This is a genomic window from Acinetobacter sp. FDAARGOS_724, from assembly GCF_013364475.1.
Lineage (GTDB): Bacteria > Pseudomonadota > Gammaproteobacteria > Pseudomonadales > Moraxellaceae > Acinetobacter > Acinetobacter variabilis.
In genome coordinates this window covers 573,999-1,496,744 of sequence record NZ_CP054908.1, presented here as the reverse complement: position 1 = coordinate 1,496,744, position 922,746 = coordinate 573,999, and the positions used below count along the sequence as shown (strand labels likewise).

Below are 922,746 nucleotides of genomic sequence, written 5' to 3'. Positions count from 1 at the left end.
TGAGGGTGCCGTGCAGGATCCTACTCATGTGAATCCAGCATTTATTGCTTTGCCTTACACTGCTGCAATCAGCCAACCTATTGATGAGAGGATCACGTTGTGTATCACCGTGCCTCATACGAATAATGATATTCAGCTAAAATGGCAGACATCAGAAATACCTGCCTTGGCAGAATTACTCAAGGCACTTGCAACATGATCCGCATTGATGAAATCTGGTTGTCTACTCAGCCCATGGACATGCGTGCAGGTATGGATACGACCATGGCTCAGGTGGTGAGAGCCTTTGGCTACATCAAACCGCATTGTGCTTACCTGTTCTGTAATAAACGTGGCCATCGCATGAAAGTGCTGGTACATGATGGATTGGGCATCTGGCTGTGTGCCCGGCGGCTGGAACAGGGCAAATTTCACTGGGCTCAAGTTCACCAAGGTGAAACCGTGGCCCTCAGCCCGGAACAGTTACAGGCACTGATCCAAGGTTTGCCCTGGCAGCGCATTGGACGACAGCAGGTGGTGACGATGCTTTAAACCAGGCTCGACCATTCTGCTATTCTCCAAACGTTCTATTTCATTCTTCTCATGACCTCAGGCATACTGCGGTCATGAATACGCTGCCTGACTTAAGCCAACTGACCCATGAACAACTGCTGGAATTCACCAGGCAGTTGGCGCTGCAGCATCAGTCTCTAGCACAATCAAACCAACAATTGGATGCCAAAGTTCAACATCTTTCTATTCTCAATCAAAAATACGAGCATGAACTGGCGCTGTTTAAAAAGCACAAATTCGCCCAAAAGAATGAACACTTAACGGCAAAACAAATCCATCTCTGGGATGAAGCGGTTGAAGAAGATATTGCCGCGGTTGATCTAGAACTGGAACGGCTAAATGCAGATAAAACCAATGCAGCGACACAGAAAGCCAAAACCAATAAACCTAAACGTCGACCACTGCCAGATCATCTACACACCATCCGTATTGAGCATGAACCTGCATCAACCCAATGTGCTTGTGGCTGCCAACTCCGTCGTATCGGCGAAGATGTCAGTGAAAAACTGCATTTCAGACCGGCACAGTTCTATAAGGAACAGCATGTGCGTGGTAAATGGGTCTGTGATCAGTGTGACACTCTAACTCAGCAAGCGATGCCCGCCTATGTGATTGATAAAGGCATTGCTTCACCTGAATTGCTCAGCCATGTGCTGGTATCGAAGTATGCCGATCATTTGCCGCTGTACCGTCAGCGCCTGATCTATCAGCGGGCTGGCATTGATCTGTCCAGATCCACTTTATCTGATTGGATAGGTCGCTGCGGTGTAGAACTGGAACCTCTGGCCAATGCCTTAAAAGAGGTGGTGCTGCAACAGCGGGTGCTGCATGCAGATGAAACACCGGTCACCATCATGCGGATGGGTGAGAATAATAAAAAACCGAAGAAAGGTTATGTCTGGGCCTATGCCACCACACAGTATAATCCAGTTCAGGCGGTGATCTATGACTTTCAGGATAGTCGTTCAGGCCAGCATGCTGAAGAGTTCTTGAAAGGCTGGCAGGGCTATCTAGTCTGTGATGATTACAGTGGTTATAAAGCACGTTTTAAATCAGGCCAGGTGATTGAGGTGGGGTGCATGGCCCATGCACGTCGTAAATTCCATGAACTGCATGTAACTGGGAAAAGTCAGGTTGCTGAACAGGCCTTAGTGCTGATTCAGAAACTGTATGCGATAGAAGCAGAACTCAGGAAAAAGACCGATGGTACAGCGGAAGACCGCCGCGAATACCGACAACAGCATAGTCAACCAGTGATGCAACAACTATATGAATGGCTCAACCAACATCATCTGACAGTGCCATCGAGTTCTCCCACCGCCAAGGCTATCAATTACACTCTGAAGCGTTGGCCAGCCTTAAGCCGCTATCTGGATGATGGCAATCTACCGATATGCAACAATTGGGTAGAGAATCAGATGCGTCCCTGGGCGTTGGGACGCAAGAACTGGCTGTTTGCAGGTTCGCTGCGCAGTGGTCAGCGAGCGGCAAACATCATGACTTTAATCCAGTCAGCAAAGCTGAATGGCTTGGATCCGTATGCCTATTTAAGTGATGTGCTGAAAAGGTTACCGACACACAAAGTGACCCAAATTGAAGAATTGCTGCCGCACTGCTGGAAACCTAAATCGAATTAAAAAATAGGTATGGGATTCAGCGGACGCTTACTTTTTAAATAAAAATAGGGTCAGATAAGGCTCTTTGAACCGTACCGGGTTTGTCGGAGAGTCAATATTTGGATATAAAAAAGATCCAGTACCCTATCAGGACTGGATCTATGTAATGACTATAAATTATATGTAATAGAAGAAAGTATTAGACAGCCACCTGTGGATTAAACAAGGCATCAATCTGTTTTTGGATCCCTAGCAGATAATCAATAGCCTGTTGCATCTGATCTGCTGGCAACTGGTCTTCTGTTCCGATACAGGTAATCACATGATCAAGCTGTCGGCTAAAGTTATACACCGGAATCGCCACTGCATGAATGCCCGCCATCATATCACCGGTCACTGACGCATAGCCCTGCTGCAGGATTTTCTCTTTAAGCTGCAAGAATTCTTCCCAGTTCGCGGGATATTGACCTGCTTTAGCGCTACTCGCCCACTCTTTTTCCAGCAAAGGCTTGATGATGTGTTCTGGCTGAAGGCAGGCATGTAAACGACCAGTTGCCGACTTTAGCAAAGGCATACGCGAGCCGACCCGGGTAATAATATTAAATACATGGTTGGATTCAAGCGACTGAACCACCACAGCACCATCAGCGAACCATTTACTGACATGAATACTGCAATTTAAATGCTGCTGAATCTGCGCAATATATTTTTGGGTTAATTCCAGCATATCGGTACGTTTTAAAGCATTGACCCCAAATGCGTGAGCACGCTCACCCAGGCCATAACGTCCATCACTGAGCTGCTGGGCATAACCTTTACGTATCAGACTCACCACATAACGATGCACTTTTGCAGGATGCATGGACAGGACTTCTGACAGCTCTTTTAACATCATCGGTGCATTATGTTCAGTCAATGCATCGAGTACAGTTAATCCTACTTCTAGAGACTGCACTCCTCCCTGTAATTTTTCTTCCTCAACGCTCATCGTTCCATCCTGCATATACGCATTAATTTTCATGGTTCTATAAAACCATTGTACTACTGAAATCAAAAATCTTGTTCGGCCAAATCTGATTCCAGATTCAAATCATATCCGCATTTTAACAAATTTACATTATTCATAATCAAATTATTTATTGCGTAATCTAAAAATATAAGTATGATTCTGTATAGAACTTAAATTTTCCACGGAAAGGATCCATATTTATGACGACACGTTTGAAGTCATTTGTCGACATCGCTCCTGATTCAGATTTCCCTTTAGAAAACCTGCCTTATGGTATTTTCAGTAATGAGCAAAACGCCCAACCGCGTGCCGGGGTGGCACTTGGAGAATGGGTAGTTGACCTGGCGGTATTGGAAGCAAAGGGTTATTTAAAGCTGGAACAAGTTCAGCAATTTTTTAACCAGCCAACCTTGAATACTTTTATTGAGTCAGGTAAAGCCAACTGGTCTAAAGTACGTACGGAATTACAAAAGTTACTGTCAGCCGATCATGCCGAATTACGCGACAATCAGGAACTCCGTGATCTGGTTTTCTTGAAACAGTCAGACGTCACAATGCATCTGCCGGTACATATCCCGGGCTATACCGATTTCTATTCATCCAAAGAACATGCCACCAATGTCGGCTGTATGTTCCGTGATCCGAAAAATGCCCTGTTAGCCAACTGGTCAGAACTTCCAGTCGGTTATAACGGCCGTGCTAGCTCCGTGATTGTCAGCGGTACAGAGATCGTGCGTCCATCTGGACAGATCAAATTACCGGATTCTGATCGCCCAGTATTTTCAGCATGTCGCAAACTCGACTTCGAACTGGAAACCGGCTTTATCATCGGCAAGCCAAATAACTTAGGCGAGCCCATTGCAATTGAAAATGCCTGGGATCATATTTTTGGTATGGTTCTATTCAATGACTGGTCTGCACGTGACTTGCAACAATGGGAATATGTACCGCTAGGTCCATTTAACGCCAAGACTTTTGCCTCTTCGATCTCGCCATGGATCGTAACCATGGAAGCACTTGAACCGTTTAAAACCAGTTCACCTGCTCAGGAGCCAAAACCTCTGGCTTATTTGTGTGAAGATAACAGCAGTAATAGCTATGACATTAACCTGTCCGTTGAAATTCAGCCTGAAAATTCAGACCAGGCTGATGTGATCTGTGAAACCAATTTCAAATATATGTACTGGTCGATGGCACAGCAGCTGGCTCATCACACCATTGCCGGCTGTAATGTACAGGTCGGTGATCTGATGGGTTCAGGCACGATTTCCGGCTCTACGCCAGACTCTTATGGTTCATTACTGGAAATTACCTGGAATGCCACCAAGCCACTGACTTTGTCGAATGGTGAACAGCGTACGTTCATTCAGGACGGCGACACCGTGATCATGAAAGGTCATTGTGAAAAAGATGGCCTGCGTATCGGTTTCGGTGCTGTGAGCGGCAAAATTCTGCCAGCGCTTGATTTCGGTTTTAGTGAATAAGCTGGAGTGAAATCATGACCATGAAACTATATACCTATTTTCGCAGTTCAGCCGCTTACCGGGTTCGTATTGCGCTCAACCTGAAAGGACTCGAAGCAAAACATATCCCGGTTCATCTGGTGAACAACGGTGGCGAACAGCATAGTGAAATGTTTCGTCGGGTCAATCCAGGAGAGCTGGTGCCAGCGTTGATTGAAGATGATTTCACGCTGACCCAGTCGCTCAGCATGATTGAATATCTGGAAGAAAAATTTCCGGAAACTCCCCTGTTGCCCAAGAATTTGCAACAGCGTGCACTAATCCGAGCCTTTAGCTTGAATATTGCCTGTGACATTCATCCATTAAATAACCTGCGTGTACTTCAGTACCTTAGCAAAACCCTGAATGCCAGCGATGAACAGAAAACTGAATGGTACAGACACTGGGTCATCACCGGTTTAAAAGCGCTCGAAGCTCAATTAACGCTTTCAAATGGCCAATTCTGTTTTGGAGATCAACCGAGCCTTGCAGATTGCTGTCTGATTCCACAAGTGTATAACGCTAAACGTTTCATCATCGATCTTTCAGATTTTCCGAAAATTGAATCGATTTATGCCCATTGTAACTCACTGGATGCATTTCAAAAAGCTGCACCTGAAGCGCAGCCCGATGCAGCATAAGAATATATAAGGATATAAACATGACTATTCAAATCGAAAAAATTCACCATGTCGCCTACCGCTGTAAAGATGCCAAAGAAACCGTGGAATGGTATAAAAAGAATCTGAACATGGACTTTATTCTGGCTTTTGCTGAGGATCATGTCCCGTCTACCAAAGCTTTCGACCCGTATATGCACCTGTTTTTAGATGCAGGCAATGGCAATGTATTGGCCTTCTTTGAACTGCCCACCCAACCGGAAATGGGCCGCGATGAAAATACCCCAAAATGGGTGCAGCATATCGCCTTAAAAGTGAAAGATCGTCAGGCACTGGTTCAAGCTAAAGAGCATCTGGAAGCCAATGGCGTAGATGTACTGGGCATTACCAATCACGGCATTTTCCATTCAATTTACTTCTTTGATCCAAATGGCCACCGTCTGGAACTGGCTTATGATGATGAAAAAGCACCTCAGAAAATTGCCATGATTACCGAAGAAATGAAGTATGACATGCTGGAACAATGGAGCACAACCAAACGCGCACCATCGCATACCCACTTCCTGCATGCAGATGAATTAGACCATAGCGCTCGCGAAGCCAAGATGGACGCTTGAATTTTAGGAAAAGGATCTCTGATGAATAAAGTCGTTGCCAATGCTCAGGAAGCTTTGGAGGATATCGTTGCAGATTATCAAACGCTCGCCGTTGGTGGTTTCGGTTTATGTGGTATTCCTGAAGCACTTATTGAAGCTTTAAAAAATACTGGTGTCACTGGTCTCACCTGTATTTCCAATAATGCAGGTGTGGATAATTTTGGTTTGGGCAAATTGCTGCAGACCAAGCAGATCAAAAAAATGATTTCTTCTTATGTCGGTGAAAATAAGGAATTTGAACGTCAATATTTAAATGGCGAGCTGGAAGTAGAGCTCACGCCCCAAGGAACACTGGCAGAAAAACTGCGTGCGGGTGGTGCTGGAATTCCCGCTTTCTACACCCAAACCGGTGTCGGCACATTGGTTGCTGAAGGCAAAGAAGTCCGTGAATTTGAGGGTAAAGAATTTATCCTGGAAAAGTCATTAACCGCAGATGTGGCACTGGTCAAAGCCTATAAAGCAGATAAGGCCGGCAACCTGGTCTTCCGTAAAACTGCACGTAATTTCAATCCCGAATGTGCCATGGCCGGGAAAATCACTGTGGCTGAAGTTGAACAAATCGTAGAGATTGGTGAACTTGATCCCGATGATATCCATCTGCCTGGAATCTATGTGAATCGCATTGTCGTTAATGCTTCACCAGAAAAACGCATTGAACAGATGACCTTAAAGGCAGGAGCATAATCATGGCTTGGACTCGAAATGAAATGGCTCAGCGTGCGGCACAGGAGCTGGAAGATGGTTTCTATGTCAATCTCGGTATTGGCTTGCCAACAGTGGTTGCCAATTATATTCCAGAAAATATCAATGTCTGGCTCCAGTCTGAAAATGGCTTGCTGGGTATTGATGAATTTCCAACTGTAGAAACCGTTGATGCAGATCTAATTAATGCAGGTAAACAGACAGTGACTGCCCGTAAAGGTGCTGCCTTCTTTTCCAGTGCGGATTCCTTTGCCATGATTCGCGGTGGACATGTCAATATTGCGATTCTGGGGGCAATGGAAGTTTCCGAAAAGGGTGATCTGGCAAACTGGATGATTCCAGGCAAGAAAGTCAAAGGTATGGGCGGTGCCATGGATCTGGTAGCCGGTGTGCAGAAAATTGTAGTGCTGATGGAACATACAGCGAAAGACGGTTCACCGAAAATCGTTCCTCAGTGTACCTTGCCGTTGACCGGTAAAGGTGTCGTCAATCGAATCATTACCGATCTCGGTGTGATGGATATTACTTCACGCGGAGTGGTTCTGGTAGAACTCGCTCAAGATGTCACACTGGAACAGATCAAAGCTGCGACAGGAGTTGAGCTGATTACGGATAGACTTGAGGCTGCCTGATCTGCTTCTACTGAATAATCAAAGCAGCGAAAGCTGCTTTGATTATTCTTATGAAATATTCCTTTAGCATCGTAATTACATTGAAGGTAAAGAATATTTTTCTATAATATTCATGTTCTTGCCATATAATTTTTAAAAGCCCAATAAAATTTTATGAATGTAATTCACCTTATTGGATCAAATAAAATTATCTTTATTTCTATTCAAATAAGTTTGCAGAAAAACTATTTTTTTTCGGTTTATTATTTTTTTATTAAGCTCAGTAAAACTTATAAAATTTAAGATTCAGAACTACTTTCACACTAATTTATATTTAAATTGATCACTAAAGATAATAATGATAATAAAATTTTAATTAGTAGAAAAAATACTTAATAAAAAAGCCACTTATATAAGTGGCTTTTTTATTAAGTATTTTGGTGGAGATGGCGGGAGTTGAACTCACTAGGGTATAAATCCATCAAATTTAATTAGACTTAAGCCATTGTATTTCATACCATTTACTTAATTTCATTTGATGGTATTTGATAAATATTAAAAAAAGTGTGGCAAAAAATGTGGCAAGTAATTTATATAAACACATTCTTAATAGACCTCTTGCGAAAGTCGTTATTGCAAGTTCATCCGATTTACCAGTGCAGCGATTAAGTTAATGCGTAAACCGAATCTTTTCCGTCTATTTCGATAGCGTTCACTTAATATTCTAAATGTTTTCAATTGACTATTAATATGTTCGATCACAACTCGTATTTTTCCAATCATTTTATTGTACTTTTTCTCAACATCAAATAAGGGTAAATTCTTCTTTTTCTTTATTGGCATCAATAATTTAAAGCCATCTTGCTCTAATCCGTAGTACCCTAAATCGGTCATAACATATTTACAATGTTTGAATTTTTTAACCGTTCTTCTTGCCAATTTAATGTCATGCTGACTGCCATTCGATATATCTAGCCCTATGATTTGTTTGCTGTTCGGATGATAGATCACTTGTGCTTTTAGCGTATGTTTCTTCTTTTTACCACTGTAGAACTTACTCTGATTTTTTTTTCGGACGTTCTATTGAACATTCTGTCGCATCAATAATGACCCAGTTAAACTGTTCGTCTGCTGTGGTAATGCTTCGTTTTGGCAGAGTAAACCGTCTTGATTTCATCAATGCATCTTCAACCTTTTTAATGGTTCGATTCACATTACTTTCAGCGATATGGTAATTTGCAGCCAACTCCAATTGAGTGCTGTAATTCCGTAAGTAATTGAGTGTTAATAATAATTGATCCTCTATAGCTAAAGTATGAGGACGCCCAGATTTCTTTTTAAGTGATTCTACTTCTTTTAAAACTTCGATCATTTCACTAAAAACTGGTCGAGGTACACCAACCAAGCGCTGGAATTCAGAATCTGAAAAACGATTTAATTTGTGATATCTCATGAAATTTAGATTGAGGTGGTTTTTACTTTCGCAAGAGGTCTAATAGATACCTAACTGTTCTTTATGTACATAATGGATGACGTCAATTGAATCCATTAACTAGCCATTGAAATAAATAATATTATATAAATTTAAAAACCTCAGCATACAAAATACCATACAAATAAATTTTGACTAATCTTTGAATTAATCCGTTTCAATCAATGTAAGTTCATTAGTAAAAAATGGTCATTCAATATAGATAGCGTCGCTGAATCAGGCATTAATAAAGACTTTTGAGCTGAAATTCGATATACTTTATCTCGGTCTGGAGAACTAAATTCTATCCAAGTACCTAATCTGGGCGAATTCAAACATGAGGTGCGACAGTTTGAAAAGTCTTATGATAATCAACAAGCTGAGCAAATTTCTCTAATGGTGTAAGCCAATCTAACGCTTTTCTAGGACGAGTATTCAGTGACATGGCAACTTGATTTAAATAATGCTGATCTGCCTGATTTAAATCAATCCCTTTAGGTAAATATTGCCTAATTAAACCATTCATATTTTCGCATGTGCCTTTTTGCCAGGGTGAATGTGGGTCACAGAAATATACATCTATGCCTAAATCTTCTTCAAGTATTTTATGTTCTGCCATCTCGCGTCCACGGTCATAGGTCAACGTTTTACGCAGTTCTGCAGGTAAATATTTCAGAGCTTCAGTTAAAGCCTTGCGCACTGATTCTGCCTTTGCATCAGGTAATGTTGCCAAGATACAGAGCCGTGTATTTCGTTCAATAAGTGTTGCTATCGAACTTTTATTGTCTTTACCTTTAATTAAATCAGCTTCCCAATGACCCGGTATTTTTCTTTCTTGAACTTCGGCTGGGCGCTCATGAATAGTTTTAATATCCTGTAATATAGAATCTTTTTTAGGTTCACCGTTAGCTTTTCGCTTTTTATTTTCATGACGCAGACAGGATAATAAGTCTTTTTTCAACTCACCCTTTGGTAATGCGCGTATCGTTGAATAAATCGTTGTATGGCTTACATTCATTGTTTGATCCAAATCAGGAAATGTCTTTAAACGCTTTGCTATTTGCTGAGGAGACCATAAACAACGGATCGCTTCAACAATAAATTTCCAGAGGATTGAATCGATTTTGAGTTTTCTGTGACCACGTCTACGTCTAGCGAAGGTGTTATCAGAAGCATATCGAGCTTGATAAACGTCATTGATGCTATTTCTTTTAAGCTCACGATAGATCGTACTAGGATGTCTTTTAATGAGTTCAGCAAATTTTCTGGCTGAAAAGCCTTCTTTTCTTGACTCAAGCATTAATGCAGTACGATCTTCAAAGTTAAGATGATGGTATGACAATTTTATATACTCCATAAACCCTTTAAATTAATTAGGTGGTTTATGTCGCACTTCAAGTTTTACTCTGCCCTGGTTTTTCCTGCACCATTTGCACCTACAACTACAATACTTCTTGAGTATTCAACTTTTGATAACCCAATATTGTTGGGTGGAAAGTGTATTTCTTGCTTCATTTTTTCAGCATATAGAGTTAATTGAATGAAATATTTTTTTAAAAAACAGTAACTAATAAAGTATATCCACGACATAAAATATTAAGTACTTTCTACAAGTTCGGAACAAGCAACCCATTCGAATATTTATATCCTTTAACTTCAAGACCAATCCCTTCTAGAATAAACTGATCTATTTGTGCTTGATTATTATACCAATACGAAATATATGTATAATAATCATCAATTTCCCTCTGATCTATCCCTAACATTTCTGGATAACTAATTCGAGATTCAATGTGATATTTTTCAGAAAGTTGTAAAGTACCTTTTTTATACATTGAATTTAGCACTTCCATACAACGGTTATAACTATGGACGCCATCTGCATGACGAAGAAAAGTCAAGACATGTGAATATTTTCCGGTTCTTATTGGTTCAATAATTTCACTTTCCTCAGCACCTGTTATTGCTTTTATTTGAATGCCCGCAGAATTAGTTGTACCTAAAACTGTCGCAGGCTCATCTATGTCTTTTTTAATATTCCTTCGTATAAATATAAGGTCGAAGTTATTTTGAGGTGCGTAAAAGTTTGGATAGTTGGAATTTGTGGACATAAATCCAGTCCCAATTACCTTAAATTGATCTATATAATCATCTTTGCACTGGGCTCGATTCGTACACCACGTAAAGGCTTTCCTGCCAATTGTTCTCATATTTGCATTAAAAGTATTGACTGCATAAGCTTCAAATATAAATCCTGCAAATGAATAAATTGGTAGCTTTGTTTGAAATCGCAAAATATTATACTGATCATAAAAAAAGTGCCCAGTTTCAAGCCCATCAGCAATTAATTTATTGTGATATCTCTCATGCAGAATTTGTTCTTGTATTCTTTTATCTATCGCAGGATGATTAGGATCAAGAAGAGCTATCGGAACTGAAAAAAGAAGCTCAAGATCCACATCCTCACATCGTTCTTGGCTTGAAATAATTAAATTCCCTGTCACAAACAGCTCTCCAAAATTAGGGCGAATTTACTATATAATTTAAATATAATTATTTTTTATATCTTAATATATTGATATTGTGAATATAATTCTCGTTTAGATCAACTTTAGTCTCAATGTAATCTTACGCGGGTGAAGGAAAACCAACTTATACATGTTATAAAGAAACAGGTATTTGTACTTTGGTAGTCAGTTCAATATAAAGAACATCAGAAATATCATCGATTTAAAGGGTATGACTTTAGAATCATCTGACTTTTAACAAACTTCTAGAACTTTTGATTCATGACTATCTAACATGTTTAGGTTTGAACTCAGCATCACTCCCCCTTTCCCTGCAAAGAAACACACTCGCAAGATACAAGATTTATCATTTTTTGATCAAATTAAATAATATGTGAAAAATTCAAATAGACGTCATTGGCCGTCGTTTTAATTCAAAGTTTCTGATAAAAATTGTGTATAACCGTGAAACATTTATGTTTCACGCTGTTGCTTAATTATAGCAAATGCTATAATTTGAATATGTGCAAAGTCTATCTTGTCTTTTGCTATATCTTTAATAAGGAATTTAAAATGTACACCATCACTGTTTTTCGACAATGTTAGGTCTTAGTTTGCTTTATCTAAGTTCTGTTGATTTAAGTGTTTTATGTGAGGTGGGTTATGAATAATTATAATGCAATGGATGTCGCTAACTATATTATTAACTATGTTAATAGTAACAATAAAAAACTATGCACTCTGAGTCATCTTAAGCTTCAAAAACTTCTTTATTATGTTCAGGCCACATATTTAGCTAAGAATGATGGAGTTCCAATTTTTACTAATGATATTGAAAAATGGCAATATGGACCTGTTGTTAGAGAGGTATATTATGAGTTTAAAGACTTTGGTATTAGTCACATCAACACCCCAAGAAGTTATTTAAAAAATACTGATACTGGAGGATTTGAATTAATTACATTTATTCCAGACTTAATAGAAAAAAATTCTGATATTAGTAGTCATATCAAATCAGTAGTAAATAAATTAAAGGATTTGGATGCTTTTTCTTTAGTGGAAAAAACACATGCAGAACCCATGTGGTTTAATTTAAAACATGATATTTTATCTAGAAATAATATTCTTAAATATTCACTAGATGAAATGAAAACTTATTTTAAAACTCACCCTTTATAATAAGGGGTGAGTTTTTGTGTTAGAAGAAAATAAAAAATTTGAACAAATAATTACTCATTTATTAAATAGCGAAATCGAACATACTAATGACAATAAAGAGCACTTAGAAAAAGCAAGTTGGTTAATTATTATGATCCTCAAAGACAAGTTCTTTGATGCTAAAAATGATTTCATAGATGTTTCTGAAAATAATGATGAACATATAGTTGCTTCATTATGTGAAAGTATGAGATCCACACTTAATGATTGTAATAATAAAGAAAAAGTAAAAAAGTTTATTCAAGAAATTGTTGCTATCGATCATTTTAAAATTAAAGTAAATGTAAGATATGAAGATATTACAAAAATAGTTTTTGACTCAAAATCTAAAATATCAATAGATAAGCTTAATGAGCGCATTGAATACTTTTCAATGGTAGTAGGTTTTAGCGTTTTAGGAAATAAAAATAAAGATGAATTATTAAAAATAAATAAAGTCTTAGATAAACTATTTAGACATCTAAAATTAGCAGTTTTTCAAAAAGAATACTTTATGTCTTCGGCCAATTTAGCAGAAACCACCGCTACTGAAGCACAGCGAGTCGCGAAAATAGCAGAAAATTTAGCAAATGAAGCTGATGCCCAAGCCAAATCTACTATTGCAAACTATATCTCTATTCTTGGTATTTTTGCCTCGATCATTTTTACTCTTTTTGGTGGCGTAAATTTAATAGGATCTACAGTAAAGCTGTTAGAAGTTAATTCAAAATGGCCATACTTGACCTTTATCATAGCTCTTCTGATGATTTGTTTACTAACGTTATTAAATATGATGGTTCAGTGGATAAATTCAATGAGCAATTTAAAGAAGGTTTTAGAGAAGTCAAATAAAGAACACAAAGTACCTACTGTAACATGGTGTTGGTATAAGCCCTGGACTTGGGACTTTTATACAAAAGCAGTATCATTTTTCTTAGTTATTTTACTTATTAGCTTAGGCGGTATGTATAAAGTTGATAGAGAAAATTTATTTAGTTTAACAAAAGAAACTACCACTAAAAATATACCTAATCCTGTAACTAATAAAATAATCAATCAATCTAAGGTCGAAAACAAAAATAAAGAAATAACAGTAGTTGAAAAAATTACGTTATCGAATCATACAAATGGTAAAGGTTTTGATAAAGACAATTAAGATTGACTCTTTATAGGGTAATCCTTCCATAAATAACAGAAGTTAAAAGTAGAGGCCGTAACGACTTTACTGATATAAAAAACCTTAAAAAATAAAGGATGGTTGTCCAGATAGTTACGAATTTAGCGTCTTTATTATAATTTTTCTATTAATTTAGCCAACCAGCTTGGCTTTTTAGCCTTTAAAAGCTTTTCATATTCCTCTTTTGTTAATTCCTTTTTAAGTTTCATCAACAATTGTTGATCAACAGCATTGGGGCCACACTGATATAGTGCTGAAATTACCCAACCGACCCTCTCATGAGGATATTGAAAAACGTCATGACAACGAGTTTTTATCAATCTCACAGTATGACCAAAATAATGAAATTCACGAGAATTTTTATTGGTATAAAAAACATCAATCACAGGTACTTGAGTACTTAAACCTAAACGATGAGCTGAAACTCCACCATGTTCCTGAAACTTCTCACCTGTACGTTTAGATAAAATTTTTAGAGCAAGCTGTATATCAGGACTCAATATTCTTTCTGGAAAAAATTTATTCATTTGTACTTTGTAATAAATATTAGGAAAGACCATTAAGATTTCTCCCTTCTGAATAAAATTCCTTAGAATCCATTGGAGCTTTTTATCACTTATATGGACACTAAAATCCAAAACCGAGAATAAAATTCCTTTCTCCAAATTTGCATACTCTTCTAGTACAAGTTTTTCTTTAGAAAATCTCACTAAATTAAACCTTTTTTTGATGATTACATAATTGCCATCTTTACTTAACATTATTAAGGGAATTATAACCATGTATTAATTCCCTAAATTTAAAAACATCATTCAATGTAGCAAACACTTAAATTGTTTATGCAAAGAATTGTTGAATTATATATTCTAAATTTTCTTAATAAATTTCATTATAGCCTTTAATTCTTCTGGCATTGGTACTGGTTTATACTCTTCTAATTCAATTTGTTCCTCCTGTCCATTTTCTGGCAAGATGCTTCTTTTAGGTTGTAATATACTGTCACTCTTACCATTTATTAGAGCCTCTTCCTTAATCTTCTTAAAACATTCCATGAATAGCTTTGAATGTAATTCATTGGTTTGATCAATAATTTTATACACTTTCTTTAAATTCAATAAGGTTTGTTTTGTAAAAGCAGTAATATTGGTAGATTCATTACTTTGCTCATATTCTAATGCCTGCAACCAGGCTTCTTGGGCAGTTAATCCTTGTATCCCATAAGAACAACACCACTTCCGAAATTCAGGTATTGTAGGAGGCCATTCATGTAAATTCATCTTATTAAATCCATATTCAATTTGCTCTTCACTTAAACCTGAAATTGAATTGGCAAGCATTTTCTCTAGTAATTCTTGAGGTATTTCTTTCCACTGATCTATAAATTTTTTTCCGTATAACACTTTCATATGTTTTAATAAGTTTTTAGACATTTCTAATGCTTTGTCCATTAGTTAACTCCTTATTCATTACCTGATTTGGCTGGAAAAAGAACAAAATTAAAGTTTTCAGGATTTAAAGTGTTATCATCCTTTTTCACACCAGAATTTCTTTTCCCTGAATTTAATTTTTTCTGCGGTGCTGACTTTAATTTTTCCAATCGATCCAGATTCCGCTTAATCCAATTTATCCATGAAAGCGCCCATCTATGAGGAGTTTTAAAAGAATTATTATGACCTGCTGTTGCTGGTGAAATATACCAATCACAGAATTCACAAAATGTATTCTCTAAGTCTGATTGGTCTAAAGAGGCAAATCTTTTATGTGCGATATTCAAGAAGTTTTCTTCAAGTATTGGATCAAAATTTATTAACTCAATAAATGAAATTTCTTTTGTTTCATTTATAAAGTAGTCCAGAATTTTCGCACCTTTAATATTATAAATATTTAATTGATGATTACCCTGATGGTTAGGAGGAACTTCACGCACCTCCTCTACGGCATTTTCCACATCCTCCCCTGAACTATCTTCCTGAGAGGGTGTACCATCTTCCTCCCCTTCCTTGTTAGTTTCCTTAGGAGGTTCTAAAGTTAGTACATAATGATTTACAGATCCTGTTATTCTGTGCACCTGAATAAACTTCTTCTCTTCTAAGAATGAAATCGCACTTCTAATAGCTCTATCTGAAAACTCAGTCGTCTTAGATAAATGCTGTATAGAAGGAAAACATCTACCCTTCTCATCAGCATGATCTGCCAACATTAATAAAATAGCTTTTGCTGTTGGCTTTCCAACTGTCATTTTTTTTACTGCGTTTGTAAAAATAAAGCTCATTCAATCCTCACTAAGCTTCTAATCACATTATTCAGCGGTTATTTCCCGCGGTTCTCCTCCTATTTTGCATATTTATTTTTTTGAAGATGGATTTGGTTGTAATAATAAAAAAAATGTTCATTTGGATGCTTTTTAAAAAGTCTGAATCGCTCCAACTCTTGCTAAATTGATTAAATAATAGACATTTAGAACACCTAAATATTCACATTCTTTTTAACTAATTTTTAAAATCTTCATCCAGATAATGCATTTAAAAAACACAAGATAACGTTGGTTCTTTTATTCTTTATAACAATAAATAATCTTATAAAATAAACTGTACAAAAGACTATCTACATGATTCTAAACATTTTTTATTTACAATCTCTTAAAAAATATAAACAATAAACTATCAAATCACCTACAAGGAAATGCTTTGAATAAGTTTCAGAATGCCATAAGACTATTTAACTCTTTAGAACAAAATGGTTGGGAAGAATTGAGTATTGATACCGCACTTATGACGAAAAAATCTCAGGATTTAGTTAATGAATGGTGCCAAGAGGTTTTTAATAAGATCCTTATACAGTTTACAGATATACGCCACTCTGCTCCGTGTCATAAATATCGGCCTAATTCATCTAAAGAGGTGAATAAATGGATATTAGAACAAGTAACCAAAATTCGAAACGAATGGTACGATTGGTATCAACACTCCATCTCTTGCCCTACTCCGTTTTATAAAAACGGCACAGCAAAGCCATTTGATAGTATTTTAAAACCAGAAGATTACTTCCAACTAAATGGAATATATGCTCATGTTAGTGATCACAACGGAGCACACATCCGCTATGTTGGAAAAACTCTGCTAGAGCTATATGATTTTTTACAAGATGATGAATCATATGAAGAATGATGTGTGCTGAAAAAACAGGAGGTTTTAACTTGGTAAACTAAACACACTCATCAGGAGTTTACCATGAGCAAGAAATACAAGACTTACACCACAGAATTTAAAGCTGAAGCCATCAAATTAATTGAAGCCAATCAAGGCAATGTCTCGGAAACAGCTAGACAACTTAGCATTTCAATGCAAACTCTTTCAAATTGGAATACCAAAGCAAAGGCTGGAACTTTAGCAGGTACAAAACAGTATTCACCTGATCTAAACGCTCTACTCGAAGAAAATAAAAAACTCAAACAACAGCTCAAAATAGCTGAAATGGAACGTGAATTTTTAAAAAAGGCAGCAGCGTACTTTGCCAAAGAAAGTCAGTAAGGTACGCCTATATGAAACAAAAAAGATATTCATTTCCAATTACCTTAATGGCTCGATTACTTCATGTTTCAGTTTCATGTTTTTATGATTGGCTCAAGAGAGGCGTGAGCAAAAGAACGATTCAACGAAATCAACAGACGATATTGGTGAAAATAGCCCATGAGGAGACAAGGCAGAGCTATGGTTATATTCGATTAACCAAATACTTACAAGCTCAGGGCATAAAAATGAGTATGTACGCTGTACGTCAGATAAAAGCGCTGAACCACCTGTATTGTAAGCGACACAAGCGTTTTAAAAGGACTACGAATAGTGACCATAATCGAGCGATCTATGAAAACCTGCTGGAGCAACAATTCTCAATGACTAGACCAAATCAAGCATGGTCAAGTGATATTACGTACATATGGACTGTTGAAGGATGGCTGTACTTAGCAGCGGTAAAAGACCTTTACACGAAGCAAGTGGTTGGCTATAGCTTAAATGAGCGCATGACAACACAGCTTGTTTGTAATGCGCTAAATATGGCTATTCACAATCAAAAACCAACCAAAGAACTGATTGTGCATTCAGACAGAGGAAGTCAATATTGCAGCCATGAATATCGAAATATACTTGAGCAATATGGTTTTCAAGGTTCAATGAGCAAGCGCGGAGACTGTTACGATAATGCACCGATTGAAAGCTTTTGGGGAATACTGAAAAATGAGTTAGTGCATCATTACAACTATCAAACCAGAGAAGAAGCCAAAGCAGATATTATAAAATACATTGAGTTATTTTATAATCATCGAAGAATTCAAAAGGGTTTGGGTTTTAAGACACCAAATCAAATGGCCGAAGACTTTTATAAGTTGGCTGCCTAAAATCTCCCAAGGGAAAGTCTCCTGATAATTCAGCGTATATCAGAATTACTACACTTTTATTTTGGTAAATCTGAGTTAACCTTTGAAGAGGAAGTTTATCTTTTAAGTTTCTCAATCTAACTAATTAGATTAAAGAACAACTCATCACTTTTGCGTATCTACTTACCATTTAAACTGTGGTAACTGTGGTAACTGTGGTAACTGTGGTAACTGTGGTAACTGTGGTAACTGTGGTAACTGTGGTAACTGTGGTAACTGTGGTAACTGTGGTAACTGTGGTAACTGTGGTAACTGTGGTAATGTTGTTTCAAACTCACAACTGAACCAATAATTTTTCGAATAATTTATCGAGATTAGAAAGTTACCTAATGCCTTTCAAGCATATTAACCTAATAAAAAAAACACCACTCACTACATATCAAACGAGGTCACCTAGTGGAGTACTGACAATATACTCCACTAAGTTCTGTAAAATAATTCCTTACCAATTTGATATTTGATCACACCATTTGAAGACTAAAGAAGAGAAACATTCCTATTTTTCTTAAAGTTTTCAGCTTGCTCAAATATCTCTTTATAAACTTCACGTCGATCGATCGGTGGATAACCCCACTCATCTAGTAACACCATGAGGTCAAACTGTAATTCAGCTTTAATATCTTCTCGCTTGTTCCAGTCAATATATTTTGCCTTATCATCGATAATTGCTTTTACTTCTTTAGAAAGCTCTAATAATTTATCTTTTGGATAAGTGAAATCGTATTTATGAGCTAGTGATATCAATATGTCATAAAAAGCTTTTTCTTCGAAATCTATTCCCAATTTCCCAAATGAAGACATTTCCTCACGTAGCTCGTTATACAACTTAATAATCTCATCTGAGAAATCTTCAATTACCTTCGCCTGAAGTATATCTTGCTCATCACGCTCATTGTACTTCTCAACAAGTGCATTCATTTTTTTTGTGAAATCAATACCTTTAATTTTATTGGTCTTTTTAATTTGAACCGTACCGGGTTTGTCGGAGAGTCAATATTCTGAGAGACTACCCCGATGACAAAATTAAAATATACCCCTGAAATCAGAGAAAGAGCGGTTCAATTATTGATTGAATCTGAAAAAGATTATCCTTCTACTTGGGCTGCAATCACAGCAATTGCGCCTAAGATTGGTTGTACTCCTGAAACACTTCGTGCCTGGCATCAAAAGCATTTAGATCAGCAAAATCCTATTAAAGTACAACAGATATCTGATCAAGAAAAAATGAAGCAAATGGAACGTGAAATTAAAGAATTAAAGCGTGCCAATGAAATTCTACGTAAAGCAGCCGCTTTTTTCGCCTAGGCGGAGCTCGACCGCCCACACAAATAATGGTGGATTTCATCCATAACAATAAAGATCGATATGGTGTTGATGCGATTTGTAGGATTTTACCGATCGCAGCTTCAACCTATTACCGAACTTTAGATCTCGCTGACAATCCAGAACATCGAGCGAAACGAGATCTATATGATGAGCATCATGCTGAACAAATTAAACGAATTTGGAAAGAAAGTTCAGGTCGATATGGTGTGCGTAAGGTCTGGCAACAATTGAAACGTGAAGGTTATGTTATCGCACGTTGTACAGTTGCTCGATTGATGCAGAAGCTAGGTATACAAGGTGTTTGGCGTGGGTAAGAATAAACAAACCACCCGTAGCCGAGATGATCAAAAAAGAGCAGATGATTTAGTGAAACGTAATTTTAATGCTGATCATCCTGACCAACTGTGGGTGAGTGACTTTACGTATATTCAAACTCATTCAGGCTGGGTCTATACCGCCTTTATTATTGATGTGTTCTCACGAGCAATTGTTGGATGGAAAGTATCGACACGGATGAATACAGATATGGTGCTCGATGCATTAGAGCAAGCCTTGCACGATCGAGGCATGCCAAAGAATGTGATTCATCATTCCGATAGAGGTGTTCAATATCTTTCTATTCGCTATACCAATCGTTTAGAAGCTGCAAATTTACGAGCATCAGTCGGTACAACTGGTGATTCATACGATAATGCTCTGGCTGAAACGGTGAATGGCTTATACAAAACAGAGGTGATTGAATATTTAAAAGCAGATTGGCAAGGTTTAGCAGATGTACAACTTGCGACACTAAACTGGGTAGATTGGTTCAATAAAAAGCGTGTACACAGTGCACTGGGTTATGTATCGCCTTTTGAGTTTGAAGCAATGTACTATGATAAGATTAACCCGTTAGGTCAGGTGGCCTAACTTAAATAAAAAAGTCTCCGACAAACCCGGTACGGTTCAGATATTATTATGCGAGACCTGCAATTTTAGATAACTTAAAATTAAAATATACTCCTTTGGAGGATAAAGCATTAGATGTTTAAATATCACTATACAAGATTAAATAATCTATAAAATATGATAATAGTAGATCCTTATTGTAAAACTCTATCTTTGAATAAAAAATGGAGCTATTTAAGCTCGATTTTTTGATTTATCAGAATTTCACATAGAAATTTTAAAGTTTATCATGCATTTTATCTAAAATGACTTTTAAGTCCTCTATAGAAACAGGCTTAGCAAAATAATAGCCTTGCAAGTAATTACATTTGCTCTCTGTTAAAAACTTAGCTTGTACTTCTGTTTCTACACCTTCAGCCACGACTTCTAAGTTCAATGTTTTTGCCATATGAGCAATTGCTATAACAATTGCCGCATCACTTTTATGTTCTGGCAAATGCTGAATAAAACTACGATCTAACTTAATTTGATCAATAGGCAGTTGACGGAGGTAACTCAGGCTGGAATAACCTGTACCAAAATCATCGATTGCTACTTTAATTCCAAGTGCTCGTATAGCTTTTAAAATTTCAACCGATCTTTCAATACCCATCAGTAACATCCCTTCTGTTACTTCTATCTTCAATAACTTAGCATCAAATTTATTTGTTAATAGGGTATTTCTTAGCTCAGCTAAAAAATTAGTGCGTTTAAATTGTATAGGAGAAATATTCACAGCCACACTAAGTGGATCTAGTCTATTGCTATTAAGCTCAGTAATATCTTTGCATGCCTGATTTAATACCCAATTTCCTATTGCTGAAATCTGTCCACTACGTTCCGCTAAAGGTATGAAAGATAATGGAGAAATTAAACCACGCTCAGGATGGCACCATCGAATAAGTGCTTCAACGCCTACAATTTTATTAGTTAAACTATCAACGATAGGTTGATAAAATAATCTAAATTGCTCATCTTCCAAGGCCATAATGAGTTCATGGCGTAACTGGATGTCATTCACTTTGTGAATCGTATTTCTACCACTTGTATACCAGTGCCAGGTGTTACGTCCTTCATTTTTGGCTTCATGCATTGCATGAATTGCATGATGCAATAACTCTCTAAAATTTTCGACTTCTTCTGTATCAGTTGCAATACCAATACTTGCGCTCAGACGAATATGATGACCTTTTATATTAAAAGGTAAAGCTAAAATTTTTAAAATGCCTTCTACTGTTTGGGTTACTTTTTCCTGAGTACATTCTTTATTTAATAATAGAGCAAAGCCATCAGCGGCAAAACGTGATAGAACATCATCTTCTTGTACAATATTCCGTAGACGCTGAGTGACCAGCTTAATTAATTGATCCCCTTCAGCATATCCGAGATCTTTATTTATGGTACGGAAGTCATCTAAATCAATATATAAAACCGCTAATGTATTGTTCATTTCACCCTTTTTGTAAAAGGTAAGATCCAATAACTCTTCAAAAACCTGACGGTTAATTAACTCAGTTAGGCTGTCATGAGTACGCTGATAATTTATATATTCATCATCTATACGTTTCTGAGTCACATCTTGTTGAGTTCCAATAAAATGAGTACATTCACTATTTTGATTCCATACTGGGCTAAGAGTAAGTTGATTCCAGAACCAGGTGCCATCTTTCCTATAGTTTTTTAAGGTGACTTGAATTTCTCGCTTATCCTTAAGTGCTTGGCGAATTTCCTGAACTGTAATAATGTCTGTATCTTCGCCTTGTAGAAAACGACAATTACGACCTAAAATTTCTTTCTCGGAATATCCAGTTAATTTTAGAAAAGCAGGATTAATGTATACAATTTGATGATCTGAAGTAGCCTCAGTAATTACAATACCATTAGGACTTGCATCTAATCCTCGTTTTAATAATTGTAAATGCTCTTCCGTTTTATATCGGTCTGTAATGTTTTTTACAATTGCAAATACACCTACAATTTTACTATTTTGGAATAGTGGTAAAAAGGTGAGATCTGCCCAATATGTTTCTTCTCTAACATCAAAAATCTGTATTTCTAGACGCTGGATATGACCTTCTGTAGCTTTTTTAAAAGATTCCTCTGTTATTTTTTGATATTGAAGAGGAGTAAACTCTAAATAATGTAGTCCTATAATTTGCTCAACTTCAAAACCATTTATTTTTTTTGATGTCATATTTACTTTAGTAATATTACCTTGTAAATCATATTCAAAAACTGCATCTGGATGATCGTTAAAAAAAGAATGATATTTATCATTCATTGCATTTTTTTGCTGACGTTCATAATGTAAATCAAGACCCAAAGCAGTAAGAGATGCCGCATGGTTAAGCTTTTTAATCTCTTCATCTGTTGGGCTCTTCGGTTTTCGATAATAAGTTGCAAAAGTTCCATATAAAGTACCTTCAGCACTAATTATAGGAACAGACCAACAAGCAGAAATATTTTCTTCAATAAGAAATTTTTGATAGCTTTTCCAGTTAGGATGAGCAAAAATATCTTCACAAATAACCATTTTACGATAATGGGCCGCTGCCCCGCATGCACCGACATTAGGTCCAATTCTTAAATTCTTCAATGCATTTCGATATGCCGAAGTAAAATATTGTCCACCACTAATTAAATTTAGATGTTGCTCTTCTTCTGAAAACAACATAATAGACACCATTGCCCCGGGAATTAAACCTTCTAACCAGTTTGAAACTGTATGTAAAACAATTTTCAAATCAGTTTGTTTACCTAATAAATCCAAAATAAACAAAGTGTCAGGATTATTAATTTTTTCAGACATTACACACCATTTAATAAATAATTCTAAATAATAATCAGAAAAATTGTTATTAAAATTATATGCATAAAATAGTGAAATTCCAACAAAATCAGTCTAATTTTTTAAAAAATTAGACACATACAGATTATTACTAATTATCAATAATGTAAAAAAATTAATATTTTTATTAAAATCAATATCTTATTATTAAAACATAAAATAAAACTATTTTATTCAGTAAAAACTTATTTATTATAAATTTAATCAATGGTCTATTAAGAATTTTATAAGAAATAATTATATTTAAACCCAAGATTATAATTTTGAAAACTTATATTGATTCCTCCCCGAGTTTTTAGCCTCATATAAAGCCTGATCTGATTTTTTTATCCATTCATCAATATTTTGTCCTGCTTTAAACATTGAAATTCCAATACTGGTACTTACATTAAGTTTCAAATCACCAATCAAAAATGGATTTCTCATTATTTCAATGATTTTTTCAGCTATAATCTCTACAGTTGCTATATTTTTAACATCCTGAATAAATAAAATAAATTCATCACCCCCGAGACGAGCTAGAAAATCTGAAGCACGTAAAGCAATAGATACACGATAAGCAAATTCCTGAATGACTTTATCACCGACATCATGACCGTAACTATCATTGATATTTTTAAATTTATCAATATCAAAATACATAAGTGCCATGTCCCGACTGACGCGAGCGTGTTCCAGTAGAGTGGTTTCTAATTTATGATAAAAATAGGCACGATTAGGTAATTTAGTCAAACTATCATAATTGGCACGTTTAAATAGTTCTGCTTCTGTTTCTTTACGGTCAGTAATATCATCGATTACATAGAGAATCGAATCAATACCACCTTCTAGACCTCTCACAGGTAAGGTGCTAATTTCTAGCCACTGATAACCAGCATTGGTTTTTAATTGAATTTCTTGATGTTTATATAAAAATTGTCCTGTACGTATGGCTATATCGGCATCAGTAATAAAGATCTGGGCATATTCTTTCCAAGGCATTTCAAAATCAGTTTTGCCTTTCAACTGCTGGATATTATCTAATCCGATAAACTTCAAAAGACTTTTATTTCCACCCTGATAAAAACCTTGTGTATCTTTCCATAAAATAAATTGTGGAATGTTATCGAGTACCAATTGTAAGGTTTGACGAGAACGGTATAGGTCTTGATCTGCCTTTTTTTTCTCTGTGATATTTTTGGCAATTCCAAGAACACTGGTGATTTTATTACCATTAGTGATAGGCACGAGTACGATTGACAAATCATTTACTGTACCATCTGGTTGAGTGAGCCAGTTATGATAAGAAATGGCTTTGCCCTGAAGCGCTTGTTGAAAATAGGATCGGCTCATTTGTGCATTTTCCACACTTAGAAAATTTTCTAGAGAGATCCCGGCTAATTGATTCGCAGTCATACCAAATTCTATTTCTGCTTTTTTATTAACTGCAACAAATCGACGCTGTGTATCCAGCAAATAAACCGGAAAAGGATGATTTTCAAAAAAGGATTCAAAATTGTCAGCTTGCCAAGCTTGCTGCTCTAACATTTTATAATGTCTTCGAATACGAACTCCGATATAAGCAAAGATTAGACTGAGTAAAATACCGAAAAGAATCATCCCGGCATAGGAACTAACCAGCAATTCTTCAAATTTCTGAAGACTCTTTTGATAGATAAAAATTAACCAAGGACGCCCCCCGAAACTGATCTGAGTTTTATTTAAGAGCTGTAAGTCTAGATTTCCCAATAAGCTATGAGTTACTTGATCACCATCATAAATGAGGGTGTTTTTTTTCAGGTTGCCTTCAAACACCTCAAGATCAAACTGTGTATTTTTTAAATCATGGTTGAAGTTAGTGAATAAATCATCAACATAGATAACAGAAAAAATAAAACCTAAAGGCTTTTTATGGGATTTATTGGAAGATAGGTTTTGAATACTACTTAAATTCTCATCATAGATCGGTGTAAATAACAGTACAACTCTTTTACCTGTTGAATCATGCACAGCAGGATGAAGAATCGTAGTACGTGATTCCTCCCAATAAAGAGCATCTTGAATTGCAGACTTTCTCTCTTTAACCGATGCATAGTTTAATCCTCTAAGTACCTTGAGTTGTTCAGGCTCCTTATAGTTCACAGCATAAGCTAAGGGATAAATATAGGATGCTTCATTTTTATCTATTTCCCATATTCGATAATCTGGGAACTCTTGACGCATCTTCACTTCAAATTCAGGAATATTTGCTGAAGCTATACGAGGCAGATAACCCACACTGGTTAGACCAGGTAAACGATCAAATGGTAATACCCCCATTTTTAATTGAGTTAATGAGTAGAAAAATCGAAGCCTTTATCATTGTTTAAATTTAGGTGGTTTACCATCAACTGACATATGAGGTCGTTGATGATTATAAAAGTGTTGCCATGCTGTTGTATAGTCTTGAACATCTTCAAGTTCTCGAAATAAATATTGATTTAAACATTCATAACGTACTGTCCGATTGAAGCGTTCTACATACGCATTTTGTTGTGGATTGCCAGGCTGGGTAAATACATGCTCAATTTCATGCTGCTTACACCATGCCTCCATTAAATCACTGATGTACTCTGGTCCATTGTCACTTCGGATTCGTTTTGGTTTACCTCGCCATTCGATGAGTTGATCCAACCCTCGAAGTACTCGTTCGGCGGGTAAGGAGAAGTCAATCAAGATATCTAATGACTCACGGTTATAGTCATCAATGACGTTGTGCACACGGTAACTGCGGCCATCACTGAGTTGATCGTGCATAAAGTCCATTGACCATGATTCATTCTGCGCTTCTGGTACTGCAAGAGTTTCAGGCTTTATCCGTTTAATGCGTTTGTTGGGTTTAATCCGAAGGTTAAGCTCAAGCTCCTTATAAATGCGATAAATACGCTTGTGATTCCAAGGGTAGCCTTGGACATTACGCAGGTACAAAAAGCAAAGCTTAAATCCCCAAGTCTTATTCTCATTGGTGAGCTTAATCAGCCAATCTGCAATAACCATATTCTGCTCCTTCAATTGAGCTATATAGCGATAACAGGTTTGACTGACTTGGAATATGAGACAGGCCTTATTCACTGATATCTTATATTGCTCAACGGCTTGTTGAGCAAGTGACTTGCGTTGCGTTGGCCTTATAACTTTTTTGACAGTGCATCCTGAAGAATGTCTGCTTTAAGACGTTCATCCGCATACATGCGCTTTAGGCGGGCATTTTCTGTCTCTAGCTCTTTAAGTCGAGTCATCATGGAAAGATCCATGCCGCCATATTTGGACTTCCATTTGTAAAAAGTGGCAGAACTCATGCCATGTTCTCGGCATAGATTAGGCACTGGAGTACCTGCTTCAGCTTGCTTCAAAATACTCATGATTAAGCTGTCCGAATATTTAGTTGTTTTCATAGAAAATCTCCTTAGATCAAGGCTATTCGATTTTCTACTTTTAAGTTCAATTATTTTTAGGGAGCATTACCAAATGGGTTGGATGCCATAACATAGCGTTCAAATGATTTATTAGTCAAATGTGTATTAGCTTTGACAAAAGCTGCCAGATTTTCATTTTCTACTTGATAACTGACAATTAACTGACGTAATTGATTATTAATCAATTTGGTAGTTTGCTGGAGCTCATTTTTTTGACGAGTTTGGCTCTGATTAACCAGTTTTTTCACTGCAATCAGTACTATCAATAAACTAATGATAAAAATTAAAATAAATAAGGATATTTCTACTCCTCTTTCATTTAAATTTTTGCGTCCTGCTACCACTGATGAAACTCCATGTAGTATCTTGCTAGTATCAGCTTCAATTTCAGAAAACTATAGTGACTATAATGGTGTCAGAATAGTTTCCTGCTAAGACATTCTGCCTAGCAGGAATACGCCCATAAAGTGTATGCGTTTCTTTAGTGGCTCCCGTCTGTCCATTTTTAGTTACACTACCACCTGTACCATCTCCCCAGACCAGGTTTTTTGCCCCATCACTATAAATATTGTAGGCTAAAGGCTCTGTTCCATTTAGCATATTCCGTTGAATAAAGTTCCCTGATCTACCCGGATCAAGCTGTAATGTATAAGCAGTTTCTACACTACATGTCACTATCAATTCCCCAGTACTTTCATTAGCATTAGCTGTAAAAACATCATAGTTCCCAAAAGACACCCCGCTGCTACTTACATTACAATCAGCAAAGGTTAGAGCAGGAACATACAGCAGAGCCAATGCCGTTATGCTATAAAAAAATTGCTTAACTTCTAAAACCATTTTGGACCTCGTAGGCCATAGATAAACTAAAATAAGGAAAGTATTGGGTGCTCATCACTGGCATATTACATCCCCCATTTCTAGCATCTGATTCTTGTTTTCAGGTACTTCAAGCATGAATTGACAACCCTGATTCTGCCATTGGGCTTTCAGCTGATTGGTTACATTGAGGTCAGTCAGAAAAACTTCTCCACGCAGACCTACAGGGAAATGTTCACCTTTTTCATTTGTCACGATAGCTCCGACTGGTAAAGGTGTACCATTATCTTGCACAAGGCTGAAGAATGCTTCACGAGTACGAGTAACAGGGAAATTTAACATCACTCCACTACGGTAATAAGGATACACGTCCACATTCAAACCTTTAATTTTTGCATCCAAAGGTAAGTCCGATTGCTCAATACTAATCTGATTACGTTCATAGGGTCTTAATCTCGGAATAAGTGCATCTCCTTTACTGTTGGTACGAGCCACCTGCTGATTTTCTGCATATACACGCACATCAGAAAAACCAGGAACTCTTACTACAGCAAAACTACTATCAATATATCGACTTGGCAGCAAACCACTTCCAACCATTGCAATACCACCACGTATATTGGTACGCACCGCTATTTGATCTTGCATCTGTGAGCCTTCTAGCTGATAAGTACCATAGTTACTTTGATAGCTAATACTCCCCTGACGTGGTTGATTGTCACCTGTACCAATACGTAAGTTATAACCATAGCCAGTCCCTACTGGCAAACTACGCTGGATTTGCATAATCCCTTCGCTCTGCTCTTTCATATGGCTCGCACTTAAATTCACGCTAGTACGTTCGAAGCTTAATGGAATGCTTAGAGAAGCTCGCAGTGTTGGTTGTGGCTCATTCAAAAAATGTAAGGCTGAAAAATGTAAAGAACCAATATTCCAAAGGCGAAAACCATAGTCTGCAGTAATAAACTCAATATCCTTGTGATCATAATAGCGTTGACTGGTATAACTTAAGTTCAAAGCGCCTGAGCCTATCCCTCTGAAGCTGGTATAAATTCTGCTTTGATTGGACGGTAAAGATTGATTCTCCCTCATCCCTAGCCGCATGAAATTTAAACTGGAAAACTGGCTATCCAGACCAAAATTGAAAATGGCTCCTTGATATTGAAATGCCAGACTATAGAATTCTCCTCGCTGTCCATTTATATAGCTGGTCGCTGCAGCTAAAGAAAGAGCTCCCCCAAAAGGTAATAGAGAATGTGCACCTATCCCGATCATTCCTTGTTTAGTAAGTGCTTGCGCATGCCCCTCTAATGTAAATCGATCGTTTAGCCCTCTGCGCCAAGTTGTTGCGGCTATCATTCGACCATAATCACTATTAGATCGGCCATAATTTTCTCTGATTGAGCCGAGTTCGACTGAATATTCATCCAATCCTTTACGTAACAATTTTTGACTAGAATAAAAATCTTTCGTAATTACTTGTTCACGACCTAGAATGTCACGCACAATTAATTTGGTCTGACCAGAGCCTGTAATGGCAGGAATCTCATCAATAGTAAACGGTCCGGGAGGCACTTCTCGCTGTAAACGTAGAGCATCATTAACGTAAAGATCAACTGTTGAAGGCAATGCAGCTTCACCAGCCACACTCATTAAAGGTAATGTGACAAATTCTGGCTGGGTACTATAATTTGTTCCCCATTGGAAACCGCCAAAGCGTACTCCCCCACTCCAGCCAGTACCACGAATGAATGTATCACCCAAAGTTAAAGTGCGCATGGTCTGCGGATTATCTTTACGCCATTGAGTATCCAAACGTATCCATTCCGGTGACTGACCCGCCTGATTATGTTGGGCAAGAAAATTTACCGAGCCACTTCCCCAGCGATTAAAAGCCCCTATCTCAAATAGACCACTACTTCGAATTTCATTATCACTATTACTTTGAGCTACTGAAAAGTCATAATTGAAGAAGGCACCCACTGAAGAACTCAATGTTTTCTGTTGCCATTTGGATCCACTTAGCTCGGTCGTCTTAAACAGATTTGCGGGTGCTTGAAGATTCAAGGTCGAATGACGTAAATCTAGCTGGCTTTGTATACCCAAATCCTGCAAATAATAGAAACGCTCTCCTTGATAATCGACTGTCACAGTTTTGGGTAAGATTAATTTCAAACTTAGCAGATCCTGTTCTGCTAAAAGAATCTGATCATTATGATCTTGTAATGCCAATACAGTGGACTGCTGTGGTTGATTGTTCAGTGTCGTTTCTAACCAGAACTCATTAAATTCGTTGTTTTGACTTTTTTCTGTCAAATGATCGACGGATGTAGCTTCATCTTTTAGTGGATTCACAGTAGATAACGGTTCAGATTGCTCTAAAATCTGTACCTGTTTTTTTGGAAAATCTTCACCTAGAATCATTGGCAATAGATCCAGTCCTAAACGATATTTGTGGGTGCTATCAGGCGCTAATTTAAATACATTTACTTTTTTATAATCATTCAGTGTCAGTTGTAAACGAGTGACAGCTTTGTCATTTTGAATATCAATATAACGAATCAACTCATGATTTTTAGGAATTTTCTTAGCTAGAATATCAGCTAGGTTATGGGCATCTATGCCCGTTAATTCAATAATTACCTGATCACTCAAAGGATTTGAGAGCAAGTGAAAATTAATATCTTGTTCAGTTTCTACGAGCAGTCGATATCGATCCGGCAACTGCTCGTGATAAACAGCATGTATAGTTACAGATTCCAGCGGAGTATAAGCCAGTACAGGAGAAATAAAGGTCAACATCGTTAAACTTAGTACACATCGCCAACTATTCTTCCATGGCCTTGAAATCTGTAACATGAGCTTATTCCATCCGCAACTCACGAGTGAACGTCTTTCCATTCACCTTTGCGACCAGTTTCACTATCGCACCAGAGAGAGAACCATCTTTAAAACCTATCGACCACTCTTTTTTACTGTCTGGCAAGATATAAGTATTGCCCTTCTGAACCAACTCCTGCCCATCTGGTAACATTAGACGCAACTCTGTCACTTGAGCATGCCCATTGCCACGATTGTAGCTCTCAAGAATAAAATTACTTTTATTGACTTGATGGATACGCCAACTCAAATCAGAACTTACAGGACTTGTAGCAGGCCTAACAAAAACTGGCAGGCTCATTCGCATCACCATTTGTAAACCATTAGTCTTATCAGGGATGGGAGGAGGCAACTCTTGCAAAAACAGCCGATAACTTAATTCTTGCTTTAAATCTACGGGACGACGTAGACCAATACGAATAATTTGAGTTTCACCAGGTGGCACCGTAAAGATAGGGGGAGTCACCAGAATTTCACGAGTCTTAGTCTCGTAAAGATCCTTGCCTTCTTTTTGATGCCAATTCATTAATTCAGCCTGAACCGCTGTCGGTTCAGTACTGCTATTGTGAATACGTAACGCGACAATCCTAGTATCAGCAGCTAAATCGACCTTTACAGGACTTACATTAAAGCTATTTGCTGAAACAAGGGTTGCCATGAAGAGAAACGGCAGTGTACAGAAGCCTGTCAGGCCGTTTATCACGGCCTGACATCCAAATTGATTACGCATCAGAAAGTAACAGTAACGACTACAGTGTCAGAGTAATCACCTACAGGTACATTTTGATTAGAAGCTATACGACCATATACAGTTGTATCCTGTGTCGTTGCTGTAAAAGTATCGAGTGGTATTTGAGTTGAAGGAAGCCATACTTGCGAGCGATTACTATCACTAGATAATGTATATGGAAGAAAATTAGCGCCATCCGTAAGACGACGATTTATACTGTCTAAACTATTTTCCCCTTCACTCAGGGTAATGTAAGCGCCTGCCGTACCATTGGTACAGGCAACGTTGATATTACCAGTAGCATCCAAAGTAGCGCTAGTTACTGGATTATATGCACCAAATGCTAGTGGGGTAGTTGTAATAATACAACTTTTTATAACATTAGCACTTACTTCTAAATCATTTGTAGTAGTGTCTGCCTGAGCAGATACCCCTGTTGCTGCAATTATAGCTACAGTACTAATAAGAGCGAGTTTATTAAGAAACTTGGCATTAGAAGTCTTCATTCTGAACCTCATAATTATGATAAGAAATGTAATTAGCTGAGCTAAAATTAATTCACTGCAACTAAGACTTATGGCTTGCCAAGGCAACTTAAATTTAAGACAAGAGGAACCCTCACCTTAAAATCAGTAAGACGCGTGGTAACCCCTCGACCATGGAATATAAATATTCTTTAGGCAGGTAGCTTTGCGTCCCCGCTTTTCACCGGGTTTGCCTTTTTCAGCACAATTGATATTTGTGTTTGAATAAACTGGTTAGTATTCATTCGTTTCGAAATATATTCGTATTGTTTCTATTTGTAAACATAAACTACAAAAAATAGTTTGATATTATTTAAATATACAAATGTATATTAATATATTCAAAATTCACCATAAATATATATATAATTTAAATCAAACACTTATGTTTAGATTATTTTTTATACTATTTAACTATATTAAAATTAAAACAATGAAAATTTTAGTTAATTTTATGATTATTTAATTTAACTCTATTAAAAATTATTAATTATATATTTATCTCAATTTTGGATATATTTTAATCACAACATTAAGTCTTATTTTATATATGGAATTAACTGATCGCTTAGAATGAGAGTTTAAATTTCAAATATATACAATTAAGTTATTAAAAATTAATAAGATATTTATAGCATTTAGCGAATAACCATAATAAATAGAAGCAAGTTGATAGAAATTGCAAATCATTAAAACAAGGCAAAAAATAAAAATAAAATATTGTTTTTTTTTGAATTTTAAAATAAATATAATTATTTTAACTTAAACCTATTGATTAAATTTAAAGCAAATGTGTGAATTTTAATCTTAAATTTGCAATAAAATGCCAATGAAATAACAATATTAGACCTCTTGCGTTAGTCAAAATTTAATCAGTGATAAACGTTGATTTTTAAATAAATATCAAAGTCTAAAATAGTCAAAAATAATACTTTCGCAAGAGGTCTATTGTAATATAATATTAAAATTAGAAACTGGCTGTAGTTTCTTTATGCCTCCCAAGGCACTTCACTTTCCACACTTTATTAGGTGTGGTTTTTTTTGCTGTATTTTTATGCATCTAATCTAGTTGGACTTACAAGCACTAGAAATTATGGTGAAATTAAGTATATAAAAATCTTAATTATTTTTAATAGACCTTTTTCCAATAAGAGATTAAATAAGTAATCATTATAAAATTTTATTAATATTTATTGATATAAAAAGAAAAGCTATGTTAATAATAGCTACATGTTGTAACATTTTATTAACAACCAAACTGTAAGTTTAACTAAGTTATTAATTGAGTAAAAATTTAGGGAAAGCTTAATTTTCAAGGAGAAAAATATGCCGCGTATTCTTGTAGTAGATGATTCACCTACTGAAGTATTTCGTTTTAAAGAAATGCTTAATAAATATGGCTATGAAGTTATTGAAGCTATGAGTGGAGAAGAAGGTATCCAGATGGCAAAAAGTACATTACCTGATCTGATACTTATGGATATTGTTATGCCTGGAGTAAATGGTTTTCAAGCTACACGCCAAATTACTCGTGATAGCATCATCAAGCATATTCCGATTGTTATTGTCAGTACTAAAGACCAAGAAACAGATCGAGTTTGGGGTAAGAGACAAGGTGCTGTTGATTACCTAACTAAACCTATTGGAGAAAAGCAGCTAATAGATGCTATTAAAGCACATCTTAGCATTGAATAATTTTTTCAAAAAAAGTAGAAACTATTTTTGTTGTCTATCAAGCTTAATTAAGAGAACTTAATTGGATTCTTATATTCTATAGATTTAAAAGCTATAGGTTATGGTTGCTGAATTCAGTGAATTCATTAATTAACGGAACAAAGCTAATGGTCTTAAATCATAATGAAGTTACTCTTGAAAAATATATTGAACTAGAGTTTAAGAAGAGGGATCATCCTAAGCATTTTTCCTCTGTATCGTTAATATAAAGTTCTTTTTTTATGAATCAATTTTAAAGCTTGCACAGGTAAGAATGACTTATACAAGTCAAAATAATGTTTATTAGAGTTAAAGGCTTTGTTGCACAAAGATTTGAAATGCAAAGCGCCCCTAATTGAGCCAAATTTAAGGCGTAACTTGGGTAAGTGGTCGACCTAATTCCGTAAATCTGTTGAGGACTGCTACACGTGCATGAATTTCATTCACCTGACTAGGAAAGCTTCTTGCCATTAATTTATCGCCTAATAATTTGATGCAATGCATCTTGGTTTCCACCAAACTGCGGCAATGATAGCCTGACCATTTTTTCCATAATGTCCTGCCTAAACGTTTAACTGTTCGAAGTAATTCATTTCGCTCTAGCGAGCTACTCTTTGTATCTTTCCATGGTTTCGCATTTTTTCTAGGTGGAATCACCGCATGTACTTGCCGATCTGCAATGACCTGACGGCATTGCTTGGTGTCATAATCTCCATCGGTATAAACAGAGTCAATCTGCTCATCTTGTGGAATCTGATTAAGTAAATCACCAAGCACCTGTGAATCACTGACATTATTGGTTGTGAGCTGAATAGCGCGTATTTGTAGGGTTTTGGCATCTATACCAATATGTAGTTTACGCCATTGGCGACGATATTCAGCTCCATGTTTCTTGCGTTTCCATTCGCCCTCACCTAGAAACTTCATGCCTGTAGAGTCTACGAGTAGATGCAGCCCATCGCTACTTTTTTGGTAGCTGATTGCAATATCAATATGCTTTTGTCTTCTACAAAGCGTGGTGTAATCTGGAGCTATCCAATTTAAACCGCAAAGTTTAATCAGACTTTGCACAAAGCCAGTGACCATACGTAAAGACAAACGGAATAGAGATTTAATCATTAAGCAGCATTGGATAGCTGCGTCGGAGTAGGTTTGATTTCGTCCTTGTTTGCCTTTTGATGGCGCATACCATTGCGTAGCAGGATCAAACCAAATGGCAATATTTCCGCGACTCATGAGTGCTCGGTTATATGCGGGCCAATTGGTTGTGCGGTAGATTTTGTGTGTAGGCTTGGCAGAGTAAAACTTGAAGTGCGACATAAACCACCTAATTAATTTAAAGGGTTTATGGAGTATATAAAATTGTCATACCATCATCTTAACTTTGAAGATCGTACTGCATTAATGCTTGAGTCAAGAAAAGAAGGCTTTTCAGCCAGAAAATTTGCTGAACTCATTAAAAGACATCCTAGTACGATCTATCGTGAGCTTAAAAGAAATAGCATCAATGACGTTTATCAAGCTCGATATGCTTCTGATAACACCTTCGCTAGACGTAGACGTGGTCACAGAAAACTCAAAATCGATTCAATCCTCTGGAAATTTATTGTTGAAGCGATCCGTTGTTTATGGTCTCCTCAGCAAATAGCAAAGCGTTTAAAGACATTTCCTGATTTGGATCAAACAATGAATGTAAGCCATACAACGATTTATTCAACGATACGCGCATTACCAAAGGGTGAGTTGAAAAAAGACTTATTATCCTGTCTGCGTCATGAAAATAAAAAGCGAAAAGCTAACGGTGAACCTAAAAAAGATTCTATATTACAGGATATTAAAACTATTCATGAGCGCCCAGCCGAAGTTCAAGAAAGAAAAATACCGGGTCATTGGGAAGCTGATTTAATTAAAGGTAAAGACAATAAAAGTTCGATAGCAACACTTATTGAACGAAATACACGGCTCTGTATCTTGGCAACATTACCTGATGCAAAGGCAGAATCAGTGCGCAAGGCTTTAACTGAAGCTCTGAAATATTTACCTGCAGAACTGCGTAAAACGTTGACCTATGACCGTGGACGCGAGATGGCAGAACATAAAATACTTGAAGAAGATTTAGGCATAGATGTATATTTCTGTGACCCACATTCACCCTGGCAAAAAGGCACATGCGAAAATATGAATGGTTTAATTAGGCAATATTTACCTAAAGGGATTGATTTAAATCAGGCAGATCAGCATTATTTAAATCAAGTTGCCATGTCACTGAATACTCGTCCTAGAAAAGCGTTAGATTGGCTTACACCATTAGAGAAATTTGCTCAGCTTGTTGATTATCATATGACTTTTCAAACTGTCGCACCTCATGTTTGAATTCGCCCTAATATAAAAGCTTATTTTCAATAAAAAACACATCATAATACCCCCTTGCCTTTTAACCACAAAAATATTGAAGTTATTATTTAGAAGCAATTAATAGAAGGCAGAGTAAAACTTGAAGTGCGACATAAACCACCTAATTAATTTAAAGGGTTTATGGAGTATATAAAATTGTCATACCATCATCTTAACTTTGAAGATCGTACTGCATTAATGCTTGAGTCAAGAAAAGAAGGCTTTTCAGCCAGAAAATTTGCTGAACTCATTAAAAGACATCCTAGTACGATCTATCGTGAGCTTAAAAGAAATAGCATCAATGACGTTTATCAAGCTCGATATGCTTCTGATAACACCTTCGCTAGACGTAGACGTGGTCACAGAAAACTCAAAATCGATTCAATCCTCTGGAAATTTATTGTTGAAGCGATCCGTTGTTTATGGTCTCCTCAGCAAATAGCAAAGCGTTTAAAGACATTTCCTGATTTGGATCAAACAATGAATGTAAGCCATACAACGATTTATTCAACGATACGAGCATTACCAAAGGGTGAGTTGAAAAAAGACTTATTATCCTGTCTGCGTCATGAAAATAAAAAGCGAAAAGCTAACGGTGAACCTAAAAAAGATTCTATATTACAGGATATTAAAACTATTCATGAGCGCCCAGCCGAAGTTCAAGAAAGAAAAATACCGGGTCATTGGGAAGCTGATTTAATTAAAGGTAAAGACAATAAAAGTTCGATAGCAACACTTATTGAACGAAATACACGGCTCTGTATCTTGGCAACATTACCTGATGCAAAGGCAGAATCAGTGCGCAAGGCTTTAACTGAAGCTCTGAAATATTTACCTGCAGAACTGCGTAAAACGTTGACCTATGACCGTGGACGCGAGATGTCAGAACATAAAATACTCGAAGAAGATTTAGGCATAGATGTATATTTCTGTGACCCACATTCACCTTGGCAAAAAGGCACATGCGAAAATATGAATGGTTTAATTAGGCAATATTTACCTAAAGGGATTGATTTAAATCAGGCAGATCAGCATTATTTAAATCAAGTTGCCATGTCACTGAATACTCGTCCTAGAAAGGCGTTAGATTGGCTTACACCATTAGAGAAATTTGCTCAGCTTGTTGATTATCATATGGCTTTTGAAACTGTCGCACCTCATGTTTGAATTCGCCGAAAAATAAACAAATCTTTTTTAAACAAGCTACTAATAAAAATATCTCCATCGAAAATAAAGTATAAAAATTCAAAAACCATTTAATAAAGTATCAATAGAGTTAAAATACATATAGCTTACTTTTAATTTTAAAGAGGAATACAAGAAATAATTTCTTGTATTCCTGTTATAAGATTGGGAGAACCAAGTTGATAATTTCACCCATTTCTTTGGATCTATTAATTTAAGTTTCGACTTTACTTATTTGAGCTTAGCCATTTGGTCGAGTCACAATCGGGAAAATTGAATCTGGACGTTTAAACATTGCAAAGAATTTTCCAATTTTCAGTGGATTACCTTTGACTTTACTGTCTTTAGAAAGCAGGACTTTTACCCCTTCTATTTGACCTGTAATCATTTTTAGATATAAGGGCTTGGTTAAGGTTAATGTAGGGCAATCCAATGCCAAATCTTTACTTTCATCATAACGCTTAAACTGCATGACTGAGTTTTCAACCCATAATGAAAAATGCTCTTTGGTATCCGACAAAACCAGATTGATACACTGGTTTTCATTTTTTAAATTTTCCACATCTAAATTTGTCGCCATAGCTTCAAGAAATCTTTCAGTTGGTGTATGAATCAATAAATCACTCGGATCAGAAGTATTTTGTAGGGGTACATTATTTTGTAGCTCTTGAGCGCCCACCAAAAAGAAATTACGCCAAGTTGAAGCCTCAGCAGCATAGCCCAATTGACGATAAGTATTCGCCAATAAGTCTTTTGCTTGTTGGTTTTGAGGGTTATTCAACACAATATGTTTTAAAATCTCGGCAGCCCATCTATAGTCAGCTTGAGCGTAGGCATCCCGCGCATTTTTCAATGCATTGTTCTCCCCACCTGCTAACTCAATATATTTTTTTGCAACAGCTTTAGGGGGTAATGGATCTAAATTGGAAGGATGGGCATCGAACCATCCCATATAATATTGGTATACTGCTTTTACATTATGTTTTAGGGTTCCATAATAGCCATGAGCATATAGTTTTTGATCAAGTGCCGCTGGAAGCTTAATTTTTTCGGCAATTTCAGCGCCATTAAAACCAGAGTTCATATATCTCACCGTCTGATCATGCGTGAACTTATAAACATCTCGCTGGGTTTTAATAAAATCTTGAATATTGTCATTGCCCCAGACAGGCCAATGATGCTGTGCAATCAATACATCGGATGCTTTGGCATGCTGCATTGCTTGGTCTAGATAGCCCACCCATTTTAAGGCATCACGGACTTTAGCACCCCGAAGGGTATAAAGATTATGCATGGTATGAGATAGAATTTCTGCGCCGTTATAAAGTTTCAATGATGGGATAGAGAACGTTAATTCTGCTGGTGCTTCTGAACCCGGCACGTTATAAAACACAAAATCCAAGCCATCAACCGTCATTTTCTGTTCTGGTTGAGTGATCAGTTGTGTAGGCTCAAGGATGCCCATTTTTCCCACAGCAACAGCCTTACCTAAACCTGTATCCACCAATCCTTCCGCATTTTTAGGTAGAAAAGTTCCATACATATAAGTCGCACGACGTATCATGGCTGAACCTGCCATCACATTTTCACTGGTCGCTTCTTCCATAAAGCCTTTTGGCGCAATAATTGGAGTTTTTCTAGCGTTAATTTCTTCGCTAGAAAGAACGCCTAATGCACCACCAAAATGATCGATATGGCTATGGGTAAAGATAATGGCTGAAATTTTTTGCTCACCTAAATGCTGTCTAGCAAATTTAAGTGCTGCTTCAGCCGTTTCTTTAGAGGTTAATGTATCCACAATAATCCAGCCAGTATCACCCTGAATGATGGTCATATTTGCCAAATCAAAACCACGAATTTGCCAAACTCGATCTGTTACTTTAAATAGCCCAACATTGTTGTTTAATTTTGCTTGTCGCCATAGAGTGGGATTAACGGTATTTGGTGCTTGATCTTGTAAAAAACTAAATGCATCAAAATCCCAGATAACATTGCCTTTCTCACTTTTAATTTGACCTGTTGGCTTGGCAATAAAGCCCTTTTGAGCCTGATTAAACTCAGTCATATCCTCTAAGTTATACTTCGCCTTATATGTATTATTTGATTCAATGACCGCTTTTTCTACTACAGTATTTGCTGCAAAAACAGAAAATGGCAGAATAAGCATCAATGAAACTGTTAAAAACTTAATTTTCATCTTCTTTCCTTTTTTTAAATAGAGGTGGTCCCACATGTTTGAACAACTAAAAGCTTATTTATAAGTGATACTCTGCTCTAGTTAAGCTACCTTATTTTGTTGTGGTAGCTGGTCATAGTAAAACTCATCTGGAGTCATTTTGTCCAGACTCGAATGAGGTCGTTTCAAATTATAAAATTCAAAATATGCGTTTAATTGCTTCTTCGCATCCAAAACATTGCTGTAGGCTTTGAGATACACCTCTTCATATTTAACGCTCCGCCATAATCGTTCAACCATCACATTATCAACCCATCGACCTTTACCATCCATGCTGATTTGGATGTCATTTGATTTCAATACATGGCAGAGTAAAACTTGAAGTGCGACATAAACCACCTAATTAATTTAAAGGGTTTATGGAGTATATAAAATTGTCATACCATCATCTTAACTTTGAAGATCGTACTGCATTAATGCTTGAGTCAAGAAAAGAAGGCTTTTCAGCCAGAAAATTTGCTGAACTCATTAAAAGACATCCTAGTACGATCTATCGTGAGCTTAAAAGAAATAGCATCAATGACGTTTATCAAGCTCGATATGCTTCTGATAACACCTTCGCTAGACGTAGACGTGGTCACAGAAAACTCAAAATCGATTCAATCCTCTGGAAATTTATTGTTGAAGCGATCCGTTGTTTATGGTCTCCTCAGCAAATAGCAAAGCGTTTAAAGACATTTCCTGATTTGGATCAAACAATGAATGTAAGCCATACAACGATTTATTCAACGATACGAGCATTACCAAAGGGTGAGTTGAAAAAAGACTTATTATCCTGTCTGCGTCATGAAAATAAAAAGCGAAAAGCTAACGGTGAACCTAAAAAAGATTCTATATTACAGGATATTAAAACTATTCATGAGCGCCCAGCCGAAGTTCAAGAAAGAAAAATACCGGGTCATTGGGAAGCTGATTTAATTAAAGGTAAAGACAATAAAAGTTCGATAGCAACACTTATTGAACGAAATACACGGCTCTGTATCTTGGCAACATTACCTGATGCAAAGGCAGAATCAGTGCGCAAGGCTTTAACTGAAGCTCTGAAATATTTACCTGCAGAACTGCGTAAAACGTTGACCTATGACCGTGGACGCGAGATGTCAGAACATAAAATACTCGAAGAAGATTTAGGCATAGATGTATATTTCTGTGACCCACATTCACCTTGGCAAAAAGGCACATGCGAAAATATGAATGGTTTAATTAGGCAATATTTACCTAAAGGGATTGATTTAAATCAGGCAGATCAGCATTATTTAAATCAAGTTGCCATGTCACTGAATACTCGTCCTAGAAAGGCGTTAGATTGGCTTACACCATTAGAGAAATTTGCTCAGCTTGTTGATTATCATATGGCTTTTGAAACTGTCGCACCTCATGTTTGAATTCGCCCTTCTTCATTTGAAAATTATATCGCTGAAAAAGCCTTTACAGATAGGTTTGTGCAACAAAGCCAATAATTATTAAAATTTCATCTAACATCTTTCCCTCTACTTTAAATTATATAAATACAGCCATTATGAAGTACTAACTAAAAAATAAAATCGCCGATCATGTTAATTTTTACTAAATAGATCTGATATACGCTGAATTATCAGGAGACTTTCCCTTGGGAGATTTTAGGCAGCCAACTTATAAAAGTCTTCGGCCATTTGATTTGGTGTCTTAAAACCCAAACCCTTTTGAATTCTTCGATGATTATAAAATAACTCAATGTATTTTATAATATCTGCTTTGGCTTCTTCTCTGGTTTGATAGTTGTAATGATGCACTAACTCATTTTTCAGTATTCCCCAAAAGCTTTCAATCGGTGCATTATCGTAACAGTCTCCGCGCTTGCTCATTGAACCTTGAAAACCATATTGCTCAAGTATATTTCGATATTCATGGCTGCAATATTGACTTCCTCTGTCTGAATGCACAATCAGTTCTTTGGTTGGTTTTTGATTGTGAATAGCCATATTTAGCGCATTACAAACAAGCTGTGTTGTCATGCGCTCATTTAAGCTATAGCCAACCACTTGCTTCGTGTAAAGGTCTTTTACCGCTGCTAAGTACAGCCATCCTTCAACAGTCCATATGTACGTAATATCACTTGACCATGCTTGATTTGGTCTAGTCATTGAGAATTGTTGCTCCAGCAGGTTTTCATAGATCGCTCGATTATGGTCACTATTCGTAGTCCTTTTAAAACGCTTGTGTCGCTTACAATACAGGTGGTTCAGCGCTTTTATCTGACGTACAGCGTACATACTCATTTTTATGCCCTGAGCTTGTAAGTATTTGGTTAATCGAATATAACCATAGCTCTGCCTTGTCTCCTCATGGGCTATTTTCACCAATATCGTCTGTTGATTTCGTTGAATCGTTCTTTTGCTCACGCCTCTCTTGAGCCAATCATAAAAACATGAAACTGAAACATGAAGTAATCGAGCCATTAAGGTAATTGGAAATGAATATCTTTTTTGTTTCATATAGGCGTACCTTACTGACTTTCTTTGGCAAAGTACGCTGCTGCCTTTTTTAAAAATTCACGTTCCATTTCAGCTATTTTGAGCTGTTGTTTGAGTTTTTTATTTTCTTCGAGTAGAGCGTTTAGATCAGGTGAATACTGTTTTGTACCTGCTAAAGTTCCAGCCTTTGCTTTGGTATTCCAATTTGAAAGAGTTTGCATTGAAATGCTAAGTTGTCTAGCTGTTTCCGAGACATTGCCTTGATTGGCTTCAATTAATTTGATGGCTTCAGCTTTAAATTCTGTGGTGTAAGTCTTGTATTTCTTGCTCATGGTAAACTCCTGATGAGTGTGTTTAGTTTACCAAGTTAAAACCTCCTGTTTTTTCAGCACACATCAAGGTGCCAGTTTCTGCTTTACCCGGATAAGTACGATTCAAACGAGATAAGGTCTGTACGCACTCTACTCCACCTAGCTTTTTATCTACGTACATGGCACACAGCTTCGGCTGGTCAAAGCCGGTCTGGAACTTGTTTGCCACAATCATTACCTGAAAGTTATCGCTATCAAATGCCTTACGCATTTCACGACCTTTCAGGTTCGGGTTCATGTTACTTTCAGTAAATTTCTGCCCCAGTAAATGACTACAATCAGAATCATTCTGGTTGAATTCAACTTCACCAGAGAATGCCACCATGGCTTGAATATTCTGGTATTTATTCTCGGCAATGTATTTATCAAAGGCTTGTTTATAGCGTACAGCTTCTTTACGTGAGCTGGTCACCACCATGGCTTTGGCCTGACAACCCAATAAACCCATCACGTTCTTTTTAAAATGCTCAATAATCACGCCAACCTTTTGCGAGATATTATGGTCATGCAAGCGCACCCATTGGTTCAGCTTGATCTTGGCTTTCTTGGCATCAACGGTTGCATCTTTTTCTTCAATCTTCTGCTTGAGCTTATAGATGACTTTATAGTTGGTGTAGTTCTTCAATACATCCAGAATAAAGCCTTCTTCAATGGCCTGACGCATGGAATAGACATGGTAGGCTTCAGGCAAATTGGTCTTCGACGGCGGCATGGTTGGGTCAGGTAACCGACCAAAGAGCTGTAAGGTTTTATCCTTTGGCGTGGCAGTAAAGGCATAAAAACTTAAGTTAGCACTACCCTTACGTGATGCCATCACGGCATCGAGTACATCTTCCGAAGATAGCTGTTCATCTTCTTCACGCTCTTCAATCATCAGGGTTTCTTTGAGCTGACGCGCCGTGGAACCGCTTTGGGATGAATGGGCTTCATCGGCAATGACGGCGTATTTACGTTCTTTTAAACTGGTGCTGTTTTCAATGGCACGTAGTACAAATGGGAAAGTCTGAATGGTCACGATAATAATCGGCTGAGCCATTTCCAAAGCTTTTGCCAGTTTCTCCGATTTGGAGCCATCGCCTTCCTTGTTGTTAATCCGTCCCACGACGCCATCTGCATGTTCAAACTGATAAATGGTGTCTTGTAATTGCGCATCTAAAATGGTTCGGTCTGTCACCACAATGACGGAATCAAACATCTTTTTATTATTGGCATCATAAAGGCTAGAAAGCTGGTGCGCCGTCCATGCAATTGAGTTGGATTTACCCGAACCTGCGCTGTGCTGAATCAGGTATTTCTGTCCTGTGCCTTCAGCTAATGAGTCCTCAACCAGTTTACTGACCACTTTCCACTGATGATAACGTGGGAAGATCAGGCTCTCTTTTTTGTATATACGACCTTCCCAGTCTTCCTTTTCTTCAATCTGAAGATGGATAAAGTTACCGACAATATTCAGTAAGCTATCCGGGGTTAAGACTTCATTCCATAAATAGCCTGTTGCATATTCATTTTGATTTTCAGGAATGTCATTGCCTGCACCCTGCTCTTTGGTGCCTTTGTTAAATGGCAGGAAATAGGTGCTATCACCATTCAAATGCGTCGCCATATAGACTTCATACTGACTGACGGCAAAATGCACCAATGCCCCACGTTTAAACATCAGCAAGGGTTCAGGCTTGTTGGTTTCAGGGTCTTTGGGTAAGCGAGTCTTTCTATACTGTGTCATGGCATTTTGCACAGCCTGTTTAAACTCAGACTTGAGTTCTAGAGTTGCCACTGGAAAACCATTGATAAACAGGACCAGATCAATGCGCCATTTTTTGGCTTGTTTGCCTGTTGCCTCTAGTTCGGCTTTGCTCGCGTATGGGCTATAGACCAACTCAGGCACCACACGGCAGATGTTTTGCTGATAGCGTTGATTCAGTTCGGGGTTTAGACCATGTTCAGGTTTAAACTGACAGAATGAAAAGCGTGTACCACGGGTCTTGATGCCATGACGGAGTATGCCCAATGTGCCATAACTGCGGGATTCAACATCGGTGGCATTGATGTCAGCTTTTTTAAGCTGAGCTACCACGGTATCTAAAAAATGGCGTTCGGTATCATTCGGGAAGATGTTTTTAAATTTCTGCCACTCTTTGTCTTGGGTCTTTTGTACGAAGTCTAAAACATCCTGTTCATACAAAGCTTTTTCACGGTCGTAGCCTATACCTGAACCGACAAGCCAACCATGGCTTTGCATTTGCGCAATAATATCTTGCTGGAAGATGGTCTCTAAAGTTGCATCCGATCTCATGTTTCCCCAACCCTCTCAATACTCAAATTTCTTTATTACTGTTCTATTTGCCAAAGTGGATAGCTTTGCCAATCTTCAGGGAAGCCCATCGCTGTTTTTGATATGTTGTGATGTGTCAAAAGCAGATCAACCAGACGTTTACGCCATGTATGCTGCGGGGCGATTTTGTCCATGAAATAAAGCAGAAATACCAGACTGTTATAAATTTTTCGCTCTGCCGAGTTACTAGGTTCAAAATTGCATTGCACCCGAAGCCCCATCGGCTTACTGCGCGGTTTGGCAATGGTTTTGGTAAATTTTCGGTTCCATAGTCTTGAATGATGAGCACAGGTATTTCTTAAGTAGACAAAATGCTGCAATAAGCCTTCAAACTGTTTTTCATCGCAATCAAAATGACTGGAAATGGCTTTACGTGTCTGAATCGGTGCCAAGAGCTGATACCACTTAGACAGTTGCCCAAAACTCATGACTTCGCAGGTTGCCCAAATCGGTGGTAATTCAGGATCATCATAGGTACGTTTATAGTGTTCGATAAAGACTTCATCTGCGCGGGACACTTCAGTTTTTAGTGATTCGAGTAAGCTGTGCCATCTAAAGGCGGGTTTAAAGTATTGCCCTTGCAGATAGGCATGACAACCATGCCGATGTGCCAGTTCATAGGCAAAACGGGTACGAACGGCAACTTCCAGGCGTTCTATGGCATCCAGGATGAGTAGTCTTAATTCACGATCAAAAACATATAACTCTAAAACCTGTTCAAAACTGGTATCTGGTTTAAAGCAGTGTGGTGAATGAGTATGTTCAAATGGAAGCCAATAGGCACCTAAGCGATAATAATTGATTTGTTCTAGGTAAAATTGTGCATCTTGCTCATTGGCAAATTGCATGCCACGCGCTTTTAATAGCTCAATTTGTTCAGCAAAGGTTTTGGCAGGCTTGTTAAAAGATTTCATAGATAGCTTGCCCTGATTGTTATATTTTTTAGGGCACTAGAAACAAGTAACCCGACAGTTTGAGGATGCAATTGCTTGCCTAGCCTTGTCGGGTGTTGTTGAGCATATAGTGAATCATTGCAATTATTTATGCAATGATTTTTTGTATCTGCTTGAGTCCACATTGGTTTGAGCCAGCTCAGCATACTCACGCGCTTAACTCCATTTTCGCCTCATTGGGATATTGCCAATTGCGTACGTCACAAATCGGCAGGGATAGCCGATTTGGACAACAACAAAAACGTGATGGTGTCATTTAGATACCCTCCTTTTGTTTCTTGTCGTTGCCCGAAGGGTGTGAGGCATGATGCCGAACGTCTATTTTACCTGTCACGGCAGAGGAAATAAGGGCTGTACGGCGTTCTTGCATGAGTTGAATAGCTAATTTAGCCTTTTCAATCAGTTGATCAAAGTCTTGAATATTTTTCTCAATAAATTTAGAAATCGCTACCTGTTCATCTAAAGGAGGTACTGATATTTTTACAAATTGCACTTCTCCACAATTTAAGTGTGGATGCATACCACCTGTACGTATTGAATATAAAGTTGCATATCCATAATCTGATTGAAGGCAATAAGCTAAATAACTACCTGATAATTGTTGTTTCTTTGGTTGTAGGATAATCAAAGCATGACAATTAAAACCTTCCTCAGATTCTGATACTAACCCAACATCTCCAGTGCCCGCACCAGTTTGAACAATCAATACATCATCTTTTTTCAAGATTGATTTAGCGTGGTCATTACTCCATTTTTCTCGTACAAAATAGGCATTATCAAAATTCACTTTACCTTTTTTAATATGCGTTGCTTGTACATATGGAATACCTTCCTCCACTAAAATATCTCTAGTAGGTCCAACATAACCATTCGTAATTTTTTGTGTGACCTTGGATATGGCTATAACATCCCAATGCTCAGGCACTTGCCCTAACCATTCCACACCTGAATCTTTCATGTTTACATCAGGATTTAAACCTTTAGTTACGGCATGGCTAATCACCGCTTGACGCTTTTCTTTTAGCAGTTCAATCAGCTTTTCTTGTTTAGCAATTAAGGTATCGATTTGTGCGGTTTCATGGTCGAGGAAGTTGGCAATATTGATCTGATCTTCAAAAAATGGAGCTGAAATTTTTAATGATGCTACTTTTTCCTGATTGATATTCGGTTGCCCACCACCTGATGACAATTGAATAATTTCATTCTTAAATGCCTGCAACCAATAAAAAACATATTTATTATTCAATACTTTTGAAGTCGTCATTACACAACACGCTTGGTTTGTTGTGGCCTCAATACCAAAAATTCCTAATCGTCCAATAGTTGCGCCATACATTGCTATTGCTACTGAACCAATAGGGTATTTTTTTAAAGTCGGAAACTGTTGTATTGTTCGTTGAGATACGTTTTTCTTAGTATCTAAAATTAGATTTTCTCTCAACTCACCTGTTGTTACCCAAGGAATATTTCCTTCAAAGTTTTCTTCATTAGAGGTTGAAGGAGTTGTACCTGATCCAATCTCGGTATAAGCATGGCTCAATTTCCACATTTCCCAATCATTAGGAATCTCACCTAACCATTCAACCCCTGAATCTTTATACTCAGCATATTTCTGATACTTCGCCATTAAGAATGCACCTCTTGTAGAAGTGCCATAATTTCACGACTGACTGCATCCAAATCTGCATCAATTTCCGCTAAGTCACGTGGTGGCTCATACACATAAAAATGACGGTTAAACGGAATCTCATAACCCACAATACCAATTTCACCATCTTTATCATCACGCTTATCGGCATTAATCCACGCATCAGGCACATGAGGTTGCACCTCACGCTTAAAGTAAGACTCAATTAAATCTGCGGTACTCACACTTGGGGCAAGGGCAATGTTTTCCGCATCACGCAAATCACCATCCTGCACAAACTCAACCACTTTGCCTTTATATGCAAACTGACCATACAGCGGATTTTCTGCGCATTTCACCACTTTATTGATCACTGGTTCAGCATCCGCATTCTTCCAAGTGATCGCATCTAAGAATTGTTTCTTTTCTTTAGTTTCAAGTTTTACATTGGCATCTTTGAGTGCTTGTTTGAGGACATCATCAAAGGCATTAAAGTCATCACATTGCGCCGTACCAATTTTGGCTTGTAAGGCTTGGGCTTTATTGAATAACTGACGTTGTTCTAACCAAAGCTTTGGCTCAAGTACAGTCTTAATGTCTTTTTCTTTTAGTTCGCTAAATTCAGCTTTAATCAGCGCACGAATCTCGGCTTCATACTCCGTCAATTGACCATAACTGTCTACTGTCCATGTTGCGCCGTATTGCTCATACAGCTTTTGCATCACGGCATTAAATGGCTTCGGTGCAAAACGTAAGGATGCCACGGCTTCATCACTCACCTGAGCAGATAAACGCAAAGGACGCTCGATGGTCACACGGCGATAGCCAAACTCATAACTGTTAAAGATTTTGCTTGAGAAAGGCTTTTTCTGATCACTTTCACCATCATGGGCTAAGGTATCTACCGCTTCAAATGCGCCGTAGTTTTGGGTAATGGTACGGATTTCTTCATCGGTTAAATAATTACGCTTCGAGCCTAAAGACTTACGCATTTTTGAACTGAGGTTAGTAGCATTAATTAGATGCACCTTTCCTTTACGCTCAGCATCTTTTTTATTGCTCAGTACCCACACATAGGTCGCAATACCAGTGTTATAGAACATGTCGGTTGGTAGCGCAATAATCGCTTCTAACAAATCGGCTTCTAGAATATAACGGCGGATTTCACTTTCACCACTACCTGCACTTCCGGTAAACAAAGGCGAACCATTCAGAATAATGCCGATACGACTACCCTGACCATTGCTGTCAGTATCACGCATCTTGCTAATCAGGTGCATCAGGAACAGTAAAGAACCATCCGATACACGTGGCAAGCCTGCACCAAAGCGACCTTCAAAACCCTTTTGCTCATGCTCATCTTTGATGTCTTGTTCGATCTTCTTCCAATCCACACCAAATGGTGGATTTGACAGCATGTAGTCAAATTTCTCATATGCCAGTTGGTCATTGGAGAGTGTATTACCCAATTTGATGTTACGTACATCCTGCCCCTTGATCAGCATATCCGCTTTGCAGATCGCGTATGACTCTGGGTTGAGTTCCTGACCAAACACCCGCATTACCGCTTCAGGGTTATGCTCATAGACATATTCTGAACCCGAGGATAAAAATCCACCCGTACCCGCTGTCGGGTCATATACGGTGCGGATAATGCCTTCTTTAGTCAAAGCATCATCATCTTTGCTAAAGACCAAACCAGTCGTTAAACGTACAATGTCACGTGGGGTAAAATGTTCCCCTGCGGTTTCATTGGAGCTTTCAGCAAAACGGCGAATTAATTCCTCAAACACCAAACCCATTTCATGGTTCGATACGGCGCTATAACTTAAATCGGTTGCAGCAAACTTTTGCACCACTTTATAAAGTAAGTTGGCATCATCCAGTAGCCCAATGAATTCATCAAATTTGAAATGTTCAAAGATTTCTCGGGCATCTTTAGAAAAATTCTGAATGTAGTTGTTCAGGTTGGCACGGATGTCTTTTTGCCCCAGACTACCTAAATCCAATTCAGAGGTATTAAAGAATGACAGTCCACCTGTTGCCTTGAGAAGCATTTTTTCTTTGGCTTCTTCTGGTAAAGGCATTTGTTTGACTTTTTCATTCGCAGCAAGCACTTCGGCTTTAGTTGGCGCCAACACACACTCAAGACGGCGCAGTAAGGTAAAAGGTAAAATCACACGACCATATTGGGATTGTTTAAAGTCACCACGCAGTAAATCTGCCACCGACCAAATGAATGCTGCTACCTGTGAAAAATTATTATTTGTCATTAAAAAATACCGCTTGCCCTAAGGCTATAAAACTTGAAATTTATAGTGATGATTGTGCCTGATTTACAACATGTTTTGCTAGAGATAGACTGTACAAAAGAATATTAATTAGTAGTACATATGGGTTTTTTAAGTATTATTGAAAATAAAGAAATTTTTAGCTTTATGCTCAACGATGAGCAGTGGGATAGACTCAAATATAAATATAAAAATCTAAGCATGCATATGCCTTGCTGTCAGACTCGTGCCATACCTAAAAAGAGTAAACTAGGTACACAATATTTTGCTCATCATCCTTCTAGTACTTGTCGCATCCCTACTGGTGAAAGCCGTGAGCATCAGTTCTGTAAATATCTCATCTTAAAATATCTTCACGAAAATGGCTGGACTGTGATTCCTGAATATCGTGGCCAAACGCCAAATGGTGAAATCTGGATCGCTGATATTTATGCTGAGAAAAATAAAGCCAAAATAGCCATAGAAATTCAGTGGTCTGCTCAAAACATTGAGGAGACAAAACGCCGTCAGAAAAAATATATTGCTTCAGGAATTCGAGCAGTTTGGTTTATACGCACAACCCAGAAAAACAAATGGGATGTCTTAGACTACCAGAGTTATGATCTTCCTGTTTTTTCGATTTGGCTGAATAAAGAAACTTATCAACTGACTGCAAGCGGTGCATTTCACAATTGGGATGATGCTGATTTAGTTGAAATTGAATTTATAGATTTTTTCAAAGCCCTGATGACTGGTGCAGTGCAATATTCTGTAAAGCCTAATTCGAGCAGGTTTATACAATTGGCGCTGAATACCATTCAATGCTGGAAATGCAAACAATCCACTAACACCATCATGGAAATTAATTATTTCATTCCTCATGGTGAAAAACTGACAAAAATATACCGCTTGGATATTGAAGAGCTATCTCAACCGCATAGTGATGTTTTAAACAGTCCTGAATTCCTGCAAAAATATCAGTACGGTTTTATTATTAAACGATTTAGTAAAACTCGTGGAGAAGCATATTTATCTAATGGCTGTTTTCACTGCAATGCACTTCAAGGTGCATTTTTTGCTCATCACGAACGGGATTCTAAAAATATGATTTATAGTGATCCAATAGAGGTCAAAATGGATCATATAACAAAAATTGATGGGCTTTGGTATTATTTGAAATAGCGATTCAACAGCCTAATTTAGCTATCAACATAAGTCCTTGCATCTTACTTTTAAGCCATCAATTGACATCAATCATAGAGCTTTGATTGCCGAATATATTTAAGTAATCGATCTGTTCTTGGGTATATACGACATTCAGCAATGCCATATTTGAGGTCTAACTCTACACTCTGTAGAAGTTGATGCTGTAGCACATAAGGCTTTCGACAAATCCTTAGCCATAAAGGGTGATCAATTTGAGCAACCAACTTCCTCCTTGCTAGCCATACTTGTTTTTGTATTTGTTTTTTTAATTTTTGAACTACCCTATCTTTAAAATCATATCCATTGTTTTTGAGATAATCAGTGAGTAATTTTGACCATCTTATAAAGTGTTTATTCACCATTGACCGAGTATATTCCCGCAGAATCAATCCATATTTTCTAGCAATATGTTGATCCGGATGTTGAGATAAAAATGCAATTTCCCAAATGGTTAGGCTTTCGCCGTGGGTCATCTTCTCCTCTATTCTCCTCTCATCAATTTCATTTATAAATCCATGCTTAACCAAGTAATGAATCACTTTAGTGTCTAATCGCTCTGCTTCCGACATACAGTTTTGTAATTTAACCCCAAATTTTTTATTAGGTTTTCGAACACCGCTAATTTGGCATTTTGCAGACCATGTTTCATATAACTCTTTTTCAATCGTTATAATTTCCTCACCTGTATAACCTTTCTCAGAAATCACCAAAACATGCAAATGCGGATGCCACCCAAATCTCGCTGAATAGGTAATTTCAAGTACTGTGATATGACCAACTTTAGAAAATATTCTTTTCCATTTTTTCCCCCGAAGTGCATCTGTAAAATTACTCTGAACAAGACTGAGGCGTTCTAGTAAATCACTTAAATTATCTTTCAATGAGTGTGGAATCGTTAATGTCATCATATAGGCATGTAAGGCCTCATCACGCACCACTTTTTGAAGTTGTAATAATTCTGCTTTCTTTTGGGCAGCCAATCGACTTGCACAACGTGGGCATGTCCAACCTTTACGACAGTCTAATATATTGCTGAATATGACTTTATTAGAATCAACATGATAAAAAATATCCACATTTGAATTAAGCCACTTCACTGCTTTACCACACTGCTGAATTTGATTTCCTTGCTTATTTTTAAGTGTTTTTTGAATGATTTCTTGGAGCTTAGCTTTAAATATGCGGTTAGAATTACGCCAATCTAATGATGTTTTTACTTCACGACTGTCGGGGAATATTCTCTTATTAATATCTTAATATCTAAAGAATAACGGCTTTCCTGTGCTGATGAAGATAAAGTTTGCGATGAATATGTACGCTGTTGATCAAATGTCGGTGTATTTGAATCCATGTCTTTTCTGCTTGCTTAAAAACCAGAAAACTACATGTTTTAAAATTTTAAAGATTAATTTCATGCAAAAAAATGAAAAAATGATTATGTATGACTAAAAATTTTGGTGGCTATTAAAGTTTTGACTAGAGTATGTTGACATTTTCTGTTGATAATTAAACCAGCATTATTGCATAAATATTTTTTAAGATATTGATTTTTCGAGTTTTTTATAAAATTTCAATAAAAAAGGCTCTAGACTAGCAGAAAGATATGTTAGTCTAGAGCTAAAATAAATATAATAAAATCATAGTGTTATTTTTTTGTGCAACAAAGTCTCTACATGCCATAATCCCAATCATTATCATTTGATTTAGCCTTTTTGATTTCTGATCTCATCTTATGAATGCTTTTGAGCTCCAATTCATATTCATTTTTATAAAGCTCATATAAGTTTTCTTCTCGGATTTTCTTCACTTTTTCAATTAAGGGCTTTATATCCAACTGATCAATAGGATCTGAACTATAAAGCTTCCAATGTGGGATTTGAGGCGTATCTTTAAGTTTCGTTCCAAATTTGGCATTGTAATCTTCATTAGATAGGCAGGAAACTCGGTTAGGCACTTGAAGTTCAATATCGTATATACGAACTGTCTTCATCGGTGCATATAGTTCTAAAGACTCATTGATTAGTTTTTCGGTGAGTTGCCGCATGTGTCTAATTTGATGTCGTCCCAAACCCAACACATCAGCAGTAATCTTCTGTGCTCCGCCACGTTCAGGATTTTTAGGCCGGTATTGCCTAAAAAACAGCTCGGGTGGTCGTTCAAAATCATCAAGGGTTGTTCGTTCAGAATATTGTAAATGTAAGTGAGGTTGATCATTCTCACCATCTAAAACCCCTTTGTGATTATGAATAGCACAGCTATATGGAAATTTAAATTCCTCACAAAAAGCATTTATTAAACTCTTTGATAATTCTATTCGCTGTTCAGAATTTAATTCCTTAGGTAAAGCAATAGTAATATGACTGGATGTACGACTATTATTTTTTTCATATTTATCAGCAGCAATCCAAAATCTATCCGGCTTATATTCTGCCCACTTAGGCATATTACCTGAGCAAACAAATTCAACTTCTTCATTTAACTCAATCTTGTTTAACTTAAAATGCTTAGTTCGAGTAATATAACAAAAGCCATTAAATGAACTTTTAGAACTTTGTTTACGATTATGTCTTAAATCAAAATAAAACACTTTTTATTAACTCTCTTATCAAAGAGTTAATATATTTTCAAATATTCTTATAATTTAATTTAAAAGAAAAAGTTCAGGAAAGTGGGCAGAGTAAAACTTGAAGTGCGACATAAACCACCTAATTAATTTAAAGGGTTTATGGAGTATATAAAATTGTCATACCATCATCTTAACTTTGAAGATCGTACTGCATTAATGCTTGAGTCAAGAAAAGAAGGCTTTTCAGCCAGAAAATTTGCTGAACTCATTAAAAGACATCCTAGTACGATCTATCGTGAGCTTAAAAGAAATAGCATCAATGACGTTTATCAAGCTCGATATGCTTCTGATAACACCTTCGCTAGACGTAGACGTGGTCACAGAAAACTCAAAATCGATTCAATCCTCTGGAAATTTATTGTTGAAGCGATCCGTTGTTTATGGTCTCCTCAGCAAATAGCAAAGCGTTTAAAGACATTTCCTGATTTGGATCAAACAATGAATGTAAGCCATACAACGATTTATTCAACGATACGCGCATTACCAAAGGGTGAGTTGAAAAAAGACTTATTATCCTGTCTGCGTCATGAAAATAAAAAGCGAAAAGCTAACGGTGAACCTAAAAAAGATTCTATATTACAGGATATTAAAACTATTCATGAGCGCCCAGCCGAAGTTCAAGAAAGAAAAATACCGGGTCATTGGGAAGCTGATTTAATTAAAGGTAAAGACAATAAAAGTTCGATAGCAACACTTATTGAACGAAATACACGGCTCTGTATCTTGGCAACATTACCTGATGCAAAGGCAGAATCAGTGCGCAAGGCTTTAACTGAAGCTCTGAAATATTTACCTGCAGAACTGCGTAAAACGTTGACCTATGACCGTGGACGCGAGATGGCAGAACATAAAATACTTGAAGAAGATTTAGGCATAGATGTATATTTCTGTGACCCACATTCACCCTGGCAAAAAGGCACATGCGAAAATATGAATGGTTTAATTAGGCAATATTTACCTAAAGGGATTGATTTAAATCAGGCAGATCAGCATTATTTAAATCAAGTTGCCATGTCACTGAATACTCGTCCTAGAAAAGCGTTAGATTGGCTTACACCATTAGAGAAATTTGCTCAGCTTGTTGATTATCATAAGACTTTTCAAACTGTCGCACCTCATGTTTGAATTCGCCGTGGTTATATTTCTAAATAGTTTTTTTATGATTGATTCAGTAGCGATATGATCTTAATCAAGACCTGAAGATCAAAAAGTGATCTTCAATAATCAAAAGTCGAACTTCTAGATGATTTTTATGGTGTAACGACTATTTTTATCGTGTAATGCACATTTTTATAGTGTAACGCACCATAAATTATAGTGTAACGCACACAAAAAAGACTCCAGTTGAAATATTTTCAATATATATCAATATCTTAAAAATAATATTAATTGGGCTTTTGGTCCCACAGGGCGAGTAGTAGTGTCTTTTTAGTACAACATTTGCAATGCAAATGATGGAATAAAAAGACACGGAGACGAGATAAGAATTTTTTGTGCGCAGCCCAAAAAATTCTTAAAAGCGCCAGCTTTATTAATCGGGTAACTAAGTGGAGAGCAGGATAGCTATTTTTTTGAGATTTTGCATGAAACTCATCATGCATTTTGGGTTCCTGTTAAAGATAGAGCTTTCCTCTAACGTAAGGCAAGGAGCCTTCAAATGACAGCCGGTAGACCCAAAAAAATTATCAAAAAAAGTGATTTATATAATTTTCTTTATACACAAAAAGAAGAATTATTTATCACGCCTAAATATCCATGTGAAATAAATTTAATTAATATTCTCGAGAATACAGATTTAACAAAAATAGATTTTAAAAAATTTACAGAAACCCATAAAAATCTAATCAATGCATGCCAATATAAGGAAAATCAAAGAATCAAAAACCATCAAACATTAAAATATATAAAAACCATCCCATTTGATAATTTAACAGACATTGAAAAAAACATTCTGAAAAAAGAAAAAGAGTATTTAGATTATAACCCTAATGAATACTTTAACCTGCAAGAACTACTGAGTAATTATCGTAGTCATAATAATGGAAAAATAAAAAAATGTGTTTCTGAAAATACTCTTTCTGAATATGAAAAACATCTTCTAGCTGAAAAATTAAAACAAAGGAAAAAGAGAAATAGTGTAATATTTTTCTTAGGTGCATCTTTCAATAAGATATATGGTAAGCGTCCGCTGAATCCCATACCTATTTTTTAATTCGATTTAGGTTTCCAGCAGTGCGGCAGCAATTCTTCAATTTGGGTCACTTTGTGTGTCGGTAACCTTTTCAGCACATCACTTAAATAGGCATACGGATCCAAGCCATTCAGCTTTGCTGACTGGATTAAAGTCATGATGTTTGCCGCTCGCTGACCACTGCGCAGCGAACCTGCAAACAGCCAGTTCTTGCGTCCCAACGCCCAGGGACGCATCTGATTCTCTACCCAATTGTTGCATATCGGTAGATTGCCATCATCCAGATAGCGGCTTAAGGCTGGCCAACGCTTCAGAGTGTAATTGATAGCCTTGGCGGTGGGAGAACTCGATGGCACTGTCAGATGATGTTGGTTGAGCCATTCATATAGTTGTTGCATCACTGGTTGACTATGCTGTTGTCGGTATTCGCGGCGGTCTTCCGCTGTACCATCGGTCTTTTTCCTGAGTTCTGCTTCTATCGCATACAGTTTCTGAATCAGCACTAAGGCCTGTTCAGCAACCTGACTTTTCCCAGTTACATGCAGTTCATGGAATTTACGACGTGCATGGGCCATGCACCCCACCTCAATCACCTGGCCTGATTTAAAACGTGCTTTATAACCACTGTAATCATCACAGACTAGATAGCCCTGCCAGCCTTTCAAGAACTCTTCAGCATGCTGGCCTGAACGACTATCCTGAAAGTCATAGATCACCGCCTGAACTGGATTATACTGTGTGGTGGCATAGGCCCAGACATAACCTTTCTTCGGTTTTTTATTATTCTCACCCATCCGCATGATGGTGACCGGTGTTTCATCTGCATGCAGCACCCGCTGTTGCAGCACCACCTCTTTTAAGGCATTGGCCAGAGGTTCCAGTTCTACACCGCAGCGACCTATCCAGTCAGATAAAGTGGATCTGGACAGATCAATGCCAGCCCGCTGATAGATCAGGCGCTGACGGTACAGCGGCAAATGATCGGCATACTTCGATACCAGCACATGGCTGAGCAATTCAGGTGAAGCAATGCCTTTATCAATCACATAGGCGGGCATCGCTTGCTGAGTCAGAGTGTCACACTGATCACAGACCCATTTACCACGCACATGCTGTTCCTTATAGAACTGTGCCGGTCTGAAATGCAGTTTTTCACTGACATCTTCGCCGATACGACGGAGTTGGCAGCCACAAGCACATTGGGTTGATGCAGGTTCATGCTCAATACGGATGGTGTGTAGATGATCTGGCAGTGGTCGACGTTTAGGTTTATTGGTTTTGGCTTTCTGTGTCGCTGCATTGGTTTTATCTGCATTTAGCCGTTCCAGTTCTAGATCAACCGCGGCAATATCTTCTTCAACCGCTTCATCCCACAGATGGATTTGTTTTGCCGTTAAGTGTTCATTCTTTTGGGCGAATTTGTGCTTTTTAAACAGCGCCAGTTCATGCTCGTATTTTTGATTGAGAATAGAAAGATGTTGAACTTTGGCATCCAATTGTTGGTTTGATTGTGCTAGAGACTGATGCTGCAGCGCCAACTGCCTGGTGAATTCCAGCAGTTGTTCATGGGTCAGTTGGCTTAAGTCAGGCAGCGTATTCATGACCGCAGTATGCCTGAGGTCATGAGAAGAATGAAATAGAACGTTTGGAGAATAGCAGAATGGAACAGCCTGGTTTAAAGCATCGTCACCACCTGCTGTCGTCCAATGCGCTGCCAGGGCAAACCTTGGATCAGTGCCTGTAACTGTTCCGGGCTGAGGGCCACGGTTTCACCTTGGTGAACTTGAGCCCAGTGAAATTTGCCCTGTTCCAGCCGCCGGGCACACAGCCAGATGCCCAATCCATCATGTACCAGCACTTTCATGCGATGGCCACGTTTATTACAGAACAGGTAAGCACAATGCGGTTTGATGTAGCCAAAGGCTCTCACCACCTGAGCCATGGTCGTATCCATACCTGCACGCATGTCCATGGGCTGAGTAGACAACCAGATTTCATCAATGCGGATCATGTTGCAAGTGCCTTGAGTAATTCTGCCAAGGCAGGTATTTCTGATGTCTGCCATTTTAGCTGAATATCATTATTCGTATGAGGCACGGTGATACACAACGTGATCCTCTCATCAATAGGTTGGCTGATTGCAGCAGTGTAAGGCAAAGCAATAAATGCTGGATTCACATGAGTAGGATCCTGCACGGCACCCTCATGATGGCTGAAGATCCTGATCCAACGACTGACAAGGTTGGCATTAATACTATGTTGCAGTGCGACCGAAGCGATCGAGGTATTAGGATTTTTGCAGGCATTGACAATACTGAGTTTGAATTCTTTGCTGTATTTTCGGCGTTTTTTAGCAACAGGAGTAAGCGTCCGCTGAGCCCCACTTTTTCTAACTCATTAATACCGCGATAGTGTCCACTAAAATTTAAGTGGACACCTATTTATGGATTTAAAGACAGTTATAGACACTGCACCAACGCTAAAAAAGCCCCGTCGAACCTTCACGGCTGAATTTAAACATCAACTTATTCAGCAATGCCAGCAGCCAGATACATCGGTGGCTAAGGTCGCAATGCAACATCAGATCAATGCCAATCTGTTGCATAAATGGATTCGTCAGTCCAGATCAATGGTTCCATCATTAACAATCTCATCCATTCCACAGACCGACTTCCTTCCCGTCATTCTTCACCCGACGCCAGTCAAACAAGAAGCACCTCCGCCACCTGTGCCAGAGAAGAAAGCTACCGCTCATATTAGGATTCCATTACATGATGAACAAGGTTCAGTAAGGGATCAGATGATCGAAATCGAATGGCCGGTGGGGTCTGCAACTGAATTACTGCTTTTACTTCAGGGCTTGATCAAATGATCCGTATCGATGAAATCTGGTTGTCTACCCAGCCCATGGACATGCGTGCGGGTATGGATACGGCCATGGCGCAGATTATGAAAGCCTTTGGCTCAATCAAACCGCATTGCGCCTACCTGTTCTGTAATAAACGTGGCCATCGTATGAAAGTGCTGGTACATGATGGACTAGGCATCTGGCTGTGTGCCAGGCGGCTGGAACAGGGAAAATTCCACTGGGCTAAAGTTCACCAGGGTGAAAACGTAGCTCTCAGTCCAGAACAGTTACAGGCACTAATTCAGGGTTTGCCCTGGCAGCGCATTGGACGACAGCAAGTGGTAACAATGCTCTAAACCAGGCTGCTACATTCTGCTATTCTCCAAACGTTCTATTTCCTCTGCGTCATGACCTCAGGCATACTGCAGTCATGAAAATGCTGCCTGATTTAAGCCAACTGACCCATGAACAACTGCTGGAATTTACCCGGCAGTTGGCGATGCAGCATCAGTCTCTGGCACAATCAAATCAAGAATTAGAAAAATCAAACCAGCAATTGGATGCCAAAGTTCAGCATCTTTCTATTCTCAATCAAAAATACGAGCATGAACTCGCACTATTTAAACAGCACAAATTCGCCCAAAAGAATGAACACTTAACGGCAAAACAAATCCATCTATGGGACGAAGCGGTCGAAGAAGATATCGCAGCCGTTGATCTGGAATTAGAACGATTAAATGCAGATAAAACCGATGCAGCGACACAGAAAGCCACAGTCAACAAACCTAAACGTCGACTGCTGCCAGATCATCTACACACCATCCGTATTGAGCATGAACCTGCATCAACCCAATGCAGTTGTGGCTGCCAGTTACGTCGTATCGGCGAAGATATCAGTGAAAAACTGCATTTCAGACCGGCACAGTTCTACAAGGAACAGCATGTCCGTGGCAAATGGGTCTGTGATCAGTGCGACACTCTGACTCAGCAAGCGATGCCCGCCTATGTGATTGATAAAGGCATTGCTTCACCTGAATTGCTCAGCCATGTGCTGGTATCGAAGTATGCCGATCATTTGCCGCTGTACCGTCAGCGCCTGATCTATCAGCGGGCTGGCATTGATCTGTCCAGATCCACTTTATCTGACTGGATTGGTCGCTGCGGTGTGGAACTGGAACCTCTGGCTAATGCCTTAAAACAGGTGGTGTTGCAACAGCGGGTGATCCATGCCGATGAAACGCCGGTCACCATCATGCGGATGGGTGAGAATGAGAAAAAACCGAAGAAAGGTTATGTCTGGGCCTATGCCACCACACAGTACAATCCAGTTCAAGCGGTGATCTATGACTTTCAGGATAGCCGTTCAGGTCAGCATGCTGAAGAGTTCCTGAATGGCTGGCAGGGCCATCTGGTCTGTGATGATTACAGTGGTTATAAAGCACGCTTTAAATCAGGCCAGGTCATTGAGGTGGGCTGCATGGCACATGCACGTCGTAAATTCCATGAACTGCATGTGACCGGGAAAAGTCAGATCGCTGAACAGGCATTAGTGCTGATTCAGAAACTGTATGCCATAGAAGCAGAACTCAGGAAAAAGACCGATGGTACAGCAGAACATCGCCGCGAATACCGGCAACAGCATAGCCAACCGGTGATGCAACAACTGTATGAATGGCTCAACCAACATTATCTGGCGGTGCCATCGAGTTCTCCAACTGCCAAGGCGATCAATTACAGCCTAAAACGTTGGCAGGCACTCTGCCACTATCTGGATGATGGCAATTTGCCTATAGATAATAACTGGATTGAAAATCAGATGCGCCCCTGGGCGTTGGGACGTAAGAACTGGCTGTTTGCTGGCTCGCTGCGCAGCGGCCAACGAGCTGCCAATATCATGACTTTAATCCAGTCAGCAAAGCTGAATGGACTGGATCCGTATGCCTATTTAAGTGATGTGCTGAAAAGGCTGCCGACGCATAAAGTCACCCAAATAGAAGAATTACTGCCACACCGCTGGAAATCCGACCAAAATTAAAAAATAGGCATGGGATTCAGCGGACGCTTACCAACAGGAGGTGTTGCTGAATATATATCCATGTTCATGGATTAAGTCCCCACTTGTTTTTAGGTGGGAACTAAATTAAGGCTTATAGGATCGCTTGGTAAGGCTGTGTTAGCCGGATGCTTACGATATATGAAGCATTTTTTGCTGTATATGGTCGTCCCGTAATAGATACCCTAATAGATATGATGTACATTTATTTCATATATAAATCTAAGATTGAGCACCATCCAACTCTACGCGACATCTTTGATTCTGAAAAAAACAAGCATCTTCCTAACTTTTCAAAACTTAATAAAGCGCTGCAAGCGATTTCATCAGATCCTAGAAATCCATCACTTAAAAAGGATCTTGATCAGAGTTTAACAAATGAATAGGTCTCCACATTTTTAAGTCACCTTCTAATAATACGCCTTGATTCAATCTTATTCGGCTCAGCAAATGAGTCGAATATTCATCTCTATTTAACTCACACTTAAATGTTAGATTGATCAGAAATTAGTAATAAAAACCGAGCACCTCTGCTTCTTATAAAAATATTTCCATAACTGGAAACTCACAAAATGCCTTAAATTTCAGTTAAGACCATACTGAAACTTACGATCATCTCAAACAGATCCGCTCCATTAGGTCAAACTGATCTGTTCTTCTTTATAAATAAAATAAACAATAAAAATAATTAAATATATTTAGCACATGGTAGCTATCACTCTACTTTTCATCTTTTTAAAAAATTTTATTTCAAGGCCTTGACCTATTTAGCATAGCGGGATAACCTAAATTCAACACAGCAAAATCTGTGTTCAGGCGTGGAAACCTGATATTATCCAAGAGTGCAAAATTAAAGTCGCTCAGGCGGCATTTTTTTTGCCCACTGTTAAGCAGTCGTTATGGCGGCTTGACAGGGCAGCTTTATGCTGGCCGTACTCTTGGAACGGTATTTCCACCCCTGTCATGCTGCCACCACTCTTTGTGGAAAAAGAATGGTGGTATGTTAACAACCGACCAAGAACATACGACTATGAATCACAAATTCAATGGTGCAATCCCTTGCACGCCAAAAAAACTTGCCAAACAACTTCTTGTTGAAAGCGCAAAAATTCTATCGCCTATACAGCGCCAAGCCTTACTTGATATTTACAAAACTTTAGATCAAGCTGAAGATAACATTCCGCAAGACTTACAAGCTGAACAGCAGCATCTAGCATGCCCTCAAAACCAATTTTATGATGAACTCAACCAAGAATATTGGTCTGGTCAGCATTATGAATCTTATAGTCAGGAGTATCCTGAAGATTGGCTACGCCGAACTCAGCAACGTCCGCACCCCAAATCGTCTAATACCACTTACTAAGCCTTAAGTGAGTATTCTCATGACTAAAAAAACAAAACTACTAGTCCAAGGCGACTACCCTCTTATTGCATCTCCTACGCTTGCCCAAGCGTATGGGGTGCCATCAGCGATCTTCCTTCAAAAGCTTCATTACTGCCTGCAAAGTGGTGAAGCTCAAGTAATTCAGCAACAGAAGTACTTTTATCACAGCTATGAGCAATGGGCTAAGACCTTAGGTACATACAGTCCCTCCACGATCAAACGTATAGTTTCCAAGCTAAAGAAAGTGGGCATTTTGGTTGTCAAAAAGCTATCTCAAAATAAATGGATTCAAACCAACTTTTATAGCATTAATTACCGAAAAATCAGCGAGCTATTGAAAGAATCTACTGAACCTGCAAATGCTGAAACTGAAGATCACAATCAGGCTGAATCTCCAACTCTGCCATTATCAAAGTTAATGAAAAAAGGGCTAACCGTTAGCGGAGTGTCTGCTTCTTCTCAACAAGCAAAGACCAAGTCTTGTCAGGCTGAAGGTGGGTTGCTACATCCATTAGAGCCCATGGCTCCACCATCTATTCTAGAAGCAATGTCATCTGAAAAGCGTGGCTTATATAACCAGCTTTTACAACTGAAGATAGACATCCATTATGACGATGCGCGCCTGGATGAATGGCTGAAACAAAAAAAATATATCATCCGTAAAGCCGCTCATCTCAGAGACCAACTAGGACACTTAAAAATGCTTTGGCATTCACCTGAACAGATAGGTTTGAATTTAAGTTAATCAAATAAAGCAGAAAAGTTCAGTTCGCCCTCCTCTTTAAATGATTCTGACTTAAATTTTGATGAATAAAAGAGTTGATATAAAACGCTAGACCATATGCTTAAACTTTTAATGAGATAAGAATAGTGAGTAAACGACCTTATAAAGCAGTAGCCTTTGATGTTTTTGGAACGCTAATTGAAATTAAAAATAGTCAATCACCTTATAAAAAAATGATGAAATGGCTTAAACAACAAGGGCGAAAACCACAACCAAATGATGCTGCGATGATCATGTCGCTAGATGGCAATTTTGAGACAATCGCTTCTTATTTCGGTTATCAACTACCCGCTCCCTTGTTAGCTGAAATGAACAACGATCTTCAACATGATTTAAAGTATATGCGTGCTTTTGATGATTCTATACCAATGCTGCTTGAGCTTAAAAAGCTAGGCTACAAATTGGCAGTCTGCTCCAATGCAGCAACGCCTTATGGTGAACGAGCACAGCACCTACTTCCACTTTTAGATACTTATGCATGGAGCTTTCAGGTCGGTGCAAATAAGCCAGATCCTTTAATCTACCAACATTTTTTAACTCAAATGAACTGTCAACCAAATGAAGTTTTTTTCATTGGTGATACTCAAATTGCTGATGTAGATGGGCCGCAAAAATTAGGCATGTCTGCAAAAATAATTGATCGTAAAAATGGTGAGAGTCTTTTAGATGTGCTCCAACCCTTGTTAAAAAAATAAATTATAAATCATTTTTCGAGCTGATTTTTAAGATACCAAATCTGGTACTTAACTCATGATATTGAGGATTTAAGTACCAAATTTTGTACCTAACAAATGGGATTAAATCATTAATTCAGTAAGCATAAATATGATTTTTTTATTTCATAATTTTTTTGAATAACCATTTTTTTGAAGTTTTAAACGAAACGAGTTTTTAAAAAATGTCATGTGCTAAGTTTTCCACATGGCGATTTATGACTAGGGAAATTTATGCCTAGCCGTGAATAATTTTTAGATCAGCTCAATTGGCTAAGTAATTTTATGCAAAACGAAATTTTAGATGTTCTTTTAGAACTAGGGCTTACAGCTATCGATTGGGTAGATGCTTCAGTGTTCTCAAAGCTTACAGGCATTGAAGGACAAAAACTGACACATCGGCGAAAAAATTGGCCACAAGATTTAGTTTGGACAAAACAAGATGGAAATATTTACTACTCACTTAGAGGTTATAACCAATGGTTGACAGAACAAACTCAAAAACGTTACCAACCGGCGTTAGAATTAGGGAGAATGCACTCGAAATCAACTTCACCTCTAAAAAGCAGCGCTACTACATTACACTCCCACACCCGCCGACTGCGGAAGGTATCCGTACAGCCGCTAAAATTAGAAGTGACCTCATAAATAAAGCCAAATGGGGGATTTTAACTGAGAATGATATAGCACAAGCAAAAGGCCTTGATGTTACAGAAACTGAATCAATGGATGGTCAGCAAGTCTTATTTCAAGATGTTGCACAAAAATTTTTAAAGTTTTCGATTGCCAATAAAGATTCAAAAAATGGCTATCGCAAAATTTTAGAATGTCATTGGATGCCTTATTTTGCATTAACACCAATAGCCAATATCATGACTGAAGATATTGAGGAAGTCATTATCGATCGTAATTTTCAAACAGCGAAAACATTTAATAATTGCGCCACGCCTTTACGTGGAGTTTTCGAGTTGGCTGTTAAGCATAATCAGATTTCTGTAAACCCTATGAATAAAATTAAGAATCGTAAGGTTCAGGTGGAAACACCTGACCCCTTCACACGTAAGGAGATGGAAGCCTTACTAGCTTGGCTCGACAAAAGCTTACATGATGAGGACAAATTTTATCGATGGTATTTTGAGTTTGCCTTCTGGACAGGCTGTAGACCTTCCGAAATGATTGCTCTTAGAGAAAGTGATATCGATTGGTTCAATGGCACATTCAAAGTTAACAAAAGCCGTGTACGTGGTTTAGAAAAAAAGGTGACAAAAACACATACGTCTCGAGAAGTATATTTGAATGAACGATCAACTCTGGCTTTGAAAGCTTTGCTTCAATTTAAAAAGGATCAAGGCTACCAAACAGACTATGTGATGCTATGTCCTAAGACTAAGGAACCCTTCTTTAATGAAAAACCACCTAGAGAGCGTCTTGTAGAAGCGATGAAAGCGTGTTCTATACGTCACCGCCCTGCATACAATGCAAGGCATACTTATGCGACGATGTTGCTGATGGATGGCGTCAATCCAATGTTTGTAGCCGATCAACTTGGACATAGTCTACAAATGCTGATCAAACGCTATACAAAATGGTTGCATGGGGATAAAAATAAGCAAGAAATTGCGAAACTTAGCGTAACTCGTACAACCTAAATACGTCGAAATCAAAAGCTCTTGCAATGAAAAATGTGGCAAATGTGTGGCAATAAAAAAGCCACTTAATCCAAGTGGCTGATTTATAACAAGAATTTTGGTGGAGATGGCGGGAGTTGAACCCGCGTCCGCCAACACTACGCTCGAGAATACTACATGCTTAGATATCGTCTATTGTTTTAACACCAAGAGACCCGACGAACAGGGTTCAAGGTGCGATCCTCTAAATTTGGTATAAAGCCCCGAGGCTTGACTCTATACGGACTTGTGTGCGTTCGCTTCAGTCGGGATCTCTAACCACAAGTATTCAGAGATGCGGACAAGCAGCCCTTAGGCTGCTAGAGCGTAAGTTTCGTCGTTTGCGACTATTAAAATGCAAATTTGATTTACGAGAGAAAATGCGCTCTCGGCATGCATCTATGAGTTTCATCATCGGCGTCGAAGCCAAGAACATCCCCAAAGTACAAGCTCATCATAGCATAACTGGCAAAAAATACGATGCATTTTCTACACAAATACACTTTTGAATGCGCCTGATTACATAATTGCGCTAATATTTCATAATTCAAGTCAACATTTAAAAAAATTATGAGCTATTTATTGGCACTCGATCAGGGAACGACGTCTAGCCGTGCAATCATCTTTAATGAACACGGACAGATTCAGGCAACAGCTCAACGCGAAACCCATATCCAGACCCCACACTCCGGTTGGGTCGAACAGGATGCACAGGAAATCTGGAGCTCGCAGATTGCAGTAGTTCAACAGGCATTAGCCACTGCCCGGATTCTGGCGAAAGACATTAAAGCGATTGGCCTGACCAACCAGCGTGAAACGACTGTGGTATGGGATCGTCGTAATGGCAAACCTCTTGCGCCAGCGATTATCTGGCAGGATCGTCGTGCAACAGACTGGTGTAATTTGCTCATTCAGCAAGGCCAGATGGATCAGGTACAACGAAAAACCGGATTACGGATTGATCCCTATTTTAGTGCCGGGAAACTGGTCTGGTTATTAGAAAATATTGATGGCTTACGTACACTCGCAGAGCAAGGTCATGTGGCTTTTGGCACCATTGATAGCTGGCTGATCTGGAATCTGACTCAAGGTGCTGAGCATATTATTGAAGCGAGTAATGCTTCCCGCACCATGTTGATGAATCTGCAAACTCAACGCTGGGATGACGAACTACTCGACCTGTTTAATATCCCCGCTTCAGTTCTGCCACGAATCATCAGTTCTGATTGTCATATTGCAGATACGGCACCGGGTTTATTAGGGGCTACGATTCCCATTACCGGTATTCTGGGTGATCAGCAATCTGCCTTGTTTGGCCAGTCTTGCTTCGAACCCGGTATGGCAAAAAATACCTATGGCACCGGCTGTTTTATGCTGTTCAATACCGGTCATGATATTCAACTCAGCCAGAACAAATTACTTTCTACCCTCGCCTGGCAGGCACAGGAACAGACCAGTTATGCCCTGGAAGGTAGCGTTTTTATGGCCGGTGCTGTGGTGCAATGGCTACGTGATGGGCTTGGCATCATTCAGAAGAGCAGTGATATAGAGAAGTTGGCCTGTAAAGTTAAAGATACCGACGGCGTGGTCTTAGTTCCTGCTTTTACCGGACTGGGTGCACCGCATTGGGATAGTGAAGCGCGTGCCCTGCTGTGTGGCATGTCGCGTGGAACCAATAAAGCTCATATTGCCCGAGCTACACTGGAATCGATTGCCTTTCAGGTCTCTGATGTATTGACAGCCATGCAATCGGATATTGCCCATCCGTTAAAAGAACTACGTGTCGATGGCGGTGCCAGTTGTAATGATATGTTGATGCAGTTCCAAGCTGACCTGCTGAATGTGCCTGTCTTGCGTCCAAAAATGCTGGAATCCACCGCTTGGGGTGCTGCAGCGATGGCAGGATTAAAGTCAGGGGTATTTTCTAATTTAAATGAAATTTCTCAATCCTGGCAGCTAGACCGGGCCTTTGAACCGAAAATGCAGTCCGATGAACGTGAAGCCCATTTGGCCAAATGGCAAAATGCCTTAAAACGGGCCAAATCAGATTTATAAGATCGAAAAAAACCGCTAAATAGTTAGCGGTTTTTTATTTTGGAAAATATTAATGTGATGGCATTCCACCCACACCCGCTTTTGGTCGTGGTGCCAGCCAGACGATTAAGGCAGCAAAAACAAAGACCATCGCCAGTATTAAAAACAGGTGATTAGCTGACAGGGTTAATGCTTCTTTATCCACCAGACTTGAAATATAACCCAAGGCACTATCCGAACTCATGCCCTGAGCCATCAAGGTATTCTGGGTTTCCTCGACATTCAGTTTACCGACCAGCTCACTGCGTGCCACTTTACTATGATCATCCCAGATCGTGACTGCGATTGAAGCCCCGATCGCTCCAGCCATAGTCCGCAGGAAGTTCATCAAACCTGCTGCTGATGCCATTTCCTGAGGCTGTACTGAGGCCAACGCCATATTGGAGAGTGGAATGAAGAAGAATGGCACTGCAAAACCTTGTAGAATCTGTGGCCAGGCCAATGCCATAAAATCCGCATCCGTAGTCCAGAATGCCCGCATCAAAGTCACAACGGCAAGCAAGGTCAAACCGAAAGTCGCCAGAATGCGCTGGTCATATTTGGTCGCCATCTTCGCCACAATCGGTGACATCAATAGGCTACCAAAACCCATAGTCGCGGTTAAATAACCTGCCCAAGTGGCCGTATAACCGAGATTAATTTGCACCCACTGTGGAATCAGTACAATACTGGAAAAGAAGGCACCAAAGGCAAATGCCAATGACAGCACAGCAAAGGTAAACCCGCGATATCGGAAGATCCGGATATCGACGATCGGATGCCGCTCGGTCAGTTCCCAGATGGTAAAGATGATTAAACCAACTATGGCAAGCACCGCCAAGGTTCCGATAAAGGAGCTGCTAAACCAGTCATGTTCATGACCGAGATCTAACATTAATTGCAGCGCACCAATCCAAAGAATCAGTAAGAACAAACCACCTTTATCAATCTTCAATGCATTGGTTTCAGTTTCTGCTGGTTTTAATAGCTTCAATGCAGCCAGACCGCAGAATAGACCTACCGGAATATTGATAAAGAAAATCCAGTGCCAGGACAGATTATCACTGATGGTACCACCGAGAATTGGACCAAGAATTGGACCGACAACGGTGGTCATCGCCCACATGCCCATCGCTTGGGACTGCTTTTCGGGTGGGAAGATGCGTAGCAATAAAGTCTGGCTCAGCGGCATGATTGGACCGCCAAACAGTCCCTGCCCGATCCGGCAAAACACCAGCATTTCCAGACTGGTGGAAATCCCGCATAGAATTGAAAAAATGGTAAAGCCGAGCAAACAGACACCAAACAGGCGCACGCTACCAAAGCGACCCGCCAGCCATCCCGTCAAAGGCACACAAATCGCTTCTGCAACTGCATAAGACGTAATGACCCAGGTGCCTTGAGAGCTGGACACCGCCAGACTACCGGTAATATGCGGCACCGAGACATTGGCAATGGTCATGTCCAGCACGACCATGAAATTAGCCAATGCCAGCACAAAGGCCGCCAGCATCAGCTTGCCGCCGGTCAGATTCCCATATGGAACATATTTATTCATCGGGAATTACTTCTTAAAGTGGATTTCAGCTTCCATCGACAGACCCACACGTAGTGGATGCTCGGCCAGTTCTTTCGGATCCAGCTGAATACGGACTGGCAAACGCTGTACCACCTTAATCCAGTTGCCTGTGGCATTCTGAGCCGGAATCAGAGCAAACGCTGAACCTGTGCCGCCAGAGAAGCCCACCACAGTGCCGTGATATTTCACCGATTTACCATACAAATCAGACGTCAGTTCAGCTTTCTGCCCCACGCGGACCTTCTCCAACTGGCTTTCCTTGAAGTTTGCATCAACATAGAGCTGATCTACTGGTACGACCATCATTAGCATTGTACCAGGCGCAACACGTTGACCCACCTGAATGGAACGGCGTGAAACCACTCCATCAAAAGGTGCTTTAATGACAGTACGTTCTAGATCCAGCTCGGCCTGTTTCAGTTTGGCTTCAGCGACTAATACATCAGGCGTTGAGTTTTCATTCGCACCTTGAATCAAGGCTTCATTCGCCGCTAAATTGCTTTGTGCGGCTTTCTGACTGGATCTTGCTTGTGCCAGACCCGCTTCAGCAGAAGCTACGCCTGCTTTGGCAGTATCCAATGCAGATTGTGCGGTACTGAGTTCTTCTTTAGACACTGCACCGCTCGCACTGAGTTTTTCACGACGCGTATATTCATCTTGTGCTTTATGTAAGGCTGCCTGAGCCTGAGCTAGCTGAGCTTCAGCACTGCGAATCGCATCATCACTAACTCCAATCTGTGAGCTTAAAGCCCCGCTATTGGCCGCAGTCTGTTTATACTGGCGTTTGGCTTTGGTCAGTTCTGCACGTGCCTGAGCCACTGCAATTTTGGCATCACGGTCATCAATTCTGGCCAGGACATCGCCCTGTTTGACCGCTTGGGTATCATGAACCAATACTTCAGCGACCTGACCACTCACCATAGACGTAATAGAAGCCGTTTCAGCACCCACATAGGCATTTTCAGTACTGACTGAATTGTTCAGAAAGAATTTCCAAACCAGAAACAGCACCAGTGCAATCACTATAAAGATAGCAACGATACTCAGGGCCTTTTTACGTTTATTTTTTAAAGCTTGATCCGAAGTTGCATCAGATGCGTTTTCTGGCAGGGTGTCTTGTACATCTGTCATTGATTTTTTCCTAAATCCAACAGACTTGGTCACGCAGCCACACTGACCAATACTGATATGAATGTATAGATTTACATCCCGTTTATTGATCAATGGGTAAAATGAGAAAGCCGTATTAATTTAATTTTCATGCATTCTAATAATAAAAATTAGAAAATATGCAAAAAAATATTACTCCGAAGTTTAAAAAACTAAGCCCCTATTCTAGGAATAAGGGCTTAATTCGGACCCAGAGTGAGCTAGGATCGAGGAGATAAACTTAATTAATAGGCATATGATGCAATCGCTGTAGCAATCGGCTTGTCATCATCATTGACCATGGTCATGCGCATGGTGCAGCCCTTACGTCCCAAACGTAAGGTTTCTGCACGGGCAATAAAATATTTGCCACGACCGGGTGCCAGATAATCCACGCGCATATCTACCGTCGCCAGACGTGATACCTTTTTAATCGTATCGGCAATAGTTTCCGGTTCGGCTTTCTTATACAGCTCACCCATCGCCACAATTCCGCCAATACTGTCGAGTATGGTCGCTGCAAGACCGCCATGCAGAATCTGAAAAGCCACATTGCCAATCATGAAATCCTGCATTTCAACATATGCTTCGATCTGACCATCGACCACCCGCATGGTCATGCCATTATGCTTAAAAAAAGGAGAGGTATTAAAAGCGTGTACCAACTGGTTTAAGACCACTTCAATATCCACTTTTGCACCTAAATGTATATTACCTGTCCAATTTCTTTCTGTCTTAGTCATAAGTCTGCCCGAAGCTACAACAATAAAAAACCGCTAATTTATGCCCAAAAAATTCAGATAGGGTTACAATAGGGGCCTAGTTTAATACTGATTACTGAGATTTTTTATGACCTATACGTTCAATCGTCCCGCGTTTCCTGCAACTCGCATGCGTCGTATTCGTAAAAATGAGCATTTACGTTCTATGGTACGTGAAACCCATCTCAGTGCTGATCACTTGATTTATCCAGTATTTGTGCTTCCGGGACAAAACCAGACCCAAGACATTCCAAGTATGCCAAATGTGCAGCGCCTGTCTGCTGACTTGTTGTTAAAAAAATCAGAACGTTTGCTCGAACTAGGTGTCAATAAGCTGGCGCTGTTCCCGGTTACACCCCAAGAAGATAAAAGCCTGACTGCAGAAGCCGCTTGGCATGAAGATGGTCTGGTACAGAAGACTGTTCGTCTGCTGAAAAAAGAATTACCGGAAATGGTACTGATTACCGACGGCGCGCTAGACCCTTATACCACGCATGGCCAGGACGGCATCATTGATGAAACCGGCTATGTCCTGAATGATGAAACGGTTGAAGCACTCATCAAGCAAACTTTAAGTCATGCCGAAGCCGGTGCTGATATTGTAGCGCCAAGTGACATGATGGATGGCCGCATCGGTGCAATTCGTCAGGCCTTTGAACAGAATGGCCATATCTATACCTCTATTATGGCCTATTCAGCCAAATATGCGTCTAGCTTCTACGGTCCATTCCGTGATGCTGTCGGTTCGGCTAGCAACCTGAAAGGCGGCAATAAATACAATTACCAAATGGATTTCGGTAACCGTGCCGAAGCACTGCATGAAATTGCACTGGATATCCAGGAAGGTGCAGATATGGTGATTGTTAAACCGGGCATGCCGTATCTGGATGTGGTTCGTGAAGTCAAAGATACCTTCGGTGTACCTACCTTTATTTATCAGGTTAGTGGTGAATATGCCATGCTGGCTGCTGCGATTCAGAATGGCTGGTTATCTGATAGCGTGATTCTTGAATCCCTGATGTGCTGCCGTCGTGCCGGTGCAGATGGTATCTGGACTTACTTCGCGGAAGAAGCGGCGCTCAAACTGAAAGACATGAAATAAAATAGAAGGACCTTGGCGCAATGCATATCGCCATTATCGGAGCAGGCATCACTGGCTTGATGTCAGCTCTGGAATTGCTTGAACAGGGATGTTCTATTACGATTTTTGATCAGCAAGCGGCTGGACAGGCAGCCTCTTGGGCCGGAGGCGGTATCCTCTCCCCAATGTATCCCTGGCGTTATCCCGATGCCGTTAATGCCCTCGCCCGCCATGCCAAACCCTTGTATCAAGCCTGGAACCAGAAACTGCAACCGATTACTGGGATTGATTTCCAGATCCATGAAACCGGTATGCTGATTTTTGATGAAACGGATTTTGAAATCGGACTGCGCTATGCCGAGCAATATCAGGATCCACAGCAACATGCCGAATATCTGAATCAGCCTCAAATCCAGCAAATCAATTCCAAAGTAGATCCGAAATTTAAACAGGCGATCTATTTTCCAGAACTTTCCAATATCCGCAATCCGCGACTGTTACAGTCCATTATTGCTTACCTTAAACAGCATCCGCGTGTCACTTGGCAAGAGCATTGCAATATTACTCAGCTAAATATCCAGCAAGATCATGTACACAGTGTTTCCACTAAAAATGGCCTGAGCTTTAAAGCAGATCAGTTCGTCATTGCCACCGGTGCATGGTCTGCACGCTGGTCTGAACAGCTCGGTCTGGACATTCCAGTTCATCCGGTTCAAGGCCAGATGTTACTCTTTAAAACACCAGAAAACTGGCTACCAACCATGTGTATGAACAAGGTCATGTACCTGATTCCGCGGCGTGATGGTCATGTGCTGTGTGGTTCCAGCATGCGTCAGGTCGGTTTTGATACCTCGCCTTCTGCTGAAATCCGTCAGGATATTTTAACTGCTTGCTTGGAAATGGTGCCGGAACTGGCTGATTTTCCGATTGTGAAACAGTGGGCAGGTTTACGCCCAAGTTCACCAGATGGCATTCCCTATATCGGTAAGATTCCGCATCTGAGCAATCTCTGGACTAATTTTGGCCAGTTCCGTAATGGTTTATGTATGGGCGCTGCTTCTGGAAAACTGCTGTCTCAGTTAATCCTGGAGCAACCGACCATCGTAGATCCACAGCCTTATAGTCCAGTACAGCGCTTACAGCCGCACTCTTTAACGGTTTAAAATTTCAATCAAGGCTTCTTTCAGTGTCGGATAGCTAAATTCAAATCCAGCTTCCTGCAAAGCTTTGGGCTGAACATATTGACCATTCAGAATCAGTTGTGACTGTTCACCCAGCATCATTTTCATACTACATGCTGGTAACGGTAATAAAGGTTTTCGTTTCAGCACCTGTGCTGCGATCCGGGCAAACTGCGCCTGACTGAATTTTTCAGGTGCCACCACATTAAATACCTGTTGCTGAGTCGACTGCTGCATCAGGAATTCGATCGCCCGCATGACATCCTGTAAATGTACCCAGGTCACCGGCTGACGCCCGTGGCCAATCCGGCCAAACATATTCAGCTTAATTGGCAATAACATCTGCGGAAGAATCCCGCCACCTTGGCCAAACACTACAGCAAAGCGAACAATTTTGGTGTCCTGCCCGGTATAAGACAAGGCCAGTTTTTCCCATTTCTCACACAGTTCTGACATAAAAATGGATTGTGGCGGACTTTGTTCAGTACACACCGTATCCCAGCGTTCTTGCGGATCGATTCCGTAGTAGCCGATCGCTGAAGTCGAAATAATACGTTTGGGTTTGATCTGATTTTTTTCTAGATAGTCATATAACTGCTTGGTGGTATTTAACCGACTGTCCAGCAATTTCTTTTTGCGTGCGGCTGTCCAGCGACCCTTCCCGATACTTTCACCAGCCAGATTAATCACATAGTCAATCTGATGATTTTTTAATTCTTCCAGCTCATTAATCCAGTGAAAATCAGGATGCTCTTCTCGCAATTTTTTCTGCCGGGTCAGGCCGATTACCGCATAATCACGAGCCAGTAAAAATTTCACCAGATGGCTGCCAATAAAACCGCTGGCGCCTGTCATGAGGACTACAGGTTTATACATGGTTATTCTGAGCCATTATTATTGTATTGCTCAAATTATACGTCACTTCTGATTTTCTATCAGCCTGATTTAGCATTTTGAATTTAATCTCAACAATTTTGATATAAAGAGCAGGAAATCCTAGCCAAACATTTTTGCTGCCATACGCTGTGCCTGTTTGCCATAAAACCAGTAGGTCAGCAGATAAAGCGGAATCGCGATGAGCAGGAACATGATCACGACAATACTCATAAATTGGGGCTGTTGCAGATAAAGTAAAAAGTCCTGCCAGGCATTCGGATTGGAACGCGTCGCAATAGCAATCCCTAGAATTAAAAATACCAGATTATAGCCCCAGTAAATCAGACTGAATCCTAAGGTGATTTTTTTACGTTCTGCTTGGGTTGGCGCCCGTTGTTCCTTTTTTAAAAAATTAAACAGTACCCAGATCATCGCCACCAGATAAGGCACAATGGTTAATACTGCGCCCATGCCAGTCGGCATTAACGCCGCCACAACCCCGCAAATGCAGGTAAAAATAAAGCATAGGAAGAAAAACCAGAGAAAATAGCGAGTTAGAGGCACCATTAGCAGGACTCAAGGACAATTAATCAACTAGTATAAAAAAAATTAATTTTTTTTTCATTTTATTGTCAACCTAAAGCGAGATGCTGACGTTATATAGGGTACAAGGTTCGGAAATTTGGACTGGCATCCACAAATTTTCGTTCTCTTTGCTAAAGCAATAAGTCCAGTGTTTTAGAAAATTTTGAATAGCAGCCAAAATTTTCACTATACACAAATCTTTGACCGACGATTTCATCATCACTCGAATCGTCGGTTTTTATTTTTTGGACGAACCGTTTTTAACAATTCGCCTGCCAATCTTTATTAGCTTCTTATGCAGCATAAAATAATGATTGCCTGTAGTTTTTCAAGTCTGTTTTTAGCAATTTTTATAAAAATATTGGTTCTGCTATTCAGATGTTATGAAATTGCCTGAAGTAAGATTTAAAATAAAAACGCTGTATTCAATACTTTATATATGAGCATCACATTTTATTGATTTCACAAGTATTATTATATTCAAAACTACGCTGAAAATAGTTTTAATGACGGGCAGCAATGAAATAGATCAAAATATTTTTTTCAAGTAGATTTTTAGCTGGGCTTTTTTCTATAGTAGGAAGGCAAAAATAAAGGTGGGTATACATGGCAGTTCATTTTCTACATACTTCTGATTGGCATTTGGGACAGTTTTTCCATAACCATGACCGTGAATTTGAACATGCACAATTCCTGAATTGGCTCCTTGAACAAATCAAGGAAAAACAGCCACATGCTCTACTGATTGCCGGTGATATTTTTGATGTCATCAATCCCGCTTCCAGTGCCCAAAGACAGCTTTATCAATTCCTTGCCGATGCCCATGAACTGGCACCGCATATGCAAACCCTGATGATTGCCGGCAACCATGATTCAGGTTACCGGATTGAGCAGGTTCAGCCTTTATTGACTAAATTCAATGCCAAAGCGGTGGGTATTGTCGGCCGGACTGCGGACAATACTCTTGATCTGGATCGTTTGCTGGTTCCGATTTATGACCAGCAGCAAGAGATTATTGCCTGGTGCCTAACCCTGCCTTATTTACGTAGCGCCGAAATTACCGGTATTAATGAACATACCCATAATAGCCAGAATGCCATCAGCTATCTGCACCAACAGTTGATTGCCGAAGCCAAAGCACGTAAGCAGCCACATCAGGCACTGATTCTTATGTCACATGCACATATGCAAGGCGGTGAAACTTCCGATTCCGAACGTCCAATTATCGTCGGCAATGAAGAGGCTCTCTCAACGGCGCTATTTGATGAAGTCATTGACTATGTCGCTCTGGGACATCTGCATAAACCGCAGAAAGTCGGTCAGCCGCATATTCGCTATAGTGGCTCCCCGATTCCCTTATCCTTTAGTGAGATCAACTATTCGCATCAGGTCGTTGAAGTCAGAATCGATCCTGAACAAAATGCTGAACAGCGTTTTCAGTTTGAAGCACTAAAAGTTCCTCGTACTGTTGATCTGTTTAGAATTCGAGAAAATCTGGAAAATCTGCTCAGCAAAGTAAAAGCACTGCCGACTGGGGAAATTGAGCATCTGGCAGCACGACATTTTCTGGAAATTGAATACACTACCGATGCACCGCCACCGGTAGACTTACGTCAGCAGATTGAACAGGCACTGCCACCAAATCGTTATCGTCTGTTACGCATCAGCCGGATTTATCAACGTCAGGCAGAAGATCAGGCTGATAGCTCTAAAATTGACTTGGCACCTCCAACGCCTGAATCACTGTTTTTCAATATCTGGGAAAAAATGGGCTATAGCCAGGATCATTCGGTACAGCAGGATTTTCAGCAGTTACTGGTCGAAGCCCAACATGAACTTGCACAAAAACAACAAGCTTAGGATCAGCCATGAAAATTATCCGTCTGAGCCTAAATAACCTTGCTTCTCTCGCTGGTACGCATCATATTGATTTTGAATCGAATCCACTGGCGCATGCCGGACTGATTGCAATTACCGGAAAAACCGGTGCTGGTAAATCCACCCTGCTTGATGCCATGTGCCTGGCCTTGTATAACGAAATTCCACGTTTAAAAGGCGCCACAGGTAGCCTGAAAGATGCAGGTGGTCAGGATGTCTCAATCAAGGACTCCAAAAATATTCTGCGCCGCGGTTGTGTACAGGGTTTTGCCGAGCTTGAATTTATTGCCCTAGACCAGAAACGCTATACGGCACGCTGGGAAATTCGTCGTGCCCGGCAGAAAGTGGATGGTAATTTAAAGGTCGATCGTGCCATTACCTGTCTGGATGATCAACGGGTTCTAAACCAGAAGATTTCTGAATGCACGCCGCTGATTGAAAAACTGGTTGGCTTGAGTTTTGAGCAATTTACTCGTGCAGTTTTATTGGCACAGTCCGAAGTTGGCGCTTTTCTGAAAGCCAAAGATAATGAACGTGCCGATCTGTTGGAGTATCTGACCAATTCTCAGATTTTCAGTATGGTCAGCCAGAAGGCTTTTGAAAAACACAGTGAGGTGAAGCAAAAACGCGCTGATCTGGAAAAATTAATCGGTCATCTGGAACTGTTGTCTGAAGAAGATATTGCTGCTCTACAGCAGCAACACACGACTTTAAAACAGGTGGTTGAGCATCTAAACCAGAGCGAAAAAGTACTGGAAAATGACCTGAAATGGCATCGCCAGCAGCATTATCTCTATACTGAAATTCAGGCCAAAAAAGAAATCTATACGGTTCAGCTGGATGCTGAACAGAAAATGACAGCGCAAAAACAGTTATTAAATCAACTAGACCAGTTTCAGCAGATTCGGGAACAGTTTGTCCAGCAACAGCAGTTTCAGAAACAGCGTAGCCATTTAATGACTGAGCAGCAAAATTTTGTTGACGAATTCACGTCAGTGCAGCAGCAGCGTGATAGCGAACAGCACAAATTGCAGCACATTCAGCAACAGCAACAACAGCAGCAACAAGAGTTTCAGAAGATCAAACCTTATCTGGATCAGGGACTCAAGCTGGATCATGAAATGCTGTCGATTGGCGAGCAGTATAAGCAGCTTTTAGCCGAACAGCAGACCTATAGAACCCAGCAGATTCAGCCTGTTCAGAATCAGCTGGTGCAGACTGAGCAACGTTTACAACAGGTTCAGACTCAGTACCATCAGATTCAAAAGCAACTGGAACAACAGAGCTTCTTAGCGGTTTTTGATGACGAGCCACAAGCAACCTTACAACGCTTGCAGGATTATCAGGAACTGCATCAGAAATTCATGCGGCAGCACTCAGCACTTTTCCAATCCAGCCGCACTGAACTGGAACAGCAGCAACAGACTTTATCTGCCAGCTTGCAGGAATTCACTCAGCGCTATACTCATCTGGATCAGCTTGAACAGCAAATCCAACAGTTCCAGACCCAACAACAGCAACTCAGTACCCAACATTCGAAGCATGAAGCTTTAATGCGAACCGTACAGCAAATGGCTCTCTTAGAAACTGAAAGCCTGCAATTGAATCGCGAGTTAGAAAGCTATCATGATCGTTTAAAACAACTAGAAACTAAGCTGGTTCAATTACAGCAACAACGTCAGGAAGCAGAACAGGCCTTTGAACAATTGCAACAAGTACTGGCTCAGCAACGTTTATTTCAGGCACAAAGTGTTCAGGAATTACGTGCACAGCTGAAACCAAATGAGCCTTGTATGGTCTGTGGCAGTCATGAGCATCCTTTTGTACAGCATCAGAAACTGCTAGAAAATGCTTTGCAACAACTACATGATCAGCAGCTTCAGGAAGCTCAGAAAAAACTACAGCAACTGACTCAGGCATATCAGCAAGTACAAATCCAGCAATCTCAACTGCAAACCTTAATTGAGCAACATCAGCAACGCAGCAGTCAGCTTAGTACGACACTACAACAGCAGAAGGTTCAGTTGAATCAGGATCTTCAGCAATTTGATTTGCTGTTGGATTTAAGCCAGAGTACAGATCATTTGCAGCAACAGCTTGGCCAGCATGTGCTTCAACTTCAACAAGAACAACAGCAGCTAGCACAAACCCTGCAAAATCAGCAAAGTGACTGGAAACAATGGCGCCAGCAACAGCAACAGCTGGATCAGCTACGTTTTAGCATGCAGCAGCATTCACAGTTAGAACAAATGATTCAGCCGGTTCTTAATCTACTGCCTGAGTCCTTGCAGAAATCCTGGATTACTGATGCCTCATCAAGCTGTCAGCAGTTATCTCAACAACTGCAACGACGTCAGAAACAGTCTCAGGAATTCAAAACCTTGGAGACTCACATGCAAAGCTTAAACCAGCAGATTGAAAAGGCACGTGATCTGCTCAACCTGCATCAACAATATGATGCTCAGTTACAGCAAAAGATGAATACGGCGCTGAATATGGGCAAAGCACTACGTGAACAGCTCAACCATCTGACCCTCACCCATGCCGGACAGATTTATCCTAAAGCACAGGAATGGCGTGACCATCTGGAGCAACAACAACAGGCGTTGGATGAACAGCTACGGGCACAGAGTCTGATGACCCAGCAGCATGATCAGCATTTGCAACAAGCTGAACTGAAAAAACAGAGTTTCATCACCCAGATTCAGCAACTAGAACAGCAGATTAGGCAATGCCAGCAATCTATTCAAGACTGGCAAAATACACATCCTGAATTTGATGCCGAGCATATCCAGCATTGCCTGGATATTGACTTGCAACAGCATCAGCAAATTCGCCAGCAATTACAGGCACAACATCAGGCGGTTGAAAATGCCAAAACGGCTTGGGACATTCTGGAAGAACAATATCAGCATCATTTGAAGTCCAAGCCTGAACTCAGCTTTGAAGAAGTTGAACTGCGCTTAAGTGGACTGGCACAGGAAAAAGCTGAACAGGAAAATGCCTGTAATGAGGTGGCCACCAAATTAAGAATTCATACTAATAACCAATCGACCTTACAACGCTACCAGCATCAGATTGAACAGGTCAAAGCTGAAGAATATCGTTGGGGCCGGATCTATGACCTGATCGGCCATAAGGAAGGCACCAAATTCCAGAAAATCGCGCAGGAACATCATCTGGATATTCTGGTCGAATATGCCAATCAGCAATTACAGCCCCTGGCTCCGCGTTATCAGCTGTACCGGATTCCAGACAGTTTGAGTCTGGCGATTATCGATCTGGATATGAACAGTGAAGTACGTCCTGTCCTGTCACTCTCTGGCGGTGAAACTTTCCTGGTCTCTCTGGCTCTGGCCTTAGCGATTGCCAATATGGCTTCCGGCTCTATGAAGCTGGAATCGCTATTTATTGATGAAGGTTTTGGTACTTTAGACCCGGCTTCCTTACATATGGTCATGAATGCTTTAGATCATTTACAAAGTCAGGGGCGTAAAGTGGTGCTGATTTCACATGTACAGGAGATGCATGAACGGATTCCGGTTCAGATTCAGGTTAAACCGGTCGGTGCCGGTGCCAGTACTATTCAGATTATAGGTTAAAGCATGAACTCCACCCCGAACAAGCTCTCGCCCTATTTCAGCTTACAGCTTGAGAGCTTGCGGGGTATCAGTGCCATTGTGGTGCTATTCAGTCATAGTTTTCAGGCTTTTATCGCACCTTTTGATCTGAGCCTATATTCCTGGGTACGTCTATTAGGCCAGGCTGCTGTGATGATCTTTTTTGTGCTCAGTGGCTTTTTAATCGGGACTTCGATCCAGAACAACATCCAAAAACATGAAAACTTTAGTCTGCGGCAGTATATACGGCAGCGTTATCGGCGCATTTTACCGCCCTTTCTGTTTGCATCCGCTTTCAGTCTGATTCTATATGCACTAGCACCTACATTTTTTGCTTCACATAGCCATGAGTTCCAGAACAGTTTTGGCATGATGATCCGGACTGCCTATAACATTGATACTCAGGATTTTTTGGGTTCTTTATTCTTTCTCAATGGCTTTATTACACCGACGGTATCTGCCAATGCGCCGCTCTGGAGCCTGAGCTTTGAAGTCTGGTTTTATGTGCTGGCCGGATTTCTGCCTTTTTTAAAAGATTCTGAAATCGCTAAAATCGGCTTTTTTATCTTGCTTCTAGGGCTTTCCATACTGAACTTTCAGTTTCTGTTTTATTTTCTGCTCTGGCTAGTTGCCTTTGCCAGTTCATTCCGGCAGATCCAGCTGCGTTTTTTGAGTCGACTACAACTCGTTAAATTAGTGCTCTTTGGCTTGGCGTTTATAATTGCCTGTGCGGATGCTTACCAGTTTCATGTCATTGAACAGGCTGACTTATATCGTGTAAATTATTTTGTGCCGTTTAACCTGTGTATGGGGCTCGCCTTTGTCTGCTGGATTGTGCAGCTGCAACATCAACAAAGCCAATATCAACCAGTTTGGCCTCAGTCTGCAAATTTCTCCTATACACTTTATGTCACTCATTTCCCTTTACTGCTTTTTATTCTAGGCTGCTTTCCTGCAACGCTTGATCATGGTCTTGAGGGTGCCGTTTTATCCTTATTTATGAGCATGTGCAGCTTAATTTTCTTTGCCTGGCTTATGGCCCAATGGCTGGAACCCCAAAGAAAAAAAGCGTTATCAATTACTCTGCAATAACGCTTTCCCAAAACTCAATTGTCAGTACAAATCAGTCCGTTTTTTTAGGACGTGCGCCAAACAAGGCAGTTCCCACACGTACCATGGTAGAACCTGTTGCAATCGCCTCAGTCATGTCGGCAGACATTCCCATACTTAAAGTATCCCAGTCTTCAGGTTTTGCATTTTGGCTTTTGACCTCTTCGAACAAGGCTTTGGCATCCGCAAAGGCTTGGGTATTTTCTGGCGCAGGAATGACCATCAAACCGCGTAAGCGCAAATTCGGTAATTGACTAATCTGTGCAACTAGATCGGCCACTTCCTCAGGCTGACAACCGTCCTTAGTATCCTGCCCATCAATATTGACTTGCAGGCAGATATTAAGCGCAACTTGAGAATCACTACGCTGATTAGATAAACGTTCAGCAATAATCAGGCGATCTACCCCATGCACCCAGGCAAAATTTTCTGCCAGATGTTTGGTTTTGTTGCGCTGCACATGACCGATAAAATGCCACTCAATATCCAGGTCTTTGAGTGCCGTGATTTTTTCTAGGGCTTCCTGTAAATAGTTTTCACCAAAGGCACGCTGACCAGCCTGATACATTTCTGCCAGCACAGGACTAGGCTGGGTTTTGGAGACGGCCAGAAGTTGCACCGAATCCGGCTCACGCCCCGCCAGAGCGCAGGCGGACTGGATCTGAGCTAAAACCTGATTTCGTGACTGTTGCAGCATATTCATTGATGGGGTTCTCATTTCATGCGGATTTTTTTCCCTTGCTCATCAACTAAGTGTTGGTTAAGCTGTGGGAAAGCCTTATTATTCTAGCAAAATAAATAACATTTTAATGAACTCGGGGACCTTATGGATATTACAGAACTGTTAGCCTTTTCTGCTAAAAATGGTGCGTCGGATTTACACTTATCAGCAGGTTTGCCACCCATGATTCGTGTGGACGGGGAAGTACGTCGCATCAACCTGCCTGCACTGGAACATAAAGAAGTACACAAACTGGTGTACGACATCATGAATGACAAGCAACGCCGTGATTATGAAGAAAATCTGGAAACTGACTTCTCATTTGAAGTTCCAGGCGTGGCCCGTTTCCGTGTGAACGCATTTAACCAGAACCGCGGTGCAGGCGCAGTATTCCGTACTATTCCATCTAAAGTACTGACCATTGAAGATCTAGGTATGGGCCAGATCTTTAAAGATATCTGTGAATATCCACGTGGTATTGTACTGGTGACAGGACCAACCGGTTCGGGTAAATCAACGACGCTTGCAGCGATGCTGGACTATATCAATGACAATCGCTATGACCATATCCTGACCGTCGAAGATCCAATCGAATTTGTACACCAATCGAAAAAATGTCTGATCAACCAGCGTGAAGTGCATCGTGACACGCATGGATTTAATGAAGCATTACGTTCTGCATTACGTGAAGACCCGGATATTATTCTGGTCGGTGAGATGCGTGACCTTGAAACCATCCGTCTGGCATTAACTGCTGCAGAAACCGGTCACTTGGTCTTCGGTACCCTGCATACCACCTCAGCGGCAAAAACCATTGACCGTGTGATTGACGTGTTCCCTGCTGAAGAAAAAGACATGGTCCGTGCCATGTTGTCTGAATCGCTGCAAGCCGTTATTTCACAAACTCTGTTGAAGAAAAATGGGGGTGGTCGTGTGGCTGCACATGAAATCATGATCGGTATTCCAGCCATCCGTAACCTGATCCGTGAAAATAAAGTGGCACAGATGTACTCTGCGATTCAAACCGGTGCTAACTATGGCATGACCACGCTGGATCAAAGCCTGAAAACTCTGGTATCGAAAGGCATTATCAGTCCGCAAGTTGCCCGTACTGCAGCAAAACAGCCTGAATCATTCTTATAAAAATAATTAATTTTTTGGGGTTTTATCATGGACTTTAACGGCTTACTCAACTATATGGTAGAGAAAAAGGCCTCGGATCTGTTCATTACAGCCGATGTTGAACCCTCTATCAAAATTAATGGTCAGATTATACCGATTGGCTCGGTGAAATTACCGGGCGCGGCTGTGGGACAGCTACTTAACTCGATCATGACCGAGAAGCAGCGCAAGGAATTTGCCGACACACGCGAGTGTAACTTTGCCATCAGCAACCCGGACAAATCGGCACGTTTCCGTGTCAGCGCATTCCAGCAACGCGATCAGCCAGGCATGGTATTGCGCCGTATTGAAACCGTCATTCCGACTATGGATGAGCTGAAGTTACCGCCTATTCTAAAAGAACTGGCGATGACCAAACGCGGCATCATTATTTTTGTGGGTGCAACCGGTACCGGTAAATCGACTTCCCTCGCCTCTTTGATTGGCTACCGTAATGAAAATTCCAAAGGTCATATCATTACCATTGAAGACCCGATCGAATTTGTGCACCAGCATAAGGGTTGTATCATCACCCAGCGCGAAGTCGGCATTGATACTGACTCCTTTGAAGTGGCATTGAAAAATACCTTACGTCAGGCACCAGATGTGATTCTGATTGGTGAGATTCGTTCTCGCGAAACCATGGACTATGCGATTGCCTTTGCGGAAACCGGTCACCTGGTTTTTGCGACCCTGCACGCCAACAACGCCAACCAGGCCATCGACCGTATCATTCACTTCTTCGAAGCCGACCGTCACAGCCAGCTGTTTATGGATCTGTCCCTCAACATGAAAGCCATTGTGGCACAGCAACTGATTCCTACCATTGATGGTAATGGCCGCCGTGCAGCGATTGAAATCCTGATCAATTCGCCATTGATTGCGGATCTGATCCGTAAAGGTGATGTGCATGAGATCAAGGATCTGATGAAACGTTCACGTGAACTGGGCATGCAAACCTTCGACCAGGCATTATATGACCTGTATAAGGCCAAGCAGATTAGCTATAAAGATGCACTAAAACATGCTGACTCACCAAACGACCTGCGTCTGCAAATCAAACTGTCAGAAGAAGGTGGAGAGCATTTATTACGTGCGCATTCCAATATTACTTTTGATGGTCAAACCTGATCATTTTCCAAGCATAAAAAACAGGCTTTTAATAAAGCCTGTTTTTATTTCAGCCGAAAGCTGAATTATTTCTTACGGTAAGCTTCCTGACATTCAGGCGCGTCACAATAACCGTAAAGATTAAGTGAATGACCAGTCAATGCAAAACCAAATTTCTTCGCAACTTCGTGCTGTTCATGTTCAATAACATCATTTGTAAATTCAACGACTTTGTTGCAATTTTGACAAACCAAGTGATCGTGATGATCTTCCTGCATAATTTCAAAAACTGAGTGATTATTTTCAAAATTATGACGTTCGATAATCCCTGCTGCCTCAAATTGTGTTAACACACGATACACAGTTGCAAGACCCACATCTTCCCCTTGTTCGAGTAAAGTCTTATAAATGTCTTCAGCGCTAAGGTGATGCCGTCTAGAGTTTTCTAATAGTTCTAATATTTTAATTCGTGGAAGGGTAACTTTCAGTCCAGCTTTTCGTAAATCTTGGTTTGAAATAGGCATGTAAAAAGGTCTCTCAACAAAATCAAAGTTGGAATAGGCAACAAAGTTTAGATGCAGTATGATCTATCCTTGGATCAAATGCATCATAATTAATTTGGGATAGTGTAGCAAAATGCAAAAAATCATGCTGACGTTATTCGTCACTTCATTGCTTGTCGGCTGTTCGACATTAGGTGTGTACAAAGTTGATATTCCTCAAGGAACACCTTTAACTCAAGCACAAGCCTCTAAAATTCAGGTAGGAATGAGCCACCAACAGGTGCGTTTCCTGCTCGGTAGTCCAACAGTATCTGATCCGCTCAATCCGCTACGCTGGGACTACATCTACAACTATACCCCAGGAACCTATGCTAAAAAAGCCAAGATCCCAGCAGCCCAAGGCCAGCATCTAAAAATTTACTTTAATCAGTCTGGTATCGTAGAGCGTATTGAAGGTCTGGAAACCATTCCAGAATCTCAGCCAGGTCTACCAGGTTCCAAAGAAGCGATCTTAAATGCTCCACCACTATAATCGGTTTTGCATAAAAAAACCCCTGTATGATCAGGGGTTTTTTTAATTAAATAGATTGATTTATCAAATAATCAGACCATCTATTCAATAAAGCCACATTCCACTAATCGGAACGTTTATTTTGCTTGAAACGGTTACCTTTGGCATAACGGCCCACCGGATTCTTTTCAGCGCGTTTACGGCGAATATCCTTGGGATTAATGGTTAAAGCACGATAAATCTCTACCCGATCCCCTGCTGCCAATGGCTGGGTGTGATCCTGTAGCTTAACGCCAAAAATACCCAGACTCAGAGGTTCAGGCAATTCCACCTGTGCACGGATTCCGCTTTGCTCAATTGCATCCAATGCGGTCATGCCGGGCTGGAAAGGTACGGCAATATGAAACTGTTGTTCCAAGGTAGCATAGGCTACCCAGATCATTGCCTCAGTCATCAGAAAAATTGTCCTAGTACAGCAATAATGGCCAAAATAATTGAAACTGGCAAGACGATACGTACTGCGATACGCCAGATGTTATACACCGCTTCTGAACTGAAGTTCATCGATTTACGCAAATGACTGATTTTCATGATCCAGCCAGCAAACAAGGCATAAATCAGACTGATCACCAGTCCCCAAAGAATCAGCAGATTATTGAAAACAGGAGCAACATTTGGAATTAACCAGACCAAGGTAGCAGCGATCACAATCGCCCACTGAATAATGATATTCATTTGACGTTGCTGTAACTGCTCACGTGCCATTTGCGTAAGCAAAGCAGCGGCCGCGACAATGGCTGCGATTAAAGCAAATGCAGGGATTTCAGCTTTCACTGCAAAGAAACCAAAGGCGATGATAGCTAATAGCTGCGCCACCCAAATCGGTACGGCTGTTTTAGTCGCAACATCCTGCTGTTTTACGACAGCCAAGCTTGATTGCCAATACAGCCCCATACCCAGCCCACTTGCTACCAAAGCCAATACAGTGGCATTGCCCCACTCTACGAATTGGATGGGTGTTACCTGCCAAGCCGGTAATTCAGTTCCCACTACATTCGCCATAATCAAAGATGCAAGTACGCCGATCGCAGTGATCCCAACCAGAATTAAACGTGGTATCAGCGACAATACAAATGCAGCAATTGCCAGCACCGCAAAAATCACTGGCTGCTGAACATCGAGCTTGGCAACTGCAATCACATTAGAAGCATAATTGAGCATTGCACCCGCAAGGAATGGAATAAATACAACTGCCAACCAGCCGACGATCCGCCAGCGCTGAGAACTATCAGCTTCACGAGTAAGGCTCGACAATGCCTGTAGTGCAGTGGTTTTTGAGCGTTTCGCCAGAGCAATTTCCAGATAACAGACTGGAAGAGCCAGTATTAGCATGGTCGCTAACCACAACATCCAGAAATCAAGCTGACGGTCAATCTGAATACCTGTTATCGGTGCGAGTGTCGCAATGATAAGGAAGGATAAACAGAAAGCCATCAGAGGCGATAACCATTTTGACATAGCATTGTCCTGCATGATGTATTCCTATAAAAATCTAGCGCTATTTTGCCTTGTGAGGCGATGAAAATCAAAAACAAAAAAGCAAATCACCATGCCCGTGATTTGCTGCGCAAATTTATTATTAAGCTTTATTTTTGTTATTAAGCTTTATTTTTTATTTCCCCGATTTGTCTTTATTTTAAGAAGAATCGAGTTATGAGAAGAAACGGGCAAACCAGTTTTTACCCTTTTTCTTTTCCTTATCTTTAATAATTCCCATCATATTTTCTTTTACTGCACCGACATAATCCGCATCATCGTGCTGAATATGATTGATCAGCCATTTAGATAATACTTCATGTAATTCCGCTTCAATAGATTGGCCTAATTCAAAACGGTCACGATAAGATTCAATCTTTTTAATAAATAGGTCATGCACACGTTTATGTGGCACACGATATTTATAACCCGCTTCTTCCTGAAGTGATTCTTCAAAGGTAAAATGTGACTGGGTATAATCAATAATATTTTCTAGAATCTGTTTAATACGAGCACGATCGGTATTGGCATCAACTCCATCAATCTCATTGATATAATCGAGAATTCGTTTGTGCTGATCGTCAATCACATCGATACCAGTATTATAATCTGGAACCCATTTCATTTTCATTACGACCACCTATTGATATTAATGATTTATCGCTTGAAAAAGATCATATATCTAATTGATTTAAATAAAAATGAAGTAAATCGGTTGGTTTTCAGCTTATTTTCTATTTAATTAATGTAAATCCTTGTTTATCCAATAAATTATATTTTAAACCCGACCACAAGAATAAAGTATTTTTTGATCGATTTTATATTTCATGGTTTATTTATTTTAATGATTTCACTATAAAATAAATATCAAATTCAAAAAACAGGAGCGATGGCCTGTTTTTTAATATCGGATTTCAACCAGATTTAATATAAATCTGCTTTAGTCACTCGTTTTAGCGAAGGATCCAGACGCTCTCTTTCCAGACGGGCGACATGTGTCAATTGAGAACGATATTTGGCCCCATCTCTGAACAAAATCATTTCACCTTCTTGAAATGCTGTCCATTCTTCATTCTGCGTTAGCGGTTCCGTAGTAATCACAGCGACCCGATCTTCAGGCGTGGTGACCTGACTAAAATCCACTTCAACTTCGATATCAATCAGTTGGGCTGGCTTAAATGGATATTCACGAACCAGCCAATGCAGTTTAGTCGTTGCATAGGTAAATAATGCCTGACCATTGGACAGACAGAAATTAAAAGTGCCATGCTCTGCAATGGATGGAGAAATATCAGTCAGCAAATCAAAGACCTGATCCAGCTTCGGTTCATCATAACCAAACCGTTTCACCAGTTGATCCAGCAAATAACAGAAAGCGCGCTCACTGTCAGTATTCCCAACTGGCGTAAAACGGCCCGAAGGCTCAGGCAAAAAATCTTTTAAATCACCATTATGGGCAAAGATCCATTGTCGTCCCCATAATTCACGGCTAAACGGATGCGAATTTTCCAGATTAATTTTGCCCTGTGTCGCCTTACGGATATGCGCAATCACATTACGGGATTTGATCGGATAATTGCGCACCAGTTCTGCAATCGGTGATTCAACAGCTGACTGATTATCAACAAATAAGCGGCAAGCCTTATCTTCAAAGAAAGCAATTCCAAAACCATCAGAATGATCTGAGGTAATCCCCGCCCGCTGAGAAAAACCTCGAAATGAAAAGGTAATATCTGTTGGTGTCGCACAATTCATTCCCAGTAGCTGGCACATAATCTTCATTCAGGTCACAGAGTATTCTTAAGGTTATTGTGCATCACAGGCTGAGCCTTTTCAAATCTCGATCATTGCAATGCTATGCGCTAAAAATGCTAATAAACTATTTTTTTATATTTAATTTAGCAAAAGAAGTTTAAGCTTCAAAGCTCAAGTTAAAAATGAATACCTTAAATTTAACTTTAATATTTCTAGTGATCACAATCATAAAATAAAAGAAATAAAAAAGAGCCTCAAGCGAGACTCTTTGATATTCAATTTATCTTTATGGACGATGTGGATTGGAACGATTGGTAATTAAAGTTCCCACACCATGATCAGTAAAGATTTCTAACAGGCTGGCATGCGGTACGCGACCATCCACGATATGCGCACTGATCACGCCGCCTTTTACTGCATCAAGCGCACAGCCGACTTTAGGAATCATACCACCATAGATCACACCTGTTTCGATCAGACGATCAACTTCTTGGGTCGTTAAACCGGTCAACAGATTTTTATTTTCGTCCAGCACACCGGTAATATTCGTCAGAAGAATCAGTTTTTCTGCCCCTAATGCTTCTGCCACTTTACCCGCGACCAGATCGGCATTGATGTTATAAGTATTGCCTTCTTCATCGACACCGAGTGGTGCAATCACTGGAATGAAATCACTGTTGGTAAACATTTCCAGTACGTCAGTTTTTACACCCATCACTTCACCGACCATACCCAGGTCTACTTTCTGGATTGAACCGTCTTCAGCCGTCTTTTCCATTAATAGCTTTTTGGCACGCAGCAAGTTGCCATCTTTACCGGTTAGACCAATTGCACGACCACCATGTTTGTTGATTAGGTTCACGATTGATTTGTTTACGCTGCCGCCTAGAACCATCTCAACCACTTCCATGGTTGCCGGATCTGTCACACGCATACCGTCAATGCGGTCAGATTCACGGCCTAGCTGTTTCAGCATAGAATCTACTTGTGGGCCACCGCCGTGTACCACAATCGGGTTTAAACCCACTGTTTTTAATAAAACGATATCACGTGCAAAAGAGCTTTCCAGCTCAGGATCCGTCATCGCGTTGCCACCGTATTTTACCACTAGGGTTTTACCCGCAAAGCGTTGGATATACGGCAAAGCTTCAGTCAAAATTTGTGCTTTGTCGATGCCTGTATGCTGATTTGGCATTCGCCTCTCCTTATTGAGCATCTAAAATGTCTTGAGCGATCTGTGGATAACGGTCACGCAACATGGATACAAACAGATGTCGAATTTCATTCAGGCCTTGTGCATCATTGGCATCAAAGCGCACCGTGAAATATTCACCCGTATTGGATGCTCGAATGATGCCAAAACCATCATCAAAATCAAGACGTATCCCGTCAATTTTACTGATTCGTGCATTTAATTGCGTAGATTGCTGCTCAACAAAGTTTAAAAGCTCAACAGGCTGCACCTGATGAGTAGAAATATATAAGTCTTCAGTTCCATGACGTTTTGGATAAGCACGTAAGGCTTCACTTATGGTCATACCTTTCTGATCCAGATATTCCATGACCCGAAGCGCCGCATAGAGGCCATCATCATAGCCCCAGCCACGTCCGTCATTAAAAACATAATGCCCCGCATATTCACCACCAAAAATGGCCTGATGCTGGGACTGCGCCAGATATTTACGCAGGAATGAGCTACCAGTGCGAATCATCACCGGTTTTCCGCCCAGGCGTTGAACTGTATCGCGAATCAGGGTTGAACATTTAACATCATAAACAAACTGACATGCTTCTGTGCCAGTCATACAAATTTCTGCGAATAAACAGAGAAGCTGATCAGCACTAATAATAACCCCCTGCTCATCCACCAGTACCAACCGGTCCCCATCACCATCTAGGGCAATACCCAAATCAGCCTGCTGTTGCAGGACGACCTGACGTAAGGTTTGCAAATGTGCTTCCTGAGAGGGATCAGGCGCATGATCAGGAAAATGCCCATTGGCTTCACAACGTAAGGCGGTAACTTCACAACCTAGTTTTTGGAGTACCAAATTGGCACAGCGTCCTGCTGAACCGTTCAGGCCATCCAACACCACTTTAAATGGGTGCTTCAGCTGAATATCTTCAAGCATTTCCTGCTGATATTGCAGACAAAATTCGGGAATAATTTGGTGAGGCAAATCATTCAAACACGATAAAGAACTATTTACATGAAGTTTTGCTTTTTGTGCGACCTGCTGAATCATCTCGGGACAAGGCGGCTCCCCTGCAATAATCCATTTAATTCCATTATCTTCTTTAGGATTATGGCTAGCCGTTACCATCACACCATTGCCATCAAAGTGACGCGCTGTGTAGTACAGCATCGGACTGGAACAACAGCCGATAATAGCGGCTTCAATAGCATAGTCCTGAAAAATACGGCGAATGGTTTCAGCAAAAGCCGGACTGCTGATGCGGGCATCATAGCCAATCGCAACCCGAGTCTGCTCCGCAGCTTGATATTGCTGAGCCAGACCATGCGCAATAGCATCAATCACACCTGTATTGAGTAAACTGACTTTACCTCGGATATCGTAGGCACGAAAAATGTGAGCCGGAAAGGGTTGATTCATGGATCCCATAAACTGTTCTTTTCACTATTGAATATAAGGGGATAAAATAATGATTAAGCAATCATCATGACTTTAAACATTTGTTTTTGTTTTAAGACTCTGTATTTTTATATGAATTGAATGTGACAATCAATTATAAAAGTATAATTATTAATCTTTTATGTATTTAATTTGTATAACTAGTAAAATAAATAAACCTGACTAAAAATGACTTCTTGCATTATTTATCATCTATTTTCTTAAATTCTGAATAATTTTATTTTTCTATTTAAATGATACTAAAAATTTATTTAAATATTTTTCATTAAAATAAAATTCAAGAATAAAGTTTATTAAATAGCTCTGTCATTTTTTTATTATTTTTATGATTAAAACTCTAAAAAAAAGATGACTTAACCCAGAACATCCAAGTTAAGTCATCCTTTAATTTTAGTTTTTACCAGTATGACCGAAACCACCTGCGCCACGCTCGGTTGCTTCAAATTCATTCACCAGATCAAACTCAGCCTGTACCACAGGGACTAATACATATTGGGCTAAACGCTCACCAGGCTCCAGGCTAAATGCAGTTTGACTACGGTTCCATACAGAGACCATCAGCTCGCCTTGGTAATCCGAATCGATCAGGCCAACCAGGTTGCCTAAAACGATCCCATGTTTATGACCTAAACCAGAACGTGGCAAGATCAAGCCAGCAAATGCTGGATCTTCAATATAAATTGCCAAACCAGTTTTTACTAAAACTGTTTGACCTGGTTCAATTACAGTCGTTTCGTTGACACATGCACGAAGATCGAGTCCTGCTGAGCCAGTCGTTGCATAAGTCGGCAATGGCCATTCCTGACCCAGACGTGAATCAAGGACTTTCACCTGAACTTTCATGTATTTATTCCTGTTGTTTAATATCAAAAAATTTAAAGAATCAAAATCGTAGTGTTCTGTTACTTTTAGCGTTTAATCAAGGCACGTAAATTATCCAGATAATGCTGAGCCTGCTGTTTTGGATCAATATTACCAGCCAGTTTTTTCTTACGGCCCAACCATTCCAGCTCATCTTCTGGAAGCTCATCCAGGAAGCGGCTTGGGGTCATCTGTTTCATCTGCCCACCCGCCTTACGTTGCTCAGCCAAGGTAATAGTCAAGCCCTGACGCGCACGGGTAATCCCCACATACATTAAACGCCGTTCTTCTTCGACTGTTTCCGCAGCAATCGAGTTTTTATGCGGCAGAATTTCTTCTTCCAGGCCGATCAGATAGACATACGGGAATTCCAGTCCTTTAGATGCATGTAAGGTCAGAAGGTTGACCTTATCGGTATCTTCTTCTTCCTGCTGCTGTTCCAGCATATCGAGGAGCACCATTTTACGGATGACACTTTCGATATTCTTTTCATCGACATCTTCTGCACGATTGATCAGACTCTGAATACTGCTATACAGCACTTCAATATTATCGAGTTTGGTTTTTTCCTGTGCTGGCGTCGCTGCGGATTCCTTGATATAGTCGATATAGCCTGCTTCCACCATCATCTGACGGATGATCGGTACCGGCTCATCATCTTCCAGCAAGTTACGGGTAAAGTTATTAATAAAATCTGAAAATTCTGCCAGTTGTGTCGTTGCTTTCTTTGGAATGACCATGGTTAGACGTTGATCGCCTGCTGCTGACAGTAGAGACAGATTATTTTCCTGGGCAAACAGACCGAGTTTTTCCAGCGTTACCGGGCCAATGGCACGTTTCGGCGTGTTAATAATTCGCAGGAAAGCGCTGTCATCTTCTGGGTTAATGATCAAGCGCAAGTAACTCATGATGTCTTTGATCTCTGCACGCGCAAAGAAGGACTGACCACCAGAAAGCTTGTAAGGAATCTGCATCTGGCGCAGCTGGGTTTCCAGAATACGTGCCTGGAAATTACCACGATACAGAATCGCGTAATCTTTCCAATTTTTACCATTCATCAGCTTATGCGTGATCAGGTCTTTGACTACGCGTTCTGCTTCATCGTCATCATTACGACAAGTGATGACCCGAATCACTTCACCGTGACCTTTATCTGACCAAAGCTTTTTATCAAAGATATGCGGGTTGTTGCCAATAACAGTATTGGCAGCTTTCAGAATACGACTGGTAGAACGATAGTTCTGTTCCAGCTTGATCACTTTCAGATTCGGGAAATCCTGTTGTAACAGCGCCATATTTTCTGGCTTGGCACCACGCCAGGCATAAATCGACTGATCATCATCGCCTACCGCGGTGAACTGGCCCATGACCCCGACCAATAATTTTACCAGAATATACTGTGCCGTATTGGTATCCTGATATTCGTCAACCAGCAAATAACGTACACGGTTCTGCCATTTATCCCGGACTTCAGCATTTTCCTGTAGCAGACGCGTTGGCATCACAATCAGGTCATCAAAATCGACGGCGTTATAGGCACGCAGATTTCGCTCATAGAGCTGGTATAAATGCGCAAACTGAATATCTTCTGGAGTTTCACAAGTCGTGTGAGCCTGTTCTGGCGGAATCAGATCGTTTTTCCAGTCGGAAATCATCTTCATCGCTTTGGCAATCAGTTCTTTGCTTTCAGCACCAGATAAGTTATCGCGATGCATCAGATCCATCAGAATTCGCTTACAGTCATCGGCATCCAGAATCGAGAAATTATTTTTTAGCGGTGTGTGTTTCAGCTCTAAACGTAATAGGTTCAGACCAAAAGTATGGAAGGTCGAGACTGAAAGGCCCTTGGCTTCTTCTCGGGTCAGCAATTTGGTGACACGCTCTTTCATTTCACGTGCCGCCTTGTTGGTAAAGGTCATTGCCGTGATCCGGTGGGCCGGAATACCACAATGCTTGACCAAGTACGCGATTTTTCTTGTAATTACCGAGGTCTTGCCTGAACCCGCTCCGGCAAGTACTAACAAGGGTCCTTGAGTATATTTCATGGCTTCAAGTTGCTTGTCATTTAACTGACTGGCGAGTGACATATGGCTTCCTCTTCTAGATTCGGCTCCGATTATAGTCATCTCATGCCCAGATGCCTAATTGAAAATTCATTTTCCTGCGTCATCTTTCAGACATAAAAAAACCACCCGAAGGTGGTTTTTCTGCAAAATCAGTGATTACTGAACGGCATATACTGCGATTTCAACACGACGGTTTTGTTCTTTACCAGCCGCAGTTGAGTTGTCTGCGATCGGGTTCGCTGAACCAAGACCTTGTGCATTAATACGAGTACGTGCTACGCCTTGACCAGCAAGGTAGTTCGCAACAGATTGTGCACGTGCTTGAGACAATGGAATGTTGATTGAGTCATTACCAGTGCTGTCTGTATAACCAGTTACCAAAATACCGCTTTGGCTGTCTTCAGTTAGAACTTGAGCAACTTTATTCAATGTTGCATAGAAGTTTGGTTTGATGTTTGACTTGTTAGTGTCAAATGTAATCGCACCAGGCATTACAAGGTTAATCGAACCATCTGCATTACGGTTAACGTCTACGCCAGTACCCGCTGTTGCTTGACGTAATTTTTTCTCTTTATTATCCAGATAGACGCCCGCTGCACCACCTACCACAGCACCAATTGCTGCTGCACGGTTGTTTTGACGGCTAGTATTGGCATTACTTTTAGAAACGCCGTAGCCAGCTGCAGCACCAATTAAAGTACCTAGAGCCGCTTTATCATATTCCACACCACCGATGTTACTGCCAGTTGATTGACAACCTGTAAGTGCTACGGCCCCTGCTACAGCTGCTGAAATGACTAGTGCACGCATCGCATGACTCCTTGTTGTATGCTTTGTTGTATAAACGAGATAATGATTTAAATTGAATGGGCTAACCATTGAATTTTTGTTAATAATAAATCGTTTAGTAATATTTTGTAATGTTTATATGTAACTAAATCAAAGTAGTTCGTCACAATATCTTCATAGTTTCCTGTTCAGGCTTTTTTATTTGCCTAACTGTCTCTATATTACTCAAAATATGAAAAAATTTGAGCGATTAATCTGTGGGGACTGTTTGGATATGTCATCGAATAGCAACAAGCAACCGACTTTAAAAAAACTGGCACGTGGCCTGACGGTCACTTCAGTCATGACTGGTAGTACTTTTTTTCATGGCCCCCCGGTGCTGGCCTTGGGTTTAACCAAAATTTTTAAAAAATCCGCAAAAGTGGATGAAACCAATATCAAGATTACCAACAGCTGGTTAGGGGTCAACAACTGGCTGATTGAGCATGTGCTGAAAAACACGCAATGGCAAATCAGCGTAGATGAATCACTGGATTTGAATATGCAGGGCCGTTATTTGATGACCTGTAATCATCAGAGCTGGGTCGATACTACTGTCAATCAATACTTCGGTCTGACCCGTATGCCCCTGACGCGCTTCTTTACCAAATGGGAACTTATTTTTATTCCTTTTGTTGGTCAGGCCTTTAAAATTTTGGGTTTTCCAATGATGAAACGGCATAGCAAGGAACAGATTGCTAAAAATCCTGCGCTGAAATATCGGGATATGGAAGAGGCACGTAAATCCTGTGAACAGCTGATCAGTCAGCCTTTTACCCTGTTAAATTATCTGGAAGGCACCCGCTTTACCCAAGAAAAGCATGATCAGCAGCAGTCTCCCTATACACATTTACTGAAACCTAAAGCCGGTGGTCTGGCATTGGCGCTCAGTATTCTCGGCGATAAAATTGATGCGCTGGTCGACATGACCATTGTTTATCTTGATGGTATTCCGAGCTATGGTGAATTTTGGTTAGGTGAAGTGCCACGTATTGCGGTAAATTTAAGAAAAATTGATATTCCTGACTGGGTACTGGGCGGCAATTATGAAGATGATGCTGAATATCGTGCACGTTTTCAAAAATGGATTGATCAAATCTGGACTGAAAAAGATCAGCTCATCGCACAAATGAAGCAGAACTTTGCCCGAGCCCCAGTCGGATCTGTAACCGAGTAATTATGAAGAGCGACAATCCGGACATTATGTCCAGCTCATTTAAATTTGTTCGTAAAGGAACATGGGGCTGGAAAATTGCACTGATTTACGACATTTTCATGATGGTTTTAATCATCATCAATCTGTTCTGTCTCAGTGCCAATGCCATTCTGATGAGCGATTTTGGGCAGTGGTTGTTTGACTTCATTCGTTTACCGGAAATCTTGCAGTTTTATAAAAGTGATTTACGCCCTTGGGTCATCATTACAGAGGGTTGGTTTACCACTTTCTTGGTTTGTGAATTACTGGCACGCTGGGTCATCGCAATTGTCCTGCGTCATCATCGACGCTGGTGGTTCTTCCCTTTTGTACACTGGTATGAAATTTTATCCATTATCCCTCAGCTACGTTTTCTGCGCCTGCTACGTGCGGTTGCTATTGGCTACAACCTGCATAGTCATGGTTATAAAGTAATTCCCAACCGCTGGTATCGCCAAGGTAACTTTTATTACAACATGCTGATGGAAGAGCTTTCCAGCCGGGTGGTACTTACCGTACTGGATGGTATCAAGCGTGAACTGACCACGAGCACATCACATAAACAGTTAATTGATGATTTGGTGGAACATCACCGTAAATTACTGGCCATTGCTTTGGCAGATATCTTGCAAGAATCTTTGGGCAAGGAATTACAATCACAACGTTCCATGATCGCTAAAAATGTAGGGCAAGTAGTCAATCAGGCGATTGAAGATACTCCAGAACTGACCCAATTATTACGTTTGATTCCAATTGTGGGCAGCCGGATTGAACAGCAAATTCAAAGTATTGGTCAACGCCTGGGAGAAAATATTACGCAAGGACTAATTGAACCATTTACCCACACAGGTCAAAAAGAAAATCCGACTTTTACCCTAATTTCAGATAAAATCAGCCAGATTCAGATTGAACATAATCCACATATTGATAAATTGGTCGAATCGGCTGTTTTTGAAACACTTGAAGCAATCCGAAAACAGGTGAAAGTCAAACAGTGGCAACAGATTTTAGAAGAACATGAGCAAAATCAGGGCTCAATAGATAGATGAGTTTTCATTTGTGGAATCGGCTAAGATAAGCCGATTCTATTCGTATAAAAAAATAACTTGGATCGCTAGAGAATTAACGAAATTTGTTCTAGGATTTGCACTATTTACAACATTGCTTCGACACAAAACCAGCACGTCAGAAGTATTTAAGGAAGAATTATGGCTGACATACGGATAAAAGGCAGAATGGTCAATGCGATACGCATTAGCCTAGATACCAATGATCATGATGCAATCCGCCAGCAACTTAGCCCAAAATTACAAGCAGCATTTCCGCCAGGCACATTGGCGGTAATTGAAAGTTCGGTTGAACAGGAACTCATTGCGCTGATTCAACTGTTAATCAGTCTGGATGTACAGCCTATGGCTGTTACTGAAGGCTTACTTGGAGATCAGGCGCGCGCCATTCAGTTCCCGGTACTGCCACCTGATCGCCAGTTAGAGGAAATTAAAGCCACCAAAGAACAGGTCGTGGAAGTTAAACCAGAACCTACAGCGGTGAATGATGATCAAGCGCCTGCTGCCCCGATCGTTGCGCATATCACTTCATATCATGATGAAATTCTGCGTACTGGCCAATGTATCGTGCAGTATAATGGCGACATTATTATCAATGCCGGTATCAACAGTGGGTCAGAAGTGATTGCTTCAGGCAATATTCATGTCTATGGCAGCGTGCGTGGTCGTGTCATTGCAGGTGTCGGTGGCAATACGGCGGCACGTATTTTCTGTCATAGCCTCGAAGCAGAACTGGTTTCGATCGCAGGCACCTATTGCGTAGCGGATGACATTCCTCCGCATGTGGTCAAAAAATCAGTGCATATTTACTTGAATGATCAACATGAGCTTGTATTTGAAGCTCTACAATTTTAATGTATAAATAAACACCAAAAACCCCATTTTAAACAGGGGATTTGAACCATAACAGGAGTGGATTCGGTGGCGAAAATTGTTGTCGTAACATCAGGCAAAGGTGGTGTAGGTAAAACTACAACAAGTGCATCTTTTGCAACAGGTTTAGCCCTACGTGGTCACAAAACTGTTGTTATTGATTTTGATGTAGGTTTACGTAACCTTGATTTGATTATGGGCTGTGAACGCCGTGTAGTTTATGATTTTGTGAATGTTTTAAATAACGAAGCACGATTACAACAAGCACTGATTCGCGATAAAGATATTGAGAATTTATATATTTTACCTGCTTCCCAAACACGTGATAAAGATGCCTTAACCGATGAGGGTGTAGCACGTGTAATGGATGAGCTTTCGCAGGAATTTGACTATATTATTTGTGATTCACCTGCCGGTATCGAGCGTGGTGCCATTCTGGCCATGTACCATGCGGATGAAGCGATCATTGTGACCAACCCTGAAATTTCTTCAGTCCGTGACTCTGACCGTATCATTGGTATGCTCGATAGCAAAACAAAAAAAGTAGAACAAAACGAAGGTCGCATCCGTAAGCATCTGTGTATTACCCGTTTCAATCCGGAACGTGCCGATAAACAGGAAATGCTGACGATTGACGATATTTCTAAGGATATTTTACGTGTACCGACCGTAGGTGTTATTCCTGAATGTCCAAGCGTTTTACAAGCATCAAACGAAGGTAAGCCAGTGATTCTTTTCACTGAGGCTTCAGCGGGTCAGGCTTATGATGACCTGGTGGCGCGTTTCCTTGGTGAAGAGCGTCCTTACCGTCATATTGAGGTAAAACCTAAGGGCTGGTTAGCACGATTATTTGGAGCGTAAACATGGCTGGATTCTGGAGTAAACTTTTTAGTAGCGAGGATAAACCATCAAGCGCACAAACCGCAAAAGACCGTTTGAAAGTCATTGTTGCTTCTGAACAGGGTTTGGGGCGCCGTTTGAGTCAGGATAAAATTGACCAGATGAAGACAGAAATCATGCAAGTGGTCAATCGCTACGTCCGCGGAGTTGATGAACAGCACATTCAGATGCAGGTACGTTCTGAAGCAAATATTGAAATGCTTGAAATGAATATCAATTTACCTGAAGAGCGATAATCTGAATTTTGATTAGTCAAGTAAATTGATTCAAGGCAAAATATGAGCCTCAACAAAGCACCGCTTTGTTGAGGTGCAAGACAAGAAGCTTTGCTTCGCGTAGATTTGATAGTAATTATTATTTTATCTAGTCTCAAAACGTGAAGTGATACTTCGAATGGACAAAGTGCATGATAAGACTTTGCCTCTTGCGAACTCATATTTTGCCTTTTTTCATGCCGAAGAATTACATCAAGGAGATTGCGATGGCATTATCTCAACCAGCGACCTTTAACGAAGAATGGTCAGATGAGCGTGTATATGCCTACCTGAATCAGCTTCCTCCTGCAGGCGTCAATGCAGATTTTCATGTGCTTTATCATGCATTCAAGCATATGCGTCCTTTTGACTATGAGCGCCTGTTAACCAAATTTGTCGCAGACGGTCGCGATCTTAACGCCACCAATCCAGAAGGACAGCGCATTCATGACGTGATTGCCACTTATCCACGTCAAAGTGCCGAGTTCCTGGCAGTATTAGAAAAATTTGCATAAATTGAAATGCATAAAAAAGCCTGCTTTAAGCAGGCTTTTTTATCACTCGAGATTCTGGATTTAAACCAAAATCTCACGCTTACCATTGGCACCCATTGAGCTGACAATGCCATTTTCTTCCATCTGGTCAATGATCCGTGCAGCACGGTTATAACCTAGACTGAATTTACGCTGCAAAGATGAAGTTGATGCTTTGCGGGTTTCCAAAACAAAAGCCACACACTGGTCATACAGCGCATCTCGATCTGATCCGCCATCTCCACCATCTTCAAAGCCGCGACTAGACGGTTCTTCATCGAATGGAGTCAGGATCTCATCCACATAGTTTGGTGCACCACGTTCACGCCATGCATCACAGATTCGGTTCACCTCATCATCGGCAATAAAGGCACCGTGTACGCGCTCAGGCTCAATTTTACCCGGGCCAAGGAACAGCATATCACCATGACCTAGCAGGTCTTCTGCACCACCTGCATCGAGAATGGTACGTGAGTCAATTTTCGAGTTCACACGAAGTGCGACACGTGTTGGAATATTCGCCTTAATCAGACCGGTGATGACATCTACCGATGGACGCTGAGTGGCCAGTAACAGGTGAATACCAGCAGCACGGGATTTCTGTGCCAGACGGGTAATCATTTCTTCAGCTTTCTTACCGACCTGCATGATCATATCTGCGAACTCGTCCGCTACGATCACAATTGAAGGTAGTGGTGTCAGACGTGGCGCACGCTCCCCTGCCACAGACTCACTGGCTTTCCAGGTTGGATCAAATAGCTCTTCACCATTGGCAAGCGCCTCTTCCACCTTACGGTTATAATCACTGAGCTTACGAATTTTCAGGAAGGACATCAGCTTATAACGGCGTTCCATTTCATTCACACACCAGTTCAAGGCACTGACCGCATCTTTCATATCAGTCACGACTGGCGTTAACAGATGTGGAATATCGTTATAGTTGGCCAATTCAAGCTGTTTTGGATCGATCAGAATTAAGCGTAACTGATCAGGTGTGTATTTTAATAGCATCGATAGAATCATCGAGTTAACCGCCACCGATTTACCAGAACCTGTAGTCCCTGCTACCAGCATATGCGGTGCTTTACCCAGTTCAGTAATTACGGGATTACCTGAAATATCCTTACCCATGGCCATCGACAAAATGCCATCGGGATCATTGAATTTTGGAATCTGTACCAGTTCAATCAAACGCACCATTTCACGGCTGCTGTTCGGAACTTCAATACCGATATAAGGCTTACCTGGAATAACTTCGACTACACGTACTGAAGCCATTGACATCGAACGGGCCAAGTCACGTGAAATATTAGTGACTTTGGAAGCTTTCACACCAGGTGCAAGGTCCAGTTCAAAACGTGTCACGACTGGACCTGGTTGAGCTTCGACTACTTTGGCTTTAACGTTAAATTCCTGAAGTTTGATTTCCAGAAGTTCTGATAAACGGGATAATTGTTCTTCAGTGAAATTCACTTTTTTGTTCGGATCAACTTTATCCAGCAATTCCAGACCCGGCAATGGTGACAGGTCTTTACGGCGCTCAGCGACCTGCATAGCACGTGACATTGGACGACCAGCGGCATCCGTCAGTGGCGCATCGAAGTCAAACTCGTCTTCCTCCTGGGGCTTACCGGCAGTTTCATGCCAAGCTTCAATAAATTCTTCTTTGGACAATGCTTCCCGAACTGCTGCATTAGTCGCTGCGGTTTGAGCTGTTGTCTCTACACGCTGAATCGGTGCCTGAACAAAAGCAGAAGACTGGGCATAGCTTGATGCACGTACAGGTGCGGGTTTTGGCTCATCAGCTTCAACCAGCAAGTCATCCAGATCATCAAAATCCGCTTCCAGGCTGGTATTTTTAACCGCATGTGCAGCCATGAGCGGAGCAGCAGTGGAACTGACCGTTCCAGCATCTTCTACAATTCTGAGGGATTTTTCAGCTGCTGCTGAATTGAACGGGCTATGCACATCCGTTGCGGTTTTACCTTGCGGAACTGCTGCCAATAACTCATCAAAAATTTCATCATCATCCCAGTCCAGATTATTCTTAGCTGTAGCGGATGATATCACTTCATGAGCACTGTGATTTGTTGGTGTAGCTGCAAATGCGTCAGGAGAAAATTCGGCCTGCTCTTCTTCTGCAGCTTTAAGTAAAGCATCGATATCCTGCTTGTGACGCTGGTCTTCATTGGAATGTAACGCACGCCACACCTCTCCTGTTGCCACCACACGATCCGGCTCTGCTGTTCGCGGTGCTTCCTGAACAGGTTCTGTAACTGATGCCTGTACAGGTTCAGAGATATCTTCTTCATAGTGGTGAGGCTGGTGTGATTCTTTATCTGCAAAATCCTCAAACAGGCGCTCAGCGACATGATCGCGAACTACAGGATCGACTTCTACCAGATTATGTTCAGGTGCGGCAGTGACTGGTACTGTCACTTTTTTGGCAGCTGTTTTTACTGCTTCTTTTTTAATAACAGGTGCAGTACGGTCAAAATCCGACATACCTTCTGGCACATTACGGTAGAACAGGTCTTGCAGATAAGCAGGCGTTGCCTTGAGACTGCTCCAGGTCTTGTTCCATTTCACACCAAATGCCAAGGTAAACAGAACCACCCAAAGCACAAGCAAGAAAAAAGCTGCGCCATAGACAGTTAGTAATTGTTCAAGACTTTGGCCCAGCTCATAGCCAATAATGCCGCCTGAAGAATTGTCCAGCGTATCAGCTGGAACTTGCCAGAATAGAAACAGCAATGCTGATGTGGTCAATAACAGGAAGAATTGGGCAGCATAACGGAATGGACGGTTCAGGAAGCTGCGCGGCCACCAGACCTGGATTGCTTCCATAAACAGATACACAGGGATCAGCAGGCTTGCCCAGCCGAGAAAGCCAAATAACAGGTCTGAAATCCAGGCCCCCGCAACCCCACTCGCATTTGAAACTGTCTGCGTATCACTAGAGATATGCATCCACCCCGGATCAAATGGTGTATAGGTCACTGTTGCAAGAAACAGATAAATCCCAAATGAGACTAAAAATAATGTCATTACTAAGCGCTGTGCATAGGCACTCGACACCGCTGTCATATACTGTCCTGTAACCAATTCTTCATGAATATTCTTTTGCTGGTATGCTTCAAAAAAAGCGTCGCAATAAAATGCATATTATGCACCTGTTGCATCAAAAAAGATGCATTATTGTGTACTTCTTCTATATAGCCTAAATCGATTTCGATGATCAATAATATCGACTTTAATCTCACACCACTGTTATACAGTTTCACGTATAATTCAATAAATTTCTAAATAAAAAAGGATACAGCGAATGAGCGCACGTCACTCACGACTGATTATTTTAGGTTCTGGCCCTGCTGGCTATAGCGCAGCAGTCTATGCAGCGCGTGCAAACTTAAAACCTACCCTGATTGCAGGTCTGCAACTGGGCGGTCAATTAACCACAACGACTGAAGTAGATAACTGGCCTGGCGATCCTGAGGGTCTGACCGGTCCAGCTTTAATGGAACGTATGCAGGCTCATGCAGAACGTTTTGGTACTGAAATTGTCTATGATCATATCAATGAAGTTGACCTTAACGTTCGTCCATTCGTTCTCAAAGGCGATATGGAAGAATTTACTTGTGATGCCCTGATCATTTGTACTGGCGCAACTGCGCAATACCTGGGTCTGGAATCAGAAGCTGCATTTATGGGTCAAGGCGTGAGCGCGTGTGCAACCTGTGACGGTTTCTTCTATAAAGAACAAAAAGTGATGGTTGTAGGCGGTGGTAATACCGCTGTTGAAGAAGCGTTATATCTCTCTAACATCGCTTCTCATGTGACTCTGGTCCATCGTCGTGACACGCTACGTTCTGAAAAAATCCTGCAAGACCATCTTTTTGAAAAAGAAAAAGAAGGCAAAATCAGTATTATCTGGAATCATCAGGTAGAAGAAGTGTTGGGTGATACCACTGGCGTCACTGCGGTGCGTTTAAAATCTACTCAAGATGATTCAACTCAGGATGTTGAAGTTTCGGGTCTGTTTGTTGCTATTGGTCATAAACCAAATAGCACCATGTTTGAAGGCCAGCTAGAACTGCGTGATGGCTATATTCAGGTTCAAAGCGGTACCGCGGGCAATGCCACTCAAACTTCTATCCCAGGTGTATTTGCTGCAGGCGATATTGCAGACAGTATCTATCGTCAGGCGATTACTTCTGCAGGTTCAGGCTGTATGGCGGCACTGGATGCAGAAAAATATCTTGATGCCATGGGCAAATTAGACTAAGCAGCGAAAATAAAAAGACCGTCCATCATGGGCGGTTTTTTTATGTATGATAAAAACAGTCTATTACAAGATCAGGATTCTGCATGCATCTTCTTCCTCCTTCACAGTACATTTTCCCCAATCCTGAAGAAGCGGATCTTGAAGGCGAAGGCCTGATTTGTATCGGTGCAGACCTCTCCCCTTCTACTTTGTATGAGGCCTATACCCATGGTCTGTTTCCCTGGTTTTCTGAAGGTGATCCGATCTGTTGGTGGAGTCCGGAACCACGCTGCATTATCCGGCCAGAGGATTATCATCCAAGCAAATCGCTACTTCGAAGCATGAAAAAGCAGGATTATAAAATTACGGTGAATCATGCTTTTGAAAGAGTGATCCGTTCCTGCTCATTGCCTCGCGCTTATGCAGATGAAACCTGGATTAGTGAAGAGATCATTCAAGGTTATTGCGATCTGTTCGATGCGGGTTATGGTTATAGTATTGAGGTTTGGGATGAAGATCGCGTAGTAGGTGGACTCTATGGGGTGACTATCGGCAAGGGCTGCTTTGGTGAATCCATGTTCAGTACCCAAACCGATGTTTCTAAAATGGCTTTCTATACATTAATGCTGATTGGCAGAGAAAATCAGTTGCCCTGGATTGACTGTCAATTGGTGAATGATCACTTGATGAGTCTAGGCGCCTGTACAATTTCTCGCCATACATATCTTAAATCGTTACAAGATGTGATAAAACAGCCTGCGATCAATTGGAAAAAGTATCAAGACGGTGTATTTTCAAGTAAAACAATAGCGCAGTCTGCGCGATTAAGTGAATGAAAATAACAGAGGGCACTTGTTATGAACTCTTATCAACCACAGTCCCTGCTGAACGATTTACAGTATTATATTACGCCACCGCATGACTGTAGCTATCTGCCAAATAAGTCCGCGCGCATGGTTTTTCTTGATCCAGCGCATCGTATTGATGTAGTCACGCTGTCCGAACTTTCTCGTACCGGTTTCCGTCGTAGTGGTGATTTTGTCTATCGGCCTGAATGCCACCTGTGCCGCCAATGTTTATCTTCACGTATTCCTGTTCATGAATTTCAGATGAACAGCTCGCAAAAAAAAGCCTGGAAACGTAATCAGGATTTGACGGTTAAAATTACCCATCCTGAACAGGCCACAGATATACATTATGCCCTCTATGAACGTTATATTAATGAACGCCATGCAGATGGTGATATGTATCCACCTAGCCGTGACCAGTTCGAAAAGTTTTTACTGCAAAGCTGTACCGATAGTTTCTTTCTGGAATTATGGAAAGATGATCGTCTGATCAGTGTATCGACTTGTGACCTGCTCGATGATGGCGTTTCAGCGGTGTATACTTTCTTTGAACCTGATGAGAACCGCCGTTCCCTTGGTGCCTTTGCAATTCTGAAACAGATTGAACACACTCAAAAACTTGGTTTGCAGTTTGTCTATCTAGGCTACTGGGTTCCACATTCAGCCAAAATGAATTACAAGTCTCAATACCTGCCACTTGAATTATTGATCGACGGGCAATGGCGCCGATTAAACCGCACCCTTACCCCGGTGGAGATTGAACATCTGGGAAACTCCTTGATGACGACTTTGCCTAGCGGATGGAATAATCCCATCATCAAGTAAGTTATTCGTCAAATAAGAGCCGGAATATTATTTAAACAAGCTGGCAAAATCGTCAGTACAAGACTTCACCATAATAATGGCATGTTCCCGAGTGCCATTCGTATTCGGATAATAGTTCTTGCGCAGGTCAATCTGATGAAAACCGGTTTTTTCATACAGTTTAATTGCAGCAGTATTGCTTTCACGTACTTCCAGAAAGATTTGTACTGGACTATTTTTCAGCAACTGGATGGATTCATCTAATAGCTGATAACCCAATCCCTTACCCTGTTGCGCAGGATCAATCGCCATCAGTAATAAATTGGCTTCATCCAGCACTGGCTGTAAAATGCAGAACCCTACGACCTGCCCTGCCTGCTCAATCACAGTGCTTTGATAGGCAGTAACAGCATCTTCAAATTGTTTAAAGGTCCAGGGATGGGATTGTACTTTGGTTTCAATCTTGGCAACGGCTGGTACATCCGCAGCTTGCATCAAACGAATCATCTTCGTTCATCTTATCTAGAATTAACCTTCGCATTATAAAAACTTTATTTAAAAAATCGAGCAAAAAAAAGAGCAACTTAGGTTGCTCTTCAGTCTTTTAATTTAGTTTCAAATTAAAGGCCCAGTTTTTGTTTCCAGCTTTGCAATAAGCTATGGGTGTCATGATCATTTGGATGAAAACCAGGTTTAAAGTACATCAACATTTCTTTGCCCATACCGGTAATAATTCCTTTAGATGGACTATAACCATAAGTATAGATTTCTTTTAAAGATTGAAGGCTTAACTGAAGGTCTTCTTTCAATAAACGTAATACGAAGTAGCTTTGTACAAAGAATAGCGTGACCATCGCTGCAACCAGTGAAGTGGTACGCAGTAGATAAGATTTTAAACCTTTACCAAAAACACCTTCGAATACATCATAGGCCACGGCCTTATGTTCATTCTCTTCAATTGCATGCCAGAGCCACATGGTTTTCATGGTGTCATCTTTCATCAATTCCTGAATATGCTGATTGGTTAGTAACTGAGATGCAATGGTCGCAGTAAAATGTTCTAGTGCAGTCGTCGCAGTGAGGTCGACCATTTCCTGGGTAATACCAACTGGCTTACCGACTGCCGCAAAGATTTTGCGTGCAGTTTGAATGACTCGGTCAGTATAATGATCTAGCCTCTCAACGTCATGGCCATGGCGTTGCGCTGAGGCATTAAAGCCAACATGTTCCTGGGTATGCATGGCTTCCTGACCAATAAAGGCAGAAATTTCTTTTTGCAATGCTTCATTGTCTTTAATTGCTGGATGCTGACGTACAGCGCGAACAGAATCAATAAAGAATTTTTCGCCTGCCGGGAATAATGCAGAGAGTGCAGTCATAAAGTGAGTCAGTCCTGCTGAACCATTCATCCAGTACTCTGGCACTTGATCAAAATCAAAACTCATACGACGTACCGGAAAACTTGCGCCTGCACGGTTGGTAATTTTCACTTGAGCATTCATACACTTACTCCCATCAGTTCTATATAGAGCTGAAATCTAATTATTAAAATTCTTATAGTTATATTACTGCGTTGAATTTTTCACATAAGGGCAGATAAGGTCAGTGAAATATCACTTAAGGACAGCTTGTAAATATATTGTTAGACAATTTAAATATGCTTGAAAATAAGTAAGTTAAATTTACAGATATAAAAAAAGCGTCCCAAAGGGACACTTTTTTTTACACAATCAGCGATTATGCAGTTACTTTAGCAACTACACCAGCACCAACTGTACGACCACCTTCACGGATCGCAAAACGTAGACCTGGGTCCATTGCGATTGGGTGGATTAGTTCTACTGACATTTCTACGTTGTCACCAGGCATAACCATTTCAACGCCTTCTTTCAAAGAAATTGCGCCAGTTACGTCAGTTGTACGGAAGTAGAACTGTGGACGGTAACCGTTAAGGAATGGAGTGTGACGACCACCTTCGTCTTTAGAAAGTACGTATACTTCTGCATCGAATTTAGTGTGCGGTTTGATAGAACCTGGTTTAGCAAGTACTTGACCACGTTGTACGTCTTCACGTTTAGTACCACGAAGCAAGATACCACAGTTCTCACCAGCACGGCCTTCGTCAAGAAGTTTACGGAACATTTCAACGCCAGTTACAGTAGTCTTAACTGTGTCTTTGATACCTACGATTTCAACTTCTTCACCAACTTTGATGATACCAGTTTCAACACGGCCAGTTACAACTGTACCACGACCAGAAATTGAGAATACGTCTTCGATTGGCATCAAGAATGCTTGGTCGATTGCACGTTCTGGTTCTGGGATGTAAGAGTCAAGCGCTTCAACAAGAGCTACAACTGCGTCTTCACCGTATTGACCAGCTTCACCGTTAAGTGCAGCAAGTGCTGAACCACGGATTACAGGAGTGTCATCACCTGGGAAGTCGTAAGTAGAAAGAAGTTCACGAACTTCCATTTCAACCAGTTCAAGAAGCTCTTCGTCGTCTACAAGGTCGCATTTGTTCAAGAATACAACGATGTAAGGTACACCTACCTGACGAGAAAGCAGGATGTGTTCACGAGTTTGTGGCATTGGACCGTCAGTCGCAGCACATACAAGGATCGCGCCGTCCATCTGAGCAGCACCAGTAATCATGTTTTTAACATAATCGGCGTGGCCCGGGCAGTCTACGTGAGCGTAGTGACGAGTTGGAGAATCGTATTCTACGTGTGAAGTATTAATTGTAATACCACGTGCTTTTTCTTCTGGTGCAGAGTCGATTGCAGCGTAGTCTTTCGCTTCACCACCGAATTTTTTAGCACATACAGTTGCAATCGCAGCTGTTAAAGTTGTTTTACCATGGTCAACGTGACCGATTGTGCCCACGTTAACGTGTGGCTTATTACGTTCGAACTTAGCCTTAGCCATGAGATCTTCCTTTTTGAACTGCTCATGCAGGATCACTGCATGAGCGCTTGGTTTTTAACTATGAATTAGTTTGGGCTTATAGTAATCGAAAGATTACTCGTCGTCACCTTTTTTACCGCCAGACTGGAACTTAGAAATGATGCCGTCAGCCACGTTACGTGGAGTTTCAGCATATTTAGCAAATTCCATAGAGTAAGTCGCACGACCTTGAGACATAGAACGCATATGAGTTGCGTAACCAAACATCTCAGCAAGTGGAACTTCAGCTTTAATTGCTTTAGTACCACCAGGTAAATCGTCCATACCCTGAACCATACCACGACGACGGTTTAAGTCACCCATGATATCGCCCATGTAGTCTTCTGGAGTTTCTACTTCAACTTTCATGATAGGTTCAAGAAGAACAGGATCTGCTTTCATGAAACCGTCACGGAAGGCATAAGAACCAGCCATCTTGAACGATAATTCGTCAGAGTCGACATCATGGTAAGAACCGTCGAACAATGTCGCTTTGATGCCAACTACTGGATAACCAGCAAGGACACCATTCTTCATACGTTCTTGGATACCTTTGTCAACTGCACCGAAGAATTCTTTAGGTACCACACCACCTACAACTTCTTCAGCGAATTCGTATTCTTTACCAGCTTCAGGATCAAGCGGTTCTAAACGTACGTATACGTGACCGAATTTACCTTTACCACCAGTTTGACGTACGAACTTACCTTCTTGCTCAACAGTCTTTTTGATTGTTTCGCGGTAAGCAACCATTGGTTTACCAATGTTCGCTTCAACGTTGAATTCACGTTTCATACGGTCAACGATGATGTCAAGGTGAAGCTCACCCATACCAGCAATAATTGTTTGACCAGATTCTTCGTCAGTACGAACGCGGAATGATGGATCTTCCTTAGCCAAACGACCTAAAGCGATAGACATTTTTTCTTGGTCAGCTTTAGTTTTTGGTTCAACAGCCAATGCGATTACTGGCTCTGGGAATTCCATACGTTCTAGAGTGATGATGTTTTTCTCATCACATAGTGTATCACCAGTAGTTACGTCTTTAAGACCTACACACGCAGCGATGTCACCAGCACGGATTTCTTCAACGTCTTGACGATCGTTCGCGTGCATTTGCACGATACGGCCGATACGTTCACGTTTAGATTTAACCGGGTTATAAACAGAGTCACCTTGTTTAAGAACACCAGAGTAAACACGTACGAAAGTTAAGTTACCTACGAATTTGTCGTTCATGATTTTGAACGCTAACGCAGAGAACGGTTCTTCGTCAGATGCTTCACGAGTCGCTTTAGTTTCAGCTTTGTCGTCAAGGATACCTTCGATCGCTTTAACTTCTGTAGGTGATGGCAAGAATTCAATTACTGCGTCCAACATACGTTGAACACCTTTGTTTTTGAACGCTGTACCACAAAGCATTGGTTGAATTTCACAAGCCAATGTTTGAATACGTAGACCAGCAACGATTTGTTCTTTAGTCAAATCACCATTATTCAGGTATTCGTCCATTAACTCTTCAGAAGCTTCAGCAGCAGCTTCAACCATGTTTGTACGCCATTCTTCAGCAGTTTCTTGAAGGTCAGCAGGGATTTCGCCGTACTCGAACTTCATACCTTGTGAAGCTTCGTCCCAAATGATCGCTTTCATTTCGATCAGGTCGATAACGCCTTGGAAGTTTTCTTCAGCGCCAACAGGGATTACTACAGGTACAGGGTGCGCACCAAGACGTGTTTTCATTTGTTCAACAACACGGAAGAAGTTTGCACCAGTACGGTCCATCTTGTTCACGAATGCTAAACGAGGCACTTGGTATTTGTTAGCTTGACGCCATACAGTTTCAGACTGAGGTTGTACACCACCTACAGCACAGTAAACCATACATGCACCATCAAGAACACGCATAGAACGCTCAACTTCGATTGTGAAGTCAACGTGTCCCGGGGTATCAATTACGTTGATACGGTGTTCTGGGAACTGCTTAGACATACCTGACCAGAATGTAGTGGTAGCAGCAGAAGTAATGGTAATACCACGTTCTTGCTCTTGCTCCATCCAGTCCATTGTTGCTGCACCATCATGTACTTCACCAATTTTGTGAGATACACCTGTGTAGAACAAGATACGTTCAGTAGTTGTGGTCTTACCCGCATCGATGTGCGCAGAAATACCAATATTACGATAACGAGAAATTGGGGTTTGACGAGCCATGATTTCTTGCATTCCTAAATTTTGTTGTTTAAAACAGGACGCTTTAAGCTGCTGGGCAGCTTAAAGCGATTCGATGACAAAACAGCGAAAACTGGCTCATCATCCTCCTGAATAGGGGCTGTTTTAACCGCTTAGAAGCGATAGTGAGAGAAGGCTTTGTTGGCTTCAGCCATACGGTGCACATCTTCACGTTTTTTAACCGCTGCGCCTTTGCCTTCAGCTGCATCAAGCAACTCACCAGCAAGACGTAAAGCCATAGTTTTTTCAGAACGCTTAGCAGCAGCATCTACTAACCAACGCATAGCCAAGGCAGTACGACGGGATGGGCGCACTTCCATAGGTACCTGGTATGTAGCACCACCAACACGGCGTGCTTTTACTTCGACCATAGGACGAACTTTTTCAAGAGTAGTCTCGAAAAATTCAACTGGGTCTACTTTAGATTTTTCTTGAACGCGGTCTAAAGCACCGTAAACGATACTTTCAGCAATAGATTTTTTACCATCTTGCATTACGTGGTTCATGAATTTAGCGATTGTTTGGCTGCTGAACTTAGGATCCGGAAGGATTTCACGAGCAGCGACTACGCGACGTCTTGGCATTTTAAAACTACCTATAAATATGACACTTCAGGTTAATCCAGCAGTAGCACAAAGTGTCGTGTGCATTCGCTGGCCTTACTACACGTCGCTTGAATTTTCACAAAATTAAATGCAGAAATCAGACAAGCGAGACGATAAAGGATTGCAGTTCTAGCGAAATAAGAACTTAATCTCAAAAGATTATTTCTTAGGACGTTTAGTACCGTATTTAGAACGAGCTTGGTTACGATCTTTAACACCAGCACAGTCTAAAGAACCACGAACGGTATGGTAACGTACACCTGGTAAGTCTTTAACACGACCACCACGGATAAGAACAACACTGTGCTCTTGTAGGTTATGGCCTTCACCACCGATGTAGCTAGAAACTTCGAAACCTGAAGTTAAGCGAACACGGCAAACTTTACGCATTGCTGAGTTAGGTTTTTTAGGTGTAGTTGTGTAAACACGTGTACAAACACCACGGCGCTGTGGACAAGCCTTCAACGCAGGAACTTTAGATTTTTCAACTAAAGTCGTACGACCCTTACGGATCAACTGATTTGTTGTTGCCATGTGGCAATTCTCCCGTTAATAAAAAGCCCCAAAAAAATACTACTTTTTGAGGGCATGCAATTGTATGTCAAGATGCAAAATCGGTCAATATGCCGGAGTCAGGCAAAATACGATCGCATCTCGACTTTAAGCGTTTATTTTATGGCGAAAATCACTTATTTTTTCGATTTCGTGGCAGCATTTTTTGCAACATCTTCCGTAGTTTCCTCAGCTTGCGTTTGTTTGTCTGCAGTCTCGGAGTTTTCAGGCTTGTTTGTATCCGTCTCTTCTTCAGCGGCTGCCTGTAACATTTCTGTGTCATTTTCCTGCAAGCCGAGCTCTTCTTCCAGTGCTGCATCTGCATCAAAAGAATCTTTTGGAATAGCCGGTTTTTGTTCCTGTTTAGCATCGGCGTGTTCAACCAGTTTATCGGTCAATTCATCCAGACCTTCACTGACCTTTTCATCTTTTTTCACTTCAGCTTCTTCCGGGCTCAAGCTTTCCTGATCTTTCTTAACCAGTTTGACTTGCTTGATAGTTTGATTGCCTTCAATTGGGATTTCTTTATCCAGAATTGGCTTATCTTTATCAGCGGCTGAATGATCAAGATTTTCCATCAGCTTCGGGGTCGCCTGCTGGAGCAGGTCAACGGCTTTTTCATAGGCAGCATATGGCGACAAACCTAGATCCTGATGCTGCTGTAGATACTGACGGGCATGAGAGAATACTTCTTGTGCTTTCTGGTTCACATCATTCACAAAGCGATGACTATAGACTGCGCCAATCCCTGCACTCGCCAATGGAGTCAGTTTGGTTAACTGCTCTAATAAAGACAGTTTCGGGAAATGGTTCATCCATTCCCACTTCATGCTACCATCCTGATTGCTGAGCCATTTTTTCAGTGTTTCCACATCATTGCTTGATCCAAGCATAGTCTGCAACTGGGAAAGGTCATGTGTTTTCAAAGTACTGCTCAGCGCTTTAAGCCCCATCAACAGCGCCTGTTTTTCTGCAATCAGACTGAGATCAATCTGTCTAAAGATATGCTGTACGATTTCCTGATCGTCTTCCTTGCTCAGGTCAAAACCATAAGAGCGTCCCACTTGATAAATTGTACGCAGTGCCATCAGCAAAGAAGCTGGAATATCAATCGCGGTTCCCAATACGCCAGTGATGCCACTTACAGCGCCTTGTACCGTCGCCATCCATTTATTTTGCTCGGCAAACGCCTGAGAAATGCGTTGTGAACGCGTAGTGTCCTGAGTTAGTTCTTCCAGATCCTTCGCCCCAGCTTCATTCAGGATGGCATCAACCGAACTCATCTGGTTGCTGAACTGATTCAGGTGATTATAAAAGTAGTCAGATACTTTGTCGGCCAGCTGGGGAGAAACAAAATGCGCGACATTATTCACGGTATTAAAACGACGGCCCAGCAACTGACGGGAAACATTTGGAAGATGTTCGCGTAGCATGTCTTTGGGATTTTCATATTTTTTTGAAGCAAAAGGGCTTTTGACTTTTGCCGAGCCATCAACAGCATGATCAGTATTGAAGGTTTTAGTCACAGAATCTGGTGCAACATGATTTAGCAGTTCCAAACCTGTTGAACTGAACTTTTTCGCCACTCCAAAGGCATTCGAAATCAGACCATTAGATTGTTTATTATTAGCATTTACCATTTTTTACCTCAGCATGCACGTGCTTGTATTTGGTATAAATACTAGGTGTAGTCAGCATTTATCTCAACCTTATTCTGTTTCATTTAGTAAAAGCTCTACACAGTACTTTATAAATTCAACCTACTGTCACACGGCATAACATTTGCCATAAGATTTCAAAAATCTTTCTGCTATGATGTTCTGCATTGTGAAATAGGGGTTAGCGCTATATTTTGCTGTCTTATCAACGCCAGATATCTCCCGCTGCCCCAGAGATAAACTATAAGGATCTGTAGATGAAACGTGTTGTCATCACTGGTATGGGTATTAACTCGTGCATTGGTAATACATTAGAGGATGTGAATCACTCTTTACAAAACGGGATTTCAGGAACACGTTTTAATCCGACTTATGCTGAACTGAATTTCAAGAGCCATGTTAGCGCTGCTGCTGAACAGGATTTTGATGGTATTGACCGTAAGCTGAAACGCTTTATGGGCGTTTGTGCGATGTATGCCTACAATGCTGCGGTGGCTGCTGTTGAACATGCTGGCTTAAAACAGGAAGATCTGGCGAATAATCCACGTTATGGTATTGCCGGTGGTTCAGGCGGCAACTCGACAGCATCTGTAGTAGAAATGACAAAATTGCTGGAAGAAAAAGGCGCACGCAAAGTCGGTCCATTCTTCGTCCCACGCAACATGTCAAATACCATTACTGCGAACGTCGGTGTGGCATTTAAATTACAAGGGATTGCACACTCGATTACTAGTGCTTGTGCAACTTCTGCCGATGCCATTGGTTATGCTTACAACCTGATCCAACTGGGTAAACAGGATCTAATGCTTGCCGGTGGTGGTGAAGAAGATCACTGGTCTCAAAGCCTGCTATTCGATGCGATGGGTGCATTGTGCTCTAAATACAACGACACACCTGAAACAGCTTCTCGTCCATATTCAGCAGACCGTGACGGTTTCGTGATTGCTGGTGGTGGCGGTTTTGTGGTGCTTGAGTCACTGGAACATGCTCAGGCACGTGGCGCGAATATTCTGGCTGAAGTTGTGGCTTATGCAGCTAACTCTGATGGTGCTGACATGGTTGCTCCATCTGGCGAAGGTGCAACACGTTGTATCCTGATGGCTCTAGAAGAAGCTAAACAGCATGGCGTAGATAAAATTGACTATGTGAATACACATGGTACTTCTACTCCAGCGGGTGACGTTACTGAACTTAAAGCCATGGCACGTGCCTTCGGTGAAGGTCAGGTTCCTCCACTCAGCTCAACTAAATCTATGACAGGTCACAGCTTAGGTGCTGCAGGTGTACAGGAAGCAATCTACTCTATCCTGATGATGCAAAATGACTTTATTGCACCAAACATCAACGTGACTGAACTGGATGAAGGCGCAAAACCATTTGATATCGTACTTGAAAAACGTGACGCAAAATTGAATACTGTGATGAGTAACAGTTTCGGTTTCGGCGGCGTAAATGCTTGTCTCGTTTTCAAAAAATGGGAAGGCTAAGCCGCCCATTTTAGGGTGACTTGATGGATGCTCCTTCTGATGCTTTCTTGTGGGTAAAAGCATTACATATTATTGCTGTGGTTTGCTGGTTCGCTGCTTTGTTCTATCTGCCACGGCTTTATGTCTACCATGCCATGAGTGAAGATGTCGTAAGTCATCAACGCTTTGAAATTATGGAACGCAAGCTGTATCGCGGGATTATGTGGCCAGCCATGGTCGCCACGCTGATAACAGCACACTTTCTAGTCGATTGGGGTGATGCAACGCGTCATTACCATGAAGCCTTATGGTTCTATCTGAAAGTCGGCCTGGTTGGCTTGCTAGTCATTTACCATTTGATATGTGGTTATTATCGTAAGAAACTGATGGAAAATGCCCATTACAAGTCACACAAGTTCTGGCGCTTCTTTAATGAAATGCCAACGCTGATTTTATTTGCTGTGGTGATTTTAGTGGTGGTAAAACCTACTTTCTAAAATTCCCTAAAATTAAAAAATCCCCGATTGATCGGGGATTTTTTATGTCTGCACTTTATTCTCCGGAGAGAATTTGCTGATGTTTACGAAGACGTGGTTTATACAAAGTATGATAGGTAGTAAACAGAATCACCAACCACAGCGGACTAATCATCAGTGCTTTCATGGTATCTGCTTCCAGACTTAAAATAACTAATGCAAAGAACAAGAAGATCAGCACCAGATAGGACATCCAGATTCCGCCCGGCATTTTGAAGGTCGAAGTGGCATGTTTTTCAGGTTGCTGTTTACGGTAACGGATATAACACACCATAATCAGCCCCCAGATACTGATAAACAGAATCACACAGAGTGAGCTGGCCAGCGTAAAGGCTTCCATCGTGTTCGGCACAAAATACTGGAAAGCTGCACCCGCCATGATAAAGGCACAGGAAAATAACAGACCTTTAGCCGGAACTGCGCGACTTGAAAGCTCAGCCAAAGCCTGGGGTGCCTGGCCATCACGTGCCAGACCAAACAGCATCCGGCTGGTAGAGAACACGCCACTGTTCATGGAAGACATTACAGAAGACAGCACCACCAGATTCATGATAATGGCTGATACGGGAATACCCGCATGCAAGAAAAGAGTCACAAAAGGACTTTGATCAGCAGGAATTTCTACCCACGGTGTTACAGACATAATCACCAGCAGAGACAATACATAGAACAGGATGATCCGTGTAGGAATCGCATTCACTGCTTTAGGCAAGTTCTTTTCCGGATCCTTGGTTTCAGCCGCCATCGTACCCAGCAGCTCTACACCTACGAAAGCAAACATTGCAATCTGAAAACCAGCCAGAAAGCCCATTGTGCCCTTAGGGAACATACCATCATAGGCCCAGACATTGGTCAGGCTGGCAGCCGAACCACTTGGTGCCTGGAAGTCGCTGAAGATCATATATCCGCCAATCGCAATCAGGCCCAAAATCGCCAAGATTTTAATCAGGGCGAACCAGAACTCGATTTCACCAAACAGCTTCACGGTCAGCAGGTTAATTCCTAGTACCAGCAATACACAGCCAGCACTGATCATGGCCTGCCCCATGGGTGTAAAGGTCATGTCGGGCGGCAGCCAGAAATTTAGATAATTGATAATTGCCGCTAAGTCAGCAATGCCGACCAGAATCCAGCCCAGCCAGTACGACCAGCCAATATAATAGCCAGCCCCCGGACCAATCAGGTCATGCGCCATATCAATGAAGGATTTATAGTGCAAATTGGATAACAGGATTTCCCCTAATGCACGCATCAGGAAAAAGAACATGGCTCCAATAATCATGTAGATAAACAAGATTGAAGGCCCTGCCAGTGCAATCGTTTTACCAGAACCCATAAACAGGCCTGTGCCAATGGCACCACCAATGGCAATTAACTGCAAATGGCGGTTAGAGAGCTTTCGCTGTAATTCATGGGGAGATGATGATGCATCATCTTTAGAAGAGGCTGTATTCATATTCGGTTCCTTTTTCACATCAGGCCCTCGCTCATCTGATCGGATTTCTTCCTGAAATCCTGATTACAGATGCAGTTTCATTTAATAAATTAAATGATCAGACCAGATGTGCTTACAAAATCAAGTTGGGAGATATAAAAATCTGAAACAACTTAAGGGAGCGCTGCAATCACTGCAATTTCAATTAACCAGGCGGGATTCACCAAATCCGCCTGAATGGTTGCGCGTGCTGGTGTACCACCTCCCTCGAGCCATTCAATCCAGAGCGCATTGACGGTTTGAAAGTCTTCCAGGTTTTTAACAAAGAGCTGTGCAGATAACAGACGGCTTTTGTCTGTACCTGCCAGTTTAAGGAGTTGATCAATCTTCATGAGCACTTCACGCGTTTGACCACGAATATCTAGACTGGTGCTGTCCGGCACCTGTCCTGATAAATACACGGTTTGATTGTGAATGGTGACAGCACTCATCACCTGATTGCTGTTCAAACGCTGAATATCTATATGTTCCGTCATAATTTTATCCTCTCTTATTTCTAATATTTGTTTAATCTTAAACTTTCAATCTGCACGGGCACACGTTGGGTGATGGCACACATCAGCTCATAGCCAACCGTACCCGAACCCGCGGCTACTTCATCAATCGGTAATACTGTGCCGTGAATGGATTGTCCCCACAGCACAACTTCGCTACCAATCTGTGCATCCGGGACAGAATCTAAATCAACCGCCAGCATATCCATACTGACGCGACCGATCGTTTGGGTTCGAATCCCATCTACCAAAACTGGTGTTCCAGTTTGTGTGATTCGCTGATAACCATCCGCATAACCACAGGCCACAATTCCAATCTGCATATCCTGCCCAACTATAAAAGTAGAGCCATAACCAATGCTGTCTCCTGCGCGAACCTGCTGAATCGCGATCAGTTCGCTACGCAGACTCATGGTCGGCTTTAAGTTCCAGTGATCAATCGTATGGGCGGGATAGTCAGGTGAACTGCCGTAAAGCATGATACCGCTACGTACAATATCTGACTGTATATGCTGATGATGGCGCAGAATGGCAGCACTATTGCTGAGCGAGGTTTTGCCCGGCAGATTTTGAATGGTTTCGATAAAGACCAGTTGTTGATGTTCAATACCCTCCTGTCCAAGTCGCATGCCATCCGCATCGGAAAAATGTGTCATATGACTGATAGAGCGTACTTGCTGAATATTTTTTAATTCCTGAAAAGCGGAAGAATACTGCTCAGGTAAAAAACCGAGCCGGTTCATTCCGCTATTCATTTTTAAAAAGACATCAAACTGTACGTCTGGCTGTAATTGGACAAAGGTTTTTAACCATTCCAGTTGATGCTGGGCATGAATTGCAAAACCCATCTCATACTTGGCGCAGTCGAATAAATCCTCAAGGCCAAAAATGCCTTCCAGTAACAATAAGGGCTTGTCACAGCCCAAGGCACGCAAACGCTTTCCTTCAGCAAGATCCAGAAAGGTAAAACCATCAGCACTTTTTAATGCGGCATAAACCCGCTCTATGCCGTGCCCATAGGCATCAGCTTTAACTACTGCAAAGACCTGGCTTTGAGGTGCGCAGGAACGTGCAACTTGCAGGTTATGTTGCAATGCCTGTTGATGAATCACCGCGTGTATTGGACGTGACATAAATTTCTTCCCTGAAACTGATAATCCTTAAAAGCTTAAGCAACCTGCTGATAACGATTCAGCGACAAGCCTTCAGTACTAATTTCAGGTGCTTGGCCCAGTACCAAATCACTGATCAGCTTTCCTGAGCCACATGCCATGGTCCAGCCCAGCGTACCGTGTCCGGTATTCAGGAACAGATTGTTAAAGCGTGTCGGTCCAATAATTGGTGTGCTATCTGGAGTCATTGGACGCAAGCCGGTCCAGAAACTGGCCTGCGCCATGTCACCACCCGGGAACAGGTCACGAGTGACCATTTCCAAGGTTGCACGGCGATCCTCATTCAGGCCCAAATTAAAGCCTGTTAGCTCTGCCATACCACCGACACGGATGCGCTGATCAAAACGAGTCAATGCAATCTTGTAAGTTTCATCCAGCACAGTCGATTGTGGTGCATGAGTCTGATCCACAATTGGAATGGTCAATGAATAACCTTTGACTGGATATACCGGCAGATCCAGGTGTAACGGCTTCAGAAAATCACGGGAATAGCTGCCGAAAGCCAGCACATATCTATCTGCGGTCAACACCTGACCATTGACCAGTACACCTTTAATCTGGTCGCCTTCAAATAGCAGTTTTTCAACATGCTGGTTAAACTTGAATTGTACGCCCATGCCTTTGGCGTAATTGGCCAGTGCATTGGTAAACAGGTAGCAATCACCGGTTTCATCATTTGGCAGATGCAAACCACCCACCAGTTTATCTTTAGCTTCTGCCAGTGCCGGTTCAACTTTGGCTAGCTGCTCACGATCCAGCAACTCAAAATCCACGCCGGTTTCTTTCAGCACTTCGATATCACGTTGCACTGCATCGAGCTGTGCTTCCTTACGGAAAATCTGCAACGTTCCTTTAGAACGGTTTTCATAAGAGATGCCGATATCACGACGTAGATTACGTAAACAGTCACGGCTATATTCAGCGACCCGCACCATACGTTCTTTATTCACTGCATAATGCTGAGCATTACAGTTTTTGAGCATCTGGGCCATCCACTGTAGCTGCCACAGACTACCATCAACATTAATAGCCAATGGTGCATGATGCTGAAACATCCACTTCACTGCTTTAAATGGAATGCCAGGTGCTGCCCACGGTGTCGAATAACCAGGAGAAATCTGGCCTGCATTGCCAAAACTGGTTTCTTCAGCTGGACCTGCCTGACGATCAAGCACAGTCACTTCTGCTCCCTGCTGCGCAAGATAGTAGGCACTTGTTACACCAATGACACCACCACCTAATACAATTACGCGCATGACATTACCCTCAATGACATTTATAGTTTATTTCACCAGTATATTTTTGGATCAATAGTGAATTTCACTGTTTTAAACTGATATATTCAGCAAATTCACTAGATTTTTCGCGTCATTTTTAAAAATTAAGGGAATAATAGATGCGTAAATTAGACCGCATTGATCGCATGATTTTAGATATCCTGCAGCGCGATGGGCGCATTGCAATCAGTGAACTCGCCTCCCGAGTCAACCTCTCCACCACACCCTGTTCCGAGCGGGTCAAGCGACTGGAACGCGATGGAATCATCATGGGTTACCATGCCCGACTCAATCCGGAAAAACTGGAAAAGAACCTGCTGGTGTTTCTGGAAATCAAACTTTCTGCCAAATCGGGCGATGTATTTGAACAGGTCGCGCGTGACTTAAGTGAAATTCCTGAAGTACTGGAATGTCATCTGATCTCGGGAGATTTTGATTATCTGGTGAAAGCACGCCTAAAGGAAATGAGTGCTTACCGGCGTCTGCTTGGGGATTTATTAAAAAAGCTCCCCTCTTCTGCTTCCTCACATAGTTATGTGGTTATGGAAGAAGTAAAGGAAAGTTCATATCTGGATGTAGGAATCTAATTCTGACAAGGGTTCAAGTGGTCGATACAACAAAACCCCATAAGGGGCTTTGTTGTGAACCGTTTATCTGAATTAGATAAGTTTAAAATAAAATTTTATTATTTATATTGATGATTATCTAAAACTAGGCAGGAATACGTAGTACCTGACCCGGGAAAATATCATCCGCATTTTTCAGTAAAGGGCGATTTGCCTCGAAAATCTTGTTGTACTGGTTGGCATCACCATAAAACTCTTTCGAAATTTTAGATAAGGTATCACCCGATTTAACCGTATAGAACTTACTTTGAGGTTCCGGATTCGCTACAGTCAGCTGGTCGTCTACTTTAGCAACATGATCAACATTTCCTACTGCTAAAATAATCTTTTCACGATCCGCCTGACTTTGTACCTGTCCGCGTACGGTTGCCAGATCTGAGGTTGAGTTATAGCTGATCGACAATCCTGTAATTGGCAGTCCTAGGCTTTTAACATGGCCTAATAATTTGTTCGCTATTTCCTGTGCAGAAGGTTCAGCCGATGCTGCTTTAGGTGCAGCGGCAGGTGCCTGTTGAGTTGCTGCCGGTGTTTGTTGTGGCTCCGCAGCTGCAGTGTTCTTTTTACCAATGCCTTTTACAAAATCAAAAAGACCCATAGTGGACTCCATTCTTGTTATTCATCAGATCATTCTTATTTGTACAAGGAAAGCAGCAGATACAAAGTTAGTCATTGGTAAGCAAAAGGTTATCGATTGTAAAATCACCCTATATCTATTCTACAGGCACAAAAAAACCACCTTGCGGTGGTCTTTAGGTTCAGCAAAGCTGAAAATCAGTATTAACCAAGTTTTTTAGTAACATAGTCAATAGCAGATTGAACAGTTGTGATTTCGTTAGAATCTTCATCAGGAATAGTGATGTCGAAGTCATTTTCGAAAGACATAACAAGTTCAACTAGGTCTAGAGAGTCAGCACCTAAGTCATCCATGAAAGATGCTTCGTTTTTAATCTCTTCGACTTTGATACCAAGTTGTTCTGCAACCGCTTGTTTAACGCGTTGTTCGATATCGCTCACAGGAATTCTCCTCATTGCTTGTGGCGTTTTTAATGCCGTTAGTTTAATTGAATCTATAAAATTTGGAAAGTTAATACATGTGCTGTTTAGCTCATGTATAAACCACCATTAACGTGAATGACTGTACCTGTAATGTAACTGGCTTTGTCCGATGCCAGGAAACTTACGGCATTCGCGATATCTTGTGGATCACCTAAACGGTTTAAAGCCACTTGATCACTCATTTTTTTGCGAATTTCTTCACTTAACTGTTCAGTCATTTCAGTTGCGATAAAGCCAGGTGCAACAGCATTGACTGTAATCTGACGACTACCCATTTCTTTAGCCAGACTGCGACCAAATGCTTCAATACCTGCTTTGGCAGCTGAATAGTTCGCCTGACCTGGGTTAGCAAAATGCGCCACCACAGAACTGATATTAATGATACGGCCGAAACGTGCCTTAGTCATACCTTTCAGCACACGTTTAGATAAACGATAAACGGCTTTCAGATGGATGTTTAAAATATCATCCCAGTCGTCTTCCGACATGCGTAATAACAGGTTGTCTTTGGTAATACCGGCATTATTCACCAGTACCAGCACAGGACCATAGTTTTGCTCAATATCGCTGACCAGTGCATCAATCGCAGCACCATCACGTACATCTAGAACTTCACCGGCACCATTTTCAGCAAATTGTGCGTTAAGTTTCTCTGCACCCGCTTCAGAAGTCGCAGTACCTACGACAAAATAACCGTCTTGAATTAATTGTTGTGCAATTGCAGCACCAATGCCGCGGCTTGCACCTGTCACCAAGGCAACTTTACGTTCCTGTGTCATGCAATTTTCCCTTCTGCCACCAATACGGTGTTCAACGCATCTTCCAGACGAGATTGAGTATCTAATGGAAGTGCTTTTTCGATATTCGGTAAACGTTTTGCCATATTGGCTAGTACATTACCTGGGCCACATTCTACAATGTACTCAACGCCTTCATCTTGAAGGAATTGTAGTGTTTTAGTCCATTGTACTGACTCATACAGCTGCTCAGTCAAAGCCTGACGAAGTTCAGTCACGTCCGCAGCTGCTTTTGCGCCTACATTTTGTAATACAGGTATGCGTGGCATCTCAATGGCAGTTTGTTCCAAAGCTGTTGCGAACTGCTCAGCGGCAGGTTTCATCAGTGAACAATGTGAAGGAACTGAAACTGGTAGTGCAATCGCTTTACCGCCATTTTCTTTGGCCAGTGCCATCACGGCTTCTACACGTTCTTTATTACCAGCAACTACGACTTGCCCCTGAGCATTATAGTTGGCTGCTTCAACTGAACCTTCGCCTGCTGCTGTTGCTTGTGCACAAAGTTCGATCACTTTGGCATCATCCAGACCCAGAATCGCCGCCATTGCACCTACGCCTTGAGGTACAGCAGTTTGCATCAACTTACCACGCAGGTTCACCAGCTTGACTGCATCACCCAGACTTAAAGCACCCGCTGCAACTAACGCGCTGTATTCACCGAGTGAATGGCCCGCCATATATTTTGGTGCTACTCCACCCAGCTCTAACCATACACGCCATAAAGCGATTGATGCTGTTAATAGTACCGGTTGAGTAAATTCGGTTTGATCCAGACCTTCACCCGTCTGTGCAATCTGCCACAGATCAAAACCCACCGCTTCAGATGCTTCAGCAAATGTATCGCGGATACCACTAAACTGTTCTGCAAGTTCAGCGAGCATGCCGACTTTTTGTGAACCCTGACCTGGGAACACAAATGCAGTTTTAGTTGCTTGAGCTGCTTGTTCGAGTTGTTTAGCAGACATAAATAAAATCCTTTCATTCAAGAGGTGCGAATCTTTTCTTAGACCTGAAAATTGGCCGATCAGATCACCTTACCCATTGTGGAGCGCAATTTAACACGTAATTTTGGCTTGGGTAATTGCCAAATACAACAAAAACCGCGACTTCACATGACGACCGCAAAACCTGGAGATAAAATCAGGCATAAAAAAAGGGAGCTTAACGCTCCCATTTTTTCTACTAAGCTTTAACGCTTAATACATCATCAATTATTCAGCAGATGCTTTAGCGAATAATTGACGACCACGGTAGATACCATCTTTAGATACGTGGTGACGACGATGAGTTTCACCAGTAGTTTGGTCTACAGTTAATGCATTCTCAGTTAAAGCGTCATGTGAACGGCGCATGTCACGGCGAGAGCGACTTTTACGGTTTTGCTGAACGGCCATGATGGCTCCTTACAAATATCGAAAAAATGGATCAGAACAAATTCGATTGTCTTATACGCATGAGTATAACACAAAAATTAGTTAAGTTTACCCTTCAAAGCTGCCAAAACTTCAAACGGATTATCCCGTTTTTCTTCAACAACTTCTTCTGCGGCAGGTTGATGCTTATGCTCACAAACATCATGCTTAGGAGACAGCGGCATCAACAATAACAATTCATCTTCTATCAGTGCGAGCAAGTCAGCGGTGGCAGGTGCATCATATGAACCTTTCGTCGTTGCTTCACTTTCACCTAAGACGATGAAATCAGCATCCTCATCCAAGCGCTCTATCAGTGACTCATCATCCACCAGAGCTAGATGAAAATCTGAAACGAGTTCGATTTCAACGGTCTCCAGACAACGCTGGCATTCCATTGGAACTTTCGTTTCAACATGACCATCCAACCATGCAATGCGATGATAGGCATCCATTGATAGCTTACAGTCTATGTTAATCAATTGATCATCAATTGATCCAACAGCTTCACGAGCAATACGAACAAAGCGAGATAATGGCAGGTTTCCTGACCATTTAAAGCCCTGTTCAGCCCATTTAAACGGCTCAATCTGTGCCGGAAAGGTATTTGCTGACATAATTAAGGCGGCAATTCTACAAATTCATCAGAACTCTGTCAAAGATTAAGATACAATTTTGTACTTATTTTTAGACAGACCAATTGGGTAATTTCAGTCATGCATCTGTTGCAGCCGCAAACAGAAGTGAATGTTTCATCACTCGTTAGCACACTTTCAACCTCCGATTCTGACAGCTCACTACAGCAAGTGCAACGCTTACCATGGGCGAATTTATCCTCAGAAGCGGAACAGGTTGATTGGCTCATCTTACACTTTAATCACTGGTTTTCCCACCTAAATGTCACTTTAGTCCGTGGTGATTTTGAACCGGAGTATTTCCCGGCAACAAAAGATAGCCCTGCCCGGATCCAGTTTGCGCATGGCTTCTTTAATAGTGCTCTGCATGAAATCAGTCACTGGACTATTGCCGGTGACAAGCGCCGTTTGCTGCCAGATCTGGGCTACTGGTATGCGCCAGATGGCCGCACCAAGGAACAGCAGGCATTATTTGAGCAGGTCGAAATCAAGCCACAAGCGATTGAATGGATGTTCTCCAAAGCATTTGACCGTAAGTTCCGTGTGTCTCTGGATAATTTAACCGGCGATGGTGGCGATGGTTCCAGCTTTAAAGATAATGTCTATGCCCAGGTGCAACGCTATTTTAGTGGTGAAGCCAAACTGCCGCGTGATGCCAAACGCTTCATCGATTGTATCTGTGTCTGTACCCGTGCGGGCAAAAGTTTACAATCTGACGAATTTCTTCGTGAAATGCTTGATTAAATTACACAAATCTACCTGTTTGTCATTGTTACTTTATACAAAGGCATTTCATAATAAGTTTAAGGCAGGTTGGGAGGAATATTTATGCTGCATTTACGTGTACATCCGGATAATCCGCAAGCTCGTCTGATCAGTCAGGCGGTAGAACGTATTCGTGCCGGTGATGTTGTGGTTTATCCGACCGATGCAGCCTATGCAATTGGCTGCCAGATCGGGAATAAACATGCGATGGAGCGAATCGCGCAGATTCGTGGCTTAGGACCTAAGCACCAATATGCCATTATCTGCTGTGACTTATCCGATCTTGCGACTTATGCCAAAGTCGACAATGCCGTATATCGTTTGCTGAAAAATAATACACCTGCTGTGACCACTTTTATTCTTCCGGCAACCAGCGAAGTGCCTAAACGTTTAATGCATCCGAAGAAAAAAACCATTGGTTTGCGTATCCCCACCAATCCTGTATGTCAGATGCTGCTTCAAGAACTGGGCGAACCGCTGCTAACTTCCACACTCATCCTGCCAGATCAGACGGATCCTTTAGATGATCCTTATGACATTGAGATGCAACTCGGTAAGCGTATTGATGTGTTTATCGACAGTGGACTGGGCACATTAAGTACGACTTCTATTGTGGATTTATCAGGAGATCAGCCTGAAGTGATTCGTCGTGGTGTCGGTGATGTCAGTGCTTTTGAATAAATAAAGCTGCTTCTAATGAAGTCTCAGAAGAAAATAAAATGGATTTGTTTTATATCCTCCTGAACCTGAATGAATTTCCTGCCGATCATCTAATCTATGCCGAATTGCCTTGGACACTGGAATCCAAGGCAATATCTATCGATAAAAATTCCAAGCCAGAATTAAATCTGAATATCAACAATATTGAATACTCATACTTTCTTGAGATCGCGATGGCAAGAAAGCTTTTACAAGTTTATTCAACGAACAATGTTTGTCTGGCAGATACCTGCCAACGTGTCATCGAATATGTATTGCGAGAGCAGAATTAAAATAACCTGATCACGCATGCCAAGATTTAATAGCTCGCTGCACGATCCTGAGTAGATGTACTGACCGCTGGTACAACCGAAGGAACCTGATTATTCAAACTTGGCATTGGGGGTAACGGATCACCTTCTTTATAATGTTTTAACTGCAAGAAGTTTGGACATTCCGACAGTTTTTGCTGATGAGTTGCCAGTTCAGCACCAAACCTGTTTTTGACTGAAACATGAAAAGTGATTTGATCCTCTTCAAGCACATTCAATAACGCAGTCCGGGCTTTGGATTCCATAGTCCTAAAAGAATCAATGGAATTACAGCTCATGGTTTTGACCATCGCAGTAACCCCATCGGGTAAATCTTTACCCGTATAAAGCGTATTACGCATATAGAAACGAATATGAGGGTACTGGTCCAGTACGCTAAAATCTAGTTTCATGGCCTGCATCACTGGTTTAGCCTGCTCAACAAAGCTGGAAAAACCGCCAGACTTCAGATTGGTACGCATTTCATTTTCAAGCTGCATGAGCTGATATTGAGGATAGCCCCAGAATACCCCTAAGCCGATGACGCCGATTAACACAAGTATGATTGGCATTTTTATAATTAACCTGATCTATGATTATTATTTATCAATATTTTTTGGCTATATTAGTTTATTTTTTAGGCGATAGATAACTGTTTTTTCTTATTTTTATCACATGTTTCCTGATGAGCTTCCACTCAGTCACTATTTAATAGGTGCTGAGAATCTTTTAAAAATTTTCTATATGAAGTTACAGTTTCTTAAGCCACCCAGACTATATTGCATTTAATTTTAGCTAATATGCTGTTTAATATCAGACTTGTGCGTTTTACCCAATTAAAAAAATAAAATTTCTCCTAAAATAAATATGGTTTTTTTGCTTTTGAATGCATATCTATTTTATTTAACGACAATTTTCCAGTACAATGCCAACTACTAAATTATGTGCTTTCTCTCCTGACAAGAGCTCGGGGAATAAGCCATTTCATGCCTTTGAAAATTCGCGTGGCTTATAATTGTAATGACTCAAATGCCCCATAACGCTATGGAATCTGCTCCAAACATCCGGGTTCTGGATGAATGGCAAAATACGATTCCAGAGGATCTGTATATTCCTCCGGCAGCGTTTGAAATTCTGTTAGAACATTTTGAAGGCCCCCTCGACTTTTTAATTTACCTGATCCAGAAAAATGGTTTTGACCTGTTACAGGTTGATATCGCGCCGATTGCCTCCCAATATCTGTCCTATATGGATGCGATGAAGTCACTTAATATTGAGCTGACCGCAGACTATATGGTAATGGCGGCATTATTGGCCGATCTCAAATCCCGTTTATTACTGCCTAAACCGAAAAGCGTGGCTGCAGTTGAACAGGATCCGAAACAGGATCTGATTGAGCGTCTGGAAAATTATTTAAGAATCAAGCAGGCTGCAGAACGTCTGGGTCAGATGACAATTCTGGAACGCGATACCTTTCAGGCCAATGTTCACTTAGGTGAGTTTATCCAGCCGAATGAAGGTCATAGTGCCGATCTGCTGCGTGATGCCTTACTTTGTGTCTTTAATCGCCCTGAACCGGTCATTCATCAAGTACAACAGGAGCCTGTTTTACTGGAAGAGCGGATTGCCTATATTGAAAGCCGTCTGGAATCTGGTGAAGTCTTGTCCTTTGATCATTTACTCAAGCCAAGTCAGGGACGCATGGGTGTAGTCGTGACCTTTATGGCCGTACTAGAACTTACCCGCCAGCAAAAAATTCAAATTATTGCCTCAGGCATTGAGGCACCGCTCGCAATTCAAGGAGCACACGCATGAACACAGAACATAATATCTCCTTGTCTGCGGAAGATAATCTGCATGAAATTCTGATGCAGCTGGAAGCGATTATTTTTGCCAGTGATTCCCCTGTTTCCTTAGCTCGACTGAAAGAAGCATTTCAGGATCGCTATAGCAAGCAGGAGCTACGCCAGTATTTACAGCAGCTTTCCATGCTGATGCATGGCCGTTCTATTGAACTGGTTGAAACTGTGCAAGGTTACCGTTTTCAAGTGCGTGTAAAATATCGTAATATTATTGCACAGACCTGGCCTGAGCGACCGACACGCCTGTCACCTTCATTACTGGAGATGCTTGCGGTGATTGCTTATCATCAGCCAGTGACCCGAGCTGATATTGAACAAATTCGTGGTGTCACGAATAATAGTCAGATTTTGCGTACGCTGTTTGACTGGAACTGGATTAAAGAATCCGGCTTTCGTGAACTCCCTGGAAGACCTGCGTTGTTAGTGACAACGCCACAATTTTTAAATGCGTTTGGCTTAAATTCTTTAGGCCAATTGCCTCCCCTGCAGGATGCCAAGGAAGCTTTTATGGCGCTCGATGCGAATGCACCGAAGTCATAAATAGGTGAACTGTTGAATAATTATTTCTAAGGTTATGCTGTCATGAGTGAAAAGTTGCAAAAGGTGCTTGCACGTGTTGGTTTGGGTTCTCGCCGTTATATGGAAGAAGTCATTGCCGCAGGTCGTGTGAGTGTGAATGGGCAAATTGCCCAAGTGGGTGAACGAATCGAACCAGGTGATGAGCTTCGCATCGATGGTCGTAAAGTGCAGTTCCAGATTGAAGACGAAATCCGTCGTCGTGTACTGATTTACTATAAGCCAGAAGGTGAAATCTGTTCACGTAACGATCCTGAACAGCGTCCAACAGTATTTGACAACCTACCATCAATTCAAGGCGATCGCTGGGTCATGGTCGGCCGTCTCGATATTAACTCGACCGGTCTGTTACTGTTCACAAATGACGGTGAACTGGCGAATCGTTTAATGCACCCATCCAATGAAATCGAACGTGAATATGCGGTTCGTGTCATGGGTGAAGTGACTCCACAACTGAAAAACAACATGCTGAAAGGCGTGGTGCTAGATGATGGTCCTGCGAAGTTTGAATCATTCTCTGAACTGGGTGGTGACGGGATTAACCGTTGGTATCAAGTTGTCGTGAAAGAAGGTCGTAACCGTGAGGTTCGTCGTATCTTTGAATCACAAGGCCTGAAAGTCAGCCGCTTGCTACGTACCCGTTACGGTACCGTGATTCTGCCACGTGAACTTCGTACAGGTCGCTGGATTGAACTGGATAAACAGGATATCGACAACCTGACCAAATCAGTTGAGCTGAAACCGCGTCAAGGTACCGGCTTATTCGGTATGGCGAAACGTCGTAATGAGCGTATGCAGGAAAAACCAATGGCAGCGCGCCGTGGTGGTTACCTGCGTCAGCAACGCCGTGATACCGATGAGCAGCAGCCACAATACAACAACCGTGAACGTCGCGATGACCAGGGCTTTGGTCGTCGTGAAAACCAGAATGGTACCCAGTTTGCACGTCGTGACAACCGTGAAGACAACCAGTTTGGTCGCCGCGAAAACCGTGAAGGTAATACAGCACGCGGTTTATATGGCGTGAATAAAGGTTTTAAAAAGTTTTAAAATTTCACTAAGATAGAGTCACTTCGGTGGCTCTTTTTTTGCAAGAACAATAATAATGACCCAATATTATCATCCGGTGGCACCTCAGGCTTCCCGGCTTTATGGTTTCTACATACTAATGCTAGTTCATTTTATGCTGGTTCATTACAGCATCTGGCAAAGAGCAGATCCTCAGCGCAGCTCCATCCCTTTCAGCGATATTCATTTTCTTCGTGATTTCAGTATGCAGCCTCTAAAAATACTGGATCCATGGACCTGTATACTGATCGGTTCCTCTCTGTTATTGGTACTGGTAGTCCATATTATAAAAACAAATCGGATATTGGTCATTTCTGAGCATGGTATTGTTTGGTCTCTCTTTGGTCATCCTTACCGCAAGGTATGTAAATTGATTGAAGTTCAACAGTTTGAATATATTGCAATTCCTCCCAATGACCAGCATCAAATGGTATTGCTCCGCTTACATACAGCGGCACAAAACTATGATCTTAATCTCAGTCAATTTCATGTGCTGGACCAAAAATTAATATACGAGCAGTTGGCTCAGCGATTTTCTGAAAGCAAATTTTAGTCATAAAAAATGCCCAACAATGTGGGCATTTTTACTATGTGCTTCAGAAGATTACTGCGGAATACCTTGTGGAATCGCACTTAACAGACGCTTGGTATAGTCGTGTTGCGGAGATTGATACAGATCATCTGAGTTGGCAATTTCCACCAGATCACCATGATTTAGCACCATGATCTGATCAGAAATATATTTCACTACTGATAAATCATGCGAAATAAAGATATAACTCAGACCAAACTCATCCTGTAAATCCTGCAATAAGTTCAGCACCTGTGCCTGTACCGATACATCCAGTGCGGACACAGATTCATCACAGATCAGGATTTCAGGCTTTAAGGTCAGACAGCGTGCAATTGCAATCCGCTGACGCTGACCACCTGAGAACTCATGCGGATAGCGATAGAAAGCTTGAGCTGGCAAGCTGACCCGTTCCAGCAGATCCAGTGCCATCTGTTTACGTTCTGCATCATCCTTGCCGATATGATGAATCTGCATCGGCTCCATCAGGATTTGTCCCACGGTAAAACGCGGATTCAGCGAAGCATACGGATTCTGGAAAATGATCTGGATTTTACGCTGATAGGCTGTAAACTCTTTTTCAGTCATCGACAAGATATCTTTGCCCTGAAACAACGCCCTGCCGCCTGTGGCCTGCTGTAGACGCATCAAGAGTAAACCAATCGTGGTTTTACCAGAACCTGATTCACCAACCAGTCCTAAGGTTTTGCCTTTAGCCAGCTGAAAAGACACCCCTTTCACGGCCTGAAATTCATCTTTGCCAAATAGGCCTTTACGGCTATAGAAGGATTTTTTCAGATCGCGCACATCGAGAATGATCTCTTCATTACCTTTTAAACCACGAGAACGCTCCTGTTGTAGCGGAGCGTTCGCATGCAGGTCATGTGCCAGACTATCCTGTTTCATAAAGTCGCTAATCACCGGCAAACGCAAAGGACGGTGCGACAGCTGTGGACGGCAATGCAACAAGGCTTGGGTATAAATATCCTGAGGATTGTTCAGGACTTCTGTCACCGAACCTTGCTCACGAATCTCGCCATAACGCATTACAATGACCTGATCCGCAATTTCACCAACGACCGCCAGGTCATGACTGATGAATAACATCGACATTTGACGGCGCTGGCGCAGGGATTCAAGCAGATCCAGAATCTGTTTCTGGATAGTCACATCCAGTGCTGTCGTTGGCTCATCAGCAATCAAGAGTTTCGGTTCACAGGCAATTGCCATCGCAATCATGACCCGTTGCTGCTGTCCGCCAGATAACTGACTCGGATAAGCATCAATCTTGGTTTCCGGAGAAGGAATACCGACTTCCTGCAAAAGTTCCAGTGTTCTTTGACGGGCCTGCTTTTTATTCATGCCCAAATGCAGACGTAGAATTTCCGATATCTGCATGCCCACGGTAAACACTGGATTCAATGAGGACATTGGTTCCTGGAAGATCATGGCAATTTCTTTGCCGCAGATCTGACGCATTTCACTCGACTTGAGTTTTAGCAGATCACGCCCTTCAAACAGGATCTGGCTGTCTTCAGCGACCTTCGAGTTCTCAGGTGCTAATAGTCCCATCACTGCCAATGAAGTCACAGATTTACCACTTCCGGATTCACCGACTAATGCCACTGTGGTATTGGCCGGAATTTCAAATGAAATTCCTTTGACCGTTTCCACATACTGTTTATTTTCACCTTTAAAACTGACGCGCAGGTTGTCTACGCGAAGTAACGCGGGTGCTATGCTTGGATTCATTTCAGACATCGCTGCGCTCCTATTTCAGTTTTGGATCTAATGCATCACGTAATGCATCAGTAAACATTGAGAAAGCTGTCACCAGTACCGCCATCGCCACCGATGCCGCAGTTAACTGCCACCATTTTCCTAAAATCAGCTCGCTTTGCGCTTCATTCAGCATACTACCCCATGACACTACCCCAATCGGTACGCCAAAGCCTAAGAAGCTCAGAATCACTTCGGACTTGATAAAGGCCACTGCAAGAATAGACATTTGAACCAAAGCGATATGGCTGACATTCGGGAAAATATGCACGAAGATACGGCGCATATTGCTTACCCCAATGGCTTTCGCTGCCAGCACATATTCACGCGCAGTATGCTTCATATATTCAGCACGAACCAAACGGAACACCCCAGTCCAGCCGGTCAGACCCAAAATCAGGATAATCGATAAGATCCCTTTTTGTTGCAGTACTGCTGCAATCGCTAATACAAGCAATAAGTATGGAATAGAAGTAAAGATATTGTAGAACCAGTTCAGGACATCATCGACCCAGCCACCGAAATAACCAGCAATCGCCCCCAGTACCGTACCAATCACCACCGCAACCAGCGCAGCAATCAGGCCAACCAAGATCGAAGTTTCTGCACCTTTAATGGTTTTCAGTAGTACATCCTGACCCCATTTATCTGCACCAAAGAACAGGCTCTGTTTAAGCTCACTACTCTGATCCAGTAACTGACCACCTAATTCCTGATCAATGGCTTTCATATCTTCAGCCAGTGGATCGACTACACCATAATAATCAATCGCACCTGCACCCTGTTCAGCAGCAATTTCTGCTTTTAGTTCAGCAATCACATCTTTTAAAGGATCAACTGGATTAACTGGCACTACGGCAGATTCAGTACTTTGATCTTCACCTGCAGCTCCAGGTACAGACGGTGTATAGATAAAACTTGGGGGTGCATAACTCACCGCCACTTCCTTATTCCAGTCCTTGGCAATCATACCGGTCATGGAAAGCAGAAGCATCAGCAGATAAAACAGCACCACAAATAGGGAGAACATCGCAATGCGGTCACGTTTCAGACGACGCAACGCCAGCTGCCATAATCCGGTTGAAGCAGACTCAGGCACTGCTGAAGCATGTTGCTCTTTTTTAAATATCGCACTCAGCATAATTCACCTACTTCAACTGTACACGTGGATCGACCCATTTATAGATCAGATCGGCAATCAGGTTAAATAACATGGTCGCAGCCGCAACATAGACCGTAATCGCTTTAATCACCGGAAAGTCAGAACGCTCAACTGCGATAATTACTTCACGGCCAATGCCAGGAATACCGAAGAAACGTTCAATCAGGAAAGCACCGATCAGTAAAGCCGGAAGTCCCGCCATGACATCAGTAATGATTGGAATCGAAGCATTGCGCAGTACATGCACGCCCAGAATACGGCTTTCGCCCAGACCTTTGGCACGTGCGGTGCGGACATAATCCTGATTGACTTCATCCAGAACAAAACTGCGGTACAGACGTAAGGTCGGTGCAATACTCACCACCAGCATGATTAATACTGGTAATAGTGCATATTTGAATAAGTTTTCAGTAAAGTTATCGCTCCAGCCCTGTACCGGAAACCAGCTCAGTTCATAAGCCAAGACATACTGGAACACGATGATATATACCAGAATACTGATCGACATACCGATGGTACACAACATCATGATCATGCGGTCAGTCAACGAACCGCGTACTGAAGCTACCCCGAGTGCCAGAATGATTGAAACGATTGTTTGCAGAATCGTGAGTGGAATCAGAATGGTCAGTGATGGCCCCAAACGAGTGGTAATAATCTGGGATACCGACTCACCGGTACTCCAGCTCACGCCATAATCAAAGGTCAAAATCTGCTGGATAAAAATCCAGAGTTGTACGTAATAAGGCTGATCGACCCCGAGCTGCTGGCGGATATTTTCAATCTGCTCAGCATTGGCCATTTTACCGGCCAGGATATAGGCCGGATCTCCTCCGACCCAGTTAAATAACAGGAATATCAGCAGAATCACCCCCAGCATGGTGGGGATCATTTGCCAAATCCTTCGAATAATATATGCCAGCATCGCTTTCCTTCCTTGACTTAATGTCCTGAAATTTCATTAAAGAAAGCTTTGCTGTCCGGTTCGCGGCCCAGAAAATCCTTAACCATCTGATCGCCCGGTTTTTGTCCGCCTTGTGCCAGTACGGTCTCGCGATAATGCATGCCGACTTTCGGATCCATCAGATGATCACCATAAGCGGATAGCATGTCGAGTGCCAGTACTTCTGACCACATATAGCTGTAATAACCCGCCTGATAGCCACCCATCAAGTGTCCGAACTGACCCGGGAATTGCTGACCTGGAACAGAACCCAATGCAGTTTTACTTTCCATATCTTGCCAGAGTTTTAACGGATCAATGCTTTTCGCATCTTTACCGTGCAGGGCCATGTCGTACTGAGCATATAAAGTCTGACGGGCATAATGCAGGCCGCGGCCATAATTTTTCACGTTCTTTAAGCGTTGGGTCATGGCTTCATCAACACGAGGACAAGCTGGTTCACAGTAATCCGCTACTTTAGATAAAGTCTCGAAACGGCGCGCCCACTCTTCATACATTTGTGAAGGTGCTTCAACAAAGTCACGCTCTACCGATGTACCTGACTGCTCGGTATAACGGGTCTTCGATAAAATTCCATGCAGCGCATGACCCATTTCATGCACAAAGGTTTCCAGCTCATTACTGTTCAGACCTTTACGGTTGAAGTTGGTCACCAAAACAGAGACCGGACGGCGATGATTTAAACGGCTGCCACCATAAACGCCCCAGACTGCAGCATGGCCATATTTGCCTTCACGTGGGTATTTATCGACATAAAGTCCGCCCATAAACTCACCGGTGGCTTTATCATGCACGGCATAATATTCGACTTCATCGTGCCAGGCTTTGACTTTTACCGGCTTGAATTCAATCCCATATAATTCGGAAGACACCGCAAATAACCATTTTTGCGCCGCTTCAGTCGGGAAATAATCACGCAGTTTTTCCTGGTCCACCTTATATTTGGCCTGACGCAGTTTTTCACTCCAGTAACCCTGACTCCAGCGCTCAATCTCTGCTTTTTCCAAAGGAATTTTTAAAGTTTCTGCCTTGAACTGACGTAATTCTTCAACATCCTGTTTTTCTAATGGCGCAACTTTGGCATAAACCTCATCCAGAAAACTATTAACTGCTTCTGGGGTTTTGGCCATACGATCTTTTAAGGCAACATAAGCATAGCTGTCTTTATCGAATAGCTGGGCCAGTTCATAACGCAGATCAATGGCCTTTTTCATGTATTCGAGGTTTTTCTCAGTCCCTCGGCGGGTATAGGCAGTCTGATAACGTTTACGTGCTTCATCACTCTCTGCCAGCTCCATAAACGGCTGATATTCCGGATAGTCGAAGCCGAGCAGATAATTGCCCTTTTCATTTTTCTTTAAACCGGCGATATAGCTCGTAGGTAAACCTTTTAGTTCTGCAGCAGTGAATTCAACTTTTTCAGGGTTATCACGTACATTCTTGGAATAGTCCTGTCCCAGTTTGGTGCTTTCTTCAATAATTTCCTTCAAACGCTTCTGCTTCTCTGCGCTGAGTTGTACCCCGGTTTTTTCAAACTGATTCAGAATATCTTTCAGGAATTTTTCATCGACCGGATCTGTGGCTTTCAGTTTCTTGAACTGGGCATACAGTTTTGGACTCTGATACATGGAAGTCAGGTATTTACTGATTTTCAGCTCACAGTCATCTGCTGCCTGACGCAAGGCCGGATCAGGATCGACATTGCTATATAAACCGATAGGTGAAACAAAATCACCGATCGATGCCTGCAATGTATCCCAAGCTGCCAGATAAGGACGGGCTTCAGCCTTATTTTTGATTTTCTGGCTTTCAAATTTCTGGATATCTTTTTGCATTTTATCCAGATTGGCATCACACAATGCCGGAATTTCTGCAGCCTTGAATAAAGGCAAAAGCTGGGTTTGGGTCTCTGCCATGACGGTTTGAGATCCCCCGATCATCGCCAGACAGAGTGTGGTAAATTTCAAGTGTTTTAATGTCATCATCATCTCCAGCTTTTTCTTACTTTTTAGTATCAATATCGATATACATCCATTCTGTAGACAGAATCGGATGGGACTTGTGTCCAATAATATGAGGTTGCGTTAATGCATTACGATAGGTGCTATACAGCATCATGGTTGGCATATTGACCTCTAGAATACGGGTCATTTTGCGATAAACCAGATCCCGTTCAGGACCCGGTGGCATGCTTTGACTCTGTTCATATAAACGGTCATATTCCGCATGCTTAAAGCAGGCATTATTGGTGACATTGACGTTTTTGCCATAGAACAGCTGCATGAAGTTGTCTGCATCCGGATAATCGGCAATCCATGCAGAGCTTTTAAACATGGTTTTACATTGCTTTTCCAGCTTGATGCCTTCAGCAAATGGCATGGCCTTACTGGTCAATTTGATATGAATATTATCTAGGGTCTTTTTCCAGAATTCGCCCTGTTGCTGCCCACGACTGGTATTGGCAGTAATTAGTTCAATCACCAGAGGTTTGCCTTCAGGAGTTCTCCGCCAGCCATCCGCACTGATCTTATAGTTATAGCGATCCAGCAACATGTTGGCTGCCTTGACCGAATAGGGTGTACTGGTTTTATAGGCAGGTGAATAACCTGCAACTCCTGGCGGGATAGGCATGTGCAGTTTTGCACCATCTCCTTTAAGGAGTACGCTAATCATATTTTCAACAGAAAAAGCCATTGCCATCGCACGACGTAAGGCTATTTTTTCTGGTGTAAAACCACCCACTACCGGGTCTTGCATATTCCAGTAATGGTAGTTAATCGATGGCTCCAACATGCGCGACAGCTTGATGCCTTGCTTGGCCAGCTCAGGTTTTAACTTGTCACCATCCAATGCCTGTACGACCAGATCGCCGTCTATTTCCACCAGATCCAGTTCATTTTTCTTAAATGACAACATCCGTGATTGTGCTTCTTCAATCACACGCACATCAATGGTGCCGATTTGAGGCATTTTTTTGCCCTGCATCGCACTGACAATCGCCTGGTCTTCTGCAGTGTTAGCTTTATAGTTCCAGACAAAACCACGGTAAGCCGGATTCGGCTTTAAGATAATGCGTGACCCCGGTGTCCAGCGGTTAAGCACATAAGGCCCTGTACCGACCGGCTTACTCATCACCCAGCCAGCTTTGTCTTTGTACTTTTCGATGACTTCGCGTGCGACTGCGGCAGCCGGACCGTGGGCCAGCAACATCGGAAAGTTCTGATCCGGATTATTCAGCTTGAGTACCAGCGTATAGCGGTCTGGAGTCTGAATGCCTTCAAATGGATTTTCATAGACCTTGCCATTCTTTTTCGCCATGGCTGTCCAAGCTTCCAGCCCTTTGATCCGGCCATCCAGCAACCAGCTATTTGGTGAATTAAGCTTTGGATCTAAGAGACGCTTTAGAGAATAGGCATAGTCATAGGCGGTCAGTTCACGTTTTTTACCACCAAAGACTGGATCATCTGCAAAGTAAATGCCCTTTTTAACTTTAATGGTATAAGTCAAACCGTCTGCACTGACTTGAGGCATATCTACTGCAGTCAATGGCACCAGTTTCGCCGGTGAGGCCAGATAATCATAGGTATATAAGGTTTCGAAAATCGCTGAGTTAATCTTGGCAGAATAACGATCATGGATATAACCGGGGTCGAAACCGGTTTCAGCTGCGGGAAAGACCGTTTTTAAGACTTTATTCGGATTAGCGGGATTAGCAGCCCATGTGGGTGCAGCACCTGCCATCATTAAACTGGCCACTAAGACCCCACTGGCCAGCTTTTTTAAAGCGTTTGTATTCACATTCATACTGGTTCTTAATCTTCTCAAGTTATTTTTTAACAGGCTCAATATCCAGATATTGCCAAACTGCTCTAGTCACCGGATGTGCCTTAAAGCCCTGTACCTGTGGATGAATCAGCCAGTTGCGTACCCGGGTATTGTGCAAAATCCATGGATTATCGGCCTCCATCTGGCGGTTCATCTGCTCATAATATGGAGTGCGTTGCTGAGGCGGCAGTTTCATCGCAGTTTGATACAGCGCGTCATAGGCTTTAGAGGTATAGCAGCTCAGGTTACCTTGCTGGGCATTTGGGCCATACAGCAACTGGGCAAAATTTTCCCCTTCCGGATAATCTGCAATCCAGGCGCCACCCCACATCATGTGTTTGCACTGGGTGGCTTCTTTTAAATTGTCGGCAAAGTTACTGACTTTAAATTCAACTTTTACTCCAATTGCATCCAGGTTCTTTTTCCATAGCTCCGCAGAAATAACGGAAGAGCTTGAGCTGGTCGAGTTCATTTTCAGAACCAATGGTTTACCATCAGGCAAGGTACGGTAACCGTCGGCACCTTTCTTGTAGCCAAAACGATCGAGCAGTTTATTGGCAAGCAATGGGTTGTAGGCAATACTGCTTCTATAATCCGGGTTATATCCACCCACACCTTCAGGAAGAATCATTTCAGCTTTAACAGCATGCCCTTTATATAGCTGCTGGATGGCTTCTTTCTGGTTATAGGACAAGGCAATGGCACGGCGTAGTGCAATTTTTTCCAGTGAGTCCCCACCAATCACCGGATCACGCATATTCATGATGGTATAGGTGATTTCCGGTTCTTTATTTGGATAATGCAGGATGCCTTTTTTCTTATATTCACTTTTTAGCTGTTTATTCTCCAGCGCCTGTTCAGCACCACTTGCAGTCAGTTTGTCATAGTCTAATTGTCCAGATTTTAAGGCCAGCCAGCGCGACTGTTCTTCTTCAATAATGCTGATCTTGACCTTGCCAATTTGCGGCATCTGCTTGCCTTGCATGGCTTTAACAATCCGCTGATCCCACTCTGAACCATCCCCCTTAAAGTTCCAGACAAAACCACGATAATTTGGATTAGCAGTCAGCTCAATGCGGCTACGCGGTACATATTTGTGTAACTGGTATGCCCCTGTTCCGACTGGATGCTGACCTACTCGATCGCCATAATATTCGATGACTTCGCGTGCAGTACCAGCAAAAGCGACATAGGCCAGAATATAAGGAAAGTTCAGGTCTGAACGGGTCAGGGTAATTTGCAAGGTATATTTATCTAGGGCTTTTAAACCGGCAATCGGAGCATCATAGTTAAATTTGCCCGATTTTTTGGCCTGCTGAATGACTTGATCTGCGCCAAGAATTTTACCTTCGATAAAGGAAAAAGAAGGCGAATGGTTTTTTGGATCCATCACCCTTTGCATGGAATAAATATAATCCCGGGCGACCAGTTCACGCTTCTTGCCCTGAAAGACCGGATCCGGACTGAAATAAATTCCTGGCTTGATTTTAAAGGTATAAACTTTGCCATCCTGTTCAACCACGGGCAAAGACTCGGCGGTATTTGGGGCTAAAATCGCAGGCCGAGCCAGATAGTCATAACGCAACAAAGGCTCGAAAATGGCCTCAGCAACGCTACCACTATAAAAATTATAGGTTTTGACCATATCAAAACCATCATCAGGTGCTTCGAAAGCCAGGTTTAAAACTTTATCCGGATGTGCAGATGATTTTGCCCAGGCAGTTTGCCCCGAGCTCATAGCCAAGGCCAAAATCGTCATGCTAAAAAGTGCTGATTTCAAATTTGTACCTATTCTTTATCTTGAAGTTTTATTGCTATAGGAAGTTTTAAATACATCATCCCATATTTGCTTCAATGGATGGGTCAAAGCTGGACAGATGGAATAAACTGAACAAAGCGAATTTCATGCCATCCTTGCAAAAAATAGGGATTTCTTCCTGTTTTTAACTGAAAAAGTTTATTTTTATTAATTATTTAAAATATTATGAATAACATAATATTTTCCATGCATCATTAATTAAATTTTTATCCTTAAAATTCTCACTAAAGTTTATTTCGCACAAAAATAACTCAACCCTGTTTCATCTTATTGCACTATTGTATACCTTTAGGTAAACAAAAAATAAACATAAGTATCTGTATTTTAAATAATTTAATTTTAAAAAATATTGTATATTTTATGTAAAAATTATGCACCATGATTAAACTTTATTCAATTTCCCTCTCATTTTTGGACTACTTTCTTATTCATTAAATATTTATTTATTGCTTTGACAGGGGTCTCACTTCCTTCTTTCTTCAGATTCTATACACAGATTTCTTAATTTTTCTTCAGTATTTCTCGGCCAGCTCAAACTAAATTCAATTAAATTATTATTTTTCAATTATTTAAAAATATAAAAATATAAAATTTTATAAGTTGGCATTCGCCTTGCTTAGATCAACCCAGCACTACTTCACATAACAAAAGGGTGAAATTTACGATGAAAAAAAATAAATTAGTCGGATCTATGGGGGCTCCAACCGTCAGCAAAAGACTACTCAAGTTAAGCGCACTCAGCTTAAGTATGATGTGTCTGCCGCTGGCCCATGCCGAAGAAGCTGCATCTGCTGAACAGCCAACTAAAGTTCAGAAAGTTACAGTGACGGGTTCATCAATCAAGGGGGTCGCTGCACAAAGTTCTTCACCAATCACCGTTATCAAAGGTGAAGATCTTGCGAACCAGGGTGTAAGTACTGTTGAAGAAGCCTTAGTGAAAGTCAGCGCGAACCAGGCAGGTTTCTCTACTGCTCAAAACGTAGGTGCAAGTAATACTTCAGGTTCGACAGCCAACTTACGTGGTCTAGGCTCAGACAAAACACTTGTGCTTTTAAATGGCCGTCGTCTTGCCTATAGTGCATTTAGTACAGATAGTACGAACTTAAACATCATCCCTATGGCGATGATTGACCGTATTGAGATTTTACGTGATGGTGCTTCTGCAGTTTATGGTGCAGATGCGATTGCGGGGGTAATCAACTTCATCACCAAATCTGAATACAATGGCTTAGGCGTTACCGGAGCCTTACATGAAACCGAACATTCAGGTGGTGAGAAACGACAAGCTGCGATCTTCGGTGGTTTCGGTGACCTGGATGAAAATGGCTTTAACGTCATGGGTGTCTTGGACTACCGTAAATCTAACCAGATCCATGCTCAACAGCGTAAAGTCAGCCGCCGTGGTGGTGTAATTCCTGAATTAGGTATTGATGCTGGCTCTGCAAGCGGCTTCCCGGCAAACATCTATGATCCAACCACTGGTTATTTAGGTAACCCATACCCAGATGACTGTAATAATGTTCCATGGTCTTCTCCAGATGACGGCTTCTGTTATCTAAATACGCAGGCTTTAATTGCGATCAAACCACAGGTTGAAACACTATCTGCATTAGGTAAAGGGACATTCAAGCTTAATGATTCATTAAATGCGGTTGGTGAATACGTGTTTACACGTTCTGAAGTATCCACTTCAATTGCACCAGACGTTTATGGCCGTACCGTGACTTTACCTTCAAGCAGCCAATACTATCCAGGTAATGGTATTACTCCGGCTATTACAGATGGCGAGTTAAGCGGTGATCCACTTCAACTTTACCTCCGTTCTCAGGCAGGTAACCGTCAAAGTATGTCAACCAATGACTCACACCGCTTCTTTGCAGGTATTGAAGGTGAGGCATTAGGCTGGGATATCAACGCAGGCGTGTCATACGCGAAAAGCGAAGCAACTGATGAATTTACAGGTGGTTACTTACACCGTAGCAACCTGCAAACTGCATTGAATGAAGGTCGTATCAACCCATTCGGTCCAGCACGTCCAGGCGATACCCCTTGGGAATCATTTGTGATTAATGGCGAAACTAACATCGCCTCTTTAGAGTCTACAACTGCAGACTTTACGATCAGTCGTCCAATTTTTGAATTACCTGCAGGTGATGTTGGCTTTGCCTTCGGTGGTAGCTTCACGACTCAGGACTGGGAAGCGAAAGTAAACTCTGAAATCGTGGCTCAAGTACCAGGTTCTGGTATTGACCCGAGCAAACCAATCAGTAAGGGTGATCGTGACATCACAGCATTCTTTACTGAATTCCAGATCCCAATCTTGCCAAGTCTGGAAGCTCAAATTGCTGCCCGTTATGATGACTATAGCGACTTCGGTGATACCTTCAACCCGAAAGTTGGTCTACGTTGGGAACCAATGAAGGAAGTCATGTTCCGTGCATCTTATAGCACCGGTTTCCGTGCACCAAGCTTGTACGAAATCAACGCGCCAATCAGTGAAACCTGGACAGGTGCGAAATACAATGACCCTGTGTTATGTCCAGGTGGCACGCCAGTCGAACCTAAATATCAGGTTGAATGTAATACCCAGTTTAAGCGTACCCAAGGTGGTTCACCTGACCTGCAACCAGAAGAATCTACATCATTCACTGCTGGTTTAGTATTTGAACCAATCAAAAACCTGGTTTTCACTGCTGACTACTTCAATATCGAGATCGATGGTCTGGTAGGTACAGTGGGTGAATCATCAATCTTTGATAATCCAGACCTTTATGCAGACCGTTTCATACGTGATAGTGAAGGCCGTATCCAGCACATCCGTACTACCCTGATGAACTCTGGCGGTTTAAAAACTTCAGGTGTAGACCTGAGCCTGAACTACCTGACACCTAAAACATCTACTGGTCGTTTCGGTTTCGGTATTGATGGTACTTACGTGATCAATCTGGACTACCAAAGTGAACCAGGCGGTGAATGGTCTGGTCTGGTAGGCAAATATGAAGACCCGGCAGTAGTTCGCTGGAAACATGTTGCCAACCTGAACTGGTCTTATGAAGACTGGAAAATGATCTTTGAACAACAGTTCACTCGTGGTTATGAAGACTACTCTGGCGAGCGTGATGTGGGTGACTACACACTTTATAACTTCGCAACAACTTATAAAGGCTTCAAAAACCTGGAGTTGACTGGCGGTATCCTCAACATCTTTGATGAAGAGCCTGCTGCATCTGATGTTCTGGATAACTTCCAATACGGTTATGACCCTCGTTACTCAGATCCTACAGGTCGTACTTATTACATCCGTGGTACTTACAAATTCTAAGACAAGCTTTCTGCAAATACAGCGTCATGCTGTATTTGCAGTATTCATATCATTTTAGCCAAACAAAAAATAATGCAGCTACATCAGCTTTGAAATAAACCGTTATTTCTTGTTTGTCTTAAATTCCAGGAGTCATGATGAGCACAACGTTTGAAGACATAGAAAAAAGCTCCGCCAAAAAATTGACTGGAATTGGTGTCGTGATTTTCTTGCATATCCTGGTGGGCCTGGTGCTAATGGCAGGTATGGCAAAAGACATCATCAAACCGTCAGAAGAACCGGTTGAATTGATGATTATTCAGGATATTAAACCACCAGAACCAGAGCCACCTAAGGAAACCCCACCTGAGCCACCTAAAATTGTAGAAAAAGTGGCACAGGTTCCTGAGGTTAAACCAGTAGAAAAAGTGGTTCCAGTACAGAAAACACAGCCTACGCCAACCGTCACTCAACCGGTTGCAGAACCAACGCCTGTAGCTGCAGCAACACCATCCCCAAGTCCGGTGGCTGCACCAGCCCCAGTTGTTGCAGCAGCGCCTGCTGCTCCACCGCAACCAACTGGCGTTACACGTGGCGTATCTCAAGGTGAAGCGGGTTGTAAGCGTCCAGATTACCCGCGCGATGCATTAATGAATGAAGAGCAAGGTAATGTGCTGATCTCTGTCTTTGTGAATACCGACGGCAAAGTGAAAGATGCCAAAGTGAAAAAATCCAGTGGCAGCCGTTCTCTCGACCGTGCAGCGTCCAAGGCTTTCAGCTTATGTACCTTCAAACCTGCAATGAAAAATGGTGAACCACAAGAATCTTGGTACGACATTCCCTACGAATTTATCTTGGACTGATCCAGACAACAGATTAAAAAACAAAATGAGGAGATTCATTATGAAAAACGCACGATACACTTTAAAAAATATCACTGCTGCAAGTGTCATTGCGGCAAGTACTTTACTACCTTTGCAAACCGTATTTGCTGAAGAATCCCCTACACCTGCAACGACCGTCACTGAAACGGCAACCACAACTCCTGCGACTGTCGCTGAGCCTACACCGCCAGCACCTGCTGCAGCTGAAAAACCTGCCAGCAACCCTTATGGTCTGGAAGCCATGTGGAAAGAAGGTGACATGGTGTCTAAAGTGACCCTGTTCATTCTGGTGATCATGTCAATCGGTACCTGGTACATCATGATCACCAAGTGCTTGCAACAAGGCAAGATTCGCAAACAGGCCAAAGAAGCAGAACATCAGTTCTGGGAATCTTCTTCATTGGACAATGCAGCGCAAAATCTGGATGAAGCCAGCGTATATCGTTTTATCGCTGAAAAAGGCATCAAGTCAACCAAAAACCATGGCGGCACTTTACTTGAACGTATCGACTTTAATACTTGGGTTACGATTTCTATTTCACGCGCAGTCGACAAGATTCAAAGCCATCTGAGTGGTGGTCTGGCATTCCTTGCTACAGTCGGTTCTACTGCACCTTTCGTAGGTCTGTTTGGTACCGTTTGGGGCATTTACCATGCACTGACTGCTATTGGTATCTCCGGTCAGGCATCAATTGATAAAGTTGCTGGTCCGGTCGGTGAAGCACTGATCATGACTGCAATCGGTCTGGCAGTGGCAGTTCCTGCAGTACTTGGCTACAACTGGTTAACTCGCCGTAATAAAGCGGTGATGGAAGAAGTTCGTACCTTCGGTTCTGACCTGCATGCTGTACTACTGAGCGGCGAAATCAGCTCAAACAATCCTGTTCACCGCGACACAAAATAAAAATGGGGGTCAACCATGGGAATGATGGTCAATTCAAACGACAGCGATGATGAGGTCATTGGTACCATTAATACCACGCCTCTGGTTGATGTGATGCTAGTACTGCTGATTATCTTTCTGATTACAGTACCGGTTGCAATTCATACCGTACCGGTCGATCTGCCTGAAGAACGTAATGTCCCGTATGAAACCAAGCCGGAAAATATCCAGCTGGCAGTCAATAAAAATGGCGATATCTTCTGGAATGAATCCTATATTCCGGACAAGGCAATTTTACTGACCCGTTTACAGGCAGAAGCCCAGAAACGTCCTCAGCCTGAAGTGCATATTCGCGGTGATCAAAGAACAGCTTTTGAAGCGATTGATCAGGTCATCAGTACTACCCAGCAAGCAGGTATTGGCAAGATTGCATTTGTCACGACCCCGCCCGCTTCACCTTAAGATTGAGGGAGAATCCAGTTATGGGAATGAATGTTGGCTCAAATCAAGATGATGATGTAATGCTGGACGTCAACATGACACCATTGATTGATGTCATGCTGGTCTTACTGATTATGTTTATTATCACTATTCCGTTGCCGAATAATTCGATTAATATCAACCTGCCGAATGGTACACCACCACCGACTGAGGAAAAACCGCCAGAGATTGTGAATTTACGTCTTGATGCTCAAGGCCAGATCTTCTGGAATGATCAGCCGGTGGCGAATGCCCAAGCGCTAGAAGCCTTATTCAAGACCGTGGCGCAAAAAGCCGATCAGGATCAGATTAAAATCAAGGCTGATCGTGCAACTGAATACAAGCATATCGCGATGGTGATGGCTGCGGCTCAGCGTCTGGAAGTAAAAAAAATCGGAATTGTCAGCAACAACAATTCTTAAGTCTACAGAATCAAAAAAACCCAGCATCTGCTGGGTTTTTTATTATTCAATATCTTACATTTGTGACTGGATATAGTTTTGCAGACCAATCAGCTCAATCAAACGTAACTGTTTTTCTAACCAGTAAGTATGGTCTTCTTCCGTATCTGACATTTGCTGGCGCAGCATGTCACGGGTCACATAATCGCCCTTCTCTTCACAAAGTTTTACCCCTTGAGCCAGCTTTTCACGGACATGATACTCAAGCTTCAGGTCAGCTTTCAGGCAGGTCACCACATTTTCACCAACTTCGATGTCATCACGCTGCATATTTGGCGTACTTTCAAGGAACAGGACACGACGAATCAGGGCATCTGCATGCTGTGCTTCTTCCTGCATTTCATGGTCGATGCGTTCAAAGATTTTCGTCAGACCCCAATCTTCATACATACGAGAGTGAATCAGGTATTGATCACGAGCAGCCAGTTCGCCACCGATCAGCATATTTAAATAATCTACGACTTCTGGATTACCGCGCATTTGAATTACTCCCTGCTTTTATCATCCTATTATGGAGAAAAGATTTTTGATTTGCAAAAGCAAAATTATGGTAAATGTCTGATTTTTATATAATTAAAATGAGAAGCACTTGCATTTACGCTCTCTATTCGGACAATTCCCATTTATAAAACAACATCTTGCATTTTTCGTTCCGTTTTTATTCAATCCAGCAAGCTGGAATATTCAAACGTTAATTTTTGTAAATATTAATAAGCACTTATCTTGTTGTTTATTTTTATTTTGGACTCACCTGTTTAGCCTGGTTCATGCATAATTGTGCCTACGATGAAAGAAGTTAAAACAACAACGGTTTAAATATGACATTACAACATAGCACAGCACCTGTTCTGGTCACCGGCGCATCTGGCTATATCGCCAGTTGGGTCATCCAGAAACTTTTGAAACAAGGTTATACCGTACATGCCACTGTACGTGATCTGAATAAAACACAGAGTTATACGCACCTAGAACAAATTGCAGACAGCAGCCCGGGGATCCTAAAGCTGTTTGAAGCCAACTTGCTCAAGCCCGGTTCTTTTGATGCGGCCATGGAAGGTTGTGAAATTGTCTTTCATATGGCCTCGCCTTTTGTGGTCACCAATTATAAGGATGCGCTTAAAGACATTATTGAACCAGCAATTCTGGGCACGCAAAATGTGCTGAATAGTGCCAATAAAACTGAATCCGTCAAACGTGTGATTGTCACCTCAAGTATTGCCTCAACATATGGCGATGCGATTGATATTTTGCAAACCGAGCACACCAGTTTTGATGAATCTCACTGGAATACCACCAGTTCAGAAACCCATCAGCCTTATCCGTATTCCAAAGTCATGGCAGAACGCAAAGCTTGGGAAATGGCGGAAGCGCAGGATCGCTGGGACCTGATCTGTATCAATCCGGCACTGGTCTTTGGGGAATCCTTAACGCCTAATACTCAATCAGGCAGTGTGGAAGTTCTGCAACAGTTTGCCAATGGCATGACTTTACTCGGCGTTCCACCGATGTGGAATGGTGTGGTGGATGTTCAGGATGTTGCTGAAGCCCATATCCGTGCCGCCTTTAATCCGGAAGCGCATGACCGTTATATTATCTGTAGTGAGACTTTAAGCCTGCTAGAAATGGGTAAAATCCTGCGTGAAGCCTTTGGTCCTAAATTCCCGTTCCCGCGCAACCAGTTGCCAAAAACGGCTTTCAAGATTTTTGGTCCTCTGGCCGGCTTTAGCCGCAAGTTTGTTGAACTCAATATGGGTTATCCAATTTTCTTTAATGCCCAAAAAAGTAAGGATGAACTCGGTCTGGAATATCGTCCGGTGAAAGAAAGTCTGGTCGAACATTTCCAGCAATTGCTGGATGATGGTGTGGTGAAAAAATATATTCCTTAACCGTACTCGCTCAAACCTGATCTGACAGTGACCGACTTTTTATTGTGTCTGTCAGATTTAGTTTGAGCTTATGCATCAAGTCATTTATCGGCAAGCTTATGACGACTGCTTAAAAATCTACTTAAGCAGAAGTCCAACGCGCATTTTTCCACGCTTGCTGTTGCTTTACATCTAGAAAAGTCCAAGCTACAAAACGACTCTCTTTTTGCCCCTGGGTCATTTTAATGGTTTTTACATCCACTGCACCGCACTTACGCAAGGTATTTAACAGCATAGGCAATGTGGTTTTCTTAGAAACCAGTGTACTAAACCAAAGACATTGCTCAGCAAACTGTGTGCTCTCTTGTACCATCTGGCAAACAAAGCGTTCTTCTCCACCGTCACACCACAGCTCGTTCTTTTGTCCACCAAAGTTTAACACCACTTTAGACCGATCAACCGGTTTGCCAAGTTTGCGTAATTTTTGCGTTGCTGTGGCATTTGCTTCATCTTGCGAAGCATGAAATGGTGGGTTACACAGGGTCAAATCAAAACGATCTGAAGGTTTAATCACCCCTTTGAAAATATTGCTCGGTGTCTTTTGCAATCGAATCTGAATCCCCTTCCTGAGATTCGGATTTGCCTCCACAATAAATTGTGCACTTTTCACCGATGCCGAATGAATGTCTGAGCCAACAAATTTCCAACCATAACTACGATGCCCAATGATCGGATAAATACAGTTCGCCCCTACCCCAATATCTAATACGTGAACGGCGTGTCCTGTTGGAATCTGACCTTTATTATTATCACTTAACAAGTCCGCCAAATAGTGAATATAGTCGGCTCGACCTGGAATCGGTGGGCAAAGATAATCTTGAGGAATATCCCAATATTGAATGCCGTAAAAATGCTTGAGCAATGCTTTATTGAGCATTTTCACAGCTTGAGGATCAGAAAAGTTGACTGAAAGATCGTTATATTGATTCGGGCTGACAAAAGGCGCAAGTTCCGGACAAGTCTTGATAAGCTCAGGAAAATCATAACGACTGCGATGCAGATTTCGTGCATGTAATTGCGATTTTTGTTGCGGAAAAGATTTCTTTGCTTGCGCCATGTGTATGCCAATCATCAACGGGAGAATAGAATCAATCAGGCAGGATCTATACCTGCAAATGAATCGATATTGTACGTGAATTCAACTTACATTGCCGAACCCGTCCTTGTATTTGTCTATCCTCCCCTCTCATTCACCTATAGTTTTGAATTAGCAATAAAAAAGACACCTTAAGATTCATCATCCTGGGTGTCTTTTTTATTTGAGTCATTGTTTAGAACTGATTATTCTTCGATTTGCCCATGCTCTTTCATCAAAGCAATAAATTGCGCTTCATTGATCACGGGCACACCGAGTTTTTCTGCTTTATCGAGCTTAGAACCCGCTTTTTCACCCGCCACCACACATTTGGTTTTACTCGATACACTGCCACTGACCCGTGCACCTAAGGCTTGCAACAGTTGTGTTGCTTCATCACGTCCCATAGAACTTAAAGTTCCAGTCACTACCCAACTTTCACCATTCAGTGGTTGGCGCGTTGGTGCAATTGGTGCATCCCAATGAATACCGGCAGCCAACAAGCGATCCAATACTTCCAGGTTATGCGGTGCCTGGAAGAAATCAACAATCCACTCTGCGGTAATATCACCAACATCCGGTGTTTTCTTTAAAGCGTCTACATCAGCACTACGTAAAGCGTCGAGAGTCTGGAAAGTATTGGCCAGCATACGTGCTGTCGTTTCACCTACGCCACGAATCCCGAGCGCATAAATAAACGCTGCCAATGTAGTTTTCTTGCTGTTCTCAATCGAATCAATGAGATTTTGAACGGACTTTTCACCCATTTTTTCGATTTGCAGTAATTGCTCACGATGCTCATGCAAGTGATAAATATCCGAGACATCTTTTAAAAGATTGAGATGTAACAGTGACTCCACCCAGCGATCGCCCAGACCTTCGATATCCATAGCCTTACGTGAAACAAAGTGACGGATGGTTTCGATGCGCTGCGCCGCACAATACAGTTCACCTGAACAACGTGCCAGTGCTTCACCTTCCGGCATGACGACTGGAGAACCACACACCGGACAGTTCTCAGGTAAATACACTTCTACAGCATCGGCAGGACGAAATTCTGGCCAGACTTTTTCAACTTTAGGAATCACGTCACCACTACGGTAAACGCTGACCGTATCCCCGATCCTTACATCCAGACGGTGAATTTCACCAATATTATGCAGGGTCACATTGGAAACCGTCACACCGCCCACGGCAACCGGATTTAAACGTGCCACAGGGGTCAACGTTCCGGTACGGCCCACTTGCCAGTCAATATTTTCAACGGTGGTCAATGCCGCCACTGCCGGGAATTTATAAGCGGTTGCCCAACGTGGTTCACGGCTCAAGAAACCCAGTTTTTGTTGCTGTTTCAGGTCATTGACCTTAATGACCATACCATCGATTTCGACACTAAGCTTTGAACGTTCTTCAATGATTTGCTCGTAAACTTTTTGCACTTCCTGGATGCTACTGCAGATAAAATGCCGCTCACCAACAGCAAAGCCAAATTGCTGTAGCCATTCCAAACTGCCTGACATTGTGGTTTGACCATGATGTGGTACACACTGGGCAATTCCATAAGCATAGAAAGCCAAAGGTCTAGAAGCTGCAATATTCGGATCAAGCTGGCGTAAACTGCCGGCCGCAGCGTTACGTGGATTGGCAAAAGTTTTTTCGCCTTTCGCTGCATTGGCCGCATTCAGACGTTCAAAGCCGGATTTCGGCATCAGCACTTCGCCTCGCACTTCCAGTAATTCTGGAATCACGCCATTCACTGGAGACAGAAATTTCGGCAGGTTACGAATGGTTTTGACATTCTGGGTAATATCTTCGCCAGTTTCCCCATCACCACGAGTGACACCACGAACCAGTACGCCATGTTCATACCAGAGGGAAATTGCCAGACCGTCAAATTTCAGCTCAACATCGTATTCAATCTTTTGATTGGGTAAACGCTCTTCAATACGGCGTGCGAAAGCAAACAGATCATCCTGATTGAACACGTTGCCTAAAGACAGCATTGGCACCGCATGCGTTACGGTCAGAAATTTGGAAAGTGCCTGACCGCCTACTTTAACTGTCGGTGTGTCTGGCTGTTGTAAATGTGGATATTGTTCTTCTAAAGCTTTGAGCTGATGAAAGAGCTGATCATATTCACTGTCTTCAATCGTAGGTCGATCCATCACATAATAAGCATGATTATGCTTGGCAATCAGTTGAATCAATTGACGCATTTGCGCAATGACAGTGGCATCTTGGGTCATAATTTCACCATAAAAAAGGGCGGAAAATCCGCCCTATACAATATTCAGCTTTTCGCTATTATAAAAATCGGATTCTGCAGATTCAATATTGGAATATTAAACTTCTGCAGTCTGTCCAGCACGATAATCAATCGCCTGATGACGCCAGAATTCACGTAATTGTGGGGTCATTTCCTGCTGGTTCTGATCATAAACCAGACCATCCACTTCACGCGCAATCAGACGTGAAATGCTGTCCATGGTATCGAAGGCATTCTGTACATCACTATGCGGTAAAGCCAGGAAGAATGCCAAACCTTTGACTTCTTCAGTCGACAGAGTTTCTAAGTCAAAACCTTCCATACCGGTATCTGCCATACGCAATACTGAAAATAGCAGTTTCGAGCCATCTTCACTATAACGATGGAAACATGCCAGCTCACCATAACGCAGGCCATATTTCAGTAAAACTTTTAAGGTTTTTTCACCTGAAAGAGCACGGCCCTGTGGATAAACATGCAAAGAAATAATCGTTTCAGCATTAGCCAGCGAACATTCTTCATCCACAATTTTTTGCTCATGTAGATGTGCATCCAGAATACTACTTTCATCATTGAAGTCAGAAATTTCAGCTTTCTCGATATTGCTATTCAGGCTAAATTCAGCTGCTTTAGGCTCTTTTTCTGTTTCTGCTACTTCTACTGTTTCAGGCTTATTTTCTTGTTCAGCAGATGTTGTGGTTTCTTCAGCTTTGGTTACTTCCGGTTCTGCTTCCTCTGCAACCACCGGTGTATCGAGTGAACTTGCTGCTTTGGTTTCGGGCTGGGCGGTTTCAGTCAAAGTTGGCTCTACTTTGGCTGCTTCTTGTTGTTCTTCCGCAGGTGCAATATTGTTTACCACTTCTTCATTCAGACTCGGTTCCACACGTGCAGCTGCCGGACTTTCTGTTTTAGACAGTTGAGATCGTACATGCCTTGGAATAACCGGAGTCTGGCTGTCAGGATCAATATGCAGATCCGCATCCAGTGACGGTACAGCCTCCGCAGGTTTTTTCAAGATCAGTCTTATGCCGAATAGCATAATCACAATTGCAATAACAATCCCGATAATTGTGGTGATTTCCATGTTATACCTCCGCAGCTAAGCCGTATTCTTTTGCCTGTTCCAAATTTACTGTCACTAATTTTGAGGTTCCCGGTTCAGGCATGGTTACACCTAAAAGATCAGTCGCCATCATCATTGCAAGTTTGTTATGGGTAATATAAATAAATTGCACTTGTTCAGAAAGCTCTTTGACTAACTTACAAAAACGCCCCACATTGGCATCGTCCAGCGGTGCATCCACTTCATCCAATACACAGAATGGTGCCGGATTTAGGCGGAAAATTGCAAAGACCAGTGCTAATGCGGTTAAAGCCTTTTCACCACCAGAAAGCAATGCCAGTGAGCTGTTGCGCTTGCCCGGTGGGCGAGCCATCAGTTTTACACCCGATTGCCATCCATCTTCAAGACTTAAACTCGCTTCACCGCCCTCAAATACTTTCGGGAACAGGTTTTGTAGCTCGGCATTGACCTGATCGAAGGTATTCATAAACAGCTTACGGGTTTCCTGATCAATACTTTTCATTGCTGCCTGCAGCTGTTCAACGGTATTTTCCAGATCCTGAATCTGATGGTTGAGTTCATCATAGCGTTTCGAAACTTCTTCATACTCTTCAGAAGCTGCCAGATTCACTGCACCCAGTTTATCGAATTGAGCCTGTGCTTTTTCCAGTTTGGCCTGATGTACTTTTACATCAATATTCAGCCCTGAAATTACTTCACTATTCAACTCTTTCAGCTGCTCTGAATAATGCTGTAAATCAGATTTGGCAGCTTGCCAAGCCAGACGTTTGGCTTCCAGTTCAGTACGCAATTGTTCATCTTGCTGCTGGAAAGTGTGGCGCTGCTCAGTCAGGTGCTGCTGCTTGCTCTGGATCTGATTCAGCTCGATCTGCCAGTCTGCCCAGGTCTTTTGCAGTTTTTCCGTAATCAGAGCTTGTTCATTAAACTGGCTCTGTAAAGCAGGCAATTCCAGCTGTACCGGATCGACAAACTTTTTGGCCTGTTCTATTTGCGCAATAATCTGCTGATACTGCTCTTTTAAAAACAACTGGTCTTTTTCCAGCAATTCAGCCTGCTGCTGACTTTGTACCGTTTGACGGCGCAGTAATTCCAATTCCTGCTGCGCCTGTTGGGTGACTTGCTGTGAGTCTTCCAGCTGGGCATTAAGTTCTTCTAGCTGGAATTGCAAGGTCTTGTAATTGGGCAGTGCCTGTTCCAGTTTCAGATTCAGTGCATGCAGATCAATTTCCAGATCATCTTTCTGCATCGCATCTTCTTCCAGCTGCTCATCCAGTTGCTGTAACTGGTTCTGCAGTTGCTGTTTTTGTACCGCAAAGGCCTGTGTCGCACTTTGGACTTTGGCAATGTTCAGATCAAGCTGTTGTAACTGCTCTTGTGCCTGCTTCTGCTGCTCATTGATGCTTTGAATCTGGCTTTGCAAAGTTTTTACTTGAGCAGTGAGTTCAGGTAACTGTTGCTCTAGATCTGCGAATTTCGGTTCAAGCTGAGTCAATTGCTGCTCAATTTCATCCAGACGGATACGATGACTCAATGCCCCTTGTCCCGCCTGACTGGCTTCATCATAGTCCAAGGCAATTACCCAATCTGGTCCAACATGATAGCCATCCAGACTTAAGATCGACTGGCCTGTTCTCAGCTGAGTTTGTAAACCAACTGCCCGTTTAAAGTTCTCAGCTACGGCCACCTGTTGCCAGAGCGAATATTGAGGCGCTTCAATCCAGTCTGCTAAACAATGGAGTTCAGCGATCTGAATATTATCCTGTATCATCTGAGCTTTGAGCTGGCGTGCACTATTCTCTAAAAAATGCTCAGTTTCTTCTAATACTTGCGCAGAAAGCCATTTCGCCAGGAACTTTTCAATCAGGCTGGCATGAGCTTTGGCCTGTGGATTCAGCTTCAACACCTGCATTAACTGCACCGCATCCGCTTTGACGTTTGGATTGGCTTTGGTCAGTAACTGGCTCAGGTTTTTGCGTTCTGATTGCAGCACCTGAATTTCTGATTTCATCTGTATGAGCAATTGCTGCTGACCTGCCTGTTCTGCCTGTAGCTGCTCAAGCCCAGTTTTCAGTGTTTTGAGCTGAGTCTCAAAGCCAGTGATTTGCTGTTCAGTTTCAGCTCTATCAGCCTGATACTGTTCCAGCTCATATTGCTGCGCCTGCTGCTGAATTTGTGCTGCCTGCTGTTGCAAGGTTTCTTTTTGCTGTTCAATCCGGACAATATTTTTAGCCAGCTGTTCACTTTGCGCCAGCATTTGCTGTTTACGTTGTTGCTGTTGCTCAACCTGGGTTTTAATCTGAGCAAACTGGGCAGCAATTGTGCCTTGCTGGGATTTCAGATCAGTCAGACCCTGGTTTTGTTCCTGACTTTGACCTTCCTGCTGCTGCAATTGTGCAGTCTGATCTTCGAGTTGTTGATGCAGGGTGTCCAGTTGCAATTCAATCAGCTGTAAACGTTCTTTGGTTTGCGCTTTTTGTTCTTCCAGCTTGACCAGACTGGTCGAGTTCTGCTGCAATAAGGACTGCTTTTGCTGCAGGGTCATTTTCAGTTCGCTGAGCTTTTTCTCAGCCTGTTGCCATTCAGTTTGTAGCGGTGTGGACTGTTGAATCAGGCGCTGGAACAGTTCACTGGTCGCTCCCAGATCATGCTCAACAGTAGTCAATTCAGAACGTACCAGCTTAAAATTCTCGCCCAGTGTATTCATCTGCACAGTATACTCTTCTTGCAGACGCTGGCTTTGTTCACACTGAAATGACAGGATTTCGATCTTGATGGTACGGATCTGGCCTTCCAGTTCCTTATATTGAATCGCAGTTTCTGACTGGCGTTTTAAGGTTTTAAGCTGAGACTTTAACTCTGAGGCAATATCTTCCAGACGCGACAGGTTCTGCGTAGTGTGATCCAGATGCAGCATGGTCTCGCGGCGACGTGCCTGATAACGGGAAACACCGGCAGCTTCTTCAATAAAGACTCGCATTTCTTCCGGCTTGGCATCCACCAGACGGTTGATCATGCCCTGTTCAATGATCGCATAAGAACGCGGCCCCAGACCGGTTCCCAGGAAAATATCGGTAATATCACGACGTCGGCATTTGGTGCCATTCAGGAAATATTCAGACTTGCCATCACGGTTAACCTGACGACGCACTGCCAGCTCATTATAGGCATTATACGCACCGCCCAGCTTGCCATAAGTATTATCAAAACGCAGTTCTACACTGGCGATGCCCACCGGTTTGCGCTTGGCTGTTCCGGTAAAAATCACATCCTGCATGCTGCCACCACGTAGTTGGCGCGCACTGGACTCACCCATCACCCAGCGTATGGCATCAATCACATTTGATTTACCACAACCATTGGGTCCCACCACTGCAGTCCGGTTATCCTTGAAGTGTAAGGTGGTACTGTCAGCAAAAGATTTGAAGCCTGAAAGTTTTAAACTGCTTAAACGCATAGTGTCCTGATTTAACGTCGTGAGCGTCTAGCCCACGCGAGTTCAATTTGTTTCATCCGTGTCAGAGATTCCAACACAAGGTTGCGCAAGTGTCGACAAAAATCTTCCATAAATAACGTCGCCTGATGGGATTTACGAATTAAAATCGCTTCCGTCACCAGTTTAAATAATTCAAAAGATTCCTGTAGCTCACGTCTTGAAATATTCAGGGTCAGAAAATAGCTACGGCGTAAAGATGGCAGCAGTTCCTGATAGTAGCGCATCAGGTAAAGATTACCGACCATCTCCTGTTGCTGGGCCATTCCCTGAAAGATCAAATCATAAAACTTTTCGATATGGCCTTGGCGGGTTTCGGCTTCTAATTGTTCTAATAATAGCTGAATGCGCTCTGCCTCATGACTGCGCCAGGTCTCTGCCATGCGATGTACCATCTGCCCCAGCAATAAAGAGGTCAGGTCAAACAGGGCACGAACCTGCATGGCCGACATTTCCGAAACAATGGCGCCACGACGCGGGAAGATTTCAATCAGCTGGGTACGTTCAAGCAAGAGCAAGGCCTCACGGACTGATCCCCGACTGACGTCAAGTTCCGATGCAATTCTGAGTTCCTGGATGCGTTCGCCTTCAACCAGTTCACCCCGGATAATCTGTTCACTGATATGCTTGGCAATCTGTTCAGACAAACTGTGTGCTTCTTGTTGTTGCATACTGTTCCTGTCTTATTTTTATTGATGCAAGTGCAGTCATTCTGGATGACTTTTCAGTTATTAAACGGCTTTTTTGCAGAAAATACTTTGACATTGTCAGACAATCTTGTGTCTATACAGCCAACCCAGTCAAAAAAAAGGAGAATAGTGACCTATTCTCCTCAAAAATTTAGCTGATAAAAAATGAGTAGTTCAGGCAGTAAAGCCTTGATAGATAAAATACAGACCAACTGTAGTCAGTAAGGCTGCAAAACATTTTTTTAATAGAACTGGTGATAATAAATGCGCCACTTTTGCACCAAATTTTGCAGTAATAAAACTCATCACACTAATACCAATAAACGCATAAATATGAATATAACCAATCGTATTTGGCACTTCGACTTCAGCTTTCTGACCAAACCAGATGAAACCTAAGGCACCGGCCACCGCGATCGGCAAACCGCAGGCAGCAGAAGTGGCTACCGCTTTCTGGATGACGACACCACAACGATTCAGGAAAGGCACAGTCAAACTGCCGCCACCAATCCCGAATATGGCCGATGCCACGCCAATGCCGCCACCCGCTGCCAGCTGTAATGCGGCTGAAGGCAATTTCTGATTCGGATCAACCTGATAATGTGCGCCTCTAAACATTCTGAATGCAATCCAGACTGCAAAGAAGCCAATCAGCAATTGCAGGCCTTGGCCCGATAAATAATCTGCAATACCAGCTCCCAAGAATGAGCCAATGACCAGGCCAGGTGCCAGATTACGCACTACATCCCATAACACTGCTCCTCTTTGATGATGTGCCATCACCGAACTGATTGAGGTCACAATAATCGTGGCCAGAGAAGTTCCGACTGCCATATGCATAATCACGCTTGGATCGTACTGGAGCTGGGTAAAAACAATGTACAGGATTGGCACGATAATCAGGCCGCCTCCAACGCCAAACAGGCCTGCGGCAAATCCTGCAATTGCACCAATCAATAAATATATGATTAACTCCATAACGACATTTACCACGTTTAGATTCAAATGGATGTAGAAACTCGCGAACTGCAGCAATGTTTAAGTCAAGCAGGCCAGCTTCCTGAAGTGCTGCTGATCAAGCCCATTACCACATCGACCAATGACGATGTCCGGGAACTGGCAACCAAAGGGGTACAACAGGTACTGGTGTGTAGCCGCGTGCAAACCCAAGGACGTGGACAGCGTCAACGTCAGTGGATTTCTCCTGAGGGGAACATCTATTTAAGCACATTGCTGCATACACAAAAAGCAATCGATGGTCGTCTGGCGCTGGAAATTGCATTAAATATCCTGCAAATGCCAAGTCTAAAAGGACTGGACTTGCAGGTAAAATGGCCCAATGACCTGTACAGCCTGCAGGGGAAATGGGGTGGCATTCTGATTGAACCGATTTCGACTCAACAGGTGGTGGTTGGTGTCGGGATCAATATCAGCCCACTCATGGAAAGCATTCCAGACCAGCAGGTCACCTCTCTGACTGAATTGGGACTACCGCATGCTTCACGTGTAGATCTGATTGCCGAGTTGTATCTCGCCATTCAGCAAGCGGGTGAATGGTTTAATTACGGCAGTCAGAATCTACCAGCACGGTTTAACCAATATGCTGCATTTTTCCAGCAAACAGTTGAATTTACCGATATTCAAGGCCAATATTCCGGAACTTTCCTCGGCATTCAGGACGATGGTGCAGTCATTATTGAAACGGATGCAGGTACGCAGACATTTTATCAGGGGCAACTCCGTCTTAAAAACGGCGGCTGAACAGGCTTAACTCAATGAAAAAACTATGGTTGGATATCGGCAATACACGACTCAAGTACTGGATTACGGAGCAGAACCAGATCATTGAGCATGCCGCGGAAATGCATTTGCAATCCCCTGCCGACTTACTTCTTGGCTTGATTCAGCATTTTAAGAGTTTGGGCTTGCATCAGGTCGGGATTTCTTCCGTGCTGGACAAAGCAAATAATACCCGAATTCAATCGATTCTGACCTGCCTGAACATTCCTGTAGTTTTTGCCAAGGTACAGGCACGCTATGCCGGTCTGATCTGTGGCTATGATGATCCTTCACAGCTTGGGATCGACCGCTGGTTGCAGGTGCTGGCCGTTGCCAAGTCAGCTGAGAAAAATTATTGTGTGATTAGCTGTGGGACTGCCCTGACCATTGATCTAGCCCAAGGTCAGAAACATCTCGGTGGTTATATCCTGCCGAATCTGTATTTACAGCGCGATTCCCTGATCCAGAATACCAAAGGCATTAAAATCCCGGATGCGGCTTTCGATGAACTCAGTCCTGGGCGCAATACCATTGATGCCGTGCATCATGGCATTTTATTCGGTCTGCTCAGCACCATTGAAAAAGTACTTCAGGATTTTCCGGCACAGTTGATCTTGACTGGTGGAGATGCTGCGCTGTTTGCACAGCATCTCGAACGGTTTCAGCCTATTATTGAACCAGACTTATTGCTTAAAGGCCTGCAGCATTTTGCAGATCATTTGCCAGACACAGTTTGAGCAGCTCGAGCAACTTTGAAAAATCTGTATAACCATCCAGTTTGTTAAAATGCCCTGCATTTTTGATTTCAAAAATCTGTGCATTCAGGCTATGGCCCAAACGCAGTGAAATCGGTGCAGGCACATAAGGATCATTGCTGGAAAGCAGCATTACAAAGCGTTTGGCACCATGTGATAGATTGTTCAGATCTAACTTTACTGCCTGCACCATTTTATTCAGTTCCGACCAAGCCACCAGTGGTGTATCAAAAGCTGCGACTAACATGAGCCCGCCAATTTTCAATTGTGTACGGCTATAGTGTTCTTCAAGAAACTTTAGAGCACTTAAGCCACCCAAGCCATGCGCAACAATGAAACTATGCTCATCCAGATGCGGAATCTGCAGTTTCAGGTTGTGCTGCCATTCTTCCAGATCAGGTTGAAAGGGATTAGCCAGCATGATCCGTTTGGCCTCGAACCCCGCGTCTTTGATCTGCCGGCTTAACCACGGATACCAGTGCTCATTTGAGGTCGCCTGATAATCAGGCACGATATAGACTTTCTTCGTTATATTTTTCATAGCATTGTACTTATTATATTGAGAGCAAAATGCTCCGACTAAAAGTTAAGTTTTTAATTATTAGTGGATGAAATTCAATATTCCTTATTTAATTTCATCCTACCTATTAAACCACCCCGGTAATCACCCCTCTATTCAGTGGAAGATTGGATCAGATAAGGCTGAATCACTCGCCAGACTTCCGGCAGTTCAGTACAGCCTTGCGAATTAATGAAATGCCCTTGATGCTCGGCACAGACCACGATTGCATCCAGACTTTCCGCCTGCTCCAGGCTAAAGTCAGGCTGAACCCGATCGTCACCTTCCGAATAAATCACCACACGTTCATCAATCTGACGTTTCAGTAAATCAAAATCCACTTCAGCCGCGTCAATGAAAGGATTAACTTCTTCCAGACGTCCCAGTCTGCCATTAAAACCGGCCACCAAAACCAGTTGCCTGATTCTCTGATTTTTTAATTCGCGACTTAAATAATGTAATGCAGCTAGGCAACCCAGACTATGCGCAATAAAAATACTGTTTTCGTCAATCCCATCAATCTGTTCACGCATTTGCTGTTCCCAGACCTCTAATTTTGGCGTAGTCGATGGGTCAAGTCTGAGTACTTTCAAGCTGACATGTTCCTGCTGGGCTTTTTCCTGAATCCATGGAAACCAGTTTTCTTCAGGACTTGCGGTATAGCCATGCACCACAATCACTTGAGTCATTAGAAACATCCTTCTGTATTATTTTATTTCTAATGTTTTCGAGTCTGCCTGATTTTTCTGGAAATTTGGGTAAGCAAATGTTGTTTTGTTTAAACCAGATATAAAAGAAAATACAGACAATAAAAAAGGCGCTATACGCGCCTTTCTTACTTAAAACATTTATTTTTTGTCGTTGCCCCCGAACAGTGGGCCCATGCCACCACCGCCACCAAACTGTTTTTGCAGACCGCTCAGTGATTTCATCATTTTTGCCATACCCGACGGATTGGCAAATTTCTTCATCATCTTCGCCATTTGCGCATGCTGTTTGATCAGCTTATTGACTTCTGAGACTTCCATACCACAACCTGCTGCAATACGCTTTTTACGGCTTGGATTCATCAGGTCAGGGTTACGACGTTCCTTGATGGTCATCGACTGGATAATTGCTTCCATTTTCTTCACTTGCTTTTCAGGATTCGCCTGCGCAATCGCATCTTGAATACCAGAATTGCTCATGCCTGGAAGTTTGTCCAGGAAGCCCATCATGCCGCCCATCTTGTTCATCTGCTCGAATTGCATCAGCATATCTTCAAAGTTGAAGCTACCGCCTTTCTGCAATTTCTTCGCCATTTTCTCGGCTTTTTCTTTGTCGATTTTGCGTTCAACTTCTTCGACCAAAGAAAGCACGTCACCCATGCCCAGAATACGCTGTGCCACACGTTCCGGATGGAATGGCTCAAGGGCATCCAGTTTTTCGCCCATACCAAGAAACTTGATTGGCTTGCCAGTAATCGCACGAACAGACAGTGCTGCACCACCACGCGCATCACCATCAGTTTTGGTCAGGATCACACCCGTCAAAGGAAGTGCATCATTAAATGCTTTGGCCGTATTTGCCGCATCCTGACCGGTCATGGCATCAACCACGAACAGGGTTTCAGTCGGATTAATCGCTGCATGCAGCTCTTTAATCTCTTCCATCATATCGTCATCGATATGCAGACGACCTGCGGTATCGACAATCAACACATCAGCAAACTGGATTTTTGCCTGTTCAATTGCACGATTGACGATGCTGATTGGCTTTTCAGTAGCATTCGATTCAAGGAAAATCGCGCCAACTTCGCCAGCCACTGTCTGTAACTGCTTGATCGCGGCCGGACGATAAACGTCGGCAGATACCATGGCTACTTTTTTCTTTTGACGCTCTTGCAGGAAGCGTGCAAGTTTGGCTGCAGTCGTGGTTTTACCCGCACCCTGCAAACCTGCAAGCAGTACCACCACCGGTGGTTTCGCTGCAAGGTCAAGGCTTTCATTGGCCTCGCCCATCATTTTGGTCAATTCGTCATAGACGATTTTGACGAAAGCTTGCCCTGGTGATAACTGAGTCATCACTTCCTGGCCTAATGCTTCTTCCTTAACTTTCGCGATAAATTCACGAGTTACAGGTAACGCAACGTCGGCTTCAAGAAGTGCCATACGTACTTCACGTAACGTATCTTTAATATTGTCTTCGGTTAGCTGCCCTGAGCCAGTAACATTTCTTAAACTCTGCGTGAGTCGTTCTGTTAAGGTATCAAACATTGCAAAATCCGCTTAAAATAGCCAGTAGCAAAAAATTGTTTCTTAAAATAGAAAATTTATGCATAGAATGCTATAGGATACTGTAGTTCGCACTGAATTTATATAAATGAATATTCATCACCCTTAAAAAGGTTTGACATGCTTAGCCTACCCTTGGTTTACACGATCTTAGCATTAATCGCTTATACCTCCTCTTTTTGGTATCTGTTCATTCATTTAATGACTAAACGTACTCCAAATCAATGGTTTGTCGGCTTAACAGCTTTAGTTGGACTGGTACTCCATGCTTTGGTTTTATCAGGTGACATGTATACCCCGATGGGGATGAATTATGATGTATTTGCCTTACTTTCCTTTACTTCAGGGCTAATGCTGCTGCTAAGCATCATTTATAGTACCTATCGGCCGATTATTGCGTTAAACCTGATTGGTATTCCCGTCGCTGCGACTGGCCTGATTCTCGGTTTCAGCTTTACCCAACCAGCGAAAGTTATTGCACAGAATTCTCTAGGTCTGGATATTCATATTATCCTATCCTTGTCCGCTTACGCTGTGTTATTGATGGCGACGATTCAGGCCGTCATTTTGCGGTTTCAGGATCGTGAACTGAAGAAAAAACAGAAACGTCGGGTTTGGGTGAATCTGTTGCCGTCTTATCAGGATATGGAATCTTTATTGTTCGATATGCTGATGACTGGTTTCATTTTACTGACACTGGCACTAGGCTTCGGATTCTTTACCATTGATAATTTCTTTGCCCAGCATCTGGCCCATAAGACCGCCTTTAGTATTGTGTCTTGGCTGGTTTATGGCGCATTACTGATTGGGCACTGGAAATTTGGCTGGCGTGGCCAGAAAGCAGTTCGCTTTACCCTGCTTGGGTTTGGTCTGCTGGCACTTGGTTTTATCGGCTCCAAATTTGTGCTGGAAATGTTGTTAAACAAATAAGCTAATTGATCTTCAATATTATAAAAGCCCAGTTAAGACTGGGCTTTTTATTTAATTATCCTCTTTATCTGGATTTACCCTTCCTACCCGTACAGATAGGGGCCAACTCACCACCCGGGGTAATTCCGGATCTTCCCATTCTGACAATAAGACATCTGCCAGTACATTCAGCGGATTATGTCCGAGTGCTTAGGTGGCTGCTTTTACGGCTGACCAAGTACTCATATAGCCTATCAGACCAAGTACTCATATAGCCTATCAGTTGGTAAAAGTTCCACTCGACTTGTAATACCGGCGGCTGTACAGCAAGTTCATAAAATGGAAATGGCAGATTTTTGTATCCTTCATCGACATGACGGCGTTCAGGTGCCCAATAGGGCGCGATGGTCACTTCATAAAAATGTCTGAAATAATGATTCAGATGTTCCTCATCGATGCTGAATACCCCATAACTAATAAGAGCCAGAATAGCATTGGATTTTGCAATACGGCGAACTTCCGCATAGAACTTGTCTAGATCCAACCAGTGGGCAGCTTGTGCGACTGAAATCAGGTCAGCACTTTGCTCAGCTAAGGGTATATTTTCAGCTAAGGCATGAAGGTATTGAATTTTCAGATGAGGCTTGGCCTGTGCGATTTGTTCGCTACTCGCATCAATGGCAATGACCTGATCAAAATAATGCGCCAAAACCTCTGAAAACTGTCCTGAGCCACAGCCGACGTCTAAAGCCAATTTGGTACTCGTTGATAGCTCTGCCAGCATCTTCCCCAAAGTGTCCGGATAATGCGGGCGAAACAAAGCATAATCTTGGGACTGCTGGGAGAAATGGTCTTTAAATTCCCGACTTTCCATCTGCACTTTCCTGACCTGTTTTCTCACAGCTTAACTCGATCCGGAAAGGTGACAATAGTAATTTGGTTTCATTTCCAATAATTTTAAAACTAAAAAATTAGCGTATTTTAATTACCTAAAATTTTTAAAAATCAGCGAGTTTAACTATTTTTCTTGATTTGATAATCAGCTTTAAAGTTCTGATAACTACGTCGCTCTGCGGAATCTTCAGTTAAAGCTTCTACTTCCTGCAGGGTATTCAAGCAACGTGCAGTGAGCTGGATATATTGCTCGGTGCCATGGCTTTTCCAGGCAATTTCTTTTTCTTCTAAAGGACGGATGACTTTTGCCGGACTGCCAAGTACCAGATTATTTGCTGGCACTTTGAATTTAGCCTTGACTGTACTGTTGGCCCCAACAATCACATTCTCCCCGATTTCGGCCTCATCCAGAATCACACTATTCATACCGATCAGGGCATTTTTTCGTACCACGCAGCCATGCAGAATGGCACCATGACCAACATGGCCATATACTTCCACTAAGGTCACACTGTCCGGAAATCCATGGATGGTACAGGAGTCTTGGACATTGGCATTTTTCTGGATATGAATCCGGCCAAAATCGGCACGCAGCGAAGCGAATGGACCAATATAAACTCCGGCTTCAATGATCACATCACCGATCAGCACAGCCGTAGGATGGACATAAGCTTCAGGGCTAACCACAGGAACCACCCCATCAATCGCATAACATGGCATAGACTCCTCCTTGAGCTATTACATTCATGATTTTTTTAATATTAAAAGGTCAATTCCGGCTGCTTTAAGCCACCAAAACGTTTATAAAATTGTGGATGTGCAGGTGGCATAAGGCCTTCCGCTGTCCGGGCAGTCTCCAGAAAAAACTCATCTCCTGCTGCAAATACTGCCTGATATAGATTGGTACTTAAGTTACGCGCAATCAGTGACAACCAGTTTGTTGGCAACAGTTCAAATGGCAGATTCGGGTCTTTCAGTAAAATACGGCGGTATTGATGGATCAGCAGAATACGAATCTGAAAGGCTTGTACTGGATTCAGTTCCTCTTCATTTTCCACCAGATAGAAAAACTCGCGAAAATCGCTAATAAATTTTTCATAACGCTGATGTAGTTCCGGGATTGGCCAGTTAGTCTCAACCATACGTTTAATGGTTGGATAGGATTCCTGCCAAAGCTGCAGGGTTTCTGCACGGAATACTACCACCTGATCAGTCATCTTGTTATTCAGTAAGAGGTTTTGCAATTTCTGCTGGTCACAACCCGGATAGGCCATGACATTGGTCGCGATATTGACAAAGCCTAGCCATTCCAGTTCTTTTTTCAGTGTCTGTTTATTTTCCAGTTCAACTGAACTGAGCAGAACCAGATCCCATTTCTGGTCCCATTCATTATGCTGGAAGCTGTAAATTTTCTGGTCTGCAGTAATAAAACGCTGACGGCTGCTTTCGGTAATCCGGTAATAACTGGTACGACCAATTTTTTCAGAACTCAGCCAGCCATTTTGTACCAGACGGAATACGGCGGTACGCACAGAACGCTCATTGAAGCCGAATACATCCATCAGCTGAATCAGGCTGGCAAGACTAATGACTCCCCCGCGGTGATAAATACTGTCACCAAAAATCGTCATTACCAATGAGGTTCCACTGAGGGTCTCATTCTGAATGAAATCATCAATTACTTGTTTTAATTTCGGATTCATTACGTTCAACTTACCTTGTCAAAGCCGGATGACAGACCTGAGCCTGTCATCCAGACGTATTTAAGCGGACTTTCGGATATCAAACACCCGCTGAGCCTTACCTTCAGAACGTGGCAAGCTACCTTCCGGTAAAACTTCCACACTGACACTAATCCCGACCATGGTCTTGATTTGTACTTTCAGCTGATTTGCCAATTGGTGTGTCATATTTATAGCATTATCTTTACGCATTTCGGTACGAATATGCAATGTATCCAGATGACCCTGTTTACAAATCTGAATCTGATAATTTGGAATAAGCTGCGGAATATGCAGGATTTGCTCTTCAATTTGTGATGGGAACACATTCACACCACGAATAATCATCATGTCATCACTGCGTCCGACAATCTTATCCATACGGCGCATGGTACGCGCTGTACCTGGCAATAAGCGTGTCAGATCACGGGTACGGTAACGAATCACCGGCATACCTTCTTTGGTAATAGTGGTAAATACCAGTTCGCCCAATTCACCATCAGGTAATACTTCACCAGTTTCCGGATGGATAATTTCAGGATAGAAGTGGTCTTCCCAGATGGTAGGTCCATCTTTAGATTCCAGACATTCCATCGCCACACCTGGTCCCATGACTTCAGACAGGCCGTAAATATCCAGCGCATCAATACCCAGACGTTCTTCGATTTCACGGCGCATTTCATTGGTCCAAGGTTCCGCACCAAAGATCCCGGTCTTGATCGAACAGTCCTTGGCAGTCCCGAATTTTTTCTCCAGACACTCAATAATGTTCAGACAATAAGATGGAGTGACCATTAAAGCTGTTGGCTTGAAATCATAAATCAGCTGTGCCTGTTTGTCGGTCTGGCCGCCTGACATTGGAATTACGGTGGCGCCCAGACGTTCTACGCCATAATGTGCACCTAGGCCACCAGTAAACAAGCCGTAACCATAAGATACCTGAATCGTATCTTTACTACTGAGTCCGGCTGCACGTAACGAGCGTGCCACCACATCTGACCAGGTATTAATGTCATTCTGGGTATAACCGACTACAGTCGGCTGACCTGTGGTTCCTGAAGAAGCATGTACACGGACAATCTGCTCCTGAGGCACAGCAAACATGCCAAATGGATAGTTTTCGCGCAGATCCTGCTTGGTGGTGAACGGGAATTTTGCTAGATCATCCAGTGATTTTAGATCATCCGGATGCACACCGGCTTCATCAAATTTTTTCTTGTAAACCGTACTGTTCTGATAAGCATGCTGCAGCGTTTTTTTCATACGTTCCAATTGCAGGCTACGTAATTCATCTACTGAAGCGGTTTCAATTTGTTCCATTGCATTGTTATTCATATTCTTGCTCCTGCTGCAGTCATCCTGACTGCTGATGATTTCTCTTTTTGATTCAGTCCTTAAGCCACATTTTCCAGAATCAGTGCGACACCCTGTCCAACACCGACACACATGGTACAAAGGGCATATTTTCCTTGCTTGCGTTGTAATTCTTTCATGGCGGTAATCACTAGCCGTGTACCGCTCATTCCGAGTGGATGTCCAAGGGCAAGAGCACCCCCGTTTGGATTGACTCGTGGATCATCATCCTGAAGGCCTAGCTCACGTAGCACTGCAAGTGCCTGTGCGGCAAAGGCTTCATTCAGTTCGATCACATCCATCTGTTCCAGACTTAAGTTTGTCTGTTTTAATACTTTCTGCACTGCGGGCACTGGTCCAATGCCCATATAACGTGGTTCCACTCCTGCACCGGCGATTCCTACTACCTGTGCCAATGGCTTCAGTCCATATTGTTCTGCAAAATATTTGTTACCCAGTAGCACACATGCTGCACCGTCATTGACACCAGACGCATTACCCGCAGTTATCGAACCACCTTCCTTGCGGAATGGCGCTTTTAAAGAAGCTAATTTTTCTAAGGTAGTATCGGCACGTGGATGCTCATGTTCAGCAATCACCTGAGTAGAACCTTTAGCACCTTTGATTTCTACTGGCAGGATTTCTGCCTGAAAAATACCATTCTGCTGTGCCTGTGCAGTTTTTTGCTGACTGCGATAAGCGAAAAGATCCTGATCTTCACGATTAATCTGATATTTTTCAGCTACGTTTTCTGCCGTTTCCGGCATGCTATCTACGCCGAAACCTGCCTTGAATTTTGGATTGATAAAACGCCAGCCAATGGTGGTATCATAAATTTCAGGAGTACGGCTAAATGCTGTGGTGGGCTTGGATTGCACAAATGGTGCACGGCTCATGGATTCTACCCCACCGGCCACTACAAATTGCGCTTCACCCGATTTAATTGCACGTGCTGCCAGACCGACAGCATCCAGACCGGAAGCACAGAGACGATTTACAGTAATCGCGGGTACGCTTTCCGGCAGGCCCGCTAAAAGTGCTGCCATACGTGCGACATTACGGTTATCTTCACCGGCCTGATTGGCACAGCCTAAAATCACTTCATCAACTTCTGCCCATGGCAAGTTGGGGTGCTGCTGTTTTAAATACTGGATCGGTAAAGCAGCAAGGTCATCAGCACGAATACTGCTCAAACCACCTGCGTAACGACCAATTGGGGTACGAATACCGTCAAAAATATAAACATGTTCCATCGTTCTTGTTCCTTAGCCCGCCCTACCTTAGTCTGTTGGCGATACTTGTTGCGCCTGTCCTAGCGCTGTCTGCTTAGTTCAATATATACCAGGTTGTATTACTCTTCACTAAAAATACGATACATATTTTTTAATATTTGTAAATTTATGACATATTAAATTCTATTTACTCATTCAAATTATTTATCTGAATAAATAAAATAAAAAATAATTAATAAATCAATATCTTGATTAGAAAAATAGTACATAAACTCATGTTTTCAGATTTCATTTACTATTAGAGTAATACAACATATAACATAGGACCTAGCTAACCATCAGATCAAATAGGTATCACATTCATACCTATCAGGAATAATTCAACTCGACCAAGTTGCTAAGCGATAATTGTAGGGAAAGATCGTCACAACTTAGAGCTGAGTCAAATCCATCTCTGGCAGATTTAGCAGCCCTTATATTGTGGTGTTCGTTTTTGCATAAAGGCCTGAACGCCCTCACGATAATCACTGGAACGGCCTGCCAGACGTTGCAGATCCCGCTCCAGAATCAGTTGCTCATCCAGATTATTGTCTGCGGCGGCATGAATCGCTTTCTTAATCAGGGATAGACCATAAGTCGGCTGAGTCGCCAGATGTTCAGCCATTTTTTCAGCTTCTGCCTTTAACTGATCATCTTCAACTACCTGCCAGATCATGCCGAGTTGCAGCGCACGTTCAGCCGAGATTTTGTCACCCAGCATCGCCAGACCCATTGCTTGAGCACGGCCAACCAGACGTGGCAGGAACCAGGTACCCCCTGAATCTGGCACCAGACCGAGACGGCAAAAAGCCTGAATAAATGAAGCAGATTTCGCTGCTACCACGATGTCACAAGCCAGTGCAATATTGGCACCTGCACCCGCTGCCACGCCATTCACGGCACAGATTACCGGTTTTGGCATTTCAGTAATCAGTTTAATCAGTGGGTTATAGTATTTTTCAATCGATAGCCCCAGATCTGGCGCATCAGCATTTGGATCAACCACACGATCGTTCAGGTCCTGACCAGCACAGAAACCACGACCTTCTGCAGAAATCACTACAGCGCGAATTGCTGAATCTTGCGCCCAGCGTTTTACGACAGAAGATACTTCCTGATGCATGGTTTCATTAAAACTGTTGAGCTGTTTTGGACGGTTAAAAGTCAGGTAGCCCACTGCATTTTTTTCTTCGACAATAATTGTTTGGTAATCCATTACACACCTTTTAAGTTCTATTGAGTTCATGCATTTATTTGCATGGTGCTTAATTTAAAATCTTTACTCATCAAAACTGAGACGAACATTTTGAGTGGTTGGACGCGCCTGACAGCTCAGCACATAACCTTTCTGGATTTCTTCTTCTTCCAGGCTATAGTTGATTGCCATTTCCACTTCACCTTGCAACACCTTACATTTACAGGTTGCGCATACCCCGCCCTTGCAGGCATAAGGTAGATCTGCTCCAGCACGTAAAGCAGCATCCAGAATACTGTCATCCTGCTTGGATACTTCAATGATCAGCTCACGACCATCCAGAACGATGTTGACCTTTTCCTCAGTACGGCTTTCGATCTGCTGTGTAGAGGCTTTTGGTGCAGTCTCGGTATTAAAGCGTTCGGTGTGAATTTTGCTGCGTTCAATCCCGAGAGTTGGCAATACAGTTTCGACCGCATTCATCATTTCTTCAGGGCCGCAAGCGAAGCAGTGATCAGTTTCTGCTGGAATCAGGCCTGCCTGGAACAGCTGCTGCAATTTTTCTGCATCAATACGGCCATTGAAAATCTCGCTGTCATTCAGTTCACGCGAGAAAATATTAATCAGCTGTAGACGTTCCTTAAAACGGTCTTTCAGGTCCATAATCTGTTCAGAGAACATGGTCTGTTTCCAGGAACGGTTACCATAAACCAGAGTAAAAGTGGCATCCTTCTGACGACTCAACACTGCTTTGACAATAGACAGAATTGGCGTAATACCACTACCTGCAGCAAAGCCCAGATAATGTTTGCCACCAACCTTGGCCGCTTTCTGAAAAAACACACCTTGTGGTGGCATCACTTCTAGTACATCGCCGACTTTCAGATTTTCATTGGCCCAGGTCGAGAACTGGCCCTGATCAATTTTCTTGATCGCGATACTCATGTCTTCATCACTATCACTACAGATCGAATAGCAACGGCGCAATTCTTCCTGTTCTGTCATGTGACGGATGGTCAGGTGTTGGCCCGGCTGATACTGAAAATTTTCGGCATGTTCCGGACTCAGTTCAAAAGCAATGCAAATTGCCTGTTCAGTCTGAGGCTGAATAGATTTAATGGTTAACGGAATAAACTGGCTCATTTCAAAATCCTTCTTAAGCTGTGGCGATCTCACGCTTTATTGTTATGGCTTGTGCGCTTAAGCCCTTAAATACATTTAAAATAGTCAAACGGCTCCAAGCATTCCTGACATTTGTACAGCGCCTTGCAAGCGGTTGAACTGAATTCACTGAGTAATCGGGTTTGCTGGCTATGACAATGTGGACACTGGATGCCATCGCTGAGTGCGACATGGGTACCGCAGCTGTTTGAACCACCTTTGGGCGGGGCAATACCATATTGCTGCAGCTTCTGTTTGCCTTCCTCACTCATCCAGTCGGTGGTCCAGGCTTCTGACAGATCGACCACAACTTTGACCGGCGTCAGCTCATGTGCTGCAAATGCCTGGGTGATTTCCGCCTTGAGCAGATCGGTTGCCGGACAGCCACTATAGGTGGGGGTCAATCGGACGATGATTTCCTCCTGCGAGTTGATCTCCACCCCACGAATCATGCCTAGGTCAAGGACCGACAGGACCGGGATTTCCGGATCGGAAACCTGTGCCAGGACTTCCCAGCATTGATCTTCTACATGTCTAATCAAGTTCATGCCACTCACTCCCTGTGATGTGCTGGATTTACCAGTTCATGCCTGGATAGCTGCGCTGCATATATTGCAGTTCCGCCAGTACATAACCCAGATGTTCGGTATGTAGTCCTTGCTTGGCACCACTACGATAAGCACCGCTTTCTGGCAGGCTCAGTTCAAAACGTTGCAGCTCGGCAGATATGGTTTCCAGCCATTTTGGTTTCAGCAGTTCAAGGTCAGGAATCAGGTGAGCATCAACCAGCTGACGTTCATCTGCAGTCAGGCTGAACAATTCTTCGGTAAAACGCCATAGCTGATTCAGACCATTCTGGATTTTTTCATGAGCTTCTGCTGTACCTAAGCTCAGGCGTTCCATCCATGAGGTTGAAAAACGCAAATGGTATTTCACCTCTTTCAGCGACTTGATGGCGAATGAAGAAATGTTTTCATTCCTGCTATTGCTCAGTGCTGCAAACAGTAAAGCATGGTAATGATCCATCAACCACTGACGTACGATGGTTTGACCAAAGTCACCATTTGGCTGTTCACTCAACAGCAAATTGCGGTATTCACGCTCGGTACGGAAATAAGCCAGTTTATCTTCATCACGACCTTGCCCTTCAATTTCACCGGCAAGACTCAACGCGGTACGTGCTTGACCTAACAGGTCCAGACCAATATTTGCCAATGCAATATCTAGCTCCAGTTCCGGTGCGTGACCGCACCACTCTGCCAGACGGTGTGAAAGGATGAGCTGGCTGTCGCCAACATGTAGTAAAAATTGTGCTAATACCTGATTAGTCATTACTCTGCCCTCCACCTTACATGTGCTCGATGCCATCTGGAATGTGATAGAAGGTCGGATGACGGTAGACCTTGTTCAGTGAAGGATCAAAAAACTCTGGTTTTTCATCTGGTTGAGATGAGGTAATCAATTCAGATTTCACTACCCAGATACTTACACCTTCATTGCGGCGGGTATAGACGTCACGGGCATTTTGCAGGGCAATTTCATCATCAGGAGCACGCAGGCTGCCGACATGGCGGTGGCTCAGACCCTGTTTGCTGCGAATAAATACTTCGTATAAAGACCAGTTATTCTTGTTCATTTGCATATCCTTGTGCTATTCCGTTGCCTTAGGCGATTTTTCGTTGATCTGACTGCTGCTGTTGCTTGCTGGCATAAACTGCTGCTGATTCACGTACCCATTTGCCCTCTTCCCAAGCCTTGCGGCGTGCTTCGATACGTTCGTGGTTGCATGGACCTTTGCCTGCCAGCACATCGAAGAACTCATCCCAGTTCACCTGACCAAATTCATAGTGGCCAGTTTCTTCATTGAATTTCAGGTCTGGGTCCGGCACAGTCAGACCAAGCTGAAATACTTGCGGCACAGTGTTGTCGACAAATTTCTGACGCAATGCATCATTACTGAATAATTTGATTTTCCACTGCATGCTTTGTGCACTGTTTGGAGAGTTGTCGTCACTTGGACCAAACATCATCAGTGCCGGCCACCAGAAACGGTTCACTGCATCCTGTGCCATCTGTTTCTGTTCTGGCGTACCTTGTGCCAGTTGCATCATGACCTCAAAGCCTTGACGCTGGTGGAAACTTTCTTCTTTACAGATACGTACCATGGCACGTGCATAAGGACCATAAGAAGTACGACACAACGCCACCTGATTGACGATTGCCGCCCCATCTACCAGCCAGCCAATCGCAGCAACATCTGCCCAGGTCAGGGTTGGATAGTTAAAAATGGATGAATATTTCATGCGGCCAGCAATCAGCTTTTCCATCATGTCATCACGGTCTGCACCTAGCGTTTCTGCTGCACTGTAGAGGTATAGGCCATGCCCTGCTTCATCTTGTACTTTAGCCAGCAATACCGCTTTACGTTTCAAGGTCGGTGCGCGGGTAATCCAGTTACCTTCTGGCAGCATGCCAATCACTTCCGAATGTCCATGCTGACCAATCTGGCGGATCAGGGTCTTTCTATAGGCATCCGGCATCCAGTCCTTCGCTTCAATAGAAATGTCCTGCTCTATCTTCTGATCGAATGTTTGTTGTTGCTTATTCATGTTTGTCTCACTTATCCCAAGTGCTGATACACTCAAATTAAAACGATACAAATATAAAATCAATACTATTTTTTAAGTATCATATATTTTTTAAAAGCATTTTCAATTAAGTTATTGTTTTTAATATTTTTAAATTTTTAATTACATGAAAGTTACTTTTTTGTTTGCGGATTATGATTGACATTTAAGCTTTTTGATTGCAATTTATGAAACATCAAAAGCAAAAATAAACTCAACAACGTATCATAAATGGAGTTATACAATGTTGGAACTGGACAGCACGACCCAGAGCACGGATCTTCAGGACGACACACAGGCGCATTACTCAGCTAAAGTTAAAGTATTGAGTTCACTGGTTTTAGGCGGTGAACATAGCGCACAAAATGACTTACGTATGGTCTATCACGCCATTAGCGGTGAAGCGATTTATCAGGTCAGTAGCCACGGCATCGACATGCATAACGTAGTGCAATATGCTAAACAGAAAGGTGCAGCCATTGCCAGTTGGACTTTTCACCAGCGTGCCAATGCCCTGAAACAGGTTGCACAATATTTACTAGAACGTAAGGAAGATTATTACCGCCTGGCAGCCGCAACCGGCTGTACCCGCAAAGATGCCTGGATTGATATTGAAGGTGGGATCGGCACCCTGTTTGCCTATTCAAGCCTGGTTCGCCGTGAACTCAGCGATGAAACGGCACTGGTGGAAGATGCCTGGATTCCATTATCCAAACACGGCAGCTTTGGTGCCAAACATATTCTGAGCCCGAAAGCCGGTGTAGCAGTGCATATCAATGCATTTAACTTCCCAATCTGGGGCATGCTGGAAAAAATTGCACCTACTCTACTAGCCGGTGTGCCATGTATTGTTAAGCCGGCAACAGAAGGCGCAGAACTGACACATGCAGTCGTTAAAGACATTTTAGCCAGTAATTTATTGCCAGAAGGTGCTCTGCAGCTGATCTGCGGGCAGACTTACGACCTGTTTGATCACCTGAATGCACAGGATACGGTAACCTTCACAGGTTCGGCTGCTACCGGCCAGAAACTGCGTGCGCATCCGCACCTGAATGCCCACTCTATTCCATTCAGCATGGAAGCCGACTCGGTAAACAGTGCCATCCTGACCCAGCAAGCCAACGATGAAACCATTGACCTGTTTGTGCGTGAAGTCTTCCGTGAAATGACAACCAAGGCCGGACAAAAATGTACTGCAATTCGTCGTGCCTTTGTGCCAGCAGCATTGCTCGATACCGTACAGCAACGCCTGACTGAGAAACTACAGAAAGTGGTCATCGGTGATCCTGCACAGGACGGCGTAACCATGGGTGCTCTGGCCAGCGTTAAACAGAAGCATGATGTTGCTGCCAAGGTAGAACAGCTGGCACAGGAAGCTGAAATCATCATGGGTAGCCACCTGCGCCAGGATTTTGCCATTCAGGTCGCACATCCAGAAAAATCTGCTTTCTATCCGCCAACAGTGCTTTTATGTAAAGATCCGGTTCAGGCCCAGCAGATTCACAATATTGAAGCCTTTGGTCCAGTGGTTACATTGATGCCCTATAGTGACTTACCACAACTGGCAGCATTAGTGGCCCGTGGTGAAGGCAGTCTGGTTGCTTCAATTGTGCGTAACCATGATGAAAATATTGAACAGCTACTCAGCAAGATTGCGCCTTGGCATGGTCGTGTGCATATTCTGGACCGTGAGAGCGCTAAGGAAAGTACCGGTCATGGTTCACCACTCCCATTGTTAGTGCATGGTGGTCCGGGTCGTGCTGGCGGTGGTGAGGAACTTGGCGGCCAGCGTGCAGTGAAACACTATATGCAGCGTACTGCTATTCAAGGCTCACCAAATGCGCTGACTCAGGTCGGTCATAGCTGGACCGCAGGTGCTGAGGTATTTGAAGACCGTGTGCACCCATTCAAGAAATCTTTTGACGAACTGCGAATCGGTGAGCGCCTGCTGACTGCACGCCGTACCATTACTGAAGCTGATATTGTCAACTTTGGTGGCTTGAGTGGTGATTATTTCTATGCACATATGGACAAAATTGCCGCTGCAGAATCCTTGTTCGGTGAACGTGTCGCACATGGTTACTTCATTGTTTCTGCCGCTGCTGGCCTGTTTGTCGATGCCGCTCCGGGTCCTGTTATTGCCAACTATGGCATGGACAACCTACGCTTTGTAGAACCAGTGAAAATTGGCGACACCATTCAGGTAGAACTGACCTGCAAACAGAAAACACCTAAACCGCTGCGTGATGAGCAAAAACCGCATGGTGTCGTGGTTTGGGACATTAAGGTGAAAAACCAGAGCAATGAACTGGTCGCGACTTATGACATTCTGACTCTCGTGGAAAAAGCCGCTTAACCACCATTTTCAGACACTTAAAGTAAGGAGGGAATCTATTTGATTCCCTTTTTTATTGATTTAAAAATAATTGTATCTTTTTAATCCAGACATATTGACGGCTATGCAAATTACTCCTAGATTAGATTAATCGATACATATAAAAAATAAAAATAATTAAATTTGTATCAAATAAACCAATCACTATAACTCGCACAGGATGTTGCATGATGAATGAAAAAACATTGGTCATAGACAAGGTTGACAATGACGTCCAACCACTCGATTCTTATCTAAAAATTACTACGCCTATCCCTGAACAGGTAGCTACAGAAATTCCACCAGCAGCTCCAGAACGTAGCAGCTATCAATGGTATGTGGTCATCATCTGTATGGTGGCTTACATTCTTTCTTTCGTAGACCGTCAGATTTTATCCCTGATGATTGAGCCGATTAAGGCCGACCTGATGCTCAGTGATACCCAGTTCAGCCTGTTACAGGGTCTGGCCTTTTCGCTGTTTTATGCCTTTATGGGCGTACCGATTGCGGCACTAGCCGATAAGAAATCCCGTGTGAAAATTATTTCAGTCGGGATTGCCTTCTGGAGTCTGGCAACTGCAGCCTGTGGTCTCAGCAAAAACTTTATCCAGATGTTCCTCGCACGTCTTAGTGTCGGTGCAGGTGAAGCCGCACTTTCTCCTGCTTTTTACTCAATCGTGGCGGATCTATTCCCGAAACATAAACTGGGCCGTGCGCTGGGTGTTTATGCCATTGGTGCCTTTATTGGTTCGGGACTAGCGTTCCTGATTGGCGGTTATGTGATTGGTCTGCTCGAAGATGTTAGCTTTGTCACTTTACCAGTAATTGGTGAGATCAAAACCTGGCAGCTGACCTTTATGATTGTCGGTTTGCCGGGTGTATTGTTGGCACTACTCATGATTCTGACCGTACGTGAACCAGAACGTAAAGGCCTCAAAATGGATGCGAATGGTGTCGCAGTGAAAGCATCTTTTAAGAATTCGATAGGTTTTATCAAAACCCATAAAAAGACATTCTTCTGTCATTTTATTGGCTTCTCTTTCTACACCATGATGTTGTATTCCCTGCTCGGCTGGGCACCGGCCTACTATATGCGTCACTTTGGCCTGGATGCAAGCCAGACCGGATATATCCTTGGAAGTATTATTCTTGTCGCAAATACTTCAGGCGCCCTATTCTGTGGCTGGCTCATCGACTTCTTTTCTAAACGTGGCTATAGCGATGCAGCAATCCGTGCCGGTGCAATTGGCTGTGCCGCCCTGATCATTCCAAGCGTATTGTTCACCCAAGTCGACAACATGCAGCTTTCATTCGCACTGATCTTTGTCGCCATGTTCTTCTCCACCTTCCCGATTCCAGCATCAGCCGCTACTACCCAGATGCTGACACCGAACCAGTTGCGCTCTCAGGTATCAGCCAAATTCCTGTTGATTTCTAACCTGATTGCACTTGGTGTGGGTACAACTGCGGTGGCGCTGATTACAGACCGATATTACGAGAATACCTTAATGGTGGGAAATTCAATTTCTATCGTCAATGCGATAGCCGGCCTGATTGGTGTATTCCTGCTGTATAAAGGCTGTCAGTATTATCGTGAAAGTATGAAAGTCGAAAAACTGGTCGATTAAGATAAGATCAGATTTTTAAGATTGAAATCTAAACCTTAAATCAGCCGATTTAAGGTTTTTTTATTTAGATAGCAAAAGATCAATAGATACTCATTCACACTTAATCTTTTTCTGCAATTCATATGAAAATTAAACTGCCTGGACATTCCTACCAAAAAGCCGTATAACACCGTTTTTCGAATTAACAGGTGTTGACCGTTGAAACTTGTTCTTGCACCCATGGAAGGCTTAACTGACCCGATTATGCGTGATGTACTGACATCCGTCGGGAGCTTCGACTGGTGTGTAACCGAGTTTATTCGTGTCACGGATTCGGTGCTGCCGGATCATATCTACCATACCTACTGCCCTGAACTGTTAAATGACGGCAAAACTGCTGCCGGTACGCCGGTACATGTACAATTTCTGGGAAATAACCCGGAAATGCTGGCAGCCAATGCAGTGAAAGTCGCTGCCATGGGCGCGCCTGCAATTGATATGAATTTTGGCTGTCCAGCCAAAACCGTGAATCGTCATCGTGGTGGTTCAGTGCTGTTAGATGAACCTGAAGTCGTCTATGAACTGGTCAAAGCTGTTCGTGATGCAGTGCCCGCGCATATTCCAGTTTCGGCGAAAATGCGTCTGGGTTATATGGATCGCAACTTCATGATGGAAAATGCGCATGCCATTGAAGATGCTGGGGCGGCCTGGGTCACTGTCCATGCACGGACCAAGGCCGATGGCTATACTCCGCCAGCCTTCTGGGACCAACTGCAACCAATTCGTGAAGCCTTAAAGATCAATGTCATTGCCAATGGTGAAATCTGGACCAATGCCGATGCCAAGCAATGTCAGCTAGAATCGGGCTGTGAAGACCTGATGATTGGCCGTGGTGCGGTCACTACACCTGATCTGACCCAATGTATTCGCCAGAATTCTGATGAGCCGCTCATCACCTGGAATGAACTACTGGAACTGCAAATCCGTTTCCTGAATGGTTCCTATAAAAAGGAAATGAATATGGTCGGTCGTTATAAACAATGGCTGGGGATGATGTCCAAGCATTATCCTGAAGCCAAAGCACTCTGGGATGAGGTCAAACGGATTAAACAGCTGGTTGAAATTACTGAAAAGTTAAAAGCCTCGAAAAATTAAGATAAAGCCTTTGAATGATTCAAAGGCTTTTTTGTTCGGATTGTCGCCTGTTTAAATTTGCGACATGTTCACGATTGGTTTTCCAGGATTTTTCTAGTACTTCCTTCTCCAAGCGAATCTGGATACGTTTAATCTTGGTGTCAGAAATAACTCTCTCATTAAAGCCTTTTACATAATCTGTCCAACCTGCACCTCGAAATACATAATTTGGCATTGGGGTTTTGAACACCGCATCTGGCATAAATACAATCACAGAATGCAGCTGGTCTGGCTCGATAATATCAGCCAGCAACTGCTCCAGAACTTTAATGTGCTTATAATTCTGATGAATCGGATTTTGAAATTTATAGCTATTTTTATAAAGTTTTTGCGTCCAGGTCTTTTGTCGCTCGCCACCAAAGATCCAGCCTTTATAGTTTTTGGTTTCAATCACAAACAGACCATAAGGACTTAATAAGAAATGATCAATTTGGGTTGTACTCCCGTCTCCATCCGGAAGAGTCAAATCGTTTAATAATCGATACTCAGGGCCTTTCAGATAAAGTTTGACATGCGTGGCAACAGCGAATTCTCCCAGCTTTCCTTTTAAAAATGGTTTAAATAACTTAAAAACGATGGAACCGATAAAAAGTAGAAGAACCCACCATAAACTGGACCAGAGTTGGCCTAAGATTTGTGTTGCGAACAGATCCATATTTTAATTTTCATTAATTTTATGATTTTGATCTTAATGGGTTCTCTCAATATTTAACAGAATTTCTTTTTTATCCAGACCGCCTGCAAAGCCTACCAACTTACCGCTACTGCCAATCACCCGATGACAAGGTGCAATAATCGAGATCGGGTTTTTACCATTGGCAGCACCCACGGCGCGTACTGCTTTAACATTACCGACCTGTTCAGCGATTTCCCGGTAACTTCGGGTCTGTCCATAAGGAATATTCAGCAAAGCCTGCCAGACTTTTTTCTGGAAATCTGTACCAGCAAAGTCCAAAGGCAAATCAAAAACATTGCGCTGACCGGCAAAATATTCCTGAAGCTGACGCCGAGCTTCTATCAATACGGGATGCTGTGGATCTTCAACCAGAGTTGCCAACCTGACCCGATTAGGTTTTTCACAATCCCAGAGTACAGCTACCAGTGCCGTTTCATTGGCGACCAGTTGCAACTGCCCTACAGGCGAGTCCATATAAATATAACTGAGTTGCATGGCCCTACTCCTACAGAATCAAGCTTGCCAGTTTTTATTTTACTCGAAATCAGAACTGCTCAACAGCTCTTAGGAGGAGGATAATTTCATCAAAACAAGTCCGGAAATAATCAGCACCGCAGCGAGCATACGCATAGCAGAAGCAGGTTCACCTAAAACTAAGACACCGACCAGAAATGAGCCGACTGCACCAATGCCCGTCCAGATGGTATAGGCAGTTCCTAGAGGCAAAGTACGCATGGCATAGGCCAGCAATACAAAACTGAGCACCATAAAAACAATCGTAAAAATACTCGGTGTGAGTTTGCTAAAACCCTCTGAGAGCTTCATGGAATAGGCCCAGACAATCTCAAATAGTCCAGCGAATACAAGTATAATCCAGGCCATATCGACTTCCTCCTAATTAACAGAGTCAGGCCGTCCTGACGATTTTTCTTGTTAAATTTTATAAATTTATTCAACAAGGGAGGTCGTTCCCCCTAAAAAAAATAGGCATTTTATAAAACAGATGGCTAAACCAAACTGCCGTTTACAAAATTTGACTGAATGAGAATTAAATTAACCATGTCTTACTCAAATGCTCAGGACAACCTGAAGATTTCAGCCTATCTTAAGGAACGTCAACATGGGACATCGTGTTATGGCATTACAGAAACTTGAGTAAGAAAAACAAACAAGGGATAAGTCCATATTATTAAGTTATGCACATGAATTAAATTTAAAAATAGCGTGGAGATCTTGCACAATGAAACACAAAACTAAGACCTATTGATCACTTTTTGTTTAGCTTGATTATTAACCTTTGATGAATAAACGACCACTAAAATCAAGGGCTGACATATGTAAAAAGAACTCCAATTGAGTTCTTTTTATACAAATTTTGTCTAAGATACAATCAATCAGGCTACAAACGATTACAAAATATGCAACATATCCATATGGTTATCAACATAGATATCTACACACTTATCCATAAAGTTATCCACAGCCTTATGCACCTTAAACATTTTAGAGATTAAAGCTGGATTTGACCGACTTTAGCCAGCTCACTACGCATTTCATCAATCACAGCTTTATAATCCGGCTTGCCAAAAATCGCTGAACCGGCCACAAACATATCTGCACCAGCTTCTGCAATTTCACGAATATTTGCTGGTCCCACACCGCCATCTACTTCTAAGCGGATATCACGACCTGAAGCATCAATGATCTTGCGCGCCTGACGTAATTTATCCAAAGTCATTGGAATGAATTTCTGTCCACCAAAGCCAGGGTTCACACTCATTAGCAATACCTGATCAACCTTATCCAGTACATAATCCAGATAATGCAATGGTGTCGCTGGATTAAATACCAGACCGGCTTTAGCACCACCCGATTTGATCAACTGTAAAGAACGGTCAATATGATCAGATGCTTCCGGATGAAACGTAATAATATCTGCGCCTGCTTCCAGAAAGTCACCAATCATGCGATCTACAGGTTTCACCATGAGATGCACATCAATAGGTGCCTGAATACCATATTTTTTCAGTGCCTTACATACACCCGCGCCAAAGGTTAAATTGGGTACATAGTGATTATCCATAACATCGAAATGCACAACGTCTGCACCGGCCTGAAGTACATTTTCAACTTCTTCACCTAAACGGGCAAAGTCGGCAGACAAAATAGAAGGTGCAATTAAATAAGGCTTGGACATGAAAGGACCTGGCTAAGTGAAATTGGATTTTTCCCATTATACCAAATCCGCTCCGGCTACTGTGATTCGATGTTGCAAGATTAAAACGCTGTGTAACGCTTTGAGGCTTATGCCAGCATCACCGCTTGGTTTAAAGTACAGGATAATGATGAATAGTGTAGAAAACTGATGAAAAGTATTGCCCATATCCAGACGCAACAAGCTTCACGAATTGCCAAACGCCTGGCCAATCACTGGAAACATAAATTTAATATTGATGAAACCGAACAAAATTTCCTGATTCATTTTCCAAGTGCAGAAGTGAGTCTGACACCCGAGGCAGATTATCTTACCGTAACGATTCGGAGCAATGCTGATTCCACTGACCTGAATAAACTTGAAAATGTAGTGCTGGATCATTTGATCCGTATGGGACAGGAAAATCTGACTGCCGACTGGCAAAGATAAGCACTAAAAAGCCTTGATAATCAAAGCATAATAATGATCAGAAGCTAAAAATGATGATTCGCCTGTTCATTAAATGCATGAATCCGTTCAATTCTTTTGTCCAGCTCGGGATGCGATTCCAGATATTTTTTGAGTTTTCCAATCAAACGTAACCATTTCAGTTCAGACTCGGTAATTTGTCGTTCTTTTCCATCAATATTCAGGGTAAAGTTTTTCATTTTTATCGTTTTATTTTGCTCTGCCAAGATTCTAGCATTTTCAACCCGCTGCAGAAAGTTCGATAAATGGATACTGGAGATCTGCTGTAGATGTAAATGTTGCATGGCATAATCATCCGCAGCAAGTTCAAGCGCCTGTGAATATCCCGCATCAGCGAGTATCGCTATAGATGCCGCCACCACATCACTTAAATCTCCCCTTACCAAGGCAAATAATCCTGCTGCACTCAAGTTGGAAATCACTTTTTGCATGCTATGTTTCTGTACCAGATGACCTTGTTCATGCGCCAGTACTGCAAGGACTTCTTCATCTACACCGCTGAGCTTGACCAGTTCATCGGTAACAATAATGGTATTGTTTGGAATCGCAGCGGCATTAAGTCCCATGGTTTCACCGCCTTGACAGAAAATAATCTTTGCAGGTTGTCCTACCGCAATTTTCTGTTCATACAGTTTTTTTAGACGTGCTTGATGCTCTGCGGAGAGCTTGGATGGCTCAGTTTGCTCAATTAATTTCTGCTCAGTTTGATTTCCTACCTCAACCAAGGTCTGTTCCGGAAGTAATTGAGCGAGCTGATGGGCCGTATAAGGAATCCCCCATTTAAGAATAAAAATTACCGCACATATCACGATAATCATCGAGAAGAAAATCAGGAGTGGAGAACGTTCAAATTTCCATATGGCATGATAGATTTCTTTGGATTTAATCTTCAGCCAATGCGGTGCTTTGGTCAAAAATTCAATCCGTCGATCTTCAGGCAGTTCGATAATTGGTTTACGTCCCCCAACCCCACCAATATACGCCATATCAGGATAAGTAAAATAAAAGTCAGCTTCGCTCACTTGCTTGAGTGTTTCTTCACTAAGCTTCAGGGCAATCCCATGTTGCTGATCAGAGACAATCCATGCACGCTGGGCTTCAGCCAAAACCCCCATCATAAAATCTGACTTCAACAGGTCGCTTCATCCTACTTGCCCCTATAACGATGCATCGAAATCAAAGATATCCAGTACTTCATCGGCTATAGCACTTGGATCACGCTGCAAGATATTTTTTAGATTAGTTTCGTCCTCTGCCAGATAGAGTTCCAGGTTAGCAAGTTGATATTCATATAAACGGATGCTCGCCCAAGGAGTCATGAGTCCCAAACTGAGTGCACGCACCATCCAGTTACTGAGTACAATCCAGCTATAAGGCCATGTCGTTACTCGGGTTTTAAAATAGCTTTGACCAAGCTCTACATGATTCCAGGTATACATATATAAGCGTGCAGATATCATCGGCCAGACCAAGGCCAGACAAAACAAATAGCTCAATACAACACCTAAGGTAAACAGGTTTGTACCGATCAAATCGACCCAGTAAACGATTGCCGCAATCCATGCGATACCAATCACCAGACACAGACATAGGGGGATATAGACTGCCGACATAAATTTAGACCACTGAATCCCCAGCCTGAACTGAAGTTGTCCAATCGATAAATGATTAAAGCAGTAACGTTTATATAGCCAGATCATCACTGGGCTGAAAAGAAACAGGGTAAAAATATTGACCAATATCGCGAGCCATAAGACCCTATAAGCTTCCCGATTGCTTCCACTAAAATGAAACTGGACATTACCATATTTACTATTCTTGGCCTTAAATTTCAGGGTCATCCGAATTAACCAAGGTAGACAGATCGCAGCAATCAGCAATAATGAACTGGTGGCCAAGATGGAGTAATTGGTCAAGATCACTGTTACCACATACAGCTCCAATGCCAGTAGACGACCTAGTAGAATTCGGCTTGGCATGGCAATGAAGTCAAAGCGATGTTTTAACAATTGAGTATTACCGTAGAAATAGCGGATACGGCGTGCCTTTGCCCACGAGCTATACAAAGTAAGCGTAATGATGGTTAACATCAGATTCACCATCCAGATTCCAAAATATTCCGTGGCACTGCCATGAAATCGGAAGTTATGTTTTTCTAGTAGAGGTGATGGCTGGTCAATCTCTGATTCAGGCTTATTGTGCATCTTGTTCTTAACTGCAACTGGTTCTACCTGATTTTTGAATAGCAACTTATATGCCATTTTTATTATATTTATTTGATATTCATATAAAAAACTCCAAAAATATGACCTATTTTTGGAGTTTCATTGTACTTTTAAATTTGCTTCGCTTGTGTTGCTTGGCTTATGGATTTAATTGCACGGCATGGAATTGTAGATGGTCATCTACAAAGCTTTGAATAAAATAGTAACCATGATCATAACCCTGATGTTCACGTAAGGTTAATTTCTGGTTCACGGCATCACAAGCTTGCTGAAATAATGCCGGATTCAGCTGGCTATAGAACTGGTCAGAAAAGCCCTGATCAATCAGGATATCGCTAAACAGTGCACCTTTTTCCTGAACCAGCGCAGTTGCATCATGCTTCAACCATTCTTCGCGGTTTTCACCCAGATAATTCGAGAATGCCTTTTCACCCCATGGACATTGGCTTGGTGCACAAATCGGTGCGAATGCCGAAACTGAACAGAACTTTTCCGGGTATTTAAAAGCCAAAGTTAAAGCGCCATGTCCCCCCATGGAATGACCGAAAATCCCGATCTTATCCGCCTGAACTACGAACTCTTCACACACCAGTTCATACAACTCATCGACGATAAAGCTTTCCATCCGATAATGTTCAGCCCACGGTGCTTGAGTGGCATTGATATAGAATCCGGCACCCTGCCCGATATCCCAGTGATCCCCTTTGGCAACATCATCTCCACGCGGTGAAGTATCTGGTGTAATCAGAATCAGGCCAAGCTGGGCAGCCAGACGCTGGGCATGTGCCTTGATTGCAAAAGTTTCTTCAGTACAGGTCAGGCCAGCTAAATAGAACAAAGCTGGACAATTTTGGCCTTCCAGAGCTTGTGGCGGCAGGAAGATGCCAAATTTGGTTGGTTTTTTTAATATTTTAGACTCAAAGCTATAAATCCGCTGTTCACCCTCAAAGCTTCGATTATTCTGTACCAGTTCCATCATCATTCCTTTTTTCTATTTTCTAAAGTTGTAGATTGGTTTATGGGGTCAAAGCGACAGACGGAGATGCTGAAGTGGTTGTCGCTGGAGGGAAAAGACGCTGTTCCAGTTGTGGCAACATCAATTCCATGTTTTTGCCAATCACCCATTGTGGTTCTGAAGGTTCAAATCCTTGAGCTGCTTCCCATTTAGCCACTGTAGTCTTGGCCTGCTCAAAAGAGGCTTTCAGACTGTTATTTTCACGCATGGCCTCATCAAAGAAAGCACGACCGAAATAGGTATAGTCAGCTTCGTTCGAACAACCGAAAGACTGACGGTCAGCAGCAGAGGCTGTGATAATTAAAGTATTATCATTCTGTAAAGCCGAAGCGAAACTACCTGAGAAACAGGCAGAAATAACAATCACTCGCCAACGCACACCTGAAGCATCTAGAGTATCACGCAACCATTTTGGATCAACTGATGCCAAGTCTAGCGGTGCATTTTCCATTTCAAATTCATTTGACAAGCCATGCGAGGTCATGTACAGGAACAGCACATCACTTTCCCGGTTCATCTGCTGGCCAATACGGCGCAAGGCCAATTCCATGCTGGTTTTGGAAGCTAGTGGAATTTCAGTCCGTGTTGCCGGATGATTGACTAGCATAATCGAACGGCCGAAAGTCCCAAACCGGGTATCAAACTGCTTTTTAATCCGCTCTATTTCTGAATAGAACACATCCTGATAACTCGCGCCAGCGACGCCCATGAAGTACCAGTGCGATTGTGCAAATTCACCATATTCAATTGCATCTAACGCCTTGTTCAGCAAGATCGGCTGAGCATAGAAAGCATCCTCAGCAAAACTTGGTGGAATTTCTTCGACTTTCCAGATTGGCTGATCTTTCACCGAAATCTGCCACACCACCAAAGTAAACAGGGTGGCCAGCATAATCAGTGCCCGTTCCCACCATGGCCATTTTAATTCACGTGAAATCACCCAGACCACAGCCAGACTTTGCCAGACAAACAGCATGACAAACAGGGTTGGAATATAAGCATAGAAAATATAAGGTAGATAATCCAGATCACCCAGATACTGGATCAGGCTCTGGAACAGCATGATATGCGTATCCAGCACCAGCCAGAGTAATGCGGGTACCAACATTAGACGAGGATTATTCACCCGTTGTGACAAGAAAATCCCGACAATCAAGGCAATAAAGGGCCAAAGCGCATAACTGATCAGACCTTGAGAGTTAAAATCTCCCATGCGGCCGGAACTGAGCCAGCTAAACAGACTATTAGCACAGCCGCCCAAAATGCCCCAGAACACCAGTTGTAGAATAGAGGGACGCACCAGTTGCAGCGAACGCCGAGATCCCAGAAATAACCACATCCCGGCAATTTGGTTGCTTTTAAAATCGTGCCAAAAATTGATGGAGGGTTTAAAGTCGATCATATGATTTCAGGGAGATGAGTGGCTCGCTAATGTGCCCAATAAGTTTATGCTTGATATAAGTTTTATCAATGCCAATTTTTAAATATATAACAAATCCTTGATCTATTTTGAAGCAATTCTCATATTAAGTAACCAGTTCATGCTGAAAATAGGCATCAAAACGGCAAGCATCACCAGACCATTGATGATTTGGTTCTTTTCCAGCTAAAAATACAGCCAGACGAGGACGTTTCACTACCACCCGCTTGCCAATTTTTTGTGCCAATTCTAAGAGATTATCTCCCAGATCCATTTCACCATCTTCCGGTAAAAGCAGATGTAATAATTGCATTTGTTTTTTCACCTGTGCCTGCTTTTTCGGTGCCTGCTGGTTCTGGTCGCGTTGTGGAAACATCGGGTCCAGATAAACTACATCGACGACCGCATTCTGCTCAGCCTGTGATTTCAGATAGTCTGTAGAATCTGAAAAAACCAGATGAATCCGCTTAACCACCGAACTTAGAAAAGCATCCTTTTGCGCTCGGTGATGACTGTCTTCAAGTAAGGTAAATAAAATAGGATGTCGTTCGACCAAGGTCACCTGAGCACCCAAATGTGCCATCAACAGACTGTCATGACCTAGCCCAGCTGTCGCATCGATAAGAGTCGGCTTTTCTCCGAGGTTACAAGCACGAGCAATCATTTCCGATTTTAAAGAGGCACGTTTTAAGCGCCCTACTTCTGCTTGCCAATCTGGTTGCATTTTCATGCCATTGGCACAGAGCCATAGGCCGTCAGCATCAACACACAGTGCCAGTTCGGGATGTAAACGCAAGAAACGTGCATTCAGCTTTTCAATAACCTCAATACTAACCTCTACACCACGAGAAGAAAGCACAGCCTCGAAGTGCTGTGCTTTCTCTTGATACTCAGATTCGGTATATAAGCGAATCGTGCTTACCATAATCTCCAACCTGTAAAGGCAAATAATAAAATCAGTAAACCTGAGGCAATACGATACCAGGCAAAAACCATGAAATCACGTTTTGCCACATAGGCTACCAAGGCACGGATTAATAAAAGTGCCGAGATGAACGATACGATGATACCGACTGCCAGAACTGTCCAGTCTTCTGTGGTACTGTAAACATCATAGCTTTGATACAGATCGAGCAGACCTGCCCCGATAATGACTGGAATCCCCAAGAAAAATGAAAATTCAGTTGCGGCCTTGCGTGATACGCCAAGGAACATCGCACCGATAATGGTCGCACCTGAACGTGAAGTTCCCGGTATCAGGGATAAGACCTGAATCAGACCGATCCAGATCGCATCTTTCACGGTTAGATCTTCAACTTCTTGTGCACGCACTTTGGGTGGATTCTTCTCAATCCAGATAATGATCAGACCACCAACGATCAAACCAATGGCAATCGCAATATTATTGAATAGCAGCTCCTTTACGGTTTGCCCTAGGGTCAGGCCAATCAGCACAATGGGAATAGAGGCCAGAATCAGGCCAATCCCTAAACGGCGTCCTTGCGGTTCACCACTTACGATCCCGGTTGCTGCACCCCAAAGCCGTGCCCAATATTCATAAATAACCGCGGCAATTGCCCCCATCTGAATTGCGACGACAAAAACATCGCTTTTTTCTTTGGTCCAGAAATTCATTAATTCTGAAGCCAAAATCAGATGCCCAGTACTGGAAATAGGCAAAAACTCGGTAATACCTTCAACAATACCCATAATTGCTGCTTTCAGCAGCAGTAAAAGATCCATGCTTAATCCTGATTAATTATGCTTTGCCTTGTTCTGGAATTTTTTTCCATGCGTTATCACGTAAATATACCGGAAGTGCCAATTCTGCACTGACCCAATTTTCTGTTTTTGCTGCTGCACGCGCAATCATGGCAATATCCTGCGCTGTTGCACTGACATTTTTATATTCAGATGCTGTTTCTTGAACTAGATTGGCACCTGAACCCACCACAGTAAATTTTACTGCTTCAGCACCTTGTTCATAACTCAAAAGCTGTTCTTCATCAACAGCCTGCATAATCCCTTGAGCATCTAACTGATAACTGGCCACGTAGACTTCATTCATCCGCGCATCCAGTACTGCAGTTACTGCAGTTAAACCATGCAAACGATATGCCGCTTGTGCCAAAGCTTGTAAAGTCGATACCGGAATTACAGGCAGATCATTTGACCAAGCCAAAGCTTGGGTCACAGCCGCATTGATACGAACACCACTAAACGATCCCGGGCCACGACTAAAGGCAATCGCTGTCAAATCAGACACAGCCCAGCCCAGATCATTGAGGCCTTGTTCAATCATTGGAAGAATGGTTTGCGTTTGTGCCTTGGCGCGCGCATCAAGCTGAAAAAATAGTTCTTGAGTATCATCGATCACAGAAACGGAACACTGCTCATTGGCAGTCTCCAATGCCAGCACTTTCATGCACAACCTTAATTCAGAGAATATAAAAACGTCGAATATAATACTCCACTCATATCTTCTAGGCGAGATTTTCCCAAGCTAGATACAAAAATGCCTAGAAAATTCTAGGCTTAACTGAGGACTTTATTCAGATAACAGCCTAAAGCTGTACTTCTTCCAGATCCTGAAATTTCTGGAAATGCTCAGCATAGTGCATGGCACTCATTTTTAGTTTCTGAATACTGGCTTCATCTAAAGTTTTCACGACTTTGCCTGGTGAGCCCATCACCACCGAATTATCAGGAATCACCTTCCCTTCTGGAATCAGGGCATTGGCACCAATAATACAATTCTTACCAATCACAGCATGATTCAAGATCACTGCCTGAATCCCAATCAGGCTATTATCGCCAATAGTACAGCCATGCAGCATGGCCTGATGACCAATGGTCACATAATTCCCAATGTTCATTTCAATCCCAGCATCGGTATGTAGCACCGCGTTTTCCTGAACATTGGTGAAGTCACCTAAACGGATTTTGCTGTTATCGGCACGAACGACGGCGCCAAACCAGACACTCACCTGCTTGCCTAATTCGACCTGCCCAATGACTGTCGCTGTAGGTGCCACCCACCCATCCCATGGCTGATGTATTGCTTTTGGTGTATGTCCCTGAAACTGATATAACATGGCTGAAATCCTGTTCAACGGTTAAAAAATTTTGAGCGTTTAAACGCAGGTGAATTAAGTAAAAATGGCCAGTCTTTTTTATAGTCAAGCCCGTACTGAAATAATGAAATTAGCATACGTGCGGTGAGTCCCCAGACAATCTCATTTTCTACCCGCATACTTGGAAAATATAAAGACTGCTGGGCAAACCGCACTTCATAAGGCATGGGCTGGGCTTCCAGCAAGTGCTGCAAAGAAGCAAAGAAAATCCGGTCAATTTCCGTCGGCTGAGGAATGAGTTGAATCGTAGGCGGAATTAAACCCACCACAGGCTTAACCAGCATCCCATTACGTGCCTTTTGCATCGGGAGATCCCCGATCAGATGCACATCAAATGGATTAAGCGCCGTTTCCTCATACGCCTCTCTCAAGGCCACTACAATATTACTGGTATCTTGCGGGTCACGTTTACCACCTGGAAAAGACACTTCCCCTGCATGATTATTCATATAAGCTGAACGACGTGTCAGCAAAACTTTGGGATCAGCTTCCTCTGTGATCGCAATTAATACAGCAGCCTGTGCAGTTTGAATCCGTTTGGAAAATCGTAAATGTTTCTGCAAGCGTTGTATTAATCCCAGCTCATCCATTCATTCAGCTCCCTATGCGACTATAATTTCATCATAGCTGATTTTTGATTTGGCGGGATAGAAATGATGCCAAATTTTGATTTTTCAGTTATCCTGACCTTACTGTTATCATTGATGATGAATATGAACTTCTGTGTGAACTGTGGGCATAAAACAACAGAGAAAATTCCTTTAGGCGATCAGAAGGTTCGCAAGGTTTGTACTACATGCGGATATATTCATTACATTAATCCAAAAGTGATTTGCGGTGCATTGGTGCTCTGGGAAGATAAAGTTCTGCTCTGCCGCCGTGCAATTGAACCACGTTATGGACTGTGGACCCTACCTGCCGGCTATATGGAACTGTTTGAAACCATGGAACAGGGCGCAGCTCGTGAAACCCGTGAAGAAGCCGAAGCTGAAGTGGATATTGAACAGCTGTACTGCATGTACAATATTCCGCGGATTGGCCAGATTTATGTCCTGTTCAAATCTCAACTGATTGATGGAAAATTTGGTGCAGGTGAAGAAACCATTGAAGCACGTTTATTTAACGAAGATGAAATTCCCTGGAGTGAACTGGCTTTCCCGAGTGTAGAGCATACGCTTCGTCATTATTTTGAAGACCGTAAAACCAATAACTTCCCGATGCACCTAGAGACCTTGGGAACTCGTTTGGATCATACAGGTTAAAATGTCTTTTTATAAAAAAGCCCATCATTGGATGGGCTTTTTTTATTTCATGATTTGTTTTTAGTTTTGATGCTATAACAATCCGCTAATTTAAACGAAACACTTCCGCCACTTAGCTTGGCCAGATTGGTCTCCTCCGTCGTTTCATCAGTATTATTGTTGTTATAGACTTTCTGGAAGCTGGCATAAGTATTCGCCCAACCTACGCTTTCTCCAGCTGAGTTGGTAAAGCCCACACGACTGGTTCCATTCAGTACATTAGATAAGTTGAGTAATGCCCCACCAATCACAATCTTATCATCTGTATTGGTTGAAGCCTGAATAGTGGAGTTCATACCCACCAGGGCACCATTTAATGAACCAAATACAGGATCAGCGAAGACCAGTCGCATAGATACTGTTTTTTCATCTATAAATGCACGGCCTAATGTACCGAGACGATATTGTTGAACGCCATTATTGTCTTTAAGTCCAGCCGGTAAGATATCTCCCTGGCAACCATTAATACTATCAGTTGCAAGATTGCTCGCGGACTGCATATTGGTACGCACATCACCATTACTATCAATCACAACACCCACTGTAACAGGGCTAATTGAGTTTTCGCTGAATTTAAACTCCATGTTGCCATACATTGGGAAAATATATTCTTCACCTGGCTCTACATTTTCAGCTGTTTTAAAGACTTGACGATCCAGATAGCTGATCGGGAAAATTTTATAAAGATCAATTGAGCCACTATAGTTGTCATCATCAGCATTAAAGCGCCATAAACCAAGACTGGCACGATCAGCATCGCTGAGTTCAGTTTTACCTGTAGCCATCTTATAAAATGCTTCTTTACCGGCAATCACATAATCGCTCAGCAAACGACCTTGGTAAATTTCTAATGGATTGCTGTTGTTAGCCACATTCATTTTATATGGTGCATTTGATGAAAGCATTCTCGTGGCAGGGCTAATCCAGCTGGTTTGCGGTACTGCAGTAATTTGCTGTGGTTTGACCTTACGGATCAATTCCGCATTAATGCCACCCAAAGATCCCAGATTATTGGAGCCCAGTTTTAGCTGAGTGTCACGCCACTGTAGTCCACTGCCGAAGGTATAACCTTGGCGGTCTGTAATCAGGATAAAATGTCCAAATAAATATTTAGTCGTTTTATCTTTAATGTCACATACAGATTTATTACAACCCGCCAGACCATCAGAACCAGTCAAGTTACTGCTAATAATGCCTGAGGTTGAGAACAGAGAAAATTCCGGTTGATATACTGCTGCGCTGGCAATATTGGCCAGTTTTTTTACGACTTCAAAGGCCTGATCATCACTAATCTGGCTAATATCAATAAAAGGTTTAAGGGTTTCTGCCAAATTTGCATCTGTCAGGCTGATATCTTTATTAATTTTGCCCAGATTCTTTCGCATATCCTCTGTGATATACAAGGGCTGTACATCCGTTGGATTATAGATACGGCCTTTTTCCAGTGCCAAGGTCTGCCAGATTTTGACCAGTTTCATCGCCACCTGTACGGTTGGATCTGTCTGTTCGATTCTGGCAATATTACGGCCGGTAATTCCCTTGGCAATATCAAGTACACTTAGTCGGGGTAATTGGCTCGATGTACTGAGGTTCATATATTCAGAGAGCTTGACAGTACCCAATTTGATTTTGGTATCACTAAAACTTTTTAGATAAAATTCAATACTATCTGCTTTTTGACAAGTGCCTGAGGCAACACCATCATTTTGGTCAAATAAAGTAATGAAGGTATTTTCTTTATCACCACTACAATTAAAGTTAAGACCATCAATTGGATATTCAAGCCCCCATTCCAGACAATTCGTTGCAGTAGCAGAGCAGGAACCATTCGTGGTGGCTTCATCATTTTGTTCTGGTATAACATTCGCACTTTCACCTCCGCATCCGCTGAGGGCGGCAAATAAAGCAGTGAAAGCAAATGGATATAATATTTTATTTTTCATCTTATTCTACTCGAATCGTCCTTATCGAATGGCGACTAGTTTTAGTTGTCCATAATTTGTCAGCATCTTGTCTTCAACATCTATAGCTGAAGCGAGTGGGGTCATTAATACATATTGGCTTTGCGCAGGAATCTGAATAATTCCCTGTATCTTCTCATGTTGAATAATATTGGCTTGTGCTTCCTGATTTTTGAAACCGCCCGCCCCTTCTAAAACACAGCCTCGTTCATCCAGAAATACAACAAATGGCCAGTAATAGGCAGGATTATTCTGACGGGAAGCATAAGACTGAATCTGAATATTTTTAATATCAGATTTTAGCTTCACAATTTCATAATCAAACTCATCTGATTTCAGTGGTGCCCGTGGCCACAGATTAATGGATTTACCTGCACTAATCTCTTTCGCATTCTTAACTTTTTTATCTTTAAAACACTGCTTACCTAAGCTTTCTACAGATTCAGGCTGAGAAATACGGTAGTAGGTTTGGGCCAGTACGACTGGACCAGAATCTACAGCAGGTTGTTGAAACAAGGATTTTATAATCGACTGTCCCACTCCTTTTTCACGCTCAATCGTCTGTACACGTGTTGACCCAATATTTTTATCAACTATCCCTTCAGGCATACTGTAGAAACGTTTTTTACCTTCCAGATTAAATTCTTTATTTTCCAGATATTCACTATCCACATATTCCACCCCTTCGATCTGACTAAACCCCTGTTTTTGAACAGTATCAGGTACTGCCTGAATGACAGGCTCAGAGGTTTGAAGCTGTGTCACTGGTGATAATTGTTGCGGTAATTTAGATCCTACATGTCTATCTGGTTGTACTGGTGATAATTGTTGCGGTAATTTAGATCCTACATGTCTATCTGGTTGTACTGGTTGTACTGGTTGTACTGGTTGTACTGGTTGTACTGGTTGTACTGGTTGTACTGGTTGTACTGGTTGTACTGGTTGTACTGGTTGTACTGGTTGTACTGGTTGTACTGGTTGTACTGGTTGTACTGGTTGTACAACCATATTATTTTTTTGCTGAACTGTTGCCACACTTTTTTCGACTATCTTTGGCTCGGATTTTTTCAGATCCTGTGCAGTAGATGTAACTGGTGTAGTCAATTTTTTCGGAGTAGTGGCCGCTTGGTTTTTTGTTGTTTCTTTCTGCTCATTATTTTGACGTGGTACGACTAATGGTCGCCCATCTGGTCCAATGATCGTAATAAACTCTCTGGCATCTGTATAAAAAGACCATGGTACCAGACTTAATGCCAGTACCATCTTTATCCCTAAGTTCCCTGTTCTGATCATTTCTTCCTTACCAACGGGTGCGATAGTTCAAACCTAAAATTGTGATCTTGGTATCTGTTTTGACATTCAAGCCTGCATATGGATTCAGTAACAGGTTATTTACCCCGGTCTGGTTCGCTAGGCTACTGGTATTTGCTGGAATATTATCTTTACTGCGTAAGAAACCAATAGATAGATCCAGATCCGTATCTGCGTCAAAACGGTAGCCCACTCCTAAACCAAATAGCTGTGCACCATTAATCGGTACCATAGTATTGCGTTTATCTTTTGGAATGGCACTGGTACGTGGTTCATAGCCAGCACGAAGTTTCAGTCGGTCAGTTGCTGAATACTCTACTCCGATCCCGAAGTTCCATGGCGACTCAAACCTAAGCGGTAATGCAAGTGAAGAATCCGTTACATTGGCAGATAACAGTTTGGCAATCTTCAAGGCAGACAGGGTACGGTCGAATTCAAACTTGAATTGGTCCCAAGCAGCATAATCTGTCCAGCCAATATCAAAATTGACTTGTAGATCTGGCATTACCTTATATTTGATCCCCGCCTGGAAGTGAGCTGGATATTCGAAGTCCATGGAAACCAGACCTGATTCACTCGAAGGGATATAATTTGGAAAACCAAGAATTGCAGCTAAAATCTGGCCAGTTGGGGAGGTCATCAGACCTTTAATCATTTCCTGTGGTGCTTTGGCATTATCGATATGATATTTACCTTTTAAGCGCATTTTGGCAGCACTCTGGTAAACCATACCAAAACTGAAATCTTCAGTAGGCTCCCATAGAACCCCCAGGTTATAGCTTGGACTTAAATTTTGTTCTAATGAAAGTTGCATTTGGCCAAATTTACCAAATGGGTTCATCCCTTCATCAGCATTACAGATCCCGAGCAACAAGATGTCAGTAATAATGTCAGAATTTTCTTTAAATGGTGTACATACGACTTCATCAATCATACGCAACATACCAATCAGCTCATTGGGAAAACGTAAATCCGTTTTCATGGCAATAGCTTGATAAGACATCCCGATTGAAGCACCAATCGAAAGCTGGTCATTGACTTCATAACCAATTGATGGAGATAAATATGTAATCCGCTCTAAAGCAACCTGTTGTCCCATAAAATTGGCAGGATTACCATCCTCATGACCAAAACCTGCCACTAGCGGTGCATAAACGGCAGTTGCATACGTTGCTTTAGAACCTGGTGGTTTATAAGAGACCCCCATGGTAGGTGCTGCCATGGGGAGGCCTTCCCCCAAATCCACCATTTTTTTCAGGATAGGTACGTAGAGACTGACATACTCTACATCACCCTTCACTGGGCCTTTAAAATCTGTACATAAATCAGAAGACACTTCAGGCCCATCATTACAGACTATGGGATCATCGGAATAACCAAAAACGTTATAGCCAGCTGGAACCGTAAATTCACGCTGAATATCAAAATTTGCAACAATAATTTGCTGTTCGGTCTGTAAGCCCTCAATTTTAGCCAATGCAGCCGGGTTAAAGTGAATTGCATTCACTCCTGGCGGATCCGCAGTGACTGCATTCCCCATTGATAATGCACGCAGGTCAACAGAAAGGTTGGTTCCCAATTGTGCAAAAGTATAACTTGAACAGCCCGCAAGAATAATTCCTGTTAATAACGGGCTAAGTCGAATGTTTTTCATACGACACCCCTATTAACTGAATTTTTTACCAAAACCTAAAATATCAAGTGGGAATGAAAGTCCCAATGAAACATCTGGTGCATCTTCGGTCAGTCCCAATCCGACCGTACCATTTACAATAGTTTCAGGAGATACCCGCACCCCTAAAGAGATTGCAAAAGTAGAACTAGTCTGATCAGCAGCAGAATAGCTTTCACCAGAGCTATAACTAAATTCTGCACCGGTATTAAAGCTTTGTTGATATGACATGGTCATAGAAACATCGTAGTTAAATGAATAGGCAAAACCGAAAGCAAAACCACCGCTGATGCCTGGTTCAAATTCTTCAATAACTCGCGTACCACGACGCTGGTTCAGCCCAGATTCCTTAAAACCATAATTTGCAGAAACTGATGCAAACAGCACCACTGGGTCAATATATTTACGTGTACTCGCACCCACCCCAGCCGAGTAATATCCTTTACCCGCAGCCAGATCTTTTGCTGCATTAATTTCATAGGGGCTATCACCTGTTTTAGTCGACAAATTAGCAAATAAAATAAGTGGTAAACGACCTGCTTTTAAAGGGAATGGCTCCCAACGTGCACCTAGACTAATATCCCCTAATCCTGCTGTAGAGGTATCTTTTAATAAATCTGTTTTAGCCACCAAAGGTAAGGAAGCTGTTAAGGTCAGGTTATCTTTCACCCCGTACTGAAAAGTGAAAGTATTGGTCAGGCTATGTGTTGCATTTTCCTGAACACGGAGCTGATACAGCTGGCCCTGTGCCATTTCCATATCGAGTTGTGTATCTCGATAATAGGTATAATCAATATCGTAATAGGATGAAATTTCGCCTTGTTTAATAAGTGAGTATTGACGCTCATTTGAAGTAAATACTTCTTCTAGACTTGCTTCCTGAGTAGCATCTCCTTCTTTTTTCTGTAAGGCTTGAGATGCATCTACTGCTTGAGTGGCTGGAGCTTTAACAGGTGCAGCTGTTTCAACAACAGCTTCTTCCTGAACGGTTTCATATCCTCCCAGTTCAGGCTCTGCTACAGCTTCCTCCTGAACTGTTTCATACCCCCCAAGTTCAGGTTCTTCTACAGCTTGAGTTGCTGCTGGTTCAGGCTGAATATCAATGGATGCAGCAGTCTCGACTACTTCTTCCTCAACCGTTTCATACTCACCCAGTTCAGGCTCATCCGCAGCCCATGCCACTCCCATAACCATCTGAATGCTGAGCGCCAAGAATGTCTTGTTCATCCATTTACTGTTCATATCCATTTCACCATTTTTAATTTTTCTATAGCCATCTTTTCGTTTTATTTATTCTTGTAATAAAGTCTGAGAAAATTATATTGATATTCCCCAAATTTTTCTGAATCTACATTACGGTTACGATCCATACGGATAGTCGATGCTTTATCAGCAATTTTATCCATATAGAACTGTGGATACTGCATATCAACTAAAGCATAACGGTTAATGGTTGCATCTTCGACATGACGCATATCCGAATCTTTTAATGCCAAAAAGTTTTTTCGATATTGTTCAGGGACATTAATTAAATATAAAGTATTGTTTTCCCAAACTTCCTTAAATCGCTGTTCATCAAAACTGATATTACCCAGTGCTGGATCGGCAACATACACCCGTCCATTTTTATAAGCTTTGTACACGACAAAATGTTTAAATCCTGCATAGGAAATAGGAACAATGGCGGGTTGTCCCTGTTTAACCAGATCTTCAAATTCTCCGCGATAGCCACCACTTTCCAGGCCTAAGGCAGCAACAAAACGCTTCATATCAAGAAGGGAAAAGCTACGACGTTCGATGATTTTATCCGTTTCACCAAATTTCATTAGGCCATTCATGACTTGCTGCTCATCCAGCCGAGTACCCACATAGCCATTTAATAAAGTCGTAAGTGCTGCTGAACCACAACTATAATCGTAAGCCTGACGCACAATCCCCTGAAACTGGTCTAACAGTGCAGGTTTGACTTCCACATGTTCGCGGTGCATACGTACGAAAGAATCATTTCTTGAATCAAGAACTTCGGTATAGTGAACAGCGCCTGGTGGCTGTTTTTTAATATCCAGAGCTTCTTTGGCAGCGTAATACATCAATGCCGAGCCCAATGCAATCTCTAACATATTCTTTTACTTTTCTTATCATTGGCATGATGTGCCTAATTTTTCTTTTTATAGAGTCTTCACTCTACTTCCCTGTAACTAGAAAGATACCTTCTTTTTCAAAAAAATACAGTCTTTTTTTATTTTTTTAGATAGATGTTGTAGTCATAAAAAAAGCGCGTGTAAACACGCGCTTTTTTAAGGTAAGAATTAGTGACCAGAAATGGTAATAATTGCACCTTTTGCATATTGGTTAGGTCCCGGGCTAAAGTAAGTTTGCAGACCTTGGATTTCCATATCACCAATTGATGCTGCATTTTGGCTACCTAGGTGAATACCTTTCACATAGTTATCATGTGCACCACTTGTACTCACAATACGAATGAAACCATCGTTTGCACTTGATTCACCAAATACACTGATGCTTTGGTTCAATGTCAAATCTTTAGTACCAGCATCGGTTAACTTGATGCTTTCAATGAAGATTTCACCTGGGCCTGAGGTGTTTACACCTGCAGCAACTTGTCCACCAGTCGTTGAATTATCGAAAATACCCAAATCTGTAATTGTTAAGCCGCCAGTCATTGTTGCATTCAACTTAATCATTGCACCCTGTGGAGCAGCACCTAATTGAATATTGGCAGACATTGGACCTGTTTTAAATGATAGGCCAGATAAAATCGCATTTTCCTTACCAGCACCACCACGGCGAATACTAGTAGCTGAAGCTAAACCATTTTCATAATCTGTAAGAGATGAAGCTGATCCCACAACCCCAATTTCACCGATGTTAATATCTAAGCCAGATACTTCAGCGGCAATGTTGATGAATGGATTACCAGCACCAGCATCTGAGTCAATGGTTAAATCTGCAAGGTTACGTGAAGCTAGTAAATACGCACCATTGTCATCGTAGTTTGCACCAATCACGATACCATTAGCTGCTGTTCTACCCTTACCATTTGCTTTGATATAGATTGCACCTGCTTCACCAGTACCACCCACAATACCATTAGCAGCCTCTCCAGGGCGAAGAACAACTCCATCATTATTATAAATTTCAATAACACCCGCTGTTGCAGTAGAATCTTCAGCTAAACCATCATTATCATGGATAAATAGTTTTTCAATTTCAATTTTTGAAATACCGATACCGATTTTCAAACCGTCCTGACCTGTAGTCGCGCTTAGAGATGCATCGTCCAGTGATTGCATCGCCATTGCGTTTGCACTAAAAGCAACTGAAGCAGCTAAAGCCAATTTTGTGAATTTTTTCATTGTTTACTCTCCCAAGAGTACTATTTTTTTTGGTTGTGAATCACTCAGTGCTGACGTTGTGTTTTTATTTTCTGACAACGCAAAGCATCTTTCCTTGAGTAATTTTGCTCGCCCACTTAACTTAACGTCGAGTCATATTTTGATCAACTGTTGTTGGTCGCAATATTGAGCTTACCGACAAACGGTATTTAATGATTTAGAAATATTTTTTCCTATTCTTGATATAAAATACCGGGTCATATCGGAATATGCGCTACTGAATGAACGAAGCTCCTTACCATTGTCCTTTAAGTTTTGCATCTCTTCAGCTTAAAGATCTATTGCATGCATTAAGCCCCTTAGATCACCTGATATATTTAAATAATAATGGGCAACCTTTTATTGCCTGCTGTGCACAGAAATATTTTATGGTGCAGGATGAACAAATTCAGTCATTTAAGAGAGTAGATATCGAGCAATATCAGGCTGATATAGCTGAACTCATATTAGAGCTTGAGCAAACTCCAGATATTAAAGCAAATGAATTTTATGGGGGTTATGTTGGGTTTATTGGCTATGATTATGCTGCTCGACAGCACACTCAATACCCGGAGCGAGCTCAACCTGGCCTATTTATCGGTCAATTTGATTCTTATATTAAGTTTGAAGTTGATCAATGGGTATTCTATAGTCATGATCTGCAAGCAGCAGATATTTTCAATCATCTTCAAAATCTATTAAATCAAGCATCCATACCACCGAAGTTTCAATTAAAAACCCTTTGCAGCTCACGTTGGGACCAATCTCGCTATGCACAGGCATTCCAGGATATTCAGGATTATATTCTAGCCGGTGATTGCTACCAGATTAACTTAACCCAAGAATTTACAGCACTTGCTGAAGGTTCATTATTAGAAACTGCACATGCTTTCTGGACATTAACCAATGCGCCTTATGCGGGCTATCTTCGTATAGGTGATTTTGAATTATTAAGCTGTTCACCTGAACTGTTTATTGACTTTGAAGCACATCGAAAAATTGTCACTAAACCGATTAAAGGTACCATGCCACGTTTTTCCGATCCGGTGCTTGATGAGCAATCTAAACAACGACTAAAAGACTCAAGGAAAGATCAGGCTGAAAATGTCATGATTGTAGATTTGTTACGCAATGACCTTAGTGTTTATGCAGAAACAGGTTCAGTCAAGACACCTAAACTATTCACTATTGAGTCATTTAATCAGGTACATCATATGGTTAGCGAAGTCGAAGCCACCTTAAAAGAAGGTGTGCATCCTTTTGATGTATTACTGTCTGCACTTCCAGGTGGATCAATTACCGGTGCACCAAAGATTCGTGCCATGCAAATTATTGAAGAGTTAGAAGGCGCTCCACGTGGAGCATATTGTGGTTCATTAGGCTATTTTAATTTTGATGGAACAGGAAGCTGGAATATCCTGATTCGCTCGATTCAGAAATATCAGGATGAGGTTTCTCTTTGGGCCGGTGGTGGAATTACGATTTCTTCGGATTGTGATGCGGAATATCAGGAGTGTTTTGATAAGGTTGAAGCCATGCTGGATTTACTCAATACCTGGTATAAACCCGAATAAATAAAAAAGCGACTCCATAGAGTCTTGAATCTCCCCTAACCCCTCTTTAACAAAGACGGGAATTCTCTCTCTTTAAAAAGAAAAAGGTTCCCTCCTTTATCAAAGGAGGGTTAGGGTGGATTTAATTAAGCTAAAATATCATTTTTCAATGTATCCACTAAACGCTGATTTTGCTCATCTGTACCAATGGTAATACGTAAAAATTGATTGATACGAGGTTTATTAAAGTAACGTACGATAATGCCGCGTTCCCGTAATTCAGCCGCTAACTCACCTGCATCTTTTGATGGTAGTGAAGCAAAAATAAAGTTGGCACTTGATGGCAAGACTTTGAAACCGAGCTCATTCAGCTGATTAACCAGTTTTTCACGACTGGCAATCACTTTAGCATTTTGTGCTTCAAAGTATTCCTGATCTTCGAATGAAGCGACCGCAGCCGCAATCGCAAAACGATCCATTGGATAAGAGTTAAAGCTGTTTTTTACCGCTTCAAGCGCTGCAATCAGATGTGGTTGGGCAATCGCAAAACCAACACGTAAACCAGCGAGTGAACGAGATTTAGATGTAGTCTGGCATACAACCAAGTTTTCATATTTCTCAATCAGGCTGACTGCTGATTCAGCACCAAAATCCACATAAGCCTCATCAATAACGACTACTGAATCTGGATTCGCTTGCAGAATTTCTTCAATGGCAGACAAGCCAAGTGCAATACTGGTTGGCGCATTCGGATTAGTGATGATAATACCGCCATTTGGCTGTTTATAATCATCTACAATAATTTCGAAATTTTCATTGAGTGGCAAGATTTTGGTTTTGACACAAAAGAACTGGCTATAAACCGGATAGAAGCTATAGGTAATATCTGGATAAAGTAGTGGCTGTTCCTGAATAAAAAAGGCTTTAAAGATATGTGCCAATACTTCATCAGAACCATTGCCTACAAAGACATTTTCAACAGTAACATTTTGCTGTCTAGCTATGGCATGTTTCAATTCAGATGCATCTGGATCTGGATAAAGACGTAAAACATCTGCGCCATTGGCTAAAACTTTTTGCACCGCTTCCACGACTTTCGGTGATGGTGGATACGGATTTTCATTGGTATTTAATTTTAAAAGATTTTGAATTTTGGGCTGTTCGCCTGGGACGTAAGGCTCTAGCTCACGGACTCCAGGACTCCAAAAACGCATTTGATCTGTGGTGATATTCGACATTTTCTATTCTCAAATTCCCTCTCCTTTTAAGAGAGGGTTAGGGAGAGGTCAAATAATTCCCCTTACCTAACCTCTTCCGAAGGGAGAGAAATATTTTTTAATCAATCTAAGTATTTAATTACTGATAACGATAACGCGCTGAGCGTGCATGCGCATCCAGATTTTCTTGCTGTGCCAGAATATCTGAAGTTTTCGCAAGAGTTTTCACACCCTCTTCAGAACACATTATTAGGCTTGAGCGTTTCTGGAAATCATACACACCCAATGGCGATGAGAAACGTGCTGTACCAGATGTCGGTAATACATGGTTTGGACCTGCACAATAGTCACCAATCGCTTCAGGCGTATAACGTCCCATGAAGATCGCACCGGCATGACGGATCTCTTCAGCCATTTCTTGAGCTTCATCCAGACACAGCATTAAATGTTCAGGTGCCACCTGGTTAATTAGCTCAATACCTTCAGCACGATCTTTCACAAGCACTAATGCACCACGATTGGCAATTGAAGTGCGGGCAATTTCTGCTTTTGGTAGAGCTAGCAAATGTTCTTCAATTGCTTGTTCTACTTCATTGAGAAGCTGTTCATCAGGCGTAATAAATACAGCTTGAGCAACAGTGTCATGCTCAGCTTGAGATAACAAATCCATCGCTAACCATTTGGCATTGTTCTGCCCTTCTGCATAGACCAGAATTTCTGAAGGACCAGCAATCATGTCGATACCGACCTGACCAAATACTGCACGTTTTGCCGCAGCCACAAAACGGTTACCTGGACCAGTGATTTTATCGACACGTGGAATGGTTTCTGTACCATAGGCCAATGCAGCAACTGCTTGTGCACCACCAATGGTAAATACACGGTGTACGCCAGCCAGATAGGCAGCAGCCAAGACTAATGGGTTCAGTTCACCATTTGGAGCAGGCACCACCATAACAATTTCACCCACACCTGCCACATGTGCAGGAACAGCATTCATTAATACTGAAGATGGATAAGAAGCCAAGCCACCTGGTACATAGATCCCTACACGATCCAATGGTGTTACTTTCTGACCCAAAGTATTACCTAGAGCGTCGACATACGTCCAACCATCCTGTTTTTGTGCCTGATGGAATTCGCGAATGCGGTTTGCAGCCAATTCTAGAGCTTCACGCACTTCAGTCGTTAAGCCTTCAAAGGCTGCTTTAAGTTGCTCTTGGGTCAGTTCCAAATCTGAAAATTGATGCGCTGGATGTCGATCGAACTGCTGAGTCAATTTAAGAACATGAGCATCACCATGCTGACGTACGTCAGCAATAATTTGGTCTACAGTTTTTAAAAGTTCAGGATCATTCACGGTTTCAAAAGCCAACAAGTCAGCAAACGCTTGCTTGAAGTTTTGATCTTGTGTCGATAAACGTCGCATCAATTTACCCATAAGGTTTGAATTCGAAGGCTTTAGTTTACCTGTTTTCAAAGACTTTGTCGGTAGCTAGAACAGACTTGTGCTATGAGTTTTATTGGAAATAGCTTTTGATAAAATTGATGAAAGCATTGAGCTTCTTACATTTATAATCAGCAATAAAAAACCGCCCAAAGTGGGCGGTCTTTGATCAAGCTTAAATTTAAGCTTTTTTCGCCTGTTCGCGTGCTTCCACTGCTTGCTCAAGCTGAGCAAGAATCGGGTTCAGCAATGCCTGCTTACGTTTAAAGCTGGCTTTGTTCACAATCAGACGTGAAGAGACTTTGCAGATTTCTTCAAGTGGTTCAAGACCATTGGCACGCAGTGTATTGCCTGTATCGACCACGTCAACAATGTAATCACCTAAACCCACCAGTGGTGCAAGTTCCATTGAACCATAAAGCTTGATCACATCAACCTGCTCACCGAGGCTTGCATAGTATTGACGGGTCAGATTCACGTATTTAGTCGCAATTTTTAAACGACCTTTTGGACGCTCCATGCCGACTTTACCTGCTGTCATCAATTTACAGTTGGCAATTTTCAGATCTAATGGTTCATAGACATTTTGTGCGCCATGTTCCATCAACACATCTTTACCTGCCACACCGATATCTGCCGCGCCATTTTCAACATAAGTGGGTACATCAGAGGCACGTAAAATCAGGATACGCACCTGTTTATGTGTAGTTGGAAAAATCAGCTTACGTGATTTATCCGGATCTTCCAGCAGGTTAATCCCTGCTGTTTCAAGCAGAGGTAAAGTTTCTTTTAAGATACGGCCCTTGCTTAATGCTAACGTTAAACCATGATCAAAATTGCCCATTACGTCAAAGTTTGGATCATCGTTTCTCATATCACTCATTAACTTACTCGCTTAATTTGGGCACCTAAACCTTGTAACTTTGCTTCGACATCTTCATAACCGCGGTCAATATGATAAATACGGTCAATCAATGTTTCTCCTTCGGCTGCAAGTGCTGCAAGAACTAAAGAGAATGAAGCACGTAAATCTGTTGCCATCACAGGGGCTGCAGAAAGTTTTTCTACACCCGTTACGACAGCATCATTACCTTCGACCTGAATATTGGCTCCCATACGGGCCAATTCAGGAACATGCATAAAACGGTTTTCAAAAATCGTTTCAGAAATTGTGGCAAATCCACGGCCAATGGCATTGACTGCCATCAACTGGGCTTGCATATCTGTTGGGAAATCTGGATGTGGCAAGGTACGGAAGCTCACCGCTTTCGGACGTTTGCCCATCATATCCAGTTCAATCCAGTCATCACCACGAGTGACTTCTGCACCCATTTCTTCAAACTTATCCAGTACAGCTTCCATTAAAGCCGGATCTGTATGTGTGGTTTTAACACGACCACCCGTAATAGCTGCAGCAGCCAAGTAAGAACCGGTTTCAATACGGTCGGCCACTACTGCATATTCACAGCCATGCAGGCTTTCTACACCGGTTACCACTAGGGTATCGGTATCCAGACCTTCAATCTTCGCACCCATCTTGATCAGCATTTGGGCAAGATCGGTAATTTCAGGTTCACGCGCCGCATTGCGAATCGTGGTCACACCATCCGCCAATACTGCAGCCATCAAAATATTTTCAGTACCCCCTACAGTCACCATATCAAAGACGACTTCACCTCCTTTCAGACGACCATCGACTTTGGCATGGACATAGCCGGCCTCAACCTCAATCTCGGCACCCAAAGCTTCTAGTGCTTTCAAATGCTGATCGACTGGACGGGAACCAATCGCACATCCACCTGGTAAAGATACTTTTGCACTACCATAGCGCGCCAAGAGAGGACCAAGCACCAAAATAGAAGCACGCATGGTTTTTACGAGTTCATAAGGCGCAAACTGGTTATCTAAGGTAGAAGTATCTGCAATAACTGTATCGCCTTCATAACTAATCGTGATCCCAAGACCTGCGATCAGCTTCACCAAGGTATTTACATCTTTTAGATTTGGAACATTTCTAAGCGTAATTGGCGTATCAGCAAGAATCATTGCTGCTAATAATGGAAGCGCTGCATTTTTTGCACCAGAAATACGCACTTCACCGTCGAGCTTAATACCGCCCTGAATTAAGAATTTATCCATTAATTGATTAAGCTCCAAATAAGCTTACTTTACGCCATTCTTCTTTGGTCAATGCACGAATGGTCACAGCATGCACTGCACCACTGGCAATATGGGAATTGAGAGGAGCATAAACAGCTTGTTGACGTGCAACCGGACGTTTACCTTCAAACTGATCATCCACAATACGGAGATCGAATTTTCCGCCCTGACCACTCACAGCAACATCCGCCTCAGGAAAAGCGGCTTTTAAAATTTCAGCGAGCTGTTCATTATTCATCACAAGACCTCTTATAGGACTAAGGGTGTAAAACGAGCCATTTTACTATAAATGTAAAAAATAATTCATTAGTCACATACATTATATATATAAAAAAAGAGGCTTTTAAAAACCTCTTTTTCCCAGTTTGGTCACTTAAATGGCTAAACTCTGATGATTCAGCTGCATTTCGCGATATCGGTCAATTTGTTTTTTTAATTTTTCCGTCAAAATTTTAATCGAGGTATACATATCATCAGCATTGGCATGGGCAAAAAACTCAATACCCGGTAAACGGACAATCGCTTCTGCGATATGGTTACTACTGCCTCTTTTTGAGCGCTTATCAATCTGATGATCTTTAGAAAGCTTAACTTGCATGCTGTTCACCTGATCCAGATGTTTGGTCATCTGTGAAAATTTCGTTTTTATAGTTTCTTCGATCGCTGGCGTAATTGATAAATGATGTCCACGAATTGTTATTTGCATAGTTCTATCCCTCACCTTCGTTAGGATCAGAAGAGTCACAGTTAAAAATGAAAAGAATACAACAACTTGCTCAAGCAAAATCGTGATTTAAAGCATTTATTCAGATCATTTTCACCATTCCTCAAAAGAAAAAAGATTCATTACGTTGTCATAATGAATCTCTAGAATAATCAAATTTCAAAAACTAGATCAAGACTTTTCGCTCAGAAGATGAAGGAATATGTAACGACTCACGATATTTCGCGACCGTACGTCGTGCCACATCAATCCCCTCTTCTTTCAAAAGATTGGCAATTGTATTGTCAGATAAAGGCTTACGTGCATTTTCTTCTGCAATCATTTTCTTAATTTTGGCACGGATTGCAGTAGATGAAGCCTCTCCCCCAGAAGTCGTTCCTACATGACTCGAGAAGAAGTATTTCAGTTCAAATAAACCACGAGGAGTTAGCATATATTTGTTAGTCGTTACACGGGATACCGTTGATTCATGTAATTCAACTTCTTCAGCAATATCACGTAAAACCAGAGGCTTCATACCTTCAGGACCAATCTCTAAAAAGCTTTTCTGATGTTCAACAATACAGGTGGCTACTTTTAATAAAGTTTTATGACGTTCATCGATACTTTTAATAAAGTTTTTCGCTTCCAGCATCTGATTACGCAAATATTGATTATCTTCGCTCTGATCAGCACGACGAATCATATTGGTATAAAAAGAATTTAGTCTCAACTTAGGCATCACATCAGGGTTTAACGTCACCTGCCAGCAGTCATTCTTTTTCATTACCACGACATCCGGGATCTGATAATCAGATTCTTTACTTTCAAACTCCAGCCCAGGATACGGCTTAAGAGTTTTCAGCAAATCAACCGCACAGCGTAATTGTTCCTGATTTAAACCAGTTTGCTTAATGAGTTTTGGTAATTCATTGGTAATCAGCAGCTCATAATGTTGCAGCAATTTAACCGCATCATTACGACAAGGGGTATTAACTGGCAGGCTATCCAGCTGAATCAATAAACACTCAGCGAGATTTCTAGAACCCACTCCTATCGGATCAAGACGCTGAACATGCTTGAGAACAACGAGTACTTCATCCTCTTCGATTTCTTCCTCATAATCCATGGAAGATAAAAGATGCTGTACTGATGCAGTAATTTCAGAAATTTCTGCATCCAGAAAACCCTTTTCATCTAGAGAATCAATAATGCAGTATGCAATCAGCTGATCAATGCGAGAAAAGTGTAGCAGATTAATCTGCTCGAGCATATATTCTTGTAGGCTTTGCCGGCTTTGACGATTGTCTTCGCGCTCTTCGAACTCTGCTGCACCTAGACTTGTCGGTTGATGAGTATAGACATCATCCCAGTCGGTATCTACAGGTAGATCGTCCGGAAGATGGTCTGCATTGAGTTCATTGGTTAAATCCTTTTGACTCGCATCAACAGTTGAAAGACTTTCAACACTGATTTGCTCTTCAACTTTTTCTAACAAAGGATTACTATCAAGTTGTAGCTGGATTTCTTGCTCTAGTTCCAGACTGGATAATTGTAATAAGCGGATTGCTTGTTGTAACTGTGGAGTTAATGACAGCGAGTTGGCAATTCGTAATCCCACTGATAATTTCATATGACCCCCTAATAAAAATCTCGTTTTATAAGCAATTTTCATGCCGTTTTAACTTTTATAACATAGTTTGATAAAAAAACACACAAAACTATAATGATTTCATGAACTTTAACGTCATTTTTATATAATTTTTAAGTATTATTAATCACTTATTTTTATTAAACAGTATTCAACCGATTTGTAAATTAATATAATTTGGCTTAATTTTCTTAAACCCCACACATAAAAAAAGCCCCCTGCGTAAGCAGAGGGCTTTTGGAATAATGAGCTGGCGATGACTTACTCTCACATGGGAGACCCCACACTACCATCAGCGCTAAGAGGTTTCACTTCTGAGTTCGGGAAGGGATCAGGTGGTTCACTCTTGCTATGGTCGCCAGCACAACTGGTATGCTTACTCGCTATGGTCTTATCTACGTTGCTTGCGCTTCGTTTGCCTAGCTTTCTTCAAATAGAATGCATTAACAGATGTATCTGAGTTGCAGTAGTTTGTTCGATTAGCTTAACTAAATCAAGGTTTCGTCTGATCGTTAGATCAATATGAAATCAATTGACGCTTTATATACAACTGCTTGGGTGTTGTATAGTCAAGCCTCACGAGCAATTAGTATTGGTCAGCTTCACATATCGCTATGCTTCCACATCCAACCTATCAACGTCGTAGTCTTCAACGGCTCTTTAGGAGACATAAAGTCTCGGGGAAATCTTATCTTGAGGTAGGCTTCCCGCTTAGATGCTTTCAGCGGTTATCCCTTCCGAACATAGCTACCCGGCGATGCGACTGGCGTCACAACCGGTACACCAGAGGTTCGTCCACTCTGGTCCTCTCGTACTAGGAGCAGATCCTCTCAAATTTCCAGCGCCCACGGTAGATAGGGACCGAACTGTCTCACGACGTTCTAAACCCAGCTCGCGTACCTCTTTAAATGGCGAACAGCCATACCCTTGGGACCTGCTTCAGCCCCAGGATGAGATGAGCCGACATCGAGGTGCCAAACACCGCCGTCGATATGAACTCTTGGGCGGTATCAGCCTGTTATCCCCAGAGTACCTTTTATCCGTTGAGCGATGGCCCTTCCATACAGAACCACCGGATCACTAAGACCTACTTTCGTACCTGCTCGACTTGTGGGTCTCGCAGTTAAGCGCGCTTTTGCCTTTATACTCTACGCGTGATTTCCGACCACGCTGAGCGCACCTTCGTACTCCTCCGTTACTCTTTAGGAGGAGACCGCCCCAGTCAAACTACCCACCAGACATGGTCCTCGCTCCCGATCAGGGAGCAGAGTTAGAACCTCAATATTACCAGGGTGGTATTTCAAGGACGGCTCCATGGCAACTAGCGTCACCACTTCAAAGCCTCCCACCTATCCTACACAAGTAAGATCAAAGTTCAATGTCAAGCTGCAGTAAAGGTTCACGGGGTCTTTCCGTCTAGCCGCGGGTACACCGCATCTTCACGGCGAATTCGATTTCACTGAGCCTCTGCTGGAGACAGCGCCGCCATCATTATGCCATTCGTGCAGGTCGGAACTTACCCGACAAGGAATTTCGCTACCTTAGGACCGTTATAGTTACGGCCGCCGTTTACTGGGGCTTCGATCAAGAGCTTCGCTTACGCTAACCCCATCAATTAACCTTCCAGCACCGGGCAGGCATCACACCCTATACGTCCACTTTCGTGTTTGCAGAGTGCTATGTTTTTAATAAACAGTTGCAGCGGCCTGGTTTCTGAGGCTGCCAACAGCTCAAGGAGCAAGTCCTATCACCGCCGGCAGCGTACCTTCTCCCGAAGTTACGGTACCATTTTGCCTAGTTCCTTCAGCAGAGTTCTCTCAAGCGCTTTGGTCTACTCGACCTGACCACCTGTGTCGGTTTCGGGTACGATTCCAGTGTAACTGAAGCTTAGAGACTTTTCCTGGAAGTATGGTATCAGCCACTTCACCAGTAAACTGGCTTGCTATCAACTCTCAGCATAGAGCACCCCGGATTTGCCTAAGATGCATGCCTACTGTCTTCCACCTGGACAACCAACGCCAGGCTGACTTAACCTTCTCCGTCCTCTCATCGCATTACACTGAAGTATTGGAATATTAACCAATTTCCCATCGACTACGCCTCTCGGCCTCGCCTTAGGGGTCGACTCACCCAGCCCCGATTAACGTTGGACTGGAACCCTTGGTCTTTCAGCGAACGGGTTTTTCACCCGTTTTGTCGTTACTCACGTCAGCATTCGCACTTCTGATACCTCCAGCAGACTTCTCAATCCACCTTCATCGGCTTACAGAACGCTCCCCTACCACTTGCAATAAATTGCAAATCCGCAGCTTCGGTACATAGTTTTAGCCCCGTTACATCTTCCGCGCAGGCCGACTCGACTAGTGAGCTATTACGCTTTCTTTAAAGGGTGGCTGCTTCTAAGCCAACCTCCTAGCTGTCTATGCCTTCCCACATCGTTTCCCACTTAACTATGATTTAGGGACCTTAGCTGGCGGTCTGGATTGTTTTCCTCTTGACTACGGACGTTAGCACCCGCAGTCTGTCTCCCGGATAGTACTCATTGGTATTCGGAGTTTGCATCGGTTTGGTAAGTCGGGATGACCCCCTAGCCGAAACAGTGCTCTACCCCCAATGGTATTCGTCCGAGGCGCTACCTAAATAGCTTTCGGGGAGAACCAGCTATCACCGAGTTTGATTAGCCTTTCACCCCTATCCACAAGTCATCCCCTGGCTTTTCAACGACAGTGGGTTCGGTCCTCCAGTTAGTGTTACCCAACCTTCAACCTGCTCATGGATAGATCACCCGGTTTCGGGTCTATACCCAGCAACTATACGCCCTATTAAGACTCGATTTCTCTACGGCTCCCCTATGCGGTTAACCTCGCTACTGAATATAAGTCGCTGACCCATTATACAAAAGGTACGCAGTCACCACACAAAGTGGCTCCCACTGCTTGTATGCATGCGGTTTCAGGATCTATTTCACTCCCCTCACAGGGGTTCTTTTCGCCTTTCCCTCACGGTACTGGTTCACTATCGGTCAGTCAGGAGTATTTAGCCTTAGAGGATGGTCCCCCTATATTCAGACAAGGTTTCACGTGCCTCGCCCTACTCGACATCATCATATCAGCCCTTTCGTGTACAGGACTATCACCCACTATGGTTGCACTTCCCAGAGCATTCCACTAAAACTGATATGACTTAATGGGCTGTTCCCCTTTCGCTCGCCGCTACTGAGGGAATCTCAATTGATTTCTTTTCCTACGGATACTGAGATGTTTCACTTCTCCGCGTTCGCCTCATAAACCTATGTATTCAGTTTATGATACCGACCTTATAGCCGGTGGGTTTCCCCATTCAGACATCTCCGGATCACAGGATATTTGCCGCCTCCCCGGAGCTTTTCGCAGGCTATCACGTCTTTCTTCGCCTCTGACTGCCAAGGCATCCACCACATGCACTTAATTACTTGACTATACAACCCCAAACAGTCGTTCATCCCTACAAGTAGGATGAGCAACAGATCCACCAGTAAACTGGCTTCTCTCACAGTTCGTTGTTCCGTGCACTTAAGCACTGTACAGCTTCAATTAGATTCATATACCAAAACGCTTGATTCAGTTAATTTCGCTAGTTCTCATTCAATCACTTCAACAGTCAATCTTGCGATCTCTTGTTTCCGCTCTTGTATGAGTATGAACAAATTATTTCAACTCAAATATATTCTGTTAATGATTTAATGCATCCTCGTCGGACTGCATTACTGTGATAAATCACAGAGATTAATAACAATTCCGCGCATTATACGCCGCTTTCTTACTAAGCTCTATAAGCTATCAAACCGTTTGCTTAATGTTTAACTCATTGCATCGCAATGAGTGGTGGAGACTAGGAGAGTCGAACTCCTGACCTCCTGCGTGCAAAGCAGGCGCTCTACCAACTAAGCTAAGTCCCCAGCTTATCAATAAGTCAATGTTCTGATTTTCTGTTTTCTGGCAGATGGTGGGTCTGACAAGACTTGAACTTGTGACCCCACGCTTATCAAGCGTGTGCTCTAACCAACTGAGCTACAGACCCTCAGATACATCGTCATGAAGAACAACTTGTTGTGGATTCTTACCAATCGTCAATCTTTCGTTAAGGAGGTGATCCAGCCGCAGGTTCCCCTACGGCTACCTTGTTACGACTTCACCCCAGTCATCGGCCACACCGTGGTAAGCGTCCTCCCTAAGGTTAGACTACCTACTTCTGGTGCAACAAACTCCCATGGTGTGACGGGCGGTGTGTACAAGGCCCGGGAACGTATTCACCGCGGCATTCTGATCCGCGATTACTAGCGATTCCGACTTCACGCAGTCGAGTTGCAGACTGCGATCCGGACTACGATCGGCTTTTTGAGATTAGCATCTGCTCGCGCAGTAGCAACCCTTTGTACCGACCATTGTAGCACGTGTGTAGCCCTGGCCGTAAGGGCCATGATGACTTGACGTCGTCCCCGCCTTCCTCCAGTTTGTCACTGGCAGTATCCTTAAAGTTCCCACCCGAAGTGCTGGCAAATAAGGAAAAGGGTTGCGCTCGTTGCGGGACTTAACCCAACATCTCACGACACGAGCTGACGACAGCCATGCAGCACCTGTATCAGAGTTCCCGAAGGCACCAATCCATCTCTGGAAAGTTCTCTGTATGTCAAGGCCAGGTAAGGTTCTTCGCGTTGCATCGAATTAAACCACATGCTCCACCGCTTGTGCGGGCCCCCGTCAATTCATTTGAGTTTTAGTCTTGCGACCGTACTCCCCAGGCGGTCTACTTATCGCGTTAGCTGCGCCACTAAAGCCTCAAGGGCCCCAACGGCTAGTAGACATCGTTTACGGCATGGACTACCAGGGTATCTAATCCTGTTTGCTCCCCATGCTTTCGCACCTCAGTGTCAGTATTAGGCCAGATGGCTGCCTTCGCCATCGGTATTCCTCCAGATCTCTACGCATTTCACCGCTACACCTGGAATTCTACCATCCTCTCCCATACTCTAGCTAACCAGTATCGAATGCAATTCCCAAGTTAAGCTCGGGGATTTCACATTTGACTTAATTAGCCACCTACGCGCGCTTTACGCCCAGTAAATCCGATTAACGCTTGCACCCTCTGTATTACCGCGGCTGCTGGCACAGAGTTAGCCGGTGCTTATTCTGCGAGTAACGTCCACTTATCCCAGGTATTAACCAGGTAAGCCTCCTCCTCGCTTAAAGTGCTTTACAACCAAAAGGCCTTCTTCACACACGCGGCATGGCTGGATCAGGGTTCCCCCCATTGTCCAATATTCCCCACTGCTGCCTCCCGTAGGAGTCTGGGCCGTGTCTCAGTCCCAGTGTGGCGGATCATCCTCTCAGACCCGCTACAGATCGTCGCCTTGGTAGGCCTTTACCCCACCAACTAGCTAATCCGACTTAGGCTCATCTATTAGCGCAAGGTCCGAAGATCCCCTGCTTTCTCCCGTAGGACGTATGCGGTATTAGCGTCCCTTTCGGAACGTTGTCCCCCACTAATAGGCAGATTCCTAAGCATTACTCACCCGTCCGCCGCTAGGAATCAGGTGCAAGCACCCTATCCCCGCTCGACTTGCATGTGTTAAGCCTGCCGCCAGCGTTCAATCTGAGCCATGATCAAACTCTTCAGTTAAAATCATTTCGAACTTTATAAGTAAAGTTCTTAAACTTGGCTCATCAATTTTCTGACTTAAATTTCGCTCAAATAAACTTCGAGTAATTTAAACCAATCAATTAATGAAAATAATTTCGATCAATCAACCAGTAAAAATCCACACAAGTTGTTCTTCATAATCTCTTAATGATCTTCTTACTACTTCATCAGTAGCAAGCTAGGTCGGCTATATTACTCTCTATCTCTAGAAAGTCAACCAGTAATGAAAATTATTTTTAAACTTCCTTTCTAAAACCCAACTCAACCATTTCATGCTAAGTTACTGTTTTATCAGAAGTTTTAATCTTCATCACCGCCGATGGATGTGCATTATAGACCAATCCCAAACAAGCGCAACCCCTATTTTTAAGAAAATACTTCAGTTGATTATTATTTCTACAAAAAGCCCCATATGCATATTCTTTAATCTAAAAACCCTATTTTTAGATATCTTTTTACTATTTCCATTTTTTAATTTAAAAAACAGGGGCTATTTCGTTTCAGCTTAATAAAGTGCAATTTAGTTTTTTATTCCTATAACTACTCTTGCTTAAAATATTCTTCCAACTCACTCGAATAAATATTTTTCTTATTTTCACAATCCCTATGGACCTCCCAATAAATGCGACTCACCCATAAAAAGATCTAGGTACATTTAGCTCGACTTATTAAAAACATAATTCTGGAATGAAGAATGAAGAATGAAGAATGAAGAATGAAGAATGAAGAATGAAGAATGAAGAATGAAGAATGAAGAATGAAGAATGAAGAATGAAGAATGAAGAATGAAGAATGAAGAATGAAGAATGAAGAATGAAGAATGAAGAATGAAGAATGAAGAATGAAGAATGAAGAATGAAGAATGAAGAATGAAGAATGAAGAATGAACTTAATCAATAACCAATTTCTAATCTATTTTTATTTTGATTGATAAATTTAGTTCGTACTTAAATTTTAGACATAAAAAACCCGCCTAATGCGGTATACATATAATTAATCATTTTTATAGATGGTCGGAGCAGTAGGATTCGAACCTACGACCCCCTGGTCCCAAACCAGGTGCACTACCAGGCTGTGCTATGCTCCGATGTTCAACTCAAAAAAGTTGGGGTGAATGATGGGATTCGAACCCACGACAACCGGAATCACAATCCGGGGCTCTACCAACTGAGCTACATCCACCATCACGGTGTCTTCATTATTTAGACATAAAAAAACCGCTTGACGCGGTATCATTAATCCTAACCACCATGAAGAAGATGGTCGGAGCAGTAGGATTCGAACCTACGACCCCCTGGTCCCAAACCAGGTGCACTACCAGGCTGTGCTATGCTCCGATGTTCAACTCAAAGAGTTGGGGTGAATGATGGGATTCGAACCCACGACAACCGGAATCACAATCCGGGGCTCTACCAACTGAGCTACATCCACCATTGCCTTGGTTCTTAAATATCAAGCCACCAAAAATGGCGCGCCTGACAGGATTCGAACCTGTGACCATCCGCTTAGAAGGCGGATGCTCTATCCAACTGAGCTACAAGCGCTTTACTGATGATTTTCACCATCCGCCTTGAAGAATTGGTCGGAGCAGTAGGATTCGAACCTACGACCCCCTGGTCCCAAACCAGGTGCACTACCAGGCTGTGCTATGCTCCGATTCATCTCAGCTTTCGTATCAAGCTTATCGCTTGGTACGGTGTGCATTCTAGGCGTGACGCCATAAGACGTCAACACCTATATTTAAAAAAAATCAAAAAAACACTTCAAGCGTTTATTTATCAAGCATTTCAGACATTTTTTATACAAAATCTTAGCGTTTCAAACTAGCACTAAAATCCAGCATACGATCTAAAGGCAGTTTGGCTCGCTGAGCTAATGCAGGATCAACATGAATCTCCTGATCACGATGTTGTAGAACATGCAAAATTCCATCTAGCTCGTTCATGGCCATCCAAGGACAGTGTGCACATGAACGACAGGTTGCTCCTTCTCCAGCGGTTGGAGCTTCAATCAGAATCTTATCTGGTACAGCCTGCTGCATTTTATAGAAAATACCGCGATCCGTTGCCACGATCAAACGCTGATGTGGCAAGGTTTGAGCTGCCTTGATTAACTGAGAAGTACTTCCAACTGCATCAGCAATTTCTACCACAGACATCGGTGATTCTGGATGAACCAGCACTGCCGCATCAGGATATAAGGCTTTCATATTGGCAATTCCGCGCGAACGGAATTCTTCATGAACAATACAAGCACCATCCCAAAGCAGCATGTCAGCACCAGTTTTATTCTGAATATAACGCCCCAGATGCTGATCCGGTGCCCAGATAATTTTCTCGCCCAAACTATCGAGGTGTTCAATAATCTCAACTGCACAACTTGAAGTCACGACCCAGTCAGCGCGGGCTTTAACCGCAGCCGAAGTATTGGCATAAACGACTACAGTATGATCAGGATGCGCATCACAGAATTTGGTAAATTCCTCTACCGGACAGCCCAAATCCAGTGAACAGGTTGCTTCAAGAGTTGGCATAAGGACGGTTTTTTCTGGTGAAAGTATTTTTGAGGTTTCACCCATGAACTTAACCCCGGCCACCACCAAGGTCGACGCAGGATGGTCACGTCCAAAACGTGCCATTTCCAATGAATCGGAGACACAGCCACCAGTCAGTTCTGCCAGTTCCTGTACTTCAGGATCACAATAATAATGTGCAACTAGCACTGCATTCTGCTTTTCCAGTTCAGCTTGAATCTGTGCGAATTTTTCCTGTTTGGCCTGTGCACTGATCTGATGCTCTTTGGGTTCTCCTAAACGATCTAAATGCGCCTGTACAATCGATTTGGCTTCATTGGCTATTAATTTGGTCGCATCATTCATAACAACTCTTACTCTACCCTCATGGCTCATTATTCAACGAACCTTTCACCCTACATCCCGGTCATCTCCAGCAAAATGCTTTTTGACCAGTCATTAAAAATCATAAGATATAAAAAAAGCCCCACAACGGAGGCTTAAGAAACAATCTGAATTATGAACGATAATCAGCATTGATCTTCACATAATCATAGGACAGGTCACAGGTATAGACTGTATCTTTTGCTTCACCCCGTCCAAGATCAACACGAATCGTCATTTCAGCTTGTGCCATCACACGTGCACCTGCCTCTTCGGTATAATCTGCTGCTGCTCCACCATCCTTGCAGATTTGTACATCATCTAACCAAACCTGAATTTTTGCAACGTCTAAATTCGCCACACCTGCATAACCGATTGCAGCCAGAATACGCCCCCAGTTTGGATCAGAAGCAAAGATCGCAGTTTTCACCAATGGAGAATGGGCGATGCTATAAGCCACGTCACAGCATTCCTGAGTATTGGCACCACCTTCTACGGCCACAGTAATAAACTTGGTTGCGCCTTCACCATCACGCACAATCAGTTGTGCAAGACGCTTCATGGTACGCATTAATACTTCAAACACAGCAGCATAACGCGGATCTTCAACTGATGAAATTTCTGTTCCACCGGCCTGACCTGTGGCAATGAAAATACAAGAGTCATTGGTAGAGGTATCACCATCAATAGTAATGCGGTTGAATGACTGATTCACTGTCTCAGATAAAAGCTGTTGAACCAGTTCACGGCTGATTGGTACATCAGTCGCCACATAACCCAACATAGTCGCCATATTTGGGCGAATCATGCCGGCACCTTTGGAAATCCCGGTCATGGTATAAGTAATACCATCCATCTCGAACTGTTCAGACGCACCTTTCGGTGTAGTGTCTGTGGTCATGATGCCGGTTGCTGCATCGATCCAGGCATCGTCACGCAATGACTCTAATGCAGGCTGTAAACCACTCAGAAGACGTTCCATTGGTAATTGCTCGCCAATTACCCCTGTTGAAAATGGCAATACTTCTTCAGCTTTCACGCCTGCAAGTTCAGCCAGTTTGGCACAAGTGGCGTCAGCATTCGCCATACCTGTTGGACCAGTACCAGCATTGGCATTTCCGGTATTAATCACTAAATAACGTGGATTACCTACCGCCAGATGTGCTTTAGAAACATGTACAGGGGCAGCACAAAAAGCATTCTGGGTAAATACACCTGCAACATTGGAGCCTTCAGCCAGTTCAAATATCACCAGGTCACGTCGGTTCTGATAGCGCACATACGCTTCTGCCGAACCAATTCTCACCCCTTTTACCACATGCATCTGTGGCATAGATACGTCACCAACTGCCATTTTTAAATGTCCAATATTGAAGTTTCATAAAAATACAGCTTAGTTGATCTTCATTAAAAAATCGAGCCAAAGCCAGATGAACACTCACTTTTCTTATGGTTTTTCACAAAAAAAACCAGTCATAGTGACTGGTTTTATTAAACTGGATCAAACTTAGTTTTTAGCCAGCTGGGTTGAGTCACTCAATAAAGCCTGTTTCGCCTGTTGCTGACTTGCCGCAGAAAGCGCAGGGTTAGAAGCAACAATACGGTCTGCATTGGCTGAATTAGCTGCTGCAATCGCTGCAGTCTGCAAAACGATTGGACGGTTTGAATTATTAAAGGTATAGCGAATGCCGGTACGCGGACTTGCAATGGTCACCTGACCATCTGTACCCGTCTGAACCTGAGCCGTAGTTGGACCAATGGCCTGCTGAACTTTAGCAGGTGTCGTTGTTGCTGTTTCTGCAAAACTTAAAGTCGGGATTGCCAAAGCAGCAACCATCATCGTTTTTAATACTTTTGTCATTGTTTCTTCCACTTTGCGGTGTTCAATCTGCCATTAAATACCATTTAATCCAGTACAGTGCAAACAGTATTCACCACCTAAAAGTCCATATACATAAAAAGATCGGGACCAAATAGCCCTGATCTTTTTATAGTTTAGAAACTTAGCAGAAATTAGATCTTGCCATGACACTGTTTATATTTCAGACCTGAACCACATGGACAAGGTGCATTACGGCTTGCCGGTGCTTCAAAGACTGGTGCAACAGGATTAGCCTGCGCACTTTGTTCAGTGGTGATTTCATCTTCTTCAGCCAGTAATCCATCAAATTCCTGATGAGATAACTGCAAACGCATCGCTTCAGCCTGTGCCTGCTGCTGTGCTTCCATTTCAGCCAGTTCTTCAGGTGTTGGCACATGGATGCGTGACAGATCAGTAATGACGTCAGATTTAATCACCCCCAGCATGTTTACAAACAGGTTGTAGGCTTCTTTTTTGTATTCCTGCTCTGGGTTTTTCTGTGCATAACCGCGTAAATGAATTCCTTGACGCAGGTAATCCATCGCAGCCAGATGCTCTTTCCAGTGACGGTCCAGAGAGTTCAACATGAAATGACGTTCGAGTGATGCTGCAGATTCAGCACCCATTTGTTCACGACGTGAACGGTAACGGTTTACCACTTCTTCAGTAATTCGTTCAACCAGTGCTTCTTCATCTAAACGACGATCCTGCTCTAACCATTGTGCGACTGGCAGATCAATCGACAAGTCTTCACGTAGTGCAAGTTCCAGACCTTCAATATCCCACTGGTCATGAATCGATTCAGGCGGAATATAGTTCGCGATCATGCCCTGCATCACTTCACGGATCATCTCTTCGATATAATCCTGCAATGAGCTTTCAGCCAGAATCTCATCACGCTGACTATAAATGATCTTACGCTGTTCGTTATTCACATCATCGTATTTCAACAGGTTCTTACGAATGTCGAAGTTACGTGCTTCTACTTTGCGTTGTGCATTTTCGATTGAGCGTGACACCATTTTGTGTTCAATCGCTTCATCTTCTTTTAAGCCCATTGCACGCATCATGGCAACCACACGGTCACCCGCAAAGATACGCATCAAGTCATCTTCAAGAGACAGGTAGAAACGCGATACACCCGGGTCACCCTGACGGCCCGCACGACCACGCAACTGGTTATCGATACGGCGAGATTCATGACGCTCAGAACCGATAATATGCAAACCACCAGAAGCAAGAACTGCTTCATGATTCGCTTCCCATTCTGCTTTCAGACGTGCTTCATCTTCAGGGGTTGGGTTTTCAATTTTGGCCAGTAGCGCTTTCCAGTTACCACCCAGCAAAATATCGGTACCACGACCGGCCATGTTAGTTGCAATCGTTACAGCACGCGGTGCACCCGCTTGGGCAATAATATCTGCTTCACGCTCATGCTGTTTGGCATTCAGGACTTCATGTTCAATACCAGCTTCTTTAAGCTTGTCAGAAAGAATTTCCGACGCTTCAATAGTGGCCGTACCAATCAGAATTGGCGCAACACCAGCTTCATGAACACGCTGGATTTCCTGAATAATCGCATTGTATTTTCCTTCACGATTCAGGTAGATCAAATCGTTCTGGTCATTACGGATCATTGGACGGTGGGTTGGAATGATTACCACATCCAGACCATAGATCTCTTTCATTTCCGCAGCCTCAGTATCTGCAGTACCAGTCATACCGGATAATTTTTTATACAGACGGAAATAGTTCTGGAATGTTGTGGTTGCAAGGGTTTGGTTTTCCGGCTGAATTTCCAGACCTTCTTTTGCTTCAACTGCCTGGTGCAAACCTTCAGACCAGCGACGACCTGGCATGGTACGACCGGTATTTTCATCAACAATGATCACTTCGCCTTCATGGATGATGTAATGCACGTTACGTTGATATAAATAGTGCGCACGAATCGCAGCAGTCACATGATGCAGCAAATTCAGATTAGAAGCTGAATACAGGCTTTCACCTTCAGCCAGCAAGCCCATTGCAATCAATTCACTTTCAATGGTTTCAAAACCGGTTTCTGTAATTTCAACAGAGCGCTGTTTTTCATCAATCCAGAAATGACCGCCATCCGGTACTTTTTCTTCTTTCTGTGCTTTTAACTTCGGTGGAATGCTGTTGATCGCTGCATAAAGCTGGGAGGAGTCTTCACTTTGACCAGAGATAATCAGTGGTGTACGCGCTTCATCGATCAGGATCGAATCGACCTCATCGATAATGGCATAAGTCAGACCACGCTGTTTTTTCTCAGCCAGCGAGAACACCATATTGTCACGAAGATAATCAAAACCGAATTCGTTATTGGTACCGTAAGTGATATCTGCTTTATAGGCTTCAGATTTTTCTATCGGGTTCTGCATGGAATAGATAATCCCGATGCTTAAACCCAAGAATTCGAACAATGGACGGTTTAACTCGGCATCACGTTGTGCCAAATAGTCGTTCACCGTGATGACATGGACACCCTGCCCGCTCAATGCATTAAGATAACAGGCCAGCGTTCCCATCAGGGTTTTACCTTCACCGGTACGCATCTCGGCAATCTTGCCTTCATGCAGGGTAATACCACCAATCAACTGTACGTCATAGTGACGCATTCCCATGACACGTTTTGCAGCTTCACGACAGACTGCGAATGCTTCAGGAAGTAACTTATCTAGGCTTTCACCCTTATTATATCGTTGTTTGAATTCTTCAGTTTTTGCAGATAAGTCTGCATCGCTTAGGGCTGATATCGTCGGCTCGAGCGCATTAATCTTGTCTACGATTTTACGCATGCGTTTGAGTTCGCGCTCATTTTTGGTACCGAAGATTCCTCCGATCAGACTTGCCAACATGAATAGACTCTCTAAATCTTGCTTGTCAAATAAATATGTTCTTAGTCGTTATTATGGTGCTAGAAATTTGAACTACAAGGGTTTTGCCAGAAAACCAATGAAAAAAACTCATCCTTCGTCCTAGCCCTGAGACCTAAGGCAAGGTAATGTAGCAAATTTTACCCATGCAATATAGTTAATTAGACGACTGATTTGTCTGATTCTGAATCAATAGCCTACTTCTTTATTCGGTTTATTCATAAGAAATTCTAAAAACACTATTTTTAATCATAAAAAAATTGGTTCATATTTATTCTCATCGACACATTACAAGATCAATTGAGGCAAGAAAAATGAGTTTACGTTTAGGCGATACCGCACCGAATTTTGAACAGCAATCTAGCGAAGGCTTAATTAATTTTTATGACTTTCTAGGCGATAGCTGGGGCATTTTATTTTCACATCCAGCCGATTACACCCCTGTATGCACCACTGAACTGGGCTTTACCGCAAAGTTAAAAGATGAATTTGAAAAGCGTGGCGTGAAAGCAATTGCCCTTTCTGTTGATGATGTTGAATCCCATCACGGTTGGATCAAAGACATCAATGAAACTCAAGGTACTACCGTTAACTTCCCGATCATTGCCGATCAGGACCGTAAAGTATCTGAGCTGTATGACTTCATTCACCCGAACGCGAGTGAAACCCTGACTGTACGTTCTCTGGTGATCATTGATCCAAACAAGAAAGTGCGTCTAATTATTACCTACCCTGCATCAACAGGCCGTAATTTCCATGAAGTATTACGTGTAGTCGACTCTCTACAATTAACTGACAACCATAAAGTAGCAACCCCGGCTAACTGGCAACATGGCGATGATGTAGTGATTGTGCCTTCATTAAAAGATGAGGAAGAAATCAAACAACGCTTCCCTAAAGGCTATAAGGCAGTAACTCCTTATTTACGTCTTACGCCACAGCCTGAGAATAACTGAAGCACTGCTTTAGTTATTCGCAAGACAAGCGAAGCGCGTAGTTCAAGATAAAACGAAGCACTGCTTCGCCCGAGCGCAAGAGCCATAGCTATGCTATGGCTGGTAAGGAATTAAAAGGACTCCTTTTTAATTTTGCGCAAGGCAAGCGTAGCGCGCAGTTTCCATAGTACTGCCCTTGCGCAAGACGAGAAGCTATGCTTCGAGTGATAACACCAAAACCACTGCTTTTCAGTTTTGCGCAAAGCAAACGAAGTGCGCAGTATTTGAAGCACTGCCTTAATTTGTGGCAAGACAGTAAGCGTCCGCTGAACCCCATGTCTATTTTTTAATTTGAGTTGGATTTCCAGCGGTGTGGTAGCAATTCTTCTATTTGGGTCACTTTATGGGTCGGCAATCTTTTCAGCACATCACTTAAATAGGCATACGGATCCAACCCATTCAGCTTTGCTGACTGGATTAAAGTCATGATGTTTGCCGCTCGCTGACCACTACGCAGCGAACCTGCAAATAACCAGTTCTTACGTCCCAACGCCCAAGGCCGCACTTGGTTTTCCACCCAATTATTGCAAATCGGTAGATTGCCATCATCCAGATAGCGGCTTAAAGCTGGCCAACGCTTCAGAGTGTAATTGATGGCCTTGGCGGTTGGAGAACTCGATGGCACCGTCAGTTGATGCTGGTTGAGCCATTCATACAGTTGTTGCATCACCGGTTGGCTATGCTGTTGTCGGTATTCGCGGCGGTGTTCTGCTGTACTATCGGTCTTTTTCCTGAGTTCTGCTTCTATCGCATACAGTTTCTGAATCAGCACTAATGCCTGTTCAGCGATCTGACTTTTCCCAGTCACATGTAGCTCATGGAATTTACGACGCGCATGCGCCATGCAGCCCACCTCAATGACATCGCCTGATTTAAAGCGTGCTTTATAACCACTGTAATCATCACAGACCAGATGGCCCTGCCAGCCATTCAGGAACTCTTCTGCATGCTGACCTGAACGGCTATCCTGAAAGTCATAGATCACCGCTTGAACTGGATTGTACTGTGTAGTGGCATAGGCCCAGACATAACCTTTCTTCGGTTTTTTCTCATCATCACCCATCCGCATGATGGTGACTGGTGTTTCATCGGCATGGATCACCCGCTGTTGCAGCACCACCTGTTTTAAGGCATTGGCCAGAGGTTCCAGTTCTACACCGCAGCGACCAATCCAGTCAGATAACGTGGATCTGGACAGATCAATGCCCGCCCGCTGATAGATCAGGCGCTGACGGTACAGCGGCAAATGATCGGCATACTTCGATACCAGCACATGGCTGAGCAGTTCAGGACTGGCAATACCTTTATCAATCACATAGGCGGGCATCGCTTGCTGAGTCAGGGTGTCACACTGATCACAGACCCATTTGCCACGTACATGCTGTTCCTTATAGAACTGTGCCGGTCTGAAATGCAGTTTTTCACTGATATCTTCGCCGATACGACGTAACTGGCAGCCACAACTGCATTGGGTTGATGCAGGTTCATGCTCAATACGGATGGTGTGTAGATGATCGGGCAGCAGTCGACGTTTAGGTTTGTTGACTGTGGCTTTGTGTGTCGCTGCATCAGTTTTATCTGCATTCAGCCGTTCCAGTTCCAGATCAACAGCGGCAATATCTTCTTCGACCGCTTCATCCCAGAGATGGATTTGTTTTGCGGTGAGATGTTCGTTTTTACTGTCGAATTTGTGCTTTTTAAACAGCGCAAGTTCATGCTCGTATTTTTGATTGAGAATGGAAAGATGCTGAACTTTGGCATCTAATTGCAGATTGGATACTTCAAGATGCTGAACTTTGGCATCTAATTGCTGGTTTGATTGTGCCAGAGACTGATGTTGCATTGCCAACTGTCTAGTAAATTCCAGCAGTTGTTCATGGGTCAGTTGGCTTAAATCAGGCAGTGTATTCATGACCGCAGTATGCCTGAGGTCATGAGAAGAATGAAATAGAACGTTTGGAGAATAGCAACTTGGACCAAGCTAGTTTAGAGCATTGTGACCACTTGCTGTCGTCCAATGCGCTGCCAAGGCAAACCCTGGATCAGTGCCTGTAACTGTTCTGGGCTGAGGGCTACGCTTTCACCCTGGTGAACTTTAGCCCAGTGAAATTTTCCCTGTTCCAACCGCCGAGCACACAGCCAGATCCCCAGTCCATCATGTACCAGCACTTTCATGCGATGGCCACGTTTATTACAGAACAGGTAAGCACAATGCGGTTTGATGTAGCCAAAGGCTCTCACCACCTGAGCCATGGCCGTATCCATACCTGCACGCATGTCCATGGGCTGAGTAGACAACCAGATTTCATCGATACGGATCATGTTGTAAGTGCCTTGAGTAATTTTGCTAAAGCAGACATTTCTGATACTTGCCATTTCAAGCCAATTTCTGCTTTTGAGTGGGGTAAAGTAATTTGAACCGTTAACATGCCAGTAGAAATAGGATCTAATGGTGCAGAGCAAGATAAGGCAATAAATGCAGGTTTATTCGGTAGTAGTGAGCGATCATTCCCTGGCTTAGCATCAATTAAGCGAATCCATTTGGATACAAGATTTGTATTCAATCCATGTTGCAAAGCGACCGAAGCAATTGAAACCTCCGATGCTTTACACGCCTGAACGATCTGCTGTTTAAATTCAGCACTATATGTTCTTCGTTTTATCGTAAGAGATGCGATGGATGTCTGGTTATTTGTAGTCATAAATTTAAGTTCCCACTTGTTTTTAAGTGAGGACTAAATTAAGGCTTATAGGACGAATTCATAAGGTGTGTTCAGCGGACGCTTACGCAAGACAAGCGAAGCGTGTAGTACATAATATGTAGAGTGGTGCTTCGCCCGAGTGCAAGACCCACGGCTATGCCGTGGGTGCAAGAGGATAAGCTAAATGCTGTTCTATCCTTTTTGAATATTAAAAAACCGCAATCAACTCCCCACCATGAAAATGATAGTCGTCATGCATCAACCATCATTTTCATGTTTAGTTTGATACCTACCGACGAGCCGGGTTTTCGAACTTTTCCCATCAAGCCTGTCTTCGGACAGGCTTTTTTTTGAAAAAGCCGATATGCTGTTGAAGAGAATGATTAAAAAGGTGAGTTAGGTTGCAATGAAAAATAATTATGTACTTCTTCTGGTTTCTACGCTTGTTTTATCCGGTTGTACTCCAGCGCTGCCTGAACAGGAACGCCCAATGCATTAGGGACAGGAACTGCATGAAGAACATAATTTTTATCAGATCAGCGATGAACTTTACCGAAGTGAACAACCAAGCGATGAACTGACGCCTTTATTAAAACGATATGCCATTAATGTGGTGATCAACCTGCGTTCACGCGACAAAGATACGGATGTTTTGTCAAATGAAGACCTCAAGCTTAAACATGTTCCCATTCATACCTGGGCTATGAATCGCGAGGATTTACTGAACGTAATGCAATTGATTCAACAGGCACGGCAAAATAATGAAAAAATACTTTTACACTGTTATCACGGTTCAGACCGTACCGGTGCCAGTGTGGCCATGTACCGGATTATTTTTCAGAACAGGCGCATTGAAGATGCAGTACAGGAAATGAAGCATGGCGGTTATGGCTTTCATTCCATTTGGCGCAATATTGAAAAATTATTTACCCCTGAAAATGTAAAATGGATTCGCGAGCAACTCACGAATCCATCTACAGAAACTTCGGTTAAGTAAGAAAATTAACGCTTATCTAGCGGCACCCAGTCATTTACCCAGGCTGATTTCATGTTCAGGCTGGCATCAGCCGCGATTTTCTTACGCAGTGCATCTGCTGTTTCACGGTCTTTAGATGGACCGACCATGATACGCACACCTTTAGATGTCTGGCTCTTGGTGACCTTGTAGCCTTTGGCTCGCAGTTTGGCCGCAATGGCATCAGCATTGGCTTCATTGGCAGCCAATGCCACCTGCACCATCCACTGTTTATCACTTTCACCTTCAAGAAGTTTACGGGCTTTTTCAGCTTCAGCCTTTTTCTTGGCCTCTTCTGCTTTATGTTTCTCTTCAGCTTTGCGCTTTTCTTCTGCCTTACGTTTTTCTTCTGCCTTACGTTTTTCTTCAGCAGCTTTATGCTCAGCTTCTTTTTTCTTTTCAGCCGCTTTGTGCTCTTCCTCGGCCTTACGTTTTGCTTCAGCTGCCTTATGCGCTTCTTCAGCTTTACGTTTCTCTTCTAGCTTACGTTTTTCTTCTGCAGCCTTCTGCTCTGCCTGTTTCTTGGCAGTATCAGCTGAAGTTTGGGCTTTTTGCTGCTCAAGTTTCTGCTGTTCTAACTTTTTTTGTGTAGCAGCCTTGTCTTCAGCCAGACGTTTTTGCTTCGTCTGTTCATCTTCTGCCAGCTCAGGTGGAATATTGTCTGAACTTTGCTGTCCCATACGATGGGCATTCAAAGCAGCATATTCTTCAGCCGCACGACGTGCTGCATCTGCCTCAGCCTGCTGTTGCATGGCTAAAAATTCAGCTGCACGGGCTTCCTGTTCAGCCACTGCTTTTTCGCGGTCACGACGCTGCTGTTCCAGCAGACGTTTTTCTGTTTCCACATCGACTGTTAAAGAACCTAATGAATTGTTGACTGTATCTTTTGATTCTACTTCTGCAGCCAGTGCCGGGTTTTGCTGACGATCCTGATGAATTTCATTTTGACCTTTCAGGAGTAATGCTGCCAATAAAACACCACCACCTAGTAAAACAACGCCACCCATCCAGCGTTGTTTGTTATTCATTGACATTCTTCCAAATACTCCCATACCGCTTCTAAGGTATGAAATGATCCACATACCAAAATCAGCTGATTATTCTCTGTTTCATCCAGCGCTGATTTAAAAGCTAATTTTACATTGTCAAATTGTTCTATCAATTCACCTTGCAGTGCATCAGTCAAAAGTGTGACCTCTGCCGCACGTGGTACAGATAATGGTGCAATTTTCCACAAATGAACAGTGTCTTTCAACAACTTGACGACAGAATTTATATCTTTATCTGCCAGCATGGAAAATACACAAATGACTTCTTTATATTTCTTGTTGTAATTTAAATAATTGCGTAATTGTTTTAACAGGAACTCTACCCCATGCGGGTTATGTCCGGCATCAAAAATTACAGTCTTATTCTGAATTTCTCGGACTTCAAAACGCCCCGGCAATTTAGCTGCCTGAACTCCTTCCGCAATCGCTGTCTGGTTGACTTCCAGACCACTTAGCAAGATCGCTGCAACTGCTGTCGAAATATTATCCAGCGCCAGTGAACCTGTCGGCAATTTTAAAGTCGTACCTGACGATGCAAAGGCCCAGGTTTTGCCATCTTCAAAGGCTTCATAGAAATAATCACGGTTAACTGCATATAACGGCGCATTGCATTCAGCAGCTTTATCCAGAATGGCTTGCGGAATATCTTGCTGACCACCAAATATCACAGGAATATTCGGACGGATAATACCAGCTTTTTCAAAAGCAATTTTTTCAATGGTATCACCGAGCCAGTCGGTATGATCCAGTCCGATATTGGTGATGACTGCAACATCCGGATTAACCACGTTGACCACATCCAGACGACCGCCTAGTCCTACTTCCAGCACCCACACATCACACAGTTCATGTTTAAAAATCACAAATGCAGCAAGTGTGGTTGCTTCAAAGAATGACAGGCTTAAATCGCATTCGCGACGTGCCCGATCGACTTCAACAAAAGCATCAATCAGCAACTGGTCTTCGACTTCAACCCCACGTAATTTCACCCGTTCATTAAAACGATATACATGAGGAGACTGATACAGTCCGGCCTTAAAACCCTGAGCATTAAGAATGGCAGCCAGAGTCGTGGTCGTTGAACCTTTACCATTGGTTCCGGCAACCGTCAGGACTTTAGCCTCCGGATTGATCACCCCCAGCTTTTCAGCCACAGGAATGACACGTTCCAGGCCTAAATCAATCCCCGTAACGTGAACATGGCTCCAATAATCGAGCCATGTATCAAGTGAATCAGTTGCTAATGGTGCTGTGTTCAAGGCAGGTTCATCAATTTCGTGATAATACGATAAACTGTATCACGTAATGCATGACGGTGAACAATCTGATCGATTACACCATGATCAAGCAAATATTCAGCACGCTGGAACGGTTCGTCCAGTTTTTCACGCACGGTCTGCTCAATTACACGTTTACCCGCAAAACCAATCATCGCTTTCGGTTCAGCCAGATGCACATCACCCAGCATGGCTAAAGACGCAGTTACACCACCATAAACTGGGTGGGTCAATACCACCACATAAGGCAGACCTGCTTCTTTCAAACGCTGAATCGCTGCTGAAGTACGTGCCATTTGCATCAAAGACAGCATACCTTCCTGCATACGTGCGCCACCAGATGCTGCAAAACAGATCAGAGGTTGATGCATTTCAATCGCACGCTCCGCTGCCTGCACAAAGCGGTCACCCACTACAGTGCCCATAGAGCCGCCCATGAAGTCGAACTCAAATGCGGTTGCAATCATTGGCACGCCTTTCAGCAGACCTTGCATTACGATCAGTGCTTCAGTTTCACCTGTTTTCTTTTGTGCTTCCGACATACGGTCTGGATAAGCTTTGCTGTCGACAAATTTCAGTGGATCTTTGGCCGTAAATTCCTGACCCATTTCAGTCTGTACCTGATCAAAGAACCAGTTCAGACGGTCACGTGCTTTCATTTTCAGATGTTCATCGCATTGTGGACAAACATAAGCATTAAATGACATTGCAGTACGTGTCACCAAAGCATGACATTCAGGGCACTCAATGGTTGGCTCTGTGAATGTCGCTTTTAGGGTAGTTTGCTCATCAGGTACATGAATGCCCGGAACAATACGCTCCGTCCATGGGGTCGATGGGCTCAGAATTTTGCCTGATTTCACTTGTTGACTCATACTATAACTCATCGAGCGCTGCTCGAAGCTCCTTGACTTTATTCACCGTCGCAATAACGGCTTGTTCTGGCGCGAGGGTTGCAAACTGTTTTACAAACGCACTTCCCACAATAACTGCATCGGCAGCAACACCCATCGCTTTCGCAGATGCAGCATCACTGATACCAAAACCCACGCCTACAGGAACATCTGTCTCTGCCTTAATTTTCTGAATACGTGCAGCTGCTTCAGATACATCTAATGTTGCAGCACCCGTCACACCTTTCAACGACACATAGTAAATAAAGCCACTGGCCTGTTTCACTACATGCTGAATACGCTCATCAGTTGAGGTCGGAGCCAACAGGAAAATCTGATCCATTTCATATTTTTCCAGCACCTGCCCCAAATCTTGAGCTTCTTCAGGAGGAAGATCGACCAGAAGCACGCCGTCGACACCGCATTCATAGGCATAAGCCACAAACTTTTCATAGCCAATGACTTCAACCGGATTGAGATAACCCATGAGTACCACTGGTGTTTCGCGGTCTTTCAAGCGAAATTCTTTCACCATGTGCAGGGCATCCAAGGTATTAGTGCCACCGGCCAGCGCGCGTTCAGCGGCCAGAGCAATCACCGGACCATCTGCCATTGGATCTGAGAAAGGAAGACCCAGTTCAATCACGTCGACGCCAGCGTCTACCATCTGGTGCAGCAAAGGTACGGTTACCTCTGGATGCGGGTCACCAGCCATAACATAAGAAACTAAAGCTTTACGCTGTTGAGATTTAAGTTGTCCAAATCGTGTGGCTAAACGTGACATAGGGCTGAGCTTTCCTTAAGGTGTTTCAAACTTGAGACATTGACTATGTAGAAATACAAGACATCGCATTGTAACGCTATTTTTTGTACATTGAACAGTGTGCAACATCGACCTCTGGCATTTCATTTCCTGTGCGAGGATTTCAGAACAACCCGAAGGGATCTATTTACGATTATTTTGATTTTTTTCTCAATGATCAAAGATGCCTAATTTTGGCATTCCCTAAAATGTTGAATATTTAGATAAACTTATTTTTATCATGGAAAAATTAATAAAAATGCAGATGTTAGCGCATTCATTTAAAGTTTTCTGAAATTGCAAAACCTGTTTTATACTAGCCCCATTCTCTTATTTTTTTATCTCCTATGCAGACTGACTCTGAAGGTACAGTGCAGGCACGCGCCATTGCACTGTTGCCGCTTATTGTATTTTTAACCATCTTTTTAGGTAGCGGGATCTATCATTCTCTTATCGGAACTGAATTTGCGTTCTATCAGATTAAAGCACCTGTTGCCGCCCTGCCCGCGATTATCTTGGCTGCATTAGTGTATCGCGGCAAACTCAACCAGGGTATTGAAGAATTTCTGAAAGGTGCCAGCCATCCCAACCTGATTCTGATGTTCATGGTGTTTATGCTAGCCGGTGCTTTTGCTAGTGTCAGCAGTGCGATTGGTAGTGTTGATGCTACTGTACAAATGGGCCTGTCCGTTATTCCTCCGAGTTTTGTCTTACCGATGCTGTTTGTGATTTCAGCATTTATTGCGACGGCGATGGGTACCTCGATGGGAACCATTGCCGCCTGTGCACCCATTGCCTTTGGCTTTGCACAAGTGACCGAGATTCCGGTGGTTTATGCGATCGGCGCCGTGGTCGGTGGGGCAATGTTCGGTGATAACCTGTCTATGATTTCGGATACTACCATTGCTGCAACCAGCAGCCAGAAAGTGCAGTTACGTGACAAATTCAGAGTCAATGTCTGGATTGCTGTGCCGGCTTCTATCGTCACGATTTTGATCTATATCTTCAATACTGGTAGTTCTAGTCCAGTCGAATACAAGGACTTTAACTGGATTCTAGTCCTGCCTTATATTGCGGTCTTTTTACTGGCTTTTAGCCGTCTGCATGTTCTGGCGGTTTTAACCATCGGTGTCGTGTTATCGGGTTTATTCGGGCTATTTGCTACGCCAGATTTCAATATCCTCAAGCTGAACACTTCCATTTATGATGGCTTTGTCGGCATGTTTGAAGTGGCATTGTTATCCATGTTCCTGGGTGGCCTGTCTGCGATCATGCAACGTGAAGGTGGTTTACGCTGGCTGATCGAACGCATCTACGCGCTGACCCGCTTATTTAAAGTGGGCCGTCAGCGGGCCGGTGAAATCGGGATCAGTTTCTTGGTCGTATTTTCGAATCTGTTTGTAGCAAATAACACTGTCGCGATTATTCTGGCTGGTGATATGGCCCGTGAAGTGGCGAAAGAATATGGGGTTGATCCGAAACGTGCCGCCGCCCTGATGGATATTTTCTCCTGTGTGGTACAGGGGCTGATCCCTTATGGCGCACAATTATTACTGGCCTGTTCGATTGCCAAACTTTCTCCAGTCGAGCTAATCGGGGGCGTGTATTACTGCTGGATTCTGGCAATATTTGCGGTGATCGCAATTACTTTCCGATATCCTAAATTAAAAACAGCTTAAATTAAGTCATGAGATAAAGCGGCCAATGATGGCCGTTTTTTTATGCCTGATCCTGTTTTAATTGTTTTCTATATTGCAATAAAGTCCTGCCTGTTGCTGCCTTATAAGCGCGGGCTAAAGCGGACTGGTCAGAATAATCCAGTTGTTGGGCGATTTCGGTCAGGCTTAGGGGCTGATGCAATAAGCTTTCACAACGCCTGATCCTTTCCTGTTCCAACAATTTTTTAAAAGATATGCCCTGTTCATTTAGCTGACGCTGCAAGGTTCGAGTCGATACAAACAGTTGCTCGGCCAGCTGTTCAATTTTAATCGCCTGTTGTCTGCTTCTTAGATGCTCCGCAACCACTTTTTGAGCCTGAGTCAAAATACTTTCTACAGGTGGTTTGGCTGCAATCGCTTCTTCAGCTTGACGAATCAATAACTGTAATAACATTGGATCGGCCTGTTCCGATTTCAGGTTCAGTCCCTGTATATCCAGTTCAAAGCCATAATCCTGCTGTGAAAACTGCACTTCCGCAGCATAGAATTTTTGATAGTGAATTCGGGCAATTTCTGGCGCATGGGCAAAGCGCACCCGACGCAAGAGCAAAGGATGATCCTGCAAAATAAAACGTCCTAATTGCACCATGGCTGCGATGGTCAGCTCGTTCAGCAGGTTATAACGCTCATCCTGATAGATCCAATACAATTCAATACTCTGCGCATGCTGTCTTAGTTGCAATGGGACAAATTCACTCCCATCAATGACCAGTCGCTGAAAACGCATGATGTAGCCAATGATCTCAGGAATACTGCTGCTTTTAGATACCATATAGCCCAACACACCAAAATGTTCTGGCCGAATACATTGCACAATTTCAAAAATTAACTGGGGGCATGCTAACTGTTTTTGGGTTCTTAACAGGATGCTATTGAGAAAATCCAGCGGAACTTGCGCATCAAAAGGCTGATCAATCAGTTCAATGAGCTGAGGTCGTAGATCTGCAAGAAACTCTGCAGTTAAAGGTTCTATATTTAAGCTACGCAAATAGGTGGTCCATAGCTGGATATAACCATTGGAGATTTTGATGTCCTGCATGAGCGCGTCCCTGTCTCCGCTGCGAATGTATATTTTATTTTTCTCTGGCGTAAAATGTATAAAAATTGGCCATATCTGTCAAAACAATTTGTGCAATTCTGAACATACTGTCAGCATCTCCAGAAAAAGAATGAAAGCAGATGAACGCACCTTTAAAATCTTCCATACCGCCTGTGGTACGTAGTAATCTTGATTTTAAGCTGAGTGAAATTCCACGCTACTGGTTTGGTGGCGATCCATTCCTGACCCGTATGTTTGATGCACTGAGTCTGACCTTTCCAGACGGTGAACGTTATTTCATTCAGAGTGTGCGTCTGTTCCGCGACCAGATCAAAGACCCAGATTTACAGAAACGGGTAGCTGATTTTATCCGTCAGGAAGCCCAGCATGGTATTGCCCATGACAAGATGAATAACCTGATGCGCGAACAAGGCATGCCGGTCGATCAGTTTATTCAGCGTCTGAACTACATGATGAACTATGATCTGAAGAACCGTTCGCCTGAGTACAATATTGCAGTCACTGCAGCCGCGGAACATTTGACCGCGCTCATGGCTGAAACTTTTTATGGGCAAAAAGATACTTTAAGAAATGCCCATCCTTTTGTTCGCGCCATGTTTGCCTGGCATGCGATTGAGGAAATGGAACATCGCGATGTTGCTTTTGATGTCATGAAAGATGTGGCAAAAACGCCAGAATGGCTGCGTCAATACACCTTGCTCATCACGACTTTGCTGATGTTTGGTTTTACCATTTACCGTGCCAATGTCATGCTCAAACATGATGGCTTTAGCCCACTGCAACGACTGCAAATGAATATCCGTGGCCTACCTTGGTTCTTTGGTAAAAAAGGCACTTTGACTCGTATGGGTAAACAGTATCGTGACTGGTTTAAAAAGGATTTCCATCCATCCCAGCATCCAGTGATTGCTCAATATGATGTCTGGGTAAAAACGCTGGCAGAAACCGGTGACCCGATTCAGGCAGGAGAAGCGTTCTGGCAAGCTGCAGAAGATTAAACCTAGAAATCAAAAAGCCTTCAAAATCGAAGGCTTTTTTAGATTTAGAAGTTGGAAAAATGAATTACCATTTAGCATAGTGCTGTTCTAAAAGTCCATATTCATTAACCAGTACAATCTCCTGACCATTTTGCCGGATAGTCCCTGATACTTTTGCCTGCCACTGGCTAAACTGACTGCCGACCAGACGTAAATTCAGATTTTCATAACGGCGCCAGCCTGTGTGCACATTCAGGTTCAAGCAGCCATCTAATGACTGGATATTCCAGCGTTCGTCAGATTCCTGCTGAAACAACACATCCGCCACAAGATAAATTTTACCATTTACCCACAAACAGTTTTCATTACCAAAGCTTTCATTAACACCGGAAGCGAGATTGATCCCGATACGATTATGATTGGCATCCCAGAAATTACAAGATAGCCAGAACCAGGCAGTTTCAGGACGCAAAAAGCCGCAGGTATCATCCAGAGAGGCGAAGGTGCGCTCATTAAACTGGATGGTTTCACCCTGCTTATTTACGAAATAACCTTCACAACCCAAAGTGGTCAATTTCTGGGTATAGGTCCAGCCATTGATTCCGGTCGGACTGCACATACTCAGCGGGTCTGTACCTGCACAGAAAATTCGGGCACTAAGCTTGATTTCACCATATTTGGTCACATGGATATAACGCACCCCATTGGCATGCTGGATATCAATCTGAAAGGGAGATTTGTGAAAATAACTATGATTAAATAATGGCTGTTCGTCTAGCACCGTATTGCGCGAGAAGAAATTGATCGCATTCCATTCCTGCACTTCGTTGGTACTATGGTTATAGATGTAGAAAAAACTGTGCCCAGCCCAAGCGATATCAGCAATCGCAAGGCCAATTGTATAATGTTCGTGTTGAATACTACAGAATTTAAATTTTTTATATTTTAGTTGCTTACGCCATCCCTTGAGTACATCACCATAGGGATTTTTGTACTGGTACGCATTGTAATCAATACTTTTTGGAATTTCTTTGAAACGTCCGTAACGTGGTTGTCCATTTTCCTGAATTAAATCCATTAAGACATTCCATCTCAATCAAAAACTATTTTTGCTTGAAGCTATTATGCCGATTATTGAGATTTGATAAAGAATTTTTTAAAACCGTTCGTCAGCTCTTCCAGCCAATTCTACTTAAAATAATCATTTTAATTTTTTGAATGAGAAACTGATTTTTTGCCGTTTTATCTAGAACTTGAATAGTTTTTATCCCATTTTTAGCCAGATTGCTTCTTCCTCTTACTCTCTAAAAATTTTCTTATCTATAAAAATAAAAAAATCGTGCTGAATAATTCAACACGATTTTTCTTAATCCACCCTGCCCTCCTTTTAGAAAGAAGGGTTTTCTCCCCTCTTTGAAAAAGAGGGGCTAGGGGAGATTTTACATCTCGACCATTTCTACACCATCAATACGGGCAACGGTCATCAAGTCTTTATCACCACGACCAGAAACGGTCGCAATAATGATTTGATCCTTGTCCATGGTTGGTGCAAGTTTAGTGACATAAGCCATCGCATGTGAACTTTCAAGCGCAGGAATAATCCCTTCGATCTTGGTTAGATCACGGAAACCTTGTAACGCTTCCTGATCATTAATCGGCACGTAGTTCACGCGTTCCATATCTTTCAGGAAGCTGTGTTCCGGACCTACGCCTGGATAATCCAGACCAGCAGAAATTGAATGCGTTTCAATGATCTGACCTTCTTTATCAGACATCAGATAAGTACGGTTACCATGCAGTACACCGACGTGACCCGCATTCAGTGGTGCAGAGTGCTTGCCAGTTTCGATCCCTAAACCTGCGGCTTCAACACCATACATTTTCACATCCTGATCGTTCAGGAATGGATAGAACAAACCCATTGCATTTGAACCACCACCGACACAAGCAACCAATGCATCTGGAAGGCGACCTGCCTGTTCCTGAATCTGACGGCGTGCTTCACGGCCAATAATGGACTGGAAGTCACGAACCAATTGTGGATATGGGTGTGGACCTGCCACGGTACCAATCACATAATAAGTTGAGTCAACGTTGGTAACCCAGTCACGCATCGCTTCGTTCATGGCATCTTTTAATGTTTTAGAGCCACTTTCTACAGGAACAACTGTTGCACCCAGCAGACGCATACGGTAAACGTTCATCGCCTGACGTTTCACGTCTTCAGCACCCATGAACACCACACATTCAAGACCTAAACGCGCTGCGATGGTTGCAGTTGCTACACCATGCTGACCGGCACCTGTTTCCGCAATAATGCGTTTTTTGCCTGAAAGTTTAGCCAGTAAAGCCTGACCAATCGTATTGTTTACTTTATGCGAGCCGGTATGGTTCAGATCTTCACGCTTTAAGTAAATTTGCGCACCACCCAACTCTTTCGACCATCGCTCAGCATGATATAAAGGACTAGGACGACCTACGTAGTAGGCTAGATCACGGTCGAATTCTGCCAGAAACTGTTTATCATCTTTCATGCGGAAATAAAGCTTTTCCAGATCTTGTAAAGCCGCCATCAGAGTTTCTGACACAAAACGCCCGCCATGGATACCGAAATGTCCACGCTCATCCGGGAATTGGGTATAGTCAATCACGGGCTTGTTGTGATTAGTACTTTGCTGATCCACGATGGACTCCTTGCATAAAGCGTTCTATGAGTTGTTGGTCTTTTATACCTTTTGCGGATTCGACACCACCACTAACATCAACAGCATAAGCCTGTGTGGTGTGAATTGCCTCCTCGATATTGTCCGGGTTTAAACCCCCAGCCAGGATCAAGGGAATATCTAATTGAGGGAAGGTGCTCCAGTCAAAGCTGTGTCCGGTGCCACCTTTTAAATCAGGATGCCAAGCGTCTAACAGTACTGCGCTGGCTCCTGCTGCCTGATAACGTTGAATTTCAGCGACTACGTCCAGATCAGGTTTGACCTGAATCGCTTTGTACCAGCGACGTCCAACTTGCTGGGCAATGGCCTGACATTGTTCAGGGCTTTCATCACCATGAAACTGTAGAATATCCAGCGGAACAGTTTTTAAAATATCCTGGATGTCATCTGCCGTACTATTAACGAATAAGCCAACCACTTGAATATAAGCTGGTACTGCTTTGACCAGCGTTTCAGCCTGTGCCTGAGTCACGCTACGTGGACTCGGTGGATAGAACACAAATCCAATGGCATCACAGCCGGCATCAGCAACAGCCTGGACGTCTTCAGCTCGGGTGATTCCACAGATTTTGGCACGGGTTCGCATATAGTGTTGGCTCTGATTTACCAAGATATCAAGTAATCTATAAGATTGGGGTGAATCATTGTAATGCAAATCATCGATCTTGCGTAAAGTTCATACGGATTATTCTTGTTCTTGATTGTTTAAGTCCTAAGCAAACTTTATACTTGCTACAATTTGCAACGAGTCAAGGCCTTAAGGCTTTAGGGAAGTTGGTGCAAATCCAACACTGCCCCCGCAACGGTAAAAAATGAAAAGCTTGTCTTTATAAATCTTCAGGATTTACACCACTGCATCAATATGTGGGAAGGTGGATAAATAAGTATGAGTTTCAATACTACATTTAAGTCCGGATACCTGCTTGTTGTGTTCTTTAACTCAATCATTCACGGGGAGTGAATGTATGGAGCACATCTCATGTCTATTCCATTTCAACCTACTGCCTTGGTAGGTGCGATCGCACTTGCGTTGGGTTTTACTTCATCTGTTCATGCCGCCGAGCAAAAAGTTGCAAAAGCCTCTTTAGATACCATTGTAGTCACGGCAACTCGCTCTGCAGAAAACATTGAAAATGTACCTGCGCGAATTTCAGTGATTGAACCTGCGACTCTTGAGCAATCCCCTATTGCTTCATTGCCAAACTTATTGAAAAAAGAGGCTGCTTTAAACGTCGCTCAACTAGGCGGTTATGGACAACAATCCTCTATTTTTATGCGAGGCACAAGCTCGTCACATACACTCGTTCTGCGTGATGGCATGCGATTGAATACTGCTTTAAGCAGTTCAGCTTCTCTCCCTTTTATTGATACTACCGATATCAAGCAAATTGAAATTCTGAAGGGTCCAGCATCAGTTTTATATGGTACAGATGCCATTGGCGGCGTCATTCATATGATTTCTAAAACACCTGAACAATCAGGTGCATTTATAACAGGTGAAATTGGCGAGAATAAAACTTACAAATCACTCGTGGGTGCCGATTTAGCTGAAGATAGTTTTTATGCCCAAATCCGTGGTCAACGCCTGGAAACTGACGGAAAATCTGTTCTAGATGATGAAGATGAAAATTACTCCTTTGACCAAAAAGGTTTCAGCACAAAATTTGGCGTCCACAAAGACCAATATGGCTTATCTCTCGATTACAGCCAAAATAAAGGCACAAGTGATTACAATGCAGGTAGCCTCACTTCACAAGATTTTGAAAATGAAATGGTTAACCTGAGAGGACGAATTAACCTAGGCTCACAATTAGAACTCAATGCTCGCTTATCCCAGTTTGACGATCAATTAGATCAAAATGCTACGAATTATCTAGGTCAGGTCGATTATTCATATAGCACTACTCAAGAAGCAGAATTGTATGCCAAACTCAATCTAAATGATCAGCATCATATTTTACTAGGGACAACGCATAGCAATCTTGATGGTGATGTTCTTTCTTATGGAGTTGCCTACAAAGGTGATGTTTCCTCTCAAGGATATTACACACAGCATCAATATCAATCAGATAAACTCAATACACAACTCGGCATCCGTGTTGAAGACAACGAAAAGTATGGCTCTCATACTGTAGGGCAAGCTGCTGCACGTTATGCAATATCACCTCAACTCAGCGTCTATACGAATATTGGTTCAGCTTTTCGTTCACCAAACTTAAACGAGCTGTACAGTGGTGAATCTGCAAATCCAAATTTAAAAGCCGAAGAAAGTCTGTCTTATGAAATTGGCTTAGACCAGGCCCTCACTCAAAACTCATCTGTTTCATTTTCCGTGTATCAAAACGAAGTGGATAACATGATCCAAAAAGTTGATGGCAAGTTAAATAATATCAGCGAAGCAACGCTTCGTGGTGGCGAGCTGGCATGGAACTGGAAACAAGACGATTGGTTCATCGATACTGCTTTTGCGTATGTACAAGCTAAAGATAGCAAAACGAATATTGAGTTAGCTAAACGACCACGTCAAACCCTCACTCTGACCACAGGTTTGGAAAATGAAATTTATGGGATGAGTGCTTCTCTTATTGCCCGTTCCAAGTCAAAAAGCTGGAGTGATTCAGACCATAATCCGGGCTATGCGACCGTCGATTTAAATGCTTACTGGAATATCAACCCACATGTCAAAGTATTTACCAACATAGAAAATGTCGGTGATGTGCGTCATAAGATCGAATACAACTGGAATAATTATTATGTTGATGAAGGCCGCCTCGCTTCTGCCGGCGTGACTTTTAAATATTAAGCTCATTCCAATCCAAGCAAATACTTTTGAGAATCATGTCATGCCTATGGCATGATTCTTTTTATTTACAGCATGCAATAATTTAAGGAACTCTCATGGGTCACCGTTTAAGTAAAATTTACACGCGCACAGGCGATTCGGGCACTACCGGACTGGGTGATGGTTCACGTGTAGCCAAAGATGATTTGCGTATCATAGCGCTGGGTGATGTCGACGAACTGAATGCCATCATTGGGGTTTTACGTGCACAAATTTCAGCAAGCACAATTGAAGATCAAGCCGCTTGGGATAAATCTTTAAGCCTGATCCAGCACTGGTTATTTGATCTGGGCGGTGAAGTGTGTATTCCAGGCTTTAATCTGGTGCAACCGGTATCAATTGAGTTTCTGGAAAATGACATCGACCGTATGAATGAAGCTTTGCCGATGCTGAAAGATTTTATTTTGCCTGCGGGTACTTTAGTTTGCAGTTTCGCCCATCAGGCCCGTGCCGTATGCCGTCGTGCAGAGCGCAGTGTGATGTCGGTTCACTCACGTGACCAGAATATTCAAGCGACTTCCCTGCAGTTATTAAATCGCCTATCTGACTGGCTGTTTGTGGCTTCACGCACCTTGCAACGTGCTGAAGGTGGTTCTGAGGTGTTATGGCAAAAAAATATTAATGAGACCATTGATCAATAAATCCGCTAAAATGTATTAAATTGCACGGAAAATTCTGCGCCAACGGTATTTGCAACAAAGTGTTTCAGGCGCAGAATATTGCAATACTCCTGTCACAACTCTTCATCATTATGTTTTCATCTTCACTTCTTCAGGTTATCGCAGCATGCGCATAATCGGACATCGCGGTGCGCGTGGGGAAGCGCCTGAAAATACACTAGGCGGTTTTCAATATATTCAGGATATCGGGATTCGTGCGGTTGAATTTGACGTACGCCAGCTTAAAGACAATGCCCTCATCATCATGCATGATGATAACTTTGTACGAACTACCGGTTTGCAGAAACCCCTCTACGAATGTAGCCGTCAGGATCTCAGTCAATATAACCACGCAGTGAAATGGTCAGAATGGAATAAGGTCGAAGCGACCCCCATGCTGGATCAGACCTTAACTGTGATTCACAACTTTGACCATATTGAAGTCGAAGTCAAAAGTGTAGCGAGCCAAGCCGATGCCGAAAAAATCACGCTTGAGCTTGAACAGCAGTTACAGGGTTATGAGCAGTCAGTCGTGATCACTAGCTTTGATCCTAAAATCCATCAGGCCTTGCAGCAGCAAAATTCCAGTTTAAAGCGTGGCCTTCTGATTGAAACAGATGTGAAATATCAGGCGATTGATCAAGCCTTGGAACTTGGCTGTTGTCAGATTGGCTGGATGAATGAGCTAGCCAGCAAAGATATTATTCAAGCCACACAAGCTGCCGAACTTACCATCAGCGTCTGGACCGTAAATGATGTTAATCGTGCCAAAGAATTGCGTGACTGGGGTATTCAGGGTCTCATTACCGATTACCCGAAGTTAATGATGCAACATCTTTAAGTAACCCAAAATACAAGATTCTATACATAGATTATTTTTCTTTAAGCCTTGAAAAATAATTTAAAGAAGAATGCCTGTCTGTAATCTTGTTTAACTTTGGGTTACGGGTTTGCTTACAAATTTATTTCTCTGCAATCTAGTAGAAAAAATGAACATTCATTTGACCCATTTTAAGAAAATAAATTTGATTAAAAGCTTTAAAAATCTCAGTGATTTACTCGGAAATCAGAGCCTGTCTAGCCTGCGAAAATGGTAGTTTTCATCCTGCTTATTCTGTTACCGACAAGTACAATACAATCGTACAATAATGCTAGTGATGCCCTAGGGGGCGTGCTAATATGAATGACTTAACCGCTGTTAAAATAAACAATAGCGGCCTCTGCTTTTTGTTATGCCTTCCCAGGTTCCAGGAGTGCTGTTGGAGATGAATGCTCCCCTACCTCAAGCCCCAATTAACTGGGTCGCTGTGTTTGCTTTGGTAGTTTTACCCATTGTAGCTGTTATCGCGATTCCGTTATATGCGTATCACCATGATTTTAGCCTTGCTGCTTGGATCAGTATGTTTGTTTTGCTCGGCGTTAGCAGCCTGGGGATTACAGCGGGCTATCATCGTCTTTGGGCACATCGTGCTTATGAAGCGACTTTACCTTTAAAAATCATTTTAATGATCATGGGTACCTTTGCGGTGCAGAACAGTATTCTGTACTGGGGTTCAGGTCACCGTACCCATCATCGTCATGTCGATGACGTGGAAAAAGACCCATATTCAATTAATAACGGCTTCTGGTATGCGCACCTGGGCTGGATGCTGCGTGACTATCCTGCTGCAGAACCAAACTACAAAAATGCACCAGACCTGCAAAACGACAAAGTTGTTATGTTCCAGCACAAATACTATGTACCTTTAGTGATTGCAGTACATGCTGCAATCTTGTTGCCAATCGGCTGGGCTGTAGGCGATGTCTGGGGTGTATTGTTATTGGGTGGTCTGGTTCGTTTAATCCTCAGCCATCACGTGACCTTCTTCATTAACTCATTGTGCCATATGTGGGGTTCACGTCCTTATACGGATGAAAATACTGCACGTGATAACTTCTGGTTAGCGATTGCAACTTGGGGTGAGGGTTATCATAACTATCATCACATCTTCCAGTACGATTACCGTAATGGCGTGAAATGGTGGCAATATGACCCAACCAAATGGTTAATCTGGACTTGTTCTAAACTGTGCCTTGCGAAAAATTTACGCCGTATTCCAAGCTTTAATATCAAAAAAGCTGAACTGGCAATGAAGTTTAAATATGCCGAGCAGGATCTGGCGGTATATGGTCATAATGTCAATGAAGACATTATCAATGTGAAAAGTAAGATTGCTCAAGAATATGAAGCCTTTACTCAGACATTAAATGACTGGGCTAAACTGAAAGAACAGGAAATTCAGGTGAAAAAGGCTGCTGTGGCAGAAAAGATTCACCAGATGGATGACAAGCTTAAAGTTGAATTTCAACTAGTCGAACAGCGTCTTTCTCATCATCGTGAAACACTCAATCTGTTAGTGCGTAATTTGAAAAAAGCGCCTATCTCTCAATAAGATTTGAATTCTCAAAAAAGCTCCTGAAATCAGGGGCTTTTTTTATTTCTGCCTGTCTTATCTATACTTCCCTTTTACAACAGTTTTAAACAGAGATCTTTGTTATATTGCTTTTATTGCCTAAATATTTTAACTGCCATGTATTTTAATTCCCGATATCAGTCTCTCCCTCCTCGCTTTTATCATCATCAGCCCCCGCTACCTTTAAAAGGCGCTAAAGCAGGACATTTTAATGCTGCGCTTGCTGAGCATCTGCAATGGTCTGAGGAAGATAAAGCACAATGGGTCGAAATCTGTAGTGGTCAAAAAACCTTTGTCGAATTTGAACCTTTGGCCATGGTTTATGCCGGCCATCAGTTTGGACAATGGGCAGGACAACTGGGTGATGGACGTGGTTTATTGATCGCTCAGATTCTGGATAAAGATAACCAGACCATTGATCTGCATTTAAAAGGTGCTGGTGCAACGCCTTATTCACGTATGGGAGATGGCCGTGCAGTCTTACGCTCGGTGATTCGGGAATATCTGGCTGGACACACCTTAAATGCGCTAGGTGTAGAATCCAGTAATGCGGTTGGTTTTACCTCTTCCGCTCAAGGTGTACAGCGTGAAAAACTGGAACCGGGCGCGATGCTATTACGGACATCTGACTGTCATATCCGATTTGGACATTTTGAATGGATCAATCAGTATCAGCCAGATCTGTTACCTGTATTCACACAAAAATGCATGGAATGGCATTATCCGCAATGTCTGCAAGCAGAACAGCCTATTCTGGCATTTGCTACCCAAGTGATTCAGCGCACGGCAGTGATGATTGCCAAATGGCAACTGGTCGGATTTGCGCATGGTGTCATGAACACCGATAACCTGAATATTACCGGTTCAACGCTAGACTTTGGCCCGTATGGGTTTATGGAGCGGTTCCGTCCCAACTGGATTAATAACCACTCGGATTATCAGGGTCGCTATACTTATCAGCAGCAACCAAGCATCGGCCACTGGAACTTGTGGATGTGGCTGAATAACCTGATTCCATTATGTCCTGAAAACTATGATGAAGAACAATGGAAACAGGATCTGGCCCAATGTCTGGAACATTATGAACCGACCTTCCTGGAACATTATAAGCATGGCCTAAACCAAAAAATGGGCTTACCGAGTTTTCACAAAGACAGCTTTGACTGCGCCATGGCTTTTCTCAGAATCTTACAAAGCGAGCAACTCGACTATACGCAAAGCTTTATTCGCCTGCAGAATCATGAATATGAAGCAATCAAGGATGATTGTTTGGATCGCCGTCAGTTTGAAGCATTCCTGACTCAATATGAAGCGATCCGCGAACATCAGGATATTGAAGAATTAGATGCCGCCATGCAACTCGTCAATCCACACTATATCCTGCGCAATCACATGGCACAGAAAGCAATTGAACTGGCTGAGCGGGATGACTTTTCCGAAGTCGATCGCCTGTTTAAATTATTGAGTCAGCCTTATTTAAAACAGCTGGATCTGGAACACCCTGAAGATCTAGGGCCATTGCCGAGTGATGTACCTGAAGTCATGGTAAGTTGTTCATCTTAATTTATTCACAAGACGACCAAAAACTGTGGATAATTTAAGCATTATCCACAGTTTTATTTTGATTTATTCGTAACTTATGACCTTACATCAAATCTCCGCAAAGATAGCGATAAGTTTACCTGAAGTCACTGTGACTCAGCCTTTCGGTGAAGGTTGTGATGTATTCAAGGTGCTAGATAAAGTCTTTATGCTTCAGTTCTATCTTCAAGGCAAAGCTGTCATTAATTTAAAAGTAGCGCCTGATTATGGTGCTATGCTGCGAGATACTTATTCTTATATCCATGCGGGCTGGCATATGAATAAACAGCACTGGATTTCAGTGTATGAAGATAATGAACTGGATGAATCTCTGGTTGAGGATCTAGTACAGAATTCTTATGAATTAGTAATATTGAAATTAAAGAAAGCAGAAAAAGTACGGATTGACTTATTACGAACATTAGAAAAATAAGTGCAGATACCACCGATGACTAAGATCAAACCAATAACATTAAAGACAAAGCGTTTAATTCTTCGCTCCTACCACTGTGGTGATGAAATCAATTTATTTCAAAACTATTTTAGCGATCTAGCAGCATCAAAATATTTGCAAAGACATCCACATCGGAATCAAACTCAAACTCGACAAACTTTAGAAAACTGGGCGGGACAAAAGTGAGAAGACTCAGATCCTGAGTTTATGTGGATTATTGCAGATCATTTAATTCAGCAACCTATGGGTATTTTGATCTTTATACAAAGGCATGATATTGGAGAAATTCTCTTCGGGCTTGGAACTCCTTATCAAGGACAAGGTTTGATGTGTGAAGCGATGACTTCGGTAATCCAATTTCTAAAACAAAGCCAAAAACTGACGAAAATTGAAACCTTTTGCGCTACTGAACATTTAGCGTCAAGACAAGTATTAGAAAAAACAGGTTTTCGGCAAGTTCAATTACTTACTGCTTATGCAAAATTTCCACTTTTAGGTGATAAGGCTCAAGACTGTATTCAATATTGTATAATATTCAATTCATAATTTATTTGGATAATAATTAAATAAAAATATGAGATTGAGAAATTAATCTATTTCATTAAATATAATTTATAATTTTATAAACTCTTTAAGAAGTTATTAGGGTGTGTTGACACTTTTAGCTTAAAAAAATAGCGAAGTAGTAAAATCAAATCACCAAACCCAATTTTACTATTCGCTATGCCTCGTACCATGCTGACAGATCAACACTGGCAAAAGTTGAAAGTTATTCTGCGTAATTTATCCATTCACCACAACTCAAATTTACGCAATTTTATTGAAGCTATTCTCTATAGAATTAGGACAGGTTGTCCGTGGCGAGATATTCCTTCTTGTTTTGGTCATTCAAACTCTATTTTCAAACGTTTTAATCGTTGGTCAAGCAGCGGTAAGTTACTTAGATTATTCAAATTACTAGCCTCATGCCCCGATATGGAGTGGATTTTTATTGATGGCTCTCATGTACGTGCTCATCAACATTCTGCCGGCATAGCGAATCAATCTATTTCTAAAAGTGTAGGAGGAAACTCCTCAAAAATACATTTGATTGTTGATGCACATGGCAATCCTATTGATTTCATGATTACCGATGGAACCACACATGATGTTAAAGTTGCGCCTGATTTAATATCAACATTAGATTTAAAAGAGACAAAAGTGGTATGCGCAGATAAAGGCTATGATTCAGAACCACTGCGTGAACAGATCAGGAAAACAGGGACTAAAGCGAATATACCAAAGAAAACGAATAGCCAATCGAACAATGACCATATGGACTGGTATTTATATAAAATCAGGCATTTATTTGAAAATATGTTTTGTAGATTAAAGCAATTTAGAGGAATAGCTACTCGATATGACAAGCTCAAAAGAAATTATCAAAGTTCTGTTGCCTTAGCCTGTATATTTTTATGGCTACCTTTATAGGGTTAATTATGAACAGTAAGTGTCAACAGACCCTAAATTATTAAACTTTTATTTTTTTGTATCTACTCAGATAAAAAGAAATATAAATAATTGATTTCATAATAGATGCTAGTTAAAAGCTATTTTACATTTTAAAACTCTATAACTTCTAAATAGAAATAGCTCTTTTTGATGAATTATTGTGTCGCATTAAACGCCTCATGGTAAACCACTTCCCCATGAGGAATAGATCCATTAAATGCAATGATTTGAAAATATTCTGGTGGAACATCCTTGAGGTAAAGTTCTGAAAAAGCCTTAAACCCGAAACGACCATAATATTGAGGATCACCGAGCACTACACATCCTTGAGCACCCAAATTTTGCAAGCGATCTAAAGCTGCCTGCATAAGTAAAGTGCCGATTCCCTGTCCTTGTTTTGCAGGTAATACCGAAATTGGACCAAGACCGTACCAGCCAGTTTCACCTGAAGAGATACTAACAGGTGAAATAGCCACATGGCCAACCAGCTGGTTATTTTCAATAGCGACTAAAGAAATCGTTAACTGCCCATGCTTGCGCAAACTATTTACAATAAATTGTTCAGTATGACTTGAATGGGCAGCATTTTGAAAAGCTGCTTGAGTCAATGCAGCAATGGCTGGAATATCCTCTAGCTGTTCATCCCGAATGATGATTTTCATTATTTTGGCTCTCTTATATTGATCATTTTCAGAAATAAAAAAAGCGAACAAACCAAGAAGTCTATCCGCTTTTCTTTAACGAATTCGAATATCAGTCTTCAGGATATTCAAAACGATAACCTACCCCATAGACGGCCTGAATCCATTCATGACGGTTTCCGGTTTCTGCCGCATCTGAAATTTTACGACGCAGGTTTTTGATATGACTATCAATCACACGGTCTGCCACATCAAAACTGTCCGGATTGATATGATCAAGTAGCTGCGCACGTGAATACACTTGGCCGACATGCTCCAAGAACAACTCTAGTAAACGGAATTCAGTCGGGGTCAGGTTCAAGGCTTTTTGCTGGTACCAGATACGCTGTTGTGGATTTATCCATACGGAACAAATCATTGCTTTCTGGCTCAGCTTTACGGTCTAAACGGCGTAATACGGCCTGTACACGAGCAACCAGTTCTTTTGGACTAAATGGTTTACAGATATAGTCATCCGCGCCCATATTCAGGCCAAGTACACGGTCAATTTCTTCAGTACGCGCAGTCACCATAATGATCGGCAAGTCTGACTGTTCACGTACTTTACGGCAAATGGTCAGACCATCCATACGCGGCACCATCAAGTCCAGGATCATCAGGCTCGGTTTACGCTGGGTAAAACTGTTATATGCTTCTTGCCCATCATGAAACACGCTGACTTCAAAACCAGCAGCCTCTAGATAATCTCGCACCAACAGGGCAAGTTCGACTTCGTCTTCAACCAGCATGATATGTTTCATGAATATATTTTCCTTTATGGTTTCATTTGTTTAGGAAAGCTTAGTTTGCATCGTAAACCACCTAATGGTGAATGTGCAAAGCTTAAGCTACCACCCATAGCCTGAGTAATTTTACAAGATAAGGCCAGACCCAAGCCTGTTCCACCGGTGGCACGGGTACGCGAATCATCAACACGATAGAAACGCTCACCAATGCGAGCCAGCTGCTCATCGGTCAGACCGAATGGACTGTCATCGACATATAAGGTCCATTCTTTCTCATTCTGTTCGGTATGAATATGTACCTGGCCACCAGCTTCTGTATAACGAATACTGTTGCTGAGCAGGTTGGCTACAATCTGCTTGAAACGGTCCAGATCCAGATCAACTTCAGCACCGTCACCTTCAACAGTCACTTTCAGATCAGCCTGTTCAAATTTAGGCTGGAAGTTCATTAATTCCTGCTGCACCACATCCCATGGATTGACAGTTGCATAATAGAACTGTAATTGCTGTGCATCAGCCTGCGCTAGAGCTGCCAAGTCCTGAGTCAGTTTTTTCAGGCTGGTTACCTGTGCCAACATCGACGCAAAATGCTCTGGTGTCGGTTTACGGATTCCATCTTGCATCGCTTCAATTTGTGCCTGCAGGACTGCCAGCGGAGTTTTCAGTTCATGTGAAGTATCTGCTACCCACTGACGGCGTGAAGTTTCATGCTGATCCAGAATCACTGCCAGTTGATTCAGCTCATTAGACAGATCACCCAGCTCATCATTACGTTTCACTTTCACTTGATGCTGATAATTACCGCGAGTCAATTCACGCGTACCGTTCAACAAACGCTGAATCGGTTTTTTAAAATAAGTTGCCAGTAATAATGCAGCAATCAGACTGGCTAGAATACTTAAACCATAAACTAAAAATAGGTAACGTTTCTGATTACTAAAGAAATTAATACTTAAAGCATCATCTTGGTCTAAAACCGGTTTCAAGCCCAGATAACCAACCACCTGGTTTTCGACCATAATCGGACGATAGGAAATCTGCTCATCTGACGCCTCACCTACTACAAAACGCCGTTTGGCATCATAGAGTGACAGGCGTGAACTTAGACCCAGACGGTCTGGCATCTGGATGAATTGTTTTTTACCTGTAGGCTGCTGAACTGGCTGTTGACCGCCATTATTGTCTTTACGATCGGTTCTAAACAGGTTCTGATTAGAGCTAAGTGGAAATCTTAAACCTTCAAAGGGCTGGAATTGTGAAGGCAAATTAGACGCTAAAATACGCAATTCTTCTTCATTGACTGAACGTGGTGTTAAATTTGGCTCGACCATGCTTGAAGGCGCTACAGTGGCTAAAGTTTGCTCCTGAAAGTAACGCTGCTGTAAGGCAATATCATACTGACGGCGCAACCACCAGCGCGATAAACGGTCATAATCATCCGGTGCAGCTTCACCTTCAATTTGCAGAATCTGCGCCTGAATAGCGTTACCCCAGTCTTCATATACCGTATAGACATCGGCCAGATTCTCGATCACATGATCCAGCTTCTGCATTTCTACATCCGCCACATAGCGGGTAAAGTTGCGCTGCATATTCAGATGCAATACGCCCAGACTCACCGTGGTAATTACCAGGGTGGTCAATAAAACAGTCAAAAACAGACGTAATGCAATCGGAATACGGCGAACCTTCAAAGTGAAAATCTCAGTTTTTCTTCTCTATATTCATTATTGTAGCGAACACAGACTTAAAAAACTCTCCATTGTTTCTTCATCTTTATTATTTAATCTTTACTCATCAAAAAGAATCAGCTCTTGAATGGGGTAAAAACATGAAAGCAATGACAAAAATCGCCTTAATCAGTGCCAGTGTTTTATCGATGGGTGCATTGACTGCCTGTCAATCTACGAGCAACGTGAATGAGCAGAAAGATCATTCTCGCATGATGAAACATCATGAAGGTCAAAAACAGCATCGTCTCACTCCAGAGCAACGCGAGCAGTTCAAAGCCGCTCGTGCAGAACGCATGCAATTGCATAAACAGATTCAACAGGCCTGTGACGGCAAAGCTGCAGGCAGTGCAGTCCAAATCAAGGCGGGTGATAAAACCATTGATGGTCATTGCAAGATTTCTTTCAGACCTGACCATAAAGGCATGAAAGCTCAACGTGGTGAATTCCGTGGCATGCGCGGTGAACATCGTCCGATGCGTGATGAATTCCGAGGTGGTATGAACCGTGGAGAAGCATTAACGGATAGTCAACGTGCAGAAATGGTTAAACAGTATGATCAGCGTTTATCAGAACGTCAGGCTTTACAAACTGCGTTTGCCAACGCTTGTAAAGGTCAAACCCATGGCAAGGCAGTTCAAGTGAAAGCGGGTACTCAAACCATTGATGGTCAATGTATCGTGCACTTCCAGCCGAATGCACCCATCAAGATGACTAAAGCTGCATCTTGATCTTCTTCTACGTTTCTTATTCCTTCAAATTCAGGCACCTTCGGGTGCCTTTTTTTATGGCTGACTCCTCAGTCCTCTTTTGACCATTCATATTCTGCTAATTCCTACAAAAGTCTTTGCAGTCAATATGTTTACTGTTCTGTGCAGATTAATCTTTGACTTTATAGTCACCAAGAAAGCCGCCTGAAAGCTTGTATGGCCGGGCAAGATGTTGCACGATTAGATTCATAGCAATACGTGTCACTGAAGGCACGTTTCAATTAATTTAGGATGATAACGCTGGTCTAAACCAGTATTGAGGAAACCGATATGCCACAATACAAAGCGCCTTTACGTGACATGCAATTCGTTCTACACGAATTATTAAATGCTGAAGAACATTACGCAAAACTTCCTGCGTTTCAAGAAAACGTAAGCCGTGAGTTGGTTGATCAGTACCTAGAAGCTGCAGCTGACTTCTGTGAAAATGAATTATCTCCTCTAAATCAAGTAGGCGACCGTGAAGGTTGTACCTGGAATGACGGCATTGTAACAACACCGACTGGCTTTAAAGAAGCGTACCAAAAATACATCGAGCTAGGCTTCCCTTCTCTTTCTGCGGAAGAGCAATACGGCGGTCAAGGCTTACCAAATTCTTTAGGTATCACTATTTCTGAAATGGTGGGTACTGCGAACTGGGCTTGGGGTATGTACCCTGGTCTGTCTCATGGTGCAGTTCGTACTTTAGAACACCACGGTTCTCAAGAACAAAAAGACGCTTATCTGCCTAAACTGGTTTCAGGTGAATGGACAGGTACCATGTGTCTGACTGAATCTCATGCAGGTTCTGACCTCGGCATCATCCGTACTAAAGCTGAGCCACAAGCTGATGGTAGCTATGCAATCTCTGGCGAGAAAATCTTTATCTCTGCTGGTGAACATGACATGGCAGAGAACATCATCCACATCGTACTTGCTCGTCTGCCTGGCGCGCCTAAAGGTACTAAAGGTATTTCTCTGTTCATCGTACCAAAATTCAACCTGAATGCTGACGGTTCAATCGGCGAGCGTAATGGCGTACGTTGTGGTTCAATCGAACACAAAATGGGGATCCATGGTAACGCAACTTGTGTCATCAACTTCGATAACGCAAAAGGCTTCCTGATTGGTCCTGAAAACCGTGGTCTGAACTGTATGTTCACGTTCATGAACACTGCACGTATCGGTACTGCTATACAAGGTCTGTCTGCATCTGAAGCCGCGTTCCAAGGCGCTTTAACTTATGCTAAAGACCGTCTGGCAATGCGTTCTCTTTCTGGTCCTAAAGCACCTGAAAAAGAAGCTGATCCAATTATTGTTCACCCAGCTGTACGTAACATGCTTTTAACTCAAAAAGCATTTGCTGAAGGTGGTCGTGCACTAGTTTACCTGTTAGCTCAATATGCTGATGTGGTTGAACAAGGTACTTCTGAAGAAGAACGCAAGTTCGCTGACAATATCCTGTCACTATTAACTCCAATCGCGAAAGCATTCCTGACTGAAACCGGTTCAGAAGCTGCGAAACATGGTGTTCAAGTCTTCGGTGGTCACGGCTTTATCTCTGAGCATGGCATGGAACAAATCGTACGTGATACACGTATTGCCTGCCTGTACGAAGGTACCACTGAAATTCAAGCACTGGATTTGTTAGGCCGTAAAGTACTGGGTACTCAAGGTGCGATGTTGAAAGACTTCACCAAGATCATCCACAAATTTGCGGAAGCGAACAAAGACAATTCTGCAATGAAAGAATTTGTTGAACCGCTTGCGGCATTGAACAAAGAATGGGGCGACCTGACCATGCAGATTGGTATGCGTGCGATGCAAAACCCTGAAGAAGTGGGTGCAGCTGCAGTGGATTACTTGTACTTCTCTGGTTATGTAACACTGGCTTACCTATGGGCTCGTATGGCACTGGTTGCTCAAGAGACTCTTGCTGCAGGTACCACTGATGCAGACTTCTACAATGCCAAATTGACGACTGCACGCTTCTACTTCAAGAAAATCCTGCCACGTGTTCGTTCACACGTTGACGTGATTGCAACTGGTGTAGAACCGCTTATGTCTTTAGATGCTGAACATTTCGCATTCTAAGCTGATGCAGTTTTTAATGCATAATAAGAAAAAGGACGGTCATCTTCAGGCAGTCCTTTTTCTTTATAAAGAGTTACAGAATTAACCTTTAGTCGTCTAACATTCAGATTTTTAATGCTTTAGACTGAGCCAAAACAATCCAATTAAACAATAAAACAGGTGACATACTATGCCAATTTATAACGCGCCACTTGCTGATATGAAATTCATCCTGAATGATGTTTTCAATGCAGAACAGTTCTGGCAGGCGAATGAAAATCTTGCCCACTTGGATACTGCCACAGCAGAAGCTATTCTTGAAGAAATGGCGAAGTTTGCGCAAAACGTCATGCTTCCTCTGAACCGTACCGGCGATGAAGAAGGCGCAAAATATGAAAATGGCAATGTCACCACACCTGCTGGCTTTAAAGAAGCATTCAAACAATATGCTGAAGGTGGCTGGATCGGTCTGGGTGCCGATGCAGAATGGGGCGGCCAGGAAATGCCGAAAATGCTCACCGTACTTTCTGATGAAATGCTGTTTGCAACTAACCCATCTTTCATGCTCTACCCGCTTCTTTCTGTGGGTGCAGGTATGGCTTTAAACAGCTATGCATCTCAAGAGCAAAAAGAAACCTATCTGCCTAAAATCTACTCTGGCGAATGGTCAGGCACCATGTGCTTAACTGAACCACATGCTGGTACTGATCTGGGTATTATCAAAACCAAAGCTGAACGTAATGAAGATGGTACGTATAGCATTACCGGTACCAAAATCTTTATCACTGGTGGTGACCACGATCTTGCTGAAAACATTATTCACCTGGTACTGGCAAAAACACCTGATGCGCCTGCCGGCTCTCGCGGTATTTCCCTGTTCATTGTACCGAAGTTCCTGGTCAATGAAGACGGTTCAATTGGTGAACGTAACCCGGTTGGTCCAGGTTCAATCGAACACAAAATGGGGATCAAGGCATCTGCAACTTGCGTAATGAACTTTGACGGTGCCAAAGGTTACCTGGTGGGCAAAGAAAATGAAGGTCTGGCTGCCATGTTCGTGATGATGAATTACGAGCGTCTGTCTATGGGCATCCAAGGTCTAGGCGCCTCAGAATTTGCTTATCAAAATGCTGCGCAATATGCGACAGACCGTTTACAGGGTCGTAGTGCACTTGGTGCCCAATCACCGGCTAAACCGGCAGACAGCATTTTAGTACATGGTGATGTACGTCGTATGTTGCTGAATGTTCGTGCGAACAATGAAGCATCTCGTGCATTTGCCGTGTATGTAGGTCAACAACTGGACATCACCAAGTTCTCGACTGATCCTGAAGCCGTGAAAAAAGCCAATGACCGTGTGGCGCTGTTAACACCAATCGCGAAAGCTTACCTAACGGATACTGCATTCCAAGCAACCCTAGATGCACAAATGGTCTTTGGTGGACATGGTTATATCCGTGAATGGGGTATGGAACAATGTATCCGTGACCTGCGCATCTCACAGATTTACGAAGGAACCAACGGTGTCCAGTCACAAGATTTAATCGGCCGTAAAACCATTAAATGTGGCGGTGCGTACATCGGTGAATACATCGAAGAAATCCGTGACTTTGCGAACCAGTTGGACGCAGACCTGAACTTCATTAAAGATGCAACTTTAGATGCAGCTACTGAAGTCGAATCGTTAACTCAGTTCGTGCTTGAAGCTGCTGGCGAAAATGCAGAATTCCCGAATGCTGCAGCGGTTGATTATCTACACGCAGTAGGCCTATTGAGCTTCTCTTATATGTTTGCGCGCATTGCCAATGCTGCAAAAGACAAAGATGGCGAGTTCTACCAAAATAAACTTGCGCTTGCGCGTTACTTCACGCAACGCATCTTGCCTGAACTTGCACTGCGTATTACCAAAGTAAAAGCAGGCTGTGAAGTAGTGATGAATTTCTCTGAAGATTACTTTACGACTCAAGCTTAATCTTGACGTGAATCCATATAAAAAGCCCTGCATCTGCAGGGCTTTTTATACATTATACTTTTTCAATCAAGATCGTATCTGGTTGCGTCGTTATTTTAGGATTGAAATGCTTATTCACGATTTTAATTCCCCCTTGCGACTCCAGAGATTCACACAGTTCAAGTACCTTCTGCATCTCTTCAGCCTTGATCCCCGCGCCCAGGATTAATTTTTTTCCTGCTTCTAATTGACTAATTTTTGTTTGAATTTTGTCCAACATTTTTTTTCTCCTATTTATTCAATGTAGTTCTCATACAATATAACAAGTTAGTGCAAAAAAGTGCAAAAGTTCGAATATTTTCACTTTTATTTTATTTTTCTCTTTTTGTGCATGATCTTTGCTAGTTCTTTCCTGTTCATATGTTATTTCACATGAAAAATCTGGAGGAGAACATGAGTAAATCTGAGTCTAAAGTAAAAAGAATAGAAACTCTCCTCGACCGTTTTGGCAACCTTGCCGTTGAAAGTTTCCATTATCTTGCGCTGTTTATTATTGGCTGTATGGTGATCTGGTCCGCAGGTCATACCGTATTTGAGATTTTAACCGTCAAACAGTTTGCCACCATTGACGATATTCTTTTGCTGTTTATCTATCTGGAACTTGGTGCCATGGTCGGCATCTATTTCAAGACCAATCATATGCCGGTCCGGTTCCTGATTTATATTGCAATTACTGCCCTGACCCGTTTACTGATTTCTGATATTCAGCATACACACAAAGCCAGCATGGATCAGGTTATTATTACCGGTTCGATTCTGATTCTGGCTTTTGCCATTCTGGTGGTCCGTTATGCGTCCTGGACCTATCCATCTGTCATTCGTGACAAGCATAGCGAAAAGCCATTACCAGAAGGTAAAACTCCACGTCCTGAAGATGATGAGTTGGCATAGTCATAGAAAAGTCCCTCTTTGCAAAAGGTGAGAAGCACTGCTTCGCAAGAGGGTAATTAATCACCTCTCCTAACAAGAGAGGGAATTTCTTTTAACGATTATTCATCAATACATAACGTCCATTTTCATAAATCCAGTAACTTCCGCGTGGTGGTGCCGGTAATCCCAAATGCTGCCAGTCACTAATCACTGTATATCTCGAACTTTCAATGCGAGCCACATTTGGATCACCATTGACCCAGCTATAGCTATTGGAATTCTGGTAAATCGTGGTCGGTGCCTGATACTGGATATTGAACCCGCTTTGGCTCTGCGCAGGAGGATAATATCCGCCATGGGATGGACGTTGCGGATAATAAGGCCGCTGCGAATGAGGAGGCTGTGGTGCATAATGAGGACGCGATGAAGGGCGATGTTGAGGTTTAGAACGATCAACACCTGTATAGCCTACCCAGGCATTATCCGCCCAAGCGGGCACCGCAATACCGAACAGGAATGAAGCCAGCAATGCACCTGAAGCTAATGTTTTCATAAGTGCGTCCTCCAAAGATTTCTGACCATATTTTAACCAAAACCCATGCAGAAAATATGGATAAATCTCCTGCTGCTGCAAAGTTTTGTAATTGATTCCATGACTTTAATAGGCTTGCGTGATGAGCGCTGAAGTGCGTATGCTAATATCACTTTTTTAATGCTTTGAGTTGCATACTGTGTCTGATTTAAATTTCGATCGTTTATATGAATATTTTTGCAAGGTACCCAGTGTTCAAAAAGGACTGATTGATAGCTATGGCTCGGATGGGAAACAGGCCTGGTGGTTTAAATTTCAGATCAATGTCGATCATCCTTTAGCATGGCAAACTGTGCAGGAATTGGGTCATGTCCTGAACTATATTTCTAAAAATGAGCGCCTGCCGACTCAGTTTATTCCAGTTTCTCCACCGCCTTATATGAATGGTGTAGCCAAAGATTTCCTGTCTTGGGTGATCCAGTGCAATCATGCTGACTTTTCACCAGATGTGGTATGTGACTGGCTAGAAGCACGTTTACCAAATCCGGTGGATGATGAAGCACAATGGAAAATCAAGACTGATATTTCTGAACTGGATGAGCTGACAGATAAGGAACTGGATGAGCTGACAGATAAGGAACTGGATCAACTGGTTCCGCCTAATCCAGAATCAAAAAGCTAATACTAGAAATCTTCCTAAATCCCTCTTTGATAAAGAGGGACTTTCCTCCCTTTTTTAAGGGGAGGTTAGGAGGGATTTAAAATCAAAACGTCGACCAACCACTCCATTCCATAAAACGGTATAACCAGTATTTCCAGAATGACTCTTCAGCATATTGAGCATAGTCCACGCTCATGGAACGACCATTCAAATTAGACCAGGCCGTATTGAAATACTGCTGCGCATCGCTAAAGACTTCCGCCTGAGGTTGTCCCACCACACGCAGATTGGTCTCCAGATTATAATTTTTTAGGTTACGTGCCGTGAAATTAGCGGAACCTAAAATCATTTCAGATTGCTGGGCACCATATTTCATCAGAATTTTATTATGACATTGCTCGCCTTGAGTATTACACCAGCGTACCGGAATACCAGCTTTATGCAGTTCTGAAGCCACCTGCCGGTTAGGAATGCCATTTTTTTCACGCCCAAATGCATCTTTGTTTGGATCAAGTAAAATCCGAAGTTTCACTCCGCGTTCATGTGCTGCAATCAACCCTTTCACAATCTTACGTTCTGACAGATAGAACATGGCCAGATCAATCTGCTCATCTGCTTTCGCCGTTTCAAGCAGCTTTAGAACCCCCTCATAAATGGCTTTTTCAGTCAGCACCTGAACTTGAGGCTGGTTTTTTTCTGCTTCAAATTCACCTGCAATCACAGCCGGCATATTGGCTTGAGACATGATCCCGACTGCCTGTTCTGTTGCAAGAATATCAATTGCTGTTCTGCCCCAGACCAGTAGACCAATATTGGAGTGCCGTGAACTGCCATCATGTGGGTTCATTGAAGTGACCAGTGCTTTCCAGCCCTGATCTGTATCAACGACCAGTGTTTTACGATGATTGGCTTTGAAATTAAACAAGTCGAAATAGCTGCGTAAGGTCACTTTTTCTGGACCAAACGGATTCGGCAACCAGCCTTTTTCCGGATTATTGCCAATCCCCTGACAGCATAGATACCAGAAACCTGACCAGCTTGGATTAGAAGCACGCAGCGGTGTCAGATTGGTTTCGATTACATCTACTCCTGCCTGACGCAGTTCACGATAATGCTGCGCTGTAATTCCACCATAGACAGAATTAATCGGATCGGTAATAAATTTGATTTCCACTTCAGGCTGCATCAATCGCTTGTTGAGTAAGGCCTCTGTGAGCTGTTTGCTGAGTGCCTGATGTTCCTGTTTAGAGGCACCGGTTTGCTGATTAAACAGGAACATATCCAGCACGATCAGGGATTTTGCTTCCTCAACCATCTTCAGCATTTCATTAAAAATCTGATGATCCAGTTGTTGCTTGCCCTGTGCATCCAGATAAGTCTGATCGACCAGAAATTTCACCTGTGCATGGCGCAGCTTACCCGTGTAATTCAGCCCTTCAGGTAACGGTTTATAAGTATGATAAATTGCTGAAGCCAGATAGCTGGCCATCAGCACACCAATGATCAAGGCCGCATAACGGCGGTTTGACCAGTTCAGTTTATTGTGAATTCGTTGAAAGATACGCATAAGAAAAAACCTAACCCAATATGCTCAGGCTAGGTTTAATCTGATGATTTTTCAAGTCTATTTCAGTGACAGTACTTGGATTCGGTCAGTTATTTCATCTGAATCCTAGAAATCATATTGTACGCCGACTGTGAAATTACGTCCGACTTGCGGAATATTCGACAGGAATGAGCTATGCGAATAGACCTGATCATTGAGCAGATTATTGGCTTTAAAATAAACCCGATAGGCATTTTTATCAGCAATGCTATTGGCATAGCTTAGGCCGACATTGACCATATTATAGCCTTGGGTCTCATCTTCATATCTGGCCGTTTTGTCCTGATTAAAGACATGATAATACTCTGCCATTCCTGACCAGCCATCAGCAAAGTCTGCTTCAACCTTGGTTCCTAAGCGGCCTGCTGGAATACGGGGTGCATTTTCACCATCAATTTTGCCGCGCACATAATCACCGAATACACCAAGCTTGTATGTATCATTTAATGCATAAGTAGCTTCCGCTTCAGCCCCATAGAAACGGGCTTTATCTTGGGTATATTCTACCCCACGCAAATTTCCATTTCTGGCGGTTGTCGCACCGTAGATATAGTCATCAAACCAGTTATGGTAAATATGTGCATGATAATCCAGCTTAGCACCTTCATATTCGAAACCCAGCTCCAGGTTATTCGAGCTTTCTTTATCCAGATCAGGATTACCGACTTCATAGGTATTGGTGGCAAAATGCAGGCCATTGGCATACAGCTCTTGCGCCAGTGGTAAACGTTGCTGATGTGAACCTACAATGGATAACTTATAGTTCGGGGCAAATTCCCAATTCGCAGCGGCAGAAGCAGAGACGCCTGTGCCTGAATAATTTTTCTGTTCAGATTCAACTTGTACTTTTTGATGATCAACACGTGCACCCAGTTCGACATGCACATCACTGAGTTGTTTATGCTCTAAGGCAAACAGACTGTATTTTTCAGTTTTAGTATCTGGCATGACCACGCTTGAACCATGGACATGATGTTCTTCATCATCCTCGTCACCATCTTCATGATGATCATGTTCTGTAGCAGCCAGATTGATTTTCTGCTGGCTATATTGGGTGCCAATTACGCCCTCCCAACCAGCAACCGGAACATGGACTAGTTCTAGACGGCCATCGTAGCCTTTGCTTTTGAAATTACTGATGACTTCATTTTCTTCCAGCTCATCATGCTCATAATCAGTAAAACTGGCATGGGCACGTAACTTGTCAAAACCGGCAAAAGGCTGTTCCAGTTCAGTACGTACTTCATAACGTTCAGATTTCAGATCTACCCATGGTCCGCCATGCTCTTCTTCATGCTCTGCGGTAGCACCCGGCTCTGGACAGTCATGGAAATGATCACCATGCAATACACAGCCATGATATTCATGACTATGCCCCGGCAAGCCATATTCATCCTGACGGTTACTATAAGATAGCCCCACAAAACCACGATCATGAATCCATGACCCACCAATATTTACAGTCTGGCCTTCAGCAAAGGTATTACCTACACGACGTTTTTTTTCCAATTCATCACCATGCTCATGAACATAATCCGGAGCAATATAGTCATTGGCCTTATGTTTAGTACCTTCGACACGCAGGGCAAAATTTTCACCGACTGCAGCAGTCACGCCTGCACTTGCCAGTTTTTCATCACTGCCCGAGTTGTAACGTAGTCCAACAGTTCCTTCCAGACCATCTTCCGGCATTTGAGTGGGGATTTTCTGGTCAGTGACATTGACCAGACCACCGACTGTACCGGCACCATAAAGCAGCGTAGATGGACCACGAATCACTTCAACCTGTTTGGCAAGAATCGGATCAACGGTGACAGCATGGTCAGGAGATAAAGTGGACACATCCGCTGTTTCAGACGCATGCTGCAATACTTTTACGCGTGGGCCATCCTGACCACGAATAACGGGACGGCTGGCACCGCTGCCAAACTGATTAGAATAAACACCAAGCTCATCTGCCAAGGCATCACCAATGGTGGTGGCGCGTTCAGACAGTGCTTTCTGACCCACGACCTGATCCGCAACCGCAAAATCTGCCGCAGTCTGCACCAATGGATGAGCTTGCACCTGAATCGTGTCCATGGTCTGAACCGGGATAGAAGAGGAAGATTGCTCTGCAAATACTGTAGGCGCAACTACAGCAAAAATTGACAATGTTATTAGATTCTTAGGGAAGGACATGACCGAAGCTCAAATTCAGTAATCTGGGTGAATGTTATAATATAACATTTCATTATTTTTGCAATCCTTTACGATACTCAGTGCTATATTTTATTAGAATGTCCTTTGAATATTTTTGATTACATTAAAGCATTATCTTTATGCCCTTTACCTTGTCGCATGCTGTGCTTGCTCCACCTATTTCATATTTGACTGGGAATAGACTTCCTGTTGCTGCGCTGGCGATTGGCTGTATGGTGCCCGATTTATATCGTCTCTTTACTTCGAGTAATTCAAATATCACGCATTTATGGTCTTCGCTGATACATCCTGACCTGTGGATCGGACTTATTTTCTGCATGATCTGGTATGGTCTATATCGCCCAGCTATTTACCGTTTCATCGGTATTCAGCATGATTTAAAGATTCACAATATCCTTTCAGCACTAAAATTCATCCTGGTGATGTGTCTGGCAGTCATCATTGGTACAGCCACCCATTTAATCTGGGATGGACTAACGCATGTCGACTTTCGAACTTTTGCCTTTCATAACGTCTTAGCCCAACATTTTCAGTTGCTTGGACAAAGTTATCCGCTGCACCGAATTTTACAGATTGGCACCTCAGTGATTGTCTTGCCTCTTATCCTGTGGATGAGCCTGCATTACTACAAAACTCATCAGCACTATCTTGCAGTCAGTCTGAAAATCAAATCGTTTGCCTGGGGCTTATTGCTCTTTTCTATATTTACCGGCCTATTTTCTGTCTGGGATTATGCACGCTATATCTCTACGGAAGTCTGGCAATCGGACCTCTATTATTTTACTGGTCGCTCGATCAATGAATTTAGCCAAGGCTTTCTGATCACCTTCAGTCTGGGCTGTTTATTGTTTTTATTTTTAGACAGAGATCGCAGGATGGGTTAAACAAAGCACTGGCTTTTCCCCTATTCACTTTAAAATGATATTGTTTTTGACCCAAGTTCTTGTGACAACATGCCCAAAGAGGCATAATCCTACCTTTACTCAAAGCGGTACGCTGTTTACGTATTCGCTGACCTTAACCCATATAGTTGGATTTCTAACGCTATGATGCGAACTCATTACTGCGGTTCTTTAACCGAAGCTCAAATTGACCAAACCGTAACATTATGCGGTTGGGTACATCGTCGCCGTGACCACGGTGGTGTAATCTTCCTTGACATGCGTGACCGTGACGGTCTTGTTCAAGTGGTTATTGACCCAGATACTCCTGAAGCATTCGCAACTGCTGATAAAGTACGTTCAGAATTTGTATTAAAAATTACAGGCCGTGTACGTCGCCGTTATGAAGGCACAGAAAATGCCAATATGGTGAGCGGTCAAATCGAAGTCTTGGGTAAAGAAATTGAAGTTCTTGCTCAGTCTGAAACTCCGCCATTCCCTTTGAATGACGAAAACACCAATATTTCTGAAGAAATTCGTTTGAAATACCGTTTCCTGGACATCCGTCGTCCAGAAATGCTAGATCGTTTACGCTTCCGTTCTAAGTTAACCAACCTGATTCGTAACTACTTCGAAGACAATGGTTTCCTAGACGTTGAAACCCCAATTTTGACTCGTGCAACGCCTGAAGGTGCGCGTGACTATTTAGTACCAAGCCGTGTATCTAACGGTAGCTTCTACGCACTGCCACAATCTCCACAGCTGTTCAAACAGTTGTTGATGGTGGGTGGTATCGATCGTTACTACCAAATCGCGAAATGTTTCCGTGATGAAGACTTGCGTGCGGATCGTCAGCCAGAATTCACCCAAATCGACGTTGAAACATCGTTCATGAGTGACGATGACATCATGGATTTAATGGAAACTTTAACCGTGAAGATGTTCAAAGAACTTCTAAACGTAGAGTTTGATAAATTCCCACGCATGACATACAACGATGCAATGCGTGACTATGCGTCTGACAAACCAGATATGCGTATTCCTTTGAAACTGGTTGACGTTGCAGACTTAATGCAAGACGTTGAGTTCAAAGTATTCGCAGGTCCTGCAAAAGACCCTAAAGGTCGTATCGTTGCGCTTCGCGTGCCGGGTGCTGGTTCACTGCCACGTAGCGCGATTGATGAATACACCAAATTTGTAAGCATCTACGGTGCACGCGGTTTGGCCTACATCAAAGTCAACGAACTTGAAAAAGGCATCGAAGGTCTTCAATCTCCAATCGTGAAATTCATCGAGCCAATCGTGCTTGATCTATTGAAACGTGTTGGCGCTGAAAATGGCGACATCGTATTCTTCGGTGCAGACAAAGCGAGAGTTGTAAACGATGCGATGGGCGCGCTTCGTGTGAAGATCGGTCATGACCTTAAATTATCAACTTGCGAGTGGGCGCCACTTTGGGTGGTTGACTTCCCAATGTTCGAAGAAACTGATGATGGTAAATGGACATCTGTGCATCACCCATTCACGCTGCCTAAATCTAGCGTAGAAGAAGTGAAGAACAATCCAGGTGCTGCGTTGTCTGTTGCTTACGATATGGTATTGAACGGTACTGAAGTCGGTGGTGGTTCACTGCGTATTCATAACCTTGAAATGCAAAAAGCGATCTTTGAAGCACTTGGTATTGGTGAAGAAGAAGCGGAAGAGAAATTCAGCTTCTTATTAAATGCATTACGTTACGGTGCTCCTCCGCATGGTGGTTTGGCATTCGGTCTGGATCGTCTGGTGATGTTGATGACTGGTGCATCTTCTATTCGTGACGTGATTGCATTCCCGAAAACCAAGACTGCTGAATGTCCATTAACGCAAGCGCCTGCTCCAGTTGAATCAAATCAATTGCGAGACCTTGGTATTCGCTTACGTGAAAAACCAAAAGCTGAATCTCAGGAATAATTCTTGACGTTTTAAGTGAAAAAGCCCTGCCTCGTGCGGGGCTTTTTTGTGTGATTGAGTCACATCTGGAACAGTGGCATAATAGCCACAGTTTTTAATCTAAGGTAATTAGCAATGGCTATGCGTCCTGCAGTTCGTAATCGCAGCATTATGCTTATTGTATTTTCAGTGGTTCAATGGCTGTTCATGCGCTATATCCTTGCCAACAACCTGTTCAACCTCGATACCAATGAGCGTATTGTGTATTTTTGCCTGAGCAGTATTTTAGGTGCTCTGCTGATCTTTGTCGGTTTGATTTATATGGTGCTGAAGGGCAATCCGGACAAAGACCTATAATCTGACCATCTGAATACCATGTACACCCTACTCAAAAATTTCTCCAAGCTTCCATTAAGATTCATTCAAAATCTTGCGCAACTGGCTGGGTCTCTTTTGTATCTCAGTCATTCTTCTGCACGCCGAGTGACTGAGATTAATCTGGCCTCTGCTTATCCTGAACTTTCTGAAGTTGAACGGGCTGATTTGACCAAACACAGCCTCAAAAGTCAGTGCATGACGTATGCAGAATCAGTCAAAATTTGGGGTTCATCTTCTGAATATGCGCTGTCTTTAATTCGAGATGTGCATGGCGAAGACATTTTCCTTCAGGCTTTACAAAATCCTCAGGGCTGCTTGGCTGTGGTGCCTCATTTTGGCACTTGGGAGCTGTTGAATGTCTGGGTGAATCAACACACCGCCCCTGTGATTATGTATAAGCCTAGTAAGAATCAAGATGTCGATCGTTTTATGCTGGAAGCTCGGCAACGCCTGAATGCGACACTGGTTCCAACCGATGACTCTGGTGTACGTGCTGTGTTTAAGTATTTAAAACAGGGTGGTTTTTCTGCAATTTTGCCGGATCATGTTCCTAAAGAATCTGGTGGAATCTATTCTTATTTTTATGGTCAAAATGCGCTGTCCTCTACGCTTCTTTCCAAACTGGCAGCTAAAACACAATGTTCAGTCGTAGGTTTAAGCTGTCTCAGACGTAATGATTTATCCGGCTATGATATTTACGTGACTAAATTATCAAATGATATTTTATCTAAAGATTTACGACTGTCGGTTGATACCTTAAATAAAGAAATGGAGCGAATGATTAATGTCGCTCCAGAACAGTATTTGTGGGGGTATAAGAGGTTTAGGAAAATAATTGATGAAAGTAATATTTATCAATAAATTTTAATTATTCAATTAAATCACTTAAAGTTAACTTAATATCGATTCCTAACTTTGTTGTTCGTGCATTAACTTCATTAGACCTCTTGCGAAAGTAAAAACTGCCTCAATATAGATTTCATGAAATATCAGAAATTAAATCGTTTTTCAGATTCTGAATTCCAGCGCTTGGTTGGTGTACCTCGAGCAGTTTTTAGTGAAATGGTCGAAGTTTTAAAAGAAGCAGAATCACTTAAAAAGAAATTAGGGCGTCCTCATACTTTAGCTATAGAGGATCAATTATTACTAACACTCAATTACTTACGGAGCTACAACACCCAATTGGAATTGGCGGCAAATTACCATATCGCTGAAAGTAATGTGAATCGAACTATTAAAAAGGTTGAAGATGCATTAATGAAATCAAGACGTTTTACCCTGCCAAAACGAAGCATTACCACAGCAGACGAACAATTTAACTGGGTAATTATTGATGCGACAGAATGCTTAATAGAACGCCCGAAAAAAAAATCAGAGTAAGTTCTACAGTGGTAAAAAGAAGAAACATACGTTAAAAGCCCAAGTGATCTATCATCCGAAGAGCAAACAAATCATAGGAGTAGATATATCGTCTGGCAGTCAGCATGATATTAAATTGGCAAGAAAAACAGTTAAGAAATTCAAACATTGTGACTATGTTATGACCGATTTAGGGTACTATGGATTAGAGCAAGATGGCTTTAAATTATTGATGCCAATAAAGAAAAAGAAGAATTTACCCTTATTTGATGCTGAGAAAAATTACAATAAAATGATTGGAAAAATACGAGTTGTAATCGAACATATTAACAGTCAATTGAAAAGATTTAGAATACTAAGTGAACGCTATCGAAATAGACGGAAAAGATTCGGTTTACGCATTAACTTAATCGCTGCACTGGTAAACCGGATGAACTTGCAATAACGACTTTCGCAAGAGATCTATTATGTCGTTTAACAATCTTTTTAGTACTTTTTGACAGTAGAGAAGAACGCATTATCCATTGATAAATTGAATTTCTTTGCTCATATTTCTGTATCCAACGCTTATCTCTACTTGCTTGTAATTGTTCAATACTAGGTTGAATCTTATCCCCATATAAATTACGAGATGTATCAAAAATAAATGTATAGTTTGGTGGTAGCTTTTTTAATGTAATAAGGCCTGCATCATGCCACTCATCAACCAAGTTTTGTAAAATAATCTGATCCCAAATAGTTGGATTTTGCAACATACGCTTCTCCCATTCATCCATCAGAGAATGTGCATTTTTAGTGTCATTTATAAAAATAGTACTACTAATTAAACGCTTATTATCTATGTAATGTACTGCAATATCTTCTTCAATTGCATTGAAGTATGGCCGGATATCCTCAAGAATTATAGCATCAGCATCAACAAATAAAAGTGGGCCATGAGTTTCACGACGCATTTGCGAAATAAACACAGGCTTAAATGCAATAATGGTTTGCCAGTCATCTTTTGAAAATTGCTTTAATAGAATATGAATATTAAATTTTTTTGCTGATTCAGCTAAAATTTGAGCATGCTTCGTATATAGTTTATCATCTGTATGAAAACCAAAAACTGTCAACATTAAGAATCCTTTTAATTTTCTACCAATTTAAGTTTAAAATCATAGATAAAAGTGTGATAAAAAACTATAATTTTAAATTTTTTTCGTAATTATATAACAATATAATACACATAAGTTATTGTAATTTATTTAAAAACCAAAGAAGTCATTGAAATAAATTCGATTATTTTATTTAAGTTTTAATTATAATAGAATAAATAAAAAACATAGTAAATCTTATGTAGTCTTTGTTTTTATATAGTCTTTGTTTTAATATACATTATCATATCACAAAATAATTGATAAAAATGAGTCTCAAAACAATCAAAATTTTTATAGGCTGTGACCCAAACAACTGTGATTTAGAACAAATGATGGTTTTAGACTACAGCATTAAAAAACATACCCAGCAGCCTGTAGAAATTATTTGGATGCAACTTTCGCGTGATCCTTCTAGCTATTGGTATTCTGATCCGAAATCGAATCAAGGATGGAGAACAGAAAACTGGGCGACACCTTTTTCCGGATTTCGGTGGGCTATTCCAGAGTATTGTCAATTTCAAGGTAAAGCCATTTACATGGATACAGATGTCATTGTACTCGATGATCTTGCACTACTCTGGGAACATCCTATTGAAGCCAATGCTATTGTGGCAGCCAAGGGGGGGGGAAGCTCAGCCCGTTTATGCACTTGTGTCTGGGATTGTGAAAAGGCCAAACATTTTCTTCCTAGAATTGAGGAATTAAAAAGTAACCCTGCCAGTCATCAAAGTCTGATGAGACAAATTCAAAAAGAACCGTCATTGGTTCAAGCTTATAATGATCATTTTAATTGCATCGATGGTGAAAATCTAAGTATCAACGAGATTAAAATTTTGCATTATTCCGATATGGGCACCCAGTTTAGTCACAAATATTCAATTCCTCGTCTTCAACACAATAATTCAACACATTGGTTTGATGGCGAAATTATTCCTCACCCCCGAGCGGACCTGACAACACTTTTTGACCAATACTATCACGAAGCCCTTTCTGCCGGATACCAACTTGAGGACTATACAATTACACCCTACGGAAAATTTCACAAAGCATCTCAAAAAAAATACTCGGGCAATAACATTACTCGGTCAGAAACATCCCAGCCTTGGTTTAAGAGGCTCCTGAGCAAGTTTAAAACCAAGCGTGATTCATTTAATTTAGATCATTAACCCTCTAAGCAACTGAATCATCTTATCAATTAGATTATTCTCAAATAAACTTGATATAACTCATAGAAATAAGCTATGAAAGAGACAAGAATATGTGTGGTTTAATTTTCAACCATTTCGTTCGAAATTTGACAAAATATACCTATAAACTTTTAAAACCGAGTACTTACAAACACAACAGACGCTATTGGCCTTTTTACCGTGTGGTTCGTAATGCATCGGGTCAAATTGATCAAGTTTTTTTTAGGAATACCTTAATTGCAGACCATACGCTTAACTTAAAGAATAAACATTCAAAATGTATGCTGATCGCAACAGGACCATCGATTAAAAAGATTCCTGATAAATTTTTTAAATATGAGAAACTGGACTATATTGGCGTCAATGGAGCAATCGCTTTGAATGAGGTCACTTTTCAACACTATGTCATTATTGATCATGATTTTGTACAAAATCGTTTTGATCTCGTTGAGCGGGTTTTAGACACAGCATGCAATTTTTTCACCACCGCACGTTGCTTAGACTATATTCTAAGAAAAGTAAAAATCGAACAGATTCGTTGCCAATTTAAAATTATTGAAATCACGAGTAACTGTAAAAATGAACTTTTTATGGGAAACACTATTCATGTTGATGAAAAAGTTAAGAGTAATTACTTCTACAATGGTTTTGGCTTTTCTACACACATGTATGACACAGTATTTGACTACTATACCGTGGCTTATACCGCATTACAGATTATGTCAGGATTAAATTACCAACATATCTATATTGCAGGTGTGGATATGAATAACTTCGACCTACCACGATTTTATGAAACTTTAGATGCAAAACAACCTACCTTATTAAACCAGCACACCCAATCAATCATAGCGGCATTTGAAACAGCAGCCTATTTCTTTGAAAGTCAAAAAGTGTCTGTTTATAATCTTTCACCCCATAGTCTTATCAAATCATTTAAGAAATTAACGCTCGAACAAGACACCATCCTCTAAGTGGTTCAGATCATCCAACCTGATAGAGCGTTAAGATAAGGTTTTACTCTGATCATCATGGAAATCTAGCAGTGAATCTTGAAAATACATTCCTTTTTCATAAAATTCGCCTATATGTTTACGCTCTTTACCGGCAAATTTAATCAATTTAGGGTATTCACCTGAATGATGATTGATTGCCATTTCAATTAATGTTTTTTCTTTGACCCATTTATTTTTTACCTGATAGTAAAAGGCATTTTGATCACAATCAATTAAAGTAATACTAGGCAATGCTTTCAGCATAATCACCTGACACACTACATAGGAAATCAGGTACTCTAAATTACTAATCTTTTGAAATATTCTCTCATAATTTGGCACAGCACGTTTAATTTCATTGATATATGTTTTAGGGCCAACCTGCATGGCGTTCACCAACTCATCAAACCAATCTTTAAAAAACCTATTGTTAGGAGCCGTTGCTAAAAGCCAATTCTCGATGACTGGAGAATCAATATTGGTAGTGTTTTTTTTACGATAATAGGCAAAACTTTCGGTCTGATTTTGAGAAACCAACTCTTGAATCCAATCTAAATTTTCATAAACGATAATACTTGCATCTAACCAGATTCCTCCATAAACATAAAGTAATTTAAATCTGATTAAATCAGCTTTATGCTGAGGTAGATGAATATTTAAAGAATCAAAATCTATCTGTATAAATTGATCAACAGTTGTTGGTGTTAAAAAATGAACCTCATAATTTGCATTTATTAGCTTTATATTTTCTATGCATTTTTCCACAAATAATGGTACATCCCCCTCCCAATACAGCCAAATCAGCTTAGGTATTTTAACTTCTTCTGGCTTTGGATTAAGCGTAATCATATTTGCGTAATTATGAATTTTTAAATTCGTGCCTCTAATCTTGTAAAAATACATGATATAAAACTTAAGCATATAATAAGTTTTTTTAAATATTTTCATCTAAATTATTTCCAACATGCTCATTGATTTATTCCTTTAATGATAAATATTCAATTATTAAGATATTCGATGAATTTTAAGAATTTAGCAGATATTTTAGTGCATGATAACGATCACGCCACATACGCTTCTGCTTTTTAAAGCCATAGGAGCTGCTTCTATTTTCAAGTGCTTTACGAGAAATCCCCTGAGTAGCAACTGTTCCCAAAATATCACTATCGACCCCTGCTGGCTTCACTAGTGGTGGCCAAATCCCTAAACCTTTGCCATTTTGACTTAACCAAGACTGGAAGAAGATATCAACCGGCATATTTATAGTTTTGCCTACCTCAACAAAAGACTGTGCTCCCTGCCGCGACCAGATTAACCCTAAGCCACGAATTGGGAAATAAAAAGCATGCCATAGACTTATATCCCCTATTTGCGTAATATCTTTTGCTAGTTTTTTCTTTTTTGCAGCAATATTAATAAGATACCAGTTTAAATCTTGATGTTGGTGCAAATATCCAATGATGCTGTCAATTTTAATCTTAAAGTCACTATTAATTTTAAGGTCATCTTCCAGAACCACTAAATAATCTGCATCAGTGGCTAAAAATTTTTCAGCGCATCCATAATGACTTAAATAACAACCTAACTCGGAATTCATTAAACTACGACCTAATACCTTATTAGTTTGATCGTCATTATAATTTATGAATTCAGAGAGTGCTTTACCCCGACCATCATAAGCAGCAAAACGTTCAAACCTCCAGCCCACACTATTAAGCTGCTGAGTTGCTGCAGCTAGACGCTCATCACTTCCGTCTAAATTAATTAAATAAGTTACAACTTTCATGATTAACTCTTAATGCTGAATAGATAGAGGTAAATAGTTTTTAAATTTAGCAATTAAAGCAAAAGATACCTTTTCTGCTTCTTTTGGATCAAATTGATCTAAACTCTGAATACAACCGAATTTAACAGCTGGATTATTCAGGTCTGATAAAAATGTAGATACTGAAGCTTCATTTTTTAAGTAAGCAATATTTATATCATTACACAAGATTGTTTTTTCTTCTCGAATTTTTAAATGATTATTCAACCCTACTGGTAAAAATTGAAAAGCACTTCTAAAACGATGCTTAATCTGTTGAGCTAATGTTGTAGGGTATTTTTGAAAATACTTTTGTAGTACATTACGATCCAATATATGGGGACGATGATGAATTTCATAATATTTATTAAATCCACATAATTCAGCACTAAGCATTTGAGCAATTGTATATTTAGGCTGTAAAGGTTTACCAAAATATTTATTAAGACCTTTACGTAGATTAAATTTTGCTTTAATTAAGGAGTTATTTTCCCAATGTCCATAGACTTTTATCTGGTCACCAACTAAAAAATCATCTAATTCAGATGAGACATTAAAAAAGAAATCATCATTCAAATAAATAAAATACTTTGATAACCCTGGAATATTCCAAAGCATGGTTTCAATACTTAAAGAATTAAATGTAGGCAAGTATTGCTCATGACCAGCAAATATTGTTCTATGATCAATTATTTTTATCTGCTCAGGAGCACATAATCCCTGTTCGAAAAAATCATGAATATGTGCAGGCTGCTGTTCATCCGTAATAATATAAATTGTTCCAAAATAGGGAACATATTTAAGAATTGAAGCAATTGAAAAATAGATTTCATCATTACTAGCAAATCGAGTTTCTTCTGCTGAACCTTTTACGATATTAGTAGATTGAAACTGTTGCCTTTTAAGTCGATGCTTTACATCATTGCCATCGACCCACGCAATAACAAAATCTATTTTTTCCATAATACTTCTAATCAATAATTAGCTTGAATAAACTCTATAACTTACTGCCAAGCATCCTTAATCCACTGCGATGGCAATACATAACGGTACCACTTCCCACCACCACCATTCACTGCATCGGGCGGATTAATTTCACCATGGAATACAATAATTTTAGCACCTTCAGGTTTTACCGGCGGCTTAAAATAAGCCATCGGAATTTTTTGCAGGCAATGATATTTATAGCTCTTGCACCAGCTTTCTGGCCAGTATGTCTGTTTACCTTCACGGTCTACGTACCAAGACAAATAGGCTTGCTCATTACGGAATTTTTTACGGATTTCATCAAAGTTTTCACGGAAATAAGGCAAAAGTCCCGGGAAAGCACCCAACTTAAACCGGTAAACCGAACTATTACCGGTAATACGCCACGGCCGTTTCCAATCATGGATAATCAGGAAGTCGCCCGGATAGGTAAAGAACTCATCGATATTATCGACAATCACTACATCAAGATCTAGAAATAATGCATTACCTTCCAAACCATACAGATCAGGCTCAAAAGTGGACAGCTTGTTCCAGCCACGCTCAGGGGCACCTTCAGGCAATGCCAGAGGTGGAATAGGGAAACATTGTACTGCAGAATCAATGCCTTCAGTACGATCCGTCAGACAGACCATTTTAAAGTCGAATGTCGTATGTCGTTTAACCATATTGTATAAACGATTGACGTATTCCGAACCGTATTTGGTTCCCCATTTCATACAAATAACGATGTTACTCATTGCGTATGCCTAAGCTCATCTTAAAATCTTCTTGATGCTGAATATGATGACATAAGTTCAGCAGAATAAGTACATCCGTTAAAAAAAACCTCTCAAATGAGAGGTTTTTTCAATCAGTAAATTCTTAATTACTTCACATACGTTAACCAGTGTGCATATTTCGGGTCTTTGCCCTGAACTGCATCAAAATAAGCTTTCTGGATTTGTGTGGTGATTGGACCACGTACACCTTCACCAATCTGACGGTCATCGTATTCACGGATTGGTGTTACTTCTGCAGCAGTGCCGGTAAAGAATGCTTCATCTGCGATGTAGAACTCATCACGGGTAATACGGCGTTCAATTACGTCATAACCCAAGTCTTTAGCAATCGTAATAATCGTTTGACGGGTAATACCATCCAGCGCACCACCTGCGATATCAGGCGTATGAATCACGCCATCACGCACCAGGAATACGTTTTCGCCTGAACCTTGGCATACATAGCCTTGTGGGTCGAGCAGCATTGCTTCATCATAACCTGAATGCGCCACTTCCTGATGCGCAAGAATCGACAAGGTGTAGTTACCTGATGCTTTTGCTTTACACATGGTCACGTTCGGATGATGGTGGGTAAATGAAGACGTTTTTACGCGAATACCCTTCGCCATCGCTTCTTCACCGAGGTAAGCACCCCAGCTCCATGCCGCAACTACGGCATGAATGGTATTGTCAGTTGCAGCGATACCGAGTTTTTCAGAACCAATAAAAATAATTGGACGTAAATAGCAAGACGCTAATTTGTTTTCACGAACAACATCAATTTGAGCCTGTTCTAATGCTGCTTGATCAAATGGAACTTTCATTTGATAAATTTTTGCAGAATTCAACAAGCGCTTCGTATGTTCTTTAAGACGGAAAATAGCCGTTCCATTCGGGGTTTCATAAGCTCGGACGCCTTCAAACACACCCATGCTGTAATGCAAAGTATGTGTTAATACGTGAGTTTTTGCCTCACGCCAGTCAACTAGTTGTCCATCTTGCCAAATGAAACCATCACGATCAGCCAAATTCATGCCACAAACTCCAATTTCTCACAATTATTCACTATCCAGTGCAAAGTCTGCACTTGGATCAATCAGTCTTTGCCATAACTTGCAAACGGTCATTCGGGTATCGTGCCAGTCGCTTGCAGACACTTGCATGGATTGATTTGCAAGGGCTAAGCGGTGGCTCTCGGCGCGTTCACGGAGATAAGCTTGAATCAGAGCAGTCGCATCGTCGCTGGATAAGCAACCTGATTTTGCGGCATCCTCAAGGATTCTTACATTGTCGGAGTAATGGGCGAGATCTTTATTCGTCCCACTCCAAGCTAACACCGCATACTGTGCCATAAATTCGATATCAACGATACCACCTGCATCTTGTTTTAAATGAAAAATCCCATCTTTTTTTTGCTCTTTGGAAGAACCCAGATGATCTTTCATTTTCTGACGCATTTTCAGAACTTCACTACGTACATGACAGATATCGCGTTTCTGGGTAAGAATCTTACAGCGTAGTGCTTCAAATGTCTCTCTCAGGCTATCTTCCCCAGCAATGGAGCGTGCACGTACTAAGGCCTGATGCTCCCATAACCATGCATTTTTCAACTGATATTGCTCAAATGCTTTCAGACTAGTGACCAGTAGCCCTGCTTCTCCAGAAGGACGTAGACGGGTATCGACTTCATAGACACGCCCATCCAGTGTTTGTGTGGTCATGAGCGACATAAACTTCTGTGCCACACGCATGGCAAACTCAAAACCGCTAATCGGCTTGAGACCGTCCGTATCTGCCTGCTCACCCATATAATGAATGAAGACTAGATCCAGATCCGAACCATAACCCAACTCAATGCCACCGACTTTGCCATAGCCAATGACGGCAAAAGCCGTATGTTCTATTGAGCAGCGCTGCCCTTCTGCATCCAGCGGAAAACCATGTCGTTTGGCCACAATCTGATAGGCCAGATGCAGCCCAGCATTCACCGAGACTTCTGCAATATCTGTTAAGGCATCCGAGACTTTCATTAAAGGACTTTCTGCCAGTACATCACTGGCAGCTACCGCAAGGACATTGGATTTTTTAAACAGGCGCAGCACTCGCATCTGGTCTTCGACTTGGTCAATTTCAATTCTGAGCAATTGCTGACGCAGGCTGTCTTCCAGATCCTGACGTTTAGGCAATTCGAAATCCATCGACAGGAACTCATCCAGCAATACCGGATAATGGGTAAGTTCCTCACAGATCCAGGGGCTGACAGTCGCCATCTTGACCAAACGCTGTAAAGCACCTTTACTTTCAATCAGCATCACCAGATACACCGTACGACGCATGACTGATTCAACCAATGGCATCAGGCGAACCAGTGCAACTTGCGGTTTATCTGATTCTAGAATCGCCTCTATCAGATAAGGCCAAAACGTTTTTAAACGTTGAATGGCTTTAGCTGGCAATTTTTTTAAGGCATGACCATGCCAGAATTCATGCACCAGATTTTTTGCATGATCATCCAAGACTTCATTCAGCTGTTGTTCCAACTGAGAAAAACTTTTGCCTTGAGGCTCTGGTCCATTTTCCTTGATCAAGTGCTCAAACTGGTAAATCACTTTAGCGCGTTTTTGATCCAGCACTTCCATAAAGGCGGACCAGTCTGCAAAGCCTAAAGTATCCACAATACGTTGACGTAAATCTGGCTCAGTCGGCAAACATTGGGTTTGTTGATCATGCAGCGCCTGAATAGCATGCTCTACCCGACGAAGGAATAAATAGGCATCTTCGAGATCAGTCACCGCCTGTTCATCCAGAAGTTCAGCCTCATCCAGATGATTCAAGCTGACCAGACATTGCCGATCTTGCAGCTCTAACTTGGCTCCGCCATAAATCAGCTGAAAAACCTGCACGATAAATTCAACCTCACGGATCCCGCCTGCCCCAAGCTTGATATCGTCTTCAATATTGCGGCGCTGTACTTCACGCTCAATCATTGCTTTCATTTCACGCATCGCTTCGAAAGCACTGTAATCGACATATTTACGGAAGACGAAAGGACGGGTCATATCCAGCAGTTCATCACCTTCTGGACTCGGATTGACGATGCGGGCTTTGATCCAGGCATAACGTTCCCATTCGCGGCCATGCTGGCTGAGATATTTTTCTAGTGCGGCATGACTGATGGCTAAAGCAGAACCATCACCCCAAGGGCGCAAGCGCATATCGACACGAAATACAAAACCTTCAGCAGTGATATGATCCAGCAGATAGATTAACTTTTGTCCCCATAGGATACAGAACTGCTGAACGTCAATGCATTTACGCCCATCCGTTTCACCCTGTTCATCAAAGGCAAAAATCAGGTCGATATCACTGGAAAGGTTGAGTTCCTGAGCGCCCAGTTTGCCCATCGCAATAATAATAAGATCTTGAACTTTACCGTTATAACCAACTGGCTGACCATATTTGGCGACTAGAGGAATACGGGCAAACTCTTTGGCAGCGCAAATGCAGGCATCGGCGAAATCAGACAGCTCGCGAGTCAGCGTGATGACATTGGTAAGTTGATTGGCATCCTGCCAGATCCAGCGAAACATCAGACGAGCACGTAGAATACGTAAACTACGCATCCACATGGTTTCATCACTGATATTTAATAAATTGGCCTTAATTAAGTTTTGAATCTGTTCAGTGCCGAGTGATCCCTGAAACTGATCAATTGCATAATCCTGATTCAATAGATCTTGATGATTGGCCAATACCTGTTCTGCATACTGACTGGCTCTTAAGGTTTTCTGCAATTGTACCGCGTCCATCACTCGGTGATTCCCTCAAAACTTTTATTTAGTTATAGCAGGAGTTCAGGCCGAGTGGGAACGGTTTTAAAAGAAATTTATGATTTTCAGGACTTTTCAGTATGCAGATCTTCAAGTACCAATGCCTGATGATCATTGGTCACTTTAGGTAAATACACAATAAAGGTGGTTCCAGCGCCTTCTTTAGAATCTACGGCAATCTGTCCATGGTTCAGATCTACAAAACGCTTACATAGTACCAGACCTAGACCTGCGCCTTTCTCATTGTCTGTGCCTTTTAAGCTCACCGTGAGATTTGGTCTAAACAGATTTTCCATCTGTTCTTCAGTCATACCGAGACCAGCATCCTGAACAGTGATCTTGACTTGCTCACCTTCCATTTCAGCAGCCAGAATCACCTGTCCACCCTGATCCACTGGAGTAAATTTCAGAGCATTCGATACCAGGTTCTGCAAGACCGAAGTAATCATGTTGATATCAGCATGTACCTTGATATCTTCAGGAACCTGGTCAATCAGCTCAATATTCTTTTTCAGCGCCAGACTTTTCAGTACATCACAGACAATTTTAGTAGACTGTTTTAATTCATAATTAATCGGATGATAAACAAAACGTCCACCCTCTGCCATCGCCCAGGTCAACAGACTTTCTAACAAGTTATACGTCGATTGAGCCGTATCATATAAATAATCAGAAATACTCTGGATACTGGATTCATCCAGAGTGTCACGTTCCTGCGCCAATACTTCCGAGAAGCCTAACAGGCCATGGAAAGGTGCACGCAGGTCATGAGCAATAATCTGGAAGAATTTGGTTTTACTAAAGTTTTGTGCACATTGTTGTTCGTATAACTCTTTTAGTTCAGTATGCTCTTCATTCAGTTTGACTCGCTTGACTAAAGTTTCAGCAAATTGCTGAACAATAATAATATCTTCCTGATCAAACCCTTCAGTCTGATCATCAAAGAAAACCACCTGCCCTAAAGACTGCCCTTGAGCTGATTTTAAATTAAATGCCACCAGCCGCTGATGGGCGACACCAAGGCTTTTTACGTAATCTGATAATTCTGCATATGCAGGATGATTTTGATCGATCACATCCATTTCTTGTAAATATTTAGGGATGTCCACATTCTGTGGTACGTGTAAACCGCGAAAACCGAGCGGACAGCTGTGCCAGATATAGGGTTCCGTATGGAATCCGATGATACAGGTCTTGGCGCCGAGTACTTTACGCGCGACTTTACAGAAGGTGTCTAATAAATTGTCAGAGGTATAGACACCTAAAATGAGAGATATACGGCACGAGCTTAACTGCTCCGTATTCTGACCGATCTCTAGCAGTTTTAGTTCCATGTCTGCCTCTCTGGATGTTATGGAATAGAGAATAAAAATTACAACCGACTAAATTGATACAATCAATAACAAAGATTCTATATTTACTCAACGTTAAAATCTCATTTATGGACCAAAGGATTTGTTAACTTATTTCTCTAAAGATACATTCATTGTTTCAATGCATTGATATTTAAATATTAAGAATTACTTGAGAAAATATTCTCCTTATAAAAAATTACATATAATTATTTGAAATTCCTGAATTCATTTCAAATTGTTTCGATATCACCTTAATATCCAAATTATACGAAGATAAAAACAGCTCACTTTTCTTCTGATCTTCAGGTAAATAAAAGCCTTTGAATTTTCAAATATATAGATACTACCTATTGTCACTTTCTAGAAAAGTAGAGCGCTGATAATATTAACTTTGACCTAAATCTATTTCTACCTTTTAAATATTCTTAACAATCATAAAATATTGAGAAATTTAAATAGTTTATTTATGCACTAAAACCTATTTCTTAAGTAATCAAAAATATTAAAAGTTTACATTTTTTTACAGTTAACAATGACTTATAGGAACATTCTTGAATTCTTATAAAAAATTAAAATTAATTAGAGTGAATAAAAAAGCGACAAAATGTCGCTTTTCTTTAATTCAGATTACAATCAGTTATCTGAAATCAGGGCAACTTGCTGCACATAGTTAAACAGCTTTTGCTTTGAGGCTGCCACTTCTTCTTCCGGTGCCTGATTTTTTAGATCACGATGCACACGTAAATAATGCTGACGTAAGGTATGACGCTCTGTCGCATTATAGGTTTTGGTAAATTCGTTAATCGCAGGATCACCATCTTTCACGATACGGTCAACCCAACGCTGCAATTGTGCTGTCTTTTTCAAACCCTGTTTCGGAGTCAGATAAGACAGAATCACGGTTTCATTTTCATTACGGAGTAATTTACCAATACGTGAAAATTGACGACGGCGTGCTTCATGTGAACTGATTTGCTGGACATCCAGCAAAGCTTCAATCAGACGCTCTTCAACGGGTAAATTTTTAATTTGTTTCGCACTCAGTTCTGCCAACTGTGCGCCTAAAGCAGCCATACGCTGAACTGCTTTTTTCTGTTCGGTTTTACTTGCGCGTCCCTCTAAAGATTCAAAGTCTTCTTCAGTTAAACTGCTCGGTCGACGTGCCACGATTAATCTGCCTCATAAAATTTTGCCGCAAACAGTGCCTGAATTTCAGATAAAGCCTTTTCCTCATCTGCACCTTCAATCACTAAGCGTAAAGTTGTTCCTTTGCCCGCACCAAGCATCAGCAAGGACATAATATTTTTGGCATCAACCAATTTGTCCGACTTGCCAATCTGGATACTGGAACGAAATTTGGTGGTAACTTCAATGAGTTTACCTGACGCACGCGCATGTAAACCTAGTTTATTAATTACGTCAACAGTCGTATCAATCATGACCAGTGCTTCATTTCTCGGTGGAGGACTTGAATAGACCATTTTGCCTCAAGCGCTTTTTTTAGTCTATCCACAATATAAACAGAACGATGTTGGCCGCCAGTACAACCAATTGAGATGGTCATATAATGACGATGACCCTCAGCAAAGGTCGGCAGCCATTTGTCTAAAAAGTGATAAATATCCTGAAACATGTCTTCGACCTGATCACTTTTCTCCAGGAATTCCTGTACTGATTGATCGAGGCCTGAGTATTTGCGCAGTTCGAGTTCCCAATGCGGATTCGGCAAATGACGGACATCAAAAACATAATCAGCATCCAAAGGAATTCCATGCTTATAGCCAAAAGATTGCAGAATCACAATCAGGTTATCGGTCTGCCCCAGCTTGTACAGCAAGGTATGTTTCAGATCATGCACGCTTTTATCGGTGGTATCGATATGCACTGTGGAACGGAGTTGGATCGGCATTAGCAGGACTTTTTCTTCCTGAATACACTGATGCAGGCTCTTAAAACGAGCAGCCAAAGGATGCGGACGGCGTGATGCACTGAAACGGGCAATCAGCTCCTGATCCTGCGTGGTCAGATAGATGACATCTACCGTACCATGCTGTTGCAACTGTTCAAATACATGGTCGAATTCCTGCAAATCTGCACGGGTACTACGTACATCCACCCCAAGCGCTAACTGTTCCAGATTATTTTCACAATCCAGCTTCGCCACAATTTCAGGAAGTAAGGCCAAAGGCAGATTATCAATACAGTAATAACCCAAGTCTTCAAGTACCTGCAATGCAGAAGATTTACCTGAGCCAGATTGTCCTGTCATAATTAAAATGCGCTTCATGCCTTACGATCCTTTTACTTATCCAGCTGCGTATTTGATCTGCAGATTATCAATCAGACGAGTTTTTCCTAATTTTGCCGCGATCAGAATCACGACATCCTGATTAAACTCATCAATTTTCTGTAATTCCGGTGTACGGGCTTCTACATAGTCCACTACCAGACCTGCATCTGTCAAAGTTTGGCGGATACCTGCCAGTGCTTCCTCCAAAGTTTTACCTGCATGTAACTGCTGCTCAGCAGTTTTCAGACTTTGAAAAATAACCGGTGCTGTCGCACGTTCCTGCTCGCTTAGATAGCCATTGCGTGAACTGAGTGCCAGACCATCTTCAGCACGGGCAATTGGTACACCAATCACTTCCAGCGGAATATTGAGGTCTTGAACAAACTGACGAATCACAGCCAGTTGCTGATAGTCTTTCTGACCAAAGAAGGCATAGTTGGGCTGAACAATATTAAATAATTTAGTCACCACGACCGCTACACCATCAAAATGACCTGGACGCTGTAAGCCGCACAGGTCATTGGTGATACCAGACACACTGATATTGGTTAGACGTGGCTTGTTACCATACATCTGCTCTACCGTTGGGGCAAAGACAATGTCACAACCTACATCTGCCAGTAACTGCTGATCCTGTTCTAAAGTACGTGGATAATTATCAAAATCTTCATTTGGTCCAAACTGGATCGGATTAACGAAAATACTCACAACAACGACATCACACAGTTTACGCGCCTCACGCACCAGATTCAGATGCCCCTGATGCAGGTTACCCATGGTCGGGACAAAACCAATAATTTTACGCGCAGAACGTGCAGGATTGAGCGAAGCAGATAATCCTTGGATGGTTGTTTCTGTTTTCATGTTACAACTCGACTTGGAATGTTTGTTCAGGTGCTGGGAATGAACCATCTAACACAGCCGCATGATAGGCCTTAAATGCATCCAGAATTGCAGTCGCACCAGACTGTTCTTTCATAAAGTTACGTACAAATTTTGCGGTGTGGCCAAAGGTCAGACCGAGCATGTCCTGAACGACCAGTACCTGACCATCAGTGGCTGCCCCTGCTCCAATGCCAATCACCGGAATATGCGGGAATAGTTCAGTAATTTCCTGACCCAATTGTGCAGGCACACATTCCAGTAACAACACTGCTGCACCGGCTTCAACCACCGCCTTACAGTCAGCAATCAGTTGATCGGCCGCTTCACGGGTACGAGCCTGTAGCTTATAGCCACCAAAGACATGCACCGACTGTGGAGTGAGACCCAAGTGAACACAGACTGGAATCCCGTTACGGGTTAGAATCTGAACGGTTTCCGCCAACCAGGTACCACCTTCCATCTTGACCATTTGTGCACCGGCTTGCATCACCGTTTTTGAGCTTTGTAACGCATCATTCAGAGTGGCATAACTCATAAATGGCAGATCAGTCATAATCAGTGCATGCTGATTGCCACGGCGAACCGCTGCGGTATGGTAAGCCATATCTTCTACAGTCACAGGCAAGGTTGAATCACGACCCTGAATCGACATACCCAAAGAGTCGCCAATCAGAATACTGTCAACTTCAGCAATTTCCATGGCTTTGGCCATACTGGCATCATAGCAAGTCAGGCAAGAAAATTTGCGTCCTTCCGCTTTATATCGTCTTAAATCACTGAGACTGATCATGAAGATGTTCCTCTATTATTGAAGTTCTCTCGAACATGCCAATAATTAAAAATTAAATATTTGCCCAATTCGTGCGATCAAAAACCCTTAAGGTTGATTGCTTGACGATGTCCAGGTCTTTTAATGTATTTCCATTGAGCTGCAAGTTGGCATCAATATCCAGTAATGGCACCAATACAAAATCACGTTCCAGCACGCCCACATGCGGTACGGTTAACCGTTCATTTTGAATCTGCTCATCACCGTAAATGAGCAGATCCAGATCCAAGGTACGCTCACCCCAATGGCGTAGACGTACACGCCCAGCCTCCTGTTCGAAGGTTTGCAAACGATCCAGCAGATCCAGCGGTGCTAGATCCGTAATTAACTGTACGACAGCATTAAAATAATTGGGCTGATCTTGTGGCCCCATAGGTGGGCTTTGATATAGATGCGAGGTTTTGACCTGTCCCAGACTTGCCAGCTTTTGCACGGCTTCAGCCAGAATCTGGCGTGAATCGCCCAGGTTACTTCCTAAACCGATATAGGTCACTGTCATTGTGTAGGCCCAAAAATAACCTGGCTTAAATCACGCTGCACCCGTTTACGCTTGGTAATTGGATGGTCTGCACCAATGTCACCGCTGGCACCGGCCGCCACATGAGAAACCGGTTTGCTACGCTCATTCTCAAATTTGGCTTTACGCGCACGACGGCTACGTGGTTCCGGCTCATTCACCAGAGGTTCAATCTCGGTTACTACATCTTGTGCAGCCAGACGCTGTTCCAGATGTTCTTCCTGAGAAGCCTTGCGACGGCTCTTGGCACGCTGACGATTATATTGGGCAATGGCACGCTCTTTTTCATCGCTGCTCATTTGCTGATAGGCTTCCCACCAACTTCCCATGCCCTGTGCAGTTTCATCGCCTGATTTTTCACGCAGCAACAAAAAGTCAAAGCCGGCACGGAAACGTGCATGACCTGATAATGCTTCAATTTGCTGTGGTTTTGGATTGAGCAAGCGGGTTTGCATTTCCCAGACTTCACGAATGAAAGTTTCCGCAAAGCGTGGAATCACGGTACGAGTGGCCTGACGTTTCAGTACATCCAGTCCTGCCTGCGCACGTGCTTCCGCCGGCACTACACCTTTGGACAGATAGAAATCACAGCGCTCCAGGAACGGTTGCCACAACAATACCGCATAGAAGAAAGCCGGGTTGATGGTCTTGCCAATTGAAATACGCTGATCGGTATTTTTCGCTGCCAGTTCAATAAATGCAGTAATGTTTGGTTTGATATCCGCAAACAGCTGACGCCAGATGCCAAAATCGATCAGCATTGGCATCACACGATTCAGATGTCCCATAGTGAATAGCTTTTGCGATTCATCATAGAGACGGTGTGGAGACACATCACGTAGAAGCTGGGTCATTTCCGGAGTGAAAATATCCAGAATGGCTTCATCAATACTGAAATTGAGTTTGGCTGCAAAACGTAAAGTTCGCAGCATCCGAACCGGATCTTCCTCAAATCTTAAAGTCGGATCACCCAGTAAACGCAGTGTTTTATGTTTAATATCATCTACTGCATTGCAAAAATCCAGCACGATACCTTTGCGTGGCTGATAATACATGGCATTGATTGAAAAATCTCGACGAGCAAAATCCTGCTCAATGGTGCCCCAGTTATTATCGCGCAGGATCATCCCTGCTGCAGAGGTCACCGCTTTTTTAGGAGGCGCACGGAAAGTTGCCACTTCAACCAGTTCACGGCCCGAATAGACATGCGCCAGCTCGAAACGTCGTCCGATAATCCGACAACGCCGTCCGAACACTTCTTTAACCTGAGCTGGTGTAGCATTGGTCACTGCATCGAAATCTTTGGGATTTAAACCCAGCATCAGATCCCGGACACCACCACCTACGATATAAGCTTCATAGCCTGCCTTAGTTAAGGCATCAATCACATCGAGAATATAAGAAGGTAATTGAGCGGTTGATAAACCACATTTTGACGCGCGCAAAGTTTGCAAAAGACGCTGTCTCCTACGTCTGAACGTAAAATTCTAAGATGACGCTAATCATATCGCTTACACCGCTAAAGGGCAATTTGATTATGTCATTCTCATGGTTCAGATGGATGGCTTATTTACGCTAAATTCAGCAGGGTTACAAAGCCAGTCTATCCTTGTTTTTGGCAAATAAGGCCGGCCCGATTCCTTTGACCTGTTGAATATCTTCAATTGTTTTAAATTTACCGTTTTTCTGCCGGTATTCAATGATCGCTTCCGCTTTCTTCTGCCCGATGCCATTTAACTGCTGTAACTGCTCGATACTGGCCTGATTCAAGCTAATTTTATCAGTAGCTGAAGAGGCGGATAATGCAGGTTTAGCCAGATAATGATTGTTTTCAGAAACGGGGGTAGCAGCAGCAATTTTCTTCTTCAGGCGTGCATCATGCTGCTGCTGACGTACTTTCCATTCTGCATAATCGGTTGCAGTTGCATGTACTGTTTCAATTGAAGTATAGGCCAGCCAAATGCCTAGCAGGACAGTATTAATCCATGCCGGACCTATGCGATGTTGTACTTTGTTCATGAGCGGCTCTTTGTTTTAATTCTAATTTGGCCTGTTCCCAGAGCTGATCCAATTCAGCCAATGACAGGCTTTCCAGGTTGAGTTGCTGTTGTTCTGCCTGATCTTCCATCAGGGCAAAGCGGGTCCGGAATTTATGGATTGTGCCCAATAATGCCATCTCGCTTGAGACACCAAGTTTACGACCAACATTCACCAGTGAAAATAAGCAGTCGCCAAATTCTTCGAGTATTTCATCGGAATTTTGTCCAGCAACGGCTTCTTTTAGCTCATCCAGTTCTTCTTCCAGCTTGCCATAGGCACCCGCGACATCTGGAAAATCAAAGCCGATTTTGGCGACATTTTTCTGGATCTCATCCGCCTGTTGCAGTGCGGGTGCATGCTTAACCTCATCCAAACGTGAACGTGGCTTACCCTGTTTTTCTTTCTGCTTGATTTCTTTCCAGAGCACCGAGACATCTTCAGGGCTCAGCTGTGCAAACTGTTCCGCCTGAAACACATGCGGATGACGACGGATCAGTTTATCGGTAATCGCCTGCACCACATCCTGAAAATCAAAAGCGCCCTGCTCGCTATACATTTGTGACTGAAATACGACCTGTAAGAGCAAATCACCCAGTTCATCCCGCACCTCATCAGCTTGGCCAGAACGCACCGCTGCTTCAACTTCATAGGCCTCCTCAATCGCATATTTGGTCAGAGATTCGGGAGTTTGCTGCCGATCCCATGGACATTTTTCACGTAACTCACGCATGACTTGGAGTAATTGTTCCACTGTAAAACCTCTTCTTTACCAAATAGCCGCATTATTTTGCCTGTTTCTTGCTATGCTCAAGAAAAAAAGACAATAAGGAGATCAAGCACATGCACAGTATATTGATTAGTGGTGCAGCACAAGGAATTGGTGCCGCGACAGCTAAGCTATTTTACCAGCAAGGTTATAAAGTCGGAATTTATGATATTAATCATGAACAGGCAGAACAATTGGCCCAGCAACTCGGTGAACATGCCAAAGCCGGCTTTCTGGATGTAACCGATTATACTTCATGGGAAAGAGCCTTATCTGAATTCGCATCCTGGGCCGGTGAAATCAATATTCTGGTAAATAACGCCGGAATTTTATATTCCGGTCCTTTTGAAGAAACCAATATTACAGATCACCATCGTACCCTTGACGTGAATATCAAAGGCGTCCTGAATAGCTGTCATGCTATGCTGCTTTGCCCTATTTAAAGCAGGCTTCCTTTGCTCGGGTCATTAACCTATCTTCAGCATCAGCGATTTATGGCCAAGCGGATCTGGCTTCCTATGCAACCAGCAAATTTGCGGTTCGTGGTTTGACTGAAGGCTTGGATATTGAATGGCAAAAATATAGCATTCGGGTATTCGATGTGATGCCGCTTTTTGTTAGCACTGCAATGGTGAAAGATATGCAGGCTGAAAGTATCAAAAAAATGGGCGTGCATCTAAAAGCTGAGGATGTAGTGCAGGATATTTTCAAACTGGCACAGCTAAAAGATTCAATTTGGCAAGTGACGCATCATCCGGTCGGATTCAAGAGTAAGTTTTTATTTCACTTATCTCGAATAAGTCCACAGTTCGTTAACCGGCTGAGTAATTTAATGATTGCCAAACAATAAGAAATATTTTGGGCTTACTCTACTTTTAAACAGCTTGATGAATCTGAATCGCTGGAAATCTTAGGCCTTTACAGGAATGCTCGCTTTGCCAGGCCACAGTGAGCATGCAACCCGCTAAGATATAGTTTTGATAGGCATAAATTCCAATTTCTGGATGTTCACAACGTCCTCCATCCTGATGTGGATGAATCTGGGTATTCAGCTCATTCAGGTTTATCCGGATTCCAAGTCCTGACGCTTTTAGGACTGCCTCCTTGGTGGTCCAGACTTTAAACCAGTATTCAGGATCATAATGTAATGCTTGCCACTGTTTCAGCTCTTCAGGATGAAAAGCATGTTGGGCTAAGGCTTCAAAACGTACATTTCGATTAAGTTCTTCGATATCGATCCCCAAATTCTGAATACTTTTGCTTGTTGCTAATGCATAGAAGTTTTGGCTATGAGTATGATTAAAGCCAAAGTCTGGATAGGCCGGAAGATAGGGTTTGCCGTATTCGGTGGCAGCAAAATCTGAAGACTGGACCGGTCGATTGAGTTGTTTTGAAAGTAACTGATTACGATAGTTATAAATTAATTGTTTACGCTGCTGAATATAGGTTTTCCGATCTAAGTCTTGTAAATGTCTAAATCGTGGTGCCAGCGCAATCCAATCAATATGAATAATAAACTTCAAAAATAGTCGCCCTTATAAAAAATGTTACTTTTAGGGCTTTCAGTATAAATCAACCTGATTGCCTCTCTGACAAACTATAGCTAATATCTTAAAATATATTTTAATAAAACTTAAATAAAACAATAAAATATACTGTAAATCAAAATAAATAATTGAGCTTTCAAGCTATTTTTAATTGAATAAAAAATAGTTACAATCCAACTACAATTTTATACATAGAAAAAACAGAGGGTCATATCTTTAAGCAAATCATACTCAGTACTGCAATTGCTGCACTATCATTTTCAACACAAGCTGGCTCTTGGCTAGAAGCTGCTACTGCAGTTATGGGAGCTAGAAACGGCGCAATCATGGATCAGGCTGAAGCAAATATGGAGCGTAGCCGCGCACAGGCGAATGCTGCTGTTGCACGTGCAGACCGTGCTTATGCTTCCAATTATAATAATGCTTCAAATCAAAATAACGGTGTCTACTCAACAACATACTTAAAAGGATTAGATTGTACAGATTTGGCAGTAGAAGCGCGCAGCTTTGAACGCACCTTAGAAGCAAGTCAAAATGCACTCAACCAGGCGAATGCTCAAGCCAATAATCCTGTTTCTAAATTGGCAGGTATTGCAAGTGGTGCATTATCTGCTTTTGCAGGTCAATCACAAACAGTTGCGCACGCAACTGAAATTACCAATGCTTTTACTGGCAATAACAATCAAAATAATATTGCTGCTTCTCAAGCCGATGCTGACGTAGCTTTAGCTAATCTTGAAAATATCCGTATTTATCAAAAAGCAAAAAAATGCTCAATCTAAAATATGAATAAATAAAAAAGCCTGCTTTTGCAGGCTTTTTTATTTAAATATGGCAATTAACCACGTTTAAATTTTTTCTCGGCTTTCTTGAATTTTTGTACATAACGACGGCGACGCGCAGCAGTACGTTCATCCAATTGTGACTTACGGCCTTCAAACGGGTTCTCTGAGGTTTTAAATTCAATTTTTACCGGTGTACCTTCAAGTTTGTACACTTTACGGAATACGTTTTCTAGGTAGCGGCGATAGTCCGCAGGTGTCTTATCTACCTTATTACCGTGAACCACGATGGTCGGTGGATTCTGTCCGCCCATATGCGCATAACGCATCTTGATACGACGACCTTGTACAGTAGGTGGTTGGTGCGCTTCAGTGGCATCATTCAGGATCTGGGTCAACTTCGCTGGTGATACTTTCAGATGTGAAGAATCATAAGCACGGTGAATCGATGGATACATCTCCCCGACCCCTGTACCATGTAACGCAGAAATCAGGTGGATTTTAGCCCAAGGAATAAAGTCAAAACGACGCTCTACATCGAGCTTACATTGTTTACGATCATATTCAGACATGTTGTCCCATTTATTGATCGCAATCACCATGGCACGGCCAGCTTCCAGCGCATAACCGATCAGGTGCAAGTCCTGCTCTACAATGCCTTCACGAGCATCCACCACGATCACCACTACGTGCGCGTCTTTCATCGCCTGTAAGGTTTTCACAATTGAGAATTTCTCAATCATTTCATCAACCTTACCTTTACGGCGTACCCCAGCGGTATCAATCAGGGTGTATTGACGACCATCACGCTCAAAAGGAATATAGATCGAGTCACGCGTCGTTCCTGGCTGGTCAAACGCTACAACACGCTCTTCACCCAATAGACGGTTTACCAGTGTCGATTTACCTACGTTTGGACGACCAATAATTGCAAGACGTAGACCAGTATTCTTGTCATGTTCTTCCGGACTTTCATCTTCAGGCACACCTTCAAGTACTTCTTCCAGCATTTGCTGTACGCCACGGCCGTGGCTGGCAGCAACCTGCATAGGCTCACCCATACCGAGTTTATAAAACTCAACCAGAGCAGCTTCAGCATGTACACCATCAACTTTGTTAGCTACAAGGAAAACTTTCTTGCCCAAAGTACGCAGTTCACGAGCGATCTGTTCATCAGATGCCAGTAATCCGGCACGTGCATCGACCACAAAAATGATCATGTCAGCTTCATGGATCGCGGTTTTAGACTGCTCAGCCATGTAGGAGTCAATACCACCTTCATTTTCACCGATACCACCGGTATCTACGACAATGAAAGATTTGTTTTGATAGATCGCATCACCATATTTACGGTCGCGTGTCAGACCTGCAAAGTCTGCCACCAATGCGTCACGGCTCTTGGTTATCTGGTTAAACAGAGTTGATTTTCCGACGTTCGGACGACCAATGAGCGCAATTACGGGTTTCATAGATTAACCTTTATTCAATATCAGGCTGTCTAAAAATGGCCTGAACATCAGAAAGTTTTGGAAGAAAAAGGGAATAGGATTAAAGCCTAAAATAAATAAAAACACGGGGCATTGAATATTCAATCACCCCGCGTAAAAAATACGGTTGGCTTATTTTAGCATAAGCCAAACAAAAATTAACGATTCTGCCAGATGCTTAATGCACCCTTGCGAGTCGAAACATAGAGCTGGTTGTCAATTACGCGTAAATGACGCACTTCACCAGAAGTTTTAGCACGGCCAATAATCTGTCCTGTTGATGGATCTAACAGGTGCAGTACTCCGTCCAGATCACCTACGACAAGTTCAGTTCCAAGCATTACCGGATTGCTCAGCTGACGATTCAACAACTGGTCATTTTCCCATAAAGGCTGGCCAGTGGTAATTTCATAAGCGCTGATTTTACCATCGGTTTGGGCAACAAACACGCCATTACCAACCACTTCCGGTCGCTGGATACTGCTAGCATCTTCACTCCAGATTACCTGTTGTGAAGCCAGATCAAATACAGTCACCTGACCTTGATAGCTAGTGGTCACAATAAACTGACCTGCTACGACAGGATCACCGTCAATATCGATCAAACGCTGAATGTCCGAACGACCATCAGAAATCGCAACACGGCGCTGCAATTTAGGCACACCACTTAGGGCATCGATTGCATAAATATAAGCATTTGAAGTCGCAATCAATACATTACGTGCATCTAAAGGCACTGGAGCCGCCATGCCACGCAGGCTAAACTGGACATTCGGTAAATCGTAGGTCCATACCTGAGCGCCTGAAGCCACTTCGTGGGCATATACAGTACCATCATTAGTAACAGTAATTACGCGACCTGCATGAACCAGTGAAGGCGCCAAAATGGCACCAGTCAATTGTGCAGTCCAGCGTTGTTCACCAGTCTGCTGATCTAGTGCGATCAGTTGGCCTTTATTACTGCCAACCACCACGATCCCATCAGCGGCTTCAACGCCAGAGCTTAAAGTATCTTTGCTGACTTTTTTCTGCCACAGGCGCTGCTTGCCATTAAAAGCAGTGACTTCACCCTTAGGGTCGATCGCAAATACGACTCCGTTATCCGCATCCAGACGTAAACGTAGCGGATCAGCCTTCTCTGTTGAAGAAACACTGGTCGAAAATACAGGAACAAGTGTTTTAGTCTGACTGATTTTTGGAAGTGGATTCGGTTTTACTTCTGGTACTTTATTGGTCTTACCCGCACAGCCAGCGAGTGCAAGAGTTAAAACAGTTAAAGCACAGGTGATTTTATATGTTCTGTTCATTCAGCTTCTTCCACTTGTGTTTCTATAATTGGGCGTTCGATTTCCGGGTCATCGACCAACACGCCTACGCTTTCGAGCTTAATTTGTAAAATTTGACGTTCTTCTTTACGTTCAATCAAAGCATCCCATGCACTTTGATATACTTTTTTGGCATTTTCAATATCATTTTTGGCAACATAGATATCGCCACGAGCTTCATCAGCGGTTGCTTTAAATGCAGGTTCAGTGACTGCATCTAAAGTTTTCAGGGCTGCATCATATTTTTTCTGTGCTAATTGTGCATAAGCCAGACGCAATTTAACAACCTGAACTAGGCCTTTATCGTCAACTTTAGAGTTTTCAACTTTTTGCAATGCTTTCTCAGCGGCAGCATAATCTTGCTTGTCATAAGCCAGTTTCGCCATGACCAGCTGGGTTTGAATCGCTTGGGCCGAATCCGGTGCTTCTTTAACAATCTTGTCTGCAGTTTCAGACAGCTTGGCAAAAGCATCACCATCTGCAGCCTGTGCTTCATCCATCAATTGCTGAACCTTGGCAGTCTGCATTTGCGATTCTGCCAAGTTTTTCTTCTGCCAATATTCCCATCCGAAAAAGGCAATCAGCGCAACCAGAATCCCGATAATGATCGAAGAACCATACTTCTTCGTGAAGGATTTCAAACTTTCAAGTTGTTCATCATCAGTCATTGCGCTCATGCGATTACCTTTTTCCTAATGTTTTATCGATTATTTTGAAGAAATTTTAGTACTGAAAAATGCGACAAAGTCAGCAAATGGCACAGTAGATTGCTCTGCAGTCGCCAGCTCTTTCACCGTAAAGCTTTGTGTTTCAAGTTCACGCTCACCGATAATGGCTGCATATAAAGCACCGGCCTGATCGGCTTTTTTCATTTGCGATTTCATTGAACCCTGAGAGCCGACTTTCAGACGAATATTACTGCCTGCAGCTTCCAATTGATCACGAATCTGTTCAGCCAATACCAGTGCTTTACCTTGAGAAGCAGGATCGGCAACCAGGAATACTTCGCAATCACGTACTGGCGTATTGTCTTCCACCTGTTCCAGGAGAAGCAATAATCGCTCCATCCCCATCGCGAAACCAACTGCAGGCACAGATTGATCCGCTTTGCCTTTCAATTGACCGACCAAGCCATCATAACGACCACCAGCACACACAGTACCTTGCGAACCTAAGTGAGTAGTGGTCCATTCAAATACGGTTTTGTTATAGTAGTCCAGACCACGTACCAGTTTCTGATTGATGACGAAGCTAATACCGGCATCTGACAAATACTGTTGTAACTGGTTAAAGTGTGCCAGTGTTTCTTCACCCATAAAGTCGTGAAGTTTTGGCGCATTTTCTAGAATGCTTTGAGTTTTGGCATCTTTGGAATCCAGAATACGCAGCGGATTAGTCGTCAGACGACGTTGAGAATCTTCATCCAGATCCGCTTTATGCGCTTGCAGGAACTCTACCAGTGCCGCACGATACGCTGCACGTTCATCAGACTCGCCCAGTGTATTCAGTTCAAGTTGAACTTTGTCAGCAACGCTCATACGTTTCCAAAGGCGCGCAGTCATCAGAATCAGCTCTGCATCTTGATCAGGTGTTGCCACACCAAAGGTTTCCACACCAAACTGGTGGAACTGACGATAACGGCCTTTTTGCGGTTTTTCATAACGGAACATCGGTCCGATATACCACACTTTCGGTGTTGCACCACGAAGCAGGTTATGTTCCAGCATCGCACGTACACAGCCCGCTGTTCCTTCAGGACGTAAAGTCAGAGACTCAGGCGGATTACCTTTGTCCAGGAAGGTGTACATTTCTTTTTCAACGATATCTGTGGCATCACCGATCGAACGTTTAAACAGATTGGTCTGTTCAACCATCGGCAAACGGATCTGTTGATAGCCATAGGCATCCATCAGACCTGACAGATGCTGTTCAAGACGTCTCCAAGCTGGGGTTTGCGTTGGGAGAATGTCATTAAAACCTTTGATTGCGACGATTGAACTCATGATCTACTCAGAAAAACTTGTGCGAATAATTTCTTTTGATTTGGCTTCTTCAAGCTCGGAAACACGTTGACGAACCATTGATTCGATTTCATCAACCAGTTGATTGGTATCGATTAAATGACTCTTTTCACCATTACGATACACCAGTGAGCGCGGACTTGCACCTACTACACCAATATCGGCTTCTTTGGCTTCACCCGGACCATTCACTTTACAGCCAATCACAGACACATCCATCGGAACACGGACATCTTCCAGACGTTCTTCAAGGGTCTGCATTACTTTAATCACGTTAAATTCCTGACGTGAACAGCTTGGGCAGGCAATGAAGTTAATTCCATTAGAACGAAGACCCAGCGATTTCAGGATATCAAAACCAATCTTGATTTCTTCTTCAGGCTCGGCTGCCAGAGAAATACGCATGGTATCGCCAATGCCTTCCATCAGTAGACCGCCAAGAGCAATCGCTGATTTTACTGAACCGGTACGATACACACCCGCTTCAGTCACACCCAAGTGCAGTGGATTATCAATCTGTTTAGACAGCAGACGATAAGCATCCATAGTCAAAAACACATTTGAAGCTTTAACCGATACTTTAAATTCATGGAAATTCAGACGATCCAGAATGTCGATATGACGCATCGCAGATTCCAGCAATGCTTCACCTGTTGGCTCGCCATATTTTTTCTGGATATCTTTTTCCAGTGAACCGGCATTCACGCCAATCCGCATAGAAATGTCATTATGACGTGCTGCTGCCACGACTTCACGAATCTTGGCTTCCGAACCGATATTCCCCGGGTTAATACGCAGACAGTCTGCACCCAGATCAGCAACAGCCAGCGCAATTTTATAGTCGAAGTGAATATCTGCGACCAGTGGTACGTCAACTTGCTTACGAATTTCACCAAATGCGGCCGCTGCTTCCATACTTGGAACAGAGACACGCATGATGTCTGCGCCTGCATCCACACAACGCTGAATTTGAGCAACAGTTGCTGCGACATTGCAGGTTTCAGTATTGGTCATTGACTGAACAGTGATCGGTGCATCACCACCGACATAGACAGAACCGACACGGATTTTACGTGTTGGACGGCGCTGAATTGGATTTACGATCATGATTTCGCCCTATCTGCTCACCATTAACGTGATAAACGGAAATCTGCTTTTCCGTTAACCGTATAAGGTGACAATGCAATACTTTCATTATTTAAACTGAGTGATACTGCTGTCGCATCATCCAGTCGGATCTGGAATGGCGCTTCACCGTTCAGCTCTATAGTAGACGCCTGACGACCAGTGGCCAGCACGTTACCACCTGCATCTACAATATGCACAGAGGTCGGACGGCTAAAATCAAGCTTGAGCTGATCACCGGACATGGCAGCACCGGCATCCAGATTTAAAATTTCGACATCAGAAGAGGTGTCCGCAACTTCGGCACTATTCTCGCTGCTCTCTGACCAGTTCTGGATCATGGCGACCAGTGCACCCAAGATCAGTACTATAACCAGTGCAATCAGGCCACGCTTTAACCATTTGCGGTTACGATCACGTTTTGAACCTGGCAATTTACCCATGATCTTGATTGGAGAATCTTTCAGGGCGTGCGTTGCAACCATACCGGTATCATTGGCATAAATTTCATCAAAACGCTGAATCAGGCTAGAAGCATCGACACCGAGATATTTGGCATAGGTGCGGTAATAGCCCTTGATAAAGGTCGCTTCAGGCAAAGATTTATAATCATCCTTTTCCAAGGCATTCAGGGTCTTTACCGGAATATTGAGTTCTTTGGCAATGTCTTCAAGCTCACGTTGCTGATTAATACGAATCTTGCGTAAGTACTCACCTGGACGCTGAACATTTCCTAACGCGTTTGGAGCTACGCTCGAATTATTCGAATCTGAATTAGGATTTACTTCCATACGGCCTCAGTACTGTACTGTAATTGCAAATAACGTTGGTATTCCGGGCTTTCAGGGAACAATGCACGTAATTGATTGACCAATACCTGCATGCCTAACTGATCGCCACTGGCACGCGCAGTGCGAATGCCAATCCAGAGCGCACGGGCACTCTGGTTTTTCTGCCCCGCGCCACGTACAAACTGTTCATACATTTGAGTCGCGGCCGGGAACTGCTGGTTCAGATAAAAAATTTCTGCCAACTCTAACATTGATATATACGAAGCGCGATTAGCCTGTAGTGCCTGTTTGAATGATTTTTCAGCATTCACCAAATCACCCTGTTTCAGGTAAATCCGTCCCATATTTTCAAGGGCACGAAATCGCTGGTCATAACCTAAAGTTGCGCCGGCAATTTCGAACTGCTCGATCGCATCTTTATAGCGCTCAAGCTGATATAAATAGGTGCCGTAGTTATTTCGTGCCTGGGCATTTTTGGGATCTGCCGAAATTGCACGCTTGAAATAACCTTCGGCCTTTTCAAGATTAGGTTTGCTGCCTTCCTGCTGAAGCAGCACGCCCATCATCATATTGGCTTGCGAATCACGCGGATTAGTTTCCAGTGCCTGATCCAGCGCACGTTTAGCTGAATCCAGATCACCGTTTTTAAGATATTCAACCGCCAACTGAGTACGAACCTTGGTGGCTTTTTCCGGGTCCTTCTGACCCAGATCTGGCGTTTGACACGCAGTTAAAACCAAAGACCCACATACTACTGAAACCAAAGCAAGTTTAGATGTCAGATTACTCAATTGGCGACCTCTTGTTATCCTTGTGAGCGCATAATCTCGTTGGACTGCGCAATTTTCTTTTTCCACTGTTCCGCACGACGGGTACGGTCAGCGACTTGTCCTACCAGTTGTCCACACGCAGCGTCGATATCATCACCACGTGTCTGACGAATCGTACACACAAAACCGGCATCAGACAAAGTTTTTTGGAAAGAAATAATCCGGTTACGGCTTGAACGGCCATATGGCGCATGCGGGAACGGGTTAAATGGAATCAGGTTAATCTTGCTTGGCAGATCTTTGAGCAGCTTGATCATCTGCTGGGCATGTTCAGGCTTGTCATTTACGCCATCCAGCATTACGTATTCGATGGTTACGTGCTTACGCGCACTTTCATTACCATCTTTAGTGATATAACGCTGACAAGCGGCAATAAGCTGCTCTAGCGGATATTTTTTGTTGATTGGCACCAGTTCATTACGCAGTTCATCATTGGTTGCGTGTAATGAGATCGCCAAAGCCACATCAATATCTTGTGCCAACTGGTCAATTTTCGGCACGACACCAGACGTTGAAAGCGTCACGCGGCGTTTAGACATGCCATAAGCAAAATCGTCCAGCATAATGCGCATAGAATTTAATACAGCGTCATAGTTCAGCAATGGCTCGCCCATACCCATCATCACCACGTTGGTCACTGAACGCTCACGCTCAGCCACAGGCACTTCTTCCATATAGGAGTAGTTTGCCATCCACAACTGACCGATGATTTCAGCTTGAGTCAGGTCACGCTGGAAACCTTGCTTACCGGTTGAACAGAATGAACAGTCCAGGGCACAGCCTACTTGTGAAGAAATACACAGGGTCTTACGTGAGCCGGTCTTGTCTTCTGCCGGAATCAGGACAGTTTCAACCAGAGAGCCGTCACCATCACCGACACGGAATACCCATTTACGGGTACCGTCTTTGGAATAGTTTTTATGCACCACTTCTGGCGCTTTAATTTCACAAATCTTTTCCAGTTTTTCACGCAGCTTGCCTGAGATATTGGTCATCTCGGCAAAATCAGTCACGAAATACTGATGAATCCATTTCATCACCTGACCGGCACGGAACTTCTTCTCGCCCATATCTTCGAAGAATTTTTCCATTTGCGGACGTGACATGCCTAGTAAGTTCACTTTTTCCACAGAATTTTGCTGTGCAGGAGTGGACGGAGATTGTTGCTGTGCATCAGAAACTGCTGATGTAGCGACCACTTCAGTACTCATGTGTATACCTAAACCATGTCTAAAGATGAAAGGAGAAGCTCAATATCTGAGCAAAGAATTATTCAGAGAATAAAAAAACCAGATAAGTATAATAACACTTATCTGGTTTGAATACTGCGTATTAACGAGTACGTGGAGCAATCTCAGTTTGCGCGAAGAAGTAGTTAATTTCGCGGTCAGCAGATGCTACAGAGTCAGAACCGTGAGCAGCGTTTTCGTCGATGCTTACAGCGAAGTCTGCACGGATTGTACCAGGAGCAGCTTCTTTAGGGTTAGTCGCGCCAAGGATGTCACGGTGAGCAAGAACAGCGTTTTCGCCTTCAAGAACTGAAACAACAACTGGACCAGAAGTCATGAATGCAACTAGGTCACCGAAGAAACCGCGTTCTTTGTGCTCAGCGTAGAAGCCTTCAGCTTCAGCTTGAGTCAGGTGTTTCATTTTAGTCGCAACGATTTTAAGACCTGCTTTTTCGAAACGAGCAAAGATGTCACCGATGTGGTTTTTAGCAACTGCGTCTGGTTTTACGATAGATAATGTACGTTCAATAGCCATGATTGGCTCCTTAAGTCAATTGTTGACATGAAAATTTGCCGCATTATACCGAATAATGGACTTTTTTCTGCCTTTAAACTGTAAAAAAATTGCTTTTTTCAATTGGCAATTAACGTGCTTCGTCAATCCATGCCATTTGAATGGCTTCCAGAAGCCCTTCGGTTGATTTGGTTGGATCATCTTCAAAATCAGGAAGTGCACATACCCAGGCATGCAGGTCAGTAAAGCGAACCCATTGCGGATCCACGTCTGGATGCGCTTCATACAATTCAATCGCGATATCGAGGGTATCAGTCCAACGTAAACCCATGTCTATTCCTAAGCCTATTTACTGTGATGTAGTACTTTAGCAAATCTGCAAATTTCTGCGAGCCTTTGCCAGATCATCTCGTAATTTTTTACAACATGATATTAAAAAAAGGTGCCGTAAATACAATCATGGTGGCTACCAGTGCGCCCAATATGGCTCCTACCGCCACATCACTCGGATAATGCAAGCCTAAAACCATTCGAGAGATCGCCACCAGAATGGCAAATGGCAACATTAAAAACAGCAAGAAAGGTACGATATAACCCAGTACGATTGTGACCATCACCGCATGCAAGGTATGTCCCGAAGGAAAACTAAAATGGTCCAGCGGATGCTCACAAAGCCGAATCACCTGATGCACCTGGTAAGGACGTGGCCGTACTGTTTTGGTTTTTAAGAGTTTATAAATCAGGGTCCCAACCATACTGCCAAACACCAGATAAACAATCTGTAAGGTATACATCAGACCCTGAATCAGCCAGACGGCAATGAGCATCAAATACCAGAATACGCCATTGCCCAACCGGCTAATGATTTTAAAAAAAGCCGCAATGCGTTCTGAATGTGAAAAATGATTAAGATAAATACAGCCTTTTAAATCAATTTCTAAAAACTTTAATTTTGCATTCTGAAATTTCATTGTAGAGCTCTTATTGTTTTATGCCCTGCATTTCAGGTTTTGTACGACTGAAAAATAGAGCTTGTTCAAATTGACGCATGAGATAATCGCTATTCACCTTTTTTAGTTTCTTAATACCTGCATCCTTCTGTAATCGTTATAAATCGCCTAATTCAAACATCTAACAGATGAATTCTTACTACTATCCCAACCTACTCAGCCAACTTTTCCGATCATGTTGCAGCTGTAAACAAGTACATCCATGATCATTAGCGATCATTGCTCCACCGCTGGCCATCGCCTCCTGCACTATATTTTCTAAGCTTTCAATCCGACCTATCCCTGAACTGTTAATAGATAATTTATTTATACTGGTATTCAGTGAAATAAGTCTGAATTACCACATTCAATTCATTCTTTGAGAATAATTATCTAGCCTTTAACAAAACCTGAGAAGGATCGAATGTGCTTCGAGTATAGTGCAGTTATAGCGCCCAAGACTTTGGTGAAAATGTATCTGGAAGCCGCTTCTTGCCTTGCTCTTACTCAAAATTTGGTTATTTCAAAGCATTTAAAAGTTAAAGAGATATAACTATCCATACTTTTGATCAAGTATGAAATTAAGGTGTGACTGTTTTATGAATTGATTTATGGGAGCTGAATATTTCTTACATTATTAAACTTGCTGATGCTTTACGCCTGTTCTATCTGCCTTTTCAATTTCTTTACTATACTTCTGCTCAACTAATAACCGATTAAATACCTGATTCATGCCGATGGATTCAACTTATAAAATAATTGCCATTTTGGGATATGATTTATTTTTTGAGATCACCTTTTATCCTCAAATTCCCAGTCAGGCAACAAATCTACTCCAAACAATAAACATAAAATTGGAATTAAGACAGCTAACAATAAACTTAATGAAAACCAGCTAAATCCCCAATACATCACGATAAATAATCGTTTGGATTTGTTGCTATAAAGTTTCGGTATTTTTAAATTCGACTCCACATTGCTCAAGCTCTTAATCACCTACTCCCACTTCAGTCCAAGCATAGATATGATTTTCCATATTAAAAATTCAGTTCGATCTTTCATCTTATCTTCTTATATTTATTTAAATTATTATTTGACTATATAAAAACCCACTCTAGTGAGTGGGTTTTCGCATTCAAATCAAATGATTCAAGAAATTAGTTTTTCTCTTTATCTATGATTTTGTTTGCTTGAATCCAAGGTATGAACGAGTACAAAACACTGTTTTGTACGAAGTGCAAGGAAGCAAAGCATTGCTTTGAATGAAGCGCAAGGAATGAAAACCACTGCTTTCCTTTCTTTGAGACACACAATTTTAACTAAGGATGTCAGTAAGCGTCCGCTGAACCCCATGTCTATTTTTTAATTTGAGTTGGATTTCCAGCGGTGTGGTAGCAATTCTTCTATTTGGGTCACTTTATGGGTCGGCAATCTTTTCAGCACATCACTTAAATAGGCATACGGATCCAACCCATTCAGCTTTGCTGACTGGATTAAAGTCATGATGTTTGCCGCTCGCTGACCACTACGCAGCGAACCTGCAAATAACCAGTTCTTACGTCCCAACGCCCAAGGCCGCACTTGGTTTTCCACCCAATTATTGCAAATCGGTAGATTGCCATCATCCAGATAGCGGCTTAAAGCTGGCCAACGCTTCAGAGTGTAATTGATGGCCTTGGCGGTTGGAGAACTCGATGGCACCGTCAGTTGATGCTGGTTGAGCCATTCATACAGTTGTTGCATCACCGGTTGGCTATGCTGTTGTCGGTATTCGCGGCGGTGTTCTGCTGTACTATCGGTCTTTTTCCTGAGTTCTGCTTCTATCGCATACAGTTTCTGAATCAGCACTAATGCCTGTTCAGCGATCTGACTTTTCCCAGTCACATGTAGCTCATGGAATTTACGACGCGCATGCGCCATGCAGCCCACCTCAATGACATCGCCTGATTTAAAGCGTGCTTTATAACCACTGTAATCATCACAGACCAGATGGCCCTGCCAGCCATTCAGGAACTCTTCTGCATGCTGACCTGAACGGCTATCCTGAAAGTCATAGATCACCGCTTGAACTGGATTGTACTGTGTAGTGGCATAGGCCCAGACATAACCTTTCTTCGGTTTTTTCTCATCATCACCCATCCGCATGATGGTGACTGGTGTTTCATCGGCATGGATCACCCGCTGTTGCAGCACCACCTGTTTTAAGGCATTGGCCAGAGGTTCCAGTTCTACACCGCAGCGACCAATCCAGTCAGATAACGTGGATCTGGACAGATCAATGCCCGCCCGCTGATAGATCAGGCGCTGACGGTACAGCGGCAAATGATCGGCATACTTCGATACCAGCACATGGCTGAGCAGTTCAGGACTGGCAATACCTTTATCAATCACATAGGCGGGCATCGCTTGCTGAGTCAGGGTGTCACACTGATCACAGACCCATTTGCCACGTACATGCTGTTCCTTATAGAACTGTGCCGGTCTGAAATGCAGTTTTTCACTGATATCTTCGCCGATACGACGTAACTGGCAGCCACAACTGCATTGGGTTGATGCAGGTTCATGCTCAATACGGATGGTGTGTAGATGATCGGGCAGCAGTCGACGTTTAGGTTTGTTGACTGTGGCTTTGTGTGTCGCTGCATCAGTTTTATCTGCATTCAGCCGTTCCAGTTCCAGATCAACAGCGGCAATATCTTCTTCGACCGCTTCATCCCAGAGATGGATTTGTTTTGCGGTGAGATGTTCGTTTTTACTGTCGAATTTGTGCTTTTTAAACAGCGCAAGTTCATGCTCGTATTTTTGATTGAGAATGGAAAGATGCTGAACTTTGGCATCTAATTGCAGATTGGATACTTCAAGATGCTGAACTTTGGCATCTAATTGCTGGTTTGATTGTGCCAGAGACTGATGTTGCATTGCCAACTGTCTAGTAAATTCCAGCAGTTGTTCATGGGTCAGTTGGCTTAAATCAGGCAGTGTATTCATGACCGCAGTATGCCTGAGGTCATGAGAAGAATGAAATAGAACGTTTGGAGAATAGCAACTTGGACCAAGCTAGTTTAGAGCATTGTGACCACTTGCTGTCGTCCAATGCGCTGCCAAGGCAAACCCTGGATCAGTGCCTGTAACTGTTCTGGGCTGAGGGCTACGCTTTCACCCTGGTGAACTTTAGCCCAGTGAAATTTTCCCTGTTCCAACCGCCGAGCACACAGCCAGATCCCCAGTCCATCATGTACCAGCACTTTCATGCGATGGCCACGTTTATTACAGAACAGGTAAGCACAATGCGGTTTGATGTAGCCAAAGGCTCTCACCACCTGAGCCATGGCCGTATCCATACCTGCACGCATGTCCATGGGCTGAGTAGACAACCAGATTTCATCGATACGGATCATGTTGTAAGTGCCTTGAGTAATTTTGCTAAAGCAGACATTTCTGATACTTGCCATTTCAAGCCAATTTCTGCTTTTGAGTGGGGTAAAGTAATTTGAACCGTTAACATGCCAGTAGAAATAGGATCTAATGGTGCAGAGCAAGATAAGGCAATAAATGCAGGTTTATTCGGTAGTAGTGAGCGATCATTCCCTGGCTTAGCATCAATTAAGCGAATCCATTTGGATACAAGATTTGTATTCAATCCATGTTGCAAAGCGACCGAAGCAATTGAAACCTCCGATGCTTTACACGCCTGAACGATCTGCTGTTTAAATTCAGCACTATATGTTCTTCGTTTTATCGTAAGAGATGCGATGGATGTCTGGTTATTTGTAGTCATAAATTTAAGTTCCCACTTGTTTTTAAGTGAGGACTAAATTAAGGCTTATAGGACGAATTCATAAGGTGTGTTCAGCGGACGCTTACGGATGTCAGTCATTTTTACAAGATATAAAAAAGCCCCTGTTATAAAACAAGGGCCTTGTAACTCAGAAATTAGAACTTAGTTCTTTTCTTTGTCTACGATTTTGTTTGCTTGAATCCAAGGCATCATCGCACGCAGTTTAGCACCAGTTTGTTCGATACCGTGTGCAGCGTTTTGACGACGACGAGCAGTCATAGATGGGTAGTTCAACGCACCTTCCTGGATGAACATCTTCGCGTATTCACCAGATTGGATACGTTTAAGCGCATTACGCATTGCTTCACGAGACTGTTCGTTGATTACTTCAACGCCAGTTACGTATTCGCCGTATTCAGCATTGTTAGATACTGAGTAGTTCATGTCCGCGATACCGCCTTCGAACATCAAGTCAACGATCAGTTTAAGTTCGTGTAGACATTCGAAGTAAGCCATTTCAGGCGCATAACCAGCTTCAACCAGAGTTTCGAAGCCCATTTTAACCAGTTCAACAGCACCACCACAAAGAACTGCTTGCTCACCGAACAAGTCAGTTTCAGTTTCTTCACGGAAAGAAGTTTCGATGATACCAGTACGGCCGCCACCTACACCTGAAGCGTAAGAAAGCGCAACATTACGAGCATTACCAGAAGCATCTTGGTGGATCGCGATTAAGTCAGGAACACCTGAACCACGTTGGTATTCAGAACGTACAGTGTGACCAGGAGCTTTAGGCGCAACCATGATTACATCTAGGTCTTTACGTGGAACAACTTGGTTATAAAGAACAGAGAAACCATGAGCAAATGCAAGAGTCGCGCCTTCTTTGATGTTTGGCTCGATCACGTCGCGGTAAAGTTGAGCTTGGAACTCATCTGGAGTCAAGATCATTACTACGTCAGCTTGAGCTACAGCAGCAGGAACTTCAGCAACTTTAAGACCAGCGTTTTCAGCTTTTTTCCAAGAAGTAGAATTCGCGCGTAGACCAACAGTTACGTCAACGCCAGAATCTTTAAGGTTAAGCGCGTGTGCGTGACCTTGTGAACCGTAACCAATGATTGCTACTTTCTTAGATTGGATAATAGATAAGTCGCAGTCTTTATCGTAAAAAATTTGCATTGCTGTCTCCGCTTAAATGCTTGTGTGTCCGTTTCATCAGGCAATGATCCTTGATCACATTGCCTGAAGCCCCCTTCTTATTAGAATGAGGAAATAATTTAGAAAATTTAGATGGTTAGTACTTTTTCGCCGCGTGCGATACCTGATACGCCTGAACGCACCACTTCCAGAATCGTGTTTTCCGCTAATGCATCAATAAAACCGTCGATTTTCTCAGTCGTACCCGCGATTTGAATCGTGTAAGTTGTTGGCGTTACGTCAACCACCTGACCACGGAAAATATCGGTCGTACGTTTGATTTCATCACGGGTTGCGCCTAAAGCTTTCACTTTGATCAACATCAATTCACGTTCAATATGCGCACCTTCAGACAGATCCACCACTTTAACCACTTCTACCAGCTTGTTCAGCTGCTTAGTGATCTGTTCGATCTTGTGATCATCACCATAAGTCGTCAAAGTCAGACGTGAAAGTGTTGGGTCTTCAGTTGGCGCAACGTTCAATGTTTCAATGTTGTAGCCGCGTTGTGAGAATAAACCTACCAAGCGAGAAAGCGCGCCTGCTTCGTTTTCTACGAGTACAGAGATAATATGTCTCATTTCGTGCGCTCCCCTTTTGCTAACCACATATCCTGCATCGATTGACCCGCAACCAGCATTGGATATACGTGTTCTGTACGGTCAACCATTACGTTAATAAATACGCACTTGTCATTGATCGCCATCGCTTCTTCAAGCTTAGACTCAAGCTCGTCTGCATGGTCAATCTGAATACCTACATGACCATAAGCTTCCATCAATTTTGCAAAGTCAGGTAAAGACTCTACATAAGAGCTAGAGTGACGGCCTTCGTAGTTCATGTCTTGCCACTGTTTCACCATACCCAGGGCACGGTTGTTCAGGCATAGAATTTTAACGTTCAAGCCATATTGCTTACAGGTAGAAAGTTCCTGGATACACATCTGAATAGACGCTTCACCAGTAATACAAACCACTTGCTGATCTGGGAATGCAAGCTTAGCCGCCATTGCATATGGCAGACCCACACCCATGGTACCTAGACCACCAGAGTTGATCCATTGACGAGGACGCTTGTAGCGATAATGCAATGCACCGAACATCTGATGCTGACCAACGTCAGAGGTAATGATCGCTTCGCCATTGGTGACTTTGTCTAGAGCACGAACCACTTGCTGAGGCTTCATCGAACCATCAGTCGGTACATCGAACTTCAAGCCATGAACCTGACGCCATTCATCAATCTGTTTCCACCATGCCGCAATCGCTTCAGGATTTGGCTTGGACACATTCATTTGCTTCAACTGGTTCAGCATTTCGTTCAGCACAGGTTCTACTGCACCCACGATTGGAATGTGCGCCATGATGGTTTTAGAAATGGTCGCCGGATCGATGTCAATGTGAATGACTTTCGCATTCGGGCAGAATTTCGCCGGGTTATTGGTTACACGGTCATCGAAACGCGCGCCTACACACAGAATCACGTCTGCATTGTGCATGGTCATGTTGGCTTCGTAAGTTCCGTGCATACCCAACATGCCGATGAATTGTGGATCATCGCCCGGGAATGCACCAAGGCCCATCAGGGTATTGGTAACCGGGTAACCCAATAGATGTGCAAGCTCAGTTAATTGTGCTGAAGCATTGCCCTGAACCACGCCGCCGCCTGAGTAAATCACTGGGCGTTTCGCATGAATCAGTTCATCAATCGCTTTACGGATTTGACCTGAGTGACCACGATATGGTGGTTGATACGAACGCATCTTCACTTTTTCAGGATATTCGTAAGCAAATTTCTCTGCCGGGTTAGTTGCATCTTTAGGAATATCAACAACCACCGGACCTGGACGGCCAGATGACGCGATATAGAATGCTTTTTTGATAATTGCCGGAATTTCGCTGGCATGGCGAACCTGGAAGCTGTGCTTAACGATTGGGCGAGAAATACCGACCATATCAGTTTCTTGGAACGCATCCTCACCGATCAAATGGCTTGCAACCTGACCAGACAGGATCACCATTGGAATGGAATCCATATAAGCTGTTGCAATTGGAGTTACGGTATTGGTTGCGCCCGGACCTGATGTCACAAGCACGACACCAGTTTTACCTGTTACGCGCGAGTATGCATCTGCCATATGGCCGGCAGCCTGTTCGTGACGTACGAGGTAATGATTAATTTTGTCTTGTTGAAATAGCGCGTCGTAGATATGTAGAACTGCGCCGCCTGGATATCCAAAAACATGTTCAACGCCTTCATCCGCTAATGCGCGAACGAGCATTTCACCACCAGATAAAAGTTCCAACGTGATTCACCCTAATATTATTCACTGCACAAATGGGAGGCATTTGCAGTGTTCATTCATTAACTGTCTGCACTGTTATAGCACATAAATTTCATAGTTTTCATAGCAATAGGAAAAAAAATCTGGTCTCTTTACTGTTCGAGCAATACAAGACCTAAAACATGTTGGGATAAACATATTTTGCTTAGCTTTGTTCAATTTCTCGGCTAGAGAAATCGCCCACTGCATGAAATGACACTTGTTCGAAGGGTGATCGATCTAAGGCATATAAAACTACTGCAGCATTCTTGTGTTTTCAGTCTGTAAAGTCAAGTTTAAAAAACAGGCTATTATTGTTTATACGTCTAAAATTTGCTGCTTTTACAGACAATTTCGACTTTAACTGTGGTTTTTAGCTTTAAAATTTTAATTTAAATCAATAAATTTCATATACTTAAAACTTTAATTTTATAAATTTTTAATATGTCTTATATAAAAAAATTGAATGAATTTTTAAGAAATTCAATGCAACTGTTTATAAATAAATTTCTTTTTATATAAAATTACTCTTTTTTAGCATTAGCTTGAAACATAAAACCACTACTGATCACAAAATTAATTGAATTAAAAATCATCTTATGGCAAAAAACTCTCTACAATAAAAACTCTATTTAACCGCTTGAAATTTTCAGGACTTTTACTGATGAAAAGATCTTTCCTGACCGCATTAAATTTTGCTACTACGCTTGTTTTAGGTGTAGCGAGCAGCTCTGCTTTAGCGATTGAATATTATAAATGGGTAGATGCCAAAGGCGTGACTCACTACACTAAAACCCCGCCTCCTAAAAATGCCAAGCACAAAAGCAAAGTAGAAACCTATGGCTGGACCAATTCCGCGCCTACACCATCAAGAACAACCGAAAATGAGAACCAGACCGAAACGGGTAACTCAAATTCATCTGCACCTGTGCCTGTCGTTTCTGAAAATGAGCAGCAACAGCGTGAAGCCAATGAAGCTTTACAACGTGGTCAGTCTGAGCGTGTAGCTTTCTAATCATACTCGTCTGTCAATTTAGATTTTTCCTGCAGAATCCCATCCGCAAAATTCACTATAAGTGCATTTTGCGCTATGCTGTGCCTCATAATTTTTTAACCGTTCTCTTGTATTACGTATATGACTACTCACATTGACTCAGAATACCAAGCCAGTGCGATTGAGCCTCAAGTCCAACAGGACTGGGAATCTCGCAAAGCCTTTAAAGTTGCCGACACTATAGAAGGTCCACGTCGTTATATCCTCTCGATGTTCCCTTACCCAAGTGGCAAACTGCATATGGGTCATGTGCGTAACTATACTATTGGTGATGTAATCAGTCGTTTCCACCGTTTAAAAGGTGAAACTGTATTACAACCAATGGGCTGGGATGCTTTCGGTCTTCCTGCAGAAAACGCTGCTATTGCACACCAGGTCGCTCCTGCAAAATGGACGTTCGAAAATATTGATTACATGCGTAATCAGTTGAAGAAACTTGGCCTGTCTGTAGATTGGGATCGTGAATTCGCAACCTGCACACCAGAATACTATCGCTGGGAACAATGGCTATTCGTTCAGCTTTATAAAAAAGGCCTGATCTACCGTAAACTTTCTACAGTCAACTGGGACCCAGTAGACCAGACCGTTCTTGCCAATGAACAGGTTGAAAATGGTCGCGGCTGGCGTTCAGGTGCATTGGTTGAAAAACGTGATATCCCAATGTACTACTTCCGCATTACTGACTATGCGCAAGAATTATTGGATGACTTAGACACACTCAAAGACGGTTGGCCACAACAAGTCTTGACCATGCAACGTAACTGGATTGGTCGCTCACAAGGGATGGACATTACCTTCCCTTCAGCGAATCCAGACATCTATGCAGATGGTTTAACAGTATTCACCACACGTGCTGACACTTTAATGGGTGTAACTTATGTTGCAGTTGCAGCAGAACATCCAATGGCATTGAAAGCAGCAGAAAATAATCCTGAGCTTCAAGCATTCATTGAAGAATGCCGTATGGGTTCTGTGGCAGAAGCGGATCTAGCGACTGCCGAGAAGAAAGGCATGGCAACAGGTCTTTCTGTAAAGCACCCTGTAACAGGTGAAGAAGTTCCTGTTTGGATTGCAAACTATGTATTGATGTCTTATGGTTCAGGTGCGGTGATGGCGGTGCCTTCACACGATGAACGTGACTTCGAATTTGCCAATAAATATGGCTTAACCATCAAGCAAGTGATTGATGCCAAAGGTGCTGATGATAGCGAGTTTGATGCAAAACAATGGCAAGAATGGTACGGTTCTAAAGAAGGTAAACTGGTTAATTCAGGTGAATTTGATGGTTTAGATTTCCAAGGCGCATTTGATGCTTTCTTGGCAAAACTAGAACCACAAGGTCTTGCCAACGTGAAAGTTCAATTCCGTTTACGTGACTGGGGTGTTTCTCGTCAACGTTATTGGGGTTGTCCAATTCCAATGATCAACTGTGACACGTGTGGTCAAGTTCCAGTGCCTGAAGACCAGCTTCCTGTTGTACTGCCAACTGACGTGGTTCCAGATGGTTCAGGTAACCCACTGAACAAAATGCCTGAATTCTACGAAACCACTTGTCCTTGCTGTGGTGGCGATGCGCGTCGTGAAACAGACACGCTAGACACATTCGTAGAATCTTCTTGGTACTATGCACGTTATGCATCTCCAGACTTTACCGATGGCATGGTGAAACCTGAAGCGGGTCAAACCTGGCTTCCTGTCAATCAATACATCGGTGGTGTTGAACACGCGATTCTACATTTGCTTTATGCACGTTTCTTCCACAAATTGATGCGTGATGAAGGTGTGGTACAAGGTAACGAACCGTTCACTAACTTGTTAACCCAAGGTATGGTGCTTGCTGATACGTATTACCGCGAAGCGGAATCAGGTAAGAAAACATGGTTCAACCCTGCGGACATCGAGCTTGAAAAAGACGAAAAAGGTCGTATCACTTCTGCGAAATACAAAGAAGATGGTCAAGACGTTGTCGTTGGCGGTCAAGAGAAGATGTCGAAATCGAAAAACAACGGGATCGACCCGCAAGCGATTATTGACCAATACGGCGCAGATACTGCACGTGTGTTCATGATGTTTGCTGCACCACCTGATCAATCACTTGAATGGTCTGATGCCGGTGTTGAAGGTGCAAACCGCTTCCTGAAACGTGTATGGCGTTTGGCAACAGGTTTCCTTGAAAAAGGTAATACTGCGACTGAATTCGATAAAGCCGCTCTTTCTACAGCTGCGCAAGACTTACGCCGTAAGACTCACGAAACCATTCAGAAAGTGGGTGATGACATCGAACGTCGTCACGCATTCAACACTGCGATTGCAGCAATGATGGAACTGTTAAATGCGAACAACAAGTTTGAAGCGAAAGATGATAATGACGTTGCTGTAGCACGTGAATCGATCACTACGCTTTTAATTTTACTTGCGCCATTTGCACCACATTTAAGTCAGACTTTATTGGCTCAGTTTGGAATCGAGTTAACTCAAGCGCAGTTCCCACAAGTGGATGAATCTGCATTGACTCGTAATACCCAAACCATCGTGGTTCAGGTCAACGGTAAACTTCGTGGCAAACTTGAAGTGTCTGTGGATGCATCTAAAGATGACATTCTTGCGCAAGCGAAAGCCTTGCCTGAAGTTCAACAATTCCTGACTGGTCCAACCAAGAAAGAAATTGTGGTGCCGAATAAGCTAGTGAACTTGGTGGTTTAATTTAATCCCCCTAAATCCCCCTTTGCAAAAGAGGGACTTCCCACTTCAAATAAAAAATGAAGTCTCCTCCCTTTTTTAAAGGGAGGTCGGGAGGGATTAAATTTAACCTATCCTTAACCATCTCCTTGTAGGAGAGGGAAATTCCTTCTCCCTTTGGAAGAAGGTTAGGATGAGGGAAAGGATTTCACAATTCCAAACAAAGCCCGTTGCCAGCCAACGGGCTTTGACTTTACAATCCGGTTCAGGATTTCAAATATTTCCCTGAGGGAAAAAGAGGATACTCATGCATTTAGGCAAACGTTTAGCAGCAATTGTTTTAACTTGTGGTCTAAGTGCAGGCCTCGTTGGCTGTGGCTTTCATTTAAAAGGAACCAATCCGAGTTCCGCACCTGTAGCTTACTCAGTCATGAGTCTGGCCTTGCCTGACAATACTGAAGATCTTCAGGAAAAACTAGCCGTTTATCTGGGTGCTGCCGGAGTACAGCTGAGTAATGCACCTAATGCTTATGTCTTACGTGTCCTAGATTACACCCCTCGCCGTCTAGAATTGAATGGCAAACTGGTAGAAACCTTATTGCGTCTGAATGTTACTTTCCGAATTGAAGATGCACAAGGCAATCCGGTGACTGAACCTCGTACAGTAATCGCGACCCGTACCTATCAATATGATATTGAAACCGTGAATACGGATGACCAGGAACAAAAATTCTTAAATCAGGTCCTGATTGATGATGTGGCCCAGCAGATTGCCCGTCAAATTTCATCGAATCGTTTGCCATTGGCAAAACCAGAAACTTCGACTCAACCAGCCAAATAAGACGACCCAATGAAACTTGATTACCTCCAGGCATTAAAACGTGTCAATGAAGCTCGCGGTGCCTGGGTGTTGCATGGTCAGGAACCTTTGCTGGAACAGAATCTGGTAGATGCCTTTCGTAGCAGCTGGCAAAGCCGTGAAGTTGAACGCCAGCGTTATGATATTAGCTCTGCCTCTGACTGGAAAAATGTCTTCAATGCTTTAAACAGCCTGTCATTATTTTCTAGCCAATTGGCAATTGAAGTGCATGGCAATATCAAACCTGATGCCAGCGGTCTCAAACTGTTAAAAAACTATCTGCAACAGGACAGTGATAACCTGCTGTTGGTGGTCATGCCGAAGCAGGATTCCAGCAGTCTGAAATCCAGCTTTTTCCAGACCATTGATGCCAATGGCGTGAATGTATCACTGGTAGCGAACTACCCAAAAGATCGTCAACAGATCCTCGGGATTGAAGCGGAAAAACTGGGAATTAAGCTGGCCAATGATGCCTGGCAATGGTTAGAGCAGCATCATGAACACAATTTACTAGCTGCCAAAAATAGCCTGATGCGAGTGGCGGATACCTTTGCTGAAGTAGATATTATCCAGATTGACCATCTGTATGCCTGCTTGCAGGACCAGTCCCGTTACAACACCTATGACCTGAGTGATGCCCTGCTCAATGGGAATCTAGCGCAATCAATTAAGATTTTCCAGTATCTGATTGCATCAGGCGAGCCAATGAGCCTGATTTTGTGGAGTATCAGCAAAGAAATGCGTCTATTGATGCAATTATTTGAACAGCCACAAAATGCCTTACAAATCGGTATCTGGAAGACTAAAGTGAGCTTATATCAGCAAGCCTTGCGTCGTTTAAGTCCACAGCGCTTTTTAAGCTGGCCTCAGCTTTTGATCCGGATCGACGCTGCAATCAAAGGGATGTCCAGAGAGAACCCTGAACATCTGATCTTGCAGGCCATTGCTGAAATGTGTGGTCAAAGCTTGTTTACATCCCCGAGTGCCTAACTAAAGAAACGCGCGAACCAGCCTTTGCCTTTTTTCTTTTCCTGTGTTCGCAGATAACTCAACATATTGTCCCGTACTGCTTCGACATAATCCTGATCATCGTGCTGAATATGGTTGATGAGCCATTTGGACAGAAGACAATGCAAATCTTTTTCAATGGACTGACCTTGCTCAAACTTCAGGCGATAATCATTTAATTTTTTGACAAATAATTCATGTATACCGCGATGTGAAGTCAAATATTGATAACTCACCTGTTCCAGCAGGTTTTCTTCAAAGCTGAAATGTGACTGGGTATAGTCGATTAAATCGTCTAAAACCTCCCTGATTTTATCGCGATCTCCGGTACTTTTGACCTGCTCTAAAGCATTTATATAGTCCAGAATCTAGCGATGTTGATGATCAATCACCTCAATTCCAATATTGTAACTTTCATTCCATCTATGAACCTCATCAATTTTCTTAGTAAAGTCGTATTATTTTTTCGCTCATTAGCAGCATTATGGCGTATTTTTATCAGCAGTTTAGTGGCCAGGTTTTTGCATGTAGTCTATCTAAGACGTACTTTATACTCCCATGAAGTTTTAATTGATTAATCATATGATCAATATTTTTCAGATAACTAAATCGTATAAAATTTCATCTAAAAAAGATGATTTTAATAGGAGTAGTTCAATGAATCCCTTATATAAAATCAGGTTTTATCTTATATGTTTTTTTAAACCAGGCAGTGGAAAATAGTTCTCATTTTAAATAAAAAAAATTCACGTTTTATCCTAATTTCGCTTTTATAATCAACTGTTATCCTACGACCCAAATCTGAATCCATATGCCAAAAATAAAACCTACGAAACTCATTATGGCGATTGTAATTGCCATCCTGGTGGCAGCCACTGCCTGGTATTTTCTGAAACCTAAAGAGCAGCAGCCACAATACATTACAGCTGAAGTGACCCAAGGGGATATCGAAAATTCGGTACTGGCAACTGGTGTACTTGAAGCCACCAAAATGGTCAGCGTCGGTGCCCAGGTTTCGGGTCAGGTTAAAAAAATGTATGTGCAACTTGGCGATCAGGTCAAACAAGGCCAACTGATTGCCCGAATTGACTCTGTTCGTCAGGAAAATGATTTAAAGACTGCTGAAGCCAGTATTAAAAACCAGATGGCACAGCTTGCCGTGAAACAGGCCAACCTCGCTAAGGTGGAAGCCGAGTATAAGCGTCAGCAAGCCATGTATGCCCAAGATGCAACCTCGCGTTCAGAACTAGAATCTGCATTAGCCAGCTACAAAACCGCTCAGGCAGATATCACCGCGATTAATGCACAGATCGAACAGTCACGTTTAACTCTAGCCACTGCGAAAGAAGATCTCGGTTATACCCAAATTGTGGCGCCAATGGACGGAACCATTGTAGCGATCGTGACTGAAGAAGGTCAGACTGTAAACGCCAATCAAAGTGCACCAACGATTGTGAAACTGGCGCAGCTGGATACCATGACCATTAAAGCGGAAATTTCTGAAGCCGATGTGATGAAAGTTCAGGAAGGTCAAAGTGTTTACTTCACCACTTTAGGTGACAGTGAAACCAAACACTATGCAACATTACGTCAAGTTGAACCTGCACCGGACTCGATCAATACCGAAAGCAACAGCACATCGACTTCATCATCAAGTACTGCGGTGTATTACAACGCCCTATTTGATGTACCGAATGAAGATGGTAAATTACGTATTGATATGACTGCTCAGGTCTACATCATTTTAGATGAAGCGAAAAATGTGCTGACTATTCCTGCCGCAGCGGTGCAAACCTCAAACCGTCCGCAGCGCCGTGCACAAAGTCCCGATAGCGATAAAACACAAGCCAATAATGCTGCCGCTCCTGCTGATGCGAAACAAGGTGAAAATAAAACGGATCGACCTAAACGCTTAGAACTCACTGAAGCAGAAAAAGCCTTGGTTAAACAAGGAAAAGCAACTGTATCGATGGTTCGTGTATTACAAGCAGATGGTTCTGCAAAACCTCAACCTGTATTAATTGGTCTGAATAACCGCGTCACAGCTCAAGTCATCCGCGGCTTAAATCAAGGCGATAAAGTGGTGATTGCAGATGGTTCAGATACTTCAAATGATTCAGCTAAACGCAGCAATCGTGGTGGTGCTGGCGGCCCAATGAGAATGTAATTATGAGTCAAAATCAAACACCTCTACTTGAGGTTAAGAATCTGACTCGTGAATTCCCCGCCGGTGAAAGCACTGTTCAGATTCTTAAAGGGATTAATCTTGAGATTTATCCCGGTGAATTAGTGGCAATCGTAGGTCAGTCGGGTTCAGGTAAATCAACCTTAATGAATATTTTAGGTTGCTTGGACAAACCCACCAACGGTAGCTACAAAGTTAAAGGACGTGAAACCCGCGAGCTTGAGCCTGATGAATTAGCTCAATTGCGTCGTGAGTATTTCGGCTTTATTTTCCAGCGCTATCACTTATTGGGTGATTTAAATGCTACGGGCAACGTTGAAGTACCCGCAATTTATGCCGGTGCCGATGCGACCGAGCGTAATGCTCGTGCCAAGCAATTACTGACCGATCTAGGACTGGGAGACAAAACCCAAAACCGTCCGAGCCAACTGTCTGGTGGTCAGCAACAACGTGTATCGATTGCTCGTGCCTTAATGAATGGTGGTGATGTGATCTTGGCCGATGAACCCACCGGGGCATTGGACAAAAACAGTGGTATTGAGGTCATGCGCATTTTGCGTGAACTGAATGCCAAAGGTCATACCATTATTTTGGTTACCCATGATCATAACGTTGCTAAAAATGCCACGCGCATTATCGAAATTTCAGACGGGAATATCATTTCAGACAAACCGAATGTGCCTGAAGTTGATGATGGTTTCGAGAAAGAAAATCTGGTTCGAAATGAACAAAAGAAAATCTCGAGCTGGCGTTCTGCAGTAGACCGTCTCGGTGAAGCTTTCCGTATGGCCTTATTGGCCATGAATGCACACCGGATGCGGACCTTCCTGACCATGCTCGGCATCATTATCGGGATCGCGTCGGTGGTTTCAGTCGTTGCCCTCGGTAATGGCTCACAAAAGCAGATTCTGGAAAATATCAGCAGTCTTGGGACCAATACCATTACCGTGTTCCAAGGCCGGGGCTTTGGGGATAATTCCCGAACTGCACAAGTGAAAACCTTGATTCCTGATGATGCTACTGCCCTATCGGAACAACCTTATGTCGATGGTGTCAGTCCATCGGTCAACAGTAGTGTCACCGGACGCTTCAAAGAGATCGAAGCATCGACCACGGTCAACGGTGTCAGTGAAGACTTCTTCTATGTCAAAGGTATGAACTTCGAGTCAGGTCAGCCCTTTGATAAAGAAAGTGTGACCGAACAAGCTCAGGACGTGGTGATTGATAGCAATACCAAAAACACTTTCTTTGCGGATGGCACTAATCCTGTCGGTCAAGTCATTCTATTGGGTAGTGTACCGAGTCGGGTGATTGGCGTCATTGAAGAACAAAAAAGCATGATGGGCAACTCAGACAGCCTGAATGTGTATTTGCCTTATTCAACCGTCATGAGCCGTATGCTGGGACAATCCAATGTACGCAGTATCATTGTGCGTATTAAAGATGAATATCCAAGTGCGGCTGCGGAAAATGCCATTTTAAGCCTATTGGTACAACGCCATGGTGCTCAAGATGTGTTTACGCAAAACTCCGACAGTATTCGTGAAACCATTCAAGAAACCACTCAGACCATGACGCTTCTGGTTTCGGCTATCGCCGTCATTTCCCTAGTGGTCGGTGGTATTGGTGTGATGAACATTATGCTGGTTTCGGTGACTGAACGTACGCAAGAAATCGGGGTACGGATGGCGGTCGGTGCGCGCCAAAGTGACATTCTGCAGCAATTCCTGATTGAAGCTGTTCTGGTTTGTATTCTGGGCGGTATCTTAGGCGTATTGCTGTCACTCGGTATCGGTCAGCTGATTACCCATTTTGCTGAAGGAACCTTCCAGATGGCATACTCAACCACATCGATTGTCGCGGCCTTTGTCTGCTCAAGTCTGATCGGTATTGTGTTCGGCTTTATCCCGGCACGTAATGCAGCCCGTTTGAATCCGGTCGATGCACTTTCTCGAGAATAAGGAATCTGATATGCATACTCTTACCAAACTTGCCAGTGCCCTGATTCTAGGGAGTTCATTGGTCGGCTGTGCGGCCGTGGTGAAAACGCCGTATGAACAACCTGCTGTACAGGTACCTAATAACTTTCAAAACAGTAAAGCTGTAAGTCAGCAAATTCATGCTGATATTCTCGCAGATCAATGGTGGACTCTATTTAAAGATCCCCAATTAAATAGTCTGGTGAATGACGTACTGGCAGCCAATAGTGATCTGGCCGTGGCCGGGATCAATTTGCAGCAAGCCCGTATTCAAGCCAGACAGACACAAAGCCAGCAAGGTGTACGTATCAGTGATGCTGGTTTAACCACACGTAGAAGCTTTGATCTGGAAGATGGCAGCAGTTCATCCGGTTTTGGGGTTAATTTCCCTGGCTTAAGCTATGAACTGGATCTGTTCGGTAAACTGGCCAATCAGACTGAAGCAGCGCGTTGGGAGGCCCTGGCATCTGAAGAGGACTTACAGGCGACTGCACAAAGTCTGATTGGTACGACTGCTCAACTGTACTGGCAGCTGGGTTATCTAAATGAACGTTATAGCGTGGTTCAACAAAACCTGGCGACTGCACAGCGTACGTATGATCTGGTCAATGTCCAGTATCGTGCCGGTGCAGTGTCTGGTCTCGATCTGACTCAAGCTGAACAGGCCATTCAAAGCCAGCAAGCGACCTTAAGCCAAATTGAACAGCAGCGTGTGGAAACACGTACGGCACTGGCAGTACTCATGAATATGCCTGTGCAACAGCTTTCGATTCAGGAACCTCAACGTTTACCGAATATTGCCTTACCGTCGATTGAAGCTGGCTTGCCTGCTAGCCTTCTCTCCCGCCGTCCTGACTTGAGAGCCACTGAACTGCGTTTGCGTAAAGCCTTGGCCAACAAGGATGCCAACAAGGCCAGTTATTATCCTTCGATCAGCCTGACTGGCAGCCTAAGTACTGGCGTAGGCACCAGTTCATCATTGTCAGATGCACTTAAAAATCCGGTGGCGACCTTAGGCGCAGGACTCAGCCTGCCATTCCTGCAATGGAATGATATGAAACGTGATTTACAGGTGAATGAACTGGAATACGAAAAGGCAATTATCCAGTATCGTCAGACCATGTACGAAGCTTTTGCCGATGTAGAGAATGCCCTGTCTAATCGCACTGAACTCACCAAACAGGTTGCGTTACAACAACGTAATGTTGAACTGGCTGAACGTACAGAACGTTTGACTGAAGTGCGTTATCGTAATGGTGCAGTGGCATTGAAAAATCTGCTGGATGCACAAGAGACTACACGTAATGCCCGTCTGTCTTTGGTGCAAACCCGACAAAGCCAATACAATGCTTATGTGACCCTGATGCAAGCTTTGGGGGGTAGCCCGATCAAGCAACTGCCTTAAGCAATACATTTAACTCAATAAAAAACCGCTGTTAGTCAGCGGCTTTTTTTGAAGTTTACATATGCAGATAAGCATTTACATTGTTGAGCTGTTCAATAGAAGGCTCATGTCCTAACAGACTGCCTTTTTCCAGCCATTGACGGGCAATTGCAATATCACGTTCTACACCAATGCCTTTGGTATATAAGCACCCCAGATGACTATAAGCATCGGCATTCACCTGCGCAGCCGCTTTACGATAGCACTGGATTGCCTGATCCAAATTGGCTTCAATACCAATTCCTTGTTCCAAAGCTTCACCTAAAGCATTTAGTGCGAGACCATTATGCTGGCTCGCAGCCTGTTGCAGATACTTCAGTCCTAAAGCCGTATCTTGCTCCACCTTCTTGCCCTTTAAATGCATCATGCCCAATTCGGCCTGTGCTTGTGCATTTCCCAATTGAGCTGCCTGATGCAGATAACGTTTGGCCTGTTCCTCATTCACTGCAAAGACTGGATAAAAATCACTATAAGCCTGATACAAATACCAGGCAGCCTTACTTGAACCTTTCGCCACCGCCTGATTCAAATATTGAATTGCTTTTTCTCGTGTCGGTAGTGGATATTCAGGCAAGCCATAAAAACGTCCCACTATATAAATCAGATCAGCTTCAGACTGTGCTGCAAGTTGCTCTTGCTGTGCGATTGCCTGAATCATTTGGGTAGCTTTAGTCGTATCTTTGGCTACCCCCACTCCGTTTAAATAGCAGAGTGCCCGACCCATATGACTAAATCGATGACCAGGATCGCTTTGCAAGGCATGTTGATAGAGTTCAAATGCTTTCTCCGGTTCATGTGCGACCAGATAGGATTCAAAATATAGTGCGGCAATCAGACTCAAGGCCTGAGGATGCTGAGTTTGTGCTGCTTCAGACCAGTAACGAAATGCCATGGTTTCATTTTTTTGCACATACCAACCATGAAAATAGGCCAGACCGATCAGAGTTTTGGCCTGTGCATCTTTATGTTCTTTGGACTGCTGTAATAGATGCTGAAACACCCGTTGACGTTGATCAGGATCAATAGTGCCGAGTAACACGCCAGCATAGTAATCATATAAACCACTCTGATCACCAAGATGAATACAGCGTTTAATGAAACTCAAAGCCTGCTGTTGATCTTTGGGCAAGATTTTGCCATTTGCATAGGCTTCGGCAATATCCTGATTGGCCGCCAAGTGATCCTGCTGTGCTGCCAGAAACAGATAATGGATCCCCAAACTTAAATCTTGCGCTGCACCATCTGCCAAATAATATTGGGCTAACTGATACTGTGAATTGGCATGTCCCTGCTCGGCATTTCGAATTAACAGTTGCAGACGTTGCTGTTCTGCAGTGTCATGATCAGATTCGGACAGCTCAGTGATGCGATACTGCGCATCCAGATGACCGCGCGCGACCGCATACCGATACCAGTACAAGGCTTTTTCAGGATTATTTAATTGGTATTGATGACCATCATAGATCTGACCTAAATGATAGGCTGCATCTTCCCCACCTAAACTATAAGCTTTTTCAAGAAAGCTAATCGCTTTTTCCGTGCTCTGCTCACGCCCCTGTCCGTTTAAATGCATCAAGGCCATACCCACATAAGCCTGTGGCAATTCCTGCTGCTGGGCCAGCCCCTGATAAATTTGATAGGCGCGTTCATAATCCGGATAATGTGGATCCGTACTTAGACGGGTTGCATATTTCAATTGAGCATCAATCTGCTCAATCCATAGATCATGATGCACGGCTTTGGCCTGATCACGTTTCACCGGATCAGGACGTTTCCACATCCAGATTGCTAAAGCCCCAATCCCCAAAACCAGCACTAGCAAAAACCACATAGCTGCTCCAAAACCAAAAGATTGTTTTTGTTATATGTATAAAAATTCATTTTAAACTTAGCATAAAAAAAAGCACAAATTGTGTGCTTTTTTTGTTGACTTAATTAGGCTTTCAGTCTTTTGCTATCAAGCTTTTTCAATACTTCCGATACCGCAACCATGGCGAAGCTAGAAGTCACTACCACTGCAGAACCATAACCACCACAGCGCAAGCCTGCGCTTGCACAAACATCTGCACTCGAGAATGGATTATCGATAGAGTAGACGCAAGTGATCCCAAATTTTTCTTTTGGCTTTTTACAGATGCCTTTAGCACGTAATTGCGCACGTAATTTTGCAAGCATTGGATCCTGTTCGGTTCTGGATAAATCGGCTACCCGGATTTTTAACGGATCCAGTTTACCGCCTGCTCCACCGGATACAATCAATGGAATCTTGTTAAAACGGCAATGCAGCATCAAGGCAAACTTTGCTTTGACGTCATCGATACAGTCCAGAATGATGTCAGGATTTCCTGACAGAATTTCTTTCACATTTTCTGGCGTCAGATAATCATCAATCAGATTGATTTTAATTCGAGGATTAATCGAGCGGCAGCGTTCTGCCATGATCTCGATTTTTTCACATCCCAGTGTTGCGGTCATGGCTGGTAACTGACGGTTAATATTCGATGCTGCGACCACATCCATATCGACCAGTGTGAGCTCGCCAATCCCGGTACGTGCCAGTGCTTCGACTGCCCATGAACCAACACCACCAATTCCGATCACCATCACATGACTGTTTTCATAATGATGAAAGCTATCGTCACCATAAATTTTGGCTACACCCGCAAAGCGGCGGTCATACTCATCATCTTGAAGCAGATCAGTCATAGGTCATCAATAGCAAGAAAAACACCAGAGTATTTTAGCAAAATCATGGGCACTTTACTGCCACTAAAATCCAGATACAAAATCAGTCAAAAAAGCCTTCTTGCGCCATCGCTAAAACACGTAAAATCGATCAAATTACAACCATAATAAACTTCACAATATTTCAATTAGGATTACCTTAAAGGGAGTCAGATCAGCATGCTATTTAACGCCCTTTTTGCCCTGATGGTTTTACTGTTCCTGCTCTATCTTTACGGTTTAACCTTTAAAAAGCAGAAAAACTATTATCTTAGTATCATGATCCGTATCCTGACTTTGGGATTATTTGCCTTGATTATTTTGGATCAATATGAAACCCAGACCCATCTTGCTCTGGTGCTTCTGACCTGGGTACTGTTTGAGAGTAGTGAAAACTTTTATCGCAAGAAACTTTCTGCGAGCAAATAAAAAAGAGGCTTTCGCCTCTTTTTCACTGTTCGGATTATTTATTCATAATGAAGAAATATTCACGATAATATTTCAGTTCAGCAATCGAATCACGAATGTCATCCATGGCTAGATGCGAAGCATTTTTCTTCAGGCCACTCATGATTTCAGGACGCCAGCGTTTTGCCAACTCTTTTACTGAAGATACGTCCAGATTACGGTAATGGAAATACTGTTCCAGTTCAGGCATTAAACGGTGCAGAAAGCGACGATCCTGACAGATCGAGTTACCACACATAGGCGATACTTTTGGATTCACCCATTTTTTCAGGAATTCAATGGTTTCACGTTCTGCATCCTGAGCAGTCAATTTACTGCGGCGTACGCGCTCAATCAGGCCAGACTGACCATGCTGGCGAGTATTCCACTCGTCCATCGCATTCAGGATACGGTCAGATTGATGCACAGCTAGCACGGGCCCTTCGGCAAGAATATTTAGGTTATCGTCCGTTACAATCGTGGCAACTTCAATAATCTGGTCATTGTCTGTATCCAGACCTGTCATTTCCAGGTCAATCCAAATCAGGCGGCTATCCGGGGTGCTGCTCATAAATGTGCAATCTTATTAGGCTATAAAACATTTATAGTAGCAAATTTATTACGTCGATGCTGTAACTGACACCCCGCTTCATGCTATTTTTGCCATCTCGCTCCCATGGTTTTTTAGGATTTGAATGGCTTTAATACGTAAACGTCGTTTAACTGAACAACAACAACGTCGTATTCAAAAACAGCATAAAACGCGTCAGGAAGAGATCGATACCTCTCAAGACCTGGAAGGGCTGGTCGTGCAGCATTATGGCCGCCAGCTTGAAGTCCAGGCCTTGTCCGTACCTGAACAGCATCCTGAAAAACCGGTCGTGGCTGAAGGCGAACCTGAGCCCTTCTGGAAGCCGATTGAACTGGGTAGTGTCTGGCGCTGCCATACCCGAACCAACCTGGAATTGCTGGTAACAGGCGACCGAGTCAGATGGCAGGCTGATCCAAATACCGGACTCGGCATTATTACGGCGATTCATCCGCGCACTTCTTTGCTGACCCGTCCTGACCGTTACCACAAGGTTAAACCGGTTGCCGCCAATATTTCCCTGATTGTGATTGTGTTTGCACCATTGCCTGAGCCAGCCCCGGGTTTGATTGACCGTTATCTGGTGGCTTGTGCAGATGCAGAGATTCCAGCACTTTTAGTGCTCAATAAATCAGATTTGCTTAAGGAAAATGATCCGATTCTGGATTTGTTTAAAGAATATAAAGATTTGGGTTATGAAGTCATGCAAACCCAGTCCGATGGCGATCTGACAGAACTGTCCGCTCGTCTGAATGAGGAAACTGTAGCGTTTGTCGGTCAGTCTGGTGTGGGTAAAAGTACGCTGATTAATGCGATCGTTCCGGATGCTGCACAGAAAACCAATGTCATTTCTGAAAACTCAGCACTGGGGCAACATACCACGACCTCCACACGTCTGATTTCCTTTGGTAATGACGCTGCTCTCATCGACTCACCGGGAATCCGTGAATTTGGTCTCTGGCATCTGACCTTGGACAAAGTCCAAAGCGGTTTTCCGGAAATTGAAAACCTGCTCGGTCACTGCCAGTTCCGTAACTGCACACATAAACATGAAAAGCAGTGTGCCTTACGTCAGGCAGCCTCGACAGGGGAAATTTTGCCGCGCCGACTAGACAGCTATTTACGTTTAATTGACGAAATTAACGAAGCGCAGCAAAAAAATTAATTTTCTTAAGGCTTAGCCCTTGAAGCGGTGATTTTGATCACCATATTTATGAGCTATACTCTTGGCAATTTTAAAATTGTAATTAGGTGAATTGTGGAACGTTGGTTCGAGTTTATGGGGAATCACCCCTTCTTGTTTGGAACACTCGCGGTACTCGTGGTTGTATTCTTCATCATCGAAGGTCAACGTAATGGTCGCAAAATCTCTCCGCAATCGCTGGGAATTTTAGTTAAAGCAAAAAATGCCATGCTGATTGATTTACGTGATGCCAAAGACTTCCGTGAAGGTCACATTAGTGGTAGCCGTAACATTCCATATAGCCAAATTACAAAACACGTTGATGAGTTAAAAGCATCTGATCGCCCGTTGGTGTTCATTTGTAATCTTGGGCAAGTTGCAGGTTCTGCGCTTCAACAGGTAGGTCATGCAGATGCCTACCGTCTGGATGGCGGCATTACAAACTGGAAAGCTCAAGGTTTACCTTTGGTGAAAAGCAAATAATCTGCGAACAGGAGATTGATCATGGCTGAAGTTACTATCTATTCGACGACAGTATGTCCGTATTGTATCCGTGCAAAACAGCTCCTTGAGCGCAAAGGTGTTGCATTTAAAGAAATTAATTTATCCAATGAAGCCCCTGAAGTACGTCTTGAATTGATGCAACGCACCAATCATCGTACCGTGCCACAGATTTTTATTAATGAACAATTTATCGGTGGTTTTGATCAACTTTATGCCCTAGAGCGTGAAGGCAAACTAGACGAATTATTGGCTTAATCTACTAAAACCTACCTCATATCAAGGATTAAAGAATGAGTGAAGAACAACAAGCTCAACCACAATTGGCATTAGAGCGTATTTACACTAAAGATATTTCTTTTGAAGTTCCTGGGGCACAAGTTTTTACCAAGCAATGGCAACCTGAGTTAAACATCAACCTTTCTTCTTCTGCAGAAAAAATTGATCCGACTCATTTTGAAGTGGCTTTAAAAGTTGTGGTTCAAGCGACCAATGAAGGTGATACAGCGTTTATCGTTGACGTGACTCAAGCAGGGATTTTCCTGATTGATGGCGTTGAAGAAGAGCGTCTGCCATACATTCTTGGTGCTTACTGCCCGAACATCCTGTTCCCGTTCCTTCGTGAAGCGGTGAATGATATGGTGACTAAAGGCAGCTTCCCGCAATTACTGCTTACACCAATCAACTTCGATGCTGAATTTGAAGCGAACATGCAACGTGCGCAAGCTGCTGCTGTTGAAGGTCAAGCTTAATCACTTGATCTTGAAGTTAAAAAAGGCCGCAATAGCGGTCTTTTTTATGGCTTATTTAAAGGCTTGATGCCCCTGCTTTTTAATCTGATCCATTTTCACTGTGAGAGTTTGGGCTTTGGTTAGCTGATTGGCTGCAACAAATTGTTCAGCTTGTTTAATCTCTTTCAATAAGTCAGTTAACAATCCCTGATAAGCCGTAACTTTCGCATCTTTGGATTTTAGCTTTTGCAGACCTGAGGGTAAATTTTTCTGGCAAACTTCCACAGATTTTTGCATACCTTGCAATGCTGCCCGCGCCTCTTTGCTATCTTTGGCAGATTTGAAATTTTTTAAATGATGGTCAATTTCATGCATATTGTCATGATAGTGATTTTCTTCTGCCATGCTCGACGTGGTGATCCCCACTGTGTCCATCACAAAAATCATGCTGATTAAAAAATTTTTAAACATCCTTATTATCCTGTATTGTTTTTATATTAAACATCTTAGTGGGAAAGTCCTGAAAGATAAATTATTTTGATCCGAATTCTTGTATCCCTTGTCATCAGACTTACATCATTAACAATTAAAGTTAAAAATAAAAACCCCTCAATAATGAGGGGTTTTCTTTGCTGAAAATTGATCTTTTAAAAAGACTTATTCTGCATCCAGCATCAGTTCAGCACTCATGCCTACTGTGTTATAACCCGCATCGACATACATGATTTCACCAGTGATCCCGTTTGCCCATGGTGAGCACAGGAACAAGGCTGCATTACCGACATCTTCAATGGTCACATTGCGTTTTAGTGGAGCCACTTTTTCATTCAAATCCAGCATTTTACGGAATGATTTAATGCCAGACGCCGCCAATGTACGGATTGGACCTGCTGAGATCGCATTCACACGGATACCTTCTGCACCCAGGCTAGATGCCAGGTAACGTACACCTGCTTCTAAAGAGGCCTTCGCCAGACCCATCACGTTGTAGTTTGGCATCACACGCTCAGAACCTTGATAAGTCAGCGTTAACAGGCAGCCTTGACGTACAGCCAGTAATGGCTTCGCAGCACGTGCCATCGCGATAAAGCTGTACGCACTGATGTCATGGGCAATCTTGAAACCTTCACGGTCGGTTACATCAGTAAAGTCACCATCTAGGGTATGTGCTGGCGCAAAACCGATTGAATGTACGACGCCATCCAGACCATCCCAGTGTTTTGCCAGTTCTGCAAATGCATTGTCAATTTCTGCATCTACTGCCACATCACAAGGAAAAACCAATTCAGAACCGAATTGTGCAGCAAAATCATCTACACGTTTTTTCAGCTTTTCATTTGGATAAGTAAAAGCGAGTTCTGCACCTTCACGATGTAATGCCTGAGCAATACCAAAAGCAATTGATAATTTACTTGCAATACCTGCGATCAAGAAGCGCTTACCCGCCAATAGTCCTTGTGCCATGTGAATCTCACTCAAAATAATTTATATGCATGATGCCAAGTCTAAAGCATTTTAGAAATTGCATAATGCGCCTTTTTTCACTGGATCATAAATTGGAATCCAGTTTCCGACCGATGTAGGGTTTTATCTTAAATCGCCAGATGTAAAGCCTGATGGGTATTTTTCCAGAGCTGCTGTGCTAGTTCATCTTGATCCATGTGCAGACTCTTGGCCAGGCCTTGCAGGACATAAGGCAGATTGGCAGGCGTATTGCGAGTTCGCTGCTCAGTAGAATGCTGGCAACATAAAGGCGTCATGTCCGGACAATCGGTTTCAAGCACCAGATATTCCGGCCCTACCTGTTGTACCACCTGATGCAGTTTTTTAGCATTCGGATTGGTGATTTGTCCTGTTATTCCAAGCTTGAAGCCCAGCTTGATAAAGGCTTTGGCTTCTTCAATCCCGCCACCAAAGGCATGGGCAATACCGCCCTGTTTAAACTGATGCTGTTTTAGAATCTGTAAAACATCGGCATGAGATTTACGGATATGCAGTAACACAGGTTTATCAAACTGCTGCGCCAGTTCCAGCTGTGCAGCAAAAAAATCTTTCTGTTTCTGAAAAAGTTCCGGCTGTTTATGCCGTTTATCGAAAGTATCCAGACCAATTTCACCAATGGCAATACAAGGCTCTGTGCTTAATAACTGCTCCAGATCCTGTAAATGCTCAGGTTGATGCTGCTCAATATAAAATGGATGCAGGCCGGGTGCCAGATGACTTTGAGGCGCATTGTCTAACTGATTAATAAAATGATGCGTCTGCAATAAATCCTTAAACCGGCTCTGTAAAAAACCAATTAAGACCAGATGCTCCACCCCTGCTGCTTTGGATGCATAAGCCAGCTGTTCCCGATCATGATCGAAATCGGGAACATCAAAATGGGTATGGGTATCAAATAACGAAACCATCAGCGTGCTTTGGCAGGAGTTGCAGGCTCGGCTTCTGAAGCAGCGTTCTCTGTTTGAGGCAGATATTCAGGTTTCAGAATGCCATTCAGCTGTTCATAAGGAATGACCAGACGTGGCAAACCCACCACATAAGGACCAATCTCATATTCGGCATATTGCAGCGCCAGTCCCTGTTTAGACAGGTAAAAATTATCTGTCAGCTTAAATTTCCAGGCCTGTTCATATTCAGCTACATCATTGGCCAGTTTGGATTCCATCACCCAGATTTTAAAAGCCTCATAAGCTTTGGCTTCGAGCTGAGCCTTTTGTTTAGGCAGAATGATATCATCCAGCTTAATCAGCTTTTTCTGCTCAAGATCAAAATTGTAGTAGGTTTGAGCAGAAGCGCCATGCGCACCACCGAGATAATGGGTACTGTTTAAGACCACAGTCGCGAGTGGATCACCAGATTGTAGAATTCTCGGTTTGATCATCAAGCTGATACTATGGCTGGCACTGAGTGCTTTCAACTCCTTATCCAGATTCAGGAAAGTCTGCATATGCGGCTGAATCTGCTGTTCAAGCTGCTGTTTTGGAGTTTTGACATTGGCTAATGCAGTTTTTGGTTCGGAAGCAGCGGCTTCAGCTTCACTTGCTGCAGATGCTTTCGCCGGTTCAATCGCATCAATAGACAAAATGCCCTGTAGCTGCTGCAGAATCTGCTGATCTATCCATTCATCGATAAATGGCTGATTGCTTTTCAATCTCTCGATAGAAATCTCAGGACAGTTTTTTCCTTCACATTCAGGCAAGGCCAGTTTCAGCTTCTCAGTATCACCACTCAGCTTCAGCACTTCAGGCTGAGCCTGTACCACTTCAGGCGCAGCAGGCTCTTTCGGCTCTTTTTCCTTAGGCTGGCAGGCACTCAGCAAAACCGCTGATGCCAATACTGACAGACATAAAACATTCTTATAATTTGACATGCATTAACCTTTGTTCAACATCATTATTTATCCTTGCAGGACCTACCTGTTAGAACATATTCTGATAAATATCCACTTTCAAGACTTGTTGTGTTTGTTCTTTGGTTAAATAGATGTCCAGTTGTTTGGCATCTTTGCTAATTTCCTGACTACGATAATGTAAGCCAATTCCTTCCTGATCGAAGAACCAGTCCGCCTGCCCCCAGTACAGTTTTTTTGGTGCTTTCTGCTGGACTTCTGCATTATTGTCCTTTAACCATTTTTGGTAAGCCTGCTGCACAATCTGATCCATCTGCAATTGCTGCTCAGGATTGATAATATCTAGCGGACTGAGTATTTTTTGCTGCACACGGTCAGCCACAAAGAAATAATAGCGTTCATTGACGCGGATATTTTCCTGAGTGCTGTCTACCCCAATTTGCATTAACACAAATTGATTGCGCTGATAAGGAATACGGGTATACAGCGATAACTCATAGGCTTTATTCAGTTTGAGCTGGGCTTGCCAGGCATCTGATTTTTTTACATACGCATTAACCGCCTGCTGCAGACTCATATCCTGCTTTAGGCCAATCTGATCCTGAATGACTTTTGCTTGCTGCTTTTCAATAGACTGGTTTAGCCAGGAATCAGCTGTCTTTAAGGTTTGAATATCCAGATTAATACAGTTTTTAGTTTCACAAAATGGCAAAGCAATATCGGCCGATTTCTCCTGGATATTCAGATAAGGCAAAACTTTGGCTTTTTCTTCAGGGGTGACTGCTGCAGATTTTTTCTGTTCCGTCACTGGCTGTTCTTTTTCATTTTTATCACATGCACCAAGTAACAAACTGCAGCCAATGACTGAACCGAGCAGGATTTCCTTACTAAACTTCATGATTTTTTAGAGATATAAGTAATGAGTCGTCTAAATGTAGCACAAAATAAAACAGCTTCCGGAGAAGCTGTTTAACATTTTCCAAGCCTGAAGGCTTAGTGTTCGCGTGTGTTACGGAATACGATATCCGGATAACGTTCCTGCATCAGCTGTAAGTTCACTCGGCTTGGTGCAAGATAAGTCAAATGACCACCACCATCAACAGATAACTGGTCATGGGCTTTTTTCTTGAATTCATTAAATTTCTTCTCATCTTCGCAAGATACCCAACGTACTGTATTGATGCTCACCGGCTCATAAATACAGTCCACCTTGTACTCTTCTTTCAGACGATACGCCACCACTTCGAACTGCAGCACACCCACAGCACCAACAATCAGGTCATTGCTGTTTTGTGGCATGAAGACCTGAGTTGCACCTTCTTCAGACAGCTCTTTCAGACCTTTTTGCAGCTGTTTTGACTTCAACGGATCTTTCAGACGGACACGGCGGAACATTTCCGGTGCAAAGTGCGGAATACCGGTAAATTGCAGTTTTTCACCTGAAGTGAAAGTATCACCGATCTGGATGGTACCGTGGTTATGCAGACCGATAATATCACCCGGCCATGCTTCTTCCAGATGCTGACGGTCACCAGCCAGGAAGGTCAAGGCATCGCTAATGCGGATATCTTTATCGATACGCACATGCTTCATTTTCATGCCTTTTTCATACTTACCTGAACAGATTCGCATGAAAGCGATACGGTCACGGTGTTTCGGGTCCATATTGGCCTGAATCTTGAAGATAAAGCCTGTAAAACCTTCTTCATCTGCCTCTACTTTACGGTCTTGAGTTGGATGCGCTTTGGGAGGCGGTGCATATTCGCTAAATGTATCCAGAACATGGTCGACACCGAAGTTACCTAAAGCTGTACCGAACAGCACTGGAGTTTGACGGCCTGCCAGGAATTCTTCACGATCTAATGGCTCATTGGCCATTTGTACCAGTTCCAATGATTCTTCAAATGCCGCCCAAGCCAGCTCACCGACTTTTTCACGTAAATCAGCATGGTCATAGCCATCACGAACTTCGATATCAGTAATCACTGAACCAAAACCGGCTTTATAGACATAGAACTTTTCTTCGAGCAGATTATAGACACCAGCGAAGTCACGTCCTGTACCGAGTGGCCAGGTAATCGGGACACATTTAATTTTCAGGACATTTTCGATCTCATCCAGCAGCTCTAAAGGCTCACGGATTTCACGGTCCATTTTGTTGACGAAAGAAATGATAGGAGTGTCACGCATACGACACACTTCCATCAATTTGATGGTACGTTCCTCGACACCTTTTGCACCGTCAATCACCATCAGCGCTGAGTCTACCGCAGTGAGGGTACGGTAAGTATCTTCCGAGAAATCTTCATGCCCCGGGGTATCCAGCAGGTTAATCATCTTGTCCTTGAACGGGAACTGCATGACGGACGTGGTGATCGAAATCCCACGCTCTTTTTCCATTTCCATCCAGTCAGAAGTGGCTGCACGATCCGATTTACGGCTTTTCACCATACCTGCAACCTGAATGGCCTGACCCCATAACAGCAGTTTTTCTGTCATGGTGGTTTTACCGGCATCGGGGTGGGAAATAATGGCGAATGTACGTCGCTGAGCGACCTGCGCCGCTAACTCATCTTTAAAACTCATGGAAAATACCTACTGCAGAACCGCAGTGCTCAAGATCAAATACGATCAATATGAAAAAATTGACGATATTGTAGCAGATTTCTAGAGCCAATAAGCAGCCCTATAAACTGGAGAAATCGTAGTTTCCCATTCTCTTTTCCGGTTGAACTGATATTTTTTTGACTCGTTTATTTAGCAGATTGAATTCACTACTCAATCTAAAAATTATAAATCGATAACCACATAAATTTTATAATTTACAATTGATTAGTTTAATAAAAAAAAATTCTAAATAGTGATTTAATGAATTTAAGAAACAAAGGTCCTAGCTTCAAGTTGCTCAACATCCATCGGTTTACCCAGCAGATAGCCCTGCATCTGCTGACAGCCCAAACGGGTCAAAATTTCCGCTTGCTGCACAGTTTCAATTCCTTCAGCCGTTACTTTCAGGCCGAGTTTAATGGCCAGCTGAATAATACTTTCCAGAATCATTTCTTCCTTGGAACCTGCACTCAGACCCTGAATAAATTCCTTGTCAATTTTTAACTCATCGACAGGCAGGTTTTTTAAATACAGAAAGCTGGAATGCCCAGTACCAAAATCATCAATCGCTAGCTGGATGCCCATTTGACGCAACTGCTGCAAAGCCCGGATACTCGAATCAATATGATGCATGGCAGTCGATTCAGTAATCTCAATCATCAAATGTTGAGGATCAATTTTATATTGATTCAGAAGTTGCTCCAGCGTACTGATCAGATGCTTATGCTCAAACTGAATTGCAGATAAATTGACTCCGATCGGGAAAAAATCAGCATGATCAGCTTCCCAAAGCTGAATCTGTTTACAGGCCTGCTCCAAAGCCCAGTAGCCCATCGGAATAATCAGACCGGTTTTTTCTGCTCCGGGAATAAACATGTTCGGACCCAACAAACCATGCAATGGGTGCTTCCAGCGGATTAGCGCTTCTACACCACAGATCTGCTCATCATGGGTAAATTTTGGCTGATAAACCAAGATAAATTGCTGCTCTTCTACTGCTTTATACAGATCATTGATCAGTTTGCTCTGGCTTTTGCTTTCATGCTGATCGGTCGAGAAATTAAAAACAGAATAGGTATTCCGTCCCTGATACTTGGAAGTCAACATGGCAGCATCTGCATTGATCAGCAGATCCTGCAGATTCTGACCATGCTTCGGATACATGGTGATCCCGATACTGCCCGAGATATTAATGGTCTTGCCACTGATCTGGAAACTTTCCTGAATCAGTTCCAGAATCTTTTCTGATATTTTCGAGGCCTGTTCTACTGAAGTATTTTCTAGCACCAGCAGAAATTCATCACCACCGATGCACAGCAGTTTGGAATCATCTCCCAGAATTTGATGAATACGATAAGCCAGCTGAATCAGTAGCTGGTCTCCAACGTGATGGCCAAATACATCATTCACGGCTTTAAAGCGATCTAGGTCAATGTATAGAAAAGCGATTTCATGCTGGGCATCTTGCTGCCGGTCAGAAAATAGCAATTGTGCATATTTGACCAGATATAATCGGTTTGGCAGTTTGGTGAGATTATCCTGAATCGCCTGATTCGCCAGCTCTTTATTGGCCAGCATCAGCTGACGGTTACGTGATTCAAAGCGTAACTCCAGCATGGCTACACCAAATGCAGTCACCAGTACCAGACAACTAATCAGGATGACTGAAAATAACAAGTCATAATGGGAATGACTGATCTGGCTCAATGGATGGGCATCTTCATAAAAACTGAGTGCCGCCATACCCGTATAATGCATCCCGACAATGGTCAACGTAAGCATACTCGCGACCACGAGCTTCATCCGGATCGTACTTTGTACTGCCTGTCGATATTTGAATGCCACCCAGAAGCTGAGTCCCGCTCCACTCGTTGCAATCAGGATCGAACAGATCATTAATAAAGGGTGATAGGTAGTCACATGATTTTTAACATTCAGGCCCAGCATCCCCACATAGTACATTCCTGACATGCCTAGCCCCATCAGAACAGCACCTAGAATCAGACGGGCACAAGGCAAGGTTTTACGGGTGGTGAGCCAGATGGCAAAGGTTGCTCCTACAAACCCAATCATATAAGAACTTAAGGTGAGTGCAGTATCGATATCATAAGCATCAGGAAAATGAGCTGCCGTCATGCCGACATAATGCATTCCCCAGATCGCCAGTCCCAGCAAGCCACCGCTAAACAGTAAAATAAGGGTTTTCAACCTTAGCGACACATTACGAAATAGAATCTGCTCAAGCGTAAGCGTCAAATAGCAGGCAATAAATGCCACAGCCATCGATCCAATAAGCAGACTGACATCATGATGAGCATGAATCATATAAAATGTTCCATCTGGGCGATCATTTTTATTTTATTGCGCAGCTGTATTCGCACGATTCCCCGCTAAATTTACGCCCTATAAAAAATAAAATACTCTTTTCAGAGTTCATCCCGGCTGCTTCAAACTTGAAGCTATATACAAAATTTATTGCAATATTTTTATCTCTTCAGTAGCTGGAGTGGAGTTTAAAATTGCCCTGAATCGATAAAATAAAAAATTCAGCTTATATATTAGAAGTCTTTGAGATTTTATCAATTGATTAACTTTAATATTCCAGCTTTTTTATTCGACATAAATCACAAATTTTTCTTTTTTATTTAGTTACATAGCACTTTATATTTAATTGATATTGCATTTTATTTGCACAAAAAAACAGCCTATCGAGATAGGCTGTTTTTAGAAATCATATTATTTTATGTGAAAGTTACTGTTTAGACTGTGCTTGAGCATAGTCAGCCAAGACATGCGCGGCTTCCAGTACAAAAGCTTCTTCTTCCGGTAATGCTGGACGCTCTTTGGCTTTCATTTTTGCTCGAGCTTCAACCATGGCATCCAGAGAAGCCTGATAACTTTCCCAGTTCGGATAAGGTTTCAGGCCGGTTGCAGCACGGCGGGCATTTTCAGCTTCTAAAGCTTTACGCTCGATATCCAGCAACTCAGCTTTACGCTGTTCCAGATCCAGAACTACACGTTTTTGGTCTTCGACTTTTTTCATGGCCGCTGTACGCTGTTCCAGATACTTGAATTGAGGGTTCTGAGCGACACGCTGTTGAGATAACTTGGCCAGTTCCGGTACATATTTCTGTACCACACCTTCACGTTTAAATGGTGCAGTTGGAATCGTATCCCACTCTAGGGCATTTTTAGCCTTACGTTCACCAAATTCTTCGTTATAGATATCGACCAGTTTGATATCCGGAATCACGCCCTTATTTTGGGTACTACCACCGGTCACACGGTAGAATTTACGCTGAGTCAGCGTTGCTTGACCATGCGCCAAGCTATCCAGCTGAACCTGTGCAGTTCCTTTACCTGTTGTGGTACTACCAATCACGATGCCGCGTTCATAATCCTGAATTGCTGCTGAATAAATTTCACTTGCAGATGCAGAAGCCAGGTTCACCATTACTGCCAATGGGCCAGCATAGGTTTGTGCGCCGCCATCATCATCTTCAAAGACGCTGACATTACCGTTACCATCACGAATCTGAACTACAGGACCCGATTTGATGACCTGTCCCAGCATGCGTGCCACTTCTTCAAGTGAACCACCCGGGTTATTGCGTAAGTCCACAATAATACCGGCAACATTCTTCGCAGCCAGTTCTTTCAAAGCTTTATTGGTATCTTCTGATACTGAACGATAGTCGGTACCCGCACGACGGGCACGATAGTTCAGATAGAAAGATGGAATTTCAATCACACCGTACTGATATTTTTTACCATCACGCTGGATTTCAACGGTACGGGTTCTAACCCCGGCATCTTCTTCCTGAATCACATCACGTACAAGACTGACATTACGCGCCTGTCCCATGGTCGCACCCGGGCCTAATAACTTCAGCGTTACTTTGGTGCCGCGCTTACCACGAATCAGGCCAACAATTTCATTGCTCGGCCAGCCGATTACATCGACCATCTGTTCGCCGTCTTGAGCAACGCCAACAATACGGTCACCTGATTTTACCTGTCCTGATTTGCTGGCAGGCCCACCTTCTACAATGGTTTCAATCTTGGTGTAATCTTCATTACCACGTTCCGGACGAATCGACACCCCAATCCCTTCCAGCTGCAATGTAGTCTGACGGTTCAGCTCCATCGCATCTACAGGCGGGAAATAATTACTGTGCGGATCATAAGTCAGCATCATCGCGTTGAGGGTTTTGTCCAGTACATCATCGCTCTTGATCCGGCTAAGACGTTCTAACTGACGGGTATAACGCTTAGTCAGAGTTTGAGCAGGTGTTAAATCTTCCGGCCCAGTCAGATCCTGGCCATTTGCCAGTTCTGGATTGGCTTTGAGTGCATTCTGCTTAGCTTGCTCTTCTTCCTTACTGATCGTCAGGTTAATCAGCTGAGAAAGCAGCATTTTTGACCAGTGAGCACGTTGTTCAGCCTGAGTTTTAAAGAATGGCGCTTTTTCGCGATCCGTTTCGATATATACATTCTTCTGATTCAGGTTTTGCGGTTTTTTCAGTTCTTCCAGCATAAAGGTATAGAACTGGGCTAAACGCTCACGATACTGTGCATGAATTTCATAAGGGCCAGACAAATTACCAGCTTTCAGATTGGCACCGAAAGTAGCGCCATAGCGTTTTTTATAATCTTCTATTTCAGATGCCAGAAAAAGACTGTGATCTGCATCCAGACTGTCAATATAAAAATCAAAGATACGCTGTGAAGTCTGAGCATCCAGACGCATATTCAAATAATGTTGGCGATCAACGAGAGTTGCCAGTTGTCGGGATACCAATGCCTGTTCTTGAGAAGGTTGAAGCACTGCTTTGCTGACTACTTCTTTACCATCAGCTGCAATTGCATCATTCACCACATGGGTAAAAAATAATCCGCCTGTCGCAATCGCAACTGCACAAGCTATTGTTTGAAATTTCATAAATAATTCGTACTTCCTTGGCCTCAAGACCAATTTGACCGTGTTGCTTTTCGAGCAGAACTTAAAGTATTCAGCATCTTAAACAACTTAATATGTTTATGTCGTGTAGTTTTATCATATTCTGTGCTGACAAAGTGTAGCAAATCATTGCAGAATTCAGGTATTGTTTTCCCCGAAAATTCTAAAATGGATTCCGCATATGATTGGCGCATTGATGCTCGACATCGCAGGCACTACCCTTACTCAAGAAGATATTGAACTCTTGGGTGCACCACAAGTCGGTGGTGTGATTTTATTCGGTCGCAATATTGAATCTCCTGCCCAAGTCCGTGCCTTGACTGATCATATGCGCCAGGTTCGTCCAGATATTCTGATTGCAGTGGATCAGGAAGGTGGCCGTGTACAGCGCCTGAAACAGGGCTTTACCCTGCTGCCTGCTACGGGTAAATTTGGTGAGCTTTACCAGACTGATCGTGAAAAAGCACTGGAACTGGCCGAGAAATGTGGCTGGTTAATGGCCACCGAAGTACTGGCTGTCGGAATTGACTTTAGTTTTGCGCCTGTGCTGGATCTGAATTATATTAGTGATGTGATTGGCGACCGTAGCTTTGCTAAAAATATTCAGGATATTATTCCACTGGCTGGTGCTTTCCTGAAAGGTATGAAACGTGCTGGTATGGCTTCGACTGGCAAACATTTCCCGGGACATGGTTCGGTTAAGGCCGATTCGCATGTGGCCGCTGCCATTGATATGCGCAGCTATGAAGAAATCCAGCAAAAGGATATGCAGACTTTTATCCAGTTACAATCACAACTCGATGCGCTTATGCCTGCCCATGTTATCTATAGTCAGGTTGATCCAAATCCAGCCGGTTTCTCAGAATTCTGGATTCAGAAAGTGTTACGTCAAGAACTTGGCTTCGACGGCGTACTGTTCTCGGATGATTTAAGCATGCAGGCTGCCTGTGTGGCTGGCGGTGCTGATGCCCGGATTCAGGCGGCATTAAAAGCAGGTTGTGATATGGGATTGGTCTGTAATGATCGCGCAGCACAGTGTATTGCACTTGAGGGCATTCAGGATCTGCTATTGCCCAATCAGCACCGCCTGGAACGCATGCGCGGAAAAATTCCAGAGATTCGGATCGGCACTGAACTGGATCTTGGAGATGAATGGCGCCAGATCCGTGATGAAATCAGCCAGTTTAAAGATCAGGTTCTGTAATTTTTTAATGATCTGAATACGACAAAGGAACACGACAAGGTGTTCCTTTTTTATTATCATGTTGAAAAGACTGCTATATTAATGAGCAGCATTGAATTAAAACAACAATAAGGTCAGGACGACATGACAGAATCTCTTTCACAACATCGCCATATTTCTTTTACTGCACACTATACTGGCTATATCTGGTACAAAATGGGGATTTCACATCCGGTATTTGCTACCTCTAAAGGTAAATTCCTTGCCAAACTGGTTCATCCACTGGAGTCATGGGCTGAACGTCATGTAGGCGGCAGTATGCGCACCACCCTGAAACAGCGTCATCAAATGATTGACGAACACCTAGGTCAGTTAATTAGTGAATATCCTCAATTACAGGTACTGGAAATTGCCAGTGGCTTATCCCCACGCAGCTGGAATTTTAGACAGAAATTTCCCGGGATTAATTATCGGGAGCTGGATCTGCCCGATATGGCTAGGATCAAAACCAATGCTTTGCAGCAGATTGATCAGGATGCCCCGGAAGTATTGAGTGCCGATATTTTTAGTGCAGAACTGGCGAATATTTTTAAAGTCTTTGACCCGCAGCAACCTCTCGTTATTATTAGTGAAGGCCTGATCAATTACTTTGATCAAAAAATGCTGTTTACTTTACTCAAAGGCATTACCGAATATGGTCAAGACTTTAGTGAAGTGCATTATCTCAGTGATATTTATCCTGAACCGGTCAAAAATAAACTGGCGAGCTTTATCTGGGCCTGCAGCCGTCTGCTGAAATTCATGTCACGCAGTGCGTTTACCTTTCATTTTAAATCACCTCAAGAACTACAGCAGTTTTTTCAGCAAGCTGGGTTTATGCAGGTGGAGGTCGAACAACCAAAACGTTATTTTGCAGAGCCTCGACAGCAGAATCCTCATTATGAACAGGATGAACATCTAGGCGATTTGGTCTGGATGATTCATGCAGTGAAAAAAAACAGCGTTTAATTACGCTGTTTTTTTATGAATTCTATTGTTTAGATGACTGCATCGAATACTTCAGCCTGTTGAAGGGCTTTCTCTTTCTGGACAAAGCGTAGTAAACGCTCTGCCACATCAAAACTGCCATGCTTGAACAAAGCACGTAACTGAGTATCATCATGTTCGAAGATCAAACATTCGATCTTGAATTCGCCTTCTTCATCTTCCAGATACAAAGCCAGATCACGTGGATATGCGGCTGCCAGATCGGTTAATCCAGGTTCCAATTCCAGCAATACCCCAAAGAAATTCATATCAATAATTTCTGCCTTGAGTACCAGATCAGAATGACGATGACTTAAATAACGCTGTGGATCCTGAACCGTAATCCGCTCTTCACCGCGCCGTTCGATCTGCTGCATCTGTTCACGGGTGAACGGGATAATACCTTCGAGCTGATCAACCGGTTCATCACGCAAGAAAGTTGCAAACAAATGCATGGTTTCTTTACGGCGCTGTAACTGAGGCACATGATCTGCAGAAGCAATCTGCACATACTGCATGTTTGGACATTGCAGGGCAAAATTGGCATTCTCATGTGGCAAGGTAAAGCTGTCATATTGCCCACAAGCCACCAAAACTTTGCATTGAGGAATCGGTACATTGGTCAGTCTTAAAAGACGGTTACAGTTGATATCATAGCGGTCCTGCTCAGTGGCAGTAAACTCGGACATCTGCTTAAAGAACAACCGTTTTGCTGTTGGCGACATACGGGTTTCTTTTAAACGTGCATGATTGACCAGATACAGAATCACCGCTTGGCCGAATTCATCCATGCGCTGTTCTTTCATTAAATGCAGAGATTCTTCCAGCAGCATGCGCCAGCTTTTACGGGTCTTTTGCATCACACCCATTAAAATCATACGGTCTACCAGTTCAGGGCGCTGATCCGCCAGACAGGAAGCCACCACTGAACCCAGAGACATTCCCAGAATAGCCACCTTAGGCAATTGCATCTGATCCAGCCATTGGCCTAGCATCGCGGCCAGATCTTCGAGTTCAAGTGTTCCTGCAGATAAGCCGGTATCAACGTTAGTAATTTGCTGGTTGGCCCCCATGGAAGGTAAATCAATTAAAATAATAGGTCCCGCATCAAATAACTGTTCTACACAATATTTGTAAGAATTAAAGTTCTGAAAAGCTCCCCCAATAATCACCATTGGGCGCATATGCAAAGTATCAGGACGCGCAATGGCCATATACTCGATTTTCCAGCCATCGATCCATGTCGTACGTGCTGGTTGCTTGAAACTGTGCTTATCATAAAGATCAAAAAAACCATAATGGCTATGTTGGTCCAATGCCTGGGCATCCATCTGGATAATGGAATTCATATTCCTTTCCTCCGTCCTTGCCTTATTTTTATTGTGCAAGTCATTATTTACAGATCTTATGCTTCAGGATTATTCCGATTATCCTGAACACGCATCCTGCGCTGTAGTAATTATATCAATGACATCTATGTCGCTACATTTCATTCTATACAGAGCGGCTTTTCACAAGCAACTGATTCGACAACCACTTATCTGCTTTTAAAGATAAAACAATTTCAAAATGTTTAGAAACAGTGAAAAGCTTATGATTTTTAAGTGATGGGCTTCATTGTCCGGCATCAGACTGTTAATATCAAAGTGAAATTTCTAAGTGATTGAACCGCTATGCAAGAGTCTATTGAACAATACATGCAAACGGTAGGACAGCAGGCACGCCAGGCTTCTCGCATTTTGGCTCGTGCGTCTACCCAAACTAAAAACAGCGCATTGTCAGCAATTTATACCGCTTTAGAAAACAGTCAGGCCGCTATTCTGGCTGCCAACCAAATTGATATGAATAAAGCTCACCAGAACAATCTGGACAGTGCCCTGCTTGATCGCTTAGAACTCAACCCCGCACGCTTTAAAGGTATGTTACAGGGCCTGAAAGATGTGATCAGCCTGAAAGATCCAATTGGTGAAATTACCGATATGGCTTACCGTCCTACAGGCATTCAGCTTGGCAAGATGCGTGTGCCTTTAGGCGTAGTGGGCATGATTTATGAATCACGTCCCAATGTAACTCTGGAAGCTGCTTCACTGGCATTGAAATCCGGAAATGCGATTATTCTGCGTGGCGGTTCAGAAGCTTTGGAATCTAACCAGGCCATTGCAACTGCCATCCAGCATGGCTTGAAAGTAGCAGGTTTGCCTGAAGCGTCAGTTCAGGTGATTAACACAACTGACCGTGCTGCGGTTGGCCAGCTGATTACCCTGACTGAATTTGTCGATGTGATTGTACCGCGTGGTGGCAAAGGCTTAATTGAGCGCATTACTGAAGAGGCACGTGTGCCTGTGATTAAACATCTGGACGGGAATTGTCATGTTTATGTTGAAGCACAGGCTGATCTGCTCAAAGCACTGCCCATTGCTTTAAATGCCAAAACCCATCGTTATGGCGTATGTAATGCCATGGAAACTTTGCTGGTTGATGAGAAAGTTGCAGAAGACTTCTTGCCTCGAATTGCTGAGCTGTATCAGGAAAAACAGGTAGAGCTTCGTGGTTGTCGTGAAACCCAGCGTATCTTGGGCAATCAGGTAGTCGCAGCAACAGAGGAAGACTGGTACACCGAATATCTAGGTCCGATTCTGGCAGTTAAAATCGTATCAGGTGTTGAGGAAGCTATTGAACATATCAATAAATATGGCTCGCATCATACCGATTCAATTATTACGGAAAATTACAGCATCGCTCGCGAATTTTTAGCTGGTGTAGATTCGAGTTCAGTCATGATCAATGCTTCTACCCGTTTTGCTGATGGTTTTGAATATGGTTTGGGTGCGGAAATCGGCATTTCGACAGATAAAATTCATGCCCGTGGCCCGGTTGGCTTAGAAGGCCTGACTTCCCAGAAATGGGTAGTCTTCGGTGATGGTCAGATTCGTCAGTAAATAGATAATAAAATCGGCCTTGTTCGCAAGGCTGATTTTTATGCATTGAGTTGATAAAAGACATGTTCAAGTAAATATGCAACCTTTATAAAATTGCATATAATTTCTTCATATCCATACCTAAAAGATAGAATAAATAAACATTATTTTTAAGAAATATAAGCTACAGTTTGATAGATCATTTTTTAACAGTATTTTATTTATAAATGAAAACTATGAACTGATAAATTTTAATTATTATTGTCGCTATGGTCGATAATGCTTAAGTCTAATCGGCTAAAGTCTATCTAGGACAGTAAAAAAACCCATGTTAAAACATGATCACAGACCTATCTTGTGTCGCTTTTGCCAGCAGACAGGTCAACGAAATGGATGAGAATTTTAATTAGAATCGGGTAAACAATCGTGTCTAAATCAGTATTAGTTATTAATTGTGGCTCTTCTTCAATCAAGTTTGCCCTATTGCTTGAAGAACAGAATTTCCGTATTCACGGCTTAGCTGAGAACTTAGGCACAGAAAATGCCCGTATTAAAGGTGTGACTGTCGGTAATGAACCCGTCGATATTCATATTCCTTTTGCAGATCATAAGAAAGCGCTAGAAGTAGGTTTAGAGCGTCTGGCGAATTACAAGCCGGATGCCATTGGTCACCGTGTGGTACATGGCGGCAGCCTGATCAAGGCAGAACTGATTACTGACGAAATTATTGAAAAAATTCGCGAAGCAACTCCACTTGCGCCTTTACACAATCCGGCTCACCTGATCGGAATCGAAGCGACTAAACGTTTATTCCCAGATTTGCCACAAGTCGCAGTATTCGACACAGCTTTCCATCAAACCATGCCGGCACATGCTTACCGTTATGCCCTGCCTAAATTCCTTTATACCGAATATGGCGTACGTCGTTATGGTTTCCATGGTACCAGCCATGCTTATGTATCAGATCGCGGTTCTGAACTTGCGGGCAGCTTCAAACAAGGTGGCTGGTTAACAGCGCATCTCGGTAATGGTAGTTCGACCTGTGCCGTATGGAATGGCCAAAGTGTAGATACCTCAATGGGTCTGACGCCACTTGAAGGTGTGGTGATGGGGACCCGTAGTGGTGATGTCGATCCAAGTTTGCATAGCTTCCTGGCTGCAAACTTAGGCTGGGATGTATATAAAATTGACAAGATGCTCAATAAAGAAAGTGGCTTGCTTGGTTTATCTGACAATCTGTCTAATGACATGCGTACTCTGATTGAAGCCTCAGAACAAGGCAATGAAGATGCGACTCTTGCGATTGAAGTATTCTGCTACCGTCTGGCGAAATCTTTAGCTGCTTTAAGCTGTGGTCTGCCACGTATTGATGGTCTGTTCTTTACCGGTGGTATTGGTGAAAACTCGGCGTATATTCGTGAAAAAACCATGGCTTATTTACCACATTTCGGTTTCAACCTGGATAAAGACGCTAATAGCAGTTTGAAGCGCGGCACTGAAGGCCGGATCGATAACGGTACAGGCCCACAAATCTGGGTAGTTCCGACTGATGAAGAAGGCCGAATCGCGAAAGAAACTCATTATGTGGTAGAGCATGAAGTGGAGCAAGCTACTGCAAAAAAGTCTGAACCTGAAGCTGCGCTTGCATAAGCAAGCCCGGTTCCCTTTTACCTAATTTCTATTATTGCGCGACTGATATTACTTATGAAAACGATTTTATTGGTGCCGACCGGAGAAGGCGTCGGCTTAACTTCAGCCTGTTTAGGTTTGGTATATGCTTTAGAATGCCAAGGGGTAAAAGCAGGTTTTGTGAAACCTTTTTCACAGGAAAAAAGTCAGGAAACAGATCGCACTACAGCACTCTATCGTCATTTATCCCAAAGTGAAACCGTTGAACCGATTACTTATGAAAGTCTGATTCAGCGCTTTAATCTGGGTGAAACAGATGAATTGCTTGAAGATGCAGTACGCCTGCATCGTGAGATTGCCAAAAATCACGACCTGATTATTGTTGAAGGTTTGGTACCAAATAGCCGCGATACCTTTGCGCCAAGCTTTAATGCAGCCTTGGCGCAGGCACTAGATGCCAAAGTCATCATTGTCAGCAATGCTGATATCAACCAGCCTGAAGTGGCAGCTGAAAAAGTTGAAAGCCAATTACGTTATTTAGGTGGGTCCTCTTCTACCCGTATGGCTGGCGTATTATTTATGCGCACCAAAGGCTTACCAGAAGATTCTGCACAGATCCCGGTGACTATTGATCCCGGTTTACGCCTGATCAGTGATACCAACAAATTTATAGCAGCTATTCAGAAAACCCATGCCCATATTGGTTCTGAAAAGCTTCCAGTCATTGGTCTGGTTCCATTCAGCAATACTTTAAGTGTGCCACGTATTTCTGACCTAGCAGCACATATTTCAGCAGACTGGGTCAATCTGGGTGAAGCAAAGCAGCGCCGTGTTTTACACAGCAGTTTAATTGCGTCCAATATTGAACATGAATTACATAAATTCGTGGCTGGCGAACTGATTATCAGTGCATCAGACCGGATTGATGTCTTGCTGGCAAGTAGCCTGGCGAGCAGCAATGGCATTCCATTGGCAGGTTTGGTGCTGACTGAACATTATGAGCCAAATTCGACTGTATTGGAGTTCTGCCAGACAGGGATTAAACATGGTCTGCCTATTCTGCATACGCCACTCAGCACTTTTGAAACTGCCCAAAGTCTAGCCAATTTAAGCAATGAAATTCCATGTGATGATACTGAACGTGCTGAACAGGTCACTCGTTTTGTGTCCAGTCATTTAAATGAAGAATGGATTGCACAGCTAATTAATGGTTCTTACAAGCCACGTCTGTCTCCTTCTGCATTCCGTCATGAGCTAGTACAAAAGTCGATTACTGCGAAAAAACGTATTGTGCTTCCGGAAGGTGATGAGCCACGTACTATTCAGGCGGCTGCGATCTGTCAATCTCGCGGGATTGCGCACTGTATCTTGCTGGCAAAACCGGAAGAAGTGGTTGAAGTTGCCAAAGCACGTAATATTGACTTACCGCACGATCTTGAAATTATTGATCCCGACCTGATTCGCGAGAATTATGTCGAAAAAATGGTTGAACTGCGTAAAGGCAAAATCAACGAATTGCAGGCACGTGAACAGCTACAGGATACTGTCGTACTCGGTACTATGATGCTGGCACTTGATCAGGTGGATGGTCTGGTTTCTGGTGCAGTACATACCACAGCAAATACCGTTCGTCCTGCTTTCCAGTTGATCAAGACAGCACCTGAATATTCATTAGTCTCTTCTGTATTCTTTATGCTGCTGCCAGATGAAGTCTATGTCTATGGTGACTGTGCGATTAATCCAGATCCGGATGCCGAACAACTGGCTGAAATTGCAATTCAGTCTGCTGACTCTGCAAAAGCCTTTGGCATTGATCCACGTATTGCTATGATTTCTTACTCTACCGGGACTTCAGGCACAGGTGCAGACGTAGAAAAAGTCGCGAAAGCGACTGAGATTGCTAAACAGCGTCGTCCTGATCTGTTGATTGATGGTCCACTGCAATACGATGCCGCTTCAGTTGAAAGTGTGGGCCGTCAGAAAGCACCTGACTCACAAGTGGCTGGTCGTGCCAATGTGTTTATCTTCCCTGACCTAAATACCGGTAACACCACTTATAAAGCAGTACAACGTGCGGCAAATGTCGTAAGTGTCGGTCCGATGCTACAGGGTTTGAACAAGCCGGTGAATGACCTGTCACGTGGTGCGCTGGTCGATGACATTGTGTTTACCATTGCTTTAACTGCGATTCAGGCAGATCAGCAAGCTAATTAATTTTCTTTAACACTCACAACCATCCGGTCAAAAGATCGGGTGGTTTTTTAGTGATCTATTTAACAAACTTTCTCAATAATCATTGAAGGAGCTATAATCTACAGATTGTCTAGCTCAAAAAATTATGCAAGTTCGTAATCTGCTCTATGAGTAAATAAAATTAAAATAAAAATATTGATGACACAAAAGAAATGCCAGCCGATCGGGCTGGCATTTACCACTTTAACAGATCAGATTTGCCTATTTTAAACTTACATCCAGTTTGAGTATTTAAGCCAAACCAGAATAAGTCAGGCAACGATCATACTTATACCGTGGTCCATTCTTTGTGCACATCTTCTGCTGTTTTATTCAAGATCACGCTGTCATCTTTCACTTCGCTTACCCAGCTAATCGGAATCAGATGATGCTCATTATTCTCGTCATCACTTCTTGTCAATTTAATCTTGTCCTGACCTTCTAAATGATCCACTTTACCAACTTGAGTACCATCTGAAGCAATTACTGAAGCATGTTCTTTGATGTCATTTGTATTAAAGTTACTCATTCCAATTGCCCTATTTATAGAAGTTGAGAGACCTCAGTTTAAGCCCTAAAAAATTGGCTGTGTGTAAGGGTTTTCAGGCTTTGGGTTTTTCTAGGTTAATAATGTAATGAAGAAAAATAACTGTGTCACAGGCATGTTGTGGCAAGACCAAGATGATTGAAATATTGTTTTTTTTATTAAGGTAATTTGAAGATTTGAAGATTTGAAGATTTGAAGATTTGAAGATTTGAAGATTTGAAGATTTGAAGATTTGAAGATTTGAAGATTTGAAGATTTGAAGATTTGAAGATTTGAAGATAGGCTAATTTTTTAGCTCTTAAAATGTAAAAAAGAAGATAAAGCTTAAGCTTGATCTTCTTTCTGGCCGTAGAACCAAGTAGCAGCGATATAAAGACTAAAAGCAATTACCATCAATACACTAGTCAGGGTCATAAAGAAAACTCATCATTCATTTGATAAGCGCATTATGTAAAAGTTTTATGACAGTTATATGACAATGATGAAATTTCCATAATTTTAATTAATTAATAAAAATCATATATTTATAATAAATTTAATTATATTCAAATAAACTTTAAGCTGAAATATGACAGTAAATATGACAAAAACCGGTCATTTTTAACCAATCTTTCAGCCAAAGTAATATGCCTTATTGCTTAAACTATAAACTTTTGGCCAATGTCCCTGCAAAACGCCCACAACCAGATTCATTTGTCTTATAATTTAGCCCGCTAGCTAACAGCCCGCTCAAGAGATATTTGTATGACAACTATTATCAAGCAAGATGACTTGATCACATCGGTTAAAGATGCGCTTCAGTTCATTTCTTACTATCATCCACAAGACTTCATCCAAGCGATGAGCCGTGCGTACGACCGTGAAGAGAACAAAGCTGCGAAAGATGCGATCGCGCAAATCTTAATTAACTCACGCATGTGTGCAGAAGGCCACCGCCCTATCTGCCAGGATACTGGTATCGTCAACGTATTTGTTGAAGTGGGCATGGATGTTAAATTTGATTTAACCATGAGCCTGGACGATGCGATCAACGAAGGTGTACGTCAAGGTTATCTTGAAAACTCTAACGTGCTTCGTGCATCTGTACTGGCTGACCCTGCTTTTGGCCGTAAGAACACCAAAGACAACACGCCTGCTGTGATCTATCACAAACTTGTTCCAGGTAACAAAGTAGACATCACTGTTGCTGCTAAGGGTGGCGGTTCAGAAAATAAATCTAAACTGGCAATGTTGAACCCGTCTGACTCAATCGTAGATTGGGTACTGAAAACTGTTCCAACTATGGGTGCAGGCTGGTGTCCTCCTGGTATGCTGGGTATCGGTATTGGTGGTACTGCTGAAAAAGCCATGATGCTTGCAAAAGAAGCATTGATGGAAGAGATCAACATGGACGAATTGCTGCGTCGTGGTCCACAAAACAAACTTGAAGAACTTCGTATCGAAATCTTCGAGAAAGTAAACGCATTGGGCATTGGTGCTCAAGGTCTTGGCGGTTTAACCACTGTTCTAGACATCAAGATCAAAGATTATCCTTGTCACGCTGCGGGCAAACCAGTCGGCATGATCCCGAACTGTGCTGCAACCCGTCACGCACATTTCACGCTTGATGGTTCAGGTGTTGCGCATATTCAAGCACCAAGCCTTGAAGACTACCCATCAGTCACTTGGGATTCCTCATCTTCTAAACGTGTTGACCTAGACAACATTACCCAAGAAGAAATGAACTCTTGGAAACCAGGTGATACATTACTTCTTAACGGTACGATCTATACTGGCCGTGATGCTGCACACAAACGTATGGTAGACATGCTGAACAACGGTGAAGAACTTCCTGTTGATCTGAAAGGCAAATTTATCTACTACGTAGGCCCTGTTGATCCAGTAGGTGACGAAGTTGTAGGCCCTGCAGGTCCAACAACTGCGACTCGTATGGATAAATTCACTCGTCAGGTATTAGAAGCAACTGGTCTTTACGGCATGATCGGTAAAGCGGACCGTGGTCCTGCTGCTGTTGAAGCAATTAAAGACAACAAAGCAACTTACCTCATGGCGGTTGGTGGTGCTGCATACCTCGTATCTAAAGCAATCCGTGAAGCTGAAGTGGTTGCATTTGCTGATCTGGGTATGGAAGCGATCTACAAGTTCGTAGTGAAAGATATGCCTGTTTCTGTTGCAGTTGACGTAAATGGTACATCTGTACACGCGACTGCTCCAAAAATCTGGCAAGCGAAAATTGGCAAGATTCCAGTAGTTGACGCTGCTGCAGGCTAATTTAAGCTGCATGAAAAAAGCACCCTTAATGGGTGCTTTTTTATTGGAATTTTAAAATTAATTACCAGGTTCTTGGATCCCAGAGTTTAAACGGTGTGGTTAACTGTACATCTGTAGATGGATCATATTCAGTCGCCTTAATTTTCTGGGCTTTCTTGCGGATTTTCCCAGTTTCCTGATCCTGTGCAAAAAAGTTAAAACTGTCCGATTTTAACTGGGTAAAAGCAATTTCATTGAGTCCCATACTGCTTGGCATTAGCATCAGAGGTCCCGGAACACTACGACGGGTGCTTAAATTTTCTTCATCATACTTAATAAAATAGGATTGACCCGCTTCTACTGTAAAGTCCAAATACTTAGGTTTTTGGAAGTGCAACGCACCTAAAGGGCGACTGGTACTCAAGCGATAAGTACCTGCAGGCAACTCAATCCAGTAATGATGATTATGCAATAAACTCGGAATACGATGCTGATTGATAAATAGGCTGGCAGCGACAATTTCCTGACGGTTCCATTTGGAATCCGGGCGGTATAAATAAACGATTGCAGCATCCTCATGCTGAGGTTTAACTGCCTGAAAATGATTACCCTGTTTCTGGTTGACCCAGCCACCAATCGTAAACATCCCCACCCGATGCTGTTCGACGAAGCCCGGTTTTTTTTCAAGATCAATATTTTTTAAAGTGCTGAGTGGCTGTGTAGGCTCAACTACGGCTTTTTTACCGTGACAACCCATCAGCGCCAAACTGCCGATGAGCACCATTGCGACTCCACGCATGCTTATCCCTCACTGCGTCTTTATTCTTGTATGTAAGTACTTTGCGATATATTTTTATAGCTTTCGGCGTCCACGCCTAGATGTTGAGATTAGCATCTGCTTTTATCTTTTGGAAATAAAAAACGTGCGAAAACACGGGGTTTTCACACGTTTCTGACGAATAGCAATCAAGCAGATTTGCTATTCACCACCTTTAAATCAACTTTTACCGCTGTTTCTGGTTCATCATGTGGTTGACGTTCAGCAAGAAATTCTGGTGCAGCTTCACCATTAATGACTGCTTCATTGACTACCACAGTGCCTACATCGCTACGACTCGGCAAGTCATACATGGTTTCTAACAATGAATTTTCCAGAATCGAGCGCAGGCCACGCGCACCTGTATTATGTTCCAATGCTTTTTTCGCAACCGCACGTAGTGCTGAATCTTCAAAGATTAAGTCCACATTTTCCATCTCAAACAGATGTTTATATTGACGGGTTAATGCATTCTTCGGCTCAGTCAGAATCTGCATTAAAGCTTCTTCATCCAGCTCATCTAAAGTCGCAATCACTGGTAAACGACCAATGAATTCTGGAATCAGACCAAATTTCACTAAGTCAGTCGCTTCGACCTGACGGAACAATTCAGACAGCTTTTTGCTTTCGTCTTTATTACGGACTTCTGCAGTAAAGCCAATACCACCTTTCTCCTGACGCTGCTGTACGATTTTCTCAAGACCTGAGAATGCACCGCCACAGATGAACAGGATATTCGAGGTATCAATCTGAATGAATTCCTGCTGCGGATGCTTACGACCACCTTGTGGTGGAATTGAAGCAACCGTACCTTCGATCATTTTCAGCAAGGCTTGCTGTACGCCTTCACCTGATACATCACGTGTGATGGATGGGTTTTCAGATTTACGGGTAATCTTATCGATTTCATCGATATAGATAATGCCCTTTTGCGCTTTTTCGACATCGTAATCAGCTTTTTGCAAAAGCTTTTGTACAATGTTTTCAACATCTTCACCCACATAACCCGCTTCAGTTAGGGTTGTTGCATCTGCCATGGCAAATGGAACGTCCAGAAGACGGGCAAGGGTTTGTGCCAGCAAGGTTTTACCTGAACCGGTCGGACCCACCAGCAGGATATTACTTTTGGCAATTTCAACGGAATCATCTGCTTTCTTACCATTGGTCTGTACTTTCAGACGTTTGTAATGGTTGTATACGGCCACAGATAATGTCTTTTTCGCTACGTCCTGACCAATCACATATTGATCGAGCGCCGCACGGATTTCATGCGGTTTCGGCAAAGGACGGTTCGCCCAGTCATTGGTTTCGACCTGTTGACTGGTTTGAACCAAATCTAAGCATACGTCCACACATTCATTACAAATGTATGCGTCCTCGCCTGCAATCAGCTTTCCGACTTCAGACTGCGTTTTACCGCAAAATGAACAATGCTTTTGTCCTTGAGGATGTTCGGACATATTTACTCCAATATCTCAATCTCTAAAACTTATGGACGTTTCGTTAGAACTTCATCCACAAGACCGTATTCTTTCGCTTGCTGAGCAGTCATGAAGTTGTCACGGTCTGTATCGCGTGCCACTTTTTCATAGTCCTGACCGCTATGTTCAGCCATTAAACGGTTTAAACGTTCTTTAATGAACAGAATTTCACGTGCGTGAATTTCAATATCTGATGCCTGACCTTTGAAACCACCCAAAGGCTGGTGAATCATGACACGTGCATTTTCAAGGCAATAACGTTTGCCTTTAGTTCCTGCATTAAGCAGGAATGCGCCCATTGATGCTGCCTGACCCATACAGTAAGTCACAACATCCGGTTTAATAAACTGCATGGTATCGTAGATCGCCATGCCAGCAGTCACCGAACCACCCGGTGAGTTGATATATAAATGAATATCTTTATCTGGGTTCTCAGCTTCTAAAAACAACATTTGCGCAACGATCAGGTTGGCCATATTGTCTTCAACTTCACCTGTCAGAAAAATTACCCGCTCACGTAAAAGGCGTGAATAAATATCAAAAGAACGCTCACCACGAGAGGATTGTTCTACCACCATTGGCACTAAAGCGTTTTCAATCGTTGGAACATACATAGGTTTATTTATTCCTAAATTTTTGTGACTTAATCCATAATCACAATATGAGGGATAATCAATGAAATTGCAAAATAATCGCGAATAATTCCATCATATTTTTTGCATTAGTTTTGTGAAAATCAGATATGTCAAGAAATTACTAATATGAAAAAAGGCGCACGAAGCGCCTTTTTAGGGAAAGCTTGAATTAGCCTTGTTGACGAGCTTGTTGCTCTTTCAATAAGTCTTCATAGCTTACAGTCGCATCAGTCACTTTAGCAGATGCTAGGATGTGATCAACAACTTGGTCTTCAAGTACAACTGCTTCGATTTGAGCACGTTGTTGCTTGTCATTTTTGAAGTATTCGATCACTTCATTTGGATCTTCGTAAGAAGAAGCCATATCTTCGATATAAGCTTCAACGCGCGCTTGATCTACTTCGATTTTCGCATCAGCAAGAATGCGGCTTACCAATACGCCAAGTTTAACTGATTTCTCAGCTTGTTCTTTGAACAGGTCATCTGGAAGCATGCTTGAATCAAATGCTTTCGCGCCTTGAGCACCGAACTGTTGAGTGAACTGCTGGATCATTTGTTGACGTTGACGGTCAATTTCTTGAGCAACCATTGCAGATGGAAGTTCAACTTCGTTTGCAGCTACAAGTGCATCGAAAGTTGCGCCTTTAACCTGGTTACGCAGGCCGTTTTTCACTTCACGTTCCATGTTTTTACGAACGTCAGCTTTCAGTTTTTCAACGCCATCTTCTTCAGAAATACCGAAGATTTTCAGGAATTCAGCATCAATTTCTGGAAGTTTTTGTTTTTCAACAAGTTTTACATTGATTTTGAATTGAGCTTGTTTACCAGCAAGGTTTTCAGCTTGGTAATCTTCAGGGAAAGTAACATCGATCACTTTCTCTTCGCCTTTCTTCATACCGATGATACCATCTTCGAAGCCAGGGATCATACGGCCAGAACCTAAAACAAGTTTAAAGTCTTGCGCAGCGCCGCCTTCAAATTTTTCGCCATCAACAGTACCTTCGAAGTCGAAAGTCACTTGCATGTCTTTTTTCGCCATGCCTTTAGTTTCAGCCCAAGACGCGCGTTGTTTTTGAAGATTTTCAATCATCTTCTCAACGTCTTTGTCATTTACTTCAGACGCTTTACGTTCAACTTCCAGACCTTCGAATTTCACTTCAACTTCTGGATAAACTTCAACAGTCGCTTCATAAACTAAAGCGTCGTCTTTCATTTCAGTTTTTTCGATATTTGGCATACCAACAGCGTTAATTTTTTCTTGTTGGATTGCTTCGAAAACAGTATCACGAATGATGTCGTTGACAACTTCTTGGTAGATACCAGCGCCGTATTCACGACGAACTACGTTTACAGGTACTTTACCTGGACGGAAGCCGTTGATCTTCGCAGTTTTAGCAGTGCGTTTTAAACGAGCTTCAAATTGCTCATTAATACGGCTCGTCGGTACAGAAACATTTAAACGACGGGCAACGCCCGAAACCGCTTCAGAAGTTACTTGCATGGCTTCCTCTATATATTTGGTAATAACAGGTTTATAAAAATGTGCCACATTATATGACAACATTTGCAGATATACAAAACACAATACTTGAATCGTCTTTATTAATGCTGTAATAATCAAATTTATTCAGTCAAATTCATTTTTCTTTGATTAAATATCCCTTTCCTCAAATAAGAATAGATATATTGATTACTGAAACTGGACAGATCATCTCTTTAATCTGCATTTATGGATTTTTATAGTGCTTTTAGTAAACTTTTCTTTATCTTTTCTTCAATTTTTTTAAACTCTAATAATCTCAATAAAAGTAAAGATAATAATCTATTAATCAGATTTAGTTTAAATACATTAACTTAGAAACATTTTGATACACTATAACATCGCTAAAGGCAATTAATATAATTTTTAAAATCGTCATTTCCTATCTAAAAGTAATTCTTAATTTAAATAAGAATTATTATTATTCGCATACATAAATTTTATGCTTTTTTCGGGTTCCCACATGTCGTTTATCAAATCACGTAAAAAACTCGTTTCATCGGCGATTGCCTCTTCCCTCTCGATCGTAACTGTAAATGCTGTGGCTGATGAAAATGTGGTCAAGCTCGAAACTATTCATCAAGAAGTTAAAGCTGAACAGACACCAAGTTTAAAAGTAGATAATTCCGCAAATAAGAAATTTGTTGCACCCTTACTGAATACACCTAAATCTGTATCAGTCATTTCTAAACAACTGATTGAAGACACTCAAGTCACTACACTTTCTGATGCTTTACGTACTGTACCGGGTATTACCTTGGGTGCGGGTGAAGGCGGCAACCCGAATGGCGACCGTCCATTTATCCGTGGCTATAGCTCTGAAAGCTCAATGTATTTAGATGGTATTCGTAATTCAACCTCACAAAACCGTGAAATGTTTGCCATAGAACAAGTTGAAGTCACCAAAGGTTCTGCTTCTGCTATGGGTGGTGCAGGTACTGTTGGCGGTAGCATCAACATGATTTCTAAAGTGGCCAAAAAAGGTGACTTTTTAGAAGGTACTATTGCTGGCGGTACAGATGCTTACGCACGTGTGACGCTTGATGGCAACAAAGATTTTGGCAATGGGATTGCTACACGTGTTGCCGTTATGGGCCACATGAATGAGAAAGCAGGTCAATCTGATGGTGCTGAATATAAACGTGCTGGTATTGCCCCTAGTATTACTTTCGGCTTAGACACCCCTACTCGTGCAACTTTAAGTTATTACTATTTAAAATCGGATGATACTCCCGATTCAGGTATACCATATTGGGATGCTGGTTTAGGTAAACCACAAGGTAAACCTGCGGAAGTAAAACAAGGCGTTTATTATGGTTGGAAAGATCGTGACTTCCAAAAACAAGAGAACCAAGCAGGGACAATCAAGTTAGAACATGATTTAACTGACAATCTAACCGTTACAAACACTGCAATGTACAGCAAATCTAAAAATGATTATGTCTGGACAAACCCTGATGATTCTAAAGGCAATGTAGCTAATGGCCAAGTATGGCATCGTCAAAACTCTGCCATCACAGATAGCGATACCTTTACAAATCAATTAGCATTGATAGGTAAATTTGCTACAGGTGCCATTAATCATAGCTTTAATGTTGGTGCTGAATACAGCAAGCAAGAAACTGACAAAGGTGGTTATAACATCATTAACAGTAAAGATGGCAAAGTTTCCTCAACTGGGTTTTACAGCGACTGTAAAGACCTTTCAAGCAATTGGTGTACTTCTCTAAACAATCCAACTCAAAAACCATTTTTAGATCGTCTAGAAGCCCGCCAAGACTTTGATGCCACGGTTGAAAGCACTTCTGTATATTTATTAGATAGTATTGAAATCACACCACAATGGTTACTTGATCTTGGTGTGCGCTGGGACAAGTTTGAAGCTGCACAAAACTTTCGTGCTACATCTTCAGCTGCTGCATATACAGCTAACAATGATTCAGACTTTTTTACATATCAATCAGGTATAACCTTTAAACCTGTTGAAAATGGTTCAATTTATGCAAGTTATGCTACCTCTGCCAGTCCTGTTGGCTTAAATGCTGGTTGGGGAGATAACAGCGAAACCATAAATGCTAATAACCAAATGATCGATCCAGAAGAAGCACAAACTTACGAGTTAGGTACTAAGTGGGACTTGTTAAATGATCGTTTGAATTTAACAGCAGCGATCTTCCGTACTGAAAAACAAAATACTCGTGTACAACTTGACCCAACAACTTATGCGAATGTAGGTGAAAGTAAAGTTGATGGTGTTGAATTAGGATTAAATGGTCAAATTACCGATAAATGGGATATTTCGGCAGGTTATACTTATCTTAATAGTGAATTAACAAAAAATGGTAAATCATGCCGTGGTTCAGGTTCAACAGCAACTTGTACAGATAATGCCATTTATAATGGCAACCAAATGCCTAATGTACCTAAACAAGCAGCAACATTATGGACTACCTATAAGATATTGCCGCAATTAACTTTGGGTGGTGGTGCAGTATATTCAGACAAAGTTTATGGTGATGTTGCAAACATCAAATGGGCTCCATCTTATGTACGCTACGATGCTATGGCGCGTTATAACGTTAACAAAAATGTGGATTTACAGTTGAATGTAAATAACCTTTCTGACAAACGTTACTTCACTAAAGCCTATGCTTCTCACTATGCTACTGAAGCAGAAGGACGTAGTGCAGTGTTAGCAGTCAACTTTAAATATTAATTCAATGCAACCGCATAGCCTCCTGATGGGGGCTATGTTATTTTTAAAAGACGATTATTCAGGGGTTTCTCGTGCTGCATCATATTCCAAATGTACTGAGCAAAGAACAGGTGCAATATTTCCGTGAGGAGATGAATAAGATTGAGTGGGTCAATGGCAAGGTTACCGCGGGTACGCTCTCTGCCACCGTGAAACAGAATCAGCAATTACCTGAAGATCATTCACTCACTCATCATCTCAGCAATATTATTCTGGAATCGCTGGGACAGCATGCTCTGTTTTTATCGGCGGCGATTCCACTGGATATTATTCCCCCGCTTTTTAACCGCTATGAAAATAATGAATCTTTCGGCTTTCATGTCGACAATTCAATTCGTCGTATTCGCGGCAGCAGTGAACGCCTCAGAACGGATTTATCCTGTACGGTTTTTTTAAGCGAGCCGGACGAATATGTCGGTGGTGAACTGGTAGTCGAAGACACTTACGGTTATCACGAAGTAAAATTGCCTGCCGGCGATATGATTCTTTATCCATCCACCAGCCTGCATGAAGTTACGCCAATCAGTTCCGGTTGTCGAATTGCTTCATTTTTTTGGGTACAAAGCATGATCAGGGATGATGCAGAGCGGCATATGTTGTTTAATCTGGATCAGAGTATTCAAAACTTGAGAATGCAGCTGGGTGATCAGCATGCAGAAGTTATGAAACTGACCAACCTGTATCATAATTTAATGCGTAAATGGGCTGAACTTTAAAAGAGGCTCTGTCTTCAATGATCTTTAAAAACAACTGGATCTATTGTTTATTAAAATATACTGAGTTGTGGCACAATTGAACGTAATAAATAACGCTTTATGTCCAAATTAAGAAAATATAAAATACAATATTTAGAATAAGTGAAAATATTTTTCAATTCTTAAAGTTTATAAGAAAATCTTTATTAACATACGACTAAAATCCATAGAAAAAGCAAAAACTTTTCACGTTTTCTGGACTAAAATTAATCTTATAGGTTCACCATGCAGGTGTCTGGTCGATCCTGATGATCAAGACTTTAAAAAATACAGGATTGATCTTATTTACCCACACCTGCCTGTAAACGAATATATAGACAAAATCTATACTGTAGACCGAGCAACTGCTGCACCAAGCGAATTTGCCAGGCTACCTAAGGAGCTCTCTCATGATGTTGGCTGATCCAAGTAAAAAATACCGTCGCATGTATCAACGTGTGGACTTACCAGACCGTCAATGGCCGAACAATGAAATCACTAAAGCGCCAATCTGGATGAGTACTGACCTGCGTGATGGTAACCAGGCGATCTTCGAGCCAATGAACATCGAGCAGAAGTTCAAAATGTTCCAGATGTTGGTAAAAATCGGTTTCAAACATATTGAAATCGGCTTCCCTTCTGCATCTCAAATTGATTTCGACTTCACCCGTAAATTGATTGAAGAAGGTCATATTCCGGCTGATGTTTACATTGAAGTACTGGTTCAGGCACGTGACCATTTGATCGCACGTACTTTTGAATCTTTACAAGGTGCGAAACGCGCAATCGTGCATATCTACAACTCTAACTCTCCAACCTTCCGTCAAAAAGTGTTGAACGTAGATGTTGAAGGTGCAAAACAGTTAGCGATTAATGCAGCGCAAAAAGTGAAAGAATACGCAGCAAAACAGCCTGAAACTGAATTTGTTTTCCAGTACAGCCCTGAATGTTTCTCTGCAACTGAATTGGAAGTGGCGAAAGACGTTTGCGACGCTGTGACTGAAATCTGGGAAGCATCTCCAGAAAACAAAGTGATCTTGAACTTGCCAGCCACTGTCGAAGTCTCTACACCAAACGTGTATGCCGACCAAGTGGAATGGATGCACCGTAACATCGAGCGTCGTGACGGCGTGATCATTTCAGTTCACTGTCACAATGACCGTGGCTGTGGGATCGCAGCGTCTGAATTGGCGATCATGGCCGGTGCTGACCGTGTCGAAGGTTGTGTATTCGGTAATGGTGAGCGTACCGGTAACGTGGACGTGGCAGCAATTGCCTTAAACATGTACACCCAGGGTGTTGCACCAAACTTGGATTTCTCAAACATCAACGAAATCATTGCGACTGTTGAAGAATGTACTGGCTTGCCAGTCCACCCACGTCATCCATATGCGGGTGACTTGGTCTTCACTGCATTCTCTGGTTCACACCAGGATGCAATCAAAAAAGGTTTTGAATTCCAGAAAAACGAAGAAATCTGGGATATGCCGTACTTGCCAATCGATCCGAAAGACCTGGGCCGTGACTATGACGCCGTGATTCGCGTGAACTCACAGTCAGGTAAAGGTGGTATCGCTTACTTGTTAGAATCGAACTATAACGTGACTTTACCACGTCGTTTACAGATCGAATTCTCGCAAATCGTACAGCAAAAAACCGATGAAGATGGTACTGAGATTTCAGCACAAGCGATCTGGACATTGTTTAAAGACACGTATGTTGATGCTAAAGATGCACATTACGCTGCCAAGAACTATAAATTGTCAGATGAAAATGGCAACCAGGTGATTGAGCTAGATGTTGAAGTCAATGGTGAAACTCAGCGCTTACGTGGTGAAGGTAACGGTCCAATCTCTGCGATTTTGGATGCATTACAATTGCCAATTGACGTCTTGAACTATGAAGAACGTAGCATCAGCTCAGGTGCACATGCCAAAGCATTGGCATTGGTTGAACTTCAAGTGAAAGGTACCGGTAAATCCGCCTTTGGTGCTGGTGTCCACGATAACATTGTGACCTCTTCAATTGAAGCGATTATTGCATGTACCAACCGCCTGATCGACCAGGATGTGTTAAGCACTGAACAGGTGATTGCTGCTGCCGTCTAAACCCGGTATTTGAATTAGCGATAATTCATAGCAGTAAAAAGACTTTAGAAGGATACCTGCAAATGGTATCCTTTTATTTATTCATACTAAAGATTTAAGGCGAATCATTCCCGTGTCTTTTCCAGCTGACTCAGTGGGCCTTGTTGTCCCACAAAAGTTCCAATTCGAACAGCCGTTAGAGCTTGAATGCGGTCGCATCCTCCCACGTTTTGAACTGATGGTAGAAACTTATGGCGAACTGAATGCCGATAAGTCCAATGCCATTTTGATCTGCCATGCCCTGTCTGGCCATCATCATGCTGCAGGTTATCATCATGAAGATGATAAAAAACCAGGCTGGTGGGATGCCTGTATTGGCCCGGGTAAGGCAATCGATACCAATAAATTCTTTGTGGTGGCGCTAAATAATATCGGCGGTTGTAATGGTTCTACTGGTCCTACCTCTCCTAATCCCGAAAATGATAACCGCCCATATGGTCCAGACTTTCCGCTAGTCACTGTGCGTGACTGGGTGAAAACTCAGGCGATGCTGTCTGACCGTCTGGGGATTGATGTGTGGTATTCCATCATTGGCGGCTCACTCGGGGGCATGCAGGCCTTGCAATGGTCGGTAGATTATCCGGACCGTCTGCAAAAATGCGTGATTATTGCCAGTGCACCGAAACTGTCTGCACAAAATATTGCCTTTAACGAAGTCGCGCGTCAGTCGATTCTGTCTGATCCGGACTTCCATCATGGCCGTTATCTAGAAAATGACAGCTATCCAAAACGAGGCCTGATTCTGGCACGGATGGTCGGTCATATTACCTATCTGTCTGAGGAAGCCATGAAGCAGAAATTTGGCCGTGATTTAAAATCTGGCAAATTCATGTATGGCTTCGATGTGGAATTCCAGGTCGAAAGCTACCTGCGTTATCAGGGTGAACAGTTTAGCCGTAACTTTGATGCCAATACTTATCTGATCATGACCAAAGCACTAGACTACTTTGATCCTTCACGTGAATATCAGCAGTCACTGGTCAAAGCGATGGCGCAAACCAAATGTAAGTTCTTGGTGGTTTCATTTACCACAGACTGGCGGTTCTCACCTTCACGTTCTGTTGAAATCGTAGACGCCTTAATTACCAATAATAAGCCTGTCAGCTATCTGGATATTGATGCTGAGCAAGGCCATGACTCCTTCCTGTTCCCGATTCCTCTGTATGTAAAATCCTTGCGCGCCTTCCTGGGCGGTGAAGAACATCTGCGATCAACACCGAAGGAGGCTGTGTAATGCGTATTGACCAACAACTTGCTGAAAAATGGATCAAGCCCGGTTCACGTATCCTCGACCTCGGTTGTGGTGATGGCGAACTGCTGGCCCATATGAGCAAAAAGCACAATATTCGTGCATATGGATTAGAAATTGATCAAGAAAAGATTGCAATTGCGATCAGTCGCGGGTTAAATATCATCCAGCAGGACTTAAACCTCGGTTTAAGCCGTTTTGCTGACCAGTCTTTTGACTATGTGGTGATGGCACAGGCTTTGCAAGCTGTAGATGCACCAGACGTATTATTGCGTGACATGGTGCGTGTAGGGAAACAGGCCATTATTACCTTTCCAAACTTTGCGCACTGGAAGACTCGTTCTTTCTTGGCATTAAAAGGGAAAATGCCGGTTTCGGAAGCCTTACCCTATATGTGGTATAACACCCCGAACATTCACCTATGTACTTTCCGTGACTTTGAAGCATTATGCGCGGAAAACAACATAAAAATTATTAATCGACTCGCTGTGAATGGGAATCAAGAAGATAGTTTGCTTAGCAAACATCTCCCAAATCTGTTTGGTGAAGTCGCAATTTATCGAGTGAGCGCTCTATGAAAAAATTATTATTAAGTACGACGCTACTGGCTGGACTTTTTGGCATGCAGGCCCATGCCGATTACGTTGCACCAACGCCTTCTGTGGCCAGCCAAGCAGCGCAATATTCAGTAATGGACATTCATAGTCTGACTAAAGCAGCTAAAGCGGGTCAGCCTGGTGCACAATTTTATTTAGCAACCAAATATCAATATGGCAAAGACGTCCAGAAAGATGAACGTCAGGCCTTTGCATGGTACAAAGCTGCTGCCGACCAAGGTCTGGCAGTGGCTCAACTGAATGTTGGCCGTATGCTGGCAGATGGTATTGGTACCAAAAAAGATGAAACACTGGCTCGCCAGTACTTCGAAAAAGCAGCTAGCCGTGGTGATAACCGTGCCAGCTTCAATCTGGCCATGATGGAAGAAAAGAAGAAAAACTACATGGGTGCTTACCAGTGGTATGAACTCTCTACCCGCGATGGCATGCTGGACAATAAAGTGATTACTTTATCTGAAGGTAAGAAAACTGCATTGGCAGCTAACTTAACCCAAGAACAGATCCGTCAGGCACGTGACCGTGCAGACAAATGGATTCAGGCACAATAAGCTAAAATTTTTAAAGAGCACCTTCGGGTGCTTTTTTTATACTTTAAAAAAACTGTAACATATTAAAAATAATAAACTATTTCTAAAGCCTATAAAGGGAATTTACATGAAAAAATTTAAGGGATATGCATCATTGCTGTTATTTTTTCCATTAGTCGCATGTACAGTCTCAACAACTTCTTACAACACTTGGAATAAGCCTGGCATAACTAGATATGAAGCAGATAATGCTCTCGCAAAATGTAAATATGATTTAGGCTTAGCCAAAATTGATGCAATGGATAGAGAAGATATGGTTAATAACTGTATGAAGGCTCAAGGTTTTAGAAATAGATAAAATTAAAAGCACCTTCGGGTGCTTTTTTATTACCGGTTTATTTCACGTAAATTGTAAGCGTCCGCTGAACACACCTTATGAATTCGTCCTATAAGCCTTAATTTAGTCCTCACTTAAAAACAAGTGGGAACTTAAATTTATGACTACAAATAACCAGACATCCATCGCATCTCTTACGATAAAACGAAGAACATATAGTGCTGAATTTAAACAGCAGATCGTTCAGGCGTGTAAAGCATCGGAGGTTTCAATTGCTTCGGTCGCTTTGCAACATGGATTGAATACAAATCTTGTATCCAAATGGATTCGCTTAATTGATGCTAAGCCAGGGAATGATCGCTCACTACTACCGAATAAACCTGCATTTATTGCCTTATCTTGCTCTGCACCATTAGATCCTATTTCTACTGGCATGTTAACGGTTCAAATTACTTTACCCCACTCAAAAGCAGAAATTGGCTTGAAATGGCAAGTATCAGAAATGTCTGCTTTAGCAAAATTACTCAAGGCACTTACAACATGATCCGTATCGATGAAATCTGGTTGTCTACTCAGCCCATGGACATGCGTGCAGGTATGGATACGGCCATGGCTCAGGTGGTGAGAGCCTTTGGCTACATCAAACCGCATTGTGCTTACCTGTTCTGTAATAAACGTGGCCATCGCATGAAAGTGCTGGTACATGATGGACTGGGGATCTGGCTGTGTGCTCGGCGGTTGGAACAGGGAAAATTTCACTGGGCTAAAGTTCACCAGGGTGAAAGCGTAGCCCTCAGCCCAGAACAGTTACAGGCACTGATCCAGGGTTTGCCTTGGCAGCGCATTGGACGACAGCAAGTGGTCACAATGCTCTAAACTAGCTTGGTCCAAGTTGCTATTCTCCAAACGTTCTATTTCATTCTTCTCATGACCTCAGGCATACTGCGGTCATGAATACACTGCCTGATTTAAGCCAACTGACCCATGAACAACTGCTGGAATTTACTAGACAGTTGGCAATGCAACATCAGTCTCTGGCACAATCAAACCAGCAATTAGATGCCAAAGTTCAGCATCTTGAAGTATCCAATCTGCAATTAGATGCCAAAGTTCAGCATCTTTCCATTCTCAATCAAAAATACGAGCATGAACTTGCGCTGTTTAAAAAGCACAAATTCGACAGTAAAAACGAACATCTCACCGCAAAACAAATCCATCTCTGGGATGAAGCGGTCGAAGAAGATATTGCCGCTGTTGATCTGGAACTGGAACGGCTGAATGCAGATAAAACTGATGCAGCGACACACAAAGCCACAGTCAACAAACCTAAACGTCGACTGCTGCCCGATCATCTACACACCATCCGTATTGAGCATGAACCTGCATCAACCCAATGCAGTTGTGGCTGCCAGTTACGTCGTATCGGCGAAGATATCAGTGAAAAACTGCATTTCAGACCGGCACAGTTCTATAAGGAACAGCATGTACGTGGCAAATGGGTCTGTGATCAGTGTGACACCCTGACTCAGCAAGCGATGCCCGCCTATGTGATTGATAAAGGTATTGCCAGTCCTGAACTGCTCAGCCATGTGCTGGTATCGAAGTATGCCGATCATTTGCCGCTGTACCGTCAGCGCCTGATCTATCAGCGGGCGGGCATTGATCTGTCCAGATCCACGTTATCTGACTGGATTGGTCGCTGCGGTGTAGAACTGGAACCTCTGGCCAATGCCTTAAAACAGGTGGTGCTGCAACAGCGGGTGATCCATGCCGATGAAACACCAGTCACCATCATGCGGATGGGTGATGATGAGAAAAAACCGAAGAAAGGTTATGTCTGGGCCTATGCCACTACACAGTACAATCCAGTTCAAGCGGTGATCTATGACTTTCAGGATAGCCGTTCAGGTCAGCATGCAGAAGAGTTCCTGAATGGCTGGCAGGGCCATCTGGTCTGTGATGATTACAGTGGTTATAAAGCACGCTTTAAATCAGGCGATGTCATTGAGGTGGGCTGCATGGCGCATGCGCGTCGTAAATTCCATGAGCTACATGTGACTGGGAAAAGTCAGATCGCTGAACAGGCATTAGTGCTGATTCAGAAACTGTATGCGATAGAAGCAGAACTCAGGAAAAAGACCGATAGTACAGCAGAACACCGCCGCGAATACCGACAACAGCATAGCCAACCGGTGATGCAACAACTGTATGAATGGCTCAACCAGCATCAACTGACGGTGCCATCGAGTTCTCCAACCGCCAAGGCCATCAATTACACTCTGAAGCGTTGGCCAGCTTTAAGCCGCTATCTGGATGATGGCAATCTACCGATTTGCAATAATTGGGTGGAAAACCAAGTGCGGCCTTGGGCGTTGGGACGTAAGAACTGGTTATTTGCAGGTTCGCTGCGTAGTGGTCAGCGAGCGGCAAACATCATGACTTTAATCCAGTCAGCAAAGCTGAATGGGTTGGATCCGTATGCCTATTTAAGTGATGTGCTGAAAAGATTGCCGACCCATAAAGTGACCCAAATAGAAGAATTGCTACCACACCGCTGGAAATCCAACTCAAATTAAAAAATAGACATGGGGTTCAGCGGACGCTTACCGTAAATTGGCAAGCAAGGTTAAAATAGTCCCTCCCTTAAAGTTCAACAACGAGATTCAACATGACTTCAACTGACTGGTTATCCCAAGGCACACTGGTATTAGCAAGTAATAACAAAGGCAAAATTGCAGAATTCGAAAAGATGTTTGCCGAGCTTAAACTACCGGTTGAAGTGATTCCTCAAGGCAAGCTAAATATCGGAGATGCGATTGAAGACGGTTTAAGCTTCGTAGAAAATGCCATTATCAAGGCGCGTCATGCGTCCAAAATTTCGGGTAAACCAGCCATTGCCGATGACTCAGGAATTTGTGTGCCCGTACTCGGTGGTATGCCAGGAATTTATTCAGCCCGTTTTGCCGGTGAACATGGCAATGATGCAGCCAATAATGAAAAGCTTTTAAACAGACTAAAACCGTTACGCAAAGATGGTGAAGCGATTGAAGGTATGTTTGTGTGTGTACTGGCCTTAGTCCAGCATGCTGAAGATCCACTGCCACAAATTTTCCAGGGCATCTGGAAAGGTGAAATTCTGGAAGCACCACGCGGTGAAAATGGTTTTGGTTATGATCCATTATTCTGGTTACCAGAACTAGGAACTTCTAGTGCGGAACTGAGCAAAGAAGAAAAAAATAAAATTAGCCATCGTGGTCAGGCGATGAAACTGTTTAAGGCGAGTTTGGAAAAATAAATCTAATTCCTAAAAGGAGTCCTCCCTCCTTTTAGGAGGGAGTTAGAGGTCATTCCCTCACCCTTGGGGAGAAGGAGCCCTCCCTTTTTCAAAGGGAGGTTGGGAGGGATTCTTCCATCTCACCCCTTACTTTTTATTCTCATTCATTTCTACAAAGAACTTAATCCTCCTCAATCCCTTCCCTAATAAAGGAAGGACTTTCAAAAACTTTATACCCTCTCTCTAACTCTCTCCCAGAGGGAGAGAGAACTTTTAAATTTATAAACCCGGTACCAACATATGCACCACCACCCCATATACTCCAATCAAAATTGAACTCGCAATCGTTCCTGAAGCGATATATTTGGCTGAATAACCTGTGCCCTGATAATGGGTCTCCAGTGCCACAATATTCGCGGCGGGTGGAAGCAGGAAATACATCATCATCACAGCATAAATCAGGGCTTGATGTGGAATCGGTAACAAGAAATAAGCCCCTGCCGCCAGACCTAGAGCCAGCACAAAACGACCGCTGATCAAGATCAAACTACGTTTTAAATCACTCAGTTGAATCCTGACTTTACTCAGCCACATTCCCAGAATACACATACCGGCAAAAGTCACTAGAAGCTTGTTGGCTGCATAGCCCCATTGAATCAGCGGATGCGCTTCATAGGCACTAAAATCCCAGAAGGACAGAATCGCTGCAATAGAAAGCGCAATCACTGGCGGGGATTTCAGCATATTTTTAATAATGAATTGGGGAGCCTGTTTTTCAGCACTGACTGCCACTACTGCACTGACATTGCCAAATAAGGAACCACCAATATAAAGAGCAACAATAGTATTTAAGGCATCCGGACCAAATACAGCTAAGGCAAAAGGAAAGCCAAGCCAGACCCCATTTAAATAACTAAAACATAATGCCCGCAATTTATCTTTGGAGAAAAGAAAGAACAGGCCAAATAGAAACAGTGAGCTAAAGATACTAAAACCGATCAGCCACAAACTGCCCGGCTTATAAAACACCATGTTGTAAATGACAATCAAGGGAATCAAAAGACGTGCCAGCAAGGCCGCCATGAATGGACGGATCGACTTTAAATAATGAACGCCCCAGAATCCAATCAGAAATGAAATAAGCGGAAGGAGCAATGCCATAGGAAAGCTGAAAATGCGTAGATAGATGGGCTTTATCCTAGCATACCTATCTGTTTTCAGAGTTCACTGTTTAAACTGATCTTTTTATAAATATCATCACCAATACTGTTATTTAGCTAATAATCGGAATAACTTGTTCAACGATCTGTCCTGCTGTTTCACCCTGCTGGGATTTTTCCAGCCACTGCCACTCATCGGTTTTCATTCTCAGGAAATTGGAACAGCGCGTGCCATAAGCCGGACTTTGAATAAAGGTTGAAGACAACAACTGTTCCAGTTCATGTGAAATCCCGGTCTTCGGCAACAACTCCGGAATGATCTTGCGTTCATCTTCCAGAATATCCCAAACGGCATAATAAAGATCAGATTCAGGCATATTTGGATACTGCAGCATGGGCAGAAATTCCTGGGTAAAACGCTTGCGCAGGTGTCGAGTCTTTTCCCAATGTTCCGTGAGCAAGCCATTGGACACTACATACACGCCATGTGCTAGTACTTGTGGTGCCTCACCACGGTTACTCATATAGACTGCCTGCTCTCGATCGCCGACAAACAGGTTAAAGCCCGCATAATCACATTGACATTTTTCCAGTTCTTGAGCAAACCGGATAGGTGTCAATTCGGATTCCAGAAAATGCTGAATGATATGTCCACGTGAAGTTGGGTAGTTATTCTTGTCATTACCATCTCTGAAATTGGTAATCACTGCCCATCGTCCTGAAACCGTTATACCCATCCAGGTACCACCAGACTGAAGATCCTGCCCGGCAATAATCGGACTGTTCTCCCATTCATGTAATGCCTGGGTTGGACGTTGATAGAACTCATCACGATTTGAAATCAGACATAATGGCGTTTCATCCAGAACCCGCCAAGCCAGTGCCACAATACACATAATTGATGCTCTCGATCTTTACACATTGAATGTACAACATTTTTCTTCGCTTTCAGCTAAAATCTGTGCAAAACAGAATCACAAGGAACAGGAATGCTCACCTATCCAAACATAGATCCCGTTGCAATTTCGCTCGGACCTTTGCAAGTCCACTGGTATGGACTGATGTATCTCTTGGCTTTTTTATTTGCCTGGGGACTGGCGACTTATCGCTCTAAACAACGCGGCTGGACACCAGATATGGTCTCGGATCTGATTTTCTTTGGGGCGCTAGGTGTGATCATCGGCGGCCGGGTTGGTTATGTTTTATTCTACGGTTTTTCTCAGTTTTTGGAAAACCCACTCTGGCTGTTCCAGATCTGGACCGGTGGCATGAGTTTCCACGGCGGTTTCCTCGGCGTAATCCTGGCAATGTTATGGTGGTGCAAGAAATACAAAATGGCCTGGTTCCAGACGCTAGACTTTATTGCACCCTGCGTTCCGACAGGTCTGATGTTTGGCCGGATCGGTAACTTTATTGGTGGTGAACTCTATGGCCGTCAAGTGACTGATCCAAACTTTGCCTTGGGCATGATTTTCCCAACTGATCCATTACAACTGGTACGTCATCCCTCACAACTGTATCAGGCGCTCTGTGAAGGCCTGATTCTGTTTATTGTACTGTGGTGGTTCAGTAGCAATCCACGTCCACGTATGGCGGTTTCTGCGGTATTCCTGACCGGCTATGGTCTGGCCCGTTTTATCGTCGAGTTCTTCCGTGAACCGGATAATGGTCAGCTCTTTATTGGCTGGATGAGTAAAGGACAATTCCTGAGCCTGCCAATGATCCTGATTGGTCTGTGGATGCTATGGTACGCCTATCAGAAGAAAGTTTATGACTGGGGTCCACAGAAAAATAACGTATAATTTTTATAAATATTGCGAGGCCTCTGCCTCGCTTTTTTATATTTAAAATATGCTAAAGTGCTTTTTATCTTTTCTGTTCATACATCATCATGCTTGAGTTCTGGTTCAATCCGCAGGTGTCAATCCTAAAAAAACTGCTGTTCTTTGTTGTGATTGCTGCAATTGCCGTAGGTCTGTACTGGATGGAACCTTTGCCTTTAGATGCCATCCTGATGTTTGCCGGTACCGGAATTATTTTCCTGATTTGTCGTTACTGTAAAATTCATTTCGCAGCAAAAAATCCGACTGGCCCGTTCTATCGTGTCCTGACCTGGATTCCGATTGCCTTATTAATCAGCCTGATTTTTATGAACATGAAACAGGGTGAAATCTTGCTGCCAGGCGCTCAGGGAATTGCCTTTATGGCTTTGGCAATCTGCCTGTTTTCGCCTCTGTCTTTGCTTAATCAGAACAAGCCGGATTCAGGTTCACCACATGCTTGAATTCTGGTATTCCGAACACTGCAATCGTCAGCTCAAGCTCATCATTATTATTGCGGTATGTATCGTAATTTACATAGCATCGACTGTAACGAAACTGGGTTCGATATTTGTTGGAATCAGTCTGGCGATTGGAATGCTGATGCACGTCTTGCGTGAATTCAGATTAAAGCTTTCTCCTGAAAATCCTTATGCTGAAGGTTTTCGTGCTTTAACGATGGCGATTCCGATTGTGGCAGTAATTAGCCTGATCGGTTATTTACCCAAAACAGGTGAGATCGGAGAAACTGTAGCGCTAGGTCTACAATGCTTAGGCTTTGTGGCGATTGGACTGTTTATCGTGTCGATTTATAATCAACGTGCGAAACGCTTCGAAGATTGAACCATTTCGCGACTTTCATTTTTAAGTTCTGAAATTTTCAGCGTCGGATTTAAAGATAGGAATCCAGACGGTAATACGTATATTTCACATTGGAATTACGATAGACCGCATAGCCATTCTGTTTAAAATCAGAAACCCAGGCTGAACCAGAATACGCTGCAATATGACCATACTGATGCTGTGAAGTCCGGTCGATAATATAGATATCACCTTTTTTCGGACGGTCAAAAGACAGGTTGATTTTTCGATAGCCCAATTGCTGCAGGGTGTTACCCCAGTCAGCTGCGGCAACAGGATGATTCACAATTTTTGCACCTGAAGACTGCAATCCGACGCGAATACTGCGTGCACATTTCTGTGTACTGGTACTGCGGGTAATGCCTTGCAGGTAGCTGGTGAATTTTTCAATATCGAAACGCTGGCCGTTCATTGCACCGAAAGTCTTGCGAGATTCAGAGTTTTTGTTACGAGCTGACGCAGAGGTATAGCGCTGAGGCTGACGTTTGGAATTTTGTCCCGATTGGGAACGAATTATGACGTTCGCTTGAACAGGAGCATGCACTTCGCTCATATTCACTTGATGATCATAAATCATATTGGACCAAGTACTCCTCGCCTGTAAGTTTGGCTTTCAAATCTTCAACACGCGGTGAATACTAGACGGTTAAATGTTACTTTTCACGTTAAAAATGTAAATATATTTTTCCGCATTTATTTAATTTTACTTAACTTGTTATTTCTTTTAGATTTAAAAAATTTACAATTTTCACAAAAAAGTTATAAATTCACTACTTTTCAAATTAGGGCGTGTCCTCATTTGAAGAATTGGTTTTAAATACTTAAAATCCTCCTTTGAGTTATTTTTATTTCTATATTTTCAATGGCACGTACTCTTCTTACCGATGATATCTGGCAGCAAATTCAAGATACTATGCGATTACATGGTTGCTACCGTTCAAAGAATAGTAGAAATATCATGGAAGCGATCTTATGGAAACTGCGTACAGGCGCCACATGGCGTGATATTCCTCAAGAATTTTGTCCTTGGCAAACTGCTTATAATCGTTTTAATCGTTGGGCAAGCAAGGGATTGTGGAATAAATTTTTTTTAGATTACGAGGCGTCTTGGATCAAGAATGGGTATTCATTGACGGAAGCTACATACGCGTGCATCAACATGCAAGTGGAACTCGGAATGGTTTCGAAAGAGCAATTGGACAATCACGTGGTGGACGAACAACAAAAATACATCTTGCAACCGACGCGAATGGATTACCGATTGATTTTAAAATCACTGGGGGTGGCGTCCACGACAGTCAAGTTGCAAAACAACTGATTGATACTGTAGGCGAGGCAACTTATCTCATTGCTGATAAGGGGTATGATGCTGAGCACATTAGAATATATGCCCAGAACAAGGATATGATTCCCATCATTCCAATGAGATCAAATAGTAAAAGATCGAATAAGGAGTTTGATAAATATCTATATAAATTAAGACATTTAGTTGAAAATGTGTTTGCGAGATTGAAGCATTTCCGAGCGATTGCAACCCGATTTGATAAGCTTGCACGAAATTACCAGTCTATGATTTACATTGCTTGCATGTTTATTTGGTGTAAAGCCAAATGAGGACACGCCCTAATTAGCAGTTCTGCTCAGACTATTTCTAAATCAATATTTGAGCGCCTTTCTGACTAAATCTGTAATTTTACTCACGATAATAAAGTCAACATTTCACTACAGGATTACATCATTCCGGCTAACAACTCTCGTATTAGGCTGATTTAGTAAATTTAAATTGAGATGATGAGGAAGAAAAATATGAGTCATGATGTAAAGACTATTTCAAATTTCAATTTAGAACAATATTTAGGGATCTGGTACGAAATTGCCCGTCTGCCTATGAAACACCAACCTGAAGACAGTACTGATATTTCCGCAGCCTACAGCCTGAATGAAAATGGCACAGTCCGCGTCCAGAACCGTTGTCTAGATGGTGCGGGCAAACTGGATGAATCTATTGGGGAAGCCACTATTGTTGATGCGGAACATGGCAAACTGGAAGTCAGTTTCTTGCCTGAAGGTTTGCGCTGGGTACCTTTTACCAAAGGGGATTACTGGATTCTCAAACTGGATGACAACTATGAGACCGCCTTGGTTGGTGAGCCAAACATGAAATATCTATGGCTCCTGCATCGTAAGCCGACACTAGATGAAGCAACCAAACAGGATTATCTGGCCTATGCTGAATCTCTGGGTTATGACCTGTCCGATCTGATCCATACGGTACACACCGGTAAGCCAACAGCTTAAAAAAAGATGATAAAAAAGCATCCATCATGGGTGCTTTTTTATACCCTTTTCTCTCATGTTTAATCATTTTCACTGCTATGCGGAAGTGCTCAAAAAAATGTTATGATGAGCGCAATTTTAAATTGCCCAATTCAAAGAAAAGCAATTTGCAACAGATTTTAAGAGAGACCTATGCGCCAATATCTTGACCTTTTACAACATATCCTCGACAACGGCGGCGATAAAGGCGACCGTACCGGCACAGGTACACGCTCGGTATTTGGTCATCAGATGCGCTTTGATCTTTCCAAGGGCTTCCCTTTACTTACCACTAAAAAAGTTCATTTCCGTTCGATCGTGATTGAACTGCTGTGGTTCCTGAAAGGCGATACCCATGTAAAGTATCTTCAGGATAATAAAGTGACCATCTGGGATGAATGGGCCACTGCGGAACAGACCTCACGCTTTGGTCGTCCAGAAGGTGAACTTGGTCCAGTCTATGGCCATCAATGGCGTAATTTTGGTGCCACTCAAAATTCAGATGGCAGCTACAATCAGGATGGTTTTGACCAGATCAAATGGCTGATCAATGAGATCAAGACCAATCCAAATTCACGCCGTCTGATTGTGTCTGGCTGGAATCCGAATGAAGCGAGTCAGGTGGCTTTACCGCCTTGCCATACCCTGTTCCAGTTCTTTGTACATAATGGCAAATTGTCTTGCCAGCTTTATCAACGTAGTGCTGACGTTTTCCTTGGCGTTCCGTTTAATATTGCCAGCTATGCCCTGCTGACTCATATGATTGCGCAGGTGTGTGATCTGGATGTAGGCGATTTTGTCTGGACGGGTGGTGATACGCATCTATATGCCAATCATTTTGAACAGGCCAAACTTCAATTGAGTCGTGAGCCTTTAGGCCTATGCCAGTTAAAACTGAATCCTGAAGTTAAAGACCTGTTTGATTTCAAATTTGAAGATATTGAAATTGTGGGTTATGAATCACATCCAGGAATTAAAGCGCCAGTTGCAGTTTAATTCCTGTTAAACCCCGGAAAATATTCAAATCCCACTTTGCTTAAAGTGGGATTTTGCATTTTAATAGCAATAATTTTTATCTGTTTTTGAGTATGGGTATGGCATTTCAGGATTTAGAAGTCGTTCATGTCGTGGCAATGGATCAGCAGCGCTGTATTGGTAAGGACAATGACCTGCCTTGGCATATCTCAACAGATCTCAAGCACTTTAAGGAAATCACTCAAGGCGGCGTAATTGTCATGGGCCGTAAAACGCTTGAGTCGATGGGCCGTGCGCTGCCTAAACGTGTGAACTGGGTGATTACCCGCGATCCTGACTGGTCCTTTGAAGGCGTCAAAGTCGCGCATACGATTGAAGATGCCTTGACTCAAGCCGTGGCCGATGTGCAGGCTTCAGAAAAACCGAATGCTATTTTTATCATTGGCGGCGGTGAAATCTTTAAACAGACTCTGGAGATCGCTGATCGTCTGGAACTGACCCATGTTGAACTGGATGTACAGGGTCATGCCTACTATCCGGAAATTCCGGCCGAGTTCAAAAAAGTTGCGTCAGAACAACATATCGATGACAAAACCGGTATTGCATTTGAGTTCGCAACATACAGAAAATAAAGCCTATTTTCTATAAAAGATCGAACATGCAAGGACAAGACAATTCAGAAAAGCATTGGAGCCTGTGGTTATTAGGGAGTCTGTTTAGTGTATTTGTCCTGTGTTCAAGCCTTTGGCTGAGCCTGATGCTCTGGGTACAACAACCCTTGGGCAAAATTGGCAGCATCATTCTGGTTGGTCTCTGGCTTGTGTTTGCCTGTGTGGTCTTGGGCATTTATTTCACCAAGCATCTGATTTCCCGACAGGTGGATACAGTGCTTTATTTGCTGGCCTTTCTGTTCAGCTTACTGGCTTATTTAAGCATGGAGCCTCGTCAGGATCGTGACTGGAATCCTGAAGTTTCCCGACTGCTCTCCTATGAGCAGCAAGGCAATCAAGTCACCTTGCACAATATCCGTAATTTTGACTGGCAAGCAGAGGGGCAATATACCGAACGCTGGGAAAGCCGGAGTTTTGACCTGAACGACATTACCGGAGTAAACATCATTACCTCTTACTGGATGGGGCCTAAAATTGCCCATACGCTGGTCAGTTTTGATTTTGCCAATCAGAAACCACTCGCCTTCTCGATCGAAATTCGCAAAGAAAAGAATGAGAAATTTTCTGCCATTGGCGGCTTCTTCCGAAAATATGAACTAAGTCTGGTCGCCTCAGATGAAAAAGACATTGTATATACGCGTAGCAATATTCGTGGCGAGCAGGTCTATTTTTTTCCGTTAAAAATGCCACAAGCAGAAGCTCAAGCCCTATTTAAAGAATATCTGCGTAAAGCTGATGAACTGGCCAAAGAGCCTAAATGGTATAACACCCTGAGCAGTAACTGCACGACTCTGGTCTTTGATATGGCTCAGGCAGTATCTCAACAACAGCTTCCTTCAGATTACCGCTTGCTGGCTTCTGGGTATTTACCTGATTATTTATATGATTTAAAAGCGCTAGATCAACGCTGGGATATACAAACCTGGTATCAGCGTGCACATGTTAATCCACGAGTTAGAGATACCGGTCAGATCTCCAGTCAGGAGTATTCACAACGCCTGCGTCAAGGCCTACCTGAGTCGAATTCCAGATAATTTTCCAAGTTATCTAACTTAAAGAAAGATACAAAATCAACTGGCATATATTTAATTTTTTTGTTTATATACAAATAGCTAACTCAGAATTAGAGTCTCTCTCATGCTAAAAAAATTAACAGCAATCATGATTTTAGGTTCAGTCTTTGCAATGTCGGGTTGTGAAACTGTACCTAGTACCTCATCAGTCAAAACTGAAAATAATTTACAGCTCCTGCAAAATCGTACCTGGATTGTGAACCAGATTGGTAATACCGAAATTACTACAGCACCGACAGCACGCAATATTCCAAGTCTGCAATTCGATGCAGTGACTCAACGCGTGTCTGGCGCAGATGGCTGTAACCGTATCATGGGCAGCTACACTGCCGGTAAAGATACTCTCAACTTAAGCCAGATGGCGAGTACCGAAATGGCTTGTCTGGATAATGACGGTCTGGATCAAAAATTTAAGGAGGCACTGAGCAAAGTGACCCATTATCAGGTCTACGGTAAAACCCTGAAATTAATGGACCGTCATGGCAATTTACTCATTCAGTTAGAAAGTGCAGTACAGCCTCGCTAAGTTTTGACTACAAAAAGCCTGTGTCGTGCAGGCTTTATATCTTTCATACTCATATGAACATTCAATAATCAGCACTCTACAATGATGAGGACTTAACCATGCAACAAGCACTATTTGGTGGTGGATGTTTTTGGTGTACCGAAGCAGTATTTTTACAGCTTCAGGGCGTACAGAAGGTCGTCAGTGGCTATGCGGGCGGACAAAATCCTAATCCGACCTATGAGCAAGTCTGTGGCGGTGATACCAATCATGCCGAAGTGATCCTGATCGATTTTGATGAAAATCAGATTACGTATAGTCAGTTGCTCGAAGTTTTTTTCGCAACCCATGATCCAACGACATTAAACCGTCAGGGCAATGATGTCGGCACGCAATATCGTTCTGTGATTTATTATTTTAATGATGAGCAAAAAGAAACTGCACAGCTCACAATAGATTCATTAAAAGCTGAAGGGCTGAATATTGTGACTGAACTTAGCCCTGCACCGACTTTCTATCCTGCCGAAGAATATCATCAGAATTTCTTTGCCAAGAATCCGAATCAGGGTTACTGTAATTTTGCGATTCCGCCCAAGCTGAATAAATTACAACACAAGTTTATGACGCTGCTTAAAACTCATTAGACTGGATTCTGCTTGATCATATGCCCTATTAAATTAAGGCAATAAAAAAGCGACTGAGATCAGTCGCTTTTTTATTTGAGAGCAAAAAATTAATTATCGGTTGCAAAGGCAATATCGCTGAGTCCGGCTCCACTCGCGCGTGACATCACTTGAGCAACAGTGTCATAACGTGATTCTTTATCTGCTTTCAATACGATGGTCGGTTGACGCTGTGCCTGGCTCGCCTCATTGAAACGGGTTTCAAGTTGATCCAGGGTCAGTACATCGCCATTCCACGCTACATCACCTTTGGCATTGATGCTAATGGTGACATTTTCAGGTGGTAGGTCAATAATTTCTGCAGTGGTTTGCGGCAAAGTTAATGGAATTGATGGGTTCGCAACGGTCGCTGTCACCAGAAAGATGATCATCAATACCAACATGATGTCGATCAAAGGAATGAGGTTCATCTCATTCATGCCTGTATCGTTGTCTTCACCCAATTGAAAAGCCATTAAGCTTGACCTCCAACTAAACTGTCTTGTGCTACTTTTGCATCAGCCTTCTTTGCAGAAGAATCCTGTTGCAACATGGTATCAATCAATAAGCTATGCGCATGGTCTTGCAATTCATTGCTTAAAGTACGGTTAACACGTACACAGATGTTATATGCAAGTACTGCAGGAATTGCCACAGCCAGACCCAGACCGGTCATGATTAGCGCTTCACCCACTGGAGTCGCTACTTGTGCCAGACCTGCCTGACCACTCTTACCCACGGCAACCAGTGCGTGAAAGATCCCCCATACTGTACCGAATAGACCGACAAAGGGTGAAATTGAAGCGATGGTACCTAGGACGGATACACCTTTTTCTGCATTGCCTTTTTCTAATGCGATCTGACGCAATAAAGCCTGCTCAGCTACAGCTTTACGTTGTTCAAATGCCAAAGGAGTCATTTTATTTTTCAATTGTCCTAATGCTTTAGATAATTGAGCATAGGCAATCTGTTTAAGTTGGCGAGTGCCCATTAAACGCAGCACAAAAATGGTCCATGTCGCAATCGACATTGCCAATAACACGAAATACAGTGTCTTACTGACTGCATCAGCATGTTGCCAATAAACTGAAAAGTTCATATTCGAACTCCTAATGGGTTAGCCGTTATTTGGTAATCTGAAAATCGAAAGGCTGTTCCACTCGGGTTGGATAAGCCACACCATTTTCAATATATTTGGTCAGTTGTGCACGACGTACCGCTGATTCAACTTTGCGCGTAACGGCCGGACTACAACTCGAATTTCGTGCGGTCGCAGAGACCACTTTCCCCTGCTCATTTGCAGATACATCCACCATCAATGAACAGGCTGATTTTAACTCTCCTGCCGAGAGCGACACTTTTGGTGCACGCTGCCACGATACGCCGCCGCCAATTGCAACACTTTTTGGTGCTGGCGGAGCAGGTGGAGCCGGCGGTGCGACAGGTGCTGGTGGCGCAACCGGCACAGGTGCAGGTGCTACTTTTTTAGTTTCAGTCACGACCGCAGGAACCACTGGGCTTGGTGCCGGTTTGGCTTCAACTGGCGGTGCAGTAACAGGTTTAGGCGTTTCTGCTTTCTTCACCTGCTCAATTTTTTCTACTTTTTTGGGTGGCGGTGGCAGCGGTTTTTCTACAATTTTAACTTCTTTCGGCTTTGTTGGCTCTTGTTTAGGCTCTGGCGGCTTTGGCTTCGGTAGTAAAGGTTTTGGTGCTTCCTGAAGTTTGACGAAACGGACTTTTAGAGGCTCTTTATCGACTGGTTTCAGTTCAGGTGCTTTCATCTGGCTGACTGCCCATAAAAGACCCACGTGTCCAACCAGAACCGCCGCCAGAATAGAAACGACTTTCTTTTTCATCTGATTTGACGGTGGTGGTGTCATGGGAGCAGCAACTTGACTCATTAAATCTATTTACCTCGAAGAGATGATACGAAACAAACTATCAAGCTCATCGGTTAGCACAATTAAAGTACGCCAATAATAAATGAGAAGTGTTTTCATTTGCAACTACTAATCCCACTTTTCTCCATTATTTTTGTTTCAAACAAAAAAGACATACTTAAAGTATGCCTTTTTTAAACAGAGATGCAAGTGCTTATTGGAACACGACAGTTTTATTGCCGTCGACAATGACACGGTCTTCCAGATGCCATCTCACTGCACGTGCCAGTACATTACGTTCAACGTCCTGACCCAGTTCACGCAGCTGTTCCACAGTAAAGTCATGGTTCACACGCTCTACATCCTGCTCGATGATTGGACCCTGATCCAGATCAGCTGTCACATAGTGTGCAGTTGCACCGATCAGTTTTACACCTTTGTCATACGCTTGTTTGTAAGGATTGGCACCCACGAACGCTGGCAGGAATGAATGGTGAATATTGATCACTTTCATTTCCCATTTACTTACGAACTCTTCATCAAGAATCTGCATATAACGGGCTAATACCAGCAGATCGTTGCCCTGCATCAGTTCATCGATCTGTGCATAAGCTTCACGTTTGTTCTCTTTGGTCACCGGAACCACTTCAAACGGAATACCGAAGTTTTCGACTGATTCACGTAGAGTCTCGTGGTTAGATACTACTTTAGTGATTTCACATGGCAGACCGCCGCGTGCATGACGCCATAGCAGTTCAAGCAACGCATGGTCGACTTTAGAGACCAGAATACCGACCTTTTTCACATCACTAACCAGTGCCAGACGCCAGTGCATGCCATAACGCTCTGCAACATTGGCAGCAAAAGTCTGCAACAGGCTTTCTTTACGGCTTTGCAGATTGTCCAGTTCAAACTCAACACGCATGAAGTAACGTCCGCCCTGCGCTGCTGTCGCGTATTGATCAAGCGCCGTAATGTTGGCACCCTGATGATACAAGAAGCTTGAAACAGCCTGCACGATGCCCGGCTTGTCTTCACAAGTAATCAATAAACGTGCGGTATTAGCAGTCGTCATATTCATGTTGGTTAAGGTCACTAATTAGTTAAATTAAAAAAATAAGCCGAGTATTCTAACGCGTTTCTTAGATATTCTGAATAGTTTGTTCAGATTCAGGCGGTTTAGGCGACGATAGACTGGCAAATAGCTCTGAAGAACCAAACGAATTGAGCAGGCTCTCATACGTTTGACGGCTTTCACCACGCAGGTAAGCACCTTCCAGAAACACCATCTGACGCAGTGCTTGCCAGACCCATTTTTCTTCCAGAGTGTTGGAATCGGTAATATGCCCCGACATATACAGGAAGTTGGTCCAGTTGGTCAGTACAATCCATAGGTTAATGATCAGCGCTTCAATTTCTGAATCGGTCATTTCCATCAAGCCGGCATTTACGAAGGCTTTATAAATTTTTTGTCCCTGCTGCATGACCTGTCCAGCAAAACGCGGATAAAGCTTGCGGAAATCTTCGTTATTTTCGACCAGATGGTATACATCACGGTGCAGAAAACGATAAGCCCAAAGCTGACTGCTCAGTACCTGAAAATAATGAATCTTATCATTGGCATCCAGAGCACGATCTTCCGGAAGTGCTAGCATTTCCAGCGTCTGATGCTGATACTGCTCCATCAGTTCCTTGATAATTTCATTTTTATTACGGAAATGGTAATACAGATTACCTGGACTCATGCCGAGTTCAGCAGCAATATGATTGGTGGTTACAGATCGTTCGCCACGTTCATTAAACAACTGCAAGCTGAGCTGTAAGATACGCTCTTTGGTTTTTAACGTTTTGGTTTGGGACATCCTAAAATAACCATTCAGTTCATGCATTAGCAAGGCTAACACACAAAGTAACTTGACTAATTAGAGTATTTGCTCTAAAAATTAATTAATCGATTTTGAATAATGGTAGTGCGGCATGAACAGTCACACAAAAACAACTTCAATGACACCACATTTTCTTGATAGCCAGCACCTCAATGAAATTCTGGCTCAACAAAAACACGCCTACTTACGCTACCCACTGCCGACTGCAAAGGAACGTATCGATCGTTTAGCTCGGCTTAAGCGTATCTTAGTTAAGTATCAAGATCAATTTGCCGATGCAATTAATCAGGACTATGGTAACCGCTCTGTCGGGGAAACCAAAATTGGTGAGTTACTGACTTGTCTTGAACATATTAAATATTACAGCAAAAACCTGACCGGCTGGATGAAACCGTCCAAGCGTCATGTCGGTATTATTCACCAGCCGGCAAAAGCCTGGGTACAGTATCAGCCTCTAGGCGTGATCGGCATCATCGCGCCGTGGAACTACCCTTTATTATTATCCATCGGCCCTCTGATCTGTGCGTTGGCTGCGGGTAACCATGCCATGATCAAAATTTCTAGTTCATCGGCTGCTTTTGGCAAGGTATTGGAAAAAGCCTTAGCTGAAGCTTTTCCTAAAGAACTGGTTGCCGTGGTGAATGGTGGCGGTACGGTATCTGATGCCTTCTGCCGACTGGTTTTTGACAAGATGATCTTTACCGGTTCAACAGCTGTCGGTAAAACCGTGATGGCAGCGGCTGCTGAAAATCTGGTACCAGTAATTTTGGAACTGGGTGGCAAGTCCCCTGTACTGGTGCATCCATCGATTGACCTGCGTGATGTGGCTCAGCGTATTGCCGTGGGCAAGCTCTGGAATGCCGGACAGACCTGTGTAGCGCCGGATTATATGTTCCTGCCACGTGGCAAAACTGCCGAGTTTATCGATCATTTTAAAGCCTGTGTCGAAAGCATGTATCCGGACATCAGCCATAATCAGGATTACACCTCGATTATCAATGACAAACAGTACAACCGCTTGCAAGGTTATCTGGATGATGCCCGTGAGCAAGGTGCGCAGATTATTGAAATCAATCCGCGTAATGAATCGCCAGCAGACCTGCGTAAAATTGCACCGACTCTTGTAACCAATGTCATGCCAAGCATGCAGATCATGCAGCATGAAATCTTTGGGCCGCTCCTGCCGATCATGGAATATGATCAAATTGACGACGTCATCGACTTTATTAATAGCCGTCCGCGTCCACTTGCATTATACTATTTCGACTTTGATCAGGCGCGTGCTGATTATGTCGCACAGCGTACCCATTCAGGGCATTTCGGGCAAAATACTGTATTAACCCATGTCGCACAGGACGATCTGCCATTTGGTGGTGTCGGTGCTTCCGGTATGGGTAAATATCATGGGCCAGAAGGCTTCTTCAGTTTGTCGCATGAACGGTCAGTAATGTCGAATCCTAAGCTGTATAGCTTGAAATACATTCTGCCTCCGTTTAATAAGCCGATCCATAAGCTGATTTCGAAGACACTTCTTCGATAAATGATCAAGGCATGAGCTATCACACGGGCTCATGCTTCGTTTTAGATAAAATCGCTTGTCTTTTAAGCGCATTTTTGATATAAAACGCCCCTTGAATGAATTCAATCCGTTTATTTTTGACTGGCCATACAGATTTGCTGTTGGCTAAATCAATGGAGTTACACCATGTCTAAGGTTTGCCAAGTTACCGGCAAGCGTCCAGTCGTTGGTAACAACGTCTCACACGCCAACAACAAAACTAAGCGCCGGTTCGAGCCGAACCTGCACCACCACCGTTTCTGGTTAGAAAGCGAAAAACGTTTTGTACGTCTTCGTTTAACCACTAAAGGTATGCGTATTATCGACAAATTGGGCATTGAAAAGGTTGTTGCTGACCTTCGTGCTCAAGGTCAAAAGATCTAAGTAAGGAGTCAGGACAATGCGTGATAAGATTCGCTTAGTTTCTTCAGCTGGTACAGGTTATTTCTATACCACTACTAAGAACAAACGTACTATGCCGGAAAAAATGGAAATCAAAAAATTTGATCCAAAAATCCGTCAACACGTAATCTTCAAAGAAGCTAAAATCAAATAATTTTAGTTTTTTGAAAAAAGCGACCTTCCCGGTCGTTTTTTTTTGCATTTTTTTTATGCGGCTTGATAAACTTTCTGTTCCTTCTGGCATTTTCTGTGCTTATTTCCCATAAAAAACTGAAATTTCATAAAATTTATTTTAAAGGAGTGTTTAGTGCCACATGACGTAGAGCTCATTATCCTGTTAGCTGTCGGTTTTGGCTTGGCCCTGGTTTTTGGCTATATCGCTGCACGTCTACGCCTTCCCCCCCTGATTGGTTATCTGGTTGCCGGGATTCTGATTAGCCCGAACACCCCAGGCGTCGTCGGTGATGTACATCTGGCGAACCAGCTAGCCGAACTTGGCGTCATGTTCCTGATGTTTGGTGTCGGGATGCACTTTTCTCTCAATGACCTAATGCAGGTCAGGCGTATTGCTTTGCCAGGTGCGGTCTTACAGATTGCAGTCGCAACACTGCTCGGAGTCGGGGTCTCCATGCTCTGGGGCTGGAATTTTGGCTCTGCCCTGATCTTTGGCTTAAGCCTGTCCTGTGCCAGTACCGTCGTGCTTCTCAAAGCCCTAGGGGATCGTGGCCTGCTCGAATCCATTAACGGAAAAATTGCGGTGGGCTGGTTGCTGGTTGAAGATCTGGTCATGGTGCTGGCACTGGTATTATTACCTGCAACTGCAGTACTGCTCGGTGGTCAGGCCCTGGAAGGCAGTAGTAGCGATCAGAATGTCTGGATCACCTTAGGCATTACCCTACTCAAAGTAGCCGGTTTCATTGCCTTCATGCTCATTATTGGTAAGCGTCTGGTACCAATGATCATGCAAGTAGTCGCACGTTTAGGCTCACGTGAGCTGTTTACCTTAACCGTCGTAGCTGCAGCCGTATCGATTGCCTTTGGGGCTTATAAGGTCTTTGGCGTATCCATGGCACTCGGTGCGTTCTTTGCCGGGATGGTGGTCAAAGAGTCTGACTTCAGCCACCGTGCTGAGGAAGAAACCTTACCGTTGCGTGAAATCTTCTCGATTCTGTTCTTTGTTTCGGTTGGTATGCTGTTTGATCCGCGTATTCTGATGGATCAGCCGCTTCATGTATTGGCGGTGCTCGGTATTATTATGATCGGTAAAACCATCGCAGCGATGGCACTGGTGCTGTTCTTCCGCTACCCAATCAATACGGCACTCACCGTCGGTGCATCTCTGGCACAAATTGGTGAATTCTCTTTTATTCTGGCCGCACTTGGTGTATCGCTAAATCTATTATCACTCGATGGACAAAACCTGATTCTGGCGGGTGCCCTGATTTCGATTACCCTGAACTCGTTTATTTTCTCAGCAGTAGAACCAGTACAAAAATGGATTCGCGAACGTTCGTCTCTCGCGCGTTTATTGGAGCGTAGTGGTGATCCGCTTGCCATGCTACCGGATGAAGTCTCGCAGGACTATCTGCGCGATCAGGTGGTGATTGTCGGGCATGGTGAAGTCGGTCGTCGGATTACCCTATCCTTAATGGAACAAAATATTAAGGTAGTTATTGCCGAAGAAAATCGTGAGATCGTAGAGAACTTGCGTAAAAAAGGCATTGCAGCAGTTTCTGGTGTCGCAACTGAACCTGGTGTGCTGATTCAAGCTCATATTCAGCATGCACGTCTACTGGTGATCTCACCAATGGATATTATTGATATCCACAAAATCGTGGATATTGCCAATACCCTAAATCCTGCTATTCAGATTCTGCTATGTGCGGAAAGCAAGGAAGAAGCTGAAGTGATTCGCCGTGACAATATTGGCGAGGTGTACTATGCCAAAGAGGAGATGGCGAGAAATATGAGCAATCATATTTTGAACCAGATCGAGATTGCGCATAACCATCCACCTACGCATTATTCAGGCTGATTTTTTAAAGAAGTTGTCAAAATTGGCAACTTCTTTTTTTATTGATTGGACTGAAATTTATCAGATCGCTAAACTATAAAATTTTAAATTGCTTCTCTAATTTAACCGACTTAATTTTTCTCTTATTCTCTATTTTTTTATTTCATAAAAACAGAAAAAGCACACTTCAAGTGTGCTTTCCTGCTCGCCAGGGTAGGCAATTTAGCTCATATATTTTGGCTCTTCATCCACAACTTCAGCTTGCCATTCATTGACCTGCTGTTCCAGCAAACCATATAAAGCGGCTTGAATCATGTGTTGTGCAATCACAGGCGTTTGATCACCCAACAGGGCTTTCACCTCGTCATTAAACTGAATCATGACTAATGGCTGTTTTTTTGAGCCCGCATTTCGTAATGCCAACGCGCCACCTTCAAGTTGAACGAGTTCCAAAATCGCGTCTTGATTACCAAATAAATCTTTCAACTGTTCTATAGACATATATCCTCCATGTTCAACATGGTGGCAAAGAGCGATTGCACTTTGCATCATTAGAGTAATTGATATAGGGTTAATAATCGCAATTTCAAGTACAGCTGATCAGATTAAAATTCAACCATCTCATTACGAAAACCATCAATAAGCTGCGTCAGGTCACGATGCCATTCTCGTAATATAGCAGTATCAGGTAACCAGGCTTGTGGTGTCTGTGTGACTTTAATGATGAGATTTGAAGAAGTTTCGTCTTCAGGTTGTGGCGAACTTGGCTCGGGCGCATATTGGCAGAGACGGTAAGCACGTTTCAGCTCAGCCAGAAAACCATCTTTGGATAAATGCTGTAATACGGTCACTTCAGGTGATACCTGACCCTTAGTCGCCATGAGCTCTTCAATTGATTTCAGCGTCGGGCTCAGGTCATTCAGACGGTAATAGCGTACCAGTTCCTGTAAAAAGGCCAACAGTGCCCCATGCAGATGAAATACGGCAGCTTCACGATGAGCTTGTGCCTGCTGCACATGATCAGTCTGTTCAGCCTGCTGACAGGCCAGACGGGTGAAATAAAGTTTTTGATTGGTACGGTCCGCATGATAGCGAGCAACTCGTGTCATCGAGATTTCCTAAGCATTAAAACAAATTTTGGCTCTTATAAAGTAAAACGTACGCTCGCATTACGCAATGCAAGATTGTCTACGCTGTCGATCTATTCTGCATGATCTTGATACTTCAGACTGCTGATATTGACTCTTCAGTAAAAATCCAAACCTTTTTAAGGGCAAAAAAAAGAGCATCACACATGCTCTTTTTTATAAGGTATTATTAAGCCTGTGGCTTTTCTTCAGCTTGCTTCACACGAATCCCCTGACCATGCAAGCGCAGTGTATTTAAACCTTTAATTGCTTTAACAGCTTCACGGCCATGCGGCATTTCTACGAAAGCAAAACCTTTAGACTTGCCTGTTTCTGCATCCATGACTAGCGCACAAGATTCAACAGTACCGTATTGCTGAAACAGGGTCAGCAATTCAGCTTCTGTTACAGTGCGTGCCAAGTTACGAACTAAAATTTTCATCGGATAACCTTAGGAAGATAGGCAAAAATAATCAAAAAGCACGTGCCTACTCTACTTTTTGCGTCAAACCCAGAAAGGATAGTTTAATCGAGATCAATCCCAAAATCTAAATTAATCGACTGGCGCTCCATTAAAGCACTTTTCACAGTCTGTTGACGGGTTTTGTAATGAGTTTCTGTAACACATAAATTACGGTTCAGATTATTAAGAAAATAGCTTTCAATTTTACGTCCCTGCTCATCTACCGTTTCACGCGCCCAGTGATTGAGGTTTTGCTTGGTCAGAATTAGCTCATTCTGTGCACGAGTCAACGCTACATACAGCACACGACGCTCTTCCTCGACATCATCGAAATCTCCTTGCGCACGTGCATGCGGATATTGTCCCGGCGTGACATTGGCCACATAACAAACTTTCTGTTCCGTACCCTTGGCCGAGTGAATGGTAATGAGGGTCACTACATCCGTATCCGACTGGCGTTCAATTTCAGAAATAGAGACCGGATCGAGCACATATTCTTCCAGAAATTCACTCACTTGAGCATGTTTAGAAGCTAGCTGTTTAACCAATTCAAAATCACCCTGACGGCGATTCCAGTCCTTTTTATAGTTCTCGGCCAGTTGTGCTTCAATCGCCTGTACTGCCAGACCAACACAGGCCTGTACTTCGGTTTTGAGTACCGCCATTTGCTTCATGATCAGAATGGTTTCTAGCGGGATCTTGCCAAATTTTTCCAGCTTGTCGGCAATCTTTTCCATCTCTGGCTCAGCTAAAAGCTGCTGTGACAGTTTGCTTGCACCGACATCACCGATACCATTCCATAATGTCAAAAAGCGCATCCAGGCAATATCGTCCAGCGGGTTCGCCACCACACGCAACAGGCTGAGCAGATCTTTTACATGTGCAGTTTCTAACAGTTTCATCCCGCCAATGAATCGATACGGAACATTGGCCGCGATACAAGCTGCTTCAATATGTCGCGCTGCATAACTGGAACGTACCAGCACCATATGATCGGACCATTTGCTGCCTTGCAGATAATGGCGCTCTTTTATATCAATCGCGATCCATTTGGCTTCATCAAATTCATTCGGGAAAATGTGCATCTTCGGCTTAATGCCTTCACCACGATGCGCATCCAGACGTTTGTCATATTTGATTTCGGACTGATCCAGTAACCAATTAGACAGGTCCAGAATTTCCTGGGTTGATCGGTAATTCTTTTCTAGTTTAAAAATTTTTGCATCCGGCACACGCTCTTTGAAATGGTGAATATTTTCAAAATCGGCACCGCGGAAACCATAAATCGACTGCGCATCATCCCCAACACAGAATAGGCTAATATGTTCTTTGAGAGGTTCCAGCAATGCCCATTGCAGTGGATTGGTATCTTGCATTTCATCCACCAGCATATGTCGACAGATCGAAGCCACATAGTCCACCAGACCTTCAGACTGTGCCAAAGCAGTCGCCACCACAGCGAGGATATCGTCATAATCCAGAAAGCTACGCGCACGCTTACGCGCTTCATATTCCTTCATAATGTCGGCAATCTGGTCTTTGAGTGCCAGATATTCCGGCATCTGCTTTTCCAAAGACAGACTCAGTTTTTGCCGGGTATTTCGCGCAAAGGAATATAAATCACAGAGTTCCTGTGGCTTTGGCAGGTAATCCGGATTTTTCTTGTCATCCCGACCACGGATCAGGCGGAACATCATCAGCTGATCATCACGGTCAATAATTGAAAACTGTTCCAGACCAAAAGCCTTTGGAATTCGGCGCAGCAGATACATACAGAAGGTATGAAACGTCGATGCACGTAAGCCTTTGGCCTGTTCATCGAGTGCCAGTTCCACCCGTGCCACGATTTCACTCGCCGCACGACGAGTAAAGGTCAGAATCTGAATCTGATTCGCTGGTACACCCTGATCAATCAGATAAGTTGCACGCGCCACGATAGTTTTGGTCTTGCCACAGCCCGCCCCAGCCAAAACCAGACTGTGCTTGGCATCAGTCGTCGCAGCTTGTTTTTGTTGGGGATTTAATTCATCAATCAGGGTGGCTAAACTCATTTTCACTCATCATTCTGTGGATAGGTGTAGTTTAACAGATCACTCTTATTATAGCTTTGAGCTGCTCTGAAACAGACCGAACTTTTATTCTTAATTCGCTATAGGGTTGACGGCATGAATGCCGTCTTCTGGATTGGGGTATAGGGATATACCCTCAACCTAGCAAAGGATTTTTGTCACCTTGCGAACTCAAAATATATTTTGAGGATTCTCATCCTTGAAAAGTAAAATCTGCTTAGGCATTTATATTTGTCTTTTTATCAAGCTTTTGCGGCAATGACCATCTTACTCAAACACCCTGTTCCTGAATATTTTGAACAGTTTGAACAACTGCTTTTTCCAGATTAATTTCTGCATTCTTTAAGGCTTCTTCCAATAAACAATCTGGTGGATTAATTCCGATAATCTGGCTAAATCCAGTCTGATACAGTGACTCAATCCCTTCACCGACCAAACCTGCAAACGCAATTACCGGTTTATTCAATTGCTGGGCGACCTGAGCCACACCAAATGGGGTTTTTCCTAAAGCGGTCTGATGATCGATCTTGCCCTCGCCAGTAAGAACATAATCTGCATCTGCAATTTTTTCCGCTAGTCTATTTTGTTCCGTAATTAACGTTACGCCGGATTGCAGCTTTGCTCCTGCAAACGCCATCAACCCAAAACCTAACCCACCGGCTGCCCCTGCGCCGGGAAAGTTTTTAAAAGAAATATCTAAGCTTGTTTCAACCAGATCAGCAAAATGTCTTAGATTTCGATCCAGCTGCTGTACCATTTCCGATGTTGCACCTTTCTGCGGCCCAAAGATCACTGAAGCACCAGAAGCACCATTCGGTCCACACAATGGATTATTCACATCTGAAGCAATCAGGATTTCTGTATTGTTTAAACGAGTATCGAGTTGGGAAAAATCAATTTGATCAATCTGATCCAGATTACCACCACAGACCTGAATTGATTCTCCCGCAGTATTTAAGAATCGGGCTCCTAAAGCCTGAGCCATTCCAGCACCACCGTCATTGGTCACACTACCACCGAGCCCGATAATGATTTTCTTTACGCCAAGCTCCAGCGCCTGTTTGATCATTTCCCCTGTGCCATAAGTCGAGGTCAACATGGGATTACGTCGAGCAGCTTCGAGCAGATGAATGCCATTGGCTTTCGCCATTTCAATCACTGCGGTCTGACCAGCATCAACCAAGCCAAAGTAAGTTTCGATCGACTGACTGGCTAATGGTCCAGTGACTTGGCACGTTACTCGTTCACCTTTTAGGCTTAAAATTAATGCATCTACAGTTCCTTCACCACCATCTGCCATTGGTAAAGTAATACAATTTGCATCAGGAAAGACCTGCAAAATACCACGCTGCATCGCCTGACAGGCCTGTTCGGCAGTCATACTTTCCTTAAATGAATCGGGAGCTAGAACAAAGATTTTCATGAATATGATCGGCCGCGTTATAGGTTTTATACTAATTTGAAATGCATACCCATCTTACAGGCAAAGCTGAACATGCCAATAAAAAAAGAGCGCTCATTGCACTCTTTTTTATACTGGTCTTACTTAAATATCTGCGGAGCTTTTTGGAACACGATGCTTGATATAGGAAGCTAAAGTCAGATAGTTAATCCCTTGGAACAAAATATCGATTGCCAGAAAAGCACCTAGAACCCAGAACGGTGCATTCGGTGACAATAGAATCAGGATACCTGTAGCTAAAGTTAAAATCCCGGAAAATAAAGTCCAGCCCCAGCCGCGAAATGCTTTAAAGATAAAAGCATTCAAGACGCGAATTATTCCCGCCACAATCAAAGCAATCGCAAGCAGATTGGTCAGTACAATCGCAGTTTTCGCTGGCGTGCTAAAAGCATAATATCCCGCAATAAAATAGATGATACCGAATAGCAGCCAGAGCCAGCGAAATGTCCCATCGAAGATTTTAATCCCGGCAATCAGATGAACTACCCCACCTATCATCATCAGGACCCCAAACAGGAATACTACAGATAAGGTGGCAAAAGGCAGCGACGCTAACAGTACAATTCCAAATAACACTAATAAGGCACCCAGGCCTAAATACCATTTACGGTTTTCATGCAATTGATGCCGAACCAGATCATTTCCAACAGTCTTCATATTCTTCTCAAGTAATTGGCTATGACTTTGATTATGCTCTTAAATCATGGAGAAATTTGTTAGAAATTGACTGAGTTTATCTATAAAAATGGTAACTTATGCCGGTTTATTCAGCACTTCGTTAATTATTTTTTCCAGCCAAGTTCAATCGCCGTGATTTCATTAATCAGAGTCTGATTTAAAGATTCTGGCATTTTACTGGTGCTTTGCGATACTGGAATGTGCCCTGCCATTAGCTCAGCTTTGGTTTGGGGAAATAAAGGCTGCTGATTGGGATTAGCATAACCGACGGGGTATATCGGCTGGCCTGTAGTGAGATCATATTTATCTGAAGCGCCAAAGGTATGCAGTAATTCATGCACCAGCACAATCTTATTCTGGTCAGACTGTCTGCTTGAAGCAAATAGATTGACTGAACCAATCCGGCCTTTTTGCAGAGCCGTTGAATGTTTTAATTGCTGGGTGTGTGCAGGATCATAATAATTTAAAAAGAGAGTAACGTTCGAGGAAGGATCTGAACCTTGCTGCTGTTGCCAGGCATAGAAACGGAATTTCAGACTCCATAAAATGGTGCCAAGTAAGGAGGCCTGCTCCGGCACTTTAGGTGGCAATTCTTTGAGTTCATGTCCCAGATTAAAATAAAAATAAGTGGGCTGTCCACGGTACTGCTGGGCCGCTTTTTCCAGATATTCTTGTGTCCCTTTTAGATCCTGAGCAGACAATTGCTGGATATATTGCTGTGTAGTCGCCAATCCATCTGCATTGATCGGATGCAACAGAACAAAGATTGGTTTGTTCCAGTCCTGATTCTGATCTCGATAAGCATTTACTGCCACCACAAATAAAATCATCAATAAAATCAGGATTCGGATTTTTTTCCACATATGAACATGCCAATATATAGTTTATTTAAAAGTTATTTTTGTTTCGTTTTTTGATCTTCAGAGCGCAGATATAAAACACAGCTCAAAGTAACCAGCGACATAATAATCACCAGAATAATCATCATTCCCCGATCCATAGGAATACCCATTTCATTAATCTTTCCAAGCATGAAATACAGGATAGATCCTAATCCGATACTTAAGAACAGGAATTTATCTAGCCAAATCATGGATGATTCCTATTTTAATCTTTTATTATTTAACGCCTAGAATATCCTAGAACTGTGTTGATCAAAAATACTTAGTCATAAAAAAATGCCGACTTTCGTCAGCATTTTCTTGATGTCTTATAGCTTAGGCTTCAACCCATTTGCCATCCTGATAAACCAGCGACCATTTGGTTTGCTTGCCTTCCGGGGTTTCTGATCCAATATATTGAGACTGGTTCTTACGGCTAAATTTCACTAGAGTTGGATTCCCTTCAGGATCCACATCTGGCGCCTGCAGAATAAACTGATATTTTGGATCCAGCTGATCCGCCACAGTACGCAGTTCTGCCACTTTCGGTGCGCGAGTTTCACGGACTTTCGGAAACTTGCTCGCAGCCAGGAACAGACCTGCGGCACCATCCCGCAGAACAAAGAAATCGTCATGCTTGGTTGAACGCAGGTGTTCCATCTTGATCGGATCAACGCGCGGAGGTGCAGGCTGACCATTCTTTAAGACTTTACGGGTATTTTCACAGCTGGTGCAGGCAAAATATGGACCAAAACGGCCAGTTTTCAGCTGCATTTCACCATCACATTTGTCACATGGAATGGTTGGGCCATCATAACCCTTAATCTTGAATTCGCCTTCTTCCAGCTCATAACCTGTACAGTCCGGGTTATTACCACAAATATGCAGTTTACGGCCGCCATCAATCACATAGCTGTCCATTGCAGTGCCACAGACTGGACAACGTTTCTTCGACATCAGATCAGCGGTTTCAGCGGCATCATCATCAGACAGTGCTGCCAGAGATTCAACCGGAGTCAGGTTCAATGTACCTTTACAACGTTCTTTCGGTGGCAGGTTATAACCTGAACAGCCCAGGAAGACACCTGTTGTGCCGGTACGGATCTGCATCGGACGGTCACATTCTTTACAATGGACTGCTTCAACTTCTACAGGCTGATTGCGGCGCATGCCGTTTTCACCCTGAGCATTGGTTAGACGTTTCTTGAAATCACCATAGAAGCTGTCTAACAGATCTTTCCAGTTGCGCTCACCATCTGCCACTTTATCCAGCTGACCTTCAAGGTCTGCAGTAAAGTCGTAGTTCATCAGATTATTGAAACTTTCATCTAGACGGTCAGTAACGATCTCACCCATCTTCTCGGCAAAGAGACGACGGTTCTCCAGTTTTACGTAACCACGATCCTGAATGGTCGAGATAATGGCAGCATAAGTCGAAGGGCGACCAATACCTTTTTTCTCAAGCTCTTTGACTAAAGATGCTTCAGTAAAACGTGCCGGTGGCTTGGTAAAATGTTGAGATGGATCTAGTTTTTCCAGCTTCAGCACTTCACCGACTTTCACTGCCGGTAACAATACATCATCATCAGATTTGTTCTGACCACGAACTTTGGTGAAACCATCAAATACTAAGGTACGACCTTTGGCTTTCAGCTCGACACCATTGGCATCGACTAAAATCGTAGAAGATAAATATTCAGCAGGTGTCATCTGACAGGCCACAAACTGACGCCAGATCAGGTCATACAGACGCTGTGCATCACGTTCCACTCCAGCAAGACTATCGCCTTTCAGCGCGACATTAGATGGACGAATGGCTTCGTGAGCTTCCTGCGCACCGGCTTTATTACCATAACGGTTCGGCTTGGCTGGCAGATATTTCTCGCCGTATTCAGACTCGATATGACCGCGCACCATATTGACTGCATCATCACTCAGGAAGGTGGAGTCAGTACGCATATAGGTAATGAAACCAGCTTCATACAGGCGCTGCGCCAGCATCATGGTTTTCTTCACCGAGAAGCCTAAACGTGTGCTGGCTGCCTGCTGTAGCGTTGAAGTGATATACGGCGCGCTTGGATTGACCTTGGTTGGTTTATCCTCACGGCTCATCACCTTGTATTCGGCATCTTTGATCAGGTTCAACAAAGCATCAGTTTCAGCTTTATTGTGCAGCTTTAAGGTCTTGCCATTTTGCTTCACTGCTTCCAGGCGAATGTCATCTTTTTTCGCTTTGGTATCAGCAAATACTTGCCAGTATTCTTCCGGAATGAACTTACGAATTTCACGTTCGCGTTCCACGACCAGCTTTACAGCGACAGACTGTACACGTCCCGCAGACAGACCACGGGCAATTTTTTCCCAGAGCAGTGGTGAAATCATGAAGCCGACGACACGGTCTAAGAAACGGCGCGCCTGCTGGGCATTGACCTTATTGGTATCTAGACGAGATGGTTGCTTAAACGCTTCCTGAATGGCATTTTTGGTAATTTCGTTAAAGACTACACGCTGGTAGCGTGAATCATCGCCGCCGATCACTTCTTTTAAGTGCCAGGCAATCGCTTCCCCTTCACGGTCCAAATCCGTTGCGAGATACACTTCATCGACTTGCGATGCCAGTTTTTTTAGTTCAGCGACTACGCCTTCCTTGCCCGGAAGGACTTCATATTTGGCTTTCCAGTCATGTTCTGGATCGACACCCATCCGGTTAATCAACGCCTGCTGTGATTTTTCTGCTTTTTCTGCTTCAGTCAGCTTGGATCGGGTCACCGGTTTTTTCTCTGCAGTTTTCGCAGAGCCGCCCGTCGGTAAGTCACGCACATGACCCACCGAAGATTTTACGATGTAGTTTGAACCGAGATACTTGTTGATTGTTTTCGCTTTTGCAGGCGACTCCACAATCACCAAGGCACGTTTACTTCCAGCGTCGGAAGACTTCGCCGTGCTGCTTTTTGATGTGGACCGAGGAGCGTTCGCCATATTAACCGTTTAATCCTGTTTATTTCTAAAATTAAAGTTCAGCCAAAGAATGTAATAGTGCCTTGATGTCATCAAGTTGTGTGGCTCTAAGATCAGATTCTTCATCCCAATAGAGTCCTACACAGTTTGCCTGCATATCAATAGCATAAATGCCCTTTAATGCAATGGGAAAATCTTTAAATTTGTCATCCCCATGCACCAGTTCAAGTTTGTTATCAACCACGCGGGCACGCATCAGCGGTAAACGGGCATCTGGAAGCAGCACACTATAATAGGCCACCATACTGGCACGACTTTCAGTCACCTTGGGAATATTAGTCCAGTCAGGTGCAACCACCAGACGTGGATGTAAGCCCATCTTGCGGGCTTTATCACGCATGAGTCCTAATGCCTTTTCTCTAGGACTCACACGCAGACCAAAAATAGACCCCAGTACGAAAACGATGATGACAACTGCCACCCAGATTCCGGTATTTTCCATAGTTCAACCTTTATGTTCTTATATTAGATTTGCATAAGCCCGCTATAAAAGGCAAGCACCGCTGGATAAATTTAATTTCCCAGCAGCTGCGGACTATAAATAATTTCCCGTTTATTTAACTGTATTAGCTGATGTTTGATGAGTAAATTGAATGATTCTCGGACCTCTTCCTTAGGCACGCATCGCTCTAGTAACACCTCGAAACTGGCAATAAATTTAGGCCGACGTTCTGCAACAACATTGAGATAAGGCATCAGGCGCAGACGTAAATGACTTAATTTTCTTTCAGTCACTTCATCTTGAGTTTCGACGGTTTCGACGGTTTCGACGGTTTCGACGGTTTCGACGGTTTCGACGGTTTCGACGGTTTCGACGGTTTCGACGGTTTCGACGGTTTCGACGGTTTCGACGGTAGCTAAATGCTGTTTATAAAATTTTTCAATTGCTGCAGTCTGATATTGAAGCTTACTAGACTGATTTTTAATAATTTTTATTCTGATTAACTCATCCACTAAAAGCTGAGCACATTTTTCTTCCACTTTTAAATTGGCTTTAAGCGAGTTGATTAAACTTTCTACTTTTGCAGGCTTAGAAAAGTTACTTCTTACTAAATTGGAGCAGTATTGAAAAATCAGTTTTTGAATGTCTATTTCTGCTTTTATTTGCTGAGCAATATTTGGATTGACTAATGGTTTAGCTGAAATAACTTTAGCCTGAAATTTGGCAATTTTAAGTAAGTCCGCCACATATTCCATAGAAAAGTCATTCGACATAATCTCGAAGCAAACTTCAGAGCTTTTATATTGGGTAGAAAGCTGTCCAGCAATAAAACATAGGCCAAAATCAGCAGCGTCTTTACCTATTTTAGGCATCTTCAGGACTTTTAGTTTTCCTGCACTGATTGCAGCTGCAAGCCTGACGACACCGTCTAGACTAAACCCCATGGGCGTTTTGGCATAGACCAGATAAACATATTGATATTGGGCAAGATATTGAAGGAGCTCTGTTTCAGTTTTGTGTAAGTTTTCAATATCCAATAACAGTATTTTTTTCATATGCCCTCATGAGATTATTCTAATTTAGAAACATCTCATGACTATATAACACTTCGTGACCATTCCAATAAATATATCCTTTTTCAATCAACTCTTTAAGTAAAAGACGGACATCTGATTGTGGAAATAACTGCTCGAGTAAATCACGTAATTCATAAATATCTTTAGGCTTATTTCCCTGTAATTCGCACAGCTTGCGTGCGACTTCGAGCTGTACCGGATCAATTTTATTAAAGTTTTTGAACAGACCTTGCTGGGCAGACTGGATTGGAGATTGAGCAGGTTCAACCACAGGCTCTTCAGTATTGAGCTTCGAGACTGCCTGATCCAAAGCTCGTTTTTCAGCAGGTTGGTTGTCATTGAGATCTAGTTGCACCCACTGTTTCAAAACTTTTTTACGGAAACTGATCTGCTCGTCATAACGTTTGACTATTTTCAGATTAATCAGCATGCCAACTACATGCTGCGCTTTGCCTGGTAAAACTTGCAGAATATTGGTGACTGAATTTTTTAAGGTTTCGAGCGTGGTCGGTTTACCACTCATCTTGCCGAGCGCATCACAGTACTTTTTCACCAGCTGCAAAGCCGGTTTTGCTTTAATGGCTTCAATACTTGGCAACTGGATTTTAGGTTTATCTTGAGCCCCTGTGGATGCATCCTCTGGCAGCACCTGAATCAGGCTGCAATCAATATCCGAAGCCTGAAGCATTTTCATCAGCATTTCACTGCTATCCATGGCTGAAATCAGCTCGACATGAGTATCTGCTTCTAGCAAAGCCATCAGCTGACCCACAATCAGGGCATATTCATATTCTTTATGCTCTGCTTCCAGGACATTCAGAATAATAATTTGTCCGCTGCTGATCCAGCTGGCCAACTCAGTCAGTTCTTCTAGAGCAAACTCGAATTTTCCGGCACAGTTAAACAGATACAAGGTCGGATAATGTTCAACGATGTCACGTAACAGTTTGGCTGTAGGAAAGTTATTTTCGAGATCAAGAAGGACAACTTTTTGGTGCATAAGGCAAGATTAAAAACTGAGCTAGAAAAATACTATTAGAGTAGGAAGTGTGTGAAAGGTCAAATAGTTTCCACCTTCCATGACGATATTTAGATTTTAAAGATCATCTTGGACGAAGTAAAAGTGGTGACTTGGTTTAGGTTTATCGAGCTTCACCTGCTTAAAAGAAAGCCCTCACGACTGGAGGGCTTTCTTTTTGCTTTCTTTTTAAAAATTATTTGTAAATTAATAATGCGGTGGACGGTTGGTGACCGGATCAAAAGCATCAATCCCTTCGGACAAATCTGCAGACTCAACACGTTGATATAACAACTGCATTTGTTTTTTTAAATCGGCAATTTCCAGATTCTGGCGAGTGACCTGCTGATTCAGCTCTTCAACTAAATCATCTAAAAATGCAATTCGCACTTGCAAATCTTCAATGGGTGCGGAAAATGACGCCTGATCATTTAGATTTTGTTGTTTAGTCATTTTAAGTCCTCATTTGGGATTTCAGGAAACATTAACATTATGGCCTATATTACTTTAAGGGATGTCCAACTGGCATTTGGCGGACCTGCCTTGCTCGACGGCGCCAACTTTAATTTGGAACGCGGTGAACGAGTATGTTTGATTGGCCGTAATGGTGAGGGTAAGTCTACCTTACTTAAACTGATTGAAGGAAGTTTACTCCCGGATAGTGGTGAAGTTTCGTTACAAAATGGCATCACCATTTCCATGCTGGCCCAAGACGTGCCAATGGATTCTGGCAAGGTTGCAGATATTGTTGCTGATGGCGCCGGTGAAGCTTCAGAAGTGTTGCGTGCCTATCATGAAGCCAGTGAAGCTTGCGTGCTCGGTGATATGGAAGCCTGTGACCGCATGGGACATTTGCAGCATCAGATGGATCAGCTGGATGGCTGGGCTTTGGAAACTAAGGTTAATTCAATCCTGAGTAAAATGGGATTGGATCCGGAAGCGGATCTTGCTGATTTATCCGGTGGCCGTAAACGCCGTGTTCTGTTGGCACGTGCCCTGCTCACTCAACCTGATGTGCTGTTACTCGACGAACCAACGAACCATCTGGATGTCGAAAGTATTGAATGGCTGGAAAAATTCCTGCTAGAACAGAATAACCTGACCTTACTGTTTATTTCGCATGACCGTGCCTTTGTGGACAGTATTGCGACCCGTATTGTCGAGCTGGATCGTGGCATTTTGCGTAGCTATGAAGGCAATTATTCACGTTACCTCGACCTAAAAGCTCAGCAGTTGGAAGCAGAAGAAAAACAAAATGCCCTGTTCGAGAAAAAACTGGCTGAAGAAGAAGCCTGGATTCGTCAAGGTATTAAAGCGCGCCGTACCCGTAACGAAGGTCGTGTTCGTGCTCTGAAAGAATTACGTGAAGAGTCTAAAGCACGCCGTTTCCAGCAAGGCAAAGTCAACATGTCAACTCAGGAAGCACAGCGTTCAGGTAAAGTGGTGTTCGAGATTGAACATCTGAGCGTGAAGTTTGGTGACAATGCACCGATTATTAATGATTTCTCGGCGCTTGTAATGCGTGGTGATCGTATTGGTCTGGTAGGTGATAATGGTGTCGGTAAAACCACACTAATCAAAGCCATTCTGGGAGAAATCGAGCATGGCGGTACAGTCAAAACCGGAACCCAGCTGGAAATTGCTTATTTTGACCAGCTACGTAATGTGCTGGATCTGGAAAAATCAGTTAAAGATAACGTTTCGGAAGGTTCAGATCATGTCGATGTGAATGGCCAACGTCGTCATATCTACAGCTATCTGCAAGACTTCCTGTTCTCGCCAGAACGTGCCCGTACGCCAGTTAAAGCTCTATCTGGCGGTGAACGTAACCGTATTCTGCTCGCCAAACTGTTACTGAAACCATCAAATCTGATCGTGATGGATGAACCGACCAACGATCTGGATATGGTAACGCTGGAACTGCTGGAAGAAATGCTAGCGGAATACAAAGGCACCCTGCTACTGATCTCGCATGACCGTGCCTTCATGGACAATGTCGTCACATCGACTTGGGTCTTTGATGGCAAAGGTAATATTGATGAATATGTCGGTGGCTATCAGGATTATCTGGAACAACGTCCAGATCAGACTGTGGTTGACCAGAAAATGGCAGTCAAAAAAGCTCAAGCCAAGGCTGAAGCAGCGGTTGCACCTGTAGCACCTGCGCCAAAGAAAAAACTTAGCTACAAAGATCAGCGTGAACTGGAACTGTTACCGGCTGAAATTGAAGCACTGGAAAAAGAACAAGCTGAACTTTCCGACAAACTGGCGGATGGCTCGTGGTTTGTCACAGATGCCGCAGCAGCGACCAAAGCCTCTGAACGTTTAGGCGAAATTGATGAGATTTTGCTGGAAAAAATGGAACGTTGGGACGAACTGGAAAATATGACCAAAGGTTAATCTTTAAATCGCCTAGTCACTAAGCATCTGTATTCATACAGGTGCTTTTTTATTTTGCAGTTTTTTATTTCAAAAAGCTCTTCTGCTACACTGCTGACATCTTTGATTTTAAATATTGAATTTATGAGTCGAACGCCAGAATACCAACCCGGTGAATTTCAATGGTCATTCCTGTTACCGCAATACTGGGGTATCTGGGTGGGTATTGTATTTCTGATGATTCTGGCCATCTTACCTTGGGCGATTCAGCATCGTCTGGCAGATCTACTCGGCCAGATGGCATTTAAATATTTGAAATCTCGCCGTGAAACCACGCTTCGCAATCTGGAAGTCTGTTTCCCGGAATGGTCAGCTCAAGAAGTTCAGGACAATGCCCGTATGGTCTTTATTGACCAGATGCTCGGTGTATTTGAGACCTTGAATGCCTGGTATTGCCCAGAATGGTTTAAAGGCCGGGTACAGATTGAAGGGCTGGAACATATCCAGCAGGCTCAGGCAGAAGGTAAAGGGGCTTTATTGCTTGGCACCCACTCGACTTTACTGGATGCCGGCGGTTATTTATGTGCACAGTATTTTGAGCCGGATGTGGTGTATCGACCACAAAATAATCCCTTGCTCGATATGCTGATTTACCGCTGCCGTGCCACCATTTATGTCAACCAGATTGACCATGATGATATGCGCGGTCTGGTGCGTAACCTGAAAAATGGCCATGCTATCTGGTACAGTCCGGATCAGGATTTTGGTTTAAAACAAGGCGTAATGGCGCCCTTTTTTGGGGTACCTGCAGCCACAGTAACTGCACATCGTCGCTTACTCAAAATAACCAAAGCTGCTGCCATTCCACTCTATTTTTACCGGACTGGGGATATTAAAAATCCACGCTACTGTGTATTGATCGAACCTGCGGTAGAGAATTTGCCAAGTGCGGATGAAGTCAATGATGCAACCCGGGTAAATCTGATTATTGAACGCCAGTTGCGCATTGCACCGACGCAATATATGTGGTTCCATCGTCGCTTTAAGACCCGTCCTGAAGGCTACGATAAAATCTATTAAGAACTAGAATTAATATGAACGGTATTATTGGCAAGAAAAATCAATGATCTGTTCCCTGATAAATCCACATTGCTTGTGTATGCCCTGCACGCTCAAAACCTAGAGTTTTATAAAATTCAGTGGCATGCTGATCAGCTACCAGAATTTTCTGATGAAATCCTGAATAACGTTGCAGCATTTCTTGCATGATCAGACGACCAATGCCCTGTCGCTGCACCTCTGGGTGAACCAATAAATGCGGGAAATACACCACCAGATAACCGTCTGAAATCGCATTTCCCAAGCCGAACAGCCGACCGTTGATACGTGCCGTCACCAGACTATGAGAATGCTGCAAAGCCTGTAAAAGTAACTGAGGTTTTTCTGCAGCTGACCATTGATTGACTAGATAGAGCTGTAGCACTTCGGATTCATTAACTGAATCATGATCGGGAATCATAACTTCCATTCAGGTAATATCCATTTTTTAATTTAAATTTTATTTTAATAATCAAATAATTATAATAAAAAAATGAACCAAAAATAATTTAACCCGAGTTCTACATCCTGTAAAACCCGGGTTAATGAGGTTGTGCTTTCATATATTATAATTGCTTCTTCGTTGTTGTGATTTCCCTTTCAGCATCATTTCCATGATGTTTTCATTCAGCTTCGTCTTCCTTATGAGAATATCCTTTCTCGACTCCCTGTGCTGATGAGCTTAGAATACGTGGATTCCTCTGTACTGCCCATTCGCAAGAAGCGGAAACTGCTGTAAGCAATATCGTACACTTTTCAGCTAAAACTATAAGAATTTCCCCTCATTCTTATAAGCCATCGCAATCTTATCAGTGACTTTTTTCTCTTCTTTCTCTGCCTTTTCAATTCCTTCCTGAATCGCTTCTTTGGCTTCCTGATCATCCTGATCCGTTTCTTCCAGCGCTTCCTGATGATGCTCAAATACCCGCCCAGTTTGTAAAACCAGATAAACCGGAAAATGATCTGACCCGACGTGTTTTAAACGCTCCATATGCACCAGAGCGAAATCGGTGCTGTGAAACACATGGTCAAGCGACCAGCGTAATAAAGGATAATCGGCATGGAAGGTATTTACATAGCGTCGACCGACACGTGGATCCAGCAAACCGCTGATACGCTGGAATAAACGTGTCGTGCGTGACCAGGCCACATCATTCAGATCTCCCATCACAATGCAGCTTTCATCCAGATCCTTAATCTGATCCCCTACAATCAGTAGTTCCGCATCACGTAAGGTTGAATCTTTAGCTTCAGTTGGGCTTGGCGGTTTCGGATGCAGACAATAAAGCTGTACCGGCTGTCCGGAACGTAACATGACTTTGGTATGAATCGAGGGAATTTCATCACTCAGAATAAATTTAACCTCGGTTTCACTCAGCTCAAGTTTGCTGTACAGATGCATGCCATACAGATTATCCAGAGGTACGGGCACCCGATAGGGATAATCTGGCTCAATGACGGCCAGTGCATCCTGCCATGCCTTATCGGTTTCCAGCGTTAAGACCAAGTCTGGCTGATGGGTCTGGATCTGTTCAATCAGTAAATGATATTTGGTATTGGTGGTGAGGACATTTGAGACAATCAGGGAAATCTGACGATCCGGATCCAGCTGATCCTGCTTGACCTGCTTGACCTGTTTTTTCCAAACAAAGGTATAAGGCAAGACCATTTTCAGCTGATACGCCAAAGCAGCGATCAGGCCGACAAAAAGCAGCTGATTGAAGGCCGTCCATGGGTGATCGACGAGGAGAAAAAGTACAAAGGCAATGAAGCCCAAAACCAGAATCTGTAAACGTGGAAAATCTGCACCACGAATCCACCATTCATCTCGGGGAATCAGCGACCAGAAACTTAACCAGATGACCACGATTGCCATGATCTGGATAAACCCTACCATAAGATACACTCTTCACTAAGTTATTATTTTTTCTAAAAGAAAAATTGCTTTATCAATTTTGTATGTATCATAAAGCAGATATTTCGCTCAAGAATATTGATGTTTTGATTGTGTAGCTCTTGCAGTCACGTCCCTTTTTGATACACTCGAATCCCTTTTGATTTTTTAACGCACCGAGGCAAAGTGACATGAAAGTAGGTCTGGTCGGTTGGCGCGGGATGGTGGGTTCCGTCCTTATGCAACGTATGGTTGAAGAGAATGATTTTGCTCATTTTGAGCCATTCTATTTTTCTACCAGTAATGCGGGTGGTGAAGCTCCGGCATTTGGTGGTAAGACTGCCCCAGCACTTATGGATGCAACAGACATTAACAGTCTGAAGCAAATGGATGTCATTATTACCTGTCAAGGTGGCGATTATACCACTGAAGTTTTCCCGAAAATGAAAGCTGAAGGCTGGGATGGCTACTGGATTGATGCAGCATCTACCCTGCGTATGGATGATGAAGCAATCATCGTACTTGATCCGGTGAACATGCATGTGATCAAAGACGGTCTGGTCAAAGGCACCAAAACTTTCGTGGGCGGTAACTGTACCGTTTCTCTGATGTTGATGGGCTTAGGCGGTCTGTTCCAGAACAATCTGGTGGAATGGGCAACTTCAATGACTTATCAGGCAGCTTCGGGTGCGGGCGCGCAAAACATGCGTGAGCTGATTACTGGTATGGGTTATTTATATAATAACACCAAAGACTTGCTAGATGATCCACGTTCTCCAATTCTGGACATTGATTCTAAAATTGCTGAATTGCAACGTGGTGAAGGCTTCCCGTCTGCAAACTTCGGTGTACCTTTAGCGGGTTCTCTGATTCCATACATCGACAAGCAGCTGGAAAGCGGCCAGTCTAAAGAAGAATGGAAAGGTCAGGCTGAAACCAACAAGATCCTGGGTAACCAGCAGATCGTACCGATTGATGGCCACTGTGTACGTATCGGCGCAATGCGTTGTCACTCTCAGGCATTAACGCTGAAACTTCGCAAAGACGTTTCACTGGATGAGATCGAAGATATCATTGCAAATGCAAATGACTGGTCTAAAGTTGTGCCAAACACTCGTGAAGCATCAATGACTGATCTGACTCCTGTCGCAGTCACTGGTACATTAACTGTACCTGTTGGTCGTCTGCGTAAACTGAACATGGGTAAAGAATACCTAGGTGCATTCACAGTGGGTGACCAGTTACTTTGGGGTGCTGCAGAACCTTTACGCCGTATGCTGCGTATCTTGATTGATTATAAAAATTCTTAAGTTTCCGTCAGGAAATACAGCACAAAGCCGATCTTTATTGATCGGCTTTTTTGTGTAACTATTGCGTAAGTATTTTACAAAAAACAAACATCCCGTTAATCTATAATTTTCGCTATGCGATAATGACTGAGCTCACAGATGACTGTATATAACAAATTAAAGCTTGCCATTTTAGCCATTGTTGCTTCACAAAATATTTATGCGATTAATGTAGATCCGGTACAAATCCAGTCTGCACCTGGGGAATTGCTTTATGCGGAAATGAATTTCCGTCAATCAGATATTAACTTGCCCATTGAGGTAAGTTTAGCCTCGCCAGAAGACCTGATTTCTCTGGGTGCATCGCATCAGCCACCGGGTCATTTGAATTTTTTCACCCGTCGCAACAGTAATGGTACTGGGGTTATTACCATTACCTCCTCGCGCCCGGTCACTGATCGTGAATTAAATATCATTGTAAAAATCAAGGAAGGCAATGCAGCACGCCTACAGCATATCCGTACTGCATTAAGACCTAAAACTGATTTGTTACAGGCCAGCCTGAAACAGAATGAACAGCCACTCGCGCCTGTCGTAGTCGTGAGTGAAAAAGATATTGCCCTAAACTTACCGGTGAGTACGCGCTATACCAATGCTCAATCCAAGCCAGCCACCTCGTTTGGGGCAGAAAAACCGTTAGCCTTGCAAAACACAGCACCTCCTGCATTATCAGCCAGCTCTATCTCTAAAACCGCGATAGCTGCTGTGACCCATGAGCCGACATCGAGTATTGCAGCTCAAGTCACAAGCCCAACAAAACTTAATACTGAAACTGCGGTAGCAGCGACAAGTCATAGTTCACAGCAAGCTGGTACTGTAAACACTGCGCCAGTGAATACTCCATCCAAAGCAATCAACACGGCTGTAACTCAAGTAGATGTAACGCCAAACTTACAGGCTGCAGCGACAAAAGTTCAGGCTGAAACAAAACCAGCTGAAGTTGCAGTAGTCCCAACAAATAAAAATACAGCCTCAGCGCAAGCTTCTGCACCGACAAACACTGAAAACCAGATGGTGTCCAGTGATCCACTTGTCAAAAAATATGCAGAACAGCAGGCACGCAAGCAGGCGGCATCTACCACTGCACAGGACAAACCAAATTTAGCGGCTAAAACTCAGGCACAGCTGGCAGCCATCAAGCAAAGCACCTCAACCCAGGTCAAACCGACCTATGTGGTACAGTCAAATGAGTCGCTTTGGGGCATTGCCTCCAGGATTGCCAATGAACAGCAGCGTCCAGTGAGTGAGGTCATGCAGCAGATCAAGCGTGAAAATGAACATGCTTTTATTGGGGGTGATGCCAACCGCTTGCATAAAGGTGTAGCGCTTAATTTAGCGACCATTCATACTGCGAAAACTCCGATACAGGCCGCAGCGACTAAGTCTGTTCAAGTACCCTCCAAACCTGCTGCAAAAACCAAATATCGTCTGAATGAGGCAGAAATGAGCCTGGTTGCCGAGAATCAGCGTGATTCCGGCCAGGTTTCTGCCAACTCAAACACAAAAGAAAATCGAACTTCGAAAGAGTTGTCATTAAAAGTTATGACAGCCCGTGAAAAAACCGTTAAATTAAAGAGAAACGTAACTGAACTAGAATTGGCACTCAATCAGAAGGATCACAGAATTCAATTATTAAATGCTCGTCTTGCCCAGCTGCAGAAGCAGCTTAAAGCACAACAGGCAGATAAAAAGCCAATTAATTAAAAAGTTACACATGACGATTTATTGGGATAGGCGGACTTAAGGACTCTATCCCCAAGGGGTAAAACATGCTGATTTATGTGATTCCATTAGTGATATTGATCATCGTATTAATTGTCGTAAAAAAACGACAAGATGCTCAAGAATCAGATAAAGCAAAAACTAAAACTGTAAAAGCGAAAAAACCTGGCGCTGCGTCAAAATCCACTTCACAAAGAACCAAAGTGGTCGAGCCAGCCGGAGTCGTTAAAAAATCAGCAACGCCTCTATCAGCAGAAACACGCAAGAAAATTGAAGGTCTGATTCAGGAACGTAATTTCTTTGCAGCTGAAGCTCAAATCAATCAGGCACTGAATCGCGATAATTCTCAACATGAGTTATATTTACTGCTACTCGACATTCATATCCTGCAAAAAGATGAATTTGCGATTTCACAACTGATTAACCATGTTCGCTCTCTGGAACTGGAAGATATTCTGGCTCAGGCTGAGGTCAAAAAGCGTGAGTTTGAAAACTCTTCGGTCGCTGTTCAGGATACTATTGATTTCCCAAGTGCTCAGCCACAAACCCCTCCTGTACAGGAAAGCAAACCTTCTACAGATGCCTTTGCAGACCTGGTTGCCACTCCTGCTTCAAACGAACAGGCATTTGATGCATTACAACAGGAACTGCAACCAAGCAAACCAGCTGCTGTAGCGGAACCAGTACCTGATATCCAACCCTTAGAGTTCAACTTTGAACCGAAGATTCCAGCGGCTGAGCCAGTAAAAACGGAAGAAGCTTCGCCTGTATCAGATAATTCAGTTGAATTTGATCTTCAGATGAGTACTGCTGAAACCCAGACTGCTCCAACAGCAGCAACTGAGTCAGCACCGGTTCTGAATTTTAAGCTTGAGCTTGAACCATCTGTATCTTTAGAAACAGAATCAGCGCCTGCAACAACAGAAGAAATCCAGCCTTTAGATTTTTCTTTCTCTCTAGACACTCCAGCACCTGCTGCGGAAAAAACAGCCGAACCTGCGACTGAGTTTGATCTTTCTGGCCTTGATATTGCAACGCCTGCAACTGAAACGCCTGCTACGACTGAAACATCTGGACTAGATTTCAAACTTGATAATATCGAAGCTGTAAAAGAAGCTCCTGTTTCTACAGGGGTGAATTTTGAGATTCCGACAGCGCCAGTAAATACAGCAACCGATCAACATGATCCATTGGTGCAGTCTTTCCCGGAGCTGATGGAAGTTAATGAAGCGAACCTTAACCTGGAGCTGGCACAGCAATATATCCAGTTAGGCGCTTATGCAGCTGCCCGTGAAGTCATTGCTGAACGTGAAGCTGAATATACAGCAGCACAACGTCAGCAAGCCGATCAGTTGCTGAATCAAATCGCATCTTAATCAATTTCCCTTTACACTAAAGCAGTCACATTTGGCTGCTTTTTTTATGATGAAAGATATTGCACTGATTTATATGGGCGGCACCTTTGGCTGTGTCGGTGACCCGCTCTCCCCTATGTCTGCCGATTTATTTATTCCAAAACTGGAACAGCTGCTTGCTACGGATCAACCGTTGATTCAGTATTACTGCGCTCCTGTGATTAAGGACAGTAGTGCCTGTACTGCTACAGACTGGTTAGAACTGGTGCAATTTATCCAAAATCTGCAATCTGAACAGCAGATACAACATTTTGTGATTATTCACGGGACAGATACCCTGAGCTATGCCAGTGCAGTATTGGCACATTTTATGGGGAATTCAGCTCATATTGTGCTGACTGGCAGCCAGTATCCCCTCCTGAATGCTGAAGGCGATGCGCAACGCGAATTTAGCGATGCCATGGACAATCTGAGCTTTGCGCTCGCTTCAGTAACTCATTGTAATGCAAATGTTTATCTAGCTTTTCATCAGCAACTGATTCATGCTCAAACTACCTTAAAGCAGCATACCACTGAGCTGAATGCCTTTACTGGTCTGGACGCTCATATCGCTATTCGGGCCAACCAGCAAAGTTGTCAGGTTACGGCAGACGATATTACCAAAGCTCCAGATTTTAACTGCATGAGCTTGATGATGCAGCCGATTGATTTAGTCCAACAGTTCAATAACCTGAAAAATATTTTAGCCCATCCGCCACACTTCCTATTCCTGCAAGGTTTTGGAACCGGCAATCTGGCCGTCAATCCAGAGATCGTAGATTTCATCAATCAGCTCTATGCCAAAGGCTGTATCTCGGTCTTAACTACTCAAGTGCCTTTTGGTGCCACCGATCAGCGTTATGCCATTGCTGAATGGGTGCATGATTGCAAAATTCTGCTCAATGAAAGTTATGGCCATGCTGATCTTTATGCAAAAGCCCTAAAAATGTATTTACAATATGACACGGTAGAGCAATGGCATGCCCATTGGTACGATTAGTCAGGTTTTGAGGTCATTATGCAGCGTTTTGCAGTGGGAATTGAGTTTTGTGGAACGAATTATCGAGGTTGGCAGACTCAACAGCCGGGCGTAATCAGTGTTCAGGAAACCATCGAGAAGGTACTCAGCAAAATTGCCGATAAACCGATTATTCTGCATGGTGCAGGCCGAACCGATGCCGGCGTGCATGCGACGAATATGGTTGCACATTTTGATACCCATGCCTTGCGTTCTGAACGAGGCTGGTTAATGGGCTCAAATAGCCAGTTACCTAAGGATATCTCGATCCAATGGATCAAGGAGATGGATAATGGCTTCCATGCACGCTTTAAAGCACAGGCACGCCGTTATCGCTATATTGTCTATAACCATCCGGTACGCCCTGCCTTGCTGCATAAACAGGTCACGCATATTTACTATCCACTTGATGTCAAAAAGATGATTGAGGCAGCTGCAAAGTTTGAAGGCACGCATAACTTTGAAAGTTTCCGTGCAGCAGCCTGCCAGTCCAATCAGCCGGTACGTCATGTACGTCATTGCCGCCTGATCCAGCATGGGCCTTATCTGATTCTAGATATTCAGGCGGATGGCTTCCTGCATCATATGGTACGCAATATCATGGGCTGTTTACTGGAAATCGGTCAAGGCATGTATGAGGTTGACCATATTGACCATATTTTTGCAGCAGAAGATCGTAAAGCAGCCGGAGTTACCGCACCACCGGACGGTCTGTATTTTATTCAGGCTGAATATCCAGAGCATTTTGACTTACCCAAAATACCTTTGGGTCCATATTGGTTGAATATGCCGGAATAAGCTAATTATTTTTAATTTTTAAATCCCTCCTAACCTCCCTTTAAAAAGGGAGGAACTCTCCTCCTGAGCAAAGCTTAAGCACTGCTTTAAGCTGAAGCGCAAGAAAGGAGGGACTTAGGATGGTAATTAACGCTGCTTCCGCTTCCGATATTCCACTGGTGTTTCATTGGTCCAGCGTTTAAAGGCACGGTAGAAGGTACTCGGTTCCGAGAATCCAGTCAGATAAACAATACGCTCCACACTTTCATTGGTACTCGCTAATAAACGTTTAGCCAGACGACAGCGATAATCGGACAGAATCTGCTGGAAACTAGTATTAGCCTCACTGAGCTGGGTACGTAAACGACGTGGAGTAATATTCAGTTGAGCGGCTACAGTTTCCAAAGTCGTTTCACCGCTTTCTAAAGTAGAACCGATTGCACGACGCACTTCCCCGACTAAATCGTAACGAGCCAGTTCCTGTAATTTTTCAATCGCCAGCTGTTCATGTAGCTGCAACAGTTCCGGTTCTGCCTGCCAAAGTGGAAAATCCAGAATACTTGGATCAAAATACAAACGGGTTTCTTTCTGCCCCAAACTTACCGGACATTCATAAACCCGGAAATATTCTTCATCTGCCGCGCCTTTGGAAAAATTAAAATCGATATAGATCGGTTCAAAACGGCCTTCAGTAATAAATTTAAAGAAACGCAACACACCTGACATCGCACATTCGGTAAAGTGACGATTGACCAGACTTTCAGCAAAAGGCTGTTCACCATTGGTCAGATAGCAGCGATCATCTTCGACCACCAGCTTGGCATGAAAGGCATCACTGATCAGACGCTGATAAGCCAGTGCACGTTTCAAGCCTTCACCAAAATTCTCTGATGAAATAAACAGATGCTCAATCACCTGTCCGCGATAGAGTGGCAAATGTTCACCCAGATGCAATCCGATATCCGGGTCCTTACTGACCTCTTCTGCGGCAACCCAGAAGGCATACTGAGCACTAAGCGGAGTACGGTCATTGGTCTCCACCTGATTTAAAGCGACTCCTGCTTTCGTCAGAAGTTCTTCTGTTGGCAAACCTGCACGACGAATCGCCTGATAGCCTAAACGCAATACGACTGATGCATCCGTTAGCTGACTCACTCAAAAACCTTCCTTGTATGTACTTCATTTATACTTAAAAAGATTGAAATTAGATTAACTGTGATTGACCAAACTGACAACAGATACCATACGCTTTTTAGTTAAAAAAGTTTAAACTCATACTTCGCTTATTTTACTGACAGATGATCAGTCTAACGCCCATTACACCTTGTGTTTTGCGAAAAAATTGACTATAATTTGCGCCTTTCCAATTTATTCATTCAGGTAGGCTATGGCCAATAAAGAGGAACTCATCGAGTTCGAAGGCGTTGTCACCGAGACGCTTCCTAATACTATGTTCCGTGTACGTTTAGAAAACGGTCACGAAGTAATTGCCCATATTTCTGGTAAAATGCGTAAACACTATATTCGTATTTTGACTGGCGATAGCGTGAAGGTCGAAATGACTCCTTATGATTTGACTAAGGGTCGTATCACATACCGTGCGCGCTAAGTTGTAGCGGAAGCAAAAGCCACTCATCCAGTGGCTTTTTTATTGCCTTTTCTTTTATATCAATTCCCCTGCACATTCCCTATACTGCATTCGAAGATAATCATTTCTATTTTTCCTCTAATAAAAACAGTGAATCATTCATGCAAAAAATCTTGTTTTCTCTGATCCTAGGAATCAGCCTGAGTGCCTGCGCCACTACCAATTCGACAAAATCACGACAACTAGATCAGCAACTACAGCAATATATCGGCCAATCTGCAGAGTCAATTCGCAAGGATCTGGATTTAACTGCACTCGGTTTTAAGACCTCAAAAGCACCTGTACAAACGGAAAACGTCTGAGTTATACCGTACTTCGCACCATTTAACTTCCGTTGGGAACACCCGCCATTCAGCAAAGTGTCAGTATAGGTGCCCCTGTACGACTCGCAACTGCACCCGGCCCGGGTTATCAGGTTGAAATGCCTTGTCAGATTCATTTACAGCTAGAACAAGGGACTGCCCAATCCGTGCAATATAGCGGACGTGCCTGTTAATACTCATTTTTGCTTTTTATTCATTTTGAAGTGAATATAAGAACATTCTAAGTTGTCTTGGATTTGATGGCTACAGCTAACATCTAACTGCCTGATTATTGTTGTCTTACCTAATAATAAATTACAACAGTTCCTCTCACACTTTGCTACTACACTGTTTTTAAGCGTTCCTTGAGTAGGAGTGATGTGATGTTGTTAAGCAAAGGGACTCCTCTGGTATTGGGCTTGAGCATCCTGTTGCTCGGTCTGTCAGGGTGTGCACAGACACCCACGATCAGCCAGGCCGACCGTGAAGCTTATTTACAGCAATTTATTGGCCAGAGCAGCCAGTATATTGATCGCAATTTAGATTTGAAACGTTTGGGTTATCAGCAAATCAGTGAACCTGAGCTCAGCTCCCAACAGCTCAGCTATGTCGTAGAACGTCCTGTGACCGTGCCCTTACCGATTGCCCAATTTCCGGCAGCAGGTACAGGCACAGTTCCGGTTCCAGTCACTGTGAGTCCTGCATCAGGGTATGATGTGAATTTGCAATGCAAGATTACCTTTTTGCTTAAAGACAATATTGCAACTTCTGTCAGCCTTACGGGTCGAACCTGTTAATCAAAATCAGTCATAAAAAAACGCAGCTCAAGGCTGCGTTTTTTACGTAGAAATACTGAGTAACTTAATTCAATGCAGTCACAACTGCCTGACCCATTTCCACCGTACCCACTTTAGTCATGCCTTCAGACATGATGTCAGCCGTACGCAGACCTTGGTCTAAAACATTACCTACCGCATCTTCAATAGCTTTTGCAGCCGCTTCTTCACGGAAGGTATAACGCAGCATCATGGCTACAGACAGAATGGTTGCCAATGGGTTTGCCAGGTTTTGACCTGCGATATCTGGTGCAGAACCATGGCAAGGTTCGTACATCCCTTTACCATTTTCATCCAATGAAGCTGATGGCAACATACCGATTGAACCAGTCAGCATTGCAGCTTCATCAGACAGGATGTCACCGAACAGGTTTGAAGTCACAATCACATCAAACTGCTTAGGCGCACGTACTAATTGCATCGCAGCATTGTCTACATACATATGAGACAAGTTAATGTCTGGATATTGCTCTTCTTTCAGTGCAGTCACGGTTTGTTTCCAAAGCTCAGTCACTTCAAGCACGTTGGCTTTATCGACTGAACATACTTTACCGTCACGCAGGCCAGCAAGTTCGAACGCAACTTTGGCAATACGCTTGATTTCAGATTCTGCATAAACGTCAGTGTTAAAACCTTGTTTTTCGCCATTTTCCAGTTCACGGATCCCGCGTGGCTGACCGAAGTAAATACCGCCGGTCAATTCACGTACGATCAAGATATCCAGACCAGAGACAATTTCCGGTTTCAAGCTAGAGGCATCAGCCAATTGTGGATAAAGAATCGCTGGACGTAAGTTCGCAAACAGATTCAACTCACTACGTAGTTTTAACAGGCCACGTTCTGGACGGATTGAACGCTCAATCGTATCCCATTTTGGACCGCCTACAGCGCCGAGCAGAATTGCATCTGCTTTTTTCGCCTGTTCAGAGGTTACCTCTGGATAAGGTGAACCGTGTGCATCAATCGCAGCACCACCTAAAAGACCTTGTTCCCATGTTAAACCCAGATTGAATTTTTCATTAACTCGTGTAAGCACCTGTTCTGCGGCTTTTACAATCTCAGGGCCAATACCGTCACCAGCTAAAATCAAAATTTGTTTAGACATGAGCTTTTCCATTTATAAGGTCAGGCATCCACCTGACTAGGTTAAATTTTTTTTTCTACAAACTCTGCAATGCCATTGATGACATTATAGGGTTTGCAAAAACGACGAATCACTTTCTGCTCTTGCAACAGGTCCACACACAATGGATCAGGTGCAGAGGCATTTAATAAACTGGTGCTACGTGCATTTCGGTCACGGAACATTTTCAAGGTATAGCGTTTATTCGCCTTAAACTGCTGGAACAGATGCAAGGTCTCAGCCTTATCCTTGCTAATCGGATAGAAACGCACCACCAGTTCATGCTGCCCTTCCGGCACAGATAAATAAATCGGATTATCCTGTTTCAGGTTTTTGGCCTGCAAACGAACCAGACGCTGATCTAGCGCTTCTGGGCTGATTCGCTTGGTGGACTCATCCACAATCATGGTCCGATCTAAACGTTCAAACTGACAATCCGGTGTGCCTGCACAATAAATCAAAGCATTGGATTTGCTTTCTGCATCTTCTTTGGCATGTTTAAGTTTGAAGGTATCAATGCTCTGACACGCGGTCATCAGCACTGATACTGCACTTAGAGCAAGCCACTGTTTCCAATACGTTGCCATGATGTCTGTATTAACCTATCAAAAAAATTAATAATCTTCTGATATTAGCAAGGCCTTCGCAGTCATGCCATGACAATTTTTGCTGTTTTATGAATGAATTTCAGCAAATACCCATGGGCGTGATTGTTTGGTTTTTTCTTCGTAGGCACGAATATCATCTGCCGCCTGCAAAGTTAAGCCAATATCATCCAAACCATTTAACAAACAATGCTTACGGAATGGGTCCACTTCAAACTTGAAGCTTTCGCCATTTGGTGTACGAACTTCCTGCGCTTCCAGATCAATCGTTAACTGATAACCTTCAGCTGCTGCACATTCCTTGAATAACTGATCAACCGTTTCTTCCGGCAAGATCACCGGCAACATGCCATTTTTAAAACAGTTATTAAAGAAAATATCAGCAAAGCTTGGCGCAATCACAGTACGGAAACCGTATTCATTCAAGGCCCAGGGCGCATGCTCACGGCTTGAACCACAACCGAAGTTAGCACGTGAAATTAAGATCGATGCACCTTGATAACGTGGCTGGTTTAATACGAAGTCCGGGTTAATCGGACGAACCGAGTTGTCCTGACCTGGATAACCTTCATCCAAATAACGCAATTCATCAAACAGGTTTTCACCGAAACCGGTACGTTTGATCGATTTCAAAAACTGTTTTGGAATAATTAAATCTGTATCGACATTGGCACGGTCTAAGGGTGCAACAATACCTTGTTCAACGGTATAAGCTTTCATATTTCTGCTCCTGCGTACCAATTAAAATGAACGGACATCAACAAAGTGACCGGCAATCGCTGCAGCAGCAGCCATGGCTGGGCTCACCAAATGGGTACGACCGCCATTACCCTGACGACCTTCAAAGTTACGGTTTGAAGTTGAGGCACAATGCTCGCCTGGCTGCAATTTGTCAGCATTCATTGCCAAGCACATAGAACAACCTGGTTCACGCCATTCAAAACCAGCTTCGATAAAGACTTTGTCCAAACCTTCAGATTCTGCCTGCTGTTTCACCAAACCCGAACCCGGAACGATCATGGCCTGTTTAATGCTAGAAGCCACTTTACGACCTTTGATCACTTCAGCCGCAGCACGAATATCTTCGATACGTGAATTGGTGCAGGAACCGATGAATACACGGTCTAACTGAATATCTGCTAAAGCCTGACCTGCAGTTAAGCCCATATATTGATAAGCACGGTTCCAGTCATTGCGCTGTACATCATCTTTGGCCTGTTCTAAAGTTGGGACCGCTTGAGACACCGGAATCACCATCTCAGGAGAAGTCCCCCAAGAGACTTGTGGTTCAATCTCTTCACCTTGCAACACCACAACTGTATCGAAGTGCGCGCCTTCATCAGAATGCAAGGTATTCCAGTACGCAACCGCCTGATCCCATTGCTCGCCTTTCGGTGCATATGGACGGTCTTTGACATACTCAATGGTTTTTTCATCGACTGCGACCATACCGACACGTGCACCCGCTTCAATTGCCATGTTACATACGGTCATACGGCCTTCGATCGACATGTCACGGAATACCTGGCCACCAAATTCAATTGCGTGACCTGTACCGCCAGCAGTTCCGATTTTACCGATAATGGCTAAAACCACATCTTTCGGTGTTACGCCCTGACCTAATTTACCGTCAACGCGTACCAACATGTTTTTCATTTTCTTTTGAACCAGGCATTGGGTTGCCAATACATGTTCAACTTCTGAAGTCCCGATCCCGTGTGCCAAGCAGCCGAATGCACCATGTGTCGCGGTATGTGAGTCACCACATACAACCGTCATACCTGGCAAGGTTAAGCCCTGCTCAGGACCAACAACGTGCGCGATCCCTTGACGAATATCGTTAATATCAAATTCAACAATATCGAACGTCTTACAGTTGTCATCCAAGGTTTGTACCTGGATACGTGAAGTATCATCTTCAATCCCAGCCACGCCCTGCTCACGCTCTTTTTTAGAGGTCGGTACGTTATGGTCAGGTGTTGCGATGTTGGCACTTAAACGCCATGGCTTACGGCCAGCAAGTTGCAAGCCTTCAAAGGCTTGTGGTGAAGTCACTTCATGCAATAAATGACGGTCGATATAAAGTAGAGCTGAACCATCATCTCGTTGTTTTACTAAATGATCATCCCATAACTTATCGTATAATGTTTTTGCTGTTTGGGTCTCGCCTGCCATGTCGATGTGCTCCACTGGACTGGGTAAATTCTTTCGCTAATTTTGATTATATCGCTGCATTCACATAAATCTAATTTATCATTTTTATTAGTTAAAAAACTTTTTGGAATCTTTTAAAATTTAAATTAAATCATAGTTTAGCTCTCTTTTTATAAATCTAATTTTCCGATCGTTTTATTAAAAATATTCGTTTTTACAAATTAAATGAGAATTATTATTATTTCCTCATCGGCACAAATTATCTGTTTTGAGGAAGATCCACATGGCACATATTCAACGTTTCGTAGAAAACAATCAGCGCATGTTCAAAAAGACATTTAGCTATTACATCATGCACATCACCGTTGCGATGTTAGTGGGCTATTTTGTCACAGGCAGTTTAACCATGGCGATTGCCTTGAGTTTATTAGAACCGACTGTACAGGCGGTTGCTTTCTTCTTCCACGAGAAAATCTGGGAAGCAAAACGCCAGCAACAGGATGAGGAAATCACCGCATAATTTTTTGTCGATCTTCCTCTTTTAGCCACCTACCCTCGGTGGCTTTTTTTATGACATAAAATAAAACATTTAAAAATGTGTATTAATTCAACATTAAACCAAGAGTTCTATATTTTTACTTTGATTTATTCTTAAATTATTACAATAATAAACTTAAGCATAAAAAAACTTTATAGGTGATCAAGATGAATCTCGCAGCTTTTGAAGCCTTTGTAAAAGTCATGGAAACAGGTTCGATTTCTCTGGCTGCAGATCAGCTTTTTATTACCCAACCGGCTGTGACCAAACGTATTCACAGTCTGGAAGAATATTTCGGGGTGAAATTATTTGAATCTGCGGGCCGTGGTGTACAGGCTACTCATGCGGCACATTCCCTGCTGCCTAAGGTAAAAAACTGGCTGAACGAGCTGGGTGATATTCACTATACCCTGAGTCATGAACAGGGTCAGGTACAAGGTAAACTGAAAATTGGCACCAGTCATCATATTGGCCTGCATCACTTACCGAGCCATCTGCGTGAATATGTACAGCAATATCCAAATGTGACGCTAGATGTACATTTTGTAGATTCAGAACAGGCACATGAACAGGTGATGGCGGGTGATCTGGAACTGGCTTTCCTGACCTTGCCACCGCATGGTGATGAACGTCTGAAATATGTCACCATCTGGAATGATCCTCTGGTTTTTGTGGTAGCGCCGTTCCATCCGCTGGCTCAGCAAAAAAACCTGTCTCTTGAAGATCTTGTGAATTACCCGAGCCTTCTACCTTCTGCGCAGACCTATACCACGCAGATTACTATGGCCGAGTTTGAAAAACAGGGTATCAAGCCGAAAACGACCATGAGCAATAACCCGCTTGAATCCATCCGGATGCTGGTTTCGATTGGTTTAGGCTGGTCAGTCTTACCCAAAACCCTGGTCAATCATGACCTGCAAGAACTGGATCTGAATCTGGAAATGAACCGTCAGCTCGGTATGGTCTGGCATCCGGGTCGTACTCAATCCAAGGCAGCTGAAGCATTGGTTCAACTGATGCAAGGCCCGTCAATTTAAAACTAATTTTCACATTTCTCTGCTGCATCAATATCGGTGCAGCATTTTGTTACCTAAATACATCGCATCTGTCACTTCCTTTCAAGTACTTTTAAAAGCATCAAATTCATTTTCCTGAAGATGAAAAATTAAAACGTACTCAAGGAAGCACAGAATGCAGATCAAATCTTCTGATTCCAAAACTTTATTATCTTCTTCTCATGACCTGCTCGAAGAAATGGGTTTATGGAAACCGCTTAAACCAACGCTACAGCCTACTCCCAACCTTGATTTTGAAGATGAACCGACGACGCGTGCCGTATTACGTAATTATTTTCTAAATACCTTTGACACCTATGAGCAACTGTTTGACTGTCTGAAGAATGAAGAAGCCTTTTATGTCAAACCGATTGCCTTACGTCATCCACTGATCTTTTATTTTGGTCATACTGCCACTTTTTTTATCAATAAGCTGTTGCTGGCTCAACTGATTCCGGAACGTTTAAATCCGCATATGGAAAGCATATTTGCGATTGGTGTAGATGAAATGAGCTGGGATGATCTGGATGAACAGAACTATCACTGGCCTAGCATTCAAGCGGTACGTGATTACCGGCATCAGGTACGTGCCCTGGTCTTGAAAGTGATAGAACATGCGCCGCTACAACTTCCACTAAACTGGCACAATCCTTGGTGGACCATCATCATGGGCATTGAGCATGAACGGATTCATCTGGAAACGTCTTCGGTTTTAATCCGCCAGCATCAGTTACGTTATGTACAAAATCATCCGCAGTGGCGTGCCAATGTCATTACCGGTATTGCACCTGAAAATAGTCTGGTAAAGGTACCGGCAGGTCAGGTCAATTTACATAAAAATTTCGAACATGCTTTTTATGGCTGGGACAATGAATACGGCCACCATCATGCCGAAATTGAAGAATTCGAAGCCTCTAAATATCTGGTATCCAATCAGGAGTTTTTAGCCTTTGTGGAAGCAGAGGGTTATCAGACAGCTAACTACTGGACTGAAGAAGGCCAGCAATGGTTGGCATTTTCTCAAGCCACACATCCTACCTTCTGGATCAAAACTGAACTGGGTTGGTCCTTAAGACTGATGCTGGAAGAAGTTCCGATGCCTTGGGACTGGCCAGTCGAAGTGAATTATCATGAAGCCAAGGCTTTCTGTAACTGGAAATCAGTACAGACCGGAGAGTCCATTCGCCTGCCAACTGAAGATGAATGGTATCGACTGTATGCAGTTTCAGGACTGGATCCCAAATTACCAAGTCCTGAGCAAGCCAATATTGAATTAAAATATGGCCCTAGCTCTTGTCCGGTGGATCATTTTCAGCATGGCGATTTTTATGATGTTCAGGGCAATGTCTGGCAATGGACCGAGACCCCGATTTATCCTTTCGAAGGCTTTCAAGTCCATCCCTTCTATGATGATTTTAGTACCCCTACCTTCGATGGCCAACATCATCTGATTAAAGGCGGTTCCTGGATTTCGGCCGGTAATGAAGCCCTGCACAGTTCACGCTATGCATTCCGGCGACATTTTTTCCAGCATGCCGGTTTTCGCTATGTTGCCGCGGAAGAGACATCACTGCAGTTTCACTCGCAATATGAAAGCGATCAGCTGATTTCCCAATATCTGGAATTCCAGTATGGGGCGGAATATTTCGGTGTTCCAAACTTTGCACAAAGCCTCATCAAACTAGCCCGTCCTTATTTTCAGAACATTCCATGCCATAAAGCACTGGATATCGGGTGTGCGACTGGACGTGCCAGCTTTGAACTGGCTCAAGATTTTGATCAGGTCACCGGTCTAGATTTTTCTGCCCGTTTTATTCAGCAAGGCGTAGTACTGGCCCAAGGAGAGACCCTGCGCTATAGCATTCCTGTTGAGGGCGAACTGGTGGAATATAAATCCTGCTCACTGGCAGAACTTGGACTTGAGCAGGCTGCCAATAAGGTCGAGTTTTATCAGGCCGATGCCTGCAACCTGAAACCTCAGTTTACAGATTATGATTTTATTCTGGCAGCTAACCTGATTGATCGTCTGCATCATCCTAAAGCTTTTCTGAGTGAGATTCATAAGCGCCTGAATATGGGCGGCATTTTGATGCTGGCCTCGCCTTATACCTGGCTGGAAGAACATACAGCACGCAGTGAATGGATCGGCGGATTTAAGCAGGCAGGAGAAAACCTGAGTACCTTAGAGGGCATCAAGGCTTTACTTAGTTCACATTTTGAAATGCTAGACGAACCTGTGGATGTGCCTTTTGTGATTCGGGAAACAGCGCGTAAATATCAACATACCCTGTCCCAAGTAACTTTATGGAAACGAACACAGTAATACCCAAATGAAAAAGCCAATCAACTGATTGGCTTTTTGTTCACTACTCAATTCCGCTAGTGGCATCCTCGTGCAGAGATTCATTGAGCTGATCTACCACAATGGCCCATTCTCCATCTGAAGCAATTTTTTCAGCCAGGAACTGGCGCTGCGCATCTGACCAGTACGGCGCCTCCATCAGGTTTACATCTTTGGGTAATTGATGCTCATGAATAAATTGGGCAATCCCTTCTGCACTTGAATCCAGACCTAACTGTGCAAATAGATGAGTCATACGCGGTCTAACTTGGGTCATTTTCATTACCTCGGCGCTTGCTATCGTTATTGTCGACTTGCTTTATTTGCTCTGAGCATAGCATGTTTATGCAGCAACAGGCATGTCAAAAAGTAGCCTCTTCTGCTTATAAAAAAGCACAACCAAAGTTGTGCCTGATTAAATCGAAAGAATTACTTAAATCGACCAGTTCTGAATTTCCCAGCCCTGTTCTTTAGCCAGTGCTTCCAGACGATCATCCGGATTCACAGCAATGGCATGATCTGCATGTTCCAGCAGAAAACGGTCATTGATTGAATCTGAATAGGCCCAAGACTCGGTCACCTCACGACCAGCCAGCCATTGTTCCAGACGGGTCAGTTTACCTTGCTGATAGCAGGCGATATTGGTCACCTTACCGGTATATTTACCGTCAATGACTTCAGCATTGGTGGCAATAATTTCAGTAATCCCAAACTCACGGAAAATCGGTGCAGTAATAAAGTCCGAAGTTGCAGTAATGCCGACAATTTCATGCCCTGCATCTTTATGGCGCTGAATCGCTTTAAAACCTTCCGGACGCATCTGTGGGCGAATGACTTTTTGCATGAACAGTTGATGTAATTCGGTCAGATAATCATGGTCATGTTGAGTCAAAAACTGGAATACAAATTCATTATAGGCATAAGGATCCAGTTGACCCTTTTTATAGTCCTCATAGAACTTGTCATTCATGGCGCGGTGATGAACGGGATCCACCAGGCCTTCATTGACCAGGAATTCCCCCCAGGAATGATCCGAATCGGTGTTTAACAGGGTGTGATCGAGATCAAATAGCGCCAATTTCATGAAAATACTCGTAAAAACTGAAATTTAAGAAAAAAATTGTAAATCTATCTCCGCTAGTCGATAGAAATTCGTTAAGATCATAGCAATTTTAACATTTTTAAACTTTGCTTTTTTTCGAGTTGGATAAAGAAATAATATTCCCCGAAAGCAAAGGCATAAATTAAACAATTTTAGGTAGCCAAATGATCGACTCAGAAGGTTTCCGACCGAATGTCGGGATCATTTTGGCAAACGATGCTGGACAGGTTTTATGGGCAAAACGCATTGGTCATAATGCATGGCAATTTCCACAAGGAGGTATCCAATATGGAGAAACCCCTGAGCAGGCACTTTATCGTGAGCTGAGAGAAGAAGTTGGCTTACTGCCTGAACACGTCCAGATTATCGCGCAGACCAAAGGATGGTTGCGTTATCGTTTGCCGTATCGATACATTCGCACGGATTCAGATCCGGTATGTATCGGTCAAAAACAGAAGTGGTTTTTACTCAAACTGACGGCACCCGTACAGAACATTCAGCTTGATCTGTCCGATCCGCCCGAATTTGATCAATGGCAATGGGTCAGTTACTGGTATCCATTAGGCCAAGTGGTGAATTTTAAACGCGATGTTTATCGCAAGGCCATGATTGAACTCTGTCAGCAATTACCACAACAAAAACCTTAAAAAAATCGCGTGCATGTGCAGATTTTTTGCTCGGCTATTGTTATAAATAAACTAAATTACCGGACTTCTAAAAAAATACGGAGCAGCACCCATGTCGAATATGCAACTGGATACCCTGAGACGCATTGTCCAAGAGATTAATGCGTCTACCAGTTTGCATGAATCACTCGATATTATGGTCAATCAGGTCGCTGAGGCCATGCATGTGGATGTTTGCTCCATTTATCTGCTCGATGAACGCAACCAGCGTTATCTATTAATGGCATCTAAAGGCCTGAAGCCCGAAGCTGTCGGTCATGTTTCTCTACATACCGGTGAAGGCCTGGTTGGTCTGGTCGGTCAGCGTGAGGAAATCGTTAACCTCGACAATGCCCCTAAGCATGATCGTTTTCTGTATTTACCGGAAACGGGCGAAGAAATTTATAATTCCTTTCTGGGCGTTCCGGTCATGTACCGCCGTAAAGTCATGGGCGTACTGGTTGTCCAAAATCAAGAATCCCAGGATTTTAGTGAAGCAGCCGAATCTTTCCTGGTTACGCTATGTGCTCAGCTTTCGGGCGTAATCGCTCATGCACATGCAGTCGGCAATATTGATGTATTCCGAAAACCAAATAATTTACCGGCATATAAAACCTTCCAGGGCGTATCCGGTTCTGGCGGGATCGCACTTGGTCGCGCCATTGTGCTTTATCCCCCTGCAGATCTAGGCGCTGTTCCGGATCGTGAAGCAGATAATATTAGCGAAGAACTGGCTTTGCTAGATAATGCTTTAAATTCGGTGCGTGAAGAAATTCAGTTCCTGGATGACAAAATGCAGGATGCGCTGATGGCCGAAGAACGTGCTTTGTTCAGTGTATTCCTGCGTATGCTGGATGAAAATGCCCTGCCATCAGAAATTAAAGCACTGATTCGTGATGGTCACTGGGCACAAGGTGCGGTTCGCATCGTGATTGATAACCATGTGGCGCAGTTTGTCCAGATGGAGGATGATTACCTGCGTGAACGTGTCGCTGATCTAAAAGATCTGGGACGTCGTATTCTGGCCAAGTTGCAGGAAGCCGATGAAAGCCATCGCGAACTGACCGATGAAAGCATCCTGATTGGTGAAGAAATTTCAACGGCTGCACTGGTGGAACTGCCTGTTGATAAGATTGCCGCGATTGTCACCACTGAAGGTGCCATGAATTCGCACATGGTGATTGTGGCACGCGCACTCGGTATTCCGACTGTCGTGGGTGTGACTGAACTGCCCATCAATACTCTGGATGACGTCGAGATGATTGTCGATGCGCATCAGGGCCGTATCTTTATCAATCCACCACGTCGTCTGCGTACCCGCTATAAAGAAATTCAGAAAGAAGAAGAACAGATTGCCAAAGATCTACGTCAATACGAGACCAAAGATGCAATTACGCCAGATGGTACCGCTGTACGTCTGTTTGTAAATACCGGCCTGATGATTGATGTGGTTCGTGGTGTACAGCGTGGTGCCAAAGGTGTTGGCCTATACCGTTCGGAAATCCCGTTCATGCTACGTGACCGCTTCCCGGGAGAAGAGGAACAACGTGCCATTTACCGGCAGCAACTGAGTCACTTTGCCAATAAACCGGTAGTCATGCGAACGCTGGATATTGGTGCAGATAAAGACCTGCCATATTTCTCGATTAAGGAAGAAAATTCAGCATTGGGCTGGCGCGGAATTCGTTTTACGCTGGATCATCCTGAAATCTTCTCTTCACAAATTCGCGCCATGCTGAAAGCCAGTATCGGTCTGAACAATCTGCATATCCTGTTGCCGATGGTGACCAGTGTCAGTGAAGTTGAAGAAGCACTGTATCTGTTAGAACGTGATCATCATGCCGTTCAGGAAGAAGAACAGGTCAAAATTACCAAGCCGCAAATCGGGATTATGGTGGAAGTGCCGAGCGTACTGCATCAGATTGATGAGTTTTCTGAACTGGTTGATTTCTTCTCGGTCGGTTCTAACGATTTGACCCAATATTTACTTGCTGTCGACCGTAATAACCCACGTGTGGCCAATGTCTATTCACATTTGCATCCAGCGATTCTGCGTGCTCTGACCCGTCTGGTAGAGGATTGTCACCGTAATAACAAACCGATCAGTATCTGTGGTGAAATGGCTGGTGATCCTCTATCGGCCGTACTATTAATGGCCATGGGATTTAATACCTTGTCCATGAGTTCTAGCAATATTTTGAGAGTCCGAAAAACGATCTGTCATGTACCGATGCCGGATGCACAGGAATTACTCAAACATGTACTAAAACTGGACAATCCACTCATGGTAAAAAGCTGGATGGAGCATTATTTTAGAACACATGGTTTAGGAGATATGGTGAAATCCACCACCCGTATGGTCAGCGCTTAAGGAGGAACTTTTCCAGGTTCCTCTGCATCAGTCGAGGTACTTATGGAATTTGTACTTATCCTGCTTATGCTGGCTGCAGCATTTTATTTTATTATTGCACCGGCCTTACGTTCGCAAAAATCCAGATATACATCTTCTGGTGGTCGTAATAATACAAGTACCAGTCACCAGTATATCCGTGAAACTGAACGTCCTAAAGCCTGTCCCTTATGGGGAATTGAAATTTCTCGTAGCCAGCAACGGCGTTTAGGCAAGAATGATCCATCGGTCATTGCGGCAAAACTGTATCGGCAACAGCTAGGAAAATTTGCCAGTTTTCAGCAGACTCGGCCTATGGCTGATGCTGATCGAAATAGATCTTCGAGTTCTGCGACCCTGCCTCGTTTTTTTCAAAATATGTTTCCCGAAGAAGCTTCTTCAACCACCCGGAGGACTTCACCGCATTCTTCGAAAAGAAATTCATCTTTTAACTATACCTGACAGAATCCCTTAAAATCAGCTTCTGCCCAAAACAGATCTACGTCTTCCTGGCCGCCCTAAGCCGCCCATAAAAAAGGGCGATCATCTTGTTGATATCGCCCTTGTTTGTGCTTGGTATAACCACGTTTTGCATTTTTCTTCCGGTCTACAAAAACCTGGCTTTTGTTGACTTCATGCATGTGTTTTGCCACAAAATTGTGGATCACCACCTGCTTGGCTGTTTTTTTCTTGGCCATTTTGCTCTCTATGTGACTTGGAGGAAGGAGTGAGATAATTATAGGGCTGACTGACTAATTTTCAAGCATATTTGCCAATGCTTTTTTAAAAATAAAGCCCATTTAGCTAGGATTTTCTGTATGCAACAATGCGAGCTATAACCAGAAAATACCCTTATTCCATTCATTATTGTTATGGGTTTCTTCAGCCAAACAAAACTCAATTAAAAAACCATTTAAAATAAACCAGTTATAAAATTCATTTTAAATACCACTTTTCACTTATTATTTTTATCCTTTGATAAAAACATATTATGGACTTAGATATTGTTATTTTCGTTTAATCCCATTCATTATTCGAGTTATTCAAAATATATAGAATTTGATATTGTCAGAGAGTGGAAAACCCATTACTTTTTAAGAGTAACCATTTAATTTTCAATATTTTAAACTTTATTAACTTTAAAAATATTTTTTGAGTGAGCTCACTCAATTATATCCTGAATTCTATTTTGTGCTGTCACACCCTTTATTTAAAGATATTGTAAATATAGTGAAACCTGATCTGATTAGCATATATTTCAATATTTTATGAATACTAGATAAACGACACAAGATATTCAAAACTTGGAGAGGAAAGATGAGCCAAGATTTTAAAAAATGCCCTGTCACCCACCTGACCACTGAAGCTGGTGCGCCTGTGGTCGACAACCAGAACAGTATGACGGCAGGTGCGCGTGGACCTTTACTTGCTCAGGATTTATGGCTGAATGAAAAACTGGCTAACTTTGTTCGTGAAGTGATTCCTGAGCGCCGTATGCACGCAAAAGGTTCAGGTGCATTTGGTACTTTTACTGTGACCAGTGACATTACTGAGTACACCCGTGCAAAAATTTTCTCGGAAGTTGGCAAAAAAACCGAAATATTTGCCCGTTTTTCGACCGTCGCTGGTGAACGCGGTGCAGCTGATGCAGAACGTGACATTCGTGGTTTTGCCCTGAAGTTCTATACTCAAGAAGGTAACTGGGACCTAGTCGGTAACAATACGCCGGTATTCTTCCTGCGTGATCCACGCAAATTCCCTGACTTAAACAAAGCAGTAAAACGCGATCCGAAAACCAATAAGCGTAGCGCCACCAATAACTGGGATTTCTGGACTTTATTGCCGGAAGCTCTACATCAGGTCACCATTGTAATGTCGGATCGTGGGATTCCAGCCGGCTATCGTCATATGCACGGTTTCGGCAGTCATACCTACAGTTTTATCAATGCCCAAAATGAACGCTTCTGGGTAAAATTCCATATGCGTACCCAGCAAGGCATCAAAAATCTGACTGATGCTGAGGCAGCAGAGCTAATTGCTAAAGACCGTGAAAGCAGCCAGACTGACCTGTTTGATGCGATTGAACGTGGTGATTATCCGAAATGGAAAATGTACGTTCAGATCATGCCTGAAACCGATGCCGAGAAAGTGCCTTATCATCCGTTTGACCTGACCAAAGTCTGGCCGAAAGGTGATTATCCGCTGATTGAAGTAGGTGAATTCGAACTCAACCGTAATCCGGAAAACTATTTCCAGGACGTAGAACAAGCAGCTTTTGCGCCAAGCAATCTGGTACCAGGCATTAGTTACTCACCGGATCGTATGCTACAGGCACGCTTAGTCAACTATGCTGATGCTGCACGTTACCGCGTGGGCGTGAATCATGCCCAGATTCCGGTCAATGCTGCACGTTGTCCGGTACATTCAAATCATCGTGATGGTTTGGGCCGTATGGACGGCAACTATGGTTCATTGCCGCATTATGAGCCGAACAGTTTCAGCCAGTGGCAGGAACAGCCAGAATTCAGAGAGCCACCACTCAAAATCACGGGTGATGCAGATTTCTGGGATTATCGCAAAGATGATAATGACTACTTCAGCCAGCCACGTGCCTTGTTCAACCTGATGAATGATGAGCAGAAACAGGCTCTATTTAATAATACCGCAGCCGCAATGGGTGATGCGCTTGATTTCATCAAGTACCGTCATATCCGTAACTGTTATGCTTGTGATCCAGCCTATGGTGAAGGTGTTGCCCAAGCTCTTGGGATGAGCGTAGCTGATGCCCAGATGGCTCGAGCAACTGATCCAGCCAAAGGCCTACCAAGCTTTCTCTAAGTTTTTCAGCTTGAACTGAGTGAATAAAAAAACCACCCGAGGGTGGTTTTTTATTGGTGTTAAATTAAAGCATCAGGAATATGAATTGTAGTTCAATTTAAGCGGCTTCACGTTGATGTTTAACATCATAACGGTCAGCGTTCATGACTTTGGTCCAGGCTTTGACAAAGTCACTTACAAATTTTTCCTTATTGTCAGCCTGAGCATAGACTTCAGAATAGGCAGGTAAAATTGAGTTAGAACCGAAGACCAGATCGACACGGGTTGCAGTCCATTTCAGGTCATGCGTTTGACGGTCACGGGTTTCGTAAAGATTTTCTTCTACCGGCACCCAGACATTATTCATATCCATCAGGTTCACAAAGAAATCATTGCTCAATACACCGACCCGATCAGTCAGTACGCCATGCTTGCTTCCACCATGATTAGCACCTAGGACCCGCATTCCACCAATTAATACTGTCATTTCTGGTGCTGTAAGTCCCATCAATTGAGTACGATCGACCAGCATTTCTTCTGGCTGAGCGGAGTAGTTCTGTTTTAACCAGTTACGGTAGCCATCATGCAACGGTTCCAGATCTTTAAATGAATAGACATCGGTTTGTTCTTGAGTCGCATTTCCTCGGCTTGGAATAAATGGCACCTGAATATCTACCCCAGCTTCCTGTGCTGCTTTTTCTACTGCGGCCGATCCGCCCAGTACAATCAGGTCAGCGATACTGACTTTTTTCTCTAGACCTGCCTGAATTTCTTCAAGTTTGTTCAGAACTTTATTCAAGCGTTCCGGTTCATTACCAGCCCATTCACGTTGTGGCTGTAAACGAATACGGGCACCATTGGCCCCACCACGATAAGTCCGTGCACTGTCCCAAGCGGTATTGATCAGCTCAAAGCGACTCAAGCCGCTATCCAGCAGTTTTTCTTTCAGGTCCGCAATTTCGCTCTCATTTAAGGTGTAATCTACTGATGGAATTGGATCTTGCCAGATCAGGTCTTCTTCCGGTACATCCGGCCCCAGATAACGAGATTTCGGCCCTAAATCACGATGGGTCAATTTGTACTAGGCACGGGCAAAAGTTTCGGAAAAATACTCCGGATCACGATAGAATTTTTCGGAAATTTCCCGATATCCCGGATCGATTTTCAGCGCTGTATCAGCATCGGTCATGATCGGATTACGGCACACATTGGTGGTATGCGCATCCAATGGGCGATCTTCTTCTTTAATATTGATCGGCTCCCATTGCCATACGCTGGCCGGGCTCTTTTTTAGCTCCCAGTCATAGGTCAGTAGCAGATAAAAGAATTCATTGTCCCAGCGGTTCGGGTTAGTCGTCCAAGCATCTTCCAGACCACTTACCATGGCATAGGCGGCATTACCGGTTTCTTCCGGGTTATTCCAGCCCAAACCCTGTAATTCGAGTGGTGCAGCTTCTGGCTCCGGTCCAAGTACATCTGCCTTATCATTTCCATGTGCTTGCCCGACGGTATGTCCACCTGCCGTCAGAGCGACGGTTTCTTCATCATTCATGGCCATACGGTCGAAGGTGGTACGCATATCCTGTGCGGTTTTTAACGGATCCGGTTTGCCGTCCACCCCTTCCGGATTGACATAAACCAGTCCCATTTGTACTGCAGCAAGAGGATTTTCCAGCGTATTCCGGTCTTCTTCATTGTTATAACGTTCGCGGGTCGCATCCAGCCATTTATGCTCTGCACCCCAGTAAATATCTTTTTCTGGATGCCAGATATCTTCACGCCCACCGGCATAACCAAAGGTTTTTAACCCGGCAACTTCATATGTGACCGTACCAGCCAGAATAATCAAATCCCCCAGGAAATTTTATTGCCATATTTCTTTTTCACTGGCCATAACAGACGGCGGCCTTTGTCGGTATTGACGTTATCTGGCCAGCTATTCAAAGGCGCAAAACGCTGATTGCCGGTATTTGCCCCCACGTCCATCCTGTTTACGGTAGGTTCCGGCCCGATACCAGGCGGTACGCACCATCATGCCAATATAGCTGCCCCAGTCCGCGGGCCACCAGTCCCGGCTGGAGGTTATCAGTTCTTTTAGATCCTGTTTAATTGCTTCCAGATCTAGTTCGCTAAAGGCTTTAGCGTAGTCAAAATCAGGGTCCATGGGGTTCGTTTTGCGGTCATGCTGATGCAAAATATCCAGATTCAGTGCATTGGGCCACCAGTCTATATTCGAGCCACCAGCGACAGTATGCGCACCTTGATAGAAGGGACATTTACTTGTGCCAGGTTGTGTAGGCTTATTCATGAAGGCTTCTCCAGCTTTATAGTTAACCTGCTTGTTTTTCCAAGCTATCTCCATTATGAGCTATTTCACCTTACTGGCTTTTTTACAGAGCTTAAAGATAGACTCACCAAACACTACAATCCTGATGCCAAGCCATAATATTGTAGTAGCCATCCAATTAAGAAAAGTTGATCACTCCCATTTTTATTTTCAAATGAGCCAAAGAATTTAAAGTGACGAACATCCTTGTTAAGAAGTTTTATATTGATGCTTGTAGCACTACACTATCAAAGCTATATCACAAAAAAGAAGTATAACGATGAGCAAAAATATTGAAGATATCATTCAAAGCCATGACATCATTTTATTTGATACGGTTTGTGTGATTTGTAATGGCTGGGCAAAATTTCTGATTAAATACGATAAAAAAATCCAGTTTAAACTGGTCTCTGCACAATCGGAACTGGGCACTGCCCTGCTTAAACACTACCAGATGTCGACAGAGCATTACACCACCATGGTAGTCATTAAGGATGGCAAACTTTATACCGAATCTACTGCTTTACCGAAGGTGATGCAGCATCTCGGTTTTCCATTTTCTTTGATGAATGCTGGCTATTTCATTCCACGTTTTATTCGCGATTTTCTATATCGTCTGGTGGCTTTAAACCGCTATAAGCTATTTGGCAAAACCGATTCTTGTCTGATTCCTTCTCACGAAAATAAATGCCATTTTCTGGAAGAGGCTGTCCGTGAATTCTGATTCTGTATTGATGCAACCGCTGCGTACAACCCAGTTTGCCTTAGCTGCACTCTGGCTGTATCAGGGCTTAGTTCCAAAAATTCTGTTCCAATCTACTGCTGAACTGTAAATCTGGCAAAATATGGGGGTTAGCCTACTGCTCGCTAAAAGCTTGGTAGGCTTATCTGGGTTGTGTGAGATACTGTTTGGTTTGTGCTTTTTAAAATGGAACAGATCCCTTCTATTACATGGTTTGAATATTGCTGGACTGGGCGGATTATTACTGCTGATCGTACTCACCGACCCTTTACAGCTTATAGCCGCCTTTAATCCTGTAGTAATGAATATCGCGATGCTGATGCTTTTTGTTATCGCCATTCAAATAATTCAACAAGAACAAAGAGAAGCCCTTAGACAATAATCCGTTTGCCTTCACGAATACAGTAAAACGGGTTAATCAGCTTGGATGAATGCTGGATAATATGCTGCAGTTCATTTTCAGGCTGGTCACGTGCTTCATCGGTGAGCTGGAAGGTTCGATAATGGATCGCCATTGAACAACGTGCCATTAAGTCCTGATGGGCATGAAAAGCATCTTCCGGATTCATGTGAATATTGCGCATCAATTCACGTGGTTCATAGGCACCGATCGGCAACAGCGCAATTCGTGGTGGCCCAAGGCGTTTTCGAATTTCCTTGAAATGCAGCGCATAACCGCTATCCCCAGCAAAATAGCAATGATCCTTGCCATTCAATAAGGAAAAACCGCCCCATAATGCACAGTTCTGATCGCGCATTCCACGTCCTGAAGCGTGCTGTGCTGGCGAATAGACAATCTGGATATCTTCAAAAAATGCATTTTCCCACCAGTCCATTTCAATGACATTATAGTCTTTAGGCAGGTACCAGCCATTGCCAAGACCAGTATAGATCGGCATTTGATAGGTTTGATGCAGCCAGGCCAAGGTCGCCAGATCCATATGATCATAATGGTTATGGCTGAGCAATACGGCATCAATATGCGGCAGCTCATCCAGGGCAATGCCAGCAGGAATAACGCGCTGTGGCCCTCGGGATGCAAAAGGACTGGCATATTCACACCAGACCGGATCAGTCAGAAAATTATACGGCCCGATCTGGATCAGAGCGGTGGCATGCCCAATAAACCAGATTTGCCAGTCATCTAAAGTGGCTTCCGGCCGGTTTTGTGGCAAGGCACGCGGACGTGAAAAAAAATCGGCACGTTCCTGTTCCAGATTCACTTCCCAGGTGCTGGATTTTCTGGTGAATAACCATTTATACAAGTCAAAGCGACTCTGCTCGAGCGAATGATGCTCCAGGTTCTTAAACCGCTCACCATCAAAATGATCGGAATGTAGATAATCAAATACCGGCTTGGACCAGAGATGTTTCCAACTGGACTCAGTCTCAAGCTGAAATTTTTTAGTCTTGAAAAGATCTTGCATAAATATCCACTATTTATTATTTGTTATATGCAAGACAGCATCCACCTGGAATTTTCAAACGGAGCATCTCTTTAAATCGCATACAAACTTATATACTTCGGTATTCCAGCATAGTATGAAATACGTGCCTAAGATTCATTTATGTTTTTGTTATTTTTAGCAAAACATCGAGCCAATGGAAAGACCAAAACCGATGAAAATCTTCTAAAAAAATAAATACTGGTGATCAAGTTTGTGCCCATTCTGCTTTCTAAAAAGACAGGAGAATGATCGATATTCATCCGATAATTCTCACTCCATACCTGACTGTACATGATTTCATGACCTAAATTTTTATCCCGTATTCACGTAATCACGCTTGATGCCCTTCTGACTATCCGACGAAAGTTAACTGCTGAAAACTTCATTTCCTTAAATACGACCTTGAGTCCGTTCCAGCCATACCGCTTTGGTTTGAGGTTTCACAAATAGAGTAATAATTTCTGGGTGTAGCTGTTTGATTTGCGCTTCAATCCGGTTAACGCAAGCTTCAATTTCATCAGAAGTCAGATCGTCTTTGAATTCCAGACTTAAGGAGGCAATTACCTGATGTGCACCCATTTGCTCGGTTAATACACCATTGGCGCTATAGACCGCAGCATCCTGCTGGGCAATGTTAAGTACATTTTCACGCAGTCTAGGATCTGCTGTTTCACCCAGCAATAAGCCTTTGGTTTCACGTGCCAGTAACCAGGCTGATACCGCCAACACGACACCAATCAGAATAGAGGCAGCACCATCCAGTTCAGGAATATTCAGTTGATGAGCCAAGAAAATCCCGATCAGGGCAATAAAAAGACCTACTAGCGCAGCAGTATCTTCAAATAATACGGTAAAGGTGGTCGGATCTTTACTACGTCTAAAGGCTTCGAAATAGCCCATCTTGCCTTTCATTTTACGGAAGGTTCTTAAAGCCACTGTCCAGGAGAATCCTTCACACAGAATCGCAATACCCAGGACAATATAGTTGATCATCAGATCCTGCATTTCTTCAGGATGAATGATGTGCAGGATGCCTTGATAGATGGATACAATCGCACCCAGTGCAAAGACCATCAAGGCCACAATAAAGGCCCAGAAATACAGTTCACGGCCATAGCCAAAAGGATGTTGGGCATCTGGGCGCTGCTCTGCCTTTTTCATGCCGTAAAGAAGCAGAATTTCATTTAGAGTATCGACCACCGAGTGAATCGCTTCACTGAGCATCGCAGAACTATTGGTAATATAGGCTGCGACGAATTTGACCAGTGTAATAGCGAGGTTGCCAAATAACGCTGCATAGACCACAATTTTATTAGATTCAGATGACATTCAAAGTTGTCCTAGTTTTTCCTCAAACAGATGGATCTATTTGATTTTTCATTTTATCTCTTTGCATCTTAATAAACTGCTGACATAAATTGTTTATTGTTTTGTTGTTCTCATTTTTAATCGGAAACTTCATGGCTGTGATTGTCCTTACTTCTGCCGATCGGCATCCTCAGCTCCTAGAACTGTGGGAGCAATCTGTCCGGGCTTCGCATCATTTTCTGAATGACGAGCAAATCATGAAGATTCGCCAGCAGATTATCCAGCATGGTTATTTTGATCAGGTGCAACTGTTCCATGTGGAACATCAGCAGCAGATTCTGGGTTTGATGGGTATACTGAACAAAGCTAGCAATACTGTTTATTGTGTCTGATGCGACTATCCTTGACTTAAAGCCTGGATTTGAGCTTATCTGCCGTTCTCAAAGGGATAGAAAAGACATCCCTACCCGGTTCTGCATCAAAAACCAGAAAGGAAGCCCTAGCTTCCTTTCTAAATATTTTTTAATTTGAGTAATACGGCTTAGGATTTAGAAAAATACTGCTCTCGCCACTCTTTCCAAAAATACATCACGATCCCAAACATCACAATCACGATTCCGACAAACGCATTTGAACTAATATGTTCGTTGTTCAAGGTTGCCCCTAGCACCAGGGCAATCACAGGTGTCATCACGTTGCTGAGTGACACTGTCGAGGCTGCCAAACGACGAATCAGCCAGAAGTAACACAGCATCGCCACAATCGAAGACAGGATCATGGTAAAACTAAAGCCGAATAGCGCCTGCATACTTGGCATTTGTGTTGGGAAAGATTGCCAGATAAAAGGAATGATTAGTAATGATCCCAATGAAGAGACAATCAAAGAACCGGTGGCTTGGGACATCGGTTTTAATGGCGCATTGATCTGTTTTACCCAGAAAATCGAGCTGATATAAGACACCATACTAATCAGCATCAGGACCACGCCCCACGGATTCACTTTACTATCTGCTGACTCCGCAAAGACAAAACTTAAACCACCGACGGCAACAGCCATACCGAGCCATTGCAACCAGATTAGGTGGTTAGTTTTCAGGATGACATGCCCAATCAGGCCAGCAACCAGTGGTGAGAAACCGAAAATTAAAGCCATTAATCCAGAGGTCAAATAATTCGCCGCCAGATAGATAAATAACTGTGCACCGATCAGGTTTAGACTGCCTGCTACATAACTCATCATTGAGGTTCGATCGAATGGCAATGGATTACGCATGGCAGCCAAGATCACCAAAGCCAGCACAGAAGCACCGAAATAACGAATGATCAGCACCCACATCGGATGAACTTCTGCAACGCTCCAGACGATCGCCAATGGCGTCGCTGCCCAGATCAGCACCAGCAAGGCATAAATACTTGCCGTCACCAGCATGGGAGATGAATTTGAATTCATAAAGGACTCAATTAAATTTTAATCAGAAAGAATTGAACTAACTTCTCGCCCAAATTCACAATCAACAATACTGATGGAGGCAGGGACGCCGCCGCTAAACTAGGATATAGGGATATATCCTCAGTTTAGCAAAAGATTTTTGTTACTTTTCATCTTTGAAAAGTAAGCCAAACCTACACAAAGCCATTTCAAATCACAATGGAATGTAAGGTCATGACAGCACAATCTGACAGACATAAAAAAGCAGACCCAGGTTGCCCGAGGTCTGCCCTTTTGTAAACTCAGATTACTTCACAAGTTTACGAAGATCCTGGCTGAGATCTAAATATTTATCTGCTTCAAACGCTGCATTCTTGCTGATCAGTTTTTTCAGGTGACGCATTTCTTTTGCCGCATTTACAGTGATACCGCCAACAATAACGCCATCAGTCACACCAAACATCACGAATGATGATTCAGCGCGAAGCTCTGGATTGATTTCACCACGAACTTGCCATTCAGCAGCCGCCATGTCACCCACGAACTGGTAGTTGATGTCCAACTGATCTGTCCAGAACCAAGCTGGATTAGGCGTCGGATGCTCAATGCCCATCACATGGCGCGCAAAGATCCCTGCTTGCAGGTTGGCATTTTCCCAAGTTTCGACACGACGGTGGTTACCACAGTCACGTAATTGAGTTGCCACATCACCTGCCGCATAAATGTCTGCATTTGAAGTCTGGCAGTTTTCATTCACTTTAATCGCGAAATCAACATCCAGGCCAGCTTCTACAGCCAATTGTGCATTTGGCACGATACCGATACCATAAACTACAGCATCAGCACGAAGCTCTTCACCACCCTCAAGGGTAATCACAACTTCTTCACCGTCTTGATTTTGTTCAAGTCGGCAGTCTGCAATCTTGGTTTCCAGACGAACATCGATACCTTCCAAACGTTGTTGTTCTAACAGGAACTCGCTCAGAATACGTGGCGAACAACGGCCCATGACCATAGGCCCCATTTCGATCACAGTTACTTGGCATTCTTTGAAACGTGCAGAAGAAGCCAGTTCCAGACCGATCACGCCACCCCCAATCAAGACAATACGACGGCCTGATTGCAACACAGGTACTAAAGCTTGTGAATCTTCAAGGTTACGCAAGGTATAAACGTGTTTACCCAGCGCATCGAAGTTTGGCAGACGACGTGCTGCGCCGCCAGTGGCAAGCAACAGTTTGTCATAAGCAACAACGTCCCCATTTTGAAGTTCAACCGTTCTCACTTCAGCGTTGATTTTTTTCACGCCATTGCCACGAATGGTTTCTACACCAAGTTCCGCCAGTTTTTCTTCTGACAGAATTTCAATCTTGGTCTCTTCAGGTTTTAGAATCACGTCTTTAGACAGTGGTGGACGCTCATAAGGAAGATGCGTTTCATCACCGATCAGAATGATTTTACCTTCGTATTTGTTGCCACGAAGTTCTAAAATCGCGCTTGCACCTGCCTGGCCAGCACCTACAATTACGATGGTTTCGATGTTGCTCATGTCTTTAACCTTTTAACTCTGCAGATACGATGCCGAAGCCCGCAATCCATTCACTGATTTCTTCATAACAGTGCGTTGTCATTTCGTACTCACCCATTTCGCTTAAGGCAGCGAAGGCAGCCATCCAAGAACGGACTTCCTGACCACCACGACCACCATCACGGCGGATTTCAGCTTCAGTCATCGCTTCTAATGTTGCAAAATCAGCATTCTTGAAGGTTTCCAGCAGGGCAATATCCCATTCAGCATTCAAAGGCACGGCAACTGACGTATCCCCTGCTGCCAGCTTTTGACCCACTGCAATAATTTTGGATTGACGTGCATAACGTGCTTCAGGCGTTGGATAACGGCCTGCAATCAGGAACTCTTCCACTTCTGGTGGTACAGCACCCATTTGCGGTGTAGGTGGATCATGTGACAGACCACCGGTACCTAAAACAAGCACACGCTCGTTTTCAAGGTTTAAAGACTTGATGTATTGACCCACAGCACGGCCTAAAGCGATGGTACGCTTGGTAGTTGGCATCGGTGCTGCAGCGCCATTAATAAAAATTGTAATCGTTGGATAACGGTCAAGTTTGCCTTCACACAGGAAATGTAAGGGCTGAGTCACACCATGGTCGGCTTGCATGCGATAAGAATATGCAACGTCCACACCCTCATCGAGTACACGGCGAATCAAAGCCAGTGCTTTGTCTTCTGGCACATCAATGTGGTCATTGTCTTTACCATAGTCCCAGTCCCCTGCAGCCCTCGCGCGGATCCCCACGCAGAAACTTGGCATCAGGTCATAGAAGAAACCATTAAAATGGTCAGGGCCAAAGGTAATGATCAGGGTTGGGTCGTAAGCTTTTACTTCAGCCGCCAGTTTTTCAAACGCTTCACGAACAGCCTGTTCTTTGCGTTTTTCTTGGGGTGAAGCAAATTCCATTAAAGGACTGTGCGAAGCACAAATAAGTTTAACGGCCATGAGAGACTCCTTAAAAGGAAGGCAGCCAAGAACAGGCTGCCGAAAAGTCCATTTCAGACTAGATTTTTATTCATCAAAGAAACCTGCACGTGGTTGACGTAAACCACGGATGCCCAGGCCGCATTCTGCGTTAATCAGAACACCAGTCAGCGGGCGGTTATTTTGACGAGATGCTAAGAGCACGTAGGAACCAGTCATGTCTTCAGGTTCAGGTAAGAAGTTCAGTGGCATACCACGGGCGATTTTCTCAGGATCACGTGCATCGAGCAGACCAAGATTTTCCTGACCCAAAGATGCAGCACCTTTGATGTTCACATTCATACCTGATGGCGCAACGGCATTGACTCGTACTTTAGGTGCAAGTTCGTAAGCCAGTTCTTTCATAATGCCTACACCCGCATGTTTTGATGCAGTGTAAACCGGACCGCCACCTGCAGAATACAATGCAGAATTTGACAGTGTGAAAATGATCGAACCTTCAGATTTAACGAGCTCATCCAGTGCAGCTTTCGCACCTAAAATCAGAGATTTGGTGTTAATCCCCATAATCTCATCAAAGGCTTTTTCCAGCTGCTCACCTGAAGTATTGACGATATCGGCATAGTGATCCCAGATACCAGCATTACCCACGAAACAATCGAGTTTACCGAAACGTTCTACAGTTGCTTGAACAGCACGAACGTTATCTGCATAGCTGGCTACATCACCTTCGATCGCAAGAACTTTTCCACCGAAGTGTTCATTTAATGCATCTACTTTAGCTTTTGAACGCTGAAGAACGGCCACTTGTGCGCCCTCTTCCAGGAAACGTTCTACGAGTGCCCAACCGAGACCTGAACCACCACCAGTGATCAGTGCAACTTCGCCTTGTAGCCAACCCATGATTACTCTCCTGCCATCTCTACGTATAACGCACCATCTTCAAGTACAACTGGGAATGTTTGAATTGGGTCAGTTGCTGGTAAGCAAAGTGCCTGACCGGTTTTCAAACAGAAACGAGCTGAATGTAATGGACATTCCACAGTACCGTCATCTTCAAGGTAACCTTCAGACATAGAAGCATTACCATGACTGCATTTATCGTTCATAGCGAAGAATTCACCGCCATTGTTAAATACAGCCAGCGCATCGATACCGTTTACGCCACAATCCACTTTTAATGCTTCGCCTTCGTCTAATTCGTCAACTTGGCAAACAAAAATCTTATTCATTAGAAGAACACACTCAGGTTATGTGAGTTATAGGTAACTTGGTCAAGCATGATCTTACGGTTGAAAATCTGGAAGCCTAGGCCACCTTCAACTTTACGGATCTTGTCATGACGTTTACCACAGTAGATAACCACGTCTTTCTCTTTTTGCGTACGGTACAATAAATATGTCACGTACACGTCGTATTCGCCTTCAACCTCAGTCGACTCAACAATCACGTTGCTCACCATGTGAGTGGTACGTGATGGAGGCTCTTCAGCCCAAGCCATACCAGTTTCCAGACGTGCAACACGACGTTCCAGAAGATCTTTCGTATCGTTGAATACCCAGGTAGTAGGTGGTTCAACTGAACGACGACGGTCACGCGTTTGAGCGTTTGGTGTAGTACGTAGCGTGTAAGAGATATCTTCAGCTAGCGTGTCTAACCATTCGCGGAATTTCCAGTCATCAAGAAGCTTGGCTTCTTGATATAGGAACTGACTAATTTGGTGATGAAGTTCTAAACTGATTTGACTCATTTCATAAGCTCCTTCTCATATTCGTCAGCCGCAGCTTCAACGTCTTCCCATTTTTCATGAATCAATAAATCTGCCCAGCGGCGGTACATACCACGTGCTGCAGTTTCAGAGAAAATATAGTTCGTGATACCCGGGATACCATCTTCACGTACTTTCTCGTTGCCTTTACCCATTTCCATAATGAGTTTGTTTTGACGCGCTTTATAACCACGTAAAACTTTTTGGATCTCAATCCAGTTTTCAGAGTCATCTTGCTCCAGGAAACCGGCTGGACCAAAGGCACGCGTTGCAGAACGTTCAAATGCTGCTTGTACATCTTCTGGTGCGTCCGCATCACAGATACAGAATGCCCAAACTTCAGTTTTGTTTGGACCACGTGGGTGCCATACACGAAGCGTTGCAGTACCGTTCAACCAAGACAATGTAGGGAACATGGTGTTGTGACCCGCTAAACGAAGCGCACGAGTTTCACCTAGGCGTTCTTTCACTTCTTCGTAAGTTTCACGGAAGTAGTTCGCTACTTCACCGTCCACCCATACGTTTGCATCTGGTTTCTCTGTGAAGAAGAAGCCTGAACCGTGACCGCGTGAACCGTATTGGATCGCGTCTTTCGCAGTTTCCCAAACTGGACGAGCAGTTTGTGCAGCACCTAATTTCTTAGAAGATTCATCGTCTGGTTTTGCACCCAGCACCTGAATTGCAGATGCGTGAGAGAACAACGCGTGGTATTGGTCAGATGCGAACTGTTCGGCTGCAAATTTCCAGTTACAGTCGATTTCCCATTTGTGTACACCACCCACGATCACAGTACCGCCTTCACGACGATCTACAACACCGTCCAGGTACCAAGCGATATCGCCCATGTATTCTTCTAGGTCAGGTGTGGTTTCATCCCAACAAGCGAATACCAAGCCTTTGTAAGACTTCACACGATTAACTTCAACCAGACCCCATTGCTCTTTACATGCACCATGTGGGTAAGCACGCTCTTCAAGCGGGATGTCTTTTAGAGAACCGTCAATACCGTATGACCAGCCGTGGTATGGGCAAGTGAACGCACGTGTGTTACCACAGTCTGCGAAGCTTACGCGCATAGAACGGTGACGGCATTGGTTTAAGAATGCTTTGATTGAGCCGTCTTTTTGGCGTGCCACGATGATTGGATCTTCACCCATGTAGGTATTGAAGAAATCGCCAGCCTTAGGAATTTGACTTTCATGGCAAAGGAATAACCAGGTACGACCGAAGACACGTTCAAGTTCTAATTCGTAAATGTCAGGATCTGTATAGATAGATGGCGTGATACGTCCATTTTGTGCATCGACTAAAGCGTCGATTTCGCGCACATCAATTTTTCCACTCATGAAAAGCTCTCCTGTGACCAGATATGGCACAAAGTAATAGACTCAACTTTTCAACGATGATGGATTTTTGAGTGAATTTGCGGAAATATTTTTTTTGTTTTGATTAATAGTTTTAAGCAATTATTCTAGGCGTGTATTTTTATATTAAAACACTAATCAATCCCTCCAAGGCATTTACTTTCTAAATGACAAAATAATCTTCACGACATAGTTGCTTATAGATTATACTCTTCTGAAATTATAGTAAGACATTTTTTGGATTACTCGACGGACTGATGATATGGAATTACGACACCTCCGCTACTTCATTACTGTGGCTGAAGAACTCAACTTCAGTAAGGCAGCACTCAAACTTTACACGGCTCAGCCATCACTTAGTCAGCAAATCAAAGATTTGGAAGAGGATGTCGGTGTCAAACTGCTACACCGTACCAAGCGTAAAGTCGAACTGACCGAAGAAGGTGCTGTATTCCTTGAACAGGCCCGCCTAACGCTGGCACAAGCCGACAAGGCGATTGCCATGGCGCGTCAGGTCTCACAAGCCAAGCAGCAAATGCTGCGCATCGGTTTCGTCCCTGTCGCAGAGATGAAAATCTTCCCGTATATCCTGCCAAATCTGCGCGTGCAAAACCCTGATTTAAAAATTGAATTGCTTAGTCTGAATAATAATGAGCAAATGCGATTATTGAAGAAAGGCGAACTGGATCTGACCTTTACCCGTCACAATTTCCATAGCGATGAAATCGAAAGCCAGTTTGTGATTCATGAGCCATTGATCTTCATTTTGCCAAAAGATCATCCTTTAGCAAAATACGATCGAATTCCAGTTAAATTACTGAATGGTATAGATTTTATTATTCCATCTGCAGAACAGTCACAGACCCTGCATCATACTATTCTGGATTTTGCCAAAGCCAACGGAATTGAATTTAATGTTGTCCAAAAGGCGGATAATATTCTGTTCAATATCAACTCGATTGGTATGGGCTTGGGCTGTACCATCCTGCCAGGCTATATCGCACCATTGACCATGAACAATACCGTGATCCGCCCGCTGGATGTAGAACTTCCCTTTTTAAATCTGTATGTTAGCTATCGCAAGGATACTAATTCAGTCGCAGTGAAGAAGTTCCTGGAACTTCTGACTCGCGTATTCTACCTAGACATTAACCGCGACGAACCACATTAATTTTCTATTCTTATAGCAGCACACGTAATTTCCTCTGAGAATACGTGTGCTTTTTTGTTTTTATTTTTTCTAATCAAAATTTCATTTTATATTCATTTTTCCTATAACAGACCACATCTAGCTTGGCTTCCAACATCTCCGACCATGGCTTATTAGGTTTAATTTTTGCTCAAATTAGGCTTCTTTTACAACTTAAGTCTAATAAGAAGTCTAAGGCCCATTTTAATTTTTGAAATTCTGATTAATAGCTAAAAAGCATTAAAAATGTTTAAAAAATTCACTGAATGAAATGGTGTTCATTTGGCAGCTGTAAATCTAATATTTTAGAAAGAAAAAAGGATGAACGAAGCCATCCTTTTTTAAACTGAGTACGACTTATTTTACGCCGTGTACAGCCAGGTAGTTTTTGATCACAGTGTTGAACTCATCTGATTTTTCAACTTGAGACCAATGACCACATTGACTGAAGATGTGTGCATCAGCATTTGGCACGATGTTCAGGATATCCCAAGTACGAGAAACCGGAATCACCACGTCTTGAGTACCATGAATCAATAATACAGGTACAGTGATGTCTTTCATTTTTTCGAAGTCTAACGGGAATTCGAAACGGTCACGGTCACGTGCGCCCACTACATCCATCAAACGGTTTGATGCATAGTCATTTGCAGCAGAAGCAAAACGTACTTTAACCAGTTCGTCAGTGATCAGGTCTTTGTTCACCACGAACATAGACAGGGTTTTCTTGATACCCTCTTCAGTCAGAACAGGGTTTGCGTGTGCTTTCAGCGCAGCAGTCTGTTTTGCACCGCCAGTACCCATAGATACGATACCTAGAACACGTTCAGAATAATCAAGTGCCATCTGGAATGCCAACCAGCCACCCAGAGAGTTACCCACTAACCAGGTTTTTTCGATACCTAAAGCATCTAGAGTACGTACGGCATGATCCACCCATGCACGAATACCATAAGCAGTACCTGGTGCAACCACAGTTTGACCATAACCAATGGTATCGATTGCGATACAACGTGCTTGTTCACCAATTGAAGGCAGGTTTAACCACCAGTTTGCAGCAGCAGACACACCCGTACCTGAACCGTGCAGGAACAGAATAGGCGTACCCTCACCAATTTCATGGTAGTGAGTCAACTCACCTTCTGCAGTTTCAATCCATTTGTCTTCTAAGCCGAAGAAAGGATCTGTTTTATAATCAGGGATTTGAACAGTGCTCATCATGATTCCTCTTACAGTTTCTTGCTTGCGTGTTCCTCGATGACGAGAACTCGACGTCAAGTTGACTCATTAAAAATGATCTTTTTACAGTCTTATATTAACCGCTCTACTGTCTTCAACTGATATAAAATTACGCTTGCATACTACAAAAAATATATTATTTAAGTATTTGTTTTAACTAATTATTTTAAATTTAAAACACTGTTTAATTTAAGGTTTTGACTAGATTCTCAACTCAAAAAAAGCAGCCAGAATACTGACTGCTCTTAAAATGCGCTTAAATTAGAATTTATGAGTATAAGTTGTCGCTACGCGGTATTCCTGAAGATCTGGTTTAGTAGGATTTGCAAAATTTACATCAATATACATCGCTTGGATGCCTAAACCTTTTAACTTACCCTCTGGAACAGTGTAATTCGCAATCAGATTTAGCTCATCAGTATTAAAGTTTTGATCACCTGATTTAGCATCATAACCTTTGAAATAAACTGCAGTTGCGTTTAATCCTTTGGCACCCATTTCAGAGAAGTCATAGCCATAAGAAACATTCCATGACTTTTCTTCTGGTGCAGTAAAGGTTGCAACGCCCCAGTTCACCAGATAAGGCTGCGGCACCCAGCCACCAAGTGTTGGAAATGCAGTAGCACCAAACATTTGCTGATAACCCAGACCTACAGTATGCGCACCATGATTAACTTTTGCCCCTACTGACAGTGCCTGATTATCAATCTCACCATACAGTTTGTCACCTGACTCCGAGTTATCAAAATAACGCACATGGCTATCTAATTTGGTTTTTTCACCGAGCGCAGTTTTGTAATTCATACCTAAGTAATGCTGTTGGTAGATATCTTGAACATCTGCATACCAATAACTTGCACCCAACTCTTTTGTTAGTTGATGATCTACACCAACAATCCACATACCATCTGATTCAGCGCCATTATCAAATTGTGGTGGATTAAATTTAGTTAAATCACGGAATTGATTATCATAACGATTGTTAATCTTATCAATGTAAGCCACAGTGAATTTAGTATCTTCCAGAATATCCTTAGATTCTAACCAGGCACCGCTATAAGTTGTTAACAATTGACGTGATGGATCAAACACTAGAACTGGCGACACAGGTAATAATTCACCTACTTTCAGTTCAGTTTCCGAAACCTTAGCTTTTAAGGTTGCACCAACTTTTCCAAAATGATCCTTTGATTCTTGGCCATCATGCGGTAAAACCCAATCCGGATTCTGATCACGACCTTTAAGTTTGACTGCATGTTGAACTAATACATCAACACCGACCTCAACACCAGCACCGATATCATGGTAACCAGATTTGGCATCTAGAGTAATCCCTTGTGACCAAGAACCCCAGTTACGTGATGAATAGTCATCTTGATACTGACGGTCTAGATAAAAGTTTTTAAATTTGAGTTGAACATTGCTGTCGTCAATAAAGTCTGCATTCGCTGCAGTTGTTCCTAAACTTGCTATTGCAGCAAGCATTGCTATCCATAAGTTTTGACGACGCATGGCTTATTCCTAGTAATCAAATTAAGCTATGCCGCTATCATGCTCAACTCTAGTTTTTTTAAAAATCCGACTACAGTATTAAAATTTTTCTATTAATCTCTATAGATAGAATAAGTATGCTGAAATTTGAAAAAGACTTATATTTATAAACAATTAACTAAAATAAAAAATTAACCAGATAATCAATATAAATCCATGTTTTCTCTTATATAAATAGCCATTAGACCTCTTGCGAAAGTATCGTTTTACCTAATTTTTGAATTGGCTAAAACCTTATAAATTGTAGCTTTAGGCTGTTTAAATTTTAACTAACGCAAGAAGTCTATTATTTTTTTATAATTTAAAAATAACTTTTTATTTATCGTTTTTATGTTTAAGGAAATGTGCATGATTATTTTCTTAAAATAAATAGTAATAATTAAAATATCTTATTCCATCATTTTAATATCTTATTCATTAGACCTCTTGCGAAAGTATCGTTTTACCTAATTTTTGAATTAGCTAAAACCTTATAAAATGTAGCTTTGGGCTGTTTAAATTTTGACTAACGCAAGAAGTCTATTTTATTCCAATAAATAAAAAGCGCCCTTTCGGACGCTTTTTTTTAAAAAATTTAGCTTTTAACTATTAAGCTTGAAGCTCTTTCGCTTTAGACATAGTCAATGCCAAATCTTCAATCATATCTTCCTGACCGCCAACAGTACCACGACGACCAAGCTCAAGCAGAATTTCACGAGCAGATACGCCATATTTTGCTTCAGCACGTTTAGCAAACAGCAGGAATGAAGAATAAACACCCGCATAACCTAAAGTTGCAGCATCACGGTCAGCACGGATCTGATGAGTCATCATTGGAATGATCAGATCTTCTGCAACGTCTTGTACTTTAAACAGGTCAACACCAGTTTCCATTTGCATACGATTTGCAACCGCAACAAACAGTTCAAGTGGCGTATTACCTGCACCAGCACCTAGACCGGCAGATGCCAAGTCAACACGTGTTGCACCGGCTTGAACCGCTGAAACAGAGTTGGCAACACCCATACCTAGGTTATGGTGACCATGGAAACCGATTTCGATGTCTGAATCCAGGTTAGCACGTAAGATACCTACACGGTCAGTCACGTCTTGCGGAAGCATGTAACCCGCCGAGTCAGTCACATAGATACAGTTTGCACCGTATGACACCATTTTTTGTGCTTCTTCGAGCAGTTTTTCTGGAGAAGCCATATGTGCCATCATCAAGAAGCCCACAGTGTCCATACCCATTTTACGCGCTGCAGTAATGTGCTGTTCAGAAACATCTCCTTCAGTCGAATGTGTCGCCACACGAATGGTTGCCACACCTACATCATGCGCCATTTTCAAATGATCAACTGTTCCAATACCTGGCAATAACAGCGCAGATACTTTCGCCTGTTTCAGGTTTGGAATCACTGCTTTCAGGTATTCTTCATCAGTTGCAGCTGCGAAACCGTAGTTTACAGAGTTACCGCCAAGGCCGTCACCGTGTGTGACTTCGATTAAAGGTACACCTGCATCATCCAAAGCAGTTGCAATCGCAACCATTTGCTCAGGTGTAGTTTGATGGCGCATTGGATGCATACCATCACGTAAAGTCATATCATTAATAATAATCTTAGACATGAAGGTGCTCCTTAAGCTTCAACTGCATTTAAAACACGTTCCGCGAACATTTCTGCGGTACGTGCAGCTGCTGCAGTCATAATGTCGAGGTTACCTGCATATTTAGGCAGGAAGTCACCCAGACCTTCAACTTCAAGGAAGATCGATACGCGGTTGCCATCAAATACAGGACCGTTCACCAGTTTGTAACCTGGTACGTATTTCTGAACTTCTTTGATCATCGCGTGTACAGATTCAGTGATTGCCGCTTGATCTGATTCACCTTCAACTAGACAGTGAACAGTGTCGCGCATCATCAGTGGTGGCTCAGCAGGGTTAATGATGATGATCGCTTTACCTTGTTTTGCACCACCCACTTTTTCAATCGCACCAGCAGTAGTACGCGTGAATTCGTCGATGTTTTTACGAGTACCAGGACCTACTGATTTAGTGGATACAGTCGCGATGATTTCGCCATAGTTCACAGGTTGAACGCGAGAAATCGCTGCAACCATAGGAATCGTTGCCTGACCACCACAAGTTACCATATTCACGTTTGGCACTTCGCCTTGTTCAAGTAAAGCTTCAAGGTTCACTGGTGGTACGCAGTAAGGGCCGATTGCAGCAGGAGTCAAGTCAATCATTAACACGCCAAGCTCGTTCAGCTTACGGCTGTTTTCAGCATGTACATAAGCAGAAGTTGCATCAAATGCAATTTTGATATCGTCTTCAACAACATGAGGAAGCAGACCGTCTACGCCTTCAGCCGTAGTTTTCAGGCCCATTTTCGCTGCACGAGCAAGACCTTCAGAAGTTGGGTCGATCCCCACCATCCATACTGGCTCTAACCATTCGCTGCGTTGCAGTTTATAAAGCAAGTCAGTACCAATGTTACCTGGACCGATCAATGCACATTTAATCTTTTTCATGAACGTACTCTCTTGTATTCCCTTATTCAGCAGCAAAAGCAGCTGTTACTGAACCAAAGCCTTCAATTTCAACTTTGAATTCATCGCCCGGCTGAGCCACGACCATTGGACCCAAAGCACCAGTCAAAATGATGTCGCCTTTTAATAATGGACGGCCACGGCGTACCATTTCGTCTGCCAGCCATACCGCAGCATTTAATGGATTTGCCAGACATGCTTTACCCACGCCTTGAGAAACCACTTCGTGGCCACGTGTCATGACCATCTTGCAGTTCACAAGATCAAGATTTTCCAGTTTGACAGGCTTAGAGCCCAGAACGAATGCAGCAGAAGATGCGTTATCAGCCACGGTATCAATCAGGCTGATTTTCCAGTTTTCGATACGGCTATCGACCACTTCTACAGCAGGAAGTGCATAGTCAGTTGCACTGATGATGTCTGCATACGTGTGTTTTGCTTTGGTCAGGCCTTCTTTGATGACTAATGCGATTTCAGCTTCAACTTTCGGTTGAATCAGCAAACCTGCAGGGATTGCTTCACCATCGCCATAGGCCATGTCGGCAAACAACATACCGAAGTCAGGCTGATCTACGCCAAGCTGTGCTTGAACCACTTTCGATGTCAAACCAATTTTACGACCTACCAGACGGCGACCTTCCGACAGAGCACGCTCGGTATTTACTTCCTGAACGGCATAGGCAATATCTACGTCAGCACTTTCACCACCAAGTTCCGGGCGAATCGGTGCGATCGCAGTTTTTGAGAGTTCAGCAGTACGTAATGCTTGTGCAACTGATTCAACAACAGCAGAATTCGACATCAATATTTCCTTAAACTGCAAAAATGAGGCTTATGCCGAGAACTAAGACAGGCAAAATGTTCTGGCCTGATCATTTCGATCATTCCAATAAACAATTGCGCCTAGTATGGGCATATGAATAAACAGTTTTAGGATGAGAAAAATACGACGTGAATGCCAATAGTTATTTTATTTTTTGCAATAGCTATTATCTATAAATTAAATTTATAAAAATCAATTAAGAACATAATCTTATAATTATGAATTAACTTATATCCAACTAAATAACTCAACAATCATGACAGAACAAAACCACTGTAATCACAACTTTAGACTAAAAGATAAGACCAGTTGTTCAAATCTACAGCATTGATCCGCATCTTCTATTTCAGAAAATGCCGGATCTTGAATAATGACTAAGATACTGAATTAAATGGCTTCTTTCCATTGGACTTTAGCCAATAAAAAGTCATGCAAACTGCTGACATCGTTGACAATCGATAGCGGATTAAACTGCGCCAAGGTTTCCGGTGTATGTACGCCATAAGTCACACCCACACTTGGCATGGCAATATTCATCGCCATTTCCAGATCATAAGAAGTGTCACCGACCATAATCGCTTCATGCGCACTAATACCAGTTTCAGCCAGGATTTCAGCTAACATTAAAGGATCTGGTTTAGAGCGGGTTTCACTGGCAGCACGAGTGGCATGAAACAGATCCATACTCTTGGTTTGCTTTAATACACGATCTAAACCTTTACGACTTTTACCAGTAGCGACTGCTAATTTAATGCCTTCATCCTTTAATGCATAGAGCATTTCAGACACGCCATCGAACCAGGCATCTTCAACAGAGTTCGCCACATAATGATCTGAATAGGTCTGCAGAATATCGGCATGTAATTCTGGCACAGTTGGGAAAAGTCTCTGTGCGACTTCTGGCAAACCTAATCCGATAATGCTTTTTGCATCTGTATCAGTTAAAGGTTGCTGAAACTGTTGTGCAGCAAACTGCAGGCTCGAGACGATCTGCCCCACTGAATCAAATAAAGTGCCATCCCAATCAAAAATGACCAATTTTACAGGTGAATTCATATAAGGTTCCTAGTATTTGATTCAATGTTAATCCACCCCGACCCTCCTTTTTCAAAGGAGGGAGAGTTTCATCACAAAATAACTTTTATTGTGATATCACAACAGCTATTGGCTATCCAATGGCGACATGGATGTCGCCGTTGATCTGTGGCATAGAGAGGTGCCATCAGATCAACAGAAGGGGTTTTGTTACTTTTGCCCCCGTCAAAAGTAAAACACTGCCTACGCGATAAAATTTGATTTTATAACTACAAAACTCGGCTGTGCTTTACTTTTACCTCACCCCAGCCCTCTCCTAAAAGGAGAGGGAGAATTCATTACTGAACAACGTACAGTACTAAATAATAAAGATAAATTCTTAGCTATTTTGACTTATCACTAGCACATGCGAACTCAACGTTCCCTCTCCTGAGCGAATTTTAAAGCATTGCTTTTAAAATTCGTGCAAGAAAGGAGACTTGCGCAGCAGTGCTGCTCAGGGAGAGGGTTAACTTAAAAGCTAAAAATTACTCGTCATCTTCCGCAGGCGTTACCACCTTATCCGCCTTTTGCGCACGAAGCTGAGCCACAAGACTCTGCATATCTTCAGGCAAAGGCGCTTCAATGGTCGGATAACCCGGAATTTCCAGACGCATCGCATGCAGACATAAGCGGCGTGGCTTTGGCCCACGATATTCAGTCTCGTGACCATATTTCTCATCGCCTACCAGCGGATGACCGATGCTGAGACCATGTACACGAATCTGATGGGTACGACCAGACAATGGAGAAGCATACACCAGTGTCGCATGCATAAAACGCTCTGCTACATTCCACTGGGTTTTAGACTCTTTGCCTTCTTTAGAGACACGTACACGACGCTCACCATTAGAAAGTTCATAACGGTGTAAAGGCGCGTCAATGAGTTGTTTATCTAGCGTTACCTGTCCTTTCACGACAGCGGCATAAGTTTTTTTAATTTTATGTTCACGTAATAAATCTTGTAGCGTTTTTAAGGTACTACGCTTTTTCGAGATCATCACCAGACCAGAGGTGTCACGGTCAATACGGTGAATCAGTTCCAGGTATTTTTTACCGGTTGCAGCACGCAAACCTTCAATCAGACCATATGCCACACCGCTACCACCATGCACGGCAATTCCAGATGGCTTGTTGACGACCATCAAGCCTTCATCTTCATATACCACACGGGACAGAAGACCTTGAGCCACCTTGTCCGAAATCGGCGCTTCTGATTCATCTTTTTGCTCATAACGAATCGGTGCCACACGAATCTGGTCGCCAATCGCCAGTTTGGTTTCGGCCTTAATGCGTTTTTTATTGACGCGAACCTGTCCTTCACGAATCAGACGATAAATCCGACTTTTAGGCACCCCTTTCAGACGACTGAACAGGAAATTATCGATTCGCTGTCCATCTTGATGTTCATCCACTTCAAACCAAGTGACGCTTTGCCATTGTTGTGTAGAATTCATACAGTTACTATGACCCAAAAATACTAAAATTGATTAAAAAATGATCACTTAGGTTATGCTTTACACAAGAAACATAAGCTTAGCCCATAGGCAGATGATGCAAGGTTTGGTATAGTCAGCGCACGGAAACCATCGTTTGTGAGTAAAAGTTGAAGCATTTCAGATTTCTCTGAACTTGATTATTCAATTAAAGACTCACATGATACGGGAAGGTCCCAAAAGAATTATGCCGACGCCGAAGGCTTATTATATCGGCAAACAAAGCAAACTGTTGCGTTTAATTGTACCTCAGGTACATAAATCAGTTTGTCTGAAAAATATGTCGCCAACCTAGTTGGTTTTTAAACGTAAACTGATACACATCAGATTAGTCGCACCCTGAAGACGACTTCAGGCTACAGCGTTTGATGCATTGGATCTGCACAGTTTGTAAAGATACGACGACAATTCCGTATCAAGACACTTTCTATAAAGAAGGGATGATCTTCGAGCAATGTGACAGTGAAAGTTACTCACATCTAATGCACCGCTTGTCCGCCAGTGAAACGTTCAGGTGACTTTAATCGTTTAAAGATTGAAGCCGTATTGCCATCATCAATACGTGAATCAAAATACCGAAGCTGATCTATATTCAAGTAGACGCCGGGAATAAAAGACTCAGACCACAATGAAACTCATTGGAGATCTGGGCCATTGATCCGTGATGTGTGATGTTCGCTACGTGAATAGCGATTTTTTGCTGTGTATCACTATAAGGTGTTACACCCATGAAACGTATGTTGATTAATGCAACACATGCCGAAGAAATTCGCGTTGCACTTGTCACTGGTCAGCGTCTTTACGATTTCGATTTAGAGAATCGTACCCGTGAACAAAAAAAATCGAATATCTATAAAGGTCACGTGACTCGCGTTGAACCTTCTTTAGAAGCTGTATTCGTTGAATACGGCGCAGGTCGTCAAGGCTTCCTGTCTATGCGTGAAATCGCAAACTCTTACTACAAAGCCGATCCTCGTCAAACTTCAAATATCCGTGAACTGATTACTGAAGGCACTGAACTTCTGGTTCAGGTGGAAAAAGAAGAGCGCGGCAATAAAGGCGCTGCTCTCTCAACTTTCATCTCTTTAGCTGGTCGTTATCTGGTTCTGATGCCAAACAACCCGAAAGGTGGCGGTATCAGCCGTCAGATTTCCGGTTCAGTACGTGAAGAACTGAAAGAAATGCTGGCTTCTTTAAATGTGCCACGTGGTATGAGCGTCATTGTTCGTACCGCAGGCATTGGCCGTTCTCAAGAAGAGCTACAGCTTGATCTGCAACATTTGCTAGACCTTTGGGCACAAATTCAAAGCACTGCAAATTCAGGCCCATCACCTATGCTAGTCCATCAGGAAGCAGGTGTGGTAACTCGTGCGATCCGTGATTACCTGCGTGATGATGTAGCAGAAATCCTGATTGATTCTGAGCAAGCCTATAACGAAGCATATAACTTTGTTAAAGCAGTAATGCCGCTTCAGTTAGATAAGCTGAAAACTTATACATTGAATGAGCCTTTGTTTGCGCATTTCGGTATCGAAAGCCAAATCCAGACTGCTTATGAACGTGAAGTAAAACTGCCTTCAGGTGGTTCGATCGTGATCGACCAAACTGAAGCTTTAGTTTCAATCGATATTAACTCAGCAAAATCAACTCGTGGTCAGGACGTTGAAGATACAGCGTTAAATACCAACCTTGAAGCTGCTGAAGAAATTGCTCGCCAATTACGTTTACGTGATATCGGTGGTCTGGTGGTAATCGATTTCATCGACATGACCAAAGATCGCAACCAGCGTATGGTAGAAGCGAAACTACGTGAAGCGACTCAAAGCGACCGCGCACGTATTCAGTTTGGCCAACTGTCTCGTTTCGGCCTGATGGAAATGAGCCGTCAACGTCTGCGTCCATCATTAGAAGAAGCGACTGGTTATGTCTGCCCACGCTGTCATGGTACGGGTATGGTACGTGACCTGCGTTCTCTTTCACTTTCAATCATGCGTAAAGTGGAAGAAATCGCCCTTCGTGAACGTCATGGTGAAGTTCAGGTTGAAGTACCGGTAGAAATTGCAGCATTCATGCTGAATGAAAAACGTCACAGTCTAGTATATCTGGAACAAACTTCAAATACACGCGTAACTGTACTTCCACATCCACACCTGGAAACGCCTCACTACGAAATTTCGTATAACCCTGAAGGTTTCGCACCAACCAGTTACGAGCGTACTGAAGCAACCCGTTCAAGCGAAAAAGAACTGGGTTATGAGTCTTCTGAGTGGCATTTAGAAGAAGAACATACGCATACTGCTGCGCCAGCACCTGCTCAGCAGCAAAACAACGGCAAAAACAATAAACGCCGCAATAACCAGAATCAGCAAAACGTACAGCAAGCACCTGTTGCACAACGGGCACCTGCTCAAGTTGCAGCACCTGCAGCCAGCCCATGTGCATGGTTAGAAAACCTGTTTGTACAAAAACAGGCAACTACTGTTGATCAGTCTCGCACAGCGAACAATGCTGCTGCTGCTATTGAACAGATGGTGAATGGCGGGGCAGTGAGTCGTGGTCAGTTCGGCCAGGTTGCTCCTGTAACACCAGCAGTACATGCACAGCCAGCAGCTGTTGCAGTACCGGCAACTACCGGTAATGCTTATCTGGCGCCATCGACTGTGGCACATAAACCAGAGCGTGATCAGTCTGAAAAAACTGAACGTGAAGAGAAATCACAGCGTCATAACAAAAAAGCACGTAGCAACAAGCACAAAGAGCCACGTGAACAGGCGCAGTCTGATAATGTATCACAACATCAGATGCATGAAGAAGTGGTTCAGGTTTCTCGTCAGGAAGCGCGTGAAAACAAACGCAACTCTCGCCGTCAGCACCACAACGAGTCTGCACAGCAAAGCGATACTCACGGCAATGAGCAACAGCAAAACGTGCCACGTCGTGACCGTCGCAACCAGCAACGTCCAGAACGTCCAAATCGCCACCGCGATCCAAGTGTTCTGAATGAGCAAGCTGTACCTCAAGCACCTGCTGCCGTTGAAGCTCCAGCAGTCAATGAAAAGCAAGTGCGTGTAGAACTGGTCGATGCTCCTCGTAAAGAAGTGATGCCAACAGCAATGGTGGTAAATATTGACGAGGCGAAAAGCGAAATTGTGGCATTGAATGACACTGCTCCAGTCGCAAAACCTGCTGTTGAAGTGACTGCCCCTGCCGATGCTCCTGTAGAAGCGCCAGCTGCGGAAGAGTTCCTGGCTGAAGTGACTGCATCTGCTCCTGCAGAGAAAGCACCGGAAGCTCAGTCATCATCAAAACAGCGTGCCAGCAATGACCCACGTCAACGTCGTCGTGACCGCCGCCGTGCTGCACAAGGCCAACAGGCGAAAACTCAGCAATTGACACCATCACAGGTGCCAACACTTGGCCAATACACCATTGGCAGTCTGATTCGCCATGTTTATGGCGAAGACTGTTCAGTCCTGATTGAACAGTTTGGTCTGTTGCCAACGTTTAACCGCGCATTGCAAAAGTTCACGCAGGAATATAATGCGACTTTAACAACGGTTTCGACCGCGACCACAGAGAAAAAACCTGTAACTCGTGATGTAGAAGTCAGCAAAGCACAACCTGAAGCAGAACCTGCACCTGTGCTGGATTTAACTCCGCCTGCACCGGTTTCAGAGAAACGTGTGGCGAATGATCCACGTGAGCGTCGTCGTCTCGCTAAACTGGCTGCCGAGCAAGCATTACAGCAGGCTAAACAGCAAGCACAAGCTGAAGCAGAATCTACTGCAGCTGAACCTGCTGCAGAAGCAACGGCTCCAGCGGAAGAGGCGAAAGCTGAAAATACTGAAGCTGCACCTGCTGAAGCTCCGGTAGCCGCAGTAGAAAGTGCTGATACAACTGAAGCGACTCAAACTCCTGAGCCAGCTGCTGAAGCGCCTGTAGAAACTGCGAACGCTGAACAGGCTCCAGCTGAAGAAGTCACTGAAACGGCTACAGCTGAAGCAACTCCAGCAGAAAACGAAGCTGCGCCTACTGAAACTCCGGAAGCCGATAAAGCTGAAGAAACTGTAACAAAAGCTGAAAAACCGGCTGCCCGCCCACGTCGTCCACGTGGCCGTCCACCGAAAAAAACCAATACTGCAACTGAGTCATAATTCACCCAATTGCAGTTAACTAAAAAAACCTAGTCATTTCGGTGGCTAGGTTTTTTTTGCTAGATTTTGTCAGAATAGGTTGATTACTCTAGTTTCAACACGCTAAAAGATGGCTATCATCCGTTTATTGCATATAAATTAAACGCATTGGATACGAAAAATGATAGGACGCCCATGACCCAGACGAACCAACCCGATCTTATTGGCATTGCAGATGTCGCAGCCAAAATCCCTGCCTTCATCAGTAAGGTCCCTAATCTGCTGAACGGACTGCGACAGGCTTATTTACGTACTCCCAATACGCCCGCAGGCCTGGGTTTAGCTTTTGAAAAAGCAACACAGCGTAATCCTGAAGGTATTGCATTACGTTTTGAGGATCAGTCCTATACCTATGCTCACCTAAATGGCTGGGCGAACCAGATCGCACATTTTTACCTCTCTCTCGGTGCACAGAAAGGTGATGTGGTGGCCGTGATGGTCGAGAACCGTCCGGAGTTTATTGCCAGCGTGATTGGTCTAGCCAAGCTGGGCATCACGATTGCGCTGGTGAATACTTCTCAGGTCGGCAAAGTCCTGACACATAGTATTAATCTGGTGAAACCGATTGCGGTCATTGTCGGTGAAGAGTGCCGTGCTGCGGTTGATGAAATCCGTCATGATCTCAATATTGCCGCTGACCGTTTTCACTGGTTTGCCGATCAGAACACACAAGAAAATGCCGGACAGGCACCTGAAGGTTTTATTAACCTGGCAGAGCAGATTGACCAGTTCCCTAAATTCAATACACCGACCACACATTCGGTACAGGGTAAAGACGGCCTGTTCTATATCTATACTTCAGGTACCACTGGCTTACCTAAAGCGGTGGTCTTTACCAATAGCCGCTGGACACTCGCCTATGGCACCTATGGTCATGTTCTGAACCTGAATAAAGATGATGTGATGTACTGCACCCTGCCGCTTTATCATGCGACAGGCATTGTGGTGTGCTGGTGTGGGGTGATTGCCGGAAGCAGTACTTTTGCCATCCGCCGTAAATTCTCCACCTCTTCCTTCTGGAAAGATGTCAAAAAATTTGATGCTTCAGCGATTGGTTATGTCGGTGAACTTTGCCGCTACCTGATGGATGCAACACCGTCTGAACTGGAAAAAGGCCATCGTGTCACCAAGATGATTGGTAATGGAATGCGCCCAAACATCTGGGATAAATTCAAATCCCGTTTTGGCATCAAGGAAGTACTGGAACTGTATGCCTCCAGTGAAGGTAATGTCGGTTTCAGCAATGTCTTTAACTTTGACAATACTGTCGGTTTCTCACCAACGCCTTATGCCATTATCGAATTTGACAAAGATAAAAATGAGCTTGTGCGTGATGCCAAAGGTCGCTGCAAACGGGTGAAAAAAGGTGAAACCGGTTTATTGATTGGTAAAATTACCCGCCGCTCCCCTTTCGATGGCTATACCGATCCGGAAAAGAACAAGGCAGTCATCATGCATGACGTGTTCAGTAAAGGTGATTCCTACTTCAATACGGGCGATCTGGTGCGTAATATCGGTTTCCGTCATGCTCAGTTTGTCGACCGTCTCGGTGATACCTTCCGCTGGAAAGGTGAAAATGTTTCAACGACTGAAGTCGAAAACATGCTGACCGAGTATGACAAAATTATCGAAGCTGTGGTTTATGGCGTAGAAATTCCGCATACCAATGGCCGTGCAGGCATGGCTGCAATTACCCTGCAATCAGGAAGCACCCTAGATGAGCAAGACCTGAAAAATATGGTCAGCACCTTTAAACGCTGTCTGCCTACATATGCAGTTCCGGTTTTTCTACGCATTCAAAAGCAAGTAGAAACGACCGGTACCTTCAAGTATCAGAAAAACAAACTGAAAGAACAGGCTTTTGATCCAAACAAGACCGATGAACGCCTGCTGGTTTTATTGCCAGGGAGCGATGCGTATTGTGAGCTGACTCAAGAAATTTTTGAGAACATTCAAGCCTATCAATATCGCTTCTAAGTGCCGAAGTTGCCTATTTTTTGTTTAGATAAAGCAGAATTGTTGTATTTATAATCAAACATAGGCAACTTTGTTATTTTTTACTTGCGCTGCAATGAGATCTTGCTACAATACGCTCCATCAAACAAAGTGGTGCTTTCAGAACTTTTTAGTTTCTCTTGCACTGCACGATTAAGCCTTGCTTAATTGTTGGTTCAGGGCCGTTAGCTCAGTTGGTAGAGCAGTGGACTTTTAATCCATTGGTCCCGCGTTCGAGTCGCGGACGGCCCACCATTAAATTTGATATCCCCTGATGGGCCGTTAGCTCAGTTGGTAGAGCAGTGGACTTTTAATCCATTGGTCCCGCGTTCGAGTCGCGGACGGCCCACCATCATTTCTAAAATCTCTTTTTAGAAAATTCAATCAAAGTAGCTTTGATTACCCGAATGGGCCGTTAGCTCAGTTGGTAGAGCAGTGGACTTTTAATCCATTGGTCCCGCGTTCGAGTCGCGGACGGCCCACCATTCTCCCCTCTATATTTATCTTCTTTCAATATTCTTATAATATTTCCTATATTATTCAGTTCATTCTTTTTATTTAAGCGCAATTCATCCTGACAATTTTAAAATCGTCATTTTCATTTATGCTGTTTTTAAATTCTTTGGAGACTTTATCGCTTTTATTCAGTGATCTTAAATTCAGAATCTTTGACCAACTCATAAGCTTTAGAAGGCGCAGGATAACCCTGATCAAATAACTGCTGGTTTGCCCGTTCTTTTTCGTCGTAAATTTTTTCCAGATTCATGACCAGATGCGTTGGGCTTTTAATCATATAGTAGAACTTTGCTCCTTCTTTACGGTCCACGATCAGTTCAGTTTGTTCCGGATTAATTGTCCAGCGGTCCTTACGATAGGTCATATTGCTTTCGGTCTGAACCCGTCTGGAATTATTCACAAATACTTTGCCATAATGCACGATACTGCGATGCACTGTACCATCTGGCAATAAAGTCAAAATAAACACCGACTTCCCTTCCGTACAAGGCGCAAACCGCCCGTCACAATCAATCTGGGTAAGATAACGCCCGACATAGCTTTTGGCATAATCCGGTACAGGTTTAGGATCGACATTTGGTTCTACAGGCAATGCATTATAGGTTGCAGTCTGGGTGAGCGATTTAGCATTACGGGTGTCATAACTTTCATTGGCGGCGGAGATGACTACGCCATCTTGTGCCAAAGTTTTCGTAGTATCAGGTAAGGGTTTGCTTTGATGGTCATCACAGGCAATCAGTCCTGCAACACTTTCCAGCACAAATCCAAGCCGGCATAAACCACTTAAATGATGCGATACATTCGATTTCATTTTAAAAATATACCTGAAGGGGTGCACATCCATATAGGCAGACGACTCACTGAAAACTTATAAGTTTTAATAATGAATTCAATGGAATTTTTATGATCTTAGTGATTTTTTAAGGATTATTTAATCTCCCGTAACATTACTTAACGAATTTATTTTCAATAGATACTTTAAAAATTTAGATAAAACTCCATTCTTATAAATATGAGTCATTTTTTAGACTCAATTTTATTTTTTTCTATCAGGAGACTTGGATGGCCAATGTTGGTTTATATCGCTCTAACCGCTCAAACATGATTGCAGGTGTAATGGGTGGTATTGCTGAACGTTTTGGTTGGAACGCAAATTTATTACGCTTGATCTTCGTGATTATTTCGGTCATGAGTGCTGCTTTCCCGGGTATCTTAGTTTATCTGGTTCTATGGTTAGTGATGCCAAAAAAGAATTCTATGCCTGATTATGCTACGAGCAGAACTGATTATGAACGTCCTGTACGTACCGTGAATCAGGATAAAGACTACCGATAAAATCGTTTCCTCTTTCACCTAAATATTCATATGGTGAAATTTTTATGCCACGGTCCTTCCCCCAAAAGATCGTGGTTTTTTTTGCCTGATTTTTAGGTTTTGGCCTTATTACTATTTTACGCTTTACCCTGCTCGCCTATTCAGGATAAGTTGATACTTTATTCTTGAAATGGATTTCAGATGACGCAGGCAGAATGGGTTGTGCTTTGGCTGTGTGCGATTGCGGCATTACTGCATGGGGTCAGTGGTTTTGGCTTTCCTATGCTAAGTACGGCTGCCTTATCCAGTGAATATGCCTTAAGTACAGCAGTCACCTTGGTGATCCTCCCCTGCCTGTTATTGAATCTTTGGATGCTCAATAGTGATCCAAAACATAGCCTGTTGCAGAGCATTCGCTATTATGTCTCACGCTATTGGCCACTCATGCTCAGCAGCTTGGTCGGTAGTGTGCTGGGGGTCAAATTACTCATCTGGATCAATGAAGGCTATCTTAAATTATTACTGGGTCTGGTGATTATTTTCTATGTACTGGATCAGTTACGCTCTACTCCGCTTCGGGTCAGTAGCAGTCAGCTTAGTATGCTGGGATTCGGTTTACTGGCCGGCATGATAGGAGGTGCAACCAATGCCATGGCACCCTTCCTGATGATGTATCTGCTTAGCTGTCAGCTCTCCAAAACTGATATCGTCATCATCAGTAATCTTAACTTTATTGCCAGCAAACTGGTGCAGTTGACTTTACTCTTCCCGATTCTCATTTCTTTGCAAACCCATCAGCGACATATCCTGCTTGGAATCACGTTATTTGCTCTCATCGGTGTCTGGTTAGGGGGGAAAATACGTCATCGACTTTCCCAGCAACATTTCAAATATCTGGTGCTGTTTTTTCTATTTGGACTGGGGATTTACGCACTTTGGCAAAGTGTGGGATTATTACAACACTCTACTATACTGTTTAAATAATATCTTTTTTAATCAAACCACATATTTACTTTTATAAGAATTTCAAAAACGCTTTTAAATAAAAAAGTTGAGCAAGGAGGTTGTATGAACGACCCTTTACGCACCCCGACTGATGCCATGCCAAAAGGAATTCGAAAGGGTTGGATTTTAATTGTGATCGCTGCAGTGGTCTCTTATGGCTTGTATCATATTTTGCCTTATGACGAAAATGCCAATAAGGGATTGGCCTTACTGACCTTTATCGCCATTTTATGGCTGACCGAAGCGATTCATATCACCATTACTGCCCTGCTGATACCTATACTGGCCGTCGTCCTCGCCATGCCCATGGCCAAAGGCGATGAACTGGAACCAATTACCACACAAGCAGCACTCACCACTTTCGCAGATCCCACCATCTTCTTGTTTTTTGGTGGTTTTGCCCTGGCCTCGGCGTTGCATATCCAGAAACTGGACAAGAAAATTGCCACGTGGATTATCTCGCTTTCCGGTGGACATCTCGGTGCGTCAGTACTGGCTATCTTTTTAGTGACTGCTGCACTGTCGATGTGGATTTCCAATACCGCCACCGCAGCCATGATGTTGCCCCTAGCGCTGGGTTTACTTTCACATCTGGATGTTGAAAAAGATCGTAAAACCTTTGTGTTTATTCTGCTTGGGATTGCCTATTCGGCCAGTATTGGTGGCTTGGGCACTATCGTCGGTTCTCCACCGAATGCGATTGCAGCCAAAGCCCTCGGTTATGACTTCGCCGACTGGATGAAAGTTGGCCTGCCGATGATGTTCATTATCCTTCCGGCAATGTTAGTAAGCCTGTATCTGGTGCTACGTCCAAAACTGAATCATAAGGTGAATTTTGTCACTGAAAATATTCCCTGGACTACGACCCGTATTGCCACCATGATTTTATTCCTTTGTACCGCGACTGCCTGGATTTTCAGTAAAAAATTGACTGAAAATTTCGGCATTACACAGCCCGATACCTGGATCGCGATTCTGGCGGCCTGCATGGTAGTGATTCTGGGTACGGCTACATGGAAACAGGTTGCTGAAAATACCGATTGGGGTGTGCTCTACCTGTTTGGTGGCGGCTTGACCTTAAGTGCTGTCTTGAAGGATTCAGGGAGTTCTCTGGTCTTAGGTCAGACGCTGGCGAATGCTTTCGGTGACTCCTCTCCTCTCGTGATTATCTTTGTGGTGGCAACCTTCATCATCTTCCTGACTGAATTTACCAGTAATACTGCCTCGGCTGCCTTACTGGTTCCGGTCTTTGCCGCCATTGCCGACCAGATGGGCATGCCTAAAGAGATTCTGGTGATTGTGATCGGGATCGGTGCTTCTTGTGCCTTTATGCTACCTGTGGCGACACCACCGAATGCCATTGTATTTGGGACTGGTCATATTCAGCAAAGTGAAATGATGAAAGTCGGCTTTGTCCTGAATATCATGTGTATTTTCTTGGTTTCCCTGTTTATTTACTGGTTCTTTATCTAAGTTGAGATAAATCCAGATTCCAAATAAAAAAGCACCCAAGGGTGCTTTTTTCAGAATTATTTATATAAGAGTTCTTAAGCTCTCATTTTAAAATGGTTCAGTTCCTGATTCAGGGCAGCGATGATATCTGCGCGGCTAATAATTCCGACCAGACGCTGTTCACTCACCACCGGAATATAGTTAAAGGAACGCTCCACAAAATAGGGCACCAGATCCTGAATCGGCTGTAATGGCTGCACAGTGACTACCTTGCGGGTCATAATATGTTTGACCTGATGTTCCCAGCTGCTGCGCACATCTGCAGCACGTTTAAACCATTCTACCACCTGATACATGGCCAGCGTTCCCACCAGCTTGCCTTCCGCACTAACCACTGGCAGGCTCATCAGGTTCATTTGCTTAAACTTGTCCAGTGCATGCTGAATATCATCATTGGCATCCAGGGTCACCACGTCTTTGGTCATAATGTCCTGACAGGTAAACTGGTTGACCGCACGGGCATTGGCTCGGTCCTGCGCTTCCAGAATAATCTTTTGCAGGTCATATTCACTAATGTCCAGCAGCTCGGTTTGCTGATCCAGTACTTCCTGAATATCCTGTGGCTGAATGGTGACTTTCTGGGTCGGGGTCGGATCTTTGGAACGGGTATTTAATTGCGCCTGCTGCGGATAACGCTTGCCAATCATTCGGTTAAAGACGATCGCAATCACCATCAATAAAATCGAATTCAGCAGCACCGGATAGAAAACAAAAGCATAGCCGAGTTCATGCACCACATTGCCGCCGAGTACCGCTGTAATAGCCACAGCACCACTCGGTGGATGCAGGGAATCTGTGGTCATCATTAAAATGATTGCTAATGCCACTGCCAGACTAAAAGCTTCGGTCGGACTGGCAATAAACAAGGCACAGGTCACACCCACCACAGCAGCAATAGTATTACCTACCAGAATATTCCAGGGCTGTGCTAAGGGACTGGCCGGAACCGCAAACAGCAGCACAGATGACGCCCCCATCGGCGCGATATACCAGGCTTCAAAATCGCCCAGAATCCATAAACTCAGTAATGACGATACCGTGAGACCCAGTAGTGCCCCAATACCGCAGAGTAAACGGTCTTTGAGTGGAAGAACTTTAAAATTCGGTTTTAAGGTATTGAGCCAGTCGAGATTGGAATGGAACACGGCGCGCCTGATTTTAATGGTTACAGATTTTGCGCATTATAAAACTAGTCGCTTTAAAGATGTATTCATTTTATATCTTTTAATTACACTTAAATGGATGCTGTTTAAAAAGCTAAATCTCTCTCCAGGCGACAGCCATCCATCTAGTCCTCTTTTACGGTTCAATCCCTCATAGAATTTTCAATGAGATAATTCATGTCAGGTGATTTTAGCCTTAGCTTCGCTATGAGAATCAGGTTTAATCAGAGGTTCGATTTCGAGTAGTTCGACCTGACCATAATAGGTTGAGAAGGCCACATCTCCGGCATCTACCCCGGTGCCAATGCGAATCAGCTCGTCAACCGGAGCCAAACGGGTCGGATCAAACTGCACCCATCCTCCTTCCAGATAGGCTTCAAAAATGGCATGAAAATCGGGTAAAAATTTTTCAATTTCCACATAACCGACCACCATGCGTGCCGGAATTCCTAAAGCACGGCATAGTGCAATACCTAAATGGGCAAAGTCACGGCATACCCCTGCCCGGTGGACCAGTACATCTGTTGCAGTCGTAAACTGGTCAGAGCAGCCAGAGACATAAAAAATATTGTTATAAATCCACTGTTCAATGGCTTTTACACGCGTATAGCCGGGTGTCATCCAGCCAAATGAACGTTTCGCCATTTCAAGTATTAAATCTGAATTGCAATAGCGGCTGGCCAGCAAATAAGGTAGTACTTCATCCGGCAGGTCTGGAATTTTGACTTCATTCAGATTTTGCCTCAGATCAACCGGAATGCACGGCTGACGGGTAACTGTCGCGCTATAATTCAGTTCAAATGCTTCACAGGGCTCGAGTTGCAACCGGATATGGCGGTTTTGATGCTGAGCATCCCGAAATTGATGCCACTTGACCGGCATATTCATGGTGAGCTGTTCTTCGAGAATATTCTGATCGGGATGATGGGCGACCTGAACCATAAAAATAAATTCGGTAGGTTGCACAATCTTGTATTTTAAATGGCACTGAATTTGGTAAGTGGCCATGAAGTTCCTTATTATTAGGCATTATTATATTGTGTGAAGATTAAACTAATTCTAAGACCCCAATCGTATGAGATCAGTTTAACTTTATCGCGCTTCAGTGACCAGGATGCTATACATCTGATTTATTCCTGATTTTTAGATCTCACCCCATTGCTATTCCAGCATAAAATTGCAGCAAAGCCGCGCAAAATCTGGCATGAATGAAGACCATTTTAATTTTTTCCAAAATATTTTCAGCGTATTAACCCTTTGCCACTCCCCTGTAAAATCCTTATAATCAAGCACAATTTTTCTCTAATTTTAAGTGGATGACCATGAGTCGCGCCATATCGCATATTGATACCTTCCAAGGCTTAATTCTTGCCTTACAAAACTACTGGGCGGAGCAAGGCTGCGTCGTGTTACAGCCTTACGACATGGAAATGGGTGCAGGGACATTCCACACTGCAACATTCCTTCGTGCACTAGGTCCTGAAACCTGGAATGCCGCTTATGTTCAGCCATCACGCCGTCCGAAAGATGGCCGTTATGGTGAGAACCCGAACCGTCTGCAACACTACTACCAGTTCCAGGTTGTGCTTAAGCCAAACCCGGACAATATCCAGCAGTTGTACCTGGATTCCTTAAAGGCAATCGGTATTGATCCTTTAGTTCACGACATCCGTTTCGTGGAAGATAACTGGGAATCTCCAACACTGGGCGCGTGGGGTCTAGGCTGGGAAGTTTGGCTAAACGGTATGGAAGTGACTCAGTTCACTTACTTCCAGCAAGTCGGTGGTGTTGAATGCTACCCAGTTACTGGTGAAATCACTTACGGTCTGGAACGTCTGGCCATGTACCTGCAAGGTGTAGACTCGGTTTATGACTTGGTTTGGACCAAAGGTCAGTTCGGTACTGTGACTTATGGCGATGTGTTCCATCAAAATGAAGTAGAACAATCGACTTATAACTTCGAATATGCACCAGTAGAAAAAATGTTCGAACTGTTCGACTTCTACGAAGCTGAAGCAACGCGTTTAATCGAAGCTGAACTGCCATTGCCTGCTTATGAGCAAGTAATTAAAGCATCACACAGCTTTAACCTGCTGGATGCGCGTGGTGCGATCTCTGTGACTGAACGTCAGCGTTATATCCTGCGTGTTCGTACTCTGGCACGTTCAATCGCGACTAGCTATGTGGCTGCACGTGCGAAACTTGGTTTCCCAATGGCAGAACCTCACCTACGTGACGAAGTCCTGGCTCAGCTTAAAGCACAAGTTGAAGCAGAAGCGGCTCAAGCAGAAAAATCAGCGGAGAACAAATAATGTCTAAACATACAGTTTTATTTGAACTTGGCTGTGAAGAACTTCCACCAAAAAGCCTGAAAAAATTACGTGACGCTTTAAAAGCTGAAACTGAAAAAGGCTTAAAAGATGCCGGTCTTGCTTTCGACGCAATCGAAGCTTATGCAGCACCGCGTCGTCTGGCACTAAAAATCATCAACGTTGATGCTGCTCAAGCAGATACGCAAAAACGTTTTGACGGCCCTGCTGTTCAAGCTGCTTATGATGCTGAAGGTAAACCGACTAAAGCGCTTGAAGGCTTTATGCGTGGTCAAGGCATTACCGTTGATCAAGTTTCTACTTTCCAAGCCGGTAAAGTTGAAAAAGTTTGCTACTTAAAAGATGTCAAAGGTCAAAGTCTAGATGTACTTTTACCGCAAATTTTACAAACAGCTTTAGATAACCTGCCAATTGCAAAACGTATGCGTTCAGCGGCTAGCCGTACTGAATTCGTTCGTCCTGTAAAATGGGTTGTGTTATTAAAAGATAACGATGTGGTTGATGCAACCATTCAAGACCACAAAGCAGGTAACGTGACCTATGGCCACCGTTTCCATGCACCTGAAGCAATTACGCTTACACATGCAGACGAATACTTAGCGAAGTTAAAAGCGGCTTACGTTGTAGCGTCTTTTGAAGAGCGTCAAGCAATCATTGATGGTCAAGTGAAAGCACTTGCTGATGAAGTGAATGCGATTGCGATTGTGCCAAGCGACCTTCGTGATGAAGTAACCGCACTGGTTGAATGGCCTGTCGCGCTTCGTGCCAGCTTCGAAGAACGCTTCCTAGCTGTTCCTCAAGAAGCATTGATCACTACGATGCAGGACAACCAAAAGTACTTCTGCTTAGTGAATAGCGATAATAAACTGCAACCATACTTCATTACTGTGTCAAACATTGAGTCAAAAGACCCGACACAAATTATTGAAGGTAACGAGAAAGTGGTTCGTCCACGTTTGTCGGATGCTGAATTCTTCTTTTTACAAGACCAAAAACAACCGCTTGCTTCTCGTAAAGAGAAATTGGCGAACATGGTCTTCCAGGCAGAACTCGGTACGCTTTGGAACAAGTCTGAACGTATTGCAAAACTTGCTGTGGCACTTGCACCTATTACTGGCGCAAACCCTGCGGATGCTGAGAAAGCTGCCCTTCTTGCAAAATGTGACTTAACCTCTGAGCTTGTCGGTGAGTTCCCAGAACTTCAAGGCATCGCGGGTACTTACTACGCACGTCTTGAAGGTGAAAATGCGGAAGTGGCTGAATCTCTAGGTGAGCAGTACTTACCTAAATTTGCAGGTGACGTTTTACCGAAAACCAAAACAGGTACAACGATTGCCCTTGCTGACCGTTTAGACACCTTGACGGGTATTTTCGGTATTGGTCAAGCGCCAACAGGTTCTAAAGACCCGTTTGCACTTCGTCGTTCTGCGATTGGTATCTTGCGTCTGGTGACTGAAAATGAGCTTGATGTTTCAATTGAAGATTTGATCAAACTAGCACTCGCTGCTTATGGCGATGTACTCAAAGATCACGACAAGACTTTAAATGATGCAGTTGCATTCCTTGAAGGTCGTTACCGTGCGAAATACGAAGACCAAGGCGTTGCTGTTGACGTGATTCAAGCGGTTCAAGCCTTGTCACCAAAATCTCCGCTTGATTTTGACAAGCGTGTAAATGCAGTCAATCACTTCCGTACATTACCTGAAGCGGCTGCTTTGGCTTCCGCCAACAAGCGTGTTGCCAACATTCTGGCAAAAGAAGCTGCGCCTGAAGGTCAAGTTGTTCAAGCAAACCTGGTTGAAGATGCTGAGAAAGCATTATTCGCTGAACTTGCGAAAATTACGCCTCAAGTTGAGCCGTTATTTGCTGCCAAAGATTATACTGCTGCCTTGTCTGCACTTGCTGCACTTCGTGCGCCAGTCGATGCGTTCTTTGACGGTGTAATGGTGATGGCAGATGATGCTGACCTGAAAGAAAACCGTTTACGTATGCTTGCTCAACTTCGTGATTTGTTCACGAAAGTGGCTGATATTTCGGTGTTACAGCACTAAGTTCTGACTAAAATAAAAAACCCGCTTTAGAGCGGGTTTTTTATTATGAAGATAAAAACTCTTCAATGATAGGAAACATTATTTCTTGATATTTTTGAAATATCTCTTGATCATTTAAACTACAAGCATAATCACAAAATTTTTGCTTCATTAATTTAATCTTAACTATTTTTCCACCATCCCCTGTATTTATCTCATCTGTAGAATAATAGTCATCAATAAACAACTCTTCAGGAAATAGATTCTCAACTCCACTTGGAACCTTTTTATTCAATTCATTATAAGGAACTTTTATTTTAAAAATATGTTCATCTTTGTATTCTTTAAAATTACTAACATCACAATCAAATAAAAAAAGAACTTTTCTATTGAAAGATTTTTTATTCGATAATAAAAAGTCAAATCCTTTTTTTAAATTATCTTGACCACTATTTTTACTGCCTGATTTAATAGAAATTCCACCTTCATCTATTTCTAAATTTTCTAGCCAATCATTTTTTTCAAAAAGTTGAAGGGCTTTTTTAAAATATTTGGCATCCGTTTCACCTTCAAACAATATCAAGGGTTTATTCGTAGATAGAATCTTCTGATGTAATGTTTCTTCAAATTTTGAAGTTTTTTGATAGCATTCGAATGATTCTTCAAACTCTCCAAATCGTTCTGAAGTAATATTCATACCGGAAGGCAGGTCAATCAATTGAATATTCTCTTCACCAAATTCTTTCTCCATTCCTAGAACAAACAATGGTGAATGCGAGGTCATAATGAACTGTATATTAGGGAATAACTTTATAAGCTTAGGTAAAATCTCTGACTGATGTTTCGTATGTAGATGTGTATCTATTTCATCAATAACAACAATACCCTCAATGTTCTTTAAAAGAATACTATTATTAATATTATAGGACTTACGCACTATTATTTATAGATTCTCTGTGGTAGCAGATGATTTTTATCGAGAATAAAGTCATCAATGAAGTTTTTGATAATTGGTCTAAATAATTTCTTCTGCCAACGATATATATTTTCAAAGACCCGCTCAAACTGGTTCTTTTGTATCTCAACGTAGGCCATCAAGGCTGAAAAAATATGATTCAAAATCAGTTTAGATCGTCTTACTTGAAACTTTTCAATATGACAAACCTGTTTAATCACCCGGTGATATTGCTCTATTTTCCAATGACTTGAATGTAATTCATGAAAACCTTCAAAGGACAATAAATCATCTTCATCTTGATGCACAATATAAAACCTCTGCTGTTCTTTTAACTGAGTCTTAAATAATTGTACAAAGCCAAAATCTTTGAGCCAGACTACTTGACCCTGATGGAAATCTGGCAATAAACGCAGTTGAAACCATTGTCCTTTTTCTGGGGAAACCTTACGGTTACAGTCGATACCAAACATAAATCGAATACCATATTTTCTTATGGTTTTTAGATTTCCAGTCGATGAATACCAACTATCACCTGTAATAAATTGAATCTTTGCACCCCAACTGAGTACTTCACTTAACATATCCATAAAGTAATCAACCTGAGTTCGACGAAATCTGCTTAGCCTTTTAGCATATTTTGGAAAGTTGGTTTATTGGGATTCAAACAATAAGCCACTACAGCAGCCATGATATTCACCATGAAGTTATTTACCGAACGATGACGTGAATGTTCAAGTTGATGTAAATTTTTTAATTGATCATTCACGGTTTCGATCAATCCTCTTCTACAAAGTAATTGTTTTTCTTCTTCAGTTTGGATAGGTTTATTTTTCATATTCCGACGTGATGGGGTCAATATTTTCAGTCCTCTTGCTGCTAAAGCTTCGGCTTTTGCTTTACTCAAATAGCCTTTGTCTCCGAGTAGGATTCCTTTTAATTCTTGAGTTAAAGATTCTAATATAGCAACATCATGAACATTTCCCGATGTCAGTTTGAGATTAATAATTTCACCTAAATTATTGATAACGAGATGTAATTTAAAGCCATAAAACCAACCCGTACTACTTTTTCCACGACCGGCCAAGCCTTTAAATACACGATGCCTTTTAATCCGAAGATTATGGCAAACTACCAATTTAGTGGAGTCAATGATACTGATTCCCGTATCTTTTCCTTTCACTTGGTGGAAGAAACTACTCAGAGCTTGCAAACAACGGGGCATGATTTCAATAAATCGGTTGTAGCTAAGCAGTTTAGGAAAAGCAGATTTCCAGAATGGAATGATCATTTGGCAATAAAAATATTTGAAGAATCTAAAACCGGATTGATGAAATAAAATGACAATGGTCATTGCCTCAGACAAGCTTAAAGCTGACTTTTTCAACTTGGTTTTTTGATCAGAAATTAAAGCTTTCTCTAAAGATTCATTAAATTTTTTGCAGAAATCATCCAAAATACAAAATAATTCGGTAATATGATCCATTGAGAAGCCTTGTTTTATAAAATTTTGTCTTGAGAACCAATATGTTACAAAAACAGGGCTTTTTTCTACTCTTTTTTTATATCGAACTCAGGTTAATCATTCTTGGTTTTACTTTCAGATTTGTCATAAATTCGGAAATTAATTGGAATATTTTGACCATTTTGATCTGTCGCATACAAGGTAATGAGATTAATACCCTTGACGGATCGGTGATGTTTGCCTGACCAAAAATAGCTAACCAAGTCCATATGCTGACTATACGGTTTATCTAAAACAGTATCATCAATACTGACTATAAGTTTATTATTATCAATATGTTGAATTGATTCTTGATATAGGTCGTGAGGTGTGTAGTCTTCACGCTCTAGAAAGCGATTTACACTATCATGCGAGATATTATAAGTCTCGGCAAGTTGTGTGCAGCTAATAGAGTTCGGTTCTGTCATGAGAAAGCCCATATAAATGGGTAATGTACAAGTTGCTGTAGAAGCATGTTTAATTCGTCTGATCACAGATACTTTATAAAGTATTTTAATACTTTTTTGAATCCGTCAATGCGTAAGTCCTATATTATTCAAATCTGAATGACGAATAATTGTAATAAATAAATTTAGTAGAATTAGTTGGCCTGTTGAAAGTTGCTCTAGAGTTGGGACAGCCACTTTCCCTTTACTATGCAAAGATAATCTTGATTGAGCTTGATTTCTCCACCCTGTCTTTAAATAAATTTCTTGATTATCCAAGATAGTTTGAAAAACACGATTAATATTCCTATAAGAGTTATTTATAGCGTGTTTATTTCTTATAGCTTCCTCTCTATCACCAGAATTTTGTAGATACTCCAACTCAGCAGGTAGGATAGCAGAGTCTAAGATCACATCTAACATCCATTGAATATTTTTCTGAAAGGTATCTATACACATAATTTCCTTATTAAGCATCCCACTATATTTTTGTTCAATATCAAATATTTCCTGGGTTTGTGCTTTTAAATTCAACCAATGTGGAATAATTTTTCTAAAACTAGGAAAAAAAGTAATTGTATTTGAAAATAGTTCCGTTATGTCTGTGTCAGCAGCTGAGATAGATTTATCATTTTCAAATCCACCATTCAAATTGAGTTTATTACCATACAAATTCATCAGCTCTTGCGCTTCGTCTAGACTCCCTATCTTTTCGCAATAATGAATTTCCTTATTATTTTGATCATTAGTAAATCTTAAGTAAGCCGATGCACTACTATTATTGCTATTAGTATTTATATCCCTACCAGAAATTACTCTAAAATACGGCGAATCCATACTCGCCGTCCTATTTACAGCATTACTAAACTTCTGCTTTGCTAATTCATAAAAAGCATCAGCAATATAAGAAAGTGTATACGTTTTTCCTGATCCATTCTTACCAACCAGTATTACAGGCTTAGGATTTGAATTTTCCTGTAACTCAAATTCAATATCTAATTTTTCTAATGGACCAATGTTCCTAATATGAAGATTTCTTAAATACATATAACTCTCTTTTTCTTATTTCAATTATTTGAATTTTATCAAAATTCGAGTTTTTCTTTAACCTTTAATAAATTATATTTTTCATTTAAAAATTGATAAGCTTTGAATTTGAAAAATTTTACCGCTATAGGCATTTCACTATATATTTCATATACTCAAACCAACAACACTCAACAAGAAAGAAGCACATGAAATTTAAAACTCTTATGATAGCGACTCTTGCGGGTATCGCAGTTACAGCGTGTACATCTCAACCGACTATTCCACAACTAGAACTTGGGGTATTACAGGAAGTTCAAAATCTTGAGGCTTACCCTGAAACAACAAACAACAGCGCAAAACTGACCAAATTCATGGACAAGTGCGTGATCGAATTTACCGGCAATATCGGTAATAACCGTGTCATTGAACAATGGTCATTTAAAGGCTTAACCCTGATGGATGCCGGTTCAGCAACTTTCCAGACTGACAACACCAGCACTGCACAGAAATTTGACCTGTATAACGCAACGACTCAAAAGAACTTCCTGGCATTACGTAACCACTTTGCCGAAGAAGCCATCGAACAGTGTAACTAAGCGCCCTGCCCTATATTTACATCAAATATGGGGCAGTTTCTCTTGCAAATCATTTTCCCATCAAATTCATCCTCTACTTATTCTTGAAGTCAGCCAGCTTTACTCCCTTTTTTCTCAGATCATTTAAGTGAATCGCACAGAATATTCATTGTTTTTACATTGGCTTCTATTACACTGAAAACAGAATCAAGACCGTTATCTCAATCTGCGAGGTCGATCCCTTATGACCCTGAAAAAAACGACGATGAAAAAAACCAAGATCCTCAGCACTGCATTATTAATGTGTGCACCTATTTTTATCCAGACTGTTCAAGCCAGTGAAACGCAGCAAGATGCAAAACCGATTGTTCCTTATGGTGATAATCCCAATCTGCTGCATGTGTTTGCTTATAAAACCCAACAAGGTGTAATCAATACCGCTGAAAAAGTGGGTGCAGCAGCAGAAAAAGGCATTGCCAAAATCAAGCCGGGTGTGGATCGTGCCTGGGACAATACCAAATCCACCGCAGCCACCACCATTGAAAAAGTAGACCAAGGCGCAACACAAGTGGCTCAGCAAACCGGTCAGAAAATCCAGCAGACCAAAGATGTCTGGCGCGGTAATCAGCAACAGCAAGTCCCGATTGAGCAGCAGCCTTTAAGCCAGTCTTCAACGGCAACGCAAAGTATCACACCGCAGTCACCATCCAGTTCAGGTGGTGCAACCAGTTATGCAGTGGATGATCTCTAAAAAATAGAACATTTTAAAAAGCCCGTTAAGGGCTTTTTTAATCTGAAGAGAATAATATCTGGTTTAACTAAATCAGATCAGTTCACCTGGCGAATCGGCTGGTCCGCCTGAAAGGCTTTAACATTTTCCACCATCTGATCCACGATGCGCTGGCGGGCATCGACACTGCCCCAGGCATTATGCGGTGTAACGATCAAATTCGGAATGCCTGGATCGAGCAGAATATTACCCTCTTTCGGCGGCTCTATCGTCAGTACATCGGTGGCAGCACCTGCAATTTTGCCTTTACGTAATGCCTGTGCTAGAGCCGCTTCATCAACAATACCACCACGCGCACAGTTAATCAGGAAAGCACTTGATTTCATAGCTTCCAGCTCGGCATGGCTGATCAGGTTACGGGTATCTTCAGTCAGTGGGCAATGCAAACTCAGGAAATCAACCTGTGGCAATAACTCCGCGAATGGTACACGTGAGGCACCCCCCGGACGGTTGGGTAATGATCCGATCATTACCTTCATACCAAACGCTTCTGCCAGTTTTGCTACTGCCTTGCCCAGTTCGCCATAACCCACAATGCCGAGAGTCTTACCAGACAGCTCTACAATCGGTGCATCCAGCAAACAGAATTGCGTCGCCTTTTGCCATTCGTCTTGTTGTAATTTTTGCTGATAAGGCAGGAAAGACGTCGCCAGATTGAGCATTAACATGAGAGTATGTTGGGCGACAGCGGAAGTGCCATAGGCCTGGCAGTTACACACGACAATACTGCGTGCTTTGGCTGCGGCCAGGTCGACATTATTGGTGCCAGTCGCAGAGATTAAAATCAGTTTCAGTTGAGGGCATTGCTGAATGGTTTCGGCATTTACCATGACTTTATTGGTGATGATGACTTCGACATCTTGCACGCGTGGCAAAAGTTCAGCCACAGAGGTAGCAGGATATAATGTTAACTCGTCAAATACGCCATGCAGCGCCTGAAAGTCGAGATCCTGTTGATCTAGAGAAGCATAATCCAAATATACGGCTTTCACGGCCTGACCCTCAATCCTGTTAGACAATTTATTTTGATTGTCATTTAAAACAAGTCCTGCAGGGTTTTCAAGCAACTTACTGTCAGAAGTGGTTAATCTACAGACTTATCAATATGGTTACGCAAAGAACGGCGCACCTTATAAATCACATATACACTGAGAAAGATCAGAAAAATAAGAGAAGAACTGAGCAAGATCATTGCAGGATGCACACTTTCCGCGTGTGCAAAATTAGGCAGCATCAGTCCAAGAATAAAACAAATACTCGTAACTCGTATGGATTGCATATATTTACTCCCTTGTCATATAAACAACCAGGAGCGGTGTGACTATTTTTCATACCGCCTAAGACCATATTAGGCCTTAGCAAACATAAGTCAAGTATTTGTTTTTAGAAAAATTTTTCGTTAGTTCATTTCACTTCGTGTCACAAACTGTGTATTTTTGTCACTTGCGTCAACGAAACCGGAAGCGCCGTATTCATCTGTATGCAAATTTAGATGCTTATAGCTGAACATATAAAAATCAGCATAGCGTTTCATGATAATCGGATGCATGCCTACATTTAATTCATCCTGCTCCTTGACCAGTTTCATGATATGCCGGTCATTCATCACTACCAGATAACGCTCATCATTTAGGTTAATGGTCAGCAAGCCATTACCTTTGGCATAAATCGGAATCAGGAATTTATGGTTCAGTGCAATCGCATCACCGGTATAGCTTTCGATCTTGTTGCTGATGACATTAAAGACCAGCGCATGACCATAGGCATCCAGCAATAACTGACGCTTTTCCTGCGGCAGATTGACGTGAATCCCAAGCTTGAGCAGATCCTGCTGATCGACCTGTTTATTACTCAGCAATTCACGCAAAATCACCTGTTTTTGCGCTGCATCAAAAAACTGGGTATCCAGCAGCAGATCATTATTTTTCAGGATACGTCCTAAAGCAAAACGATGCCTCGGCAAGATATTCTCAATCACCTTGCGATAATAGAACTTGCTGTTTTTCTTGACCCGACGCATTTTCTGGTAGAAATAACTTTCATCATATTCATGCAATAAAAAGTCATACAGCAGCTCGGAGCTGGCCAGAACAGCGATGGCATCATGGCCAGTAAATGGCAGATGCAGTACATGATGCTGCGGAAGTACGGCTTCCAGTTTCAGGTAATGTGCCCGGTCTTCGGTACAATACGGGTCATAAACCAGAATATATTCCCGTTCCGGACTGACATCTTCTGCCTCGATCCGCATGCCCTCATTTAGCTCGGGCTGATAAAACATGTTGTAGCGGGCATCTTCGACATCTTCCGGATCGATCGAATATTGCGGCACCATCGCGACCACACGCTGAACATTCAGCAGATTGGAATATTTAATCGCGGCATAGCCCCCCATGGAGCCACCATAGGCAATGCGCTGCTGAAACGGCGCAATCAGCTCGGCAATGGCTTGCAACATGTTCCACATGGAACTTTTTGGAAACCAGGATTTATGTTTGGGCATGATTCCCAAAACATTAAATTCAAATTTCGCTAATGATTTTTCGGCATTGATGCTCAAGCCCTTGGCACGGGTAATCAAATCTCCAAATGAAAAAATCAATTCTGAAGATGACCCCGGCATAAAAATTGCGCGTATATGCTCATCTTCAAAAACAATCTGCTTATCCATAACTTTCCCGTGCTGGTGAATCTAACTTTTCGGCAACAATTCACTCAATGAATAGGGCCGAAAAAGTGAATATGCTATTTTATATCGATGAAAAAGATTAAAAAGCGCAAAATATGACACAATCACTGCATCCTGCAGCTCAACAGGGGTTTAGTGCAGCGGCTGAGCTTTATCAGCAGGTACGTCCTGACTATCCGGCAGATCTTAGTCCGTGGCTCGCCGAGACACTGTCATTGCCTGTAGATGCAAATCTTGTCGATTTGGGAACTGGAACTGGTAAATTTATTCCCTATTTGCGTCCGCTCAGCAGCCACATCACCGCCATTGATCCTGTCCCTGAAATGCTGGCCCAGTTAAAACTGGCACATCCGGATATTCATACCCTAGAAGGGATGAGCCACCAGCTTCCCCTGCCCGATCATAGCGTGAATGCCGTGTTTTGTGCACAGTCATTTCACTGGTTTTCCAATCTGGAAACCTTAAAGGAGCTAGATCGGGTACTTAAACCTCAAGGCTTTCTGGTACTGGTCTGGAACCAACGAGATATTACAGTCGACTGGGTCAAAGCCCTGGCAGATTATATTGCACCACTGGAAGGCGATAGACCACGCTATCATAGTGGTGCCTGGCGTAAAGTATTTGAAGAACAGAATCTCTTTCAGCCTTATGCTGAAACGCTAATGCGCCAACTGCAGCATGGCCCTGTCGAGCAGGTAGTTTCCAAACGCTTATTGTCAACCAGCTTTATTGCCGCACTACCAAAAGAACAGCAACAGCAGCTCAAGCAGCAATTCGAACAAATTATCAAAAACTATACGGACAAGGGTGCAGAAGATATGATTAATTTCCCTTATATCACCTATGTTTATGTATTCAAGAAAAATAATTAGGAACAGGATTCAATCATGCACACCATTCAATTGATGTCACGAACTGCACTTTTCACTGCTGCCATGTTTTTGATGGCCTGTGACCAGAAAAGTTCACAATCTGTAGAACAGCAAGCAACAGAAGACTCTGCATCAGAGGAAATCATGCAGGAATTGAAAACTGGACCCGTGAAAAACTTCCCTAAAACGGAAGATGATCCCCATGATATTGCTGTCTTGAATGACTATGAAGAACGTTTTCAGGAAATGAGCGCGGATCTGGAAGCTGAGCTCAATGGCATGCGCAATGATGACAATCTGACTCCGGAATTTGTCCAGCAACGTCAACGCGATCATGTCCAGTCTTCGCTAAATATGCTCAAAGATCTGGAGCTTAAAACTGAACAGGGCCGTTATATTCAGGGTTTGATGTATCAATACTGGGAACATCAGGAAAAACTGGTGAATAGTCCGAAATCTCAGGCCACTACCGTAAATGAAGCCAGTGAAAATGTAAAAGGTCTGGGCAAATATCTACATGCCCAGGAGCAACTGGAACGTTGGCGTTCACAATATCCAGAGATGACCACTGCAAATAAAGTCCCAGCACAATAAATAATACAGTTCAGGAAGCAGGCACTTCCTGAAATTTTATAAGCAGCACTAAGATTTAATTTTCACTTTCTGAAGAATTCGTATTATTGAGCTTGAACCAGATAGTGCTGCACCCCTTCTGCGGCTGCACGTCCAGTGGCAAAACAGGCAGTGAGTAAATAGCCTCCTGTAGGCGCATCCCAGTCCAGCATCTCACCACATAAGAACACATGGGGATTGGATTTAAGCTGAAGTTGCTCTGACAGAACCTCGCGTTTAACCCCACCTGCACAGCTAATCGCTTCCTGTATAGGACGGAAACCTGTTAATAATATTTTTAGATGCTTCACTTGCTGTGCTAGCTCAGCTGCTTCTTGCCAAAGTGGTTTTGGTACCAGTTCACGCACCAAAGCAGCTTTTGCACCCTCTAAACCTGCTTTCCGCCAGATATTATTCAAAGACTGCTTTTTACTTGGCTGTAATTTTTTAGCCAGCTGCTCAACTGTTTGATCTGGAAAAAGATCCATATTCAGCTGCATTGGCTGCCCCTGTTTCAGCTGTTGACGCAGCCCCCGGCCTTGTTTATAGATCAGACCACTTTCCAGACCATAGTGACTGATCACAATATCACCCATAGTCTTGTCGCCGCCATCAACCCAAGCCTCGACCCGTTTTAGGGGCTGGCCAAAGATCGGCTGCATAAACTTGGACCATGGATATTCCACACCCGCATTACTGGCTTGGAAAGGTTCAATCTCGCTGCAATCAAGCCATGCTTGCCATTTTCCATCACTGCCGAGTTTTGACCATGAAACTGCACCACATGCTAAAACAAGCGCATCAAAGTTTTCTGTGAATGCGCAATCATTTTTTAAATCATGGATCTGTAGCTGATGATTTTTTAGATCTAGAATTTGATGGCGATAATGAAACTGGATGTCATGCTCGGTCAGACGTTTTAGCCAGGCACGCAATAGTGGAGCGGCCTTCATTTCCCTAGGAAAAACTCGACCTGAAGAACCAATATAAGGTTCAATACCAAGATCTCTCATCCAGTTTTGAATCCATATCGCATCCCAGCGTTTGATCCATGGCGCTAACCAGTCCACTTGATCATAACGCTGCACAAACTGTTCGACTAGCTCGGCATGGGAAATATTTAGACCAGTTTTCCCAGCCATCAGAAATTTGCGTGCAGCCGAAGGCTTTTGTTCAAAAACATGCACCTCATAATCAGACTGACTCAGAACTTCTGCAGCCATCAAGCCTGCCGGGCCAGCACCCACAATTGCAATGCGCTTCGTCATGGCTTATTCCGCTGGACTCGCATTCTGCCCTTGTAGCGGCTGAAACTCATCAAAACGCGTTGTATAGCCTTCCGGTTTACTAATAATCAATTGCTGGCACAACTCACCACGTTCTAGATATTTAATTTCAAAATGAGTTCTTGCCGAGTCTTGGCCAATGACTTCTTTAACGAAAGGCAGTTTCCACAGATTTTGAACCTGCTGCTCTGCCTCCTCAATATATTCAGGAATATTACTCGCTAAAGTGATCGTGCCACCAGTTTTTAAACGCGATAATAAAAACTCAAAAAATGGCATATTCAGCCAGCGCTGTGCCGGGTTATGCGGCTCAGGGTTCGGATATAAAATAAAGAACTGTTCGACTTGCGCTGGATAGAGTGCATGCACAATCCAAGGCAAGGCATCAGCATGAACCGTCTGTAAATTCGGTTGTCCTTCCAGTGCATGCTGTTTTTGCATGGCTAAAAATTTTTCTCGAGTTCGCTCGATCGCAATCAGCTTGCTGTTCGGATTGGTCTGAGTGAAGAGCAAAGCATGTTTACCTTTGCCCGCACCGATTTCCACACAAACCGGTTCAGAACTGATACTTTGGAAATCACGAGGCGCATGCATACGCTGTGCTTGAAATTGACGAATCGACATAATCAGATCAAACTAATAAAAACTGTATAAGTCTAACAAGTGCAGTTATATTTGCCTAATCGAAGCTTTATTTTTCTAGGGAGTGCGCTGATGTCGACCACTTTAAAATGTCCACGCTGTGGCAAACTGACCACTTGGGAACATAATGAATTTCGTCCTTTCTGCTCGGAACGATGCAAAATGATTGATCTTGGCGCTTGGGCCAGCGAAGAATACAAACTGCCAACCCAAGATGCTCCAGCGGCTGAATCTTCTGAAGAGGACTGAATTTTTTAAAATATCCCATATCATTAAGCACATCCTAAATAATTACATGATTTTTATAAAAGGCTTGTAGAAAACCAACACAAGTTAACAGCACATATGCCAGTTTAATACTATGTTCTTACGCAGAAATATCACATTATTTTAGAGCAAGAACATGGGCTACATTATTCTAAAGATCATTTTAATTGGGGTAGGAATACTTGCGATATTGTCATTAGGAATAGGCATTTTCCAACAGGATGGCTTATTTATTGTTGTTGGAATTCTCCTTGCCATTATGACTTGGCTGATCTACGCACAAACCCGTCAGTCTTTAAATAATCCTTTTAGCAAATAAAAAGACCAGCTAGGCTGATCTTTTTATCTACTTTAACCCGCTTTTCCTGCAACGAAAGGGTTATGCTGCTTTTCAAAACCAATATTGCTGATCGGACCATGTCCTGAAATAAATTGGGTTTCATCCGGCAGGCTAAAACATTCGCGCTGGATTGAATCGAGTAACTGCTGGTGATCGCCACGCGGGAAATCTGTCCGCCCAATTGAACCTTTAAACAGTACATCCCCTGTCCATAACAAAGCATGATTCTTGTTATAGAACATTACATGACCTGGAGTATGGCCTGGGGCAAAACGTACTTCAAACTCTTCATCACCCAGCTTGAGAACTTCTCCACCTTCCAGCCATTGCGTGACTTCTACTTTTTCCGGAATCGGAAAGCCATAACGGGCAGACACTTCCTGAATCATATCCAGCCAGAATGCATCGTCCTTATGCGGACCAATCACCGGCACATCCCAAACTTTTTTTAAAGCACCAACTGCTCCAGCATGATCGAGATGACCATGAGTCAGCCATAAAGCCTTGACTGTTAAGCCCAGTGCTTCTATTTCCGCTTTTAATTTCTCAGGTTCGCCCCCTGCATCAATCAAAACAGCCTCTTTACTGTCACTATCCCAAAGAATCGAGCAGTTTTGCTGAAATGCAGTCACAGGAACAATTTTGACTTGTAACATAGGATAAGAAACCTCAAAAGATTAATGGGCAAGCGTCTGATTTAATGCTTCAAGATTAGCCTGTAACAGCGTATTGAGCAATTGCACATGATCTTCACGGTTGTTCAAGGCCGGAATATAACTGTAGCTTTCCCCGCCATTAGCCTTGAAGGTCTCCCCATTTTCCATGGCCAGCTCTTCCAGTGTTTCCAGACAGTCAGCCGAAAAAGCCGGACTCATCACCTGAATTGATTTCACGCCCTGTTTGCCCCACTCTTCAATTAAGGCATCCGTATAAGGCTTAACCCACTCCTGTTTACCAAACCGGGACTGGAAACTAATTGCATATTGATCTTCAGATAGACCTAAAGCTTCTGCAACCAGTTTGCCTGTGATCCGGCAACGATCCGCATAAGGATCACCTTTATCGGCATAGGGCTGCGGGATACCATGAAATGACATCAACAGTTTTTCTGGCTGCCCATGAATCGCCTGATAATCCCGAACACTTTGTGCCAGTGACTGGATAAATAAAGGATGCTGATAATAATCGCGGATAATCGACAGACCAGGTAGATTGCGCTGTTTCAGCACCCATTTTGCGACCGCATCATACAGAGGTGCGGTAGAAGTCGCTGAATACTGGGGGAATAACGGAAACAGAATAATATGATCTTGCGGTTGAGCCGAAATCTGATCAAGAACAGCCTGAATATTGGGATTGCCATAGGTCATGGCAGGTACCACATTCAGTTCAAATTGCGGATATTGTTCAATGAGCTTAGCCTTTACTTGACTTACCTGCTGCAGCAGAATCTCACGCATCGGTGAATCCTGGCCCCAGACCTGTGCATAGGCACGGGAAACCCGCTTAGGACGGAACGGTAAAATAAATAAACGCAGGATGAGTTGCCAGATTGGCTTGGGAATTTCAATGACACGCTGATCAGATAAAAACTGCTTCAGGAAATCGCGTACTGCCGGCACAGTCGGTGCATCAGGTGTGCCTAAATTTGCCAATATAATCGTAACTTTCGGTTTAGCTGTAGAAAACATGCAGTACGCCCGTCGTAGTATCAACCTGCTTACTTTAACAGCTTTTTACTTATTCTCTATATGGATTAATACACTGACTTATATTGAAAAGTACGATCTTTATCCAGCAAGTTACTGTCTAGCAGCTTCTGTGCCTTAGGCGTAATCTGCCAAAGCAGACGTTGGCGGTCATCACGGCCCGACGGTATAATCCAGTCATTCTGGCGCATTTGCAATTTCAGGCTATGCAGGGCACGGATATTAATCTGGGCACGGGCTACAGCATGCGCGCGCGGCATTTCCGCTCGTGCATCTGCCAGACCGGTTTCATTCAAATACTCATTCATACGCTTGGAGAAAAATTCCTCCGGCGTTGGATTAATGAATGTAGAACCAAGAATAGCCAGCAATTGTGCCCAGGTCAGTCTTTTCTCAACTTTCAGCTCTTTAAAGTTACCATCCTGATAAGCATGCATACGGTATTCGAAAGAGAAAACTTCATGCATAGACACTTTCGGCAGGCTCAGGAAAGGATCCACTTCACGTGTCCCCCCATCGCGTTCCAGTTGGGCCACTTTGGCTTTGAGCTGGTCAATCTCGTCATGCAAGGCTTGAGTATTCTGCGGACGTACCCAGCCACTTACCGGATAGCGTTCCAGCATTTGCGGCATGTTCAAACGTACCGCCATTTCCAGATCACGCAAGGTGCGATAGCAAAAGACCTGATCAGCTTCCTGCTGCAATAACTGACGAAATTCTTTAAATTTTTCTTGTAATTCAGGTTTCGTATCGTGCAATGAAGGATCACGTGAAGCCGGATCTTCATGCATAAATACAATAATCGGTTTCTGCTTGGTCACAGCATAAATATATTCCAGGTGCATATAACCCACACCGGAAACCGACTGCTCACCATACTGGCTACCCAGCAGAATCATCACATAATCACAGTCATCAATCTGGCGACGCGCAAATGCAGTATTTAAAGGAGTGCGTTGTTCCAGCCCCCAGGAAAAGAAACCCATGCCGACCAAAGTTTGTGACAAGATGATCCGCTCTGGCTGCATTTCTGCACCAGAGGTGGAGATAAACACCTGATAACGTTTATCGAGCATTGATTATCCTCTTTTACTGCGCATTGATCTGGCCGGCTACACCCTGCCCTGACACAATATGACGACCCCAGTATAAAAATATATCTTTGAAAATTATAAGATGAGTGATGGTCGCCTAGCTGACTTCTGTCTCCATATTGCTGACCTGCCATTTAATATCGGCTGGAATCAGATGCCCTAAAATCGGCTGGAGCTGTTCAGCATTTTGACCACTAACCACAAGTCGGATTTTCAGACTGTCCTTGCACTCATGTTCAAATAATAACCCATTTTTAATCAAAATTCGGGCCGTTTGTCTCGCAACCGCGAATCCTGAGTCAATTAATGTCAGCTTTTGACCAAAAATATACTGAATTGACGATTTTAGGAAGGGGTAATGTGTACATCCTAGCACTAAATAATCAGCACCCTGATCAACAACCGGTTGTAAAATCTGAGTTAATGTCGCTAGACACTCAGGACTCATCTGTTGGCCGGCTTCTACAAAAGGCACCAGATCCAGACAGGTCACCGGAATCACTTTGACCTTTGCCGGCTCGGCAAAACGGGTCATGACATCCTTAATCAGCTGGCCACGAAAGGTTGCAGGTGTGGCCAGAACGGCCACCGTTTTGGATTGGGTATTGAGGACTGCAGGTTTTAGCGCTGGCACCAGACCAATGATCGAAAAGTTTTCACCGTAATGCTCACGTAAATAATCCAGGCTAAAAGCAGAAGCGGTATTACAGGCGACGACTGCAACTTTACAGCCTTCACGATACAGCCATTCAATCGCTCGCGCAGTCAGGTCACGGATTTCCTGATCTTTACGCGGTCCGTAAGGTACGTAAGCCGTGTCGGCATAATAAACAAAGCGCTCATTGGGCAAATACCGGGCAATTTCCAAAGCAACCGATAACCCTCCTACACCAGAATCAAAGATCCCGATAGGTGCATCAGCACTGGCTTTAGGCATGGGATCTACTAAGGGATAAATCGGTTGGATAGCGCTCATAACGTTGCTAGTTGCTTGTTTCAAATGACCTTGCGACAAAGCTTAAACCTCAGGTGCTTAAATGCAAGTCTAAATCACCACTTTTCAAGCTTAAAACCGTCTCTCCAGCAGCATTTTCACCGAGCTCGCCCATCTCCACCAGATGTAAAAAAGCAGCCCGCTGAATCAGCGCATTGATTCCAAAACGGACATGCACATAAGGACGCAATTCATCCTGATACTGACGCATAAAGATAGGATGTTCGCTATCGACAATAATGATGTCCTGAGTTGTGGTGGTTAATTGCAGGTAAGTCTTGCCTTCAATCTCGACCTGATCCACCTGATTCACAAACAAAGGTTCATCTTCGACCTCGATTTCAATCATTTCAACCGGCGTTTTTAGATAGAATTTTCCTTCTTCTTTCCAGAGTACCGTTGAAAACAGGTCTATCATCGGCTGACGCTTAATCAATTGACCTTCGTGCCACCATTCTCCATTGGCCAAAACCTTGAGATCCATTGCCCCACAATGCTTTGGCTGCCATTGATCCAAAGGCGGGATTGACCTTTTGTGACTGCCCTGTGCATCTTTTAAGTATTGTGCGATATCCATTAAATTTTTATCATCGCTAGAAGCTACTTTTTTCGTCGGATTTTTCTCGGGTGCTGACTTATTCATATAAAGAAGACCTTGATGACGGAAAAATAATATGTTTCAGCCAATTGGCTTAACCTGGGTTTAAAACTATACTAGCCCAGATGCTTAAAGACACTACTATTTTTGTGTCTAGGAATTCAGAACACTCATGGCAGCACCCAATCATCCGATTATGGTTGCCACCGAATAGAAATATGAGGAGTCCTACATGGAACACATCGAACGTGAATCGATGGAGTTTGACGTTGTGATCGTAGGTGCGGGTCCTGCCGGCCTGTCTGCTGCAATCAAGATCCGTCAACTTGCAATTGAAAACAATTTAAATGATCTGTCCGTTTGTGTCGTAGAAAAAGGCTCCGAAGTCGGTGCACATATTCTTTCAGGTGCTGTGCTTGAACCACGTGCCATGAACGAGCTGTTCCCGAACTGGAAAGAAGAAGGTGCGCCTTTAAATGTGCCAGTCACAGAAGATAAAACTTTCTTCCTTCTTTCAGATGAAAAATCACAAGAAGCCCCGCACTGGATGGTGCCGAAAACCATGCACAATGATGGCAACTATGTCATCTCTCTGGGCAACGTGGTGCGCTGGTTAGGCCAGAAAGCTGAAGAGCTGGAAGTATCGATCTTCCCGGGCTTTGCTGCTTCAGAAATTCTGTATCATGAAGATGGTACGGTGAAAGGTATCCAAACCGGTGACATGGGGATTGGTAAAGATGGCGAACCAACACATAACTTTGCGCCAGGTTATGAGTTGCATGCCAAATACACCATTTTTGCTGAAGGCTGTCGCGGTCACTTAGGCAAACGTCTAATCCAGAAATTCAATCTGGACAAAGATGCTGATCCACAGCACTACGGTATCGGCATTAAAGAACTCTGGGAAATTGATCCTGCCAAGCATAAACCAGGCCTGGTAATGCACGGTGCTGGCTGGCCTTTATCTGAAACTGGTTCTTCAGGTGGCTGGTGGTTATACCATGCTGAAAATAACCAGGTGACGTTAGGCATGATTGTGGATCTTTCTTATGAAAATCCACACATGTATCCATTCATGGAAATGCAGCGCTGGAAAACCCATCCTCTGATTAAACAGTACTTGGAAGGCGGTAAGCGTATTTCTTATGGTGCGCGTGCGGTAACTAAAGGTGGCTTTAACTCTCTGCCGAAATTCACCTTCCCGGGTGGTTCACTCATTGGTGATGATGCGGGCTTCCTGAACTTTGCCAAGATCAAAGGCTCACATACTGCCATGAAATCCGGCATGCTCTGCGGTGAAGCGGTATTTGAAGCGATTGCTGCCGGTGTGGAAAAAGGTGGTGACCTGGCGATTGCACGTGTGACTGAAGGTGAAGACTTCTTTGTAAAAGAGTTGACTGCTTATCCAGACAAGTTCAACAACAGCTGGCTGAAAGAAGAGTTATATAGCGCACGTAACTTTGGCCCGGCAATGCACAAGTTCGGTCAATGGATGGGTGGTGCATTCAACTTCATCGACCAGAACGTGTTTAAAGTGCCATTCACCCTGCATGATCTGGTGCCAGACTTTAAAACTCTGAAAACGGTTGATGCAGTGAACTTCAAGCCGAACTATCCAAAACCGGATGGCAAGCTGACCTTTGACCGTCTGTCTTCTGTGTTTGTATCGAATACGGTGCATGAAGAAAACCAGCCTGCGCATTTAAAACTGACCGATGCTTCGATTCCAGTAGATGTCAACTTGCCAAAATGGGATGAGCCTGCACAGCGCTACTGCCCGGCGGGTGTTTACGAAATCATGGAGAATGATGACGGTTCAAAACGTTTCCAGATCAATGCAGCGAACTGTGTGCACTGCAAGACCTGTGACATCAAAGATCCATCTCAGAATATCACCTGGGTAACACCGGAAGGTGGCGGTGGTCCGAACTACCCGAATATGTAATACTTAGTTAGCTTGCATAAGCCTCTAAAATAATTAATTACTTTAGAGGCTTTTTTTATATTTATAAGATTATGAAATAAACATCATTAAATTTTTTTGTGCAAGAAAAAATTAGTATTTAATAGATTTAAATATTTTATCTGCATCATGGCGCTGCCAAATATGAAATAGGCTGTTATGGGTACCATTCATAGCTTTTAATATTTCTGCTTGGGTTTGAACTGAGTTGTAACCTTCTATTTTTTTATTAAGAACCTCAAAAAATAATTTATCTGTATTATTTAATTCATTCGGTATATCAATAATGTCTTTTATTGTTTGCACAGTCCAGATTGGTTGAGGGAGTAAATCTTCCTCATAAACCATAATAGATATCCTTACTATGTCTATATAAGGTATTTTTATTATTACATCATCTATATTTACACCCACAATCTGATCATGCTCTAGGCTAAAATTTTTAATTTTAGTTTTATAATTATTCGCATCTAAATTTTTATTAGCTTCTTTTCTTACTAACCTTTTAAAAAACTTAAACATACAGGCTACCTACTGGAATTAAAATAAAGTCCATTCTGTAAAAGCTTCCAACTCTTCATCATAAGCTTCAACTAATTTATATGCTCCATACCCTCCCGCTAGACTGCCAATTATTACACCTACTGTTGAACATATGGGAGACCCGGGGCCACAAATTCCTCCTGCAATAGCGCCGCTCACAGCGCCAGCTGCCACTCCTGAGCCTATGGTTGCGACTTCTTTATAAAATTCCTTTTCTTTATTCTCAGCTGAATAAATCTCATACCAAGCATAGGAAATTGAAATAACTACAATTACTCTGCCTAGTGGTTTCATATACTTTGCTGCTTTATCAAAGGTTCCATGGGATGACCCTGATCCTTTAACTACACTATAAAAAACTTTATTTTTATCTGCTGTTGAAAGCGCCTGAAAATATGAATTTCTTGTACCTATTGATGCTTTTACATAATTATCCAAGGTTTGTCTTGACTGATCTTTCAGTTTTTTCCATTTATCAGGATCTTTTAATTTCAATGCATAATATTCTAAGAATTGATCTAAACTTTTAGCCGCTATTTTTTCTTTTTGTGATACTGCTAACGCGATTGGAGAATTCTTTTTCCTGGTCTGTTCTAAAATATCATTTCTTAATGTATGAGCCTCTTTCGAAGCGTCTTTTACAGTCATTCTTCCATTTTCGACATCCTTTAAGTAATCATAACTCATTTTTTTAATTGCTTTCATATAAGCAATTCTTAAGGAGCTATCATGATCTAAAAAGTTATTACTAAAGTAAAGTGCTGTACCATGTAAAGCTTCAAGTGCTATTTCTAATTCATTTTTAACTTTAACAGGTACTTTATTTGATTCTGCTTGTTTTGTTGTACCTGTAGTTGATTTTAATCTACGCAGATTCAAATACCAAGTGCGACATATTTGTAGTTAGTTGAAAAAGTTAGGTGTATTAAAATCATTAGACTTTTTTCAACTCGCAATTGGAAAGCACCCAATGAAGCAATACACCCAACTTTCTCAAGATGAAAGATACGAAATTTATGCTGCTTTGAAAAGCAAATCTTCAATCTCTACCCTTGCCAGGGAGCTTGGACGTTCTCGATCAACCCTTTATCGTGAGATCAAAAGAAATACTGGAAAACGTGGATATCGAGCTCAACAGGCAGAGAAATTTTCAAGTCAAAGACGATATCGATCCTCTTCACAAATGACGGATTTTGCTCTCGTTTATATTCGTTATCTGATTGGCTTAGATTGGTCTCCTGAGCAAATTTCAGGTGCTTTAACACAACGAGGTTGGCTTGATGTGCCTTCACATGAATGGATTTATCAGTACGTCTATCTAGATAAATCTAAAGGCGGTAAGCTCCACATTCATTTAAGACATCAAAAGAAATATCGTAAACGAGGCTATAAAAATACAGACCGTAGAGGCCAACTCGTTGATAGAACAAGTATTCACTGTCGCGATGAGGTCATCGAGAAACGTCAACGCCTAGGTGATTTTGAAGGTGATACCGTGATAGGCAAGAATCACAAGGGGGCATTATTAACTCTGGTTGAGCGCAAAAGCTTGTATGTACATATCGTTCATTTGGGACAAACTAGAACCACAACTAAAACGATCTCGTGTGCTTTAGCATGTTTGCGCAGCAGTCATGCCTACAGTGTAACCTTTGATAATGGTAAGGAGTTCTCCGAGCACCGGCGGATAACGGAAGCAGGGATAGAGACGTACTTTGCAGATCCATACAAGTCGATTCAACGAGCCAGAAATGAAAATACCAATGGTCTGATCAGGCAATATCTGCCAAAATCATCTTCGTTTGATGAAGTGTCAAATGAACAAATAAAGCAGATAGAATTTGCTCTCAATCATCGCCCTAGAAAAACACTAGGCTGGTATACGCCTAGTGAAGTTATGGCTGGTTTTTATACTGTTGCACTTGCTGCTTGAATCCGCCCTATATATCGATTTGGCTTTGTTGCATAAAGATTTTAAAGATAGAGCTTTCCTAAGTTGTTTAAATTTAAGTGACAACTTGGGTGTGAGGTCGGCCGAGCTCCGTAAACTTATTTAAGATGGCCACACGTGCATGAATCTCGTTGACTTGGCTATCAAAATTCCGAGCACTGAGCTTATCGCCTAATAATTTGATGCAGTGCATCTTGGTTTCTACCAGACTTCGCTGATGGTAGCCCGACCATTTTTTCCATAGTGTCCTGCCTAAACGTTTAACAGTGCGAAGTAATTCATTTCGCTCTAGCGAATGAACTTTTGTATCTTTCCAAGGCTTCGCATTTTTTCTGGGTGGAATAATCGCATGGGCATTTCGATCTGTGATCAACTGGCGACACCGCTTTGTGTCATAAGCACCATCGGTATAAACGGAGTCAATATGCTCATCTTGAGGAATCTGATCGAGTAAATCACCAAGTACTTGTGAATCACTGACATTATTTGTCGTAAGCTGAACGGCACGTATTTGCAGTGTTTCAGCATCTATACCAATATGCAGTTTACGCCATTGCCGACGGTATTCAGGCTGATGCTTCTTACGCTTCCATTCGCCTTCACCTAAAAATTTTAAACCCGTAGAGTCGACGAGTAGATGTAACCCATCACGACTTTTCTGGTAGTTAATTTGAATATCAATATACTTTTGTCTTCTACAAAGCGTCGTGAAGTCTGGTGCTGTCCAATCTAATCCGCAAAGTTTAATTAAGCTTTGAACAAAACCAGTAACCATGCGTAAAGTGAGTCTAAATAGAGATTTGATCATCAAACAGCATTGAATCGCTATGTCGGAGTAGGTTTGACTTCGACCTTGTTTGCCTTGAGGTTCTGCATACCATTGTGTTTTTGGATCGAACCAAATGGCAATATTCCCACGATTAATGAGAGCTCGGTTATATGCGGGCCAATTGGTTGTGCGGTAGATTTTGTGTGTAGGCTTCTTCATTTGGAAATTATATTGCCGAAGGAGTCCTTAAGAACAGCTTTGTGCAACAAAGCCTATCGATTTATTAAATTCGCCATTTTCTAGTGCGGGAACACGTACTCTGGCAATTTTTGAATTATTTAAAATTAACTCTACAAAGATTAAATCTAATTTATTGCAATTATAGATTTTGGTACAACCATTCGGATCAATTTTTCCTCCATAACTTTTTTGAGTTGTCGTATTTAGTAAGGTATAGCTTAATTTTGATAAAAGATCTTTATTATCACAGGATACTTTTAAACGAGCCGTATAAGTCATTCTTCTAACTCCGATATCTCTGCATCATATTTATGCACCATAACCGTATATTTTTCTTCCTTATTTTCTGAGGTAACTCTAATAATTCCATCTTTGGGAATCTCTGCTGTTCGTACATTCCCCTTAGAATCGATAAGACTAAAAATTGGAGAGCTTTCTAATAATTTATTGTTTATTTTATGTCGCACATCGAACTCTAAAACATAGGAACTATTATGTGAGGCAGGGAGATAGGGAATATCATTTATTACCTTTTCCCCTGATAAAAATTGATGTTGTCCTGCCTTTATCTCAAACTGACCACCTGTCGTCGGCAAAATTCCGGCACTACTGATTTCAATTTGAGAACCGCCCGCAGTTAAAACAATTTCCTTCGCTGCTGTAATTTCGATCTGATCTTCAGTAGAGACAACTTTGATACCTTTACGCGCAATAATATCCATCCCATCATTTTGCGCCTGTAGTTCAACTTTGCCTTTTGCGGCATAAGCTCTTAAGCCTTGTTGGGCTGCAAACAGACTCACTTTAGAAGAGGCATGACCAATAATCTTTTTCTGCGAACTTAGGTTAATACTGTCCGCTGCCTGGTGGCTAATTTGACCCTCCGCAGACAAATGAATATCCTGCTGAGTACTCAGCGTAATGGATTTTGGTGCTGTCAGAATCATGATTGCCTGTTTAAAGGCAGCTGCTTTGTCTTGATCTTGCTGTTCAATTTGCTCAATAAAGCTTTTTAGGGTCTCAAAGATTTCAAGCGGATCAGTTTGCTGGTTTTTAGCAACATCACTCAGTGCTTGGCTCATCTGCAAGCCTGATTCAAGCTGGCTTTTCGCTGGTTCAGCATCCATATGTGAACCATCTGCAGCTTGCTGTTTATGAGCCGAAATCAATAACCCTTCACCTGCACGGACTGCACCCCATTGGTCAGTTCTAAGTTCAAAACCTTCACCCCGTCCTTCACTTTCCGCCTGTTCTTTCGGATGACTCAAGTTACCCAGATTGAGTTGACTGGTAGCTTGACTACTATGTAACTGTATACTGATCTGGCCAGTCGTATCATCAAAACGTAGCTGGTTAAAGCCTTGCCCCTGTACTTCTTGCGAGCGAATACCGCTGAGTTTTTTGGTGTCTGGGAGTTGTCCTTTTTGATCAAACTTCGTCGGAGAACGCTGGCCTTCATGAATCCGACCTACCACAAAAGGCCGATCAATATTGCCATCGAAAAAGTCGACAGCCACAATTTCACCAATGCGTGGCAAGAAACGGACCCCATAACCTATACTTGCCCACGGGGCCAGAACATCTACCCAGGCTGAATCTGTATCACTGTCATTGCTGCCTGCGCCACCATCGTGAGCATGGTCATTCGGACGAGTGAACAGAAAACGGATTTTGATCCGCCCCCATTCATCCACATAAATTTCTTCATCTTCTGGCCCGACTACCTTGGCGCGTTGCGGATAGGCCTGTGGCCGCTGCAATAAAGGCTGGTATTCAGGGACCAAGTGGATATGGCGACGTTGTAAGACTAGCTGGTTGGCCTGACGCTCACCTGCGTCCTTGAATTCTGTCATCTTCCAGCAGCTTTGCTGAATTAAAGCATGGACCTGCTCATTTAAGTCTTTAGGCAAATTATTCTGGTTATAAAATTTCTTGGAGATGATTAAAAATTCTTTATCTACTGCTGGATGCTGGTCAATTTCAGGATGCTGATCCAGCCGAAACCAGTAACCCACTTGGGCATCACGTACTGTGGATGTTGCTAAAAATTGTTTGGCCTGTGCAGCATAGAAATGCTGCAAATTTTGGTTTATTTTTTCGATTTGTGCATCTGAGGCTGGAGTTGCCTGATCTGCATGCCTGAGATCAGTGACCCATGCCGGACTGATGTTCCAGGCCTGTTCCAATGCCAGGCTGGCATTATCCTGAACCTGACTCTGCTGGTGCTTGCTTTGTACTGAACCAACGCCTTCTTCCTGATTCAAGTGATCGGCATGCCAGCGCTGGATATGTACAGCGGTCGGCTGCAACTGTCGTTTTGCAATAATACTGGTAATGCTATCTTCTTGTTCAGTAGCACTGGAACGATGGAAACGGATCGCCCTGCGGCTTAAAGCTTGGTAGTGGCTATTATCATCAACTAATCTAAGCTTTTGCGCTGCAATCTGTGCAGATGAATGCACGACTATAAACTCAGACTCATCAATCAACCAGTTAATCCCTTCACTACGCCATAAACGGGTTAAAAAGTCATAGTCGCTTTCATTCAATTGCATAGTAAAAGGACGCACATCATAAGTTTGCTGCAAACCGGATAAATCCAGCTTGAGTGCAGCCGCAAACAATGGACTCTTACGCTGCCATTCTTTGAATAAGATTTCAGTAATCTCTCGGACACTTTTGTCCATGAACACACGACTATTACGGCGTTTATGCCATAGCGACGTTGCATCTTCTAGGATGAGTTTATAAAGCGTTAATGCGCCATCACTCTGTCCCTGAGTTGCTGCAGTAATAATTCCGGAACTGCGAAATAACTGTCTTTGATCCGTAACCTGATCTATCGCTACTTGAGTTCCAATAAATTCTTTAAGGGGAATCAAGGCATTAGTCGACACACAAATCAGCTCAATCTTTAGTCCCTGATTCAGGGCATGTTGGCCATCAATACGTTGCAGAAAAACTTCGGAATTAAGTTTTTGATGGGAAAACTGAACAAGCAAAGCACGCTTCTGTGCACTAAAACCCAATTGCTCTAATACTTGAGCGATATGATTTTTTATCATTTTTAATTGTTATAAATATTTTTACGGCATTATAGTGAATTATTTATATCCAGCCTAGGTTCATTGGTCTGGCCATGGTTCCGATTCATCACTGTAATTCTGGAAGAGGCTTGAATATCAAATTTTTTATTTTCTGAAAGTCAGGAATTTCAAGCCGATCAAGTATTCAAAAAAATAGTTTTTTTAATTTTAGGGTGTGTTGACACTTTTAGCTTAAAAAATAGCGAAGTAGTAAAATCAAATCGCCAAACCCAATTTTACTATTCGCTATGCCTCGTACCATGCTGACAGATCAACACTGGCAAAAGTTGAAAACTATTTTGCGTAATTTATCTATTCATCACAACTCAAACTTACGTAATTTTATTGAAGCTATTCTCTATAGAATTAGAACAGGCTGTCCGTGGCGAGATATTCCTTCCTATTTCGGTCAATCAAACTCTATTTTCAAACGTTTTAATCGTTGGTCAAGCAGTGGTAAGTTACTTAGATTATTCAAATTACTAGCCTCATGCCCAGATATGGAGTGGATTTTTATTGATGGCTCTCACGTACGTGCTCATCAACATTCTGCCGGTATAGCGAATCAATCCATTTCTAAAAGTGTAGGAGGAAACTCCTCAAAAATACATTTGATTGTTGATGCAAATGGCAATCCTGTTGATTTCATGATTACCGATGGAACCACACATGACGTCAAAGTTGCACCTGATTTAATATCAACATTAGACTTAAAAGAGACAAAAGTGGTCTGCGCAGATAAAGGCTATGATTCAGAACCACTGCGTGAACAGATCAGAAAAACAGGGACAAAAGCGAATATACCAAAGAAAATAAATAGCCAATCGAACAATGATCATATGGACTGGTATTTATATAAAATCAGGCATTTAGTTGAAAATATGTTTTGTAGATTAAAGCAATTTAGAGGAATAGCTACTCGATATGACAAGCTCAAAAGAAATTATCAAAGTGCTGTTGCCTTAGCCTGTATATTTTTATGGCTACCTTTATAGGTTTAATTATGAACAGTAAATGTCAACAGACCCTAATCTTTCAAAAATATGGGCAAATGAATCACTCATCTACCCAAAAAAATCTTTTAACCGCCTTTTTTCACCAGATAATGGAACTCTTTATTGCCATTTTCATCCAGACGCTCTTCTTGGAGCAGTAGTTCATGGCCGAGATGCATACAGAATTTTGGAATATCCCAAGAGGTCGAATTATCCGTAGCAAAAACTTCAACTACATCACCAGCTTTAGACTTACGGATGGCTTGATGCAACATCATGACTGGCTCAGGGCAGCGTAATCCACGGGTATTCAATTGCAGGCTTGGCGTAATTTCGGCTTCAGACATCGACAGACTCAGGAATTCAAGATCAGCCTTATTTTAGCATAAAGCGGCTATGGCATTGCAGCCCACGCTTTGAGCCAGTTCACAAAACCAGACTGACCCGTAAGATCAAGTCTGCGCAGCATAATTACAATAGACAAGCGTATTTTCTGCGGTATGATAAAATCACGTTTTTTTAGATATTAAGAGTCTTTAGGAAAGATCATGCACGAGGAATCAGGCCCGTCGTGGGGTATGCGCGGCTTACGTAAATGGCTGGGAACTGCACCCGAAACTCGCGACGAACTGCTAAAATTAGTACAAGATTCACGTCGATTTTTAGAACCCGATACTGTTGCAATGCTGGAAGGCGTACTGGATCTGCCGGCCACCAAAATTCGTGAAGTCATGACGCCAAGAACGTCCATGATTAGCTTGCAGGAAGATGACCAACTTCTCGAAATTTTGCATGTTTTAGTTGAATCTGCGCATTCGCGATTCCCTGTGTTCTCATCGGATCAACCGGATAATGTAGTTGGTATTTTGCTGGCCAAAGATCTGCTTCCTTTCCTGACCGAGCCTTCTTCCAAAGTCGATATTCGTGCCTTGATGCGTCAGCCATTGTTTGTACCGGAAAGTGCGCGTTCCGACCAGGTTCTGCGTATGCTGAAAAATACCCAGACTCATATTGCGGTAGTAATTGATGAGTACGGTACAACTTCAGGCCTGGTAACCCTAGAAGATATTCTCGAAGAAATTGTGGGTGAAATTGAAGACGAACATGATATTGCTGATGAAGAAGCACAATATATTGTTCCAGACCAAGACCCGAAAACAGCCAATACATGGGTAGTACAAGCGCTGACACCAATCGAGCATTTTAACAATATGCTGGATGCCAATTTCTCCGATGATGAAGTTGAAACCATGGGCGGTTTGTTATTGCAGGAAATCGGTCTGGTAAATGATCTGGAAGGTCAGACGATTGAACTGGAAAACTGGCAATTTACCATTCTTGAGGCAGATTCACGTTCTATTCGTTTAATTCGAGCTGTGCGCCAATGAGAGCATATTTCGATAAGCTATTAAATCCAGCCCAGCAGCAAAAGCAGTTAGCCTTAATTTATCCTGTATTGATTGCCTTATTTGCCGGCGCTATTTTTAGCCTGGCTTTGGCACCTTATCATTACTGGTGGCTGGCGATTCTCTCTCCTGCCTTACTGTATGCTTGCGTCCGTGGTCGTAGTGCGAAACAGGCCTTTGGTATTGGCTGGGCTTATGGAATTGGATTGTGGTTTGTGGGTGCATTCTGGCTCTATACCTCTATTCATGTGTATGGCGATACCAGTGCTTTCCTGAGCGTAATCATGATCCTGATCATGGCGATTGTCATGGGACTGTTTACTGCGCTTCAGACTTGCATTTATCGTCGATTTTTCCCGGAAACACCTCTTACCTTCGCACCACTTTGGGTGATCTTTGAATGGGCCAAAACCTGGGTATTTACCGGTTTCCCATGGCTCTTTGCAGGTTATGCTTTTACTGAGCTCTATCTGGATGCCTACGCGCCTTTATTCGGTGTATTTGGGGTGTCCTTTGTAGTGATTGTTCTGGCCTGTGCACTGGTTGAAATCTTAAGTAAACAGGTCTTCTGGATCGTTCCTTCTGCATTCCTGTTATTGGGGGCTTGGGGTGCTGCACAACTGACTTTTGTGCAAGAAAAAAATGAAAAGCCGCTCACCGTTTCTCTGATTCAGGGCAATATCCCTCAGGACCTGAAATGGTTAACTGAATATCAGGTAAAAACCTTACTGATCTATGCAAATCTAAGCAAGACAGAATGGGGACGTGACCTGATTGTCTGGCCAGAATCTTCGATTCCGATGTTCCAGACTGATATCGAACCTTTCTTGGATGCCATGAAAGTTCAGGCAGAAAAATCTGGAACAGCTTGGGTCACAGGTATTCCGTTCTGGGATCTGGCTGAGTCACAGGAAGCAGGCACGCCAAAATATTACAATAGCATCATGGCCACTGGTGATGAGTCGAGTGGTCTTTATAAGAAGCAGCGTCTGGTGCCTTTTGGAGAATATATTCCACTCTCTGGCGCACTCAGTTGGGTACTTCCAGCTCTGCAAAACGACCCTTCGGTGAGTGGTTTCTCGCGTGGTGCGGATATCCAGAAACCATTAAATGTGAAAAACCATCCTTTAGGTGCAGCGATTTGCTATGAAGTGGCTTATCCAAACCTGACTCGTCGTAATGCCAGCCAAAGCGATTTTCTGGTGACCGTATCTAATGATGCCTGGTTTACTGGCACTGCCGGTCCACAACAACATTTACAGATGGTACAAATGCGGGCCAAGGAAAATGGTCGCTGGTTTATTCGTGCTACCAATACTGGGGTAACTGCGTTCATCGACCACAATGGCCATATTGTGAAACGTGCACCTATGGATAAAGAAGCTATACTCCGCGGTGAGTTACCCGCCATGCAGGGTGAAACGCTTTACATGAAACTTAGCGACTGGCCAGTATTGATTTTCTCCGTATTGTTATTATTACTGGGTTGGCGCTTCCGCCCACGTAAGGTGGATATCAGCTTTAAGTCGAGAAGATAATTCTCTCAAAAGTCCCTCTTTTAAAAAGGAGGAGCTATAAAAAACCGAGGTTCATGCCTCGGTTTTTTATCTATATGTTATTAAAACTGGATCACCAGATAAGATAACATGCTCGCCAGTGACAGCATTGGAATATAGCGATAGACCTGTACAATTCCGTTTTCAAATGCAGAAGCCTGTTCCTGTTCAAACTGTACGACAGACGCTTTTAATGCTGACCAGAAGCATAGTACGAATAAGGTACTCATGATGCTAATGGCAAAAAAACCCACCATAATCTGGCTGCTGCCTTCAGTGGTCTGCCATAAATGCAAAATTCCCTGACTGGCTGGAAGAATGCTTAAAACCAAAAGAACAGATTTCAGCATCGACCAATGAAACTGGTTTATTTCATCCGATAATATTAATGCTTTCATACCATTCTCCTTTGGCTAAAAAAGGGCCATTAAGAATATTATGAGCTATTTTTTGTAAATAGAAAGTCTATATTTATTCACATTTTACGATAATTGTAATAGATAAATATGGGAATAATTCTTATTATAACTATCAAATCATCAATATTATAATAATATTATTAAATTCATCTACTTATATTATATTTTATGATTGAGAGTTATTATCACTTCACCCAATATTGAAACAACCAATCAAGTGAAGTGATATATTCAATAACCTACTAATTTATAATAATTATCAGTTAAGGTTGGTAATAAATATCAGCATCAGTTCCTTCCCCACCTGCCTGTCCATCGGCACCAAAAGAGTACAAATCAAAAGCACGACCATTGGTTCCTGGAATCACGTATTGCAGGTCATTATCCCAGCTGTCTTTTGGGTAACCTCCTTTCACATAGCCACCTGGCAACCAATTCTTCGCTGTTGCTGGCTGATTTACCAGTGCATCCAGACCACCTTCTTGCATGCTTGGATATTTGCCATTGTCCAGCTTATATTGATCCAGTGAACCCGCAATACTCTGCAATTTGATGACGGTAGTATCCACTTTAGCTTTTTCACCGCGTCCCATTACATTTGGAACAATCAGCGCTGCAAGTACGCCAAGAATAACAATAACCACCATTACTTCAATCAGGGTAAAACCTGAGGCACGATGGGCACGTAACTGGCTCACACGTACGGTAGGTTCAACCGCTATAGTTGAAGGGTCTTTGGCTTGATTTGGATTCCTTTTCATTCAATATCTCTCATTCATCTTTAGAAAGTTTCAGGCACTTTCAATTCTTTGTAGACGTTACACATGTTATTTAAATCATATTATTCATATTCACGATTGGCAGCATCACTGCGATCACAATTACCAGCACAATACTGGCCATGAATACCAGCATCAGCGGCTCTAGAAGTGCGAGTAATGTCGAGATCAGCGTGGTCACTTCCCGATCCTGCATGGTCGATGCCCGTTCCAGCATACGATCCAGCTCCCCCGAGGCTTCACCACTTTTGATCATTTGTACCATCATCGGGGGGAAATAACCACTACGTTCCAGCTGGGTAGCCAGGTTCCCGCCTTCAGTGACTTTTTCAGCAGCCAGATTAACCGAATCCCGAATCACCCAGTTATTACTTACCGCTGCCCCGATACGTAAGGCATCCACCAATGGCACACCGGACTGGGTCAGAATCGATAGAGTACTGGCAAAACGGGCAGCATTAATGCCACGTGATAATTTTCCGAATAAAGGTAGTTTCAGCGTCAGGCGATCAAAAGCATAATGCCCAGCCGTTGTTCTTAAAAACCGTACCAGAAGAAAAATACCTACCGCACTCCCTATCAATAAAAATGGCCACGCGATCCGGATAAAATCGCTGGCTTTCATTAAAGTCACTGTAATCCAAGGCAAGGCATCTTTACTTTGATCAAAGGTCTTGACGATATCCGGTACTACATAGGTCATCAGACCCATCACAATTGCAAAAGACATCAAGAGCAAAATAATCGGATAGATCATCGCCCCTTGAATCTTTTTCTGCATGGCGAAGCGGTTTTCGGTATAGTCAGCTAACTGATCCAAGATCAGGTCCAAGTGACCAGAACGTTCACCAGCCGCAATAGTGGCAATATACAGCTCTGGAAAACGTCCAGACTGTTGTAGCGCCTGAGCCAAGCTATGTCCTTCCAGCACTTTAGAACGTACTGACATCAGCAGATTTTGCACATGAACTTTTTCGCTCTGCTTGCCGACGGCGCGAATAGCTTCTTCCAGCGGAATTGCGGCAGCGACCAGTACCGAGAGTTGTCGGGTCATAAGAGCCAAATCATAAGCAGTAATGCTTTTTTCAAACCATTTGCGACGGTAGTGCTGGTCTTTTTTCTCAACTGGATCTACAGAGACCGGAATCAGCGCCTGATCCCGAAGCTGTTGCCGGATTTGTCGTGCTGAATCCCCCTCAAGCACGCCTTTTTGCTGCTTCCCTGAAGCGTCAAGCGCAGTAAACTGATATGCAGGCATTGTAATGCTCTAATTTTCCAAAATTTTGCTTAACGCTGTTGCGTCAGACCATCAAAATCATTCATATTCTTCAATATAAATTATCTGCTCACTCTAACATAACTGAACTTTGAGCACGACGAAATTTCATCAGGACCCACTCTGTTACTATGCCAAATTCTGTTCCCGTTACTGCCCCTGTTTATCGTGTTCGTGTTGCAGTGCCGGTGCATCTGTTTGACTGTTTTGACTATAGCTTGAGTCAGGAACAATATCAGCAGGCAGAAGTGGGTGCCCGAGTCGCGGTTTCTTTTGGCCGGCAAAATCTGGTCGGCGTAATTACTGAAAAATTACCGCTAGATGCTCCGATTGATCCCAGTTTCAAACTGAAAGCCATTACCGAGCTTTTAGATGACCGTGCCATTATCAATTCCCAAGTTTTAAGTGTATTGACCTGGTCAGCACAGTATTACCAGTTTCCCATTGGGGAAGTGATCCAGACTGCCTTGCCGACCTTATTGCGTCAGGGCAAACCTTATAACCTGCTGGCCCGAAACTGGAAATTGCTGGATCATGAGGCTGAAGCCAAAGTTCGCCGTTCCGAGAGGCAACAGGAAGCTTATCGGATTCTAAAACTGCATCCGGTGGGAACAACTGAGAATCTCTTAAATCTGGCCGGAATAGAAACAGCGACTTTAAAAGCACTCGAAAAAAAAGGGATTTGCGAATGTGTACTGGAAGCACAGGATTTTAGCCCGCAACCTGTACAACTGGCCCAGATGCCATTAACGGCCAATGCGGAACAAAAGCATGCGATTCAGCAAGTGCTGAAATACCGCAAGCAATATCAGGCCTTTTTACTCGATGGCCTGACTGGCAGTGGCAAAACTGAAGTCTATCTTCAGATCATGGAACAGGTACTCAAACAGGGCAAGCAGGTGCTGGTACTGGTGCCTGAAATCGGACTGACGCCACAAACCATTAGCCGCTTTCAATCCCGCTTCCATTGTCATATCGCCCTGCTTCACTCTGGCCTGAATGACAGTAAACGCTTACAAGCCTGGCAAGCCGCTGAAACCGGTAAAGCGTCCATTGTACTTGGCACCCGTTCTGCGATTTATACACCGATGCCGAATCTAGGCCTGATCATTCTGGATGAAGAACATGACCTGTCTTTTAAACAGCAGGAAGGCTTTCGCTATCATGCCCGTGATGTGGCATTGTACCGGGGACATTTGCAGCAATGTCCAGTCCTCTTGGGTTCGGCCACCCCCAGCATTGACAGCTATGCGCTGGTGCAGCAAGGCAAAATGCAGGTGCTGGAACTGAATCAACGCGCGGGTACAGCGCTAATGCCGAAAATCCATATTCTAGATTTAAAGGTAGCGCCAAAGCAGCATGGCATCAGCCTGCATCTGATTGAAGAAATTAAAAAGCGCCTGGCTAAAAAAGAACAGGTACTCATTTTTCTGAATCGTCGTGGTTATGCGCCCGTACTGATTTGTGGCAGTTGTGGCTGGCAGGCGCAGTGTCCGAACTGTGATGCCAATTTCACTGTACACCGGCAACCTTATCAGCATCTGCATTGTCATCATTGTGGCACCATTCATCGTATGCCTGAACAGTGTCCGCAATACCAGCATCAGGAGCTGGCCACTTTAGGTATGGGGACTGGAAAAGTTGAAGAACATCTGAATGAGCTTTTTCCAGATTTTGAAGTGATCCGGGTCGATCGCGACTCGACCAGCCGGGTCAGTAGTTGGCAAAAGATCTATGACAAGATTCAGAAAAGTGAGCCTGCGATTCTGCTCGGCACGCAGATGCTCGCCAAAGGCCATCATTTTCCTTATGTCACGTTGGTTGCAATTTTGGATATCGATTCTGGTCTTCTCAGTGTCGATTTTCGGGCCACAGAACGTACAGCACAATTGATCGTACAGGTCGCAGGTCGTGCAGGACGTGGGGAACATAAAGGGGATGTATATTTACAGACCCTAAGACCTGATCATGCGCTGCTGAATACCTTAGTCACTGAAAATTACCGTGCCTTTGCCAAGCAGACTTTGACCGAACGGCAAATCGCCCAGATGCCTCCTTTCCGTTATGCCGTGCTGATTCGCTGTGAATCCAAAGATCAGGCACAAAATACCGAATTCTTACAGAAACATGCTGCTCTGCTCAGGCAATATCCCGATCTGGTGCTGGACATCTGGGGTCCTATTCCTGCTCCGATGGAACGCAAGGCCGGACGCTATCAATCCCATATGGTGCTATTGTCCGCAGACCGTGCCCGTTTGCATTATTATGTCCGTAGCTGGTGGCAAAACCTGTTACAAGATAAGCCATCCAATATGAAGCTGACACTGGATATCGATCCACAAGAACTCAGCTAAAAATATTGAGCCCATCTTCATTTGAGAAAGGCTCAACTTTAAGACTGGATGAAAATAAAATTTAAGGCGGAAAAATGTCGATACTGTTACAAATAGCGCTGGTTCTGGTGATTGCACTATTAATGGTGCCACTGAGCTATAAACTCAGACTGCCAACAGTGCTGGGCTATTTACTGACAGGTTTAATCATTGGGCCGAGTGCCTTAGCACTGATCTCTGCTCCTGAGGTGATGCAGACTTTTATTCAAATCAGCCTGTTGGCCCTAATGTTCTGGATTGGTCTACAACTCAGACCACAACGAATTCTTCAGCTTAGACAATCCCTGTGGTTTATGGCCATTTTACAGGTACTGAGCACGACCCTGATTTTTGGCCTGCTGGCCTGGTTCTTTCTCGATCATAATCTGGTTTCCAGTATTGTTATCGGACTGGCAGGCAGCCTCTCTGCCATGACGTTGGTCACGCAGTTTTTAAACAATCAGCAACAACTGGCGACCAGTTATGGTCAATCCGCTTATGCCAACACCCTGATTCATGCACTGATTGCAATTCCTGTCATTGCAGCAATTCCGCTCTTTGCAGGCGTCAGTTCAACAGAACATGGCATAGCTTATTTTGCTGCCATGATGGCTACCTTTACTGGCTTATTTCTATGTAACCGCTATTTCATGCAGCCGCTTTATCGCTGGATTGCCAAAAGTGGTCGTCATGAATTGCACAGCATTGTTGCTATTGTCATTTTCCTGGGCTTACTAGTCCTGATGGATACGCTGGGACTGAATCTGTACCTGGCGGCATTATTTTCCGGTATGTTACTAGCAGATTCTGATTTCCGGATTTCGATTGAAAAGAGTCTGCAGCCTTTTAGTGGATTATTGATTGGGCTAGCCTTCATCAGTCTGGGCATGTCATTGCAGTTTGCCGATGTACTAACGCAACCTGGATTGATTATTGCTGGAACACTTTCGCTGATCCTGATTAAATTTGCGATTACCTTAGGATTGGCACGTTATTATCAGCATAGCTGGCGCAACAGTACGCTACTGGCTGCCAGTGTGGCACAAAGTGGTGAATTCGCTTTTCTGGCACTCATCATTGCACTTTCGCAGCAGATTATCACTCCAACCCGGCTCTCCCCATTGATGTGGATGGCAAGTATATCCATGCTACTCACACCGGCATTTTACTGGTTATTGCATAACCAAATTTTGCCACGACTGGATCGGCAAAATCATTTGGCAGCGACCTTTGATATTGAAAGCCTTCCACCAAATACTGCACCAATTTTATTAATCGGTTTTGGCCGTTTTGGCCAGATCATTGCCCGTATTTTTCTGCAACAGCAGCAAAAATTCAGTGTAATGGACAGCAATATCGAAGCAACTGAATTGCTAACCTCTTACGGTATTACCTTCTATCAGGCTAATGCAACTGAGCCAGAGGCTTTAGCTCAGGCACATCTGGATACGGTTCAGCATGTGATTGTCGCCATTGATGATATTGAAGATTCGCTGCTGACCGTCCGACATCTGAGATTAAATTATCCTGATATGTCTTTATGGGTACGGGCACGTGACCGGCATCATGTCCATTTACTTCAGGAGCTGGGCGTGGAACGAATCTGGCGAGAAACCTATGCTTCTGCACTAGAACTAAGTCAGGGTCTGCTAGGTCAGCTGAGTGGGTTGTCTGAAGAACAGGTGCAACAAAAGATCCATGAGTTTCATACTCACGATGAAAACCTGCTCAATAGTCAATTTCATCCGGATACGGAGAGCCCGTTTAATTCCGCAGGCTCAAGGAATACACTGGCAGAACTGGAGCATCTTTTTGCTCAGGATCAGCTAAAAAAAGTATCGGAACAGGATACGGACACGCAACAGGACAACAACGCTTCAGGAATTGATGTCATAAGAGATGATCTGGCATAACTTGTGTTTTACAATAATGCCACCATTAAAGCAGGGTTATGGAGAATTTTATGTCTGATTTACGCCAACGCTTTTTTATTGAAGATAGCCCTGTTCGTGGTGAAGTGGTGCATCTTGAAGAAGCTTTACAAACAATTTTGGCCCAGCGTGATTATGCGCCTGCAGTAAAAATCCTGTTAGGTGAAATGCTGAGTGCCACTGCACTATTAGCCAGTACCTTGAAGATTAAAGGGCGTATCAGCCTGCAAATTCAGGCTTCAGGCACATTTAAATGGGCAATGGCTGAATGTAACCATCGCGGTGAAGTACGTGCACTGGCGGATTATGAAGAAGATCCACATTTTCAGGCAGCAGAAGATAGCAGCACAGTTTTAAAATCACTGACTAATCCAGTGCTGTTTATCAATATCGAGCCTGAATTTGGTGAACGTTATCAAGGTATTGTTCCGCTTGATCAGGAAAATTTGGCTGGCTGTCTGATGCAATATTATGACCTGTCTGCCCAGATTCCGACACGTATCGTGCTGGCCAGTGACAACAACCGTGCAGGTGGTTTGCTGATTCAATTGCTACCGCGTAACAGTGAAGAAGAACAACGCCGTGTCGATGAAGACTTATGGCCACGTCTGACTATGCTGACTGAAACATTAAAAACAGAAGAACTGGTCACTCTGGAGGCCAATGAAATTCTCTATCGTTTATATAACGAAGAAGAAGTGCGCTTACCAGAAGTAGAACATTTACAGTTTGGCTGTACCTGTTCTAAAGAACGTTGTGCGATTGCCTTACAGCAGATTGGTGTAGAATCGGTTCGTGAAACTTTAGAATTCCAGAATCCAATTGAGATGGACTGTCAGTTCTGTAATAGCCGTTATATTTTTACGGCTGAAGAAGCTTTGAGCCTGTTTGGCGAACACCTCAGTTAATAACAGCCCCTGTTCGACTCAAAAAAGCACTCAATATTGAGTGCTTTTTTCATTTTATATTTTCATAAAATATTGACCAAAATTTCTCATAAAAAAGACAAATGTACTTAATTTCAAGCTTGCCCCATGATTAAAATTTGCACACCGATAGAATCAGAAGATCAACGGTATTTTCAAAGTAAAAAAAATCAAAAAAATAAGTGGAATATTTTAAATGAAATTTCGATATTTAATGGGTGTGATGTTATGTGCTGTGCAGAGCTTCAGCTATGCAGCCGAAATCACGGGCACATGGAAAGCCATTGATGACAAAACGGGCTATGCGCGTGCTGATGTTGAAATCAGTAAACTCAATGATGGTACCTACCAAGGTAAAGTCATTCGTATCCATGCCATTCCAAATCGTCCTGCACATACCCATTGCTCTAAATGTAAGGAGGCACTGAAAGATGTACCTATTCTGGGTCTCTCTGTCTTATCAGGTCTAAAGCCAAATCCAGAAAAGAAAAATGAATTCGTTAATGGTTCAATTCTCGATCCACTAACCGGCAATGTCTATAAAAGCAAGGCAACGCTGAATTCCCGAGGCAATGTGCTGACGCTTCGTGGCTATGTAGGTACACCCATGCTCGGACGTACAGTGTCCTGGGTGAAAGTCGAATAAACCTCATTTTTTTATAAATTCTCATCTGTAAGCTGTCTGACCAGATCAAAGGCTTGGACAGCTTAAAATCATTATCTTTATTCCATTCCTTATCACGAAAATATTCCCCCCTCTCATTAGGATGAATGAACGTAATTTTTAACTCATATTCATTTTTCTTAATTTAATGTGATGATTGACTGGTATTTAGTGTATTTTTCACGTTATATTAATCCCATAATTTTTTTATGACTTTAAGAAATTAAATATATTTTCAATAACATGGGGTAATGTGGCAATGAGATTCAAACTGCTTTGTTCTATCATTCTTACAGCAGCAAGCACCATCAGTCTATCTGCTTTCGCCAACAGTGACCCATTACTTGGCCACTGGAAAACCATTGATGACCGTACCGGTTATTCCTTGGCAGATGTGGTAATTAGTAAGGATGCCCAGAACCGCTATATTGCCAAAATTGTGTATGTTCGTGAGATTCCTGGGGCAGCTCGACAGCAGACTTGCACTCTATGCAAAGGCGCATTGAAAGATCAGCCTCTCATTGGACTGACGATGCTCAAGGGATTGAGTAGTCATCCCGACCATAGCAATGAATTTATCAACGGCACTCTGCTCGACCCGGCTTCTGGTCAGCTTTATCAGGCCCGTGCCCGCCTGAAAAATAATGGCAGGCATCTCGCCATTCATAGCCGCGCTGAAGGTGCAACGGTCGGACGCAATATGACCTGGATTAAAAACTAGTTTCGAATTCAGACTATTAAGAAAAAAAGCTCCTAAGGAGCTTTTTTATTTTTATCTCATGTGATAATTCACATGTATTCATTAATTTTATGCCAATCTCATCACAATTTATACTATTGATTTTGTTACAATTTATAAATAAATTAGAGTAATAAGTCTAATATGAATAATCATTGATCAACAGGCATGTTATGAAGAAAATTTTAAGTCGCTTAATGATGGGGATCACATTGGCAACAGTAGCAGGTTTAAGCCTTGCTTCTGAAGATCCACTACTGGGGAAATGGAAGACTATCGATGATCAATCCGGTTATTCTCGTGCTGATGTCGAAATCCGCAAAAAACCAGATGGTAGCTATGAGGGAATTATCGTAGAAACCCGCAGCCTGCCAGGTGCAGAAAAACTGGGAATCTGTAGCAAATGTCCAGGACAGCTTAAGAATAAACCATTTATTGGCTTGCCATTTATCTGGGATTTTAAGGCAGACCCAAAAAAACCTCGCGAATTCCATGATGGCAAGGTACTTGATCCAATCAGCGGTAAAGTTTACAAAGGTAAAGCACGTTTAAGCGCCAATGGCAAACGCCTGACCCTGCGTGGTTATGTAGGCGTTTCGGTTATCGGACGCAGTGTTACCTGGATAAAATACTAATTTTTTTCAGTTTTCCATGCCCCTGTTTCAGGGGCTTTTTTAATGGTTATGATTTGAAACAATTAAGTACAAATAAAAACTGTTTCCCTTAGCCCAAACTCATAATAATGAATCGAAGACGGTTATTTTTTATTCACACAATGATCTATCTTCAGCTGCAATTCAATCTGCTACGGACTCTGGAACAGAGTATCCATGCAACATGTATTCCTCAATTGATCGGCATGGGTAAATGTGTGTTGCAAACAACGGATGGTTTGCAAATGACAGATAAAACTATAAAAACAGATGCCCGCCTAGATCTTTGTTTCCCTGCTCAGACTGAGCTGTTCAGGTTCAAGCAGGATTTCCATAGGATAAGAGTTCCTCTTCTAGGTAGGATGCTGGTTCAAATAGCATCCCATACCGTTAGGGCACAGCGCAGCGGCCATAAAATATTATGGCATTCCCCTACTTCAGGACGACCTTCCTTTCTGAATGTCTCAAGCCTGGCTGTTTAAGGAGTAGAGCTATGACTACAATTCAATATAGAGAAAACTTTTCCAACGGTTATATCCCCTCTGAAATCATGGATGATCGTACCTTTGATTTGTTCCACTTTTCTGAAGCATGTGGCCAAAGTCCGGAATGGGTGATGCAACTCATTGAACATGGAATTTTGCCGAACCGTTCTAAAACGCATCCTGGTACCTTCCTCGGGGAAGATATTACTCGAGCACAACGGGCTTACCGTTTGCAGCGTGATTTTGATGCTTCCTTTAGTGCCGTTGCCATGATGCTGGATCTCATTGATGAAGTGCAGGAATTACGTCGCGAGGTGAAACATCTGCATTTCAAGTAATGTCTTTTAATGTCCGGTCTGCTTGAGTTAAATCAATGCGGACTAGGGCATATTTTGCTTTTTTCTTTTATTTTTTGAGTGATAAATATCCCTATGAAAACCAAAGACTGCAATAAAAAGATCAAATATATGTTCCCAGAATACCGTGATTTAATTGTGCAATTACGTGAGGAAAATCCGTACTTTGCCCGACTGTTTGAGGAACATAGTGAATTGGACAAACAGATTAGCCAGCTTGAACTCGATCCAGTCAATCATATCAATGATGATATCGATGCGATTAAACGCAAAAAACTGAAATTAAAAGACGAGATTTATCGCATGTTAAAAAATTCTGAAGCCGATCCGCTTACCTGAATGAGAACAGCTTTCTCAACCAAGAGTGTTTCAATACAAGGCTTAATCATCCGTTTTACTTAAAATGTGATTATTAAATGATCTTGGCTCTGTAAGCGTCCGCTGAACACACCTTATGAATTCGTCCTATAAGCCTTAATTTAGTCCTCACTTAAAAACAAGTGGGAACTTAAATTTATGACTACAAATAACCAGACATCCATCGCATCTCTTACGATAAAACGAAGAACATATAGTGCTGAATTTAAACAGCAGATCGTTCAGGCGTGTAAAGCATCGGAGGTTTCAATTGCTTCGGTCGCTTTGCAACATGGATTGAATACAAATCTTGTATCCAAATGGATTCGCTTAATTGATGCTAAGCCAGGGAATGATCGCTCACTACTACCGAATAAACCTGCATTTATTGCCTTATCTTGCTCTGCACCATTAGATCCTATTTCTACTGGCATGTTAACGGTTCAAATTACTTTACCCCACTCAAAAGCAGAAATTGGCTTGAAATGGCAAGTATCAGAAATGTCTGCTTTAGCAAAATTACTCAAGGCACTTACAACATGATCCGTATCGATGAAATCTGGTTGTCTACTCAGCCCATGGACATGCGTGCAGGTATGGATACGGCCATGGCTCAGGTGGTGAGAGCCTTTGGCTACATCAAACCGCATTGTGCTTACCTGTTCTGTAATAAACGTGGCCATCGCATGAAAGTGCTGGTACATGATGGACTGGGGATCTGGCTGTGTGCTCGGCGGTTGGAACAGGGAAAATTTCACTGGGCTAAAGTTCACCAGGGTGAAAGCGTAGCCCTCAGCCCAGAACAGTTACAGGCACTGATCCAGGGTTTGCCTTGGCAGCGCATTGGACGACAGCAAGTGGTCACAATGCTCTAAACTAGCTTGGTCCAAGTTGCTATTCTCCAAACGTTCTATTTCATTCTTCTCATGACCTCAGGCATACTGCGGTCATGAATACACTGCCTGATTTAAGCCAACTGACCCATGAACAACTGCTGGAATTTACTAGACAGTTGGCAATGCAACATCAGTCTCTGGCACAATCAAACCAGCAATTAGATGCCAAAGTTCAGCATCTTGAAGTATCCAATCTGCAATTAGATGCCAAAGTTCAGCATCTTTCCATTCTCAATCAAAAATACGAGCATGAACTTGCGCTGTTTAAAAAGCACAAATTCGACAGTAAAAACGAACATCTCACCGCAAAACAAATCCATCTCTGGGATGAAGCGGTCGAAGAAGATATTGCCGCTGTTGATCTGGAACTGGAACGGCTGAATGCAGATAAAACTGATGCAGCGACACACAAAGCCACAGTCAACAAACCTAAACGTCGACTGCTGCCCGATCATCTACACACCATCCGTATTGAGCATGAACCTGCATCAACCCAATGCAGTTGTGGCTGCCAGTTACGTCGTATCGGCGAAGATATCAGTGAAAAACTGCATTTCAGACCGGCACAGTTCTATAAGGAACAGCATGTACGTGGCAAATGGGTCTGTGATCAGTGTGACACCCTGACTCAGCAAGCGATGCCCGCCTATGTGATTGATAAAGGTATTGCCAGTCCTGAACTGCTCAGCCATGTGCTGGTATCGAAGTATGCCGATCATTTGCCGCTGTACCGTCAGCGCCTGATCTATCAGCGGGCGGGCATTGATCTGTCCAGATCCACGTTATCTGACTGGATTGGTCGCTGCGGTGTAGAACTGGAACCTCTGGCCAATGCCTTAAAACAGGTGGTGCTGCAACAGCGGGTGATCCATGCCGATGAAACACCAGTCACCATCATGCGGATGGGTGATGATGAGAAAAAACCGAAGAAAGGTTATGTCTGGGCCTATGCCACTACACAGTACAATCCAGTTCAAGCGGTGATCTATGACTTTCAGGATAGCCGTTCAGGTCAGCATGCAGAAGAGTTCCTGAATGGCTGGCAGGGCCATCTGGTCTGTGATGATTACAGTGGTTATAAAGCACGCTTTAAATCAGGCGATGTCATTGAGGTGGGCTGCATGGCGCATGCGCGTCGTAAATTCCATGAGCTACATGTGACTGGGAAAAGTCAGATCGCTGAACAGGCATTAGTGCTGATTCAGAAACTGTATGCGATAGAAGCAGAACTCAGGAAAAAGACCGATAGTACAGCAGAACACCGCCGCGAATACCGACAACAGCATAGCCAACCGGTGATGCAACAACTGTATGAATGGCTCAACCAGCATCAACTGACGGTGCCATCGAGTTCTCCAACCGCCAAGGCCATCAATTACACTCTGAAGCGTTGGCCAGCTTTAAGCCGCTATCTGGATGATGGCAATCTACCGATTTGCAATAATTGGGTGGAAAACCAAGTGCGGCCTTGGGCGTTGGGACGTAAGAACTGGTTATTTGCAGGTTCGCTGCGTAGTGGTCAGCGAGCGGCAAACATCATGACTTTAATCCAGTCAGCAAAGCTGAATGGGTTGGATCCGTATGCCTATTTAAGTGATGTGCTGAAAAGATTGCCGACCCATAAAGTGACCCAAATAGAAGAATTGCTACCACACCGCTGGAAATCCAACTCAAATTAAAAAATAGACATGGGGTTCAGCGGACGCTTACTTGGCTCTTAAATAAAGAATCTGTCCAAATAAAAAAGCCCGCATGATGCGGGCTTTTTCAGACTTAAAAAGTCATCGAATTATGCTTGTTCGATGTCTTTCATTGTCAATTTAATACGACCACGGTTATCAACGTCAGCAACTTGTACTTTCACTTCCTGACCTTCTTTCAATACGTCAGCCACGTTGGCAATACGTTCGTTAGAGATTTGAGAAATGTGAAGCAGACCGTCAGTACCCGGCAGAATGTTCACGAACGCACCGAATTCAACGATACGAATCACTTTACCTGTGTAGATGGTACCTGGCTCAACTTCAGCAGTCAGCGCTTGGATTTTTGCAATCGCAGCTTGTGCAGCAGCTTTAGTTTCACCAAATACGCGTACTGTACCGTTATCTTCGATGTCAATCGCAGCTTTAGTTTCTTCAGTGATTTGACGAATCGTTGCACCACCTTTACCAATCACGTCACGGATCTTGTCAGGGTTGATGTTGATCACTTGGAAAGTTGGTGCGTGCATAGAAATTTCTGGACGAGCACGTGAAATCACTTGGTTCATTGCATTCAGGATGTGCATACGACCTGCATAAGCCTGGTTCAATGCAACTTCCATGATCTCTTCGGTGATACCTTCAATCTTGATGTCCATTTGTAGCGCAGTAATACCGTTAGCAGAACCCGCTACTTTAAAGTCCATATCACCAAGATGGTCTTCGTCACCCAGGATGTCAGAAAGAACTGCGAAACGTTCGCCTTCTTTCACCAGACCCATTGCAATACCCGCAACTGGTGCTTTAAGTGGAACACCGGCATCCATCAATGATAGAGAAGCACCACATACAGACGCCATTGAAGATGAACCATTAGATTCAGTGATGTCAGATACGATACGGATTACGTACGGGAAGCGGTCAGCTGCTGGAAGCACGGCTTGAACACCACGACGAGCTAGACGGCCGTGACCGATTTCACGACGTTTAGGACCAGATTCACGACCTGTTTCACCTACAGAGTATGCAGGGAAGTTGTAGTGAAGCATGAAGTTATCAGTTTTGGTACCAGCCAGGGTATCTACCATCAACGCATCACGAGTATTACCCAGAGTAGTAGTGACCAATGCCTGAGTTTCACCACGTGTGAATAATGCAGAACCATGAGCACGCTCTAATACGCCAACCTGTACATCAAGGGCACGAACAGTTTTAGTATCACGACCGTCAATACGTGGTTTACCAGACAGGATGTTGTCACGTACGGTACGGTATTTAAGATCTTCAAATAATTCGTTTACGTCATCAGCAAGACCAGTTTCGTCGCCTTCTGGAACGAACTGAGCTAGCGCTTCTGCTTGAAGTGCATCAAGTGCTGCATAACGGTCTTGTTTCACCGCAACGGTATATGCTTCAGAGATTTTCGCTTCGAATGCTTCTTTCAGTTTTGCACGAAGGTCTTCGTTTTTCTCAGGTGCAACCCAAGTTGATTCTTTCGCACCAGCTGCAGTCGCGAATTCTTTGATTGCTTGGATCGCGATTTGCATTTCATCATGACCGAACAATACTGCACCCAGCATTTGGTCTTCCGAAAGTTCTTTCGCTTCCGATTCAACCATCAGTACTGCAGATTCCGTACCTGCAACGACAAGATCAAGATCACTTTCCTTCAATTGTTCAAAGCTTGGGTTTAGAACGTATTCACCGTTGATCAGACCCACACGTGCCGCACCGATTGGACCACGGAATGGTGTACCTGCAATCGCAAGTGCTGCAGAAGTACCCAGCATTGCTGCAATGTCAGCTTCCATAGTCTTGTCAGAAGACACAACAGTCGCAGTCACCTGGATTTCGTTATAGTAACCTTCTGGGAACAATGGACGAATTGGACGGTCGATCAGACGTGAAATCAGCGTTTCAGCTTCAGATGCACGGCCTTCACGTTTACCGTAACCACCAGGAATACGGCCAGCTGCGTATTGTTTTTCTTGATAATTAACAGTCAGCGGGAAAAAGTCTTGACCTGCTTTAGCAGTGGGTTGAGCAACAACAGCAACTAATACAGTTACGCCGCCCATGGTAATCAATACGGTATTGGCTTGACGCGCAACACGACCTGTTTCTAGGACAACCTGATGTTGGCCAAATTGGAATTCTTTACGAACAATATTAAACATCGACATGTTTTATTTTTTCCTGATTTTATTCTAGTGGAGACCCCTAAGGTTTGGCATTCACGTCCAAATGCACGGGTAAATGACAAAGCTTAGAAGCCGACCTCACCAGAAATAAACACTATTTTTAAACACAAAGAAGGAGCGAACATTCGCCCCTTCCCCTGATCTAGCCAAAGGCTAAACCGACTTTAGTTTTCAGTAATAAAGCACAAGGCATGCAATAAACCCGAAAATAAAGTTTAAATCGAATTAACGACGTAAACCTAAAGCACCGATCAATGCAACATAACGACCGTGGTCTTTACCATTTAGGTAGTCAAGAAGCTTACGACGTTGGTTAACCATACGGATCAGACCGCGACGGCTATGGTGGTCGTGTTTGTGCTCTTTGAAGTGACCTTGTAAGTCATTGATTTGAGCAGTTAAAAGAGCTACTTGAACTTCTGGTGAACCAGTGTCGTTTTCAGCGCGAGCAAATTTAGCAATGATCTCTGCGCGATCTGCGTTTGTTAAAGCCATTCGATTTCTCCGAGATGCTTATATATCTTGATAAAAATCAAAGTAATGAGAATTCAATACATTGACTGCCGTGCATCACTACAGCAAGTTGCATATTTTAAGGGAAATTGCGTCAGATTGCAAAAATAGATCATGAATTTTGATGGTATTGGCTGCCAGCTGCCTTGGCTTATTTACTGATATGAATAAATTCCATATGGTTCAATTTACACATAATTTCAGGAATTGGACTTGATCTGGCTTATGAGTAGCTGTTTAGATAACTGCAGAAATTAACTGATCTTTTTATATTTAAAATATTTCTGGTCGCGCTTAGAAATAAATGATAAAAAAAAGCCCGAGTAAACTCGGGCTTTTTCGCGCTGTAGTTTCTTCTATTATCATTTTTTATTTATTGTTTTTTTAGTGCGTTTTACGCTTTATTATTTTCAAATCTTCCTGACTAAAAATAACTTCCTTGTGTGGTAGATTTTGCCATATTGTCGAAATGCTCATAGAGGCATTTATCCTCACTGGCTGTAAGCCATTACGTACAAAATTATCATCGAAATTTGCAAAATATTACACTTATATATCTTTTAATTACGCTATTTACTTAAATTTACTTATTCTGCCAATTTTATCGTTCTATAAGATTACGGCAAAATTCTATTAACGGCAGATATAAAAAAGCCTTGTAGTCTCTCCCAAAACTACAAGGCTTAGCGGCTGTAAGCTTCCTCTTTCACTTACTTCACTGTAAGTTCGCTGTCTGGTGACATTCTTGTTCTTATTATGCGATTTATACCCAACTTTCCGTGTTGAGTTCTTTTGTGTGACCAATCTTCTCAAAAACCGATTAAAAGCTCCATGCGCCAATTTCCTGAATCCATGTAAGCATTTACCTACAAAAGTTATTTATTTTTTGCCAATACATTGTTACATTGTTCAAGTATTTTTTTGCTTAAACCACTCATTCGTGTGGTTCTTACACATAGCGCTTGTGTAAAAGCATCACGATCTACCAGCAAGCTCACGACTTTTTTAGCTCGAGTAATCGCTGTATAAATCAGTTCCTTACTCAGTAAATTTTTGGCTTGTTGATCAAGTACTACAGCCGTATGAGTAAATTCTGAACCTTGCGATTTATGAATCGTCAAAGCAAAAGCTGTTTCTATACTTTTTGGCAGGCGTGTCGCCAGCACCCATTTTTCCAGACTCGGGAAATATACTTCAAATTGTGATTGTCCTTCTTGTTCTCTCCAGAAACAGATTCCAATATCACCATTGGACAGACCCAGCTGATAATCGTTATAAGTCATCATCACTGGTCGGCCGGTATACCAGTCGCCCTGTTTTAACTTGCCTACACTGGCCAGAAAACGCTGTTCAATCTGCTGATTGATTTTATTCAAACCCAGATCACCATGCCGGATTGCGGTGAGAATCCGGTAATGATCAAAGTGCTGAATTGCCTGCTGCACATATTGCTCGAAATCAGTCTGATCCTGAGCCTGTTTGATCGCGTCCGCATAAGCCTGATAGCCATACATCAGTTGATCATAATATGGGTCTAATTGGAGACCTGTAGTTGGGTTTATTTCTGGCAGATATTGCAGTTGCAGCTGGTCAATCTCTACCTGGTCCAGTGCAATTACTTGCAGCTCACTCGCAGCAACCACTTGCTGTTCAAACTGGTTTAAAACTGATGCTGGAACATGCTCCTGCTGGATAAAGTATGCCATCGCACCAATTCGGGCGCCTGAGGCAAAACGGCGCGTCGTGATTAAATTGACCCGGTTATCTGCCAGAACAGAAGTCTGCTGCAAGTCTGCCAGTACAGTGCCGACATCCACCGAGGCCAGTTGGTCTGCATCGCCTAACAGAATTAAGCGGGCTGAATCTGGCACTGCAGCAAGGAGCATCTGTGACAGGCTTAAGTCCAGCATGGATGCTTCATCGACCACGATCACATCATAAGGCAAAGGCTGCTTGGCATGAAACCGGGAGCGTCCCAACCGCCCCAAGCCCAGTAAGCGGTGCAAAGTAACAGGTTGAACCTGCTTTAAAGTCTCCAGCTCAAAAGCTTGTAATTTTTCACTATGTAAAGCTTTCTGCAAGGCTTCCTGCATCCGCTGCGCCGCTTTACCCGTCGGAGCGGCCATCGCAATCCGGATATTGGGTAAGGCTTCATGCAGTACCGCAATCATATGTGCCAAGGTATAGGTTTTACCTGTTCCTGGCCCACCAGTAATAATATTCAGTCCCTGCTTAGCGACCATTTCCAGCGCTTGCTTTTGCTGTGGATCTGTCAGGAGGTTATGATCACGCTCACTTAAATTTACTGGCGTGATGGCTTGTGACTTGATCCGGGCGATCTGGGTGGCGACCGCCTGCTCCAGCTGCCAGTAGCGGTATAAATACAATTGCTGGTTTTCAAAAATAAAGGGTGCAATACCCTGAGCCTGCTGACTCCGATCCAGCACCAGATGATGCAATAGAGCTGTTTGCTCGGCACTGGCCGGAATACAACTATTACCCTCCTGCATCGCCTCAAGGAGCTGCTGAATCAGCAATTTTGCGGCAGCATCAAAAGTCGCCGAACTGAATGGTGGCTGACATAGATAGTCAATCCAGGCCATTAAATGGGCTGATTGCTGAGACACGTGAATTTGCTCATTTTCCACACAGTTATCCTCAAAGTTATCCACAGGATAATCTTCTGTTTAAACTCTTAAAATTTTATAAATCATCAAAATTATGCTGATTTTTTCTGCTCAAAATAGCCCAGAATTTCATCCAGTTTTAGAATAAATTCCAGACTAGGCTGCCAGTGATAAGCGCCTTGTTCAGCCTGACCATTCATACCGCGCAGATACAGATAAGTCGCTCCACCTAGATGCTGCTGCATGTCATATCCCTGCATGTTCACGCTTAGATAACGATGCAATGCCACCAGATATAATGCCGCTTGCAGCCAGTAACTGGAGTGAGTCATATTCTGCTGGATGGCCTCGGCCGTGTAATGCTGCTGATCCGGCCCGAGAAAATTGCTTTTATAATCGGCAATATGATAGCGCTGCCCATCAAAATAAACCAAATCGATAGATCCGGTCAGATAGCGTGCTGATTTTGCCTCATTAAAATCAGGCATGAGAATATCATGCTCGGCAAACAGGTGCTGGATCTGACGAATCTGTAACGGCACATCGGTTAAAGACAGGTAAAACGGGAATTCAGACAAATAAGTACCTTGCTGCAACTGCTCCAGGCTGAACTCTGCCTGTAGGGGTGCAGCCAGAATTTCTTTGAGCCAGTCATGAACCCGATTGAGCAGAAGATCTTCAATCATCTCATCAATGAAATGATCGAATGCCTGCTGAAAAACGGTTTCTACATCCAGTTGTGCTGCTGTCTCAGCAGGCGTCATCTGCGCCATTTCCTGTTCGAAAAACTGGATAAAAGGCTCATCATCCAGTTCTGTAACATAGCGTTGAAACTGCCCTAAGAAGTTCAACCATTCAGAGTGATCGAATGTTTGAGCGGAACGGAAAAACTGCTGCCATTCCTGACGATAAGCTTCACTCTGATCATGCAGGCGAATTCCGGTCAGGATTTTATAATTCAGGCTGGAGAGTACTTTTTGCATACTCTGCTGCAATTTCTCCGGCTGCATTTGACCTTGACGGGCCACCTGACTGAACAGGGTCTGTAAATTCACACAGGCCGTCTGATAGCCCGGAGTAAATGCCTGCTGTAACAATGAACGAACATGAAAGGCCTGATGAAATTTCTCTTTCAGTTCCTGCCAGATCTGTGGCGCTGTATTTTTAAAACGGCGACGGATTTCCAGATTCCAGTAACTGCGATCCTGAAAATCGATATGCTCAAAAATACTGTGCAGGAAAGTTCCCGCCACCGTGCCTTTTGGAAAATTTAGCTTGATCCAGTCCAGTGGTTGACTGGCTACCTGCTGTTCTAGTTCCAGCAGATTCATTTCATCTGCGGCACTGTCTGGACGTTCAGAAGCGATGACTAGATCATCCTGCAATATTGCCTGATGCGGGAGATGCTTTGACAGTGCAGTAAAACTGGTTTTGGTCCGCGGATAGAACTGTCGCTCCGGTAAAGGATGAGCCTGCATCTGTAACGGTGCTTCTGTCTGTTTTGCCACAATTCTAGGCGGCTCAGAAGCCAGAGGTGGTTCAAGCAGACTTAAGGCATGCTGAAAGACCGCCTCACCTTGTCCACGCCAGAACGCCAGACCTGAATCCGCCTGTCCGCTCTGATCTTGCAGCATGGCATAAACCCGGTGACTGGCCCGGGTCAGTGCCACATACCAAAGCCGGTGATTTTCTGCGGCATTCCGAGCCGCATTTTGCAAAATCGCCTGCTCATGCAAGTCCTTATGATTGACTGCAATCACCCGGGATTGTTCCAGTACATTTTCCGCAGCTGACAGGGAAAAGTTCAGATTCCCCTTATTTACATCAAAAGGTGCATCGGCACCCAACAGGAACACTACTTTGAATTCTAGTCCTTTGGAAGCATGGATGGTTAAAAGCTGTACCCCATGATCGCCAGAGAGTTTGCGTTCTTTTTCGTTGTCCTTGCCGGAAGGTGATTGCAACTGACGCAAATACCAGTGATACAGCTTTTGAGCACCCTGATAATATTCACTTTGCTGACACAGAATTTCGGTCAGATGACGTAAATTCACCACTACCCGTTCATTGTCCAGACTCTGACTCGCGACCAGATTAGTCCAGACCTGAAATAGGTTTAAGGCATAATTCCAGGCCGTCAGAAACCCTTTTTCAAACCACATTTCCCGGATGGCATCAAAATCGGCAATATAACGGCTTAGACCTTCACTCTGCTCTTGCAGTTCGATTAGCTTTTTCAGGTTAAAACCCAATAAACGGGTCAATAAGGCACGTTTGACTTTGGCTTCATTAAAAGGTTCCATGATCGCGGTCAGAACAGCTGCAACATCCTGAGCCACCGGGCTGGCAAAGACGCTCTGCTTGGATTCCTTATAACAGGGAATACCCATGCATTGCAGACACTGCTTGACCTGTTCCAGCGCATAATGGCCAAAACTGAGGACGGCAATATCATCTGCTTTTAAGTACTGAACGTTGTCACCTTGCTGGAAATATAGTTGCTGCTGTTCAGACTGATTCAATAACTGGCGAATTTTCCAGACCACCTGATCGGCTTCAACGTCCTGTTCACCGAGCTGAATCCAGCGCAGTGGATACGGATTACTCAGCGTTTTATCGATTAAATCCGGATGGGGCCTGCTTCCCGCCTGAATCAGGGTGTAATGCACCTGTTCACCAAAATCCATCTGGCGTTGAAACAACGCGTCCACCACCTCGACCAGAGGTTTTACCGAGCGATGGTTCTGGATCAAGGTGTATTCACGGCCCTGCTTTTTCAGCACATCAGCACGCGCCTTGTTATAGGTCAACATGTCGCCGCCACGGAAACCGTAAATCGCCTGTTTCGGGTCCCCGACCATGATCATACAGCCGGCTTTTACCCGGTTCGGATCGCGCCAGATTTTAGCCAGCAGATCATCCTGATCCTGATTGGTATCCTGAAACTCATCCACCAGAATCAGTGGATAACGCGCCTGTACAAACTGGGCAAAACGCTGACCTTGCTGTCCCTGTAGAGCTTCAGCCAGAGTACGGATTTGTTGGGAAAATGTTGTTTCACCCTGTTTTTGCAAGGTTTGTGGCAGACGGTTCTGCACACTGCGAATAATATGATATTCAAGATAGGTGGTCAGCTGCTTCAGCTGTGCATCCATCTTCTCTTTGACTTCGCACAATCCATCAATGGCTTGAATCAGATTATTATGTAGAATCTGCTGCTGCTCTGCTTCCGGACAGCTTTTGTTAAACACTTGAGTCGTCGGCTGAAAATCGGTTTTCTTACGGCGCAAATAACACAGATTCAATAAGATCGCATGCAGTTCTGGATCAAAAAAGCTCATCACGCCTTTGATTTTCAGTGCCGCCATCCAGGTCATAAAGTTTTCACAAACGTCACTTAATCTGGTCAAAAAACTTTTATGAAAATACTTGGGAGAATTCTGGCAATACTCCCGAATGATCTCAATTTCATGTTCATGTACATCGAACAGGCGCTGGATGCAGTGCTCTAGTTCAGCCAGATCCCATTCGACTTTTTCTACCTTCTGAAAGTATTGCACACGGAAATTCAAGGCATCACGAACTAGTCCGGTATAGTGTTCTACTGGTTTCAACAGGTTTTGCAGATACAGATGATTGACCATATATTGCGGCTGCTGCTGGATCCATTCCCGCAGTACATCATGAATCAGCTGCTGAATGTACAGGTCCTGATCTTCAGTCAGTTCCGCCCGTTCAATCCTGCCGCTTTCAAAGGCAAATTCACGCAATAATTTCTGGCTAAAGCTGTCCAGAGTCCCGACAAACAGCTCATCTAGCTGGTTCAGTACCAGACGTAAACGGCGCCGGGCGTAATCCATGCGTGAGCCATAATCTTTCAACACCTGCTGGAACAGCGGATCCGATTCAGCCTGGATTTTGGCGGTGATTTCGACTGAATTCAGCTCCTGATGACGCTGAATGAAGGCCAACGTTTCCTCGACTCTGAGACGTACCCGGTTTTTCAGTTCAGCTGTGGCCTTACGGGTAAAGGTAGTGGCAATGACCTGATGCGGATAATACTGATCCAGAAAAATCCGTACCATCAAACTGGATAAGGTATAGGTTTTACCCGTACCCGCGGAAGCTTCAATCCAGTGCAGGCCGCTAAAGCGCATGTCCTGAATCGGATTGGTTGAAATCTTTTTGTTCTGGTTGGGTAACATGGTCATTATTCTTTTATCCATTCCAGATATTCATGAATCGGTGCATATAACGCATGAGCAAAGTCATGGCAGCAGCGTTGCAAGGCCAGATCCGGGTCCTGATCCTGCAAAATAAACTGCCAGTCCTGATGTAGCTGAGTAGATTCATCTGAGGTCAATGGTTTGGCACTTTCATAGCTGTTGTTCCAGGCCTTTAGCAGTTCCTGCATCTCGGCAATGGTAATCTGCCCCTGTTCATTTTTAGTCCATTCCCAGGCCTTTTTCATCAGCAATTCGGCTGGCAATACCAGCGGCTGAGTCTGTCCCACTTTCCAGGCTTTCAGCCAGGCCTGTAAATGATGACGTGCCTGACTAGAACGCAGTCCAGAGAATTTCAGGGTTTTATTGCTGAAAATGACAATCCGTTCCAGCTGTGGCGACAACTCGTCATTATTCAGATAGGCCAGCCAGAGCAAATATTCCAGCCAGACCTGTGCTCGACGTTTCTCTGAAGCCGAAGAAGACTGCATGCTGAGCCAGTAACTGCTGTGCGGCACTTGTGGCAAGGTAATATGGATCAGCAGCTCAGGATTATATTGCCAGGTTTGCTGCGTTACAGGTGTCAGTTCTTTATTTAGTTGCAATAAACGTTCTTTCAGTGATTGCTGTTCCTGCTGACTGCTGAGCCAAGTCGCTTCCTGAGTTTTTCCGACCGGCAAGCGGTCCAGCATCAGCTGTGGCTCAATCTTTTGATCCTGTTGCAGCAGAAAATCCCGAACCTGATACTGTTCCAGTTTATTCAGCAATAAGGGTTCTCGTGAACTTGGCAGATCGGCATATCTCACACTGGAAATACCGACACTTTTCAGGAATAGGCGTGCCGGGAAAATCATGTCACGAATCCACTCATCCCCTTTGAGCACCCGGATTTCTTTCTGCATCAGTGCCGGATAATGGGCATTGATCCAGCTGCTGCGCTTGCCCTCTGCACTGCGAATATATTCTGCTACAGCAAACCACTGAGTCTGATAACGTGGAGTATGAGATTCCACATAACCGATCGGGTCAAAAGGCTGTAATGAATGCACATGATAGAGCTGACGGATATGCTTGGCCACGCTCAAACCATTGAGCTCAACCGTTTCATCGACTTCAGCATCGGGCTGGTCTGAGTGACAAATCAAGGCAATATGCTGGATCAGTTCCTGCAATGAAGTGGATGGATCACGTGCTTCTCCGTCATCAACATCAAAACCATTATAGAATAGCCATAAATTGTCCTGCGCCAGTAGCAATGCATCCAGAAAAGCACCCTGGTCATCATCCAGACGGGAACGATCCCCTAGTTGCGGCTTTAGGCTGTTCATCAAGTCAAATGGCACCTGCTGATTCCGGCTCGGGAATTTACCGGTATCCAGATTTAGCATCACCACCAGCTTATACGGCAACGGACGGATCTGGCCGATTTGACTAAAGGTAATTTGTCCGGTCGGCTCGGCCTGATCCAGTTGCATCTCCAGCGTATTCTGAATTTCTTCCAGTACATAAGGCAATGGCAGACTTAAGGCGACCAGCTCCTGGCTGGCCTGCGGATCATCCTGATCATGGTAATCGGCCAACGTCAGCATCCGCATCTGCTTGTCAATGATTTCTGCGACCGTCTTTGAGGACTTAACCCCGGCTTCACGGAACTCATTCAAGTCTTCACGCAGATATTCCAGCCAGGTTTTTACCGGGGTACGTTGTCCCTTTTCATGCAAAATCAGCCAGTCACGGCGTTGTACCAGATCCTGATAAATCTGGATCAGAGTCGAAATGAGAGGAAAATCACTACTCAAGACCTGAGCATAGCTTAAGGTGTCCTGAAACAGAGCATGTTCTGGCACTGCAAGTCCAAGTGCCAGCCGATCCAGCGCAAACTTAAAACTGAAGCGGTAGTCTTCATCACCGGCAGTCAGGCTTTGCTGTAAATGCTGCTGATCCAGACCGCGTTTAAAGCCCGCTTCACCCAGTAACTGCAACATGCGCTCAACTTGGGTATAGTCCAGTGCATAAAGTTGCTGGGTGGCATTCAGGCTGAGCCAGTCGGCAAAATCTTCAATACTGAAACGTCGATGCACCAGCTGAATCCGGCCCAGTACCGCACGCCAGGCATTACTGACATCGAGTCGGGACACCCCGGCAATCTGGATTGGCAGATACAGGCTGTCTTTTTGCAGACGCTGACTATTGCCTTCCCGTTCTCGCGGTGGTGGTGCAAAGACACTCCGAATCGCCGGCTCCAGCTCTTTCAAGTTCGGGGCCAGCACCAGAATATCGCTCGGCTGACGTGGGGCATCTTCGGTACCTTGAGCCAGCCAGTGAATCATTTGTTCTTTTAAAACTTCCAGCTGGCGCAGTGAAGAATGGCAGACATGAAGCTGCACCGAATCATCGTCGGGTTTAAGCGGATACTGGTGTTTTTCCGGTTCCAGCAGGTACAGAATATCCGACTGGATCTTGGCCAGCAATTTGTCTTGATACTCATCCACGAAAGCATCAGCCCAGAGACCTTCTTCACCTGAAGACAGTTTAGACAATAACGAGAAATGATCACGCGCCTGCTTGCCAAAGCGGGTCAGCAAGGGATGCCGCGATTCCCGGTCTTCGGCATTAAAGTTCAGCTGAAAAGCAGCAAAGAAATGCTGGATTTCGGTATCAGTCGGCAAACGTCCCTGAGATTTTTCAAATTTCTTGATGAAACGTTCCTGCACGCCAAGGTCATAACGTGCTTTCCAGTCCGGATCGACACTATCGGCCCAATATTCCTGTGATGGGTTAAAGTGGAAAATATAAATATCGATGTATTGGCCGAGACGGCGCAAGAAATCCAGTTGACTCGGTGGCAATTCTAGCAAGGTAAAGACCACGACCTGTTGTGGCAAACGTTTTAAAGCCTGTGCCTGAGTATCTTCATTTTCCAGACGTTCCCAGTACATCTGTTCGATGTCCAGAATCTTGGCATAATCATCCTGAAAGACATGCTGCCACAGCCAGCGCTGCCAGGCTTCCAGTTCGCGTGCCTGAATCTTGACGAAGTCTGCCACCGGAATTTCATGGCCATTTTCATCTTTAGGAATATAGATCATCTGCTCAAGATCGAGCGCGATATCCTGCCCCCAGGACGCTAACCAGTTGGTGGGACAACGGCATTCCTGTGGCGGGCAATTCCGCGCGCAATAACCACGATAATCCATATAATGGCTAAACAGGCGCGAGACCTGTTCGGATACCCAATACAGCATGCTCTGTTTTTTCAGCTGCTTTTCTGTGCCCTGCTCCAGGCGATCTGCACTGTCATAAATCCGTTTGATAATCGAATACAGCGGATGATCGATCTCTAATGGAATCTGCTCAGGCAAAATACATTTGCGTAGTGCCTGAAATACCCGCCATTTAATAATAATTCTGGGAATATTGGCTTCACGAACCTGTTCGACTTCTTTGGGATTATTCAGCACCCACTGATAGGAAGTCCATTGAAAGGCACGGATCCGGTGATGAAACTGGGTATTGGCGCTGATGCCTTTTTTCTCAGCAATTTTTTGAGTGAGCCAGGCCTCGACTGCATGAGACGGCACAATAAAATGCCGCGGCTGTAACACGGCTAAGGGATTTTTTGCGCTCTGGTTGACGATACGCAGCATACTATCCAAAAGCACATCAATGCGTTGACTCTGAATAACATGAATTGCCATCGTTTCCCCTGAAAAATGAGATAGAGCAGTACTACAAAATGATAAAGATTATTTACTATACTTACCGAACTGTCTATGTCACTTTAAAACTCATACTCCAGTCAAAAAAGTTCTTTGAAAAAAGCATCTTATTGATGTTTTAACAGAAAAAAACAACATCTAGCTTTAGGTAATGCCCATGAAATTAGACAAAATTCCAGATCGTATCGATCCAAGTTTAGATTTAGACAGAATTCGCAACGAGTGCTTAGAGCTAACCAAAAAACGTGCCTACTATTCTGCCGGAGCAGCCGTGATTCCGGTACCATTTCTGGACGTGGTCATTGATGTCGGCATTCTGTCGCAACTGATCCCGGAGATCAATGCCCGCTTTGGTTTGGCCCCTGAACAGATCAGTGTGTTTGATCCTGCAACCAAACAGGTGCACTGGAATGAACTGCGTAAACGCGGAATCGAGTTTTCCGGCTTGGTGGTAGCACGTACAGCAGTCAAAAAATCTTTGAACAATGTTGCAGCGAAAGTGATCACAAAGCAAGTCACAAAATTCATTCCACTCGGTGGTCAACTGGTAGCTGCGAGCCTCGGTTATTTTGTCATGAAAAAAATTGCTGAAGCACATGTTGAAGATTGCTATCGTACTGCAAAAAATATTCAGCAAAAACAGATTGCTCAAAGCAAATAAATTTCCCGTCCCATTTTTTATCCCCCAAACTTTTCAAAATTCAGGCAGATTAATCTGCCTGAAGCTGCTTTAAAATTGTTTTTAAAATTTCAACCCGAGCGGTGTTTTTATCATCAGTGGCGATAATGTGCCATGGTGCCTGTTCTGTCGACGTACGTTCAAACATATCGGCTGCCGCTTTTAAATAATCATCCCAACGTTCCCGGTTACGCCAGTCTTCATCGGTGATTTTAAAGCGCTTATGCGGAGTATCTTCACGCGCCTTGAAACGAGCGGCCTGCTCTTCCTTGGAAATCGCCAGCCAGAATTTGATAATCACGGTTTGATGGTTAATCAGGCCCTGCTCAAATCGGTTAATTTCATCATAGGCCCGCTGCCATTCTGCCGGGCTGGCAAAGCCTTCTACCCGTTCTACCAGCACCCGGCCATACCAAGAGCGGTCAAAAATACAGATATCATCATCGGTTTGCAGCTTGTTCCAGAAACGCCATAAATAAGGTCGATTCAGTTCATATTTTTCCGGCGCCCCGATGGTCTGGATTTCATATTCACGGGGATCCAGCTTTTTCACAATCCGCTTGATCGCTCCACCCTTGCCCGCTGCATCCATCCCTTCAAACAGCAAAATCACATTACGTGGGTCTGAGCGCAGCGCCTTGGCCACCTGAGGAGACAGTTTTTTCAGTTCCGCCTTATAGTCCTCTGTCTTAGCAAGCTCTTGCGAAGGATGCTGCAATAATTCTGGAATTTTGGCCTGTTTCCATTGTCCCTTGGCTCGAACCGGATGATTCGGACAATGTTTTAAAGATTGCAAAATATGCTGCGCAAACTGCTGGTCGCGCCGTTTCTCATCTTCCCCGTCAATGATCAGCCAGTCTTCGTCTTTAGTAAACCGCTCTCGCAAACGCTGCACGGTGTCGTACTTTTTTTTGTCGCGCCAGTCCAGGCCATGCAGTTTGTGCCATTGCATTTCACTCGGATCAATCTGATCCAGGCGTTTTTGTAGCACTTTCCAGGGCAAGTCGAACCAGACCTTGACCACATCCACATAGTTATTTTTTAGATCCTGCTCAAAGACACGCATATCTTCCAGATAGGCATCAAACTGGGCATCATCAATGGCACCAGTCTGCATGGTGGTTCTGAGCAGATCACTGTACCAGTTGCCAAATAGCACCATAATCTGGCCTTGGGCAGGAATAAACCGTGTATAGGGTTGCCAGAAGGTCTGTTTTTCTCCTAATACTTGCGGCTGATCGGCCTTCACCTGCAAATAACGAGGATCTACCCATTCACGTAACTGTTTGACTGCTTCGCCCTTACCTGCCAGCTCAATTCCATTGACCAGAACAATTAGGCTTTTGCCATTTTTCTGACCTTGGGTTTTTCTCAGATCATACTGGGCATTGATCAGCGTAAGGGATAGCTCGTCTTCATCCATTAACTGGAAAATTTGTTCTTCTGTACGCATGGAGATCCCTCATCTTTTATTCTTGTGGACAGTATAGCGAGGAGTCTGAAGGCAAAAATAGCGTTAGCAACGTTTTTCACACGATTAGATTGTCTGTTTAAACAGCAAATTGACATTCAAATAAGGAATCATTGATCAATTTGTCATAGCGAGATTGCTCCACACCCTCTAAGATTCTGAGATCGAAAAATCATATTTGAAAATACATGTCCAAACTTGCCCGATTAGATGAACTCTTAGAACAGTATTATCAGCTGAAGTATCACACTCAGCCTGAAATTTTAAGCCGTTTACAGGATGTGCAGGCATGGCAAAAGGCACGGATGCAGCGTAGCCATCATCAGCATTTTTCTGAAAAAAATAACCAGCTGATGGCCGAATATTTCCTGAACCGGCTCTACGGTGGCCCGGACTTTGACGCACTGGCCGAGCAGATTGCCCGACTGATGAAATATGCGCATAAAGCAGAAAAAATGATTCCGGAAAATGCCCTGAAAACCGGAACCTCAGGCGTCGAGCTGGCGATTCTGGCGGTACAACTGGATGAACAGGTCGCAATCCAGCTTTTAGAGGATTATCCTGCCAACGCACCACTGACCGATGAAATGATGCGTGTGACCTATCTAAAACTGGATCAGGGGGAAGCACGCTTGAAACAGCTGGCATTGCTGGATCAGCTGGGTGTCAGCCTGGATAAATATATGCGTTCCTTTGTGGTTTATACGGCATTCAAGATGTGTAAAGGTGCAGCCAATAAATATTATTTTCAGGTGATGTATGAGTTTATGCAGGACGGTTTCCAGGCCATGAAACCCTTAAAATCGGCAGAAAAATTCGTGCATGACTTTACTGCGATTGAACGTGGCATTATTGATAAGGTGCATTCAGGCGATCCAACACCATTCTAATAATACACTCCTTTCCCATCCATGATGAGGAAGGCTTGCGGTCCTGCCTGATCCTGATATTTTCGGGTTTGTATGGCAGGACATTGCCAGTGATAAATCATATGAATTATTCGATCACTGGCGGTGAAGATTTCCGCCCATATTCCTATTTTTCTGTATATTATTCATAACAATTGCATCATGATTGCTGAATAACATCCAAGAATCTGTCATTATGCAGGCAATGCAAGATTAACCCGATTGATATGTTAGGAGTGACTCCAATGTCGAATGAAAATCAAACGCCTACCCCTACACCCGAGTCGGCACAACAGACAGACAAAATGAGCCCATTCTTAACCACTCCGCTTCCGCAAGGCGCTCCACAAGGTCAGCAACAATCTCTAGAACAACGCCTGACCGATACGCCTGTGACTGGAACTGTCCCTAAATATAACCTGCCACGCGGTGCCAATACCGGTAACGTCGGTCCAACTACACACTTCGGCTACAAGACCGTGAGCAGTGATGAAAAAGCCCAGAAAGTGGCTGAAGTATTCCATTCGGTAGCCAGCAAATACGACATCATGAATGACCTGATGTCATTCGGTATTCACCGTCTATGGAAACGTTTTGCGATTAATATGTCAGGCGTGCGCCGTGGCCAGCATGTGCTGGATATTGCGGGCGGTACAGGTGACCTGGCCAAAGTATTTAGCCGTGAAGTGGGCCCTACCGGTCATGTAGTACTGTCTGATATTAACGAATCCATGCTGAATGTTGGCCGTGACCGTCTGATTGATGCCGGCTGTACCAATGTTGATTTCGTTCTGGCGAATGCAGAAACTCTAGAACCATTTGCCGACAACAGCTTTGACCTGGTAACGATTTCTTTTGGTCTGCGTAACGTGACCGATAAAGATGCAGCACTGGCAGCCATGTATCGCGTGCTTAAACCAGGCGGTCGTTTACTGATTCTGGAATTCTCTAAACCAGTTTTTGAGCCATTCTCAAAACTGTATGATCTGTATTCATTCACCGCTTTGCCAATCATGGGTAAAATCGTGGCGAATGACTCGGAAAGCTATAAATACCTGGCTGAATCAATCCGTATGCATCCAGACCAGCGTACTTTAAAAGGTATGATGGAAAATGCTGGCTTCCAGAACTGTGATTATCACAATCTGACCGGCGGTATCGTTGCCGTTCACCGTGGCTTCAAACTTTAAGGGTCGTACCCGATATGTGGTCACTTCTCGCACTCGGTGCTGTTGAACGCCTGATTCATCATATGATTGATCTGGATGCGATTACCCGCATTCAGCTCAATGCTTTGGCTGGAAAAATGCTGCGAGTGGTCATTACTTCACCGCAGCTGTCCGTCGATGTCTTCTTTGATGAAGGCAAGGTTCGTCTGGAGCCAACGCCAAGCGGTCATACTGAAGACTCTTCGATATTTGAACAGCGCCCTTATGAAGCCAATAATGTTCAAACTCCTGAAGCAACGGCGACACTACAGGTGAATAATGTCGTAGAGCTGCTCAAGCTGCTGCTTGCTGATGACGTCGGCAATATTCCATTGCAAGGTGACTATAAACTTCTGCAAGAAATCCAGCGCATCATGCAGCAAGCGGAACCTGATCTGGCGGCGCATTTAAGTCCCTGGATTGGCCCTGCTCTGGCACATGAAATTGGCAAGTTGCAGCTGGCTCCGAAGCATTTAAAACGCACTTTACAAAGCCAGTTATTTTTTGCTGAAGATGCTCTGAAAGAAGATAGTGGTCTCTTTGCCCCGCGCTGGCAAATGGATGACCTGAATCAGGATACTCGTATCCTGAACCAGAATTTGGATCGCGTTGAAGCCAAAATCCGTCAGCTTCAGGCACAGATTGAATCTGACGATTCTACTGATCAGCCATTTACTCCTGCTACACCTCATATTCCTTCTCAATACTAGGTACACCGCTTTATGATTCCGCATGTTTCACGTTTACTCGAACTTTGGCGCATCGCCGCGCACTATAGACTCGACACGTTGTTTCCTGCGGAAGAACTTCCTGAAAAAGCCCGGCACATTTTATCTTTAATCCGTATGCATCCGGCAGCCTGGTCCAGCCGTGAGCGTAAAAATCCGCTCAAGCTGAAACTGGCACTGGAAGAAATGGGACCGCTGGCGATCAAGCTGGGACAGTTACTTTCGACCCGTCGTGATCTGATTCCACCTGAAGTGCTGCAACAGCTGGTATTACTGCAAGATCGCGTTAAGCCCTTTGACAACGATGTCGCCAAGATGCGCATTCAGGAATCGCTGAAAGCCGATGTAAATACCCTGTTCGCCCGTTTTGATGCCCAGCCACTGGCTGCTGCATCTATTGCGCAGGTGCATACCGCTGCCCTGCATGATGGTCGTGAAGTCGTCGTCAAAGTCACGCGTCCGAATATCCGCAATCAGATTTTGCAGGATTTTGAGATTCTCACCTGGTTAGGTGATTTTCTGGAAAAGCGTCTGGAAGCAGCACGTGCCCTACATTTGTCGGAAATCATTCAGGATTATCGTCAGATCATTCTGAATGAGCTAGACCTGACTCTGGAAGCGGATAATACCCGCCGGATGCGTCATTACTTCACTGGCTCCAGCATGATGTATGTGCCTGAAGTCTATATGGACAGCAAGGATGTCTTGGTCGCAGAACGGATTACCGGTGTACCGATTTCAGATATTGCTACCTTTGATAAGCTGGGCATGGATCGTGCTGATCTGGCGCGTAAGGGTCTGACCATTTTCTTTACCCAGGTGTTCCGTGACAACTTCTTCCATGCAGACATGCATCCGGGCAATGTCTTTGTAGAAACCATCAATCCGGCCAATCCGCGCTTTATTGCGCTGGACTGCGCGATTATGGGTGAGCTATCCAAGCACGATCAGATGACCGTGGCGCGTATGCTGCTGGCAGTCATGAACAGCGATTTTATGCAGCTGATTCAGATTGTGCATCAGGCAGGCTGGATTCCACCAGGTACCGACCAGGACGCGCTAGCACGCGAAATGCGTCGTACCGTGGGTCCAATGGTTTCCAAACCGATGCATGAACTGGATTTTGCCGGTATTCTGATTCAGGTCATGGATATTGCCCGTCGTTTCCACCTAGAAATTCCGCCACAACTGATGTTATTACTGAAAACGCTGGTTCATGTAGAAGGTCTGGGAACAGACTTGTATCCTGAGCTGGATATCTGGAGTCTTGCCAAACCGATTCTGACGGACTGGATCAAGGCTCAGGTAAATCCGCAAAAGAATATTAAAGAACTGGGGCAAAAAATCCCGGATCTACTTTTGGGTGCGCAGGACTTACCGACTCTGATGATCGACAGCCTGAACGGTTTGAAAAACCAGTCCGCTTGGCATGCCAAGCAGCTCAATGAATTACAAAGCATGCGCCTGCAAATGGAACATCAGCAAAAACGTAGCTGGATTTTTGGCAGTATCATGGCCATTCTGCTTTCGATTGCGATCATTTCACCATGGTTTGTATCAGTGATTCTGATTGTGCTAGCAAGCATACTCGCGGTCTGGCGGATTGCAAAATAACTGAAATAACCTGCTTAAAAGACCTGACATTGTTCAGGTTTTTTTATTTTTCTCCTCTCCTATGACTGCAAAGTCACCTTAGGATACATCTTGCCATTGGGCTCTGTGACTAGATGCTTAAAATATGTCCTCACTGGTCGAATATGGGTTGAACCTCTATGCATATTTTACAAAAACATGCGCCTGCTCTGAAAATCCGCGCTGGGCATCAGGCTCGTGAGCTGATTTTGAAAGAAGGTTTGCAACCCGAACAGATTGATATCGTGCCAGGTGCCGCAGGTGGACCCAAAGGTATTGGTATTCAGGGACTGGATCAGGCCATTTTTGGCGAGTTTTTCCCACGCGCTCCTCAGCGTAGAACCTTAGTCGGTTCATCCATTGGTAGCTGGCGTTTTGCCAGTGTCGCGGCCTGGGGAGCCAAAGCAGGCACTGAACGTCTTGCCGACTTGTATACCCATTTATACTTTCACAAGAAAATGACTCGCCAAGAAGTCAGTGACGTTTGTCGTGGCATGCTGCTGGATCTGGTACAAGGCAAAGAAACCGATCTGGTGAATCATCCAGATTATCATTTGACGGTATTGTCGATTAAAGCCCAACACATTTTTCAGAGTGATAAGGCGCTCCCCCTGCTCGCCTCTGTAGCCGGAATTGTCGGAACTACCGCTGTGGCACGTAAACACAGTCGCCATTTTATGCAACGTGTGATTAGCCAGCCAAATACGGGTGAACAGTTTAAAATTGCCGATGATGGATTTACCACACACTATCATGCTTTAACTGAGCAAAGTGTTTTGTCCTGGCTGATGGCCTCTGCCTCTATTCCGGGCGTCATGGCAGCGGTCAATAATATTCCGGATGCACCGCAAGGTTATTATCGCGATGGCGGCTTGATTGACTATCATATTGACCTGCCATTTCAGAGCAAAGGCATCGTGCTGTATCCGCATTTTACTGACAGCATTACTCCTGGCTGGTTCGATAAACTGTTTAAACGCACGGCAAGCCCAGAAAATCAGGCACGAACTTTGCTAATTTCACCTTCTCAGGAATATCTGCAAAGTTTGCCTTTGGGTCGTTTACCGGATCGTAAGGACTTCACTTTGAAAGGTTTGGATCAAGCCCAGCGGATTCAGCTCTGGAAGCAATGTATTGCTGAAAGTCAGCGCCTGGGAGATGAATTTCTGGAGCTGGTCGAGAAGCAGAATTTTGCCGATGTGATGCAAAGCTTGTAATGGGCGCAGACTGTCCGAATTGTTTGTATAATTGCCTTAATTTTTTGAACTGTTGAAATTTATGCAGAAATTTTTAGTGATCCTGCAATATGCATGTATAGCCTTTGGACTTTATCTGATTTATAGCGTTAGCATGTCGCTCTATACCCAGCAATTTGAGCTGATGGAACTGGTGGCAGATATTGGCACCATTCTGATCTGTCTGGATTTGGGTGTGTTTTTATATACCAGTAAAGGTAAACAAGGCATCACCATGGAAGAGTATGCCAAACAGCTGGAACAGCCACCGTCTAAACTGGTTTATGTGACACGTAAACTGGGACATCTGGGTATTTTATTGATTATTACCAGCTGGATTGTTCCGATAATTAACTCATAAATATCCAATAAAAAACCTCCCCATCGGGAGGTTTTTTATTTAAATACGATATGGATTTTCAGAGATAATTGTTTTGGGTAGTTTTTTTACTCCTGAATCTTTCATTTTTTTCAATAAATCAGACATTTTATATGAAGACGCAAGTCCAATATAAATATTTCTTATATCTCTATTAGTGGGCTGACTATATTCGATATACGACTTAGTTTTATCATTTTCATCTAAAATTACATGATCGCTTTCAATTTTATCTATTACAACCATTCTACATTCTTGTTCTTCTTGAAATGCAAAATGTTTAAAAAGAAAACTTATAGGTGAAATAATTTTATTAGCTGATTTTAGATCATCTACTTTTAGATTATGATTTTCACCTTTTATAGCACTTAATGTAACCAATATAAAACCCATTGAATTATTTACTTTTTCTTCGATACCCGACATTTTTCTCGTATAGTCTTCCCAGCTTTTGACACTTAAAGATTTATCTTGAATCTCTTGAAAAAAAGTAAATTTATTTCTCTTAGCAACCTCAAAATATCCAGTAAAAGAATCTAAATATACACAGCGAAATAAAGGAATTTTAAGACCATTTTTAAAATCTTCTTTATTTACAGAATCTAAGTTATTTTCGTTAATAGAATCAATAATCATAGTATCGGTATTAAAGAAAAAATTTGAGTTATAAACTAAACTTACACCTGTACACGGTTTATTATCCTGCAGACCATATAACCTGAATTGATTTAAACTATTATGATTAAAAGTAAAACAACTTAAAAAAGTTTTATTATGTGAATCATATTCAATTTTATTAAGATGCAAGTATTCAAATAAAATATTCCCTTCAGATGGATCATTCATAAAGTCAGTTGAGTTTAGTCTAAATTTAGTTTTATTTGTTCCTAGCAATTGAGCAACACTAAAATTAGTATAATGTGCAACTTTTCTTTCATATTCACTATCAAAATCAACTAAAAGATTAGTTAGCATTTCAATAACATGATTTTGAAGATCTAGCATTTTTATATTAGCAACATTTTTTAAAAAAAGAACAAAATCTAAGTCTTTTCTAACTCTCACCCTATTGTTTAAATTTTCATTATAATTTAACAGTATAGAGGTGAAGTTCTGATCATAAAATCTATCCGGGAAGTAATATACTTTAAAATAATCATCACTAAAGTGTGTAGATATATTTAAAACTTTATAATAGATCTCTTGCGAAAGTATCGTTTTACCTAATTTTTGAATTGGCTAAAACCTTATAAAATGTAGCTTTGGGCTGTTTAAATTTTGACTAACGCAAGAAGTCTAATTTAGAAAATCGGAAAAAATCTTTTCAATAAAATCTAAATCATTAAATCTTATTGAGTAGAAATTTATTAAATATAGATAATAAGTTAAATTATAAAAATAAACTCCACTTCTAAAATCTATTTTATTAATTATATTAAAAAACTCATCTTCATTGATTTCATTCTTTATTTTGAGTTCCAACACCCTATATATTAAAACAATACTTCTAATATTTTTAAAGTATTTTTCTTGTAACTAACAAAACTTTAAATGATTTTCCTTTTTTATAGTATTATTATCAATATCTTCTTCATTATATAAAAAATCTATATTTTTATAAAAATCATCATTTTTTTGATCATAAAGACCTTTTTTAAGAGACTGCTTTTCATTTCTTATATCAATTAACAATTTATCAATATCTAATAAAAAAATATTAAAATCTACTTTTTCAGCACTCTCAAGGTTTTGTTGTAATAAATTTTTTATTTCTGCTCTATAACGATGAAAATTTACTATAACATTAAGCTTTTTATTCACAAACCACCCCAAAATATAAAAAGAGCCTTTCGGCTCTTTTTATATTAAATTACTTCTCAAACAAACTCATCAGTTTATTTCGAACCTTTAATTCCTGCTTGCAATAACAATGCCCCTAAACCACCAATTTTATTTTCTTGTGGTTTAGCCGCTTGAGGTTTCTTGCCATGCGGACGATCACCTTGCGGACGCGCATGCTGTGGACGTTTACCTTGTGGCTTGCGCTCACCGCGTTGCTCATTGTCACGGCGTGGTTGACGTGGTGCTTTCACTGGCGCTTCGGAACCTTCAGGACGCATCGACAGATTGACACGGTTACGTTCAACATCGACGTTCAGTACACGAACTTGTACGATTTGACCTGGTTTCACCACTTTATGCGGATCAGCCACAAATTCATTGGCTAATTCAGAAATATGTACCAAGCCATCCTGATGTACACCGACATCCACGAAAGCACCGAAGTTAGTCACATTGGTGACTACACCTTCCAGCTGCATGCCTTCAGTCAATTGAGCCACTTCAGTAATATCATCACGGAATTTTGCGGTACGGAATTCTGGACGCGGGTCACGGCCTGGTTTTTCCAGTTCAGCCAAAACGTCCTGAACGGTTGGCAAACCAAATTTATCATCCACAAATTCTTCTGCATTGACCTGGCGAATGATTTCAGTATTGCCAATAATGTCTTTTACCGTTGTTGCTTTCGCTTCAACAATTTTAGACACAAGCGTATATGACTCAGGGTGAACTGCAGATGCATCTAGTGGTTCTGAACCTTGCTGAATACGCAAGAAACCCGCTGCCTGTTCAAAAGTACGCTCGCCTAGACGTGGCACTTTTTTCAAATCCTGACGATTGTCAAAACGGCCATTTTCTTTACGGAAGTCCACGATTTGCTGCGCGATTGATTTGTTCAGACCTGCGATATAACCCAAAATCGCAGCAGATGCAGTATTTACATCCACACCGACCGAGTTCACACAGTCTTCAACCACTGCTTCAAGAGTTTTTGCCAGACCGGTCTGGTTTACATCATGCTGGTACTGACCTACACCAATGGATTTAGGATCGATTTTCACCAGTTCAGCTAATGGATCTTGCAGACGGCGTGCAATTGATACTGCACCACGGATCGATACATCCAGTTCAGGCAATTCCTGAGAAGCCAGTTCAGATGCTGAGTAAACAGAAGCACCCGCTTCTGAAACAGAAACACGAGTCAATTTCAGATCGCTATTTGCAGCCATCATTTCAGCAACCAATGCTTCAGTTTCACGGCTTGCCGTACCATTACCGATTGCAATCAGGTCAACATTGAATTCGCGGCAAAGACGTGCTAATTCAGTCAGTGAAACTTCTTTATCATCTTTCGGTGCAAACGGGTAAATGGTGCTATGTGCCAGTACATCACCAGACTCATTCACCACCGCCAGTTTCACGCCGGTACGGATGCCAGGGTCTACACCCAGAGTTGTACGGGCACCTGCAGGCGCAGAAAGCAGTAAATGACGCAGGTTTTCAGCAAAGACCTGCATTGCTTCAGCTTCAGCAGCCAGACGTTTTTCAGTCAATAATGAATGTTCGATCGTTGGACGAACTTTACCAAGCCAGAACAGTTTCGCAGTTTGCTTTAAGAAATCCTGACGGGATTGCGGCTGAATGGTATCCAGGTTGTATTCAGTTTCAATACGTGCCAATGGTGCATCATCTTCACCATCTACTTTAAGGCCCAGTACATTTTCCTGGCGGCCACGTAGCATTGCCAATAAGCGGTGTGAAGGTACCTTGTTCAGATTTTCAGAGAAATCGAAGTAATCACGGAATTTTTTACCAACTTCTTTTTTCTCTTCGCTAGCGACCAGACTTTTCAGCACAGCAGTTTTAGCAAACATTGCTTTAAGTTCAGTGGTCAACGCAATATTCTGTGCCCAGTCATCAATCAGGATGTGCTGGATCGCATCGAGCTGGCTTTCCTGATCTGGATAATCTTCATGGCTAAAGCCCGCCAAAGCTTCTGCCGGATCCACGGCTTCAGTAAAGATTTTTTCTGCAATCGGACCTAAACCGGCTTCTTTCGCTTTAAACGATTTGCTGGTACGTTTTGGACGGTATGGTGCGTAAATTTCTTCTAGGGCATTTTTAGTTTCTGCCGCATTCACCCGTGCCAATAAATCATCAGATAATTTATTTTGTTCTTTTAGTGATTCGATCACCTTTTCACGGCGTTCATACAAATCACGCAAATACGATAAACGTGTATCGAGCTGGCGTAGTTGCGTATCGTCTAAGCCCTGCGTTACTTCTTTACGGTAACGTGCAATGAAAGGAACGCTGGCACCCTCATCAATCAGTTTGATGGCAGCTTCTACTTGATTTGGACGTACGGCAAGTTCTTTTGCCAACTGCTGAACTAAGTCAGTCATCGTGTTTGATCCCACAAGGATAAGTACTAAATGGCATGATTATAAAGACCAGGTCTATAAAATCCACCATTGTTTTTATTAATTTATATAAGCTTCAGATAACCGTATACGATCGTTTTCCAGTTTTTCCACTAAAGTTTGCATGAACTTTGCATTTTATTCTTGTTCCGGGACGATTTTTTTCGCATATAGATGTATATATTTGGTATCTATGTCTTGATTTTAACTGCAATATTTGATGCTTTAGAGCATAGTCAATTAATAGTAATGAATCGTATACTCAAAGCATATTTCATTTTTTGTTTATGACGACAATAAAGAATAAAGGAGCACCTCATGAGTTTAGTGGTACCTGCTGAAAAACCCGATGCTGTACATACCGAAACCGACCGGGTCGAGCGCATCCTGGTTGTCGATGATGATGTGCGTCTGCGTACCCTGTTACAACGTTTCCTTGAAGATAAAGGCTTCGTCGTTAAAACTGCGCACGATGCCACCCAGATGGATCGATTATTACAGCGGGAACTGTTTTCTCTGATTGTGCTCGATTTTATGTTGCCTGTAGAAGATGGCCTCAGCATCTGTCGTCGCCTACGCCAATCGAATATTGATATTCCAATCATTATGCTCACCGCACGTGGTAGCGATTCAGATCGTATTGCAGGTCTGGAAGCTGGTGCAGATGATTACCTGCCTAAACCATTTAATCCAAATGAATTGCTAGCACGTATTCGTGCAGTTTTGCGTCGTCAAGTCCGTGAAGTTCCAGGCGCTCCTAGCCAGCAAATGGAAGTGGTATCCTTTGGCCCATGGTCACTGGATCTGTCCACTCGTACTCTGACTCGTGAAGGACAGGTCGTCACCTTAACTACCGGTGAATTTGCCGTATTGAAAGCCTTAGTCCAACATCCACGTGAACCTTTAACTCGTGACAAGCTGATGAATCTGGCACGTGGCCGTGAATGGGGTGCGATGGAACGTTCAATTGACGTTCAGGTATCACGCTTACGTCGACTGATTGAAGAAAACCCTGCCCGTGCGCGTTATATTCAAACCGTTTGGGGTGTCGGTTATGTGTTTGTTCCAGATGGTGCTGAATAATTTTCTTATTAGAAGAAAGTAAAATATTCGTCCGTCTATAAATCTAGTTTTGAATTACGTGACAAATTCATTCGCAATTGTCTGAGGCAGGAGGTATTCATCTCTAATGTTTCTGCGATAAATTGATTACTTGCCGCAATTTGACGAGTTTTACAAATGAAAATGGTTTTGCCTACTTTTGCCGAAACAAAAGTAGGTCGAACCAAAGGTTTTAACCTATATCTAAATTACAGATGGTTTGACTCCGGTGTGATAAGGCCTTTTAATCAACTTATAATAATTTGCTGAAGTCATAGCACAGGATTGCTCAGTGAAACTCGACCCCATCGACCCACAAAAATTTACCGATTTTGTCAGCTATTCAGAAAAAAAACGTACCCCTTGGGAACGCTTTCTGGACAAAGTCAAACCGCGCTCTGCAGCAATGCGAACCACTGTATTGGTGGTCTTTGTGGTCTGTTTCAGCCTGTTCATGTCAATCTGGTTTTTCTGGCGTACGCTTTATTTACCTGAAATTCAGCAACACGCGCGTTATCTGGCCATGGAGCTGGAGATTCTCAACAATCCGGACCTGCGTCTTTATCATAAAGAACAGGAAGTCGATATTGATAGCTGGCTCAAAAACCGGATCGGAATCGAATATGTCACCAATCCTGCTGAATACCCCAATGTAAAAGACAAGGTCATTGCCGAATTCTTTACCAATCAGATTGAAACCAAACTAGCCAAAGAATTAAGAATCGAACAGGCAACCGTTTATTTCCAGTTCAAGCCAAGTCCACGCATCTGGATTCAAACCCCTGAAATGAATGGCAACTGGGTACGTGAACCTCTTAAGACCTATGCCAACTATAGCCCTGAACTGATTCTAGGCTGGCTGCTTGGTACACCACTCATTGCCGGCATTATTATTCTGACCCTAGTGCGTCAGCTGAACCGTCCTTTACGCCGCTTGCAGAATGCAGCAAACAGCTATAGTAAAAATGGCTCTGCTCCTTATCTGGATACCAATCATGGTCCGCTGGAAATCCGTCAGGTGAATCATGCCTTTAACCAGATGATTTATACCTTGGATCAAACCGAGCGTGATCGTCGAATCATGCTCGCGGGGATTTCACATGACCTGCGTACACCGTTGACCCGTATCCGTCTGAGCGCAGAAATGATGCCGGATGAAGACTTCCTCAAAGAAGGGCTGATTTATGACGTCGAGGATATGGATGCCATTCTGAACCAGTTCATTTCCTATATGCGGGATGGCTCCGATGAAGAGCTGCAAGAAACCAATGTCAATGTACTGTTGCAGGAACTGGTCAAGCAGTTTAAGCCACTCGATATTCGCTTTACACCTCAAGAGATACCACTGGTTGAAGTACGCAGTATGTCGCTGAAACGCCTGATTGGTAACCTGATCAATAACTCGAAACGCTATGGTGCGGAACCAATTGAGCTTGCTGCCTATGTGCAGGACCATAAACTGATGATCAGTGTGGCCGATCATGGTGAAGGGATTCCAGAAGACCAGATTGAAGCGCTGATGCAACCCTTTGTTCGTGGAAATTCTGCGCGTACCGTACAAGGCAGTGGTCTGGGTCTGGCCATTGTCAAACGTATTGTAGATATTCACTCAGGTGAGCTGCATATCCAGAATCGGCCTGAAGGCGGTCTGGAAGCCATTATTGCCTTACCTCTGAAAACAGCAGATTCAGAGGCACCTACTGCCCCAACCACCTTGGATAAAATTCGTCAAACGCTCACTGATCACTTCTAGTAAGTGATCACAAAAGCATCAAAATACTTTTTAGTATTTCTATACAATTCATTTTAATTTTCAATAATTCAATTATTTAAAAAACATCATTTTTCATTATACCTACATTTAGCTAAAAAATTAGACCTTAGCCTAACACCTATGCAAAATACATTTTTTGATCGGTACAATCCGTATCATTATTTAAGAATTTATGAGAGTTGAAATGTCTTTAGATCGTATCCGTTTAGCCTCCCTACACAACAAAGTCATCAGCCCTGAACAAGCTGCTGAATTCATCGAAGATGGTATGACTGTGGGTATGAGTGGCTTTACTCGCGCTGGTGAAGCGAAGGCGGTTCCTTTAGCTTTAGTACAACGCGCAAAAGCAAATCCATTAAAGATCACGTTAATTACTGGTGCATCACTAGGGAACGATCTAGACAAACAATTGACTGAAGCTGGTGTATTGGCACGCCGTTTACCGTTCCAGGTCGATAACACTTTACGTAAAGCGATCAATAAAGGCGAAGTGATGTTCATCGATCAGCATTTGTCTGAAACAGTTGAACAGATGCGTAACCAGCAGTTGAAAAAACCTGATGTAGCGGTAATTGAAGCAGTTGCGATCACTGAAGATGGCGGCATCATTCCAACAACTTCTGTAGGTAACTCTGCAAGTTTTGCAATTTTTGCAGAGAAAGTGATTGTTGAAATCAACACGAATTTAAGCCCAGCGTTTGAAGGCTTGCACGATATCTACATCCCGACATATCGTCCAACGCGTCAAGCGATTCCATTGACTCAAGTGGATGAGCGTATCGGTACGCATGCGATCAATATCGATCCATCTAAAATTGTTGGTATCGTATTTAACAGCGAATTGCATGACTCTCCATCTACTGTGACCGCACCAGATGATGAGACTCAAAGCATTGCCAACCATTTGATCGCTTTCTTTGAAAAAGAAGTGGCTGAAGACCGTCTACCGAAAAACCTCGGGCCTCTTCAAGCAGGGATTGGTTCAATCGCAAATGCGGTATTGACGGGTCTGAAAGATTCAAACTTCGAGGACTTGATCATGTACTCAGAAGTACTACAAGACTGTACCTTTGAATTGATCGATGCAGGTAAGATGAAGTTTGCTTCAGGTTCTTCAATTACACTTTCTGCTAAATATGGCGAGAAAGTATTTAACAACCTGGAGCAATACAAAGACAAACTGGTATTGCGTCCACAAGAGATCTCTAACCACCCTGAACTGGTACGTCGTTTAGGTATTATCGGTATCAACACTGCGCTTGAATTCGATATCTACGGTAACGTGAACTCAACTCACGTTTGTGGTACCAAAATGATGAACGGTATTGGTGGTTCAGGTGATTTCGCACGTAATGCGCACTTGGCAATCTTCGTGACCAAATCAATTGCGAAAGGTGGCGACATCTCTTCAGTAGTACCATTCGCGTCTCACGTAGACCATGCTGAACACGATGTAGATATCTTGGTAACAGAACAAGGTCTGGCAGATCTTCGTGGTCTGGCGCCACGTGAACGTGCTCGTGCGATCATCGACAACTGTGCCCACCCAATGTACCGTGATGCATTGAATGATTACTTTGACCGTGCATGTGCAAAAGGCGGCCATACCCCTCATCTTCTTCGTGAAGCGCTTTCTTGGCACTCAAACTTCGAAGAAAATGGTCATATGCTTGCTGTTGAAGCTGCGGTAAAAACTGCATAATTGACTGCATTCACAAAACGCCCTACGGGGCGTTTTTTTATGGCATTTTTATATTTTTTTGAGTAGCGGGAACCAGATTCTTTTGACGGACTCATCTGGCTATCACCTGCTCTTTCTTCTTTTATTAACCTGCTGATCCGCCGTAGAAATACACTTCTGACGATCCAGGGCTTTAAATTCTGATTCTTCACCCTCATACTTGAACATAAGAGCAAAATTAGAGACATGACATGCGCGTAGATATTTGGTCAGATGTGGTTTGCCCCTTCTGCTATATTGGTAAAAAACGTTTAGAAGCTGCTGCAAAGGAAAGTGGGATTGAACTTGAAGTCCATTGGCATAGTTTTCAGCTAGATCCTGAAGCACCAGTCCGTCAGGAAGTTTCTAACTCTGAGCGTTTGGCACAAAAATATGGCCGCTCAGTGCCAGAAGTTGAAGACATGCAGCGCAATATTGCAGCCATGGCTAAACAGGAAGGCATTGAATTTAACTGGGAAGGTGCCAATTCTGGCAATACCTTGAATGCGCATCGCATCATTCACTTGGCACAAAGCAAAGGTCTAGGCAATGAAGCTCAGGAAGCCTTTTTCTACAGCTATATGACGCAAGGCCTGCCAATTGGTGAACGTGAAACGCTGGAAGATGTCGCAGCGCGTATTGGCCTGAACCCGGTTGAAGTAGATGATTTACTCGACTCGGATGAATTTGCGGACTTTGTTAAATTTGACCAGGAAGTGGCGCGTAACCAGCTCAAAGTTACCGGTGTTCCGTTCTTTGTATTTGATCAACGCATTGCTTTGGCAGGTGCTCAGCCGAAGGAAGTTTTCTTGCAAGTTCTTGAAAAAGCTTTAGAGGAGCCACAGGAACAGCCAACAGCTAATCAGTGTTCTACAGATGCTTGTGATGTTCCGGCAAAGCCTGAATAAAAATTAAATCAAATCAAAAAATCCCCATTCAAGATGGGGATTTTTTATGAATGATGTGAACTATTCAACCAGAAAACTAGGGTGTGTTGACACTTTTAGCTTAAAAAATAGCGAAGTAGTAAAATCAAATCGCCAAACCCAATTTTACTATTCGCTATGCCTCGTACCATGCTGACAGATCAACACTGGCAAAAGTTGAAAACTATTTTGCGTAATTTATCTATTCATCACAACTCAAACTTACGTAATTTTATTGAAGCTATTCTCTATAGAATTAGAACAGGCTGTCCGTGGCGAGATATTCCTTCCTATTTCGGTCAATCAAACTCTATTTTCAAACGTTTTAATCGTTGGTCAAGCAGTGGTAAGTTACTTAGATTATTCAAATTACTAGCCTCATGCCCAGATATGGAGTGGATTTTTATTGATGGCTCTCACGTACGTGCTCATCAACATTCTGCCGGTATAGCGAATCAATCCATTTCTAAAAGTGTAGGAGGAAACTCCTCAAAAATACATTTGATTGTTGATGCAAATGGCAATCCTGTTGATTTCATGATTACCGATGGAACCACACATGACGTCAAAGTTGCACCTGATTTAATATCAACATTAGACTTAAAAGAGACAAAAGTGGTCTGCGCAGATAAAGGCTATGATTCAGAACCACTGCGTGAACAGATCAGAAAAACAGGGACAAAATCGAATATACCAAAGAAAATAAATAGCCAATCGAACAATGATCATATGGACTGGTATTTATATAAAATCAGGCATTTAGTTGAAAATATGTTTTGTAGATTAAAGCAATTTAGAGGAATAGCTACTCGATATGACAAGCTCAAAAGAAATTATCAAAGTGCTGTTGCCTTAGCCTGTATATTTTTATGGCTACCTTTATAGGTTTAATTATGAACAGTAAATGTCAACAGACCCTAATCTTTAGATTGACACGATATTCGGTAATTTTATTGTCATTAATCACAACTTTCTGTTCATTGATCCAAGCACCTTGAACATTTTTAATCGTCTCTGTGACTTTCGCGATGCCAGTCTGAATTGCATCCTCAAAGCTTTTACTACTGCTTGAATTGACTTCTACCACTTTTGCAATTGCCATGATTTAACACTCACTCTGTGAAGATAGAAACATTCATCTTAGTTGATTTAAATTTCTCTACAGCTCTTAGCAAACAAGCGATAGCAAAAACTTACAGGGAATGAACAAATACTAATCTACCCTTACTGCTTTAAAAAAATTTAAATCTAGATCTCTAGTTTTAAATAATCAACAAATAAATATTTACTTAAAAACTTCTAAAACATCTAAAAAATGTATAAAAAACAACCTAAAACCGTCTAGAGCAAATACTCTAAGATATTGTTTTATAGAGTATTTTATCTAAATTTAGTTGCTTTTCTTGCCGATTTGATCATTTTTTATTAATTGCCATTTGATATTATTTTTCACGTGATTTAGGACTAACTTTTTTCTTGTTCAAACTCTTGAACACCCAGATATCAAAAGGTCATGTTATGAAAACTGTTAAATTTTTATGCGCAGCAACTGTGATGGCTTTTTCTCTACAAGCTTCAGCACAAATGGCTCAAGTGGTTTATCTTCCAGATTTCCCTGTAAGCAAAGCACCAGTTGAAACTGTAGCAACAGATACTGCAACTGCAGAAACTGAAAAAGCGGCTTAAGTCTTTAAGCAAAATCTCCCAGCAGGCTGAATTATTCAGCCTGTTTTTATTTCAGGGCTTCGAAAATTTAACTTGTTCTTCTATTTAAAGAGCATTAAAAACCTCATTATTTTTTATTTTATTTTGATTTCGTTCACTTTTTATTCAAGAACAACTGCCAAATTCGCTTAAAAAATACTCAAAATAATCAAGCATTTTGTCAATCAGATGCTTATAATCAGAACCTGATCTTTTATGGATTTCAGACTTTCTTGTTATGAACCAGCTTCAAGCATTAATACAGGGAAAAATTTCTCCGCAGGCAATTTCTGTGGATTTTTTGATTGAAATGGCTGAGCGTTATCCAGATCCCAACTCTACCGAATACAAACTGGTAGAACTTGCAGTCAACATGATCATGGCCAAGTCACTGGATAAAGCACTCAAATATATCTAGAGAGCTAAAATGAATGCTTTAGAAAAAGCAAAATTAATTAAAGAATTAAATGAATTGGGGCAGCAATTAGAACATAAATCCCTTAGTTTATATGAAGCTGCCCGAACCAAAAAAAGACTTCAGGATATTTTTCATCTCTGTGATGAACCTGTTTTTAAAAATCAGATTTTAAGTTTTAAATCCCGTGTTCAGCCTGAGCTGGCAGCACATCAGTTTGCAGCGAGCACCGAGTTTCATCATCGTTATCGCGGTTATTTTAAGGATCCTGTCCAGCTGCAACAGGCACTGACTATGCATAGAGAAACAGGCTGGGCCTTTTTGCATCAGCCACAACAAGGCTGGCAAATCTGGCTGGGTCCTGTAAAGCAATCTGATTTTTTACATAGTGAATGGGATGAATTAGTAAATTCCCACAACTGGCTTTTGTAGCAACAGCAACAAGGCGCATATTTTCCTCTCGATCCCCAACTGGATATTCCGGCTTTATCTTGTTCAGGATGCCGAATTCGATACGCTTACCCTGGAAATCGCGCGTTATCATCAGGGCAGTTTGCAGATTCAGACCAAGATCACTGTACCTCAACTATCTGAAACAATTAAACCTGATTTAGACAGAGCAACTAGCGAAACAGAAGAAGCCAAAACAGCTGAACTGCCTATAGAAATAGACAATACGGATAGTTCATCCTCTATTTTGATAATAGATGAAAATATTACTTTCCCTGAATCTATAGAGCTAGGTGAATTCTCTGCCCTGCTGCATCCATTAGAACATGCTGGAGCGACTATACGGCGTCTCTGCGTCCTAGAAGTGCAACCGGCTACCTCCCAACCGGCTGATCTGGAAATGGCGCTATATTATGCTGAGGAAGACCACTGGCAGGCACGTCCTGTTTATCTTGCCATGCAGACCGATCAGCAAGGGCAAGGTTTGAAATATCTGATGCTCTTGGGTGCACCGAGTCTCTTGCAGGCCAATTCATGTATCCAGCACTGGGGCATACAGCGTGGATGGCGTTGTATAGAGATAAAATCCATATCATGGGCAGCTTTAGGTGCCTGCCTTGATCAGATAGACCTTTTCAGTGAAATGTATCTGCAACACGCCGAAACGGTCTGGATGCCTGAGGAAAGCTATGCCTATATTCCGGCTCGGCGTATTCATCAAAAGAAATTTATCAATTTTGAGGAAGCACCCGCTGATTTTTCCACTCCAATTTTATTACTACAGGAACATCAGAAAATTCGGGTGATTCATGGGGAAAGCCGCCTGGCATTATCCAATCAGGAAATCGCTTATCCTTATTTAATATTCAAGCGTGATAAGGATTTGAATTGGCAAAAAATTCATCAAATTGTTTTAGGATTGTCACAGCCGGTACAGGTTTTAGATCTTTATATGGCAATTCAGGCACAAATCATTAAATAATTGATGTAGTTATGTAGTTTATCCTTGCTTTTTTTCCTTATTTTTTAGAAAACTAGCGCAGTAAATAAAATACGATAAGAGCAAGAATCAACTCATGCGAATAAACCAAATTACTCGAATCTTATTGCTATCATTTGGCGTGGGATTAAGTAGTAGCCCAGTTTGGGCAGAAGTATCTCCTACAGAACCTATAGAAACAGAACAGCCTACAGGTACAGGTACAGGTACAGGTACAGGTACAGGTACAGGTACAGGTACAGGTATTTTAGATCAGATTCCACGCTTGATCGATGCCACGCCCACGATTTTACCTGAACAGTCAGACGAAGCGATGGTGCCCACTACTGAGGAAACAGAAGATAAATCTTGGGCTGACAAAAAGCAGAAAAGAATCCGTGAATGGGTAGACCGCACCGCATATAAGATTGATAACTGGTTTGGCCAGACCAACCCGGATGAGCCAGCAACTGCGACTTTGCGAATTATCTTGGATAATAGCTGGGACAAATATGAAAACTATGAAATCAAGCCGAGGATTCGAGGAAAAATCAAGCTTCCAACCTTGGAACAAAAGTTAAGTCTGGTCTTTGGTGATGACAGTCTGGATAACGAACTGGACACTAATGTCGCGATTACCAATGAAAATCCTGGCAATGCCCGGGATAAAAATCTGGATATTCGCCGTACCCGCGAGAACAACAGCTCGTTTGCACTCCGCTGGTCAGAATTTTCGAAAGGTCTACCTTTCGATAGCGATCTGGATCTGGGGGTACGTTCTGGGGATGATATCTATGTACGGGCCAAAATCAGTAAAGACTGGGCGATGCAGAATGACTTCTCTTTTCATGCCGAACAGATTTATCGCTATGGATTGCAGAGTGAAAATTATTTGCGGACCAACCTGGAACTGATCCATGCTCGTCCCAATGAGGCTTTTTTTTCCAATCAGTTAAGTTTGACCTATGCAGATGAGCAGGAAGACGATCTGACTTGGGATAACTATACCTTCAGACAGCATCAATTTTTCCAAGGCAACCGCTTTAACTATGGTATCTATACGGGCGGCTATCTGGATGATAAAGATTTACGCTTAAATCGCTGGGGACCTTATGTGTCCTGGAGACAGCCTTTCTTACGTGAATGGTTCTTTGTGCAAGGCGACCTGAACTATCTGAATGATGACCGACTGGACCGCAGCCATTATCTGGGTGCGATGGTACGTCTTGAGGCCATTTTCTAAATTTGAACAAATCCGAAACTATAAAAGCCCATAAAATATGGGCTTTTTAATGTCTGAATCCAATGAGTTTTTATTGGCGGTGCTCAACCGTTGTAAAAACAATACGATCACTACGAATCACACGTTTTTGCTACAAAGAAGGTTGTTCCATCTGTGGCATATTCCATACTGCGCGGTCTGTACGCTGAATTCGTTTTACTTTTGGTGCTTCTTTTTTCATTGGTGCGTGAAAACTAATACGATCACTGCGAGTCACTTTTTTGGACTCAGTATTAGCCATTGTGGCTGCGCTCATTGACATTAGAATGATTGTACTCAGACTCATCATCAGTGATTTTTTCATGGGAGAATTCTCTTAACTTAATAATCGTTATTATAAATTAATATTTTAATTATTATCTATTTTATAGATTTAAAACTTAAAGGTATTTTTTTATTCTAGCTATCGCTTTTTTAAATCATTAAGGAAAAATTGAAGTTTTAAACACTGGATTCAGAACATAAAAAATCCCTCCGTAGAGGGATTTTTGAAGTATAAAAAATTAACCCAATAATAGACTATTAATACGTTTTACATACTCAGCCGGATTTTCTGGTAGACCACCTTCTGCAATCATCGCCTGATCAAAGATCACATTGGCCAGATCATCAAACTGGGTAGAACCTTCTAGTTTTTTCACCAGTGGATGTTCCGGGTTGATCTCCAGAATCGGCTTCACATCCGGTACAGGCTGACCTGCATCTTTCAACATACGGATCAGTTGTGGAGAAAGCTCCCCTTCCCCTGTGACCAGACAGGCTGGTGAATCAACCAGACGAGTCGTTACACGTACTTCTTTAGTTTTATCTTTCAAAGAATCTGTCAGCTTTTCAACCACAGGTTTGAACTGTTCAGCAGCAGCTTCAAGTGCTTTCTTCTCTTCTGCATCTTGCAGATCACCTAGATCGACTGCACCCTTAGAAACATTTTGCAATGGCGTACCATCAAACTCATGCACAAAGTTCATTGCCCATTCATCAACACGCTCTGACATCAGCAATACTTCAATGCCTTTTTTCTTGAACACTTCCAGTTGCGGTGAGTTTTTCGCAGCATTCAGGCTTTCAGCAGTAATGTAGTAAATCGCTTTCTGGCCTTCTTTCATGCGTGCTTTATAGTCCGCCAATGAAGTGCTTACTTCATCATTCGTTGAAGTTGCATAGCGCAGCAGTTTCAAGATACGTTCGCGATTACCGAAATCTTCACCCAAACCTTCTTTCAGTACCGCACCAAATTCGCGGTAGAAAGTTTTGAAGTTTTCCTGATCTTTTTCATCTTCAGATTTTGCCAGATTATCCAAAGTGGTCAGAATACGGCGGGTATTGCCTTCACGGATGGTTTTCACATCACGGCTTTCCTGTAGCAATTCACGGCTCACGTTTAATGGAAGATCGGCACTGTCCACCACACCCTGTACAAAGCGCAGATAGTTTGGAATCAGGTTATCCGCATCATCCATAATGAAGACACGTTTCACATACAGCTTGATGCCGGCTTTGGCTTCACGGGTGAAAATATCCTGTGGCGCCTTGCTTGGGATATAAAGCAGTTGGGTATATTCAGTACTACCTTCAACACGGTTATGCGCCCAAGCCAATGGTGCAGCAAAATCATGAGTCAGGTTCTTATAGAATTCGGTATATTGCTCTTCAGTAATCTCAGATTTATTCCGAGTCCACAGTGCGCTGGCTGAGTTAATCGCTTCCCACTCATCGGTCTTCACATATTGACCGCCTTTTGGTGTTTCACCTTCAGCAGCTTCTTCTTCCTGCCAGACTTCTTTTTGCATCTGGATAGGCAGGCTGATGTGATCTGAATATTTATTGATGATCTGTTTGACTTTATAGCTTTGCAGATAATCCAGCGCATCTTCACGCAGATGTAGGATAATATCGGTACCACGACCTTCTTTAGTGATCTGTTCAACTTCGAATTCACCAGTACCGCCACTGATCCAGCGAACCCCTTCTGAGGTATCCGTACCGGCACGACGTGATTCTACAGTAATCTTATCAGCCACAATAAAGCCTGAGTAGAAACCGACACCAAACTGGCCAATCAGCTGCGCATCAGCTTTCTGATCACCCGTCAGTTTTGACATAAAATCTTTGGTCCCTGATTTGGCAATCGTCCCCAGATTTTCAATGGCTTCTTGCTGGCTTAAACCGATCCCGTTATCTGAGATGGTAATAGTTTTATTTTCTGGATCGAGGCTGACACGAACGCGGAGGTCAGGATCATTTTCATAATACTCAGGATGATTAATGCCTTCAAAACGTAATTTGTCACACGCATCTGAAGCATTAGAAATTAATTCACGCAGGAAAATTTCAGGATTTGAATAAAGCGAATGGGTCACGAGGTGCAGTAACTGTGCTACCTCAGCCTGGAAACTGTGTTTTTGTACGCTCAAATCGCTCATGAATCACTCCTATTATTTTAGATACAGATGTTAACTGCTGCCTATATGAATGGAGTGAGTTCAATAATTTTCAATAGCCTCAAAATAATTTTTTCGCAAAAAATATTTTTATGGTTTTCATTTTTATCAGTTTAATTGATGGGATGGACAAGACTTAATAAGGCCCCATTTTATAGATACGATCAAAATGCAGATCCAGCTGCTGCTGACGCATGTTATAAACCTGACTCAAGCAGGATACAGATTCCTGACAGCGGTCACGAAACTGCAGCCATTTCACCTGATCGCGTTGAATCACCGAACGTGTTCCCATCGGCACCATACGGCGCAAGATGTTATAGCTGGTACTCATTTTGACATCCGCATCATTCAGCAAACGATGTTCACAAATTGTTTTCTCAGTCGCGGTTGTCGCTTTCTGACAATTAAAACTGGCAGCATAACTCTGTGAAATAAACAGCGTGCTGAAGATCAAAAGACTCTTCGACAAAAAACTCATGCTTTGATCTTCCTTATTATTAAGTCGTATTCAATTAATATTTACTTTATTCGTTTTAATATATTTGAGTATTGCCAATCTGCTCAATTTCAATACGTTATAAATCGTTGTTATTTTGAAAAAAGCCCCATTCAGCATGAGGCTTTTGGAAAAAGTGAACCAAAAAATTGGAACTTAGAATTTATAACTATAACCGATCGTATACACCCAAGGATCGATCCCAAATTCACCTAAATTAATTTTTGTACCATCAGCAGTCTTTGCTTCCAGATCTGTATCTAAGTCTGCATAACGTGCATCAACAAATACACCCCAGTTTTTTGCATCCGCTGGCTGGAAGTTAAAACCGACTTGACCAGCTACCCCATAAGCAACATCTGCATCAAGCTTTGCTACGCCTAATGCGTCTTTTGCAGTTTGGCTAAATTCCTCATCCCATGGAATGAATACTGTAGCACCTACACCGATATATGGAGTAAAGCGGCTTGAATTTTTAAAATTATATTTGGCTGTGATTGTTGGTGGTAGATGTTTTAATGATGCAATTTTCACATCACCCGCCATCTCAACATCATGTTTAAATGGGGTAGCCAATAATAATTCGGCTGAAATGTTGTCATTGAAGAAATATTCGACTGAAGGAGTAAAATTGAGTTCGCTACTTGCTTTAGCATCTTCAACTACACCAGGAATCAGGTCAGTTTCCTGAGTAGGTGCTAATACAGAAGCCCCCACTTTCATTTGCCATTGACCTGCCATCGCAGATGCTGAAAGACCCATTAATGCAATTAGAGCTATTTGCTTTAACATTTTAAAATACCCCAAGGGAAGAATAATTATTAAGAAAATATTTCTTAATTAATAATAAACATGACTTAAATTAATATGCAATAGAGATTATAAAACTAAATTTTATTTATTATTTAAGTATATGTAATTATTAAATATTTATTTTAAATTGACTATATTGGTTGGTTTTAAATACCCAGCAAATTAATCAGGTTAATATAACAATATTCAGAGTAAAATAATCAGGTTTATATTAATTTTATATTTAAATATATATTTTAAATACATCTTATAATTTATTTTAAATCTAGGAAAATCTGCTCCGACTTATATCAGAGCAGATTAAAATTGACTTACAGAACCATGGCTGCAATCCATCCAAAAATCATAAGTGGAATATTAAAATGAATGAAGGTTGGAACCACACTATCCTTCATATGGTCATGCTGACCATCCATATTCAGACCGGATGTTGGGCCTAGGGTTGAATCTGATGCTGGAGAACCGGCATCGCCCAAAGCAGCCGCAGTCCCGATGATCGCAATAGTTGCCGCAGGACTAAAACCAAATTGAATACAGAGCGGTACATAAATAATCGCCAGAATTGGAACAGTCGAGAATGATGAACCGATCCCTAATGTAATTAACAGACCAATCAACAACATCAGGAAAGCAGCCAGTGCCTGGCTATCGCCAATCCAGTTCACCGAAGCTTCGACTAAGGCTGGTACCTGATTAGTCGCTTCAATTACGGCAGCAAAACCTTGCGCGGCAATCATAATAAAACCAACCAGGGCCATCATACGCATACCGGTAATGATCACATCGTCTGCTTCTTTCCATTTAAAGATTCCGGCACAGCTTAAGATTGCTACACCGACCAGACCGGCAAGAATCATCGAATCTGAATAGAGCTGTACTGCAAGGGTTGCAAAGACAGCAACCGCTGCCATCCAGATAGTAAATTTAGCAATTTGTGGCTTTGCTGATTTTTGTTCTACACCCAGTTCAGCAGAGATACTTTGCTGCTGTTCCACATGGATATCTCTATACAGACGCGGCTTACGGTAGCTGATAAACATGGCCACCAGCAAACCCACGAACATACCTGAGACCGGAATCGCCATCGCAGCGGGAATCTGGTCATAAGTAATCTCAAAGCCATAGGGCTTACCAAAAGTATTGATGTTATGGCCCAAAATATCGTTCAGGAAGATGGCACCAAAACCGACTGGAACCAGCATATATGTTCCCACCAAACCAAAGGTCAGCAGACAGGCCACCAAACGGCGATCCAGCTTCAGATGGTTAAATACTAGCAATAACGGTGGAATCAGAACCGGAATAAAGGCGATGTGTACCGGAATCACGTTTTGCGAAAAAACGGCAGCCAATGCCACGGTACAGAAGATCAGATATTTAACCTTGTTCTGTGCCTTTTCTGATGCCTCACCTTTTAAGGTAGTAATCATTTTATAGGCCAGCAAGTCAGGCAGACCGGAACGTGCCAAGGCCAAAGCAAAGGCACCCAGGATGCCATAAGCCAAGGCAATTTTAGCGCCACCACCCAAACCATTGTTAAATGCGTCTAAAGTTCCCTGGAGGCCAAGACCTGCCAGCAAACCACCCGTAACAGCACCAATGACCAGGGCAAAAACCACAGGTACACGTGCCAATGAGAGTCCAAACATGACTCCAATAGCAGCAAGAATTGCGAACATAATGAATTGGGAATGAGAGAAAACGGCTATTTTATCAGAAAATCCGGATAAAAATTCTTCCACTTATCCCTTGCCGAGTCACATTCCCAATCTCCGTATCAAGTGGCCGCTGTTAATTTTTGCTGAATAAAATTATGAATCAGATGAGCCACCTGTTCCGGTTGGCTCAAAATTGCCCAGTGATTGGCATTCAGTTCTACCCGGGAAAAATCTTCTACCCATTTTGGCATTTCATCAATCAGATCCGGGCCAACAAACTGGTCCTTCTTGAGCACAATTGCCTGTACCGGACAGACCGCAAAACGCTGTCTAGGCCGAGATAAACGCGGCAAAAAGTTGGCCCGATACAGATTGACGCCATATTTGCCGTCTTTCACAATATTCTGGTTTAGCGGCAGATTTTCCTGCTGTTCCAGCTGACTGATCATTTTGCCCCAACGTTCTGCATTAAAGAAATTCCATGCTGTAGGCGCTATAAAAGGCAACTGGAATACCGCGATATACCAGGACCTAGTCATCTGTTTAAAAAACTTGGCCTTATGCTGTTTAAACTGTTCACGCATCCAGAAAGCAGCATGATCCAGACATGGGCCTGACATGGTGCTAAAAGACAAAATCCGACCTTTAAATTTAGGTTCGGTGGCTGCTTCCCAAGCCTGGATTGAACCCCAGTCATGAGCCGCGAGGTGGAAAGCTCGTCCCGGCAGGACCTGATCAACCACTTGCTCTAAATCTGTACACAGACGTTCCAAACGATAGTCCTTAATTTTTTTGGGAACGCTGGAGTCTCCTGCTCCGCGCACATCATAGGTCACCACAAAATAATCCTGAACGAGGTGAGAAATCACCGCTTCCCAAACATCCTGATGGTCAGGATAACCATGAACCAGCACCAAAGCCGGTCGCTCAGGCTCGCCCCAGGTTTTCACATAGAGACGTTGATGATCGCTGGTATCTACCCACTGGCTATGTCTTTGCATAGATGCATCCTTATTCGCTGATTGACTCTTTTATTGTTGAAATAGGCACGATTTATCAATGCCAGCTTATTTTTGTTGTTCTAGTATGCATACAAGACCAGAAAAAAGAATATCCGCATGAGCCTATTACGAAAAATTCAGCAACTGCCTTTGTTATCCAAATTTATCCTGAATCGCTATGCCCCCTATCGTGGAGCAGGCATTGTCATTGATGAAATGGACTTTGCCAATTATCACGTTCGCGTGAAAATGCCACTGACTCGCAAGAATCAGAATATTGTCGGAGTACATTTTGGTGGTAGCCTGTATTCCATGGTCGACCCTTTTTATATGTTATTACTGATGCACCATCTGGGCTCGAAATACATTGTCTGGGATAAAAGCTCTACCATTCAGTTTCTAGCGCCAGGACGTGGAACGGTCTATGCGGACATCCGGATTTCTAGGCAGGAAGTGCAAACAGTGAAAGAACTGGCAGCTGACCATAGGCCGGTTTATCGCCAGTATCAGCTCAATATTTATGATGATTCCGGTGTGCGTATCGCTGAGGTACAAAAGACCGTTTATATCCGCCTTAAACAGAGTAAAGGCAAACCTCGAGCCTCGAGAAGCTAAATAACGAAATTGAATAAACTAAAAGCGCCATTGAGGCGCTTTTAAATCTATCTGGAGGATAGTTCTGTCGATTAACGACGACGGTTATTCTGTTCGATCGCTGCACCAGCACCACCACCGATGGCACCACCAATTGCAGCACCACCTGTACCGCCAAAGATGCTTTTACCCACAGCAGAACCTACAGCACCACCGACACCGCTATAGGTCGCATTACGGTTTGAACCGCCTTGAGCTTTACTGCCGACTGCTGCACCGGCACCACCGCCAACTGCTGCACCAACACCACCACCCACTCTGTTACCTACACCACCACCCACTGCACCACCAAGCGCAGCTGCGCCAATACGCTGATCTTTAGCAGACATATTTTCACAGCCTGCCAACATAAAAGTAGAGATAGTTGCAACAGCCATTACGCTCATTAACTTTTTCATGATCTTGGCCTTCCTTCGTGCTTTGACTTAAGATTAACCTGATTTTAAGGAGCGATTCATAACAAGATGTTAAATCTTGAAACCCTCATGATTTATTTTGTAAAGAGCGCATGAAAGATCATGTTTTATTAATGATTTATCTATATTTAGAACAAGTAACTTCCAGATCATTTGACCTTTTCTAGCAATATAAATATGAATAATTTTAGGAAATAGAAAAGCCACCCGAAGGTGGCTTTTTAAAATGATTTAGCGGCTAATTACAGACCGTTAAATTCATCGCTGAATGCTTGGCTCAATGCTTGATCTACATCAGAGAAGTCATTGTGCAGTTCAAATTCTGCAGCTTCTGCTTCTTGACGACGACGCTCTAAGTGGTAAGCCAGACCTGTACCCGCTGGGATCAGACGACCTACAACTACGTTTTCTTTCAGACCGCGTAGATCATCTTCTTTACCTGTTACAGCCGCTTCAGTTAACACACGAGTGGTTTCCTGGAACGATGCAGCAGAGATGAACGAGTCAGTAGAAAGCGAGGCTTTGGTAATACCCATTAATTGACGTTCAAACTTCGCAGGGAACTTGTTCTGCGCAAGAACAGCTTGGTTCTCTTGCATCACACGGATGTAATCCACTTGTTCACCTTTAATGAAGCTTGTATCGCCACCGTCAGTGATGTCCACTTTACGCAGCATCTGACGTACGATCACTTCAATATGCTTGTCGTTGATTTTTACACCTTGCAGACGGTAAACGTCCTGAACTTCGTTCACGATGTAGTTGGTCAACGCCACTTCACCTTTCAGACGTAAGATGTCATGCGGGTTCTGTGGACCATCAGAAATGGTTTCACCACGGTTCACATGTTCACCTTCGAACACGTTAATGGTACGCCATTTCGGAATCAGTTCTTCGTAGATCTCAGAACCATCATCCGGAGTAATGACTAGACGGTTTTTACCTTTAGTCTCTTTACCGAAGCTTACAACACCTGATACTTCTGCAAGGATTGCGTGTTCTTTCGGTTTACGTGCTTCGAACAAGTCAGCAACACGTGGCAGACCACCGGTAATATCACGAGTACGTGAAGATTCTTGTGGTACACGACCAATTACGTCACCCACACCAATAGTTTCGCCATCACGGACAGAAAGAATGGTGTTTTGTGGCAAGAAGTAGAACTGTTCGCCGCCATCTACTGTGTCAAGCACAACAGCTGGACGTAAATCTTTACCAGAAGCAGGACGTGCTGTTACAGGCAAGATTTCAACAGTGGTCATACCAGTTGCATCATCAGTTTTCGATGTTGCAGTTACACCATCAGCGATTTGGCTGAAGCGAACTTTACCGGCAACTTCTGTAACCAGTGGATGTGTATGCGGATCCCAAGTCGCTACGATACCGCCTGCTTCTACAGCTTCGCCATCTTTCAGCAAGATAGACGCACCGTATGGCAGTTTGTAACGTTCACGTTCACGACCTAAGTCATCTGCAATACCGATTTCACCTGAACGTGAAGTTGATACCAAGTGACCTTTGGCATGTTGTACAGTTTTCACGTTGTGGAAACGTACAGTACCTTTATTACGAACTTGTACGCTGTTTGCAGCAGAAGTTCGGCTCGCAGCACCACCGACGTGGAAGGTACGCATGGTTAACTGTGTACCCGGCTCACCAATCGACTGAGCAGCCATAACACCTACAGATTCACCTGGGTTTACCAAGTGACCGCGTGCAAGGTCACGACCGTAACATTTCGCACAAACACCGAAAGTAGATTCACAAGATACCACTGAACGTACTTTAACTTCGTCGACACCTTGCTCTTCCAGGTAGTTTGCAAGTTTTTCGTCGATCAATGTGTTACGCGGCAGAATAACTTCTTCAGTACCCGCACGTTTCACATCTTCAGCTACTACACGACCTAGTACTCGAGTACCCAGGTTCTCGATCACGTCACCGCCTTGAATGAACGGAGTCATGACAAGACCAGACAACGTACCACAATCCGGCTCAGTGATGACCAAGTCTTGCGCAACGTCTACCAGACGACGAGTCAGGTAACCAGAGTTCGCTGTTTTCAGTGCTGTATCGGCCAAACCTTTACGCGCACCGTGTGTTGAAATGAAGTACTGAAGTACTGTCAAACCTTCACGGAAGTTTGCTTTAATTGGAGTCTCAATGATCGAACCATCCGGTTTCGCCATCAGACCACGCATACCAGCCAACTGACGAATCTGAGCTGCGGAACCACGGGCACCAGAGTCAGACATCATGTAGATGCTGTTGAATGATTTCTGTTTCTCGTCTTCACCCTGTTTGTTCTTAACAGTTGTGAATGACAAGTTGTCCATCATCGCTTTCGCTACCTGGTCGTTAGTACGCGCCCAGATATCGACCACTTTGTTATAACGTTCGCCAGCAGTTACGAAACCTTGTTCGAACTGTTGTTCGATTTCACGAACTTCAGCTTCTGCTTTCCCGATAATCGCTTGTTTTTGTGGTGGAATGACCATGTCTTCCATACCAACAGAAACACCAGAACGAGTCGCTTGACGGAAGCCAAGGTACATCAATTGGTCAGCGAAGATAACAGTGTCTTTCAGACCCAGTTTACGGTAGCAAGAGTTGATTAACTTAGAGATGTTCTTTTTGGTCATCTCAACGTTAATTTGCTGGAAGTCCATACCTTCAGGCACAACTTCCCAAAGCAGACAGCGACCAGGAGTCGTATCTACGATAATCGTTTGCTGTTCACGTTCGCCGTTTTCGTTGATCACGGTTTGGTGTACACGTGCTTTCACGCGAGCGTGCATATCCACCTGACCAGTCGCAAGCGCACGGTTTACTTCGTCAGTATCCGCGAACACCATGCCTTCACCTTTAGCATTTACCGCATCACGAGTGATGTAGTAAAGACCCAAGACAACGTCCTGAGACGGTACGATGATTGGCTCACCGTTCGCTGGAGACAGAATGTTGTTGGTCGACATCATTAACGCACGAGCTTCTAACTGAGCTTCAAGTGTTAATGGTACGTGTACCGCCATTTGGTCACCATCGAAGTCGGCGTTGAACGCAGCACATACGAGTGGGTGAAGACGGATCGCTTTACCTTCAATCAGGATAGGTTCAAATGCTTGAAGACCTAGACGGTGAAGCGTCGGCGCACGGTTCAACATCACTGGATGCTGACGAATGACTGATGCTAGAACGTCCCAAACTTCTGGAGTTTCACGCTCAACCATTTTCTTCGCAGCTTTAATGGTTGTAGCCTGACCAGATGCTTGCAGTTTCGCAAAGATGAATGGCTTGAACAGTTCAAGCGCCATTTTCTTAGGAAGACCACATTGGTGTAAACGCAGGCTTGGACCTACGGTAATTACCGAACGACCAGAGTAATCGACACGTTTACCCAATAAGTTTTGACGGAAACGACCTTGTTTACCTTTGATCATATCTGCCAAAGATTTAAGCGGACGTTTGTTAGAACCAGTAATCGCACGACCACGACGACCGTTATCCAGCAATGCATCTACAGATTCCTGCAACATACGTTTTTCGTTACGTACGATGATGTCTGGAGCCGCAAGATCAAGAAGACGTTTTAAACGGTTGTTACGGTTGATCACACGACGGTAAAGGTCGTTCAGGTCAGAAGTCGCGAAACGACCACCTTCAAGTGGTACAAGCGGACGAAGATCTGGTGGAAGTACTGGAAGTACGTTCATCACCATCCATTCTGGCTTGTTGTTCGAATCGTTAAATGCTTCCATCAATTTCAGACGCTTAGAGGCTTTTTTAAGCTTAGTTTCTGAAGTTGTATTTGGAATTTCTTCACGTAGACGCGCAATTTCAGCTTCAAGATCGATATCTTTAAGCAAGTCTTGAACTGCTTCTGCACCCATTTTCGCGGTGAATTCGTCACCGTGTTCTTCTAACGCATTGAAATATTCTTCATCGTTAAGAAGTTGGTATTTCTCAAATGGAGTCATACCTGGGTCAGTGACAACATAAGATTCGAAATACAATACGCGTTCGATATCACGTAGCGTCATGTCTAATAAAAGACCGATACGGCTAGGCAGTGATTTCAGGAACCAGATGTGCGCAACTGGAGACGCAAGCTCGATGTGACCCATACGCTCACGACGAACTTTTGCAGTTGTTACTTCAACGCCACATTTTTCACAAATGACGCCTTTGTATTTCATACGCTTGTATTTACCACACAAGCATTCGTAATCTTTTACTGGACCAAAGATTTTGGCACAGAATAAACCGTCACGTTCTGGTTTGAACGTACGGTAGTTAATGGTTTCTGGCTTTTTAACTTCACCATGAGACCACGACTTAATCATTTCTGGTGACGCAAGACCAATACGGATGCGATCAAACTCTACTGGAGCATGACCGTCGGAATCCGTCTTTTTGCGCATGATATCGAGCAAGTCTTTCAATTTTTTTCTCCGTGTGTCGGGGAGATTTTCACTTCCCGACTGGGTCACAAATATTGTTTTTTAACTGAAATTTGGAATCTCCCCTAACCCCTCTTTACTAAAGAAAGGAACTCCCCCTTTGAAAAAGGGGGCCGGGGGGATTAATTAGTCACCATTTTTCAGTTCAATGTTGATACCTAAAGAACGGATCTCTTTGGTCAATACGTTGAACGATTCAGGCATACCTGGGTCCATATAATGGTTACCATCTACAATGTTCTTATAGATACGGGTACGGCCTTCAACGTCATCCGACTTCACAGTAAGCATTTCTTGAAGCGTATATGCTGCACCGTATGCTTCCAGTGCCCAGACTTCCATCTCACCGAAACGCTGACCACCGAATTGTGCTTTACCACCCAGCGGCTGTTGCGTTACTAGAGAGTAAGAACCAGTAGAACGCGCATGCATCTTGTCGTCAACCAAGTGGTTCAATTTCAGCATGTACATGTAACCTACAGTTACAGGACGATCGAAACGTTCACCAGTACGGCCATCGTACAATACAGTTTGACCCGTACGTGACAAGCCAGCAAGCTCAAGTAATTCTTTGATCTGACCTTCTTCAGCACCGTCAAATACTGGAGTTGCCAAAGGAACACCTTTACGCAGGTTACCAGACAGTTTCAAGATTTCTTCATCAGTCAGGCTGTCAAGATCTTCTTGCTGACCGCCAACCTTATTATAAATCTTGTCTAAGAAATCACGCAGTTCAAGAACTGTACGCTGTTCTTTCAGCATCTTGTCGATTTGATCGCCAAGACCTTTAGCAGCCATACCCAAGTGAGTTTCCAGAATCTGACCCACGTTCATACGTGATGGTACACCGAGCGGGTTCAGTACGATATCTACTGGCACACCATTGGCATCATGCGGCATGTCCTCAACAGGCAGGATGTTAGAAACTACACCCTTGTTCCCGTGACGACCCGCCATCTTATCACCAGGCTGGATACGACGTTTAACTGCCAGGTAAACCTTAACAACTTTCAATACGCCAGTTGTCAGTTCGTCACCTGTAGAAAGTTTGCGTTTTTTCTCAGCAAATTTCTCATCAATTTCAAGACTCTTCTCTTTCAGGAACACTTGAATTTGAGTTAAACGTTCAGCAATTGCTTCATCACTTGGTTGGATATCAAGCAGATCAACAAGCTCTAAACCAGATAACAATTCTTCAGACAGTTTGTCACCGCGTTTAGTGGTACCGCCACCGTTAGATTCCTGACCTTTCAACAGACGTACAATACGTTCACGTGCTGCTTCTTCGAAGATTTTGTATTCTTCTTTCAAGTCTTTACGGTAAGCATCAAGCTGAGCTTTTTCAATTGCTTGAGCACGTTCGTCTTTCTCAAGACCGTCACGTGTAAACACTTGAACGTCGATCACAGTACCTTTAGTACCCGATGGAACACGTAAAGAAGAATCTTTTACGTCAGCCGCTTTTTCACCGAAGATTGCACGAAGCAGTTTTTCTTCAGGAGTTAACTGAGTTTCACCTTTAGGCGTTACTTTACCTACCAGGATGTCACCCGCAGTCACTTCAGCACCGATGTAAACGATACCTGACTCGTCCAGTTTAGAAAGCGCTGCTTCACCCACGTTCGGAATATCGGCAGTAATTTCTTCAGCACCCAATTTGGTATCACGTGCCACACATGAAAGTTCCTGGATGTGAATAGACGTTAAACGGTCTTCTTGAAGAACACGCTCAGATAATAAGATCGAGTCTTCGTAGTTGTAACCATTCCAGGTCATGAACGCTACACGCATGTTTTGACCAAGCGCAAGCTCACCGCCATCAGTTGATGGACCGTCAGCCAGAACGTCACCACGACCTACTTTATCGCCCAGGTTCACAAGAACTTTCTGGTTGATACAAGTGTTCTGGTTAGAACGTGTGTATTTGATCAGGTTATAGATATCTACACCTGCTTCGCCTGCAACCATTTCGTCTTCGTTGACACGAATTACAACACGCGAAGCGTCAACAAATTCAATACGACCACCACGTTTCGCGATTACACATACACCAGAGTCATGTGCTACGTTCGCTTCCATACCGGTACCAACCAGTGGTTTATCAGCAATTAACGTAGGAACAGCCTGACGTTGCATGTTCGAACCCATCAATGCACGGTTGGCGTCATCGTGCTCAAGGAACGGAATTAGTGATGCTGCTACAGATACAACCTGCTGAGCAGATACGTCCATATGCGTCACTTTTTCAGGAGGCATACGTACGAATTCACCTTGGTGACGTACAGAAACGAATTCTTCAGACAGGTTGCCATCTTTATCTACTGCAGAGTCGGCCTGTGCAATCACAGTACCTACTTCTTCAATCGCAGATAAGTATTCAACGTCATCAGTTACGCGACCATCAACCACTTTACGGTATGGAGTTTCTAGGAAACCGAAGTTGTTACATTTCGCATAAACAGACAGCGAGTTGATCAAACCAATGTTTGGACCCTCAGGAGTCTCAATTGGACATACACGACCGTAGTGAGTTTGATGGACGTCACGTACTTCGAAGCCCGCACGTTCACGAGTCAAACCACCAGGCCCCAGTGCTGATACACGACGTTTGTGTGTAATTTCAGACAACGGGTTGTTTTGGTCCATGAACTGAGACAACTGGCTTGAACCAAAGAATTCTTTGATTGCAGCAGCCACTGGCTTCGCATTGATCAGGTCTTGCGGAGACAGGTTATCAGTTTCGGCTTGAGACAGACGTTCTTTAACCGCACGCTCTACACGAACCAGACCTACACGGAATTGATTCTCGGTCATTTCACCCACAGAACGAACACGACGGTTACCCAAGTGGTCGATATCGTCGACTTCACCCTTACCGTTACGGATTTCTACTAATGTTTTTAATACATCAGTGATATCTTCGTTCGAGAGAATGCCTTCAACTTCGCGTGACTTCTGGTCAGTACCCACTTCGTAAGGACGACCCAAACGACGGTTGAACTTCATACGGCCGACTGGAGACAGATCATAACGCTCAGAAGAGAAGAACAGGTTATTGAACAGGTTCTCAGCAGCTTCTTTTGTTGGTGGCTCACCTGGACGCATGACTTTGTAGATTTCTACAAGCGCTTCATCACGGCTTACTGTGGTATCAGCACGTAATGTATCCGCAATAAACGGACCACGGTCGATATCGTTAGTAAACAGGATATTGAACTGTTTCACGCCGCCTTCTGCAATTTTCACCATGATTTCATGGCTCAGAACAGTATTGGCTGCAATCACCTCACCATCTTTCAGTGGAATGTCTTCAGCAGTGATACGTTCGTACAGGTACTCATCAGGAACAGAAAGCTTCTCAAGACCAGATGCTTCCATTTGACGTACATGACGTGCGTTAATACGTTTACCTTGTTCAACAATGACTTTGCCGTCTTTGTCAGCAATGTCGAACTGTGCCATTTCGCCGCGCAGGCGCTCTGGAACAAGGTCAATCTGATAGCTCCCCATGTCCAGATACACAGGTACTTTCTCGTAGAACATGTCGAGAATTTGTTCATTGGCATAACCCAACGCACGAAGCACCACAGTCGCAAGCAATTTACGACGACGGTCAATACGTACGTAGACCAGGTCTTTAGCATCGAATTCAAAGTCTAACCATGAACCACGGTAAGGAATGATACGAGCTGAATAAAGGACTTTACCGCTTGAGTGAGTCTTGCCTTTATCGTGGTCAAAGAATACGCCCGGTGAACGGTGCAATTGCGATACGATTACACGCTCGGTACCGTTAATCACGAAAGTACCGTTGTCTGTCATAAGCGGCATTTCGCCCATGTAGACTTCTTGTTCACGTACGTCTTTGATTGATTTAGTTTCGCGATCTTTCAGGATCAAACGAATTTTTACGCGCATTGGTGCTGCATAAGTTGAGCCACGAAGGATACATTCGCGTACATCAAACTCAGGCTTACCAAGACTATACTCAACGAATTCTAAAGCAGCATTGCCAGAATAACTTTCAATAGGAAAAACTGAACGAAATGCGGCTTGGAGACCGATATCTTCGCGGTTTTTTGGTGATTTGCCATCTTGTAAGAATGTTCTGTACGAGTCGACTTGAATCGCGAGCAGGTACGGAGCATCCATGACGCTAGGCAATTTACCAAAATTCTTACGGATCCGTTTCTTTTCGGTATATGAGTATGCCATCTGGAGTCCTCGGAAAGTGTAAACCAAGCCCGCCTGCAGAACGGGCTCAGAAGGAATTACGCTGGCCGATATGGCCACCACTCTTTACAAATGCTGCAATTTTTAGTGGTATTAAAACGCTTAACAATATTTTTTTAATGAAAAATATTGGTAAGCGTTTGTTCATTATGTTTATTTTTAATTTGTATGAATTTTATATCATGCAAACAAAAATCGAGCCGATTATTGTAACGCAAAAAGGCTGATGACCCAAGAGCCATCAGCCAATTTTTGGAGCCGATTATAAAAAACCGGCTCCTTTAAGAAATTACTTAAGAGTAACTGTAGCACCAGCTTCTTCAAGTTTTTTCTTAAGCTCTTCGCCTTCTTCTTTAGAAACGCCTTCTTTAAGAACTGTAGGTGCGCCCTCAACCATGTCTTTAGCTTCTTTCAAGCCAAGACCAGTAGCTTCACGAACTGCTTTAATTACAGCAACTTTGTTAGCACCGAAAGAAGTCAACTCAACGTTGAATTCTGATTGTTCTTCAGCAGCAGCAGCAGCGCCAGGAGCAGCAGCAACAGCAACAGCAGCAGCAGATACGTTGAATTTCTCTTCGAAAGCAGAGATTAGTTCAACAAGTTCAAGAACAGTTTTTTCTGCAACTGCGTTTAGGATTTCTTCGTTAGTTAAAGCCATGAGAATAACTCCAAATGGAAATTGAATGGTGTGGAAATAAATTTAAGCTTATGCAGCTTCTGACTCGTTTTTCTCTTTGAGCGCAGTAATAAGGCGACCCAATTTCGAAATAGGAGCTTGAAGAACGTTTGCAAGCATAGTAAGCGCTTTTTCTTGGTTCGGAAGGTTCGCGATTACGCTAACTTCAGCACCTTCGTAAACTTTGCCATCAAATGCAGCAGCTTTAAGTTCGAATGCTTTGTTAGTTTTTGCGAATTCTTCGAACAAGCGTGCAGCTGCACCCATGTCGTCTTCAGAAGTCGAGAAAGCTAAGATTGTTGGGCCAACAAGGCTGTCGTTCAAGATATTGAATTGAGTATCTTGAAGAGCACGTTTAGCCAGAGTGTTACGCACGATACGTGTTTTAACACCTAGTTTACGAGCTTCAACACGAAGAGCAGTTAATTGCTCAACTGTTAAACCTTGGTAGTCAGCAACAACAGCGGCAAATGCAGTAGAAGCAATTTCACTTACTTCAGCTACGATCTGTTTTTTGCCTTCAATAAGAAGAGCCATTGTAAAACCTCCTAACGGTGATTTATGTGCCTGATACAAGCACACTCCCAATTCGTGAATTCATCTCTGAAATCACACGCGGAGGATGAACAAATCACACCACCGCGTCTACGCAGGCTGAAATATTAAGAAAGAAGCATAAAACTCCCCTCGCCTGAGGTCTTTGACGCTGATAAATTTACATTTATCAATTCAAAGTCTGCCTAAGTTCGCAAGAGACGGAGCGTTTCTTGCGTAAAAATCAAAGCAGCGCTTTGATTTTTACTCAGGGCTTTAAAATTCTGTATAAGTTTAAAACTTATTTAGAAACGTTTGCTACATCAACGATCAGACCAGGACCCATAGTAGAGCTTAGAGTGATCTTTTGGATGTAAACACCTTTAGAAGTAGCAGGTTTTGCTTTCTTAAGGTCAGCTACAAGAGCTTCAACGTTTTGACGAACAGCTTCAGCAGAGAAACCTACTTGACCGATCGCAGCGTGGATAATACCCGCTTTGTCTACACGGTAACGTGCTTGACCAGCTTTTGCATTTTTAACTGCAGTAGCAACGTCAGGAGTTACAGTACCCACTTTAGGGTTTGGCATTAAGCCACGTGGACCAAGAATCGTACCCAGTTTACCAACAACGCGCATTGCATCAGGAGCAGCAATCACTACGTCGAAGTCAAGGTTTCCGCCTTGGATGCTTTCAGCAAGATCGTCGAAACCAACAACGTCTGCACCAGCTTCTTTCGCAGCTTCAGCAGCAGCGCCTTGAGCAAATACAGCTACGCGTACAGTTTTACCAGTACCTGCAGGAAGAGTAGTCGCGCCACGAACAACCTGATCAGATTTACGAGGGTCAACACCCAGGTTTACAGCGATGTCCAAAGATTCTTTGAATTTCGCAGCTGGAAGGCTAGTAAGAACTTCTACAGCTTCTTCTAAAGTGTAAACTTTCTGTGCTTCTACAGCAGCAGCAATGGCTTTTTGACGTTTAGTTAACTTTGCCATGTCTTATAGCTCCACTTCCAAGCCCATAGAACGTGCAGAACCAGCGATGGTACGTACACGCGCGTCTAAATCAGCACCAGTTAAATCTGGTTCTTTAGTAGTCGCGATTTCTTCCAATTGAGCACGAGTCAACTTACCAACTTTAGTTTTGTTAGGTACAGAAGAACCCTTTTGGATACCAGCAGCTTTCTTAAGAAGAACAGCAGCAGGTGGAGTTTTCATGATAAATGTGAACGACTTGTCGTTGTACACAGTGATCACGACTGGAATTGGCAGACCAGCTTCAACTTTTTGTGTAGCAGCATTGAATTCTTTACAGAATGCCATGATGTTAACACCACGTTGACCTAGTGCAGGACCAATCGGTGGAGATGGATTCGCTTTACCAGCTGGAACTTGCAGCTTGATATAGCCGTCAATCTTCTTAGCCATTTCAAATTACCTCTGGGTGCAAACGCCGCTAGGCTCCCCAATGATTTCAAGTAACGATACCGTTACAATAACAATGCCTGATTTGCACGCAAATCAGGCGTTTTCAACCCGAACAAATTAAACTGTTTTTTCGACTTGGCGAAATTCCAGTTCAACCTGAGTTGGTCGGTTAAATACGTTAATAGTCAGCGTTAAGCGTGACTTGTCGTAAAGCACTTCTTCCACCACACCTTTAAAGTCAGTGAATGGACCGTCAATTACGAGTAATTCTTCGCCTGGTTCAAACATGGTCTTAGGACGCGGTGCTTCACCAGTATTGCGTACACGTGCAAGAATTGCATCAGCTTCTTTTTGCGTAATTGGAGCCGGTTTTTCAGCCGTACCGCCAATAAAGCCCAGCACTTTTGGACATTCTTTCACGATATGCCAAGTGTCATCGTTCATTTCCATTTCGACTAATACATAGCCAGGAAAGAACTTACGCTCTGATTTACGCTTCTTGCCATCCTTCATTTCTACCACTTCTTCGGTAGGAACAAGGACTTCACCAAAGCTATCGGCAACAGCGCTACGCTGGATTCGATCATTAAGCGAACGCATTACTTGTTTTTCATAACCTGAATAGGCATGAATAATGTACCAACGTTTCATAGCTCTCTTACCCGATAATAAACTTCATTAACCAGCCTAAAACATAGTCAAAGCACCATAGAACAATGGCTGCTATCACTACAACAGCAAGGACTTGCCAAGATGTGGTCATAGTCTCTTGTTTGGTAGGCCAGGTCACTCGACGTAACTCGATTCGTGCATCCTTAAGAAGACGAACAAAGCCTTTGCCTTGATGGGTGGCGTATAATAAACCGAATGCCACAACGATACAAGCCAAAATTACCCCAACGCGCACCCAAATATCATTCGCAGGCGCCCAGTATGCAGGTAAGTATTGGTTTACCATCATAGCACCGACCAATAAAATCAAGGCGATAACCCATAGAACAATGTCTAATGGAGAACTAGAACTTACATCTACAGCAGGATTATTTCTTTGAGGAATTGCCGCTTCGCTTAATGCGTCGCGTGATTTATCATTCGACATTTTTGTACTCGTCGTAGGTTTCGCGACTTATTATATGACCAGTTTTGCCGACATCAAGCGTCTTTTGAAAAAAACTTGGCAGGCCAGGAGGGACTCGAACCCCCAACATTCGGTTTTGGAGACCGACGCTCTACCAATTGAACTACTGGCCTGTAGATAAACTGGAGCCGAAACTCCAGCTTATTTTCTATTCTATGATTATGCAGTTACTTTAGCAACTACACCAGCACCAACTGTACGACCACCTTCACGGATCGCAAAACGTAGACCTGGGTCCATTGCGATTGGGTGGATTAGTTCTACTGACATTTCTACGTTGTCACCAGGCATAACCATTTCAACGCCTTCTTTCAAAGAAATCGCGCCAGTTACGTCAGTTGTACGGAAGTAGAACTGTGGACGGTAACCGTTAAGGAATGGAGTGTGACGACCACCTTCGTCTTTAGAAAGTACGTATACTTCTGCATCGAATTTAGTGTGCGGTTTGATAGAACCTGGTTTAGCAAGTACTTGACCACGTTGTACGTCTTCACGTTTAGTACCACGAAGCAAGATACCACAGTTCTCACCAGCACGACCTTCATCAAGAAGTTTACGGAACATTTCAACGCCAGTTACAGTAGTCTTAACTGTGTCTTTGATACCCACGATTTCAACTTCTTCACCAACTTTGATGATACCAGTTTCAACACGGCCAGTTACAACTGTACCACGACCAGAAATTGAGAATACGTCTTCGATTGGCATCAAGAATGCTTGGTCGATTGCACGTTCTGGTTCTGGGATGTAAGAGTCAAGCGCTTCAACAAGAGCTACAACTGCGTCTTCACCGTATTGACCAGCTTCACCGTTAAGTGCAGCAAGTGCTGAACCACGGATTACAGGAGTGTCATCACCTGGGAAGTCGTAAGTAGAAAGAAGTTCACGAACTTCCATTTCAACCAGCTCAAGAAGCTCTTCGTCGTCTACAAGGTCGCATTTATTCAAGAATACAACGATGTAAGGTACACCTACCTGACGAGAAAGCAGGATGTGTTCACGAGTTTGTGGCATTGGACCGTCAGTCGCAGCACATACAAGGATCGCGCCGTCCATCTGAGCAGCACCAGTAATCATGTTTTTAACATAATCGGCGTGGCCCGGGCAGTCTACGTGAGCGTAGTGACGAGTTGGAGAATCGTATTCTACGTGTGAAGTATTAATTGTAATACCACGTGCTTTTTCTTCTGGTGCAGAGTCGATTGCAGCGTAGTCTTTCGCTTCACCACCGAATTTTTTAGCACATACAGTTGCAATCGCAGCTGTTAAAGTTGTTTTACCATGGTCAACGTGACCGATTGTGCCCACGTTAACGTGTGGCTTATTACGTTCAAACTTAGCCTTAGCCATGTTAATCTTCCTCGTTTACGTCGAACACAATTCTGAGTAAAACCCAGCTCCGACATATCGTTTAAAAAAAACCAAACACCAAATACTTGAAAAGCAGACTAAATAGCCTGCTTTTGAAATATTTTTGCAACCACGTTGCCAAACTGTAATCTGGAGCTCTTATCGAGATTTGAACTCGAGACCTCTCCCTTACCAAGGGAGTGCTCTACCACTGAGCTATAAGAGCAAATATTAGTACTTCAAACAATGGAGCGGGAGACGAGGATCGAACTCGCGACATGCAGCTTGGAAGGCTGCCGCTCTACCAACTGAGCTACTCCCGCACGATGTTGGTACTTACCACTTTGAAGTCTTAAAATTGGTGGTGAGGGAAGGATTCGAACCTTCGAAACTTTCGTAGCGGAGTTACAGTCCGCCCCCTTTGACCGCTCGGGAACCTCACCATTTTTTACACTTACATCAGTGTCGTTCTTTACTTCGCATTCCAAACTCTCTAAGATGGTGCCGGCACACGGATTCGAACTGTGGACCTACTGATTACAAGTCAGTTGCTCTACCAACTGAGCTATGCCGGCGTTTCCTAGTGTTTCGTACGTTTCGTATCGGAACGGTGTGCAGTTTAGCAAAACTTAGAATCCGTGCAAGTGTTTTTTTCAAAAAAAACGCCAAAAACTCACAAAATCAATCCGTTTGATGATAATTCAACCGCTTTGATCACTGCGCGAGCTTTTATTTGGGTTTCATTCCATTCTGACTCAGGATTTGAGTCCGCAACCAGCCCTGCTCCCGCCTGAACATAGACCTTATTTTCACGAATCACGCAGGTACGAATGGCAATCGACATATCCATTTCACCATGCCAGCCTAAATAACCGACAGCGCCGCCAAAAATTCCGCGTTTTACTGGCTCAACTTCGTCAATAATTTCCATGGCACGAATTTTTGGCGCACCAGAAAGTGTTCCCGCAGGGAAAGTTGCCTTAAAAACATCCAGTGCATCGACATCATCACGTACTTCACCTTGTACATTCGACACAATGTGCATCACATGCGAGTAACGTTCGATCACCATTTGATCAGTGACTTGTACTTTACCGATTTTGGATACACGACCGACATCATTTCGGCCCAAGTCAATCAGCATTAAGTGCTCGGCAATTTCTTTTTCATCAGACAGCAAATCTTTTTCCAGTGCCAGATCTTCTTCTTTGGTCTTGCCACGTGGACGCGTACCCGCCAGTGGACGAACAGTCGCAATGCCATTTTCCAGACGAGAAAGAATTTCAGGCGAAGAACCCACAATATGGAACGGCGTATTGTTTTCTAGGGTCTGCCCTTGTACCAGGAACAAATAAGGCGATGGATTAAGGTGACGTAATGCGCGATAGACCTGTAAAGGCTCACCATCGAAATCAGAAACCATACGATGACCTGGCACGACCTGCATCACATCTCCGGCACGAATGTACTCTTTTACCTTTTCAATGGAGGCAATAAAGTTGTCATGTCCAGTTAAAGACTCAAAATGCGGTGCTGTATGTTTTTCTGCTTTCAGGCTTACCGGTGTGGCCAGAATATTTTCCAGCTCATCCAGCTGCTGCTGTGCTTTGTCATAAGCTGCCGGATCCGTTGCATCGGCATGTACAATCAGGAACAGAGTATCTTTCAGGTTATCAAATACGATGACGGTTTTGGACAGCATCATCCAGATATCTGGCAAGCCTACAGGATCGGCTTCAGGCACATTTTTTAGCTTAGGTTCGATATAACGTACTGAGTCATAACCAAAATAACCGACAAGACCACCGGTGAAGCTTGGCAGACTTGGCAGCTCTGCCTGGGTTGGCACCTTAAACTGCTTCTGGAAATCACGAATATATTGGAAAGGATCGCTGCAATGCTGCTTTTCAATCGAGCCATCTGGATGCTGAACTGTGAGTTCACCTGCATTGCAGGAAAACACAGTAGATTCACCCAAACCGATAATTGAATAGCGCGCCCAGTTCTCTCCCCCTTCCACAGATTCGAACAGATAAGCCTGTTGGTGTTGTTTCAGACGGGCAAAGATAGATAAAGGAGTATCTGTATCGGCTAGACGCTGACGGTATACAGGAATCAGGTTGTAGCCTTGAGATGCAAGTTGCTGGAATTGAGCTGACGTTGTCATTCGGTTTTTCTCTTTAAATTGGAGTTACTCAGTATGAAAATGGAATTGGACTGAGCGACGCCATCGAAAAACCTTACAACTATTCATCTTATTTCCTTCGTACCTTATTTAAGCAAGCAACTCACGTAGATCATCGACAATTTCTTGAGGATCACAGTCTGCTATATTTTCACCATGATTATAGCCATAGCTGACTACAATACAATCTATACCCGCACGGCGCGCAGCTTCAATGTCATTGACCGAATCACCAATCATCAGCACCTGATCTTTGGTCACACCATAATGTTCCACACAATGCAACAACTGACGCGGATCTGGCTTACGCTCGGCAAAGCGATCACCAGCAATGGTGTCATCAAAGTATTTCGCCATTTCGAGGATATCCAGAATACTGCGTGCCGGTTCTTCTGGTTTATTGGTCACACAGATCAGTTTTTTGTCATTAGCCTTACCCCATTCCAGAAACTCGATAATTCCATCAAATGGCTTGGTATCTACACAAGGATCGGCATTATAAATTTCCAGGAACGTCGTAAGTAATTCCTGATGCTGGGCAGGTAATACTTCTCCCACCAGATGTTGGAGTACACTTTCACAGAACTTGGACGTTCCTTTACCGATCCAGACCCGTACCTGTTCCTCAGTCACCAGTGGTAGCTGCAAGACATTCAGGCTCATATTCATGGCCCGATACAGATCATGGGCTGAATCCACCAAGGTGCCATCCAGATCGAATAAAATCAGCTTACGTTGTTCTAGTTGTGCAATTGACATCCTGACCCTCATTTTCTTTATTTGCAGCCATAAAAAAGGCATGCGTGATGCATGCCTCGATTGTAACCAATCATGGGCTTATTTAAACAACACCCAAGCGATAATCGCCAAAATAATCAGAACGATCAGTGAAATCAGTCCAATAGATGCATTTTTCTGTGCTTCTTTTTCCTGCTCTACACGAGAAACAGGCTGTTCCACCGGAATTGGGGCTGGTTCTGGCTTAACTGAGCTCAGGTCTACACCCTCAGCAATAGGCGCAGGTTTTGGGATACCTACATTGGTCGGCATACCATCACGGGTCAAGTTGACTGAAGCACCACGCTCTCTCAATTCTGGAATACCCTGATCATTCATCTGCTGGGCAGGGGTTTTCTCAACCGTTTCGATTTCTTCAACCACTTGCTCTGCTGTTTCTTCAACTTCTGGCGCCACTTCAACAGGCGCTACAGGTTCAAAAACCAGAAATTTCAAGCTGGCAAACTGGACTACATCGTCTTGTTTTAATCGCGTTTCCTGCTCAATACGCAAGTCATTCACGAAAGTGCCATTAGATGAGCCTAGATCCTGTACCCACAGTGCATCGTCTTTCAGTAGAAAAGCAGCATGCTTACGCGAGATTTCCGCAGCCTGCAGCACAATATCAGCCGCCTGATGACGCCCCACCAGCATGTCACGGTCAATCGCTATTTCCTGTCCGGTCAAATCGTCGGTAATTGCCTGTATTTTCCAAATCATGAAATCTACTTCTCTATTCTCTTTGACATTATCATAACATGCTGTATGCAAATGCGAATGGTCTAGCTTTTGGGTCTAAGTGTGGTTGTTGTAACGGTATTTCTACTTTTTTCAACCTGCTGGACTGGCTGCTCTACCACTTGTCGCTGAATCCCCGGCTCAATTGCTACCGGTGTAGCCACTACTGAGGCTGACGGCGTTGGCGCACTCGGAACATTCTGGTAGGACGAATTCGTCAGTGGTGTCTTGGAAACTGGAATACGCTGTTGATACACATCTTCAACACTTTCCGGTAGCTTGGCAAAATTACCGTCTGAATCGAGTGCCAATTGCAGGCTATAGAGTTGACCATAACGTTGCTGCGTCAGTTTACGCACTTCATTTCTATCTCCCACAATCGTTGGATGGATAAAGATCAATAAGTTACGTTTCTGATTAGACTTACCTTCTGAGCGAAACAAACGTCCCACCCCTGGAATTGCTCCCAGACCTGGTACTGCCTGGCGTCCATAACTGGTATTGTCCGAAATCAAGCCACCTAATACGATCGTTTGTCCATGTTCTGCCAGAATCGAGGTTTTGATCGCACGTTTGCTAGTGACCAGATCTTGCGCTTGACCCTTATTGGCTTTTACATCTGAAACTTCCTGTTCAACTTCCAGACGTACCGTACCATCTTCACCAATGTGCGGCACGACTTTTAAGGTTACGCCGACATCTTTACGCTCAATGGTGGTATAAGGATTAGCAACACCTGCGGCTCCTGTAGAAACTGAACCTGTCACAAAGGGTACATTTTCACCGACAACGATGTAAGCCTCTTCATTGTCCATGGTCACAATCGACGGTGTAGACAGCAGATTAGACTTGGTGGTTTCTTTTAAGGCCTGAATCATCGCGCCGTATAAACGGCGTGAACCATCACTGCCTTCACGATAATCACCAATCACTAGCGAACTGCCTGCGCCTACGGTACTCGCTGCACCCGTACCACCGCCAGTAAGATAACCCGCTGCAATATTTTTCAGGCTGGTGCCAAAATTATCAAAATTGATCAGACCAATTCCGCTGCTGATATCACCCAGGGCCCATTGCACACCCAACTGATCCGCATCTGTCCCTTCTACTTCAATAATTGCAGCTTCAATCAGAACCTGTTGACGGCGTACATCTAACTGATCAATGGCAGATTCGATTTCACGCATCAGTTGCGGGTCTGCTTTAACCACCAGAGAATTCTGCGTGGCATCCGCAATAATACTGACGCCATTGGCATTAAAGCTGCTAATCCCGCCTTGCTCGGTTTTCATGCCAGTATTGAGCTGAATATTGGATGCGGTTGAGCTGTTTGAGTTAGTAGTACTGTTGTTATTCAGGTTATTAGTCGGATTATATGAAGACGAACTAGAAGAAGAATTATCTAAACCAGTATTGACTGCTTGCCCTGTCACTAATCCCTGCAAAATTTCCGAAAGATTCTTGGCACTGGCATATTTCAAACGGAAGACTTTTAAGCCACCCAGACGGTCTGCTGCAGGCACATCCAGCGTTTCAATAATCTGACGAATGCGCTTGCGTGTCGCCGGATCACCCTTAATCAGAATCCGGTTAGTACGCACATCTGCCATGACCCGCACCCGCGAACCACGCAAATCTTTAGCTGCACCAGTTGCTGCCATAGAGTCAATCAGCTCGATCATTTCTTCGGCCTGGCTGGATTGCAGACTAATGGCTTCAATATCATTCTGACCCGTGCCATCCAGATTACGGATGATGGTTTCCAGCTGATAGATATTGGTCGCCCTGTCCGACACAATCAGTGCATTGGTACCTGGAACAGCAGCCAAATGAGCAAACTGTGGCATCAATGGACGCAGGGCCGGAATCAGGTCATTCGGATTGGTATTTTCCAGCCAGATCACACGTGTGACAATCTGGTCACCAGTCGCACGATGACGTGCATCATAAGGAATCCCGGAGCTTTTGACATTACTATCTGGAACCAATTTGATGGTATTTCCTGAAGGGATGGCCACTACACCATTGACATTCAAGACCCCTAAAAACAGGTCATAAACTTCATTTTTATTCAGTGGCTTGTTGGAAATGACCGTGACATTGCCTCGAACCCGGGGATCTACCGCAAAATTTTTACCGGTAATATCCGCCACTTCATTAATGAATGCGGTTAAGTCTGCATCCCGAAGATTGATTTTCCAGGTTTGCGCATAACTTGCCGTACTGACCATAGCAACCAATGGTGCGGCCACACAGAATGCCCATGCTGATCGATTATTATTAAATAAAGCCATAAACTTTTGTGTTTCCTAACCCTATGCGTGATGACACATCACTTCAAATCCTGTTGTATGGTCATCACCTGATCACCACGTTTTATTTCGAGTTTGACCTGACCTTCACGTCGAGCCTGTTCCAGTAACTGTGCTTCGGTTTGTCCTTGTGACAGGGTCTGACCATTCAAAGACAAAATCCGGTCTCCCGGTCTTAATCCCAAGCGATTACGCAGTGCAGCCGGTGTCCGTGAAGTGACTTCATAACCACCCTCTGCTGCACTTACCCCCATATTCTGTAAATACTGGTCCTTATTTTCCTGCATCTGCTGGATGGCTCGATTGATTTCACTCTGTGGCGAAGGTTGTTCGGGCATATCACTTTCCGTATGTGTCGGAGGCATCGAATTTGAAGATGCTGCTGAGGTATCCGGCACGATTGGCTGGTTTAAACCATTTTCCAACCCTTTAAACAGGATTTCTTGGGTAGCACCGCTTGATTTACGCAAAATCACCCGGTCCCAATACACTTCAGCCAGCGTAAAACCGCTATTCCCTAATACTTCTCCGACCCGATAACGGTCAGACTGGTCATTAATTTTCAAGACTGCTGAAGAGTTATAGCTTGGGCTCGCTACCACAACCCCCTGCAAGACAATATTGGCAGTTTCAGCAGTATTCGTTGCGTAAGTATTTTCCTGAAATAGTGAAAAGGCACTAATGTTCGGCACTTGAGCCTGTTGTGACCCCAGTTCTACCTGATCAATCTGCATCGCTTGTGGTGGAGCCACCAGAAGCCAGAATAAAGCAGCCAATTTCCAGCATAAATACAGAATCAGCAGAAACAGTAAAATTGGAGCGATACGCTCTGTCTGTTTCAAATCAATATTTTTAAAATAATCAAGTGGGCTTGCCATCAGTTGAAGCCCCCCATTAAAGGCTGACGGGTACTAATCACATAAGTATCCAGTCCAGCTTTACCGGTATAAGAAGGGGTATTGAGTAAAAAGCGCTGTGTCAGTTGAATATCCAGCATCAGGCTTGGATCCAGTTTAATACTCAACATACGTTGATCGCGATTGTCGCGCACGTCCAGCAGCAACTGACCATTCTCATCGGATAGCTGACCACTCAGAACTGGCACATTCATACGCTCCTGACGCTGGGCAAACGTGTAAATGAGCTCACCACCGCTCCACTGCATCTGGCCATCTACATGGCTAAAGCCTTGCTCTTTTTTATATTTAAAATCAAGTTCTTTAAACTGAATCGGGTTGGTTGGCCATTGCCAGTCAGCTATCTTCTTTAAAGTTTCAGGTGCAAGTTGTCCCTCAAGATTTTTGACGGTTAAAGTTTTATTCAGACCATAGCCCATCACACCCGAAAACTGGGTATTACCGCTATGCAGATCAATATTCGCCCCTAATCTCAGCAACAACAGGTCCAAAGGACGAACCTGCCAGTTCAGACTTCCCTGAAGATTACCTTTTTTCCAGTCCGCACTTCCCTGCCAGATATTCCCGCTAACATTATGTAAGACCTGATTATTCTTATAAAATTTTGAAATTAACCAAGCTGCAGGAACTTGCAGAATTACAAAGACAAAAAAGGCTAGAATTGCAAATATCAACCATTTTAATGTTTTCGGCTTATTGCTCATCCCGCCACGACCAACCTATCCAATCGAAACCCCTAAATTTATAGTTTTGTCATTTTATAATCACATTATGCACACTTTTTCTCTGACGCCAATTCATAGGCATAAAAAAACCAAGCAGGATGTGCTTGGCTGATCAATCACAGGCCGTTTGTAAATAACCTGATGATGAATAATAAGGCAGAAGGATTAGATTACAAAATCTTCCAGTTTTGCGCCCTTCTCTAATTCAGCAACTAACCAGCGTGGCTGTTTACCGCGACCAGTCCAGGTGTCTTCCGGATTGCTTTTACTGCGATAACGTGGCTCTACAGACTTACGTGCAGTTTTTTTACGTTTAGAAGCACCAAATTCAAGAAGCTGTTCAATCGTTAAGCCTACCTTATCGGCAATCTCCAATACCTGATGATAAGCATCTTCAATTTCCTGATCTTTTTTCAAAGCAATTAAAGACTCAGCTTCTGCTTGTAAACGTTTTAACTCTTCAACTGATAAATTTGTAATGTCTGGCATCATGTTCTCCAATAAATAGCATTATTTCTTTTAATAAATAACGGACCCATCATATTTATATTAAGTGTAATATTCAATATAAAATTTTAAATGTATAACAATAAACTTAAAGGTCATTACAAAATTAATCATTAAATTAGAGATGAAACACTAATATTAAATGGCATGTTGTACAGTTAATTCCAGCGATTTTATTTTTTCTCGAATATTTTCAGGTATTTCAGTTTTCTGCATATTTTTATTTAAACATACAATTACTGCTTCTGAAGTAGCCACGATACTTTGCTGCTGTTCACTCCATAATAAATAATGCATTCTGACTGCACTATTCCGAATTTCATCAATTCGTGCCGCCACTTTTAATTGATCTGGGTAAACTACAGGTTTTAAATAACGGCATTGATTCGAAGCCACCACTGTTAAAATATCTTCATCAAAAATATTTAATTTACCCAAATAAGCCAAACGGGCACTTTCTATATAACGGTAATACGTGGCATTATTAACATGCCCAAACGCATCCATGTCTCCCCATGCAACAGTTTGCGAATAAATCACCGGATATTGTTGTAATTCTGACATTATTTCCTCAAATTCTGATTTCGATAAAATTAACATTCGATTCAAATACGGCATTTAACTGCTGTATTAAATCCTCTCTTCCCTGCAATACAGATTTAATTCTCAAATAGCTCATGCGGATGTCATCTGGATAGAGATCCAGCAATTGCTGAGCTTCTTCTACCCGGCCAGTTGCCTGCAGAATATGCCATTTGGCAAAACTTAATATAGGCAGTGCAGTATATTTTGCACCCCAAACTGAGATCTGCTGCTCAATATCTGCATAATCTGGAAACTGCTTTAATAACTGCTGCTGGAACCATAAATAAAATACATCCTGATTAAATTGGAGTTCCAGTAAATGTTTAGCAAGGCTTTCATGCTCAACACTCATTTCCGGTATTCTAAATAACAGTTTCAACCATAATAGCTTGACTTCATAGTCACGGTTAAATATGTCCTGTTTTAAATCCAGATAACGTTGTTTTAAATATTCTAAATCATCTTCAGTGGCCTGGTCATAAGCTATTAATAATTGCTGCAGCCATATTTTTTTTACTTCTTGGTCTAAATGTCCATATTTGGTTGAACGTAAATATAACCAGGGAAACTGTAAGGCAAATTGCCCCCATAAAGCATTTAAACGCTGCTCATAAGCGGTTTTGACTCGTCTTAACCAAGGGGATAACTCATGCTGATTTAAAAATTCTAAATGCGTTAATGCCTGCTGACCATCCTGCTGCGATAAATAGATTTCAATTCGCTGTAATTCTGCCAGTTCAAATGCCATAGGATTGGACTGATTTAAACTACTCAATGCTTCGCTATATTGTTGCTGTCCCCAAGATAATCGGGCATCAATAATATGCTTGAGCAATCCCGACTGATTAAAAGACTGCTGGATAAAATCCCGTTGATCCTGTGCAGCATTTAATAACCAAACCACAGCTAACTGCTCATAAGGATGCAGGCGTGCAAAGCTGAATACCGTTTCATGTTTACGCCGTTTAAAGCTGAGATAACGTTTGGTCGCATACCACAGCATATGCATCAGGAAGCTGATTGCGATGAGTAGGCCCACCAGAAACCAGAAAGTGGTCTGGATCTGTAGTTCGCGCCAGTACAAATACACATAGCCCGCACCATAACCATAGCTCAGTACACTCAAGATCGCTAAGCCCAACAAACCAACCAGTAAATAAGCAAGTAAAATCTGTTTCATAAGCAATTAACCGATCAGGGTACGCGTATTGAGCTGAGGAGTAGGCGTCTGAGGTGCTGCCTTAATTTGCTCCAGTCGTTGAATCCATTGTTTGCTTTGCACATCTGGAAGTTGAGCCAATACCTCGATCACACTTTTCAGGGCTTGCTGGAAAGCTACCTGTTGTCCTTGTTGCACACTATTTTCTGCAATCAGTAAACGCAGCTGAGCTTCTTTTAAGACCAGATTACGCTGCATTAAGACTGCACTCGGCTTCTCGACTGATTCAATCTGAATCCAGCGCTGCCAGAATGAGCTTTGGGATGTAGCGCGGTGCTGATGCTGCACCTGGATTTCCTTTTCCATCTCAACATCAATCTGTTGCAGTAATTCTTTTAATTTATTCTGTTGTACTAAACGATTGTTGATGAACTGCTTAAGGACTTCTCGATCCTTGTCAATCGCCTGATTCAGGCTACCCAGAAGAGCAGGTGCCAGTTCTAGATGTTCAAGCTGATTGGATAATTGATTCAACTTTTCCATAGCCATTGCATATTGTTGCTGCTGCAAGGCAAACTCAACCAGATCCAGATATTGCTCGACCAAAGGCAGATCATCCTGCAAATCAGCTACAGGAGTATCCTGAACTGTCCCCTTGTTCGGTGTTTCAGGGTTTGCTGCTTGGCTCGTAGCAACCTGACGTTTTAAAGCCACTAGCTGATCATTCAGATTGGTATTCTGCTGTTGCAGCTGCTTAAAATTCTGGGTCAATTCAGTCTGTGCTGAATTCAAACCAAACAGGTCATAGCTCAGCTTGGCAATCCACGCCAAGCTCAAGATGAAAAAAACAATGAATAATTTTTTCATGCGTTTCCTAGTACATCAGTAGCTGCTGCAAAATCGTCGATCCGCTTAAGTCCTCTAACTGAGCGAATTGAAAACCAGCCTGATGTTGCTGTTGATATTCCCCAAGCATGGCAGCCAAACGTGGCCCTAAAACCAAATACAATGCCCGATTGATGAGATGCGGATAAGGCTGCATCAAGGCTAGCCAGTTAAGCCAGCTCGCTTCACTGCTGACCAAGACTGCATAACAAGGATTAGCTTCAAGACTCGTCAAATGTTTAGCTAATATCTTAGAAGCAACTGGCGGACACTGACGATCATATAAAATGAAATTCAATATATGAATTTGCTGATCCTTTAAATGCTGCATCATAAACTGACGCCCACCCTCACCTCGCCAAAAAGCGACGGTTGATCCGGTAGCTAACTGCTGCAGTACAGGCAATTGCAGCATCCCTTCCGAAGTCTCCACATCAGGCACATAACTCTGGATACCGTAGCTTGCTAAAGCCTGCTCGGTAGCTTTACCTACAGCGACCCACTGGATACTTCCAAGATCATGCAATGATAGACCTGCCTGCTGCAAATATTGCATGCCAATCTGGGCAGCGTTCGGACTCACGACGACAATCAGTTTTGCTTGGGGTAGCCGCCTAAACAAACTGGCCAGCTCATCCTTATAAGGCTGCTGTACCAGTTCTAGCAAGGGCAACTCTATCACCGGAATCTGCGCTGTCTGTAGGGCTTGCGTTAAATTTGCAGCACGATCACTCGGACGGGTATTAATGAACAACATTATTTTGAATAAAGGGCTTTCAATAACTCGCCTGCGCCCTGATCTAGCAAAGCTTTGGCCAGCTGCACGCCCAATTGCTCTGCATCTGCCATGTTTCCGCTTTGCTGTGCACGTAGCAAAGTTGCGCCATCTACACTACCGACCCGGCCTTCAATCGAAATGACACCTTCGTTTAAAGTGGCATAGCCTGCGATTGGCACCTGACAGCCACCTTCCAGATAGGCATTAAAGGCACGTTCGGCACGGACACACGCATCAGTTTCTGCATGTAATAGAGGCTGGATTAAATCTAATACCGCTTGATCTCCACTCCGGCATTCCAGGCCCAATGCACCCTGTCCTACTGCGGGTAAACTTACTTCAGGCACAATACTATGACGAATACGATCTGCAAGGCCCAAGCGTTTTAAACCGGCACTGGCTAAAATAATTGCATCATACTGACCTGCATCCAGTTTGGATAAGCGTGTACCGACATTACCGCGTAAATCGATAATCTCAAGGTCCGGACGCTGTTTTAAAATCTGCGTTTTACGGCGCAAGCTCGAAGTTCCGACTTTGGCACCTTGAGGCAATTCGTCGAAACTGGCATAAGTATTTGAGACAAAAGCATCCAGTGGATCTTCACGTTCACAGATAACTGCCAAAGATAAGCCTTCAGGCAAGGCCATCGGGACATCTTTCATTGAATGGACTGCCAGATCGGCACGGCCATCTAGTAAGGCTGCTTCTAATTCTTTTACAAATAAGCCCTTACCGCCAATTTTAGCCAATGGCGTATCAAGAATTTTATCGCCCTGTGTAACAAAAGTGACTAACTCGACCTGAAGTCCAGCATGCAGGTCCTGTAAGCGTGCACGGATATGTTCCGCCTGCCAGAGCGCAAGTGGACTTTGTCGAGTAGCAATTTTTAGGGTCTTCATAAATTTCAATAAACAGTCAATGAGAATAATAGTCTAAACTTAACCTGCTCACTTGAAAATGCAAGCGAATTTATGCATGTTTCAATGCTGTTCCAGACGAACTCATTGATCCGTTTAGAGTTTCTGAATCCGTTCCCGCAAGAATGGCAAATGACGCCGACTGACCGCCAGACGCTCTTCCAGTTCACGACAACGCACCTGATACTGGCCGGAACTTACCACTTCCAAGCCTTCCAGATAGTGAACCGAAACCAGTGCATTACGGTGAATCCTGATGAACTGATGTCCAAACTCCTGTTCCAACTCCTTCAGGGTTTCATCAATCAGGACACTGCCGTTTTTATGGCGTACAGTCACATATTTTTGATCCGCCAGAAAATAATAGATATTTTCAACTGGCACCAATTCGACCCCGCGATAGGTCTTTGCCGCAATTTGATGGCGGCTGATATTGATTTCTTCCATATTTTCTTTTTGTTTTAGTTGGCTCATTTGAGCTTGGGTAAGTTTAATTAAATGCTCTAAAACCTGTGCCAATTCCTGTTGCATCACCGGTTTAAGCAGGTAGCCGTCTGCATTAGACTTGAATGCATCCAGCGCGTGTTGGTCATAGGCCGTACAAAAGACAATAGCCGGCATTGGGTCGAGCTGACGCAAATGCTGCGCACAGGTCAAACCATCCATTTCAGGCATTTGAATATCTAATAAGATGACATCAGGTTCATGCTGATGAGCCAGATCAATTGCTTGACGACCATGTGTAGCTGTTGCAACCACATCATGCCCCAGTTGAGAGACTAAACGTGATAGTCGCTCGACAGCCAAAGGCTCATCGTCACAAATCAGGACGTCCATTTCTCCTCCTTAATCCAGTCAACATTATTCATTTGATTATAAGTTAACTGTGATTTCCTTGATTTATTTTTATTTATAGCGATATTGCACAACCGTGGTAAACACCCCTCCACCGGCGAAAGTCTGAAACGTCATCGTAGGTCCGTAATAAGCTTCCAGACGCTGTCTGACATTTTCAATTGCAATACCATGTCCCTTTTTTAATGTTTTATTATCCTGCGTATAAGGGTTTGTTATGATGATATTAATTTGATTTTGCAAGATTTCAATCAATATGCTTATGGTACTCTTTGTCAAAATTTTTTCAACTCCATGGAAAATACTATTTTCCACTAGGGGTTGTAAAGTCAATAATGGAATTTGGACTTGTGAGTATAAGTCTTTGTTTTCTAATTTCCATTCGACCTGTAAACGCTCTCCCAGACGAATCTGTTCAATCTCCAGATAGCGCTGGCAGAGTTCAATTTCTTCCTGCAATTTGACCAGTTTCAATTCCTGAAAACTGGCCCGAAATAAACGGGACAAATTCAGCAACATTTGTTCGGCTTTGTCCGGGTCGATACTGATCAGGCTGATTACACTATTGAGACTATTAAACAGAAAATGCGGATGAATCCTAGCCTGCATGGCCTGAATCCGTGCATTTAATTCACTGTGCTGCTGCTGCGCCCATTGTTCACGCAAATACAAATAGCGAAAACAGAACATACCTAACAGGATACCAAAACTCAGATGTAGGCCGACCTGTTCCAGTGCGATTGCCAGACTCAGTCCCTGAAAATTCAAATTACTGCCAAAATAAGTCAGTACATTCAGACTGGTCGTAGTTACCAAAACAATCGCCTGCAACAGCAGAAATCCGCAGATTAATGCCAGCTTAATCCCCATGCGCTGAAAATGCTGATGAAAAAGCTCGACCAGCGCTGCAAAACATAACAGTATCCAGTTGATATACAGCATATATTGAAGCAGATCTGCCAGATTGAGCGCTTGCCAGGATTGTGCTTTTGCCAAGGCCAAGACCATGGCCAGCACATTGCCGCCAATAAACATTTCCAGTAAATAGTGCAGCTTGCCAATCTGGCTAAAAAAATAGGAGCTTTGCGCTGATCCAGTCGGAGATGTAAAAGATTGATCGACTTGGACTTCGGCAACGGGCTTTGAATTTGTTATACTCTTTTTCGTTCTACTGCTTTTAATCTGATTGAGCCGACATGACCACATCTTCTAATTCCTCAAATCCATCACAAGCCCAGACTTCGGGTATGTGGGGCGGTCGTTTCTCTGAAGCGACTGATGCTTTTGTTGCTGAATTTACAGCATCTGTTCAATTTGACCAACGTTTTTATAAACAAGACATTGCAGGCTCGATTGCACATGCAACTATGCTGGCAAAAGTTGGCGTACTGACCGAACAGGAACGTGATGACATTATCGAAGGTCTGACTGCCATTAAAGCAGATATTGAAGCAGGTAACTTCGAATGGCGCATTGACCTTGAAGATGTGCATATGAACATTGAGTCGCGCCTGACTCAGCGTATCGGCATTACCGGTAAAAAATTGCATACGGGCCGTAGCCGTAATGACCAGGTTGCCACAGATATCCGCCTGTATGTACGTGATGAAATCGATGCGATCCTGGAATTACTGAAAAAATTGCAAAAAGGCATCCTGGGTCTGGCAGCGAAAAATACCAATACCATCATGCCAGGTTTTACCCATCTGCAAACTGCACAGCCAGTGACTTTTGGTCATCACTTAATGGCTTGGTTTGAAATGCTGGTACGTGACTCTGAGCGTCTGATTGATTGCCGTAAACGTGTTAACCGTATGCCACTCGGTTCTGCTGCTCTGGCAGGTACGACTTACCCAATTGACCGTGCTTATACCGCTGAGCTTCTAGGTTTTGAAGCTGTAGCTGAAAACTCTTTAGATGCCGTTTCTGACCGTGATTTTGGTATCGAATTCAATGCTGCGGCATCTTTAATTATGATGCACCTATCACGTATGTCTGAAGAAATGATCCTGTGGACATCGGCTCAGTTCAAGTTCGTAAATATTCCAGACCGTTTCTGCACTGGTTCTTCGATCATGCCACAGAAGAAAAACCCGGATGTACCTGAACTGATCCGTGGTAAAACCGGCCGTGTATATGGTGATCTGATGAGCCTATTGACCTTAATGAAAGGTCAACCACTTGCTTATAACAAAGATAACCAGGAAGATAAAGAGCCATTATTTGACGCGATTGATACCGTTCGTGGTTCATTGGTGGCATTCGCTGACATGATTCCTGCATTGGTTCCAAATATTGAAATCATGCGTGAAGCTGCACTTCGCGGTTTCTCAACGGCGACTGACCTGGCAGATTATCTGGTAAAAAATGGCGTGGCTTTCCGTGATGCTCATGAAATTGTGGGTAAAGCGGTAGCTCTAGGCGTACAGGAAGGTAAAGATCTGTCTGAACTAACACTTGAGCAACTGCAACAGTTCTCTGATCTGATTCAGGCAGATGTATTTGAAAAAGCCCTGACTTTAGAAGCATCTGTGAATGCACGTAATCACATTGGTGGTACTGCACCTGCACAGGTTGAAGCTGCGATCGAACGTGCGCATGCTCGCCTAGAGAAACTTTACGCTTAATTGCTTTCGCTTTAAATTGGAGTATTGATATGTCTCGACAAGTTTTTTGCCGTAAGTATCAACAAGAAATGGAAGGTTTAGACTTTGCACCATTCCCGGGTGCAAAGGGTCAGGAACTGTTTGATACGATATCTAAACAGGCTTGGCAAGAATGGCTGAAACACCAGACCACGCTGATCAATGAAAAGCGTTTAAACGTGTTTGAACCGGATGCGAAAAAGTTCCTTGAAGAGCAACGCGAGAAGTTCTTTAACAATGATGAATCATTGGAAAAAGCTGAAGGGCTAAAGCCTGAGTAAAAAACAAAGCACTGCTTTTCTTTTTTACGCAAGACAAGGACAAAGTCCGCGTAGGCAAGCATTTAAAAAGAGTCTCTTTTAAGGCTCTTTTTTTATTGGAAAGAGTACTGCTCTAAAAATTACGCAAGACAAGCAGCTATGAGTTCATAGAATAAAAAACTCCTTACATGGAAATTTTTTTATCTAAGCTCAAGCTTTTCTTTTACGTAAATTAAGCGAAAGGTATCACTTCGAATGCCATAAAAAAAGTAACCTATAAAAAGAATTCCCTTTTTAATTTGAAAATTATTTCTTCACCAGAACATGAGTTAAATACCTGGCAAGAGACTCCTCGAGTATTCTTTTTCTATAGATATTCTATTTCTCTTAAAAGCACTCTAAAAACTATTCTAACTTTCATGAAATCGAAAATTATTGAGCTAAAAAACAGGCTTAAAACCTGTCATTTTCCTACCGTGTTTTTTAAATTTAAGCAGCTATTATCTTACTGAAAAGCAATCAGATTTGTATCAAAATAATCAATTGTAAATTCTGTATACATTGCTCTCACAAAACACAACATTCAGCTACAAGAAACCACATGATTTTGTGTAAGGCGCTCCCTATAATGACTAGCAAGAAGATGAGATATCTTTGAATAACTATAATAATAACTGAGAAATACCCCCGATTTCATCCCAGTTCTTCCCCCAAAGGCTGGGTATTTTTTTGCCTGTTATTTTTATATTCTCTATTTTTAGCTATAAAAAAAGCCCCTTTTAAGGAGCTTTTATTGATTAAGGCTGTTTCAGATATGGCCAAGCTGCTTTTAGGTAAATAAACATCGACCATAAGGTCAGTACCACAGCTGTATATAGCAACGCATAAGCCAGCATTTCTAGCGGTGGCCAGTTCAGCAGAAATACTGTAATCGCAATCATCTGAAACGCGGTTTTGTATTTACCCACTGTAGACACCGCCACACTGGTACGCGCACCAAGTTCAGCCATCCATTCACGTAAAGCTGAAACTGTAATTTCCCGTGAAATAATCACAATGGCTGCAAAAGCCATAGAAACTGAAGGTTGCCATTGTACCAATACAATGAGTGCAGCAGCGACCATCAACTTGTCTGCAACCGGATCTAAAAAGCGACCAAAAGCAGACGTCTGATTCAGAGTACGCGCTAGATAACCATCAAACCAGTCAGTGACTGCAGCCACTACAAAAATTGTCGTTAAGATAATATGCCGAGTCACATCAGGACTGGTTTCATTAAATCCCATTGCCGGTGGCCAATATGCGACCAATAAAAAAACCGGAATCAGGATAATACGAGCCAAGGTCAAGATATTTGGAATATTCAGGATACGACCTGTAGTCATAGACACCGCCAATTGTTCCCCTCATGTACGATGAAAATGCACACTTTTTTCGAGGTTTAATCCATCATTAATACGCTTCACTTTATACGAATTGACTTGAAGTGTCACTAGGCAAACACCGTCACTGTCTGTCTGGCCATCGCAATCAGCCGATTTTCTGCATCCCACAGATAGGCATGTTCTGTTGAATAACCATCAGCCGCATGGTCGGTAATCACTTTATATTTAAACCAATCATGTAGCTGATGCTGCACTGGATGCACATAGGTTACAGTCCAGGTCAGGCTGCTCGCCGGGGCCAGTGTCTGAAACATCGGTAACACCCCAGGTGGCCAGATATCAAAAATGGCCATCAGGTCAGCTAACTGAAATTCACGGTCAGAATGTTGATCTGGATGGAAGCGGCACCAGCCTTCAAAATCAGGACGTACACTTGAACTGCACGGCAGATTCAAATCCGCCCATCTGAGTTCAAAATGATCAAAACACTTTGGAAGCTTGAACTGTGCAGGAATCTGGAACAGGATTTCAGGAGGAGCATAATCCGGAGCCTGGATTTCCTGATGTACCTGAATGCTAGAATCGCGCGCTACGCCGAAACTGGCAATCAGAATGCTTTGAACAGCGTCATCCTGCCATAGACGCACTTCGATGGTAGTGACCGATTTGCCTTCACGCAGAATTTCCTCAGTCAGGCGTGCTTTGCCTTCCTGTACCGGGCCAACAAAAGTCACACTGGTACTCAGCAGACGTTTAGCAGGATCATTGATTGTTACCACGGCTTTTTGCATCATGACTGCAGCCGCAAGTCCGCCGTAGATGGTTCTCCCTTGCTCCCAGCCTGTCGGCATTTCAATCCATTCTTGCTGCGCAATTTGTGCGTACAGTGCTTGCAACGACATATCGATCCTTCAACTTTGTCTGATGAACCGATATATTGCTGGAAAAATCTATGAATAGAAATGACCTTTGACTCGAAGGTCAATGTGCATTTTTGCACTTGTAATTGATATAAAACGATTACTCATGCAGAACTTTATAAATCATCCGGGCCATCACAGAACCCAGACCTGGTACGAGTTGCAGGTCTTTTTCTGAAGCTTTAAGCACGCCCTGAATCCCGCCAAAATGGGTCAATAAATCACGACGGCGCTTCGGCCCCAGTCCCGGAATCACCTCCAATACCGATGAGCCACGTTTTTTATCGCGTTTGGCCCGATGCCGGGTAATAGCAAAACGGTGGGCTTCATCACGTACCTGCTGGATTAGATGCAGGGCCTTATGATCTTCTGGAAGCTGAATCTTGCTGCCATCGGTAAAATGCAGAGTTTCCAAACCTGGCTTACGCCCTTCACCTTTAGACACACCAACCATAAAGGCATCCAGTCCAAGTTCCTGCATGACTTCCATCGCCATATGCAACTGCCCTTTACCACCATCAATCAGCAGCAAATCTGGCAGCATGGCTTTTTTATAACGACGGGTTAAGGCCTGACGCATCGCGGCATAGTCATCACCTGCCTGAATATCATTGATAGAAAACTGACGATAATCGCGTTTGCGCGCGCCTCCACTATCAAAGACTACGCAAGAAGCAACCGTATCTTCACCCATGGTATGCGAGATATCGAAACACTCAATCCGATCTACCGGCCGTCCCACCACCTCTTCTAACTGATGGAAACGTTCATTCAATTCAAAGTGATTAGCCAGCTTGCCCTGAATGGCATGCTGCACATTCATCTGTGCCAGTTCCAGCCATTCGGCACGGGTTTCCCGGACTTTGGACTTGATCTGAATCTTCTTATTAAAATGTTGAGAAAGTGCGGCTTCAAGTTCCTTCCGATCTGGCATTTCAATATTCACGATCAGTTCAGATGGAATTTCATCAGCAACCTGAAAATAGAAATTGGCAATAAAATCCGAGAGCATTTGCCCCAGATCATCACTCAGCATATCCGGAAAATAGCCTTTACCGCCGAGCATCTTGCCATTACGCACATGCATGATCTGCACACAAGTCACCCCTGCCTGATAGGCAATCGCCAGAATATCTGCCTCACCTTTGACTTTATAAATCGCTTGCTGGGCCTGTACATCACGCAGTAACGCCATCCGGTCACGATAAAATACCGCTTTTTCAAATTCCAGATTTTCTGCGGCTGCTTCCATCTTGGCAATCAGTTCCTGATTCAGCTCTTTAGTATCGCCTTGCAGGAAGCGAATCGAGTTATTAACATCTTCCTGATAATCCTCAGGTGAAATCAGGCCGACACAAGGGCCGGAACAGCGCTTGATCTGATATTGCAAACAAGGTCGAGTACGATTGGCAAAGAAACCATTCTCACAGGAACGTACATTGAATAATTTTTGCAGAATAACCAAAGTATCGCGAGCATTGTAAGCACTCGGATAAGGTCCAAAAAACTTGCCGACCTGATGTTTGCCCTTGCCGCGACCGCTGGCAATCCGCGGATAAGGCTTGTCTGCAGAAACAAAAATATAGACATAGGATTTGTCATCACGCAGCATGATGTTATACGGCGGACGATGCAGCTTGATCAGGTTTTGCTCTAAGAGTAAAGCTTCAGTTTCTGAACGCACCACCAAAGTTTGAATGTCATAAATCCGTGCCACCAAAGCTTGAGTCTTGGGATGATCAAGGGTTTTGACAAAATAACTGGACACCCGATTTTTCAGGTTTTTGGCTTTTCCCACATATAAGAGTTCGCCATCTTTGCCATACATCCGGTAGACCCCGGGTAAGGTGGTCATATTGGCCAAGATTTTTTCAATATGAGGGCGTGCGTTCTCGTTCACCTAAAACCTATTTTTCACCTGCAATATGCAGATATATGTGATGTTTAATGTGTCATTTTCAAGCGATGACACAAAATTCATCCGAACTGTCATCCAAAGTGAAACAGGTTATGCCCAGACCGCCGTATTTATAAGCAACCCAATATGGTGTGATTGCTAAAAGCTATAAGTCGCCTGAACTAACTATGCTATGCTCGACAGGTTCAATCTCGAGATGATCCAAGATGACAAGTTCCCAATCCGGTATTCATGTTGTGCAACCTGCCACCTCTAGCCATAGCCAGTCTGAGCGTGACCGTTTGATTGGGAAACCGCGTTTTCATTTTGAACCTCAGACTGTGATGCAGTTGCTAGGGAACGGATCATCGGTCAGGATGCCGCCTTAAATGAAATTGAAAAAATGCTGCATGTGGTCAAGGCTGACTTTTCCAGTCCAGAACGTCCGCTTTCGGTTACCTTAATGCTTGGCCCGACCGGTGTCGGCAAGACTGAGACGGTACGCCTGATTGCTGAAGCGATTTATGGCCGTCCAGATGCTTTCTGCCGGATTGATATGAATACTTTAGCGCAGGAACATTATGCAGCTGCCCTGACCGGCGCGCCTCCGGGTTATGTGGGCTCTAAAGAAGGCCATAGCCTGTTTGATGAAACCGCTATTGCCGGAAGCCATACCCGCCCCGGCATCATGCTATTTGATGAACTGGAAAAAGCCAGTACTGAAGTAATTCGTGGCCTGATGAATGTACTGGATACCGGCCGACTGACGTTGACTGCTGGTACCAAAACCATCGATTTTCGTAACTGCATGATTTTTATGACCAGTAATGTCGGTGCACAGGCCGCGCAACAATATCTGGAAAAACTCAGCTATCTGCCGCAGAAAATGCAGCAATTGTGTCTAAAAAAAGTACCGACCCAGCAGATCATTGAAAAAGTCATGCAGCGCAAGTTTGATCCAGAGTTCCTGAACCGGATTGACCGTACCTTGCACTATCAGGCCATCCAAAATGATGTCCTGCCACGACTGGTTGAGATTGAGCTGGATAAATTAAATCAACGTCTACAACACCAGAAACGACAGATTCACCTCACTGATGCAGCCAAGGCTCATTTTTATCAAGGCCATGACATCCGTTATGGAGCCCGTCATCTGGGCCGAAAAATACGGACTGAACTGGAACCAATCTTAGCGATTTATTTCCTGAACCATCCAGAACAACTGCAACTCCATCTGGACTGCATTAATGGTCAATTGCTAGTTCAGCCTCAATCATCCAATTCCAATTAAACTGTTTGATGCGCTCGAATCGCCTGAATCAATGCATCCGGGTCTTTAGGTGAAATCAGGACATATTTTTGCCGATCTGCCAATGTATAGCTGACTTTTAAACGCTTGAAAGACAAAGCAGGTGCAATTTCTGAGTGATCTGTAGGCTGGATATTTTGAATCGAACCAAGTGGAATTTGCCAGCTCAGCCATAGGCTTTTAATGGTCAATTGCCCATCTTGGACGATATAACGGGTACTCCAAACCGGCCACCAGACCAAGATGATTGTGAGTATATAAACTGCGGTATGTACCGGATATTGAGCCATCGTCCCTTTGGCCTGCATGGTCAGTAGTAATTGCAATAACAAACCGCTCATACAAATCAAGAATGCCAGCAGCCACCAGTCTTTTTTGGAACGAAATACACGCATCATCTTCCCCCTATTTTGTTTTATCTTACACAAAATCAGAATGATGTGGTGAATCTCTATAAGTAATAAAAAACGCCCTGAGGGGCGTTCTATATTTTGTTTTGCAGCTTAGGCAAACAGATAAGGACGAACAAAGATCAGGAAGAAAATACCTAGCATCAGGAACCATTTCAGGAAATAGTACAGCTGGCGGTTTTGTGCTTTTAAAGCCTTAGCCTTGACACGAAGTTGATAAACATAACCAAAGACCTTGTTTAAGCCACCGGTCTGATCTCCGACTTCATTCGGTGAACTGGCTGCCGTCATTACCTTTTTGCCAAACCAGTGATTAAAGCGTTCCATCCAGCGGGTTTTTAAAGGTCGCTCGACATCTGCAAAGAAAATGATCCGGTTCTGGTCAGTCTTGTTTTCGGCATAGTGGATATAAGTTTCATCAAATACCACGCTCTCGCCGTCGCGCCAGGAATAACGCTGACCATCGACATCGATAAAGCAGCGGTCATCATTCGGGGTCATTAAGCCCAAGTGATAACGCAATGAACCGGCATACGGGTCACGATGACGGACCAGACGGCTGTCAGGTGCCAGCTCGGTAAACATGGCCGCCTTAATCGTTGGCAAGGTTTTGAGCAAGGCGGTAGTTTTTGGGCAGAGTTCTGCTGCAGAGGGATGCGCCGAGTCATACCATTTTAAATAGAAGCGTTTCCAGCCCGTCTTAAAAAATGAGTTAAACCCTAGGTCATCATATTTACTCGAAGCCTTGATCCCACCTTTCTGATAGAGCGCCTGTGCTTCGTCACGAATCATTTCCCAGTTTTCATCCAGCACTTTTAGGTCTTTAAAATGCTGCGTATCGATATAAGGCTGATTCGGTACGCGTGAAAAGGCGTACATCAGAAAATTGATCGGTGCAAACAGGGTCGAATGGTCAAAAAACTGGCGATAAAAAGAATGCCGAACTGTGCCACGTCGCTGAATATATAACGCTGAGATGACAAAGATGGCCAAAATAATCCACTTAAACATATCAATACCCAAAAAGAACGGGGAAAAAATAAAAAAGTCACATCTGAGCCGCATTATAACAAAGCTGCTTTTGCTCTCCCTACCCGCTTGTAGAACACAGCGTTGCATACATTTTCTTACATCCATAGCGGCTGATTTGAATCTCAATTGACTATTTTGACCAAAACACCACACAACAAACATTCCCTATCTGGTCAATTTGCGTTATAAAAACACCGCGACAGCAATAAAAAAGTGAAATTGAAACAATAACTTCATTACACTGCGATAACGGTTCACTGTATTCCTGATATGACAACACCTTGATTGAGCGATAAAAATTGATGACCCTTGCGTCACGGCTTGATACAACTTGTGTTGTTCTTTTTGGATATAGTTATCGTAAGATTAGCGAAGTAAAAAAGTGCGCGGGAAATGCGCGCTTGCTTCACAACATCAACTTAGAAGTCCTCCAAAATAAAGGAGATCAGGGCATGATCCACGCTGGCAATGCCATTACCGTCCAAATGCTTGAGGACGGAATTGCAGAATTCCGCTTTGACTTACAAGGTGAGTCGGTTAACAAATTCAACCGTGCAACGATTGAAGATTTCAAGGCTGCGATTGACGCAGTTTCCGCTGCTGACATTCAGGGTTTAATCGTGACTTCAGGTAAGTCTACATTTATTGTAGGTGCTGACATTACTGAATTCGGCGATAACTTTGCTCAAGGCGAACAGGCAATTGTTGACTGGGCACTACCAGTTCATGAAATTTTTAACAGCTTCGAAGACCTGGACATTCCTAAAGTTGCCGCGATTAACGGTATGGCACTAGGTGGCGGTTTCGAGATGTGCTTAGTCTGTGACTACCGTGTGATGTCAGAACAGGCGCAAGTCGGCCTGCCTGAAATCAAACTTGGTATCTTCCCTGGTTTCGGTGGTACGGTTCGTTTAAGCCGTCTGATCGGTATCGACAATGCAGTTGAATGGATGGCCATGGCTACTCCGAAAAAACCGGCTGCTGCACTGAAAGATGGTGCGGTTGATGCGGTTGTTGCTGCAGACAAACTGAAAGATGCTGCGATTGACCTGGTGAAACAGGCGATTCACGGCCGTTTAGACTGGCAGGCAAAACGCCAGGAAAAACTGGATCCAATCAAGCTGAACATGCTTGAGCAAATGATGGCGTTCAATACGGCGAAAGGTGCGGTTCTTGCAAAAGCAAACCCTGCTCAATACCCAGCGCCTAAACTATTGCTTGATTCTCTTCAGGCAGGTGCAAGCTTACACCGCGATGAAGCGCTTAAAGTTGAAGCTCAAGGCTTTGCGAAAGCTGCGGTAACTCCACAAGCGGGTGCGTTAATCGGTCTGTTCCTGAACGACCAGGTGGTGAAGAAAACTTCTAAGAAATATGAACAAGGTGCACATCCAGTGAACCAGGCTGCCGTTCTAGGCGCAGGAATCATGGGTGGTGGTATTGCTTACCAGGCGGCAAGCAAAGGCACTCCAATCATCATGAAAGACATCGGTAACCAGCAACTTGCACTGGGTATGTCTGAAGCAAACAAACTGCTGACCAAGCAGGTTGAACGCAAGAAGATGAAGCCGGCGCAAATGGGTGAAACCCTTGCCCGCATCCGTCCTACTTTAAGCTATGACGAGTTTAAAGAAGTCGACATCGTGATCGAAGCAGTAACTGAAAACCCGAAAGTGAAAGGCATCGTACTGAAAGAAACTGAATCCAAAGTACGTGAAAACACGATTATTGCGTCTAACACATCTACGATTTCAATCACGCGTCTGGCTGAAAATCTGGAACGTCCTGAAAACTTCGTCGGTATGCACTTCTTTAACCCGGTACACATGATGCCACTGGTAGAAGTGATTCGTGGTGAGAAGACTTCTGCTGAAGCGATTGCAACGACTGTTGTTCTTGCTCAGAAAATGGGTAAAACACCAATCGTGGTCAATGACTGTCCGGGCTTCCTGGTAAACCGCGTACTGTTCCCTTACTTCGGTGCATTTGACCTGTTACTGAAAGATGGTGCTGACTTCCAGCAAATTGACAAAGTGATGGAAAAATTCGGCTGGCCTATGGGTCCTGCTTACCTGATGGACGTGGTTGGTATCGATACTGGCGTTCACGGTGCAGAAGTCATGGCTGAAGGCTTCCCGGATCGTATGAAACCTGATTTCAAAGGTTCAATCCAAGTAATGTACGAAAACAACCGTCTGGGTCAAAAGAATGACGTTGGTTTCTACAAATACGAACTTGACCGTAAAGGCAAAAAAGCCAAAGTGGTTGATCCAACTGCATACGAGCTTGTGGCATCTGTTGCAACTGCTGAAAAACGCGAATTTGATCCTCAAGAGATCATTGACCGTATGATGCTGGCTTTCTGTAACGAAACTGTTCGTTGCCTGGAAGACAACATTGTTGCAACTCCAGCTGAAGCAGATATGGCGATGATCATGGGTGTAGGTTTCCCTCCATTCCGTGGCGGTCCATGCCGTTATATCGACCAGACTGGTGTAGCTGAGTATGTTGCACTTTGCGACAAATACGCGCACTTAGGTAAGGCTTATGAAGCGCCGCAATCATTGCGCGACATGGCTGCTAACAACAAAAAATTCTACGGTTAAGGAGTGACGTGAATGGCTACTTTAAATCCACGTGACGTTGTGATTGTTGATGGCGTACGTACTGCCATGGGCAAATCGAAAAACGGTATGTTCCGCAATGTACGTGCCGACAGCATGTCAGCTGAACTTATCCGTGCGTTGATGGTTCGTAACGAATTTGACCCGAATGAAGTTGAAGATGTGATCTGGGGCTGTGTGAACCAGACTCTGGAACAAGGGATGAACATTGCGCGTAATATCGCATTGTTAGCTGATCTTCCTAAGACTGTTGCAGGTCAAACGGTTAACCGTCTGTGTGGTTCTTCTATGCAGGCAATCCACACTGCGGCTGCACAGATCGCGACTAACCAGGGTGATATCTTCATCATCGGTGGTGTAGAGCATATGGGCCACGTAGGCATGATGCACGGCATCGACCTGAACCCTGCTGCATCTAAGCACTATGCAAAAGCATCAAATATGATGGGCCTGACTGCTGAAATGCTGGGTCGCATGAACGGCATTACTCGTGAAGAACAGGATGCGTTTGGTGTAGAATCTCACCGCCGTGCCTGGGCTGCGACTGAAAATGGTATGTTCCAGAATGAAATCGTAGGCATTGAAGGTCATAATGCTGACGGTTACAAAGTTCTGTGCGATATCGATGAAGTGATCCGTCCGGATGCGAACCTTGAATCGTTCAAATCTTTGCGTCCAGTCTTCGATCCGAAAGGCGGTACAGTAACTGCAGCAACTTCTTCAGCCTTGTCTGATGGTGCATCTGCAATGTTGCTAATGTCTGCTGAACGTGCTCAAGCTTTAGGTCTTAAGCCACGTGCTGTAATTCGCTCTATGGCGGTTGCAGGCTGTGATGCTGCGATCATGGGTTATGGTCCGGTTCCGGCAACACAAAAAGCGTTGAAACGCGCTGGCCTGTCAATTGCTGATATTCAAACCTTTGAATTGAACGAAGCATTTGCAGCACAAGGTCTGTCTGTTCTTAAAGGCTTAGGCATTTATGATAAGCAAGACATCGTGAACCATAACGGTGGCGCGATTGCATTGGGTCACCCATTGGGTTGTTCTGGTGCGCGTATCACAACAACATTGTTAAACGTGATGGAACAGCAAGATACACAAATCGGTCTTGCGACGATGTGTATCGGCCTAGGTCAAGGTATTGCAACAGTGATCGAACGTGTTTAATTCTTAAATACTTCGAGATAAAAAACCCCGCTTATTGCGGGGTTTTCTTTAGGTTTTTTGATCAGTAGTTATTGTGCGATACAAATCTTTTATATGCATTTAATATGTGTACAGATTTTCTATTTAATTCTGTTTTTGCTTCTTCTATTGGAAGCCCATCTAATTTTAACAATTTTTTTAAAGGTTCTATTAATCCCTCTATAACACTGTTCAATTCAGCTGAGAACTCAAATTCAAGTTCATAAATACATTCTGTAATCTCTTGATATGGCATAGGGTAAAAAGTTTCCCCAGTACTATTATCAATCATATTTATTTCATTACATAAAAAAAGAAACGACTGCAGAATTTGCTGTTGCAGTTCTGCAGTCATTTCAAGTGGTATTAAATGTGATTCTATTAATTCATTAAGAGTAAGAAGCTTTATGGATGTATTATTCACAAAAATTTAACCAATTAGTTCTTCGATATCAGTACTTTCAAGACGTAGTTCTTCTTCTGAATATACAATATTTTTTTCGCCTTTTTTAATATTAGGCTCAGCTCTGATCCAAGATTTTTCCTTATGAGTAAGATTAACTAACTCAAAAGCTTCTTTTTCCACTAAGTTTTGAATTATAAAATCTAGTCTATCTCTTTGCTCAGTACTCAAATTTAAAATATTGGGGTTAAAATCATCGCGCTCAAAGCGGAAACCATTTTCATCATTAATTAGTCGGACAGAAGTTTCTGGTGTACTAATTCGGTTGAATCCATACGAACGAAAACTATTATAAACACTAGGAACTACCGGCCCATATTGCCACTTTTCGATTTTATCCTCAAAAAGTGGAATACCTTTCTTCAAAAAATCACAATAAATATAATAAAGAATTTTTTGAAGTTTAACGTGAGTAAAACTAGTATTTGGAAATTTCTGATTCACATACCAAATAATATAGTTAGCAAAGTTTAGAGCATTCATGTCATACCTCCACTAAATTACCCATAATTAATTTACGCCGTATTATAGATCTCTTTCATAAATCAAAAAACGATCTTCTTTTTGGTTAATATTTGCACTCCGGATTTCTTGGCATTCGTGCATAATCTGCGGATGAAATACATCGATTCAAACAAGCTTTCTGATCTTCAGTTCAAGCGATACACAGGCATCTCATGGTCAACTTTCTATTTGATGGTTGAGCAATTGCAAAAGCATGTCTCTGCCAAAGGCAGACCGCCCAAGTTAAGCCTGGAGGATCAGGTTCTGCTCTGTCTGAGCTATTGGCGGGAATACCGAACCTTATTTCACGTTGCGACGAGTTACGGGGTTTCAGAGCCTACAGCCTCAAGAATTGTCCGTCATATTGAAGACTGCCTGATTCGGTCCAATCTGTTTAATTTACCCAAAGATTTACCCGAGGGCGAAGGCATCGACTGGAATGTTGTGATCGTGGATGCCACGGAAATTCCAATCCAAAGGCCTAAAAAAACAGAAGAAAAGCTATAGCGGCAAGAAAAAGACGCATACCTTTAAAGTACAGGCCATGATTCACTACAAAACTCAGCAAATTCTGAGTTTATGTACCAGTCGCGGTGCAGTGCATGATTTCGAGTTGTTCAAACGCAATTTAAACCAGATTCCTTCAGGAGCCTTTGTTCTTGCGGATAAAGGCTATCAGGGGATTTATGTGTTGTATCCGAATAGCCTGTTGCCCTTAAAAGCCAAAAGACACTGTAAATTGGATCCTGAATTGAAAATCTATAATCAGGAAATCAATAAAAGAAGAATCGGAATTGAGCATGTATTTGGCAGCCTGAAAACCTTCAAAATCCTTGCTGAGCGTTATCGAAATAGAGGTAAAAGGCTTGGTTTGAGATTCAATTTAATCGCTGGAATCTACAACTTGGAACTGAGCAAAAATGATTTATGAAAGAGGTCTTATCTATGTTTTTATATTTTTATAAAGAGAAAATAACTTTTTCCTTAGTTTCTTTTTAACATGTGCGATCCAGCTTGTCACTCTCATTTTACATCTCCACTATTAATCAAAATTATAAGTAGAAATATATGTTATCCCTTTGTAATTTTAGTTGAATATTCAACCAATAAAATAATATTTATTAATCACTTAAATTTCATACGTGTATGATCAAGCCTCTTTTTTCCTATTTCCTTAAAAGGGTTTATATGAACATGCTTAAAACAATGATCGCAACTGCAATCGTAGCGACTTCTGCATCTGCAATGGCAACTGAAGCTCAAGTTGCGCCAGCAACTGTTGTAACCAAAACAACCCAAACTATTGCTAAAGAAACTGCTGCACCTGTACAAGCGAAAGTTGAAGCTGCTCAAGCGACTGTTGCTGCAACTCAACAAGCGGCTGAAACTAAAGCTGAAGCAGTAAAAACAGAAGCAACGACTCAAGTAGAAATGGCTCAAGCTACAGCAGAACAACACGTTGAAGCTGCGCAAACTGAAGCAGTAGAAACCAAAGATACGGCTGCTGAAAAAGCAGAAGTAAAAGCCGAGAAAAAAGGCTGGTTCTCTTGGTTTAAAAAAGCAGCTTAAGATTTTTTAAGCATAAAAAAAGATGTCCGGGTGACATCTTTTTTTATTTTTGGCTCTCTCTGATTTAAAGCCAAAAATCTAAAAACTGTATAAATCTCTTATTCGACTTTTTGGGCTAGCATAGTCGCAAAATGCTGCTTGATCCGGTTGCCCTGTTCATCTACACGATGTAATTCACCTACATTTTCATTGTATTTCACCAGATTCCAGCCTTTATAATAGGCACTAAGCTGTCCCGGCTTAAAACTAAACGGAAAGTCTGGCTGTACCGGAATATCATCGGTATCCATCGCACAGACAATCAGGTTATAACCGCCCGGCACTGTCGCCTGCTGCATCTGTGCAATAAGAGGTGGAATGGTATCGGCCTGTAGGAACATCATCACTACCGTACAGCAGATAAAGTCATATTGGCCCTGAATACTTGGGTCAAGATTTAAATCTCGTTGCTGAACCTGAATATTCCCGATTTCTTCGGCCTGAATGATCTGTCTTAAGGTCTGCAGACTATTTTCATTCACATCCCAGGCATCAACTTCAAAACCGTTCTGGCTCAAATACAGCGAATTGCGGCCTGAACCACAACCGACATCCAGCGCACGGCCACCCTTTAAATACGGCATAGCCGCCAGAATTTCCGAATGAGTCGGGCTTAGCTGATATTTTTTGCTGAAGTAATTCTCAGGTTTGCAGTAAAAACGCAGCTGACATTCTGCATCTTCACTGGCAGAAATAATCTTATGCCATACCTGTGGTTCAATAAACGGTGGTTGCTGCTCTGGCGTAAATACATGTTCAGACTGTATATGACCTGACTGATCCAGCATGGCAAAATGCAGCTCACCTTTAAGAACGGTCAGCTTTGCCCAAGTCCCCGCTTTGGTATTATGTGGCTGCTTGAACCCTTGTGGAATAGCTTGCTGTGACCAGACCGGAAATTCTTTATAACATCTCAGTTGTTGCATAAAAGCTTGTGCTCCCTATCTTCTCTTTCCGTCTGCAAGTATGCTTCTGGATATTCATTTTTCTCAAGCATAGTTGGTTCTATTACAGATGAGAACTGGTACATCTTTGATGTAAGCAATGCAGTAAGACTGATCGATCTAGCAAGAAAACCTCAATACAATTTAGCGCATAAAAATCCATAAGACCCTTATATTTAGAGTTTGTTCTCTGCTTCTTTAAGAGCCTGCTGATCCACTTGAGTCATTTGCTGGTTAAGCTGCACTATTTCCTGATAGAGCTTATTGAATTGCTTTAAGGGTGCATCTTCATAGAACATAAAGGTCTGGTCTTTCTTTTCCCATTTATTGTTTTTCAGCACCAGAAATAACTGGTCTGCTTTGGCCAGACTCTGTTTCTCAATTTCAAAAATTGCATGGGCATTATCCTGCTGCTGATTGGCTTTCAGATTATCTGCCAGCTGCTGACGATAACGGCTTTTAATGTCCAGCTGTTTCACCTGCTCTAACTGCTGGGTTGCCCGCTGTTGAATTATCTGTTCATAGCCATCGACAATTTCATGCACACGCTTCAGCATGGCTTCGGTTTCTTTATAGTCTTGAGCCTGATCTTTGGCTAAGCGGTCAATATCCAGAAAACGATCCCAGTCCGCTGCTTTGAGGTCACGTAAATACTGATTGCGAGCCTCGGCACGATCACGCATCTGACCCAAAATAAACTGAGCCATCACAGCATAATCCCCGTCCAGGCGATTATCTTCCAGATCAATCTGAATCGGTTTAGACCAATCCTGTGCCTGCTGCAAAATAGATCCGGTTTTTTCTTCCAGTACCGTTTCATATTCCTGCAAATCGGCCTGCTGTTTTTGCTCTACAGAATTTTGATAAAATAACCAGATCAAAATTACCAGTACCACTCCAGCGATAATCATAAAAACACGGGGCATCTACACGCTCCAGGTCTGTCATCCAGATCTTATTGATTTTTTACACTATGCTTATTTTTCCAGCATAATTCAAGACATAGAACTTTTCACATTTGTGAATGTGCTTTCTCAATACTGAAAAATGAATCCAGTAAAAAGCCTGAAGAAAGGAAATAAGTTTTTAACCCACCCTTTCTCCATGACGTGATCTGGCTATACCGAAACTGACTGACCTGATCAGCCTGGCCCACCGGATTGTGTGCTAGCGCGAACCAAAAGGCAGACTGAGCTCAAGCCGATTCGGATCAAACTGTTCCCGGACGATCTGGACATTGGTGGCATTCCGGTCAATACCGAAAGGTTGCAGAATTACATAGATTCCGTTTCTTGGATCTGAAGACTGCAAGCCTTGCGCTACTGCCAGTACATATTCTCGGAACACAGTAGGCAAACTGTCCAGATCAGGATTAGGCGCTGCTGCCCCTATGTCAATATTTGCAACAACATCACCATCGACACTATAAGCTTGGATATCGCGTTCAATTTTCATCAGGCGCATCTGCAAAGCCTTACGCTGGCTGGCACCTTCCTGATAAGGCGTGATTTCCGTCACAGCACGCATTTCAGGCTCTGCCATGACAGTTAAGGTGGGAAGTACCGTTGTTTCAGAATGAGCAGGAGTTGCGTGACTCAATATAGGGAGAGTAAAAGCAGTACAGGTCAGCATCAGGCCCAAGCTTTGAATGGATTTTAGGAGATTCATCTTATTACCCCTCGGTTGGAAAAGGGAAAGCGTCAGATTAAATCTTACAAGTAATACAGCTTCTTATTGTTAAGTTTGATAAACGGTCAATCGAACCCATTACACCCTGATAAAACCAACCATCAAATCAGGAACAAAGCTCCTAAAAAACATAAATTAATCAAAGGTTAAATTTAAAAAAAGCAAAAATCCCCGGTTTGCGGGGATCGATCTGCATTACTGGCTCGTCCTTTAAGGAGATCTTGGAAATTGTGCTACAGGGGATGGATTGTTGTAGTTTTCTAATAAGCCCAGATTCACCTTGTCCAGATTGATCTGTAATTGAAGGCCACGCCCTGGCTGCATGCTGCTGCTACGATCGATCCCGACATTCTCCAGCAGTGTATACAGCCCTTGGGTTGGATCACTAGATTGTAAGCCTTGGGCGATGGTCATCACATACTGTTGCAGTGCAGGTGACAGTAGACTCAAATCTGGAGCTTGGGTCGGCTTGATATCGAGGTTTGCCAGCACATTTGGATTGACCATGAAATTCTCTGCATCCTTGGTTCCTCGGATTACCTGATGCTGCAAGGCAAGACGATTGGCTTCATTCTCAATAAATGGAACATAGCCAGTTTCATTACTCATTTCAGGTTCAGCCATAATGGTCATCGTCGGCAAGGATAAGCACCGGTTTCTGTTCTTCCGCGTGTACTCCTATGCTCAATGTACCTAACAGAATCCCAAATAAAGATGTTTTTATACTATTCATGGGCTTTCCCCTACTTCAAATTTCACAACCTGAATGCCTTCATCGGTTGCTAAAGTCTGTATTTAATCTAGTTATCTATTAGATTACCTTGATTATTTAGAGAACTCATTCCTGTTCAGATGGATGGCAAAACAAGTTAATTCTTGGGCTGAATCAAAAATTACAGGCAAAAAAAAACCTCAAACAATGTTTGAGGTTTTTTCGAATATGGTGGCGAGACCCAGGATCGAACTGGGGACACACGGATTTTCAATCCGTTGCTCTACCAACTGAGCTATCACGCCGATGCGGTGTATTAAGCCGTATCTGGACACATTAGTCAATCAAAATTATGAAAAAAAAGATTGAGTGTCTGAATTTTGGCCTAAAAAAAAATCCCTGATGGGATCAGGGATTGAAAACTTTAAAATCGTTTTGAATATGGTGGCGAGACCCAGGATCGAACTGGGGACACACGGATTTTCAATCCGTTGCTCTACCAACTGAGCTATCACGCCGATGTCGCGTATTAAACAGTTTCAGCTCTTAATCGTCAAGTACATAACGTATAAAAATCACCAAATGTTTACTTTTCCATCGATTTGCATGTTTATACAGCAATATTTTTCAATATTCTCAGCAAATACCTGACTAATAAAACAAATTGAATCTGTTATTTACAAAAAAAGCAGCCCGAAGGCTGCTTGAAATTTATCTGTATTTAAATTTTTTCAAGATTTGCCAGACAGCGGTGAATGGCCCCACATCCCGGTACGAATGCTTTTACTCCTTTTTCCTCTTCCATTCGGCATGCCTCACTCACCAGCCTTTCTGCAACCCCGCGTCCACGGTTGGCCGGATGCACCACAATATTTTCCAGGGTTCGGCTTTCGCCTTGTCCCGTGCACCAGATGGCGCCGATGATTTTGGTGTTAAATTCTGCGGTATAAAGTAAGGTATACTGTGCAAGGTTTTGCTCTAGATGTTCAATGGCATCTGCCCCATCACTAAATTCAGGGCTAGTGTCATACAGTCGCTCAAGCTGGCTGCGCACTTCGTCGTTTTCTAGAGAAGTATAAGCATGTACGGTAATAGGCATTGATAAACCCTCCTGAGCAATCTAATATGCGGTGACGTCGTCACGGCGAAAATATTTTCTACATCAATCATTTTGACGTATTTGAGGAACGTGTCTATGACAGATCGTATCAGTGAAGTGGTAAGAAATACCAACGAAACCAAAATTCGAGTTCGTTTGAACCTCGATGGTACTGGTCAAGGCACTTTAAACACTGGTATTCCATTTTTAGATCATATGATTGATCAAATCAAGCGACATGGGCTGTTTGATATTGATATTCATTGTGATGGAGATCTGGAAATTGATGACCATCATACCGTAGAAGACTGTGGTATTACCTTAGGTCAAGCGTTCGCTCAGGCTTTGGGTGATAAAAAAGGCTTACGTCGTTATGGACACTTCTATGCGCCGCTTGATGAATCTTTAAGCCGTGTGGTGGTGGATCTGTCTGGTCGTCCGGGTCTGTTTATGGACATTCCATTTACCCGCGCCATGATTGGCCGTTTTGATGTAGACCTGTTCTCTGAGTTTTTCCAGGGCTTTGTCAACCACTCGCTGATGACTGTACACATTGACAACTTAAAAGGTAAAAACAGTCACCACCAGATCGAAAGTGTATTTAAGGCATTTGCCCGTGCACTGCGTATGGCATGTGAAGTTGATCCACGTGCTGCGAATACTGTTGCTTCAACCAAAGGTACCTTGTAATGACCCGTATTGCCCTTCTTGACTATGGCATGGGAAACCTACACTCAGCAGCCAAAGCACTTGAACACGTCGGTGCAACGGTAGATGTAACCAATGATCCAAAACTGATCGCCCAAGCCGACAAAATCGTTTTTCCGGGTGTGGGTGCGATGCGTGACTGTATGCAAGGCATGCATGAAGCCGGAATTGATGAAGTCGTGCGTAATGCCGTGTTCAACAAACCGGTGTTGGCCATCTGTGTCGGCATGCAGGCCCTGATGCGACGTTCCGAAGAAAATGGCGGTGCGGATGCGCTGGGTATTTTTGCAGGTGAAGTCAAACATTTCCCTGAAATGGCAGGTTTGAAAGTACCGCATATGGGCTGGAACCAGGTACATCAGGCCGATCCAAGCCATCCAATGTGGAAAGACATTGCTCAGGATGCACGTTTCTATTTCGTGCACAGTTACTATGTAGAACCGCAAGATCCAAGCATCGTGGCAGCGACCTGTAACTACGGTATTGATTTCTGTACTGCCCTGCATAAAGACAACCTGTTTGCGACTCAGTTCCATCCGGAGAAGAGCCATACTGCAGGCCTTCAATTGCTAAAAAACTTTGTGGATTGGAATATCTAATCCAATATATTCAAAAAGCTCGCATCATGCGGGCTTTTTTATGGGCTACAGTTTAAAATTTTATTTTTGAAAAATAATTCACATCCAAGCTTCCTTCTCTAAGGTATGCTCTATTCAACCTGAATATTCATCAATGGAAGATTCTTTAATCATGGATACACAGCCAAATGATGTCATACCGAGTAAAGAGACAATAGCGACTTTTCCACCTTTTCAAAATATCGCACCTGAAAATATTGTGGTGATTAACAGCATTCAGCAATGTGAAGCTCTACGTGAAGAACTTGAGCAGATTTCGGTCTTTGGTCTGGACACTGAGTCCAAACCGACTTTCAAGGTCGGTGAAGTTTCCACTGGTCCGCATTTGGTTCAGCTGGCCACTCTAGAAAAAGCTTACCTGTTTCAGATGAATGCTGCCATTTGGGATTTTCTGAAACCGATTTTTGCCAATCGAGACCAGATCAAAGTCGGTTTTGGCCTGAAAAATGATGCGCATCTCTTCCGTAAAAGAGGCATTGAGCTGAACAGTGTCATTGAACTGTCAAAGTGCTTTGGTGCGTTCGGCATTAAAAATCCTCTTGGATTAAAAAATGCGATGGCTTTGCTATTTCAGGTGAATTTTCCTAAATCGAAACGGGTTACGACATCGAACTGGGCGAAAAAACATCTCAGTCAGGCACAGATTGAATATGCGGCTGCAGATGCCTATGCACCTTTACTGGTCTTTGAAGAATTGCTGCACCGTGGCCTGAGTCCCAAGGAAGTTCCCAATACTTCACTAAAATTGAAAATTCGCCCGCATTCAAAAATTTGAATGAACAGAAGATCAGTTTTCTAGCGAAATATCATTTTGATATCAGACTCCCTCAGGAGTATTGCAAAGAATAAAAAATTGAAGAATAAAATCTTGTCACTCCAGCATATCTTCAGACAGGTTTTCTTTTTTCATACCGTTTAAGAGTTAGAAATTTCGACTTTATTTGCTAAGATGAACTCACTGAAATTCATTCTAAAGATTGAGCAAGGAGCGAAAGCATGCTGATCATCCCTGCAATTGACCTGAAAGATGGCAAATGTGTCCGTTTAAAACAAGGTCGTATGGAAGACGATACCGTATTTTCTGACGATCCAGTGGCAACAGCACAGCATTGGGTAAATGAAGGCGCTCGCCGCTTGCATTTAGTAGATTTAAATGGTGCTTTCGCAGGTACACCGATTCATAAGCCAGTGGTAGAAGCGATTGCTAAATCACAGCCAGAATTGCCTATCCAGATTGGTGGCGGGATCCGCTCACTGGAAACTATTGAGCACTATCTGGAAGCAGGCGTGTCTTTTGTGATTATTGGTACAAAAGCAGTACAAAATCCTGAATTTGTAGAAGAAGCATGCAAGAAATTTGCAGGCCATATTATTGTGGGTATTGATGCCATGAACGGCATGGTAGCCACTGATGGCTGGGCGAATGTCACTGATGTAAAAGCGACTGATCTGGCAAAACGTTTTGCGGATGCAGGCGTGTCTAGTATTGTTTATACCGATATTGCTCGTGACGGCATGATGCAGGGTGTCAACATCGAGCAAACCGTACATCTGGCACAATATTCAGGTCTGCCTGTGATTGCTTCAGGTGGTGTAACAAATATGGATGACGTGCGTAACCTGAAAGACCAGCCTGGTATTTTAGGTGCGATTACTGGTCGTGCGATCTATGAAGGCACTTTGAATCTGCGTGAAGCACAATTATTGCTGGATGAACAAGAAGCGCTATAATAGCGTCTGCTGAAAAAGAGGTCTGTGGACCTCTTTTTTATTGTTCAATTTTTTGATCCTCTCTCCCATGTCGACACCTGTTTCCCAAACTCCCTCTACTTGGAGAACGAAAGTTCCTCAACTTGCTCTGATCCTGATTACCATCATCTGGGGCGGCAGTTTTATCACCGTACAATATGGCCTGCATTTTAGCAGTCCCGTGATCTTCGTCGGGCTACGCTTTGCAGCGGCGGCAATTGCCGTTACCTTGCTTTCGCTGAAGCATCTGAAAGGCATAACACTCAAAGAAGTGGCAGCGGGTGCCCTCATCGGGGCGGTGATTGCAATCGGTTATGGAACACAAACGGTGGGTCTGCAAACGATTAGCAGTAGTGAATCGGCCTTTCTGACTGCACTATATGTTCCATTGGTGCCCCTACTACTCTGGCTGCTGTTCCGTAAGAAACCGCATTTTATGACCTGGATCGGGGCTCTATTTGCCTTTCTTGGTCTGGTGTTTTTGACGGGCAATGGCTTTGGTGCCATTCAGCTGAATTTTGGTCAGGCGCTGACTTTACTTGGTTCAATTGCCATTGCGCTTGAGATTATTTTTATCAGTCATTTTGCTCCAAAGGTGAATACCCGGCGTGTCACCGTGCTACAACTCATTTTTGCCTCGCTATTTTGTTTTCTGATGGCACCGATGCTGGGTGAAACTCAGTTACCTGACTTTCACTGGCATCTGGCAGGTATTTTGGTCGGCCTCGGTATTGTCAGTGCCTGTATTCAGCTGGTGATGAACTGGGCACAAGAAATGGTAGATCCTTCTCAAGCTGCGATCATTTATGCGGGTGAACCGATCTGGGCAAGTTTATTTGGACGTATGGCGGGAGAACGTTTGCCTGCGCTGGCACTTCTAGGCGGATTGATGGTGGTACTTGGGGTGATTGCCAGCGAATGGAAACCAAAATTTTTCAGAAAAGAAAAAATAGAAGAGTTGAAGGAAGATCTTTCCTAAGCTTATGAACTCCCCCTCTTAAAAAAGGGGGAGTTATTTATCTAAAGAAATATAGCTAACTTTATTTGGTATACATCGGTCGATTGTCATTCAGACGCATAATGCCGCGAATCGCGCGATAGACAATCCAGATCCAGGAAACAAAGACTATAACCAGACAGAAAGTGGATGCGCCAAAAGCGACGCCTGCAAACAGGTCCGGATCTTCATGGGTAAAGAACAGGAATAGGAATGGCACAAAGGCTACAATATTCCAGAATAGATACCACCAGAAACTGCGGATTTGCCAGGTAAAGTGACTTTCAAAAATCGAACCTCGTACATCCGAGCGCTTCACATAGTTAATAATCAGTGCAATCACTGCCAGCAAGCCACCACTAAAAATGGCCACGATATATAAGATATAAAGAATCAGGGTTAGCGTGCGATTTGAGTCTTTATCAATTGAATAGTTCATCTACGCTCCTGTGGTTGTTTCTAGATATTCAGGCTGTTGAAGGGAGAAATCAGCCATATAATCAAAATGATGTTAAAAGCTATAGTACAAAAATAAATTTGCCGGAAGGGTTGTTTTTGTGTTTTATGCCGTAATTTTTGCTGTGCCAGCCAAGCTGCCGGCCACCCTCCTAGAAATGCCACCAGATGCAGGGTATTTTCTGGAATACGGCGATTGCCCAATTGTGCCGCTTCCTTATCCTGGGCATATAGCCAGTAACTGAGAACATTCATCAGGCTCACCAGCAACAGGATCATTCCACTCAACAAGCCGGCTAAACTTAGTCCCACTAATACCAGAATATAAGCCACAGAAGCAACCTGCATCGGCTGTAGTTTTTCTTGCTGGCTTCGGCCTGATGTTTTAGTTTTTGTTTTTGCCGTTTTGGTTTGTGATGCTTTCAGGTACATAACCTGCTGGGCACGATAACGGCCCTGCTCGTCCAGAATCACCAGATAATCCAGCGCACAGCCGACAATTGGCCGTGGACCGGGACGGGCAAAATCCTTGATATGCAAAAACACGCGATCTTTGGCCGGATCATTGGGCTGAATAAAGCCATAGCCTTTGTCATCAAACCATTCCACTAAACGTCCCTGATCGCGCATTTTGCCTGTTCCTGTTTATTTTAAAGTTAAGCTGTCACGAATTTTAAACGTTCAATCAGCATGTTACGCATCTCTTCCGGATTTTTTTGCAGAATATCTTCACCGGTACGACCTTCAGCCGCATTTTTCTGTGCCACTTGTAAACGCATCATCCAGAAACGACCCGCAGCCATTGCCAGGTAAAGCTCCAGACATGATTTTTCATCTGCAGTTAAAGGGCGAATAGTTTCATAGGCTTTTAAAAAGGCATTGGCCTTTTCTTCATTTAAAGTAACCTCCGGATAATTGGTACAGAAGTCATTTAAAGTAATCGCGATATCAAACAGGAATTCATCTTTATTCAGTTCATAAAAGTCCAGAATTCCTTTCAGCTGATCACCCTCAAACAGGGTATTGTCACGAAACAGATCCGAATGGATAAAGCCACGTGGACGATCTGGATATACTGCGGTTAAAGCTTCATACAGGCCCAGAAGTTTGCCTAGTAAGACTTTATCTGCTGCGTTCAGGCTTGGTTTAATTTCCTGTGCTACGTTATACCAGTAGGCATGGTCACGGACAAAGGCACGCTCAAGTTTAAAATCTTTCAATGCCACATGCATTTTGGCCTGAGCAATGGCAATCGCTTCCACATGCGCAACGGTAGATGGCATCGGATGCTCACCCATCATACGTGGCGCAATTTGTGCGGGCTTATTTTTTAGCGTGTGAATGGCTTTACCTGAGTGGGATAAAGGCACCGGTACGGCCAGACCTGCCTGCCCCAAATGCTGCAAGACCGGCACCAGTTCTCCGGCGGCCTGTTCATCCATATCTTCAAAAACGGTCAGCACATATTGCTGGTTTTCGCAGACCAGAAAATAGTTCGTATTCTGGATACCTCCTTGAATGGGAATCAGATCAATCACCTCAAGTCCATAAGGTGCTGCGAAATCCTGAACTTCCTTTAAAGTCAAAGTGGTATAAACCGACATAGAAAACCTGCGAAAAAACTTACATATTTTTGCTAGAATACCGTTTCCATCTACCAAGGTGTAGCGCTTGCGTGGGTGAGTTTCATAATCGGCTGTAATAATTGGAAAAATTTATGCTAGCTAAACGTATTATTCCTTGTCTGGACGTCGACAACGGTCGCGTAGTCAAGGGTGTTCAGTTCCTTGATATTCGTGATGCGGGTGACCCGGTAGAAGTGGCACGCCGTTATAATGAACAAGGTGCCGATGAAATCACTTTCCTTGATATTACCGCTACACATCATGGACGCGACACCACTTACCGTACCGTTGAGCGTATGGCTGAATCTGTATTCGTACCGCTTACCGTAGGCGGTGGCGTGCGTAAAGTCGAAGATATTCGTTTACTGTTAAATGCAGGTGCGGATAAAGTCAGTATTAACTCGGCAGCAGTCTTTAACCCTGAGTTTGTACAGGAAGCCTCACAGCGTTTTGGTGCGCAATGTATCGTGGTGGCGATTGATGCCAAAAAAACTGGCGAGAATAAATGGGAAATCTTTACCCACGGCGGACGCAAACCGACCGGTATTGATGCCCTGGAATGGGCAGAGAAAATGGCCAGCTACGGCGCAGGCGAACTGTTAATTACCTCTATGGATGCCGATGGCACCAAAGCAGGTTATGACATTCCACTCATGCGTGCTATCAATGACCGCGTCACTGTACCGACGATTGCCTCTGGTGGCGTAGGCAACTTGCAGCATCTGGCTGACGGGATTATCCATGGTGGTGCCGATGCAGTACTTGCCGCCTCTATTTTCCACTTTGGCCAGCATACCATTCCTGAAGCCAAGGCTTATCTAGCTGCTCAAGGCATTGAAATGCGTCTCTAAACAACAGCCTTCAAATGAAAAAGAGCGTGAATATCACGCTCTTTTTTTTATGGATTATTCTTAGGAATCATTTAAATTCTGGACAAAAAAAGGAGTCTTGCGACTCCCTATAAAAACCAAGAAGAACTACAGCACTTGGTATTTTTGACATTTACAATATAACTCAATCTGTATGCAGGTTGATAAGACTTTCAATCATCAACAGACGCAAATATAGGTGAAATCCTGAGCACAATATTGACAATATATACAGAATTTATTGACAAATCACGACAGGGCTAACCAAAGTGAGAAATGGTTAACATTTTATGTGGCAGATTACTCGAATTTTAAGTTATTTAATCACGATCTTTAGCCCATTTAGCCGGGAAATAACGCTGGGTTAAGTGGGTTAAGCGCGTAGAGATCTGCTCCGGCAAGGCAATACCAAGGGGATTTTTTTCCTGTAAATCTGCTGAAGAAATCACCCGGGTTCCCATCAAATAATCAAACCAGGGCTTGGTTACACACCAGTTGGCATCTTGGTTACTGTTCATATGATGATCATAATGCCAGGGAATTTTTTTTCTGGCCCATTCTGGTTGCAGATGTGCCCGCCGATGCATATAAAAATAATTGCCTGCACTATATAGCGTGGCCAAAAACATGCCTTTGGACAAGGGATAAAAAGCCAGCCCGAATACGCTCGCTGCGACGGCCAGTGAACCGATTTCATTACGGATTCGCCAGTTTTTCAAACCTTCAACATAGGCATAATCAGAAAATCTGGTCTTGCGAACTTCACGATGATGTTCCCAATGTGAGCGCATGCTGTCCGGCACTGGGCTATAACGCGTCTGCCCTGCCCGATGGGTACCATGCAGCACATATTTATGCGCGAACCATTCAAAGCCATTGGCTACGACCAGTCCTGCTAGAAAGCCTTTCCACATGATCTTTTCCTCCCTGTTTGTTTACACTATAGGTCAAAAAAAGGGCTAGATATTGACCGATAATTTCAATATCATTGACAAAAAACGACAGAACAAAAGAATTAAAAAATGCACGTTCCCCAAGATTATGTCGGTTCGGTATATGGTGGTTTAGGACATTTGCTTTTGGACTATTACCAGCTCAAACAACTGGACATTCCCAAGAAATTGTTTGCGATCCAGAACCTGGAGCGTTTTGATTATATTCTCTGGCGTGATCTGCTCAGCCAGCTGGACCAGGAGTTGCAGCGGCCAGCACTCGGCCTGGAAATCGCGCAACTGGTGCAAGCCAAGCATCTGGGTATTATTGGCTATCTGGCATTATCCAGTGAAACGCTGGGCGAAGCCTTTATGCGTTATCATGACTATCATCGCCTGATCTATGATGGCAGTCCCTTACAGGTCAGTCTGGATCGAGATTACCTGTCTATTTCCTGGAGTGAAATTCCGTTTAAAGTGAGTACGCAACTCACAGATGAGATTGCCATCGCGCTCATGACTGAATTTATTCGCTCAAGCATTCTGGACCAGCATCAACTGCATCTGCATGAAGTCCATTTTCAGCATCCGGTCAATAAAAATATTGCGGTCTATGAACAGTATTTCCGCTGCAAGGTCCGTTTCGGTCAGGCCAGAAATCAGGTACTGATTCCTGTGAGTGAAATGTCGACTCCTTTAAAGAAAGGTGATCAGACCTTACAGAAATTACTGATGCAACAGGCAGAAGCGGTGCTGGAAAAACTTCCGAACTCCACCCAGATTGATCAACGCTTGCAACAGGCGATTCTGGTGGGTCTGCAGAAAAATATGTTCCAGATTGAACATATCGCCAAACAGATGAATTTTTCTGTACGTCAGCTACAACGTTACCTGCAAAAACAGGGCCAGACCTATCAGCAGCGTATACAGGAAATCCGCTGCATGATGGCCATGCAATATCTAAAAGATCCTCATCTGAGTTTGCAGGAAATCAGCATGCTGCTTGGCTATTCTGAACAAAGTGCATTTCAGCGTGCCTTCAAGCAATGGACCGCTCAGACACCACAACAATGGCGCTCAGAATATCTGGAAACCCAGGTGCAGGAAAAATTTCTGGACTATCCTGCTACCGCAGAGATTAATGTCCCATATCAGATTTAAAAGTTTGAATAAAATAAAAAAGCTCCTCATCAAAGGAGCTTTTTTCTAGCCGGAATAGTGATTAAGAAATTTCTATAAAAATGGATTTTCAATTTCATCTGCATCATTGCGTTCAATTTTTTCTGGCAGATCCGGTGTTTCTTCGAGCTGCTGCACAATATCATTTAACAGTGCTTGTAAGACTTTGGCTGCCTTGAGACCGGCCTGGTCTTTGGTAATTTGCAGATTGCCATACACACTGACACAGTCCAGATCATTCTCAACTGTCAGGTCATGAATCGCATGCGATTCGGTTCCATTTTCAAATGCTTTAAACATTAATTTCCACTCTGTTTTATTATTGTTACTCACCTGTCTTCAGCATGCTACCTGAAGCCTGCTTTTTACAGCAAGCTCCTTTTCACTATTTCAGCAGCTGCAGTATGTATTGTAGTAAGGCCTCAATCAGCTGTTTAACAATCGTATCCTGGGTATCATGATCGATCCCGTTCTTATTGACTGATGAGCTCGTATTACTTGTACTGGCCGAACTTGAAGCCGACGGTTTGAACTCACGCTGCAATTTTTCCAGATCTTCTTTCGGCACGTCTTCAGCACACTGGCTTTCTGCATCCCAATTCGAATAGGCAATTTTCTGGTTAGCCTTCACAGCATTCGCAGTCAACGGCAGATGATAGGTATTACGTTTCTGTTCTTCAGTTAACTGAGGAAACAGGTTAATGCCAAGCTGCTCTTCCAGATAACAGACACTGACAATGCGAACCTTGAGCGAATTATCATTAGGAGCATAGTAGGCACCAATGGCTCCAGTTTTCGGCATATAGATTGCTTTGTACACGGCAGTTGGTACAATCACACCCTTGCCAATAGTTTTCAGTTTTTTGGCTGCAAAGACAGGCCCAGTCACTACATATACGTCCTGCTTCTGCTTGGTCACAATGGCCCGGGTCGCTTCTTCTAGCTCGCGCCAAACCTGCTGATTGTTCTTTGGTGCCTGCGGAACCATATTGGCCAGCGAGAAACTGTCAGACTGTGAAGCTTTATTTGGCATATCTGCATTTGGCGCCATATGGCCACGGTCATAGCCTGAGCCACGATAGTCAGCCAAAGTCGCACGATGAGCAGCATTTAGTCGTGTTTCTTCATGGAAGTTGTCTTCACGTGGAATTTTCTGGCTCAGACGCTTCGGTGTTAAAGCCTCCGCCACCCACAGTGGCGTTTTGGATACACCCGAATAACCCACATTAAAGCCATTAAAACACAGTGAATAACTGTCTTTTTTCAGGCTGTCTTTCATCAGGTAAGGCGGGATGTCCCGGTAAAACTGTTCCAGACAGCTCGAATTCGATGTAGAAGGCAGAGAAATCCACTGACTGATTTTTTCCTGGCCAAACGCAATCGCAAAACTCCCGGAAGCGACCATTGCCAGGATCACTTTCACGCTATTTTCATTAAAAAACTGAAAAACTGAATTCTTCGACTTACGCTGCTTCTTTGCCATGCTACACATGCTTTTAAGATCAAAATCGGGGATTTTGCGAGCTTAACAAGCCATGTATATGAAGTATATCTTACCCTCTTTATTTGCCTAATAATTACACAATCTACCCCTATATTCTTAAATCTTGTAACAAAGTGTCGTTTTTTTAGTGAGCTTTCAGCGCGGTTTTTTAACCTTTAAGTAGCTTTGATTGTGACCTCTTCTTGAGTGTGCAAAGCTATTTGACTACTCAAATTACGTACAATTATTAGCAATGGAGTTAATTTATGAATTCCAAACTATCTAAGTTATTAGGTCTCGGAATATTTACAAGTGTGATCAGTGCCGGCGCCTTCGCTGAGCCTCCTGTACAAGCGGGTGAAACACTTGAAAGCTTGTCTAAAGCTAAAATTAGTACCACTGTAAATGGTCAGCAAGCCTCACTGGAAAGCCTGGTAAATTCTGGACAGATCCGTCTGGTAAACCAGCCAATGTCTGCACCTGCTCAGCCAGGCCAGCAGCCACAACAATCAATGCCAAATCAGCCAATGCCAACTTCAGGCATGCCTAATGCACCTGTTGCACAACCAGAAATGCCGGATACCAATCCAGCTCCAGCCAATCTTGAGTCTGAACCAGCAGCTTCTGCTACAGAACAGGAAATGACCATGGGTGAGGCTGTAGAGCAACCAGCTCTTGAAGAACAGCAAGCTGCTGCACCTGAAGCGGCTGCGATAACTGAACAAACTGAAATTGCGGTAGAAGCTGAAGCCGATCCTTCGGCAGATGCACCTTTAAACGCCGCCCCTGAAATGCCGGCTGAGACAGAAGCAACAGAACAATAATTTGTTATAAAGCTTTCTAAATTTCTCTTCCCTAAAAAAACCAGAGCCTTGCTCTGGTTTTTTTATTTTTACATCTCGATCTGGCTACCCAGTTCAACTACCCGGTTGGTCGGAATCTGGTAGAAGTCGCTGACTGGACTGGTATTACGCTGCATGGAAATAAACAGTTTTTCCCGCCAGGGTGCCATCCCCTCTCCCACTGTATGCATAATCCGTTCCCGGGAGATAAAGAAACTGATCTGCATCAGGTCATATTCAAAGCCCCATTCTGCATACGCATGCTGCAATGCTTCCGGGATATTAGGCTGATCCTTAAACCCGTAATACATCGTGACTCGATAAAAATGCTCACTGAGTTTTTCCAGTTTGATGCGTTCTTCATCACCTACAAAAGGAATATCCCGGGTAATAACCGTTACCAGAATATTGCGCTCATGTAGCACCTTGTTGTGCTTGATATTGTGCAACATCGCATGCGGCACAATGGTCGGGGTTCCGGTCAGGAAAATCGCTTCACCCGGCACAAACTTGGTACCTCCTCCAATTGAAATACTCTTAATAAACAGGTCAATCGGTAGCGCATCTTTTTCCAGACGGTTCAGGACCAGTGCACGACCATCTTTCCAGGTCATCAGAATCGTAAATAATGCCGCCCCGAGCAGAATCGGTACCCAGCCACCTGAGGCAATTTTTAAAGACGTTGAGGCTACAAAAACCAGATCCAGCATCAGGAATGGTGTGGCAAATAACACCACTTTCCAGATCGGCCAGCGCCAGAAACCATAAGCCAGAATGCTGATTAAAATGGTGCCACAGAGCATGGTCATAGTGACTGCAACCCCATAAGCACTCGCTAGGCGGGCGCTATTTTCAAAGAGTAAAATCAGAATCACTACAGAAATAAACAGCATCCAGTTAATGAAGGGCAGATAAATCTGGCCACGCTCTTCGGCTGATGTGTGCTTTACACTAAGGCGTGGCAAATAACGCAGTTGAATGGCCTGATTCACCATGGAGAATACCCCGGTAATGACGGCCTGTGAGGCGATCACAGCAGCTGCTGTGGCCAAACCAATCATTGGATATAAGCCCCATTCCGGAAGCAGCATATAGAAAGGATTTTCCAGTGCTTCAGGACGGCGCAGCAATAATGCCCCTTGTCCGGCATAATTTAGTAACAGACAGGGCAACACAATAATGAACCAGGCCAGACGAATCGGCAGACGACCAAAGTGCCCCATATCCGCATAAATAGCTTCCCCCCCGGTCATGGTCAGAATCACGGCGCCCATGGTCAAGAAGGCTACAAAAGGCTGATCGACCACAAAATGATAGGCCCAGTATGGATTCACCATGGCCAGTACTGTCGGGGTCTGGATAATGCTCCATAAACCAAAACCACCAATCGACAGGAACCAGAGTAAGGTCAGTGGACCAAAAAATTTACCCATGGTTCCGGTACCATGACGTTGCACCAGAAAGAGTCCCGCAATAATTCCGATCGATAAAGGCTCTAACCAGTGATTAAACACAGGCGTGGCAATACTCAGCCCTTCAACCGCAGATAATACGGAAATCGCCGGGGTAATAATTCCATCACCAAAAAACAGCGATGCCCCAATAAAGCCGAGCGCAATCAGGTAAATTTTCTTGTCATCAGAAATACGTGTGGTTCGCAAGTTGAGAGCCAGCAAGGACATGATCCCGCCCTCACCATTGTTATCGGCACGCATGATAATGGTGACGTATTTAAAGCTCACCGTCAGCATGATGCACCAGAAGATCAAGGACAAAATGCCCAACACCGAAGCTTCACTAATGGCAAGGTGCGACGTCAGAAAACACTGGCGTAGTGCATACAATGGACTGGTTCCAATATCTCCAAAAACAACCCCAAGCGCAGCCAGTGTAATTACCGGGAGAGCTGCTTTCTGTGCAGTGCTTTGCATATATCGTCTTCGTTTTTAACAAGCATTTTTGCGAATCATAGCACTGCGCTCAAAGTTTTTCCGCAAATCAATTGTTTCAAGCTTGGCAGACTGGCTTTTTTTCTATATCATCCACGGCCATGGTGAGGTGTCCGAGTGGCTGAAGGAGCACGCCTGGAAAGTGTGTATACGTTTATAGCGTATCGAGGGTTCGAATCCCTCTCTCACCGCCAAATATCATTCCCACGATGTCTTATGGGATCTTAAAAGACTTAAACCACAAGGGTTTAGGTCTTTTTTTTGTCTTATGCTATCTCACAACATCTATTGAAATCCTGTTCCAGTTGGGGGTATAACTGGGGGTACATATTTATACCCCCAATTTTTATACCCCCAATTTCTGCGGAACTTCAAAATGCTTACAGATGCAAAAGTACGAAAGCTTAAACCCCTAGAAAAAAAAGCTCGTTATTCCGATGAGAAAGGTATGTACTTAGAAGTCACACCATCGGGCGGTATGTATTGGCGAATGAAGTTCCGCTTTAACGGTAAAGAAAATATTTTCAGCATCGGTACCTATCCTGAAACCTCACTGGCTCAAGCAAGAAGAATTCGAGACGAAGCTCGGTTAAAGTTAAAAGATGGGATTAATCCCAACGAAGCGAAGAAGCAAAAGAAACAACAAGCTGCTGAAAATACGCTTTTCAAAGCACTTGCTATGGAATGGATGGAAGACCGTAAAGCTGTTATTAAAGAAAATACCTATTTACGTGATTTATCCGTATTTGAAAAAGACCTTTTCCCAGATTTAGGCAATATGCCTATTGATCAAATCAAAGGTAAAGATGTGCTTGCCTGTGCCAAAAAAATCGAAGAACGTGGCGCACAGGAAATGGCTAAACGCTCCATACCTTTAGCAGGTCGTATTTTCCGTTTTGCGATTCGTAAGGGTCTCATCGAGAATGATCCGACACCTCATCTTCATGAGGCTTTAAAACCTCGTAAAGTGAAGCATATGGCACGTTTGGATATTTCTGAGTTCCCACCCTTCCTTGAGCGAATGGACCGCTATCATGGCAATCCAATGATTAAAACAGCCATTCAACTAATGACGCTGACTTTTGTACGCACAGCTGAACTCAGAATGATGGAGTGGAATGAGATTGATTTTGATAATCATTTATGGCGAATACCTGCTGAGAAAATGAAAATGGCTCAGCCTCACATTGTTCCATTATCCAAACAGGCAATTGAACTCATTGAAGGATTACGGCCTCTCACCGGCAATAAGCAGTACGTTTTCTATAACCATAGCACGGCAAAGCCCATGAGTAGCAATGCACTCCTCTGTGTGATCCGTACGATGGGCTATAACGGTAAAATGACTGGTCATGGATTCCGTGGACTTGCATCAACGACACTTCATGAGCAGGGCTATATGCATGATGCAATTGAAATTCAGTTAGCACATCGAGTTGGTAATGCCGTATCTCAAGCTTATAACCATGCTCAACACTTAGAATATCGAATCAAGATGATGCAAGAATGGTCTGATTTTATTGATAGTTTGAGAAATAAAATTGTGCCTTTTCCGAAGCAAAAGATAGGGTAAATAGTCTATGCAATAGGCTAAATTTTGGGCTATTTTGCAACGATGATATTTTTCTCTTCAAAACTTCTAAAAGTTTCTATGGTAGGCTTTTTTTGACATATTAGATTTTTGATGTGGGGAAATATTACATTTGAGACTATTTAAAAATTTTATACATCTATAAAAACTATTGATGGCTACAAGCTGATCATTTTATTTAATGAGAATTATTATTATCTTTTTGTATCTTTACTGAGCAATATTCCTTGTTAAACAAAATAAATTCAATGATTTAGTGTTGTTATTCTAGGTTCTTTTATGGAATTGAAATAGTAAATGATAATAATTATCATTTGTTCTATCTTAACTACAAACTCCCTTGTACTTAAGATGTGTTTCAGGCCTAAAACATTTCGAAAAACAAATTAACTCTTTTGAAAGAGGATATCGACAGATGCATTCACTTGCTAATCGGTTGGCGTTACAACATTTCGTCAATGCATATACGCAAGAAACTGGCAAAGGTCACTTGCTTCATAAAAGTCAGCAATCTCTTCAACTACAGACGTTTAGCCAAGGTTTGACGCTGTTATCAATACCGATTACCTCTATTCAAGCACGTTGCTTTTTCCCTTTATCTTATGCAGCTGTGGTGGCAGAGCTTTGCTATGAAAGTCAACGTTTAATACCGATGCCTGAAAAAACTGCAATGTTGTATTACTGCTTTAGAGAAACTTTTTATCACAAGTTTGGGGAATATTACCAAACATCACAACAACAGCTAGCAGATCGGCCAGCCAAACTCCTGAGTGTTACATGAGCTTATATATCAATGAAATGCATATTTTAGACATGCGCTTTGCGGCGAATGTCTCTGTTGCAGAATTTGAACAATGGTTAGCACGGATTCAGCACTATTTCGAACATAAGCAAAATTTCGTGTTGATCATGCAAACCGATGTAAATACTGAATTTCCTGAAGAATATAGAGCAATCCAAGGCAAATGGTATAAGCAATATAAACAAGATTTTTACCAATATTGCTTGGGTTTTGCTCGTATTGCTCAAGATGAAGAAGATCGTATTCGATTGGATACACCAGCTCTGCACAAAGCTTGGCATGTTCCATATTTTGTGAGCGTAGATAAAGCTGAAGCCACACAATGGGCTTTGCAGAGGTATTTATGAATCAAAATTCATTAAATATTCAGAAAGTCTCAGCCTTGAGCCTGAGTGTCGTGGTGGTTTTATATCTCGCGCATGCCTTACCACTGTATTTTTATAATGTGGCCTTACCTGCGATTCTGCGTCATCAAGGCGTAGATTTACGTTGGATTGGCATGTTGTCGCTGCTCTATATTCCTTGGGCATTCAAGTTTTTTTGGGCACCACTAATTGATCGTTTTTATTTCAAAAAACTCGGTAAACGTAAAACTTGGCTTTTGTTTACGCAAATAGCTTTGGTGTTGGGGGTCGTTGCTTTGGCACTTACCCAATTCGATTACGGTCTTGGTGTATTTGTTATTGTCGGTTTATGGATTTCAACTTTTGCTGCAACTCAAGATATCGCAATTGATGGCTATACGGTCGAAACCTTTTCAGAATCTGAGTATCGACTAGGCAGTATGGCGCAAAGTATAGGTGTTGCGCTTGGCAGTATGGTTGGTGGAGCAGCAACTTTATGGCTGTATGAGCTTTATGGTTGGCAAACTGCACTGATTTCCTTAGCCGCTATGACAGCATTGACGATGTTGGCTATTTTCCAGATTAAAGAAAAATCAAATGTAGAGAAAATCTCAAAACAGCCGCCAAGTCTGATCCGTGCATTTAAACGTCCAGAAATGTTATGGGCATTAGCCTTGATCGTATGTTATCGAATTGTCGAAGCACCGGCTATGGCGATGCTGAATCCGATGCTGATTGATCAGAAATGGTCGTTGTCACAAATCGGCGTGCTGATGTCTGTAATAGGTGCAGGGATTGGATTATTAGCCGCTGTTTCAGCTGCATTTTTATTAAAAAAAATAGCCGCAACACAATTACTGATCTGGGCAGGCTGGGCACGTACTTTGATTTATGCCTTGTTGGGTGCAGCTGTTCTACTCAGTTGGTTTGATCAATGGCACAGATTACTTGGTGTATTTGTAGTTGTCATTCTTGCAATTCGTTATATCGCGATGACGGCGTTATATGCACATTTCATGCAGACCAGCTCTAAAGATCAAGCAGGAACGGATTTTACGATTTTGGTCTGTTTTGAATTATTGGTTTATTTCATTGGTGGTGCGATGTCAGGTTTCTTAGCTAAAGCGTTTGGCTATGGAAATTTTTATTTAATTCTCGCCGCTGCATCCATTTTAAGCGTTTTACTCAGTCAAGTTTTGATTTCTAAAGCAAAACAATCGAAACAACTTATCTAGGGGCTAATTATGAAAGTTCATACACTTTCGACAACACTAACACTTCTAAGCTTGGCAGTAAGTGCCCAGCTTTATGCTCAAACAACTGAGATCGATACCACGATTCAAAATAATGTTGCAGCAGAAGTCCAAAAACCAACACAACTTGCGCCAATTGTTGTAACAGCAACTCGTTCAGCACAAAGTATCGCTGAAATTGCAGGGACTGTTTACAGTATTAGCCAAGAAGATATTGCCAAACAAGCTGCTGCTGGGAAAAGTACCGCCGATATTTTAGGTTTGTTAGTTCCATCTTTAACTCCAAGTTCAGGTACGACCAGTAACTACGGTATGACCATGCGTGGTCGTACAGTGCAATATATGATTGATGGTGTTCCGCAAACGGGCTCACGCGATAGTTCACGCCAATTAAATAGCATTAGCCCAGACATGATCGAACGTGTTGAAGTCGTGTCAGGTGCAAGTAGTATTTATGGTGCAGGTGCTACAGGTGGGATCATCAATATCATCACCAAAAGAGGTTCGGGTGATGGTGTAAATTTTGAAACCAAACTCGGCGTTACTTCAGGTGATAATTTCAAAAGTGATGCTTTAGCTTATGAAGCGTTTCAGTCTGCATCATTTAACCAAGGGGATTGGAGTGGTTTTATAGGTGCTAGCTATACACAACGCGGTGAAATTCAAGATAGTCGAGGTGATCGTGTAGGTCCAGAAGTTGCACAAACAGATCGTCAAGATACTGAAACTGTAGATGTGAATGGTCGTTTAAGCTGGCAGTTGGCAGATAAGCAAAAATTAAGTATCGGTGCGCAATACTATAACGATGAGCAGGACAGTGAATATGGCGCTGATTATGGTCCAGGCTTATCTGTTTTACTTCTAGGGGCAAAACCTAGTCAAAAAGCTGTAAAAGGTTTAGAGCTTGATACTCAACCACGTACTAAGCGCAGTGCAGTAAATGCACAATATGAAAATCAGGATTTTCTTGGTCAGACTTTAAATGCAGAGGCGTATTATCGTACTGAAAAAGGGCGATTCTTCCCAAGTGCAAATGCTTTAGCACATGCATCCATTCCAGGTGGAAGAACATTTATTGTTACCCAATCAGAAACAGATATTGATGTTTTTGGTGCTCGTTTAGCACTTCAAAGTAAACTCAATCTGGCAGAACGTGCATTAAATCTAACTTATGGTGTGGATTACGATAAGGAAAATGGCAAACAAACAGCACAACTTTATGATCTAAATACTTTTATCAGTAGTAATGGTCTAAAGTTTAAGCCCCTAAATAATTATGCTTTTGGTCCTGAGGTAGATACTGAAAAGCTTGGTTTCTTCTTACAAAGTCAATTTGAAGCAACTGATCGCTTAAATCTACAAGCAGGTATTCGTCATGAGCGCATCGATAGTGATGTTAAAGACTCAGTTCCATATTCTGAAGCAATGGTTGCCGATTTCGTTCCAACATACCAAGCTAAAACCTTAAAAGGTGGTTCAGTTAAGCATGATGCAACACTCTTTAATGTAGGCGCACTTTATCATTTAACTGATGCACAACAGGTGTTTGCAAATTTCTCGCAAGGTGCAAATTTACCTGATGTACAACGTATGCTAAGAGATGTCCCTGCAAACTTTGTCGTAAGTAACCAAACAATTGATCCAATCAAAGTAAATAGTTTTGAGCTGGGCTGGCGTCTACAAGATGATGCGTTAAGCACAGGGATCACTGCGTTTTATAACAAATCTGATAAGTCATTGAAATTTGGTCCTCCAAGTTTTGCAATTGAAGTTATTGATACAGATGAACGCGTGTATGGTATTGAAGGTAATGTCAAATATACCGTTTCAGATGATTGGAATGTAGGTGGGACTTTAGCTTATACACGTGGTCAGTTCAAAAACTCAAATGGTAAATGGCAAGAGTTAGATGCAATTCGTGTAGCACCTTTGAAAGCAACGGTTTATTCAGACTGGCAATTCAATGATGGTTTAGGTTTACGAGTACAAGCTTTGGCTATTGATGGTACGGATGAAGCACGTAAAGATGCGATTGCGAATGGTAGTACTCGTCCTCCAGCAGAAATCAAAGGTTTTGCAGTGATGGATGTGATTGCCAATGCAAAAGCAGGTCCAGGAACTTTAGGTTTTGGTGTATATAACGTGTGGAATACGGACTATAAGTCTGTTTATAGCCAAGCAGTTTCAACGGTTTACGGCGATATTTCGAGCTTGGCTGCTCAAGGTCGTACCTATGGTTTGAGCTACACTCTCAAGTACTAATCTTATCCAGAAGGCATCTTTTAGATGCCTTTTCTTTTGATGAATACTACCTATGCAACAAAATTTTAAATTATTGGCTTGGGCAACTCTAGCCAACGGTACTTGTTTTTCAATGATTTTACCTTTACTTGCCCCATTAATTCGTGAGCTTGGCTTAACAGAAGTACAGGGCGGAGTAATTGTTTCAGCGGGTGCAATTTGTATGGCGATTGCATCTATTCTGATTGCCAGAGGGGAAAAAATACAGACTCCTTATCAATTAATGAATTATGGTTTCTGGGGCATGACCATTACTTGGGCTATATTTACAGCGATTCTTTATTGGGGAATACAACAAACATTACCCGTAATGATAGTTTTTGCTTTGTTGGTGATTAGTCGAGCAAGTACTGGTGGTTTTATGGCTATGCCACAAATAGGTCTACAAAGTTATGTCATGCAACATGTCACAGAGGAACAACAACGCAGTCAAAAAATGGCAATGTATGGTGCGATGAATAGTTTAGGTATGATCGTCGGCCCATTTCTAACTTCAGTGTTATTGTTCGGTGGAATTTTATTGCCAATGTGGATTGCAGTTATTTTATTGGTGATTTTTAGTTTGATTATCACAATGTATTTTAAACATGATGAGGGTAAACAAAACACAATATTGGATCAAAAACAGCCTGTAAAAATAGAGCATTCATTTTCATTAAAACCAGCTATTCCTTGGCTTATTTTAGGATTTACTACCTATATGGCTATCGTGACGCTCAATATGACGGCAGGTTTTTATATTCAAGACCATTTTCATTTAAGCTCACAACAAAGTGCGATTTATTTTTCCCAATGTATGCTCATTGTTGGTTTTAGCTTAGTGATTACTCAGATCCTGATTGTAAAAGTACTTCATTTAAAACTGAAAGCTTTGGTATTGGTGGGTACGTTTAGCATGGTTATTGGACTCATCCTATCTTTAAGTGCAATCCATATTTGGATGTTTCAAATAAGTTATTTATTTTATGGGGTCGGAGTGGCAAGCCTTTTGCCTGCATTTACCACAGGGGCGGCTCAATCTGTTACGCAAGCTGCTCAAGTCAAAATGGCAAGTATTTGTACAGCTACTCAAGCGATTGGTCTCATTGTGGCGCCTTTACTGAGCACTTTTCTATATCAGTTCGGCATTCACTTACCTTTTTATTTACTCTTAATATTGATGGTCACAGTGGCGGTCTACTTGTTGATCATATCCTATTCAAATCAGAATACGATGATAAGCAATAAGGTTAACTCCTAAATCAAATATGCTTGAAAGACAGAGAATATTAAATTTTTATGATTGCAGTCTCGTAAGGCTTTGTTGCACAAACCTATCTGTAAAGGCTTTTTCAGCGATATAATTTTCAAATGAAGAAGCCTGCACACAAAATCTACCGCACAACCAATTGGCCCGCATATAACCGAGCACTCATGAGTCGCGGAAATATTGCCATTTGGTTTGATCCTGCTACGCAATGGTATGCTCCATCAAAAGGCAAACAAGGGCGAAATCAAACCTACTCCGACGCAGCCATCCAATGCTGCTTAATGATTAAATCTTTATTCCGTCTGCCTTTACGTATGGTCACTGGCTTTGTGCAAAGTCTGATTAAACTTTGCGGATTAAATTGGATGGCTCCAGATTACACCACGCTTTGTAGAAGACAAAAGCATATTGATATTGTAATCAGCTACCAAAAAAGTAGCGATGGGCTGCATCTACTCATGGACTCTACAGGCATGAAGTTTCTAGGTGAGGGCGAATGGAAACGCAAGAAACATGGACCTGAATATCGTCGCCAATGGCGTAAACTTCATATTGGTATAGATGCTAAAACCCTACAAATACGAGCAGTTCAGCTTACAACCAATAATGTCAGTGATTCACAGGTACTTGGTGATTTACTTAATCAGATTCCACAAGATGAGCAGATTGACTCTGTTTATACCGATGGAGCTTATGACACCAAGCAATGCCGTCAGGTCATTGCAGATCGGCAAGCGCATGCGGTGATTCCACCTAGAAAAAATGCGAAACCATGGAAAGATACAAAGAGTAGCTCGCTAGAGCGAAATGAATTACTTCGAGCAATTAAACGTTTAGGCAGGACACTATGGAAAAAATGGTCAGGCTATCATCGCCGAAGTTTGGTTGAGACTAAAATGCACTGCATCAAATTATTAGGAGATAAACTCAGTGCAAGGAGCTTTGATAGCCAAGTCAATGAGGTTCATGCACGTGTAGCAGTCCTCAACAGATTTACGGAATTAGGTCGACCACTTACCCAAGTTACGCCTTAAATTTGGCTCAATTAGGGGCGCTTTGCCTTTCAAATCTTTGTGCAACAAAGCCCTTGGGCATCAATTTGCATTCTCTTTCCCCCCTCTCCCTCTCTAAAATTACCCACCACTCAACATATCAAAAATCACCCGTGCAAATATGCTGGCTTTCGCCGGATCGGACAGCAACTGCATCATCTGTTCCTGATGTGCCGCACTACTGCCAAGAATGGCATCATCCATCGCTTTCGGGAAATCCCCCAGCATGGCCTGTTCGCGGGTATTGTTGGCGATCTGCTTCATGACAATTTCATTCTCAGCCAACTTGTCACGTACCGTATAGGCATAGTTGAGCATATCTTTATCAGTCAGGTTATCGGTGATAAAGACATCATTCAGACGCTCAATGATCTGTGACAGGAACTCTTCTTTCTTATCGCGTGGCTTGGCTGCACCGAGGTCATTGCCCGGCTCAAGCTGATTGTCTTCGGCATCTTCTTTCAGCTTGATGTCCTGCTGACGGATCTTGGACAAGCGGTAATGGCTCATACTGACATTACTTAGATCCACCTCATCGTCTTTCGTTGCGGTTTCACGCAGCAATGGACGCAAGTTACGCGCATACAGACTGAGCTTCTCCAGTTCTTTGTCATCGTAGTCCACGATCTGCGACATAAACTCGTAAAAACGAGTAAAGCTTCCCAAGTCTTTTTTAAAGATTTCCAGCTTGTCTTTTTCAAGCTTGGCCTCTTTAAAGTCATTGTCGGCATTGGCAATCAGCACCGCATCATTGGTTTTCTTGCAGCGTTCCAGCATATCGCGACTGGTGTTATAGGCTTCGATGGCTTGGCTATAGCGTTTCTGCCAGCGTTCAACCGCAGGCTTGCAGATATTACTGATCGCAGCATTGGATTTGTTCTTGGTAAAGAAGGCTTCTACAAACTGTTCAACTTCCGTCCACAGAAAAATCTTGGTAGCTTTCAGCTTTTCAAACAGGTCAAAGATCTGATCTGGATTGGAAACATCGGCCAGTTCAGCGGTTTGGTAATACGGTTGGAAGGCCGCCAGGATATCTTCAGGATCGTTAAAGAAGTCCAAGACAAAGGTGCCAGATTCCGCTTTGCCCGGATAGGTGCGGTTCAAGCGTGACAAGGTTTGTACGCACTCAACACCACCCAGCTTTTTGTCTACGTACATGGCACACAGTTTTGGTTGGTCAAAGCCAGTCTGGAACTTGTTGGCTACCAGCATCACCTGATAATCATCACTGTCAAAGGCTTTGCGCATTTCCCGACCTTTTAGCCCCGGGTTCATGTTGCGTTCATTAAAGGTCTGCCCGACTAAACCACTGCTGTCGGTATCCTTGTCATTAAACTCAACCTCACCCGAGAATGCGACCATAGCCTGAATAGACTTATAGCCCTGATCCATCACGTATTTGTCAAAGGCCAGCTTGTAACGCACCGCTTCTTTACGTGAACTGGTCACCACCATGGCTTTGGCCTGCCCACCCAATAAGCCCATCACGTTATTTTTAAAATGTTCGACAATGACTTTCACTTTCTGGGAAATGTTGTGGTCATGCAGGCGCACCCACTGATTCAGTCTGATCTTGGCTTTTTTGGCATCGACCTGTTTGTCGGCTTGTTCAATTTTCTGTTTGAGCTTATACACCACTTTATAGTTGGTATAGTTTTTTAGCACATCCAGAATAAAGCCTTCTTCAATGGCTTGGCGCATGGAGTAGACATGGAAAGCTTCCGGCTTGTTTTGCTTGGATGGCGGTAGCTCAGGATTGGGTACACGGCCAAACAGTTGCAGGGTTTTGTCTTTCGGTGTCGCGGTAAAGGCATAGTAGCTGAGGTTGTTACTGCCCTTACGTGCAGCCACCACCGCATCCAGAATATCTTCCGAGGACAGTTCTGTATCCTCACCACGCTCTTCCAGCATCAACACTTCTTTCAATTGTCGTGCCGTAGAGCCGCTTTGTGAAGAATGCGCTTCATCGGCAATCACCGCATAACGTCGCTGTTTCAGATTGGTACTGTTTTCAATCGCTCGCAACACAAATGGGAAAGTCTGGATGGTCACAATGATAATCGGCTGTGAGGTTTCCAGTGCCTTGGCCAGTTTTTCCGATTTGGAGCCATCGCCTTCTTTATTGTTGATGCGTCCGACCACGCCATCGGCATGTTCAAACTGGTAGATGGTGTCCTGTAGCTGGGCATCCAGAATGGTACGGTCAGTGACCACAATCACCGAATCAAACAGTTTCAGATTATGTTGATCGTACAGGGTCGACAGCTGATGTGCTGTCCAGGCAATTGAGTTGGACTTGCCTGAACCTGCACTGTGCTGAATCAGATATTTCTGTCCAGTGCCCTCCTCTAATGCGGCATTGATCAGTTTGGTGACCACATTCCACTGGTGGTAACGTGGGAAGATCAGCAGTTCTTTTTTGTACTTGCGGCCTTCCCAGTCTTCTTTTTCTTCAATTTGCAGATGGACAAAACGTCCAATGATATTCAGCAAATTGTCCGGGGTGAGAACTTCATTCCACAAATAGGCCGTAGCGTACTGATTCTGGTCTTCTGGCACATCATTGCCTGCGCCACCGTCATGCGTGCCTTTATTGAATGGCAGGAAGAAGGTATCTTCTCCGGCCAATTGGGTCGCCATATAGACTTCGTATTGACTCACGGCAAAGTGTACCAATGCGCCACGCTTAAACATCAGCAAGGGTTCAGGCTTGTTGGTTTCCGGGTCTTTCGGTAAGCGGGTGCGTTTGTATTGCAACATGGCATTCTGCACCGCCTGTTTAAACTCGGACTTGAGTTCCAGTGTTGCCACAGGAAAGCCGTTTATAAACAGCACCAAGTCAATCCGCCATTTCTTGGCCTGTTTGCCCATGTCCTGTAACTCGGCAGCCGTAACATACGGGCTATAGACCAATTCTGGCACAATGCGGCAGATGTTCTTTTTGTAATTGGCTAAGGTATCGGGATTTAGCGCATGTTCTGGTTTAAACTGACAGAGGAAAAATCGTGCGCTGCGGGTTTTCACTCCGTGACGCAGCACACCTAAAGTGCCATAGCTACGTGACTGTTCATCAGTGGCATTGATGTCGGCTTTTTTCAGCTGGGCAACTACGGCTTCTAGAAAATGCCGTTCGGAATCTTGTGGAAAGATGCGCTGAAACTTCTGCCAGTCTTGTGCTTGGGTCTGTTGCACAAAATCCAGTACGTCCTGCTCATACAAGGCAGTTTCACGGTTATAGCCTTGTGGCGTACCGAGTTGCCAGCCTTGTACCAACATCTGTTGAATAATATCGTTCTGGAAAATGCTTTCACGGGTAGCGTCCATGATTATTGTTCTCCATCGGCGAGCAAGCGTTGTTTAGCACGTTCCCTCGCAAGGTGTAAGCGCTGTTCCAGGATTTCTTTGGGTGGCAAAACCGTCATATATTCAGCCACATGAATATCCGATTTTTCCAAGTCCAGCAATTCAATTTGTTCATGTTTTTTGGAGGTACAGAAAATAATGCCCAGCGGTGGGTTTTCACCTTCTTCCTGTTCGTATTTGGCCAGCCAGCGTAAATACAGTTCCATCTGGCTTTTATGCGAATGGCGGAATTTTTCAGTTTTCAGGTCAATCGCGACCAGTCGTTTGAGTTTGCGGTTATAAAACAACAGGTCAATGTAGAAATCATCTTCATCAATCTGAATACGCTTCTGGCGGGCAATAAAGCTAAAGCCTGAACCCAGCTCTAAAAGAAACTGCTCAATATCGCGCAAAATGGCATCTTCTAAATCTTTTTCCAGATAGCGGTCATTCAGATCGAGAAAGTCCAGAATATAGGGATCTTTGAGCAAGAGCTGCTGATGTACAACCCCTTGTTCCTTGAGCTGTTGCAGTTCATGCAGAATGGTTTCATCCGGTTTTTTGGAAATCGCGGTACGTTCAAACAGCATTGAACCGATGCGTTCATCCAGCGTTCGCGTAGACCAGCGTTCCTGCACTGCCATGTTGAGATAGAATTCTCGTTTGATGTGGTCATCTATATACATCAGGGTTTTAAGATGCGTCCAGCTTAATTGTCCACGCACTGCATGGACAATGTTGATATCATCAAAAACTTCGGCAAATTTAACATAGTAGTTGAGCTGGGACTTTCCCCAGCCTCGGCCTAATTGCGCTGTCAGGGCTTTGGATAAATTGCCAATGATGTGTTGCCCATATTCTGCCCGTTCACCTTTGAGGATTTCCTGTCGGATACGTTGTCCCACGTGCCAATACAGCAAGGTCAGTTCGGCATTGACGGCTACGGCTGCACGCTGTTTGGCGGCATGGACAAGTAAAACAATATCTTGGGTCAGTTGTGGCAAAGCTAAGCTCGTTAATGAATGCTCACTCATGCGCTTAACTCCGTGTGTGCCTCAGTAACGCTTGGAGCTTGCCAGTTGCGGACGTCAATCTTGCCAGTGACTGCGGCTGAGATGAGAGCGGTTCGGCGTTCTTGCATGAGTTGAATTGCTGATTGCGCCTTATTCATCAAGTATTCATTTTTTATCAAGTATTGATTTAAGTATTTTGTGATAGCTATCTGTTCTGACAAAGGCGGTAAAGCAAATTCAAAATTATTCAAAAATTCTGATGGTACTCGTTTTAGTCCGCCTGCTCCTGTCATTGCACCTGTTCCCAATTCCATAAATTGGTCTTCTTGCAAACGATAGTATAAGAATTGAGTATTAACCTTATGATTCGTTCTCAACACATAAATTTCAGAAGAACCAAAACCAATTCCATTCTTTAAATCACTTGCAACGACCATATTTTTGTTCTCAAAACATGGTGTTACCTTAGCTAAAAGTAAATCACCATTTTTGAAATATGTATATCCGCCAATAACTTCAGAAATAGGTTTTTCTTCATCCTTAATTAGACTACCTAGTTTTAATTTCTCCATTGGGACGAAAGTACACAGTCGATTATCATTGCTTGATACTTCACTTTTCTTCGGTGTTAGTTCCGCAACATATTTAATTTTGGTTGTGTCCCAATGCTCCGGCACTTCCCCTAACCACTCCACACCCGAATCTTTCATCAGGACATTCGGATCGAGTCCTTTGGTTACGGCATGACTAATCACCGCCTGACGTTTTTCTTTCAGCAGTTCAATCAGTTGTTGTTGTTTTTCAATCAGGTGATCGATTTTGGCGGTTTCATGGTCGAGGAAGTTGGCAATAGCTATCTGTTCATCACTAGATGGTAGAAAGATAGGAGAACCTTCCAACTTTTCAGCCGTATAATGAGCAATGGTCGCCTTATTACAAATGATATTAATAAAATCAGTAGATTTTAAGAATTTCATCCAATACAAAAAGTATTTTGAATTATTTACATACTTAGGACGAACACGGTTAATTGCATTCTGAATATAGCATTCTTCTAATTCACAATTCCAAATAGCTGATCTTCCTGCATCACCACCTTCGCTTACTAATACGTCACTTTTTTGCAAAAGAAGTTTTTTACATTCATCAGGTGAAAACCACATTGATTCAACTTGATCAATATTTATTCCGTTAGGCTGAATATTCTGTGCTTTTAAATATAATTTAAGTTCATCTAAACTCGACTTCGGAGTGCTTTGCAGCATTTTCCCTAAAGTAACTAAATAACCATATTTAACTTGAGTAGCTAACCAATGACTTGGAATTTTCCCCAACCACTCAACCCCTGAATCCTTATACTCCGCATACGCCTGATACTTTGCCATTAGGAATGCACCTCTTGCAGCAGCTGCATAATCTCGGCACTCACCGCATCCAAATCCGCATCAATCTCACTTAGGTCACGTGGTGGCTGGTACACGTAGAAATGACGGTTAAACGGAATTTCATAACCGACAATGCCAATCTCACCATCTTTCTCATCGCGCTTGTCGGCATTGATCCAGGCATCCGGCACATGGGGCTGTACTTCACGTTTAAAGTAATCTTCAATCAGCTCTGTGGTGCTGACTTTTGGATTCAGCGCAATGTTCTCGGCATCACGCAAGTCACCATCCTGCACAAACTCGACCACTTTGCCCTGGTAGCTGAACTGGCCATATAGTGGATTTTCCGCCTGTTTCACGACCTTGTTTATCACTGGTTCTGCTTCCGGATTCTTCCAGGTAATGGCATCTAACAGTTGTTTCTTCTCTTTGGCATCCAGCTTGATGTCGGTTTGCTTGAGGGCTTTTTTCAGCACTTCATCGAATTGGTTAAAGTCATCAAACTGCTCAGTGCCAATCACATCCTGTAAGGCTTGCGCTTTTTCCATCAGGGCTTTCTGGAATAGCCAGATTTTGCTGTCCAGTACCTCTTTAGTGTCTTTTTCTTTTAGCTCAGGGAACTCGGCTTTAATCAGGGCACGCACCTCAAGCGCCACGTCCTGCAACTGACCATAGCTTTCAGCTGTCCATGCTGTACCAAAGGCAGTGCCCAATTGCGCATCGATGCTTTGCATCACGGCATTAAACGGTTTTGGCGCAAAACGTAATGCAGCAATTGCGCTATCCGTGATCTGTGCCGATAAACGTAATGGACGTTCAATGGTCACGCGACGGTAGCCAAATTCATGGTTATCAAAAATCTTGCTGGCGAATGGTTTTTGCTGTTCGGTTTCGCCATCATTTGCCAAAGTATCTACCGCCACAAAATCACCGTAATTTTGGGTAATGGTGGCAATTTCAGCTTCAGTCAGATAGTTACGCTTTGAACCCAGCGACTTACGCATTTTGGTACTGAGGTTTGAGGCATTGATCAGCTGTACCTTGCCTTTACGTTCAGCGGCTTTTTTATTGCTGAGTACCCAGATATAGGTGGCAATCCCGGTGTTGTAGAACATATCGTTCGGTAAGGCAATAATGGCTTCCAGCAAGTCGGCTTCTAAAATGTAACGACGGATCTCGCTTTCGCCACTGCCTGCACTACCGGTAAATAAAGGTGAACCATTCAGGATAATCCCGATGCGGCTGCCACTCTCGGTACTACTGGCATCACGCATCTTGCTGATCAGGTGCATCAGGAATAATAGTGAACCATCCGATACCCGTGGCAAGCCGGCACCGAAACGGCCATCAAAGCCTTTTTGTTCATGCTCATCCTTGATGTCCTGTTCGATTTTTTTCCAGTCCACGCCAAAAGGTGGGTTAGACAGCATGTAGTCAAACTGATCCACAGCAAGCTGGTCATTCGACAGTGTGTTACCGAGTTTAATCCGGCTCACGTCCTGGCCTTTGATCAGCATGTCGGCTTTACAGATGGCGTAGGATTCTGGGTTAAGTTCCTGACCAAAGGCACGCATCACGGCATTCGGGTTCAGCTCATGCAGATATTCCATACCAGAAGACAGGAAACCGCCTGTTCCCGCAGTCGGGTCATAAATGGTACGGATAATGCCGTCTTTGGTCAGCACGTCATCATCTTCCATAAACACCAGTGCAGTGGTCAAACGTACGATGTCACGCGGGGTAAAGTGTTCCCCTGCTGTTTCATTAGAACCTTCGGCAAAACGACGGATCAGTTCTTCAAACACCAAGCCCATGTCATGGTTGGATACGTTCTTTGGACTCAGATCCGTGGTGGCAAACTTTTGCACGACTTTATACAAAAGGTTGGCATCATCGAGTAAGCCTGCAAATTCGATGAAGTTAAAGTATTCAAATATCTCGCGGGCATCTTTAGAGAAACTTTGCACATAAGTGCTTAAGTTGGCCTTGATATCACTTTGCCCCATTTTGCTGAGATCCATTGGGGAGGTGTTAAAGAAGGCTAGACCGTTGGTGGCACGCAGCAATAACTTTTCTTGAGCTTCTTCTGGCAGATTCAGCTTGGAGACTTTTTCATGTTCTGCCAGTACCGCCGCCTTGCTTTCTTCCAGTACACACTCCAGACGACGTAACAAGGTAAATGGCAGAATGATGCGGCCATATTGCGATTGTTTGAAGTCACCACGCAGCAGGTCGGCAACCGACCAGATAAAAGAAGCGATTTGCGAAAAGTTATTGTTGGTCATAGTGTTCTGAAAAATCCTGGTTCTTATTTGACGCAGTAGCATCAACTGAAAACTTGCTTACCTTTATCTTACTGAAATTTTGTTGAACTTTTGGAAAAAATAGTGATTAATCACTGAATTGATTTCACTCAGCGACAGAAAATGTCGTTTAAGCATCTTTTGATTGTAGTAGTGAATGGCTTGATTCATTTTATTCTTTAGATTTTTAATATTTCCATAGTTTACTGAAAACCAAAAAATAAGGGAGCCGAAGCTCCCCACTTTTATTCACGATTTTCCAGCTTATCTTCAATCCATTGATTTATTTCCCAAGCTGACCAGCCAATACGAGATTCACTTAGCCGCACAGGCTTTGGAAAAGTAGAATCGTAGTATTTTGATTTCTCATTGATCATTTCATAGATTTTAGCTCGACTGATACTTGTAAATTGAACTACCTCTTTAATATTAATGATTTGATTCATCGGGAAAGTTTGACCAACAAATGCATTCATGATGTTTACTCCTATCTCATGATTTCGAGCAACTCGCTCATGAGATACGGCAATCTCGTAAGGTTTTACCCTGTACGATTTAATTTAAAGCCGTCACTGATCCTTTCAATCCCTGTTGAATATCAAATGCAGTCTGCGTTTCCTCAATCTGCTGGCCTTCAACAGGCTGATAAAACTCCTCAACCACATCCAAACCTTCCTCCATGTCTACGTCCATCCTTCCATTCCCAAAGCCCTTCCTTGCGGTAAAGTCCACAGCCTCCTGATAAAACCCCGCCTGCTTACTTTGCTCATCAATTTGCTTCGCCTGAATAATCGCTTCATTTAAACTGATCCCCTCCCTTAACGTTAGATCCACGTAATACACCGGCTGACGATAACTCTGTGTCGTACTCTTGCCCCGCAATATCAATTGCAAGGGGAGACATGACAACAAGCCTCCTGAAGCTGCATGGTAATAGTTCAACCGTGCAGCCAAAGTCCGAATACTATTAAAGCCCGTGGTTCTAAAGATGAAGGTGCCAAATTCATCTGAGTCATCCAGGTTCACATGTAAACGTCCATAAGGTTTGCAGTTACCACCTTGTGCCAGAGGACATAAATCTGGCGATAGACAGGGATGTTGCTCTACACCTTGATTGGTTAAACGCTGGCAGGTTTCACCGTTGCCGACACAGACTGGCCGTCCTGTCTGTCGGTCAAACAGGCTATATTCTGCACGCAGGTTTAAATCAGGATCATTAAAGATCATTCTGACAGGGATTGAACGTAGCTTTTGATTCGGAGCATTAGCTCTCAGCTGATCATCCAGTGGATGCTTCACCCAGCCTTCTTTGCTTTGAATCTGGGAAGTAATGGTGAACTGGTCATCCTTTTCCGGTAGGCGTTTGCCATTCTTCTCGATCATCCGACCGATACTGATCCGTCCGAGTATTGGAGGAGTAATTACTAAACCTTTAATCATGTTGATATTCCTTAATGTATTACCTTACAAATTTGGGTCTATGTATGTAGGTCGGAACAAGGACCAAATAAGCTACCCAAACAATGTAGAGCCAGATAAAGTGCTACAGAGATCGCGACCGATTTGCTCTCTACCGAAGGGTAGAGAGCGGGGAGCGATTTTTGTGAATTTTTGATTTGGTGCTGTGTAAATAGGGCTTAGTCGGTATAGATGTTAAATCGACGACTGCCTTGCTTTTCAAGTGGATAAAGCTCGATGAGTTCAGGCTGGTGCTGAAGCAATGCTTTGGTATTGAGACTGATAGAATCCTTGGCTTTCTTCCAAACTACCGAGCCATTTGCAAAGACAGCCCTTTCCTTGTCTTGCATCATCATCTGGATTTCATGTTTAAGCTGGTCAAAGCGTTCCTGCTGATGCTGAATCTCTTCCTTCATTTTGATGAGCTGGTCGAACATCAAATTGGCATTTTCATTTTGCGAGAGATCCTCTACCGTTAAAGGTACATGCGCTGGATAGAGTTGTTGAATCGCTTTAGCTGCGGATTCACTGGCATCAACTGATGGCGGAGTATCCTTCTCCACACACTCCCAGAAATATCGTTCTGCTTGAACAATATGCTCAATCACGGATTCAGACCGCGTCACCTTGAAGATCTTGGTTTCATGCCCACAGATCAAGACACAAACATGCGCTGCCTGTTTACCAGTCACCGCCAGTTGATGTTGTACCTGACAAAGCACATATAAAGGCACACCATCACGCCACAATTTTGCTCCATGCTCACCTGCTGTTTTGCATTCCAAAATTTGGACTTCATCACTGCCGACCACGCTGTAATCCAGATTGGCTAACATAAAGTATTTATCGGGATCAGGATGCTGAAGTACTGCATTGATCCGTCGCACCTTGTTATGGGTGTGCATGCTATAGAACTCTGCCACCAAAGGTTCCAGCTGCTTACCCCAATACAGCGGTGCTACACCTGAGCTTTCATCTTCTATGGATTGAGCCTGTCGTCCAGTTTTGATTAGCCAGAGTTCCAGCATCGACATGTAGGGATTGAGACCACAGGCAGTCGCGGCATCACTGCTACCGATACCTTGTTTACGAACTTCGAGCCAGTCCTGATATTCCATCCCTTTGGTGTTGACCAGCCGCTTGGCTGCTGTTGAGCGTTTGGTGGTGATGGTTGGATTGACTACAATTTTTGATCCTACCGTCGTAGGCTGATGGGAAATAGATACAATTTGATTCATGGAATTATCCTTATAAATTCTGATCTCTGTAAAAGAAATGCATAAAAAAGCCATACCCGACACGAGGTCGGGTATGGCGATTTGTTTGCTGTTTTAATTGAGAGGGGTTACATGAGTGCTCTGATGAGCATTTGTTTGGGGTGACTTGATTTCAACATAAGTGAGTTAGTTAATTTCACGCGATCAAAGCAAGTGCTTGCTCCAATCCTCGTTGTTTCACCCCCGCACCTGCACCGAACCAAGCTGAATCAAGACGGTGATCTGTACTCATGGCACGTCGTTCATGATCCACAAATTCCGTGATCGAACACAGTAAACCATAAGCAGTGTCTTTGGCGGATGACAGGTCAGCACCACGTCCTTGCCCATTGAACATGTCCAAAGCTTTATTCATGGCACGACCATTGGGTTCAGGCTTTTTCTCCTGAACTTGCTGTGCGACATTACGATAGAACTGAATGATGTTTTCTTCAGGATCGGAAATTGACATGGTGCTGTTGTTGAATACGGCATCAAAATAAGCTTTGGCCTCCTGCTGACTCACCTTACGCTGTGTGAGCTGTTTCATCTCATACATGTGCTCATCCCATGCACGCACTGAAATACCCAATTGCTGTTTCACTTTCTCTGCTTCAAACTTGGTACTATGCGGAACCTTTACCACACCTGCACTACTGCTCTGACCACGTAGAGCAATGGCTAACGTGTTGTTACAGACCACTCGAATACTGGTGAATTGTGCTGTCGTTGCCAAGGTGCCATCACACGCAGTAGCCAGCAGGATATAACCATTACTGACATCCTTAGACTTTAACGCGGTACTTTGCCCGGTACGTGCCAAAGCCCAGAACTTCTTCCCACCTTTCAAAACCCCTGCGGTTTCTAACTCAAAGCCAGACTGCTCAGTCAGATCCCGGTAGAACTCTAGAATCTCTTTAGGCTGAACTTCCTGATAACGCTGACTGACTACAGATAAAGGTGCATGGGTATCTGAACGATACAAGACACGCTGCTCTTCAAATGGCATGATGATGCTCTGACCACGCTCATTCTGTGCCATATAGCTGACGTTCGAGGATTCAATCCGCCAGTCCATTCCAGCTTGCTGTGCCCATACTTCCAGTGGTTGATTCGGACTCAGCTGATTACCGAGACCATGCCAAGGGGTTTCGCCAACATAGGCAATTTGTTCGATTTGATGTGCCATCGTTCTTATCTCCTATGATGATTCAACGAAAATTCTGCTGACAGTGGTTGCAATGGTAATAGGTCATAGTGATCGGCTTTTTAGGCTCATCAAACACGCTGCTAAATAAGCCGCCAATGACTGCACCAGCGATACCACCAATGAATGGGGATACAGGCAATGGCAAACTCTTTGAAATGGATGCACCGATGGTTGCGAATGAAGCTGATGCTGCTAGACCTGTAGAATCAGATCCACTCACCTGCTGATTGACAACCTGAATAACCTGATCCGAAAAACAATAAGGACAATTTAAACTCATAATATATACCTCTAGAAATGACAAAGGCTCACCGATTGGCAAGCCTTGCAAAGTTTAAAAACTCGTTTTCACCTAGATAATGTATATCTGAGATTATTTTCATTTAGCGTTTAGGGCGTTTACGACCATCGGGTAATCGTAAATCCAATCTAACCCTATTTATAGTATCTACGCTATTACGTCTTGATGGTCTATTAAACTTACCGTGACCAAAACTCTGCATGTTTTTGACTCTTACCCGAAGGTACTGCTCTGTTTTGGTAGGCTCTGTGAAATACCTGACTATCTTCAAAACATTAGCTCTTTTAGCATCATCTCCCCGAATTAAAGGACCTAGAGCATCGTTTCCACTTTCTTTGTAACTTCTACGATTCTGCTTAGTATTGCAGTTGTACCCTTGTCCAGTTTCTTCTGTTATTTCTTTCCAAGTATCAATAATACAATCTGCAATATGGCGATCAAACTTAACACGACTACCATTATAGAAAAGTAAGAAATGTGCGTGATATCCTTTTTCGGCACCTTGCTCTAAAGCATACATATAGCCTAGCAAATCACTAAAATGACGATCTCTATCCTGTAATCGATCTAGTAGTTTTCGGATATCTTGCCTAAAGTCCGAAATATCAATGAATCTTCGCTTATTCTGTTTATAAGATAAATCAACCCGAATAACAGCTAATTTAGAATGATGTTCTAGCAATAACTCTGTGTACTCCATAGCCTTACATCGATTCTTTAGCTCATCCTCTTTGAAACGTTGAACTTCCCTGTCATGTTGTCTTTGAAACTTTTGAAATCTTGACTTCACATCACGAAATCTTAGTTTTTCTAAGATTGAACTATCGATATATTGAAATGCTCTTACATCTTTTTCCAACTCTAACATTAGCTCAATCATGGCTTGGTTATAAGCAGAATATATCAGGTTTGAATTATATTGCTCTTGTAACTCTCTGAGTAAGTCAACTAAATCAGACCAATAGTCATTCCATGGTCTTTGTCCAGTTAACGTATCTTCTACAAAGTTTTCAATTGCAGTAATCAATGAAGAATGATTGATCTTGGTTTGTTCCATTGCTATGTACCTGTTATTAATACATAGCAATAGGGCTAATCAATAAGAAATTACATATAGGCTTAAATTAGATAAAAGCTCTATATAATGAATATGCATATAAGTGCATATATTTAATTAGTATTAGTAATATTAATAATATAGCCTTATAATACCCATTAAGACTTCAGCTACAAATGCAGTGATTCATTAGGCTTTCATAGTCATATTTCTAGTTGTGTACACATTTTGCCGATCATATTGTGAAGCGACAACTTTTTATACCCATCTTCTCAAATTTCTGTATCAAACTTTCGCGTGCCTCTGCTAAATCTACTTCGAATTTCTTCATCATCAGTAAGTTCTAAAAATTCCTGATATACAAAAAAAGGTAATATTTTCTTTTCAAATACGTTCCATCCATCACGATCATTTACTTCAAGTAATATCTGAGAAGGTAAATCTAAATGTCTCATTAATGAAACTGGCTCTACTTCAATTTCGGGCACTTTATCATTTTCGAAGATGAAGCTTCCTCTACGCTTTAGTAATTCTACAGCATAATCTTCGAATTCTTGCCTCACATTTCGAATACTACCATTAAGTTTGCTTTCACCTACTTGTAGCAAAGTATCGCTATCTATTATCAACACAATATCTTGGAACCATTGATCATCATGTTTATCCCAAAAATAAAAAAAGTTTAAATATCCTTCAAAACCTGCCACAGGCTTACTTGCCTTCTTATTTAGTTCACTAAAAAAATCTTTAAATTGATCTAGGGTAATTTCATGGTTCTCAGCACTCAAAAAAATTTGAAATCTATAGAGAGTAATATTACTAGATCTATAGCTTTTAAAATAAGTAATAGCTTCTTGTAATTTTTTCGAATACTTATTAACGGCTGTCTTGAAATTTTCAGCATTTATTCCGCTCACAGTATCATTAAAAGATTTTTTTCTGCTTGACATCGATAATTGAAATGTTGGTCGCTTATCAAATTCTCCTTTACTTATTGCATTTTTAAGATCACACACAATATGATTAAGTTCGTTTAGAGGTTTAAAGTAAATTTCCTGATTTAGTAAATTACGTTCCTGCCCAGTATGCCTGTCAGGTGAAAATTTATAATCTTCCATAAATTTTAAGAATAATTGAATGTGTGAGGACAGGTATTTCCCTCCATTCATTGCACGTATAGTGTTCAGATTATTAAATAAATACAGTAATTCATAACCTAGAGCCGTTATTCGCTTTTGGACCTTTTCCAATGGCTCTTTATCCAAATCTTCTACATACTCATCATCAAATAGGTAGGCTGGTGTGGCGCTATAAGCTAATACCAGTACAAATCGTTCAAGGCGAGATAGCAATCCAACAGTATCATTTTGATCATTTAATATCCTATCCACTATTTCTAGGTACGTATTATTAGAGCTATCCGTTTTATAAAAATTTTCGCCAAGCTTAGTCTGTAGCTCAGTATAAATCAGCTCAATTACATTCAAATACTCTTGAGCAAATTTGACTTTTTGACTTAACTGTAGCGGTTTTCTGTTAGGATCAATTAAATCTCTAATCTTTTGAATTTTTCTTGAAGGATAACTCCTTTCCTCTTTGGTTGATTTCCTAATTTCAGTGGGATGGCTCCTCTCCTTTAAGCTACCCAATACTTTATCAAAGCGACTATCTGCTAAAATTTTTTCCACTAGTAACGATGCAAGATCGTCCATTTTTTCATCAAGAGCCATGACAAAATTTTCGTCTTCGCAACTATCCAATTCATTAACTGTATCAATTACGTCATTTTCAGTATCGTTATTAACTTGCTCTAATTCCATATGCTTTTAAGTAAATTACTACTTTCACCCCTGATCAGATCCTTTAAAATAGCACTTCAATTCCTAGATTACAAACCATTAATTCCTAATAATTTTTACCCCGATTCCTAGGTTTTTCACTATAAATTCCCAGCCCAAAATTAAATATCAGGCAAAAAAAACCACGCTCAAAGGCGTAGCTATACAATCCATTCTTTCACTTGTTTCTCATACAACTTCAGCAACCTTACTTTCTCATCCCAGTACTGTACTCGGTTATAGGCCGAGCGAATCCTATTCTGAGGTACATGAGCAAGCTGGCGTTCAATTGCATCTGGATTAAACAGATTTGATTCGTTTACAACTGTACGGAATAGAGATCTAAAACCATGTGTGGTCATTCGTCCCGCATAGCCTGAATGTTTGATCACAGCCAAAATCGATTCACTGTGAGTAAAATAATTCAGATATACCAACTGGTTGTTATTTGTTCATTTAATAATAACCATCAGATGACATAAGAGCACCCTTATATAGTTGGGGGTATAAATGTGGGTATAATTAAAAATATATATTTTTATTTAATTATATTTCATTTACTTATAAAACAAATATGACTCCCTCTCTCAGCCAAAATTCATAATCATGTAGTCACATGATGTCCTAAAAGGTTTAAATCTAAAGGGTTTAAGCCTTTTTTGTTGCCGAAATTATTAGGGAATGGATTAAAAATAAAAGAATAACTATATAAGTTACATAAATGATGCCGGATGGCTGTTGAATGACACTGAGGAATATTCGAGCATGATCCTATCTTAGTAAAAAAATGATGGATTGCTATGAAAGATGATGAAAAACCCCTAAATTTTGATGATGATAACGAGCCTCTGGATTTCGAAGATGAAGAGTTCACTGACGATAAAAAAGAGGACGAAATGTACAACCCGATTACTAAGGATGGATCAAGTGTAGATCCTGCGGATGATGGCACACGTCATCTTCGTCCTGAAGATGGTGATCCGCTAGAAGTCGAGCCTTAAGCCCAAGCCCAATTTTATATTGGGCTTTTTTATAGTCTAGAATACTAAGAGTGAGCACTTTGGACAGATGAGTTGAAAAAGGATAATTCGTTTTACTGGTTATTTTTGAAGTGAGTATCGCTTGCTTTTTCTTTTTACAGATTTAAAGGCGTCAGGATATAGGCTGGGATATATTGAAATAAATTCTCTGGATAAAACCATGATATATCTATTTTTATTGCTTTCTTAACTTTATGTTCTTCTTTTAGTTTATTTATATGATAGAGGTAAAAACTGGCATAAAAATAGCTTAACTTCATTGTCATCATCGCTATGTTATGGTGGAATCAAAACAGGATAAAAGGAGAATAAAAAACCAAAAGATAGAAAACGTTATTGCTTGAGTCTTCCTTATTTGGGTTAGAAAAAAAGTGGAAACACTGCTATTCGGAGAGTGGACATGAATAACAGCGCAAACTACATGAAACAGATAAAAAATGCCAAACGCGGTGGTTATACCCCAACCATTGCCAAAGACGTCAACAAACATAAGATTCAAAAAGCCCTAAAACTAATTGAACAGTGGAGAAGTCTCGCTCAAGAACTCAAACCTCAAATGCAGTTTGATATGGCCTTTACTTTAGAGGAATGCGCACAAGACCTGGATCGGATACTCAAAAGCAGATAATTCCCTTTTAACTTATTCATAATAGATTTTAAATATCAGTCCTTTACCCTTGCCCATATCACCGATGTGGGCAATTTCATGATTTAAATGTAGATGCCTGAGTGCAGATGATTCAATGATCAGCAATAAAAAATTGGTTATAAGATTGAACGGTTATTTTTTGGCTTGCGCCCTTAAGAAAAATCTGTAAAATGCACTCCACAACGCCGGCATAGCTCAGTTGGTAGAGCAACTGACTTGTAATCAGTAGGTCCACAGTTCGAATCCGTGTGCCGGCACCATTTTCTTAGCCTCGCTTTTTAGTGAGGCTTTGATGTTTCTAGGCTTGGCATTTTTATATAGCTGTTTTTTGCCTTGAATATTCAGATCGCCTGCGCTGTCACCTGTACATATCGCACGATCCCATCCTGATATAACTTCCGACAAAGCTTTGCCGTCATCTGAAGTTTAAACTGATCCAGTCTTTTGCCTTTCTGTTTCAATTTCTTTGAATTTAAATTCTGATTTACATAATCAGCAAAACCTGAAAATACCGCTTCGGACAGATCTTCAATCTGAATATTCTTAAATTCAAAATTTTCCAAACAATGATAAAGCTCATTTTTCAACATCAGGTTTTTTAAATTGACATCGGCGGATTTCAGCAGAAACTGATATTTACGCTTTTGCAGCGCATTCAAGCTGTTCCATTTTTCAGACAAGATCAGATGATGAAAGCCAATCCGTGCATTGGTGTTCAAAACACTGCGTACCTGATCTAGAAGTTCGGGAACGGAACTATGATAGGCAGCATCCAGACATAGCACCACATCAAAGCGCTGGGAAAAATGCATGTCTTTTAAACGCAGGAAAGAAGCCAGATAGATGGCATTGAGATCAGGTAAATGCTGTTGAATATTCGCCACACAAGCAGGCTGAAGTTCTACACCGGCCAGATATTGCACCTGATAGTGTTGCTGCCAGTGCAACAGGCTGGCACCCTGGCCACAGCCCAGATCCAGCAATTTATCCTTTGAATTTAAACCGACCGTTTCTGCCAAACGGTCGGCCAAAGTTCGACAGGCAGCTACATAATTCTGCTGCCCTGCCCACCAATAACCCAGATTGCTCCAGGGCAACTGTGACTGATCTCCCAGCAACGATGCATCAATTGCATATTTATGTTGAGGAAGACGCTGACGAAGTGCCTGAAACCATTGCATCAATCAATAACCGAGTTGGGGTGCTACCTCGATCTTAGGTTTAAGTCCTTCAAATGGCAACGGTGCCCCCATAATTGCGGCAATTTTCATAGCAGAAGTCACAGCAGATTCCAGAATTGGCAAACCATCCGATGACCACGAACCGCAGTAGAACACTTTACGGTTCATTTCCAGATGACGATGCTGTAATTCCTTATTGAGAGCGATGGTATTGGCATCTACTACCGCACGGGTCAAGGTCACTGATGAAATCACTTTTTTCGGATCAATCTCAGTCACAGGGCGCCAGGTCTGGAATACCGGTGATTTACCCACCAGACTCGGTTCAACCGCATTCAGCCAAACCGTAAATTGCTGACGGGTAAACTTGCGATCCATCATATAGCTGAGTACAGCCCAATCCTTACGCTTTGGTGGCATCACGCTGCTATCGCGGTGAATGACCAATTCACCCTGTTCAAATCTGAATTTCTTTAACAGCTCGATATCACGGCCAAACTGTTCATGATCCAGGAATTCATCAATATGATTGGTTGGTGTCGCAACCACCACGCGATCGAAGGTTTTCGACAGACCCGCTGCATTTTCTACCAGTACTTTGTCGCCCTGCTCTTTCACTGAGACAATTGGTGCACCACTTTCAATGTGAATGCCTTCAATCAGTTTGTCTACCAAAGCCGGAGTACCGCCCTGCATACGTAACAAGGCATCACCATCCGTTAGCTGACGCAGGAAAATCAATAGCGGTTTGGCTGGCCATTCACCAATAGTTTTCGGGTTACAGGTACAGATGGTATACAGCACCGGCATCACCGCACCATGCCAGAACACTTCTTCAATCTCATTGCGATTGATAAATTCTGCCAGGCTGATGTCCTGATTTTTGGATTTAAAGAATTTTGCCAAGGCTGTTTTGAGTTGCAGCAAACCTTTAACCAGACGCCAGCCATATTGCTGGATGCCTTTGCGGTTATTGATAATCGGAATATTACCGATTCGGCTACGTGATGTGGTTAGCCAGGTTTCTACCCGGTCTTCAAACAGCCAGCTACAGGCCATATAGGTACGTACCGGGTAAGTTTTAATGCCCAGATGAGTCGCCAGACTTAAGGTATTTTTCCACAGATAAGGATTCATCACACGTAAAGGTGCGTCAATGAGGCCTCCTTCAAATTCGAGACTATGACTGTCCATGCCACGACCTTGAAGCGCTTCAAAAATAGTAATGCGATGTCCTGCGTCCTGAAGAATTCTGGCAGTAGCCAGTCCAGCCATGCCACTACCAATTACTGCGATATCCAATCTGATCATCCGTCATTGAAAAACTAAAAGAAATTATGAACCATGCTTTCGGCAAATAGGTTATTAAAATCTTCCAGAATACTTTTTTTTCGTAAGTCTAGGTTAACGCAACTTTACAAATAAATTACATTTTTTGAATAGCAAAAAACGTCTTTATATAGAGTGACTTAAACTCTCGTCATATTTAAATATTTAAAAATAAATCTTTAAAAAACAAATGGCTTAATTAACCGATTTTTTAATCATCGGTTTACAAAGACTGCGAAATACCCTATAATATGCAGCATAAGAAAGAGATAAATTCATAGAGATAAACAAAATGAATTTATTTCAGAAACTCGTAAAAACGACAAGAAATTCCAGCGCATTAGAAAAAAAGCCTCTGCTTGTGCAGAGGCTTCTTTGTTTTAAGACTGCCTGTATTATTCGGCCTGTACCACGATTTCACCAAATTTACCCTGATTAAAATCTTGAAATGCCTGAATAATTTCTTCCTTGGTATTCATCACAAATGGGCCATAGCCTTGAATAGGTTCATTCAGCGGCTCACCGGTCAAGAGCAGAAATTTAGTGTCCTGATAGGCCTGTAGCTGAATTTCAGGATCATCATCGCGCGCAAACATGACAATAGAGCTATCCAGGACTTTTTGACTGCCATTTACCATCTGCTCACCCGCCAGTACAACCAGCAAAGCATTATGTCCGGTAGGCACATGCAACGTAGTTTCATACTCCGCTTTTAGCTCGCCGTCCCAGACATTTACCGGACTAAAGGTATGTGCTGGCCCATGATGGCCTCCGAACTCTCCGGCAATCACCCGAATATGTCCTGCGCCTTCATCCATTTCAATCCGTGGAATCTCAGCTGCAGCAATGGCCTGATAACGTGGCGCGGTCATTTTGTCTTTAGCTGGCAAATTGACCCAGAGTTGAACCATTTCAAACAGGCCACCCTTTTGAGCAAAATCTGGAGAATGAAATTCTTCATGCACTACACCTGCGCCTGCGGTCATCCACTGTACATCACCGGTCTGTATCGTACCGCCACCGCCACTGGAGTCCTGGTGGGTCACTGCACCCTGATAAGCCAAGGTTACAGTTTCAAAACCACGATGCGGATGCGAACCTACACCATGCTGCTCAGTAGTCGATGCAAAATGATACGGCGCTGCATAGTCCAGCAGTAGAAATGGACTAATGGCCTGCCCCAGACGATCATAAGAAAACAGGTTTTTCACCGGGAAGCCGTCACCGACCCAGTGCATGTTTTGATTACGGTAAACACCAATAATTTTTTTCATCTTTTACTCCTATACACAATAGGATCAACATGCAGCCATTTTAAGCTTTATCAGCAGTCATCAATACCGTACTTCTAGAATGCAGTATTTCAAATATAAGACGATTCGACTCTTAGATTTCTGTGTAGCTACTTATAACTTTAGCTTTGCTATAAGACGTTAATTTAGGTAGTCATGAGCAGTAGATAATAAAAAACCCAGCGCTGAGGGCTGGGTTTTTTCAATTTCGATAAAGTGTTATCGAATTAGATTTTACCGACCAGGTCGATTGAAGGAGCAAGAGTCGCTTCACCTTCTTTCCATTTTGCAGGACATACTTCACCTGGATGAGCATGTACATATTGAGCCGCTTTTACTTTACGAAGCAGTTCTTGTGCGTCACGACCGATACCGCCCGCGTTGATTTCAACGATCTGGATTTTACCGTCTGGATCGATCACGAAAGTACCACGGTCCGCCAGACCATCAGCTTCAATCAGAACTTCAAAGTTTTTCGCCAAAGTCCAGGTTGGATCGCCAATCATTGGATACTGGATTTTACCAATTACGTCAGACGTGTCATGCCAAGCTTTGTGCGTGAAGTGCGTGTCTGTAGATACTGAGTAGATTTCTACGCCCAGTTTCTGGAATTCAGCATACTGATCAGCAAGATCGCCTAATTCTGTTGGACAAACAAATGTGAAGTCAGCAGGATAGAAGAATACTACAGACCATTTGCCTTTCATGTCTTGCTCAGACACTTCAATAAATTGGCCATTGTGGTAAGCAGTTGCGTTGAATGGCTTAACTTCAGTATTGATTAAACTCATAAGTCTATTCCTATCTATTCGTGAAAGTGTGTGTTCATTTGATGTAGTTAAGAATACGCAAAAACCACCAACAGGTAAAACCGTAACTTTTCATAAAAACTATCGGTTTTTTAGATTTATAATTCCTTTTATTTTTATCTTTCTGATTTGTTTAATCGATTTTGGCGGCTTCACTTTCTTGAAAATGCTGTATAGATTGCCAGGCCGATTTTGCTAAGGCTGCTGCATAGTATTTAGGGTAGGTTTGAACTCGACCAGATAACCAGCTCCGGCAATAACTTTCAGTGGGTCCAATGATCAGTGACATAAGCAGTTCTAAGGGAACAGCTTGTAATTGCCCGATATCTGCCTGCTGAGCCAGCCATTGTTGTAAGTCCTGATTGCGCTGCTGATTCGACTGCTGCAATTCTTCTCCGAAGTCACTGCTTTGAACTGTATGATGCGCGGCATAAAGAAAGCGGGCAAAATCAGGATACGCTACAACCCAATCGATATAACTCTGAATCACCGCCTGTATACCTCGTTCAATACCCTGAACTTGTGACAAAGCCTGTAAACGCTGCTTCGACTGATCCGTAAGTGCTGCAATATATAGTGCCGCAATGATCCCCTCCTTGTTTTTAAAATGATGGTAGATCGCCCCAATACTGGTATCGGCCTGATCACGAATCATTTCAATCGTAGTCGCAGCAACACCGGTACGCAGAAATTCTGTCAATGCGCATTCCAGAATCTGACGTTTGAGTAAAGCCCGTCTTCCCTTAAGAATCCTTTCCAGCAATTCCATGTTTTGCATTTTTAATATTTAAATCCTCTCTATTTTTAAAAGCAGGCTGGCAACCTGATGTCTGGTTTTTGTCAGATGTGCCAATACAGAATAATATTCTGTATGAGAATATTATTCTGATTAAAATAATATACAGGAAGTTATAGATGAGCCAAGCCCTAAAAATCTGGAACAGCTTAGAAAATAAGCCAGCCGGTAAGTATCTTTTTTCTAAATTACTTTGTCTAAAAGCACCCTATTTCGGCAGTATTTCTCCACTGTTTGAAGATTTAAAGCCTGGATATTGCGCAGTGAGCATTAAGAAACATCGTGCCGTGCTGAATCATTTAGGCACTGTACACGCGATTGCCATGTGCAATATGGCTGAACTGGCAGGCGGCACCATGACCGATGCAACCGTTCCAAAGACCCATCGCTGGATTCCCAAGGGTATGCAGGTCAAATATGTCAAAAAAGCTACCACTGACCTAGTTGCGATTGCAACACCCGCCGAGCCTAACTTTATATGGAATGAAGGCAGCGATTATCTGGTCAATGTAGAAATTAAAGATATTGCATAAGAAGTCGTGTTCCGGGCGGTGATCACCATGTGGGTTTCAGTGAAAAAATAGAAGAATCCAGATATGAAAAACCCGCCAAATGGCGGGTTTTGTTGATGATTTACCTTTCTAATATCGGGATTAAAATGGAAGATCATCATCCAGATCGGCTGCCGGTGCTGCTACTGGAGCAGGTGTAGACTTCGGCGCATAACCACCCTGGTTATTTTGGTTATTGTTGCCATAACCACTGCCTTGATTATTGTTAAAACCGCCTTGCTGAGGCGCTGAGCCATAACCACCTTGTGGATTATTGCTATAACCGCCACCCTGGTTATTGTTATTAAAACGTGGCTGGTTAAACCCGTTATCGCCCTGCTCACCTTGTGGACGACCAGAATCCAGCATTTGCATTTGCTCACCACGGATTTCCGTTGTATAGCGTTCTTGACCGCTTTGATCTGTCCATTGACGGGTACGTAATGAACCTTCGATATAAACTTTAGAACCTTTGCGCAGATATTGCTGTGCAATTTCACCTAAACGGTTATGCAGCACAATACGGTGCCATTCGGTTTGCTCTTTACGTTCGCCCGTATTTTTATCAGTCCATGAATCGCTGGTTGCGATAGAGAATTGAGTGAGAGAACCACCATTTGGGAAAGTTTTGGTCTCAGGATCTCGACCTAAAGTACCAACTAAAATGACCTTATTAACACCACGCATCAGACGTACACTTCCTATTTATTTCTATATTTTACTTTATAAGAGTTATGTTTAAATGGCTACCTCTTTACCTAACAAGTGCGTTAATTGTTGTCGCGAAACATCATCAACCTGCTGTTTATCGACCTTGACAAAGGCGACTTGCTGTTCAGACATGACCACAACCTCTTCAATACCACGAATCGCCAAAAGTTGAGAAGTCCATTCATCTGTTTGTTTACTCTCTGGCAGACGAAGCACGAGCGATGAAAGATAGCGTGGTTGAGCCAACCCAAAACTCATGAGTAGCCAAATTATAGCAATTGCCGATAAAATACTCCAACCGAGCGAAGTGTTGTTGAGTAACAACAATTGTCCACCGATAATCCCGCCAAAAAACGCGCCCAGAAACTGACTACTGGCATTCACGCCCATCGCAGTGGCTTTAGATTGAATCGGGGCTGCTTTGGACAACCATGAGGGCAATAAGGCTTCCATGACGTTAAAGGCAATAAAGAATAAACCTAATCCACCGATCAGCACATATTTGGATTCAAAGCCAAAAATCATGATCAACAGACCCAGAATAATCCCGCCAATCGCTGTCAGGAAAATACTGCGCATCTTGCGATATTTCTCTGCCAGTACAATGCTCGGGAAGGCAAAAAACAGACTGACGACCAGCAGCGGCAGATAGACCCAACCATGGCTCGATAATGGCAGTTCAGCAACTTCAATCAGTTGCGATGGCACATAAATAAACATGGCTGTGAGCAGCAAATGCAGGGTAAATACTGAAATATGCAGACGGTTCAGATCCCCCATTTTCAGGACCTGTTTTAGCTGCTCCAGATAGCCCTGCTGAAAATTTTTATGATGACGGGTAACTTTAGGGACCATCAACAACATCGCAATCGCAGCCAAGCCCATTACGGTGGTCACCCAGAACAGACCGGAAATGCCGACCAGTCCTGTCACCCATGGCCCCATGGTAAAGGCCACCACAAAGGACAGGCCGATACTCATGCCCATCACCGCCATGGCTTTCATGCGGTTTTCTTCGCGGGTCACATCGGCCAGTAAGGCCATTACCACTGCTGAAACTGCTCCACCACCCGCAATCGCACGACCGATGATCACGCCATAAATGGTGTCAGACATTGCAGCAATCGCACCACCTAGAGCGAATAGCAACAAGCCCAAAACCACCAGTGGCTTACGGCTATAGCGGTCTGCAATCAGGCTAAACGGAATCTGTAAAATGGCCTGTGTCAGGCCATAAATACCCACCGCCAGACCAATCAGTGCCGGCGTAGCATATTCATATGACTGCCCTGCTACCGAGAATACAGGGATGATCATAAACAACCCCAGCATGCGCAGTGCGAAAATACTGCTCAGGGCAAAGGTCGAGCGACGTTCTAAGGCATTCATCATAAAGTCTGGCGATCGAGTTAGTTAATCTTGATGCGTAGATTATAGGCCATTCCGCTCAAAGGAATGCATGAATTTTATTTGAAATAAAGATGAGGACTATCTGAAAATTGACATCCTCCCCCAGCTAAAGCAAGGGGATTCCTACTGCTAGACGCTCATGCCCGAGCGCAAGAATATTCAGTGCGGAATTTACATCCCGATCCCATGAGCTACCACACTCACCACACTGCCACTCTCTTATTCCTAAACCTGCTCTACCTTTCGGACTACTGGAGCGTGAGCCACAGCACGAACAAGTTTGGGTGGTATAGGCTTCATTGACTTCTTCATACCATACCCCTGCGTTCTCGCATTTATACTTGAGCATGGTTCTTAGTGTTGTCCAACTGGCATCTAACACAGACTTGGCTAGTTTGGTTTGCGCTAATGCTTTGGCATTCACATTGCCAACGAAGATTGCTGCATGTTCTTTTACTAGTTTATGGCTGAATTGATGCAGCATGTTTTGTCTTACATTTTTAATCTTGGCGTGAATTGCTTTCACTCGTTTTTTATTTTTTGCACGTTGAGCAATACCAAGTTTTTGTTCATATTTCCGATAGATTTGAGGGGCTTTAAGTTTTACACCATCTGAACAAGTGGCTAAATCTTTTAAACCTAAATCTATGCCAATTGAGGTTTTAGCGGTGGTTTTCTCTGTTTTAGCATTGTCAACTACAAGACATACATACCAACGGCCTCGGCTATCTTCAACGAATGAGCCTGTTTTAACCCTGTATTGACTTAAACCGTAACTATCCCATAACTTGAATTGGTGTTTACCATATTGAACACAGCCATCAGCATATTTGATTGCAACCTTTTTAAACGGTATCCAACCTAGTGAACGTCTAGCTGATTTTTTATTACTGACACGCCATTTTAGTTTTGCTTTTTTGAACTGCTTGCGTCTTGTGACCAATTCTTCTGTCACTGCCAGAGATGGATCCGTAAATTTGAACAACTCCTATAAGTGATATTCTGCTCCTCAAATGATGTTATAAACATCAATATATGGAGTATTTTATGGCACGTAGACCAAGAAGAAATCATTCAAATGATTTTAAAGCTAAGGTAGCACTTGCTGCGATTAAAGCAGAAAAAACACTTGCTGAATTGAGTGCTGAATTTGATGTTCATCAAAACCAAATTATTGACTGGAAAAATCAATTGATCTCAGCTTCCTCGCAAGCTTTCGATCAATCAAAAGCTCCATCAGAACCCCCCATTGATCTTAAAAAGTTACATGCAAAAATCGGTGAGCAGGCATTAGAAATTGATTTTTTAGAAGGTGTGTTGAAGAAACTGGGCCGCTTCAACCACAAAAGTTAATCGACGACTCACTTCAGATTTCAGTATCTAAGCAAGCTAAGCTGCTGAAAGTCTCCCGTGGTTGTTATTATTATCGCCCAAAACCTGTTAGCTCATCAGATCTGAAGCTGATGCGATGTATTGATGAATTACATATGCAATATCCTTTTGCAGGCAGTCGTATGATGCGTGATTTGTTGAATCGTCAAGGGCATCATATAGGACGACGTCATACACGTACTTTAATGAAGAAAATGGGTATTCAGGCGTTATATTGCAAACCAAATTTAAGCCAGGCTAATCAAGCTCACCGTAAATATCCATATCTGCTCAAAGGGTTGGCTATTCAGCGCAGTAATCAAGTGTGGTCTACGGATATAACGTATATCCCTATGGCAAAAGGCTTTGTTTATTTATGTGCTGTGATTGATTGGCATAGCCGCAAGGTACTTGCGCATAGGGTATCGATTAGTATGGAGGTGGATTTTTGTATTTCGGTTTTAAATGAAGCGATTGAAAAATATGGATCACCTGAAATATTGAATACAGACCAAGGCAGTCAGTTCACCAGTGATGCATTTATTGATGTATTGAAATCAAATGGCATTCAAATCAGTATGGATGGTAAAGGTCGATGGGTAGATAATGTGATGGTTGAACGATTATGGCGGAGCGTTAAATATGAAGAGGTGTATCTCAAAGCTTATAGCAGTGTCACAGATGCGAAAAAGCAATTAAGTGCATATTTTGAGTTTTATAATTTGAAACGACCTCATTCGAGTCTAGACAAAATGACACCAAATGAGTTTTACTATGATCAGCTACCCCAACAAAACAAGGTGGCTTAACTAGAGCGGAATATCACTTATAAATACGCTTTTAGTTGTTCAAACAAGTGGGACCACCTCTGCCTGAATAGTTTGACTGTGCAAGTTGCATTCTTTCGATGTGCCTTTCGTGTATTTTGCAATATCGTATGCTGAAAAGAATTGTTGTTTTTTTTGAAGATGTTTAAAACACAAATCATTGACATAATTCCAAACAAAATTTACTTCGGATGCTAACTGATTTAGCACCTTGCAATGTTTGTCTTTTATGCGTAATTTGAGTGTCTTCATCCAATTATTTTAACAGTATTTTTCTTAATAGTGACTTAGGACTTACGCACTATTACTTATAGATTCTCTGTGGTAGCAGATGATTTTTATCGAGAATAAAGTCATCAATGAAGTTTTTGATAATTGGTCTAAATAATTTCTTCTGCCAACGATATATATTTTCAAAGATCCGCTCAAACTGGTTCTTTTGTATCTCAACGTAGGCCATCAAGGCTGAAAAAATATGATTCAAAATCAGTTTAGATCGTCTTACTTGAAACTTTTCAATATGACAAACCTGTTTAATCACCCGGTGATATTGCTCTATTTTCCAATGACTTGAATGTAATTCATGAAAACCTTCAAAGGACAATAAATCATCTTCATCTTGATGCACAATATAAAACCTCTGCTGTTCTTTTAACTGAGTCTTAAATAATTGTACAAAGCCAAAATCTTTGAGCCAGACCACTTGACCCTGATGGAAATCTGGCAATAAACGCAGTTGAAACCATTGTCCTTTTTCTGGGGAAACCTTACGGTTACAGTCGATACCAAACATAAATCGAATACCATATTTTCTTATGGTTTTTAGATTTCCAGTCGATGAATACCAACTATCACCTGTAATAAATTGAATCTTTGCACCCCAACTGAGTACTTCACTTAACATATCCATAAAGTAATCATTCTTGGTTTTACTTTCAGATTTGTCATAAATTCGGAAATTAATTGGAATGTTTTGACCATTTTGATCTGTCGCATACAAGGTAATGAGATTAATACCCTTGACGGATCGGTGGTGTTTGCCTGACCAAAAATAGCTAACCAAGTCCATATGTTGACTATATGGTTTATCTAAAACAGTATCATCAATACTGACTATAAGTTTATTATTATCAATATGTTGAATTGATTCTTGATATAGGTCGTGAGGTGTGTAGTCTTCACGCTCTAGAAAGCGATTTACACTATCATGCGAGATATTATAAGTCTCGGCAAGTTGTGTGCAGCTAATAGAGTTCGGTTCTGTCATGAGAAAGCCCATATAAATGGGTAATGTACAAGTTGCTGTAGAAGCATGTTTAATTCGTCTGATCACAGATACTTTATAAAGTATTTTAATACTTTTTTGAATCCGTCAATGCGTAAGTCCTATGACTATAGTACAAGTATTTAAAACGACATTTCGTGTCGTTCATGTGGTTTACTCCAGTCGCTTATATCCTCGTGCTGAACCACGAGGTTTTACGCTCCAATGGATAAAAAAGCGTAGCCGGAGCTACGCTTCTGTTCAGCGATCACGGGGCTATTTGCCTGCTTTTAATAACTGACGCTTGGTATATTGAATCGAAGCAATGACTGCCCAGATAATGAAAGCTACACCGATCAGACCGGTCACTACTTCAGGGATATGCACACCGGTACTGCTTGCCAGCATGATAAATGCCAGAGCACCAATCGCATAGTGCGCGCCATGTTCCAGATAGATATAGGCATCCAGCGTGCCTTTATCGACCAGGTAAATGGTCATCGAACGCACAAACATCGCACCGATGGCCAAGCCCAACATGATGATCACCACGTCAGACGTAATCGCAAAGGCACCGATTACACCGTCAAAACTGAAAGATGCATCGAGTACTTCTAGGTAAAGGAAACCACCAAAGCCGGCTTTCACCACGCCAGTCGGTACGCCTTCAGCATCATGACGAACGGCGTTGCCCTCTTCGTCTACTTCCGGTTCCCCACCTAACATATGGCTTAGGACCTGTACCCCGATATAAATCACGATCCCCCAGATCCCCGCCAGAATAACATCCAGACGTTTCGCTTCTTCGACCTGGAAATCCATGATCAACAAAGCAATCAGGGTAATAAAGACTGACATCGCCGGAACGTTTGCCAGATGTGCCAGACGGCGTTCCAGCATGCGGAACCAGTGGGTATCTTTTTCTTCATCCAGGAAGAAGTTCAAGAATACCAGCATCAGGAAAGCACCACCAAAGGCAGAAATCTCGGCATGATGTGCCATCAGTTTGGCCGAATATTCTTTCGGTGCATTTAAGGCGAGCTGCACCACTTCCATAAAGCCCATATCCGCAGTCACGGCTACAATGACCACCGGGAAAATCAGGCGCATCCCGAAAACTGCAACCAGAATCCCGACCGTCAGGAAAATCATTTTCCAGAAATGATCCCAACCGCGCAGGACGGATGCATTGACAACCGCGTTATCAAACGACAACGACACTTCCATAATCGCCAGAATAGCGGTGATGGTCAGTGCTGTGAACATGGTTTGCAGGCCCGCTTCCGGACCATGGGTAAATCCCCAATAAGCAGACAAACCAAGGCACACGATCGAAAATACGATTGAGAAACCAAAGTGTTTCAACATATATATCGACCTTAGATAAATTTCATTAAATGCATTTCTTTAAATGTAGAGAAATACTAAAACTAAAAGTTGTCCCAATTATGAAACTTTTGCCGCATAAACCAAAGCACTTCCTGAACCATTTTTAGGTATTTTCTGCTTTTCAGATTTGCTGATTTTTTAAACAGATTCATCTTTGCTATAGTGCTGGATGTTTTGACTTCAACTGCTAAGGATTTCAGTATGAGTTTCTCTCAAGACGTATGGCAACGTAATCTCGGACTTTATCAAAAGACATTGGCGCTGCCTTTTAACCAGCAACTGGCGCAGGGAACATTAAGCCGTGAAGCTTTTAGTCATTATGTGATTCAGGATGCGCATTATCTGCTGGCCTATGGCCGTGCGCTGGCGGTGTGTGCAGCCAAAGCTTTTGAAGCAGATGACGTGATCCAGTTTAGTGAAGCCGCTAAAACTGCCATTGTGGTCGAACGTAGCCTGCATGATGGCTTTATGCAGGATTTTGGCATCAGCAAAACCCAATTTGAAAATACACCTTTGACTCTGGCCTGCCATCATTACACCGCTTATTTACAGGCAACGGCCTGGGCAGAAAGTTATCCAGTGGTTCTGGCTGCCCTACTGCCGTGTTTCTGGATCTATGCAGAAGTGGGTAAGGATATTGTCGATAAGGCAGCGCCGAATAATCCGTATCAGGCCTGGATTGATACCTATGCTGGGGAAGATTTTCATACAGCGGTACGCAATGTAATTGCTACTGTAGATCGGGTGGCAGCGCGGGTCGATGCTGATACTCTGGAAAAAATGCATCAGGCCTATACCCATGCAGCACGTCTGGAATGGCTGTTCTGGGATAGTGCTTATGAACAACGCCAATGGCTAGGTCTGGATGATTAATTTTAGTTTCTATTGACTGAGTCCTGTTTAATACAGGGCTTTTTTATTTTTAAGCCAAACCCTAAATGATGGAAAGTGAAGCTAATTTCGATGGAGTTATGCATCATGAAATTTTATCTATTAGATGTTTGGAAAAGAGCAAATCTAATCTACGTTTTCCCCCAGTTGCTTTAGTACTGATCTTTTGACCAATATCCGACACAACTTGACGTTTAAAATACTTTTATTTGCACTTGAACATTTTTCATTCGGTATCATATAAAGGTTTTTGATGAATTTTCTAGGATCATTGCATGAGCCAAAGTCACATCCGTATTCGAGGTGCACGTACCCATAACCTGAAAAATGTGAACCTTGATATTCCACGCGACAAGTTTGTGGTGATTACGGGACTGTCTGGTTCAGGTAAGTCCTCATTGGCATTCGATACGTTATATGCGGAAGGTCAACGTCGTTATGTAGAATCTTTGTCTGCCTATGCGCGTCAATTCCTTTCGCAAATGGAAAAGCCGGAAGTTGATTCGATTGAGGGTTTAAGCCCAGCCATTGCTATCGAACAGAAATCGACTAGCCATAACCCGCGTTCGACTGTAGGTACCATTACCGAAATCTATGACTATTTACGTCTGCTCTATGCACGCGTAGGTACACCTTACTGTCCGGAACACGATCTGCCCATGGTGGCACAGACCGTAACTGAAATGGTCGATGCGGTTAAAGAACTGGAAGAAGGCACTGCGCTGTTATTGTTAGCGCCTGTCGTGCGTGAACGTAAGGGTGAGTACACAGCGTTATTTGAGCAACTGCAAAGCCAAGGCTTTGTGCGTGCACGTGTCGATGGCGAGATCATGGAAATTGATCCGCCACCTGAGTTGGACAAAAAGAAAAAACATACTATTGAAGTCGTGGTTGACCGCTTTAAGGTGCGTGATGATCTCGGTAACCGGATTGCAGAAAGTTTTGAAACTGCGCTGCGTCTCGGTGGAGATATTGCGATTTTGTCCTGGATGAAAGGTGAAAATGATGATCGCGTATTTTCTGCCAAACACTCCTGTCCGGAATGTGACCGCGCTGTGGCAGAACTGGAGCCACGCCTGTTTTCATTTAACAATCCTTTTGGTGCCTGCCCGGTCTGTGATGGTCTGGGTACCCGCAGCCATTTCAGTGCGGACAAACTGATTCCCAATCAGGAAGTTAGTATCAGCCAAGGTGCGATTCGTGGCTGGGATCGTCAGCGTCCGTATTATTATGGCATGCTGCAAAAAGTAGCCGAGCATTTCGGTTTTTCTCTAGAAACGCCTTGGAATGAACTGGATGCCAACACCAAGAAGAAATTCCTTTACGGTACCGGCAAAGAAAAAATTGACCTGAGCTATATTGATGAACGTGGTCGTCGTCATAACCGGGTGATGCCATTTGAAGGTATTTTGCCGCATCTGGAACGCCGTTACCGCGAAACCGAAAGCAATTATGTGCGTGATGATCTGGCGCAGTATCTCTCTAATGCTGCCTGTGATGCTTGTGATGGTTCACGTCTGAATGAAATCTCACGTAATGTGAAAATTCTGGACAAGACCATTGCCGACGTTACCCGCATGTCGATTGGCGATGCCGAGAGCTATTATCAAGGTATTAATCTGGAAGGTGCGCGTGGTGAAATTGCGGACAAGATTTTCAAGGAAATCCGTGAGCGTCTGCACTTCCTGGTATCTGTCGGTCTGAACTATTTGAGCCTGTCCCGTTCTGCTGAAACCCTGTCTGGTGGTGAAGCACAGCGTATCCGTCTGGCCTCACAAATTGGTGCTGGTCTCATGGGCGTGATGTATGTGCTGGATGAACCTTCGATTGGTCTGCATCAGCGTGATAATGATCGCCTGTTACAAACCCTGATTCGTCTACGTGACCTCGGTAATACCGTTTTAGTGGTCGAACATGATGAAGATGCGATTCGTGCCGCTGACCATATTATTGATATTGGTCCGGGTGCCGGTGTGCATGGTGGCCATGTGATTGCAGAAGGAACCTATCAGGAACTCGCTGAAAATAAAGATTCCCTGACCGGTAAATATCTGTCTGGCAAACTGAAAATTGAAGTGCCGAAAAAACGGGTTCAGCCACCAAAACCGGAAGAACAGATCAAATTGATGGGTGCTGCCGGGCATAACCTGAAGAAAGTCGATCTGACCATTCCATTGGGAATCATGACCTGTGTTACCGGTGTTTCAGGTTCTGGAAAATCTACGTTGATTAACCGGACTCTGTTGCCACTGGCAGCGACTCAGCTGAATGGTGCAACCACACTGACTGCCGAGAAGTTTGATTCAATTGATGGTCTGCAATTTCTGGATAAAGTGGTTGATATTGACCAGAGCCCGATTGGTCGTACGCCACGTTCGAACCCAGCAACTTATACCGGTTTGTTTACTCCAATTCGTGAACTGTTTTCACAGACTCCGGAAGCCAAAGCGCGTGGTTATACCGCTGGCCGTTTCTCGTTTAACGTGAAAGGCGGACGCTGTGAGGCCTGTGAAGGTGATGGCATGATTAAGGTAGCGATGCACTTTCTGCCGGATATGTATGTGCCGTGTGACGCCTGTCATGGCAAGCGTTATAACCGTGAAACGCTGGAAGTGAACTACAAAGGCAAGAATATTTCTGATGTATTGCAGATGACCGTTGAAGATGCCATGCATTTCTTTGATGCGATTCCAGTGATTCATCGTCGTCTGGAAACCTTGCATCAGGTCGGTCTGGGTTATATCCGTTTGGGTCAGTCAGCGACGACCCTTTCTGGTGGTGAAGCGCAGCGCGTGAAACTGGCACGTGAGCTGGCCAAACGGGATACCGGCAAAACCCTGTATGTACTGGATGAGCCAACCACTGGTCTGCATTTCCATGATATTGCCAAGCTGCTGGACATCCTGCATGAGCTACGTAATAAAGGGAATACCATTGTGGTGATTGAACATAACCTGGATGTGATCAAGACTGCAGACTGGGTGGTAGATCTTGGCCCTGAAGGTGGTGCGGGTGGCGGTATGATTATCGCGGAAGGTACTCCTGAAGATGTTGTGAAAGTTAAGGCTTCACATACAGGGAAATTCTTAAAGCCGTTATTGAAGTAATTTTATTCTCTCCACCCCTCCTTTTTCAAAGGAGGGAGTGCCCCTTTTTTTAGAAGAGGGGCTTTTATTTTTGACTATGCGATTGAGCGAATATTTTCAGCCAATTGTGCCAGCGTTTGATCATCCGCCCTTCGAGCATCATGTGATGAAATATATCCCTCATAAGCATCAAAATACTTATCGATCGAAGAATTAATTGGCTGCCAGTTTTCATGGGTATTTTTAGTCTGATGTATTGGAAATAGCTTTGCATGCACATGATCGACACCAAATCCCTCGAACACCATTGCTGTTCGGCCAACATCATCAAAATAACGATCCAATTTTAGGGCTACCTGCTTGGTATATAAACCAGATTTTTCAGCACCTGGTCACTCAGTTCAAAGGCATAGCTGGAATAATGCTGTTTTGGAATCACTACGCTTGCGCCTAATGTATTGGGAAATATAGTAAGAAATGCCATAAAATCATCATTTTCATCGATTAAATGACATGGCAATTCCCCTTTTACCATTTGACAGAAAATACAATTTTTACTCATTTTAAGATCCCCTAAATTTTTATATTTTTTAAAAATTTCAGTGAAATTTACTTTATTTTTTAACAATATAAACTATAAAAGTTATGACTCTTCAGAATATTTAGCTTAAAAAATTCAGTTAACTGGCTTAAACCTCAGCCACGACATTGCGTCCTTTCGCTTTAGCCTTAAATAGCGCCTCATCGGCCTGTTCCAGTAACGCAATCCATGACTCTGCGCCAATCGCCACCCCAATACTCACCGATACATGAATATCTTCATCAGCTGAGGTCAGAATAAAATGCTCAGCGACTTCAGTCCGGATTTTATTCGCCAGCATGAAAGCATGCTGCATCTCGATATTTTCAATCAGGACCAGAAATTCGTCTCCGCCATAGCGAACCAGTAGATCCGAAGCTCGAATATTGGCTTTTAAGCGCTCTGCAACCAGCTGAATGACCTGATCACCAATAACATGCCCATATTGATCATTCACCTGTTTGAAGTGATCCATATCAATAATCATCAGGCAGGTTCGCTTAAACTGGGTCGGATGCGTTTCCATAAAACGGATATATTCATCGAGCGCAAAACGGTTAGCCAGTCCGGTCAGGGAATCGGAATGGGCAATATTTTTCAGTCGAAACTCTAATGCTTCACGCTCTTGCAGCATGTGCTGCAGTTTTTGAATTGCTGTAAATAAGGATTCAGTAGGCCGGTCTGTTTTTAGTTTTGATTGTGCTTGCTTCCGTTCAGATCCAGTAGACAAATCAAATAAAATTTTACGTGCGCGAATTAAAGAAATAAAGATGCGTTTACGCGCAAAAATCATGGTCAAAATTGCCGTAATCAGGGAAATTCCAGATAAGGCCACCGTCCAGATCAAATGATTCAGACTGTGGCGCATTTCCTTAATCGCCACATCTTTGGTGTATTGCAGTAAATAGTTCTGCAAATCAATCACTGTTGTAAATTTATCTACAATGGCTTCAGTCAGCTGAGTTCCAGTTAAATAATAAGGACGCTGTTGTCGACTATCTTCAATCAGTCGCTCCACAATCGGTAAACCTTGCTGAATAAATTCAGTACCGACCCGTTGATGTAAACGAATAAATTCATCGGTTTTGTCCTGAACAGGCTGTAGCGTATCAATAATATCCCAGAGGTAGCGTACCTGATGCTGGACCTGCAAGGAACGGGTAATGTTTTGCTCTGGAATCTGGGTTCCAAATGTCACATGTGCCATAACATTTGACGCTACCCGACCCGATTGATCCCTGACATCAGATAAAAATAGGATTTCACTCATGTAATTATCCAAACGGGCAGATGGCGTAGCAGAGGCAATCACTACCCCTTTCAGAATTTTACGACTACTATCCCAGGCACTAAACATGGCAAGAATGGCCTGATCCATTTCCTGTGCAGTACGTTCCGGGCGAGGTATCTGAGTATAGAGATCGACCTGCTTACGCCCATATTGCAGACTAGGCTTTAACTCAGATAAAAGTTGCTGGCTTAGGTGATTAAAACCGACCTGATCGAGTGCCTGAGCTGTCATCTGCATCTGTTGATCGACTTCCTGACGGTAATCGCTTAACTCCTGCTGATATTTGACAAATTCCTCAACCGAACTGGACATAACTTTGTTGGCGGGTGCCCGTTCACGGGAGATCTTATTGGCGAGATCGGTGGCCTGTTGTAAGGCATCAAGCTGCTGATAGGTTTGTTTTGATTTTAAATAATGTTGACTACTATCAATAATCAAGGGAATACAAATACACAATAAACATAAAATAATGATCGACATCGACCAGTACAGATGTTTGCTGATTTTCTCAGAGCGCAAAGTATTCATCTTGATTTTTAGTCCTTCACATCAATCAAGGACTCCCCATCTAATAGTAGATAGATTATACAAATAAACGTCTGCTCATCATCAATATTTCTTCCCAATTACGTTGATTTTCAGAAGGTTTTTCTTATGTTCTTAAAGGTTTTAGCTCTTTATATTTTCAGGATTTTCTATCTGTTATCACTAAAACATAAATAGGAATGAAAATTTCATAATTTAAAATATAAGAAAATTAAAAAACTCGCTTTCTGAACTATTTACACATGCAACAATTAGGTGCATAATGCACCGCATTAGGGCGAGTTAAATTATTCCTCAGCAGATTTTTTGATTTACCCGCAAATTTTGGCGAAAAAACCTCAATTCTTTATAGAAATTGAGGTTTTTTTTTGCAATTTTATAGAACAAGGCTATTTTTAAATTGACTTAATGCACCATTAAGGTGCATTAAAGAATCATCTTTGACGGCTTTCTATACTCGATTTTTAATTTTCTTTTTATGAAGTAATCAGCGAAATGAGGCTTCCAAAAAATTCAGGCAAAAAAAAGCCCAACCTTGGGGAAAGCTGGGCGATAAAACAAAAAATTGTGGAGAATCAGGCTAAATCACTATGAAAGTGTGAACTCTAACTTGATTTTCATATTATGTAAAATTCCCCCAAAAATGTAAAGTCGATTGCTTCAGTCAAGATTATAAAACATGCCCATCTAGCTCAAAAAACAGACATTCATTCTGAAGCTCGAGCTGATTATGCTCTAAAATTAAGCAATCCAGTCAAGACATGTTGCGCCAGACATCTTGCACTTCTTGACACATTTATGAATTAGCTCACCGATTATTAATTGTTTTAATAGATTATTAAATTAAAATTGATCGTACTAAGTGATTTAAATAATCACACAATTTCTCCTTAATTTTTAGTCAAAATCTATATTTAAATTCTAGCTTTTTGTTATACAAGAGTTTTTATCTAAAATGGCTTCCGAGCCTGATACTTGAATTTTACACAAAATTAATACAATGATTTAGCTTAAAAAAATAGCGATTTCGAATTGGATTGACTTAATAAATTGTCACAATACAATACGTTCCTGTTGTACATCTTTTGTAACAAAATGGTAAATATCATGAAAAAACTCGGTTTAGCCACTGCTTTATTATTAGCCATGACCGGTGCTCAAGCATATCAATTCGAAGTTCAAGGTCAGTCAGAGTACATCGACAACACTGCGAATGACAAAGACTTCACTGGCGCTGTTCAAGGTACTTACTACTTCAAAGATGTAGACGCTTCTAAAGGCCCTTTAGCTGAAGCTGCTTTCATCAACCAGGCATCTAATGTTTCTGCTGCTTATACATACGGCGAAAACGGACAAGAATTTGGTAATCGTACTGTACACCACACTTTTGGTGCAAAAGGTGAAGCTTACATCCCAACTAAAGTTGTTCCTGCTTATGCGAGCGCTTCTTATAGCCATACCATCACTGATAACAAAGCTGGTAACCCAGATGACAATGGCGACCGTTATGCATTAGAAGTAGGTGTACTTCCTATTCCTAACTTCCTGGTAGCTGTAGGTTACACAAGCGTTGCAGACCAAACTTCTTATGACGCTTTTAACATGTTCAACAATGGCGTTGCTAAAGCTGCTATTGAGTCTCAAACAATCGCTGAAGACCAAGATGCAATCACTGCTCGTACTAAATATGTAGGCGCAATTGACGGCACTAACATGTCACTTGGCTTCGAAAGCGGCTTGGTTTATGGTGAAGATACTGCTTACAATCTAGGTACTACTTTGTACATCAACCCTAAATTAAGCGTTGGTGCATCTTATATGGAATCTAGCTACGCTAACTCTCCAGACAAAGCTTGGGGCGCAAACGTAAACTACTTCATCACTCCAGCAGTTGCTGTAGGTGCTAGTTATGTGAACTCAAACTACGAAGCAAATCTTGCTCAAAATGCTGTAGTTCGTGATACACAAACTGTAGGCTTAAATGCTAAATTCCGTTTCTAATTTCTGAATTAGTGACTGAATAAAAAAAGGACGCTGATGCGTCCTTTTTATTGGATCAAATATTTATTCTGGAGAACGGACCAGACTTAAAAAGTGCAGATGACGTTCATATTGGTCAATGATGTCCTGGATTAAATCTTCCTGAGTCCATTCCATCACATCATAATTTTGCCCCCCTTCCCTTAAAAAGACTTCTGCCTGATAAGACTGCGGAGAATCTGCATCCGGCATAAAGCTCGGTGCTAAAGTTTGGGTAGCAATGACCTGATAAATGAAGTTCATTTCATTCTGATGATCGACACGTAACTCGATCCCATCTTCCAGTTTAAAGATTTTCACCTGGATGTGACGACGCTTCAGTTCAGCCTGAAAACTGTTATAGGCTTTGCTGACCACCGTATCAATATAATCACGTACTTCATCATGCGTATGCGGATAATGCATAATTAAACCGAGTCGCTGTTGCCAGCTACGCGGGTTCTGAATGGCTCGTGGGGTAATGCGTGCAGCTTGTAGCGCATGCATTTTCGTTACATCCAGATGCAGGGCCTTAATCAGTCCCCAGCAAATCAGCAGCATAATGAATGTGAACGGTAAGGCACTCATAATCGTAGCCGACTGCAAGGCTTCCAGCCCGCCTGCCAGCAACAGAATGATGGCCAATAAAGCCATTAACACGGTCCAGAACAGACGCTGCCAGGTCGGTGAATTCTCGGTTTTAGCAGTGAGATAATCCGTGACTAATGATCCTGAATCTGCTGAAGTGACAAAGAACAGAATAACCAATACCGTAGCGATAATACTGGTGACTGAATTAAATGGCAGATTACCTAAAAATTCGAACAGCGCTACAGAGGAGTCACGTTGTACTGCTTCAAGCAGATTGGTATTGGCTTCATGCATGATGCTGAATAATGCAGCATTACCCATAAAGCCCATCCAGATCAGGGTAAATCCGGTAGGAATCAGTAGAACCCCAACAATAAACTCGCGGATACTGCGGCCTTCGGATACTCGGGCAATAAACATCCCGACAAATGGCGACCAGGAAATCCACCAGGCCCAATACATAATGGTCCAGCCACCAATCCAGCCACTAGGCTGATAGGCATACAGATTAAAGGTCATGCTAAACAGATTAGAGACATACTGGCCGGCATTTTGGATGGTGGTCTGCAGAAGATAGATGCTTGGACCGGCAACAAAAACAAAGATGAGTAGCAGTAAGGCAAGCAGCAGATTCAGTTCAGCTAGGCGTTTGATGCCCTTATTCAAACCAAAAAATACGGACATTGATGCCATTACAGTGACGGCAATAATCAAAATGACCTGAGTACTGGGGGTCTGCTCAACTCCAAATAGGTAATTCAGACCCGAATTAATCTGAGTCACCCCAAAACCTAAAGTTGTCGCAACCCCAAATACTGTCCCTAAGGTGGCAAAAGTATCTACCCCGTCTCCGATTGGGCCATGAATCCGGTTGCCGATCAGTGGATATAAGGCGGAGCGAACTTTTAAAGGCAGATTATGTCGATACGCAAAATAGGCCAATGACAGACCCACAATGGTGTAAATCGCCCAGGCATGCAGGCCCCAGTGGAAGAAAGTCACGCGAATAGCTTGCTGCGCGGCCAGTACAGTTTCTGGTTCACCAGCAGGCGGTGTGACATAATGCATAACCGGTTCTGCAACACCGAAAAACATCAGGCCGATCCCCATGCCTGCGGTAAACAGCATGGCAAACCAGGATGCCTGGCTGTATTTTGGCTGACTATGGTCGGGCCCGAGTTTGATTTTCCCCATATCAGACAGGGCAATATAAATCAGGACAATCAGAAAGATCGCCACGGAGAGGACGTAAAACCAGCTAAATGAAGTGGTAATCCACGCATTCATTTGCTTGGTCAACAGGTCAAATGAATCAGGTGCCAGTATTACCAGTCCCAAAAAAATGGCGATAATCACCACTGTACTAATGAAGACATTCGGATTGATATTGGCAAACCAGGATGAAGGTTTGGAAGGCATAGATCCCCCATTTTTTTAATAGATTGAATGCCGGGAGGCTTGAATCATTATTGATAAGTAAAAACATTCTGATCGAGAGAATTACGATCAAAGATACGTTTTGGACCTTAAGATTTTAAAATATTCAGGAAAATAAAGCCGTTAAGTTACTGTAACCAAGCTATACAGCTCTGTACGTTCTATTCCTCAGGCTTTCTATGCTTATGTTGTATATGAGTCTGTTTAGGAAGATGGGAAATATACTGTAAGGCAATCAGACGCGAGACTATTAAGGCCAGATACATCACCCCGACAAACATCTGGATAATGGCCAACATCCGTGCGACCGGGCTGACCGGCATCACATCAGATAATCCTGTAGCAGACTGTACACTAAAGCTCAGAAAGAGCAGATCCAGCCACGGCTGATAAGCCTGCAACTCAGGATCTGAAAAGCTGTAAGGCACCCATAACTGGCAAATGCTATAGAGAAAAGCGAATCCCCAAGCCAGTAGTGTAAAGACTGCTCCTGCTGCAAACAGCTCATCCTTGGTCAGATAACGGTCATGAAACATATAACGTAACAAGCCATATGCTGCACTGAAATAGGCGCTGGCTTCAAACAGATGAGCAACGATCATGATCCAGGTATAGCGTAGCCCCAGCACAATCAATGACGAAAAGAAGATGGCGCCTGCGACAAAGATGAGTCCCAGAATGGTAAACATCGGAGTCTGACGAATCACCTTGGCAATTACCAGCAAGACCACCACCCCTAGCATCCATGTACCCGCGCGATAAGACACACTGTCATAACTCAGCATCGACAGGGTCAGAATCAGTAATTGTAGGCATAGCAGCCACGCAGAAGGCAGATACTTAAAATGGGTCCAGAATCGTAGCAGAGAGTGCTTCATGAGATTTGTCTTGATGTCCTATCGCACATCATTATTGTTATCGCTGGCTTAACATAGCATGATCTAGCCAATGGTTAGAAACAGGATTGTATAAAAATTATTGAAATCTTAGTCAAAAATGGTCGTATTTAATTTTAGATAAACTATCCCAACGTCTTCTTCAGGGGGTACTCAAGTATTTTATCGCTATAAAAAAAGCCCCCATCAGGAGGCTTTTTTAGGACATCAGATCTTAGTGATCAGATGCACCTGAGATTCCAATACCTGTTTGTGAACGAACAAACTGTGCATCGAAAGCTTTGCGTTCTGCCTGTGCTTTCACTGAGCGGTCTGTGATGGAGAAGAACCAGCAGCAGAAGAAAGACAATGGCATTGCAAATAATGCAGGACCATTAAATGGAACGACTGGTGTATCTGAAATCGCGAAAGTATCTACCCAAACGGCTTTAGACAATACGATCAGTACTACCGCAGTCACCAGACCAACCACGCCACCAATGACAGCACCACGTGTAGTCAGGCCTTTCCAGAACATAGACAGTACCAGTACCGGGAAGTTGGCACATGCGGCTACCGAGAATGCCAGACCCACCATGAAGGCAACGTTTTGCTTCTCGAACAGGATTCCCAGGATCATCGCAAAGATAGCAAGACAAAGAGTCGCAATTTTAGACATGCGCAGTTCAGATTCAGGTGTAGTACGGCCTTTCTTGAATACGTTTGCATACAAGTCATGTGAAATTGCTGAAGCACCTGACAAGGTCAAACCTGCAACTACCGCAAGAATAGTTGCGAATGCTACTGCAGAAATGAAGCCCATGAACAGGTCACCACCAACAGCATCTGCCAGGTGAACCGCAGCCATGTTGTTACCACCCACCAGCTCTAGCTTGCCTGTAATTGCCATTTTCGCAATGTCCAGGAACTGCGGGTTATTCGCTACATATAGAATCGCGCCGAAACCGATAATGAAGGTTAACAGGTAGAAGTAACCGATAAAGCCTGTTGCAACCACCACTGATTTACGTGCTTCTTTGGCATCTTTTACTGTAAAGAAACGCATCAGGATATGTGGCAGACCTGCTGTACCAAACATCAGCGCCAGACCAAGAGAAATCGCATCGACCGGATTCGAAGCGAGATTACCCGGACCCATAATCTTGGTTGCATCTGCAAGGCTCAAGTCATGTACTTTAGAGTAAACCTGAATCGATTGTTCAAACATATTGGTAAAGCTGAAACCTACGCCCTTCATTACCATGAAAGCCATAAATGTCGCACCAGACAACAGCATTACTGCTTTAATGATCTGTACCCAAGTGGTCGCTAGCATGCCACCGAAGATTACGTAAGCCATCATCAACAGGCCAACAATCACCACAGCAATATTGTAGTTCAGACCGAAGAGTAACTTGATCAACTGACCTGCACCTACCATCTGTGCGATCAGGTAAAACGCAACCACAACCAGTGAACTTAATGCAGCTAGAGTACGCACCGGTTTTTCTTCCAGACGGAACGACACTACATCAGACAGGTTAAATTTACCCAGGTTACGCAAACGTTCTGCCACCAGGAATAAAACGATTGGCCAACCCACCATAAAGCCTAGTGAGTACAGCAATCCGTCAAAACCGGACAGGAATACCATCGCGGAAATACCGAGGAAAGATGCTGCAGACATGAAGTCACCAGCAATGGCCAGACCGTTCTGGAAACCAGAAATGCCGCCGCCGGCAGTATAGAAATCATTGGTATTTGTGGTTTGTTTGGCAGCCCATTTGGTAATAAATAAGGTTGCTCCAACGAAAATCACAAACATGATAATCGCGTGCCAGTTGGTCGCTTGCTGCTCCGCAGCACCCAGATCTGGTCCAGCAAATGCCATTACCGAGCTGAGCAAGGTCAGCGCTGCAGCAGCAAGCGCTTGATATGAAATCCCTTTCATCTTAGTGTTGCTCCTTTTCTTTTGTAATCGCTTCCACTTCCTGAATCGCTTCTTTGTTCAGCTGATCAAGTTTGTTATTGGCAATGTAGGAATATACCCAGCACAATATAAAAGACAAAATAATGATACCGATACCTAGAGGTACACCCCAGGTCGTTACACCGCCAGAAATTGAAGACAATAGAAATTCTTTGTTGTAGCCAACAAGCAACATGAAACCGACATAGACAAATAGCATGATGCCGGTTAAGGTCCAGCTCAGCGTACTTTTTCTACGTACCATTTCTTTGAATTTGGGATTCTGTAGAATTCTTTCTACTTGTGCCTCATCCATAGTTACACTCCTGTAGCCCCACCATGGGCTTACTATTTTTTAATTCGAATTATCACTGTTGCAAAATAACAACATTTAGAATGACTTGTAATTTAGACTTTGGTCGTTAAAAAATGATCAATTTAAACTGCTGAGTGCATGATGCGGTATCATAGCGTCATGCACAGTACACATCAGGCTATATGAACAGTTGGCTCATCATAGGGGTGCTCGCCCTCTATATCACTTTACTCTTTACTTGCGCTTTCTATGGGGAAAAACATGCCAGCCGGCTCAGTACCCGTGGCCGTATGCTATTGTTTAGTTTAACTTTAGGCGTCTATTGTTCTTCCTGGACATTTTATGGCGCGACCGGTGCTGCGGTTCGTGAAGGAATTATTTTCCTGCCGATCTATCTTGGTCCCCTGCTCTTTGTCGCGATTGGTTACGATATCTGGCGCCGTCTGGGACGGGTACGCCAGCATCATGCGATTTCCTCTATCGCCGACTTCGTCGCTGCACGTTATGGTAAGAGTGGGCCTCTGGCTTCGCTGGTCACCATTCTGGCGGTGATTGCCATCATTCCCTATCTGGCTTTGCAGTTACGTGCAATTGCCTTGAGTGCGGCGGTCATTCTGGAACCTTCAGCCGGGATTGCCAGTACCACCAATAGCGTACTGTTCCTGACTGGCGTCCTGGCGATTCTGGCGATGATTTTCGGTACCCGGCAGATTGCCAATACCGAACAGCATGGCGGCCTGATGCTGGCCGTGGCCTTTGAGTCTTTCGTCAAGTTATTTGCCTTGCTGGCCGTAGCCTGTTTCTTTATTTTTGAAGCACCAGAAAATCTGCCTCAGATCAGTAGCGATATTCAGTCTACCTTCCATGATGTACAGCTGTTTGGCGTACCGGAAAGTTTCTGGGTACAAACCCTGTTGGCTGCACTGGCGATTATCTGTTTACCGCGTCAGTTTCATGTGGCTGTGGTTGAATTACGGGATGAAAAACATATCCGTGGTGCACGTCGCTGGTTTGCCATTTATCTGATTCTGACCACACTGGCAATTATCCCGATTGCCAGCTGGGCACTGCATGCGGCTCCCCAATATTTAGCGATTCCAGATGTCGCGGTACTGTCTTTACCGCTTAGCTATAATCAGGACTGGCTGACCTTATTGGCCTTCTTAGGCGGTTTCTCGGCTTCGACTGGTATGTTACTGGTGTCTTCAGTAGCCCTGTCGATCATGCTAAGTAATGACCTGATCATGCCAGCGCTCTGGCGGTTAAACCTGATCTCACGGCATGACAAGCGTTTACCACTGGTACTGAAATTTACCCGCCGGATCTGTATCCTAGCCGTGATGTTGATGGGCTTTCTGTTCTTCAATTTCTTTAATGATATTGACCAGCTTTCTGTTTTTGGCCTGCTGGCCTTTAGTGCCGTGGCACAATTCGCCCCTGCCCTGATTGGTGGCTTGTACTGGCGTGGTGGAAGTAAGCAAGGTGTGTATGCGGGTCTGTTGACCGGTTTTGCACTGTGGTCTTATACCCTGTTATTACCAACGATTTTGCGTAGCCTGCCGGAAGGCTATCAGCAATTTAGCCAGAGTTTTCTGGAACAGGGTCCTTTGGGCTGGAACTGGTTACGTCCTGAAGCCCTGATCGGTTTCGAATCTTTTGATCCTTTAACGCATGGTGTGGTCTGGGCACTAGGTCTGAACACATTCCTATATATCTGGGTTTCCCGGATGTTCCGTCCAAGTGTGGCTGAACAGATTCAGGCGGAAAGTTTCTTCTACTATGAAACCAAGCCGCTTCCTTCTCAAAGTCCATCTACTGATGTCAGCTACTCGCATCAGGATGTGGCCCGTTTAAAAGTTGGTGACCTGATTACGCTGGCCAAGCGCATTACCGGTGAAGGTCCAACCATGCAGGCCTTCCAGCAGTTCTGTGCTCAAAATAGTGTGGAACTGAATGAAAATAGCAGTGCCAATGGCATGTGGTGGCGTTTTACCGAGCAGTATCTGGCGGGTACCATTGGTGCAGCCTCGGCACGTACCCTGCTGACTACAGCGATGGTGAATAATGGCCTGGCCCTTGGTCAGGTGGCGAATATTCTGGATCAGGCCTCACAATGGCAGCGGTTTAACCAGAACCTGATCATGACCATGATCGACCATATGACCCAAGGGGTGAGTGTGGTTGATGAAAACATGTGTCTGGTCGCCTGGAACAACCAGTACCTGAAACTGTTCGATTATCCGAAAGATATTGTTTATGTTGGCTGTCCGATTGCTGACCTGATCCGTTATAACGCTGAACGTGGCGAATGTGGTCCAGGTTCGGTTGAAGAACATGTACGTAAACGAATTCACTGGATGCAGGTCGGTAGCGCGCATGAATTTGAACGGATCCGTAAAGATGGCCGCGTGATTCAGATGCGGGGTAATCCGATTGAAGGTGGTGGTTTCGTGACGACCTTTGCCGACATTACTGCCTTCCGCGAAAATGAAGCGGTACTAGAAGCCCGGGTTCAGGATCGTACCCAGCAGCTCGCCGATGCCCTGTCTGAACAGCAACTGGCGCGTGAACAGGCCGATAAAGCCAATATGTCCAAGAGCCGCTTTATTGCTGCCGCCAGTCATGACCTGTTACAGCCAATGCATGCTGCACGTCTGTTCAGTACGGCGCTGGAGCAAAGCGTACAAAGCAAAGAAGATCGCAAGACCCTGCAGCAACTAGATCGTGCTTTGCATGGTGCAGAAAGCATGCTCTCAGCCCTGCTGGATATTGCCCGACTGGAGGGCGGTACGATTCAGCCGAAACGCCAGGCTTATCCACTGCATGATTTATTAAGTGATCTGGAACTGCAATTCAAATCCATTGCGGCACAGCGTGGCATCAAACTGCGAGTGCATGATGCCCAGTTCTGGATTGACACCGATCCACAATGGATTCGCCGGATTATCCAGAACTTTGTCAGCAATGCCCTACGTTATACCGCCAAAGGTAAGGTCGTGGTCGGTGTACTGCGTTCTAGCAACCGGCCAAATCATATCCGGATCGGGGTTTGGGATACCGGTCCCGGTATTGCTGAAGAACAGCGCATCAAGCTGTTCCAGGAATTCGAGCGTTGTGGCCATACTTCGCCTTGGGGTGAACAGGGTCTGGGGCTTGGCCTCGCTATCGTGCAACGTATGACCGGACTACTGGATTATCCAGTTCATGTTTCTTCCGAACTGGGCAAAGGTTCCTGCTTCATGATTGAAGTACCGTTGACCGCAGCACCGAAAGTCGTTGCCGCCCCTGTTCAGGCTGTGCCATTGAAGTCCAAGGCCTTTAAGATTCTATGTCTGGACAATGATGAAACCATTCTGGAAGGCATGTCGACCTTATTGACCAAATGGGGCTATCAGGTCTTTAAAGCCACCGAACCAGAACAGGCCGCCGAAATGATCCAGCAGGAAAATATTCAGGTCTGGCTGGTCGATCAGCATTTAAACCAGGACAAGATCGGTCTGGACTTTATTCTGGAACATCGTAGTAGTGATATTCCGGTGGCATTGATTACCGCAGATTCTGATCCGGAACTGCCACAGCGCCTGAAGGATTTAAATATTGTCCTGCTGAAAAAACCGTTAAAGCCTGCTTCACTCCGTTCCTGGTTATCCGGTCTGAAAATCTCCGGTAACTAGAACTTTTTATTTCCATCTCAATGCCTATTTTAATGATTTAAAAATGGGCATTTTTTATACTGAATAAATACCTTTCTTTACCTGGCTGGCAAAAAAATCAGGCCAATGTGCTAAAAGCACCAAATTTCACATAATTCCTGCTGATAAATTGCTCAAAATTATCATTTCAGCATTCTCTATGGCAAAAGCCACCAAATCTATTAATATACATGTGTACAACTAGTTACAATTATTTAAGTTACTGTTTAAATTAATTTTTAATCCTATTTTATGGCAGATAGAACTTTGGTCGTATTTTTAATACAACAGGCTTAGCTCTAAAAATAGACAATATAAGAAACGATCAGTTTCCATCTGACAATGCCTAAATCCTTTTGGCAGCTGGTCTATTTGCACTGCTAGATAGGAGTTATAAAAATGAAACTCGATGAATCAATTGCTCAGCTTCCCGCACAGACTCAGCAATTCCATCGCCAATATGGTGCTAATGCCTTATTACCCAGCATCGACTGGGCACAAATGTTTAAATACAGCAAACTCGACGATACCCAGATTCAGGCACTTGAAACCCTGTATCAGCATGCAGTTCCTTTAGCCCTGCAAGTTTTTGATGAACTGCATTTTGATGTCTTTGAACCTTATGCCTATAAACCGCAAGGTTTAGGTTTATTTGAACGTCTGGCTGAACAGGAAAACAAGTTGATTGAATCTCTGGAAGCGGAAGCCGAAGATTTACCAGCAAAAACCCGTCATCAGATCTGGAGTATGCTGCTGCGTGGTGGCGCTGTTCTGGTCTTTAAAGCGTGGCTCGGTAAAGTAAAGAATGAAGAAGATTGTCTGGACACGACCCAATTTGATGAACTCTCTGATCTGCTCTTTATCAAAACTTGCCCGCATGAACTGGCAGAGCACCTACAGGTCGATCCGAATAGCACAGACGAGCATGTGTTCCTGATGTATGAGGATGAAGTTTATCTGGACCGTTTCAATAGTCTGGAAACCGCTGCCCTGTTTGTTGATCTTGGTGTTTATGATGCGACTTTCCTGAGTCTGCGTGATGACCGCGTGGCAGAATATCTGATCTCCAAAGGCTATGTCACTCAAGAACAAATTGATGAATTGCAATCCGCACTGAATCCCATGTTCTGTACTGATGTTACCCAAAAACAGGATTATATTGCTTAATCCGCAATATTCTCTCAATAAAAAAGACCTCTTCTGAGGTCTTTTTTATTATGTAAGCTGCATCACTTACATTTTCTTTTCTTCAATATTCAAGGCATTAATAGCAAGCACAGCTTGGGTACGGTTTTGTACACCCAGCTTACGGAAGATTGCTGTCACGTGCGCTTTAATGGTGGCTTCTGAAACATCCAGTTCATAAGCAATCTGTTTGTTCAGCAAGCCTTCGGCTACCATCATCAAGACACGGAACTGTTGTGGTGTTAAAGACTGAATCCGTTCTGCCAATGCAGTTTCATCTGCAGCACGCGGATCGAAGTTCATGTTGGCTGGCAGATTGGGTGGTAACCAGATTTCTCCTTCGAGGACTTCGCGAATTGCTTCACCAATATGGCTTGGATGTGCCGATTTTGGAATATAGCCCATCGCACCATGTGCAATCGCACGCTGGATAATGCTAGCTTCTTCGTGAGCAGAAACGACAATAATTGGAATCGAAGGATATTGTGCGCGAACGTGGACCAGAGCAGAAAAGCCCGATGCACCTGGCAGGTTTAAATCCAGAAGGACAAGATCAGGCTCAGGACCATTTTCTAGACGTTCATAAAATTCATTGACTGCTGCAGTTTCATGAATCTGCGCTTGTGGCAGACTATAACGAACAGCTTGGATCAGAGCATGACGAAACAGTGGATGATCATCAACGATTAAAATATTCATAGGACGTGAGAGAGATCTTGTGCACAGTAGCTCCTATTCTAACCACACAAGCCAGTTTATGGATATGCAAGATCGCCAATTTTTTAAATAATGTGGAGTTTTTCTTTAATTTTTTTAAATTTTGGCTTATTTCAATAATCCTTTAATTCTCATCACTTTTTTATATATGATTTATTCCTATTCTGCATAGCTTATCTTTATTCAATATAAATATAGTTATCAGCCATTTATCCAGCTCTATCCGTTTCAGAAGCACATTTTCCGCTTATATAGAAAAATCAGATAACTTTTCAGCATTTCGTTATTTTACACCTACTGCGGCAATCGGGATTAATAGGGTCATTCCGAGCTTAACCATTTTTAGGTACTTCACATGTCCCATTTTTCCGAGCAAAAACCTTTAAACATCGTGGCTGTTTCTGGCGGCCTGAATCACCCATCTAAAACCGAAGCATTGGTTCAAGCCATTCTGGATGAACTGGGTGAAGCGACGCCAATCAATGTACATTTCATTAAATTTAGCGAAATCGGCCAGCTTTTAGGTGGTGCAATTTACCGTAACCAGTTACCGCAACGCGTGCAGGATGATCTGGCAGCCGTTGAAGCAGCAGATGCCCTGATTGTTGGTACGCCTGTTTACCGCGCTTCATTTACGGGCCTGTTCAAGCATTTCTTTGACTTCGTAGAACAAACGGCGCTGGTAGATGTACCGGTTCTTTTAGCAGCTTCTGGTGGTAGTGACCGTCATGCGCTCGTTCTTGAGCACCAATTACGCCCATTATTCAGCTTCTTCCAGGCACAAACCTTACCAATCGGGGTATATGCCACAGATCGTGACTTTACGCCTGAATACACCATTCACAGTGAATTACTTCGTGCCCGTATTACTCTGGCAGTGGCTCGTGCCCTACCAATCCTTGAATGGGCACCAGCAAAGGGGCAGCGTGCTGAGGTCATTAAAGAAAAATCTCAGCAAGCCAACCAGAACCTAGGCATCAACAAGCAAATCGAACAGGAAGAAGTTTTACCTTCAGCTGCAGTGCCAAGTCTGGATGCCGCAGAATCCCGTTTGCACAGCAAGAAAGCGCCAAAGACTCAAGTGGCTTAATAGCCGCTTCATTCAGAGGGTAAGAATAATGTCTCAAGATAAAAATATTGTATTTGCTTACTGGGTTCCAAATGTCAGCGGCGGTCTGGTGGTCAGCGACATCGAACAGCGTACTGACTGGAGATATGACTATAATGTCCGTCTGGCGCAAACTGCTGAGAAAGCAGGTTTTGATTATGCCCTGACCCAGATCCGTTTTACTGCGGGCTATAACGCTGAAAACCAGCATGAATCAGTCAGCTTCAGTCACGGCATCCTGGCAATAACTGAACGCTTAAAAGTGATTGCCGCGATCTTGCCGGGCCCATGGAAGCCTGCGCTGGCAGCGAAGCAGCTGGCCACCATTGACCATCTCACCAACGGCCGAATTGCGATTAATGTCGTAAGTGGCTGGTTCCGTGGCGAGTTTGATGCAATTGGTGAAGAATGGCCGGAACATGACGAACGTTATGCACGTTCAGAAGAATTTATTCGCAGCCTAAAAGGGGTCTGGACTCAAAATAATTTCAGTTTTGATGGTAAATACTACCAGTTCAAAGACTATACCTTGAGTCCAAGACCGCTACAGAAACCGCATATTGAAATCTTCCAGGGGGGAAATTCTCGGGCAGCACGTGATATGGCATCTCGCGTGTCTGACTGGTACTTCACCAATGGCAATACGCCGGAAGAGCTGAAAAAACAGATCGATGATATTCGTGAAAAAGCCAAAGCGAACAACCACTCTGTAAAGATTGGCGTGAATGCGTTTGTGATTGCACGTGATACCGAAGAGGAAGCGCAAGCAGTACTGCGAGAAATCGTGGCCAAAGCCAATGTTCAGGCGGTGAAATCTTTCGGTGAGGCAACGCGTGAAGCGGGTGCAGCCAGTAAGGAAGGTGAAGGTAACTGGGCCAAATCTACGTTTGAAGATCTGGTGCAATATAACGATGGCTTCCGTACCAACCTGATCGGGACGCCACAGCAGATTGCGGAACGTATCATCGAACTGAAAAAAGTCGGTGTTGATCTGGTTCTTTCAGGCTTCCTGCACTTTATTGAAGAAGTGGAATACTTCGGTAAAAAAGTCTTGCCACTCGTGCGTGAACTCGAAGCGCAGCAAGCTGAACAGCAACAAAAAGAACAAGAAGCTGAGCTCGTTTAAACTATAATAATGCTCAGCATAACGATTCATTCCCTCAAGGCTCGGCTTGAGGGATTTTTTTTATGCAACACAGTGTTCTCGGCATAAAGATAGCCGCCTGCTTTATTCTTGACTAGAATGAAGCCAAACTCGATGAGATAGAAATTTAAATTATGTATACCGGTATCGTACAAGGCTTGGAAAAAGTCGTGGATATTCGCCAGGACAATGGCTTCATTACTATTGTTGTGAGCAACGAAAATCAGTTTTTTCAGGATGTCTTTATTGGCGCCAGTGTTGCGATCGACGGCGTCTGCCTCACCGTAACGACCATTGATCAGAAGCTAAATCAGATTCACTTTGATATCTCCGATGTAACCCTTGCTCTCACTACCTTAAAATCTCTTCAAGTGGGTGATGAAGTGAATGTCGAACGCTCTGCCAAAGTCGGTGCAGAAAATGGCGGGCATAATCTGTATGGACACATCGAAGGTACAGCGATCATTAAAAATCTGGAATATCGCGGTGAAACCTACCATATCGACATTCAGATCCCGGATGGCAATATCAAATACTTTTTCTTAAAAGGGTTTATTGGTCTGAACGGCTGCAGCCTGACCGTCAATCGCGTCGATCGTGCCAATAGTGAAATCTCGATTGATCTGATTCCCGAAACTTTGCGTCTGACCACCTGGAAAAATGCCAAAGTAGGTGATGAAGTCAATTATGAAATTGACCAGACCACGCGTACCTTGGTAGATACCTTAGAAAATATTCACCAGCGTTAAAATGAAAGAGCCGCTTATACCATAGGCGGTTTTTTTAACTGATCATTCTGCCTACGTCTACGTTTCTATACAGAATTTTCAGGTGGAATGAATAAAATAATCTAATTCCAATTCAGAACGTTATTCCCATGCAGTTGATCTGGTTCCGCCAAGACCTCCGTATTCATGACCATGCCGCACTCTGGCATGCGACCCAGCAAGGTCCTTGCATTGCATTAGCAGTCCTCTCTCCCGAACAATGGCAACTGCATCAGGATGCCCGGATCAAAACTGATTTTTATCTGCGACGGCTCAAATATTTAAAACAGCAGCTACAGCAACTGAATATCCCACTTATCATATTGAATATTCCTTTGTGGGAAGATTTGGCGCCAGAAATATTGAATCTATGTCAAAACCTGAAGATTGAAAACCTGCATACCAATATAGAAGTCGGCGTCAATGAGCTGGAACGTGATGCTCACGTACAGCAATTGCTGCAACAGCAGCAAATCAGGGTCGAGGTCTATCATGACCGCACCCTGTTTCCCCTCGGCAGTATCCGGAACCAGTCCAATCAACCGTATCAGGTGTATAGTGCCTTTAAGAAAAAATGCTATGAGCGGCTAATTCTGGATGTACCCGCCTGCTATCCTGAGATTGAAACTCAAGATCCAATCCAATTACCTACTGATTTCATCAATGTTGATCTGGAAAAATTCTCGGCAGATTATGTAGTAGAGCATGCTGCCCAACTTTGGTCTGCGGAAGATCGAACTGCCTTGGACCTGCTCGATGATTTTATCGAAGACAAAATGGCTCATTACAAAACCGACCGTGATCTGCCTGCAGTTGATGGCACCAGCCGTCTCTCCCCTTATCTGAATATCGGTATCGTTTCAGTTCGTCAATGTGTGCAGGCACTTTTTCAGGATGGCTATTTCCAGATTGAGGATGTGGGTCAACAGACTTGGTTGGATGAACTCTTGTGGCGAGAATTCTATCTACAGACTCTGTTTGATTTTCCACGTGTCTCCAAACACCAACCATTTAAGCAAAATACCCATAAGATCCAGTGGCGCAATGCTCCCGAAGACCTAGTTGCCTGGCAGCAAGGCCAGACCGGAATTCCGATTGTGGATGCCGGCATGCGGCAAATGCTGGCGACAGGCTGGATGCATAACCGGGTCAGGATGATCACTGCGATGTTCCTGTGTAAGAACTTGCTGATCGACTGGCGACTGGGTGAAAGCTGGTTTATGCAGCATCTGATTGATGGCGATCTGGCTGCGAATAACGGTGGCTGGCAATGGTGTGCGTCAACTGGCATGGATGCCGTGCCCTACTTCCGGATTTTTAATCCGGTCAGCCAGTCCCTGAAGTTTGATCCCAATGGAGACTATATCCGCGAGTGGGTGCCTGAACTGGCGCATCTGGATGTCAAATCCATTCATGAACCTTATGCCAAAAATCCTGATCTGGAACTGGATTATCCAAAACCGATTGTCGATTTAAAAGCCTCTCGTGTACGAGCCATAGAAGCCTTTAAGCAGATTTAGAAGAAACTATCACTTCATCTAATATGAAAAGCCTCCAGTATCAGAGGCTTTTTATTTTCATATCAAGAATAAAAACTTGGATCAGGCACTTTCCCGGTCAGGATCCACTCCCCAACTTCCTGATATTTATAATCTACCGGATCATGTAAGGTCTGGGTGCGAACATTACGCCAGAAACGGTCCAGATTCAGTTTGGCCGTGGTCGCACGCGCGCCCATCACCTGAAAAATATTCTGGGTGATATAGAGAGATGTATTGGTGGCCGCGATTTTGGCTATGGCAATCGCAACTGAAACTTCACCACGCTGTTCAGCAGTGAGATCATTGCCCAGATCCCAAGCAGCTTGTAAGGTTTGAATCGCTTTATCAGCTAGCAAACGCACGCTTTCCAGCTGCACATAAAAATCGGCAAAATGCTTCTGGATAAAGGGGTCATTCACTGCATCTTCTACCAATGATTTTGACCAGGCTTTTTGGGTTTGTACGGTTTGTTTGGCCACTTCAAATGCACCTTCTGCTACACCGAGGAACAGATGCACAAAAATCAATTGGGCAATTAAAGGACGTAAGCTTGAATACGGCGTACTGAGTGGACCCGGATTTAAAAGCAATTCATCTTCATGAATTTTGACCTGCTCGAAATGACTGGTGCCGCTATCAGTCTGACGTTGACCCATATTATTCCAGTCACCGAGAAAACTTACGCCCTTACGTGCTGTTGGAATTACCCCAATGAGTAATTTTCCAGCGTCGTTATAGCCTGAGCACAGTAAAATATCGGAATCAATAGAGCCAGAACAGAAACTTTTATTTCCATCAAAAATATATTCTTTTTCAGCAACTTTTGTTGCGGTAGTACGACGGTCCAGTGGATTTAAGGTATTGCCCCAGAACAGGTTTTCCCGAGCAGTCTGCTCAAACCATGGACCATATTGTTCCGGTTGGGAAAATAATTGAACCGTTGCAATCAGCAAATGATGAAACCCATAAACATGTGCCAATGAACTATCGACTTGGGCAATGATTTGAATGGTTTTAAAAATCGTCTGCCAGTCTGCTTCCTGACCACCATACTGTTTTGGAATGGACAGGCCCAGCAAGCCACTCTGGCGAATCAGATCACGCTCGGCTTTAGGATTACCGCCCTGCTTGTCACGAACTGCGGCCGTTTGGGCAAAAGTTTCTGCCAGCTGCTGGGCAATTTGCAGGGGAGATTGATCTAAATATTGTTGTCGTACATTCATTCTTTTGACCTAAGTTCAGCATGGTTTTAGCTTAGCAGATTGCAGCTTGGCACTATATTCGAAAGCATGCAGAGCTTATTCCTGAGACAAAAATACCGGCAAATAATGCCGGTATTTGAACGTCCCAAACTTATGCTTGATTGCGCTGCACTTCAGCAATCAATTGATCTACCACCTGTGGCTCCGCCAATGTTGAAGTATCACCCAGACTATCCAGTTCATTGGCAGCAATCTTTCTTAAGATCCGGCGCATAATTTTTCCTGAACGCGTTTTAGGTAAAGCGGGTGCCCAGTACAAGGCATCTGGCGTTGCCACTGGCCCTAAAATTTTACGTACCCAAGCTACCAGTTCACCGCGCAGCTGTTCAGTACTTTCAGTCCCTGCCTGCAAGGTGACAAAGGCACAAATCCCCTGACCTTTGATGTCATGCGGCATACCCACCACAGCCGCTTCGGCAACAGCTTCATGGGCCACCAGTGCACTTTCAATTTCTGCCGTACCCAGACGATGGCCTGAGACATTGAGTACGTCATCGACACGACCAGTAATCCAGTAATAGCCATCTTCATCACGACGTGCGCCGTCACCCGTAAAGTACGTTCCCGGATAGGTCGAGAAATAAGCTTCAATAAAGCGACCCGGGTCACCCCAAATGGTGCGCATCTGACCTGGCCAGGAATCTTTAATTACCAGATTGCCTTCTGCCACCCCTTCAATTTCCTTGCCTTCTGCATCGACAATGGCTGGTTGTATACCAAAAAATGGTCGGGTTGCAGAACCCGGTTTCAGGTCAGTCGCGCCCGGTAAAGGCGTAATCATAAAACCACCGGTTTCGGTTTGCCACCAGGTATCAATCACTGGACAGCGGCTTTCACCAACTACCGAGTAATACCAGTTCCAAGCTTCCGGGTTAATCGGCTCACCGACCGAACCTAAAATTCTCAGGCTGCTACGATCACTTTCCCGCACATAGGCATCCCCCTCACGCATCATGGCACGAATGGCAGTTGGTGCGGTATAGAGAATGGTCACATTGTGCTTGTCGACGATATGTCCGGTACGTGCCCAGCTTGGATATTGTGGTACCCCCTCAAACATGACCGTGGTTGTACCATTAGAAAGCGGACCATACAGCACATAGGAATGCCCGGTAATCCAGCCGACATCGGCAGTACACCAGAACACATCATCCTGTTTGATGTCAAAAACTTCGCGGAAGGTGCAATTCACATAAGTCAGATAACCGCCTGTGGTATGCAGTACGCCCTTAGGTTTTCCGGTTGAACCCGAGGTATACAGGATAAACAGTGGATCTTCCGCATTCATCGGCTCAGGCGGACAGATCTCATTCACGGTCATAATTTCCATGTGATACCAGAGATCACGTCCCTGTTGCATTTCCACCGGATTGCCAGTGCGATGTACAACGATGACATGTTCAACCGATTCGGTGCCAGCAATTTTCAGCGCTTCATCCACATTGGCTTTCAATGGAATGGCTTTACCACCACGCATACCCGAATCTGCGGTAATCACCATTTTGGCCTGACTGTCCTCAATCCGGCTAGCCAGAGAATCAGGTGAGAAACCACCAAACACCACACAATGCACTGCACCAATCCGGGCACAGGCCAGCATGGCAATTGCGGCTTCCGAGACCATTGGCATATACAGCACCACCCGGTCGCCTTTTTTAATCCCGTTTTTTTTCAGAACATTGGCGAAACGGCAGGTTTCATCATAAAGCTCATGAAAAGAAATAATCTTGTGACGGGACGGATGGTCCCCTTCCCAGATAATCGCCGGTTTATAAGGATGTTCCTTAAGATGGCGATCCAGACAGTTGGCACTGACATTGAGCTGGCCATCTGCAAACCATTCAATTTTAAAATTATCTTTATCAAAACTGGTATTTTTAACCTGGGTAAAAGGTTTGATCCAGTCCAGGCGCTGTGCCTGTTCAGCCCAGAACTGATCCGGTTGTTCAATGGATTGCTGATAACGCTCAAAATACTCTGTATCAGTGGTACGTGCGGTTTTCTTAAATTCTGCTGGTACTGGATAGATTTCTTTCATTGTTCGCTTCCTTGATCTTGTTCTATCTCATCACGAGAGCTTGATGGCATTTTGTTGATTGTTTTTTATGCATAATGGCAGTATGTACTGCATATTTCAAATCCTACAATCATGCTTTCGTCGTAGATTATTTATTCAAATTCAATCAGAATAACTTCGGATAATGCTCAGCTATGGCCAAAGTCAGCTAGATATTGCTATCGTTAAATAAAATGAGTCGCCCACTCTCGCTGTATTTTATACAGGCTTAGGATCTTGCCCATGAATTCAACTGAACCTTCCTATTTCCCTCCTCCTTTTCCTGCAGCAGATCATCCCTTATCGATCAGGGGCCGATTTGGACGTTTGAGTTTTATTGCCTGGTCTGCATTTTTACAGTTTATTTTCTTATGCAGCAGTATTGCGCTAGGTTTAAGTATTGATATTGTGAACATTGCCAGCCTATCGGTAGATTCAAACTGGCAAATTTCCCTGCATGGCTTATCCAGCCTGTTTGCCTTGGCGATCATGCTGGTCTACCTGTATTTCGGTATTGTGATTACGGTACGGCGCTTACACGATCTAGAACGCAGTGGCTGGTGGATGCTGCTATTCTTCGTGCCTTTGATCAATCTGTTTGTCTGGATTTATATCCTGCTTTTTCCGGGAACAAGAGGCAGCAATCAGTATGGCCCGATACGTACAAGCCCCGTCTGGGAAAAAATTGTGGCCTGGCTGGTAATCATTTTTACCGTACTGAGCCTGTTGGCGACGACTGCGTTATTCTCTTATATGAGTGAAGGTGAGCCTTCAAGAATCCCAAGTGAAGTGAAACAAAAAACGACTGAGTTCTTTTAAGACAGTTGTGTCTGTTTTACATAAATATATTGTGTATAAATTTCGTTGTTATTAATTTTTTGCTGTAGTTGAGGCAAAATAAGCGAAATTTAAATTGTGGAGTTTTTGTGGCTGAGCAAGAAAATACTTTAAGCCAGGTAACTGAAGGGACGACTGAGCTCCTGCATCAAGCGACTGAAAAAACTGCCCAAACCGTGATCGAACATACCTCCAAGTACAATGATGCCTATAGCACCATTGATAAGATCATGGAAGGTTTCTGGGAGCGTGTGCCTTATTTCTGTATTGCGCTAATAGTCATTGTCATTTTCTGGTTACTGTCAAAACTATTTAAGTTTTTTGTCCGTAAGACTTTAGAAAACCGTACTTATACCCGACAGAATCTGGTGCTGGTGCTGAACCGTGTCGGTAGTACCGTGATTGTTTTCTTTGGCGTATTAATCGGGCTGGTGATTGCAATTCCAGGCTTCACCCCAGGTCAGCTGATGAGTGCGCTTGGGATTGGTTCGGTGGCGATCGGTTTCGCATTTAAGGATATTTTCCAGAACCTGCTCTCAGGCGTACTGATTTTGCTGGGGGAACCCTTCAAGATTGGCGATGACATTATCGTGAATGGTCTGGAGGGTACCGTAGAAGATATCCAGATTCGTGCAACCTTTTTACGCTCGCCAGATGGTCGTCGTATCGTAATTCCAAATGCTACGGTCTATACCAGTGCAGTCACGGTGAATACTGCTTATACCCGTCGCCGCTGTGAATTTTCGGTCGGTATTGGTTATGAAGATGATATCCAGAAAGCCAAGGATATTATTACTGCAATTCTGGATAAAGATCCGACCATCCTGAGTCAACCTGCATTTAGCGTCAATGTGATTGCACTGGCAGACTTCTCGATTACCCTCAAAGCATTATGGTGGGTCAATACCACTGAAACAGGCATAGGTACCTCAATCAGTGCAGTTCAGGAACGGGTAATTCAAGCCTTTGCTGAACATAACATTTCGATTCCATATCCGGTGCAGGAAGTGAAAATCTATCGTGGCGATGGCCATGAAGATGCTTCAGCTCGCGCTAAACAGTCGACCTAAAACATACGAAATTGCCGTTTCAGTACGGAGAATACGGTTGCCAAGGCTCACTGCCTGGCAGCCGTTTTTTATGAACAAATCGACCTCATAAGGAATAAAGCCACCTTCCGGGCCAATGACAATCGTGCAAGGATGCTGAAGTGCGTATGGCATCGGCTGTTCCGCATAAGGATGTGCAACAAAGGCTGGACGGTCAGCTGTAATAAGTCCCGGTAAGATATCTTCGACAAAAGGTTTAAAGCGTTTATACAGCTCAATTTTCGGAGCAAGCGTATCCCCTGCCTGTTCTAAACCAAGATCTACATAATGATTCAGCTGCTGCAAAAATGGTGTCTGCCAATAGCTTTTATCCACCCGATAGCTATGCAATAAAATGATTTTCTCTACGCCCATGGTCACAGCATCCATGATCAGACGACGCAAAACTTTAGGACGTGGTAAAGCTACAATTAGAGTAACAGGCAGCTTTGCAGGAACTGCTTCTTCTTGAATCGGTTTCAATAAAACTGCTTTTTCAGAAGTTTCGACAACTTCAGTTACATACCGTTTCCCTTCCCGAATTCCGACTTTTAATGTGTCACCGACCTGAACCTCAAGATGCTGTTGCAAATGTTCCAGCTGCCGCTTTGACGTAATTGACCATAGATCAGATTCGGTTTGGCGGGGATCAAGCAGGACGATATTCATAAAAAATTAACTCAACAAATCCATCACTGGATACGCGGAAACGTCATCCACAACTGTGCGAGGCAGGACTCTTTTTGCCTGATATAGGTTCTGCGATATCTGTGCAAAAAGATGGTATATGACGAGTTTTGTGGATGACAAATGGTTTTGTTACTTTTGCCGAAACAAAAGTAAAAGAAAGAAGAGTTCCTAGCATTAAATCTATAAAGATAAGGCTTAGTTTTAACCTTATACAGTCAATCCATGAAAATCAGCTTCTTCACAAATCAGAATATAATCAAAGATATTGATCAATCACCTGAATATGCTTTTCAAGTGAACCCTGATTTTGCTGCATCATCTTTTGAGCAGCAATATTCAAGCTTTCAGCTTTAGCTGAATTATTCAAAATCTCTAGTAAAGTCTCAGCCGCCTGCGTGGCATCCTGCACCACTTCTACCGCATGCGCCTGCGCAAACTCATCTACAATTGTCTGAAAGTTAAAATAGTTTTTACCCAGAATCGTTGGAACATTTAGCGCAATCGGCTCCAGAATATTATGCCCACCACCTGGTTCATTTAGAGAACCACCAACATAACAGGCTTGGCTCAAGGCATACCAGAGCCACATCTCGCCCATAGAATCCGCCAGATAAACCTGAGTATCAGCTTCAATGCGCTGTCCCAAGCTACGGCGCTGGGTCCTTAAACCTAAGGACTGTGCAGCTTGGAACACCTCATCGAAACGTTCCGGATGGCGTGGCACCACGATACAAACTAATGCTGGATTTGCATCTAACGCAGCTTTAAGCTCAGACATCAATTGCTGTTCTTCAGGTGCATGCGTACTGGCGAGAGTAATAATCTTCCGGCCTTGCAAAGACCATTCCTGTCTCAACCCTGCCGCATGATCAATAAATTGCCGGGGTGCCATGATATCAAACTTGATATTGCCCAAGACCTGAGTTTTTTCTGAAGCGATACCTAGGTCAATATAACGCTGCTGGGTTGCTGTATCCTGAGCCAAAAGAGCCGTTAAATTCTTAAGCATGCCACGGGTTAGGCCTTTGACTTTGCCATAGCCTTTGGCGGATTTTTCAGAAAGACGGGCATTCAGTAATAGGCAAGGCACATTAAAATTCGGTGCCTGATCAATCAGATTTGGCCAGAGCTCGGTCTCCATCAATAACAGCAATTTAGGCTGATATTTTTGATAAAAATCACGAATCAGGGTTTTCTGGTCAGCTGGTAAATATACAGCCTGGAATAAGTCTAAATAAGGTTCTTTCAAGAAGAGAGATTTGGCACGTGCCTGCCCGGTCTTGGTGGTATTGGTCACTAGAACTGGATGCCCAAGTTTTAAATAGTGTTCAATTAAAGGTTGAGCGGCATTGGTTTCCCCTACGGATACCACATGAAACCAAATCGCCTGCAGGTTTTTAGGGGACTGGAAAGGACCAAAACGTTCCAGCAGTTCTTGTTGTAATTGTTCCGGACTGGTCGCACGTTTACGTATACGGGATTGATAAAGCGGTTTCGCTAGCGCCAAGGCTGCGTTATACCAGAATGGAGTAGCCACATTGCGCCCCAAAACAGATTCAATCGGCAAAATATAACAGAGCCACATCGACATGTTAATCGATGTGGCTCTTATTTCGAATTATTCTATGGTGCTTAATACCTTAACTTCTGCCAAAGTTGGATAATCAATATAACCTTCAGCCACCTGACTACCGATCATATTTTCCATTTTCAGCTCATTCAGCGGTGCATTCTGAAGCAGACGCTCGTATAGATCAGGATTCGCAATGTAGGCTTTACCAAATGCGACTGCATCTGCCTTTTCAGCTGCCAGTAGCTCAATCGCATCTTCACGACTCAGCTGCATATTAGCAATATAAGGTACTCCACCTGAACGCTCCTTCATATATTCAGAAATACTGTCTTCAGCCAGATATTCACGAGTAAAGAAGAAGGCAATCTTGCGCTTGCCCAGCTGCTCCATGGCATAGCCAAATGTTTCACGTGGATCATTATCACCCATGTCATGATCATCGCCACGCGGCGCAAAATGCACCCCTACACGATCCGCACCCCATACTTCAATCAGTGCATCAGTTGCTTCTAGCAGGAACCGTGTACGGTTTTCCACTGAACCACCGTATTCATCTTCACGCTGATTGGTTTTACTTTGCAGGAACTGATCAATCAGATAACCATTGGCAGCATGTAATTCAACACCATCAAAACCGGCGTCTTTAGCACGAATCGCAGCTTGCTTGTATTGCTCGGTAATCGTGTGAATTTCAGAAACTTCCAAAGGACGCGGCGTAACGTATGGACGTTTTGGACGTAACAAGCTGACATGACCCGCCTGTTGTACTGCACTTGCACAGACTGGTGTTTCACCATTTAACAGATCCGGATGCGATACACGGCCAACATGCCAAAGCTGGGCAATGATTAAACCGCCCTTCTCATGAACCGCTTGAGTGACCTTTTTCCAGCCTTCGACCTGAGCATCGGTAAACAGTCCTGGAGTATTTAAATAGCCATTGGCTTCTTCAGAAATCACTGTAGCTTCAGAAATGATCAGGCCAGCACTTGCACGTTGCGCATAGTATTCAACCATCATTGGGGTTGGAACGCGATCAGCAGTTGCGCGGCTACGGGTCAGCGGCGCCATGATGACACGGTTTTTAAGCTCTAACGCACCGAGCGTTAAAGGAGAATTTAATTCAGCCATCGTTACTCCCACCTGTTAAAGGTGTTGTTGTAGGTGTTCGATAAATTGCTGAATCAAAGTTTCATTGCGGGAGAAATATGACCACTGTCCATGCTTGGTCGCAGTGATCAGGCCAGCCTGCTGTAATACCGACAGGTGATTGGACATGGTGGACTGGGAAACCTGGCCCAAACATTCAATTTGACCTGCACAGACCCCACGTTGAAAGCCACCACACTCTTCCGCAGACAGATATTGCTCCGGAGATTTTAACCACTCCAGAATTTGTCGACGGGTCGGATTGGCTAAGGCTTTAAAAATTAGATCAAGGTCCATAGGCACATCACAATCAGTGGCGCAACGAAACTTCATTCAGCATCTGCGACCATTATATCGTATTTTTTCGATTTATATATCGAATAATTTAGATATAAGAGTCACAGTCTGTTAAAGCTTTGTTACGCCAGCTTTTAAACGATTTCTTACAGGCCCTGTTTCAGGCTTGCTTCGATAAATTTGTCCAGATCACCGTCCAGAACTGCGCCAGTATTGGAGGTTTCTACCCCTGTACGCAAATCCTTGATACGTGAGTCATCAAGGACATAAGAACGGATCTGGCTACCCCAGCCGATATCAGACTTGGAATCTTCCAATGCCTGTGCAGCTTCATTACGTTTATTCATTTCCAGCTCATATAACTTGGCACGTAATTGCTTCCAGGCATGGTCACGGTTGGCATGTTGTGAACGCTGGTTCTGACATGCCACCACAATACCGGTTGGAATATGGGTTAAACGCACTGCAGAGTCAGTTTTGTTAATGTGCTGACCACCCGCGCCTGACGCACGGTAAGTATCGGTACGGACATCTGAAGGATTGATTTCAATTTCGATATTGTCATCCACTTCAGGTGAGACAAACACGGCAGAGAATGACGTATGACGACGGTTGCCCGAGTCAAAGGGTGATTTACGTACTAAACGGTGTACACCAGATTCGGTACGTAACCAGCCATAGGCATACTCACCTTCGACACGAATCGTCGCAGATTTAATCCCAGCGACATCCCCGTCAGATTCTTCCATTAATTCAGCTTTAAAACCATGACGTTCGATCCAGCGCATGTACATACGTAGCAGCATAGACGCCCAGTCCTGTGCTTCGGTACCACCTGAACCTGCCTGAATTTCTACATAGCAAGGGTTTGGATCCATCGGGTTGCTGAACATACGACGGAACTCAAGCTTCGCCAGTTCTTCTTCAGCCGCATTCAGCTCAGCCTGCACATCTTCAAGCATGGCCTCTTCATCTGCTTCAACCGCAAGGTCGAGCATTGCCTGGGCATCTTCGAGCTGGGTCGTTAATCCGTCCAGTACATTCAGTACATTTTCAAGCTCGCCTTTTTCTTTGGCCATGGCCTGAGCACGACTTTGGTCATTCCAGATCGCCGGGTCTTCTAATTCACGCAGGACTTCTTCTAAACGCTCTTTTTTCAGATCGTAGTCAAAGATACCCCCGTAGTGTTTGACCACGTTCGTTTAAGTCTTTTAATTGGTTTAGATACGGATTAATTTCCACGTGAATTTCTCTCAATCAAAATTAGGTATAAATTCTTAGGTCAATATTATATCACAGTCTATTTCGCCAATTTATAGCGATAAATCCATCTTTAAAGCTAAGTAAGAAAATATTAATCGCACATTTTTTAATTACAAAATTTGTCAGCTTGATAAAATAGCTAAATATTATTTTTAATACTTTCTCATTCTATTCTTAAATATATTTCGCTGTATTTTTATACTCGGTTTTTGATTCATTTTAAAACCCTAAAACCCATACAAAACAAGATAAAAAATAGCATTTTCAATACATTCCACAATATCTACACATTTTTAATAAAACAAAACATTTCATTTTTAGTTTTTAAATTCAATTAGTTATTAAATGAAAATTACATAATATTACCTTACTCACAATGTAGTAACTTTCCTTTGATTGACGATTATTGGAATTGGTCTAGACTTAAAGTTGTAACAAAAAGTGTATTAATTTTAGCCATATTTTCAGAGGGGAGTATCCGCATGAAAAAACTAGCAATCGCTTCAGCATTACTTTCAGCCGTAGCTCTTACAGGTACAGCAGCTCATGCTTATCAAGTAGAAGTGGGTGCATCTGCAGGCCTAACAGACCCGGATAATGGTAGCTCAAGCGGCTCTTTTGGTGTTGATGGCACATACTACTTTAATCCAGTTGAAACACGTAATGCACCATTAGCCGAAGCAGCCTTCCTTGATCGTGCAAGTAATGTGAAAGCTCAATATCAATATGATGATTACGACTCTTCAGAACGTCACCGTTATGGTGTAGGTGCTGAATACTTCGTACCAAACTCAGATTTTTATTTGAGTGGTAGCGTAGGTCGTGATGATTCTAAATACGACAATGCACCTGATTTTGACGAAACCGTTTATAGTGCTGAAGTCGGTTATTTACCTGCACCAGGTCTGTTAATTGCAGCAGGTGTGAAAGGTTATGACAATGACTATGATGACGGTGTAGATCCAACTTTACGTGCTAAATATGTGACTACCTTAAGCAATGGTAAAGACATTAACCTTGAAGCTGGCGCTGCCTTTGGCGACCTAGATGAGTACAACTTAAAAGCTGACTACTTCATCGACAAAACTTTAAGTGTTGGTGCTGATTATCAAAGCAAAGACAATGGCCCTTATGACTCAAATGAATTTGGTGTAAGTGCACGTAAATTCTTTAATGAACAAGTAAGCTTGGAAGGTCGTGTAGGTTTTGGTGAAATTGGTAACCAAGACTACAACAAATTTGGTCTAGCTGCGAAATACCGCTTCTAATCCAAACTAAGAAATTTCATTATAAAAAACCCATCTTCGGATGGGTTTTTTATTGCACTTTAAACAAGCATTTAGGTAGTTTTTGCACATTGACGGGGCGATTATTATCTGTACAATTTGTTACAACTGTTCATCAAACAGTCATATTTTTATAACAAAGAGAGGACTCTAAATGCTTAAGAAACTTACTCTTGCTACAGCACTTATTGCTAGCCTAGGAACTGCTCACGCTTATCAAGCTGAAGTAGGCGGTACGATTGCTCTGGTTGATCCAGACAATGGGGATACTTCTACTGGTTTCGCAATTGATGGAACTTACTACTTCAATCCAGTTCAAGTTAAGAACTCGCCTCTTAATGAAGCAGCATTTTTAAATCGTGCAAGCAATATTAATGCAGCGGTTTCTTATATTGATTATGATTTATTTGATGTGACTACATTTAATGTAGGTGTTGAATATTTTGTTCCAAATTCAGATTTTTATGTAAGTGGTAATATTGGTCAATCATCTACTGATACACCAATTGGTGATGATGACACAACTATATACTCAGCAGAATTAGGTTATTTACCGGTTCCTGGTCTATTACTGGCTGTTGGCCTAGCTGGTTATAACAATGACGCAGGCGATGATGTAGATCCAACCTTACGTGCCAAATATGTTACTCAAGTCGGTCAATATGACATGAACTTTGAAGGTGGTGCAAGCTTCGGTGATCTTGATGCTTATAGCCTCGGCGCAGATTTATATTTAGACAAAACCTTCAGCGTTGGTCTGGGTTACTCTGATTCCGATATTGATAATAGTGATGTCTTCACTATTCGCGCGAAGAAATTCTTCAATCAGCAAGTTAGCCTAGAAGGTTCAATTGATTTTGCTGACGAAGGCAATATCTTTGGTGTACGTGGCGCATACCGCTTCTAATCTGCAAGATTAAAAGTTAAAAAAACCGCTCAATTGGGCGGTTTTTTTATTTGAATAATTTATTGCTCCAGATGAGCAATTCGCATTTGCAGGCTGACATTGCCATTAAAGACATTTTTATCCAGTTCATAGACCAGACGTACATGCTGCTTCATTGGATCAAATTTGTATTTATCGATAGCATTAAAGGCAATCGCATCCATAACCTGTCCACTCTCTAAAGCAACACGTAATTTCAGATGTACATCCTTGAGCCAGCGGTAATCCAGAATCTTAAAGATGCCTTCAAAAATTGGTTGAGGAAACTTTTGCCCCCATGGACTTAAGTTTTGCAGTAAATCGACTGTTTCAATTTGGAAAGCTGATGCCGGTAGTTCCCCATCAGTCCACAGCGTAGCAGTAAATAGGCTTTCATCCATCTCTGCAATCAGCTGTTCAAAGACCTGTTTAAATTCAGCAAAATGCTGCTTTTTAATGGTTAATCCCGCTGCGGCCGCATGTCCACCGAAATGGCTGACCAGATGCGGATACTGCTCTGCTATCCGTTCAATGCTATCCCGGATATGAATCCCTTCAATGGAACGTGCTGAACCTTTGATATGAATACCATCTTCATCAGCAGCAAAGACTATACTTGGACGATGGAACTGTTCTTTTAAACGCCCTGCTACAATCCCGATCACACCCTGATGCCAGTGCTGTTCAAACATGATCAGTGCGGCAGGCAAAGTATTCTCATCGAGCTGGATTTTTTCCAGTTCAGTCAAAGCTTCCTGCTTGATTTTGCCTTCTACCTGACGACGTTCGACATTCAGTTTATTCAGCTGTTCTGCGAGTGGATAAGCGGTTGCCAGATCCGAAGCGAGCAAACACTCAATCCCGATATCCATGGTTTCCATACGACCCGCTGCATTAATACGTGGACCAAGTACAAAACCCAGATCCTGCGCTTTGAGCGTGGCAGCATCACGACCAGCAATTTCCAGCAAAGCACTGATACCAGGTCGGCAAAGATGCTGCTGAATCCGTTTTAAGCCAGCATCCACCAGAATACGGTTGTTATAGTCCAGACTTGCAACATCTGCATAAGTGCCTAAAGCCACTAGATCCAGATAATTGGTAATAACCGTTGAAGATTTACCGAGCTTTTTACGATGAGTCGATAGATTCGCCAAGACATAAAAAGCTACCCCCACTCCCGCCAAGGCCTTACTTGGAAAATCACAACCTAACTGATTGGGATTGACTACAGCTTCTGCTGCAGGTGTAGGCTTGGTGGTTAAGTGGTGATCGGTAATAATCACCTGCATACCATGATCCTGCGCCTGCTTCACACCTTCATGACTGGAAATCCCGTTATCCACCGTAATTAAAAGATCCGGCGTAAAATTGGCAAAAGCCAGATCTGCAATCGCAGGTGTCAGGCCATAACCATACTTAAACCTATCAGGAACCAGATACTCAACATGGGCACCCATATCACGCAGGGCTAAAACCATCAGTGTTGTACTGGTCGCCCCATCAGCATCATAGTCACCGACAATTACGATTTTCTGGCCAGTATCTATAGCCTGATCAATTAGCTGAATTGCTTCCGGCAAGCCTTTCATGGTCGGAGCCAACAGATGCTTGAGTTTAAGCTCCAGCTCCTGTTCAGATTCCACACCACGGCGTGCCAGAATGTCAGCTACAAATGAAGGCACGCCCTGAAAAGATTCAGGGCGTGTCAGTAAAGGTCTTTGCTTGATTTCAAGTTTAGGCATTGTTATGGCATCAATCGTTGTAGTTTCCACGCCCCATCGATTTTTTCATAACTCAGGCGGTCATGTAAACGGTTTGGACGGCCCTGCCAGAATTCATAATAATCTGGCTGCAAACGATAGCCGCCCCAAAATCCCGGTTTATCCAGCTCTTCCTGATTGGCGACCTGCTGATGCAGATCCCAGAAACGTTGCTGTAGTTCTTCACGACTCGCAACCATACCGCTTTGCGGGGTACTGATATGAGCAGCGATCTGACTTTCACGTGGACGTTTATGATAATAGTCAGTTGATTCTTCTTCCGAAATTTTAACTACCTTTCCGCTAATCCGGATCTGACGTTCCTGTTCCTGCCAGTAAAACAGTAATTCTGCATACGGGTTTTCGGCCAGATCCAGACCTTTCTGACTATCATAATTGGTATAGAAATCATAACCCGCTTCAGTGGCACCACGCAGCAACACTGTGCGCACATGCGGACGACCCTGTGCATTTGCGGTTGCCAATGACATGGCATAGGGTTCATGCAGCTGTGCAGCAAGTGCATGGTTAAACCACTGCAAAAACTGCATATGCGGGTTGGGATTGACCTGATCTTCGTGTAGCTCGCCTTTTTGATAGTTCAGACGCAGTTCGCTTAGATCCTTAATCAGATCGCTCATTTACTCTTCCCCCATTTAAGCGGCGTTGGCACGTACCGCATCAGCCAATGAATTTGCCAGTGTGGTCACCTCTGCAAGATCCTCACCCTCAACCATGACACGGATCACCGGTTCAGTCCCTGATTTACGGATCAGTAAACGGCCACGGCCTTTGAGCTGCTCTTCAGCTTTGTTAAATTCTGCGGTCAAAGCAGGCACTGAGTACGGGTCAAACATGGTATTCAGACGTACATTCACCAAGACATTTGGCAATAATTTAAAATCAGCCACTAACTCGTGCAGTGCTTTCTTCTGCTCGACCATCACGGTTAAGACTTGCAGCGCAGCAATAATCGCATCGCCTGTGGTGCTCTTGTCTAAAGTCAGGATATGGCCTGATGGCTCACCACCAATCGACCAGCCTTTTTCTTCCAGACCTTGCAGTACATAACGGTCACCGACTTTAGCACGTAGCAGCTCTACTCCGGCTTTTTCCAGCGCCAGTTCCAGCGCCATATTGCTCATCAAGGTACCGACGATACCCGCCGGCTTGTTTTTTGCCTGAGTCGCGAGGATATACAAAATATGATCGCCGGTAATTTGCTCACCGTTTTTATCGACCATGATCACACGGTCTGCATCACCATCGAAGGCTATGCCTAAATCAGCCCCATGCTCAACCACTGCTTTTTGCAGATTTTCTGGATGAGTCGAACCACAGTTCTCATTGATATTCAGACCAGTCGGTTCGTCATAGATGGAAATGACTTTTGCACCCAACTCACGGAAAACCGCAGGGCCAACGCTGTAAGCTGCACCATTGGCACAGTCAACAACAATGGTTAAATCATTCAGGTCTAAATGGTATGGGAAGGTTGATTTACAGAATTCGATATAACGGCCATTGGCATCTTTCACGCGGAAACTTTTACCCAAGTTCGCGTTATCTTCTATCACCAGTTCTTTTTCCAGCTCCTGGTTGATCTCATCCTGCAAAGCATCAGGCAGTTTTTTGCCTTCACTCGAGAAAAACTTAATCCCGTTATCAAAATATGGGTTATGTGACGCAGAAATGACAATGCCGAGGCTGGCATGCAAAGCACGGGTCAAATGGGCAATGGCCGGCGTTGGCAAAGGTCCAAGCAGATGCACATAAACACCTGCCGCATTGAGTCCTGCCTGTAGCGCAGATTCCAGAATATAACCCGATAAACGGGTATCTTTACCCAGTACCACCAATGGTTTGTTTTTTTTGCTATTTCGTTTTAATACTTTTCCTGCCGCAAAACCTAATTTCAGGGCAAATTCAGGTGTAATCGGTAACTCACCAAATTTTCCACGAATACCATCGGTACCAAAATAACTCATGCTTTGTCTCACTTCTTAGCGGGTGATTTACATCATCCTTTTTCATTGTGCAACACTGTACACCAAAACAAAAAAGCCGTCATGAGGATGACGGCTTTTTTAGAGTAAACAATCAGCGAAAGTTAGCCCATACGGTAGTTTGGCGCTTCTTTAGTGATGGTTACATCATGCACGTGAGACTCAGACATACCGGCAGATGTGATTTTCACAAACTTGGCATTTTGACGCAGATCATCAATGGTTGTAGAACCGGTATAGCCCATAGAAGAACGCAGACCGCCCATCATCTGATGCACGATATTGCCCATTGGGCCTTTGTACGGTACGCGACCTTCAATACCTTCAGGAACCAGTTTTTCAGCACCGGCTTTAGAGTCCTGGAAGTAACGGTCAGCAGAACCAGTCGCACCAGCCATCGCACCCAAAGAACCCATACCACGGTAAGCCTTGTAGTAACGGCCCTGGAAGAATTCAACTTCGCCCGGTGCTTCTTCAGTACCCGCCATTAATGAACCTACCATGATGGTACTTGCACCAGCGCCAATCGCTTTGGCCATATCGCCAGAGAAACGGATACCACCATCAGCAATCAATGGAATCTGTTCTTTCAATGCACGTGCAACAGAATCAATTGCAGAGATTTGTGGCATACCAATACCAGCCACGATACGAGTCGTACAGATTGAGCCAGGACCGATCCCTACTTTCACTGCGTCCGCACCCGCATCAAGTAATGCAAGCGCAGCATCACCAGTGGCGATGTTACCGCCGATCACTTGAACTTGTGGGTAGTTCTGTTTCACCCAGCGTACACGCTCGATCACACCCGCAGAGTGACCATGTGCAGTGTCCACAACAATCACATCTACACCAGCATCAACCAGTGCTTCTACACGGCTTGGTGTTTCAGCGCCAGTACCGACTGCTGCACCTACACGTAGACGACCTAAATCATCTTTACAGCTATTTGGATAAAGTTCCGCTTTACGGAAATCAGTCACCGTGATCAAGCCTTTTAATTCGTTGTTTTCGCCAACAACGATCACTTTTTCAATACGGTTTTTTTGCAATAAGGCCTGAATGTTTTCTTTCGATTCGCCTTCACGCACAGTCACCAGACGGTCTTGACCTGTCATGATATTACTGACCGGCTGTTCCAGATTGGTTTCAAAGCGTGTATCACGGCCTGTCACGATACCCACCACTTTACCGTCTTTAACTACGGGCACACCGCTGATGTTATTCGCTTGAGTCACAGCGATCAGTTCACGTACTGTAGTTTCTGGGGTAACTGTGATCGGATCTTTCACCATACCGGCTTCAAATTTTTTCACACGGCGTACTTCTGCGGCCTGGGCAGCAATATCCATGTTCTTGTGCAAAATACCGATACCACCATTTTGTGCCATCGCAATTGCCATACGTGACTCAGTCACAGTATCCATAGCTGCTGAAACAAGTGGGATATTCAGGTTAATGCCGCGAGTCAGGCGTGTCTTTAGAGAGACATCTTTTGGGAGAACAGTAGAGTAGGCAGGGAGTAATAGGACATCATCGAAGGTTAACGCGTCTTGAACGATGGTCAACATAACAGTCTCACTGGTAATTTCCGTGCGCTATTATAAACAAATTTAGCTCTAAATTTCATTGCAATTGCAAAATTTATTTTGTCTAAATCTGGACTTAGATTTAATCCGAATATCTAAACCTGTAAATTTGACTATTCAATCAACAATTTAAATATGCCAGAGCGGTCATCATATTTATTCGGTTTACAAAATCCCCTACTAATTTTTTCTCCCATAAAAAGCAGAGTCCATACCCTGCTTTTTAAATCTTGAGTTTGGATTTAGCTCACCCGTTCGAAATTATCATCATTTTCGGCTTCATCCGGCTCAATCTGGATGAATGGAATCATATTGTGTGCCATCCGTGCCTTATTGCACTGGGCATCAGCAATCTGAACTTCTTTACAGGATGAGCTACGTAGTTCGTACATGCCACAACTCACCTGTTCGCCAATGCTACCTTCGAGCGCAATACAACGCGGATTTTTTTGATTGGTTCCCGCCATGCATGAATAGACGGAAGTGACAGGTTCAGTATAGTGCTCAGGCATGGGAATCCCCTCTGCCCAATAAAATGAAACCCTGAAATAGGCGCAACATGCGCCACAACTTAAACATGCATCTTGTGTAGGAACTTGAGACAACATTTCTTATAAATTCTCGTCATCAAAAACAATTTTTTGCAGGCGGAAAATATAAAAAATGTTGTTTTTCTACTCAAGAAAAAATTTAAAATTTTCTTGAACTATTCAGGACAAGTAAAAACAGTTTCATCCATTAAATCAGTGCCACATTCCAGTGTTTCAATCCAGTCCAGAAACTGGTTAATCTGTTCTTTACCCACAAATGGTGTTCCATGCTGCGGCACAATCATGTCGACATCCATGGTACGTACCATCTGCACCCATAAACGAATCACCTTGTTATTGCACATGTAGCGTTGGTGAAATCCCTTCATTTTCGGAATGTGCGCCGCAAAATTTTCCAGTGGCTTTGAAGCATCCTCGACCATTGACGCGCCCATATCACCAGAAAACAGGATCTTGGCAATCGGGTCATAAAACTGGAAATTACCGACTGAATGTAAAAAGTGTGCTGGAATGGCAATAATGCTGGATTGACCGAGTGGAATGATCTGACCATGATCCGGCAATTCAACCAGACGATCCAGCCAGTTACCTTTCATACGGTCACTCATAAAGGCTGAATTCAGATGCGGTAAGAAACGCGCCCAGAGCTTGGAAGCTACGACTTTGGCTTCGGTATAGACCAGCCAGCGCGGCATGGACGTAATAATGTCCGGATCCTGATGCGATGCCATCACATAATCCAGATTGCTTAACCGGGTATAGCGGTTCAGTTCCATGGTCAACGGTACATAGGTCAAATCACCACCCGGATCAAGTACTGCAGCACGCTCATTATCAATAATCAGGAATTGGTTTGCCTGTACACCTTCACCTTTTACCAAGCTGGTAAAACTGATGCATTTATGCGTTCCATCATCATAAAGTACTTGTGATGTAGTACGTTCAAAAGCCATGCCCATTCCCCAAAATTTTTATGTAAAAAATGTATATTCTATAGGTGAATAACATATATTTATTTAGAGAAACTTACAATAAAAATCAGATCAATATTATCTATAATATCAGTTAATTAAGTCACATTTTTAGGCAAAAAATCCCGAGCAATTAGCTCAGGATTTACGATATCTTTAACACTCAAAATAAATAGTGTTGTGCCAATGCTGCCAGACCAATTATTAAGAAAACCAAAGCGCCAATTTTATGAATGAGCGAAATTGGTAATTTTTCTGCCAATTTATTACCAATAAATACCGCTGGTGCATTTACCAACATAATACCGATCGTAGTACCCAAAGTGACCCAACCAATACTGTCAAAGCGCGCGGCTAAAGCGACTGTTGCAATTTGAGTTTTATCGCCGATTTCTGCCAAGAAAAACAACACAAATGTGGCACCGAATACCCCATATTTTTGCCATTTATTGATACTTTCTGATTCATCATCCAATTCATCGGGAATTAACATCCACACCGCCATCGCAATAAAACCAAGCGATACAATCCACAGCAAGACTGTTGGGCTAAGCACTGTGGTGATCCATTGACCTAAGACTGCGGAAACGCCATGGTTGACGACTGTCGCCAAAAAGATTGCGAAGAGAATTGGAACAGGTTTACGAAAACGTGCGGCAAGTAATAGAGCAAGCAGTTGCGTTTTATCGCCCATTTCAGATAAGGCAACAACAGCTAATGAGATCAGAAAAGCAGAAAGCATGATGTGTTTCTCTGGCCAGCAATTTACATACCTATGACTCACCCCTCCTGCCAGCCATATCTGCAGAGTGGTAAATCAAAGGTCTTGCCAACAAAAGAAAGCTTCGAGAAGCTCATTTGGTTCTTTGCTATGATGACCATGCCCTGTTGAGCAAATATGTTGACCATCACCCTTCTGCTTTGCGCAAAAGGCGGCTACTCCCCAATGAAGTGCGCTCATTATAGCCAACCGTGTTTATATTTACAAATTGTCATATTAAAAAACCCTGCCGAAGCAGGGTCTTTATTTTTAAACATTCATGAATCAGATCAAGAGCGTACGAATATCCTTTAATAACTTGGTCAGCTTATTGGTAAAGCGTGCAGCATCTGCGCCATTAATTACCCGATGATCATAAGATAACGACAATGGCAGCATCAGACGTGGATCAAAGCCCTCACCATTCCATACCGGTTGCATAGTTGCTGGAGAAATACCCAGGATCGCCACTTGTGGCCAGTTCACCAACGGCGTAAATGCTGTACCACCAATTGAACCCAAGCTGGTAATGGTAAAATTCGCCCCTTGCAGATCTTTAGGTGACAATTTCTTGTCACGCGCTTTCTGGCTTAACTCACCCAGCTCAATAGCAATCTGCTTAATCGACTTCTGGTCCGGGTTACGTAATACAGGAACAGTCAAGCCATCTGGCGTCGCAACCGCAATGCCCATATGGATCTCATTACGTAGCAAAACTGATTTACCATCATCAGACAGGTGACCGGCAAACTCGCGCTCTTCTTTAAGCAGATAAGCCACAGCCTTGATAATGAAAGCCATAATGGTCAGGCCAATACCTTCTTTCTTGAAGTTGCCTTTCAGCTCATTACGCCAAGCTTCCAGCTCAGTGATGTCTGCTGCATCAAACTGGGTCACTTGTGGGATGTAGTTATTTAGCGATAACTGCGGAATCGAAACCTGTTGCAGACGCGTCAAAGCTTTCTCTTCTACCCCACCAAAAGCACTGAAATCAGGCAGTTTTGGCAAGCCTGCAGGAGCTGCAGCTGCCGCAGGTGCAGCTGTTGTTTGCGGTGCAGTCAGACGATCTTTCACATACGCAAACAGGTCTTCTTTCATTAGACGCTCATGCGGGCCAGAAGCTTTCACTTCTGCCAATACCACACCCAGTTCACGAGCCAGTTTACGCACAGCAGGACCGGCATAAACTTTGGCATTGGCAGCATTCTGCTCTTTGCTAAGCTTGTCTGCACTATGCATTTCAGGCGTCACAGCAGCAGTGTCAGCTTTTGGCGCTGCGGCTGGTGCAGGCGTAGCTTTAGCTGCAGGTGCTTCTGATTTTTCCGCTGGAGCAGCAGGTGCTGCTTGTCCTTCAGCTTCAATCGTAATCAGTGCCACGCCTTCAGAAACATTCTGGCCCAGCTCAACATGAATCGCCTTAATCACTCCGGCAGTCGTGCTTGGCACTTCTACTGTCGCTTTATCTGACTCGACCACAATGATGCTCTGATCTTTTTCAACCGTATCACCGACCTGTACCAGAATTTCTGCTACAGCTGCCTTGTCTACACCCAAGTCAGGTACTTTTACTTCAATATCGCCTGCAGGGGATGCCGCCTGTTGTGGTGCTGTTTCAGTTTTGACTTCAGGTGTTGCTTGAGCTTTTGGCTTTTCTTCCGCTTGAGGCGCTGCTTGCTCAGCAGCTGGTGCCGAATCTGTAGTTTTCACTGTCAGAATCAGCACTCCTTCTTTGACTGAATCGCCCTCCTGAATATGAATCGCCTCTACAGTACCAGCAACTGTACTTGGTACTTCAACTGTCGCTTTATCAGATTCAACCACGACCAGGCTTTGATCAACTTCAACTTCATCGCCAACCTGAACCAGAATTTCACCCACCAGGGCCTTTTCTACACCAATATCCGGCAATTTCACTTCTACAGTAGATGTAGAAGTCGATTGAGAGGACTGTTCATTTTGACTAGAGGCTTTGGGCTGATGTGTCGCCACTTCCTGCAGGATTTCCTCATCAGGCAATTCAGTTGGGGTATTTTCCGAAGTTTTGTCAGCAGCATCAGCTTCCTGACTTTCTACCGTACCGGCATCATCTTCAGCCTGCAGTTCGATCAGGACAATACCTTCAGATACTTCATCACCCTGATTGATCAGGATGCTTTTAACTACACCTGCTGAAGTGCTTGGCACTTCAACAGAGGCTTTATCTGATTCCAGCAGCACAATACTTTCATCTACAGCGATGGTGTCACCCACCTTCACCAGGATTTCTGCCACAGTTGCCTTATCTACACCAATATCTGGAGTCGTAATTTGCATGATTAGTTCTCCTCTTTGTAGTCAGCAACTGGATGCAATTCAGGAGTCGCCTGAGGTGCCCAAGCCACCGGACGATCAGTATCTAACTCAAAGCTAGAGATCGCGTCTTTCACTAAACGTGCATCGACTTCACCTTCATCTGCCAGTTTTTTCAGGGTTGCCACGACAATATGCGCAGCATCGACACCAAAGTAGCTACGCAGATTGCCACGTGTATCTGAACGGCCATAACCATCGGTACCCAAGGCTACGAACGGACGACTGTCTGGAAGATAGGCACGAATCTGTTCACTATAGGCGCGCATGTGATCGGTGGCCGATACCACAATACCGTCCTTGTCACGTAACTGCTGAGATACCCATGGCTCTTTCGCTTCTTCAGCCAATGGATGCAGGCGGTTATATTCTTCACATGCCATACCATCGCGAGCCAGTTCGTTAAAGCTGGTCACGCTCCAGACATTGGCATGAATCTGATATTCCTCACGCAGGATTTTTGCGGCCTTGATGACTTCACGCAGAATAACGCCTGAACCCATCAACTGAACCGTCGCCTTTTCGTCTTCTTCCAGCAGATACATACCACGCTTGATGCCTTCTTCTGCACCTTGTGGCATTGGTGGATGTTCATAGTTTTCGTTCATCAGAGTCAGGTAATAGAACACACGCTCCTGATTCACATACATACGTTGCAGACCATCATGCACGATTACGCCAAGCTCATAGCCAAAGCACGGGTCATAAGAGACACAGTTTGGAATGGTGTTGGCCAGAATATGCGAATGACCATCCTGATGCTGCAAGCCCTCACCATTTAAGGTAGTACGGCCAGCGGTTGCACCTAGCAAGAAACCTTGCGCCTGTGCATCACCTGCTGCCCAAGCAATATCGCCGATACGCTGGAAGCCGAACATTGAGTAGTACATGTACATCGGGATCATTGGCAAGTTATTGGTTGAATAACTGGTCGCCAAGGCTGCCCATGCACTCATTGCACCGGCTTCGTTAATCCCTTCCTGTAACATATGACCGTCTTTGGCTTCACGGTAATGCATCAACTGTTCCTGATCTTCAGGGGTATATTGTTGACCATGCGCTGCATAGATCCCCAATTGACGGAACATCCCTTCCAGACCAAAGGTACGTGCTTCATCCGGAACAATCGGGACCACACGGTCCTTGATTGCTTTCTCTTTTAATAAGGCAGAGATTAAGCGGACCATGACCATGGTGGTGGACTGTTCTTTACCGTTTGAACCTTTAAGCACAGCATCAAAAACAGAGAGCTCAGGAATCGGTAAAGATTCGCTTTCTTTGCGACGTGCTGGCAGATAACCACCCAGTGCCTCACGGCGTGCCTTCATATATTTAATTTCAGGCGAGTTTTCGCTTGGGCGGTAGAATGGAATTTCTTCCAGTTGTTCATCAGTAAAAGGCAAGTTGAAACGATTACGTACGTATTTCAATGATTCTAGCTGCATTTTCTTGATTTGGTGCGTCTTGTTCACCGCTTCAATTTCATCAGACAGACCATAACCTTTTACGGTTTTCGCCAGAATCACCGTTGGCTGACCTTTGGCCTTGGTCGCTTCTGCATAGGCAGCAAAGACTTTGTATGGATCATGACCACCACGGTTCAGATTATCGATATCTTCATCGCTCAGGTCTTTGACCAAAGCTTCTGCTTCTGGATATTTACCAAAGAAATGTGCGCGTGCGTAGGCACCACCTTTCACCTGATAGCGCTGGTAATCACCATCCACTGCTTCTTCCATAATCGCTTTGAGTGCACCAGATTTGTCTTTATCCAGTAGCGGATCCCAGTGACGACCCCAGACAACTTTAATCACGCGCCAGCCAGCACCACGGAATAATGACTCAAGTTCCTGAATGATCTTGCCATTACCACGTACCGGACCATCCAGACGCTGCAAGTTACAGTTCACCACCCAGATCAGGTTGTCCAGCTTCTCACGACCCGCCAGTGAGATCGCACCCAAGCTTTCCGGCTCATCCATTTCGCCATCGCCCAGGTACGCCCAGACTTTACGGTCTTCTTCCTTAATCAGGCCACGGTTCATCAGGTACTTTTGAATATGAGCCTGATAGATCGACATGATTGGACCGAGACCCATCGATACCGTCGGGAACTGCCAATAGTCTGCCATCAAGTAAGGATGAGGATAAGAAGGCAGGCCTTTACCGCCGACTTCACGACGGAAATTATTGAGATGCTCTTCAGTTAAGCGGCCTTCTAAAAATGAGCGGGCATAAATCCCCGGTGCACAGTGACCTTGATAGTAAATCAGGTCGCCACCGAAGCTGTCGTTATTGGCACGGAAGAAATGGTTAAAACCCACATCATATAAAGTGGCAGATGAAGCAAAGCTGGCCAAATGACCACCCAGGTCATCACCGGATTTATTTGCGCGAAGCACCATTGCCAAAGCATTCCAGCGTATCAGCGCGCGAATACGGCGCTCCATATCCTGGTCGCCCGGCATCGCAGGTTGTTCTTCTACAGAAATAGTGTTTAAGTAGGGAGTATTTAAACGCTGAATAGGAACATGTTTGGCAATTGCGCGTTGATAAAGTTTTTCAAGTAAAAAGGCGGCGCGCTCGGTTCCCATGTGCTGCAAAACGGAGTCAAAAGCGTCTTGCCATTCTTGGGTTTCTTGAGCGTCGGTATCTCCATAAAACGCCATAATCTACAGTTCCTGAAAGCCAAATTGATCACTTATATGTATCATATTTACGGCTTATGCAGGTATGGCTCTGGCTGAATGCGGTTCTGGAGTACTATTTATTATCTAAATATCCATTGACACTTTATTACACAAAGTAACAAAAAGAAGTCAATGATGGCGATTTTTTATACGACAGTTATAATTCTCGGTGATAATATAATATCTAAAAGCAATTAGACCGAACTCCTTCTCTACTCCCTGGAAGAAATGTTCAGCCTAATTGCCTTAAAAGCGGTTTGATTGATATTTTATGAGTATCAAGTATCAGACGCATTAAAGTATTTCAGTTATTTTGAGCAAAGCTACGTTTAAGGTAACATTGCTAAATAAGTTGAAGGATTTTTACGTTGACCGTCTTTTACTACTTCATAGTGTAGATGAGGACCTGTACAACGACCTGTACAACCTACATTCGCAATATGATCACCGGCTTGCACCTGATCTCCCACACGTGCAATCAAGCGTGAAGCATGGGCATAACGAGTAAGGTATCCATTACCATGGTTAATTTCGACATACTGACCATAACCTGTACCCCAACCCGATTTGGTTACGATACCAAGACCAGTTGCGTAGATCGGTGTACCGCTTGCAGCAGCCAGATCCAGGCCTGAGTGATTTTCAGCACGGCCACCCATGGTACGACCACCGAAACTTGAGCTGACACGTTTCATGTCTGGTAATGGATGAGCCACTAGCCATGAATAAGGGTTATTTGAAGATGCAACTTTGCTGGATGAAGAATTGCCATATTTTTGGGCAATGGTCTGATTATTCAGTTCAACCGGTTTTTCAAATAGCTGAACATTTAATTTGGTTTGTGCGGGAATATCAATATCTTCAGGATGGGTATAAGAACCCTGCGATAAAGTACGTGTTAACTGCTCAAGACGGTCAGGTGTAGCATCTTGTTGATTCAGATCCACTAAATCTGCAAAAGCTACTGAAGCAGCTGAAACCGAAATAGAAAATGCCAATAGGATACGTCGCATAGGCATATGCATAAAAAACCTCTCTAAACTGCTAATCGAGTTTCTTGAAGATCTCTTCCTTGATATCCACTTTAAGAAGCGCATAAGATTAAGACATAAACATGTAGGAATTATGTATGTCGGAACCTGTCAACGTTTTTCAAAAAACAAGAAAACAGATAAAAACAGGAAACTTTTCGTTTCTCTCATCACAAGTTTCTGCATGGCAGAAGCTTACGAAACTCGTACAACCGCTATTGCCTCAACCCGAACAATGGCAAGTTGCCTGCTATCAAAATGGTGTGTTAACGATTACCGGTGAAAACCAAGCCATGATTTCTCAATTGGCCTATCTTCAAAAGCAATACATCTCACAACTCTCTCAAATAAACGAATTAAAAGATCTCACTAAAATCCAAGTTTGCTTAAGGAATCCATCCCCTGTTCAACCGGTTCCAGAAAAATCTGAAAGAGCCTTGAGTCCAGAAACACAGGAATTACTCCGCGGTGCTGCTGACTTTATAAGCGACCCTAAGCTTAGCCAAGCTTTACTACGTTTGGCAAGCAATAAAAAGTAACATTGCAATGAGATGTAATAAATTCCAATGTTGTTTTTATGTGACAGGTATCACATTAGATGCGGCTAAGTTATAACACAAAGACACAAAGACAAGGACTTATGTCACAGTTACATAACTAATTGGACATTGAGTTACGTCATCAAATGTTACAATTTCATAGCTGCTTGGGTCACTTTTCACGTTACGCAATAGTTGGTTATTCAAAGCATGCCCTGATTTGTAGCCATCAAATTTGGCAATAATCTGGTGGCCTAGCAGGTATAAATCACCTACTGCATCCAGAATCTTGTGACGTACAAACTCATCCGAGAAACGCAAACCTTCTTCATTGACCACGCCGGTTTCATCTACACCGATCGCATTTTCCAAGCTTGCACCCAAAGCCAGATTATTGGCTTTCAAGTAGTCAAGGTCTTTCATAAAGCCAAATGTACGCGCTTCACTGACTTCATAAACAAAGGTTTCTGTAGAAAAATCGATGCTGGCAGACTGATGCTCTTTTTTGAAGGCAGGATGATCAAAATCAATAGTGAAATTTAGCTGAAAGCCGTCATGTGGGCTAAAAATTGCCCGTTTATCATCGATCAGGGCTTCAACAGGTTTAATAATTTTAATAAATTTCTTTGGTGCATCTAGTTCTTGCAAGCCGCCCTGCATGAGCAGATAAATGAAAGGTCCGGCACTGCCATCCATAATGGGAACTTCTGAAGCTGACACTTCAATAATCAGGTTATCAATACCTAATCCCGCAATGGCGCTCATCACATGCTCGATCGTACCGACTTTGGCATTTGACTGAACCAGATTTGAACACATGAAGGCTTCCTGGATCAATAGGGCATCCGCAGGAATATCGACAGGTGGCGCCAGATCAATACGACGAAACACAATGCCCCCATCGGCGTGGTGTGGCACAAAGTTAATCATAACCTTCTGCCCACTATGAAGACCGATTCCGCTCGCTTTCACGATACGTTGCAGGGTACGTTGTTTCAACATGCTTTTTATCATCTGTTCACCAATAAAACCGCTATACGTTAGCATATTTGGCCATTGATAAAAAACAAAAGGTGGCTCTAAAGCCACCTTTTCTGTGCAATCATAGTAAACACATGCTGTTACATATTACTTACGCTGTTGATTTTTAAGGTAATCTTGGATGCTCATTGGTGTTGGGCGTGGGCTAGAAACTGAAGCTGCAGGATTAGCTGCTGCACCTGCTTCATTTTGCTGACGCTGAATTGCCGGTACATCATCATCTTCAACTACTGCCGGAGATGATGGACGTGCTGCCTGTACATTCGCGCGTTTAGTTGGCTCAACCGAATCTGCAGCATGGCGAGTCAAACCAGTCGCAATCACCGTTACACTAATTTCATCACGAGCATCCGGATCAAATACTGTACCGTAGAAGACCTGACCTTCGTCCAGATCCACGATCTGGTTTACAACATCAGTAATTTCTTCAATTTCACCGAAGGTTACGTCATCACCGCCAGTCACGTTAATCAGAATACCTTTAGCATTCATGATGGTGACATTATCCAATAATGGGCTGCGAATCGCCTGCTCTGCTGCCTGACGTGCACGGTTTTCACCACGCCCCAAGCCTACACCCATCATGGCATAACCACGCGTACTCATTGCAGTTTTCAGATCGGCGAAGTCAAGGTTAATGTGACCAGGACGTACCACCAGATCAAAGATACTACGTACTGCATTCAACAGTACATCATCCGCTTTTTTATACGCATCCTTCATTGAAATATCACGAAAGACTTTCAATAGACGCTGGTTTGGAATGATGATCAGAGAATCTACGTGCTGTTCTAGCGCTTCAATCCCCTTCTCGGCAGATTGCAAACGGCGTTTACCTTCAAAGTTGAATGGCGTAGTCACGACACCAACAGTCAGGATGCCCATTTCTTTGGCAATTTCAGCAACGACTGGCGCAGCACCGGTACCTGTACCGCCACCCATACCGGCAGTAACGAATACCATATCGGTACCTTCAAGCTGCTGGCGGATCAGTTCACGGCTTTCTTCTGCTGCCGCTTGACCGACCTGTGGATTTGCTCCAGCACCCAGACCACGTGTACTTTGCTCACCCAGCTGAATTTTAAATTCGGCTTCCATGCGATCCAGTGCCTGTTTGTCTGTATTGGCACAGACGAACTTTACGCCCTGGATATCGGACTGCAACATATGCTGTACAGCATTACCACCCGCACCACCTACACCAAATACAGTGAAACGGGCTTGACCATTGCTATCGCTATGATCTTCTTCGAAAAATTCAAATGAGGCCATGACCTATAAAATTCCTAATTCATAATTGGCAGTCACTAAGCCCGTATACTGCCTTAATCTTGATAAAAATTGTTTTTAAGAATGCTGCTCAAGCAGGCACTTGTCAAGTACAAGCCCAATTAACTACAACTTCCCAACAATATTCACAATAAAAATCGCTTAAAAGATCGCTTTTAACGTTTCGTTAAAACCTGACCATGCCCGTTTAATGCGCTGTGTAACTGATAACTTATCCCCGTCTTCAGTTTCAACGAGGGTTTCCTGGGTATCACTCTGGCTAAACATCAGCAAACCAGCCACTGTTGCGTACTGGGAACGACGTAAAGCTGCTTGGTGCTGTTCATCCGCATAGACCTGTACCGGCGGATTGCCCAGATGCGCGGACACACCCAAGGTACGACGTACAAAGCTGACCATACCTTCAATCTGACTGGCATCACCAGTCAGCACCACACCATGATAAAGGCCTTGCATTGCGCCATGGTTCACCAGTTCATCACGCACCAGACCCATGATTTCTTCATAACGTGCCATGATAATTTCAGTCAGTTCAATCCGGCTGATAGTTTGTGGTCCATCAATGCCCTGGAACTGAATCATATGCTCTGGTTTAACCACTTTCAGATCAACACAGCCATAGAGCAATTTCAGACGTTCTGCTTCTTCTGTGGTCGTCTGTAAAACCGCTGCAATATCACGGGTGACATGTTCACCACCACGCTGGATGGTATGGGTTAGCGCCAGACGGCCATCCAGATAAACAGCGACATTGGTGGTTCCCGCACCGATATCCACCAGACACACGCCATATTCTTTTTCATCTTTGAGCAGGCTGGCTTCAGCGGTAGCCAGACAGGACACCACCATTTTCTCCACACCGATATTGGCCCCTTTTAAAGCGCGGTCAATATTCTGCATGGTGCTGATCGGTAACATCATCAAATGATAATGCCCGGTCATGCTATGTGCCGACATACGGATCGGGTTGAGTACCCATTCCGGTGCATCATCCAGCTCGAAGCCTAAAGGTACCGCACTGACCAGATAGTGATCTGAGGTGACATGACTGGCCTTGGCCAGCTCAAGTGCCCGCACCACTTCACTGGTCGTAATTGAATGTTCACTATTATCAATGGTGGTACTACCCGAGGCATAAAAGCTTTTTAATTCAGCACTTGGGATCGAAATCCACGCAGAATGCACACGACATTCAGCCATATCTTCCGCTTCTTGTACGGCGTTTTTAATGGCGGTAATGACTTTATCGAGACTGACAATTTTTCCTTTATTCATGCCTCGGTTACGAGCGGTCGCCATCCCAATCACTTGGATATTGTCTGGCGCGTGTACCTTACCAATCAAAACTGAAACTTTGTGTGTCCCAATGTCAATCGCCACAACCGAGGGAACAGCTTCACTCATTATTAACTACTACCATTACGTGTTTGTTAGATTTATGGCTTTATAAGGCCTCTAGTTTTTAAAGCCGGTCATTATGGCTTTACTGTCACATTATTCTCAACGCCCGTGTCATTAATGGTTACAATAAATTGACCATTTACAATTTTAGGCGGAATTGAATTTTTCCATTGAATCGCCAATCCATTACGATAACGCAGGTCAATCGCTGAAATTTTTGACCATACCGGTTTTAGTTCGCTATAGGACAGATGACTCAAACGTTGCAATTTGCTCATGGTCTGGTCTTTATCGACAATTACACGCAAACCTGAATCAAACTGCATAAACCACGTCATTCGTTCAGTTAAATATAATTCTTTTAAACGAATACCTTGTGGTAAAAATAACTGATTGATTTCATTATAACGTCGCATCATGGTATTTGCATGAGTAGAGGGTCCATGCAGCAACGGTAAAGCTGAATAATCTTTAGAACTGACTTCAGTGAAAATAATGCCACTATCACTCAGCAGTCGTCCTGTACCCCATCGGGCAATAGCATGATGCGGCATTACCCGGACATGAATCTTGTCTGGCCAGGCACGAGATACCACCACACGGTCCACCCAGGACAATTCCAGTGCGCGGTCACGAATCGATTCCAGGTCCGAAGTGAAATAGTTTTCAGTCACAATCGGTGATACGTACTGCATGACCTGACGCTCTTCAGCTGCTGAACGCGTTCCTGCCACTTTCAGCTCTGCTACCTGAGCATCAGTCATCACCTTGTACAGGCCAAAAATCCCAAAAGCCAGCACCACCAGCGCGACACACAACAAGGCCCAACCACCCAGGTTGGTCAGTTTCTCTTTGCGTGTCGGCGGCTTGTCGTGAATTGAGGTAATCGCAGCACGTTTACGGCGCATGGTTGCTGGGAGTTGAGCCATAACTTAGTATGCCGCACCGTTTAATGTTTGTTCCAGAATCGCTACACAGAGCGTATCAAAACTATAGCCAATTGCTGCAGCCGCTTTTGGTACCAGAGAGTGACTGGTCATACCCGGAACTGTATTCACTTCCAGTAACCAGAACTTGCCCTGCTCATCCTGCATTGCATCAATACGGCCCCAACCACTTGCACCCACTGCCTGGAAAGCACGTAGGGCCAAGGCTTGCAATTCTTTCTCTTCAGATTCGCTCAAGCCACATGGAATGCCATATTCCACATCATTACGCTGATATTTAGCTTCATAGTCATAGAAAGCCACATCTTCTGGCGGTTGCAGACGAATGACAGGTAAAGCCTGACCATTCAGAATCACAATGGTAAATTCACGGCCTGTGATCCATTTCTCTGCCATAACCACGGCATCATGTTCAGTCGCTTTGGCAATCGCATCGGCAAAGTCTTCTACTTTTTCAACTTTACTCATGCCAATACTTGAGCCTTCGTGTACAGGCTTAATGATCAGCGGCAAATCTAGAGCAGATACAATTTCTTGAGCATTCGAGTTTTTGGTCACGATCCGGTATGGCGCAGTAGGTAATTCTGAACCCTGCCAAACCTGTTTGGTTTTGACTTTATCCATACCAATGGCAGAACCCTGTACGCCTGTACCGGTATATGGAATATTCAACCATTCCAGCGCGCCCTGAATCTGGCCGTCTTCACCGCCACGGCCATGCAATACCACAAACGCACGATCATAATTTACCAGCTCGGTAACACTACGCTCTTGTGGATCAAACGCTTCTGCATTGATCCCAGAACGCACTAATGCCTCAAGTACGGCGGTTCCACTATCTAGCGAAACCTCACGCTCTGCAGATTTACCACCCAGCAATACGGCAACTTTTCCGAATTTTGAAGCATTTGACACGTTTATATCCTTAAACTTTTTGAATCTGTTCAATTAGTCATAACATGACTATTTTACTTTACATATAAATGATTTTGAGCAAGTTCGATTGAGATTGCTCCAACATTACCTGCGCCTTGGGTTAATAACAAGTCATTTGCTTGCAATACCTTTTTCATCACCTGGCTCAGGTTCCCCTCGACCGGATCAATCAGAATTGGTTCAACTTCCCCACGTAAACGAATACTACGAGCCAATGCACGGCTATCTGCACCTACAATTGGCTTTTCCCCTGCCGGATACACTTCAAGTAAGAGCAGTTGATCGACTTGTGAAAGCACTTCTACGAAGTCATCAAAACAGTCACGGGTACGGCTAAAACGGTGCGGCTGGAACATCATCACCAGACGGCGATCTGGATGGCTGGCACGAGCGGCTTTAATAGTGGCTTCTACTTCTTTTGGATGGTGACCATAGTCATCGACCAGTTTCACATCACCGCCTTCAAGCTCGAATTGGCCTTGTACCTGGAAACGACGACCTACACCACTAAAGCCTTCCAGTGCGCGGCAAATAGCTGCATCGGATACGCCTTCATCTGTCGCAATACCAATTGCAGCCAAGGCATTGAGTACATTGTGCAGACCCGGTTGATTTACAGTAACACGTAGCGGCTCACGATCTTTACGTAATACGGTAAAGTGGCTGCGCATACCTTCTTGTACAACATCGACAGCACGAATGTCATTGTCTTCATTAAAACCATAAGTCAGTAATGGACGACCAATACGCGGCATGATTTCACGGATATTGGCATCATCACCACACACAACCGCCAAACCATAGAATGGCAGTTTTTGCAGGAACTGGATAAAGGTGTCTTTCAAGACATCGAAGCTACCCCCATAAGTATCCATATGGTCAGCATCAATATTGGTTACCACGGCAGCCATTGGTTCTAGATACAGGAATGATGCATCTGACTCATCGGCTTCTGCCACGATATAACGGCTCGCACCCAAAGCGGCATTCACACCAGTACGGTTCAGCAAGCCGCCGATCACATAAGTTGGATCCAGATTTTCTTCTGCTAACATACAAGTGATCAGACTGGTGGTTGTGGTTTTACCGTGAGTGCCTGCAACCGCGATTCCGTGACGGTAGCGCATCAGCTCACCCAGCATTTCTGCACGGCGGACTACCGGTGTACGGGTTTCAAGGGCTGCCTTGATTTCCGGGTTTTCCTTATCAATCGCGGTAGATACCACGATGACATTGGCACCTTTGATGTTGCTGGCTGCATGGCCGATATAGACCTTGATACCATTTTCTTCTAATTGAGCCGTAGTTTTAGAGGCTTTGATGTCTGAACCAGAAACTTTATACCCCTGGTTTTTCAGTACTTCTGCAATCCCACACATCCCTGCACCACCAATCCCTACAAAATGGATATGCTTGATCCGGCGCATTTCCGGGACTTTAATTAATTTCTTTGCTTGGTCTGCTGGGGTTACTGGAGACATAATTTACTCGGATTACAATTCTTGAATTAAACGGACCACATGCTGGGTCGCATCGGGTTGAGCCTGACGGCGTGCTTTTACCGCCATTTCCATCAATACCTGACGGTCAAGCATCGGCTCTAATAAGGTTTTTAAACTGTCTGGCGTCAAGGTGGGCTGTGGGCAGATTTTGGCTGCCTGCTGATTGGCCAGGAATTTGGCATTCGCAGTCTGATGGTCATCAACCGCACTTGGTAGCGGTACAAAAATTGCAGCTACGCCAGCAGTTGCAATTTCAGTAACCGTTAGTGCACCGGCACGGCAAATGACCAGATCGGCATCGCTATAAGCTTGAGCCATATCTTCAATAAAAGGCTGAACTTCAACCTGCAAGGAGGCTGGTTTGTCTGCATAACGTGCGCGCGTTGCTTCAGCATGATTTTGACCACACTGGTGATAAACATTTAACGGCACATTCAACTGTTTCAAGGCTTCCGGCACACGTTCATTTAAGGCTTGTGCCCCAAGTGAACCACCAACAATCAGAATTCGTAACGGCTGGCCAGCTTTTTCCCGCTCCTGATAACGCCAGGACGGATTTAAAATTTCTGTAATTTCTTTACGTACCGGATTCCCAGTGGTCACCACTTTATTTTGTGCCGGAAAAGTATCAGGAAAAGCCTGACATACTATTTTAGCGACCCGTGACAACTGGGTATTGGTAAAACCCGCGACTGCATTCTGCTCGTGAATAATCACAGGAATACCCAAGATCCGCGCTGCCAGACCACCCGGTCCTGCCACATAACCGCCAAAGCCTGCAACAGCTTCGACTTTGAGCTGTTTCATATGCTTCATGGCACTAAGAGTGGCTTTTAGAATTTTAAAGGGGGCCAAGGCTTTACGCACAAAACCATTGCCACGCACACCTTGAATATCGATTTGATAAATTGGAATATTATGGTTTTTTAATAATCGGTTTTCCATGCCTGCTGGTGTTGCCAACCAGGACACTTCGATTCCTTGTTGTTGTAAATCTTTTGCAACGGCTAACGCTGGAAACACATGTCCACCCGTACCTGCGGCCATCATCATGACATGTTTAGGCTGTTTTTGCTGAGCGTCGGTCACGGTCTAATTCTTCAATTTTAAAAATGAAACAGGAGGTCTAATTTAAGTCATCAATTGTAATCACAAACGCTTGCCCTTGAAAGTTTATTTACCTTATTTCAACAAGCGTTTCATTGTTTTTTTCATACTAATTTGAAGTTTAAACTAGTTTTATTATAAGGTCTGCATTTTTCCTTAGACTTAAGTGAAATATCAGCATAATTTTTGAATATTTTTCATTTGATCTTTTTTTAGCTATCCCCTAAATCTATATATTTTTCACTATTTACTGTCCGTTTTTCCATTTAATTCATCCTATTAACTTATGCCTAAATCATATAAATCTGAATAAAATTTTATGTTATCCCTATATCTAAATAAATTTTTTCAAATTGATCTGCATATTCCTTAAATGGATTCAAGCATTATAGATGTCAAAAATATCAATTCGTGACTTATGGATTATTTTAGCCGGTTATCTGGCGGCCATGCATGTCGGTAAACTGTCTGCTGTTATTCCCATTCTGCAACAGGATTTAGGCTTAAGTTTTACACAAACCGGGTTTTCTCTATCTTTAGTGCAAGGGGCTGGGATGCTGTTTGCCCTTTGTATTGGTGCTTTTTCGGAAAAAGTGAGTTTAAAGCGCTGCCTGATTCTGGCGTTAATCATTTTAGGACTGAGCAGTATCGCTGGCCTCTGGATTCAGCATGCCACAGCCTTATATTTCTTCCGCTTTACCGAAAGTATCGGATTTTTAACTATTTCCTTGTGTGCGCTGCAATTGTAAAACGGATCAGCCAGCCTGAAACACTGAATTTTAAAATGGGACTCTGGAGTTCCTATATGGGCGTGGGTGTCAGTCTGGCTGTTTTTATTATTCCTGTTTTACTCGAATACCTGAACTGGCAAAATATTTGGGCCATTCTCGGCAGTCTATGCTTGATTATTGCAGGCATCATTAAACGATATCTACAAATAGATTCAGCAGCATGTGCACCCAACAGGACGACTCAACCAGCACCATCAAATACTTCATTCTGGCAGATTATCATTGGTGGAATCATCCCGACCACTGTTTTTGCTATTACTTTGCAGCATGCCCCACGCGCCAATGCCGTAGCAGCCAGTATGGGTCTGGTTTTACAGCTTTCAGCCTGTGCTCAATTTTTTGGGCCGCCTTTGAGCGCAGCACTGGTTTCGACCACACAGAATTGGGCTTATATCGCGGCAGTTACCGCCAGCCTCTCCATATTAGGAATCTTAATGACCTTGTTTTTATTCAAGCGTTATGCCCAATAAAAAAGAGCCTCGGATGAGGATCTTTTTTATTATTGAAAGCTTAGGCTTGATCCAGACCGGCTTCCAGTACATCAAACAGATCATCTGCAATGGAGGTACCAAACTGGGTATCAATTTCACGGATACAGGTTGGACTGGTGACGTTAATCTCAGTGACATAATTACCAATCACATCCAGACCAACAAATACCAAGCCTTTTTCTCTGAGATAAGGACCCACTTGCGCTGCAATGGCTCTATCATTCTCAGTTAATGGACGCGCTTGACCTAAGCCACCTGCTGCCAGATTGCCACGCACTTCACCATTTTGCGGAATACGGGCCAGACAATATGGTACTGGTTCGCCATTGATCATCAGAATACGCTTATCCCCTTCTACAATTTCAGGAATATAACGCTGTGCCATAATCGGCTGGTTACCATTGTTGGTCAGAACTTCAATGGTTGAGCCGATATTAATACCATCCTGATAGATACGGAAAATTCCGGTGCCGCCCATACCATCCAATGGTTTTACAATCACATCAACATGTTCTTTTAAAAATTCACGGATCAGGCTTTGTTGCGACGTTACCAAAGTCGGAACTTGCAGGTGCGGGAACTGAGTAGCAAACAGCTTTTCATTGCAGTCACGCAGGCTTTGCGGTTTGTTGATAATCCATGCTCCTTCACGTTCTGCCTGTTCCAGAATATAAGTGGTATAGACAAAGTTCATGTCGAATGGCGGATCTTTACGCATCAGCACCACATCATAAGCCGCAATCGATTCTTTTTTCTTTTCACCCAGTTCGTAGTAATGGTTATAGTCTTCAAATACCTGCAAAGGCGAGATCAGACCAAAGGCCTTCCCTTGATCGATATATAAATCTTGCTGTAATGCATAACCGAGTTCATGTCCACGGCGTGCAGCTGCCCATAACATGGCCATGGTTGAATCTTTTTTCAGGTTTACATTTTCGATGGGATCCATCACAACAAGTATGCGCATGTCTGTGTGCTCTTTCTTAAAAATACATTAGCAAGGAGTATAGCCTGTGCAGTTTCTTTTGTTTATGGTGATTTTGCATGACTAATTTTGTATAAATGCTTAAAGACTTTAATCAACAAGAGCATTTATCATGCAGCAGGCAATTGTCGGCTTTCATCTGGATGAAGAAAATCATTGGGTCGCTGAACTGACCTGTGGTCATGGTCAGCATGTGCGGCATGATCCACCTTGGCAAAACCGTCCTTGGGTCATGACCGAACAAGGCCGTAAAGAAAAACTGGGCGTCTTATTGGACTGCAAAAAATGTGAAATACACGAAGATTAATATCTTCTAAATCAAATCAGTATATATACTCACCCTGAGTATTTTATCTTGATATAAAATTGATTAAAAACCTGAATAAAAAATAATAATACCTTGTTTGAAAATGCATCTAATTTTATAATTTAACGATTATTTTTCGAAATCATGGTTCCCAGCATAATAATAAAGGTACTGACCCCACCAATCAGTAAACTCATCAGGGCAATTTCCAAGGTGATTTTATGATGCCAGCTCTGATCAGGAATCCAAGGCAAATGCAAATTTTCCCCAAAGATAAAGTTAATAGTACATATAATCAGAAAACCAATTGTTGTAGAGATTAGTAAAGTCACCACTAGGTTTTTCCACATCTTGTAGCCCACTAGCATGACAATAATGGCTAAACCTACCACCATTATAATCGATACAAATAAAACACTGTTCCAGTAATCCATTCCTAACACTCTTATTTTAAATTAATTAAAATTATGAAATTCTTATAATTAATTACTTAATGTTTATTTTAATATAGACGGATTACAATTTGTAAACAATGATCATAACTATCTTATTCATTTTATTTGTAAAGAGGCTTTATGAGGTTTAATTCATGCTTTAATGAGTTTCTTTTAGGGTGTGTTGACACTTTTAGCTTAAAAAATAGCGAAGTAGTAAAATCAAATCGCCAAACCCAATTTTACTATTCGCTATGCCTCGTACCATGCTGACAGATCAACACTGGCAAAAGTTGAAAACTATTTTGCGTAATTTATCTATTCATCACAACTCAAACTTACGTAATTTTATTGAAGCTATTCTCTATAGAATTAGAACAGGCTGTCCGTGGCGAGATATTCCTTCCTATTTCGGTCAATCAAACTCTATTTTCAAACATTTTAATCGTTGGTCAAGCAGTGGTAAGTTGCTTAGATTATTCAAATTATTAGCATCATGCCCCGATATGTAGTGGATTTTTATTGATGGCTCTCACGTACGTGCTCATCAACATTCTGCCGGTATAGCGAATCAATCCATTTCTAAAAGTGTAGGAGGAAACTCTTCAAAAATACATTTGATTGTTGATGCAAATGGCAATCCTGTTGATTTCATGATTACCAATGGAACCACACATGACGTCAAAGTTGCACCTGATTTAATATCAACATTAGACTTAAAAGAGAAAAAAGTGGTCTGCGCAGATAAAGGCTATGATTCAGAACCACTGCCTGAACAGATCAGAAAAACAGGGACAAAAGCGAATATACCAAAGAAAATAAATAGCCAATCGAACAATGATCATATGGACTGGTATTTATATAAAATCAGGCATTTAGTTGAAAATATGTTTTGTAGATTAAAGCAATTTAGAGGAATAGCTACCCGATATGACAAGCTCAAAAGAAATTATCAAAGTGCTGTTGCCTTAGCCTGTATATTTTTATGGCTACCTTTATAGGTTTAATTATGAACAGTAAATGTCAACAGACCCTAAAAATATTGTTCTTTTTGATAGAAAAATTTTGATCAAGATTTATATATTAGACTTCTTGCGTTAGTCAAAATTTAAACAGCCCAAAGCTACATTTTTATAAGGTTTTAGCCAATTCAAAAATTAGGTAAAACGATACTTTCGCAAGAGGTCTAATATAACTTATCGAATTTAAAGTTTATCTAGATCAAAATTTCTATCTTATTATTTCTTTCAAATACAGTCGCCTGAACAGAATTTTTCTTCCCATAAAAAGTAAAGCCTTAGATTACTAAGACTTTACTTTTTATCTGGTGAATCAGGTCTTAGATTCCGTATTTCACACGATAAGCTTCCATCTTCGCCAATGCATCATTATCGCCTTTTGCATCTAGGTAATTCATTAAATCTTTCATGGTAATCAGTGCATGTACTGGGATTTCTAGTTCTTTTTGCACTTCCTGAATGGCGGATAATTCACCTTGGCCTTTTTCCTGACGGTCAAGAGCAACCAGTACACCTGCAATTTGTGCACCAGCATTTTTCAGGATAGTGACCACTTCACGAATCGCAGTACCAGCTGTGATCACATCATCAATGATCCAGACTTTTTTCCCTTCCACTGAAGCACCTACCAGCACACCACCTTCACCGTGATCTTTGGCTTCTTTACGGTTAAAGCCCCACGGCACGCTTACGCCATGATTTTGAGACAGTGCCACTGCTGTAGCTGCTACAAAAGGAATGCCTTTGTATGCTGGTCCAAAAATCACTTCAACATTGTCACATCCAGTTAATTTTGCAGCATAGCCAGAAGCCAGTAATGACAAGGCTTCACCGTCATTGAGCAAGCCAGCATTAAAAAAATAAGGACTCACACGTCCTGATTTTAAAGTAAACTCACCAAATTTAAGCACACCACGTGATAATGCGAGTTCGATAAAAGCTTGCGGGTTAAAATGAGCTGGCGTTGACATGAGGTGCTCCTAAATCCATTAATTAAGGGTAAGACTTGCGCATGATACCAAAGAGTAGCTATCCAGGTGATCAAAAAATTCTTCGTGTCGTTTCAATTAATGTCAACGGTTTACGTTCCTCTGTCAGCAAGGGCTTGCTAGAGTGGATCGAACAGTCTGATGCCGATGTGATCTGCATGCAGGAAAGCCGGATTACCCATGCGCAGTGGACTGACAAATTCAAGCCTGAAGGCTGGTATACTCACCTGTTCCCTGCCGAGCGTCCAGGTTATGCCGGTACAGCGATTTACAGCCGTCTGCCTTTTGTTTCGATTACCGATGGGCTGGGTTTTGAACTAGCTGATTCTCAAGGCCGTTTTATCTCGGCAGAATTTGACTTGGGTCTGGAAAAAACAGCGCATATCTGTTCCCTGTATTTACCTTCAGGTTCTTCGGGCGATGAAGCGCAGGCACGTAAAGATCACTTTCTGGAAGAATATGCAAAAATCCTGAAACAGTGGCGCGATGAAAATAAATCGGTGATTGTCTGCGGTGACTATAATATTGTGCATAAACGTATTGATATTAAAAACTGGTCGGGCAACCAGAAAGCCTCGGGCTGTTTACCGCACGAACGTGCCTGGCTAGATCATATCTACGATGAACTCGGTTACGTGGATACTTTCCGTGAAGTCCGCAAAGAAGCCGAATTATACTCCTGGTGGTCAAACCGTGGACAAGCACGCGCCAAGAACGTGGGCTGGCGGATTGACTATCAGGCCTGTTCCCCGGACTGGAAAGACCGTACTGTAAATGCCTGGGTCTATAGAGATGAATGGTTTAGTGACCATGCACCCGTAATTATTGACTATAAAATCTAAAACTGACCTAAAGATTGAGTGAACATTTGTTCACTCAATTAAGGCTTATCTCTTACATGACATGACGTATTTTTTGGGTTTATCTCAATGTAATAACATAGCATTATAGCGCTACGGCACAAGGACATGTCAGGACGACAACATAAGGACAGGACGCCGTAGGAAGAAAATAAAACAAACTATCAGATTTAGTTTGTTTTGCATGGATGTGACATTGGACGTTGGATCGAGACCCGCATGATCAGGATGATTAAATGCGGGTTTTCTCTTTCTATCATTCCCAAATTTTTATTTTTCTTATTATTTAGATTGTTCTTTTTCTTGCTGCTCATATTAAAGCTGCTTGATGTCATTTTGATGACATGACTTTTCTGCTATTTAAAATTTTTTCCTTTTTTTCATTTGCTTTTGCATGGTCTGCTGCTGCCAATTTGGTTAAGCTAGTTCATGATTTAAATTTTTTAGATGGCAGCTATGTTAAAAATTTACGGAATTAAAAATTGTAGTTCGATGAAGAAAGCCTTTGATCTGCTGACTGAGCAAGGTCTGAGTTATGAATTTCATGATTATAAAAAACAGGGCATCGATGCAGAAACCATCAAAACCTGGCTGGATGCCTTGGGTCAGGATGTAGTCCTGAATAAGAAAGGCACTACCTGGCGTAAACTTACTACTGAAGAGCAGGAAAATGCGCTTGCCAATGAAAATAATCTGATTACCACTTTAACTACTCATACCAGCTTAATCAAACGTCCGGTATTACAGACCGCAACTGGTTTTATCGCTGGTTTTGACGAAGCCGCTTATCGGGAGTTAAAAGACTAATCGTTCGATAAATGGGAAGAATAAAAAAAGCCTGACAGAGGTCAGGCTTTTTTTATGGTAGTTTTTAGAGAACGGTTCTGATCCATTATTTGGCACGAATCCAGGTCTGGTTACGACCTAAAGCAGACACGCCGATATAACCGCGTAGCTCAAGCTTCTTACCACCATCTGTCAGGTTGCCTTTCAATTTGTAAGTTTTACCAGATTTTGGATCTAGGATCGAACCACTGTCATAGCTGGTTCCGCCTGTATTTTTCAGGCCTTTCACAATCGTCAAACCTTTCAGCGATTTATTGTGATACGGACCTTCACATTTTGTACAAGCATTTTCTTCACCCGGTGTTAATACCGATTGGATGCTTGCAGATAATGTCCCATTTTTTTGCTCAGTAAATTTTACTATAGCCTTTGGTTGCTTGGTTTCGTCGTCAATCGTTTTCCAAACGGTACCATTTAAAGGATCTGCAGCATTGGCCAGCGCAGATAAGCCGAGTAGTCCTAACATTAGCGTAATTTTTTTCATTTTTCTTCATTTCCCTAGTCTGAGATAGACCGATGTAGTATTAAAAAGTCACAACATTTTTGCAATTTTTACCTGTGACTATTTAGTGTAACCTTGTAAATATTGTTGGTAAATAATCAACATAGTCAATAAAAGCAGAAAAAGATGGAAAGAAGATGAAGATGAGCCCCGTGACGAAACAATTAATTACAGAAAGTCTTTTAAAAGCGACCATCCGCGCGCCTAGTCGGTTCAATCTTCCTCCAAGCTCCTTACGGGTCGCACTGGAGCAGATGTGCAAGATTTTTCCGCAAGATAAATCCGTACAAATCCGTTCGCTCCGGCTGGCAGGTGTACATGCCGAGGAAATCAAACCACAGCAGGAATCCAGCCAGCTGATTTTCCATATTCATGGTGGTGCTTTTTATCTCGGTTCCTTAAATACCCATCGTGCCTTTATGACCCAGATTGCCGCTCGCACCCAGATGCAGGTACTGCATATTGATTATCCTCTGGCTCCTGAATCTGCTTATCCTGAACCTTTGGAGGCCCTATTTGATGTCTATAATCTGTTATTAGATCAGGGCATTCAGGCTAAGGATATTATTCTGTCCGGAGATTCGTGTGGTGCTAATCTGGCGTTGGCATTGGCACTCAAATTACAGCAGGAAGGCCTGCCCCAAGTGAGTGGGCTAATTCTACTTTCCCCTTTCCTTGATCTGACCCTGACCAGTGAATCACTACGCTATAATCAGAAACATGATGCCCTGCTGTCGATTGAAACCCTGAAAACCGGGATTCAGTATTATGTACCGAGTGCAATGGATCGTGGTGATCCAGAGATTTCCCCATTTTTTGCCGATCTCAGTGGTTTGCCGCCGATACATATACAGGTGGGATCTAAAGAGATTCTGCTGGATGATGCCACACGCTTCAAGGAAAAAGCGGAACAGGCGGGTGTCGAGGTTGAATTCAAGTTATATACCGGCATGTGGCATAATTTTCAGATGTTTAGTGCCTGGTTTGAAGAGGCCCGACAAGCGCTGGCGGATCTTTCGGAATTTGCCCATCGTCTAGATCAAGACTAGAAATTTAAAAGAAGCCATAAAAAAGGTCAGCGATTGCTGACCTTTTCTGTTCATTGATTATCTATCGCTTTTTAGATCTGGCTTACCTGCGCCATCGCAGTTTCAATCGCCTGCTTTTTCGCAGCATCGCCCATATTGACGCCTTCAGCACGAATCACGTGCACATCAGTTACGCCAGTAAAGTTAAATACAGTTTTCAGGAAAGCTTCCTGGAAATCGACTGGGCTTTGTTCGCCATAAACACCACCACGGCTACTGGCAATATAGACTTTCTTTTCACCTGCCAGACCCACTGGGCCATTTTCTGTATATTTAAAAGTACGCCCTGCCACACTAATGCGGTCAATCCAGGCTTTTAAGGTAGAAGGTAGGCCGAAGTTATACATAGCGGCCCCAACTACCACGATATCCGCCTGTAAGTACTGCTGTAAAATCTGTTCACCTAAAGCCGCCTGCTCAAGATTCTGACCCATCAAAATTTCAGCAGTTAAATGTGGAATCGGCTGTGCAGCCAAGTCCAGATATTCGAGCTCAACTGCTTCACCATGTTTCTGTTGAAGCTGTCCCACAATAGCTTGAGTCAACTGACGGGAAATAGAGGCATCACCTAAAATACTGGAATCGATCTGTAAAATTTTCATTGCTTAATTTGGTCCGTTCATTGTTCGGGAATAGACATAGCTTAATAAATTTTAAATAATGAAATAATGGGTTTAAATAAAACACTTCATTGCGTATTTAGAACAATAAATTCCCAACTTAATTTTTCTCCTTTTTTTTAATTTTTGATAAATATTACTGATTATCAATGAATTAATTTTATGTTGTATTTCTGTAAATAATAGACCTCTTGCGAAAGTAGCGTTTTACCTAATTTTTGAATTGGCTAAAACCTTATAAAATGTAGCTTTGGGTTGTTTAAATTTTGACTAACGCAAGAAGTCTAATTAAAGCAATATTTTTTTTCTATCTTTTAAAAACTTAGCAATAACAATAAAGGTCAGACCTGTTGTATGAAGCGAATGTCAGCAATATTACAAAAATTCCAGAATCATCGACTCAAGAAATATCTGATCGAAGATGAAGTAGTGATGAACTGGGGGATTTTGAAAAAGTGTATCCTGATGCTGGCACTTGGCTGTGGCATACATATAAGCTGGCTAAGTTGGGATCTGTTTGTCCTGTCACATCCACAATACTGGCAGCATGTCCATATTGACGTTGTTCGTTCCCAGGTTCACATGAATGGCCTGTTTTTACTGGCGCTGGTTCTTTTGATTTATCCCTGTTATAAATTTCAGGGCAATGCGCTAATAGAACGATATTTTCCCTATCTGGCAGTGGGTATCTTTGTGGTTTCCCTGTGTCGGGATGCGTATATCGTAGGCATGATTAGTCCGGAGCCACAATTGCCTATGTCTGCCTGATGACGGTAGGACTGGTCCTGTTTCACCGGAGACTGATCTATAGCATGCTGATTCCGGCCTCACTGTTTCTGGTGACTTGTGCCTATTTAAGCTTTAACCAACAACTGCCTTATTCACCACTCTTTAATATTCAGGACCAGTTTTTCCATAATAGCTTCTGGCTATTATCAATGCTGTATTTTATCCTGCCGATTCTTGCTGTCTGTATGATTTTATTTGAGATTTTACTCAGTCAATGGCGCTATCGTGAACAGCTGATTAACCATCTCAGCCAGATTGATCCCTTGACCAACTTGTTTAATCGCTGCAGCATTAATCAGTGTCTGGATCAGTTAAATAGTACTGCGACTTTTAACTATGCCCTGGTGCTGCTGGATCTGGATCATTTTAAAAAGATCAATGACTACTATGGACATCACAAGGGCGATGAAACACTGGTACAAGTCAGTGCGGTACTGAACCAGCAATTACGTGAAAGTGATGTGGTGGGCCGGTTCGGTGGTGAAGAATTTATTCTGGTCCTGAATAATTCCAGCCTGGAAAAAGCTCAGCAGGTTGCAGAGCGTTGCCGAAGCGCGATCCAGCAACTACAGATTTTTAGTGATGAAGGACAGTTAATTCCGGTGACTGCCAGCTTTGGTATTGCTATTTCAAAACCAGAATTACGCCCGCAGCAACTCCTGAGCCAGGCCGATCAGGCCCTTTATCAGGCCAAAGCCAATGGACGGAATCAGGTAAAATCTTATCTGGAACCTTTGAAAGTTCAACCAGCCTGATATTTTCGGCTTTATTCACTTTAAAGCATGTACCCGAAAAGCTTTAAAGTGAATGCTAGAGCTGCTCTAAACGCTGTAGCTGTGCCAACAATTCTGCTTCATTAAATGCGCCGGTCAAACGTAAGCTGCGAATCTCCTGCTGCTTAGTATCGAGAAATAAATAAGTCGGTGGTCCCAGAATTTCCCATCGGTTAAGTAAAGTCTGATGGGTAGTATCATACTGACTAAGATCAAGCTTGATCAGAAAATAAGGGGCTAAGGCCTGCTGAACAGCAGCTGCCTTTAATACTTTATGTTCAATCGGCTGACAGGCCACACACCAATCAGCATAGACATCAATAATGACCTTCTGCCCTTTCGGTACTGTAGCCAGTAACTGTTCAAATTCAGTAGCTGTTTTTGCTATATGCCAACTCGCCTGTTGTTGGGCAGTTTCAACAAAAAAGCGCTGACTATGTTGATACTGACTATATGTAATATAAGGCACGGCGATAGCCAAACAGATGATATAAAGCCAGCGCAGTCCGGTATTTTTCCAGAATAATCGTGCTAGAACATAGGCAACAAAGCTTAAGCCCAGCCCTAGCGACAGCCACTGCAATGCAGCTTCTGAAATCAACGGACGGATAAAATACAAGGCCAGAGCCAGCATGATGAAAGCAAAAAGCACTTTCACCTGATTCATCCAGTGCCCGGCTCGGGGTAGAATGCGTGCCCCCATAATACTGGCCAGCAGCAACGGGGTACCCATACCGAAACCTAAAGTAAATAGGAGCACTGCGCCTTGCCATTGGTTCTGGGTCTGGGAAATAAATAATAATGCACCGGCTAATGGTGCCGTCATACAAGGCCCGACCAGCAAGGCAGAAACAGATCCCATGACCGCAGCGCTGACCAGAGTTCCCCCTTGCTGCATCGCCTGAACCCGGTCCAGACGCTGTGTCAAACGCTGTGGCATTTTAATTTCAAACAGGCCAAACAGGTTGAGGGCAAATACCACAAATAGTGCACTAAATGCCATCAGGGTGGCAGGTTGCTGTAACCAGCGCTGAAAGTTGAGTCCGGCTGAAGACGCGATCAAGCCCAGTACCGCATAGACTGTGGCCATACTGCTTACAAAGCTTAGGGCAATCATCCAAGCCTTGATGCCTTTGCTATCACGAACAATCAGTGAAGTCAGAATTGGCAGCATCGGCAAAGAGCATGGCGTAAATGCCAGCAAAATGCCCAAGCCAAAAAACAATAGTAATCCATAAGCTAGCGAACTTTCAGCGAGACGTGCAGACCATTGCTGATCTTGTGCCGAGTCGCTGCTGGATCGTGTAGAAATGACTTCGACGATTTTGCTGTCTGTATTTCCTGATTCTAGATCATCAGCAGAATTTGCCATAATCCGGTTGTGTTGCGAGGAAGAGCTGCTTAGATCTAGTAACCTTTTATTACCCGAGCTAGTAGATTCAGATTGCACCAGACCGGATAAGTCAGTCTTGAATTCAATGGTTTGAGGAGGATAACAAAGCCTGTCTTTGGCACAGCCTTGCCAGCTGACCTGATAAGTTTGACCCGCCTGTGTCGGAATCTGAACTTTTAATTGCTGATAATAAACCTGGGTATGACCATAGTTTTCATCATATAGATCTTCAGCGGGTGGTAATTGCAAGGTCATCGGCTGACTTCCCTGCTTTAGCTCTACCTTATGCTGATAAAGATAATAGTTTTGCGGAATTTCCCAGCTAAGTTCAGCCTGTTGCTGAGTGACTGAACTGATACTCAGAGGGAAAGCCTGCTCAGGCGAAAGCAAAGGTGCTTCTGCCTGAGCAATATTGCTAAGCAACACTGTGCCCAATAAGACTGGAGAAAATACTTTTCTCCCGATCTTAAACCGTAGTACTTTGGTCATATCGAAATAAGAGCAGCTTAGAATAGGAACGATACGCCCAAGCCTGAGAAGTAACCTTTATTTTGACCTTCCAGATCCACCCCGACACTGGCATCAAGTTGTACCTGATCATTCAATGCATACATGACGCCAGTGCCTAGCGCATATTCATTATCCTGACTTTCGGCTTTGCGATAGATCAGTTCTGAATAACCTGACCAGCGATCAGCAATCTGATAGCCTAAAGTCGGAATCGCAGTAATCGCCCAGTTGCTATCCTGCCATTCATAACGCATGGTCAGTGCAGTATTCACCAAATCATTATATTGATAAGCAACTGCTGAGCTCAGACTGTAAATATCTTCTTCATTGCTAAAATTAGCATTACCTGTGGCAATAATGGCTTCAGCCATCAGCGCCATACTGAGTTTTTCATCATCCAGATCAATGGCTTTTTTCAGGCCAATACTGACATCGCCCAGGCCATCATCCTCTTCAGTCTGGCCATTGAACTTGGTTTGTGACCAAGCCGGACCGGCCCAGCCTAAACGTAATTCCAGATCATCAGTCAAACCGGTACGCAACAAGACATCGGCATTTAAAGTGGTTTGTTTCAGCTTGCTTCCATCCACAGTCGCTTCGCTATAAGAGAAACTCGGTAAACCCTGTTCCCAAGCTAACTGACCCACTGGAACTGTACTGGTGCCCAGACCTTCACCTGGTCGGTCAAACTCTACTGCTGCACAAAGCTGTGCACTCACACCCATCAGTGCCATCAAACCCAATATTCTTAAAGTTGTCTTCATCTTGCTGGAGCTCTTTCTTAAAATTTAATGTAATTCCTTGGTCATTTTTGCGCCATGACTACGCAATAATTCTAGGGTCTGTTTTTCTTCTTCCAGTGCTTCTGCCCAGTTAATTTCATCAAAATCACAATCAAAGAATAAATCACTAATCGATGACAGAATGGTTAATCCTTCTTCATCCTTGCTGTTTGGATTGACTTTTTCTTCTAATAGGCGCTGCACTGCAGGTACACAGGCTGCACTGGCCGCATCCCAAAGTGGGCCATAAACTTCTTCAGCATCCCAGAGATGCAAATTGACTTTGGCCTGGATCAGTGCTTCCAGAATCTGTAAATGTACGTCCAGACGTTGCTGTTTTTCTTCGGCAGTTAATGGACTACCCGCTTCATAAGCTTCGCACACTTCTTCCCACCATTTGAACAGACCATCCGACCAGATGGAAATGACTGGGCCTTTTTCCAGATCAATAAAATTCGGGTTAAGTCCATCTGCCAAAAGCTGTTTGACCTGACCCAGATTAAGTTCTTCGAGTGCTTGCACAAAAAGCTGTTGTTGCGCAGTTAACATGATGAAGCTCACTTCAAATTCGTTTTTCACTATTATGCCGAATAAAGCAGGATTTGTTTTGTTCTCATTCGTTTATTTTATCTAAAATTGAAAAAAGCCCCGTAGGGCCTTTTTCATCTGCGAATTATTTATTGTTCTAGATCTGTACCTGTATCTTCTTCCGCAAGTTTTAGCGGAGTGCTACGTACGTTATCTTTTTTCTCAATCACATGTTCCAGACTGCGTTTTAAACGGTCAATAGCACCATGAATGGCAGTATCAACATTATGACCATGATGGTTCACGACAATTGGCTTCAAGCCGGCAGGACGTGCTTCGATCATGCAGCGAATATCGTCATCGCCTCCTTTGGCGGCATTTTCATCGCTAAGATGCACTGAGAAATGGGTAATACGCTCACTGTGGCGCTGGAATTCCTGATTTAATTCGGTACGAACGTAAGTAATTAGACGATCACTATTGCGAATGTTTTTATCGGTACGGAGTTCAATGTTCATAAAATACCATCCTCAAATCATTTTAACTTTTTAGTGCAGAATTTTTATCTTGGCACGTGTATAGCTTGCTGTTTTATATTGCATTTCACATCTTCAAATCGCTTTGGATAAAACCCTCCAGATTGAATGATGAACACATTTTTGAGTCTGCAGAACCGTGTTCCTATTACTTCGAATATCGGTCCTCTGTTGAAAATATGCAAGTGATATTTTGATTTTTTTAGCAAAAGGACAACCGATCGTGACAACTGCTTACCGGATCATGATTGACCTTCCAGATTTGGGACAATCGAAATACTATTCACATGACTTTCCCAAAATTAAAGCAGTCTTTGCCCTGTTCATAGAGGATCTATGTCTTTACTTTAACCAGCTTCAAAATTGAGTTTCTATTCTTAAAATTAATAGACCTCTTGCGAAAGTAAAAACCACCTCAATATAAATTTCATGAGATATCAGAAATTAAATCGTTTTTCAGATTCTGAATTCAAACGCTTGGTTGGCGTACCTCGATAAGTTTTTACTGAAATGGTCGATGTTTTAGAAAAAGCAGAATCACTTAAAAAGAAATCAGGTCGTCCTCATACTTTAGCTATAGAGGATCAGTTGTTATTAACGCTCAATTACTTACGCAACTACAGCACTCAACTAGAATTGGCGGCATACTACCATATCGCTGAAAGTAATGTGAGTCGAACCATTAAAAAGGTTGAAGATGCTTTGATGAAATCGAGATGTTTTACTGCCAAAACGAAGTATTACCACAGCAGACGAACACTTTAACTGGGTCATTATTGATGCGACAGAATGTTCAATAGAACGCCCGAAAAAAAACCAGAATAAGTTCTACAGTGGTAAAAAGAAGAAACATACACTAAAAACCCAAGTGATTTATCATCCGCAGAGCAAACAAATCATAGGGATCGATGTATCAAATGGCAGTCAGCATGATATTAAACTGGCAAGAAAAACGGTTAAGAAGTTTAAACATTGTGAATATGTTCTGACGGATTTAGGGTACTATGGATTAGAACAAGAGGGATTTAAGTTATTGATGCCAATCAAGAAAAAGAAGAAGTTACCTTTATTTGATGCTGAGAAAAAGTACAATAAAATGCTTGGAAAAAATACGAGTTGTGATCGAACACATCAATAGTCAATTGAAAACATTTAGAATATTAAGTGAACGCCATCAAAATAGACGGAAAAGATTCGGTTTACGCATTAACTTAATTGCTGCACTCGTAAACCGGATAAACTTGCAATAATGACTTTCGCAAGAGATCTAATTTAAATATAAAAACTTAACTTCATTTAAATATCCTATAAACCTTCTTCTCCCAATATCTCAAATTATCATCAGCTCAAGACGATGAAATATTTCTGTCAGCGATCAATTTTGACTTTATTTTTACTTATTAATCTGTATCCTTAAGCTGCTTTCTCGGGGGAGATATTTAAATGAAATTTACACAAATCGCGGCACTTTGTGCATTAGCTTCAACAGCAGCTTTCACTCAGGCAGCAGTTTGGCAAGATTTTAGTTTGTCAGCTTTATATGGTGAAAACTATAAAGCACCATTTGCAGCGGGTAATGAAAAAATTGATCAATCAACCATTACTGCTGAATATGCAGCTGGTTTAAAATATGGTGATATCTTCGCCTTTGCTGACCGTACCAATAATGACTTCGGTAATGAAACTTACTTCGAAGTTGCACCGCGTTTAAGTTTAGGTGCAGTCACTGGTCAAAAGCTTGAACTTGGCCCAATTAAAGACGTACTTATTGCCACTACTTGGGAGGGCAATAGCGGTGCGAGTGACTTTAATAACTACCTATACGGGATCGGTTTTGCACTTAATATTCCATATACTAGCTATGCAAATATTAACTTCTACAAAGCTGACAATGACCTGCAAAAAGATGATTATCAAATGACGATCACTTATGCAGTTCCATTTAAAATTGGTGGCGAAGAATTCCTGGCAGATGCTTTCCTGGACTGGTCAACCGCTGAAGGTCCTGATCACAAAAGCGAATTGAACTGGACTTCACAATACAAATGGAACGTTGGTAAGCATATCTCTCCTGAGACTAAACTTTACCTCGGTATTGAACATTCTATTTGGAATAACAAATTTGGTACTGACGTTGATCAACACGATGTCAGCGCATTGGTTAAATACCACTTCTAAGTTTTTAGAATGAATAAAGCAGGACTTCGGTTCTGCTTTTTTATTGCCTAAATTCAGGTTATGGTTAGATATTCTCTTTCTTTTTTGGCATCTGCTTATGAGCTTTATTATTCGTCCTGCTCAAATTCAAGATCTGGAACATCTACTCCCGATCTACAATGCTGAAATCTTATACGGAACCTCAACCTGGAATAGCACGCCAAAGACAATTCAGGATTTTCAGAACATGCTAAGTGAATTAAGTGCTCAGCAATTTCCTTTATTGGTGGCTGAACATTCAGCATCCAAGCAAATTGCAGGTTATGCGGATTATTCTACTTTTCGGCCCATCCAGGGCTTTAAACACACTGTTGAACATTCTGTCTTTCTTCATGCAGATTTTATTGGGCAAGGTCTGGGCAAAGCCCTGATGCTCAAGCTGATTGAACATGCCCAGCAAAATGCAATCCATGTTATGGTCGGTGCCATTGACCATGAAAATCAGGCATCGATTGCCTTACATGAGAAATTAGGCTTTAAACAAACCGGTTATATGCCGGAAGTTGGACAGAAATTTGGACAATGGCGCGATCTGGTATTAATGCAACTCAACCTGAACTAAACCAAAATATTTTATTTTTTATGTAAAACTTAATATAAACAGGTCAATAATCTGTTAGAAAAATTGCGGATAGATAAAATTTTCTATTAAAACCAGAATAATGTCAGTTGAGTAAAATTATGAATAAATGGCTTATCTTTATCAGTATTCTCCAGAGATGGATCCGTAAATTTGAACAACTCCTATAAGTGATATTCTGCTCCTCAAATGATGTTATAAACATCAATATATGGAGTATTTTATGGCACGTAGACCAAGAAGAAATCATTCAAATGATTTTAAAGCTAAGGTAGCACTTGCTGCGATTAAAGCAGAAAAAACACTTGCTGAATTGAGTGCTGAATTTGATGTTCATCAAAACCAAATTATTGACTGGAAAAATCAATTGATCTCAGCTTCCTCGCAAGCTTTCGATCAATCAAAAGCTCCATCAGAACCCCCCATTGATCTTAAAAAGTTACATGCAAAAATCGGTGAGCAGGCATTAGAAATTGATTTTTTAGAAGGTGTGTTGAAGAAACTGGGCCGCTTCAACCACAAAAGTTAATCGACGACTCACTTCAGATTTCAGTATCTAAGCAAGCTAAGCTGCTGAAAGTCTCCCGTGGTTGTTATTATTATCGCCCAAAACCTGTTAGCTCATCAGATCTGAAGCTGATGCGATGTATTGATGAATTACATATGCAATATCCTTTTGCAGGCAGTCGTATGATGCGTGATTTGTTGAATCGTCAAGGGCATCATATAGGACGACGTCATACACGTACTTTAATGAAGAAAATGGGTATTCAGGCGTTATATTGCAAACCAAATTTAAGCCAGGCTAATCAAGCTCACCGTAAATATCCATATCTGCTCAAAGGGTTGGCTATTCTGCGCAGTAATCAAGTGTGGTCTACGGATATAACGTATATTCCTATGGCAAAAGGCTTTGTTTATTTATGTGCTGTGATTGATTGGCATAGCCGCAAGGTACTTGCGCATAGGGTATCGATTAGTATGGATGTGGATTTTTGTATTTCGGTTTTAAATGAAGCGATTGAAAAATATGGATCACCTGAAATATTGAATACAGACCAAGGCAGTCAGTTCACCAGTGATGCATTTATTGATGTATTGAAATCAAATGGCATTCAAATCAGTATGGATGGTAAAGGTCGATGGGTAGATAATGTGATGGTTGAACGATTATGGCGGAGCGTTAAATATGAAGAGGTGTATCTCAAAGCTTATAGCAGTGTCACAGATGCGAAAAAGCAATTAAGTGCATATTTTGAGTTTTATAATTTGAAACGACCTCATTCGAGTCTAGACAAAATGACACCAAATGAGTTTTACTATGATCAGCTACCCCAACAAAACAAGGTGGCTTAACTAGAGCGGAATATCACTTATAAATACGCTTTTAGTTGTTCAAACAAGTGGGACCACCTCTCTCCCTCTGAGTAGTTTTAGTTTCGCCAATTCAGACTTTGAAACTGAACTCCGATCCGAATGTGCCAAGGTGAAAAGCTATGCCAACTCGGGAAGAAAATTTTATGATCAGAAACAGTATCAAAATGCGCTAGGACAATTTCAACAGCAAGCTTCCTGGTCTGCCTTTTGTGCAATGCATAGTGAAAATAGCGATGTATCTTTTTCCGAAAATGCCATTACCACTGCTTTTAATAATGTCGGCTTAAGCTATTTTAAATCAGGAAAGCCACAATGGGCACGGGCCTGGTTTTCAGTCTTTCCTCAGGCCAAAAGCAGTCAATTTAATTTAAAACAGCTTCCTCCCCCGCAAAAAACTCAAAACTTGGCTGGCATCTATATACAGCATGCTGGCTTTGGTCACTGGAATACCATTCAAGTCAAACGGATTAAAAATTCTTATCAGATTCATTTTAATGGGTTATATATGGGACTAAATAGCATGATTTATGGTCCAAATATAGGTGAATTTAAAACCACAATGCCTGTTAATAAAAATCAAACGGCCTATCGATCAGATGATTGCAAAATTAACCTCAATTTTGCTTTTGATCCTAAACAGGGGCAGCAGGTGATTTTAAAACAGGACAGTGGCAGTTCAGGTTGTGGCTTTGGACATAATGTCTATGCAGATGGGCATTATTTAAAAGTTGAGTCCTAAATGGAGTTGTTAAAAAAGCCCGCGATTGCGGGCTTTTTAATAGGTATTAGCAGCAAATCAGTTTACACAACGATATCTGCCAGATTACCTTTCTGTTCCAACCAGTCTTTACGGTCACTGGCGCGTTTTTTTGCTAGCAGTTTATCCAGTAAACCTGAAGTCAGGTGCACATCATCCAGATCCAGTTGCACCAGACGACGAGTATTTGGATCTAAAGTCGTTTCGCGAAGCTGGCTGGCATTCATTTCACCTAAACCTTTGAATCGGGTGATTTGCGGGTTCTTGCTTTTACATTTTTTCAGGATGCCTTCCAGTTCATCTTCATCCAGCGCATAGTGCACATCTTTAGCATCATCGATACGGAATAAGGGTGGCATCGCCACAAACAGATGCCCTTCTTCGACCAGAATCGGGAAGTGTTTTACGAACAGTGCACATAACAAAGTCGCAATATGCAAGCCATCCGAGTCGGCATCGGCAAGAATACAGATCTTGCCATAACGCAGTTCAGACAGGTCATCTGAACCTGGATCGACGCCAATCGCGATTGCAATGTTATGAACTTCCTGAGAGGCCAGCACTTCATCCGAAGAGACTTCCCAGGTATTTAAAATTTTTCCGCGAATCGGCATAATCGCCTGGAAATTCTTGTCCCGTGCCTGCTTGGCTGAACCACCCGCAGAGTCCCCTTCCACAATAAACAGTTCAGACTGATCCAGATCATGTCCGACGCAATCTGACAATTTCCCAGGTAAAGTTGGACCAGCGACAATTTTCTTACGCTCAACTTTCTTGGCCGCTTTTAGACGGCGACCTGCTTTGGAAATCGCCATTTCTGCCAGTTGCATAGCGATGTCTGAATTCTGGTTCAGCCACAGTGCAAACGCATCTTTGGCAATATTCTGTACAATGCCTGAAGCTTCACGGCTGGATAAACGTTCCTTGGTCTGACCAGAGAATTGTGGCTCCTGGAATTTCAGTGACAGGATGTAGTTCACCCCGTCCCAGACATCTTCTGCAGACAGTTTCATATTCCGTGGCAACAGGTTACGCAGTTCGCAGAACTCACGCATGGCATCGGTCACGCCAGAACGTAAGCCATTCACGTGAGTACCACCTTGTGCGGTTGGAATCAGGTTGACGTAGGATTCCTGAATACTTTCTCCACCTTCCACATTCCAGCAGATGGCAAATTCTGCACTGGCACGCTCAGCGTCACCTGTCGCCACAAAAGCAGGAGCCGGAATGATTTCACGGTCTTCCAGCTCATCCATCAAATAGTCGACCAGACCATTTTCAAACTGCCAGGTGATCTTTTCATCATTGATCTGGTCGATATAGTTAATTTGCAGACCAGCAGCCAATACCGCTTTAGCTTTTAAGTTATGTTTTAGGGCTTTAAGCGCGAATTTTGGAGAATCGAAATATTTGGTTTCCGGCCAGAAATGAACAGTTGTCCCTGTGGCACGTTTCGGTGCCTTACCTTCTAACACTTCTAACGGTGCAGTCGGTTCACCATTTTCAAAGGCCATTTTATACAGGTTGCCGTGACGCTGAACTTCAACTTCTACGCGGCTAGAAAGCGCGTTGACGACCGAGATCCCCACCCCGTGCAGACCGCCAGAAAATTGATAATTATCGGTACTGAACTTACCACCGGCATGCAGTTTGGTCAGGATAATTTCAATCCCGCTCTGACCATATTCTGGGTGAATATCGACAGGCATACCACGGCCATTATCTTCAACTGATAATGAACCATCCTTATACACCGTGACCGTGACTTTATTGGCATGTCCCGCGAGTGCCTCATCGACCGCATTATCAATCACTTCCTGCGCCAAGTGGTTTGGACGAGAGGTATCGGTATACATGCCCGGACGACGACGCACCGGATCTAGACCAGATAAAACTTCAAGAGATTGAGCCGTATATTTAGACACGTTATTCGGTTTCCTTTTTTATGCAGTCGGATAAAAACTGTAAGAGCAGCGGAATTTTCTCCGCAAAATCATCCATGCCATGGCTGCCATTGGCCTCGGTCATTAGCAGTGCAGGTGGACGAGCTGAACTATAATAGCGATGTGCTTCACGATAATCCAAAACTTCATCGCCTTGTTGTAACAGCACTAATATTTTGTCTGCATCTTGCGCAGTTGGTAGTGCCATGGCTTCGAGCTGGCCAAGATCTGCGTCATTCAGGCACCAGTTCGGATGAACCTGCAGGGGCAATTCATCATCAAACAGTTCACGAAACAGTTGCCATGGTCGCATTGCCGGATTGATCAGTACAGCCGGCACATGCGCTTGAGCGACCAGATATGTCGCATAGAATCCCCCAAGACTACTGCCGACTAATGCCACCTGATCCATCGACTGGATCAATTTAGAAATCTTCTGAATTGCAGCCATCGGCGGCATGTTCAAATCGGGTAAATGCACCTGAATATCCGGGTACTTGGCACAGTATTGTTCCAATAACTGGCCTTTAATCGAGCTGCTACTACTCTTGAACCCATGCAGGTAAATGATATTCATCGGCAATAAATAAAAAACAAACAAAATGTCAAAATTTAATTTAAAAGTGTGAAATACACTTCATTTTATAACCGCTTAACTTAATTGCTTAAATTGTCTGACAAAAAAGCCTTTAATGTTATGCAATTCTCGCTATTTTAAGAGTATTCCGAATAAATTGAGAATCAAGAATACTGAAAAAAGAATTTATACCGTGAAGTGCTCAAAAAAGAAAGATGTCTACGGCTCATATAAAGGATAGGATCAAATGCCAAGTTTAACGCCATTGCATGAAACCTATTGTCGATGGGACCGAACTCCGCTTAGCCAGGCAGATGTCCTGGAAGGCCTGGCACAATTGGTCACCATGCGCTTTAGTGATGTAGTACAGGAGCTGATTAAATCGATTCAGCGTGAAATTTTAATGAGCGTATTCGGGCTGAGTGAAAAAAATTCCAAAACTTTCCAGAATATTCCTTATATCGTACGTCTGTATCAAATGTCTTATGACATGATCTTTCATTATGGCAATACCCTGATCGCGCCTGGACTGCGCCGCATTATTGAAAGATTTCCCAAATTACATAATAAACCCCTGACCCCGACCATGCATTTTATGGTCAGTGCCCTGAACGGGATTATTGGCGATTATCTGCTGAAATATCAGAATCCTCTCGCCTTGCCGATGCTTATTTACGATCATTATGGTTCTCTGCAACAAGGTGAGCTAACCGGACGCATTACCCTATTTGTGCATGGTCTGTGCATGAACCATCTGGACTGGTCAACTCGTAAATACCCGGGTATTGGGGAAAAATTGCTGGCTCAGCGCGACCATAATACCATGCTGTACCTGAACTATAATACCGGACGCCGCATTTCAGCCAATGGCCGCAGTCTGGCCAATACCTTGCAAGATCTGGTCAAACGTAATCCGGGAATTACCAGTATTGATCTGATCGGACACAGTATGGGCGGTCTGGTGTCACGCAGTGCCCTATTCTATGGCAAACAGAATGTCTATGACTGGATTCCGATGGTGGAAAATCTGGTCTGTCTAGGTTCACCGCATCATGGTGCGGTATTGGAACGTTTTGGTTTTAGCTTGCAGGAAAAAATTGGACATTTTCCTTTAGTGAAAATTGTGGGACATGTGGTGAATATTCGCAGTAACGGGATTCTGGACTTACGTCATGGCAGTGTTCGGGATGATGACTGGGAATATAATCCGGTACGGATTGGCTTTATGGACGATAACCGTAAACCTGCACCGATTCCTGCGCATATCAATGCCTATCTGGTGGCAGGTACGATCGAGTTTGAACACCATACCAACAAAACGCTTAATGTGATCGGCGATTATCTGGTCAGTGTCAAAAGTGCCTTGGGCGAACATTCCCATCCGCGTTTTGACCTGAAAGTACCTGATGCCCATAAGGCGATTTTCTATGGCCTAAATCATTTTGAAATTCAGTATCATCCACTGGTAGCTGAACAGATTGTGCGCTGGTTCTATCCAGGTGTGGAAGATGAAGCCTATACGCAAATTCATGAATATGTGACCGATCTGGACAGTATTGAAGGCATTGCCCTGACCTGATCGAAGGTAAAAAATTTGGTTCGCCTCTAAGAGAGTAATAAAAAAAGCCAGTCTGTAGACTGGCTTTTTTTGATTCAGATTTTGAAAATCAGTATTTATCTCTTAGACGTTTGACGGGCGCAGTCTGATATTTGCGGAATAATTGCCACAGGCTGATCAGCAATAAGATACTGAAGAACACCAATGACCAGACCGGTAAAGATTGCCCCAGGAACGTCCAGTCAATGGCAGCACATTCACCTGACCCATTCAGTACCTGCTGTAATACCGATTTCATCGGCAAAGTTTCCAGCCAGTAATCCAGACCTGGGCCACAGCTCGGCACTCGATCTGGGGGCAGATTCTGTAACCAGACATGCCGTGCAGCGACACCGACTGACCATAAGATACTGAGCGAGCCTAAGAAAGCATAACCACGCTTCATGGCATTGGATTTCGGATTATGCAGCAAAGCAATCAGGGAGATAATCCCCAGTCCGATTAATCCGATTCGTTGAAACACACACAATGGGCAAGGATTCAGCCCCTGTCCATGCTCAAGATACAAAGCAAATGCCATCCCGGCAACAGATGCCAAAAACAACACACCACTCACGAAGCGATAACCCCATTGCATGGTTAATCCTCTTATTTATTATCGATATTGGGCTAAATATTCAGTAAAACTGATCGTGTTATCTTGCTCGAGCTGCTGTTGTTGCTGCAATGACTTTTGTGACAATTCATTGAAATATTTAAGTGTTTCTTTGCTTAATCGATGTGATTCATAGAGATTGCTATGCTGATGGGCCAAATGCTGGCCAAATTGCCACATGCTGCTGTGACTACGGATATCTCCGACAATCAGGGCTGACAAGGTCGCATCAACTTCATCAACACGGATCTGCATGGCTTGCATAGCATTGTTATATAGATTAGTTTCATAAGCCTGATCGAGCAATTGAGCCAGTGGCTGCATACGTTGCAAATGCAGATTACACCAGTCTTCAATCATATAGCGCTGGCCATTTTCCATAATCGCAGCGTTATAGGCACGACCACGGTTGACCACTTCAGCCTGATTCTGGTCAATGATTTCCTGTTCGGCATCCAACAGCGCCGGGCTGTCTTGCAATAAGCAGTACAGTGCCACTACTTCCAGGAAGCCGGCAGTATCTTCATTGATCCCGATCGCGCTATACGGATTGACATCGACAGCACGCAGCTCGACATAGCCAATCCCGCGATTTTGCAAGGCTTGTGATGGAGTTTCGCCTTCTTGAGGTACCTGCTTTGGACGCACCAGACTGTAGTATTCATTTTCAATCTGTAGCACATGGTCATTGATCTGAATTGGCTGACCATTGGCATCATCCAGACCCAGACGGGTAAACTGTTTGTACGGTGTTTTAACCGCTTTTTGCAGACCTTCCAGATAATCCTGCAGATTATTGTAGTGAATACCCAGCTGTTTCTGTGCTGAATTCTGGTAGCCAAAACGTCCCATCCGTAATGCAGTCGAATAAGGCGTATATAAAGTACCGCGTACCAGCGGGAATAAATGGTGATCGCGTCCAGTCATAAAACACTGGCAAACTGCTGGACTGGCGCCGACCAGGAAAATCACCAACGGGGTTAAACGAATAAAGTTACGGATCAGCCCCATATAGCGATGGCTGCGATAATCCTGCAAGCTTAAAGCGCGCAGCTCTTCATCAGTTTCCTGTTCTTGTAGCGCTATAAAGAAATGATCCGGGAAAGACAGATTATAGTGAACCCCGGAAATGGTCTGCATACGGCGACCATAACGCACGCCTAAACCATGACGATACAGCGTTTTAAATAAGCCAATATTGGAGCTGCCATATTGCGCCAGCGGGATATTTTCATCCTTACTGTCGAGCATGCACGGCATAGACATCGGCCAGAGCTTTTCATCATTTTTCAGATGACGGTGTACAAAGGCATGAATGTCAGTCAGATAGTTGAGGGCTTCAGTAATACTCTCTTTCGGTGGAGTAATAAACTCCATCAAGGCTTCAGAATAATCGGTCGTAATATGCGGATGTGTCAGAGCTGAACCTAAGGCATGAGGATGCGGTTCCTGTGACAGGAAACCATTGCTTTGCATACGCAAGCTCTCACGCTCGATACCGCGCAGCATTCCTTTGATGAGCGACGAATCTACCCATTCCGGTAATACATCATGGGCAGTCGATTCAGGTTGACTCATTACAATCTCGCTTAATGGGGGGTAACTATTAAAATAGAATCATCGGTTTAGCTTAGTATACCGCGATTTCCAGACAGCACATGCTGCCCTGCCTAGTTTTCAAGCAAACCATTGATTTTTAGTTAGGCAAATTTTTAACACAAAGTTTCTCTATAAGACATGTGAAATTTGTGATTTTATTGACAAATAAATGCTAATAAATTGTAAACATTATGAATTATCAAGATATTTTAGATTTCTGGTTTAGTCCTGAGACTCAACCCAACTGGTTTGCCAAAAGTGACCAGTTCGACCAAAGTTTGAAGGAAAAATTTGGCGATATTCTGGAACAGGCGAGTAAGGCTGAACTATGGTCATGGCGTAAGAATGCTGACGGCCGGTTAGCAGAAATCCTTGTTCTGGACCAGTTTTCACGGAATATTTTTCGGGATACGCCGGGTGCTTTTGCCCAAGACAGTCTGGCTTTGGCACTGGCTCAGGAAGCCATCAGCCAGGATCTGGACAAGCAGCTGAGCCCGGAGCAACGTTCCTTCCTTTATATGCCTTTCATGCATAGCGAATCTAAATTAATCCATGAATTTGCGCTAAAATTATTTCAGCGCCTCGGCAATCCAGAAAACCTCGAATATGAAATTAAGCATAAAATCATTATTGACCGTTTCGGACGCTACCCACATCGCAACCAGATTCTGGGTCGTGAATCCACCGAGGAAGAATTGAGTTTCCTGACCCAGCCAGATAGCAGCTTCTAAAGGTCTGTAATTCGCTGGATCATCCTATCAGGAGAACGAAGATGAAAAAAACTGTCATTGCCCTGACCCTTGCGACGGCAGCCCTGCTTTCTGGCTGTGCAACGACTCCGTCTAAGCCGCTGACCTTTGACCAGCTCGGCCAGTACAGCACCACCCCACTGAACGCCAACACCTACCGCATCAGTTTTCAGGCGCGACCTAATATGAGTTTCGGTACGGCCGAAGAAATCACCCTGCTGAAAGCCGCTCAAACTACGGTACAAAATGGCTTCCAGTTTTTCCAGGTATTGAACGATCCTAGTAACCGTACCCAGCAACCACCGCGTCAGGCAATTGTCTATCCGGCGCCTAGCATCTATCCATACGGCTATTATCGTCCTTATGGTTATTCCCGACGCTATCCGGGATTCTGGCCTGATCCATTCTATGATCAGCCCTATACTGTTACTTTAGATCCTGCTCAAGTGGCTTATACCATTGAGTGCTTTAAAGCCGGTCAGGAACCGAAAGATGCCTTTGATGCCCGCTTGATTTTACAATCACTTGGCGCTAAATATGGAGTAAGTCCATCCGGCCAAGTACTACAACCACAGCCGGCCACGCCTCAATAACAGGATGATTTATGCAGAAAGAGCAGCCGTCATCAAGCTTACAACGCAGTAAACGCTTCGCGACCATTGCACTGGTCGTTGCAGTACTGGCTTGGCTGGCGCTGATGATTACTGCCAAACTGCTGCCTGAATATGTCTGGCTGATTCATATCCTGATGCTCTCTGCTGAGGCGGGTGTGGTCGGTGGTCTGGCAGACTGGTATGCAATTACCGTACTGTTCCGTAATCCTTTTGGCCGGCTGCCGATTCCAAAATTTTTACGTGACCATACTGAAATTATTCCACGCAATAAAGCCCGGATTGCCGAATCTATGGGTCGTTTTGTGCAGGAAAATTTCCTTTCTCCGCAAATCGTGCAGCGCAGCCTGGCCAGTACCGATTTAAGTCTGGCTGCCGGCCGCTGGCTGGCCAATCCACAGAATAATGCTCAAGTCACACAAGTGATTCAGCAGACTGTACCTAAAGTATTTGAATTTGTCGGGCAGGAACAGATCGCCGGATTTATTCAGAGCAACAGTGTGCAATGGGTCAAAAATACCCAGATCAATACCTTGGCCAGCGAAATGTTACGCGCTGTTTTAAAAAATGATTTCCATCAGGATGTGCTGCAACGCGGCCTGGATGTGGTGCATGCCTGGATGACCTCACATCCCGAACAGACTCGTGAGCTGACCCGCACTTTATTCAAGGAAATGGGGGTCTGGAGACTGGCCAAAGGCGCCAGCTGGATCGGCATTGATGTGCAGCAGCGCAGTATCGATTCCGTGATTCAGCGGGTGGAAGCCATGTTGGCAGATCCCGACCATCCTTGGCGGCTTAAAATTGAAGAAACTGCTCAAGAACTGATGCAGCAATTGGCAGATTCTGAAAGTATGGCCAGCCAGCGACTTAATGAAACCAAAGATGCCCTGCTCGACAGTCCACAAGTGCTGAATTTTATCAGTGGTGCAGTGGTCATTTTATGCGATGCCATCAAGGCGGATTTGCAAAAGTCGGATTCAGGGATTGCAGAGAATCTGCGAGTTGCCATTCAGCAAGTCGGTGAGAATATTATTTCAAATACCTCAGTGCGTGAGTTACTGAATAAACGTCTCAGTGGTATCGCTGTAGACTTAAGTGACCAGTACAGTGAGAAAGTGATTCGTTTTATCAGTGAACGTATTCATGAATGGGATTCGACCGAGATGATCGACAAGATTGAAAACGAAGTCGGTGGTGACCTACATATGATCCGGGTCAATGGTGTCGTGGTCGGAGCCTGTATTGGTCTGATCCTTGGGATCATCCGCGCTGCAGTCGAGCATCTGATTTAATTGGTGTTTTAGCTAGAGATCCCATCTGTTAGCGAATGTTTTTTACCTTCTAAAACTTCTTTCTTAATTCTCATTGATAGAAAACAATTATTTGGGTGGCTGATTTCCTGACATATCGACCAGCAATCCGGCAAATTTGCGTACAAAAGGCAAAAGCGTTACCACAATTGGAAAAGCAATTGCCCAGGAAATCATCCAGTTATGAAACCAGAGCGCCATGAAGCCTTCAATCCAGCCCAGATTGCGCAGCATGTTGATCATGGAAATAATCCCACTCATCAGACAGGACAAGATAAAAGGCACAATGACCAAGGCCCATTTGGCTGGAAGTTTGGGAATATTGCCGATGATGGTCGGGTGCTGTTTTGAATCCATGCTGACTCTTTTTATTGTTTCAATCAGGCTAATATAGGCCATTTTGATTGCTGGATGATTCATTTTTTATAGCAAAGTTTGCAACTTATTTATTCTGCTCTTTCTCATGTGATCCTTCATTGATGACCGACCGATGGATAGAAACCATAGGCTGTTAATCGTATATTTTTTATTCCCCATAAATGGTTTTACCTAAAGAGTCGGAAATTTGCTATATTTGCTGTTTTTCTGCGATATCTATTTTCGACTGATTATGAATACGGCAATCCAAGCAGCTCTCGATCATGCAGTGCAAACTTTACAGGCACAAAACGTACTCCCATCTGACTGGAACAATACAAGTAATTTGACGCGTACCAAAGACCGCAGCCACGGTGACTTTGCATCAAATATTGCCATGATCGCGTCTAAAGCTGCGGGTATGAAACCGCGTGATTTAGCAGAAAAAATCCTTGCTGCCCTGCCTGAAGTGGCGGATATCAGCAAGGCAGAAATTGCAGGCCCAGGCTTTATTAACTTCTTTTTAAATGCAGACCAGCGTTTTGCTGTGCTGGATCAGATTCAGGCTCAACAGGCAACGTATGGTCGTACCCAGGCCAATGCGGAAAAACGCGTTCAGGTTGAATTTGTTTCTGCGAACCCGACTTCTAGCCTGCATGTAGGTCATGGTCGTGGCGCTGCTTATGGTATGACTGTTGCAAATCTGCTTGAAGCGACAGGTGCCAAAGTTGACCGTGAATATTATGTCAATGACGCTGGCCGTCAGATGGATATTCTGGCGACTTCAACTTATTTACGTTATTTAGAGTTGACGGGTCAGGAACTGGTGTTCCCGAAAAATGCCTATCAAGGTGACTACGTCAAAGAAATCGCACAAAGCATTATTGATAAAGACGGCGATATCTATGTTCGCCCTGTTGCAGACGTTTATAAAGATGTCCCTGAAGACGTACAGTATGCTGCCGAATCGGATGCTGAAGGCAATAAAGTGGTTGTTTCAGGTGATAAAGAAAAACACATTGATGGCCTGATCTTTAACTCACAAATTTTATTAAATGAAGGTTACCGCGTCTTCCATCAGGCTGCGTTAAAAGCCATTCTTGATGATATTAAAGATGACCTCGGTGAATTCGGGGTGACTTTCAATCAATGGTTCAGTGAAGCGACTTTAACTGAAAAAATTGATGAAGCGCTACAAACTCTAGATCAGCGTGGCTTCCTGTATGAAAAAGATGGCAACATCTGGTTCAAGTCAACTGAATTTGGTGATGAAAAAGACCGCGTGGTTAAACGCCGTAATGGTCAAACCACTTATTTCGCCTCTGATATTGCGTATCACCTAAACAAATTACAACGTGGCTATACCGATATTATAGATATCTGGGGTTCAGACCACCACGGTTATATCGCACGTGTAAAAGCCGCGATTGATGCTCTGGGCTATGACTCGAAAAAACTGACTGTACTTCTGGTTCAGTTTGTCAGCCTGTGGCGTGGTGGCGAGATGGTACAGATGTCCTCTCGTTCAGGCCAGTTCGTGACTTTACGTGACCTGCGCAAAGAGGTCGGGAATGATGCAGCGCGTTTCTACTATGTCATGCGTAAATCTGAACAGCACATTGACTTCGACCTTGATCTTGCCGTATCTCAAAGCAAGGACAATGCCGTGTATTACATCCAGTATGCGCATGCGCGGATCTGCCGTATGTTAGAAAAGGCAGCCTCTACAGGTGTGAACTTTGATGCAGCCACTGCACGTGGTCTGGCAGCCAAACTTGAGCTGGAAGCGGAGACTGAAATTCTGGCAAAACTGGCAGCTTATCCAGAGATTGTTGTTCGTGCTGCAAACAGCTATGAACCGCATCAGATTGGTAACTACCTGAAAGAGCTGGCTGCGCTGTTCCATGGCTGGTACAACGACAACAAGGTTCTGGGCGATGATGCAGAATTAACTCAGGCACGTTTATTGTTATCTGTAAATGTTCGCCAAGTGCTGCGTAACGGTCTGGAACTGCTTGGTGTATCTGCGCCTGAGTCAATGTAAAGCACTGCTTTTACATTGACGCAAGACGAAGAGCTCTGCTCGAAGTGAGCATGTAAGCAAAACACTGTTTTGCATGCTCGCAAGGCGAGAGCTGTGCTTAAAGTAAGCATGCTAGTCATTGCCGTTTATCTGCTGAATAAACATTTTGTAACGTTAGCTATGTGCTTGAAGATGTAGATAAATTAAAATTCTGTGTGATTTGTGATCTAGATAATGACTTTTCTATCATGATCACATAGGATGAAGTTATAGTAGGGGCATAACTGCTGTTATGCCTTTTCTATTTGCCCCGATAAATAAGAGGAAATCCCAAGTGTTTGGAAAAACGCAGCGCGGTGTATCTGAAAGACCGAATAAGCCCAAAAAGCCACTTATTCCTACCTGGCTCGGCACACTCGTGATCATTTTAATCGTGTTAAGTTTTTTAATGGCACTCATGCTGTGGAAGCCATGGGAACCTGTTAAACCTAAAAACCAGGCTACGGCTGAGCATTCTCAAGAAGAAGATACCAATAAAGACTACCGTTTTTATGATCTGTTGCCACAGCAGCAAGTGACACCGATTCCTGAAAAAGCGGTTCCTGAAGCAAAAAATCAGGAAGCAGTGGTGATTGTAGAGGCACCAAGACCTGAAGTTGATGAATCAGAAACAGCAACTGAGCCAGGTCTGGATGCAACCGAAGCCCCAACTCCTGCTTCTGCAAGCTATATTTTACAAGTTCGTAGTTTTGATGACCCGGATCAGGCAGATGCCCGCCGTGCAGAAATTATTCTCAACGGTTTATCTGCAGATGTAGTCCGCAGCGTGGAAAATGGCAAGGTTTGGTATCGTGTCGTGTCTGGACCTTATGATTCAGCAGAATCTGCGATTATTGCACAGCAAACCTTACAGCATAGTGGTATTGATTCGATCGTGGTCAAACGATAAGGTTTAAATATAAAAAGCGCCAGATGGCGCTTTTTTTCCCTCTCCTAAAAGGAGAGAAAATCTCCCCCTTTAATAAAAGGGGAATGAGGGGAATTTACTTATTCTGAGTCAGCAAATATTTAATCCCTCCAACCTCCATTTGAAAAAGGGAGGCTTTGGGAACTTAAATAGTGTTACCTAGCGCCTCACCCATCAATACGGTTGAATTGGCTTTAAACTTCTCATCCCATTGCATCTTGTTTTCTTCAAACAGAATAACAGCGGTTGAACCTAGGTAAAAACGGCCCAGCTCGGCACCTTTTTCTAAGAAAAGATTATGCTGGTTTAGCTCAATACGGCCAGAGGGTTTTACTTTGCCAGTCGCTACAGTTTCAATGCCAGCCACAATCATCGCGCCAACTAGAACCACTGCCATACGACCAAGTTCGGTATCAAACAGACATACCATACGTTCATTACGGGCAAACAGGCCCGGAATATTTTCGGCCGTGGTCTGGTTGACTGAGAACAGTTCACCCGGTACATATAAAGTTTCAGTCAGAGTCCCGGAAAATGGCATATGGACACGGTGATAGTCACGTGGTGACAGATACACTGTCGCAAACTCACCATTCTTGAATGGCTGTGCCAGCTGTGGATCAGCAATCAGGTTTTCAACCGTAAACTTCTGACCTTTGGCTTGGAACACATCGCCATTTTCAATTTTACCCAGTTGGGAAATCGCGCCATCTGCCGGAGATACGATCGCAGTTGAATCAGCATCGACCGCACGCACCCCGGTTCTTAGTCCACGGGTAAAGAAATCATTAAATGATTTGAATTTTAAGGCATTGGTCTGCTCGGCAATCGACATATCAATCCCGTATTTGGTCTTGAACGCTGCGATCACGGCTGTTTTTACAATCGGATTTTCGCTGGCTGCAATTTTTCCCACCACACGGGACAGGCGATGCTGTGGCACCACTTTTTGGGCCTGGATAAACAGTTGTTGTTTTAGACGCGATGTGATGCTCAAGATGGCACCTCTCCTGTAGCGATTGGACTATCGAGGCGGTTGCCCCATTCACTCCACGCACCATCATAGGCTCGAATTTTCCAGCCGAATAAGCGACCCAGAATATAAGCCAGACCTGAACGGTGATGGGACTGACAATACACCACAACTGGTTGATCCAGATCAAATCCCAGTTGTTCCAGACGCTGCTGAGTACGTGGTAAAGGATGTAATTTTAAATGATTTTGCCGGTTAAGGGCAGTACTCCACTCAAAATGACGTGCGCCCGGGATGTGACCACCGCGTCGCGCGGCTAGACGCAGGCCAGTATATTCATCTTCTGTACGGCAATCCCATACCTGAATATTTTCATTTTCAATGAGTTGTTTTAGTTCATTATAATCGATCTGAAATTCAGCCTTTCTTTCAAGATTGACTGGAACCAGATGATCGACAGGTGTAAATATTTCCTGATCTGATGAAGTCGGTAGTCCTGCACCCAGCCAGGCATGAATGCCGCCATTGAGTAAACTGGTATTTTCAAAGCCCAAACAATGCAGGTTCCAGAGCAGACGCCCTGCCCACGCACCGCCTTCATCATCATAAGCCACGACATGATGTTCAGGAGAAATATTCAGATAACGGATTAAAGCTTCCAGCCCTTCCGCATCCGGTAACAGGCCCATGGCTGTTTCCTCCTGACGAACCAGCAGCTTGGGTTGCAGATGTAAGGCATGTGGAATATGCAATTGTTCATAAACCGACGCCCGGCTTAAATCAGCAATTCGAAGTTTTTCATGTCCCAAATGTGGAACCAAATCTTCTGCTTCAATCAGCAGACCAAAGTCAAAGGCGGAAGCTGTCATCTTAGTAGTTGTCATTGCGGTTAAATCCTTTTGATCTTAGCACAGCTCATTTTTTCAATTATGTTGTTTTTATCTAGATCCTTAGCATAATTTTAGCTAAAGCTAATTCAAGAAAGACCATCCTCTAAGAAAAAACCGCCTCATGATTGAAGCGGTTTTTTGAATAAAGCAGATATTTTTAGGCAGGTTCTGAGATATTGAATACCTGACGCAAATATGCCAGGAAGGTATCATTATCCGTCATGGTTTTTCCTGGACTATCGGAAATTTTCGCCACGGATTGACGGTTGCATTCCACCAGTTTCAATACGATATTTAGCGGTGTCTGTCCCATATCATTGGTTAGATTGGTTCCAATCCCAAAACTGACCTGGAAGCGATCTTTAAAGTATTGATGCAATTTCCAGGCTTTTTCCAGATTCAGACCATCACTAAAAGTCAGCATTTTGGTTTTGCTGTCAATTTTCAGCTTTTTATAATGCGCATAAGCTTTGTCACCCCATTCATAGGGATCACCACTGTCATGACGCAAGCCATCAAACAGTTTCGCAAAGTACAGGTCAAAGTCACGCAGGAAAGCATCCATACCGACTACATCAGTTAAGGCAATTCCAAGGTCACCACGGTATTCTTGCACCCAGGTTTCCAGGGCGGCTTTCTGGAAATTACGCAGACGCACATCTAACGCCTGAAAGGCTTGCAGAAATTCATGCGCCATGGTGCCAATCGGGGTAATACCCAACTCTTTGGCTAAATACACATTACTGGTCCCACGGAACACGTGTGGTGCAGCTTTATTGAATTCTTCGATGACATGCTTTTGCCAGTCAAAACTATAACGACGGCGGGTACCAAAGTCCGAGACCAGGAATGGCGGATCATTCGGATTCTGCGCGGCATCATACTGTTTTAAAAGTTCGATTTTGGCCTTAAGACGGCGCTCACCTTCAGCCCGGACTTCGGGTGTACGAATGCGGCTAAAATACAGTTCATTCACAATGGCCAGTACAAAGATTTCAAACATCATTGCCTGAACCATGGGGCCTTCAATAGTAATATCCAGGCGGCCTTCATTATCGATGGTGGCCTTAATAAAACGGCGTTTGAGCTGGAATAGTTCCAGATAATCCACAAAATCGCTTTTGATAAAACGCAGGCTGCGTAAATATTGTAATTCGTCTTCTTTAAATTTGAGCTGACACAGCAAATCCAGTTGGTGATTCAAATCATCCAGAATATCCGTCAGCGGATATTCCGTATCTTCCAGGTTGCGACAACGGAAATGATAGACACTATGCGTTTGTGGAAACTTGTGTAATACCACTTGTAGCATGGTGAATTTATACAAGTCAGTATCTAACAAAGAGTGGATAATTGGAGCCATAACTAAGGGAAATATCGCTGTGCTTATCCCGCATTAAAGCATAAAAGTTTAGGCAATATTGCAGGATTTACGTACAGCTAGCTGAATTATCGACAAAAGTTCAAGAAAATAAACTGCTTCCTGCTCGGTTATTTGACTGCTTTCAGCCCATTTTCCTGTTCCTTGATAATTTTCTGTAGCTGCTTTTCCTGACCGATCACCTTGGCAAATTCAGCTGTGGTTTTTTGTCCGGTTTTCTTGGCTTGGGCATCACAGTCGACCTGACGCAGCTGTTTGGCAATGGAGAATTCCATTTTAAACAAGGCGCCCATCAAAGCCGTATTGCCACGGTTGTCCCGGGCGCAGCGGTCTGCCCCTTTGGTCAGTAAGGTAGTCACGATACCCTGATGGCCATAATAGGTCGCCATCATCAACGGGGTATAACCATCTTGATTGCGTACATCGACTGGAAAGCCATGTTTTAAAAATTCATTGATCACTTCGCTATTGCCGATTTTAGCAGCAGCAAAAAACAGATCAATCAATTCCTGTTGTGAGGTCATCTGAACGCTTGCCGCAGTTTTTGCAGGGGAGACATTCTTCACTTCAGCAGCAGTTGCGAATGCGGAGCTAAAAGCAAGAATACTAGCTAAAAATGCGTGTGGCAGAACTTTCATGATGAACTCCAACAGAAATCGAAAGGAAAATTTAAGTCTTGAAAGACTCAATTGACCTGAGATGAAATAAAAAACGGAGTGCCTGTAAAACTCCCCCTAGGGTGCAGGAAAGGTTTGGAGTATTACAGGACTTTTTGGAGGTGATGCGCTATGCCCTAGTCACCAGTTCCTCAAGACCAATCGGAATTAGTCTTTTAATTTTGCAGCTTTGGCCTTAACGATGGCGATGTCGCCATTTACAGCTTTGGTCATACGCATACCGTAGTCCGCATCTGCCTTATAGAAGTAAGACAACATAATGTGCTTGGTTTCTGAATCTTTGACATTGCCCAGGTCAGCCGCCAGGTTCATGATCAGGTCATCTTTCTCTTTGGCAGTATAAGAGCGGTAAAGTTCACCGGCTTGCTTGAAGTTTTGCTCTTTGGTACCGATCTGCTGAACATGACCAGTCAATGGAGTTTCAACTGCACGCGCTTTTTCAGTCGCCGGTTTAGGCTCTTTACGGCTTGGCTCGTAGTTCACATCAGAGTCACGTTCAGACACATTCATGTGACCTTCCTGGTTGTTGTTGTTCACATTCACCACAGGACGGTTGACCGGAATTTGCTGATGGTTCACACCTAGACGGTACATTTGTGTATCTGAATAAGAGAAGATACGGCCTTGAAGCAAACGGTCTTCAGAGGGTTCGATACCTGGTACCAGATTACCTGGTGCAAATGCAGCCTGTTCAGTTTCATTGAAGAAGTTCTTCGGCATACGGTTCAGCGTCAATGTACCGACTTTTACTTCTGGAACCAGATTGGTTGGCCAGATTTTGGTTGGATCTAGCGGATCGAAATCAAAGCTGTTCAGATCTTTAGGATCAAGCACCTGAATATATAGATCCCATTTCGGGAAATTACCTGCATAGATGTTGTTATAAAGATCGTTGGTCAAGTGGTTGAAATCTTTACCTTGTTGAACAGCCGATTCTTTGACGTTCAGGCCCTTCACACCCTGTTTAGAGCGGAAGTTGAATTTTACGTACTTGTATTCGCCTTTGTCGTTATACAGTTTGTAGGCATGTACACCGAAACCGTCCTGTTCGCGGTAGCTGGTTGGGACACCTTGCTTGCCATAAACATAAGTCAGCATGTTGGTTGCCCAAGGCTGGCTAGACAGGAAATCAAACACACGGTTGGCATCTTGTACATTGGTGACCGGGCTTGGTTTCATCGCGTGGATGAAATCCGGGAATTTGATCGCATCACGGATAAAGAAGACGGGCGTCTGGTTACCGACCAAGTCCCAGTTACCTTCCTGAGTATAGAATTTGATGGCGAAACCGTGAGGATCACGTAGGGTTTCTGGTGAACCTTTACTATGAATGACGGTAGACATGCGCACAAAAACTGGAGTTTTGGTACCGGCCTTGAATAAAGAAGCAATTGTTACATCAGACAGATCTTTCGTAGTAACGAATTCACCATAAGCACCTGTACCACGTGCGTGAACCACACGTTCAGGAATGCGCTCACGGCCAAAACGTTGCAGTTTTTGAACCAGTTGTACATCTTGCAACAAAGTTGGACCTTGTGGACCTGCAGTGATCGAGTTCTGGTTATCACCGACAGGTGCCCCGTTATCTTTGGTTAATGGCGCAGCTTGGGCAGCTGTCACCGTTGCAAGCATTGCAACAAGTAATGAACGCTTAAACATTTCTAAGTCTCTCAATTTAATACCTTTCCTGCATGCAGCTAAGATACTTGAGAGCAAAAAATAGATAAAACAGATAATTTTTATGATTACGATCGTGTTTTTAGATAGTTTAAAATATTATCAATGATAATCAATAAATTAAGCCTGTTTTTTAGACATTATCTTAATAATAGATGAGTCTGATCTTGCTACAATGGCGGCAATTTTGAATCTGACTGAAATTGATTATGCGTGCATTATTACAACGGGTACTCGAAGCCAAAGTCGTGGTCGATGGTGAAACCACCGGAGAAATTGGCAAAGGTATTCTGGTTTTTCTGGGCTTAGGTAAAGAAGATAATCTGGAAAAAGGCAAAAAACTGATTGATAAAATATTGAAATATCGCTTCTTTGATGATGAGCAAGGCAAGATGGGCTGGAATGTCAGTCAGGCCGGTGGCGGTTTACTATTGGTGTCCCAATTTACCTTGATGGCGCAAACCCAAAAAGGCTTACGTCCAGATTTTGGTCCAGCCATGCCGCCAAGCGATGCCAAGGCCTTATATGAACAGTTGGTTGAATATGCGCAAAGCCAGTTCGAAAATGTACAAACCGGTATTTTTGCGGCCGATATGAAAGTGCATCTGATCAATGATGGACCGGTAACGTTTAATCTGGAAGTTGAATAAACCGTCATTGTTTCAGAATGAAAAAAAGCCCTCTAAATGAGGGCTTTTATATGATAATCCTCCCCTAACCCCTCCTTTAATTAAAGCAGGGGAATTAGCAGTTATTTACCAGTTTTCTCTTTAATAAACTGACGTGCCATTTTCACTTTATCTTTGACCGGTTTTGGCAGTTTAGGCGGAATCATTTTCGCAACCTGGTTAAACCAGACTAGCAGACCAAAATCACCTTCCATTTTAATCGTGCCACTTTGCATACCGGTCATGAATGCAGTCGGATCACCTTTAAGCAACGTTTTTACACCCTGTTCACTATCAGCAAATTGCAGCACAAAATCAGCTTTCTCTGCATCACCTGAAACGGTATCGATATGACCATTATTCACAACGATCTGACGTGCCATTCCCTCATCTGTTCCGATCTGGATACGGAACTGGCGTTCATGTACCAATTCAATAAATTTCGGACTGGTGCGTGCTAACTGCTTCATACGTAATGCAAGACCTGCGACCAGCAAATCAAGTGGATCGGTACTGAGGTCAACCAGAGGAAGTTTGAGCACAGGAATGGAGGACAGTTTCATGAAATTATGCCTATTCTAATTGTACGAAAATTGACAAATATCCTAGCATAGATCAAAGCTAGGCAGATGCAGGACTTTGTATCATATTTCTAAACGAAAAATGCACCCGCAGGTGCATTATTTCGCTGATATTAGAGAACTTAACGGCTAGATAGCTGCTGCTGGTCATCTTCATATACTGGTGTATGTTCGATATAACGGCGTTTAGCCAAAGCACGCTCTGCACGTCGATCTTCACGCAATAACAGTAAGGTCACTACGACCATCACGGCCGTTAAAGCTGTCAGATAGCTATATGTCATCGGGAGCTCAAACAAGGCTTGAGTACCTACTCGAATCACTTCGATCAGGCCCCAGGCCAGCATTCCCGCAGTCATAAAACTTAACCAGCGACGATAAGGCGAGAAGAAAACAGCAAGCACAGCCGCGGCGACTAAACTAAAGCCTACGAGAGTTGCTAGATTCGCTGTTACCATATAAACCCCTCCATCCAAAAGAACAGTGTGTATGCTTGATATTGCAACCGTACTACCTATTGAATTTCGTTAAATCAATAAAATGGAATGTGTTGATTTGTATCTCTATGCATGCATTATGCTGAGTTTTTTGCATAAAAAAAGTCCTGTTTTCTCCCCTTACGACATACTCTGTCGCGATATTATTTTGTCATTACATTTTTTATTTTCACAGTATTTGTGGATCAATTGCTGCGTCGATGTTGGCGTGTCATTACAAAATCATATGCCCTTTCATCGACTTAAAAAAAATATTTTCCGTTTAAGATGATCGGGGTATTTATAGACAAGCTGCGCCGTCCCTCGATAAAAGTTAAGCTAAAAATATAAAAAAACGCGACCCTAAGGCCGCGTTGGATTTTACCGCAAAGCTATGTATTACGCGCGGCTCAGATCTTTATCATGTACACCGAGCAGGTAGAGCACGCCATCCAGCCCCACACTGGAAATGGCCTGATTGGCATTCTGACGAACCAAAGGTTTGGCACGGAAAGCCACCCCTAGACCCGCAATTGAAAGCATTGGCAGGTCATTGGCACCATCACCCACAGCGATGGTCTGCTCCAGAGAAATTCCCATATTGTCGGCAATTTCACGGAGCAATAAAGCCTTGCGTGCGCCATCCACAATATGACCTTTGACTTCGCCTGTCACCACGCCATTCTGCACATCCAGAATGTTGGCATGAACTTCATCAATTCCTAGTTTGGCTTGCAGATATTCTGCAAAATACTGGAATCCGCCAGACAGAATCGCAGTACGGTAGCCCAGTGCTTTCAGGGTTGAAATCAGACGTTCTGCACCTTCAGTCACGGTCAGACGTTCTGCAATTTTTGGCAATACCGATGCATCCATGCCTTTTAATAAAGCAACACGAGCACGGAAACTTTGCTGGAAGTCCAGCTCGCCCTGCATCGCGCGTTCAGTAATTTCAGAGACTTGAATACCCACACCTGCTTCGATCGCCAGCTCATCAATCACTTCCTGCTCGATCAGGGTCGAGTCCATGTCAAAGCAGACCAGACGGCGATTACGGCGGTAAGCATTATCTTCTTGTACTGCCACATCGACATTCAGGTTATTCGACAGGCTTAAGCAGGCTGCACGCATGGCTGCTGCATCCAGCATCTGGCCTTTCAGACCAAACTGTACACAGGCACGTTTAGGGCCAGTATTGGAACCATCCAGCTCAGGACGGCCAGAAAGACGGGTCACGGTTTCAATATTGAAGCCCTGACTCGACACAATCTGGGTCACGGCTTGCAGATGAGAGGCATTTAATTCCGGGGCCAATGCCGTTACGATATAACGCGTGCGGCCGCCCTCTCTTACCCACTGTTCATATTCAGCAGCAGAGATTGGTTTAAAGCGCACTGTTAACCCGATATCATGTGCTAGAATCAGGATTTCCTTCATGGCTAATGCTGTTGCAGTTTGGTCATCAGACGATACAACAATACCTAAGGTCAGTTGATTATGAATGACCGCTTGCCCCACATCTAGAATCTGTAAGGAATGAGCGGACAAAACCTGCATTAATCGTGTAAATTGATTAGGCTGGTCGGGTCCTAAGAATGATATAAGAATGATTTCTCGCATGAATTGACTCGGGTCTGAGCTACAACTATTGTTAGAATCATAATCGAAATTGAACAGAATTGCCTTGGAAGTTTACGTTGAATGCGCCTAGACAAGGGCTATTTGCTAGCCTACTGATTGTAAGTTTTGCTCTGCATACCTTTTTACTGGTATTGGCAACGACTCACCAACTGAATGATAACCGTGTCAACCAGGGACAGCTCATGACGAGCCAACTGGTCACAGACAGCCTGGCGGAGCTTGAACCGGCGAACCGCGTTTCTCTGGCACTTCTGGCCAACCGTTATGCGACTAACCCAAGCGTTGCTTCAATTCGCATCCTGGATGCGAATGGTCAGGTTTTAGCCACTGGTGGGCTGACCAAGACCCGTAATGGGGAAGTTTTTGTCCGTGATGCCCTACAAAACGAGAAAAAAGTCGGTGTGATTGAAATCACCCTGATTGAGCCAAGTATTGGTGAAATTCTGCGGACTCAATGGCTTGCCATTCTGTTTTCTTTTATTATTCATGGTCTGCTTTGGGTCGGTTATCGTGCGGTAGCGCGTCCAAGCCGTACCGAGTATCTGGCACGTATCAATAATGAATCGCGACTGAAATTCGAGATTCAGACTTTGACTCAGGCATTGGAACAGGAAAAGCATAATGCCGCCCTCGCCATTGCCCAGGCACAGCAAGCTCTGAAAAACAAACCGAAAGAAAAAGACAGCAAACCGGTGGTACTGGATACCGATAGCCTGAGCTTGAACATTCAGTTCTATGATCCAAAACAGTTGCTGGATAGTGTGAATAAAACGGTATCGGTTCCTTATTTCAATTTGTGCCAGATTTTCCTGAACAAAGCCACTGAACTGTGCATCCAGCACTACAAACTGAACAGCACGGATATTTGTACCGTGCACAAGTTTGATGAAAAAGGTGCCAGTATCAGTATTGCGGCAGACAAGCCAGATGCCCTCGTCTGTCTGACCATGATCAGTTCAGTATTCCAGTTACTTTCGGAAGTCCTGTATAAGCGTTATCGTGAAGAAAAACGTTTTGTCCTGCAGACACGTAGTGCGATTTCTTCAGCTGTTGAAGAAATGCAGCTTAATTCAGTTCAAGCCGCAGAACGTCTGGTTCAGCAACTGGTCGCTAAGGAAAGTGCACTGCATGTTCCTAATGCCCTGTTGAAACAAATCGCGGACCACTTTGAGCTGGTCAGCATGCCCAATCCGACCAATGTCCTGACCCGTCATGCTTTTGTGGTGAATGGGATGGATGCTGAAAGCGCCGAGCTGGCACAGACTTTTAGAACCGAAATTCTAAAATCCAAACAATCCAAAGCCTCATAAATGTCCCTGAATGTTGCAATTAAAAAAAGCCGGATCCAATATCCGGCTTTTTGATGGGTACAAAACAAATACGCCAGCGTGTCTTGGACTACCCTTTAAATTTTTAACTGTTTTTGTTCCAGCAGATATTGCTGGGCATTATAAGGCTGGGCCGGATCCTGACAGGGGACTTTATGCCACTGACCCTCGGCATCTAACTCCCATGCATTTTGACAATCTTTTAAATAGCTGATCAGGCCATCTTTATAAATCCGTTTTTTCAGCTCTGGATCCAGCACCGGGAAACAGGTTTCGACCCTGGAAAACAGGTTGCGCCCCATCCAGTCGGCACTGGCACAATACAGTTTCTTGGCGCCGCCATGTTCAAAATAATAAACCCGGGTATGTTCCAGGAAACGTCCAACGATTGAACGGACCTGGATATTTTCTGACATGCCGGTGACTTGTGGAATCAGGCAGCAGATTGAACGCACAATGAGGTCAATTTTCACCCCGGCCTGTGACGCCTGATAGAGGGCAGCAATCAATTGCGGTTCAGTCAACGCATTCACTTTGATGATGATATGCGCGGCTTTTCCAGCTAGGGCAAATGCCTTTTCCTGCTCAATCAGTTTCAGCAGTTCGCTATGCAGGGTAAACGGTGCATGCAGCAAGGCTTTCAGTTTGGCCATTTTGCCCATGCCGGTCAGTTCCTGGAACATGCGGTGCACATCTTCACAGATATCCGGCTGTGTGGTCATCAGGCCGTAATCGGTATACATACGGGCATTCCCGGCATGATAGTTTCCGGTACCTAGATGCGCATAACGCAGTAGTTCCTGATTTTCACGCCGGACGATCAGAATCATTTTGGCATGGGTCTTATAACCGACGATGCCATAGACCACCACTGCCCCGGCTTCTTGCAGGATATTGGCCACCATAATATTGGATTCTTCATCGAAACGCGCCCGCAATTCAATCACGGCCGTGACTTCCTTGCCATTCCGTGCGGCTTCTGCCAGCACCTGAACAATTTCCGAATCCGGACCACTGCGATATAGCGTCTGCTTGATCGCCAGCACCGCCGGGTCCTTGGCCGCTTCGCGCAGTAAAGTAATCACCGGCTGGAATGAATCAAAAGGATGATGCAGCAGCACATCCTGTGCCTTTAAAATTTCAAAAATACTTTTCTGTTTACGGAAAATTTTCGGAATGACCGGACTAAAATGCGGATACTTTAATTCCGGACGCTCAAAGCTGGTACTCAGGCGGGACAAATTGATCGGTCCATCAATCCGGTACAGCTCCTGTTCCGTCAGATCAAATTCATCCAGCAAATAGTCGATGATGTTCTGTGGAGAGTCATTTTCAATTTCCAGACGTACTGCACGACCAAAGCGGCGCGAACACAGTTCATCTTTTAAAGCCAACGCCAGATCATCGACATCTTCCGACAATACCAGATCGGCATTGCGGGTAACCCGAAAGGCATAACATCCGGTCGCTTTCATGCCGGGAAACAAATCACTGATATGCTGCTGGATGATCGCAGTCAGAAAGATCTGGGTGGTATTGTTTCCGGTGACATCTTCCGGAATTTTAATCAGGCAGGGTAAGGAACGTGGTGCCGGCACAATTGCCATCTCGATTTCACGGCCAAAGGCATCTTTACCTTCCAAGCTGATAATAAAGTTCAAACTTTTATTCACCAAACGTGGAAAAGGATGTGAAGGATCCAGACTGATCGGGGTCAGTACCGGTTGCACTTCTTTGGCAAAAAAGGCTGCAATCCAGGCCTTATGTTTTTCCAGAAGATCCTGGTATTGAAGAAACTGAATCCCCTGCGCCTGGAGTTCAGGCAAAATTGCATGATTCAGAACCTCATACTGTTTGTTCACTGTGGCATGAATGGACTGGGACAGTTCTTGTAGAATCAGCTCGGTGGGTACAGCATCAGGCGTCCGGGTAGTCGCATTCAGATCTTGCTGTTTCATCAGCCCGGCAATCCTGATTTCAAAAAACTCATCCAGGTTACGGGAAAAAATAATCAGGAAGTTTAAGCGCTCTAAAATCGGTAAATTCGGATCGAGTGCTTGTGCCAAGACACGACGCTGAAATCCAAATAAGGAAAGTTCCCGATTAAAATAGGTCGCTGACGAATGCTGAAATTGTTCCATGCCCTCTCAATGCTGCTGATTACAGTCTGTTGTTTCACATCATTGAGGGGCGATCTTAGGCAGACTTCATGACACTTATGTTACAAAGCTCGATAAATCCATATAAATTAATATTTTAATTTTTCACCTTATAAAAAATCATGCTATGGCTCGTTGGGCGCCGTCATCAAATTGCAATTAAGTGTCCGTTTTTTCAGTTTGTCTGCCAGCCCAATAAGTGGCTAAAGCAGGTCCTGAAATATTATGCCACAGGCTGAAAATGGCACTTGGAACCGCAGTAATGGGAGATGCAGCAAAATGGGTTGCCGCCAAGGCCACACCCAGACCAGAATTCTGCATCCCCACTTCAATGGATACTGCACGACAGTCAATTTCTGCCAAGTGAAATATGCGACTGGCCCAATAACCCAGTAAATAGCCCATCCCATTGTGTAAAGCCACAAGCCCTAAAATCATTAAACCAGATTCCAGAATCTGGGTTTTGCTGCCGGCAATAATTGCCGCCACAATTGCGACAATGGCAATCACTGAAATTACTGGCATTACCTGGATATAGCCTTCTACCTTGGTTTTTAGAAGGGCGCGGATAATCAAACCTAAAATGATTGGAAACAGCACCACTTGCAGAATCGAAATCAGCATGGACAAGGCATTAATTTCAATCCATTGGCTGGCCAGCAGATAAAAAATTGCCGGAGTCAAAAGCGGTGCCAATAAAGTTGATACCGAAGTACACGCTACAGACAAGGCCGTATTACCTTTGGCCATATAGGTAATCACATTGGATGCGGTGCCACCTGGACAGCAGCCCACCAGAATTACACCAATCGCAATTTCAGCCGGAAGCTGGAATAGCTGACAGAGCAAAAAGGCTAACCCTGGCATCACCATAAACTGAGCCACGACCCCAATCGCGACGGCCTTAGGACTTTGCAAGATACTTTTAAAATCGCCTGGCGTCATGGTCATGCCCATACCAAACATGATCAGACCCAACATCCAAGGAATATAGGCGCGTAACCAGACGAAAAGATCCGGCAGCATCAGAGCAATCGCTGAAAATAGAATGACCCACAGAGCAAAGGTCTTTTGGACAAACTGGCTAAATTGAAGGAGTGCTGACATGGGGAAATCCAGGGATCATGAAAAAGAAATCAAGGCATCTGTGGATGCCTCAAAGTAAACAAACCATTGCATAATGGTAAATGGCCCTAATCGCCTTAAGTCAGCGCTTAGGCAGCATTAATAATATCTTTCAGATAAATCCGTTTTACACCCTGTGCCAGCATGTCCTGCCAGGCATGTTGTAGCGAACCATTCAGGTCTATGCCTTTGGTAGCATCCGCAATGACATAGGCCTTAAAGCCGAGTTTACAGGCATCCATCGCGGTCCAGGCCACACAAAAATCGGTCGCGATACCCACGATAAATACGGTATCAATGCCACGCTCCCGTAAATAGCCGGCCAGACCAGTACTGGTTTTTTGATCAGCTTCCATAAAGGCGGAGTAACTGTCGATATTTTGATGAAAGCCTTTGCGGATAATCAGTTGGGCTTGCGGAAGGTTCAGCTCCGGATGAAATTCAGCATCCTCAGTCCCTTGTACACAATGACTCGGCCAGAGGACTTGAGAACCATAATTCAGCTGAATCGTGTCATAGGCTGCTTGAGCAGGATGATTGTCTGCAAAGGAGATATGCTCTGCCGGATGCCAATCCTGAGTCAGTACAATATTCTGAAAGTACTGCCCCAATCGGTTGATATTCGGAATAATCTGATCGGCATTGGTAACAGCCAGATTTCCACCCGGGGTAAATCCTTTTTGTACATCCACCACAATCAGCGCCGCATTCTGCATCATTTTCATCCCTTGAAATCTGAGTTTGCATCCAAGCATAGCTTAAAACTAAAGAAAATTTTTAGCCCTTTAGGTAAAAATAGAATGACTCTGCATTCTGATAAAACGTATGATGAGTTAACTGTAAAAGCTATTGCTCTGCAAAACATAGACAGAATTTGTCTTTAGCTGAACTGATACTAGAAAATAAAAAGCCTGCATCAGTGCAGGCTTTTTGGATATTCATCTTTTTATTTTTAAACTTTGGTACGGCTGACCAGGAACAGCATACATACCGCAGAGATTACGATACATGGAATCGCTGCCGAGATCACCCCTGCTGCACCGAAGCCTGCTGTCAGTAGCTGACCCGCAATTGCAGGGCCAAGCATGGCACCGATATGACCAACTGCAGAAGCAACACCTACCCCTGTACCACGTACTTCAGTCGGGTAAACGATACTACCAAAGGCATAGAGTACGCCCTGACAACCAATCACGAAGGCACCTGCCAATGCTGCGGCCATGTACATCTGTTCAAGTGAGCTTGCACCGTTCAACGCTAATAAACCCGCCAGGATACCGCCGTACATCAACAGAATGACATACGCTTTTTTCAGGCGATCCGTCAGCATACCCAGAATCACGGTACCAATCGTTGCAGTCGCCATGAAATAGAACTGTGCAGTTGAACCATCTTTACGGGTGAAGCCCAGCTCCATAAAGAGTGAAGGCAACCAGCTCAACATGATGTACACCACTATCAGGGTGAAGAAGTAGCTCACCCAGATACACAGCGTACGAAGTAGGTTGTCAGAGTTAAACAAATCCTTGAATGAACCCTGAGGAGATGCTGCACGTTCTGCGGCTGTCTTGTTTTGTGCCTTTATGTATTCTTTAGATTCAGGCAGACACACCATCATCAGAGGAATCACAATGATGGGCAATAAACCACCCAAGTAAAAAAACATTTTTCCAGTTTGCACCGAATTCAGTTGCTGCGATTAAAGACAAGATTGCAGCACCCACTGGCATACCACAGTACATCAGGCCCACGGCACGTCCACGGTTTTGTGGAGCCACGGCTTCAGAAGCTAAAGTGATCAGAATCGGCATTGCACCGCCAAGACCCGCACCCGCCAGAAAACGAACTGCCAGCAAGCTGTGGAAACTGTTCACCCACACGGTACATAAGGTAAATAGTGCAAAAATTGTGGTTGACCAGATTAAAACTTTCTTACGACCAAGACGGTCCGCGAATCGACCACCGACCAGTGCACCAGGCAATAAGCCCAGAATCCCTGCACTAAAAAATACACCCAATTGTGAGCTATCAAGACCAAAGTGCTCACGAATACCAGCAGCGGCAATCCCGGCAGCCTGAATATCCAGGCCTTCAATCGCAGCGATCAGAAAGCAGATCCCTACCGTGATGATCGCGTGCTTATTGTCTGATTTTTCCATGGAATATCCTTGTTCAATCAGCGTTCAAAAGAGAGGCCATCATCTATGAGCCGCTAAAGAGAATTAACTACCAATAAGTTGAACAATTTGCTCGGATATACTGAAAAATCCAGAAAATTAATGACTTTAAGATGCTGTTCGATAAAGTCAAAAAAGCAATTAATGAGAAGTATTAAAATCCCAGTATTTTTGGATTTAGACTTATACATCAAACCCGGAAATTCAACAGTGAGAAAAATTCAGGGCCGATCACTAATACGAAAAAAAGATTAGTTCAGGCATTTTTGCTTTTTATTCATCATAAATGAGGTTTATTATTCGATATATTTTAGCTCTTAATTCATCAAATATAAATATTAATACTCCCCTAAAACGCCATAAAAGAATGTTTTCTAAATCTATTTAATTCACTTAAGTGACTTATTCTGTGTATTTTTTACTGAAAAAATGAATTCATTAGCTTTCATACTGCTGGAGGATAAAGGATGATTTGGACAGCAAAAAATCATAACGATTAAAACTTGATTGTTGCCTAGAGGCTTTGTATAAAGAATTCAGTGGCTTTTACTAAAGCATATTGTTCTTATGCGTTTGATCAGTCATAATTTGCATAAGCAATATTCAATTCAGTGCAAATCTATTGAATTTGCTACAAATCAAAATACAAACCCATCCCAAATATGTTTTCTCATTCTCTTCGGATGGACAAATAGGATAGTTTTTTAAAATGACTCAGCAAGCACAGACCATTCAGGGTTCCATTGTCGCAATCGTCACCCCCATGTTTGAAGATGGCAGCGTAGATTGGAAGGGTCTCGAGAAGCTGGTTGAGTGGCATATTGCAGAAGGCACTAACAGTATCGTCGCGGTTGGTACTACTGGTGAAGCATCAACGCTCAGCATGAGCGAGCACACTCAAGTGATCAAAGAAATCATTCGTGTTGCCAACAAACGTATTCCTATCATTGCCGGTACAGGCGCAAACTCGACTCGTGAAGCAATCGAGCTGACTCAGGAAGCCAAAGAACTTGGCGCTGATGCTGCCCTGCTGGTTACTCCTTACTACAACAAACCGACTCAGGAAGGTCTATACCAGCATTATAAAGCGATTGCTGAAGCGGTTGACCTACCTCAAATTCTTTATAACGTTCCAGGTCGTACTGGCGTAGATATGGCCAACGAAACCGTGATCCGTCTGGCAGATATTCCACAGATCGTGGGCATTAAAGATGCAACAGGTGATGTAGCCCGTGGTGCTGCCCTGATTGAAGGTCTGACAGGCAAAAACATGACTGTTTACTCAGGTGATGATGCAACTGCCTATGAGTTAATGGGTCATGGTGCCAAAGGTAATATCTCTGTGACTGCTAACGTTGCACCAAAAGTCATGAGTGAAGTATGTGCTGCAGCCATTGCAGGCGATGCGGCAGGTGCTGAAGAGCTCAATGCTCAGGTTGCAAATTTACACAATATTCTATTTTGCGAATCAAACCCAATTCCTGTGAAATGGGCTCTCCATGATATGGGCTTAATTGGTACAGGTATTCGCCTTCCATTAACACCACTTGCAGAACAATATCGCGCTCCGCTTCATGAGGCACTTGTAGAAGCGAGCGTCATTAAATAAAGAGCAACGATTATGCAATTACGTTTAGGACTTACCCTGGCACTTTCAGTATTCAGTTTAGCAGGTTGTAGTTCAATGGCCTTTAAAAACGGTACCTTGGACTATAAAGAGACAACCACGCTGCAACCATTACAATATCCTGAAGGGTCAATGGTTCGTCCTGCAACGCCTTTGTACCCTGCTCCGACCGTAGATCCGCTTGCCCTGGAAAATGCACCAAAGCTTGAAAATCAGCGTGGTAACCGCTTTGCGATGCCACGTCCTACTGCACAGCCAGTAAATTCAACTCAAGCAGATGAAACTCAAGAAAATTTTTCGGGAAAGCCGCAATTAGTCACTGACGGAAATCAAAATCCACTGCTCAAAATTGATGGAAATGCTGCTACAATATGGCAATACACTCTTGCCACGCTTAGCAGCCTTAACCATTCTATCGTTGGTCAAAATAAAGATCGTTATGAAGTAGCGATTCAGGTCGATCAGCAAACCTATGTTTTAAGACTCTCTCCCGCAGGTTCGAGTAACACCCTGGCTGTGTTTAATCCCGATAACAGTTTTGCCGACCGCGAAAAAGCAGCAGAACTGTTAAACCAGATTTACCAAAATTGGCCAGCCTAGACATTTTCTAGGCATTTTTTTTTGTAGAAGGTTCCCTCATGTTAAAACAAACCTTGCTCTATACTGGTAAAGCGAAATCTGTCTATACCACGGACAGTGAAGACCACCTGATTTTAGTTTTTCGTGACGATGCGTCCGCATTCAATGGCGAAAAAATCGAACAACTGGATCGTAAAGGTAAGGTGAATAACCGTTTTAACGCCTTCATCATGGAAAAGCTGGCTGCTGCTGGTATTGAAACTCATTTTGAGAAACTGCTGACACCGACTGAAGTGCTGGTGAAAAAACTTAAAATGATTCCAGTAGAATGTGTAGTACGTAACTATGCTGCGGGTTCTTTATGCCGTCGTCTTGGTGTAGAAGAAGGTAAAGAGTTAACGCCTCCAACATTCGAATTGTTCTTCAAGGATGACGCGCTAGGCGATCCAATGGTGAACGAATCTCAAGCGATTGCTTTAGGTTGGGCGACTGCTGAACAACTGGCAAAAATGAAAGAACTGACTTACCAAGTGAACGATGTGCTTAAAGCATTATTCGAAGCGGGTAATATGCTTCTGGTTGACTTTAAACTTGAATTTGGTGTGTTCCACGACCGTATCGTACTGGGTGACGAATTCTCTCCAGACGGCTGTCGTCTATGGGATAAAGACACCAAGAAAAAACTGGATAAAGACCGTTTCCGTCAAGGCCTAGGCGGTGTGGTTGAAGCGTACGAAGAAGTTGCAGCACGTTTAGGTATCAATCTTGAAGATATCTAAGCACTAATAATGCTTCAAAGAACCGGGCAAATAGCCCGGTTTTTTATTGTCTAATCTTATGATCGAAAAAATGAATTTTATTAATAAAAATGATCGTTTTTACATTATTCAATGCATGCCTTAATATTACTGCATCCCAGCCACATCCCCAGCAGATGCAATCCATCTGGTGTTGTCGGCTAGATTTATACCCTTACCCTCTAGGATGTATCTCCCCCAAGACATCCTATTTCAGCCCAATTCTCCTTGAATTGGGCTTTTTTTTGTTTACTGCTGCTGTTGTTCCTGCCAGCGACGTTGTTGCAGACGTTCGCCTTCCACTTCACGCTTATTACGTGCCGATTCGTACAGTTTGGTGCCTTTCAGCTCAGGCGGCAGGTAATCTTGCAAAACAAAATGTTCCGGATAGTTATGCGGATACAGATAATTCACTCCATAACCCTGCTCTTTCATCAACTTGGTGGTTGCATTACGCAGATGTAAAGGCACTGGCAAATTGGCCGTTTTTTCAGCCAGATCCATCGCCTTGTTAATCGCGAGATAGGTACTATTACTTTTGGCACTGGTCGCCAGGTAAACCGCACATTGTCCCAGAATAATCCGGCATTCCGGCATACCAATCGCTTGAACTGAGCGGAAGCATTCACCCGCTAGCAACAAGGCATTCGGATTGGAATTGCCAATATCTTCTGATGCCGCAATCAGCATACGGCGGGCAATAAAGACCGGATCTTCACCACCTTTCAGCATACGTGCCATCCAGTACAGGGCAGCATCCGGATCACTACCACGAATCGACTTGATGAAGGCCGAAACCAGATCATAGTGCTGCTCGCCAGACTTGTCATAACGGGCAATATTCTGCTGTGCGACTTTGACCACAATCGCATTAGTAATGATATTTTCCTGATCAGCCTCAAAAGTACTGGCAATCAGATCTAGTAGATTGAGTGCCTTACGCGCATCCCCTGCGGCAAACTGCAATAAGGCGTCAAATTCTTCAATCTGGATATAGCGTTCCTGCAGGAATTTGTCAGTCTGAATCGCCTGAGTTAGTAAAGTCTGAATCGCTTCGTCACTCAGCGCATTCAAGGTATAGACCTGACAACGTGACAGCAAGGCACTGTTGACTTCAAAAGATGGATTTTCCGTCGTCGCGCCAATCAGGGTAATTTTGCCTTTTTCGACGGCATTCAGCAGTGCATCCTGCTGGGATTTATTAAAACGGTGAATCTCGTCAATAAACACTACAGGCGTCAGCAGATCAACACTTTCCGCAATGACTTCACGCAATTCTTTCACACCGGTATTGAGTGCAGACAGGCTGATAAATGGCCGGTCCACCGCTTGGGCAAGTAGCAAGGCAATCGTGGTTTTACCTACTCCAGGTGGACCCCAGAAGATAATCGATGGTAAATGCCCTTGGTCAATCATCTGACGTAGAGGTGCATTCTCTCCAAGCAAGTGATCCTGCCCGATAATTTCTGCAAGGTCGCGAGGCCGCAAGCGTTCTGGAAGCGGGATATGACTGTCTGACATCTTATTATTGGCTCAAATTAAATTCTGCTTTCATTCTAACACTGGTAGTTTTGATTCCAATATTTCAAACATTTATGAGAAAAATTTAATTTATGTAAGAAATCTCTATTTTTTTTACAATGAATGGATTAATCTTATGAAAAGTAGATAAATAGAACATGATTAATTACAGGTTAATAACCTTGTAAATTTCACATTATCTCATATTAATTAGAATGGACTTGAGCAACTGATTGGATGCTCTTTGGGTGGTATCGGTGGGGATGCATGAAGCATAATAAATCTAGACGAACAACTGCAGAATGCGCTGATTCGCTTATTTCAACCTTGATACAATCTTCTAATGAACAACAGGCAAAATCCAGATTATTACAAGATCTGATCAATGATGTGCCGCATCCGCTTTGGGTGCTGGGCAAGGATAATATTGAATATTTTAATCAGGCACTTTCGGATTATTTAGGTACCAATTTAAGTGAATATGGTCCTAAAGAATGGCAAAGCCTGATTCATCCAGATGATCAGCCAACGTTTTCTGAGCAATGGCATGCTGGCCTGAATCAGCAACAAGGCTTTAATACCCAGTGCCGGATTAAATCGGCTGATTCCAGCTACCGTATGTGTGCCTTGGCCATCAAGTTTCAGCATACAGCAGAACATCTGCTGCAATGGTCGGTATCACTGACCGATATCCATGAATATTTTGAGATTCAGCAACAACTGTCTCAGGTGATTTCTACCCAAAAAAACATGCTGGATGCCAGTGTCGATTGTATTAAAGTGATGTCTCCACAAGGCGAAATCCGTCATATCAATCAGTCAGCCTGTCATAAGTTAGGGATTGATCCTGAACAGCAGCCTGCCCCGCATTCATGGTTAAGCCTGTTACCCGCTGAAGTTAAAAAAACCGGACAACGCGCTTTAAAACAGGCTGCTCAAGGTTTAAATAGCCGTTTTGTAGAAAAAGCCCAGACGGAGAATGAGGACCCACAATACTGGGATCATTTACTGACTCCAGTATTGGACGAAAATAATATTCCCCAAAATATCCTGTGTGTTTCACGCAATGTCAGTCAGCAAAAAATAGTTGAAAGCCGTTTAAAAGCCGTAATTCAGCGTGATGAGCTGACCGGACTGTATAACCGCAATGCCTTTTATAAGACCTTTAAACAGGTACTGCTAAAAGCCAAGCAACAGCAAATAATGGTTGGCCTGCTCCTGATCGACCTAGACTATTTCCGGCATATCAATGACACTTTGAGTCATATTGCCGGGGACCATTTGCTGCATGTCTTGGGCAAGCGTTTTCAGGCCTGTTTTGGCTCCAATAATATAGTCGTTGCCCGTCTGGGTGGCGATGAGTTTGCTATTTTAGTCAAAAACCTGGAAAACGAAGCCCAGCTGATTAATACTGCACAACTGGCCTATGCCCAACTGGAACAACCAGTGAGTTATGTCGGCCATCGTATGAGTATCGGTATGAGTATCGGTTGTACCGTTTATCCGCGTGATGCCCAGAATAGTTCCAACCTGCTGAAATGTGCCGATATTGCCCTGAATGATCTGAAAAATAGTGGTCGTGGCGGGATTCGCATGTTTAATCAGGAGATGTTCAGGTCACTGGAAAACATGACCAAACAACTGACGCTGGCACGCAAGATTATTCATGCGGATCAGATTATTCCTTATTATCAGCCTAAGGTTCACCTTTCTGATGGTGAGGTGATTGGTTTCGAAGCCTTACTGCGTTGGCAGGATCAACAGCATCAGATCCAGTTACCCTCTCATATTTTTTCTGCTTTCCAGGACTATGATTTAGCTTCGCGCATCAGTGAAACCATGCAGCTAAAAGTCTTTGAGGATATGAGCCGCTGGCAAGCCGAGGGTCTGGATATACTGCCAATTTCAATCAATGCAGCTCCAGTTGAATTCCTGCGCGATGACTATGCTGAGAAATTCCTGGCTCGTCTATCCCGATTCGATATTCCTGCACATAAGGTTGAACTGGAAATTACCGAGCAGAGCTTATCCGAAGGCGGAGCCAATTATGTGATCCGGGCACTAAACCTGCTAAAAAAACATGGAATTCATATTTCTCTGGATGACTTCGGTACCGGTCATTCTTCCCTGACCCGTTTACAGGAATATCCGGTCGACTGCATCAAGATTGATCGCAACTTTGTAGAACGCATGAACAATGATCCGTCTGCGCTGGCCATTGTCAAAGCCATTACCCAGATTGGTTCCAGTATTTCTCTGGATGTACTGGTCGAGGGTATTGAAAATACTGAACAACTGGACACGCTAATCAATTGTGATTGCCAGATCGGACAAGGTTTTTATTTTTACCGACCTATGTCGGGGTCTTCAGCACAGCAACTGCTACAACAGGCAGCTTAATTTTTTTATTTAATCATTTGACGAGGTTGGATTGCGCTAACAGCTAGCGCACCCAGCGTACGATATATTCATCAATTTCATCTTCATCAATATCGACTTCACTTAAGCAGCGACCAGCAGCAGATTTTTTGGCCTGAATTACGCTTTGTCGTGAACCTGTCTTCAGATAATGCCAGGATGGCAGGCTTTTCCCTTCAGCAACTCGGCGATAGGCACAGCTTGATGGCAACCAGTGAATGGTGTCCAGTTTCTCAGGTGTTAGCTGGATACAATCGGGCACATATTGCAGCCGGTTCGGATAATCCGAACAGCGGGCAGTTTTACAGTCCAGTAATTTGCAAGCCACTTTGGTATAGGCAACTTCGTGGGTGTCTTCATCTTCCAGCTTGATCAGGCAGCAAAGCCCACAACCATCACAAAGCGCTTCCCATTCTTCTGGTGTCAGCTCAGTGAGACTATATTTTTTCCAGAAGTATGGACGTAAGGCATCAGACATAATCAAAACGGCTATGGTAAAAATCAGCTTATTATACCAAGTCTCAACAAAGGAAATGTAGGGACGTGAATCTTATTAATATCACGTAAACTATTGTTAAATCAGAGACAGTACATCAACAAAACACTAACAGTGCCCAAAATCGAATATTCCTATACTGGATTTGAGAATAAAAACACATGGAGAATTGATATGTTTCGCTGGGCTATTATTTTTGCTGTGATTGCCTTAATTGCCAGTCTACTTGGTTTCGGTGGAGTAGCAGGCTTATCTAAGGATTTCGCGATTATCTTATTGGTGATTGCCGTTATTCTTGCCATTGTTGGTTTCCTTTCTCGCGGCAAGGTCTAGCGACTGATTTTTGCTTAAGGAAAAGTTTCCTACAGAAAAAACAAGAGCCATTTGGCTCTTGTTTTTTATGCGCCCAAAATGGATTACGGTTTGATATGGCGTGGTCTGAAACCAGCAGCGACCAATGCGGCCAAATACGCCACTACCCCGACCACACATAAAATCAGTACTTCCAGTACACGCATCCACTGTGATACATCACCATTGTACCAGCTCAGTGCATAGGCCAAAGCTGCAATCATCACCACATTGGCAAACATGAATTGCAGGAAGATTTTTTTCCAGTGTGCACCAAAGCGGAAAATATTGCGTTGATGCAGATAAAAATACAGCAGACCCGCATTGACCATGGCTGAACCGGTCGAAGCCAGTGCCAGCGCCATATGTTCCGCTTCCCAATGAATCAGCTTAAAGAAACCAATAAAGATCACGTTCAGAATTGCATTGGCTGCTACTGCCATTAAACCGACGCGTACCGGTGTACGGGTATCCTGCTGGGCATAAAAGCCGGGAGCAAAGACTTTAATCAGCATAAAGGCAATCACACCGCCACTCATACATTGCAGTGCCAAGGCAGTCATCTGGGTATCTTCAAAAGTGAATTGTCCGCGTTCAAATAATGCCTGAATAATCGGTGTTGACAGCATGAACAAGGCAATACTGGCTGGTAGACCCACCAGTACGATGACTTTCGCTGCCCAATCCATCATGCCACGGAATTTTTCCGGGTTCTTTTCCGTATGCTGTGTGGATAAAGACGGCAGAATCACGGTACCGATTGCGACGCCAATCAGACCCAATGGTAATTCGGTCATCCGTTCAGCACTATATAGCCAGGACACTGAACCATCCTGCATGAAAGAAGCCCAAACCGTATTCAGTAACAGGTTGATCTGTGTGACCGATACACCAAACAAAGCGGGTAGCATCAGTTTCATGATGCGATCCACCCCTTCATGCTTGAAGTCTACTTTCGGTGGAATCAACAGGTTTTTACGCCATAATTCTGGAATCTGGATTGCCAGCTGCAAAATACCGGCAATTACGACTGCCCAGCCTAGCGCCATAATCGGCTCTGCCATAAAAGGGGTGAGCCAGAGCGCACCTGCAATCATGGCAATATTCAATAAGACCGGAGCAAAGGCTGGCGTACTGAAAGAGCCATAACTGTTCAGAATACTGCTGGCAAAAGCCGTTAGTGACATAAATAGCAGGTATGGAATGGTCAGGCGGAACATGTCTGTAGCCAGCGCAAACTTTGCTTCATCGCCATGGAACCCTGGCGCATAGATATACATGATCACCGGTGCGGCAATGATGGCAATCATGGTCAGGGTGGTCATGAAAGTAGCCAGACAGCCAAATACCCGGCTGATCAGGATCTGCACTTCTGCATGGGTACGACTGGTTTTATATTCTGTCAGTACCGGAATAAAGGCTTGGGAGAATGCCCCTTCTGCAAATAGCCGTCTGAAAAAGTTTGGAATACGAAATGCCACCACGAAGGTATCGAAATCTTTACCGGCACCGAATACATTCAGTAAAACCACATCCCGGACCAATCCCAGAACCCGCGATAACATGGTCATCGCACTGACAATTACGGTCGAACGCCAAAGCGCCATCCTATTCACCTAATAATTAATTTGGGCCTATTGTAATGAAACTTGCAAAAGAAGTTCATTGCTTAATCACATGACTTCCTGAAGGGTCATGGGTTCTTATAATGTTGTAACTGGGCACGAAAAGCACACCAGTCAAAATACGGTCCCGGATCGGTTTTACGTCCCGGTGCAATGTCCGAATGTCCGGCAATATGCTGCTGCAGTTTGGGATAATAGTCTTGCAAACAGGTGGTAACTTTGACCAAGGCATCATACTGTGCCTGTTCAAACGGCAGGTCATCACTGCCTTCCAGTTCAATCCCGATGGAATAATCATTACATTCTTTTTTGGCCAGATAGCTGGAACGACCTGCATGCCAGGCCCGGTCATTGAAATTCACAAACTGCAGCACTTCACCAGAACGCAAAATCAGCAGATGCACCGACACCTGCATGCCTTCAATAGTTTGAAAATACGGATGCACTGACCAGTCCAGCTGGTTCTGAAAAAACTGTTCAATATAGCCGCCACCAAACTGTGACGGCGGCAGACTGATGTTATGGATCACCAGTAACTGGATATCGGTATGTTCAGGCCGCTGATTAAAATTTGGAGAAGGGATCTGGCGCGCCCCGAGCAATTGCCCGTCCCGGATTTGAAACTCAGCTGCCTGTTGCATAAAACTGTCCTGTACAAAAATAAAATCTGCAATATCAGGATTGCAGCCGGCTTAATGCTAAAACTTTCATAGGCAAATCTCAATTCATCCCGGCAGGCTGTATGAAAAATCGCTCATTTTAATGTAACGGTGTTAAGATAACGCACAATTTTTCACGGCTAAAAAAGATACGGAAATACTCATGAGCATATCTCAGGCTTTGCTAGAACAGTCGATTCAGATCAATATTCAACAGGCACTCTCCGAAGATATTGGCGATGGTGACATTACTGCCCTGCTGACTCCTGAAGATGAACAGGCGACTGCCACGATTATTAGCCGTGAAGCAATGGTTCTTGCTGGTCAGCCTTGGGTCAATGCCCTGATTCAGGCCTATGATCCGAGTGTAGAAGTGATCTGGCTAAAAAATGACGGCGATCATGTCGCTGCCAATGAAGCTTTTCTAAAACTGGCCGGTTCTGCACGTAGCCTACTGACTGTAGAACGCCCTGCCCTGAACTTTGTACAGACGCTGTCTGCAGTTGCGACCAAAACAGCAACCTATGTCAAAGAGTTGGACGGTCTGCATACCAAGCTCTTAGATACCCGTAAAACGCTGCCAGGCTTACGTATTGCCCAAAAATATGCTGTTGCTGTCGGTGGTGGTCAGAATCACCGTTTGGGCCTATTCGATGCCTTTTTGATTAAAGAAAATCATATTATGGCAGCCGGCGGCATTCGCCAGGCGATTGCCATGGCCCACCAGATTGCACCGGGTAAACCAGTTGAAGTGGAAGTTGAAACCTGGGATGAACTGAATCAGGCCCTAGAAGCCGAGGCTGATATCGTGATGCTGGATAATTTCAGTCAGCAGCAAATGATTGATGCCGTTAAACATGTGGCTGGTCGCTGTAAACTGGAAGCTTCAGGCAATATCACTATTGATAATTTACGTGAAGTGGCGAGTACAGGCGTAGACTATATTTCGATGGGCGTATTGACCAAAGATGTCAAAGCCATTGACCTATCGATGCGTTTTAATAGTTAAAGTTTTATCCATAAAAAAGGGTGCCATAGCACCCTTTTTCTTATTCTCAAGGATATAAATCATAGAGGTTGAATGGCCTCTACTCTGTTAATTGGTATCACTTCCTCGTTCCATATTTGCACCATCACGGTTTTCATCACGAGAATTCGAATCACAGGCAGTTAAACCCAGTACAGCAAATACTGAAAATGCCATCAACCATATTTTCATGTTATAACCCTCTGAATGAGATTTGGTTAAAAGATCATCGCTTAAAACAGAGGTTACACAGTAGACAGATCCTGTTCATTTTTTGTCAGGCAATGTGTAGCTATAATAAAAAACGCATCCGAAGATGCGTTTTGTAAACTCTGGAAATATTACCAGCCCAAAGCTTCTTGCTGTTTCTTGATCAGTTCCTGAATCCCTTTTTCAGCCATGGCCAGCATGTCATTGCATTGCTCACGGGTAAATGGCTTATCTTCAGCAGTACCTTGAATTTCAATAAATTCACCCGCTTGGGTCATCACGACATTCAAGTCAGTCTGACAGTTTGAATCTTCTTCATAGCAAAGATCCAGCAGGACTTCATCTTTAAAAATACCTACAGAAATGGCTGCCACTAGACCTTTAAGTGGATCCTGTTTGATTTTCTTTTTCTCAAGCAATACATTCATGGCATCAATCAATGCTACTGCAGCACCCGTAATTGATGCAGTACGGGTACCACCATCGGCCTGGATCACGTCACAGTCAATGGTAATGGTATTTTCACCAAGTTTTTTCAGGTCGACCATTGAACGTAGGCTACGACCGATCAGACGCTGGATTTCCTGAGTACGGCCACTTTGTTTGCCGCGAGCAGCTTCACGGTCACTACGGGTATGTGTTGAACGTGGCAGCATGCCGTATTCTGCTGTTACCCAGCCTTGGCCCTGACCTTTCAGGAAACGTGGTACAGAGCTGTCCACACTGGCAGTACACAGCACTTTGGTATGACCAAATTCAACCAATACGGAACCTTCCGCATAACGTGTATAGTTACGGGTAATTTTCACTTCACGTAATTGATCTAATGCTCGTTGGTCGATACGCATAATAGGTCCTGCTGTTGACTAAAAATAATTGCGGCTCAGTATAACAGAAGCCTCCGCCAAGATTGGAACAGAGGACAGATCATTTACAAAATCACTAGATATGCCTTGCTTGTATAGATTTTTCAGTCCATCTGCTCTACTGCGATGGACAGGTGTTTTTTGCTAAACTGCAGATCTACGGAAGGAAAATCCCTATGTCTTTACGTGAAGAACGCAAGCAACAAAGCCGCCAGGCCCTCCTTGATGCTACCTTGGCATTGAGCAGCCGTGGCCATGCCTTTAGTAGCATCAGCCTGCGCGAAATCACTCATGAAGTCGGACTGGTGCCTGCCGCATTTTATCGACACTTTCAGAATATGGATCAGTTGGGACTGGAACTTCTGGATCAGGTTTCAATTCATCTCAAAGGTGTGCTGAATCAGTTAGGACCTGCAGATTTTTCTCTAGATGAGCTTTCAGCCAAAATCGAACTGTTTTTTCAGGCAGTCGATGCTCATCCCGAAGCCTGGACATTTTTCAGTGCCGAACGTTGGGGCGGTTCTAACATTCTCAGACAAGGCATTGAGCGGGAAATTCATTATCTGACCCAAGATTTGCGGCATACCCTAGAACAAATTCCAGCCACCCAGCAATCTCCTTCTCCAGCCGAGTTAACCGCACTGGCACAAATCCTGGTTCCTCTCGCATTAAACTGGGCTATGGGCTGGATTCAGCTTCAGGTACAGCCTGATCCCGAACTGCGACAAACGCGAATAAATGACTTCAAAGCGCAAAGCCTAAAGCAGTTAGAACTGTTATTTCGTGGAATTTTATCTCAAGCCTGAGATCTCATCTGAGTGAAATCTATTTTATAATTCAATTTTATCCTGACATAAAAAACCCGCATATAGCTGCGGGTTTTTAGATTCATGCAGATCTGGTTTTATTTAGCTTTACGCTCTTTTTCAACCAGATAATTTACCACTTGAACTACTTTGGCATCATCGCCCTGAACTACATACTTACCGTTCACGGTTACCGCTGGTACGCCGCTCAACTGATAAGTCGCAGCCAGATTTTTGGCCTGTGCGATTTTTGAAGAAATCGGGAATGATTTATAAGTGGTATTAAATTTCGCTTCAGAAATACCATAACGGGTATAGAACTTGGCTAATTGAGCCTGTTCCAGAATTGGCTGTTTCTTGGCATGAATATCATGGAATAGCTGCAAATGTGCTTTTTGACGAACACCTAGAGCTTCAGACACATAATACGCACGAGCTGCCTGTTCCCATAGCGGATTCATCGCGGCTGGGGTACGCACGAAACGTACATCTTTAGGCAATTTTTTTAACCAGCTCTGCATATGTGGTTCAAGTGAATAGCAGTGACCACAGCCATACCAGAAGAATTCACGGACTTCAATTTTCCCCGGCTTTTCAACTTTTACTGGATTCGCCAGGACTTGATAGTCTTGACCTGCTACAAAGTTGGCGGCCATTGCACTGCCAGAAAATGCCAAAACAGATGCGGCTACAGTGCCTAAAATAAATTTTTTCATTGGGATTATCGTCCTCTAAATCATTATGTCTAATTTATGGCTTCACTATAAAGTAATTATGCCGGTTTCGTTTTTATTCTGTGAACTTTTTTACAGCTTTTATCGCTTTTTTTTCCAGAATCGCTACACTAAACAAGTGTACTGATTTACAAGAAGTTAAATCTGTTTATACCGCCTGCGGGTGAACTTAAATTTTAAATAATCACGACTGATTGAGGTGACACCGATGTCGCAATTGAATGTTGATCCACAAGAAATTGCCAAGTTTGAAGCATTTGCAGCTATATGGTGGGATCAGCATTCCGAGTTCCGCCCATTGCATATGATCAATCCCCTGCGCCTCAACTGGATTGATGAACATGCCGGTGGCTTGAGCGGCAAGAAAGTGCTGGATGTAGGCTGTGGCGGTGGAATCCTGTCAGAAAGCATGGCGCGCCGTGGTGCTCAGGTGCTGGGCATTGATATGGGCGAAGCGCCACTGAATGTGGCACGCATCCATGCCGAGCAGGAAGGTGTCAGCAATATTGAATACCGTCAGATTCCAGTAGAGCAACTCGCAGAAGAACAAGCCGGTCAATACGATGTCGTGACCTGTATGGAAATGCTGGAACATGTACCTGATCCAGCCTCTATTATTCAGGCCTGTTATAAACTGGCCAAACCAGGTGGTCATGTCTTCTTCTCGACCATTAACCGTAATCCAAAATCTTATCTGTTCGCGATCATTGGCGCAGAATATATCCTGCGTATGCTGGCCAAAGGTACACATGATTACAGCAAATTCATCAAGCCGTCTGAACTGGCGCATGACATCCGTAATGCCGGTTTAAAACTGAAAGATATGACTGGCCTGCATTATAACCCGCTGACCAAGCGTTACTGGCTGGCACCGAATGTCGATGTAAACTATATGGTGTACACCGTTAAAGAAAGCACGCAAGAGGCCGACCAATGAAGGCGGTTCTATTCGATCTGGATGGTACTTTAATTGATACCGCAGCTGACTTTATCCGGATTATCCAGCATATGTGCCGTGAAGCCGGCCGTGACGTGGTGGAAGCTGATCTGATCCGTACCCAGGTTTCAGAAGGTGCACGTGCTATGGTCAAATTGGTCTATCCGGAACTGCAACTGGAAGACCCGGTTTTCTTGGATCATCGCCAGCGTTTTCTGGATATGTATGGTGCAGATATTGCTGTGGATACAGACCTGTTCAGCGGAATGTATCCTTTACTTGAAGAGTTAGAGGAAAATGATATCCCTTGGGGAATCGTGACCAATAAACCGCGCTGGTTGAGCGAAGCCTTACTCAAAGCTTTAAACCTGACCGAGCGCTGTGCCGTACTGGTCTGTCCGGAAGATGTGACCCGAACCAAGCCAGATCCGGAGCCAATGTATCTGGCTGCCGAGCAGTTACAGCTGGCTGCAGAAGACTGCATCTATGTCGGGGACCATCCACGTGATATTGATGCAGGCCGCAATGCCAAGATGTATACCATACTGGCAGCATACGGTTATTTACCACTGCAATACAAAGATGACTTAACAGCCTGGCAAGCCGACTATATAGTGAATACAGTGAATGAGTTACATCAGCATATTCAGAAACTGGTCTTGAGCGAGCCAAGTGTCCTGTCTTGATTCCTGAAACTACTGAAGACACTTAACAATAATAATGAGGAGGTAGTAATGAAGTATTCAGAATATCAACCTCGCCCCGATCTGTTAAAAGATCGTATCATCCTGATCACGGGTGCGGGCGATGGCATTGGTCGTGCAGCAGCAATCAGCTATGCTCTGCATGGAGCAACTGTAGTTCTGCACGGGCGTACCTTAAACAAGCTTGAAGTTATCTATGATGAGATTGAAAGCTTGGGTGCGCCGCAACCGGCCATTCTCCCATTACAGTTATCTAGTGCCTCTGAACGTGATTATGAATTATTGCTCGACACGCTCGATCGCCAGTTTGGCCGTTTAGACGGGATTTTGCATAATGCCGGTATTTTAGGCGAGCGAGTACCACTGGCAGATTATCCGGTTAATGTCTGGGATGATGTCATGGCGGTTAACCTTCGTGCGCCTTTTGTGATTACCCAAGCCCTGTTACCCCTGCTGGAAAAATCCAAACACGCTTCTGTGGTCTTTGCCGGTTCCGGTGTAGGGCGTGAAGCCCGGGAATGCTGGGGCGCTTATTCAGTTTCAAAAATTGCCATTGAAGCAGTGAGCCAATTATTTGCCAAAGAACGGGTCAATTCGAATATCCGCTTTAACTGTATCAATCCGGGTGCTACACGTACCGCAATGCGTGCCAAGGCTTATCCGAATGAAGATCCGAAAACCTTACCGACACCGGATTCCATCATGCCAGCCTATCTGTACCTGATGGGTGAAGATAGCTTGCATATGAACGGTCAAAGTATTGATGCGCAGGACTAATCTTTAATTGACACCTATTTAAAAGCCAATGTCCGCATTGGCTTTTTGTTTTTTTTAAACTCTATAAAGATAAGACCCATTTGAAAGCTGGCTTATTCTTCTGCCCAATTCATCCAGATTTCAGACTGAATCAGCCAGACCTTTCTTATTTCTACAATACTGTCTTTATTCAGTTCGCTGCAAATTCCCCTATACTAGCGCCAACAGATTTTTATTTGAGTGCAACATGACTGACTTAAACAACATCACCGTGACGACTTTGGAAGATGGCATGGTCTCTCTGCTGGTCGATCAGCAGCCGATCTCTGAAAAATACGGCATGAAGTTTGATGCCAGCATTGTCGATGACATTCAGGCACTCGAAAATGGTCAAAAACTGAAACTGTTTGACCAGTTTGTCTTTTCCCATACCGATCTGAATTTTGAACATTCCTATCATTATGTGACGGGTATCGAAAAGCTGGACGATCGTTATCAGGTAGCGAAACACTTTGTCTATCGCATCAAGATCGAAGGTCAGCCTGAAATTGAACATGTGATCAGCAATCAGGGCAAAGCAATGACAGCAGAAGATGTGCGTACTTTTATTCAGGCACATGTGCAGAAGTCTCTAAGTGACTATACTGATCTGAACTATGCCTATTAAGATCGTTCATTAGATCCCGAAAGAGCGCATTTACGGATAGTGCGCTTTTTTTATCCTTAAATTCTTTAAAAAACAGACATAAATCGTTTTAATGAATCAAAAATATAGAATTATTCGGTTTTCCAAATTAATATAAAATTTTTATAATGCTTTTCAAGTTAAATCAAAGCGAAGGAAAATTAAATGGCAGACCAAAAACGTAAAACTGAAACTATTCGTCGTATTGAAAACTTGCAGTTATCAACTGCCCTGATTTTGGCTTTAGAAGATGCAGTCGAGGCAGAGTCTGTGGCTGAAGCCATTCAGTCCTTACAGGGTTTAACGGAACAGTGGAACTGAAAAATTGCAATGACCAAATCAAGATTCGGTGTTTAAAAAGAATATTTTTTCCACTAATTTGAGACGGTTTTGATACACAATTCAGGACATTGCGCTTGCATCTTGATCCCGGTTTTGCTGAAATGCCAATGGGGCTGGGCATAACTGGTCAACTGACTGAAGTGCATCCTAAGCTTATGTAAAATCATGGCATAATCATAATTTCTCTGTAATTGATATAAAACTTCAGCCAGTTCTTCACAGTTTCTCTGCAATTTTTCCGTACATTAGTTACTGTAGAAAATGAACAATTGAATGAGGGTTCAACATGAAAAAGGTTCTGGTAGCATTGGCGATGTCCTGCAGTGCATTCATGCTGGCAAATGTTGCAAACGCTGCCCCTCATTTCAATGATGAACAGCGTATGGAACGGGGTCCGGGTCATCATCAGGCCAAGAAATCGCGTGAGTTCCATGACGATCACCAAGACCAGTATGATAAACGTCGTATGCGTGAAGAACGTGGTGTTAAACGTCTGCAACAGTTACGCTGGCAGCTTGGCTATGTCATGCCGCAGCATTATCGCAGTAATGGCTACAAGGTCGAATATAAGGACCATAAACTGCCTAAACCAGACCGTAAGCAGCAATGGTACAAAGTCAACAATGACTACATTCTGGTGAACTCTGAAAATAACAGTATTGTCCGGATTATCGGAGACTGATTTAGAACCTGATGCAAAGCCCAACCTCGTTTGGGCTTTTTGATTTTTCGGATGAGCCTTTTTAGGCTTTTTCTTATTTTAGAGCTTTCCTTTTAATCGTGGCTAATCTCCTAAATTCCTTCATGAATTTAACAATTCCACTAAACTGGCCTCACGCTTTCTATCTACTTATTCGCTAATTTAATCTCATCGAAAACATGTACAGATTTTTAGGTGAGAGCCATGAAAAAAGTTTTAACTACAATTGCCTTATCTCTTAGTGCGCTGGTTGCTACTTCTGCAATGGCAGCACCGCAGCATCATGATCCACGTTATGCACCGCATAAATCAGCACCGCACTGGAATCATAAAGATGCGAAAAAATGGGATGACCGTCGTTACAACAACCGTGGGGTTAACCCAAGCCGTGACTGGCGTGTAGGTCAAAAACTGCCAAACCAGTATGACAACCGTCGCTTTGAAGTCAGTGGCTATGAAGCACGCCGTTTGCCGAAAGCAGGTAAAAACCAGCAATGGTATAAAATCAATGGTGACTATGTACTAGTCAACGATCGTAATGACAAGATTGTTCGAATCATCAACTAATCATTCTCTTTTCTGCCCTTCTAGCAGACACCTGAAGCTCGCTTCAGGTGTTTTTTTATATCTGTACTTCCACTTCAGTATTTTTTCATTAGAATCAAAGCTAGATCTTTAAATATTGAAATAGGCACAGCTATGACTGCAGCAGAAACCTCACCGAGCAACACCTTGCAATATGTGCACTGGTTTCGCCATTCTGCGCCTTATATCAATGCTCATCGCAATAAAACCTTTGTGATCATGTTTGATGGTGAAGCGGTATTGCATGGCAACTTTCAGCACATCATTCATGATATTGCCCTGCTCAATTCTTTAGGAATCCGCCTGATTCTGGTACATGGCGCGCGTCCGCAAATTAACCAGAATCTGGCTGCGAGTGGCTTCGAGACCCCCTTCCACCAGCAGCGTCGGGTCACAACTCGTGAATCCTTAAGCTGTGTACTGAATGCAGTAGGATCGATCCGTTTACAGATTGAGGCGCTATTGTCGATGGGGCTGGCCAATTCACCCATGTATGGTGCGCGCATCGATGCCGTTTCAGGAAATTTTGTGACAGCTAAACCTTATGGCATCCGTGACGGGGTCGATTTTCAGTTAACTGGTGAAGTTCGGGCGATTGATACTGATGCGATTCAACGTCATCTGGATAATCATAATATTGTGATTCTCGGTCCGACCGGCTATTCAACCACAGGTGAAGTTTTTAATCTTCTAGCTGAGGAAGTCGCAACCAAAACTGCGATTCGCCTCAAAGCCGATAAACTGATTATCTTGGGTCGACAGCATGGTCTGCTCGACAGTAAAGGTCAGTTAAAACGGGAAGTAACCCCACAGCAACTGGATGACTATATTCTCTCTGATAAACAGGATATTGAAATTCGGCTCCAGCTCAAGGCCGCTCAGGAAGCTTCCCGAAATGGTGTCAATCGCGTTCACCTAATTTCGTATACCTATGACGGCGCCTTACTGGAAGAACTGTTCACCCGGGATGGTTCCGGCACCATGATCACCGATGCGCATTATGAAGAAGTGCGCATGGCCGATATTCAGGATGTCGGTGGCCTGATCCGTTTGCTTCGCCCCTTGGAAGAAGAAGGTATTCTGGTTTACCGTTCGCGGGAGCGTCTGGAAAATGAAATTGACCAGTTCGCGGTAATTGAGCGTGACGGCATGATTCTGGCCTGTGCTGCCCTGTATCCGATTCCGACTACGGGCAATGAACTGCGTTCCGCAGAAATCGCCTGCGTTGCAGTAGATCCAAGTTACCGTCAATCCAACCGCGGTAGCCAGATCCTGCATTATCTGGAAGATAAGGCCAAAAGTCTGGGTATTCAGCAACTGTTTATTTTAACGACCCGTACTGCACACTGGTTTCTGGAACAGGGTTTTGAACCGGCATCAGTAGATGATTTGCCCGATGCCCGACAGGCTTTTTATAATTATCAGCGCAATTCAATTGTCTGTAAAAAGTCACTTTAAAGTGACTTTTTATTCGCTCTCATATCTCTATTTTAGATAACGATATTCATAAAACCTGTATTCAGCATAAAAATCCTATTGCTGATTTTCTAATAAGCATATCTGGCCACTTTATTTAGAATAAATAATTTTATATTTCATTGCCTTATATAAATAATTCTTTCTTCCTAAATTAATGTGTAAATCACTTTCCTGCATAAGTTTTGCACTTTTTTATTTATCTTTTTTCTTCATTAGAAATTCCTGAATAGTTATTTTTTTAGAAAAGTAAAAAGCTTTAGCGTATGCCTAAGTTCTTCATTTCACATTTCTAAATTTTCAGGAGTTCTGATTCATGTGCCAATCACACATTCAATTATTCACAAAAACTGCGGTTCTCAGTGCTGCGGTGGTTGGCGTGATGATGCTTTCTGGCTGTGGCAAGAAACAAGAAGCCGTGACCCTGAATATTGGTTTCCAGAAATATGGTGTACTGCCTATCTTAAAAGAACGTGGCACGCTGGAAACGTCATTAAAAGAACAAGGCGTGAATGTGAAATGGGTTGAATTCCCGGCTGGTCCTCAGTTACTTGAAGGCTTGAATGTCGGCAGCGTATCTTTTGGTGAAGCCGGTGAAGCACCACCGATCTTTGCTCAAGCAGCGAACTCAAATCTGGTCTATGTGGCCAATCAGCCTGAAGCACCGAAAGCTGAAGCATTAATTGTACAAAAAGACTCAAAGATTCAATCTGTACAGGATCTGAAAGGCAAACGTGTTGCCTTAAATAAAGGCTCAAATGTTCATTACTTACTACTCAAAGTCCTTGAAGCCAATAACCTAAAACTCAGCGATATTGAAGTGGTTTACCTGCCACCTTCTGATGCCCGTGCCGCTTTTGAACGCGGTGCAGTCGATGCTTGGGTGATCTGGGACCCGTTCTTTGCAGCTGCTGAACATCAAATTGGTGCGCGTGTCATTGCCAGCGGTGAAAATGTGGTGAGCAATCATCAGTTCTATCTGGCAGATCGCAAGTTCGCAGAAAGCCATCCTCAGGTGGTACAGGCGGTGGTCAACGAACTGAATCTGACCACGGACTGGGTGGCAAAAAATCAGGACGCTGCCGCTCAGCTCCTGCAAAAACCGACAGGTCTGGCCGTCGATGTCTTGAAAACCTCTATTTCACGCATGGGCTTTGGCGTTAAACCTCTCAGCACTGACGTGATTCAAAAACAGCAACAAGTCGCCGATGCATTTTATGCGCAGCAGCTGATTCCACAAAAGCTGAATATTGATGCAGCAATTATTAAATAACAGCAGAATAATTCGAGAATAAAGATGAGTCATTTAAAAACAGTTTCTTACATCAGTTTAGCGTTATTGAGCTTTAGTCTGACTGGCTGCCAGAAACAGGAACCACAACAAACGGCTGCCGCAGAAACTACGTCGGTGCAACAAGTTAAAACCATTGCGATTGGCTTTCAGAAATCAGCCTTGAATCTGCTGGTAGCACGCGATGAAAAGCTGTTAGAACAACAATTTCCTAATGCCAAAATTGAGTGGAAAGAGTTTCCGGCGGGTCCACAAATGCTGGAAGCACTGGCAGTCGGTGCGGTGGATTATGGCTATGTAGGGAATACCCCACCCATTTTTGCACAGGCTGCAGATAAAGCTCTGAGTTACGTGGCCTTTGAAAAAGTGGCTGGAAACTCTTTGGCCGTGGTCGTGCCGAAAGACAGTGACATCCAGACGATTCAACAGTTGAAAGGAAAACGGATCGCGGTGCAGAAAGGTTCAAGTGCCCATGAACTTCTGGCCAAAACTCTGGAAAAAGCCGGCTTAAGCTGGTCAGAGATTCAAGCCATTTGGCTTCCCCCTGCGGATGCACGTGCCGCTTTTGACAAAGAAGCTATTGATGCCTGGGCAATCTGGGATCCCTTCCTGGGTGCAGCCGAGTTCGACAGCCAGGTTAAGGTACTGATTGAATCCAGTGATTTTCCGCAAACCTATTCCTTTTACATCGGCAATCCCGAATTTATTCAGAAGCATCCGGATAGTCCCAGCAAGTTTATCCAGGCTTTAAATGCCTCTGACCAGTGGATTCTTAAAAACCAGGCTGTAGCTCTAGATATTTATCAGAAAAGTACCGGTCTGAAACCAGAGGTGGCGAAGATTGCATTTGAGCGTCGTCTTAAACCTTCGCCGGTTCAACCTTTAACTCCGGAAGTGATAAAAGCCCAACAGAATATTGCCGATCTCTTCCAGCAGGTTCAACTGATTCCCAAAACCATCAGCGTCCAGCAACAGATCTGGTCGCCAGCAGCCACACATTGATGAACAAACAAAATGATTTAATTTAAGGAATATCACATGAAAATTTTCTGGTTTATCCCCACTCATGGCGACAGTCGTTACTTAGGCACCAGCAAGGGCGCACGTGTTGTAGATCATACCTACATGAAGCAGATTGCCGTTGCGGTAGATAACTTAGGTTATGAAGGGGTGCTAATTCCGACTGGCCGTTCTTGTGAAGATCCATGGTTAACCGCAGCCAGCCTGATTGATGCGACCAAAAAATTAAAATTCCTGGTGGCGCTGCGTCCAGGCGTGACCACTCCGGCACTGGCTGCACGTATGGCCGCGACCTTTGACCGCTTGTCCAATGGCCGGGTGCTGCTGAATCTGGTGACTGGCGGTGATGAACAGGAACTAAAAGGTGACGGCGTCTATGAAGATCACACAACCCGCTATAAAACGGCGACCGAATACACCACCATCTGGCGTGAAATTTTAAAACGCTCACATACCGGTGAAAGCTTTAGCTTTCATGGCGAACGCTTAAGTGTCGACGAGGCAAAATTGCTGTATCCACCAATCCAGCAGCCACATCCGCCTTTATGGTTTGGCGGTTCATCGGATGATGCCATTGAACTGGCCACGGATCAGGTTGACACTTATCTGACTTGGGGTGAACCGCCTGCAGCAGTGAAAGAAAAGATTGAAAATGTCCGTGCCAAAGCCGAAGCGAAAGGTCGCAAGCTGAGCTACGGTATCCGTCTGCATGTGATCGTGCGTGAAACCAATGAAGAAGCATGGAGAGCAGCAGACGAGCTCATCCAGTATGTGGATGATGCCACCATTGCTGCCGCACAAGCGAAATTCAAGCAAATGGACTCTGTCGGCCAACGTCGTATGGCTGAGCTGCACAATGGCGAGCGTAGCAAACTCGAAGTGTCTCCAAACCTGTGGGCAGGTGTAGGTCTGGTACGTGGCGGTGCAGGTACAGCATTGGTCGGCGATCCAGAAACTGTCGCAGCACGTATTCAGGAATATGCTGATCTAGGTATCGATACCTTCATTTTCTCAGGCTATCCACATCTGGAAGAATCCATCCGTTTTGCGGAACTGGTATTCCCATTACTTCCACTGGAAACCCAGAAAAAACTCACTCAACCGAACTTGACCGGTCCATTTGGTGAAATTGTGGCGAACAACTACACACCTGACGAGAACAAGCAGGCTGAGAAAATTAAGGAGTCTGCTTAATGTCAAAATTCGTTTCCGTTGAAACCCTGACCCCAAAGCAGGTTTCACGTGGAACAATTCTGGGGCAGCATCTGCTGCCCTGGCTGGTTCCAATTTTCTTGATTGCAGTTTGGCAAATTGCCTCTAGCACAGGCCTACTGGAAAGCCGGATTCTGCCTGCACCGAGTGCCGTGGTTTTAGCCTTCTGGAATTTATTGCTCAGCGGTGAACTGTGGACGCATGTGCAAGTCAGTGCAGGACGTGCCATCAGCGGATTATTGGTAGGTGGTGGTTTGGGCCTATTGCTGGGTCTGTTAAATGGTTCATCCAAAACTGCCTCTACCCTGCTCGATACCACCTTGCAAATGATCCGTAATATCCCGGCTTTGGCCTTAATTCCACTGGTCATTCTCTGGTTCGGGATTGATGAATCAGCCAAGCTGTTTCTGGTCGCGATTGGTGTGTTCTTCCCAATCTATATTAATACCTATCATGGAATCCGTTCAGTCGATCCCCAGCTAATCGAGATGGGAAAAAGCTATGGCCTGACCCGCTGGCAGCTTTATAAAGAAATTATCCTGCCAGGGGCAATGCCTTCAATTCTGGTCGGTCTGCGTTTTTCACTCGGTCTGGTGTGGGTACTGCTGATTGTGGCGGAAACGATTTCTGCCCAGTCCGGCATCGGTTATATGACCATGAACGCGCGTGAATTCCTGCAAACCGATGTCGTACTGGTGGGTATTTTACTGTATGCCCTGCTCGGTAAACTGGCAGATGTCCTGGCCGTGGCCTTAGAACGATTCCTGCTGCGCTGGCATGCTGGCTATCAAAAATAATTGAAAAAATATTGAGGAGCATGTGATGACTGATCTCAGCTTAGGGCGTCTTGCCAATGATCCGACTGCAGTGCAGGAGCCTGCTGCAACCGATATCAATCCCAATGCAGTTGCCGGTGCCGAAATCATTATTGAACAGCTGCATAAGTTCTATGGCTCGGTGAAGGTACTGGAAGATCTGGACCTGCATATTCAGCCGGGTGAATTTCTGGCGATTGTTGGACGTAGTGGCTGTGGTAAAAGTACCCTGCTCCGTCTGATTGCCGATCTTGAAAAACAGAGTTACGGTGAAATTAAATTTAAGTCTGCACGTCATATTCGTGAAGGTATTACCGCTGATGATATCCGCGTGATGTTCCAGGATCCGCGTCTATTGCCATGGCGCAGCATCGAACAGAACGTACAACTGGGCTTACCAAAAGACCAGCATGGCAATGCTTCACAAATGCTGGAGAAAGTCGGCTTAAAAGAAAAAGCTGGGCTTTGGCCTTCACAACTATCTGGTGGTCAGCGTCAACGTACAGCTCTGGCACGTGCCTTGTCACATAAGCCACGTATTTTACTGCTGGATGAACCACTCGGTGCGCTAGATGCCCTGACCCGTCTGGATATGCAGAACCTGATTGAAAAATTATGGACTGAACAGGGCTTTACTTCGATTCTGGTCACCCACGACGTGAGTGAAGCCGTACAACTGGCAGACCGGATTATCCTGCTGGATAAAGGCCATATTGCCAAAGAGTTTAAAGTTGATCTTCCACGTCCACGCCAAAAGAATGTGAAATTTGCCGAACTTGAACAGCAGGTTCTGAATGCGGTTTTAGCAACCTGAAATGTGAGGGAATCTGGAATAACTGTTTATTCTGGATTCCTTATTTCGAATCAAGAAAATATCTGTCTCACTGATTATTTATTCAGCAATTGGCAAAATTTCAACTTAATTCATTAATTTTATTTTAACTTTATGATGCTTTAAGGTAATAATTAGTACTTAAAAAATCATCAACCTTTTCAAAAGCTTGGTTTTTAATTCTTGCGCCTTAAACCGATACTAATTGTATCTTTAATCTAAAGAATAAATTATCATTATTCATAAAATTAGCACCTGACTTGATGCACAAATCTGATGATTTGACGTACAATAAAAAATTCCCTTTTTTAATTGTTTTTAATATTTGCTGATGGAACAAAAAAAGAGTACTCAAAAACGCAACCAGCTGCTGAATGCTGCACTCGATGTTTTTTCCCTATACGGTTTTAATGGGGCGAGTTTAGATGAGATCGCACAAATTGCAGAAATGCATAAGTCGAATATTTTCTATTATTATGAAAATAAAGAGGCGCTCTATGTAGAGGTTTTAACGACCGTTCTACAAAAATGGCTGGCACCTTTACAAATGCTAGAAGCCGATCTTGAGCCTGAAGAAGCGATTACCAATTATTTGATGCAAAAAATTGAAGTATCGCGTACCCAGCCTAAAGCTTCACGCCTGTTCGCTCTGGAAGTGATTCAGGGTGCGCCGCACATTTTAGAAATCTTAAAAGGTCCATTGAAAAAACTGGTCAAGCGTAAAGCCAAAGTGATTTCAAACTGGCAGGAACAAGGCAAGATTTCTAAGGATATCGATCCTGAACTGCTGATTCTGAATATCTGGGCCGTGACCCAGAACTATGCAGATTTCGCGACCCAGATGGAAATGGTGACGGGCAAGACCTTGCGTAACCGCAGCATGCAACAACGGATTATCCAGCATACTGTACATATGATGCTGTACGGCGTACTTCCGCGTACACAAGAAAAATAGGTCAACGCAAATCATTTGGCATACGACCATAAATTTTATGGTCGCCGACCCCTTCTCTCACCCTTTATTATTTTAACGTTTGATATAAATTCAATAATTTCTGCGCACCTAGCAGCAGATTCTCTTCCCAGTCCAAATGAGCACTATCATCTGCACCGTCAGTAATATATTTAACTGAAATCAGGCGCACATCCAGTTTACGGCACACCTTGGCCAGCGCATAGCCTTCCATATCGACCAGCTGACAAGCCACTTTTGGCAAGCCTGTTTCAAAGCTATCCCCTGTTCCACAAATCCCTTTCGGTAAATGGGCAAAGAACGGTTCCAGATCAATTGCGCCTGGCAAATGATCATCCATCGGGGTAATACCAACTTCAAATCCTAGTGGTGAAACATCCATATCACGTTGCACAAAACGCTTAACTTCAACCAGTTCATGCGCCTTGAAATGGGAACTGCCTGCGGTGCCGAGATTAATCAGGGTTTTACAGCGAGTTTTCTGAATCACTTCAAAAGCCTTAAAAGCAGCATTGACCTTGCCGATGCCACTATAGTGGACTTCCACACCTTCTGCTTCGAACAAACCTTTGGATTCACTGGCCAATGCCATAATGAGCGCCGAATCTGACATGCAAACTACCCGAGACTGAGAAAACCGTGACATTAGAAAGCAAAATCCAGGCAATGAAAAGCGGGTTTTTAGATTTCTGTTTTGCAGATCTCATGCTTAAATAACAGCAGAAGATTCTTGGATGGCACACTTTCGTCTTGATGTGTTTCGTGATTTTTCAATAATTTTTTTGCATAAAAACACAACAGCAAGACGAATCGTTGAGATTATGGCAATATATAGCCTTTCCTATTTTCAATTCCCTGATTTCGCCTATGCAGCTGCTCCGTCTCAATGCTTTAGCGTCACATTCTGAATTGCCAAAAACCGCCGTTACGATTGGTAATTTTGACGGCGTGCATCTGGGTCATCAGGCCATGATCAAACAGTTAAAAGCTGTTGCAGAAGCTGAGCAACTAAAAACTGTTGTGATGATCTTCGAGCCACAACCGCTTGAATTTTTTAAAGGTTATGAAGCACCACCACGTATTTCTTCTTTGCGCGAAAAAGTGGAATATTTAAGCGAACTGGGTGTGGACTATATTGCGGTCGCCAAGTTTGATCATCATTTCCGAAGCCTGAGTGCCGAAGCCTTTGCCGACATTCTGAAAGATAAATTGAATGCAGCGCATCTAGTCTTGGGGGATGATTTTCACTTTGGTAAAAACCGTCAGGGCAATAGTGAATTTCTGCGAGACTACGGCTTTAAGGTCACCAATCTGCATACCATTGCCTTGGATGGTGAACGGGTCAGTTCTACCCGCATCCGTCAGACCCTGCAAGCGGGTGACCTTGCTCTGGCAGCCAAATTGCTGGGACGTCCTTATAGTATTACCGGCCGGGTGCAATACGGCGACCAGATTGGCCGTACCATTGATTTCCCGACCATTAATGTCCGGTTGAACCGGCATAAACCTTGCCTGCAGGGCATTTATGGGGTTGAAGTCGTCTGTGAAACCGAATCACTCAGCGCCAAGGTTCAGCAGGAAAATCCTGAACAGCCGGGTATTGCTGGCTATGATCAGGGTAGCCTGTTTGGTGCTGGTCATGTGGGTACCCGCCCTGCGATCAAACAGACTCATCCGGAATGGCGATTAGAAGTACATTTTCCTGATGTTTCTGCTAATCTGTATGGCCTGTTAATGCGGGTAACCTTCTTGAATTATCTGCATGGCGAAAAAGATTATCCTTCGCTTGAAGCGTTAAAGGCCGGAATTGATGATGATGTTGAGAAACTGCTTGAGTTTCGTCGAAAACACCCCACATTTCCCTTTTAATGTCCCGTATTTTTATTGTAAAACGTGTCAGTCTAATGACTGATTAAATTGGAAGACAACTTGCATGAGCGATAAGCAAACTCCTGAAAATGCAGTGGATTATAAAGCCACGCTAAACCTCCCAGGTACTGACTTTGCAATGAAAGCAAATCTGGCAGTACGTGAAGCGAAATGGTTAGAAGAGTGGTATGCCGATGACATTTATCAGCAGATTCGTGCATCGCGAATTGGCAAGAAAAAATACGTGCTTCATGATGGCCCTCCATATGCCAATGGCCAGATTCACTTAGGTCATGCAGTCAACAAGGTACTTAAAGACATCATCATTAAAAGCCGCATCATGGACGGCTTTGATGCGCCGTATGTACCAGGCTGGGATTGTCACGGTCTTCCAATTGAACTGAAAGTTGAAGAAAAAGTCGGTAAGGTCGGCGTTAAAGTGGATGCGCCTACTTTCCGTAAAGCTTGCCGCGAATATGCATTGAGCCAGGTTGAGCTACAGAAAAAAGACTTCATCCGTATGGGTGTGTTTGGTGACTGGAGCAATCCTTATCTCACCATGAACTTCAAGCAGGAAGCCAACATCGTGCGTTCACTCGGTGAAATCGCGAAAAATGGCCATATCCAGCCAGGTCTTAAACCGGTGAACTGGTGTCTGGACTGTGGTTCAGCACTGGCTGAGGCTGAAGTTGAATATGAAGATAAAAAATCAGATGCAATCGACGTGGGTTTCACCGTGGTTGATCTGGCGGATCTGTCTGCACGTTTAGGTGTTGAAGTTAAAGACTCAACCGATATCGTAATCTGGACGACTACGCCTTGGACCCTGCCTGCGAACCAGGCAGTTGCCCTGCATGCTGAAATTGAATACCAGCTTGTTGTTGCACGTGGTGAAGATAAAGCTGCACAAAACTTTATCCTGGCCAAAGATCTGGTTGAATCTGCGACTGAGCGTTATGGCTTTAACGCGGTTGAAGTGATTGCCGAGTTTGCCGGTGCGAAACTTGAAAATCTGGTACTGCAACATCCTTTAATTGCTGAGCGTCAAGTACCAGTCATTTTGGGTGAACACGTTATCGCGACCAGCGGTACCGGTGCTGTCCATACTGCGCCTGGCCATGGTGTAGACGACTATAAAGTTGGTCTGCTGTATAACCTGAAAGTAGATAATCCAGTGGGCGGTAATGGTGTGTATTTACCGACTTCACCACTATTTGCAGGCGAACATATCTACAAGGCCAATCCACAAATTATTGCGGCGCTTGGCGAAGCTAACAAGCTATGGGCACATAAGCCTATCAAGCATAGCTACCCGCACTGCTGGCGTCATAAAACTCCAATTATCTTCCGTGCGACCCCACAATGGTTCATCAGCATGGATGAAAAAGGTCTGCGTCAGGGCGCATTGAATGCCATTGAAAATGACATCAGCTTCGTACCGGATTGGGGTAAAAACCGTATTCAGGCGATGATTGAAGGCCGTCCGGACTGGTGTATCTCACGTCAACGTACCTGGGGTGTGCCAATCCCATTCTTCGTGCATAAAGACACCAATGAACTGCACCCACGTACACCTGAACTGATCGAAGAAGTCGCGAAACTGATCGAACAGGAAGGTATTGATGCCTGGTATAACCGTGAAGCCAAAGACTTCATCGGTGATGATGCTGAGCAGTACAACGCGGTTCGCGATACCTTAGACGTCTGGTTTGACTCTGGTACAACCCACTATGCAGTGCTGCGTGACCGTGAAGAATTGACCGATCCGGCTGATTTATATCTTGAAGGTTCTGACCAACACCGTGGCTGGTTCCAGTCTTCATTATTGACCTCTATGGCGATCAATCAACGTGCGCCATACAAAGGTCTGCTGACTCACGGTTTCGTGGTCGATGAGAAAGGTCGCAAAATGTCGAAATCGCTGGGTAATATCATTACTCCGCAAGACATTATAAAGAACATGGGTGCAGACGGCCTGCGTTTCTGGATCGCTTCAGCAGATTACCGTTATGAAATGACCGCAGGTAAAGAGATCTTTAACCGTGCATCAGATGGTTACCGTCGTATCCGTAATACCCTGCGTTTCTTACTGGCAAACCTGAATGGCTTCAACCCGGCAACTGATGCCCTACCCGTAGATCAACTGATTGCACTGGATCAATACATCCTGCAACGCGCGAATGATGTACAGGAAACCATCAAGAAAGCATATGAAGATATGAACTTCCATATCGTGACCAATGCCTTGACCAACTTCTGTATTAACGACCTCGGTGGTTTCTACTTAGACATCATCAAAGACCGTCAGTACACTACTAAAGCAGACTCGCAGGCACGTCATTCTGTGCAAACTGCACTGTATCATCTGGTACAAGCCTTTGTTCGCTGGATGGCACCAATCCTGAGCTTCACCGCTCAAGAAGCATGGCCACTAATTCCAGGTCAAAGCGAGAAATATGTCTTCACTGCTGAATGGTACGATATTCCAGTTTCAGCACAGGCAAACCTGTTATCTGAAGCAGACTGGCAAACCCTGATTGCAGTGAAATCTGCGGTGAACAAGCACATTGAAAATGCGCGTAATGAGAAACTGGTGGGTTCAAATCTGTCTGCCAAAGTTGAGTTATGGGCCAATGATGAGCTGAAAGCTGTTCTAGACCGTCTGGGTGATGAGCTGCGTTTCGTTCTGATCACTTCTCAGGTAATCGTGAATCCGTTTGATGCTGCTCAAGGCAATGACGCTGAACTTGAAGGCCTGCGCGTGAAAGTATCTGCGGCAGATGGCGAGAAATGTGTACGCTGCTGGCATGTACTTCCTGATGTGAATACACATACCTCACATCCAGGACTATGTGGTCGTTGTATTATTAACCTCCCAAGCGGCCAAGGTGAAGAGAGAAAATATGCCTAACCCACAGCAGAAAAAGGGTCTGTTCCAGTTCTATCCCCACAATTTGTGGTGGATCGGACTGGCTATTCTGGCGATCATTCTAGATCAATGGACCAAATGGATTGCGGTAACACATCTGGAATATGCAAATCCAGTGCCCGTCCTGCCCTTTTTAAATTGGACACTGTTACATAACTATGGCGCTGCCTTTAGTTTCTTGTCCGATGCCGGTGGCTGGCAACGTTATTTCTTTACCTCACTTGCAGGTTTAGTGTCTGTGGTTTTCGTGTTCTGGCTGATGCGTATGCCAAAGAGCATGAAAGTCTTGCCACTAGCAGTTGCCCTGATTCTGGGTGGTGCTATTGGTAATCTGATTGATCGCATTTCTTTAGGTTATGTGGTCGACTTTATTCATGTCTATTATCAGAACAGTCACTTCCCTGCTTTTAATATTGCGGATAGTGCCATTACTTTAGGTACGATTCTGCTGCTGATTGATACGTTTTTCCTGGAAAAACACCGAATTCAACGTGCACAGGCGCAACATGACTGATTTTATTAATCCTAACGAGGAAACTCGTGTTGAAGACGGCTCTAAAGTCGAGCTTCATTTTTCTGTCGCGATCGAAAGTGGCGTAGAAATTGACAATACCCGTAGCCGTGAAGAACCGGTAAGCCTGACCATTGGTGATGGCAACCTATTACCAGGTTTTGAAAAAGCTTTAATGGGCTTACGTGCTGGTGACCGTCGTACCGTCAGCCTTCCGCCCGAAGAAGCTTTTGGTCCGTGGAATCCTGAAAATGTCCAAAAATTTGATACGGTGAAATTCGGCGAACGTCCGATTGAAGGTCATATGATCGAGTTTGAAGACAAGGCCAAATCGACTTTGTATGGCGTGGTAAGATCCGTGAATGATGACATTACTGAAGTGGACTTTAATCATCCACTTGCAGGTAAAAACATCACCTTTGAAGTCGAAATCTTCAAAGTCACTCCGGCTGGCCAGCAAGGTGTGAAGCTGATGTAATTTCAGCTAATCACATGATTTAAAAGAGCTCCTTCGGGAGCTTTTTTAGTTTCTGGATACAAATCCTCTCTAGTCTCTGTTCAGAAATCTGATTAATTTAATTTGATGAGAATGCGATAAGAAAGGGAAAGATATGAAAATTTATATTGTGGTTGGCAGTGTGCGTGAAGGACGTACAGCAATTAAGGTCGCACATTGGGTACTACAGGAAATTAAAAAATATGGTTTTAGCACGCTTGAAACCGAACTTGTCGACTTAAAAGAATGGGATCTTCCGCTTTTTGCTGGTTCTCATCCCCCATTGACCGGTATTTATGATCAGCCGAAACAGCAGGAATGGGCTGACTTTATTGCCCTTGCGGATGCATTTATTTTTATCAGTCCCGAATATAACCATGGCTATAGCCCGGCATTAAAAAATGCGCTGGATTATCTGGCCAAGGAATGGCAAGGCAAGCCGGCAGCCTATATAGGTTATGGCGTCACTAATGGCTCACGTTCCATTGATCAGATCCGCCAGGTCGGCACTCAGCTCGGTATGGTGGATACCAATGCGATTGTAGAGCTGCGAGACATTTTTAGTCGCAATAAAGACTACAGCTTTGAAGGAAATGAATTCGACAATAAAACACTCAGAGATGTCGTGGATAAGCTGATCCAGTATGTCAGTGCCTGAAGACGACAGCGATGTGCGCTTTAGCCTACAGGCAGCGCAGAATTTGTCGGCTATTCTCACTTTCAGTTCAAGGCTATAGTTTGATTCATAGACAGACAGGAAGTCTGCAAAGCCATACAACAACAATAAAAAGCGCAGAGTAACAGGACGTTGACAGGTCAGACAGGAGTCAGATCTGAGAAGCAAATCCAGAAAAGCCTCAACAGGATGTTGGGGCTTTTTTGCATTTAAAATCTGGTATTTTTCTTCAAAAAATCAGATCTCTACATTAAAGCCTAAATTGATATCACAGGCTGCTTGTCCGCCTCGGATCCCCCAGTTTTCCCATGGACTTTCTCACAGATGAATCAGGATATGATCAGGCGGAATGCCCAGTTTTCCCAAGCTTTCTACACAATCTGCTGATACAGTTTGCGCTTGGTCTCCAGACTCCGGCCAGCGAAGCAGTCAATACCGATCAAGGTAAAGTATTCAGGCTGGGTCAGATGAGTCATATACTGAAAACGATGGGCTTCATGTACCACCAGCCGGATATTACGGTCATAGTCAGGCAGCTGAAACGCATTTTTCACACATTGAAATACGCTGTCGAGTAACCGCTCTTCATCAGCCTGGGAATACTGCTGCCGGACTTCAATTTGAACGGTAGGCATGTGCTTCTTCTTTTTATTATTTTATTGAATAGAGAGATGAGCTTTAATAAGGTCTTCTATCTCTACCATATCGCAAAATTATCCTGAGAACTCTGGAATTAATTGGATAAATATTTTCAAGTGACCTTGTCGCCTCTGGCCTACAGCAGATGCGGTCAATGCCTCTACTCGGTCTTTCTGACTCAGGCTATATTGAGTGCATACCAAGACAGGAAGTCTTGCAAAAACAAGAATAAAACATCGGCAGGATGCTGATTGATACCGGAGGAAAGGTATCTGAGCTAAATTTGAAAAGGCCCTCACAGGAGTTGGGGCCTTTTTCTTTCATTCTGATATTAACTATTTAGCTTTTTACTGAGGGGCGGTCATCTTAAGCAACTTGGCTTTTGGACCATCTTCAATCACCCAGAGTGAGCCATCTTTGGCCTGAATCGCACCACGAATCCGCTCTTTCATATCCAGTCGCTGTATTTCTTTAACAGGGCTTTGAATAGTATCAATCACGATCATTGCCTGAGAAGACAGACCTGTAGCAATGGCTTTATTTTTCCATTGAGGAAAGCTATTGCCAGTATAGAATAGCAAGTCTGAAGGAGAAATTACTGGAGTCCAATCTAGTGCTGGTGCTTCAAACTCTGGTCGGGTACTGTGATCTGGAATCGGCTTGCCATCATAATGATCCCCATTGGAGACGATCGGATAGCCATAATTTTTGCCTTTCATCACTTTATTCAGCTCATCACCACCTTTAGGACCCATTTCAATCACCCAAAGTTGCCCTTGTGGATCAAATGTCAAACCGAGAGGATTACGGTGTCCCAGACTCCAGACCTGTTTAGCAATTTCACCTTGGTTCATGAATGGATTATCGGAAGGAATTGAACCATCATCATTCAGACGAATAATCTTGCCGGCATTGGATTTCATGTCCTGAGCTGGATTAAATTGCTGACGTTCACCCGAACTGATCCAGAGTTTGTTATCTGAGCCAAAGATAATCCGGTGCCCATAATGACCCTTTCCGGAAGAAAATTTCGGTACCTGGGTCCAGATTTTTTTGATCTGAGTGAGCTGTGGCGTGCTCTTGGTGAGATCGAGCTTGCCACGAACCACGACTGCACCATAGCCACCCTGCCCCTGTTCGGCATAACTGAGATATACCCACTGATTCTTGGCAAAGTCAGGATGGAGAGCGATATCGCCTAAGCCACCTTGTCCGCCATAGGCCACTTGAGGAATACCCTGAACAGTTTGAGTACTGCGATTGGCTGGATTAAATAATTTTAATTTTCCTGATCTTTCGGTAATCAGTAAACGCTGATCTGGCAGCTCAGTCAGTGCCCATGGCTCATTCAACTGCGTAAATTCTTCGACTTTATAGGCTTGCTGTGTGGTTTTGGCAGCGGATTGCCCAGCTGCCGGTGATGAAGTCTTGTCTTGGGCACAGGCGGTCAGGCTATAGGAACCCAAGCCTAATAATAAAATTGCTGCTAGTTGAGTCTGTTTCATTGTTATTCTTCATGCTAATTTCATTCAGATAAGTACCAATTTAGCATTCCGGAAAGCGGCTAAAATAATAAAAAAGTAAAGGAATCGTAAGCGGATATAACTTGATCAGGTAAAGATAGCTGATGTATTGATTGGATTTTTTATTATTTAATACAGGCTGAATCGCGAAGAACTTTCGCCTGATACAACTGCTGATCAGCTGTTTTCAGTAAACGATCAACATTTTTATAGATACGCTCTGCATCCATAATCGCTGCTCCGACACTGATACTGATCCAGGTCTTGTCATCCCCACGATTGGCATGTTCCAAATTGAGCTGACGAATGACCTCGCAAAGTTGCTCGGCAAAAGCTTTGGCTTCCTTCCTGCCAGGAAATATCTGCCAGTAAAATGGCAAATTCCTCACCACCATAACGTGCCAGAAAGCCATTTTCAGGCAATATTTGCTGAATGGTTCGAACCAGTGTTTTTAAAATATAGTCACCTTTGAGATGGCCATAATAGTCATTATAGTTTTTAAAATAATCCACATCGATCATATAAACAGCCAGCAAAGTTTGGTTTGCGATTGCATATTCATATTGCTGCTGAAGCTGTTCATTTAAAGCAAAGCGGTTATAAGCCCCAGTAAGTGAATCCAGCCTCACCTGCTGCGCGAGTTTCTCATTGAGCAAGATGATATCACGCGTACGGTCCTGAACCTTCTGATCAAGTTCTTTATTCAGGCGCAAAAGTTGCTTGTTTAATAACTCGGTATTAATACTTTGCACCGCATAATCACGGCTGAGCTGAAAGGTAATTAAAATAAAATAGGCACAGGAGGTATAAAATGCAATTTCAACTGAATCAATCACCTTTAAAGCAAGTAAATAGTCATGCAGGAAGGTCAGACAGACCAGCACCACCGCAATAGAATTGATCTTGGAATAACGCACATGCGATTTGTGCATGCGGTAAGCGCCATAAAGCAGATTAATAAAGACCAGTACTGCAATACTAAAGCTCTGGAAAAAGAAGCTCTGGAAGATATAAGGCAGCGTAAACAGAGTCACAGCCACATTGATACTAATTAACAAAGCTGTGACTTTTAATAAATAAGGATTTAACAGTCGATAAGGTAATAAATAGATATAAATCAGGAAGAACAGAGTCGCTAATTCAGTCAGTAAATACTCAAATCGTGTGCCCCATACCCAGGAAATATTCGTGAATAAAGTATAAATAAATGGGACTGCAAAGAAGCTACGCAGGCTCAAGCACAGAATAAATAACCCTAGAAACAGCAACAAATTACCTGCTTGCGTTTTAAGGCTGCGAAACACTGCAAAGAACACCATAAAGCAGCCAATCATCAGCAGAACGCCACTGATCACACTTAAAGGAATTACCTGATCATAAAACTTATCCAAAATAGGCTGGTTAAAGCCAATAAACATGCTATTTTCCAGCCCGCCACGGATATGGTGATAACTTGAAGCCTGAATGGTAAGCGTCACTTCCCGCTGTGAGGGAAAGAAAGAAGCCAGCTTTGGCGCCATCATGGTCTGATGCTGACCGTGTATGCCTACCTGCCCTACTTCTATCAGGAGATGATCATCGACATACATACGATAAGCCCCATACTGATATGGTACGTAAATATAAACTGCATGATTAATGGCTGACTCAGGCAGCCTGAAGGTTTTTTGAAAAGTTCCAATATGGTCTTTATAACCTGTTAAGGTCAGGAAAGAATTAGGTAAATGAACTTTTTCAGCAGCAAGAGTCTGACTAGGGGAATTTAATTGAGAGGGCTGCTGCTCAGAAGTGGGATCAATCAGCTGATTGGGATAGAAATCCCATTCGCCATCAAGTTTGACATACTGATGATGATCAAAATTTAATTCTGTTACAGCGTATAGCTGGGAAGAAATCAAACTGAGCTATATCAACACAAATGTGTTTATGAGAATCTGCTGCATATGACTCAGAGAATAAAAAATATTTACACGAGTAGTATAACATTTTACAGCTGATCAGAGATTATACAGCCGTAAAAAATTAGTGGTTAAAGAGAGAAAAGAGATTATATAAATATAAAAAAAGCCCCCTGCGTGAGCAGGGGGCTTTTAGGAATAATGAGCTGGCGATGACTTACTCTCACATGGGAAACCCCACACTACCATCAGCGCTAAGAGGTTTCACTTCTGAGTTCGGGAAGGGATCAGGTGGTTCACTCTTGCTATGGTCGCCAGCACAACTGTTTATGGATACTTGCTTAGTCTTACATATTGCTAAGGTTTCTACCAAATGAGTTATTAACAGGTATATCTGAGTTAATTTAAGGTGTTCATTGTATCTAGCTTTTGAACTAAATCAAGTTGCTTCGATTATTTGTGAATCAATTGACGCTTTATATACAACTGCTTGGGTGTTGTATAGTCAAGCCTCACGAGCAATTAGTATTGGTCAGCTTCATGCATCACTGCACTTCCACATCCAACCTATCAACGTCGTAGTCTTCAACGGCTCTTTAGGAGACATAAAGTCTCGGGGAAATCTTATCTTGAGGTAGGCTTCCCGCTTAGATGCTTTCAGCGGTTATCCCTTCCGAACATAGCTACCCGGCGATGCGACTGGCGTCACAACCGGTACACCAGAGGTTCGTCCACTCTGGTCCTCTCGTACTAGGAGCAGATCCTCTCAAATTTCCAGCGCCCACGGTAGATAGGGACCGAACTGTCTCACGACGTTCTAAACCCAGCTCGCGTACCTCTTTAAATGGCGAACAGCCATACCCTTGGGACCTGCTTCAGCCCCAGGATGAGATGAGCCGACATCGAGGTGCCAAACACCGCCGTCGATATGAACTCTTGGGCGGTATCAGCCTGTTATCCCCAGAGTACCTTTTATCCGTTGAGCGATGGCCCTTCCATACAGAACCACCGGATCACTAAGACCTACTTTCGTACCTGCTCGACTTGTGGGTCTCGCAGTTAAGCGCGCTTTTGCCTTTATACTCTACGCGTGATTTCCGACCACGCTGAGCGCACCTTCGTACTCCTCCGTTACTCTTTAGGAGGAGACCGCCCCAGTCAAACTACCCACCAGACATGGTCCTCGCTCCCGATCAGGGAGCAGAGTTAGAACCTCAATATTACCAGGGTGGTATTTCAAGGACGGCTCCATGGCAACTAGCGTCACCACTTCAAAGCCTCCCACCTATCCTACACAAGTAAGATCAAAGTTCAATGTCAAGCTGCAGTAAAGGTTCACGGGGTCTTTCCGTCTAGCCGCGGGTACACCGCATCTTCACGGCGAATTCGATTTCACTGAGCCTCTGCTGGAGACAGCGCCGCCATCATTATGCCATTCGTGCAGGTCGGAACTTACCCGACAAGGAATTTCGCTACCTTAGGACCGTTATAGTTACGGCCGCCGTTTACTGGGGCTTCGATCAAGAGCTTCGCTTACGCTAACCCCATCAATTAACCTTCCAGCACCGGGCAGGCATCACACCCTATACGTCCACTTTCGTGTTTGCAGAGTGCTATGTTTTTAATAAACAGTTGCAGCGGCCTGGTTTCTGAGGCTGCCAACAGCTCAAGGAGCAAGTCCTATCACCGCCGGCAGCGTACCTTCTCCCGAAGTTACGGTACCATTTTGCCTAGTTCCTTCAGCAGAGTTCTCTCAAGCGCTTTGGTCTACTCGACCTGACCACCTGTGTCGGTTTCGGGTACGATTCCAGTGTAACTGAAGCTTAGAGACTTTTCCTGGAAGTATGGTATCAGCCACTTCACCAGTAAACTGGCTTGCTATCAACTCTCAGCATAGAGCACCCCGGATTTGCCTAAGATGCATGCCTACTGTCTTCCACCTGGACAACCAACGCCAGGCTGACTTAACCTTCTCCGTCCTCTCATCGCATTACACTGAAGTATTGGAATATTAACCAATTTCCCATCGACTACGCCTCTCGGCCTCGCCTTAGGGGTCGACTCACCCAGCCCCGATTAACGTTGGACTGGAACCCTTGGTCTTTCAGCGAACGGGTTTTTCACCCGTTTTGTCGTTACTCACGTCAGCATTCGCACTTCTGATACCTCCAGCAGACTTCTCAATCCACCTTCATCGGCTTACAGAACGCTCCCCTACCACTTGCAATAAATTGCAAATCCGCAGCTTCGGTACATAGTTTTAGCCCCGTTACATCTTCCGCGCAGGCCGACTCGACTAGTGAGCTATTACGCTTTCTTTAAAGGGTGGCTGCTTCTAAGCCAACCTCCTAGCTGTCTATGCCTTCCCACATCGTTTCCCACTTAACTATGATTTAGGGACCTTAGCTGGCGGTCTGGATTGTTTTCCTCTTGACTACGGACGTTAGCACCCGCAGTCTGTCTCCCGGATAGTACTCATTGGTATTCGGAGTTTGCATCGGTTTGGTAAGTCGGGATGACCCCCTAGCCGAAACAGTGCTCTACCCCCAATGGTATTCGTCCGAGGCGCTACCTAAATAGCTTTCGGGGAGAACCAGCTATCACCGAGTTTGATTAGCCTTTCACCCCTATCCACAAGTCATCCCCTGGCTTTTCAACGACAGTGGGTTCGGTCCTCCAGTTAGTGTTACCCAACCTTCAACCTGCTCATGGATAGATCACCCGGTTTCGGGTCTATACCCAGCAACTATACGCCCTATTAAGACTCGATTTCTCTACGGCTCCCCTATTCGGTTAACCTCGCTACTGAATATAAGTCGCTGACCCATTATACAAAAGGTACGCAGTCACCACACGAAGTGGCTCCCACTGCTTGTATGCATGCGGTTTCAGGATCTATTTCACTCCCCTCACAGGGGTTCTTTTCGCCTTTCCCTCACGGTACTGGTTCACTATCGGTCAGTCAGGAGTATTTAGCCTTAGAGGATGGTCCCCCTATATTCAGACAAGGTTTCACGTGCCTCGCCCTACTCGACATCATCATATCAGCCCTTTCGTGTACAGGACTATCACCCACTATGGTTGCACTTCCCAGAGCATTCCACTAAAACTGATATGACTTAATGGGCTGTTCCCCTTTCGCTCGCCGCTACTGAGGGAATCTCAATTGATTTCTTTTCCTACGGATACTGAGATGTTTCACTTCTCCGCGTTCGCCTCATAAACCTATGTATTCAGTTTATGATACCGACCTTATAGCCGGTGGGTTTCCCCATTCAGACATCTCCGGATCACAGGATATTTGCCGCCTCCCCGGAGCTTTTCGCAGGCTATCACGTCTTTCTTCGCCTCTGACTGCCAAGGCATCCACCACATGCACTTAATTACTTGACTATACAACCCCAAACAGTCGTTCATCCCTACAAGTAGGATAAACAACATAATCAACCAATCACTCAGTTAATTACACAGTTAGAGTCTCGTGAACTTAATCACTGTACAGCTTCAATTAGATTCATATACCAAAACGCTTGATTCAGTTAATTTCGCTAGTTCTCATTCAATCACTTCAACAATCAATCTTGCGATCTCTCGTTTCCGCTCTTTCATGAGTATGAACAAATTATTTCAACTCAAATATATTCTGTTAATGATTTAATGCATCCTCGTCGGACTGCATTACTGTGATAAATCACAGAGCTTAATAACAATGCCGCGTATTATACGCAACTTAATCACTAAGCTCTATAAGCTATCAGTTCGTTTGCTTAATGTTTAACTCATTGCATCGCAATGAGTGGTGGAGACTAGGAGAGTCGAACTCCTGACCTCCTGCGTGCAAAGCAGGCGCTCTACCAACTAAGCTAAGTCCCCAGCTTATCAATAAGTCAATGTACCGTTCCGTTTCTGTTCGCTCTGCAATTGCTTGCTTCGTCAGTAGTGGTGGGTCTGACAAGACTTGAACTTGTGACCCCACGCTTATCAAGCGTGTGCTCTAACCAACTGAGCTACAGACCCTCAGATACATCGTCATGAAGAACAACTTGTTGTGGATTCTTACCAATCGTCAATCTTTCGTTAAGGAGGTGATCCAGCCGCAGGTTCCCCTACGGCTACCTTGTTACGACTTCACCCCAGTCATCGGCCACACCGTGGTAAGCGTCCTCCCTAAGGTTAGACTACCTACTTCTGGTGCAACAAACTCCCATGGTGTGACGGGCGGTGTGTACAAGGCCCGGGAACGTATTCACCGCGGCATTCTGATCCGCGATTACTAGCGATTCCGACTTCACGCAGTCGAGTTGCAGACTGCGATCCGGACTACGATCGGCTTTTTGAGATTAGCATCTGCTCGCGCAGTAGCAACCCTTTGTACCGACCATTGTAGCACGTGTGTAGCCCTGGCCGTAAGGGCCATGATGACTTGACGTCGTCCCCGCCTTCCTCCAGTTTGTCACTGGCAGTATCCTTAAAGTTCCCACCCGAAGTGCTGGCAAATAAGGAAAAGGGTTGCGCTCGTTGCGGGACTTAACCCAACATCTCACGACACGAGCTGACGACAGCCATGCAGCACCTGTATCAGAGTTCCCGAAGGCACCAATCCATCTCTGGAAAGTTCTCTGTATGTCAAGGCCAGGTAAGGTTCTTCGCGTTGCATCGAATTAAACCACATGCTCCACCGCTTGTGCGGGCCCCCGTCAATTCATTTGAGTTTTAGTCTTGCGACCGTACTCCCCAGGCGGTCTACTTATCGCGTTAGCTGCGCCACTAAAGCCTCAAGGGCCCCAACGGCTAGTAGACATCGTTTACGGCATGGACTACCAGGGTATCTAATCCTGTTTGCTCCCCATGCTTTCGCACCTCAGTGTCAGTATTAGGCCAGATGGCTGCCTTCGCCATCGGTATTCCTCCAGATCTCTACGCATTTCACCGCTACACCTGGAATTCTACCATCCTCTCCCATACTCTAGCTAACCAGTATCGAATGCAATTCCCAAGTTAAGCTCGGGGATTTCACATTTGACTTAATTAGCCACCTACGCGCGCTTTACGCCCAGTAAATCCGATTAACGCTTGCACCCTCTGTATTACCGCGGCTGCTGGCACAGAGTTAGCCGGTGCTTATTCTGCGAGTAACGTCCACTTATCCCGGGTATTAACCAGGTAAGCCTCCTCCTCGCTTAAAGTGCTTTACAACCAAAAGGCCTTCTTCACACACGCGGCATGGCTGGATCAGGGTTCCCCCCATTGTCCAATATTCCCCACTGCTGCCTCCCGTAGGAGTCTGGGCCGTGTCTCAGTCCCAGTGTGGCGGATCATCCTCTCAGACCCGCTACAGATCGTCGCCTTGGTAGGCCTTTACCCCACCAACTAGCTAATCCGACTTAGGCTCATCTATTAGCGCAAGGTCCGAAGATCCCCTGCTTTCTCCCGTAGGACGTATGCGGTATTAGCGTCCCTTTCGGAACGTTGTCCCCCACTAATAGGCAGATTCCTAAGCATTACTCACCCGTCCGCCGCTAGGAATCAGGTGCAAGCACCCTATCCCCGCTCGACTTGCATGTGTTAAGCCTGCCGCCAGCGTTCAATCTGAGCCATGATCAAACTCTTCAGTTAAAATCATTTCGAGTTTTATAAGTAAAACTCTTAAACTTGGCTCATCAATTTCCTGACTTAAATTTCGCTCAAATAAACTTCGAGTAATTCAAACCAATCAATCAATGAAAATAATTTCGATCAATCAACCAGTAAAAATCCACACAAGTTGTTCTTCATAATCTCTTAATGATCTTTCTAACATCTCGTCAATGCCAGAAGCTGGACTTCGATAAACCTAACAACTCAGCAATCTGCTTCGCTCGTTTCCGTCTATCTCGTCGGTATGGGTGCATTCTAGAGGATTTCAGAATCATTGCAACCCCCAATTCACTATATTTTTCACGTATGTATCTTTTTTCTACGAATTTCGTTAAAAAATCACTTTTTTATCTAAATTTTGAGCATTTTTCTTCAATAAAAGCCGTATTTATTGCAATTCAATTTAAAACAGTAAAATTTATTAAGACCTGATAACTATCAAAAAACTGTGATTTTTAAATAAGACCGTACAATTTAAGGGCTGTATCCAGAATTTTCCGAAACTTTCTTATATCAGGTTACACATTTTGCTGTTTTCTATCCGACTTATATATATGGAGCTTTTTTTAAGATCAAAATCCTTGCTGAATACAGATTTTTTCTTAACACCCGCTTTTAAGAAGCAAAAATGAGGATATGATCTTTCTAGATTTCAGATCATCCAGAAAGCTTACTTAAGTGCAGAAGAATAAGCCAGAAGATTAAAATCGGTTAAGCCACATTTGAGTATCTATCTTTTACCCAATGCTGCATCACTTCCTCAATCACCTCTTTCTTGCCACTATAGTCTTCAGCAGCAAATAGGGTCTGTTGACACTTACTGTTCATAATTAGCCCTATAAAGGTAGCCATAAAAATATACAGGCTAAGGCAACAGCACTTTGATAATTTCTTTTGAGCTTGTCATATCGAGTAGCTATTCCTCTAAATTGCTTTAATCTACAAAACATATTTTCAACTAAATGCCTGATTTTATATAAATACCAGTCCATATGATCATTGTTCGATTGGCTATTTATTTTCTTTGGTATATTCGCTTTTGTCCCTGTTTTTCTGATCTGTTCAGGCAGTGGTTCTGAATCATAGCCTTTATCTGCGCAGACCACTTTTGTCTCTTTTAAATCTAATGTTGATATTAAATCAGGCGCAACTTTAACATCATGTGTGGTTCCATCGGTAATTATGAAATCAATAGGATTGCCATGTGCATCAACAATCAAATGTATTTTTGAGGAGTTTCCTCCTACACTTTTAGAAATGGATTGATTCGCTATGCCGGCAGAATGTTGATGAGCACGTACATGAGAGCCATCAATAAAAATCCATTCCATATCGGGGCATGAGGCTAGTAATTTGAATAATCTAAGTAACTTACCGCTGCTTGACCAACGATTAAAACGTTTGAAAATAGAGTTTGAATGACCAAAACAAGAAGGAATATCTCGCCACGGACAACCTGTCCTAATTCTATAGAGAATAGCTTCAATAAAATTGCGTAAATTTGAGTTGTGGTGAATAGATAAATTACGCAGAATAACTTTCAACTTTTGCCAGTGTTGATCTGTCAGCATGGTACGAGGCATAGCGAATAGTAAAATTGGGTTTGGTGATTTGATTTTACTACTTCGCTATTTTTTTAAGCTAAAAGTGTCAACACACCCTAATAATTTGGCCCGACGTGGCAGACGTTCTTTGACTAATGAAAAGAGTAAATAGTAGGAGGCAAGATCTAATTGCTGAAATAAGGCCTGTACCTGATCAAAAGATTTTTGTTTCTGCTCCGCAGATTCATATTCGAAGAGAAAACGCAAAATGAAATCAATGTCTTCATCAAACATCTGTTCAGTCTGGTATTGATACACCTTATTTACCTTTCTTTTTATAGATAGATTGAGATTCAAAAATGATTCATGCATCTCACCATGGATTTAACCTGAATTCCAGCTGATTCATCCATCTTTGTTTTGAATATATTGAAGATTGAACATATAGCCAGACAACACCAATAAAAAAGGAAGAGATCTCTCCCAAAATCTCTTCCTTAGAATTGAATCTTTACCCGATCCATTATGTCATTATTATAGTTATTCACATTATATTAACTTGTCTCTTTACTTAGAGATCTGATCAATTATGGAGTTGTCTGTTATTGATCATTACCCTCTAGATATGCTTTTCACGGAATCTCTAGACGAATAAATCTTATACACAAAAAACCAGAAATGCAAGCCAAATGGCAAAATTTAAATGTTGTTTTTATAAGGTTTTTTTTGAATTTCTATATTTATATAATTCATATACAACTTAAAAAATAAAAGCAGGCCGAAGCCTGCTTTTATTTCAATAACTTAGAACCAGCCTTAGTCAACGAAGGTCACTTTTGCAATTGCTTTTTTGCTGGCCTGAATAATTAAAGTTACGTTCTCTTTCACAGAAAAAGACGCATCAACCGGTTTCCAGTCCACTTTTACAGTGCCGCGGCCTAAGGCATCTTTAGCTTGAGCAGCATTTTTGGTTAAGCCAGCTTCACGTAAAATTGAAGTAATGAAGATCTCACCACCAAACTCACCACGTGAAATGGTCACTTCTGGCGTACCTTCTGGCAGTTCACCTTCAGTAATGATATTACCTGCACCTTTATGCGCATGTGCAGCGGCTTCAGCACCATGGAAACGTTCTACCAGTTCCAGCGCCAAAATACGTTTCACTTCCTGCGGGTTACGGCCTTCTTCGATTTCTTTCAGCAAGCCTTGAATTTCTTCTATAGATTTGAAGCTAAGCAGATCGAAATAACGCTCAATCAATGAATCCGGCATAGAGAGGACTTTCTGATACATCGCGCCCGGTGCATCAAATACACCAATATAGTTGCCTAAAGATTTAGACATCTTGTTCACGCCATCCAGACCTTCAAGAATTGGCACAGTGATACATACCTGCGCTTCCTGGTTATAACGGCCTTGCAGGGTACGGCCCATCAACAGGTTAAAGGTCTGGTCTGTACCCCCTAACTCCACGTCAGCTTCTAAAGCAATTGAGTCATAACCTTGAACCAGTGGATATAAGAATTCGTGAATCGCAATCGGTTGCTGGTTGTTATAACGCTTGGTGAAGTCATCACGCTCTAACATACGTGCAACTGTTTGTTGTGATGCCAATTGAATCAAATCAGCTGCAGTTTTTTGTGCAAACCATTCCGAGTTAAACACGACTTTGGTTTTGTTTGGATCAAGAATTTTAAATACTTGTTCCTGGTAGGTTTTTGCGTTTTCTAGTACCTGCTCGCGTGACAATGGCGGGCGGGTTGCACTCTTACCAGTCGGGTCACCGATCATCGCAGTGTAGTCACCAATCAGGAAGTACACTTCGTGACCCAAGTCCTGGAATACTTTTAATTTATTGATTAAAACTGTATGACCTAGGTGCAGATCCGGTGCAGTTGGGTCAAAACCCGCTTTAATTTTTAAAGGACGATTCTGCTTTAATTTCTTCAGAAGGTCTTCTTCGGAAATAATTTCGTGGGTGCCTCGTTGGATGAGGGCAAGTTGTTCTTCAGCCGGCAGGAAATTTGACATCACAAAATCCAAATACATCAGTTATTCAATTTGTGCGATATACTAACACTTTTTCAGCACATTGCAGGCTTAAGAATAATCATGACAGCGATCTATATTGGGGTAATGACCGGCACAAGCATGGATGGTGTCGATATTGTTGCTGCTTCTTTTGATCCACTTCAGCTTCATGCTACCCTCACCTTGCCTTTTGATCCCGATCTTCGTGATGAACTGATGGCACTGACTTTGCCAGATGACAATGAAATCGACCGCATGGGCAAAGCCGATGTCGCACTGGCACAGATGATTGGTCATGGCATCAATACGCTGATTGAAGAAAATAATTTAAACAAATCGCAAATCAAGGCAATTGGATCGCATGGTCAGACCATCCGGCATCGTCCTGAACATGGCTTTACCCTGCAAATTGGTGATCCAAATATCATTACTGAAATCACCCAGATTCCGGTCATTTCCGATTTCCGTCGTCGCGATCTGGCTGCTGGCGGCCAAGGTGCACCTTTAGTCCCCGCTTTCCATCAAGATATTTTCCAGCATGAGAGTATTCACCGTGTGATTCTGAATCTGGGCGGCATTGCCAATGTGAGTATTCTGCCGGCAGGTCAATCGGATCAGGTCTATGGCTTTGATACAGGCCCTGCCAATATTCTGATGGATGCCTGGTGTCAGCGTTATACCGGCCAGCCTTTTGATGAAAATGGTAACTGGGCAGCTTATGGCACACCAATCCGTAGCTTATTGGACCGTTTACAGGAACATGAGTTCTTCTCAAAAGAGCCACCTAAAAGTACCGGCCGCGAAGACTTTAATCTGGAATGGCTGGATGAACAGATTGCTGATTGGCGCAATGATCTTCAATATGATGAACTTGAAGATACACCAGAGAATGTGCAAGCTACTTTAATGAAGCTCACGACCCGTGCGATTAAAAAAGCCATTTACCGTTCCGGCCTGGATACCGGTGAAGTTTATGTTTGTGGTGGTGGTGCCTATAATTCACATTTATTGGAACAGTTACGCTGGCGTTTGCGTAAACATCATTGGAGCGTACAAACCACAGCCGACCTTGGCTTAAATCCGACTTGGGTGGAAGGCACGGCTTTTGCCTGGCTGGCGATGCGTTTTATGAATCAACTCAGCGGCAATCTGCCGGCTGTGACAGGCGCATCCGGTTATCGCGTTCTAGGTACGATTACCTCTGTATAAAAGCAGCTTTAAGCTCACTATATATAGTTATAAAAAAGGTCTGCATATTTGCAGACCTTTTTTATGATGAAGAACCATATTTAGATCATGTCTAAATTCTTCCTAACGCATCATTAGTTTGGCATTTTCATTTCTAAATGCACGCAGGATTTGCTGTCCTGCCCGACCGGTCGGGCTTAAACCCAGACGGCTTTGTTCCTGACGAATCGCCTGACGAGTTTTATCCCCAATCAGACCATCTACCTCACCAATATCATAGCCACGGTTTAATAGGAATTGCTGGATCTCGCGACGTTCCGCACGTGACGTGCCTGGATCATCGGTTGGCCAAGCTGCCCGAATGCTTCCCTTACCTTGTAAGCGGTCAGATAAATGTGCAATCGCTAAAGCATAACTTTCTGCTGCATTATAGCTGTAAATAGCATCAAAGTTTTTAAAGACTAAAAATACCGGTCCATTTTCGCCTGCAGGTGCCAATAAGCCAGCCTGAGAAGATTCTGATAAATTGCCCTGTAATAGCGGAGTACCGTCAGCACGCACCACACCACGGTTCATCCAGCTACTCAGTGATTTTTTATTGCGTCGGCCTTCGCCTGCAACAGACATACCTTGTGGAATTTTTACTTCAAAGCCCCAGGGTTGGCCAGTCTGCCAGCCACGTTTTTTCAGGAAATTGGCTGTAGAAGCCAGTGCATCAGGAATACTGCCGACTAAATCACGACGACCATCCCCATCAAAATCAACCGCCAGCTCATCATAAGTCGATGGCATAAACTGAGTATGACCAAAAGCCCCTGCCCACGAACCTTTTAATTGGTTTTCATAGACATCACCCCGTTGCAGCAATTTCATGGTGGTAAAGAACTCACCACGGAAATAACTTTGACGACGACCTTCACAACTCAAAGTACCTAAGGCCTGTAATAAAGGATATTTTCCGGAAATATCTCCAAAATTACTTTCTACACCCCATACGGCTACGATCGTTTCCGCCGGCACTCCATAGGCTGCGCTAATCCGGTTTAATACCTCACGATGTTGCTGCAGTTTTTGTCGACCCAGCTGTACACGTTCTTCATCCACCAGTCCGGACAGATAATCCCAGATTGGGGTCGAAAACTCAGGCTGATAATTCAACTTTTCAATCACAGAATAATCAGGTGTTAAATTTTGCGTATAACGATCGTAGGTTGAACCACTTACGCCTTGTGCAATCGCCTGACTGCGCAAATTGGCAAGACAATTCTGAAAATTATTTTGGGACGCATAATTGACCGGACTGCTCGGCATAGAAGACATATCCGTTGATGTCACACGCTGACCATTAATAATCAGTTCTGCCTGTGCCTGTGTAGCAGCTAAAACCAAAGAACCAACAAAAAGTGCAAGCCGTTGCATAAGACCCTTAAATATTTAGATTTTGAATTATGTTTCTACCTTAGCAGTTCATGATGAAAATTAAAGCGCCAATACGTAAATTTAAATTCATAATTCCTACACTTTTGAATTCATTTTGTAGCTTTTAAATTTAAAAAACTTATCCACAAACTCATTTTAAATTCAAATTAAGCTTATTTTTAAATTTAAATTCAAAACTCAGGAAAACACTTTTGAATTTAAAAAATGATTGTGGATAACTTGTCTTTAGATCAGAACTTTCCAATCAACCAAAGGCTTCTGGTATATAGCATTTCTATTTTGAATTCATTTTTATTAGGAGTGCCTATTTTTAAATTCAAAACTTTAAATTCATTAATCAGCTTTTAAATTTGAATTCATATTTTTGAATTTAAATTTAAGCAGCGAAGTTTAAATTCAAAGTTCATTTTTAAATTTGAATTTATTTTTATGAATTTAAATTCAAAATCTATTTCCAGTTTTAAATTCAAACTTAATGTTAAGTTTATCCACAAGTGAATAACCTAGAATTCAGCTCAAAATAGCAGCAAATTAAATTATTGTATTTATACTCAATTGATCAGTTTACAAGCAATTGATTTTAAAAATGATCCGCCCAATGGCAAGGGATTTTTAAAGAGGCGCAATCATGCCTGAATCTGGACAAATAAAAAAGCGATCACCGAAGTGATCGCTTTTTTTATCAGCAGCTTAGAGCTTAGATGGTCATATCTTCGCTCAATGCCAGCGGATTTGGCAAAATCTTCGCCAGTTGACGACATAAAGTGGTCAGCTGAGCGCTGTCTGTGGGCATCAAAGTAATGTGGCCAATCTTGCGACCTTCACGCTCTGACTTGTTATATAGATGCAAGTGAGCGCCTTCTAAAGCCAGGACATCTTCAGATTTGGGATGCTGACCGATAATGTTTACCATCACGGTTGGACGCACCACTTCAGTTGAACCCAGTGGCAGACCTGCGACCGCACGAACATGGTTTTCAAACTGCGAGCAAACAGCGCCTTCAATCGACCAGTGACCTGAGTTATGCACACGTGGTGCCATCTCGTTTGCATACAGGCCTTTGTCTGTCACAAACAGCTCAAGAGTCAATACACCCACATAATCCAAGTGATTCAGCAGGCGAGTGATGTAATCCTGCGCGACTGGTTGCAGATCCGCGCTATTGGGTGCCGGAACAATCGAGTGCGACAGGATGCCGTTGTGGTGATGATTTTCAGCCAATGGCCAGGTTTTCACATCACCATTTTGACCACGTACCGCAATGATCGATACTTCACGCGAGAAAGTCACAAAACTTTCTGCGATCAGTTCACCAGCAGGGCCGAGTTCCGCCCAAGCCTGATCAATTTGATCGGCTGAACGTAAAACAAACTGACCTTTACCATCGTAGCCACCACGAGAGGTTTTTAGCACGATCGGCAAGCCAAGCTCAGCCACGGCCGTCTGCAAGCTTTTCAGTGAAGTTACCGCTTTATACGGTGCAACCGGAATTTCCAGTTCATCAAATAGGGCTTTTTCAGACAGACGATGCTGTGCGATGGCTAAAGCCTGACGTGGTGGATGCAGATCTTTGTTTTGCGTTAAAACATCGATATCAGCCAATGGTGTATTTTCAAACTCCAGGCTAAAGACATCTGCGCTATTGATAAAGTCCTGCAAGCCATTTACAGCTTGGGTGGAGAAAACCGGACCTAAAGCCGCAGAAGGGCAGTCCGTATTGGCTTCAAAGAACGTACATTGAATATTTAGAGGTAGTGCGGCTTGTGCCATCATCCGACCTAACTGGCCGCCACCAAAAATACCGATGGTTTTATCCATTGTATTTGATCCCGTATTAAGCTTGGACTTACATTTGACCTGGAATATTGTTACTTGCGACTTTCTCGGTTTGTGCCGCGCGGAAATCTGCGACATTTTTTGCGATCTCTGGACGGGTTAAACCTAAAATCTGTGCTGCCATAATGGCTGCATTGGTTGCACCGGCAGGACCGATCGCCAATGTTCCTACGGCGATACCCGCTGGCATTTGCACGATAGAAAGCAATGAATCGACACCATTTAAGATCGAAGATTTGACGGGTACACCTAGTACTGGCAAATCAGTTTTGGCTGCACACATACCTGGTAAATGCGCTGCACCACCTGCACCGGCAATAATCACCTGAATACCACGATCACGCGCTTGTTCAGCATATTCAAACAGACGGTCCGGGGTACGGTGTGCGGAAACGACTTCGGCTTCAAATGGGACACCAAGCTGCTTGAGCATTTTGGCAGTGTGTTCGAGAGTTGCCCAATCTGATTGAGAACCCATGATAATACCTACGAGAGGAGTATCTTGTGCAGCAGCCGCATTCATTGCAAATTTTCCAGAGATTAGAGTAAGAAAGATAAATCTCGACGAGAGAGCCAAGCTTGAATAGGAAGGCATATTATAGACTGATTTTTCAGCTTCATAAAATTTAACGGTCAAAGCAAGGCTCGATTTTTCTTATTTTTTAGCGGATTCTTAAAAACTAGAATAAAAATAGGGAAGTAGTGGCTAGTAGATGATTTCAGGAACTGCGGAATACAAAATAGACACAACCACAGAGACATAGCGCCGCCCATAGATAATCCAGTTTAAACGGCTGTTTGAACAGGAAGATCATAAAGGGAACAAAGACCAGTAGAGTGACGACTTCCTGGGTAATTTTCATTTGACCCACCGCCAGTCCCTGTTGGGCTAATAATTTAGTCGCTGGAATCATCAAGCTATATTCAAACAGGGCAATGGCCCAGCTAAATAAAATCGCCTGCCACAGCGGTGCATCATGCGGCAGGAATTTGAGATGTCCATACCAGGCCAAGGTCATAAAACAGTTAGCAATCACCAGAAGAAATAGAGCCGGTAGCATCTGCATGCACTCTGCAAAAAGTTCGGGCTTATTTTACGATTTATTTTGCCAAAAGATATTCCGGAAGCTTGAAAATTTCCCTGAATTTGTCTGTGAAACAGGATTTAAAAAATCCCGCAGGAATGCTTGAACTTTGACTATCTTTTCGGTCAAAGCCTTGCTATCGTTGCTTGCAAATCGAATAAATCATGGCAACAGCACCAGTACAAAGTGATGTGTCAGGCAAAATGGAGTGAAGTAGATGCATCTGCATATTTTGGGTATTTGTGGCACCTTTATGGGTTCACTGGCATTACTGGCACGTGATCTAGGCCATAAGGTGACAGGATCGGATCAAAACGTTTATCCACCGATGTCGACCCAGCTGGAAAATGCAGGCATTACTTTAATGCAGGGCTATGACCGTAGCCATTTACAGCCGCATCCGGATCTGGTGATTGTCGGCAATGCCATGAAACGTGGTATTGATGCCGTGGAATATATGCTGAATGAAGGCCTGCCTTATATTTCAGGCCCACAGTTTCTGGCAGATCATGTGCTACAAGGTAAACACGTTTTAGGTGTAGCCGGTACGCATGGTAAAACGACAACCACCACCATGCTGGCATGGGTACTGGATCAGGCCGGTTTAGAGCCAGGCTTCCTGATTGGCGGTGTCCCGCTTGGCTTTTCTGAAAGTGCGCGCTTAGGTGGCGGTAAATACTTCTGTGTTGAAGCCGATGAATACGATTCTGCTTTCTTCGACAAGCGTTCCAAGTTCGTGCATTACCATCCTAAAACTGCGATTCTGAACAACCTGGAATTTGACCATGCTGATATCTTTGATGATCTGGCAGCAATCCAGAAACAGTTCCACCATTTAGTGCGTACCATTCCAAGTGAAGGCCGCATTATTGCGCCAATTACTGAAACAAATATTGATGAAGTGTTAGAGCAAGGCTGCTGGACACCTGTTATTCGCACTTCATTAGACACCAATGAGAAATCTGAGCTTTATGCTGAACAGCTTTCAGAAGATGGTTCTCATTTCAAGGTACTGCAACACGATATCGTGAAAGGCGAAGTGAAATGGAATATGACGGGTCAGCATAGTGTAGCCAATGCACTAGCCACGATTGCTGCTGCTGAACATGTCGGTGTCTCTATTGAAACGGCTTGTGAAGCACTCTCAAACTTTGGCGGTGTTAAGCGCCGTATGGAACTGCTGGACACTGTACGCGGCATTGAAGTCTATGATGACTTTGCCCATCACCCAACTGCGATTGATACCACCCTTGATGGCGCACGCAAACGTCTCGGTGAACGTAAACTGTGGGCGATTATTGAACCACGTTCCAATACCATGCGTATGGGCAGCCATAAAGATGGCCTAGCACATTCCGCGCGTCTGGCCGATGAGGTGATCTGGTATCAGCCAGAAGGCCTGGATTGGGATCTGCAACCGGTAATTGATGCTGCGCCAAATAAAGCTGTAGTCGCACGTACTCTGGATGAGATTATCCAGACCGTGGTGGCTGAAGCAGGTGAGGGCGATGCGGTGGTAATCATGTCCAATGGTGGTTTTGGCGGTCTGCATCAAAAACTGATTAGTGCTTTAAAAGCTTAAAAATTTATATAAAAAAGCCCGTAATAGCGGGCTTTTTTATTTTAAAAAATTAAATTCGCTTTCTATCTTTTTTAAGAATATCGACCCTCATCCAAGTTCAAATCAACTTTCTTATTTCAATGTTAAAACAGCTAAAATTTATCTTTTTTCTTTTCATTATCTTTTGTTGCAATCTGAACATAAGACTCATTGCAGTCTTTGAGTGCTCTAGTCACAATCAATAAGAATAATAGCATTTCGATCCTCTTTTATCCTCAACCCTCCTGATGATTTTCCAGGCTGTAAAGACAGCAAAAAAATAGCTTTATCTATCTTGTTCAGACCCTCATTCCCCTAGGAGATCTGTCATGACAACAATGAAAGCCATGGTTTATTACGGCGCCAATGATATCCGCTTTGAAGAACGTCCCATTCCCCACATTCTGCAACCTACTGATGCCATTATCAAACTTAGCAAAGTCACCATTTGTGGTACTGACCTCGGGATATAGAAAGGTAAAAGCTCCGAAATTGAGGAGGTTGCAAAAGAAAAAACCGGCAGCTTTAATGGCCGGATTCTCGGTCATGAAGGTATTGGTATTGTGGAAGAAGTCGGTTCCGCAGTTCAAAACTTTAAAAAGGGCGATCGGGTGATTATTTCCTGTGTCAGCCGCTGCGGCACCTGTGAAAACTGCCAGAAACAGCTGTATGCCCATTGTAGAAACGAGGGTGGCTGGATTATGGGTTATATGATTGACGGCACTCATGCCGAATATGTCCGAACCCCATTTGCCGATACTTCTCTCTATCATTTACCAGAAGGTTTGAATGAAGATGTTGCGGTCTTTCTTTCCGATATTTTGCCAACCTCCCATGAAATTGGTGTGCAATATGGTCAAGTCAAACCGGGGGACAATGTGGCGATTGTCAGTGCCGGCCCGATTGGCATGAGTGCCTTGCTCACTGCCCAGTTTTATTCTCCAGCCAATATCATCATGGTCGATGTAGATGACAACCGGCTAGAATTTGCCAAAACGGTTGGGGCTACCCATACCGTGAATTCAGCCAATGAGGATGCTATTCAACGTGTACTGGAACTCACTGATGGGCGAGGGGTGGACTGTGCCATTGAAGCAGTGGGCCTGGAAGCCACCTGGAATATCTGCCAGCACATCGTCAAGGAGGGCGGACATCTGGCCAATGTCGGTGTACATGGTAAATCCGTCAATTTTGAACTGAATAAACTCTGGATCAAGAACCTGACCATAACCACAAGCCTAGTCAATACCAATACCACTGGTATGCTGCTCAAGACCTGCTGCTCCGGCAAACTGCCACTGGAAAAACTGGCCACCCATCACTTCAAGTTTGCTGAATTTGAAAAGGCCTATGATGTGTTTAAACATGCTTCTGACGAAAAGGCTTTAAAGGTCATGATTGAAATGACTTAAATCATTATCGACAACAAAAAAAAGTCCGCATAGCGGACTTTTTTATTTTTTAGCGTCAATTAAAAATAGGGAATATAACCACGCTGTTTATAACCTTGAGGAGAAGCAAGATTGGCCTGATTTTCATCCAGACGATAGAGCAGCTTCAGGAATCCACTCAACTGGTCCTGTTGCAATGCATGAGGTTCAAACTGGTCTAAACCTAAACGTGAAAATAAAGAAGAAATTTCACTATGTTTATGGACATATTTCATCGACCATTCCGAGAAATGTGGATGTTCTACTGTTGCATCCTGAAAGCGAAGCACCTGATGATGGCGTGGATCACGGCAAATGCTCTGAAACAGATTTTCTACCACCTCTGCTTCACCTTCCAGACATTGAAAAAACTTGCCATGGGAATAATATAAAACCCCGTTAATCTGATGAGTTTTATTAAATTTTCTCGCTACAGATAATATATCGCTAAGATCCTGTAATAACTCTTGTTCAGATTCTATCCGCTCACTGGCGTAGCAAAGCTGTAGCATAAGGTCATCTCACTGCAGAAAGAATTAAAAACATAATTTAATCAATTATTTTAATTTTAGTCGATCATTTTTTAAGCAAATATCCGTTTTTGCTTACATTATTTTAGGTTTGCTTTTCCAAAAAAAACTTCTAACAATTACTTCCTGAGAGGAAATCAATGATTTCAGATATATAGCAATAATAATGAAGGAGTGAAACCTGATGTTAAAAGATCTGATTTTCACTGTAGCGTTGTTGTGTATATGTTTTATGCTTTTAATTATGCTGAATAAACTGGCCTTGACGACCGAGACCAATATTCTGCTCAGTTCGGTTTTTATAGGCTGGACGCTTTTACAGTTTGTTCGCCGTCGTATGTTTTTTTATATCAGTGTAAGCCTGATGATGGTAATACTTACGCTGTTAGGCAAATATGAAGAAGTGTTATGGAACAGCACAGGCCTGATGGCAGGTTATGGCGTATATAACCTGCTGCAGCGTATTTCTGTACCTGCACTTAAGGGCAAATTACAACATATCTCTATTTTGGATAAGTTTAATTCAATTGCTAAATAGCAGCTGCAACATCTTGTAGGCTGCGATCACGTTTAAACATGACATCTACATAGGAACACTGGGGAATAATTTTTAAGCTATTCTTGCGGGCAAAGTCGACCAGCACATCCAGCATTTTGCGTGCTACGCCTTGACCGCGTAAGGAATTATCTACCCAAGTATGATCAGCCAAGATGGTCGATGCTTCTTGCCACTGATATGTAATTTCAGCAAGACGTCGACCATCTTCCTCCATAAAAAATACACCGCCGCGTTTTGAATCTTGATGTTGAATGTCCATACTGAAGGCTGATCCCTTAATAAAATTATTGGTTTATTTAATTTAAAACATCTTCTTAAAGAAATAATATGAATTATTGTTAAGTTTTTAATATTGGATGAAATTTTTTATTTTCTTTCATCATTTCCTGTGATTTTTTTCAAATATTGATAACTTTTTATTTCTCTATTTTGCCTGATTGAGGGTGATGCAGTTTGAGTCATCACATATCACCCCCAAAAATTTAATTTTACCTACTCCCTAATTGAGAAAGACAGGATTAGAATGCAGCATCTTTTTGCATGCAACTTCGTATGTCTGACTCATCTTCCGCTTCTTCCGTCACCAAGCAATGGATTGGTGTCATCGCTTTAGCCTGTGCGGCTTTTATTTTTAACACTACCGAATTTATTCCTGTGGCATTACTGAGTGGAATCGGGCAAAGCTTTGCCATGTCCGCCACTCAGGCCGGCATCATGCTGACCATTTATGCTTGGATCGTGGCCCTACTATCTCTTCCGATCATGCTGCTCACTAAAGCCATAGAACGGCGTTTTCTACTGATGCTGGTCTTTGCGGTCTTTATTTTAAGTCATGTGCTGTCCTATTTTGCCTGGAGTTTTAGCACGCTGGTGATCAGCCGGATAGGGATTGCCATCGCACATGCCTTGTTCTGGTCGATTACCGCTTCACTCGCGGTTCGGGTTGCACCGAAAGGTAAAGAGTTTCAGGCACTCGGTTTATTGGCCACTGGAACGGCGATGGCGATGGTGCTCGGTATTCCATTTGGCCGGATGATTGGTGAGGCATGGCTGGCGTAATAGTTTTGCCCTGATTGCGTGTCTCGCATTGATCATTTGCCTGATTCTGGCCAAAACCTTGCCATTGCTTCCAAGTGTCAATTCAGGCTCCCTCAGCAGCTTAAAAAGCCTGATCAAACGTCCAAGCCTGATGCTAGTCTTTACCCTCACCATTCTGGTGATTACGGCGCAATTTACCGCTTATAGTTATATTGAACCGTTTTCCCTGAATATCGCCCACTTTGATTCAGCCCAGACCACAACTTTACTTCTGGTTTATGGCGGGGCAGGATTCCTAGGCTCCTATCTGTTTGGCCGTTTTGCTGCCCAGTTCCCAAAAATGACTATTCCTGCTTTTACTTTTGGATTGGTTATTTCCATGCTGCTGTTATTACCACTGTCGAGCACAGTCACAGGCCTCTCTGGCTTATCTCTGCTGTGGGGTTTGAGCATTATTGGCTTTAGCCTGGCCCTACAATCCAAAACCCTGAACCTGGCTGCAGATGCCACCGATGTTGCCATGGCCATTTATTCAGGCCTGTATAATGTCGGTATTGGCGGAGGAGCTTTGCTTGGCAGTATAGTCACGCTTCAGATTGGGCTATCGAGTATTGGCTGGGTAGGCGCAGGGCTGGCGATCCTTGGATTTCTGCTTAGTCTTTATTTGGTTCAGCGCCTAGACTTTTTGCCTAAAGCCGCTGATTAAACGCTGCTTTTTGTAAAATAATTTGTGATTATGCATAAAATCTGTCATGCTCATCTGATATTGAGCAATTGCTCAAACAGAATTGAGTTTGAACAAGGGGAGTAGCCTCCTCCAAACGTTTAAGAATAAAATTTCAGTTTTTAAACGTGTCAGAATATCGTCATTACACTTTGCAAAAAGTCGGTATCTGAGCATCTTTAGGTCACACTGGATCTCCTCCAGTAGAGCACAAAGATGTAGGCAAGACCTTGATCATGTTGTTATAGATGTTTTTCATCTGGCAGCTGGTCAAGGTTTTTTTATGGCCAGTCGTCCGATGTGGAGAATTCACATGGAAACAATTGGTACGCTCTGGCTGTATCTTGTCTTTTTCGCAATTGTCGCCGTCATGCTGGTGATCGATTTTGTCGGCTTTAAACATCAGCATGGTCAGGAAGTAAAAGTCCGTACCGCTGCCTACTGGAGTATCGCCTGGGTCAGTGTCGCGACTTTATTTGGTGGTGGATTATGGCTGTATCTGGAGCAGACTGCAGGTGCGGCAATTGCCAATACCAAGGTCATGGAATACTTTGCCGGTTATCTGCTGGAAAAATCCCTGGCAATTGATAATGTCTTTGTCTGGCTGATGATCTTTGCCGCCTTTGCCATTCCACCAGCGCTACAACGTAAATTGCTATTATATGGTGTACTGGGTGCAATTGTGCTCAGAACAATCTTTATTTTTATTGGTGCCTGGTTTGTACAGGAATTCTCCTGGATTCTGTATCTCTTCGGTGCGTTCCTGGTGTATACTGGCTTCAAATTCCTGCGTGGTCAGCATGAAGAAGACAGCAATATTGAAGATATGGCCATTCTGAAATGGCTACGTAAACATATGCGTATCACCCCGCAACTTCGGGGCGATAAATTCTTTGTCCGTCAAAATGGTTTGCTTTGGGCAACGCCGTTATTCTTGGTGCTGATTCTGGTCGAAGCCTCTGATGTGATCTTCGCAGTCGATTCTATTCCTGCTATTTTTGCTGTTACCACCGACCCCTTCATTGTGCTTACCGCGAACCTGATGGCAATTTTAGGCCTGCGTGCAATGTTCTTCCTGCTCTCAGGTGCAGCCTCAAAAATGCATTATCTGCCTTATGGCCTAGGTTTGATTCTGGTCTTTATCGGCTTTAAGATGTTGATGCTGGATGTATTCCATATGCCGATCTGGATTTCACTGAGCTTTATTGTGATTGTCTTGACGGTGACTGCGATTTTGTCGATTCGTCATAGCAAGAAACATAACGAAACTACGCTGTAAGATTAAGCATCAAAAAAGCCTGCTGATGCAGGCTTTTTTATTTGTCTACAAGCTTGGCTGCACACGCACGCTCTTTTGAAATTACGCGTGATTATTTGATCTCATAAAAAATACGCATGGTTAAATATGAATGTTCATATAAACATGCCAATTTTTTCAGCTACAATCAATCGAAAAAATCAAAAAGCGCAGGTTTTAAATGTCTTCTATCATTGCAACGACGGCAATACGCGGTCGCTTCCTGGATATCAAGAATACAGTTGCCCAAGCACGTGAACTTCACGACCAAGTGCGTTATATAGAAGATGGTTTACTCATCATAAAAAATGGAATAATCCAGTGGTTTGGTTCCTGGCAGGAAGGTCAGCAGCATCTGCCTGAAGGAGTGCAGGTAGCTCATTATCCTGAGCAGCTGATCGTGCCAGGTTTTATTGATACCCATATCCATTTCCCGCAAACCGAAATGGTTGGTGCCTATGGTGAACAGCTGCTGGAATGGTTAAATACCTACACCTTCCCGACTGAGATCCAGTTTCAGGATCCGGCGTATAGCCAGAAAATGGCACAGTTTTTTATTCAGGAATTGCTGAAGAATGGCACAACCACAGCTTTGGTGTTCTGTACCGTTCATCCAGCTTCGGTAGAAGCGCTATTCGAAGCGGCTACAGCACAGAATATGCGTCTGATTGCCGGTAAAGTGCTGATGGACCGCCATGCACCTGAAGCCCTAACCGATACCGCAGAATCTGCCTATAGCGATTCTAAAGCCCTGATTGAGAAATGGCATGGTAAGGGACGTAATCTTTATGCGATTACGCCCCGTTTTGCTCCGACCTCAACGCCTGAACAACTAGAAAAAGCAGGCCAGTTAAAAGCTGAATATCCAGATGTCTATGTCCATACTCATCTCAGTGAAAATAAAAACGAGATTGCCTGGGTAAAAGAACTCTTTCCGGAACGTGAAGGCTATCTGGATGTCTATCATCATTATGGGCTGACCGGTGCTAAATCCGTATTTGCGCATTGTGTGCATCTGGAGGAAGGGGAGTGGGATTGCATGCATCAAACCGACTCTGCGATTGCCTTCTGCCCAACCTCAAACTTGTTCCTGGGTAGCGGTTTATTTCCGCTGAAGAAAGCTTGGGATAAAGGCGTGAAAGTCGGCTTAGGTACCGATATCGGGGCAGGAACCTCCTTTAACCAACTGCAAACCTTAAATGAAGCTTATAAAGTGCAACAACTACAAGGAGAAAAACTTTCGGCTTTTGAGTCGCTATATTATGCGACCCTGGGTGGTGCTAAAGCCTTAAGTCTGGATGACCGCTTGGGGAATTTCAATGTGGGCAAAGAAGCAGACTTTGTGGTACTGGATCTCAATGCCACCGCTTTACAACAACTGCGCCAGAGTAGAGCCAAAAATATTGAAGACTCCTTTTTTGCACTGACCATGCTGGGAGATGACCGTAATATTGCAGCAACTTATGTCTATGGACAGGCTGTCTATGTCAAGGCCCAATAAATCGCGTCAGCGTAGGATCATTTTGGCTGCAATCGTCGCCGTCTGTGCTTTTGCGCTGAAGAGAGATTCACAGCAGCCCAAAAATTGATTACATTTACAGCAAGTAAAACAGGTGCATCTCAAGCAAGGATGTATTAAAATTGCTGCAATTCAGGTGTTGCAGGTCAACACCTTTTTTATTTTGCTATTTTTATTTTTTAGGTATCTACCCATGACCGTTCAAATGAGCGTAATGATTTCCGCTGAAGAAATTCAAGCTAAAGTCAAAGAGCTTGGTGCTAAAATCGATGCACACTATGCCAATAGTGACAAAGAGCTTGTACTTATCGGTTTGTTACGCGGTTCAGTGATTTTCATGGCAGACTTGTGTCGTGCCATTACCAAGCCACATGAACTCGACTTCATGACTGTATCCAGCTACGGCGGCGGTACGATTTCGAGCCGTGATGTCAAAATCCTGAAAGATCTGGACGGTGAAATCCGTGGTAAAGATGTGCTGGTGGTTGAAGATATTATCGACTCAGGTAATACCTTAAGCAAAGTCTTGGAAATCTTGCAAACCCGTCAGCCAAACTCAATTGAACTATGCACTTTGGTGAGCAAACCTTCACGTCGTGAAATCGAGCTGGAAGTAAAATTCCTGGGCTTTGAAGTCGAAGACAAGTTCATTGTCGGTTATGGCCTGGACTATGATCAAAAATACCGTCATATTCCATTTATTGGTGAAATCGGTCTTTAAGAACCGGTTTAAAAGAAGTGGCTTCGTGCCACTTTTTTTTATTTCTTGAATCATTTCAGTAACACAGCAAACAAAAACGCAACAGCCCGTTGCAGGACATGACTTTTTTCAGGGCTTTTCTTGCCGCAAGATAAACCTGATGTAAAAACAAAGACATGATAACAAGGAGTATGCTGATGTGGTCAATTATCGTTGCGATTGTGGTGGGTTTTATTGCGGGTCTGGTTGCACGCGCGATTCATCCTGGTGATGACAAGGCTGGATTCATTGTTACGACCCTGCTGGGGATTGCCGGTTCACTGGTTGCGACCTTTGCCGGACGTATGCTGGGCTTGTACTCCCAAGATTCTGCCGCAGGCTTCATTGCTTCAGTGATCGGTGCCATAGTCATCCTGTTTATCTACAATATGGTGACTAAACGTAAACGGATCTAAGCTCTGCTTGGAATAAGTTTCTTTCATAAAAAAAAGAGCGCCTAGATAGGTGCTCTTTTTTATTTGCTGATCATGGTCAGAATTTTACAGGCCGAATTCTTTGAAGCCTTGTTCAATCTGTTCTGCCGGCTGAGCGCCTATAACCTTAAAACCATTCGAGAATATAATTGCTGGTGTGCCATTTACACCGAGTGATTGTGCCAGCTGTTTATTACGTTCAATCGGGTTGGCACAGCTCTTTTTCGATTTAGGCTGTATACCTTGACCAATTAGGTCTTCCCAAGCTTGGGTCGGATTTTTTTCACAATAAACTTGTTTAGATGGCGCAATTGACTGCTGTTTTAAAGGCAGGATGAAAGTATAAATGGTGACATCTTTAAGTTTTTTCAGCTCTACTTCAAGTTGTTTACAATACGGGCAATTTGGGTCAGAAAAGATGGCAAGCTGACGTTTTCCTGTCCCTCTGACTGATTTAATTGCATCCTGAAGCGGTAACTTTTTCCAGTCGACACTGTTTTGTTTGAGTAATAAATCCTGAGTCAGATTATGCTGGTCCTGGATCCGAAACATTGAACCGGCTAGGAGATGCTGGGCATCTTCATTCAGATAGACAATCTGTCCCTGCATGGAACCGCTATAGATTCCTTTCATTTCGGTAGGCTGAATATTTTCAATTTTCAGGTTGGGACTGTTTTTTGCCAGATTGGCTTTAACCGTATCCACATTGGCAAAGCTGAGGCCAGGGAATAGGGTCAAAGCCAGCAGCATATTTCTTATTTGCATGAATGTCCTGCTCAGGTCCAAGTTAAATGTGTTCCGATTTTAGTCTTTTTACAAAGAAAATTCTGACTATTTTATGTAGCGTGATTTTCAAATCAAATTACTCAATCAATTATGTTTCACGTGGAACATTGACCCTTTAATGCTGATTGATTTCCACTGAGATATGCACGATTTCTTCATGAATAGAGATCGTTTCACGGATTTGATCAGCACTAATAGGGATTTCCGTTTGAACGGCAACAAAACAGGAAAATTTACCTTTACCGACCCTCGATACATGCAGATCAGTTAAGTGTAGATCACTTCCATATTCAGCAATGACTTCACGTATTTCTTCGACCACTGGGACATCCATATCGGCATCCAGTAAAGTCTTGGCACTTTGCTTTAGCAGGCCAATCGCCCAGCGTGCAATCAGGACTGAGCCGACAAGTCCCAGTACTGCATCGAGAAAATCCCAGCCCATATATTTTCCGGCAAATAGAGCAATAATCGCCAGAACAGAAGTCACAGCATCAGCTACCACATGCAGAAAGGCTGCTTTATGGTTCAAGTCATGATGACCATGATTATTATCATGCTCGTGATGGGAATTTCCGTGATGATGATCATGGTGATGGTGCCCATCATCATGCAGCAACCAGGCACAGGCCAGGTTAATCAGTAGCCCTAAAATCGCGATTGGAATGGCTTCGTTATAATGAATCTGAACTGGCGAAAATAGGCGTTCTACCGAATGAATCGCCATAAATCCGGCTACTACGAGCAATAAAATCGCACTGCTATAACTGGCCAGAATTTCAATCCGCCAAGTACCCATATTAAAACGTGGATCATTCGCATAATGGCGGGCCGCTTTATAGGCAAAGTAAGCCAGCCCCAAGGCCAACACATGCGAGCCCATATGCCAGCCATCGGCAAGCAAAGCCATTGACTGGAAGATCCATCCCCCTAATACTTCCAGCACCATCATGACCGCGGTCAGAATCGTGGCAAACAGAATCTTTTTCTGTGCGAGTGGATTACCTTCATCAAATTAATGGCTGTGCGAATTGGCGGTATGTTTTTGCATAAAAGGGAACTGCTATTTATACTCCCCCCTAGTATATTTATTTTTGGAAATTTGTGGTGAGTCATGTACATGATGATAAAAAAATATTAAACCGGGTACCGCGCTTGCAAGGCCAGATGAACGCCGTAGAGCAGTCTCTCCTGAATCCTGAGACAGGCTGTATTCAGGTCTTACAACAGGTTGCAGCCATTAAAGGTGCCATAAACGGTTTGATGAATGAATTGATCGAGACCCATTTAAGAGAGCATGTCATTGGAGAAGCTACGGTCAATGAAGAAGAACTGCCTGAGTTTTTAAAATTATTAAAGCGTTATGGCTAATTGTTTGGCTCAACCTTTTTTTGTTTTTTTTACAGCAAGATAATTGACCCCTTTTTCATCTAACCGATACACTGCCACCCATTCTCTTCTTTCTTCCACATCATTCTTTTATGTGGTGAAACTTTTACGGCAGCTACATGACAGAAAATATCTCATGGCGACCTTTCGCCATGGTCAGTCTTGCATTAATTATGGGTACCATCGGCACAGCACTGGCAAGTCCGCTTTACCCCATTTATCAACAGATTTGGCATTTATCCCCAAGCCAGATTACCTATATTTTTGTCGCTTATATGTTTGGCTGTCTGGGTACCTTGTTATTCCTGGGACGTACCAGCAATACGATTGGTTTCCTAAGAACCCTGCAAATTGGCTTGGTATTTATCAGCATTGGCTTGGTCATTTCAGTCTTTGCCGAGAATGCGCTGATTTTGTCGGTGGGCCGTTTTATTATTGGCATTGCTTCAGGTCTGATGACCACTTCAGCAATGCTGGGCATGATGCAAACCATTCCAGAGTCTCATAAGCAGCTTGCACCGCAGCTGGTATCGATTCTGACGGCCATAGGTTTTGGTTTGGGGCCGTTTGTGGGTGGGGTAATTGCGCAGTTTTCTCAAACCCCTTTAGTTACTCCCTACCTTCCTATTATTTTGGGGGCAGTGCTGTGTTTTGTCGGATTATTCTGGCTAAAAACACCTGCTTTTGAACGCCAACCTTTTAGTATTGCACCGAAATTACTGCGTCCTGAACCTCAGTATCATGCTGTGTTCATGATTGTGGGGTTAACTGCATTTAATGTCTTTGCTGCTTTCAGTTTATTTGCTTCACTGTCACCGTCTTTTGTGCAGGATATCTTGCCCTGGCATGGTCCTTTGGTCAGCGGTACTGCCATTACATGCATTTTGCTGATTTCTGCTGTGGTGCAGTTCTTTGCTAAAGCTGTTCCTGCAAAAAAATGTCTGAATATTGGCTTGATGATTATGCTGGTGAGCTTAGTTAGCCTTGCACTCTGTATGACCCTTAAAGCAAGTATCTTATTCTTTGCCAGTGATATCCTATTCGGGATTGGACATGGTTTTGCCTTAATGGGCGCATTCGGTGTGATTCATGCGATCACAACCTTACAAAACCGTGCAGCCGTGATGTCGACTTACCTGTTTATAGGCTATTTGGGCACGATTGTGCCGATTATCGCGGTAGGTTATCTGGCTGATCACTTTGGCTTAGGCTTTGCCGTGATCAGCTTCTGTGTGGCGATCAGTGTACTCTGTCTAATTTTGTGGTTATGGCATCAAAAACTACAGGTAAAAGCCTAATAAAAAAGCCCTCATTTGAGGGCTTTTTTATTTTTTAAATATTATTTACCAATACAGAATGATCCAAATATCTTGCCCAATAGGTCATCCGCACTAAAGTCACCGGTAATCTCACCCAGCGCATTCTGTGCCAGACGTAAAGACTCTGCGACCAGTTCACCTGCATTATAAACAACAAGTTGCTCACGAGCTTCAGCTAAGTACATCTGAGTGCGCTTCATTGCATCTAAATGGCGGGTACGGGCAATAAAGGTATCTTCTTCAGGCTGGAAGCCTGCATGCGCTGTAATCGCATCTATGAGCGATTGGACACCGGTTTCCTGCTTGGCTGAGACGGTAATATGACGGAAGCCTTTAAAATCTCCCATAACAGCATCGGCACCGGTCAAATCGGCTTTATTCCCGATCAGGATCAGACGCTTTGGCTCGAGATGCTCAGCAAAATATTCTTGAGCAAGTTGTAATGGGTCATCTCCTTGGCTCAGGTCATAAACCAGCAACAGCAGATCGGCCTGTTCAATTTCTTTAATCGCGCGGCGAATACCTTCTTTTTCCACGATATCGCCGGTTTCACGCAGACCAGCAGTATCGGTCAGGGTAATCGGCAGACCATTCAATGTAATCTTTTCATGCAGCACATCACGGGTGGTTCCGGCAATATCGGTCACAATCGCACGTTCATTACCTGCTAGGGCATTCAGCAGGGAAGATTTACCTGCATTCGGTTTACCGGCAATCACCACTTGCAGACCTTCACGCAGTAACTGCCCCTGACGTGCAGATTGCTGAACCTGAGTGACGGCATTCGCCACGCCATCCAGCAAATTTAAAATCTTGCCATCCGCCAGAAAGTCGATTTCTTCTTCCGGGAAATCGATCGCCGCTTCGACATGCAAACGCAAGTGAATCAGCTGTTCTAATACCGTATTCACCTTAGTCGAGAATGCCCCTTGCAGCGAACGTACGGCAGAACGTGCCGCCGCTTGAGAAGTGGCATCAATCAGATCCGCAATGGCTTCGGCCTGCACCAGATCCAACTTGCCATTTTCAAAGGCACGCATCGAGAATTCACCGGCTTTGGCTGCAGTAGCACCCAGTTCCAGCAAACGGCCCAACAGGGCATTCTGGATCACCGGGCCACCATGGCCTTGCAGTTCCACTACATCTTCACCGGTAAAGGAATTCGGATTCGGGAAGTAAATCACCAGACCTTCGTCCATTACTTCACCGGCTGCATCATAGAACTGGCGAAACCCAGCAAAACGGGCTTTGGGCAAATCTTTTTGGCTCAAAGCCTGGGCAATTTCATAAGACTGGGGACCCGACAGGCGAATGACACCTACACCGCCACGTCCTGGGGGAGTTGCAATCGCAGCAATCGTAGTTCGGTCGAGCATAACATTCACCTAGAAAAAACTTAAAAATACAGCAAAAAAAATCCGCTCAAGATTACCATCTTAAGCGGATTTATTCAGCCCATCAGTACAACTTAGTTGACTGGTGTTGCCTCATCGCGTTTAGCACGGTCTTTGGCAACAGACTTGTTGATCAATGTTTGCTGCAAGATCGTGATCAAGTTGTTCACAATCCAGTACAACACTAGACCTGCCGGGAAGAACAGCAAGAATACTGTAAAGATCACTGGCATAATCTTGAACACTTTCGCCTGCATTGGATCAGTTGGTTGCGGATTCAGCATCTGCTGGATATACATGGTCGCACCCATGATCAATGGCAGGATAAACCAAGGATCCATTGAAGATAAATCCTGAATCCAGAACATCCATGGTGCATGACGCAGTTCTACAGATTCCATCAATACCCAGTACAGTGCCAGGAAGATTGGCATTTGCAGTAACAGTGGTAAACAGCCAGCAAGTGGATTCACCTGTTCACGTTTGTACAGTGCCATCATTTCCTGAGAGAAGCGCATACGGTCTTCACCGAACTCTTCTTTCATGCGTTGCATTTCAGGTGCAATCACACGCATTTTCGCCATAGAGCGGTAGCTCTTCGACGACAATGGCCACAGGATCAGTTTAACCAGTACAGTTAACAGAATGATCGCCCAGCCCCAGTTACCCACTAGACCGTGAAAGAACTCAAGACCAACAAACAGCAGTTTGGCAATTGGCCATAACCAGCCATAGTCTACGGTCTGGTTCAGACCAGTCGCCAGATCTTTCAGCTCTGATTGAACTTTTGGACCAGAGTAGAAGGTCGCATCGATTTCAGCTACGGTGCCTGCAGGCACATTGAAAGTTGGAGAAGTAAAACCAATGATATTCATGTTATCAGTTGATTTACGTGATTCCAGCTTCGCCGTATAGGCCTCGCCATTGCCCTGTGTCAGTTTCAGGTTACCTGGTACCCATGCACTGACAAAGTAGTGCTGCACCATCGCAACCCAGCCGCCTTTGGCTTCAGTGCTGAGTTTTTCTTCAACAAAGTTGTCAAATTTCAACTTGTTGTAGTTTTCATCCGGTGTACCCCAAGCGCCGCCTAGGAACGTACCCAGTGTGAAGATCCCCTGATCAGATTTACCTGGATCTTCGGAATTGTCACGTTTGATCTGACCGAACATCTGACCTTGCCAGGTCTGGCCGCTGCGGTTGACCACTTTGTGATTCACAACTATCGGATATTCACCTTCAGTAAAGTTGAAGGTTTTAATGACCTCTACACCATCAGCCGTTTTAAAGACCATAGGTACAGAAAGTACTTTAACAGTTTCGCCATCTTTATTTTTAGTGGCTTTGGCATCTGCCAGTGTATAAGCCGTTTTTTCCAGCTCATAGGTTGGACGGCCATTACGGCTGCTGTCCGGTCCATTCAGACCGATCAGGCCCGACTGAGCGACATACGTCCGTTTCGCATCGCTTTCCAGCATGACGAATGGTTCATCGCTGTCTTTATTCTTGTCATGATTGAGTAATTCAACACGAACAATATCACCACCTTTAGGGTTGATCCAAAGATGATAAAGGTCAGTTTGTACTGAAATAAGCTGCTGACTTACAGGTGCGGTGGCATCCGTTGCTTGCTGCGCTGGCATATTTGCTTGTGGCAGATCAGAAGCGGCTGTCGCCGTCTGAGCATTTGGCAAATCTGCAGATACTTCATGTGAAACGACCGCAGCTTCTTGCTGTGGTTTGGTTTCAACATTGCCATAATCTTTTTGCCACGCCAAAATAAGCAAATATGCGACAACAAACATGGCTCCGAGAATTGCAATCCTGGCCCATTGTTGCATATGTATTACCCCAAGTGGTTAGAGTGATTTTGGTTCAATAAACGATCACGAAAGGGTACAGCAACGTGAAGCGTTTGAGAATCTATTTGCTGAAATGAAATAAAACGAATCGCTTTCGGGGGAACCGGATCATATCCAGAGCCACCCCACGGATGACAACGGCAAATACGCTGAGTAGCCAGCCACACACCACGTACAGCTCCATGTGTATGGACTGCTTCCAAGGAATATTGAGAACATGTTGGAATATAACGACAGCGTGGTCCCAATAAAGGACTAATCGCAATCTGATAGAAACGTATTAACCAATGCAGTAAACGTACCATTGGCCATCTCTACTTTTGTGGGGAGGATGATGCTATTTTGGAATGCTTTTTGGCAAGACGGTTGAGTTTCTGCCAGGCAAATTGTAATTGCTGATGCAACTCTGCGTTCGGTACCGCTTCTATACCTACTTTAGGCATAACCACAATATCCAAATCATCTAGTTGCTGTTGATGCAGGCGAAAACTTTCGCGAGCAAGTCGTTTTACTCGATTTCGTTCGTGCGCACGGCGCACTTTTTTCTTAGCAACAACTAAACCCAAACGACTGTTTGGCAGTTCGGAATGTTTTGCAAGAAAAAGGAAATGGGGTTGATGCACTTTAAAAAGCGCACCATCAAAGACTCCTTTATAATCTGCAGCACAGCGTAAACGAAGCTCTGTACCAAAACTATAAAGTGTAGTCATAACACCCAAAATCGGCAAAGCCTAACTGATTAAACAGTTAAGCTGTGACGACCTTTTGCACGACGGCGAGCTAGAACTTGACGACCAGCTTTAGTAGCCATACGAGCACGGAAACCATGAACGCGTTTACGCTTTAATTCAGATGGTTGGAATGTACGTTTCATATTGAAACTCCAAAAATGATCTTTCTATAAAGGTCCGCGATTTTAGTGCTCATTGCTTGAGCTGTCAATGCAAAAGCCATTTTCTTTTCAAATAAGACTGGAATCAAAATGTAAATAGGGATTAAAAAAATTGTATTCAAATACCTATATATAAGTTAACCACAATATAACCATTTGTTTTAAAATCAAATATAAGTTATTAACACTTATATCAACATAGTTATCCACAACTTATGTGAAATCTAAATTGAACTCCTGGGTTTTGAATTTAAATTTAAACTTTTCTCAGTTATCCACAAAAGAACCAAATCTTATAAATAAATTCAAATTTATAAATTTAAATTTATTATTATTAGGCCGGGTTTTTTCTGTGGAAAAGGTAATTTTTTATTAAATAAACAAAAACTTAGTTTGTGGATAAAACTGTTTTTATTAATTTTATACTTTGTGGATAACTTTGTGCTATATTTTATCCACAGCTTGCGGATAAACTTATCCACACCAGCTTTTTAAATTTAAATTTATCCACCATGACTGCTTTTTGCGCAAAATCTGTGGAAATTGCCATGACAGATGTGGATAACTTGGTTAGAATGGCGACCCGCTTTGGTCGCGGTCAGCTTTTTTTTGATTAACAATGGAATGAATAGGGGATTCACATGCTTTGGACAGACTGCTTAAATCGCTTGCGACAAGAGCTCTCTGGAAATGTCTTTACAATGTGGATTCGCCCATTGGTTGCAGAAGAGCTGGACGATACCCTGCGTCTGTATGCACCTAATCCGTATTGGACGCGCTACATTCAAGAGCATCATCTGGAACTGATTTCGATTTTGGCCGAACAGCTATCTGAAGGTCGCGTACGTAAAGTTGAAATTCTGGTGGATTCCCGCCCAGGTGCAATTTTATCTGCCAGTGAACAGCCAGCGACGACAACAGCGGCTTTGGAATCTGCACCTGTGGTTGCGCCAGCACCGCGTCCTAAGAAAGAAAAAGAAGATTCAGGCAAAAATAGCCGTAAACGTCAGCTTAACCCTTTATTTACCTTCTCGTTATTTGTTGAAGGCCGTTCTAACCAGATGGCGGCTGAAACCTGTCGTAAGGTGTTAACCCAACTCGGTGCTTCGCAGCATAACCCGCTATTTTTATATGGCCCGACTGGTCTGGGTAAAACCCACTTGATGCAGGCAGTCGGGAATGCATTATTGCAGGCAAAACCCAATGCCCGCGTGATGTATATGACTGCAGAAAGCTTTGTACAGGATTTTGTCAGTTCCTTGCAACAGGGCAAGGTTGAAGAGTTTAAGAAAAACTGCCGTTCACTGGATCTTTTGCTAGTCGATGATATTCATTTGCTCGCAGGTAAAGAAGCCAGTCTGGTAGAGTTCTTCTATACCTTTAACGCGCTATTGGATGAATCGAAGCAAATTATCCTCACCTCGGATCGTTACCCTAAAGAATTGACCGAACTGGATCCACGTCTGGTTTCACGTTTTTCCTGGGGACTTTCTGTAGGTGTGGAACCACCCGATATCGAAACCCGAATTGAAATCTTGCTGAAAAAAGCCGAAAACACCGGTGTAGATTTACCACGTAACTGTGCGCTATTTATCGCCCAACAAGTGGTGGCGAACGTCCGTGAACTTGAAGGTGCGCTAAACAAAGTGGTGGCTATCTCGCGTTTTAAAGGAACGCCGATTGATCTGGATGTGGTACGTGAGTCTTTGAAAGATGTCCTCGCAATTCGTGCCCGGACCATCAGCACTGAAAATATCCAGCGTGTCGTGAGTGAATATTTTCGCATTCCGCTTAAAGAGCTAGTGGGTCCAAAACGTACTCGTATTTATGCCCGTCCACGTCAGCTTGCAATGGGTCTGGCACGTGAACTGACCGGAGATAGTTTCCCGGAAATTGGTATGGCTTTTGGCGGTCGAGATCACAGTACAGTCATGCATGCCTGCGAAAAAGTACAGAGCTTGCGTGAAGAAGATCCGATCTTCAATGAGGACTATAAAAACCTGCAACGCCTGTTGCAGAGTTGACCTAAAACGCTCAAATTCTGTTCTTGCTATGCGGCCTGTTTTGCCGCATAGTTAACTGCTAAAAATTCAACTTTTATCTTATTAATCTTCAGCTTTAGAGGAATGTACCGTGCGTTTAAAAATCGCGAAAGAAAGCTTACTGAATGTTCTCTCACATGTCGTAGGAGCGGTTGAACGTCGCCATACCTTAAATATTCTTTCAAACCTGAAAATCCAGGTGACTGCTGAAGCTTTGACCGTCACTGGTTCGGATCTTGAAGTAGAACTGGTGGCCAGCACACAGTTGGCTGAAGGTGCATGCTTGCAAGCGGGTGAAACCACTGTTCCAGCACGTAAGCTGATTGATATCTGTAAATCTCTGCCATCAGCAGCCCTGATTGATCTGCAAATTACCGATGACCAGCGTTGTATCCTGAAATCTGGAAATAGTCGTTTTGTGCTCGGTACTTTGCCTGCGGATGACTATCCATTATTGAATACTGAAAATACTCAAGGCACACAAGTCACTGTGACTCAGCGCGAATTAAAACGTCTGTTTGAAAAAACGGCTTTCGCCATGGCAGTGCAGGACGTACGTTTTTACCTGACTGGTACTTTACTTGAAATTGACGCTAATCAGCTTCGTGCGGTAACGACAGATGGTCATCGTCTGGCATTGTGTGAAACAGCAGCCCAATCGACAGCAACTCAACCGATTCAAGCCATTGTTCCACGTAAGGCAGTCGCTGAACTGCAACGTTTATTAAGCGTTGAAGATGAACAACTCTTGTTGTTGATTGGTCGTGAATTATTGAATGTAACCATTCGTATGGCCAGCCGTGATAAAGAACAGGCTGATATCACAGTTCGTTTCACCACGAAACTGATTGATGGTAAATTCCCGGACTACCGCCGTGTAATTCCACGTGGCGGCGACAAGAATGTGATTATTGCGCATGACGTGTTTAAGCAATCCTTACAACGTGTGGCTATTCTAAGTAATGAAAAACTGCGTGGCGTATTCCTGAACTTTAATGCCGGTTCATTACAACTTCGTGCCAATAACCCAGAACAGGATGAGGCGATTGAAGATCTGGCGATCCAGTATGCAGATGCACCACTGGAAATGTCATTCAATGCGCAATACCTGATTGAAGTGCTAGGTGTACTGGACGGTGAAGATGTATCCATGACCATGACTGAAGCGAATCAGTCTGTGCTGGTTCAGGATCCATCTCATACCGATCAGACCTATGTCGTGATGCCAATGCGTGTCTAAGCGACAGCTAAGCTAAGCCAACGCCATGCATATTACGCGTCTTCATATTGAACGTGTACGAAACTTAAAAACGGTTGCACTCCAGGGATTGCAACCGTTTAATGTTTTTTATGGCCAAAATGGTTCGGGCAAGACTTCAGTACTGGAAGCTATTCATTTACTGGCCACAGGACGTTCCTTTCGTACCCATATCCCGAAAAATTACATTCAGCATGGCGCCTCGGATGCGATTGTGTTCGCCCAATCGGAAACTGAAAAAGTCGGCATGCAAAAAATGGCCAGCGGGGAACAGCTGATCAAGGTCAATGGCGATGCGATTGCAACCCAAGGTCAGCTTGCCAAGATGTTACCCTTACAAATGCTTGATCCGCAGAGTACCGATATTATCGATCATGGTGCCAAACCACGTCGTCAGCTTTTGGACTGGTTAATGTTCCACGTGGAACCAGAGTTTTATCATGCCTGGCAATATTATTCACGAGCCCTAAAACAGCGGAACAGTCTGCTTAAATCCAAACGTTTTCTAAGTTTGTCTGATCTGGAAGCGTGGAACCAGATGCTGAGCGAATATGGTGAGATTTTGCACTCCCAACGTGTCGGCATCATGGAACAGTGGAAGCCATTTTTTGAGGATGAACTCAAACATCTATTACCGGATCTGGAGATTTCTCTGGAATACAGTCCCGGCTTTCACAGTGAACATGGCCTGCTAAATGACCTATCCAATCATCATGACAAAGATGTAGAACGGCGCTATACCGAATATGGTCCACATCGCGCAGATTTGCGTCTCAAGACCCCTTTGGGGGATGCCGATGTGATCTTATCTCGCGGACAAAAAAAGCTTTTAATGATGGCACTTAAACTGTCGCAAATCGCAATGCTGCATTCTTGTAATAAGGAAACTGTGGTATTATTAGATGATGTGACAGCAGAATTAGATTTAACCGCACAACAACGTTTAATTGAGCGATTGAGCCAGCTTGGTAGTCAAGTTTTTATTACCACTTTAGACCATGAATCAGTACAAAAGCACCTACATGATCTGTCTATCTCATATCAGTTATTCAATGTTGAAAACGGTACAGTTCAAGTTGTTGTGCAATAGTTTTTAAATTTTTACCTATCTTTGGATAAACCTATCTTTCACTAGGGAGAAACCATGAGTTCAGAAGATCAAGCTGCTTCTCAAACAGAACAAACCACTGAAAAAGCTTATGATTCCTCTAGCATCAAGGTATTACGTGGTTTAGACGCAGTACGTAAGCGTCCAGGCATGTACATTGGTGATACAGACGATGGTACCGGCTTACACCATATGGTCTTCGAGGTCGTAGATAACTCGATTGATGAGGCGCTGGCAGGTCACTGTGATGAAATTTTGGTGACTATTCATGAAGATGAATCAGTTTCAGTATCAGATAATGGCCGTGGTATTCCGACTGACATTCACCCTGAAGAAGGCGTGTCTGCTGCAGAAGTGATTTTAACCATTCTGCATGCGGGCGGTAAGTTTGATGATAACAGCTATAAAGTCTCTGGTGGTCTGCACGGTGTAGGTGTATCCGTAGTAAATGCGTTATCAGAAAAATTGGAACTAACCATTCATCGCGCCGGTAAAATCCATGAACAGGAATATCGTCATGGTGATCCACAATTCCCTTTAAAAATGGTGGGCGAGACCGATAAGACCGGTACTCGCGTGCGTTTCTGGCCAAGTGCTGAAACCTTTAGTCAGACCATTTTTAATGTCGACATCCTGGCCCGTCGTTTACGTGAACTGTCCTTCCTGAATGCAGGTGTACGAATCGTATTACGTGACGAACGTATCAATGCCGAATACATTTTTGATTATGAAGGCGGTTTGGCTGAGTTTGTTAAGTACATTAACCAAGGTAAAACCCACCTGAATGATATTTTTCATTTCACCACTCAGGCAGAAAATGGCATTGGTGTAGAAGTTGCACTGCAATGGAATGATTCTTATCAGGAAAATGTACGCTGCTTTACCAACAACATCCCGCAAAAGGATGGCGGTACTCACTTAGCCGGTTTCCGTGCAGCACTGACCCGTGGTTTAAATAACTACATGGACAGTGAAAATATCCTGAAAAAAGAAAAAGTTGTGGTTTCAGGGGATGATGCGCGTGAGGGTTTGACTGCCATTGTGTCAGTAAAAGTACCTGATCCGAAATTCTCTTCACAAACCAAAGAAAAACTGGTGTCGAGTGAAGTGAAATCTGCCGTTGAGCAGTCCATGAACAAGGCATTCTCTGAATATCTGTTAGAGAATCCACAAGCGGCTAAATCAATTGCTGGCAAGATCATTGATGCAGCGCGTGCCCGTGATGCAGCGCGTAAAGCACGTGAAATGACCCGTCGTAAGAGCGCACTCGATATCGCCGGCCTTCCAGGTAAACTGGCGGATTGCCAAGAGAAAGATCCAGCTTTATCTGAACTGTACCTGGTCGAAGGTGACTCTGCGGGCGGTTCTGCAAAACAGGGCCGTAACCGTAAGATGCAGGCAATTCTGCCGCTAAAAGGTAAGATCCTGAACGTGGAACGTGCCCGTTTTGACCGTATGATTTCTTCTGCAGAAGTGGGTACGCTGATTACGGCACTCGGCTGTGGTATTGGTCGTGAAGAATATAACCCGGACAAGCTGCGTTATCACAAAATCATCATCATGACCGATGCTGACGTGGATGGTTCACACATTCGTACATTGCTGCTGACTTTCTTCTTCCGTCAAATGCCGGAACTAGTGGAACGCGGTCATATTTATATTGCACAGCCGCCGCTGTACAAGCTGAAAAAAGGCAAACAGGAACAGTACATCAAGGACAATGATGCGCTGGAAACTTACCTGATTTCGAATGCGATTGATGAGCTGGAACTGCATATCAGTGCCGATGCCCCTGCGATTCGTGGGGAAGCTCTGGCCAATGTGATTACCGATTATCAAACTTCACAGAAGAGTCTGGCACGTTTAACTGTACGTTATCCTGCAAGCTTGCTGGATGCTTTGATTTCACTAGAAGCATTCAAGCTGGATCAGCTGGAAGATAAAGCTTATGTAGAAACTTGGGGGGAAGACCTGCGTGCTGCGATTGAAAAAATCCAGCCAAGTTTACGCCCTGAACTAAGTCTAGAACGTTTTGAAAAAGACGTTGATGGCCAGATCGTAGAAAGCTGGTTGCCACGAATTACGATTTATGTGCATAACCTGCCGCATCATTACCTGCTAGATGCCAGCCTGCTCAGCTCAAGTGAATATGCGCGTTTACTGAAAAACTCGAAAAGCTGGTTCACGTTGCTTGAAGAGGGTGCTTATTTACAGAAAGGTGAGCGCAAGATTCAGGTCAGCAGTTTCCATCAGGTTTGGCAGCACATTCTGCAAGACTCTCGCCGCGGCATGATGATCCAGCGTTATAAAGGTCTGGGTGAGATGAACGCAGACCAGCTGTGGGAAACCACGATGGATCCGGAAAACCGTAACATGCTACAAGTGACGGTGCAGGATGCAATTGAAGCAGACCGCATGTTCTCTTGTCTGATGGGAGATGATGTAGAACCACGTCGTGCCTTTATTGAAGAAAATGCCTTGAATGCCGATATTGATACCTAATCTATCGGAATAAATCGAAACGAAAAAGCGCCTTTTAAGGTGCTTTTTTTACGTAAATTTTCTATTAATACCAGATGAACTGTTTAGAATAATTTTAATCTAAGCAGTTTTTAGACCAATGATCCGCTGATATTAGGTTTCAAAAAAGCCTGGTTCAGGAGAATCAAGTCTTATTTATAAAGAGGTTTATCCATGGATAGCCAGCTTGAAGAAATACGTGAGATCTGGGCAAATGCATTCTACAGTGGCGACTATGATCTGCTGCGCCACTATGAACATCAGGACTTTCAGGTGATTTTTGAACAGGAAGGCCGTGTAGAAGGAAGTTATCTGCGTTATGACCGGATTGCTCATGCGGTACAAAACGGCGTATGGAAACCGTTGAAGCCAGATATAGAATATGAAGAATACGAGTACAATGAAGATCAAACCGAATGCCGGATCTTGATTGGACTGGAAAATAATAAACAGTGTCTTCAGGAGATCTGGAAGCTAGAGGATGAATGGAAAATTACAGAACTTAGATTTTTGAAATCCTAAACTTTCAATGATTTATTAAGTTACTTCGAAATTTTTTAAAAATATTTGAATACTGTTGTTTTAAATCTTGCTTAAACCCTGATCAATCGTGTGGATAACTACAAAGTTATCCATATTTTTTATGTGAATAAGATAGTATTTATCCACAAGTCATATTGTGTTTCTTGTTTTTCATTTTTTAAATTCAAATTTACTTTCTATATATTGTGGATAAGTATTTTTAAATTTAAAATAGGGTTTTGAATTTAAAAGACTAGTTGGAGCCATATCTTCTCTGTTTTTGAAATTGACCAGTTCAGGTGATTTTTTATCTGTTTTTAATGGAAAAATTATATAAATAACTTAAAAATTAATAGCTTATATTAGTGTTGTAGATTTAATTAACAATCAGCGTGGAACATATTTTAATTATAAAAATCTTCACTGTAGTTAAACTACATAATTAATTTAATAATCAAGTGAAATTTCATTTTTTTCAATGAATCATAGGGTTATAGATTTTTCTAACTTTTACTCCTATGGTTTAATGCTTTTTTAAGTTTAGTCATCACATGACCTAGAGCCAGTTTATTTAATAACCAGGCAATAGATCTGAACTTTTAAAACTAAAAATAGAAAAAATACGATTTATGAAATAAGTGTAAAAATAAAAAAAAGCGCCTAACGGCGCTTTCTATTTTTTTAATCATTCTATTTATGGGGTCAGAATAATCTTGCGGCAGTCTTCTTCACGTTTATCAAAAATACGGTAGCCTTCAGCAGCTTCTTCCAGTTTCATGCGATGGGTGATAATCACTTCTGGAGACAGCTGGCCATTTTCTACATATTCAAGTAATTGTGGCAGGAATTTATGCACATGGGTCTGCCCCATTTTAAAGGTCAGTCCTTTATCGAAGGCATCACCAAACAGGAAGCCATGAATTGGGCCAGCATATACACCTGGCACACTCACCACGCCACCACGGCGTACTGCCGCAATACATTGACGTAGGGCAAAGCCGCTCGAACCTTCAATTTTTAGATTCGTCATCAACGTTTCAAGTAAACTGCCTTTGGCCTCGAAACCAATCGCATCAATGACGGCATCAACACCACGATGACCGGCAGTATTCTGAATAATATATTCAGCTGCATCGACTTCATCAAAATTCACTGGAATTGCACCATAAGTCTGATGGGCGAAACGCAGGCGGTAAGAGTGGTGATCGACTATAAAGATTTGCTCTGCGCCCAGCATACGTGCGCAGGCAGCCGACAGTAAACCAACCGGGCCAGCACCATATATCGCAACACTGGAACCGCGAGTGACCTGGGCATTGGTTACAGCCTGCCATGCAGTAGGCAAGATATCGGTAAGGAACAGGACTTTTTCATCCGGTAATGACCCCGGTACTTTAAATGGGCCTACATTACCTTTGGGTACACGGACATATTCCGCCTGTCCACCTGGTACACCGCCATATAAATGGCTATAACCAAATAGAGCTGCACCTGGTGGAATCTGTTTTTTATTGATAATTGCACCACGGCCAGTATTGGTATTCTCACAGGCAGCCATCAGTTCATGTTCACAGAAAAAGCAGTGACCACATGCAATCACGAAAGGAATAATTACCCGGTCACCTTTTTTCACTTCTGTGACTTCAGGACCAACTTCTTCTACAATTCCCATAAATTCATGGCCAAAAATATCGCCATCTTCAGTGGCCGGAATTTTACCCCGGTATAGATGCAGATCTGAGCCACAGATGGCAGTCGCTGTCACCCTTAAAATGACGTCATCTGGTTCCTGAATCACTGGATCTGGAACGGATTCAACTCGTACATCCCGAGCACCATGATAGGTAAGAGCACGCATACGGATTTCCTCTCTCTAGTTCAACATTAAACAGACTCGTATCAAGGCTGCCAAAAATAAAAAACACTTTTATTAGAGCCTTATGCACTAAGAAATCGCTGTAAATTAATGTATGAAATAAGACATCCGAGTGTTTAAAAAATAAACTTATATAGGATTTGCGTAATTCACTACAAAATATGTCAAAAATGGTTTCGATGAAGAAATCAGGGAAAAGATGGAGAGAGCAATATATAAAAAGTATAAAAAAAGAGATTAGCTCCAGTTGTAGCTAATCTCCAAGATTTGAATCAAGGTTTAAAACTTAACCTTCCTGAAAAGATTGCTCCAAACTTTCCAGCTCCATCATCAGTTCTAGCATTTGCTCTTCGGCAGTTTCCAGTTTCTGTTTCAGTTCAGTCTGCTCGTTCATGAGTTTCAGCAAGTCATCTTTACGTGCAGCTTCATATAAAGCGCTATCTGCCAGCAATTCTTCAATTTCTGCCAGACGTGGCTGTAGTTTGTCGATTTGAGCTTCACATTTTTCAATATTCTTGCGAATCGGACGAGTCTGCTCACGACGCTGGGCGGCCAGTTTACGCTGTGCTTCCTTATCTACTTTGGCTACAACTACAGGTTTAGTTTCTGTTTCTACTACCTGTCCTTTGGCTAAGGCATTCTGCGCATTAATCTGCTGTTGACGTGCTTCACGTAACCATTTGGCATAGTCCTGTAGATCTCCTTCAAATTCGGTACAACGTCCGGCATGCACTAACAGCAATTCATCACATACTGTCGCAATCAATTGACGTTCATGCGAAACCAGTACCACCGCACCTTCAAAATCCTGCAAAGCCATAGTCAGGGCATGGCGCATATCCAGGTCCAGATGGTTAGTCGGTTCATCGAGAATCAGTACATTTGGACGCTGCCAAACAATTAAAGCCAAAGCCAAACGTGCACGTTCCCCCCCAGAGAAACTCTCACATGGGGTATCCATGCGCTCACCGCTAAAACCGAAACTGCCGAGGAAAGAACGTAAAGAAGCTTCACTGATTTTTGGATCGGCGATGCGCGCCAGTTGTAGCGTTGGGCTGGCATTAGCGTCCAAAGCATCCATCTGGTGCTGAGCAAAATAGCCAATATTGAGTAATTCTGAGGCCTTGCGTTGACCATTTAATAACGGCAAATCTCCGACTAAGGTTTTGATCAGGGTTGATTTACCCGCACCATTCATCCCCAATAAACCGATGCGTGAATTTGGAGTGATTTGCAGATTAATTTTGCTGGCAATCGATTTATCGCCATAACCAATTTCCGCCTGTTCCAAGGCCAGAAGTGGTGAACTCATTTTGGTCGGTTCACGGAAACTGAAGGTAAAAGGTGTATCGACATGAGCAGGGGCGAGATCCTGCATGCGCTCCAGCATTTTAATCCGACTTTGGGCCTGACGTGCTTTGGTCGCTTTGGCTTTGAAACGGTCAATAAATTTTTGTAGATGTGCCCGGGCTTCCTGCTGTTTCTCAAAGGCCTGTTGCTGTTGCGCCAGACGTTCACTACGGGTCACTTCAAAAGTTGAATAATTGCCGGTATAGAGGGTGAGTTCCTGATTTTCGATATGCAGAATATGATCCGTCACGGCATCCAGAAAATCACGGTCATGCGAAATTAGCACTAAAGTGCCTTCATACGCCTTTAACCAATCTTCGAGCCACAAGATCGCATCCAGATCCAAGTGGTTGGTTGGCTCATCGAGTAATAGCAGGTCGGAACGGCTCATCAGGGTACGGGCCAAATTCAGTCGCATCCGCCAACCGCCTGAAAAACTGGAAACATCCAGACGGATCTGATGATCCATAAAGCCCAGACCGGCCATTAACTGAGCTGCTTTTGATGGTGCAGAATAGCCATGAATCTCGTCGAAACGGCCATGTAGCTGTGCCAGTTCTGCATCGGACAGCTGTTCTGGATGCGCAAGTTTGGCCTGTATATCCCAATACTCTTCATCGCCTGACAGAACAAAATCAATGGCAGGCATATCTAGTGCTTTAATTTCCTGAGCCATATGCGCTACGGTCCACACGGATGGACGGGTTAGTGAACCTTCATCTGCACTGAGCTCACCTAAAAGAGCCGCAAACAGGGTTGATTTTCCTGCGCCATTCACGCCGGTTAAACCAATTTTCCAGCCGGGATGAAGCTGCATGGAGGCTTTTTGAAATAACACTCGCCCACCACGGCGTAACGAAAGTTGGTCTAACTGAATCATTGAACTTACTAACAAGAGCAAAAGAGAATGCCGCTATTCTAATGGAAAGCCGGAAGAAAACAAAAAATCTTCGTTGCAGCTTATCCTGTTCAGGCTTTAAAAATTTATAGATTCATATATGATGAACTATATTTTGATTAAATACTCTATTTTTTTTAAAAACCGAAAGATAGAGCCATCAAGGTTCATAATAATATTGAGTAGAATAAAAATGAAAAATAGATTTTTAATTTTATCCGCACTGGGCCTATGGGCTTCAAGTGCACATGCTGCCCCAGTCAATGTCTGTGTATTTGATTTACTGGGAAAATCGGGTGAATCCTTCAAGCTGCTGGAAGAGTGGGCATTGGCCAGCAAGCAGTGGGGGGCTACGGTTCAATTGATTGCTTATCAGGATGAAGCTAAAGTCGATCAGGATGCCAAAGCCGGAAAATGCGATGGCTTCTATATGACGTCCATGCGTGCGCGAGCTTATAACAAATTTGCCGGCTCCATTGATGCGATTGGCGGCGTTCCTAATAATGACATTGCCATGAAAGCGGTGAGTTATGTGCTGGATAAACGTAATACCAAGCGCATGACCACCCAGATTGGCAAGGAAAAATTTGAAGTAGCCGGTATTGGCCAGATTGGTCCTGCTTATATCTTTGTCCGTGATCGTAATATGGATAAGTTAGAACATATTAAAGGCAAGAAGTTTGCGGTTCTACATTATGACTATGCCCAAACGATTATGGTGAACCGGGTAGAAGCCGTACCGGTGAATTCGGAAATTTCCAATTTCATCCGTAAATTTAATCAGGGTGAAGTGGATATTGTGGCAGCGCCCGCTTATGCCTTTAAACCTCTTGAAGTAACTAAAGGGCTGGGGCAGAAAGGAGCCATGATCAACTTTCCGGTGGTAAATGTCACGGCAGATCTGATTATTCGACCGGATAAATTTCCGGAACAGTTTGCAGCCAATTCCCGACAATGGTTTGTTAAGCAGTTACCCCGCAGCTTCGCGATGGTAAAACGGATGGAAGCAGAAATCCCACGTAAATATATTCTGAACCTGAGTCGTGAGGAACAGGTCAGTTATCAGAAAATTCTGCGTGAAGGACGCATGGATTTAACCAAACAGGGCATTTATGACGCTGGCATGATGACAGTATTAAAACGGGCACGTTGTACTGTGGAAAGAACTAATTTCGAATGCTCAATCAGTGGTGAATAGTTTTAAAATCATGTATATCTTTGTAACTACAGCGAATGAAATGTAATTCAAAGTAGCCAAGTTTAAATATTAAGAGACTGATATATTTATAAAAAAATCGGATAAAGGAAATTAAGAAAAGCTGATTTATCTTTATAGGCCAAAAAACGGCTTTTATCTGGAGTAAATGCTCTATTTTTTTGAAATAAATTTGCTTAATATTTGACGCGTGTACGGACACTCAGCTAACAACAAGATTTCAAAGGATAACTAAAATGAAAAAAACACTCTTATCATTGGCTGCATTTTCTGCATTTGGTTTTGCAGGTGTGGCACATGCAGAAAAGGTCGATATCTGTGTGTTTGACCTACTTGGTAAATCTGGCGAGTCTTTCCAGATGGCTCAGGAATGGGCGCTGGCAGCAAAAGGCTGGGGCGCAGATATCAATCTGATCGCCCGTCAGGATGAAGCCGTCGCTGACAATGACTTTAAGGCTGGCAAATGTGATGGTGTATTCATGACCGCCATGCGTGCCCGTCAATACAACAAGTTTGCCGGTTCAATCGATGCCTTAGGTGGTGCTCCAAGTAATGCCATTGCACAGCGTGCGATTAGCTTCGCTTTGGATAAGCGTAATGCCGCTAAAATGGTCACGACCATGGGCGGTAAAAAATATGAGGTGGCCGGGATTGCACCACTGGGTTCAGCTTTTATCTTTGTGCGTGACAAAAACATCAACTCCATTGAAAAAGCGGCAGGCAAGAAGTTTGCTGTTCTTGGCTATGATGATGCGCAAAAAATCATGGTTCAACGTGTAGGTGCTCAGGCTGTAGTGTCTGATGTATCTAACTTCGTAGCCAAGTTTAATAATGGTCAGGTCGATATGGTGGGTGCACCGGCATATGCGTACAAGCCACTCGAAATCTATAAAGGTTTGGGCAATAGCGGTGCGATGTTTAATTTCCCGGTACTGCATGTCACTTCTGACTTTGTGATTCGTCCGGAAAAATTCCCGGCTGGTTTCGGCCAGAAGTCTCGTGACTGGTTCATTAAAAACCTGCCTAAGAGCATGGCGATGATCAACCGTCTGGAAGCCGGTATTCCAGCGAAATATAAGCTGAATCTGAGTGCAGAAGATAAAACCAAGTACCAGAAGTTATTACGTGAAGGGCGTATGGATATGACCAAGCGTGGAATCTATGATGCCAGCATGATGTCGGTACTGAAACGTGCGCGTTGCTCTGTCGATAAAGCCAACTTTGAATGTTCACTTTCTGGCGAATAATTTGATTTTTAAGGAAAAAAGCTTAGATTTATCTAAGCTTTTTTTATATTAAACAAAGTCAGATCTGCCATTGCAGATCATAGCAAAGCAGTTAAGCTGATTAAAAATAATGCTTTCATGTTTGGTATAAAAAACAATAACATGTAGCACTTAAAGCAGATAACAAAAACAAGGCAATCAAGGAAAGCAAAATGATGCAGAGAGGATGGAAAGCCCTGGCTGTAGGTGCAGCACTCGCGGCAGTCTCAGGCCTGGCTCAGGCTAAACAGGTAGTATGTGTATTCGATCTGGTCGGCAAAAATGGCGACGTCTATGCTGTAATGAAAGACTATCAACTGGCCGCAAAAAACTGGGGTGCTGATATCGAGCTTAGGGTAAATACCAATGAAGCTGTCGTCGCAGAAGATTTTAAAGCTGGTAAATGTGATGGGATCAGTGTTACCGGTATGCGCGGCCGTCAGTTCAACCGCTTTACCGGTTCACTCGATGCGATTGGCGCGATTCCAGATTTGAACCTTGCAGTTAAAGTGATGCAAGGCCTGGCGAGTCCGACCTTTGCCAAGCTCATGGTTCAAGGCAAGTATGAAGTCGCAGGGGTGATTCCGGTAGGTGATGCCTTCCGGATGGTCAATGACCGGAGCATTAATACGGTTGCGAAAGCAGCAGGTAAAAAATTTGCTGTACTTGACTATGATGAAGCACAAAAAATAATGGTTCAGCAAGTGGGTGCACAGGCAGTCAGCGCCGATGTGACCAACTTTGGCTCTAAATTTAACAATGGTCAGGTCGATATTATTGGCGCGCCAGCTGCTGTATTTAAACCACTCGAGCTGCATAAAGGTTTGGGCAGTAAGGGCGCCATTGTGAATTATCCGGTGTTGCAGGTCACTGGTAATATCATTATTCGTCCGGATAAATTCCCGGTCGGATATGGACAAAAATCACGTGAATGGGTGAAAAGCCAGTTACCACGTGCTTTTGGAATTTTAGGTAAAATGAAGGCAGATATTCCCTCTAAATACTGGATGGATATTCCTGAGGCAGATAAACCGGGTTACCAAAAGCTGATGCGTGATTCGCGGATTGATCTGACCAAACGGGGTATTTATGACAAACGCATGATGAAGTTGCTCTGGCAATTCCGCTGCAAGCAGAATCCGAAAAACTTCGAATGTGCATTACAGGATGAGAACTATAAACAATCCTGATAAAATTACTCTGATTTGACTTTTAATCTGTACAGACTGACCATATATTGAGTGTGTTATACTTGAAATATGGTCTTTTCTTTTTAAAGACATTCCATTCAACAGAGGAATCCGCCATGAATGCTCAAGCGCTTGTGCTCACCGACAATGCCGCAAATAAAGTACGCCAGTTGCGTGACAGTGAAGGTAACCAAGACTTAATGCTCCGTGTGTATGTCACCGGTGGCGGCTGTTCAGGTTTCTCTTATGGCTTTAACTTTGCGGAAAGCCAAAATGAAGATGATGCAGAATTCGTCAATGGCGATGTCAAAATGCTGGTCGATTCTCTGAGCTATCAATATCTGGTTGGTTCAGTGGTTGACTATGTTGAAGGTCTGGAAGGTTCACGTTTTGTGGTACAAAACCCGAATGCTACGACGACCTGTGGTTGTGGATCTTCATTCTCGATCTAATACATATCAAGTTGAATAAAAAAGTCCTCGTATGAGGACTTTTTTATATCTGAAGAAAGCTTAGCTTTCTAATTTGACTGCTTCAAGCAGGTCAAAAATCACTGTAGTGACATCCTGACTCAGTTCGCGGTTATTAAATATCTCGTAGGCTGTAATAGTAATGTCCGTATCGCTCGGCAATAGACGCTGTTCCTCTTCAATCAAGTCATTGATCGGCAATAAGGTTTGTTTCACTTGCAGATGCAAAATATCCTTAAATTCAAGATTTTCATCATCTAGCTCGATCAGCTGTTCATTGAAATAAGGCAGCAAAATTGAATGAAGATAAGGTTGAATATCCTCGATATCAAAGATCTCGATATCCCGGGTTTCATCAATCGTACTAATGTGGTCATTTACTTCAATTAAAATATGGTAGTAACTCACATGAATCTCCAAGAAAGTTGGCCTAAGACATCCTACTGTTCTTCACAATAACATGAAATTAAACCGGGTTGTATTTTTACTAGCCAAAACACATAAATAATATAGGGAATTAAAACCTGAATTTTATCGGGTATACAACAGGGTCTTGTCTGCTGGACGCAGTTTGAAATCTTGCAGATTCTGTTCACCCAATACAGGATACATTAAGGCTTCCGGATCATTATGATGATAGAGACCCAAGGCATGGCCCAGCTCATGTGCTAAAGTTAAGCGCAAATCATCTTTGGCATCAAACTGGTAAATCTGGATCTTATCTCCCATAAAAATACCCTTATGAAACTGGCGTGGGGGAAAGCGCTGCTGGGCCTGCTGGATATTTCGCTGATGACTTTGCACACTGTTTTGATGAACAGAAACCTGCTGGTTAAACGAGGATAGCTGCTCCTGAAGATAGGCATATTCGCGTTTAAAATTTTCCAGTTTAGGCTTGAGCATTTCCATCTCATACTGAAGCTGTTCACGCTCGGCAGATGAGCTGGCCTGTTGACGGCGTTGCAATAGGGTTTGAAATTCAAATTCCAGCTGACTTTTTTGCTGGATCAGTCGTTGCTGCTGATCTTCCAGATTTTTCTGCGAAACTTGCAGATTGCTGACTTCACGCTGATATCTGGCTTCATCGGCAAGTAACTTTTTTCAACCTTTTTAAAGGCTTCATAGTCCTGTTGGCGTTGATCATAGATCAGTTGAATGGCCAGCTGAGCATTCTCATCATAGACCATCAGATCATCGCGATTGGTTCCTTCATGCCAGATCTGAATCGCTTCCTTACTTAATTGAATGACCTCATCACGGGTCAGGCCAAAACCCGGATCGACCTGGTCAATCTGGAAACGTAGGCGCGTATCAAAAGGATGGGTCAAACGGTCAGTCAGTGAGTTAAATTTTAATTGTGGATGGGTCTTGGTTTGTAGATGCAAAAACAATGACACAATGAAAACGACAATCCCCAGAAAGCTTAAAAGACGCATAGTGTTTTTTAAAATATTGTTTGGCTCAATGTAGCTAAAAAAACAGCAAAATCCTAGCGTCAGAGCGATAAAAACCGTGCTTATGCACGGTTCTGCTCAGGTTAGATTATGATTTTTTACCTTTCCACTGCTCAACCTGTCTTGGCATATTGGAATGATAAATAAAACCAAGGCCTATACCATTCAATAAGAAGATCATAAATTCAATTAAATATTTCAGGTTATAGGAATGTCTGGTTTGGTGATTAAAGGCATACAGCGTGATTTCAGATTTAAAGATCTGGAAAATAATATAGCTCAGCAATCCAATACCTAGAATGATAAAACCTTTTCCGGAAGGATAGCGCTGAGGTACAGCCAGGATCAGCAACACAATGATGGCAATCAGAAAGCCTAAGGAAAAAGAAGCTTCAATTCCGAAGGTTTGCAGGTAATTAAAAGGCGCCAGTACCACATTCGGCGGTAAGATCAGAAGCAGATTACCCATTGGGTAGAGCAGCATGATCGCAAGCCCGGAAGCCAGAAGAAAAAGCTTAATAAAATTCTGCATACGTTTTTTATTTTTAAGTTATTTATTTCATTATAGTTTAATTAAAAAACATTCTATTGCCTATGCATTGAGCAAAAAAAAGACCGCATAAAATGCGGTCTTTTTCTCAAAGTGACAAATTACTTTTTGTCATCTTTTACTTCAGTGAATTCAGCATCAACTACGCCGTCATCTGCTTTTTGAGCTTGACCTTCGCCGCCTTGGAATGCATTAGGATCGAAACCTTGTGCACCGCCTTGGCCTTGAGCTGCTTCATAAGCACGTTGAGTGATCGGCATAATAATGTTTTGCAATGCTTCAGTTTTCGCTTTGATTGCTTCAACATCATTTTCTTTCGTAGATGCTTCTAACTCAGAAACCGCAGTTTCGATTGCAGTTTTTTCGTCAGCACTCACTTGTTCGCCAAGATCTTTTACTGCTTTTTGAGCAGAAGAAACTAGCGCATCCGCTTCGTTACGTGCTTTTGCAAGCTCTTCAAACTTACGGTCTTCTTCAGCATTCGCTTCAGCATCTTTGATCATTGCTTCGATTTCAGCATCAGACAAACCTGAGTTTGCTTTGATCTGGATAGATTGCTCTTTACCAGTGCTCTTATCTTTTGCAGATACTTTCAAGATACCATCCGCGTTGATGTCGAACGATACTTCAATTTGTGGCACACCACGTGGAGCAGGTGGGATGTCGCCTAACTGGAAGTTACCCAACAATTTGTTTTGTTGAGCCATTTTACGTTCACCTTGGTAAACTGAAATATCTACAGCAGGCTGGTTGTCCGCAGCAGTTGAGAACACTTGAGATTTCTTCGCAGGAATCGTCGTGTTTTTCTCAATGATTGGAGTCAATACGCCACCCATGGTTTCAATACCAAGTGTCAACGGAGTAACGTCAAGAAGAAGTACGTCAGTTTTGTCACCAGACAATACTGCACCTTGAATCGCAGCACCCATTGCGACTGCTTCGTCCGGGTTCACGTCTTTACGTGGCTCACGACCGAAGAATTCTTGTACTTTTTGTTGTACAAGTGGCATACGAGACTGACCACCAACCAGAATCACGTCAGAGATGTCAGAAGTTGAAAGACCTGCATCTTTCAGCGCAATCTTACAAGGCTCGATGGTACGAGCTACAAGATCTGCAACTAAACCTTCAAGTTTTGCACGAGTCACGTTAATCACTAAGTGTTTAGGGCCAGTCGCATCTGCAGTGATGTATGGAAGGTTGATTTCAGTTGCGTTAGAAGAAGAAAGCTCGATTTTTGCTTTTTCAGCTGCTTCTTTCAGACGTTGTAACGCAAGTGGATCGTTTTTCAAGTTCACGTTTTGTTCTTTCTTGAACTCTTCAACCAGGTAGTCGATCAATGCATTATCGAAGTCTTCACCACCAAGGAAGGTATCACCGTTAGTTGATAACACTTCGATTTGCTGGTCGCCATCAAGGTCAGCGATTTCAATGATTGAAACGTCGAATGTACCACCACCCAAGTCGTAAACTGCAACTTTACGGTCGCCTTCTTTCTTGTCCATACCGAACGCAAGCGCCGCAGCAGTTGGTTCGTTGATGATACGTTTAACTTCTAGGCCTGCAATTTTACCTGCATCCTTAGTTGCTTGACGTTGTGCATCGTTGAAGTAAGCAGGAACAGTAATCACCGCTTCAGTGACTGTTTCACCCAGATAGTCTTCTGCAGTTTTCTTCATTTTTTTCAGAACTTCTGCAGAGATCTGTTGTGGTGCAAGTTTCTTATCGTTTACTTCAACCCAAGCATCGCCATTGTCTGCTTTGATGATTTTATATGGCACTAGACCGATATCTTTTTGTACTGCCTGGTCTTCATAACGACGACCGATCAGACGTTTAATCGCGAATAATGTGTTTTTAGGGTTCGTTACCGCTTGGCGTTTAGCTGATTGACCAACCAGAATTTCACCATCTTTGTACGCAATAATAGATGGAGTTGTACGTGCACCTTCAGCGTTTTCGATAACTTTAACTTTGTCGCCTTCAAGTACTGCAACACATGAGTTTGTAGTACCTAAGTCAATACCAATGATTTTAGCCATTTTGATGTTTCCTCAAAAATTTTTTTGTGATTTACACTTGTTATCCGATATGAGAGCCGTTCAATTTTTTTCAAGTAAACTTTTAGAAAAAATTTCACAAACTCCCGAATTTATTTAGCTTAAGCGCCAACCATAACCATTGCAGGACGTAATAAACGGCCGTTCAGGGCATAGCCTTTTTGCAAGACTGTACCGATCTCATTGGCTTTGGCATCTGGTGCAATACCAACTGCCTGATGTAACTCGGCATTAAAACCATTCTCAGTATCAACTACGACCACACCAAATTTTTCTAATGTTGTCAGTAAACCTTTTAAAGTTAGTTCTACGCCTTCCCGTAACGGGCCTTGTTCTTCACCCGCAGCGAGAATTGCACGTTCCAGGTTATCTACAGTTTCTAACAGCTCCTTAGAGAACTTTTCCAAAACAGTATCTTTATGCTTTTCTGATTCGCGCTGAATGCGTTCTACACTTTTTTGTGCCTCATATACGGCATTTGCAGTACGTGCTTTTTCCAGTTTTAAATCGCCTTCAAGCTGTGCGATTTGTTCCTGTAAAGACTCAACGGTAACTTCAGCTTGTTCAGGTTCAGCTTGAGCTGTTTGTTGTTCCGTTTGCTCTTGCTCAAGTTCTTGAGCTTGATCGTTTTGCTCAGTCGCCATTGATTTACTCCGTTTAAATGGGTTCTTAAACATGTACAGTCCTTGGGCGTCAGAGTTAACTGCGTTAATACTGAACTGCCATGATTGAAATTTTTAATTATTTAAAGAAATCGGGGCAGGGGCAAAAAATTCAAGCACAAGTACAGATTAATTTTAAGATTTATTTGGATTTAGTGACTTTAATAAAAGCAGCATCGTATTTTTAGATAGGAATAATAATTTTTATCTGTTTTAAATATTTTTAAGACAGGTGCATCATAGCGTCATTAACAGCGACCTTGTTCTGAGGAGAGAGCTGAACCAGGTTGCTGTTGCTTTATTTTTTAAACTGTTTTTCCAGTCAGATCCCTCACACAGGGTTCGGCTTTTTTTTGTCCAGATTATTTTTTAGACATAAAAGCGATTAATAACTAAGCAATAAAGTATTACACAAAAAATGAGTAACGCTATATTATTCATTTCAGATTCTATCGCTGTAGTTTCTTCTCTTTTTTAGAAATGTGTTTTCGTGGCTTATCTTTTCTCTAGATAAGCCTTTTTTTGCCTGAAATTTGCTACGGTTTTCGACTTATAAAATGGGATCATCTTCATCAAGACTATGCTGATTGAAAACATTTCTTCTATTCAAAGAAAATAGCTTGGATGAGATCAAAACCATAAAACTCAGTCCATAAAAAAGCCCTGATTTAAATCAGGGCTTCTCTGTTTATTTATATTCTGCCTAATCGCGGCGATTACGTGGTCGCTGCTGTTCCTGCTTACGTCGCTGATCATTCCAGCGTGGATTATTGGAGCGATTTTGCTGAACCCGTTTACGCTGCTGTTCTGCCACTTTCTTACGTTGTTCCAGCTGCTGGCGACGTTTACGTTCGGCCTGAGCCTGTTTCTGACGCTGGTTACTCAGATTCTTGCGTTGCTGTTCCAGACGTTGTCGTTCCAGTTGAGTTTTACGACGATCCAGTTCTATTTGCCGACGACGTTCCTGTTCCCAGTTACGCTGCTGAATATTTTTGCGCCGTTCCAGTTCCAGCCTCTTACGTTGCTGTTCATATTCCCAGCGTTGCCGGTCATAGCGGCGGTCTTGATCATAACGATAGTCATAACCTCGATCGCGACGGTCATAACGTCCGTCATAATAACCATCATCAGGAAAAGCCACACAGCCTACGGCTAAAGCTAAAAATGCAGTGGCTAAGGATACCGTTATTATTTTTATCGCCATAAGCTATCTCCTTGTATACAGACTTCTACATCAAAGTCGCAAAAGTGCTGTAAAAATCTCACTTAAACTATCAATGACATCTGATTAAATTCAGGTTAGCGTATTTGGCAGATGATCTATGTACATTGATATTAAGACTTATATAAGAATATGGTCACTAAAACCCTAATCATGTAGAAAAAATGAAGAATTATGGGAAAAGGATGAAAACTCATGGGTGCGAATAATCCGGTCACAAAATTTGTAATGGATAAGGGGCAGGGCACTGCAGCACGCTTGCTGGATTGCCTGCCGAGCTTTGCACAAGAACGTCTGGTAAAAGCATTGGATTATCCTTATGACTATCCTGATTTGGATCCTTATATAAAATGCTTGATGGCGATTCAGATCAAACAGGGACAGCACGGTTTTATTAGTGAAGATGCGGTGCGATCACGTCAACTGTTTGATGAACGCATGAAAGCTATTCAGGCGAAACCGACGCCGGTCAAGGCAGTCGAGGATCTGCGTCTGCCATTGCAAAATGGCACTATCTTTGCCCGACATTATCATCCGGCACCACAGAAAAAATTGCCGATGGTCATTTTCTATCATGGTGGTGCATTTATAGTGGGTGGTCTGGATACACATGATGAGTTCTGTCGTTTATTGGCGGTGCATGCCAAGGTGCAAGTGCTCAGCGTGGCTTATCCGCTAACGCCAGAATACAGTCCTTTGCAGATGGTACAGGTCTGTGAAGATGCTCTGGCTTGGGTACATCAAAACATCAAGCAGCTGAAAATCTATAAAAACCAGATTGTAGTGGCAGGGGATAGTGCAGGTGGAAATCTGGCGGCAGTGGTTGCGCAGCGGAGTGCCAATAAGATCTATGCACCTCGCGCACAGTTATTGCTTTACCCGGCTGTCGATTTTAAAAGCCGCCATCCTTCTTTTTATGCCTATAACCAGGGCCTGGTACTTTCAGCTCAGGATATTGATCTGGTAACCAAGTTATATGCTGAAACACATCAAGTCGAACTGGATGATCCGCTGATTTCACCGACCTATGGTGAACTGAAGAATCTGCCACCTGCCTATGTGATTACCGCCCGTCATGATGTGCTGCATGATGAAGGTTCAATCTATGCTCTGAAGTTACGTGAGAATGGGGTGCGAGTGTATTATCAGGAATATACAGATCAGGCACATGGTTTTATCAATCTAACCCCAATTCATAAACGTTCGAAAAAGCAGGTCATTGAACTCAGCAAGAATTTCCGTAAATTCTTGGACAAAAAGATCTGATTCAAAAATAGATGTAATTAAGGTGTTTCACGTGAAACACCTTTTTTATTTTTTATGGATCTTGGCTTCTGGAAAGACTAAATTAAATTTAGGCACATAAAAGCTTTGTAAATATTTAGCTTTAGAAAAATCCGGGAATATATCCTGAGTATTTTGCCACTCTGCCTGAATAAGCTTGGATAAATAACCCCGAAATTGAGGGCTAAACTGATAATGCCGGGATTTCCAGGTTTGCCGGATTTTTAGAATGGAGCTTGGAAGATGATGACTATTTAAATAGAAAGAACGAGGAGATTTAGGTTTTTTAAGACGAAGCGTCATGCTTTGCCCACGATGAGTAATGCGACAAATCGTTTCTTGTCCCTGCTCTTGCCAATTAAACTCTGCATATTCTTTAGGAATACCCCACAAGTGCTGACCATACACAATAGATTCATGGGTAGAGACATAAATTTTCGGAATAGTCGAAAGACGCCGTCTGCTAATTAAAGGATGATCCATAATCAGCAATTCATCATAAGGACCCACAGGAGAATGATGATAGCGCACCAATAGAACCTGAACGACACGGCCGAGTGGAGATGGCGCAATCCGAAAACTCTGAAATTCACGAATAAAATGAGGGGTAATCCAGTAATTCAGAATAAAACCCTCCCCTTGCAAGTGCCAAGGCGGAAATTGATGGACGCTTTTCTCCTGTAGTAAGGCATGGCTCATTATTATTCTCTTGTCTTTAGTCGGCAGGTCACTGCATTCTTAGTCATGAAAGATTAATATGTTGTGAATCTCAACCTTTCTTTATCAGTAGATGAGTTAAAAAATGTTAAAAAAATCATTATCTGCTATCGCGTTGATCGCATTTAGCTTGCCAAGTTTTGCTGCCAATACTCTGATCGAGATGAAGACCTCATCCGGCAATATCGAAATTGAACTCTTTAATGACAAAGCACCGATTACGGTGAAAAACTTTGAAGAATATGTCAAAAGCAACTTCTATACAGGAACCATTTTCCATCGGGTCATTCCAGGCTTCATGATTCAGGGCGGAGGCTTTGATCTCAACATGCAGGAAAAAGCCAATAATAAAGCTTCAATCAAGAATGAATCAGATAATGGTTTGCAAAACAAACGTGGTACTTTGGCCATGGCACGTACCAATAATCCTAATTCGGCTAAAGCGCAGTTCTTTATTAACCTGGTAGATAACAGTTTTCTGGATCGTTCACCAAGAAATGCGGGATATGCGGTATTTGGGCGGGTTACTAAAGGTATGGAAGTAGTCGATAAGATCGCTCAAGTACCTACTCAGAACTATGGCATGCATCAGGACGTTCCGAAAACAGCAGTAAAAATCAACAGTGTGACGATTAAAACACCAAGCGTGAAAAAGTAAGTGAAAAATAAAATATAAATGTTTTGTTTGTATTTTCTTTGGAATATTATGAACTTATGTAACAATTGGTAGAAAAATGAACCAATTTGGTGCATAAAAATGAAACAGTCATGATTGGTGTGCGTTAAAAGCACTTGCTTGTGTAGGAAATTGCCCTATAATGAGCTCATACCGACGAGATAGACGGAAACGAACGAAACACGAAGCGTTGAGTTGTTAAGTTTATCGAAGTCCAACTTCTGGCATTGACGAGATGTTAGAAAGATCATTAAGAGATTATGAAGAACAACTTGTGTGGATTTTTACTGGTTGATTGATCGAAATTATTTTCATTGATTAATTGGTTTAAATTACTCGAAGTTTATTTGAGCGAAATTTAAGTCAGAAAATTGATGAGCCAAGTTTAAGAACTTTACTTATAAAGTTCGAAATGATTTTAACTGAAGAGTTTGATCATGGCTCAGATTGAACGCTGGCGGCAGGCTTAACACATGCAAGTCGAGCGGGGATAGGGTGCTTGCACCTGATTCCTAGCGGCGGACGGGTGAGTAATGCTTAGGAATCTGCCTATTAGTGGGGGACAACGTTCCGAAAGGGACGCTAATACCGCATACGTCCTACGGGAGAAAGCAGGGGATCTTCGGACCTTGCGCTAATAGATGAGCCTAAGTCGGATTAGCTAGTTGGTGGGGTAAAGGCCTACCAAGGCGACGATCTGTAGCGGGTCTGAGAGGATGATCCGCCACACTGGGACTGAGACACGGCCCAGACTCCTACGGGAGGCAGCAGTGGGGAATATTGGACAATGGGGGGAACCCTGATCCAGCCATGCCGCGTGTGTGAAGAAGGCCTTTTGGTTGTAAAGCACTTTAAGCGAGGAGGAGGCTTACCTGGTTAATACCCGGGATAAGTGGACGTTACTCGCAGAATAAGCACCGGCTAACTCTGTGCCAGCAGCCGCGGTAATACAGAGGGTGCAAGCGTTAATCGGATTTACTGGGCGTAAAGCGCGCGTAGGTGGCTAATTAAGTCAAATGTGAAATCCCCGAGCTTAACTTGGGAATTGCATTCGATACTGGTTAGCTAGAGTATGGGAGAGGATGGTAGAATTCCAGGTGTAGCGGTGAAATGCGTAGAGATCTGGAGGAATACCGATGGCGAAGGCAGCCATCTGGCCTAATACTGACACTGAGGTGCGAAAGCATGGGGAGCAAACAGGATTAGATACCCTGGTAGTCCATGCCGTAAACGATGTCTACTAGCCGTTGGGGCCCTTGAGGCTTTAGTGGCGCAGCTAACGCGATAAGTAGACCGCCTGGGGAGTACGGTCGCAAGACTAAAACTCAAATGAATTGACGGGGGCCCGCACAAGCGGTGGAGCATGTGGTTTAATTCGATGCAACGCGAAGAACCTTACCTGGCCTTGACATACAGAGAACTTTCCAGAGATGGATTGGTGCCTTCGGGAACTCTGATACAGGTGCTGCATGGCTGTCGTCAGCTCGTGTCGTGAGATGTTGGGTTAAGTCCCGCAACGAGCGCAACCCTTTTCCTTATTTGCCAGCACTTCGGGTGGGAACTTTAAGGATACTGCCAGTGACAAACTGGAGGAAGGCGGGGACGACGTCAAGTCATCATGGCCCTTACGGCCAGGGCTACACACGTGCTACAATGGTCGGTACAAAGGGTTGCTACTGCGCGAGCAGATGCTAATCTCAAAAAGCCGATCGTAGTCCGGATCGCAGTCTGCAACTCGACTGCGTGAAGTCGGAATCGCTAGTAATCGCGGATCAGAATGCCGCGGTGAATACGTTCCCGGGCCTTGTACACACCGCCCGTCACACCATGGGAGTTTGTTGCACCAGAAGTAGGTAGTCTAACCTTAGGGAGGACGCTTACCACGGTGTGGCCGATGACTGGGGTGAAGTCGTAACAAGGTAGCCGTAGGGGAACCTGCGGCTGGATCACCTCCTTAACGAAAGATTGACGATTGGTAAGAATCCACAACAAGTTGTTCTTCATGACGATGTATCTGAGGGTCTGTAGCTCAGTTGGTTAGAGCACACGCTTGATAAGCGTGGGGTCACAAGTTCAAGTCTTGTCAGACCCACCATCTGCCAGAAAACAGAAAATCAGAACATTGACTTATTGATAAGCTGGGGACTTAGCTTAGTTGGTAGAGCGCCTGCTTTGCACGCAGGAGGTCAGGAGTTCGACTCTCCTAGTCTCCACCACGTATTCGTTCGAATACGTAATAAGCAAACGGTTTGATAGCTTATAGAGCTTAGTAAGAAAGCGGCGTATAATGCGCGGCATTGTTATTAACCTCTGTGATTTATCACAGTAATGCAGTCCGACGAGGATGCATTAAATCATTAACAGAATATATTTGAGTTGAAATAATTTGTTCATACTCATGAAAGAGCGGAAACGAGAGATCGCGAGATTGATTGTTGAAGTGATTGAATGAGAACTAGCGAAATTAACTGAATCAAGCGTTTTGGTATATGAATCTAATTGAAGCTGTACAGTGATTAAGTTCACGAGATCGCAAACAACTACGTTGCTACACTGACTTGTAGGTGTAACGACTGTTTGGGGTTGTATAGTCAAGTAATTAAGTGCATGTGGTGGATGCCTTGGCAGTCAGAGGCGAAGAAAGACGTGATAGCCTGCGAAAAGCTCCGGGGAGGCGGCAAATATCCTGTGATCCGGAGATGTCTGAATGGGGAAACCCACCGGCTATAAGGTCGGTATCATAAACTGAATACATAGGTTTATGAGGCGAACGCGGAGAAGTGAAACATCTCAGTATCCGTAGGAAAAGAAATCAATTGAGATTCCCTCAGTAGCGGCGAGCGAAAGGGGAACAGCCCATTAAGTCATATCAGTTTTAGTGGAATGCTCTGGGAAGTGCAACCATAGTGGGTGATAGTCCTGTACACGAAAGGGCTGATATGATGATGTCGAGTAGGGCGAGGCACGTGAAACCTTGTCTGAATATAGGGGGACCATCCTCTAAGGCTAAATACTCCTGACTGACCGATAGTGAACCAGTACCGTGAGGGAAAGGCGAAAAGAACCCCTGTGAGGGGAGTGAAATAGATCCTGAAACCGCATGCATACAAGCAGTGGGAGCCACTTTGTGTGGTGACTGCGTACCTTTTGTATAATGGGTCAGCGACTTATATTCAGTAGCGAGGTTAACCGAATAGGGGAGCCGTAGAGAAATCGAGTCTTAATAGGGCGTATAGTTGCTGGGTATAGACCCGAAACCGGGTGATCTATCCATGAGCAGGTTGAAGGTTGGGTAACACTAACTGGAGGACCGAACCCACTGTCGTTGAAAAGCCAGGGGATGACTTGTGGATAGGGGTGAAAGGCTAATCAAACTCGGTGATAGCTGGTTCTCCCCGAAAGCTATTTAGGTAGCGCCTCGGACGAATACCATTGGGGGTAGAGCACTGTTTCGGCTAGGGGGTCATCCCGACTTACCAAACCGATGCAAACTCCGAATACCAATGAGTACTATCCGGGAGACAGACTGCGGGTGCTAACGTCCGTAGTCAAGAGGAAAACAATCCAGACCGCCAGCTAAGGTCCCTAAATCATAGTTAAGTGGGAAACGATGTGGGAAGGCATAGACAGCTAGGAGGTTGGCTTAGAAGCAGCCACCCTTTAAAGAAAGCGTAATAGCTCACTAGTCGAGTCGGCCTGCGCGGAAGATGTAACGGGGCTAAAACTATGTACCGAAGCTGCGGATTTGCAATTTATTGCAAGTGGTAGGGGAGCGTTCTGTAAGCCGATGAAGGTGGATTGAGAAGTCTGCTGGAGGTATCAGAAGTGCGAATGCTGACGTGAGTAACGACAAAACGGGTGAAAAACCCGTTCGCTGAAAGACCAAGGGTTCCAGTCCAACGTTAATCGGGGCTGGGTGAGTCGACCCCTAAGGCGAGGCCGAGAGGCGTAGTCGATGGGAAATTGGTTAATATTCCAATACTTCAGTGTAATGCGATGAGAGGACGGAGAAGGTTAAGTCAGCCTGGCGTTGGTTGTCCAGGTGGAAGACTGTAGGCATGTATCTTAGGCAAATCCGGGGTACTCTATGCTGAGAGTTGATAGCAAGCCAGTTTACTGGTGAAGTGGCTGATACCATACTTCCAGGAAAAGTCTCTAAGCTTCAGTTACACTGGAATCGTACCCGAAACCGACACAGGTGGTCAGGTCGAGTAGACCAAAGCGCTTGAGAGAACTCTGCTGAAGGAACTAGGCAAAATGGTACCGTAACTTCGGGAGAAGGTACGCTGCCGGCGGTGATAGGACTTGCTCCTTGAGCTGTTGGCAGCCTCAGAAAACAGGCCGCTGCAACTGTTTATTAAAAACATAGCACTCTGCAAACACGAAAGTGGACGTATAGGGTGTGATGCCTGCCCGGTGCTGGAAGGTTAATTGATGGGGTTAGCGTAAGCGAAGCTCTTGATCGAAGCCCCAGTAAACGGCGGCCGTAACTATAACGGTCCTAAGGTAGCGAAATTCCTTGTCGGGTAAGTTCCGACCTGCACGAATGGCATAATGATGGCGGCGCTGTCTCCAGCAGAGGCTCAGTGAAATCGAATTCGCCGTGAAGATGCGGTGTACCCGCGGCTAGACGGAAAGACCCCGTGAACCTTTACTGCAGCTTGACATTGAACTTTGATCTTACTTGTGTAGGATAGGTGGGAGGCTTTGAAGTGGTGACGCTAGTTGCCATGGAGCCGTCCTTGAAATACCACCCTGGTAATATTGAGGTTCTAACTCTGCTCCCTGATCGGGAGCGAGGACCATGTCTGGTGGGTAGTTTGACTGGGGCGGTCTCCTCCTAAAGAGTAACGGAGGAGTACGAAGGTGCGCTCAGCGTGGTCGGAAATCACGCGTAGAGTATAAAGGCAAAAGCGCGCTTAACTGCGAGACCCACAAGTCGAGCAGGTACGAAAGTAGGTCTTAGTGATCCGGTGGTTCTGTATGGAAGGGCCATCGCTCAACGGATAAAAGGTACTCTGGGGATAACAGGCTGATACCGCCCAAGAGTTCATATCGACGGCGGTGTTTGGCACCTCGATGTCGGCTCATCTCATCCTGGGGCTGAAGCAGGTCCCAAGGGTATGGCTGTTCGCCATTTAAAGAGGTACGCGAGCTGGGTTTAGAACGTCGTGAGACAGTTCGGTCCCTATCTACCGTGGGCGCTGGAAATTTGAGAGGATCTGCTCCTAGTACGAGAGGACCAGAGTGGACGAACCTCTGGTGTACCGGTTGTGACGCCAGTCGCATCGCCGGGTAGCTATGTTCGGAAGGGATAACCGCTGAAAGCATCTAAGCGGGAAGCCTACCTCAAGATAAGATTTCCCCGAGACTTTATGTCTCCTAAAGAGCCGTTGAAGACTACGACGTTGATAGGTTGGATGTGGAAGTGCAGTGATGCATGAAGCTGACCAATACTAATTGCTCGTGAGGCTTGACTATACAACACCCAAGCAGTTGTATATAAAGCATCAATTGATTTCATATTGATCTAACGATCAGACGAAGCCTTGATTTAGTTAAGCTAATCGAACAAACTACTGCGACTCAGATAAATCTGTTAATGCATTCTATTTGAAGAAAGCTAGGCAAACGAAGCGCAAGCAACGTAGATAAGACCATAGCGAGTAAGCATACCAGTTGTGCTGGCGACCATAGCAAGAGTGAACCACCTGATCCCTTCCCGAACTCAGAAGTGAAACCTCTTAGCGCTGATGGTAGTGTGGGGTCTCCCATGTGAGAGTAAGTCATCGCCAGCTCATTATTCCTAAAAGCCCTCTGCTCACGCAGGGGGCTTTTTTTATGCGGGGGGTTCTAGAAAAAAAAGTAAATAACCTCCTAATTGTACCTAGATAATAAAAATATAAATAACGTGAAAAGTATAATTAATTAACTTCGCCTTATTTTCTTATTGGTCTGTCTAAAAATTATTCAATCTACGACTTTAGCCTAAATTTTATTAAAAACATCTAACTTGGTAAGTTTTGCAGTAGACAAGGTTTAAAGAATCATCCATTTTATATACAAAAGTGAATGAACGTTCATTTTTTCATAGAATAAAAAAGCTCACAATTGGAGGTGAGGAAAAATGACAGCAACAACAGTGAATGTGAATGCTGTAGTGGATGAAGCAAAGTTTAAACCTTTTCATTTAAAGATCGTACTTTGGTGCGTATTTGTCGTTATTTTTGACGGTTATGATCTGGCAATCAACGGTGTTGCTTTACCCCTACTGATGCAAGAATGGAATATGACGGCAGTTCAGGCCGGAATGCTTGCAAGTACCGCTCTGGCCGGCATGATGTTTGGTGCCATGCTCTTCGGTATGCTGGCAGATAAAATTGGACGAAAAAATGTCATCCTGATTTGTGTGACCTTATTCAGTGGATTTACGTTCTGGGGCGGTTTTGCCTCTGGTCCGACTGAATTTGGCATCCTACGTTTTATTGCGGGCTTAGGTATTGGCGGTGTATTGCCGAATCTGGTCGCATTAACTTCTGAATATGCGCCACAAAAAATGCGCAGCACTTTAGTCACTACCATGTTTAGTGGCTATGCAGTCGGCGGGATTATGGCGGCGTTATTAGGTGCCTGGTTTACCCCAAGTTTTGGTTGGGAAATCATGTTCTATATCGCAGGTATTCCATTATTGATGCTGCCTATACTGTATTTGTATTTACCGGAATCTTTAACTTTCCTGGTAAAAAAACAGCAAAATGAAAAAGCTAGTAAAATTGTTCAACAGATCAGTCCTGAGCAAAATGTCACTGCAAGTACCCAGTTTGTACTGAATGAAGTGCATGCACCCGATGCTTCTATTGCCGCTTTATTTAAGCAGGGCCGTAGCATGAGTACCTTATTATTCTGGTGCTGTTTCTTTATGTGTCTGCTTATGGTCTACGCATTGGGTAGCTGGTTACCAAAACTGATGATGGCAGCGGGTTATTCTCTGGGTAACAGCTTAATGTTCCTGATGGCCATGAATATTGGTGCAGTGGTTGGAACCATTGGTGGCGGTATTCTGGCGGATCGTTTCCATCTGAAACCGGTCATTATTGGCATGTTCCTGTTGGGTGCAGTTTCATTAGTTGGATTAGGCTTTAACTCTCCACAAGCTGTGATCTATCTGCTGGTCGCTGCTGCAGGTGCTTCGGCAATTGGTAGCAGTATTCTGCTCTATAGTTTCGTGGCTCAGTACTATCCATTGGCAATCCGTTCTACTGGTATTGGTTGCGCGTCTGCAGTCGGTCGGGTAGGGGCAATTGTTGGTCCAATTATTATTGGATTCCTGTTGGGTATGGAGCTGCCACACAAAATGAACTTCCTGGCAGTTGCGATTCCAGCCATTATTGGCGCGATTTCAGTGGCTATGATTGTACGTAAAGATCTGAATGCAGAACGAAATGCTGAGACCTTACTGGCGAAACAGAAGCTGAATTCTATTAAAACCTAGTCACTTTTTGCCAATCAACTTGCTATAAATCTTAATTGAGTCAAAAGATCCCTTTCATAAGAAAGGGATTTTTTGTTCAAAGTATAAAAATCATTCATAAAAAATTGAATAAATCAAAAAATCATTGGTCTATAGACTATTTATATAGGCATTTTAATGAGAATAATAAATGTCTAAATATTCAATTATTTAGCTTTATGAAAATGTGATAAATCACATAAATAACTTCTATTTTATGGCTGAAATTGCTCCATCATTTGGTCTTATTGTGCACTAAATCTCACTTGCGTATATTGCTAAAACTTGAATATTCCCCTGGATATTCAAAAGGATTTTATGGACAAGTACTCATGGGAGATGAGAACGATGACAACGGAAACAGTAGATATAAATTCTGTAGTCGATAATGCGAAATTTACGCCTTTTCACTTCAATGTAGTTGCTTGGTGTTTACTCATTATCTTGTTTGACGGCTACGATTTAGCAATCAATGGTGTTGTTTTACCTTTATTAATGCAGGACTGGGGCTTAAGTGCCGTTCAAGCGGGAATGCTTGCCAGTACTGCACTTGCCGGCATGATGTTTGGCGCGATGATCTTTGGTTCTCTAGCAGATAAAATTGGCCGTAAAAAAGTCATCATGATCTGTATCGTATTATTCAGTGGTCTGACCTTTGCCGGCGGTTTTGCTTCAAACCCGACTGAGTTCGGAATTTTACGTTTTCTTGCCGGTCTGGGCATTGGTGGTGTTATGCCAAACCTGGTGGCACTAACCTCTGAATATGCACCACAAAAAATGCGTAGTACCTTAGTAACTACTATGTTTAGTGGTTATGCGGTAGGTGGTGTGATGGCTGCCTTATTGGGTTCATGGTTTACCCCAAGTTTTGGTTGGCAAATCATGTTCTTTATCGCAGGTATTCCATTATTCTTATTACCAGTGATCTGGAAATTTCTGCCAGAATCTTTAGCCTTTATCGTCAAAGACAACAAACAGGAAAAGGCACGTCAAATAGTACGTCGTTTGGCTCCAAATCTAAGTGTTACAAAAACTACCACCTTTAAACTGCCACAGGAAAATGTACCTGAAGCAGCAAACGTGGTAAGCCTGTTCCGTCGTGGCCGTGCCGTAAATACGTTATTGTTCTGGGTAGCTTTCTTTACTTGCCTACTAACCATGTATGCACTGAGCAGCTGGTTACCAAAGCTAATGATGGCAGCGGGCTACTCAATGGACAACAGTCTAATGTTTATGATGGCGATGAACGTGGGTGCAGTGGTTGGTATTGTGGGCGGCGGTATTTTGGCTGACCGTTTCCACCTGAAACCAGTATTAATGTTCCTCGGTATGATGGGTGCGATTGTGATGAGCTCAATGGGCTTTGCATCTAACCAGTTCCTGCTTTACATCCTGGTGTTCCTGGCAGGTGCAGCATCAATCGGTTCGCAAATGTTGCTATACAGCTATGTTGCGCAGTTCTACCCATTGGCAGTACGTTCAACAGGTATTGGCTGGTCATCTGCGATTGGTCGTATGGGGGCGATTGTTGGCCCGATCCTGATTGGTGGCTTACTCGGTATGAACCTGCCTGCACACTTTAACTTTATGGCAGTCGGTTTACCGGTACTGATTACAGCGATTGCAGTTGCTCTGATCATGCATGATGATGAATCTGAAAAGATTGGTTCAGCAGATACCGTTCCTGCAAAAGCTTAAAACCTGATTCGAAATAAGAAGCCCCCGAAAGGGGGCTTTTTTATTATATATTCTATATATCTAATACCTTGAATAAGCTTTACATGGAAACATTCCAAGCCATATTAATAGGAATTTTTGTCAATTTAATAACTCCTTTTTTACTAAAAAAGACTCAATTCCAAATTAAAAAATCAGAACGACAAAAGATTTCTAACCGACTTCAGCTTGCATTAAAACTAATGAATGAAAGTCGAGATGAAAAATTTACTATTGCAGAATTCAGCAGAATTTTAAATCTTGAAAAGGTTAGTAATTTAGAAAAGTATTTTCTTGATAAGGAAGAACCATCATTTGAGTTTTTAGAGAAATACACAAATGAATTTGGTTTAAGTTCAAGATGGTTAATAGAGGGAAAAGGAAATCCTTTTAAACATGACGAAGAAATTTATATAGATATGTTTGATTGCTTAGAAAAAATCAATGAGCTCAACCCCTCTATTATTTATTTTATTCGAGCTAATAATGTTAAGGGTGAAACCTGTATTGCTGTAGAAGTTAATGAACATTGTCATGTTGTTTTAAATACTACGGTTCATTTCAGTAAACAAAATGGTTATGGAGGCACACGTCAATTAGTGTCTTTTAGAAAATTAATCATGAGCTTAATTTTAAAGAAGAATTATATAACTAAAGGAGTAATAGTCTCTGGAGCAGTGTTTAAGGCCTTATTTCAAGGAAAAATACATCCAATGACTGCAATAGATAAGCGAATAAAGCCTTTTCAACATTGGCATGATGATTTTACTGATCTTTATAATCAGCGTTGTGGTTACCAGCATCATAATGAATATGATCAAAATTTTAAAGATGCCTTTAATCTTGTTAAAAATTTTGTAGATAAATATGGAGAATCTTAATAAGTACAGAATTCGAATTGACCCCTCTTAGCTTTATATATTTAATAAACCAAAAGTTTTTAGAAGGTGATCGTATGCAATTCGATTCATTCTCCCCAATCCCTGAAGATGACGACGAACTGCATCTTCCTGAACTGGTGTACTGGGCATCCTTAGGTGATATTGAACAGGTCGAACAAGCCTTGCAGGAAGGTCTAGATGTGAATTCAGCCGATGAAGAAGGCTATAGTGCCTTGCATGCAGCTGCTGAAAATGATCATCTGGAAGTAGTGAAACTACTGGTGAGCAAAGGTGCAGATGTCGATCATCGTAGTACTTATACCGCTTTAGAACTGGCAGAAATGGCCGGTAATAAAGACGTAGTGGCTTATCTAAAAAGCCTGAAAGGCGGCATTTAAATAAAATAAGATCAAGAAAATAAAAAAGCCTCCAGATGGAGGCTTTTTATAGTGTGAACTTAGGCAGCATCGCCTTCCAGTTCTTTTAAGATGGCGTCATTGAAAGCAGGAATGTCATCCGGATTACGTGAAGTAATCAGCACCCAGTCACCGGTATTGCAACGATGAACCTGTTCATCGACCCATTTACCACCGGCATTTTCTAGGTCTAGTTTGATGCTCTTGTACGAAGTCAGGTTTTTATCCTTAATTCGCTGTGCATCAATCAGAACCCATGGCCCATGACAGATTACGGCAATCGGTTTTTGCTGATCAGCAAAATGCTGTACGATTTTCTGGGCAGATTCATTAATTCTTAGCGTATCTGCATTCACAGTGCCACCAGGAACAACTAAGAGATCATAATCATCCAGCGTGACGTGATCAAAACTGGTATCAGGCGTATATGAGGTAGCAGCTTTGGTATCGCCTTTTACAGTCGCCACCTCTTCATTTTTTTCTGCCGCATGAATCACTTCAAATCCTTTGGATTTTAGAAAATTTAAAGGCTCGACCAGTTCATCATGTTCAACGCCTTGGTTTGAAGTAATAAAGAGGACCTTTTTTACCATGATTGCTGTTCCCAAAAAATGTGAGGATTTTCAGATTAACAACAAAGCGATTCTTACAATGTTGGATTTTTAGCTCGGAACTGTTAAACAATGCTAAGAATTTATAGATAAAAAAAGCCCCAACATCCTGTTGGGGCTTTTTTCGTATCTCGTGTCTAGGTATAACTCCTGTCGTACCTCACGTCCTGGTGCACTACTTTATTCTTCTTGTTCTTAGGTATTTGAGCTTCCTGCTCTGTATGTTTGTAGAATAGTCTGAACCTGAAAGTTGGCATAGACGTCGATGACATCTATCTTTATACGTCTGGGCTTACAGGGTGAAGACCAATTTTCATAAGTCATTATATTCCTTAGAAGTGTATATCTAAGCCGATATAAGGACCTTTAAATTCCAGTTCCAAATCTGGCGCATTATTTTGTTCGGCATCAATATTCATGATGCGATAGCCGACTTTAGCCCCTACATCGACCAGCAGGTTATCAATAAAGTCATATTGCAGTTCAGCCTGAACATCAGTCTTTTTAATATCGCTACCATGACTGTAAACCGCTTCAGCTTTAGCACTCATGTCAGTAAATGGCAGTTTTACCCCAGCTGTAGCATAGAGTAATGGACTGTATTCATCTAGATCGTACTGAGTCAGGGCACCTGCATTCAGATTTCTGACTGTACCATCCAGATTGGTCAGACCAGCACCGATATCAGCATGCACAATGGTATCTAGCAGTTCGTAATACAGAATATAGTCGATATTATTGAGTTCGATATCAGCCGCATTCAGCGGGGTAATTTGTTCGCTATTATTGTCCAGACTCACATATTTGATTTTGGCATTTGGCAGTAGTGGTACTGGATGTTCAAATGCAACCGACAGTTGTGCCGTGCCTTGGCGATCCAGGTCCTGTTTGCTGGTATTGGCAGATTGGCTATAACCGTCAAAATTCCAGTAGCTGGCATCTGCTTTAAGACCAATCACATCGGCATGGCCTATGCTGCTCAGTCCTAATCCTAGTAATAATGCAGTGAATAATTGTGTACGCATTTCTAATTTTCCTTACGCTTTCTTTAAATTGAGCGATTTTGTTACCTAAATACATCTTCTTAAACGTAATCAGTAAGTGCATGATATAGGTAATTTCTAAAATGTATATGCTAATGTGAAGGGCAGAATAATGGGATCGACAGCAGCACAACATCATCAAGACTATCCATTATATGTGGCAGGACAGCCGGTACAAACGGGTGAATGGTTGGAGGTCAAACATAAATATAGTCAGGAGCTTTATGCACGTGTCGCGCTGGCAGATGCTGAAACTTTAGAAAAGGCAATTCAGTCTGCGACTCAGGCAGAAGCAGAAATGGCAGCATTGGAACCTTTCCAGAAACAGAAAATTCTGTTGCATTGTGTGAAGCGGTTTAATGAAATCCGTGAAGAACTGACTGAAATCCTGATTGCCGAAGGTGGCAAACCACGTAAAGCAGCTGGCGCAGAAGTAGAACGTCTGATCAATACTTTCCAGATTGCGGCAGATGCGGTCACCCAAATGGATCAGGGGCGTATTTTACCTCTGGCAGTCACCGCCGCAGCTTCCGGTTATCAGGGCATGGTGAAACAGGTACCGATTGGCGCTGTTTCCCTGATTAGTCCATTTAACTTTCCATTGAATCTGACCGCACATAAAATTGCGCCGGCAATTGCTGCAGGTTGTCCATTCGTGTTGAAACCGGCGAGTCTGACTCCAGTTTCAGCCTTAAAAATTGCCGAGATTCTGGCAGAAACTGATTTACCGAAGAATGCGTTTTCGATTCTGCCGTGTCCACGTGATCTGGCAGATGTACTGGTCACAGATGACCGTTTTAAACTATTGAGCTTTACTGGTTCTGATGTCGTGGGCTGGGATATGAAAGCCCGTGCCGGCCGCAAAAAAGTTACTCTGGAACTCGGTGGGAATGCCGCAGTAATGATTGAGCCAGATACTGAACTCAGCGAACATCTGATTGACCGTCTGATTGGTGGCGCTTATGGTCATGCAGGGCAGGTGTGTATCAGTGTGCAACGTATTCTGGTGCATCAGGATATTTTTGAAGAACTGAAAGACAAGCTGGTTCAGAAACTGCAACATCTGAAAGCCGGTGATCCGGATCTGGAAACGACTTTGCTGGGGCCAATGATCAAGGAAGCTGAAGCTAAACGTTTGCATCGCTGGATGGAAGATGCCGTAGCGCAAGGTGCCCATGTACTGACCGGTGGTGAAGTGAAAGGTGCGATGTTTGAACCGATCTTGTTGGAAAAGGTAGATCATCAACTGGAAATTTACCGTAATGAAGTGTTTGGTCCGGTCGCCATTATTGAAGCGTATAGTGATTTTGAATCAGGAATTGCCTGTATTAATAGCAGTCGCTTTGGTCTGCAAGCCGGTATCTATACCCAGAATCTGCAGAAGATGATGTATGCCTGGGATCATCTGCATGTCGGTGGTGTGATTATCAACGACATTCCATCCTTCCGTGTTGATAATATGCCTTATGGCGGTGTCAAGGATTCCGGTCTGGGTCGTGAAGGTATTCAGTCTGCGATTCGTGATATGCAGGAAGAGCGTATGCTTGTCATCAAATGTTAAGCTGACCGAATCAATCAGTACAGTTCCACAATCGGCATAATTAAGGTCGGTTGTGGAATTTTGCTTTTTATTGCTTAAAAAGGTAGCAGGATAGGCAAAAATATAAACTGAATGAATTAAGACATAGCTCTGTTTTTATTCAGAAGAAAATAAGCGAGGAAGGTATAAAAATACTTTTTCAATCTCTATTTAACACTTGATGAGTTAAGAGCGAAATATTGCTTGAAAACTGTAGTAAAACTTAAAAACAATATATTCCAAAAAGTTTGTATACATATAACCAATAAAATCAAGAGCTCAGCGTAGAATTATTGAGCATTTGATAAGAATAGATTATAAAAAAAGAATGTTTTAAGCAGAAATTACAGAAAAAATTTGCAAAAGTCAGTATTGTTGAACCATCTACAAGGTCGGCTTTCTGCTCAGACTTTAAGCAAGCTGTCCGGCTAGCTGACCTGTTTGTATATTAGAATTCGATGCCCAAAAGGTATAACTCTAATTCAAACACCCGAAATAATTGAAATGCTTCTTCAGTGCTCGCGACAAAACCATAACAAGCAGTATTGAATGAAGTTTAAAGTTTAGGTGTTCTATGACAGATACTCGAGAGAATTGGTCGGCACGATCAGGATTTATTATTGCAGCCATTGGCTCTGCCGTTGGTTTGGGGAATATTTGGCGCTTTCCATACGTTGCCTATGAAAACGGTGGCGGTGCATTCCTGATTCCTTATCTGATTGCGATTTTTGCAGCAGGTTTACCTCTATTATTTTTAGATTATGCAGTCGGACATAAGTTCCGCAAAGCACCACCGATGGCCTATAAAAAACTCATGAATGCAGAATCTCTGGGTTGGTGGCAGGTCATGGTGACCCTGATCATCGGGATTTATTATGCCAGCGTCCTGTCTTGGGCCGGCAGCTATATGATTTATTCCTTTGGGCAGCAATGGGGCACAGATACTCAAGCCTTTTTCTTCAATAGCTACCTGCAAAATGGTGAGGGCCTGACCTTCGGTTTCGTCCCTGTACTGTTCTTTGGTCTGGTGATCGTTTGGGCAGCCGTGATGCTGATTCTTTACGGTGGGGTACGCCGTGGGGTGGAACTGGCGAATAAAATCTTTATGCCTTTGCTGGTAATTTTATTCACGATTCTGGTGATTCAGGCGATACGTTTACCGGGTGCAGTCGATGGCTTAAATGCCTTCTTTACCCCAAACTGGGAAGCCATGACCAATTATAAAGTCTGGCTGGCTGCTTTTGGTCACATCTTCTTCTCACTCTCAGTGGGCTTCGGGATTATGTTGACCTATGCTTCTTACCTGAAACGTAAAACAAACCTGACCGGTTCAGGTGTCGTGGTGGCATTAGCTAACTCGTCGTTTGAAATCCTGGCAGGTATTGGGGTTTTTGCAGCACTTGGTTTTATGGCGTTCAGTTCAGGTGCGAAAGTTGAAGATGTGGTATCTGGTGGTATCGGTCTGGCCTTTATTGCCTTCCCGAAAATCATTTCCAGCTTAGGTGCAGGTGGTGATCTGTTTGGCTTCCTGTTCTTTGGTTCATTGACTGTAGCCGGTATTACTTCCATGGTGAGTATCCTGCAGGTGCCAATTGCGGCATTCCAAGACAAGCTGGGCTGGTCAAAGAACAAGTCAGTGACGATTATTGCGGGTGGTTCAGCAGTTGTATCCACCTTGATGTTCTCGACCCATAGTGCCATTACCTTTGTCGACATTATTGACTACTTTGCCAATAACATCGGTATTGTGGGTGGTGGACTGTTCTCGATTATTTTATTGTCCTGGTTCCGTCGTCCATTGATGAAACAGCTGGAAACACATGTGAACGAGTTTGCCAGTCTGAAACTGGGTGCCAGCTGGAAGTTCATGCTGACAGTGATCACGCCTTTATCATTATTGCTGGCATTGGGTTTAACCCTGAAATCAATCATGGCAGAAGGCTATGGTGGTTATCCCGCAAGTACGCTATGGACGATTGGTGGGGGCACCCTTGCATTCTTTATTCTGGGCGCCATTCTGCTCAGTCTAGTTAAAGACCGTCATAGTTAGGAGAACCAATATGAATACATCTGCATTGATCATGATGATTTTCTCCATCGTTTTATTATGGGGTGGTCTGGTACTTTCTGTGATTCATCTGGCAAAAAATCCAGAAGAACCAGAAGACTAAAAATCTTCACATAAACACATTGTTGCTGTAAATGAAAGTCATTATCATCTTTGGTGATAATGACTTTTTTTATGGGCAGACTTATGGGAATTGCTCCCGTTACTGATGCACAAGTCTATACTGCTTTTGCAGTGACATTTTTAGCAGGTCTGGCAACCCTGGTGGGTGGGGGATTGGTGCTGTTCTTAAAAAAACCGAATTACCGGGTTTTAGCCTTCGGACTGGCCTTTGCTGCGGGAGCAATGATCTATGTCTCGCTCACAGAAATTTTAAATAAATCTATTAGTTCTTTTAGCCTGGCCTTTGATGAAAAATCCGGTTTTGCTTATGGCACCTTTGCTTTTTTATTGGGTGTGGTACTGGTCTTATTGCTGGATCGATTCGTTCCTAATCCGCATGAAACCATTGAGGCACAATCGAAACAGGATCTGAGTCAGCCGCAACTGCTAAGAACCGGCCTGCTGGCCTTATTCGCGATTAGTGCACATAACCTGCCAGAAGGATTGGCGACTTTTTTTGCGACGCTGGAAAGTCCTGCACTGGGTGCACCTTTGGCGGTTGCCATTGCAATTCATAATATCCCTGAAGGTGTCGCAATTGCATTACCGGTTTATGGTGCAACAGGCCGTAAAGACTATGCACTTGTGGCCAGTCTGGTTTCAGGTTTTGCTGAACCTCTGGGCGCTGCGCTGGGCTATTTCATTCTGGCACCATATATGAGCCATACTATTTATGGTATGGTGTTTGGGATCATTGGTGGGGTGATGGTTTATCTGGCACTAGACGAACTCTTGCCGACTGCAAAACGTTTTTCTAAAGGTCATGAAACCGTGTATGGTCTGGTCAGTGGGATGGCGGCACTGGCGACCAGTCTAGTGATTTTTAAATTTGTACAATAATAATCTCAAATCAAGACAATAAAAAAGGCAGCCGAAGCTACCTTTTCTTTTAGCAATATCATTTAAGCAGTCTTTTCAATCCGGCAATAGAAAAAGCCATCGCCTTGACCGGTTTTAGGTAGCAGCTGACGACCATGGATCTGTTCAATGCCCCAATCGGCCTCAATTTTAATTTCTTTAGCCTCGGGATGTTTGCTAAAGAATTCGACCATCTGCTGTTCATTTTCTGCTTTTAGAATTGAACAGGTGATATAAAGCAAAGTACCGCCAACTTTCAGTTGCTGCCACATATTTTCTAGAATCTGTTTTTGCAATTCCACCGTCTGGGTGATATCAGTTGAATGACGCAGTAAACGAATATCTGGATGGCGACGCATTACACCGATGGCTGAACATGGCGCATCCAGCACGATACAGTCCGGCTGTTCCGGTGCCTGCCAGGTAATGGCATCTGCAGCCTTAATTTCAACATGATCGCCTTCTAGTAACAGACGTTCAAGATTTTCAGTGACACGTGTTAAACGCTTGGCATCCTGATCCAGTGCAATCAGTTTACGCGGCTGATATTTTTCTAGAATATGCGCCGTTTTACCACCCGGTGCTGCACAGGCATCAATAACATACTTGTCATCCAGATTTGGCAATAAGGTAGCGCAGAGCTGGGCATGTTCATCCTGTACCGAAAAACCACCGATATCAAAACCAGGTAAATCAGGTACTTGTACATTGGCATCGAGAATAATCCCGACTTTGGAAATCGTACAGGCGTGGGCAGGAATTTCGTGCTCTTCCAGAATTTCCAGATAGTCCTCGCGGCTAACCTGACGTTCATTTACGCGCAAGGTCAGTGGAGCAATCTGCTTTAACTGATGACTTAGTTCAGTGAGCTGTTCTGGCCAGTCTTTTTTCAGGCGTTTAAAGAGCCAACTTGGCAGGCCATGAGCCTGATCCAGTGCTGCCTGAAATTCCGATGTTTCACGTGAAACACGGCGCAGGATGGCATTCACTACGCCACTTAAAGCCTGATAGCCGAGTTGCTTTACGGCAGTCACGGTTTCAGAAATGGCAGCGTGTGGCGCGATTCGGGTTTCCAGTAACTGGTATAGGCCGACATAGAGACAGGTTTCGACCGTGTCATTATTTAAAGGCTTCACTAGCAGAGGCAAGGTAATACTTTTAAGTGCATACCATTGACGTAAAGTACCCAACACCAGTTCATGGAACAGGGCACGGTCACGGTCAGCCACTTTCTTTAAATGTAGCGGCAAAATGCTAGCCAGAGATTGTCCTTGCTGTACAGCAAGTAAGGTACGAATCACTTGGGCACGCAAGTTAAGGTGAGATGTGCCTGATTCAGAATGACTCATGCCAATAATTGTCCTACATGTAATTTTTGGGTCTGGTTAATTTGTACCGGATTGAGCGGTTTGCCGCCCGGCCATTGCAGTGAAGTGAGACACACTGCTTTTTCATCACCACAGGCTACATGCACACCCTGTTTATCAATCGCCAGAATCGTGCCAGCGGCATGACAGTGTGCATTTTTTTCTGAGAGTACCGAACCCCAAACCCGCAGGTTGTTATTTTCATCCAGAGGGATAAAAGCCACCGGCCAAGGATTAAAGGCACGGATATTACGGTCAATATTAGAGGCAGTACAGCTCCAGTCAATTCGGGCTTCTGCTTTAGATAGCTTATGAGCATAGACGGTAAGTTCTTCGTCCTGCACTTCCCGTGCGGCTAAATACTGTTGTAATTTTTCTTCAGATTCCAGTACCGCTACAATTGCTTCCGCACCTTGAGCAGCCAGTTTATCGTGCAGGCTGGCTGAAGTATCTTCTGCAGTGATAGGACATAAAGTTTTATACATCATATCACCAGTGTCCAGCCCGGCAGCCATTTTCATGATGGTCACGCCAGTTTCGTGATCACCCGTTGCAATTGCACGTTGGATCGGCGCAGCACCGCGCCAGCGTGGCAGCAGTGAACCATGAATATTCAGGCAACCATATTTAGGCGTATCCAGAACCACTTGTGGCAAAATCAGACCATAGGCAGCTACGACCATCACATCAGCATTCAAGGCTTTTAACTCCGCCTGAGCAGCAAGACCTTCTTCAGTTGAAGACTTGAAATGAAGTGGTTGATATACCGGAATGTCATGTTCAAGCGCCAGCTGTTTTACAGCAGAAGCGGTAAGTTTCTGACCACGACCGGCTTTACGGTCCGGCTGAGTATAGACCGCCACAATTTCATGATCGGTTTTGAGAAGCGCAGCCAATGCAGTTGCTGCAAATTCTGGTGTGCCTGCAAATATGATTTTCACACATGAAATTCCAAATAAACTTGGCAGCTATTATAAGCTAAAAGCCAAATGGCCGCCTAATCTACAATGCACTTAACTGTTACAGCGATTATAGATTCCCACTTTTAATTAAATTTTATATAAAAAAAACTCATGCAAATTCTAAAAATTATTCATGAAAGTTTTGTATTGTCCAATCCATGATGGCGGTATAGTAGCTTTATTAAGAGATTTTTATTGTCAGCTCACCGAGACCTCTCTATAGACATTTTTGTCTGCATCTACAACGAATAGGTCATCTTGTAAAACAATGGCTTGTAGTATGATAGGTCTAACATTCGACTGATTTAAGCTCATTGTCAGTATGATCTAGCCAGAGTGAACCTTTTTCGGTTCATTCCAAGCTCAAACTTTGTTGGAAATATAAAATGCCTGACTATCGTTCAAAAACATCGACACACGGAAGAAACATGGCGGGTGCGCGTGGCTTATGGCGCGCAACTGGGATGAAGGATGAAGACTTCGGTAAACCGATTATTGCCGTGGTGAACTCATTCACCCAGTTTGTACCGGGTCATGTTCACCTTAAAGATCTAGGCCAGCTCGTGGCACGTCAGATTGAACAGGCAGGCGGTGTAGCAAAAGAATTCAATACCATTGCTGTAGATGACGGCATCGCGATGGGTCATGATGGTATGTTGTATTCACTGCCTTCACGTGACCTGATTGCTGACTCGGTAGAATATATGGTCAGCGCACACTGTGCCGATGCCATGGTGTGTATCTCGAACTGTGACAAGATCACTCCGGGGATGTTGATGGCAGCAATGCGTCTGAACATTCCGGTGGTCTTCGTGTCTGGCGGTCCGATGGAAGCAGGTAAAGTAAAAATCCGTGGTAATGACAAAGCCATCGACCTGATCGATGCGATGATCGTTGCGGCAGATGATAACTATACTGACGAAGAAGTTGCGGAATACGAACGTTCTGCATGTCCAACCTGTGGTTCATGTTCAGGCATGTTCACTGCGAACTCAATGAACTGCTTGACTGAAGCATTGGGTCTATCGCTTCCAGGTAATGGTTCAACTTTGGCAACTCATGCGAACCGTAAAAAACTGTTCGAACGTGCAGGTTCTCTCATTGTTGAACTGGCAAAACGCCATTATGAACAGGACGATTACAGCGTATTGCCACGTTCAATGGTGACCAAAGCATCGTACGAAAATGCCATGACTTTGGACATCGCAATGGGCGGTTCAACCAATACCGTTCTGCATTTATTGGCTGCTGCAAACGAAGCGGGTGTGGATTTCACCATGGATGACATCGACCGTCTGTCTCGTAAAGTACCAGTGCTTTGTAAAGTTGCTCCTGCGAAGAATGACGTGCATATGGAAGATGTACACCGTGCCGGCGGTATTATGTCGATTCTCGGCGAACTGGATCGTGCAGGCCTGTTAGATACCTCTGTCGGTACGGTTCACGAAGCAACATTAAAAGATGCTTTGGACAAGTGGGACATCATCCGTACTGAAGATGAAGAAGTGTATAAATTCTTTAAATCAGCACCAGGTGGTGTACCGACTCAGACTGCATTCTCACAAGATCGTTACTACTCACGTCTGGACGGCGACCGTGAAAATGGTGTGATCCGTAATGCAGAACATGCCTTCTCTAAAGACGGTGGTCTGGCTGTGCTTTATGGTAATATCGCACTCGATGGCTGTATCGTGAAAACGGCTGGTGTAGATGAATCGATCCTGAAATTTAATGGGACTGCACGTGTATTTGAAAGCCAGGATTCTGCGGTAGACGCGATTCTGGGTGGCAAAATCACGGCAGGTGATGTAGTCGTCATTCGTTACGAAGGTCCACGTGGTGGCCCTGGTATGCAGGAAATGCTATACCCAACCAGCTACCTGAAATCTAAAGGCCTTGGTAAAGAGTGCGCACTTCTGACTGACGGCCGTTTCTCTGGTGGTTCTTCAGGTCTGTCGATTGGTCACGTCTCTCCAGAAGCTGCTGAAGGTGGTGCGATTGGTCTGGTTGAAGATGGCGACCGTATCGAAATCGATATTCCAAACCGTACCATTCACCTGGCTGTGGATGATGCGACTATGGCCGCTCGTCGTGCAGCACAGGATGAAAAAGGATGGCATCCAGTGGAAGACCGTCCACGTAAGATTTCTAAAGCATTAAAGGCCTATGCAATGCATACCACAAGCGCTGCAAAAGGTGCAGTTCGTGAAATCTAAGCTGTAAATCTTTATAGCGCAAAAAAGCACTCCAGAGGGGTGCTTTTTTTATTTTTGATAATTGCACTACCTCAAATAACTGAATCAGATACACAGAGTCTTACTTTTATCTAAAGATCGCTTTCTATACAATCAAATAAAACCTAGACAGCTTTTAGGCTTCACAAGAATTACATCCAGGACGAATAAAATGAGTAAAGACAATATCCGAGAACATTCTGCTCCCGTCTATGAAGGCATCGAGAATGCACCGGCCCGTTCCATGATGCGTGCCACCGGTTTTCAGGATGAAGACTTTACTCGTCCGTTTATCGGGATCGCGTCAACCTGGGCCAATGTGACCCCTTGCAATATGCATATTGATGGCCTGGCACGTACAGTCGAGCAGGGCTTGAATGCTGCCGGTGGTAAGGGCATTATCTTCAATACCATCACTATTTCTGATGGGATTTCCAACGGTACTGAAGGCATGAAATATTCCTTGCTATCGCGGGAAATTATTGCCGATTCGATTGAAGCAGTAGTTGGTTGTCAGGCCTATGATGGCGTGATTGCCATTGGCGGTTGTGATAAAAATATGCCGGGCTGCATCATGGGCTTGGCACGCTTAAACCGTCCGGGTCTGTTTATTTATGGCGGTACCATCAAGCCGGGTGAAGGCCATACTGACATGATTTCTGTATTTGAAGCGGTCGGTCAGCATGCCAAAGGCGAAATTAATGCGATTCAGGTGAAACACATTGAAGAAGTGTCGTTGCCGGGCCCAGGTTCTTGTGGCGGGATGTACACCGCGAACTCCATGGCCTCTGCGATTGAAGCCCTCGGTATGAGCCTACCGGGTTCATCAGCACAGGAAGCGGTGTCTGAAGACAAACAGATCGATTGTGCCTGTGCTGGTGAAGCAGTGATGAACCTACTTCGTCTGGACATCAAGCCACGTGACATCATGACCAAAGCGGCTTTTGAAAATTCAATTAAAGTATTGATTGCATTGGGTGGATCAACCAATGGGGTGCTACATCTTTTGGCAATGGCGCATACGGCGGGTGTGGAGCTGAGCCTAGATGACTTTGTACGAATTGGAAAAGAAATTCCTGTCGTGGCTGATGTCCGCCCATCCGGTAAATACCTGATGTCAGAACTGATTGCTATTGGTGGAATCCAGCCATTGATGAAACGCATGCTGGATGCTGGCATGCTAGATGGTTCCTGCCTGACTGTGACTGGAAAAACACTGGCAGAAAACCTGGCCGATGTAGAAGATTATCCTGAAGGTCAGCAGATTATCTTGCCATTCGACAAACCGGTGAAAAAAGATTCGCATTTGATCATTATGAAAGGCAACCTGTCACCGAATGGTGCAGTCGCCAAAATTACCGGTAAGGAAGGTCTATATTTCAAAGGACCGGCACGGGTGTTTGAAGGCGAACAGGGCGCGATGCGCGGGATTCTGGATGGCGAAGTTCAACCAGGTGAAGTAGTTGTCATTCGCGGTGTCGGGCCTAAAGGTGGGCCGGGTATGCCGGAAATGCTGAAACCGACTTCTGCCATTATTGGTAAAGGTCTGGGGGATTCAGTCGCACTGATTACTGATGGCCGTTTCTCAGGTGGAAGTCATGGTTTTGTGATTGGTCATGTCACACCGGAAGCCTATGAGGGTGGCCCGATTGGTCTGGTACAAAATGGCGATGAAATTTCCATTAATGCGGAAACCCGTGAAATGACTTGGCATATTTCGAATAAAGAGCTTGCTGCACGTCAGGCGGCCTGGGTGAAACCGAAACCGAATTACACTCACGGGGCACTGGCGAAATTCGCCAAACTAACCTCTGGGGCGGAGACCGGGGCCGTGACTGACCTAAATCTTGAAATCTAAAGTCCTAGAAAACATTGAACATTTGTTGCTGACTTGATATAAGTTTTGCACAAGACTTATATCAGGTCATAAACATCCTCATAATAGGATGTTGAATAAAACGATCCTGCTGGCAAGGGCTGGCATGACAAAATCTTTTCGAGGCACCTCTCATGTCCCTGCTACGCCGTTGGTTTGATCCAATCCGATCGAGTTGGTTTTACCAGAAACCAGTTCGTCAAACGGTGTTATCTATTGAAGATGGCTTGAGCATCCATTTAAGACTGGATGATGTTTATAGTTATCTGGCGGTACAACAGTTACCGCAACTAGAAGAAATTCTCAGTCCGGAACTGAAGCCACTCAAAGTCATCATTTCAGATCAGCGGGCTGAACCGCCTAATCAAATGTCTTTTGATGAATGGCAGCACTATTGCCTGAATGATGCCAAAATTTTATCTAAACAGCATCGTTTCAGCTTTCATGACACCCCAGAATTACCGACAGCTGACGCCTTAAAGCAGGCAGAAAATATCCTGAGAAATACACCGTTACGCGGACAGGATTTTCTATATTTGCTAGAAGATGTATTCCATATGCTCTGGCAAAAACAGAACGGAAAATTGCGCACCTTATATGCGATGGCCAGCCGTCATTATGCGCCGCAGAATTTTCCGGAACGAATTTTTGAGCATAGTCCGATTCTGGCCAGCTATTTCCAGTTTGGCGGACGCCAGTATCAGGCGGTAGATGACTTGTTACGTCTGACCCGTCGCCTGAAACAGCAGAGATTACTGACCGGCAACCCGATTTTCCTGATCAATCATATTGAATGGCGCGAGCATCTAATCAGTGATGCCGAAGAGCTGAATGAAATCCAGTCCATGGACCCGGAGCTAGACCTGTATATCGCTCTGGAAGATCCGATTTCCTGGTTATTGTTGGCCTATATTAAAGAAGAGCTGGCTGATTTTTATAATATCCAGTTGAATGTTTATCCGCTGTCTTATCAGGGACGGGACTGGTTTGACTGGAGTCTGGCGACGCGCTTATCCAAGCGAACTGAAGTCAAATTTACCCCATTCTGCCGGCCAACCGAGCAGGCCGTGATGCCGATGGCGCAATTGTTTTATAGCTGTCCGGAAGAGCAGCGGATTGAAGCCATGTACCAGATTCTGGAAGCGGTCTGGACTCGTGGTTATGATCTGTCTTATGCAGCGCATTTCAAGCGTATGCAGCAGGAACTGAATATTACTGAACTGACTCAGGAAGATGTTCTGGCCAAGTTGCAGGAAAATGACACCTTATGTGAAATGAAGTCCCAGCCGAATTTACCGGTCCTAGAACTGCGTATTGATGGGCAAAGTTATACATTTAATAGCTTATATCGTGTCTGGATGATTGAAAGTATTTTCAGTAATGTGTTAGAAGAAAAGTATAAGAGTGATAACTAAACTGAAAGTGACTGAATAAACATGGAAAAAATCAAAGCTGAATCATTACAACATGCACGTCAACAGATCGATGCCATTGATACAGCTTTAGTCGAGCTGATCGCTGCGCGTCAATTTTATGTTGATCAAACCACCCGTTTTAAAAAAACTGAAACTGATCTGCAATCACCGGAGCGTATGGAGCAGATTGTGGAAAATGTCAAAGCCTTGGCACAACAGCAGGGTGTGGATCAGGCGTTTATTGAGCATCTGTACCGGGAAATGTTCCAGTATTTCATTCAGCGTGAACTGAAAGAGTTTCGTCCTTAAACAATTTTCATATCCGATTTTTGCTGATGAATCTGATCAGTTTCAGCACCTCCATCTGAAGCCTCAAGATTTACTTGAGGCTTCCTTCTTAAAACCCTGATTTTACTCTATTCGTGATTTCTATAGCATGGGCTTAAATCAATTTAGGGTCATCAGATGACTGCTTTTGTTATTGCTATTTTTGCTCTGGCTGGTCTGATTAAAGGCACCATTGGATTAGGTTTGCCTGCGGTGTCCATGGGTTTGCTGACCATATTTATGAGCCCATTCCAGGCAGCAACTTTACTGATTGTGCCTTCGATGCTGACCAATTTCTGGCAACTCTTTGCCGAAGGTCATGTGCTGAAACTGATTCGCCGTTTCTGGCTATTGCTGGCAGGCATTATTGTGGGTTCAGTCTGGAGTATTTTCCCGACCTTAGGCCATTCTGAATTTCATAGTGAAGCCTTACTGGGGGGGATGCTTGCCCTGTATGGCCTATATGGTTTACTGGCGAAACGGATGCCAGATTTAAGCCAGTATGAAAAGTGGCTTTCTCCGATTATGGGATATCTCGGGGGGGCCTTGACCGTGGCAACCGGGGTAGTGGTAATTCCAGTGGTACCTTATTTGCAAACCCTGCATTTAAAACGTGATGATCTGGTTCAGGCCTTAGGATTGGTATTTACCACCTCGACAGTGTGTTTGGCAATTTTCCTGCACCAAAACCCGGTGGAAGATATGCCGATTGATTATGCCATGTCGGCGATTGCACTGATTCCGGCCTTGATCGGGATGTGGTTCGGCAAAAAAATCCGTTCCCGTATCCCTGAACAGAAATTCCGGACAGTATTTTTTATCGGCCTGATCGCCTTAGGCAGCTATATGATGCTGCATCAATTCGGCTGGATTTAATTCAGGATTTTTTGTACATCCGCAGAAATGAGGAACTGGCTAAAGTGCTGATAGGCCGTGCTTAGTTCATCAAAGTTCTTTGCAGCTAACAATAACTTGCGGTTGGCCCAATCTCCCGTCAGTTGGATTTGCTGAAATGCATAGAGCTTCGACAAACGTTGTGCAGCACGTTTTGGCATGATCGCGATACCTACACCATTGGCCACAACCTGGGCAATGGCGGCAAAATTTGGTAAGCGTAAGCGGTATTGAATTTCACAGTTCAGCAAGCGAGCCTGAGTTTCGATGGATTGCTGCAAAGAGTGATATTGCATCAGACCAACAAAAGGATAACTCAGACAGTCTGCTAATTTTAATGCCTGATTCGTTGCCAGACCATGCGGTTCAGGGCAGATCAGCACCAGAGGATCATCTGAAAATTCCAGAGTCTGTAATTGAGGGGCAGGAAAAAAGCTGGAAATAAGTCCTAGTTTGGCAGTACCACTCGCCAAAGTCGCAATGATGTCATTGCTCTCTGCTTCTTTGAGATCGATCTGGATATTTGGGTTATTCACCAGATACTGTGGCAATAATAGAGGAAGGTACTCACTTTGTGCTGAAGAGTTACACCATAAGCTGATATTGGAATTGAGTCCTTCACTAAAACCGGCCATGGCTTGAGACAACTGTTGTTCCTGTTGCAACAGGGCTTGGGCATGCTCAGCAAAGACCTGTCCCGCAAAAGTCATTTTCACCCCGCCAGAATGGCGGCTGAACAGACTGACCTGATATTGCTGTTCCAGCTTTTTAATCCGCTCACTGGCTGCCTGTAAGGAAATGGCAGAGCGTTCAGCACCTTTGGTCAGACTACCTGTGTCGACTATATTGAGAAAAAGACGTAAATCAAAAAAATCCAGACGCATCGGCAGGATGCTCATATAAAAGATCAGGCCTATTTAAACAATTCTTGCGATATAAAAAAAGCAGCCCGGAGGCTGCTTGAAAATTTAAGTCTTCGAATTATTTTTTATCGACCAGGCTAAAGAACCAGTTCAGGAATAACGCAGCAAAGGTCGCTGTACCAATTCCACCGAGGTTAAAGTTACCAAAGGTTAGAGCAAAGTCACCTGTACCCAGAATAATCGTTACTGCTGCCACCATCAGGTTTTTGTTCTGTGAAAAATCGACTTTATTTTCGATCCAGATTTTCGCACCGGCAATAGTAATCAGACCAAAGACCACAATTGAGGCGCCGGTTAAAATCGCTGTTGGAATGGTATGAATAATCGCACCAAATTTCGGCGATAAACCTAGGAATACCGCAAATACACCGGCAACAGCAAAGATAATCGTCGAGTAAACCCGGGTAACGGCCATCACACCAATATTTTCACCATAGGTAGTCATACCCGGTGCGCCCACACCACCTGCCAAGGTAGTTGCAATACCGTCCGCTACAAAGGCTTTACCGATATGCGGATCCAGATTTTCACCGGTCATGGCACCTACGGCTTTAATATGTCCCAAGTTTTCTGCAATCAGAATCAGGGCAATAGGCGCAATGATCAGCATGGCATTGGTATCAAATACTGGCGCATGGAAGCTCGGAACACCAAACCAGCCAGCTTGCTGAATGGGCGCAAAATCAATTGCAGTCCCATAGCCCATTACATTACTTAAAATGTAGTAAATGAAGTAAGCCAGCAATAAACCGATCAAGAGCAATAAACGCTGTACCAGACCTTTGGTAAACACCGCAATGGAACCCATACACAGGACGGTCACCAGTGACATCCACATATTAAAGGTATTGCCCATGACGTTTTTCACAGTCACAGGGGCCAGGTTCAGACCAATAATCATCACCACCGCACCGGTCACTACAGGCGGCATCAATTTTTCAATCCAGCGGGTTCCTGTTGCCATGACCAGAACACCCATCAAGGCATAAAGCACACCACAGGCAATAATCCCGCCAGCGGCGACACCAATATTTGGATTTAGTCCGCCAGCACCTGCATAACCGGTTGCCGCAATCACTACCCCAATGAACGCAAAGCTTGAACCCAGATAACTTGGTACACGACCACCCGTGATCAGGAAGAACAGGATGGTACAGATCCCCGACATTAAAATGGCCAGATTGGGATCAAAACCCATTAGAAATGGCGCCAGTACCGTCGCACCGAACATGGCAAAGGCATGTTGTACCCCCAAGATCAGGGTCTGGGCAGGCGGTAAATACTCTGCGGTACCTACTGGTCGTGCATCGATACTACCCTTATAAGGGCGCCACTTGGGAAACCAATTGGACATAAAATGAGCACTCAAAAGATAAATTGTGCACATCATACTCTTGTTTTTTAGAAGATTTAATCACTGAAACAAAATTTTTGTTCAAATTAATTCTATGACTTTATTTGAGATTTTACCGTGCGGTAAAAGTTTTTTAAATCAAAACTAAAGTTAAATCAGTGGATTAATTCCCGGACAATTCATATTTAACTTCTATAAGTAATTTTAATTTGATATATAAATAAAGCTTTTTTTGGCTATTGACTGATCAATAAAAAAGCACATCGTGTAGATGTGCTTTAAATGGAAGAGAAAAAAATCAACCGGTATTTCGTAAACCGGCGGCAATGCCGGCAATACTCACCATCAGGGCATGATCGACCGGAGTGTGTTCAGCCTGCTGCTGTTCCAGATATAACCGACGACGTTTCATCAGTTCGGCTTGTAGTAAATGGAGCGGTAACAGATAAGGTTTACGCACGGTCATGGACTGATCCAAGACGCCATTACTGCTGAGCAGTTTTGATTCCCCTTTTAAGGTTAATAAGGTCTGAATAGCATCCTGCAAGCGTTGACGCAGTTCCGTGCCGAGCTCTTTCAGATCTTCATCCTGAGTCAGATGCGATTCGTAATAGAGCGCGACATTGCTGTCTGCTTTGGAGAGTACCATTTCCAGCATATCAATCAGGGTCTGGAAATAAGGCCATTCAGTTAGCATTTCATCTAGAATTGTACGTTGCCCTTGATCCAGTACCTCATTTAATGCGGCACCGGTACCCAGCCAGGCCGGTAACATCAAACGGATCTGGGTCCAAGCAAAGACCCAGGGAATGGCACGCAAGGATTCAATCCCACCGCTGACCTTACGTTTGGCCGGACGTGAACCAAGCGGCAACATTTGTAATTCCAGTTCTGGAGTTACGGTACGCAGGTATTTCACGAAATGTGGATTTTCACGTACTGTCTGACGATAGACCTGTACCGACAGATCCGTCATTTTATGCATCAGATCACGCCATTCCGGTTTCGGTTCGGGTGGCGGTAATAAAGTCGCTTCCAAAGTCGCTGCAGTATAAATTTCTAGATTTTGTAGCGCGATTTCTTCCAGACCAAATTTAAAGCGAATCATCTCACCCTGTTCAGTCACCCGGATGGCGCCTGAAATCGAACCCGGCGGTTGTGAGAACAGCGCTTGCTGGGTGGGTGCACCACCACGGCTGATCGAGCCGCCACGACCATGGAACAGGGTCAGCTGTATACCATGCTGTTTAGCAACTGCGGTCAGTTCTTCTTGCGCACGGTACTGTGCCCAGTTGGCTGACATAAAGCCGGCATCTTTGGCCGAATCCGAATAACCAATCATGACTTCATGCTTGCCCTGAATATGCTGCTTGTACCAGTGCATATTAAAGAGTGTCGACATGGTGTCAGCAGCGCCGTCGAGATCTTTTAAGGTTTCAAATAAAGGCACTACCCGTAAAGGCTGTTTAATCCCGGCTTCTTTTTGCAGCAGCAAGACGGCCAGCACATCACTTGGATATTCGGCCATGGAAATAATATAGGCGCCCAGAGACTCACTTGGCTGTTCGGCCAATGTGCGCATGGTGGTAAACACTTCCTGTACATCTGGATGTTCAATCAGGCTAGCCGCTGGTTCATTCAGGTGTTTAGGTAGTAGAGGACGTTTACTTTGCAGTTCCTGCAACAGGAAGTTTTGACGGGCCTGTTCAGTCCAGGTTTCAAAATTACCCAGACCCAGATATTCAGTAATGGCTGAAATGGCCTGACGATGACGACCAGATTCCTGACGGATATCCAGTTTGAGCAGTTCAATGCCGAAACAGTTCACCCGGTAAATCAGGTCCAGCAGACTGCTATTGGCAAGTTCTGCCAGATTGCACGCCATCAATGAGCGATAACAGGTCAGTAAAGGTTTTAATAACTCATCTTTACTTTTAATCACTCGACTATCATCAGCATCTTTGCCATGCAGTTTTTCAGCCAGCCAAGCCCGGGTAATTTTTAGACGTTCACGGATATCGCGTAAATATTCACGGTACGGTTCAGGATGTTGATGGCCTAATGCCTGTGTAATTTCATCACTGCATTGCTGAATAGAAAGTTCCCAGCGCAGGTTTTCAATATCACGCAGATAAAGATCAGCTGCTTTCCAGCGTGACAACCACAATACTTCCTGAGTCACATTATGCGTCACATTCGGGTTGCCATCCCGGTCGCCACCCATCCAGGAAGCGAAACGTACCGGAGCAACATCTAGCGGCAAAGTCTGGCCACATTGTTCCTCAACCATGCCGTTCAGTTCACGGATGAATTTAGGCACCGCATTCCAGAGGGTTTGTTCAATTGTGGTAAAGCCCCATTTGGCTTCATCCACCGGGGTTGGACGATGCTGACGGATTTCATCAGTTTGCCAGGCAGAACTGATGAGCTGTTTTAAGTCAGCCAAAACTGCCTGACGTTCACGTGGGGTCAATTTCTGCTGGTCAAATTTGGACAGGGCATTATTGATACCATCATATTTCTGGATCAAGGTGCGTCGGCTGACTTCTGTTGGATGTGCGGTCAGCACCAGTTCAATCTTTAATTCACAGATTTGCTGATATAAGGTTTCTGCAGAAATTTCTTGCTGTTTGAATTTTTCAAATAAAGGCACCAGAGGATTTGGAGATTCTGTAGTTTCCTCAAATTCGCTTTGACGGCGACGACGTACCACATGGTACTGTTCGGCAATATTGGCAAAGTTTAGGAAATGGGTGAAGGCACGGGTCAATGGCAGGATTTCATGATCTTCTAAAGTCAGGAATAATTGTTCCAGCTGTTTTTCTGCTTCAACCTGTCCATCGCGAGCACCTTTCGATAAGGCCCGAATTTGCTCGACCTGATTAAACAAATCTTGCCCCGCATGTAACTTCAGGGTTTCTCCCAGTAGATTACCCAGTAAACGTACGTCTTCGCGTAGAGGTGCATCAATCTGTTGAACCATTTTTTATATTCCTCCGATTCTTCCTTTGACTATACCCCGACTGCATGACAATCCAAGTCTTTTGCAGACAAAAGTTGAATATTATTTGTTGATAATTGGATGAATTTTAGTCCTTACGCTGTTGCAAGGATCAGGCCAGATAGAAGAAATTTAACAGGAAATGGCATATTTCAGCATAAAGATCTCGATGGCCTGCTGGATGATCTGATGGCGTTGCTGCATGTCGGGTAGCGGACTTAAGCCCAATAAGACTTTGTGATGTCGCATACCTAACAGTAAGGACACCATCAGTTCGGTCTGATGCTGCGGATCATCAGTCTGGATAAATTGATGTTGCTGCGCCTGCTCAAAGAAATCATGCCAGGCCTGATTCAGCTTGATATGTGAGGCCGTATAAAAACGTTCCGCCAACGGATTTTTTTCATAAGCCAGTTGCATGATGAGCAGGTCCAGTTTGAGAGCTTCCGGCAGATTGGCAATATTGAATGAGCGCAGACAGATCTGATATAGCTTCTGCTGAAAATCATTATCAGGCTGCAGAACTTTAGGAGATTCCTGCAGAATTGCCTCACAGGTCTCTTCAACCGCACAGCTAAACAGCGTGGCCTTATCCTGAAAATGATTATAGACAGTGAGTTTGGTCACACCTGCCTCCAGCGCAATCTGGTTCATGCTGGAACCATGATAACCATGCTGTAAAAACAGCTGTTTTGCTGCGTTCAGAATACGCTGGCGTTTCTCCAGATCCTTGGGCCGTCCAACCGGTATTTGCACAATTTCATCCCGCAGATTCAAATACCAAGTGCGACATATTTGTAGTTAGTTGAAAAAGTTAGGTGTATTAAAATCATTAGACTTTTTTCAACTCGCAATTGGAAAGCACCCAATGAAGAAATACACCCAACTTTCTCAAGATGAAAGATACGAAATTTATGCTGCTTTGAAAAGCAAATCTTCAATCTCTACCCTTGCCAGGGAGCTTGGACGTTCTCGATCAACCCTTTATCGTGAGATCAAAAGAAATACTGGAAAACGTGGATATCGAGCTCAACAGGCAGAGAAATTTTCAAGTCAAAGACGATATCGATCCTCTTCACAAATGACGGATTTTGCTCTCGTTTATATTCGTTATCTGATTGGCTTAGATTGGTCTCCTGAGCAAATTTCAGGTGCTTTAACACAACGAGGTTGGCTTGATGTGCCTTCACATGAATGGATTTATCAGTACGTCTATCTAGATAAATCTAAAGGCGGTAAGCTCCACATTCATTTAAGACATCAAAAGAAATATCGTAAACGAGGCTATAAAAATACAGACCGTAGAGGCCAACTCGTTGATAGAACAAGTATTCACTGTCGCGATGAGGTCATCGAGAAACGTCAACGCCTAGGTGATTTTGAAGGTGATACCGTGATAGGCAAGAATCACAAGGGGGCATTATTAACTCTGGTTGAGCGCAAAAGCTTGTATGTACATATCGTTCATTTGGGACAAACTAGAACCACAACTAAAACGATCTCGTGTGCTTTAGCATGTTTGCGCAGCAGTCATGCCTACAGTGTAACCTTTGATAATGGTAAGGAGTTCTCCGAGCACCGGCGGATAACGGAAGCAGGAATAGAGACGTACTTTGCAGATCCATACAAGTCGATTCAACGAGCCAGAAATGAAAATACCAATGGTCTGATCAGGCAATATCTGCCAAAATCATCTTCGTTTGATGAAGTGTCAAATGAACAAATAGAGCAGATAGAATTTGCTCTCAATCATCGCCCTAGAAAAACACTAGGCTGGTATACGCCTAGTGAAGTTATGGCTGGTTTTTATACTGTTGCACTTGCTGCTTGAATCCGCCTCCAAAAAAAATTAATATGGTCATTGTTTTAACTGCAGAATCCTAATTAGTGTACCGGATGGTATATTAATTAAAAAATAAGCAATTTATATATCTACCTATTTTGCCCTAAAAATGATGATTAGATAAGAGCGAACAATAATGAGCACGATACAGAGCGCACTGGCTGGCATGATCGTCCTATGCAGTATGGCTTTCTCAGGATGTAGCAAGGACAGCGCTGCAGCAGAACAGGAAGTTCCATTTGTCATGGTGACCACACCGAAAACTTCACATCAGGAATTGAAAAGCTATGCCGGTGATGTCCAGGCACGTCAGCAAACGGCACTGGCGTTCCGGGTAGGCGGACAAGTCACCCAGCGTTTTGTCGATGTGGGTGATCAGGTAAAAGTTGGGCAAGTCTTGGCGACCCTAGATGTGAAAGATGCTCAACTTCAATTAAATGCAGCACGTGCCCAGCTAGAAAGTGCTCAATCGGCCAGTAAAATTGCTCAGGATGAATTACAGCGTTTCAAGCAGCTGTTACCGACCAATGCTGTGAGCCGCTCGCAATATGATGCGATTGAAAATCAATATAAGGCAGCTGCGTCAAATCTGAAACAGGCTCAGTCCAATTATGATACGGCCAAAAACCAGACCGCTTATAACCAGCTCATTGCCAATAAAAGTGGGGTGATTACTGCACGCAATATCGAAATTGGTCAGGTCGTTGCAGCAGGGCAGGCTGCCTTTGAACTGGCGATAGCTGGTGAGCGTGAAGTCGTGATTGGGGTTCCTGAACAGGCGATTTCCGAAATTAAAACCGGTCAACCGGCCTGGGTCACTTTATGGTCTAAACCGAATGAAAAATTCACCGCTTTTGTTCGTGAGATTTCACCAGCAGCAGATCAATCGCGTACCTTCCGGGTGAAAGTGGCTTTACGCGAGGGTAATAGCCAGATTCAGCTCGGCCAGAGTGCTCGGGTGTTCTTTCAGAACAGTCAGGACAATATCCTTAGCGTTCCTTTATCCAGTGTTTCAGCGACCGATCAGCAGGCCTATGTGATGGTAGTCAAGCCGGATCATACCATCCGCAAAGTGCCGGTGCAGCTGGGTGCTTATGGCCGTGATTCTGTGCCAGTCCTCAGAGGGTTAAAGGCTGATGATTATGTGGTGATTGGTGGGGTTCATCTACTGCGTGATCAGCAAAAAATCAATCCGATTGACCGTGAAAACCGTAGTGTGAAAATTCAGGCAGGGAGTTAAGTATGAACTTTAACCTGTCTGAATGGGCCTTAAAGAATAAAGGTCTGGTACTGTATTTCATGATCCTGCTCGGTTTGGTGGGCATCGTATCCTATTCCAAACTGTCACAAAGTGAGGATCCGCCGTTTACCTTTAAGGTCATGGTAATCCAGACCTACTGGCCGGGTGCCAGTGCTAAAGAAGTATCCTTACAAGTCACCGACCGGGTTGAAAAAGAGTTGATGACTACCGGACAGTATGACCGGATCATGGCCTATTCCCGTCCGGGGGAATCCATGGTGACTTTTATTGCCAAGGATTCTTTGGCTTCCAAGGATGTCGCAGATGTCTGGTATAACGTCCGTAAGAAAATCAATGATATTCGCCATGAATTACCGCAAGACGTACAAGGCCCATTCTTCAATGATGAGTTTGGCGATACCTTCGGTAACATCTATGTCATTAAAGGCGATGACTTCGATTATGCGACGCTTAAAGAATATGCCGACCGTTTACAGTTACAGCTACAACGGGTCAAGGATGTCGCCAAAGTTGAACTGATCGGTCTGCAGGACCAGAAAATCTGGATCGAAATCTCCAACACCAAAGCTACCCAACTGGGTATTCCGGTGACTGCCATTCAGCAGGCACTGCAGCAGCAAAATGCCATGACTCAGGCGGGCTTTTTTGAAACCGGTTCTGACCGGATTCAGGTGCGGGTCAGTGGTGCGCTGAATAATATTGAAGAACTGCAGCAATTACCTTTATTGGTGAATGGCAAGACCATCCAGCTTGGTGATGTGGCTGAAGTTTATCGCGGCTTTACTGATCCGGCACAACCGCGTATGCGCTTTATGGGTGAAAATGGTATCGGTATTGCCGTATCGATGCGTAAAGGCGGCGACATCATTGCCTTGGGTAAAAATCTGGAACAGGAATTTGCCCGGTTGCAGAAAACTTTACCGTTGGGGATGGATCTGCAAAAAGTCTCAGATCAGCCGGTAGCAGTGAAACGCAGTATTAATGAATTTATGAAAGTTCTGGCCGAGGCTGTAATTATTGTTCTCTTGGTGAGTTTTTTCTCGCTCGGTTTCCGTACCGGTCTGGTGGTGGCCTTCTCGATTCCGTTAGTATTGGCGATGACTTTTGCCGGGATGCAATTATTTGATGTTGGCCTGCATAAAATTTCTCTAGGTGCCCTGATTCTGGCACTTGGCCTGTTGGTAGATGACGCGATCATTGCCATTGAAATGATGGCAATCAAAATGGAGCAGGGCTTTAGCCGCTTACAGGCGGCCGGTCATGCTTGGCGGACGACTGCTTTTCCAATGCTGACCGGAACCCTGATTACTGCTGCCGGTTTCCTGCCAATCGCGACAGCAGCGTCGAGTACCGGGGAATATACCCGCTCGATTTTCCAGGTGGTGACGCTGGCACTGTTGGTGTCCTGGATTGCCGCAGTCCTGTTTGTCCCTTATCTGGGCGATAAACTTCTGCCAGATTTTAACAAGGATCTGGTGCAGAGAGCGCCATGGTATCAACGTCTCTGGGCGCGTTTACGCAAACGCCCTGAACCGGAGCCGCTGGTACATCATGCCGGTGAGCATCATGATCCTTATCAAACCAAGTTCTATCAAAGCTTTCGCCATTGGGTGAATATCTGTGTCACCTACCGTAAAACGGTCATCGCGGCGACTGTCGGGATTTTTGTGCTATCCATTTTGATGTTTAATCTGGTGCCCAAACAATTCTTCCCTCCATCGAACCGTGCCGAAATTCTGGTGGATCTGAAACTGGAAGAGGGCGCTTCATTAAAAGCGACTGAAGCTGCAGTGAAAAAAGTTGAAAACTTCCTGTCCAAACAGGAGGGGATTGATAATTATGTGGTCTATGTCGGTACCGGTTCCCCACGTTTCTATTTGCCATTAGACCAGCAATTACCGCAAGCCAGCTTTGCCCAGTTTGTGGTCTTGGCTTCATCACTTGAAGACCGCAATGAAATCCGTAAATCCTTAAGCGACCAGATTCGGGTGCTGTTACCCGAAGCCCGTACCCGGGTATCTCTGTTGGAAAATGGCCCACCCGTCGGCTATCCATTACAGTTCCGTGTATCAGGTGAAGACTTGGGATTAGTCCGTCAATGGGCACAGAAAGTTGCAGCAACGGTCGGAGACAATCCGAATACCACCAATGTGCATCTGGACTGGGGCGAGCCAAGTAAAGTGATTAAACTGGATATTGATCAGGACCGCGCCCGTCAGCTTGGCGTGAGTAGTCGCGATTTGGCCAATTTCCTGAATAGCTCAATTTCTGGAACTGCGATTGATCAGTACCGTGAGAAACGTGAGCTGATTGAAATCCGTTTACGGGGTGATCAGGCTGAACGTGTCGATGTCGGTTCACTGAGTAGTCTGGCAGTACCGACCACGAATGGGAGTTCAGTTCCTTTAGCCCAGATTGCCAAGATCGAATACAGTTTTGAAGAAGGTCTGATCTGGCATCGGAACCGCTTGCCGACTATTACGGTACGGGCTGATATCCGGACGCAACTGCAACCGGCAACCGTGGTGAATGAGTTGAAAGATCAACTTGAGCAGCTCAGAGCAGAAATGCCAAGTGGCTATTTAATAGAGGTAGGCGGAACAGTCGAAGAATCTGCGCGTGGGCAGAATTCAGTGAATGCGGGTATGCCATTGTTCCTGGCAGTGGTGATGACTTTATTGATGATCCAGCTTAGAAGTATTTCACGTGCCTTTATTGTCTTCTTGACGGCGCCATTGGGCATTATTGGCGTGGTCTTATTCCTGTTAATTTTCAATAAACCTTTTGGCTTTGTGGCCATGCTGGGTACGATTGCCTTATCAGGCATGATCATGCGTAACTCGTTGATTCTCATTGACCAGATTGAACAGGATATTCAGGCAGGTGAATCGCAATGGAATGCCATTATCAATGCCACAGTGCGCCGTTGCCGTCCGATTGTCCTGACTGCACTGGCTGCGGTTCTGGCCATGATTCCTTTATCCAGAAGCATTTTCTTCGGGCCAATGGCGGTTGCGATTATGGGAGGATTGATCGTTGCGACGCTATTAACGCTGTTTTTCCTGCCAGCCTTATATGCACAATGGTTTAAAGTGAAAAAAAGTTTAAATTCTGTTTAAATTTGTCATAATTTCAGGTGCGAAATATTGAAAATTTCAATATAGTAGTACCTGATTTTTTAATAATTCAAAAAAGACATACTGCTGCGGAACTCGCTTGTGCTGGGCCGCACACTAAGGTTGACTAAACATGACTCAAGACACACTCACCAAGATGCGACGCTCCGTGGCGATGGCTTATGTCTTCATGTTTTTTGCTTTGTTTACAGTGGTAAGCGGCATATTCGCCTACTGGTATGCACGTAAGGTGACCCAGATTGATTATGCCGAAGTCTGGTTACAGGCACAGGCACTCTGGATCATGCGTAATATTGTAATTTATTCAGTACTCGCGATTTTTGCAGCGCTCTGGTTCATTCCATTATTTTTCTTCGCCTGGGATAGCCAGCTTTGGGTGAAAGCCTGCACAGTCGCAGGTGTAGTATTCAGCTTTATTGCCATTATTTTCCTCATTAATGCCTGGTTCAAAGGTATCTTCAAATTTTCTCAAAACAAAGCTGTATTCTAAGCTTTCAATTTTTTTTCAGAATTCCCCTTGTAAAGCTGGGTTTAACCCCAATTTTAGACCACAGTCAATATTAAATAGAATTCCGTGAGGAGCATCGCCAGACATGGCTAAACGTGATTATTATGAGGTTTTGGGCGTCTCTAAAACCGCTAGTGATGATGAAATTAAAAAAGCCTACCGTAAGTTGGCGATGAAATATCATCCAGACCGTAACCCGGACAATCCTGAAGCTGAAGAGAAGTTTAAAGAAGCTTCAGAAGCGTATGAAGTTCTGTCAGACAGCGAAAAACGCAGCATGTACGACCGTATGGGCCATCAAGCCTTTGAAGGTGGTATGGGCGGTGGTGCTGGCGGCTTCGGTGGTTTCAGTGCGGAAGATATTTTCAGCCAGTTTGGGGATATTTTCGGTGGAGCCTTTGGTGGGGGGGGCCGTGGCCAGCAACGTCAACGCCGTGGTTCAGACTTACGCTATGTGATGGAATTGACGCTTGAAGAAGCAGTCAAAGGCGTTAAGAAAACCATTACTTTTACTGCACCAGCACCATGTGACGCCTGTGATGGTAAAGGTTCTAAAAATCCGAACGATGTTGAAACCTGTCCAACCTGTCATGGTGCCGGCCAAGTACGTATGCAGCAAGGTTTCTTCTCGGTACAGCAAACCTGTAGTACCTGTCGTGGCCAGGGCAAGATCATTAAGAACCCATGTAATAAATGTCATGGATCAGGTGTATCTGACCGTCAGCAAACCCTAGAAGTTACTATCCCAGCCGGGGTGGACAATGGCGACCGCGTACGTTTGACTGGTAAAGGTGAAGCGATTCGTGATGGCCAATCAGGTGATCTATACGTTGAAGTCGTGGTACGTGAACACGAAATCTTCCAGCGTGACGGTGCAGATCTGTATATGGATGTGCCAATTTCAATTGCGGATGCAGCTTTGGGTAAAGAAGTTCAGATTCCGACATTAGATGGTCGTGTCAGCCTGAAAATTCCTGAAGGTACGCAAACCGGTAAACTGTTCCGCCTACGTGGTAAGGGCGTGAAACCAGTACGTTCAACCATGCAAGGTGATCTGCTTTGCCGTGTTGTTGTAGAAACACCAGTGAACCTGACTGCACGTCAACGTGAACTGTTGAAAGAGTTGCAAGCGACCATGGAAGATGAGGGCAGCCAGTCTTCTCCAAAGAAAAAATCTTTCTTTGATCGGTTGTTTGACTGATCTGGATAGATAAAAAAGGACGCTCAGGCGCACTGCTGTCCCACAATTTTTCACAAGAGGAAGCTCATTTGAGCTTCCTCTTGTTTTATGGGTATTTTATCGGGTGAAAATAAAGCTTTTAAAGTTCTTCTTTCAAACAAATTCACTTGAATTATTCTGAGTAAACGTTGAACTGTCCAACCTGTTTTTCCTAAATGTTGAGCGAAACTCACCAATAAATAGGCGATCATCGCAATCCAGATTTGTGTCTGAATTGCGTTCCTGCTGCGGCCTAGAAACGCTTTTAATTTGAGATTCTGCTTAATCGCCTTAAAGAACAGTTCAACTTTCCAACGATCTTTATAAATCGCCGCAATGGTAGAGGCGGCTAAATGAAAGTTATTGCTGAGAAAGCTAAAGTGCTTGCCACTTTGCTGATCTCTATATTCAATTCTTCTTAACACTGGGGCTTTTCTTTTTAGGGCATGTGCGCTATTCAGCTGAATGGTTTCATCTTTTAGAATACCTTTGGATTCAAGCACTGGATGTTGCTGGATCACCTGATACACAGATTTAGGCCTAAAACGTGTGACAAATCCAATGTTTTGAGCAGTCAGATTTGCATACCATTGGTAATCGACATAGCCTTTATCAAAAACTACAATGCTGCCAGCAGGAAACTGGAATTTGCGGCCTTGTACCATGTCATTTTCTTTGCCATTTTCAACTGCAACAAACTCAGGAATATCATTGCTGTGATTCAATCCTATACTGAGTTTCATGCTGGCTTTTGAGTCGTGAACTTTGGCCCATTCACATAAGGAAAGCGACAGGTCAATATGACTGGCATCCAAGGAATACAAGGGATTCTTAAAGCGAAATTTATGAGCTACTTTTGAGTGTTCATAGTATTTAAGCAACTTGTAAAATAGCTGTTGATACAAGGCAGCAGGCTGTTGCTCATTGATTCGTGCCAGCGTGCTTCGGGGAATAGACTTTGCTCCGAGATGACTTAGCTTTTCCTGTTGGCACTCCAAATTGGATTGAATATCTCTCAGACTTTGCCTACAAGAGAATTGAGACATCAATATGGCAATAAACTGATCCCACCGGGAAGCCGCTCTAAATTTCTGTCCAACATGGTGTACTTTAGCAAGTTGTTCAAAATCCTGTCGCACAACAGGTTTAATTAGCTCATGAAATACGGTATTCTGATGTGACAAAACCTGAATCCTGGTCGTTAAAGTGTTTGTTTGCACTCATATTTTAACTGTTAGGACTCAGGTTTTTTTTATTTAAAGCAAACTATGGGACAGCAGTGCGCTCAGGCGTCCTTTTTTATAGCTTAAATTCGGAAAAGATGTATAAGTTAATTATTAGATAAAAATAATGAGAAAATTATTCTTTTAATGATATTGGCTTTTTAAGAAGGATTTATACCCCTCACGCAGAGAAATATAAATCCTGTCATATTATTGAGCTTCAGTTGCTTGAGCTTCTGATGCTGGAGCTTCGCTTGCAGGTGCTTCAGCAGCTTGAACTTCAGACGCAGCTGTTTCAGTTGCAGCAGGAGCTGTTTGTGCTACTTCTTCAGCAGCAAAAGTTTGTGATGCAGCAATTAACGCTACCCCGGCAAAAGTTAATTGAACTAATTTCATATAAATTTCCTTGTATTAAAAATAGTGTACTACTCAGTACACTTGGCAAAAATGTTGATATAAAATGTAGATATTGATGTTTTTTTGTGTGTACTTATGTTTACTAATGTAGTTTGATGTTATTTAAATAACTGAAATATAAGATTAATCATTAATCTCATAAAATTGAGCAAGTGGCAAAATATATAAGAAAATGGATTTGTTAATGTGATGTATGTCACATATTTGCACATTTAAAGGATGAAATTTAATTTAAATACTAAAAGAAAAACCCCAGCATCCTGCCGGGGTTTTTCGTATGGGTTCGCTCGGTATAACTCCTGTCGTACCTTACTGTCCTTGTGCTGATCTATTGTTATTCTTGTTTGGAACTTCCTGTTCCTGATGAGTTCATCATAGGAAACTTCCAGTATTCTGGATAGCAGCAAAAAGCCGAGATTGATGTGAGCCAAAGCGTACAAAGAGTCCGATTACTACTTTTGCCAGACAGGGAAAATACTTTGTCTTTTAAGACCTCATCATCAGGATATGAAAATCCTGAGTTAATGATCTCTCTATTCATTTGACTAATAAAATATTATGAATAATCTGAAATATTAAAAGAATTGTTACAAAAACTGGTTCCTATTAAATTTTTAGCAATTATGAGATTATTAAGAAATTGATATATAAAATTAATTTTTAGGCCGACAATCTTGCTAAATAGGAATGATTTAGAAGGTTATTTAATCTATCAATTCCTCAAAACTTGCAGAACTTTTTCTAATTTGTAATCCTTGCGACCAAGGGTGTCTAGCTGAGCTAAGGCAGGTATTTGTTGTAGTCGGGCCGCTACAACTGATAACAGGTGCCTGTATGTTTAATTTAAAGATTTTTAATAAGATCTCTACCGAATTCTTGACCTTAAAAAATGACCTGGAGCTGAATTCCGAGATTCAACTCATCACTAAATATAAAACATCTATTTGTGAAGACTATAAAAAAGCGATTGTGTTGATCTTTAAAGAACGTGGATATACCAGCTTGGAAGTTGGTCAACTACTTGATGCGTGATCCTTAAACATTCCTAAATTTAAAAAAGTATGGATTTACACTTCCATGTACCCAAGCAATCCATCGTGTTTCATCGAAAATAATGCCATGCGCTAAGGCCATATGCTTCAGTACGCGATGATGGGTATTTAATTCAATAATATCAGTAATACTTATATTGCTGAGGTGGTCAAACTGGAGTTTCAATATATTTCCCTTAAATACAAATAATCTAAATATGAAAAATCAAGATCATACGTACCATGGAAAAATATTTTTTATCTTATTAAATTCAATTATTTAAAATTAAAATTAGAGGTGGTTCCACATGTTTGAACAACTAAAAGCTTATTTATAAGTGATATTCCGCTCTAGTTAAGCCACCTTGTTTTGTTGGGGTAGCTGATCATAGTAAAACTCATTTGGTGTCATTTTGTCTAGACTCGAATGAGGTCGTTTCAGATTATAAAACTCAAAATATGCACTCAATTGCTTTTTCGCATCTGTGACACTGCTATAAGCTTTGAGATACACCTCTTCATATTTAACGCTCCGCCATAATCGTTCAACCATCACATTATCTACCCATCGACCTTTACCATCCATACTGATTTGAATGCCATTTGATTTCAATACATCAATAAATGCATCACTGGTAAACTGACTGCCTTGGTCTGTATTAAATATTTCAGGTCGACCATATTTTTCAATAGCTTCATTTAATGTTTCTATGCAAAATGTAACCTCCATACTAATCGATACTCTATGCGCAAGTACCTTGCGGCTATGCCAATCAATCACAGCACATAAATAAACAAAGCCTTTTGCCATAGGGATATACGTTATATCCGTAGACCACACTTGATTACTGCGCTGAATAGCCAATCCTTTGAGCAGATATGGATATTTGCGGTGAGCTTGATTAGCCTGGCTTAAATTTGGTTTGCAATATAACGCATTAATGCCCATTTTCTTCATTAAAGTACGTGTATGACGTCGTCCTATATGATGTCCTTGACGATTCAACAAATCACGCATCATACGGCTACCTGCAAAAGGGTATTGCATATGTAACTCATCCATACACCGCATCAGCTTCAGATCTGATGCACTCACAGGTTTTGGGCGATAGTAATAACAACCACGGGAGACTTTCAGCAGCTGAGCTTGCTTAGATACTGAAATCTGAAGTGAGTCATCGATTAACTTTTGTGGTTGAAGCGGCCCAGTTTCTTCAACACACCTTCTAAAAAATCAATTTCTAATGCCTGCTCACCGATTTTTGCATGTAGTTTTTTTAGATCGATGGGTGGTTCTGATGGAGCTTTTGATTGATCGAAAGCTTGTGAGGAAGCTGAGATCAATTGATTTTTCCAGTCAATAATTTGGTTTTGATGAACATCAAACTCAGAACTCAATTCAGCAAGTGTTTTTCTGCTTTGATCGCAGCAAGTGCTACCTTAGCCTTAAAGTCGTTTGAATGATTTCTTCTTGGTCTACGTGCCATAAAATACTCCATATATTGATGTTTATAACATCATTTGAGGAGCAGAGTATCACTTATAGGAGTTGTTCAAATTTCCGGATCCATCTCTAATCTAATTCTTATTAACTAGAATTTTCTTTAAATGAGTTTATCTCTGACTAACCATTTAATCATTATTCCTCTAACGGAATTATTTTCTTTTTACTCGTCCATAAACTATTGTTGATATGGACTGCATATCAAAAACCCTCATGATCCTCTTTAATTCTTTTCATTGATTTTTATGCGATCAATCTTAGTGTTATGAGCGAGTTTTGCTATAGTAAGAGCAATTTCGAATCAACATCAGGACTATGTTATGTCAGCGACACCACGCATTGGGATTTTAGGTGCAGGCGGCCGTATGGGACGCATCCTTATTCAGGCGGTGAAAGAAGCCGGTTACCAATTGGCAGCAGCTGTTGAGCGCCCTGAAAGCTCATTGATTAGCGCAGATGCCGGTGAACTGGCTGGTGTAGGGAGCCTGGGTGTAAAGGTTGTCGGCCATCTTGAAGAAGTAGTTAAAGACTGTGACGTAGTGATCGACTTTACTGCGCCTGCTGCGACGGTGAATCATCTTAAAATCTGCCGTGAAAATGGCGTTGCGATCGTGATTGGTACGACTGGTATGAATGACGAACAAAAAGCTTATCTGGATGAATCTGCAAAAGAAACTCCAGTGGTCTATGCAGCGAACTATTCGGTTGGTGTGAACGTTTCGATCAAACTGCTAGAACTTGCCTCTAAAGTCTTTGGTGATACGGTCGATATTGAAGTGATCGAAGCACATCACCGTCATAAGGTAGATGCGCCATCAGGTACAGCTCTTATGATGGGTGAAGCGATTGCTGGAGCACTGGGTCGTGATCTGAAAAAAGATGCGGTATATCACCGTGAAGGGCATACGGGTCCTCGTGAACGTAAAAGTATTGGTTTTCAGACCATTCGTGGCGGTGATATCGTCGGTGAACATACTGCAATGTTTATTGGCGAAGGCGAGCGTGTTGAAATTACGCATAAAGCCACTAACCGTATGAACTTTGCAGCGGGTGCCGTACGTGCCGCAGCTTGGGTCGTTGGTCGTGATGCACGTAAATATGACATGAAGGACGTACTTGGTTTTAACGATATTCAAGTATAAATTTTCGTCAAAATCCTATATAAAAATAACTTAAAACTAAAATAAGATGACAATGGAATGAAGAAATTAATATTAATGGCGTGTGCTGTAGCCTTTGCCGCTACAGCACAGTCGACCTCTGTGCAGAATGCCAAGCTCAGCATTAATAAAAATAATATTAAAGTCTGGACCTATCAGGATGAACGTAATCCCGTTTTTCTCTATAAAGCCGAAACCACCTACAATGTCCCGATTGAGAATGCCGTTTCTCTGATTCTGGATGTTGATCATGCGGTGAAATGGGTGCCTTATATGGGCAGTATCAAGGTGCTGTCGCGTGATGATAAAAAAGGCGATTTCACCTTGTATATGGTGCTGGATTTTCCATTTCCTTTAAAAGATCGTGATCTGATCGTGCAAGGCAAAATGATCAAGGATGCCAATGGTCAGATCATCATCAAGAATAAAGCAATTCAGACTGGATATGCCCTAAATCCGAATTATGTACGTTTGACTGATTATCAGGGAGACTGGACCTTCCAGAAACTGGCGAATAACAAGGTTAAGGTATCGACTTATGGCTATGCCAATCCTGAAGGTTCGATTCCTTTAACCTTTGTGAATATGTTTGTGCAACAGCAGCCTTATCAGATGCTGCAAAAGATGAAAACCGAACTGGCTAAACCTGTGACAACGCCTGTTTTACCTGAAGCTTTACGCTAAATAGCTAATATAAAAAAGTCCGCATCAGGCGGACTTTTTTTATGAAGGAAATTTTAAGAGTATTGCTGCGCAGTCATATCTTGCTGTGGAGCCAGTTTCATTTGAATTAAAACCAGAAGCAAAGCAACAGCACTCAGACTAGCACCGGCAAATGAAACCGCACTATAGCTAAGTCCCAAATTCAGCACACTGGCACCCGCAATTGCACCCAAAGCATTCCCAAGATTGAAAGCACCAATATTTACTGAAGAGGCCAGTCCAGGCGCATCATAAGCCACGGACATGACTCGCATCTGTAAAGGCGGAACTACAGCAAAGGCAGCAGCACCCCAGATGATTAATGCCAGACCTGCGCCAAGAGCTGTGCTTGCCAGAATCGGGAAAAGCAGCATCATCAGCATAAGCAAGATTAAAAAGCCGATCAGGGTTTTATTTAAGGATAAATCTGCAAACTTGCCACCTAGATGATTACCAATCGAGAAACCTACCCCGATCAACACCAGCATCAAAGTAATCAATGCAGGGGAAGCCTGAGTAAAACTTTGCAGACTCGGGGCAATATAAGTGTATAGGGCAAACATGGCCCCCGCACTCATCACGGTAGTCAATAAAGCTAAAACAACAGGCAGGCGGGTCAGGACTTGCAGCTCCTGCCTTACATCCGGTTTCTGACTGCTTTGGCCTTCTGGTAAGGCTTTCCATAGGGAGAACATGGTCAGCACACCAAGCAGGGAAATACCCAGAAAAGCCATACGCCAGCCGATATGTTGTCCTATCCAGGTTGCCAGTGGCACCCCGCCAATATTGGCAATGGTCAGGCCCATAAACATCATGGCTACAGCGCTGGCCTGTTTATCTTTCGGAACGACACTGGCCGCGACAACCGAACCAATCCCGAAGAAAGCACCATGGTTCAGGCTGGTAATGATGCGTGCTCCCATCAGCCCCAGATAATTAGGCGCTAATGTCGCCAGAATATTACCAATCGTAAAAATCGCCATCAGTAAAATGAGAGACTTACGTTTGGAATAACGGCTTAACCAGAGGGTCATTAGTGGTGCACCCAACATCACCCCTAAGGCATAGGCACTGATCAGCATCCCGGCACGAGGAATCGAAATCTCTAGATCACGGGCGATTTCTGGCAGAAAACCCATTGGAGAAAATTCAGTGGTACCAATTGCAAAGGCACCAACCGCCAGTGCAAGCAAAGGAAAATTAACTTTCATGGTTTCTGTTTAATCCCAGATAGGCGCAAGCTGGTCCGGATCAACCTCGCGGCCATTGCGCTCCAGGGTGCTGATCAAAGCCATTTCTTCTTGAGACAGTTGTATCTCCTGCGCTGCCAGATTGGCAAGCAGATGTTCACGTTTGGTTGAAGAAGGAATCACAGCAAAACCTTTTTGCAAGGCCCAAGCCAGTGCAATTTGTGCAGTCGAAGCCTGATGCTGGGCAGCAATTCCTTGCAGGACAGGATCATTCAGCACTTTGCCATAAGCTAGTGTCATATAAGAGGTGACATCAATCTTCTGAGATTGTAGGAAATTGACCAGACGCTGATTTTGCAGATAAGGACTCAGTTCAATCTGGTTAGTTGCGATATGCTCCAGACCAATACTATCAATGGCTTGCTGGGTTAGCTCAATATTGAAGTTGGATACACCGATATGCTCGGTCAGACCTTGCTGTTTGGCTTCTAATAAAGTCTGCATCAGCTCAGGAATTTGAACGCCTAAGCGAGGTGCAGGCCAATGAATGAGCGTTAGATTGACTGCATCGGTACGTAGTTTATGTAGACTCTCTTTGAGACTTGGAATCAGTTTGTCTGGTGCGTAATGATCTGTCCAGATTTTGGTGGTAATGAACAGCTCGTTACGATTAACCTGACTTTCTGCAATGGCCTGACCCACTTCTGCTTCATTGGCATAAATCTGTGCCGTATCTACAGCGCGATAACCGACTTCCAGTGCTGTTTTGACTGAATCAATGACGGTCTGTCCAGACAGGCGAAAGGTACCGACACCAAATTGAGGAACAATATTCATAGCCTTAATCTTTAAGTATTTTCGATGTTGAGTATTTTGTGCTTTTTATTGTTGCGAAAAAATAGCTGAATTTGCAAAATATTATTGACCGAAAATCAACAAAAGAGTGACAAATGAAATCAACGATTGAAGAATTACAGGCTTTTGTCACCATTGTGGATAGTGGTTCTATCGTCATGGCGGCAGAACGTTTGGGACAAACCACTTCGGGTGTCAGTCGGGCGCTGCAACGTCTGGAAAATAAATTAAATGTCACTCTTTTAGAAAGAACCACACGTAAACTCAAACTGACTCAAGAGGGCCAGCTATTTCTAGAAAAGGCACGCAAAATTCTCAATGATCTGGCAGAAGCTGAAGATGCTTTACTGAAATCAGATAGTGATACGTCAGGATTGATTCGGGTGGATTCAGCGACGCCTTTTGTGCTGCATGTAATCGTGCCGCTAATTCAGGAATTTATGCAGCGCTATCCCCAGATTGAAATTGAACTGAATAATCATGATCAGGTGATTGATCTGCTGGAACATAAAACCGATGTCGCGATCCGTTTTGGAGAACTGCATGATTCCAGTCTGCATGCCAGATTATTATGCCGCAGCCGTTTGTATATTGTGGCTAGCCCTGAATATTTACAGCAAAAGGGCAGACCGCAATCAGTGGCAGATCTATCGGAGCATACTTTACTGGGATTTAGTCAGCCTACGCATTTGAACACCTGGCCGGTACGGCTAAATGGCGAACCTATCACTGTAAAGCCAAAGATTAGAGCACCCAATGGGGAAACGGTTCGTCAATTGGCTTTATATGGGGTGGGTATTACTTGTCTGTCACGCTTTCTGGTCGAGGACGACTTACAGGCGGGTCGTTTAGAGGCGCTATTTGAAGAGCAGATTGAGCTGCATTATCAAAAAATTCATGCGGTCTATTACCGTCAGGAGCATTTGCCTAAACGGGTATATCTATTTATTGAATTTCTGGCTCAGAAGCTGGCTAAATATTTATAAACCAATTATTTGCAAATACAGCCATAAAAAAATCTGCCCTAACATGCTACTAGGGCAGATCTAGATTTACTGATGATTGGTACAAATTAGAAATCGGCTTTCAGTACGATCCGGTAACGGGCTTTGCCTGAGTGCAGACGTTCAATCGCAGTATTAATTTCCGACATTGGGAATAACTCAATTTGTGGCGCAATATTTTTACGTGCCGCAAATTTCAATAACTGACGTAAAGCTGCTGGTGAACCTGTTGGCGAGCCAGTCACTGATTTAGCACCACCAATCAGTGAACCTGCAGAAATTTGCATGGGTTCCAGTGGTAAGCCCAGCATATGTACAGTGCCATTTGGTGCCAGTGTTGATAAATAAGCCTGCCAGTCCAATGTAACATTCACAGTACTCATTAATAGGTCAAATTTACCACGAAGCAGTTTAAGCGCTGCTGGGTCACGACTATTTACTACATGGTCTGCACCCATGGCTTTTAGTTCATCAGTTTTATCCAGATTTGAAGTAAAGGCGGTAATTTCACAACCCCAAGCTTTCAGCAGCTTGATCGCTATATGTCCCAAACCGCCAATACCAATGACACCAACGTGGTGAATAGCCTGAATCTGATGTTTCAGAATCGGATCAAATACGGTAATCCCGCCACAGAGCAGGGGACCGGCACTTTCCGGGTCCAGATCTTCAGGTAAGGGAATTGTCCATTGCCAGCCAGCACGGACTTTATCCGCAAAACCGCCTGCATGGCCGACAATGGTTGCAACCTGACCACCAGTACACAATACTTGCTGACCTGAAATACAGGAATCACAATGTTGGCAGCTTTCCGCAGTCCAGCCAATACCGACACGCTGACCTACTTTTAGGCCTTTGGCTTCAGAACCCAGTTGCGTAATGGTGCCGATGACTTCATGTCCGGCCACCACAGGATATACTGAAGACCCCCAGTCATTATTGAGTACTGAAATATCAGAATGACATAGGCCGCAGTATTCAACTTTCACTTCGACCTGATGCGGGTGAAGTTCACCCGCATCAAATTGATAAGGTTCCAGGGCGGCACCCGCAGACATTGCGGCGTAAGCGTGAATAGTATTATTGGACATAGATTCAGCTCTTATTTGAATGGGAGGATATTGTTTTAAAGTGACAGTGATTTTCATGGTCATCGACCATGCCGACTGCCTGCATAAAGGCATAACAGATCGTAGGACCGACAAACTTAAAGCCTGCTTTTTTTAAGGCTTTGGACATGTTCTGGCTTTCAATGGTTTGTGCCGGAGCCTGGCGATAATCTGCCACATCATTATTCAATCGGGGCTGCTGGGCAAAGGACCATAACCATGTGACCACATCAATCTCTTGAGATTTAAGCTGTTGCCAGGCCCGGGCATTATCGCGAATTGCAGTCAGTTTACCAATATGCCGGATTAGACTAGCATCTTGCAGTTTTGCGGTGAGTTGCTCATCTGTAAAAGAAGCAATCGTTTCAATAGAATATTGAAAGAAATGTTTGCGATAAGATTCACGTTTTCTGAGTACGGTAATCCAGGCTAAACCGGCCTGCTGACCTTCCAGACACAGCATTTCAAACAGGCGTTTTTCATCATGCAGCGCCTGTCCCCATTCCTGATCATGGTAGGTAGTATAGAGGGGATCATCAGAGCACCAGCCACAGCGTTGGATCGTCAAGGGATGCTCCTTTTGATTATCTTATAATTTAAATGTCGTCCACTGATCTTGCTGATTATCCCAGTAGGACAGTTCTGCCTGCTGCAGATCACTGAACTGGATCCACATATCCTTACCACTTTTGTCGGCATAACCGGTACTGATCAGAAGCGCCTCTTCAGTAATTTCCATGATCCAGCCCTGATAGGTCTGGCCATTGAGCACGATTTTCTGTTGATTGCCTGATTCTGCAAATTCGACCAGACGGTTGATCAACGCTTCTGACATGTAAACTTCCTAAAATTAACGTAAATATGGATAAGGGTTAACGACACCACGGCCCTTACCATTTAAATAGAGACCATAATGCAGATGTGGCGCGGTATGGCGGGCATTGCCAGTATTACCGACATAACCAATGACATCGCCCTTTTTGACATAGTTACCGACTTTCAGGCCACGCTTATGACCATCCAGATGTGCATAATAATGCCAAGTGCCGCCTGGACCCAGAATCCAGACTACTTTACCACCCAAATTGTTATTCCGTAAATCTGCGATCAGACCGGGCGTCGCACTACGAACCTTGGTTCCACGTGGAACCAGAATATCAATGCCCTCATGCAAACGGCCGCTACTACGCGAAGCTCCCCAAGTATCTTTCAATTCACGAGCCTGGACCCGATCTACCGGAATCGGCAGAGAAGAGGGCATACGCATATGATTCAGTTTTTTGACCAATGCCGGATTAAGCTGAACCGCAGAAGGATGTTTCGGTGCGCTACTACACGCCACCAGAAATAACATCACCAGAGAAAGCCCGACAAACGCAAGAGAATGGCGCAAAATATTTATCCTTAAATGAGGCCAGTTGATTCTTCTTGTTCCAGACTATGTCATAAATTTACGGTAGAAATCAATTTTTTCATGGCGGTTGGAATACCTGCATTGACTGCAGTTTCCGGGTTCATCCAGAAGCCCTGTAACTCAATCGCCAGATGTTTCTGCTGATTTTCATCGACTGCAAAAACCATGGCTTCAAGCTGCCAGGTAAAATGGGTAAAACTGTGGCTGATCAGGGTCTTTTGTACGAGATTTTTCAGACCCAGTTGCTGGCACAGTTGTTCAAATGCATGAGTGTCTTCAATAATTGGCAGACACCAAAGCCCACCCCAAAGACCACTATTAGGACGTTGCTGCCATAGCCATTCATCACCTGATTGGATCAACAGCACTTGAGCTGCTTTGACCGGTACCGGCTTTTTGGCTTTTTTAAAGGGCAATTCATTTTCCAGACCCTGCTGATGTGCCTTGCAATGTTGCTGCATTGGGCAATACAGGCATAAAGGCTTTTTTGGAGTACAGACAGTCGCACCGAGATCCATAATCGCCTGGGTATAATCATGATTCCGATCAACCGGGCAGAGCTGTTCAGCAAGCTCCCACAAGGCACGTTCATGTACTGGTTTAGACAGATCATCTTCGATCGCAAAAAACCGTGCCAGCACCCGTTTGACGTTGCCATCCATGATTACGCCGTACTGACGTAAACCCAAAGACATCAAGGCTCCCGCGGTTGAGCGGCCAATGCCGGGCAGGGCGATCCATTCTTCCAGGCTCCTCGGGAAATGGCCCTGACTTGCCACAATACCGGCTGCCTTATGTAAATTACGGGCACGCGCATAATAGCCCAGCCCCGCCCAATAGGGCGCAACCTCATCCCAGGAAGCTGTACTGAGATCCTGTACCGTCGGAAAACGCTGAATAAACCGCTCAAAATATTGCAGCACGGTTTTGACCTGAGTCTGCTGTAGCATAATTTCAGAGACCCAGACCTTATAGGGATCATCGGCCACTTGCCACGGCAAATCATGGCGGCCATGCACATCAAACCATTCTAAAAGGGCATCTGAAAACACAAACATGAAAATAGAACAAACTGGAAAACGAGGCTTAGTATAACTGAAGAGACTCAGCTAAAAGATGAAAAGTCTGCTAAAACAGCAAGACTTAAAAAGAGTAAAAATGAATAAATGGAAGGAACAAGTGAACACTTCGAAAAGCATTCACTCAGCAAAAAATTAAATTCTTATTCTTCAATGCCCCAGCGTGCATCCAGCTTTAATACCTTGCCTTCATAACGCGGGATTATATGAATGTGTAAATGTTCTGATTTTTCCTGAAATACTTCGCCATCATTAAACCCGACATGAAAACCGGAAGGCTGATAGCGTAATTGTAATTCATTACGTGCTTGTTCAAGTAAGGACATCATGCTTTTACGTTCTTTATCTGTGATTTCAAAAAATGACGCCACATGACGTAATGGAGTAACTACATAATGTTCTTTGGACAGCGAGTTCGGTTCAGGTAACACGACAGCAAAATCATTTTTAGCCAGAATATCGTATTCGTCAAAATTACAGTACGGGCAGTTATTTTCAGTCATGATATTGGCTCCTTTCATTGAAATTTATTTTTTTCAGGTATGACCTGGCCCGATTATGAGCCAGATCAATTTATCTGTTATCAAGCGAGTTGTCGTGCCAGTAATTCATACATGGCAGCCAAGCTTTGTTTCTCTGCTTCGGGATTGTAGCCTAGATCTACACCATTGGCCTTGGCGCGCTCATCCGCAAGCGGGTTACTAAATCCATGCTTGGCATTTTCAAATACAATCACATTATGCTCGACCTTAGCCGCCTGCATCTCTTCTTTAAAGCTGGCAACATCATCCAGGCTCACCATACTGTCCTTTTCACCATGTAGGACCAGAATTTCTGCCTGTACCTGGCCTTCCTGTGCAGGTGCTTTAGGAGATAGGTTGGCATGGAAAGTAGCTACAGCTTTTAACGGTGCATTTGAGCGAGCCAGATCCAGAGCAACTTTACCACCGTAGCAGAAACCAATCGCAGCCAGTTTTTCCGGATTGACTTCATCCTGTGCCGCCAAAGTATCTAAAGCAGCTTTCGCACGGTTCACGATAATGTCCGGATCTTCGAAAGTCTGCATCATCCATTGATAGGCCTGATCAGAGCTGGTGGTTACTTTCTTGTCACCATACATATCAATTGCCAGCGCGGCATAACCATGTTCCGCCAGTTCACGGGCACGATGTTCAGTATAGTCATTGCGGCCCCACCATTCGGGTGCCACGATAACACCGGCTACAGGTGCATCAGTTTGTGGTGCGGCAAAATAACCAATCAAAGTGCTGCCATCCTGAGCAGTATATTGAATTTCGCGGGTCTTGATTGCTGCCATGCTGAAGTCCTCTATTGTTGTTGAATATTTTGATTAAACTATAAAATAGCAAAACTGCTATGAATATACATGAAAACCGCCAACTAATTCGTTTCTCATCAGTACAAAAAAAGAGAGGAAAATAATTTGCCTCTCTTTTTAATTTTTACAATTAAAGGATTTTTTATTTAATAATTTCTAGTAATTCGATATCAAAAATCAGGGTACTATTTGGTTCAATGATATCTCCCGAACCAATCTGTCCATAGGCCAAATCAGCGGGGATAAAGAAGCGGTATTTAGCACCGACTTTCATCAGCTGTAAGCCTTCTGTCCAGCCAGTAATCACTTGGGTGGTACGGAAATCAACTGGCTGCTGGCGGGCAATCGAACTGTCAAAAACGGTACCATCAATCAGGCGACCTTCATAATGGACACGGACATTACTGTTAGCGCTTGGTGATTTCCCTTTACCTTCTTTCAGTACCAGGTATTGCAGACCAGATTTGGTAGTTTTAACGCCGGGCTTTTTGGCATTTTCCTGCAAGAATGCTTTACCAGCTTTGGCATTTTCTTCAGCTTTCTGTTTAAGCACAATCAGTTCTTTGGCATCACTTTGACGTTTATACTGAGTCAGCACTTGGGTCATTTCTTCATCGCTTAAACTGGATTTTTGTCCAGCAGCGGCTGTCTTTAAGCCCTGGCTAAATGCATCTAAATCAAGATCCTTTAAAGTGTCTGCATTACTGCGACCCATCAGATAACCAAAGCTGTAGCCAATCTTCTCAGCTTCACTACTTGTATTATTGATCTCTTTAGCAAAAAGGCTGCCTGAACTGAGCAGCAAAACCATTAAACTGATTTGTATGTTCATTATCAATTCTCAAAAATAAAGGAGAGCTGGTCGCTCTCCCTATTTGTATTATTTTACTTCGATTAATTCCACATCAAAAATCAAAGTGCTATGCGGAGGAATCGTACCAGGAACGCCCTGTTCACCATAACCCAGATTTGACGGAATATATAGAGTTGCCTTACCGCCTTCTTTCATCAGCTGCAGACCTTCAGTCCAGCCTGGAATGACCTGATTCAATGGAAACTCGATCGGTTCACCACGTTCTACTGAACTGTCAAATACAGTGCCATCTACCAGTTTACCGGTGTAATGTACTTTCACAATTGAAGAGGCTTTTGGCTGTTTACCTGTACCTTCTTTAGTGACTTGGTACTGTAAGCCGGAAGCAGTTGTTTTAATACCTGCTTTTTTCGTATTTTCAGTCAGGAAAGTATCACTTGAAGCTTGAGCCTGTTTTGCGCTATCAAGCTGCTTTTGTTGCATTTCTTTCTGGAATTGCTCATAAGCTGCCTGTAATTCTTCTTCCGTATAGGCAGGTGCAGAACGCGCATGTCCTTCACGTACACCGGTCACAAAACTGTTAATGTCCAGCTCAGGAGGAGTCTGATGCGCCACTTCATAACCGAGTGCATAGCTGATTTTAGAGACAGCAGAGGCGTCTTTAGATGCTTTTGTAGTTTGAGTAGCAGGGTTTTGAGTTGCATAGTAAACAGGTACTAGCGCGGCACCGCCTAAAAGAACAGCGACGGCAATCGGTAAGGCCTTACTCATGTATTTGTCCAATCTAATGTTATCATTAATCTTCAGTCCATCTTACCAGAATTTTTTCAGAAGTTTTAAGTCTGTGACGGAAATTTACTGAGATAAAGGATAGGCTAAATTAATAAATAAAAAGGCCAGTTTTTGACTGACCTTCGCAATTGGGTTTATACAGAAATTTGATGGTGTTTCAAAAAGTATGCTGAGATTAAATGAAGCCATTTTTCTTTATACTGTCACTTAGACAGGTTGGACATTTAATTTCTAGTGTTATTTGCATCTCACTACCTTATCAAAAGTCAACCTATTTTTTTCAGCATACTTTTTGAAACACCACCGATTTTTAAATCCCTCTCTTTGCGCCATACATGGCTCATCTTTGACAAAAAGGGATGTTGAGTCAATAGTTTAATCCTCATCCTTATTGGCTTTATAGGCATAAGCATAGTTATAACCATAGCCATAACCACCAGCTTCACGTTGAATATCATTCAAAATAAAGCCGTTTACTCTCACGCCAGCCTGTTCAAAGCGGTTTACAGTTAGTTCAAGCTCTTTCATTTGAGTTTTACCATAACGTGCCACAACCAAATTCACACCCGCATATTGTGAAATAATAATTCCATCGGTTACCGCAAGGATTGGCGGGGTATCAATCAGAATATGGTCAAACTGACTCGACAAGTGCGTGAGCATGTCTGCAAATTTTTGCATGCTTAACAACTCTGACGGATTAGCAGGGCTTTTGCCGCGACTGATGATGCTTAAATTTTCAACTTCAGTACTGCGTACAATACTGCCTAACTCTTGCTGACCATTCAGGTATTCGGTTAAGCCAGGTTTAGGGTCGTAATTAAAGTATTTGTGCATATAACCACGACGTAAATCGGCATCAATCAATAATACGCGCTTATCACTTTGCGCCAAAATAGTAGCCAAGTTAGTTGAAATAAATGATTTACCCAACTCTGGTGCAGGGCCAGAAATCATGATGATATTGTTTTTGGCACTACTTAAGGCAAAGTGAATGGCAGTACGCATGCTGCGTAGACTTTCAATCGCAATATCATCACTGTTTTTCACTGCAAGAATAGGAATATTCTTTTTCTTTTTCAGAATCTTAATACGGCTTTCTTGCACAGGTGAACGTGGCACAGTGGCATAAACAGGTAAATCCAATTCATTTTCAATTTGATTCGAGTCTTTAATACCTGAGCGCAACATGTTACGCAGTAAGGCCAATAATGTGCCCAGAAAACCACCCAAGAAAACGGACAAAATTAAAATTTGTAATTTCTTTGGTTTAATTGGCTCGATCGGCTCTACCGCAGTATCGACAATACGCACATTGCCAATTTCACCTGCTTTAGCAATCCGCAGTTGTTGGTAAGAGTTAAGCAAGCCTGTATACAGCTGTTGTTTGACTTCAACTTCACGGAACAGTTGTAAATGTTGGCGTTGTAGTTCAGGCAAACGCTTGAGTGTGCCGTCTAACTCAGCAATACGTTTGTTAATTGCCCCCAATTGCGCATTCATTTGCTGCATCACAGGGTGTTCATTGGTGTATTTGGCAGCAGCTTCAGCCACCTGTTGCTCTAACTGTGCTTTTTGAGTTTCTAAAGTAATACTTTGAGTTAAGTACAACTCAGACTCTTTGGTCACATCGACTGTATTAAACTGTTGGCGGAAACGGTTAAATTCACGTTCTGCCACATCTAATTGTTGTTTCAGTTCTGGGAGTTGGTCTTCCAAAAACTTTAAGGTCTGTGCGGTTTCTGCAGTACGACGCTCAATATTTTGTTGGCTATACGCTGCTAAAATGGCATTCAATACTTGGGTGATGTGTTGTTTGTCTGACCCTTGGTAATTCAGCTCCAACACACCTGTTGACTTGCCTTTTTCTGCCACAGAATAGTTGGCAGTTAAGCTTTTTACTGCAGCAGGCAGGCTTTGCTTTTGGATGTTATAGGCAGCGTCAAAGCTGTCTTGACTAAAAATAGCGACTTTCCACACCCCAAATTCAGACTGTAATTGGCTGACTTGGTTTAAAGGTGCAGAAAAAACCACCTGTTCGGTTACTGCATCGGTCAGGCTATATTTGCCTTGTGCAAATTTTAAAATTAAGTTTTTATCTTGAAAATATTGCGGAATATCGAATTCGCGGATATCAAAACTTTTTTGATTGTCTTTAAACAGCACTGACTGAGATGAATATTCACTGTCATATTTATGCTTGGCAATTAAACGATTCCAGAAACTATCTTCTGTACCCGAAACGCGAATATTTAAATTCAGATGATTAATCACGTTACCCAACACCAAACGTGATTTTAAAATTTCAATTTCAGCTTGTGCAGGCGATTTCTGCTCAATCATATTGGACAGATCACCCAATAACGCTGCAGAGGCTCCTTTACTGTCTTCGACCTGTACCAAAGCATCTACTGCATAGATGTCTGGCGTAGTTCTTAAATACAGTAAAGCGCAGACGATACTGAGTAGAACGCAAAGAGTAATCATTTTCCATTGTGCGATTAAGGAAAAAAATAATTCCTTTAAATCAATGGTGTCTTCGGTGTTGGCGGTTTGGCTCATAGTTTAAATATCAAAAAAGTAGAATTTTAAAAAAGCTAGAATATTAAGAAACTAGATATATTTTTTCCAGTCGGCAATGCAGGCTTGAATTAACGCACAGGTCTCATCAAATACGGCCTGATCATGCTGGTAAGGATCGGCCACATTTTTACTTTGCCAGTGGCCGAGTCTAAAGGTTTTACCTTTGGCAAAGGGCCAGGTCTGTTCCACATGTTTTTGCTGGTTCTGACTCATCACTAAAATCAGGTCGGCTTTCTTGACCAGCTTGGCATTCAGCTTTCGGGCCACATGCGGGCTCATATCAATCCCTAAACGTTGCATGCACAGACTGGCTTTGTCATCGGCTGCATGACCGACCAGCCCGGAAATACCGGCAGATTCAATTTGTAAATGCGGAAATTCTTGTTTTAAAAAGTATTCCGCCATCGGGCTACGGCAAATATTGCCAATACAGACCACCAGAATATTGTTAATTTTCATTAGTTCCCCAAACGCTCAAAATTATATATAGCATTAGAGAACGGTACAATTTGGTTAATAATACGTTGCCAACGAACTAGTCCTGTAGCATCTACATAGACAATATCATTACTGCGCATTTTAAACTGGTTTGCTAGTCCAAAGTCACCAATACTGGTTAAATTAAGATTATAAATTTCGGTCATCTGGTTATTTGGTTGATAGCGTACGATATAAATTTTACTGCGACTGGCAGTAAAAGGATTAATCCCCAAACTTTCGCCTAAAACATCTGCTAAATTCATACCTTCTGCGCGCATAGGTAAAGATTGATTTTTACCAGCTTCACCCATCACATATATTTTTTGATTTTCTCGAGCATTAATATAAATTGTATCATTTGGCTGAATGAGTAAGTTATGCAAAGAATATCCTGCTCTTTCTAGTTCAATACTATTAAGAGTGTAACTTCTTCCTTGGCGAACTAAAGTAATTGAAGCATTGTCACCTTGTTGAGCATTAATACCGCCAGCCATACCTATAGCGCTATATATACTCACAGGCTGATCTGTTAGATGATAGACACCACCATTCTCAATATTCCCTTGAACTGAGTAGCGTTGTCCTTGATAAGATGAGACTCGAGCAATCACATCCGGAGTTTTTAAGTAGCGAGATAACTGACTGCGCAGCTCACGATTCACCTGACTTAAAGATTTACCAGCAGCTTTATAGCGACCAATAATCGGGAAATGGATATAGCCACTTTGGTCAATTTGATAACCATTTTTAGAGTCAGCGTTACTTCCTGAAATTTCAGGATAGGCCCATAAATAGATCGACAGGATGTCCCCTGGGCTGAGGCTATAGTTGCGGTGTGACTGGGTAAACAGGTGGGCATAATCTTGCTGAATATTTTGTACTGCTGGTTGCAAACCGAGCACAGTATCTTGAGTGAGCCGGACCACATTCACCGAAGTCCCCAAGTCTGTTTGATAGACACCCTCAGAAGGTAAGTCATAGGTCTGTAAGCCGGAGGTGATCGCACACCCGCTTGCTGTCACCAAAAAAGACAGTAGAATTATATATTTGAATTGTCTCACACGTATTCCTGTTCTCGATTTTTCTAAAATCATAAAAAATAAAAAATAGTTTACCGAAGTTATTTTAAGGGTATATAACAAATTGTAAGTAGATTGCGAAAGTATACGCAAGCATGACCTGAAAATTGAGGCAAAAAGTATCTAAATTGTGAGACAGAGCAAAATTAAACAAAGATCATTTGCAAAAAACTGACACAAAAGGAAGCATTTGAGATTTTTTTGGCTAAAAATCATAACAGAACATTCATGAATTTCTGTTAATATTTCTGCCAAAGTTATTTTAGAGCATCAGTTTTTTTAATGATGGTGTAATGTCAGAAGATTTTACTGCACTTAGAATTATTTTAACTGAGCTAGTGGTTTTTCACCGGAATGAATTACAATGTCTAAAGATATAATGTTAGAGTTAATTGGTAGATCTCAAGAGTTATTTACGAATGATATTGAAACGTGGGATAATAAATTAAAAGAAACAGTTACAAAGTCAAAGTTTTTAGTTTTGGGTGGGGCTGGCTCTATTGGTCAGGCTGTTGTTAAAGAAATCTTTAAACGCAATCCTAAAAAATTACATGTAGTTGATATTTCAGAAAATAATCTAACAGAAGTCGTTCGTGATATTCGTAGTTCATTTGGCTACATTGATGGTGATTTCCAAACATTTGCACTAGATATTGGATCTGCTGAGTATGATGCTTATATTCAGAGTGATGGTGATTTTGACTATGTTTTAAATCTTTCTGCTTTAAAGCATGTACGTAGTGAAAAAGATCCATTTACATTAATGCGAATGATTCATGTCAATATTTTGAATACTGAAAAAACGATTCAGCAGTCTATTGAAAAAGGCGTGAAAAAGTATTTCTGCGTTTCGACAGATAAAGCTGCTAACCCTGTAAATATGATGGGTGGCTCAAAGCGTATTATGGAAATGTTCCTTATGCGCCAAAGTCAGCATATTGATATTTCAACGGCTCGTTTTGCAAATGTTGCATTTTCAGATGGTTCTTTACTACATGGTTTTAATCAACGCATCCAGAAAAATCAGCCAATTGCTGCGCCAAATGATATTCGCCGTTATTTCGTTACTCCAAAAGAGTCAGGTGAGCTGTGTCTCATGTCTTGTTTACTAGGTGAGAATAGAGATATTTTCTTCCCTAAACTTAGCGAACACTTACACCTCATTACTTTTGCTGATATTGCAGTCAAATATCTTAATAACCTTGGGTATGAGCCGTATTTGTGTGAGTCTGAGGATGAAGCGCGTAGCCTAATTCAGACTTTGCCAAAACAAGGAAAATGGCCTTGTTTATTTGCTGGAAGCACAACTACGGGGGAGAAAGATTTTGAAGAGTTCTTTACCGATAATGAAACTTTAGATATGCAACGTTTTAATAATTTAGGGGTTATTAAAAACGAACTAAATGTTGAAGAAGACAAGTTGCATGTATTTGAAGAAAAAATTCATGCAATGCTTTCAAATAAGCAGTGGAATAAAGAAGAAATTGTTGATCTATTTAACTATATGATGCCTAACTTTGGACACAAAGAAACAGGTTTATATTTAGATGGGAAAATGTAATGGATACTTCTAAATTTAATCAGTTTGTACGAGATATTTATCGTACCAATAATTTTATTCCATTACATGAACCTCGTTTTCTTGGTAATGAAAAGAAATATGTATTAGATACAATTGACAGTACTTTTGTCTCTAGTGTTGGTGCGTATGTAAATGACTTTGAAGCCAAGGTTCAACAATTTACATGCTGTGCTAAAGCTATTGCGACTGTTAATGGAACAGCGGCTTTACATATTGCTCTTTTACTCGCTGGTGTAAAGCGCGACGATATCGTAATTACACAAGCTTTGACTTTTGTCGCAACTTGTAATGCCTTGTCTTATATCGGTGCGGAACCATTATTTATTGATGTTTCATTGAAGACACTCGGCTTGTGTCCAAAAGCATTAGACGCTTATTTGCAAGTTAATGCTTTTGTTGATGACCAAGGTGTATGTAAACACAAAGCAACGAATAAACGAATTTCTGCAATCGTTCCAATGCATACATTTGGCCATCCTGTGGAAATTGATGAGCTTCAACAGGTCGTAACCAAGTGGAATATTGCATTAGTTGAAGACGCTGCCGAAAGTTTAGGTTCTTACTACAAAGGTAAACATACTGGAACTTTTGGTCTAGTTTCAGCACTTAGCTTTAATGGAAATAAAGTCATAACTACAGGCGGTGGCGGTATGGTCTTATGTCAAGATGAAGAACTTGGCATAAGAGCGAAGCACATTACAACAACTGCAAAAATACCGCATCCTTATGAGTTTTATCATGATGAAAATGGTTTTAACTACCGGTTACCGAATTTGAATGCTGCTTTAGGTTGTGCACAAATGGAAGGTTTGGAAGGTTTCCTTGCTAAAAAGCGTGATTTAGCTCAGCAATATCAAGATTTCTTGAAAGATAGTGATGTTTCATTTGTTGTGGAACCTGAAGACTGCCGATCTAACTATTGGTTAAATGCCATTGTTTGCAAAGATAAAGCACAACGAGATTTGATTTTGGATGAAACCAATTCAAATAAGGTGATGACTCGCCCAATCTGGACTTTAATGACCAGATTGCCAATGTACCAAACTGCATTACAAGGTGATTTAACTAACTCATTATGGCTGGAAGAAAGAGTCGTAAATATTCCAAGTTCAGTTCCTCTGGAGTAATAAGAATGAAAAAAATAGCCGTTTTTACAGGAACTCGAGCTGAATATGGTTTGCTGTATTGGTTAATGCGAGATATTCAGCAAGATCCAGAGCTAGAGTTACAAATTCTAGCTACGGCTATGCATTATTCACCTGAGCATGGCGAAACTTGGAAAACTATTGTTCAAGATGGTTTCGAAATTACCGAATCGGTAGAAATGCTATTGTCATCTGATACGTCGTCCGCCGTTGTGAAATCAATGGGTGTTGGCTTACTTGGATTTGCAGATGCATTGAAACGTATGCAACCTGATTTATTAGTTGTTTTGGGTGATCGTTTCGAAGCTTTAGCAGTGACACAAGCTGCTTTAATCATGCATGTACCTGTTGCGCATTTGCATGGTGGTGAAATCACAGAAGGTGCATATGATGAATCAATTCGTCATGCGATCACTAAAATGTCTAATATTCATTTTGCCGCGGCAGAGGAATATAAGAAACGAATTATTCAATTAGGCGAGCAACCAGACAAGGTATTTAATGTTGGCGCACTAGGTTTAGATCATATCCAGCGCACAACATTTAAAAATATTGCAGAATTAAGCGAATTATATGATTTTGATTTTTCAAAACCATATTTTCTGATTACTTACCATCCTGAAACTAATTTACTAGAAGAAAATGTTGCGCCTTTATTTGATGCACTTAAGCAAATAAAAGATGTCAATTTTGTCTTTAGTTATCCAAATGCCGACAATGGTAATACTAACATTGTGAAGGCAATGCTTGATTTAAAATCACAGTTGCCAGATCGTGTATTGCTTGTAAAGAGTTTTGGTATTCAAAATTATTTAAGTGTTTTGAAAAATGCTTTAGCTATGGTGGGTAACTCATCAAGTGGCTTATCAGAAGCTCCAGCGTTACAGGTTCCAACAGTAAATATTGGTGATCGTCAAAAAGGACGTTTGCGTTGTGAATCTATCCTTGATGTTAGATTAGACGAAAGTGAAATTTTAGAAGCATTGCAAAAAGCAATTAATTTCCCAGATGATGAATTGAGTCAAGTTGTTCCACCTTTAGGGCTTGGCAACACTTCTCAGAAAATAATTGAACTTATTAAAACGACGGATTTTAAAAAGAAGGCACCATTTTATGATCTTTAATCAAGACGAAATTTATGTCATTGCAGAAATTGGTGTAAATCATAATGGCTCTGTAGAATTAGCAAAAGAGCTTATTTTAAAAGCCAAAGATTGTGGTGCGAACGCTGTTAAATTTCAAACATTTAAAGCAGATAGTTTGTTATCTGATCAAACTGAAATGGCTGCATATCAAAAAGAAAATACAGGTTCTAGCCAAAGCCAATTAGAGCTTGTAAAAAGTTTAGAGCTCACTTATGAGCAAACAGAAGAAATACAGAAATTTTGTAATGAACATCAAATTACTTTTATTTCAACGCCGTTTGACTCTGACAGTTTGAAGTTCTTAGTAAATGACATCGATGTGCCTTACTTAAAAGTATCATCTGCTGATATTTCAAATTTACCATTTCTTTATGAAATTGCATGTTCAAAAAAACATGTCATTTTATCTACAGGAACGGCGAGTTTGGGTGATATTGAACAAGCCTTATCAGTATTTGCATTTGTTATCGATAAGGGAACAGATGTTCGGCCGTCTCAGCAGTTATTTAGAGAAGCTTATTCTAAAATTTCAGTACGTAAACAGTTGAAGGAACAGGTTTCTATTTTACACTGTGTGACTCAATATCCAGCATTATTTGAAGAAAGTAATCTTAAAGCCATTTCAACTCTAAAAAATGTATTTGATTTGGCAACCGGATTTTCTGACCATACGCTTGATGAATATGCAGCGGTTATTGGTGTAAGTCTTGGTGCTCGCATTTTCGAGAAACATATTACATTAGATAAAACGATGGCTGGCCCAGACCATGCAGCATCAATGGAACCAGATGAATTTAAACATTATGTCGAAATTTTGCATAAAACACATGCAGCTTTAGGAGACGGTATTAAATTTATGCTACAGCAAGAGAGCGATAACTATTACCTAGTACGTCGTAGTATTGTGGCGAAAACAGATATTATGGAAGGGGAGCTTTTAACCCCTGACAATGTTACGACAAAACGAGCTGGTCGCGTTTGTTTAGAGCCAAATAAGTATTGGGATGTTGTTGGTACAAGAGCAAAACGTAGCTTTAAAAAGAACGACTTTATTGAAATTTAAATGAAAAAACTAGCGATTTTTGGTTCAGGTGGCTTTGCAAAAGAGCTAGTAGATTTAGCAATAGATCAAGGCTACCACCATATATTTTTTTTAGAAAGAAATGCCAAAGATGGTGACACCTTACTTGGTTTCCCTATTTTGCCTGAATCAGTCATACCGATATTAAAGGATACGGAATATGCGATCGGTGTTGCTGATCCGAAGATTCGTAAAAAAATATATGAAGCTTATCCCCATTTACTTTATCCTAATTTGATTCACTCTCAATCATCACTTGGGTATGGTATTCGAGAGTTGTTGGAAAATAGTAAAGGTGTGGTAATTGCGGCTGGAGCAAGAATTACAAACTCATGTCGTTTTGGTGATTTTATTATCGTAAGTTTTAACAGCACAATTGGGCACGACTGTATTCTAGAAAACTACGTTTCTGTCATGCCAGGTGTGAATGTGTCTGGTTGTATTCATTTGAAGCAAGGCACTTACATTGGAACAAATGCTGCTATTTTGCCGGGCAAAAGTCCAGAGCAATTAAAATATTTAGGTGAAAATTCTGTTATAGGTGCGGGTTCTGTGGTTGTGAGACATACGGAACCGAATAAGGTCTATATTGGATTACCTGCTAAGGAATTAAGTCGTGACTAGAGATGTTAATAAAATAATTTTGCATAAAAATGATTCAATTCTGAAAGCATTGGAACTCCTTGATTTATATGCTTTAAGAATTGTTTTGGTAGTTGATGATGATAATCAATTGATCGGAAGTATTACAGACGGTGATATTCGTAGAGGGCTTCTAAAAGGCCAAGATGTGCATGCAGCTGTTGATACAATTATGCATACTAATCCTTATAGCATTGAGGAAGGGAGCTTAGATAATCGTCAGATTTTTGAGATCATGCGTGAAAAAAGTTATCTGGCATTACCAGTAATTAAAAATAATCAGTTAGTTAATATTATTACGCTTGATGATTTGATTCGTAAAAAACGTAAAGAAAATCCAGTTTTTATTATGGCTGGTGGTTTTGGTACACGTTTACGCCCACTCACAGATACATGCCCAAAACCAATGTTACCTGTTGGTGGTAAGCCTTTACTAGAAACCATTATCTCAAGCTTTAAAAATCAAGGCTTTTACAAATTTTATATTTCTACCCACTATTTACCAGAAGTGATTAATGAGCATTTTGGTAATGGTGAGAAGTTTGACGTACAGATCCAATATGTACATGAAACTGATCCGCTTGGAACTGGCGGTGCATTGAGTTTATTGCCAGCATCAGATATTAAATTGCCATTCATTGTCATTAATGGTGATGTATTAACAAATATGAATTTTGAAAAATTATTGGATTTTCATGAGAAGCGTGAAGCTATTGCAACGATGTGTGTGCGAGAGTTCCAATATCAAATTCCTTATGGCGTAGTAAACTCCGAAGATAACGTAATACAAAGCATGACTGAAAAACCAAGTTATTTCTTTGATATTAATACAGGTATTTATGTCATTTCACCTGAATTGTTGGCTCAAGTTAATGCACAGTTTATTGGTATGCCGACTATCTTAGAACAGCAAATGGAAAAGAAAAATAAAGTCTTAAGCTATCCTTTACATGAATATTGGCTCGACATCGGTCATATGGAAGACTATAACCGTGCGCAAAAAGATATTCATATGTTGGGTCTAGAATAATATGAAAAATATTGCTGTTATTGGTTTAGGCAATATTGCTACCCGACATCGTCGTAACCTTAAAATGCTTTTTCCTGAAGCACAATTAGTTGTGATGTCTGCTAGTGGTCGTATTCCTAAAGAGCCGGTGTCTGATAGCGATCATATAGCAGAAAGTATTGATGAAATTATTCAGTTGCAAGTTCAGTTTGCAATAATTGCCTCACCAGCTCCTTTTCATGCCCAACATGCAATACCACTTATTAAAGCAGGTATCCCTGTATTAATAGAAAAACCAGTTTCAGTTACCCAGACAGATGCTCAAGCTTTAATTGATGCAGAAGCCCAGTATAAGACACCTGTAGCAGTAGGTTACTGTTTGCGCTATTTACCTTCAGCGCAGCAAGTACGACACATGATACAAGAGGGTGTCATTGGAAACTTATATAATGCATTTATTGAAATTGGTCAGTATTTACCAGATTGGCGACCTACCAAGGATTATCGCGAAACAGTATCTGCTAAAACTGAATTAGGGGGAGGAGTCCTATTAGAGTTGAGTCACGAGTTAGATTATGCTCAATGGATTTTAGGTTCGCTTACTCCTAAATATGTCGTTTTACGTGCTTCAGAAGAGCTCGGTTTAGAAGTCGAGGATAATGCCGATCTTTTAATGACAACAGCGAAAGGAGCTGTTGTAAATATCCACTTAGATTTTTTGCAACGTAAAGCACATCGTAAATGTCGTTTTATTGGCAGTGAAGGATGTATTGAGTGGGATTTAATTCGAAATGAAGTTGTGCTTATTAAGGCTAAAGAGCAACAAGAAATTTATAGCGACCCTGAGTGGGATAAAAATCAAATGTATTTAGAAATGGTTACCGATTTTATTAAAAAAATAAACGGACAGCCAAACCAATCTATAAGTCTGCAAGAAGCTGAAAGAACAGTAGGTCTGATTGTAGAGATGAAAGAATTTGTGACGAAAGAATGAGACTGCTTATATGAGAAATTTTGCATTTATTTTTGCTAGAGGCGGCTCTAAAGGTTTACCTGGAAAAAATATTAAACCATTGGCAGGAAAACCGTTATTACAATATTCAATTGATACCGCTTTAGCATCGGATTTAATTGAACAAGTTTTTGTTTCAACAGATGATCAGGCTATTGCACAAGTCGCTATAGAAGGTGGAGCAATTCTTATAGAGCGACCTGTTGAACTAGCAACTGATCAAAGTCCAGAATGGTTGTCTTGGCGTCATGCAGTTGAGTGGGCAACTGAGCACTATGGCTCATTTGATGGGTTTGTTAGTTTACCTGTAACTAGTCCATTACGTAGCCAAGAGGATGTAGAGGCTGCGATTTTAAAAAGACAAGCAGAGACAGCTGATATTTGTATTGCAGTTACACCTGCAAGTCGCAGTCCATATTTCAATATGGTTAAGTACAATGAGGCTGGTTTTGTTGAGCTTGTCAATCAGCCTGAAGGTGAGGTATCACGCCGTCAAGATGCTCCCAAAGTTTTTGATATTACAACAGTAGTCTATGCCACAACACCTGAGTTTGTATTAAATAACTATGGTTTATTTTCAGGAAAAGTTGCGAGTATTGAAGTGCCAAAAGCAAGAGCTGTGGATATCGATGATATTTATGATTTTCGTTTAGCTGAAGCTATTATTAAAGGTGAATAACTGATGCAAAATTTATTAGAGAATAAAACCTTTTTAGTAGCTGGTGCTGGTGGACTACTAGGCACACGTTTGGTGGCGGCTATATTAGAGCAAGGCGCAAAAGTTATTGCTGTTGATATAAACCTTGAATCTATGGCAACTCGATTAAATAGTTTGGGGGTTGATCCTACAAACGAAAAGTTATCGTTGGTTTCTTTAGATGTAACAAATGAATCAAGTGTAAAGTCATTTTTTTCAAAAGATCTTAAAATTGATGGAGCTGTTAATACAACATATCCACGTAATAAGACATATGGTTCACATTTTTTTGATGTGACCCTTGAAAGCTTTAATGAGAACTTATCACTACATTTAGGTAGTATGTTTTTGTTCACTCAGCAATGTGCAAAATATTTTACACAATCCCAGACTCCTTTTTCGCTTGTGAATATCTCATCTATTTATGGAGTAGTTGCTCCAAAATTTGATATCTATAACAATACGAAAATGACAATGCCTGTTGAGTATGCTGCAATTAAATCAGCAACACTCCATTTAAATAAATACACAGTTGCTTATGTCAACGATAGTCGATTCCGCATTAATTGTGTAAGTCCAGGTGGTATCTTTGATCATCAATCTGAACCATTTTTAGAAGCATATAAGAGCCATACTCATGGAGCTGGTATGTTAGATGTTACAGAAATCATAGGTTCAGTTTTATTCTTACTTTCTGAACAGTCAAGATATGTAACAGGTCAAAATATTATTGTAGATGACGGTTTTAGTTTATAAATGAAATTTAGTGCAATCAAAAAATATAGGGCTATTGAATGAAGGTATTAAAAGATAGCTTTATTTATTTGATTGGGGAGCTTTTTGCGAAAAGTCTCCCTTTTCTGATGTTACCCTATTTAACAAGAAAATTAGGACCGGAAGGCTTTGGTGAATTATCATATTACCTCACATGGTTGGCTTTGTTTGGAATTTTTATTGGACTCAGTCAAGAAGGAGCAATAACGCGCTATTTTTACTTTTATGGTAATCAGGCTGTCGATCTTATTGTAAGAGCAGGATATGTCTACAATATTGCCTTTTCATTAGTCAGCTTGATGGTAGCATGGTATTTAAAAAGTGAAGTGCTTGCATACATTGTTATTATTGCTATGTTTAATTCATTTCTCTCTGTGCAATTGGCTTTACGTCAGGCCCAGAAGCAACCTATTCCGTACATTATTATCCAGTTTTTAAGCAGTGTCAGTATGGTGGGATTAACCATCATTATGCTTGAGTTTTTTGTAGGTGATCAGGTCATTAATCGCCTGCTGGCCTTATTGTTGAGTGCCTTGCTGGTTTTCTTGATAACTTATTTTTATATTAATCGATCATTTCAGCTTCGACGTTCGTTTGGTCTTCAGCACTATAAAGCAGCTTTAGCCTATATCTTCGCATTTGGCATTCCTTTGGTTCTTCATCAATTGAGTTTCTTTATGAAGGGGCAGGTGGATCGAATTTTTATTTATCAGTTATATACACCGACTGAACTTGGTGTTTATTCGGCAGGTGTACAAATTGCTTCGGTATTGACTATTTTTTTTATGGCACTAAATAAAGCCATTGTTCCTTACTACTACGAAAAATTAAAAAATGGAAATCTTACTGTTGCGAAGATCAAAAAATATAATCTGGCCAGCTTAGCAGTAATAGGCATACCTGCTATAATTTGCTATTTTTTACCCAATTCATGGTTCACTTGGTTTTTGGGAGCACAATTTGCTAAAGCCCAGTTTTATACGGTATTGTTCTTAGTTGGTTATGGTCTTACACTCCCTTACTTAATTTTGGTTAACTTTTTCTTCTTTCATGGAAAAAACAAGTTAATTGCGACAGTCACATTTTCGACATCAATGGTTTACGTTATTTTACTTGCTGGTCTAAGTCAGCTTTCGATAGAATTTATTCCTTTTTCACTTATATTTTCGAATTTATTAATGGTGGTTGTGTTATGGATCATGCTAAGCAAGAACCAAGAAGCCTAATAATGTGTGCAACGCCTTTACAGATGTTAATAGCAGAAAAAATTATACATTTAAGTGGAAATGAACATTTCGACTTAGTCGTTCTGGCATTAAATGATAACCAAAAATACCGTTATTACTATAATAGATTAAAGGAAATATGTGACAATAGTTTTTATTATATACCTAGGGCAGGGCTAACAGGATTTTTATACTTTTTAAAACATTTGAAAAAATCTAATATAAATAAAAACTATAACAATTTATATTTGGCAAGTATAGATGCTAGACATTTTCAGTACATTATTTCTAAAAATAATTTAGCTAATGTTTTTACATTTGATGATGGTACGGCTAATATTATACCTTCAAGTATATATTATTCTAACAGTACGGAACCTTCAAAATTAAAGAAAATTATATGGAGGTCACTTGGTGTTAAATATTATATAGAAGACATAAAGGTAAAGTCTAAAAAACATTATACAATTTATCGTGATGCTCCTAATATTATAAATAAATTAAAATTTATTGCATTGCTTCCCCAGTTGGAATTAAATGAAAAAAAAATAAGTAATGATAAAACTGTTAAATTTTATTTAGGTCAACCTCTATCTGATATTGAAGAAAAATTTGATCATAATTTTGTGGAAGAAAAGCTAAAAAGAATAGAAATTGATTACTATTTTCCTCATCCTCGTGAAATAGAATACCCTAAAGGTAACTTTGAGACAGTAGATAGTATTTTGATATTTGAAGACTTTATTATTACATATTTAGTTGAAAATCCAGAAGTTAAAATTGAGGTTTATAGTTTTATTAGTAGTGCATTATTGAATGTTAGCTCACTCTTAAAAGTTCAATGTATATATTTGTATAATGATGATTTTATGATGCGTTATAAAGATTTTTATTTTTTTTCTAAAAGCAAATTTAATATTAAATTGAAAAATGTTGAGTCTATATAATGATAAAACTTAAAAATAATCTTCTTAATTACTTATCTGAAAAACCATTTTTCTTAAAATGGTTTTTCAAGCTTTTTAAAATTTTTTCTAATAAACCTCCAGTTTATGATTTAAAAGATGAAATACTAGATATAAAAAATTCTAGTTCTTTATTTAAACATAAAGTCCCTAAAGTAATTTGGTTATTTTGGGGGGAAGAAAATATTCCTTTTCATATCCAAATTTATGTGAATCGTATCTATGAGCTAAATAAAGAATACAATATAGTTGTTTTAGGTTTTCATAATTTGCCTGAATACTTAAGAGAGTTTAATTTTTCTCCTGATACACCTATTGCTAATCAAACAGATTTAATTAGATTGAATCTATTATATAAGTATGGTGGTATATGGATAGATATATCTACTATTTTAAATAAAAGTTTAAATGAAATATTTCCACTATTGGATGAAGCTCATAATTATGATTTAATAGCTTTTTACAATAATTCATCAACATTAGACTATAACAGACCCATTATAGAAAGTTGGTTTTTAGCTGCACCAAAAAATAATGAGTTTATAGGATTATGGCTGAAAGAATTTTCTAAAATAGAATTAATGGGTGCTAAAAAGCTTTATACATATATTTCTAGTAGAATTGATTACGAAAAAATAAAGCAAAAGATTTCTAATCCAGAATACCTATTAATCTATCTAACACAACAGATAGTTTTATTGAATAAAAGTGATTTTAATTTTTATTTAAAAAAATGTGAAAATAGTGCTTTTTTTTATCAAAATCATTATGGCTGGAAACCTTTAAAAATGCATAATTTACTTATTAATTATGATATTTTAGAAATTTATCCATTACCACCTATAATTAAATTGGTTTCTGGTGATAGGAAATTATTACCTCAATTAATAGAAAGTGATTTAGTTGGTAAAAACAGTATTATTGGTAAAATGGTTAAGGATTAATAAATGTTTTCGATAGTCATTCCTGTTTACAATAAAGAATATAGCATAGGTCGAACATTAGAATCTATCAGTGAGCAGAGTTTTAAGAGATTTGAGTTGGTTCTTGTTAATGATGGCTCGACTGACCAATCACTTAAAGTAATTAATGATTTTATAAATACGCACCCAAATTTAGATATTATTTTAATCGATCAAAAGAATCAAGGTGTTTCAGTAGCAAGGAATGTAGGTGTTGCAAATAGTAAATATGAGTTTATTTGCTTTTTAGATGCTGATGATAATTGGGAGACTGATTTTTTAAGTATGTATAATAAGTATATAGATAAATATTCAGATGCGGGACTATGGATCTCAGGCTATAAAGTAAATAATGAAAATTCAATAATGCATTTGAGTGAAGGATATATTGATAGTTTTTTTGATATTTCATCTCGTAAAACGATCTTGCATACATCCGCTGTATGTGTGAGAAAGTCTATTTTATTGGATATTGGAGGGTTCCCTGCAGGGGAAAAAGTAGGTGAAGATCTATATGTATGGGCAAGAATAGCTGAAAAATACATTTTTTGTTATATTCCTTATTGTTTAGTTAATGTTGTTCAAGAGGAAGACTCTTCAAGGGGGGGGCGTGATAATGTTAATCCATATATATTAGAATATTATTCTGTTAATAAAGATAAGCTAAGAAATAAAGAATTAAAAAAATATTTAATATACATTTATTTTGTACATTTAGTCGATTTGTGTCGTAAAAGAAACTTTCGTGCATGGGTCAAAAGATGGTTATTTGGGTTTAAGTTATTTCCTTTGGTAACTTTGATAATTTTCATTCCCTCACTTATTCCTGTTAGTCTTTTAAAGAAAGTTAAAAGTAAACGGCTTTGTTGCATAAATATGTAAGCATCTGATTTAAATAAATTTAATTTTGGATCAAAAAATAATCAAAACTTTTAAAATCATATAGTTATGAAATCTTTGTGCAACAAAGCCAAAGTAAACTATAATCTATTGTTTGGTGAATTGTGAATATTTTAAATAGGCTACCTAATATATTCTTGCTGCTATTATTTGCAATAATTTTGTTTTTAAAGTTGTTGCTTTTTATATTGGTCAATAGTGGTTTGCTTGAAGTGGGTTTAAGTGGTGGTAATGATTCAGATTATTATCATGACTATGCTTTAGGTTATGTTGATCGCGCTGTAAATGTTTGGCCTATCATTTTAAGATTCTTTAATGACTTAGGGTTATATTCTAGAGAGGCGGTATCTTATTTATTTTTATTTTTAAATTTATTTATTATTCCTGTTTTAGTGACCAAGTTGTCAGATTTAAATTTTAAAAAAGATCAGAAATATTATCTTTATAGTGTTTTACTATGTTTAATCTATCCGACACTTTTTTTCTATACATTCGATATTTACCGTGATGTATTTATGGTGCTCTCATTTTTGATAGGGTGCTTGATTGTGAAAAAATGTTTAAGTCGTTCGAATTTTATTTCCTTTTCTTATTTTTATATACTTGCAATTTTAATGGGATTGTTTTTAATGGCTTTGCGTCCTTATCTAGGTTACGCATTTTTATTGGCATTAGCTTTGTGGAAAATTAAACTAACAAAAAAGCGTATTTTTATACTTACTATTTTGTATTTTTTTGCACTGTTTATAGCAAACTATATTGGCATTTTTGAAAGCTTAACAGAATATCGTTCTGGTTTTGAGGAAGGCGAAGGTGGCTCTACTTTAGGTTTGGATTTCTCTAATCCTGTAATGTTTATACCTAATTTTATTCTAAGTATATTAGGGCAGCTTTTGGGTTTATATGTTACAAATCCTTTAGCTATTGCTTTATTTTTTACTGAAACAGTTCCTTTTATTTTCATGTTTTTTTATATTTTAAAAAATATAAAATATGCCAATAGTTTTATACAGTTTCTGATAGTTTTTTTTGTATTGTATGCAAGTGTTTGGTTAATCGGTAATGATAATTTGGGTACGGCTATTCGGTTGAGATTATATAATTATCTTGCTGTTTATATATGTTTTTTTTACATCCTAAAGCTTAAATCAGATTGTAAAACTCAAAAGGTAATTAAGAAGTGAATGTAGTAATTATTGGCACAGTTGCATCTAGCTTCTATGGCTTTCGTGCAGATTTAATCCGCACACTTTTAAAAAAAGGACATCAAGTCTATGCGTTTACTTCTGAATATACGAAAGAAGACCTAAAAAAAATAGAAAAGTTGGGTGCTACACCAATTACATATACATTAAACCGTGGTGGGCTGAACCCACTTGCAGATATCATTGCAACATATAATCTCTCAAAAAAAATTAAAGAAATTAATCCTGATTTAGTATTTTCTTATTTTTCAAAACCTGTCATTTTTGGTACTTTGGCAGCCAAATTAGCTAAAGCTCCACGTGTTATTGGTATGCTTGAAGGTTTAGGCTATACATTTACAGAGCAGCCAGAAGGCTTAAGTAAAAAAACTCAGCTCATAAAAAAGATACAGGTTTTTTTATATAAAATTGCTTTACCACAACTTGACCAGCTTATTTTTTTAAATCCTGATGACCCTAAAGATTTACTTGAAAAATATGCAATACAGGTCAAAAAAGTAGAGGTCCTCGGTGGAATAGGTTTAAATTTAGAACATTATAAGTATTCTACAAACTTTACTTCTGATATTTCTTTTATCTTTATTGCACGCTTACTTGCGGAAAAAGGTATTCATGATTACATCGAAGCAGCAAAAATTGTGAAGGAAAAATATCCCTTAGTTAAATTTATTGTATTAGGTGCTATTGATAAAGAAGCATTAGGAAGTTTGAAAGAGGAAGAGCTAGCACGTTTGGTAAAAACCAATATTATTGAATATCCAGGACATGTCAGCAACGTTTCCGAATGGATAGAAAATTCTAGCGTTTTTGTCTTACCTTCTTATTATCGAGAGGGTGTACCACGAAGTACGCAAGAGGCTATGGCTATCGGTCGTGCAATTATCACCACAGATGTACCAGGTTGTAGAGAAACAGTTGAGGATGGTGTAAATGGTTTTTTAGTGCCAAAATGGGATCCTGAAGCTTTGGCAGAAAAAATGATTTATTTCATTGAACACCCAGAACAAATTCAAGTAATGGGTGCTGAAAGCTATAAAATTGCCGTTGAAAAGTTTGATGCAGAAAAAGTAAATCAACGTTTGGTGAATATTCTAGGTCTATAAATGCTAAAACGCCTCCTCGATATTATTATTGCTTCCATTGCTCTCATTTTACTGTCACCGCTGTATTTTTATGTGGCACATAAAGTGAAAAAAAATCTGGGCTCTCCCGTTTTATTCCGCCAGGTACGCCCCGGTTTACATGGCAAACCGTTTGAAATGATCAAATTTCGTAGTATGAAAGATGCGGTAGATGCCAATGGCAACCCCTTGCCGGATAGTGAGCGATTAACCCCGTTTGGTAAAATGCTGCGTTCCAGTAGTCTGGATGAAATGCCAGAGTTATGGAATGTGATTAAAGGCGATATGAGCATTGTCGGGCCGCGTCCATTACTCATGGAATACTTACCGCTATATAACCAAGAACAAGCCAAACGCCATTTAGTCCGCCCAGGCATGACAGGGCATGCACAAGTGAATGGACGTAATGCCATAAGCTGGGAAGAAAAATTTAAACTTGATACCTGGTATGTCGAAAATCAATCGGTCTGGTTAGATTTTAAAATTATGCTAAAAACGGTGAAAAAAGTGCTCGCCAAAGATGACATTAATGAAGCGGGTGAAGCCACAATGTCTAAATTTACAGGTTCAGAAAAGGATTCAAATTCATGATTTCTTATATTGGTGTATATGGTGCAAGTGGTTTTGGTAAAGAAGTCATGCCTTTGGCTAGACAACAATATCCCACATTAGAGAAACAACAATTTGTATTTATTGATGATAGTGGGGCAGGTACTAGTTTAAATGGATATCAGGTCCTAAGTTATGAAGATTTCTTAAAGTATCCTGACCAAAAAAAGGCAGTAACGATTGCTATAGCAAATAGCCAAGTTCGTGAAAAACTGGTGAAACGTTTAACTGAAGATCAAATTCAACATTTGAATATTCATGCAAGTAATACAGTTATTTTAGATGAAGTTCAGATTGGTGAAGGTAGTTTACTTTGCCCTTTCACTTGTCTGACATCCAATATTAAAATTGGAAAATTTTTTCATGCCAATATTTATAGTTATGTCGCTCATGACTGTGTCATTGGCGATTACGTCACCTTTGCGCCTGGGGTGAAATGCAATGGCAATATCCATATTGAAGACCATGCCTATATCGGTACAGGTGCCGTAATCAAACAGGGTACACCAGACAAACCATTAGTGATTGGCAAAGGTGCTGTGGTTGGTATGGGCGCAGTAGTCACCAAAAGCGTCCCACCGGGCGTAACGGTGATTGGCAACCCAGCGCGTATACTTGAAAAGAAGTAGTTTTTAATATTTAAAAAATCAGATTATTCCAGGATAAACCATGCTAAATACTGCCTTTGAACCATGGCCAAGTTTTACTCAGGAAGAAGCGAATGCGGTTTCCCAGGTTCTATTGTCGAATAAAGTCAACTACTGGACCGGGCAGGAATGTCGTGAATTTGAAAAAGAATTTGCCCGCTTTGCAGGAACTCAATATGCAGTGGCACTGGCCAATGGTACAGTTGCACTGGATGTGGCCTTAAAAGCCCTGAATATTGGTGCAGGTGATGACGTGATTGTCACCTCACGGACCTTTTTGGCATCTGCCAGCTCGATTGTGACTGCTGGGGCCAATCCGGTGTTTGCCGATGTAGAACTCGACTCACAAAATATTTCTGCCCGTACCATAGAAGCAGCACTAACTCCAAATACCAAAGCGATTATTTGCGTGCATTTGGCGGGCTGGATGTGTGATATGGACCCGATTATGCAACTGGCGCAGGACAAAGGCCTGTATGTTATTGAAGACTGTGCGCAGGCACATGGCGCCATGTACAAAGGCAAGCCTGCCGGATCAATTGGACATATTGGTGCCTGGTCATTCTGTCAGGACAAAATTATGACTACCGGTGGTGAAGGTGGCATGGTCACCACCAATGATGAACAGCTCTGGAAAAAAATGTGGTCGTATAAAGACCATGGTAAAAATTACGACAGCATTTATAACAAACAGCATCCACCAGGGTTTCGCTGGTTACACGACTCTTTTGGCACCAACTGGCGCATGATGGAAATGCAAGCTGTGATTGGACGACTGCAGTTACAGCGGATGCCAGAATGGACACAAAAACGGACTGAATATGCCCAACGTATTTTAAAGGTATTTCAGGACAGTCCGTATTTTAGTGTGCATTATCCGAACAGTGATTATGTCCATGCCAACTATAAGTGCTATGTACAGGTCAATACGGCGCAGTTGCCAGAAGGCTGGTCACGTGACCGGATTATGGCCGAAATCAATGCACTGGGCGTACCTTGCTTTAGCGGTTCCTGTTCAGAAGTGTATTTAGAGCATGCATTCGATGGTACGCCATGGCGACCCGCCCAGCGTCTAGCCAATGCCCAGCAGCTGGGTGAAAGCAGCCTGATGTTCCTGGTGCATCCAACCTTATCGGAAGATAATATTCGCACAACCGAACAGGCGATTGCCCAGGTGATTCAGCGTATATAATTTAATATGTGCTACAATAATGTCATATAAAAAATGCATCAACTGATGCATTTTACAAACTGAGTTTAATTTGCAGTTTAATCATTCCAATATTAATAATTGAACTGAGCTGTACTATTCCTATTGAGAAGACACATCAAGTGAAATCCGTCATCCTACCTCTTGTCGAATCCCCCCGTGCTGCCAAATTGGCTTTTCTGGTCATTCTGGATTTCTGTGTATTTCCAGTCCTAATCTGGCTGTGTTATGCCATTCGTCAGTTTGACCTTGGTGCAGAGGTGGTGCCGAATATTCCGTTTGGTTCACTGTGGGTCAGTGCAATTGCGGTTATCCTGCTGTTTGTGTTTGGGGTGTACCGCTTTATTGTACGTACCTACAATGAAGTGTTTATGGTCAAACTGGGGCTGGCGACCTTTCTGGCGGTGGCGGGACTCTATGCCTTGGCCTATTTAACAGATGCTTTTATTCCAACCTCAATTCCACTGATGTTCGGCTTTATGATGTTCGCCTGGGTGTGGTTTAGCCGAGGAATCATCCGTTTTATTGTCCGTTCTTATGTACAGGCGGGTATCCCCAAAAAACGCATCGCAATTTATGGTGCAGGCAATGCCGGTCAACAGGTCGCTGCGACCTTAAACCGCTCTAATGAACATTTACCGATTTTATTTATTGATGATAATCCCTCTTTAAGTGGGCAGAATATTGGCGGGATTGATGTCTATCTGCCGGAAACAGCGCTTAAATGTTTTGGCAAATTGCGGATTGATGAAATTTTAATCGCCTTGCCCTCTGTGGGACGTAGCCGCAAAAGTGAAATCGTCAAATTTCTGGAACCTGCCCATTTAAAAATTACCGAAATTCCGGGGCTGACCAAACTGGTGGATGGTGAAATCCGCGTCTCCGATATTCAGGAAGTCGATATTATTGACTTGCTGGGCCGTGATCCGGTGCCGCCGGTGGCAGAGCTGCTGGAAAAAAATATTAAAGATAAAGTGGTGATGGTCACAGGTGCCGGTGGTTCAATTGGTTCCGAATTATGCCGACAGATTATTAAAAACCAGCCACAGAAACTGGTGATTTATGAGCTGACCGAATTTGCCCTGTACAGCATTGATAAAGAACTGCGTCTGGCATCCAATGTCGAAATTATCCCGATTCTGGGTACGGTTCTTGATCAGGCCAAACTGGAACGGATTATTGAACAGTATGCGGTGCAGACGGTCTATCATGCGGCGGCGTATAAGCATGTGCCGCTGGTAGAATGTAACCCGATTGCTGGTTTGAAAAATAATGCGATTGGCACCGCCTTTAGCCTGAATGCTGCGGTGAAAAATGGCGTTGAAACCTTTGTGCTGATTTCAACCGACAAAGCGGTGCGTCCGACCAATGTGATGGGCGCATCAAAACGGATGGCTGAGCTGTATTGTCAGGCCATGGCCGAGGCGCAGGATCAGACCCAGATCAGTATTGTGCGTTTTGGTAACGTGCTCGGTTCATCTGGTTCTGTGGTGCCGCTATTTAAACAGCAGATTGCCAAGGGTGGCCCGATTACCGTGACCCATCCGGATGTGACCCGTTTCTTTATGACCATTCCTGAAGCCTCACAGCTGGTGATTCAGGCTGGTGCCTTGGGTCATGGTGGCGATGTGTTCCTGCTGGATATGGGTGAGCCGGTACGGATTCAGGATCTGGCCCGTCAGATGATTGCGCTGAGTGGTCTGAAAGTCCGTGAAGCCGACAGTCAGGACGGCGATATTGAAATCCAGTACTCCGGTTTACGTCCCGGTGAAAAACTTTACGAAGAATTACTGATTGATGCCGATAATACCGAAGTGACGCAACACAGCCGGATTTTGCGTTCTTATGAAAAAATGTATCCTCTGGATGAGTTATTGCAGGTCTTTGAGCGCTTCAATGAGTTAACCGCGGTGCAATCGGATATTGATTGGGCATTAAGCCAGCTGGAGCACTATGTTGATGGCTATCAACGTGGTAAAGAAGTTAAAGTAAATTAAAATATCGAGATCAGGTTAAAATATATGATTAAGAAGGCGATTTTACCTGTTGCAGGTTTGGGTACCCGTTTTTTACCAGCAAGTAAATCTATTCCCAAAGAAATGGTAACCGTGGTCGACCGTCCAGCGATTGAATATGTGGTACGTGAAGCGGTTGCTGCGGGAATTGAACAGATTATTCTGGTCACGCATTCTTCCAAAGCGTCAATTGAAAACTACTTTGACCGTAACTTTGAGCTAGAAACCACATTAGAGCAGAAGCAAAAGTGGGATTTGCTAAAAGAAATTACCGAAATTTTACCGCCGCAGGTCAGCGTGGTCAGTGTGCGTCAGCCACAGCCGCTGGGCCTGGGTCATGCAGTACTGTGTGCCAAAGATATTGTCGGTGATGAGGCTTTTGCCGTGTTACTGCCAGATGTGCTGGTCAAAGATCAGGCAGAAAAAAATGATCTGGCTTTGATGATTGAACGTTTTAATACCACACAAGCAGCACAGATTATGGTTGAGGCCGTGCCGGAGCATCTGGTCGATCAGTATGGCATTGTGGATGTTGCCGCTGCCCCTGCAGAGGGCCAAAGTGCTGCAATGCAGGGCATTGTCGAAAAACCGGCGGTCGGTACGGCACCGTCTCATCTTTCCGTGATCGGGCGTTATGTATTACCGGCCAAAATTATGCAGCTATTGGCCACCACGCCAAAAGGGGCCGGGAATGAAATCCAGCTGACCGATGCCATTGCCGCATTACAGCAGCTGGAAACAGTCGAAGCCTACCGGATGAAAGGCCAGACCTTTGATTGTGGCAGCAAACTGGGTTACTTAAAGGCAGTCTTGCATTACGGGGTGGATCATCCAAGTTTAGGTGAAGCATTTAAACAGTTGATTCAAGAACTTAAAGACTAATACAGGGCAGAGGTCAGCATGAAGGTTGCAGTTTTTGGTCGAACGCTTTATGCCGGGGTGATGGCGGCGCTATTGGCAGAATGTGGGCACAAGGTCTACTGGTGTGACATTTTCGGGCAAGATAGGCCGGAAGCGCCTGACTTTCAGGATGAGGCGGTCAATCGCCTGCTGCAGCAGCAACATGCGCAAGGTTTCTTGCATTACTGTAGCCTGAAAGAGCTGGGTTTGGAGATTGATGTTTATCTGTTTAGCCTGAATCCGGCTGAAGAGCCACTACTGATTGAATTGTTGCAGCAGCTCCAGCAGCGCCCGATCATTCATCCGAAACTGATGATCAATGCTTCAACCCTCGGTCTGCAGGGTACGGCATGTCTGAAACAGCTACTGCCTGAAGATGACTGGGTGTATTTGCCGGATATGAGCCAGGAAGGGAATGCACTGGCCAGTATTACCCAGGCGGAGCAGCTGACCGTGGGCTGTATGAACCCGCAGGTGCAGAGCAAAGTGCAGGAATTTTTACGTCCTTTATTCCCGCGCAAGCAGCAATACCTGTTTATGCCGGTGCTGGATGCGGAATTTACCAAGCTGAGCATTTCCGGCATGCTGGCGACCCGGATCAGTTATATCAATGACTTGGCCGTAGTGGCAGAAAAACTGGGCATTGATATTGAACATGTGCGCCAGGGCATGGCGGCTGATAGCCGGATTGGCGCGTCCTATATGTATCCGGGCGCCGGTTTTGGCGGAGAAAACTTCTCGCATGATGTCCTGACCCTGGCCAATACCGTGTCAACCACCGGGGTGAAAAGCCAGCTTTTAGCCCAGGTCTGGGAGATTAATGAGCAGCAAAAAGAACTGCTGTTTCGCAAACTGTGGAACTATTATCAGGGCAATTTAAAAGGCAAAACCATTGCCATCTGGGGTGCAGCCTTTAAGGAAAATACCTCACGCGTACACCATTCACCGATTCACGCCATGCTCAAGGCACTCTGGGCGCAAGGGCTTACGGTTAAATTACACGATCCTCAAGCCTTGCCAGAAATTCAGGCACTGTATGGTGAACGCGATGACCTGATCTTGTGTCAGGACCAGTATGAAGCCGTCAAAGACA

804 protein-coding genes, 24 tRNA genes, 9 rRNA genes, 1 other RNA gene, 28 pseudogenes, 3 riboswitches and 1 other annotated feature (2 of these 870 running past the window's edge) are annotated in these 922,746 nt (G+C 43.0%); of the genes and pseudogenes, 373 read left to right on the top strand and 493 right to left on the bottom strand.

The window, feature by feature from the left end; genetic code table 11:
• The 3 genes from FOC32_RS08400 to FOC32_RS08390 form a co-directional block, all read left to right on the top strand.
• Positions 1-199: the 3' portion of a transposase gene (locus FOC32_RS08400; protein ID WP_005233700.1), read on the top strand. The gene continues 185 nt to the left of window position 1, outside the view; only the last 199 of its 384 coding nucleotides appear in the window; its start codon lies off the left edge, out of view; it ends in the stop codon at positions 197-199.
• Positions 196-531 (top strand): IS66 family insertion sequence element accessory protein TnpB, encoded by a 336-nt coding sequence (gene tnpB, locus FOC32_RS08395; protein WP_000618091.1) that lies wholly within the window; start codon positions 196-198, stop codon positions 529-531. Before FOC32_RS08400 ends, tnpB (FOC32_RS08395) begins: the two co-directional genes overlap by 4 nt.
• A 74-nt stretch (positions 532-605) precedes the next feature.
• Positions 606-2,189: an IS66-like element ISAba25 family transposase gene (locus FOC32_RS08390; RefSeq protein WP_005080957.1), complete on the top strand. Its 1,584-nt coding sequence runs from the start codon at positions 606-608 to the stop codon at positions 2,187-2,189.
• A 178-nt stretch (positions 2,190-2,367) separates the two neighbouring features.
• Here FOC32_RS08390 and FOC32_RS08385 read toward each other — a convergent pair whose 3' ends face one another.
• The gene (locus tag FOC32_RS08385) at positions 2,368-3,189 is read right to left on the bottom strand and encodes an IclR family transcriptional regulator (protein ID WP_414631438.1); all 822 of its coding nucleotides are present in this window, start codon (positions 3,187-3,189) and stop codon (positions 2,368-2,370) included.
• A 188-nt stretch (positions 3,190-3,377) separates the two neighbouring features.
• Between FOC32_RS08385 and fahA the strand changes: the two genes are divergently transcribed.
• Genes fahA through FOC32_RS08360 form a run of 5 tightly spaced genes read left to right on the top strand, consistent with a single transcriptional unit; the run spans position 3,378 to position 7,289 of the window.
• A complete protein-coding gene (gene fahA / locus FOC32_RS08380) occupies positions 3,378-4,661 on the top strand; it encodes a fumarylacetoacetase (protein WP_175966916.1) in 1,284 nt (427 codons plus the stop codon).
• A 20-nt stretch (positions 4,662-4,681) separates the two neighbouring features.
• Positions 4,682-5,320 (top strand): maleylacetoacetate isomerase, encoded by a 639-nt coding sequence (gene maiA / locus FOC32_RS08375; RefSeq protein ID WP_175968173.1) that lies wholly within the window; start codon positions 4,682-4,684, stop codon positions 5,318-5,320.
• 20 nt (positions 5,321-5,340) lie between these two features.
• Positions 5,341-5,916 (top strand): VOC family protein, encoded by a 576-nt coding sequence (locus FOC32_RS08370; protein WP_175966915.1) that lies wholly within the window; start codon positions 5,341-5,343, stop codon positions 5,914-5,916.
• A 21-nt stretch (positions 5,917-5,937) separates the two neighbouring features.
• Positions 5,938-6,639 (top strand): CoA transferase subunit A, encoded by a 702-nt coding sequence (locus tag FOC32_RS08365; RefSeq protein WP_175966913.1) that lies wholly within the window; start codon positions 5,938-5,940, stop codon positions 6,637-6,639.
• A gap of 2 nt (positions 6,640-6,641) precedes the next feature.
• Positions 6,642-7,289: a CoA transferase subunit B gene (locus FOC32_RS08360; protein ID WP_175966911.1), complete on the top strand. Its 648-nt coding sequence runs from the start codon at positions 6,642-6,644 to the stop codon at positions 7,287-7,289.
• Between the two features lie 609 nt (positions 7,290-7,898).
• On the opposite strand, the gene FOC32_RS08355 is transcribed toward FOC32_RS08360, so the two are convergent.
• The 3 genes from FOC32_RS08355 to FOC32_RS08345 all read right to left on the bottom strand — a co-directional run bounded on the left by FOC32_RS08355 (position 7,899) and on the right by FOC32_RS08345 (position 11,243).
• A protein-coding gene (locus FOC32_RS08355) for an IS5-like element ISAba27 family transposase (protein WP_104426124.1) occupies positions 7,899-8,721 on the bottom strand; the annotation gives its coding sequence in 2 pieces (ribosomal slippage) (positions 7,899-8,339 and positions 8,341-8,721; 822 coding nt in all).
• A gap of 349 nt (positions 8,722-9,070) precedes the next feature.
• A complete protein-coding gene (locus tag FOC32_RS08350; RefSeq protein WP_014538385.1) occupies positions 9,071-10,039 on the bottom strand; it encodes an IS30 family transposase in 969 nt (322 codons plus the stop codon).
• A 307-nt stretch (positions 10,040-10,346) separates the two neighbouring features.
• Positions 10,347-11,243: a hypothetical protein gene (locus FOC32_RS08345; protein WP_175966910.1), complete on the bottom strand. Its 897-nt coding sequence runs from the start codon at positions 11,241-11,243 to the stop codon at positions 10,347-10,349.
• Positions 11,244-11,909: 666 nt separating this feature from the next.
• Here FOC32_RS08345 and FOC32_RS08340 point away from each other — a divergent pair.
• Positions 11,910-12,425, top strand: a complete 516-nt coding sequence (locus tag FOC32_RS08340) for a Panacea domain-containing protein (protein ID WP_175966909.1) — start codon at positions 11,910-11,912, stop codon at positions 12,423-12,425.
• Positions 12,426-12,441: 16 nt separating this feature from the next.
• Positions 12,442-13,599 carry a hypothetical protein gene (locus tag FOC32_RS08335; RefSeq protein ID WP_175966908.1) on the top strand — a complete coding sequence of 386 codons (1,158 nt, stop codon included), beginning with the start codon at positions 12,442-12,444 and terminating at the stop codon, positions 13,597-13,599.
• 134 nt (positions 13,600-13,733) lie between these two features.
• On the opposite strand, the gene FOC32_RS08330 is transcribed toward FOC32_RS08335, so the two are convergent.
• The 3 genes from FOC32_RS08330 to FOC32_RS08320 form a co-directional block, all read right to left on the bottom strand.
• Positions 13,734-14,402 carry a DUF6088 family protein gene (locus FOC32_RS08330; protein WP_228761293.1) on the bottom strand — a complete coding sequence of 223 codons (669 nt, stop codon included), beginning with the start codon at positions 14,400-14,402 and terminating at the stop codon, positions 13,734-13,736.
• 84 nt (positions 14,403-14,486) lie between these two features.
• Positions 14,487-15,068, bottom strand: coding sequence for a hypothetical protein (locus FOC32_RS08325; protein ID WP_175966907.1), 582 nt, complete (start codon positions 15,066-15,068; stop codon positions 14,487-14,489).
• An 11-nt stretch (positions 15,069-15,079) separates the two neighbouring features.
• The gene (locus FOC32_RS08320) at positions 15,080-15,892 is read right to left on the bottom strand and encodes a helix-turn-helix domain-containing protein (protein WP_175966906.1); all 813 of its coding nucleotides are present in this window, start codon (positions 15,890-15,892) and stop codon (positions 15,080-15,082) included.
• Positions 15,893-16,307: 415 nt separating this feature from the next.
• Here FOC32_RS08320 and FOC32_RS08315 point away from each other — a divergent pair, with 415 nt between their 5' ends.
• From FOC32_RS08315 to FOC32_RS08305, 3 genes are all read left to right on the top strand, one after another.
• On the top strand, positions 16,308-16,787 hold the full coding sequence (locus FOC32_RS08315) for a hypothetical protein (RefSeq protein WP_175966905.1): 480 nt from the start codon (positions 16,308-16,310) through the stop codon (positions 16,785-16,787).
• Positions 16,788-16,850: 63 nt separating this feature from the next.
• Positions 16,851-18,016 (top strand): IS3-like element ISAba22 family transposase gene (locus FOC32_RS08310; RefSeq protein ID WP_087748731.1). Its coding sequence is split into 2 segments (ribosomal slippage): positions 16,851-17,109 and positions 17,109-18,016, totalling 1,167 coding nucleotides; the frame shifts between segments, so codons are not numbered across the junction.
• A gap of 176 nt (positions 18,017-18,192) precedes the next feature.
• On the top strand, positions 18,193-18,339 hold the full coding sequence (locus FOC32_RS08305; RefSeq protein WP_175966904.1) for a hypothetical protein: 147 nt from the start codon (positions 18,193-18,195) through the stop codon (positions 18,337-18,339).
• A gap of 193 nt (positions 18,340-18,532) precedes the next feature.
• On the opposite strand, the gene FOC32_RS08300 is transcribed toward FOC32_RS08305, so the two are convergent.
• Positions 18,533-19,018 carry a type I restriction enzyme endonuclease domain-containing protein gene (locus FOC32_RS08300; protein WP_267464249.1) on the bottom strand — a complete coding sequence of 162 codons (486 nt, stop codon included), beginning with the start codon at positions 19,016-19,018 and terminating at the stop codon, positions 18,533-18,535.
• Between the two features lie 51 nt (positions 19,019-19,069).
• Between FOC32_RS08300 and FOC32_RS08295 the strand changes: the two are divergent.
• A pseudogene (locus FOC32_RS08295) lies at positions 19,070-20,290 on the top strand (IS3 family transposase).
• Positions 19,345-19,461: a sequence feature (AL1L pseudoknot), on the top strand. (Overlaps the previous pseudogene by 117 nt.)
• Before the next feature lie 256 nt (positions 20,291-20,546).
• Here the strand turns inward: FOC32_RS08295 and FOC32_RS08290 are convergent.
• The 8 genes from FOC32_RS08290 to FOC32_RS08255 all read right to left on the bottom strand — a co-directional run bounded on the left by FOC32_RS08290 (position 20,547) and on the right by FOC32_RS08255 (position 31,525).
• Complete coding sequence (locus tag FOC32_RS08290) at positions 20,547-23,117, bottom strand: EAL domain-containing protein (protein WP_175966903.1); 2,571 nt, start codon at positions 23,115-23,117, stop codon at positions 20,547-20,549.
• Positions 23,118-23,411: 294 nt separating this feature from the next.
• The gene (locus tag FOC32_RS08285; RefSeq protein ID WP_175966902.1) at positions 23,412-25,454 is read right to left on the bottom strand and encodes a diguanylate cyclase domain-containing protein; all 2,043 of its coding nucleotides are present in this window, start codon (positions 25,452-25,454) and stop codon (positions 23,412-23,414) included.
• A 39-nt stretch (positions 25,455-25,493) separates the two neighbouring features.
• A protein-coding gene (locus FOC32_RS08280) for an IS3 family transposase (protein WP_175965977.1) occupies positions 25,494-26,569 on the bottom strand; the annotation gives its coding sequence in 2 pieces (ribosomal slippage) (positions 25,494-26,317 and positions 26,317-26,569; 1,077 coding nt in all).
• 56 nt (positions 26,570-26,625) lie between these two features.
• Positions 26,626-26,934, bottom strand: a complete 309-nt coding sequence (locus tag FOC32_RS08275; protein ID WP_175966900.1) for a hypothetical protein — start codon at positions 26,932-26,934, stop codon at positions 26,626-26,628.
• 43 nt (positions 26,935-26,977) lie between these two features.
• Entirely contained in the window at positions 26,978-27,430 is a 453-nt protein-coding gene (locus tag FOC32_RS08270) for a spore coat U domain-containing protein (RefSeq protein ID WP_175966898.1), read from the bottom strand.
• A gap of 54 nt (positions 27,431-27,484) precedes the next feature.
• Positions 27,485-30,211, bottom strand: a complete 2,727-nt coding sequence (locus FOC32_RS08265) for a fimbria/pilus outer membrane usher protein (protein WP_175966896.1) — start codon at positions 30,209-30,211, stop codon at positions 27,485-27,487.
• Between the two features lie 61 nt (positions 30,212-30,272).
• The gene (locus FOC32_RS08260) at positions 30,273-31,019 is read right to left on the bottom strand and encodes a molecular chaperone (RefSeq protein WP_175966894.1); all 747 of its coding nucleotides are present in this window, start codon (positions 31,017-31,019) and stop codon (positions 30,273-30,275) included.
• A complete protein-coding gene (locus tag FOC32_RS08255; protein ID WP_175966892.1) occupies positions 31,019-31,525 on the bottom strand; it encodes a spore coat U domain-containing protein in 507 nt (168 codons plus the stop codon). The genes FOC32_RS08260 and FOC32_RS08255 overlap by 1 nt, the downstream gene beginning before the upstream one ends.
• A gap of 134 nt (positions 31,526-31,659) precedes the next feature.
• Positions 31,660-31,748: riboswitch (cyclic di-GMP riboswitch) on the bottom strand.
• Between the two features lie 1,121 nt (positions 31,749-32,869).
• Here FOC32_RS08255 and FOC32_RS08250 point away from each other — a divergent pair.
• Positions 32,870-33,238: a response regulator transcription factor gene (locus tag FOC32_RS08250; RefSeq protein ID WP_175966890.1), complete on the top strand. Its 369-nt coding sequence runs from the start codon at positions 32,870-32,872 to the stop codon at positions 33,236-33,238.
• Between the two features lie 384 nt (positions 33,239-33,622).
• Here the strand turns inward: FOC32_RS08250 and FOC32_RS08245 are convergent, their stop codons facing one another.
• Positions 33,623-34,576, bottom strand: coding sequence for an IS5-like element IS17 family transposase (locus tag FOC32_RS08245; protein WP_175966888.1), 954 nt, complete (start codon positions 34,574-34,576; stop codon positions 33,623-33,625).
• Between the two features lie 84 nt (positions 34,577-34,660).
• Between FOC32_RS08245 and FOC32_RS08240 the strand changes: the two genes are divergently transcribed.
• The gene (locus FOC32_RS08240) at positions 34,661-35,629 is read left to right on the top strand and encodes an IS30 family transposase (protein ID WP_228761300.1); all 969 of its coding nucleotides are present in this window, start codon (positions 34,661-34,663) and stop codon (positions 35,627-35,629) included.
• A gap of 219 nt (positions 35,630-35,848) precedes the next feature.
• A complete protein-coding gene (locus FOC32_RS08235; protein ID WP_005804963.1) occupies positions 35,849-36,817 on the top strand; it encodes an IS30 family transposase in 969 nt (322 codons plus the stop codon).
• 259 nt (positions 36,818-37,076) lie between these two features.
• Here FOC32_RS08235 and FOC32_RS08230 read toward each other — a convergent pair whose 3' ends face one another.
• Together FOC32_RS08230 and FOC32_RS08225 are read right to left on the bottom strand one after the other, a co-directional pair.
• A complete protein-coding gene (locus FOC32_RS08230) occupies positions 37,077-39,032 on the bottom strand; it encodes an alkyl/aryl-sulfatase (protein WP_000693745.1) in 1,956 nt (651 codons plus the stop codon).
• 81 nt (positions 39,033-39,113) lie between these two features.
• Positions 39,114-39,374: pseudogene (locus tag FOC32_RS08225) on the bottom strand (integrase core domain-containing protein); the annotation flags it as partial.
• 113 nt (positions 39,375-39,487) lie between these two features.
• On the opposite strand from FOC32_RS08225, the gene FOC32_RS08220 reads away from it, so the two are divergent.
• A complete protein-coding gene (locus tag FOC32_RS08220) occupies positions 39,488-40,456 on the top strand; it encodes an IS30 family transposase (RefSeq protein WP_005804963.1) in 969 nt (322 codons plus the stop codon).
• A 234-nt stretch (positions 40,457-40,690) separates the two neighbouring features.
• Here FOC32_RS08220 and FOC32_RS08215 read toward each other — a convergent pair.
• The 5 genes and pseudogenes from FOC32_RS08215 to FOC32_RS08195 form a co-directional block, all read right to left on the bottom strand.
• Positions 40,691-41,856 (bottom strand): IS3-like element ISAba22 family transposase gene (locus FOC32_RS08215; protein ID WP_087748731.1). Its coding sequence is split into 2 segments (ribosomal slippage): positions 40,691-41,598 and positions 41,598-41,856, totalling 1,167 coding nucleotides; the frame shifts between segments, so codons are not numbered across the junction.
• Between the two features lie 61 nt (positions 41,857-41,917).
• Positions 41,918-44,188: pseudogene (locus FOC32_RS08210) on the bottom strand (type I restriction endonuclease subunit R); the annotation flags it as partial.
• 35 nt (positions 44,189-44,223) lie between these two features.
• Positions 44,224-45,141: an Abi family protein gene (locus FOC32_RS08205; RefSeq protein ID WP_175966884.1), complete on the bottom strand. Its 918-nt coding sequence runs from the start codon at positions 45,139-45,141 to the stop codon at positions 44,224-44,226.
• A gap of 295 nt (positions 45,142-45,436) precedes the next feature.
• Positions 45,437-46,807 carry a restriction endonuclease subunit S gene (locus tag FOC32_RS08200; RefSeq protein ID WP_175966882.1) on the bottom strand — a complete coding sequence of 457 codons (1,371 nt, stop codon included), beginning with the start codon at positions 46,805-46,807 and terminating at the stop codon, positions 45,437-45,439.
• Positions 46,807-49,080 carry a type I restriction-modification system subunit M gene (locus tag FOC32_RS08195; protein ID WP_175966880.1) on the bottom strand — a complete coding sequence of 758 codons (2,274 nt, stop codon included), beginning with the start codon at positions 49,078-49,080 and terminating at the stop codon, positions 46,807-46,809. The genes FOC32_RS08200 and FOC32_RS08195 overlap by 1 nt, the downstream gene beginning before the upstream one ends.
• Before the next feature lie 120 nt (positions 49,081-49,200).
• Here FOC32_RS08195 and FOC32_RS08190 point away from each other — a divergent pair, with 120 nt between their 5' ends.
• Positions 49,201-50,259, top strand: a complete 1,059-nt coding sequence (locus tag FOC32_RS08190; RefSeq protein ID WP_175966878.1) for a competence protein CoiA — start codon at positions 49,201-49,203, stop codon at positions 50,257-50,259.
• Positions 50,260-50,327: 68 nt separating this feature from the next.
• Here FOC32_RS08190 and FOC32_RS08185 read toward each other — a convergent pair whose 3' ends face one another.
• Both FOC32_RS08185 and FOC32_RS08180 read right to left on the bottom strand, forming a co-directional pair.
• Positions 50,328-51,380: a protein rep gene (locus FOC32_RS08185; protein WP_175966876.1), complete on the bottom strand. Its 1,053-nt coding sequence runs from the start codon at positions 51,378-51,380 to the stop codon at positions 50,328-50,330.
• A 572-nt stretch (positions 51,381-51,952) separates the two neighbouring features.
• The gene (locus tag FOC32_RS08180) at positions 51,953-52,870 is read right to left on the bottom strand and encodes a MobA/MobL family protein (RefSeq protein WP_159123298.1); all 918 of its coding nucleotides are present in this window, start codon (positions 52,868-52,870) and stop codon (positions 51,953-51,955) included.
• A gap of 195 nt (positions 52,871-53,065) precedes the next feature.
• Between FOC32_RS08180 and FOC32_RS08175 the strand changes: the two genes are divergently transcribed.
• Both FOC32_RS08175 and FOC32_RS08170 read left to right on the top strand, forming a co-directional pair.
• The gene (locus tag FOC32_RS08175; protein ID WP_014538385.1) at positions 53,066-54,034 is read left to right on the top strand and encodes an IS30 family transposase; all 969 of its coding nucleotides are present in this window, start codon (positions 53,066-53,068) and stop codon (positions 54,032-54,034) included.
• A 532-nt stretch (positions 54,035-54,566) separates the two neighbouring features.
• Positions 54,567-55,121, top strand: coding sequence for a hypothetical protein (locus tag FOC32_RS08170; protein ID WP_228761292.1), 555 nt, complete (start codon positions 54,567-54,569; stop codon positions 55,119-55,121).
• Here FOC32_RS08170 and FOC32_RS08165 read toward each other — a convergent pair.
• The 3 genes and pseudogenes from FOC32_RS08165 to FOC32_RS08155 form a co-directional block, all read right to left on the bottom strand.
• Positions 55,118-56,701, bottom strand: a complete 1,584-nt coding sequence (locus FOC32_RS08165) for an IS66-like element ISAba25 family transposase (protein ID WP_005080957.1) — start codon at positions 56,699-56,701, stop codon at positions 55,118-55,120. The genes FOC32_RS08170 and FOC32_RS08165 overlap by 4 nt on opposite strands.
• A gap of 74 nt (positions 56,702-56,775) precedes the next feature.
• Positions 56,776-57,111 (bottom strand): IS66 family insertion sequence element accessory protein TnpB, encoded by a 336-nt coding sequence (gene tnpB / locus FOC32_RS08160; protein ID WP_000618091.1) that lies wholly within the window; start codon positions 57,109-57,111, stop codon positions 56,776-56,778.
• Positions 57,108-57,461, bottom strand: a pseudogene (locus tag FOC32_RS08155) (transposase); the annotation flags it as partial. The pseudogene FOC32_RS08155 and the gene tnpB (FOC32_RS08160), both read right to left, overlap by 4 nt.
• An 82-nt stretch (positions 57,462-57,543) precedes the next feature.
• On the opposite strand from FOC32_RS08155, the gene tnpA (FOC32_RS08150) reads away from it, so the two are divergent.
• From tnpA (FOC32_RS08150) to FOC32_RS08120, 7 genes are all read left to right on the top strand, one after another.
• Positions 57,544-57,972 carry an IS66-like element accessory protein TnpA gene (gene tnpA, locus FOC32_RS08150; RefSeq protein WP_175965975.1) on the top strand — a complete coding sequence of 143 codons (429 nt, stop codon included), beginning with the start codon at positions 57,544-57,546 and terminating at the stop codon, positions 57,970-57,972.
• Positions 57,969-58,304 (top strand): IS66 family insertion sequence element accessory protein TnpB, encoded by a 336-nt coding sequence (gene tnpB / locus FOC32_RS08145; RefSeq protein WP_004783682.1) that lies wholly within the window; start codon positions 57,969-57,971, stop codon positions 58,302-58,304. The genes tnpA (FOC32_RS08150) and tnpB (FOC32_RS08145) overlap by 4 nt, the downstream gene beginning before the upstream one ends.
• A 74-nt stretch (positions 58,305-58,378) precedes the next feature.
• The gene (gene tnpC / locus FOC32_RS08140) at positions 58,379-59,983 is read left to right on the top strand and encodes an IS66 family transposase (protein WP_175965973.1); all 1,605 of its coding nucleotides are present in this window, start codon (positions 58,379-58,381) and stop codon (positions 59,981-59,983) included.
• A gap of 1,018 nt (positions 59,984-61,001) precedes the next feature.
• Positions 61,002-61,364, top strand: coding sequence for a hypothetical protein (locus tag FOC32_RS08135; protein ID WP_228761291.1), 363 nt, complete (start codon positions 61,002-61,004; stop codon positions 61,362-61,364).
• 19 nt (positions 61,365-61,383) lie between these two features.
• On the top strand, positions 61,384-62,130 hold the full coding sequence (locus FOC32_RS08130) for a hypothetical protein (protein WP_005234333.1): 747 nt from the start codon (positions 61,384-61,386) through the stop codon (positions 62,128-62,130).
• A gap of 125 nt (positions 62,131-62,255) precedes the next feature.
• Positions 62,256-62,864 carry an HAD family hydrolase gene (locus tag FOC32_RS08125; protein WP_175966874.1) on the top strand — a complete coding sequence of 203 codons (609 nt, stop codon included), beginning with the start codon at positions 62,256-62,258 and terminating at the stop codon, positions 62,862-62,864.
• Between the two features lie 497 nt (positions 62,865-63,361).
• Complete coding sequence (locus FOC32_RS08120; protein ID WP_175966871.1) at positions 63,362-64,531, top strand: site-specific integrase; 1,170 nt, start codon at positions 63,362-63,364, stop codon at positions 64,529-64,531.
• A gap of 98 nt (positions 64,532-64,629) precedes the next feature.
• Here the strand turns inward: FOC32_RS08120 and ssrA are convergent.
• Positions 64,630-64,989, bottom strand: a transfer-messenger RNA (tmRNA) gene (gene ssrA, locus FOC32_RS08115).
• Positions 64,990-65,119: 130 nt separating this feature from the next.
• Between ssrA and glpK the strand changes: the two genes are divergently transcribed.
• A complete protein-coding gene (gene glpK, locus FOC32_RS08110; RefSeq protein ID WP_004783217.1) occupies positions 65,120-66,604 on the top strand; it encodes a glycerol kinase GlpK in 1,485 nt (494 codons plus the stop codon).
• A gap of 49 nt (positions 66,605-66,653) precedes the next feature.
• On the opposite strand, the gene FOC32_RS08105 is transcribed toward glpK, so the two are convergent.
• From FOC32_RS08105 to FOC32_RS08095, 3 genes are all read right to left on the bottom strand, one after another.
• Positions 66,654-68,180, bottom strand: a complete 1,527-nt coding sequence (locus FOC32_RS08105; protein WP_175966869.1) for a DHA2 family efflux MFS transporter permease subunit — start codon at positions 68,178-68,180, stop codon at positions 66,654-66,656.
• A gap of 6 nt (positions 68,181-68,186) precedes the next feature.
• Positions 68,187-69,332, bottom strand: coding sequence for an HlyD family efflux transporter periplasmic adaptor subunit (locus FOC32_RS08100; protein ID WP_175966868.1), 1,146 nt, complete (start codon positions 69,330-69,332; stop codon positions 68,187-68,189).
• Between the two features lie 263 nt (positions 69,333-69,595).
• Complete coding sequence (locus FOC32_RS08095; protein WP_034703122.1) at positions 69,596-70,093, bottom strand: thioesterase family protein; 498 nt, start codon at positions 70,091-70,093, stop codon at positions 69,596-69,598.
• A 106-nt stretch (positions 70,094-70,199) separates the two neighbouring features.
• Here FOC32_RS08095 and hemB point away from each other — a divergent pair, with 106 nt between their 5' ends.
• On the top strand, positions 70,200-71,213 hold the full coding sequence (hemB, locus tag FOC32_RS08090) for a porphobilinogen synthase (RefSeq protein WP_175966866.1): 1,014 nt from the start codon (positions 70,200-70,202) through the stop codon (positions 71,211-71,213).
• A gap of 20 nt (positions 71,214-71,233) precedes the next feature.
• Entirely contained in the window at positions 71,234-72,355 is a 1,122-nt protein-coding gene (gene thiO / locus FOC32_RS08085) for a glycine oxidase ThiO (protein WP_175966864.1), read from the top strand.
• Here the strand turns inward: thiO and FOC32_RS08080 are convergent.
• Both FOC32_RS08080 and FOC32_RS08075 read right to left on the bottom strand, forming a co-directional pair.
• Positions 72,344-73,249: a TIGR01777 family oxidoreductase gene (locus tag FOC32_RS08080; protein ID WP_175966862.1), complete on the bottom strand. Its 906-nt coding sequence runs from the start codon at positions 73,247-73,249 to the stop codon at positions 72,344-72,346. The genes thiO and FOC32_RS08080 overlap by 12 nt on opposite strands.
• 120 nt (positions 73,250-73,369) lie before the next feature.
• Positions 73,370-73,816 carry an ABZJ_00895 family protein gene (locus FOC32_RS08075; RefSeq protein WP_175966860.1) on the bottom strand — a complete coding sequence of 149 codons (447 nt, stop codon included), beginning with the start codon at positions 73,814-73,816 and terminating at the stop codon, positions 73,370-73,372.
• A 624-nt stretch (positions 73,817-74,440) separates the two neighbouring features.
• On the opposite strand from FOC32_RS08075, the gene FOC32_RS08070 reads away from it, so the two are divergent.
• From FOC32_RS08070 to FOC32_RS08060, 3 genes are read left to right on the top strand one after another with little or no spacing between them, the layout of a single operon-like run.
• Positions 74,441-75,694, top strand: coding sequence for an exonuclease SbcCD subunit D (locus FOC32_RS08070; RefSeq protein ID WP_175966858.1), 1,254 nt, complete (start codon positions 74,441-74,443; stop codon positions 75,692-75,694).
• An 8-nt stretch (positions 75,695-75,702) separates the two neighbouring features.
• A complete protein-coding gene (locus tag FOC32_RS08065; RefSeq protein ID WP_175966856.1) occupies positions 75,703-79,314 on the top strand; it encodes an AAA family ATPase in 3,612 nt (1,203 codons plus the stop codon).
• 3 nt (positions 79,315-79,317) lie between these two features.
• Positions 79,318-80,424: an acyltransferase family protein gene (locus FOC32_RS08060; protein ID WP_175966854.1), complete on the top strand. Its 1,107-nt coding sequence runs from the start codon at positions 79,318-79,320 to the stop codon at positions 80,422-80,424.
• Between the two features lie 31 nt (positions 80,425-80,455).
• Here FOC32_RS08060 and FOC32_RS08055 read toward each other — a convergent pair whose 3' ends face one another.
• Positions 80,456-81,145, bottom strand: coding sequence for a YggS family pyridoxal phosphate-dependent enzyme (locus tag FOC32_RS08055; protein WP_175966852.1), 690 nt, complete (start codon positions 81,143-81,145; stop codon positions 80,456-80,458).
• A gap of 123 nt (positions 81,146-81,268) precedes the next feature.
• On the opposite strand from FOC32_RS08055, the gene FOC32_RS08050 reads away from it, so the two are divergent.
• Together FOC32_RS08050 and FOC32_RS08045 are read left to right on the top strand one after the other, a co-directional pair.
• The gene (locus FOC32_RS08050) at positions 81,269-82,306 is read left to right on the top strand and encodes a type IV pilus twitching motility protein PilT (protein WP_004783232.1); all 1,038 of its coding nucleotides are present in this window, start codon (positions 81,269-81,271) and stop codon (positions 82,304-82,306) included.
• 27 nt (positions 82,307-82,333) lie between these two features.
• Positions 82,334-83,455: a PilT/PilU family type 4a pilus ATPase gene (locus FOC32_RS08045; RefSeq protein WP_175966850.1), complete on the top strand. Its 1,122-nt coding sequence runs from the start codon at positions 82,334-82,336 to the stop codon at positions 83,453-83,455.
• Between the two features lie 65 nt (positions 83,456-83,520).
• Here the strand turns inward: FOC32_RS08045 and fur are convergent, their stop codons facing one another.
• Positions 83,521-83,958 (bottom strand): ferric iron uptake transcriptional regulator, encoded by a 438-nt coding sequence (fur, locus tag FOC32_RS08040; protein WP_004783237.1) that lies wholly within the window; start codon positions 83,956-83,958, stop codon positions 83,521-83,523.
• Positions 83,959-84,070: 112 nt separating this feature from the next.
• On the opposite strand from fur, the gene FOC32_RS08035 reads away from it, so the two are divergent.
• Positions 84,071-84,469: an outer membrane protein assembly factor BamE gene (locus FOC32_RS08035; protein ID WP_004783238.1), complete on the top strand. Its 399-nt coding sequence runs from the start codon at positions 84,071-84,073 to the stop codon at positions 84,467-84,469.
• A 103-nt stretch (positions 84,470-84,572) separates the two neighbouring features.
• On the opposite strand, the gene FOC32_RS08030 is transcribed toward FOC32_RS08035, so the two are convergent.
• The 9 genes from FOC32_RS08030 to FOC32_RS07990 all read right to left on the bottom strand — a co-directional run bounded on the left by FOC32_RS08030 (position 84,573) and on the right by FOC32_RS07990 (position 94,130).
• The gene (locus FOC32_RS08030; RefSeq protein WP_175966848.1) at positions 84,573-84,902 is read right to left on the bottom strand and encodes an RnfH family protein; all 330 of its coding nucleotides are present in this window, start codon (positions 84,900-84,902) and stop codon (positions 84,573-84,575) included.
• Positions 84,902-85,981: a hypothetical protein gene (locus FOC32_RS08025; protein WP_175966847.1), complete on the bottom strand. Its 1,080-nt coding sequence runs from the start codon at positions 85,979-85,981 to the stop codon at positions 84,902-84,904. The genes FOC32_RS08030 and FOC32_RS08025 overlap by 1 nt, the downstream gene beginning before the upstream one ends.
• Positions 85,982-86,159: 178 nt before the next feature.
• Positions 86,160-86,615 (bottom strand): bacteriohemerythrin, encoded by a 456-nt coding sequence (locus FOC32_RS08020; RefSeq protein ID WP_175966845.1) that lies wholly within the window; start codon positions 86,613-86,615, stop codon positions 86,160-86,162.
• A gap of 293 nt (positions 86,616-86,908) precedes the next feature.
• Positions 86,909-87,757: a class II glutamine amidotransferase gene (locus FOC32_RS08015; RefSeq protein ID WP_175968169.1), complete on the bottom strand. Its 849-nt coding sequence runs from the start codon at positions 87,755-87,757 to the stop codon at positions 86,909-86,911.
• 268 nt (positions 87,758-88,025) lie between these two features.
• Positions 88,026-88,934, bottom strand: coding sequence for an acetylglutamate kinase (gene argB / locus FOC32_RS08010; protein WP_004783250.1), 909 nt, complete (start codon positions 88,932-88,934; stop codon positions 88,026-88,028).
• Between the two features lie 10 nt (positions 88,935-88,944).
• Positions 88,945-90,363: a phosphomannomutase/phosphoglucomutase gene (locus FOC32_RS08005; protein WP_175966843.1), complete on the bottom strand. Its 1,419-nt coding sequence runs from the start codon at positions 90,361-90,363 to the stop codon at positions 88,945-88,947.
• 420 nt (positions 90,364-90,783) lie between these two features.
• Complete coding sequence (dut, locus tag FOC32_RS08000) at positions 90,784-91,236, bottom strand: dUTP diphosphatase (protein WP_004783254.1); 453 nt, start codon at positions 91,234-91,236, stop codon at positions 90,784-90,786.
• Between the two features lie 65 nt (positions 91,237-91,301).
• Positions 91,302-93,341 (bottom strand): DNA helicase Rep, encoded by a 2,040-nt coding sequence (gene rep / locus FOC32_RS07995; RefSeq protein ID WP_004783256.1) that lies wholly within the window; start codon positions 93,339-93,341, stop codon positions 91,302-91,304.
• A 135-nt stretch (positions 93,342-93,476) separates the two neighbouring features.
• Positions 93,477-94,130 (bottom strand): OmpA family protein, encoded by a 654-nt coding sequence (locus FOC32_RS07990; RefSeq protein WP_034171490.1) that lies wholly within the window; start codon positions 94,128-94,130, stop codon positions 93,477-93,479.
• Between the two features lie 253 nt (positions 94,131-94,383).
• On the opposite strand from FOC32_RS07990, the gene FOC32_RS07985 reads away from it, so the two are divergent.
• The 6 genes from FOC32_RS07985 to FOC32_RS07960 all read left to right on the top strand — a co-directional run bounded on the left by FOC32_RS07985 (position 94,384) and on the right by FOC32_RS07960 (position 98,952).
• Complete coding sequence (locus tag FOC32_RS07985) at positions 94,384-95,325, top strand: acyltransferase (protein ID WP_175966841.1); 942 nt, start codon at positions 94,384-94,386, stop codon at positions 95,323-95,325.
• 2 nt (positions 95,326-95,327) lie between these two features.
• Complete coding sequence (locus FOC32_RS07980) at positions 95,328-96,392, top strand: preprotein translocase subunit SecA (RefSeq protein ID WP_175966840.1); 1,065 nt, start codon at positions 95,328-95,330, stop codon at positions 96,390-96,392.
• Positions 96,393-96,551: 159 nt separating this feature from the next.
• A complete protein-coding gene (gene minC / locus FOC32_RS07975; protein ID WP_104426556.1) occupies positions 96,552-97,265 on the top strand; it encodes a septum site-determining protein MinC in 714 nt (237 codons plus the stop codon).
• 66 nt (positions 97,266-97,331) lie between these two features.
• Entirely contained in the window at positions 97,332-98,144 is an 813-nt protein-coding gene (minD, locus tag FOC32_RS07970; RefSeq protein WP_175966838.1) for a septum site-determining protein MinD, read from the top strand.
• A 2-nt stretch (positions 98,145-98,146) separates the two neighbouring features.
• Positions 98,147-98,419, top strand: a complete 273-nt coding sequence (gene minE, locus FOC32_RS07965; protein WP_004783265.1) for a cell division topological specificity factor MinE — start codon at positions 98,147-98,149, stop codon at positions 98,417-98,419.
• Between the two features lie 245 nt (positions 98,420-98,664).
• Positions 98,665-98,952 carry a PA4642 family protein gene (locus tag FOC32_RS07960; RefSeq protein WP_004783267.1) on the top strand — a complete coding sequence of 96 codons (288 nt, stop codon included), beginning with the start codon at positions 98,665-98,667 and terminating at the stop codon, positions 98,950-98,952.
• Positions 98,953-99,012: 60 nt separating this feature from the next.
• On the opposite strand, the gene FOC32_RS07955 is transcribed toward FOC32_RS07960, so the two are convergent.
• On the bottom strand, positions 99,013-102,057 hold the full coding sequence (locus FOC32_RS07955) for a DNA translocase FtsK (protein WP_175966836.1): 3,045 nt from the start codon (positions 102,055-102,057) through the stop codon (positions 99,013-99,015).
• Between the two features lie 238 nt (positions 102,058-102,295).
• Here FOC32_RS07955 and trxB point away from each other — a divergent pair, with 238 nt between their 5' ends.
• From trxB to FOC32_RS07940, 3 genes are all read left to right on the top strand, one after another.
• Entirely contained in the window at positions 102,296-103,255 is a 960-nt protein-coding gene (gene trxB, locus FOC32_RS07950) for a thioredoxin-disulfide reductase (RefSeq protein WP_004783272.1), read from the top strand.
• 83 nt (positions 103,256-103,338) lie between these two features.
• On the top strand, positions 103,339-104,070 hold the full coding sequence (gene aat, locus FOC32_RS07945; protein ID WP_175966834.1) for a leucyl/phenylalanyl-tRNA--protein transferase: 732 nt from the start codon (positions 103,339-103,341) through the stop codon (positions 104,068-104,070).
• Between the two features lie 21 nt (positions 104,071-104,091).
• Positions 104,092-104,907, top strand: a complete 816-nt coding sequence (locus FOC32_RS07940; RefSeq protein ID WP_004783276.1) for an arginyltransferase — start codon at positions 104,092-104,094, stop codon at positions 104,905-104,907.
• Positions 104,908-104,934: 27 nt separating this feature from the next.
• Here the strand turns inward: FOC32_RS07940 and rimI are convergent, their stop codons facing one another.
• The 7 genes from rimI to FOC32_RS07905 all read right to left on the bottom strand — a co-directional run bounded on the left by rimI (position 104,935) and on the right by FOC32_RS07905 (position 112,858).
• Positions 104,935-105,393: a ribosomal protein S18-alanine N-acetyltransferase gene (gene rimI, locus FOC32_RS07935; RefSeq protein WP_004783279.1), complete on the bottom strand. Its 459-nt coding sequence runs from the start codon at positions 105,391-105,393 to the stop codon at positions 104,935-104,937.
• Between the two features lie 113 nt (positions 105,394-105,506).
• The gene (locus tag FOC32_RS07930; RefSeq protein ID WP_004783280.1) at positions 105,507-106,388 is read right to left on the bottom strand and encodes a metal-dependent hydrolase; all 882 of its coding nucleotides are present in this window, start codon (positions 106,386-106,388) and stop codon (positions 105,507-105,509) included.
• A 235-nt stretch (positions 106,389-106,623) separates the two neighbouring features.
• Positions 106,624-107,814, bottom strand: coding sequence for an elongation factor Tu (tuf, locus tag FOC32_RS07925; protein ID WP_004781663.1), 1,191 nt, complete (start codon positions 107,812-107,814; stop codon positions 106,624-106,626).
• 93 nt (positions 107,815-107,907) lie between these two features.
• Positions 107,908-110,043, bottom strand: coding sequence for an elongation factor G (fusA, locus tag FOC32_RS07920; RefSeq protein WP_175966832.1), 2,136 nt, complete (start codon positions 110,041-110,043; stop codon positions 107,908-107,910).
• 131 nt (positions 110,044-110,174) lie between these two features.
• Complete coding sequence (gene rpsG / locus FOC32_RS07915) at positions 110,175-110,645, bottom strand: 30S ribosomal protein S7 (protein WP_004783282.1); 471 nt, start codon at positions 110,643-110,645, stop codon at positions 110,175-110,177.
• Between the two features lie 180 nt (positions 110,646-110,825).
• Positions 110,826-111,200: a 30S ribosomal protein S12 gene (gene rpsL / locus FOC32_RS07910; protein WP_004783283.1), complete on the bottom strand. Its 375-nt coding sequence runs from the start codon at positions 111,198-111,200 to the stop codon at positions 110,826-110,828.
• A gap of 155 nt (positions 111,201-111,355) precedes the next feature.
• Complete coding sequence (locus FOC32_RS07905) at positions 111,356-112,858, bottom strand: EcsC family protein (protein WP_175966831.1); 1,503 nt, start codon at positions 112,856-112,858, stop codon at positions 111,356-111,358.
• A gap of 275 nt (positions 112,859-113,133) precedes the next feature.
• On the opposite strand from FOC32_RS07905, the gene FOC32_RS07900 reads away from it, so the two are divergent.
• Positions 113,134-114,363, top strand: a complete 1,230-nt coding sequence (locus tag FOC32_RS07900) for a beta-ketoacyl synthase N-terminal-like domain-containing protein (RefSeq protein WP_005234293.1) — start codon at positions 113,134-113,136, stop codon at positions 114,361-114,363.
• A gap of 23 nt (positions 114,364-114,386) precedes the next feature.
• On the top strand, positions 114,387-114,839 hold the full coding sequence (locus FOC32_RS07895) for a CopD family protein (RefSeq protein ID WP_005234291.1): 453 nt from the start codon (positions 114,387-114,389) through the stop codon (positions 114,837-114,839).
• A gap of 55 nt (positions 114,840-114,894) precedes the next feature.
• Here the strand turns inward: FOC32_RS07895 and FOC32_RS07890 are convergent, their stop codons facing one another.
• From FOC32_RS07890 to FOC32_RS07875, 4 genes are all read right to left on the bottom strand, one after another.
• Entirely contained in the window at positions 114,895-116,334 is a 1,440-nt protein-coding gene (locus FOC32_RS07890; protein ID WP_175966829.1) for an amino acid permease, read from the bottom strand.
• A 152-nt stretch (positions 116,335-116,486) separates the two neighbouring features.
• Positions 116,487-116,849 (bottom strand): RidA family protein, encoded by a 363-nt coding sequence (locus FOC32_RS07885; RefSeq protein ID WP_175966827.1) that lies wholly within the window; start codon positions 116,847-116,849, stop codon positions 116,487-116,489.
• 20 nt (positions 116,850-116,869) lie between these two features.
• On the bottom strand, positions 116,870-118,000 hold the full coding sequence (gene alr / locus FOC32_RS07880; RefSeq protein ID WP_175966825.1) for an alanine racemase: 1,131 nt from the start codon (positions 117,998-118,000) through the stop codon (positions 116,870-116,872).
• A gap of 35 nt (positions 118,001-118,035) precedes the next feature.
• Complete coding sequence (locus FOC32_RS07875; RefSeq protein ID WP_005234282.1) at positions 118,036-119,295, bottom strand: D-amino acid dehydrogenase; 1,260 nt, start codon at positions 119,293-119,295, stop codon at positions 118,036-118,038.
• Positions 119,296-119,435: 140 nt separating this feature from the next.
• On the opposite strand from FOC32_RS07875, the gene FOC32_RS07870 reads away from it, so the two are divergent.
• Positions 119,436-119,903 (top strand): Lrp/AsnC ligand binding domain-containing protein, encoded by a 468-nt coding sequence (locus FOC32_RS07870; RefSeq protein WP_004783295.1) that lies wholly within the window; start codon positions 119,436-119,438, stop codon positions 119,901-119,903.
• 124 nt (positions 119,904-120,027) lie between these two features.
• Here FOC32_RS07870 and lysM read toward each other — a convergent pair whose 3' ends face one another.
• The 6 genes from lysM to FOC32_RS07840 form a co-directional block, all read right to left on the bottom strand.
• On the bottom strand, positions 120,028-120,537 hold the full coding sequence (lysM, locus tag FOC32_RS07865; protein ID WP_005234280.1) for a peptidoglycan-binding protein LysM: 510 nt from the start codon (positions 120,535-120,537) through the stop codon (positions 120,028-120,030).
• Between the two features lie 182 nt (positions 120,538-120,719).
• The gene (gene acpP / locus FOC32_RS07860; protein ID WP_004783299.1) at positions 120,720-120,956 is read right to left on the bottom strand and encodes an acyl carrier protein; all 237 of its coding nucleotides are present in this window, start codon (positions 120,954-120,956) and stop codon (positions 120,720-120,722) included.
• Positions 120,957-121,042: 86 nt separating this feature from the next.
• Positions 121,043-121,777: a 3-oxoacyl-ACP reductase FabG gene (fabG, locus tag FOC32_RS07855; protein ID WP_175966823.1), complete on the bottom strand. Its 735-nt coding sequence runs from the start codon at positions 121,775-121,777 to the stop codon at positions 121,043-121,045.
• Entirely contained in the window at positions 121,774-122,760 is a 987-nt protein-coding gene (fabD, locus tag FOC32_RS07850; RefSeq protein ID WP_175966821.1) for an ACP S-malonyltransferase, read from the bottom strand. Before fabD ends, fabG begins: the two co-directional genes overlap by 4 nt.
• A 246-nt stretch (positions 122,761-123,006) precedes the next feature.
• Positions 123,007-123,189: a 50S ribosomal protein L32 gene (rpmF, locus tag FOC32_RS07845; protein ID WP_004783304.1), complete on the bottom strand. Its 183-nt coding sequence runs from the start codon at positions 123,187-123,189 to the stop codon at positions 123,007-123,009.
• A gap of 77 nt (positions 123,190-123,266) precedes the next feature.
• Complete coding sequence (locus tag FOC32_RS07840; RefSeq protein ID WP_175966819.1) at positions 123,267-123,824, bottom strand: YceD family protein; 558 nt, start codon at positions 123,822-123,824, stop codon at positions 123,267-123,269.
• Between the two features lie 99 nt (positions 123,825-123,923).
• Here FOC32_RS07840 and FOC32_RS07835 point away from each other — a divergent pair, with 99 nt between their 5' ends.
• The 3 genes from FOC32_RS07835 (at position 123,924) to FOC32_RS07825 (ending at position 125,599) form a co-directional block, all read left to right on the top strand.
• The gene (locus FOC32_RS07835; protein WP_175966817.1) at positions 123,924-124,586 is read left to right on the top strand and encodes an elongation factor P hydroxylase; all 663 of its coding nucleotides are present in this window, start codon (positions 123,924-123,926) and stop codon (positions 124,584-124,586) included.
• Positions 124,587-124,670: 84 nt separating this feature from the next.
• Positions 124,671-125,288 carry an L-threonylcarbamoyladenylate synthase gene (locus FOC32_RS07830; protein ID WP_004783309.1) on the top strand — a complete coding sequence of 206 codons (618 nt, stop codon included), beginning with the start codon at positions 124,671-124,673 and terminating at the stop codon, positions 125,286-125,288.
• 38 nt (positions 125,289-125,326) lie between these two features.
• Positions 125,327-125,599 (top strand): hypothetical protein, encoded by a 273-nt coding sequence (locus tag FOC32_RS07825; RefSeq protein WP_175966815.1) that lies wholly within the window; start codon positions 125,327-125,329, stop codon positions 125,597-125,599.
• 26 nt (positions 125,600-125,625) lie between these two features.
• On the opposite strand, the gene FOC32_RS07820 is transcribed toward FOC32_RS07825, so the two are convergent.
• On the bottom strand, positions 125,626-126,189 hold the full coding sequence (locus tag FOC32_RS07820; protein WP_175966813.1) for a hypothetical protein: 564 nt from the start codon (positions 126,187-126,189) through the stop codon (positions 125,626-125,628).
• A gap of 448 nt (positions 126,190-126,637) precedes the next feature.
• Here FOC32_RS07820 and FOC32_RS07815 point away from each other — a divergent pair, with 448 nt between their 5' ends.
• Genes FOC32_RS07815 through FOC32_RS07800 form a run of 4 tightly spaced genes read left to right on the top strand, consistent with a single transcriptional unit; the run spans position 126,638 to position 129,676 of the window.
• Complete coding sequence (locus FOC32_RS07815; RefSeq protein WP_175966811.1) at positions 126,638-127,432, top strand: segregation and condensation protein A; 795 nt, start codon at positions 126,638-126,640, stop codon at positions 127,430-127,432.
• Complete coding sequence (gene scpB, locus FOC32_RS07810) at positions 127,429-128,019, top strand: SMC-Scp complex subunit ScpB (RefSeq protein ID WP_005234269.1); 591 nt, start codon at positions 127,429-127,431, stop codon at positions 128,017-128,019. The genes FOC32_RS07815 and scpB overlap by 4 nt, the downstream gene beginning before the upstream one ends.
• Positions 128,020-128,061: 42 nt before the next feature.
• Positions 128,062-129,105, top strand: a complete 1,044-nt coding sequence (gene rluB / locus FOC32_RS07805; RefSeq protein ID WP_175966809.1) for a 23S rRNA pseudouridine(2605) synthase RluB — start codon at positions 128,062-128,064, stop codon at positions 129,103-129,105.
• A gap of 55 nt (positions 129,106-129,160) precedes the next feature.
• Complete coding sequence (locus tag FOC32_RS07800) at positions 129,161-129,676, top strand: hypothetical protein (RefSeq protein ID WP_175966807.1); 516 nt, start codon at positions 129,161-129,163, stop codon at positions 129,674-129,676.
• A 51-nt stretch (positions 129,677-129,727) separates the two neighbouring features.
• Here the strand turns inward: FOC32_RS07800 and FOC32_RS07795 are convergent, their stop codons facing one another.
• Genes FOC32_RS07795 through FOC32_RS07770 form a run of 6 tightly spaced genes read right to left on the bottom strand, consistent with a single transcriptional unit; the run spans position 129,728 to position 139,183 of the window.
• Entirely contained in the window at positions 129,728-131,455 is a 1,728-nt protein-coding gene (locus FOC32_RS07795) for an ABC transporter ATP-binding protein (protein ID WP_175966805.1), read from the bottom strand.
• A gap of 10 nt (positions 131,456-131,465) precedes the next feature.
• Positions 131,466-132,614, bottom strand: coding sequence for an ABC transporter permease (locus FOC32_RS07790; protein WP_175966803.1), 1,149 nt, complete (start codon positions 132,612-132,614; stop codon positions 131,466-131,468).
• A gap of 7 nt (positions 132,615-132,621) precedes the next feature.
• Positions 132,622-133,560 (bottom strand): ABC transporter permease, encoded by a 939-nt coding sequence (locus FOC32_RS07785; RefSeq protein ID WP_004783323.1) that lies wholly within the window; start codon positions 133,558-133,560, stop codon positions 132,622-132,624.
• Between the two features lie 17 nt (positions 133,561-133,577).
• The gene (locus FOC32_RS07780) at positions 133,578-135,581 is read right to left on the bottom strand and encodes a M3 family metallopeptidase (protein WP_175966801.1); all 2,004 of its coding nucleotides are present in this window, start codon (positions 135,579-135,581) and stop codon (positions 133,578-133,580) included.
• A gap of 19 nt (positions 135,582-135,600) precedes the next feature.
• Positions 135,601-137,403, bottom strand: a complete 1,803-nt coding sequence (locus tag FOC32_RS07775) for an ABC transporter substrate-binding protein (RefSeq protein ID WP_175966800.1) — start codon at positions 137,401-137,403, stop codon at positions 135,601-135,603.
• A gap of 22 nt (positions 137,404-137,425) precedes the next feature.
• Positions 137,426-139,183: an ABC transporter substrate-binding protein gene (locus tag FOC32_RS07770; RefSeq protein WP_175968167.1), complete on the bottom strand. Its 1,758-nt coding sequence runs from the start codon at positions 139,181-139,183 to the stop codon at positions 137,426-137,428.
• Between the two features lie 724 nt (positions 139,184-139,907).
• Here FOC32_RS07770 and FOC32_RS07765 point away from each other — a divergent pair.
• From FOC32_RS07765 to FOC32_RS07745, 5 genes are all read left to right on the top strand, one after another.
• Positions 139,908-142,565: a TonB-dependent receptor gene (locus tag FOC32_RS07765; protein WP_175966798.1), complete on the top strand. Its 2,658-nt coding sequence runs from the start codon at positions 139,908-139,910 to the stop codon at positions 142,563-142,565.
• Positions 142,566-142,702: 137 nt separating this feature from the next.
• Positions 142,703-143,407: an energy transducer TonB gene (locus FOC32_RS07760; RefSeq protein WP_175966796.1), complete on the top strand. Its 705-nt coding sequence runs from the start codon at positions 142,703-142,705 to the stop codon at positions 143,405-143,407.
• Between the two features lie 40 nt (positions 143,408-143,447).
• Positions 143,448-144,332, top strand: a complete 885-nt coding sequence (locus FOC32_RS07755; RefSeq protein WP_175966794.1) for a MotA/TolQ/ExbB proton channel family protein — start codon at positions 143,448-143,450, stop codon at positions 144,330-144,332.
• A 15-nt stretch (positions 144,333-144,347) separates the two neighbouring features.
• The gene (locus FOC32_RS07750) at positions 144,348-144,773 is read left to right on the top strand and encodes an ExbD/TolR family protein (RefSeq protein WP_005234255.1); all 426 of its coding nucleotides are present in this window, start codon (positions 144,348-144,350) and stop codon (positions 144,771-144,773) included.
• A 20-nt stretch (positions 144,774-144,793) separates the two neighbouring features.
• A complete protein-coding gene (locus FOC32_RS07745; RefSeq protein ID WP_004783336.1) occupies positions 144,794-145,213 on the top strand; it encodes an ExbD/TolR family protein in 420 nt (139 codons plus the stop codon).
• Between the two features lie 54 nt (positions 145,214-145,267).
• On the opposite strand, the gene ftn is transcribed toward FOC32_RS07745, so the two are convergent.
• Positions 145,268-145,732, bottom strand: coding sequence for a heteropolymeric bacterioferritin subunit Ftn (ftn, locus tag FOC32_RS07740; protein ID WP_175966792.1), 465 nt, complete (start codon positions 145,730-145,732; stop codon positions 145,268-145,270).
• A gap of 338 nt (positions 145,733-146,070) precedes the next feature.
• On the opposite strand from ftn, the gene FOC32_RS07735 reads away from it, so the two are divergent.
• Complete coding sequence (locus FOC32_RS07735) at positions 146,071-147,138, top strand: SDR family oxidoreductase (RefSeq protein WP_175966790.1); 1,068 nt, start codon at positions 146,071-146,073, stop codon at positions 147,136-147,138.
• A gap of 121 nt (positions 147,139-147,259) precedes the next feature.
• On the opposite strand, the gene rlmF is transcribed toward FOC32_RS07735, so the two are convergent.
• The 6 genes from rlmF to FOC32_RS07705 all read right to left on the bottom strand — a co-directional run bounded on the left by rlmF (position 147,260) and on the right by FOC32_RS07705 (position 156,759).
• Positions 147,260-148,234 (bottom strand): 23S rRNA (adenine(1618)-N(6))-methyltransferase RlmF, encoded by a 975-nt coding sequence (gene rlmF / locus FOC32_RS07730; protein WP_104426558.1) that lies wholly within the window; start codon positions 148,232-148,234, stop codon positions 147,260-147,262.
• A gap of 224 nt (positions 148,235-148,458) precedes the next feature.
• The gene (gene ligA / locus FOC32_RS07725) at positions 148,459-150,498 is read right to left on the bottom strand and encodes an NAD-dependent DNA ligase LigA (RefSeq protein WP_175966789.1); all 2,040 of its coding nucleotides are present in this window, start codon (positions 150,496-150,498) and stop codon (positions 148,459-148,461) included.
• Positions 150,499-150,594: 96 nt separating this feature from the next.
• Positions 150,595-151,602: a cell division protein ZipA C-terminal FtsZ-binding domain-containing protein gene (locus FOC32_RS07720; RefSeq protein ID WP_104426560.1), complete on the bottom strand. Its 1,008-nt coding sequence runs from the start codon at positions 151,600-151,602 to the stop codon at positions 150,595-150,597.
• Position 151,603: 1 nt separating this feature from the next.
• The gene (gene smc, locus FOC32_RS07715; protein WP_175966787.1) at positions 151,604-155,056 is read right to left on the bottom strand and encodes a chromosome segregation protein SMC; all 3,453 of its coding nucleotides are present in this window, start codon (positions 155,054-155,056) and stop codon (positions 151,604-151,606) included.
• 11 nt (positions 155,057-155,067) lie between these two features.
• Entirely contained in the window at positions 155,068-155,763 is a 696-nt protein-coding gene (locus FOC32_RS07710; protein ID WP_034170647.1) for a GntR family transcriptional regulator, read from the bottom strand.
• 192 nt (positions 155,764-155,955) lie between these two features.
• Positions 155,956-156,759: a sulfite exporter TauE/SafE family protein gene (locus tag FOC32_RS07705; protein WP_004783347.1), complete on the bottom strand. Its 804-nt coding sequence runs from the start codon at positions 156,757-156,759 to the stop codon at positions 155,956-155,958.
• A 27-nt stretch (positions 156,760-156,786) separates the two neighbouring features.
• Between FOC32_RS07705 and FOC32_RS07700 the strand changes: the two genes are divergently transcribed.
• Positions 156,787-157,542: a biotin--[acetyl-CoA-carboxylase] ligase gene (locus tag FOC32_RS07700; RefSeq protein ID WP_175966785.1), complete on the top strand. Its 756-nt coding sequence runs from the start codon at positions 156,787-156,789 to the stop codon at positions 157,540-157,542.
• Between the two features lie 14 nt (positions 157,543-157,556).
• A complete protein-coding gene (locus FOC32_RS07695) occupies positions 157,557-158,297 on the top strand; it encodes a type III pantothenate kinase (protein WP_175966783.1) in 741 nt (246 codons plus the stop codon).
• Here the strand turns inward: FOC32_RS07695 and FOC32_RS07690 are convergent.
• The 3 genes from FOC32_RS07690 to ffh all read right to left on the bottom strand — a co-directional run bounded on the left by FOC32_RS07690 (position 158,251) and on the right by ffh (position 161,129).
• On the bottom strand, positions 158,251-158,856 hold the full coding sequence (locus FOC32_RS07690; RefSeq protein ID WP_175966782.1) for an RBBP9/YdeN family alpha/beta hydrolase: 606 nt from the start codon (positions 158,854-158,856) through the stop codon (positions 158,251-158,253). The two genes, FOC32_RS07695 and FOC32_RS07690, sit on opposite strands and share 47 nt — an antisense overlap.
• 131 nt (positions 158,857-158,987) lie before the next feature.
• On the bottom strand, positions 158,988-159,563 hold the full coding sequence (locus tag FOC32_RS07685; RefSeq protein WP_175966780.1) for an RBBP9/YdeN family alpha/beta hydrolase: 576 nt from the start codon (positions 159,561-159,563) through the stop codon (positions 158,988-158,990).
• A gap of 159 nt (positions 159,564-159,722) precedes the next feature.
• On the bottom strand, positions 159,723-161,129 hold the full coding sequence (ffh, locus tag FOC32_RS07680; protein ID WP_175966778.1) for a signal recognition particle protein: 1,407 nt from the start codon (positions 161,127-161,129) through the stop codon (positions 159,723-159,725).
• Positions 161,130-161,267: 138 nt separating this feature from the next.
• On the opposite strand from ffh, the gene FOC32_RS07675 reads away from it, so the two are divergent.
• Positions 161,268-162,077 (top strand): cytochrome C assembly family protein, encoded by an 810-nt coding sequence (locus FOC32_RS07675; RefSeq protein WP_004783358.1) that lies wholly within the window; start codon positions 161,268-161,270, stop codon positions 162,075-162,077.
• Between the two features lie 51 nt (positions 162,078-162,128).
• Here the strand turns inward: FOC32_RS07675 and FOC32_RS07670 are convergent.
• From FOC32_RS07670 to paaA, 11 genes and pseudogenes are all read right to left on the bottom strand, one after another.
• A pseudogene (locus tag FOC32_RS07670) lies at positions 162,129-162,930 on the bottom strand (class I SAM-dependent methyltransferase).
• 140 nt (positions 162,931-163,070) lie between these two features.
• Positions 163,071-163,670 (bottom strand): gamma carbonic anhydrase family protein, encoded by a 600-nt coding sequence (locus tag FOC32_RS07665; RefSeq protein WP_175966776.1) that lies wholly within the window; start codon positions 163,668-163,670, stop codon positions 163,071-163,073.
• A gap of 41 nt (positions 163,671-163,711) precedes the next feature.
• On the bottom strand, positions 163,712-164,653 hold the full coding sequence (gene paaX / locus FOC32_RS07660) for a phenylacetic acid degradation operon negative regulatory protein PaaX (protein ID WP_175966774.1): 942 nt from the start codon (positions 164,651-164,653) through the stop codon (positions 163,712-163,714).
• A 60-nt stretch (positions 164,654-164,713) separates the two neighbouring features.
• Positions 164,714-166,006, bottom strand: coding sequence for a phenylacetate--CoA ligase PaaK (gene paaK, locus FOC32_RS07655; protein ID WP_175966773.1), 1,293 nt, complete (start codon positions 166,004-166,006; stop codon positions 164,714-164,716).
• Positions 166,007-166,065: 59 nt separating this feature from the next.
• Entirely contained in the window at positions 166,066-167,277 is a 1,212-nt protein-coding gene (gene pcaF / locus FOC32_RS07650) for a 3-oxoadipyl-CoA thiolase (RefSeq protein WP_175966772.1), read from the bottom strand.
• Between the two features lie 442 nt (positions 167,278-167,719).
• On the bottom strand, positions 167,720-168,511 hold the full coding sequence (paaG, locus tag FOC32_RS07645) for a 2-(1,2-epoxy-1,2-dihydrophenyl)acetyl-CoA isomerase PaaG (protein ID WP_004783368.1): 792 nt from the start codon (positions 168,509-168,511) through the stop codon (positions 167,720-167,722).
• Between the two features lie 63 nt (positions 168,512-168,574).
• Positions 168,575-169,633, bottom strand: a complete 1,059-nt coding sequence (gene paaE / locus FOC32_RS07640) for a 1,2-phenylacetyl-CoA epoxidase subunit PaaE (RefSeq protein WP_175966771.1) — start codon at positions 169,631-169,633, stop codon at positions 168,575-168,577.
• Positions 169,634-169,698: 65 nt separating this feature from the next.
• The gene (gene paaD / locus FOC32_RS07635; RefSeq protein WP_175966770.1) at positions 169,699-170,199 is read right to left on the bottom strand and encodes a 1,2-phenylacetyl-CoA epoxidase subunit PaaD; all 501 of its coding nucleotides are present in this window, start codon (positions 170,197-170,199) and stop codon (positions 169,699-169,701) included.
• Positions 170,200-170,227: 28 nt separating this feature from the next.
• Entirely contained in the window at positions 170,228-170,983 is a 756-nt protein-coding gene (paaC, locus tag FOC32_RS07630) for a 1,2-phenylacetyl-CoA epoxidase subunit PaaC (RefSeq protein ID WP_175966769.1), read from the bottom strand.
• Between the two features lie 16 nt (positions 170,984-170,999).
• Positions 171,000-171,287, bottom strand: a complete 288-nt coding sequence (gene paaB / locus FOC32_RS07625) for a 1,2-phenylacetyl-CoA epoxidase subunit PaaB (protein WP_034586837.1) — start codon at positions 171,285-171,287, stop codon at positions 171,000-171,002.
• Positions 171,288-171,315: 28 nt separating this feature from the next.
• The gene (gene paaA / locus FOC32_RS07620; protein WP_175966768.1) at positions 171,316-172,260 is read right to left on the bottom strand and encodes a 1,2-phenylacetyl-CoA epoxidase subunit PaaA; all 945 of its coding nucleotides are present in this window, start codon (positions 172,258-172,260) and stop codon (positions 171,316-171,318) included.
• Positions 172,261-172,522: 262 nt separating this feature from the next.
• On the opposite strand from paaA, the gene paaZ reads away from it, so the two are divergent.
• From paaZ to FOC32_RS07605, 3 genes are all read left to right on the top strand, one after another.
• Positions 172,523-174,634 (top strand): phenylacetic acid degradation bifunctional protein PaaZ, encoded by a 2,112-nt coding sequence (gene paaZ / locus FOC32_RS07615; RefSeq protein WP_175966767.1) that lies wholly within the window; start codon positions 172,523-172,525, stop codon positions 174,632-174,634.
• A 206-nt stretch (positions 174,635-174,840) separates the two neighbouring features.
• Positions 174,841-176,280 (top strand): spinster family MFS transporter, encoded by a 1,440-nt coding sequence (locus FOC32_RS07610; RefSeq protein WP_175966766.1) that lies wholly within the window; start codon positions 174,841-174,843, stop codon positions 176,278-176,280.
• 198 nt (positions 176,281-176,478) lie between these two features.
• Positions 176,479-177,414 carry a tRNA dihydrouridine synthase gene (locus tag FOC32_RS07605; protein WP_175966765.1) on the top strand — a complete coding sequence of 312 codons (936 nt, stop codon included), beginning with the start codon at positions 176,479-176,481 and terminating at the stop codon, positions 177,412-177,414.
• A 19-nt stretch (positions 177,415-177,433) separates the two neighbouring features.
• Here the strand turns inward: FOC32_RS07605 and FOC32_RS07600 are convergent, their stop codons facing one another.
• The 4 genes from FOC32_RS07600 to rpe form a co-directional block, all read right to left on the bottom strand.
• The gene (locus FOC32_RS07600) at positions 177,434-178,108 is read right to left on the bottom strand and encodes a nuclease-related domain-containing protein (protein ID WP_175966763.1); all 675 of its coding nucleotides are present in this window, start codon (positions 178,106-178,108) and stop codon (positions 177,434-177,436) included.
• Between the two features lie 33 nt (positions 178,109-178,141).
• A complete protein-coding gene (locus FOC32_RS07595; protein ID WP_175966761.1) occupies positions 178,142-178,624 on the bottom strand; it encodes a methylated-DNA--[protein]-cysteine S-methyltransferase in 483 nt (160 codons plus the stop codon).
• Between the two features lie 69 nt (positions 178,625-178,693).
• On the bottom strand, positions 178,694-179,011 hold the full coding sequence (gene sugE / locus FOC32_RS07590) for a quaternary ammonium compound efflux SMR transporter SugE (protein WP_175966759.1): 318 nt from the start codon (positions 179,009-179,011) through the stop codon (positions 178,694-178,696).
• A 628-nt stretch (positions 179,012-179,639) separates the two neighbouring features.
• Positions 179,640-180,326 carry a ribulose-phosphate 3-epimerase gene (gene rpe, locus FOC32_RS07585; protein WP_034170624.1) on the bottom strand — a complete coding sequence of 229 codons (687 nt, stop codon included), beginning with the start codon at positions 180,324-180,326 and terminating at the stop codon, positions 179,640-179,642.
• A gap of 168 nt (positions 180,327-180,494) precedes the next feature.
• On the opposite strand from rpe, the gene FOC32_RS07580 reads away from it, so the two are divergent.
• Positions 180,495-180,773, top strand: coding sequence for a DUF2218 domain-containing protein (locus FOC32_RS07580; RefSeq protein WP_175966757.1), 279 nt, complete (start codon positions 180,495-180,497; stop codon positions 180,771-180,773).
• Between the two features lie 44 nt (positions 180,774-180,817).
• Here FOC32_RS07580 and FOC32_RS07575 read toward each other — a convergent pair whose 3' ends face one another.
• The 9 genes from FOC32_RS07575 to FOC32_RS07535 all read right to left on the bottom strand — a co-directional run bounded on the left by FOC32_RS07575 (position 180,818) and on the right by FOC32_RS07535 (position 189,196).
• Positions 180,818-181,945 carry a M48 family metallopeptidase gene (locus FOC32_RS07575; protein ID WP_228761289.1) on the bottom strand — a complete coding sequence of 376 codons (1,128 nt, stop codon included), beginning with the start codon at positions 181,943-181,945 and terminating at the stop codon, positions 180,818-180,820.
• Between the two features lie 24 nt (positions 181,946-181,969).
• The gene (locus FOC32_RS07570; RefSeq protein WP_316251629.1) at positions 181,970-183,016 is read right to left on the bottom strand and encodes a YjgN family protein; all 1,047 of its coding nucleotides are present in this window, start codon (positions 183,014-183,016) and stop codon (positions 181,970-181,972) included.
• A gap of 160 nt (positions 183,017-183,176) precedes the next feature.
• Positions 183,177-184,013, bottom strand: a complete 837-nt coding sequence (gene fghA / locus FOC32_RS07565) for an S-formylglutathione hydrolase (protein ID WP_175966753.1) — start codon at positions 184,011-184,013, stop codon at positions 183,177-183,179.
• Between the two features lie 40 nt (positions 184,014-184,053).
• Positions 184,054-185,454: a C13 family peptidase gene (locus FOC32_RS07560; protein ID WP_175966751.1), complete on the bottom strand. Its 1,401-nt coding sequence runs from the start codon at positions 185,452-185,454 to the stop codon at positions 184,054-184,056.
• Positions 185,455-185,578: 124 nt separating this feature from the next.
• Positions 185,579-186,397, bottom strand: a complete 819-nt coding sequence (locus FOC32_RS07555) for a class I SAM-dependent methyltransferase (protein ID WP_004783394.1) — start codon at positions 186,395-186,397, stop codon at positions 185,579-185,581.
• On the bottom strand, positions 186,391-187,215 hold the full coding sequence (locus tag FOC32_RS07550) for an undecaprenyl-diphosphate phosphatase (RefSeq protein ID WP_005234173.1): 825 nt from the start codon (positions 187,213-187,215) through the stop codon (positions 186,391-186,393). Before FOC32_RS07550 ends, FOC32_RS07555 begins: the two co-directional genes overlap by 7 nt.
• 16 nt (positions 187,216-187,231) lie before the next feature.
• On the bottom strand, positions 187,232-187,897 hold the full coding sequence (tsaB, locus tag FOC32_RS07545) for a tRNA (adenosine(37)-N6)-threonylcarbamoyltransferase complex dimerization subunit type 1 TsaB (protein WP_175966750.1): 666 nt from the start codon (positions 187,895-187,897) through the stop codon (positions 187,232-187,234).
• Between the two features lie 139 nt (positions 187,898-188,036).
• Complete coding sequence (locus FOC32_RS07540) at positions 188,037-188,567, bottom strand: gamma carbonic anhydrase family protein (protein WP_175966748.1); 531 nt, start codon at positions 188,565-188,567, stop codon at positions 188,037-188,039.
• A 14-nt stretch (positions 188,568-188,581) separates the two neighbouring features.
• Positions 188,582-189,196 (bottom strand): CoA pyrophosphatase, encoded by a 615-nt coding sequence (locus FOC32_RS07535; RefSeq protein WP_175966746.1) that lies wholly within the window; start codon positions 189,194-189,196, stop codon positions 188,582-188,584.
• Between the two features lie 123 nt (positions 189,197-189,319).
• Here FOC32_RS07535 and FOC32_RS07530 point away from each other — a divergent pair, with 123 nt between their 5' ends.
• A complete protein-coding gene (locus FOC32_RS07530) occupies positions 189,320-189,868 on the top strand; it encodes an NUDIX hydrolase (RefSeq protein ID WP_122959126.1) in 549 nt (182 codons plus the stop codon).
• Between the two features lie 47 nt (positions 189,869-189,915).
• On the opposite strand, the gene FOC32_RS07525 is transcribed toward FOC32_RS07530, so the two are convergent.
• From FOC32_RS07525 to FOC32_RS07500, 6 genes are all read right to left on the bottom strand, one after another.
• On the bottom strand, positions 189,916-191,850 hold the full coding sequence (locus FOC32_RS07525) for a hypothetical protein (protein WP_175966744.1): 1,935 nt from the start codon (positions 191,848-191,850) through the stop codon (positions 189,916-189,918).
• A gap of 21 nt (positions 191,851-191,871) precedes the next feature.
• Positions 191,872-193,161 carry a putative pilus assembly protein FilE gene (gene filE / locus FOC32_RS07520; protein ID WP_175966742.1) on the bottom strand — a complete coding sequence of 430 codons (1,290 nt, stop codon included), beginning with the start codon at positions 193,159-193,161 and terminating at the stop codon, positions 191,872-191,874.
• A gap of 7 nt (positions 193,162-193,168) precedes the next feature.
• Positions 193,169-194,833 (bottom strand): OmpP1/FadL family transporter, encoded by a 1,665-nt coding sequence (locus FOC32_RS07515; protein ID WP_175966740.1) that lies wholly within the window; start codon positions 194,831-194,833, stop codon positions 193,169-193,171.
• A 12-nt stretch (positions 194,834-194,845) separates the two neighbouring features.
• Entirely contained in the window at positions 194,846-196,099 is a 1,254-nt protein-coding gene (locus FOC32_RS07510) for a hypothetical protein (RefSeq protein WP_175966739.1), read from the bottom strand.
• A gap of 38 nt (positions 196,100-196,137) precedes the next feature.
• The gene (locus tag FOC32_RS07505; RefSeq protein WP_005234137.1) at positions 196,138-196,971 is read right to left on the bottom strand and encodes a C39 family peptidase; all 834 of its coding nucleotides are present in this window, start codon (positions 196,969-196,971) and stop codon (positions 196,138-196,140) included.
• Between the two features lie 189 nt (positions 196,972-197,160).
• A complete protein-coding gene (locus FOC32_RS07500) occupies positions 197,161-198,228 on the bottom strand; it encodes a DUF6160 family protein (protein ID WP_175966738.1) in 1,068 nt (355 codons plus the stop codon).
• Positions 198,229-198,488: 260 nt separating this feature from the next.
• Here FOC32_RS07500 and FOC32_RS07495 point away from each other — a divergent pair, with 260 nt between their 5' ends.
• Positions 198,489-199,820 (top strand): anthranilate synthase component I family protein, encoded by a 1,332-nt coding sequence (locus FOC32_RS07495; protein ID WP_175966737.1) that lies wholly within the window; start codon positions 198,489-198,491, stop codon positions 199,818-199,820.
• Between the two features lie 125 nt (positions 199,821-199,945).
• Here FOC32_RS07495 and hisC read toward each other — a convergent pair whose 3' ends face one another.
• The 22 genes from hisC to secA form a co-directional block, all read right to left on the bottom strand.
• Entirely contained in the window at positions 199,946-201,037 is a 1,092-nt protein-coding gene (gene hisC / locus FOC32_RS07490) for a histidinol-phosphate transaminase (RefSeq protein ID WP_175966736.1), read from the bottom strand.
• Positions 201,038-201,155: 118 nt separating this feature from the next.
• The gene (gene hisD / locus FOC32_RS07485) at positions 201,156-202,457 is read right to left on the bottom strand and encodes a histidinol dehydrogenase (protein WP_175966735.1); all 1,302 of its coding nucleotides are present in this window, start codon (positions 202,455-202,457) and stop codon (positions 201,156-201,158) included.
• Positions 202,458-202,644: 187 nt separating this feature from the next.
• On the bottom strand, positions 202,645-203,346 hold the full coding sequence (gene hisG, locus FOC32_RS07480; RefSeq protein WP_005234128.1) for an ATP phosphoribosyltransferase: 702 nt from the start codon (positions 203,344-203,346) through the stop codon (positions 202,645-202,647).
• The gene (murA, locus tag FOC32_RS07475) at positions 203,346-204,602 is read right to left on the bottom strand and encodes a UDP-N-acetylglucosamine 1-carboxyvinyltransferase (RefSeq protein ID WP_004783411.1); all 1,257 of its coding nucleotides are present in this window, start codon (positions 204,600-204,602) and stop codon (positions 203,346-203,348) included. The genes hisG and murA overlap by 1 nt, the downstream gene beginning before the upstream one ends.
• A 7-nt stretch (positions 204,603-204,609) precedes the next feature.
• The gene (gene ibaG, locus FOC32_RS07470; protein WP_175966734.1) at positions 204,610-204,861 is read right to left on the bottom strand and encodes a BolA family iron metabolism protein IbaG; all 252 of its coding nucleotides are present in this window, start codon (positions 204,859-204,861) and stop codon (positions 204,610-204,612) included.
• 135 nt (positions 204,862-204,996) lie between these two features.
• Positions 204,997-205,329 carry a ribosome hibernation-promoting factor, HPF/YfiA family gene (gene hpf / locus FOC32_RS07465; RefSeq protein WP_004783414.1) on the bottom strand — a complete coding sequence of 111 codons (333 nt, stop codon included), beginning with the start codon at positions 205,327-205,329 and terminating at the stop codon, positions 204,997-204,999.
• A 184-nt stretch (positions 205,330-205,513) separates the two neighbouring features.
• Entirely contained in the window at positions 205,514-206,959 is a 1,446-nt protein-coding gene (locus FOC32_RS07460; RefSeq protein WP_175966733.1) for an RNA polymerase factor sigma-54, read from the bottom strand.
• Between the two features lie 266 nt (positions 206,960-207,225).
• Positions 207,226-207,340 (bottom strand): 5S ribosomal RNA (gene rrf / locus FOC32_RS07455).
• Positions 207,341-207,542: 202 nt separating this feature from the next.
• A 23S ribosomal RNA gene (locus FOC32_RS07450) occupies positions 207,543-210,434 on the bottom strand.
• Positions 210,435-210,838: 404 nt separating this feature from the next.
• Positions 210,839-210,914 (bottom strand) — tRNA-Ala (locus FOC32_RS07445).
• Positions 210,915-210,959: 45 nt separating this feature from the next.
• Positions 210,960-211,036 (bottom strand) — tRNA-Ile (locus FOC32_RS07440).
• A 61-nt stretch (positions 211,037-211,097) separates the two neighbouring features.
• Positions 211,098-212,635 (bottom strand): 16S ribosomal RNA (locus tag FOC32_RS07435).
• Between the two features lie 1,031 nt (positions 212,636-213,666).
• Positions 213,667-213,743: transfer RNA gene (locus tag FOC32_RS07430), tRNA-Pro, on the bottom strand.
• A gap of 19 nt (positions 213,744-213,762) precedes the next feature.
• A tRNA-His gene (locus FOC32_RS07425) sits at positions 213,763-213,838 on the bottom strand.
• Positions 213,839-213,916: 78 nt separating this feature from the next.
• Positions 213,917-213,993, bottom strand: a tRNA-Pro gene (locus tag FOC32_RS07420).
• An 18-nt stretch (positions 213,994-214,011) separates the two neighbouring features.
• Positions 214,012-214,087: transfer RNA gene (locus FOC32_RS07415), tRNA-His, on the bottom strand.
• Between the two features lie 36 nt (positions 214,088-214,123).
• Positions 214,124-214,200 (bottom strand) — tRNA-Arg (locus FOC32_RS07410).
• A gap of 35 nt (positions 214,201-214,235) precedes the next feature.
• Positions 214,236-214,312: transfer RNA gene (locus FOC32_RS07405), tRNA-Pro, on the bottom strand.
• A 154-nt stretch (positions 214,313-214,466) separates the two neighbouring features.
• Positions 214,467-215,534: a quinolinate synthase NadA gene (gene nadA, locus FOC32_RS07400; RefSeq protein ID WP_175966732.1), complete on the bottom strand. Its 1,068-nt coding sequence runs from the start codon at positions 215,532-215,534 to the stop codon at positions 214,467-214,469.
• Positions 215,535-215,685: 151 nt separating this feature from the next.
• The gene (argJ, locus tag FOC32_RS07395) at positions 215,686-216,906 is read right to left on the bottom strand and encodes a bifunctional glutamate N-acetyltransferase/amino-acid acetyltransferase ArgJ (RefSeq protein ID WP_175966731.1); all 1,221 of its coding nucleotides are present in this window, start codon (positions 216,904-216,906) and stop codon (positions 215,686-215,688) included.
• Between the two features lie 153 nt (positions 216,907-217,059).
• The gene (locus FOC32_RS07390) at positions 217,060-217,413 is read right to left on the bottom strand and encodes a hypothetical protein (protein ID WP_175966730.1); all 354 of its coding nucleotides are present in this window, start codon (positions 217,411-217,413) and stop codon (positions 217,060-217,062) included.
• 152 nt (positions 217,414-217,565) lie between these two features.
• Positions 217,566-220,292 carry a preprotein translocase subunit SecA gene (gene secA, locus FOC32_RS07385; protein ID WP_175966728.1) on the bottom strand — a complete coding sequence of 909 codons (2,727 nt, stop codon included), beginning with the start codon at positions 220,290-220,292 and terminating at the stop codon, positions 217,566-217,568.
• Between the two features lie 332 nt (positions 220,293-220,624).
• Between secA and FOC32_RS07380 the strand changes: the two genes are divergently transcribed.
• Positions 220,625-221,266, top strand: a complete 642-nt coding sequence (locus FOC32_RS07380) for a peroxiredoxin (RefSeq protein ID WP_175966726.1) — start codon at positions 220,625-220,627, stop codon at positions 221,264-221,266.
• 325 nt (positions 221,267-221,591) lie between these two features.
• On the opposite strand, the gene tnpC (FOC32_RS07375) is transcribed toward FOC32_RS07380, so the two are convergent.
• The 3 genes from tnpC (FOC32_RS07375) to tnpA (FOC32_RS07365) all read right to left on the bottom strand — a co-directional run bounded on the left by tnpC (FOC32_RS07375) (position 221,592) and on the right by tnpA (FOC32_RS07365) (position 224,007).
• Complete coding sequence (gene tnpC, locus FOC32_RS07375; protein ID WP_005104480.1) at positions 221,592-223,217, bottom strand: IS66 family transposase; 1,626 nt, start codon at positions 223,215-223,217, stop codon at positions 221,592-221,594.
• Positions 223,218-223,291: 74 nt separating this feature from the next.
• Positions 223,292-223,627 carry an IS66 family insertion sequence element accessory protein TnpB gene (gene tnpB, locus FOC32_RS07370; RefSeq protein WP_004642106.1) on the bottom strand — a complete coding sequence of 112 codons (336 nt, stop codon included), beginning with the start codon at positions 223,625-223,627 and terminating at the stop codon, positions 223,292-223,294.
• Positions 223,624-224,007 (bottom strand): IS66-like element accessory protein TnpA, encoded by a 384-nt coding sequence (gene tnpA / locus FOC32_RS07365; protein ID WP_005100737.1) that lies wholly within the window; start codon positions 224,005-224,007, stop codon positions 223,624-223,626. The genes tnpB (FOC32_RS07370) and tnpA (FOC32_RS07365) overlap by 4 nt, the downstream gene beginning before the upstream one ends.
• A 406-nt stretch (positions 224,008-224,413) precedes the next feature.
• Between tnpA (FOC32_RS07365) and FOC32_RS07360 the strand changes: the two are divergent.
• Positions 224,414-225,004 (top strand): annotated as a pseudogene (locus FOC32_RS07360) (dual specificity protein phosphatase family protein).
• A 5-nt stretch (positions 225,005-225,009) separates the two neighbouring features.
• Here FOC32_RS07360 and FOC32_RS07355 read toward each other — a convergent pair.
• The 4 genes from FOC32_RS07355 to trpA are packed head-to-tail and all read right to left on the bottom strand — an operon-like array spanning position 225,010 to position 229,025.
• Positions 225,010-226,056: an SPOR domain-containing protein gene (locus FOC32_RS07355; RefSeq protein WP_392389697.1), complete on the bottom strand. Its 1,047-nt coding sequence runs from the start codon at positions 226,054-226,056 to the stop codon at positions 225,010-225,012.
• The gene (gene folC, locus FOC32_RS07350; protein ID WP_175966722.1) at positions 226,047-227,330 is read right to left on the bottom strand and encodes a bifunctional tetrahydrofolate synthase/dihydrofolate synthase; all 1,284 of its coding nucleotides are present in this window, start codon (positions 227,328-227,330) and stop codon (positions 226,047-226,049) included. The genes FOC32_RS07355 and folC overlap by 10 nt, the downstream gene beginning before the upstream one ends.
• Complete coding sequence (gene accD, locus FOC32_RS07345) at positions 227,327-228,223, bottom strand: acetyl-CoA carboxylase, carboxyltransferase subunit beta (protein WP_166139531.1); 897 nt, start codon at positions 228,221-228,223, stop codon at positions 227,327-227,329. Before accD ends, folC begins: the two co-directional genes overlap by 4 nt.
• 1 nt (position 228,224) lies before the next feature.
• Positions 228,225-229,025, bottom strand: coding sequence for a tryptophan synthase subunit alpha (trpA, locus tag FOC32_RS07340; protein ID WP_004782187.1), 801 nt, complete (start codon positions 229,023-229,025; stop codon positions 228,225-228,227).
• A 365-nt stretch (positions 229,026-229,390) separates the two neighbouring features.
• Here trpA and FOC32_RS07335 point away from each other — a divergent pair, with 365 nt between their 5' ends.
• Positions 229,391-230,722: a Na+/H+ antiporter NhaC family protein gene (locus tag FOC32_RS07335; RefSeq protein ID WP_175966720.1), complete on the top strand. Its 1,332-nt coding sequence runs from the start codon at positions 229,391-229,393 to the stop codon at positions 230,720-230,722.
• Positions 230,723-230,762: 40 nt separating this feature from the next.
• On the opposite strand, the gene FOC32_RS07330 is transcribed toward FOC32_RS07335, so the two are convergent.
• Complete coding sequence (locus FOC32_RS07330) at positions 230,763-231,800, bottom strand: helix-turn-helix transcriptional regulator (RefSeq protein ID WP_175966718.1); 1,038 nt, start codon at positions 231,798-231,800, stop codon at positions 230,763-230,765.
• A gap of 140 nt (positions 231,801-231,940) precedes the next feature.
• On the opposite strand from FOC32_RS07330, the gene FOC32_RS07325 reads away from it, so the two are divergent.
• Positions 231,941-232,819, top strand: a complete 879-nt coding sequence (locus FOC32_RS07325; protein ID WP_175966716.1) for a metal-dependent hydrolase — start codon at positions 231,941-231,943, stop codon at positions 232,817-232,819.
• 64 nt (positions 232,820-232,883) lie between these two features.
• Here FOC32_RS07325 and FOC32_RS07320 read toward each other — a convergent pair whose 3' ends face one another.
• The 3 genes from FOC32_RS07320 to FOC32_RS07310 all read right to left on the bottom strand — a co-directional run bounded on the left by FOC32_RS07320 (position 232,884) and on the right by FOC32_RS07310 (position 236,107).
• The gene (locus tag FOC32_RS07320; RefSeq protein ID WP_175966715.1) at positions 232,884-233,876 is read right to left on the bottom strand and encodes a DUF2804 domain-containing protein; all 993 of its coding nucleotides are present in this window, start codon (positions 233,874-233,876) and stop codon (positions 232,884-232,886) included.
• Positions 233,877-234,237: 361 nt separating this feature from the next.
• Positions 234,238-235,482, bottom strand: a complete 1,245-nt coding sequence (trpB, locus tag FOC32_RS07315) for a tryptophan synthase subunit beta (RefSeq protein ID WP_175966713.1) — start codon at positions 235,480-235,482, stop codon at positions 234,238-234,240.
• The gene (locus FOC32_RS07310; RefSeq protein WP_175966711.1) at positions 235,463-236,107 is read right to left on the bottom strand and encodes a phosphoribosylanthranilate isomerase; all 645 of its coding nucleotides are present in this window, start codon (positions 236,105-236,107) and stop codon (positions 235,463-235,465) included. Before FOC32_RS07310 ends, trpB begins: the two co-directional genes overlap by 20 nt.
• A gap of 143 nt (positions 236,108-236,250) precedes the next feature.
• A riboswitch (cobalamin riboswitch) is annotated at positions 236,251-236,463 on the top strand.
• Positions 236,464-236,500: 37 nt separating this feature from the next.
• On the opposite strand from FOC32_RS07310, the gene FOC32_RS07305 reads away from it, so the two are divergent.
• The 8 genes and pseudogenes from FOC32_RS07305 (at position 236,501) to FOC32_RS07270 (ending at position 244,999) form a co-directional block, all read left to right on the top strand.
• On the top strand, positions 236,501-238,324 hold the full coding sequence (locus FOC32_RS07305) for a TonB-dependent receptor plug domain-containing protein (protein WP_175966710.1): 1,824 nt from the start codon (positions 236,501-236,503) through the stop codon (positions 238,322-238,324).
• Between the two features lie 95 nt (positions 238,325-238,419).
• Positions 238,420-239,004 (top strand): cob(I)yrinic acid a,c-diamide adenosyltransferase, encoded by a 585-nt coding sequence (locus FOC32_RS07300; protein ID WP_127799852.1) that lies wholly within the window; start codon positions 238,420-238,422, stop codon positions 239,002-239,004.
• A 145-nt stretch (positions 239,005-239,149) separates the two neighbouring features.
• Positions 239,150-239,863, top strand: a complete 714-nt coding sequence (locus FOC32_RS07295) for a glycerophosphodiester phosphodiesterase (protein ID WP_104495371.1) — start codon at positions 239,150-239,152, stop codon at positions 239,861-239,863.
• 424 nt (positions 239,864-240,287) lie between these two features.
• On the top strand, positions 240,288-241,454 hold the full coding sequence (locus tag FOC32_RS07290) for an acyl-CoA desaturase (protein WP_175966708.1): 1,167 nt from the start codon (positions 240,288-240,290) through the stop codon (positions 241,452-241,454).
• 138 nt (positions 241,455-241,592) lie between these two features.
• On the top strand, positions 241,593-243,038 hold the full coding sequence (locus FOC32_RS07285; protein ID WP_175966706.1) for a protein adenylyltransferase SelO: 1,446 nt from the start codon (positions 241,593-241,595) through the stop codon (positions 243,036-243,038).
• A 76-nt stretch (positions 243,039-243,114) separates the two neighbouring features.
• A complete protein-coding gene (locus FOC32_RS07280; protein WP_175966704.1) occupies positions 243,115-243,489 on the top strand; it encodes an MmcQ/YjbR family DNA-binding protein in 375 nt (124 codons plus the stop codon).
• Positions 243,490-243,717: 228 nt separating this feature from the next.
• Positions 243,718-244,056, top strand: coding sequence for a GNAT family N-acetyltransferase (locus FOC32_RS07275; RefSeq protein WP_175966703.1), 339 nt, complete (start codon positions 243,718-243,720; stop codon positions 244,054-244,056).
• A gap of 177 nt (positions 244,057-244,233) precedes the next feature.
• Positions 244,234-244,999, top strand: a pseudogene (locus tag FOC32_RS07270) (IS5-like element ISAba31 family transposase).
• A gap of 157 nt (positions 245,000-245,156) precedes the next feature.
• Here the strand turns inward: FOC32_RS07270 and FOC32_RS07265 are convergent.
• From FOC32_RS07265 to baeS, 3 genes and pseudogenes are all read right to left on the bottom strand, one after another.
• Positions 245,157-245,663: a GNAT family N-acetyltransferase gene (locus FOC32_RS07265; RefSeq protein WP_175966699.1), complete on the bottom strand. Its 507-nt coding sequence runs from the start codon at positions 245,661-245,663 to the stop codon at positions 245,157-245,159.
• Positions 245,664-245,754: 91 nt separating this feature from the next.
• A pseudogene (locus FOC32_RS07260) lies at positions 245,755-246,442 on the bottom strand (response regulator).
• Between the two features lie 14 nt (positions 246,443-246,456).
• Entirely contained in the window at positions 246,457-248,121 is a 1,665-nt protein-coding gene (baeS, locus tag FOC32_RS07255; protein WP_175966697.1) for a sensor histidine kinase efflux regulator BaeS, read from the bottom strand.
• Positions 248,122-248,258: 137 nt separating this feature from the next.
• Between baeS and FOC32_RS07250 the strand changes: the two genes are divergently transcribed.
• The 3 genes from FOC32_RS07250 to FOC32_RS07240 all read left to right on the top strand — a co-directional run bounded on the left by FOC32_RS07250 (position 248,259) and on the right by FOC32_RS07240 (position 252,951).
• The gene (locus tag FOC32_RS07250; protein WP_175966695.1) at positions 248,259-248,888 is read left to right on the top strand and encodes a hypothetical protein; all 630 of its coding nucleotides are present in this window, start codon (positions 248,259-248,261) and stop codon (positions 248,886-248,888) included.
• Between the two features lie 309 nt (positions 248,889-249,197).
• Positions 249,198-251,000, top strand: a complete 1,803-nt coding sequence (locus FOC32_RS07245) for an acyl-CoA dehydrogenase C-terminal domain-containing protein (protein ID WP_175966693.1) — start codon at positions 249,198-249,200, stop codon at positions 250,998-251,000.
• A 169-nt stretch (positions 251,001-251,169) separates the two neighbouring features.
• On the top strand, positions 251,170-252,951 hold the full coding sequence (locus tag FOC32_RS07240; protein WP_005232064.1) for an acyl-CoA dehydrogenase C-terminal domain-containing protein: 1,782 nt from the start codon (positions 251,170-251,172) through the stop codon (positions 252,949-252,951).
• A gap of 52 nt (positions 252,952-253,003) precedes the next feature.
• Here FOC32_RS07240 and FOC32_RS07235 read toward each other — a convergent pair whose 3' ends face one another.
• Positions 253,004-253,210: a hypothetical protein gene (locus FOC32_RS07235; protein ID WP_004782155.1), complete on the bottom strand. Its 207-nt coding sequence runs from the start codon at positions 253,208-253,210 to the stop codon at positions 253,004-253,006.
• A 173-nt stretch (positions 253,211-253,383) separates the two neighbouring features.
• On the opposite strand from FOC32_RS07235, the gene FOC32_RS07230 reads away from it, so the two are divergent.
• The gene (locus FOC32_RS07230; RefSeq protein ID WP_104426607.1) at positions 253,384-253,881 is read left to right on the top strand and encodes a phosphate-starvation-inducible protein PsiE; all 498 of its coding nucleotides are present in this window, start codon (positions 253,384-253,386) and stop codon (positions 253,879-253,881) included.
• 91 nt (positions 253,882-253,972) lie between these two features.
• Here FOC32_RS07230 and FOC32_RS07225 read toward each other — a convergent pair whose 3' ends face one another.
• The gene (locus FOC32_RS07225) at positions 253,973-254,413 is read right to left on the bottom strand and encodes an RcnB family protein (protein ID WP_175966691.1); all 441 of its coding nucleotides are present in this window, start codon (positions 254,411-254,413) and stop codon (positions 253,973-253,975) included.
• Between the two features lie 178 nt (positions 254,414-254,591).
• Between FOC32_RS07225 and FOC32_RS07220 the strand changes: the two genes are divergently transcribed.
• Positions 254,592-255,074, top strand: a complete 483-nt coding sequence (locus FOC32_RS07220; protein ID WP_175966689.1) for a hypothetical protein — start codon at positions 254,592-254,594, stop codon at positions 255,072-255,074.
• A gap of 82 nt (positions 255,075-255,156) precedes the next feature.
• Here the strand turns inward: FOC32_RS07220 and FOC32_RS07215 are convergent, their stop codons facing one another.
• Both FOC32_RS07215 and znuD read right to left on the bottom strand, forming a co-directional pair.
• Complete coding sequence (locus FOC32_RS07215; RefSeq protein ID WP_175966688.1) at positions 255,157-256,620, bottom strand: phospholipase D family protein; 1,464 nt, start codon at positions 256,618-256,620, stop codon at positions 255,157-255,159.
• Positions 256,621-256,725: 105 nt separating this feature from the next.
• Positions 256,726-258,840, bottom strand: coding sequence for a zinc piracy TonB-dependent receptor ZnuD (gene znuD, locus FOC32_RS07210; RefSeq protein WP_175966686.1), 2,115 nt, complete (start codon positions 258,838-258,840; stop codon positions 256,726-256,728).
• 140 nt (positions 258,841-258,980) lie between these two features.
• Between znuD and FOC32_RS07205 the strand changes: the two genes are divergently transcribed.
• From FOC32_RS07205 to FOC32_RS07185, 5 genes are all read left to right on the top strand, one after another.
• Positions 258,981-259,745 carry a DUF4184 family protein gene (locus FOC32_RS07205; protein ID WP_175966684.1) on the top strand — a complete coding sequence of 255 codons (765 nt, stop codon included), beginning with the start codon at positions 258,981-258,983 and terminating at the stop codon, positions 259,743-259,745.
• 162 nt (positions 259,746-259,907) lie between these two features.
• On the top strand, positions 259,908-261,692 hold the full coding sequence (aspS, locus tag FOC32_RS07200) for an aspartate--tRNA ligase (protein WP_175966682.1): 1,785 nt from the start codon (positions 259,908-259,910) through the stop codon (positions 261,690-261,692).
• A 114-nt stretch (positions 261,693-261,806) separates the two neighbouring features.
• Positions 261,807-262,028 carry a hypothetical protein gene (locus FOC32_RS07195; RefSeq protein WP_004733007.1) on the top strand — a complete coding sequence of 74 codons (222 nt, stop codon included), beginning with the start codon at positions 261,807-261,809 and terminating at the stop codon, positions 262,026-262,028.
• Between the two features lie 18 nt (positions 262,029-262,046).
• Positions 262,047-262,910 carry a lysophospholipid acyltransferase family protein gene (locus FOC32_RS07190; RefSeq protein WP_175966680.1) on the top strand — a complete coding sequence of 288 codons (864 nt, stop codon included), beginning with the start codon at positions 262,047-262,049 and terminating at the stop codon, positions 262,908-262,910.
• Between the two features lie 120 nt (positions 262,911-263,030).
• A protein-coding gene (locus tag FOC32_RS07185) for an IS5 family transposase (RefSeq protein WP_085064288.1) occupies positions 263,031-263,853 on the top strand; the annotation gives its coding sequence in 2 pieces (ribosomal slippage) (positions 263,031-263,411 and positions 263,413-263,853; 822 coding nt in all).
• Here the strand turns inward: FOC32_RS07185 and FOC32_RS07180 are convergent.
• Positions 263,810-264,526, bottom strand: coding sequence for a putative nucleotide-diphospho-sugar transferase (locus FOC32_RS07180; protein WP_228761288.1), 717 nt, complete (start codon positions 264,524-264,526; stop codon positions 263,810-263,812). The genes FOC32_RS07185 and FOC32_RS07180 overlap by 44 nt on opposite strands.
• Before the next feature lie 287 nt (positions 264,527-264,813).
• Between FOC32_RS07180 and FOC32_RS07175 the strand changes: the two genes are divergently transcribed.
• Positions 264,814-265,713, top strand: a complete 900-nt coding sequence (locus FOC32_RS07175) for a glycosyltransferase (protein ID WP_004278322.1) — start codon at positions 264,814-264,816, stop codon at positions 265,711-265,713.
• A gap of 92 nt (positions 265,714-265,805) precedes the next feature.
• A complete protein-coding gene (locus FOC32_RS07170; protein WP_071850414.1) occupies positions 265,806-266,708 on the top strand; it encodes a lipopolysaccharide biosynthesis protein in 903 nt (300 codons plus the stop codon).
• Between the two features lie 30 nt (positions 266,709-266,738).
• On the opposite strand, the gene FOC32_RS07165 is transcribed toward FOC32_RS07170, so the two are convergent.
• The 16 genes from FOC32_RS07165 to mazG form a co-directional block, all read right to left on the bottom strand.
• A complete protein-coding gene (locus FOC32_RS07165) occupies positions 266,739-267,677 on the bottom strand; it encodes a glycosyltransferase family 32 protein (protein WP_175966678.1) in 939 nt (312 codons plus the stop codon).
• Between the two features lie 76 nt (positions 267,678-267,753).
• Positions 267,754-268,515 carry a glycosyltransferase family 25 protein gene (locus FOC32_RS07160; protein WP_175966676.1) on the bottom strand — a complete coding sequence of 254 codons (762 nt, stop codon included), beginning with the start codon at positions 268,513-268,515 and terminating at the stop codon, positions 267,754-267,756.
• Positions 268,516-268,524: 9 nt separating this feature from the next.
• Entirely contained in the window at positions 268,525-269,496 is a 972-nt protein-coding gene (locus FOC32_RS07155) for a Stealth CR1 domain-containing protein (RefSeq protein ID WP_175966674.1), read from the bottom strand.
• Positions 269,497-269,537: 41 nt separating this feature from the next.
• On the bottom strand, positions 269,538-270,260 hold the full coding sequence (locus FOC32_RS07150; protein ID WP_175966672.1) for a glycosyltransferase: 723 nt from the start codon (positions 270,258-270,260) through the stop codon (positions 269,538-269,540).
• Positions 270,261-270,388: 128 nt separating this feature from the next.
• The gene (locus FOC32_RS07145; RefSeq protein WP_004278329.1) at positions 270,389-271,315 is read right to left on the bottom strand and encodes a branched-chain amino acid transaminase; all 927 of its coding nucleotides are present in this window, start codon (positions 271,313-271,315) and stop codon (positions 270,389-270,391) included.
• A 24-nt stretch (positions 271,316-271,339) separates the two neighbouring features.
• A complete protein-coding gene (gene glnE, locus FOC32_RS07140) occupies positions 271,340-274,090 on the bottom strand; it encodes a bifunctional [glutamate--ammonia ligase]-adenylyl-L-tyrosine phosphorylase/[glutamate--ammonia-ligase] adenylyltransferase (RefSeq protein ID WP_175966670.1) in 2,751 nt (916 codons plus the stop codon).
• An 86-nt stretch (positions 274,091-274,176) separates the two neighbouring features.
• Complete coding sequence (locus FOC32_RS07135; RefSeq protein ID WP_005232098.1) at positions 274,177-275,445, bottom strand: sensor histidine kinase; 1,269 nt, start codon at positions 275,443-275,445, stop codon at positions 274,177-274,179.
• A gap of 654 nt (positions 275,446-276,099) precedes the next feature.
• Entirely contained in the window at positions 276,100-276,633 is a 534-nt protein-coding gene (gene yjgA / locus FOC32_RS07130) for a ribosome biogenesis factor YjgA (RefSeq protein ID WP_005232100.1), read from the bottom strand.
• A 2-nt stretch (positions 276,634-276,635) separates the two neighbouring features.
• Positions 276,636-276,905, bottom strand: a complete 270-nt coding sequence (locus FOC32_RS07125) for an HPr family phosphocarrier protein (protein WP_034169914.1) — start codon at positions 276,903-276,905, stop codon at positions 276,636-276,638.
• The gene (gene rapZ, locus FOC32_RS07120; protein ID WP_005232102.1) at positions 276,902-277,753 is read right to left on the bottom strand and encodes an RNase adapter RapZ; all 852 of its coding nucleotides are present in this window, start codon (positions 277,751-277,753) and stop codon (positions 276,902-276,904) included. The genes FOC32_RS07125 and rapZ overlap by 4 nt, the downstream gene beginning before the upstream one ends.
• An 18-nt stretch (positions 277,754-277,771) precedes the next feature.
• A complete protein-coding gene (gene panC / locus FOC32_RS07115; protein ID WP_005232104.1) occupies positions 277,772-278,620 on the bottom strand; it encodes a pantoate--beta-alanine ligase in 849 nt (282 codons plus the stop codon).
• 1 nt (position 278,621) lies between these two features.
• Positions 278,622-279,431 carry a 3-methyl-2-oxobutanoate hydroxymethyltransferase gene (gene panB / locus FOC32_RS07110; protein WP_175966668.1) on the bottom strand — a complete coding sequence of 270 codons (810 nt, stop codon included), beginning with the start codon at positions 279,429-279,431 and terminating at the stop codon, positions 278,622-278,624.
• Positions 279,432-279,483: 52 nt separating this feature from the next.
• Positions 279,484-279,969, bottom strand: a complete 486-nt coding sequence (folK, locus tag FOC32_RS07105; protein ID WP_005232107.1) for a 2-amino-4-hydroxy-6-hydroxymethyldihydropteridine diphosphokinase — start codon at positions 279,967-279,969, stop codon at positions 279,484-279,486.
• Positions 279,966-281,441: a polynucleotide adenylyltransferase PcnB gene (pcnB, locus tag FOC32_RS07100; RefSeq protein WP_005232109.1), complete on the bottom strand. Its 1,476-nt coding sequence runs from the start codon at positions 281,439-281,441 to the stop codon at positions 279,966-279,968. Before pcnB ends, folK begins: the two co-directional genes overlap by 4 nt.
• Before the next feature lie 136 nt (positions 281,442-281,577).
• Entirely contained in the window at positions 281,578-282,006 is a 429-nt protein-coding gene (locus FOC32_RS07095) for a ComEA family DNA-binding protein (RefSeq protein ID WP_005232111.1), read from the bottom strand.
• Positions 281,966-282,778 (bottom strand): nucleoside triphosphate pyrophosphohydrolase, encoded by an 813-nt coding sequence (mazG, locus tag FOC32_RS07090; RefSeq protein ID WP_005232113.1) that lies wholly within the window; start codon positions 282,776-282,778, stop codon positions 281,966-281,968. Before mazG ends, FOC32_RS07095 begins: the two co-directional genes overlap by 41 nt.
• A gap of 89 nt (positions 282,779-282,867) precedes the next feature.
• Here mazG and FOC32_RS07085 point away from each other — a divergent pair.
• Positions 282,868-283,643, top strand: a pseudogene (locus FOC32_RS07085) (SDR family oxidoreductase).
• A gap of 25 nt (positions 283,644-283,668) precedes the next feature.
• Here FOC32_RS07085 and FOC32_RS07080 read toward each other — a convergent pair.
• Positions 283,669-284,289 (bottom strand): 4'-phosphopantetheinyl transferase family protein, encoded by a 621-nt coding sequence (locus tag FOC32_RS07080; protein WP_051069686.1) that lies wholly within the window; start codon positions 284,287-284,289, stop codon positions 283,669-283,671.
• Positions 284,290-284,642: 353 nt separating this feature from the next.
• Between FOC32_RS07080 and FOC32_RS07075 the strand changes: the two genes are divergently transcribed.
• Positions 284,643-285,122: a hypothetical protein gene (locus FOC32_RS07075; RefSeq protein ID WP_228761287.1), complete on the top strand. Its 480-nt coding sequence runs from the start codon at positions 284,643-284,645 to the stop codon at positions 285,120-285,122.
• A gap of 56 nt (positions 285,123-285,178) precedes the next feature.
• Here the strand turns inward: FOC32_RS07075 and der are convergent, their stop codons facing one another.
• The 17 genes from der to FOC32_RS06990 all read right to left on the bottom strand — a co-directional run bounded on the left by der (position 285,179) and on the right by FOC32_RS06990 (position 302,713).
• The gene (gene der, locus FOC32_RS07070) at positions 285,179-286,591 is read right to left on the bottom strand and encodes a ribosome biogenesis GTPase Der (protein WP_005232122.1); all 1,413 of its coding nucleotides are present in this window, start codon (positions 286,589-286,591) and stop codon (positions 285,179-285,181) included.
• Between the two features lie 176 nt (positions 286,592-286,767).
• Positions 286,768-287,916, bottom strand: a complete 1,149-nt coding sequence (bamB, locus tag FOC32_RS07065; protein WP_005232124.1) for an outer membrane protein assembly factor BamB — start codon at positions 287,914-287,916, stop codon at positions 286,768-286,770.
• Positions 287,913-288,611 carry a YfgM family protein gene (locus tag FOC32_RS07060; protein WP_005232125.1) on the bottom strand — a complete coding sequence of 233 codons (699 nt, stop codon included), beginning with the start codon at positions 288,609-288,611 and terminating at the stop codon, positions 287,913-287,915. The genes bamB and FOC32_RS07060 overlap by 4 nt, the downstream gene beginning before the upstream one ends.
• Before the next feature lie 30 nt (positions 288,612-288,641).
• A complete protein-coding gene (gene hisS, locus FOC32_RS07055) occupies positions 288,642-289,937 on the bottom strand; it encodes a histidine--tRNA ligase (RefSeq protein ID WP_005232127.1) in 1,296 nt (431 codons plus the stop codon).
• Between the two features lie 3 nt (positions 289,938-289,940).
• Positions 289,941-291,062, bottom strand: a complete 1,122-nt coding sequence (ispG, locus tag FOC32_RS07050) for a flavodoxin-dependent (E)-4-hydroxy-3-methylbut-2-enyl-diphosphate synthase (protein WP_005232130.1) — start codon at positions 291,060-291,062, stop codon at positions 289,941-289,943.
• Positions 291,063-291,085: 23 nt separating this feature from the next.
• The gene (locus FOC32_RS07045) at positions 291,086-291,871 is read right to left on the bottom strand and encodes a helix-turn-helix domain-containing protein (protein WP_005232131.1); all 786 of its coding nucleotides are present in this window, start codon (positions 291,869-291,871) and stop codon (positions 291,086-291,088) included.
• A complete protein-coding gene (gene pilW, locus FOC32_RS07040; protein ID WP_175966667.1) occupies positions 291,862-292,662 on the bottom strand; it encodes a type IV pilus biogenesis/stability protein PilW in 801 nt (266 codons plus the stop codon). The genes FOC32_RS07045 and pilW overlap by 10 nt, the downstream gene beginning before the upstream one ends.
• A gap of 14 nt (positions 292,663-292,676) precedes the next feature.
• On the bottom strand, positions 292,677-293,912 hold the full coding sequence (gene rlmN, locus FOC32_RS07035; protein WP_005232136.1) for a 23S rRNA (adenine(2503)-C(2))-methyltransferase RlmN: 1,236 nt from the start codon (positions 293,910-293,912) through the stop codon (positions 292,677-292,679).
• Positions 293,913-294,033: 121 nt separating this feature from the next.
• Positions 294,034-294,465, bottom strand: coding sequence for a nucleoside-diphosphate kinase (gene ndk / locus FOC32_RS07030; RefSeq protein ID WP_004782097.1), 432 nt, complete (start codon positions 294,463-294,465; stop codon positions 294,034-294,036).
• Positions 294,466-294,574: 109 nt separating this feature from the next.
• Positions 294,575-294,775 (bottom strand): Fe-S cluster assembly protein IscX, encoded by a 201-nt coding sequence (gene iscX / locus FOC32_RS07025; protein WP_005232138.1) that lies wholly within the window; start codon positions 294,773-294,775, stop codon positions 294,575-294,577.
• 88 nt (positions 294,776-294,863) lie between these two features.
• Positions 294,864-295,415 carry a phosphatase PAP2 family protein gene (locus tag FOC32_RS07020; protein ID WP_004782094.1) on the bottom strand — a complete coding sequence of 184 codons (552 nt, stop codon included), beginning with the start codon at positions 295,413-295,415 and terminating at the stop codon, positions 294,864-294,866.
• A gap of 1,380 nt (positions 295,416-296,795) precedes the next feature.
• Complete coding sequence (gene tnpC / locus FOC32_RS07015) at positions 296,796-298,421, bottom strand: IS66 family transposase (protein ID WP_005104480.1); 1,626 nt, start codon at positions 298,419-298,421, stop codon at positions 296,796-296,798.
• Positions 298,422-298,495: 74 nt separating this feature from the next.
• Positions 298,496-298,831 carry an IS66 family insertion sequence element accessory protein TnpB gene (gene tnpB, locus FOC32_RS07010; protein WP_004642106.1) on the bottom strand — a complete coding sequence of 112 codons (336 nt, stop codon included), beginning with the start codon at positions 298,829-298,831 and terminating at the stop codon, positions 298,496-298,498.
• Positions 298,828-299,211, bottom strand: coding sequence for an IS66-like element accessory protein TnpA (tnpA, locus tag FOC32_RS07005; protein WP_005100737.1), 384 nt, complete (start codon positions 299,209-299,211; stop codon positions 298,828-298,830). Before tnpA (FOC32_RS07005) ends, tnpB (FOC32_RS07010) begins: the two co-directional genes overlap by 4 nt.
• 162 nt (positions 299,212-299,373) lie before the next feature.
• Positions 299,374-300,390: a ketol-acid reductoisomerase gene (ilvC, locus tag FOC32_RS07000; RefSeq protein ID WP_005232140.1), complete on the bottom strand. Its 1,017-nt coding sequence runs from the start codon at positions 300,388-300,390 to the stop codon at positions 299,374-299,376.
• Between the two features lie 107 nt (positions 300,391-300,497).
• Positions 300,498-300,989, bottom strand: coding sequence for an acetolactate synthase small subunit (gene ilvN, locus FOC32_RS06995; protein WP_004782091.1), 492 nt, complete (start codon positions 300,987-300,989; stop codon positions 300,498-300,500).
• On the bottom strand, positions 300,986-302,713 hold the full coding sequence (locus FOC32_RS06990) for an acetolactate synthase 3 large subunit (protein WP_034580267.1): 1,728 nt from the start codon (positions 302,711-302,713) through the stop codon (positions 300,986-300,988). The genes ilvN and FOC32_RS06990 overlap by 4 nt, the downstream gene beginning before the upstream one ends.
• A gap of 682 nt (positions 302,714-303,395) precedes the next feature.
• On the opposite strand from FOC32_RS06990, the gene FOC32_RS06985 reads away from it, so the two are divergent.
• The 4 genes from FOC32_RS06985 (at position 303,396) to holA (ending at position 308,313) form a co-directional block, all read left to right on the top strand.
• On the top strand, positions 303,396-303,746 hold the full coding sequence (locus FOC32_RS06985) for a DUF4124 domain-containing protein (RefSeq protein WP_005232144.1): 351 nt from the start codon (positions 303,396-303,398) through the stop codon (positions 303,744-303,746).
• Between the two features lie 120 nt (positions 303,747-303,866).
• The gene (gene leuS / locus FOC32_RS06980; RefSeq protein WP_005232146.1) at positions 303,867-306,488 is read left to right on the top strand and encodes a leucine--tRNA ligase; all 2,622 of its coding nucleotides are present in this window, start codon (positions 303,867-303,869) and stop codon (positions 306,486-306,488) included.
• A 283-nt stretch (positions 306,489-306,771) separates the two neighbouring features.
• Positions 306,772-307,305 (top strand): hypothetical protein, encoded by a 534-nt coding sequence (locus FOC32_RS06975; protein WP_005232148.1) that lies wholly within the window; start codon positions 306,772-306,774, stop codon positions 307,303-307,305.
• Positions 307,306-307,314: 9 nt separating this feature from the next.
• Positions 307,315-308,313 (top strand): DNA polymerase III subunit delta, encoded by a 999-nt coding sequence (gene holA / locus FOC32_RS06970; protein ID WP_005232151.1) that lies wholly within the window; start codon positions 307,315-307,317, stop codon positions 308,311-308,313.
• On the opposite strand, the gene FOC32_RS06965 is transcribed toward holA, so the two are convergent.
• Entirely contained in the window at positions 308,310-308,699 is a 390-nt protein-coding gene (locus tag FOC32_RS06965; RefSeq protein WP_224214010.1) for a bacteriohemerythrin, read from the bottom strand. The two genes, holA and FOC32_RS06965, sit on opposite strands and share 4 nt — an antisense overlap.
• Before the next feature lie 443 nt (positions 308,700-309,142).
• Between FOC32_RS06965 and FOC32_RS06960 the strand changes: the two genes are divergently transcribed.
• From FOC32_RS06960 to FOC32_RS06950, 3 genes are read left to right on the top strand one after another with little or no spacing between them, the layout of a single operon-like run.
• Positions 309,143-310,498: a MacA family efflux pump subunit gene (locus tag FOC32_RS06960; protein WP_034580270.1), complete on the top strand. Its 1,356-nt coding sequence runs from the start codon at positions 309,143-309,145 to the stop codon at positions 310,496-310,498.
• A 2-nt stretch (positions 310,499-310,500) separates the two neighbouring features.
• On the top strand, positions 310,501-312,477 hold the full coding sequence (locus FOC32_RS06955) for a MacB family efflux pump subunit (protein WP_005232157.1): 1,977 nt from the start codon (positions 310,501-310,503) through the stop codon (positions 312,475-312,477).
• A gap of 10 nt (positions 312,478-312,487) precedes the next feature.
• Positions 312,488-313,900: an efflux transporter outer membrane subunit gene (locus FOC32_RS06950; protein ID WP_005232159.1), complete on the top strand. Its 1,413-nt coding sequence runs from the start codon at positions 312,488-312,490 to the stop codon at positions 313,898-313,900.
• 55 nt (positions 313,901-313,955) lie between these two features.
• Here the strand turns inward: FOC32_RS06950 and FOC32_RS06945 are convergent, their stop codons facing one another.
• On the bottom strand, positions 313,956-315,770 hold the full coding sequence (locus tag FOC32_RS06945; RefSeq protein ID WP_104426618.1) for a tetratricopeptide repeat protein: 1,815 nt from the start codon (positions 315,768-315,770) through the stop codon (positions 313,956-313,958).
• A gap of 104 nt (positions 315,771-315,874) precedes the next feature.
• A complete protein-coding gene (locus FOC32_RS06940; RefSeq protein WP_005232164.1) occupies positions 315,875-316,645 on the bottom strand; it encodes a ThiF family adenylyltransferase in 771 nt (256 codons plus the stop codon).
• Between the two features lie 198 nt (positions 316,646-316,843).
• On the opposite strand from FOC32_RS06940, the gene FOC32_RS06935 reads away from it, so the two are divergent.
• On the top strand, positions 316,844-317,092 hold the full coding sequence (locus FOC32_RS06935; RefSeq protein WP_005232166.1) for a hypothetical protein: 249 nt from the start codon (positions 316,844-316,846) through the stop codon (positions 317,090-317,092).
• Between the two features lie 34 nt (positions 317,093-317,126).
• Here the strand turns inward: FOC32_RS06935 and orn are convergent, their stop codons facing one another.
• Positions 317,127-317,681 (bottom strand): oligoribonuclease, encoded by a 555-nt coding sequence (gene orn / locus FOC32_RS06930; RefSeq protein WP_004782074.1) that lies wholly within the window; start codon positions 317,679-317,681, stop codon positions 317,127-317,129.
• A gap of 124 nt (positions 317,682-317,805) precedes the next feature.
• On the opposite strand from orn, the gene rsgA reads away from it, so the two are divergent.
• From rsgA to secB, 4 genes are all read left to right on the top strand, one after another.
• Positions 317,806-318,864: a ribosome small subunit-dependent GTPase A gene (rsgA, locus tag FOC32_RS06925; RefSeq protein ID WP_005232167.1), complete on the top strand. Its 1,059-nt coding sequence runs from the start codon at positions 317,806-317,808 to the stop codon at positions 318,862-318,864.
• Between the two features lie 93 nt (positions 318,865-318,957).
• Entirely contained in the window at positions 318,958-319,365 is a 408-nt protein-coding gene (locus FOC32_RS06920) for a rhodanese-like domain-containing protein (protein ID WP_005232169.1), read from the top strand.
• Positions 319,366-319,386: 21 nt separating this feature from the next.
• Positions 319,387-319,641, top strand: a complete 255-nt coding sequence (grxC, locus tag FOC32_RS06915; protein WP_004782071.1) for a glutaredoxin 3 — start codon at positions 319,387-319,389, stop codon at positions 319,639-319,641.
• Positions 319,642-319,676: 35 nt separating this feature from the next.
• Entirely contained in the window at positions 319,677-320,135 is a 459-nt protein-coding gene (secB, locus tag FOC32_RS06910) for a protein-export chaperone SecB (RefSeq protein ID WP_004782070.1), read from the top strand.
• A 51-nt stretch (positions 320,136-320,186) separates the two neighbouring features.
• Here the strand turns inward: secB and FOC32_RS06905 are convergent, their stop codons facing one another.
• The 8 genes from FOC32_RS06905 to FOC32_RS06870 form a co-directional block, all read right to left on the bottom strand.
• Entirely contained in the window at positions 320,187-320,585 is a 399-nt protein-coding gene (locus FOC32_RS06905; RefSeq protein ID WP_005232171.1) for a cytochrome b562, read from the bottom strand.
• 186 nt (positions 320,586-320,771) lie between these two features.
• Complete coding sequence (locus FOC32_RS06900) at positions 320,772-321,578, bottom strand: enoyl-ACP reductase FabI (protein WP_005232173.1); 807 nt, start codon at positions 321,576-321,578, stop codon at positions 320,772-320,774.
• A 128-nt stretch (positions 321,579-321,706) separates the two neighbouring features.
• A complete protein-coding gene (locus FOC32_RS06895) occupies positions 321,707-322,528 on the bottom strand; it encodes a TatD family hydrolase (RefSeq protein WP_034169895.1) in 822 nt (273 codons plus the stop codon).
• Positions 322,525-323,487, bottom strand: coding sequence for an RsiV family protein (locus FOC32_RS06890; protein WP_005232176.1), 963 nt, complete (start codon positions 323,485-323,487; stop codon positions 322,525-322,527). Before FOC32_RS06890 ends, FOC32_RS06895 begins: the two co-directional genes overlap by 4 nt.
• Before the next feature lie 49 nt (positions 323,488-323,536).
• Positions 323,537-324,364, bottom strand: coding sequence for a hypothetical protein (locus FOC32_RS06885; RefSeq protein WP_005232178.1), 828 nt, complete (start codon positions 324,362-324,364; stop codon positions 323,537-323,539).
• A 95-nt stretch (positions 324,365-324,459) separates the two neighbouring features.
• A complete protein-coding gene (locus FOC32_RS06880) occupies positions 324,460-326,052 on the bottom strand; it encodes a peptide chain release factor 3 (RefSeq protein WP_034703223.1) in 1,593 nt (530 codons plus the stop codon).
• Positions 326,053-326,340: 288 nt separating this feature from the next.
• Entirely contained in the window at positions 326,341-328,398 is a 2,058-nt protein-coding gene (locus tag FOC32_RS06875) for an EAL domain-containing protein (protein ID WP_104426626.1), read from the bottom strand.
• Between the two features lie 427 nt (positions 328,399-328,825).
• Positions 328,826-331,015, bottom strand: coding sequence for a carboxy terminal-processing peptidase (locus tag FOC32_RS06870; RefSeq protein ID WP_005232197.1), 2,190 nt, complete (start codon positions 331,013-331,015; stop codon positions 328,826-328,828).
• A gap of 199 nt (positions 331,016-331,214) precedes the next feature.
• Between FOC32_RS06870 and nagZ the strand changes: the two genes are divergently transcribed.
• Positions 331,215-332,237: a beta-N-acetylhexosaminidase gene (gene nagZ / locus FOC32_RS06865; RefSeq protein ID WP_005232199.1), complete on the top strand. Its 1,023-nt coding sequence runs from the start codon at positions 331,215-331,217 to the stop codon at positions 332,235-332,237.
• 123 nt (positions 332,238-332,360) lie between these two features.
• Positions 332,361-333,224, top strand: coding sequence for a class I SAM-dependent methyltransferase (locus FOC32_RS06860; RefSeq protein WP_005232201.1), 864 nt, complete (start codon positions 332,361-332,363; stop codon positions 333,222-333,224).
• Between the two features lie 29 nt (positions 333,225-333,253).
• On the opposite strand, the gene FOC32_RS06855 is transcribed toward FOC32_RS06860, so the two are convergent.
• Complete coding sequence (locus FOC32_RS06855; protein ID WP_034169889.1) at positions 333,254-334,591, bottom strand: alpha/beta fold hydrolase; 1,338 nt, start codon at positions 334,589-334,591, stop codon at positions 333,254-333,256.
• Positions 334,592-334,915: 324 nt separating this feature from the next.
• Between FOC32_RS06855 and FOC32_RS06850 the strand changes: the two genes are divergently transcribed.
• The 3 genes from FOC32_RS06850 to pta all read left to right on the top strand — a co-directional run bounded on the left by FOC32_RS06850 (position 334,916) and on the right by pta (position 340,003).
• Positions 334,916-336,181 (top strand): glutamate-5-semialdehyde dehydrogenase, encoded by a 1,266-nt coding sequence (locus FOC32_RS06850; protein WP_005232205.1) that lies wholly within the window; start codon positions 334,916-334,918, stop codon positions 336,179-336,181.
• A gap of 405 nt (positions 336,182-336,586) precedes the next feature.
• Positions 336,587-337,810, top strand: coding sequence for an acetate/propionate family kinase (locus FOC32_RS06845; protein WP_104426627.1), 1,224 nt, complete (start codon positions 336,587-336,589; stop codon positions 337,808-337,810).
• A 54-nt stretch (positions 337,811-337,864) separates the two neighbouring features.
• Positions 337,865-340,003: a phosphate acetyltransferase gene (gene pta, locus FOC32_RS06840; RefSeq protein WP_104426628.1), complete on the top strand. Its 2,139-nt coding sequence runs from the start codon at positions 337,865-337,867 to the stop codon at positions 340,001-340,003.
• 307 nt (positions 340,004-340,310) lie between these two features.
• Here the strand turns inward: pta and FOC32_RS06835 are convergent, their stop codons facing one another.
• A complete protein-coding gene (locus FOC32_RS06835; RefSeq protein ID WP_004781996.1) occupies positions 340,311-340,550 on the bottom strand; it encodes a DUF2171 domain-containing protein in 240 nt (79 codons plus the stop codon).
• Between the two features lie 762 nt (positions 340,551-341,312).
• Between FOC32_RS06835 and FOC32_RS06830 the strand changes: the two genes are divergently transcribed.
• The gene (locus FOC32_RS06830) at positions 341,313-342,839 is read left to right on the top strand and encodes a fumarate hydratase (RefSeq protein WP_005232211.1); all 1,527 of its coding nucleotides are present in this window, start codon (positions 341,313-341,315) and stop codon (positions 342,837-342,839) included.
• A gap of 61 nt (positions 342,840-342,900) precedes the next feature.
• Here FOC32_RS06830 and FOC32_RS06825 read toward each other — a convergent pair whose 3' ends face one another.
• The 4 genes from FOC32_RS06825 to tig form a co-directional block, all read right to left on the bottom strand.
• The gene (locus FOC32_RS06825; RefSeq protein WP_005232213.1) at positions 342,901-343,617 is read right to left on the bottom strand and encodes a DUF2846 domain-containing protein; all 717 of its coding nucleotides are present in this window, start codon (positions 343,615-343,617) and stop codon (positions 342,901-342,903) included.
• Positions 343,618-343,784: 167 nt separating this feature from the next.
• Complete coding sequence (gene clpX, locus FOC32_RS06820) at positions 343,785-345,095, bottom strand: ATP-dependent protease ATP-binding subunit ClpX (protein WP_005232215.1); 1,311 nt, start codon at positions 345,093-345,095, stop codon at positions 343,785-343,787.
• 29 nt (positions 345,096-345,124) lie between these two features.
• Positions 345,125-345,730: an ATP-dependent Clp endopeptidase proteolytic subunit ClpP gene (gene clpP, locus FOC32_RS06815; protein WP_004781985.1), complete on the bottom strand. Its 606-nt coding sequence runs from the start codon at positions 345,728-345,730 to the stop codon at positions 345,125-345,127.
• Positions 345,731-345,920: 190 nt separating this feature from the next.
• Entirely contained in the window at positions 345,921-347,252 is a 1,332-nt protein-coding gene (gene tig / locus FOC32_RS06810; RefSeq protein ID WP_005232218.1) for a trigger factor, read from the bottom strand.
• A gap of 502 nt (positions 347,253-347,754) precedes the next feature.
• On the opposite strand from tig, the gene FOC32_RS06805 reads away from it, so the two are divergent.
• The 11 genes from FOC32_RS06805 (at position 347,755) to rdgB (ending at position 358,952) form a co-directional block, all read left to right on the top strand.
• Complete coding sequence (locus tag FOC32_RS06805) at positions 347,755-350,007, top strand: TonB-dependent receptor (RefSeq protein WP_104426629.1); 2,253 nt, start codon at positions 347,755-347,757, stop codon at positions 350,005-350,007.
• 71 nt (positions 350,008-350,078) lie between these two features.
• Positions 350,079-350,762, top strand: a complete 684-nt coding sequence (locus tag FOC32_RS06800; protein WP_004781981.1) for a Fe2+-dependent dioxygenase — start codon at positions 350,079-350,081, stop codon at positions 350,760-350,762.
• Between the two features lie 428 nt (positions 350,763-351,190).
• The gene (gene leuA, locus FOC32_RS06795) at positions 351,191-352,888 is read left to right on the top strand and encodes a 2-isopropylmalate synthase (protein ID WP_034169885.1); all 1,698 of its coding nucleotides are present in this window, start codon (positions 351,191-351,193) and stop codon (positions 352,886-352,888) included.
• 112 nt (positions 352,889-353,000) lie between these two features.
• Positions 353,001-354,161, top strand: coding sequence for a homoserine O-succinyltransferase MetX (gene metX, locus FOC32_RS06790; RefSeq protein ID WP_004781977.1), 1,161 nt, complete (start codon positions 353,001-353,003; stop codon positions 354,159-354,161).
• The gene (gene metW, locus FOC32_RS06785; RefSeq protein ID WP_004781976.1) at positions 354,161-354,754 is read left to right on the top strand and encodes a methionine biosynthesis protein MetW; all 594 of its coding nucleotides are present in this window, start codon (positions 354,161-354,163) and stop codon (positions 354,752-354,754) included. Before metX ends, metW begins: the two co-directional genes overlap by 1 nt.
• The gene (locus tag FOC32_RS06780; RefSeq protein ID WP_004781974.1) at positions 354,751-355,341 is read left to right on the top strand and encodes a tetratricopeptide repeat protein; all 591 of its coding nucleotides are present in this window, start codon (positions 354,751-354,753) and stop codon (positions 355,339-355,341) included. The genes metW and FOC32_RS06780 overlap by 4 nt, the downstream gene beginning before the upstream one ends.
• Positions 355,342-355,447: 106 nt before the next feature.
• Positions 355,448-355,678, top strand: a complete 231-nt coding sequence (locus FOC32_RS06775) for a hypothetical protein (protein WP_004781972.1) — start codon at positions 355,448-355,450, stop codon at positions 355,676-355,678.
• Between the two features lie 139 nt (positions 355,679-355,817).
• Positions 355,818-356,201 carry an IS66-like element accessory protein TnpA gene (gene tnpA, locus FOC32_RS06770; RefSeq protein ID WP_005100737.1) on the top strand — a complete coding sequence of 128 codons (384 nt, stop codon included), beginning with the start codon at positions 355,818-355,820 and terminating at the stop codon, positions 356,199-356,201.
• Entirely contained in the window at positions 356,198-356,533 is a 336-nt protein-coding gene (tnpB, locus tag FOC32_RS06765; protein ID WP_004642106.1) for an IS66 family insertion sequence element accessory protein TnpB, read from the top strand. Before tnpA (FOC32_RS06770) ends, tnpB (FOC32_RS06765) begins: the two co-directional genes overlap by 4 nt.
• 74 nt (positions 356,534-356,607) lie before the next feature.
• Positions 356,608-358,233 (top strand): IS66 family transposase, encoded by a 1,626-nt coding sequence (tnpC, locus tag FOC32_RS06760; protein ID WP_005104480.1) that lies wholly within the window; start codon positions 356,608-356,610, stop codon positions 358,231-358,233.
• Positions 358,234-358,325: 92 nt separating this feature from the next.
• Positions 358,326-358,952 (top strand): RdgB/HAM1 family non-canonical purine NTP pyrophosphatase, encoded by a 627-nt coding sequence (rdgB, locus tag FOC32_RS06755; RefSeq protein ID WP_004781971.1) that lies wholly within the window; start codon positions 358,326-358,328, stop codon positions 358,950-358,952.
• Between the two features lie 258 nt (positions 358,953-359,210).
• Here the strand turns inward: rdgB and FOC32_RS06750 are convergent, their stop codons facing one another.
• Together FOC32_RS06750 and FOC32_RS06745 are read right to left on the bottom strand one after the other, a co-directional pair.
• A complete protein-coding gene (locus FOC32_RS06750) occupies positions 359,211-360,092 on the bottom strand; it encodes a hypothetical protein (protein ID WP_004781969.1) in 882 nt (293 codons plus the stop codon).
• A 112-nt stretch (positions 360,093-360,204) separates the two neighbouring features.
• Positions 360,205-360,987, bottom strand: coding sequence for an NRDE family protein (locus FOC32_RS06745; protein ID WP_004781968.1), 783 nt, complete (start codon positions 360,985-360,987; stop codon positions 360,205-360,207).
• Positions 360,988-361,080: 93 nt separating this feature from the next.
• Here FOC32_RS06745 and lgt point away from each other — a divergent pair, with 93 nt between their 5' ends.
• The 3 genes from lgt to FOC32_RS06730 all read left to right on the top strand — a co-directional run bounded on the left by lgt (position 361,081) and on the right by FOC32_RS06730 (position 362,754).
• Positions 361,081-361,893: a prolipoprotein diacylglyceryl transferase gene (lgt, locus tag FOC32_RS06740; RefSeq protein ID WP_004781966.1), complete on the top strand. Its 813-nt coding sequence runs from the start codon at positions 361,081-361,083 to the stop codon at positions 361,891-361,893.
• 89 nt (positions 361,894-361,982) lie between these two features.
• Positions 361,983-362,375 (top strand): hypothetical protein, encoded by a 393-nt coding sequence (locus FOC32_RS06735; RefSeq protein ID WP_004781964.1) that lies wholly within the window; start codon positions 361,983-361,985, stop codon positions 362,373-362,375.
• Positions 362,368-362,754: a hypothetical protein gene (locus FOC32_RS06730; protein ID WP_004781963.1), complete on the top strand. Its 387-nt coding sequence runs from the start codon at positions 362,368-362,370 to the stop codon at positions 362,752-362,754. Before FOC32_RS06735 ends, FOC32_RS06730 begins: the two co-directional genes overlap by 8 nt.
• 49 nt (positions 362,755-362,803) lie before the next feature.
• Here the strand turns inward: FOC32_RS06730 and FOC32_RS06725 are convergent, their stop codons facing one another.
• Entirely contained in the window at positions 362,804-363,349 is a 546-nt protein-coding gene (locus tag FOC32_RS06725) for a CHAP domain-containing protein (RefSeq protein ID WP_004781961.1), read from the bottom strand.
• Positions 363,350-363,634: 285 nt separating this feature from the next.
• Here FOC32_RS06725 and FOC32_RS06720 point away from each other — a divergent pair.
• The 7 genes from FOC32_RS06720 (at position 363,635) to msrA (ending at position 368,956) form a co-directional block, all read left to right on the top strand.
• Positions 363,635-364,386 (top strand): IS5 family transposase gene (locus FOC32_RS06720; protein ID WP_228127233.1). Its coding sequence is split into 2 segments (ribosomal slippage): positions 363,635-363,869 and positions 363,869-364,386, totalling 753 coding nucleotides; the frame shifts between segments, so codons are not numbered across the junction.
• Positions 364,387-364,578: 192 nt separating this feature from the next.
• Complete coding sequence (locus FOC32_RS06715) at positions 364,579-365,070, top strand: lipocalin family protein (protein WP_004781957.1); 492 nt, start codon at positions 364,579-364,581, stop codon at positions 365,068-365,070.
• A gap of 171 nt (positions 365,071-365,241) precedes the next feature.
• Positions 365,242-366,084: a thymidylate synthase gene (gene thyA, locus FOC32_RS06710; RefSeq protein WP_104426630.1), complete on the top strand. Its 843-nt coding sequence runs from the start codon at positions 365,242-365,244 to the stop codon at positions 366,082-366,084.
• A gap of 98 nt (positions 366,085-366,182) precedes the next feature.
• Positions 366,183-366,695: a trimethoprim-resistant dihydrofolate reductase DfrA40 gene (dfrA40, locus tag FOC32_RS06705; RefSeq protein WP_004781911.1), complete on the top strand. Its 513-nt coding sequence runs from the start codon at positions 366,183-366,185 to the stop codon at positions 366,693-366,695.
• A gap of 26 nt (positions 366,696-366,721) precedes the next feature.
• Entirely contained in the window at positions 366,722-367,768 is a 1,047-nt protein-coding gene (locus FOC32_RS06700) for a DUF4105 domain-containing protein (protein ID WP_104426631.1), read from the top strand.
• A gap of 103 nt (positions 367,769-367,871) precedes the next feature.
• Positions 367,872-368,333: an META domain-containing protein gene (locus tag FOC32_RS06695; RefSeq protein WP_005232292.1), complete on the top strand. Its 462-nt coding sequence runs from the start codon at positions 367,872-367,874 to the stop codon at positions 368,331-368,333.
• Positions 368,334-368,431: 98 nt separating this feature from the next.
• On the top strand, positions 368,432-368,956 hold the full coding sequence (msrA, locus tag FOC32_RS06690) for a peptide-methionine (S)-S-oxide reductase MsrA (protein ID WP_004781907.1): 525 nt from the start codon (positions 368,432-368,434) through the stop codon (positions 368,954-368,956).
• Positions 368,957-369,045: 89 nt separating this feature from the next.
• Here the strand turns inward: msrA and FOC32_RS06685 are convergent, their stop codons facing one another.
• From FOC32_RS06685 to FOC32_RS06665, 5 genes are all read right to left on the bottom strand, one after another.
• Complete coding sequence (locus FOC32_RS06685; RefSeq protein ID WP_004781905.1) at positions 369,046-369,450, bottom strand: ExbD/TolR family protein; 405 nt, start codon at positions 369,448-369,450, stop codon at positions 369,046-369,048.
• Entirely contained in the window at positions 369,450-370,073 is a 624-nt protein-coding gene (locus FOC32_RS06680; protein WP_004781903.1) for a MotA/TolQ/ExbB proton channel family protein, read from the bottom strand. Before FOC32_RS06680 ends, FOC32_RS06685 begins: the two co-directional genes overlap by 1 nt.
• A gap of 25 nt (positions 370,074-370,098) precedes the next feature.
• Positions 370,099-370,875: a hypothetical protein gene (locus tag FOC32_RS06675; RefSeq protein ID WP_005232296.1), complete on the bottom strand. Its 777-nt coding sequence runs from the start codon at positions 370,873-370,875 to the stop codon at positions 370,099-370,101.
• Between the two features lie 193 nt (positions 370,876-371,068).
• Positions 371,069-371,935, bottom strand: a complete 867-nt coding sequence (gene purU / locus FOC32_RS06670; RefSeq protein ID WP_005232297.1) for a formyltetrahydrofolate deformylase — start codon at positions 371,933-371,935, stop codon at positions 371,069-371,071.
• A gap of 61 nt (positions 371,936-371,996) precedes the next feature.
• Entirely contained in the window at positions 371,997-372,716 is a 720-nt protein-coding gene (locus tag FOC32_RS06665) for a TetR/AcrR family transcriptional regulator (protein WP_034580311.1), read from the bottom strand.
• Positions 372,717-372,831: 115 nt separating this feature from the next.
• On the opposite strand from FOC32_RS06665, the gene FOC32_RS06660 reads away from it, so the two are divergent.
• The 4 genes from FOC32_RS06660 to FOC32_RS06645 all read left to right on the top strand — a co-directional run bounded on the left by FOC32_RS06660 (position 372,832) and on the right by FOC32_RS06645 (position 376,735).
• Positions 372,832-374,280 (top strand): coniferyl aldehyde dehydrogenase, encoded by a 1,449-nt coding sequence (locus FOC32_RS06660; protein WP_005232298.1) that lies wholly within the window; start codon positions 372,832-372,834, stop codon positions 374,278-374,280.
• A gap of 165 nt (positions 374,281-374,445) precedes the next feature.
• Positions 374,446-374,682 carry a 50S ribosomal protein L28 gene (gene rpmB / locus FOC32_RS06655; RefSeq protein WP_000048256.1) on the top strand — a complete coding sequence of 79 codons (237 nt, stop codon included), beginning with the start codon at positions 374,446-374,448 and terminating at the stop codon, positions 374,680-374,682.
• Positions 374,683-374,698: 16 nt separating this feature from the next.
• Complete coding sequence (gene rpmG, locus FOC32_RS06650; protein ID WP_001205031.1) at positions 374,699-374,854, top strand: 50S ribosomal protein L33; 156 nt, start codon at positions 374,699-374,701, stop codon at positions 374,852-374,854.
• 153 nt (positions 374,855-375,007) lie between these two features.
• Positions 375,008-376,735, top strand: a complete 1,728-nt coding sequence (locus tag FOC32_RS06645) for a cation:proton antiporter (protein WP_104426633.1) — start codon at positions 375,008-375,010, stop codon at positions 376,733-376,735.
• Between the two features lie 201 nt (positions 376,736-376,936).
• Here FOC32_RS06645 and FOC32_RS06640 read toward each other — a convergent pair whose 3' ends face one another.
• The 13 genes from FOC32_RS06640 to FOC32_RS06580 all read right to left on the bottom strand — a co-directional run bounded on the left by FOC32_RS06640 (position 376,937) and on the right by FOC32_RS06580 (position 389,401).
• Positions 376,937-377,215: a hypothetical protein gene (locus tag FOC32_RS06640; protein WP_004781893.1), complete on the bottom strand. Its 279-nt coding sequence runs from the start codon at positions 377,213-377,215 to the stop codon at positions 376,937-376,939.
• A gap of 104 nt (positions 377,216-377,319) precedes the next feature.
• Positions 377,320-377,823: a DUF6586 family protein gene (locus tag FOC32_RS06635; protein ID WP_005232300.1), complete on the bottom strand. Its 504-nt coding sequence runs from the start codon at positions 377,821-377,823 to the stop codon at positions 377,320-377,322.
• Positions 377,824-378,031: 208 nt separating this feature from the next.
• Positions 378,032-378,283, bottom strand: coding sequence for an RNA recognition motif domain-containing protein (locus FOC32_RS06630; RefSeq protein ID WP_005232301.1), 252 nt, complete (start codon positions 378,281-378,283; stop codon positions 378,032-378,034).
• Between the two features lie 83 nt (positions 378,284-378,366).
• Positions 378,367-380,355, bottom strand: coding sequence for an ATP-dependent helicase (locus FOC32_RS06625; RefSeq protein WP_125279251.1), 1,989 nt, complete (start codon positions 380,353-380,355; stop codon positions 378,367-378,369).
• A gap of 289 nt (positions 380,356-380,644) precedes the next feature.
• Entirely contained in the window at positions 380,645-381,796 is a 1,152-nt protein-coding gene (locus FOC32_RS06620) for a glycerate kinase (protein ID WP_125279252.1), read from the bottom strand.
• A 123-nt stretch (positions 381,797-381,919) separates the two neighbouring features.
• Complete coding sequence (locus FOC32_RS06615; protein ID WP_005232306.1) at positions 381,920-382,492, bottom strand: HdeD family acid-resistance protein; 573 nt, start codon at positions 382,490-382,492, stop codon at positions 381,920-381,922.
• Between the two features lie 125 nt (positions 382,493-382,617).
• On the bottom strand, positions 382,618-383,376 hold the full coding sequence (locus FOC32_RS06610) for a hypothetical protein (RefSeq protein ID WP_005232308.1): 759 nt from the start codon (positions 383,374-383,376) through the stop codon (positions 382,618-382,620).
• A 32-nt stretch (positions 383,377-383,408) separates the two neighbouring features.
• Complete coding sequence (locus tag FOC32_RS06605; RefSeq protein ID WP_005232309.1) at positions 383,409-383,606, bottom strand: hypothetical protein; 198 nt, start codon at positions 383,604-383,606, stop codon at positions 383,409-383,411.
• Between the two features lie 124 nt (positions 383,607-383,730).
• Positions 383,731-386,373 carry a type I DNA topoisomerase gene (topA, locus tag FOC32_RS06600; RefSeq protein ID WP_175966665.1) on the bottom strand — a complete coding sequence of 881 codons (2,643 nt, stop codon included), beginning with the start codon at positions 386,371-386,373 and terminating at the stop codon, positions 383,731-383,733.
• Positions 386,374-386,404: 31 nt separating this feature from the next.
• Positions 386,405-386,854, bottom strand: a complete 450-nt coding sequence (locus tag FOC32_RS06595; RefSeq protein ID WP_005232313.1) for an ammonium transporter — start codon at positions 386,852-386,854, stop codon at positions 386,405-386,407.
• Positions 386,855-386,925: 71 nt separating this feature from the next.
• Positions 386,926-387,909: a PIN domain-containing protein gene (locus FOC32_RS06590; protein ID WP_175966663.1), complete on the bottom strand. Its 984-nt coding sequence runs from the start codon at positions 387,907-387,909 to the stop codon at positions 386,926-386,928.
• Positions 387,910-387,928: 19 nt separating this feature from the next.
• Positions 387,929-388,930 carry a hypothetical protein gene (locus FOC32_RS06585; RefSeq protein ID WP_175966661.1) on the bottom strand — a complete coding sequence of 334 codons (1,002 nt, stop codon included), beginning with the start codon at positions 388,928-388,930 and terminating at the stop codon, positions 387,929-387,931.
• 225 nt (positions 388,931-389,155) lie between these two features.
• Positions 389,156-389,401 (bottom strand): SlyX family protein, encoded by a 246-nt coding sequence (locus FOC32_RS06580; protein ID WP_005232320.1) that lies wholly within the window; start codon positions 389,399-389,401, stop codon positions 389,156-389,158.
• A gap of 39 nt (positions 389,402-389,440) precedes the next feature.
• Here FOC32_RS06580 and FOC32_RS06575 point away from each other — a divergent pair, with 39 nt between their 5' ends.
• Together FOC32_RS06575 and FOC32_RS06570 are read left to right on the top strand one after the other, a co-directional pair.
• The gene (locus tag FOC32_RS06575) at positions 389,441-391,348 is read left to right on the top strand and encodes an ATP-binding cassette domain-containing protein (protein ID WP_034169862.1); all 1,908 of its coding nucleotides are present in this window, start codon (positions 389,441-389,443) and stop codon (positions 391,346-391,348) included.
• A gap of 123 nt (positions 391,349-391,471) precedes the next feature.
• Entirely contained in the window at positions 391,472-392,407 is a 936-nt protein-coding gene (locus tag FOC32_RS06570) for a lauroyl acyltransferase (RefSeq protein WP_104427022.1), read from the top strand.
• 40 nt (positions 392,408-392,447) lie between these two features.
• Here the strand turns inward: FOC32_RS06570 and FOC32_RS06565 are convergent, their stop codons facing one another.
• Positions 392,448-392,855, bottom strand: coding sequence for a GNAT family N-acetyltransferase (locus FOC32_RS06565; protein ID WP_034169861.1), 408 nt, complete (start codon positions 392,853-392,855; stop codon positions 392,448-392,450).
• Positions 392,856-393,191: 336 nt separating this feature from the next.
• The gene (locus tag FOC32_RS06560; protein ID WP_034169860.1) at positions 393,192-394,322 is read right to left on the bottom strand and encodes an endonuclease/exonuclease/phosphatase family protein; all 1,131 of its coding nucleotides are present in this window, start codon (positions 394,320-394,322) and stop codon (positions 393,192-393,194) included.
• A gap of 188 nt (positions 394,323-394,510) precedes the next feature.
• Between FOC32_RS06560 and asd (FOC32_RS06555) the strand changes: the two genes are divergently transcribed.
• The 5 genes from asd (FOC32_RS06555) (at position 394,511) to truA (ending at position 400,600) form a co-directional block, all read left to right on the top strand.
• On the top strand, positions 394,511-395,629 hold the full coding sequence (asd, locus tag FOC32_RS06555; RefSeq protein WP_034169859.1) for an aspartate-semialdehyde dehydrogenase: 1,119 nt from the start codon (positions 394,511-394,513) through the stop codon (positions 395,627-395,629).
• Positions 395,630-395,767: 138 nt separating this feature from the next.
• A complete protein-coding gene (locus FOC32_RS06550; RefSeq protein ID WP_175966659.1) occupies positions 395,768-397,372 on the top strand; it encodes a hypothetical protein in 1,605 nt (534 codons plus the stop codon).
• A gap of 65 nt (positions 397,373-397,437) precedes the next feature.
• The gene (locus FOC32_RS06545) at positions 397,438-398,766 is read left to right on the top strand and encodes a fimbrial protein FimV (protein WP_175966657.1); all 1,329 of its coding nucleotides are present in this window, start codon (positions 397,438-397,440) and stop codon (positions 398,764-398,766) included.
• A 46-nt stretch (positions 398,767-398,812) separates the two neighbouring features.
• Entirely contained in the window at positions 398,813-399,784 is a 972-nt protein-coding gene (locus FOC32_RS06540; protein ID WP_175968162.1) for an asparaginase domain-containing protein, read from the top strand.
• A gap of 18 nt (positions 399,785-399,802) precedes the next feature.
• The gene (truA, locus tag FOC32_RS06535; protein ID WP_005232340.1) at positions 399,803-400,600 is read left to right on the top strand and encodes a tRNA pseudouridine(38-40) synthase TruA; all 798 of its coding nucleotides are present in this window, start codon (positions 399,803-399,805) and stop codon (positions 400,598-400,600) included.
• Positions 400,601-400,726: 126 nt separating this feature from the next.
• On the opposite strand, the gene FOC32_RS06530 is transcribed toward truA, so the two are convergent.
• Positions 400,727-401,734, bottom strand: coding sequence for an AraC family transcriptional regulator (locus FOC32_RS06530; RefSeq protein WP_004781856.1), 1,008 nt, complete (start codon positions 401,732-401,734; stop codon positions 400,727-400,729).
• A 232-nt stretch (positions 401,735-401,966) separates the two neighbouring features.
• On the opposite strand from FOC32_RS06530, the gene infA reads away from it, so the two are divergent.
• The 4 genes from infA to FOC32_RS06510 all read left to right on the top strand — a co-directional run bounded on the left by infA (position 401,967) and on the right by FOC32_RS06510 (position 403,326).
• Complete coding sequence (gene infA / locus FOC32_RS06525) at positions 401,967-402,188, top strand: translation initiation factor IF-1 (RefSeq protein ID WP_001284370.1); 222 nt, start codon at positions 401,967-401,969, stop codon at positions 402,186-402,188.
• A 140-nt stretch (positions 402,189-402,328) separates the two neighbouring features.
• Positions 402,329-402,529, top strand: coding sequence for a hypothetical protein (locus FOC32_RS06520; protein WP_005232343.1), 201 nt, complete (start codon positions 402,329-402,331; stop codon positions 402,527-402,529).
• A 32-nt stretch (positions 402,530-402,561) separates the two neighbouring features.
• Positions 402,562-402,723 (top strand): hypothetical protein, encoded by a 162-nt coding sequence (locus FOC32_RS06515; RefSeq protein WP_158651681.1) that lies wholly within the window; start codon positions 402,562-402,564, stop codon positions 402,721-402,723.
• 189 nt (positions 402,724-402,912) lie between these two features.
• Positions 402,913-403,326 (top strand): hypothetical protein, encoded by a 414-nt coding sequence (locus FOC32_RS06510; protein WP_005232345.1) that lies wholly within the window; start codon positions 402,913-402,915, stop codon positions 403,324-403,326.
• Between the two features lie 64 nt (positions 403,327-403,390).
• On the opposite strand, the gene leuB is transcribed toward FOC32_RS06510, so the two are convergent.
• The 4 genes from leuB to leuC all read right to left on the bottom strand — a co-directional run bounded on the left by leuB (position 403,391) and on the right by leuC (position 407,268).
• Positions 403,391-404,470 (bottom strand): 3-isopropylmalate dehydrogenase, encoded by a 1,080-nt coding sequence (gene leuB / locus FOC32_RS06505; RefSeq protein WP_005232348.1) that lies wholly within the window; start codon positions 404,468-404,470, stop codon positions 403,391-403,393.
• Between the two features lie 41 nt (positions 404,471-404,511).
• Positions 404,512-405,075 carry a hypothetical protein gene (locus FOC32_RS06500; RefSeq protein ID WP_005232350.1) on the bottom strand — a complete coding sequence of 188 codons (564 nt, stop codon included), beginning with the start codon at positions 405,073-405,075 and terminating at the stop codon, positions 404,512-404,514.
• A gap of 87 nt (positions 405,076-405,162) precedes the next feature.
• Complete coding sequence (gene leuD, locus FOC32_RS06495) at positions 405,163-405,813, bottom strand: 3-isopropylmalate dehydratase small subunit (protein WP_005232352.1); 651 nt, start codon at positions 405,811-405,813, stop codon at positions 405,163-405,165.
• Positions 405,814-405,834: 21 nt separating this feature from the next.
• Entirely contained in the window at positions 405,835-407,268 is a 1,434-nt protein-coding gene (gene leuC, locus FOC32_RS06490) for a 3-isopropylmalate dehydratase large subunit (RefSeq protein ID WP_005232354.1), read from the bottom strand.
• A 262-nt stretch (positions 407,269-407,530) separates the two neighbouring features.
• Between leuC and FOC32_RS06485 the strand changes: the two genes are divergently transcribed.
• From FOC32_RS06485 to ovoA, 3 genes are all read left to right on the top strand, one after another.
• Positions 407,531-407,767: a DUF2061 domain-containing protein gene (locus tag FOC32_RS06485; RefSeq protein WP_005232356.1), complete on the top strand. Its 237-nt coding sequence runs from the start codon at positions 407,531-407,533 to the stop codon at positions 407,765-407,767.
• 185 nt (positions 407,768-407,952) lie between these two features.
• On the top strand, positions 407,953-408,822 hold the full coding sequence (locus FOC32_RS06480) for a LysR family transcriptional regulator (RefSeq protein ID WP_005232358.1): 870 nt from the start codon (positions 407,953-407,955) through the stop codon (positions 408,820-408,822).
• Positions 408,823-409,039: 217 nt separating this feature from the next.
• The gene (ovoA, locus tag FOC32_RS06475; RefSeq protein ID WP_104427024.1) at positions 409,040-411,163 is read left to right on the top strand and encodes a 5-histidylcysteine sulfoxide synthase; all 2,124 of its coding nucleotides are present in this window, start codon (positions 409,040-409,042) and stop codon (positions 411,161-411,163) included.
• 43 nt (positions 411,164-411,206) lie between these two features.
• Here ovoA and FOC32_RS06470 read toward each other — a convergent pair whose 3' ends face one another.
• Both FOC32_RS06470 and FOC32_RS06465 read right to left on the bottom strand, forming a co-directional pair.
• Positions 411,207-411,458: a DUF2789 domain-containing protein gene (locus FOC32_RS06470; RefSeq protein ID WP_005232362.1), complete on the bottom strand. Its 252-nt coding sequence runs from the start codon at positions 411,456-411,458 to the stop codon at positions 411,207-411,209.
• A gap of 156 nt (positions 411,459-411,614) precedes the next feature.
• Positions 411,615-412,265: an HAD family hydrolase gene (locus FOC32_RS06465; protein ID WP_005232364.1), complete on the bottom strand. Its 651-nt coding sequence runs from the start codon at positions 412,263-412,265 to the stop codon at positions 411,615-411,617.
• Positions 412,266-412,447: 182 nt separating this feature from the next.
• On the opposite strand from FOC32_RS06465, the gene FOC32_RS06460 reads away from it, so the two are divergent.
• From FOC32_RS06460 to FOC32_RS06450, 3 genes are all read left to right on the top strand, one after another.
• On the top strand, positions 412,448-412,930 hold the full coding sequence (locus FOC32_RS06460; protein ID WP_004781838.1) for an RNA pyrophosphohydrolase: 483 nt from the start codon (positions 412,448-412,450) through the stop codon (positions 412,928-412,930).
• Between the two features lie 91 nt (positions 412,931-413,021).
• Positions 413,022-415,319: a phosphoenolpyruvate--protein phosphotransferase gene (ptsP, locus tag FOC32_RS06455; RefSeq protein WP_005232368.1), complete on the top strand. Its 2,298-nt coding sequence runs from the start codon at positions 413,022-413,024 to the stop codon at positions 415,317-415,319.
• A 42-nt stretch (positions 415,320-415,361) separates the two neighbouring features.
• Positions 415,362-415,799, top strand: a complete 438-nt coding sequence (locus FOC32_RS06450; RefSeq protein ID WP_005232370.1) for a hypothetical protein — start codon at positions 415,362-415,364, stop codon at positions 415,797-415,799.
• Between the two features lie 56 nt (positions 415,800-415,855).
• Here FOC32_RS06450 and FOC32_RS06445 read toward each other — a convergent pair whose 3' ends face one another.
• Positions 415,856-416,035, bottom strand: a complete 180-nt coding sequence (locus FOC32_RS06445; RefSeq protein WP_005232372.1) for a DUF7230 family protein — start codon at positions 416,033-416,035, stop codon at positions 415,856-415,858.
• 619 nt (positions 416,036-416,654) lie between these two features.
• On the opposite strand from FOC32_RS06445, the gene FOC32_RS06440 reads away from it, so the two are divergent.
• Positions 416,655-418,175: a catalase gene (locus tag FOC32_RS06440; RefSeq protein ID WP_104426639.1), complete on the top strand. Its 1,521-nt coding sequence runs from the start codon at positions 416,655-416,657 to the stop codon at positions 418,173-418,175.
• Positions 418,176-418,272: 97 nt separating this feature from the next.
• Here the strand turns inward: FOC32_RS06440 and katG are convergent.
• A pseudogene (gene katG / locus FOC32_RS06435) lies at positions 418,273-420,462 on the bottom strand (catalase/peroxidase HPI).
• Positions 420,463-420,760: 298 nt separating this feature from the next.
• On the opposite strand from katG, the gene FOC32_RS06430 reads away from it, so the two are divergent.
• Complete coding sequence (locus FOC32_RS06430) at positions 420,761-421,204, top strand: thiol-disulfide oxidoreductase DCC family protein (RefSeq protein WP_034169855.1); 444 nt, start codon at positions 420,761-420,763, stop codon at positions 421,202-421,204.
• Positions 421,205-421,214: 10 nt separating this feature from the next.
• Positions 421,215-421,604: pseudogene (locus tag FOC32_RS06425) on the top strand (DoxX-like family protein).
• On the opposite strand, the gene FOC32_RS06420 reads toward FOC32_RS06425, so the two are convergent.
• Positions 421,594-422,649 (bottom strand): MBL fold metallo-hydrolase, encoded by a 1,056-nt coding sequence (locus FOC32_RS06420; protein WP_104426640.1) that lies wholly within the window; start codon positions 422,647-422,649, stop codon positions 421,594-421,596. The pseudogene FOC32_RS06425 and the gene FOC32_RS06420 overlap by 11 nt on opposite strands.
• Before the next feature lie 411 nt (positions 422,650-423,060).
• Positions 423,061-423,999 (bottom strand): cation diffusion facilitator family transporter, encoded by a 939-nt coding sequence (locus FOC32_RS06415; protein ID WP_175966655.1) that lies wholly within the window; start codon positions 423,997-423,999, stop codon positions 423,061-423,063.
• A gap of 131 nt (positions 424,000-424,130) precedes the next feature.
• Between FOC32_RS06415 and FOC32_RS06410 the strand changes: the two genes are divergently transcribed.
• Positions 424,131-424,370, top strand: a complete 240-nt coding sequence (locus FOC32_RS06410; protein WP_104426642.1) for a hypothetical protein — start codon at positions 424,131-424,133, stop codon at positions 424,368-424,370.
• A 149-nt stretch (positions 424,371-424,519) separates the two neighbouring features.
• Here FOC32_RS06410 and FOC32_RS06405 read toward each other — a convergent pair whose 3' ends face one another.
• The 7 genes from FOC32_RS06405 to hcaE form a co-directional block, all read right to left on the bottom strand.
• A complete protein-coding gene (locus FOC32_RS06405) occupies positions 424,520-425,428 on the bottom strand; it encodes a DMT family transporter (RefSeq protein ID WP_005232387.1) in 909 nt (302 codons plus the stop codon).
• A 286-nt stretch (positions 425,429-425,714) separates the two neighbouring features.
• Complete coding sequence (gene hcaD / locus FOC32_RS06400) at positions 425,715-426,956, bottom strand: 3-phenylpropionate/cinnamic acid dioxygenase ferredoxin--NAD(+) reductase subunit (protein ID WP_005232389.1); 1,242 nt, start codon at positions 426,954-426,956, stop codon at positions 425,715-425,717.
• Between the two features lie 4 nt (positions 426,957-426,960).
• The gene (locus FOC32_RS06395; protein ID WP_005232390.1) at positions 426,961-427,926 is read right to left on the bottom strand and encodes a 3-carboxyethylcatechol 2,3-dioxygenase; all 966 of its coding nucleotides are present in this window, start codon (positions 427,924-427,926) and stop codon (positions 426,961-426,963) included.
• A 66-nt stretch (positions 427,927-427,992) separates the two neighbouring features.
• Positions 427,993-428,808, bottom strand: a complete 816-nt coding sequence (hcaB, locus tag FOC32_RS06390) for a 3-phenylpropionate-dihydrodiol/cinnamic acid-dihydrodiol dehydrogenase (protein WP_005232393.1) — start codon at positions 428,806-428,808, stop codon at positions 427,993-427,995.
• Positions 428,809-428,810: 2 nt separating this feature from the next.
• On the bottom strand, positions 428,811-429,137 hold the full coding sequence (gene hcaC, locus FOC32_RS06385) for a 3-phenylpropionate/cinnamic acid dioxygenase ferredoxin subunit (RefSeq protein WP_005232394.1): 327 nt from the start codon (positions 429,135-429,137) through the stop codon (positions 428,811-428,813).
• A complete protein-coding gene (gene hcaF, locus FOC32_RS06380) occupies positions 429,137-429,655 on the bottom strand; it encodes a 3-phenylpropionate/cinnamic acid dioxygenase subunit beta (RefSeq protein WP_005232395.1) in 519 nt (172 codons plus the stop codon). Before hcaF ends, hcaC begins: the two co-directional genes overlap by 1 nt.
• The gene (hcaE, locus tag FOC32_RS06375; protein ID WP_005232396.1) at positions 429,652-431,019 is read right to left on the bottom strand and encodes a 3-phenylpropionate/cinnamic acid dioxygenase subunit alpha; all 1,368 of its coding nucleotides are present in this window, start codon (positions 431,017-431,019) and stop codon (positions 429,652-429,654) included. Before hcaE ends, hcaF begins: the two co-directional genes overlap by 4 nt.
• Positions 431,020-431,299: 280 nt before the next feature.
• Here hcaE and hcaR point away from each other — a divergent pair, with 280 nt between their 5' ends.
• The gene (gene hcaR / locus FOC32_RS06370) at positions 431,300-432,208 is read left to right on the top strand and encodes a DNA-binding transcriptional regulator HcaR (RefSeq protein ID WP_005232397.1); all 909 of its coding nucleotides are present in this window, start codon (positions 431,300-431,302) and stop codon (positions 432,206-432,208) included.
• A gap of 375 nt (positions 432,209-432,583) precedes the next feature.
• Here the strand turns inward: hcaR and FOC32_RS06365 are convergent, their stop codons facing one another.
• From FOC32_RS06365 to FOC32_RS06335, 7 genes are all read right to left on the bottom strand, one after another.
• Entirely contained in the window at positions 432,584-433,444 is an 861-nt protein-coding gene (locus tag FOC32_RS06365; protein WP_005232398.1) for an alpha/beta fold hydrolase, read from the bottom strand.
• 282 nt (positions 433,445-433,726) lie between these two features.
• Positions 433,727-434,977: an OprD family outer membrane porin gene (locus FOC32_RS06360; RefSeq protein WP_005232399.1), complete on the bottom strand. Its 1,251-nt coding sequence runs from the start codon at positions 434,975-434,977 to the stop codon at positions 433,727-433,729.
• Between the two features lie 627 nt (positions 434,978-435,604).
• Positions 435,605-436,624 carry a 4-hydroxy-2-oxovalerate aldolase gene (gene dmpG, locus FOC32_RS06355; RefSeq protein WP_005232400.1) on the bottom strand — a complete coding sequence of 340 codons (1,020 nt, stop codon included), beginning with the start codon at positions 436,622-436,624 and terminating at the stop codon, positions 435,605-435,607.
• An 11-nt stretch (positions 436,625-436,635) separates the two neighbouring features.
• Positions 436,636-437,532 (bottom strand): acetaldehyde dehydrogenase (acetylating), encoded by an 897-nt coding sequence (locus FOC32_RS06350; RefSeq protein ID WP_005232401.1) that lies wholly within the window; start codon positions 437,530-437,532, stop codon positions 436,636-436,638.
• A 22-nt stretch (positions 437,533-437,554) separates the two neighbouring features.
• A complete protein-coding gene (locus FOC32_RS06345; RefSeq protein WP_005232403.1) occupies positions 437,555-438,352 on the bottom strand; it encodes a 2-keto-4-pentenoate hydratase in 798 nt (265 codons plus the stop codon).
• A 408-nt stretch (positions 438,353-438,760) separates the two neighbouring features.
• Positions 438,761-439,429 carry an HAD-IA family hydrolase gene (locus FOC32_RS06340; protein WP_005232404.1) on the bottom strand — a complete coding sequence of 223 codons (669 nt, stop codon included), beginning with the start codon at positions 439,427-439,429 and terminating at the stop codon, positions 438,761-438,763.
• 506 nt (positions 439,430-439,935) lie between these two features.
• Positions 439,936-440,904: an RluA family pseudouridine synthase gene (locus FOC32_RS06335; protein WP_005232406.1), complete on the bottom strand. Its 969-nt coding sequence runs from the start codon at positions 440,902-440,904 to the stop codon at positions 439,936-439,938.
• Between the two features lie 767 nt (positions 440,905-441,671).
• On the opposite strand from FOC32_RS06335, the gene FOC32_RS06330 reads away from it, so the two are divergent.
• From FOC32_RS06330 to FOC32_RS06310, 5 genes are all read left to right on the top strand, one after another.
• Positions 441,672-445,097: an Rne/Rng family ribonuclease gene (locus tag FOC32_RS06330; protein ID WP_005232408.1), complete on the top strand. Its 3,426-nt coding sequence runs from the start codon at positions 441,672-441,674 to the stop codon at positions 445,095-445,097.
• Between the two features lie 174 nt (positions 445,098-445,271).
• The gene (locus tag FOC32_RS06325; protein WP_005232410.1) at positions 445,272-447,113 is read left to right on the top strand and encodes a long-chain-acyl-CoA synthetase; all 1,842 of its coding nucleotides are present in this window, start codon (positions 445,272-445,274) and stop codon (positions 447,111-447,113) included.
• Positions 447,114-447,310: 197 nt separating this feature from the next.
• A tRNA-Lys gene (locus FOC32_RS06320) sits at positions 447,311-447,386 on the top strand.
• Positions 447,387-447,407: 21 nt separating this feature from the next.
• A tRNA-Lys gene (locus FOC32_RS06315) sits at positions 447,408-447,483 on the top strand.
• Positions 447,484-447,540: 57 nt separating this feature from the next.
• Positions 447,541-447,616: transfer RNA gene (locus tag FOC32_RS06310), tRNA-Lys, on the top strand.
• A 155-nt stretch (positions 447,617-447,771) separates the two neighbouring features.
• Here FOC32_RS06310 and FOC32_RS06305 read toward each other — a convergent pair.
• A complete protein-coding gene (locus FOC32_RS06305) occupies positions 447,772-448,458 on the bottom strand; it encodes a hypothetical protein (RefSeq protein ID WP_034580331.1) in 687 nt (228 codons plus the stop codon).
• A gap of 251 nt (positions 448,459-448,709) precedes the next feature.
• On the opposite strand from FOC32_RS06305, the gene FOC32_RS06300 reads away from it, so the two are divergent.
• From FOC32_RS06300 to FOC32_RS06290, 3 genes are all read left to right on the top strand, one after another.
• Entirely contained in the window at positions 448,710-448,982 is a 273-nt protein-coding gene (locus tag FOC32_RS06300; protein ID WP_005232413.1) for a PspC domain-containing protein, read from the top strand.
• A gap of 180 nt (positions 448,983-449,162) precedes the next feature.
• Positions 449,163-449,945 carry a sulfite exporter TauE/SafE family protein gene (locus FOC32_RS06295; protein WP_005232415.1) on the top strand — a complete coding sequence of 261 codons (783 nt, stop codon included), beginning with the start codon at positions 449,163-449,165 and terminating at the stop codon, positions 449,943-449,945.
• A gap of 84 nt (positions 449,946-450,029) precedes the next feature.
• Positions 450,030-451,439, top strand: a complete 1,410-nt coding sequence (locus tag FOC32_RS06290) for an SLC13 family permease (protein WP_005232417.1) — start codon at positions 450,030-450,032, stop codon at positions 451,437-451,439.
• A gap of 74 nt (positions 451,440-451,513) precedes the next feature.
• Here the strand turns inward: FOC32_RS06290 and FOC32_RS06285 are convergent, their stop codons facing one another.
• A complete protein-coding gene (locus FOC32_RS06285) occupies positions 451,514-452,623 on the bottom strand; it encodes an HPP family protein (protein WP_005232419.1) in 1,110 nt (369 codons plus the stop codon).
• Positions 452,624-452,821: 198 nt separating this feature from the next.
• On the bottom strand, positions 452,822-453,649 hold the full coding sequence (locus FOC32_RS06280) for a transglutaminase-like domain-containing protein (RefSeq protein ID WP_005232421.1): 828 nt from the start codon (positions 453,647-453,649) through the stop codon (positions 452,822-452,824).
• Positions 453,650-453,963: 314 nt separating this feature from the next.
• Here FOC32_RS06280 and glyQ point away from each other — a divergent pair, with 314 nt between their 5' ends.
• Together glyQ and glyS are read left to right on the top strand one after the other, a co-directional pair.
• Positions 453,964-454,953, top strand: a complete 990-nt coding sequence (gene glyQ, locus FOC32_RS06275) for a glycine--tRNA ligase subunit alpha (protein WP_005232423.1) — start codon at positions 453,964-453,966, stop codon at positions 454,951-454,953.
• Complete coding sequence (gene glyS, locus FOC32_RS06270) at positions 454,953-457,022, top strand: glycine--tRNA ligase subunit beta (protein ID WP_175966653.1); 2,070 nt, start codon at positions 454,953-454,955, stop codon at positions 457,020-457,022. Before glyQ ends, glyS begins: the two co-directional genes overlap by 1 nt.
• A 43-nt stretch (positions 457,023-457,065) precedes the next feature.
• On the opposite strand, the gene FOC32_RS06265 is transcribed toward glyS, so the two are convergent.
• The 5 genes and pseudogenes from FOC32_RS06265 to FOC32_RS06245 form a co-directional block, all read right to left on the bottom strand.
• The gene (locus tag FOC32_RS06265; RefSeq protein ID WP_267464237.1) at positions 457,066-457,938 is read right to left on the bottom strand and encodes an AAA family ATPase; all 873 of its coding nucleotides are present in this window, start codon (positions 457,936-457,938) and stop codon (positions 457,066-457,068) included.
• A gap of 2 nt (positions 457,939-457,940) precedes the next feature.
• Positions 457,941-458,564, bottom strand: a pseudogene (locus FOC32_RS06260) (transposase); the annotation flags it as partial.
• 14 nt (positions 458,565-458,578) lie between these two features.
• Positions 458,579-459,442, bottom strand: coding sequence for an IS982 family transposase (locus FOC32_RS06255; RefSeq protein ID WP_034705383.1), 864 nt, complete (start codon positions 459,440-459,442; stop codon positions 458,579-458,581).
• A gap of 95 nt (positions 459,443-459,537) precedes the next feature.
• Positions 459,538-459,954 (bottom strand): annotated as a pseudogene (locus tag FOC32_RS06250) (IS701 family transposase); the annotation flags it as partial.
• 39 nt (positions 459,955-459,993) lie between these two features.
• Positions 459,994-460,953: an AAA family ATPase gene (locus tag FOC32_RS06245; protein ID WP_175966651.1), complete on the bottom strand. Its 960-nt coding sequence runs from the start codon at positions 460,951-460,953 to the stop codon at positions 459,994-459,996.
• Positions 460,954-461,141: 188 nt separating this feature from the next.
• Between FOC32_RS06245 and FOC32_RS06240 the strand changes: the two genes are divergently transcribed.
• Both FOC32_RS06240 and FOC32_RS06235 read left to right on the top strand, forming a co-directional pair.
• Complete coding sequence (locus FOC32_RS06240; RefSeq protein ID WP_175966649.1) at positions 461,142-461,531, top strand: hypothetical protein; 390 nt, start codon at positions 461,142-461,144, stop codon at positions 461,529-461,531.
• 223 nt (positions 461,532-461,754) lie between these two features.
• Positions 461,755-462,261: a hypothetical protein gene (locus FOC32_RS06235; protein ID WP_163172294.1), complete on the top strand. Its 507-nt coding sequence runs from the start codon at positions 461,755-461,757 to the stop codon at positions 462,259-462,261.
• 77 nt (positions 462,262-462,338) lie between these two features.
• Here the strand turns inward: FOC32_RS06235 and FOC32_RS06230 are convergent, their stop codons facing one another.
• The 3 genes from FOC32_RS06230 to FOC32_RS06220 all read right to left on the bottom strand — a co-directional run bounded on the left by FOC32_RS06230 (position 462,339) and on the right by FOC32_RS06220 (position 464,971).
• Positions 462,339-463,292: a 2-hydroxyacid dehydrogenase gene (locus tag FOC32_RS06230; protein ID WP_175966647.1), complete on the bottom strand. Its 954-nt coding sequence runs from the start codon at positions 463,290-463,292 to the stop codon at positions 462,339-462,341.
• Positions 463,293-463,384: 92 nt separating this feature from the next.
• The gene (locus FOC32_RS06225; RefSeq protein WP_034169824.1) at positions 463,385-463,579 is read right to left on the bottom strand and encodes a hypothetical protein; all 195 of its coding nucleotides are present in this window, start codon (positions 463,577-463,579) and stop codon (positions 463,385-463,387) included.
• Positions 463,580-463,699: 120 nt separating this feature from the next.
• On the bottom strand, positions 463,700-464,971 hold the full coding sequence (locus tag FOC32_RS06220) for a hypothetical protein (protein WP_175966645.1): 1,272 nt from the start codon (positions 464,969-464,971) through the stop codon (positions 463,700-463,702).
• A gap of 113 nt (positions 464,972-465,084) precedes the next feature.
• On the opposite strand from FOC32_RS06220, the gene FOC32_RS06215 reads away from it, so the two are divergent.
• On the top strand, positions 465,085-465,861 hold the full coding sequence (locus FOC32_RS06215) for a class I SAM-dependent methyltransferase (protein ID WP_175966643.1): 777 nt from the start codon (positions 465,085-465,087) through the stop codon (positions 465,859-465,861).
• A gap of 15 nt (positions 465,862-465,876) precedes the next feature.
• Positions 465,877-466,455 (top strand): hypothetical protein, encoded by a 579-nt coding sequence (locus tag FOC32_RS06210; protein WP_034169821.1) that lies wholly within the window; start codon positions 465,877-465,879, stop codon positions 466,453-466,455.
• An 83-nt stretch (positions 466,456-466,538) separates the two neighbouring features.
• Here FOC32_RS06210 and FOC32_RS06205 read toward each other — a convergent pair whose 3' ends face one another.
• Both FOC32_RS06205 and FOC32_RS06200 read right to left on the bottom strand, forming a co-directional pair.
• Positions 466,539-467,741, bottom strand: coding sequence for a TIGR03862 family flavoprotein (locus FOC32_RS06205; RefSeq protein WP_175966641.1), 1,203 nt, complete (start codon positions 467,739-467,741; stop codon positions 466,539-466,541).
• Positions 467,742-467,744: 3 nt separating this feature from the next.
• Entirely contained in the window at positions 467,745-468,389 is a 645-nt protein-coding gene (locus tag FOC32_RS06200) for an SAM-dependent methyltransferase (protein ID WP_171248445.1), read from the bottom strand.
• A gap of 84 nt (positions 468,390-468,473) precedes the next feature.
• Here FOC32_RS06200 and FOC32_RS06195 point away from each other — a divergent pair, with 84 nt between their 5' ends.
• The gene (locus FOC32_RS06195) at positions 468,474-468,650 is read left to right on the top strand and encodes a DNA gyrase inhibitor YacG (RefSeq protein ID WP_004781766.1); all 177 of its coding nucleotides are present in this window, start codon (positions 468,474-468,476) and stop codon (positions 468,648-468,650) included.
• Between the two features lie 154 nt (positions 468,651-468,804).
• The gene (locus FOC32_RS06190) at positions 468,805-468,987 is read left to right on the top strand and encodes a hypothetical protein (RefSeq protein ID WP_004781764.1); all 183 of its coding nucleotides are present in this window, start codon (positions 468,805-468,807) and stop codon (positions 468,985-468,987) included.
• 32 nt (positions 468,988-469,019) lie between these two features.
• Here FOC32_RS06190 and FOC32_RS06185 read toward each other — a convergent pair whose 3' ends face one another.
• The 5 genes from FOC32_RS06185 to FOC32_RS06165 all read right to left on the bottom strand — a co-directional run bounded on the left by FOC32_RS06185 (position 469,020) and on the right by FOC32_RS06165 (position 473,448).
• Positions 469,020-469,664: an MBL fold metallo-hydrolase gene (locus FOC32_RS06185; protein WP_004781763.1), complete on the bottom strand. Its 645-nt coding sequence runs from the start codon at positions 469,662-469,664 to the stop codon at positions 469,020-469,022.
• Between the two features lie 21 nt (positions 469,665-469,685).
• Positions 469,686-470,699 carry a ferrochelatase gene (hemH, locus tag FOC32_RS06180; RefSeq protein ID WP_004781761.1) on the bottom strand — a complete coding sequence of 338 codons (1,014 nt, stop codon included), beginning with the start codon at positions 470,697-470,699 and terminating at the stop codon, positions 469,686-469,688.
• A 65-nt stretch (positions 470,700-470,764) separates the two neighbouring features.
• On the bottom strand, positions 470,765-471,793 hold the full coding sequence (locus tag FOC32_RS06175; protein ID WP_175966639.1) for a DUF4062 domain-containing protein: 1,029 nt from the start codon (positions 471,791-471,793) through the stop codon (positions 470,765-470,767).
• A 115-nt stretch (positions 471,794-471,908) separates the two neighbouring features.
• Positions 471,909-472,787 (bottom strand): glutamate racemase, encoded by an 879-nt coding sequence (gene murI / locus FOC32_RS06170; protein ID WP_034589802.1) that lies wholly within the window; start codon positions 472,785-472,787, stop codon positions 471,909-471,911.
• Between the two features lie 49 nt (positions 472,788-472,836).
• Entirely contained in the window at positions 472,837-473,448 is a 612-nt protein-coding gene (locus tag FOC32_RS06165; RefSeq protein WP_004781755.1) for a DUF1285 domain-containing protein, read from the bottom strand.
• Positions 473,449-473,635: 187 nt separating this feature from the next.
• Between FOC32_RS06165 and FOC32_RS06160 the strand changes: the two genes are divergently transcribed.
• Positions 473,636-475,348 (top strand): electron transfer flavoprotein-ubiquinone oxidoreductase, encoded by a 1,713-nt coding sequence (locus FOC32_RS06160; RefSeq protein ID WP_004781753.1) that lies wholly within the window; start codon positions 473,636-473,638, stop codon positions 475,346-475,348.
• Positions 475,349-475,459: 111 nt separating this feature from the next.
• Here the strand turns inward: FOC32_RS06160 and FOC32_RS06155 are convergent, their stop codons facing one another.
• Together FOC32_RS06155 and FOC32_RS17015 are read right to left on the bottom strand one after the other, a co-directional pair.
• On the bottom strand, positions 475,460-475,888 hold the full coding sequence (locus tag FOC32_RS06155) for a hypothetical protein (protein WP_004781752.1): 429 nt from the start codon (positions 475,886-475,888) through the stop codon (positions 475,460-475,462).
• A gap of 18 nt (positions 475,889-475,906) precedes the next feature.
• Positions 475,907-476,788: a hypothetical protein gene (locus FOC32_RS17015; RefSeq protein WP_228761286.1), complete on the bottom strand. Its 882-nt coding sequence runs from the start codon at positions 476,786-476,788 to the stop codon at positions 475,907-475,909.
• 91 nt (positions 476,789-476,879) lie between these two features.
• On the opposite strand from FOC32_RS17015, the gene FOC32_RS06145 reads away from it, so the two are divergent.
• Positions 476,880-477,842, top strand: coding sequence for an IS30 family transposase (locus tag FOC32_RS06145; protein WP_125279925.1), 963 nt, complete (start codon positions 476,880-476,882; stop codon positions 477,840-477,842).
• 73 nt (positions 477,843-477,915) lie between these two features.
• Here FOC32_RS06145 and FOC32_RS06140 read toward each other — a convergent pair whose 3' ends face one another.
• From FOC32_RS06140 to FOC32_RS06130, 3 genes are read right to left on the bottom strand one after another with little or no spacing between them, the layout of a single operon-like run.
• Positions 477,916-478,848, bottom strand: coding sequence for an IS5 family transposase (locus FOC32_RS06140; RefSeq protein WP_004811110.1), 933 nt, complete (start codon positions 478,846-478,848; stop codon positions 477,916-477,918).
• Between the two features lie 27 nt (positions 478,849-478,875).
• Positions 478,876-479,148, bottom strand: coding sequence for a hypothetical protein (locus FOC32_RS06135; RefSeq protein ID WP_228761285.1), 273 nt, complete (start codon positions 479,146-479,148; stop codon positions 478,876-478,878).
• Positions 479,145-481,934 carry a type VI secretion system Vgr family protein gene (locus FOC32_RS06130; protein ID WP_004781748.1) on the bottom strand — a complete coding sequence of 930 codons (2,790 nt, stop codon included), beginning with the start codon at positions 481,932-481,934 and terminating at the stop codon, positions 479,145-479,147. The genes FOC32_RS06135 and FOC32_RS06130 overlap by 4 nt, the downstream gene beginning before the upstream one ends.
• Positions 481,935-482,203: 269 nt before the next feature.
• On the opposite strand from FOC32_RS06130, the gene FOC32_RS06125 reads away from it, so the two are divergent.
• On the top strand, positions 482,204-482,950 hold the full coding sequence (locus tag FOC32_RS06125) for an IS5 family transposase (RefSeq protein WP_004782810.1): 747 nt from the start codon (positions 482,204-482,206) through the stop codon (positions 482,948-482,950).
• 86 nt (positions 482,951-483,036) lie between these two features.
• Here FOC32_RS06125 and tusA read toward each other — a convergent pair whose 3' ends face one another.
• Positions 483,037-483,297, bottom strand: coding sequence for a sulfurtransferase TusA (gene tusA, locus FOC32_RS06120; protein WP_004781744.1), 261 nt, complete (start codon positions 483,295-483,297; stop codon positions 483,037-483,039).
• Positions 483,298-483,498: 201 nt separating this feature from the next.
• Here tusA and FOC32_RS06115 point away from each other — a divergent pair, with 201 nt between their 5' ends.
• Both FOC32_RS06115 and lnt read left to right on the top strand, forming a co-directional pair.
• Positions 483,499-484,338: an HlyC/CorC family transporter gene (locus FOC32_RS06115; protein ID WP_004781742.1), complete on the top strand. Its 840-nt coding sequence runs from the start codon at positions 483,499-483,501 to the stop codon at positions 484,336-484,338.
• Positions 484,335-485,894, top strand: coding sequence for an apolipoprotein N-acyltransferase (lnt, locus tag FOC32_RS06110; protein WP_104426672.1), 1,560 nt, complete (start codon positions 484,335-484,337; stop codon positions 485,892-485,894). Before FOC32_RS06115 ends, lnt begins: the two co-directional genes overlap by 4 nt.
• Positions 485,895-485,974: 80 nt before the next feature.
• Here the strand turns inward: lnt and FOC32_RS06105 are convergent, their stop codons facing one another.
• From FOC32_RS06105 to gspF, 3 genes are all read right to left on the bottom strand, one after another.
• A complete protein-coding gene (locus FOC32_RS06105) occupies positions 485,975-486,310 on the bottom strand; it encodes a hypothetical protein (RefSeq protein WP_004781739.1) in 336 nt (111 codons plus the stop codon).
• A gap of 284 nt (positions 486,311-486,594) precedes the next feature.
• Positions 486,595-487,092: a type II secretion system major pseudopilin GspG gene (gene gspG, locus FOC32_RS06100; RefSeq protein WP_004781738.1), complete on the bottom strand. Its 498-nt coding sequence runs from the start codon at positions 487,090-487,092 to the stop codon at positions 486,595-486,597.
• A gap of 70 nt (positions 487,093-487,162) precedes the next feature.
• Positions 487,163-488,368, bottom strand: coding sequence for a type II secretion system inner membrane protein GspF (gene gspF, locus FOC32_RS06095; RefSeq protein ID WP_004781737.1), 1,206 nt, complete (start codon positions 488,366-488,368; stop codon positions 487,163-487,165).
• A gap of 149 nt (positions 488,369-488,517) precedes the next feature.
• Between gspF and FOC32_RS06090 the strand changes: the two genes are divergently transcribed.
• The 11 genes from FOC32_RS06090 to tnpC (FOC32_RS06040) all read left to right on the top strand — a co-directional run bounded on the left by FOC32_RS06090 (position 488,518) and on the right by tnpC (FOC32_RS06040) (position 499,444).
• Positions 488,518-490,740 (top strand): primosomal protein N', encoded by a 2,223-nt coding sequence (locus tag FOC32_RS06090; RefSeq protein ID WP_175966637.1) that lies wholly within the window; start codon positions 488,518-488,520, stop codon positions 490,738-490,740.
• Between the two features lie 74 nt (positions 490,741-490,814).
• The gene (locus FOC32_RS06085) at positions 490,815-492,671 is read left to right on the top strand and encodes a cation:proton antiporter (RefSeq protein WP_004781735.1); all 1,857 of its coding nucleotides are present in this window, start codon (positions 490,815-490,817) and stop codon (positions 492,669-492,671) included.
• A 50-nt stretch (positions 492,672-492,721) separates the two neighbouring features.
• On the top strand, positions 492,722-493,597 hold the full coding sequence (gene hslO / locus FOC32_RS06080) for an Hsp33 family molecular chaperone HslO (protein WP_004781734.1): 876 nt from the start codon (positions 492,722-492,724) through the stop codon (positions 493,595-493,597).
• A gap of 214 nt (positions 493,598-493,811) precedes the next feature.
• A complete protein-coding gene (locus FOC32_RS06075; protein WP_004781733.1) occupies positions 493,812-494,261 on the top strand; it encodes a DUF2147 domain-containing protein in 450 nt (149 codons plus the stop codon).
• A gap of 277 nt (positions 494,262-494,538) precedes the next feature.
• Positions 494,539-495,000: a DUF2147 domain-containing protein gene (locus FOC32_RS06070; protein ID WP_004781732.1), complete on the top strand. Its 462-nt coding sequence runs from the start codon at positions 494,539-494,541 to the stop codon at positions 494,998-495,000.
• A gap of 191 nt (positions 495,001-495,191) precedes the next feature.
• The gene (locus tag FOC32_RS06065; protein ID WP_004781731.1) at positions 495,192-495,653 is read left to right on the top strand and encodes a DUF2147 domain-containing protein; all 462 of its coding nucleotides are present in this window, start codon (positions 495,192-495,194) and stop codon (positions 495,651-495,653) included.
• A gap of 511 nt (positions 495,654-496,164) precedes the next feature.
• The gene (locus tag FOC32_RS06060) at positions 496,165-496,494 is read left to right on the top strand and encodes a chaperone modulator CbpM (RefSeq protein ID WP_004781729.1); all 330 of its coding nucleotides are present in this window, start codon (positions 496,165-496,167) and stop codon (positions 496,492-496,494) included.
• Positions 496,495-496,587: 93 nt separating this feature from the next.
• Positions 496,588-496,851 (top strand): YdcH family protein, encoded by a 264-nt coding sequence (locus FOC32_RS06055; RefSeq protein WP_004781728.1) that lies wholly within the window; start codon positions 496,588-496,590, stop codon positions 496,849-496,851.
• A 177-nt stretch (positions 496,852-497,028) separates the two neighbouring features.
• A complete protein-coding gene (gene tnpA, locus FOC32_RS06050) occupies positions 497,029-497,412 on the top strand; it encodes an IS66-like element accessory protein TnpA (RefSeq protein WP_005100737.1) in 384 nt (127 codons plus the stop codon).
• Positions 497,409-497,744 carry an IS66 family insertion sequence element accessory protein TnpB gene (gene tnpB / locus FOC32_RS06045; protein WP_004642106.1) on the top strand — a complete coding sequence of 112 codons (336 nt, stop codon included), beginning with the start codon at positions 497,409-497,411 and terminating at the stop codon, positions 497,742-497,744. Before tnpA (FOC32_RS06050) ends, tnpB (FOC32_RS06045) begins: the two co-directional genes overlap by 4 nt.
• Positions 497,745-497,818: 74 nt before the next feature.
• The gene (gene tnpC / locus FOC32_RS06040) at positions 497,819-499,444 is read left to right on the top strand and encodes an IS66 family transposase (RefSeq protein ID WP_005104480.1); all 1,626 of its coding nucleotides are present in this window, start codon (positions 497,819-497,821) and stop codon (positions 499,442-499,444) included.
• Positions 499,445-499,554: 110 nt separating this feature from the next.
• On the opposite strand, the gene pnp is transcribed toward tnpC (FOC32_RS06040), so the two are convergent.
• The 5 genes from pnp to FOC32_RS06015 all read right to left on the bottom strand — a co-directional run bounded on the left by pnp (position 499,555) and on the right by FOC32_RS06015 (position 512,727).
• On the bottom strand, positions 499,555-501,642 hold the full coding sequence (gene pnp / locus FOC32_RS06035; RefSeq protein WP_171064785.1) for a polyribonucleotide nucleotidyltransferase: 2,088 nt from the start codon (positions 501,640-501,642) through the stop codon (positions 499,555-499,557).
• A gap of 249 nt (positions 501,643-501,891) precedes the next feature.
• Positions 501,892-502,161, bottom strand: a complete 270-nt coding sequence (gene rpsO / locus FOC32_RS06030; RefSeq protein WP_004637724.1) for a 30S ribosomal protein S15 — start codon at positions 502,159-502,161, stop codon at positions 501,892-501,894.
• An 893-nt stretch (positions 502,162-503,054) separates the two neighbouring features.
• Positions 503,055-504,827, bottom strand: a complete 1,773-nt coding sequence (gene recD / locus FOC32_RS06025) for an exodeoxyribonuclease V subunit alpha (protein WP_034589873.1) — start codon at positions 504,825-504,827, stop codon at positions 503,055-503,057.
• Between the two features lie 71 nt (positions 504,828-504,898).
• Entirely contained in the window at positions 504,899-509,017 is a 4,119-nt protein-coding gene (locus tag FOC32_RS06020; protein WP_175966635.1) for a UvrD-helicase domain-containing protein, read from the bottom strand.
• Positions 509,017-512,727 carry an exodeoxyribonuclease V subunit gamma gene (locus tag FOC32_RS06015; protein WP_175966633.1) on the bottom strand — a complete coding sequence of 1,237 codons (3,711 nt, stop codon included), beginning with the start codon at positions 512,725-512,727 and terminating at the stop codon, positions 509,017-509,019. The genes FOC32_RS06020 and FOC32_RS06015 overlap by 1 nt, the downstream gene beginning before the upstream one ends.
• A 178-nt stretch (positions 512,728-512,905) precedes the next feature.
• On the opposite strand from FOC32_RS06015, the gene FOC32_RS06010 reads away from it, so the two are divergent.
• Complete coding sequence (locus FOC32_RS06010) at positions 512,906-513,409, top strand: hypothetical protein (protein WP_004781723.1); 504 nt, start codon at positions 512,906-512,908, stop codon at positions 513,407-513,409.
• Positions 513,410-513,458: 49 nt separating this feature from the next.
• On the opposite strand, the gene FOC32_RS06005 is transcribed toward FOC32_RS06010, so the two are convergent.
• A complete protein-coding gene (locus FOC32_RS06005; protein ID WP_004781722.1) occupies positions 513,459-514,880 on the bottom strand; it encodes a hypothetical protein in 1,422 nt (473 codons plus the stop codon).
• Positions 514,881-515,086: 206 nt separating this feature from the next.
• On the opposite strand from FOC32_RS06005, the gene FOC32_RS06000 reads away from it, so the two are divergent.
• The 6 genes from FOC32_RS06000 to FOC32_RS05975 all read left to right on the top strand — a co-directional run bounded on the left by FOC32_RS06000 (position 515,087) and on the right by FOC32_RS05975 (position 520,970).
• Positions 515,087-515,788 carry an FFLEELY motif protein gene (locus FOC32_RS06000; protein WP_175966631.1) on the top strand — a complete coding sequence of 234 codons (702 nt, stop codon included), beginning with the start codon at positions 515,087-515,089 and terminating at the stop codon, positions 515,786-515,788.
• 263 nt (positions 515,789-516,051) lie between these two features.
• The gene (ubiE, locus tag FOC32_RS05995) at positions 516,052-516,996 is read left to right on the top strand and encodes a bifunctional demethylmenaquinone methyltransferase/2-methoxy-6-polyprenyl-1,4-benzoquinol methylase UbiE (protein ID WP_004781720.1); all 945 of its coding nucleotides are present in this window, start codon (positions 516,052-516,054) and stop codon (positions 516,994-516,996) included.
• A 14-nt stretch (positions 516,997-517,010) separates the two neighbouring features.
• A complete protein-coding gene (locus FOC32_RS05990; protein ID WP_175966629.1) occupies positions 517,011-517,724 on the top strand; it encodes a ubiquinone biosynthesis accessory factor UbiJ in 714 nt (237 codons plus the stop codon).
• A 12-nt stretch (positions 517,725-517,736) separates the two neighbouring features.
• Positions 517,737-519,356 carry an ABC1 kinase family protein gene (locus FOC32_RS05985; RefSeq protein WP_004781718.1) on the top strand — a complete coding sequence of 540 codons (1,620 nt, stop codon included), beginning with the start codon at positions 517,737-517,739 and terminating at the stop codon, positions 519,354-519,356.
• A 158-nt stretch (positions 519,357-519,514) separates the two neighbouring features.
• Positions 519,515-520,591 carry a patatin-like phospholipase family protein gene (locus FOC32_RS05980; protein ID WP_125278807.1) on the top strand — a complete coding sequence of 359 codons (1,077 nt, stop codon included), beginning with the start codon at positions 519,515-519,517 and terminating at the stop codon, positions 520,589-520,591.
• Between the two features lie 61 nt (positions 520,592-520,652).
• Positions 520,653-520,970, top strand: coding sequence for a hypothetical protein (locus FOC32_RS05975; RefSeq protein WP_004781714.1), 318 nt, complete (start codon positions 520,653-520,655; stop codon positions 520,968-520,970).
• Between the two features lie 39 nt (positions 520,971-521,009).
• Here the strand turns inward: FOC32_RS05975 and FOC32_RS05970 are convergent, their stop codons facing one another.
• The 3 genes from FOC32_RS05970 to FOC32_RS05960 all read right to left on the bottom strand — a co-directional run bounded on the left by FOC32_RS05970 (position 521,010) and on the right by FOC32_RS05960 (position 525,235).
• A complete protein-coding gene (locus FOC32_RS05970) occupies positions 521,010-522,053 on the bottom strand; it encodes a DUF2971 domain-containing protein (protein WP_051065355.1) in 1,044 nt (347 codons plus the stop codon).
• Positions 522,054-522,524: 471 nt separating this feature from the next.
• Positions 522,525-522,809, bottom strand: coding sequence for a hypothetical protein (locus FOC32_RS05965; RefSeq protein ID WP_004781710.1), 285 nt, complete (start codon positions 522,807-522,809; stop codon positions 522,525-522,527).
• Between the two features lie 74 nt (positions 522,810-522,883).
• Positions 522,884-525,235: a Tex family protein gene (locus FOC32_RS05960; RefSeq protein ID WP_004781708.1), complete on the bottom strand. Its 2,352-nt coding sequence runs from the start codon at positions 525,233-525,235 to the stop codon at positions 522,884-522,886.
• A 336-nt stretch (positions 525,236-525,571) separates the two neighbouring features.
• Here FOC32_RS05960 and ompR point away from each other — a divergent pair, with 336 nt between their 5' ends.
• The 5 genes from ompR to FOC32_RS05935 all read left to right on the top strand — a co-directional run bounded on the left by ompR (position 525,572) and on the right by FOC32_RS05935 (position 531,659).
• Positions 525,572-526,336, top strand: coding sequence for a two-component system response regulator OmpR (gene ompR, locus FOC32_RS05955; RefSeq protein WP_004781707.1), 765 nt, complete (start codon positions 525,572-525,574; stop codon positions 526,334-526,336).
• A gap of 310 nt (positions 526,337-526,646) precedes the next feature.
• Positions 526,647-528,107 carry an ATP-binding protein gene (locus FOC32_RS05950; RefSeq protein WP_004781706.1) on the top strand — a complete coding sequence of 487 codons (1,461 nt, stop codon included), beginning with the start codon at positions 526,647-526,649 and terminating at the stop codon, positions 528,105-528,107.
• A gap of 205 nt (positions 528,108-528,312) precedes the next feature.
• Complete coding sequence (locus FOC32_RS05945; RefSeq protein ID WP_004781704.1) at positions 528,313-529,830, top strand: acetyl-CoA hydrolase/transferase family protein; 1,518 nt, start codon at positions 528,313-528,315, stop codon at positions 529,828-529,830.
• 230 nt (positions 529,831-530,060) lie between these two features.
• Positions 530,061-530,756 carry a DsbA family oxidoreductase gene (locus FOC32_RS05940; RefSeq protein WP_004781702.1) on the top strand — a complete coding sequence of 232 codons (696 nt, stop codon included), beginning with the start codon at positions 530,061-530,063 and terminating at the stop codon, positions 530,754-530,756.
• Between the two features lie 156 nt (positions 530,757-530,912).
• Entirely contained in the window at positions 530,913-531,659 is a 747-nt protein-coding gene (locus FOC32_RS05935) for an IS5 family transposase (protein ID WP_004781701.1), read from the top strand.
• Between the two features lie 22 nt (positions 531,660-531,681).
• Here the strand turns inward: FOC32_RS05935 and FOC32_RS05930 are convergent, their stop codons facing one another.
• Positions 531,682-531,876 (bottom strand): dodecin family protein, encoded by a 195-nt coding sequence (locus tag FOC32_RS05930; RefSeq protein WP_004781699.1) that lies wholly within the window; start codon positions 531,874-531,876, stop codon positions 531,682-531,684.
• A gap of 416 nt (positions 531,877-532,292) precedes the next feature.
• Between FOC32_RS05930 and FOC32_RS05925 the strand changes: the two genes are divergently transcribed.
• The 5 genes from FOC32_RS05925 to FOC32_RS05910 all read left to right on the top strand — a co-directional run bounded on the left by FOC32_RS05925 (position 532,293) and on the right by FOC32_RS05910 (position 535,565).
• Positions 532,293-532,460, top strand: coding sequence for a hypothetical protein (locus FOC32_RS05925; protein ID WP_004781698.1), 168 nt, complete (start codon positions 532,293-532,295; stop codon positions 532,458-532,460).
• A gap of 256 nt (positions 532,461-532,716) precedes the next feature.
• On the top strand, positions 532,717-532,896 hold the full coding sequence (locus FOC32_RS05920; RefSeq protein ID WP_004781696.1) for a hypothetical protein: 180 nt from the start codon (positions 532,717-532,719) through the stop codon (positions 532,894-532,896).
• A 9-nt stretch (positions 532,897-532,905) separates the two neighbouring features.
• Complete coding sequence (locus FOC32_RS17010; protein WP_228761284.1) at positions 532,906-533,325, top strand: hypothetical protein; 420 nt, start codon at positions 532,906-532,908, stop codon at positions 533,323-533,325.
• 121 nt (positions 533,326-533,446) lie between these two features.
• On the top strand, positions 533,447-534,325 hold the full coding sequence (locus FOC32_RS17005) for a hypothetical protein (protein ID WP_228761283.1): 879 nt from the start codon (positions 533,447-533,449) through the stop codon (positions 534,323-534,325).
• A gap of 94 nt (positions 534,326-534,419) precedes the next feature.
• Entirely contained in the window at positions 534,420-535,565 is a 1,146-nt protein-coding gene (locus FOC32_RS05910; RefSeq protein ID WP_004781692.1) for a hypothetical protein, read from the top strand.
• Between the two features lie 130 nt (positions 535,566-535,695).
• On the opposite strand, the gene FOC32_RS05905 is transcribed toward FOC32_RS05910, so the two are convergent.
• The 6 genes from FOC32_RS05905 to FOC32_RS05880 form a co-directional block, all read right to left on the bottom strand.
• Positions 535,696-535,845, bottom strand: a complete 150-nt coding sequence (locus FOC32_RS05905) for a hypothetical protein (protein WP_228761282.1) — start codon at positions 535,843-535,845, stop codon at positions 535,696-535,698.
• A gap of 262 nt (positions 535,846-536,107) precedes the next feature.
• Complete coding sequence (htpG, locus tag FOC32_RS05900; protein ID WP_175966625.1) at positions 536,108-538,027, bottom strand: molecular chaperone HtpG; 1,920 nt, start codon at positions 538,025-538,027, stop codon at positions 536,108-536,110.
• Between the two features lie 154 nt (positions 538,028-538,181).
• Complete coding sequence (locus FOC32_RS05895; RefSeq protein ID WP_034170983.1) at positions 538,182-538,526, bottom strand: lysozyme inhibitor LprI family protein; 345 nt, start codon at positions 538,524-538,526, stop codon at positions 538,182-538,184.
• A gap of 174 nt (positions 538,527-538,700) precedes the next feature.
• On the bottom strand, positions 538,701-539,336 hold the full coding sequence (locus FOC32_RS05890; protein WP_175966623.1) for an OmpW/AlkL family protein: 636 nt from the start codon (positions 539,334-539,336) through the stop codon (positions 538,701-538,703).
• A gap of 332 nt (positions 539,337-539,668) precedes the next feature.
• Positions 539,669-541,036: a Na+/H+ antiporter family protein gene (locus FOC32_RS05885; RefSeq protein ID WP_004781683.1), complete on the bottom strand. Its 1,368-nt coding sequence runs from the start codon at positions 541,034-541,036 to the stop codon at positions 539,669-539,671.
• 98 nt (positions 541,037-541,134) lie between these two features.
• Positions 541,135-542,016: an alpha/beta fold hydrolase gene (locus tag FOC32_RS05880; RefSeq protein WP_175966621.1), complete on the bottom strand. Its 882-nt coding sequence runs from the start codon at positions 542,014-542,016 to the stop codon at positions 541,135-541,137.
• A 117-nt stretch (positions 542,017-542,133) separates the two neighbouring features.
• On the opposite strand from FOC32_RS05880, the gene FOC32_RS05875 reads away from it, so the two are divergent.
• Positions 542,134-542,631, top strand: a complete 498-nt coding sequence (locus tag FOC32_RS05875; RefSeq protein ID WP_175966620.1) for a DUF4442 domain-containing protein — start codon at positions 542,134-542,136, stop codon at positions 542,629-542,631.
• 71 nt (positions 542,632-542,702) lie between these two features.
• Here FOC32_RS05875 and FOC32_RS05870 read toward each other — a convergent pair whose 3' ends face one another.
• From FOC32_RS05870 to rpoB, 3 genes are all read right to left on the bottom strand, one after another.
• Positions 542,703-543,068, bottom strand: coding sequence for a DNA transfer protein p32 (locus tag FOC32_RS05870; protein ID WP_034170980.1), 366 nt, complete (start codon positions 543,066-543,068; stop codon positions 542,703-542,705).
• 260 nt (positions 543,069-543,328) lie between these two features.
• Positions 543,329-547,528 carry a DNA-directed RNA polymerase subunit beta' gene (gene rpoC / locus FOC32_RS05865; protein WP_004781676.1) on the bottom strand — a complete coding sequence of 1,400 codons (4,200 nt, stop codon included), beginning with the start codon at positions 547,526-547,528 and terminating at the stop codon, positions 543,329-543,331.
• 144 nt (positions 547,529-547,672) lie between these two features.
• The gene (rpoB, locus tag FOC32_RS05860; RefSeq protein WP_175966618.1) at positions 547,673-551,761 is read right to left on the bottom strand and encodes a DNA-directed RNA polymerase subunit beta; all 4,089 of its coding nucleotides are present in this window, start codon (positions 551,759-551,761) and stop codon (positions 547,673-547,675) included.
• On the opposite strand from rpoB, the gene FOC32_RS05855 reads away from it, so the two are divergent.
• A complete protein-coding gene (locus FOC32_RS05855; RefSeq protein WP_034170979.1) occupies positions 551,755-552,006 on the top strand; it encodes a hypothetical protein in 252 nt (83 codons plus the stop codon). The two genes, rpoB and FOC32_RS05855, sit on opposite strands and share 7 nt — an antisense overlap.
• Positions 552,007-552,068: 62 nt before the next feature.
• Here FOC32_RS05855 and rplL read toward each other — a convergent pair whose 3' ends face one another.
• The 26 genes from rplL to FOC32_RS05725 all read right to left on the bottom strand — a co-directional run bounded on the left by rplL (position 552,069) and on the right by FOC32_RS05725 (position 571,455).
• The gene (rplL, locus tag FOC32_RS05850; RefSeq protein WP_004781672.1) at positions 552,069-552,437 is read right to left on the bottom strand and encodes a 50S ribosomal protein L7/L12; all 369 of its coding nucleotides are present in this window, start codon (positions 552,435-552,437) and stop codon (positions 552,069-552,071) included.
• A gap of 48 nt (positions 552,438-552,485) precedes the next feature.
• Positions 552,486-552,992 (bottom strand): 50S ribosomal protein L10, encoded by a 507-nt coding sequence (rplJ, locus tag FOC32_RS05845; protein WP_004781671.1) that lies wholly within the window; start codon positions 552,990-552,992, stop codon positions 552,486-552,488.
• A 298-nt stretch (positions 552,993-553,290) separates the two neighbouring features.
• Positions 553,291-553,986, bottom strand: coding sequence for a 50S ribosomal protein L1 (gene rplA, locus FOC32_RS05840; RefSeq protein ID WP_004781669.1), 696 nt, complete (start codon positions 553,984-553,986; stop codon positions 553,291-553,293).
• A gap of 3 nt (positions 553,987-553,989) precedes the next feature.
• A complete protein-coding gene (rplK, locus tag FOC32_RS05835; protein ID WP_004781668.1) occupies positions 553,990-554,418 on the bottom strand; it encodes a 50S ribosomal protein L11 in 429 nt (142 codons plus the stop codon).
• Between the two features lie 117 nt (positions 554,419-554,535).
• The gene (gene nusG / locus FOC32_RS05830) at positions 554,536-555,069 is read right to left on the bottom strand and encodes a transcription termination/antitermination protein NusG (protein ID WP_005232530.1); all 534 of its coding nucleotides are present in this window, start codon (positions 555,067-555,069) and stop codon (positions 554,536-554,538) included.
• Between the two features lie 7 nt (positions 555,070-555,076).
• Positions 555,077-555,517, bottom strand: a complete 441-nt coding sequence (gene secE, locus FOC32_RS05825; protein ID WP_125279593.1) for a preprotein translocase subunit SecE — start codon at positions 555,515-555,517, stop codon at positions 555,077-555,079.
• Between the two features lie 76 nt (positions 555,518-555,593).
• A tRNA-Trp gene (locus FOC32_RS05820) sits at positions 555,594-555,669 on the bottom strand.
• Positions 555,670-555,715: 46 nt separating this feature from the next.
• Complete coding sequence (gene tuf, locus FOC32_RS05815) at positions 555,716-556,906, bottom strand: elongation factor Tu (protein ID WP_004781663.1); 1,191 nt, start codon at positions 556,904-556,906, stop codon at positions 555,716-555,718.
• Between the two features lie 151 nt (positions 556,907-557,057).
• A tRNA-Thr gene (locus FOC32_RS05810) sits at positions 557,058-557,132 on the bottom strand.
• Between the two features lie 21 nt (positions 557,133-557,153).
• Positions 557,154-557,229: transfer RNA gene (locus FOC32_RS05805), tRNA-Gly, on the bottom strand.
• 36 nt (positions 557,230-557,265) lie between these two features.
• Positions 557,266-557,349, bottom strand: a tRNA-Tyr gene (locus FOC32_RS05800).
• Between the two features lie 56 nt (positions 557,350-557,405).
• Positions 557,406-557,481: transfer RNA gene (locus FOC32_RS05795), tRNA-Thr, on the bottom strand.
• Positions 557,482-557,579: 98 nt separating this feature from the next.
• Positions 557,580-559,073 (bottom strand): anthranilate synthase component I, encoded by a 1,494-nt coding sequence (trpE, locus tag FOC32_RS05790; RefSeq protein ID WP_005232532.1) that lies wholly within the window; start codon positions 559,071-559,073, stop codon positions 557,580-557,582.
• A 108-nt stretch (positions 559,074-559,181) separates the two neighbouring features.
• Positions 559,182-559,850: a phosphoglycolate phosphatase gene (gene gph / locus FOC32_RS05785; RefSeq protein WP_005232534.1), complete on the bottom strand. Its 669-nt coding sequence runs from the start codon at positions 559,848-559,850 to the stop codon at positions 559,182-559,184.
• 78 nt (positions 559,851-559,928) lie between these two features.
• Positions 559,929-560,588, bottom strand: coding sequence for an FHA domain-containing protein (locus FOC32_RS05780; protein WP_005232536.1), 660 nt, complete (start codon positions 560,586-560,588; stop codon positions 559,929-559,931).
• Positions 560,589-560,650: 62 nt separating this feature from the next.
• The gene (gene gspD, locus FOC32_RS05775) at positions 560,651-562,900 is read right to left on the bottom strand and encodes a type II secretion system secretin GspD (RefSeq protein ID WP_005232538.1); all 2,250 of its coding nucleotides are present in this window, start codon (positions 562,898-562,900) and stop codon (positions 560,651-560,653) included.
• Positions 562,901-562,938: 38 nt separating this feature from the next.
• On the bottom strand, positions 562,939-563,796 hold the full coding sequence (locus FOC32_RS05770; RefSeq protein WP_005232540.1) for a type II secretion system protein N: 858 nt from the start codon (positions 563,794-563,796) through the stop codon (positions 562,939-562,941).
• Positions 563,796-564,539: a type II secretion system protein N gene (gene gspN, locus FOC32_RS05765; RefSeq protein WP_005232542.1), complete on the bottom strand. Its 744-nt coding sequence runs from the start codon at positions 564,537-564,539 to the stop codon at positions 563,796-563,798. The genes FOC32_RS05770 and gspN overlap by 1 nt, the downstream gene beginning before the upstream one ends.
• A 186-nt stretch (positions 564,540-564,725) precedes the next feature.
• The gene (locus FOC32_RS05760; RefSeq protein ID WP_104426706.1) at positions 564,726-565,052 is read right to left on the bottom strand and encodes an H-NS family nucleoid-associated regulatory protein; all 327 of its coding nucleotides are present in this window, start codon (positions 565,050-565,052) and stop codon (positions 564,726-564,728) included.
• A gap of 153 nt (positions 565,053-565,205) precedes the next feature.
• Complete coding sequence (locus tag FOC32_RS05755; protein WP_005232545.1) at positions 565,206-565,631, bottom strand: acyl-CoA thioesterase; 426 nt, start codon at positions 565,629-565,631, stop codon at positions 565,206-565,208.
• A gap of 7 nt (positions 565,632-565,638) precedes the next feature.
• Positions 565,639-566,832, bottom strand: a complete 1,194-nt coding sequence (locus FOC32_RS05750) for a hypothetical protein (RefSeq protein WP_005232547.1) — start codon at positions 566,830-566,832, stop codon at positions 565,639-565,641.
• Between the two features lie 6 nt (positions 566,833-566,838).
• The gene (locus FOC32_RS05745) at positions 566,839-567,678 is read right to left on the bottom strand and encodes a hypothetical protein (protein ID WP_005232548.1); all 840 of its coding nucleotides are present in this window, start codon (positions 567,676-567,678) and stop codon (positions 566,839-566,841) included.
• Positions 567,679-567,685: 7 nt separating this feature from the next.
• Positions 567,686-568,453: a uroporphyrinogen-III synthase gene (locus FOC32_RS05740; RefSeq protein WP_005232549.1), complete on the bottom strand. Its 768-nt coding sequence runs from the start codon at positions 568,451-568,453 to the stop codon at positions 567,686-567,688.
• Complete coding sequence (gene hemC, locus FOC32_RS05735) at positions 568,453-569,376, bottom strand: hydroxymethylbilane synthase (RefSeq protein ID WP_005232550.1); 924 nt, start codon at positions 569,374-569,376, stop codon at positions 568,453-568,455. Before hemC ends, FOC32_RS05740 begins: the two co-directional genes overlap by 1 nt.
• Before the next feature lie 114 nt (positions 569,377-569,490).
• Positions 569,491-570,231: a LytR/AlgR family response regulator transcription factor gene (locus FOC32_RS05730; RefSeq protein WP_005232557.1), complete on the bottom strand. Its 741-nt coding sequence runs from the start codon at positions 570,229-570,231 to the stop codon at positions 569,491-569,493.
• A 69-nt stretch (positions 570,232-570,300) separates the two neighbouring features.
• Positions 570,301-571,455: a sensor histidine kinase gene (locus tag FOC32_RS05725; RefSeq protein WP_175966616.1), complete on the bottom strand. Its 1,155-nt coding sequence runs from the start codon at positions 571,453-571,455 to the stop codon at positions 570,301-570,303.
• On the opposite strand from FOC32_RS05725, the gene argH reads away from it, so the two are divergent.
• The gene (argH, locus tag FOC32_RS05720; protein ID WP_051069682.1) at positions 571,446-572,876 is read left to right on the top strand and encodes an argininosuccinate lyase; all 1,431 of its coding nucleotides are present in this window, start codon (positions 571,446-571,448) and stop codon (positions 572,874-572,876) included. The two genes, FOC32_RS05725 and argH, sit on opposite strands and share 10 nt — an antisense overlap.
• Positions 572,877-572,905: 29 nt before the next feature.
• Positions 572,906-573,175, top strand: coding sequence for an oxidative damage protection protein (locus tag FOC32_RS05715; protein WP_005232563.1), 270 nt, complete (start codon positions 572,906-572,908; stop codon positions 573,173-573,175).
• Between the two features lie 776 nt (positions 573,176-573,951).
• On the opposite strand, the gene pgsA is transcribed toward FOC32_RS05715, so the two are convergent.
• The 3 genes from pgsA to uvrC form a co-directional block, all read right to left on the bottom strand.
• Positions 573,952-574,539 carry a CDP-diacylglycerol--glycerol-3-phosphate 3-phosphatidyltransferase gene (gene pgsA / locus FOC32_RS05710; protein ID WP_034580359.1) on the bottom strand — a complete coding sequence of 196 codons (588 nt, stop codon included), beginning with the start codon at positions 574,537-574,539 and terminating at the stop codon, positions 573,952-573,954.
• Between the two features lie 107 nt (positions 574,540-574,646).
• Complete coding sequence (locus tag FOC32_RS05705) at positions 574,647-575,441, bottom strand: thioesterase family protein (RefSeq protein WP_005232567.1); 795 nt, start codon at positions 575,439-575,441, stop codon at positions 574,647-574,649.
• A gap of 118 nt (positions 575,442-575,559) precedes the next feature.
• Positions 575,560-577,359: an excinuclease ABC subunit UvrC gene (gene uvrC, locus FOC32_RS05700; RefSeq protein WP_005232569.1), complete on the bottom strand. Its 1,800-nt coding sequence runs from the start codon at positions 577,357-577,359 to the stop codon at positions 575,560-575,562.
• A gap of 224 nt (positions 577,360-577,583) precedes the next feature.
• Here uvrC and FOC32_RS05690 point away from each other — a divergent pair.
• Positions 577,584-578,647: pseudogene (locus FOC32_RS05690) on the top strand (AAA family ATPase).
• Here the strand turns inward: FOC32_RS05690 and FOC32_RS05685 are convergent.
• Together FOC32_RS05685 and lpxO are read right to left on the bottom strand one after the other, a co-directional pair.
• Positions 578,644-579,060 carry a PH domain-containing protein gene (locus FOC32_RS05685; RefSeq protein ID WP_005232573.1) on the bottom strand — a complete coding sequence of 139 codons (417 nt, stop codon included), beginning with the start codon at positions 579,058-579,060 and terminating at the stop codon, positions 578,644-578,646. The pseudogene FOC32_RS05690 and the gene FOC32_RS05685 sit on opposite strands and share 4 nt — an antisense overlap.
• Positions 579,061-579,168: 108 nt before the next feature.
• The gene (gene lpxO, locus FOC32_RS05680) at positions 579,169-580,086 is read right to left on the bottom strand and encodes a lipid A hydroxylase LpxO (RefSeq protein ID WP_034580362.1); all 918 of its coding nucleotides are present in this window, start codon (positions 580,084-580,086) and stop codon (positions 579,169-579,171) included.
• A gap of 473 nt (positions 580,087-580,559) precedes the next feature.
• Between lpxO and fadB the strand changes: the two genes are divergently transcribed.
• Complete coding sequence (gene fadB, locus FOC32_RS05675) at positions 580,560-582,710, top strand: fatty acid oxidation complex subunit alpha FadB (RefSeq protein WP_005232577.1); 2,151 nt, start codon at positions 580,560-580,562, stop codon at positions 582,708-582,710.
• A 12-nt stretch (positions 582,711-582,722) separates the two neighbouring features.
• Positions 582,723-583,895: an acetyl-CoA C-acyltransferase FadA gene (gene fadA / locus FOC32_RS05670; protein WP_005232579.1), complete on the top strand. Its 1,173-nt coding sequence runs from the start codon at positions 582,723-582,725 to the stop codon at positions 583,893-583,895.
• Positions 583,896-583,956: 61 nt separating this feature from the next.
• On the opposite strand, the gene FOC32_RS05665 is transcribed toward fadA, so the two are convergent.
• On the bottom strand, positions 583,957-584,337 hold the full coding sequence (locus FOC32_RS05665; protein ID WP_158651683.1) for a hypothetical protein: 381 nt from the start codon (positions 584,335-584,337) through the stop codon (positions 583,957-583,959).
• A gap of 6 nt (positions 584,338-584,343) precedes the next feature.
• Positions 584,344-584,859 (bottom strand): Panacea domain-containing protein, encoded by a 516-nt coding sequence (locus FOC32_RS05660; RefSeq protein WP_005232581.1) that lies wholly within the window; start codon positions 584,857-584,859, stop codon positions 584,344-584,346.
• 132 nt (positions 584,860-584,991) lie between these two features.
• Between FOC32_RS05660 and FOC32_RS05655 the strand changes: the two genes are divergently transcribed.
• The 3 genes from FOC32_RS05655 (at position 584,992) to FOC32_RS05645 (ending at position 586,449) form a co-directional block, all read left to right on the top strand.
• Positions 584,992-585,387 (top strand): transposase family protein, encoded by a 396-nt coding sequence (locus FOC32_RS05655; protein ID WP_081400878.1) that lies wholly within the window; start codon positions 584,992-584,994, stop codon positions 585,385-585,387.
• Positions 585,335-585,811 (top strand): IS5/IS1182 family transposase, encoded by a 477-nt coding sequence (locus tag FOC32_RS16915; protein ID WP_005232582.1) that lies wholly within the window; start codon positions 585,335-585,337, stop codon positions 585,809-585,811. Before FOC32_RS05655 ends, FOC32_RS16915 begins: the two co-directional genes overlap by 53 nt.
• A 257-nt stretch (positions 585,812-586,068) precedes the next feature.
• Positions 586,069-586,449, top strand: a complete 381-nt coding sequence (locus FOC32_RS05645; protein WP_005232583.1) for a hypothetical protein — start codon at positions 586,069-586,071, stop codon at positions 586,447-586,449.
• 98 nt (positions 586,450-586,547) lie between these two features.
• Here FOC32_RS05645 and tehB read toward each other — a convergent pair whose 3' ends face one another.
• From tehB to FOC32_RS05610, 7 genes are all read right to left on the bottom strand, one after another.
• Positions 586,548-587,414 carry an SAM-dependent methyltransferase TehB gene (gene tehB, locus FOC32_RS05640; RefSeq protein ID WP_005232584.1) on the bottom strand — a complete coding sequence of 289 codons (867 nt, stop codon included), beginning with the start codon at positions 587,412-587,414 and terminating at the stop codon, positions 586,548-586,550.
• 194 nt (positions 587,415-587,608) lie between these two features.
• Positions 587,609-588,358 carry a hypothetical protein gene (locus tag FOC32_RS05635; protein WP_175966614.1) on the bottom strand — a complete coding sequence of 250 codons (750 nt, stop codon included), beginning with the start codon at positions 588,356-588,358 and terminating at the stop codon, positions 587,609-587,611.
• Positions 588,359-588,599: 241 nt separating this feature from the next.
• A complete protein-coding gene (locus FOC32_RS05630) occupies positions 588,600-589,100 on the bottom strand; it encodes a hypothetical protein (RefSeq protein ID WP_005232586.1) in 501 nt (166 codons plus the stop codon).
• A 231-nt stretch (positions 589,101-589,331) separates the two neighbouring features.
• On the bottom strand, positions 589,332-589,745 hold the full coding sequence (locus tag FOC32_RS05625; protein ID WP_224213982.1) for a hypothetical protein: 414 nt from the start codon (positions 589,743-589,745) through the stop codon (positions 589,332-589,334).
• Positions 589,746-590,062: 317 nt separating this feature from the next.
• A tRNA-Phe gene (locus FOC32_RS05620) sits at positions 590,063-590,138 on the bottom strand.
• Positions 590,139-590,275: 137 nt separating this feature from the next.
• A tRNA-Phe gene (locus FOC32_RS05615) sits at positions 590,276-590,351 on the bottom strand.
• Positions 590,352-590,554: 203 nt separating this feature from the next.
• On the bottom strand, positions 590,555-590,932 hold the full coding sequence (locus tag FOC32_RS05610; RefSeq protein ID WP_004781604.1) for a GNAT family N-acetyltransferase: 378 nt from the start codon (positions 590,930-590,932) through the stop codon (positions 590,555-590,557).
• Between the two features lie 96 nt (positions 590,933-591,028).
• Between FOC32_RS05610 and hisB the strand changes: the two genes are divergently transcribed.
• The 5 genes from hisB (at position 591,029) to FOC32_RS05585 (ending at position 595,006) form a co-directional block, all read left to right on the top strand.
• A complete protein-coding gene (gene hisB / locus FOC32_RS05605; protein WP_005232589.1) occupies positions 591,029-591,622 on the top strand; it encodes an imidazoleglycerol-phosphate dehydratase HisB in 594 nt (197 codons plus the stop codon).
• Positions 591,622-592,239 carry an imidazole glycerol phosphate synthase subunit HisH gene (hisH, locus tag FOC32_RS05600; RefSeq protein WP_005232590.1) on the top strand — a complete coding sequence of 206 codons (618 nt, stop codon included), beginning with the start codon at positions 591,622-591,624 and terminating at the stop codon, positions 592,237-592,239. The genes hisB and hisH overlap by 1 nt, the downstream gene beginning before the upstream one ends.
• A gap of 151 nt (positions 592,240-592,390) precedes the next feature.
• Positions 592,391-593,053 carry a 3'-5' exonuclease gene (locus FOC32_RS05595; protein WP_034580436.1) on the top strand — a complete coding sequence of 221 codons (663 nt, stop codon included), beginning with the start codon at positions 592,391-592,393 and terminating at the stop codon, positions 593,051-593,053.
• Positions 593,054-593,274: 221 nt separating this feature from the next.
• Positions 593,275-594,009 carry a 1-(5-phosphoribosyl)-5-[(5-phosphoribosylamino)methylideneamino]imidazole-4-carboxamide isomerase gene (gene hisA, locus FOC32_RS05590; RefSeq protein ID WP_005232592.1) on the top strand — a complete coding sequence of 245 codons (735 nt, stop codon included), beginning with the start codon at positions 593,275-593,277 and terminating at the stop codon, positions 594,007-594,009.
• 67 nt (positions 594,010-594,076) lie between these two features.
• Positions 594,077-595,006, top strand: coding sequence for a DMT family transporter (locus FOC32_RS05585; RefSeq protein ID WP_005232594.1), 930 nt, complete (start codon positions 594,077-594,079; stop codon positions 595,004-595,006).
• Positions 595,007-595,067: 61 nt separating this feature from the next.
• On the opposite strand, the gene FOC32_RS05580 is transcribed toward FOC32_RS05585, so the two are convergent.
• From FOC32_RS05580 to FOC32_RS05570, 3 genes are read right to left on the bottom strand one after another with little or no spacing between them, the layout of a single operon-like run.
• Complete coding sequence (locus FOC32_RS05580) at positions 595,068-595,463, bottom strand: DUF4870 family protein (protein ID WP_005232596.1); 396 nt, start codon at positions 595,461-595,463, stop codon at positions 595,068-595,070.
• 20 nt (positions 595,464-595,483) lie between these two features.
• On the bottom strand, positions 595,484-596,110 hold the full coding sequence (locus FOC32_RS05575) for a DUF1294 domain-containing protein (protein WP_005232597.1): 627 nt from the start codon (positions 596,108-596,110) through the stop codon (positions 595,484-595,486).
• A gap of 26 nt (positions 596,111-596,136) precedes the next feature.
• A complete protein-coding gene (locus tag FOC32_RS05570) occupies positions 596,137-597,084 on the bottom strand; it encodes a homoserine kinase (protein WP_005232598.1) in 948 nt (315 codons plus the stop codon).
• A 113-nt stretch (positions 597,085-597,197) separates the two neighbouring features.
• Between FOC32_RS05570 and hisF the strand changes: the two genes are divergently transcribed.
• Positions 597,198-597,956 carry an imidazole glycerol phosphate synthase subunit HisF gene (gene hisF / locus FOC32_RS05565; protein WP_004781588.1) on the top strand — a complete coding sequence of 253 codons (759 nt, stop codon included), beginning with the start codon at positions 597,198-597,200 and terminating at the stop codon, positions 597,954-597,956.
• A 338-nt stretch (positions 597,957-598,294) separates the two neighbouring features.
• Here hisF and FOC32_RS05560 read toward each other — a convergent pair whose 3' ends face one another.
• Entirely contained in the window at positions 598,295-598,888 is a 594-nt protein-coding gene (locus tag FOC32_RS05560; RefSeq protein WP_005232599.1) for a hypothetical protein, read from the bottom strand.
• A gap of 108 nt (positions 598,889-598,996) precedes the next feature.
• Between FOC32_RS05560 and FOC32_RS05555 the strand changes: the two genes are divergently transcribed.
• Positions 598,997-600,067, top strand: a complete 1,071-nt coding sequence (locus FOC32_RS05555) for an AraC family transcriptional regulator (protein WP_005232601.1) — start codon at positions 598,997-598,999, stop codon at positions 600,065-600,067.
• Between the two features lie 72 nt (positions 600,068-600,139).
• Here the strand turns inward: FOC32_RS05555 and FOC32_RS05550 are convergent, their stop codons facing one another.
• Positions 600,140-600,385: a hypothetical protein gene (locus FOC32_RS05550; protein WP_005232602.1), complete on the bottom strand. Its 246-nt coding sequence runs from the start codon at positions 600,383-600,385 to the stop codon at positions 600,140-600,142.
• Positions 600,386-600,470: 85 nt separating this feature from the next.
• Entirely contained in the window at positions 600,471-601,568 is a 1,098-nt protein-coding gene (locus FOC32_RS05545) for a DNA/RNA non-specific endonuclease (RefSeq protein WP_005232604.1), read from the bottom strand.
• Between the two features lie 266 nt (positions 601,569-601,834).
• Between FOC32_RS05545 and FOC32_RS05540 the strand changes: the two genes are divergently transcribed.
• Positions 601,835-602,392, top strand: coding sequence for a hypothetical protein (locus FOC32_RS05540; protein ID WP_175966612.1), 558 nt, complete (start codon positions 601,835-601,837; stop codon positions 602,390-602,392).
• A gap of 68 nt (positions 602,393-602,460) precedes the next feature.
• On the opposite strand, the gene FOC32_RS05535 is transcribed toward FOC32_RS05540, so the two are convergent.
• Positions 602,461-604,341: a potassium transporter Kup gene (locus FOC32_RS05535; protein WP_175966610.1), complete on the bottom strand. Its 1,881-nt coding sequence runs from the start codon at positions 604,339-604,341 to the stop codon at positions 602,461-602,463.
• A gap of 121 nt (positions 604,342-604,462) precedes the next feature.
• On the opposite strand from FOC32_RS05535, the gene FOC32_RS05530 reads away from it, so the two are divergent.
• The 8 genes and pseudogenes from FOC32_RS05530 (at position 604,463) to FOC32_RS05490 (ending at position 612,933) form a co-directional block, all read left to right on the top strand.
• A tRNA-Ser gene (locus FOC32_RS05530) sits at positions 604,463-604,553 on the top strand.
• Between the two features lie 182 nt (positions 604,554-604,735).
• The gene (locus tag FOC32_RS05525; protein WP_004964802.1) at positions 604,736-605,932 is read left to right on the top strand and encodes a tyrosine-type recombinase/integrase; all 1,197 of its coding nucleotides are present in this window, start codon (positions 604,736-604,738) and stop codon (positions 605,930-605,932) included.
• Positions 605,933-606,551: 619 nt separating this feature from the next.
• Positions 606,552-606,731: pseudogene (acbD, locus tag FOC32_RS05515) on the top strand (acinetoferrin biosynthesis acetyltransferase AcbD); the annotation flags it as partial.
• Positions 606,728-607,099 carry a hypothetical protein gene (locus FOC32_RS05510; protein WP_004961737.1) on the top strand — a complete coding sequence of 124 codons (372 nt, stop codon included), beginning with the start codon at positions 606,728-606,730 and terminating at the stop codon, positions 607,097-607,099. The pseudogene acbD and the gene FOC32_RS05510, both read left to right, overlap by 4 nt.
• Positions 607,096-608,331: a putative ferric acinetoferrin MFS transporter permease subunit ActC gene (gene actC, locus FOC32_RS05505; protein WP_175966609.1), complete on the top strand. Its 1,236-nt coding sequence runs from the start codon at positions 607,096-607,098 to the stop codon at positions 608,329-608,331. Before FOC32_RS05510 ends, actC begins: the two co-directional genes overlap by 4 nt.
• A 9-nt stretch (positions 608,332-608,340) precedes the next feature.
• On the top strand, positions 608,341-610,611 hold the full coding sequence (locus FOC32_RS05500) for a TonB-dependent receptor (protein WP_175966607.1): 2,271 nt from the start codon (positions 608,341-608,343) through the stop codon (positions 610,609-610,611).
• Positions 610,612-610,663: 52 nt separating this feature from the next.
• Entirely contained in the window at positions 610,664-611,890 is a 1,227-nt protein-coding gene (actD, locus tag FOC32_RS05495; protein WP_005180623.1) for a putative acinetoferrin export transporter ActD, read from the top strand.
• A gap of 110 nt (positions 611,891-612,000) precedes the next feature.
• Positions 612,001-612,933 (top strand): IS5-like element ISAba12 family transposase, encoded by a 933-nt coding sequence (locus tag FOC32_RS05490; protein WP_175966605.1) that lies wholly within the window; start codon positions 612,001-612,003, stop codon positions 612,931-612,933.
• Between the two features lie 99 nt (positions 612,934-613,032).
• On the opposite strand, the gene FOC32_RS05485 is transcribed toward FOC32_RS05490, so the two are convergent.
• The 12 genes and pseudogenes from FOC32_RS05485 to FOC32_RS05430 form a co-directional block, all read right to left on the bottom strand.
• Positions 613,033-616,281, bottom strand: coding sequence for a type I restriction endonuclease subunit R (locus FOC32_RS05485; RefSeq protein ID WP_175968159.1), 3,249 nt, complete (start codon positions 616,279-616,281; stop codon positions 613,033-613,035).
• Positions 616,278-617,327, bottom strand: a complete 1,050-nt coding sequence (locus tag FOC32_RS05480; protein WP_175966603.1) for a PDDEXK nuclease domain-containing protein — start codon at positions 617,325-617,327, stop codon at positions 616,278-616,280. Before FOC32_RS05480 ends, FOC32_RS05485 begins: the two co-directional genes overlap by 4 nt.
• Positions 617,324-618,691, bottom strand: coding sequence for a restriction endonuclease subunit S (locus FOC32_RS05475; RefSeq protein ID WP_175966601.1), 1,368 nt, complete (start codon positions 618,689-618,691; stop codon positions 617,324-617,326). Before FOC32_RS05475 ends, FOC32_RS05480 begins: the two co-directional genes overlap by 4 nt.
• On the bottom strand, positions 618,691-620,976 hold the full coding sequence (locus FOC32_RS05470) for a type I restriction-modification system subunit M (protein ID WP_175966599.1): 2,286 nt from the start codon (positions 620,974-620,976) through the stop codon (positions 618,691-618,693). Before FOC32_RS05470 ends, FOC32_RS05475 begins: the two co-directional genes overlap by 1 nt.
• A gap of 263 nt (positions 620,977-621,239) precedes the next feature.
• Positions 621,240-621,470 (bottom strand): helix-turn-helix transcriptional regulator, encoded by a 231-nt coding sequence (locus FOC32_RS05465; protein ID WP_005180632.1) that lies wholly within the window; start codon positions 621,468-621,470, stop codon positions 621,240-621,242.
• Between the two features lie 79 nt (positions 621,471-621,549).
• Entirely contained in the window at positions 621,550-622,434 is an 885-nt protein-coding gene (locus FOC32_RS05460) for a hydrolase or metal-binding protein (RefSeq protein WP_175966597.1), read from the bottom strand.
• Between the two features lie 197 nt (positions 622,435-622,631).
• The gene (locus tag FOC32_RS05455; RefSeq protein ID WP_175966595.1) at positions 622,632-623,690 is read right to left on the bottom strand and encodes a YqaJ viral recombinase family protein; all 1,059 of its coding nucleotides are present in this window, start codon (positions 623,688-623,690) and stop codon (positions 622,632-622,634) included.
• Between the two features lie 175 nt (positions 623,691-623,865).
• Positions 623,866-624,897, bottom strand: a complete 1,032-nt coding sequence (locus FOC32_RS05450) for a DUF932 domain-containing protein (RefSeq protein WP_175966593.1) — start codon at positions 624,895-624,897, stop codon at positions 623,866-623,868.
• Between the two features lie 22 nt (positions 624,898-624,919).
• Complete coding sequence (locus tag FOC32_RS05445; protein WP_125297508.1) at positions 624,920-625,198, bottom strand: hypothetical protein; 279 nt, start codon at positions 625,196-625,198, stop codon at positions 624,920-624,922.
• 103 nt (positions 625,199-625,301) lie between these two features.
• A complete protein-coding gene (locus tag FOC32_RS05440; RefSeq protein ID WP_175966591.1) occupies positions 625,302-626,276 on the bottom strand; it encodes a YagK/YfjJ domain-containing protein in 975 nt (324 codons plus the stop codon).
• Positions 626,277-626,548: 272 nt separating this feature from the next.
• A complete protein-coding gene (locus FOC32_RS05435; RefSeq protein WP_175966589.1) occupies positions 626,549-628,096 on the bottom strand; it encodes a hypothetical protein in 1,548 nt (515 codons plus the stop codon).
• Between the two features lie 179 nt (positions 628,097-628,275).
• Positions 628,276-628,524: pseudogene (locus tag FOC32_RS05430) on the bottom strand (integrase); the annotation flags it as partial.
• Positions 628,525-628,914: 390 nt separating this feature from the next.
• Between FOC32_RS05430 and FOC32_RS05425 the strand changes: the two are divergent.
• The 3 genes from FOC32_RS05425 (at position 628,915) to FOC32_RS05415 (ending at position 630,063) form a co-directional block, all read left to right on the top strand.
• The gene (locus FOC32_RS05425) at positions 628,915-629,115 is read left to right on the top strand and encodes a hypothetical protein (RefSeq protein ID WP_004781578.1); all 201 of its coding nucleotides are present in this window, start codon (positions 628,915-628,917) and stop codon (positions 629,113-629,115) included.
• Positions 629,116-629,554: 439 nt separating this feature from the next.
• Positions 629,555-629,782, top strand: coding sequence for a hypothetical protein (locus FOC32_RS05420; RefSeq protein ID WP_004781576.1), 228 nt, complete (start codon positions 629,555-629,557; stop codon positions 629,780-629,782).
• A gap of 205 nt (positions 629,783-629,987) precedes the next feature.
• Positions 629,988-630,063: transfer RNA gene (locus FOC32_RS05415), tRNA-Thr, on the top strand.
• An 81-nt stretch (positions 630,064-630,144) separates the two neighbouring features.
• Here the strand turns inward: FOC32_RS05415 and FOC32_RS05410 are convergent.
• The 5 genes from FOC32_RS05410 to FOC32_RS05390 all read right to left on the bottom strand — a co-directional run bounded on the left by FOC32_RS05410 (position 630,145) and on the right by FOC32_RS05390 (position 635,192).
• Positions 630,145-630,984 carry an SAM-dependent methyltransferase gene (locus tag FOC32_RS05410; RefSeq protein ID WP_175966588.1) on the bottom strand — a complete coding sequence of 280 codons (840 nt, stop codon included), beginning with the start codon at positions 630,982-630,984 and terminating at the stop codon, positions 630,145-630,147.
• Between the two features lie 3 nt (positions 630,985-630,987).
• Positions 630,988-632,295: an FAD-dependent oxidoreductase gene (locus FOC32_RS05405; protein WP_175966586.1), complete on the bottom strand. Its 1,308-nt coding sequence runs from the start codon at positions 632,293-632,295 to the stop codon at positions 630,988-630,990.
• A 413-nt stretch (positions 632,296-632,708) separates the two neighbouring features.
• Positions 632,709-633,587 carry a pirin family protein gene (locus tag FOC32_RS05400; RefSeq protein ID WP_104426721.1) on the bottom strand — a complete coding sequence of 293 codons (879 nt, stop codon included), beginning with the start codon at positions 633,585-633,587 and terminating at the stop codon, positions 632,709-632,711.
• Between the two features lie 245 nt (positions 633,588-633,832).
• Complete coding sequence (gene ahpC / locus FOC32_RS05395) at positions 633,833-634,396, bottom strand: alkyl hydroperoxide reductase subunit C (RefSeq protein ID WP_005232609.1); 564 nt, start codon at positions 634,394-634,396, stop codon at positions 633,833-633,835.
• A 151-nt stretch (positions 634,397-634,547) separates the two neighbouring features.
• A complete protein-coding gene (locus FOC32_RS05390) occupies positions 634,548-635,192 on the bottom strand; it encodes a TetR/AcrR family transcriptional regulator (protein ID WP_104426722.1) in 645 nt (214 codons plus the stop codon).
• Between the two features lie 137 nt (positions 635,193-635,329).
• Here FOC32_RS05390 and FOC32_RS05385 point away from each other — a divergent pair, with 137 nt between their 5' ends.
• The gene (locus FOC32_RS05385) at positions 635,330-635,743 is read left to right on the top strand and encodes a hotdog fold domain-containing protein (protein ID WP_104426723.1); all 414 of its coding nucleotides are present in this window, start codon (positions 635,330-635,332) and stop codon (positions 635,741-635,743) included.
• 120 nt (positions 635,744-635,863) lie between these two features.
• Here FOC32_RS05385 and ssb read toward each other — a convergent pair whose 3' ends face one another.
• The 3 genes and pseudogenes from ssb to FOC32_RS05370 all read right to left on the bottom strand — a co-directional run.
• Positions 635,864-636,448 carry a single-stranded DNA-binding protein gene (gene ssb / locus FOC32_RS05380; RefSeq protein WP_104426724.1) on the bottom strand — a complete coding sequence of 195 codons (585 nt, stop codon included), beginning with the start codon at positions 636,446-636,448 and terminating at the stop codon, positions 635,864-635,866.
• Positions 636,449-636,499: 51 nt separating this feature from the next.
• Positions 636,500-637,864, bottom strand: a complete 1,365-nt coding sequence (locus FOC32_RS05375; RefSeq protein ID WP_034170221.1) for an MFS transporter — start codon at positions 637,862-637,864, stop codon at positions 636,500-636,502.
• A 124-nt stretch (positions 637,865-637,988) separates the two neighbouring features.
• A pseudogene (locus FOC32_RS05370) lies at positions 637,989-638,840 on the bottom strand (RNA-guided endonuclease InsQ/TnpB family protein); the annotation flags it as partial.
• Positions 638,841-638,917: 77 nt separating this feature from the next.
• Between FOC32_RS05370 and FOC32_RS05365 the strand changes: the two are divergent.
• Positions 638,918-640,062, top strand: a protein-coding gene (locus FOC32_RS05365; RefSeq protein WP_100834114.1) for an IS3-like element ISAba14 family transposase whose coding sequence is annotated in 2 segments (ribosomal slippage) — positions 638,918-639,182 and positions 639,182-640,062 — 1,146 coding nt in all. Because the reading frame shifts where the segments join, the coding sequence is not laid out codon by codon here.
• Between the two features lie 42 nt (positions 640,063-640,104).
• On the opposite strand, the pseudogene FOC32_RS05360 reads toward FOC32_RS05365, so the two are convergent.
• The 3 genes and pseudogenes from FOC32_RS05360 to FOC32_RS05350 form a co-directional block, all read right to left on the bottom strand.
• Positions 640,105-640,332 (bottom strand): annotated as a pseudogene (locus tag FOC32_RS05360) (RNA-guided endonuclease TnpB family protein); the annotation flags it as partial.
• Between the two features lie 52 nt (positions 640,333-640,384).
• Entirely contained in the window at positions 640,385-641,413 is a 1,029-nt protein-coding gene (locus FOC32_RS05355; protein WP_080633168.1) for a transposase, read from the bottom strand.
• Between the two features lie 207 nt (positions 641,414-641,620).
• Positions 641,621-642,712: a DUF475 domain-containing protein gene (locus FOC32_RS05350; RefSeq protein WP_004781554.1), complete on the bottom strand. Its 1,092-nt coding sequence runs from the start codon at positions 642,710-642,712 to the stop codon at positions 641,621-641,623.
• A 222-nt stretch (positions 642,713-642,934) separates the two neighbouring features.
• On the opposite strand from FOC32_RS05350, the gene tenA reads away from it, so the two are divergent.
• Together tenA and uvrA are read left to right on the top strand one after the other, a co-directional pair.
• Entirely contained in the window at positions 642,935-643,606 is a 672-nt protein-coding gene (tenA, locus tag FOC32_RS05345; protein ID WP_104426725.1) for a thiaminase II, read from the top strand.
• Between the two features lie 293 nt (positions 643,607-643,899).
• On the top strand, positions 643,900-646,731 hold the full coding sequence (gene uvrA, locus FOC32_RS05340) for an excinuclease ABC subunit UvrA (RefSeq protein WP_004781551.1): 2,832 nt from the start codon (positions 643,900-643,902) through the stop codon (positions 646,729-646,731).
• Positions 646,732-646,805: 74 nt separating this feature from the next.
• Here the strand turns inward: uvrA and FOC32_RS17000 are convergent, their stop codons facing one another.
• The 3 genes from FOC32_RS17000 to FOC32_RS05330 all read right to left on the bottom strand — a co-directional run bounded on the left by FOC32_RS17000 (position 646,806) and on the right by FOC32_RS05330 (position 649,109).
• Positions 646,806-647,054, bottom strand: a complete 249-nt coding sequence (locus FOC32_RS17000; protein ID WP_228761281.1) for a hypothetical protein — start codon at positions 647,052-647,054, stop codon at positions 646,806-646,808.
• A gap of 8 nt (positions 647,055-647,062) precedes the next feature.
• Positions 647,063-647,272: an HIT family protein gene (locus FOC32_RS16995; protein WP_228761280.1), complete on the bottom strand. Its 210-nt coding sequence runs from the start codon at positions 647,270-647,272 to the stop codon at positions 647,063-647,065.
• A 127-nt stretch (positions 647,273-647,399) separates the two neighbouring features.
• Positions 647,400-649,109: a sensor domain-containing diguanylate cyclase gene (locus FOC32_RS05330; protein ID WP_175966584.1), complete on the bottom strand. Its 1,710-nt coding sequence runs from the start codon at positions 649,107-649,109 to the stop codon at positions 647,400-647,402.
• A 1,125-nt stretch (positions 649,110-650,234) separates the two neighbouring features.
• Here FOC32_RS05330 and omp33-36 point away from each other — a divergent pair.
• Positions 650,235-651,128 (top strand): porin Omp33-36, encoded by an 894-nt coding sequence (omp33-36, locus tag FOC32_RS05325; RefSeq protein WP_175968158.1) that lies wholly within the window; start codon positions 650,235-650,237, stop codon positions 651,126-651,128.
• Between the two features lie 63 nt (positions 651,129-651,191).
• Here the strand turns inward: omp33-36 and FOC32_RS05320 are convergent, their stop codons facing one another.
• The 4 genes from FOC32_RS05320 to FOC32_RS05305 form a co-directional block, all read right to left on the bottom strand.
• Complete coding sequence (locus tag FOC32_RS05320) at positions 651,192-653,156, bottom strand: BCCT family transporter (protein WP_175966582.1); 1,965 nt, start codon at positions 653,154-653,156, stop codon at positions 651,192-651,194.
• A gap of 179 nt (positions 653,157-653,335) precedes the next feature.
• Positions 653,336-654,052 carry an ion channel gene (locus tag FOC32_RS05315; protein WP_004781539.1) on the bottom strand — a complete coding sequence of 239 codons (717 nt, stop codon included), beginning with the start codon at positions 654,050-654,052 and terminating at the stop codon, positions 653,336-653,338.
• 232 nt (positions 654,053-654,284) lie between these two features.
• Entirely contained in the window at positions 654,285-656,000 is a 1,716-nt protein-coding gene (locus FOC32_RS05310) for a cation acetate symporter (RefSeq protein ID WP_175966580.1), read from the bottom strand.
• Between the two features lies 1 nt (position 656,001).
• Positions 656,002-656,334 (bottom strand): DUF485 domain-containing protein, encoded by a 333-nt coding sequence (locus FOC32_RS05305; RefSeq protein ID WP_175966578.1) that lies wholly within the window; start codon positions 656,332-656,334, stop codon positions 656,002-656,004.
• Positions 656,335-656,516: 182 nt separating this feature from the next.
• Here FOC32_RS05305 and FOC32_RS05300 point away from each other — a divergent pair, with 182 nt between their 5' ends.
• Both FOC32_RS05300 and FOC32_RS05295 read left to right on the top strand, forming a co-directional pair.
• Complete coding sequence (locus FOC32_RS05300) at positions 656,517-660,008, top strand: PAS domain-containing hybrid sensor histidine kinase/response regulator (protein WP_175966576.1); 3,492 nt, start codon at positions 656,517-656,519, stop codon at positions 660,006-660,008.
• A 417-nt stretch (positions 660,009-660,425) separates the two neighbouring features.
• Positions 660,426-661,193, top strand: a complete 768-nt coding sequence (locus FOC32_RS05295; protein WP_005232645.1) for a hypothetical protein — start codon at positions 660,426-660,428, stop codon at positions 661,191-661,193.
• Between the two features lie 66 nt (positions 661,194-661,259).
• Here FOC32_RS05295 and FOC32_RS05290 read toward each other — a convergent pair whose 3' ends face one another.
• Positions 661,260-661,910, bottom strand: a complete 651-nt coding sequence (locus tag FOC32_RS05290) for a response regulator (protein WP_004781530.1) — start codon at positions 661,908-661,910, stop codon at positions 661,260-661,262.
• Positions 661,911-662,283: 373 nt separating this feature from the next.
• Here FOC32_RS05290 and msuE point away from each other — a divergent pair, with 373 nt between their 5' ends.
• The 4 genes from msuE to FOC32_RS05270 all read left to right on the top strand — a co-directional run bounded on the left by msuE (position 662,284) and on the right by FOC32_RS05270 (position 666,467).
• Positions 662,284-663,018 (top strand): FMN reductase, encoded by a 735-nt coding sequence (gene msuE, locus FOC32_RS05285; RefSeq protein WP_005232646.1) that lies wholly within the window; start codon positions 662,284-662,286, stop codon positions 663,016-663,018.
• Between the two features lie 28 nt (positions 663,019-663,046).
• Positions 663,047-664,162: a dimethylsulfone monooxygenase SfnG gene (sfnG, locus tag FOC32_RS05280; RefSeq protein ID WP_005232649.1), complete on the top strand. Its 1,116-nt coding sequence runs from the start codon at positions 663,047-663,049 to the stop codon at positions 664,160-664,162.
• A 152-nt stretch (positions 664,163-664,314) separates the two neighbouring features.
• On the top strand, positions 664,315-664,929 hold the full coding sequence (locus FOC32_RS05275; RefSeq protein WP_005232650.1) for a riboflavin synthase: 615 nt from the start codon (positions 664,315-664,317) through the stop codon (positions 664,927-664,929).
• Between the two features lie 128 nt (positions 664,930-665,057).
• The gene (locus tag FOC32_RS05270; protein WP_005232652.1) at positions 665,058-666,467 is read left to right on the top strand and encodes a cryptochrome/photolyase family protein; all 1,410 of its coding nucleotides are present in this window, start codon (positions 665,058-665,060) and stop codon (positions 666,465-666,467) included.
• A 62-nt stretch (positions 666,468-666,529) separates the two neighbouring features.
• On the opposite strand, the gene FOC32_RS05265 is transcribed toward FOC32_RS05270, so the two are convergent.
• Positions 666,530-667,711: an acyl-CoA dehydrogenase family protein gene (locus FOC32_RS05265; protein WP_005232654.1), complete on the bottom strand. Its 1,182-nt coding sequence runs from the start codon at positions 667,709-667,711 to the stop codon at positions 666,530-666,532.
• 130 nt (positions 667,712-667,841) lie between these two features.
• On the bottom strand, positions 667,842-669,788 hold the full coding sequence (acs, locus tag FOC32_RS05260) for an acetate--CoA ligase (RefSeq protein ID WP_005232656.1): 1,947 nt from the start codon (positions 669,786-669,788) through the stop codon (positions 667,842-667,844).
• Between the two features lie 261 nt (positions 669,789-670,049).
• On the opposite strand from acs, the gene FOC32_RS05255 reads away from it, so the two are divergent.
• Complete coding sequence (locus FOC32_RS05255) at positions 670,050-670,625, top strand: DUF805 domain-containing protein (RefSeq protein ID WP_005232658.1); 576 nt, start codon at positions 670,050-670,052, stop codon at positions 670,623-670,625.
• Between the two features lie 107 nt (positions 670,626-670,732).
• On the top strand, positions 670,733-671,713 hold the full coding sequence (locus FOC32_RS05250; RefSeq protein ID WP_004781520.1) for a mechanosensitive ion channel family protein: 981 nt from the start codon (positions 670,733-670,735) through the stop codon (positions 671,711-671,713).
• Here FOC32_RS05250 and FOC32_RS05245 read toward each other — a convergent pair.
• The 5 genes from FOC32_RS05245 to prfB all read right to left on the bottom strand — a co-directional run bounded on the left by FOC32_RS05245 (position 671,687) and on the right by prfB (position 676,682).
• Positions 671,687-672,400, bottom strand: a complete 714-nt coding sequence (locus FOC32_RS05245; RefSeq protein WP_005232660.1) for a 16S rRNA (uracil(1498)-N(3))-methyltransferase — start codon at positions 672,398-672,400, stop codon at positions 671,687-671,689. The genes FOC32_RS05250 and FOC32_RS05245 overlap by 27 nt on opposite strands.
• Before the next feature lie 277 nt (positions 672,401-672,677).
• Positions 672,678-673,958 carry a 3-deoxy-D-manno-octulosonic acid transferase gene (locus FOC32_RS05240; RefSeq protein WP_034580439.1) on the bottom strand — a complete coding sequence of 427 codons (1,281 nt, stop codon included), beginning with the start codon at positions 673,956-673,958 and terminating at the stop codon, positions 672,678-672,680.
• Between the two features lie 81 nt (positions 673,959-674,039).
• Positions 674,040-675,125 (bottom strand): alkene reductase, encoded by a 1,086-nt coding sequence (locus FOC32_RS05235; RefSeq protein ID WP_175966574.1) that lies wholly within the window; start codon positions 675,123-675,125, stop codon positions 674,040-674,042.
• Between the two features lie 15 nt (positions 675,126-675,140).
• Positions 675,141-675,440: an ArsR/SmtB family transcription factor gene (locus tag FOC32_RS05230; RefSeq protein ID WP_034170237.1), complete on the bottom strand. Its 300-nt coding sequence runs from the start codon at positions 675,438-675,440 to the stop codon at positions 675,141-675,143.
• Positions 675,441-675,586: 146 nt separating this feature from the next.
• A protein-coding gene (prfB, locus tag FOC32_RS05225; protein WP_122959107.1) for a peptide chain release factor 2 occupies positions 675,587-676,682 on the bottom strand; the annotation gives its coding sequence in 2 pieces (ribosomal slippage) (positions 675,587-676,609 and positions 676,611-676,682; 1,095 coding nt in all).
• Between the two features lie 503 nt (positions 676,683-677,185).
• On the opposite strand from prfB, the gene FOC32_RS05220 reads away from it, so the two are divergent.
• Entirely contained in the window at positions 677,186-677,971 is a 786-nt protein-coding gene (locus FOC32_RS05220) for a putative porin (protein ID WP_004781512.1), read from the top strand.
• A gap of 172 nt (positions 677,972-678,143) precedes the next feature.
• Positions 678,144-678,896 (top strand): putative porin, encoded by a 753-nt coding sequence (locus FOC32_RS05215; RefSeq protein WP_004781510.1) that lies wholly within the window; start codon positions 678,144-678,146, stop codon positions 678,894-678,896.
• Positions 678,897-678,955: 59 nt separating this feature from the next.
• Here FOC32_RS05215 and recJ read toward each other — a convergent pair whose 3' ends face one another.
• The 10 genes from recJ to FOC32_RS05165 all read right to left on the bottom strand — a co-directional run bounded on the left by recJ (position 678,956) and on the right by FOC32_RS05165 (position 692,612).
• Positions 678,956-680,659 (bottom strand): single-stranded-DNA-specific exonuclease RecJ, encoded by a 1,704-nt coding sequence (gene recJ / locus FOC32_RS05210; protein WP_005232665.1) that lies wholly within the window; start codon positions 680,657-680,659, stop codon positions 678,956-678,958.
• A gap of 2 nt (positions 680,660-680,661) precedes the next feature.
• Positions 680,662-681,318: a pyridoxamine 5'-phosphate oxidase gene (gene pdxH / locus FOC32_RS05205; RefSeq protein WP_004781507.1), complete on the bottom strand. Its 657-nt coding sequence runs from the start codon at positions 681,316-681,318 to the stop codon at positions 680,662-680,664.
• A gap of 15 nt (positions 681,319-681,333) precedes the next feature.
• The gene (glmM, locus tag FOC32_RS05200; RefSeq protein WP_004781506.1) at positions 681,334-682,665 is read right to left on the bottom strand and encodes a phosphoglucosamine mutase; all 1,332 of its coding nucleotides are present in this window, start codon (positions 682,663-682,665) and stop codon (positions 681,334-681,336) included.
• A 122-nt stretch (positions 682,666-682,787) separates the two neighbouring features.
• On the bottom strand, positions 682,788-684,254 hold the full coding sequence (guaB, locus tag FOC32_RS05195) for an IMP dehydrogenase (protein ID WP_004781504.1): 1,467 nt from the start codon (positions 684,252-684,254) through the stop codon (positions 682,788-682,790).
• A 260-nt stretch (positions 684,255-684,514) separates the two neighbouring features.
• A complete protein-coding gene (locus tag FOC32_RS05190; protein ID WP_082188697.1) occupies positions 684,515-684,880 on the bottom strand; it encodes a YkgJ family cysteine cluster protein in 366 nt (121 codons plus the stop codon).
• A gap of 98 nt (positions 684,881-684,978) precedes the next feature.
• Positions 684,979-685,776 (bottom strand): MBL fold metallo-hydrolase, encoded by a 798-nt coding sequence (locus FOC32_RS05185; RefSeq protein WP_005232678.1) that lies wholly within the window; start codon positions 685,774-685,776, stop codon positions 684,979-684,981.
• 181 nt (positions 685,777-685,957) lie between these two features.
• Complete coding sequence (locus tag FOC32_RS05180; RefSeq protein ID WP_004781499.1) at positions 685,958-686,536, bottom strand: TMEM165/GDT1 family protein; 579 nt, start codon at positions 686,534-686,536, stop codon at positions 685,958-685,960.
• 17 nt (positions 686,537-686,553) lie between these two features.
• Positions 686,554-686,751, bottom strand: a riboswitch (yybP-ykoY riboswitch).
• A gap of 88 nt (positions 686,752-686,839) precedes the next feature.
• Positions 686,840-688,867 (bottom strand): 2-oxo acid dehydrogenase subunit E2, encoded by a 2,028-nt coding sequence (locus FOC32_RS05175; protein WP_005232681.1) that lies wholly within the window; start codon positions 688,865-688,867, stop codon positions 686,840-686,842.
• 2 nt (positions 688,868-688,869) lie between these two features.
• A complete protein-coding gene (aceE, locus tag FOC32_RS05170; protein ID WP_005232683.1) occupies positions 688,870-691,572 on the bottom strand; it encodes a pyruvate dehydrogenase (acetyl-transferring), homodimeric type in 2,703 nt (900 codons plus the stop codon).
• Between the two features lie 350 nt (positions 691,573-691,922).
• On the bottom strand, positions 691,923-692,612 hold the full coding sequence (locus FOC32_RS05165; RefSeq protein ID WP_175966573.1) for a M23 family metallopeptidase: 690 nt from the start codon (positions 692,610-692,612) through the stop codon (positions 691,923-691,925).
• 110 nt (positions 692,613-692,722) lie between these two features.
• On the opposite strand from FOC32_RS05165, the gene FOC32_RS05160 reads away from it, so the two are divergent.
• Positions 692,723-693,163, top strand: a complete 441-nt coding sequence (locus FOC32_RS05160) for a DciA family protein (protein ID WP_004781492.1) — start codon at positions 692,723-692,725, stop codon at positions 693,161-693,163.
• A gap of 99 nt (positions 693,164-693,262) precedes the next feature.
• Here the strand turns inward: FOC32_RS05160 and lpxC are convergent, their stop codons facing one another.
• From lpxC to murG, 7 genes are all read right to left on the bottom strand, one after another.
• Entirely contained in the window at positions 693,263-694,165 is a 903-nt protein-coding gene (lpxC, locus tag FOC32_RS05155; RefSeq protein ID WP_034580446.1) for a UDP-3-O-acyl-N-acetylglucosamine deacetylase, read from the bottom strand.
• A 126-nt stretch (positions 694,166-694,291) separates the two neighbouring features.
• Positions 694,292-695,476 (bottom strand): cell division protein FtsZ, encoded by a 1,185-nt coding sequence (ftsZ, locus tag FOC32_RS05150; RefSeq protein WP_005232687.1) that lies wholly within the window; start codon positions 695,474-695,476, stop codon positions 694,292-694,294.
• Between the two features lie 159 nt (positions 695,477-695,635).
• The gene (ftsA, locus tag FOC32_RS05145; protein WP_004781486.1) at positions 695,636-696,898 is read right to left on the bottom strand and encodes a cell division protein FtsA; all 1,263 of its coding nucleotides are present in this window, start codon (positions 696,896-696,898) and stop codon (positions 695,636-695,638) included.
• Positions 696,899-696,969: 71 nt separating this feature from the next.
• Positions 696,970-697,824, bottom strand: coding sequence for a cell division protein FtsQ/DivIB (locus FOC32_RS05140; protein WP_005232689.1), 855 nt, complete (start codon positions 697,822-697,824; stop codon positions 696,970-696,972).
• Between the two features lie 3 nt (positions 697,825-697,827).
• Positions 697,828-698,757: a D-alanine--D-alanine ligase gene (locus tag FOC32_RS05135; protein WP_005232690.1), complete on the bottom strand. Its 930-nt coding sequence runs from the start codon at positions 698,755-698,757 to the stop codon at positions 697,828-697,830.
• A gap of 53 nt (positions 698,758-698,810) precedes the next feature.
• Positions 698,811-700,259 carry a UDP-N-acetylmuramate--L-alanine ligase gene (murC, locus tag FOC32_RS05130; RefSeq protein ID WP_005232692.1) on the bottom strand — a complete coding sequence of 483 codons (1,449 nt, stop codon included), beginning with the start codon at positions 700,257-700,259 and terminating at the stop codon, positions 698,811-698,813.
• Between the two features lie 12 nt (positions 700,260-700,271).
• Positions 700,272-701,369: an undecaprenyldiphospho-muramoylpentapeptide beta-N-acetylglucosaminyltransferase gene (murG, locus tag FOC32_RS05125; RefSeq protein ID WP_005232694.1), complete on the bottom strand. Its 1,098-nt coding sequence runs from the start codon at positions 701,367-701,369 to the stop codon at positions 700,272-700,274.
• A 410-nt stretch (positions 701,370-701,779) separates the two neighbouring features.
• Here murG and FOC32_RS05120 point away from each other — a divergent pair.
• Positions 701,780-702,648, top strand: a pseudogene (locus tag FOC32_RS05120) (MFS transporter).
• A gap of 40 nt (positions 702,649-702,688) precedes the next feature.
• Here the strand turns inward: FOC32_RS05120 and gshB are convergent.
• Positions 702,689-703,636, bottom strand: a complete 948-nt coding sequence (gshB, locus tag FOC32_RS05115) for a glutathione synthase (RefSeq protein ID WP_005232700.1) — start codon at positions 703,634-703,636, stop codon at positions 702,689-702,691.
• Positions 703,637-703,766: 130 nt separating this feature from the next.
• Here gshB and FOC32_RS05110 point away from each other — a divergent pair, with 130 nt between their 5' ends.
• Positions 703,767-703,961 (top strand): DUF3565 domain-containing protein, encoded by a 195-nt coding sequence (locus tag FOC32_RS05110; RefSeq protein WP_005232702.1) that lies wholly within the window; start codon positions 703,767-703,769, stop codon positions 703,959-703,961.
• Between the two features lie 122 nt (positions 703,962-704,083).
• Here the strand turns inward: FOC32_RS05110 and FOC32_RS05105 are convergent, their stop codons facing one another.
• Positions 704,084-704,395, bottom strand: a complete 312-nt coding sequence (locus FOC32_RS05105) for a hypothetical protein (RefSeq protein WP_004781472.1) — start codon at positions 704,393-704,395, stop codon at positions 704,084-704,086.
• Positions 704,396-704,649: 254 nt separating this feature from the next.
• On the opposite strand from FOC32_RS05105, the pseudogene FOC32_RS05100 reads away from it, so the two are divergent.
• A pseudogene (locus tag FOC32_RS05100) lies at positions 704,650-705,396 on the top strand (IS5 family transposase).
• A 338-nt stretch (positions 705,397-705,734) separates the two neighbouring features.
• On the opposite strand, the gene pyrE reads toward FOC32_RS05100, so the two are convergent.
• Entirely contained in the window at positions 705,735-706,385 is a 651-nt protein-coding gene (gene pyrE, locus FOC32_RS05095) for an orotate phosphoribosyltransferase (protein ID WP_005232704.1), read from the bottom strand.
• 41 nt (positions 706,386-706,426) lie between these two features.
• Between pyrE and FOC32_RS05090 the strand changes: the two genes are divergently transcribed.
• The gene (locus tag FOC32_RS05090; RefSeq protein WP_005232705.1) at positions 706,427-707,245 is read left to right on the top strand and encodes an exodeoxyribonuclease III; all 819 of its coding nucleotides are present in this window, start codon (positions 706,427-706,429) and stop codon (positions 707,243-707,245) included.
• A gap of 474 nt (positions 707,246-707,719) precedes the next feature.
• Complete coding sequence (locus FOC32_RS05085; RefSeq protein ID WP_005232706.1) at positions 707,720-708,070, top strand: Spx/MgsR family RNA polymerase-binding regulatory protein; 351 nt, start codon at positions 707,720-707,722, stop codon at positions 708,068-708,070.
• Between the two features lie 85 nt (positions 708,071-708,155).
• Here FOC32_RS05085 and FOC32_RS05080 read toward each other — a convergent pair whose 3' ends face one another.
• A complete protein-coding gene (locus tag FOC32_RS05080) occupies positions 708,156-708,593 on the bottom strand; it encodes a DUF2147 domain-containing protein (RefSeq protein WP_004781465.1) in 438 nt (145 codons plus the stop codon).
• Positions 708,594-708,748: 155 nt separating this feature from the next.
• Here FOC32_RS05080 and FOC32_RS05075 point away from each other — a divergent pair, with 155 nt between their 5' ends.
• Positions 708,749-709,660 carry an alpha/beta hydrolase gene (locus FOC32_RS05075; protein ID WP_005232708.1) on the top strand — a complete coding sequence of 304 codons (912 nt, stop codon included), beginning with the start codon at positions 708,749-708,751 and terminating at the stop codon, positions 709,658-709,660.
• Positions 709,661-709,731: 71 nt separating this feature from the next.
• Here the strand turns inward: FOC32_RS05075 and FOC32_RS05070 are convergent, their stop codons facing one another.
• The gene (locus tag FOC32_RS05070; protein WP_005232710.1) at positions 709,732-710,301 is read right to left on the bottom strand and encodes an FMN-dependent NADH-azoreductase; all 570 of its coding nucleotides are present in this window, start codon (positions 710,299-710,301) and stop codon (positions 709,732-709,734) included.
• 372 nt (positions 710,302-710,673) lie between these two features.
• On the opposite strand from FOC32_RS05070, the pseudogene FOC32_RS05060 reads away from it, so the two are divergent.
• Positions 710,674-711,863, top strand: a pseudogene (locus FOC32_RS05060) (GGDEF domain-containing protein).
• 55 nt (positions 711,864-711,918) lie between these two features.
• On the opposite strand, the gene dsbD reads toward FOC32_RS05060, so the two are convergent.
• The 4 genes from dsbD to FOC32_RS05040 all read right to left on the bottom strand — a co-directional run bounded on the left by dsbD (position 711,919) and on the right by FOC32_RS05040 (position 715,612).
• Positions 711,919-713,763, bottom strand: a complete 1,845-nt coding sequence (gene dsbD / locus FOC32_RS05055) for a protein-disulfide reductase DsbD (RefSeq protein WP_004781456.1) — start codon at positions 713,761-713,763, stop codon at positions 711,919-711,921.
• Positions 713,764-713,780: 17 nt separating this feature from the next.
• Positions 713,781-714,548: a transporter gene (locus FOC32_RS05050; RefSeq protein WP_005232720.1), complete on the bottom strand. Its 768-nt coding sequence runs from the start codon at positions 714,546-714,548 to the stop codon at positions 713,781-713,783.
• Between the two features lie 24 nt (positions 714,549-714,572).
• A complete protein-coding gene (locus FOC32_RS05045) occupies positions 714,573-715,115 on the bottom strand; it encodes an ankyrin repeat domain-containing protein (RefSeq protein WP_004781453.1) in 543 nt (180 codons plus the stop codon).
• Positions 715,116-715,243: 128 nt separating this feature from the next.
• Positions 715,244-715,612, bottom strand: a complete 369-nt coding sequence (locus tag FOC32_RS05040; RefSeq protein WP_005232722.1) for an HPF/RaiA family ribosome-associated protein — start codon at positions 715,610-715,612, stop codon at positions 715,244-715,246.
• 447 nt (positions 715,613-716,059) lie between these two features.
• Between FOC32_RS05040 and FOC32_RS05030 the strand changes: the two are divergent.
• From FOC32_RS05030 to FOC32_RS05010, 5 genes and pseudogenes are all read left to right on the top strand, one after another.
• Positions 716,060-716,880 (top strand): annotated as a pseudogene (locus FOC32_RS05030) (IS5 family transposase).
• Between the two features lie 193 nt (positions 716,881-717,073).
• A complete protein-coding gene (locus FOC32_RS05025; protein ID WP_004781448.1) occupies positions 717,074-717,808 on the top strand; it encodes an outer membrane protein OmpK in 735 nt (244 codons plus the stop codon).
• A 97-nt stretch (positions 717,809-717,905) separates the two neighbouring features.
• On the top strand, positions 717,906-718,409 hold the full coding sequence (locus FOC32_RS05020; RefSeq protein WP_004781446.1) for a GNAT family N-acetyltransferase: 504 nt from the start codon (positions 717,906-717,908) through the stop codon (positions 718,407-718,409).
• Positions 718,410-718,638: 229 nt separating this feature from the next.
• Positions 718,639-719,783, top strand: a protein-coding gene (locus FOC32_RS05015; RefSeq protein ID WP_122959110.1) for an IS3 family transposase whose coding sequence is annotated in 2 segments (ribosomal slippage) — positions 718,639-718,903 and positions 718,903-719,783 — 1,146 coding nt in all. Because the reading frame shifts where the segments join, the coding sequence is not laid out codon by codon here.
• 19 nt (positions 719,784-719,802) lie between these two features.
• Positions 719,803-720,543: a hypothetical protein gene (locus FOC32_RS05010; protein ID WP_392388431.1), complete on the top strand. Its 741-nt coding sequence runs from the start codon at positions 719,803-719,805 to the stop codon at positions 720,541-720,543.
• 62 nt (positions 720,544-720,605) lie between these two features.
• Here FOC32_RS05010 and parE read toward each other — a convergent pair whose 3' ends face one another.
• Positions 720,606-722,486, bottom strand: a complete 1,881-nt coding sequence (gene parE / locus FOC32_RS05005; protein WP_005232726.1) for a DNA topoisomerase IV subunit B — start codon at positions 722,484-722,486, stop codon at positions 720,606-720,608.
• A 1-nt stretch (position 722,487) separates the two neighbouring features.
• Entirely contained in the window at positions 722,488-723,081 is a 594-nt protein-coding gene (locus FOC32_RS05000; RefSeq protein ID WP_005232728.1) for a YqiA/YcfP family alpha/beta fold hydrolase, read from the bottom strand.
• A 247-nt stretch (positions 723,082-723,328) separates the two neighbouring features.
• On the opposite strand from FOC32_RS05000, the gene FOC32_RS04995 reads away from it, so the two are divergent.
• Positions 723,329-724,660: an alpha/beta hydrolase gene (locus FOC32_RS04995; RefSeq protein WP_104426752.1), complete on the top strand. Its 1,332-nt coding sequence runs from the start codon at positions 723,329-723,331 to the stop codon at positions 724,658-724,660.
• A gap of 88 nt (positions 724,661-724,748) precedes the next feature.
• Here FOC32_RS04995 and FOC32_RS04990 read toward each other — a convergent pair whose 3' ends face one another.
• Entirely contained in the window at positions 724,749-725,276 is a 528-nt protein-coding gene (locus FOC32_RS04990; protein WP_004781437.1) for a disulfide bond formation protein B, read from the bottom strand.
• Positions 725,277-725,294: 18 nt separating this feature from the next.
• The gene (gene gshA, locus FOC32_RS04985; RefSeq protein ID WP_004781436.1) at positions 725,295-726,872 is read right to left on the bottom strand and encodes a glutamate--cysteine ligase; all 1,578 of its coding nucleotides are present in this window, start codon (positions 726,870-726,872) and stop codon (positions 725,295-725,297) included.
• Between the two features lie 212 nt (positions 726,873-727,084).
• Here gshA and FOC32_RS04980 point away from each other — a divergent pair, with 212 nt between their 5' ends.
• The 3 genes from FOC32_RS04980 to FOC32_RS04970 are packed head-to-tail and all read left to right on the top strand — an operon-like array spanning position 727,085 to position 729,548.
• A complete protein-coding gene (locus FOC32_RS04980) occupies positions 727,085-727,624 on the top strand; it encodes a DUF924 family protein (RefSeq protein WP_004781435.1) in 540 nt (179 codons plus the stop codon).
• A gap of 41 nt (positions 727,625-727,665) precedes the next feature.
• Positions 727,666-728,235 carry a CC0125/CC1285 family lipoprotein gene (locus tag FOC32_RS04975; protein WP_005232738.1) on the top strand — a complete coding sequence of 190 codons (570 nt, stop codon included), beginning with the start codon at positions 727,666-727,668 and terminating at the stop codon, positions 728,233-728,235.
• Positions 728,236-728,246: 11 nt separating this feature from the next.
• Entirely contained in the window at positions 728,247-729,548 is a 1,302-nt protein-coding gene (locus FOC32_RS04970; RefSeq protein WP_005232740.1) for a DUF445 domain-containing protein, read from the top strand.
• Positions 729,549-729,635: 87 nt separating this feature from the next.
• Here the strand turns inward: FOC32_RS04970 and FOC32_RS04965 are convergent, their stop codons facing one another.
• Positions 729,636-729,923 (bottom strand): DUF2798 domain-containing protein, encoded by a 288-nt coding sequence (locus FOC32_RS04965; protein ID WP_005232741.1) that lies wholly within the window; start codon positions 729,921-729,923, stop codon positions 729,636-729,638.
• Between the two features lie 253 nt (positions 729,924-730,176).
• Here FOC32_RS04965 and argS point away from each other — a divergent pair, with 253 nt between their 5' ends.
• On the top strand, positions 730,177-731,967 hold the full coding sequence (gene argS, locus FOC32_RS04960; RefSeq protein ID WP_005232742.1) for an arginine--tRNA ligase: 1,791 nt from the start codon (positions 730,177-730,179) through the stop codon (positions 731,965-731,967).
• A 313-nt stretch (positions 731,968-732,280) separates the two neighbouring features.
• Complete coding sequence (locus FOC32_RS04955) at positions 732,281-732,895, top strand: SPOR domain-containing protein (RefSeq protein ID WP_005232743.1); 615 nt, start codon at positions 732,281-732,283, stop codon at positions 732,893-732,895.
• 163 nt (positions 732,896-733,058) lie between these two features.
• Here FOC32_RS04955 and asd (FOC32_RS04950) read toward each other — a convergent pair whose 3' ends face one another.
• From asd (FOC32_RS04950) to FOC32_RS04930, 5 genes are all read right to left on the bottom strand, one after another.
• Entirely contained in the window at positions 733,059-733,910 is an 852-nt protein-coding gene (gene asd, locus FOC32_RS04950; RefSeq protein WP_005232744.1) for an archaetidylserine decarboxylase, read from the bottom strand.
• Positions 733,907-734,755 carry a sulfurtransferase gene (locus FOC32_RS04945; RefSeq protein ID WP_034580384.1) on the bottom strand — a complete coding sequence of 283 codons (849 nt, stop codon included), beginning with the start codon at positions 734,753-734,755 and terminating at the stop codon, positions 733,907-733,909. Before FOC32_RS04945 ends, asd (FOC32_RS04950) begins: the two co-directional genes overlap by 4 nt.
• Before the next feature lie 178 nt (positions 734,756-734,933).
• Positions 734,934-736,139: a nicotinate phosphoribosyltransferase gene (gene pncB / locus FOC32_RS04940; RefSeq protein ID WP_005232748.1), complete on the bottom strand. Its 1,206-nt coding sequence runs from the start codon at positions 736,137-736,139 to the stop codon at positions 734,934-734,936.
• Positions 736,140-736,267: 128 nt separating this feature from the next.
• A complete protein-coding gene (locus FOC32_RS04935; RefSeq protein WP_175966571.1) occupies positions 736,268-736,795 on the bottom strand; it encodes an ankyrin repeat domain-containing protein in 528 nt (175 codons plus the stop codon).
• A 186-nt stretch (positions 736,796-736,981) separates the two neighbouring features.
• Positions 736,982-738,496 carry a catalase gene (locus tag FOC32_RS04930; protein WP_175966569.1) on the bottom strand — a complete coding sequence of 505 codons (1,515 nt, stop codon included), beginning with the start codon at positions 738,494-738,496 and terminating at the stop codon, positions 736,982-736,984.
• A gap of 227 nt (positions 738,497-738,723) precedes the next feature.
• Between FOC32_RS04930 and dtd the strand changes: the two genes are divergently transcribed.
• Positions 738,724-739,164: a D-aminoacyl-tRNA deacylase gene (dtd, locus tag FOC32_RS04925; RefSeq protein WP_175966567.1), complete on the top strand. Its 441-nt coding sequence runs from the start codon at positions 738,724-738,726 to the stop codon at positions 739,162-739,164.
• A 101-nt stretch (positions 739,165-739,265) separates the two neighbouring features.
• Here the strand turns inward: dtd and FOC32_RS04920 are convergent, their stop codons facing one another.
• From FOC32_RS04920 to serB, 3 genes are all read right to left on the bottom strand, one after another.
• Positions 739,266-739,745 carry an SCP2 sterol-binding domain-containing protein gene (locus FOC32_RS04920; protein ID WP_004781417.1) on the bottom strand — a complete coding sequence of 160 codons (480 nt, stop codon included), beginning with the start codon at positions 739,743-739,745 and terminating at the stop codon, positions 739,266-739,268.
• 140 nt (positions 739,746-739,885) lie between these two features.
• Positions 739,886-740,221, bottom strand: coding sequence for a ciprofloxacin tolerance protein AciT (gene aciT / locus FOC32_RS04915; RefSeq protein WP_175966566.1), 336 nt, complete (start codon positions 740,219-740,221; stop codon positions 739,886-739,888).
• Positions 740,222-740,638: 417 nt separating this feature from the next.
• Entirely contained in the window at positions 740,639-741,859 is a 1,221-nt protein-coding gene (serB, locus tag FOC32_RS04910; RefSeq protein ID WP_004781413.1) for a phosphoserine phosphatase SerB, read from the bottom strand.
• A 77-nt stretch (positions 741,860-741,936) separates the two neighbouring features.
• Here serB and FOC32_RS04905 point away from each other — a divergent pair, with 77 nt between their 5' ends.
• A complete protein-coding gene (locus FOC32_RS04905; protein WP_004781411.1) occupies positions 741,937-743,190 on the top strand; it encodes a hypothetical protein in 1,254 nt (417 codons plus the stop codon).
• A gap of 95 nt (positions 743,191-743,285) precedes the next feature.
• On the opposite strand, the gene ppk1 is transcribed toward FOC32_RS04905, so the two are convergent.
• The 4 genes and pseudogenes from ppk1 to mhpT form a co-directional block, all read right to left on the bottom strand.
• Complete coding sequence (gene ppk1 / locus FOC32_RS04900; protein ID WP_175966564.1) at positions 743,286-745,349, bottom strand: polyphosphate kinase 1; 2,064 nt, start codon at positions 745,347-745,349, stop codon at positions 743,286-743,288.
• A 177-nt stretch (positions 745,350-745,526) separates the two neighbouring features.
• Positions 745,527-746,474, bottom strand: a complete 948-nt coding sequence (locus FOC32_RS04895) for a bile acid:sodium symporter family protein (protein WP_034170262.1) — start codon at positions 746,472-746,474, stop codon at positions 745,527-745,529.
• 107 nt (positions 746,475-746,581) lie between these two features.
• Positions 746,582-747,211 carry a bifunctional nicotinamidase/pyrazinamidase gene (gene pncA / locus FOC32_RS04890; protein ID WP_034170263.1) on the bottom strand — a complete coding sequence of 210 codons (630 nt, stop codon included), beginning with the start codon at positions 747,209-747,211 and terminating at the stop codon, positions 746,582-746,584.
• 233 nt (positions 747,212-747,444) lie between these two features.
• Positions 747,445-748,651: pseudogene (mhpT, locus tag FOC32_RS04885) on the bottom strand (3-(3-hydroxy-phenyl)propionate transporter MhpT).
• Positions 748,652-749,378: 727 nt separating this feature from the next.
• On the opposite strand from mhpT, the gene dapA reads away from it, so the two are divergent.
• Genes dapA through purC form a run of 3 tightly spaced genes read left to right on the top strand, consistent with a single transcriptional unit; the run spans position 749,379 to position 751,654 of the window.
• Complete coding sequence (dapA, locus tag FOC32_RS04880) at positions 749,379-750,278, top strand: 4-hydroxy-tetrahydrodipicolinate synthase (RefSeq protein ID WP_008305869.1); 900 nt, start codon at positions 749,379-749,381, stop codon at positions 750,276-750,278.
• A gap of 12 nt (positions 750,279-750,290) precedes the next feature.
• Complete coding sequence (locus tag FOC32_RS04875) at positions 750,291-750,896, top strand: hypothetical protein (RefSeq protein WP_004781397.1); 606 nt, start codon at positions 750,291-750,293, stop codon at positions 750,894-750,896.
• A 38-nt stretch (positions 750,897-750,934) separates the two neighbouring features.
• The gene (purC, locus tag FOC32_RS04870; RefSeq protein ID WP_004781395.1) at positions 750,935-751,654 is read left to right on the top strand and encodes a phosphoribosylaminoimidazolesuccinocarboxamide synthase; all 720 of its coding nucleotides are present in this window, start codon (positions 750,935-750,937) and stop codon (positions 751,652-751,654) included.
• Between the two features lie 267 nt (positions 751,655-751,921).
• On the opposite strand, the gene FOC32_RS04865 is transcribed toward purC, so the two are convergent.
• Positions 751,922-753,193, bottom strand: coding sequence for a replication-associated recombination protein A (locus FOC32_RS04865; protein WP_008305874.1), 1,272 nt, complete (start codon positions 753,191-753,193; stop codon positions 751,922-751,924).
• 237 nt (positions 753,194-753,430) lie between these two features.
• Between FOC32_RS04865 and FOC32_RS04860 the strand changes: the two genes are divergently transcribed.
• Entirely contained in the window at positions 753,431-755,593 is a 2,163-nt protein-coding gene (locus FOC32_RS04860) for a putative bifunctional diguanylate cyclase/phosphodiesterase (protein ID WP_414632193.1), read from the top strand.
• 43 nt (positions 755,594-755,636) lie between these two features.
• On the opposite strand, the gene FOC32_RS04855 is transcribed toward FOC32_RS04860, so the two are convergent.
• Positions 755,637-756,089 carry a YcgN family cysteine cluster protein gene (locus FOC32_RS04855; protein WP_004781392.1) on the bottom strand — a complete coding sequence of 151 codons (453 nt, stop codon included), beginning with the start codon at positions 756,087-756,089 and terminating at the stop codon, positions 755,637-755,639.
• 192 nt (positions 756,090-756,281) lie between these two features.
• Here FOC32_RS04855 and FOC32_RS04850 point away from each other — a divergent pair, with 192 nt between their 5' ends.
• The gene (locus FOC32_RS04850) at positions 756,282-756,440 is read left to right on the top strand and encodes a DUF1328 domain-containing protein (protein ID WP_004647174.1); all 159 of its coding nucleotides are present in this window, start codon (positions 756,282-756,284) and stop codon (positions 756,438-756,440) included.
• Positions 756,441-756,523: 83 nt separating this feature from the next.
• On the opposite strand, the gene murJ is transcribed toward FOC32_RS04850, so the two are convergent.
• Together murJ and ampD are read right to left on the bottom strand one after the other, a co-directional pair.
• Positions 756,524-758,074, bottom strand: a complete 1,551-nt coding sequence (gene murJ / locus FOC32_RS04845; protein ID WP_171248451.1) for a murein biosynthesis integral membrane protein MurJ — start codon at positions 758,072-758,074, stop codon at positions 756,524-756,526.
• 77 nt (positions 758,075-758,151) lie between these two features.
• A complete protein-coding gene (gene ampD, locus FOC32_RS04840) occupies positions 758,152-758,724 on the bottom strand; it encodes a 1,6-anhydro-N-acetylmuramyl-L-alanine amidase AmpD (protein WP_108675722.1) in 573 nt (190 codons plus the stop codon).
• A gap of 181 nt (positions 758,725-758,905) precedes the next feature.
• On the opposite strand from ampD, the gene nadC reads away from it, so the two are divergent.
• Positions 758,906-759,751, top strand: a complete 846-nt coding sequence (gene nadC, locus FOC32_RS04835; RefSeq protein WP_108675721.1) for a carboxylating nicotinate-nucleotide diphosphorylase — start codon at positions 758,906-758,908, stop codon at positions 759,749-759,751.
• An 87-nt stretch (positions 759,752-759,838) separates the two neighbouring features.
• Here nadC and FOC32_RS17120 read toward each other — a convergent pair whose 3' ends face one another.
• Positions 759,839-759,961, bottom strand: coding sequence for a hypothetical protein (locus FOC32_RS17120; RefSeq protein WP_005232802.1), 123 nt, complete (start codon positions 759,959-759,961; stop codon positions 759,839-759,841).
• A 149-nt stretch (positions 759,962-760,110) separates the two neighbouring features.
• A complete protein-coding gene (rph, locus tag FOC32_RS04830) occupies positions 760,111-760,827 on the bottom strand; it encodes a ribonuclease PH (RefSeq protein ID WP_004781384.1) in 717 nt (238 codons plus the stop codon).
• 194 nt (positions 760,828-761,021) lie between these two features.
• On the opposite strand from rph, the gene FOC32_RS04825 reads away from it, so the two are divergent.
• Positions 761,022-761,651, top strand: a complete 630-nt coding sequence (locus FOC32_RS04825; RefSeq protein ID WP_125278864.1) for a TetR family transcriptional regulator — start codon at positions 761,022-761,024, stop codon at positions 761,649-761,651.
• Between the two features lie 98 nt (positions 761,652-761,749).
• Here the strand turns inward: FOC32_RS04825 and FOC32_RS04820 are convergent, their stop codons facing one another.
• Positions 761,750-762,367: a thiol:disulfide interchange protein DsbA/DsbL gene (locus FOC32_RS04820; RefSeq protein ID WP_004781380.1), complete on the bottom strand. Its 618-nt coding sequence runs from the start codon at positions 762,365-762,367 to the stop codon at positions 761,750-761,752.
• Positions 762,368-762,593: 226 nt separating this feature from the next.
• On the opposite strand from FOC32_RS04820, the gene ubiG reads away from it, so the two are divergent.
• From ubiG to FOC32_RS04750, 14 genes are all read left to right on the top strand, one after another.
• Positions 762,594-763,322 carry a bifunctional 2-polyprenyl-6-hydroxyphenol methylase/3-demethylubiquinol 3-O-methyltransferase UbiG gene (gene ubiG / locus FOC32_RS04815; RefSeq protein WP_005232805.1) on the top strand — a complete coding sequence of 243 codons (729 nt, stop codon included), beginning with the start codon at positions 762,594-762,596 and terminating at the stop codon, positions 763,320-763,322.
• Positions 763,319-764,008 (top strand): HAD family hydrolase, encoded by a 690-nt coding sequence (locus FOC32_RS04810; protein ID WP_005232806.1) that lies wholly within the window; start codon positions 763,319-763,321, stop codon positions 764,006-764,008. The genes ubiG and FOC32_RS04810 overlap by 4 nt, the downstream gene beginning before the upstream one ends.
• Before the next feature lie 48 nt (positions 764,009-764,056).
• Complete coding sequence (locus FOC32_RS04805; protein ID WP_125278865.1) at positions 764,057-764,803, top strand: YciK family oxidoreductase; 747 nt, start codon at positions 764,057-764,059, stop codon at positions 764,801-764,803.
• A gap of 226 nt (positions 764,804-765,029) precedes the next feature.
• Complete coding sequence (locus FOC32_RS04800) at positions 765,030-765,449, top strand: hypothetical protein (RefSeq protein WP_004781373.1); 420 nt, start codon at positions 765,030-765,032, stop codon at positions 765,447-765,449.
• 183 nt (positions 765,450-765,632) lie between these two features.
• On the top strand, positions 765,633-765,788 hold the full coding sequence (locus tag FOC32_RS04795) for a hypothetical protein (RefSeq protein WP_004781372.1): 156 nt from the start codon (positions 765,633-765,635) through the stop codon (positions 765,786-765,788).
• Between the two features lie 307 nt (positions 765,789-766,095).
• On the top strand, positions 766,096-766,491 hold the full coding sequence (locus FOC32_RS04790; RefSeq protein ID WP_175966560.1) for an RcnB family protein: 396 nt from the start codon (positions 766,096-766,098) through the stop codon (positions 766,489-766,491).
• A 222-nt stretch (positions 766,492-766,713) separates the two neighbouring features.
• Entirely contained in the window at positions 766,714-767,076 is a 363-nt protein-coding gene (locus tag FOC32_RS04785; RefSeq protein ID WP_175966558.1) for an RcnB family protein, read from the top strand.
• Between the two features lie 132 nt (positions 767,077-767,208).
• Positions 767,209-768,552: an amino-acid N-acetyltransferase gene (gene argA / locus FOC32_RS04780; protein WP_175966556.1), complete on the top strand. Its 1,344-nt coding sequence runs from the start codon at positions 767,209-767,211 to the stop codon at positions 768,550-768,552.
• A gap of 334 nt (positions 768,553-768,886) precedes the next feature.
• Positions 768,887-769,843 carry a sulfonate ABC transporter substrate-binding protein gene (locus tag FOC32_RS04775; protein ID WP_175966554.1) on the top strand — a complete coding sequence of 319 codons (957 nt, stop codon included), beginning with the start codon at positions 768,887-768,889 and terminating at the stop codon, positions 769,841-769,843.
• Between the two features lie 24 nt (positions 769,844-769,867).
• A complete protein-coding gene (locus FOC32_RS04770; RefSeq protein ID WP_175966552.1) occupies positions 769,868-770,863 on the top strand; it encodes an aliphatic sulfonate ABC transporter substrate-binding protein in 996 nt (331 codons plus the stop codon).
• 36 nt (positions 770,864-770,899) lie between these two features.
• Positions 770,900-772,075, top strand: coding sequence for an FMNH2-dependent alkanesulfonate monooxygenase (ssuD, locus tag FOC32_RS04765; protein ID WP_175966550.1), 1,176 nt, complete (start codon positions 770,900-770,902; stop codon positions 772,073-772,075).
• Complete coding sequence (gene ssuC, locus FOC32_RS04760) at positions 772,075-772,890, top strand: aliphatic sulfonate ABC transporter permease SsuC (protein ID WP_125278873.1); 816 nt, start codon at positions 772,075-772,077, stop codon at positions 772,888-772,890. The genes ssuD and ssuC overlap by 1 nt, the downstream gene beginning before the upstream one ends.
• Before the next feature lie 25 nt (positions 772,891-772,915).
• Entirely contained in the window at positions 772,916-773,722 is an 807-nt protein-coding gene (locus FOC32_RS04755) for an ABC transporter ATP-binding protein (protein WP_159124168.1), read from the top strand.
• Positions 773,723-774,071: 349 nt separating this feature from the next.
• On the top strand, positions 774,072-774,695 hold the full coding sequence (locus FOC32_RS04750; RefSeq protein WP_005232857.1) for a TetR/AcrR family transcriptional regulator: 624 nt from the start codon (positions 774,072-774,074) through the stop codon (positions 774,693-774,695).
• Positions 774,696-774,762: 67 nt separating this feature from the next.
• On the opposite strand, the gene FOC32_RS04745 is transcribed toward FOC32_RS04750, so the two are convergent.
• Entirely contained in the window at positions 774,763-775,326 is a 564-nt protein-coding gene (locus tag FOC32_RS04745) for a 5'-nucleosidase (protein ID WP_175966548.1), read from the bottom strand.
• Positions 775,327-775,580: 254 nt separating this feature from the next.
• Here FOC32_RS04745 and ribF point away from each other — a divergent pair, with 254 nt between their 5' ends.
• From ribF to FOC32_RS04720, 5 genes are all read left to right on the top strand, one after another.
• Complete coding sequence (gene ribF / locus FOC32_RS04740; protein ID WP_175966547.1) at positions 775,581-776,582, top strand: bifunctional riboflavin kinase/FAD synthetase; 1,002 nt, start codon at positions 775,581-775,583, stop codon at positions 776,580-776,582.
• Between the two features lie 64 nt (positions 776,583-776,646).
• Positions 776,647-779,493, top strand: coding sequence for an isoleucine--tRNA ligase (gene ileS, locus FOC32_RS04735; RefSeq protein WP_175966545.1), 2,847 nt, complete (start codon positions 776,647-776,649; stop codon positions 779,491-779,493).
• Positions 779,486-780,025 (top strand): signal peptidase II, encoded by a 540-nt coding sequence (gene lspA / locus FOC32_RS04730; RefSeq protein WP_175966543.1) that lies wholly within the window; start codon positions 779,486-779,488, stop codon positions 780,023-780,025. The genes ileS and lspA overlap by 8 nt, the downstream gene beginning before the upstream one ends.
• Positions 780,018-780,500, top strand: coding sequence for an FKBP-type peptidyl-prolyl cis-trans isomerase (locus FOC32_RS04725; RefSeq protein ID WP_125278879.1), 483 nt, complete (start codon positions 780,018-780,020; stop codon positions 780,498-780,500). The genes lspA and FOC32_RS04725 overlap by 8 nt, the downstream gene beginning before the upstream one ends.
• 133 nt (positions 780,501-780,633) lie before the next feature.
• Complete coding sequence (locus FOC32_RS04720; RefSeq protein WP_005232867.1) at positions 780,634-781,176, top strand: NADPH-dependent FMN reductase; 543 nt, start codon at positions 780,634-780,636, stop codon at positions 781,174-781,176.
• 255 nt (positions 781,177-781,431) lie between these two features.
• Here FOC32_RS04720 and FOC32_RS04715 read toward each other — a convergent pair.
• The 12 genes and pseudogenes from FOC32_RS04715 to tyrS form a co-directional block, all read right to left on the bottom strand.
• Positions 781,432-781,829: pseudogene (locus tag FOC32_RS04715) on the bottom strand (tautomerase family protein).
• Between the two features lie 351 nt (positions 781,830-782,180).
• Entirely contained in the window at positions 782,181-783,338 is a 1,158-nt protein-coding gene (locus FOC32_RS04710; RefSeq protein WP_175966541.1) for a PQQ-dependent sugar dehydrogenase, read from the bottom strand.
• Positions 783,339-783,481: 143 nt separating this feature from the next.
• The gene (locus tag FOC32_RS17115) at positions 783,482-783,649 is read right to left on the bottom strand and encodes a GGDEF domain-containing protein (protein ID WP_262477641.1); all 168 of its coding nucleotides are present in this window, start codon (positions 783,647-783,649) and stop codon (positions 783,482-783,484) included.
• Positions 783,624-785,255, bottom strand: a complete 1,632-nt coding sequence (locus tag FOC32_RS17110; RefSeq protein WP_175966537.1) for a GGDEF domain-containing protein — start codon at positions 785,253-785,255, stop codon at positions 783,624-783,626. Before FOC32_RS17110 ends, FOC32_RS17115 begins: the two co-directional genes overlap by 26 nt.
• A gap of 204 nt (positions 785,256-785,459) precedes the next feature.
• Positions 785,460-785,574 (bottom strand): 5S ribosomal RNA (gene rrf / locus FOC32_RS04695).
• 182 nt (positions 785,575-785,756) lie between these two features.
• A 23S ribosomal RNA gene (locus FOC32_RS04690) occupies positions 785,757-788,648 on the bottom strand.
• 404 nt (positions 788,649-789,052) lie between these two features.
• Positions 789,053-789,128: transfer RNA gene (locus FOC32_RS04685), tRNA-Ala, on the bottom strand.
• A gap of 67 nt (positions 789,129-789,195) precedes the next feature.
• Positions 789,196-789,272 (bottom strand) — tRNA-Ile (locus FOC32_RS04680).
• A 61-nt stretch (positions 789,273-789,333) separates the two neighbouring features.
• Positions 789,334-790,871: ribosomal RNA gene (locus FOC32_RS04675) — 16S ribosomal RNA — on the bottom strand.
• A gap of 857 nt (positions 790,872-791,728) precedes the next feature.
• Positions 791,729-792,475: an IS5-like element ISAba31 family transposase gene (locus FOC32_RS04670; protein ID WP_175966535.1), complete on the bottom strand. Its 747-nt coding sequence runs from the start codon at positions 792,473-792,475 to the stop codon at positions 791,729-791,731.
• Between the two features lie 45 nt (positions 792,476-792,520).
• Positions 792,521-792,754, bottom strand: coding sequence for a hypothetical protein (locus FOC32_RS04665; protein WP_175966533.1), 234 nt, complete (start codon positions 792,752-792,754; stop codon positions 792,521-792,523).
• A 498-nt stretch (positions 792,755-793,252) separates the two neighbouring features.
• Positions 793,253-794,485: a tyrosine--tRNA ligase gene (gene tyrS, locus FOC32_RS04660; RefSeq protein WP_161792066.1), complete on the bottom strand. Its 1,233-nt coding sequence runs from the start codon at positions 794,483-794,485 to the stop codon at positions 793,253-793,255.
• A gap of 63 nt (positions 794,486-794,548) precedes the next feature.
• Between tyrS and FOC32_RS04655 the strand changes: the two genes are divergently transcribed.
• Positions 794,549-795,676 (top strand): anhydro-N-acetylmuramic acid kinase, encoded by a 1,128-nt coding sequence (locus tag FOC32_RS04655; protein WP_005233064.1) that lies wholly within the window; start codon positions 794,549-794,551, stop codon positions 795,674-795,676.
• A 102-nt stretch (positions 795,677-795,778) separates the two neighbouring features.
• On the opposite strand, the gene FOC32_RS04650 is transcribed toward FOC32_RS04655, so the two are convergent.
• From FOC32_RS04650 to FOC32_RS04635, 4 genes are all read right to left on the bottom strand, one after another.
• Positions 795,779-797,074: a lytic murein transglycosylase gene (locus FOC32_RS04650; protein ID WP_217706277.1), complete on the bottom strand. Its 1,296-nt coding sequence runs from the start codon at positions 797,072-797,074 to the stop codon at positions 795,779-795,781.
• Positions 797,075-797,792: 718 nt separating this feature from the next.
• Entirely contained in the window at positions 797,793-798,914 is a 1,122-nt protein-coding gene (locus FOC32_RS04645; protein ID WP_175966531.1) for a 5-(carboxyamino)imidazole ribonucleotide synthase, read from the bottom strand.
• Positions 798,915-798,942: 28 nt separating this feature from the next.
• Positions 798,943-799,455 carry a 5-(carboxyamino)imidazole ribonucleotide mutase gene (gene purE, locus FOC32_RS04640; RefSeq protein WP_004780321.1) on the bottom strand — a complete coding sequence of 171 codons (513 nt, stop codon included), beginning with the start codon at positions 799,453-799,455 and terminating at the stop codon, positions 798,943-798,945.
• Positions 799,456-799,651: 196 nt separating this feature from the next.
• Positions 799,652-799,993 carry a DMT family protein gene (locus FOC32_RS04635; protein WP_004780323.1) on the bottom strand — a complete coding sequence of 114 codons (342 nt, stop codon included), beginning with the start codon at positions 799,991-799,993 and terminating at the stop codon, positions 799,652-799,654.
• A 241-nt stretch (positions 799,994-800,234) separates the two neighbouring features.
• Here FOC32_RS04635 and mpl point away from each other — a divergent pair, with 241 nt between their 5' ends.
• The 3 genes from mpl (at position 800,235) to FOC32_RS04620 (ending at position 803,029) form a co-directional block, all read left to right on the top strand.
• Positions 800,235-801,599 carry a UDP-N-acetylmuramate:L-alanyl-gamma-D-glutamyl-meso-diaminopimelate ligase gene (mpl, locus tag FOC32_RS04630; protein ID WP_175966529.1) on the top strand — a complete coding sequence of 455 codons (1,365 nt, stop codon included), beginning with the start codon at positions 800,235-800,237 and terminating at the stop codon, positions 801,597-801,599.
• A gap of 347 nt (positions 801,600-801,946) precedes the next feature.
• Positions 801,947-802,090 (top strand): hypothetical protein, encoded by a 144-nt coding sequence (locus FOC32_RS17190; protein WP_004780326.1) that lies wholly within the window; start codon positions 801,947-801,949, stop codon positions 802,088-802,090.
• An 18-nt stretch (positions 802,091-802,108) separates the two neighbouring features.
• Positions 802,109-803,029, top strand: coding sequence for a zinc-dependent alcohol dehydrogenase family protein (locus FOC32_RS04620; RefSeq protein WP_175968155.1), 921 nt, complete (start codon positions 802,109-802,111; stop codon positions 803,027-803,029).
• A 59-nt stretch (positions 803,030-803,088) separates the two neighbouring features.
• On the opposite strand, the gene FOC32_RS04615 is transcribed toward FOC32_RS04620, so the two are convergent.
• Positions 803,089-803,559 (bottom strand): BLUF domain-containing protein, encoded by a 471-nt coding sequence (locus tag FOC32_RS04615; RefSeq protein ID WP_175966527.1) that lies wholly within the window; start codon positions 803,557-803,559, stop codon positions 803,089-803,091.
• A 202-nt stretch (positions 803,560-803,761) separates the two neighbouring features.
• On the opposite strand from FOC32_RS04615, the gene FOC32_RS04610 reads away from it, so the two are divergent.
• Positions 803,762-804,115: a hypothetical protein gene (locus FOC32_RS04610; RefSeq protein WP_175966525.1), complete on the top strand. Its 354-nt coding sequence runs from the start codon at positions 803,762-803,764 to the stop codon at positions 804,113-804,115.
• Here FOC32_RS04610 and FOC32_RS04605 read toward each other — a convergent pair.
• Complete coding sequence (locus tag FOC32_RS04605) at positions 804,108-804,395, bottom strand: GNAT family N-acetyltransferase (protein ID WP_175966523.1); 288 nt, start codon at positions 804,393-804,395, stop codon at positions 804,108-804,110. The two genes, FOC32_RS04610 and FOC32_RS04605, sit on opposite strands and share 8 nt — an antisense overlap.
• Before the next feature lie 293 nt (positions 804,396-804,688).
• On the opposite strand from FOC32_RS04605, the pseudogene FOC32_RS04600 reads away from it, so the two are divergent.
• The 5 genes and pseudogenes from FOC32_RS04600 (at position 804,689) to FOC32_RS04580 (ending at position 809,869) form a co-directional block, all read left to right on the top strand.
• Positions 804,689-805,880 (top strand): annotated as a pseudogene (locus tag FOC32_RS04600) (sugar transporter).
• 331 nt (positions 805,881-806,211) lie between these two features.
• The gene (locus tag FOC32_RS04595) at positions 806,212-807,177 is read left to right on the top strand and encodes a TerC family protein (protein WP_175966521.1); all 966 of its coding nucleotides are present in this window, start codon (positions 806,212-806,214) and stop codon (positions 807,175-807,177) included.
• Between the two features lie 199 nt (positions 807,178-807,376).
• Positions 807,377-808,696, top strand: a complete 1,320-nt coding sequence (gene guaD, locus FOC32_RS04590; RefSeq protein WP_175966519.1) for a guanine deaminase — start codon at positions 807,377-807,379, stop codon at positions 808,694-808,696.
• 211 nt (positions 808,697-808,907) lie between these two features.
• Positions 808,908-809,435 (top strand): hypoxanthine phosphoribosyltransferase, encoded by a 528-nt coding sequence (hpt, locus tag FOC32_RS04585; protein WP_004780337.1) that lies wholly within the window; start codon positions 808,908-808,910, stop codon positions 809,433-809,435.
• A 176-nt stretch (positions 809,436-809,611) separates the two neighbouring features.
• Complete coding sequence (locus FOC32_RS04580; RefSeq protein WP_005233088.1) at positions 809,612-809,869, top strand: GlsB/YeaQ/YmgE family stress response membrane protein; 258 nt, start codon at positions 809,612-809,614, stop codon at positions 809,867-809,869.
• An 84-nt stretch (positions 809,870-809,953) separates the two neighbouring features.
• Here FOC32_RS04580 and FOC32_RS04575 read toward each other — a convergent pair whose 3' ends face one another.
• Both FOC32_RS04575 and dmeF read right to left on the bottom strand, forming a co-directional pair.
• Positions 809,954-810,652, bottom strand: a complete 699-nt coding sequence (locus tag FOC32_RS04575; RefSeq protein WP_175966517.1) for a DsbC family protein — start codon at positions 810,650-810,652, stop codon at positions 809,954-809,956.
• Between the two features lie 136 nt (positions 810,653-810,788).
• Positions 810,789-811,724, bottom strand: a pseudogene (gene dmeF, locus FOC32_RS04570) (CDF family Co(II)/Ni(II) efflux transporter DmeF).
• 56 nt (positions 811,725-811,780) lie between these two features.
• On the opposite strand from dmeF, the gene FOC32_RS04565 reads away from it, so the two are divergent.
• Both FOC32_RS04565 and FOC32_RS04560 read left to right on the top strand, forming a co-directional pair.
• Positions 811,781-812,044 (top strand): metal/formaldehyde-sensitive transcriptional repressor, encoded by a 264-nt coding sequence (locus tag FOC32_RS04565; protein WP_175966515.1) that lies wholly within the window; start codon positions 811,781-811,783, stop codon positions 812,042-812,044.
• A 170-nt stretch (positions 812,045-812,214) separates the two neighbouring features.
• Complete coding sequence (locus FOC32_RS04560; RefSeq protein WP_175968154.1) at positions 812,215-813,360, top strand: MFS transporter; 1,146 nt, start codon at positions 812,215-812,217, stop codon at positions 813,358-813,360.
• 41 nt (positions 813,361-813,401) lie between these two features.
• Here the strand turns inward: FOC32_RS04560 and mnmE are convergent, their stop codons facing one another.
• From mnmE to rpmH, 5 genes are all read right to left on the bottom strand, one after another.
• Positions 813,402-814,757 (bottom strand): tRNA uridine-5-carboxymethylaminomethyl(34) synthesis GTPase MnmE, encoded by a 1,356-nt coding sequence (mnmE, locus tag FOC32_RS04555; RefSeq protein ID WP_175966514.1) that lies wholly within the window; start codon positions 814,755-814,757, stop codon positions 813,402-813,404.
• 92 nt (positions 814,758-814,849) lie between these two features.
• The gene (gene yidC, locus FOC32_RS04550) at positions 814,850-816,613 is read right to left on the bottom strand and encodes a membrane protein insertase YidC (protein WP_175966512.1); all 1,764 of its coding nucleotides are present in this window, start codon (positions 816,611-816,613) and stop codon (positions 814,850-814,852) included.
• Between the two features lie 5 nt (positions 816,614-816,618).
• Positions 816,619-816,939, bottom strand: coding sequence for a membrane protein insertion efficiency factor YidD (gene yidD, locus FOC32_RS04545; protein WP_004780345.1), 321 nt, complete (start codon positions 816,937-816,939; stop codon positions 816,619-816,621).
• 9 nt (positions 816,940-816,948) lie between these two features.
• On the bottom strand, positions 816,949-817,344 hold the full coding sequence (gene rnpA / locus FOC32_RS04540; RefSeq protein ID WP_034706193.1) for a ribonuclease P protein component: 396 nt from the start codon (positions 817,342-817,344) through the stop codon (positions 816,949-816,951).
• 29 nt (positions 817,345-817,373) lie between these two features.
• Positions 817,374-817,508 carry a 50S ribosomal protein L34 gene (gene rpmH, locus FOC32_RS04535; RefSeq protein ID WP_000831329.1) on the bottom strand — a complete coding sequence of 45 codons (135 nt, stop codon included), beginning with the start codon at positions 817,506-817,508 and terminating at the stop codon, positions 817,374-817,376.
• 659 nt (positions 817,509-818,167) lie between these two features.
• Between rpmH and dnaA the strand changes: the two genes are divergently transcribed.
• The 5 genes from dnaA to FOC32_RS04510 all read left to right on the top strand — a co-directional run bounded on the left by dnaA (position 818,168) and on the right by FOC32_RS04510 (position 824,976).
• Entirely contained in the window at positions 818,168-819,550 is a 1,383-nt protein-coding gene (gene dnaA / locus FOC32_RS04530; protein WP_004780349.1) for a chromosomal replication initiator protein DnaA, read from the top strand.
• 109 nt (positions 819,551-819,659) lie between these two features.
• On the top strand, positions 819,660-820,808 hold the full coding sequence (gene dnaN / locus FOC32_RS04525; RefSeq protein ID WP_005233130.1) for a DNA polymerase III subunit beta: 1,149 nt from the start codon (positions 819,660-819,662) through the stop codon (positions 820,806-820,808).
• 25 nt (positions 820,809-820,833) lie between these two features.
• Positions 820,834-821,916 (top strand): DNA replication/repair protein RecF, encoded by a 1,083-nt coding sequence (recF, locus tag FOC32_RS04520; protein WP_175966510.1) that lies wholly within the window; start codon positions 820,834-820,836, stop codon positions 821,914-821,916.
• 54 nt (positions 821,917-821,970) lie between these two features.
• Positions 821,971-824,436: a DNA topoisomerase (ATP-hydrolyzing) subunit B gene (gene gyrB / locus FOC32_RS04515; RefSeq protein ID WP_005233132.1), complete on the top strand. Its 2,466-nt coding sequence runs from the start codon at positions 821,971-821,973 to the stop codon at positions 824,434-824,436.
• 192 nt (positions 824,437-824,628) lie between these two features.
• Complete coding sequence (locus FOC32_RS04510) at positions 824,629-824,976, top strand: hypothetical protein (protein ID WP_175966508.1); 348 nt, start codon at positions 824,629-824,631, stop codon at positions 824,974-824,976.
• A 694-nt stretch (positions 824,977-825,670) separates the two neighbouring features.
• Here FOC32_RS04510 and FOC32_RS04505 read toward each other — a convergent pair.
• Together FOC32_RS04505 and FOC32_RS04500 are read right to left on the bottom strand one after the other, a co-directional pair.
• Positions 825,671-826,834, bottom strand: a complete 1,164-nt coding sequence (locus FOC32_RS04505) for a zinc-dependent alcohol dehydrogenase (RefSeq protein ID WP_175966507.1) — start codon at positions 826,832-826,834, stop codon at positions 825,671-825,673.
• A 304-nt stretch (positions 826,835-827,138) separates the two neighbouring features.
• The gene (locus tag FOC32_RS04500; RefSeq protein WP_175966505.1) at positions 827,139-829,082 is read right to left on the bottom strand and encodes an ATP-binding cassette domain-containing protein; all 1,944 of its coding nucleotides are present in this window, start codon (positions 829,080-829,082) and stop codon (positions 827,139-827,141) included.
• 211 nt (positions 829,083-829,293) lie between these two features.
• Between FOC32_RS04500 and FOC32_RS04495 the strand changes: the two genes are divergently transcribed.
• The 4 genes from FOC32_RS04495 to erpA all read left to right on the top strand — a co-directional run bounded on the left by FOC32_RS04495 (position 829,294) and on the right by erpA (position 833,223).
• Positions 829,294-830,298, top strand: coding sequence for a putative solute-binding protein (locus FOC32_RS04495; protein WP_175966503.1), 1,005 nt, complete (start codon positions 829,294-829,296; stop codon positions 830,296-830,298).
• Between the two features lie 254 nt (positions 830,299-830,552).
• Positions 830,553-831,563: a putative solute-binding protein gene (locus tag FOC32_RS04490; protein ID WP_004780360.1), complete on the top strand. Its 1,011-nt coding sequence runs from the start codon at positions 830,553-830,555 to the stop codon at positions 831,561-831,563.
• Between the two features lie 194 nt (positions 831,564-831,757).
• On the top strand, positions 831,758-832,771 hold the full coding sequence (locus FOC32_RS04485) for a putative solute-binding protein (protein ID WP_175968152.1): 1,014 nt from the start codon (positions 831,758-831,760) through the stop codon (positions 832,769-832,771).
• A 116-nt stretch (positions 832,772-832,887) separates the two neighbouring features.
• Positions 832,888-833,223 (top strand): iron-sulfur cluster insertion protein ErpA, encoded by a 336-nt coding sequence (gene erpA / locus FOC32_RS04480; protein WP_004780362.1) that lies wholly within the window; start codon positions 832,888-832,890, stop codon positions 833,221-833,223.
• A 60-nt stretch (positions 833,224-833,283) separates the two neighbouring features.
• Here erpA and FOC32_RS04475 read toward each other — a convergent pair whose 3' ends face one another.
• From FOC32_RS04475 to FOC32_RS04450, 6 genes and pseudogenes are all read right to left on the bottom strand, one after another.
• Positions 833,284-833,661 (bottom strand): hypothetical protein, encoded by a 378-nt coding sequence (locus FOC32_RS04475; protein WP_162835342.1) that lies wholly within the window; start codon positions 833,659-833,661, stop codon positions 833,284-833,286.
• A gap of 111 nt (positions 833,662-833,772) precedes the next feature.
• Positions 833,773-834,677, bottom strand: a pseudogene (locus FOC32_RS17185) (matrixin family metalloprotease).
• 106 nt (positions 834,678-834,783) lie between these two features.
• Positions 834,784-835,179 (bottom strand): hypothetical protein, encoded by a 396-nt coding sequence (locus tag FOC32_RS04465; RefSeq protein ID WP_228127210.1) that lies wholly within the window; start codon positions 835,177-835,179, stop codon positions 834,784-834,786.
• Positions 835,180-835,346: 167 nt separating this feature from the next.
• Complete coding sequence (gene dnaK / locus FOC32_RS04460) at positions 835,347-837,287, bottom strand: molecular chaperone DnaK (protein WP_125279437.1); 1,941 nt, start codon at positions 837,285-837,287, stop codon at positions 835,347-835,349.
• Positions 837,288-837,406: 119 nt separating this feature from the next.
• Positions 837,407-837,949, bottom strand: coding sequence for a nucleotide exchange factor GrpE (gene grpE / locus FOC32_RS04455; protein WP_004780371.1), 543 nt, complete (start codon positions 837,947-837,949; stop codon positions 837,407-837,409).
• A gap of 721 nt (positions 837,950-838,670) precedes the next feature.
• Positions 838,671-839,171, bottom strand: a complete 501-nt coding sequence (locus FOC32_RS04450; RefSeq protein ID WP_159124276.1) for a hypothetical protein — start codon at positions 839,169-839,171, stop codon at positions 838,671-838,673.
• 213 nt (positions 839,172-839,384) lie between these two features.
• Between FOC32_RS04450 and FOC32_RS04445 the strand changes: the two genes are divergently transcribed.
• A complete protein-coding gene (locus FOC32_RS04445) occupies positions 839,385-840,455 on the top strand; it encodes an alpha/beta hydrolase (RefSeq protein WP_175966501.1) in 1,071 nt (356 codons plus the stop codon).
• 45 nt (positions 840,456-840,500) lie between these two features.
• Here the strand turns inward: FOC32_RS04445 and FOC32_RS04440 are convergent, their stop codons facing one another.
• Positions 840,501-841,172: an acetoacetate decarboxylase family protein gene (locus FOC32_RS04440; RefSeq protein WP_175966499.1), complete on the bottom strand. Its 672-nt coding sequence runs from the start codon at positions 841,170-841,172 to the stop codon at positions 840,501-840,503.
• A 103-nt stretch (positions 841,173-841,275) separates the two neighbouring features.
• Here FOC32_RS04440 and FOC32_RS04435 point away from each other — a divergent pair, with 103 nt between their 5' ends.
• The 10 genes from FOC32_RS04435 to FOC32_RS04390 all read left to right on the top strand — a co-directional run bounded on the left by FOC32_RS04435 (position 841,276) and on the right by FOC32_RS04390 (position 852,371).
• Entirely contained in the window at positions 841,276-841,848 is a 573-nt protein-coding gene (locus FOC32_RS04435; RefSeq protein ID WP_175966498.1) for a peptidylprolyl isomerase, read from the top strand.
• Positions 841,849-842,285: 437 nt separating this feature from the next.
• Positions 842,286-843,823, top strand: a 16S ribosomal RNA gene (locus tag FOC32_RS04430).
• 61 nt (positions 843,824-843,884) lie between these two features.
• Positions 843,885-843,961: transfer RNA gene (locus FOC32_RS04425), tRNA-Ile, on the top strand.
• 45 nt (positions 843,962-844,006) lie between these two features.
• Positions 844,007-844,082, top strand: a tRNA-Ala gene (locus FOC32_RS04420).
• Positions 844,083-844,455: 373 nt separating this feature from the next.
• Positions 844,456-847,347: ribosomal RNA gene (locus FOC32_RS04415) — 23S ribosomal RNA — on the top strand.
• Positions 847,348-847,549: 202 nt separating this feature from the next.
• Positions 847,550-847,664 (top strand): 5S ribosomal RNA (rrf, locus tag FOC32_RS04410).
• Positions 847,665-847,993: 329 nt separating this feature from the next.
• Complete coding sequence (locus tag FOC32_RS04405; RefSeq protein ID WP_034171560.1) at positions 847,994-849,358, top strand: MFS transporter; 1,365 nt, start codon at positions 847,994-847,996, stop codon at positions 849,356-849,358.
• A 366-nt stretch (positions 849,359-849,724) separates the two neighbouring features.
• Positions 849,725-851,074 carry an aromatic acid/H+ symport family MFS transporter gene (locus FOC32_RS04400; RefSeq protein ID WP_166137437.1) on the top strand — a complete coding sequence of 450 codons (1,350 nt, stop codon included), beginning with the start codon at positions 849,725-849,727 and terminating at the stop codon, positions 851,072-851,074.
• 83 nt (positions 851,075-851,157) lie between these two features.
• Positions 851,158-851,973: a hypothetical protein gene (locus FOC32_RS04395; protein WP_175966496.1), complete on the top strand. Its 816-nt coding sequence runs from the start codon at positions 851,158-851,160 to the stop codon at positions 851,971-851,973.
• 74 nt (positions 851,974-852,047) lie between these two features.
• Positions 852,048-852,371 (top strand): ankyrin repeat domain-containing protein, encoded by a 324-nt coding sequence (locus FOC32_RS04390; RefSeq protein WP_175966494.1) that lies wholly within the window; start codon positions 852,048-852,050, stop codon positions 852,369-852,371.
• Between the two features lie 59 nt (positions 852,372-852,430).
• On the opposite strand, the gene FOC32_RS04385 is transcribed toward FOC32_RS04390, so the two are convergent.
• Together FOC32_RS04385 and FOC32_RS04380 are read right to left on the bottom strand one after the other, a co-directional pair.
• Positions 852,431-852,982, bottom strand: coding sequence for a type 1 glutamine amidotransferase domain-containing protein (locus FOC32_RS04385; RefSeq protein WP_175966493.1), 552 nt, complete (start codon positions 852,980-852,982; stop codon positions 852,431-852,433).
• 350 nt (positions 852,983-853,332) lie between these two features.
• A complete protein-coding gene (locus FOC32_RS04380; protein ID WP_104426816.1) occupies positions 853,333-854,025 on the bottom strand; it encodes a TIGR04219 family outer membrane beta-barrel protein in 693 nt (230 codons plus the stop codon).
• A 130-nt stretch (positions 854,026-854,155) separates the two neighbouring features.
• On the opposite strand from FOC32_RS04380, the gene FOC32_RS04375 reads away from it, so the two are divergent.
• The 4 genes from FOC32_RS04375 to zupT all read left to right on the top strand — a co-directional run bounded on the left by FOC32_RS04375 (position 854,156) and on the right by zupT (position 858,692).
• Positions 854,156-855,604 (top strand): aldehyde dehydrogenase family protein, encoded by a 1,449-nt coding sequence (locus FOC32_RS04375; RefSeq protein ID WP_175966491.1) that lies wholly within the window; start codon positions 854,156-854,158, stop codon positions 855,602-855,604.
• A 592-nt stretch (positions 855,605-856,196) separates the two neighbouring features.
• Positions 856,197-857,672, top strand: coding sequence for a sodium-dependent transporter (locus FOC32_RS04370; protein ID WP_005233168.1), 1,476 nt, complete (start codon positions 856,197-856,199; stop codon positions 857,670-857,672).
• Between the two features lie 10 nt (positions 857,673-857,682).
• On the top strand, positions 857,683-857,793 hold the full coding sequence (locus FOC32_RS04365) for a methionine/alanine import family NSS transporter small subunit (RefSeq protein WP_004814066.1): 111 nt from the start codon (positions 857,683-857,685) through the stop codon (positions 857,791-857,793).
• Positions 857,794-857,876: 83 nt separating this feature from the next.
• Positions 857,877-858,692, top strand: a complete 816-nt coding sequence (zupT, locus tag FOC32_RS04360) for a zinc transporter ZupT (RefSeq protein ID WP_005233170.1) — start codon at positions 857,877-857,879, stop codon at positions 858,690-858,692.
• A gap of 62 nt (positions 858,693-858,754) precedes the next feature.
• On the opposite strand, the gene rsmB is transcribed toward zupT, so the two are convergent.
• Positions 858,755-860,059, bottom strand: coding sequence for a 16S rRNA (cytosine(967)-C(5))-methyltransferase RsmB (rsmB, locus tag FOC32_RS04355; RefSeq protein ID WP_175966489.1), 1,305 nt, complete (start codon positions 860,057-860,059; stop codon positions 858,755-858,757).
• Positions 860,056-861,018 carry a methionyl-tRNA formyltransferase gene (gene fmt, locus FOC32_RS04350; RefSeq protein ID WP_004780397.1) on the bottom strand — a complete coding sequence of 321 codons (963 nt, stop codon included), beginning with the start codon at positions 861,016-861,018 and terminating at the stop codon, positions 860,056-860,058. The genes rsmB and fmt overlap by 4 nt, the downstream gene beginning before the upstream one ends.
• A 407-nt stretch (positions 861,019-861,425) precedes the next feature.
• On the opposite strand from fmt, the gene ilvD (FOC32_RS04345) reads away from it, so the two are divergent.
• The 5 genes from ilvD (FOC32_RS04345) (at position 861,426) to FOC32_RS04325 (ending at position 867,767) form a co-directional block, all read left to right on the top strand.
• Positions 861,426-863,255, top strand: coding sequence for a dihydroxy-acid dehydratase (gene ilvD, locus FOC32_RS04345; RefSeq protein WP_081402678.1), 1,830 nt, complete (start codon positions 861,426-861,428; stop codon positions 863,253-863,255).
• Between the two features lie 190 nt (positions 863,256-863,445).
• Complete coding sequence (gene ilvD, locus FOC32_RS04340; protein ID WP_104426823.1) at positions 863,446-865,131, top strand: dihydroxy-acid dehydratase; 1,686 nt, start codon at positions 863,446-863,448, stop codon at positions 865,129-865,131.
• A 152-nt stretch (positions 865,132-865,283) separates the two neighbouring features.
• Complete coding sequence (locus tag FOC32_RS04335) at positions 865,284-866,564, top strand: hypothetical protein (RefSeq protein WP_104426824.1); 1,281 nt, start codon at positions 865,284-865,286, stop codon at positions 866,562-866,564.
• A 21-nt stretch (positions 866,565-866,585) separates the two neighbouring features.
• Entirely contained in the window at positions 866,586-866,873 is a 288-nt protein-coding gene (locus FOC32_RS04330; RefSeq protein ID WP_004780403.1) for a chorismate mutase, read from the top strand.
• A 156-nt stretch (positions 866,874-867,029) separates the two neighbouring features.
• Positions 867,030-867,767: a sulfite exporter TauE/SafE family protein gene (locus tag FOC32_RS04325; protein ID WP_104426825.1), complete on the top strand. Its 738-nt coding sequence runs from the start codon at positions 867,030-867,032 to the stop codon at positions 867,765-867,767.
• On the opposite strand, the gene FOC32_RS04320 is transcribed toward FOC32_RS04325, so the two are convergent.
• The 4 genes from FOC32_RS04320 to FOC32_RS04305 form a co-directional block, all read right to left on the bottom strand.
• Positions 867,764-868,669 carry a LysR family transcriptional regulator gene (locus FOC32_RS04320; RefSeq protein WP_104426826.1) on the bottom strand — a complete coding sequence of 302 codons (906 nt, stop codon included), beginning with the start codon at positions 868,667-868,669 and terminating at the stop codon, positions 867,764-867,766. The genes FOC32_RS04325 and FOC32_RS04320 overlap by 4 nt on opposite strands.
• A 97-nt stretch (positions 868,670-868,766) precedes the next feature.
• Complete coding sequence (locus tag FOC32_RS04315) at positions 868,767-870,062, bottom strand: solute carrier family 23 protein (protein WP_104426827.1); 1,296 nt, start codon at positions 870,060-870,062, stop codon at positions 868,767-868,769.
• 298 nt (positions 870,063-870,360) lie between these two features.
• The gene (ppc, locus tag FOC32_RS04310; RefSeq protein WP_104426828.1) at positions 870,361-873,045 is read right to left on the bottom strand and encodes a phosphoenolpyruvate carboxylase; all 2,685 of its coding nucleotides are present in this window, start codon (positions 873,043-873,045) and stop codon (positions 870,361-870,363) included.
• 150 nt (positions 873,046-873,195) lie between these two features.
• A complete protein-coding gene (locus FOC32_RS04305; RefSeq protein WP_104426829.1) occupies positions 873,196-873,819 on the bottom strand; it encodes a TetR/AcrR family transcriptional regulator in 624 nt (207 codons plus the stop codon).
• Between the two features lie 112 nt (positions 873,820-873,931).
• On the opposite strand from FOC32_RS04305, the gene FOC32_RS04300 reads away from it, so the two are divergent.
• From FOC32_RS04300 to dnaJ, 5 genes are all read left to right on the top strand, one after another.
• Positions 873,932-874,894: an IS30 family transposase gene (locus FOC32_RS04300; protein ID WP_104425752.1), complete on the top strand. Its 963-nt coding sequence runs from the start codon at positions 873,932-873,934 to the stop codon at positions 874,892-874,894.
• A gap of 148 nt (positions 874,895-875,042) precedes the next feature.
• Positions 875,043-876,146: an efflux RND transporter periplasmic adaptor subunit gene (locus FOC32_RS04295; RefSeq protein WP_175966487.1), complete on the top strand. Its 1,104-nt coding sequence runs from the start codon at positions 875,043-875,045 to the stop codon at positions 876,144-876,146.
• A gap of 2 nt (positions 876,147-876,148) precedes the next feature.
• A complete protein-coding gene (locus tag FOC32_RS04290) occupies positions 876,149-879,286 on the top strand; it encodes an efflux RND transporter permease subunit (protein WP_175966485.1) in 3,138 nt (1,045 codons plus the stop codon).
• Positions 879,287-879,416: 130 nt separating this feature from the next.
• On the top strand, positions 879,417-879,794 hold the full coding sequence (locus FOC32_RS04285; RefSeq protein WP_104426832.1) for a hypothetical protein: 378 nt from the start codon (positions 879,417-879,419) through the stop codon (positions 879,792-879,794).
• A gap of 103 nt (positions 879,795-879,897) precedes the next feature.
• Positions 879,898-881,013: a molecular chaperone DnaJ gene (gene dnaJ, locus FOC32_RS04280; protein WP_034703346.1), complete on the top strand. Its 1,116-nt coding sequence runs from the start codon at positions 879,898-879,900 to the stop codon at positions 881,011-881,013.
• A gap of 50 nt (positions 881,014-881,063) precedes the next feature.
• On the opposite strand, the gene FOC32_RS04275 is transcribed toward dnaJ, so the two are convergent.
• Positions 881,064-882,215, bottom strand: coding sequence for an IS4-like element ISAbe18 family transposase (locus FOC32_RS04275; protein WP_004646736.1), 1,152 nt, complete (start codon positions 882,213-882,215; stop codon positions 881,064-881,066).
• Positions 882,216-882,464: 249 nt separating this feature from the next.
• Positions 882,465-882,650 (bottom strand): hypothetical protein, encoded by a 186-nt coding sequence (locus FOC32_RS04270; RefSeq protein ID WP_004780424.1) that lies wholly within the window; start codon positions 882,648-882,650, stop codon positions 882,465-882,467.
• An 855-nt stretch (positions 882,651-883,505) separates the two neighbouring features.
• Between FOC32_RS04270 and FOC32_RS04265 the strand changes: the two genes are divergently transcribed.
• On the top strand, positions 883,506-883,703 hold the full coding sequence (locus tag FOC32_RS04265; protein ID WP_175966483.1) for a hypothetical protein: 198 nt from the start codon (positions 883,506-883,508) through the stop codon (positions 883,701-883,703).
• A gap of 354 nt (positions 883,704-884,057) precedes the next feature.
• On the opposite strand, the pseudogene FOC32_RS04260 reads toward FOC32_RS04265, so the two are convergent.
• Positions 884,058-885,201, bottom strand: a pseudogene (locus FOC32_RS04260) (IS3 family transposase).
• A gap of 325 nt (positions 885,202-885,526) precedes the next feature.
• Here FOC32_RS04260 and dapB point away from each other — a divergent pair.
• Together dapB and FOC32_RS04250 are read left to right on the top strand one after the other, a co-directional pair.
• Positions 885,527-886,348 carry a 4-hydroxy-tetrahydrodipicolinate reductase gene (dapB, locus tag FOC32_RS04255; RefSeq protein ID WP_175966482.1) on the top strand — a complete coding sequence of 274 codons (822 nt, stop codon included), beginning with the start codon at positions 885,527-885,529 and terminating at the stop codon, positions 886,346-886,348.
• A gap of 57 nt (positions 886,349-886,405) precedes the next feature.
• On the top strand, positions 886,406-887,050 hold the full coding sequence (locus tag FOC32_RS04250) for an START domain-containing protein (protein ID WP_175966481.1): 645 nt from the start codon (positions 886,406-886,408) through the stop codon (positions 887,048-887,050).
• A gap of 53 nt (positions 887,051-887,103) precedes the next feature.
• On the opposite strand, the gene FOC32_RS04245 is transcribed toward FOC32_RS04250, so the two are convergent.
• Positions 887,104-888,279: an MFS transporter gene (locus tag FOC32_RS04245; protein WP_175966480.1), complete on the bottom strand. Its 1,176-nt coding sequence runs from the start codon at positions 888,277-888,279 to the stop codon at positions 887,104-887,106.
• A 9-nt stretch (positions 888,280-888,288) separates the two neighbouring features.
• Positions 888,289-889,095: a 2,5-didehydrogluconate reductase DkgB gene (dkgB, locus tag FOC32_RS04240; protein ID WP_175966479.1), complete on the bottom strand. Its 807-nt coding sequence runs from the start codon at positions 889,093-889,095 to the stop codon at positions 888,289-888,291.
• A 113-nt stretch (positions 889,096-889,208) separates the two neighbouring features.
• Between dkgB and FOC32_RS04235 the strand changes: the two genes are divergently transcribed.
• A complete protein-coding gene (locus tag FOC32_RS04235) occupies positions 889,209-890,099 on the top strand; it encodes a LysR family transcriptional regulator (protein ID WP_175966478.1) in 891 nt (296 codons plus the stop codon).
• Positions 890,100-890,185: 86 nt separating this feature from the next.
• Here FOC32_RS04235 and ahr read toward each other — a convergent pair whose 3' ends face one another.
• The 12 genes from ahr to FOC32_RS04175 all read right to left on the bottom strand — a co-directional run bounded on the left by ahr (position 890,186) and on the right by FOC32_RS04175 (position 900,788).
• Positions 890,186-891,208 carry an NADPH-dependent aldehyde reductase Ahr gene (ahr, locus tag FOC32_RS04230; protein WP_175966477.1) on the bottom strand — a complete coding sequence of 341 codons (1,023 nt, stop codon included), beginning with the start codon at positions 891,206-891,208 and terminating at the stop codon, positions 890,186-890,188.
• 4 nt (positions 891,209-891,212) lie between these two features.
• Positions 891,213-891,794: a DNA-3-methyladenine glycosylase I gene (locus FOC32_RS04225; protein ID WP_175966476.1), complete on the bottom strand. Its 582-nt coding sequence runs from the start codon at positions 891,792-891,794 to the stop codon at positions 891,213-891,215.
• A 21-nt stretch (positions 891,795-891,815) separates the two neighbouring features.
• Positions 891,816-892,061: a hypothetical protein gene (locus FOC32_RS04220; RefSeq protein WP_004780440.1), complete on the bottom strand. Its 246-nt coding sequence runs from the start codon at positions 892,059-892,061 to the stop codon at positions 891,816-891,818.
• A gap of 15 nt (positions 892,062-892,076) precedes the next feature.
• Positions 892,077-892,580, bottom strand: a complete 504-nt coding sequence (locus tag FOC32_RS04215; protein ID WP_175968150.1) for a M23 family metallopeptidase — start codon at positions 892,578-892,580, stop codon at positions 892,077-892,079.
• A gap of 89 nt (positions 892,581-892,669) precedes the next feature.
• Complete coding sequence (gene mutY, locus FOC32_RS04210; protein ID WP_414632195.1) at positions 892,670-893,698, bottom strand: A/G-specific adenine glycosylase; 1,029 nt, start codon at positions 893,696-893,698, stop codon at positions 892,670-892,672.
• A gap of 164 nt (positions 893,699-893,862) precedes the next feature.
• Positions 893,863-894,222 carry an HIT family protein gene (locus tag FOC32_RS04205; protein WP_175966475.1) on the bottom strand — a complete coding sequence of 120 codons (360 nt, stop codon included), beginning with the start codon at positions 894,220-894,222 and terminating at the stop codon, positions 893,863-893,865.
• 80 nt (positions 894,223-894,302) lie between these two features.
• The gene (locus FOC32_RS04200) at positions 894,303-895,037 is read right to left on the bottom strand and encodes a dienelactone hydrolase family protein (protein ID WP_175966474.1); all 735 of its coding nucleotides are present in this window, start codon (positions 895,035-895,037) and stop codon (positions 894,303-894,305) included.
• Between the two features lie 163 nt (positions 895,038-895,200).
• Positions 895,201-895,890 (bottom strand): FKBP-type peptidyl-prolyl cis-trans isomerase, encoded by a 690-nt coding sequence (locus FOC32_RS04195; RefSeq protein ID WP_175966473.1) that lies wholly within the window; start codon positions 895,888-895,890, stop codon positions 895,201-895,203.
• Positions 895,891-895,938: 48 nt separating this feature from the next.
• Positions 895,939-896,643 (bottom strand): FKBP-type peptidyl-prolyl cis-trans isomerase, encoded by a 705-nt coding sequence (locus FOC32_RS04190; protein WP_175966472.1) that lies wholly within the window; start codon positions 896,641-896,643, stop codon positions 895,939-895,941.
• 396 nt (positions 896,644-897,039) lie between these two features.
• Complete coding sequence (locus FOC32_RS04185) at positions 897,040-899,226, bottom strand: polysaccharide biosynthesis tyrosine autokinase (protein WP_175966470.1); 2,187 nt, start codon at positions 899,224-899,226, stop codon at positions 897,040-897,042.
• Between the two features lie 51 nt (positions 899,227-899,277).
• The gene (locus tag FOC32_RS04180; protein ID WP_175966468.1) at positions 899,278-899,706 is read right to left on the bottom strand and encodes a low molecular weight protein-tyrosine-phosphatase; all 429 of its coding nucleotides are present in this window, start codon (positions 899,704-899,706) and stop codon (positions 899,278-899,280) included.
• Positions 899,706-900,788 (bottom strand): polysaccharide biosynthesis/export family protein, encoded by a 1,083-nt coding sequence (locus FOC32_RS04175; protein WP_175966466.1) that lies wholly within the window; start codon positions 900,786-900,788, stop codon positions 899,706-899,708. The genes FOC32_RS04180 and FOC32_RS04175 overlap by 1 nt, the downstream gene beginning before the upstream one ends.
• A gap of 382 nt (positions 900,789-901,170) precedes the next feature.
• Between FOC32_RS04175 and FOC32_RS04170 the strand changes: the two genes are divergently transcribed.
• The 21 genes from FOC32_RS04170 to FOC32_RS04070 all read left to right on the top strand — a co-directional run.
• A complete protein-coding gene (locus FOC32_RS04170; protein ID WP_175966464.1) occupies positions 901,171-902,367 on the top strand; it encodes a UDP-N-acetylglucosamine 4,6-dehydratase in 1,197 nt (398 codons plus the stop codon).
• Entirely contained in the window at positions 902,367-903,515 is a 1,149-nt protein-coding gene (locus tag FOC32_RS04165) for a LegC family aminotransferase (protein WP_175966462.1), read from the top strand. Before FOC32_RS04170 ends, FOC32_RS04165 begins: the two co-directional genes overlap by 1 nt.
• Positions 903,516-903,520: 5 nt before the next feature.
• Positions 903,521-904,657: a UDP-N-acetylglucosamine 2-epimerase gene (gene neuC, locus FOC32_RS04160; RefSeq protein ID WP_175966461.1), complete on the top strand. Its 1,137-nt coding sequence runs from the start codon at positions 903,521-903,523 to the stop codon at positions 904,655-904,657.
• Positions 904,647-905,741, top strand: coding sequence for an N-acetylneuraminate synthase family protein (locus tag FOC32_RS04155; RefSeq protein ID WP_175966459.1), 1,095 nt, complete (start codon positions 904,647-904,649; stop codon positions 905,739-905,741). The genes neuC and FOC32_RS04155 overlap by 11 nt, the downstream gene beginning before the upstream one ends.
• Complete coding sequence (locus FOC32_RS04150; protein WP_175966457.1) at positions 905,742-906,383, top strand: sugar O-acyltransferase; 642 nt, start codon at positions 905,742-905,744, stop codon at positions 906,381-906,383. It abuts the gene before it with no gap.
• Complete coding sequence (locus FOC32_RS04145; RefSeq protein WP_175966455.1) at positions 906,376-907,431, top strand: nucleotidyltransferase family protein; 1,056 nt, start codon at positions 906,376-906,378, stop codon at positions 907,429-907,431. Before FOC32_RS04150 ends, FOC32_RS04145 begins: the two co-directional genes overlap by 8 nt.
• 1 nt (position 907,432) lies before the next feature.
• Entirely contained in the window at positions 907,433-908,404 is a 972-nt protein-coding gene (locus FOC32_RS04140) for a Gfo/Idh/MocA family protein (protein ID WP_175966453.1), read from the top strand.
• Positions 908,405-908,414: 10 nt separating this feature from the next.
• On the top strand, positions 908,415-909,101 hold the full coding sequence (locus tag FOC32_RS04135) for a cytidylyltransferase domain-containing protein (RefSeq protein ID WP_175966451.1): 687 nt from the start codon (positions 908,415-908,417) through the stop codon (positions 909,099-909,101).
• Positions 909,102-909,104: 3 nt separating this feature from the next.
• The gene (locus tag FOC32_RS04130) at positions 909,105-909,875 is read left to right on the top strand and encodes an oxidoreductase (protein WP_175966450.1); all 771 of its coding nucleotides are present in this window, start codon (positions 909,105-909,107) and stop codon (positions 909,873-909,875) included.
• A 38-nt stretch (positions 909,876-909,913) separates the two neighbouring features.
• Positions 909,914-911,119, top strand: coding sequence for an oligosaccharide flippase family protein (locus FOC32_RS04125; RefSeq protein ID WP_175966448.1), 1,206 nt, complete (start codon positions 909,914-909,916; stop codon positions 911,117-911,119).
• Positions 911,086-912,066, top strand: a complete 981-nt coding sequence (locus FOC32_RS04120) for a glycosyltransferase family 52 (RefSeq protein ID WP_175966446.1) — start codon at positions 911,086-911,088, stop codon at positions 912,064-912,066. Before FOC32_RS04125 ends, FOC32_RS04120 begins: the two co-directional genes overlap by 34 nt.
• Entirely contained in the window at positions 912,066-913,028 is a 963-nt protein-coding gene (locus FOC32_RS04115) for a glycosyltransferase family 32 protein (protein WP_175966444.1), read from the top strand. Before FOC32_RS04120 ends, FOC32_RS04115 begins: the two co-directional genes overlap by 1 nt.
• A gap of 3 nt (positions 913,029-913,031) precedes the next feature.
• On the top strand, positions 913,032-913,928 hold the full coding sequence (locus FOC32_RS04110) for a glycosyltransferase family 2 protein (protein ID WP_175966442.1): 897 nt from the start codon (positions 913,032-913,034) through the stop codon (positions 913,926-913,928).
• Positions 913,929-914,101: 173 nt separating this feature from the next.
• Positions 914,102-915,130 carry a hypothetical protein gene (locus FOC32_RS04105; RefSeq protein WP_416378062.1) on the top strand — a complete coding sequence of 343 codons (1,029 nt, stop codon included), beginning with the start codon at positions 914,102-914,104 and terminating at the stop codon, positions 915,128-915,130.
• Positions 915,127-916,254 (top strand): glycosyltransferase family 4 protein, encoded by a 1,128-nt coding sequence (locus FOC32_RS04100; protein WP_175966439.1) that lies wholly within the window; start codon positions 915,127-915,129, stop codon positions 916,252-916,254. The genes FOC32_RS04105 and FOC32_RS04100 overlap by 4 nt, the downstream gene beginning before the upstream one ends.
• On the top strand, positions 916,255-916,863 hold the full coding sequence (locus FOC32_RS04095) for a sugar transferase (RefSeq protein ID WP_175966437.1): 609 nt from the start codon (positions 916,255-916,257) through the stop codon (positions 916,861-916,863).
• Positions 916,860-917,510 carry an acetyltransferase gene (locus FOC32_RS04090; RefSeq protein ID WP_104499742.1) on the top strand — a complete coding sequence of 217 codons (651 nt, stop codon included), beginning with the start codon at positions 916,860-916,862 and terminating at the stop codon, positions 917,508-917,510. Before FOC32_RS04095 ends, FOC32_RS04090 begins: the two co-directional genes overlap by 4 nt.
• 40 nt (positions 917,511-917,550) lie before the next feature.
• Positions 917,551-918,720: a DegT/DnrJ/EryC1/StrS family aminotransferase gene (locus FOC32_RS04085; protein WP_175966435.1), complete on the top strand. Its 1,170-nt coding sequence runs from the start codon at positions 917,551-917,553 to the stop codon at positions 918,718-918,720.
• 140 nt (positions 918,721-918,860) lie between these two features.
• Positions 918,861-920,735: a nucleoside-diphosphate sugar epimerase/dehydratase gene (locus tag FOC32_RS04080; protein WP_175966433.1), complete on the top strand. Its 1,875-nt coding sequence runs from the start codon at positions 918,861-918,863 to the stop codon at positions 920,733-920,735.
• A gap of 24 nt (positions 920,736-920,759) precedes the next feature.
• Positions 920,760-921,635 carry a UTP--glucose-1-phosphate uridylyltransferase GalU gene (galU, locus tag FOC32_RS04075; RefSeq protein WP_175966431.1) on the top strand — a complete coding sequence of 292 codons (876 nt, stop codon included), beginning with the start codon at positions 920,760-920,762 and terminating at the stop codon, positions 921,633-921,635.
• An 18-nt stretch (positions 921,636-921,653) separates the two neighbouring features.
• Positions 921,654-922,746 carry the 5' portion of a UDP-glucose/GDP-mannose dehydrogenase family protein gene (locus tag FOC32_RS04070; protein WP_175966429.1) on the top strand. The gene runs 164 nt beyond the window's last position, so 1,093 of the gene's 1,257 nt are visible here — the first part of the coding sequence; it begins with the start codon at positions 921,654-921,656; its stop codon lies off the right edge, out of view.

What these genes read in the sequence shown, in the direction of transcription:
- tnpB (WP_000618091.1), top strand. Translation starts at nt 196, where the DNA reads ATGATCCGCATTGATGAAATCTGGTTGTCTACTCAGCCCATGGACATG.
- FOC32_RS08390 (WP_005080957.1), top strand. Translation starts at nt 606, where the DNA reads ATGAATACGCTGCCTGACTTAAGCCAACTGACCCATGAACAACTGCTG.
- FOC32_RS08385 (WP_414631438.1), bottom strand. Translation starts at nt 3,189, where the DNA reads ATGAAAATTAATGCGTATATGCAGGATGGAACGATGAGCGTTGAGGAA.
- fahA (WP_175966916.1), top strand. Translation starts at nt 3,378, where the DNA reads ATGACGACACGTTTGAAGTCATTTGTCGACATCGCTCCTGATTCAGAT.
- maiA (WP_175968173.1), top strand. Translation starts at nt 4,682, where the DNA reads ATGAAACTATATACCTATTTTCGCAGTTCAGCCGCTTACCGGGTTCGT.
- FOC32_RS08370 (WP_175966915.1), top strand. Translation starts at nt 5,341, where the DNA reads ATGACTATTCAAATCGAAAAAATTCACCATGTCGCCTACCGCTGTAAA.
- FOC32_RS08365 (WP_175966913.1), top strand. Translation starts at nt 5,938, where the DNA reads ATGAATAAAGTCGTTGCCAATGCTCAGGAAGCTTTGGAGGATATCGTT.
- FOC32_RS08360 (WP_175966911.1), top strand. Translation starts at nt 6,642, where the DNA reads ATGGCTTGGACTCGAAATGAAATGGCTCAGCGTGCGGCACAGGAGCTG.
- FOC32_RS08350 (WP_014538385.1), bottom strand. Translation starts at nt 10,039, where the DNA reads ATGCTTGAGTCAAGAAAAGAAGGCTTTTCAGCCAGAAAATTTGCTGAA.
- FOC32_RS08340 (WP_175966909.1), top strand. Translation starts at nt 11,910, where the DNA reads ATGAATAATTATAATGCAATGGATGTCGCTAACTATATTATTAACTAT.
- FOC32_RS08330 (WP_228761293.1), bottom strand. Translation starts at nt 14,402, where the DNA reads ATGGTTATAATTCCCTTAATAATGTTAAGTAAAGATGGCAATTATGTA.
- FOC32_RS08325 (WP_175966907.1), bottom strand. Translation starts at nt 15,068, where the DNA reads ATGGACAAAGCATTAGAAATGTCTAAAAACTTATTAAAACATATGAAA.
- FOC32_RS08320 (WP_175966906.1), bottom strand. Translation starts at nt 15,892, where the DNA reads ATGAGCTTTATTTTTACAAACGCAGTAAAAAAAATGACAGTTGGAAAG.
- FOC32_RS08290 (WP_175966903.1), bottom strand. Translation starts at nt 23,117, where the DNA reads ATGTCTGAAAAAATTAATAATCCTGACACTTTGTTTATTTTGGATTTA.
- FOC32_RS08285 (WP_175966902.1), bottom strand. Translation starts at nt 25,454, where the DNA reads ATGGGGGTATTACCATTTGATCGTTTACCTGGTCTAACCAGTGTGGGT.
- FOC32_RS08270 (WP_175966898.1), bottom strand. Translation starts at nt 27,430, where the DNA reads ATGGTTTTAGAAGTTAAGCAATTTTTTTATAGCATAACGGCATTGGCT.
- FOC32_RS08265 (WP_175966896.1), bottom strand. Translation starts at nt 30,211, where the DNA reads ATGTTGACCTTTATTTCTCCTGTACTGGCTTATACTCCGCTGGAATCT.
- FOC32_RS08260 (WP_175966894.1), bottom strand. Translation starts at nt 31,019, where the DNA reads ATGCGTAATCAATTTGGATGTCAGGCCGTGATAAACGGCCTGACAGGC.
- FOC32_RS08255 (WP_175966892.1), bottom strand. Translation starts at nt 31,525, where the DNA reads ATGAAGACTTCTAATGCCAAGTTTCTTAATAAACTCGCTCTTATTAGT.
- FOC32_RS08250 (WP_175966890.1), top strand. Translation starts at nt 32,870, where the DNA reads ATGCCGCGTATTCTTGTAGTAGATGATTCACCTACTGAAGTATTTCGT.
- FOC32_RS08245 (WP_175966888.1), bottom strand. Translation starts at nt 34,576, where the DNA reads ATGTCGCACTTCAAGTTTTACTCTGCCAAGCCTACACACAAAATCTAC.
- FOC32_RS08240 (WP_228761300.1), top strand. Translation starts at nt 34,661, where the DNA reads ATGCTTGAGTCAAGAAAAGAAGGCTTTTCAGCCAGAAAATTTGCTGAA.
- FOC32_RS08235 (WP_005804963.1), top strand. Translation starts at nt 35,849, where the DNA reads ATGCTTGAGTCAAGAAAAGAAGGCTTTTCAGCCAGAAAATTTGCTGAA.
- FOC32_RS08230 (WP_000693745.1), bottom strand. Translation starts at nt 39,032, where the DNA reads ATGAAAATTAAGTTTTTAACAGTTTCATTGATGCTTATTCTGCCATTT.
- FOC32_RS08220 (WP_005804963.1), top strand. Translation starts at nt 39,488, where the DNA reads ATGCTTGAGTCAAGAAAAGAAGGCTTTTCAGCCAGAAAATTTGCTGAA.
- FOC32_RS08205 (WP_175966884.1), bottom strand. Translation starts at nt 45,141, where the DNA reads ATGAAATCTTTTAACAAGCCTGCCAAAACCTTTGCTGAACAAATTGAG.
- FOC32_RS08200 (WP_175966882.1), bottom strand. Translation starts at nt 46,807, where the DNA reads ATGGCGAAGTATCAGAAATATGCTGAGTATAAAGATTCAGGGGTTGAA.
- FOC32_RS08195 (WP_175966880.1), bottom strand. Translation starts at nt 49,080, where the DNA reads ATGACAAATAATAATTTTTCACAGGTAGCAGCATTCATTTGGTCGGTG.
- FOC32_RS08190 (WP_175966878.1), top strand. Translation starts at nt 49,201, where the DNA reads ATGGGTTTTTTAAGTATTATTGAAAATAAAGAAATTTTTAGCTTTATG.
- FOC32_RS08175 (WP_014538385.1), top strand. Translation starts at nt 53,066, where the DNA reads ATGCTTGAGTCAAGAAAAGAAGGCTTTTCAGCCAGAAAATTTGCTGAA.
- FOC32_RS08170 (WP_228761292.1), top strand. Translation starts at nt 54,567, where the DNA reads ATGACAGCCGGTAGACCCAAAAAAATTATCAAAAAAAGTGATTTATAT.
- FOC32_RS08165 (WP_005080957.1), bottom strand. Translation starts at nt 56,701, where the DNA reads ATGAATACGCTGCCTGACTTAAGCCAACTGACCCATGAACAACTGCTG.
- tnpB (WP_000618091.1), bottom strand. Translation starts at nt 57,111, where the DNA reads ATGATCCGCATTGATGAAATCTGGTTGTCTACTCAGCCCATGGACATG.
- tnpA (WP_175965975.1), top strand. Translation starts at nt 57,544, where the DNA reads ATGGATTTAAAGACAGTTATAGACACTGCACCAACGCTAAAAAAGCCC.
- tnpB (WP_004783682.1), top strand. Translation starts at nt 57,969, where the DNA reads ATGATCCGTATCGATGAAATCTGGTTGTCTACCCAGCCCATGGACATG.
- tnpC (WP_175965973.1), top strand. Translation starts at nt 58,379, where the DNA reads ATGAAAATGCTGCCTGATTTAAGCCAACTGACCCATGAACAACTGCTG.
- FOC32_RS08135 (WP_228761291.1), top strand. Translation starts at nt 61,002, where the DNA reads ATGTTAACAACCGACCAAGAACATACGACTATGAATCACAAATTCAAT.
- FOC32_RS08130 (WP_005234333.1), top strand. Translation starts at nt 61,384, where the DNA reads ATGACTAAAAAAACAAAACTACTAGTCCAAGGCGACTACCCTCTTATT.
- FOC32_RS08120 (WP_175966871.1), top strand. Translation starts at nt 63,362, where the DNA reads ATGGTTGACAGAACAAACTCAAAAACGTTACCAACCGGCGTTAGAATT.
- glpK (WP_004783217.1), top strand. Translation starts at nt 65,120, where the DNA reads ATGAGCTATTTATTGGCACTCGATCAGGGAACGACGTCTAGCCGTGCA.
- FOC32_RS08105 (WP_175966869.1), bottom strand. Translation starts at nt 68,180, where the DNA reads ATGAATAAATATGTTCCATATGGGAATCTGACCGGCGGCAAGCTGATG.
- FOC32_RS08100 (WP_175966868.1), bottom strand. Translation starts at nt 69,332, where the DNA reads ATGACAGATGTACAAGACACCCTGCCAGAAAACGCATCTGATGCAACT.
- FOC32_RS08095 (WP_034703122.1), bottom strand. Translation starts at nt 70,093, where the DNA reads ATGACTAAGACAGAAAGAAATTGGACAGGTAATATACATTTAGGTGCA.
- hemB (WP_175966866.1), top strand. Translation starts at nt 70,200, where the DNA reads ATGACCTATACGTTCAATCGTCCCGCGTTTCCTGCAACTCGCATGCGT.
- thiO (WP_175966864.1), top strand. Translation starts at nt 71,234, where the DNA reads ATGCATATCGCCATTATCGGAGCAGGCATCACTGGCTTGATGTCAGCT.
- FOC32_RS08080 (WP_175966862.1), bottom strand. Translation starts at nt 73,249, where the DNA reads ATGTATAAACCTGTAGTCCTCATGACAGGCGCCAGCGGTTTTATTGGC.
- FOC32_RS08075 (WP_175966860.1), bottom strand. Translation starts at nt 73,816, where the DNA reads ATGGTGCCTCTAACTCGCTATTTTCTCTGGTTTTTCTTCCTATGCTTT.
- FOC32_RS08070 (WP_175966858.1), top strand. Translation starts at nt 74,441, where the DNA reads ATGGCAGTTCATTTTCTACATACTTCTGATTGGCATTTGGGACAGTTT.
- FOC32_RS08065 (WP_175966856.1), top strand. Translation starts at nt 75,703, where the DNA reads ATGAAAATTATCCGTCTGAGCCTAAATAACCTTGCTTCTCTCGCTGGT.
- FOC32_RS08060 (WP_175966854.1), top strand. Translation starts at nt 79,318, where the DNA reads ATGAACTCCACCCCGAACAAGCTCTCGCCCTATTTCAGCTTACAGCTT.
- FOC32_RS08055 (WP_175966852.1), bottom strand. Translation starts at nt 81,145, where the DNA reads ATGAATATGCTGCAACAGTCACGAAATCAGGTTTTAGCTCAGATCCAG.
- FOC32_RS08050 (WP_004783232.1), top strand. Translation starts at nt 81,269, where the DNA reads ATGGATATTACAGAACTGTTAGCCTTTTCTGCTAAAAATGGTGCGTCG.
- FOC32_RS08045 (WP_175966850.1), top strand. Translation starts at nt 82,334, where the DNA reads ATGGACTTTAACGGCTTACTCAACTATATGGTAGAGAAAAAGGCCTCG.
- fur (WP_004783237.1), bottom strand. Translation starts at nt 83,958, where the DNA reads ATGCCTATTTCAAACCAAGATTTACGAAAAGCTGGACTGAAAGTTACC.
- FOC32_RS08035 (WP_004783238.1), top strand. Translation starts at nt 84,071, where the DNA reads ATGCAAAAAATCATGCTGACGTTATTCGTCACTTCATTGCTTGTCGGC.
- FOC32_RS08030 (WP_175966848.1), bottom strand. Translation starts at nt 84,902, where the DNA reads ATGACTGAGGCAATGATCTGGGTAGCCTATGCTACCTTGGAACAACAG.
- FOC32_RS08025 (WP_175966847.1), bottom strand. Translation starts at nt 85,981, where the DNA reads ATGCAGGACAATGCTATGTCAAAATGGTTATCGCCTCTGATGGCTTTC.
- FOC32_RS08020 (WP_175966845.1), bottom strand. Translation starts at nt 86,615, where the DNA reads ATGAAAATGAAATGGGTTCCAGATTATAATACTGGTATCGATGTGATT.
- FOC32_RS08015 (WP_175968169.1), bottom strand. Translation starts at nt 87,757, where the DNA reads ATGTGCCAGCTACTGGGAATGAATTGTGCGACACCAACAGATATTACC.
- argB (WP_004783250.1), bottom strand. Translation starts at nt 88,934, where the DNA reads ATGCCAAATCAGCATACAGGCATCGACAAAGCACAAATTTTGACTGAA.
- FOC32_RS08005 (WP_175966843.1), bottom strand. Translation starts at nt 90,363, where the DNA reads ATGGGATCCATGAATCAACCCTTTCCGGCTCACATTTTTCGTGCCTAC.
- dut (WP_004783254.1), bottom strand. Translation starts at nt 91,236, where the DNA reads ATGAAAGTTCAGGTGAAAGTCCTTGATTCACGTCTGGGTCAGGAATGG.
- rep (WP_004783256.1), bottom strand. Translation starts at nt 93,341, where the DNA reads ATGTCACTCGCCAGTCAGTTAAATGACAAGCAACTTGAAGCCATGAAA.
- FOC32_RS07990 (WP_034171490.1), bottom strand. Translation starts at nt 94,130, where the DNA reads ATGCGTGCACTAGTCATTTCAGCAGCTGTAGCAGGGGCCGTAGCACTT.
- FOC32_RS07985 (WP_175966841.1), top strand. Translation starts at nt 94,384, where the DNA reads ATGTCATCGAATAGCAACAAGCAACCGACTTTAAAAAAACTGGCACGT.
- FOC32_RS07980 (WP_175966840.1), top strand. Translation starts at nt 95,328, where the DNA reads ATGAAGAGCGACAATCCGGACATTATGTCCAGCTCATTTAAATTTGTT.
- minC (WP_104426556.1), top strand. Translation starts at nt 96,552, where the DNA reads ATGGCTGACATACGGATAAAAGGCAGAATGGTCAATGCGATACGCATT.
- minE (WP_004783265.1), top strand. Translation starts at nt 98,147, where the DNA reads ATGGCTGGATTCTGGAGTAAACTTTTTAGTAGCGAGGATAAACCATCA.
- FOC32_RS07960 (WP_004783267.1), top strand. Translation starts at nt 98,665, where the DNA reads ATGGCATTATCTCAACCAGCGACCTTTAACGAAGAATGGTCAGATGAG.
- FOC32_RS07955 (WP_175966836.1), bottom strand. Translation starts at nt 102,057, where the DNA reads ATGACAGCGGTGTCGAGTGCCTATGCACAGCGCTTAGTAATGACATTA.
- trxB (WP_004783272.1), top strand. Translation starts at nt 102,296, where the DNA reads ATGAGCGCACGTCACTCACGACTGATTATTTTAGGTTCTGGCCCTGCT.
- aat (WP_175966834.1), top strand. Translation starts at nt 103,339, where the DNA reads ATGCATCTTCTTCCTCCTTCACAGTACATTTTCCCCAATCCTGAAGAA.
- FOC32_RS07940 (WP_004783276.1), top strand. Translation starts at nt 104,092, where the DNA reads ATGAACTCTTATCAACCACAGTCCCTGCTGAACGATTTACAGTATTAT.
- rimI (WP_004783279.1), bottom strand. Translation starts at nt 105,393, where the DNA reads ATGATTCGTTTGATGCAAGCTGCGGATGTACCAGCCGTTGCCAAGATT.
- FOC32_RS07930 (WP_004783280.1), bottom strand. Translation starts at nt 106,388, where the DNA reads ATGAATGCTCAAGTGAAAATTACCAACCGTGCAGGCGCAAGTTTTCCG.
- tuf (WP_004781663.1), bottom strand. Translation starts at nt 107,814, where the DNA reads ATGGCTAAGGCTAAGTTCGAACGTAATAAGCCACACGTTAACGTGGGC.
- fusA (WP_175966832.1), bottom strand. Translation starts at nt 110,043, where the DNA reads ATGGCTCGTCAAACCCCAATTTCTCGTTATCGTAATATTGGTATTTCT.
- rpsG (WP_004783282.1), bottom strand. Translation starts at nt 110,645, where the DNA reads ATGCCAAGACGTCGCGTAGTCGCTGCTCGTGAAATCCTTCCGGATCCT.
- rpsL (WP_004783283.1), bottom strand. Translation starts at nt 111,200, where the DNA reads ATGGCAACAACAAATCAGTTGATCCGTAAGGGTCGTACGACTTTAGTT.
- FOC32_RS07905 (WP_175966831.1), bottom strand. Translation starts at nt 112,858, where the DNA reads ATGGTAAATGCTAATAATAAACAATCTAATGGTCTGATTTCGAATGCC.
- FOC32_RS07900 (WP_005234293.1), top strand. Translation starts at nt 113,134, where the DNA reads ATGAAACGTGTTGTCATCACTGGTATGGGTATTAACTCGTGCATTGGT.
- FOC32_RS07895 (WP_005234291.1), top strand. Translation starts at nt 114,387, where the DNA reads ATGGATGCTCCTTCTGATGCTTTCTTGTGGGTAAAAGCATTACATATT.
- FOC32_RS07890 (WP_175966829.1), bottom strand. Translation starts at nt 116,334, where the DNA reads ATGAATACAGCCTCTTCTAAAGATGATGCATCATCATCTCCCCATGAA.
- FOC32_RS07885 (WP_175966827.1), bottom strand. Translation starts at nt 116,849, where the DNA reads ATGACGGAACATATAGATATTCAGCGTTTGAACAGCAATCAGGTGATG.
- alr (WP_175966825.1), bottom strand. Translation starts at nt 118,000, where the DNA reads ATGTCACGTCCAATACACGCGGTGATTCATCAACAGGCATTGCAACAT.
- FOC32_RS07875 (WP_005234282.1), bottom strand. Translation starts at nt 119,295, where the DNA reads ATGCGCGTAATTGTATTAGGTGGTGGTGTCATTGGTGTAACAAGTGCC.
- FOC32_RS07870 (WP_004783295.1), top strand. Translation starts at nt 119,436, where the DNA reads ATGCGTAAATTAGACCGCATTGATCGCATGATTTTAGATATCCTGCAG.
- lysM (WP_005234280.1), bottom strand. Translation starts at nt 120,537, where the DNA reads ATGGGTCTTTTTGATTTTGTAAAAGGCATTGGTAAAAAGAACACTGCA.
- fabG (WP_175966823.1), bottom strand. Translation starts at nt 121,777, where the DNA reads ATGACACAGGAACGTAAAGTTGCCTTGGTGACAGGTGCAAGCCGCGGC.
- fabD (WP_175966821.1), bottom strand. Translation starts at nt 122,760, where the DNA reads ATGTCTGCTAAACAACTCGAACAAGCAGCTCAAGCAACTAAAACTGCA.
- rpmF (WP_004783304.1), bottom strand. Translation starts at nt 123,189, where the DNA reads ATGGCCGTTCAGCAAAACCGTAAAAGTCGCTCTCGCCGTGACATGCGC.
- FOC32_RS07840 (WP_175966819.1), bottom strand. Translation starts at nt 123,824, where the DNA reads ATGTCAGCAAATACCTTTCCGGCACAGATTGAGCCGTTTAAATGGGCT.
- FOC32_RS07835 (WP_175966817.1), top strand. Translation starts at nt 123,924, where the DNA reads ATGCATCTGTTGCAGCCGCAAACAGAAGTGAATGTTTCATCACTCGTT.
- FOC32_RS07830 (WP_004783309.1), top strand. Translation starts at nt 124,671, where the DNA reads ATGCTGCATTTACGTGTACATCCGGATAATCCGCAAGCTCGTCTGATC.
- FOC32_RS07825 (WP_175966815.1), top strand. Translation starts at nt 125,327, where the DNA reads ATGGATTTGTTTTATATCCTCCTGAACCTGAATGAATTTCCTGCCGAT.
- FOC32_RS07820 (WP_175966813.1), bottom strand. Translation starts at nt 126,189, where the DNA reads ATGCCAATCATACTTGTGTTAATCGGCGTCATCGGCTTAGGGGTATTC.
- FOC32_RS07815 (WP_175966811.1), top strand. Translation starts at nt 126,638, where the DNA reads ATGACTCAAATGCCCCATAACGCTATGGAATCTGCTCCAAACATCCGG.
- scpB (WP_005234269.1), top strand. Translation starts at nt 127,429, where the DNA reads ATGAACACAGAACATAATATCTCCTTGTCTGCGGAAGATAATCTGCAT.
- rluB (WP_175966809.1), top strand. Translation starts at nt 128,062, where the DNA reads ATGAGTGAAAAGTTGCAAAAGGTGCTTGCACGTGTTGGTTTGGGTTCT.
- FOC32_RS07800 (WP_175966807.1), top strand. Translation starts at nt 129,161, where the DNA reads ATGACCCAATATTATCATCCGGTGGCACCTCAGGCTTCCCGGCTTTAT.
- FOC32_RS07795 (WP_175966805.1), bottom strand. Translation starts at nt 131,455, where the DNA reads ATGTCTGAAATGAATCCAAGCATAGCACCCGCGTTACTTCGCGTAGAC.
- FOC32_RS07790 (WP_175966803.1), bottom strand. Translation starts at nt 132,614, where the DNA reads ATGCTGAGTGCGATATTTAAAAAAGAGCAACATGCTTCAGCAGTGCCT.
- FOC32_RS07785 (WP_004783323.1), bottom strand. Translation starts at nt 133,560, where the DNA reads ATGCTGGCATATATTATTCGAAGGATTTGGCAAATGATCCCCACCATG.
- FOC32_RS07780 (WP_175966801.1), bottom strand. Translation starts at nt 135,581, where the DNA reads ATGACATTAAAACACTTGAAATTTACCACACTCTGTCTGGCGATGATC.
- FOC32_RS07775 (WP_175966800.1), bottom strand. Translation starts at nt 137,403, where the DNA reads ATGAATGTGAATACAAACGCTTTAAAAAAGCTGGCCAGTGGGGTCTTA.
- FOC32_RS07770 (WP_175968167.1), bottom strand. Translation starts at nt 139,183, where the DNA reads ATGACGATTTTGGCCTTGGCTATGAGCTCGGGGCAAACTGCCTGGGCA.
- FOC32_RS07765 (WP_175966798.1), top strand. Translation starts at nt 139,908, where the DNA reads ATGAAAAAAAATAAATTAGTCGGATCTATGGGGGCTCCAACCGTCAGC.
- FOC32_RS07760 (WP_175966796.1), top strand. Translation starts at nt 142,703, where the DNA reads ATGAGCACAACGTTTGAAGACATAGAAAAAAGCTCCGCCAAAAAATTG.
- FOC32_RS07755 (WP_175966794.1), top strand. Translation starts at nt 143,448, where the DNA reads ATGAAAAACGCACGATACACTTTAAAAAATATCACTGCTGCAAGTGTC.
- FOC32_RS07750 (WP_005234255.1), top strand. Translation starts at nt 144,348, where the DNA reads ATGGGAATGATGGTCAATTCAAACGACAGCGATGATGAGGTCATTGGT.
- FOC32_RS07745 (WP_004783336.1), top strand. Translation starts at nt 144,794, where the DNA reads ATGGGAATGAATGTTGGCTCAAATCAAGATGATGATGTAATGCTGGAC.
- ftn (WP_175966792.1), bottom strand. Translation starts at nt 145,732, where the DNA reads ATGCGCGGTAATCCAGAAGTCGTAGATTATTTAAATATGCTGATCGGT.
- FOC32_RS07735 (WP_175966790.1), top strand. Translation starts at nt 146,071, where the DNA reads ATGACATTACAACATAGCACAGCACCTGTTCTGGTCACCGGCGCATCT.
- rlmF (WP_104426558.1), bottom strand. Translation starts at nt 148,234, where the DNA reads ATGGCGCAAGCAAAGAAATCTTTTCCGCAACAAAAATCGCAATTACAT.
- ligA (WP_175966789.1), bottom strand. Translation starts at nt 150,498, where the DNA reads ATGACCCAAGATGCCACTGTCATTGCGCAAATGCGTCAATTGATTCAA.
- FOC32_RS07720 (WP_104426560.1), bottom strand. Translation starts at nt 151,602, where the DNA reads ATGGAAATCACCACAATTATCGGGATTGTTATTGCAATTGTGATTATG.
- smc (WP_175966787.1), bottom strand. Translation starts at nt 155,056, where the DNA reads ATGCGTTTAAGCAGTTTAAAACTTTCAGGCTTCAAATCTTTTGCTGAC.
- FOC32_RS07710 (WP_034170647.1), bottom strand. Translation starts at nt 155,763, where the DNA reads ATGCAACAACAAGAAGCACACAGTTTGTCTGAACAGATTGCCAAGCAT.
- FOC32_RS07705 (WP_004783347.1), bottom strand. Translation starts at nt 156,759, where the DNA reads ATGGAGTTAATCATATATTTATTGATTGGTGCAATTGCAGGATTTGCC.
- FOC32_RS07700 (WP_175966785.1), top strand. Translation starts at nt 156,787, where the DNA reads ATGGATGTAGAAACTCGCGAACTGCAGCAATGTTTAAGTCAAGCAGGC.
- FOC32_RS07695 (WP_175966783.1), top strand. Translation starts at nt 157,557, where the DNA reads ATGAAAAAACTATGGTTGGATATCGGCAATACACGACTCAAGTACTGG.
- FOC32_RS07690 (WP_175966782.1), bottom strand. Translation starts at nt 158,856, where the DNA reads ATGAAAAATATAACGAAGAAAGTCTATATCGTGCCTGATTATCAGGCG.
- FOC32_RS07685 (WP_175966780.1), bottom strand. Translation starts at nt 159,563, where the DNA reads ATGACTCAAGTGATTGTGGTGCATGGCTATACCGCAAGTCCTGAAGAA.
- ffh (WP_175966778.1), bottom strand. Translation starts at nt 161,129, where the DNA reads ATGTTTGATACCTTAACAGAACGACTCACGCAGAGTTTAAGAAATGTT.
- FOC32_RS07675 (WP_004783358.1), top strand. Translation starts at nt 161,268, where the DNA reads ATGCTTAGCCTACCCTTGGTTTACACGATCTTAGCATTAATCGCTTAT.
- FOC32_RS07665 (WP_175966776.1), bottom strand. Translation starts at nt 163,670, where the DNA reads ATGCCATGTTATGCGATTGATGGGGTGGTTCCTGTGGTTAGCCCTGAA.
- paaX (WP_175966774.1), bottom strand. Translation starts at nt 164,653, where the DNA reads ATGAATCCGAAATTAAAACAAGTAATTGATGATTTCATTCAGAATGAG.
- paaK (WP_175966773.1), bottom strand. Translation starts at nt 166,006, where the DNA reads ATGAATAACAATGCAATGGAACAAATTGAAACCGCTTCAGTAGATGAA.
- pcaF (WP_175966772.1), bottom strand. Translation starts at nt 167,277, where the DNA reads ATGGAACATGTTTATATTTTTGACGGTATTCGTACCCCAATTGGTCGT.
- paaG (WP_004783368.1), bottom strand. Translation starts at nt 168,511, where the DNA reads ATGGATTACCAAACAATTATTGTCGAAGAAAAAAATGCAGTGGGCTAC.
- paaE (WP_175966771.1), bottom strand. Translation starts at nt 169,633, where the DNA reads ATGAGCCAGTTTATTCCGTTAACCATTAAATCTATTCAGCCTCAGACT.
- paaD (WP_175966770.1), bottom strand. Translation starts at nt 170,199, where the DNA reads ATGAACTTGATTAGACATGTAGAAGATCAATGCTGGGAAGTCCTGGCA.
- paaC (WP_175966769.1), bottom strand. Translation starts at nt 170,983, where the DNA reads ATGACTAATCAGGTATTAGCACAATTTTTACTACATGTTGGCGACAGC.
- paaB (WP_034586837.1), bottom strand. Translation starts at nt 171,287, where the DNA reads ATGAACAAGAATAACTGGTCTTTATACGAAGTATTTATTCGCAGCAAA.
- paaA (WP_175966768.1), bottom strand. Translation starts at nt 172,260, where the DNA reads ATGAATAAGCAACAACAAACATTCGATCAGAAGATAGAGCAGGACATT.
- paaZ (WP_175966767.1), top strand. Translation starts at nt 172,523, where the DNA reads ATGTTGGAACTGGACAGCACGACCCAGAGCACGGATCTTCAGGACGAC.
- FOC32_RS07610 (WP_175966766.1), top strand. Translation starts at nt 174,841, where the DNA reads ATGATGAATGAAAAAACATTGGTCATAGACAAGGTTGACAATGACGTC.
- FOC32_RS07600 (WP_175966763.1), bottom strand. Translation starts at nt 178,108, where the DNA reads ATGGATCTGTTCGCAACACAAATCTTAGGCCAACTCTGGTCCAGTTTA.
- FOC32_RS07595 (WP_175966761.1), bottom strand. Translation starts at nt 178,624, where the DNA reads ATGCAACTCAGTTATATTTATATGGACTCGCCTGTAGGGCAGTTGCAA.
- sugE (WP_175966759.1), bottom strand. Translation starts at nt 179,011, where the DNA reads ATGGCCTGGATTATACTTGTATTCGCTGGACTATTTGAGATTGTCTGG.
- rpe (WP_034170624.1), bottom strand. Translation starts at nt 180,326, where the DNA reads ATGTCCAAGCCTTATTTAATTGCACCTTCTATTTTGTCTGCCGACTTT.
- FOC32_RS07580 (WP_175966757.1), top strand. Translation starts at nt 180,495, where the DNA reads ATGAAAAGTATTGCCCATATCCAGACGCAACAAGCTTCACGAATTGCC.
- FOC32_RS07570 (WP_316251629.1), bottom strand. Translation starts at nt 183,016, where the DNA reads ATGCACAATAAGCCTGAATCAGAGATTGACCAGCCATCACCTCTACTA.
- fghA (WP_175966753.1), bottom strand. Translation starts at nt 184,013, where the DNA reads ATGGAACTGGTACAGAATAATCGAAGCTTTGAGGGTGAACAGCGGATT.
- FOC32_RS07560 (WP_175966751.1), bottom strand. Translation starts at nt 185,454, where the DNA reads ATGATCGACTTTAAACCCTCCATCAATTTTTGGCACGATTTTAAAAGC.
- FOC32_RS07555 (WP_004783394.1), bottom strand. Translation starts at nt 186,397, where the DNA reads ATGGTAAGCACGATTCGCTTATATACCGAATCTGAGTATCAAGAGAAA.
- FOC32_RS07550 (WP_005234173.1), bottom strand. Translation starts at nt 187,215, where the DNA reads ATGGATCTTTTACTGCTGCTGAAAGCAGCAATTATGGGTATTGTTGAA.
- tsaB (WP_175966750.1), bottom strand. Translation starts at nt 187,897, where the DNA reads ATGAAAGTGCTGGCATTGGAGACTGCCAATGAGCAGTGTTCCGTTTCT.
- FOC32_RS07540 (WP_175966748.1), bottom strand. Translation starts at nt 188,567, where the DNA reads ATGTTATATCAGTTTCAGGGACATACACCAAAAGCAATACATCAGCCA.
- FOC32_RS07535 (WP_175966746.1), bottom strand. Translation starts at nt 189,196, where the DNA reads ATGGATGAGCTGGGATTAATACAACGCTTGCAGAAACATTTACGATTT.
- FOC32_RS07530 (WP_122959126.1), top strand. Translation starts at nt 189,320, where the DNA reads ATGAACTTCTGTGTGAACTGTGGGCATAAAACAACAGAGAAAATTCCT.
- FOC32_RS07525 (WP_175966744.1), bottom strand. Translation starts at nt 191,850, where the DNA reads ATGAAAAATAAAATATTATATCCATTTGCTTTCACTGCTTTATTTGCC.
- filE (WP_175966742.1), bottom strand. Translation starts at nt 193,161, where the DNA reads ATGATCAGAACAGGGAACTTAGGGATAAAGATGGTACTGGCATTAAGT.
- FOC32_RS07515 (WP_175966740.1), bottom strand. Translation starts at nt 194,833, where the DNA reads ATGAAAAACATTCGACTTAGCCCGTTATTAACAGGAATTATTCTTGCG.
- FOC32_RS07510 (WP_175966739.1), bottom strand. Translation starts at nt 196,099, where the DNA reads ATGGATATGAACAGTAAATGGATGAACAAGACATTCTTGGCGCTCAGC.
- FOC32_RS07505 (WP_005234137.1), bottom strand. Translation starts at nt 196,971, where the DNA reads ATGTTAGAGATTGCATTGGGCTCGGCATTGATGTATTACGCTGCCAAA.
- FOC32_RS07500 (WP_175966738.1), bottom strand. Translation starts at nt 198,228, where the DNA reads ATGAAAAAATTCACAAAATTGGCTTTAGCTGCTTCAGTTGCTTTTAGT.
- FOC32_RS07495 (WP_175966737.1), top strand. Translation starts at nt 198,489, where the DNA reads ATGAACGAAGCTCCTTACCATTGTCCTTTAAGTTTTGCATCTCTTCAG.
- hisC (WP_175966736.1), bottom strand. Translation starts at nt 201,037, where the DNA reads ATGTCGAATATCACCACAGATCAAATGCGTTTTTGGAGTCCTGGAGTC.
- hisD (WP_175966735.1), bottom strand. Translation starts at nt 202,457, where the DNA reads ATGGGTAAATTGATGCGACGTTTATCGACACAAGATCAAAACTTCAAG.
- hisG (WP_005234128.1), bottom strand. Translation starts at nt 203,346, where the DNA reads ATGAGTGATATGAGAAACGATGATCCAAACTTTGACGTAATGGGCAAT.
- murA (WP_004783411.1), bottom strand. Translation starts at nt 204,602, where the DNA reads ATGGATAAATTCTTAATTCAGGGCGGTATTAAGCTCGACGGTGAAGTG.
- ibaG (WP_175966734.1), bottom strand. Translation starts at nt 204,861, where the DNA reads ATGAATAATGAACAGCTCGCTGAAATTTTAAAAGCCGCTTTTCCTGAG.
- hpf (WP_004783414.1), bottom strand. Translation starts at nt 205,329, where the DNA reads ATGCAAATAACAATTCGTGGACATCATTTATCAATTACGCCAGCGATC.
- FOC32_RS07460 (WP_175966733.1), bottom strand. Translation starts at nt 206,959, where the DNA reads ATGAAATTATCAGTGGGATTACGAATTGCCAACTCGCTGTCATTAACT.
- nadA (WP_175966732.1), bottom strand. Translation starts at nt 215,534, where the DNA reads ATGAATGATGCGACCAAATTAATAGCCAATGAAGCCAAATCGATTGTA.
- argJ (WP_175966731.1), bottom strand. Translation starts at nt 216,906, where the DNA reads ATGGCAGTTGGTGACGTATCTATGCCACAGATGCATGTGGTAAAAGGG.
- FOC32_RS07390 (WP_175966730.1), bottom strand. Translation starts at nt 217,413, where the DNA reads ATGACAAAAGTATTAAAAACGATGATGGTTGCTGCTTTGGCAATCCCG.
- secA (WP_175966728.1), bottom strand. Translation starts at nt 220,292, where the DNA reads ATGTTGGCAAGTCTGATCGGAGGAATCTTCGGTACCAAAAATGAGCGC.
- FOC32_RS07380 (WP_175966726.1), top strand. Translation starts at nt 220,625, where the DNA reads ATGAGTTTACGTTTAGGCGATACCGCACCGAATTTTGAACAGCAATCT.
- tnpC (WP_005104480.1), bottom strand. Translation starts at nt 223,217, where the DNA reads ATGAATACACTGCCTGATTTAAGCCAACTGACCCATGAACAACTGCTG.
- tnpB (WP_004642106.1), bottom strand. Translation starts at nt 223,627, where the DNA reads ATGATCCGTATCGATGAAATCTGGTTGTCTACTCAGCCCATGGACATG.
- tnpA (WP_005100737.1), bottom strand. Translation starts at nt 224,007, where the DNA reads ATGACTACAAATAACCAGACATCCATCGCATCTCTTACGATAAAACGA.
- FOC32_RS07355 (WP_392389697.1), bottom strand. Translation starts at nt 226,056, where the DNA reads ATGTCAATGAATAACAAACAACGCTGGATGGGTGGCGTTGTTTTACTA.
- accD (WP_166139531.1), bottom strand. Translation starts at nt 228,223, where the DNA reads ATGAGTCAACAAGTGAAATCAGGCAAAATTCTGAGCCCATCGACCCCA.
- trpA (WP_004782187.1), bottom strand. Translation starts at nt 229,025, where the DNA reads ATGTCACGTTTAGCCACACGATTTGGACAACTTAAATCTCAACAGCGT.
- FOC32_RS07335 (WP_175966720.1), top strand. Translation starts at nt 229,391, where the DNA reads ATGCAGACTGACTCTGAAGGTACAGTGCAGGCACGCGCCATTGCACTG.
- FOC32_RS07330 (WP_175966718.1), bottom strand. Translation starts at nt 231,800, where the DNA reads ATGCAGGACATCAAAATCTCCAATGGTTATATCCAGCTATGGACCACC.
- FOC32_RS07325 (WP_175966716.1), top strand. Translation starts at nt 231,941, where the DNA reads ATGAACGCACCTTTAAAATCTTCCATACCGCCTGTGGTACGTAGTAAT.
- FOC32_RS07320 (WP_175966715.1), bottom strand. Translation starts at nt 233,876, where the DNA reads ATGGATTTAATTCAGGAAAATGGACAACCACGTTACGGACGTTTCAAA.
- FOC32_RS07310 (WP_175966711.1), bottom strand. Translation starts at nt 236,107, where the DNA reads ATGCGAACCCGTGCCAAAATCTGTGGAATCACCCGAGCTGAAGACGTC.
- FOC32_RS07305 (WP_175966710.1), top strand. Translation starts at nt 236,501, where the DNA reads ATGTCTATTCCATTTCAACCTACTGCCTTGGTAGGTGCGATCGCACTT.
- FOC32_RS07300 (WP_127799852.1), top strand. Translation starts at nt 238,420, where the DNA reads ATGGGTCACCGTTTAAGTAAAATTTACACGCGCACAGGCGATTCGGGC.
- FOC32_RS07295 (WP_104495371.1), top strand. Translation starts at nt 239,150, where the DNA reads ATGCGCATAATCGGACATCGCGGTGCGCGTGGGGAAGCGCCTGAAAAT.
- FOC32_RS07290 (WP_175966708.1), top strand. Translation starts at nt 240,288, where the DNA reads ATGAATGCTCCCCTACCTCAAGCCCCAATTAACTGGGTCGCTGTGTTT.
- FOC32_RS07285 (WP_175966706.1), top strand. Translation starts at nt 241,593, where the DNA reads ATGTATTTTAATTCCCGATATCAGTCTCTCCCTCCTCGCTTTTATCAT.
- FOC32_RS07280 (WP_175966704.1), top strand. Translation starts at nt 243,115, where the DNA reads ATGACCTTACATCAAATCTCCGCAAAGATAGCGATAAGTTTACCTGAA.
- FOC32_RS07275 (WP_175966703.1), top strand. Translation starts at nt 243,718, where the DNA reads ATGTGGATTATTGCAGATCATTTAATTCAGCAACCTATGGGTATTTTG.
- FOC32_RS07265 (WP_175966699.1), bottom strand. Translation starts at nt 245,663, where the DNA reads ATGAAAATCATCATTCGGGATGAACAGCTAGAGGATATTCCAGCCATT.
- FOC32_RS07250 (WP_175966695.1), top strand. Translation starts at nt 248,259, where the DNA reads ATGAAAGCAATGACAAAAATCGCCTTAATCAGTGCCAGTGTTTTATCG.
- FOC32_RS07245 (WP_175966693.1), top strand. Translation starts at nt 249,198, where the DNA reads ATGCCACAATACAAAGCGCCTTTACGTGACATGCAATTCGTTCTACAC.
- FOC32_RS07240 (WP_005232064.1), top strand. Translation starts at nt 251,170, where the DNA reads ATGCCAATTTATAACGCGCCACTTGCTGATATGAAATTCATCCTGAAT.
- FOC32_RS07235 (WP_004782155.1), bottom strand. Translation starts at nt 253,210, where the DNA reads ATGTTGGACAAAATTCAAACAAAAATTAGTCAATTAGAAGCAGGAAAA.
- FOC32_RS07230 (WP_104426607.1), top strand. Translation starts at nt 253,384, where the DNA reads ATGAGTAAATCTGAGTCTAAAGTAAAAAGAATAGAAACTCTCCTCGAC.
- FOC32_RS07225 (WP_175966691.1), bottom strand. Translation starts at nt 254,413, where the DNA reads ATGAAAACATTAGCTTCAGGTGCATTGCTGGCTTCATTCCTGTTCGGT.
- FOC32_RS07215 (WP_175966688.1), bottom strand. Translation starts at nt 256,620, where the DNA reads ATGCGTATCTTTCAACGAATTCACAATAAACTGAACTGGTCAAACCGC.
- znuD (WP_175966686.1), bottom strand. Translation starts at nt 258,840, where the DNA reads ATGTCCTTCCCTAAGAATCTAATAACATTGTCAATTTTTGCTGTAGTT.
- FOC32_RS07205 (WP_175966684.1), top strand. Translation starts at nt 258,981, where the DNA reads ATGCCCTTTACCTTGTCGCATGCTGTGCTTGCTCCACCTATTTCATAT.
- aspS (WP_175966682.1), top strand. Translation starts at nt 259,908, where the DNA reads ATGATGCGAACTCATTACTGCGGTTCTTTAACCGAAGCTCAAATTGAC.
- FOC32_RS07195 (WP_004733007.1), top strand. Translation starts at nt 261,807, where the DNA reads ATGGCTATGCGTCCTGCAGTTCGTAATCGCAGCATTATGCTTATTGTA.
- FOC32_RS07190 (WP_175966680.1), top strand. Translation starts at nt 262,047, where the DNA reads ATGTACACCCTACTCAAAAATTTCTCCAAGCTTCCATTAAGATTCATT.
- FOC32_RS07180 (WP_228761288.1), bottom strand. Translation starts at nt 264,526, where the DNA reads ATGTTGACAGTTTTTGGTTTTCATACAGATGATAAACTATATACGAAG.
- FOC32_RS07175 (WP_004278322.1), top strand. Translation starts at nt 264,814, where the DNA reads ATGAGTCTCAAAACAATCAAAATTTTTATAGGCTGTGACCCAAACAAC.
- FOC32_RS07170 (WP_071850414.1), top strand. Translation starts at nt 265,806, where the DNA reads ATGTGTGGTTTAATTTTCAACCATTTCGTTCGAAATTTGACAAAATAT.
- FOC32_RS07165 (WP_175966678.1), bottom strand. Translation starts at nt 267,677, where the DNA reads ATGAAAATATTTAAAAAAACTTATTATATGCTTAAGTTTTATATCATG.
- FOC32_RS07160 (WP_175966676.1), bottom strand. Translation starts at nt 268,515, where the DNA reads ATGAAAGTTGTAACTTATTTAATTAATTTAGACGGAAGTGATGAGCGT.
- FOC32_RS07155 (WP_175966674.1), bottom strand. Translation starts at nt 269,496, where the DNA reads ATGGAAAAAATAGATTTTGTTATTGCGTGGGTCGATGGCAATGATGTA.
- FOC32_RS07150 (WP_175966672.1), bottom strand. Translation starts at nt 270,260, where the DNA reads ATGAGTAACATCGTTATTTGTATGAAATGGGGAACCAAATACGGTTCG.
- FOC32_RS07145 (WP_004278329.1), bottom strand. Translation starts at nt 271,315, where the DNA reads ATGAATTTGGCTGATCGTGATGGTTTCATTTGGCAAGATGGACAACTA.
- glnE (WP_175966670.1), bottom strand. Translation starts at nt 274,090, where the DNA reads ATGGACGCGGTACAATTGCAGAAAACCTTAAGAGCCAGTCAGTATGCA.
- FOC32_RS07135 (WP_005232098.1), bottom strand. Translation starts at nt 275,445, where the DNA reads ATGGAACTAAAACTGCTAGAGATCGGTCAGAATACGGAGCAGTTAAGC.
- FOC32_RS07125 (WP_034169914.1), bottom strand. Translation starts at nt 276,905, where the DNA reads ATGATTGATACGACTGTTGACGTAATTAATAAACTAGGTTTACATGCG.
- rapZ (WP_005232102.1), bottom strand. Translation starts at nt 277,753, where the DNA reads ATGAAGCGCATTTTAATTATGACAGGACAATCTGGCTCAGGTAAATCT.
- panC (WP_005232104.1), bottom strand. Translation starts at nt 278,620, where the DNA reads ATGAAAACAGAAACAACCATCCAAGGATTATCTGCTTCGCTCAATCCT.
- panB (WP_175966668.1), bottom strand. Translation starts at nt 279,431, where the DNA reads ATGATCAGTCTCAGTGATTTAAGACGATATAAAGCGGAAGGACGCAAA.
- folK (WP_005232107.1), bottom strand. Translation starts at nt 279,969, where the DNA reads ATGACAGTGACCTATATCGGTTTAGGAAGTAACCTGGGCGATTCACGC.
- FOC32_RS07095 (WP_005232111.1), bottom strand. Translation starts at nt 282,006, where the DNA reads ATGAACAAAGTACAACATCGCATAGGTCCGGCATGGATTAATACTGTC.
- FOC32_RS07075 (WP_228761287.1), top strand. Translation starts at nt 284,643, where the DNA reads ATGGGAGCTAGAAACGGCGCAATCATGGATCAGGCTGAAGCAAATATG.
- der (WP_005232122.1), bottom strand. Translation starts at nt 286,591, where the DNA reads ATGAAACCCGTAATTGCGCTCATTGGTCGTCCGAACGTCGGAAAATCA.
- bamB (WP_005232124.1), bottom strand. Translation starts at nt 287,916, where the DNA reads ATGAACAGAACATATAAAATCACCTGTGCTTTAACTGTTTTAACTCTT.
- FOC32_RS07060 (WP_005232125.1), bottom strand. Translation starts at nt 288,611, where the DNA reads ATGAGCGCAATGACTGATGATGAACAACTTGAAAGTTTGAAATCCTTC.
- hisS (WP_005232127.1), bottom strand. Translation starts at nt 289,937, where the DNA reads ATGAGTTCAATCGTCGCAATCAAAGGTTTTAATGACATTCTCCCAACG.
- ispG (WP_005232130.1), bottom strand. Translation starts at nt 291,062, where the DNA reads ATGATCGTAAATCCAATTCAGCGCCGTCCAACACGTAAAATCCGTGTC.
- FOC32_RS07045 (WP_005232131.1), bottom strand. Translation starts at nt 291,871, where the DNA reads ATGGAAGTAAATCCTAATTCAGATTCGAATAATTCGAGCGTAGCTCCA.
- rlmN (WP_005232136.1), bottom strand. Translation starts at nt 293,912, where the DNA reads ATGAGTACTGAAGTGGTCGCTACATCAGCAGTTTCTGATGCACAGCAA.
- ndk (WP_004782097.1), bottom strand. Translation starts at nt 294,465, where the DNA reads ATGGCTATTGAACGTACATTATCTATCGTAAAACCAGACGCAGTTGCT.
- iscX (WP_005232138.1), bottom strand. Translation starts at nt 294,775, where the DNA reads ATGGGTTTACGTTGGACTGATACCCTCGATATCGCGATTGAATTGTAT.
- FOC32_RS07020 (WP_004782094.1), bottom strand. Translation starts at nt 295,415, where the DNA reads ATGAAATTTCAGAATGCAAAATTAAAGTTTTTAGAAATTGATTTAAAA.
- tnpC (WP_005104480.1), bottom strand. Translation starts at nt 298,421, where the DNA reads ATGAATACACTGCCTGATTTAAGCCAACTGACCCATGAACAACTGCTG.
- tnpB (WP_004642106.1), bottom strand. Translation starts at nt 298,831, where the DNA reads ATGATCCGTATCGATGAAATCTGGTTGTCTACTCAGCCCATGGACATG.
- tnpA (WP_005100737.1), bottom strand. Translation starts at nt 299,211, where the DNA reads ATGACTACAAATAACCAGACATCCATCGCATCTCTTACGATAAAACGA.
- ilvC (WP_005232140.1), bottom strand. Translation starts at nt 300,390, where the DNA reads ATGCAAATTTTTTACGATAAAGACTGCGACTTATCTATTATCCAATCT.
- ilvN (WP_004782091.1), bottom strand. Translation starts at nt 300,989, where the DNA reads ATGAGACATATTATCTCTGTACTCGTAGAAAACGAAGCAGGCGCGCTT.
- FOC32_RS06985 (WP_005232144.1), top strand. Translation starts at nt 303,396, where the DNA reads ATGAAAAGATCTTTCCTGACCGCATTAAATTTTGCTACTACGCTTGTT.
- leuS (WP_005232146.1), top strand. Translation starts at nt 303,867, where the DNA reads ATGACTACTCACATTGACTCAGAATACCAAGCCAGTGCGATTGAGCCT.
- FOC32_RS06975 (WP_005232148.1), top strand. Translation starts at nt 306,772, where the DNA reads ATGCATTTAGGCAAACGTTTAGCAGCAATTGTTTTAACTTGTGGTCTA.
- holA (WP_005232151.1), top strand. Translation starts at nt 307,315, where the DNA reads ATGAAACTTGATTACCTCCAGGCATTAAAACGTGTCAATGAAGCTCGC.
- FOC32_RS06960 (WP_034580270.1), top strand. Translation starts at nt 309,143, where the DNA reads ATGCCAAAAATAAAACCTACGAAACTCATTATGGCGATTGTAATTGCC.
- FOC32_RS06955 (WP_005232157.1), top strand. Translation starts at nt 310,501, where the DNA reads ATGAGTCAAAATCAAACACCTCTACTTGAGGTTAAGAATCTGACTCGT.
- FOC32_RS06950 (WP_005232159.1), top strand. Translation starts at nt 312,488, where the DNA reads ATGCATACTCTTACCAAACTTGCCAGTGCCCTGATTCTAGGGAGTTCA.
- FOC32_RS06945 (WP_104426618.1), bottom strand. Translation starts at nt 315,770, where the DNA reads ATGTGGTTTTTGCTAGTGCTGGTTTTGGGGATTGGGGCTTTAGCAATC.
- FOC32_RS06940 (WP_005232164.1), bottom strand. Translation starts at nt 316,645, where the DNA reads ATGACTGATCTGCTTCAAGATGATGAGTATGACCGCCGCTTTGCGGGT.
- FOC32_RS06935 (WP_005232166.1), top strand. Translation starts at nt 316,844, where the DNA reads ATGCTATTTAACGCCCTTTTTGCCCTGATGGTTTTACTGTTCCTGCTC.
- orn (WP_004782074.1), bottom strand. Translation starts at nt 317,681, where the DNA reads ATGAGCAGCACCCCGGATAGCCGCCTGATTTGGATTGACCTGGAAATG.
- rsgA (WP_005232167.1), top strand. Translation starts at nt 317,806, where the DNA reads ATGGCTTTAATACGTAAACGTCGTTTAACTGAACAACAACAACGTCGT.
- grxC (WP_004782071.1), top strand. Translation starts at nt 319,387, where the DNA reads ATGGCTGAAGTTACTATCTATTCGACGACAGTATGTCCGTATTGTATC.
- secB (WP_004782070.1), top strand. Translation starts at nt 319,677, where the DNA reads ATGAGTGAAGAACAACAAGCTCAACCACAATTGGCATTAGAGCGTATT.
- FOC32_RS06905 (WP_005232171.1), bottom strand. Translation starts at nt 320,585, where the DNA reads ATGTTTAAAAATTTTTTAATCAGCATGATTTTTGTGATGGACACAGTG.
- FOC32_RS06900 (WP_005232173.1), bottom strand. Translation starts at nt 321,578, where the DNA reads ATGGCACAAGGACTATTGGCGGGTAAGCGCTTCTTGATCGCAGGTATT.
- FOC32_RS06890 (WP_005232176.1), bottom strand. Translation starts at nt 323,487, where the DNA reads ATGTCAAATTATAAGAATGTTTTATGTCTGTCAGTATTGGCATCAGCG.
- FOC32_RS06885 (WP_005232178.1), bottom strand. Translation starts at nt 324,364, where the DNA reads ATGAAGTTTAGTAAGGAAATCCTGCTCGGTTCAGTCATTGGCTGCAGT.
- FOC32_RS06880 (WP_034703223.1), bottom strand. Translation starts at nt 326,052, where the DNA reads ATGAGTTTTAAAGATGAGTTAGCGGCGCAGGTCGCTCAGCGACGTACA.
- FOC32_RS06875 (WP_104426626.1), bottom strand. Translation starts at nt 328,398, where the DNA reads ATGATTCATGCTCATCATGATGTCAGTCTGCTTATTGGATCGATGGCT.
- FOC32_RS06870 (WP_005232197.1), bottom strand. Translation starts at nt 331,015, where the DNA reads ATGAAATTTCAAACAATAGCTTGTGCAGTTGCGATTGCGACAGGCGGA.
- nagZ (WP_005232199.1), top strand. Translation starts at nt 331,215, where the DNA reads ATGATTGGCGCATTGATGCTCGACATCGCAGGCACTACCCTTACTCAA.
- FOC32_RS06860 (WP_005232201.1), top strand. Translation starts at nt 332,361, where the DNA reads ATGACAGAATCTCTTTCACAACATCGCCATATTTCTTTTACTGCACAC.
- FOC32_RS06855 (WP_034169889.1), bottom strand. Translation starts at nt 334,591, where the DNA reads ATGAATTCCATTATCCAGATGGATGCCCAGGCATTGGACCAACATAGC.
- FOC32_RS06850 (WP_005232205.1), top strand. Translation starts at nt 334,916, where the DNA reads ATGCAAGAGTCTATTGAACAATACATGCAAACGGTAGGACAGCAGGCA.
- pta (WP_104426628.1), top strand. Translation starts at nt 337,865, where the DNA reads ATGAAAACGATTTTATTGGTGCCGACCGGAGAAGGCGTCGGCTTAACT.
- FOC32_RS06835 (WP_004781996.1), bottom strand. Translation starts at nt 340,550, where the DNA reads ATGAGTAACTTTAATACAAATGACATCAAAGAACATGCTTCAGTAATT.
- FOC32_RS06830 (WP_005232211.1), top strand. Translation starts at nt 341,313, where the DNA reads ATGACAACTATTATCAAGCAAGATGACTTGATCACATCGGTTAAAGAT.
- FOC32_RS06825 (WP_005232213.1), bottom strand. Translation starts at nt 343,617, where the DNA reads ATGCGTGGAGTCGCAATGGTGCTCATCGGCAGTTTGGCGCTGATGGGT.
- clpX (WP_005232215.1), bottom strand. Translation starts at nt 345,095, where the DNA reads ATGTCCGAACATCCTCAAGGACAAAAGCATTGTTCATTTTGCGGTAAA.
- clpP (WP_004781985.1), bottom strand. Translation starts at nt 345,730, where the DNA reads ATGTATGTTCCAACGATTGAAAACGCTTTAGTGCCAATGGTGGTAGAA.
- tig (WP_005232218.1), bottom strand. Translation starts at nt 347,252, where the DNA reads ATGCAAGTAACTTCTGAAGCGGTTTCGGGCGTTGCCCGTCGTTTAAAT.
- FOC32_RS06805 (WP_104426629.1), top strand. Translation starts at nt 347,755, where the DNA reads ATGTCGTTTATCAAATCACGTAAAAAACTCGTTTCATCGGCGATTGCC.
- leuA (WP_034169885.1), top strand. Translation starts at nt 351,191, where the DNA reads ATGATGTTGGCTGATCCAAGTAAAAAATACCGTCGCATGTATCAACGT.
- metW (WP_004781976.1), top strand. Translation starts at nt 354,161, where the DNA reads ATGCGTATTGACCAACAACTTGCTGAAAAATGGATCAAGCCCGGTTCA.
- FOC32_RS06780 (WP_004781974.1), top strand. Translation starts at nt 354,751, where the DNA reads ATGAAAAAATTATTATTAAGTACGACGCTACTGGCTGGACTTTTTGGC.
- FOC32_RS06775 (WP_004781972.1), top strand. Translation starts at nt 355,448, where the DNA reads ATGAAAAAATTTAAGGGATATGCATCATTGCTGTTATTTTTTCCATTA.
- tnpA (WP_005100737.1), top strand. Translation starts at nt 355,818, where the DNA reads ATGACTACAAATAACCAGACATCCATCGCATCTCTTACGATAAAACGA.
- tnpB (WP_004642106.1), top strand. Translation starts at nt 356,198, where the DNA reads ATGATCCGTATCGATGAAATCTGGTTGTCTACTCAGCCCATGGACATG.
- tnpC (WP_005104480.1), top strand. Translation starts at nt 356,608, where the DNA reads ATGAATACACTGCCTGATTTAAGCCAACTGACCCATGAACAACTGCTG.
- rdgB (WP_004781971.1), top strand. Translation starts at nt 358,326, where the DNA reads ATGACTTCAACTGACTGGTTATCCCAAGGCACACTGGTATTAGCAAGT.
- FOC32_RS06750 (WP_004781969.1), bottom strand. Translation starts at nt 360,092, where the DNA reads ATGGCATTGCTCCTTCCGCTTATTTCATTTCTGATTGGATTCTGGGGC.
- FOC32_RS06745 (WP_004781968.1), bottom strand. Translation starts at nt 360,987, where the DNA reads ATGTGTATTGTGGCACTGGCTTGGCGGGTTCTGGATGAAACGCCATTA.
- lgt (WP_004781966.1), top strand. Translation starts at nt 361,081, where the DNA reads ATGCTCACCTATCCAAACATAGATCCCGTTGCAATTTCGCTCGGACCT.
- FOC32_RS06735 (WP_004781964.1), top strand. Translation starts at nt 361,983, where the DNA reads ATGCTTGAGTTCTGGTTCAATCCGCAGGTGTCAATCCTAAAAAAACTG.
- FOC32_RS06730 (WP_004781963.1), top strand. Translation starts at nt 362,368, where the DNA reads ATGCTTGAATTCTGGTATTCCGAACACTGCAATCGTCAGCTCAAGCTC.
- FOC32_RS06725 (WP_004781961.1), bottom strand. Translation starts at nt 363,349, where the DNA reads ATGATTTATGATCATCAAGTGAATATGAGCGAAGTGCATGCTCCTGTT.
- FOC32_RS06715 (WP_004781957.1), top strand. Translation starts at nt 364,579, where the DNA reads ATGAGTCATGATGTAAAGACTATTTCAAATTTCAATTTAGAACAATAT.
- thyA (WP_104426630.1), top strand. Translation starts at nt 365,242, where the DNA reads ATGCGCCAATATCTTGACCTTTTACAACATATCCTCGACAACGGCGGC.
- dfrA40 (WP_004781911.1), top strand. Translation starts at nt 366,183, where the DNA reads ATGGCATTTCAGGATTTAGAAGTCGTTCATGTCGTGGCAATGGATCAG.
- FOC32_RS06700 (WP_104426631.1), top strand. Translation starts at nt 366,722, where the DNA reads ATGCAAGGACAAGACAATTCAGAAAAGCATTGGAGCCTGTGGTTATTA.
- FOC32_RS06695 (WP_005232292.1), top strand. Translation starts at nt 367,872, where the DNA reads ATGCTAAAAAAATTAACAGCAATCATGATTTTAGGTTCAGTCTTTGCA.
- msrA (WP_004781907.1), top strand. Translation starts at nt 368,432, where the DNA reads ATGCAACAAGCACTATTTGGTGGTGGATGTTTTTGGTGTACCGAAGCA.
- FOC32_RS06685 (WP_004781905.1), bottom strand. Translation starts at nt 369,450, where the DNA reads ATGGCTTTTCAATTGGGTGAAGACAACGATACAGGCATGAATGAGATG.
- FOC32_RS06680 (WP_004781903.1), bottom strand. Translation starts at nt 370,073, where the DNA reads ATGAACTTTTCAGTTTATTGGCAACATGCTGATGCAGTCAGTAAGACA.
- FOC32_RS06675 (WP_005232296.1), bottom strand. Translation starts at nt 370,875, where the DNA reads ATGAGTCAAGTTGCTGCTCCCATGACACCACCACCGTCAAATCAGATG.
- purU (WP_005232297.1), bottom strand. Translation starts at nt 371,935, where the DNA reads ATGAATATGACGACTGCTAATACCGCACGTTTATTGATTACTTGTGAA.
- FOC32_RS06665 (WP_034580311.1), bottom strand. Translation starts at nt 372,716, where the DNA reads ATGTCCCAAACCAAAACGTTAAAAACCAAAGAGCGTATCTTACAGCTC.
- FOC32_RS06660 (WP_005232298.1), top strand. Translation starts at nt 372,832, where the DNA reads ATGAACAGTCACACAAAAACAACTTCAATGACACCACATTTTCTTGAT.
- rpmB (WP_000048256.1), top strand. Translation starts at nt 374,446, where the DNA reads ATGTCTAAGGTTTGCCAAGTTACCGGCAAGCGTCCAGTCGTTGGTAAC.
- rpmG (WP_001205031.1), top strand. Translation starts at nt 374,699, where the DNA reads ATGCGTGATAAGATTCGCTTAGTTTCTTCAGCTGGTACAGGTTATTTC.
- FOC32_RS06640 (WP_004781893.1), bottom strand. Translation starts at nt 377,215, where the DNA reads ATGTCTATAGAACAGTTGAAAGATTTATTTGGTAATCAAGACGCGATT.
- FOC32_RS06635 (WP_005232300.1), bottom strand. Translation starts at nt 377,823, where the DNA reads ATGACACGAGTTGCTCGCTATCATGCGGACCGTACCAATCAAAAACTT.
- FOC32_RS06630 (WP_005232301.1), bottom strand. Translation starts at nt 378,283, where the DNA reads ATGAAAATTTTAGTTCGTAACTTGGCACGCACTGTAACAGAAGCTGAA.
- FOC32_RS06625 (WP_125279251.1), bottom strand. Translation starts at nt 380,355, where the DNA reads ATGAGTTTAGCCACCCTGATTGATGAATTAAATCCCCAACAAAAACAA.
- FOC32_RS06620 (WP_125279252.1), bottom strand. Translation starts at nt 381,796, where the DNA reads ATGAAAATCTTTGTTCTAGCTCCCGATTCATTTAAGGAAAGTATGACT.
- FOC32_RS06615 (WP_005232306.1), bottom strand. Translation starts at nt 382,492, where the DNA reads ATGAAGACTGTTGGAAATGATCTGGTTCGGCATCAATTGCATGAAAAC.
- FOC32_RS06610 (WP_005232308.1), bottom strand. Translation starts at nt 383,376, where the DNA reads ATGTGGAAAAAAATCCGAATCCTGATTTTATTGATGATTTTATTTGTG.
- FOC32_RS06605 (WP_005232309.1), bottom strand. Translation starts at nt 383,606, where the DNA reads ATGATTTGGCTAGATAAATTCCTGTTCTTAAGTATCGGATTAGGATCT.
- topA (WP_175966665.1), bottom strand. Translation starts at nt 386,373, where the DNA reads ATGGCGAACGCTCCTCGGTCCACATCAAAAAGCAGCACGGCGAAGTCT.
- FOC32_RS06595 (WP_005232313.1), bottom strand. Translation starts at nt 386,854, where the DNA reads ATGGAAAATACCGGAATCTGGGTGGCAGTTGTCATCATCGTTTTCGTA.
- FOC32_RS06590 (WP_175966663.1), bottom strand. Translation starts at nt 387,909, where the DNA reads ATGAAAAAAATACTGTTATTGGATATTGAAAACTTACACAAAACTGAA.
- FOC32_RS06585 (WP_175966661.1), bottom strand. Translation starts at nt 388,930, where the DNA reads ATGCACCAAAAAGTTGTCCTTCTTGATCTCGAAAATAACTTTCCTACA.
- FOC32_RS06580 (WP_005232320.1), bottom strand. Translation starts at nt 389,401, where the DNA reads ATGACTAAACAACAAAATCTAAATGATCAGGCGTCATTTTCCGCACCC.
- FOC32_RS06575 (WP_034169862.1), top strand. Translation starts at nt 389,441, where the DNA reads ATGGCCTATATTACTTTAAGGGATGTCCAACTGGCATTTGGCGGACCT.
- FOC32_RS06570 (WP_104427022.1), top strand. Translation starts at nt 391,472, where the DNA reads ATGAGTCGAACGCCAGAATACCAACCCGGTGAATTTCAATGGTCATTC.
- FOC32_RS06565 (WP_034169861.1), bottom strand. Translation starts at nt 392,855, where the DNA reads ATGGAAGTTATGATTCCCGATCATGATTCAGTTAATGAATCCGAAGTG.
- FOC32_RS06560 (WP_034169860.1), bottom strand. Translation starts at nt 394,322, where the DNA reads ATGGTAGGGTTTATCCAGATCATGGCAATCGTGGTCATCTGGTTAAGT.
- asd (WP_034169859.1), top strand. Translation starts at nt 394,511, where the DNA reads ATGAAAGTAGGTCTGGTCGGTTGGCGCGGGATGGTGGGTTCCGTCCTT.
- FOC32_RS06550 (WP_175966659.1), top strand. Translation starts at nt 395,768, where the DNA reads ATGACTGTATATAACAAATTAAAGCTTGCCATTTTAGCCATTGTTGCT.
- FOC32_RS06545 (WP_175966657.1), top strand. Translation starts at nt 397,438, where the DNA reads ATGCTGATTTATGTGATTCCATTAGTGATATTGATCATCGTATTAATT.
- FOC32_RS06540 (WP_175968162.1), top strand. Translation starts at nt 398,813, where the DNA reads ATGATGAAAGATATTGCACTGATTTATATGGGCGGCACCTTTGGCTGT.
- truA (WP_005232340.1), top strand. Translation starts at nt 399,803, where the DNA reads ATGCAGCGTTTTGCAGTGGGAATTGAGTTTTGTGGAACGAATTATCGA.
- infA (WP_001284370.1), top strand. Translation starts at nt 401,967, where the DNA reads ATGGCCAATAAAGAGGAACTCATCGAGTTCGAAGGCGTTGTCACCGAG.
- FOC32_RS06520 (WP_005232343.1), top strand. Translation starts at nt 402,329, where the DNA reads ATGCAAAAAATCTTGTTTTCTCTGATCCTAGGAATCAGCCTGAGTGCC.
- FOC32_RS06510 (WP_005232345.1), top strand. Translation starts at nt 402,913, where the DNA reads ATGTTGTTAAGCAAAGGGACTCCTCTGGTATTGGGCTTGAGCATCCTG.
- leuB (WP_005232348.1), bottom strand. Translation starts at nt 404,470, where the DNA reads ATGTCTAAACAAATTTTGATTTTAGCTGGTGACGGTATTGGCCCTGAG.
- FOC32_RS06500 (WP_005232350.1), bottom strand. Translation starts at nt 405,075, where the DNA reads ATGGCAACGTATTGGAAACAGTGGCTTGCTCTAAGTGCAGTATCAGTG.
- leuD (WP_005232352.1), bottom strand. Translation starts at nt 405,813, where the DNA reads ATGAAAGCTTATACCGTTGAACAAGGTATTGTTGCACCCTTAGACCGT.
- leuC (WP_005232354.1), bottom strand. Translation starts at nt 407,268, where the DNA reads ATGGCAGGCGAGACCCAAACAGCAAAAACATTATACGATAAGTTATGG.
- FOC32_RS06485 (WP_005232356.1), top strand. Translation starts at nt 407,531, where the DNA reads ATGGCACATATTCAACGTTTCGTAGAAAACAATCAGCGCATGTTCAAA.
- FOC32_RS06480 (WP_005232358.1), top strand. Translation starts at nt 407,953, where the DNA reads ATGAATCTCGCAGCTTTTGAAGCCTTTGTAAAAGTCATGGAAACAGGT.
- ovoA (WP_104427024.1), top strand. Translation starts at nt 409,040, where the DNA reads ATGGGTTTATGGAAACCGCTTAAACCAACGCTACAGCCTACTCCCAAC.
- FOC32_RS06470 (WP_005232362.1), bottom strand. Translation starts at nt 411,458, where the DNA reads ATGACCCAAGTTAGACCGCGTATGACTCATCTATTTGCACAGTTAGGT.
- FOC32_RS06465 (WP_005232364.1), bottom strand. Translation starts at nt 412,265, where the DNA reads ATGAAATTGGCGCTATTTGATCTCGATCACACCCTGTTAAACACCGAT.
- FOC32_RS06460 (WP_004781838.1), top strand. Translation starts at nt 412,448, where the DNA reads ATGATCGACTCAGAAGGTTTCCGACCGAATGTCGGGATCATTTTGGCA.
- ptsP (WP_005232368.1), top strand. Translation starts at nt 413,022, where the DNA reads ATGTCGAATATGCAACTGGATACCCTGAGACGCATTGTCCAAGAGATT.
- FOC32_RS06450 (WP_005232370.1), top strand. Translation starts at nt 415,362, where the DNA reads ATGGAATTTGTACTTATCCTGCTTATGCTGGCTGCAGCATTTTATTTT.
- FOC32_RS06445 (WP_005232372.1), bottom strand. Translation starts at nt 416,035, where the DNA reads ATGGCCAAGAAAAAAACAGCCAAGCAGGTGGTGATCCACAATTTTGTG.
- FOC32_RS06440 (WP_104426639.1), top strand. Translation starts at nt 416,655, where the DNA reads ATGAGCCAAGATTTTAAAAAATGCCCTGTCACCCACCTGACCACTGAA.
- FOC32_RS06430 (WP_034169855.1), top strand. Translation starts at nt 420,761, where the DNA reads ATGAGCAAAAATATTGAAGATATCATTCAAAGCCATGACATCATTTTA.
- FOC32_RS06420 (WP_104426640.1), bottom strand. Translation starts at nt 422,649, where the DNA reads ATGCAAGATCTTTTCAAGACTAAAAAATTTCAGCTTGAGACTGAGTCC.
- FOC32_RS06415 (WP_175966655.1), bottom strand. Translation starts at nt 423,999, where the DNA reads ATGTCATCTGAATCTAATAAAATTGTGGTCTATGCAGCGTTATTTGGC.
- FOC32_RS06410 (WP_104426642.1), top strand. Translation starts at nt 424,131, where the DNA reads ATGGCTGTGATTGTCCTTACTTCTGCCGATCGGCATCCTCAGCTCCTA.
- FOC32_RS06405 (WP_005232387.1), bottom strand. Translation starts at nt 425,428, where the DNA reads ATGAATTCAAATTCATCTCCCATGCTGGTGACGGCAAGTATTTATGCC.
- hcaD (WP_005232389.1), bottom strand. Translation starts at nt 426,956, where the DNA reads ATGAGCAACATCGAAACCATCGTAATTGTAGGTGCTGGCCAGGCAGGT.
- FOC32_RS06395 (WP_005232390.1), bottom strand. Translation starts at nt 427,926, where the DNA reads ATGGCCGTTAAACTTATTTGTGCTTCGCACAGTCCTTTAATGGAATTT.
- hcaB (WP_005232393.1), bottom strand. Translation starts at nt 428,808, where the DNA reads ATGGGTTGGCTACAAGGCGAAGTTGCACTGATCACTGGTGGTGGTTCA.
- hcaC (WP_005232394.1), bottom strand. Translation starts at nt 429,137, where the DNA reads ATGAATAAGATTTTTGTTTGCCAAGTTGACGAATTAGACGAAGGCGAA.
- hcaF (WP_005232395.1), bottom strand. Translation starts at nt 429,655, where the DNA reads ATGAGTCAAATCAGTTTAGAACTTCATCACCAAATTAGTCAGTTCCTA.
- hcaE (WP_005232396.1), bottom strand. Translation starts at nt 431,019, where the DNA reads ATGAGTGGAAAAATTGATGTGCGCGAAATCGACGCTTTAGTCGATGCA.
- hcaR (WP_005232397.1), top strand. Translation starts at nt 431,300, where the DNA reads ATGGAATTACGACACCTCCGCTACTTCATTACTGTGGCTGAAGAACTC.
- FOC32_RS06365 (WP_005232398.1), bottom strand. Translation starts at nt 433,444, where the DNA reads ATGAGCACTGTTCAAATCCCTGATTATAAAACAGATCCTTTCTTCGGC.
- FOC32_RS06360 (WP_005232399.1), bottom strand. Translation starts at nt 434,977, where the DNA reads ATGCGTCGTCAAAACTTATGGATAGCAATGCTTGCTGCAATAGCAAGT.
- dmpG (WP_005232400.1), bottom strand. Translation starts at nt 436,624, where the DNA reads ATGTCTAAGATTATTATTAATGATATGACTTTACGTGATGGTATGCAT.
- FOC32_RS06350 (WP_005232401.1), bottom strand. Translation starts at nt 437,532, where the DNA reads ATGAAAAAGATTAAATGTGCATTGATCGGTCCAGGTAACATTGGTACT.
- FOC32_RS06345 (WP_005232403.1), bottom strand. Translation starts at nt 438,352, where the DNA reads ATGTCGAATTCTGCTGTTGTTGAATCAGTTGCACAAGCATTACGTACT.
- FOC32_RS06340 (WP_005232404.1), bottom strand. Translation starts at nt 439,429, where the DNA reads ATGAATTCACCTGTAAAATTGGTCATTTTTGATTGGGATGGCACTTTA.
- FOC32_RS06335 (WP_005232406.1), bottom strand. Translation starts at nt 440,904, where the DNA reads ATGAATTCTACACAACAATGGCAAAGCGTCACTTGGTTTGAAGTGGAT.
- FOC32_RS06330 (WP_005232408.1), top strand. Translation starts at nt 441,672, where the DNA reads ATGAAACGTATGTTGATTAATGCAACACATGCCGAAGAAATTCGCGTT.
- FOC32_RS06325 (WP_005232410.1), top strand. Translation starts at nt 445,272, where the DNA reads ATGACCCAGACGAACCAACCCGATCTTATTGGCATTGCAGATGTCGCA.
- FOC32_RS06305 (WP_034580331.1), bottom strand. Translation starts at nt 448,458, where the DNA reads ATGAAATCGAATGTATCGCATCATTTAAGTGGTTTATGCCGGCTTGGA.
- FOC32_RS06300 (WP_005232413.1), top strand. Translation starts at nt 448,710, where the DNA reads ATGGCCAATGTTGGTTTATATCGCTCTAACCGCTCAAACATGATTGCA.
- FOC32_RS06295 (WP_005232415.1), top strand. Translation starts at nt 449,163, where the DNA reads ATGACGCAGGCAGAATGGGTTGTGCTTTGGCTGTGTGCGATTGCGGCA.
- FOC32_RS06290 (WP_005232417.1), top strand. Translation starts at nt 450,030, where the DNA reads ATGAACGACCCTTTACGCACCCCGACTGATGCCATGCCAAAAGGAATT.
- FOC32_RS06280 (WP_005232421.1), bottom strand. Translation starts at nt 453,649, where the DNA reads ATGGCCACTTACCAAATTCAGTGCCATTTAAAATACAAGATTGTGCAA.
- glyQ (WP_005232423.1), top strand. Translation starts at nt 453,964, where the DNA reads ATGAGTCGCGCCATATCGCATATTGATACCTTCCAAGGCTTAATTCTT.
- glyS (WP_175966653.1), top strand. Translation starts at nt 454,953, where the DNA reads ATGTCTAAACATACAGTTTTATTTGAACTTGGCTGTGAAGAACTTCCA.
- FOC32_RS06255 (WP_034705383.1), bottom strand. Translation starts at nt 459,442, where the DNA reads ATGGATCATATTACCGAATTATTTTGTATTTTGGATGATTTCTGCAAA.
- FOC32_RS06245 (WP_175966651.1), bottom strand. Translation starts at nt 460,953, where the DNA reads ATGTATTTAAGAAATCTTCATATTAGGAACATTGGTCCATTAGAAAAA.
- FOC32_RS06240 (WP_175966649.1), top strand. Translation starts at nt 461,142, where the DNA reads ATGAAATTTAAAACTCTTATGATAGCGACTCTTGCGGGTATCGCAGTT.
- FOC32_RS06235 (WP_163172294.1), top strand. Translation starts at nt 461,755, where the DNA reads ATGACCCTGAAAAAAACGACGATGAAAAAAACCAAGATCCTCAGCACT.
- FOC32_RS06225 (WP_034169824.1), bottom strand. Translation starts at nt 463,579, where the DNA reads ATGCAATCCATACGAGTTACGAGTATTTGTTTTATTCTTGGACTGATG.
- FOC32_RS06220 (WP_175966645.1), bottom strand. Translation starts at nt 464,971, where the DNA reads ATGGATAAGCAGATTGTTTTTGAAGATGAGCATATACGCGCAATTTTT.
- FOC32_RS06215 (WP_175966643.1), top strand. Translation starts at nt 465,085, where the DNA reads ATGACACAATCACTGCATCCTGCAGCTCAACAGGGGTTTAGTGCAGCG.
- FOC32_RS06210 (WP_034169821.1), top strand. Translation starts at nt 465,877, where the DNA reads ATGCACACCATTCAATTGATGTCACGAACTGCACTTTTCACTGCTGCC.
- FOC32_RS06205 (WP_175966641.1), bottom strand. Translation starts at nt 467,741, where the DNA reads ATGACGAAGCGCATTGCAATTGTGGGTGCTGGCCCGGCAGGCTTGATG.
- FOC32_RS06195 (WP_004781766.1), top strand. Translation starts at nt 468,474, where the DNA reads ATGTCGACCACTTTAAAATGTCCACGCTGTGGCAAACTGACCACTTGG.
- FOC32_RS06190 (WP_004781764.1), top strand. Translation starts at nt 468,805, where the DNA reads ATGGGCTACATTATTCTAAAGATCATTTTAATTGGGGTAGGAATACTT.
- FOC32_RS06185 (WP_004781763.1), bottom strand. Translation starts at nt 469,664, where the DNA reads ATGTTACAAGTCAAAATTGTTCCTGTGACTGCATTTCAGCAAAACTGC.
- hemH (WP_004781761.1), bottom strand. Translation starts at nt 470,699, where the DNA reads ATGTTTTCTACAGCTAAACCGAAAGTTACGATTATATTGGCAAATTTA.
- FOC32_RS06175 (WP_175966639.1), bottom strand. Translation starts at nt 471,793, where the DNA reads ATGCTCGATAAACGTTATCAGGTGTTTATCTCCACCTCTGGTGCAGAA.
- murI (WP_034589802.1), bottom strand. Translation starts at nt 472,787, where the DNA reads ATGAGCGCTATCCAACCGATTTATCCCTTAGTAGATCCCATGCCTAAA.
- FOC32_RS06165 (WP_004781755.1), bottom strand. Translation starts at nt 473,448, where the DNA reads ATGAATAAGTCAGCACCCGAGAAAAATCCGACGAAAAAAGTAGCTTCT.
- FOC32_RS06160 (WP_004781753.1), top strand. Translation starts at nt 473,636, where the DNA reads ATGGAACACATCGAACGTGAATCGATGGAGTTTGACGTTGTGATCGTA.
- FOC32_RS06155 (WP_004781752.1), bottom strand. Translation starts at nt 475,888, where the DNA reads ATGTTTAAGTTTTTTAAAAGGTTAGTAAGAAAAGAAGCTAATAAAAAT.
- FOC32_RS06145 (WP_125279925.1), top strand. Translation starts at nt 476,880, where the DNA reads ATGAAGCAATACACCCAACTTTCTCAAGATGAAAGATACGAAATTTAT.
- FOC32_RS06140 (WP_004811110.1), bottom strand. Translation starts at nt 478,848, where the DNA reads ATGAAGAAGCCTACACACAAAATCTACCGCACAACCAATTGGCCCGCA.
- FOC32_RS06135 (WP_228761285.1), bottom strand. Translation starts at nt 479,148, where the DNA reads ATGACTTATACGGCTCGTTTAAAAGTATCCTGTGATAATAAAGATCTT.
- FOC32_RS06130 (WP_004781748.1), bottom strand. Translation starts at nt 481,934, where the DNA reads ATGATAAAAAATCATATCGCTCAAGTATTAGAGCAATTGGGTTTTAGT.
- FOC32_RS06125 (WP_004782810.1), top strand. Translation starts at nt 482,204, where the DNA reads ATGCCTCGTACCATGCTGACAGATCAACACTGGCAAAAGTTGAAAACT.
- tusA (WP_004781744.1), bottom strand. Translation starts at nt 483,297, where the DNA reads ATGTCTGAAGCCGAAATTACGCCAAGCCTGCAATTGAATACCCGTGGA.
- FOC32_RS06115 (WP_004781742.1), top strand. Translation starts at nt 483,499, where the DNA reads ATGCACGAGGAATCAGGCCCGTCGTGGGGTATGCGCGGCTTACGTAAA.
- lnt (WP_104426672.1), top strand. Translation starts at nt 484,335, where the DNA reads ATGAGAGCATATTTCGATAAGCTATTAAATCCAGCCCAGCAGCAAAAG.
- FOC32_RS06105 (WP_004781739.1), bottom strand. Translation starts at nt 486,310, where the DNA reads ATGAAAGCATTAATATTATCGGATGAAATAAACCAGTTTCATTGGTCG.
- gspG (WP_004781738.1), bottom strand. Translation starts at nt 487,092, where the DNA reads ATGAAAAGGAATCCAAATCAAGCCAAAGACCCTTCAACTATAGCGGTT.
- gspF (WP_004781737.1), bottom strand. Translation starts at nt 488,368, where the DNA reads ATGCCTGCATATCAGTTTACTGCGCTTGACGCTTCAGGGAAGCAGCAA.
- FOC32_RS06090 (WP_175966637.1), top strand. Translation starts at nt 488,518, where the DNA reads ATGCCAAATTCTGTTCCCGTTACTGCCCCTGTTTATCGTGTTCGTGTT.
- FOC32_RS06085 (WP_004781735.1), top strand. Translation starts at nt 490,815, where the DNA reads ATGTCGATACTGTTACAAATAGCGCTGGTTCTGGTGATTGCACTATTA.
- hslO (WP_004781734.1), top strand. Translation starts at nt 492,722, where the DNA reads ATGTCTGATTTACGCCAACGCTTTTTTATTGAAGATAGCCCTGTTCGT.
- FOC32_RS06075 (WP_004781733.1), top strand. Translation starts at nt 493,812, where the DNA reads ATGAAATTTCGATATTTAATGGGTGTGATGTTATGTGCTGTGCAGAGC.
- FOC32_RS06070 (WP_004781732.1), top strand. Translation starts at nt 494,539, where the DNA reads ATGAGATTCAAACTGCTTTGTTCTATCATTCTTACAGCAGCAAGCACC.
- FOC32_RS06065 (WP_004781731.1), top strand. Translation starts at nt 495,192, where the DNA reads ATGAAGAAAATTTTAAGTCGCTTAATGATGGGGATCACATTGGCAACA.
- FOC32_RS06060 (WP_004781729.1), top strand. Translation starts at nt 496,165, where the DNA reads ATGACTACAATTCAATATAGAGAAAACTTTTCCAACGGTTATATCCCC.
- FOC32_RS06055 (WP_004781728.1), top strand. Translation starts at nt 496,588, where the DNA reads ATGAAAACCAAAGACTGCAATAAAAAGATCAAATATATGTTCCCAGAA.
- tnpA (WP_005100737.1), top strand. Translation starts at nt 497,029, where the DNA reads ATGACTACAAATAACCAGACATCCATCGCATCTCTTACGATAAAACGA.
- tnpB (WP_004642106.1), top strand. Translation starts at nt 497,409, where the DNA reads ATGATCCGTATCGATGAAATCTGGTTGTCTACTCAGCCCATGGACATG.
- tnpC (WP_005104480.1), top strand. Translation starts at nt 497,819, where the DNA reads ATGAATACACTGCCTGATTTAAGCCAACTGACCCATGAACAACTGCTG.
- pnp (WP_171064785.1), bottom strand. Translation starts at nt 501,642, where the DNA reads ATGTTTAATATTGTTCGTAAAGAATTCCAATTTGGCCAACATCAGGTT.
- rpsO (WP_004637724.1), bottom strand. Translation starts at nt 502,161, where the DNA reads ATGGCTTTAACAAACGCAGATCGCGCAGAGATCATTGCTAAATTTGCT.
- FOC32_RS06020 (WP_175966635.1), bottom strand. Translation starts at nt 509,017, where the DNA reads ATGACCATGTTACCCAACCAGAACAAAAAGATTTCAACCAATCCGATT.
- FOC32_RS06015 (WP_175966633.1), bottom strand. Translation starts at nt 512,727, where the DNA reads ATGGCAATTCATGTTATTCAGAGTCAACGCATTGATGTGCTTTTGGAT.
- FOC32_RS06010 (WP_004781723.1), top strand. Translation starts at nt 512,906, where the DNA reads ATGAAATTAGACAAAATTCCAGATCGTATCGATCCAAGTTTAGATTTA.
- FOC32_RS06005 (WP_004781722.1), bottom strand. Translation starts at nt 514,880, where the DNA reads ATGCGTACAGAAGAACAAATTTTCCAGTTAATGGATGAAGACGAGCTA.
- FOC32_RS06000 (WP_175966631.1), top strand. Translation starts at nt 515,087, where the DNA reads ATGTCCAAACTTGCCCGATTAGATGAACTCTTAGAACAGTATTATCAG.
- ubiE (WP_004781720.1), top strand. Translation starts at nt 516,052, where the DNA reads ATGTCGAATGAAAATCAAACGCCTACCCCTACACCCGAGTCGGCACAA.
- FOC32_RS05990 (WP_175966629.1), top strand. Translation starts at nt 517,011, where the DNA reads ATGTGGTCACTTCTCGCACTCGGTGCTGTTGAACGCCTGATTCATCAT.
- FOC32_RS05985 (WP_004781718.1), top strand. Translation starts at nt 517,737, where the DNA reads ATGATTCCGCATGTTTCACGTTTACTCGAACTTTGGCGCATCGCCGCG.
- FOC32_RS05980 (WP_125278807.1), top strand. Translation starts at nt 519,515, where the DNA reads ATGCATATTTTACAAAAACATGCGCCTGCTCTGAAAATCCGCGCTGGG.
- FOC32_RS05975 (WP_004781714.1), top strand. Translation starts at nt 520,653, where the DNA reads ATGCAGAAATTTTTAGTGATCCTGCAATATGCATGTATAGCCTTTGGA.
- FOC32_RS05960 (WP_004781708.1), bottom strand. Translation starts at nt 525,235, where the DNA reads ATGACTGACTTAGTTCAGCAGTTGGCAAAAGAACTTGCCGTACGTCCA.
- ompR (WP_004781707.1), top strand. Translation starts at nt 525,572, where the DNA reads ATGAGTTTAGTGGTACCTGCTGAAAAACCCGATGCTGTACATACCGAA.
- FOC32_RS05945 (WP_004781704.1), top strand. Translation starts at nt 528,313, where the DNA reads ATGTCTTTAGATCGTATCCGTTTAGCCTCCCTACACAACAAAGTCATC.
- FOC32_RS05940 (WP_004781702.1), top strand. Translation starts at nt 530,061, where the DNA reads ATGCGCGTAGATATTTGGTCAGATGTGGTTTGCCCCTTCTGCTATATT.
- FOC32_RS05935 (WP_004781701.1), top strand. Translation starts at nt 530,913, where the DNA reads ATGCCTCGTACCATGCTGACAGATCAACACTGGCAAAAGTTGAAAACT.
- FOC32_RS05930 (WP_004781699.1), bottom strand. Translation starts at nt 531,876, where the DNA reads ATGGCAATTGCAAAAGTGGTAGAAGTCAATTCAAGCAGTAGTAAAAGC.
- FOC32_RS05925 (WP_004781698.1), top strand. Translation starts at nt 532,293, where the DNA reads ATGAAAACTGTTAAATTTTTATGCGCAGCAACTGTGATGGCTTTTTCT.
- FOC32_RS05920 (WP_004781696.1), top strand. Translation starts at nt 532,717, where the DNA reads ATGAACCAGCTTCAAGCATTAATACAGGGAAAAATTTCTCCGCAGGCA.
- FOC32_RS17010 (WP_228761284.1), top strand. Translation starts at nt 532,906, where the DNA reads ATGAATGCTTTAGAAAAAGCAAAATTAATTAAAGAATTAAATGAATTG.
- FOC32_RS05910 (WP_004781692.1), top strand. Translation starts at nt 534,420, where the DNA reads ATGCGAATAAACCAAATTACTCGAATCTTATTGCTATCATTTGGCGTG.
- FOC32_RS05905 (WP_228761282.1), bottom strand. Translation starts at nt 535,845, where the DNA reads ATGGCTAATACTGAGTCCAAAAAAGTGACTCGCAGTGATCGTATTAGT.
- htpG (WP_175966625.1), bottom strand. Translation starts at nt 538,027, where the DNA reads ATGAGCGATTTGAGCGTACAAAAACACAGTTTCCAGGCTGAGGTAGCA.
- FOC32_RS05895 (WP_034170983.1), bottom strand. Translation starts at nt 538,526, where the DNA reads ATGAGTTTTTTGTCGAAGAGTCTTTTGATCTTCAGCACGCTGTTTATT.
- FOC32_RS05890 (WP_175966623.1), bottom strand. Translation starts at nt 539,336, where the DNA reads ATGTTAAAGCAAATAGCTCTAATTGCATTAATGGGTCTTTCAGCATCT.
- FOC32_RS05885 (WP_004781683.1), bottom strand. Translation starts at nt 541,036, where the DNA reads ATGTTCGCAATTCTTGCTGCTATTGGAGTCATGTTTGGACTCTCATTG.
- FOC32_RS05880 (WP_175966621.1), bottom strand. Translation starts at nt 542,016, where the DNA reads ATGCAAAGACATAGCCAGTGGGTAGATACCAGCGATCATCAACGTCTC.
- FOC32_RS05875 (WP_175966620.1), top strand. Translation starts at nt 542,134, where the DNA reads ATGAGCCTATTACGAAAAATTCAGCAACTGCCTTTGTTATCCAAATTT.
- FOC32_RS05870 (WP_034170980.1), bottom strand. Translation starts at nt 543,068, where the DNA reads ATGAAAAAGTTAATGAGCGTAATGGCTGTTGCAACTATCTCTACTTTT.
- FOC32_RS05855 (WP_034170979.1), top strand. Translation starts at nt 551,755, where the DNA reads ATGCCATCTGGAGTCCTCGGAAAGTGTAAACCAAGCCCGCCTGCAGAA.
- rpoB (WP_175966618.1), bottom strand. Translation starts at nt 551,761, where the DNA reads ATGGCATACTCATATACCGAAAAGAAACGGATCCGTAAGAATTTTGGT.
- rplL (WP_004781672.1), bottom strand. Translation starts at nt 552,437, where the DNA reads ATGGCTTTAACTAACGAAGAAATCCTAAACGCAGTTGCAGAAAAAACT.
- rplJ (WP_004781671.1), bottom strand. Translation starts at nt 552,992, where the DNA reads ATGGCTCTTCTTATTGAAGGCAAAAAACAGATCGTAGCTGAAGTAAGT.
- rplA (WP_004781669.1), bottom strand. Translation starts at nt 553,986, where the DNA reads ATGGCAAAGTTAACTAAACGTCAAAAAGCCATTGCTGCTGCTGTAGAA.
- rplK (WP_004781668.1), bottom strand. Translation starts at nt 554,418, where the DNA reads ATGGCTAAGAAGATTGACGGCTATATCAAGCTGCAAGTTCCAGCTGGT.
- nusG (WP_005232530.1), bottom strand. Translation starts at nt 555,069, where the DNA reads ATGAAACGTTGGTACATTATTCATGCCTATTCAGGTTATGAAAAACAA.
- secE (WP_125279593.1), bottom strand. Translation starts at nt 555,517, where the DNA reads ATGTCGAATGATAAATCACGCGACGCATTAAGCGAAGCGGCAATTCCT.
- tuf (WP_004781663.1), bottom strand. Translation starts at nt 556,906, where the DNA reads ATGGCTAAGGCTAAGTTTGAACGTAATAAGCCACACGTTAACGTGGGC.
- trpE (WP_005232532.1), bottom strand. Translation starts at nt 559,073, where the DNA reads ATGACAACGTCAGCTCAATTCCAGCAACTTGCATCTCAAGGCTACAAC.
- gph (WP_005232534.1), bottom strand. Translation starts at nt 559,850, where the DNA reads ATGTCAATTGCACAACTAGAACAACGTAAGCTGATTTTATTCGATCTG.
- FOC32_RS05780 (WP_005232536.1), bottom strand. Translation starts at nt 560,588, where the DNA reads ATGATTTGGAAAATACAGGCAATTACCGACGATTTGACCGGACAGGAA.
- gspD (WP_005232538.1), bottom strand. Translation starts at nt 562,900, where the DNA reads ATGGCTTTATTTAATAATAATCGATCAGCATGGGCATTCTGTGTGGCC.
- FOC32_RS05770 (WP_005232540.1), bottom strand. Translation starts at nt 563,796, where the DNA reads ATGGCAAGCCCACTTGATTATTTTAAAAATATTGATTTGAAACAGACA.
- gspN (WP_005232542.1), bottom strand. Translation starts at nt 564,539, where the DNA reads ATGAGCAATAAGCCGAAAACATTAAAATGGTTGATATTTGCAATTCTA.
- FOC32_RS05760 (WP_104426706.1), bottom strand. Translation starts at nt 565,052, where the DNA reads ATGATGCCAGACATTACAAATTTATCAGTTGAAGAGTTAAAACGTTTA.
- FOC32_RS05755 (WP_005232545.1), bottom strand. Translation starts at nt 565,631, where the DNA reads ATGTCAGAATTACAACAATATCCGGTGATTTATTCGCAAACTGTTGCA.
- FOC32_RS05750 (WP_005232547.1), bottom strand. Translation starts at nt 566,832, where the DNA reads ATGAAACAGATTTTACTTGCTTATTTACTGGTTGGTTTGTTGGGCTTA.
- FOC32_RS05745 (WP_005232548.1), bottom strand. Translation starts at nt 567,678, where the DNA reads ATGAAAAAATTATTCATTGTTTTTTTCATCTTGAGCTTGGCGTGGATT.
- FOC32_RS05740 (WP_005232549.1), bottom strand. Translation starts at nt 568,453, where the DNA reads ATGTTGTTCATTAATACCCGTCCGAGTGATCGTGCTGCAAATTTAACG.
- hemC (WP_005232550.1), bottom strand. Translation starts at nt 569,376, where the DNA reads ATGAAGACCCTAAAAATTGCTACTCGACAAAGTCCACTTGCGCTCTGG.
- FOC32_RS05730 (WP_005232557.1), bottom strand. Translation starts at nt 570,231, where the DNA reads ATGGACGTCCTGATTTGTGACGATGAGCCTTTGGCTGTCGAGCGACTA.
- argH (WP_051069682.1), top strand. Translation starts at nt 571,446, where the DNA reads ATGACCACATCTTCTAATTCCTCAAATCCATCACAAGCCCAGACTTCG.
- FOC32_RS05725 (WP_175966616.1), bottom strand. Translation starts at nt 571,455, where the DNA reads ATGTGGTCATGTCGGCTCAATCAGATTAAAAGCAGTAGAACGAAAAAG.
- FOC32_RS05715 (WP_005232563.1), top strand. Translation starts at nt 572,906, where the DNA reads ATGTCTCGACAAGTTTTTTGCCGTAAGTATCAACAAGAAATGGAAGGT.
- pgsA (WP_034580359.1), bottom strand. Translation starts at nt 574,539, where the DNA reads ATGACTACAGGTCGTATCCTGAATATTCCAAATATCTTGACCTTGGCT.
- FOC32_RS05705 (WP_005232567.1), bottom strand. Translation starts at nt 575,441, where the DNA reads ATGTCGTTGCAAGCACTGTACGCACAAATTGCGCAGCAAGAATGGATT.
- FOC32_RS05685 (WP_005232573.1), bottom strand. Translation starts at nt 579,060, where the DNA reads ATGCGTGTATTTCGTTCCAAAAAAGACTGGTGGCTGCTGGCATTCTTG.
- lpxO (WP_034580362.1), bottom strand. Translation starts at nt 580,086, where the DNA reads ATGTTTAAGTGGATTATTTTGGCCATCTTTGTCATCTCAGCGTTATAT.
- fadB (WP_005232577.1), top strand. Translation starts at nt 580,560, where the DNA reads ATGATCCACGCTGGCAATGCCATTACCGTCCAAATGCTTGAGGACGGA.
- fadA (WP_005232579.1), top strand. Translation starts at nt 582,723, where the DNA reads ATGGCTACTTTAAATCCACGTGACGTTGTGATTGTTGATGGCGTACGT.
- FOC32_RS05660 (WP_005232581.1), bottom strand. Translation starts at nt 584,859, where the DNA reads ATGAATGCTCTAAACTTTGCTAACTATATTATTTGGTATGTGAATCAG.
- FOC32_RS05655 (WP_081400878.1), top strand. Translation starts at nt 584,992, where the DNA reads ATGAAATACATCGATTCAAACAAGCTTTCTGATCTTCAGTTCAAGCGA.
- FOC32_RS16915 (WP_005232582.1), top strand. Translation starts at nt 585,335, where the DNA reads ATGCCACGGAAATTCCAATCCAAAGGCCTAAAAAAACAGAAGAAAAGC.
- FOC32_RS05645 (WP_005232583.1), top strand. Translation starts at nt 586,069, where the DNA reads ATGAACATGCTTAAAACAATGATCGCAACTGCAATCGTAGCGACTTCT.
- tehB (WP_005232584.1), bottom strand. Translation starts at nt 587,414, where the DNA reads ATGCAACAACTGAGATGTTATAAAGAATTTCCGGTCTGGTCACAGCAA.
- FOC32_RS05635 (WP_175966614.1), bottom strand. Translation starts at nt 588,358, where the DNA reads ATGCCCCGTGTTTTTATGATTATCGCTGGAGTGGTACTGGTAATTTTG.
- FOC32_RS05630 (WP_005232586.1), bottom strand. Translation starts at nt 589,100, where the DNA reads ATGAATCTCCTAAAATCCATTCAAAGCTTGGGCCTGATGCTGACCTGT.
- FOC32_RS05625 (WP_224213982.1), bottom strand. Translation starts at nt 589,745, where the DNA reads ATGGCTGAACCTGAAATGAGTAATGAAACTGGCTATGTTCCATTTATT.
- FOC32_RS05610 (WP_004781604.1), bottom strand. Translation starts at nt 590,932, where the DNA reads ATGCCTATTACCGTACATGCTTATACTTCTCTAGAAAACGACGAAGTG.
- hisB (WP_005232589.1), top strand. Translation starts at nt 591,029, where the DNA reads ATGACAGATCGTATCAGTGAAGTGGTAAGAAATACCAACGAAACCAAA.
- hisH (WP_005232590.1), top strand. Translation starts at nt 591,622, where the DNA reads ATGACCCGTATTGCCCTTCTTGACTATGGCATGGGAAACCTACACTCA.
- FOC32_RS05595 (WP_034580436.1), top strand. Translation starts at nt 592,391, where the DNA reads ATGGATACACAGCCAAATGATGTCATACCGAGTAAAGAGACAATAGCG.
- hisA (WP_005232592.1), top strand. Translation starts at nt 593,275, where the DNA reads ATGCTGATCATCCCTGCAATTGACCTGAAAGATGGCAAATGTGTCCGT.
- FOC32_RS05585 (WP_005232594.1), top strand. Translation starts at nt 594,077, where the DNA reads ATGTCGACACCTGTTTCCCAAACTCCCTCTACTTGGAGAACGAAAGTT.
- FOC32_RS05580 (WP_005232596.1), bottom strand. Translation starts at nt 595,463, where the DNA reads ATGAACTATTCAATTGATAAAGACTCAAATCGCACGCTAACCCTGATT.
- FOC32_RS05575 (WP_005232597.1), bottom strand. Translation starts at nt 596,110, where the DNA reads ATGCGCGATCAGGGACGTTTAGTGGAATGGTTTGATGACAAAGGCTAT.
- FOC32_RS05570 (WP_005232598.1), bottom strand. Translation starts at nt 597,084, where the DNA reads ATGTCGGTTTATACCACTTTGACTTTAAAGGAAGTTCAGGATTTCGCA.
- hisF (WP_004781588.1), top strand. Translation starts at nt 597,198, where the DNA reads ATGCTAGCTAAACGTATTATTCCTTGTCTGGACGTCGACAACGGTCGC.
- FOC32_RS05560 (WP_005232599.1), bottom strand. Translation starts at nt 598,888, where the DNA reads ATGTGGAAAGGCTTTCTAGCAGGACTGGTCGTAGCCAATGGCTTTGAA.
- FOC32_RS05555 (WP_005232601.1), top strand. Translation starts at nt 598,997, where the DNA reads ATGCACGTTCCCCAAGATTATGTCGGTTCGGTATATGGTGGTTTAGGA.
- FOC32_RS05550 (WP_005232602.1), bottom strand. Translation starts at nt 600,385, where the DNA reads ATGTTTAAAGCATTTGAAAATGGAACCGAATCGCATGCGATTCATGAC.
- FOC32_RS05545 (WP_005232604.1), bottom strand. Translation starts at nt 601,568, where the DNA reads ATGGCAAAGAAGCAGCGTAAGTCGAAGAATTCAGTTTTTCAGTTTTTT.
- FOC32_RS05540 (WP_175966612.1), top strand. Translation starts at nt 601,835, where the DNA reads ATGAATTCCAAACTATCTAAGTTATTAGGTCTCGGAATATTTACAAGT.
- FOC32_RS05535 (WP_175966610.1), bottom strand. Translation starts at nt 604,341, where the DNA reads ATGCAAAGCACTGCACAGAAAGCAGCTCTCCCGGTAATTACACTGGCT.
- FOC32_RS05525 (WP_004964802.1), top strand. Translation starts at nt 604,736, where the DNA reads ATGCTTACAGATGCAAAAGTACGAAAGCTTAAACCCCTAGAAAAAAAA.
- FOC32_RS05510 (WP_004961737.1), top strand. Translation starts at nt 606,728, where the DNA reads ATGAGCTTATATATCAATGAAATGCATATTTTAGACATGCGCTTTGCG.
- actC (WP_175966609.1), top strand. Translation starts at nt 607,096, where the DNA reads ATGAATCAAAATTCATTAAATATTCAGAAAGTCTCAGCCTTGAGCCTG.
- FOC32_RS05500 (WP_175966607.1), top strand. Translation starts at nt 608,341, where the DNA reads ATGAAAGTTCATACACTTTCGACAACACTAACACTTCTAAGCTTGGCA.
- actD (WP_005180623.1), top strand. Translation starts at nt 610,664, where the DNA reads ATGCAACAAAATTTTAAATTATTGGCTTGGGCAACTCTAGCCAACGGT.
- FOC32_RS05490 (WP_175966605.1), top strand. Translation starts at nt 612,001, where the DNA reads ATGAAGAAGCCTGCACACAAAATCTACCGCACAACCAATTGGCCCGCA.
- FOC32_RS05480 (WP_175966603.1), bottom strand. Translation starts at nt 617,327, where the DNA reads ATGAGTGAGCATTCATTAACGAGCTTAGCTTTGCCACAACTGACCCAA.
- FOC32_RS05475 (WP_175966601.1), bottom strand. Translation starts at nt 618,691, where the DNA reads ATGGCAAAGTATCAGGCGTATGCGGAGTATAAGGATTCAGGGGTTGAG.
- FOC32_RS05470 (WP_175966599.1), bottom strand. Translation starts at nt 620,976, where the DNA reads ATGACCAACAATAACTTTTCGCAAATCGCTTCTTTTATCTGGTCGGTT.
- FOC32_RS05465 (WP_005180632.1), bottom strand. Translation starts at nt 621,470, where the DNA reads ATGAATGCATTTGTTGGTCAAACTTTCCCGATGAATCAAATCATTAAT.
- FOC32_RS05460 (WP_175966597.1), bottom strand. Translation starts at nt 622,434, where the DNA reads ATGATTAAAGGTTTAGTAATTACTCCTCCAATACTCGGACGGATCAGT.
- FOC32_RS05455 (WP_175966595.1), bottom strand. Translation starts at nt 623,690, where the DNA reads ATGAATCAAATTGTATCTATTTCCCATCAGCCTACGACGGTAGGATCA.
- FOC32_RS05450 (WP_175966593.1), bottom strand. Translation starts at nt 624,897, where the DNA reads ATGGCACATCAAATCGAACAAATTGCCTATGTTGGCGAAACCCCTTGG.
- FOC32_RS05445 (WP_125297508.1), bottom strand. Translation starts at nt 625,198, where the DNA reads ATGAGTTTAAATTGTCCTTATTGTTTTTCGGATCAGGTTATTCAGGTT.
- FOC32_RS05440 (WP_175966591.1), bottom strand. Translation starts at nt 626,276, where the DNA reads ATGGAACAAACCAAGATCAATCATTCTTCATTGATTACTGCAATTGAA.
- FOC32_RS05435 (WP_175966589.1), bottom strand. Translation starts at nt 628,096, where the DNA reads ATGGAATTAGAGCAAGTTAATAACGATACTGAAAATGACGTAATTGAT.
- FOC32_RS05425 (WP_004781578.1), top strand. Translation starts at nt 628,915, where the DNA reads ATGAAAGATGATGAAAAACCCCTAAATTTTGATGATGATAACGAGCCT.
- FOC32_RS05420 (WP_004781576.1), top strand. Translation starts at nt 629,555, where the DNA reads ATGAATAACAGCGCAAACTACATGAAACAGATAAAAAATGCCAAACGC.
- FOC32_RS05410 (WP_175966588.1), bottom strand. Translation starts at nt 630,984, where the DNA reads ATGCAATGGTTTCAGGCACTTCGTCAGCGTCTTCCTCAACATAAATAT.
- FOC32_RS05405 (WP_175966586.1), bottom strand. Translation starts at nt 632,295, where the DNA reads ATGATCAGATTGGATATCGCAGTAATTGGTAGTGGCATGGCTGGACTG.
- FOC32_RS05400 (WP_104426721.1), bottom strand. Translation starts at nt 633,587, where the DNA reads ATGAAAAAAATTATTGGTGTTTACCGTAATCAAAACATGCACTGGGTC.
- ahpC (WP_005232609.1), bottom strand. Translation starts at nt 634,396, where the DNA reads ATGAGTTTAATCAATACTGAAGTTAAGCCATTCAACGCAACTGCTTAC.
- FOC32_RS05390 (WP_104426722.1), bottom strand. Translation starts at nt 635,192, where the DNA reads ATGCAAAACATGGAATTGCTGGAAAGGATTCTTAAGGGAAGACGGGCT.
- FOC32_RS05385 (WP_104426723.1), top strand. Translation starts at nt 635,330, where the DNA reads ATGAGCCAAGCCCTAAAAATCTGGAACAGCTTAGAAAATAAGCCAGCC.
- ssb (WP_104426724.1), bottom strand. Translation starts at nt 636,448, where the DNA reads ATGCGTGGTGTTAATAAGGTCATTTTAGTTGGTACTTTAGGTCGAGAT.
- FOC32_RS05375 (WP_034170221.1), bottom strand. Translation starts at nt 637,864, where the DNA reads ATGATGAATGCCTTAGAACGTCGCTCGACCTTTGCCCTGAGCAGTATT.
- FOC32_RS05350 (WP_004781554.1), bottom strand. Translation starts at nt 642,712, where the DNA reads ATGTTGAAACACTTTGGTTTCTCAATCGTATTTTCGATCGTGTGCCTT.
- tenA (WP_104426725.1), top strand. Translation starts at nt 642,935, where the DNA reads ATGAGTTTCTCTCAAGACGTATGGCAACGTAATCTCGGACTTTATCAA.
- uvrA (WP_004781551.1), top strand. Translation starts at nt 643,900, where the DNA reads ATGAGCCAAAGTCACATCCGTATTCGAGGTGCACGTACCCATAACCTG.
- FOC32_RS16995 (WP_228761280.1), bottom strand. Translation starts at nt 647,272, where the DNA reads ATGAGTAAAAATTGTATTTTCTGTCAAATGGTAAAAGGGGAATTGCCA.
- FOC32_RS05330 (WP_175966584.1), bottom strand. Translation starts at nt 649,109, where the DNA reads ATGAATACTTTGCGCTCTGAGAAAATCAGCAAACATCTGTACTGGTCG.
- omp33-36 (WP_175968158.1), top strand. Translation starts at nt 650,235, where the DNA reads ATGAAAAAACTCGGTTTAGCCACTGCTTTATTATTAGCCATGACCGGT.
- FOC32_RS05320 (WP_175966582.1), bottom strand. Translation starts at nt 653,156, where the DNA reads ATGCCTTCCAAACCTTCATCCTGGTTTGCCAATATCAATCCGAATGTC.
- FOC32_RS05315 (WP_004781539.1), bottom strand. Translation starts at nt 654,052, where the DNA reads ATGAAGCACTCTCTGCTACGATTCTGGACCCATTTTAAGTATCTGCCT.
- FOC32_RS05310 (WP_175966580.1), bottom strand. Translation starts at nt 656,000, where the DNA reads ATGAAAGGGATTTCATATCAAGCGCTTGCTGCTGCAGCGCTGACCTTG.
- FOC32_RS05305 (WP_175966578.1), bottom strand. Translation starts at nt 656,334, where the DNA reads ATGGATGAGGCACAAGTAGAAAGAATTCTACAGAATCCCAAATTCAAA.
- FOC32_RS05300 (WP_175966576.1), top strand. Translation starts at nt 656,517, where the DNA reads ATGAACAGTTGGCTCATCATAGGGGTGCTCGCCCTCTATATCACTTTA.
- FOC32_RS05295 (WP_005232645.1), top strand. Translation starts at nt 660,426, where the DNA reads ATGAAACTCGATGAATCAATTGCTCAGCTTCCCGCACAGACTCAGCAA.
- FOC32_RS05290 (WP_004781530.1), bottom strand. Translation starts at nt 661,910, where the DNA reads ATGAATATTTTAATCGTTGATGATCATCCACTGTTTCGTCATGCTCTG.
- msuE (WP_005232646.1), top strand. Translation starts at nt 662,284, where the DNA reads ATGTCCCATTTTTCCGAGCAAAAACCTTTAAACATCGTGGCTGTTTCT.
- sfnG (WP_005232649.1), top strand. Translation starts at nt 663,047, where the DNA reads ATGTCTCAAGATAAAAATATTGTATTTGCTTACTGGGTTCCAAATGTC.
- FOC32_RS05275 (WP_005232650.1), top strand. Translation starts at nt 664,315, where the DNA reads ATGTATACCGGTATCGTACAAGGCTTGGAAAAAGTCGTGGATATTCGC.
- FOC32_RS05270 (WP_005232652.1), top strand. Translation starts at nt 665,058, where the DNA reads ATGCAGTTGATCTGGTTCCGCCAAGACCTCCGTATTCATGACCATGCC.
- FOC32_RS05265 (WP_005232654.1), bottom strand. Translation starts at nt 667,711, where the DNA reads ATGAATGTACGACAACAATATTTAGATCAATCTCCCCTGCAAATTGCC.
- acs (WP_005232656.1), bottom strand. Translation starts at nt 669,788, where the DNA reads ATGAAAGAAATCTATCCAGTACCAGCAGAATTTAAGAAAACCGCACGT.
- FOC32_RS05255 (WP_005232658.1), top strand. Translation starts at nt 670,050, where the DNA reads ATGAATTCAACTGAACCTTCCTATTTCCCTCCTCCTTTTCCTGCAGCA.
- FOC32_RS05245 (WP_005232660.1), bottom strand. Translation starts at nt 672,400, where the DNA reads ATGAATATCGTCCTGCTTGATCCCCGCCAAACCGAATCTGATCTATGG.
- FOC32_RS05235 (WP_175966574.1), bottom strand. Translation starts at nt 675,125, where the DNA reads ATGGCTGAATTAAATTCTCCTTTAACGCTCGGTGCGTTAGAGCTTAAA.
- FOC32_RS05230 (WP_034170237.1), bottom strand. Translation starts at nt 675,440, where the DNA reads ATGGACCTTGATCTAATTTTTAAAGCCTTAGCCAATCCGACCCGTCGA.
- FOC32_RS05220 (WP_004781512.1), top strand. Translation starts at nt 677,186, where the DNA reads ATGAAAAAACTAGCAATCGCTTCAGCATTACTTTCAGCCGTAGCTCTT.
- FOC32_RS05215 (WP_004781510.1), top strand. Translation starts at nt 678,144, where the DNA reads ATGCTTAAGAAACTTACTCTTGCTACAGCACTTATTGCTAGCCTAGGA.
- recJ (WP_005232665.1), bottom strand. Translation starts at nt 680,659, where the DNA reads ATGCCTAAACTTGAAATCAAGCAAAGACCTTTACTGACACGCCCTGAA.
- pdxH (WP_004781507.1), bottom strand. Translation starts at nt 681,318, where the DNA reads ATGAGCGATCTGATTAAGGATCTAAGCGAACTGCGTCTGAACTATCAA.
- glmM (WP_004781506.1), bottom strand. Translation starts at nt 682,665, where the DNA reads ATGAGTTATTTTGGTACCGATGGTATTCGTGGAAAATTTGGTGAGTTA.
- guaB (WP_004781504.1), bottom strand. Translation starts at nt 684,254, where the DNA reads ATGTTGACCATCGTTCAAGACGCGTTAACCTTCGATGATGTCCTATTA.
- FOC32_RS05190 (WP_082188697.1), bottom strand. Translation starts at nt 684,880, where the DNA reads ATGTTGTCTCAAGTTCCTACACAAGATGCATGTTTAAGTTGTGGCGCA.
- FOC32_RS05185 (WP_005232678.1), bottom strand. Translation starts at nt 685,776, where the DNA reads ATGGCTTTTGAACGTACTACATCACAAGTACTTTATGATGATGGAACG.
- FOC32_RS05180 (WP_004781499.1), bottom strand. Translation starts at nt 686,536, where the DNA reads ATGCTTTCTGCTTTTCTGATCTCATTAGCTGTTGTTGCCTTATCTGAA.
- FOC32_RS05175 (WP_005232681.1), bottom strand. Translation starts at nt 688,867, where the DNA reads ATGCAAATTACGACTCCAGATATTGGTGTAGATAAGGCAACTGTGGCA.
- aceE (WP_005232683.1), bottom strand. Translation starts at nt 691,572, where the DNA reads ATGGCGTTTTATGGAGATACCGACGCTCAAGAAACCCAAGAATGGCAA.
- FOC32_RS05165 (WP_175966573.1), bottom strand. Translation starts at nt 692,612, where the DNA reads ATGCCTATGCGACGTATCCTATTGGCATTTTCTATTTCGGTTTCAGCT.
- FOC32_RS05160 (WP_004781492.1), top strand. Translation starts at nt 692,723, where the DNA reads ATGTCGGAACCTGTCAACGTTTTTCAAAAAACAAGAAAACAGATAAAA.
- lpxC (WP_034580446.1), bottom strand. Translation starts at nt 694,165, where the DNA reads ATGTTGAAACAACGTACCCTGCAACGTATCGTGAAAGCGAGCGGAATC.
- ftsZ (WP_005232687.1), bottom strand. Translation starts at nt 695,476, where the DNA reads ATGGCCTCATTTGAATTTTTCGAAGAAGATCATAGCGATAGCAATGGT.
- ftsA (WP_004781486.1), bottom strand. Translation starts at nt 696,898, where the DNA reads ATGAGTGAAGCTGTTCCCTCGGTTGTGGCGATTGACATTGGGACACAC.
- FOC32_RS05140 (WP_005232689.1), bottom strand. Translation starts at nt 697,824, where the DNA reads ATGGCTCAACTCCCAGCAACCATGCGCCGTAAACGTGCTGCGATTACC.
- murC (WP_005232692.1), bottom strand. Translation starts at nt 700,259, where the DNA reads ATGTCTCCAGTAACCCCAGCAGACCAAGCAAAGAAATTAATTAAAGTC.
- gshB (WP_005232700.1), bottom strand. Translation starts at nt 703,636, where the DNA reads ATGCGCATACTTGTTGTGATGGATCCCATCGAAAATGTAAACCTGAAA.
- FOC32_RS05110 (WP_005232702.1), top strand. Translation starts at nt 703,767, where the DNA reads ATGCAGCAGGCAATTGTCGGCTTTCATCTGGATGAAGAAAATCATTGG.
- FOC32_RS05105 (WP_004781472.1), bottom strand. Translation starts at nt 704,395, where the DNA reads ATGGATTACTGGAACAGTGTTTTATTTGTATCGATTATAATGGTGGTA.
- pyrE (WP_005232704.1), bottom strand. Translation starts at nt 706,385, where the DNA reads ATGTCAACGCCAGCTCATTTTAACCCGCAAGCTTTTATCGAACTCGCA.
- FOC32_RS05090 (WP_005232705.1), top strand. Translation starts at nt 706,427, where the DNA reads ATGATACCAAAGAGTAGCTATCCAGGTGATCAAAAAATTCTTCGTGTC.
- FOC32_RS05085 (WP_005232706.1), top strand. Translation starts at nt 707,720, where the DNA reads ATGTTAAAAATTTACGGAATTAAAAATTGTAGTTCGATGAAGAAAGCC.
- FOC32_RS05080 (WP_004781465.1), bottom strand. Translation starts at nt 708,593, where the DNA reads ATGAAAAAAATTACGCTAATGTTAGGACTACTCGGCTTATCTGCGCTG.
- FOC32_RS05075 (WP_005232708.1), top strand. Translation starts at nt 708,749, where the DNA reads ATGAAGATGAGCCCCGTGACGAAACAATTAATTACAGAAAGTCTTTTA.
- FOC32_RS05070 (WP_005232710.1), bottom strand. Translation starts at nt 710,301, where the DNA reads ATGAAAATTTTACAGATCGATTCCAGTATTTTAGGTGATGCCTCTATT.
- dsbD (WP_004781456.1), bottom strand. Translation starts at nt 713,763, where the DNA reads ATGACCAAAGTACTACGGTTTAAGATCGGGAGAAAAGTATTTTCTCCA.
- FOC32_RS05050 (WP_005232720.1), bottom strand. Translation starts at nt 714,548, where the DNA reads ATGAAGACAACTTTAAGAATATTGGGTTTGATGGCACTGATGGGTGTG.
- FOC32_RS05045 (WP_004781453.1), bottom strand. Translation starts at nt 715,115, where the DNA reads ATGTTAACTGCGCAACAACAGCTTTTTGTGCAAGCACTCGAAGAACTT.
- FOC32_RS05040 (WP_005232722.1), bottom strand. Translation starts at nt 715,612, where the DNA reads ATGAACATTGAACTCCGTACCGATAAAAACATTCGCAATAGTGATCGT.
- FOC32_RS05025 (WP_004781448.1), top strand. Translation starts at nt 717,074, where the DNA reads ATGAAATTTACACAAATCGCGGCACTTTGTGCATTAGCTTCAACAGCA.
- FOC32_RS05020 (WP_004781446.1), top strand. Translation starts at nt 717,906, where the DNA reads ATGAGCTTTATTATTCGTCCTGCTCAAATTCAAGATCTGGAACATCTA.
- FOC32_RS05000 (WP_005232728.1), bottom strand. Translation starts at nt 723,081, where the DNA reads ATGAATATCATTTACCTGCATGGGTTCAAGAGTAGTAGCAGCTCGATT.
- FOC32_RS04995 (WP_104426752.1), top strand. Translation starts at nt 723,329, where the DNA reads ATGCCAAGTTTAACGCCATTGCATGAAACCTATTGTCGATGGGACCGA.
- FOC32_RS04990 (WP_004781437.1), bottom strand. Translation starts at nt 725,276, where the DNA reads ATGCAATGGGGTTATCGCTTCGTGAGTGGTGTGTTGTTTTTGGCATCT.
- gshA (WP_004781436.1), bottom strand. Translation starts at nt 726,872, where the DNA reads ATGAGTCAACCTGAATCGACTGCCCATGATGTATTACCGGAATGGGTA.
- FOC32_RS04980 (WP_004781435.1), top strand. Translation starts at nt 727,085, where the DNA reads ATGAATTATCAAGATATTTTAGATTTCTGGTTTAGTCCTGAGACTCAA.
- FOC32_RS04975 (WP_005232738.1), top strand. Translation starts at nt 727,666, where the DNA reads ATGAAAAAAACTGTCATTGCCCTGACCCTTGCGACGGCAGCCCTGCTT.
- FOC32_RS04970 (WP_005232740.1), top strand. Translation starts at nt 728,247, where the DNA reads ATGCAGAAAGAGCAGCCGTCATCAAGCTTACAACGCAGTAAACGCTTC.
- FOC32_RS04965 (WP_005232741.1), bottom strand. Translation starts at nt 729,923, where the DNA reads ATGGATTCAAAACAGCACCCGACCATCATCGGCAATATTCCCAAACTT.
- argS (WP_005232742.1), top strand. Translation starts at nt 730,177, where the DNA reads ATGAATACGGCAATCCAAGCAGCTCTCGATCATGCAGTGCAAACTTTA.
- FOC32_RS04945 (WP_034580384.1), bottom strand. Translation starts at nt 734,755, where the DNA reads ATGACAGCTTCCGCCTTTGACTTTGGTCTGCTGATTGAAGCAGAAGAT.
- pncB (WP_005232748.1), bottom strand. Translation starts at nt 736,139, where the DNA reads ATGGCTCCAATTATCCACTCTTTGTTAGATACTGACTTGTATAAATTC.
- FOC32_RS04935 (WP_175966571.1), bottom strand. Translation starts at nt 736,795, where the DNA reads ATGAAAGTTCTGCCACACGCATTTTTAGCTAGTATTCTTGCTTTTAGC.
- FOC32_RS04930 (WP_175966569.1), bottom strand. Translation starts at nt 738,496, where the DNA reads ATGTTTAAGCGTTCATTACTTGTTGCAATGCTTGCAACGGTGACAGCT.
- dtd (WP_175966567.1), top strand. Translation starts at nt 738,724, where the DNA reads ATGCGTGCATTATTACAACGGGTACTCGAAGCCAAAGTCGTGGTCGAT.
- FOC32_RS04920 (WP_004781417.1), bottom strand. Translation starts at nt 739,745, where the DNA reads ATGAAACTGTCCTCCATTCCTGTGCTCAAACTTCCTCTGGTTGACCTC.
- aciT (WP_175966566.1), bottom strand. Translation starts at nt 740,221, where the DNA reads ATGGTAACAGCGAATCTAGCAACTCTCGTAGGCTTTAGTTTAGTCGCC.
- serB (WP_004781413.1), bottom strand. Translation starts at nt 741,859, where the DNA reads ATGCGAGAAATCATTCTTATATCATTCTTAGGACCCGACCAGCCTAAT.
- ppk1 (WP_175966564.1), bottom strand. Translation starts at nt 745,349, where the DNA reads ATGGAACAATTTCAGCATTCGTCAGCGACCTATTTTAATCGGGAACTT.
- FOC32_RS04895 (WP_034170262.1), bottom strand. Translation starts at nt 746,474, where the DNA reads ATGTCAGCACTCCTTCAATTTAGCCAGTTTGTCCAAAAGACCTTTGCT.
- pncA (WP_034170263.1), bottom strand. Translation starts at nt 747,211, where the DNA reads ATGATGCAGAATGCGGCGCTGATTGTGGTGGATGTACAAAAAGGATTT.
- dapA (WP_008305869.1), top strand. Translation starts at nt 749,379, where the DNA reads ATGACTCAGCAAGCACAGACCATTCAGGGTTCCATTGTCGCAATCGTC.
- FOC32_RS04875 (WP_004781397.1), top strand. Translation starts at nt 750,291, where the DNA reads ATGCAATTACGTTTAGGACTTACCCTGGCACTTTCAGTATTCAGTTTA.
- purC (WP_004781395.1), top strand. Translation starts at nt 750,935, where the DNA reads ATGTTAAAACAAACCTTGCTCTATACTGGTAAAGCGAAATCTGTCTAT.
- FOC32_RS04865 (WP_008305874.1), bottom strand. Translation starts at nt 753,193, where the DNA reads ATGTCAGACAGTCATATCCCGCTTCCAGAACGCTTGCGGCCTCGCGAC.
- FOC32_RS04860 (WP_414632193.1), top strand. Translation starts at nt 753,431, where the DNA reads ATGCTCTTTGGGTGGTATCGGTGGGGATGCATGAAGCATAATAAATCT.
- FOC32_RS04855 (WP_004781392.1), bottom strand. Translation starts at nt 756,089, where the DNA reads ATGTCTGATGCCTTACGTCCATACTTCTGGAAAAAATATAGTCTCACT.
- FOC32_RS04850 (WP_004647174.1), top strand. Translation starts at nt 756,282, where the DNA reads ATGTTTCGCTGGGCTATTATTTTTGCTGTGATTGCCTTAATTGCCAGT.
- ampD (WP_108675722.1), bottom strand. Translation starts at nt 758,724, where the DNA reads ATGCAACAGGCAGCTGAGTTTCAAATCCGGGACGGGCAATTGCTCGGG.
- nadC (WP_108675721.1), top strand. Translation starts at nt 758,906, where the DNA reads ATGAGCATATCTCAGGCTTTGCTAGAACAGTCGATTCAGATCAATATT.
- FOC32_RS17120 (WP_005232802.1), bottom strand. Translation starts at nt 759,961, where the DNA reads ATGAAAATATGGTTGATGGCATTTTCAGTATTTGCTGTACTGGGTTTA.
- rph (WP_004781384.1), bottom strand. Translation starts at nt 760,827, where the DNA reads ATGCGTATCGACCAACGAGCATTAGATCAATTACGTGAAGTGAAAATT.
- FOC32_RS04825 (WP_125278864.1), top strand. Translation starts at nt 761,022, where the DNA reads ATGTCTTTACGTGAAGAACGCAAGCAACAAAGCCGCCAGGCCCTCCTT.
- FOC32_RS04820 (WP_004781380.1), bottom strand. Translation starts at nt 762,367, where the DNA reads ATGAAAAAATTTATTTTAGGCACTGTAGCCGCATCTGTTTTGGCATTT.
- ubiG (WP_005232805.1), top strand. Translation starts at nt 762,594, where the DNA reads ATGTCGCAATTGAATGTTGATCCACAAGAAATTGCCAAGTTTGAAGCA.
- FOC32_RS04810 (WP_005232806.1), top strand. Translation starts at nt 763,319, where the DNA reads ATGAAGGCGGTTCTATTCGATCTGGATGGTACTTTAATTGATACCGCA.
- FOC32_RS04805 (WP_125278865.1), top strand. Translation starts at nt 764,057, where the DNA reads ATGAAGTATTCAGAATATCAACCTCGCCCCGATCTGTTAAAAGATCGT.
- FOC32_RS04800 (WP_004781373.1), top strand. Translation starts at nt 765,030, where the DNA reads ATGACTGACTTAAACAACATCACCGTGACGACTTTGGAAGATGGCATG.
- FOC32_RS04795 (WP_004781372.1), top strand. Translation starts at nt 765,633, where the DNA reads ATGGCAGACCAAAAACGTAAAACTGAAACTATTCGTCGTATTGAAAAC.
- FOC32_RS04790 (WP_175966560.1), top strand. Translation starts at nt 766,096, where the DNA reads ATGAAAAAGGTTCTGGTAGCATTGGCGATGTCCTGCAGTGCATTCATG.
- FOC32_RS04785 (WP_175966558.1), top strand. Translation starts at nt 766,714, where the DNA reads ATGAAAAAAGTTTTAACTACAATTGCCTTATCTCTTAGTGCGCTGGTT.
- argA (WP_175966556.1), top strand. Translation starts at nt 767,209, where the DNA reads ATGACTGCAGCAGAAACCTCACCGAGCAACACCTTGCAATATGTGCAC.
- FOC32_RS04775 (WP_175966554.1), top strand. Translation starts at nt 768,887, where the DNA reads ATGTGCCAATCACACATTCAATTATTCACAAAAACTGCGGTTCTCAGT.
- FOC32_RS04770 (WP_175966552.1), top strand. Translation starts at nt 769,868, where the DNA reads ATGAGTCATTTAAAAACAGTTTCTTACATCAGTTTAGCGTTATTGAGC.
- ssuD (WP_175966550.1), top strand. Translation starts at nt 770,900, where the DNA reads ATGAAAATTTTCTGGTTTATCCCCACTCATGGCGACAGTCGTTACTTA.
- ssuC (WP_125278873.1), top strand. Translation starts at nt 772,075, where the DNA reads ATGTCAAAATTCGTTTCCGTTGAAACCCTGACCCCAAAGCAGGTTTCA.
- FOC32_RS04755 (WP_159124168.1), top strand. Translation starts at nt 772,916, where the DNA reads ATGACTGATCTCAGCTTAGGGCGTCTTGCCAATGATCCGACTGCAGTG.
- FOC32_RS04750 (WP_005232857.1), top strand. Translation starts at nt 774,072, where the DNA reads ATGGAACAAAAAAAGAGTACTCAAAAACGCAACCAGCTGCTGAATGCT.
- FOC32_RS04745 (WP_175966548.1), bottom strand. Translation starts at nt 775,326, where the DNA reads ATGTCAGATTCGGCGCTCATTATGGCATTGGCCAGTGAATCCAAAGGT.
- ribF (WP_175966547.1), top strand. Translation starts at nt 775,581, where the DNA reads ATGCAGCTGCTCCGTCTCAATGCTTTAGCGTCACATTCTGAATTGCCA.
- ileS (WP_175966545.1), top strand. Translation starts at nt 776,647, where the DNA reads ATGAGCGATAAGCAAACTCCTGAAAATGCAGTGGATTATAAAGCCACG.
- lspA (WP_175966543.1), top strand. Translation starts at nt 779,486, where the DNA reads ATGCCTAACCCACAGCAGAAAAAGGGTCTGTTCCAGTTCTATCCCCAC.
- FOC32_RS04725 (WP_125278879.1), top strand. Translation starts at nt 780,018, where the DNA reads ATGACTGATTTTATTAATCCTAACGAGGAAACTCGTGTTGAAGACGGC.
- FOC32_RS04720 (WP_005232867.1), top strand. Translation starts at nt 780,634, where the DNA reads ATGAAAATTTATATTGTGGTTGGCAGTGTGCGTGAAGGACGTACAGCA.
- FOC32_RS04710 (WP_175966541.1), bottom strand. Translation starts at nt 783,338, where the DNA reads ATGAAACAGACTCAACTAGCAGCAATTTTATTATTAGGCTTGGGTTCC.
- FOC32_RS04670 (WP_175966535.1), bottom strand. Translation starts at nt 792,475, where the DNA reads ATGCCTCGTACCATGCTGACAGATCAACACTGGCAAAAGTTGAAAGTT.
- tyrS (WP_161792066.1), bottom strand. Translation starts at nt 794,485, where the DNA reads ATGTATTTGGATTTTGTGATGTCAAATTTCCTGCCGGCTGAAGAACAA.
- FOC32_RS04655 (WP_005233064.1), top strand. Translation starts at nt 794,549, where the DNA reads ATGACAGCGATCTATATTGGGGTAATGACCGGCACAAGCATGGATGGT.
- FOC32_RS04650 (WP_217706277.1), bottom strand. Translation starts at nt 797,074, where the DNA reads ATGCAACGGCTTGCACTTTTTGTTGGTTCTTTGGTTTTAGCTGCTACA.
- FOC32_RS04645 (WP_175966531.1), bottom strand. Translation starts at nt 798,914, where the DNA reads ATGGATAAAACCATCGGTATTTTTGGTGGCGGCCAGTTAGGTCGGATG.
- purE (WP_004780321.1), bottom strand. Translation starts at nt 799,455, where the DNA reads ATGAATGCGGCTGCTGCACAAGATACTCCTCTCGTAGGTATTATCATG.
- FOC32_RS04635 (WP_004780323.1), bottom strand. Translation starts at nt 799,993, where the DNA reads ATGCTACCGGCTCTATTTCTTCTGGTGATTGCTAACTGTTTTATGACC.
- mpl (WP_175966529.1), top strand. Translation starts at nt 800,235, where the DNA reads ATGCATCTGCATATTTTGGGTATTTGTGGCACCTTTATGGGTTCACTG.
- FOC32_RS17190 (WP_004780326.1), top strand. Translation starts at nt 801,947, where the DNA reads ATGACAACAATGAAAGCCATGGTTTATTACGGCGCCAATGATATCCGC.
- FOC32_RS04615 (WP_175966527.1), bottom strand. Translation starts at nt 803,559, where the DNA reads ATGCTACAGCTTTGCTACGCCAGTGAGCGGATAGAATCTGAACAAGAG.
- FOC32_RS04610 (WP_175966525.1), top strand. Translation starts at nt 803,762, where the DNA reads ATGTTAAAAGATCTGATTTTCACTGTAGCGTTGTTGTGTATATGTTTT.
- FOC32_RS04605 (WP_175966523.1), bottom strand. Translation starts at nt 804,395, where the DNA reads ATGGACATTCAACATCAAGATTCAAAACGCGGCGGTGTATTTTTTATG.
- FOC32_RS04595 (WP_175966521.1), top strand. Translation starts at nt 806,212, where the DNA reads ATGGAAACAATTGGTACGCTCTGGCTGTATCTTGTCTTTTTCGCAATT.
- guaD (WP_175966519.1), top strand. Translation starts at nt 807,377, where the DNA reads ATGTCTTCTATCATTGCAACGACGGCAATACGCGGTCGCTTCCTGGAT.
- hpt (WP_004780337.1), top strand. Translation starts at nt 808,908, where the DNA reads ATGACCGTTCAAATGAGCGTAATGATTTCCGCTGAAGAAATTCAAGCT.
- FOC32_RS04580 (WP_005233088.1), top strand. Translation starts at nt 809,612, where the DNA reads ATGTGGTCAATTATCGTTGCGATTGTGGTGGGTTTTATTGCGGGTCTG.
- FOC32_RS04575 (WP_175966517.1), bottom strand. Translation starts at nt 810,652, where the DNA reads ATGCAAATAAGAAATATGCTGCTGGCTTTGACCCTATTCCCTGGCCTC.
- FOC32_RS04560 (WP_175968154.1), top strand. Translation starts at nt 812,215, where the DNA reads ATGGTCAGTCTTGCATTAATTATGGGTACCATCGGCACAGCACTGGCA.
- mnmE (WP_175966514.1), bottom strand. Translation starts at nt 814,757, where the DNA reads ATGCTCGACCGAACTACGATTGCTGCGATTGCAACTCCCCCAGGACGT.
- yidC (WP_175966512.1), bottom strand. Translation starts at nt 816,613, where the DNA reads ATGCAACAATGGGCCAGGATTGCAATTCTCGGAGCCATGTTTGTTGTC.
- yidD (WP_004780345.1), bottom strand. Translation starts at nt 816,939, where the DNA reads ATGGTACGTTTACTGCATTGGTTAATACGTTTCTATCAGATTGCGATT.
- rnpA (WP_034706193.1), bottom strand. Translation starts at nt 817,344, where the DNA reads ATGACTACACTTTATAGTTTTGGTACAGAGCTTCGTTTACGCTGTGCT.
- rpmH (WP_000831329.1), bottom strand. Translation starts at nt 817,508, where the DNA reads ATGAAACGTACATTCCAACCATCTGAATTAAAGCGTAAACGCGTTCAT.
- dnaA (WP_004780349.1), top strand. Translation starts at nt 818,168, where the DNA reads ATGCTTTGGACAGACTGCTTAAATCGCTTGCGACAAGAGCTCTCTGGA.
- recF (WP_175966510.1), top strand. Translation starts at nt 820,834, where the DNA reads ATGCATATTACGCGTCTTCATATTGAACGTGTACGAAACTTAAAAACG.
- gyrB (WP_005233132.1), top strand. Translation starts at nt 821,971, where the DNA reads ATGAGTTCAGAAGATCAAGCTGCTTCTCAAACAGAACAAACCACTGAA.
- FOC32_RS04510 (WP_175966508.1), top strand. Translation starts at nt 824,629, where the DNA reads ATGGATAGCCAGCTTGAAGAAATACGTGAGATCTGGGCAAATGCATTC.
- FOC32_RS04505 (WP_175966507.1), bottom strand. Translation starts at nt 826,834, where the DNA reads ATGCGTGCTCTTACCTATCATGGTGCTCGGGATGTACGAGTTGAATCC.
- FOC32_RS04500 (WP_175966505.1), bottom strand. Translation starts at nt 829,082, where the DNA reads ATGATTCAGTTAGACCAACTTTCGTTACGCCGTGGTGGGCGAGTGTTA.
- FOC32_RS04495 (WP_175966503.1), top strand. Translation starts at nt 829,294, where the DNA reads ATGAAAAATAGATTTTTAATTTTATCCGCACTGGGCCTATGGGCTTCA.
- FOC32_RS04490 (WP_004780360.1), top strand. Translation starts at nt 830,553, where the DNA reads ATGAAAAAAACACTCTTATCATTGGCTGCATTTTCTGCATTTGGTTTT.
- FOC32_RS04485 (WP_175968152.1), top strand. Translation starts at nt 831,758, where the DNA reads ATGCAGAGAGGATGGAAAGCCCTGGCTGTAGGTGCAGCACTCGCGGCA.
- erpA (WP_004780362.1), top strand. Translation starts at nt 832,888, where the DNA reads ATGAATGCTCAAGCGCTTGTGCTCACCGACAATGCCGCAAATAAAGTA.
- FOC32_RS04465 (WP_228127210.1), bottom strand. Translation starts at nt 835,179, where the DNA reads ATGCTGCTCTACCCAATGGGTAATCTGCTTCTGATCTTACCGCCGAAT.
- dnaK (WP_125279437.1), bottom strand. Translation starts at nt 837,287, where the DNA reads ATGGCTAAAATCATTGGTATTGACTTAGGTACTACAAACTCATGTGTT.
- grpE (WP_004780371.1), bottom strand. Translation starts at nt 837,949, where the DNA reads ATGGCGACTGAGCAAAACGATCAAGCTCAAGAACTTGAGCAAGAGCAA.
- FOC32_RS04450 (WP_159124276.1), bottom strand. Translation starts at nt 839,171, where the DNA reads ATGGCGATAAAAATAATAACGGTATCCTTAGCCACTGCATTTTTAGCT.
- FOC32_RS04445 (WP_175966501.1), top strand. Translation starts at nt 839,385, where the DNA reads ATGGGTGCGAATAATCCGGTCACAAAATTTGTAATGGATAAGGGGCAG.
- FOC32_RS04440 (WP_175966499.1), bottom strand. Translation starts at nt 841,172, where the DNA reads ATGAGCCATGCCTTACTACAGGAGAAAAGCGTCCATCAATTTCCGCCT.
- FOC32_RS04435 (WP_175966498.1), top strand. Translation starts at nt 841,276, where the DNA reads ATGTTAAAAAAATCATTATCTGCTATCGCGTTGATCGCATTTAGCTTG.
- FOC32_RS04405 (WP_034171560.1), top strand. Translation starts at nt 847,994, where the DNA reads ATGACAGCAACAACAGTGAATGTGAATGCTGTAGTGGATGAAGCAAAG.
- FOC32_RS04400 (WP_166137437.1), top strand. Translation starts at nt 849,725, where the DNA reads ATGACAACGGAAACAGTAGATATAAATTCTGTAGTCGATAATGCGAAA.
- FOC32_RS04395 (WP_175966496.1), top strand. Translation starts at nt 851,158, where the DNA reads ATGGAAACATTCCAAGCCATATTAATAGGAATTTTTGTCAATTTAATA.
- FOC32_RS04390 (WP_175966494.1), top strand. Translation starts at nt 852,048, where the DNA reads ATGCAATTCGATTCATTCTCCCCAATCCCTGAAGATGACGACGAACTG.
- FOC32_RS04385 (WP_175966493.1), bottom strand. Translation starts at nt 852,982, where the DNA reads ATGGTAAAAAAGGTCCTCTTTATTACTTCAAACCAAGGCGTTGAACAT.
- FOC32_RS04380 (WP_104426816.1), bottom strand. Translation starts at nt 854,025, where the DNA reads ATGCGTACACAATTATTCACTGCATTATTACTAGGATTAGGACTGAGC.
- FOC32_RS04375 (WP_175966491.1), top strand. Translation starts at nt 854,156, where the DNA reads ATGGGATCGACAGCAGCACAACATCATCAAGACTATCCATTATATGTG.
- FOC32_RS04370 (WP_005233168.1), top strand. Translation starts at nt 856,197, where the DNA reads ATGACAGATACTCGAGAGAATTGGTCGGCACGATCAGGATTTATTATT.
- FOC32_RS04365 (WP_004814066.1), top strand. Translation starts at nt 857,683, where the DNA reads ATGAATACATCTGCATTGATCATGATGATTTTCTCCATCGTTTTATTA.
- zupT (WP_005233170.1), top strand. Translation starts at nt 857,877, where the DNA reads ATGGGAATTGCTCCCGTTACTGATGCACAAGTCTATACTGCTTTTGCA.
- rsmB (WP_175966489.1), bottom strand. Translation starts at nt 860,059, where the DNA reads ATGAGTCATTCTGAATCAGGCACATCTCACCTTAACTTGCGTGCCCAA.
- ilvD (WP_081402678.1), top strand. Translation starts at nt 861,426, where the DNA reads ATGCCTGACTATCGTTCAAAAACATCGACACACGGAAGAAACATGGCG.
- ilvD (WP_104426823.1), top strand. Translation starts at nt 863,446, where the DNA reads ATGAGTAAAGACAATATCCGAGAACATTCTGCTCCCGTCTATGAAGGC.
- FOC32_RS04335 (WP_104426824.1), top strand. Translation starts at nt 865,284, where the DNA reads ATGTCCCTGCTACGCCGTTGGTTTGATCCAATCCGATCGAGTTGGTTT.
- FOC32_RS04330 (WP_004780403.1), top strand. Translation starts at nt 866,586, where the DNA reads ATGGAAAAAATCAAAGCTGAATCATTACAACATGCACGTCAACAGATC.
- FOC32_RS04325 (WP_104426825.1), top strand. Translation starts at nt 867,030, where the DNA reads ATGACTGCTTTTGTTATTGCTATTTTTGCTCTGGCTGGTCTGATTAAA.
- FOC32_RS04320 (WP_104426826.1), bottom strand. Translation starts at nt 868,669, where the DNA reads ATGCGTCTGGATTTTTTTGATTTACGTCTTTTTCTCAATATAGTCGAC.
- FOC32_RS04315 (WP_104426827.1), bottom strand. Translation starts at nt 870,062, where the DNA reads ATGTCCAATTGGTTTCCCAAGTGGCGCCCTTATAAGGGTAGTATCGAT.
- ppc (WP_104426828.1), bottom strand. Translation starts at nt 873,045, where the DNA reads ATGGTTCAACAGATTGATGCACCTCTACGCGAAGACGTACGTTTACTG.
- FOC32_RS04300 (WP_104425752.1), top strand. Translation starts at nt 873,932, where the DNA reads ATGAAGAAATACACCCAACTTTCTCAAGATGAAAGATACGAAATTTAT.
- FOC32_RS04295 (WP_175966487.1), top strand. Translation starts at nt 875,043, where the DNA reads ATGAGCACGATACAGAGCGCACTGGCTGGCATGATCGTCCTATGCAGT.
- FOC32_RS04290 (WP_175966485.1), top strand. Translation starts at nt 876,149, where the DNA reads ATGAACTTTAACCTGTCTGAATGGGCCTTAAAGAATAAAGGTCTGGTA.
- FOC32_RS04285 (WP_104426832.1), top strand. Translation starts at nt 879,417, where the DNA reads ATGACTCAAGACACACTCACCAAGATGCGACGCTCCGTGGCGATGGCT.
- dnaJ (WP_034703346.1), top strand. Translation starts at nt 879,898, where the DNA reads ATGGCTAAACGTGATTATTATGAGGTTTTGGGCGTCTCTAAAACCGCT.
- FOC32_RS04270 (WP_004780424.1), bottom strand. Translation starts at nt 882,650, where the DNA reads ATGAAATTAGTTCAATTAACTTTTGCCGGGGTAGCGTTAATTGCTGCA.
- FOC32_RS04265 (WP_175966483.1), top strand. Translation starts at nt 883,506, where the DNA reads ATGTTTAATTTAAAGATTTTTAATAAGATCTCTACCGAATTCTTGACC.
- dapB (WP_175966482.1), top strand. Translation starts at nt 885,527, where the DNA reads ATGTCAGCGACACCACGCATTGGGATTTTAGGTGCAGGCGGCCGTATG.
- FOC32_RS04250 (WP_175966481.1), top strand. Translation starts at nt 886,406, where the DNA reads ATGAAGAAATTAATATTAATGGCGTGTGCTGTAGCCTTTGCCGCTACA.
- FOC32_RS04245 (WP_175966480.1), bottom strand. Translation starts at nt 888,279, where the DNA reads ATGAAAGTTAATTTTCCTTTGCTTGCACTGGCGGTTGGTGCCTTTGCA.
- dkgB (WP_175966479.1), bottom strand. Translation starts at nt 889,095, where the DNA reads ATGAATATTGTTCCTCAATTTGGTGTCGGTACCTTTCGCCTGTCTGGA.
- FOC32_RS04235 (WP_175966478.1), top strand. Translation starts at nt 889,209, where the DNA reads ATGAAATCAACGATTGAAGAATTACAGGCTTTTGTCACCATTGTGGAT.
- ahr (WP_175966477.1), bottom strand. Translation starts at nt 891,208, where the DNA reads ATGTCCAATAATACTATTCACGCTTACGCCGCAATGTCTGCGGGTGCC.
- FOC32_RS04220 (WP_004780440.1), bottom strand. Translation starts at nt 892,061, where the DNA reads ATGTCAGAAGCGTTGATCAACCGTCTGGTCGAATTTGCAGAATCAGGC.
- FOC32_RS04215 (WP_175968150.1), bottom strand. Translation starts at nt 892,580, where the DNA reads ATGTTATTTCTGGTGGCGTGTAGTAGCGCACCGAAACATCCTTCTGCG.
- mutY (WP_414632195.1), bottom strand. Translation starts at nt 893,698, where the DNA reads ATGTTTGTGTTTTCAGATGCCCTTTTAGAATGGTTTGATGTGCATGGC.
- FOC32_RS04205 (WP_175966475.1), bottom strand. Translation starts at nt 894,222, where the DNA reads ATGACTGAAAATAACTGCCCGTACTGTAATTTTGACGAATACGATATT.
- FOC32_RS04200 (WP_175966474.1), bottom strand. Translation starts at nt 895,037, where the DNA reads ATGGCAGCAATCAAGACCCGCGAAATTCAATATACTGCTCAGGATGGC.
- FOC32_RS04195 (WP_175966473.1), bottom strand. Translation starts at nt 895,890, where the DNA reads ATGAACATACAAATCAGTTTAATGGTTTTGCTGCTCAGTTCAGGCAGC.
- FOC32_RS04190 (WP_175966472.1), bottom strand. Translation starts at nt 896,643, where the DNA reads ATGAGTAAGGCCTTACCGATTGCCGTCGCTGTTCTTTTAGGCGGTGCC.
- FOC32_RS04185 (WP_175966470.1), bottom strand. Translation starts at nt 899,226, where the DNA reads ATGAGCCAAACCGCCAACACCGAAGACACCATTGATTTAAAGGAATTA.
- FOC32_RS04180 (WP_175966468.1), bottom strand. Translation starts at nt 899,706, where the DNA reads ATGAAAATTAACAATATTCTGGTGGTCTGTATTGGCAATATTTGCCGT.
- FOC32_RS04170 (WP_175966464.1), top strand. Translation starts at nt 901,171, where the DNA reads ATGTCTAAAGATATAATGTTAGAGTTAATTGGTAGATCTCAAGAGTTA.
- FOC32_RS04165 (WP_175966462.1), top strand. Translation starts at nt 902,367, where the DNA reads ATGGATACTTCTAAATTTAATCAGTTTGTACGAGATATTTATCGTACC.
- neuC (WP_175966461.1), top strand. Translation starts at nt 903,521, where the DNA reads ATGAAAAAAATAGCCGTTTTTACAGGAACTCGAGCTGAATATGGTTTG.
- FOC32_RS04155 (WP_175966459.1), top strand. Translation starts at nt 904,647, where the DNA reads ATGATCTTTAATCAAGACGAAATTTATGTCATTGCAGAAATTGGTGTA.
- FOC32_RS04150 (WP_175966457.1), top strand. Translation starts at nt 905,742, where the DNA reads ATGAAAAAACTAGCGATTTTTGGTTCAGGTGGCTTTGCAAAAGAGCTA.
- FOC32_RS04140 (WP_175966453.1), top strand. Translation starts at nt 907,433, where the DNA reads ATGAAAAATATTGCTGTTATTGGTTTAGGCAATATTGCTACCCGACAT.
- FOC32_RS04135 (WP_175966451.1), top strand. Translation starts at nt 908,415, where the DNA reads ATGAGAAATTTTGCATTTATTTTTGCTAGAGGCGGCTCTAAAGGTTTA.
- FOC32_RS04130 (WP_175966450.1), top strand. Translation starts at nt 909,105, where the DNA reads ATGCAAAATTTATTAGAGAATAAAACCTTTTTAGTAGCTGGTGCTGGT.
- FOC32_RS04125 (WP_175966448.1), top strand. Translation starts at nt 909,914, where the DNA reads ATGAAGGTATTAAAAGATAGCTTTATTTATTTGATTGGGGAGCTTTTT.
- FOC32_RS04120 (WP_175966446.1), top strand. Translation starts at nt 911,086, where the DNA reads ATGGATCATGCTAAGCAAGAACCAAGAAGCCTAATAATGTGTGCAACG.
- FOC32_RS04115 (WP_175966444.1), top strand. Translation starts at nt 912,066, where the DNA reads ATGATAAAACTTAAAAATAATCTTCTTAATTACTTATCTGAAAAACCA.
- FOC32_RS04110 (WP_175966442.1), top strand. Translation starts at nt 913,032, where the DNA reads ATGTTTTCGATAGTCATTCCTGTTTACAATAAAGAATATAGCATAGGT.
- FOC32_RS04095 (WP_175966437.1), top strand. Translation starts at nt 916,255, where the DNA reads ATGCTAAAACGCCTCCTCGATATTATTATTGCTTCCATTGCTCTCATT.
- FOC32_RS04090 (WP_104499742.1), top strand. Translation starts at nt 916,860, where the DNA reads ATGATTTCTTATATTGGTGTATATGGTGCAAGTGGTTTTGGTAAAGAA.
- FOC32_RS04085 (WP_175966435.1), top strand. Translation starts at nt 917,551, where the DNA reads ATGCTAAATACTGCCTTTGAACCATGGCCAAGTTTTACTCAGGAAGAA.
- galU (WP_175966431.1), top strand. Translation starts at nt 920,760, where the DNA reads ATGATTAAGAAGGCGATTTTACCTGTTGCAGGTTTGGGTACCCGTTTT.